This window comes from Mycobacterium sp. HUMS_12744610, assembly GCF_041206865.1.
GTDB lineage: Bacteria > Actinomycetota > Actinomycetes > Mycobacteriales > Mycobacteriaceae > Mycobacterium > Mycobacterium servetii.
On record NZ_JBGEDP010000001.1, the window covers coordinates 4,751,245 to 5,673,990 of the forward strand.

Consider the following 922,746-nt stretch of genomic DNA (forward strand, 5'->3'; position numbering starts at 1 on the left):
CTTCGGGAAAGGGGATTTCGGCGGCGCGCCGGGCAAATTGGTAACCGAGCGAGTAGCGCTGCTCACCGCGACACCGAAAGGCGATGGCGTGCAACGCCTCGGCGCGGGTCGGTCGAAACTCCCACGCCTTGAGGTAGGCATCCTGAACATCTGGCCACGGCTCACCGAGTTCGGCCATCGACTCCGCGAGCCGATACATCGCCCAGTAGGTCTCCTCGTCGCAGCCACCCATCTCGACCCGCCGCTCACACCACCGGCGCGCGTTGAGGAAATCCTCCATACGGAAGTAGGTCTCGGCCAGGAAAAAAACCGACCGCCCATCCTCAGGATCGCGTTTCACCTTACCTAGCAACCAATCGCACTCCTGCGCAGACTTATGCTTGAACAGGTTGAAGGTCAACAGTTGGCGTTCGCGGAGATTTGCACTGTGGGCTTGGTTTTCGCGGCGCACATCGAGGCACGGGCCGTCCCGCGCGGCGCTCCGGTGGGTGGCCCCCTCGCGGCCTTCCGCCAGCGCACGGTCCACGATCGCGGCCTGGTCGCGAGCCGAGAAAGCCTGGTAGCCCCGCTCCGCGAGCTCGCGTCGCGCGCGCTCGTCGCCAACAAGTTCCACACAGCGATCGACCAGTCCGTCGTAGTCCGCGAACGCGACGCCCGACTGCAGGTCGCGCTCCAATGTCGGATCAGCACCCCGCTCGGAGACCACCGCGCGCCGATTGGCCAGTAGATAGGAAACACGCGTGATTTCGAAGATCTTCGCGTCCCAGTAATGGACGTTGAGGACGATCTTCGAGCGGGCGATCCAGGCATCGCGGCGCGCGCCGTAGGCGCCCGTTAGCCATTTGACGCGAAGACCACGGTCGTGCAGATCCCGGAGAACGGCGTAGCGGCGCCCGTTGAGCGCGCCGTAGAAAAGGACGTCGATGTCCTCGGGGGCCGGGGCGATCCGGGTCAGCTCGGAGACGTATCCGATCGGCACGTAGATGGGCCGGGGCAGGCCCATAGCAGCGAGCCGCTCGATGTTGGCTTGACTGTAATCCCACGCCGGGTAGCGCCGGAAAAGGTCGACGAATTCCGGCATTGCCATCCACGGCAAGTCGTCGCCCAATTGCTCGAGGTTGTAGAAGATGGGGTTCTTGGGCAGCTCCAAGCCGTACTGGACGAGGAGATTTCCGCCCAGCACGATGGTGCGGCGATCGTCGAAGTCCAGGCGGTTGGTCAACACCGAATCATGGCCAAGCGCCACAAGAGCATGGTGCACCGCCTCGGCAACCTCGTTGAAAGCGCCGCCGCTGAGATCATGATGGGAGGGAGGTGACACAATCGCGACGGCGAAACGCATGGCTGCAAAGTACAACAACAGGATTGGGGTGAGCTGCCTTTTAGCCAGCGAAGATGGCCGCACGCACTCAGTCCGCATCATGGACCGACGACACCGCTGTTTTGAGTCTGACTGCGGCGCAGAACCGTTGCGCCCCAAATCCCCTAGGGCGTGTCTCCCAATTTTTCGACTGTTGACCAGCCAGGATTGGCTGGTGACGCGGATTGGTGTGATTTCTGACGAGTTCTGGGCGGTGGTTGAGCCGTTGATGCCTTCGCATGAGGGCAAGCGGGGCCGGAGGTTTGGTGATCACCGGTTGATTTTGGAGGGGATTGCCTGGCGGTTTCGCACGGGATGCCCGTGGCGGGACCTGCCCGCTGATTTCGGGCCATGGAAAACGGTGTGGAAGCGTCATCACCGATGGTCGCTGGATGGCACCTATGACGTGATGTTTGCTCAGGTGGCGCACGCCTTCGGGTTCGACGCCGAGATGGCCGGCGATATCGAGAAGCTGTTGTCGGTGGATTCGACGAACGTACGGGCGCATCAACATTCGGCGGGTGCCCGGTCGGACACGCTGGCAAAAGGGGGCCCTGTCGAATTACAAGAAATCCGCCGATGAACCCGACGACCATGCAATTGGGCGTTCGCGAGGCGGGCTGACCACCAAGATCCACACCCTGACCGATCAGCGCGAAGCTGTTGTCGCGGTCCGGTTGACCGCTGGCCAGGCCGGCGACAATCCGCAGTTGCTGCCTTTGCTCGACGACTACGACCACGCCTGCGCTGAGCACGGTGTGACCGGTGGCGACTTCCGATTGCTCGCCGACAAGGCGTATTCACACCCGAGCACGCGCACCGAATTACGTTCCCGAAGAATCAAGCACACGATTCCCGAACGCAAAGACCAGATCGCCCGGCGCAAGGCCAAGGGATCGGCCGGGGGTCGCCCACCGGCGTTCGACGCCGAGCTCTACGGTCTGCGCAACACCGTCGAACGAGGCTACAACCGGCTCAAGCAATGGCGCGGTATCGCGACCCGCTACGACAAATACGCCCTGACCTACCTCGGCGGTGTCCTATTGGCCTGCGCCGTAATCCATTCCCGCGTCGGAAACAACCAATTGGGAGACACGCCCTAGTCACGAACCCACTACAACGTCACAAGAGCCCCGAAGATACTGCCCGTTTCAGAATTTTGTTGGTGCTTGAACTCTCGGTTCTCTTGTTCAAGGCCTGACAAGCCGGGCATCTGTGGTCGAGACGCCGGTGGCGCACCCACGACCGTAGCGACTCGACGCCGTACGCAAGCCCACGAGTGATCCGCTAAATCGTCCCGTGCTCAGTACCGCGACTCGGCGTGCAAGGTGCGGACCATTCGGAACGCACCGATCTTCCCTTCGGGGCTATATCTGCGCGCGGCCAGGTTCTCGTACGGCCGTTCTTTCGGATGACTACATCCCTATTCAAGGCCTGAAGTCCCAACTCACCCAAGGTGATTCACGTCGCCTAGACTTCAATCCAATCGCCGTGTCTGCTTGCGGCAGAACGGGGCAGTAACCGATAATCCCCCCATGGGAATGCTGGACTTGTGATGCCCTCAGCGACAAGCGATCCGCGATCCGCGATCCCCGAGCAACATCGACCAGGAGGGTCTACCGCTGAGATGACTCAGGATCTGCGTGCAGAGCTTTTTTCCCCGCGATACGAGTCATGGAGGTATCCAGAACCGATACAGGACCTCGAAGCGTGGACCGAAGACAATTGGGAATGGTTTGACCCCCTTCACGCTCACCCGATTTTGTGGCCAGACCGCGAATACAAGGACAACCTCGACATCTTGGTCGCGGGATGCGGAGCCAACCAGGCTGCGGTTTTTGCGTTTACGAACCGCGCCGCGAAGGTAGTAGCGGTCGACACCAGTCAACCGGCACTGGACCATCAGCAATTCTTGAAAGACAAATACGGGTTGTGGAACCTGGAGTTGCACCAGCTTCGGCTCCAAGAAGTGCGGAAGCTGAGACGTGACTTCGACCTCATCGTGACGACCGGCGTTTTGCATCATCTCCCAGACGCTGCTGCAGGCATGAGAGCACTTGGCGCTTGCCTGCGGCCCGACGGTGCCCTAGGCGTTATGCTCAACGCGAAGTACGGTCGAATAGGGATCGAGATGCTTCAATTGGCCTTCAGAAACATAGGTCTAGGTCCCGACGACGAGTCGGTCCAAAAGGTCAGAGAAATCATCTCGGCGCTACCACCCGAGCACCCCGTCCACAATTACTTCAAAATGGCACCGGTTTCGGCGCAGACCGACGCCGCCTTGGCCAGCGTATTTTTGAATGGCCACGAGCGCAGTTTTACCGTCGATGAATCTCTCGATCTCGTCGACTCAGCTGGACTGGTGTTCCAGGGATGGCTCATCAATGCTCCGTACTACCCGCATGATTGGTTTAGCCCGGGGGGCTCGCTCGATCGAGCCATGAACGCATTGCCGGAGGCCAAACTGTGGTCCGTGATCGAGGAACTCCACGTCTTGAACGCATGTCATTATTTCATTGCGTGCCGGCCTGACCGACCGAAAAAGAGCTACAAGATCGATTTTTCAGCCGCTGACGCTCTTGACTACGTCCCGCGGATGCGCATGCGTTGCGGTTTGGACGGCGAAGAGATTTATCGACCGAATTGGCGTACGGCTCTCACCCCGGCCCAGTTCCAGTTCGTGCAGCAGGTGGATGGCCGTCGAACGATTCGACAGATCGCCAAGAGCTTGGCGCAGAGCAAAGGGGCGCCACGAACCAACGCAGCCGAGCTGGAGGAATTCGGTCGCAAGCTATTCGAATCGCTGTGGCGTCTAGATTTCGTCGCGATGACCCGGAATACAAAGCCGGCCAACGGTACCTCGAATTAGGACCGCCTCGAGCAGGGTTGGTTCCTCGAGTGCCGCTTTGAGCTGAGCGCGCGGTGTCGAAAACTGCTGGACCGCTGACCATCTCATCGGTTAGAACGTAGCGGCTGCGTCGGGTGCGTGGGCGCTCCTCGTGTTCGGCCGCGCAGGTTGACCGCATCGGCGAAGTTTATTCCCGGGGCTGATATTGATAGCTATCGAACACCGCCGGACTCCGATCCGGTTACTGAGGAAATGATTTCCGCCGACGTCCCGTCTTCGCCGGGGCCTTCTTCGTCGGGGCCTTCTTCGCAACCGGTGCCGGGGCGTTGGGTTGCTGCGTGGGTCGGGCAGCCGCCTTCTTCGCGGCCGGTACCGCGGCTTTGGACTCCTGAGCCGGCCGGGAAGCGGCCTTCTTCGCGGCCCGCACCGGCGCTTTGGGTTGCTGAGCCGGCCGGGCAGCGAACTTCTTCGCAACCGGTGCCGCGGCTTTGGGTCCCTGAGCACGTCGCGCAGGCGCCTTCTTCGCAACCCACGCCGCGGCTTTGGGGTGCTGCACGGGTTGGGCAGCGGCCTTTTTCGCGACCCTCGCCGCGGCTTTGGGTTGCTGCACGGGTCGGACTGTGGCGATGCAGAACACCTCGTCGAGGCTGGCGGTCTGTAGTCCGACAGCGGCCGCCCGCCAACCGAGTTCGGCAATCGGATCTGGGTCGCTGCCCCCTATGCCGCCGGCCCGATCTAGGCGTGCGGTGTCGAACATCGCCGGGCCGCTGGCAACCGCCTCGGCCAGGACGTAGCGGCCGGCGTCGGGTGAGCGGCGCACCGCCTCCTCCGCGGCGCAGGCGCCGGTCAGCTTGCCCGCATCGTCAAAGTTGATGCCCACCTGGAATACCTGCGGCTCGGATTCGAGCACCGCGATCATGCGGGTGATGAAATTCTCGGGCGCAAAGAACCGCCAGCCTTGGCCCAGGTGCAGCCAGAACCGGCCCTGGATCTGAGCGCGAAGCCGCGCGAGCTGCGTGGCCGGCCTGTCACCGGGGCTGCAATCGACAAACTCGAGGAACCCATAGCGCTCCCGCAGCAACGCGCGGTCGGGGCCTGACAGGCCGGCATCGACCACGAGGAAGCGCCCGAACCACAGTGGTAGATCGAGGCAGCAGTTCAGAAACGAGATGATGGCCTGCTCGGTGGTCTCGCGGTCCGGTCCGGCGACCAGGCTCACGACCACCTTGGCGCCCGGACCGGCGACCAGACGCTGCACCAGCGCCCCAGGATACGAGGACGCCGCCTCGAGCATGACCGGCACGCTGACGTCGCGGTTGACCGCAATCCGCTGGCGATCACCGTCGGGGATGTCGGAGAGGGCCAGCAGGCGCCGGCACAACATGAACGCCTCCACATGGTTGCCGAGCTGGGAGGCGCAGACCGCCTGCTCGTCGAGCGCGCGCCAGGCATAGACGTCCGCACGGACAAACAAGAGATCCTTTTCGGGAAAGGGGATTTGGGCGGCGCGCTGGGCAAACAAGTGACCGGGAAGGTAGCGCTGCTGTTCGCGGTACCGCCGCGCGATGGCATAGAGCGCCTCGGCGCGGGTCGGTCGAAACTCCCAAGCCTGAAGGTAGACGTCCTGGACAACCAGCCACGGCCAATCGAGTCCCGCCATCGACTCTGCGAGCCGCAGCATCGAGTAATAGACCTCCTCGTCCAAGCCCTCCATCTCGACCCGCCGCTCATACCACTTACGAGCGTTGGCGAAATCACCCAGATCGAAGTAGCTCTGGGCCAGATAGAAGACCGCCCGCGCATTTTCGGGGTTACGTTCGAGCTCGGCCAGCAACAGGTCGCGGTCACGCGCATACTTCTGCGTGTCCTGGCTGCGGGCACCGAGGCGACGAGATTCGACGTAGTAGTTGCCCTCGAGGCGCTCAGCGACGCAGTCAGACCCCCATACGGCCGTCTCGTGGACGACGCCTTCATAGCGCACGCGCACCCCGTCGCGGAACAACTGCGGGCGCCAGTAGGTGAAGGAGGCGTCTCCGAGGCGCATGCGGTAGATGTCGGCGCTCAATTGGGTGAAGTCGGGTGTGCCCACGACGATGTCGTCGGCGTCGATGACCCAGATGTAGTCGCCGTAGCCTTGGGCGAGGTCCAGTGCCTCGGTGCGGTTATGGCCGAAATCGCGCCATGGTCGTTGGTGAAGCTTGCCCGGGATGCCCAGTCGGGCCATGTGTTTGCGGATCACGTCCTGGGTCCCGTCGCTGGAACCGGTGTCGACGATCACCCACGAGCTGATGTAGGGCGCTACCGAATCAAGCGTCTCCGCGACGACGTCGGCTTCGTCTTTCACGATCATGTTCAGGCAGACCGTGGAGTGTGCGGTTACCCCTTTGGACACCGCTCAAAGTGTACAGAGCAATCGCGTGTCGCGGACCGGGTTGCGCGCAAAATAGCAGCGGCGGTACATATTAGAGCGTTGGTCGCGCCGTTCGACGTACACGGCACCGGGTCAAGGCCCGGCGATCCGCGGCGGTTCCATCGGGCGCGTCGCTGTGACGACAGCACCGCCTGCCTGCTGCGCATCGGCCTCGAGTTACCGGCGAAAGCGCCTGTCCTGCGGAGATGATGACCCTGCTCAAGGTCCGACATTCGGAGTGCGAGGGCGTTTCCCGGGTAGAAAGGAGCGCAGACGGTGCCGCGCACTCGGGCGCGGCGGCCAGGGGCTTCGTCAGCAAGTAGTACCGGCGCCGATGCACGTAGTTCGCGCATCTGGTTCAATAACTTTCACTGCAGCCGCCGCGTTGCGCACATGGACACGGCGAGGCCATTCATCCCAACCAGCGGCGACCGCTCCCGGCCTGCGCTCCTATCGCGTTCGCGATGAGCGCTTGGGCGCCGTGGCCCGCCAGGGGTCCACGACGCAGCTCCGCGATCGGATCCGCCTGCTGCGCAACGGTTTCCTGCGGCCGCACCATCCGACCCGGCTGCCGCCGCGCCAGGCCGGAAACTGCTTACGGCACAGACACGGGTCGGCGAACGCCGCGGCGACGTTCGCGAATCACGATGCAAACCAAGTCGACACGCTCAACACAATCAACGTCGGCCAGTCAAGTCAAGCCGCATTCGGCGAATAGCTACCCGGTCGCGCCGTGAGCACCCTGAGCACCCTGGGCGCCGTGAGCACCCTGGGCACCAAAGATGCCGCCGTGCCCTCCGACACCGCCCACACCGCCGTTTCCGGGGAGACCGGGGACACCGCCCGCGGCGGAGTTACCACCGGCGCCGCCCTGCCCGCCGGCACCACCGTCACCACCGGCGCCTAAGAACAACCCGCCCCGACCGCCGGCACCACCGACACCACCGGCACTGCCGGCACCGCCATCCGGATTCAGGGCGGTGCCTGTATTGCCCGCGGCACCCGCCCCACCGGCACCACCGGCACCGCCATGGCCCATGAACAACCCGCCGTGACCGCCGGCACCACCGGCACCGCCGGCCACACCAACGATATTGGATGTTCCGCCGGCACCGCCGACACCGCCGGCACCCAACAACCACGCCCTGCCGCCAGCACCACCGATACCTCCGGCCCCGCCTAGGCCGCCAGACCCGCCGCTACCGAACAACCACCCACCGGCACCGCCGGCGCCACCTGCAGCGCCGTAACCGCCTGTTCCGCCAGCCCCGCCATTACCAATCAGACCGGCCGATCCACCAGCACCGCCGGCCACGCCTGATGCCGTGCTGGTACCACCGCTACCGCCGCTGCCGTACAACCACCCGCCGGCCCCACCCTGCGTCCCCACCCCTGCGGAGTTGGTGTATCCATTGGCGCCGTTACCGATCAGTACACGCCCTGTTTCCTGCAAAAACCACGTATTGACCGGATTCAGGATCGAAGCAGCCGCGCGGGCACCCGCAGCTTGCAACATTTGCGCGGCATTGGCCGTCTCGGCGCTGACATACTGCGACAGGCCGGTCGCCAAGTTGCGCGTGAACTGGTCATGGAAGGCCGCTGCCTTCGCGACCAGCGCCTGAAACTCCTGCCCTTGCTGGCCGAACACCGATGCGATCGCCGCCGACACCTCGTCGGCCGCCATCGGCGCCACCCCGGTCGTCGGACCTACCGCCGCCGCTTGGCCGCTGACCAGGTTGGTGCTGATGTTGTCGAGATTCGCAGTCAGCCACTGGACGACTGCGGGGTCGATGTAGAAAGGAGAGCTCATGACATTCCACCTCTTGTTCATCGCCGGCCCAGCGGAAGGGCATGATCCGTCCGCAAGTGCATTGAAGCAACCAAGTCGAGACGGTACTGCAAGCACCTCGGTGATCGAAATAAGTTTGGCGACACTGGAAATGGTCGGGTTTGTAAACTGGAAACGGTCGGGTTTCCAAACTGGAGGCGGTCGGTTTTGCAAACTGGAATTAGTCGGCTTTTACGGTCCCCTAGCGGGAGTTTCCAGCCTTTGTAGCTGATCGGCATGTCTCGCGTTGTGGTGCTTGATGTTTGCCGGAAACTCCCGCTAGGCCTCGCCGGACTCGCGATGTGAGCCTGCGGCCCGCGCTTTAGCAGCCGTGGCATGCCGGGCGTGGTTGTGGGCCAGGCACCCGCTCCACGCCGCTCCCGCGGGGTGCACAATGACTCGGACGGGGTTCTTCAGTGCCGCCGCCCGTCATAATGGCTTGGGCGCACTCGTACACCGCCGATCGCCGATTGGGGTCGCCGGAGCCGCACCCGTCGAACCGGGCGAACTGTGGGTGTGGCCGGAGCTCGCAGCGCCGATGCCAATCACTTCCGGCCGCAGTTTCGGTGAGCAGTTGAATTAAATCCGACCGCGCTGGGCCGCCGATAGCCGTTGCTCGACCCAAGGCCAGTCGATTCGTTCCTGTTCGAGGCGCACTCGTGTACCCAGCCCGTCGCCAACCAGTTCCGAATAGAGGTCATACTCGTCCGGCGTCAGGCGCGTCAGGACCGACTTCGAGGGGTGGTCTTCGGTCACCCAACGATCGCGGTGGGCCACCAGCGTGTCACGGTCCATCAGTACCGAGCGCGCCCGCGGGAGCCGCGCCCGCAGGCGGTCGAGAATGGCGAAACCGTGCGTGTCGATGTCTCCCCAGTAGAGGACGTCGGCCTGCGCCAGCCAGAGCAGCCGGCCTATGCTGTCGACTTCGAAGCCCTTCCCCCAGAACACAATTCCGTCTTCGGGGACATCGACACTCAGGTAGCTGATCTCGTTCTCCACGATTACCGCAACGCGCGGTTCGACGGTGAGCTGCGCCAGCTCCTCGGGACGCGCCGCAAGCTCAGTCAGCGTCGGCCCCGGGAAACCCAGCGAGGGCGAGGGCCGGAGCCGCACCAATCCGGGCTTGCACCGCAGACCCAGATCGGCCAGGAACCCATTGGCCGTCGCCGACACGCTAAGCATCGCGGCCAGGACCGGTCGATGCCTCTCGGCAAACTTGGTGTCAACGCCGGGCGCGCTGATCTCGCGGAGGTATCGCTGCGACTGACGATGACTCTCGAGCCAAACGTAGGCAGCGATCAACTGCGGCATCTCGGACGCCAACTCGAGCGCGCGATGCGGATGGCCGACGATCCACTCGCGGACCGCCGGATGCGGGTCCGCCAGGGCCAGGAGTTCGTCGAAGCGACGGACCATCGTCGTCACGCCCAAGAGCGCGCACGCCTGCTCCATCGAGGACACCACCGCGCGGATGGGCAGGCGGTTACGGCCGATCTGTCGGCCACCGATCGACTGCCACTGCAAGGCATATCGGGTGTCGTCACGACGGCCGGCGTCGAGGGCGGCCACCCAGTCGCGGGCCGCAGCAATATCGTCACCTACCTGCGACGGTTTGGGGCCACGCAGCGGCACTTCGATCGGCTGAAAGGAATCGCCATTGGCGTAGGCCCGCAGCAGCGATCCGTCGTCCCACCGCCGTCTCACCCTGGCGACAATGTCGTCCGGTGTGGTCCACCCCGTGCTGATAGCGCCACTCCTCCTCATCGCTTCGTCCCCCGCAAGCGGGAGGTGCCCCCCACTGCATGTCGTCGGCGCGGCAATCACGACTGCCGTGCGTCTCGGCGTGTCCGGTATTCCTCGATGGTCATCGTCTGGAGCCGCGAGAACGTTCCGGTGGGATTGTCCACGAACCCGATCGCCTTGACGTAGGGCTCGATGACGTGAACCTTCTGCAAAGGCGTGACGATGAGAAGTTGCAGCCCGAGTGTCGCGAAGAGTTGCAACGCGTAGCGCGTGGAGACATCCGAGCCGCGCCCGAAGGCCTCGTCGATGACGGCGAACCGGAAGTCGCGTGACTGCTCGGCACCCCACTCGAGCCCGAACTGGTATGCGAGTGACGCCGCGAGGATCGTGTAGGCGAGCTTCTCTTTCTGGCCGCCGGACTTACCGTCGGAATCGCTGTAATGCTCCCATTCATCACCGGTCTCGGCGTCACACTCGGACGCGGAGAAGACGAACCAGTTACGCACGTCGGTGACGCGGCGGGTCCACGTCCTGTCGGATTCGGCGTAGCCGTCGCGCCCACGGAAGCGCTCGATGATCCGCTTGACGTCGAGGAATCGCTGCTCCGAGTATTGGTCGCCGTCGAGCGCAAGGCTGTCGTTGGTCAGGTTGCGCAGATCCGAACGGAATTGTGCGACATCCTGATTCGTCGCAGGCTCCTTCCCCAGCCGGATGTAGCGGCCCGGGTTGTAGGGCACCGCGCCGAGCGCCTCGTTGATCCGATCCACCCGCTCGTCGATTGCCGAAGCCTGCCGATTGAGCCAGTTGTTGAAGCCCGCCAGCTCCTGGATGGCGTTCTTGTTGAGCTGCTCCTTGAACTCGGCTTCGAAACGCGGGAGGTCGTCGGTCGCGACGCGATCACGGAACATCAAAAAGTCTTGTCGGGACTCGACATTGGCGTCCATGTCCGCGCGAAGCTCGGGCCACCGACGCAACACCTCGCTCATGTACTGGCCGAGGTTCAACGCATGGCCGTTGAGTTGGCCGGTGAGGCGCTCGATGCGCCGATGGAGATCCGCCGACAGCGCCACCTCCGCCTCGGCGCAATCCGCCGCCCGCACCGGGCGGTTCTCCCCCAGGCGTTCGTCGAGGGCGGCGTATGACGCGCGAGCAACCACCAGCTCGTGCTCTGGCCGCGCCGCGACAAACTCGTCGTCGCGCTTCTTTGCCTGCTCTGCTTGCCTTTTCGCCACCGCCGTGGTGGCAAGCCTGCCGGTGAGATGGTCGATCGACTCTCCCACGGCTTTGGCCTGCTCGTCGTTGTCGGCGAGCGCCCGCGCGATCTCCTCCAGTCGCGAAGAGCCGGCGAGCAGCCGGACGCGTTCGGCATCGTGGTCGTTTGCGCGCGCCTGGGCCTCGTCGACATCGAGGTCGTTCCAGGAGTGGTAGCCCTCGAGACGGGCGAGGGCTTGCAGTTTTGCCTGCACCGCATCCCGCCGGGCATCGAGCCTCGCCAAGTCGGTAGCGGCCGTCGCGAGCTTTTCCTCCAGCTCGGCGAGCTCGTCGCGAAGCGCGGCGATCTTTCGCTCGTTGGCCCAGCCGAGGACCCAGCGACGGGGGTCATCGACGCGGTGCCGGTCGTCCTTCTCGTGGCGCTCACCCGAACGCACCTGACCCTCGCGAGTCACCGCGCGCCGCTGGCCGCGGAACTCCTCGAGGCTCAGCGCGCACCAGTAGTCGGCCCGCTTCGTGAGCTCGTCGGTGAGGTACTGATGGAACGGCCCGTCCTTGACCTCGATGCAGTCGGCGAGCCAGAGCCGCTCGTGCCCGGGTTGTTGGAGCGGAACCCGTTGTCTGGCAACCCTTTCGTACACAAGCTTGGCGCCGACCGGCTTACCGCCGCGCCCATGGAACGTGAGCCTTCGCCCGTTCACCCATCCGGCGACGGCGTCGTAGTGCTGCTGCTGCACCAGCAGCGACAGGGCGAACCCCCGCAGCACCCGCTCCGCGGCGCCCCGCCACTCAGCGTGCTCCTCGGTCACGTCGAGCAGTTCCCCCGCATACGGAAGGTCATCCGGCGTCAGCCCCAGAGCCGCACACAGCTCCGCGCGCACCTCGACCTGCTCGACGGGCAGGTTGCTGGTGCGTTGCTCCAGGCTCGCGAGTTCCTCGGAGACGAGGCCGCGCTGCCGTTGGAGATCCCTCTCGCGCCCGATCGCGTCGGCAATGGCCGCATCGAGCGCTCCCTTCTCCGTGGTAAGCCGCGACCGCTCGGTAGAGGCCAGGGCGGACAATTCCGCGAAGTCCTCGCTCCCGGCGACCGGTTCCAGCCCGGCTTCGGCGACGGCGACATCGAACCGCGTCCGGGCCTGAAGACGGCTCTGGGCCTGGGCACGCGCCTCTTGGGTGAGTCGCTCCAACTCGCCTATGCGGTCCCCGCCGGCCCTGGCGCGCTCCTCGATAAGAGCGTCGTGTTCGTGTTTGAGCTTCTGCTCCTTGGCTTTAGCGGCGTCCTGCTCCTTCAGCAGGCCCAAACCCTCGGCCTCCAGCTGCGCAATCTCGTCGCCGAGCAGACCGGAACGAAGCTCGGCGACGAACAGCCGGACCGCGGATCGCTCGCGCTCCAACGACTCACGCTCCGCGAGCGCGGCGTCGTACTTTGCCGCGGTCTGCGCGACGGGCTCGAGCGCCTCGAGCTGCTCTCGCGCTCTCTTGACGGCATCGTGCGCCTTGGTCAGGTCATCGAAATGGGCAATGATGTCTCGAACCCGCTCGGTCGAGTCGCTCGGTTCGAGCATGTGGTCGCGCACGAAGTCGTTGAGGTTGCCGACCGACTTCATCGAAACGGTCTGGTGAAACAGCTCGAGCGCCTGCTCCGATCGGATTCCGAGCAGGCGGCGCAACGAGGTCCCGTACTTGGGGAATTCGTCGAAGATCTCCGCCCCGGTAGCGCGCAGCCGCTTGCGAGATCGCGCAGGTCAGTGCCGAAGTCGGCGAAATCGGTTGCGATCGAGAGCGCTTTGGTTGCGGTGACGAAGAAGCGGTAGGGCTGGCCGGTGCTTTCGCGCTGCTGGAAGACCTGCGCCAGGGTGACCGTCTCGTCGTAGCCGTGGTTGGTGAACACCCCGAGGACCACGGAGTAGGTCCGCTTGTTCTCGCGCAGGCCCTTACCCCGTGACCGTCCGGTGGCCTCGTTTCGCTCGGACTTGTAGTGGCCTTCGACGTAGGACCGCAAGGTGCGTTCCTTGGCCTCGGCGCCCGCGGCCTTGTTGTAGGCGGCCTTGTGCGACGGCATCAGCAATGTTGTGAGCGCGTCGACGAACGTCGACTTGCCGGAGCCGATATCCCCGGTGAGTAGGGACGTCTCGGTGCCGGGAGTGAACCGCCAGATCTGGGAGTCGAACGTGCCCCAGTTCAAAACTTCCGCAAACTGGAGCCGGTAGCCGGCCCTTCGGGTATCCCCGAGTCCGACCATCGAGAAGAGTCCGTCACTCATCGCCGGCCGCCGCTCCGGCATACTCCCGCAGCTTCGCCGCGAAGTCGGACAAGGTCTGGGCGTCGACGTAGGCCTTGAGAATGCGCCGCACCTCCCAATGGTCGCTTTGGCCACGCAGCTGCCGCAGGAACCCGAGTTCGCGCGCCTTGTTGATCGTCGTTTCGGCCTGGTCGACGACGCGCGCATCGTTGGTGGACTCGGCCTGAAAGAGCCTCAGCATCTCCACGATCTGATCGGTGGACAGGACCAGCCTGCCATCGCCGCCGCCCGTCTCGAACTCGACGAGCCGCTTGCGCAGCAACACCAGCAGCAGGCTGACGTTGTAGGTCAGGGCGCGCCGTCGCACCAGGCGCGGCAGCGCCTCCCGTGCATCCTGGCCGTCTTCCTCGGGCCGGGATCGAAGGTAGGCGTAGCCCTCGGCGTCATCGACGACCACGTCGACCCCGATGGTGGCGAAATGGTCTCGGACACCGGCGCCCAGGCGTTCCAGCGTCAGCCAGGTGTCCTCGTCCGATTCTCGGTAGACGACACCCTGCATCAGGCGGATGATCGCGCTGGCAACCGCGTGTTCGTTGCTCATCTGCGCCGCTCCTCCTCGTCGCTACGCTCCGCATCGTCGCCATCGCGGCTCATCTGCGCCGCTCCTCCTCGTCGCTACGCTCCGCATCGTCGCCATCGCGGCTCATCTGCGCCGCTCCTGCTCGTCGCTACGCTCCGCATCGTCGCCATCGCGGCTCATCTGCGCCTCACCGTCACCTTCGGCAGCCTCGCTCGCTTGGTGACCCCCCGGTCGGCGGGGTCGGTGTATTCCAGCAATGTCTCGTCCGTGTCGTCCATATCGACCGTCACGTCTTCGTCATCGAGGGCGAGGTAGCCGACGATCTCCGCCGCGCCCTGCTCGATGGGGTGCATCGCGATGACGTCGGTCAACAGAGCCGTGGAGCTCTGGGGCAGAACGCTTCGCACGATCTCGACCAAGCGCGCCGGGTCGACGAACCTCTGGCTGAAAAGGAGCTCGGCGTCCACCTCCTCGGTGGCCTGCGCGATTTGGCTCTCAACCGCCACCGCCGGAGGCGATTGGTAGAGCGGGCGCTCGAACGGAAGCGCTATTTCGATGCCTGGCAGATCGACGTCGAGCCCGAAGGTGGGGGGATTGTCGCGCAGCTCGAGGGCAACGCCTTCCACCGAGCGAACCAGGTCGAGAACGCGCCGGTTCTCCATCCAGACCTGGTCGTCGAGGAAACGGCGCAGCTGCTCGGAAATCTGACGGACCGTGCGCTGCGTCCGATCGGCGGCCTCGGACCAGTCGTGGTGGATGCCGCGAATGCGGTGATCGACTTCAATCACCTCAAGGGCTGACACCTTGGCGAGCAACTCCGCCAGTTCGGTTTGACGCGATTCCGAGAGAAGGAAATCGTAGAACGACTGGAAGCTGCGCCCCTGGTCCGAGCCGGCGATCTGGGAGCGGCTTCCGACCAAGTTGGCCAGCAGTTCGCCCTTGGAGCCATCCCATACCGCAATCTTTTCTCGCGCGGCACGGTCGAGAAGTCGGAAGTTCTCCTCAACCTCGCGGAAGTCGGCGAGCAGTTCCCGCGCCGTCGCCGACAGCTGCTGGTAGCGGTCGCGGACCCCGGTCGCGTCCAGCACGGTGATGAAGCCGGCTTCGACCGCCGCGATCTCGGCGTCGAGTTCGTCGCGGCGGCGGCGCAGTTCGGCCAACCGGACCTCGGGTTCGACTTCGGTTCCGTGCACGATCTGTCGTAGTAGCTCGACCACGGTGTGCAGCCTGGACTCGGTCCCCACGAAAGACCTGCCCCGCAGGCTCGTCACCCACGCATAGGCCTTCTCGAACGCCGGGGTGACCTCGTAGTGCACTTCGTCGTCGCCGGGCGGATAAAAACGCCGCAGATACGCGGTGTCGGTGGCCGCCCAGTCCTCCAAATAAGACCGCGCGTCCTTAGGAAACCGCTCGGAGCCGTCCTCGGTGGAGATCTCGGCATTCAGCGCATGGAGGTGGTCGTCCAGCTGCGCCGCGACCTCACTTGCCGGGCGGGCGCCGCGGTTGCCCTCGACGAAAAACTCTCCGAGGAAGGCCAGGATCAGGGCGGAGTTGCCGGCGCGCAGCAGTCGCCAAGCGGGGTGTCGTTCCCGCAGCGCGTCGATCGCCGCATAGTCCATCACCGAAAGGGTAGAGAATCCCACCGACAGATTCCGGCACGCTCGCCGGGAAAGACGGCCTCGTCCGGATCTGCCGACGAAGGTGCAATTGCCTGGGTCCTCTACTCGCGCCGGACCGGCGCTCGCCGTCGCGGGGCCGGTTGCAGCGGCGCTGCACCACGACGCAGTGGTTGAGTTGGCGCCGCTTTACGATTCACTGTCCACGCTGCAATACCCCGAACTGTCCGCGACCGCGGGCAGCAAAATCAGTGCGCAGCATTCGCTTGCCAAGGTGGATCGGCAGGCGCTTTTCGACGAGGCGAGGGCCATGGGCCTCCCCGCTCGCGCAGTCGGGCAGGCGCTCGACGAACTCTCTACGCACGTCCACTCAGGCATAGAGAACCTGCCCGCCGAGATCACCGAAGGCTGGCCGTCGCGACACGTGATTGAGGCGGGGCTGGAGCGATTGCATCGACCTGAGACCGGACGGCCACTCGGCGGCGTCAAACGATCATCGCGGCGGGGCCGAACGCCGGACACGATCACCGCGGATAAACGCGGGGCCGCCCCACGGATGAGAGGCTGAGCGGATGGGTGGATCGAGTTACGCGACGTTGGATGCCTTGATCGCGCAGGCGACAGTCGACTGCTACAACGACAGCGAGTGCGTGACCGGCCTATACACCACGCTCGACCAGCATCTCGCCACGCCGTTTCAGACTGTGGTCCTCGGCGTGGACGTCACCGTGGCGGGAGTCGACCTAACCGACGACGAGCAGATCGTGGCCGTGTGCACCCGCGGCCGGTCGACACAGCGCATCCCGATCCTGAACCTTCCCCTGCCGACACCGCACCCTGACGGCGCGCAATGGATTGAGGCGTATCGCCGCTGGGTGAAAAGAGCGTGAACACCGTCGACCACCTGCGCGATGTCGACGGCGAGCACCGGGTGCGGCTGACGCAGGCCGAAGCCCTCACCAACCTGCGCACCGTGCTCGAGCTGTGCGCGGCCGGCGAGGTGAAGTGCAGCGCCAAGACGGGTCGGCCCTCGGCAGCGACCATCCGTGCCGTCGATACGCACCTTGCGGACGGCGACTTCTACGCCGGCGAAGCCATCGCCAGCTTCGCCTGGCCGCTGCTCATCCAGGCCGGCGGACTGGCCAAGCTCGAAGAAACCCGGCTCCAACCAACCACGAGGGGCCTTGCGGCGCCGGGTAAACCACCGGTGGAAGTGGTTCGCCACCTATGGCAACGATGGCTCACCCACGCGCCGATCGACGAATTCAGCCGGATCGAGAACATCAAGGGCCAGCTGCCGCAACGTGCTCACCGCGGCCAAGACCCGCCGCCAGCTGGTCGGCCGGGCGCTGACCAGCTGCCCGCCAGGCGAATGGATCGACGTCGACCACCTGTTCAGCAGGATGCGCCGCGGCAACATGAGCCCTACCATCGCCCGCAACGAGATGGCGCTGTGGAAGCTCTATCTGGTCGATCCGCAGTACGGCAGCCTCGGTTATGCCGGGCACCACAACTGGGAGATCCTGGAAGGCCGCTACACCCTGGCCGTTCTGTTCGAGTACGCCGGCACCCTGGGCCTGGTCGACCTCGACTACATCCATGCGGCCGGCGCCCGCGAGGACTTCCGGGACAACTGGGGCAGCGACGAGCTGGATGCCCTCAGTCGCTATGACGGCCTGCGGTCGATCCGGCTCAATGAGCTCGGCGCTTACGTGTTCGGCTTGACCGACACTTACCGGCCGGTCGACTCCGACGCTGCCGACGGTGCGCCGCTGAAGGTACTGCCCAACCTCGACATTGTCGCCACCGGGGACGTCACCGCCGCGGACCGGCTCTTGCTCACCGCTTACGCGAAACAGACCGCCGACCGCGTCTGGACGGTCTCGACCGCCAGCCTGCTCTCGGCGATCGATTCCGGGCGCCGACTTTCCGAATTCACCACGTTCCTGACCGCTCGCACCGCGCACGAAGTCAGCGCGCTGGACACGCTGGTGGCCGACGTCCACCGCCGAGCCGGGCAGCTCGCCGACCTGGGCCATGCCCGCTTGATCGAATGCGCCGACCCCGCCACCGCCGCTCTCATCTCGCGCGACCGTAGGCTGCGCCCGCTGTGCCGCCCGATCGGCGACAGACATCTCGCCGTCCCGGTGGATCAAGAGCTGAAGTTCCGCACCACTCTGCTCCAACTCGGCTACGTCCTGCCGGGACAAGCGATGACGTGAGACATCGCCCTGACGGCCGACTCGCCGGTGCCGCAACGGGCATGAAAATGGCTCCCGGAGGAGTCTCCGGGAGCCATTTCCGCTGGTAGCGGGGACAGGATTCGAACCTGCGACCTCTGGGTTATGAGCTACGGGCCAGGGGTTTCGGGTGTTCGTGTGGTCTCATTTGCGCAGGTCAGCTGCGGTGAGGTGTCCGACTGGTTGCACCTGGTCGCACCGATTTGGGGCGGTTTCGCGGAGTTTTGTTCCCAAATTTGTTCCCAACCTTGCGGTCACCGACGCGCAGAAGCCGGTCGGCTCACGCGACGGATTTACAGTCCGCGGGACGCCCTGCGAATAACGACGAATCCCCCGGTGCATGCCCCGGGGGATCGCGGTCACCATTCTTTGCGCAAGCACCCCACGAATCCTTCCGGCTCCTAAAGAGGGACGCTCGGGAGGGGCGGGATGGAGCGTGAGGTCCCGCATAGGAAGCCAGTTCGCAGCAAACCCGCCGAACCTCGGTAACATCTAGGATGCTACCCCTAGATCAGCCCGGCGGTCGAGCGTCTCAGAGAAGCGATGTCGTTTGCAGCCGGTTGGTTGGTCGTTAGCGCCTGGTATTATGTAATGTCTACATCAGTTTGCCACCATCGGCACACAAAAACGGGCGGTGCACAAAGCCATGACTCTCCAGTCCTCAGCAAAACGAAACTACGCTGCGCAGCAGTTCGCCGCCACACTAGGCGGGCACGCTGGCGTACCGATACGACACTCGTTCGTCCGCCGCATCGATGACCATCTCTCTCCACTGGAACTGTTGATGAACTCCGCCAAGGGGGGTGCGGGCGGCGGGCGGGGCGGCCGGACACGGTTAGCGTTGCTACTGACCCTCTGGTGGGTCATAGCAGCCCCGCCCTACACTGGCAGTCGGCCCGCGGCAGTGTGGTCCGACTTAATGGGTATGGGTGACAATGCACGCGGAGCTCGAACCGTCACCGCCAACCTTCACGAACTAGCCCGCCGCCGCATCATCACGTTGACCGCCGGGGGTGCCGGCATGCCCAACACGATCACCCTGCTCGACGAACAAGGCAACGAACAGCCATACCGCCGCCCCGCTGGGCCGGCAGACGGCGGGTCCTACTTCCGGGTCCCCGAGGCCTTCTGGACAACTGGCCTGATCGGGGAGGTTAGCGGTCCAGGCTTGGCTATGTACTTGATCCTGCTGTACTACCACCGCCGCAGCGCCGCCTCGACGGGCGCGCGCGATTTTGCGGAGCCGACACCAACATGGTTTTCGGAAAACAGCTTTCGACAACGGCACGGACTTTCCGAAGACACCCGACTTGCTGGGATTCAGAACCTTCGCGATCTCGGGGCTATCCAGGTCAATACCGTGTCGATCGACTCATCGGGCGGCAACAGCCAGCGTCGGTACCAGCGCCGGCACGTGACCCTCAACCCCCGCTATGAGCCCCCGCCGCGGGGCGAGAAACCGGACACCGGAGCGCGTAAATCTTTGGTTGAACTTCCCTCGTCCGAGACCGCCTTTTCGACGCTCCGGGATCGGCTAAAATAGCTGACCGCAAGTTCATTTCGAGTGAACTGGACAAGCGGCGCGATCGCTGCTGGGGGCCGGCAAAGAACTATCGCGACGCTTGCACCGCGTCTTGGTTCTGGCTTGACCGACGGTCTCATGCACGGTTGACCTAAGCGCCACGCCGAGTGTAGCGGCGGCCTGAATCAACTGCATCACTGAGTATCGTCCTATGTGATGTACGTGAGCGCCCTTCGAGCCACTGGCTACCGCAATCTAGAGGGCACCGTCGAGCTTTGCAGCCCGCTCGCGGTGCTGGTCGGCGAAAACAATGCCGGCAAGAGCAACGTTATCGACGCGCTGCGAACCGTCTTGGAGCCAGAGGCCGGTCCGCGCTCTCGGCGCTGGTTGCGCGCGGAAGATTTCACCCACGACGGACACGGAAATCTGACCGCTGACGAGCTCGAGCTCGAGGTTCGGCTCGACGGTCTAGGCGCCGGGGAGCAGGCACGGATGGTGACGTGCCTCGCCCCCAGGATGGGGCCGGGTGTCGCGAAGATCCGGCTTAAGGCGACGTTGGGGCCGACTGGTCGTGTCCGAACCGAGTGGTTCGGCGGTGACTCCCAGCAGCCGGACATTGAGCACCACGCCCGAGACGCGGTCAGATTCGTGTATCTACATCCGCTGCGCGACGCTGCCGCCGACCTGAGGCCGGGGCGCGATAACAAGCTGATTCCACTAATCGGTTCGCTTGCCCCGCCAGACCATCCCGATCACCAGGCGATCATCGATGCAGCCAGCCTTGCTAACAGTGCGCTCGATGGAATCCAGACGATTATCGACGCCCGCCACCACGTCGCCAGCCGCTTGAACGCGATGACGGGACCGGGCCGCTTCGCACAGCAGAGCGGACTCGCGTTTGAGGACCCGAAGTTTGAGCGGGTCGTAGGCGCGCTGCGCGCTAAAATCGGCCACCTTGCGGCCCTCGAGATGGACGAGAATGGCTTGGGCTACAACAACTTGTTGTATATGGCGGTCTTGCTCGCGGCGATCGCCGACGCACCGGTGGCAGCTGAGGAACCGACACTGCGCGTGTTATTAGTCGAAGAGCCCGAGGCGCACCTACACCCGCAACTGCAGGACCTGCTCATGCGCTTCCTAGAGAGCGAGGCGGTCGGCCCGACCCAAGTCATCGCGACGACGCACTCGCCAACCTTTGCATCATCGGCGCGGGTGGAGCGGCTTACCGTACTTGCGCGAGGCGACGTACGCGCGAAGCCCGTCGCCCGCCTACCAAGAGATTTCGGCCTGGACGACAAACAGCTTGCCTATCTGCGCCGCTTCCTGGACGTAACGAAGGCGTCGCTGTTCTTCGCGCGCGCAGTGATTCTCGTGGAGGGCGTTGCCGAGCAGCTGCTGGTGCCGGTCATCGCCGAACGAATCGGACGGCCGCTGGCATCGAACGGCGTAGCCATCATCAATATCGGCGGCGTCGCCTTTCCTCCATTCACAGACCTCTTCGGCAATGACAAGTTGCCATACCGACTCGCGGTTATTTCCGACAGTGATGGTCAGCCCTCGGCCGACGAGCTGGCAGGAGAGGATGAAGCACTATCCCCACGCGCAGCCGCGCTGGCGAACCGTGCGGGCGATAATGTGATCGTCCGGCTCGCCGAGAAGACGCTGGAGTGGGACTTGGCGATGGTCGGCAATAGTGCAGTGATGTTCGACGCGCTGGCACAGGTCAAGCCGATCGCCGGGCCACGGCTGAGAGCCGAGGTTGACGATGCGAACGAGGTCGAGCGGGCCAACGGAATCCTCGACAAGGTCAAAAACGTGAAGGGCCGTTTCGCACAGGAACTCGCTGAGCTGCTAGCAGACGAGGATCAGCCGCTCCAGGTTCCCACATACCTGCGTGAGGCAATCGAGTGGGTGACAGAGCCGGAAGCCGCCAGGCAGGACGAGCGTGAGGCCGAGATCAGCGTGAGTGGCGCGGCCGTCGGTGAGAGCGATGAATGATTCTTACTAGCCAGCAGCAGCTGGTGGTCGACGCGGATGGCAACTTCCTCCTACTGGCATGTCCCGGTTCGGGCAAAACGCGTTCCGCTGCCGAAAGGACTGCCCGGCTAGTGCGCATGCCCGGTGTGAAGGTCGCGGCGTGTTCCTACACTAATGTGGGCGCTGAGCGGCTGGGGGCGGTGCTCGCGAATGACCTTGGAATTGTGCTGTCACACAATAATTTTCTTGGCACTATCCACAAGTTCCTACTTCGGCACGTTGTCCATCCATTCGCCCACCTGCTCGGAGCAGAGCGGGGACCGTTCATTCACGAGGGTGACAGCTGGCCACAAGTCCGCGTTTACAACGACAACGTGCAGCGCATCGGCATCCACTGCTTCCGTCGCACACCTGATGGTGGACTCGTTGTGACAGATAAACCACGCACCGTAAGAGGAGCTTCGGACGAGATCGTGGCATCGGTGCGCCAAGAGGTGTTGCGGCGCAAGGGTGACATCTTCCGGCGGGCCGGCCTGCTCACCGCTGATGATGCGATGTGAGCCTGTCACGATTTCTGTGTAAGTCAGAGGTGATTTGACTACGAGTTGTATTCTAGCACAATGGGATTCGCCCAGGGAATAGTCTGGCGAGTGTGTTGAGCGCCACAGTCCAGTTGTGCGTTCCAGTACCCGAATAGCCTCCTCTCTCGCTGGAGATGTTGCGCAGCCCGAGGTACAGCAACTTCATCGCGGCGTCCTTGTCCGTGAAATGACCACGGTTCTTGGTGATCTTGCGCAACTGGAAGTTGATCGACTCGATCGCATTGGTGGTGTAGACGATCTTGCGCAACTCCACCGGATAGTCCAGGAACGGAACGAATTCCCCCCAGGCGTTGTGCCACACGTCAATTGCACCCGGATATTGGGCGCCGAATTGCTGGTCGAACTCCTTGAGTGCGAGTTCGGCTCCATCGACGGTCGGCGCACTGTAGATCGCCCGCATCGCGGTGGCGACCTTCTTGCGGTCCTTATAAGACACGAAGCGCATCGCATTCCTAATGACGTGCACGACGCAGGTCTGCACCACGGTATCGGGATAGATCGAGCGGATCGCATCAGGCAGACCGGTCAGCCCGTCGCAGCAGGCGATGAGGATGTCGCGCACCCCGCGGTTGCGCAGGTCGATGACGACCTTCTGCCAGAACTTCGCCCCCTCGGAGTCCTGGATCCAGCAGCCCAAGGCGTGTTTGCGGCCCTCCAGATCCACGCCAATGGCCAAATAGGCGACCTTGGTGGTGATGACCCCGTTGTCGCCGATCCGCAGCCGCAGCCCATCGATGTAGAGGATCGGGTAGACCTCATCGAGCGGGCGGGCCTGCCAGGCCTTGATCTCATCGACCACCACCTCGGTGATATTGGAGATCAACTCCCGCGACACCGACGCCCCATAGACCTCCTGCAGGTGGGCTTCGATATCGCGGGTGGTCATTCCCCGTGAATACAGCGACAACACCACCGAATTGATGTTGTTGAGCCGGCGGGTCTTCTTCGGCACAATCGCCGGCTCAAACGAGCCGTTGCGATCACGCGGCGCATCGATCTGCACCGGGCCGTTGACGGTGGTCACCGTTTTCGGCGTGGTGCCGTTGCGCGAATTTCCCGATCCGCGTCCGGCCGGATCGCCGGCCTCATAGCCCAGATGGTGGGTTAGCTCCGCATTCAGCGCCCGCTCCAGCACGGCCTTAGTCAGCTGGTTCAGCAAACCGTCCGCGCCGTCGATCGGGGTCCCGGTCTTCACCGCATCCTTAATCAACGAGTCCAGCGTCTCTTCGGTGAACATCTCGGCCAGCCGCCGCGCCGCGGTCGTCTCCTCAGCCGGCATCTGCATGGTCTTGGTCACAAAACACTCCTTCTGTCCGCCCAACGGCGGTCCGATGATGGACCACCCCGGACTTACACAGATGGAATGACACGCCCTGCGATGTGGGTCGCACTGCGCCTACTACGAGAGCACCCACAAGTGTCGGCGGCAGTCGCCGCCCGCTTCACCGAGATACTCCTCGACGAGGCGCAAGATACTTCCGAGCTACAACTGGCCTGCCTTGAGGTGCTCCATACAACAGGCAAGCTAGGGTCGTTAGTCCTGGTTGGCGACCTCGAGCAATCTATCTACTCCTTCCAAGGCGCGAGCGCCGCACGCTGCCAGAAGCTTGCCGATGACCGCGGCCTACAGGTGTTGACGCTTACCCAGAATCACCGTTCCTCGCAACGAATTTGCGATGTAGCGGTCAACTTCTGCAGTCGTACGCGACCGGATACGGCAGTCGGACCCCATGCCAACTGTGAGATCACGCCTGAAGTGGCGCTCTACCCGCCCAACGACCCCGCCGCGTCAATGGAAATCTACCGCGGGCGGCTTGCTAAGCATGGCCTCGCGGTCGAGGACGCTACGGTCCTTGGCCGGAACTGGAAGGTCGTCGATGTGCTAAACGGCCAGACGTCACTATTTAAGTCAAGCGATCGCCAGTACGTCATCGGACAACTCGCCGCGCGAATTGCTGCCGGGACGCTGACTGCTAGCCACGTCCGTAAAGCGGAGCGGCTCTTGGCCTATTGCGCGTGGGATACTACTGCGATCGCAGGCATAGCCGACAATGAGCGATCTGCGTTGAGGCGAGCCGCGTCTGACCTGCTCAATCGGCTGCCGGCCTTGGAGGGCGATCTGCGTTCTTGGTTGATCGCGGCACGTACCGTCCTGCACGAAGTCGCGACGACGCTCACCGCTGAGCTCAAGCACACCGGAGGACGCGCAATCACAGTCAATGCCGGATTGGCGGATTACCAAGCCGCCGAGGTGTTCACGCCGGCACCCGGCGATCTCCGAGCGCGGACGGTGCATTCATTCAAGGGCGAGGATAGCGATGCGGTCATGGTCGTGGTCCGCCGTCCACATGCAAGTGACCCGACTTCCCAGATGGAACTTTGGGAGGCTGCCGTTGCTGGGAGCGAAGTCGATCCCGAGAAGGAGGAGGAGCGCCGAGTACTTTTTGTCGCCCTCACGCGAGCGCGACGTTACTGCCTGGTGGCCCTTCCGGACGATGCGCGTGGACGGGCAGTAGCAGCCTCATGCGATGGTCTCGGATTTCAATCGGTGCGTGGCTGACCTCCCGACCACTGGTCATGTCGGGGCAGCATCTCCGTTCGCGGTGGCTTCTAGCGGGAGTTTCCAGCCTTTGTAGCTGATCGGCGTGTCTTGCGTTGTGGTGCTTGATGTTTGTGGGGCTGGAGTGTATTACCCATATATGGCGTCGATCGTGGGTAAGCGGCGCGGCAAGCAGACCTATTACTACCTGGTGGAATCGGCCCGCGTGCAAGGTAAGCCGCGCATCGTTTCGCAGCAGTATTTGGGCAGCGCGGAGGAGGTGATGGCGAAGCTGTCGGCGACGCCGGCCGGGCAGCCGATCCGTAGCCAGCACAAGCAGTTCGGGGATCTGGCTGCGGTGTGGTCGATGCTGGCCCGGCTGGATGTGGCCGGCATCGTCAACGACGTGGCGCCCCGGTACGCGAACGCGGCCGCACCGGTGGGCACCTATGTGGCCCTGGCGTGCGCGAACCGGATTGTCGACCCATGTTCCAAGCGTGGCTTCGCCGACTGGTGGGCCACCACGGCCGGGTCACGGTGGGTGAAGCTGGACCGGGCCGCGCTGGATCATCGCCGGTTCTGGGACGCGATGGACCGCCTCGGCCAGACCGAACTGCGTGAGATCGAGACCCGGCTGGGACGGCGGATGGTGACCGAGTTCGGGCTGGATTTGACCGGGCTGGCGTTGGACATGACCAACTTCGCCACCTTCATCGACACCGGCAACGACCGCGCGCCGATCGCGCAGCGGGGCAAGGCCAAGCAGAAACGCACCGATCTGCGGTTGGTCGGGCTGGCCCTGGTCGTCACCCGCGACGGCGGGGTGCCCGTGATCAGCCACCCCTATCCCGGGGACCGGCCCGATGTCACCCAGTTCAGCACCGTCGTCGACGAACTGCTCACCCGCTACCGGGACCTGGTCGAGCACGTGGAGTCGCTGACCGTGGTCTATGACGCCGGGCAAAACAGCAGCGACAACCATGCGGTAGTGGAGGCGCACCGGATCGGGTTCGTCGGTTCGCTGCCGCCCAGCGATCACCCCGAACTGCTGCAGATCCCGACCCGGGACTACCGGCCCGTGGACGACGACCGCTACCCCGAGCTGAGCTATGTCGACACCACCGTCACCGCGCTCGGCGTCACCCGCCGAGCGGTACTCACCCACTCGGCGAACCTGGCGGCCAAACAATCCCGCGGCCTGGACCAGACCCTGGCCAAGGCCCGGCGCCGCCTGGCCGAGCTGGCCGCCCGCCTCGCGCGCGGCCGCACCCGCCGCGACCGCGACCAGGTCCAGGCCGAGATCACCGCGATCCTCAAACCCCGCTGGGTCGCCGACATCATCACCACCACCCTCACCGGCGACACGCCCGCCCAATTGAGGCTGTCCTGGCGCACCGACACCAAGGCCCGAAAGCGCCTGCAAGAACGGCTGTTCGGCAAGCGCATCCTATTCACCAACCGCGACTGGCCGGTACCCGACGTGGTGGCCGCCTACCGATCGCAATCCGACGCCGAATTCGGGTTCCGCCAACTCAAAGACCCCCACGTAGTCTCGTTCAGCCCGATGCACCACTGGACCGACTCCAAGATCCGGGTGCACGTGTTCTACTGCGTGCTCGCCCTGGCCGTCGCCCACCTGATGCGCCGCCAGACCGAGCACGCCGGGCTGCACCTGTCGGTACGCGAACTACTCGACGAACTCTCCGGCATCCAAGAGACCGTGTTGATTTACCACGACGGCAGCAAGGGACGGCCCCGCGTGCAGCGCATGCTCACCGACACCAGCCCCACCCAACAGCGACTCGCCGACCTGTTCGCAATCCACCAATACGCACCCACCCGCTGACCAACAACGCCCAACACAACGACTTGGGTAATACACCAACCCTGCCCAAAAACCCAACCCCACCAGGGCAAATCAGGCCGTCGATCAACGAAGGCCGGAAACTCCCGCTAGGGCTGCCGCGACCGCCTCGAACTCCGCGAGTGCGGCGGTGAGGTCTTCGACGATCTCTCTGGCGATGATCTCGGGCGCTGGGAGGTGATCGGCGTCGTCGAGCGACTCATCACGCAGCCAGGTGATGTCGAGGTTGACCTTGTCGCGCGCAACGAGTTCGGAGTAGGTGAACGATTTCCATCTTTCCGACTCGACACGTTCGTCACGAGGCTTTCCGCTCAGATAGCAATCGACGAACTCGTCGAGATGATGGCGGCGCAAAGGGTTCTGCTTGAGAGTGAAGTGCCGGTTGGTACGCAGGTCGTAGACCCAGAGCTTGGTGCTCCATGGCTGCTCGGAGGCCGGCTTCTTGTCGAAGAAGAGCACGTTGGCCTTTACACCTTGAGCGTAGAAAATGCCGGTGGGCAAGCGAAGTATCGTATGTAGGTCGAAGTCGTTCAACAGCTTTCGTCGCAACGTTTCGCCGGCGCCGCCCTCGAAGAGGACGTTGTCTGGAAGGACGACGGCGGCGCGGCCGTTGATGTCGAGAATGGTCATGATGTGCTGCAGGAAATTGAGCTGCTTGTTACTGGTCGTCACGACGAAGTCCTGCCGTTCGATCTCGACGTCCTCGCGCACCTCCCGACCATCGGCACCGACCATCGTCAACGACGACTTGCGGCCGAACGGCGGGTTGGTCAGCACCACCGACCACCGCCGGCCAGGGTCAGAGATGAGCACGTCACGAACCTCGATCAGTGAATCGCCGTCGGCGGTTCCGATGCCGTGCAGCAGCAGGTTCATCGCAGCCAGGCGCGCCGTTCCGTCGACGAGTTCGTATCCGGTGACGAAATCGTCACGCAAGTGCTTGCGCTTTGTCGGGGTAAGGTTCTCGGCCCCTTGCACGGCGTGTTCATGAGCGACGAGGAGGAACCCACCCGTGCCACAGGCCGTTATGTGCTCTCTCTGGGCGTGTCTCACGGACCAAGTAGCCCCCGGCGAATACGGTGGGGCGGATTGATCAGCGGGAGGTGACACGTTGCAGCTGTACTTCGCGGATTGGGCAGCGGTCGAGCAAAGCGAGTATCAGATCGATGTTGGCCCGGCCGACCGTCGGCTGGCCTGCGGCACTCCCATACTCGTCGATGACGCGATGCGGCCAATGGAGCCGTGGTGCACCTTCTTGCGGCTGTACTGCCAGAACCTGCGGACGAACTCGATTTACGCGTACGCCCGTGATGCGTTGGAGTTCGGACGGTTCTTGGACACGAGAGGCATCGGGGTGCTTGATGTCTCAGAGCCCGATCTCGTTGCATTCCGCAAGCACCGACTCGCCAACGGCGTGTCACCCAGTTCTTGGTCTCGACATCTTGTCGTCATTCGGGCGCTATTCACCTACCTGTACGAGACTGGCCAACGCGACAGCCTGCCCTGGATCCAGGTCGGGAGCAGGTCAGTCGTGACGCCCAGGACGCCACGCACGGAGATGGACGTCAGAGCGCTGTCACATTCGCAATGGCTGGCCCTGCGCAATATCGGATTTGGTGGAGAGCTGCCCTCAGGAGAGGTCGACCGCTCCTATCGTGGTCAATCGACCGTCCGCAACGTGTGCGCGGTCGACCTGGCCCTGACCACCGGCATGCGCCTCACCGAGTGGTCCACGCTGCTGGATGCCGAGATCCCGTCTTCCGACGGCGGCGCTTCGCTGGTGCTGGAAGCGTGTGCGAAGAATGCGCGCCGCCGGCGGGTCTATATCCCAGCCTCGACCGTCAAGGCAGTCGAACTCTACCGCGCCACAGAACGTAAATCCCTTGTCCGCAAAGCTCAGACCGCTCTGCGGCGCAGGCTGCCGACGCTGGCAGTCGCCACCCACATCGACCCGACCGCGGGCAAGCTCACATACCGTCAAAAAGGGATCGACACGCGGGAGGACTTCGCTGCGATCCCTCCCGAAGTGCGACGGCTCCTGGTCAGAGTCGACGCGGCTGGGTATATCGAGCCGTTGTCGCTATTTGTGGGTAAGGGCGGGCGCCCGCCGTCGCAGCGGCGCTGGCATCAATACTTTGAGGACGCCAACGACCGCCTTGCCGCGTTCGGGAGTTCCCCACCCACCATGCCTCCCGCGGTCACACCGCATGACCTGAGACATACATTCGCTGTGGTCATGCTGCGCAGCCTGCAGCGACGCGCGATGCTACTCGAACAGTCCAGGACGAGAACAGGATTCGGTACGATCAGCGAACACATCGTCCACAACCCGCTCTTAACTCTACAGCGTCTACTCGGCCACGCGAGCCCGTCTACGACTATGGTCTACCTCCGGTTTGTCGATGAGTCAGATGAGCTGATCCAGCGGGCGTTTGAATCCTGGAGCGACGATACCCGCGACTACGCCACCTACGTTCTGGACGAGCTGGAGCTGGAGGCGCAGTCGTCGTGACGCCCGCTGACCGTGAACCGCGCATGGTGCTCTTCCCGCCCGGCGGACCGATGAAGTCGGCGCGCATCGACCCAAGTAAGTATGTCGCCACACGGCTGGTCGCCGAGCTGGCCGACGCCTGGAAAGAGGCCGCCGAACATCTCGACCTGACCCCCGGAACAATCACTCGTCAAGGCGGGGTCATCAGACGAGTTGGCGAATTCTTGACCGACCGCGCCGACCGATTTCTCACCTTGTCTGGCGACGGCGGGGAGGTTGCGCGACGACTGCACGACTGGGAATCGGCAATGGTCCTGCGTTTCCCGCCTCCCAGCGTGCACGCGAAAGACCTCGGCATGGAGTTGCGCAATCACGTCGCCCGATATCTCCAATCACACGGGGTGCACGACGGTGTGCTCGCGGACTGGACCAGCGGATGGGTCTTGGACGGCAGCGCATGGGAGGGCTTACCGCTCGACGAATTCAGCAACGACGAACGACTCCACCTTGAGCAGACATGCCGAACGATCGTGCGCGACACCGAAACACGCCTCGCCCGCGGCAACACCTTGCTGAACGCCGGAAGGGATCCCCGCAGCCACGGCTGGAACCAAGTGGAGAACGTCCTGTGGGCCCTGCGGAACCTGCCCTACGACGAATCGTTCCACGTTCATCTGGCCGGGCCGCGTCGAGCACTGAACGGATGCGACGTCGACCAAGAGTCCGGAGTCAACCGCGATGCCCGATTGAAGGCACGCCCGCTGGTGACGGCCATAGGCGCATACCTCACCCCAGAGGACGAGTACCTTCTCGCCATCAGAGTGCTGCTCCACCTACAAACGGGGTGGGCACCTGAGGAGAGCCGCCGACTTCTGCGCAGTGACATCGAGATCGGCGACTCCTCCGTCCGTGTCCGAGCGACCAAGCTACGGGCCCAACGAATCCGCTGGCACACCCTGTCCTCAACGCCACAGCCATCCTGGGGATGGAAGGCCGGCGACCTGCTTCGACGCGCCGCACACGCGATGCAGCACGCGCACGCGCTCACTCCCGACGAGCCACTCTTCTGGGTGACAGGGGTCCGCTCTGCACGGGACCGGCGCGACGACGAGTATCCCCAATATGTGATCCGTGCAAGACATTTCGGATGCCCCAACTCGCTCAACAAGCTCATCGAGCGCCACGGACTGACGATCAGCGAACCGCACGATATGCGTAGGATCCGCAAGACGGTGAAAAGCGCGCGGGCCGCATTGCTCGGCACCCTCAACGGCGCCGCCGGTGACGACCACTCCGTCGAAGTCTTCCGGGGCCACTACGCCCAAACCACCACGGTTCACACCATCGCGGCACAGACAGTCCTGCGCGCCCAGCGCAAAGTCCTCGAACGCGCATCAAACGGACCGATGTTTATCGACGCGACGGCCGCCGACGTCGCCGCTGGCCCAAATGACTCCGATGTGGCCGCCCTCGCCATGTCGGTGGCCGAAGAATCACCCACAGAGCAGCAGCTGACACTTGCAGCATGCCGAGACCCCTACGATCCGCCGGTCGGGCAGACAGGATCGTTGTGCCACGCCTCGCCGTCGCTGTGCTTGCAGTGCCGAAACGCGGTCGTCTTCCGCGACCACCTGCCACGCCTCCTCATATACCGCAACGTGCTGGACGGCATCGAAAAGACCATGCCCCCAATCCAGTTCAGCGAAGTCTACGGCCAGCAACGCATCAACGTCGACGCCATCCTCACCGAATTCACCAGTGACCACATCGAAGCAGCGCGCCAACAAACCGCTCACCTTCATCGACCGTTCGGACAAAGGGCTGAACAGTGACCCGCCAACTCACATCACCGATAGCGGCGGCGTGGGATCCGCCCTTCGCTCCCGACGAACCCGTGCTACCGGCGGCTCGCCGGATCGCACCCGGTCCCGAGCTGCGATTCGACGATATGCCCCGCTGGGATCTGACCGCCGGCGGAATCGCCCCTAACCTGAGCGCGTCTCGTGCGCATCTGCGTTTCGATGACCTCCCCGAGGCCTGGGTGTCCATCGCCAAGACGTTGGCAATGGCGATGCTGCAACCAACCCATACCGTCCTTCGTGAAGCGCACGTCTACCGGTCCAACCGGCCCTACAAGATCAAGTCGATCCAGCACGCCCTCGCCGAGCTGCGGTATCTCGCGAAATGGGCTGAGGACCGTGGTTACACGGCCGACCTGTCGCTATGGACCGATGACGACAGCGAGGCGTATCTCGCATCGGTTCGCGCCACCCGCGCAGCCACCGCCGAGAAGTCAGCGAACGATCTCCTGCGCCACCTGGTGGCGTTCGGGCCGCTGATGCACAACGGCGGCCTGCGGGTACCGGTGGGGCGTTCCAAAACTGGCAGCTCGGGCGAGATCAAGACACCGGTCATCCCTCCAGACACATTCTGGCCACTGATTCGCGCCTGCTGGACCTATATCGACGTATTCGCCCCTGACGTTCTTGCCGCCCGCGACGAGATCGACACACTGGATGCCAGCCCACCTCCCGCAAAATGGCCGGCGGCACAAACCATCGACCGCGCAATCGACTCCTGGCTCACATCACCCGACGGTTTCATTCCGCTGCACATCTACACGCTTGGACGCGGAAAAGCCGGCGAGATCAACTGGGACGGCCTGGCGCTATGCACCACGCCGCGGATCCGGGCAGTCAACTTCTACAACGGCAGCGGAGCAGCCCGACGGCAACGAGTCCGCGACGCGATCGCCGCCGGCTTGCCCACCAAGTTCGGCTACTCCGCCGTTCCACCCACGGTCGTCGACCGACCCGACGGGACACGCGGACCATGGATCAGCGGATTCGACCGCGTCATCGTAAGCAAAGAACTCACCCAAATGCGCAACGCTGCTTATATTTTCGTCGCAATCATGACGATGATGCGGGACAGCGAAGTCCAAGGACTCGCCGCCGGAGCGATCGGCACGCACTATGGCGCCCCCGCGATCACCAGCAACCTCCATAAAGGCCAGACGGGTGCGGGTACACCACAGCGCTGGTGGGTAAGCCCGCCGGTCGTTCGCGCCCTCGAAGTCGCAGAACGCATTACCCGTGACCCAGGCAGGCTGTTCGGCAGTGTCCGCACCGGCGTCAACCGTGACCTCGCCGGGTTCGACCAGCACGAACAGATTCGGTCGTTCATCAACTGGGTCAATGACCACTCACCCCGTAACGGGCTGGAGCCGATCCTCGCAACAGCGTTGGCGCCGCATATGTTTCGCCGAACCATGGCCGTCCTCACCGCCAACGAACCCGACGGAGAGATCGCCCTCGGAATCACCCTCAAGCACAACGCCACGCGGGCACTGGCCAACGCGACCACCAGCGGTTATGGGGCACCGACACCAGAGTGGGCCAAAGAGTTCGAACACCACGCCAAGGAGGCCGCTGCCGGAGAGCTCGTCGCCGACTGGGCACGGCACGCCAACGGTGACCGAGAAGTGCGCGGCCCTGGCGCCGCCACATTCGTCAACAGCCTCGACAGCGTCACCGACCGTGCGAGCAGCACCGCCGCGGTAGGCGACGAACGCATGCTCCGAAACCTGCTGCGCGACGAGTTTGCCACGATCCGCCTGGGCACCCTCAACCACTGCCTCGGCGACCCGAACAAGGCACTCTGCCTGGAAGGCGCGTCCGCCGCAGTTAAAGCTGGCGGACCCATCCCGAGCATGTGCCAACCCGCCACCTGCCGAAACTCAGTGATCACCGACAAACACTTCCCGGTCTGGCGCCACGAGGAGGCCGACCTCGTCGAGAAACTCAAGGACAAGAAGATGGCCACCGTCCACCGCCAGCGCCTCGAAGCCCAACTCGCCGATGTCCGACGAATCACCCAGCAGGACCCCAAGTGACCGCCGTCAGCCCTGCGTCCGAGAAGAAGCTGCGCGACGCCATGCAGCGACTCCTCACAGGCCAATCCAGACGGACCGACGGGCGGCTCACCAAAGCCAACCTGCACGTCGAAGCCGGTGTCAGCCGCGCCACCATGAACCGGGCCGACGCCGTCCTCGCCGACTGGAATACCGCTGTCGGCGCCCGGGTCGCACCGCGCGACTCCCAGATCATCGAGTTGCAGGGAATAGTCACCAAGCTCAAGCAGACCATCGCGACGTTGCGGCAAAGCAACACCGACCTCGAACGAAAGAACCAAGCCGCGGTAACCGTGATCGCCGAGCTCCACTCACAGCTACAAGCGAGTCGCGGTGCCGTGCCGCGCGGAACCGTCACTCCGCTGCAGGGCCGTCATGCGCGACGGCGGTGGTGATCACAGGCTGACTTTCCGACCTCGACAGAGTCGGTTGAACCCGCAAATACACGGTCTAAATCGGTTCATCCCGCTAAGATCGACCAGTCGGCACGCAGGGGGTCGATAGTCAGGAGGTTGCCTGTGGCTGAGCCGTGGCTGTCAGCCGACGACATCGCCACCCACCTCGGCGTCACCAAGGACACGATCTACAGCTGGATCGCCGAGAAGGCCATGCCCGCTCACAAGGTGGGGCGCCTGTGGAAGTTCCAGGCGGCTGAGGTCGACGATTGGGTTCGTCGTAACGGGGCGACGGCCGCGGAGGACTGAACATGCACATCATCGACAACGTCAACGACCTCCTCGGCGATGATCTCAAGGCTGAGGTGCAGGCTGGGTCGAAGCTGCGTATCGCTGCATCGACGTTTTCCATCTTCGCGTTTGAGGCGCTGCGCAAGGAGTTGGAGCGCGTCGAAGAGCTCGAGTTCGTCTTCACCTCGCCGTCGTTTGTCGCCGCGGCGGCTACTGATCAGCTGCCCAAGGAACGCCGACAGTTTTTCATTCCGCCGGGGTCCAACGGGGAGTCGTCGCTTTACGGTTCGCAGTTCGAGATCCGTCTGCGCAACAAGCTGACGCAGCGGGCCATCGCGCGTGAATGCGCGGAATGGGTGCGCCGAAAGGTTCGCTTCCGGTCGAACCGGACCGGTGCCCCGATGCAGCAGTTCGTCGTTGTGGATGACAAGGTCGCCTACCAGCCGATCCAAGGCTTCACCTCCGCCGACCTTGGCTATGAGCGTGGGAACGCCGTGTCGAACGTCGTGACCAAGCTCGACGATGCTCCCATGGCACGGCAGTACGCCGCCCTGTTCGATCAGATCTGGAACAACCCCACGCAGCTCGAAGATGTTACCCAAGCGGTGTACGACCACATCGCGAGCGTGTACGCCGAAAACTCACCGGCGCGAATCTACTTCCTGATCCTGTACAACCTGTTCTCGGAGTTCCTCGACGACATCAGCGAGGACGTCCTGCCGAATGATCGCACCGGCTACCAGGAAACGCAGGTCTGGCAGAGCCTGTACAACTTCCAGCGGGACGCGGCGACGGGAATCATCAATAAGCTGGAGACCTACAACGGCTGCATCCTCGCTGACAGCGTGGGGCTCGGGAAGACCTTCACCGCGTTGGCAGTGATCAAGTACTACGAGCTGCGCAACAAGTCCGTCCTGGTGCTTGCACCGAAGAAGCTTGCGGAGAACTGGACCAACTACAACGCCAACCTGACGACGAACATCTTCGCTCAAGACCGGTTCAACTACGACGTCCTCGCCCACACCGATCTTTCCCGCACCAAGGGTGAATCGTTGGGGCTGCGGCTCGACCGAATCAATTGGGGCAACTACGACCTCGTCGTTATCGACGAGTCCCACAACTTCCGGAACGCGGACTACGCAGAAGAGAAAGAGTCGCGCTACCAACGGCTGATGCGTCAAGTCATCCGCGAGGGTGTGAAGACCAAGGTGCTCATGCTGTCGGCCACACCGGTCAACAACCGCTTCAACGACCTGAAGAACCAACTCCAACTTGCCTACGAAGGAGAGTCGGAGAACCTCAGCCAACACTTGAACATCTCGACCACGGTCGAGAAAGTGTTCAGCGACGCGCAGCGCGTCTTCAACGAGTGGTCCAAGCTCGACCCCGAGGCGCGCACCACCGACCGTATCCTGCAGATGCTCGACTTCGACTTCTTCGAACTGCTCGACTCGGTCACCATCGCACGGTCCCGCAAACACATTCAGGCGTTCTACGACACCACCGAAATCGGTACCTTCCCACAACGGCTCCCGCCGCGGTCCATTCGTGAGCCGCTCTCCGACCTCCCCGATGTGCCCGCATTCAACGAAATCTTCGGACAACTTCAAGCGCTCACCCTGGCCGTCTACACGCCGCTGTCCTACGTATTCCCAAGCCGAATCGGCAAGTACGAAGACCTCTACAACGTCAAGGGCGGCACGGCGCGCTCCAACATCGGGCAACTCGGCCGTGAGCAGGGCTTGAAAAAGCTCATGACGGTCAACCTGCTCAAACGTTTGGAGAGTTCGGTCGAGGCGTTCCGGCTCACCCTCGCCAAAATTGAAGGCGCGGTCGACAACACTCTTATCCGAATCAAGTCACGAACAGGATCCTTGAACGATCTGAGCGTCGATTTCTCCGGCCTGGACCTCGATGTCGACGACGAGGATGACGCCAACGTCGAAGCGCTCTCGTTTGGCGAGAAGATCAAGATCGACCTCGATGACATCGACGTAGAATCCTGGCAGCGTGATCTGTGGAACGACCGTGAGACCCTCCGCGAGCTACTCGACGAGATGCGCAGGGTCACACCAGATCACGACCTCAAGCTGCAGGCGCTCAAACGACTCATCGAGGACAAGGCCGCCAACCCCCTCAACCCGCTAAATCGCAAGGCACTGATCTTCTCGGCGTTCGCCGACACTGCCGAGTACCTCTACAAACAGCTCGCGCCCACATTGAGCAACTCCGGGCTACACACCGCCCTCGTCACCGGCGGTGCCCACGCCGCGAAAACAACGCTGGGGACCGGCTACGACTTCCAGCAGGTCCTGACGCTGTTCTCGCCAAGGTCCAAGCAACGCCACCTCACCATGCCCAAAGACACCGGCGAACTCGATGTGCTGATCGGCACCGATGTCATCAGTGAAGGCCAAAACCTCCAGGACTGTGACTATCTCGTCAACTACGACATTCACTGGAACCCAGTACGGATCATCCAACGATTCGGCCGCATCGACCGCATCGGCTCGACCAACGCCCAGATCCAGCTCGTGAACTTCTGGCCCGACATCTCCCTCGACGAATACATCAACCTCAAGGAACGCGTCGAGAACCGCATGGTCATCGCCGACCTCGCCGGCACCGCCGACGACAACGTCCTCACCCTCGAAGGCAGCGACGCCGCGTTCCGCAAGGAGCAGCTCCGCAAGCTCCAAGACGAAGTCATCGAACTCGAAGACGTCCGCACCGGTGTATCCATCACCGATCTCGGCCTCAACGACTTCCGAATGGACCTGCTGGGATACCTCAAGAAGGCCGGCGACCTGGCCACCGCGCCGAAGGGACTTCACGCAGTAATCCCCGCAGACCCCTCCAGAGGCCTCCACCCCGGTGTGCTGTTCGCGCTGCGCAACGTCGACGCCAACGAGAACATCAATCGGGGCAACCGGCTGCACCCGCACTACCTGGTCTACCTCGACGACAACGGCAACGTCATCGCCGACCACACAGAGGTCAAACACCTTCTCGACCTGATTCGCGCAGGATGCCGGCCCCACGAGGAACCCGTCACCGAGGTCACCCGCGTCTTCAACGCTGCCACCCGCGAAGGCGCAGAGATGGGCAAGTACTCCGAATTGCTCACCGCAGCAATCCGATCCATGATCGACGTCACCGAAGAACGCGACATCGACAGCCTCTTCAGCGATGGACACACGACCGCCCTCACCCAGGCAATCGCCGGCCTCGACGACTTCGAACTCACCGCATTCATCGCGATCGTCGACGCCTCCGAAGGAACCACATGACGGCCCTGCTCTACCGCTGGCCCGCCGCCGCCAAATTCGGTCGTACCGTCCCGAAAACCAAGTTCTACGAACACGGCACTGTCTCCGGTGCAGTACGTGACAAATTCGTTTCCGAAGTCCAGCGCATCACCTGGGCCTACAAACTCGCCCAAGCCACCATCAACCTGCCCGGCAACACAGACGTCCCCGAGATCCAAGTTTTCCAGATCGACACAAAGGGCGACGATGTCAGCGAGTCCGTGCTCGCCGCCATCGACAAAGCGGTGAAGACCCCCATCATCTTCGAGATAGTCACCGGCGAAGGAGACGAGCAGCGAGTCCGGATGGCTGCATCGCACAAGCAGGTCGGCCCCGCTACGCCCAAGCTCAGCGCCTACTACACGACCGACTGGCAAACCCCGGATGCCGAGCGGCAGCCACTACCAACAGCGATCAGCCTGCCATCCCTGTACACCGCACTCCTCGCGCCGCTGACCCCGGTATCAGCACGGCCAGGAGAGGAATTGTCAGACGTCGCTGCCAGACTCCAGGCCGTGCGCAAGCTCGAACGCGAGGTCGCCTCCCTGGAGCGCAAACTCCGCGCCGAGCCGCAACTCAACCGCAAGGTAGAGCTTCGGCGCGCCCTGAAAACGAAGCAAGCAGAACTGGAACAGCAGAGGTAGCAGGTGGAGAAACTTCGCATGACATCGCCCGACTTGACCGAGGCCAATATCGAGAAGCTCGCCGAGCTGTTCCCCAACGTCATCACCGAGACGCTCGACGCCGACGGCAATCCCAAGAAGGCCATCGACTTCGACCTGCTGCGCCAGGAACTGTCGGATCATGTTGTCGAAGGCCCGCAGGAGCGCTACCGGCTCGACTGGCCCGGTAAGCGCGAAGCGGCATTCGCCGCCAACGCGCCGATTGCAAAGACTCTCAGGCCGGTTCGCGAAGAGTCGGTTGACTTCGACACTACCAAGAACCTGTTCATCGAGGGCGATAACCTCGACGCATTGAAGCTTCTTCAAGAGTCGTACCTGGGCAAAGTAAAGGTGCTGTTTGCAGACCCTCCATACAACACGGGTACCGACCTCGTTTACCACGATTCGTTCGCGGTCTCGCCGCCCACCTACCTAGCTCAATCAGGATTCGTTGACACCTCCGGCGCCAGGTTGGTCGCGAATCTGTCGACTAATGGGCGCTTCCATTCTGACTGGTTATCGATGATTTACCCGAGGATTCGATTGGCACGAAACCTGCTGACCGATGACGGCGTGATGTTCTTGACGATCGGAGATCAGGAGGGCGCCAACCTTAGAATCGTCATGGATGAAGTATTCGGCGCGAAAAATTTTGTTGCGACAATCATCTGGCAGTCCCGCACTTCAATATCTGACGACCAGGAAATCTCCGCGAACCACAATTACATTCTCGTGTATGCGCGAAACCGCGAACTCTTAACTTTCTGGGGTGAGCCCCTGCGGGCAGACGAGTATTCGAACACAGACTCCGATCCGCGAGGTCCGTGGAAGCTGGTCCCACTTGATGCCAATAAGCCAGGCGGTGATACACATTACGAAGTAGTTAATCCGGCCACCGGACAGGGTTTTTGGCCACCGGCTGGCCGATCCTGGGCTATCAACCGTGTATCTATGCAGCAGCTCATGGAGGACGGCCGAGTCAAGTTCGGGTTGAGGGGCGACTCAGCGCCAAAACGGAAGCTGTTTCTAAACGAGCGGGTCGAGCGCGGCGACACGCGGACACCCAGCTCGATTCTCCTCGACGCTGGGACCACGAAAGATGGTAGCGAGGAAGTCGCAAAGATGCTGGGATCGAAGAGGATATTCGACTATCCAAAGCCCGTCGCGTTGCTGAAACGCCTTATCCGGTACGGATCGACCGGAGCGCGTGATTGCCTAGTACTTGATTTCTTTGCCGGCAGCGGTACGACGGCCGAAGCTGTCATGCGGCTCAACGCTGACGATGGTGGTTCTAGGCGATTCGCAGTCGTTCAGTTCCCCGAGAAGGTTGCGCCGGAGTCGGCTGCAGGCAAGGCGGGTTTTGGTTCTATTAGCGAGATCGCTCGCCAGCGGATTCGGAAAGCTGGCACCGAAGTAAAAGACCGTGCAGGCTTAACCGCACCTGACATCGACTGTGGATTCCGAACATTCAAGGTCGATACAACAAGTATGGCTGACGTGTTGCGGGCCCCAGACGAGACTGGCCAGCAAGCACTCACTGAACTTGAGAGCAGCGTGAAGCCAGGTCGATCCGCGGAGGATCTGCTTTTCCAGGTGCTGCTGGACTGGGGTCTCGAACTGACCATGCCGATCGTGGTCGAGAAGCACGAATGCTACGACGTCTTTGTTGTTGAAGACGGCGCACTTATCGCCTGTTTCGATTCAGCAGTGAGCCCGGAGTTGGTGCGAACCATCGCCAAGCGCGAGCCACTGCGGGCGGTGTTCCGCGATGCCGGCTTTGCATCCGACGACGCTCGGATCAATGCGGAGCAGATCTTCCGTGAGATCTCGCCGGCGACGGATGTGAAGGCCATCTGACACTGATGAAGCTTCAGTTCAAGATTCAGCAGTATCAGACCGATGCCGTGGACGCGGTTGTCGACGCCTTCGCCGGACAGCCGAAATATGATGGCGTCTCTTATCGGATCGACCCGGGCAGGGCGAAGCCGGCTACGGCACCGACGCTGTTTGACGCGAGCTCGACCTCCGACTCGGGTCTACGAAATGCCGAGATCGCGTTGACACCAGAGCAGTTGCTAGAGAACGTTCAGCGCGTTCAACGGCTGCGAAACCTGCCGCTGTCGGACAAGCTGGTGGACAGCAAAGCCGCTCCGGGTGCTCCCAATCTCGACGTCGAGATGGAAACCGGTACCGGAAAGACCTACGTCTACATCAAGACGATCATGGAACTGCACAAGCGGTACGGCTGGTCAAAATTCATCATCGTAGTCCCGTCGGTCGCGATTCGCGAGGGCGTGAAGAAGTCAATTGATTTGACGGCCGAGCACTTCCAGCAGACGTACGGCAGCAAGCCTCGGTCCTTCATCTACAACTCATCTCAGCTGCATGAGTTGGAGCGATTCAGCTCGGACGCCGGGGTGCAGGTGATGATCATCAACATTCAGGCGTTCAATTCGACGAGCAAGGATAATCGCCGCATCTACGACGAACTCGACGACTTCCAGTCGCGACGTCCCATCGATGTCATCAGCGCAAACCGTCCCATCGTGATCATCGACGAACCGCAAAAGATCAGTGCACCAAAGTCATTAGAAGCGCTGTCGCGGTTCAATGCACTCATGGTGCTGCGCTACTCGGCAACTCACAAGGTCGAGCACACCAAAGTTCACCGCCTCGACGCCCTCGATGCGTACAACCAGAAGTTGGTCAAGAAGATCGCGGTGCGAGGCATCACCGTGAAGGGGCTGGCCGGCACGACGGCCTACCTGTATCTCGATGCCATCGAGATCGCCAAGGGCGCAAAACCGCGGGCCCGCGTGGAGATCGAGGTACAGACCAAAGGTGGGTCGATCGCGCGACAGGTCAAGCGCCTCGACGTGGGCGCCAACCTCCATGACATCTCCAATGGCATCGAGGCGTACAAGGGTCTCTTCATCACCGACATCGACGCCAACCGCGACATCATCGAACTCAGCAACGGTGATGTCGTCATCGCTGGACAGCTCTCCGACCGTGACGTCACTGAGGAAGCCAAGCGCCGCATTCAGATCCGGGAGGTGATTCGGGCGCACCTTGACAAGGAACGCGAACTGTTCACCCGAGGCATTAAGGTTCTATCGCTGTTCTTCATTGATGAGGTGGCGAAGTACCGCGATTACGACCGCGAGGACACGCTCGGTGACTATGCCCGGGTCTTCGAGGATGAGTACACCGCGATCGTCGATGAGGTTCTTGGGGAGCTGGAACTGGATCCCGCAACAGTGGCTTACCAGGCTTACTTGCGACGCGATGCCGTCCGAGCAGTGCACGAGGGCTACTTCTCGATCGACAAGAAGACCAGGCATGCGGTTGACGGGCCGGTGCACGCGACAGGTGACGAGAAGGGTCAATCCAAGGACGTCGACGCCTACGATCTGATCCTCAAGGACAAGGAGCGGCTGCTATCGCTGGCCGAGCCTGTTCGCTTCATCTTTTCCCACTCCGCCCTTCGGGAAGGCTGGGACAACCCCAACGTCTTCGTGATGGGCATGCTCAAGAAAAGCGATAACACCGTATCTCGGCGGCAAGAGATCGGCCGCGGCCTGCGCTTGGCCGTCGACCAACACGGCGAACGTATGGACAACCCCGTCACGGTGCACGACATCAACGAGCTGACGGTCGTTACCGATGAGTCCTACACCGACTTCGTCGCCGGGTTGCAAAAGGAAATCTCCGACTCGCTGGCCGCGCGGCCGCGCAAGGCAAGCGTGAAGTTCTTTGCCGGCAAGACAATTCAGACCGAAGACGGTGAGTCGGTGGTCGAGGAAGCCCTTGCGCAGGCCCTCTATAGGTACCTGATCAAGAACGACTACCTGAACGACGATGACACCCTTTCTGACGAGTACAAGGCAGCGAGAGAGGCTGGCACCCTGGCAGAGCCGACATCAGAGGCCCTGAAACCGGTGCTCAAGTTCCTCTTGCCCTTGGTCGACTCGCTGAACATCGACGTGCCGATCCCGACCGACGACCGCAAGCCGAAGAAGATCCCGCTCAACGAGGCCAACTTCGCCAAGAAGGAGTTCCAGGCCCTGTGGCGCCGGATCAACCACAAGGCTGTCTATCAGGTCGAGTTCGACTCATCCGAGCTCATCGCCAAATGCATTCACGCACTCGACAAGCATCTCAAGGTCGCCGCGATGCAGTACGTCGTCCAGGCGGGCACGCAACGCGACTCGCTCGAAGCTGACGACCTCACCAGCGGTGCCGGATTCGACGTATCCAGCACCGCCACCCACACAGCGACAGTGTCGGCCGCATCCCAGGTCAAATACGACCTACTCGGTGAAATCACCGAGAAAACGCAGCTGACCCGTCGTAGCGCGGCAGCTATCCTCAGTGGAGTCACACCGGAGACGTTCGCCAAGTTCCGGCTCAATCCGGAGCAGTTCATCACCGAAGCTGCCCGACTCATCAACGAGCAGAAAGCAACCGCGATCATCGAGCACCTGACCTACGATGCGCTCGATGACCGTTTTGACACAGCGATTTTCACCGAGAACCAGACCAAGCAGGACCTCACGCACGCCGGCAACAAGCTGACGAAGCACATCTACGACTACGTCGTAACCGATTCCAAAGTGGAACGGAAATTCGTCACCGAACTCGATACCAGTCAGGAGGTTGCCGTCTACGCGAAGCTGCCACGCGGATTCTTCATCCCGACCCCCGTCGGTGACTACAACCCAGACTGGGCCATCGCGTTCACCGAGGGAACCGTCAAACACATCTACTTCGTCGCCGAAACCAAAGGCTCACTCTCGTCGCTTCAGCTCAAAGGAGTCGAGGACGCGAAAATCGAATGCGCCCGGAAGTTCTTCGCGTCGCTGAACGAGAAGAATGGCGAGAACGTCAAGTACGAGGTTGTCACCGACTACACCGAGCTGATGCAGCTCGTAACGGTGTGAGCCGGGGGGAGTCACGTGAAGGACGAGGGGCTGGAATCACAGGCTGTCGACGTCGAGGGGCCGCGCCCTCCCGACCCGCGTGAGACTCTCGCGACGTGGGCGAATGAGCAGGATGAATGGGTCCGCTCAATCGTCCGACGTGTACTGGGCACTGGTCGAGCCCTGTCAAGCGACGACATCGACGATGTGTACTCGCTCTTTCGACAAGAGAAAGGACTTGATGAACGAACCCTTCCAACGGAGCCTGGCCTTACAGCGGAGGTGTCGGAAGAGGACGCTGAACTCCCGCTTGCCATCACCAGACTTTCTGAGGTAACCGGCGTCAACGCGATCGTGACGGGTTCTGTGATCGAGCCGCATGCCGGAATGACCATCTTGTTTGGCGAGAACGGCACTGGGAAGACTGGTTACGCACGAATCTTCAAGGCGCTCGCAGGAAGTCGCACTGCGGATGCAATCCTCAGCGATATCACCGTGACCGAAGTTGCACCGACTTCGGCGAAAGTTGAGTACACGGTCGGACCTGAAGTCAAGGAGTTTGCGTGGACTGGTGAGCACGGACAAGCGCCCTTCACACGGATGTCGATCTTCGACAGTCCCGCGGTGCACTTCCACGTGGACGACGATCTGGAATACGTGTATGTCCCGACTGTCCTTGCCCTGTTCAATCATGTGAACACAGCCATCAAAGGCGTGCAGGAGCGCATAAACCAGGCCGTCGTGAACCTGTCGTCTGGCTCAACCACACTGCTGAATCGTTTTCCGCGAGATTCGGCAATCTATCCGCTCGTGGAAACACTCGGCGCGTCTACGGACCTCGCCGAACTCAACGCGCTGGCCGACAGAGGCGCTGACGTGGACCAGCGGATCGATGTCCTGCGCCGAGCAGTCGCCGCGCTTGAAGCCGACACCATCACCGCTCAGATCACAGAGCGACAGAGAGACGAGCGAGTGTTGCGGCAAGCAGTGCTTGCTATCACCACGCTCGGCTCACTAAACGTTGAAGAGCTCAATGCGCAGATCCAGCAACTCGGCGAGCTCCGAGCCGATTATCGCAGCTTCCGCACCGACCTCTTCGCAGCTGCCGATCTCCCGGCAGCCCCCGAAGACACCTGGGATGCGTTCGTTTCAAGCGGCGAACGGTACAGGATGCACCTGGAATCGCTTGGCGTGCACGATGCGGAGCGCTGCCTCTACTGCCGCCAGCCGTTGGCGGATCCAGCCAAGGCCCTTGTCTCAAAGTACGGTGAGTACCTCACCGACAAGATCAGCTCCGACATCGCCTCTGTGGAACAGAGCATCAAAAGTGCGACGGCACCGATCCTGGCGATCCAACTCAACGAGATCAACGCGTTCATAGATGATCACGGGACTGGAGCCGGCCAGCCGTCATACGACACGGCACTATCCGGCATCAGAGACGCCGCTATTGCTGCGGCGGAAGCGATTCGAGCGTTAGGCCCCATAGACACCTCCAGCATGGAGGGTCTGTCGGCCCTCAGCTCTGACGTGTCGGCGGCACACGCATCCGTTGAGGCAGAGATCGCGGATCTGAAGACACAGGCGGAGAACCGCGCCGATGCTCTTCGCGAGAAGACACTTGAGTTAGCGGAGCTGACGGCGGCCGCGGAGCTGACGAAGTCCTGGACAACGATTCAGGCCCAGGTAGAACGGGCAAAGGAGTCGGACAAACTGCGTGTCTTGGCCGGCAAGTTCTCCTCTTTGGGTCGGTCGGTGACGGAGCTCGCAAAGGCTGCGAGCGACCAGCTCATCAACCAGAGCTTCGACAAGCTCTTCGCTGAGGAATGCGACGCACTGCGGGCACCTGGGCTCCAGGTTGAGTTCGTCGGCCGGCAAGGGCGAGCGCAACGTCGCAAGACCCTGGCGGGTCAGCACAAGCCTTCCAAGGTTCTGTCTGAGGGAGAACAAAAGGTACTGGCGCTTGCCGATTTCCTTGCTGAGGCTCGCCTGGCGGGGATCACAGCACCGGTCATCTTCGATGATCCTGTCTCCAGCCTGGACCATAGGCGCATTAACGAGGTTGCCCGCCGGATGGCGAGCCTTGCCGAACACAATCAGGTGATCGTCTTTACGCACGATGTCTTCTTTGCGGCCACGTTGTTGTCTCTCTTCGAAACGTCGAAGCGATGTGCCTACTTTCACGTGACTGATGAGGACGGGAAGGGCAAGGTCACGAGAGCGTCTGGCCCGCGCTGGGATTCACTCGGAAACCTTAGATCTCACATCAACAAAACGATCGAGGCCGCCCGCGCTGTGGATGGCGAAGCACGCGCAGCGTTGGTCCGCGAGGGTTATAGCTGGATCAGGTCGTGGTGTGAAGTGTTCACGGAAACGGAGCTGCTGAAGGGCGTATCGCAGCGGCTACAGCCCAACATCCGAATGACGACGCTCCGCGAGATCAAGGTAGGCGCACTGCCGGCCGCCTCCGAGGTTGTGACCCGCATATTCGAGGACGCCTGCCGATACACCGAGGCGCATTCCCAACCACTACCGACCCTTGGAGTCGGTCCGAGCCTGTCCAGTCTTGAAACTCATTGGAAGGAACTGCAGGATGCGCGCAAGCAGTACCTAGAGGCGACCGAGTAACACTGTGGTTACCGTGAAACGCTGCGTGCGTCAAGCGAACGTAGATGCAGCTTGCCGGGAGCTCAACCGTTCACGGTGCACAGTGTCTCGTGAGACATAGAAATTTCGCATAACGGCTGGGTCGACGACCATGTCAGCGGGCGTGGGATCGATGACGTCGACGATCGCCCGGATGAGGTCACGTGGGGTGAAGTACTGGCCTGCACCCGACCCCTTGTCGGAGGCGCCTTTGGAAAGCAGCGCCTCGTAAGCGTCGCCCTTGAGATCTGTGCCCGAAGCCGACCAGTTCTCTTTGTCGATCAGATCCACGATGAGGCGTTTGAGCTTCGCGGGGTCCTGAATTCTGTTCTGCGCCTTACGGAAAATCGTGCCAAGCGTGCCCGGTTGCTGCGCCAGCCCGACAAGGATCTTCGTGTATTCGACCTCAAGGTCCGTTCCCTCGGCGTCCAGGAGCTTCTGCCAGGAGTATTCGTTGGGAACGATCTGCTGCGGGTTGAGCTTTCTAGTCGCCCGCTCGTGTGCCATCTTCAGGAACAGCAAGTACGTGAGTTGCTCGGTGTACTCGATGACGCCAACGCCGTCGTCGCGCAGCACATTGCAGTACGCCCAGAGTTTGTCGACGAGGCGCCGGGACTCAGACACGGTGGTTTGCCCTTCTGGTCAGCTATGCACGACGAGGCTTGGCGCGCCCTGATAAATCGCGTCTCCGGCCAACAGATCAAGCCCCTTGGCGATGGCGCAGGCAGCTACCCATCGATCACCGGTGTGCTCCCTGGCCTGTAAGCCGTGGCCGAGCCTGCGGCACTCGGCAGCTAGCTCTGCATACGCGTCCACCACTTCGTTATCAGGACGGATCGTGGGCGTACGGTCAAGAATCTCGATCGCTTCGGCCATCCGCCGACCACCCCACTGGGCGCTTCGCGCGCCCGCAAGCACCTCAGCCCGGGTCTGAAAGGAAATGAGCACACGCCGACCGGTCAGGTATTCGCGCCAACCAGCGACCCGCGAATCACTGTTAGCGCGGCGTAGATACATCAGGCTGAAGACGTCGGTATCGACCACCGTCGCCGCTACCTGATTCACGAACGCGCCGCCTCAAGAAACGCCTGGAATTCGTCGTCAGTAAGGTCGAGTCCGCCGTCGACGTCTGGTCCGGGGGCGCCGGCCAGGATCTCGTCGAGGGCCGTGACGCTGCGGTCCATGTGCTCGGCTGCCGGATCGTCGACACGCGAGATGCTGGCATTGTCCAGCACGACAAGCCGACCCGATTCATGCAACACCGCATCGCCCCGAGCAACCACCCACTGACCCACCAGTTGCGCTGCGGTGGTATCGCTTTGGACATGCTTGAGGTCCACCGTTTGATCGACGTCATCGCGGACACGAAACTCGTGTGACCGTAGATCAACTTTCTCCAGTCGCCCGGTGGCAGTCATGATGCCTCCCGGCTGAACGCGTATGGGCGTCCACGTTTCGACGTGCACCGCCGACGAGACAATCCGCACGTCAGGCCGCGAAGGCGAACACAGGACTACGGTGGGCGCTGCGGTTTGAATGGCGTTGACCAACTTGCCGGCACTCTCCGCGATCAGGTCGGTTGCCCACTCCGGGCGACGGTCCTCGCCCATAGCCTGCACAATCTCCCAAAAGCGGTCATCCGCCGTGGCTTGTTCGGGCAAGTCGACGTCGAGTTTGTCGGTCGGCCCCTTGCTGAATCGGAGGAGAGTGCTTCCAGGTCCGACCGCATGAAGCCGCAGTTGCGAGAGTTCCTCCATGAACTGCCGCGTACGGCCAGGCCCGGGCGTATTGATCACGTCGCGGCTGATTCGAGTCGTCAATTCCTGCAGAGCAAGCGCGAGGGCGGCTAGGTCCTTGACCGCAATCTCGCCGCTGGGGGCGGGAGCGTCAACGAGACGAAGCTCGATCTCCTTGATCATCGCAGCTACCTCCTTAGTCCATGCTCCAGCGAGTCGTCACCACGGTATAGCGCGCGACGTCCAAAACAATTCTGCCCTCACCAGCGAGGACGCTCTCACCGATGATCGCAGTGGTCCCCGACACGTCTCGTCCTGCTTGACCAGCGCGGCCACGTCCGAGCGGCTGCCGACAGAAGATAACAGTCCAGTTGGTGATCTCCGCCGTCGTCAACCCGCCGAGCGTGCCACCGATGAGAAACAGCTTTATCTGCTTGCAGCTCATGCGCCGATCAGCTCTTCGTTGAGCGACAAGTGGGATTTCGGCGCAGTCAAACGTCCGGAAAAAGCAGCGGTGAGGATCGACGATCGAAGCCTTGCGGCACGCGAGCGGGTAGCAGCGATCGACGCCGCTAAACGAGATGCATCGAGCTCGATCCCGACAACACGTTGAATGCCAGCGTCTTGAGCCGTGGTGGATGGCACGGGCAATTCCAACCGGTCGAGCTTACTGAGACTTAGGTTGTGTTGGCCTGCACTTGACGCCGCCAATGATTCGATCCGGGCGCGAACTTGTGGAGTGCTGAGCATAATTTGAACCCAGCGCGGCCGGACCACCTCATCCCGCACGCGGTATCGAATCAGATACGAAGCGAAAGCGGCGTCGATCCCCGGCTGGACGACGGCGGAGCGCCCGATCAGATCAACAGATCCATTGGTACGTACGATGAGCACATCGCCTGGAGCAAGCATGTACGCCGAGATGTCCGCTTCCGCGTTAAGCATGCGCTTCTCATCCGACAGATCAATCTGCCCATCGACAAGATTTGGAATACGAACCACTGCAGCACCCAGGCCATTTGGAACGCATTTTTCCGACGTTCCGTAGCCGGAGTCGACCGCCAAAGCCCCTAACGGGAGCGGTTCACCCGCGTGAAGTGAAGCAAGAGCGCTGGCTTTCAAAGCTTTCAACTTCTTCAACGCATTACGCAGGTAGGACTCCGCTGCATCGAGACGAGAGAGGTGATCTTCGAGAATGTCGACGATGCGGCCCTCACTTTCGGCCCCGAACCGCGGCACGCGGAACGCTTTAATGCTCGTCAAGGTCACGTGCGGAAGTTGTGTGCCCGTTGCTGAGCCTTGCAGGTGCCGCATGAATTCCTGGGACGTCAGCCAGTAGTAGAGGTATCGATCGTCGATGTTTTTCGGCCGGATACGTGCGACCCGCTGGACCAGCAAGGCAGGCAGATCAGCTTTCGTTACTCGTGCAAGTTTGAGTCCAGTCGAAATGACAGGGCGGTCCATGCCTAGGATCAGGTCGCCTTCGTGAACAGCCAGATGCTCATAGCCTTCGAGTAGGTCGAGAGGCCAGGTCTTGGTTCGCGTCCAACGGAGTGATCCGGGTTCGATGTTGTCGCCACGCAAGAGCCGGATGCCAGCGCCCTGTTCACCAAAGTGTGCACTCTTGAATGCTGGCCCCGAATCGACTGTTGCTACGTCCTCTACGGTCACAAATTCGGGGACGCTCACGGCGGTCAGCTCCGCGTTGAGCTGCTCGACGAGATCGCCGGCCCTATCCCCCAAATCCCGCAGCGCCCCATCGGTTCCCCCCCGTTCAATGAAGGGCGCGTCGTCAAGGTCTTCCACGCGGATACCGGCGGAGTTGGCGATCACCGACACCATGCGGTCCAGCCACCAGCGCTCGGTGTCGTTGAACACCACACCAGCCTGTTCCTGTTGCGCCAACCACGCCGCGTATTTCTCATGCACCCGCTCACCGTAGGGAACGAGTTCGTCGTCGACGCCGGTGGCGTACCGGATCAGCGAGACCAGATCGGTGAGGGTGTGCGTGGCACAATTTCGCACCTTGGGCGCGTCGATCGCGGCGTAGGCGTTCCAGATGATGTCGGGCGTCCAGTTGTGCGGTGGCCGAGCGATGCGGGCAGCAAGTCCCTGGATGTAGGCGAAGTCGATTCGATGCTCACCCGCCTCATACGCAACCTGAATCGCAGTGATTTCGTCGCGATGCTCATCAAGGTAGGCCCGCCACGACTCCACGATCGACCGGGCGCGATCCGTGTTGACCACTCCCCCGGCTTCGACGAGTTCGTCGCTGCTGACCTCGTCGATGACCCGATCGTGGGCGGCGCGGAGTTCGAGTATGCGGTTGCGCAGCTCAGGGTTGGCCGCGATCGGCTCGATGGCCCGCTCGATCGCGTCGGCCGATCCAGTAGACGGATCAACAGCGTCCACGAGCGCCCTGACGACGTCGCGGACAGGTTGGCCGGCGACCTCGTCGAGTTCCTGCCGTTCCTCATCGGTAAGCGCAAGTTCGAGTTTCGCCAGCCGTGACGCCAGAGTTGCCGCTTCGTCCTCGGTAAGCGTGAGGGCGGCAGCCTTGTCCAGGAGCTTCTTGAGGCTGACCGACTTCTGCCGATTCAGCGGTGGCTCTACGAAGGGGTGCTCGGTCACGCCGATCGCATCGACAATGACGAACCGAGTCTTGTTTTCCGCGTCGGGCGTCACCGCCTGGAAGTCGGCCGAAGTGATCGTGCGCGCGCCACGGCCCTTCATCTGCTCGAAGTACTGGGCGGAGCGGAACGTGTCAAGGTCGGTGAGACAGTTTCTTACGCGGATTTGATGAGTGCTTCCGGGGTTGGTTGGTTGATCCAGGCGACGGTGGGCAGCTTCGGTGGAGCGGGCCGTCGGTGCCGGAATCTAGCGGGGTTAGCGGCGTAGGCCGCATCCAGCGTGGCGGCACGTTGGGCCTGGATCTCGTTTGCGGTGCCGTAGTGCACCGATGCAACGGTGTGTAGGCCCACGCCGCTGTGGCGATGCTCATGGTTGTAGTAATCGAAGAATGTCGTGCAGAAGGCGCGGGCATCTTCGATCGAGCCGAACCGGCCCGGGAACGCCGGGCAGTACTTGAGGGTCTTGAAATTAGCCTCCGAGTAGGGATTGTCGTTGGACACGTGCGGGCGGCTGTGGCTGCGGTCCACCCCCAGGTCGATCAGCAACTGGGCGACCGGCTTGGAGGTCATCGAGGTGCCGCGATCAGCGTGCAAGGCCAACTGGCCGCGGGCGATGCCGTGACGGGCCATGGTGTCGGCGATAAATGCTTTGGCCAACTCACCGTCCTCAACTTCTGCGATGATCCAGCCGACGACGTAGCGCGAGAAGATGTCGATAATCACATAGAGTTGATAGAAGATACCCCGTTGTGGCCCTTGCAATTTCGTTATATCCCAGGACCAGACCCGGTTTGGTGCGTTAGCGATCAGCTCGGGTTTCTTGCGCGCCGGATGGGTGCGCTGGCGACGCCGCTCGCGGTTCTCCCCGGCAATGGCCAGTAGCCGGTACATGGTGCGAATCGAGCACAGGTAGACACCATCATCAAGCAGTCGCGCCCACACCTGCGCCGGCGCCAGATCGCAGTACTGCTCTGAGCGCAGCACCGTCAGAATCTGCTGGCGTTCGGCCTCGGTGAGCTTGTTCAGTGGCTCGGGCCGCACCCGCCGTGCCGGCCGTGGTGGTGGGTTGCGGTGGCGGTGGAGCGTGGCCCGCGATGCACCCAGCAATTCGCACGCCCGTTTGGTGCTGGTTGCGGCCTCCAGGTCGGGCAGGTGCTCGCCGATCACGGCTTGGACTTCGGCTCGAAATCCGCGCTCTCGGAGAGCATCTCCAAGAGCGCGTGTGCTTTTCCCGTGATCTCCAGCGCTAGCTTGGTCCGATCCAGCTCAGCCTGCAGTTGCGTGGTGCGCCGCCGCAGCTTGTCCAACTCGACCTGCTCAGCGCTGCGCTTCGGCTTGCCCTTCGCCGACAAACCCTCCCGAGCGCCGGCATCACGGGCCTTTCGCCATTCGGCGATATGCGAGCTGTACAGGCCTTCACGGCGCAGCAACGCACCACGCTCCGACGAGCCCACCGACAGCGCGTCGTACTCGTCGAGGATGCGGGCCTTGTACTCGGCGGTGAACGTGCGCCGCCGCGCCCGAGCACCTGGATCGGGCACGTTGTCCACTTGGTCATTATCACTGCACCCGTCCAGGGATGCGATCGTCATAGTCACGGAAAATGGTGATCCTGTCTCGCCCTGTAGCGATGATTGGCTACTGCTGCTGTCTCACTTAACCCTGTCACACAGGGGAGCGCACATCACGCATAAAGAACACGCACTCCAGCGGTTTGACGTCGGTTCCGGTGGCGATCATGTCGACGGTCACCGCGATACGCAGCGACGGGCTCGTCCGCAAAGCCTGGAGCTGTTCTTTGGCGTTGCGGACGTTGTACGTGATCTTTGCCGCGAAATCGTTGCCCTTGCCGAACACCTTGCGGACCTGGGTGACGATCTCCTCCGCGTGGTTGTCGTCCTTGGCGAAGATTAAAGTCTTTGGCACGGTGGAGCGTCCCGGGAAGATCTCGGTGAAGAGCCGATCGCGGAAAGTCTCTAGAACAGTGCGGATCTGGTCGGTGGCGGTCACCGCGCGGTCAAGGAGCGCAGCACCATAATCCAAATCCTCGTCGAGGATTTCGAGTCTCTGTTCCCGGGTGCGGCGATCGACTTTCGGCACGATCGTCCCGGCTTCGATCCGAGAACCCTCTTCGCTGATCTGGGTGCGGATGCGGTAGATGTCGAAGTCCACGTTCACGCCGTCCGCGACTGACTCAGGATAGGTGTATTCGGAGACGAGATTCTGACGGAAGAACCCGAAGGTCTGCTTACCCGGTGTAGCAGTCAATCCGATGACGTGAGCGTCGAAATACTCAAGGACGCCGCGCCAGACCCCGTAGATACTTCGGTGGGCCTCGTCGACGATGACCAGATCAAACGTTTCCGGCGGAAATGCCTCGCTGTACGACACGGTGACCGGGACATCCGGGGTGAAGTCATCGAGGTTGGGGTCGTCGGCGTCGCTGACTTCACCGTCATTGAGGAACTTGTAGACCCTCTGGATCGTCGAGATCACGATCTTGCTCGACCCGAGTAGCCCAGCGCTGGACAGCTTGGTCACGTTGTACAGCTCGGTGAAGCGACGACCGTCGTCTGGTGTGCGGTAATTCTGGAACTCCGCCAGCGTCTGATCGGCCAGGTTGTTGCGGTCGACCAGGAAAAGAATCCTGTTGAAGCCACCGTATTTCAGCAGCCGGTACGACTCGGTGACCGCGGTGTACGTCTTGCCGGCCCCAGTCGCCATCTGCACCAATGATCGGTCGAAGTGCTGATCGGCAAGGCTCTTCTCGACTCCATTGATAGCTTCGACCTGCGCTGGGCGCAGCGGGTCGGCATCCAGGGGCGGGAGATTTCGGACCTTGGCGCGCCACGTCGGGCGCTCCGGCGCGGCATCGGCATCACGCAGAATGCGAGCCAACGTTGCCGGCTTGGGAAAGTTGAAGATGAGACGCGCCCGCGGCTCGGGATCGAACCCGTTGGTGAAGTGCGTCTCCACCCCCGATGCCTCGAACACGAACGGCAGCCGGCCGTCCCGGGCCTTGGCGGCGAGACGCACATCGGCCGGAAGCCCGTCGGCGTACATGGCCGACTGCCACTCAACGCCTGACAGGGGCGTACCCACTGGTTTGGCCTCGATGACGCCGACCACGGCCTTCTCCACGTACAGCAGGTAGTCGACCCGGCCGTGCCCAGGCTTCATCACGACCTCCCGCACAGCGATGCCCTGTCCCGCGAACAGATTGAGATCCTTTTTGTCCTGGACCTTCCAGCCCGCTTGGGTCAGTTGCTGGTCGATACGCGCGCGGGCACGCGTCTCCGCGGGGAGAACGCTGGCACCGTCCTCATTACTCATGGCGTGACAAACGTTACCGACACCGCCCCAATCTTTGCCGATCATTCATCGGCTGTATGTTCTCCCTCGATCACGGCAACCTGCCAGCGGCAAGCACAGTCGCCCGTCGACACTTAGGTCACCCTAACTCCATCACTTCCCCGGACATCACACCTCTTGCACTCAGGTCACGAAACGATAACGTAATTTCGTCCGTATCTAACTAGTAAGGCATCCCTTACCATCAATTCATGCCGACGAAACGATGCCCGAGATGTAGCGCGGAGATGCCCGGTAGCGCCTGGCCGCCCAAGCCCGGACGTCCCTCGATCTGGTGCTCCCAACAATGCCGGCGAGCGGCCTACGAGGAGCGCCGCGCGGCCAAGAACGGCGCGGTTTCGGTGCGGGTCGAGGTGGTCGAGAAACCCATCGAGCGGATCGTGGAACGCATCCGCATCGAGGAAAGGGCGGTCCATTCCAGTCCAGCCGAGGCCGCTCAGATCGTGCTGAAGTCACCTCGCGCGTGCCGCACTGTTTTGGAGTCGTTGGCCGCTGAAGCGGACTCAGGACGGTTAAATGCCGCCACGTTTGCCCCGACGCTGCGCGCCGCTCAGCGCTTGCTCGATTCGCTCAGGCGGGCACGACTCATCAATGGCTAACGCGGAGCCATCCAACCATTCCGAGCCTTTGCGGCCGATGCCAAATTAGCAGGGCCAAGCGGAGCAAGGGGGCCGTCGATGATGGCGCTCTGCTCAGCCACAGCCCGGTACGAGTGATGCCGTTGTGAAGCAGCGGGTTTCACGTTGTTTCATTGAGTTTCGTACGTAGCGGTAATCGTGTGTGTCGCAGCGGAATTCGACGAATCTATTTCATACGACCGTCGCATAGCGCGATTAGGTGGCTTACCGTTCTAGACATGAAACGACGCGAGACGGATCGCCGGGAGGCGCAGCCCGCCGAGACGGCTGTCGGTGAGCAGTCCGTGATCAGCGCTTCAACATGAGTTGGGAAGCCCTTGCCTGGGCGAAAGACTCGGACATCGCACATCCGGTCGCGAAGTTCATTCTCGTCCTGTTGGCAAACAAGGCGGACGAAAACTTCTCGTGCTACCCGTCAATTCGCACACTCATGGCCGAATCCGGTGCCGGCAGAAGCACGATCTTGCGTGCGCTGAGCTATCTGGAGACGCGCGGGTTGATGAGCCGGCGTCCGCAATTCCATGACTCCGGGGCCCGGCGTTCAACCCCCTGTGTGACAGGGTTAAGTGAGACAGCAGCAGTAGCCAATCATCGCTACAGGGCGAGACAGGATCACCATTTTCCGTGACTATGACGATCGCATCCCTGGAGGGGTGCAGTGATAATGACCAAGTGGACAACGTGCCCGATCCAGGTGCTCGGGCGCGGCGGCGCACGTTCACCGCCGAGTACAAGGCCCGCATCCTCGACGAGTACGACGCGCTGTCGGTGGGCTCGTCGGAGCGTGGTGCGTTGCTGCGCCGTGAAGGCCTGTACAGCTCGCATATCGCCGAATGGCGAAAGGCCCGTGATGCCGGTGCTCGGGAGGGTTTGTCGGCGAAGGGCAAGCCGAAGCGCAGCGCTGAGCAGGTCGAGTTGGACAAGCTGCGGCGGCGCACCACGCAACTGCAGGCTGAGCTGGATCGGACCAAGCTAGCGCTGGAGATCACGGGAAAAGCACACGCGCTCTTGGAGATGCTCTCCGAGAGCGCGGATTTCGAGCCGAAGTCCAAGCCGTGATCGGCGAGCACCTGCCCGACCTGGAGGCCGCAACCAGCACCAAACGGGCGTGCGAATTGCTGGGTGCATCGCGGGCCACGCTCCACCGCCACCGCAACCCACCACCACGGCCGGCACGGCGGGTGCGGCCCGAGCCACTGAATAAGCTCACCGAGGCCGAACGCCAGCAGATTCTGACGGTGCTGCGCTCAGAGCAGTACTGCGATCTGGCGCCGGCGCAGGTGTGGGCGCGACTGCTTGATGATGGTGTCTACCTGTGCTCGATTCGCACCATGTACCGGCTACTGGCCATTGCCGGGGAGAACCGCGAGCGGCGTCGCCAGCGCACCCATCCGGCGCGCAAGAAACCCGAGCTGATCGCTAACGCACCAAACCGGGTCTGGTCCTGGGATATAACGAAATTGCAAGGGCCACAACGGGGTATCTTCTATCAACTCTATGTGATTATCGACATCTTCTCGCGCTACGTCGTCGGCTGGATCATCGCAGAAGTTGAGGACGGTGAGTTGGCCAAAGCATTTATCGCCGACACCATGGCCCGTCACGGCATCGCCCGCGGCCAGTTGGCCTTGCACGCTGATCGCGGCACCTCGATGACCTCCAAGCCGGTCGCCCAGTTGCTGATCGACCTGGGGGTGGACCGCAGCCACAGCCGCCCGCACGTGTCCAACGACAATCCCTACTCGGAGGCTAATTTCAAGACCCTCAAGTACTGCCCGGCGTTCCCGGGCCGGTTCGGCTCGATCGAAGATGCCCGCGCCTTCTGCACGACATTCTTCGATTACTACAACCATGAGCATCGCCACAGCGGCGTGGGCCTACACACCGTTGCATCGGTGCACTACGGCACCGCAAACGAGATCCAGGCCCAACGTGCCGCCACGCTGGATGCGGCCTACGCCGCTAACCCCGCTAGATTCCGGCACCGGCGGCCCGCTCCACCGAAGCTGCCCACCGTCGCCTGGATCAACCAACCAACCCCGGAAGCACTCATCAAATCCGCGTAAGAAACTGTCTCACCGACCTTGACACGTTCCGACCCGCTACTACCTGAATCATCCTCGGGCGCCGCATGTTCTACCCGGTCCCGATCCGGGACCTCCCCGTCCCGCAGCGGGACGGGGGCCGTCTCGCAGTGAGACGGAGACGGCGTCAAAGCGGCACCCCCCGAGGGTCCCGCAGCGGGACCCCTTGAACCCATCAACCGAATCCTTATCCGAACCGGGCGACGCCGCGATACTGGCACTGGAGTCTGTGGCCAGGGCGTGGAAGCTCGGGACCCACGACGCGCGCAGTCTTCGACCGGCCATCGAGTCTGCCCTGGCGCGCGGCTGGCCGCCCTCAGATCTGACCGACCTTCTGATCCGGAACCCGAATGGGGCGCGTGATCCGGTTCGGGTGCTGGCCCGGCGCCTTGATCTCGGACAGCCACCTCAACCGCCCGTAACCAACGTGCCGTGGTGTGGCGAATGCGAGGACGCGCATTCTCGCACCATCACGGTCACCGAGCCCGACGGAACAGAAGCAGCACGGTTTTGTCCACAGTGCAGCCCGCAAGTCCACAGGACCCGATCATCCGAATAACAATCCGTCCAAAATTGTGGAAAGGTGGTGAATTATCTTGGAGAACAACGTGTTCAGTGACCTTCCCCTGCTGCTCGCCGTGCCCCGCGCCGCTCAGCTGCTCGGCATCAGCCGGGCCGCAGCCTATCGGTTGGTGGCCTCCGGCGAGCTGCCGGTTCGTCGGCTCGGCGGCCGCATCTACGTTGTGACCGACGGCCTGCGCGAACTGGTCGCATCGTGAAAGGCACGGTGCTTCAGCGCGGTTCGGTGTGGTATTACAAGTTTCGCCTCCCCGAGCGTGACCCGTCGACCGGGCGGTATCCCTGGATCACCAAAGGAGGGTTCGACACCGAGCGCGAGGCCTGGAAAGCCTGCCGAGACGCCATGCGCGACGCCGACCGCGGCCGAGTCGTCAAGCCGTCGACCCGCACGGTTGCGCAATTCCTCACCGAATGGCTCGCCGCGGTCGAACCTGCACTCGACGCCACGACATGGCGCAGCTGGAGCGACTACGCGCGCACTTACGTCATCCCCCACATCGGCGCCGAGCGTCTGCAACGACTCGACGAACCCCAGCTACTCAGGCTCTACGCCAAGCTGCTCACAGAGGGCCGCGTTAAGCGCGACAACGACTCCGTGATGTACGCGTACTGGTCAGAACGCAACGCCGCTGGCAACCCGCCCACACCGCGGCAGCTGTCAGAAGCGTGCAATACAACGATCCACGCGGCCCGCACCGCCGTGCGGCGCTACCGGGCGGGCATTGTGCCCAGACCGGTTCCGCCGGGTCTGGCGCCGAAGACCGTCCGCAACGTCCATGCCTTCTTACACCGAGCACTCGTCGACGCCGTGGCGTGGAAATACATCACCGACAACCCGGCCAGCAACGTCAAGCCACCGCGCCGGCCGCGAACCCGCCGCACGGTGTGGAAGCCCGAGGAGATCCGGACCTTCCTCGCCTCAATCCGCGACGACCGCTTCGCGGCGCTGTTCTTGCTGGAACTGACCACCGGTATTCGACGCGGCCAGGTGTGCGGCCTGAAATGGTCCGACGTCGACCTGGACGCAGGCCAGATCACCGTGCACGACAATCGCGTGGTGGTTGGCGGGCGGGCGCTCGACAAAGCCGGTGGCAAGACCCGCAATGCGGACCAGACAATTTCCATCGACCGCGCCACCGTGGCGGCGCTACGCCGTTGGCGCCAGCTCCAAGACAGCGAACGCGAATTCTTCGGCGACGCCTACCATCCCGGCGACTACCTGTTCACCTACCAGGACGGCCGGCCGCCACATCCCGACACGATCCGCCAGCGCTTCGACAGACTGGCGGCCGCGGCGGGCCTATCGCGCATCACCTTCCACGACCTGCGCCACTCCTACGCCACCGGCGCGCTGCGGGCTGGCATCAGCCCGAAAGTGATCAGTGAGCGCATCGGCCACGCCAATGTCGGGTTCTTCCTGGAGACCTACGCCCATGTCCTGGGAAACGACGACCGCGAGGCAGCGGAGCAGGCGGCCGAATTCCTGCTCGGCGACGCGTGGCAGAACGGCGAAGGCTCGGGATGACTCCCCATCGCTGTGGACAGTTGCATATAACTCTGGTGTTATATTAACGATGTCCTGGGTTGTGATCCTGCTCGAGGAGGTCGAAGCCTGGTACTTCTCGCTCGACGACGACGCGATGGCAGCGGTCACCGGAGCCGTCGACCTGCTAGAGCTGGAGGGACCAACCCTTGGCCGGCCGACGGTGGACAAGGTCAAGGGATCGAAGTTTCACAGCATGAAAGAGCTACGGCCAGCCGGCACCAGCATCCGGATTCTGTTCATCTTCGATCCGCGGCGTCAGGCGATCCTATTGCTCGGCGGCGACAAAGCGGGCAACTGGACAAGCTGGTACGACAAGAACATTCCGATAGCTGAGCGACGCTACGAGGACTGGCTCGCGACTGAGGGAGGTGAATGAGCATGGCACGCAACTGGCGTGATATCCGTGCCGACGCCATCGCGCAGGGGCGCCTGGACCCCGCCCGCGCCGATGCCGCGCGCAACGAGATGCACGACGCCGTCCAGGCACAGCGCCTTGCCGACATACGCAAGGCGCATGGACATGCCCGCCAGGCCGACGTCGCCGCTTTGATGGGGGTGTCACAGGCACGCGTGTCGAAGCTCGAAAGCGGCGACCTGTCGCACACCGAGCTAGGAACGCTGCAGTCGTATGTGGCCGCGCTGGGCGGAAGCCTGCGAGTTGTTGCGGAATTTGGCGAGAGCACGGTTGAGCTCACCGGGTAATCCCGCGCAGATTCAACATGGTGAAAACCAGTACCGCATTGTCGGTTCAAGCCGTTACCGTTTTCTCATAACCTTCGGCATGCCTTGGCCATGTACTGAACACACCCTCGACCGCCGTAATGGTGACTGGCGGCCTGCTGCATACTTCGACGCGGGCTGGGACTTAAACCCGATATTTGCCAACGCCCGTCGCGATTGGCTGTAAACTGAAATCATCATGGAACCTGGTCCGCCATTAACCGGCGCTGAACGAAGATGCGAGAGATGCAGCAAAACGCCCGAGCGGCCCCGCGCATATTGGCCAGAGGTCGCGGGTGGTGATCTTTATATAGGTGAAATCACTCAAGCCAGAATAAATGCGCAACAGGTGCATTTACTGTGCAACCCTTGCTGGGCACGTATGTTGCAATGGAATGCGCAGCTGGGTTTCGATATTCATACTCACGCGTTTGCCGAGACCTGCACGCCGAGGTGCCTGACGAAAAAGAACGGAAGGCTGACACAATTTGCCAGCCTGAGTGTAATAGACAGGCGGAGAGGTTTCGAACTCATAAAGGCAATCGATGGACAGCCGCGAGTCAACGGTACTCAAGCATTATTCGCATCCAGACTGACCTACTTCCGTGGAGGTGCGTACGCGAGACAGATGTACTACGAGTCTATCGCTGACCCCTCGGACGTAGCTCTGCAGTTAACACTTAAACAAAATCTTGGGCGCCTCGGAGTGCCATATCATATGCGCGACTCCCACCTTATGGTCGTCGAGTGGTTTGAGGCGTCATATGAAGCGCCGGGCGGAATCATCCGATTGCCGGCCCAGGGCGAAAGTTCAATCGGACTTCACGCAATCCCGGTCTACGGCTACAACCCAGAAACTGAAACTTTTAGCTTCTGGAACTCGTGGGGATCGGGCTGGGGTGATCGTGGCTACGGGACAATGCCGCTGGATTATGTGCGGCGCTATCATCATGAAACATTTGTTACACGCCATGCCCGGTGGGGACCATCGCCAGCCAAGTTGGACCGCATGAATAATGCTGTCGACAACGAGAAGGAAATTCGGAGACTGTGGATTATTGAGAATCCGCGTTTTGGGGAAATCATTCGAGGTAAGGCTCGCAAGGTGGTGATCATTTATTACTACACAATGTCGCCCATGTCGGCTTTTCCTGTGTCGTGCATCGAATTAAAGAATGGGTTCGGGCTACGCATAGGATGGCTATTTTTACGGCATTGTTCAGGCGCAACAAACTACAGTGAGATAACGGAACTATATGTGTGGCCCATCTACCGGCGGATGCACTTGGGCACTTCGCTGGAGGGCCTAGCGGTCGAAGAAGCGCGAAGCCACGGTAGCTCCGAGATCCGGCTGCTAATGAATGAAGCTGATTGCATCATTGGACCTCCCCGAGCTGCGGGACGAGAGTTTGCGCAGACATGTGGCTATGACTTGCGGTGGAGGACCACCCAAGCGCCAAGAGCCCGCATGACCGGCGTCAAGTCAGTCTGATGGCAGAAGCTCCGTCGACAAGCGCCCGCGGTCCGGCCAATTGGCGCCACCGGGCCCGCCGTACATCGGCGCCGGTCCAGCGGGAACGCATCCACGTAAACACTCGGCGACCAGCACGGCGCGCGCCGCGTACCGATGTCCTCGACATCGTTCCCAACGGAATCGCGCAGTCGTTAGCTTTGCGAATGTTCCCAAAAGTGTTCCCATCGGGCATGAAAATGGCCCCCGGAGAAGTCTCCGGGAGCCATTTCACCTGGTAGCGGGGACAGGATTCGAACCTGCGACCTCTGGGTTATGAGCCCAGCGAGCTACCGAGCTGCTCCACCCCGCGTTGGTGAATGCAAGGTTACCGAACGCGTGTCACTGCCGCCAAATCGCCAGGCGCGAACGCCGGGGCGGCGGGCACCCGGGTCGCGTGGCCTGGCGTCGCGGCTCGCTCGGCGGCGCGTCACAGGCGGCACCTCGGCGGCGCGCTCACCGATCACGAGAGCCGGCGACACCGGGCTGCTGCAACGCGAGCCGCTACTCCGGCCAGGAGTTGCGCAGGATGGTCTCGACGAAGTCCTCGCGCACGAACGCGGGATCGAAGTGCGCCAGGACGTCGGCGTTGACGGTGCCGAAGGTGCTGTGCGGGCGATGCTTCATGCCGTCGTTGAAGGCACCGACGATGCGCCGCTTGAAGTTCGGGCGTGGATGTGCGGCGGTGACCGCGTCGAGAGCGTCCGGGGACAGGTCGTCGCGGCCGATGCCCAGCACGTCGGTTTCGACCCCGGCTGTCACCAAGGCGATCTCGGGCCCCATGAACTCCGGGATGCCGGGACTCGGGTGTAAGGCGATGCTCAGCCAGACCTTGTCGGCGTCGGCCTTGTCGATGCCGCGCTCCAGCAGAAAGTCCCGGGCCGCGTTGGCGCCGTCCACCTCGAACCGCAACGTGGATCCGCGGTACCCCGCGGTCAGGCCCAGGTCGTGAAACATCGCCCCCACGTAGAGCAACTCCAGGTCCGGGTGCAGCCCGCGGCGAAGCCCCTGCAGCGCCCCGAACAGGAACACCCGCCGGGAATGGTCGAACAGCAGGTCGTCCTCGGCGGCGCGGACGAAGTCGGTGACGTCACGGGGTGTCGGGCACGGCGACGCCGGCAATGGTTTCGGCCGCCCGGATGGCCATGATCGGATCTCCTTCGGTTCGCGTGCGATCAGTGTGCCGCGCACCGCGCCGATCCGGCCCCGGCCATTGAGCCGTCCACCCCACAGATTGCGACACGACCGTCTTGTGCCGGCTTGGCCGAGGCGACACGATGAGCGGGTGGCGGATGCCGACACGATCCCCCGGGTGGTGGTGGTCGTCGTCGTCGACGGCGTCAAGCTGCTCGACGCGGTGGGCCCGGCCGAGGTGTTCGCCGAGGCCAACCGGTTCGGGCGCGGTACTCGCTGCAGATCGTCTCCGTCGACGGCCGCGACGTGCGAACCTCGATCGGCACGAAACTCTATGTCACCGGCGATGTTTCGTCGATCGAGGCGGCCGACGCCGTCGTCGTGGCGGGCAGCGACGAACTGATCTCCCATCCGATCGACCCCGCGCTGGTGCAGGCGCTGCGCGAGCGGACGCGGCGGCTCGCGTCGGTGTGCACGGGCTCGTTCGTCCTGGCGCAGGCGGGGCTGCTGGACGGCAAGCGCGCCACCACGCACTGGCGCCACACCGCACGCATGGCGCGCGCGTTCCCCGAGGTGGGGGTGGAACCCGACGCGATCTTCGTCCGCGACGGCGACGTCTTCACCTCGGCGGGCGTGTCGTCGGGCATCGACGCCTGGCCCTGGCGCTGGTCGAGATGGACCACGGCACCGAGCTGGTCCGCTCGGTGGCGCGGTCGCTGGTGGTGTACCTCAAACGCACCGGCGGGCAATCACAATTCTCCGTCCTGGTCGAGGCGGACCCGCCGCCGGGGTCCGCGCTGCGGGCGGTGACCGATGCGATCACCGCCGACCCCGGCGCCGACCACAGTGTGGGCAAGCTCGCATCCCGGGCCAACCTGAGCACCCGGCAGTTCCAGTCCGAGCTCGGCATGACCCCGGCCCGCTACGTCGAATGGGTGCGCATCGACATCGCCTGCGCGGCAATGGAATCCGGCCGCAGCGTCACCGAGACCGCCCGCATGGGCGGCTTCGGCAGCACCGAAACCTTGCGGCGCGTTTTCCTCAGCCACCTGGGCATCAGCCCGAAGGCCTACCGCGACGGGTTCCGCACCGCGGCGCGCAGCTGACGACGGCGTGGTCCGCGGCTACCGGCTGCCGGAGGACATGCAGCTCAACGGGCGTTCCCGCAACTGCCTGCCCTGGGACCTATTTGGCGTTGTTGTACTTGGTGATCGCGTCGTCGAGGCGCTGCAGCGCCGCGCCATAGGCGGCGAAGTCACCCTTCTTCTGGGCGTCCTTGACCGCGCTGAGCGCCGTCTGGATGTCCTGCAGGGCGGCAGCCTTCGCCGGGGACAGGGCCACCGACCCGTCCGGGGCCGGCGGCACCGCCTGCGGCGGCGAGGGGGCCGAACCCGGCGACCCGGGCGTCCCCGCCGGGGCCGGCTGACTTGCGGGAGGGCTTGCGGCGCCGCCGTTTTCGGTGGGCTGTATCCCAGTCGCGGCCGCGGCCGCACCGGGTCCGAACAATCCGGTCAGCGCATCGCCGACCGTGGGGCCGTAGCCGATCTTGTCGTTGTACATCATCGCCACCCGGATGAGTCGCGGGTACGACGAGGCGGCGTCGCTGGCGCCCGGCGATGCGTAGACCGGTTCGACGTACATCAGCCCGCCCTGGCCGATCGGCAGCGTCAACAGGTTGCCCCAGCGGATCCGGTTCTGGTTGTCGCGCCCGATCACGCCGAGGTCCTGGGACACCACCGGGTCGGTAGTGATCGCGTTGTTGGCCAGCTTGGGTCCGTTGACCTGCCCGGGGATGGTCAGCACCGTGATCTTGCCGTAGGTGGCGGGGTCGGAGCTGGCGCTGATGTAGGCCGCCAGATAATCGCGCTTGAACCGGTTCATCGCGCTCGTCAACTGGTATGACGCCGAATTATCGTTCTTGGCAATATTTTTCGCAACGATGTAGAACGGCGGCTGGTAGCTGCTGGCGGTGGGGTTCGGATCCAGCGGCACATCCCAGAAATCCGAGGTGGAGAAGAACGTCACGGGGTCGTTGACGTGGTACTTGGCCAGCAGCATGCGCTGCACCTTGAAGAGGTCCTCGGGGTAGCGCAGGTGGTCGGCGAGCTCGGGGGTGATCTCGCTCTTGGGCTTGACGGTGCCGGGAAACACCCGCATCCAGGCCTTGAGCACCGGGTCGTTCTCGTCGTGCTGGTACAGCGTGACGGTGCCGTCGTAGGCATCGACGGTGGCCTTCACCGAGTTCCGGATGTAGGAGACCTGCTTGTCGGGTCCGAGTCGGTTGAACGCCACCTCGTTGGAGTCGGCGGTGGCCGACTCCAACGAGGTGAGCTGAGAGTACGGGTAGTTGTCCAGCGTGGTGTAGCCGTCGATGATCCACACCAGCCGCTTGTTGACCACCGCCGGGTACACCGCGCTGTCGGTGGTCAGCCACGGCGCCACCGCCTCGACGCGTGCCGCCGGGTCGCGGTTGAACAGGATTTTGCTGTTGGAGCCGATCACATTGGAGAACAAGAAGTTCCGCTCGGCGAACTTGGCGGCGAACACGCTGCGGGAAAGCCAGCTGCCGATCGGCACTCCGCCGAGGCCGGTGTAGGTGTAGTTCTTGGTCTCGTTACTGGTCTCGTAGTCGTATTCGCGGTCCGCCCCGTTGCGACCGACGATCGCGTAGTCGGCGGACGTGTTGGCGATCACCGGTCCGAAGTAGATGCGCGGCTGGTCCAGCGGGGCGGGCCCGTCGGATATCACGGCGCCGTTGGCGCCGACGACGTTGACCAGGAACTCCGGGTAGCCACCGTTCTGGTTGGGGTCGTTGGCGATGCCGCGCACCGTGTTGGCCGGCGAGGCGATGAACCCGTTGCCGTGGGTGTAGACGGTGTGCCGGTTGATCCAGTCCCGCTGGTTGTCGATCAGCCGGTCCGGGTTGAGCTCCCGGGCCGCGACCACATAGTCGCGCAGCGCGCCGGTGTGGTCGATGTAGCGGTCGACGGACAGCTGGTCGGGAAAGTAGTAGAAGTTCTTGCCCTGCTCGAACTGGGTGAACGCGGGGCTGACGATCGTGGGATCCAGAAGCCGGATGTTCGACGTGGTCGCGCGGTCGGAGGCGACCTGCTGGGCGGTGGCCCTGGCGTCGCCGGAGTAGTTGCGGTACGTCACGACATCGGAGGTCAGGCCGTACGCCTGGCGCGTCGCGGTGATGCTGCGGCTGATGTACTCGCTTTCCTTCTGCGCCGCATTGGGTCGGACGCTGATCTGCTCGACGATCAACGGCCAACCGGCACCCACGATCAACGACGACAGCAGCAACAACACCAGGCCGATGGCCGGAATGCGCAAGTCCCGGAACGTGATCGCGGAGAACACCGCGGCGGCGCAGATCAGCGCGATCGCCATCAGGATCAGCTTCGCCGGCAGCACGGCGTTGATGTCGGTGTAGCCGGCACCGGTGAACGGCTTACCGCCGCGGGTGTGCGACAGCAACTCGTAGCGATCCAGCCAGTACGCGACGGCCTTGAGCAACACCAGCGTCCCGACCAGGCTGACCAACTGGATGCGCGCCGAGCGGCTCAGCGCGCCGCTGCGGCCCGACAGCCGGATCCCGCCGAACAGGTAATGCACCAGCACGTTCGCCACGAACGCCAGGAACACCGCGACGAACAGGTAGCTGAGCACCAGCCGGTAGAACGGCAGTTCGAACGCGTAGAAGCCGAGGTCCTTGCCGAACTGCGGGTCCCTGATGCCGAAGTCGCCGCCGTGCAGGAACAGCTGGATGCGCACCCAGTAGCTCTGCGCGACGATGCCGGCCAGCAGCCCGATCGCGACGGGCACCCCGATGCCGACCAGGCGCAGCCGGGACACCACCACGGTGCGGTAGCGCGCCACCGGGTCGCCCTCGTTGCTCGGGACGAACACCGGGCGGGTCCGGTAGGCCAGCGCCAGCCCGCCGAACACGATGCCACCAACGAGCAGACTGGCGACGAGGAACACCACCAGGCGGGTGACCAGCACGGTGGAAAACACCGAACGGTAGCCCAGCTCGCCGAACCACAGCCAGTCGACGTACGCGTCGATCAGTCGCGGGCCCGCGAGCAGCAGGGCGATCACGCCCAGAGCGATCATGATCAGAATCCGGCTGCGCCGGGTCAGCTTCGGCATTCTTGCGGTGGGCCGCATCCCCACTGGCTACGCTCCTGATCGACTCGGCCGGCGGGTGGCCGACCCCATCCCGCTTGGACAGTTCCTGGCAGTTAGCTGTGTTTCCACGGATTTGTCTAGACGGTCACAACTGTACGCACCTGCACTTCCGCGCGGCCCGCGTCGTCGGGGGCTGCCCGCTAGCACGCCGGCGGCTGTCCCCCCGCGGTGATCGTGTGCAGGGCGTCGACCGCCTCGCTGAGCGTGTCGACCTTGACCAGGCGCATGCCGGTCGCGTTGTCCGAACTCGCCTCGTAGCAGTTTTTCGCGGGCACCAAAAAGACCGTGGCACCGGCCTCATGCGCGGCGACCATCTTGTGCGTGATGCCGCCGATCTGCCCCACCTTGCCGTCGACGGAGATGGTGCCCGTCCCGGCGATGAACTTCGAGCCGGCCAACTCCCCGGTGGTGAGCTTGTCGACCACCGCCAGGCTGAACATCAGCCCCGCGGACGGCCCCCCGATGTTGGCCAGGTTGAAGGTCACCTTGAACGGCGCCCACGGCGCATCGAGCACGGCAACACCCATGAAGCCGTAGTCGCGATCCTTGTTGGCGCCGAGGGTGATCTGGGCCACGCCGGCCGGCTCGTTCTTGCGGCGGAAGTCGATCGTCACGACCTGGCCGGGTTTGGTGCGCTTCAAGAATCCGGTGAACGCCTCGACGTCGGCCACCGGGACGCCGTCGACGGCGTCGACCGCGTCGCCGGGCTTCAGCTTGCCCGCCGAGGGGCCGGGATCGCTGACCTTCGCGACGGTGACCGCGGACGGGTACTTCAGATACCCCAGCGCGGCGTACTCGGCGCTCTGCTCGGACTGCTTGAAATCGGCGTCGTTGTCCTTGTCCACCTCTTCGCGCGACTTGCCCGGCGGGTAGACGACGTCGCGCGGCACCAACTGTTCCTGCCCCGAAAGCCACAGCGTCAGAGCCTCTCCCAACGACAGATCGTCGCGCTGCGACACTGTCGTCATGTTGAGGTGCCCAGTCGTGGGGTGGGTGAGGGCGCCCTGAATCTGCACCACCTGCTTGCCGTCCACCTCGCCGAGCGTGTCGAAAGTGGGCCCGGGCCCCAGCGCCACGAACGGGACCGTCACCACCGCCAGCAGCAACCCGAACACCACGACCGGCGCCAGCGCGACCGTCAAGGTCAGAATCCGCCTATTCACGCCGATCACACTAGACGGGCCCGCGTGGGTCTCTTTCAGCTACGAGCGTGACCCGGGATCCCACGTTGCGAGCCGGTGATGAGTACCGTTGGGGTCATGGCTGACCTGCCTTTCGGCTTCTCGTCGGGAGACGATCCCGACCGCGACAGGAAGAAGGACCCCGATTCCGGGTCGGGCGCCTCCGACCCGTTCGGCGCGTTCGGCTTCGGCGGCGATTTCGGCATGGGCGACCTGGGCCAGCTCTTCACCCAACTAGGTCAGATGTTCAACAGCGCGGGCACCGTCATGGCCGGGGGCAAAACCTCGGGCCCGGTCAACTACGAACTGGCGCGCCGGGTCGCCGCCAGCTCGATCGGGTTCGCCGCCCCGGTCCCCGCCACGACGAACGCGGCAATCGCGGACGCGGTCCACCTGGCCGAGACCTGGCTGGACGGGGCCACGGCGCTGCCCGCCGGCACCGGCAAGGCGGTGGGTTGGTCGCCGAGCGACTGGGTGGACAACACCCTGGAAACCTGGAAGCGGCTGTGCGATCCGATGGCCGAGCAGATCTCGTCGGTGTGGGCGTCCTCGCTGCCCGAGGAAGCCAAGAGCATGGCGGGACCGCTGCTGGCGATGATGTCCCAGATGGGCGGCATGGCGTTCGGTTCGCAGCTGGGCCAGGCGCTGGGCCGGCTGTCCCGCGAGGTGCTGACCTCCACCGACATCGGTCTGCCGCTGGGACCCAAAGGCGTGGCCGCGATCATGCCGGAGGCCGTCGAAGAGTTCACCAAGGGGCTCGAGCAGCCGCGCAGCGAGATCCTGACGTTCCTGGCGGCCCGCGAGGCCGCGCACCATCGGCTGTTCAGCCACGTGCCGTGGCTGGCCAGCCAGTTGCTGGGCGCGGTCGAGGCCTACGCGCGCGGCATGCAGATCGACATGAGCGGAATCGAGGACCTGGCGCGCAACTTCGACCCGGCGTCGCTGGCGGATCCCGCGGCTATCGAGAATCTGCTCGGCCAGGGTGTCTTCGAGCCCAAGGCGACACCGGCCCAGAAGCAGGCGCTGGAACGCCTCGAGACGCTGCTGGCGCTGATCGAGGGGTGGGTGCAGGTGGTGGTGACCGCGGCGCTGGGCGACCGGATCCCGGGCACGGCCGCGCTCTCGGAGACGCTGCGCCGCCGCCGGGCCAGCGGCGGCCCGGCCGAGCAGACGTTCGCGACGCTGGTCGGCCTGGAACTGCGGCCCCGCAAGCTGCGGGAGGCCGCCGCGTTGTGGGAGCGCCTGACGCAGGCAGTGGGCGCCGACGCCCGCGACGCCATCTGGCAGCACCCGGACCTGTTGCCCTCCGCCGAGGACCTCGACGAGCCGGCCGGGTTCATCGACCGGATCATCGGCGGGGACACCAGCGGCATCGACGAGGCGCTCGCCCAGTTCGAGAAGGACAGCGACGCCGACGGCGGTCCTGTGGACAACTGAGTGGGGCCGCCGCGCCCGGCGTGGCACAGTCTCGACTCATGTCCCCGGTGCTGGCTTCCGCCCGTTACGCGCTGGACCCGGCGATGCCGGTGTTACTGCGGCCCGATGGTGCGGTCCAGGTGGGCTGGGACCCCCGCCGCGCCGTCCTGATCCAGCCGCCGGCCGGGCTGGCCGCCACGGACCTCGCCGAGCTGCTGCTGTCCATGCGATCACCGACGCCGCTGCCCGAGCTGCAGCGCCAGGCCCTCGAGCGCGGGCTGGACGATCCCGACGGGCTGACCGGCCTGGTGGCGCAACTCGTGGGCGCCGGCGTCGCCACCGAATGCCGGCGGCCCGACGGCCGGACGGCGACGATCCGAGTGCACGGCCGGGGGCCCCTGTCGGACCTGCTGGTGGAGTCGCTGCGCTGTTCCGGAGCCCGGATCGCGCACAGCAGCCAGCCGCACGCGGCGATGTCGGGCGCCGCCGTGGATCTGGTCGTGCTGGCGGACTACCTGGTCGCCGACCCGCGCATGCTGCGCGAGCTGCACAAGCGGAAAGTGCCGCACCTGCCGGTGCGCGTGCGCGACGGCATCGGGCTGGTCGGGCCGCTGGTCATCCCCGGGGTGACCAGCTGCCTGGGCTGCGCGGACCTGCACCGCCGCGACCGAGACGCGGCGTGGCCGGCGATCGCCGCGCAGTTGCGCGACGCCGTCGGGGTCGCCGACCGCCCGACCCTGCTGGCCACGGCGGCGCTGGCGCTCAGCCAGGTCAACCGCGTGATCGCCGCGGTCCGCGGCCTGCAGGCGGCACCCGACCCCGGCCCGCCGCAGGCGCTGAACGCCACGCTGGAATTCGACCTCGCCGCCGGCGCCCTGGTGGCGCGCCAGTGGAGCAGGCATCCGCTGTGCTCCTGCTGACGCGGCGGCGGGCCGGGACGGCTACCCCAGTCGTCCCTGCTCCGGCACGTTCGTCGCCACCGAGGCGTACGCCCTGGCGAGCTCGTCCAGCGCCGCCGAGGTCAACGTCCCTTCTTTGCGGTTCTTGTCCAGCGCCTCGATGATCGCCCTGAACAGGGCCTCGGCGGCGTCGTGCTGCGCCTGCTTTGCTGCCATGACTTTCCCGGTCCACCCTTCGGATGCGAGTGCCGCCCAGTCGCGGGACTGCGGCCTGCACAGCACAACCTACGGCCCGGCGCCGGCGGCCGGGCGCCGGGTTGTTGCGAGATCAACACCCCCGCGGGACCGACCGTCGTGGATGATAGGTGTGTGGCAGACATCAAACGCGGCCGTGCTGCGCGCAACGCGAAGCTGGCCAGCATCCCGGTCGGCTTCGCCGGCCGGGCAGCCCTCGGCTTCGGCAAGCGGCTGACCGGCAAGTCCAAGGACGAGGTCCAGGCCGAGCTGATGGAGAAGGCCGCCAACCAGCTGTTCACCGTTCTCGGTGAACTCAAGGGCGGCGCGATGAAAGTGGGCCAGGCCCTCTCGGTGATGGAAGCCGCGATCCCCGAGGAGTACGGCGAGCCCTACCGCGAGGCCCTGACCAAACTGCAGAAGGACGCCCCGCCGCTGCCCGCCCACAAGGTTCACCGGGTGCTCGACGCCCAGCTGGGCACCAAGTGGCGGGACCGGTTCAGTTCGTTCAACGACACGCCGGTGGCCTCGGCCAGCATCGGCCAGGTGCACAAGGCGGTGTGGTCGGACGGCCGCGAGGTGGCCGTCAAGATCCAGTACCCCGGCGCCGACGAGGCGCTGCGCGCCGACCTCAAGACCATGCAGCGCATGGTCGGCGTCGTCAAACAGCTCGCCCCCGGCGCCGACGTCCAGGGTGTCGTCGACGAACTGATCGAGCGCACCGAGATGGAACTCGACTACCGGCTGGAGGCCGACAACCAGCGCGCCTTCGCCAAGGCCTACCAGGGGCACTCGCGGTTCGCGATACCGCACGTGGTGGCCAGCGCCCCCAAGGTGGTGGTCCAGGAGTGGATCGAGGGCCTGCCGATGGCGGAGATCATCCGCCACGGCACCCCTGAGCAGCGCGACCTGATCGGCACCCGGCTACTCGAACTCACCTTCGACGCGCCGCGCCGGCTGGGCATGCTGCACGGCGACGCCCATCCGGGCAACTTCATGTTGTTGCCCGACAACCGGATGGGCGTCATCGACTTCGGGGCCGTCGCCCCGCTGCCCGGCGGCTATCCCATCGAACTCGGGATGACGATCCGGCTGGCGCGCGACAAGAACTACGACCTGCTGCTGCCCACGATGGAAAAGGTCGGCTTCATCCAGAAGGGCCAGCAGGTTTCGGTGCGCGACATCGACGAGATGCTGCGCCAGTACGTCGAGCCCGTGCAGGTCGACGTCTTCCACTACACCCGCAAGTGGCTGCAGAAGATGACCTACAGTCAGATCGACCGGTCGGTGTCGCAGATCAAGACGGCTCGGCAGATGGACCTGCCGCCCAAGCTCGCGATCCCGATGCGCGTGATCGCGTCGGTGTCGGCGATCCTGTGCCAGTTGGACGCCCATGTGCCGATCAAGGCGCTGTCGGAGGAACTGATCCCCGGCTTCGCCGAGCCCGACACCGCCGTCGTCTAGGCGGCGGCCTCATCCTTGCGGGGACGCCCGCGCGGACGTTTGCAGCTCACAACCGCGCCGCGGTGCAGGATCTCGCCGCCCCACACACCCCACGGTTCGGCCCGCTCCAGGGCCGCGGCCAGGCACTCGCGGCGCAGCGGGCAACTGCCGCACAGGGTCTTGGCGCGCTCGAGGTCGGCGGCGGTCTCGGCGAACCAGAGGTCGGGATCGCCGGCGTGACACGGCAGGGATTGTCTGCGGGGCCGTCTGGGGACCGTCGCTGCCGACATGTCCGTTCACCTGCTTTCTGGTCGGGGTGCTGGTGATCCGGGCCAGAGTGCGGACAGTCGAGAAAACTGTGGCCACGGATCCTGGTGACTGCGGGTCCGTGGCCTCGAGGGGATGGGGTCTGGTTAGGGAGAACCCCGGTGCACGGACGGGCGAGTCGCGGCGGCGGCGCGGTGCTTGGCTTGCTTGCCCCGGGCCGCCGGCGCGGCGGCGTGGGCGGCATGCAGGGTACGCATGGTCAGCATCGCGGCCGCCCTCCTCTCGTCGTGCCTGACTGAGGGTAAACGGCCGCCGGCACCGACCGCAATCGATTTTCTAGCTGCGGGTTCGGCCGTCAGCCGCCGCGCACCATGGCCAGCACGTCGGGTCCGTACTGTTCGAGCTTGCGCGCGCCGATGCCGGGGATCGCGATCAGGGCCGCCTCGTCCGCCGGCCGCAGTTCGGCGATCGCGATCAGCGTGTTGTCGGTGAAGACGACGTAGGCGGGCACGTTCTGTTCCTTGGCGGTGTCCAGCCGCCAGGCCTTGAGCCGCAGCAACAGGTCCTCGTCGACGTCGGCGGCACAGGTCTCGCAGCGCGAGAGCATGACGGCCGCCGGGGTGGTCAGGTTGTTGTTGCAGATCCGGCAGCGGGTCGGCGTCGCCTTGGCGCGCCGCGACTTGGCCGGCGCAGCGGCGTCGGCGCGGGCCTGCGGCGCGATGCCGTTAAGGAACCGCGACGGCTTGCGGCCCTGACGCCCGCCCGGGCTGCGCGCCAGCGCCCAGCTGAGCGCCAGATGCACCCGCGCCCTGGTGATGCCGACGTACAGGAGCCGGCGCTCCTCCTCGACGGCCTCGCTGTCGGGCCCGCGCGCCAACGCGTGCGAGATCGGCAGCGTGCCGTCGGCCAGGCCGACCAGGAACACCGCGTCCCACTCGAGACCCTTGGCTGCGTGCAGCGAGGCCAGCGTGACCCCCTGGACCGGCGGCGGGTGCCGCGCGTCGGCGCGGGTCCGGAGCTCGGCGAGCAGGGCCGGAAGCGTCAGCTCCGGGCGCTGCGCCACTTCGTCGTCGACCAGCGCGGCCAGCGCGTTCAGCGCGTCCCACCGGTCCCGCGCCTTGCTGCCGGCCGGCGGTTCGGCGCTCAGGCCCAGCGGATCCAGGACGGCGCGCACCACCTCGGGCAGGGGGCCCTCGGAGCCGCGTTCGGCCGCGCGCTGCAACGCCAGCAGCGACTGCTTGACCTCCTGGCGGTTGAAGAACCCCTCGCCGCCGCGGACCTGGTAGGCGATGCCCGCCTCGGTCAGCGCCTCCTCGTAGACCTCGGACTGCGCGTTGACCCGGTACAGCACGGCGATCTCGCCGGGGGCGGTGCCGGCCTCGATCAGCCGCGAGATGGACGCCGCGACCGCGGCGGCCTCGGCGGGCTCGTCGGGATGCTCGCGGAACGACGGGGCCGGGCCGGGTGCGCGCTGACCGGTCAGCTGCAGCTTGCTGCCGGCGACCCGGCCGCGGGCCGCGGCGATCACTTGGTTGGCCAGCGACACCACCTGCGGGGTCGAGCGGTAGTCACGCTCCAGGCGCACCACCGTGGCGTCGGGAAAGCGCCGCGAGAAGTCGAGGAGGAAGCGGGGCGAGGCCCCGGTGAACGAGTAGATGGTCTGGTTGGCGTCGCCGACGACGGTCAGGTCGTCCCGCTCGCCCAGCCAGGCCGACAGCACCCGCTGCTGCAGCGGGGTGACGTCCTGGTACTCATCGACGACGAAGCAGCGGTAGCGGTCGCGGAACTCCTCGGCCACGGCCGCGTCGTTCTCGATCGCCGCCGCGGTGTGCAGCAGCAGGTCGTCGAAATCGAGCAGCGTGACCGTCTCGTCGCGGACCTTGAGCGCCTCGTAGGCGGCGTACACGGCCGCCACCTGCGCGGCGTCCAGCGGGGTGTCTCGGCCCGCGGCGGCCACCGCGCCCGGGTACTCCTCGGGGCCGATCAGCGAGGCCTTGGCCCACTCGATCTCGCCGGCCAGGTCGCGCACGTCGTCGGTGCCGACGTTGAGCCGGGCACGCCCGGCCGCCCGCGCCACCACGGCGTACTTGCTGTCCAGCAGCTGCCAGCCGGTGTCGCCGACCACCCGGGGCCAGAAGTACCGCAGCTGGCGGTGCGCGGCGGCGTGAAAGGTCAGCGCCTGCACCGCGCCGACGCCCGCGCCGGTGCGCGCGGCGGCGTCCAGCGCCCGCAGCCGGGACCGCATCTCCCCCGCCGCCCGCTGGGTGAACGTCACCGCGAGCACCTGGCCGGCGGCGACGTGGCCGCCGGCGACGAGTTGGGCGATCCGGTGCGTGATGGTGCGCGTCTTGCCCGTCCCGGCGCCGGCGAGCACGCAGACCGGTCCCCGCGGGGCCAGCACCGCGTCGCGCTGCTCGTCGTCCAGCCCGGCGGTCAGGGAATCGGCGACCGTCGGCATGGCGTCCATCTTGGCAGCGGCCGCCGACAAACGCGGCCTTCGGCGTGTCGCGCCGCGGCCGGGACCGCCGGGCTGCACCGGACCGCACCGCGCTACCTTGGCTGTCATGACGAATGCTGCCGTCACCGTTTACACGACGTCCTGGTGTGGCTACTGCCACCGGCTCATGACGGTGCTCAAGTCCAACGGGATCGCCTACGAGGCCGTCGACATCGAGGCGGACCCGATGGCCGCGGAGTTCGTCAGCTCGGTCAACGGCGGCAACCGGACGGTCCCGACGGTGAAGTTCGCCGACGGCTCGACGCTGACCAACCCGAGCGCCGCCGAGGTGAAGGCGAAGCTGGCCGAAGTCGCCGGCTGAGCGCACCCGGACGCCGCCCCCTGGCAAATTTCGGTGCCCGGTACGGCGCCCGAGCGGCGGTGTCGTTGCCGACGTGCTCGAACGGGCGAACCGACACCGGCTCGCTGCCCGCAGAACACGCCTATGCCGAGTCGTTGATCCCGAGCGTCGAAGGCGTGCGCCACATCGCCAATTTCGAAGGCCTGCAACCTTATTCGCACGCGGACCGGCACGACCCGTTCGAGGGGAGCATCAACGCACCGGGCGCGTGCCGGTCCGGTAGGAAGCGGCGACCTCACCTTCACCGAAGGCTGGAAGGAATACCCCGCGATGGCCTACAGCGGCACGACCGCCGACCTGAGGCCGGGCGGCATCGCCCCCATCAACACCGTCAGCCAGGCCGTCTCCGTGTACCGCGACGCGCGCGCGGCCCTGACCAAGCTGGTATCCAGGCTGCACGAGCGTGCCGCATTACCCGATCCCGCCTACGACGTCGCCCTGGCACGGCCGGACTCCTCGACCGTGGAACTCACCTCCGCGGCCTGGAGCCACCTGTACTGCACGAAGGCCTCGGTGTTGGTATCCGACGGCGTGCTGGGCATCGAACCGACCGAGCACATCGCCGACACCGTGCTGCACGCCATCACCGAGCGCATCCACTGCCTCGCGCGTCAGTCGAGCGCGGCCCACGATTCGATGATCACCCGCGCGATCGAGATCGAACCGGGCAGCAGCAGCTTCGACCCCGACGAGCTGCTCCAGTCGCCCGCCTCCAACGCGGCGCGCACCTCGTCGCGGGTGAACCACGCCGCCTCGACGATCTCGCCGTCGTTGAAAGAGAACTCCTCGGACGGGTCCCCCACGGCATGGAAGCCGACCATCAGCGAACGCGGGAACGGCCAGGGCTGGCTGCCGAGGTAGCGCACGTCGCGGACGGTCAGGCCGATCTCCTCGCGAATCTCCCGGGCGACGCACACCTCGAACGATTCGCCGGCTTCCACAAACCCGGCCAGCAGCGAAAACATCCCCTCCGGCCACGCGCCCTGCCGCGCCAGCACCGCGCGGTCCCCGCCGTCGTGCACCAGACAGATCACGGCCGGGTCGATACGCGGGAACTCCTCGTGACCGGTGACGGGGTCGATGCGCGACCAGCCCGCCCGCGCCGGTTTCATCGGGGAACCGTCCACCGAGCTGAACCGCGCCCGGTCGTGCCAATTCAGCAGCGCGATGGCCGACGACACCAGTTGGCTGCTGGTGTCGTCGAAGATCGGGCCGAGGCTGCGCAGGTTGAGCACCTCGACGTCCACGCCGGGGTCCTCCGGCGCCTGCAGCGCGCCCCGGATCGCCCAGACGTGGCGGCCGCCGTCGATGCGGCCCAAAAACACCGCGTCCGGCGGTGGCTCGTCGGCGAGAGCCGCCGCGGCGCCGAGCACCACCCGGCCGTCGGCGACCAGCACCTGGTTGCGCGAGTCCACCCGCAACAACGCCGCGTCGGCCCATCCGGCGGTGGCCGCCTCGATGTCGGTGCGCAGCTGGTCGGCGCGGTCGGCACCGACGCGCGAGAGCAGGGGAATCTCCCGCAGCTGAAAGTCGGCCGCCACTACTGCCCCGCGCTGCGGACGTAGAGCAGCCTGTCATTCGCCTCGATGGCGTCCGATTCCGGCGCGCCGATGCGCAGCAGCTGGCCGTCGCGCACCACGCCGAGCACGATGTCGCGCAGATGGCGCGGCGAACCGCCGATCTCGTTCTGCTCCACCTCGCGCTCGGCGATCGCCAACCCGACGTCCGGGGTCAGCAGGTCCTCGATCATGTGGACCACGCTGGGCGTGGTGGTGGCGAGGCCGAGCAGGCGACCGGCCGTCTCCGACGAGACCACCACCGAGTCCGCTCCCGATTGCTGCAACAGGTGTTGGTTCTCGGCCTCCCGGATGGCGGCGACGATCTTGGCCTTGGGGGCGAGTTCGCGTGCCGTCAACGTCGCCAGGACGGCGGTGTCATCGCGGCCCGTCGCGACGATGATCGACGACGCGTGCTGCACGCCGGCCAACCGCAACACGTCGGACTTGGTGCCGTCGCCGTGCACGGTGACCAGGTCGGCGGCCGCGGCGTGCTCGAGCGCGCTGCGATCGGTGTCGACGACGACGATGTCGCCCCGGGCGGCCTCGTCGCTGACCTTGGCGGCGACCGCCGCCTTGCCCTTGGTGCCGTAGCCGATCACGACGGTGTGGTTGCGCACTTTGTTCCTCCAACGCTGAATCTTCCACGCCTGCCGGGACCGCTCGGAGAGGACCTCCAGCGTCGTGCCGACCAGCACGGCCAGGAACGCGATCCGCAGCGGCGTGAAGACCACGGTGTGCATCAGCCGCGCGGACTCGGTCACCGGGGTGATGTCGCCGTAGCCGGTCGTCGACAGCGACACCGCCGCGAAGTACAGGCAGTCGACGAACGTCAGTTCCCGGTCCCGCACGTCGCGGTAGCCGCCGCGTTCGACATAGACGATGGCGGCGGCGGCGAACAACACCACCAGGGCGATGGCCACCCGGCGCGTGATGACGCGCGCGGGGCTGGCGGGGTCTTCGGGGATGCGCACCACGCCGACCAGTTGGTGACCGGGCTGGGAGGTCAGCCGTTGCCTGAGACCGCTCAGTTGCCGCGACTTACCGCTGCCCACGGCGGTCCATCATCGGCTCAGGCCCGGCCCACGAGACACGCACGCGATCAAATGTAGCCACCGCCGCCCGCCGCCGGGGACTTGGCATCACCCGGCGGCGCGGCCGCCCTCCGCGGAGTCGGCCAGCAACGCGGCCAGCTGGTCCGGCTCGAGCAGCTTCTCGGGAGCGACGGTGACGCCGGTGCGCACGTAATAGAAGGCGGCGCGCACCGAGGACTCCGGGATCCCGGTCAGCGCGGCCCACGCCAGGCGGTACACCGCCAGCTGGACGGCGGCCTGGCGCATCGCCTCCTGCCCCCGCGGGGGCTCACCGGTCTTCCAGTCCACGACGGTGGCCCCGCCGTCGGGGTCGGCGAAGACCGCGTCGATGCGGCCGCGCACCACGGTGTCGGCGATCGGCATCTCGAAGGGCACCTCCACGGCCACCGGTGTGCGGCTCGCCCACCGTGAACCGGCGAACGCCTCCTGCAAGGCGGCCAACTCCTGGCTGTGGCCGACGCCGGAGTCGGCCGCGCCCGGCAGGTCACCCAGGTCGAACAGCCACTCGGCGCCGTAGTACTGCTGCACCCACGCGTGGAAGGCGTTGCCCAGCAGGGCATGCGGGTCCGGGCGGGTCGGCAGCCGATGCGCCAGGCGTTGCGCGGCGCCCTCGGGGTCGCGGGCCAGGTCCACCAATCCGCTGACCGACAACTGGCTGGGCAGCGCGGGGACCGTTCGCCGCACCGACCGCGCCCGCTCGGCCAGCAGCGCATCGACGTCGGCGGCCCAGCCTTCGGGGTCGATGCCGTCCCGGGGCTCGTCGCCCGACATGGCGCGCATCACCAGCGACGCGCCGCGCTCGACATCCCCGCGGCGCCCGGCCAACGGATCGGTCGGCCACACCGCCTCCACGACGTTGTCGCGCAAGGGGTTCCGCTCACCATCGGCCGGAGCGGGCGCCCAGTGCTCCACCACTCCGCAGGGTTCGCCGGCGGCGGCGCAACGGTCGACGACGTCCTTGAGCTCGCACAGGAACTCCGAGGGCCCGCGCGGTTTGACCCCGGTGGCCGCCCAGTGGTGACCGGACACCAGCAGGGTGTCCTCGGTGCGGGTGATCGCCACGTACAGCAGGCGCCGTTCCTCGTCGATGCGCCGCTGTTCGAGCTGGCGGCGGTGATCGGAGATCGTGTCGGACAGTTGTTTTCGGTTGGTGACGGCCGAGGTGTCCAGCACCGGGATGCCCAGCGCGCCGGCCGCGGCGCGGTCGCCGCGCAACAACGGCGGCAGCTCGGCGGCGTCGGTGAGCCAGGTGCTCCGCGACGCGGTCGATGGGAACGTTCCGCCGGACAGGTGCGCCACCGCCACCACCTGCCACTCCAGGCCCTTGGCGGCGTGCACCGTGAGCACCTGAACGCGGTCGCGCGCCACCGTCGGCGGCGCGGGCGCCAGGCCGTTCTCGACCGCCTCGGCCACGTCCAGGTAGGCCAGCAGGCCCGCCGGGGACGCCGCCGCCGGAGCCGCCGCCGCGTCCGCCACGCTCGCGCGTTCGGCGTACCCGGCCACCACGTCGGCGAACGCGTCGAGGTGTTCGGCCCCGGTCCAGCCCGCCGACACCTTGGCCCGGACCTCGCAGTCGACCCCCAACACGCGGCGCACCTCGGCCACCAGCTCGGGCAGCGGATGGCCCAGGCGGGCGCGCAGCGCGCCGAGCTCGGCGGCCAGCGCGGTGATGCGCTCATATCCCGCAACGGAATACGAGCCGGCCGGGCCGGGGTCGCTGATGGCGTCGGCCAGGCAGGCGGTGTCGGCGTCGGGACCGGCCGCCATCGCGATCGCCGCGGGCGACGGCGCGTCGCCCGGGCGCATCCCGCCCCCGCCGAGGGCCAGCGCGCGCTGCCACAGCGCCGCGATGTCGCGGCCGCCGAGGCGCCACCGCGGACCGGTCAGCACCCGCATCGCCGCCGGGCCCGCCGTCGGGTCGGCGACCAGCCGCAGCATGGCCACCACGTCGGCGACCTCGGGCACCGACAACAGCCCGGCCAGCCCCACCACCTCGACGGGGACCCCGCGCGCCCGCAGCGCCTCGGCGATCGGGGCGGCATCGGCGTTGCGGCGCACCAGGACCGCGGCGGTCGGCGGATTGACGCCCTCGGCGCGGGCCCGCCGGTAGTGCGCGGAGAGGTGATCGGCGATCCACTCGCGTTCGGCGCGCACGTCGGGAAGCAACGCGCAGCGCACGGTGCCGGGTGGGGCGTCCGGACGCGGGCGCAGCGCGTGCACGGCGACCGAACGCCGCCGCGCCTCCGCCGATATCGCGTTGGCCACCTGCAGCGCCCGCGGCGGGTTGCGCCAACTGGTCCGCAACTCCAGCACGGGCGCCGGGCTGCCGTCGGACCGGGGGAAGTCGGTGGTGAACCGCGGCAGGTTGGTCGCCGAAGCGCCGCGCCAGCCGTAGATCGACTGGATCGGGTCGCCGACCGCCGTGAGCGCCAGACCGTCGTCGACCCCGCCGCCGAACAGGGCCGACAGGGCGATGCGCTGCGCGTGACCGGTGTCCTGGTACTCGTCGAGCAGCACCACCCGGTAGCGGCTCCGCAATTCCTGCCCGACTTGCGGGCACGTCGCCGCCAGCCGCGCCGCGGCGGCCATCTGACCGCCGAAGTCCAGCACCTTCGCCGCGCGCATCCGCTCGCCCAGGGCGTCCAGCAGCGGCACCAGCTCGGCCCGCTGGGTCTGGGTCGCCAGCAGCCGCAGCAGCCACTGGCTGGGGCCGCGCTCGCGCTGGTAGGGGCCCGCCGGCAGCGTGTGCACCAGCCGTTCGAGCTCCACGTGGGTGTCGCGCAGCTGGCCGGTGTCCACCAGGTGCTCGGCGAGCTGACCCCACAGCCGCAGCACCATCGAGGTGACCGCGGCCGGGGTCTTGTCGGTGTGCAACTCCCCGCGGTATTCGGTGACCACGTCGAAAGCCAGCTGCCACAACTCGGTCTCGCCGAGCAGGCGGGTGTCGGGCTCGACGGGCAACAACAACCCGTAGTCGCGCAGCAGCGAACCGGCGAACGCGTGGTAGGTGCTCACCACCGGCGTGCCGGCCGGGTCGGCGGCCGCGGCGCCGGCGGGGCCGGTCAGACCCGGACCGGCACCGGCCAGCCGGGCCAGCCGGGTCCGGACCCGGCGCAGCAACTGACCGGCGGCCTTGCGGGTGAACGTCAGGCCCAGCACCTGCCCGGGGTCGGCGTACCCGTTGGCGACGAGCCACACCACCCGCGCGGCCATCGTCTCGGTCTTGCCCGCGCCGGCCCCGGCGATGACCACCAGCGGGCCCGGCGGGGCGGCGATGACCGCGGCCTGCTCGTCGGTGGGCGGGAAAAGACCCAGCGCACTGGACAATTCGGTGGGGCTGTAGCGGGGGTTCACGCTGGGGGGTCCTCACGGTGGGCCGGGCAGCAGGGCCGGATCGGGCAGTGGGCGCAGCCGTCGTTGCGGCGGGCGGTGAACTGCGGTCCGGCCGTCGCCGCGGCCGCCCGCCGCAGCACGACGCGCCATTCCTCGCGGGCGGCCGGTGTCAACGGGTCCTGCTCGCGTTCGGTGGCACCCGCGGTCCCGGCCTTGCCGAGGTAGACGAGCCGCGCGCCGCCCGGCTCGTCGCCCGCGGCGATCAGGCCCTCGGCCACCGCGAGCTGATACATCGCCAGCTGGGCGTGTTGTTGGGCGTCGTCCTTGCTGACCGGTGTCTTGCCGGTCTTGACATCGACGACCACCAGCCGCCCGGCCGCGTCGCGCTCCAGCCGGTCGACGCGACCGCGCAGCCGGACCGTTGCACCGCCGTCGCCGTCGAGCGCCCCGTGGACCTCGACCTCGACACCGACCTCGGTCAGCTCCGCGCGGGTGCGCGCCCGCCACTCGACGAAGGCCTCGATCATGGCGCGGTGGCGGGCCAGCTCGTTGGCCGAATGCCACGGGGCCTCGAAGGGCAGCTGCTGCCAGGCCCGTTCCAGCTCGGCGAGCAGATGCGATCCGGTGCCGCCCGGTTCGGCGACGAGCGCGTGCAGCACCGAGCCGATGGTGGACCGCAGCTCGCGCGGGTTGGTTCCGCCGTGGCGTTCGGCCAGCCAACGCAGCGGGCAGTCGGTGAGCGTCTGCAACGTCGACGGCGTCAGCGTGACGACCTCGTCGCCGCCCCGCAGCGGCTCGCTGGTGCTGACCGGGTTCAGCCCGTGCCAGGTGGCCGGGTCCGCGCCGGGCACGCCGGCTTCGGCCAGCCTGGCCAGCTGCGAGGCCGCACACCGGCGCGCGCCGTCGTCCACGGCGCCGTCGGGCGCGCACACGACCCCGCGCAGCCGGCCGACCAGCGCCGCCGCGGAGAGCACCCGGGGCGCCGCCACCGGCTGCGCCGCCCCGGTTGCGGGGGCGTCATCGGCCCACTGCGCGATCTCGGAGAAGAACGCCGAGGGCAGCGCTGCCGCACCGGCCGGCCCGCCCGTGTCGCTGTCGACGGCCGTCACCAGCAGGCGGCGCCGCGCCCGGCCCATCGCGGCGACCAGCAGGCGCCGTTCCTCGGCGAGCAACGGCGCCCGCACCGACGCGTCGGCGCCCACGTCGTCGAGCACGTCGAGCAGCCGCTGGGTGCCCAGCACCCCGCCGCGGGGAACCGTGTTGGGCCACAACCCCTCCTGCAGACCGGCGATGACGACCAGATCCCACTCGTGTCCCAGCGCGGCGTGTGCGCTGAGCACCCGGACCTGTTGTGCGCCCGCCGCCGGCTCGGGGCTGACGCCCGGCAGTTGCAGCGCCGCGACGTGCTCGACGAGTCCGCGCAGCGACGCACCCGAGGTGCGGGCCACGTAGTCGTCCGTGATGTCGAACAGGGCGGTCACCGACTCGAGGTCCCTGGCCGCCTGGGCGCCGGCGGGCCCGCCCCGCTCGGCGGCCGCCAACCAGCGCCGTTGCAGACCCGACCGGTGCCAGGCGGCCCAGAGGGTGTAGCGCGGATCCTGTCCGTCCCGGTGGCAGCGTGCGGCCGCGTCTAGCACCGCACGCACGCGGCGCAGCGCGCGGGACTGCCCGCCCGGCACCGGCCCGTCGCCCGAGAGCACCTGCACCAGCAGGTCGCCGAAGCCCACGGGTGCACGGCCGGGACCGTCGCAGCGGGCGCGGTGCAGCGTGCGGCGCAGCTGCCGCAGCGAGACCGGGTCGAGGCTGCCGATGGGCCCGGTCAGCAGGTCGAGCGCCCGCTCCCCGTCGAGACCCTCGGCGGTGGCCTGCAGCACCGTGAGCAGCGCCCGCGCCGCGGGCTCGGCAAAGAGCGGCCCGCCCGCGGCGGGCCGCGCGACCGGCACCCCGGCCGCGGCCAGCGCCTGCTGCAGCCGCGGGCCGATCCGCGGCACCGACCGGACGATGACCGCCATCTGCGACCACGGGACCCCGTCCAGGAGGTGCGCACGCCGCAGCGCGTCGGCGATCATGGCCGCCTCCGCGTGCGCCGAGGCGGCCAGGCGCGTCACGACCGACCCCGCGTCCGGCCCGTCACCGGTGCCCTCGATCCGCCGGCCGCCGCTGCCACCCGGCAAGCGGCTCGCGACGCCGCTGACCGCGCGCGCCACCGCCGGAGCACACCGATGCGAGACCGCCAACGCCACCATCGGCGAATCGTCGGCGAGCAACCCGGCGGGTTCGCCACCCCGGAAGCCGAACACCGCCTGGTTGGGGTCACCGGCGACCAGCGCCAGCTCGCTGCCCGCCGCCAGCGCCCGCACCAACCGGACCGCCTGCCGGTCGAGTTGCTGAGCGTCGTCGACCAATAGGACACGGATCCGGGCACGTTCGGCCGCCAGCAACTCGGGGTCGACGGCGAAGGCCTCCAGGGCGGCGCCGACGAGTTCGGCCGCACCCAGCGCCGGCGCCGTCGCCTCCGGCGCCGACGTCCCGACCGCCGCGCGCAGCAGCATCACCTGCTCGTACTGGCGCGCGAACCGCCCCGCGGCGCTCCACTCCGGGCGCCGGCACCGCCGGCCCAGCCGTTCCAGCTGTTGGGGGTCCACGCCGCGTTCGGCGCAGCGCGCCAGCAGGTTGCGCAGTTCGGTGGCGAAGCCGACGGTGCTCAGGGCGGGCCGCAGATGGTCCGGCCACGCGGAGGCGCTGCCCGGCCCGTCCACCAGGTCCCCGGCCAGCAGTTCGCGGATGATGGCGTCCTGTTCGGCGCTGGTGACCAGCCGCGGCGGCGCGTCACCGGCGCGCTCGGCGGCGCGGCGCAGCACCGCGTAGGCGTAGCTGTGCACCGTGCGCACCAGCGGCTCGCGAACCGCGGCCCGGCACGCACCGGCGCTGCCCGACCGCAGCAGCGCCGTCGTCAGCGCGCTGCGCGCACCCGTCGGGATCCGGCCCGAACCGGTAAGCAGCAGAACCGATTCCGGCTCGGCACCGGCGCCGATGCGGGCGATCGCCGCCTCGGCCAGCAGGCTGCTCTTGCCGGTGCCGGGACCGCCGACGATCCGGACCAGCCCGCGCGCCCCCGGCGCGAGGACCGCACGCGCCTCGGCATCCCAGGTGTACGACATGGCTGCATGCAACCACGAGGGTCCGACAAGCTTTCGCAGCGCAGATTTCGCCGGCCCCGGCCGACCAATAAACTCGACCGAGGCAGTCCGACGCGAGGTGAGGAGGTATCCGATGGTGGACGACGTCGAGGGCCTCGTTCCCGACGACGAGGTTCCCGAAGCAGACGCACAGGAGCAGCGCCAGCTGGTCGACGCCGACGACGAGGCGGGCCTGGACACCGCGTATCTGAGCGCCGACGCCACGGACCGCGACGCCAACGACGCCGACGTGCTCGACCAGGCCTTCATCGTCCCCGCCGACGACGACTGGGACGACATCGGGTAAGCCGCACCTGGCACGATCGACGGGTGAGCGCAGACCTTCACGTGCACCGCTACGGTCCGTCGGGCCCGGTGCGGATGCTGGCGATCCACGGGCTGACCGGCCACGGGCAGCGCTGGCAGCATCTGGCCGGTTACCTGCCCGAGGTCGCCGTCGCCGCACCCGATGTGATCGGACACGGCAGGTCGTCGTGGGCGGCGCCGTGGAGCATCGACGCCAACGTCGCCGCGTTAGGGGCGCTGCTCGACGATCAGGCCGACGCGCCGGTGCTGGTTGTCGGCCACTCGTTCGGCGGCGCCCTGGCGATGCACCTGGCCGCGGCCCGGCCGGACCGGGTGGCCGCGCTGCTGCTGCTCGATCCGGCGGTCGGGCTGGACGGCGGCTGGATGGCCGAGATCGCCGACGCGATGCTGGCCTCCCCCGACTACGCCGACCCCGCGGAGGCTCGCGGGGAGAAGGCGACGGGCGTGTGGGTAGACGTGGACCCCGCGCTGCTCGACGCCGAGATCGACGAGCACCTGATCGAGCTGCCGAACGGCCGATACGGCTGGCGGATCAGCCTGCCGGCGATGATGTCGTACTGGAGCGAACTCGCACGCGAGGCCGTGCTACCGCCGCCGGGAACGGCGACGACGGTGGTGCGGGCCGAGCAGACCGCGCCGCCCTACGTCGGCGAGCGGCTCGTCGCGGGGCTGCGCAACCGGCTCGGACCCGACTTCCGGCTGCTGGACTTCGACTGCAACCACATGGTGCCCTACGCCAGGCCCGCCGAGGTCGCGGCGCTGGCCCGCGCGCTGCTGAGCGGTCGCTGACCGTGGCACCGGTCACCGACGGGCAGGTCGAACGGGTGCGGTCCCTGGTCGCGGCCATCCCCCGCGGCCGGGTCGTCACCTATGGCGACATCGCCGCCGTGGCCGGGCTGTCCAGCCCGCGCATCGTCGGCTGGATCATGCGGACCGACTCCTCCGACCTGCCCTGGCACCGGGTGATCACCGCCTCCGGGCGCCCGGCGCGGCACCTGAGCATCCGCCAGCTGGAACTGTTGCGCGCCGAAGGGGTGCTCGCGGTCGACGGCAGGGTCGCGCTGCGCGGGGTGCGTCACGGGTTCCCGCCCGGGGTTTAGCTAGAGCACCAGCCGGACCAGCGCCGCGGTGCGGGCCAGACCCGGAAAGGCATCGGCGGTCGAGCGCGGGTGCAGCGCATGGACCGCGAGCCGGAACATCAACGCGCGCAACAACATCTGCGGCCACTCCGGCAGCGCGTTCCAGCGTTCGATGAGCCCGTCGTCCGCGTCTCCCCAGGACAGGGCGTCGACGACGACCACGCCCGCGGCCCACGACGCGGGCCGCCAGTAGGGCGTGATGTCGGTGATCCCCGGCGCCGCCGTGCCCACGAAGAGCACCGTCCCGTAGAGATCCCCGTGCACCAGCTGGTTGGGGCTTCGGGTCGGCCGGCGCAGGGTGGCGAGCTGGTTGATCAGCTCGATCGAGCGCTGGCCGTCCGCCGTCGTCGGCGAGGTCCGCGCGCCCGGCGGGACCGAGGCCAGCGGCCGCTCCTCCCACGCCGCGCGGTCGGCGGCGATGAAGACGTCGACCTCGGCAAAGGGAGTCGTGGGGCCCTGCGTCAGGAAACGGGGCCGTTCCAGTTTGCTGGTGGCCTCGTGCAGGCGCACCGCCGTCGACACCACCTCGTCGTGCCGGGGCTCGGGTGTGCCGGCGACGAACGTGTCCGCCCGCCAGCCCGAGACCACGTACCGTCCGTCGGTCGAACGCACCGGCCGGGCCAGCCGCACGCCGTCGACGAACAGCGTCTCGCGCACCCGCGCCGACCATGCGGCGCGGGCATGGTCGACAACGATCGACAACACGACCTCGCCGCACCGCCAGCCGCCTTCCCAGCCGGCCCCCAGGGCCGCGGGCTTCACACCGGTCAAACCGAAAGCCGACAGCACATGGTCGGGCGGTGGTTCGACGCTCACACCGGTCAGCCTAATGGAGCAGTTTGCGGCTACCGGGTCAGTACAACACCATGTCGGGCTGCATCTGCTGCGCCCACGCCACGATCCCACCCTGCAGGTGCACCGCATCGGCGAATCCCGCCCGCTTCAGCGCGGCCAGCGCCTGCGCCGAGCGCACCCCCGTCTTGCAGTACAGCACCGGCCTGCGGTCCGGGGGCAGCATCGCCAGGCCCGCACCGGAGTCGATCGCGGACTGCGGGATCAGCCGGGCCCCGTCGATGTGCACGATCTCCCACTCCGCGGGCTCGCGCACGTCGATAAGGGCGAGGGCGGCGCCCGAGTCCAGCAGCTCGCGCAGTTCCCGGGGGGTGATCGAGGAACCGGCGGCCTCCTCGGGTTCCACCCCGCAGAACTGCCCGTAGTCGACCAGTTCGGTGATCTTGGGAACCGACGGGTCCTTGCGGACCGCGATCGTGCGGTAGGTCATCTCCAGCGCGTCGTAGATCATCAGCCGGCCGAGCAGCGGTTCGCCGATCCCGGTGATCAGCTTGATCGCCTCGGTCCCCATCACCGAGGCGACGGAGGAGCACAGGATGCCCAGCACGCCGCCCTCGGCGCACGACGGCGCCAGCCCGGGTGGCGGCGGCTCGGGGTACAGGTCGCGATAGTTCAGGCCGCGCCCGCCCGGGGCGTCGTCCCAGAACACCGAGACCTGGCCCTGGAACCGGTAGATCGATCCCCACACGTAAGGCTTGCCGGCCAGCACCGCCGCGTCGTTGACCAGGTAGCGGGTGGCGAAGTTGTCGGTGCCGTCGACGATCAGGTCGTACTGCGCGAACAGTTCGACGGCGTTGTCGGCCTCGAGCCGGAACTCGTGCAGCCGAACCTGCACCAGGGGGTTGATCGCGGCGATGGAGTCGCGCGCCGAGCGCGCCTTGGGCCGTCCGACGTCGGCGACCCCGTGGATGATCTGACGCTGCAGGTTGGACTCGTCGACGACGTCGAAGTCGACGATGCCGATCGTGCCGACACCCGCCGCGGCCAGGTACAGCAACGTCGGCGACCCGAGGCCGCCGGCGCCGACCACCAGGACGCGCGCGTTCTTGAGCCGTTTCTGGCCGTCCACGCCGAAGTCGGGAATGACCAGGTGGCGGCTGTAGCGGGCCACCTCCTCGCGGCTCAGCTCAGCCGCCGGCTCCACGAGCGGCGGCAACGACGTCGACATCGGTCATCTCCTCCGACGGGGTCCCCCCGGACGGGTCCCGATGACCCGAGGCTACTCAGCGGGTCGGCGAGGACCTAAGCGATGGGGAACGGCCAGGGGTTGAACTTGCAGGTCTTGCCGTCCGCCTTGACGAAATCGGGGTCGAACTGGGCGGCGTCGTCGTCCGAGGTGGAAAACGTCTGCTGCATCATGACCGGAGCCAGACCTCCCTGCTGGTCGCACGCCTGGTGACGCTCGTAGCCGATGGCGTGGCCGACCTCGTGGTTGATCACGTACTGGCGATACGAACCGATGTCCCCCTCGAACGGAACGGCTCCGCGCACCCAGCGCGCCTCGTTGATGAACACCCTCGACTGCCGGTCCGGCCCGAACGCCGGGTTGTAGCACGACGTCTCCAGCGGGAACTCGTAACCACATCCCTCGCGCACCGTCACCGGCGACACCAGCGAGATCCGGAAGTCGGGGTTGGCCCCGCTGGTTGCGTCCACCCGGATGAACGCGAACTTGGGATCGTGCGTCCAGCCCTTGGGGTTGGCCAGCGTCTGGTCGACCATCTGCGCGAACGCGTCGTCGCCACCGAACATCGTGGGGTCCAGGCCGTTTTCCACCTCGACGGTGTACCGGAACACCTTGGCGGTGCCGCGGCCGATCTGCGGCGTGGTGCCCGGCACGATGCGGTAGGTCTTGTCACCCGCCTGGGTGAACGGGCCGCCGGCCGGCAGCGTGCCGGCCGGCAGGTTGGCATCGAACGCGGCCAGCCCGCGCGGCGGTGCGTCCAGGATGACGGTGCCCACCGAGCCGATGGCCGGCGATTCCTGGACCGACTGGCTGGCCGCCGGCCTCGGCGCGGCCGTGCCGGTCACCGTCTGGTAGATCACCACCGCGGTCAGCACCACCAGCACCGGCAGCGCGTAGGCGCGCCAGCCGTATGTGGACACGAACTTTCCCAGCCAGGTTTGCTTGCGCCAGCGGCGCGAGCGGTCGCGGTCGGTCCGGGGCCGCCCGGCGCCCCGGTCGATCGGGTCGCGCAGGGCCCGTAGCGGCTCACGCCAATCGTCGCGCAGCACCGGTATCCGGTCGGTGCTGCGTACGGGCCGATCGGACGTCATTTTCCCAGGATGGCACAGGTGGCACCGGTGGTGCTCCCGGCGCGCCCGAACGCCCGGCGCGACACCCCTGCTGCCAGCACCTACGACGACGACGGTCCCGGGCACCCCGCAGGTAGTAATGTCTGTTGCCACGGGCCGGGCGCGGCCGGGCCGGCGCTGCCACGCCGGCTACAAACCAATCAGATGGGCACTCGATGAGCGATCTCACCAGGGCGGCGCGACGCGCCGTCAAGACGGGTGACCGCGCTCGGCCGGGGGACGGCGCGGCGCCCGCGAACCGCCGTGGCAACCGGTTGCCACGTGACGAGCGGCGGGGCCAGCTGCTGATCGTCGCCAGCGACGTCTTCGTCGACCGCGGCTTCCACGCGGCCGGCATGGACGAGATCGCGGAGCGGGCCGGGGTGAGCAAACCGGTTCTCTACCAACACTTCTCGAGCAAGCTCGAGCTGTATCTGGCGGTGCTGAACCGGCACGTCGACAAGCTCGTCTCCGGCGTGCAGCAGGCGCTGCGGACCACCACCGACAACCGCGAGCGGCTGCACGCGGCGGTGCAGGCGTTCTTCGACTTCATCGAGCACGACAGCCAGGGCTACCGGCTGATCTTCGAGAACGACTACGTGACCGAACCCGAGGTCGCCGCGCAGGTGCGCGTCGCCACCGAATCCTGCACCGATGCGGTGTTCGCGCTGATCAGCGCCGACTCCGGGCTCGACCCCCACCGCGCCCGGATGATCGCGGTGGGACTCGTGGGCATCAGCGTGGACTGCGCCCGGTACTGGCTGGACTCCGACCGCCCCATCTCCAAGGCCGACGCCGTCGACGGCACCGTGCAGTTCGCCTGGGGCGGGCTGTCCCACGTGCCGCTCACCCGCTCTTAGCGGCCTTCCCGGCGGCCCGCGCGGCCGCGGCCTCGGCCCCGATCCCGAAGCCGACGCGCCGGGTGTCGGCGGCGCCGATCTCGACGTAGGCGATCTTGGCGGTGTGAATCAGGAAACGGCGGCCCTTCTCGTCGCTCAGGGCGAGCAGGCCGGTGCCTTCGCGCAGCGCGGCGGCGACCAGTTCTTCCACCTCTTCGGGGGTCTGCCCACTGGAGAAGACCAGCTCGCGCGGACTTTCCGTGATACCGATCTTGACCTCCACCGTGGCCCCTTCCTCAGGTCGTGCCGTCAGGTCGTGCTGTCGCTGACGTGTCAGCCTGCAGGCTAGTGGACACCCCGGATGAGCACCGCACGCCGGGTGGATAACCAGGGTGGACAACGCCGAATAACGATTGGCTTGCAACTGGTCATCCGGCAGCGCGCGCCCCCGGACCACTGCCTTCACATCTATAGCATCGGCAACATGGGTAACACTCTGCACGACCTTCATGATCTTGACGAAGACGAGGTCCAGGATTACCCCGACGACGAGAGCCACGAGACCCTCGCGGAGAACTACGGCCAGCTGGTCTGGCCCGGCGACAGCCGCTGGCGTCCGCTCACCGCGGTCCTCGGCGCCGTGGTGGCCCTCGGCGCCATCGCGACCGCGGTGATCATCAACAGCGGCGACAGCGCGTCGACCAAGGCGACCGTGGGGGCGCCCGCACCCCGGCCGATGACCTCCCTGCCCGCCCCGCCGCGGGCCAACATGCCGCCGAGCCAGTCGACGCAGCCCCGGCTGCCGCCGGAGACGTTCACCACCGTGCCGCCCGCCGCCAAACCCCCGTCGGCGGCGCCGGCCCCCACGCCGACGGCGACACCCACCGCGGCACCGCCCCCGCTGGCGCCCCTCCCGCCGGCCCCGCCGTCCGCCGCGCTGAACCCCCGCACCGTCGTCTACAGCGTGACCGGCACCAAGGGGCTGCTGGACCTGGTCAACATCATCTACACCGACGCCCGCGGCTTCCCGCAGACCGAGTTCAACGTGGCCCTGCCGTGGTCGAAGATGATCGTGCTCAATCCGGGAGTGCAGACGGAGTCGGTGATCGCGACCAGCCTCTCCGGTCGGCTCAACTGCTCGATCGTCAACGCCGAGGGCCAACCGGTGGTGACGTCGACCACCACCTCGATCATGGCGACGTGCACCCGCTGAGCGGGACGCTCAGCCCAGCCCGAGCTCGTGCATGCGCCGGTCGTGGGTCTGCTGCAGGCGATCGAAGAACGCGTTGAGCTGACCCAGCCCGCCGGCCCCTGACAACACCAGGTCGACCAGCTCGTCGTGGTCGGCCAGCACGTACTGCGTCTGGGTGATCGCCTCGCCGAACAGCCGGCGCGCCCACAGCGCCAACCGGCTGCGCTGCTTGCTGCTCGCGGTCACCGCGGTGCGCACCTCGGCCACGACGAACTGCGAGTGCCCGGTCTCCGCCAGGGCCGCCCGCACGACGTCGGCCACCTCGTCGGGCAGTCCGTCGGCGATCTCGAGGTACAGGTCGGCGGCCAGCGCGTCGCCGATATAGGTCTTGACCAACGCCTCCAGCCAGGTGCTGGGCATGGTGAGCCGGTGGTAGTTCTCCAGCACGGAGACGTACTTGGCCATCGCCGCCACGACGTCGACACCCCGGCGTTCCAGGGCGTCGCGCAGCAGTTCGTAGTGGCCCATCTCGGCGGCGGCCATGCTGGCCATCGAGATGCGTCCCCGCAGGTCGGGAGCCATCCGCGCCTCATCGGTCAGCCGGTAGAACGCGGCGACCTCACCGTAGGCGAGCACTGCGAACAGTTCGTCGACGCCGGGGTGATCCGCCGGAACCCGCGGCGTCGGCGAATCGTCCACCTGGTCGGCCGACGAGGCTGGGGAGGCCGAAGTCATGGCAACACTGTAGTCGGCGGGCTCGGGCGAAAACGGACGCCGGCTGTCGAGCGGCTACCATGGACCTCGATAGCGGCCGTCTTCGTCCGTTACGCAGAACGCCGCTATCGGCGAAATGTGCGCGCACAGCTGGCCCGCCCGGCGCAACCGGGTGAGGCCCGGCGCCTCGGCGACGTATTCGGAGTCGGAACTCGTGCGTGCGTGACCGCGACAGAGAAACACCGACACAACACCGAACAACGTCACCGAAAGGCCCGACCTCCGCGTATGACCGCACCGACAACCACAACCGAACTGCCCCCGAAAACAACATTCGCCGAACTCGGCGTCCGCGACGAGATCGTCCGCGCGCTGGCCGAGGAAGGCATCGAACATCCCTTCGCCATCCAGGAGCTGACCCTGCCGCTGGCGATGGCCGGTGACGACGTGATCGGCCAGGCCCGCACCGGCATGGGCAAGACCTTCGGCTTCGGCGTGCCGCTGCTGCACCGCATCACGACCCGCGCCGCCGAGGCCCCGCTCACCGGGGTGCCGCGCGCCCTGATCGTGGTGCCCACCCGGGAGCTGTGCATGCAGGTCACCGAGGACCTGGCCACGGCCGCCAAGTACCTGAGCGCCGACGACGGGCGCCGCCTGTCGGTGGTGTCCATCTACGGCGGGCGGCCCTACGAGCCGCAGATCGAGGCGCTGCGGGCCGGCGCCGACGTCGTGGTGGGAACCCCGGGCCGGCTGCTCGACCTGGCCCAGCAGGGCCACCTGCAGCTCGGCGGGCTGTCCAGTCTGGTGCTCGACGAGGCCGACGAGATGCTGGACCTGGGCTTCCTGCCCGACATCGAGCGCATCCTGCGGCAGATCCCCGCGAACCGGCAGTCGATGCTGTTCTCGGCGACCATGCCGGGCCCGATCATCACGCTGGCCCGCACCTTCATGAACCAGCCCACCCACATCCGCGCGGAAGCGCCGCATTCGGCCGCCACGCACGACACCACCGAACAGTTCGTCTACCGGGCCCACGCCCTGGACAAGGTGGAACTGGTCAGCCGGGTGCTGCAGGCCGAGGGCCGCGGCGCGACGATGATCTTCACCCGCACCAAGCGCACCGCGCAGAAGGTCGCCGACGAGCTGGCCGAGCGGGGCTTCAAGGTCGGCGCCGTGCACGGTGACCTGGGCCAGATCGCCCGGGAGAAGGCGCTCAAGGCGTTCCGCACCGGCGACATCGACGTGCTCGTCGCGACCGACGTGGCCGCCCGCGGCATCGACATCGACGACGTCACCCACGTCATCAACTACCAGATCCCCGAGGACGAGCAGGCCTACGTGCACCGGATCGGCCGCACCGGCCGCGCCGGCAAGACCGGCGTCGCGGTCACCCTGGTGGACTGGGACGAGCTGCCCCGCTGGACGATGATCGACAAGGCGCTGGGCCTGGACTCCCCCGACCCGGCCGAGACCTACTCCAACTCGCCGCACCTCTACGAAGAGCTGGGCATTCCCACCGAGGCGCGCGGCAAGGTCGGGACGCCGCGCAAATCGCCGGTCAAGCGCCGCGAGGCCGCCACCGATTCGGAATCCGCGGAACGCAAGCCCGCGCGCACCCGCTCCGGCGCACGTCGGCGGCGCACCCGCGGCGGCCAGCCCGCCACCGGGCACCCCGCGGGCAAGTCGGCTCCGGCCCCCGACAGCGACGGCGGCACCGACGGACCGTCCGGGTCGCCCGAGGCCAACGGCGCGCCGAAGCGGCGCCGCCGCCGGCGCCGCAAGCTCGCCGACGGCAACGCCGTTTCCGCCACCACCTCGGACTAGAGGCCCGCGCCGCGGCATGGTCAGACCGGAGCGCCGTACCAGGGGCGACATGCTGGCCGCCGCGGCGATCGCGGTCGTCGTCGCCGTCGCCGCGTCCCTGATCTGGTGGACCAGCGACGCCCGCGCCACCATCAGCAGGCCCGCCGCCGGCCCGGCCCCCAACCCGAAGCCGGCCCGCGACGTCCCGGCCGCGCTGAACCAGCTCTGGACGGCCGCCAGCCCCCAAACCGTGACGCCGGTGGTGGTCGGCGGCACGGTCGTCACCGGCGCCGGGCGCCGTGTCGAGGGGCGCGACCCCGGCACCGGTCAGACACGCTGGAGCTATTCCCGCGACGTCGACCTGTGCGGGGTGTCCTGGATCTACCGCTACGCCGTCGCGGTGTACCGGGACGACCGCGGCTGCGGGCAGGTCAGCACCGTGGACGGGTCGACCGGTCGGCGCGGACCCGCCCGCAGCGGTTACGCCGACCCGCACGTGCGGTTGTCCTCCGACGGCACGACCATGTTGTCGGCCGGCGACACCCATCTCGAGCTCTGGCGCTCGGACATGGTCCGGGTGCTGGCCTACGGCGAGACGGACGCCCGGGTGAAGCCGTCGGCACGCGGACTGCACTCCGGGTGCCGGCTGATCTCGGCGGCGGCCAGCTCGGCCGCGGTGTCGGTGCTCGAGAGCTGCACGGACCGGCCCGACCTGCGGCTCGTCCTGCTGCGGCCGGGCAAGGACGACGACGAGCCCCGCCAGCAGGTCGTGTCCGAACCGGGCATCCGCCCCGATTCGGGGGCGCGCGTGGTGGCCGTGTGGGAGAACAACACCGCGGTGTACCTGCCGTCACCGCAGCCCAGGCTGGACGTCGTCGACGAGACGGGCGCCACGGTGTCGAGCACCCTGCTGCCCAAGCCGCCGTCGCGTTCGGCGGTCGCAGCCCAGGCCGGCAACCTGGTGACCTGGTGGACCGGCGACGCCCTGATGGTGTTCGAGGCCAGCACCCTGACGCTGCGCTACACGATTGCCGCGGGCGAGACGACCGCGCCGCTGGGGCCCGCGGCGATGATGGCGGGCAAGCTGCTGGTGCCGGTCAGCAACGCGATCGGGGTCTACGACCCGGTCAGCGGCGCCAACGAGCGTTACATCCCGGTGCAGCGGTCGCCGGGCAGCGGCGCGGTGGTGCCGGCGGTGTCGGGATCGCGGGTGTTCGAGCAGCGCGGCGACACCGTGGTGGCCCTGGGCTGACCGTCCGCCGGGGCTAGACCTCGACCGTGAACGTCGGCAGCGCCTTGCCGCTCTTCCAGTGCGTGAGCAGCGACTTCGCCAACTCGGCGTAGGCCGCGGCACCCTTGTTCCGGCGCCCGGCCATCACCGACGAACCCGAGGCGCTGGCCTCGGCGAAACGCACCGTGCGCGGGATCGGCGGGGCCAGCACCGGCAGGTCGTAGCGGTCGGCGACGTCGAGCAGCACGTCACGGGTGTGGGTGGTGCGGGCGTCGTACAGGGTCGGCAACGCGCCCAGCAGGCGCAGGTCCGGGTTGGTGATCTGCTGGACGTCGGCCACAGTGCGCAAGAACTGCCCGACGCCGCGGTGCGCGAGCGTCTCGCACTGCAGCGGCACGATGACCTCGTCGGCCGCCGTGAGCCCGTTGAGCGTCAACACGCCCAGCGACGGCGGGCAGTCCAGGATGACTACGTCGAACTCGTCGGAGAGCTTCGCCAGGGCCCGTTTGAGGGCGTATTCGCGTCCGGCGCGCATCAGCAGCATCGCCTCGGCGCCCGCCAGGTCGATGTTTGCCGGCAGCAGCGTCATCCCCTCGATCGTGGCCACCAGCGCGGCGCCCGGCTCGACCTCGCCGAGCAGCACCTCGTGCACCGACACCGGCAGCTTGTCGGGATCCTGGCCCAGCGAGAAGGTCAGACAGCCCTGCGGATCCAGGTCCACCAGCAGGACCCGCTGCCCCGCATCCGCCATCGCCGCGCCCAGCGAGGCGACCGTAGTCGTCTTGGCGACACCGCCCTTCTGGTTGGCCACCGCCAATACCCGGGTCTTAGCCACAGGCACCGCCCCTCCTCATGGACTTCGCGCTGCATCGTCCCCGCGCAGTCACAGTGCCATCCTGGCACGTCCGCCGGCCCTGCGCTGCGGCCGACGGGCCCCGGTCCGCGTCGGGCAGAATCGGTCGCATGGGCTTGCACAACCACCGACTGGTCCTTTTGCGCCACGGGGAAACCGCGTGGTCCAAGTCCGGCCAGCACACGGGCCGGACCGATCTCGAACTCACCGAGAATGGCCGGGAGCAGGCCGAGCTCGCCGGGCGGGTGGTGGCCCAACTCAAGCTGACCGACCCGGTCGTGCTCAGCAGCCCACGGCAACGCGCCGTCACCACGGCCAAGTTGGCCGGGCTGTCGATCGACGAGGTGACCCCGCTGCTCGCCGAATGGGACTACGGGGCCTACGAGGGACTGACGACCCCGCAGATCCACGAATCGGTACCCGATTGGCTGGTCTGGACGCACGGATGCCCCGACGGGGAGAGCGTGGCGCAGGTCAGCGAACGCGCCGATCGGGCCATCGCGTTGGCGTTGGGGCACATGACCTCGCGCGACGTGGTGTTCGTGGGCCACAGCCACTTTTCGCGTTCGGTGATCACCCGCTGGCTCGAACTGCCGCTCGTCGAGGGCAGCCGCTTCTGGATGGTCGCCGGTTCGATCGCCGTGTGCGGGTTCGAGCATGGCGTGCGGCAGCTCGCCGCGCTCGGGCTGACCGGTCGCGCGCAGGCGCTCGCACACGGGTGAGCGCCACCGAGCCGCCGTTCGCGCTGTGCGGGCCGCGGGGGGCGCTGGTCGCCGACGGGGTGCGCGACCGATTCTGCGACGTGCGCGCGGCTCGAGCGGCGCTGCGCTCCGGGTCGGTGCCGATAGTGTTGGGCGCGTTGCCTTTCGACACGGATAAGCCCGCCGCGTTGCTGGCGCCGGGCAGCGTCGCGCGCACCGAGGGTCGCCCCGACTGGCCGACGGGCCCGCTGCCGGCGGTGCACGTCGCCGCCGCCGTCCCGCCGCCCGCCGACTACCGCGACCGGGTCAGCCGCGCACGCGAGCGGCTCCGCGCACCGGGCGGCTCACTACGCAAGGTGGTGCTGGCCCGCGCGTTGCGGCTGGCCGCGGACGCTCCCCTGGATGCGCGGGTCGTGCTGAGCCGACTGCTCGCCGCGGACCCGGCCGCCTACGGCTATCTCGTCGACCTGAGCGCCGCCGGTGGCGACTACCGCGGCGTCGTCCTGGTGGGCGCCACCCCCGAACTCCTGGTCGCCCGGTCCGGGGACCGCGTCGTGTGCCAGCCGTTCGCCGGTTCGGCCCCCCGCGACGCCGACCCCGAACGCGACGCCGCCAACGGCGCCACCCTGGCCGGCTCGGCCAAGAACCGCCACGAGCACCAGCTGGTGATCGACGCCATCCGGGCGGTTTTGGAGCCACTGTGCGATGACCTGACGATCGCGCCCGAACCCCACCTGAGCCGCACCGCGGCGGTGTGGCACCTGTGCACGCCGATCAGCGGCCGGCTTCGCGACAAGTCCACGACCGCAATCGATCTGGCATTGGCGCTGCATCCCACCCCGGCGGTCGGCGGCGTCCCGACCAAGGCCGCGACCGAGCTCATCGCGGAGCTGGAAGGGGACCGCGGGTTCTATGCCGGGGCGGTCGGGTGGTGCGACGCGCGCGGCGACGGCACCTGGGTGGTGTCCATCCGCTGTGCGCAGCTCTCGGCCGACCGGCGTACCGCGCTGGCGCGGGCCGGCGGCGGCATCGTCGCCGAGTCCGATCCCGACGACGAACTCGACGAGACCACAACGAAATTCGCGACGATACTCACGGCTCTGGGAGTGCGCACGTGACCACGGCGGTGTCGCGCGGCTGCACCTGTCGGCGCTGGCGCGCGAATGCCTCGACAACGGCTACTCGCGGCTCGCGTGGGCGGCGCTCACCGGAAACTCCGGCGCCATCGCCCTGTACGACTGGGTCGGCGGGCAGGGCAAGCCGCGACGCGACCCGACCGCCTACCTGTTGTCCGGCTCCCGATTGGCCGAACTGGCCGGCCCGCGCTGATCGCCCCCGGCGGCCCAGCGCACGCCGGCGGGGCTGAACAGCAGCGCCAGCACGCCCAGCGTCACCACCCCCGCCGGGATCCCGAAGGCCGGCCGATGCGAACCAACCGCGAGGTACCACGACACGGGGAGCAGCAGCAGCTGCGTGACCACCGCGAGCCCGCGGGCCCAGCGTCTGCCGAGGGTCAGCGCACGCCCGCCGGCCAGCACCACGCCGCCGACCAGGACGAACCACACTGCGGTCCCGAGCCCGTTGACCAGGCGCTGGTCGGCGCCCGCGATTCCCCGGACCACCAGCACCGCGGCCACCACCAGCCCGACCGCGCCCTGGGCGGCGACGACCATGCCCGCCGCCCGCACCACGGCCGGCGTCACCTGCCTGCTGGGGAGTGCCACGGCGCCAGCGTAGTCACCGGCCACCGCACTCGCCCGCGCCGCTCCGCGGCCGGGAGGCTCCTCCCCCTCCTCCTCGGGCCGTATCACGGCCCGCATCGTCGCCGCGCCCGGCCACATCGCCCGCCTCCTCCTCGGGCCGTATCACGGCCCGCATCGTCGCCGGGCCCGGTCACATCGCCCGCCTCCTCCTCGGGCCGTATCACGGCCCGCATCGTCGCCGGAACTAAGCTCAGTCGTCATGCGCGCCGTGCTGATCGTCAACCCCACAGCAACGTCCACCACACCCGCCGGCCGCGACCTGCTGACGCACGCACTCAAGAGCCGCCTGCAGCTCACCGTCGAGCACACCAACCACCGCGGCCACGGCACCGAGCTCGCGCAGGCGGCCGCGAAAGACGGCGTCGACCTGGTCGTGGTGCACGGCGGCGACGGCACGGTCAGCGGCGTCGTCAACGGCCTGCTCGGAAGCCCCGGGGCGACACCACCGTGGCACGTGCCCGCGGTCGCGGTGGTCCCCGGCGGCTCGGCCAACGTGCTGGCCCGGTCGCTGGGCATTTCCCGCGACCCGGTCGCGGCCACCAACCAGCTCATCCAGCTGCTCGACGACTACCGCCTTCACCAGAGGTGGCGCCGCATCGGGCTGATCGACTGCGGCGAGCGCTGGGCCGTGTTAAACACCGGCATGGGCGTCGACGCGGAGGTGGTCGCGGCGGTGGAGGCCGAACGCAACAAGGGCGGCGCGGTGACGCCGTGGCGCTACGTTCGCGCCGCGGTCCCGGCCGTGTGGGGCTACACGCGCCGCGAACCGATGCTGACACTGGAATTGCCCGCCCGCGCCCCGCTCACCGGGGTGAGCTTCGTCTTCGTGTCGAATTCGAGCCCGTGGACCTTCGCCAACGAGCGGCCGGTGTGGACCAATCCGGGATGCAGCTTCGAGTCGGGACTCGGGGTGTTCGCCCCCACCAGCCTGAAGCTGATCCCCACCCTGCGCATCGTCCGGCAAATGCTCGCCAAGCGGCCCAAGTTCGAGTTGAAGAACCTCATCACCGAGGACGACGTCGCCTCCCTGCGGGTCACCTCGACGGGGGGCCCGGTTGCCTGCCAGTTCGACGGGGACTACCTCGGCACCCGCGAAACCATGACTTTCCGGGCGGTTCCCGACGCACTGTCGGTCGTGGCACCTCCGACCAAGAACCAGCCTGAACTGCGGTAACAGGGCACCAGGGAAGTACGGGAAAAAATTCTCGGGAGCGTAGCGGCTCAGTGTAGTACAACGGAGTAAGGGCTTGACTAAGAGTTCGCCAAAGTGAGATAGCCCACGAGCGAACGCACGCTATTGACTTCTGTTGAGCCTGTGAAACGATCAAAAGGTTGCATGCAGAAATTTACGTAGGGGTACGGAGCCGTTTTCTTCTGCACGCTTAACAGCCGGAGAAAATACCGTGCGTCTTGCTGCGCACTCAGTGAGGAGTTACAACGAATGGATTGGCGCCACAAGGCGGTCTGTCGTGACGAGGACCCGGAGCTGTTCTTCCCGGTAGGGAACAGTGGCCCGGCGCTCGCGCAGATCGCTGACGCGAAACTGATCTGCAACCGGTGCCCGGTGACGACCGAGTGCCTCGCCTGGGCCCTGAACACCGGTCAGGACTCGGCGTATGGGGTGGGATGAGCGAAGACGAACGACGCGCCCTGAAGCGTCGCAGCGCTCGGACGAAGGCCCGTAGCGGAGTTTGACACAGTTTCATACAACAGTGCGGCCCCCACGATTGTCGGGGCCGCACTGTTGTATGCGGCTACAGCAGCAGCCGGGCCCGACGACCGATCGGCACCCGTAGCACCACATCGGTGCCATGCCCGGCCGCGTCCCGCATGCCGAGCGTGCCGTCCAGTTCCGCCGATACCAGCGTCCGCACGATCTGCAGGCCAAGACTGTCGGACTTCTCCAGGCTGAACCCTTCGGGAAGTCCGCGCCCGTCGTCGTGCACCACCACGTCCAGCCAGCGCGCGGAGCGTTCGGCCCGGATCGTCACCGAACCCTCCTGGGCCGCGGGATCGAACGCGTGCTCGATCGCGTTCTGCACGAGTTCGGTGATCACCATGATCAGTGCCGTGGCGCGGTCGGAGTCGAGCACCCCGAGGTCACCGACTCGGTTGATCCGGATCGGCCGGTCCACCGACGCCACGTCGTTCATGATCGGCAGGATCCTGTCGATGACCTCGTCGAGGTTGACCTGCTCGTCCACCGACATCGACAACGCGTCGTGGACCAGCGCGATCGAGGAGACGCGCCGCACCGACTCCATCAGCGCCTCCCGCCCCTCGGCGTTGACCGTCCGGCGGGCCTGCAGCCGCAGCAGCGCCGCCACGGTCTGCAAGTTGTTCTTGACCCGGTGGTGGATCTCGCGGATCGTGGCGTCCTTGGATATCAGGGCGCGGTCGCGGCGCTTCACCTCGGTGACGTCGCGGATCAGCACCGCGGCCCCCTTGCTGGCGCCGTCGACGACGAGCGGCAGCGTCCGCAACAGCACCGTGGCGCCGCCGGCGTCGACCTCCATCCGCATGCTCAGCCCGCCGGCCACCAGGTCGTGAATGTGCTCGGCCACCTCCTGGGCCTCGAAAGGGTCCGAGATCAGCGGCCGTGTCACCTCGATCAGGTTGCAGCCCTCCAGCTTGGTCGTCAGCCCCATCCGGTGATAGGCCGACAGGGCGTTGGGGCTGGCGTAGACGACGAGACCGTCGACGTCGAGTCGGATGAAGCCGTCGCCCGCCCGCGGCGTCGAGCGGGACATGGCCACGTCGCCGACGTCGGGAAAGGTGCCCTCGGCCAGCATCTGCACCAGGCTCGTCGCGCATTCCCGGTAGGCGGTCTCGAGACGGCCGGATTTGCGGCGGGTGGCCAACGCGTTCTGGTGCTGCGTGAGCACCGCCACCACCTGGCCGCCATACCGCACCGGGGACGCCTCGACGTGGGGTCCCAGCAGCTGCCAGGACGTCTTCGGATCCCCGTCGTGGTTCCGGACGGTCGCGCCGGAGGCGAAGCTCTCGGCCACCAACGGCAGCTGCCCGGCGTCGACGACGCTCGCCACCTCGTCGGCGTGCATGACCGTGGGCGCGGTGTTCGGCCGGCATTGCGCGACGCACACCAGCATCCCGTCGTCGCGGCGGACCCACATCAGGTAGTCGGCGAACGACAGGTCGGCGAGCAGCTGCCACTCCCCCACGACCGCGTGCAGGTGGTCCACCGCGTTGCCGGGCAGCATCGTGTGCTCGGCGAGCAGGTCACCGAGGGTCGACATTGACAACTCCCGAGCCGTCCCGGCGGTTGATGCGCGGACCCAACGGCTAGCTGATGACGGCGATGAGGTCACCGGCCTGGATGACGTCGCCCACCGAGACACTCACCTTGCTGACCGTGCCGTCGACCTCGGCCAGGACGGGAATCTCCATCTTCATCGACTCCAGCAGCACGACGATGTCGCCCTTGCCGATCTGGTCACCCTCGTTGACGACGACTTCAAGCACGCTGGCCACGATTTCGGCGCGAACATCCTCCGCCATCTCCACCTCATTCGTTCCGGCCGTCGGCGCACGCTGGCTGCCGACCCAGCAAGCTTCTGTCGCAAGCTCATGTATATCGAACCACAACGCCGCCGGGGACCTCGGCGCGCGGGCTGTTGGTCACGCATCCACGCGGCGTGAGAGACTGTGGGGCGACACGACGGGCGCCGGACGCCCGGTTTTCGACCAAATTCGGAGGTTACGACGATGGCCAAGCGTGGCCGCAAGAAGCGCGACCGCAAGTACAGCAAGGCCAATCACGGCAAGCGGCCCAACACCTGAGCGTCCCGCGCGCCGGTAGCGCTACTGCATGTCCCGGATGATGGTGGTGCGGCGGATCTCCAGCCGAAGCCGCTCCCGCAGGGTGTCCGGGGCCTTCTCGCCTTGACATTTGGAGGCGATCAGCGCCTTGATCCGCTCCTCGAGCCCGTAGTGCTGGAAGCATCCGGGGCACGCCTCCAGATGCTGGCGCAGCCTCGCGCGGGACTCCGGTGTGCACTCGCCGTCGAGCAGGGTCCACACCTCGGCGATCACCTCGGCGCAGCCGAGACCGCCGTGGGCATGGTCGTTGGGGCACGAGCCGTCCTGGCCCGACAACTCGCTCGACGAGCGCCGCTCGTCCTCATCGCTTCGCTCTGCATCGTCGCCGGCGCGCCTCATGACGACACCTCCTCGTGCGCCTGGTGACCTCGATTGAAGCCCCGCTCTTTGGCCACGTCGGCCAGCAGACCGCGCAGCTGACGTCTACCACGGTGCAGCCGTGACATGACGGTGCCGATCGGCGTGTCCATGATCTCGGCGATCTCTTTATAAGGGAAACCCTCGACGTCGGCGTAGTAGACCGCCATCCGGAATTCCTCCGGCAATGCCTGCAAGGCTTCCTTGATCTCGGTGTCGGGCAGCGATTCGAGGGCTTCGACCTCGGCCGAACGCAGCCCGGTGGAGGAATGCTCGGCGTTGGCCGCCAGCTGCCAGTCGGTGATCTCCTCGGTCGGGTACTCGGTCGGCTGTCGCTGCCTCTTGCGGTAGCTGTTGATGTAGGTGTTGGTCAGGATGCGATAGAGCCACGCCTTGAGGTTGGTTCCGGCCCGGAAGGAACGAAAGCCCGCATAGGCCTTCACCATCGTCTCCTGCAGGAGGTCTTCGGCGTCGGCCGGGTTGCGCGTCATGCGCAGCGCACCGCCGTAGAGCTGGTCCAGCAGGGGAATCGCATCGCGCTCGAACCGCGCGGTCAGTTCCTCGTCGGTCTCCGGTTCGGGCTCGGGAAGCTCCGAAGGCATCGCGCCGTCCCGGCCATCTTCGAAGTCGGCCATGTCGATTACCCCGGTCCCTTCTGCTGCGGTGTCGCCGGACGAGACCGGAAACGCGCCCGGACCCGCAAGAATGCGAGCCAACTGCCCGGCGCCCGGCGGGCTGCCCAACAGGCTCGTCGCCGTCGACACCAGACTGCTCCTCCCAATCTAAAGGCTGCCCCCGACAGTGTCTGCGGGTGCTCGCGCGCATCGGAAACCGGGTGGTGCAACAGCGCTGGCCGGAGCCGTATTCCGAGGCTCCATCGGCGCCGTCGCAGCCGGAGGTTAGTGTGACGCCATGTCTCTGAACGGCAAGACCATGTTCATCTCCGGCGCCAGTCGCGGTATCGGCCTCGCGATCGCCAAACGCGCCGCACAGGACGGCGCCAACATCGCCCTGGTGGCCAAGACCGCCGAACCGCACCCCAAGCTGCCGGGCACGGTCTACACCGCGGCCAAGGAACTCGAGGAGGCCGGCGGACAGGCGCTGCCGATCGTAGGGGACGTCCGGGACCCGGAATCCGTCGAATCCGCGGTGGCCAAGGCCGTCGAGCAGTTCGGCGGTATCGACATCTGCGTCAACAACGCGTCGGCGATCAACCTGGGGTCGGTCCTCGAGGTGCCCATGAAGCGGTTCGACCTGATGAACGGGATCCAGGTGCGCGGCACCTATGCGGTGTCACAGGCCTGCATCCCGCACATGAAGGGCCGCGAGAACCCCCACATCCTGACCCTGTCGCCGCCGGTGCTGCTGGAAAGCAAGTGGCTGAAACCCACCGCGTACATGATGGCCAAGTTCGGCATGACGCTGTGCGCACTCGGCATCGCCGAGGAGATGCGCGCCGACGGCATCGCGTCGAACACGTTGTGGCCGCGCACCCTGGTCGCCACCGCCGCGGTGCAGAACCTGCTCGGCGGCGACGAGGCGATGGGCCGTGCCCGCAAGCCCGAGGTGTACTCCGACGCGGCCTACGTCATCCTCAACAAGCCCGCCCGCGAGTACACCGGCAAGTCGCTGCTGTGCGAGGACGTGCTGGTCGAGTCCGGTGTCACGGACCTGTCGGTGTACGACTGCGTGCCGGGGTCGGAACTCGGCCTGGACTTCTGGGTCGACGGCGTCAACCCGCCGGGATACTCGGGTCCCTAGAGGGGTTTTTGGCGTGGCCCGCGCCGCCACTCCAGGCATCGCCGCGCTGGTCGCGGCGGGGGTGCCGCACGAGATCGTCCACTTCGAGGCCGTCGGCGACCTGTCGGAGTCGAGCGACGTCGCCGCCGAACAGGTCTTCAAGACGTTGATCATCGCGCTGCCCGGCGGATTGGCCGTCGCGGTGCTGCCGGTGCCGCGGCAGCTGTCGCTCAAGGCCGCGGCGGGCGCGCTGGGCGCGCCCAAGGCCGCCATGGCCGAACCCGTTGTCGCACAACGGGTCACCGGTTACAAGGTCGGCGGTATCTCACCGTTCGGGCAGCGCCGGCGGCTGCGCGCCGTCGTCGACACCTCGGCGCTGCGCTGGGACCGGGTGCTGTGCAGTGCGGGCAGGCGCCATTGGGACGTCGCGGTGGCCCCCGCGGACCTGATCCGGCTGACGGGGGCGGTCACCGCCGACATCGCGGTTCAGTAGGTATAGAAGCCCTCCCCGGTCTTGACGCCGAGTTTTCCCGCGTCGACGTAGGCCCGCAACAGGTCTCGCGCGCGGGTGGCTAGGTACGGGAACTCCGCGGTGTAGTGGTTTTCGATGTCGAGGACGACGTCCAGGCCGACCTGGTCCATCATCTGGAAGGGCCCGACGGGCACGCGCCAGTTCTCCTTGAACATGCCGTCGACGTCCTCGGGCCGGGCCACGCCTTCGGCGACGACGGCCAGCGATTCGCGCTTGATGGCCGCCCAGATGCGATTGAAGATGAACCCGGTGGACTCCCGGCGCACCTCGAAGGGCCGAAACCCGTACTCGGGCAGCACCGTCAGCAGCGTGTCCAGCACACCGCGAGCGGTGTTGCCGTCGGACATCAACTCCACCGCGTTGATCCCGGGCGGCATGTAGAAGTGGGTGTTGCACAACCGCGTCTTGTCCCGCACCCCTTCGGCCATCAGGCGCGAGGGCAGCGACGACGAGTTGGTCCCGAAGATGGTGTCCGCCGGCGCGGCCCGGTCGATCTGGCCCCAGACGGCGATCTTGGTTTCGAGTTTCTCGGGGACGGATTCGACGGCGAGCCAGGGCGTGTCATTCCATCTGTGTAAGTCCGGGGTGGTCCATCATCGGACCGCCGTTGGGCGGACAGAAGGAGTGTTTTGTGACCAAGACCATGCAGATGCCGGCTGAGGAGACGACCGCGGCGCGGCGGCTGGCCGAGATGTTCACCGAAGAGACGCTGGACTCGTTGATTAAGGATGCGGTGAAGACCGGGACCCCGATCGACGGCGCGGACGGTTTGCTGAACCAGCTGACTAAGGCCGTGCTGGAGCGGGCGCTGAATGCGGAGCTAACCCACCATCTGGGCTATGAGGCCGGCGATCCGGCCGGACGCGGATCGGGAAATTCGCGCAACGGCACCACGCCGAAAACGGTGACCACCGTCAACGGCCCGGTGCAGATCGATGCGCCGCGTGATCGCAACGGCTCGTTTGAGCCGGCGATTGTGCCGAAGAAGACCCGCCGGCTCAACAACATCAATTCGGTGGTGTTGTCGCTGTATTCACGGGGAATGACCACCCGCGATATCGAAGCCCACCTGCAGGAGGTCTATGGGGCGTCGGTGTCGCGGGAGTTGATCTCCAATATCACCGAGGTGGTGGTCGATGAGATCAAGGCCTGGCAGGCCCGCCCGCTCGATGAGGTCTACCCGATCCTCTACATCGATGGGCTGCGGCTGCGGATCGGCGACAACGGGGTCATCACCACCAAGGTCGCCTATTTGGCCATTGGCGTGGATCTGGAGGGCCGCAAACACGCCTTGGGCTGCTGGATCCAGGACTCCGAGGGGGCGAAGTTCTGGCAGAAGGTCGTCATCGACCTGCGCAACCGCGGGGTGCGCGACATCCTCATCGCCTGCTGCGACGGGCTGACCGGTCTGCCTGATGCGATCCGCTCGATCTATCCCGATACCGTGGTGCAGACCTGCGTCGTGCACGTCATTAGGAATGCGATGCGCTTCGTGTCTTATAAGGACCGCAAGAAGGTCGCCACCGCGATGCGGGCGATCTACAGTGCGCCGACCGTCGATGGAGCCGAACTCGCACTCAAGGAGTTCGACCAGCAATTCGGCGCCCAATATCCGGGTGCAATTGACGTGTGGCACAACGCCTGGGGGGAATTCGTTCCGTTCCTGGACTATCCGGTGGAGTTGCGCAAGATCGTCTACACCACCAATGCGATCGAGTCGATCAACTTCCAGTTGCGCAAGATCACCAAGAACCGTGGTCATTTCACGGACAAGGACGCCGCGATGAAGTTGCTGTACCTCGGGCTGCGCAACATCTCCAGCGAGAGAGGAGGCTATTCGGGTACTGGAACGCACAACTGGACTGTGGCGCTCAACACACTCGCCAGACTATTCCCTGGGCGAATCCCATTGTGCTAGAATACAACTCGTAGTCAAATCACCTCTGACTTACACAGAAATCGTGACAGGCTCGCGAGCCAGGCGTCGTCCAATGCCGCCTCCAGCGAGTCCGCGGCCGTCGCGGTACCTGGTTCGCCGAAGCCTCTGTCCACCAACAACTTCGGGAGATTTTCCGCCACGTATTGCGTCGCGGAGGCGAGCTGCTCGGCGCGGCGGGCGTGTATCCGCACGGTTCCCCCGCGGCCGGCGAACATCAGCGCGATGCGACGACCGAGGGTCCCCGCGCCGATCACCGCGACCGGGCGGTTTTTGACGTCGTCGAATGCGTAGGGATAGGAGCCAGTCACCCACGCATGCTATTGCCAGCGCCCGCTGCACCGTTGCCGGACTTCAAATAACTTGTGTCACTGTGGTTTCTGTGGTCACATTCCGGGGTTTGTTGTCGGTGGGTGCGCATAGTTTGACGGTGTGAGTGTTGACCGGGAGGAGCTCAGGGCGGCGTTCGACGCCCTGGATGCCAGTGTGGACACGCTGCTGGGGTTCGACTGCGAGGCGTTGAGCACCCCGGAGTTGCTGGCCTGGCTGGGGCGGGTGGAAACGGTGCGCCGGCGCCTGCCCGCCCTCGAGCATGCGGTGATCAACACCCTGGCCCATCAGGCCAGCGCGGAGGAGTTGGGCGGCAAGCTCTCCCACGCGATCGCCGAGGCCACCTCGATCTCGCGCCCCCAGGCCGCCCGCCGGGTCCGCGAGGCCGCCGACCTAGGCGAGCGACACGGGCTGACCGGCCAACCCCTGCCCCCGGTGTTGGCCGAGACCGCGTTGCGTCAGCGCCAGGGCACGCTCGGACCCGAGCACGTCGCGGTGATCCGCCGCTTCTGCCGCCAGCTGCCCGGCTGGGTCGACCAACCCACCCGCGAACGCGCCGAAGCCGACCTGGCCCGCCACGGCACCCGAATCCGCCCCGAACAACTCAGCGGGCTCGCCGAGCAACTCGACAACGCCCTCAACCCCGACGGCAACTACACCGACGAGGACCGGGCCCGGCGGCGCGGGCTGATCCTGGGCGCCCAGGGCCCCGACAAAATGTCACACCTGAGCGGCTGGATCACCCCCGAACTGCGCGCCACGATCGAAGCCCTGTGGGCCAAACTCGCCGCCCCGGGCATGTGCAACCCCCTCGACGAGCACCCCTGCATCGACGGCACCCCCACCCAGGACGCCATCGACAAAGATGCCCGCGGGCCCGCCCAACGCCAGCACGACGGCCTGCTCGCCGCACTCCGCGCGATCCTGGCCTCCGGGAAGCTGGGCCAACACAACGGGCTTCCGGCCGCCATCATCGCCACCACCACCCTGGCCGAACTCGAAGCCGCCGCCGGATGCGCCCTGACCGGCGGGGGCACCATCTTGCCCATGAGCGATGTCATCCGCCTGGCCCGCCACGCCCATCACTACCTGGTGATCTTCGACAAAGGCAAAACCCTGGCCCTCTACCACACCAAACGCCTGGCCTCCCCCGCGCAAAGAATCGTGCTCTACGCCAAAGACCGCGGCTGCTCAGCCCCCGGCTGCACCGTGGGCGGCTACTACAGCGAAGTCCACCACGTCACCGACTGGGCCACCTGTCGATGCACCGACATCGACGACCTCACCTTCGCCTGCGGCCCCCACCACCGCCTCCTACAACCCCGCGGCTGGACCACCCGCAAAAACACCAACGGCGACACCGAATGGATCCCACCCCCACACCTCGACCGCGGCCAACCCCGAAAAAACACCTACTGGCACCCCGAAAAACTGCTACGCGCAGACGAAGACGATGACGCGGCATAGCGGCAGCGTTGCGTGCCTACAGCAGTTTCATCTGCTCGGGCTGCGACTCGACCGGGTCGAGCAGTTGCGGTCCGTTGTTGCGGACGTTGTTGACCAGCATCGACACCTCGCGCATGCAAATGCCGTGGACGTCGGGCGTCCGTGCGAGCAGGTCTTCGTCGGCCGGGGCGTCCGGGTCCAGCCAGCGGTCCCAATCGCGTTCGGGCACCACCAGCGGCATCCGGTCGTGAATCTCGCCGAGTTCTTCGGGCGCGTCGGTGGTGATGATCGTGCAGCTCAGCAACGGCGGCGCGTCGTCGGCCGACTTCCAGACCGACCACAGCCCCGCCATGAACAGTGGCTCCCCGTCGGAGCGGTACATGTAGAAGGGCGTCTTGCGCGACTTCTGGCCCGCCTTCGGGTCGTTGACCCGCCACTCGTAGTAGCCGTCCATCGGGATGAGGCAGCGCTTGCTCTTGGCGCTCGACCGAAACGCCGGCGAGGTGGTGATCTTGTCGGCGCGGGCGTTGATCAGCATCGGACCCTTGGCCTGCGGCGCCCCGTCGGGACCGGGTTTGACCCACGGCGGCACCAAACCCCAGCGCATCGATCGCACGCGGCGGGTCGGCTCGTCGTCGGGTTCGCTGTGCCGTGTGACGACGGTGGCGATGCTGGTCGTGGGCGCCACGTTGTAGTTGGGCGCCGCAGCCCCCGCCGTCGTCGTGACCTCATCGATCGCCTTGATCTTCTGGGCCAGCAGTGCCGGATCCGTCGTGACCGCAAACCGTCCGCACATGACTCCCATGGTGGCAGAACCGACGACAGGCGATGATGGACCGGTGAGCACCCAGCCGTGGCCCGCCCCCCACGCGACCGCACCCGTGCATGCGACCGTGACCGTCCCGGGATCGAAGTCGCAGACCAACAGGGCGCTGGTGCTGGCAGCGCTGGCGGCCGCGCAGCATCAGGGCTCCTCGACGATCAGCGGGGCGCTGCGCAGCCGCGACACCGACCTGATGATCGGGGCCCTGCGCACCCTCGGCCTGCGCGTCGACGGGACCGGGTCCGAACTGACGGTGAGCGGCAAGGTCGCCCCGGGGCCCGGCGCGCGGGTCGACTGCGGCCTGGCGGGCACGGTGTTGCGTTTCGTCCCGCCGCTGGCCGCGCTGGCCGATGAGGTGGTCGAGTTCGACGGCGACGAGCAGGCCCGCACCCGGCCCATCGCACCGCTGCTCGACGCGCTGCGCGGGCTGGGCGTCCGGATCGAAGGCAGCGGGCTTCCGTTCCGGGTCCACGGCGGCGGAGGCGTCGCCGGGGGCACCGTGGCCATCGACGCGTCGGCGTCGTCGCAGTTCGTGTCCGGCCTGCTGTTGTGCGCGGCATCCTTCCGCGAGGGCCTGACCGTGCAACACACGGGTTCGACGCTGCCGTCGGCCCCCCACATCGCGATGACCGTGGAGATGCTGCGGCAGACCGGGGTGGACGTCGACGACTCCATTCCCGATCGCTGGCGGGTGCGGCCCGGCGCGGTGACGGCCCGGCGCTGGGAGGTCGAGCCGGACCTGACCAACGCGGTCGCGTTCCTGGCGGCGGCGGTGGTCACCGCCGGAACGGTGCGCATCACCGGCTGGCCCGCGGCCAGCGTGCAACCGGCCGACCACCTCCTGAAAGTGTTGGGTGCACTCGATACCGTTGTCACCCAATCGGATTCAGTGCTGGAGGTGCGTGGTTCGGCGGACTATCCCGGTTTTGACGTCGACCTGCGCGCCGTCGGCGAGCTGACGCCGACGGTGGCGGCACTCGCGGCGCTGGCCGCGCCGGGATCGGTGTCGCGCCTCTCCGGCATCGCGCATCTGCGGGGCCACGAGACCGATCGGCTCGCCGCGCTGCGCACCGAGATCAACCGCCTGGGCGGCGATTGCGCCGAGAGACCCGACGGGCTGGTGATCACCGCGACGCCGCTGCACGCCGGTACCTGGCGCGCGTATGCCGACCACCGGATGGCGATGGCCGGTGCGATCGTCGGGTTGCGGGTGCCCGGGGTCGAGGTGGACGACATCGGCGCCACCACCAAGACGCTGCCGGAGTTTCCGCAGCTGTGGGCGCGCATGCTGGAGCCCGGCGACGATGCGGGCCGCGGTGGCGGCCCGAGGAGGAGTCGGGCAATCGGGGAAGAGCCCGGCGTTTGAGGCGCGGCGATCTCGACGAGTCCGACGTCAAGGTCCGCTCCGGAAGGGGATCGCGACCGCGAACCAAGACCCGTCCGGAGCACGCCGACGCCGAATCCGCCATGGTGGTCAGCGTCGACCGCGGCCGCTGGGGGTGCGTGTTGGGCGGCGACCCCGCTCGCCGGGTCACCGCGATGCGGGCCCGCGAGCTGGGCCGCACTCCGATCGTCGTCGGCGACGACGTCGACCTGGTCGGCGACCTGTCGGGGCGGCCGGACACCCTGGCCCGCATCGTGCGCCGCGGGGAACGCCGAACGGTGTTGCGGCGCACCGCCGATGACACCGACCCCAGCGAGCGGGTGGTGGTCGCCAACGCCGACCAGCTGCTGATCGTCGTGGCGATGGCCGACCCGCCGCCGCGCACCGGCCTGGTCGACCGCACGCTGATCGCCGCCTACGCCGGCGGGCTGAAGCCGATCCTGTGCCTGACCAAGACCGACCTCGCCCCGCCGGAGCCGTTCGCCGACCAGTTCGTCGACCTCGAGCTGACGGTGGTCGTCGCGGGCCGCGACGACCCGCTGCTCGCGGTGGCGGACCTGCTCGCCGGCAAGATCACCGTGCTCCTGGGGCATTCCGGGGTCGGCAAGTCCACGCTGGTGAACCGCCTGGTGCCCGAAGCGGCGCGGGCCGTCGGTGAGGTGACCGAGATCGGCAGGGGCAGGCACACTTCCACCCAATCACTGGCGCTGCCCCTGCAGGGTTCCGGCTGGGTGATCGACACCCCGGGCATCCGCTCGTTCGGGCTGGCCCACATCGAGCCCGACGACGTGCTGATGGCCTTCGCGGACCTCGCCGACGCGATCGGCGACTGCCCGCGCGGCTGCGGGCACATGGGGCCGCCCGCCGACCCCGAATGCGCGCTCGACGCGCTGACCGGGCCGGCCGTACGCCGCGTGGCCGCGGCGCGCCGGCTGCTGGCGGCGCTCCATCAGGCCTGACGGCCCGCCGAGGGTGCGTGTCTGCACGGCGACAGGCCGGACGGGCCGTACATGTGCGCACCCTCGCGGTCACTCGGACCGGGCCGGCCGCAACGCGCCCGGCGCGCCGTCGGGGACCGCGGGGTTGACCGGTGCGACGGGCGCGACGCGCACGTAGGGCGAACCCAACGGCGGCCGCGGATCGGGCTCGCCCTTGTTCGGCCACAGTGCGGCGGCGCGCTCGGCCAGTGCGGTGATCGTGAGCGACGGGTTGACGCCCAGGTTCGCGGTGATCGTGGACCCGTCGATCACGTGCAGCCCGGGGTGCCCGTGCATGCGGTGGTAGGGGTCCACGACGCCGTCGGCCGCGGTCTCGCCGATCACGCAACCGCCGATGAAGTGACCTGTCATCGGGATGTCCGCCAGGTCGGCCCAGGCGCCGCCGGGGATGCCGTCCATGTACTCGGCCGCACGCCGGGCCACCTCGTGGCCCAACGGAATCCACGTCGGGTTCGGCTCGCCCACGCCCTGCCGCGTCACCACGCGCCGCCCGAACGGCCCGCGCCGCGTATAGGTGGTCAGGGAGTTGTCGTGGGTCTGCATCACCAGCAGCGGGATGGTCTGTTCCGACCAGTTCCTCGGGTTGAGCAGGCGGGTCAGGTCACGGCGTTGGCGCACAAGCTCTTTCATCCCACTTCGCCAACGCCTGCCGCCATCCAGCCCGTCGACCAGGACGGTGCCGAGCAACCCCATCAGATTGGAGTCGTGGCCGTAGCGGCACGGCTCCACATGGGTGTGGCCGTCCGGGTGGATCGACGACGTGATCGCCACGCCCTCGGAGTAGTCGACGTCGTCGCCGCGCGCCCGCACCGCGAGGATCGCCTCGGAGTTGGTGCGCGAGAGCTCCCCGAGCCGGGGCGAGACGTGCGGCAGGCTGCCGCGGTCGCGCAGCCGGTGCAGCAGCCGCTGGGTGCCCAGGGCGGCGGCCGAGAACACCACCTGCTGCGCGGTGAACGTGACGCGTCGCCGGCGCAGCTTGGCGTCGGTGCGGCGGGCGAGGACGTCGTACCCGCCGTCGTGACGCGGCCGCACGTCGACGACTGTGGTCAGCGGATGCACTGTCGCACCGATCTTTTCGGCCAGATAGAGGTAATTCTTGACCAGCGTGTTCTTGGCGTTGTGCCGGCACCCCGTCATGCATTCGCCGCAGTGCAGGCACGCCTTGCGGTCCGGGCCGGCCCCGCCGAAGTACGGGTCACCGACCGCGGCGCCCGGCGCGGCCTGGTCGCCGTCCGTGCCGCCGAAACACACGCCAACCGGGGTGGCGTGAAACGAGTCGGCGATGCCGAGGTCGGTGGCGACCTGCAGCATCACCTTGTCCGAGGGCGTCATCCGCGGATAGGTCGCGACGCCGAGCATCCGCTTGGCCTGGTCGTAGGCGGGCGCGAGTTCGGCGCGCCAGTCGGTGATGCCGCTCCAGCGGGGGTCGGCGTAGAAGGGGTCGCGGGGCTCGTACAACGTGTTCGCGTACACCAGTGAGCCGCCGCCCACCCCGGCGCCGCTGAGCACCACGGCGTCGGAGAGCAGGTCGATCCGCTGGATTCCGTAGCAGCCGACGGAGGGCTTGAACAGGTAATCGCGCACATGCCAGCTGTTCTTGGCGAAGTCTTCGTCGCGGAAACGCCGGCCCGCCTCCAATACGCCGACCCGGTAACCCTTTTCGCTCAGCCGCAGCGCCGTGACGCTGCCGCCGAATCCCGAGCCGATCACGAGGACGTCGTAGTCGAACGACGCCCGGGTCACGCACCGACCTCCTGGGTGGCGGAGGCGGGGAGGACTTCGTCGAAGTCCGCGAAGCTCACGGTCTGGGTGCGGCGCTGGTACTCCCGGACCAGGCCCGGCCAGTTGGTGGTGACGCGTCCGGAGGCGGCGCGGTACCAGGACTCGCACGCGGTCCACACGCCGGCATCCAGGCGGGACTGCACCTCGGCGTCGTAGGCCTGCTCCACGGCGGGCCGCACCTCGAACGCGCCGGCCATGCCGCTGTGGGCCAGCCTCTCGACGATCTGGCGGATGTAGCGGGCCTGGTGCTCCATCATGAGGATGATGGAGCTGCTGCCGAGGTTGGTGTTCGGGCCGTAGATCAAGAACATGTTCGGGAAGCCCGGCACCGCCATCCCCAGGTGGGCGCGCGCCCCCTCGGCCCACTGCGAGTGCAGGTCGCGCCCGTGGCGACCGGTGATCGTCATCGGGGCGAGGAATTCGGTGGCCTTGAACCCGGTGCCGTAGACGATGACGTCCACCTCGTGCAACCGGCCGTCGGCGGTGCGCACGCCGGTGGCCGTCACCTCGGTGATCGCGGCGGTCTCGACGTCGACGTTGTCGCACGCCAGCGCCGGATACCAGTCGCTGCTGAACAGCACGCGCTTGCAGCCGATCGGGTAGTCGGGGGTGAGCTTGGCCCGCAGCACCGGATCCTTGATGTGGCGTTGCAGGTTCGCCGCCGCGACGATGCCGATCAACCGGGCGAGCGGGGCGACCCGGGTCAGCGCGAGCCCGAAGAACTCCGAGATCTCCCAGATCAGCTGCCGCATCGCGGCGGCGAAACCGGGCACATTGCGGAACGCGGCGCGGTGCACGCCGGTGTAGGCGCGGTCCGGCTTCGGCACGACGTAGGGCGCGGAGCGCTGAAACACCGTGACGTACGCGGCGACCCGGCGAATGCGCGGCACGAACTGGATCGCCGACGCGCCGGTGCCCAGCACCGCGACGCGCTTGCCGGTCAGGTCGACGTCGTGGCGCCACTCGGCCGAATGGAAGGACGGCCCCGCGAAGGCGTCGAGACCGGGGATCTGCGGCAGGGCCGGCCGCGACAGCTGGCCCACCGCGGGCACGAGCACCTCGGCCTCGAGCACCTCCCCGGACGAGGTCGTCACCCGCCACGTGGCGGTGCCGTCGTCGTAGCTGGCCGCGGTGACCTCGACCCCCGTGCGCACCAGGTCACGCAGACCGAACCGGTCGGCGGTGTCACGGATGTAGCCGAGGATGTCGGGCTGCTCGGCGTAGCGGCGACCCCAGTCCGTCTTGCGGGAGAACGAGTAGGAGTACAGGTTCGACGGCACGTCGCAGGCGGCGCCGGGATAGGTGTTCGCCCGCCAGACGCCGCCGATGTCCCCGGCTTTCTCCAGCACCGTCACGTCGGCGAGCCCGTCCTTGGACAACTCGTAGGCCGCGGCGAGGCCACCGAAGCCGGCGCCGATCACCAGGGCGCGGGGACGACGAAGAGGCATACCTCACAAAATAGGAGCACGCGGGGCCGATCGCCCAGGCGATTGCGGCCGCAAATCGATGATTCCGGCCACGGGGGCCGGGTTCGATGCGCGCCCCGGTTCAGACGGCCAGCGAGCGCGCGCGGGGCGCCACTTTCCGCTGATAGCGCGCGGGTGTTGTGCCCGTCCACCGCTTGAACGCGGCGATGAAGCTGGTCGCCTCGGCGTAGCCCAGCCGCAACGCGACGTCGTCCACCGAGAGTGCACCCGTGGCCAACAGCTCCTCCGCGAGCACCCGGTGGACCTCCTCGGCCAGGTCCCTGAAAGTCGTGTTCTCCTCGGCGAGACGCCGCCGCAGCGTGCGCTCACTCATCGCCAGCTGCCGGGCGACGCCGGAGATCGTGTGCGGTTTGCCGTCGATCGACGCCAGCCGTTCGCGTACCCGGCGGGCCACCCCGGTCCGCGTTCGACGGCGTTCCAGCAGCGCGTCGCACTGCTGTTCACACATTGCCACGCTGATCTCACTGGCCTGGGGTAGCCGGTCGTCGAGCAGCGCGGCCGGCCAGGAGGCCACCGTGACCGGCGAGTGGTATCGCGGCGTCACGCCGAACACCTGGCGGGCCGCCGCATCGCCCGACGCCGGCGCCGGACCCGCGAACTCGACCGACGCGAACGGGACGGTCCTACCCAGCGCTTCGGCCATCACGCGGGCGATCGCCGCCAGGTCACGCCGGGTGAGGAACTCCGCGACCGGGCCGGTCAGGTCGGGCAGGTCGAGCCGCAACGCCGCCAGCGGGCCGTCCACCGTGACGCTGGGCAGGCAGAATCCGTAACTGAGCTCGTAGAACCGGGCCGCGAACCGGACGGCGTCGCCCAGCGTCGAGCTGGTCAGGCAGGCGAAGCCGAAGATGCCCAACGATCCCACGTGATAGCCACTGCCCACGCGCACTCCCAGGTTCGCCGGGTCCCCCAGCCGGTCCACCAGGTTCGTCGCGACCGCCAACTCCTGGCGTCCGGTGATCATCCGCTGGTGGTCGCGCAGGTCCGCTTCGCACAGGCCTGACCCGTCGAGCACCTCCGCGGCCGCCAGCCCGTTCTCGCGACCGAACTCGGTCATCAACGCGGCGCTGGCCGTGTTCCGCGGGAAGTCCCAGTGCGAGACCTGTTGTCCGGCGAAGACCTTCACGAATCCCAGTATGGCCGGACGTTTCCCGCGGCCAGGTCAGGCGGCGGACGCGTCGTCGACGCGGCTGGCCGCCTCCGCGGCGGTGCGCTTACCGCGCCGCCATCCCCGCACGGTGGCGATGGCGGTCTTGAGCCCGCGTCGGCGCCCGGTAGCCGGATCGGTGCCGGCGAAGCCGGGCTCCAGTTCGGCGAACATCCGCTCGCTGCGGGTCTCCGGCGCGTCGTCGGCGCTGTCGCGCAGGTACTTGTCGGGCAGCGACAGCTTGGCCAGCGTGCGCCACGTCTTGGCGTACTGCACCAGGAACGGTCCCGTGGTGTAGGGCAGGTCGTACTTGTCGCACAGCTCGCGCACCCGCACGCCGATCTCCGCGTACCGGTTGCTAGGCAGGTCGGGGAAGAGATGGTGCTCGATCTGGTGGCACAAATTGCCGCTCATGAACCGCAGCGCAGGCCCGGCGTCGAAGTTGGCGCTGCCCAGCATCTGGCGCAGGTACCACTGGCCCTGGGTTTCGCCGATCATGTCGGTGGTGGTGAACTTCTCGGCGCCGTCGGGGAAATGGCCGCAGAAGATGACCGCGTTGGCCCACACGTTGCGGATCACGTTGGCCAGCGCGTTGGCCTTCAGCGTCGACCGGTAGGTTGCCCCGGGCGACAGCGCGGTCAGCGCCGGGAAGGCGACATAGTCCTTGAGCACCTGACGGCCGGCCTTGGCCAGGAACTCGTCGACCCGCTCCCGGGCCTCTTTGTGGTCCATCCGGCGCTTGGCGATCTTGCCGAGCTCCACGTGCTGTAGGCCGACGCCCCACTCGAACAGCAGGGCCAGCATCGTGTTGTAGACCAGGTTGAAGACGTTGAAACGCTTCCAGCGCTGGTCGCGGGTGACGCGCAGCAACCCGTAGCCGACGTCGTCGTCCATCCCGAGGATGTTGGTGAACTTGTGGTGCACGAAGTTGTGGGTGTAGCGCCAGTGCTTGGAGGACCCGCTCATGTCCCACTCCCACGTCGAGGAGTGGATCTCCGGGTCGTTCATCCAGTCCCACTGGCCATGCATGACGTTGTGGCCGATCTCCATGTTCTCGACGATCTTGGCCACGCCCAGCGTCACGGTGCCCGCCCACCAGGCCGAACGGCGCGAACTGGCCGCCAGCAGCAGCCGCCCGGCCACCTCGAGGGCGCGCTGAGCGGCGATCGTGCGGTGGATGTAGCGTGCGTCGCGCTCGCCGCGTGAGTCTTCGATGTCCCGGCGGATGGAGTCGAGCTCGACCGCCAGGCTTTCGACGTCGGCATCGGTCAGATGCGCGAATACGTCGACGTCGGTAATCGCCATCGTCAGCTCCTGTGGTTGATCGGGTGGTTGGCCGCAGTGGCCCTTCACCTACGTTATCGTAACCTACGAAGCCGTAGGTTACCTGTGAGTAGCTCTCAGATGTCGACCACACAATCGCCGGAGGCCGCCGACACGCAGGTCTGGATGCGGCTGCCGGGATCGTGCTCGCGGCCGGTTCGCAGGTCGCGCACGTGGCCGTCCACCAAGCTCACCACACACGACTGGCAGATGCCCATCCGGCAGCCGTAGGGCATCTGCACGCCGGCGCCCTCCCCCGCCTCCATCACCGACGTCGCGGCATCCGCGGCGACGGCGCGCCCGCTGCGCGCGAACGTGACCGTTCCCCCCGCCCCGGCCGGCGCCGCCTTGGCCACCGCGAACCGCTCCAGATGCAACCGGTCGCCGATGCCGGCCGCCGACCACACCTTCTCGGCCTGGGTGAGCATCCCCTCGGGGCCGCAGGCCCACGTCTGGCGTTCGCGCCAGTCCGGCACCTCCTGGTCGAGCCCGGCCAGGTCCAGCCGCCCCTGGAAGCGGGTCTCGCGCACCCGCAACCGGTAGCCCGCCCGGCCGGCGGCCAGCGCAGCCAACTCGGCACCGAACATCACCTCGGCTTCGGTGGGGGCCGAATGCAGATGTACGACATCCCCGATCTGGTTGCGGCGCACCAGCGTTCGCAACATAGACATCACCGGCGTGATCCCGGACCCGGCGGTGAGGAACAGGATCGAGCGCGGCGCCGGATCGGGCAGGACGAAGTTGCCCTGCGGGGCGGCCAGTCGCACGATGGTGCCCGGCGCGACACCGGCGACCAGATGGGTGGACAGGAATCCCTCGGGCATCGCCTTCACGGTGATCGTGACCGTGCGCGACGAGGAATGCCCGGCCGGGCTCGACGTCAGCGAATACGACCGCCAACGCCAGCGCCCGTCGACCCGCACGCCGATCCCGATGTACTGGCCCGGCTGGTAGTCGAAGCTGAAGCCCCAGCCCGGTTTGATCACCAGCGTCGCGGAATCCTCCGTTTCGCGGCGCACCTCGAGGATGCGGCCCCGCAGTTCGCGCGCGGACCACAGCGGGTTGGCCAGGCGCAGGTAGTCGTCGGGCAGCAGCGGCGTCGTGATGCGGGCCGCCATCGTCCGCAGCGCGTGCCAGGCGGGGTGCCGGTCGGCGCCCGCGACGGTCGGTCGCGTGGTCTCGACGACGTTTGCGGTGACCGGGGGGAAGTACTTCTTGCTCATCGCAGGCTCCTGTCCACGGGTCGCTCCACCAACCTACGGTACCGTAACTTACGGTCTCGTATACAGGGTGTGACGCGACCGGTCACAGCAGCTCGAGCAGGAACGGCAGCTCCTGGACGGCGTACCAGGCCAAGTCGTGGTCCTGCGCGTCCCCGACGGCCAGTTCGGCATCCTCGTCGCCGAGGTCCGCGGCGTCGATCGCCTCGATCGCCGTGACGACGTCCGGCTCGGCCTCGACGGTGTCGACGTAGGCGGCGATCACCCGGCCCATCGCGATCGGCGTACTGAGTTTGACGACGGCGTCGTCGAGATCGGGGCGGTATTCGGCCCCGGATTCGCCCACGTCGGCCTCGGCGGCCAGCACAGCGCGCCGCGGCGGCAGGTCCCCGGTCCCGGCGTCGCGCTCCGCCGCCAGCAGGCGCAGCGACGCCAGCGCCGCCTCGCGCAGCGCCACCTCGGCCAGTTCGTCGTCGTCGCCCTCGGCGTAGGCCTCGCGCAACGCCGGTGTCACCGCGAACGCGATGCCGCTGACCGGCGTCAGCTCCCCGTGCGCGACCAACTGCTGCAGCATCGCCAGCGTGGCCGGAATGTAGACGTGGGTCATCCGCCGGGCCGGTCCCCGATCAACGTTGCCGCGTAGTCCGCGACATATTTCGACAACTCGCGCGGCGGCCGCTGGTAGTTCTTGGGTTCCAGCGGGAGTTTCGGCAGCTTGATCTTGGGCCTTTCGGTGTCGTGGTATTCGATGGTGGACAGCAGATGGGCCATCATGTTGATCCGGGCGTGCTTCTTGATATCCGATTCCACGACGTACCACGGGCTGACCGGGGTGTCGGTGTGCACCATCATCTCGTCCTTGGCGCGCGAATAGTCCTCCCACCGATAGACCGACTCCAGGTCCATGGTGCTGAGTTTCCATTGCCGCACAGGGTCGTTCACGCGCGCCTTGAACCGGCGCAGCTGCTCGGCCTCGGACACCGAGAACCAGTACTTGCGCAGCAGGATCCCGTCTTCGACCAACATCTGCTCGAAGATCGGCGTCTGGCGTAGGAACAGCACATACTCCTGCGGCGTGCAGAATCCCATGACCTTCTCGATGCCGGCGCGGTTGTACCACGACCGGTCGAAGAGCACGATCTCCCCGTGGGCGGGCAGATGGGCGATGTAGCGCTGGTAGTACCACTGCCCGCGTTCCCGATCGGTCGGCACGGGCAGTGCGGCGATGCGCACCATCCGCGGGTTGAGATATTCGGTGATCCGTTTGATGGCACCGCCTTTGCCCGCCCCGTCGCGGCCCTCGAAGACGATGACCAGACGCGCCCCGGAATGGCGCACCCATTCCTGCATCTTCACGAGTTCGGTTTGCAGCCGGAATAATTCGGCCTCGTAGACGCCGTTGGAAATCTTGGGCTCGGCCGGCGCCGACTTCTTCTTCTTCGCCTTCGCATGGGTGCCGTCGCCGGTCGCGGTGCTCACAGCAACGAATGCTATCTCTCCACGATTCGGCGGCACCATCTTTCGCGCCACGCGCTAACGGGAGGCGTCCAGGAGTTCCTCGAGCGACTGGTTCAACAGGTCGGGCAGCAGGTCGACGTCGCTCATCGCGTCGCGGTCGGCGTTGATCCCGAAATACAGCATGCCGTTGTACGACGTCACGCTGATCGCGAGCGCCTGGTCGTTGAGCAACGGCGGCACCGCGTAGGCCTCCAGCAGCTTGGTGCCGGCGATGTACATCTGTGACTGCGCCCCAGGGGCGTTGGTGATCAACAGGTTGAACGTCCGCTTGGAGAAACTGGGGAAGCTGGTGGCGACGCGGACGCCCATGGCGTGCAGGGTGGGCGGCGCGAAACCCGACAGGGTGATGATGGTCCTGGCGTCGACCGCGCTGGCGGCGGTCGGGTTGGACTCGGTGGCGTGGGCGATCTGCGACAGCCGCACCACGGCGTTGGGCTCACCCACCGGGAGGTCGACCAGAAACGGCGTGACCTGGCTGATCATCTGCCCCGGTCCGGTGGCGTCGAACTGATCCTCGGCGTAGACGGACAGCGGCGCCATCGCCCGCACGGTCGCGGTCGGCGACACCGGTTCCCCGCGCGACAGCAGCCAGTTGGCCAGCGCGCCGGCCACCACGGCCAGCACCACATCGTTGATGTCGCAGTCGTAGCGCGCCCGCACGGTCCGGTAATCCTCGAGGCTGGCCCGCGCGACCGTGAACCGGCGGTTGCGGGAAACGGTCGCGTTGAGCGGGCTGCTGGGCGCCGTCCCGCGCGCCACCGCCCGCGCGAGGTGCACGACGCGGCGGCCCACGTTGCGCAGCTCGCCGTGGTTGGTCACCGCCCCGGCCACAACCGACCCGACGGCCTGCAGCTGCGTGCCCGGGCCCCCCACCCACTCGCCCAGCGCGCCCAGCAGCAGCCTGGTGTTGCCGGGGTCGCGTTCCGGAACCCAGATGTCCTCGGGGAACGGCGGCGGGCGCCGCGTCCGGTCGGCGATGACGTGGCCGAGCGACAGCGCCGTCACGCCGTTGACGAGAGCCTGATGGGACTTGGTGTAAAGGGCGAGGCGGTTGCCGGCCAGGCCCTCGACGAGGTAGGCCTCCCACAACGGCCGCGACTTGTCCAACGGCCGCGCGGCGAGCCGCCCGATCAGCTCGTGCAGTTGCTCGTCGCTGCCGGGCGAGGGCAGCGCCGAGCGGCGCACGTGGTAGGTGATGTCGAAGTCGCTGTCGTCGATCCACACGGGCCTGGCCATGCCGATGACCTGGCGGACCTTCTGGCGGTAGCGCGGCACCTGCGGCAGGCGCTGCTCGATGGTTGCCAGCAGCGACTCGTAGCTCAGCCCGGCGCGCGGCCGGCGCAGGATGTACAGCGATCCGACGTACATCGGGGTGGAGGTGTTTTCCAGCCGGAAGAACGACGCGTCCGAGGGGGACAAGCGGGTCACCATTGCCGCCCCGTCCTCCTGTCATCCGTTGCCACACCGCTGTTCCCGCCCACGGTAACCGCACAACCGGCGCACAGCACGGCGCGGGTACGCGTGAGGTCGAGTTGTGCCATGATGACCGGTGTCTGCCCCTCTCCAGCAGGCTTGCCCGCCACCATTCGGTTGACTGGAGAGTGCGCATTGTCCGTTCACCCCGTCGTGCGGCCGTCCGGCCCGGACGCGTTCGCCGTGACGCCCGTCGTCGACTACGAGCCCCCGACGCGCGACGTGCCCGGGTGCCGGCGCCCGTCGGCGGTCTCGCCGCGACGGCGCGGCACCCGCGCACCGCTGCGCCGGAACGACGGGCCACCCGGTGGCCCGCCGTCCGGCGATACGAACCTCTCACCGCGGATGCGGCAGGCGGCGGTCTTCGCCGACGCGGCGCTGCGCCAGGTCCTCGAGGTCATCGACCGCCGCCGTCCCGCCGCGCAGCTGCAGCCCGTGCTCGCGCCCGGCCTGGTCGACTCGGTGCTCGCGGTGGGCCGGGCCGGCGCCGGACGTGGCGGCGCCGCCGTGCTGCGCCGGATGCGGCTACAGCCGGCGGGGCACCGCGACCCGGAGGCGGCCGCCGAGGTCTTCGGCTCCTACAGCCGCGGCAACAGGGTCCACGCGATCGCCTGCCGCGTGGAGGCGCTGCACACCGGTGGCCGGGCCCGATGGCTGGTGGTGGCGCTGCACATCGGGTGACGGCTCACGGGTTGACTCAATGCGGTGAGGCGGGCCCCTCCGGCAGCGGGCCGCCGGTGAACCGCGCCAGCACCGGGCCCGCGATCGCCATCACGAAGACGTACGACGTCGCCAGCGCGGCCACGCCGGGGATGGTCGCGCCGATCAACCCGATGATGACCAGTGAGAACTCGCCGCGGGCGATCAGCGCGGTGCCCGCACGCAGCTGGCCGCGCCGCGCCACCCCGTCGCGGTGGGCCGCGATCATCCCGGTGAGCACCTTCGTCGCCGCGGTCACGACGGCCAGCGCCAGGGCGGCCGGGAGCATCGGCAGCAGATGCTGCGGGTCGACCGACAGGCCGATCGACAGGAAGAACGTCGCGGCGAACAGGTCGCGCAACGGTCCCAGCACCTTGCGGGCCCGGTCCGCGGTATCCCCGGTCAGCGTCAACCCCACCAGGAAGGCGCCGACGGCGGCCGATGCGTGCACCGACTCGGCGAGCGCAGCCACCATCAGGGTCACCCCCAGCACCCGCAGCAGCAGTTGCTCGGAGTCGGGGTGCGTCACCAGCCGGCCGAAGTGGTGGCCCCAGCGGTAGGACGCGGTGAACGCCGCGACCAGGGCGAGGATCGCGGCGACCATGCTCGCGATCGCCACCGGCCAGGTGCCGCCGGAGGCCAGCACCGAGAACAGCGGAAGGTAGGCCGCCATCGCGAAGTCCTCGAGCACGAGCACCGACAGCACCGCCGGCGTCTCCCGGTTACCGAGCCGGCGCAGGTCTTCCAGCAGCCGCGCGATCACCCCCGACGAGGAGATGTAGGTGACCCCGGCCAGCGACAGGATGGCCACGCCGTCCAGCCCCAGCAGCCAGCCCGCCACCGCGCCCGGTGTGGCGTTGAGGACCACGTCGGCGCCGGCCGACGGCAGGTGGTGCCGCAGGCTGCTGGCGAACTCGGTCGCGGAGAACTCCAGCCCCAGGGTCAGCAGCAGCAGGACGATGCCCAGCGAGGCGGCCGTGGTGATGAACCCGCCCGCGGCGGCCACCGGCCAGATGCCGCCGTTGCCCAGCGACAGGCCGGCCACCAGGTACAGCGGTATCGGCGACAACGCGAAACGGCGCGCCAGGGCCCCCAGCACGGACAGCACTGCCAGGAGAGCGCCGAGCTGGAACAGCAGCGCCTCCGAAACCTGCACGGCTCAGCCCTTGTCGACGATTTGCTCGACCCCGGCGATGCCTTCTGCGGTGCCGATGACGATCAGGACGTCGTGGGCGCGCAGCATCTCGGCAGGACCCGGCGAGGCGAGCACCTCCTCGTTGCGCACGATCGCGACGATCGAGGCCCCGGTGCGGGTGCGTGCGTGGGTGTCGCCCAGCGGGTGGCCGGCGAACGGGCTGCCCGCCAGGATGTGGACCTGCCCCGTCTCGAGCCCGGGTATCTCGCGGGCCAGTTCGGTGAACCGCTCGGCGATCCGCGGCGCGCCGAGGATCTGGGCCATGGCCTCGGCCTCCTCGTCGGTGAGGCAGAGCAGCGGTCGCGCCTGGTCCGGGTCCTCCCGGGCGTAGACGACGACGTCGAAATCGCCGCTGCGCCGGGCGATGATGCCGATCCTGTCACCCTTGTGGTCGGTGAACTCGTACCGCAGGCCGACGCCCGGGAGCAACACCTCGTTGACATCCATACCATCGATCGTTCCAGGTCCGACCGGCGCTGCGGTAGTCCGACCGTCCGGCCCGCTATTCGGCCGTCCGCCGGGGCGGGCGCGGTTCCAGCATCGACACGCTCCTGCGGTATTCGTGGTACTGCCGCCCCAGGGCGGCGACGAGGTCGCGCTCTTCCAACCGCACCGCGGTCAGGAGGCAACCTGTGGTGGCCCCGCCAACAGCAGGCGCCCCGCCGTCATCGTGGGCGTCAGCCAGAAAGCGATGACGAAGCCCAGCATGATCGGGTGGCGCACCAGCCGGTACAGCGAACGGGCCTGAAACCCCAGTTCGGTGTGGGGCTCTGCGCGCCAGGCCAGATACACCTGCCGAAGCCCGAACAGGGCCCACAAAACCAGCCGGCCCGCCTGCGGCCGCACGTCCCAGACCACGGCCGGCATCGTGCGCCACCGCCAGTAGAGCAGCGCCAGCAGCAACGTGTCGACCAGCAACGCCCGCCCGACGGGCGCGGTGAGCCCGTGATCGACGCTGCGCGGCACGACGATGTCGCCCATGAACCCGATCGCATACTGGAAGGCCACGAGGAACATCTCGTACGCCGCGGCGCCGTAACCCAGGACCAGGTAGCGCTTCATGGACTCAGCGTCCACCGCGGCGGCGCCCCGGCAAACAGCCGGACTACCGCTTTTTCACCGATTTCGGCGGCTTGGCGCCGCGGCCCTGCTGTCGGGCGGCCGCGCGCCGCTCGCGGCGGCTGGCGCCCGCGGGCACCCCGGCGGGCGCCTTGTCCGCACCGCCGCCGCTGCGCTGCAGCTGCGCCGAACCGTCCTCCGAGGGGCCGGAATAAGTCAGCGCCGGCTGCTGCTCGTCATCGATGCCCTTGGCGTGCACCACACTTCGCGCCTCCTCGCGGGCACCGCCGGAGTCGGCCCGCTGGTCGCGCTGCTCGTCGCCGCCGCCCGAGCCCGCGCCCAGCTCGGCGAGCCCTTTCGGCGCTTCCACCGGGGCTACCTGCGGGGACGGCGCGGGCACCGCTTCCACGGCGACGTTGAACAGGAAGCCGACCGACTCCTCCTTCATGCCGTCGAGCATGGCCATGAACATGTCGTAGCCCTCGCGCTGGTACTCGACCAGCGGGTCGCGCTGCGCCATCGCCCGCAGCCCGATGCCCTCCTTGAGGTAGTCCATCTCGTAGAGGTGCTCGCGCCACTTGCGGTCGATGACGTTGAGCAGCACGTTGCGCTCCAGCTGGCGCATCGCGCCCTCGCCCGCGAGTTCCTCGAGTTCGGCTTCCCTTGCGGCGTAAGCGCGTTCGGCGTCGGCGAGCAGCTCGTCGAGCAGTTCCTCGCGGGTCAGGTCGTCACGCTCGGAGTCGGCGTCCAGGCGCATCAGCGTCGCATGGTCGATCCCGACCGGGTACAGCGTCTTCAGCGCCGTCCACAACGCCTCCAGGTCCCAGTCCTCGGCGTAACCCTCGCCCGTCGCGCCGTTGACGTAAGCGGTGACGACGTCGCGGACCATGTCGAGGGCCTGCTCCCTGAGGTTTTCGCCCTCGAGGATGCGGCGGCGCTCGGCGTAGATCACCTTGCGCTGCTGGTTCATCACTTCGTCGTACTTGAGGACGTTCTTTCTGACCTCGAAGTTCTGCTGCTCGACCTGGGTCTGCGCGCTCTTGATCGCCCGGGTGACCATCTTGGCCTCGATCGGCACGTCGTCGGGCAGGTTGAGCCGGTTGAGCATCGACTCCAGCGCCGCGCCGTTGAACCGCCGCATCAGCTCGTCACCCAGCGACAGGTAGAACCGGGACTCGCCGGGGTCGCCCTGGCGGCCGGAGCGGCCGCGCAGCTGGTTGTCGATGCGCCGGGACTCGTGCCGTTCGGTGCCCAGCACATACAGGCCGCCGGCCTCGATCACCTCGGCGGCCTCCTTTCCGGCCTCCTCCTTGACCTTGGGCAGCTCCTCGTGCCAGGCCGCCTCATACTCGTCGGGCGTCTCCACCGGGTCCAGGCCGCGCTCCCGCAGCCGCTGGTCGGTCAGGAAGTCGACGTTGCCGCCCAGCACGATGTCGGTGCCGCGACCGGCCATGTTGGTGGCGACGGTGACGCCGCCGCGGCGCCCCGCCACGGCGACGATCTGCGCCTCCTGCTCGTGGTACTTCGCGTTGAGCACGTTGTGCGGGATGCGGCGCTTGGCGAACTGGCGCGCCAGGTACTCCGAGCGCTCCACGCTGGTCGTGCCGATCAGCACCGGCTGGCCCTTCTCGTAGCGCTCGGCGACGTCGTCGACCACCGCGATGTACTTGGCTTCCTCGGTCTTGTAGATCAGGTCGGACTGGTCCGTGCGGATCATCGGCTTGTTGGTCGGGATGGGCACCACCCCGAGCTTGTAAATCTCGTGCAGCTCGGCCGCCTCGGTCTGGGCCGTGCCGGTCATGCCCGCCAGCTTGTCGTAGAGCCGGAAGTAGTTCTGCAGCGTGATGGTGGCCAGCGTCTGGTTCTCGGCCTTGATCTCGACGTGCTCCTTGGCCTCGATCGCCTGGTGCATGCCCTCGTTGTAGCGGCGGCCGTACAGCACGCGGCCGGTGAACTCGTCGACGATGAGCACCTCGCCGTCGCGGACGATGTAGTCCTTGTCGCGGTTGAACAGCTCCTTGGCCTTCAGCGCGTTGTTGAGGTAGCTGACCAGCGGCGAGTTGGCGGCCTCGTAGAGGTTGTCGATGCCCAGCTGGTCCTCGACGAACTCCACCCCCTTCTCGTGCACACCGACGGTGCGTTTGCGCAGGTCGACCTCGTAGTGCAGGTCTTTTTCCATCAGCGGCGCCAGGCGGGCGAACTCGAGGTACCAGTTGGAGGCGCCGTCGGCCGGCCCGGAGATGATCAGCGGGGTGCGGGCCTCGTCGATCAGGATGGAGTCGACCTCGTCGACGATGGCGAAGTTGTGGCCGCGCTGGACGCAGTCGTCCAGCGAATGGGCCATGTTGTCGCGCAGGTAGTCGAAGCCGAACTCGTTGTTGGTGCCGTAGGTGATGTCGGCGTGGTAGGCGACCCGGCGCTCGTCGGGGGTCATCTGGGCCAGGATCACCCCGACGTCCAGGCCCAGGAAACGGTGCACGCGGCCCATCCACTCGCTGTCGCGTTTGGCCAGGTAGTCGTTGACCGTGACGATGTGCACGCCCTTGCCGCCGATGCCGTTGAGGTAGGCCGGCAGCACCGAGGTCAGGGTCTTGCCCTCACCTGTCTTCATCTCGGCGACGTTGCCGAAGTGCAGCGCCGCCGCCCCCATCAACTGCACCTCGAAGGGGCGCTGGTCGAGCACGCGCCACGCGGCCTCGCGCGCCACCGCGAAGGCCTCGGGCAGCAGGTCGTCGAGGCTCTCCCCGTCGGCGTGCCGCTTCTTGAACTCCTCGGTCTTGGCCCTCAGCTCGGCGTCGGTGAGCTTCTCGATGTCCTCGGACAGGGTGTCGACATAGTCGGCGATCCTTTTGAGGCGCTTGACCATGCGACCTTCACCAAGGCGCAGCAACTTCGACAGCACAGCTATGTCCCCTGTGGGTTGGAGTCTTCCTGGTCTCTAAGACGCATGTCTATGAGACGCCGTCCATCCTAGGTGACACGCGGCGGCGGCCGCCCGAGCCGGATCGGGCGAGCCCGATCGGCCCGATCCGGCTCGCCTGATCCGGTCAGCTCAGTCTGATGAGGCCGTAGTCGTAGGCGTGCCGGCGGTAGACGACGCACGGCCGTTCGCTCTGCTTGTCGTGGAACAGGAAGAAGTCGTGCCCGACCAGCTCCATCTCGTACAGCGCGTCGTCGACCGTCATCGGCGTGGCCGGGTGCTCCTTGGTCCGCACGATCCGGCCCGGCTCGTGGTCGCCGGGCTGGTCGGGGGCGGCGCCGTTGCGCCCGAACGGCGGCTCCTGAGGCGCGCCGTTCAGCCGCTCGGGCGCGACCGCGGTGGCCGCGGCCAGCGAAACGGGGGTCTTGTCGCCGTAGTGGACCTTGCGCCGGTCCTTGGCGCGCCGCAAGCGGTTCTCCAGCTTGGCGACCGCGGACTCGAACGCGGAGTAGAAGCTGTCGGCGCAGGCCTCGGCCCGGCTGACCGGTCCGCGGCCCCGGGCGGTGATCTCCACGCGTTGACAGGACTTGCGCTGACGGCGGTTGGGCTCGTGTTTGAGTTCGACGTCGAAGAGGTAGATGGAGCGGTCGAACCGCTCGAGGCGGGCGAGTTTCTGGGAGACGTATACGCGGTAGTGGTCGGGAATTTCGACGTTGCGGCCCTTGAACACGACTTCGGCGCTGGCGGCCGGTTCGGCCTGGCCGTCGGTCTCCGCCGGCGGCTCGGCGAGCATCTGACTGGAATCCATGGAGAGCCTTGACATGCGTGACAATTCGTTCCCTTTCCACGTCGCACGCGCGCTGCGTGCCCTGCTTACTTAGAGGCGCGCCGACGGGGTGAGAGCGGTTCCGAATGGTTCACGCGCAGGCTGCCCGCCGGTGCAAGGTGCCGAATACTCACCCCCTTCGCCAGTGGGGTCGCAACCTGGGACGTACGACCAGTGCGGCATGACCGTTAGGTCATTGCATGTTGTCCTCGACGTTAGCTCGTGTTCGCCTTGGGACGCCACTGATTTCGCCGACCCGTTGCGGGTTCTTCACAACCTCTTGGCACGCGCACGGTCTGACTCCGGTTTCACGCCGCCGCGATCGCGAGGACCGCGGTGACCCGCACCCCCGCGGCGTGCAGGGTCCGCACCGACTCGCGGGCCGTCGCGCCGGTGGTGACGACGTCGTCGACCACCATCACCTCGGTTCCCGGTCGCCCGGCGAGCGCGCCGCCGCGCAGCAGCACCCGCCCGGCGATGTTGCGCTCGCGGGCCGCGGTGCCCAGGCCCGCCGAGTCGCGGGCCAGCGCCCTGATCCGCAGGGCCTGCGCGACCGTGACGTCGGGGTGCCCCGCCACGGCGGCCCTGGCCAGGCGGGTGACCGGATCGCCGCCGCGGCGGCGGGCCGCCGAGCGCCGCGTGGGCGCGGGCACGATCGTCAGCGGGGTCTCGACGATCCCCCAGGCCAGCAGCCGGTGCACGCCGAGCGCCAGGGCGCGCGCCAGCGGCGCGACGAGGTCGCCGCGGCCGCGCTCCTTGACCGCGAGGATCGCCTGACGGCGGGCACCGGCGTAGCGGCCCAGCGCGAACACCGGCACCTGGGGGTCGACGCGCGGGGTGACGACGTGGGGCTGGTCGGCGGCCACCGACAGCTCGCGGCCGCAGGCGTCACACCAGCGGGTCGCCGGCGCCCCGCAACCGCCGCACTCCAGCGGCAGGATGAGGTCGAGCACACGCGCAGTGTCGCGCACGGGACCGACAAGCCCCCCGCTTCGCGCCGAGATCGACGTCTTGCAGGCGATCACTCGCACTTTCGCGGGCAAACGTCGACTTCGGTGGCTCGCCTGGCTCATGTACGGTCGCGGACGTGTCGCTCGCTGAGGTCCGCTCCCAGATCGATCAGATCGACGAGCACATCGTCAGGCTCTTGGCCACGCGCCAAAAGCTGGTCAAAGAGGCCGCGCTTTACAAAACCGGATATCGTTGGCGATCTTGTGGATCTCGTCTTCGTCTTCGTCGGTGAGAATTTCCCAGACTTCTTTGATACCCGTCATGGGGTCACAGATGCGGGACAACAGATCGAGGATCGCCGCATGAACCCGGTCGATCTTGTCGGCGTAATCATTCAGCTGAGCCGCGATCGAACTGTTGCAAAACACTGGCGGCGCTGCGGTGAGCGTCCGTGAACGCCGCTGCAATCGCCGGTCCTTCCGGCATCTGCTGGGCTTCAACGATGCCCATGGGCCCTGCCGCGCCTATTATCTCGCTGACCTCGAAATTCGTTCCGGCGCTGATCCAGGCCGCCGCTGCGGTAGTTTCGCTGAATCACCGCTCGGCCAGATCATCCCGATATACGGAGCCACCCAGCCCCACCCCGCCGGGGCGCCGGTGCCGGTTCCGGCCGCCGACGGCGTTGAACCCCTCGCCACGGACCCGGTAGGCCTGGGTACCCGCAGCGGCTCCCCGCGCCCGGATACGTCTGGCATCGCCTCGGCCATCGAGTAGTTGTGCGCGGACATCCGCACACCGTCGCCGATGCTGCATAACCCGTTCCGGGTTACGGCCATCGCCGCCAACACCTTCGCCGCCGAATTGTCGTAGCCGCGCCCGAATGCGGTGGCAGCCGGATCGCTGCGCGCCGTTCCCTCGCATCCGGAAAGCACCCCGGCAAGACCGGATGTCACCGACCACAAACCCTCACCCACCGAGATCACCGCAGAACCGGCACCATCCAGCGCGGCGGGATCAACTCCCAGCGGTGCCATCAGGGCACCGCGCCCAACTTGTTCCGCAATGCCTCACCACCCTCGCCAGCGCTCGCGCGAGACGGCTGCCGCCATCGGCTCAACGCGGAGAACGTAGCCGCCAGCAGCCACCACGACAACTCAGCCCGGCAACACCGGGGCCGCCCCGACGGTCGTCAACCCGGGAACCTCCGACCAGCGTGGTTGGCCTTCGCCGGCCGACGCCGAGTACTGCAGCACCCCCTGGGGACCGGCGACGTACACCGTCGACGGGTTGGCCGCGACCGTCGTCACCGGAAGCGCCAAGCCGCGCGCGGGCGCGTCGGAGTTCACCCCGTCGAGGTTCACGTAGGAGACCGGGTGCGTGGCGTCGGTGCGGGTGACCACGATGTCGTCGCCGGTCCGCCAGGACAGCGAGACCACCGAGTTGCCCAGCCCGAAGCCGAGCCGCCGCGGGTAGGTGAGGGCGTACTGGCCTGCCTGCGTCTGCTCGACGCCGGCCAGGATCACCTGCCCGCCGATCACCATCGCGGCGCGGGTGCTGTCCCGAGACAGCTGCAGGTCGGTGATCGGTCCCGGGAAATGGCTGGCGACGGCCGCGGAATCGACCGGGATGCGCGCGGGCTGTCCGGAGGCGGGCTCCTGGATGGCCCGCAGCACGTTGTTGCCGTCCACGACCACCCAGACCGCGTCGTCCAGCGACCAGCTGGGCCGCGACAGGGTGTGCCCGTCGGCGGATTGGACCGCCTCGGCGCCGAGGTCCCCGATCCACAGCGACGCCTCCTGGTCCGGGGCGCCGCGGCGCAGCGTCACCACGGAGGCAACCTGGCGGCCGTTGCGGGACAGCGCGGCCCCGGTCTGGTCCGGCATCCGCCCGAAGGCCCCGGGCACCGTCGTCGTGTGCTGGCCGTCCAGGCCCACCAGCGCGCCGTTGACCAGCGCGTGTAACCCGGCCCCGGCGCCGTCGGCCACGCCCGGGTCGGTGGCGGCGACGTCGGAGGTGGTCCACCCCTCGGCGAACCTGTCGTCCAGCGGTGCGCCGTCGGCATTGATCACGTACGGCCCGCGGATGTCGGCGCGGGCCAGCGTCCAGATGATCTGGGCGGCCAGCAGTTGCCTGCTGTGCGGATCGGTGGTGGACAGCTTCTCCAGGTCGATGCGTGCACCGCCGTAACCGCGGCCGATCCCGTTCTTGCCGCCGTCGGCGCGGGTGACCGGCCCGCGCAGCCGCAGCGGCGGGGCGAGCAGGTTGCGGACGGTGTGGGCCATCTCGGGGCGCGGCCCGGCGATCAGCTTGGAGATCAGCTCGGTGGCCAGCTGGTCGTGGTCGGGCACCGCGACGTAGCGCGGGTCGGGCACCACCGTCTTGCCGGTCGGATCGGCGAAGTAGAGCGTGTTGCGCTTGTAGGTCGCCTGGAACTGCTGCCAGTCCAGGAACACGCCGTTGGGCAGCCGGTCGATACGCCAGCCGCCCGACGTCTTGACCAGCTCGATCGGCCCCGGGTCGGGCAGCACGCCCTCGGCGGTCTCGAACACCCCCATGTCGGACAACGAACCCAGGATGTCGGCCCGCATCGTCGCCGAGACACGGTCGGCTGCACGCGTTTCCACGAAAACGACATGGTCGATCAGCAACGCGCTGCCGGCGTCGTCCCACGCGTTGGACGCGGACTGGGTGAGGAACTGGCGGGCGGCCAGGTGCCGGTTCGCCGGGTCCGCCGTGGCCTTGAGGAACTCCCGCAGCAGCACGTCGGGGTCCATGCCCGGCGTCGGCTTGGGCAGGTTGGACGGCGCGGGCCGCTCGACGGTGCCGATGGCCTGCGGCGCCGACGTGTTGGGCACCCCCGCGCAGCCGCCGAGCAGGACCGCCGCGAACAGCAGGGAGAGCAGGCGCCGCATCTACCCGCTCCTCTCGGCGGGCTCGCGCTGGCGCTGGCGGTCCTTGCGGTGTTGCGGGCCGGTGTCGGCGGCCTGCGGAATCGGCTGCGAATTCGCTTGCGGGACAGGCTTCATGGGCAGTGGGCTGGTGGTCACCTTGTGGCCGCGCACCAGCGGCAGCGTCAGCCGGAAGCAGGAGCCCTCGCCGGGCTCGCCCCAGGCCTCCAGCCGGCCCTGGTGCAGGCGCGCGTCCTCGATGCTGATCGCCAGGCCCAGCCCGGTGCCTCCGGAGCGCCGCACCCGCGACGGGTCGGCGCGCCAGAACCGGCTGAACACCAGCTTCTCCTCGCCGGGGCGCAGCCCGACCCCGTGGTCGCGCACGGTGACGGCGACGGTGTCCTCGTCGGCGCCCATCCGGATCTCCACCGGCTTGTGCTCGGCGTGGTCGATGGCGTTGGCGATCAGGTTGCGCAGGATGCGCTCCACCCGGCGGGTGTCCACCTCGGCGATCACCTCGTGGGCGGGCAGGTCCACCTGCAGCTCGATGCCGGCGTCCTCGGCCAGGTGACCCACGTTGCTCAGCGCGCTGCGCACGGTGGCGCGCAGATCCACCGCCTCCACGGACAGCTCGGCTACACCGGCGTCGTGCCGGGAGATCTCCAGCAGGTCGTTGAGCAGCGTCTCGAACCGGTCCAGCTCGCTGACCATCAGCTCGGTGGAACGCGCCAGCGTGGGGTCGAGATCGGCGCTGTGGTCGTAGATCAGGTCGGCGGCCATGCGCACCGTGGTCAGCGGGGTGCGCAGTTCGTGGCTGACGTCGGAGGTGAACCGGCGCTGCAGGTTGCCGAACTCCTCGAGCTGGGTGATCTGCCGCGACAAGCTCTCGGCCATGTCGTTGAACGACATCGCCAGCCGCGCCATGTCGTCCTCGCCGCGCACCGGCATCCGCTCGGACAGGTGACCCTCGGCGAACCGCTCGGCGATCCGCGACGCCGACCGCACCGGCACCACCACCTGGCGGGACACCAGCAGGGCGATCCCGGCGAGCAGCACCAGCAGCACCGCACCCCCGGTGATCATCGTGCCGCGCACCAGCGTGATCGTGGCCTGCTCGTTCTTCAGCGGGAAGATCAGGTAGAGCTCCAGGTTGGCCACCTGCGATGACGCCGGCGAGCCGATGACCAGCGCGGGCCCCGAGAAGCCGTCGGTGTGCACGGTGGCGTACTGATAGGCCGCCTGCCCCGCCTTGACGAAACCCCGCAGCGCGTTGGGCACCTGGTCGACGGGTCCGGCCGTGGTGGCGGCGCGGGGGCCGTCGCCCGGCACCATGAGCACCGCGTCGAACGCGCCGGCCAGCCCTGCGCCCGAGGCCGGGTCGGTCTTGGAGGTCAGCGTGTTGCGGGCCAGCTGCAGGCTGCTGTCCAGCGAGCGCGTCTCCTCGCCGCTGACGATGCCGCCGACCGTCGTACGCGCCCGCTCGATCTGCTCGATGCCGGCTCGGACCTTAACGTCGAGCACGCGATTGGTGAGCTGGCTGGTCAGCACGAAGCCGAGCGCCAGGATCACTCCGAGCGACAGCCCTAGAGTCAACGCCACCACGCGCAGCTGCAGCGATCGGCGCCAGGCGACGGCCACGGCGCGACTGACCGCGCCCATGCCGCGAGGCAGGGGACCCGAGCGGCCCCAGCGACTACGAGTGCGTCGGCGTGAGCCGAAGATCACCGGCGCCGCTCCTCAGCATCGCTTCGCTCTGCATCGTCACCGACGCGGATCACCGGCGCCGCTCCTCAGCATCGCGGATCACGGGGGTCCGGCCTTGTACCCCACTCCTCGAACGGTCAACACCACGGTCGGGTTCTCAGGGTCCTTCTCGACCTTGGCCCGCAGGCGCTGGACGTGCACGTTAACCAGGCGGGTGTCCGCCGGGTGCCGGTATCCCCACACCTGTTCGAGCAGCACATCACGAGTAAACACCTGACGCGGTTTACGTGCCAGCGCGACCAGCAGGTCGAACTCCAGCGGGGTCAGGGAGATCTGCTCGCCGTTGCGGGTGACCTTGTGCGCCGGCACGTCGATCTCGACGTCGGCGATAGACAGCATCTCGGCCGGCTCGTCGTCGTTGCGGCGCAACCGGGCGCGCACCCGCGCGACCAGCTCCTTGGGCTTGAAGGGCTTCATGATGTAGTCGTCGGCGCCGGACTCCAGGCCCAGCACCACGTCCACGGTGTCGGTCTTGGCGGTCAGCATCACGATGGGGATGCCGGAGTCGGCGCGCAGCACCCGGCACACGTCGATGCCGTTCATGCCGGGCAGCATCAGGTCCAGCAGCACCAGGTCGGGCCGCAGCTCGCGCACCGCGGTCAGGGCCTGGGTACCGTCGCCGATGACCGCGGTGTCGAAGCCCTCCCCGCGCAGCACGATGGTGAGCATCTCGGCCAGCGAAGCGTCGTCATCGACGACGAGAATCCTTTGCCTCATGGTCTCCATGGTGTCACCAGATCGGGACAAATTACGGGCGCCACACCAGCGTTTCTTGCGCTAGGCGGCCAAAACCGTCAATTTCCGGCCTGCGGAGCCCTCAGCGTCGCCGCCAGACGGGCCGGATCGACGTCCGCCTCGACCACCTGCCAGCACCCACCCCAGCCCGCGGCGGCCAGCCCGGCATACACCGCGCCGGTGCGCTGCTGCAGCCCGTCGTCGCGCTCGTAGGCATCGCGCTGCCGGCCCGGCTCGACGGCGGCCCGGTGGCGCGCCCGCCGCCCGGCGAGTTCGGCGGACACCGCGAGCAGCACCTGCCAGTCCGGCGCGGGCAACCCCAGCCGGCCATATTCGAGCCGGTGCACCCACGCGACCGCCTCCCCCGCGGCGTCCTGGTGCAGCCGCGCGGCGCTGTAGGCCGCGTTGGAGGCGACGTAGCGATCCAGGATCACCACGTCGTGATCGCGGCCCAGGTGCTCGATCTCGCCGACGGCCCCCGCGCGGTCGAGCGCGAACAGCGTCGCCATCGCGTAGACCGACGACGCGAGGTCGCCGTGCTCGCCGTGCAACGCCTCCGCGGCGAGGTCCGCGGTCACCGATCGCCCGTAGCGCGGGAAGTCCAGCGTGGCCACCGACCAGCCGGCGGCCTCGAACGCCTTGCGCAGCCCGTCGGTCAGCGTCCGCTTGCCGGCGCCGTCGACCCCTTCGATCGCGATCAGCACGCCGCGAGCCCAGCTACGCCATCGCGCGAGCGTGCGCAGTTGTACGTGCGTTACGGCGTGCCGCCGTACAAACACGCACGCTCGCGGTCATATCGGGGCTCAGTACCGGTAGTGGTCCGGCTTGTAGGGGCCCTCGACGTCGATGCCGAGGTACTCGGCCTGCTCCTTGGTCAGCTTGGTCAGCTGGCCGCCGAGCGCCTCGACGTGGATGCGGGCCACCTTCTCGTCGAGGTGCTTGGGCAGCCGGTACACCTCGTTGTCGTACTCGTCGTTCTTCGTCCACAGCTCGATCTGGGCGATCACCTGGTTGGAAAAGCTGTTGCTCATCACGAACGACGGGTGGCCGGTGGCGTTGCCCAGGTTCAGCAGCCGGCCCTCGGACAGCAGGATGATCGACTTGCCGCTGTCGGGGAACGTCCACAGGTCGACCTGCGGGCGGATGTTGGTCCTGGTCGCGCCCGACTTCTCGAGCTGGGCGACCTGGATCTCGTTGTCGAAGTGCCCGATGTTGCCCAGGACCGCATGGTCCTTCATCGCCTTCATGTGCGCCAGCGTGATGATGTCCTTGTTGCCGGTGGCGGTGATGACGATGTCCGCCTCGGCGATGGCGTCCTCGACCGTCTTGACGTCGTAGCCCTCCATCAGCGCCTGCAGCGCGTTGATCGGGTCGATCTCGGTGACGACGACCCGCGCCCCCTGACCCTTGACCGATTCGGCGCAGCCCTTGCCCACGTCGCCGTAGCCGCAGATCAGCACCTTCTTGCCGCCGATCAGCACGTCGGTGCCGCGGTTGATCCCGTCGATCAGGGAGTGCCGGCAGCCGTACTTGTTGTCGAACTTGGACTTGGTCACAGAGTCGTTGACGTTGATCGCCGGGAACGCCAGATCACCGGCCGCGGCGAACTGGTAGAGCCGCAGCACGCCGGTGGTGGTCTCCTCGGTGACGCCCTTGACCGACTCGGCGATCTTGGTCCACTTGCCCTTGTCGGTCTCGAAACGGCGGCGCAGCAGCTCCAGGAAGATCTTCCACTCGGTGGGGTCGTCGTCCTCGGCGGGCGGCACCACGCCGGCCTTCTCGTACTGGGCGCCGCGCAGCACCAACATGGTGGCGTCGCCGCCGTCGTCGAGGATCATGTTGGCCGGCTGGTCGGGCCACGTCAGCATCTGCTCGGCGGCCCACCAGTACTCCTCCAGCGTCTCGCCCTTCCAGGCGAACACCGGAACTCCCTTGGGCTCCTCGGGGGTGCCGTAGGGGCCGACGACGACGGCCGCCGCCGCGTGGTCCTGGGTGGAGAAGATGTTGCACGACGCCCAGCGCACCTCGGCGCCCAGCGAGACCAGGGTCTCGATGAGCACCGCGGTCTGGACCGTCATGTGCAGCGAGCCCGAGATCCGCGCGCCCTTGAGGGGCTGCACGTCGGCGTACTCCCGGCGCAGCGACATCAGACCCGGCATCTCCTGCTCGGAGAGCTCGATGTCGCGCCGCCCGTAATCCGCCAGCGACAGATCGGCAACCTTGAAGTCGATGCCGTTCCGGACGTCGGCACTCAGCGATTTTTCGGTCGTCGTCATAGCGTCTCTCATCCTTACTCGAGGCTCACCGTCACTAGCGGTACTTAGCTTTAGTATGTTCTTCCGCCACTGTAGTAGGCGGCGTCGCGGGCCCTCAATCAGGGAGAGTCGGGGCAGGCCGTCAGGGCAGATTGACCACGCCGTGGCGCTCCGCGAACGGCGTCATCAACCGGGCCAGGTCGGCCGCGACGTCGTGGTCGGCCTCGGGTGGCATGGACACGTAGCTCAGCGCCAGCCGCACGATAGCGCGGCCCAGCACGCCGGCGTCCTCGTCGCTGGCGGCCACCCAGCTCTGGGTGAGCGCCGTCGTCAGCCGGCTCGACGCGCGGGCGATGATGGGCGCGCTGTCGGTGGTGATGATCTGCAGCAGATCGGGCTTGGCCACCCCCGTCAGCAACGAGATCACCAGCGGGTCGGCCGCCGACTCGGCGAAGAAGTCGCGAAAGCCGTGCAGGAACGCCTCGTAGATGTCGCCGACATGGGCGTTCAGGGCGGCGTGCACGGTATCGACCAGCCGGTCGGCCAGGCGCAGGGCGTACCCCTGCGCCAGGCCCTGCCGCGAGCCGAACTCGTTGTAGATGGTCTGCCGGCTGACGCCGGCGGCGCGGGCCACGTCGGACAGCGTGACGGCGGACCAGTCGCGGGCCAGCAGCAGTTCCCGCATCGCGTCGAGCACCGAGTCGCGCAGCAGCAGCCGCGAGGCCTCGGCGTACGGCATCCGCTTCACAGGCGCGACGATATCTGTTTTCGCGGCCGCATTCGCGGGGATGGCGGTGGCCGATCACGGGCGCGCTATCTCCACCATCTCGAAGTCCGACTTCGCCGCGCCGCAGTCCGGGCAGCTCCAGTCCTCGGGGATGTCGTCCCAGCGGGTGCCGGGCTCGATGCCATCCTCCGGCCAGCCCTTGGCCTCGTCGTACTCGAAGCCACACTGCACGCAGACGAAGAGCCTGTAGTCGTTCATCGGTTCACTCCTCAGGGTTTCGAAGTCACGGTCTCGAAGTCACGATTTCGAAGTCGACCTTCTCGCGCACCGCGCAGTCCGGGCAGCACCAGTCGTCGGGGATCCGATCCCAGGCCGTGCCGGCCGGGAAGCCCTCGCGCGCATTGCCCTCGGCCTCGTCGTAGACGTAGCCGCAGCCCGGGCAGCGGTAGGCGGTCATGCCGCCTCCGCCTGTTCGGGCGCCCCGTACCTGGCCAGCATCTTGGCCCGCAGGCGCGGCTGCACGTTGACCCTGGTGATGTCACCGTCGTAGTGCGCGAGCACCCGGTGGTCCATCACCTTGCGCCACAGCGGCGGGAAGTAGGTCAGCGAGATCATCGACGCGTACCCGCTGGGCAGGTTGGGGGCGCCTTGCATGCTGCGCAGCGTCTGGTAGCGGCGGGTCGGGTTGGCGTGGTGGTCGCTGTGCCGCTGCAGGTGGTACAGGAACAGGTTGGTGACGATGTGGTCGGAGTTCCAGCTGTGCACCGGCGCGCAGCGCTCGTAGCGCCCGCCGGCGGTCTGCTGCCGCAGCAGCCCATAGTGCTCGAGGTAGTTGACCGCCTCGAGCAGGCTGAACCCGAAGACGGCCTGGATCAGCACGAACGGAATCAGCGAAGGGCCGAACACCGCGATCAGCACGCCCCACAGCAGCACCGACATTCCCCAGGCGTTGAGCACGTCGTTGGACAGGTAGGTCCGCGGGTCCCACGGGCTGCGGCCGAGCCGCCGAAGCCGCTGGGCCTCCAGCCGCAGCGACGAGCGCAGGCTGCCGAACACGCTGCGCGGCAAGAACTCCCAGAACGTCTCCCCGAAGCGGGCCGAGGCCGGGTCCTCCGGGGTGGCGACCCGCACGTGGTGGCCGCGGTTGTGCTCGATATAGAAGTGCCCGTAGCAGGTCTGCGCCAGGGTGATCTTCGACAGCCAGCGCTCCAGCGAGTCCTTCTTGTGGCCCATCTCGTGCGCGGTGTTGATGCCGACACCGCCGAGCACGCCGACCGACAGCGCCACGCCGAGCTTGCCCGCCCAGCCGAGCGCGCCGTCATAGCCCAGCCAACTCAGGTCGGAAGCGGTGAACAGATAGGCGCCCATCACCACGCTCAAGTACTGGAACGGGACGTAGACGTAGGTGCAGTAGCGGTAGTACCTGTCGTTCTCCAGCCGTTCCATCACCTCGTCGGGCGGGTTCTGCCCGTCCGGCCCGAAGCGCAGGTCCAGGATCGGCAGCACGACGTAGACCAGCAGCGGGCCGATCCACAGCAACGCCTGCGAGCCGGTCTGCCACCCGAGCCGGTTGAGCGCCCAGATCAACGGCAGCATCACGAACAACGCCGTCGGGGCGACGAGCCCGAGCAGCCACAGCCGGCGCTTCTTGTCCCGCCAGACCGGCGCCTCGGCTCGTTCGACGTCCCGGCCCGCCCGGGAGTTGAGCGTGGTCATATGCCAAACCTCCTCATGAGTCACACCACTACTTGAGGTTGACAATAAGACCTGATACGTCTCATGTCTAGACATAAGATGCTATTTTGTAAAGCGATTACGCGGCGTCCACCCGGTCCGCCTCCCGGAGCCCCTGCGCCGAGTGCCGGTACCCGTACCCGAGGTAGATGCCGATCCCCACGAGCAGCCAAACCCCGAAACGGATCCAGGTCAGCGCGGTGAGGTTGAGCATCAGCCACACGCAGGCGCAGATCGAGGCGATCGGCAGCAGCGGCACCCACGGCGCCCGGAAGCCGCGCTCGAGATCGGGACGCGTGCGGCGCAGCACCATGACACCGGCGGAGACCAGGACGAACGCGAACAGCGTTCCGACGTTGACCATCTCCTCGAGCTTGTCGATCGGGAACACCGAGGCCGTCAGCGCCACCACCACCGCGACCAGAACGGTGATCCGCACGGGGGTCCCCCGCGCACCGGTCTTGGCCAGCGAGCGCGGCAACAGCCCGTCGCGCGCCATCGCGAACAGGATCCGGCACTGCCCGAGGATCAGCACCATCACCACGGTGGTCAGCCCGGCCAGCGCCCCGACCGCGATGACCTTGCTGGCCCAGTGCACACCGTTCGCGGTGAACGCCGTGGCGAGGTTGGCCTGCCCCAGGCCCGGGACGGTCTTGAGTTTCCAGTAAGGCACCATGCCCGACAGCACGACCGACACCGCGACGTAGAGGACCGTGACGATCGCCAGCGACACCAGGATGCCCTTGGGGACGTCCCGCTGGGGCCGCTTGGTCTCCTCGGCCATGGTGGCCACGATGTCGAAGCCGATGAACGCGAAGAACACGATCGACGCCCCCGCCAGCACGCCGTACCAGCCGTAATGGCTGCTGTGCGCCCCGGTCAGCAGCGACAGCACCGACTGGTTGACGCCCGAGGCCTCGTGGCCCGCTTCGGGCGGCGGGATGAACGGCGAGTAGTTCGAGCCCTTGACGTAGAAGGCGCCGACCACCACGACCAGCACCACCACCGCCACCTTGACGCCGGTGACCACCGCCGAGAACCGCGACGACAACTTGGTGCCCAGCGCGACCAGGGTCGCCACCACCGCGACGATCAGCAGCGCCCCCCAGTCGAGCCGGACCGATCCCAGTGCCAGGCGGCTACCGGCGAATCCGGTCACCGTCGCCAGGTAGGTCGACCAGCCCTTGGACACCACGGCCGCGCCGATCGCCAGTTCCAGCAACAGGTTCCAGCCGATGATCCAGGCCAGGAACTCGCCGAAGGTGGCGTAGGAGAAGGTGTAGGCGCTGCCGGCCACCGGCAGCGTGGAGGCGAACTCGGCGTAGCACAGCGCCGCCAGCGCGCAGGTGACCGCCGCGATCACGAACGAGACCCAGATCGCCGGGCCGGTGATGTCGCCGGCGGTCGAGGCGGTCACCGTGAAGATGCCGGCGCCAATCACCACCGCGACGCCGAACACCACCAGGTCCCACCAGTTGAGGTCCTTGCGCAGCCGGGTGTCCGGCTCGTCGGTGTCGGACGGCCTGTTCCCCGGGCTGCTGCAGGACATGGTCGCCGCGGGCGTGCCGATGCTCGAGAACCGGCCCGACTGCATCCACCTCGGCGCCGCGATCGATTGCTCGACGGACTGCGACATGGTCGCCGCGGGCGTGCCGATGCTCGAGAACCGGCCCGACTGCATCCACCTGCGCCACCGAATTCACCGCCTACGTGGCACATTTGGAATGGCAGCTGCGCCGGCGCGTCCGCGACATCGCCAACGTCGAGATCGTGCGGCACTTTGTCGCCGAGCCACCGGGCCCGGCAGCGGGTCACCGGGGTGCTGCTGGACCCCGGCGGCACCGAGTTCGTGCCGGCCGGCCTGGTCGTCGACGCGGCCGGCCGCGGCACCCGGCTACCGGTGTGGCTCGAGCAGTGATCGACCCTGGACATCGGCATCAACTACGCCACCCGGGTACGGTCCCCGACGGCCTGATCGCCGAGAAGGTCGTCGTCGGGCCTCCCACGACCAGTCGCTGGGGCTGGGCATGCTGTGCTACGAGGACGGCACCTGGGTGCTCACCACCTTCGGGGTGGCCGACGCCAAACCGCCGCAGACGTTCCCGGACATGCTGGCGCTGGCCGGCGAGCTGCTGCCGGCGCATTTCACCGCCGCGCTGGCGCAGGCGGAGCCCCTCGACGAGCCGGCGTTCCACGCGTTCCCGACCAGCCGGTGGCGGCGCTACGACAAACTGGACCGCTTCCCGGGCGGTATCGTGCCGTTCGGCGACGCGGTCGCCAGCTTCAACCCCACCTTCGGGCAGGGTATGACGATGGCGTCGCTGCAGGCCGGGCACCTGCGGCGGGCGCTGCAGCAGCCGGAGCACCGGGTGGCGGCGACGCTGAACCGGGCCACCGCCAGGACCACCTACCCGGTGTGGCTGATGAACGCCATCGGCGACGTCAGCTTCCACCACGCCGAGACCGACCCCATCCCCCGCTGGTGGCGGCCGGTCGGTGCGCTGTTCGACCAGTTCCTCGGCGCGGCCGAGACCGAACCCGCGCTGGCCGAATGGTTTCTGCGCCGGTTCTCGCTGCTCGACAGCCTCTACATGGTGCCGCCGCCGCGGCTCGTCGGCCGGGCGATCGCGCACAACTTCAAGCTGTGGCTGGGCGAGCGCCGGCAGGCCTCCCCGCAGCGGCGGGCCGTCACAGCCCCACGGTCGCCCTGAACAGCTTGGTCGGCTCGCGCGCGACGAGCCGGATCGGACCGTCGTCGGCGGCCACCCAGGCGGCCATCCCGCGCCGCAGCGTCAGCGAGCCGGACTTGGCGTGCACCGTCGTGGCGCCCTCGGTGCACAGCAGGACCTGCGGCCCCTCGTGGCTGCACGCCGCGTCGACCTCGTGCCCGAGGTACTCGCCCTCCAGGGCCAGCAGCGCCACCGCGAACTCCTCGGCCGGGGTCTCGTACACCATCCCGAAACCCTCGCGGCGGACGTGCGGGCGCAGCCGCGCCTCGGCGGTGGGCTCGAAGTCGAGGACCCGCAGCAGCTCGGGGACGTCGACGTGCTTGGGGGTCAGCCCGCCGCGGAGCACGTTGTCGGAGTTGGCCATCACCTCGACGGCGAAACCCCGCAGGTAGGTGTGCAGGTTTCCGGCCGGAACGAAGATCGCCTCATTCGGGGCCAGGCTGATGCGGTTGAGCAACAGCGCCGCCAGCACCCCGGCGTCGCCGGGGTAGCGTTCCCCGAGCTCGAGCACCGTCTTGACCTCGTCGGCGAACTCGGTCGCGCCGGAGCTGACGTAGGCGATCGCGCCGTCCAGCACGGCCGCGACCAGCGCGTCGAGGTCGGGCTGGGGCGCGGTGATCCAGGTCGTGAACAGCGCCCGCAGGCCGTCGGCGTCGGACTGGTCGTTGAGCAGCTCGATATAGGGGTCCAGCTCGGCGATCGCCAGCGCCCGCAGCAGCTCCGCGGTGCGCGAGGCCCGACGGAACCCGGCCAGCGCCTCGAAAGGCTGCAGCGCGACCAGCAACTCCGGCTTGTGGGAGGTGTCGCGGTAGTTGCGGACCGGCGAGTTCACCGGGATGCCGAGGCGCTCCTCGCGCAGGTAGCCCTCGACGGCCTGCGCGGCGCTGGGATGTGCCTGCAGCGACAGCGGCTCGTCGGCCGCCAGCACCTTCACCAGGAACGGCAGCACGTCGCCGAACCGGGCACGCGAGCCGGGTCCGAGCTGCCCCTCCGGATCGGCGACCAGCGCGTCCAGCAACGACACCTCGCCGTGCTCGGTTTCCAGCCAGGCCGGATCGCCCGGGTGTGCGCCGAACCAGAGCTCGGCCTCCGGATGGGCCGCCGGCACCGTCCGGCCGGTGAACTCGGCGATGGCCGTACGCGACCCCCATGCGTACGTCCTCAAGGCCCCGCGTAGCAGTTCCACGTGTCTATCTATCCCCGCACCAGTTGCATGTAAACCGCGGCCATCTCCAGCCGGAGGGCCAATACTGCCAGTTGCGCCCAGGCGCTGCCCGCACCGGTCGGCGTGCGCTCGGCACCGGCCGCACCACCGGCCTCGGCCGGTCCGCCGGGCGCCTCCGGCAAATCCGGCACGTCCTCGGCGCAGACCAGGTGGACGTCGTCGAGGCCGGCCACGCGCGCCGCCACCACCGTGCGTTCGGCGGCCAGCGTGAGCGCCAGCACCCGCAGCCGTTCGGGCAGCGGCCCGTCGATCTGCTCGTCGTGGAAGAGCGCGTCCACCGACGACGCGGCACCGCCGAAGCCGTCGCTCGCGCGCAGCGCCACCACCGCGTCGGCGAGCCCGGCGGCGCCGACCACCTCGTGCGCGATCCGCAACAGGATCGAACTACCGTGCCGCGCCACGGCCAGCGTGGCGGCGCAGTCGCCGGCCAGCGCGACCCGGCGGCCGGACATGCGCGCGGCGATCGTCTTGGCCGGGTTGGTGAACGGGTCGCGGCCCGCGCTGTTGCGCAGGGCCTCGGCGTCCAGCTCGTCGGCGAGCCGCTCCAGATCGATGCCCGTTCTGGCGTCCACGGTGCGCAGGGCGGCCAGGCCGGCGGCCAGGTAGCGGCACAACCCGAACTCGTCGGGCACCCACAGCCGCGGGCCGAGCACGGCGACCCGGCCGGCGGTGGAATCCCGCAGCGGGCCCTCATACGGTGCCGCCACCACGACCCGCGCGCCGCGGCGCACCCCGGTCGCGGCGGCCGTGACCAGCGCCGGATCGCCGGGGTCGTCGCCGGCGACGATCAGCACGTCGAGCGGGCCGACCCACGGCGGCGCCTCGCCGAGCACCGCGATGGGCGCGGAGACCTCGCCGCCGAGCGTCGCGGCCAGGATGGCGCCGGCGGTCTCGGCGGTTCCGCGGCCGGCCACCCAGATCACGCTGCGCGGCGGGTGGTCGACGCGCAGCGTGTCCAGCGTCCCCTCCTCGGCGGCGGCGGCGACGGCACGCACTTGGGCGCCGGCCGACGACGCCGCCCGCAGCAGGCCGTCCCGGTCGGCGGCCAGCAGGCCCTCGGCGTCCTCGAGATCGATCGCCCGGGTCGCGTTCACGGGACGGCGTCCCCCGGCACCGCCGCGGTCGCCGCGCCGATCTCCACCCGGACCCGATCGACGACGGCGGCGACGTCCTCGGCGCTGCGGGCCTCGACGTTGAGCCGCAGCAGCGGCTCGGTGTTGGAGCTGCGCAGGTTGAACCAGCTGCCGTCGCCGAGGTCGACGGTCACCCCGTCGAGGTGGTCGATGGAGTGGATGCGGGCGCCGAACGACCTCAGCACGGCCTCCACGCACCGCGGCGCGTCGGCCACCGTGAAGTTGATCTCGCCGGAGGATTCGTAGCGCTGGTAGTCGGCGGTCAGCTCCGACAGCGGCCGGTCCTGCTCGCCGAGGGCGGCCAGCACGTACAAAGCTGCCAGCATCCCGGAGTCGGCGCCCCAGAAGTCGCGGAAGTAGTAGTGGGCCGAGTGCTCGCCGCCGAAGATCGCGCCGGTGTCGGCCATCAGCGCCTTGATGTAGGAGTGGCCGACCCGCGAGCGCAGCGGCGTGCCGCCCCGTTCGGTGATCAGTTCGGGCACCGCCCGGGAGGTGATGACGTTGTGGATGACGGTCGCGCCGATCTCGCGCTTGAGCTCGCGGGCGGCGACCAGGCCGGTCACCGTCGAGGGCGCCACCGGTTTGCCGCGCTCGTCGACCACGAAGCAGCGGTCGGCGTCGCCGTCGAAGGCCAGCCCGATGTCGGCCCCGGTCTCGCGCACGTAGGCCTGCAGATCCACCAGGTTGGCCGGGTCGAGCGGGTTGGCCTCGTGATTGGGGAACGAGCCGTCGAGCTCGAAGAACAAGGGCAGCAACATGATCGACTCGATAGCGCCGAGCACGGCAGGCGTGGTGCCCGGCCATCCCGTTGCCGGCGTCCACCGCCACCCGCAGCGGGCGCAGCCCGGAGGTGTCCACGAGCGAACGCAGGTAGGCGCCGTAGTCGGCGAGCACGTCGCGATCGGCGACGGCGCCGGGTTGCCCGTCGTAGGCCGCGACCCCGGCGATCACGTCGTCGCCGATCACGTTCAGCCCGGTGTCGGCCCCGACGGGTTTGGCCCCGGCGCGGCACAGCTTGATCCCGTTGTAGGCCGCCGGGTTGTGGCTGGCAGTGAACATCGCACCGGGGCAGTCCAACAGCCCCGAGGCGAAGTAGAGCTGATCGGTGGACGCCAGGCCGATGCGCACCACGTTCAGGCCCTGCCCGGTGACGCCGGCGGCGAACGCCGCCGCCAGCGTCGGTGAGCTCTCCCGCATGTCGTGGCCGATCACGACCTGGCGCGCACCCTCGGCGCGCATCAGGTGCGCGAACGCCGCCCCCAGATCGGTGACCAGCGGCTCGTCGAGTTCCTCACCGACCAGCCCACGCACGTCGTAGGCCTTGACGACACGGTGGACAGTCGCGGCGGGCCGAGACATGCGGGGCCTCCTGACGCCATGGATTGCTTCGCCTCTTGGCCGTCAGCCTATAACCCCGCGGGAACCCGGGCAGCCACGGTGCGCGGGCCCCGATGCCACGCCGGCCGCGGGCGGGGCCCTAATCGGTGGGATCGGGCAGCACGCGCAGGTGCCCGCGGCGACGTCCGGACCGGTGCTCGGGAGGCGCCAGCACGCCGCCGCTCGGCGCGGTGGCATGCGCGCCGGCGCGGTGCACCTGGGGCTCGGAGAAGCCGCTCGGCGCGAAGCCGGGCAGGCAAGCCTGGCCGGGCCCGCCCTCGCGCACCGCGTCGGCCAGGGCCACCAGGTCGTCGTCTTCGGGATGCGTGGGATGGGTGGGCAGCGGCCCGGCGTGGCGCACGAGATCCCACCCGCGGGGCGCCGTGATCCGGCCGGCGTGGCCGACGCACAGGTCCCACGAATGCGGCTCCCGCGCGGTAGCGAGTGGCCCCACCACGGCTGTCGAATCCGAGTAGACGAACGTCAGAGTCGCCACGGCGTAGTGCGGACACCCGGGCCGGCAACAGCGACGGGGAACGTTCACGCCGAAAGGTTATCGTGGACAAACGCCGCCGAAGCGCCGGACACGCGCAATCGCCCGGCGTCCGATGTTCAACCGTTACCATCGTGCGCGATGAGTGATTCCCGCGGCGGCTGGCGCGGCTTCGGCCGCAGCGATCGGCTGGGGGGCCGGCCCGGCTCGCCCCGGGCATCCCGGCGGGGCCGGGACATGCGCGGTCCGCTGCTGCCACCGACGGTGCCGGGGTGGCGCAGCCGGGCCGAGCGGTTCGACATGGCGGTCCTGGAGGCCTACGAGCCCATCGAGCGGCGCTGGCAGGACCGGCTGGGCGACCTCGACGTCGCAGTCGACGAGATCCCCCGCATCGCGGCCAAGGACCCCGACAGCGTGCAGTGGCCGCCCGAGGTCGTCGCCGACGGGCCGATCGCGCTGGCCCGCCTGATCCCGGCGGGCGTCGACGTCCGCGGCAACGCCACGCGGGCACGAATTGTGTTGTTCCGCAAGCCAATCGAGCGACGGGCGAAGGACACCGTCGAACTCGCCGAGCTACTGCACGAAATCCTGGTGGCGCAGGTGGCGATCTACCTCGACGTCGAACCCTCGGTCATCGACCCGACGATCGATGACGAATAAGGAGCCAATTGCGGTGTCGCGCCCGAGGTGTCGCGTCAGATGATGCCGCGCTTGAGGCGGCGCCGCTCCCGCTCGGAGAGCCCGCCCCAGATGCCGAAGCGCTCGTCGTGCGCCAGGGCGTAGTCGAGGCACTCGCTGCGCACCTCGCAGCCCAGGCAGATCTTCTTGGCCTCGCGGGTGGAGCCGCCCTTCTCGGGGAAGAACGCCTCGGGATCGGTCTGCGCGCACAGGGCCCGGTCCTGCCACTGGTCCGGCGTCGGCATGGGCTCGGGCTCGGGTTCGGGTTCGAACGCGACCGGCGCATCGGGAACCACGGTCAGGTGCGGCCGGGCGAGCACCACCGGGACTGAGCCGAACGTGGTGTGCGGTGTGCCTGCCATGACGCCCCGAAGGTGTTCGTAGGACATGCGTTTCCGCCTCCTCAGGCTGATTGAAAGAGTAAGGGTTCCCACTGTTCTGATGTACAGACAATTCGAACATTCGAACAAGTGATCGAATCTCGGTCTGCGACACCGGAAACGGCCGGCCAACCGGGAAATGACACTGTTGTGATTAGACACGGGTTGATGTGCCCGGTCAAGCGTTAGACGGCGTTTCCATACCATCTCGTGACGAAATTTCGGCGTTTCTGTTGTTTTGGCCCCCCGGCGTGTCGATCACAACTGTCACAACCGTTTCCGGCCCCGCGTCCCGGCCCGCCACCGGACCGTGACCGGCCGGTACTGTCGTGCCCTGTGAAGGTCACCGTTCTGGTCGGCGGGGTCGGCGGCGCCCGCTTCCTGCTGGGAGTCCAGCAGTTGCTCGGGCTGGGCCAATTCCGGGCGCCGGGGCAATCGCCCGACGACCACGAACTGACCGCCGTCGTCAACATCGGCGACGACGCCTGGATCCACGGGGTGCGCGTGTGCCCGGATCTGGACACCTGCATGTACACCTTAGGCGGTGGGGTGGACCCGGAGCGCGGGTGGGGGCACCGCGACGAAACCTGGCACGCCAAAGACGAATTGGCGCGCTATGGCGTGCAGCCGGACTGGTTCATGCTGGGCGACCGCGACCTGGGCACCCATCTGGTGCGCACCCAGATGCTGGGCGCCGGCTACCCGCTGACGCAGATCACCGCGGCGCTGTGCGACCGCTGGCAACCGGGCGCCCGGCTGCTGCCGGTCAGCGACGATCGGTGCGAGACCCACGTGGTGATCACCGACCCGGCCGACGACAGCCGGCGCGCGATCCATTTCCAGGAGTGGTGGGTGCGCTACCGCGCCCAGGTGCCGACCCACAGCTTCGCGTTCGTCGGCGCCGAAAAGGCAAGCGCCACAACCGAAGCCGTAGCAGCCATCGCGGAGGCGGACGTCATCCTGCTGGCACCGTCCAACCCGGTGGTCAGCATCGGCGCCATCCTGGCGGTCCCCGGCATCCGGGGTGCGCTGCGGGCCGCCACCGCCCCGGTCGTCGGCTACTCACCGATCATCGGCGGAAAGCCGTTGCGCGGCATGGCCGATGCCTGCCTGTCCGTGATCGGGGTCGAGTCCACCGCCGAGGCGGTGGGCCGCCACTACGGGGCGCGCGCCGGCACCGGGATCCTGGACTGCTGGCTGGTGCACGACGGCGACGAGGCGCTCGTCGAGGGGGTCGCGGTGCGTCCCGTGCCGCTGGTGATGACCGACCCGCGGGCCACGGCCGCCATGGTCGCCGCCGGGCTGGACCTCGCGGGCGTGCGCGCGTGAGCGGGCCGGGCGTCGGCGAGCACGGCACCGCGGCCGCGGTCGAGATCCTGCCAGTGCCCGGGCTCCCCGAGTTCCGCCCGGGTGACGACCTGGCCGCGGCCCTCGCCGCGGCCGCGCCCTGGCTGCGCGATGGCGACGTGGTGGTGGTGACCAGCAAGGCGGTGTCCAAGTGCGAGGGCCGCCTGGTGCCGGCGCCGCGGGACGCCGAGGAACGGGACCGGCTGCGGCGCCGGCTCGTCGACGACGAGGCGGTGCGCGTGCTGGCACGCAAGGGTCGCACCCTGATCACCGAGAGCCGGCTGGGCCTGGTCCAGGCCGCCGCCGGCGTGGACGGGTCCAACGTCGGCCGCGACGAACTCGCGCTGCTGCCCGTCGACCCCGACGCCAGCGCCGCGGCCCTGCGCGCGGGCCTGCGGGGACACCTCGGCGTGCAGGTCGCGGTGGTCGTCACCGACACGATGGGCCGGGCCTGGCGCAACGGCCAGACCGACGCGGCGATCGGCGCGGCCGGTCTGGCCGTGCTGCACAACTATTCGGGCGCCGTCGACGGCCACGGCAACGAGCTGCTGGTCACCGAGGTCGCGGTCGCCGACGAGGTCGCGGCCGCCGCCGACCTGGTCAAGGGCAAACTGACCGCGATGCCGGTGGCCGTGGTGCGCGGCCTGCACGTGACCGACGACGGCTCGACGGCCCGGGACCTGGTGCGGCCGGGCACCGAAGACCTGTTCTGGCTGGGCACCGCCGAGGCGCTCGAGCTGGGTCGCCGGCAGGCCCAGCTGCTGCGCAGGTCGGTGCGCTCCTTCGCCGACCGGCCGGTGCCGCCCGAGCTCGTCGAGTCCGCCGTCGCCGAGGCGCTGACCGCACCTGCCCCCCACCACACCCGGCCGGTGCGGTTCGCGTGGTTGCGCACCCCGGCCACGCGGCTGCGGCTGCTGGACCGGATGAAGGACCGGTGGCGCGCCGACCTGGCCGCCGACGGCAGGCCCCCAGAGGCGATCGAGCGCCGGGTGGCCCGCGGCCGGATCCTCTACGACGCACCCGAGGTCGTCATCCCGTTCCTGGTTCCCGACGGCGCGCACACCTATTCCGACGCCGCCCGCACCGGCGCCGAGCACACTATGTTCACGGTCGCGGTCGGGGCCGCCGTGCAGGCCCTGCTGGTGGCGCTGGCCGTGCGGGGGCTGGGCAGTTGCTGGATCGGCTCGACGATCTTCGCTGCCGACCTGGTGCGCGCCGAGCTCGGCCTGCCCGCCGACTGGGAACCGCTGGGCGCCATCGCGATCGGCTACGCGCAGGAGCCGACGGGGCCGCGCGACCCGGTTCCCGTCGCGGACCTGCTGATCGAGATATGACCCCCGTGACGGCGTTCGCGGACAAGCCGGTGGCCTCGGCGGACAAGGTTCGCGGCGGCTACGACACCCCCGAACCGATGGCGCGGTTCCTGGCCCGCTTGGTCCGGGAGGCCGGGCCGCGCATCGTCGAACCGGCACCCGTCGACACCGAGAACCTGTTCACCTGGCTGGACGCCGCCGCGCCCGGCGGCTGGGACGGCGTCGCGGGCAACCCGCCCTACATCCGGTTGGGAACTGGGCATCCGGCGAGCGCGAACCGGCGCTGGAGCTGGTGCGACGCGAGGGCCTGCGCCCGACCCGGCTGACGAAAGCGTGGGTCCCGTTCGTCGTCGCGAGCACGGCGGAACGTGTCAAGGTCGGTGAGACAGTTTCTTACGCGGATTTGATGAGTGCTTCCGGGGTTGGTTGGTTGATCCAGGCGACGGTGGGCAGCTTCGGTGGAGCGGGCCGCCGGTGCCGGAATCTAGCGGGGTTAGCGGCGTAGGCCGCATCCAGCGTGGCGGCACGTTGGGCCTGGATCTCGTTTGCGGTGCCGTAGTGCACCGATGCAACGGTGTGTAGGCCCACGCCGCTGTGGCGATGCTCATGGTTGTAGTAATCGAAGAATGTCGTGCAGAAGGCGCGGGCATCTTCGATCGAGCCGAACCGGCCCGGGAACGCCGGGCAGTACTTGAGGGTCTTGAAATTAGCCTCCGAGTAGGGATTGTCGTTGGACACGTGCGGGCGGCTGTGGCTGCGGTCCACCCCCAGGTCGATCAGCAACTGGGCGACCGGCTTGGAGGTCATCGAGGTGCCGCGATCAGCGTGCAAGGCCAACTGGCCGCGGGCGATGCCGTGACGGGCCATGGTGTCGGCGATAAATGCTTTGGCCAACTCACCGTCCTCAACTTCTGCGATGATCCAGCCGACGACGTAGCGCGAGAAGATGTCGATAATCACATAGAGTTGATAGAAGATACCCCGTTGTGGCCCTTGCAATTTCGTTATATCCCAGGACCAGACCCGGTTTGGTGCGTTAGCGATCAGCTCGGGTTTCTTGCGCGCCGGATGGGTGAGCCTGTCACGATTTCTGTGTAAGTCAGAGGTGATTTGACTACGAGTTGTATTCTAGCACAATGGGATTCGCCCAGGGAATAGTCTGGCGAGTGTGTTGAGCGCCACAGTCCAGTTGTGCGTTCCAGTACCCGAATAGCCTCCTCTCTCGCTGGAGATGTTGCGCAGCCCGAGGTACAGCAACTTCATCGCGGCGTCCTTGTCCGTGAAATGACCACGGTTCTTGGTGATCTTGCGCAACTGGAAGTTGATCGACTCGATCGCATTGGTGGTGTAGACGATCTTGCGCAACTCCACCGGATAGTCCAGGAACGGAACGAATTCCCCCCAGGCGTTGTGCCACACGTCAATTGCACCCGGATATTGGGCGCCGAATTGCTGGTCGAACTCCTTGAGTGCGAGTTCGGCTCCATCGACGGTCGGCGCACTGTAGATCGCCCGCATCGCGGTGGCGACCTTCTTGCGGTCCTTATAAGACACGAAGCGCATCGCATTCCTAATGACGTGCACGACGCAGGTCTGCACCACGGTATCGGGATAGATCGAGCGGATCGCATCAGGCAGACCGGTCAGCCCGTCGCAGCAGGCGATGAGGATGTCGCGCACCCCGCGGTTGCGCAGGTCGATGACGACCTTCTGCCAGAACTTCGCCCCCTCGGAGTCCTGGATCCAGCAGCCCAAGGCGTGTTTGCGGCCCTCCAGATCCACGCCAATGGCCAAATAGGCGACCTTGGTGGTGATGACCCCGTTGTCGCCGATCCGCAGCCGCAGCCCATCGATGTAGAGGATCGGGTAGACCTCATCGAGCGGGCGGGCCTGCCAGGCCTTGATCTCATCGACCACCACCTCGGTGATATTGGAGATCAACTCCCGCGACACCGACGCCCCATAGACCTCCTGCAGGTGGGCTTCGATATCGCGGGTGGTCATTCCCCGTGAATACAGCGACAACACCACCGAATTGATGTTGTTGAGCCGGCGGGTCTTCTTCGGCACAATCGCCGGCTCAAACGAGCCGTTGCGATCACGCGGCGCATCGATCTGCACCGGGCCGTTGACGGTGGTCACCGTTTTCGGCGTGGTGCCGTTGCGCGAATTTCCCGATCCGCGTCCGGCCGGATCGCCGGCCTCATAACCCAGATGGTGGGTTAGCTCCGCATTCAGCGCCCGCTCCAGCACGGCCTTAGTCAGCTGGTTCAGCAAACCGTCCGCGCCGTCGATCGGGGTCCCGGTCTTCACCGCATCCTTAATCAACGAGTCCAGCGTCTCTTCGGTGAACATCTCGGCCAGCCGCCGCGCCGCGGTCGTCTCCTCAGCCGGCATCTGCATGGTCTTGGTCACAAAACACTCCTTCTGTCCGCCCAACGGCGGTCCGATGATGGACCACCCCGGACTTACACAGATGGAATGACACGCCCGGATGGGTGCGCTGGCGACGCCGCTCGCGGTTCTCCCCGGCAATGGCCAGTAGCCGGTACATGGTGCGAATCGAGCACAGGTAGACACCATCATCAAGCAGTCGCGCCCACACCTGCGCCGGCGCCAGATCGCAGTACTGCTCTGAGCGCAGCACCGTCAGAATCTGCTGGCGTTCGGCCTCGGTGAGCTTATTCAGTGGCTCGGGCCGCACCCGCCGTGCCGGCCGTGGTGGTGGGTTGCGGTGGCGGTGGAGCGTGGCCCGCGATGCACCCAGCAATTCGCACGCCCGTTTGGTGCTGGTTGCGGCCTCCAGGTCGGGCAGGTGCTCGCCGATCACGGCTTGGACTTCGGCTCGAAATCCGCGCTCTCGGAGAGCATCTCCAAGAGCGCGTGTGCTTTTCCCGTGATCTCCAGCGCTAGCTTGGTCCGATCCAGCTCAGCCTGCAGTTGCGTGGTGCGCCGCCGCAGCTTGTCCAACTCGACCTGCTCAGCGCTGCGCTTCGGCTTGCCCTTCGCCGACAAACCCTCCCGAGCACCGGCATCACGGGCCTTTCGCCATTCGGCGATATGCGAGCTGTACAGGCCTTCACGGCGCAGCAACGCACCACGCTCCGACGAGCCCACCGACAGCGCGTCGTACTCGTCGAGGATGCGGGCCTTGTACTCGGCGGTGAACGTGCGCCGCCGCGCCCGAGCACCTGGATCGGGCACGTTGTCCACTTGGTCATTATCACTGCACCCCTCCAGGGATGCGATCGTCATAGTCACGGAAAATGGTGATCCTGTCTCGCCCTGTAGCGATGATTGGCTACTGCTGCTGTCTCACTTAACCCTGTCACACAGGGCGGTGCTGGTCCGCGAGGGCGGACGCGTGGGCCTGGTGCTGCCGGCCGAACTGCTACAGGTCGGCTACGCCGCGCAGCTGCGCGACTTCCTGCTGCGCCGGTTCCGCGACATCACCCTGCTGACGTTGCTTGCAAGTCGGCAATCTACCCCCTTGGTTGCCGCACCCACCGCCAGGCGGCCCCTATCTCTAGTCGACGATTCCTGATGGTGCCACCCATTCCGTGGGCTGGCCGGTGATCGTCGCTATCCGATGAAGTCAACGGTCGTAGTGCAGCACCACGAGCCGGGCACGTTCGGCAGCGGCGGCGACGAGCAGATCACCAGGCTTCACCGTGCGGTGTAGATCTTCCACGGCCAGCGCCCCTTACACCTCGAACGCACGATCCATCACGTCCTGATCAATCGCCGCCTGTGGCATCTTCGGCTCGCGGCCGGCCGGGCTTACGTGTCCACTCCTGGCCGAACTTCCGCACCGCGGCCGCGTCCCACACCGCGCCACCGCGCAGCTCCGCCAACGGCTCCGGGAACGCCCGGATGGCTCGCAGCTGGTGAACGCGCTGCCGCGAAAGACCCAACGTCTCAGCGATCTCGGCGGCTGACATCAGCTCGGGCATCGTCGGTGCCTCCGCGCGCCGGTGCCACTCGGATTCCCGAACAGCCTCCATGCCGACTGGCTCAGCCTGTACCACGTGCGCGATTTCGGCCGACATCTTCCCGACAGCCTCGAACATGTTGAAATCGCCGGGCGCATATACGGTCACGTCCACTCCGCGCTCCGGGATACGCGCCACCGAGCCGTCCATGCACCCGAGCTCGGCCTCCCACGCATCAATGCGCTCCATCGACGGATCAACGTCGAACGTCAACGTGACCACCCAGTCTTCACTCACTAGGACCCTCCTTCCGTCGCTGTGACCGTTGTTCCTTCTTGCTCGGCGCGGGCCAAGGCAATCCGGCCTTCTTGACTGCCACCAGGACATCTGTCCGTCGACGTCGCGGGTTGCTCGGTGTCGCCGGGTAGCTGACGACGAAGTTTCCCTGCGGGTCGATGAAGCGTCGGTAACCTTTGCTGTCGATCTCGACGGTCCACTTTTGCGATTCGGCCCACTTGATGATGTCGCTGATGTCGTTGTCGCCGCCCATGATCCTCTTATCCATTGCGATGTGTCAATAGTATTGACTAACGCGCGACAAGGTAAAGGGTTTTAGAGAAGATGTGTCTGCGCCGCAGCTGCCGCATGCGCTGGCGATCGAGCCGCCCCGAGGAGAGCTAGGCGGAACACGGATCGACGTGGCCGCAGGTCCGTCCTAGGTTTATTTGTGCGTGTGATCACCTGAGTTGGCCCCAGTAGAGCCGTTTTTCTTCATGAATTTTGGCTCCACCTGGGCGGTGATCCGCTGCGCGGTGGGGTCAGCGTGTCGTCGCGAATATTGGCCCCACCCGGGATGCGATTTCCACGTCAATCGTCATCGACGTGGAGGTTGGGAATGGCACGGTCGAGGGTGGAGCTGTTCGAACAGATCAGGCGTGACAACCGGGTTGAGGAGTTGTCGATTCGGGAGTTGGCCCAGCGGCATCGGGTGCACCGGCGCACGGTGCGCCAGGCGTTGGCCTCGGCGATCCCGCCGCCGCGCAAGGCCTACGCGAGCCGGCCACGGCCGGCGATAGATCCGTATGTCGAGGTGATCGACTCCTGGCTGCTGGGCGACCGCGAGGTGCCGCCCAAGCAGCGACATACCGCACGTCGGATCTGGCAACGGCTGGTCGCCGAGCACGGCGCGCAGATGGCCGAGGTGACCGTGTCGCGCTACGTCACCCACCGCAAAAGCGAGCTGGGTCTGGACAAGGTCGAGGTGATGGTGCCCCAGACCCACGCCCCGGGGGCCGAAGCCGAGGTCGACTTCGGCGAGTTCTACGCCACCATCGCCGGGTTGTTGACCAAGGTGTGGATGTTCGTGATGCGCCTGTCGCACTCGGGCAAGGCATTCCACGTTGCTTTCGTCACCCAGGCTCAGGAGGCGTTCCTGGAAGGACACGTGCTGGCCTTCGAGCATTTCGGTGCGCTGCCCGCCAGGATCCGCTACGACAACCTCAAGCCCGCGGTGGTGCGTGTGCTGCGTGGCCGCGACCGGGCCGAGTCCGAACGGTTCATTGCCCTGCGCAGCCACTACGGTTTCGACGGGTTCTTTTGCACCCCGGGCAAGGACGGTGCCCACGAGAAGGGCGGCGTGGAAGGCGAGATCGGCAGGTTCCGCCGTCGGCATCTGGTGCCGGTGCCCAAGGTCGCGTCGTTGGCTGAGCTCAACGACTTGATCGCCGTTGCCGATTGGGCTGATGACGCCCGGGTGATCACCGGCCGCCCGGTCACCATCGGCGCGGCGTTCGCCGCTGAATGCCCGCACCTGGCATCCCTGCCCGATGAGCGGTTCGACACCGCCCGGCTGCTGGCAGCCCGGGTGGACACCCGGGCGCGGGTCTGTGTGCGGCAGTGCTACTACTCGGTGCCGGTGCGCTATGCCGGGCGGCGGCTACCGGTGCGACTGTCGGCGAGCCGGGTCGAGGTTCTCGACGGCGCCCAAGGGGCGTGTCATTCCATCTGTGTAAGTCCGGGGTGGTCCATCATCGGACCGCCGTTGGGCGGACAGAAGGAGTGTTTTGTGACCAAGACCATGCAGATGCCGGCTGAGGAGACGACCGCGGCGCGGCGGCTGGCCGAGATGTTCACCGAAGAGACGCTGGACTCGTTGATTAAGGATGCGGTGAAGACCGGGACCCCGATCGACGGCGCGGACGGTTTGCTGAACCAGCTGACTAAGGCCGTGCTGGAGCGGGCGCTGAATGCGGAGCTAACCCACCATCTGGGCTATGAGGCCGGCGATCCGGCCGGACGCGGATCGGGAAATTCGCGCAACGGCACCACGCCGAAAACGGTGACCACCGTCAACGGCCCGGTGCAGATCGATGCGCCGCGTGATCGCAACGGCTCGTTTGAGCCGGCGATTGTGCCGAAGAAGACCCGCCGGCTCAACAACATCAATTCGGTGGTGTTGTCGCTGTATTCACGGGGAATGACCACCCGCGATATCGAAGCCCACCTGCAGGAGGTCTACCTCAGAATTTCACGGTGGCCCGGGTTCTGCTGTGGCGGTCTGCGGGGCGGCAGCTTTGTCGAGGTTTTGAGGCTGGGGGTAGGCGGCGGCGCCGCGTGTCGTGCGGTGACGCCGGGTCCTTTATCCCGGGGGTGGTTACTCCTTTCTTGGGGTCGAGAGGGCATAGGGGCCTGTGGGTCAGGGTATGGCGCGGACCCTGTTGAGGGCGTCGGCGAATTCTTGTGCCCAGGGCCAGGTTTGGGGGATCCGCAGGATCAGGTAGCGGGATCGTTTGATCAGCCGGGCCGCGGCGTGCAGCAGCCGGTAGCGCAGGGTGGCGGGTTCGGCTTTGGCCAGTGGGCCGTCCAGGAGTAGCAGTCGCATCCAGCACAGCAGGTCGATGGCGATCGCGACGGCGGTGACCCAAGCGGTGTTGATGGCGAACGAGTGTGAGGGCCAGCGGGCCAGGCCGGTGTCTTTGCCGGTGCGGATGAAGCCCTCCACCCGGGCGTGGACGCGGTGGCGGGCTTCCAGTCGCTGGGGTTGTCCACCGGCAGTCGAGGTGGCGAGGACCTGGTAGCGGTAGCCGGCCAGCTGCTCGAACAATGACAACTGGGTGCCGTGTTCGATTTCTTCGCGCCGCACCAGGATGCGCATGCCGGCCGGCCAGCCGACCAGCCGATCCCCTCCGGTGCTGTGGCGCAGCAGCCCGGTCAACTCGGCGACCTGGGCGTCGTCACGGGCCGCTCCGGTGGCATCCAGTGCGGCTTGCCATCCCGCATCGGGCATCTGGCCGATCGCGACCCGGACCCGCTCATCGAGGTCGAATCCGACCGAGTAGCCCACTGACATCCCCGGCCGGGCATTGAGTTTCTCCAGGTGTTCGACGACGGCGTGGCTTGAACCCGCGCCGTCGATGGTGACCAGCAACTTGCGGCGCCACTTGGCCGGGATCGCCGCGATCGCGGCGTCGATGATCGCGATATGATCGGCCGCGGTGTTCGAGCCGGCGTTGCCTGCACGGGCGATCACCGCCAGCAGTTCGCCGGTGTTGTCACACCACGCCAACAGCGGGTGGAAGCCAAACCCGCCTTTGAAATTGCCTGCGGCGTGCTGCTTATCGCTGTGCGACTGAATCAGCGACGCGTCGATGCGGATCACGATCGTGTCCCCGAGGTCCCCATAGCAGGTCTGCGAAGCCGGGATCGCACCGTGGCGGGCCTCGATCGCCTCCCACACCCGAGAGCGGACCTTGTTGCGCACGGCCGTGACCTCGGTGATGCTCTGCTCGTCGATCTCGCCCAGGGACCGCCACATCGTCGGAACCGACGCCACCGCCTGAAACAACCGGTGCTGATCGCGCAGCACCGCGGTGCCGGCCAGGTTCTGCGCGCCGCCGGCGATCGATACCGCCACATCGCGCAACACCGCGCCTCGGTCGTGGGTGACTTCTGGGCGCGACAGCACCGACGACAAACCGCTGGTCAAACCCAGATTGTCGGCCAGCAACCGGGGTATCACGTTACCGGCGTGCCCGACCACGTCGTCGCCACGGACCTCAACTCGGACATTCTTCGACCAATCCGTAGTAGCCTGCATCTGACAGGTGCACTCCCATCCTGGATAACCGAGCCTCGAATACTCCGATTATCCTTGCGGCAGTGCACCTTTCACGTTAACGACACCCCTGAGCTCCACATTCGATGAAAAATCCAGGTCTATGGGGCGTCGGTGTCGCGGGAGTTGATCTCCAATATCACCGAGGTGGTGGTCGATGAGATCAAGGCCTGGCAGGCCCGCCCGCTCGATGAGGTCTACCCGATCCTCTACATCGATGGGCTGCGGCTGCGGATCGGCGACAACGGGGTCATCACCACCAAGGTCGCCTATTTGGCCATTGGCGTGGATCTGGAGGGCCGCAAACACGCCTTGGGCTGCTGGATCCAGGACTCCGAGGGGGCGAAGTTCTGGCAGAAGGTCGTCATCGACCTGCGCAACCGCGGGGTGCGCGACATCCTCATCGCCTGCTGCGACGGGCTGACCGGTCTGCCTGATGCGATCCGCTCGATCTATCCCGATACCGTGGTGCAGACCTGCGTCGTGCACGTCATTAGGAATGCGATGCGCTTCGTGTCTTATAAGGACCGCAAGAAGGTCGCCACCGCGATGCGGGCGATCTACAGTGCGCCGACCGTCGATGGAGCCGAACTCGCACTCAAGGAGTTCGACCAGCAATTCGGCGCCCAATATCCGGGTGCAATTGACGTGTGGCACAACGCCTGGGGGGAATTCGTTCCGTTCCTGGACTATCCGGTGGAGTTGCGCAAGATCGTCTACACCACCAATGCGATCGAGTCGATCAACTTCCAGTTGCGCAAGATCACCAAGAACCGTGGTCATTTCACGGACAAGGACGCCGCGATGAAGTTGCTGTACCTCGGGCTGCGCAACATCTCCAGCGAGAGAGGAGGCTATTCGGGTACTGGAACGCACAACTGGACTGTGGCGCTCAACACACTCGCCAGACTATTCCCTGGGCGAATCCCATTGTGCTAGAATACAACTCGTAGTCAAATCACCTCTGACTTACACAGAAATCGTGACAGGCTCCGCCCAAGTGGTGGCCGCCCACGAGCGAGTGGTCGGCAAATACGCCCAGGTCCTCGTCTTGGATCACTACCTGGAAGTGCTCAAGATCAAACCGGGTGCACTGCCGGGGGCCACAGCGCTGGCTCAAGCCAAGGCCTGCGGGGTGTTTACCGTTACCCACCAACGGTATTGGGACGCCGCCCGCCGCGAACGCGGCGACCAGGCGGGCACCCGGGCGTTGATCGAAGTCCTGCTCGCCCATCGCAGCCTGCCCGCCACAGCGGTGATCGCCGCGATGGATAAAGCGATCAACGCCGCCACGCTGGACCCGCAGGCCGTGCTGATCGATGCCCGCCGCCACGCCGGCGGTGCGCTCGCGCCGGTCATCCCAATCGGTGCACTGGCCCGCTACGACCGGCCCGCCCCGACACTGACCGGCTACGACGACCTTCTGGCCACCAGCGCAACGACCCAAAGCGCACCATGAGCACCCGGACCCAGGACGCCGCCCAAGCCGCTATCGGTGCCGCGGCCCGTGAATTGCACCTACCCACCGTCCGTGACGAAGCCGCCCGACTCGCCGAGATCGCCGTGCGGGAACGCCAAACCCACCTCGGGTTTTTGGCTGAAGTCCTGTCCGCCGAAGTCGACGACCGCAACGATCGGCGCCGCGCCCGACGCATCAGTGAAGCGAAGTTCCCCCGCCTCAAACGGCTCGCCGATTTCAACACCGAGGCAGTGCCATCGGTGACCGCCGCGCAGCTGGCCACTTTGGCCAGTGGCGCCTGGATCGACGCCGGGCAACCCCTAGTGCTGCTCGGCGACTCCGGCACCGGCAAAACACATCTGCTCATCGGACTGGGCCTGGCCGCCTGTGAACAAGGCCGCCGGGTTCGCTACGTGAGCACCGCAGCGCTGGTCAACGAGCTCGTCGAGGCCGCCGACGCCCGGCAACTCTCCCGCGTCGTCGGTCGTTACGCCCGCCTGGATCTGCTGCTGCTCGACGAACTCGGCTACGTCCAGATCGACACCCGCGGAGCCGAACTGCTCTTCCAGATCATCACCGAACGAGACGAACACGCCAGCATCGGCATCGGCACCAACCTCCCGTTCAGCGAGTGGGGAACCGTCGTGGCCGACCCTCGCCTGGTCGCCGCGATCGTGGACCGAATCACCTTCAACGCCCACATCCTCGAAACCGGCACCCAGTCCTACCGGCTACGCACCAGCACGACCCGGCCAACCAAGAAAACCACCTGAGCGGCGAAAGGAAAACGACCATGCCAACCATCACCCTCAACAGCGCCGACGCCTCCGAACTCGCCGATCTGCTGGACTGTCTACGCGACTGGATCGACCTTGAACAAGACCAACTCGACTCGCTGCTGGCCAAGCACGGCTACGACCTCACCGGCCTGCGCGTCACCCTCGACCGGCTGATCTCGCCGGAACGTGTCAACGACGAACCGGCGTACTGATGCCAGACACAATCACCGACCATCTCAGCGCCGGTCAACTGGCCGACCGGGCCGCGAACGCGATCCACGAGCTCAACCGCCGCACCCACCCGACCAGCAAGGACCTCGTCTATCCCGCCGATGCCGCCGAAATCATCGCCACCCTGGCAGCCATGACCGGCATGCTCGGCCAGCTGCTCACCCAGCTCACCCGCTGGCTTGCACACCAGCACCGAGACGGCCGGCTGACCCTGGACTCACTTTCACCGCAGCCCGACCTCGCCTCGGCGATGCGGGCACTGACCAGCAGCCTTCAACACGCCATCGAGCAAGCCCAGCACACCGCCACCGAACTCGACACCGCCCACCAACACGCAGCACACCTCGCTGCCGCTCAACCAGCTACCAAACGATCAAAGCCCCAACACCAAGGCCCGGGGCCAAAATTCATGCAGATTGGTGGGGCCAAAACGCTTGACGAAACTCATATTTGCGTGAATGACAGCCCGACCCTGATCCGGATGGAGGATTTGAGCCGGCAAGAACGCGCGGCTTGCATGGTCGCCGTGCGAACCCTCGACGTTGCGGTCGCTGAGGCGTGGGATGTCGACGGGCGCCAGGGTGTCGTCGATGTCCTGCTGACTCTGACAGACGGTCGCAGGGCCGCGTTTGAGGTGACGAACCTCGGCGACCCGGATGCGCTCAAAACGGCGAGTCTGCTTGCGCGCCAAAACCACAAGTGGCCACTGCCAGGCCAGTGGATGTGGCGTATCGAGGTGGGCTCATTCGCCGCGATGCAGCGGCTCAGGAACTGCTATCAAAACATCATCCAGATCTGTGAGGCCGCGAAGGTCGAGTATCCCGAGACCAGCCAGCTCGGTTGGGGACCATCGGCAGACCCCGATCTTCGGTGGCTTGTCGAGGCGTCAGGCTGCAGCATGATCGGCCTTTCGGACCTTTCTTCGCAGGGCCGCGATGCCAGGGTGGTGCCGGCGTCTCCCGGGGGCTGGGTTGACGAATCTCTGACCGGGTTCGCCGACGAACTCCGCGCGGCGTTCCAGGCCGCACACATCACGGAACACTTCGAGAAGCTGCGCGACGAACCCAACGTCGATGAACGCCACCTGTTCATCCCGCTGCACGACTCCGCGCTGCCGGCCGCCCTTGGTGCGGGATTGACGTTCGGAAAGGCGCTGCCATCCGCGCGGCCGCCCGTTCCGGACTACCTCGATTATCTCTGGCTGGCGCCCGCGTACTCGCCGCGCGTCCTTCTCTGGAGCAGCGCCGAGGGCTGGCGAAACGTCCCCAACAGGTAATCCGCGCGCGCCTGAGGAGAGACGGGGCGCCCCATCATGATTCGAAGTGACCCCCCGGGAAAGCGGTTCCCCGCCTCAGTGCCGGCTTGTCGGCAGGCGAACCTGCCCTGGTCGGTGATGGTCTCGACCAACGCCTCTTGCTTGGAGAGTTCGGCGATTCGCGACCCGAGTCCGCCATACCCCCAGGGTCCCGGAAAAGTCACGTCTCATGAGGTCAGGATCAATTTGAGGGCGTGATCTGGGTGTCTGGCGTGGTGGCGGAGGCCGGCGGCGATGTTGTCCCATCCGGTGATGCGGAGTATTCCGATGGCGAGGTTGCGGCAGGTGGCCATCACGCGTGGCGCTTGACCGGTACGTACCTGTGATCCGTCCTCGGCGAAAGTGACGTCTCGGACCCAGTGAAGGCGATTTTCTATGCTCCAGTGGCCCTGTACCCAGGCGGCGAGTCGCTGCGGCGGCGCCGCCGTGTGGTTTGCTGAGGTGATCAGGTAGACGACCTCGACGGTTTTGGTTGCTTTGTCGGTGACGGTGCGGCGCAGTTGGGCGACTTGGGCTGCGTCGGGAAAGTCGATCCAGTCGGGAGCGTCGGCGACCTTGATCGTTCGGGTGACCCGCCGGCCACGCTCAACAGTCGTGGCGGTGTGCGCGGGCATGTCCTTCCACGGCAGCTTCTTGAGCGTCTGGTGCAGGGTGGGCATGTTCGCCTTGACCGTGAACACGTAGTCCCCACCCGCCCCGGTGATCGCGGTGGCAGTGTCGGTCTGGGTGTGCATCGCATCAAGGGTCACCACCGCCCCTTCCAGATCGAACTGTCCCAACAGTGTTCGCACAGCAGGTATTTCGTTGCTCTTTGCGTCGATGGCCACCTGCCCGAGCACCGCACCGGCACCATGGTCGAACGCGGCGACCAGCTGCGGCGCCTTACCGTCGGGGCGGGTGCGCGCACCTCGCAGGGTCTTGCCGTCCAACGCGATCACCCGGCGTTGCTCGACGGTGAAGGTTCGCGTCCACATCCATGTGCCCAACGCCCGGTCGAGGGCGTCGGCATCGATGCGGGCGAACAACTTTCTCAACGTCGATTCGTCCGGAACGCTACCGCTGGTGAGTCCGAACGAGGCCAGATTGTCAATTGCGGTCTCTGCGGCCCACTGACCGATCGCCGCGAACGAGCGGCACCCGGCCAAGGTAGCTGTGACCGCCAGTGCGAGCACCCCGACCAACGAGTAACGCACCCCGCGTCGGTCACGTGGGTCGGGCACCGTGTTGAGGACACTCAGCAGTCGTTCGTGGCGCGTCGGATTCGCATCGGCAGGCGGCGTAGGAGAAGATGGCACGCGGGTGTGACCTCGGGTTCGGATGGATGGATTCGCAACCTGCATCCAAACCCGTTAGTCACACCCGCCACATACGCCACGCCGGTCACGCGGCGATAACAGCCAAGGTCACAGCACTACGCATCAACTTTTCCGGCACCCTGGCCATACCCCAGTGGGCGCATATCTGGCACGAGGCCCGCTCAGCTCAGATGCAGAAACAGAGTGCGGCACGACGAGATGGCAATGTGCGGTATTCGGGCGCCCGAAATGACCGCGTTCATCATTCCGCCAACAGGTCCGCAGGCGAGCGTTTGATTAGCGGGTAGATTGGCGACGCGCCGGCACCTCAGACTTCTCTGCCGTAGTTGCCCATCTTGACCAGCGAATTCCCTAGGGCGGCACACCGCTCCGAGGTTAGTGGCAAGCCGGTAATCTACCCTCTTGCATTCTCGGAGCTTGGCGACGTCAGTTGATGCGGAGCGGGTGAGTTTCAGCGTGCTGCGGTGATGGGCCGCGGACTGCTACAGGCGTGGGACCGGCGCCGCGGTTAGGACTTGTCACCTTGTGTGCGGCGGTAGATATCTGACCGGTGATCGACGTCGAGAACGTGGACTATGCGGCTGTTGTCGTCGATCTGGTAAACGATCCGATAGGTGCCACGGCGGGCGCCGTGACACCCGGCGAGCGGGCCAAACAACGGTTTTCCGACACGTTGAGGGTTGGCCGCCAGCGCGGAATCGCAAAACTCGAGCACGGCGGCGGAGACAGCTTCCGGAAGCCGATTGGCAATCGCCCTCCGTGCGGCAGGCTGGAAACGGATCTCGTACCGCTGCGCAGGTTCGGTCACGCCCCTGTGACGCGGCGACGTGCCAAATCCTGGCGAACTGTGGCCAGGTCAGCGCCACGTTCGCCACGCCGCAGAGCTGCTAGGCTCTCGGTAATTCGCGCAACGGTGTCCGCGTCACCGAGGATTTCCAACGTCATTTCCATGCCCTCAAGGTCATCCACCGACAACAAGACAGCCTCTGCTTCTCCGTTGCGGGTCAGGGTGATGCGCTCGTGTTGCTGGCGTACTCGCCTGGCTAGCTCAGAGAGGCGAGCCTTAGCTTCAGACAACGGCACGGGTGTCGCGGCAATCGTCATAGCTCGGATTATAGCCACTACTAGTCTATGTTCAGACCAATCCTGACCAAATCGTCAGCGTTGCCACACCCGTCTCACCTTTCAGCGGTTGCTGTTCGGCGGTGTGCTGCAGTAGGTCGTGTTGTTCTGCGGGATCGCGGGTGCGAGCCCGGCCCGGGTGCACACCGTCCACCTCGGCGACGCCGACGCCCTCACCGGCGCGGACCTCGACGTCGCCTCCGCTCCCGCGCTGCTGCACGAGCGGGAGAGGTGGACCGCCTACTTCCTCGAGCCCGACGCGATCCGCCTGCTGCGACGGCTCAGGGAATCCGGCACCATGACCCGGCTCGGCGAGGTGGCCGAGGTGTGGACATGGGCATCGTGACCGGCCACACCGTGCACCGGGTCCGGCGGCCGGGGGCCGACCCGGCGGCGCTGGCCGCGGCGTTCCACAACAGCGCGACGTTCGCCTTCGCCGAGATCATGGGCCGCAGCTACGGTGGGGGAATCCTGGAACTCGAACCCGCCGAAGCCGAGCAGCTGCCCATCCCGCCGCCGTCCCGCGCCGACGGCGAACTCGCCGTCGACGTCGACCTGCTGCTCAACGCCGGCGAGTTCGGCAAGGCCCTCGACATCGTCGATCGCCGCGTGCTGATCGACCGGCTCGGCTGGCCCGCCGACGACGTGGCCGGCTGCCGCGCGGCGTGGTCGGCGCTGCGCGACCGCCGGACCGGGCGGGTGGCGCGGTGAGCGTTCGCGACTCGGCGATCTCGATCCTCACCGACTGGCGGGCGCCCGACGAATGCCAGGATGCGGTGCGCCACGCCGTCCTGGCCTTCCTGCACGCCCGCCCCGACGCCTGCCGCCGCGACTGCGTACCCGGCCACGTCACCGCGTCGGCGCTGGTGCTCGACGACACCGGCGGCAAGGTGCTGCTGACCCTGCACCACCGGCTGCGCCGCTGGGTGCAGATGGGCGGGCACTGCAACGACGGGGACGCGGGCGGCCAGGACGACGCGGACATCGCCGCCGCCGCGCTGCGCGAGGCCACCGAGGAGTCCGGCATCGCCGGTCTGCGCCTCGAGCCCGAACTGGCGGCCGTGCACGTCCACCCCGTCGTGTGCTCGCTGGGCGTGCCGACCCGGCACCTGGACCTGCAGTTCGTGGCGCGCGCGCCGGCCGGCGCGCGGGTCGCGATCAGCGACGAGTCGCTGGACCTGCGGTGGTTCCCGGCCGACGGGCTGCCCGAGGGCGCCGACCACGCGCTGGCCTACCTGGTCGCCCGCGCCGTGGGCCGCCGATGCGGGGCTCAGACGTCCGAGGAGTAGCGGATCCCGCCGTCGGGAATGGTCACGCCGGGCCAGACGCGGGCGCCGCGCAGCAGCTCGCAGCGCGCGCCGATGTCGGCGCCGTCGCCGATCACCCCGTCGCGGATCAGGGCCCGCGGACCGACGCGCGCCCCGAAGCCGATGATCGAGCGTTCGATGACGCTGCCGGCCTCGACCTTGACGCCGTCGAAGATCACCGCGCCGTCCAGTCGCGCCCCGGGACCGATCTCTGCACCCCGCCCGACGACCGTGCCGCCGATGAGCACCGCCCCGGGCGACACCGCAGCGCCGTCGTGGACCAACTGCTCGCCGCGGTGGCCGTGCAGCGCCGGGGACGGGGCGATGCCGCGGACCAGGTCCGCCGACCCGCGCACGAAGTCCTCCGGAGTGCCCATGTCGCGCCAGTAGGTGGCGTCGACGTAGCCGCACACCTCGAGGTCGTCGGCCAGCAGGGCCGGGAAGACCTCGCGTTCGACGGAGACCTCGCGGCCCCGGGGAATCCGGTCGATCACCTCGCGCTGGAAGACGTAGCAGCCGGCGTTGATCTGGTCGGTCGGCGGGTCCTCGGTCTTCTCCAGGAACGCGACGACGCGGTTGTCCTCGTCGGTGGGCACACAGCCGAACGCCCGCGGGTCGCCGACCCGCACCAGGTGCAGCGTGACGTCGGCCTGCTTGGCGTGGTGGAACGCGAGCAGCTCGCCCAGGTCGGCGCCGGACAACACGTCGCCGTTGAACACCATCGCGGTCTCGTGACGCAGCTTCGGCGCGACGTTGGCGATGCCGCCGCCGGTCCCCAGCGGGTTCGGCTCGGTCACGTACTCGATCTGCAGGCCCAGCTTGGACCCGTCGCCGAACTCGGCCTCGAACACCTCGGCCCGGTACGACGTGCCGAGGACCACGTGCTCGATGCCGGCCGCGGCGACCCGCGACAGCAGATGGGTCAGGAAGGGCAGCCCCGCGGTCGGCAGCATCGGCTTGGGCGCCGACAGCGTCAGCGGCCGCAGCCGCGTGCCCTTGCCGCCAACCAGGATCACCGCGTCGACCGGGGTTTTTGCCACCTCTAGCGCCCTTCCACGTTGCGTCGTCTGCTGCGCAGCGAATTGCGCACCATCAGGCGGGAACGCACCTGAAGCGACCCGCGCAGCGTCCAGCGCAGGGGTGCCCGCCACCATCCGGAATGCCGGTCCGCCAGGAAGATGTAGGTGCTCTTGTGATGCGCCGTCAGATGATTCGCCGGGTCGTGCCCGGTGGAGTGGCCGCGGTGGTGCAGCACTTCGGCCGAGGGCACGTAGACGCTGCACCAGCCGGCCCTGCCCAGCCGGTCGCCGAGGTCGACGTCCTCCATGTACATGAAGTAGCGCTCGTCGAACCCGCCGACCTGGCGGAAGGCCGACCGGCGCAGCAGCAGGCACGACCCGGACAGCCAGCCGACCGGCCGCTCGCTGGGCTCCAGCCGCTCCTGGCGGTAGGCCGCCGTCCAGGGATTGCGCTTCCAGAACGGCCCGACCACGGCGTGCATGCCGCCGCGGACCAGGCTGGGCAGGTGGCGCGCCGAGGGGTACACCGACCCGTCGGGGTCCCGGATCAGCGGGCCGAGCGCGCCCGCCCGCGGCCACCGGTTGGCGGCGTCCAGCAGCGCGTCGATGCTGCCCGGACCCCACTGCACGTCCGGGTTGGCCACGATCACCCAGTCGTTGTCGTCGCCCAGCCGGTCGACGGCGCGGTTCACCGCGGTGCCGTATCCGAGGTTGGCCCCGGTCTCGAACAGGCGCACGTTCGGGTAGCGCTCCACCGCCTCCTGCGGGGTCCCGTCGGTGGAGCCGTTGTCGGCCAGCAGCACCTCGACCGGACGATCCGTGGCCAGCGACAACGAGGCCAGGAAACGCTCCAGGTGCGGGCCCGGCGAGTAGGTCACCGTGACCACCGGTACGACGTCAGTCACGCGTCGAGGGTAACGGTCGGTCGCCCGCGGCGACGCCGCCAGCCGCCGCCAGCGCCGCGACCAGCGCCTCGCGCCAGGGCCGCAGCGGGCGCAGGCCCGCCGCCCGGGATTGTTCGCCGCCCAGCGCGGAGTAGACCGGCCGCGGGGCCGGCCGGGGAAACTGCGCGGTGCTGACCGGCCGCACCCGCGACGGGTCGGCGCCGCACTCCTCGAAGACCGCCCGGGCCTGCTCGAACCGGGACACCGCACCCTCGTTGGCGGCGTGCAGGACCGGGCCGGGCACGCCGTCGTCGGCCACCTGCAGCAGCGCGGCGGCCAGGTCGCCCACGTAGGTCGGCGAGCCGGTCTGATCGTCGACGACGTTCACCGGACCGTCGCCGGCGGCCAGCCGGCGCATGATTGCGACGAAGTCCTTGCCGGTGCCGCCGGTGTAGACCCAGGCGGTGCGCACGACCACGCCCTGCCGGGCGTCCGGCAGCGCCGCCAGCACGGCCCGCTCGCCGGCGAGCTTGGTGTGGCCGTACACGCCCGCCGGCGCGGTGGGGTCGCTCGGCTCGTAGGGGCGCGACGCGACGTGCGCGGGGTCACCGCCGGAGACCTCGCCGCCGAACACGTAGTCGGTGGAGACGTGGATCAGCCGGGCACCCGCCCGTGCGCACGCCTGCGCCAGGTATCCGGGCCCGGCGGCGTTGACGGCGTGGGCGCGGTCCTGGTCGCTCTCGGCGCCGTCGACGTCGGTGTATGCCGCGCAGTTGATCACGACGTCGCCGCGCTCGATCCGTTCGGCCGCCGCCGGGTCGGTGATGTCCCACCGCGACGACGTGTAGGCCCGCACGTCGCGGCCCTCATCGGCCGCGAGCACCGCCAAGGTGCTCCCCAATTGGCCCCCGGCCCCGATGATCACGATCCTGCCCGACATGGCATGAGTCTGGCACGCCCGGGGCACGCGGGCGGCCGCTACCCACGAAGCAGCTGTGCCGCAAGTAACCTAGTGGGATGGGAGTGCAACGTGTGGTTCGTGTGGCTGCCACCGCGCTGACGGTGCTGGTCGTGCTCGGCACCGGGATCGCCTGGACCAATGTGCGGTCCTTCGAGGACGGCATCTTCCACATGTCGGCGGCCTCGCTGGGCAAGGGCGGCGACGACGGCGCGATCGACATCCTGCTGGTCGGCCTGGACAGCCGCACCGACGCGCACGGCAACCCGCTGTCGGCCGAGGAGCTCGAGACGCTGCGCGCCGGCGACGAGGAGGCGACCAACACCGACACCATCATCCTGATCCGGATCCCCAACAACGGGAAGTCGGCGACCGCCATCTCGATCCCGCGCGATTCCTACGTGTCGGCCCCGGGCCTGGGCAAGACGAAGATCAACGGCGTCTACGGCCAGACCCGGGAGACCAGGCGCGCCAACCTGGTCAAGGCCGGCGACTCGGCCGAGCACGCCGCGGCCCAGGGCACCGAGGCCGGCCGGGAGGCGCTGATCAAGACCGTCGCCGACCTCACCGGGGTCACCGTCGACCACTACGCCGAGATCGGGCTGCTCGGTTTCGCGCTGATCACCGACGCCCTCGGCGGCGTCGACGTCTGCCTCAAGGACCCGGTGTTCGAGCCGCTCTCGGGTGCGGACTTCCCCGCCGGACAGCAGCGCCTGTCCGGCCCGGAGGCGCTCAGCTTCGTCCGCCAGCGCCACGAGCTGCCCCGCGGCGACCTGGACCGCGTCGTGCGCCAGCAGGCGGTGATGGCCTCGCTGGCCCACCGGGTCATCTCCGGCAAGACGCTGTCGAGCCCCACCACGCTGCAGCGCCTGGAGGCCGCCGTGCAGCGTTCGGTGGTGCTGTCCTCGGGCTGGGACGTCATGGACTTCGTGCAGCAGATGCAGAAGCTGGCCGGCGGCAACATCGCGTTCGCCACCATCCCGGTGCTCGACGGCGCCGGCTGGAGCGACGACGGCATGCAGAGCGTGGTGCGGGTGGACCCGCACCAGGTGCAGGACTGGGTCAGCGGCCTGCTGCACAACCAGGACGAGGGCAAGACCGAGGAACTGGCCTTCACCCCCGCCAAGACCACCGCCAGCGTGGTCAACGACACCGACATCAACGGACTGGCCGCGGCGGTGTCGGACGTGTTGAGCGCAAAAGGATTCACGCCCGGACCCGTCGGCAACAACGTGGGCGGGCACGTCAAGGCCAGCCAGGTGCGGGCGGCCAAGAGCGACGACGTCGGCGCCCAGGAGGTGGCCCAGCAACTGGGCGGCCTGCCGGTGGTCGCCGACACCTCGATAGCCCCGGGAACCGTGCGCGTGGTGCTGGCCAACGACTACAGCGGCCCGGGCTCGGGCCTGGGCGGCGGCAAGAACAGCCAGCCGGCGGCCGCGCACGTGTCCAGCGCGGGCGGGGCGGCCGACGCCGACGCCCCGGCGCCCTCGCCCATCCTGACCGCCGGCTCCGACAAGCCGGAGTGCATCAACTGAGCACGCTCGCCGGCGCGATCCTGGAACCGATGCTGCGGACCGACCCCGTCGGCCCGCGCATCACCTACTACGACGACGCGACCGGCGAGCGCATCGAGTTGTCCGCGGCGACGCTGGCCAACTGGGCCGCCAAGACCGGCAACCTGTTGCGCGACGAGCTGGGCGCCGGGCCGAGCAGCCGGGTCGCGATCCTGCTGCCGGCGCACTGGCAGACCGCCGCGGTGCTGTTGGGCGTCTGGTGGATCGGCGCGCAGGTCGTGCTCGACGGCGGCGCGGACCTGGCGTTGTGCACCGCCGAACGCCTGGACGAGGCCGACGCGTTGGTCGACGGCGGCGAGGTGGCGGTGCTGTCGCTGGACCCGTTCGGCCGCCCCGCGCCGGACCTGCCGTTCGGCGTCACCGACTACGCCACCGCGGTGCGCGTGCACGGCGACCAGATCGTCGCCGAACCCCACCCGGGTCCCGCACTCGCCGGCCGGTCGGTCGGCGAAGTCCTGGCGGACTGCGAAAGATCGGCGGCGGCAAGGGGTTTGACGTCGGCGGATCGGGTGCTGTCCAGCGCGTCGTGGACCGGGCCAAACGAACTGGTCGACGGGCTGCTGGCGATCCTGGCGGTCGGCGCGTCGCTGGTGCAGGTGGCGCAGCCGGATACCGGGGCCGACCCCGCGGCGCGGCAGCGCCGGATCGAGGCCGAGAAGGTCACCCGGGTGCTGTGAGCCGGGCCCCCGCCCGCGCTCCGGCCGGTCGGAACCCATGTTGATATTGCGATATCGCGATGTTAACGTCGCTACCACGGTATCGGCCCACGGAACGAGGAAGGTTGACGCGATGGCGGTGCAGGGATTCTTGGCGAAGGGAGCCATATTTCTGGCCCACGGGGTCATCGGGGCGGCCGCCTACGACCTGGTGGTCCGGGCCGCGAAGAAGGCCCCGCTGCACCGGGCCGCGGTCTCGGCGGCCGAGCTGAGCCTGCGCGGTACCCGCAAGGCAGAGGAGGCCGCGGAATCGGCCCGGCTCAAGATGTCCGACGTGATGGCCGAGGCCCGCGAGCGCATCGGCGAGGAGGCGCCCACCCCGGCGGTCACCGACCTCCACGACCACGACCACTGATCCCGACGGAATGACCACCGCCCCCGCATCACCCGCTCCCCCGCAGGACACCGCGCCGGCAGTGATCTCGGATGCGGCCGGCCGCATGCGGGTCAAGGTCGGCTGGGTTCGCGGCGACTCCCGGCGCGCGGTCGCGGTCGAGGAGGCCGTCGCCAAGTGCGCCGGCGTGCGCGTCGTGCACGCCTATCCGCGCACCGGCTCCGTCGTCGTCTGGTACTCGCCGCGGCGCGCGGAGCGCCCCGCGCTGCTGGCCGCGATCGCCGAGGCCGCGCACGTGGCCGCCGACCTGATCCCGGTGCGCGCGCCGCATTCGGCGGAGATCCGCAACGCCGACGTGCTGCGGATGGTCATCGGCGGCGCGGCGCTGGCCCTGCTCGGGGTGCGCCGCTACGTGTTCGCCCGGCCGCCGCTGCTGGGCCCGAGGGGCCAGCTGGTGGCCGGCGGGGTGGCGATCTTCACCGGCTACCCGTTCCTGCGCGGCGCGCTGCGCTCGCTGCGGTCCGGGAAGGCGGGCACCGACACGCTGGTCTCGGCGGCGACGGTGGCCAGCCTGCTGCTCGGTGAGAACGTCGTCGCGCTCACCGTGCTGTGGCTGCTCAACATCGGCGAATACCTGCAGGATCTGACCCTGCGCCGAACCCGGCGCGCCATCTCCGAGTTGCTGCGCGGCACCCAGGACACCGCCTGGATCCGGCTGACCGACGGCCCCGACACCGGCACCGAGGTGCAGGTGGCGATCGACACCGTGCAGGTGGGCGACGAGGTGGTGGTCCACGACCACGTGGCGATCCCCGTCGACGGCGAGGTGGTCGACGGCGAGGCGATCGTCGACCAGTCGGCGATCACCGGGGAGAACCTGCCGGTGAGCATCACGGCCGGCGCGCACGTGCACGCGGGATCGGTCGTGGTGCGCGGGCGCCTGGTGGTGCGCGCGAAGGCCGTCGGCAACGAGACCGCGATCGGCCGCATCATCGGCCGCGTCGAGGAGGCGCAGCACGACCGGGCGCCGATCCAGACCGTCGGGGAGAACTTCTCCCGCCGCTTCGTTCCCGCCTCGTTCATCGTCTCCGGCCTGACCCTGCTGGTCACCGGCGACGTCCGGCGCGCGATGACCATGCTGCTGATCGCCTGCCCCTGCGCGGTGGGCCTGTCCACCCCGACCGCGATCAGCGCGGCGATCGGCAACGGCGCGCGCCGCGGCATCCTGATCAAGGGCGGTTCCCACCTCGAGCGGGCCGGCCGCGTCGACGCGGTGGTGTTCGACAAGACCGGGACGCTGACCGTCGGGCGCCCGGTGGTCACCAATATCGTTGCGATGCACTCCGATTGGGAGCCCGAACAGGTGCTGGCGTATGCGGCCAGCTCGGAGATCCACTCCCGGCACCCGCTGGCCGAGGCGGTGATCCGCTCGACCGAGGAGCGCCGCATCAGCATCCCGCCGCACGAGGAGTGCGAGGTGCTGGTGGGGCTGGGCATGCGGACCCGCGCCGACGGCCGCACCCTGCTGCTGGGCAGCCCGTCGCTGCTGCGCGCCGAGAAGGTGCGGGTGTCGAAGAAGGCGACGGAGTGGGTGAACCGGCTGCGCCGCCAGGCCGAGACACCGCTGCTGCTGGCCGTGGACGGCACGCTGGTGGGGCTGGTCAGCCTGCGCGACGAGGTGCGTCCCGAGGCCGCCGAGGTGCTGACGAAGCTGCGGGCCGGCGGTGTGCGCCGCATCGTCATGCTCACCGGCGACCACCCGGACATCGCCGAGGTCGTCGCCGGCGAGCTGGGGATCGACGAATGGCGCGCCGAGGTGATGCCGGAGGACAAGCTCGAGACGGTGCGCGCGCTGCAGGCCGAGGGCTTCGTCGTCGGCATGGTCGGCGACGGCGTCAACGACGCCCCCGCGCTGGCGGCCGCCGACATCGGCATCGCCATGGGCTTGGCCGGCACCGACGTCGCCGTCGAGACCGCCGACGTGGCCCTGGCCAACGACGACCTGCACCGCCTGCTCGACGTGCGGGACCTGGGTGCGCGGGCGGTCGACGTGATCCGCCAGAACTACGGCATGTCCATCGCGGTCAACGCCGCCGGGCTGGCCATCGGCGCGGGCGGCGCGCTGTCGCCGGTGCTGGCCGCGATCCTGCACAACGCGTCGTCGGTGGCGGTGGTGGCCAACAGCTCGCGGCTGATCCGCTACCGGCTGGACTGACGGCGGCGCTCAGCAGCAGTCGTGGCCGCGCCAGGCGCGCACGCCCTGCCACACCGCGATGCCGGCGACCACCAGCCCGACCGCGGGGTCGATCCACCAGCCGCCGCTCGGCCAGGCCGCGGTGACGGCCAGGCCGACCAGCACGCCGGCGGCCTGCACGGCGCACAGGTAGTTCTGGATGCCTTCGCCCTCGGTGGCCTCCGAGTCCAGCCGGACGCCCAGCCGGTGGTTGGCCCAGCCCAGGGCCGGCATCAACACCAGCGCGATCACCGTCAGCACGATGCCGATCACCGAGGTCTCGGCGTGGTGCCCGTCGATGAGGTCGCGCACGGATTCGGCGGCGATGTAGGGGGCGGTCAGCCAGAACGACACCGCCACGCCGCGCTGGGCGCGCGACTCGGCGGTCTCGGACAGGGTGCGGGATCCGCTGAAGCGCCACACCACCGTCGCGCTGGCCAGCGCCTCGCCGCCGCCGCCCAGCGCCCACCCGGTCAACGCGATGGACCCGACCGCCAGGCCCTGCCACAGTCCGATGGCGCCCTCGACGAGCAGCACGGTGAGGCTGACCCAGGCCAGCCGCCGCGCCCATCGGGCACCGGCCTGCCAGGCGGCGTCGCGCTCCGTTGCGCGCGGGCAGGTGCGGGAGACCGAAGCCGACGAGGTCATTGCACCCGATGGTAGAGGCAGCGCACCGGGCCCGGACACCGCGACACCGCGGGGTGAGCGCACTTACGCCGAATTGTTCAGCTCCCGTTTGAGCACCTTGCCGGCCGCGTTGCGCGGCAGCGCGTCGACGAACACCACGTCGCGGGGAACCTTGAAGCGGGCCAACCGGTCACGCACGTAGTCCCGGACGTCGCGCTCGCTCAGCGACACGCCCGGCCGCGCGACCAGGTAGGCGCGCAGCCGCTGCCCGAACTCCTCGTCGGCGACGCCGACGACCGCGGCGTCGAGCACGTCGGGATGGCGGGCGAGCGCCTCCTCGACCTCGCCCGGGTACACGTTCTCGCCGCCGGAGACGATCATCTCGTCCTCGCGCCCGTCGATGAACAGCCGCCCGGCCCGGTCGAAGTGGCCGACGTCGCCGGTGGACAGCAGGCCCCCGATGGTCTCCTTGGTGCCGCCGCCGGTGTACCCCTCGAACGCCAGCACGTTGCCGACGAAGATGCGCCCCGGAGTCCCGGGGGCGACCTCGCGCCCGTCGCCGTCGAAGATCTTGACGACCGACCCGGGCACCACGCCGCCGACGCAGGCGGGCTCGGCGGCCAGGTCGGCGGGCGTGGCGATGGTGGCGTAGGCGACCTCGGTGGAGCCGTACATGTTGTAGACGACGGGGCCCAGCGCGGCGAGCGCGCGGGTGGCCAGCTCGGGCCCGAGCTGCGATCCGCCGACGAACACGATGCGCAGGGCCGTCAGGTCGCGGCCGGCGAGCGCCTCGGGGCCCAGGTCGAGGATGCGCCGCAACATGATCGGCACGACGATCATGGCGCTGGCCCGATGCGCGGCCGCGTCCGCCAGGGCCTCGAGCGGCTCGAACTGGCGGCGCAACACCAGCGTCGAGCCCAGCACCATCGCATACATCGCGTGACTGAAGCCCAGCGAATGGCACAGCGGCGCGCAGCATTCGGTGACCTCGCGGCCCCGAAACGGGACCTTGCCCAGCAGGCCGCCGACCGGGATGAGCGAGTAGGGCTCCGAACGGACCGCACCCTTGGGCGTCCCGCTCGTGCCGCTGGTGGAGATGACGATCCTGGGCCGGCCGCGGGAGGCCGGCGGTGGGCGGGTGTCACCGTGCTCGATCAGCGCGTCGAGGGTGTCGGGGCCGGGCGTTTGCGCCCAGGCCCGCAAACGTCCCAGCCGGGGATATACCTCGGCGACCGCGCCGCCGTACTCGTCGTCGTGGACGAGCAGGTCGACCCCCTCGCGGGCCACCATGCCGGCGAGCTGCTCGCCGCCGAAGCCGGTGTTGAGCAGCACCACGCCCGCGCCGCACTTACCGGCCGCGAACACCGCCTCCAGAAGCCCCCGGTGGTTGCCGGCCATGACGGCCACGGTGGTGCCCGGGCCGACACCGCGCCCGCGCCACGCGTTGGCCAGCGCGTTGGTCCGGCGGTCCAGGTCGCGAAAGCTCAGCGCGCCACGCTCGTCGATCAGCGCGACACCGTCGGGATCCCGGGCGGCGGTGATCGCCGTCGCCGCCCCGAGCAGGCCGTAGCGGCCGAACGCGCGCAGCACCGGCACGATGCGCCAGGGCGGCACCGCCCGCAGTCCCCCGGCCCGCGCGTACAGCAGCAGCGAGCGGACTTCCAGATCGACACGTTTGATCACGTCTGCACTGTGCCCGGCGCCGCCACCGGGCGATAGGGGCGTATCGCCACCACCGGCGGGGTCTTTGGTCACCCACGCGCGCGAAACCGAGCCGCGGACAGCGCCATAGCGTTCCTCGTTACGCTGTCCAACCAGTGGGTCCCGGTACATCGACGAAGGGTTTTGACGAATGGCGCGCACCGAGAACGACACGTGGGACCTGGCGACCAGCGTGGGGGCCACCGCCACCATGGTGGCGGCCGGCCGGGCCCGGGCGACCCGCGACAAGCTGATCGACGACCCGTTCGCCGAGCCGCTGGTGCGCGCGGTCGGCGTGGACTTCTTCACCCGGTGGTCCGCGGGCGAACTCGACTCAGCCGACGTCGACATCCCCGGCGCGGCGTGGGGCATGCAGCGCATGACCGACATGCTGGCGGCGCGCACCCGCTACATCGACAAATTCTTCGCCGACGCGGCGGCCGCAGGCGTGCGCCAGGTGGTCCTGCTGGCGTCGGGCCTGGACGCGCGCGCCTACCGGCTGCCGTGGCCGGCGGGCACCACGGTGTTCGAGATCGACCAGCCCCAGGTGCTCGACTTCAAGAGCGTCACCATCGCGCAGCTGGGCGCCAACCCGACCGCGCAGGTGCGGCCCGTGCCGATCGACCTGCGCCACGACTGGCCCTCGGCGCTGCGGCAGGCCGGCTTCGACACCGCCGCGCCCGCGGCCTGGGCCGCCGAGGGCCTGCTCGGGTTCCTGCCGCCCGACGCGCAGGATCGGTTGCTGGACAACATCACCGAACTCAGCGCCGACGGCAGCCGGCTGGTCGCCGAGGTGTTCTTGAACTCAGGCGTCAACGCGCAGGCGCTGAACGCCGCCGCCGCCCGGTGGCAGGAGAACGGCCTGGACGTCGCGCTCGACGACCTGGGCTTCCCCGGCGAGCGCAACGACGCCGCGAGCTACCTCCAGGACCGCGGCTGGGTGACGGTGCGCACGCCGCTGAACCAGCTGCTGGCCGAGCACGGGCTGCCGCTGCAGCCCACCGACGGCCCCGACGACAGCGAGCAGGCGCCGTTCGCCCGCAACTACTACTGCACCGCGGTGCTGCGCAAGGCCGACTGAAGAAGGCACCCCATGCCGGACAGCAACGCCCCCAAGCCACTCGACGGCTACCGCGTGCTCGATTTCACCCAGAACATCGCCGGCCCGCTGGCCGGGCAGGTGCTGGCGGACCTGGGCGCCGAGGTCGTCAAGATCGAGGCACCCGCCGGTGAGGCGGCCCGCCACATCACCGCGGTCCTGCCCGGGCGGCCGCCGCTGGCCACGCTGTTCCTGCCGCACAACCGCGGCAAGAAGTCGGTGGCGGTGGACCTGACCACCGAGGAGGGCCGCCAGCAGATCCTGCGGCTGGCCGAGACCGCCGACGTCGTGCTGGAGGGGTTCCGCCCGGGCGTGATGGAGCGCATGGGGCTGGGCCCCGACGAGCTGCGCTCCCGCAACCCCCGGCTGGTCTACGCCCGGCTGTCGGCCTACGGCGGCAACGGCCCGCACGGCAGCAGGCCGGGGGTGGACCTGATGGTCGCCGCCGAGTCGGGCATGACCACCGGGATGCCCACGCCCAGCGGCAAACCACAGATCATCCCGTTCCAGCTCGTGGACGCCGCCAGCGGGCACGTCCTGGCCCAGGCGGTGCTGGCCGCCCTGCTGCACCGTGAACGGCACGGGGTGGCCGACGTGGTGCGGGTCGCAATGTACGACGTCGCGGTCGGCCTGCAGGCCGCCCAGCTCACGATCCACCTGAACAAGCCGACCGAGACGCCCACCGATGCGGCGCCGAAGCCCAAGCGGCGCAAGGGGGTCGGCTTCGCCACCCAGCCCTCGGACGCGTTCCGGGCCGCCGACGGCTACCTGGTGATCAGCGCGTACGTGCCCAAGCACTGGGCCAAGCTGTGCGAGCTCATCGGCCGGCCCGACCTGCTCGAGGACGAACGGTTCGTCGACCAGCGGGCGCGCGCGCTGCACTACCCGGAGCTGACCGAAGAACTCGAGGCGGCGCTGGCCGGCAAGACCGCGGCCGAATGGGTGGAGCTGTTGCAGGAGGGCGGCCTGATGGCCTGCCACGCCCACACCTGGAAAGAGGTGGTGGGCACCCCGCTGTTCGCGGAGAACGAGCTCGCCCTGCGGGTCGGCGGCAGCCCGGACAACGGCGAGGGCGCCGTCACCGTCGTGCGCACCCCGGCCCGCTACTCCAGTTTCGACGCCGCGGCCCCCGAGCCCCCGCCGGCGATCGGCGCGCACAACGAAGAGTTCCTCTCCGCACCCTAGGCCTAGGGATCGGTCAACGCCGCGCCCAGCGTCTCGGGCAGCGCCAGGGTGCAGCCGAGGCTGGTGAGCACCAGGACGGCCATCATCGGCCCGATGGCCCACGGCCCCGCGGTCTCGGCGAGCGCGCCGGCGAGCATCGGCGGCACCGCGCCGCCGACGAGCCCGCCGGCGTTGAACGCCAGCCCGGCTCCGGTGTAGCGGTAGCGGGTGGCGAACGTCTCGGGGATGAACGCGCTGAGCGGGCCGATCAGCACACCCATGATCGCGAAGGTGACGACTATGGCGACACCGAACAGGGCCGCGATCCCGGTGTTCATCAACGGCATCACCGCGAACGACCACGGCACGGCCGCGGCGAAACCCCACAGCAGGACCCGCCGCCGGCCGACGCGGTCGCACAGGACCGCCGCCGGTGCGGTCAGCGCGATCGACGACAGCCCGCCGAGCACACCGACGAACAGGATCACGTTGCGGGACTGCCCGAGCTCGCCGCGGGCGTAGTTCAGCAGATAGGTCGCCGCCATGAAGCTCAGCGTGAAAGGCCCCACGGCACAGCCGGCGGCGAGCACGACCCGCCGGGTCTGATCGCGCAGCAGCGCGGCGATCGGCGCGGTGCGCGGGGCATCATGGGCGCGCCGCAACTCCGCGGCGAAAACCGGTGTCTCGCCGATGTTCAGGCGCACGTAGAGCGCCACCACGACCAGCACGGCGCTGAACAGGAACGGCACCCGCCACCCCCAGGCCAGGAAGGCGGGGCTGGTCTCCCCGACGGTGGCGTTGACCACCAGCATGGCGAGGTTGGCCAGCACCAGTCCCACGCCGGCCCCCAGCGGGGTGAACATCGCGTACCGCCCGCGCCGACCGGCCGGTGCGTGCTCGGCGAGCAGCAGGGCCGAGCCGGCCCACTCGCCGCCGAGCGCCAGCCCCTGCAGCAGCCGCAGGGCAAGCAGGGCCAGCGGGCCGGCCACACCGACGGTCGCCACGCCGGGCAGCAGGCCCACCGCCACGGTGGACAGGCCCATGATCAGCAACGTCGCGACCAGCGTCGCCTTCCTGCCGCGCCGGTCGCCGAAGTGCCCGAAAACGGCGGCGCCCAACGGCCGGGACACGAACGCCGCGGCGAACGTCGCCATCGACGCGATCGTCGCCATCGTCGCGCCCAGGTCGGGAAAGAACACGCTGGGGAACACCAGGGCCGCCGCGGTGCCGTAGAGGAAGAAGTCGTAGAACTCGATGGCCGAGCCGGCCAGGCTCGCCAGCGCCACGCGCGTCATCCGGGACCGCCCGCCGGACCGCGGGCGCAGCGAACCCGGCGGCGCCTGCTGGATGTTCACGCCGGACATGTTCGCACGCCGGCCGGCACCCGGAGTCGTGAGTGCAGGCGCCGCTCACAGACCCGGCAACCGCACCACCTGGATGAAGAACTCGTCGATCTGGCGGACCGCGTTGATGAACTGGTCGAGGTCGACCGGCTTGGTGACGTAGGCGTTGGCGTGCAACTGGTAGCTGCGCAGGATGTCCTCCTCCGCCGAGGACGTCGTGAGCACGACCACCGGGATGCGCGCCAGGTCGGGATCGGACTTGACCTGCTCGAGCAGTTGGCGGCCGTCGTACTTGGGCAGGTTCAGGTCGAGCAGGATCAGGTCGGGCCGCACCGCGTCCGCGAACTTGCCGCGCCTGTAGAGGTAGTCCAGGCCTTCCTCGCCGTCGTGCGCGACGTTGAGGTTGTTCTTGAGCTTGTTGTGCTCGAACGCCTCCCGGGTGATCAGCTCGTCGCCCGGGTCGTCTTCGACGAGCAGGATTTCGATCGCTCTCCCGGCCGAGGTCATTGCTGTGCTCCTTCTGGCTGTGCTTGTTCTGCTTGGTCTTGGGGGGCCTGGTCTTCGGGGGCCGGGTCTTCGGGAGCCGGGGCCATGGGCAGGGTGAACTCGAACCGGGTGCCGTCGACGTAGGACGTGTCGATGTGGATGCTGCCGCCGTGGTGCTCGACGATCTTCTTGCACAGCGCCAACCCGACCCCGGTCCCGTGGTACGCGTCGCGGCCGTGCAGGCGCTGGAAGATGACGAACACCTTCTCGGCGAACTCCTCGGGTATCCCGATGCCGTTGTCGGAAACCCGGAACACCCACTGGTCCTCGCGGTCACCGGTGCCCGGTTCGCATTCGATGACGACGTGGGGCGAGGTGTCCTCGCGCCGGAACTTCACCGCGTTGCCGATCAGGTTCTGCCACAGCATCGTCAGCAGGGTGGGGTCGCCGACGATCCGCGGGAGCGGCTCGGGCGGTCGCACGATCTGCGCGCCGGACTCCTCGATCGCGGCGGAGACGTTGCTCATGGCCGCGTCCAGCGGCACGTCGAGGTCCACCTCGGCCTGGAAGGTGCCCAGCCGGCCGACGCGGGAGAAGGTGAGCAGGTCGTTGATCAGCACCTGCATGCGTTTGGCCCCGTCGACCGCGAACCCGATGTACTCGGCGCCGCGCTCGTCGAGCTTGTCGCCGTAGCGCTTCTCGAGCAGCTGGCAGAACGAGGCGACCTTGCGCAGCGGCTCCTGCAGGTCGTGCGAGGCGACGTAGGCGAACTGCTCGAGTTCGGCGTTGGAACGGCGCAGCTCCTCGGCCTGCTCGTCCAACTGCGCCCGGGCGGTGCGGGACGCCTCGAGCTCTTCGACCATCCGCCGGCGCATGTTCTCCACGTCGATCGCCATGCCGCGGATGTCCCTGGGCCGCCTGGGCGGTGAGATGGTCTCGGCGAAGCTGCCCTCGGTGATCCGCCGGCACGCCAAGGCCAGGTCCGCCAGCGGGCGGCTGACCGTGTCGCGCACCAGCAGCCCCAGCACCACCGCGGAGGCGAAGAACACCACCACCAGCGAAATCAGCACGCGGTCGCGCCAGGCGTCGGTGTGCCGGAGTTGCCCGGCGGCGTGCACCCACGCCGCGGACAGGCTCGCGTTCTGGGCGTCGAAGAGGGCACGTAGCTGGTCGAACTGGGCCTTGCCGCGCTCGGCCACCCCGCCGTCCACGACGTTCGGGGAGTGGGGGGTCACGCGGGCGATCAGCGGCTCGGCATAGCTGGACCGCCACCGCGCGGCGGACTGCTCGATCTCGTCGAGGTTGGCGATGAGGTTCGCGCGCCCGCCGAGGCGGCGGCGGATCTCCTCGGCCGCGGCCCGCTCCGCGCGTTGTCCGTCGTAGTAGGGCGCCAGGAACTGGCGATCGGCGGTGATCAGGTAGCCGCGAACGCCGGTCTCCTGGTCGCGCAGCGCGGCCTGCAGCTGGCACGCCGCCACCCGCGCCGGCTGGATGTCGTCGATGAGCTCCCGCGACATCTTGTCGGTGCGGTCCAGCAGCACGGTGCCGACCGCGGCGCCGGTCAGCACCAGCATGCCCATGACGAACAGGACCACCGCCTGCCATCCCCGCGTGGTGAGCCGCGACGGGCGCAGCGAGCGCAACGTCGGCGTCACGCCGTGGTCCGCTCGACGCGCAGCACCGCGATGTCGTCGGTGAGCCCGCCCTGCGGCCGGGCGAGCTTTTCGGCCTCGTCGATGAGCGCGTCCACGAATGCCGGCCCGGGCCGGTTGGCGTGCCGGCGCGCCAGGGCGAGCAGACCGTCCTCGCCGAGGCGCCGGGCGCCCCGCCCCGAGTACCCCTCGAACAGACCGTCGGTCAGCAGCAGCAGCCCGTGCCCCACGGGCAGGTCCAGGTCGTGGCGCGGCCAGTCGTCGGCCCGCAGCCCCAGCGCCGGCCCCGCCGGCGGCTCGATCCAGTCCACGCAGCCGCCGCCCTGCAGCAGCATCCCGGGATGGCCGGCGCGGACCGTGGTGACCCGCGGGCTGTCCGGCGAGATCTCCAGGGTGAGCACCGTCGCGAAGATACCGGTGGCGGTCCGTTCGGAGTGCAGCACCCGCTCCAGCTGCCGCATCAGCTCGACCCCGTGCAACCCGGCGAACGTCAGAGCGCGGAACGCGATCCGCAGGGCCGCGCCCAGGGCCGCCTCGTGCGGGCCGTGCCCGGCGACGTCGCCGATCAGCACGTGCACGGTGCGGTCGGGGGTCTGGACGACGTCGTAGAAGTCCCCGCACAGCAGCGCGTCCTCGCGGCTGGGCCGGTACCGCGCGACGATCTCGACTCCCGAGTTGTCGTGCAGCAGCGGGGAGGGCAGCAGGCCGCGTTCCAGCAGCGCGTTCTCGCGGGCACGGAGCCGGGTGGCGTGCAGGTCGGCGGCGATGAGCTCGGCCCGTTTGCGCTCGATCGCGTACAGCAGCGCCCGCCGCAACATCTCCGGTTCGACCCGCCCCTTGACCAGGTAGTCCTGGGCGCCGGCCGCGACGGCCGAGGCCCCGAAGTACTCGTCGTTCAGCCCGGTCAACACCACGATCGGGACCGTGGCGTCGCGTTTGGCGATGCGGTCCAGGGCGTCGATCCCGCTGGCGTCGGGCAGGTGCAGGTCCAGCAGCACGCAGTCGGGCCGGGCGGCCGCGAGCTCACGCTCGGCGTGCGCCATGGACTGCGCCCACACCACCCGGATGTCGGCGACGGCGTCCGCGATGAGGTCCTCGACGAGCACCGCGTCGGCCCGGTCGTCCTCGACCAGCAACAGCGACAACGACTGCCAATGGGCCGCCGGGGTAACTGGAGCACGCACAGGCATCACTTCCGGTCATCCGCGGGCGCCGGGAGGTGAGCAACTTTTTAACTCGACCCCCCGCGGGCCGCGGCAGCCATTAGCTGTGTGGCGACGCTCCGACCGCAGAGCCGGCGCGCCGAAAGAGGCTTGCGTACCGGCTTACCACCCCGAACGGTTGCCGTGAGTGATCTTATGCGGTGCGCCTGCGCTTTCCCAACACAGGCTGAACCAGGGGTGGCGTCAGCGCAACAACGCCCGCGACATCACGACGCGCTGGATCTGGTTGGTGCCCTCGTAGATCTGGGTGATCTTGGCGTCGCGCATCATCCGCTCGACGGGGAAGTCGGCGGTGTAGCCGTATCCGCCGAACAGCTGCACCGCGTCGGTGGTCACCTCCATCGCGACGTCGGAGGCGAAGCACTTCGAGGCCGCGGAGATGAAGCCCAGATTGGCTTCACCGCGCTCGGCGCGCGCGGCCGCCTGATACACCATCAGCCGGGCGGCCTCGACCTTCATCGCCATGTCGGCGAGCATGAACTGCACACCCTGGTTGTCGGCGACCGGGCGGCCGAACTGCTTGCGCTCCTTGGTGTAGGCGATCGCCGCGTCCACCGCGCCCTGGGCGATGCCCACGGCCTGCGCGCCGATGGTGGGCCGGGTGTGATCCAGGGTGGCCAGCGCGGTCTTGAAACCGGTGCCGGGCTCGCCGATGATCCGGTCACCGGGGATGCGGCAGTTCTCGAAGTACAACTCCGTGGTCGGCGAGCCCTTGATCCCGAGCTTGCGCTCCTTGGGGCCGACGGTGAAGCCCTCGTCGTCTTTGTGCACCATGAACGAAGAGATCCCGTTGGCGCCCTTGTCCGGGTCGGTCACCGCCATCACCGTGTACCAGCTCGACACCCCGCCGTTGGTGATCCAGCACTTGGCGCCGTTGAGGATCCAGTCGTCCCCGTCGGCCTTGGCCCGGGTCCGCATCGCCGCCGCGTCACTGCCGGCCTCGCGCTCGGAAAGCGCGTACGACGCCATCGCGGTGCCGTCGGCGATCTGCGGCAGCACCTGCTTCTTGAGCTCCTCGGAGCCGCGCAGGATCAGGCCCATCGTGCCCAGCTTGTTCACCGCGGGGATCAGCGACGCCGACGCGTCGACCCGGGCGACCTCCTCGATCACGATGCACGCCGCCACCGAATCGGCGCCCTGACCGCCGTACTCCTCGGGCACGTGCACCGCGTTGAAACCCGAGGCGTTCAACGCATCCAGGGCCTCGGACGGAAACCGCGACTTCTCGTCCACCTCGGCGGCGTGCGGAGCGATCTCCTTCTCCGCCAACGCCCGGATCGCCGCCCGCAACTCCTGATGCTCCTCGGGCAACCGAAACAAATCGAACGACGAATTTCCGGCCCATCCAGCCATCTCAAGCCTCCCTGCGCTACTCACCGGTAACTTTACCGTGCAGCCGCCGCACCGCCGCATCCTTGGTCCGCACACTCTCGGCCAGCTCGTTTTGGAACTCGACGACCCGGGCCCGCAGCGCCGCGTCCGACGAGGCGAGGATGCGCACGGCCAGCAGGCCCGCGTTGCGGCCGCCGCCGATGGAGACCGTGGCCACCGGAACGCCCGCGGGCATCTGCACGATCGACAGCAGCGAGTCCAGGCCGTCCAGGCGCGCCAGCGGCACCGGCACCCCGATCACCGGCAGCGGCGTCGCCGCGGCGACCATCCCGGGCAGGTGGGCGGCGCCGCCCGCGCCGGCGATGATCACCTCGATGCCGCGGTCGGCGGCGCCGCGGGCGTAGTCGAACATCACCTGCGGCGTGCGGTGCGCCGACACCACGCGGACCTCGGCTCCGATGCCGAACTCGGCGAGCGCGGCGGCGGCGTCGGCCATCACCGACCAGTCGCTGTCGCTGCCCATGATGACCCCCACACGGGGGCTGCGGGGGCTAGTGGTGCTCATGTGGGTCCCATCCGTCCGCCCATCGGCCGTGTGACAGCCAGTGCGCCGCCAGTTCGGCGCGTTCCCTCAGGTTTTCCAGCTCCGCTGAGTCGCTGCCCAGGAAGTTGATGTGCCCGATCTTGCGGCCGGGCCGTTCGGCCTTGCCGTACAGGTGCACCCGGGCGTCCGGCATCCGCGCGAACAGGTGGTGCAGCCGCTCGTCCATCGACATCGCCGGCAGTTGCGGCGCACCCAGCACGTTGGCCATCACGGTCACCGGGGCGATCGCGTCGGTGTCGCCGAGCGGATAGTCCAGCACCGCGCGCAGGTGCTGCTCGAACTGGCTGGTGCGCGACCCGTCCATGGTCCAGTGCCCGGAGTTGTGCGGCCGCATCGCGAGTTCGTTGACCAGCAGGGTCCCGTCGGTGGTCTCGAACAGCTCGACAGCGAGCACCCCGACCACCCCCAGCTCGGCGGCCAGCCGCAACGCCAGCCGCTGCGCGGCGGCCGCCGACTCCCCGGACAGCTCCGGTGCGGGCGCGATCACCTGCACGCAGATCCCGTCGCGCTGCACGGTCTGGACCACCGGCCACGCCGCGCCCTGGCCGAACGGCGAGCGCGCCACCAGCGCCGACAACTCCCGACGCAGCTCCACCCGCTCCTCGACCAGCACCGGCAGCCCGTCGTCCAGGCATTTGCCGGCGATCTCGCGGGCGCCGGCGAGGTCGCGGGCCATCCAGACCCCCCGGCCGTCGTAGCCGCCCCGCACCGCCTTGACCACCACCGGGGCGTCGTCGGCGGCGCCCAGGGTGCGCGCGAACGCGTCCAGGTCGTCGATGCTGTCCACCGGCGCGTAGCGGGGCACCGGGGCGCCCAGGGCCTCCAGCCGGCGCCGCATCACGAACTTGTCCTGGGCGTGCACCAGGGCGCTGGGCGGCGGGGCGACGTTGACGCCCTCGGCGACGAGCTTGTCCAGCAGGTCGGTGGGGACGTGCTCGTGGTCGAACGTCAGCACGTGGGCCCCGGCCGCGACCCGGCGCAGGTCCTCCAGATCGAGGTGCGAGCCGATCACCACGTCGGGAGTGACCTGCGCGGCCGACTCGTCGGCGGAGGTCGCCAGCACCCGCAACGTCTGCCCCAGCGCGATCGCGGCCTGGTGGGTCATCCGGGCGAGCTGGCCGCCGCCGACCATGGCCACACGCGGGGCGAGGACGGGCGTGGGGGTACTCGGCACGGCCATCATGGTGTCATGGGGGCGGCCCGGCCGGTGACCGGCGGTGAGACCGGATCGTTATGAACCATTTTGCGTCGTTTTTGTGTCCGTCCGTACACTCACGTGTTGTGCCCTTCGCCGATGCAACGATTGCGCGTTTGCCCGCGGCTTTTCAGCCCTGTGTGCAGCGCCACCACGAACTGATCAAGTTCGCGATCGTCGGCGGCACCACCTTCATCATCGACTCGGCAATCTTCTACACCCTCAAGCTCACGATCCTGGAGACCAAGCCGGTCACCGCCAAGGTGATCGCCGGCATCGTCGCGGTCATCGCCTCCTACGTGCTGAACCGGGAGTGGAGCTTCCGCGACCGCGGCGGTCGCGAACGCCACCACGAGGCGCTGCTGTTCTTCGCCTTCAGCGGTGTCGGGGTGCTGCTGAGCATGGCGCCGCTGTGGTTCTCCAGCTACGTCCTGCAGTTGCGGGAGCCGATGGTTTCGCTGACGGTGGAGAACATCGCCGACTTCGTCTCGGCCTACATCATCGGGAATTTGCTGCAGATGGCTTTCCGATTCTGGGCGTTCCGGCGCTGGGTGTTCCCCGACGCGTTCGCGCGCATTCCCGACATGGCCCTGGAGGAGAAGGCCCTCGAGTCCGCCCTCACCGCCGGCGGGATCGCCGAGGTCTTCGAGGACACCATCGAGGGCGGCAACATGGGCCCCCACATGGGCAACGTCACCCTGCTGCGCGCCTGGCGCAGCCGCAAGGCGGGCCGATCGGGTCAGCCCGGCGCCTCCGTAGAACCCGGGGCGCCCAGGGTGTCGAAGACTTCGTGATACAGCAGCGCGTGCACCTCGCGCAGTCGCGGAATGTCGTGGAACTCCAACGGGTCTTGTGGCGCCGACTCGATGACCAACGTCCCGCACCGGAAGATCCGCTCGAAGATCCGGTCGCGGAATTCGACGCTGTTGATCCGCGCCAGCGGGATGTCGAGCCCGGCCCGGGTGAGCACCCCGTGCCGGTACATCACCCGCCGGCTGGTGACGACGAAATGGGTGGTCAGCCAGGTCAGGAACGGCCACCACGCCAGCCAGCCGACGACCACTAGCCAGATCCCCCAGATGACGCCGTGGATGACGTTCTTGGCGGTCTGCTCCCACTGCGTCGAGTTGAGGTAGCCCGAGCCGAAGGCCGCCAGCCCGGTCGCGGCCACGAACACCACGGCGGGCCAGAACAGCCGCTTCCAGTGCGGGTGATGGTGCAGCACCACCTGCTCGCCGGCGGCCAGGGCGTTGTCCGGATAACGCATGGTCGCGACATTAGCTGCGCCCGCTACCGCAGATGCACCACGTCACCGGCCGAGATCACGGCGGTTTCGCCTTCGGTCTGCAAGCACAGCCTGCCCTGGTCGTCGACGCCGGTGGCCGTGCCGACGACCTCCCGGCCGCCGGGCAGGTGCGCACGCACCCGGGTGCCGATCGTCAGGCTGTGCGCCCGGTAGTCGGCGGCCAACGCTCGGTCGGCGCCGCGCGCGGCCCGCCATGCCGCGATCCGTCCGCCGAGTTCGGTCAGCAGCGCGCGCACCAGCTCGCCGCGGTCGGGTGCGGCGACCCCGAGGTCGCGCAGCGAGGTGGCGCCGGCGACGTCGCCGGGGGCGCGGGTGACGTTGAGCCCCACGCCGATCACCACCGACGGCCGCGCCACCTCGGCGAGGATGCCCGCCAGCTTGCCGCGCGACTCCGGAGGGCCCGCCAGCACGTCGTTGGGCCACTTCAGGCCGGCCCGGCATCCGGTCCCCTCCAGCAGCGGGGCCACCGCCTCGACGACGGCCACCCCGGTGGCCAACGACAGCCAGCCCCACGCGGCGACCGGCACGTCGACGACGCTGACCCCGACCGACATCGTGATCTGGGCACGCGGGCCGGCCGACCAGCCGCGGCCGTGCCGCCCGCGGCCGGCGGTCTGGTGCTCGGCGATCAGCACCGCACCGGCAACGTCGGCCGCCCCGTCGGTCCCGGACGCCGCGCGCGCCAGCAGGTCGGCGTTGGTGGAGCCGGTCCGCTCGACGACGTCCAGGCGTCGCCAGCCCAGCCCGGCGCCGATCAGCTCCGCCCGCAGCGCGGCCTCGTTCAGAGGCGGGTCCCGGTCGCTCACCCGGCCCAGCCTAAGCAGTGCCGGACGGCCAGCCGATAACATCGACTGCCATGACAAGCGTTACCGACCGCTCGGCTCATTCCGCTGAGCCTGCGAGCGAACACATCGTCGACATCCACACCACCGCGGGCAAGCTGGCCGAGCTGCACAAGCGCCGGGAAGAGTCGCTGCACCCCGTCGGCGAGGAGGCCGTCGAGAAGGTCCACGCCAAGGGCAAGCTGACCGCCCGCGAGCGCGTCCTCGCGCTGCTCGACGAGGACTCCTTCGTCGAGCTCGACGCGCTGGCCCGGCACCGCAGCACGAACTTCGGCCTGGAGAACAACCGCCCCCTGGGCGACGGCGTTATCACCGGCTACGGCACCATCGACGGCCGCGACGTGTGCATCTTCAGCCAGGACGCCACCGTGTTCGGCGGCAGCCTGGGCGAGGTGTACGGCGAGAAGATCGTCAAGGTGCAGGAGCTGGCGATCAAGACCGGCCGGCCGCTGATCGGCATCAACGACGGCGCGGGCGCCCGCATCCAGGAGGGCGTCGTCTCGCTGGGCCTCTACAGCCGCATCTTCCGCAACAACATCGTCGCCTCCGGGGTCATCCCGCAGATCTCGCTGATCATGGGCGCCGCCGCCGGCGGGCACGTCTACTCCCCCGCCCTGACCGACTTCGTGGTGATGGTCGACCAGACCAGCCAGATGTTCATCACCGGCCCCGACGTCATCAAGACCGTCACCGGCGAGGACGTCACGATGGAGGAGCTCGGCGGCGCCCACACCCACATGGCCAAGTCCGGCACCGCGCACTACGTCGCCTCCGGTGAGCAGGACGCCTTCGACTGGGTGCGCGAGCTGCTGGGCTACCTGCCGCCCAACAACGCCACCGACCCGCCGCGCTACGCCGAGCCGATCCCCCAGGGCCCCATCGAGGACAACCTCACCGCCGAGGACATCGAGCTGGACACGCTGATCCCGGACTCCCCCAACCAGCCTTACGACATGCACGAGGTGATCACCCGCATCCTCGACGAGGACGAGTTCCTCGAGGTCCAGAACGGCTACGCGCAGAACATCGTCGTCGGGTTCGGCCGCATCGACGGCCGCCCGGTCGGCATCGTGGCCAACCAGCCGACCCACTTCGCCGGCTGCCTGGACATCAACGCCTCGGAGAAGGCGGCCCGGTTCGTGCGCACCTGCGACTGCTTCGGCATCCCGATCGTCATGCTCGTCGACGTCCCCGGGTTCCTGCCGGGCACCGGCCAGGAATACAACGGCATCATCCGCCGCGGCGCCAAGCTGCTCTACGCCTACGGCGAGGCGACCGTCCCCAAGATCACCGTCATCACCCGCAAGGCCTACGGCGGCGCCTACTGCGTCATGGGCTCCAAGGACATGGGCTGCGACGTCAACATCGCCTGGCCGACCGCCCAGATCGCCGTGATGGGCGCCTCCGGGGCCGTCGGGTTCGTCTACCGCCAGCAGCTCAAGGAGGCCGCCCGCGACGGCGCCGATGTCGACGAGCTGCGGTTGCGGCTGCAGCAGGAGTACGAGGACACGCTGGTGAACCCGTACGTGGCGGCCGAGCGGGGCTACGTCGACGCGGTGATCCCGCCGTCGCACACCCGCGGCTACATCGGCACGGCGCTGCGGCTGCTGGAACGCAAGATCTCCCACCTGCCGCCCAAGAAGCACGGGAACATCCCCCTGTGAGCGCCGACGAGGGCCACCAGCTGCACGAGCCGCACATCCAGATCCTGCGCGGCAAGCCCACCGCCGCGGAGTTGGCCGCGCTGATCGCCGTGCTCGGCAGCGCCGGCGCCGCGCCCCAACCGCCGCCGCCCGAGCGCACCCGCTGGGGCCTGCCGACCGACCAACTGCGCTATGCGATGACGAACTTTCAGCGACTCACCATGCAGCAGAAGATCCACATGCAGCGTATGCAGCAGTGACCCGGCTGGTGCTCGGCTCGGCGTCGGCGGGCCGGCTCAAAGTGCTGCGCCAAGCCGGCGTCGATCCGCTCGTCAGGGTCTCGGGGATCGACGAGGACGCCGTCATCGCCGGCCTGGGCGCCGACGCGCCGCCCGGGGACGTGGTGTGTGCGCTGGCCCGGGCCAAGGCCGAACGGGTGGCCGGTGAGCTCGAGCCCGCCGTCGCCGCCGACTGCGTCGTGATCGGCTGCGATTCGATGCTCCACCTGGACGGCCGGCTCTGCGGCAAGCCGGGTTCGACGTCCGCGGCACGCGACCTGTGGCAGGCCATGGCGGGGCGCGCCGGCCAGCTCCATACCGGCCACGCGCTGATTCGGTTGCTGGACAACGAGATTACTTACACCACTGCCGAAAACGCTGTCACCACAGTGCATTTCGGAACTCCGTCCCCCGAGGACCTCGATGCGTACCTGTCCTCGGGTGAATCCTTGCGCGTGGCAGGGGGATTCACCCTCGACGGCCTGGGCGGCTGGTTCATCGACGGCGTCGACGGCGACCCCTCGGCCGTGGTGGGGATCGGGCTGCCGCTGACCCGGTCGCTGCTGGTCCGCGCGGGAGTGTCGGTCGCCGCGGTGTGGGCGGCCAATCCGCCCGCCTCAAGCGCGCGCCCGCGCCCGCGAAACGCCGCGGGTGGGTAGGCTTTCGGTGTGCCCCTACCGCCCGATCCCAGCCCCACGCTCGCGGCCTACGCCCACCCCGAACGCCTGGTCACCACCGACTGGCTGTCGGCCCACCTGGGCGCGCCCGGCCTGGCGATCGTCGAATCCGACGAGGACGTCCTGCTCTACGACGTCGGCCACATCCCCGGCGCGGTCAAGATCGACTGGCACACCGACCTCAACGACGCGCCCGTGCGCGACTACATCACCGGCCGGCAGTTCGCCGAGCTGATGGACCGCAAGGGCATCGCCCGCGACGACACCGTGGTGATCTACGGCGACAAGAGCAACTGGTGGGCGGCGTATGCGCTGTGGGTCTTCACGCTGTTCGGCCACCCCGACGTGCGGCTGCTCAACGGCGGCCGCAACCTGTGGCTCTCCGAAGGGCGCGAGACCAGCCTCGAGGTCCCGACCAGAACCTCCACCGGATATCCCGTCGTGGCGCGCAACGACGAACCCATCCGCGCCTACAAGGACGACGTGCTGGCGGCGCTGGGCGCCGAGCCGCTGATCGACGTGCGCTCCCCGGAGGAGTACACCGGCGAGCGCACCCACATGCCCGACTACCCCGAGGAGGGGGTGCTGCGGGCCGGCCATATCCCCACCGCCCGGTCGATCCCGTGGAGCAGGGCCGTCGACGACAGCGGGCGCTTCCGCAGCCGCGAGGAGCTCGAGGAGCTCTACGGATTCCTCGGCCCCGACGACAAGGCCATCGTCTACTGCCGCATCGGGGAGCGGTCCAGCCACACCTGGTTCGTGCTCACGCACCTACTGGGCAAGCCCGGGGTGCGCAATTACGACGGGTCGTGGACCGAGTGGGGCAACACCGTGCGCGTCCCCATCGTGGCGGGCGCAGAACCGGGACAGGCGCCGGGAGCCGTACCGGCCCGATGAGCCTGCCCGCGCCGCTTGCCGAGGTGGTATCCGACTTCGCCGCAGTCCAGGGCCAGGACAAGCTCAAGCTCCTGCTCGAATTCGCCGACGACCTGCCCGGGCTGCCCGCCGAGCTGGAAGAGGCGGCGATGGAGCCGGTCCCCGAATGCCAGACCCCGCTGTTCCTGCACGTCGACGCCGGCGACCCGGACCGGGTGCGGCTGTACTTCAGCGCGCCCGTCGAGGCACCGACCACGCGCGGGTTCGCCTCGATCCTGGCCGCCGGCCTCGACGGGCAGCCCGCCGCCGACATCCTGGCGGTGCCCGAGGACTTCTACACCGAGCTGGGCCTGGCGGCTCTGATCAGCCCGCTGCGGCTGCGCGGCATGTCGGCGATGCTGGCCCGGATCAAGCGGCGGCTGCGCGAAACCTCCCGATAAGGCGCGAATTCCGGCACCGGCTGATCGCGCCGACGGCGCGCCGCTTAGACTTCCCAGGCAGAGTAAGAAACTCTCTTAAAGACGTCGCAGCACAAGTCTGCAGATATGCCAAACAGGAGGCGCAGTGGCTAGTCACGCCGGCTCGAGGATCTCCAAGGTGCTCGTCGCCAACCGCGGCGAGATCGCTGTCCGGGTGATCCGGGCGGCCCGCGACGCGGGGCTGCTCAGCGTGGCGGTGTACGCCGAGCCCGACGCGGACGCACCGCACGTGCGGCTGGCCGACGAGGCGTTCGCGCTGGGCGGCCAGACGTCGGCGGAGTCCTACCTGGACTTCGGCAAGATCCTCGACGCGGCGGCCAAGTCCGGGGCCAACGCCATCCACCCCGGCTACGGCTTCCTGTCGGAGAACGCCGACTTCGCCCAGGCGGTGATCGATGCGAACCTGATCTGGATCGGGCCCAGCCCGCAGTCGATCCGCGACCTCGGCGACAAGGTCACCGCCCGCCACATCGCCGCGCGCGCCCAGGCGCCGCTGGTGCCCGGCACTCCCGACCCGGTCAAGGACGCCGATGAGGTGGTGGCCTTCGCCCGGGAGTACGGCGTGCCGATCGCGATCAAGGCCGCCTTCGGCGGCGGCGGCAAGGGCATGAAGGTCGCCCGCACCCTCGAGGAGATCCCCGAGCTCTACGAGTCGGCGGTGCGCGAGGCCACGGCCGCGTTCGGCCGCGGCGAGTGCTTCGTCGAGCGCTACTTGGACAAGCCCCGCCACGTCGAGGCCCAGGTGATCGCCGACCAGCACGGCAACGTCGTCGTCGCGGGCACCCGCGACTGCTCGCTGCAGCGCCGCTTCCAGAAGCTGGTCGAGGAGGCCCCGGCGCCGTTTCTGACCGACGCGCAGCGCAAGGAGATCCACGAGTCGGCCAAGCGGATCTGCAAAGAGGCCCACTACTACGGCGCCGGCACCGTCGAGTACCTGGTCGGCCAGGACGGGCTGATCTCGTTCCTGGAGGTCAACACCCGGTTGCAGGTCGAGCACCCGGTCACCGAGGAGACCGCGGGCATCGACCTGGTGCGCGAGCAGTTCCGCATCGCCAACGGCGAGAAGCTGGACCTGACCGAGGACCCGACGCCGCGCGGCCACGCCTTCGAGTTCCGGATCAACGGCGAGGACGCCGGTCGCGGCTTTCTGCCCGCGCCGGGCCCGGTCACCCGGTTCGACCCCCCCGCGGGCGCCGGGGTGCGGCTGGACTCCGGCGTGGAGACCGGCTCGGTGATCGGCGGGCAGTTCGACTCGATGCTGGCCAAGCTGATCGTGTACGGCGCCAGCCGTACCGAGGCCCTCGAGCGGGCCCGGCGCGCGTTGGACGAGTTCCACGTCGAGGGCCTGGCCACCGTGATCCCGTTCCACCGCGCCGTCGTGTCCGACCCGGCGTTCATCGGTGACGACGAGGGCTTCTCCGTGCACACCCGCTGGATCGAGACCGAGTGGAACAACACCGTCGAACCCTTCACCGGCGGCGAGCCCCTCGATGACGAGGACACCCGGCCGCGGCAGAAGGTGGTCGTCGAGGTCGACGGCCGCCGCCTGGAGGTGTCGCTGCCCGGCGACCTGGCCTTGTCCGGCGGTGCCGCCGACCCGGCCGGCGTCGTCCGCAAGAAGCCCAAGCCGCGCAAGCGCGGGGCGCACGCGGGCGCGACGGCCTCCGGTGACGCGGTGACCGCTCCGATGCAGGGCACCGTGGTCAAGGTCGCGGTCGAGGAGGGACAGGAGGTCGCCACCGGCGACCTGGTGGTCGTCCTCGAGGCGATGAAGATGGAGAACCCGGTCACCGCGCACAAGGACGGCGTCATCACCGGGCTCGCCGTCGAGGCCGGTGCGGCCATCACCCAGGGCACGGTGCTCGCCGAGATCAAGTGATCCGCCGGCTCCCCGCAACCGTTGTCGGCCCACCCCGGCACGGGTAGGGTGCAATCAGGTTGAGTTCACAGCCGCCGGATCACGTCGGGAACGTGGGGGCGCATGAACTTCCCGGCTTCGCCTGACGTCATCCACAGCACACCCTCCTCTAGTGATGGAGTCCGGCTATGTCTGTGGCCCAATCTTGGCAACAAAGTCGTACCGCGCAGTTCGGCGCGTGCCGCCTACCCGGCGGCACCGTGATCACGGTGGACGGTGAACTCGACGCGGCCAACGCCGACGAGCTCGCCGCCTACGTCCAACGCAGCGCTCGTCGCTGCAAGCGCGTGACCCTGGACCTGCGCGGCCTGAAATTCATTGGTACGGCTGGCTTCTCGGCGCTGCACCGGATCAACGTGATGTGCTCGGGCGCCCGCACGAACTGGGCCATGGTGCCCAGCCCCGCGGTGGCCCTGCTGCTGCGCGTCTGCGACCCCGACGGCACCCTGCCGGTGACGACGCCGCAGGAGGAACCGCTGCTGCGGCCCGGCGGCCAGCCGGGAGCCGGGGAGCCGCGCCCGCTACTCCAGCTGGTCCCGCAGCCGCGCTAGCGACTTGGCCAGCAGCCGGGACACGTGCATCTGCGAGATCCCGACCCGCTCGGCGATCTGCGTCTGCGTCATCGATTCGAAGAACCTGAGCACCAACACCATTCGCTCACGCTCGGGCAGCGCCTCGAGCAGCGGGCGCAGCGCCTCGCGGTCCTCGATGCGGTCCAGGCCGGAGTCCACGTCGCCCAGGGTGTCGGCGATGGCACGGGCCTCGTCGTCCTCGCTGCCGCCACCGCTGTCTATGGACAAGGTGTTGTAGGAGCTGCCCGCCACCAGGCCCTCGACGACCTCCTCGCGCTCCATGCCGAGTTCTTCGGCGAGCTCGGTGGCGGTGGGTGCCCGGCCGAGCCGCTGGGAGAGCTCCGCGGTGGCGCTGCCGAGCCGCAGGTGCAGTTCCTTGAGCCGCCGCGGGACCTTCACCGACCAGCTGTTGTCGCGGAAGTGGCGCCGCACCTCCCCCATGATCGTGGGGACGGCGAACGAGACGAAATCCGAACCGGTGTCGACGTCGAACCGGACCACCGCGTTGACCAGACCCACCCGCGCCACCTGGACCAGGTCGTCGCGCGGCTCGCCCCGGCCCTCGAACCGCCGGGCGATGTGGTCGGCCAGCGGCAGGCAGCGCTCCACGATCTTGTCCCGGTGGCGCTGGAAATCCGCCGAGTCGGCGGCGAAGGTCGCCAACTCGCGGAACATGTCCGGCACATCGGCGTATTCGTTGGGGCGCGAAGCCGAACCGCCGGCATTTCGCGCCGTCACCTGCTGGAGGCCGCCCGCCGGGCCGTCAGTGTGATTCCGAAGACACTGCCGGATTCATCGGGTGCGCGGCCGTCGTGGAAGGTCTTGACGTCGTCGGCCAACGACGTCAGCACGTGCCAGCTGAAGCTGCCGGGCGCCACCACGTCGTGAGTGTCGCACGCGGTCGAGGCCTCCACGACCAGAACGTCGTCTTGCGGGTCCACGACGACCACCAGCGTCGCATCCGGCGTGGCCGAACGGATCAGCCGCGTGCACACCTCGTCGACCGCGAGCCGCAGGTCCGCCACGGCGTCGAAGTCCAGGTCCTCGTAGGTGCCGATCGCGGCGACCAGCGTGCGCAGCATCGCCAGGTTCTCCAGGCGTGCGGCGACGTGCACTTCGACGGCTCGGTGGCCGCGGTTGCGCTTGTGGACGCGCAATCCCGCGTCGTTCATATGCCTGGATTTTTCATCGAATGTGGAGCTCAGGGGTGTCGTTAACGTGAAAGGTGCACTGCCGCAAGGATAATCGGAGTATTCGAGGCTCGGTTATCCAGGATGGGAGTGCACCTGTCAGATGCAGGCTACTACGGATTGGTCGAAGAATGTCCGAGTTGAGGTCCGTGGCGACGACGTGGTCGGGCACGCCGGTAACGTGATACCCCGGTTGCTGGCCGACAATCTGGGTTTGACCAGCGGTTTGTCGTCGGTGCTGTCGCGCCCAGAAGTCACCCACGACCGAGGCGCGGTGTTGCGCGATGTGGCGGTATCGATCGCCGGCGGCGCGCAGAACCTGGCCGGCACCGCGGTGCTGCGCGATCAGCACCGGTTGTTTCAGGCGGTGGCGTCGGTTCCGACGATGTGGCGGTCCCTGGGCGAGATCGACGAGCAGAGCATCACCGAGGTCACGGCCGTGCGCAACAAGGTCCGCTCTCGGGTGTGGGAGGCGATCGAGGCCCGCCACGGTGCGATCCCGGCTTCGCAGACCTGCTATGGGGACCTCGGGGACACGATCGTGATCCGCATCGACGCGTCGCTGATTCAGTCGCACAGCGATAAGCAGCACGCCGCAGGCAATTTCAAAGGCGGGTTTGGCTTCCACCCGCTGTTGGCGTGGTGTGACAACACCGGCGAACTGCTGGCGGTGATCGCCCGTGCAGGCAACGCCGGCTCGAACACCGCGGCCGATCATATCGCGATCATCGACGCCGCGATCGCGGCGATCCCGGCCAAGTGGCGCCGCAAGTTGCTGGTCACCATCGACGGCGCGGGTTCAAGCCACGCCGTCGTCGAACACCTGGAGAAACTCAATGCCCGGCCGGGGATGTCAGTGGGCTACTCGGTCGGATTCGACCTCGATGAGCGGGTCCGGGTCGCGATCGGCCAGATGCCCGATGCGGGATGGCAAGCCGCACTGGATGCCACCGGAGCGGCCCGTGACGACGCCCAGGTCGCCGAGTTGACCGGGCTGCTGCGCCACAGCACCGGAGGGGATCGGCTGGTCGGCTGGCCGGCCGGCATGCGCATCCTGGTGCGGCGCGAAGAAATCGAACACGGCACCCAGTTGTCATTGTTCGAGCAGCTGGCCGGCTACCGCTACCAGGTCCTCGCCACCTCGACTGCCGGTGGACAACCCCAGCGACTGGAAGCCCGCCACCGCGTCCACGCCCGGGTGGAGGGCTTCATCCGCACCGGCAAAGACACCGGCCTGGCCCGCTGGCCCTCACACTCGTTCGCCATCAACACCGCTTGGGTCACCGCCGTCGCGATCGCCATCGACCTGCTGTGCTGGATGCGACTGCTACTCCTGGACGGCCCACTGGCCAAAGCCGAACCCGCCACCCTGCGCTACCGGCTGCTGCACGCCGCGGCCCGGCTGATCAAACGATCCCGCTACCTGATCCTGCGGATCCCCCAAACCTGGCCCTGGGCACAAGAATTCGCCGACGCCCTCAACAGGGTCCGCGCCATACCCTGACCCACAGGCCCCTATGCCCTCTCGACCCCAAGAAAGGAGTAACCACCCCCGGGATAAAGGACCCGGCGTCACCGCACGACACGCGGCGCCGCCGCCTACCCCCAGCCTCAAAACCTCGACAAAGCTGCCGCCCCGCAGACCGCCACAGCAGAACCCGGGCCACCGTGAAATTCTGAGGTATGGTCTCCCGGCATTGTTCGACTGACGTTACTACCGCTCTGCAGCCCCCCTGGGACCATACGTTCCAGCGGGTTAGCCATTGTCGCCGCCGGGTACCCCACTCGAATTCGCCGGAATGGAGTTGACCGCGACGCGCCGGTCCCGGCGCGTCGCGGTGCAGGGGTGGGGGCAATGGTCGCGGGAATTAGTCATGGTCGAACTATTGATACCCGCCCGGCAGCATGCGAAAACCCGGGAGCCGGGTTTTCGCGCGTGATCTCAGCGAAATGCCTCAGAGTCCCAGCGCCGGGCCGGCGATCGGCGACACCCCCAATGAGACTGTCACCGCCACCAGCGTCAGCAGGAACCAGCCCGCACCGTGCCATGCCCACCACGTCCCCTCGCGACGCCACACGCGGTAGGTGCGCAGAAACGCCCACAGCCCGGCCGTCAGCAGGATCAGCGGGCCCCCGAAAGCCAGCATCGTGCGCTGCGGCGCGCCGCACGCGACCGTGTCGACGCTCACGCCCGGGCAGGTACTGACCCACAGCGCCGCCATGACCAGGAAGCCGACCCCGGCAGCCGTAGCCAGGGCTGCGAAGCGGACGGCGGCGTGGACCTCGCCGTCCTCCTGCCCCAGGCGGTCGCCCGTGGACCACTCGTCTGCCTTCTGCATCCTTCATCCTCATGTGTTGCCGCCCCCGAAGGATCCCACCCCCCGAAACGATCGCACCAAAACCCATACCCGGTGGTAAACCACGGTAAACCGCCGTTCTCGGCCGTCGGGGAGGCCGGGGAGGGAGGGCCGTGGGCAACGCTGGGGACCATGCCGCAAGATTGAGCGCGGGGATTCGACGGGAAGGATGGGATGCATGGACCTCTCGGTGCGCAGCATGACGCCGGAAGTCCTCGATGACGAGAACGTCGCCCTCGCCGACTACCAGCGCTGTCTGGCCGACCTCGCCGTCGTCAACCGTATGACGCTCACCCACCTCCCGGCGCTGCGCTGGCTGGCGCGGGCGACGAAGACGCTGCCCGCCGGCGCGGAATTCTCGATCCTGGACGTGGGCTACGGCGACGGCGATCTGTTGCGCGCCATCGCGCGCTGGGCGGATCGCCGCGGGCTCAAGGCGCGCTTGTCGGGCATCGACCTGAACCCGCGCAGCATCGCCGCCGCGCAGGCGGCCACCCCGCCGGAGATGGGCATCGAGTACCGGACGGGCGACGTGTTCGCCTACACCCCGGACAAGCGGCCGGACTTCATCGTCAGCTCGCAGTTCACCCACCACCTCGGCGACGAGGAGGTCGTCGAGTTCCTGATGTGGCTGCAGGCGAATTCCGCACGCGGCTGGCATATCGCGGATCTGCACCGCAATTCGCTGAACTATTACTTGTTTCCGCTGTTGGCCGACCTGATGCGCTGGCACCCGATCGTGCGCTCCGACGGCATCGTTTCCATCACCCGCAGCTTCCGCCGGGCCGAATGGCAGCGCTATCTGGACAAGGCGGGCGTGCGGGCCGAGATCTCCTGGTGCCTGTTCCGGTTGTGCGTGCGCACGCTGAAATGACGCCGCCCGAGGCGGTCCCAGTCCGGCGGGCTTGGATCCCATAAACGCAAGTCCGGACGTCGCCGCCGGCCGCGTGGGTACTATCTGACCCATGCCGAGAGCTAGAAGGCGGTTGTCCCCCGAGGACCGCCGAGCAGAGCTGCTTGCTCTGGGGGCGGAGGTTTTCGGTCAGCGGCCGTACGACGAGGTCCGCATCGACGAGATCGCCGAGCGGGCCGGGGTCTCCCGCGCCTTGATGTACCACTACTTTCCGGACAAACGGGCTTTCTTCGCCGCGGTCGTGCAGGATGAGGCCGACCGGCTCTACGAGGCCACCGACGCGTTGCGGCCCGCCGGCCTGACGCTGTTCGAGGAGATCCGGACCGGTGTGCTGGCCTACATGGCCTACCAACAACACCATCCGCAGTCGGCGTGGGCGGCGTACGTCGGCCTGGGCCGCTCGGACCCGGTGCTGCTCGGCGTCAGCGACGAGGCCAAGAACCGCCAGCTGGAACACATCATGAGCCGGGTCGCCGAACTGGTGAGCACGATCCCGGCCGACAAGCTGGAACCCGAGACCGAGAAGCACCTGGAGGTGATCCTGCACGGCTGGCTGGCGCTCACCTTCGAGATCTGCCGTCGGCGGATCATCGACCCGTCCACCGATGCCGAGCGGCTCGCCGACGCCTGCGCGCACTCGCTGCTGGACGCCATCGCCCGGGTGCCGGGCATTCCGGACGAACTCGCCCACCTGATGGCCACCTCCAGGCTGTGAGCGCCTGTCGGTCCCCGTTGGCACCATGGTCAGGTGAGCACTCGCGCCGGTCCGCAGCGGCCTGACCGTCCCCCCGACCCGCTGGGCCGGTTCGGCGCGGTCACCCGCGAGTGGTTCGCCGGCACGTTCGCCGCGCCCACCAGCGCGCAGGCCGACGCCTGGGACGCCATCGCCGACGGCGACAACACCCTGGTGATCGCGCCGACCGGGTCCGGCAAGACGCTGGCGGCGTTCCTGTGGGCGATCGACCGGCTGGCCGCCCATCCCGAGCGGCGGGCCAGGACCCGTGTGCTTTACGTCTCCCCGCTCAAGGCCCTGGCGGTCGACGTCGAGCGCAACCTGCGCGCCCCGCTGGCGGGGCTGGCGCGGATCGCCGAGCGCCGCGGGGTGCCGGTTCCCGACATCAGCGTGGGGGTGCGGTCCGGCGACACCCCGCCCGCGCAGCGCCGGCAGCTGCTCAACCATCCGCCCGACGTGCTGATCATCACGCCGGAGTCGCTGTTCTTGATGCTCACCTCGGCCGCGCGGGAGACCCTGGCCGGCGTGCAGACCGTGATCGTCGACGAGATCCACGCCATCGCCGCCGGCAAGCGCGGCGCGCACCTGGCCCTGTCGCTGGAGCGGCTGGACGCGCTGCGCGAGGGGCGGCCCGCCCAGCGCATCGGGTTGTCGGCGACCGTGCGCCCGCCCGAGGAGCTGGCCCGGTTCCTGTCGGGACAGTCCCCGACCAGGATCGTGGCCCCGCCGTCGGGCAAGACCGTCGAGCTCACCGTGCAGGTGCCGGTGCCCGACATGGCGAACCTGGCGCACACTCCCCCGCAAGCGGGTGGCACCCCCAGCATCTGGCCCGACGTCGAGGCGCGCCTGGTCGACCTGATCGAGGCGCACGGCTCGACCATCGTGTTCGCCAACTCGCGGCGGCTGGCCGAACGGCTGACCGCGCGGCTCAACGAGATTCACGCCGAGCGCCGCGGCGTCGAGCTGCCCGCCGAGTCGTCCGGGCCCAATCGCGGGGTGCCCGGCGGGGCGCCGGCGCACATCATGGGAAGCGGGCAGACCTACGGCGCCGACCCGTTGCTGGCCCGCGCCCACCACGGCTCGGTCAGCAAGGAGCAGCGCGCGCTGGTGGAAGAGGACCTCAAACGCGGGCTGCTCAAGGCGGTGGTGGCCACCTCCAGCCTCGAGCTGGGCATCGACATGGGCGCGGTCGACCTGGTGATCCAGGTGGAGGCGCCACCGTCGGTGGCCAGCGGCCTGCAACGCATCGGCCGGGCCGGGCACCAGGTCGGCGAGGTCTCCCGCGGCGTGCTGCTCCCCAAGCACCGCACCGACCTGATCGGCTGTGCGGTCAGCGTGCAGCGCATGCTTACCGGCGAGATCGAGACGATGCGGGTGCCGGCCAACCCCCTCGACGTCCTGGCCCAGCACACCGTGGCGGCGGCCGCCCTCGAGCCGCTGGACGCCGACCGGTGGTTCGACACGGTGCGGCGGGCCGCCCCGTTCGCGACGCTGCCGCGCCGCCTGTACGAGGCCACCCTGGACCTGTTGAGCGGCAAGTATCCGTCGACGGAGTTCGCCGAGTTGCGGCCGCGGCTGGTCTATGACCGCGACACCGGGACGCTGACCGCCCGCCCCGGCGCCCAGCGGCTGGCCGTCACCTCCGGGGGCACCATCCCCGACCGCGGCCTGTTCGCGGTCTATCTCGCTTCCGAGGCCGAGAAGCCTTCGCGGGTGGGCGAACTCGAAGAGGAGATGGTCTACGAATCGCGGCCCGGCGACGTGATCTCGCTCGGGGCCACCAGCTGGCGCATCGTGGAGATCACCCACGACCGGGTGCTGGTGGTCCCCGCTCCCGGTCAGCCGGCCCGGCTGCCGTTCTGGCGCGGCGACGGCGTGGGCCGCCCGGCCGAGCTGGGCGCCGCGCTGGGCGCGTTGACCGGCGAGCTGGCCGGCCTGCGCCGCGACGCCTTCGACGCGCGCTGCGCCGCACTGGGTTTCGACGCCTACGCGAGAGACAACCTGTGGGGGCTGCTCGACGAGCAGCGGACCGCGGCCGGGGTGGTGCCCACCGACACCACCCTGCTGGTCGAGCGCTTCCGCGACGAGCTCGGCGACTGGCGGGTGATCCTGCACTCCCCGTACGGGCTGCGGGTGCATGGCCCGCTGGCGCTGGCGGTGGGCCGGCGGCTGCGAGAACGCTACGGCATCGACGAGAAACCCACCGCCTCCGACGACGGCATCGTGGTGCGGCTGCCCGACACCCTCTCCGAAACCGGGGACACCCCGCCCGGCGCCGACCTCTTCGTCTTCGACGCCGACGAGATCGACCCGATCGTCACCGCCGAGGTGGGCGGGTCGGCGCTGTTCGCGTCGCGGTTCCGCGAATGCGCGGCCCGGGCCCTGCTGCTGCCCCGCCGCCACCCGGGCCGCCGCTCGCCGCTGTGGCAGCAGCGCCAGCGCGCGGCCCAGCTGCTGCAGGTCGCCCGCAAGTACCCCGACTTCCCCGTGGTGCTCGAGACCGTCCGCGAATGCCTGCAGGACGTCTACGACGTCCCGGCGCTGGCCGAGCTGATGGACGGCATCGCCGCGCGCCGGGTGCGGGTGCTCGAGACCGAGACCGCAAAACCGTCGCCGTTCGCGGCGTCGCTGCTGTTCGGTTACGTCGGGGCGTTCATGTACGAGGGGGACACCCCGCTGGCCGAACGCCGGGCCGCGGCGCTGTCGCTGGACGCGACGCTGCTCGCCGAGCTGCTGGGCCGGGTGGAGCTGCGCGAGCTGCTCGACCCCGACGTCATCGCCGCGACCGGCCGCCAGCTGCAGCACCTCTCGCCGGAGCGGGCCGCCCGCGACGCCGAGGGGGTCGCGGACCTGTTGCGGCTGCTGGGCCCGCTGACCGAGGAGGAGATCGGTGCCCGCGCCGGCGGCGCCGAGGTGGCCGGTTGGCTGGAAGGCCTGCGGGCCGCCCGCCGCGCGCTGACGGTGTCGTTCGCCGGGCGCGGCTGGTGGGTGGCCATCGAGGACATCGGCCGGTTGCGCGACGGAGTGGGGGTGGCGGTCCCGCCGGGGGTGCCTTCCGGCTTCACCGAGGCGGTGAGCGACCCGCTGGGCGAGCTGCTGGGCCGCTACGCGCGCACCCACACCCCGTTCACCACCGCCGAGGCGGCCGCCCGGTTCGGCCTGGGGCTGCGGGTGACGGCCGACGTGCTGAGCCGGCTGGCCGCCTCGGGGGCGTCTGGAGGGCGCCTGGTGCGCGGCGAGTTCGTCGCCGCCGCGGAGCCCGCCCGAACGCCGGGCGGCGGCGAGCAGTGGTGCGACGCCGAGGTGTTGCGCATCCTGCGGCGCCGCTCGCTGGCCGCGCTGCGCGCCCAGATCGAGCCGGTGAGCACCGCCGCGTACGGGCGGTTCCTGCCGGCCTGGCACCGTGTCTCATCGAACCTGTCCGGCCCCGACGGCCTGCTGACCGTGATCGACCAGCTGGCCGGCGTGCGGCTGCCGGCCTCGGCGATCGAACCGCTGGTGCTGGCCCCGCGGGTGGCCGACTACACCCCGGCGCTGCTCGACGAGCTGCTGGCGACCGGGGAGGTCACCTGGTCGGGCGCCGGGTCCATCTCGGGCAGCGACGGCTGGATCGCGCTGCATCACAGCGACTCCGCGCCCCTGACCCTGGCGCCGCCCGCCCAGGCCGACCTCACCGACGTCCACCGCGCGATCCTGGACACGCTGTCCGGGGGCGGCGCGTACTTCTTTCGCCAGCTCGCGGCGGACGGGGGAACGGGCGACATCGACCCGGCCCGGCTCAAAGCCGCGCTGTGGGAACTGATCTGGGCCGGCTGGGTCACCGGTGACACCTTCGCCCCGGTGCGCGCCCTGCTGAGCGGAACGGGCGGCCGCAGGCGTTCGGCGCCGGCGCACCGGACGCATCGGCCGCCGCGGCTGAGCCGCTACAGCGTCGCGCACGCCCAGCACCACCGGGCCGCCGACCCGACCGTGGCGGGACGGTGGTCGGCCCTGCCGCCCCCCGAGCCGGATTCCACGGTGCGCGCGCATTACCAGGCCGAGCTGCTGCTGGGCCGGCACGGCGTCCTGACCAGGGGCGCGGTGGCGGCGGAGGGGATGCCGGGCGGGTTCGCCACCCTGTACAAGGTGTTGAGCTCCTTCGAGGACGCCGGGCGTTGCCAACGCGGCTATTTCGTGGAGTCGCTGGGCGGCGCGCAGTTCGCCGTCGCGTCCACCGTGGACCGGCTGCGCGGCTACACCGACGGCGTCGACGCGCAGCGGCCCGACTACCGGGCGCTCGTGCTGGCCGCAGCCGACCCGGCCAACCCCTACGGCGCCGCGCTGCCCTGGCCTGCCTCGACCGCGCAGGGCCAGGGGGCGCGGCCCGGCCGCAAGGCCGGGGCGCTCGTGGTGCTGGTGGACGGCGAGTGCGCCTGGTTCCTCGAACGCGGCGGACGCTCGTTGCTGACCTTCACCGACGACCCCGCCGCCCACCACGCGGCCGCCGCGGCGCTGGCCGGCCTGGTGTCCGGGCGGCGGGTCGCGGGGATCCTGGTGGAACGCATCGACGGGGTGCCCGCGCTGCAGCCGCTGCCCGGCGCGGGAGCGGCGGACGCGCTGGCGGGGCTGCTGGACGCCGGATTCGTGCGCACCCCGCGCGGGCTGCGGCTGCGGTGAACATGCCGGACAACCATGCCCGAGGGTGACACCGTCTGGCACACCGCGATCCTGCGGGAGCACCTGGCCGGGCGCACGCTGACGCGCTGCGACGTCCGGGTGCCGCGGTTCGCGACCGTCGACCTGACCGGGCACGCGGTGGACGAGGTGCTCAGCCGCGGCAAGCACCTGTTCATCCGGGTGGGGCCGGCCAGCATTCACTCGCACCTGAAGATGGACGGCAGCTGGCGGGTCGGTGACCGTCCGGTGCGGGTGGACCATCGCGCGCGGATCGTTTTGGAAGCCGGCCCCGTGCGGGCCGTGGGCGTCGACCTCGGGGTGCTCGAGATCGGCGACCGCGACCGCGACGCCACCGCGGTCGCCCACCTGGGCCCGGACCTGCTGGGCCCGGACTGGGACGCCGCGCGGGCCGCGGCTAACCTCACCGCGCGGCCGGGCCGGCCGCTCGCCGAGGCGCTACTGGACCAGCGGGTGCTGGCGGGGGTCGGGAACGTGTACTGCAACGAATTGTGCTTCGTCACCGGCCATTTGCCCACCGCGCCGGTGAGCGCGGTCGCCGACCCGCACCGGCTGGTGGCGCGGGCCCGGGACATGCTGTGGATCAACCGCTTCCGCTGGAACCGCTGCACCACCGGCGACACCCGGGCGGGCCGGCAGCTGTGGGTGTACGGGCGGGCGGGACAGCCCTGCCGCCGCTGCGGCGCACCCATCCGCTACGGCGAATCCGGCGCCGCCGGGGAGCGGGTGACCTACTGGTGTCCGGTCTGCCAGCGCTGAACAGGGGACTTCGATCAAGTGCGCCGGGAACTTTCGCGGTCGCGGTCGCGGCATGCAATGATCGCAGTGCCAAAGGCTTTGGCTTGCCTTCTTGCACCGCCGACCCGAAGGACCCCCCGATGACGAACAGCCGGACGCGCACGCCGCAGCGCGTGCGTCCACTGTCTGTCGACCTTGCCCTGACGGTCGCGCTGCTGGGCCTGGCCGGGGTCGCGGCCCCGGCCGCGCATGCCGACGCGATCGACAACGCCTTCCTGTCCGCGGTGAAGGCCAAGGGGATCAACTTCCCGTCGCCGCAGGCCGCGATCATCGCCGGGCACGAGGTCTGCGACGAACTCGACCACGGCAGGCAGAAGTCCGACGTAGCCTCGGAAGTGATGAACAACAGCCAACTGGACGGTTACCACGCGGGCTTCTTCGTCGGCGCGAGCATCGCCGCGTTCTGCCCGAGGAATCACTCGGCGCCGTGACGCGCGGCCGGGTCAGGAGATGGCGTTGACCGCGCTCGACAACCGCGACATGAACGCCTGCGGAACCGGAATGTAGCCGTGGTCGGCCAGGCCGTCCTGGCCGGCGCCGATCGCGCTCTGCAGGAAGGCCTTGACGGCCGCGCCGACCTGCCCGTCCGGGTACTTCGAGCACACGATCTCATAGGTCGCCAGCACGATCGGGTACGAGCCGGGCTGGTTGGGCCGGTAGAACGAGATCGTGTCCAGGGCAAGGTCGTTGCCGCCCTTGATGAACCAGGCCGAGGCGATGGTCTTGCCCACCGTCTCGGCACTGATCCCCACCGGGTCCGGGCCGGCCGAGGTGACGATCTTGGCCATCTCCAGCCGCTGAGCCTGGACGTAGGACCATTCGACGTAGCTGATCGACCCCTCGGTCCTCTGGACGGCCGAGGCGGCGCCGTCGTTGCCCTTGGCGCCCTCGCCGACGCCCCCGTTGAACGTCTTGCCGGCGCCCTTGTCCCACGCGCCGCCGGAGGCGGTGTCGAGATACTTCTGGAAGTTGTCCGTGGTTCCGGACTGGTCGCTGCGGAACACGACGCTGATCGGCTCGGCGGGCATGGTGGTGCCCGGGTTCAGCGCCTGTATCGCGCCGTCGTCCCATGCCTTGATGTCGCCGTTGAAGATCCGCGCGGCGATCGGGCCATCGAGGTTCAGCGACGTCACACCGTCGATGTGGAAGACGATGGCGATGGGTCCGAACACCACCGGCAGGTTCCACGCCGGCGAACCGCACCGCCGCTGCGCCCCGGCGTACTCGTCCTTGCTCAACGCCGAGTCGGACCCGGCGAAATCGGATTGGCTGCCTACGAATTCGCTGATCCCGGCGCCGGACCCGTCGGGCGTGTAGTTCAGCGACCGCCCCGGGCAGGCCTGTTCGAAGGCCTTGATGAAACGGGTCATCGCGTTGGCCTGCGCCGTGGAACCGCTGGCCCGCAACGTCGGCTTGCCGCCGCAGGTGACCCGCACCGGCGACGTGCCCGTCGCCGCATGCTGCCCGTTGTCGTCGGCGCCGCACCCCGACAGCATCGCCCCGAGGGCCAGGATACTCAGCGCGGCACCAAACCGATTGAGTGGCAACCCGATTCCTTTGGACGGTGGCGAACCAGCAGCGCTGCGGCTCCCGCAGGTATGAGGCATAGTAACAAGATCGCACCCACGAGGCTCGGCGTACGGCCGCGGGCAGCGCGGCGGGCTAATCGCGGGCATGCGCGAGGAAGAACCGGGCGATGGCCTCCGAGCCGTCGAGGGCGCGGGTGGTGCGGCCGATGACGGCCCTGGGCAGGTACTGTCTGCCGCCCGGCCAGGTGTGGCCGCCGTTGTCGATCCGGTAGAACACCACCTCGGTGGCCGCCGCGCACACCGTGTAGGCGAAGCGGTGCACGGCGGTGCCGTCCCCGACACCGGGCGACGCCTCCGCCGACGGTTCGCCGTGGCAGTCGTCGACCGAGCGCCACTTGTCCACCATGCTCGCGACGGAGACGGCGTGGCTGATCCCGCCGCGACCGCGCACGTTGCCCCCGCTGAACGGCACCAGCGGGTCGGCGGTTCCGTGGGCTTCCCACACCGAGACCGCCCGTGACGGGTGGCACGGCACGCCCACGCCCAGGGTCCCCGCTACCGGCGCGATCGCGGCGAAGACGTCGGCGCGGTCACAGGCCAGCCTGTTGGACATGAAGCCCCCGTTGGACATACCGGTGGCGAAGACGTGTCCCGGGTCGATGTTGTAGTCGTCCTGCAGCTTGCCCACCAGGGCGACGAGGAACCCCACGTCGTCCACGTGGTGGCGGTCCGCCGGCGAGGCCCCGCGACCATCGGCCCAGCTCTTGTCGTACCCGTCGGGGTAGACCACCAGCAAATGGTGCGCGTCGGCGACTCCGTCGAAGTCGGTGAGCCCCCGCTGCCCAGTTCCGTTGCCGCCGCCGCCGTGCAGGCTGAGCACCAGGCCGACCGGGTCGCCGGGCGGTACGTGCAGTGTGTAGGTCCTCTCGAGGCCCCCGGACCACAGCGTGCCGGACACGTCGCGGGCGCCGGCCGCCGCGAGATGCCGCGCGCCGCAGCCGGCCAGGACCGCCACCGCCAGAGCCACCACACCGGCCAACGACAACCATCGCGCGAACGGCATGCCGACAAGGTACCGACTCGGGTCGGTGCGTGTGCCGGATTGCGCGGCGCGCGGCGCGAACCGCTGCGCCGCAGAGTCGCTTTGGCTAACCTATTCGAGCTCGCTGTCGACCGAGAGTCCCTGGAGTCATCACGCCCATCCGGAGACTGGCCACCCCGACCGCGCGCGCCGACGCCAACGACGACGCGTTCCTGGACGCGCTGCAGGCCAAGAACATTCACTACCCGAGTCCCGAGGCCGCGATCGGCGGCGCGAACGAGGTGTGCAACGAACTGCAACGCGGCGAGTCGCCGAGCCAGGTCGCGTCCGCAGTGATGGACAACAGCCCGCTCGACGGCTACCACGCGGGATACTTCGTCGGCGCCAGCATGCGGGCCTACTGCCCGCAGTACATCTCGTAGTTACCACTGTTATGCAGTGTTGACGTGCACCCGCCATCGCCGGCACCTAAGATTCATACAGCGTCGGTTTTGGGGAGTTGTGGATGGTTACGAAACTAGTGATGTGTCTCGCCCTCGCAGCGGCGGCCGCGGCGGGTCTGGCGGCACCGGTCGGCGCCGACCCCAGTTCGTTCAACGTCCTCAGCTGCAGTTGCCCGCAGCCGGCCCCGCGGGGCGGCCCCGTGGTGACGGATCAGATCAACCGGGGAATCGAGACCGCGCTGACCGACCTCGAGGGGATCTCCGTCCCGCAGTGACTCCGCCGACATCGCCGCGGGTGATCGCCAAACTGCCCATCGGTGCCGGCGTCGTCGTGCCCGCGCCCACGGGCGCCGATCCGTGCCCAACCCGTTCACCGTCCTCAGCTGCCCCGACTGCCCGCAGACCGGCGGAAAAACGGGCTCCTACGTGCGGGACCAGATGAAACAGAGCCTTCGGGCCGCCCTGGCGGATTCCCCGGACGACGGCGAAAACGCCCGATAGTCAGCCCGCGGCGCCACACCCGACGGCCTGGGCCGGCGCGTGCTCGTGCAGCGCCCGCTCGGCCTCCGGCGGCACGGTCTGCAGGTCGAAGGTCACCTCGTGCAACGTCCCGGTGAACGCGTAGGGGGCGCAACTCTCCGGCCGGACCGTCGAACGGCCGGGGAATTCGCAGACCGAACCGAAGCCGACGCGGTGGTGGTTGCGCTCGGTCAGCAGCGGGCGTGGGTCGGCGAACACACCGCGGTAACACGGAAGCTGTTGTAGCACAGCATTTTTCGCGCGAGCAGGCTCATCTTCGCTCATGGCATGCGACCGTAGCGCTACCTACCGGGCGCCGAGTTGCACGGCTTTGATGATGAGCAGCACGGCGCCGACCACCAGGTAACCACGCAGCGCGATCATGCCCAGGCGGGTCCCGGGTGACCAGGTGACCGGCTCCAGCAGGGTCAGCGGCGGCATGCGCCAGGCGTTGCGGTCGACGCCGCGGGCGGGCAGTTGCGCGGCCGGGCGCGCAGGCTGGCGGCGGGCCATCCAGCGCAGCACCGGGACCGCGGCGGCCGCGAGCGCCACCAGGGCCAGCAAGAGGTAGCCGGCGACGGCGACGACGTCGATGTCGGGGAACAGCGTGGTGGCCATCAGGATCCCCGACAGCAGCAGCAGGATGCCGACGATCAGCCCGGCGACCCAGTTCAGCCAGGGCCGGTTCACCCAAGGCCCCAGCACCTCCCGGTCGTTGCACAGCAGCAGCAGGAACACGCTGGCGCTCGGCAGCAGCAGGCCGGCGAGCGCCTGCACGGCGGTGGTGATCAGCCCGAGCGGGGCGCCGGGGATCAGCACGATCGCGGCGGCCAGCGCCACCATCGCCGTGTAGGACAGGTAGAACTGTTTGGCGTCGGAGAACCCGCGGTGCAGCGAGTGCTTGAGGCCGAACACGTCGCCGAAGGCGTAGCTGGTGGATAGGGTGACCGCGGCCGCGCCCAGGATCGAGGCGTCGATCAGCACGATCGCGAAGATCGAGCCGAGCACCTCGCTGTGCCGGCCGAGCAGGTGCGCGACGGCGCCGGCGTCGGAGAAGTCGCCCACGGTGCCGGTGGAGCGCGCCGCCCAGTCGCCGGTCATCAGCAGCGCCGCGGCGCCGACCACCACGACGAAGGCCCCCAGCACGGTATCGGCGCGTTCGTAGCCGATGAACCGGGGGGTGATGCGCTTGTCGACGACGTTGGACTGCTGGAAGAACAGCTGCCACGGCGCCACGGTGGTACCGACGATGGCGATGATCAGCAGCACCGCATCCGAGCTCACCCCACCCGAGATGCTGGGCGTCACAAACGACTTCGCCGCGTGCGTCCACTGGGGATGCGACATCAGCAGCATCGGGATCTGCGCCAGGCTCACCGCGATGAACACGAACATGGCCCGCTCCCAGCGGCGGAAGCTGCCGCTGGCCATGATCGCGACCAGCGCCACCGCCGAGACCGGCACCACGATGTACTTCGAGACGCCGATGAACTCGGCGGCCAGCGTGATGCCGATGAACTCGGTGACGATCGTCAGGAAGTTCAGCAGGAACAGGTCGCCGACGGAGAACCAGCCCCAGCCGCGGCCGAAGCGTTCGTTGATCAGCCGCGCGTGCCCCACGCCGGTGACCGCGCCGAGCCGGACCACCATCTCCTGGTTGACGATCAACACCGGGATCAGCAGGAGCAGCACCCACAGCAGCGAGTAGCCGTAGTTCTGCCCGGCCTGGGCGTAGGTGGCCACCCCGCCGGCATCGTTGTCGCCGACCATCACGATGATCCCGGGCCCGACGATGGCCAGCAGGGTCAGCAGCCGCGTCTTGAACGTGCGGGCATGCTCGGTCTCGCCGACGGCGATGCGACCGAACGCGCCCTCGATGTCGCCCAGGTGTGCGCTGTCGAGCACGGCGCTATGGCGGACGTTCTGGGCGGCGGTGTGGGTGGTGCCCTCGTCGCCTGCGCTCACGCCCCTCCCCCTCCCGGCACGGCCGAGTCGCGTTCGTCGCCGGGTTGGGCGCCGGGTTGGGCGATGTCGCGGACCGGGCGGGGCGCGGGTTCGCGGCGGCGCCAGTCCTCGGGGATGGTGGCCTCCAGCACGTCGTCGACGGTGACCACCCCGAGCACGTGGTCCTGCTCGTCGACGACGGGGATGGAGTAGAGGTTGAAGTCGGCCATCAGCAGCGCGATGTCGGTCAGGTCGGCGGCGGAGCCGACCCGCACCGGGTCGGAGTCCATCAGGGCTCCGACGCTCTCCCCCGGCGCGGCCTGCAGCAGCGCGATCACCGACACCACACCCGAGAGGCGCCTGTCCTCGTCGACGACGTGGATCTTGACCAGCGCCTCCGGCTGCAGGGTGCGGGCGTCGGCGATCAGCGCGAGCGCCGTTCCCGCGGTCGCGGAGGCGGCACACGACACGAAGTCGACGTTCATCAGCCCGCCGGCGCTCTGCGGGTTGAACCCCATCAGGGTGATCACCTTGGTGCGCTGCGGGGCGGGCATCAGGTCGAGCACCCGCCGGCGCCGCGCCTGGCGCAGGTCGGCGATCGCGTCGGCGGCGTCGTCGGCGCGCATCCGGCCCAGCAACGCGGCGACCTCGTGGTCGGGCATGTCGTCGAGCAGGCGGCTGGCCTTGTCGGGGTCGAGTTCCTCGAACACGTCGGCTTCCAGTTCCGGGTCGCTGCGGACCCGGTCCAGGATCTCGCCGCCCTCGGCCTTGTCCGCCTCCTCGAGGAGGTCGGCGATCTCGGCCGGTTTGAAGCCACCGACCCTGCCCCAGTGGCGGCGCACCGCGTTGGAGCGGACGTGGCCGATCAGCGGTTCGAACGCCTTCCAGTCGCGGGCCGCGTGCCCGCCCGAGCTCTTGATGAGCCCGAAGAACTTCGCCGGGCGCCGGGTGTCCAGCCGCGCGAGCACCCACCCGGCGCCGGTGTCCTCGAGTTCGACGTCGTAGGCGTGCACCAGCTCGACGGCGGCCACATCGATGAGCCGGTGCCCGAGCACGTCCGTGCGCAGCAAAACCTCACCGTCACGGCGCTCGAAGCCGCGCAGGTCGATTTTGTTCTTGGCCAACACAACCCGGTCGGATTTGTACTCGCTGATCACTCGGCTCCCGATGAACACCCGCCGCCCGCCGACCCCGGCGACGATGCCGGTCAGCAGCGGGTACTCGTCGGCCCCGCGCAACCGCACGATCACGTCCTCGACCCGGCCCACCGTCTCGCCCGCGCGGGCCAGCACCGGCGAACGCAGCAGCTCCGACAGGTGGATCACCGGCCGGTCCCCGCCCTGCTCGGCCACCGCATGTGATGAACCCACTGGCCCTCCTCCGTGCTGCTTCCGTGGCCCTATCGGCTCGGCCGCCAGATCGTACGCCGCGACCGCCGCCGGTGACCACAACCGCCAGGTGAACATGCGGCGCGGGTCAGCGGATCCCGACACCGGGCGCGTCGCCGTCGACATAGTGGAAGCGCGCGGCGCGCCGGCGGATGTGGTGGGCGCGCCCGCGGGTGCGTCGCGGCGGCCCGGCCGGCGCCAGCGGCTCGGCGTAGAACATCTTCTTGGCCAGTTCCACCAGCACCAGGTAGGTGACGACGAAACCGCCCAACACGGCGAAGAACGCCCACGGCAGCGGCGTGAAGCCCAGGGTGTGCGCCAGCGGCGAGATCGTGAGCACGGCACCGATCGCCACGACCGACAGGCTGGTGACCGCCAGCGGCGCGCTCGGCCGGCTGCGCACGAAGGGCACCTTGCGCGTACGGATGGCGAAGATGATCAACGTCTGGGTGGCAAGGGATTCCACGAACCAGCCGGTGCGGAACTCGACGGCACCGGCGTGCAACACGCCGAGCATCAGGCCGAAGGTCAGGAAGTCGAACAGCGAGCTGATCGGGCCGAAGATCAGCATGAACCGCCGGATGAAGGCGAGGTTCCAGTGCGCCGGCGCCTGGAGCTGCTCGTCGTCAACCCGGTCGGTGGGGATGGCCAGCTGGGAGCTGTCGTAGAGCAGGTTGTTCAGCAGGATCTGGCTGGGCAGCATCGGCAGGAACGGCAGCAGCGCCGAGGCGGCCGCGGCGCTGAACATGTTGCCGAAATTGCTCGACGTGCCCATCAGCACGTACTTGATGGTGTTGGCGAAGATCCGCCGGCCCCAGGCCACCCCGGTGGCCAGCACGCCCAGGTCCTTCTCCAGCAGCACCACGTCGGCGGCGTCCTTGGCGACGTCGGTGGCGCTGTCCACCGAGATGCCCACGTCGGCGGCGTGCAGCGCCAGCGCGTCGTTGACCCCGTCGCCCAGGAAACCGACCGAGCGCCCGGTGCGGCGCAGGGAGGTGATCAGCCGCTCCTTCTGCTCCGGGGAGATGCGGGCGAAGATGGTGTGGTGCCGGGCAGCGTCGGCGAAGTCGTCGTCGCCCAGCGGGTCGAGCTGGGCCCCGGTGACGGTGCCCTTGGACGCCAAACCCAAATCGGCGCAGACCTTTTCGGCGACGCGCGGGTTGTCACCGGTGGCGATCTTCAGCTCGATGCCCAGGGCGGCCAGCTCGGCCAGGGACTGGCGGGCGGCGGGTTTGGGTTCGTCGGCGAACACCAGGAAGCCGGCCAGCGTCAGGTCGCGTTCGTCGGCGGGGGTGATCGCGGTCAGCCCGGCCGCGGGCCGCGAGGCCACCGCCACCACCCGGCGCCCGGCGGCGAACAGGGCCGCGAGGATCTGGCGGGCGGCCGGCGTCACCGCCGGGCATTGGGCCAGCACCTGTTCGGGCGCGCCTTTGACCACCAGGACGCGCTGCCCGTCGTCGTCGGCCAGCACCGACGTCGCGCGGCGCTCGTGGTCGAACGGCAGCGTCGCGACCCGGCGCGCGACGCAGCCCAGCAGCTGCTGCGGGGACTTCCCCTGCGTAGCCTCCCAGAGCGCGGCGTCGAGCGCATTGCCGCTGACCCCACCGGATTCCGGGTCCACGTCGGTGGCCAGCAGCCCGAGCCGCCGCACCGCCTCGCTGTGCGCGCCCGCGGCGTCGACCGTGTCGACCAGGGTGATCCGGCCCTCGGTCAGGGTGCCGGTCTTGTCGGTGATCAGAATGTCGATGTCGCCGAGGTCCTCGATGCACACCAGGCGCTTGACGAGCACCTTGGCCCGGGCCAGCTGCCGCGAGCCGGTGGCCAGACTCGTGCTGACCACCGCGGGCAGCAGCTGCGGCGTGATGCCCACGGCGATCGCCAGCGAGAACAGCACGGAGTTGATGACCTGCTTGTGCAGGAGCAGGTTGCTGGCCAGGATGACCACCATCAGCGCGACCGCGACATGCAGCAGTAGATAGGAGAACCGGCGCAGCCCCACCTGGAAGCCGGTCTCGGGGGGGCGGTCGTCCAAACCCGCTGCGATGCGCCCGAACTCGGCGTTGTGTCCGGTTGCGTACACCACCCCGGTGCCCTCGCCGGCGCTGACGATGGTGCCCATGAAGGCCAGGTCGGACGACTCGGCGAGTTCGGTCCCCGCCGGCACCGGCTGCGGCGACTTCTCCGACCCGGTCGATTCCCCGGTCAGGATGCTCTCGTTGCATTCCAGGCCGTTGACGTCGATGAGGCGGACGTCGGCGGGCACCGCCTCCCCCAGCGACAGCCGGACCACGTCGCCGGGGACGAGCGCGGTGACGTCCACCGTGACGAAGCGCCCGTCGCGGCGCACCACCGCGTTGTGGTGCACCCCGGCGTGCAGCGCCGCGGCGGCCCGCTCGGCGCGGTACTCGTTGAGGAAGCCGAGGCCGATGCTGGCCGCCAGGATGATCCCGATGATGACCGCCTGCATGCTGTCGCCCAGGAAGTAGGAGACGACCGCGGTGCCGCCCAGCAGGATGAGCACTGCGTTGCGCAGTTGCCGGCCCAGCACCGCCAGCGCGTTGACATGGTGGGTGCGCACCGCGTTGGGGCCGTAGCGCTCCATCCGCGCGGCCGCCTGCGCGCCGGACAGCCCGGCGGCCGAGGTGTCCAGGCGGCGCAGCACGTCGGCGACCGGGGCCGCGGCGACTGCGCCGGTGCTCAGCTCAGAGCCAGTCACGGCGCTGGAACGGCACGTAGAGAGCGACCATCAGGACCGCCATCACGCCGCTGCTGGCCGAAAATCCCGCGGGCGTCCCGAACCCCGGGTAGGGCACGTTCTGGCCGTAGAAGCCGGCGATCGCGGTCGGCACGGCGACGATCGCCGCCCACCCCGTCAGCTTCTTCTTAACGACGTTCAGCGGAGCGTCCTGCAGGGACAGGTTCGTCTCGAAGATGGTGATGATCATGTCGCGCAGGGACTCCATCCATTCCGACACGCGCAGCACGTGGTCGTAGAGGTCGGCGTACAGCGGGTCCAGCTCGCGGCCGTTCCGGTCGCCAACGCGTTGATGCGCAATGGAATTGATGACCTCCCGCATCGGCAGCGCAACCCGGCGCAGGTTCACCAGGTCCCTGCGCATCTGGAATGTTCGGCGCTGAAAGCTACCGGCAGGTGACGTGCCGTCGAACAGATCGTCCTCGATTGCCTCCACGCAGTCGTCCAGCGCCTCGGCGGCCGCGACCGCATCCTCGACGGCCCAGGATTTCAGGCCCAGTTCGGCGGCCAGTTCAGCCAACGTGCCGCGGTCGGGCTCGCCGAGGTAGTCAGCGATCCTGGCGACCTCGAAGTCGTCCTGCGGCTCGCCGGAACGCCACAGGCGGCCCTGGATGTTCGGAGCTACCTGCACGGACCCCATCTTGTCAGTAGGTGGAGATCTCATCCTCGGCCGGCAGGGCGCCGGTGCCCGCGAAGACGACGCGGCGGCCGATCTCCACGGCGTGGTCGGCGACGCGCTCGTAGATACGGCCGAGCAGCGCCGATTCCACACCGACGGAGACGCTTTCCTTCCACTCCCGGTCCATCAGCACACTTGGCAGCTCCCGGTAGAGCGCGTCCATCGCGTCGTCGTGTTCGTGCAGCTTCGCGGCCTGCTGCGGGTCGCGGGTGACCTGCCGCTGTTCAACACGGCCTTCACCACCACTCCGCTGTCGCCGGGCCGGTGGCTGGTGTGCCTGGCGGTGTCCAGCAGCGTGCTGTGGGTGAGCGAGGCGCGCAAGTTCGTGCTGCGCCGGCTGGACCGCCGGAGGGCTACCCGGTCGGGGCCATCAGCCGGGTAATCGCGTCGACGTCGGCCGGGCCGGGCAGCCCCCAGCCGGGCCGGTACCCCAGCAGCTCGTCGACCGGCACGGTCTTGAGGTCGACGTCGAGCAGTTCGATGGCGTCCGGCGGCACCAGCGCCGGGTGCACGACGCCGCAGGCGCGGGCCAGGCACAGCAGCTCAAAGCGCAGGGTAGCCAGGTAGTTGGCGCAGCGCGCCGACTTCAGCTCCGGGTCCAGGCCGTGCTGCAGCCACGCCGACTGGGTGGCGACACCGGAGGGACAGCGGCCGGTGTGGCAGCGCTGCGCCTGGATGCAGCCGAGGGCGAACATGGCGGTGCGGCCGACGTTGATCATGTCGCAGCCCGCGGCCAGGGCCAGCAGCGCGTTCTCCGGGATGCCCAGCTTGCCGGAGCCGACGAACACCACGTCGTGGTGCAGCCCCTCCTCGGCGAAGGCCCGGTAGACCCGCGGCAGGGCCCACTTGAAGGGCAGGGCGACGTGGTCGCTGAAGACCAGCGGGGCCGCCCCGGTGCCGCCCTCGCCGCCGTCGACGGTGACGAAGTCGACGCCGGTGCCGGTGCCGGCCATGCGCGCGGCCAGGTCGCGCCAGAACCGCTCCTGTCCGACCGCCGACTTGACGCCGACGGGCAGGCCGGTTGCGGCGGCGATGGTCTCCACGAGCTCGAGCAGCCCGTCGACGTCGCGGAACGCCGAGTGGCCGGCGGGGCTCTTGCAGTCGACCCCGACCGGGACGCCGCGGATCGCGGCGATCTCGGGGGTGACCTTGGCGCCGGGCAGCATGCCGCCCAGGCCCGGTTTGGCGCCCTGGCTGAGCTTGATCTCGATGGCCCGGATCTGCGGGGTGGCCGCGACCCGGTCGACCAGGCGCGGCAGGCTGAAGCGGCCGTCGCCGTCGCGGCAGCCGAAGTAGCCGGTGCCGATCTGCCAGACGAGCTCGCCGCCGCCCAGGTGGTACGGCGACACCCCGCCCTCCCCAGTGTTGTGTAAGGCCCCGGCCATGGCCGCGCCCTTGTTCAGCGCGGTGACGGCGGCGGCGGACAGCGCCCCGAAGCTCATGCCGGAGATGTTGACCACCGATGACGGCCGGAACGCCTTGGCGCGGCGCCGCGCGCCGCCGAGCACCTTGGCCGCGGGCAAAGGCACCTCCGGGTCGGGGTGGTGCGGCTCGCCGTCGGGGGCGGGCACGGGGAACGCCGCGTGCTTGATGATCGGGTAGTTGTGGACCCGTTCCAGGTCGTTGTCGGTGCCGAACCCGAAGTAGCGGTTGGCCGCCTTCGACGAGGTGTAGACCCAGCGGCGCTGGTCGCGGCTGAAGGGCCGCTCGGCGTCGTTGTCGGTGACGATGTACTGGCGCAGCTCGGGACCCACCGCCTCCAGCAGGTACCGCAGGTGGCCGACGATCGGGTAGTTGCGCAGGATGGCGTGGCGGCGCTGCGCGAGGTCCCAGCCCGTCACCCCCGCCAGGGTCCCGCCCACCAGGGCGGCCACGGATCGCCGATTCATGCCGATCATGCTCGCCAACGCCGGTGCGCGTCTGCTAGTGACCTCGGTCCTCAATCACGAGTCCTTGGTCGCCGGGCGTCATCCCGCCGACGGCGGTCGCTGCATGACCGTGCCCAGCAGCTCCTTGCCGAGCTCGATGTCGTCGTAGTCGCGGCCGGTGCGGCGGCGATCGCCCGACGAGGCCGCCGGCGACGCGCCCAGCGGGGGCATCGCGAGGGGTGTGACCGGCGGCTTCGGGGCGAGCGCGGACGCCGCGGAGGCGAGCTGCACCGGCGAATCCGAAGCCGGCAGCAACCCCACCACCGAGGGCGGCGCCGTCAGCGTGCCCACCAGGATCCCGGTGCCCACCGAGCCCGTCGGCGCCCACGAGGGCCCGGCGGCGCCGAGCGCGCCGGCCAACCGGGTCTTTATCCCCGCGAAATCCGCCGCACTCTGCGACAGGCCGGCCCCGATGTCGCCGCCCAGCGACTGGAACCCGTGGGCAGTCGACAATTGCGCGAGCACGGCGAGCATGTTGACCGGGAACCCGCCCGCGGCGATGCCCTGGTTTGCCCAGGTGCTGAAGTATCCGAACCAGCCCTTGCTGGGGTCGAAGGCGGTGAGCGATTGGGCTGCTAGAGGAACAGCAGCCGCGGTGCGCGCGGCAGAACCGGCAGTGGCAGTCCCAGGCACCACCTCGGCTTGGGCGAGCAGCCCCGCCGGGTTGGCGATCGGCGGCGGCGGCGAGAACTGTGACGGCACGACGGCGCTGGCCGAGGTTGCCGCATAGCGGTACATCGCCGCCGAGTTGTTCACCCACATGGCGTGGTACTCGGCTTCGGTCTCGGCGATCGCGGGCAGGTTGATGCCGAAGAAGTTCGTGGCCAGCAAGAGCGCCAGCCGCGCCCGGTTCGCGGCGACCAGTGCGGGATGCACGACCGTGAAGTGCGTCAGCTCGAACGCCGCTATCACCGTTTGCATCGAGGAGCCGATCAGCTGGCACTGCTGCGCGGCAAGGCCCAACCAGGCGACGAATGGCTCGGCAGCGGTGACCATCGCCGCCGAGGACAGACCGTGCCAGGCGTCGGTCACCGACGTCAACACCGAGGCATAGCCGCGAGCAGAATCCTCCAACTCGGCACCCAGTTGGTGCCACACGGTGGACGCCGCGATCATCGATCCCGCACCGGGGCCGGAGTGAGTCAGCGCCGAGGTGATCTCCGGCGGCAACATCGAGAATTCCATGGCGCTTCAGCCGGGGAAAGAGCCCCGGCGGGCTGAACACGACGAGTGGAGCCCAACGGCGATTTTGGAATGCTCTACCTGCCAGGACATTTCCGTATCCTGCTGCTTGTCGCCCTCGACCTGTCCGGCGGCGGAAATCCGATGTCCGCGGCGGCGGGAAGCACCATCGTCGGCTCTCAGCCCCCGCTTGGCGGTCGATGAATCACCTTTTTCGGGACTTCCGCCCCGCAGTCAAGGTCCTCGAATTTTTGCTGCTTCCTCTTGCGCCAACCACTGCCCGCCGAGCTCGACGGCGGCACCATCATCGGCATCATCGGCAACGCGGACAACCCGGCGTTCTCGGCCGAAAGCGGTGACACCGCGGACGCGAGTTGCACCGGCGATTGCGATGCGGGTAACAGCCCCACCACCGCGGGCGGCGCGGTCAGCTTGCCCACCGTGACCCCCACACCCATCGCAGCGGTAGGCGCCGATCCGAGGGCCTTGCTCGAGTTGGCCAATCCGAGTTCCGACGCTCCCAGCGCCGCTTCCCCCTCGGCCAGGCCCTGGCCGACTTCGCCGCCCACAGACTCCACCCCCTGAGCAGTCGCGAATTGCGCCCACACGCCGAGGAGGTTGAGCGGGAATCCGGACGAAATGAACTGGTTCCCCCAGGTGCTCGCATACCCGGACCAGCCGGTGTTGGGGTCGAAGGCGGTGCCGGCCGCAGGCGCCAATGCCGCGGCGGTCGGCGAGGCAGCGGTGGTCGCGGGCACCGCGCCGGCCTGGGCAGCCGTTGCCGTCGGATTGGAAATCGCAAGCGGCGACAAGAATTGGGAGAGCTGGGTGCTTTGCGCCGAAGCGGCCTGATAACTGCTCATCGCCGCCGAGTTGTTCGCCCACATCTCCTGGTACTGAACTTCGGTTTGGGCGATCGCCGCCGTGTTGGTCCCGAACCTGTTGGTGGCCAACAACTCCGCCAGCCGCATCCTGTTAGCGGTGACCTGCGCGGGCGGAACCACCGCCGAATGAACGGCGGTGAATGCAGCCGCGGCGGCCTCCGCCGAGGTTGCCATCTGCTGGACCTGCTGAGCGGTGCCACGCAACCAGATGAGATAGGGCTGGACGGCCCGGAGCATCTCCACCGAGGACGGACCATCCCAGGTTTCGATCAGAGACGACAACGCCGAGGCGTAAACAACAGCGGAGTTCTCCAACTCGACGGCCAGCCGCTGCCACGCGGCGGCGGCCTCTGTCAGCGAAGCCGCCCCGGGCCCAGAGTAGATGAGCGCGGAGGTGACCCCTGGGGGCGCTAAGACATCCATGGCATCTCTCGTCGACTGTGCTGGGAACGATTCTGCAACACCATGCTGAATTGCTGGGCAAACCGGTGGAACGAGGGCGCGAACGTCCGGTGTCGGGCCCGAATTACGGTAGCGCGCACCCGACCGCAGCGGCCGGCGGCGGCCAGGATTTCCGCTGGCGGTAGGGAACTCGACATATTGGCGTCCTTCCCCGTTAAGACGCGATGAGCGCTATGCCGATCACGCTCAGCGGCCGGAATCCGCGGGCCGAGGGACATAGGTCCCGGACCGCAGCGGCCGTTGGCCCCCTTTGCCGGCGGGTGACCGACGCAGGTCAGCCAAGTCAAACGGTCACCGGGGCGCCGCGGTTCAACTGGCGAATTCGATCGGCGATACCGCGGCGCGCCATCTCGCGGGTGAAGTCGGCCAGCGGCGACGCGAAGACGCCGTAGTCGTCGAGGTGGACGGGGATCATCTTGGACAGGTTCAGCCTGGACACCAGTTGCGCGCCCTGGCGACCGTCCATGGCGACGGTCAGGCCGAAGGGCAGCCGCCGCCCGGCCGGCAACCAGGTGCCGCCCAGGTGCAGCACGCCCACGTCGATCGGGTCGAACCGCGCCGGACCAGGGCGGGCTCGAACCCCGGGATTGCCACCAACGGCCAGATGCTTGCGGACCGTCTTGCGGTCGAACCCGGTGTTTCGGGCGATCGCTGAGATCGTCCAACCACGCTGGCGCAGGGCATGCACTTCCACATCGTCCTCCCAAGTGAGCATGAGAAGGCGGGGCCTCCTCGGCGGAGCCACACGGGTGGGGAATTTCGATGAGCGTCAGTGGGGAATTTCAGTGAGCGCGGTCGCATCGGGGGGTGGTGACCACCGGGAGTTCGTGGCCGAGCCCGTTCTGTGCGACGCGGTCCCAGCGGTCGCCGTGCAGGTACGACAGCACGACGGCGTCGACGGGCGGGAGTTCGTCGATGCTCAGCGCCGCTTCTTTCAGCCGCTTCGACACAGCCCGTAGCCCAGGTAGGCGTGCCAGCCGCGGTGCAGGAAGTTCCGGTCGGTCAGCAACGTCACGCCGCCGGCCGAGATAAGCGTGGTGGCGTTGCCCGCGAAGGTGACTGTGATGGCCATGGCATCCATGGGCCGGGGGCTACCCGGTCGCGTGCCAGTCACGCGGCCCCCACAGCTAAAACGGCGGGGGTTCGTCGTCGTCGGTGGGTTCGTGGCTGAAGTAGCGCTGTTGCCAGGTCGTGCGCCCGGCGTGTGCGGCGGTGCGGGCTTGGTGGTTGTTGCGGCGTTCGGCGGCTACCAGCTGGGCGCGGGTGCGTCGACGTTTGGGCATCATCGCGGTGCGCGCGCCGTAGTAGTCCTGGGAGTCGGGGTCGATTTCGGGGGGGCAGCCGCCGACGGCGGGGGCCAGGCTGGGGAACAGCAGCGCGCTGCCCGGGGTGGTGAAATCGGTGTGTCCGGACGGGGCGGTCAGGATCAAGGTGCCTTCGGGCAGCTGCTTTTCGGCCCACCCCAGGAAGGTCCTGATCAAATGATGGGTCATTAATCCATCCTCACCGAGGAACTCGACCGCGGAGATGGCTCGCTGATGCGGCCTGTGGGCTTGTCGGCGAGGGTGACGCCGATGGGACCGTACCCCTGATGTGCGCGTGAGGGGAGCTCGCTGCGTTGATGGTGGATTCACTTGATCGCCAGTGCCGAGACCGGGCTGCCGGAGGCGCCGGTGATCGGCAGGGGCGACGCGCAGAACATGAATTCGTAGATTCCGTCTGCTTTGCTGTCGGCCGAGAGCGCGTCGAGGTCGAACATCTCGCCGAAGGCCAAGCCGGTATGGGCCAGACTGACCACGTGCAAGGGCTGCCAGCAATCAATTTCGTTGGGCAACACCTCAATTCCCCAGGTATCGGCGGCGATGGCGGCGATGTCGTTGTCGCGGATCCACGGGGCGGTGTGCAGCGACAGCCCCGGTGACGGCCCGCCGGCGTAATCTCCCCAGTGGTCGCGTCGTGCGGCCATGAACCCGGTGCGGATGATCAGCGCATCGCCTGGCCGGATTTCCAGGTTCTTAGCGGCGAGGTACTCGTCGAGTTCGTCGGTGGTGATGGCGTATCCGGGTTCGAGGGTGTCCACGCCACGGTGTTCGGCGAGGTCGACGAACACGCCGCGGGTGACGATCTTGCCGGTGTAGTTGTGCACCCCGTTGGTGCGGCTGCCACCCGTTCCGGCGTCGCCCGCCGGATGCCCGTTGTACATCCGGCCGCGCCAAAAGAAGTGGCATAAAGCGTCCCACTGAGTGCCGGACTGGGTCGGCATGACCAGGATGTCGTCGTAGTAGCCGGCGGTGGGTTGCCCGGTGATCGCTCGCCACTCGGCCAGGGTTTGTGTTTCCATGGGCTGTTGCTCACCGATGAGGTATCCCGGTCCCGTGGCGAGTTGGTACAGGTGGGGGTTGCCTCGGCCGAGGTAGCCGGTCTGCGGACCGTGGTCGTCGTAGGGCATGGTCAGCGAGATGGTCTTGCCGGTTTTCACCAGGGCTGCGGCTTCGCGGACTTTGTCCGGGGTGATGAGGTTGACCGTGCCCAGCTGGTCATCGGGACCCCACCGGCCCCAGTTGGAGCAGCGTTGGATATAGCTCTCCAGAATGGCGAGGTCACCGGTCATCTACAGACCCTCTTTCTTCATGTAGGCGTCCGCCGCGGCCCAGTCGACGGGGCCCTCATCCGGTGGCACCTGTAGTGAGTTGACGAATACGGCGCATAGGACATACGTGCCGGCCAGCAAAGTAATTTCGGCGACTTCGTTGTCGTGGAAGTGCTTTCGCAGCGCTTCGAGAGTGTCGGGTTCGGCTCCTGTGTGGGTCACCAGCGAGTCGACATAGCCGACCAGCGCGGTGACGGCCGGATCGTCGAACTGGCGATGCCGGCGATCGATCAGGTCTGCCAGCAGCTCAGGGCTCGTCCCGGTACGCAGAGCTTCCGACTTGTGCTGGACCAGTTGGTAGTCGCACTGGGCGAGTGCGGCGACCCGCACGATCACCTGCTCGCGGACCTGCGCCGAGATCGTGGCGTGGCGAAAACTCAGCGCGTATTTCCAGTACGGCAGGGTCAGGCCGTCGGTGTGCAGCATCATCCGGGTCAGGTTGATCGGGAAAAGCTCGTACACGGCCTGTTTCTCGACGTCGAGCTCTGGGAACGGGAAGCGCGCCATGGCAGAGAGTCTTTCGCTGCTCACGACACGAGGGTTTCGTCGAGCCAATCGAACATCCGCTGATGAAACAGCGTCAGCGCGCCTTCGTGGCAGTGCTCTTCAGCACCTTCGGCGGCGGTGAACTTCAGCAGCGTTTTCTTGCAGCGCAGCGCGTCGTAAAGCATTTGGGGCTGCCCGGAGAAAAACTGGTCGTTTTCGGCCTCGCAGACCAGCGTCGGACAGGCGATTTTGTCGGCCACGTCGGTCAGGTCGTACTTGCTGAACTCATCGATCAACTCTTGGGCGGTGGAAACTCCCAACGTCCACAGGCCATTGGACAGCATCCACCGCAGCGAGCTCGGCGCCGCACCAAGATGGGTCATCAAACTCTGCAGTGCGGCGACCCGCTGTTCCGGCTGTTGGTGCGGTTCGGGCAGAGCCGCCGCCATGGTGAGCACTCCGTCGTAGGCGATGCATGCCGAGATCCGCTGCTCGAATGCCGCGGCGCGGGGCGCGAGGTAGCCGCCCATGCTCATGCCGAGCAATGCGATGCGCTCCGGATCGACCCCGCGCAGGGTGACGGCGACGTCGACGACAGGGGTGACCACGGCCTCCCAGTCGTACCGAAACGGCAGTTTGTCGATCCGCAGCGCCGACCCCTGCCCGGGGCCCTCGAAGATCAGGCAGTTCCACCCGTGTCGGTGCGCGGCCGCCCCAACGGCAAAAAACATCTCTTCGACCGTCGAGTCATAACCCCCGTGCGCGAGCAACGTCGGCCCGGCCTCGTCGCCGCTGACGTTGAGGTAATAGCCGTGCAGCTCGACTCCCCCGTAGGGAATGCAAACACGCCTCCAGTGCGCCTGGATCTCCGGAGCGGCCCGGAACGCCTCGATCGCGCGAGCGGAGGTGTCAGCCACCCGCGGGTCGTTGGCTGGGTCGTCGCGAAGAAAGAACTCGGCAGTGCGGTAGTAGTTGGAGGCACGCAGGTAGGCGCTGCTGGCACTGACGGCGTGTCCCTTGGCCGCGCAGTCGTCGGCGATCGCGGCGATGCGGTCGGCAAGCGCCCGCCACTCGGAGTACCACGACTCGGGGTCGCCGGGGGTGATCCGCGCAGCTGTGGCCATCACCTCGCCGATATCGGCCCCGCCGTAGGCGGTGTACCCGACCGCGCGCAGCGTTTCGAACGAGAACGACTCGTCGGTGTCGAACATGAATCGCATGGCCACTCCTCACCGGCTAACGCAACTTGCTGTTGCTATAATCAAACGTGGCATACCAGCGCACTTAACGCAACAGTTTGGGGCTATTAGTGGGGAATCGGCAGGTTGTCCAGGGTATTCGGACCGGCGGTCGCAGCGCGCGGGTTCGTGACGCGGTGCTGGCTGCCGTTCTGGACGAGCTGAACGCCACCGGGTACGCAGCGCTGAGCGTGGAGGCGTTGGCCTCTCGCGCGGGCGTCAACAAGACCACCATCTATCGACGGTGGCCCACACTCGATGACCTGTTGGTCGATGCGCTCATAACGTGGTCGCACGACGCCATCCCGGCCCCGGACACCGGCAGGATCGAAACCGACCTGCTCGCGCTCGGCAGAATATTGGCCGAGCAACTCAATGGCGGCATCGGGCAACAGATCGTTGCAGTCGTTTTGACCGCCGGCCTGCGATCGGCCGCGCTTCGCGAAGCAACCCGACGCTACTTCGACCATCAGGCCGAGCGTGCGACCGCCGTGGTCACCAGAGCGATCGATCGAGGTGAGCTACCGGACAACACTGATACCTTCGCCTTCCTCACCACGTTTCGAGCACCGCTGTTCTACCGCATGGTCACCACAGGCGACCCGATCGATGACGATCTCATCGCCCTGACCACACGCGTCACCCTCACAGCAGCGCGCGCCGGATTACTGTCGGCGTGATCTAGAACCGCACGTCGACGTCGACCGCGGTGGACGGGTCCACCCCGAAGCGGCGAACGGAGTCGTGCCTTTACACTGCCACTCGGACGCGGCGGTAACCTACGGCGGCGCGGGGTGGTAGCACCCCGTCAGGGCTTCTGGCGCAGCAGTGCGTTTCGTCCATCTCCGCCGAGCAGCTGTGTTAGCCGGATTGACCGCGGCCGCTTGCACACGAACCCGAACCTGCCCAGGCCCGGCACAGGGCTCGGCCGTCTTTAGGACCCGCAGCAGGTCGGGACCGCCGAGTGTGGTCTAGCCGATTGGTTTGATACCCGCCTCAACCGGTGGGGTGCCGACGCTGTCGGTGGTTCTCGAACCCTCAGGCAACGTCGAAACAGAATGTCGCACAGCCGGTTACGCTCAGGTGAGCGATCGCGCCGAGTCGGTCAAGACCTTGTCGATAGCGCCGGGGATGTTCTTGACGGCTTCAGAACCGCCCAGGGCCAAGCGCATGAGGTAGCCGGGCAGCAAGCACAACAACAGGTCGGCCAGGGCGGCCGGGTCGAGCTGCGCGTCGTCGCGCGGGTGCGTGCCGGCGCTCAACGTGGCGAAGGCGGTGGCGGTGGCGTCGCGTAGGTGCGCGGCCAGCGTCGGGTTGCGCAGAGCTTCTGACCACACCAGCAGGGCGATGGCGGCGAAGCCGTCCTCGCCATGGCGGTGGGTGACGAAATCGAGGACGGTCGCTATGGCCCTCTGCGGGCTTGCGCCATCGTCGATGGACTGCACAATGAGGGCGACAACCTGCTGGAGGTTGTCGGCGGCGATCGCCTCGATGACCGCGTCCTTGCTGGGGAAGTATCGGTAGACCGCGCCGGAGGACATTCCGGCCTCCTCGACCAGGTCGTGCATCGACGCGGCGTGGAATCCGTCGCGGATGAAGCAGCGTCGCGCGGCTGCCAGGATGTGCGCGCGCCGCTCCGCGCGGTATTGCGGCGAAACTTTCGGCATGATCTCAACCTACCATAAAAAGCACGAACGTTCGCGTTTGACAAAGGCTTACCGCCGGCGCACTATAAAACGCGAATGATCGTTCGCGGATGCACTTCGACCAATCGGCGGAGGAGATGACAGCAGATGAGTGACACAACCGACTTCGGCACGTTCGGCCGGTTTGTGGAGACACCGGTCGACCAGATGGAGCCTGCGATGAAACAGGCATATGAGTTCACCCGCGGGCTCCGCGGGCTGGTGCCCGGCCCGCACAAGATCTGGCTGGCCAACCCGACCCTGTCGACGACCATCGTGCCGACCGGCGCCTATTTCCAGCAACACTCGACGCTGAGCAAGGCCGAGATCGAAATCGCCACCGTTCTGGTCACCGCGCAATGGCGCAGCGCCTATGCCACCTACGAGCACGAAATCATCGCCGAGCGCGACGGCCACCTCGACCCGCGGCGGGTCGAAGCGCTCATCGCGGGCCTGCCGGTGTCGTTCGACGACCCTCGCGAGCAGGTGGTCTACGAGTTGGCGTCGGCGCTGCTCGCAGCGCGGGTGGTGCCCACGGGTCTCTACCGGCGCGCCAGCGACCTCCTGGGCGATGCGGGCATCGTCGACGTCGCGGTGCTGCTGGGCTGGTTCACGATGGTGTGCATGACGCTGGGCGCCTTCGACGTGCCCGCCAATGCCGTGGGGCTGGACCAGTGAGGGGGGCCGCGGACGGCCTGGGCGGCCGCCTGGACTTGGCCGACCGGGTGACTCTCGACGACGCCTCGCGCGAGTTGTTCGACCACATCACGAGCACCGCGGTGGCGTGGGGGCAGGACTGCGGATTCGCAGCGGCGACCGCCGAGGGGCGCCTGATCGGGCCGTTCAATCCGAGCCTGCTCAACCCGGGGCTGTCGGCCGCTTTTTTGAAACTGCAGGCCGCCGAAGAGCAATACACCTCGCTGGACGAGCGCACCCGACAGGTGGTGATCCTCACCGTCGGTTCGGTGTGGCGGGCCCCCTATGAGCTCTACGCCCACTCCGCCGTCGCCAGGCACGCGGGACTGCCGGAGCCGGTGATCGCCGAGCTGGCTGCCGGTGGGGAACCCGAGGCTCTCACCGACGGCCAACGGACCGCCCACCGCCTGGCCCGCGCGCTCTCCACCGACCATCACGTCGACGACGCGCTCTACGACGAAGCAACGCAACGGTTCGGCGCCGCTGGAGTTTTGGACATCACGGTACTGACCGGCATCTATCACACCGTCTGCGGGATTCTCAACGCCTTCGCGATCCCCGCGCCCAACCATCACTGACCATCGAGGACCATCATGTCTCTTCCGCCTTTGCCCACCCTGACGCTCACCCCCGTGGCCTACTTTCCGCAGAAGTACTTCCTGGAGAACCTCGCCGTGCGCGCCGACGGCTCGCTGTTGATCACCGCGGTCTTGCAGCGCGAACTGTGGTGGGTGCCAGCGCCCCGGCCGGGCGAGCTCGTCGACCCGGTCCTGCTGCACACCTTCGATCACCCGATCACCGGGATCGTCGAGGTCGCCCCCGACGTCTTCGTCGCCAACCTCACCGAGGGCTACACCACCGGCGAATCACATTTGGCCAGAATCGATCTCACCGACTGGGCGCCCGGACGGCCGGTGACACCCGAGATCTTCTACACCTTCGACGAGCGGGCCCGCGGACTCAACGGCAGCTGCCTGCTCGCGCCGGGGGTGCTAGCGGTGGCCGACTGCTTCGCGGGCCTGATCTGGCGCGTCGACCTCGACCAGGACGCGCGGCACGCCTGTGCGCGGGTCTGGCTGGTCCACGACACGATGGCCTTCGACCCCGACAGCGGGGTGCCCCCGCCCCCGCAGCCCGGGGTCAACGGCGTGCGTTACGGCCCGCACACCGGCTACCTGTACTACACCTCGACCGCGCAGCAGGTGTTCATGCGCGTCCCCGTCGACCCTTCGACGCTAAACCCCTCTGGCTCAGCGGAATTCGTCGCTGCGATCGACAACGCTGACGACTTCTGCCTCGACGAACACGCCGGATTCGGCTACGTCACCAGGCACCGCGCCAACACGATCGACCGGGTGCCGTTGCAGCCGCGGCACGGCAGCGAGGTCCGCCACCTCGCCGGTGACCCGTTCGACGAGACCCTGGTCGGGCCGTCCAGTGTCGCCTGGGGAAGGGCGGACGGCGAGTACGGCAGGATCGCGTACGTCACCACTGATGGCGGCACCACCGCCCCTCCCGACGGGGTCGTTCGACGCGCCGCCGTGCTGCGCGTCGAACTGGACGTCGAACCGGACTCGGCCACAACGGCGCCGACGGGCGGGCTGAACCCATGACCCGGTGCGTGGTCACGACCGGGCAGGCGTCGATCGACACCCGCGTCGACGGGGACGGACCCGCCGTGGTGGTCATCCCGTCCTACGGGCGCGACGCCGGCAGCGACTTCGACGCGTTGACCACGACGCTCGTCGCCGGAGGTTACCGGGTGCTACGCCCACAGCCGCGCGGTGTCGCCGGTTCTTCCGGACCGATGAGCGGTGTCACCTTCGCCGACATGGCCGGCGATATCGCACGGGTGGTCGACGACCTGGCCGACGGGCCGGCGGTCATCCTCGGGCACGCCTTCGGCAACTTCGTCGCCCGCGCTACCGCGGTGCACCACCCGGGCCGCGTGGCGGCCGTCATCCTGGCCGCCGCGTCCGGCAGAACCGTTGACCCACAGATCAATTCAGCACCTATGCGCGCCGGCGACCTCACGCTGCCCGACGCGACCCGATTAGCCGTGCTGCAGCAGGCATTCTTCGCCCCCGGCCACGACGCCTCAGTCTGGCTCGGCGGTTGGTACCCCGCAACCCTGGCGATGCAAGTGGACTGCGTGCAACGCACTGACGCCGCCCGGTACTGCGGCGCCGGGGACGCGCCGGTGTTCGAGATCATTGCCGCCCTCGACCCGTTTCACCGGCGCGACGAATGGGGAGATATGCGCGGCCGCTACGGCGACCGGGTCACCACCACCGTTATCGACGACGCCAGCCACGCCCTGTTCCCCGAACAGCCTGATGCCGTTGCCGACGCCGTCGTCGACTACCTGCGCACCCTCAACCACGGCGTCGGTCGATGAACGCACCGACCAGGCCTGCTGCGCCGGGGGCTGCAGCGCAGTGGCCGGGGTCGGGACTGGCCGGCCCGGCGACCTGATGCGGTGATCGATATCGATCGGGAGATAGTCGGGGAGTAGCTGCTGCTATCGGGTCGGGTCATCGGCAACATCGATGTGGCCGGCCGCGGCCGCCGCGCGCGGTTGGTGCAACTCGTCGAGCGACTTGTCGGGGTAAGCATTGGCGCTTTGCGAGTTCGCGCGCGAGCAGCCTCGCACAGGCGATGACGTCGTCGCCGAACAGAGTGGGTCAGCTCGGCTCACCCGGACATCGCTTCCCGCCACCGCACACCCACATGGTCGGCACCGCGTGGTTTGCCGGCGATGCCGCACCCGCCTCCGAGCGGCAAGTCATCGTTCGTAGGTTCCGGTCAGCGGGCCGCGGCCCAGTACGTGGCCGGACATCGTCGCCAGTAGCGCCCTGGGTGTCGTGACCTCCCGCGGGATGGCTTTGTCGATCGCGAACACATGTAAGCGGTAGTGGTGCGGCCCGTGACCGGGGATCGGCCGCGGTCCGCCATAGCCGTGACGGCCGAATGCGGCCGGAATGAAACGTATGCCCGCGGTACCGGGCTCCAGGGCACCGGCGGTGACGCCGTCGACGGTCAGGTCGATTACCGCGACGGTGTGCAGCAACGGACGGGGCAGCGGGACGTCGATGTCGTCCTCGTCCTCGTCCTCGCCACAGCGCGAGAGGCGATAGGCGATAGGCGATAGGCGAACAATTCCCCGACCGCCACCAACTGCGCAGCCGCCGCCGGGTTCTCAAACCGCGCCGCCGCACCGATGCGCTCGATCAACCCCGCCGACTCCGACATCGTGGAGGGATGACGCCGCTCGAAGAACTCCTCGAGCGCCGTGATCGACTCCGGCGGCGGCCGCGCCCGCGAAACCTCATCGAACATACATTCGATTATAGTGAGACCCACCGACATCCGCGATCAACCCGGCGGCAACTCCCGGCCGCTGACGAACTCACGGCGCACGCCCGTCAGCGGGTCGTCGAACTCGAGGCGCTGCGCAAGCAATGCCAGCGGCGCGCCGAAGTCGTCGGGGGCCACGTCGACAACGTCCGGATACAGCGGATCCCCCAGGATCGGAATCCCCAGCGACGCCATGTGCACCCGCAGCTGGTGGGTGCGCCCGGTGCGCGGCGTCAGCCGGTAGAGGCCGTCGGACACCAGCTCCACCCGTGTCTCGGCGTTGGGGACGCCGGGCTCGCAGAACGCCTGCAGCCGCCCCCGCCGCTTGACGATCCGGTTGCGAACCAAGCGCGGCAGCTCCAGCGCCGGATCGACGGCCGCGCGCGCCAGGTAGGTCTTGCGCACCAGGCCGCGGGCGAACAGCGACTGGTAGGCGCCACGCAGCTCGCGCCGCGCGGTGAACAGCAGAACCCCGGCGGTCAACCGGTCCAGGCGATGGGCGGGGCTGAGCTCGGGCAGGCCCAGCTCCCGACGCAACCGCACCAGCGCGGTCTGCGCGACGTGCCGACCCCGCGGCATCGTCGCCAGGAAATGCGGCTTGTCGACGACGACCAGGCCGGCGTCGCGGTACAGCACCGGGATGTCGAAGGGCACCGCAACCTCGTCGGGCAGCTCGCGGTAGAGGTAGACGCTGGCCCCGCACGGCAGCACGGTGGCCGCGTCGACCGCCACGCCGTCGGCGTCGACGACCTCGCCGGACAGCACCTTCGCGCGCGCCGCCGCGCCGAACCGCTCGGCCAGCTCGGCCAGCACCGGGCCGCCGCGCAGCCGCACCCGGGCCGGGCCCAGCCCGTCGCGCACCGGCAGCGGCGCGGGCCTCACGTGAGCGGGACCGGCTCGAGGAGCTCGGCGCGGGCCTCCGGGGCGCTGGCCCGCAACTCGTCGGCGGAGACGTCGTCGGGCTGGGCCTGCGACAGGACCTCGGCCTCCACCCGCGCCGCGTAGTTGGCGACCTCACGCTCGACGTCCTCGGCGCTCCACCCCAGCACCGGCGCCACCACCTCGGCCACCTCGCGGGCGCAGTCGACGCCCCGGTGCGCGTATTCGATGGAGATCCGCATCCGGCGCGTCAGGATGTCCTCCAGGTGCAGCGCCCCCTCGGCGGTGACGGCGTAGCGGGCCTCGACCTTCAGGTAGCCCGCCGCCTCCTTGATCGGATCCAGCAGGCCGGGATCGTCGGCGGCCAGGTCCAGCACGTCACCGATCAGCGACCCGTAGCGGTCCAGCAGGTGGCGCACCCGGTAGGGGTGCAGGCCGCGCAGGGCGCCGACGTGCTCGGCCTGGTTGACCAGCGCGAAGTAGCCGTCGGCGCCGAGCAGGCTGACCTTCTCGGTGATCGACGGCGCCACCCGGGCCGGCACGAACTGCACCGCGGCGTCGACGGCGTCGGCGGCCATCACCCGGTAGGTGGTGTACTTGCCGCCGGCGATGGCCACCAGCCCGGGCGCGGGCACGGCCACGGCGTGCTCGCGGGACAGCTTGGAGGTCTCCTCGCTCTCGCCGGCCAGCAGCGGCCGCAGCCCGGCGTAGACGCCGTCGATGTCGGCGTGCGTGAGCGGGGTGGCCAGCACCGTGTTGACGGTGCCGAGGATGTAGTCGATGTCGGCCTTGGTGGCAGCCGGGTGCGCGAGGTCGAGGGCCCAGTCGGTGTCGGTGGTGCCGATGATCCAGTGGTTGCCCCACGGGATGACGAACATCACCGACTTCTCGGTGCGCAGGATGATCGCGACGTCGCTGACGATCCGGTCGCGCGGCACCACGATGTGCACCCCCTTGGACGCGCGCACCTGGAACCGCCCGCGCTGCTTGGACAGCCCCTGGATCTCGTCGGTCCACACCCCGGTGGCGTTGATGACGACGTGACCGCGAACCTCGGTGGTGCTGCCGTCCTCGGTGTCGCGGACCCGCACGCCGGTCACCCGGTCGCCCTCCCGCAGCAGCGCCACCACCTGGGTGGAGCAGCGCACCACCGCCCCGTAGTGCGCGGCGGTGCGGGCCACGGTCATGGTGTGCCGGGCGTCGTCGACGACGGTGTCGTAGTAGCGGATCCCCCCGATCAGCGAGCTGCGCTTCAGGCCGGGGCTCAGCCGCAGCGCCCCGGCGCGGGTCAGATGCTTTTGCGCCGGAACCGATTTCGCGCCGCCGAGCCGGTCGTAGAGGAAGATGCCCGCGGCGATGTAGGGCCGCTCCCACCAGCGGCTGGTCAGCGGGAACAGGAACGGCAGCGGCTTGACCAGGTGGGGCGCCAGCGTGGTCAGCGAGAGCTCCCGCTCGTAGAGCGCCTCGCGCACCAGCCCGAACTCCAGCTGTTCGAGGTAGCGCAGCCCGCCGTGGAACATCTTCGACGAGCGGCTCGACGTGCCGGACGCGAAGTCGCGCGCCTCCACCTGCGCCACCTTGAGCCCGCGCGTTGCGGCGTCCAGCGCGCACCCGGAGCCCACCACGCCGCCGCCGATGACCACGACGTCGAACTGCTCGGCGGCCAGCCGCTTCCAGGCGATCTCGCGCTGCCGCGGTCCCAGCCCGGACGCCGGCGAGCCGCGCTCGCCGGGCGGGCGCAACGGATCACTCACGGCTGGGCTCCTGTCGGTTACTCGTCGGTAGGTGTCCTCGATAAAGGCTAGATGGTCGGGCCCGGCCGAGCCGGCCTTCTAGTCCAGATCGTCGTGGGCCATCAGCCGGCGGGCGGCCTCGGTGATCGAGCCGGACAACGACGGGTAGACGGCGAGCGTCTGCGCCAGCTCGTTGACCGTGATGCGGTTGGTCACCGCCACGGCGATCGGCAGGATCAGCTCGGAGGCGATCGGCGCGACCACGACCCCGCCGATCACCACACCGGTGGAACGCCGGCAGAAGATCTTGACGAAGCCTTTCTGTAGCCCCGACATCTTCGCCCGAGCGTTGGTGTGCAGCGGCAGCATGATGGCGCGGGCGGTCACCGAGCCGTCGTCGATCATCCGCTGCGGCACCCCAACGGCGGCGATCTCGGGCCGGGTGAAGATCGTCGCCGCGACCGTGCGCAACCGGATCGGGGTGACGCCCTCGCCGAGCGCGTGATACATCGCGATCCGGCCCTGCATGGCCGCGACCGAGGCCAGCGGCAGCAGGCCGGTGCAGTCGCCGGCGGCGTAGATGCCCGGCACCGACGTCCGCGACACCCGGTCGACGGTGAGGTAGCCGCCGCGGCCCAGCTCGATGCCGACCCGTTCCAGGCCGAGGCCGCCGGTGTTGGGGACCGACCCGATAGTCATCAGCGCGTGGCTGCCCTCGACGGTGCGGCCGTCCTTGAGGGTGACCAGCACCCCGGCCCCGGTGCGGGTGACCGACTCGGCCCGGGCGTTCTTGATCAGTTGCACGCCCCGTTCGGCGAACACGTCCTCGAGGACCAGCGCGGCGTCGGCGTCCTCGTAGGGCAGCACGCGGTCCTGGCTGGCCACCACCGTCACCGGCACGCCCAGCTCGGTGTAGGCGTTGGCGAACTCCGCGCCGGTGACGCCCGAACCCACCACGATGAGGTGCTCGGGCAGCGCGTCGAGGTCGTAGAGCTGGCGCCAGGTCAGGATGCGCTCGCCGTCCGGCTGGGCCGACGGCAAGATCCGCGGGCTGGCGCCGGTCGCGATGAGCACGACGTCGGCTTCGTGCTCGCTGGTGGTGCCGTCGGGGGCGGTCGCCCTGACGCGGTGGTGGGCCAGCCCGGGGGTGGGGTCGATCAGCTCGCCGTGACCGGTGACGATGCGGACGCCCGTGCCAAGCAGCTGGGTGGCTATGTCGGCCGACTGCGCTGCGGCCAGGTCCTTCACCCGGGCGTGGATCTGCGGCAGCGAGATCTTGGCGTCGTCGATGTCGATGTCGAAGCCCAGATGCGGGGCCTGGCGCAACTCGGTGCGCAGCCCGGTGGAGGCGATGAACGTCTTGGACGGCACGCAGTCGTCCAGCACGGCCGCGCCGCCGACCCCGTCGGCGTCGATCACGGTGACTTCGGCGGTCTCGGGGTGGTCTGAACCTAGGGTGGCGGCGACGAGGGCGGCTTCGTAACCGGCCGGGCCTCCGCCGAGGATCACGATGCGGGTCACCACAGCCCTAACCTAGCCGGGATTCCGGGGCACTGCGCAGCGCGGCTAAACCACGCGGGTGAACGGCGCGCGAACCCCAGGCGTTTAAGCTTTCCCCGTGCCGCTCTACGCCGCTTACGGATCGAACATGGATCCCGAACAGATGCTGGAGCGCGCGCCGCATTCGCCGATGGCCGGGACGGGGTGGCTGCACGGGTGGCGGTTGACCTTCGGCGGCGAGGACATCGGCTGGGAGGGTGCGCTGGCCACCGTCGTCGAGGATCCGGGATCCCGCGTGTTCGTCGTCCTCTACGACATGACACCGGCCGACGAGCAAAACCTCGACCGGTGGGAGGGCTCCGAGTTCGGCGTCCACAAGAAGATCCGGTGCCGGGTGGAGCGCATCTCGTCGGACACCGACACCGCTCCCGTGCTGGCGTGGCTGTACGTCCTGGACGCCTGGGAGGGCGGCCTGCCGTCGGCGCGCTATCTGGGCGTGATGGCCGACGCCGCCGAGATCGCCGGCGCCCCGGCGGATTACGTGCACGCCCTGCGCACCCGCCCGGCCCGCAACATCGGCCCCGGGACCAGCTCTTAGCCCTCCTCGGCGAGCTGGGGGCACCTCCCGCTCGGCGAGCGTGCGTGTCTGTACGGCGACACGCCGTCGCGGCCGGCATTCTGCGCACGCTCACGCGGCCCGGCGTAGCTGCGCGTCGAGCCGGCGGACCAGGTCGTCGGGCCGCTGCCGGACATCGGTAGCGATGACGGGGACGATCGACCACCCCAGCTCCTGGAGTGCGGCCGAGCGCTCACGGTCCCGGCGAAAAGCCTCCGGCCCGCTGTGCCAGTCGACGCCGTCGTACTCCGCGCCGACGCGCCGCTGCGGCCAGGCGAAGTCGAGCCGCCAGGTGCGGCCCCGCCGGTCGGTGACTTCGTACTGCAGCACCGGCGGCGGCAGCCCGCCGTCGAGCATGACCAGCCGCGCCTCGCTCTCCATCGGAGACTCCGCGAGCGGCGAGGCCAGGCTCAGCAGCTCGCGTGTGGTCACGATGCCCCGCCGGCCGGCCTGCCGCGCGGCCGCCGCCGCCAGCTCCTCGCGAGCGCACGTGCGGCTGCGCAGCGCGGCGTCCAACGTCGCGAGCGCACGCGGCCGGCGTAGAGCCCGGGCCACCTCGATCGCCGTCCACGCGGGTGAGGTCACCGGGCGCCCGGCGACGGCCACGAGCGGCGCCCCCTCACGACGGTGCACGAAAAGGCCGCGGGTGGGGCGCAACTGTTGCCCGAGCGGGTTGAGTACATGCAGGTGCGTGTCCAATTCGGTGTCGAAGCCGTGCATCGACGCTGCGGTGCTCAGGCATACCGCGACCTTCGAGCCGGTGACCAGATCCAGCGCCCTCAGTCGCAGCGCGTCGGTTATCTCACCCCGGCCGTAGACGCCGTACCAAATCTTCTGCAGAACACCGCATTTCAGGTCCGCTTCCAGGCCTCGGCGGCTGAGGTGGGTCAGCGCCTGGGCGGATGTCACCACCCCGCCTTGCGCATCGAGCAGCCACTCGAGCTCTGCATGCATGCGCGCTATCGTGTGGGCGCCGCGGACAGCCCACAATTCACCTGCGCGAGCGTGCGCAGAATGCCGGCCGCAGCGGCGTGTCCCCGTACAAACACGCACGCTCGCGATCAAAAAAGGGCGGCCTGCTCGATGATGTGGACCATCAGGCGCACCCCGATCGCCAGGGCCCGCTCGTCGAGGTCGAACGTCGGCTGATGCAGGTCGAGCTGCGCGCCCTCGCCCGACCACACGCCCAGTCGCGCCATCGCGCCGGAGATCTCCTCGAGGTACCAGGAGAAATCCTCACCCCCGCCGGACTGCCGGGTGTCGGCCAGCACGTCGGGGCCGATGGCCTCGATCGCATGGGTGAGGATGTGCGTGGCGACCTCCTCGTTGACCACCGGCGGCACGCCGCGGTGGTAGCGCATGGTGTGCTCGACCCCCAGCGGCGACAGCATGGCGGTGACGGCCTCGCGGATGATCCCCTCGAGCGACACCCACGTCTGCCGGCTGGCCGTGCGGACGGTGCCCGCCAGCACCCCCGACTGCGGGATGGCGTTGGCGGCCACACCCGCGTTGACCGCCCCCCACACCAGCACCGTGCCGTTGCGCGGGTCGATGCGGCGCGACAGCACCCCGGGCAGGCCGGTGATCAGGGTGCCCAGCCCGTAGACCAGGTCGGCGGTCAGGTGTGGACGCGAGGTGTGCCCACCCGGGGAATGCAGCGTGATCTCGATCGAGTCGGCCGCCGACGTGATGGGGCCCGGCCGCACGGCCACCTTGCCGACCGCCAGGTGGGGATCGCAGTGCAGCGCGAAAATCCGCGCCACGCCGGCCAGCGCCCCGGCCGCGATCGCGTCGATGGCGCCGCCGGGCATCAGCTCCTCGGCGGCCTGGAAGATGAACCGCACGCCGACCGGCAGCTCGGGCGCCGACGCCAACGCCTGCGCGGCGCCCAGCAGGATCGCGGTGTGCGCGTCGTGGCCGCAGGCGTGCGCGACGTTGGGCATGCGCGAGGCGTACGGCGCCCCGGTCCGCTCGGCCATGGGCAGCGCGTCCATGTCGGCCCGCAACGCGATCCGCGGCTCGCGCTGGGGACCGACGTCGCACGTCAGCCCGGTGCCGCCCGGCAGCACCTTCGGGTTCAGCCCCGCCTCGGCCAGCCGTTCGGCGACGAACTGCGTGGTGGCGTACTCCTGACGGCCCAGCTCCGGGTGGCGGTGGATGTGCCGGCGCCAGCCGACCAGGTCGTCGGCGTGCCCGGCCAGCCACGCATCGGCGGCCTCACCCAGGCTCATGAGTCGGCCCGGCGTTCTCGGGCCGCCAGCACCCGGTCGCGTTCGGCGGGGCTCTCGGCCAGGCGGACCACGGTGCGCGCCAGCATGATCGCGGCCTCGACGACGGCGCGGTCGCCGCTGGGCGCGGCGGCGACCGCGGCGAAGGCGCGCTGGTGCACGGTGGCGCCGCCGGCGTCGACGCCGATCACCGGATGGATCCCCGGCAGCACGTGCGTCACGTTGCCCATGTCGGTGCTGCCCATCGGCAGCGCCGCCTCCACCTCGGGGGCCAGCGGCTCGCGCCCGAGCCTGCGCATCTCCTCCCGGAACACCTCGGCCAGCCAGTGGTCGGGTTTGAGTTCGGCGTACGGCGGTGCGGGCTGGTCGATCTCGTGTTCGCAGCCGGTGGCCAGCGCCCCGGCCGCGAAGCACGCGAACATCCTGCCCTCCAGCTCCCGCAGCGATTCCGACTCGGCCGCCCGCATCGCGTACTGCATCGCCGCGCGGCCCGGGATGACGTTGACGGCCTGGCCGCCGTCGGTGACGATGCCGTGCACCAGCTGGCCCGGGGCGAGCTGCTGGCGCAGCACCCCGATGGCCACCTGCGCGACGGTCACCGCGTCGGCGGCGTTGACCCCCAGGTAGGGCGCGACGGCGGCGTGCGACTCCTTGCCCCGGTAGCGCACGATCGCCTCGGACAGCGCCAGCGAGCGCGCCGCGGCGATGTCGGACGGACCGGGGTGGGCCATCACCGCCACCGCGACGTCGTCGAAGACCCCCGCCTTCAGCAGCAGCGCCTTGCCGCCGCCGGCCTCCTCGGCGGGTGTTCCCAGCAGCGCCACCGTCAAACCGAGCTCGTCGGCCACCTCGGCCAGCGCCAAGGCGGTGCCCACCGCGGACGCCGCGATGATGTTGTGGCCGCAGGCGTGCCCGATCTCGGGCAGCGCGTCGTATTCCGCGCAGACGCCGACCACCAGCGGGCCGCTGCCGAAGTCGGCGCGAAACGCGGTGTCCAAACCACCGGCGGGCGCGGTGATCTCGAAACCGCGCTCGGCGACCAGCGCCTGCGCCTTGGCGCAGCTGCGATGCTCGGCGAACGCCAGCTCGGGCTCGGCGTGGATGGAGTGCGACAGCTCGACGAGGTCGGCGCCCCGGCGCCGCACGACGTCTTCGACGCTGTCCAAAGTGGCGGTGGGCATTCTCGCAGTATCTCACCGCCGCGTTGCCGCGGCCGCTACACCAGTCCGGCGATGAACGCCGCCGCCTCACCGGGGTAGGGCGGCACCGAGTAGTCGTGGTGCGCATCCCGGTCGCGGCCTCCGACGACGCAGACGGGATCGCCGGGGCTGCACAGGTCGATGGCGCGGCCGGCGAACTCGCCCGTGGTCGACAGGGGTGTGTCGAAGCGGTTGCCGGGGTTGCCGAACACCGCGACCGCCCGCACCTTGCTCGCCAGGTCGGGATCCAGCGCGGGGGCCGACCCCAGGTTGCCGATGCGCTGGCCCAAGGGTGGCACCCCCGCCAGCATCGAGACCGCGGAGGCGCCCTGCGAGAAGCCGCCGAGCACCAGCTTCGTCGACGGGCACTGGCCGGTCATCTCGGCGATGTGGTCGCGTGCGTCGTTGGCGCCGTCGGCGGTGGTCAGGAAGTTGTAGCTGGCCGGGTAGTTCACCGCGTAGCTGTCGACGCTGCGCGAGCCGAGCGCTGGGCGCAGGGCGGCCAGCAGCGCATCGCCTACGGCGCCCAGGCCGGGCGGTTCGGCCGTGCCGCGGGCGAAGATCAGCTGGACGTCGGCGCACTCGTCGGCTCGCGCGGACGGCGCCCCACCCGCGAACGTCACGGCCGCTGCCACGACGGCGACGGCCGGGCCGACGATGGGACCGACGATGCGCCGGCAACGAAAACCCATGCGGCAAATCTTGACATATGGCGGGGTGAACACAAGAAAACCGGTGATAGTTCATAAAACTAAGGACGGAGCGCGTGCTCGAACGTTAAAGTCGTGGGGGCGTTTTGTCGGCAGTCACGTTGGCGCGGGGGCGGTGGCGGCGGCCGGCCACCACTGTGGGCCCGCCGAGATGGGACGGTGAGCGATGAGTTTCTTGGTGTGGCCCCCGGAAATCAATTCGGCGCTGCTCTACTCCGGCGCGGGGTCCGGCCCGATGCTGGCGGCCGCGGCGGCGTGGAATGGGCTGGCCGAAGAATTGCAGGCCGCGGCCTCCTCCTTTTCGGCGGTGACGTCCGGGCTCACGGGTCAGGCCTGGCAGGGGCCCGCCGCCACCGCGATGGCGGCCGCGGCCACACCGTATGCGGGCTGGCTGAGCGCCGCCGGCGCCCACGCACAGTCGGCGGCCGCCCAGGCTCAGGCCGCGGCGTCGGCGTTCGAGGCGGCGTTCGCCGCGACCGTGCACCCGGGCGTGATCGGCCAACCGCGGCCAGCTGATCTCGCTGGTGACCTCGAACCTGTTCGGCCAGAACGCCCCGGCGATCGCCGCCGTGGAGGCCCACTACGAGCAGCTCTGGGCCCAGGACGTGGCCGCCATGACGGGCTATCACGCCGGCGCCTCGGCCGCGGCCACGCAGCTGTTCTCGGTGCAGACCGCACTGCACACCACGACGGCCCAGCTGAGCCTGCCCAACGTCAACCTGGGCGTCGGCAACCTGGGCGGGCTGAACCTGGGCAGCGGCAACACCGGCAACCTGAACCTGGGCAACGCCAACATCGGCACCCAGAACCTCGGCAACGGCAACATCGGTATCCACAACTTCGGCGCCGGGAACTTCGGCAGCACCAACCTGGGCTTCGGCAACGGCGACTCCTTACAAGGGGTCGCGTCCAACTTCAACATCGGCGGGGGAAACCTCGGCAACTACAACATCGGCTTCGGCAACGCCGGCCTCTATTTCACCGCGGGGATCGGCAACATCGGTCTGGGCAACCTGGGCGTCAACAACTTCGGCATCGGCAACGTCGGCGGCGGCAACATCGGCGCCGGCAACTCCGGAATCGGGAGCACCGCCGGCTTCGGCAACATCGGCTTCGGCAACAGCGGCAACAACAACTGGGGTTTCGGCAACACCGGCTTCGGCAACATCGGCTTCGGCAACAGCGGCACCGGCGACATCGGTTTCGGGCTCACCGGTAACAACCAGATAGGTTTCGGCGGTTTGAACTCCGGCAGCGGCGACATCGGCTTCGGCAACTCCGGCAACAACGACATCGGGTTCTTCAACTCCGGCAACAACAGCTTCGGCATCGGCAACTCCGGACTCACCGCCACCGGTCTGTTCAACTCCGGCCAGATCGCCACCGGCATCGGCAACTCCGGCGGCGGCGACACCGGCATCGGCAACGCGGGCTACAGCGCATTACCTGCCAGTGGCGAGAACACGGGTTTCGGCAACGGGGGTGTCAACAACGTCGGATTCGACAATGGGGGCAGTTTCAACGCGGGCAATTTCAACGCGGGTTCTTATAACGCGGGCAGCTTCGACTCGGGCAGCTACAACACCGGCCTGTTCAACGCGGGCAACACCAATACCGGCTTCGAGAACTCGGGCAACACCAACACGGGACTGTTCAACGCGGGCAGCCTGAACACCGGCCTGGGCAGTTCGGCCACCCAATCGGTGGCCAGCTCGGGCTTCGGCAACACCGGCACCGGAACCTCGGGCTTCTTCAACACCGGGGGCAACGACAACTCCGGCTTTTACAACTCGAGCGCCGGCGGCTCCAACTCGGGGATCGGCAACTCGAGCGTCCACGGAGCCAATGTGGGCTATTTCAACTACGGCAACGGTTCCGGAGATGTCGGCTTCTTCAACAGCGGGGTGCTCGGCTCCAACGCCGGATTCTTCAACTCCGACACCGGCGAAGGCGAGAACTCCGGCTTCTTCAACACCGGCGCCGGTGACAGTTCGGGCTTCGCGAACCTGGGCGCCTCGAGCTCGGGCTGGTTCAACCCCGGGGACGGGCAGTCGGGCCTCTTCGGGCTGTGACGCCCGGCCCTGCAGACTCCGTGGTCCGCCGCTGCCGATCGAAGACTACATTCGGTATCTTTTCCCCATATTTTTTTAAGCAAAAGGTATGCCAATTCATTGCGCGCATGCGACCATGTTGCCGGGTGGGCGATGCCGACCCGGCGCAACGCGAGTTCGCCGGAGGAGGGCACTGGGAGAACACCGGAGAAGACCGTCGCAGGAAACGGGGTCGGGGCGGAGCGCTCGACAGGGCACCGCGTCGCGATGATCGAGCGGCACACCGCCGGCCTGGCGCCGGGCTGGTACGTGCGCGACGGCCTCTTCTGGGACGACGTGTGTTCGGTGCTGGCGGCGCCGTTCACCACGCAGGGTAACGCGCTGGCGTGCCGCTCGGCGCTGGAACGCGGCGACACGCCCCGCCACTACTACATCGACGAGGTCGCGGCGCGATTGCCGGGCGAGGCGCCCCCGCCAGGCTAGGCTCGCGCAGTGTGAGCGACGCCGCGACCGACGCCGACGAACTCGCCCGGCGGGCGGGGCATTTCATCGCCGAGCGCACCGGAGCCGCCGAGCACGACGTCGCCGTCGTCCTCGGGTCGGGATGGTCCTCGGCGGTCGCCGCGCTGGGTGCCGCCACCGCCACGCTCCCCCAGGCCGAGGTGCCCGGGTTCCGCCCGCCGAGCGCCGCCGGGCACAGCGGTCAGCTGCTGTCGGTGCCGATCGGCGCGCACCGGGTGCTGGTGCTGGTCGGGCGCGTGCACGCCTACGAGGGCCACGACCTGCGCCACGTCGTGCACCCGGTCCGGGCGGCCTGCGCGGCCGGGGCGCGCGTCGTGGTGCTCACCAACGCGGCCGGCGGGCTGCGCCCTGGCATGACGGTCGGCCGGCCGGTGCTGATCAGCGACCACCTCAACCTGACCGCGCGCTCCCCGTTGACCGGCCCGCAGTTCGTGGACCTGACCGACGCCTACGCGCCGCGACTGCGCCGGCTCGCCCTGCAGGCCGACCCGGAGCTGACCGAGGGCGTGTACGCCTGCATGCCCGGCCCCCACTACGAGACACCGGCCGAGATCCGGATGCTGCGGACCCTGGGCGCCGACCTGGTGGGCATGTCGACGGTGCACGAGACCATCGCCGCCCGCGCGGCCGGCGCCGAGGTGCTGGGGGTGTCGCTGGTGACCAACCTGGCCGCCGGGATCGGCGGCGCGCCGCTCAGCCACGCCGAGGTGCTCGCCGCCGGGGCCGCCTCGGCGCACCGGATGGGCGCGCTGCTGGCCGACCTGATAGCCCGGGTATGACGCCCGAGGAGTGGATCGCCCACGATCCCGACCCGGCCACGGCCGCCGAGCTCGCCGCCTGCGGCCCCGGCGAACTCGCCGCCCGGTTCGCCCGCCCACTGGTGTTCGGCACCGCGGGACTGCGCGGCCCGGTGCGCGGCGGACCCGACGCCATGAACGTCGCCGTGGTCTCGCACGCCAGCTGGGCGGTGGCGCAGGTGCTCGGGAGCCACGGCCGGGCCGGTTCGGCGGTCGTCGTCGGGCGCGACGCCCGGCACGGCTCGGCCGTGTTCGCCACCGTCACGGCCGAAGTGCTTGCCGCCCAAGGCTTTCGGGTGCTGCTGCTGCCCGGGCCGACGCCCACGCCGGTGGTCGCTTTCGCGGTGCGGCGCACCGGGGCCGCCGCCGGGATACAGATCACGGCCTCCCACAACCCGGCGACCGACAACGGTTACAAGGTGTACTTCGACGGTGGCATCCAGATCGTCTCCCCCACCGACCGCGAGATCGAGTCCGCGATGGCCGGCTCCCCGCCGGCCGACGAGATCGCCCGCGCCCCGGTGCAACCCGCGCACACCGACCTGGTCGAGCGCTACATCGAGCGGGCCGCCGGGGTGCGGCGCGCCACCGGTTCGGTGCGGGTGGCGCTGACCGCGCTGCACGGTGGGCGGCGCGGTGGCCGTCGAGACGCTGCGCCGCGCCGGTTTCGGCCGGGTGCACACCGTCGGCGCCCAGTTCGCGCCGGACCCCGACTTCCCCACCGTCGCGTTCCCGAACCCCGAGGAGCCCGGGGCCACCGACGCCCTGCTGGCCCTGGCCGCCGACGTCGGCGCCGACGTCGCGATCGCGCTGGACCCCGACGCCGACCGGTGCGCCGTCGGCATCCCGACCGCATCGGGGTGGCGGATGCTCTCCGGCGACGAAACCGGTTGGCTGCTCGGCGATTACATTCTCTCCCAGCCGCGAACCGGGATCCCGGTCGTCGCCAGCTCGCTGGTGTCCTCGCGCATGCTGGCGGCCATCGCCGCGCATCACGGCGCGGTGCACGTCGAGACCCGCACCGGCTTCAAGTGGCTGGCCCGCGCCGACTCGCAGGTGCCCGGCGGCACCCTGGTGTACGCCTACGAGGAGGCGATCGGCCACTGCGTCGACCCGGACGCCGTGCGCGACAAGGACGGCATCAGCGCCGCCGTCCTGGTGTGCGACCTGGTGGCCGCGCTGGCATCCCGGGGCGAAACCGTGTCGGGCGCGCTCGACGAGCTGGCCCGCCGGCACGGCGTGCATGACGTCGCCGCGGTGTCGCGCCGCGTCGCCGGCGCCGGCGAGGCCGCCGCACTCATGGACCGGTTGCGGGCGGACCCACCGGCCACACTGGCCGGGTTCACCGCGACCCTCACCGACGTCACCGACGCGCTGATCTTCACCGGCGGCGACGACGCGGCGTCGGTGCGCGTGGTGGTGCGGCCCTCGGGCACCGAGCCGAAGGTGAAGTGCTACATCGAGGTTCGCTGCGCGGCGGGTGCCGAGTTGGCCGCGGCCCGGACGCGGGCGCGCGCGCTGCGCGACGAACTGGCCGGCCAGGTCGGCGGCTGGGGCTAGCGGGGCCCGTACTGGCGGTCTCCCGCGTCGCCGAGCCCGGGAACGATGAAGGCGTGCTCGTTGAGGCCGTCGTCGACGGCCACGGTGAACAGCCGCGCATCCGGCGCCGCCTTCTCAAGGGCCGCAATGCCTTCCGGCGCGGCCACCGCGCACAGCACGGTGATCCTGGCGGCGCCGCGGCGGTGCAGCAGACCGATCGTGTGCCGCACCGACCCGCCCGTCGCCAGCATCGGTTCCAGCACCAGCACCGCCCGGCCAGTCAGGTCGTCGGGCAGCGACTCCAGATACCCGGCCGCGCGGTGGGTTTCCTCGTCGCGGGCCACGCCGACGAACCCGACCTGGGCCTGCGGCAGCAGCGCCAGCGCCCGGTCGAGCATGCCCAGCCCGGCGCGCAGCACGGGCACCAGCAGCGGCTTTCCGGCCAGTCGCATCCCGAGGGTCTCGGCCAGCGGGGTGTGGACCGGAAAGCTCTCGAGGGGCGCGTCGCGGGTGGCCTCGTAGACCAGCATCACCGTCAGGTCGCCCAGCGCGGCCCGGAACTCGGCGTTGGGAGTGTGCTTGTCGCGCAACGCGGTCAGCCGGGCCAGGGCCAGCGGGTGATCGATGATGCGTACGTCCACGGCACCTGACCCTATATAACGATCGCGGCCAACCCGGTTGACACGCTCGTGCGGGTGCCGCAGGGGCCAAGCACCCGCCCATATACTCCCGGCGTGCAGGTTCGCAGCGGGCTGACGGGCAAGGCACATCGGGCCCTGCGGGCCATCTGGCCGGCCGTCGCGGTGGCGCTGGCGGGCATCGCGGCCACCCCGCTGTCCCCGCTGGTGAGCCTGGCGGCGGCCGCGGTCCCGCAACCGGCGCACGTGGTGATCGTGATCGAGGAGAACCGCGCGGCGGCCAACATCATCGGCAACAGGTCGGCGCCGTTCATCAACGCCCTGGCCGCGGCCGGCGCGAACATGGCCGCGTCGTTCGCCGAGACCCATCCCAGCGAGCCGAACTACCTGGCGCTGTTCGCCGGCAGCACGTTCGGCGTGACCACCGACGCGTGCCCGGTCAACGCCGGCGCTGCCCCCAACCTGGCGTCCGAGCTGCTGGCCGCCGGTTACACGTTCGCCGGGTTCTCCGAGGGGCTGCCCGCAGTCGGCTCACCGGTGTGCAGCGCGGGCAAGTACGCGCGCAAGCACGTGCCCTGGGCCGACTTCACCAACGTGCCGCCCAGCACGTCGCTGCCGTTCTCGGCGTTCCCGATGGGCAACTACGCCGCCCTGCCGACGGTGTCGTTCGTCATCCCCGACAACGGCAACAACATGCACGACGGCTCCATCCCGCAGGCCGACGCCTGGCTCAACCGCAACCTGTCCGGGTACGCCAACTGGGCGGCGGCCAACAACAGCCTGCTGATCGTGACCTGGGACGAGGACGACAACTCCAGCCGCAACCGGATCCCGACGGTGTTCTACGGCGCGCACGTGCGGCCCGGCACCTACGGCGAGCAGATCAGCCACTACAACGTGCTTTCCACGCTGGAGCAGATGTACGGACTGCCCAAGACCGGCTACGCCGCCAACGCCCCGGCGATCACCGACATCTGGGCGGGCTGAACCCGAACGCTGCGGCGCCGTCGCTATTGTGTGCCGCATGGCTGCTGACCTCGTGCCGATCCGCCTGAGCCTGCCCATCGGTGACCGCTACACCGTGTGGGCGCCCCGCTGGCGCGACGCCGGCGACGAATGGGAGGCGTTCCTGGGCAAGGACGAGGACCTGTTCGCGTTCGAGTCCGTGGCCGACCTGGTCGCGTTCGTGCGCTCCGACACCGACAACGACCTGGTCGACCACCCGGCGTGGAAGGACCTGACCGCGGCGCACGCGCACAAGTTCGATCCCGCCGAGGACGCGCGGTTCGACCTGGTCGCCGTGGAGGAACTGGTGGCCGAGAAGCCGACCTCGGAGTCGGTGGCCGCGGTGGCCAGCGCGCTGGCGATCGTGTCGTCGCTCGGGTCGGTGTGTGAGCTGCCGGCGGTGTCGAAGTTCTTCAACGGCAACCCGAGCCTGGGCACGGTCACCGGCGGGATCGAGAACTTCGCCGGCCGGGCCGGGCAGAAGCGCTGGAACCTCATCGCCGAGATCATCGGGCGGGGCTGGGACGACGTGCTCGCCGCGGTCGAGGGGATCATCACCACCCCCGAGGTCGCCGCCGCGGCGTCGGCCGAGGCCCAAGAGGAACTGGCCGAGGAGCCCGACGAAGAGCCGGAGACCCCCACGGCCGACGAGACCGACGCGGAGGCGGAAACCGAGACCGAGACCGAGACCGCCAAGGAGTCCGGGCAGGAACCGGCGGCCCAGGAGGAGGCCCGCGCGCCCGGCGACACCGTCGTGCTGGGCGGGGACAAGGACTTCTGGCTTCGGGTCGGCATCGACCCGATCAGGATCATGATGAGCTCCGGCACGTTCTACACCCTGCGCTGCTACCTGGACGACGCACCGGTGTTCCTCGGGCGCAACGGGCGGATCAGCGTGTTCACCTCCGAGCGCGCCCTGGCCCGCTACCTGGCCGACGAGCACGACCACGACCTGTCGGACCTGAGCACCTATGACGACATCCGCACCGCGGCCACCGACGGCTCGCTGGCCGTCGAGGTCACCGACGACAACGTCTACGTGCTCAGCGGCCTGGCCGACGACCTGGCCGACGGGCCGGACGCCGTGGACCGCGACCAGCTCGACCTGGCCGTCGAGTTGCTCCGCGACGTCGGTGACTACTCCGAGGACCCGACGGTGGACACGGCGCTGGAGCCGGGCCGGCCGCTGGGCAAGCTGGTGGCCGCCGTGCTGGAGCCCGGCTCGGTGACCAAGCCGACGCCCCCCTATGCGGCGGCGGTGCGGGAATGGGAGAGACTGGAACAATTCGTCGATGGGCGGCTCAGGCGCGAATAGCCTGAACGGCCGGCCCGAACGGGAGGTGAGTCGGGGTGTCGCTTCCCGGGGTCGGCCCGTTGCCCCTGTACGGATTCCAGCGCCCGGCCCTGTTGCTGTTCGGCCTGGTCCCGCTGGCCCTGCTGGTCGTGTACGTCCTCGTCCAGTCCCGCCGCGGGCGCCGGCTGCGCCGGTTCACCGAGGCGGAAGTGCCGCAGTCGATGTGGCGACACCTGCCGATCGCCGTGGCGCTGCTCAGCCTGGCCCTGCTGACCGTCGCGCTGGCCACCCCCACCCATGACATGCGCATACCGCGCAACCGCGCGGTGATCATGCTCGTGATCGACATGTCGCAGTCGATGAAGGCCACCGACGTCGACCCGAACCGGCTCAAGGCCGCCGAGCAGGCGGCCGGCCAGTTCGCCGCCCAGCTGACCCCGGGCGTCAACCTGGGGCTGGTCGGCTTCGCCGGGACCCCCTACCTGCTGGTGCCACCCACCCCGCAGCACCAGGCGACGGTCGACGCCCTCAAGAAGCTGGAGTTCGGCGACGGCACCGCCACCGGCGAGGCCATCTTCACCGCCCTGCACGCAATCGGGGCCACCGACGTCACCGGCGGCGACTCCCCGCCACCGGCCCGGATCGTCCTGCTGTCCGACGGCGCGGAGAACAAGCCGGCCGACCCCCAGGACCCGCACGACGGCGCCTACACGGCGGCGCGCCTGGCCAAGGACCAGGGGGTGCCGGTCTCCACGATCGCGTTCGGGACGCCGACCGGCGAGATCGACCTGGACGGGGTGCGGGTCGCGGTCCCGGTCAAGCCGGACCAGATGAAGACGATCGCCCGGCTCTCCGGCGGCCAGTACTACACCGCCACCAACCTCGGCGAGCTCGAGAAGAGCTACGACAACATCGAGAACGAGATCGGGTACCGCACCGTGGCCGGGCCCGGCAGCGCCGGGTGGCTGCGCCTGGGCGTCCTGACCGCCGTGCTCGCCGCGGCGCTGGGGCTGCTGATCAACCGGCGCCTGCCCGCCTGACGCTCAGGACGGCAGCCTGCGGTTGAGCAGCAACCCGGCCAGCACCGCGCCGGCCAGGACGAGAGCCCCCAGCAGCATCCAGGGCAGGCTCGCGTCGCCCTTGACGGTCTGGTAGCCGATCTGGCGCTGCAGCGTCTGATAGACCCGCTTGAGCGATTCCAGGCTGTCGGCGTGGAACGCCTGCCCGCCGGTGATCTCGCAGATCTGCTGCAGGGTCTGGTCGTCGACCGGGACGGGGATGGTGGCGCCCTGGTAGTCGACGGTGCCGTCGGGCGTGCCGAAGGAGATCGTCGAGATCTCGATGCCCTGGGATTTCGCGGCGCGCGCCGCGGTGAAGGCCCCCTGCGGAGCGTTGGGATCCAGCGGCACGTTCTCGGCGCCGTCGGATTCCAGCACGATCCGCGCCGGCGGGGGGCCCTCGCCGCCGCCCAGCACGGCCCCGACCGTGGCGATCGCCTGCATCGCGGTGAAGATGCCCTCCCCCGTCGCCGTCTTCGGGGCGGGCGCCAGGCGCTCGATCGCCGACTTCACGGCGGCCCGGTTGGTGGTCGGGGCGACCAGCAGCGTGGCGTTGGCCGCGAACTCGACAAGCCCGAGGTTGATCGCCGGCGTCAGCTCGTCGGCGAACTGCTCGCCCGCCACCTTGGCCGCCGCCAGCCGGCTCGGTGGGACGTCGGTGGCCGCCATGGACTCCGAGACGTCGATGACCAGCATCACCACCGCGCGGTTGAGGGGGATCCGCACATCCGAGGTCGGGCCGGCCATGGCGGTGGTCAGCAGCACCAGCGACGTGGCCAACAGGATCGTCGGCAGGTGCCGCCACCGGCTGGGACGCGGCGGGGCGACCCGTTCGAGCACCTCCATGTTGGCGAAACGCAGCACCCGCCGGCGGCGGGTGAACTGCTGGGCGATGTAGCCGCCCAGCACCAGCAAAACGATCAGCAGGAACAGGAAGAACCACGCGTTCTGGAAGCCGGTGAGCGACACGGGGCCCAGCAGGGGCAGCTTCATATCCAGTCACACTATTCGTCCCGGCCGAGCGCCGCACAGCCGTTCCGTCGCGAGCGGCCGGCCCCGCCCCACGGCGGTTGGCGCGCGATCCATACCCCCGGGGGTACTGTGGTACAGGTAGTTCACCGCGGACTTGGTCGGGGGAAGAGTTGGAACTTTTCGGTCCGTCGGGGCTGCTGGTCGCGAAGCTCGCCGCACCGGCGTTTGTGGTGGCGCTCTCGCCGGTGCCCGTCGTGCTGGCGTTGGTGCTGCTCGTCCACAACGACCGGCCACGCTCGTCCAGCATCGCCTACCTGCTGGGCAGATTGCTCTCGCTGACCGGGCTGACCGTGGCCTCGATGCGCATCCCGCGGACCTTCGACGGCCTACGCGGGCCCGCGCCGCCGTGGACCGACTGGCTGGTCGTGGCCGCCGGTGCGGCACTAGTCGCATTCGGCGCGTGGGTGTGGCGGCGGCGCACCGCAGCCGCGGACGAGGCGGGCTGGGACAGCCGCGCAGGCAGGATCACCCCACCGGTTGCGGCCGCGCTGGGATTCTTCCCCATGCTGGCCAACCCGAAGGTGCTTGCGGCCAGCGCGGCCGCGGGAACCCAGGTCGCCGCCGGCCGGCTGCCGGTCCTCGGCGCGGCGGCGGCCGTCGCCTTCTACGCCGCGCTGGCGAGTTCGACCGTGGCCGCCCCAGTGCTGGCCTATGTCGTCGCCGGACCGAGCATCGATCGCCGGCTGGAGCAAATCAGGCGCTGGATCCAGCGGCACCGCCACGCGATGACGGCGACGACACTGGTTGCTGGGGGCTGCGCGTTGGTGTTGTATGGGTTCGCCTGAGGGCGCCGCCCCGGTTTCCGGCCGAATCCGGGCCGAGCACGGTCCGTCGATTTCGGCAACGGCGGCGCGCATGCCCTCGTAGTATCCCCACTCGTGAATCGCGAGTGGCTGTTGCTGGAGGTGGTCGGCGACGGGCCCGTCGTCGTCGCGCAGGGCCATGCGCTGCGAAAATTCGTGCCGCTCAGCGTCTTCTTGCGCAGAAACCCGCACCTCAAGGCGATCACGGCGGCCGTCGACGAGACCGTCAGCAAACGCCGGGGGGTCAGCCGCGACATGGTCGACGGCAGGACCGTCGTACAGACCGAGGCCGTGGTGATGAACGACGGTCACGTACACGGCGTACAGCTGTGGGCCGGACCCCGGGCCGTCCCCCCGGCGGAACGGCCGAAACCCGGGGCGGTGGCATGGAACATCACCACGGGGACCGCCAGCGACACACCCCAGGCGCTGGCCAACTCCGGCCTAGATCTGGCCGTCGAGCAAACCGACGGCCGCCCGTTCGCCGCGGACCTGCCGATCGGCCACATCAACCGGGACGAGACGCAGGTGCTCGCGCTGACCATGAGCTGCAAGCCCGGGGACACTTACTGCAGCACGTGGGATACGACCAGCCATGACGGCGAACGGATCCGGGTGAGCTTCGTCGCCCGCGCCCGCGTCGAGCCTCAGGCGGACGGCACCGACCACCTGGTCTGCCGCGCCATGAACTGGCGCCTACCCGACCGGGAGGAGCCGGTGCCCGACAGCGACCTCGCCCGCCACATCCTGCGCGACATGGCGCAGGAGGGCATCCACCGGGCCCTCGTCGACCTGCGGTCGTGGCACCTGCTCAAGTGGCTCGACCCGCCGTTTCCCCACTTCGACTGGCGCGGCGAGACGGAGGGCCAGCCGCTGGTGCATCCCGACGACCACTCCGTGCTGCGCACGATGAAGCAGCAGTTCGCCGAGGGGCCGGCCGAGGGGTTGCTGCGGCTGCGCGCGAAGGGCGGCGGGTGGACCGTGGTGCACAGCACCATCTACCGGGTGCATCTGCTCGACGACAACTACGCCGGGCTCATCTGCCTGCGCCTGCCCACCCCGGCCGAGCTGCTGCGCAAGACGCAGGCCGTCTGAGCCGCCTACCCGATCAGCACCGCATACCGGGGCTTGATCACCTCGTCGATGATCGCCAGCCGCTGGTCGAACGGGATGAACGCCGACTTCATCGCGTTGATGGTGAACCGCTCGAGGTCGCTCCACCCGTAGCCGAACGCCTGCACCAACCGGTGCATCTCCAGGCTCATCGAGGTGTCGCTCATCAACCGGTTGTCGGTGTTGACAGTCACCCGGAAGCGGGTCCGGGCCAGCAGGTCGAACGGGTGCTCGGCGATGCTCTCGACCGCGCCGGTCTGCACGTTGGAGCTGGGGCACAGCTCCAGCGGGACGCGCTTGTCGCGCAGGATCGACGCGAGCCGGCCCAGCCGCACCTGTCCGTCGCCGGACACGTCGATGTCGTCGACGATGCGCACGCCGTGGCCCAGCCGGTCGGCGCCGCAGAACGCGATCGCCTCGTGGATGGACGGCAGCCCGAACGCCTCGCCGGCATGAATGGTGAAGCGCGCGTTGTTGTCCCGCATGTATTCGAACGCGTCCAGGTGCCGCGTCGGCGGGTTGCCGGCCTCGGCCCCGGCGATGTCGAACCCGACGACCCCCCGGTCCCGCCAGCGGATCGCCAGCTCGGCGATCTCGCGGGACACCGCGGCATGCCGCATGGCGGTGACCAGCAGCCGCACCACGATCGGGCGGCCCGCCTCAGCGCAGGCCTTCTCCCCGTCGGCGAAGCCGGCCAGCACGGCGTCGACGATCTCGTCGAAGGAGAGCCCCCGGTCGATGTGCAGTTCGGGGGCGAACCGGATCTCGGCGTAGACCACCGCATCGGCGGCCAGGTCCTCCACGCACTCGCGGGCCACGCGGTGCAGCGCGTCGGGGGTCTGCATCACCGCCACGGTGTGCGAGAACGGCTCGAGGTAGCGCTCCAGCGAGCCGCTGTGCGAGCGGGTGCGAAACCACGTCGCCAGCTCGTCGACGTCGGTGGCGGGCAGCCCGTCGTAGCCGGTCGCAGCCGCGATGTCGATGACGGTCGCCGGGCGCAGCCCGCCGTCGAGGTGGTCGTGCAGCAGGGCCTTGGGCGCCTTGGTGATCTGTTCGAGGTCCAGTTCGCTCACGTGACGATCCGATCGATAATCAGCGGTCGGGGCTGCGGGGCGGTGGGGCCGACGCGGTAGCCGCCGTCCAGCTCGGCCATCGCGGCGCCGAACCGTTCGGGGGTGTCGGTGTAGAGGGTGAACAACGGCTCCCCCGCCGCCACCGGCTCCCCCGGGCGGCGGTGGATCCGGACACCCGCGCCCGGCTGCACCGTCCCGCCCGGGCTGGATCGCCCCGCACCGAGCCGCCAAGCCGCCATTCCCACCGCCATCGCGTCGATATCGCCCATTGTGCCGCCCCGGGCGGCGGTGACGGTCTCGGTATGCGCACCGATGGGCAACGGAACCGACAAGTCCCCGCCCTGGGCGGCGACCAGCCGCCGGAACCGGTCCATCGCGGTCCCGTCGCGCAGCGTCTGGGCGGGGTCGCGGTCGTCGATCCCGGCCAGCGCCAGCATCTCGCCGGCCAGTGTCAGCGTCAGCTCCACCACGTCGGGCGGGCCGCCGCCGGCCAGCACCTCCAGCGATTCGGCGACCTCCAGCGCATTGCCGACGGTCGCGCCCAGCGGGCTGTTCATGTCCGTCAACAGCGCGCGGGTGGGTACCCCGTGGGCCGCGCCCAGCCCGACCATGATGTGCGCCAGCTCCCGGGCCTGCGCCGGCGAGGACGTCAGCGCCCCGGAGCCGACCTTCACGTCGAGCACCAGCGCGCCGGCCCCCTCGGCCAGCTTCTTGCTCATCACCGAACTGGCGATCAGCGGCGGCGACTCGACGGTGCCGGTGATGTCGCGCAGCGCGTAGAGCTTGGCGTCGGCGGGGGCCAGCTCGCCGGCGGCGAAGATCGCCGCGCCGACCTGCCGAAGTTGTTCGCGCACACGCCGATTGGACAGTTCGCCGGTGAACCCGGCGATCGACTCCAGCTTGTCCAGGGTGCCGCCGGTGTGCCCGAGCCCGCGGCCCGACGCCTGGGGCACCGCCGCGCCGCAGGCGGCGACGACCGGCACGAGCGGCAGGGTGATCTTGTCGCCGACCCCGCCGGTGGAATGCTTGTCGACGGTCGGCACGGGCAGGTCGGTGAAGTCGAGCCGCGGTCCCGAGGCCAGCATCGCCGCGGTCCACCGGGCGATCTCGCCGCGGTCCATCCCGCGCCACACGATCGCCATCAACAGCGCCGACATCTGTTCGTCGGCGACCCGGCCGTGGGTGTAGGCGTCGACGACCCAGTCGATGGCGGCGTCGGAGAGCCGGCCGCCGTCGCGCTTGGTCCGGATCACCGTCGGGGCGTCGAACGTCATCGCCGCGCCAGGTCGTCGGGGCCGAAGGCGTCGGGCAGCAGGTCGCCGATCCGGCGCGGCCCGGCCGGATGGTCGATCAGCAACCCGGGGCCGCCGTGTTCGAGCAGCACCTGCCGGCACCGCCCGCACGGCATCAGCGGCGCGCCCGCCGCGTCGACGCAGGACAGGGCGACCAGGCGCCCGCCGCCGGTCGCGTACAGCGCGGACACCACCGAGCACTCGGCGCAGAGACCGAGGCCATATGAGACATTCTCCACATTGCAGCCGGTAACCACCCGGTCGTCGTCGACCAGCGCGGCCGCACCCACCGCGAACCGCGAATACGGCGCGTAGGCGTTGGCCGCAACCTCAACGGCCTTGCTGCGCAATGCTTTCCAGTCGACTTCAGGCATACCGCACCCCGTTCACCGATGCTCGACGCGAGTACGCCACCCTAACCTGGGCCGCAACCCGGCCGGGTTAGGCTGGAACGTCCGGGGAAGGCGGTGAACACGGTGGCGAGCACACAGGCGACGACCGCGGGCCCAGCTAAGGCGGCACGCGGGCGACGGCCGCCGCGCACCCTGTACCGGGGCGATCCGGGCATGTGGGCGTGGGTGCTGCACCGCATCAGCGGCGCGACGATCTTCTTCTTCCTGTTCGTCCACGTCCTGGACACCGCCCTGGTCCGGGTGGGGCCGCAGGCCTACGACGAGGTGCTCGCGACCTACAAGACGCCGATCGTCGGCGTGATGGAGTTCGGCCTGGTCGCCGCCGTGCTGTTTCACGCGCTCAACGGGATCCGCGTCATCCTGATCGACTTCTGGTCCGAGGGCACCCGCCACCAGCGGCTGATGCTGTGGATCGTGGGCGTGCTGTTCCTGTTGCTCATCGTCCCGGCCGGGGTGGTGCTGGGCATTCACCTGATGGCGCACCTACGATGAGCCGCCCCGCGGGCCTGGACCGACCCCGCGCGCCGCGGCGGCGCGCCGGCGTCCCCAACTTCGAGAAATACGCGTGGCTGTTCATGCGGTTCTCCGGGGTCGTGCTGGTGTTCCTGGCGCTCGGGCACCTGTTCATCATGCTGATGGTCGACGACGGCGTGTACCGCATCGACTTCAACTACGTGGCGCAGCGCTGGGCGTCGCCGTTCTGGCAGATCTGGGATCTGCTGCTGCTGTGGCTGGCACAGCTGCACGGGGGCAACGGTCTGCGCATCATCATCGACGACTACAGCCGCAAGGACAGCACCCGCTTCTGGCTGAACAGCCTGCTGGCGCTGTCGATGGGTTTCACGTTGGTGCTGGGGACCTACGTGCTGCTGACGTTCGACCCGAACATCTCGTGATCCAGGGGGGTTGACGCGGTTGATTCAGCAACACCGATACGACGTGGTGATCGTCGGCGCCGGCGGCGCGGGGATGCGGGCGGCCGTGGAGGCGGGCCCGCGGGTGCGCACCGCGGTGCTGACCAAGCTGTACCCGACCCGCAGCCACACCGGCGCCGCCCAGGGCGGCATGTGCGCCGCGCTGGCCAACGTCGAGGACGACAACTGGGAGTGGCACGCCTTCGACACCGTCAAGGGCGGCGACTACCTGGCCGACCAGGACGCCGTGGAGATCATGTGCCGGGAGGCGATCGACGCGGTGCTCGACCTGGAGAAGATGGGGATGCCGTTCAACCGCACCCCCGAGGGCCGCATCGACCAGCGCCGCTTCGGCGGGCACACCCGCGAGCACGGCAAGGCCCCGGTGCGCCGCGCCTGCTACGCCGCCGACCGCACCGGGCACATGATCCTGCAGACGCTGTACCAGAACTGTCCGCCACGACGTGCAGTTCTTCAACGAGTTCTACGCCCTGGACCTGGTTTTGACGCAGACCCCGGGCGGCCCGGTGGCCACCGGGGTGGTCGCCTACGAGCTGGCCACCGGTGAGATCCACGTCTTCGGTGCCAAGGCCGTCGTAATCGCCACCGGCGGGTCGGGGCGGATGTACAAGACGACCTCCAACGCGCACACGCTGACCGGCGACGGTATGGGGATCGTGTTCCGTAAGGGACTTCCATTGGAGGACATGGAGTTTCATCAATTCCATCCGACCGGGCTGGCGGGCCTGGGCATCCTGATCTCCGAGGCGGTGCGCGGCGAGGGCGGCCGGCTGCTCAACGGCGAGGGCGAGCGGTTCATGGAGCGCTACGCGCCGACGATCGTCGACCTGGCCCCGCGCGACATCGTCGCGCGCTCGATGGTGCTCGAGGTCCGGGAGGGCCGCGGCGCCGGCCCGGACAAGGACTACGTCTACATCGACGTGCGTCATCGGCGAGGACGTGCTGGAGGCCAAGCTGCCCGACGTCACCGAGTTCGCCCGCACCTACCTGGGCGTGGACCCGGTGCACGAGCTGGTGCCGGTGTACCCGACGTGTCACTACGTCATGGGCGGCATCCCGACCACGGTGACCGGACAGGTGTTGGCCGACAACACGTCGGTCGTCCCGGGCCTGTACGCGGCCGGTGAGTGCGCGTGCGTGTCGGTGCACGGCGCCAACCGGCTGGGCACCAACTCGCTGCTGGACATCAATGTGTTCGGCCGCCGCGCCGGTATCGCCGCGGCCGGATACGCCCGCGGGCACGACTTCGTCGACATGCCGGCCAACCCGGAGGCGATGGTCGTCGCCTGGGTCCGCGACATCCTCTCCGAGCACGGCAACGAGCGCGTCGCCGACATCCGCGGCGCCCTGCAGCAGACGATGGACAACAACGCCGCGGTGTTCCGCACCGAGGAGACGCTCAAGCAGGCCCTGACCGACATCCACGCGTGCAAGGAAAGGTATACGCGAATTTCGTTGCACGACAAGGGGAAACGTTTCAACAGCGACCTGCTGGAGGCCATCGAGCTGGGCTTTCTGCTGGAGCTGGCCGAGGTGACGGTGGTGGGCGCGCTGAACCGCAAGGAGTCGCGCGGCGGGCACGCCCGCGAGGACTACCCCGAGCGCGACGACGTCAACTACATGCGCCACACGATGGCCTACAAGCAGGGCACCGAACCGCTTTCCGACATCGCGCTGGACTTCAAGCCGGTCGTGCAGACCCGCTACGAACCCAAGGAACGGAAGTACTGATGGCCGAGGACGATCCCGGAGCCGCGCTGGAGCCGCCCCTGCCGCCGGTACCCGAGGGCGCGGTGCTGGTGACGGTCAAGATCGCCCGGTTCAATCCCGACCAGCCCGACGCGTTCACCGAAACCGGTGGCTGGCAGAGCTTCCGGGTTCCCTGCCTGCCCACCGACCGGCTGTTGAACCTGCTGATCTACATCAAGAGCTACCTGGACGGGACGCTGACCTTCCGGCGCTCCTGCGCCCACGGGGTGTGCGGCTCGGACGCGATGCGCATCAACGGCGTCAACCGGTTGGCCTGCAAGGTGCTGATGCGCGACCTGCTGCCCGAGAAGGCCGGTAAGAAGCTGACCGTCACGGTCGAGCCGATCCGCGGCCTGCCCGTGGAGAAGGACCTGGTGGTGAACATGGAGCCCTTCTTCGACGCGTACCGGGCGGTCAAGCCCTACCTGGTCACCACCGGCAATCCGCCCACGCGCGAACGCATTCAGAGCCCGGCCGACCGCGCCCGCTACGACGACACCACCAAGTGCATCCTGTGCGCGGCCTGCACCACCAGCTGCCCGGTGTTCTGGCACGAGGGCAGTTACTACGGCCCGGCGGCGATCGTCAACGCCCACCGCTTCATCTTCGACAGCCGCGACGAGGCCACCGCCGAGCGCCTCGACATCCTCAACGAGGTCGACGGCGTGTGGCGCTGCCGCACCACGTTCAACTGCACCGAGGCCTGCCCGCGGGGCATCGAGGTCACCAAGGCGATTCAGGAAGTCAAGCGCGCGTTGATGTTCTCGCGCTGAGCGGCTAATCCTGACCGGGCGGGAGCGCCAGCACCCGGTTGTTGCCCGTGTCGACGACGTAGATGTTCCCGGCGGTGTCGAGGGCGATGCCCTGGGGATGGTTGAGTCCGTTGAACGGCAACGTCGTTGACGTGTGGGTGGCCTTGACGAACTTCGTGACGTGATTGTCGTGGCTGTCGGTCACGTACACGTTTCCGCCGGAGTCGACGGCCAGATTATCCGGATGTCCGACCACAAACGGCAGCACGGTCGGAACCGTCGCCGTCCGCGGCAGTTTCAGCACCCGCTCGTTGTCCCGGTCGATGACGAACAGGGCGCCGCCGCGACCCACCGTCACGGCCGAGGGACACGCCAAGCCACTGAGCGGCAGCTCCGTCTGCTCGCTCGACTGCGCGAGCAGCTCCACCACCCGGTTGTGCGCGCAGTCGCTGACAACGACGGCGCGATCGTTGCCGCGATCGCGCGAAGCGACCGCCACACCCGTGGGATCCCTGAGATCGGCGAACGGCAGCACGGTCGGGTTGGCCGACCCGGCTGTCAGCTCCAGCACCCGGTGCTGCGCGGGCTCGGTGACCTCCAAGTCACCCGCGTCGTCGACCGCGATATCGTCGGGACGCTCGAGACCGGCCAACGGCACCACCGTCTGGCCGGTCGAACCCGCGGCCAGTTCCAGCACCCGGTTGTTGCCACTGTCGGTGACGTAGACGTCGCCCTTGGCGTCGACCGCGACCTCCTCGGGATTGTCGAGGCCGGTGAACGGCAGCACCACCTGACCCCGTGGTTTCGCCGAATGGAACGGGAATTGGTCGGTGGCTCGCAAGAGTACGGCGCCCCCGACCACCGCGATCACCACCACCGCCGCGAGGGCCAGAACTTTGCCGCGGCCGGATCTTTTCCGCGGGACGCGTGCCGTGGGCGCGGTGTCCTGCTCCGAGAGTGCGGGGTCGGTGGCGGAGGCTGGCGGCGCGGCGTGGGTGGAGAAGTCGGTGAGGGCCGCGCGGGCGGCCACGGCCAGCTCGGGTGCCGACTGGTAGCGGTCGCCCGGGTCCTTCGCCATGCCCCGCGCGACCACGCGGTCGAACCCGGCGGGTATCGCCGGGTCGATGCTGCTGGGTTTGGGCGGTGCGTCCGTGCGATGGGCGGCGGCCAGGCCCTCCACCCCGCCACCGCTGAACGGCAACCGCCCGGTGAGGCACTCGTAGAGAACGCAGGCGAGCGAGTACACGTCGGCGCGAGCGTCGACGACCTTTCCGTCCTTGCCGGCGGCGAAGCGCTCCGGGGCCATGTACGCCGGGCTTCCCGGGGCGACGTTGGTGAGCGTCAAACGACCGGCGTCGGCCTCGTGGACGAGCCCGAAATCGATCAGGTACACGAAGTCCTCGCCGACCATCAGCAGGTTCGACGGCTTCACGTCGCGATGCACCAGCCCGGACTTGTGCGCCGCATCCAGCGCCGCCGCAACCTGTTCGACCACGCGCACGGCCTTCTGCGGACTCAACGCTCCCTCGCGTTTGAGCACCTTGTTCAGGTCGACGCCGTCGACGATCGGCATCACCATGTACACGCGCCCGTCGATCTCGCCGGTCTCGTAGATCGGGATGATGTTCGGGCTGGCCAGCCGGCCCGCCGCATACGCCTCGCGGCGGAACCGCTCCCGAAATCCCGCCTCGGCGGCCAGTTCCGGCTGCAGCAACTTGACGGCCACATCCCGGCCCAGCGCTGTGTCGTGGGCCCGGTACACCGCGCCCATGCTGCCCTGGCCGAGCTTGTCGAAGAGCCGGTAGCGGCCGAACTCGATTTCATTGATGGGGGCCGGTTCCGAGGTGTCGGCAGCGGGCGGGGCAGTCAGCGCGTTGTGCGCGGCGGCGGACAACTCGCGGGCCGTTTGGTAGCGGTCATCGGGGTCGTCGGCCATGCCGCGGGCGATCACCTCGTCGAACGCCGCCGGAATCGCCGGGTCGGCATCGGTGGGTTTGGGGGTGGGTTTTGGCGCAACACCTCCCGCAACGGCGGGCCGACCGGTCAGGCACTCGTAGAGGACGCAGGTCAAAGCGTAGAGGTCGGTGCGGGCGTCGACGGTCGCGCCGTCGGTCGGGGCGGCGCCGAAATCGGTCAGGTACACGAACGCGCCGCCCACCAACAGGTTCGCGGCCGTCACGTCGCCGTGGACCACCCCGGCCACGTGGGCCGCCTCCAGCGCGGACGCGACCTGCACGATCACCCGCGCCGCCACCATCGGGTGCAGTGGCCCGTCGCGGTTCAGCAGATCCTGCACGGTGATGCCGTCGGCGACGGCGGGCCGCACCAGATAGGGTCGCCCGTCGATCTCGCCGGCCTCATAGACCGGGAGGATGTTCGGGTCGCTGAGCCGGGCCGCGATGGCGACCTCGCGCTGGAACCTCTCCCGATGGCCGGCATCGGCGGCCGACTCCGGCGAGAGCACCTTGACGGCCACTTCGCGGCTCATCTTCGTGTCGTGGGCCCGGTACACCGTGCCGGTGGCGCCGGACCGCAGCACCGTCAGCAGCCGATAACGCCCGAAGACTTCGCCTTCCACCTCGTCCACCGCAAACCTCCTCTGTGCGCAACGAAGTGGTGCCTGGATGCTACATCGCCGCGCCCGCCCTCGCGGCGAGGCGGGGAGTCACACCTTCGCGGCCCGTCTCGTCTGAGGGGTATGACCGAGAAAACCCGCATCGAGCCCCTGCCCCCCGAGCGCGCCGGACTGCTGACCCGCGCCATGTACCGCTACGCCAAACGGCGATTCGGCCAGGTTCCCGAACCCTTCGCCGTCGCCGCGCACCACCGCGGTCTGCTGGTCGCAGGGGCGGTGCACGAGATGCTGGTGCAGCGGGCGTCGCAGGCGCTGCCCGCCGGCGCGCGCGAGCTGGCGGTGTTCTGGACGGCGCGCGCGATCGGCTGCTCCTGGTGCGTGGACTTCGGGTCCATGCTGCAGCGCCTGGACGGGCTGGACATCACCCGGCTCTCCGAGATCGACTCGTATGCAACGTCTTGCGCGTTCACCGACGATGAGCGCGCCGCCATCGCCTACGCCGACGCGATCACCACCGACCCGCACACCGTCACCGACGAGCAGTTCACCGACCTGCGGGCCCGGTTCGGCGACGCCGGCGTGATCGAGCTGACCTATCAGATCGGGCTGGAGAACATGCGGGCTCGGATGAACACCGCGTTGGGCATCACCGAGCAGGGCTTCAACTCCGGTGACGCCTGCCGGGTTCCGTGGGCCGGGCAGCACGGCGGGCCTGCAGCGGGGAGCCGGTGAACTTCTCGGGGTTGGCGACATCCCACAGGGCGCAGACCTTTCCGTCGCGCACCGTGACCGCCAGGATGCGCGGCGACAGCTCCCGGTGGCCGTCTCCGCCGGGGCTGCCGGCCGTGTAGACGCCCAGTTCGCCGTTGACCAGGGCCAGTTGGCTGGACGAGAAGAACGCCGGGCCGTAGCGGTGGGCCAGGCCGAAGACGAAGCGGGACACCTTGTCCGCGCCGATGATGACCTGAACCGCCGTGGGCGCCTTGCCATCCGAGTCGCCGGTGAAGGTGACGCCGGGGTGCAGCAGCGCCACCACCGCGTCCAGGTCGCCGGCGGCCATGGCGGCCATCAGCCGCCCGACCACGTCGTCGTGCGAGGGGTCGGGGTGCCCTGATATTGCGGCCGGCGCCGCGCTGACGGCCTTGCGGGCCCGCGACGCCAGCTGCCGGGCCACCGCTCGGTGGTCCCCAGCACCCCGGCCACCTCGGCGAAGGGCACCGCGAACCCGTCGTGCAAGACGAACGCGACCCGCTGGTCGGGGGACAGCCGCTCCAGCACGACCATCGCGGCGAACCGGGCGTCCTCGCCGGCCACCACCGCCGACAGCGGATCGGCCGCCTCGAGGCCGGTGACCACCGGTTCGGGCAGCCAGTTTCCGGTGTAGCTCTCGCGGCGGTGCGCGGCCGAGCGCAGCCGGTCCAGCCCGAGCCTGCTGACCACCGTCGTCAGCCAGGCCCGCAGGTCGGCGATCTGCCCGGCGTGCCCGTCCCAGCGCAGCCAGGCCTCCTGGACGATGTCCTCGGCGTCGGCGACGGTCCCAGTGAGCCGGTAGGCGACGGCCATGAGATGGGGCCGCAACGCCTCGAATTCCGCGACCCCCTGCACCGAGGTCATGGCCCGAGCCTAGCGTTAGGCTTGCATCCACGATGACTTCCAATCTCTGGCTGCATTTCGCCCGGCACGGCGCGGACATCGCGCATCCGGTCATCACCCGCGGCGAGGGCGTCACCATCTTCGACGACCGCGGCAAGAGCTACCTGGACGCGTTGTCCGGGCTGTTCGTCGTCCAGGTCGGCCACGGGCGCGCCGAACTCGCCGAGACCGCCGCCCGCCAGGCGCAGACGCTGGCGTTCTTCCCGCTCTGGGGATACGCGCACCCGGCCGCGATCGAGCTCGCCGAGCGCCTGGCGCACCACGCGCCCGGCGACCTGAACCGCGTGTTCTTCACCACCGGCGGCAGCGAGGCCGTCGAAACCGCGTGGAAACTGGCCAAGCAGTACTTCAAGCTCACCGGCAAACCCGGCAAGCACAAGGTCATTTCGCGCTCGATCGCCTACCACGGCACCACGCAGGGCGCGCTGGCGATCACCGGGCTGCCCTCCTACAAGGCGCCGTTCGAGCCGGTGACGCCGGGTGGGTTCCGCGTGCCCAACACGAACTTCTACCGCGCACCCGAACCGTTTGCCAACGATCCCAAAACCTTCGGGCGGTGGGCCGCCGACCGGATCGCCGAGGCGATCGAGTTCGAGGGCCCCGACACCGTCGCCGCGGTGTTCTTGGAACCGGTGCAGAACGCGGGCGGCGCGATCCCGGCTCCCCCGGGTTATTTCGAACGGGTGCGCGAGATCTGCGACGAATACGACGTGCTGCTGGTCTCCGACGAGGTGATCTGCGCGTTCGGCCGGATCGGGTCGATGTTCGCCTGTGACGACTTCGGCTACGTGCCCGACATGATCACCTGCGCCAAGGGCATGGCGTCGGGCTACTCCCCGATCGGCGCGATGATCGCCGGCGACCGCCTCTTCGAGCCGTTCGACGACGGCGCCACGATCTTCCCGCACGGCTACACCTTCGGCGGCCACCCGGTGTCGGCCGCCGTGGGGCTGGCCAACCTGGACATCTTCGAGCGCGAGGGTCTCAACGACCGGGTCCGGCATCACGCGCCGGTCTTCCGCGCGACGCTGGAGAAGCTGTACGACCTGCCCATCGTCGGCGACGTGCGCGGCGAGGGCTACTTCTACGGCATCGAGTTGGTCAAGGACAAGGCGACGAAGGAGACCTTCGGCGACGCCGACTGCGAACGCGTGCTGCACGGCTACCTGTCGCCGGCGCTGTTCGAGGCGGGCCTGTACTGCCGCGCCGACGACCGCGGCGACCCCGTCATCCAGCTGGCGCCGCCGCTGATCAGCGGTCAGGCCGAGTTCGACACCATCGAGTCGATCCTGCGCGACGTGCTGAGCGAGGCCTGGAAGCGGCTGTAGGCGCGCCGGCGGCGAGTAACTTCCGCCCCATCAGTCACAGCGCGGCTCCCCGGGATCGGCCGCCCGATCGCCTAGTCTGCACACCGATGACCTTCTTACGTTCCGCGTCGTGCCTGGTGGCGGCGGTCTTCATGACGGCCGCCCCGGCCGCGTTGGGGGCGCCCGCGGCGAGCGCCGAGCCGGTGCCCAACGCCGGGCCCGCGGACTGCCCCTACAAGGTGTCGACGCCGCCCGCGGTGGACTCGTCGGAGGTCCCCGAGGCGGGCGACCCGCCGATGCCGCTGGCGGTGCCCCCCAAGCCGGTCGGCGGCGAGGCCCTCGGCAGCTGCGGCGTCGTCGTCGCGCCCGACACGCCGCTGCTGCCCACCGACGTCTCCGCCGACGCCTGGCTGGTGGCCGACCTCGACAGCGGCGCGGTCATCGCCGCCAAGGACCCGCACGCCCGGCACCGCCCGGCCAGCGTCATCAAGGTGCTGGTCGCGATGGCGTCGATCAACGCGCTCAACGAGAACAAGGTGGTCCCCGGCACCGCCGAGGACGCGGCCGTCGAGGGCACCAAGGTCGGCGTCGCCGAGGGCGGGATGTACACCGTCAACCAGCTGCTGCACGGGCTGCTGATGCACTCCGGCAACGACGCCGCGCACGCGCTGGCCATGCAGCTCGGCGGGATGCAGCAGGCGCTGGAGAAGATCAACGTGCTGGCCGCCAAGCTCGGCGGCCGCGACACCCGGGTGGCGACGCCGTCCGGGCTGGACGGCCCGGGGATGAGCACCTCGGCCTACGACATCGGCCTGTTCTACCGCTACGCCTGGCAGAACCCGATCTTCGCCGACATCGTCGCGACCCGGACCTTCGACTTCCCCGGCCACGGCGACCACCCCGGCTACGAGCTGGAGAACGACAACAAGCTGCTCTACAACTATCCCGGCGCGCTGGGCGGCAAGACCGGTTACACCGACGACGCCGGCCAGACCTTCGTCGGTGCGGCCAACCGCGACGGACGACGGCTGGTGGCGGTGCTGCTACACGGGACCCGGCAGCCGATCGCGCCGTGGGAGCAGGCCGCGCATCTGCTCGACTACGGGTTCGCCACCCCGCCGGGAACCCAGGTGGGGTCGCTGGTCGCGCCCGACCCCTCGCTGGCGCCCGCCAAGCCGGAGGGTGCCGCCGGGCGCGCCGGCGCAGCGCAGGCCGCCGGGCTCCTTCCCGCGAGCGACGAGGTGCCGGTGCGGGTGGGCGTCGGCGTCATCGGGGCGATCGTCGTTTTCGGGCTGATCATGGCGGCACGGTCGATGAACCGCCGGCCGCAGCATCGTTGAGCACCCGGCCCGGGGGCCTGCTGGTCGGGTTGACCGCCGCCAGCGTCGGCGTCGTCTACGGCTACGACCTGTCCATCATCGCCGGGGTGCAGCTGTTCGTCACCGGCGACTTCGGCCTCACGACGCGGCAGCAGGAGCTGTTGACGACGATGGCGGTGCTCGGCCAGATCGCCGGGGCACTGGGCGCCGGCGTGCTGGCCAACGTGTTCGGGCGCAAGCGTTCGGTGGTGTCGCTGCTGGTGGCCTACGCGGCGTTCGCGGTGCTGGGTGCGCTGGCGGTGTCGTTGCCGATGCTGTTGACGGCCCGGTTCCTGCTGGGGCTGGCCGTCGGCGTCTCGATCGTGGTGGTGCCGGTCTACGTCGCGGAGTCGGCTCCGGCGGCGGTGCGCGGGTCGCTGCTGACCGTCTACCAGCTGGCCACAGTCAGCGGGCTCATCGTCGGCTACGTCACCGCCTACCTGCTGGCCGGGGCCCACGCCTGGCGCTGGATGCTGGGCCTGGCCGCCGTGCCCGCAACGCTGTTGCTGCCGTTGCTGATCCGCATGCCCGACACCGCCCGGTGGTACATGATGAAGGGCCGCACCGCCGACGCGCGCGCGGCGCTGCTGCGGGTGGAGCCCACCGCGGACGTCGAGGGCGAACTCGCCGAGATCGCCCGCGCGGTCGGCGAAGGCTCGGCGGGCCCCGGGGGCATGTCCGAGATGCTGCGCCCGCCGTACCTGCGGGCCACCCTGTTCGTCGTCGCGCTCGGCTTCCTGATCCAGATCACCGGCATCAACGCGATCGTCTACTACAGCCCGCGCATATTCGAGGCGATCGGGTTCACCGGGGACTTCGCGCTGCTGGGGTTGCCGGCCCTGGTACAGGTCGCCGGACTGGCGGCCGTGCTCACCGCGATGCTGCTCGTCGACCGGCTGGGGCGGCGCCCGATCCTGTTGTGCGGCATCGCGATGATGATCGCCGCCGACCTCGTCCTGACGGCCGTGTTCGGCCGCGGTCTCGGCGGCGCTGTCCTCGGGTTCGCCGGCGTGCTGCTGTTCATCGTGGGGTTCACGCTGGGTTTCGGCTCGCTGGGCTGGGTGTATGCCAGCGAGAGCTTCCCGACCCGGCTGCGGTCCATCGGGTCGAGCACGATGCTGACCTCGAACCTGGTGGCCAACGCGATCGTCGCCGCGGTCTTCCTGACCATGCTGCACACCCTGGGCGGCGCGGGGACTTTCGCGGTGTTCGCGGCTCTCGCGGTGGTGGCGTTCGGCGTCGTCTACCGCTACGCGCCGGAGACCAGGGGCCGCGAACTCGAGGACATCCGGCATTTCTGGGAGAACGGCGGACGCTGGGACAAACCATGCCCCTGATCCGCGCCGGCACCCTGGTGCTCGACGGGCAGGTCCGCCGGCCCGGCTGGCTGGAAACCGCCGGCGGCCGGATTCTGGGCTGCGGCGCCGGCGCGCCGCCCCGTCCGCCCGACACCGATCTGCCCGATTCGGTTGTGGTGCCCGGGTTTGTCGACATGCACGTGCACGGCGGGGGCGGGGCCTCCTACCCCGAGGCCGTCGCCGACGCCGCGGCCTTCCACCTGCGGCACGGCACCACCACGACGATGGCCAGCCTGGTCACCGCCGCTCCGGCGGAGCTGATCGCCGGGGTCCGCGCGCTGGCCGCAGCGGCCCGGCGCGGCACCGTCGCGGGCATCCACCTCGAGGGGCCGTGGCTGAGCGCGGCGCGCTGCGGCGCGCACGACCGCACCCTGATGCGCGACCCGGGGCCCGCCGAGATCGACGCCGTGCTCGACGCCGGCGGCGGCGCGATCAAGATGGTGACGCTGGCGCCCGAACGGCCCGGCTGCGACCAGGCGATCCGGCGCTTGCGCGACGCGGGAGTCGTTGTGGCGGTCGGTCATTCGGATGCCACCTACGAGCAGACCCGACGCGCCATCGGCCTGGGCGCCACCGTCGGCACGCACCTGTTCAACGCGATGCCGCCGCTGCATCACCGCGAGCCCGGGCCAGCGCTGGCCCTGCTGGCGGACCCGGGTGTGACCGTCGAGCTCATCGCCGACGGCGTGCACCTGCATCCGGCCGTCGTGGACGCGGTGATCCGCGCCGCGGGACCCGAGCGGGTCGCCGTCGTGACCGACGCCGTCGCCGCGGCCGGCTGCGACGACGGCACGTTCCGGCTCGGCGCGATGCCGGTCGAGGTCGTCGCCGGCGTTGCGCGGGTCCGCGGGACGGACACGATCGCCGGCAGCACCGCGACGATGGACCGGCTCTTCCGCGCGGTGGCGGAGCGCTGCGGGCTGGCCGAGGCGGTGCAGGTGACCGCGGCGACACCGGCGCGGGCCCTGGGCCTGCGGGGTGTCGGCAGCCTGCGGCCGGGGCATGATGCCGATCTCGTGGTGCTCGACCGGGATCTGCGCGTCACCGCGGTGATGCGGCGGGGGGAGTGGACCGCCGCCTAGCGCGGCCGGCGGGTCAACCGCGAAAAGGTCAGCGCACCAACGGCACCCATCGCCATCGCGGTCACCGCCTGCCGGGCGCTGAGGCCCTCGTCCCGCTGGACCCGCGGGGCGATGATCGCGGGCGGGGGCGGCTCCACGGGCCGGGCGCGCGGATCCGTCGACGCGGTGGCCGCCCACGCGGTGCAGAACAAGACGAGATAGGCCGTGATATAGGCGAACACCATGAGGCCCAGCACCGGGCCGAAGGTGGCCCCGGCCGGGCTGCGCAGGACCACCTTCAGGTAGACCGAACCGACCTGCTTGAACAGTTCGAAGCCGATCGCGGCCACCAGCCCCGCCCGGGCCGAGTCGACGAAGCTCACCTTCCCGCGTGGCAGTCGCGCGATCATCCAGGTGAACAACAACCACGACACCACCGTGGAGATCACGATCGAGATCAGCCAGAACAACCAGTCGAACACCGAAAGTTTTGGCATTCCGAGCCATTTCAAAACGGCGGCCAGCGGCGCCGCGTGGCCGAGGGTGGTGAGGCCGATGGTGGCCATCGTCACCGCGAACGTGCCCAGCAGGGCAAGCAGGTCGGACAGCTTGTTGTGCACGAAGCCCGGCGACTCGAGGCGCTGCTCCCACCACATCTCGGTCAGCGCCTGACGCAGGTGCGATATCCAACCCAGGCCACCCCAGGTCGCGGCGGCCAGGCCGATGATGCCGACCGAGGTCCGCGCGTCGATCGCCGAGTTCATCAGGTCGAGCAGCTGGTCGCCCAGCGGCCCGGTCACCTGGGACCGGATGTGGTCGTCGATGGTGCCCAGCAGCTGGGGCCGCTCGGCCAGCACGAAGCCGAACACCGCGAAACCGACCATCAGCAAAGGGAATAGCGCGAAAATCGTGTAGTACGTCAGGCCTGCCGCGAAGAACCCGCCGTTGCGGTCGCCGAAGCGCCCATGGGCGCGCATCAGGTGGTCGAACCATTGGTACCGGGTCCGCAGCCGGTCGAGGAGCCCTGGTTTGCCCGGTTCGCCCATAGGAAACGCGCTACCTCCGCTGCGGAAAAAATCCCAGCCGATCGTAGACCCGCTGGACCGTTTTGCCCGCCACGTCCTCGGCGCGCTGCGCCCCGGCCGCCAGCACGGCCTCCAGTTCGCTGCGATCGGCCAGCAATTCGTCGACGCGGGCCTTGATCGGGCTGGCGAACTCGACGACCGCCTCGGCGGTGTCCTTCTTCAAGTCGCCGTAGCCGCGCCCCACATAGCCCTCGACCAGTTTGTCGACGCCGACCCCGGTGACCGCCGACTGGATGGTCAGCAGGTTGGACACGCCGGCCTTGGCCTCGGGGTCGAACCGGATCTCGCGTTCGCTGTCGGTCACCGCGGAGCGGATCTTCTTGGCGGACTTGGCCGGATCGTCGAGCAGGTTGATCAGCCCGGCGTCGGTGGCCGCGGACTTGCTCATCTTCGACGTGGGATCCTGGAGATCGTAGATCTTGGCGGTGGCCTTGGGGATGAGCACGTCGGGAACCACGAAGGTGTCGGGGAAGCGGGCGTTGAACCGCTGCGCGACGTCGCGCGCCAGCTCGAGGTGCTGCCGCTGGTCCTCCCCCACCGGGACGAGATCGCTGTCGTAGGCGAGCACGTCGGCGGCCTGCAACACCGGGTAGGTGAACAGGCCCACGGTGGTCGAGTCGCTGCCCTGGCGCGCCGACTTGTCCTTGAACTGCGTCATGCGCGACGCCTGCCCGAATCCGGTGAAACAGCCCAGCACCCATGCCAACTGGGTGTGGGCGGGCACGTGGCTTTGCACGAACACGGTGCTGCGGCCGGGGTCGATGCCCAGCGCGAGGTACTGGGCGGCAGTGACCAGGGTCCGGCGGCGCAGCGCCTCGGGGTCCTGCGGGACGGTGATGGCGTGCAGGTCCACCACGCAGAAGAACGCGTCGTGGTCGGCCTGCAGCGCGACCCACTGCGCGACGGCGCCCAGCGCGTTGCCGAGGTGAAGCGAGTCGGACGTGGGCTGCACGCCGGAGAAAATCCGTCTGGATCCGGTAGCTGTGGTCATGATGTCTGCGATCTTTTCATGCGCCGCCGCCGCCCCCTCAGCCACCGGCGGCGCCCCGTGGACGCTCGCTTGCGGTACCGGCGGTACCGGCTTTATGGTTCGGGCTATGGGGAGTCGTCAACCGATCCATCTGGGTTCCGGGGAGCCGGTCGTGCTGTTGCACCCGTTCCTGTTGTCGCAGGCGGTCTGGGAGGACGTTGCCCGGCGGTTGGCCGACACCGGCCGCTACGAGGTGTTCGCGCCGACGATGGCCGGCCACAACGGCGGCCCGGCGGCGGGCACCTGGTTGCTGTCCTCGGCGGTGCTGGCCGATCACGTCGAGCGACAGATGGACGAGCTGGGCTGGCAGGACGCCCACATCGTCGGCAACTCGCTGGGCGGCTGGGTCGCCTTCGAGCTGGAGCGGCGCGGGCGGGCACGCTCCGTCACCGGCATCGCGCCGGCCGGCGGCTGGACACGCTGGAGCCCCCACAAGTTCGAGGTGATCGCCAAGTTCGTCCTGGGCATCCCGCTGCTGGTGCTGGCCTGGCTGTTCGGGCCCCGCGTGATGCGCCTGCCGTTCAGCCGGCGACTGGCCACCTACGCGATCAGCGCATCGCCCGACGGGGTCAGCCACGAACAACTGCTCGGCTGCATCGACGACGTCGCCCACTGCCCGGCCTACTTCCAGCTGCTCGTCAAGTCCGTGCTGCTGCACGGGCTGCGCGAGCTCGCGGAGAACGCCGTGCCGGCGCACCTGGTGATCTGCGAGAAGGACAGGGTCGTGCCCGCGCCCAGGTTCAGCCGGCATTTCACCACCCACCTGCCCGACGACCACAAGGTCACCAAGCTCGACGGCGTCGGACACATCCCCATGTTCGAAGCGCCCGACCGCGTCGCCGGGGTGATCACCGGCTTCCTCGACTCGTGCGGCGCGGCGGCGCGCGGCGCCGCGAAGCCGCCGGCCGGTTAGCTGGAGCCGGCCGCCAGTTCCTTTTCCAGGTTCTCGGCGATCGAGTTGAGGAACTCCTCGCTCTGCTGCCACTCCTGGTCTGGACCGATGAGGATGGCCAGGTCCTTGGTCATCTTGCCGCTCTCGACCGTGGCGATGACGACGTCCTCGAGCGTCTGCGCGAACTCGCACACCTCCGGTGTGTTGTCGAGCTTGCCGCGGTGCTGCAGCCCGCGCGTCCAGGCGAAGATCGACGCGATCGGGTTCGTGGAGGTCGGCTTTCCGGCCTGGTACTGGCGGAAGTGCCGGGTCACGGTGCCGTGGGCCGCTTCGGCCTCGACCGTCTTGCCGTCGGCGGTCATCAGCACCGAGGTCATCAGCCCCAGCGACCCGTAGCCCTGCGCGACGGTGTCGGACTGCACGTCGCCGTCGTAGTTCTTACACGCCCAGACGTAGCCGCCCTCCCACTTGAGGCACGCCGCGACCATGTCATCGATGAGCCGATGCTCGTAGGTGAGCCCCTCGGCCTCGAACTTGTCCTTGAACTCGGTTTCGTAGATGTGCTGGAACTCGTCTTTGAACATGCCGTCGTAGGCCTTGAGGATGGTGTTCTTGGTGGACAGATACACCGGCCACTTGGCGTTCAGGCCGTAGGCGAACGAGGCGCGGGCGAAATCGCGGATCGAGTCCTTGAAGTTGTACATGCCCATCACGACCCCGCCGTCCTCGGGGATGGTCACCACCTCGTGCACCATCGGCTCGCTGCCGTCGGACGGGGTGAACGTCAGCGTGACGGTGCCGGGCCGGTCGACCTTGAAGTTCGTCGCCCGGTACTGGTCCCCGAATGCGTGACGGCCGATCACGATCGGCTTGGTCCAGCCCGGAACCAGCCGGGGCACATTCGAGATCACGATCGGCTCGCGGAAGATGGTGCCGCCCAAGATGTTCCGGATCGTCCCGTTCGGGGAGAGCCACATCTTCTTCAGGTTGAATTCCTGGACGCGGGCCTCGTCGGGGGTGATGGTCGCGCACTTGACGCCCACCCCGTGCTTCTTGATCGCGTAGGCAGCGTCGATCGTGACCTGGTCGTCGGTGCGGTCCCGGTGCTCGATGCCCAGGTCGTAGTACTCCAGGTTGATGTCGAGATGCGGCAGGATCAGCATGTCCTTGATGAGCTTCCAGATGACGCGGGTCATCTCGTCACCGTCGAGCTCTACTACCGGGCCTTTGACCTTGATCTTGGCGTCCTTGGACATCTGTGTCCACATCCTCCAGCAACTGGGAAGCTTGGGCGAGCGGTCGCTCGTCAGGCCAGACTACTAAAGGTCGTCGATGACCCCCCAGGGCCGGTGAACGGCCGCGGCCCCGCAAGAGTTGGCCGAGAGTTGGCACGGACTCGGTGTTATGCGATAAGCTTCATCTCGGTCATGAGCGCCAGCGCTAAGCCCCGGCTTGCTGGCCGGCAACCCTCCAACCGCGGTGGGGTGCCCCGGGTGAAAGACCAGGTCTAGTAGCCACAGGCTGCGCGGCAAGCGCGGGTCCGCCATAACGGACCCCTGACTGGAGGGGAAACGTGATGTGCATCATCTATCCGGCTCTCTCGGATCGGCTTATGTGTCGACTCGTGTGTCGTTGTTAACCGGCCGCCGCGCCGGTTGACGTCACCGGTGGTGACGGTCCGCTCGGCTGCCCCCGATACCCGAATCGTCCACGTCCAGCAGAAAGCAACCCATCCGTGAGCACCGAAAACCGCACGTCCGGTACCGACGCCAACGACGAAGCCGATCCGACCGCGCAGTGGTCCTTCGACACCAAGCAGATCCACGCCGGTCAGCACCCGGACCCGACCACCCACGCCCGCGCGCTGCCGATCTACCAGACCACGTCCTACACCTTCGACGACACCGCGCATGCCGCCGCGCTGTTCGGCCTCGAGGTGCCGGGCAACATCTACACCCGGCTGGGCAACCCGACCACCGACGTCGTCGAGCAGCGCATCGCCGCGCTGGAAGGCGGGGTGGCGGCGCTGTTCCTGAGTTCGGGACAGGCCGCTGAGACATTCGCCATATTGAACGTCGCATGTGCCGGAGATCACATCGTCGCCAGTCCGCGGCTCTACGGCGGCACGTACAACCTGCTGCACTACTCGCTGGCCAAGCTCGGCATCGAGGTCACCTTCGTCGCGGACCCCGACGACCTGGACTCCTGGCAGGCCGCGGCCAAGCCGAACACGAAGGCGTTCTTCGGCGAGACCATCTCCAACCCCAAGATCGACGTGCTGGACATCCCCGGCGTCGCCGGGGTCGCCCACGCCAACGGGGTGCCGCTGATCGTCGACAACACCGTCGCCACGCCCTACCTGATCCAGCCGTTCGCGCACGGCGCCGACATCGTGGTGCACTCGGCCACCAAGTACCTGGGCGGGCACGGAGCCGCGATCGCCGGCGCCATCGTCGACGGCGGCACGTTCGACTGGACGCAGGGCCGCTTCCCCGGATTCACCACGCCCGACCCGAGCTACCACGGCGTGGTGTACGCCGAGCTGGGCCCGCCGGCGTTCGCGCTCAAGGCGCGCGTGCAGCTGCTGCGCGATCTCGGGTCGGCCGCCCGCCGTTCAACGCGTTCCTGGTCGCCCAGGGCATCGAGACGCTGAGCCTGCGCATGGAGCGCCACGTCGCCAACGCGCAGCGTGTCGCCGAGTTCCTGGCCGGCCATGACGGTGTGCTGTCGGTCAACTACGCGGGCCTGCCCGACTCGCCGTGGCACGAGCGCGCAAAGAGGCTGGCACCCAAGGGGACCGGGGCCGTCCTCTCGTTCGAGTTGGCCGGCGGGATCGAGGCCGGCAAGGCGTTCGTCAACGCGCTCAAGCTGCACAGCCACGTCGCCAACATCGGCGACGTGCGCTCGCTGGTGATCCACCCGGCGTCGACCACCCACGCCCAGCTGAGCCCGGCGGAGCAGCTTTCCACCGGCGTCAGCCCGGGGCTGGTGCGGCTGGCCGTCGGCATCGAGGGCATCGACGACATCCTGGCCGACCTCGAGTTGGGTTTCGCCGCGGCCCGCAATATCGGTGGGCCGGGGCGATCAGCCGAGTCCAGCGGCGACCCGCACGCGGTGGCGGCCTTCTGAGGCGGGTCTGACATGACGATCTCGGAGTTCTCCACCCAGACGCTGCCCACCGAGGGCGAGATCGGCTTCGTCCACATCGGCGCGCTGACCACCGAGGGCGGTGCGGTGATCGACGACGTCTGCATCGCCGTCCAGCGCTGGGGCGAGCTCTCCCCGACGCGCGACAACGTGGTGGTGGTGCTGCACGCGCTCACCGGCGACTCCCACGTCAGCGGGCCGGCGGGACCCGGGCATCCCACGCCCGGCTGGTGGGACGGAGTGATCGGGCCGGGGGCACCGATCGATACCAACCGCTGGTGCGCGGTGGCCACCAACGTGCTGGGCGGTTGCCGCGGCTCCACCGGGCCCAGCTCGCGGGCCCGGGACGGCAAGCCCTGGGGCTCGCGCTTTCCGCTGATCACCGTGCGCGACCAGGTGGAGGCCGACATCTGTGCGCTGGCCGCGCTGGGCATCAACGAGGTCGCCGCCGTCGTCGGTGGATCCATGGGCGGCGCAAGGGCTTTGGAGTGGATGGTCGGTCACCCCGACCGGGTCCGGGCGGGGCTGCTGCTGGCGGTCGGCGCGCGCGCCACCGCCGACCAGATCGGCACCCAGACCACTCAGATCGCGGCCATCAAGGCCGACCCCAACTGGCAGGGCGGCGACTACCACGACAGCGGACGCAAGCCGGAGGACGGGCTCACGATCGCCCGCCGCTTCGCGCACCTGACCTACCGCGGCGAGTTGGAACTCGACACCCGTTTCGCCAACGACGGTCAGGGTGACGAGGACCCGGCGAACGGTGGCAGCTACGCGGTGCAGAGTTACCTCGAGCATCAGGGCAACAAGCTGTTGTCCCGCTTCGACGCCGGCAGCTACGTGATCCTGACCGAGGCGCTGAACAGCCACGACGTCGGCCGCGGTCGCGGCGGGGTCCGTCAGGCCCTGCGCAGCTGCCCGGTGCCGGCCGTGGTCGGCGGCATCACCTCCGACCGGCTCTACCCGCTGCGCCTGCAGGAGGAGCTGGCCGACCTGCTGCCGGGCTGCTCCGGCCTGCGCGTGGTCGACTCCAGATGCGGGCACGACGGCTTCCTGGTGGAGTCCGAGGCGGTCGGCGAGCTGATCCGCGAGACCCTCGCCCTGGCCGAGAATGAAGGCGCGTGTCGGCGGTGACCCGCTCGAGACAGGAACGCTCCCTGTCGTTCGGCTCGGCCGCCGCCGCCTACGAGCGTGGGCGCCCGTCCTACCCGCCGGAGGCCATCGACTGGCTGTTGCCGGCCGGTGCGCACCAGGTGCTCGATCTGGGCGCGGGCACGGGCAAGCTGACCACCAGGCTGGTCGAGCGCGGCCTGGACGTGGTGGCCGTCGATCCGATCCCCGACATGCTCGAAGTGCTGCGGGACGCGCTGCCGGAGACCCGGGCCCTGCTGGGCACCGCGGAAGAGATTCCGTTGCCAAACAACAGTGTTGACGCCGTGCTGGTCGCCCAGGCCTGGCATTGGGTGGATCCGGCGCGAGCGATTCCGGAGGTGGCCCGCGTGCTGCGCCCCGGCGGGCGGCTGGGCCTGGTGTGGAACACCCGCGACGAACGGCTCGGCTGGGTGCGCGAGCTCGGCGAGATCATCGGCAGCGACGACGACGGCGGCCGGCTCGACGTGACGCTGCCCGCACCATTCACCGACCTGGAGCGCCACCGCGTGGAGTGGACGAATTACCTTACGCCGCAAGCGTTGATCGATCTGGTGGCGTCGCGCAGCTACTGCATCACCTCGCCGGCCGAGGTCCGCACCAAGACACTCGAGGCGGTCCGCGAGCTGCTGGCCACCCATCCGGCCCTGGCGAATTCGACGGGACTTGCGCTGCCCTACGTCACCGTGTGCATCCGGGCGACGCTGGCGGGCTGACGGGCGCGATCAGCTTTCGTCCTCCGCATCCTCGTCGTCTTCGTCTTCCTTTCTGCGCAAAAGTTTTTCGGGGTGCCAGTAGGTGTTTTTTCGGGGTTGGCCGCGGTCGAGGTGTGGGGGTGGGATCCATTCGGTGTCGCCGTTGGTGTTTTTGCGGGTGGTCCAGCCGCGGGGTTGTAGGAGGCGGTGGTGGGGGCCGCAGGCGAAGGTGAGGTCGTCGATGTCGGTGCATCGACAGGTGGCCCAGTCGGTGACGTGGTGGACTTCGCTGTAGTAGCCGCCCACGGTGCAGCCGGGGGCTGAGCAGCCGCGGTCTTTGGCGTAGAGCACGATTCTTTGCGCGGGGGAGGCCAGGCGTTTGGTGTGGTAGAGGGCCAGGGTTTTGCCTTTGTCGAAGATCACCAGGTAGTGATGGGCGTGGCGGGCCAGGCGGATGACATCGCTCATGGGCAAGATGGTGCCCCCGCCGGTCAGGGCGCATCCGGCGGCGGCTTCCAGTTCGGCCAGGGTGGTGGTGGCGATGATGGCGGCCGGAAGCCCGTTGTGTTGGCCCAGCTTCCCGGAGGCCAGGATCGCGCGGAGTGCGGCGAGCAGGCCGTCGTGCTGGCGTTGGGCGGGCCCGCGGGCATCTTTGTCGATGGCGTCCTGGGTGGGGGTGCCGTCGATGCAGGGGTGCTCGTCGAGGGGGTTGCACATGCCCGGGGCGGCGAGTTTGGCCCACAGGGCTTCGATCGTGGCGCGCAGTTCGGGGGTGATCCAGCCGCTCAGGTGTGACATTTTGTCGGGGCCCTGGGCGCCCAGGATCAGCCCGCGCCGCCGGGCCCGGTCCTCGTCGGTGTAGTTGCCGTCGGGGTTGAGGGCGTTGTCGAGTTGCTCGGCGAGCCCGCTGAGTTGTTCGGGGCGGATTCGGGTGCCGTGGCGGGCCAGGTCGGCTTCGGCGCGTTCGCGGGTGGGCTGGTCGACCCAGCCGGGCAGCTGGCGGCAGAAGCGGCGGATCACCGCGACGTGCTCGGGTCCGAGCGTGCCCTGGCGCTGACGCAAAGCGGTCTCGGCCAACATCGGGGGCAGGGGTTGGCCGGTCAGCCCGTGGCGGGGGCCCAGGTCGGCGGCCTCACGGACCCGGCGGGCGGCCTGGGGGCGCGAGATCGAGGTGGCCTCGGCGATCGCGTGGGAGAGCTTGCCGCCCAACTCTTCCGCGCTGGCCTGATGGGCCAGGGTGTTGATCACCGCATGCTCGAGGGCGGGCAGGCGCCGGCGCACCGTTTCCACCCGCCCCGAGCCTGTCACGATTTCTGTGTAAGTCAGAGGTGATTTGACTACGAGTTGTATTCTAGCACAATGGGATTCGCCCAGGGAATAGTCTGGCGAGTGTGTTGAGCGCCACAGTCCAGTTGTGCGTTCCAGTACCCGAATAGCCTCCTCTCTCGCTGGAGATGTTGCGCAGCCCGAGGTACAGCAACTTCATCGCGGCGTCCTTGTCCGTGAAATGACCACGGTTCTTGGTGATCTTGCGCAACTGGAAGTTGATCGACTCGATCGCATTGGTGGTGTAGACGATCTTGCGCAACTCCACCGGATAGTCCAGGAACGGAACGAATTCCCCCCAGGCGTTGTGCCACACGTCAATTGCACCCGGATATTGGGCGCCGAATTGCTGGTCGAACTCCTTGAGTGCGAGTTCGGCTCCATCGACGGTCGGCGCACTGTAGATCGCCCGCATCGCGGTGGCGACCTTCTTGCGGTCCTTATAAGACACGAAGCGCATCGCATTCCTAATGACGTGCACGACGCAGGTCTGCACCACGGTATCGGGATAGATCGAGCGGATCGCATCAGGCAGACCGGTCAGCCCGTCGCAGCAGGCGATGAGGATGTCGCGCACCCCGCGGTTGCGCAGGTCGATGACGACCTTCTGCCAGAACTTCGCCCCCTCGGAGTCCTGGATCCAGCAGCCCAAGGCGTGTTTGCGGCCCTCCAGATCCACGCCAATGGCCAAATAGGCGACCTTGGTGGTGATGACCCCGTTGTCGCCGATCCGCAGCCGCAGCCCATCGATGTAGAGGATCGGGTAGACCTCATCGAGCGGGCGGGCCTGCCAGGCCTTGATCTCATCGACCACCACCTCGGTGATATTGGAGATCAACTCCCGCGACACCGACGCCCCATAGACCTCCTGCAGGTGGGCTTCGATATCGCGGGTGGTCATTCCCCGTGAATACAGCGACAACACCACCGAATTGATGTTGTTGAGCCGGCGGGTCTTCTTCGGCACAATCGCCGGCTCAAACGAGCCGTTGCGATCACGCGGCGCATCGATCTGCACCGGGCCGTTGACGGTGGTCACCGTTTTCGGCGTGGTGCCGTTGCGCGAATTTCCCGATCCGCGTCCGGCCGGATCGCCGGCCTCATAGCCCAGATGGTGGGTTAGCTCCGCATTCAGCGCCCGCTCCAGCACGGCCTTAGTCAGCTGGTTCAGCAAACCGTCCGCGCCGTCGATCGGGGTCCCGGTCTTCACCGCATCCTTAATCAACGAGTCCAGCGTCTCTTCGGTGAACATCTCGGCCAGCCGCCGCGCCGCGGTCGTCTCCTCAGCCGGCATCTGCATGGTCTTGGTCACAAAACACTCCTTCTGTCCGCCCAACGGCGGTCCGATGATGGACCACCCCGGACTTACACAGATGGAATGACACGCCCCCCGCCCCAGCCAGGCCAGCAACTCCGGGGTGGTCAACGCCTCGCAGTCGAACCCCAGCAGCGTGTCCAGGTCGGCATCCAGCGCGTCGAACGCCGCACCCAGCTCCTCCCGGTCAACACTCACACCGTCAAACTATGCGCACCCACCGACAACAAACCCCGGAATGTGACCACAGAAACCACAGTGACACAAGTTTTTTGGCTAGAAGGTCAACCCTGACAACATGACCCGACTCGGGTCGTACTTCTGCCGCACGGTGGACAGCTGCGAGAGATTGGAACCGAAGTAGCGCGACGCCGGGGTGTTGGCCTCCAGGTAGTTGACGTACCCGCCGACCGAATACGGTTGCACCGCTTGGTGTGCGGCGGCCAGCCATTTCGTCGCCGCCGGCACCTGGTTGGCGGCGGGTTCGGCGTACCACTGCAGCACCGCGGACTGCTTGCGCCACGGGAAGGCCGTATCGCCCGGCGCCAGGTCGCCGGCCGCTCCCCCCAGGGGGTCGACGAGCACGGAGGCCTTCCCGGCCGCCGCGGGCCACTGCCCGATGGCGGTGGCAATCGCATGTGCCGCAGCGGCGTTCACCGTCGAGATCACGTCCGATCCCGCGACGAACCCGCGGGGAGACGACGCCGAGCTGCCGCCGGCAAGATACGTCGCCAGGCCCAGGTGTGTCATCGTCGTGTTCTGCACGCCACTGGGTTGCACACCGACCGCGGACTTGATCGCGTTCGCCGCCGAGGCCCCGGTGCCCGCGGGGCAGGTGGCCAGGATCTGGCAGTTCGTCTGCGACGACCCGATGGCGAGATCGACGCGGCCCCAGGTGTTCCGGTCGGCGGCGGCGAGCCAGGACTGCCAGCCGGACAGCACCTGCACCGCGGACGACGACGGAAAGTCGAGTCGCACTACGTCGGTGGAGTCGGCGGCGAACGTCGCGAACGTCATCGCCGTCGTCACGCCGAAGTTGCCGCCGCCGCCCCCGCGCAGCGCCCAAAACAGATCGGGATGGTCGTTGGCGGAGGCGGTGACCACGTCGCCGCTCGGCAGCACGACCGTGGCCGACTGCAGCGTGTCGCACGTGAGGCCCGCGCGCCGCGTATCCGCGCCGATGCCGCCGCCGAGCGCGGACCCCCCGATGCCGACCGTCGGGCAGGTGCCGACTGGGACCGCCCGGCCGGCGCCGGCGCAAGCCTGTTGCAAGGCGGCCAGATTGGTCGCCGGGGTCACCGTCACGTTGCCGCCGTCCAGCTGCGCCCCGCCGGGGAGGCCCCGCAGGTCGAGCACCATCGCATTGGCGGCGGTCGAGGCGCCGATATACGAATGCCCGCCGGCCCGCGGGGCGACCTGGAGCCTGTTGGCCGTCGCGAAGGCGACCGCCCGCTGCACGTCCGCCTGCGACGACACGCGCAACCACCGCGGCCGGATTCGAATTGCTGTAGAACGAGTTGAAAACCTGCTTGCCTTTAACGAATTGAGCGCCGCTGGCCGGCAGCAGCACCCTGCCTCCGATGGAGGACGCCAGACCGCCCCACCCGCCGGCCGGGTCCGCCGCCGCCCGCGCGGTGCCGAACACCGCCCCCGTCGCCAACATCCCGACGGCACCGCGAAGGAACGTCTGGCGCGAGATCGCATGGTCCAACGGACGGCTTCGATTCGTCGTCATGGGCCGGATTCTGGAACATTTGGGGCCGGGAAACTTCCCGCCGCGGCGCGTGTCGGATCACGGTGTGGCGTCGATGTGTCCCGCCGCCCGCGGGCCGACGAGGACCCGGTAACCGATGCCGCGGGTGGGAGGCGCGCACGAAACGGCATAGTGTGCGAAGCTTTATCCCACCGTATCCTCGATGTGACCGGGATAGGCCAATGTTTTCGGGGTGATCCGAGTGCCGGAGGAGCACTCACGACAGACGGGGAAGCTGTCTTGAAACCAACGGCACGCACTCACGATTGGATCTGGATGTTCCGTCATCAGCCCCTGAGCATTCGGCTGCTGGCCGGCGCGGCCGCCGTCGTCACCGCGGCGGCGGCCCTCGCGGCACCCGCCGAGGCTGACTGGACGACCGACGACGGCTTCATCGACGCGCTGAACCACGCCGGGATCAACTTCGGTGAGCCCGGAAACGCGATCGGCGTGGGCCAGTCCATCTGCCCGATGCTCGCGGAGCCGGGCGGGAACTTCGCCGCGGCGGCGGCCCGGGTCAGGGGCGGGGGCATGTCCCCGCAGATGGCGCAGCTGTTCACCACCATCGCGATCCAGACGTACTGCCCCGAGGAGATCGCATCGATCGCCAACGGCAACCTGACCGGCGGCTTGCCGCAGGTCCCGGGCATGCCGGGCCTGCCCGCGCTGCCGGGAGCCTAACCGGTACCCAGCGGGTCGATGGTCCAGGCGATGTAGACCATCGCAGCCCCGATCGTCGCGGTGGTCACGAAGTCGACGCCCTTGCTGCGCACCACCAAGAGGCCGGCCCGGTCGTCGGGCAGCGCCAAGCGCAGCATCGCGGCCACGCCGACGCCGATGCCGATCAGCAACGAACCGCGCCGCCAGAAGTTGGCCCCCGCCAACGCGAAAGCCGTGGCGAAGATCACCCCCACCAGCAGTATCGGCCACTGGGCCCGCAGCACAGCCCGGCCGTTCATTGCCGCTCGGCCAGCTCGACGACGTTGGTCAGCAGAAACGCGCGCGTCAGGGGGCCGACTCCGCCCGGGTTGGGCGACACGTGGCCGGCCACCTCCCAGACATCCGGATGCACGTCGCCCACCAGGCCGTCCTCCGTGCGGCTGACCCCCACGTCGACCACCGCGGCGCCGGGGCGCACCATGTCGGCGGTCAGCATGTGCGGGACACCGGCTGCGGCCACGATGATTTCGGCCTGCTTGGTGAACGCGGACAGGTCGCGAGTTCCGGTGTGGCACAACGTCACAGTGGCGTTCTCAAAACGGCGCGTCAGCAGCAGCCCCAGTGGCCGGCCGACCGTCACGCCGCGGCCGATGACGACGACGTGCGCCCCGGCGATCTCGATCCCGTAGCGCCGCAGCAGGTGCACGACGCCCCGCGCGGTGCACGGCAGCGGCGCCGGGATGCTGAGCACCAGGCGGCCCAGGTTGGTGGGATGCAGCCCGTCGGCGTCCTTGGCCGGGTCGATGCGCTCCAGCGCCGCGTTCTCGTCCAGATGCCTGGGCAGCGGCAACTGCACGATGTAGCCGGTGCATTCGGGGTTGGCGTTGAGCTCGTCGATGGTCTCGTGCAGCGTGGCGGTGCTGGTGTCGGCGGGCAGATCGCGGCGGATCGAGGTGATGCCGACCTTGGCGCAGTCGGAGTGCTTACCGCGCACGTAGGCCTGCGACCCGGGATCGTCACCGACCAGGATGGTGCCCAGCCCCGGGGTGCGACCCGCCGCGGTCAACGCGGCCACCCGCTGCTTCAGATCGACGAAGATCTCGTCGCGGGTGACCTTGCCGTCCAGTGTGATTGCGCCCACGCCTCACAGTCTGGCACGCGGCGGGTTTAGGCTCCTCGCATGTCTACCCCACCTGACGTGTTCGCCCCGGCCAAGCTGGGTCCGGTGACGCTGCGCAACCGCACCATCAAGTCCGCCACATTCGAAGCGCGCACGCCCAACGGGTTGGTTTCCGACGACCTCATCGAATACCACCGCCTGCCCGCCGCGGGCGGGGTCGGCATGACGACCGTCGCCTACTGCGCGGTCTCCCCCGGCGGCCGCACCGAGGGCAACGGACTCTGGATGCGTCCGGAGGCGGTGCCCGGGCTGCGCCGGCTCACCGACGCGGTGCACGCCGAGGGGGCGGCGGTGAGCGCGCAGATCGGCCACGCCGGCCCCGTCGCCAACGCCAAGTCCAACAGGGCGACCGCGCTGGCGCCGGTGCGGTTCTTCAATCCCATCGGGATGCGGTTCGCCAGGAAGGCGACCCGCGACGACATCGACGACGTGACCGCCGCGCACGCCAACGCCGCGATGCTGGCCATCGACGCCGGCTTCGACGCGGTCGAGATCCACCTGGGCCACAACTATTTGGCGAGCGCGTTCCTGTCTCCGCTGATCAACCGCCGCAACGACGAGTTCGGCGGATCGCTGGAGAACCGGGCCAAGGTGGCCCGCGGGCTGGTGATGGCCGTGCGCCGCGCGGTCGACATGCGCGGGGCGGGCCGGATCGCGGTCACCGCCAAGCTCAACATGACCGACGGCGTCCGCGGCGGCATCAGCACCGAGGAGGCGCTGACCACCGCCAAATGGCTGCAGGACGACGGCGGGCTGGACGCGATCGAGCTGACCGCGGGCAGCTCGCTGGTCAACCCCATGTACCTATTCCACGGCGACGCACCGCTCAAGCAGTTCGCCGCCGCCTTCAAGCCGCCACTGAGCTGGGGCATGCGCATGACGGGCAAGAAATTCCTGCGCGAGTACCCCTACCGCGAGGCCTACCTGTTGCGCCACGCCAAGCTGTTCCGGGCCGAGCTGAAGATGCCGCTGATCCTGCTCGGCGGCATCACCAACCGGGAGACGATGGATCTGGCGATGGCCGAGGGATTCCAGTTCGTCGCGATGGGCCGGGCCCTGCTCGCCGAGCCCGATTTGATCAACCGGATCGCCGCCGACGGTGACCGGCACAGCGTGCATTCGGCCTGCACGCACTGCAACCAGTGCATGGCCACCATCTACAGCCGGACGTACTGCGTGGTCACCGGCGCGCCCGATTCGGCCCGCTGACGATGCACGCCGCCTAAGGCGGCGTGAGGAGGAGGCGGGCAATCCAGCCCGGCCCGCTGACGATGCACGCCGCCTAAGGCGGCGTGAGGAGGAGGCTGGCACTCGGCCTCGACCGCGAACTTATCTGCACCAGATAATGTTGTTTCGATGAGTGCACCAGCCCCGCCAGTCCTGACCGTCCGCTATGACGGTGGTGAACGCACCTTCGCGGCGGGTCATGACGTGGTCGTCGGACGCGACCTGCGGGCTGACATGCGGGTCACTCATCCGCTCATCTCGCGGGCCCACCTGCTGCTTCGCTACGACCAGGGCCGCTGGCTGGCGATCGACAACGGCTCGCTCAACGGCACGTTCGTCAACGGCCGGCGCGTTCCCGTCGTCGACATCCACGACGGCCAGTGCCTCAACATCGGAAACCCCGACGGGCCGCAGCTGCGGTTCGAGGTCGGCCGCCACCAAGGCATGGCCGGGCGCCCTCCCGAAACCGAGTCGATGCGTCTCCCGGCCAACGCGACCCAGTCCTTGAGCAGCGCCTGGTCCGGGCACCCCGCCGCTCCTCCCGCTCCCCCAGGCCCGCCCGGGCCGCCACCCGCCCGGCCGTCGGGCGCGCCGCCGCGACCGCATCCGGGCCCGCCGCCACCGCACGGGCAGCCCATGCGCCCGCCGGCCGGCGGCGGACTGCGGCCGCACCCGCATCCGGCGAGCCCGCCGCCGCCCGGCAACTTCCAGCCGCGCCCGCAGGTGCCGGCCGCCGGACCCTGGGCGTCGTCGCAGTCCTCACCGCCGACCCAGATGTCGGCGCCCAGGGCCGCCAAAGAGCCCGAGGTGGCGAACCTGGCGACGAAGATGATGCAGGCGTTGATGCCGTCCCGGTCCGGGTCGCTGGAGAAGCCGGCCGGCGCGATCACGATCGGCCGCGCCACCGACAACGAGATCGTCATCCAAGACGTCCTGGCCTCCCGCCACCACGCCTTCATGATCCATACCCCGCTGGGCACCGAGATCCGCGACGCGCACAGCGTCAACGGGACGTTCGTCAACGGCGTCCGCGTCGGGTCGGCGGTGCTGACCGAGGGCGACGTGGTCACCATCGGCAACGTCGACCTGGTGTTCACCCGCGACACGCTGGTCCGGCGCACGGAGGCCGCGACGCGCACCGGCGGCCTGGAGGTGAACTCGGTCTGCTTCAGCGTCGAGCACGGCAAACAACTGATCGACCACATCTCGCTGACGGCCCGTCCCGGGACGCTGACGGCCATCATCGGTGGTTCCGGCGCGGGCAAGACCACGCTGTCGCGGCTGATCGTCGGGTACACCAGCCCCAGCTCAGGCACGGTTTGCTTCGAGGGACACGACATCCACAAGGAATACGCGAACATGCGTAGCCGGATCGGGATGGTCCCGCAGGACGACGTCGTGCACCGCCAACTGACCGTCAACCAGGCCCTCAACTACGCCGCCGAGCTGCGCCTCCCGCCGGACACCAGCAAAGAGGAGCGGGCGCAGATCGTCGCCCAGGTGCTCGAAGAGCTCGACATGACCAAGCACGCCGACACCCGGGTAGACAAGCTGTCGGGCGGCCAGCGCAAACGCGCCTCGGTGGCGCTCGAACTGCTCACCCAGCCGTCGCTGTTGCTGCTGGACGAGCCCACCTCGGGCCTGGACCCGGCGCTGGACCGCCAGGTCATGCTGATGCTGCGCCAGCTGGCCGACGCGGGGCGCGTGGTGCTGGTGGTCACCCACTCGGTGTCCTACCTGGACGTCTGCGACCAGATCCTGCTGGTCGCACCCGGCGGCAAGACCGCGTTCTGCGGCCCGCCCGACCAGGTCGAGGCCGCGATGGGCACCCGCAACTGGGCGGACATCTTCGCCAACGTGGGCGCCGACCCGGACGAGGCCAACCGCCGCTTCAAGGAGCGCGGCGACCATGCGCAGCGGCCACCGTCGCCGCAGAGCCCGGCGGACCTGGGCGAGCCGCCCAAGACGGATCTATGGCGGCAACTGTCCACGATCGCCCGTCGGCAGGTCCGGCTGGTTATATCCGACCGGGGATACACGATCTTCCTGGCGGTGCTGCCGTTCCTCATCGGCGGCTTGTCGCTGACGGTGAAGGGGTCCAACCCGGGCCTCGGGCCCGCCAATCCGCTCGGTGCCGCGCCCACGCAGCCGCAATACATCATGGTGCTGCTCAACATCGGCGCCGTCTTCATGGGCACGGCGCTGACCATCCGCGACCTGATCGGCGAGCGCCCGATCTTCAAGCGGGAACAGGCGGTGGGCCTGTCCACCAACGCCTACCTGCTCGCCAAGATCGCGGTCTTCTCCGTGTTCGCGACCGGCCAGGCAGCGGTGGCGACATTGATCGTGCGGATCGGCAAGGGCGCCCCAACCGCACCGGCCCTGTTCCTGGGCAACTCCACCTTCTCGCTGTTCGTCACCGTCGCCGGCACCTGTGTGGCGTCGGCGATGCTCGGGCTGCTGTTGTCGGCGCTGGCGCAGTCCAACGAACAGATCATGCCGATGCTGGTGGTGTCGATCATGTCCCAACTGGTACTTTCCGGCGGCATGATCCCGGTCTACGGCCGTTTCGGGCTCGAGCAGCTCGCCTGGGTGACCCCGGCACGCTGGGGTTACGCTGCGGGCGCGGCCTCGATCGACTTCCCGGCGCTGGTCAAGGTCAAGCAGATCCCGACCAACGACCCGATCTGGCAGCACTCCAAGCACATTCTGGTGTTCGACATGTTCATGCTGGCGGCGTTGTCGGTGGCCTACGCCGGCTTCATCCGGTGGCACATCCGCCTGAAGCGCTGAAACCCGGCTCGGGCGCGACAGCCGTCGCCGTCATTAATCTGGTCTGGTGACTCGTCCCGCGCAGCCCGTGCTCACGGTTCGGATCGACAAAACCCAGAGCAGCTTCGCCCCCGGCCGCGACGTCGTCGTCGGCAACGACGTGCGCGCCGACCTGCGCGTGGCGCACCCGTTGATCGCGCGCGCACACCTGTTGCTGCGGTTCGGCGAGGGCAGGTGGACGGCCGTCGACAACAACTCGTTGAACGGGATGTTCGTCAACGGCCAGCGGGTGCCGACCGCCTACATTCACGACGGCCAGAGCATCAACATCGGCAAGCCCGACGGGCCACGGCTCACGTTCGAGGTCGGACGCCACGACGGGGCCGTGGGCCTGGCGCCGCCGGCGGCGCCGGTCGCGCCGCCCGACGGGCCCGACCCGCCCACCCGCAGCTGGCGCCGGCGCCCGCCCGACGACGCGCAGCGCACCACCGCCATCCACGTGCCCCTGCCGGCCGCGCCCGACCCGGACCCGCCGACCCAGATCGGCGTCACCGGCGAGATCGCCGAGTTCCCGACCACCCGGGTCCGGACAATCGGGCCCGACGCCGGTGGTGAGCCGCCGCCACCGGGCGGCCCCGCCTGGATCGGGCGGTCGCTCGACAACGACATCGTCATCCACGACGTGCTGGCCTCACGCCATCACGCATTCCTGGCGCCAACGCCGCTCGGCACCGAGATCCGCGATGCGAACAGCATCAACGGCACCTTCGTCAACGGGATCAGGGTCGGGTCCGCCGTGCTCGCCGAGGGCGACGTGGTCACGATCGGCAACGTCGACCTGGTGTTCGGCGACGGGGTCCTCGTGCGCCGCCAGGAGCCGGCCACCCGCACCGGCGGGCTGGAGGTGCACGAGGTCGGCTTCAGCGTCGACGGCAAGAGCCTGCTCGAGCGGATCTCGATGACCGCCCGGCCCGGCACACTGACCGCCATCATCGGCGGGTCCGGCGCCGGGAAGACCACCCTGTCGCGGCTGATCGCCGGCTACGCGACCCCGAGCGCGGGTTCGGTCACCTTCGAGGGCCACGACATCCACACCGAGTACGCGTCGCTGCGCACCAGGATCGGGATGGTCCCCCAGGACGACGTCGTGCACCGCCAGCTGACGGTCAACCAGGCCCTGGGCTACGCGGCCGAGCTGCGGCTGCCGCCCGACACCAGCAAGGCCGACCGGGAGCAGGTGGTCGCGCAGGTGCTCGACGAGCTCGGGATGACCCAGCACGCCGACACCCGCGTCGACAAGCTGTCAGGCGGGCAGCGCAAACGCGCCTCGGTGGCGCTCGAACTGCTCACCGGGCCGTCGCTGCTGATCCTCGACGAGCCGACCTCGGGGCTGGACCCGGCGCTGGACCTGCAGGTGATGACGATGCTGCGCCAGCTGGCCGACGCCGGCCGGGTGGTGCTGGTGGTCACCCACTCGCTGACCTACCTCGACGTCTGCGACCAGGTGCTGCTGCTGGCCCCCGGCGGCAGGACCGCCTTCCTGGGCCCGCCCGGCGGGATCGGCGAGGTCATGGGCACCACCAACTGGGCCCACATCTTCGCCAAGGTGGGCGCCGACCCCGAGGAGGCCAACCGGCGCTTCCTGGCCCAGAAGGACGCGCAGAAGCAGCCCCCGCCGACCCCGGCGGCGCCGGCCGACCTGGGCGCCCCCGCGCACACCAGCGTGCGCCGTCAGCTCTCCACGGTCACCCGCCGCCAGGTCCGGCTGGTGGTCGCCGACCGCGCCTACTTCCTGTTCCTGGCGCTGCTGCCGTTCGTCATGGGCGGGCTGTCGCTGACGGTGCCGGGCGACACCGGGTTCGGCGTGGCCCCGCCGACCAGCGACACCCCTGACGAGTCGGCGCAGATCCTCACGCTGCTGTCGATCGCGGCCGTCTTCATGGGCACCGCGCTGACCATCCGCGACCTGATCGGCGAGCGCCCCATCTTCCGGCGGGAACAGGCGGTCGGCCTGTCGACGGGGGCCTACCTGGGCGCCAAGATGGTCGTGTTCTGCGTCTTCGCGGTCGTGCAGGCGGCGATCGCGACGGGCATCGTCATCGCCGGCAAGGGGGCGCCTACCCAGGGGGCGGTGTTGCTCGGGGATCCGAGCCTCGAGCTGTTCGTGACCGTCGCCGCGACGTGCGTGGCCTCGGCGATCCTCGGGCTGGTGCTGTCGTCGCTGGTGCGCTCCAACGAGCAGATCATGCCGCTGCTGGTGGTCTCGCTGATGCTGCAGCTCGTGCTGGCCGGTGGCCTGATCCCGGTCACCGGCCGGATCGTGCTGGACCAGGTGTCGTGGGCGGTGCCCGCACGGTGGGGCTACGCGGCCTCGGCGTCGACGGTGAACGTGGACGCGCTGGTGCCCGGGACGCTGGTGCCCCACGACAGCCACTGGCGCCACACCCCGGGCGCCTGGCTGTTCGACATGGCGATGCTGGGCGCGCTGACGGTGGCCTACGCGGCGATCGTGCGGTGGCGCATCCGGCTCAGGCACTAGGTCGACGCGGCGTCCAGCCGCAGCCCGTGCGCCAGCGCGAAGGCCAGGGCCTGGTCGACGTCGACGCGGGCGCCCGCCAGGGCGGCGGTCCGCCACAGCGCGGGCTCCACCACGGCGCCGCGCAGGTCGGCGTCGTCGAACCTGGCGCCGGTGGTCCGCGCGCCGGTGAGGTCGGCGCCGCGCAGCACCGCCTTGCGCAGGTCGGTTTCGACCAGGCTGGTCTCGCGCAGCCGGCAGCCGCTCAGGTCGAGGCCGCGCAAGTCGTTACCGCCGAGCACCGCGAGGGTGAAGTCCACCTCGTCGAACGTGACCGGGCGCAGCCGGCACTGCTCGAAGACCGAGCCCAGCATGCTGCACTGCGCGAACGTCGCGCGCCACAGCACGGTCCGCCGAAAGGTGCAGTTGCGGAACGCCGACCCGCGGTGCTCCGACTCGCCCAGGTTGGCGCCGCTGAAGTCGCAGTCGGTGAACACGACCCGTTCGGTGCGCAGCCGGCCGAGGTCCTCGTCGCGGAAGTCCCGGCCCTCGAAGTGGCGGTCGGCGCAGGGCTGCGGGGCGCTCAGCTCGCGGCCAGGCTTTCCAGCGCGTACTCGCTGACGGCGATCAGCGCGTCGGTGGCCGAGCGGCGGTCGCGGGCGTCGACGGTGATCACCGGGATGTGTGGGGGCAGGGCCAGCGCCTCGCGCACCTCGCCGGCGGGGTAGCGGGGTGCGCCCTCGAACTCGTTGACCGCGACCAAAAACGGCAGCTTGCGGTGCTCGAAGAAGTCGACTGCGGCGAAGCTGTCCTGCAGGCGCCGCACGTCGACGAGCACGATCGCCCCGATCGCGCCGCGCACCAGGTCGTCCCACATGAACCAGAACCGCCGCTGCCCCGGGGTGCCGAACAGGTAGAGCACCAGGTCCTCATCGAGGGTGATGCGGCCGAAGTCCATCGCGACGGTGGTGGTCCGCTTGTCCGGGGTGGCCTCGAGCGCGTCCACGCCGGCCGAGGCGTCGGTGAGCATCGCCTCGGTGCGCAGCGGCATGATCTCGGACACCGCGCCGACGAACGTCGTCTTCCCGGCGCCGAACCCGCCCGCGACGACGATCTTCGTCGAGGCGTGCGCTCCCCCGTCCGGCCGGGCATCAGAGTGCTCGTAAGCCACGCAGAGTCCTTCCTATGAGCTCGTGGCGCTCATCGCGGGTCGAAAGTGCTGTCAACGTCCTGTGCACCTGAAGGTAGCCGGACAGAACCAGATCGCCGACCAGGACGCGCGCGACGCCGACCGGCAGATCGAGCCGGGCCGCGATTTCGGCGACCGACGGGCTGCTGACACACAACTGGATGATCGTGCCTTTCGGATCCTTGGGTGGCCACTGGTGGGCAAGGCCGGCCTGCAGCGTCTGGATCGGCGCTTCCAGGGGGAGGTCGACGTCGGTGTCGGTGCGCCCGGCCGTCAACGTGTACGGCCGGACCAGGCTCGCCTTACGCGGGGACGGCCAGGGCTCGGGTTCCATCGCGGATCACGACACGCCGGACCGGCGGGTGGACTGCACGACGCTGCCGACGCGCTCGACCAGGATGGCCATCTCGTAGCCGATCTGGCCGATGTCGCAGGACGTCGCGGCCAGCGTGGCCAGATGCGAGCCGTCGCCGACCCGCATCAGCAGCAGATAGCCGTTCTGCATCTCGACCACCGACTGCAGCACCTGCCCACCCTCGAACAGCTGCGCGGCCCCGGTCGCGAGGCTGGCCAGCCCCGAGGCCACCGCCGCTAACTGGTCGGCGCGCTCCCGCGGCAGGTGTTCGCTGGCGGCGATGGGCAGCCCGTCGACGGACACCAGCAGCGCATGCGCCACCCCGGGGACCTCGCGGGCGAACTTCGTCACCAGCCAGTCCAGCGAACTACCCCCCGAGGTCATGGTTGATCCGTTCCGTTGCTCGTCTCACGGGCGTGCGTCCGCCCGGTGCGCACCCCGCCGAAATGGCTGCTGAACGACGCGCGAACCGCCTCGGGGTCACGCGCCGGGTGCGCGATGCCGTTGCCGGGCCGCTCGTCGCCGCTCGGCTCGTCATCGTCAGCTGCGCCGGGCACCAGCCGGGCCCCGGGCGTGCGGACCGGCAAACCGTGCTCGGCGGTGCGCGCCTCGACGGGCTTGTCCTCGGCCTCGGCGGCCAGCGACCAGCCGCGGTCCCATACGGACTGCCAGTCCAGGTCGGGGCTGTTGACCAGGTCGTGCGGGTCGCCCAGCATCTCCGAGAGCATCCGCCGGTAGATCACGTCGTCGGCCGGGCCGGCCTGGGACGCGGGACTGTCGACCGCTGGTGTGGTGCGCTCACGCAGCTCCCTGGAGCGGGCCGCGAAGAACGCCGAGGTGTCCGACACGCCCGGGGCCTCCGGGGGTTTCGGGGTTTCGGGGGTTTTCGGGGTTTCGGGGGCTTTCGGGGTTTCGGGGGCTTTCGGGGTTTCGGGGGCTTTCGGGGTTTCCGGCTGGGCCCGCGCGCCGCCCTCCCACCACGGGTTGGCCAGCTCGCGGCGGCCGCGCCTGGGCTGTTCCGGCGCCGGCGGGGCGGGGACGTCGGTGATGCCGCTCGAGCCCGGGTTGCGACGCGGCAACAACGTCACCGGGGGCCCGGACCCGTTGCGGGGCGCCGGCTCGGGCTCGGGCTCGGGCTCCGCCTGCGGGCCGGTCGGTTCGGCGCCCGTCGCGGACACCGGCGGCGCCCACGACCCGGCCGTCTCCACGGGGGCCGGCGCCGCACCGTCGAGCACGGTCGGCGGCAGGTAGATCTCGGCCGTCGTGCCGGATCCGGCTTCCTGGCCCGCCGGGCCCCGCAGCCCGACCCGGATGCCGTGCCGGGCGGCGATCCGGCCCACCACGAACAGCCCCATGTGCCGGGCATTGTCGGGAGTGGGGTCGGGGGTGACGTCGCCGCCCTCTTGCAGCCTGGTGTTGGCGATGCGCCGGTCGGCGTCGCTCATGCCCAGGCCCGCGTCGGCGATCCGCAGCAGCACGCCGCCGTCGCCGCCGGGCGTGCCGGAGACCCGGACCGGCGTCGTCGGCGGGGAGTAGCTCAGCGCGTTGTCGATCAGCTCGGCGAACAGGTGGATGACCCCGCCGGCCACCGCACCGACCAGCGCGCAGTCGGGCAGCCCGAGGATCTCGACCCGGCGGTAGTCCTCCACTTCGGACACCGCGGCGTTGACCACCGTCGACAGCGGCACCGGTTCGCGCTGGTCGCGGGCGAGCTGCGCACCGGCAAGCACCAGCAGGTTGGCGCTGTTGCGGCGTAGCCGGGCCGCCAGGTGATCCAGCCGGAACAGGCTGTCCAGGCGTTCGGGATCCCGCTCGTCGCGCTCCAGCCGGTCGATCAGCGACAGCTGCTGGTCGACCAGGGAACGGCTGCGCCGCGACATGGTCTCGAACATGTCGTTGACCAGCAACCGCAGCCGCGCCTCGTCGCCGGCGAGCAGCAGCGCCCGGGTGTGCAGCTCGTCGACCGCGTGGGCGACCTGGCCGATCTCCTCGGTGGTGTACACCGGCAGCGGCTGCGGGACCGGTTCGGCGCCGCCCGCCTTGACCCGGGCCACCTCCTCCTCGAGGTCGGTGTGGGCGACTTTGAGCGCGCCGTCGCGCAGCACTCGCAGCGGCACGACGAGCGCGCGCGCCACCAGCAGGACGACGATCAGCGCGATCACGATCGCGGCGGCCACCAGGACGGCGTCCAGGACCGCGGCGTCGTGCCGCTCGGCGGCCTGGGCGCGCACCGACTTGGTGATCGCGGCCGTCGTGCCGTCGATGATCTGGCCGGCGAGGTCGTCGGTGGTCTGGATCGAGCGCAGCAGGTCCGGGTTGTCGACGAGCACGCTGGCCGGATCCGACATGATCGCCATCCGGGTCACCATCTGCTGCTGCAGCGCCTTGGCGTCCGGCGAGCCGACGCCGAGCACCTGGCTCATCCCGAACAGCGTCGACGGTTCGGTGCCGGCCAGGGTGATCATCGACGTCCGCAGCGCGGGCTCGGGCAGGTCCGCTCCCCGGGTGACCAGGATCTTCTGCATGGTCATCTGCCCGCGGGCCCCGACCGCCCGGCTCAGGCCCTGGGTCTCGGTCCGGATCCGCTGGTCGTCGACGCGCACCGAGGCGTTGATGACGTCCTCGGCCGTCAACAGTATCGGGGCATAGGTCGTGATCCGCTCGCGCAAACCGATGCTGTTGTCAGCCACCTTGTCCAGCAGCGCCTGACCGGCGTTGAGCAGCGTGTCGACCCCCGACCGGACGTCGGGGGTGACGTCGGTGTCGGCCAGTCGCTGCTGCAGTTCGTACTTGCGGGCTTCGTAGTTCTTCTTGGCTCCTTCGACGTCGCGCTCGGTGGAACCGGCCAGCAACGCGACGTCCATGGCGGACATGTATTTGGCGACCGCAGGCAGCACGTCGGCGCGGGCGGCGGCCAGCTTGAGCTCACCGGAGTTGGCCATCTCGCCGTGGACGCGCAGCGCGCCGAAGACCGTCGCCAACATCAGCGGCACCAGCACGATCGCCAGGACCTTCGCGCGGACCGGCCAGTTGCCCGGCGACCAGGCCGGTGGGCGTTTCGCGCGATGCCCGCCGGGGGCGGGGGTCGGGGCCGGCCCGGACGGCGCCGCCGCGGCCAGGTGGGCCGGGCGGGTGAACATGGTCACGCGGGTGCGGCCGCGTGACCGGCCGCTGCGCTCGCGTTCGGCGCCAATACAAACCAGAGGCTCATGAAACTTCCTGCTTTATTCCACCCGCCGCGCGCAGAGGGCGCGAGCGGTATACACGTGGCAATCCGACGAGTATGACAGCCCGCGGCCCAGGTCACCAGAATCGTTACTGAGCAGACACAGCCCCCGGGAGCCGGCCCCGCACTCCGGCGGGCAGCACCGGCAAACCCGCGGCGCGGGTGCGGGCACGCGGCTTTGTCATGATCACCCCATGTTCCGCTTGCTGTTCGTCTGCCCGCGCATCCCGCCGAACACGGGCAACGCCATCCGGACGGCGGCCGCCACCGGCTGCGAGCTGCATCTGGTCGAGCCGCTGGGCTTCGACCTGTCCGAACCGCAGCTGCGGCGCGCCGGGCTGGACTATCACGACCTGGCGTCGGTCACCGTGCACGCATCGCTGCCGGCCGCGTGGGACGCGCTGATGCCGGCGCGGGTGTTCGCGTTCACCGCGCAGGCGCCCACCTCGTTCGCCGACGTCGGATACCTGGCCGGGGACGTCCTGATGTTCGGCCCCGAACCCACCGGGCTGGACGCGGAGACCCTGGCCGACGCGCACGTCACCGCGCAGGTGCGGATTCCGATGCTGGCGGGCCGGCGCTCGCTGAACCTGTCGAACGCCGCGGCCGTCGCCGCGTACGAGGCGTGGCGCCAGCACGGCTACCTCGGGGGCGTATAGCCCGGCGACGATACGGCCCGTGCGCGGGCCGGGCAATCACACCCTGAGTTACCACGTGTCCCAGTGGGTGACCTGGTCGGCGGGCAGCCGCTTGGCCGGGCGGAAGTCGGTGCCTTTGGTGTAGGCGATCGGGAACAGCCCGCCCTGGCTGTATTTGTCGTGCGGGATGCCCAGCACCTCGGCGGCCCGCTGGTCACCGTCGTTGATCAGGTGCAGCGTCGTCCAGCAGGTGCCCAGGCCGCGTGAGCGCAGCGCCAGGCAGAAGCTCCACGCGGCGGGGAACAGCGACGCCCAGAACGAGGCGCTCAGGCCCAGCGGCGCCTTGTCCACCTTGCCCTCCAAGCAGGGGATCAGCAGCACCGGCGCCTCGTGCATGTGCTCGGCGAGGTAGAGCGCCGAATCCTTGACCTTGTCCATCCGCTCGCCGCGGGTGTCGCCCTCGGGGTACTGCGCCGCGGGCAGGCTGAGGTAGTCGCGGGCGTTGGCGAGGTAGATGTCGGCGATCGCCTTCTTCTTGTCGGCGTCCTCGACGAACACCCACTGCCAGCCCTGCGCGTTGGACCCGGTGGGCGCCTGCAGCGCCAGTTCGAGGCACTCCATCAGCACCTCGTGGGACACCGGCTTGTCGAAGTCGAGGCGTTTGCGGACCGAGCGGGTGGTGGTGAGGAGTTCGTCGACGGACAGGTTCAGGGTCATGATCCGGACACTACCGTCGGGACCTCCTCCCCTCGCGAGGGTGCGTGTCTGCACGCGACACGCCGGGGTTGGGTGGCATTCTGCGCACCCTCGCGGAGGTGAGGCCGGCGGGCCTCACCGGAAGTCGCGGGAGCGCGATCCGACGGCCAGGCTGATGCGGCCCAGCCGTTCGGCGACGACGGTGACGGCGCCGCTGGCGTTCTGCACCTGACCGCGCACCAGCAGCGCCGGCGCCGTGTTCGCCAGCTTGCGGTGCCGCGCCCACACCCCCGGCGTGCACAGCACGTTGACCATCCCGGTCTCGTCCTCGAGGTTGACAAACGTCACGCCCTGAGCGGTGCCGGGGCGCTGCCGGTGGGTCACCGCGCCGGCGATCAGCACCCGGTCGCCGTCGGGCACGCTCAGCAGCTTCCCGGCGGGCACCACCCCCAGCGCGTCGAGGTCTTCGCGCAGGAACTGCGTCGGGTAGCTGTCCGGGGAGACGCCGGTGGCCCACACGTCGGCGGCGGCCAGCTCCAGCTCGCTCATCCCCGGCAGCGCCGGGACGTGCGAGCTCGCCCCCACCCCGGGCAGCCGGTCCGGCCGCTGGGTGGCCGCGGCCCCGGCCGCCCACAGGCCCTCGCGCCGCGACATGCCGAAGCACCCCAGCGCCCCGGCCGTCGCCAGCGCCTCGGTCTGCGGCACGCTCAGTTGCAACCGGGCCGTCAGGTCCAGCAGGGAAGCGAACGGGCCGTTGGCCTTTCGCTCTTCTACCAGCCGCTCGGCGAAATCCTCGCCGATATGGCGGACCGCGCCCAGCCCCAGGCGCACCTCGGTGCCGGCGTTCTCGAGCGTGGCGTGCGCCAGGCTGGCGTTGACGCACGGGCCGTGCACCGTCACGCCGTGGCGGCGCGCGTCGGCCACCAGCGACTGCGGCGAGTAGAAACCCATCGGCTGGGCACGCAGCAGCGCCGCGCAGAACGCCGCCGGGTGGTGCAGCTTGAACCACGACGAGTAGAACACCAGCGACGCGAAGCTCAGCGCGTGACTTTCCGGGAAGCCGAAATTGGCGAAGGCCTCCAGCTTTTCGTAGATCCGGTCGATCACCTCCTCGGAGGCGCCGTGCAGCGCGCGCATCCCGTCGTAGAAGCGGTCGCGCAGCCGCCGCATGCGCTCGGTCGAGCGCTTGGAGCCCATGGCGCGGCGCAACTGGTCGGCCTCGGCGGCGGAGAAGCCGGCGCAGTCGACCGCGAGTTGCATCAGCTGCTCCTGAAAAAGGGGCACCCCCAGCGTCTTTCGCAGCGCCGATTCCATCGACGGGTGGTCGTAGGTGACCGGGTCCAGGCCGTTGCGCCGCCGGATGTAGGGGTGCACCGACCCGCCCTGGATGGGGCCGGGACGGATCAGCGCGACCTCGACCACCAGGTCGTAGAAGATCCGCGGCTTAAGGCGCGGCAGCGTGGCCATCTGCGCGCGCGACTCCACCTGGAACACGCCGACCGAATCGGCGCGCGCGAGCATCTCGTACACCGCCGGCTCGGACAGGTCCAGCCGGGCCAGGTCCACCTCGATGCCCTTGTGCTCGGCCACCAGGTCGATGGCGTAGTGCAGTGCCGAGAGCATGCCCAGCCCGAGCAGGTCGAACTTCACCAAACCGATTGCCGCGCAGTCGTCTTTGTCCCACTGCAGGACGCTGCGCCCCGCCATGCGCGCCCACTCCACCGGGCACACGTCGGCGATCGGGCGGTCGCAGATCACCATGCCCCCGGAGTGGATGCCCATGTGGCGTGGCAGGTTGCGGATCTGTTGCGCCAGGTCGATCACCTGCGCCGGGATGCCTGCGACGTCGGGTGAGTCCGCGAGCCCGTTCCAGTGGCCGATCTGCTTGCTCCACGCGTCCTGCTGGCCTTGGGAGAAGCCCAGCGCGCGGGCCATGTCGCGCACCGCGATCCGCCCCCGGTAGGTGATCACGTTGGCGACCTGGGCGGCGTAGTCGCGGCCGTATTTGTCGTACACGTACTGGATGACCTTTTCGCGTTGGTCGGACTCGATGTCCATGTCGATATCGGGCGGCCCGTCGCGGGCCGGCGACAGGAAGCGCTCGAACAACAGCTCGTTGGCCACCGGGTCCACCGCGGTCACACCCAGGGCATAGCAGACCGCGGAATTGGCGGCCGACCCCCGGCCCTGGCAGAGGATGTCGTTGTCCCGGCAGAACCGGGCGATGTCGTGCACCACCAGGAAGTAACCCGGAAACGTCAGCTGGGCAATGACTTTCAGCTCGTGCTCGATCTGGGCGTACGCGCGGGGGGCGGCCTCGGGGAGCCCGTAGCGGTCACGCGCACCCGTCATAGTCAGGTGCCGCAGCCAGCTGTCCTCGGTGTGCCCGTCGGGAACCTCGAACGGCGGCAGCTGCGGGGCGATCAGCGCCAGCCCGAATGCGCACCGCTCGCCGAGCTCGGCGGCGGCGGTCACCGCGCCGGGATGCCATGCGAACAGCCGGGCCATCTCCTCGCCGGAACGCAGGTGCGCACCGCCCAGCGGGGCCAGCCGGCCCGCGGCCGAGTCCAGGGACTGGCGGGCTCGGATCGCCCCCATCGCCATGGCCAGCCGGCCGCGCGACGGCTGGGCGAAATGCGCCCCGGTGGTGGCGACGACGCCGACACCGAAGCGCGGCGCCAGGCCAGCCAGCGCGGCGTTGCGTTCGTCGTCGAGCGGGTGGCCGTGATGGGTCAGCTCGATGCTCACCCGCTCCGCCCCGAACCGGTCCACCAGGTCGGCCAGCGCCCGCTCGGCGGCAGCCGGGCCACCCGCGGAAAGGGCTTGGCGCACATGCCCTTTGCGGCACCCGGTCAGGATGTGCCAGTGCCCGCCGGCAGCCCGCGTCAGCGCGTCGTAGTCGTAGCGGGGCTTGCCCTTCTCCCCGCCGGCCAGGTGCGCGGCCGCCAGCTGCCGTGACAGCCGCCGGTAGCCTTCCGGGCCGCAGGCCAGTACCAGCAGGTGCGGGCCGGGCGGGTCCGGCGCCTCGGTGCGAGCCCCCGGCCCCAAAGACAGCTCGGCCCCGAACACGGTGCGCATGTCGAGTTCGGCGGCGGCTTCGGCGAACCGCACCGCCCCGTAGAAACCGTCGTGGTCGGTGAGCGCCAACGCGCGCAGGCCCAGCCGGGCCGCCTCCTCGACCAGTTCCTCGGGCGTGCCGGCGCCGTCGAGAAAACTGAACGCCGAATGCGCGTGCAGCTCGGCGTACGGGACCGGCGAGCGGGCCCGCCGGCCGCCATCGGGCGGGCGGTACGCCGCGCGCCTGCCCGACAGGGGGCCCTCCTGCTCGGGCTGCGACAGCGCACCGCCGTGGCGCGGTTTGCCGTCGAGCACCCGCTCCATCTCCGCCCAGCTCGGCGGCCCGTTGAACCAGCCCACGTGCCCCAATCTATCGAATGTTTGTTCGATACGGGCGGGTGCGGTTGTTAATCACCTCTTCAACTGCACAACACGTTCTTAACGCCACGGGCCTACCGCGCCGGGACGCCGGACCCGATACTGGTACGGGGCGAGGAAAAATCGACGGCGGGAACCGAGCATGGCGCAGCTGAAGGCACTGGACACGTCCTACCTCACCACCTCCGCGGACCGGCATGCCGGCCTGGCCGTCGGCGCGGTCGCCGTCGTCGACGGAGTTCCCAACCATGCGCTGTTGAAAAGCCTTCTGGCCGAACGTTTTCAATCGCTGCCACGTTGCTCCCAGGCGCTGCGGCCCCCACCTCACGGCCCCGGGTGGGTCGACCCTCCGCGGCTCGAGCTCGCCCACCACGTGCGCCGCGTGGCGATCTGCCGCCCGGGCGGCGACGCCGAGCTGTCGGCCGCCATCGCCTTCGCCCTCGAACGCCCCCTCGACCCGGACCGGCCACCCTGGGAGTGCTGGGTCATCGAGGGCCTGCAGGGCGGGAAGTGGGCGATCCTGATGAAGGTGCACCACCGCCTGACCGGGGACAACTCCCCCGCCCGCCTGCTCACCCGGTTGTGCGACGAGAACGACCCGGCGGAGTTCGCCAACCACGTTGTAGCCGAACAGCTTTCGCCGTCGCAACCCGCCGGGCACGGGTGGCCGCACGCGCTGTGGCGGGCGTCGTCCGCCGCGGGTACCGTCGCCAACGCACTGGTGGGCGCGGTCTGCCCCGCGCTGCGGACGCCGCCCGGCGCGGCCACCATGCGCCGGTACCGCACGGTGCGGGTGCCGATCGCCGACGTCGACCGCGTCTGCCGCAAGTTCGGCGTGACCGCCGACGACGTCGCGCTCGCGGCGATCACCGAGGGATTCCGCACGGTGCTGCTGCAGCGCGGCGAGCAGCCGCGGGCCGATTCGCTGCCCACCGTGGTGCCGACGCCGAGCCGCGCGGCCATGCCGGTCTACCTGCCGGTCGAACACGACGACCCGGTGCGCCGACTCCGCACCGTGGCGACCCGGCGGAAGGCCGGGCAGCCCGGCGCCGGCATCGTCGAGTCGGCGCTGAAACACCTGCCAACGATCTTGCGGGGCAATCTCTTACAGCTCATGGACCGGCTCCCGCAGGGCGACCTGGTGACGCTGGCGACCAGCCTCCCGGGCCCACGGCGCCAGCTGCGGCTGATGGGCCAGACCATGGAGCGCCTGCTGCCGATCCCCCCGACGGCCGCGCGGCTGAGCACCGGTGTCGCGGTGCTCGGCTACGGCGACGAGCTCGTCTTCGGCATCACCGCCGACTACCACGCCGCCTGCGACGTCAGGCGGCTGGCCGCCGCCATCGAGGTCGGCATGGCCCGGCTGGTGGCGCTCAGCGAGGACTCGGTGGTGCTGTTCGCCAGGGACCGCCGGCGCACGCGCGGCACCGGCCCGGCCCCGGCCGCACCGGCCACCATGAGAAGGTTGGGTGGTGCGCACGCCGGAGCCGGTCGTCATCGACCCCCGCCGCCATGACGCCGCGGTCTTCGCCCTCGACGCGGTGACCGATGCCGGGGGCGAAGCGCTGGAATCGGCGGTGACGATGGTGCACCGGTTGGCCGACGTGGGGCTCGGCACCGCCGTCTTCGCGCCCGGCCACCGCCGCGACGTACCGGCGGATCTGTTCGCCGCGCGCGCCGACGACCCGGCCGCGGCGGCCGAGCGCCTGCGGGTGCGGCCGGGCCGCTGCGTCGTCGTGGCGAGCGACGTCGCCGGGGTCACGGCCGCGCGCGAGGGCGGTTTCGCGTTGGTGGTCGGCGTGGCCGCGGGAGAAGACCGGGCGGGGCGCCGCGACGCGCTGGACGAGGCCGGCGCCGACGCGGTGGTGGCCGACGTGGACGAGCTCATGGTGCGGACCGGGGACCACCGGATGTCGCAGCTTCCCGACGCGGCGCAGGCCCTGGACCCGCCGTCGAACCCGGCGGTGTTCTACGACTTCGACGGCACACTGTCGGACATCGTCGACGACCCGGACGCGGCCCGGCCCATCGCGGGCGCGACAACGGCGCTGCAGAAGCTGGCGGCGCGGTGCCCGGTCGCCGTGCTGTCCGGCCGCGACCTGGCCGACGTGACCCGCCGTGTCGGCGTACCCGGAATCTGGTACGCCGGCAGCCACGGGTTCGAGCTGACCGCGCCCGACGGGACACACCACCAGAACGACGACGCGGCCGCGGCCATCCCCGTGCTGGAGCGTGCGGCCGCCCAGCTGCGCGAGCGGCTCGGGCCGATTCCCGGCGTCATGGTGGAGCACAAGCGATTCGGGGTGGCCGTGCACTACCGCAACGCCCCGCGGGACCGGGTCGGCGAGGTGGCCGCGGCGGTGCGCGCGGCCGGCCGGCACAGCGCGCTGCGGGTGACCACGGGCCGCGAGGTCATCGAGCTGCGCCCGGACCTCGACTGGGACAAGGGCAAGACGCTGCGCTGGGTGCTCGAGCACCTGCACCTCGCGGGCTCGGGCGCGCTGACGCCGATCTACCTGGGCGACGACATCACCGACGAGGACGCGTTCGACGCGGTGCGCGACGGCGGCGTGCCCATCCTCGTGCGCCACGACGAGGACGGCGACCGCGCCACCGCCGCGCTGTTCGGGCTGGACAGCCCCGCGGCGGTGAGCGAGTTCACCAACCGGCTGGCGCGACGGTTGACCGACGATCGCGGGAACTGACCCGCGGAGGTTCCCGCGCACAGCGACCCGTTCCGTCGGCCGACACTCGGCCCACGCAGCGCCGGCGCCGCCGGGACGGCGCCCTAAGCCACGTACTCCACCGCGCCGTCGTCCAGCGCGACCCGGACGTCCGAACCGTCCGGCGCCGACACCTCGGTGCGGAAGACCGCCTTGCCCGGTTCGGTGCGCCAGATCAGCGTGGTCAGCGTCTCGCCGGGGAACACCGGCGAAGTGAACCGCGCGTCGATCGCGGTGATGTTGGCGGCCACGCCGCCACCGAGCTCGGCGACCAGCGCGCGGCCGGCCACCCCGTAGCTGCACAGGCCGTGCAGGATCGGCTTGGGAAACCCGGCCAACTCCTTGGCGAACCACGGGTCGCTGTGCAGCGGGTTGCGGTCCCCGGAGAGCCGGTAGATCAGCGCCTGGTCCTCGCGGGTGGGCAGCGCGATGCGCGCGTCGGGCTCGCGGTCGGGGATCTCCGGGGCGACCGGCCGCTGACCGGGCTGTCCGCCGAACCCGCCCGACTGGCGGATGACCAGCGTGGTCAGCGTCTCGGCGATCAGCTCGCCCGACGCGGGGTCGGTGCCGCGGCCGCGGAGCACGATGATGGCGTTCTTGCCCTCGCCCTTGTCCTGGATGTCGGCGACCTCGGAGACCACCGACAGCTTGCCAGCGGGCGGCAGGGGCGCGTGCAGCCGGATGCCCTGCGACCCGTGCAGCAGCAGGGCGTGGTTGAAGGTCCCGATCTTGCCCGCCGCCGCGAAGGCCGGTGAGCAGATGACCGCGTAGGTGGGCAGCACCTGCTGGGTGATGTCGTGGCTGTTCTCGGTGGTGAACGACAGGTCGTCGAGACCGGCGCCGACGCCGAGCGCGTACAGCATCGTGTCCCGGTCGGTCCATGCGAACTCCATCGGTTCGGTCACCGCGCCGACGGCACTGGGGTCAATCGCCATGAGGGAGTCTCCTTCTCGCCGGAATCGAAGCTTTTGCCCCTATTTCGTACCAACCATCGCAAACCCTTCCCACCGGGGCCGTCGGCAGGGCAGGCTATCGCCATGTCCACGCGCATGGGGAACGCACTCAAGGCAGTGGCGGTGCTGGCCGCGGCGGTCGTCGTCGGCGCCTGCGGCGGTGGGTCACCGCAGGCCCGCAGCATCACCCTGACCTTCATCCGCAACGCCCAGTCCCAGGCCGAGTCCGACGGGCTGATCGACACCTCGATTCCGGGCCCCGGCCTGAGCGCCGACGGCAAGGGCCAGGCCCAGCAGGTGGCGCACGCGCATCACGACTTCGACGCCGTCTACGCCTCCGACATGGCCGACGCCCAGCAGACGGCCGGGCCGCTGGCCGGTGAGATGGGCAAGCAGGTCGAGGTGCTCGACGGGCTGCGGCCGATCAACGCCGGCTGGTACAACGGCAAACCCGAGACGATGGCCGCCTCGACGTACCTGCTGGCCCCGGCGGACTGGCTCAACGGCGACCGGCAGGACAGCGTCCCCGGGTCGACCAGCGGCACCGATTTCAACTCCCGGTTCACCGCCGCGGTCCGCAAGATCTACGACGACGGCCACGCCAAGCCCGTCGTCTTCAGCCAGGGGACGGCGATCATGGTGTGGACGCTGATGAACGCCCAGAACGGCAAGGACAGCCTGCTGACCAACCATCCCCTGCCCAACACCGGCCGCGTGGTGCTCACCGGCAACCCGATCACGGGCTGGACGCTGGTCGACTGGGACGGCATCCGCAGCTTCGCCAACTGATTTCACGCCCGCACCGGTTGACGTGTGCGGCGCCGACCCGCACGATGGCTGCATGCGGTATGTCGTTACCGGCGGTACCGGGTTCATCGGTCGCCGCGTCGTGGATCGTCTCCTCGACACCCGGCCCGACGCCCAGGTCTGGGTGCTGGTCCGTCGCGGGTCGCTCGGCCGCTTCGAACGCCTGGCCGCCGAGTGGGGTGAGCGGGCCAGGCCGCTGGTCGGCGAGCTGCCCGACCTGGCGCTGACCGAGCAGACCCTCGACGACCTCGGCGAGATCGACCACGTCGTGCACTGCGCGGCCGTCTACGACATCACCGCCGACGACGCCGCGCAACGCGCCACCAACGTCGAGGGCACCCGCGCGGTGATCGAGCTGGCCGAGCGGCTCGGCGCCACCTTGCACCACGTGTCGTCGATCGCCGTGGCGGGCGACTTCCGTGGCGAGTACACCGAGGACGACTTCGACGTAGGCCAGCGGCTGCCGACCCCCTACCACCAGACCAAGTTCGAGGCCGAATCGCTGGTGCGCTCGGCGCCCGGGCTGCGCCACCGCATCTACCGCCCGGCGGTGGTGGTGGGCGACTCGCGCACCGGCGAGATGGACAAAATCGACGGGCCCTACTACTTCTTCGGCGTGCTGGCCAAGCTCGCGGTGCTGCCTTCGTTGACCCCGATGCTGCTCCCCGACACCGGGCGCACCAACGTCGTCCCGGTCGACTACGTCGCCGACGCGCTGGTCGCGCTCCTGCACGCCGAAGGTCGCGATGGTCAGACGTTCCATTTGACGGCTCCGGAAACCATTGGCCTGCAAGGCATCTACCGTGGCGTCGCCAAAGCGGCGGGGCTGCCGCCGGCGCGCGGGTCGCTGCCCGGCTCGGTGGCCGCGCCGCTGCTGAGAGTGCGCGGACGCGCCCGGGTGTTGCGCGACATGGCGGCCACCCAGCTCGGGATTCCGGCCGGGATCTTCGACTTGGTCGACCTCAAGCCCACCTTCGTCAGCGAGCAGACCCGGGAAGCCCTGCGGGGCAGCGGGATCGAAGTGCCCGGGTTCGCCTCCTACGCGCCGAAGCTGTGGCGGTACTGGGCCGAACACCTCGATCCCGACCGCGCCCGCCGCGATGACCCCAGAGGACCGCTGCACGGCCGCCACGTCATCATCACCGGGGCATCCAGCGGCATCGGGCGGGCGTCGGCCGTCGCCGTCGCGCGGCGCGGTGCAAAGGTGTTCGCGCTGGCGCGCAACGGCGACGCGCTCGACGAGCTGGTAGCCCAGATCCGCGCCGAGGGTGGCGACGCGCACGCCTTCCCCTGCGACGTCACCGATTCCGCGTCGGTGCAGCACACCGTCAAAGACATCCTGGGCCGCTTCGACCACGTCGACTACCTGGTGAACAACGCCGGCCGCTCGATCCGCCGCTCTGTGGTCAACTCGACCGACCGGCTGCACGACTACGAGCGGGTGATGGCGGTCAACTACTTCGGCGCGGTACGCATGGTGCTGGCCTTGCTGCCGCACTGGCGCGAACGCCGGTTCGGCCACGTCGTCAACGTCTCCAGCGCCGGTGTGCAGGCCCGCAACCCCAAGTACAGCTCGTATCTGCCGACGAAGGCGGCGCTGGACGCGTTCGCCGACGTCGTCGCCTCCGAGACGCTGTCGGACCACGTCACGTTCACCAACATCCACATGCCGCTGGTCGCCACGCCCATGATCGCGCCGTCGCACCGGCTCAACCCGGTGCCGCCGATCAGCCCCGAGCGCGCGGCCGCGATGGTGGTGCGCGGTCTCGTCGACAAGCCGGCGCGCATCGACCCCCCGCTGGGCACGCTCGCCGAGGCCGGCCACTACTTCGCGCCGCGGCTCTCGCGGCGCATCCTGCACCAGCTGTACCTGGGCTACCCCGATTCGGCGGCGGCGCGCGGGCTGCCCACCGCCCCGGCCCCGACCCGGCCGCCCGAACGCCGGCCCCGGCGCCCCGCTCGCGCCGGCACCCGCGGCCTGCGCACCCCCCGGCCCGTCAAGCGTCTGATGCGTTTGGTGCCCGGGGTGCACTGGTAGGCCGGTTTCCGTTTAGCCGCAGGCGATTGCGGTATTCCGGCCCCATGGCTGGGATTGTTTGCGACGAGCGGGCCGACGCCGACCCGGTGACCGCCGCCGTGCGGTCGCTCACCCCGGCGCGTTCGTGATGCCCTGCGGCAATGTGACACGCAACCTGCGGGCGGGCCCCCAGGTGTGGGCGAGGTTCGGCCGGCACTGGGAATATCTGGCGCCGGACGCCTACGCCGAGGCCGTAGGCGTGCGGCGGCTACGCCGCTACGGCCAGTTCCTGCTGCACGACGGGTCTGTGCACCGGATGCCGGACCGCACGTTCACCCAGCCCGACGACTCGAATCCGCTCTACGTCGGCCAGGGCCGGGACTTCGCGCCGCTGACCGACGCGTTCGCCCGGGATCCGCTGCTGCACCGACCGATCAAGCTGCTGGGCCGGGTCGCGGACGTGTTGGACGGCGTGGCCGAATGGAACGTCAAGGTGCACCCCTCCCGGGTCCGCTCCGCGACGACGGGGTGATTCTGGTCAGCGCGCTTGTGGTCGGGCGGCGCAACGCCGTCGGCGAGGAGAGCACCTGTGCGACGACGCCGGCCGCCCCCCTGCTGAAGGCGACGCTGACCGAGCCCGGTGAGTTACCGCTCGGCGACGACCGGCGGACCCTGCCCGGCGTGTCACCGATTTGGCCGCTGGACCCGCGCGCGCCGGCGCAGCGCGACGTCCTGGTGGTCACCTTGGCCTCCCGGTGGCCGTGAGCGTCCCGGTAGTCTTGCGACGGTGACCCCGGTATTCGTCGACGTCGACACCGGTGTCGACGACGCGCTGGCGTTGCTGTACCTGCTGGGCAGCCCCGGTGCCAACCTGGTTGGCATCGCCTCGACCGGTGGAAACGTTGGAGTGGAACAGGTTTGCGAGAACAACCTGGGCCTGCTCGAGCTGTGCCGGATCAGCGGGGTGCCGGTTTCCAAGGGACCCGGCGACACCCTGACCGGACCGCTGCGTCCGCCCTCGAAGGTGCACGGCCCCCGCGGGCTGGGGTACGCCGACCTGCCGCCGAGCAGCCTCGAGCTCACCGGCCACGACTCCGCGACGGCCTGGGTGCGAGCGGCCCGCGCCTTCCCCGGTGAGCTGATCGGCGTGGCGACCGGCCCGTTGACGAACCTGGCGCTGGCGCTGCGCGCCGAGCCCGCGCTGCCGACGCTGCTGCGCCGGCTGGTGATCATGGGCGGCTCCTACGACCACCGCGGCAACGTCACGCCGGTGGCGGAATGGAACATGAGCGTGGACCCCGAGGCCGCCGCCGAGGTGCTCGCGGCGTTCAGCGCCGGGCGGGCGCAGCTGCCGGTCCTGTGCGGGCTGGACCTGACCCGCACCGTCGCGATGACGCCCGAGCACCTCGCCAGGCTGGCGGCCGCCGCGGGGTCGACGACCGCGCCGATGAGCGTGAGCGACGAACGCGGTACCCGCTCGACGGCGTCCAACCCGTTGATCCGGGTGATCGAGGACGCGATGCGGTTCTACCTGGAGGCCTACCACGACAACGGGCACGGATTCGAGGCCCATCTGCACGACCCGCTGGCCGCCGCGGCGGCGCTGGAACCCGGGCTCGTCACCGTGCGCCCGGCGACGGTGGACGTCGAGCTCACGGGCGCCCACACCCGCGGCATGACGGTGACCGACTGGTCGGGGCGACGAGAACCCAATGCGCTCATCGGGGTTGAGGTCGACCCGGCGGCGTTCTTCGACCGGTTCATCGACCGGGTGGGGACGTTCGCACGTCGGCTGGCCTGAGTAGCCATGAAGGTTCGCCGCATCGAGATCGTTCGCGCGGGGTGGGGCGTCGCGCTGCTGGCGGCTCCCGGTGTCGTACTGACCCGGGTGCACGGCGTGCACGTCGACCGCCCTCGCTCGTCGTCGCCCGCATCCTGGGGGCGCGTCATCTCACCCAGGCGCTGTTGTCGGGCATCAACCCCACCCCCGAGGTGCTGGCAGCCGGCGTCTGGGTCGACACCGTGCACTCGATGACGGCGTTCGGCCTGGCCGGCGTCGACCGGCGGCGGGCCCGGGCGGGCGTGACCGACCTCAGAATTTCACGGTGGCCCGGGTTCTGCTGTGGCGGTCTGCGGGGCGGCAGCTTTGTCGAGGTTTTGAGGCTGGGGGTAGGCGGCGGCGCCGCGTGTCGTGCGGTGACGCCGGGTCCTTTATCCCGGGGGTGGTTACTCCTTTCTTGGGGTCGAGAGGGCATAGGGGCCTGTGGGTCAGGGTATGGCGCGGACCCTGTTGAGGGCGTCGGCGAATTCTTGTGCCCAGGGCCAGGTTTGGGGGATCCGCAGGATCAGGTAGCGGGATCGTTTGATCAGCCGGGCCGCGGCGTGCAGCAGCCGGTAGCGCAGGGTGGCGGGTTCGGCTTTGGCCAGTGGGCCGTCCAGGAGTAGCAGTCGCATCCAGCACAGCAGGTCGATGGCGATCGCGACGGCGGTGACCCAAGCGGTGTTGATGGCGAACGAGTGTGAGGGCCAGCGGGCCAGGCCGGTGTCTTTGCCGGTGCGGATGAAGCCCTCCACCCGGGCGTGGACGCGGTGGCGGGCTTCCAGTCGCTGGGGTTGTCCACCGGCAGTCGAGGTGGCGAGGACCTGGTAGCGGTAGCCGGCCAGCTGCTCGAACAATGACAACTGGGTGCCGTGTTCGATTTCTTCGCGCCGCACCAGGATGCGCATGCCGGCCGGCCAGCCGACCAGCCGATCCCCTCCGGTGCTGTGGCGCAGCAGCCCGGTCAACTCGGCGACCTGGGCGTCGTCACGGGCCGCTCCGGTGGCATCCAGTGCGGCTTGCCATCCCGCATCGGGCATCTGGCCGATCGCGACCCGGACCCGCTCATCGAGGTCGAATCCGACCGAGTAGCCCACTGACATCCCCGGCCGGGCATTGAGTTTCTCCAGGTGTTCGACGACGGCGTGGCTTGAACCCGCGCCGTCGATGGTGACCAGCAACTTGCGGCGCCACTTGGCCGGGATCGCCGCGATCGCGGCGTCGATGATCGCGATATGATCGGCCGCGGTGTTCGAGCCGGCGTTGCCTGCACGGGCGATCACCGCCAGCAGTTCGCCGGTGTTGTCACACCACGCCAACAGCGGGTGGAAGCCAAACCCGCCTTTGAAATTGCCTGCGGCGTGCTGCTTATCGCTGTGCGACTGAATCAGCGACGCGTCGATGCGGATCACGATCGTGTCCCCGAGGTCCCCATAGCAGGTCTGCGAAGCCGGGATCGCACCGTGGCGGGCCTCGATCGCCTCCCACACCCGAGAGCGGACCTTGTTGCGCACGGCCGTGACCTCGGTGATGCTCTGCTCGTCGATCTCGCCCAGGGACCGCCACATCGTCGGAACCGACGCCACCGCCTGAAACAACCGGTGCTGATCGCGCAGCACCGCGGTGCCGGCCAGGTTCTGCGCGCCGCCGGCGATCGATACCGCCACATCGCGCAACACCGCGCCTCGGTCGTGGGTGACTTCTGGGCGCGACAGCACCGACGACAAACCGCTGGTCAAACCCAGATTGTCGGCCAGCAACCGGGGTATCACGTTACCGGCGTGCCCGACCACGTCGTCGCCACGGACCTCAACTCGGACATTCTTCGACCAATCCGTAGTAGCCTGCATCTGACAGGTGCACTCCCATCCTGGATAACCGAGCCTCGAATACTCCGATTATCCTTGCGGCAGTGCACCTTTCACGTTAACGACACCCCTGAGCTCCACATTCGATGAAAAATCCAGGCCGACGGCGTCGTCGCCGCCGCGTGGGCCGGGCTGGGTCTACGGCACCTGCACACCGGCGAGGCCAAAACCTCGACCGGCGGCCTCCGGGACCGGTTGGCCCGCAACGTCATCGGGGCTCTGCCGGGCGGCCGGGGGCTGATGGCGCAGGCGCGGAGGGTCCGCGCCGAACAGGGGTAGCGCCGGCGTCGGGTCATCGCGATCCGCGTCCCCATCGCCGGGGAGCGACGCCGGGCGACGCCGCAAGTCATGCGGCTCGCGGCGTGGCGGCAAACCCGGTTTGGTGACCCGGCCGTCGGGTATTGCACCCGATATGGCCTTTGCCGATTACCAGACCGAGTTGTACAACCAGTCGCTGCACGGTCATCAGCCGCAGTACCCGATCGGGTTCGACGAGCTGGAGGCGCAAGCGAAAGTCGCGATGACGCCGAAGGTGCGGAGCTATGTGGCCGGAGGCGCCGGTGACGAGCACACCCAGCGCATCAACTGCGAGGCGTTCAAGCGCTGGGGCCTGTATCCGCGCATGGGCATCGCCCCCGCCGAGCGCGACCTGTCGGTCGAGTTGTTCGGGGTGAGGTTCCCCGCCCCGGTGTTCATGGCGCCGATCGGGGTGATCGGGGTGTGCGCCCAGGACGGCCACGGCGATTTGGCGTGTGCGCGGGCCTCCGTCCGCACCGGCATCCCGTTCTTCGTGGGGACGCTCACGGCGGACCCGATGGAGGACGTGGCCGCCGCGCTCGGTGACACGCCGGCGTTCTTCCAGCTGTACACCCCGCCGGACCGGGAGATGGCGGCCAGCCTGGTGCACCGCGCCGAGGCGTGCGGCTTCAAGGGCATCGCCGTCACCCTGGACACCTGGGTCACCGGGTGGCGCCCGCGCGACCTGGCCGGCGGGAACTACCCGCAGGTGCCCAGTGGGTGTCTGGCCAACTACACCAGCGACCCGGTGTTCCGCGCCGGCCTGAAACCTGGCGAGGACGCCAACGAGGCGGCGGTGCGCAAGTTGCCGATCTTCGGTGGCCCGTTCCGGTGGGACGACCTGGAGTGGCTGCGCTCGGAGACCACGCTGCCGCTGATGGTCAAGGGCATCTGCCACCCCGACGACGCGCGCCGCGCCAAAGACATCGGCGTCGACGGCATCTACTGCTCCAATCATGGTGGCCGCCAGGCCAACGGTGGGCTGCCCACGCTGGACGTCCTGCCGGAGGTGGTGGAGGCCGCCGACGGGCTGCCGGTGCTGTTCGACTCGGGGGTCCGCGGCGGCGACGACATCATCAAGGCCGTCGCGATGGGGGCGACCGCGGTGGGGATCGGCCGCCCGTACGCCTACGCCCTGGCGCTCGGCGGTGTCGACGGGGTGGTGCACGTGCTGCGCTCCCTGGTGGCCGAGGCGGATCTGATCATGGCCGTCGACGGCTATCCCTCGCTGAAGGACCTGACCCCCGAGGCGTTGCGCCGCATCGACTACGTTGACGCACAAAGTCATTCGTAGCTGTCATTCGTAGCCCCCCTCGAGGTACCAGCGCCGGCGGCGATAGCACAGCAGCAGCGCCCGCTCGCCTTCCAGCAACACCTGCGCGCGGGCGGTGCGGTTCCCCGCCCCGGCCGAACCCCGGTCGGGGTCCCACCACCGTTCGTCGACCGGCCACGGGCCGGCCCACCAGCGCAGCGGCTCGTCGGCGCCGTGCGCGATCATTCGCGCGGGGTCGGCGGAGAACAACCCCCGGCCGGTCACCCGCACCGGATTTCCTTGGCCGTCAAGCAGTTCCACCGGCTCGTCGAGCAACACCGACGGCGACGGCTCGGGCAGCCGGCCGGGCCACGGCAGGGCGGGGTCGGCCCGCGGTGCCGGCTCGTCGCCCAGCGGGATCAACGTGATGCGTTCGGCCGGCCCGCGCCCGCCCGACAGCACCGGCACCCGCACCGCCTCCGGACCGAGCAGGCCCTGCACCCGCACCAGTGCCCGGCGGGCCCGCAGCCGGTCCTCCTCGCCCAGGCCACCCCATAACGGCAATTGCAGCGCCTCGGCGGACACCACCTCCACGGCGCGCAGCCGCAGCAGCGTCACCGGTGCCGTCGGGCGGGCCCGGGCATTCCGGGAGCTCAGCCACCCGTCCAGCTGCCAGCGCACCCGGTCGGCGGTGGCGTCCTCGGTCAACGGCTCGGCGCACCGCCAGACCCGGCTGCGCTCCTCGCCGCCCTCGGTGACGGCGTGGATGGCCAGCCGGGTGCACCCCACCCCGGCGGCCATCAGCGCCCGGTGCAAGGTGCCGGCCAGCAAACGCCCGGCGAACGCCGCGGCATCGACCCGGTCGATCGGCGGATCGCAGTCCAGCACGGCCTCGAGCTCCGGCGGCGGTTCCCGCCCGGACGGCCCCCGCTCGGGCTCGCCGCGGGCGAACTTGTGCGCGGTGACGCCGTCGGCGCCGAACCGGGAGGCCACGTCGGGGCGGGGCAGCGCGGCGAACTGTCCGATGGTGCGAATCCCCATCCGCCACAACAGGTCCGCCAACTCCTTCCGGCCCGGCCCGGCCAGGCTCGGCTCGGTGGCCAGCTGACGGATCGACAGCGCCGACAGGAATTTCGCGTCGCCGCCGGGTTGGACGATCCGGCCCGCACGCGCGGCGAAGACCGCGGTGGACAGCTGGTCGGCGACCCCGACCTGACACTCGGCGCCGGACATGGCCACCGCGTCGATCAGCTGCTCGGCGGCCCGTTGCTCGGACCCGAAATAGCGAGCGGTCCTGCGCACCGGCAGCACCAGGAGCCCGGGGCGCAACACCTCGGCGCGGGGCACCAGATCGTCGACCGCCGCGATCACCGCCTCGAAGAGGCGGGCGTCGCGGTCGGCGTCGGCGGTCGCCACGTGTAGTTGCGGGCAGCGGGCCGCCGCCTCCCGGCGGCGCAGCCCCCTGCGCACCCCCGCCACGCGAGCGGCCGCCGAGCAGGCGATCACCCGGTTGGCCAGGGTGACCGCGACCGGGGCCGTCGCGGACAGGTCCGCCGCCACCGCCGCCGCGACCGCGGGCCAGTCCATGCACCAGATCGCCAGCACCCGGGAAGAAGCCACCGGAATCACCCCGTCCGCGCCCGGCCGACCGTCCGGCCCGCGCACACCCCGCCGACCTGCAGCCGCACCCTGCCGATGCGCCCGAAGCCCGGCCGCCCCCCGGCCGTCAGCTCGTAACCGCAGACCCGGGCCGCGAGCCGGGTCGGGGCCCCCTGCCACTCACCGTCGGTGACCAGCAGGGTGCAGCCCCTGTTGCGGGCGCGCGCCACCACCGCCCGCGCCCGCGTCTGCGGCACCCGCCGCCCGCCCAGGCCGAGCACCACCAGGTCCATGCCGTCGACGAGCACCGCGGCCACCTCCACCGGATCCGTTCCGGCATCGGGTATCACCGCGATCCGGCTCAGGTCCGCGCCCATCTCCACGGCGGCCAGCAACCCGATGTCGGGCTGGCCGACGATGGCCGCGTTGCCCCCGGCCGCCGTGACCGCGGCCACCACGCCCAGCAGCAGCGACCGCGCCCCCGACAGCACCGCCACCGTCCCCCGCGGCAACGCCACCGGCAGCGCATCCGCCAGCCACTGCGGGAGCGCCAACCGGGCTTCCGATTCCGGCAGCGGGTCGTCGACGCCGATTCCCCCGGACGCCTTCCCGGACAACACGGCCATCCGCCGGCGAAGCGATTCCAGCTGCTCGGCGCGGTTTTCCCGGCGCCGATCGGAGGCGATAGCCGATGTCATACCCGTTCCCTATATTCGAAAGTATGTTCGATATCGCGAGTAAACACCCGCCCTTGAACGCCGTCAAGCCAACCGTCAAGCAACGCGAGGGGCGGCTTTATGCGCTCGGTGCCGGTGTGGCTGATGGTGCTTTTGAGCAGCGTTTTGACGGCGTCCCGGTGGCCGACCCGCTCAGAGTGCGCCGAGCACCCGCGACGCCAGCAGTTCCAGCGTCGGGTCGCTGCCGCGATCGTGGGTGAACAGCACGATCTGCCTGAAACCCAGCCCCTCCAGCTCTTTGATCCGGTCCACGATCTGCGGCGCGGTTCCGACCAGGCCGCCCTCGTGCAGTCCGAAAGCCGGTGCGCCAAAACGCTTTTCGGCCATCGCGCGGACCTCGGGCAGCGCCGCGTCGTCGGGCGCGAGCGCCATGACGGCCTCGACCGACAACACGATGTCGTCCGGGTCGCGTCCGATGTCGGCGCAGCAGGCGCGCAGCACGTCACGTTTGCGCTCCAGCTCGGCCAGCGCATAGGTGGGCACGTTCCACACGTCGGCGTACCGGGCGACCAGCGGCAGCGTGAACCTCTCCCCCACGCCGCCGACGACGATCGGTGGACGCGGCCTCTGCACCGGCCCGGGGACGATCGGCATGTCCTCGACCGTGTAGTGCCTGCCCGTGAAGTCGACCCGCTCTTCGGCGAACGCCTGCGTGAGGATCTCGAGCGCCTCGCCGAGGCGCTCGGAACGATCGCGGAAAGTGCCCCACGGCAGGCCCATTCGGTGATGCTCGTCGGGGATGGAACCGCTGCCCAGGCCGAGCTCGATCCGGCCGCCCGAGATCTGGTCGAGCGTGGTCACCATCTTGGCCAGCACCGCGGGGTGGCGGAACTGGTTACACAGCACCATGTGTCCGACGCGGAGCCGTTCGGTACGGGCCAGCAGCGCGGTCGCCAGCGTCCAGGCTTCCAGCGACGGAACCGTCGGGGCGCCGGGCCCGTACATGTGGTCGTAGAGCCACACCGAGCCGATGCCGAGTTCCTCGCAGCGCAGCGCGCGATGCAACACGTCGGAATACGTGAACCCCATCTGCGGCACGTAGACACCGATGTCGAGTGTGGTCATGGCTTCACCTTTCCGTGCCCGGCCACGTCACGTCTACCACGGGTGGCCCCGTGGGAAGACAACAGGCTTACCACGGCCGGCGCGATTGTCGCGCGAAGGCGGGCAATCCGCGCACCGCCCGGGACGCGGCCCGGTCTCGACGGCGGCCGTGCGCGGCCGGGGGCCGGATGCCGGCCCCGGCGTCCCGGCTATTCCCACTCGATCGTGCCGGGCGGTTTGCTGGTGATGTCGAGCACCACGCGGTTGACCTCGGCCACCTCGTTGGTGATGCGGGTCGAGATGCGCTCCAACACCTCGTAGGGCACCCGCGTCCAGTCGGCGGTCATCGCGTCCTCGCTGGACACCGGCCGCAACACGATCGGGTGCCCGTAGGTGCGGTTGTCGCCCTGCACCCCGACCGAGCGGACGTCGCCCAACAGCACCACCGGGCACTGCCAGATCTGGTTGTCCAGGCCCGCCGCGGTCAGCTCCTCGCGCGCGATCGAGTCGGCGCGCCGCAGCGTGTCCAGCCGCTGCGCGGTGACCTCGCCGACGATCCGGATGCCCAGCCCGGGTCCCGGAAATGGTTGGCGCGCAACGATTTCCTCCGGCAGGCCGAGTTCCCGCCCGACCGCACGCACCTCGTCTTTGAACAGCAGCCGCAGCGGCTCGACGAGCGTGAACTTCAGGTCGTCGGGCAGGCCGCCGACGTTGTGGTGGCTCTTGATGTTCGCGGTGCCGCTGCCCCCGCCGGATTCCACCACGTCCGGATACAGCGTGCCCTGCACCAGGAACTCGACGTCAGAACCGCTGTCGCCCACGATGTCACGCACCGCGCCCTCGAACGCCCGGATGAACTGCCGGCCGATGATCTTGCGTTTGCCCTCGGGATTGTGCACACCGGCCAGCGCGTTCAGGAACGTGTCCGCCGCGTCGACGGTGACCAGATTGGCACCGGTGGCGGCCACGAAATCGCGCTGCACCTGGGCGCGCTCGCCGGCGCGCAGCAGCCCGTGGTCGACGAACACACAGGTCAACCGGTCACCGATGGCGCGCTGTACGAGCGCGGCGGCCACCGCGGAATCGACGCCGCCCGACAGCCCGCAGATCGCCCGGCCCTCACCGATCTGCGCGCGCACCTGCTCGACCAGCGCACTGGCGATGTTGGCGGGCGTCCAGTCCGCGCCCACCCCGGCGAAGTCGTGCAAAAACCGGCTGAGCACCCGCTGCCCGTGCGGGCTGTGCATCACCTCCGGGTGGTACTGCACGCCGGCCAGGCGCCGCTCGACGTTCTCGAAGGCGGCCACCGGGGCGCCTGGGCTGCTGGCCACCACCTCGAACCCGTGCGGCGCGGCCGTGACCGCGTCGCCGTGGCTCATCCACACCGGCTGGGTCGCGGGCAGGCCCGAATGCAGTTCCCCGCCGGTCACTTCCAGTTCGGTGCGGCCGTACTCACTGGTGCCGGTGTGGGCGACGGTCCCCCCGAGGGCCTGCGCCATCGCTTGGAACCCATAGCAGATGCCGAACACCGGGATCCCCAGGTCGAACAGCGCAGGGTCGATCTGCGGCGCGCCTTCGCTGTAGACACTGGCCGGTCCGCCGGACAGCACGAGCGCCAGCGGGCGACGGGCCTTGATCTCCTCGATCGCGGCGGTGTGCGGGACGACCTCGGAGAACACCCGCGCCTCGCGGACCCGCCGGGCGATCAGCTGCGCGTACTGCGCACCGAAGTCGACCACCAGCACCGGCCGCGGCGCCGCCGCTTCGAGATCACCAGCTTTCGTCACGCCGCAAAGTTTAGAGGGCGCCCGTCCCGCGACCGGTCCGCCACCGTGCCGGGCCCGGGTCGGACGACTCGGTGGCGGCGCGCAGCGCGACATGGTGGAGTGGGTATGGCCTATCTAGTCACCGGTCCCCGACACCAGGAGAGAGAGGTCCACCGTGAGCCCAGGGCTCGGCCTGCCAGAGAAGGTACATGCCTGCCTGTTCGACCTGGACGGTGTGCTCACCGACACCGCCAGCGTCCACACCAAGGCCTGGAAGACCATGTTCGACGCCTTCCTGTCGCAACGGGCCGAGCGCACGGGCGAGAAGTTCGTCCCCTTCGACCCGGACGCCGACTACCGGCGCTACGTGGACGGCAAGAAGCGCGAGGACGGGATCCGCTCGTTCCTCGACAGCCGCGAGATCGAACTGCCCGACGGCAGTCCCGACGATCCCGACGACGCCGACACGGTGTACGGCCTGGGCAACCGCAAGAACGCGATGTTCCAGAAGGTCCTGCACGAGGACGGCGTCGCGGTGTTCGAGGGGTCGCGGCGCTACCTGGAGGCGGTCTCAGCCGCGGGGTTGGGCATCGCCGTGGTGTCCGCCAGCGCCAACGCCGACGACGTTCTGCAGATCGGCGGCCTGGATCGGTTCGTGCAGAAGCGGGTCGACGGTGTCACGCTGCGCGAGGAGCACCTCGCCGGCAAGCCGGCCCCGGCCTCGTTCCTGCGCGCGGCCCAGCTGCTCGGTGTGGAGCCCCAGGCGGCAGCGGTGTTCGAGGACGCGCTGTCGGGCGTGGCGGCCGGCCGGGCCGGTGATTTCGGCTACGTGGTGGGTGTCGATCGGGTGGGCCAGGCCGACGACCTGCGCAGCAACGGCGCCGACGTCGTGGTCACCGATCTCGGCGATCTGCTGCGATCATGATCACCGACGAATCGTTCCCGGTCGAACCGTGGCAGGTCCGCGAGACCCGGCTCGACCTGGACCTGCTGGCCCAGTCCGAGTCGTTGTTCACCCTGTCCAACGGGCACGTGGGGTTGCGCGGCAACCTCGACGAGGGCGAGCCGTACGGCCTGCCGGGCACCTACCTGAACTCGTTCTACGAAGTGCGGCCGCTGCCCTATGCCGAGGCCGGGTACGGGTATCCGGAGGCCGGCCAGACGCTCGTCGACGTCACCAACGGCAAGATCTTCCGGCTCCTTGTCGAGGACGAGCCGTTCGACGTCCGCTACGGCGCCCTGCTCTCCCACGAGCGGACCCTCGACCTGCGCGCCGGGACGCTGTGCCGGACAGCGCACTGGCGCTCCCCCGCAGGCAAGCAGATCAAGCTGGTGTCCACCCGGCTGGTGTCGCTGACACAGCGTGGCGTGGCGGCCGTCGAGTACACCATCGAGGCCGTCGAGGAGTTCGTGCGGGTGACGGTCCAATCGGAGCTGGTGACCAACGAGGACCTACCGGAGACCTCGGGTGACCCGCGGGTGTCGGCGATCCTGGACCAGCCGCTGGAGGCCGTCGAACACGAGAACACCGAGTGCGGAGCGCTGCTCATGCACCGGACCCGCTCGAGCGCCCTGATGATGGCCGCCGCGATGGATCACGAGGTCGAGGTTCCCGGGCGGGTCGAGATCAGCACCGACGCGCGTCCCGACCTGGCCCGGACCACCATCATCTGCGGGCTGCGCCCCGGGCAGAAGCTGCGGATCGTCAAATACCTGGCGTACGGCTGGTCGAGATTGCGTTCCCGCCCGGCTCTGCGCGACCAGGTGGCCGCCGCGCTGCACAGCGCCCGCTACAGCGGGTGGCAGGGGCTGCTGGATTCGCAGCGGTCCTACCTCGACGGGTTCTGGGACAACTCCGACGTCGAGGTCGAGGGCGACCCCGAGTCCCAGCAGGCGGTCCGGTTCGGGCTCTTCCACCTGCTGCAGGCCAGCGCTCGCGCCGAACGGCGGGCGATCCCGGCCAAGGGGCTCACCGGGACGGGTTATGACGGCCACGCCTTCTGGGACACCGAGAGCTACGTGCTGCCGGTGCTCACCTACACGGCCCCCCACGCGGTCGCCGACGCGCTGCGCTGGCGGGCGTCGACGCTGAGGTACGCCAAGGAGCGGGCCACCGAGCTGGGCCTGCGCGGGGCGAGCTTCCCGTGGCGGACCATCCGCGGGCAGGAATGCTCGGGGTACTGGCCCGCCGGCACGGCGGCCTTCCACATCAACGCCGACATCGCCATGGCCTTCGAGCGCTACCGCATCGTCACCGGGGACGAGTCGCTGGAAAAGGAGTGCGGCCTGACGGTGCTCGTCGAGACCGCGCGGCTGTGGCTCTCCCTCGGCCATCACGACCGGCACGGCGTCTGGCATCTCGACGGGGTGACCGGTCCCGACGAGTACACGGCGATCGTCCGCGACAACGTGTTCACGAACCTGATGGCGGCGCACAACCTGGTCACCGCCGCCGAGGCCTGCAACCGCCATCCCGAGGAGGCCGACGCGCTGGGGGTGACCACCGAAGAGACGGCCGCCTGGCGCGACGCCGCCGACGCGATCAACATCCCCTACGACGACGAACTGGGCGTGCACCAGCAGTGCGAGGGCTTCACCACCTTCGCCGAGTGGGACTTCGAGGCCAATACGACCTACCCGCTCCTGCTGCACTACCCCTACGTGCGGCTCTACCCCGCCCAGGTGATCAAGCAGGCCGACCTGGTGCTGGCCATGCAGTTGCGCAGCCACGCGTTCACCCCCGAGCAGAAGGCCCGCAACGTCGACTACTACGAGCGGCGCACGGTGCGCGACTCGTCGCTGTCGGCGTGCACCCAGGCGGTGCTGTGCGCCGAGGTCGGGCACCTGGACCTGGCCCACGACTACGCCTACGAGGCCGCGCTGATCGACCTGCGCGACCTGCACCACAACACCCGCGACGGGCTGCACATGGCCTCGCTGGCCGGCGCCTGGACGGCGCTGGTCGTGGGGTTCGGCGGCCTGCGCGACGACGAGGGCGTCGTGTCGCTGGATCCGCAGCTGCCCGACGGCATCACCCGGCTGCGGTTCCGGCTGCGCTGGCGGGATTTCCGGCTGACCGTCGACGTCAACCACACCCACGTCACGTACACGGTGCACGACGGACCCGGCAGCGAGCTCACCATCCGGCACGCCGGCGAGGAGGTCACCCTGAGCACCGACGCGCCCAAGACGATCGCGGTGCGGACCCGTAAACCCCTGCTGCCGCGGCCGCCGCAACCGCCGGGCCGCGAACCCATGCACCGCCGCGCGATGTCGCGGGCGAAGTAGCGAGCAGGAAGCGCCCTCCAGCCGACTATTGCCCGGCCGACGTTCGGTAGCTAGACTAAACTTCATGGTTGTAGTCAGCTGACTACAGCTGGACTTCGGCCAAGGACGACAGCAATGACAGACCAGGTAACCGTCACGAAACTGGGCAGCCGCATCGGTGCGCGGGTCGACGGGGTCCGCCTCGGCGGCGACCTCACCCCCGGCACGGTCGATGAGATTCACCGCGCCCTGCTGGACCACAAGGTGATCTTCTTCCGCGGCCAGCACCACCTCGATGACGCGGCGCAGCTCGCGTTCGCGGGCCTGCTGGGCACGCCGATCGGCCACCCCGCCGCGTCGGTGCTGGCCGCCGCGGACGCGCCGGTCATCACCCCGATCAACTCCGAGTACGGCAAGGCCAACCGCTGGCACACCGACGTCACCTTCGCCGCCAACTACCCCGCGGCCTCGATCCTGCGGGCAGTCACCCTGCCCACCTACGGCGGCTCGACGCTGTGGGCCTCCACCGCAGCCGCCTACGAGCAGCTGCCCGAGCCGCTCAAGTGCCTCGTGGAGAACCTGTGGGCGCTGCACACCAACCGCTACGACTACATCACCGCCGAGGCCCAGGCGGCCCAGAAGGCGATGACCGACGCGCAGCGGGCGTTCCGGCAGGCGTTCGAGAAGCGGGAGTTCCAGACAGAGCACCCCGTGGTGCGCGTGCACCCGGAAACCGGTGAGCGCACGCTGCTGGCCGGAGACTTCGTACGCGGCTTCGTGGGGCTGGACAGCCACGAGTCCGCCGCCCTGTTGGACCTGATCCAACGGCGAATCACCCTGCCCGAGAACACGATTCGCTGGAACTGGGAGGCAGGCGACGTCGCGATCTGGGACAACCGGGCCACCCAGCACCGGGCAATCGACGACTACGACAACCAGCCCCGGCTGATGCACCGGGTCACCCTGATGGGCGACGTCCCCGTCAACGTGCACGGGGAACGCAGCCGGGTCCTCAGCGGCGCGCCGCTCGAGGCGATCGCAAGCTAGGGGGCGATTCCGGGCTGACCGGCCTCAGCCGGCGCTGACCGATCCGGGTTCCACATGGCCGGGGCGGTCCCAGCGCAGCGCGCCGGGCGCCTCGGCCGGCACCACCGGGTGCTGGGGCGGGATCGGGGCCAGTCGGCGGTAGGTATCGCCCTGCAGCGGGCGCTGGTCGCTCTCCCCCTTGTTCGGCCACAGCGAGGCGGCCCGCTCGGCTTGTGCGGTGATGGACAGCGACGGGTTGACGCCCAGGTTCGCCGAGATCGCCGCGCCGTCGACCACATACAGCGTCGGGTAGCCGTACACCCGGTGGTAGGGGTCGATGACACCCCGTGCGGGACTGTCGCTGATCGCGGCACCGCCGAGGAAGTGCGCGGTCAGCGGGATGTTGAACAGCTCGCCCCAGGTGCCGCCGGCCACGCCGTCGACCTTGGCGGCGATGCGGCGCGTCACCTCGTTGCCGACCGGGTTCCAGGAGGGGTTGGGCTCGCCGTGGCCCTGCTTGCTGGTGTACCAGCGGATGCCCAGCTTGCCGCGCTTGGTGTAGGTGGTGATCGAGTTGTCCAGGTGCTGCATCACCAGGGCGATCAGCGTACGCTCGCTCCACTGGTGGACGTTGAGCATGCGCAGCATGCGGCGCGGGTCCTCGGCGGCCTGGTCCAGCAACTGCCGCCAGCGCGGCACGTCGGTGCCGCCGGGTCCGGCGCCGTCGGTCATCAGGGTCTGCAGCAAGCCCATGGCGTTGGAGCCCTTGCCGTAGCGGCAGGGCTCGACGTGGGTGTCCGGCGTCGGGTGGATCGACGACGTGATCGCCACCCCGTGGGTCAGGTCGAGGGCGGGGTCGACCTCGAGCTTGCCGGCGCCGACGATCGACTCGGAGTTGGTCCGGGTGAGCACGCCGAGCCGCTCGGACAGGCGGGGCAGCCTGCCCTTGTCCCGCATCTTGAACAGCAGATGCTGGGTGCCCCACGTCCCGGCGGCCAGGATCAGGTACGAGGCGGTGAAGGTGCTCCTGTCCCGGCGCAGCCAGCTGCCGGTGCGCACGGTGCGGACCTCCCACAGGCCGTCGGGACGCTGCTCGAAGCCCTTGACCGTCGTCATCGGATGCACCCGCGCGCCAGCCGATTCCGCGAGGCCGAGGTAGTTCTTCACCAGCGTGTTCTTGGCGCCGAACCGGCAACCGGTCATGCACGAGCCGCACTCCAGGCAGCCGGTCCGCTCCGGGCCGGCACCGCCGAAATACGGGTCCGGGAAGGTTTTTCCGGGCGCCTTGGTGCCGTCGGGACCGAAGAACACCCCGACCGGGGTGGACACGAACGTGTCGCCGCAGCCCATGTCGTCGGCCACCTCTTTGAGCACCCGGTCGGCGTCGGTGAAGGTGGGGTTCTGCACCACGCCCAGCATCCGCTGCGCCTGGTCGTAGTGCGGCATCAGCTCGTCGCGCCAGTCGGTGATGTGCGACCACTGCCGGTCGGCGAAGAACGGCTCGGGCGGCACGTAGAGGGTGTTGGCGTAGTTCAGCGAGCCGCCACCCACGCCGGCGCCGGCCAGGATCAGCACGTTGCGCAGCGGATGGATGCGCTGAATGCCGTAGCAGCCCAGCCTCGGCGCCCACAGGAATTTACGCAGGTTCCAGGACGTCTCAGCGAACTCCTCGTCGGAGAAGCGGCGCCCGGCCTCCAACACCCCCACCCGGTAGCCCTTTTCGGTCAGCCGCAGCGCGCTGACGCTGCCGCCGAAACCCGAGCCGATGATCAGGACGTCGTAATCCGGCTTCATCGCACCAGTATCGCCTAACCCGCCGGTCTACAAATAACTCGTCCCGGCGCGACCACCGGCGCAACACCGGCCGGATCTGGTGCCATGTCCCTCAACCGTGTGCTGTCGGTCGGCGTTGAGCGACATACCCGACCCCGCACCTCAGGAGCCGGCCAAACCGGACGTGCCCGAAACCGCGGTGAACAAGCCCGGACTCTGGTCCCCCGAGTTGGCCAGCCCCGAGCTGTATCCGGCCGAGTTGAAGAAGCCCGAACTCTGACCGGTGAGCCCCGAGTTCCCGGCGCCGACGTTGTCCGGGCCCGCGTTGCCGAAGCCGACGTTGTCGTTGCCGCTGTTGCCCGAGCCCAGGTTCAGGTTGCCGGAGTTGCCGCTGCCGAAGCTGCCGCTGCCCAGGTTCCAGGTGCCGAGGTTGCCGACATCCAGGTTGAACGACACCAGCTGGACAGATTCTGCAGAGCGCTCTCCCAGGACGCCAGCTGCGCGGCGGCCGCCGACGCACCGGCGTGCTAGCCCGCCATCGCGGCCACGTCCTGCGCCCACATCTGCTCGTACTCGGCCTCGGCGGCGGCTATCGCGGGAGCGTTCTGCCCGAACAGGTTTGACAGCACCAACGTCACCAGCCGCGACCTGGTCGCCGCCACCAAGCCCGGATACACCGTGGCCGCCCGCGCGGTTTCGAAGAGCGCTGCCACCGACTTGGCCTGGGCGCCAACCCCTTCCGCGCGGACCGCCGCGGCGCTCAGCCACGCGGTATACGGCGCGGCCGCGGCCGCCATCGCCGCCGAGGACAATTCATCGGCCAGGCCGTTTCAGCCCAATCCCGCAGCGAGCATCGGCCCCGATCCCCCCGCGAATATCAGCCCGAAATTGGGCTCTCCTGACGTTCATGTGGATCAGGGAGCGTGTGGTATGGCGGCGGGGATGGTGAGCGGGGCGCACGGACGGTGATCTAGGTTCGATGGCCTTAACCCCGATCGATCCTGGAGCCGTCCGTGCGCGCATCAACCCTACTCAATTCCCTGCTCGATCTGCCTGGCGTGCGCGTCGGCGCGGCCGCTGTGCACGGTGGTGAGCTGCGCGTCACGGTTAGCTTGCGCCGGCGCCGGCTTGGCTGCCCGCACTGCTCGTTTACGACCCGGCATCGCTATGACACCCGGGAGGTGGACTCGTCGTGGCGGCATCTGGACACCGCCGGGAGGATATGCCGGATCCTGTTGCGGCGCAGGCGGCTGCGCTGCCCGACACATGGTGTGCTGGCCGAAGCGGTGCCGTTCGCCCGCCCCGGCTCCCGCCACACCCGCGACTTCGAGGACCTGGTGGCCTGGCTGGTCACCAAGACCGACAAAACCACCGTCAGCACCTTCGCCAGGGTGGCCTGGCGCACCGTAGGCGCAATCTGCGAACGCCTCGCCCCCGACGTGCTCGACCCCAACCGGCTGTGCGGGCTGGTCGACATCGGCGTTGACGAGATCTCCTGGTGCAAACACCACCGGTATTTGACGCTGGTCTCCGACCACGACAGCGGCACCATCGTGTGGGGCAAACCCGGCAAGGACAGCGACACCTTGGACGCCTTCTTCGATGAACTGCCCGACGAAGGTGCGTCCATCGAAGCGGTGTCGATGGACATGGGACCCGCCTACGCCAAAGCGGTGCGCCAGCGGGTGCCGGCGGCGGTGATCTGCGTCGACCCGTTCCACGTTGTCAAGCTCGTCACCGACGCGCTCGATGCGGTGCGCCGCCAGGTGTGGCAGGCCGCCCGCACGCTGCCCGATCAGCGCATCGCTCGCACGTTCAAGGGTGCGCGCTGGGCGCTGCTGAAGAACCCCGCCGACCTCACCGACACCCAAGCCGAAACCCTGCGGGAAATGAAACGCAGCGGCGGGATCCTTTGGCGCGCCTATCAACTCAAAGAAGCGTTGCGCGAGGTCTTCGCCGGCGACCTCGACGCCGCCACCGTCGCCGAACTGCTGGATCGTTGGTGCTCGCGAGCCCAACGCAGCCGCATCCCGGAGTTCGTCAAGGCCGGGCGCACCATCCGCAAACACCGCGCCGGCATCAACGCCGCCATCGAGAGGAACCTGTCGAACGGACGCCACGAAGGGCTCAACACCAAGGTGCGTCTCCTCGTGCGCCGTGCCTACGGCTTCCACAGCGCTCAAGCTGCCCTCGCTCTCATCCTCCTGGCTTGCGGACCGGTCACCCTCGAACTCCCATACCACACCAGGGGCCACCCACATTCATGTCAATAGAGCCCGAAATTGACCTCGGGCGCAAATACCAGATAACTCATCCAACCTCCGACGCAGTCGAATACGCGATCAGTATTCCGCCCGTTATCGGCTGCGGCAGCGCAAGTTTCGACCCTCTCAGAGCCTTAACATGCCGGGTTCATCCGCTGTTCACGCGGCGTGCCGTCAAGAGCCGACGGTCAGACCGACCTTCTGGAATTCCTTGAGGTCGCAGTATCCGGCCTTGGCCATCGACCGGCGCAGGCCACCGACCAGGTTGAGGCTGCCGAACGGATCGTCGGACGGCCCGCCCAGAACGCGTTCCATCGGCGGGCGCTCGCCGGCGGCGATCTGCAGCAGCGCCCCGCGCGGCAGCGACGGGTGCGCGGCCGCCGCCGGCCAGAACCACCCATCGCCGAGCGCCTCGGCGCACTCGGCGAGCGGGGTGCCCAACACCGCCGCGTCGGCGCCGCAGGCGATCGCCTTGGCCAGCTCACCGGAGGTGTGGATGTCGCCGTCGGCCAGCACGTGCACGTACCGACCGCCGGTCTCGTCGAGGTATTCGCGGCGTGCGGCGGCGGCGTCGGCGATCGCGGTGGCCATCGGCACGCTGATCCCCAGCACCTCGTCGGTGGTCACGCCCCGGGTGGAGCCGTAGCCGACGATGACGCCGGCCGCGCCGGTGCGCATCAGGTGCAACGCGGTGCGGTGGTCCTGCACGCCGCCGGCGACCACGGGCACGTCGAGCTCGGAGATGAAGGTCTTCAGGTTCAGCGGCTCGCCGTCGCTGGCCACCCGCTCGGCCGAGACGATAGTGCCCTGGATGACCAGCAGGTCGATGCCGGCCGCGACCAGCACCGGCGTCAGCCACTGCGCGTTCTGCGGGCTGACCCGCACCGCGGTGGTGACGCCCGCCTCCCGGATGCGCGCCACCGCCGAAGCCAGCAACTCCGGGTCCAGCGGTGCCGCGTGCAGTTCCTGTAGCAGACGCACCGCCGCCGAGGGTTCGGGCTCCTTCTCGGCGGCCTCGACGAGCTGGGCGATCTTGGCCTGCACGTCGGCGTGCCGCCCGATCAGGCCTTCGCCGTTGAGGATGGCCAGCCCGCCGAGCCGGCCGAGTTCGATGGCGAACTCCGGCGACACCAGGGCATCGGTCGGGTGGGCCAGCACCGGGATCTCGAACCGGTAGGCGTCGAGCTGCCAGGCCGTCGACACGTCCTTCGACGAACGGGTGCGTCGCGACGGCACGATGCTGACTTCGCTGAGCTCATAGGTGCGGCGGGCGATGCGGCCCATCCCGATCTCGACCATGCCGGGCTCAGCGGGCATAGTAGTTCGGCGCTTCGACGGTCATCGCGACGTCGTGCGGGTGGCTTTCGCGGAGGCCGGCGGCGGTGATCCGGACGAACTGCGCCTGCTGCAGCGCCTCGATGGTGGGCGATCCGGTGTAGCCCATGGCGGCGCGCAGCCCGCCGGTCAGCTGGTGGATCACCGACGACAACGGACCGCGGAACGGCACCCGGCCCTCGATCCCCTCGGGTACCAACTTGTCCTCCGAGAGCGCGTCGTCGGCGAAGTAGCGGTCCTTGGAATAGGACCGACCCCCACCGCCGGTCCCGCCCCTGCCCTGCATGGCGCCCAGCGATCCCATGCCGCGGTAGCTCTTGAACTGCTTGCCGTTGACGAAGATCAGCTCACCGGGCGCCTCGGCGGTGCCGGCCAGCAGCGATCCCAGCATGGCCGTCGACGCGCCGGCGGCCAGGGCCTTGGCGATATCACCGGAGTACTGCAGGCCCCCGTCGGCGATCACCGGCACGCCCGAAGGACGACAGGCCGCCACAGCTTCCAAGATCGCCGTGATCTGCGGCGCGCCGACACCGGCCACCACCCGCGTCGTGCAGATCGATCCCGGACCCACCCCGACCTTCACCGCGTCGGCGCCGGCCTCGACCAGCGCGGCAGCCGCCGCGCGGGTGGCCACGTTGCCGCCGATCACCTCGACCCGATCGCCGACCTCGGCCTTGAGCTTGCCGACCATGTCGAGCACCAGCCTGTTGTGGGCGTGCGCGGTGTCGACGATCAGCACGTCGACCCCGGCGTCGACCAGCATCATCGCGCGCACCCAGGCATCGCCGCCGACTCCGACCGCGGCGCCCACCAGCAGCCGGCCGTCCCGATCCTTGGTGGCCAGCGGGTGTTGTTCGGTCTTGACGAAGTCCTTGACGGTGATCAGCCCGGTCAGCCGGCCGTGCCCGTCGACGACGGGCAGCTTCTCGATCTTGTTGCGGCGCAACAGGCCCAGTGCGGCATCGGCGCTGACGCCCTCCTGCGCCGTGATCAGCGGGGCCTTGGTCATCACCTCGGCGACCTGCTTGCTCTGGTCGACCTCGAACCGCATGTCGCGGTTGGTGATGATGCCGACCAGCGCGCCGGCGTCGTCGACCACCGGCAGGCCGGAGATCCGGAAACGAGCGCACATCGCGTCGACCTGGGCCAGCGTGTTGTCCGGGCGGCAGGTGACCGGGTCGGTGACCATGCCCGCCTCGGACCGCTTCACCGTCTCCACCTGGCCCGCCTGTTCGGCGACGGGCAGGTTGCGGTGCAGCACACCCATCCCTCCGGCGCGCGCCATCGCGATGGCCATCCGCGACTCCGTCACGGTGTCCATCGCCGAGCTGACCAGCGGCACCTTGAGCCTGATCTTCTTGGTGAGCTGGCTGGCGGTGTCCGCGGTGGCGGGCACCACGTCGGACGCCGCCGGCAGCAACAGGACGTCATCGAACGTCAGACCCAACATGGCTACCTTGTTGGGATTGTCGCCCCCGGTCGGCACCGAGTCCTCCGTCAGGCCGCCGCGCAGGTAAGGGCTCGCAACCAGGTCGGAACTGTCTTCCAGGTGGGACATGCCACGGGACATCGGTGAGGCCTCCATACGCATGCGAAGTGAGACACCCATCCTATCGGCTCGCCCCCCGCCGGTGACGATGCGCGCCGCGGACGGACCGCCGAATCGCCGCGGAGACGGCGCGCGTTTACCTGCTGGCGTTCCCGTCGGGGGCGTGCGTACCCTAGAGGGGTGCGCAACCACCTCCCCCCGGGTTTGCCGCCCGACCCGTTCGCCGACGACCCCTGTGATCCGTCGGCGGCTCTCGATGCCGTAGAGCCGGGTCAGCCGCTCGACCAGCAGGAGCGCATTGCGGTCGAGGCCGACCTGGCGGACCTGGCGGTCTACGAGGCGCTGTTGGCCCACAAGGGGATTCGCGGGCTCGTGGTGTGCTGCGACGAGTGCCAGCAAGACCATTACCACGACTGGGACATGTTGCGGGCCAACCTGCTGCAACTGCTGATCGACGGCACCGTCCGCCCGCACGAGCCGGCCTACGACCCCGAGCCGGACTCCTACGTGACTTGGGATTACTGCCGTGGGTACGCCGACGCTTCGCTCAACGAGGCGACCTCGGACGCCGACGGATACCCCCGGCTGCACTGAGTCGGCCGCACCGAGTCGCGCCCCGGCTAGGGGGCGCCGTCCGGCGCCTCCGGTGCGGGCACGGCGGTCTGGCCATGGCGGCGATGACCCCCGGGGAACGGCGTGGGCGCGGGACTCGATCCCTGTTCCGGCGGCGGAGGCATCGAGACGTCCGGCGGCTGGGACACCGGCGCCGTAACCCCGGGCCCTCCGGACGCGGGAGGCAGCGTCGCGTTCGGGTCGCGCGAGCGGACCTTCGTGTCGAGCAGGTTGACCTGGTCCATCAGGTCGTGCCGGCTGGCGTTGTCGTTCATCGACTGCACCGCGGTGCTGACCTCGGCCAGCTGCGTGTGCGCCTGGTCCCACTGGCCCTGGTTGATCATTTCCTGGACCTTGGCCAGCTCCGCCTTGGCGGACAACGTGATCTGGTCGTCGTTGACCCGGGGCTCGTCGAAGACCATCGCATGCAGGCCGTAGAGGGCGTCCCCGGGGCGCGCCTCGGCCACCAGGGCCCCGAACCCGCTGAGCGCCAGCAGCGTCGCGGCGACCGACCCGATCGCGGCCAGGCCCCGCCGGCTGCGCCGGCGTTCCGCGATCCCGGCGCGCAGCGCCTCGACGGCCTCCTCCGGCGACACCAGCGCGCTGGCCGGCGGCCACCGCAAGTTGTCGCGCCAGTCCTCCAGCAGTTGGGCCAGCGCCGCGTCGTCGGGGTCGTCGCGATCCTGCAGATCGACCGGGAGGCGTTCGGCGAGCGCGTCGAGCAGCACATCGGTACGGGCGAACTCGTCCATTCCCGGCTGGTCGCCGAGGGCACGTCCAAACTCACGCATAGTCACCTGCCGCAACGATTTCGGATTTGAGGCGCATCAGAGCACGGTGCTGGGCCACCCGCACCGCGCCCGTGGTGCTGCCGACGGCCGCGGCGGTCTCCTCCGCGGACAGGCCGACGACGACGCGGAGGATCAGGATCTCGCGCTGTTTGGCGGGCAGGATCTCCAGCAACTCGCTCATCCGGCTCACCGAGTCGGCCTCGATGGCCCGCTGCTCCGGACCCGCCTCGGCCGACCAGCGTTCGGGAACCGTTTCGGCCGGGTAGGTGAGATCGCGGCCCGCCGCGCGATGGGCGTCGGCGACCTTGTGGGCGGCGATCCCGTAGAGGAAGGCCAGAAAGGGCCGGCCCCGTTCGCGGTAGCGGGGCAGCGCCGTAATGGTGGCCAAGCACACCTCCTGAGCCACGTCATCGGCTGACAGACCACCTCGCTCGACCGTGCCGACTCGCGCCCGGCAATATCGCACCACTATCGGACGGATGGTCTCCAGCACCTCCCGTAGAGCCTTCCGGTCCCCCGCTGCGGCCTCGGCCACCGCGGCGTCGAGACGTTCCCCTTGAATTGTCATCGACGGCGGTATCTCCAACGTTACGGACCGGACACATCCCGGGGCTTACCTACGCAATGACAATAACGGGCGGAGGGCCGTTCAATCGGTATGCCAGGTTCCACCGGCGCGTCGCACCTGACCTGCGCAGATACCGCGAATTTCGGCCAAATTCCGTGCCGCAAACGTGACGCTCCCGATATCGATCAGCAAGCATGCCAGGGCCCATCGCAGTGGCGTCAGCCCCAGCCGGGCGGTCTCGTCCAGCGCGGTGTCGGCCACGGCGCGGGCCTTGTCGGTGGCACCGGCGCTGCACAGGGCGGCCGCCAGGACGACGTCGCTCTTGACCCGGTGCCGCGCCGAGGCGACCGCCATCGCCCGGGACAGTTCGACGGCCTCGCCGGCGTGGCGGACGGCGATGTCGCCGTGACCGCCGGCCATCGCCAGCTCGGCGGCCACCCACCGTCGGCGCACGGCAAGCCGGTCGGGCATCACCGGCCCCGGTTCCAGCACCTCGTCCACGCGGGCCAGCAACGCCGCCGCGGCGGCCAGGCGCCCGACGCCCAGCGCGTCGGCAGCGAGCCCGGTCAGCGCGTCGGCGCGCGCCTCGGGGTCCGCGCCCGCCAGGGCCAGGGCCCGACCGTCCCAGCCCCGCGCCACGGTGTGCCATCCCAGCTGGCGCAGGAACGATCCCTGCGTGCTGTGGGCCAGCGAGAGCAGGCGCCCCGGCGCACGGCCGCGCCGCAACTGGGCCAGATCGCGACAGGCGCTGCCGTATCGGCCCTGCCCACCGGCCGCCACCGCCCGCAGCCACAACTGCTGCGCGGTGCTCGCCGTCGGCAACGGCCAGCGGCCCGGCTCGCCGCCGAACGCGGCGGCGGCCAACTCCTCGTCGACCCCGGAAGTGTGATAAGTCTCAATCACCGGCATAGTAGTAAACAGTTCGTGCGGGTTGTGTTACCGAAATGTTAATCGCAAACGCGCCATGGCTAATTGCCCGGCGCCGCCCTCCCGGCACTGAGCTGGGACGATCTCGATTCGGCCAATTGCCTGGTAGCACCCCTTCCCGTCGGGGAATGCGGCATAGATGAACGCAGAGTAAAATCTGCTCCAACGCTTACATATTTTGCCGTCCTAAGTGGCTATTGACGGAAATTCGCGGTCCCCCCTAACGTCTACCGGTGACGGGTTGTCATCGGTGACGCCGCTTCATTTCAGTTGCACCACAGCTTTTCGGACACTTCTCGGACGCTTCTGGAACTCGACCTCAACTGGCGTGCCGTGCAGAGAGGGAACAAGCCAATGCCACAGCCTGATCAGCTACCCGGGCCCAACGCCGACATCTGGAACTGGCAACTCCAGGGCCTGTGCCGCGGCGTTGACTCGTCGATGTTCTTTCACCCCGACGGTGAGCGCGGACGCGCACGCACGCAGCGCGAGCAGCGCGCCAAGGAAATGTGCCGGCAGTGCCCGGTGATCCAGCAGTGCCGTTCCCACGCCCTCGACGTCGCTGAGCCCTATGGCGTCTGGGGTGGCCTGTCGGAGTCCGAGCGCGACCTGCTGCTCAAGGGGGACATCGGCCGCGGGCGGGGCATTCGCCGATCGGCCTGAGTTGTCCTGAGCCCGGCGGCCGCGGACTGCGGCGCGGCCCTCACCCGTTCCAGCGGGGCGGGCGCTTCTCGATGAAGGCCTGGACGCCCTCGAGCGCGCAGGGATCCATCATGTTGGCGGCCATCGTCGCGCCCGCGTCCTCGTAGGCGGACTCGATTCCGGCTTCGATCTGGCGGTAGAAGAGGGCCTTGCCCATGGCGACGGCGACGCGCGGCTTGGCGACCACCCGCGCCACCAGCGCCTCGACCACGTCGTCCAGCGCCTCGGGGGCCGCCACCTTGTTGACCAGCCCCAGCACCCGCGCCTCCTCGGCCGACACGAACTCGCCGGTGACCAGCATCTCGAAGGCGGCTTTGCGGGACAGGTTGCGCGACAGCGCCACCCCCGGTGTCGCGCAGAAGAGCCCGACGTTGATGCCGCCGACCGCGAAGCGCGCGTCGCGGCCGGCCACCGCGAGGTCGCACATCGCGACGAGCTGGCAGCCCGCGGCGGTCGCCAGACCGTGGACACGCGCGATCACCGGCACGGGCAGGCGCTGGAAGGCCAGCATCACCGCCGTGCACTGCGCGAACAGCCGCTGGTAGTACTCGAGCGACGGCTCGGAGCGCATCTCCTTCAGGTCGTGGCCGGCGCAGAAGGCCGTGCCGGAAGCCGCGAGGACGACGGCACGCACCGCTTCGTCTTCGCCGAGCGCGCCGACGGCCTCACCGAGCGCCGCGAGCATCGCCTCCGACAGCGCGTTGAACGCGTGCGGGCGGTTCAGCGTCAGCGTGACGACGCCGCGCTCGTCGCGGTGTTGCAGCAGCAGCGGTTCTTCCATCGCTTGACCTCACTCGTCGCCCCGGCGCTGCTCGGACGCTAGCACCGGTCGCCCGAGCTGACGCCAAAGTCTCACCGATAAGCGTCCCTGCGCTTGGCCATGTTGAACACCGTCACTTCGCCGACGGCATCGTCGGTGGAGTACACCACCCGGTATTGTCCGAAGCGCTCACGCCAATCACGCTGACTCCAACCAGTTTCTTCACGTTTACGGGTCGCGGATCAGGGGACAAACCCACGACGACCTGCAGCGCGGCTTCCGACTCGGCACGTGGGAGCCGCTGTGACTGTCTGAGTACGTCCGGGTGAAACGAGATCTTCATCGGGCCGCGAACGCGTCGGCGTCGACACCGAGCTCATCGAGCATCTCCGCCAGAGGCAGCGCCCGAAACGAGTGTGCCCACAGCTCGCGCATCCGAAGCGCGTCGACGACATCGGCGTGCTCGTGCAACCGCTCGTAGTCGGCCAGGCTGATGATCACCGCGACTTCGGTGCCACTGTCGGTGATGATGGCTTCTTCGCCGGTCGCGGCCACCGCCCGCACCACAGCTCCCAGGCTGCCCCGCAGGTCGCGCAGACTATGCGCACTCATGTGTACACCGAGCGGGACAGTCGCAGCGCCGAAAAGGAACACCCCCGGCCGCTCGGATCGGAGCCGACTCCGTGGGACGCAACTCAGCGGTGATGACGCCCGCCGAACTGAATACGAAAGCGCCCCCGACATCAGCCGGGGGCGCATCCGCATTGCTCGCTTTAGTGGTGGTGGTGATGCCCGTGGCCGTGGCCATGTCCGTGACCGTGGCCGTCGCCCTCCTCCTCGGCGGGCTTGTCGACAACCGCGGTCTCGGTGGTGAGCACCATCCGGGCCACCGACGCGGCGTTGAGCACCGCCGACCGGGTGACCTTGACCGGGTCGATGACGCCGTCGGCGATCAGGTCGCCGTAGCGCAGCGTGGCGGCGTTCAGGCCGTGCCCCGCGGGCAGCTCGCTGACCTTGTTGACCACGACCGCGCCGTCGAGCCCGGCGTTGTCGGCGATCCAGTACAGCGGTGCGGCCAGGGCGTCGGAGAAGACATCGACCCCCGTCGCCTGGTCGCCGGTCAGCGACGCCCGCAGGTCGTCGAGCGCCTTGCGGGCCCCGATGAGCGCCGTGCCACCGCCGGCCACGATGCCCTCCTCGACGGCCGCCTTGGCCGCCGCGACGGCGTCCTCGACGCTTTCCTTGCGCTCTTTGAGCGCCGTCTCGGTGGCGGCCCCGACCTTGAGCACGGCGACCCCGCCGGCCAGCTTGGCCAGCCGCTCCTGCAGCTTCTCGCGATCCCAGTCGGAGTCACTCGCCTCGGCCTCGGCGCGCAGCTGCTTGATGCGGGCGGCCACCGCCTCAGCGGACCCGCCGCCGTCGACGATGATGGTGTCGTCCTTGCCGACCACGACCCGGCGGGCCGAGCCCAGGACCTCGACCCCGACCTCGCGCAGCAGCAGGCCGGCGTCGGGGTTGACCACCTGGCCGCCCGTGACGATCGCCAGGTCCTCCATGAACGCCTTGCGCCGGTCGCCGAAGAACGGCGACTTGACCGCGACGGCCTTCAGCGTCTTGCGGATCGAGTTGACCACCAGCGTCGCCAGTGCCTCGCCCTCGATGTCCTCGGCGATGATGACCAACGGCTTGCCCGCTTCGGCGACCTTCTCCAGCATGGGCAGCAGGTCGGGCAGCGAGCTGATCTTCTCCTGGTGCAACAGGATCAGCGGGTCCTCGAGCACGGCCTGCTGGGCGTCGAAGTCGGTCACGAAGTACGCCGACAGGTAGCCCTTGTCGAAGCCGACACCCTCGGTGAACTCCAGCTCGGTGTTCATCGTCGAGGACTCCTCGACGCTGACGACGCCGTCGGTGCCGACCTTGTGCATCGCCTCGCCGACCAGCTCGCCGATCTGCGCGTCGCGCGAGGAAACCGTCGCCACCTGAGCGATCGCCTCCTTGCCGGACACCGGAGTCGCCGAGGCCACCAGGGCCTCGGACACCGCGTCGGCGGCCTTGCCGATGCCCGCGCCGAGCTCCATCGCGTTGACCCCGGCGGCGACCAGGCGCAGACCGCCCTTGACCAGCGCCTGGGCCAGCACCGTTGCGGTGGTCGTGCCATCACCGGCGACGTCGTTGGTCTTGGTGGCCACCGACTTCACCAGTTGGGCGCCGAGGTTTTCGAACGGGTCCTCCAGGTCGATCTCGCGCGCGACGGTGACGCCGTCGTTGGTGACCGTGGGACCGCCCCAGGACTTGGCCAGCACCACGTGCCGGCCGCGCGGCCCCAGGGTGACCCGGACCGCGTCGGCGAGCGCGTTCACGCCCGCCTCGATGGCACGACGCGCGTCCTCGTCGTACTCAATGAGCTTGCTCATCAGGCTCCTTCTCGGCTACTGACGCATGCCGCCCCGGAAATCACCCGTGCTTCACACGGGGATCGCCGGGGCGGAACGCGGGTTACTTGGATACGACAGCCAGCACGTCGCGCGCCGACAGGATCAGGTACTCCTCGCCGTTGTACTTGATCTCGGTGCCGCCGTACTTGCTGTAGATGACGGTGTCACCCTCGGACACGTCCAGCGGGATGCGCTTTTCGCCGTCTTCGTCCCAGCGGCCCGGGCCGACGGCGACGACGGTGCCTTCCTGCGGCTTCTCCTTGGCGGTATCAGGAATGACCAGACCGGACGCGGTCGTGGTCTCGGCCTCGTTGGCCTGCACGAGAATCTTGTCCTCGAGTGGCTTGATGTTCACCTTCGCCACGATGGGAGCCCTCCAGTTAGTTGGTAGCAGGCCCGGGACAATCGCCCGGACCGGGGTTGGTTGGCGGTCGGACCGCGGCGTGCCGCGAACCGACCGACTGTCAGGTGGTCTGGCATTCGGCCGTACCCTCGAACCGTCGTCGCGGGTGCCGGCGCAGGGGGACGTCCGATTGCCACCTAGCACTCTATACATGAGAGTGCTAGCACTCAAGGGCGGGCCGCTGCTTCCCCTGTCAGCGGACAAGCCGGGTTTCGCGGCCCTCCCGGTGCCGGGCGAGAACACCGCTCGGGCGGGCATCCGCGCCGCCCGCACCCGGACCCAAAACCCGAAGACGGACACCGTGAGGCGCCGCTTCGCGTGGTTCCCAGCGCTGTTACCGGGTGCTAATAGTGGAAGCATGCTCAACCGCACCGCCAACGCGAGCCGCACCGCGGGCATGGTCGCACTGATCGTCGCGGCCCTGGTCGGGTGGGCCGGACCGGCCCACGCCCAGCCGGGGGGCCGGATGTACGGGGACCCGGAGGCCGCCGCACCCTACTGGCGCTACCAGCATCAGGAAGACTGCGGCCTGATGGCCGTCGCCGACGTGGTCGGCCAGCTGACCGGCCACGAACCCAGCCAGCTCGGCATCGAGCTGCGCGGCATCTTCACCCCCAGCGAATCCCACGGCGGCGACGTCTATTTCTTCGACGGCACCTCGCCGCAGGACATGGTCATGCTGCTGGCGCACTACGGCGTCCAGTCCGAGATCACGACCGGAAACACCCTGCAGGGCCTCGAGGACTACCTCGGCAGCGGGCACAAGGTCATCGCGGCGCTCAACGCGGAAACGATCTGGAACTACCCCGCCGGTCAGGGACAGCGCACGAAACCCGACCACGCCGTCGTGGTCACCGGGGTCGACACCGCCGACGACGTCGTGCACCTCAACGACAGCGGCACCCCCGACGGCCGCGACGAGCGAATCCCGCTGGACACCTTCACGCGGGCCTGGTCGACCAGCGACGACCTCCTCATCGTCACCCAGGCGACGGGCTACGGCACCGTGCCGTGGGCGCCCCGGATCTAAGGCAACCGGCCCCGCATCACCGGAAGGCCCGGATCGCTGGCCACATCCAGCGGGGACGGCGGCGCTCCGGCGGCCACCAGGTGCGCGGCGAAGGCAGCGATCATCGCCCCGTTGTCGGTGCACAACCGGCGGCTGGGGACCCGCAGGGCCAGGCCGGCCGCCGTGCAACGCTGCGCCACCAGCTCGCGCAGCCGCGAATTCGCGGCCACTCCCCCGGCGACCAGCAGCGTCGACACGCCGGCCCGGGTCGCCGCCCGCACCGCCTTGAGCGTCAGCACGTCGGCGACGGCTTCCTGGAATCCGGCCGCGACGTCTTGGAGCGCCGCGTCCGGGGCGCTCTCCAGGTAGCGCGCCACCGCGGTCTTGAGCCCGGAGAAGCTGAACGCGTGCGGGTCGTCGCCGGGCCCGGTCATGCCGCGGGGGAAGACGACGGCTTGGGGATTCCCGGTGCGGGCCAGCTCGTCGAGCACCTTGCCGCCCGGATAGCCCAGGCCCAGCAGCCGGGCCACCTTGTCGTAGGCCTCGCCGGCGGCATCGTCGACGGTGCTGCCGAGCTCGACGATCTCGCCGAGCGAACGCACGTGCAACAGGTGCGTGTGTCCGCCCGACACCAGCAGCGCCACGCACTCGGGCAGCGGTCCGTGCTCGTAGACGTCGGCGGCCAGGTGCCCCCCGAGGTGGTTGACGGCGTAGAACGGCACGTCCCAGGCGGCCGCGTAGGCCTTGGCCGCCGACACTCCCACCATCAGGGCGCCGGCCAGGCCGGGCCCGATGGTGGTGGCCACCGCATCGGGTCTGTCCAGCCCGGCGGTCGCCAGGGCGCGGCGCATACAGGGGCCCAGCGCCTCCAGGTGGGCGCGGGAGGCGATCTCGGGCACCACGCCGCCGAAGCGCACGTGCTCGTCGACGCTGGACGCCACCTCGTCGGCCAGCAGGGTGACGGCGCCGTCGGGGTCAAGGCGTGCGATGCCGACTCCGGTTTCGTCGCACGACGTTTCGATGGCCAGGACGACGGTCATGGAACCTGCCGAGCCTCTCTGCGCATGGTGTAGGCGTCGGCGCCACTGACGCGGTAGTAGCGCCGGCGCAGGCCGACCCGCTCGAACCCCACGCTGCGGTACAGCGCGATGGCGGGCTCGTTGTCGGTGCGGACCTCGAGGTACACCACGCCGCCGGCGGCGAAGCTCAGCAGCTGGTCGAGCAGCCGCCGGCCGATGCCGCGGCCCTGGCAGGCGGGGTCCACGCCGATGGTGTGCACCTCGTACTCGAACGGCGGTGTGCGGCCCAGCCGGGAGATACCGGCGTAGCCGACCAGCGTTCCGGCGCTGCGCGCACCCACGTAGCGGTTGTGCGGGCTGGCCAGTTCGCGGTTGAACGCCGCCGCCGGCCACGGGTCGTCGCCGTCGAACAGCTGCAGTTCGAGCTCGGCGCACCGCTGCGCGTCGGCCGGGGTCAACCCGCCGATCCTCACGGGCTCGCCGCAGGCGGTCATCGGCGCTCCGCGAGTGGCTTGGCGTCGGGACGGCGCAGGTACAGCGCCACCAGGGGCGCCGGCGGCGCCGACCAGTCCCCGACGGCGGCCGCCAGGCCGGCCGGTGTCGGATGGACGGGCCCGCACCGCGGCAGGCCGAACATTCCCGCGTGCTCGGGTGAGCCGGCCACCGCGCGGGCCGCGCCGGGGTCGACGTCGACCGGGGCGTTGACGGCCGGGCCCTCGGTGCGGACCCCGTCTCGGTAACGGGCCCAATAGATTTCGCGTCGCCGGGCGTCGGTGACGACCAGGACCTCGCCGCTGGTGCGCACTCCGATGGCGTCCAGGCTGCACACGCCGTGGACCGGGATGCCCAGCGCGTGCCCGTAGGCGGCGGCGCTGGCCATGCCCACCCGCAGGCCGGTGAACGGGCCCGGACCGCAGCCCACCACGACGGCGCCGAGGTCGGCCATGCCCAGCGCGGCGTCGGCGAGCGCGGCGAGCACGTTGGGGGTGAGCCGTTCGGCGTGGGCGCGGGCGTCGACGGTCACCCGTTCGGCCAGCACGGACAGATCGTCGCGCCGCACCAGGCCCGCCGTGACCGCCGGGGTGGCCGTGTCGATGGCCAGGATGACGCTCATGAGGCCCACCGCCAGGTCGCGAGCCGCACGTCGGAGTGGCTGACCCGCTCCAGGCGGACGTCGAGGTGGCGCTCGGCGAGGCGTTCGGCGATTCCCTGGCCCCACTCCACCACGACGACCGCGTCGTCGAGGTCGGTGTCGAGATCCAGGGAGTCGAGTTCGCCCAGCAGGTCGGTGCCGGGCCGGTCCAGGAGCCGGTACATGTCGACGTGGATCATTGCCGGCGCGCCGGGCCGATGCGGGCGATGCACCCGCGCGAGCACGTACGACGGCGACGTGATCGGGCCCTCGACGTCCATGGCGGCCGCGATCCCCTTGGCCAGCACCGTTTTCCCCGCACCGAGCGGACCCGAGAGCACCACCACGTCGCCCGCGCGCAGCTGCCCGCCCAAGCGGGAGCCGAGCGCGACGGTGTCCTCGACGCGCTCGCAGGTGGCCGTGCCGCCCTCCGGCGTGTGCTCAGCCACGGCGCCCGAACCTCTCCCGGATCCGGCGGTACCGCCGGGTCATCGCGCCGGGCAGGGCCCGGTCGACCAGCCGGATCAGCCCTTCGTTGATGGCCTCCGGCTTGTCCAGCAGCGCCAGGTGACTGGCGCCGGAGACGACGACCAGCTCCGAGCGCGGCATACACGCCGCCATCTTGCGCGAGTACTCGTCCGGCGTGAGCAGGTCGTGGTCGCCGCAGGCGACCAGGGTCGGCACCCGCAGCAGCGTCCACAGCCCGGCGGTTTCGTCGTGCTGCTCCAGCGCGTCCAGGAAACCGACCAGGGTGGTGATGGGGGTGTCGTTCATCATGCGTTGCGAGAACGCGTCCAGGCTCCGGCTGACCTGCAGGTCGCTGAACGACGCGGCCCGCAGCACCGGAGCGATCAGGGACCGGGACACGTTGCGGCCGCGGTTCATCAGCTTGGGGGCGGACCTGGCGGTGAACCGGATGGCTTCCAGCGCAGGGTTTTTCAGCAGCTCACCCAACGGCGAGCGCGACAACCCTTCGGCCGCAGAGGAAATCAGCGCGGCGCCGACGATCCGGTTCCCGTATCCCTGGGGATACTGGCGGGCGTGCGACAAGACCGTCATGCCGCCCATCGAATGACCCACCAGCACGACCATCCCACGCGGTGCGGCCACCGTCAGCACGCTTTCCAGGTCCTTGCCGAGCTGGGTCAGCGTGTAGGTCTCGGGTGCGCCGTCGCCGGACCGGCCGTGGCCGCGCTGGTCGTAGAACACCATTCGCACCCGCGGCCCCAGCCGCGCGGGGAGCCGGGTGCGCTGAAAGTGGAAGGCGCCCATGCGCAGACAGAACCCGTGCACGAACACCATCGTCAGCGGGGCATCCACCGGTCCGGCCTCGCGGACGGCCAGCGGCACCCCGTCCGGGGTGGTCACCACGTAGCCGCGGTCGTCATCGATCCTGTCGAAATCCTCACCGGCGTAAGGATCTTCGGAAGCGGTGGCGCGCTGGGTGACGGAGCGGCGCGCCGAGGCGCCCACGATGGCGGCGATCGCGGTCAGACCGGCACCTCCCGCAAACCAGGCCCTCCCCCAGTGGCGCCGACGGATTCGGTCATCGCTCAACGGTTTCGGCCTCGCGGTATGTCCTGGTGATGCGTCCCCGGGGGCTGGTCACCACCTCGTAGTGGATGGTGCCGAGCAAATCGGCCCAGTCCTGTGCGGTCGGCTCGCCGCCGCCGCCCGGCCCGAACAGGATCGCCTCGTCTCCCTCGGCCACGTCGGGCCGCCCGGGGCCCAGGTCGACGACGAACTGGTCCATGCAGATCCGCCCGACGCCGGGCCGCCGCCTGCCGTTGATCAGGACCTCCAGGCGTCCGCCCAGCGTCCGGAACACCCCGTCGGCGTAGCCGATCGGCAGCAGCGCCAGGTTGGTGTCCCGGTCGGCGACCCACGTGTGGCCGTACGACACGCCCTCCCCGGCGCGGATCGACTTCACCAGGGCGACAGCGCATTTCACCGTCATCGCCGGCACCAGGCCCAGGTCGCCGAGCGCGGGGACGGGGCTGAGGCCGTACACGGCGATGCCGGGCCGGACGAGGTCGAAGGCCAGGTCGGGCCGCGACATCGTCGCCGACGAGTTCGACAGGTGGGCGACCTCGAAGCGCACCCCCTGATCGCGCGCCGCCGCGAGCAGCTCGCAGAACCGCCGGGCCTGGGCGTCGTTGACGGCACTGTCGGGCTGGTCGGCGTGCACCATGTGCGACATCAGGCCACGCACCCGCACGGCGTCCTCGGCGCCGGCGCGGCGCAGCGCGGTCAGCAGCGATGGGAATTGCGCGGGGGGTACCCCGTTGCGGTTCAGCCCGGTGTCGACCTTGACGGTCACCGTGGCCGTGCGGCCGGTGCGGTGTGCCGCGTCCAGCAACTCGTCGAGCTGGCGCAGCGAGGACACCGCGATCTGCACGTCGGCCAGCAGGGCGGGCCCGAAGTCGATGCCGGGCGGGTGCAGCCACGCCAGGATCGGGGCGGTGATCCCGTCCGCGCGCAGTTGCAGCGCCTCGTCGACGGTGGCCACGCCCAGCTCGGCGGCCCCCGCGGCCAACGCCGTGCGCGCGACCCGGGTGGCCCCGTGGCCGTAGCCGTCGGCCTTGACGACGGCCATCACCTGCCCGTGACCGGCGTGCTCGCGCAGCACCCGCACGTTGTGTGCGATGGCGCCCAGGTCCACCACGGCCTCGGCCAGGACGCCGGGCGTCAGGGATATCGGCGTAATGGACACGGTGGATATTGTCCCAGAACCGGCACAATGCCGCGAAAGTGCGGCGTGTGCCGCCACCCGGGAAATGCGTCGGCGGTCACACTTTCGGGGCGCGCAGACTAGTGCGCGAAGTGCTGATCGTCGTAGTGTCCGCCGGGCTTGATCGTGTCCAGCGACGTCAGCGCGGAGACGGCGTCGTCGTGCAGCGCCCGGGCGAGGTCGGCCGAGAGGCCCTCGCGCACCACGATGCGCAGCACCGCCACGTCGGTGGCGTTGTCGGGCATGGTGTACGCCGGCACCTGCCAGCCGTAGGTGCGCAGCTCGTGGGAGACGTCGAACTCGGTGTAGCCGCGCTCGCCGGCGAGCTTGAAGGTGACCACCGGGATCGCCGAGCCGTCCGAGATCACCTCGAAACGCTCACTGCTGCGCAGCTGCTCGGCCAGCCACCGCGCCGTGCCCGACAGCGCCTGCATCACCTTGCCGTAGCCGTCGCGGCCCAGCCGCAGGAAGTTGTAGTACTGGCCGACCACCTGGTTGCCGGGACGGGAGAAGTTCAGCGTGAACGTCGGCATGTCCCCGCCCAGGTAGTTGACCCGGAAGACGAGTTCGTCGGGCAGGTACTCCTTGCTGCGCCACACCACGAAGCCGACGCCGGGATAGGTCAGGCCGTACTTGTGGCCGCTGACGTTGATCGACGCCACGCGGGGCAGCCGGAAGTCCCATTTGAGCTCCGGATGCAGGAACGGCACCACGAATCCCCCGCTGGCGGCGTCGACGTGCACCGGGACGTCCACGCCCCCGCCGGCGGCGAGCTTGTCCAGTGCGCCGCAGATGTCGGCGACGGGCTCGAGCTCCCCGGTGTAGGTGGTGCCCAGGATCGCCACCACGCCGATGGTGTTCTCGTCGACGGCGTCGACGACCTGCTCGGGGGTGATCACGTAGCGCCCCTTCTCCATCGGCAGATAGCGGGGCTCGACGTCGAAGTAGCGGCAGAACTTCTCCCACACCACCTGGACGTTGGAACCCATCACCAGATTCGGGGTGCGCTTCTCCCAGCCCTTACCGACCTTCGCCCGCCAGCGCCACTTCATGGCCAGCCCGCCCAGCATGACCGCCTCGCTGGAGCCGACCGTGGACACCCCGCAGGCGCTGTAGGGGTCGGCGTCGTTGAGGCAGTCGGCGTGGAACAGGTCGGCCACCATGGACACGCAGCGCTGCTCGATGGCCGCGGTCGCCGGGTACTCGTCCTTGTCGATCATGTTCTTGTCGAACGTCTCGGCCATCAGCTTGTCGGCCTCGGGGTCCATCCAGGTGGTCACGAAGGTGGCCAGGTTCAGCCGCGAACTCCCGTCGAGCATCAGCTCGTCGTGGATGAAGCGGTAGGCGGCCTGCGGGTCCATCGACTCGTCGGGCAGGCGCAGCGCCGGGACCGGCGCGGTGAACAGGCGGTTGGTGTAGGCGGGGGCGATCGCGTGCGCGGGCATGGACGGGTGGTGGGGCACGGGGTTCCTTTCTATAGGGCGGCCAGGGCGGCCCGGATGTGGCCGAGGATGCGCGACGCCGACGTCGGCGCGTCTCCGGGCCCGGGATCGGCGGCCGAGGACGCCGCCGCGCGGGCGTGGACGAAGGCGGCCGCCGCGGCCGCCTCGGCCGCCGGCAGGCCCGCCGCCAGCAGCGCGCCGATCATCCCGGACAGCACGTCGCCCGAGCCCGCGGTAGCGGCCCAGGACTGCCCGGCCGGGTTGAGGTAGACGGGGCCGCCGGGGTCGGCGATGACGGTGACGTTGCCCTTGAGCAGCACCGTGGCGCCGAGCTCGTCGGCCAGCTTGCGGCAGGCGCCGACCCGGTCGTCGCCGGGCGGGCCGCCGGCCAGCCGCGCGAATTCCCCGGCGTGCGGGGTCAGCACGGTCGGCGCGTCTCGGTTGGCCACCAGCTCGGGCCGCTCCGCCAGGATGGTCAGCGCGTCGGCGTCGACGATCACGGGCAGGTCGGTCTCCAGCGCGAACATCAAGGCGCCGGCGCCGGTCGCGTCGGTGCCCAACCCGGGCCCGACGACCCAGGCCTGCACCCGCCCGGCCTCGGCCGGGGTGGGCGAGGCGATCACCTCGGGCCAGCGCGCGAGCACCTCGGCGTGCGCGCTGCCCGCGTAGCGGACCATGCCGGAGTGGGTCGCGACAGCGGCGCCGGTGCACAGCACGGCGGCGCCCGGGTAGGTCGACGAGCCGGCCATCACGCCGGTCACGCCCTGGGTGTACTTGTCGTCGTCGGGCCCGGGCACCGGCCAGCGGGCCAGCACGTCGGCGGCCTCGAATCCCAGCGCCTCGACGGCCGGGGGGCCCGGCAGGTCCAGGCCGATGTCGACGAGTTCGACGCGGCCGCAGTCGGCCAGCGCGTGCACCGGCTTGAGCCCGCCGAAGGTGACGGTCAGCGCGGCGCACACGGCGGGACCGGTGATCGCCCCGGTCATCACGTCGATCCCGCTGGGAATGTCGACGGCGACCACCGGGATGGCCTCGGCGCCCGGCCTGGCCAGGCCGGCGAACACCTCGTCCGCCGCTGGGCGCAACGGTCCGGACCCGGAGATGCCCACCACCCCGTCGATGACGAGATCGGTTGTCGGCGAAACTTTTCCGACGACACGACCGCCGGATTTCCGGAATGCCGCCAGGGCCTTGGGGTGGGCGCGGTCGGGGTTGAGCAGCACCGCGTCGGCGGCCGCGCCACGGCGGCGCACGAACGTCGCCGCCCACAGGGCGTCGCCGCCGTTGTCCCCGGAGCCGACGACCGCGCACACGCGGCGGCCGGCGACCCCACCCGTGCGGGTGACGAGTTCGCCGATGATCGCGGTGGCCAGCCCGAAGGCCGCGCGTCTCATCAGGACGCCGTCGGGCAGGCCGGCCAGCAGGGGCGCTTCGGCGTCGCGGATCGCGTCCACGGAGTAGTAATGCCGCATCGAAGCCAACATTACGTGCCGGCGCCGGCGGGGCGTGGTCAGGACTTCGTCAGGCAGTCAGGCAGTCAGGCAGTCAGGCAGAAGCCTCGCCGGAGCGGAATCGCCGCAGCGCGTCCCTGAGCTTGGCCGGGCCCAGTTGCATGCCGCCCTTGGTGCGCGTCAGCGGGTAGAAGCAGAGCCCGATGAGGATCGACGCGAAGTGCCCGATCGCGGTGAAGTTGAGTTCGACGCGGTTCATCGTGAGCAGCGGGAAACCGAAGATGACGAACAGGACCCCGAGGTAGCCCCAGCGCCACGGTCGCGCGATGTGATACGTCAGCACGGCCATCACGCCGGCGAGGAAATAACTGACCCCGATGTCGCGCGCCAGCACCAGCCGTTCCGACGCGCTGTGCTCCTCGATCGCGAAGTAGAGCATGCCCTCGCCGATGTAGGTGGCAAGGATGTGGGAGGTCAGCCCCACGGTGAGCCACCGCAGCTGGCGCAGCCAGTGTTCCGCCGGCGCCAGGAACAGGGTGAACAGCAACAGGTACGGTTCCAGGTTCTTGCCGTCGATCCACAGCAGGCTGGCGAACAGCGCGTCGAGCGGATCGGAGCCCAGGCCATGGATGTTGATGGAGCGGTGCAGCAACACCGCGTGCAACTGCTGGCCGGTGAGGTGGTTCTGGATGAGCGTGGTGATCGTCAGCACGAGCAGCCAGCCGTAGGTCAGCGGCGCCTCGCTGACCCAATGCCACACCGCGAGCGCCATGTTCCGCGCCCGCGCCGATGTATCCGCCACGACGTCAACCTTCGCATGCCCGGCGCCGCGCCGCGAAACCACGGCAAACGGGCCGGCAGCCCTAGGGGTTGTCCGGCCGCAGGTGCCGCCACCAGCAGTTGATGTAGAGGGACATCGAGACCGCCAGCGCCACGAGCACCCACAGGACGATCGTGATGTCGATCCAGCTACCGAACGGCGGCGAGCCGGGAAGCGCGTTGCGCAGCGGCACGACCGCGAAGAGCATCGCCGCGTACCAGGTCGTCATCGGCGGCTGGAACTTCCGCCGGTCGCGGGCCGTCTGGATCGCCACGACCAGGGCCAGGACGGCGATCGTGATCAGGACACCGAGGATGACGATGGCGAACGCCGCCGTGCTGAGCGACCGCTGCAGACTCACCCGGTAGGGACCCTGCCCACCGTGGCTGCCGGCGGCGACCTCCCACCCGGAGAGGTGGTTGACGAACTTCACGGGCACGCGGATGGGCTCGGCATGGTCGCCGCGGAACAGTTCGACCTCGACGGGCCCCGAGCGGTAGTGGTCGAAGGGCCACCGTTCGATCTCGCCGGCGATGGTCAGCGGCACGGGGAACGTGCCGGGCAGCATGCCCCTGGTCCAGGTGCGGCGCGTGGGCGAGGCCACCGACCTGACCCGCAGGCTGAGGTCCTCGTTGAGGTGGTGGGTTTGCGGGTCCAGGAACGCCGAGCCGGGAACCACGGTCAGGTTGGCGACGAGCACGCTGTAATTCGACTGGATGTCTTCGACGTTCATCGTCGCCGTCGTCGCCTCGCCGCCGGGCGGGGTGACCATCCGCTGGCGGCCCTCGCCGCCGGCGGCGTACAGCGCGACCGCCGCCACGTATGCCACCACGATGCCCACGACCAGACCAATGACGCCGAACCTGCCGACCGCCGACCGCATGCTGCTCCCCTTTTTTGCGTCCCTGGCGAACTGTCCCCGAGGAATGTAGTTCACGGATCGAGTGCGCTGCGGCCGTACGGCCAAAGCGAGGCGACGCGCCGGTTGTCTACTCCACCGTGACGGACTTGGCCAGGTTGCGCGGTTTGTCGACGTCGTAGCCGCGGGCCTGCGCCACCGACGCCGCGAACACCTGTAGCGGGACGGTCGACAGGAGGGGCTGCAGAAGTGTTGACACCGACGGAATTTCGATCAAGTGGTCGGCATACGGGCGGACGGTGTCGTCGCCCTCCTCGGCGATGACGATGGTGACCGCGCCGCGCGTCTGGATCTCGCGGATGTTGGACAGCAGCTTGGCGTGCAGCGTGGCCTGCCCCTTGGGCGAAGGCATGATGACGATGACCGGCAGGTCGTCCTCGATCAGTGCGATCGGGCCGTGCTTGAGCTCGCCGGCCGCGAACCCCTCGGCGTGCATGTAGGCCAGTTCCTTGAGCTTGAGCGCGCCTTCCAGCGCCACGGGATAACCGACGTGGCGGCCCAGGAACAGCACCGTCGAGGACTGAGCGAACCGGTAGGCCAGGTCGGCCACCGGCCGGATCGTCGCAAGCACGCGGGCCACCAGGTCGGGCATCGCCTCCAGCTCACGGTATTCGCGCTCGACCTCGTCGGGGTACTTGGTGCCGCGGGCCTGCGCCAGCGCCAGGCCGACCAGGTAGTTCGCGGTGACCTGGGCCAAAAAGGTCTTGGTGGAGGCCACCCCGATCTCCGGCCCGGCACGGGTGTAGAGCACCGCGTCGCACTCGCGCGGGATCTGTGAGCCGTTGGTATTGCAGATCGCCAGCACCTTGGCCTTCTGTTCCTTGGCGTGGCGCACCGCTTCCAGGGTGTCGGCGGTCTCCCCGGACTGCGAGATGGCGACCACCAGCGTGCTGCGGTCCAGCACCGGGTCGCGGTAGCGGAACTCGCTGGCCAGCTCCACCTCCACCGGCAACCGGGTCCAGTGCTCGATCGCGTACTTGGCGAGCAGCCCGGAGTGGTAGGCGGTGCCGCAGGCGACCACGAACACCTTGTCGACATCGCGGAGTTCCTGGTCGGACAGCCGTTGTTCGTCCAGCACGATGCGGCCGTCGACGAAATGCCCGAGCAGGGTGTCGGCCACCGCGGTGGGCTGCTCGGCGATCTCCTTGAGCATGAAGTACTCGTAGCCGCCCTTTTCGGCGGCGGCCAGGTCCCAGTCGATGTGGAACTCGCGGGCGTGGGCGGCGTCGTCGTTGCCGTCGAAGTCGGTGATCTGGTAGCTGTCGGCGGTCAGCACCACGGCCTGGTCCTGGCCCAGTTCGACGGCCTGGCGGGTGTGCGGGATGAACGCCGCCACGTCGGAGCCGACGAACATCTCGCCGTCGCCGATGCCGAGCACCAGCGGGGTGGACCGCCGGGCGGCGACGATCGTGCCGGGCGCGTCGGCGCTGGCGAACACCAGCGTGAAGTGGCCCTCCAGCCGGCGCAGCACGGACAGCACCGACGCGACGAAGTCACCGGCCGTGTCGCCGTGGCGGTAGGCCTGCGCCACCAGGTGCACCGTGACCTCGGTGTCGGTGTCGCTGGAGAACTCCACCCCGGCCGCCTCCAGCTCCTGGCGCAGGGCCGCGAAGTTCTCGATGATGCCGTTGTGAACGACGGCGATCCTGCCGGCGGCGTCGCGGTGCGGGTGGGCGTTGCGATCGGTGGGGCGGCCGTGGGTGGCCCAGCGGGTGTGGCCGAGGCCGGTGGTGCCGGCCAGCGACGCCTCCGAAGACGCAGCCATGTCGGCCACCGCCTGCTCCAGGTTGGCCAGCCGGCCGGCGCGGCGGCGCACGGTGAGCCGGCCGTCCGCGTCGACCAGGGCGATGCCCGACGAGTCGTAGCCGCGGTACTCCATCCGGCGTAGCGCGTCTATGACGACCTCGTGGGCGGGACGCTGCCCGACGTAGCCGACGATTCCGCACATCCGTACCAGGGTAGTGCAGCGCCCCTGTCGGGGTAGTGACGCGCGCGGGGGGCGCAGCGTACCGATGCCCCGTATAGCGCGGTCGGCGCCGCGCCGTAGCCGGTGCGGCTGGGTTCATATCGACCCCATGAAAAGCGTGCGTTCGTCACCTGATGTATTTCCGACGTTTTCGGCGGCGTCATCGAACGCGTGCCGCTCGGCCCTTACCGTGCGAAATATCAGCGAATGCCGGCAACTAACGACACCGTCGAATGAGCGGCACTATGCAGGTGACGCTCCGCGGCTGGGCGCCAGCGCTGCGGACATGCCGGAAACAGCGGAAAGGACGACGGAGTTGACGCCCACCTGACCACGAACGCGCGGGTTTTATGCGATCCGGAAGTCTAATCACACAGCGTTTCAACGCCTATCGAGTAGGTCATCGTACATCACCCGGTAACCGAGTTTTTACCGTGAGTTTCGCCGGCCGACATCGGCGCCGGCGACCCGGCGGCGCAGATGCCACACCGGGCGCCATTTCCGACGATTTGTGTTCAGCAAATGTTTTGCGACACGCAAACTCCTGATGGGTCATCGCAATCAAATGCAAATGGAGAATTTCGCAGCGGATCGCGTCGAAACGGCCACCGGTCCGCGCTTCGAGGAGAGAACCATGACTGCTGCGCTCTACGACGAAGTCCCGTGCACCGAAAAGGCCCCGGCGTTTCCGCGGGCGCACCGGCGATCGCCGATCGTCGGCGGCGGTGACCCGCTGGTGGACGCCACCGCGCGCGTGTTGAGCATTCCGCTGCGCCAGCTCTACGCCGCGCTGTGGCGGGTGGGGGTCATCGAGGTGCTGGCGTAACGACCGCCGAGGCGCCCGGGGCAGCGCCGCGGTGCGCTAACGTCGACGGGTGGCCCGCATCCGCAAGCTCGTCGCGACCCTCAGCCGCCGTGGCCCGCATCGGGTTTTGCGCGGTGACCTGGCCTTTGCGGGCCTGCCGGGTGTGGTGTACACCCCCGAGGCGGGGCTGAACCTGCCCGGCGTGGCGTTCGGTCACGACTGGCTCACCGGCGCGGCCCGCTACCACGGACTGCTGGAGCATCTGGCGTCGTGGGGCATCGTGGCCGGCGCCCCGGACACCGAGCGTGGCGTGGCGCCGTCGGTGCTCAACCTGGCGTTCGATCTCGGTACCGCGCTCGACATCATGGCGGGGGTCCGCCTGGGGCCGGGCAAAATCAGCGTCCACCCCGCCAAGCTCGGCCTGGCGGGCCACGGGTTCGGCGGGTCGGCCGCCGTGTTCGCCGCCGCCGGCATGGCCGGTATGCCGGGCGAGCCGGCCGGTGCGGTGGCGGCGATCTTCCCGACGGTGACCAGTCCCCCGGCCGAGGAGCCGGCCGCGACGCTGAAGGTCCCCGGCCTGATTCTGACCGCGCCCGGAGAACCCACGTCGCTGAACTCCAACGCGCTGGCACTGTCGCAGGCATGGAAGGCGGCCACGCTGCGCATCGTCCGCAAGGCCGAACCCAGAGGGCTGGCCGAGGGCAGGCGACTGCCCAAGGCCTTCGGGCTGGGGGGCTCGCACCGGCGCACGCAGCGCTCGGTACGGGCGCTGCTGACCGGATACCTGCTCAGCACGCTTGGCGGTGACAAGGCCTATCGCGCGTTCGCCGACCCGGACGTGCACCTACCCAAGACGGACCAGGTGGACCCCGAGGCCCCGCCGGTTTCGCTGGAAGAAAAGATTGTCGCGCTGCTGAAATAGCGCGGGCCGCCGCAGCGGGCCGCGGCGCTCGTGGTATCTGTCGTGGGTGCGCATCGGGATCGCTCTGGACTATTCGGGCGGCTTTCACCAGGCCGTCGACCGCATCGTCGAACTGGAGAAGTCCGGCCTCGACATCGCGGTGGTGGCCGAGGCATATTCCTTTGACGCCGTCAGCCAGCTCGGGTACCTGGCCGCCAAGACGGAAAGCATCGAGTTGGCCTCGGGTGTGGTTCCGCTCTACATCCGGACACCCTCGCTGCTGGCGATGACCGCCGCGGGGCTGGATTTCGTGTCCGACGGCCGGTTCCGCCTGGGCATCGGCACCTCCGGTCCCCAGGTGATCGAGGGGTTTCACGGTGTGGAGTTCGACGCCCCGTTGGGCCGCACCCGGGAGGTTGTGGAGATCTGCCGGAAGGTGTGGCGTCGCGAACGGCTGCAATACGCCGGCAAGCACTACCAGATCCCCGTCCCGCCGGATCGGGGCACGGGACTGGGCAAACCTCTTCAGCTGATCAATCACCCAGTGCGCGAAAGCATCCCGATCACGATCGCCGCGCTGGGACCTAAGAACGTGGAGCTGACCGCCGAGATCGCCGAGGGCTGGCAGCCGGTCTTTTACCTTCCGGAGAAGGCCGCGTCCGTGTGGGGCGAGGCGTTGGCCGCCGGTGCCGCCAAACGCGATCCCGCTTTGGGGCCGCTGGACGTCATGGTCCACACGTCGCTGGCCATCGGTGACAACGTCGAAGAGCGGCTGGACTGGGTGAAGCCGCAGCTGGCCCTCTACCTCGGCGGGATGGGCGCCCGGGGCCGCAACTTCTACCACAACCTCGCCACCCGCTACGGGTTCGGCGAGGTCGCCGACCGGATTCAAGAGCTGTATTTGTCCGGTCGCAAGCGCGAGGCCACCGACGCCGTGCCCGACGAGTTGGTGCGCGGGATCTCGCTCGTCGGCCCCCGCGGTTTCGTCGCCGAACGCCTGGCCGCCTTCGCCGAGGCCGGCGTGACGACGTTGCTGGTCAGCCCCGTGAGCGCCGATCCGGTGGAATCGGTGCGTCATGTCGAGGAGCTGCTCGAGCTGCGACCCTCCTGAACTCCTCACCGGCCCGCCTGCGGCAGCTGGTCGGCAGCGATCTCACACGGCGTTGACGCCTCGTCCACCGCGGGCGCCGGTACATCGAGGGGCTGCGCCACCGGCGCGGCGGGCGGCGACCCGGCGGCCGGCGCCGGTGCATCGGCCGGTGGGACCTGGTCGACAGGTGGAGCCTGCTCACCGGGTTGGGCCTGGTCACCGGCTCGAGTCAGATCGCCGGACTGGTCGTCGTCGTCCTCGCGCGTCTGGTCGACGTCTTCGATCTCGTCGCCGTGGGTGTGCTCGTCGGCGCCATCACCCCCGTGGTCGGGGTGGAAGGGATCGCCGATGCCGGAGGGGTCCGCGGTGCCCAGTGCGTCGTCGAGCGCCGACGGGTCGGCGAGCTGACCGGCCGGACCCAGCAACCCGCTCATCGCCTCCACGATCCGGCCCGCGAGCCCGCTCAAACCGCCCAGATCGCCGCCCAGACCGCCGGCGGGCGCACCCGCAGCGTCACCGAGCGCGGCTCCCCAGTCCGGGACCGGCGCCACGGGCGCCGCGGCAGCGCCCTGCGGCGGGTCGGCCGGCGCCATGGGCGCCGCGGCAGCGCCCTGCGGCGGCTCGGCGGGCGCCATGGGCGCCGCGGCAGCGCCCTGCGGCGGCTCGGCGGGCAGGGAGGGCGCAGCGGCGGCGGGCACCGCGGCGGCGGGCGCGACCGCGGCGGCGGGCGCGACCGCGGCCGCCGCCGGCGGGGCCGGTTGGTAGGTCGGCCCGAAATCGCCCGGAACCTCGAAGTAGACCGCCGCCGCGGCGGCCATCTTGTCGATGACCATGTCGTAGGACGCCGCGATACCTGCCCCGGTCGAACGCATCGCCGTCAACCAGTCGTTGCGAATGTCGTTGTCGACATAGGGGTTTATCTGTTGGCGAACGATCTGCTCGGCTGCCCGATCGCCGGTCCCGGTGGCGACCGCGGCCGCGGCGGCCAACCACGCCGCTTGCTGCGCGTGCGTACGGTCATCGAGGGCGATGGCCGTGGCGACCTTCGAGTCGAGCAGATACCACAGGTTGTCGCGCAGCGACTCGCACCGCTGCGCCGCGGCGCGGATCTCGGCGGCCACGGCGCCGGAGGCATCGCAATGACGCTGCAGGAAGGCGACCGCGGCCGCGCCGCCCGCGCCCGTCCACGCCGCGGCCAGCTCGTCCACCTGCGCCCGCTGTATGCGCAGGCCTTCTGCGACCGCGGCGCCCGCCGCCCGCAGTTCAGCGCAGTCGCGGTCCAGCGCGTGCAGGTCCAGGCCCTGTTCGCTGTCGTACCAGTCACGGATCTGGGACGGTCGCGTAGTCAGGTCGGGCTCCTGGTAGCCGAGCGCGCGACAGGCCCGCACGTAGGTCTGGGTGTGCTCGACGGCGAACCGGCCGTCGGCGAGGCGTTCGGTGACGTCCAACCGGCCGGTCATGGTCAGGCGATCCGCCTGGCGGCATAGAGCTCGGCATCGGCGTAGCGCTCGGCGCTGGCCCGCAGCGCCACGGCCACGGCCGCAGAGGCCCGCGACCACTGCGACAGCTCGGTCGCGAGGCGCTGAAGGCCGGCCCGGAGGGCATCGCCGCGCGTGGTGTAGGCGCGTCCGGCAGCGGCACCACCGAAAGCCAGCCTGGCCAGGTGCTCGCCCACGGCGTTGTCGATGAGTTCGGCGGCCGCCTCCAACCGGTCGGCCACCCGGTGCACCGCCGCCACGTCGACCTCGGCAGAACTACGTTGTCTCATGCCTATTCCGACGACGGGGACGGCGCCGGGGTTCCGGCGAGAATCAGCTCGCGGCGCCGACCACCTCCGCGACCCGGGCGGCGATCCGCTCGGCGACCTCCTTGGCCGGCGCTTCGACCATGACGCGGATCACCGGCTCGGTTCCGGAGGGCCGCAACAGTATTCGGCCGGTTTCGCCCAGCTCGGCCGTGGCCGCCGCGACCGCGGCCTGCACCGACGGTGCCGCGGAGGCGGTGGCCCTGTCGGCCACCTCGACGTTGATCAGCACCTGGGGCAGCGTCCGCATCGCCGCGGCGAGGTCGGCCAGCGGGGCGCCGGTCTGCACCATGCGGGTCATCAGTCGCAGACCGGTGACGATGCCGTCTCCGGTGGAGCCCAGCGCGGGCATCACGATGTGGCCGGACTGCTCCCCGCCGAGGCTGTAGTCGCCGGCGCGCAACTCCTCCAGCACGTAGCGGTCGCCGACGCCGGTCGTGCGCACGGTGATGCCGGCCGCACGCATGGCCAGGTGCAGCCCGAGGTTGCTCATCACGGTTGTGACCAGCGTGTCGGACACCAGCTCCCGGGCCTCCTGCATCGCCAGCGCAAGCACGACCATGATCGCGTCGCCGTCGACGACGTGTCCGCCCGCGTCGACGGCGAGGCACCGATCGGCGTCCCCGTCGTGCGCCAGGCCGAGGTCGGCACCGTGCGCGACGACCGCCGCGCGCAGCGCGTCCAGGTGCGTGGACCCACAACCGTCGTTGATGTTGAGCCCGTTGGGCTCGGCATTGATCGCGATGACCCGCGCACCGGCCGCGCGGTACGCGGTCGGTGCGGTCGCCGACGCAGCCCCGTGGGCGCAGTCGACGACCACGGTCAGCCCGTCGAGCCGCAGCGTGCTGGCCTTGCCGACGTGGCGCAGGTAGCGGTCCGCGGCGTCTTCGGCGTCGAGCACCCGGCCGATCCCCGCACCGACCGGCCGCACCCCCGGCCCGGCGGCGAGGAGTTCCTCGATCCGGTTCTCGCTGTCGTCGTCGAGTTTGCGGCCGCCGGGACCGAACACCTTGATGCCGTTGTCGGGCATCGGGTTGTGCGACGCCGAGATCATGACGCCGAAGTCGGCGTCATAGGCACCGGTCAGGTACGCCACGGCCGGGGTGGGCAGCACCCCGACCCGCAGCGCGTCGACACCCTGACTGGTCAGCCCGGCGATCACCGCGGCCTCCAGCATCTCCCCGCTGGCGCGGGGGTCCCGGCCCACCACGGCCACCCGCCGGCCGGGTCCGCCCGGCCGCGCGAGGTGCCCGGCTGCGGCCATGCCCAGCGCCAGCGCCAGCTCGGCCGTCAATTCGCGATTGGCGACCCCACGAACACCGTCGGTGCCGAATAGTCGACCCATGCGGACAAACCTCTCACAGTTTGGACGGTCCAGCACCTAACGTGCCCGTTCCTTTCTGACCGAAATCGCGTAGGACAGCGCGCAGACACGCCGAAGGACGCGCACAACGTCTCGTGCGAGATGCCGCGTGGCGGCCAGAAAGTGACCGCCGAATCAGCGCTTGCTGTACTGAGGCGCCTTACGCGCCTTCTTCAGGCCGTACTTCTTGCGCTCGGTGGCACGCGGATCACGGGTGAGGAAGCCCGCCTTCTTCAGCGCGGGGCGGTCCTCCGGCGACGCCAGGATCAGCGCCCGGGCGATGCCAAGACGCAGCGCACCGGCCTGGCCCGAGGGCCCGCCGCCGGTCAGGTGGGCGAAGATGTCGAAGTTCTCCGCCCGGTCCACGGTGACCAGCGGGGCCTTGATCAGCTGTTGGTGCACCTTGTTGGGGAAGTAGGCCTCCAGGCTGCGCCCGTTGAGGTCGAATTTGCCGGTACCGGGCACCAGTCGCACCCGCACCACCGCCTCCTTGCGGCGGCCGACGGTCTGGATGGGCCGCTCGAACACGTAGGAGTCGCCGGCGGGCACCCCGGCGGCCCCGACGGCCTCGGGGGTCTCCGGGACCTCCGCCGAGGCTTCCGGCGCCGCCGCGGCTTCCGTGGCTTCTTCCACGGCTTCGGTCGTCTCGGTCACTGGGCCACCTGCTTGATCTCGAACGGAACCGGCTGCTGCGCGGCATGGGGATGCTCCGGGCCGGCGTAGACGTGCAGCTTGCGCTGGATTTGCCGGCTGAGCTTGTTCTTGGGCAGCATGCCCACGATCGCCTTCTCGACCACGCGGTCGGGGTGCTTCTGCATCAGCTCGCCGATGGTGCGTTTGCGCAGGCCGCCGGGATATCCCGAGTGGCGGTAAGCCAGCTTGTCGCGCAGCTTCTCGGGGCCGATGCCGACCTTGTCCGCATTGATGATGATGACGAAATCTCCGCCATCGACGTTGGGGGCGAACGTCGGCTTGTGCTTGCCGCGCAGCAGGGTGGCTGCCGCGACGGCAAGACGGCCAAGCACCACGTCCGTGGCGTCGATGACATACCACGACCGCGTGGTGTCACCCGCCTTCGGCGCATAAGTGGGCACAGCGCTTACCTAATCTCTTCTCGGGGTGGATCCCGGTGCGACCCGGGTGCCGGTCAGGCGTCACACGGTGGGGCTGGTCTCGGCGACCGACATTGACCCGAGGCCCCGGCGTTACCGGACGCCAACGGAGCAGCTTACCGACGGACGTACCCGCAGGTCAAAATTGCTGTGTGGTCCCGGCGGCTCTCCTCCGCCGGGACCACACAGCAGCCTGCGGGGGCGCGACGGCTAGCGCCCCCAGATGCCGGCGGCCCGGCGGTCGGCGTCGGCCACCTCCTCGGCGCCGTCGCGGACCGCGTTGCCGAGGTCGACGAGGATCTCGTTGAGCGCGGTCGCCGCCTGATGCCACCTCAGCTGCTCCACCTGATAGGCGGCCGCCGCTTCGCGGGTCCACAGTTGCTGCAGCGGGGCGATCTGCGACCTCAATTCCTCCAGCGCGGCATTGAACCTTGTCGACGTGGCGTGGATCTCCTGCCGCACGGCGTATTCGATTTCGCCGAAGTCGTAGGACAGCACCGGATCCACGGCTACTCCTCTCCGGTCACAGGTGTCCACCGGAGGCGGCGACGCGGTGGGCGTGGTGTTCGGCAGCCTCCTGCAGGGTGGTCGCGTTGTATCGGATGGTCTCGGCGATGGCGTGCAGGACGTGGTGCAGCCGTACCGACTCGGCGTTCCAGCGATCCACCACCTCCTTGAACCGCGCCGCCGCGGGCCCACCCCACACCGACGGCGGGACACCGCCCATGCGGCCGATGAATGCCTGCAGCATCGCGCGCAGTTCTTCGTTGCGGGCGTCCGCCGTGGCCGCGACCGAGCGCATCAGGTCGAAGTCGGCGCTTAGTGTGTTGGAGGTCGTCATATCAGGTTCGACGGCGGCGGCCCGCTTCCGGTTCCACCGGGTTCGACAATCATCCGATCGCATGCGCGGAGCGGACCGCCCGCTCGCACACGTCGCGCACGGCTTCATAGCCACCGGGCCGGCTTTGGCACCCGACGCTGATCCGGACCTCGCCGTCCGCCAGCACGGTCCACCGCACGTGATGGTTGGCGCGCACCTCGCGGTAGGTGACCGCGGGGCGGCCCGCGCTGGTGCCCGACGGATCGAAGTCGACGAACACCGCGGCCGGCTCGGCGTCGATGGCCCGCTTCAGCCGCTCGGCGGCGCCGCTGAGCGCCTCACCGGGCACGGAGGACTGGGTGATGTGCAGCGCGACCTCGGGATCGGACGGCGAGGTGACCTGCACCCGCGCCGAACCCGGACCGGCGACCACGCGCCGGGCCGGCCAGCCCGCCGGAACCGACAGCGCCACCCTGCCCTCCACCAGCAGCGTCGGGGCCGCGGCGGGGGCGGGTGTTGCGGCGTGACGTCCGCCCGGGGCCACGGCCAGGGCTGCCGCGGCCAGCGCGACGACGGCGGCGGTGAACCCGGCGCGCAACCGCGCACGCGGACGAGAGCCCCCGCCAGAGCGCGCAACCCGGTGCCGGGGGGCGCGGGCCGGGGCCGGTTCAATCGACCGGGCGAGCCGGGCCAGGCTGGCTTCGTCGACGGTGACGACCGCGCGCCCGCCACTGCGCGCCGCCGCGGCGAGCGATCTCGCCAGCGCCGCCGCCCCCGTGACGGCGCCCGGCGCGTCGAGGACCACGGTGCCCGTCGTCCCGGCGACCACCGCCGCGACCTCCTCGGCCAGGCGGTGCCGCCGCGTCGCGCGGGGTATCGCCACCACCTCGGCCCCGGTGATCACCACCAACCGCTCGGTGATCTCCACCACCACCGCCGCCGCGCCCGTGGCCGCTCTGGCCAACAGCCACGACCGCGGGCGTGCCCGCACGTCGGCGGCGAGCCTCCCCGCGGCCGCGCTGACCAGGCCGACGCGCGCCAGCGACCACCACGACGGGTGCACGAGCACCAGCGCTTCCCGGGCCTCCGGACAAAGCGCCGACCGCAGCGCGGCGCGCCACAGCGCGTCGACGCCCACCGGCCGCTCCCCGACCAGCGCCACCGGGTCGTCGATCGCCCCCAGGGCCGCCGCCGTGACCCTTGACGCGGCGGAAGCGTCTGCCGCACAACATAACCGGCGCACGGTGCCGGGCCCTGCCTCGATGACCGCGCGGTGCGCACTCACGGCGGGCTCCAGGCCACCTGGATCAGCTGTTCGTCACCGGGCCGGGTGACCAGCACCCCACGCCCCGGCGGGAGCCGGATCGGTCGGCCGGAACCGAACGGCGCGCCGCCGCCGGGGCATCCGCTCATCCTCAGTTCTGCGCAACCCAGATCGCGCAGGCCCGCCAGCAGCGGCTCGAACAGCGCGCGCTCGGCGCCCCCGCCGCGCCGCGCGAGCACCAGATGCAGGCCCAAATCCCTTGCATGGGGCAGGTATTCGACGAGCACAGCCAGCGGGTTGCCCGACGGCGCGGCGACCAGTTCATAGTCGTCGACCAGCACGTAGATGTCCGGCCCGGACCATCGGGACCCGGTCCGCAGCTGTTCCTGGGTCGCATCCGCGGGGGGCATCCGCCGCCGCAGCCGGTCCAGCAGCCCGGGGAGCAGCGCTGCCAGCGCCGCCGGCGAGGCGGCGTAGCCGCCGACGTGCCCGGTCTCGACCGCGCCCAGCAGCGCGCGACGGAAGTCGACGATCAGCAGGTGCGCCTCGGCCACGCTCGCGCTCCGCGCGAGCTCCCGGCACAGCACGCGCAGGGCGGCGGTCTTTCCGCACTCGCTGTCCCCGAGGACCAGCAGGTGCGAATGGCGTTCGAAATCGAACACCACCGGTTGCAATCGGCGCTCCTCGATGCCGAGCAGGACCCCCGCCCGGGGCACGGCACCCGCACCGCTCACGACGGCGCGATGGTCCACCTGCGAAGGCAACATCGCTATCGGGGGCGCCGACGAGTCGCCGTGCGGGATCTCGTCCTCGGGCACGGCGATGACCATGTGCATGCCGTCGGGCGAGAGGCCGCGGCCCGGCCTGTCGCGGGGCACGTGCTGGGCGGCCTTGCGGTCGAGTTCGGAGTCGGCGGGATCGCCGAGCCGCAACTCGACGCGGGTGCCGATCTGGTCCCGCAGCGACGGCCTGACGTCGGCCCACCGTGCCGCCGACAGCACCACGTGCACACCGAACGAAAGCCCGTCGACGGCGAGGGCGGTGATCGGCGCTTCCAGCTCCTCGAGCTCGTGCCGGAGGGCCCCCCAGCCGTCGATCACCAGGAACACGTCGCCGAACGGATCGGCCCGCGGTGCCGCGCGCTGCGCGCGCAGCCGGCGATACCGGGCGATCGAGTCGATGCGGTGCTCGCCGAAGACGGCCTCCCGCGACCGCACCACCGACTCGCACTCGGCGACCACGCGGGCCGCGAGTCGCCGTTCGGCCCTGCCCGCGACGGCGCCCACGTGCGGCCAGTCGCGCAGCGCCGCCAGCGCCCCGCCGCCGAAATCCAGGCAGTAGAACTGGACCTCGCCCGGATCGTGGGTGGCGGCTAACGCGGTGATCAGTGTGCGCAACGCCGTCGACTTGCCGGATTGGGGTGCCCCGACGACCGCCACATTGCCTGCGGCCCCGGACAAGTCGGCCAGCAGCGGCGTCCGGCGCTGCTGCAGCGGCCGGTCGACCAGGCCGAGGGGAACCGCCAGGGCATGCGGTGGGGCCGCGCGCAACAGGGTGGCCAGCGCCGGCGACGAGCCCAACGGAGGCAACCACACCCGGTGCGCGGGCGGCCCGTGCCCCGACAACCGGTCCACGAGCGCGTGCAACACCGTCGGCGCCGGCGCGCCGCCGGACGCCGCGACACGCGCCACCGGTCCGGCCGCCCGCGTGCCGAACGGGCGCACCGTGGCCGCCGCCGCGGCCGGCACGTCGGGCGACGGCTCCGTCCGCACCGGCCCCGACACGAAGGCGGCCTGGAAACGGACCGGCTCGCCGCTGCCCGCGCGCAGGTAGCCCGCGCCGGGCGTGTTCGGCAATTCGAACGCGGCGGACGTGCCCAACACCAGGCGGGACTCCCCGGGGGACAGCGTCTTCAGGCACAGCCGGTAGGACAGGTGGGCCTCCAGGCCCCTCAGCCTGCCCTCCTCGAGGCGCTGACTGGCCAGCAGCAGATGCATGCCCAGCGAGCGCCCCACCCGGCCGATCGCGACGAAGGTTTCTGCGAAGTCGGGATGGCGGCCGAGCAGTTCGGAGAATTCGTCGACGATGACGAACAACGACGGCAGCGCGCTGAGCGCGGCACCGTCGGTCCGGGCCCGTTCGTAGGCCGCGGCGCTGCCACACCCCGCCGACCGCAACAGCTCCTGGCGGCGGTTCATCTCGCCGGCCAATGCGTCGCGCATCCGCGCCACCAGCGGCGCGTCGTCGGCCAGGTTGGTGATGACCGCGGCCACGTGCGGGGCGCGCACCATATCGAGAAACGTTGCACCACCTTTGAAGTCGATGAGGAGCAGGTTGAGCGAAGCCGGTGAGTTGAGCGCCATCATGCCCAGCGCGACGGTGCGCAGCAGCTCGGACTTGCCCGATCCGGTGGCCCCCACGCACAGCCCGTGCGGGCCGGCGCCGCCGTCGGCGGGCTCCTTGATGTCGAGCCGCAGCGGCGTGCCGTCGGCCGCGCAGCCCAGGGGAACGCACAGCCGTTCACGACCACTTGCGCCGCACCACAACGGCATCGGGTCGAATCCCCCGATGTCGCCGATCCCGGCCAGCGCCGCCCATCCGGACCCCACGGCCCGGCCGTCGGCCCCGACCCGGTAGGCCGCCAGCCGGCGCGCGCATGTCATCGCCTCCACCGGGTCGAGCCGATCGGGACGCGTCACGGTATCCGTCTCGCCGGCCTGAACTATCGACACGGGTGCGCCGTCGCGGCCGCCGGCGACCGCGATGACGACGACGCCCGGTGTCGCGTCGGCGTGCTCGTCGAGGTCGGCGATCAACACCGCTCGCACCGCGTCCCGCAGGCCCCCCAGTGCCGCCAGCGCCCCGGCAACGCTCGGGTACACCATGCGGGCGGGTCCAGCGCATCGGTTTCGGCGGGATGGGCGTTGTGGGGCAACCACTTCAGCCACTCCCAGTGCGCGCGGCAGCGGTCGCCTACCGCAGCCGCGATCAGCAGTCGATCCGGGGGATGCAGCACCGCCAGCTGGCAGATCATGGCCCGCAGCAGTCCCCGCACCGCCGCCGGATCACCCCCGAGGGTGACGGTCGCACCGGCTCGCAACCCGATCGCGATCGGCACGTCGGCGACCATCGCATGGGTCTCGACGAACCGCCGCATGGCCATGGTGGTCACCGGGTCTGCGGCTCCGCGTGGCGGTAGCTGCGGGACCACAAGGCGGGCGGCGAGCGGCCGGGCACCGACGCCGACCCGGACCAGGCAGAAGTCGGCGTCGGCCGGGCGCCGCTCCCACATCCGCGGGCCGCCGGTCATCGTCCACAACGTGTCCGGGTCGGGATGACGCCAGCGCTCGGAAACGCGTTGCGCCGCTCCGACTTCGGCCACCGACTGGCGCAGGCTGCTCAGATGTTGGAGGTAGGCGGCGCGGGCCGCGTCGATATCGCCGCTGCGCCCCCGCCCGGCGGTCACCGTTGCCACGGTCGAGAGCAGCATCATCGCGGGCAACGCCAGAAACACCGGGGCGCGGCCCCCGCCCCACCCCGACAGCGACGACGCCGCCATGGCTCCCGCCGCCGCGAGCGAGGCCACGAGCGGGAGCAGGCGCAGCAGCGGACCCTGCGACGCGGGGGCCGGCAGGTCGGGCGGGGCCTCGACCACGATGTCCGCCGCCGCGACCGCTGGCGGCTGACTCCGCGGCGGGGGCACAAAATCACGCGTCATCGCGGCCCACGCCCGGGGACGGTAGGCAGCCGCGCTTCCGGCGGCAAGTCAGCTGTGGACAGCCGGACACCGGCCCGACCGGAAACCGGTTAACGTGACGGTGATTCGAGCGAAGGGGACGCACATTGCCTGCATCCGACGAGCTGTGCCGGGTGTGTGTGCACGCCGGTGCCGCCGCGGCGGACCTGGCGTTGCCCGCCCACGTGCCCGTGGCCGCCCTCATCCCGTCGATCCTCGACATCATGCACGGTCCCGCCGGTGCCGCCGAGGCGACCCGCTACCGGTTGTCCCCACCGGGGCTGCCCGCGCTGGCCGGGTCAACGACGCTGGCGCACAACGGCATCCACGACGGTGCCGTTCTGGTACTCAGCCAGTGCGCCCCGCCGCCGCCCGCGCCGCGCCACGACGACCTCGCCGAGGCGGTCTCGGTCGCGCTCGGCGCGGCAGGCCCGCCCGACGGCCGCCACGCGGCCCGCACCGCGGCTGCCGTCGCGGCGGTCGGCCTGGCCGGCGTCGGGGGCCTCGCGCTCATCGAGAACGCTTTCTGCGGCAACGTACCCGCCGGAACGGCCGCCGTGGCCGGCACGGTCGCCGCGATGTCCGCAGTGCTTGCCCGCGGGGCGGACCGGGACCCCACGGCCGGGCTCGCGCTGGGCGTGATCGCCACCCTGCTCGCCGCGGTCGCCGGATTCCTGGCCGTTCCCGGCCCCCCGGGCGCGCCGGGCGTGTTGCTGGCCGCGACGACGGCCGCGGTCGCATCGGTGCTGTCGATGCGCGTATCTACCAGCGGCACACCCGGATTGACCGCGCTGGCTGGCGTGGCGCTCGTCGTCGCCGCCGCCGCGTGCGCGGGTGTGCTGACCGGGGCCCCGCCATCGGCGATCGGTGCGGCGTCCGCGCTGACATCCCTCGGCCTGCTGGAAGCCTCGGGGCGTATGTCCATCGTGGCGGCAGGCCTGTCGCCGCGCCTCGATGCCGTCGCACCCGACGGGGACCGGGTGGCCGCCAGGGCGGTCCGCGCCGACCGCTGGGCGACCAGCCTGGCCGGCGCATTCTCCGCCTCGGCCGCCCTCGGTGCCCTGGTCACCGCGCTGGCCGGCGGACCACGCCTGGCCCGCCTCGTCTTTGCCGCCGTCACCGGGGCGCTGCTGCTGTCGAGGGCCCGCGAGGTCGACGCCAGGCGGGCGTTGCCGCCGGCCGTCGCCGGGTTCGTCGTCCTCGCAGCGGTATTCGCCGCGACGGCGCTCGGCGCGCCCGATCGGGGCCCGGTCATCGCCGCGGCCACGGCGCTGCTGGCCGCCGCGGCGCTGTGCCTGGGCTTCGCCGTCCCCGACCTGTCGCTGCCACCCCCGCTGCGCCGCGGCCTCGGGCTGCTGGAATGGCTTGCGCTGCTCTCCATGGCGCCGCTCGCGTGCTGGATCTGCGGCGTCTACGGCGCCGTCCGCGGAATCCACCTCCGGTGACGCCGTCTCGTGCCGGGCGCCTGCTGGCGGTCACGGCGCTGGTGGGGCTGTGCCAGCTTGGAACGCCCGCCGTCCATGCGGTTTCGCCGCCGCAGGTCGACGACCGGTGGCTGCCGCCGCCGACGCCGCCGGCACCGCCGGCGCCGACCGCGCAGCGCGACGTGTGCGCGCCGCTCACCAGCGGTCCCGCCCCGGCCGCCGACCCGCTCGCCGACCTCGACCTGCCGCGGGTCTGGCGGCTCACGCGTGGGGCGGGTCAACGCGTCGCGGTGATCGACACCGGCGTCTCCCCGCACCCCCGGCTACCCGCCGTGGTGCCCGGAGGCGACTACGTGTCCACCGGCGACGGTACCCGCGACTGCGACGCCCACGGCACGCTGGTGGCCGCGATGATCGCCGCCGCAACGGATTCCGCGGGACGGGGCGGGGTCGCACCCGATGCCACCGTGATCGGCATCCGTCAGTCCAGCGCGAAGTTCGCCCCTACCGCGGACCGGTCCCGCACCGGCGTCGGGGACGTCGACACGCTGGCCAGAGCCGTCCGCACGGCCGCCGATCTCGGCGCCTCGGTGATCAACATCTCCGCGGTCGCCTGCGTTCCGGCCTCCTCCGTGCTCGATGACCGGGCGCTGGGCGCCGCGCTGAGCTACGCCGTCGACGTCAAGAACGCCGTCGTCGTCGCCGCGGCGGGCAACACCGGCGGCCCGGGTCAGTGTCCCACCCAGAAGCAGGACGTCACCTGGGACACCGCCACGGTCGCGGTCAGTCCGGCCTGGTACGACGACTACGTGCTGACGGTCGGTTCGGTGAACGCCGCAGGAGCGCCGTCGCCGTTCACGCTGGCCGGCCCCTGGGTGGACGTCGCCGCGACCGGCGAGCAGGTGAGCCCGCTCGGGTGCACGGTATCGGGCACCAGCTTCGCTGCGCCCGTCGTCAGCGGGGTGGCGGCGTTGATCCGGGCCCGCTTCCCGGCGCTGACCGCGCGGCAGGTGATGCGGCGCATCGAGTCGACCGCGCACCACCCGCCCGCCGGGCGCGATCCACTCGTCGGTCACGGGACGGTCGATGCCCTGGCCGCAGTCAGCACCGACTCCGGCCCGCCCGGCGCCCCTGCCGCCGCGGCACCGTCGGCGACGCCGACCCCCGCGGCACCGTCGACGTCCCCGAATCGGGACGCGCGCAACACCGCGCTGGGCGGTGCGGCGATCTGCCTCATCGCGCTGGCCGCCCGGGCCGCTCGGAGCCGGCGACGACATCCCGGGCCACCGACGCGGCGGGCCGGCTGAGTTCCGGTCCCGACGGCAGCGCCGCCACCATCGGCCACGGCGCCGGAACCGCCTCCGCGAGGCCGAGGTCGTGCGCCGCGTCGTCGTCGGGGACGGCGAAGCGCACCCCGGTATCGGTGACGAGGTATCGTTCGGCGTCCCGGCCGGCCCGCACGTAGGCGCTGCGACCCGGCGGCAGATACACCGCGTCCAGCGCGGGACCGCCCCCGTCGGCCTGGGCCAACGTCACCGGCGCCTGCCCGAACGGCAGGGGGAGACGGTCCCCCGTCAGGAACCCGACGCTGCCCGCGGGCGCGGCCGGGTCCTGCGCGACGCACACCGTGCCGGCGGCGGTGGCCAGGTCCGGTGCCCGGTCGGGGAAGCCGCCCACCGGCAGCGTCGTCACTATCGGAGCGGCGCGGATCGCGTCGGGTGGCACCGTGCGGACCTCGGCCATCCCGTGCGAGTCGCCGAGACGCAGCAGATCCGCGGCCACCCGGCCGATCCGCTGAGCCCCGGCGGGCAGGACCGCGTAATATTCGTCACCGTCCCCGCGTGTGATGCGCAGCACACCACCGACCGCAAAGCCCGGCAACCCCGCAGAGGGACGGCCCGCTCCGGCGATCCGCGGTGCCGTGATCGGCGGCGCCTCCGGGACGGCGTCCAGCAACCACCGGGAGACGGCCCGCGGCGCTCGGCCCTCCAGCCTGAGCGCGCGCACCACGGCGGCGTCGGTCAGGTCGACAACGGCCCGGCGACCCGCGTAGAGCAGGTAGGCGGGTGGGCCCGGTCCGGGCGCGACCAGGAGTGCCTGCCCGTCGGCCAGGCGACGGGCAGCCGAGGCGTCGGTGCGTCCGACGACGACCGTCGTGGCCTCGCCGCCGGGCCCCCCGCCGTCGCAGACCGCCCACACCGACTCCGCCGCGGGCAGCACCACTCCGATGAGCGCCGGGGCGCCCGGAATACCAAGCAGCGGGCCGCGTCTGGTGCGACGCAGGTCCGCCTCGGACACCAGCCTCAGGCTGGTGTCGGCGCCGGCGATCAGCCGCGCTGACACCGCGTTGAGCACCGGATGCCAGGTGTCGCCCACGCGGACGTACAGCGCCCCGGACTCCCGGGCCACCACGATCCGCTCCCGGTCGAGCCCCACCTGCGGCCGCAGCAGGGCCAACACGGCGCAGCCGGCCACGGCGACCGCCACCAGAACCCAGCCGAGGGTCAGCGGCGCCGGCTGCGCCGACAACGACCGGCCCCCCACCAGGGCGCGCTCGACGCGGCGCAGCAAAAACCGGTAACCGCTGACCTGCAGCGCCGTCGTCGACCGGCCCGGCACCCCGCCGCCCTCCCCCCGTCCGCGTCTCCCCACGATCCGTCCCGAATCCGTGGGGCCTCACGGTAGCCCGCGTGCGGGTGCCCGCGCACAGTTCATCCACAGCCGCCGGGGTGTCGTCCGGCCTGGTTACGGCTAACATTGGCGCATGTTTTCGCACCGCACACGTGGCCGTCGGGCGGCCGGCGCGCGGTCGGGGGGTCGCTGGGTGGGCCTGGGGGCCGCCGTTCTGACCGGCGCCGCGGGGCTGCTGAGCACGTCCGGCGCCGTCCCCGTCGCCTCAGCCGACAGCTGCCCGGACGCGCAGGTCATCTTCGCCCGCGGAACCAACGAGCCCGCCGGCATCGGGCGGGTCGGCGAAGCGTTCGTCGACTCCCTGCGCCAGCAGGCCGGCGGCCTGGACATCGGGACGTACGCGGTCAACTACAACGCCAGCAAGCTGCAGATCCACACCGGGGACGGGGCCAACGACGTCATCTCGCACATCAAGTCCTTCACGTCGTCGTGCCCCACCACCAAGCTGGTGCTGGGCGGCTACTCGCAGGGCGCCGACGTCATCGACATCGTGAGCGGGGTCCCCATCGGCGGCATCAACTGGGGCAGTTCGCTACCGCCCCAGTACGCCGCCGACGTCGCGGCGGTCGCCGTGTTCGGCGACGTGGCCGACCGGTCCGGCCGCTCGCTGGCGGCCCAGAGTTCGCTGTTCGGTTCCAAGGTGATCGACCTGTGCAACCCCACCGACCCGATCTGCCACGCGGGCCCCGGCAACGAATGGACCGGACACACCGAGGGTTATGTCCCGGTCTACACCACCCAGGCGGCGGCTTTCGTGGCGTCCAAGCTGCTGGCCGGGACGGGCCGGCAGGTGCCCGGGTTCGGCCCGCAGGTGCCGGTGTTCGGCCCGCAGGCACCCGGCGGCTCCCCGCAGGCGCCCGGGCCGCAGACACCGGCCGGCCCGTTGCCGCCGGGGTCGGGCCCGTCCATCCACGACAATGTGCCGCCGCCGTCCCAGTCGTCCCCGCCGCCACGCGCGCCCGACCTGGTGTCCGTCGTCTACTGACGCTGCGTCGATAACGATTATGGAGCCCTCGGCGGTGATCGGCTGACCGGGCCGGTCGCGTCGTTACCATCGGCCCATGCGGCTTCGCGTGGGCGCCCCTCTGCTCCAAGGCAGTTCGAGCGGCAGGCCGAATGCGGCTGGCCGGCTGGCGAGTCATTTGGGCGCCGCTTTGCTCGGCCCGGCCTGCCTGATCGCGGCTGCGGTGGCGCCCGGGCCGGCGGCGGCGTCGCCCTGCCCGGCCGCCGAGGTGGTCTTCGCGCGGGGCCGAGAGGAGCCACCCGGCCCCGGCTACGTCGGCAACGCGTTCGTCAACGCGCTGCGCCCCAAGGTGCCGAAGATGCCGATCGCGTCGTATGGGGTGAACTATCCCGCCGACATCAGCCCCGCCAAGGGCGCCGACGACATGAGCGCGCACGTCCAGTCCATGGCGAGGAGTTGCCCGAAGACCCGCATGGTCCTCGGCGGCTACTCGCTGGGCGCCGCTGCCACTGACCTCGTGGTCGCGGTGACCCAACCGTCCTTCGGGTTCACCAATCCCCTCCCACCGGCGATGGCCGACCACATCGCGGCCGTCGCGTTGTTCGGCAACGGCACGCGCCGAATCCTCGGGCCGCTGCGCAATTTCAGTCCCGCGTTCGCCGGCAAGACGATCGATCAGTGCGCACCCGGAGACCCGATCTGTTCGAACGGCACCAATTGGCCGTCGCATTTCCAGCCCTCGTACATCGATTCCGGCCTGGTGGATCAGGCTGCCAGCTTCGTCGCCGCCAAGCTCTAGTCGCGGGTACGAATGCCCCGCGTGACCGAATTCCGTTCGGCCAGTTGGTCGTCTGGCGGGTAGTCGACGCCGATGAGCGTCAGCCCGTGCGCCGGCGCGGCCGCGAATTCGCTGGACCGCGCCGTGGCGGTGAGCAGGTCGCGGCACCAGGAGGCCGGGCGGCGATGTTCGCCGACGGCCAGCAGCGCCCCGATCAGCGACCGCACCATCGACCAGCAGAACGCGTCCGCGGCGACGTGCGCGGTGACCAGGTGGCCCTCACGCGACCACTCGAGGCGCTGCAGGTCGCGGATGGTGGTGGCGTTGTCGCGGTGACGGCAGAACGCCGCGAAGTCGTGCAGTCCCAGCAGGTCTCGTGACGCGGTGGTCATCGCCTCCAGGTCCAGGAAACGCGGCCACGCGGTGACGTAGCGGGCCTGCTGCGGCTCCACACCGTAGGGCGCCGTCGACAACCGGTACCGGTAGTGCCGGCGCAGGGCCGAGAACCTGGCATCGAAACCTGCAGGTGCACGGCCGATTTCGAGCACCCGGACGTCGCTGGGCAAAAACCGGCCGAGCCGCCGCAGCAACGGCAGGAACTCCGGCTCGCCGTCCCGCCGGGAGCGCGACTCGGCGTTCGCGAGAGCGACCAAGGGCACATCGGCGTGCGCCACCTGCCCGCTTGCGTGGACCCCGGCATCGGTGCGCCCGGCGGCGCGCAGCCGCACCGGTGTGCGGAAGACGGTCGTCAGCGCCTCGTCGAGAATCCCTGCGACGGTGCGCTGGCCGACCTGCGCCGCCCAGCCCGCGAATTCGGTTCCGTCGTAGGCGATGTCGAGCCGCAGACGGACCTCGTCGCTAACTGTCGGCGGCCTCATCGGACTCGTCGGCGGGGACCTCCCCGACCGCGGGCGCCTCGGCCTGGTCGGCCGCGGTCTCGTCGGCCTCGGCCACCTCGGGCACCGAGACTTCCTCGGCAGTCGGTCCGACCGCTTCCTGCGGCTCGACCGCCGCCTGCGGCGCCGCGTCGGCCGCCACCGGCGCCTCCTGGCCCTTGGAGGCCTTGACCCGACGTGCCCGATCGGCTTCGGAGGTCACGGTCTTCTCCCGCACGAGTTCGATGACGGCCATCGGCGCGTTGTCACCCTTGCGCGCCTCGACCTTGATAATGCGGGTGTAGCCGCCGTTGCGGTCGGCGAAGAAGGGTCCGATCTCCTCGAACAGGGCGTGCACCACGTCCTTGTCGCGGATCTTCTTCAGGACCTCTCGGCGGTTGTGCAGCGTGCCCTTTTTGGCGTGGGTGATCAGCTTCTCCGCGTAGGGCCGCAGCGCGCGCGCCTTCGGCTCCGTCGTCTTGATCCGGCCGTGCTCGAACAGCGATGTGGCCAGGTTGGCCAGGAGGGCCTTCTGGTGCGACGACGACCCGCCGAGGCGCGGACCCTTGGTGGGCTTGGGCATTGCTGACGCTCCTGTCTAGATAAAAATCTCACTGCAGCCATTTCGTCCGGCTCCTCGGCGGCCGATGACCGGCCGCATCGTCACCGGACGGCTGCTAGAGCTGTTCGGTTTCGGCGTAGTCCTGGTCGTCGTAGGCGCCCTCGGAAGACCAGGTGCCGGTGGCGACGTCGTAACCCGCGACCTCCGACGGGTCGAAGCTCGCCGGGCTGTCCTTGAGCGACAGACCCAGCTGGTGCAGCTTGACCTTGACCTCGTCGATGGACTTCTGGCCGAAGTTGCGGATGTCCAGCAGGTCCGACTCGGTGCGGCTCACCAGCTCGCCGACCGTGTGCACACCCTCGCGCTTGAGACAGTTATAGGACCGCACGGTCAGGTCCAGGTCGTCGATCGGCAGCGCGAACGAGGCGATGTGGTCGGCCTCGGCGGGCGACGGCCCGATCTCGATGCCCTCGGCCTCGACGTTGAGTTCGCGTGCCAGGCCGAACAATTCGACCAGCGTCTTACCCGCCGACGCGAGCGCATCGCGGGGGCTGATCGAGCTCTTGGTCTCGACGTCCAGGATCAGCTTGTCGAAGTCGGTGCGCTGCTCGACACGGGTGGCGTCCACCTTGTAGGTCACCTTGAGCACCGGCGAGTAGATCGAATCGACCGGGATCCGGCCGATCTCGGCACCGGAGGCTCGGTTCTGCACCGCCGGGACGTAGCCGCGGCCACGCTCGACGACCAGCTCCACCTCGAGCTTGCCCTTGTCGTTCAGCGTCGCAATGTGCATCTCCGGGTTGTGCACGGTGACGCCGGCCGGCGGCACGATGTCACCCGCGGTGACCTCGCCCGGGCCCTGCTTGCGCAGGTACATCGTGACCGGCTCGTCCTCCTCCGACGACACGACCAGGCTCTTGAGGTTCAGGATGATCTCGGTGACGTCTTCCTTGACGCCGGGCACGGTGGTGAACTCGTGCAGCACACCGTCGATGCGAATGCTGGTGACGGCCGCGCCGGGGATCGACGACAGCAGCGTGCGGCGCAGCGAATTGCCCAGGGTGTAACCGAATCCGGGCTCCAGCGGTTCAATGACGAACTGGGACCGGTTGTCGGCGACGACTTCCTCGGACAGGGTGGGTCGCTGTGAGATCAGCATGGTGTTCTTCTCCTTCTCGGCACCCGCTATTTGATGCCGCTCAGGTGGTCCGTCGCCGCGGCCGCGGCTCCGGGGGCTCTTACTTGGAGTAGTACTCGACGATCAACTGCTCGGTCAGCGGCACCTCGATCTGCGCCCGCTCCGGCAGTTGGTGGACCAGGATGCGCTGGCGCTCCCCCACGACCTGTAGCCAGCTCGGGATAGGACGGTCACCCGCGGTCTCCCGCGCGATCTGGAACGGCACCGTGTTCAGCGAAGACTCCCGCACGTCGATGATGTCGTACTGGGAGACCCGGTAGCTGGGCACGTCGACGTGCACGCCGTTGACGCTGAAATGCCCGTGCGTGACCAGTTGTCGGGCCATCCGGCGGGTGCGGGCCAGGCCGGCGCGGTACACGACGTTGTCCAGCCGGCTCTCCAGGATGCGCAGGAGCTCCTCGCCGGTCTTGCCGGGCTGGCGTACAGCCTCTTCGTAGTAGCGGCGGAACTGCTTTTCCATCACGCCGTAGGTGAAGCGGGCCTTCTGCTTCTCCTGCAGCTGCAGCAGGTATTCGCTCTCCTTGATCCGCGCGCGGCCGTGCTGGCCGGGCGGGTAGGGACGCTTCTCGAACGCCTGGTCGCCGCCGACGAGGTCGGTGCGCAGCCGGCGCGACTTGCGGGTGATGGGTCCGGTGTAACGAGCCATGTCTTTCCTACCTAGACCCTTCTGCGCTTGGGCGGACGGCAGCCGTTGTGCGGCTGCGGGGTGACGTCGGAGATCGCGCCGACCTCCAGGCCCGCGGCCTGCAGCGAGCGGATCGCCGTCTCCCGGCCCGAGCCCGGTCCCTTGACGAACACGTCGACCTTGCGCACGCCGTGCTCCTGCGCCTTGCGGGCGGCGTTCTCCGCGGCCAGCTGCGCGGCGAACGGGGTCGACTTCCGCGAGCCCTTGAAGCCGACGTGGCCCGAGGACGCCCAGGCGATGACGTTGCCCTGGGGGTCGGTGATGCTCACGATCGTGTTGTTGAACGTGCTCTTGATGTGCGCGGCGCCGTGCGGGATGTTCTTCTTTTCCCGCTTGCGGGTCTTCTGCCCCTTCTTGGGGGCAGAGGCTGCCTTCTTTGCTGGTGGCATCCGGTTCTACCTGGCCTTCTTCTTGCCTGCGATGGTGCGCTTGGGGCCCTTGCGGGTCCGCGCGTTGGTCTTGGTCCGCTGGCCGCGCACGGGCAGCCCGCGGCGGTGCCGCAGGCCCTGGTAGCAGCCGATCTCGATCTTGCGGCGGATGTCGGCCTGCACCTCGCGGCGCAGGTCGCCCTCCACCTTGAGGTTGGCTTCGATGTAGTCACGCAGATGGGTGAGCTGGTCGTCGGTCAGGTCCCGCGTGCGCAGGTCCTTGTCGATGCCGGTGGCCGCCAGAATCTCGTTCGAGCGGGTCCGGCCGACGCCGTAGATGTAGGTCAGGGCGATCTCCATGCGTTTGTCGCGTGGCAGATCGACGCCGACTAGTCGAGCCATGGGTGGCGTTTCCTCTTTTTCTCGGCGGAGGTCTGGTCCCAGCCCGCTCCCGTCCCCGATGTCTCGGGGTGGGGCCCGGCCTCCGTCCGGGCGTGGATGAGCCGACCATCTCTGAAGATGCCAGCGGCTCACTGGTGCTGGGAGGTCTGCATTCAGTTGTGATCGCGGGTAGCCGCGTACAGGGTGGCGACCCGCTCGGCCCGGCTACGCCGCGCCGGCGATCGCCACTAGCCCTGCCGCTGCTTGTGGCGAGGATCGGAGCAGATCACCATGACCCGCCCATGCCGGCGGATCACCCTGCACTTGTCACAGATGGGCTTCACGCTCGGGTTCACCTTCACGGCTGGTCGATCCTGTTCTGTCTTCGTTGGTGTTGGTTCGGGCTTGTAGTCACTTGTACCGGTACACGATGCGGCCCCGGGACAGGTCGTAGGGAGACAACTCCACCACCACCCGGTCCTCGGGCAGGATGCGGATGTAGTGCTGCCGCATCTTGCCGCTGATGTGGGCGAGCACCTTGTGGCCGTTCTCCAGCTCAATGCGGAACATCGCATTGGGTAGGGGCTCGACCACGCGGCCCTCGACCTCTATGGCGCCGTCCTTCTTGGCCATAACTTCTCAGAAATCCTCGTCGTTAATCGTCTTCAGGTGGCTTCTCGGTCCGCCCGCGTCGGCGCAGCGTCACCCGGTCTTCAAACGTGAGCCGGTGACAGGAAATTCCTAGGACAGGGCACGCAGAAAGCCGGCACGAAAGTCGCACCGTTGGTCCACAATACCCGTAAACCGAGCGTGAGCCAAAATCCCGACGGGGGCATACTAGCGGGATCACCGACCCGTCGCTCCCGCCGCGCCGGAATAGCGGCACCGCACCCCCGGTTCCACACACCATGACCGATCCAGCGAGCAAGCCCGAGTTAGGCCGGTTCGGATCGTTCGGACGCGGCGTCACGCCACAGCAGGCCAAGGACATCGAGGCCCTGGGCTACGGCGCGGTCTGGGTCGGCGGTTCCCCACCCGCCGAGCTGGCCTGGGTGGAGCCGATCCTGGCCGCCACCACCACGCTGCAGGTGGCCACCGGCATCGTCAACATCTGGACGGCGGCCGCCGGACCGGTGGCCGAATCGTTCCACCGCATCGAGGCCGCCTACCCCGGGCGCTTCCTGTTGGGGATCGGGGTCGGCCATCCCGAGGCGCACACCGAATACCGCAAGCCCTACAACGCGCTGGTGGAGTACCTGGACTCACTCGACGCGCACGGCGTGCCCCCCGACCGCCGGGTGGTGGCGGCCCTGGGCCCGCGCGTGCTCAAGCTTTCCGCGCAACGCAGCGCCGGGGCGCATCCCTACCTCACCACCCCCGAGCACACCGCGCAGGCCCGGGAACTGATCGGCGCCTCGGGCTTTCCGGAGGCGTTCCTGGCGCCCGAACACAAGGTGGTGCTGACCACCGACACCGAGAAAGCCCGCGCGGTGGGGCGCAGGGCACTCGACATCTACTTCGATCTCGCCAACTACCGCAACAGCTGGAGGCGGCTGGGCTTCTCCGCGGAAGAGGTCACCCGCCCGGGCAGCGACCGGCTGGTCGACGCCCTGGTGGCCTACGGCACGCCGGAACAGATCGCGGCGCGGCTGCGCAAGCACCTCGACGCGGGGGCCGACCACGTTCCCGTGCAGATCCTGACCGAAGATGAAAACCTGGTGTCGGCTCTCGCCGAGTTGGCGGGGCCGCTCGGGCTGACCGTAGCGTGAGAAGAGGGGGATCTAGATGACCGAGGCGGTTTCACTCAAGCCCGAGCTGGGCCGGTTCGGCGTGTGGCTTCCCACCCGGTCGATCACGCCCGAGCTGGCCGGGGCGATCGAATCGCTCGGCTACGGCGCGGCGTGGATCGGCGGGTCACCGGACGCGGAACTCGCCTGGGTCGACCCGGCGCTGGCGCAGACCGCCTCGCTGCAACTGGCCACCGGGATCGTCAACATCTGGTCGGCGCCGGCACGCGAGGTCGCCGAGTCCTTCCAGCGCATCGAGAGCGCGCATCCGGGGCGATTCCTGCTGGGCATCGGGGTGGGTCATCGCGAACACACGCAGGAGTACGTGAAGCCCTACGACGCGCTGGCCGGTTACCTCGACAAACTCGACGCGGCGCCGGTCCCGACCAGCCGCCGGGTGCTGGCGGCGCTCGGACCGCGGGTGCTGCGGCTGGCGGCCGAGCGCAGTGCCGGCGCCCATCCGTACCTGACCACGCCCGAGCACACGGCCAAGGCGCGCGAGCTGCTCGGCAATTCGGTGTTCCTGGCCCCCGAGCACAAGGTGGTGCTCAGCACCGACGCCGAGGAAGCCCGCGCCGTCGGCCGCCGCTTCCTCGAGCACTACCTGGGCCTGAGCAACTACGTCAACAACTGGCTGCGGATGGGCTTCACCGAGGCCGACGTCCGCAAGCCCGGCAGCGACAGGCTCATCGACGCGGTGGTGGCCCACGGCAGCCCCGAGGCCGTCGTGCACCGCCTGGTCGAACACCTGGAGGCCGGCGCCGATCACGTGGCGATCCAGGTGCTGGGTGGCTGGAACGAAGAAACCCTGATACCTGCGCTGACCGAATTGGCCGGACCACTGGGGCTGACTCCCCCCAACTGAGCCGCCCCCTGGGCTAGGGTCTTAGGCCATGCGGCTACTGGTCACCGGCGGCGCCGGCTTCATCGGCGCCAATTTCGTGCACGCCACCGTGCGCGAACACCCCGAGGATTCCGTGACGGTGCTCGACGCCCTGACCTACGCCGGCCGGCGTGAGTCGCTGGCCGGCGTCGAGGACTCGATCCGGTTCGTCGAGGGCGACGTCAGCGATGCCGAGCTGGTCAGCCGGCTGGTCGCCGAGTCCGACGCCGTGGTGCACTTCGCCGCCGAGACCCACGTCGACAACTCGCTGGAAGACCCGGGCACGTCGCTGCAGAGCAACGTGGTGGGTACCTACGTCATCCTCGAGGCGGTGCGACGGCACGGAGTGCGCCTGCACCACATCTCCACCGACGAGGTCTACGGCGACCTGGAGCTCGGCGAGCCGCAGCGGTTCACCGACTCCACGCCGTACAACCCCTCGAGCCCCTACTCCGCGACCAAGGCCGCCAGCGACCTGCTGGTCCGGGCCTGGGTGCGGTCCTACGGAGTGCGCGCGACGATCTCCAACTGCTCCAACAACTACGGGCCGTATCAGCACGTGGAGAAGTTCATCCCGCGCCAGATCACCAACGTGCTGACCGGGCGCCGCCCGAAGCTGTACGGAGCGGGCACCAACGTCCGGGACTGGATCCACGTCGAGGACCACAACAGCGCGGTGCGGCGGATCCTGGACAAGGGCGAGAACGGCCGCACCTACCTGATCGCCGCCGAGGGCGAGCGCGACAACCTAACGGTGATGCGCACGATCCTGCAGATGATGGGACACGACCCCGACGACTTCGACCACGTCCCCGACCGCGCAGGCCACGACGTGCGGTACGCCATCGACCCGACGTCGTTGCACAACGAATTGGGTTGGGCGCCCAAGCATGCCAACTTCGAGGCGGGCCTGCGGGCCACCATCGACTGGTACCGCGAGAACGAATCGTGGTGGCGGCCGCTCAAGGACGGTGCCGAAGCCCGCTACGAGGAGCGTGGTCAGTGAAGGTTCGCGAACTCGACATCCCCGGCGCGTGGGAGATCACCCCGACCATTCACGGCGACTCTCGCGGGTTGTTCTTCGAATGGCTCAAGGACCGCGACTTCACCGGCTTCGCCGGTCACCGCCTGGACGTCCGGCAGGCCAACTGCTCGGTCTCCTCGGCCGGTGTGCTGCGCGGCCTGCACTTCGCCCAGGTGCCCCCGAGCCAGGCCAAGTACGTGACGTGCGTGCGGGGCTCGGTGTTCGACGTCGTCGTCGACGTCCGGCTGGGCTCACCGACGTTCGGGAAATGGGACTCGGTCCTGCTCGACGACTCCGAACGCCGCACCATCTACATCTCCGAAGGACTGGCGCACGGTTTTCTTGCCCTGCAAGCCAATTCGACGATCATGTACCTGTGCTCCTCCGAGTACAACCCGGAGCGCGAGCACACCATCAGCGCGACCGATCCGGCGCTGGGGATCGACTGGCCGTTGGTCGACGGGGCGGCTCCCAGCCTGTCGGACCGGGACGCCGCGGCCCCCAGCTTCGACGAGGTGCGCGCGTCCGGGGTGCTGCCCACCTGGGAGGAGAGCCGGGCCTTCATCGACGGCCTGCGAAACGGATAACCGCGCCCGACGCCGACCGGGCACGCCGGTGAAAACCGGCTATTTCCGTTAAATTCGCCGACGGCAAGATCTACCATTCGTTCATCGCCGGGTCGGGGGGCGACAGCTCGATGGCAATGGCGCTGGAGGGGTCAGATGTCGTTGGTGATGGCGGTGCCGGAATTCCTGGCCGACGCGGCAGACGATCTGGCGACGCTGAGCTCCGCGCTCGATGCGGCCCACGCGGCGGCCGCCGGCCCCACGACGCGAATACTGTCGGCCGCCGCCGATGAGGTGTCCACGATGGCTGCGCAGGTGTTTTCCCTGCATGCGGCGCGGTTCCAGGCGTTGGGCGCCCGCGCCGCGGCTTTCCTCGACCAGCACGTGCAGGCGCTGCAGGCGGCCGCGGACGGCTATGCCAACACCGAGGCGGCCAGCGTCCCGCAACTGCTGCTGGAGCTGGTCAACGCGCCCACCAACACGTTGCTCGGGCGTCCGCTGATCGGCAACGGCGCCAACGGATACACCACCAACCAGGGCGTGGGAACGCCGGGCCAAGCAGGCGGAATCCTCTACGGCAACGGCGGCAACGGCGGGAACAGCACCGGGCTCGGGGCGACCGGCGGTGCCGGCGGGTCCGCCGGGCTGTGGGGCAACGGCGGAAACGGCGGGACCGGCGGGCCCAACGCCGCCGGCGGTGCCGCCGGCCGGGGCGGATTGCTTTTCGGCGCAAGCGGTCTCGCCGGTGCGGCCGGCCCGACCGTTCCGGTGACCTCCGTGCCGCTGTCGTATCAGGGCGGGCGCCTGATCGCGGACGTCTCCATCGCCGGCGGCCCCAGCGTGCCGGTGATCGTCGACACCGGCTCGATGGGTCTCATCGTGCCGCCCCAGGATGTCAACGCCCAGAACCTGGGCGCGATCACCGGGTTCAGCAGCGTCACCTACGGGGAGCCCGGAAACTACCTGACCGAGTATTACGACACCTACAGCGCGCCAATCAATTTCGGTAACGGATACGTCACGGCGCCGACCACCGTTGCCGTTGTCACCTCGGTGGTCTCCAACGGCTACACCTATTCGGCGTCGCAGGCGCCCGCCATCCTGGGCGTCGGGGTGAACGCCGGAGGCCCGCTGGGCACGAGTCCGGTGACGGCGCTGCCCGGCAGCCTCGGCCGGGGCGTGCTGCTCGACGAACCCAGTGGAGTGATGGAGTTCGGGGCAAACCCGCTGCCGTCCTACGGCTCCGTGACCGGAGCGCCGGTGACCACCCTGGACGTGAAGATCAACGGCGGAACCATGCAGTCGACCGGTGACGCGTTCATCGATTCCGGCGGCCTGTACGGGGCCGTCCCGACAGCGCTCAACCCGCCCACCGACGCCTACGGGTACGTGCAGCCCGGAACCCAGATCTCGGTCTACAACACCGGTGGGACGCTGCTGTACAGCACGACGACCGCCTCCCAACAGATGTCCGTGGTGTCGAGCGCGGCCGGCGGCGACTTCAACACCGGCGTCACCCCCTTCCTCGAGGACCCGATCTACCTCTCCTACACCACCCCCGGCGGGTCGATATCCTTCGACACCTGACCCACCGGCCTCGCCGGCTCCACCCCCGGCCGGGAACGGATGAGAAGCTGTCGTGGTGGACCAGACCCCGGTGTTCGAATTCGTCGACGTCGTCGTGGAGCGCGACGGGGTGCGGGCGCTGGACGGGTTCACCGCCGCGGTTCCCGGCCGGGGCGTGACGGCGATATTCGGCCCGTCCGGTGCGGGCAAGTCGACCATGCTGCGCCTGTGCAACCGGCTGGAGCTGCCGACCGGTGGACGAGTGTTGTTTTGCGGCAACGACATTGCCGAGCTCGACCCGTTGGCGTTGCGGCGCCGGGTGGGCATGTGCTTCCAACGTCCGACGCCGTTTCCCGGCGCCGTGGCCGACAACCTGCGGGTCGCCGACCCGGGCGCCTCCGACGCGCGGATATGCGAGACGCTGGAGCGCGTGGCGCTGACCGGCCCGGGGACCGGGTCGTGGCTGGACCGGGACGCCGGCGCGCTGTCGGGCGGGGAGGCGCAGCGCATGTGCCTGGCCCGCACCCTGATGGCGCGACCGCAGGTGCTGCTGCTCGACGAACCGACCTCCGCGGTGGACGCCGAGGCGGCGCGCGTGATCGAGCGCGCGGTGCGCGATCTGGCCGACCGCGACGGCATCCCGGCCATCTGGGTGACCCACGACGCCGCGCAGGCCGCGCGGGCCGCTGATCGGGTGCTGCGCATCGAGGCGGGCCGTTGCCTTGGCCTGGGACCGGCGAAGCGGTGAACGGGCAGGTCGGCTGGGTCGGGCTGGCGACGTCGCTGTCGCTGGTCGCCGTGGCGGCGGCGGTGTCGCTGTGTCAGCGACTCGGCCTGGAGCGGCAGGTGCTGTGGGCGGCGGCGCGCGCCCTGGTCCAGCTGCTGCTCGTGGGCGGCGCGCTGACGTTGCTGTTCGAGCCGGGCCGTTCGCTGTGGTGGTCGTGGGCGTGGATCGCGGGCATGGTCGCCTACGCCGGGGACGTCGCCCGCCGCCGCGCCCCGGAGGTACCTCGGTTGGCGCCACTGGCGATCGTCGCGTTCACCGCGGCCGCCGCGATCACGCTGGGGGTCATCTTCGGGCTACGGGTGTTCCCCCTGCAGGCGCGGACCGTGGTCCCGATCGCCGGGATGATGATCGGCAACTCGATGACGGCCATGGTGCTGGTCGCCCGGCGCCTGGTCGACGAGCTGCGCGACAAACGCGACGAGGTCGACGCCCGGCTCGCCCTCGGGCAACCGTCCCGGCAGGCCGCCGCACCGTACCTGCGCATCGCGTTGCGCTCGGCGATCAGCCCGCAGATCGAAACCACGAAAGCCACCGGGCTGGTTTTCCTGCCGGGCGCTATGACCGGGCTCATCCTGGCCGGGGTCCCGCCCGTGCAGGCCGTGCTCGTGCAGGCGGTGGTGATGTTCCTCATCTTGGGGTCGGTCGCGGCCACCACCGTCGTGGTCGCCCTCGGCCTGGTGCGCCTGGTGTTCACCCGCGACCACCGCCTGCTGCCGCTGGGTCGCCGCCCCTAACCGAGTTGACAAGTACGTTAATTGCCAGCGAAGACGATGACTTTTCAGGTCAGCGCGGGACAGGCGGGGCCGGCGGCACCGGTGGGTTGCTGTGGGGCAACGGCGGCACCGGCGGTTTCGGCGGGACGGGCGGGGCCGGCGGCGCCGGTGGCAACGCGCTGCTCTTCGGCAACGGCGGTACCGGCGGCCAGGGCGGGACCTTCACGGTGAGCCCGGATACCGCTGGCGGCAGAGGCGGTGTCGGGGGCACCGGGGGCTTGCTGTGGGGTAACGGCGGCGACGGCGGTATCGGCGGACCCTACGCATCCGGCGGCGCCGGCGGCAACGCGCAATGGTTCGGTGACGGCGGCACGGGCGGAATGGGTGGGGCACTCGGGAATGGCGGGGTCGGCGGCAACGGCGGGCTCCTAATAGGCGACGGTGGCGGCGGCGGGACCGGCGGCGTCGTGTCCGGTATCGGCGGCAGCGGCGGCCCCGGCAGCGGCCAATTGTGGGGCCACTCGGGGGCGACCGGCGCCGATGGAGGCCCAGCAACCGTGACCCTGACGATGCACGGCACCCGCCCCACTTTGCAGGTGTCGGTGAACGGCGGACCGACGGTGCAAGCAACCGTCGATACCGGATCCGACGCGCTCTTGTTCGCACCCCAGGCCGTCAACCTGAATTCCCTCGGCACGCCGCTCGCGGAGGGTCTGACCTACAACTTCGGCGTGCCGGGTGACCAGACGGTCGTTACTTACAACCTGTATGGAGCCTCACTGAATTTCGGGCATGGGATGCTCACCCAGACAATGGCTGTTGGCGTCATCAGTTCCGAGGTGCACAACGGACGACCCGTCGCCCCCGAGACGCTGATCGGTGTTGGCGCCAACGCGCGCAGCGGCGTCCCATTTGCCACCACCGCCGTACAGGATCTGCCGACCCAGCTCAATCAGGGCCTGCTCATCAACGAGCCCCGCGGCTACTTCCAGTTCGCCAGCACCAACCCGCTGCCAAGCTTTGCCAATGTTCCAGGATCACCCATCACCAGTAACTTGCAGGTGCAGGTAAACAACAGCGATCTGCAAAGTGCCCCCGGCGCATTTATCGACACCGGCGGAGTTGCGGGGAGAGTCCCGAGCAACCTGCTCCCCGACCCGCTCAATCAGCTTGCGCCCGGCACCCCGCTGCCGGCGGGGACGAAAATCATCGTGGAGGCCGTCAACGGCGGTCAAGCGACCGTGCTCTACGAGCAGGTCACCGGCACCGGTTCAGCTGCACCGATTGTCACGTCGGCCAACGCAGGCTTCAACACGGGCAACTACATCTTCGAGCAGATGCCGATCTACCTCTCCTACAACCCCACCGGGACCGGGACAACCTACTTCGACAGCCTCTCCTGATACCTGAGGACGGGCCTGCAGCGCCGCGGGGAACCCCGCTGGCGGTGACCGGGCGCCAAGGCGGCTTGCTGGCACCATAAACATTTACTAGGATTTCCTAGTATCAACCGTCGCCCTCTCGCGTACCCGAGGACACCCATGACCACAACCATCCCCCACTTCATCGACGGGAAGCGCACCACCGGGCAGTCCACCCGCACCGCCGACGTCTTCAACCCCAGCACCGGACAGGTGCAGGCCCGGGTCGCGATGGCCGGCAAGGCCGACGTCGACGCCGCCGTGGCCTCGGCGGTCGAAGCCCAAAAGGGTTGGGCGGCATGGAATCCGCAGCGTCGCGCCCGCGTGATGATGAAGTTCATCGAGCTGGTCAACGACCACATGGACGAGCTCGCCGAGCTGCTGTCGCTCGAGCACGGCAAGACCGTGCCCGACGCGCGCGGTGACATCCAGCGCGGCATCGAGGTGATCGAGTTCGCGATCGGGATACCCCATCTGCTCAAGGGCGAGTACAGCGAGGGCGCCGGCCCGGGCATCGACGTCTACTCGCTGCGCCAGCCCCTGGGCGTGGTCGCGGGCATCACCCCGTTCAACTTCCCGGCGATGATCCCGCTGTGGAAGGCCGGCCCGGCGCTGGCCTGCGGAAATGCGTTCGTCCTCAAGCCCAGCGAGCGCGACCCGTCGGTTCCCGTGCGGTTGGCCGAGCTTTTTCTCGACGCCGGCCTGCCGCCCGGCGTGTTCCAGGTCGCCCACGGCGACAAGGAGGCCGTCGACGCGATCCTGGAACACCCCGACATCAAGGCGGTGGGCTTCGTCGGCAGCTCCGACATCGCCCAGTACATCTACGCCGGGGCGGCGGCCCACGGCAAGCGGTCGCAATGCTTCGGCGGCGCCAAAAACCACATGATCGTGATGCCCGACGCGGACCTCGACCAGGCCGTCGACGCGCTGATCGGCGCCGGCTACGGCAGTGCCGGCGAACGATGCATGGCCATCAGCGTCGCGGTGCCCGTCGGCGAACAGACCGCGGAACGGCTGCGCGCCAGGCTCGTCGAGCGGATCAACAACCTGCGCGTGGGACACAGCCTGGACCCCAAGGCCGACTACGGCCCACTTGTCACCGAGGCCGCGCTGGCGCGGGTGCGCGACTACATCGACCAGGGCGTGACCGCCGGCGCGGAGATCGTGGTCGACGGCCGCGACCGTCGCAGCGACGACCTGACGTTCGGTGACGCCAACCTCGAGGGCGGGTTCTTCATCGGGCCGACGCTGTTCGACCACGTCACCCCGGACATGTCGATCTATACCGACGAGATCTTCGGTCCGGTGCTGTGCATGGTGCGCGCGCACGACTACGAAGAAGCATTGCGGCTGCCTTCCGAGCACGAGTACGGCAACGGCGTGGCGATCTTCACCCGCGACGGCGACACCGCCCGCGACTTCGTCTCCCGCGTGCAAGTGGGCATGGTGGGGGTCAACGTGCCGATCCCGGTGCCGGTGGCCTACCACACCTTCGGCGGCTGGAAGCGCTCCGGCTTCGGCGACCTCAACCAGCACGGCCCGGCGTCGATCCAGTTCTACACCAAGGTCAAGACCGTCACGTCGCGATGGCCGTCAGGCATCAAAGACGGTGCCGAATTCGTCATCCCGACAATGGATTAGGGCGCTCGAGTTCATGGAACTTTTCGCGCTCGACGACGACGAACGGGTGATCACCGAGACGGCCGCCGCGTTCGCCGCCAAACGCCTCGCCCCGCACGCCCTGGAATGGGATGCCGCCCAGCACTTTCCGACCGATGTGCTCCGCGAGGCCGCCGAACTCGGCATGGCGGCCATCTACTGCCGCGACGACGTGGGCGGCAGCGGGCTGCGCCGCCTCGACGGGGTTCGCATCTTCGAGCAGCTTGCCGCCGCCGACCCGGCGACCGCCGCGTTCCTGTCCATCCACAACATGTGCGCGTGGATGATCGACTGCTATGGCACCGAAGAACAACGCAAGATCTGGGTTCCGCGGCTGGCCTCGATGGACGTCATCGCCAGCTACTGCCTGACCGAGCCGGGTGTCGGCTCCGACGCGAGCGCGTTGACCACCCGCGCCGTCCGGCAGGGTGGCGATTACGTGCTCGACGGCGTCAAGCAGTTCATCTCGGGCGCGGGCGCCTCCGACGTCTATGTGGTGATGGCCCGCACGGGCGGCCCAGAAAATCCGGGCCCCCGCGGCATCTCCACCTTCATCGTCGAAAAGGGCGCTGCGGGGCTGAGTTTCGGCGCGCCAGAGGAGAAGATGGGCTGGCATGCCCAACCCACCGCGCAGGTGATCCTGGACGGGGTGCGGGTGCCGGCCGACGCGATGCTCGGCGGCGCCGACGGCGAGGGAACCGGCTTCGGCATCGCGATGAACGGCCTCAACGGCGGCCGCCTCAACATCGCGGCCTGCTCGCTCGGCGGCGCCCAGGCCGCCTTCGACAAGGCGGGCGCTTACGTTCGCGAACGACAGGCGTTCGGCTCCGCCCTGATCGACGAGCCGACCATCCGCTTCACCCTGGCTGACATGGCCACCGCGTTGCAGACGTCGCGACTGCTGTTGTGGCGCGCGGCGAGTGCGCTGGACGGCGACGACGCCGACAAGGTGGAGCTGTGCGCGATGGCCAAGCGCTACGTCACCGACGCGTGCTTCGAGGTCGCCGACAAGGCCCTGCAGTTGCACGGCGGCTACGGCTACCTGCGTGAGTACGGGCTGGAGAAGATCGTGCGTGACCTGCGGGTGCACCGGATCCTCGAGGGGACCAACGAGATCATGCGGGTGGTCGTCGGGCGAGCCGAGGCCGCACGGTTCCGGGCCAGCGCGTAGAAAGGCGCCATGACCAACGTTTCCACCGTCGCGTTTTTGGGACTGGGCCACATGGGCGGACCCATGTCGGCGAATCTCGTTGCCGCCGGCCACACGGTGCGCGGGTTCGATCCGGTGCCCGCATCGGCGACGGCGGCGGCCTCGAACGGTGTGGCGGTGTTCGACAGCGCCGCCGAGGCGGTCGCCGGGGCCGACGTCGTCATCACCATGCTGCCCAACGGGGAGGTGGTCAAACGCTGCTACGCCGAGGTGCTGCCGGCCGCTCGGGCCGGTGCTCTGTTCATCGACAGCTCCACGATCTCGGTCAGCGACGCGCGGGAGGTCCACGCACTCGCGCAATCACACGGCGTCGCACAACTGGACGCCCCCGTTTCGGGTGGGGTGAAGGGCGCCGCGGCGGGAACCCTGGCGTTCATGGTGGGCGGTGAGGAGTCCGCGTTGCAGCGGGCGCGTCCGGTGCTGGAACCCATGGCGGGCAAGGTCATTCATTGCGGCGCCGCGGGCGCGGGGCAGGCCGCCAAGGTCTGCAACAACATGGTGCTGGCGGTGCAGCAGATCGCGATCGGCGAGGCCTTCGTGCTGGCCGAGAAGCTCGGCCTGTCGGCGCAGTCGCTGTTCGACGTCATCACCGGGGCAACCGGCAACTGCTGGGCGGTGCAGACCAACTGCCCGGTGCCGGGCCCGGTCCCGACCTCGCCGGCCAACAACGACTTCCGACCCGGATTCGCGACGGCGCTGATGAACAAGGACCTGGGCCTGGCGATGGACGCAGTCACCTCCACCGGTGCGGCGGCCCCGCTGGGCAGTCACGCCGCGCAGATTTACGCCGAGTTCATCGCGTCCGACGCCTCCCGCGCCGACCAGGACTTCAGCGCCGTCATCGAGATGCTGCGCTCGAGCTGACCCAGGTTGCGCGCAACGTCGGAGAGAATTCACTCCGGCGGCCTATGCCCATCAAGGAGTCCCCGATGATCGAATTGCTGCCGGACATGCCGGAGGGAGTGACCGGCATCCGGGTGTCCGGCCGGTTGCGCGGCGACGAACTGCGCGAGATCAAGCCCGCCATGGAGGAGCTGTTCAAAACCGGTGGAATAAGGATCGTGGAAGTCATCGCATCCGATTACGAGGGTTTCGGCCCCGGCGGGTTGGTCGAGGATCTCAAGATGGGATTCGGCGCCGTCCTGCCGCATCATTCGGCCTTCAAGCGAATCGCCGTCGTGTCGGACAAGGAATGGGTCGCCCACATCCTGCATGCGCTGGCGTGGATGGTGCCCGGCGAGCTGGCCGTGTTCGGGCTCGACGACCTCGAGCGCGCCAAGGCATGGGCCGCCGGCTAGCTCGAGCAGCCGACCTGACGGTGGCGATCCACCGCGCTCAAAAGTCGCCGGCGTTGCGCCGCAACGTGTCCACCGCCGACACCAAGGCCAGCGATTCGGTGTCGGACATTCCGATGTCGGCGAACACCTGCTCGTTGAGGGTGACCGTGGCGTCCTCCACCGTCGAGCGACCCAGCTCGGTGATCTGCACCAGCGTCGTGCGCCCGTCGGTGGGGTGCGGCACCCGCCGCACCAACCCGTCGGATTCCAGCCGGCGGATCGCGTGGGTCACGCTGGTGACGTGCACCTGCAGGCGGTCGGACGCCTTGGTGATCGGCAGCGCCCCGGCGCGGCTGAACGCCAGCAGCCGGAGCAACTCATACCGCGAGAAGCTCAGGTCGTAGGGACGCAACGCGTTCTCGACCCGGGCCAGCAAAATCTGGTGCGCGCGCATCACCGAGGTCACCGCGACCATGCCCGGCGCCACATCGCCCCAGCCGGCACGCTCCCAGTTGGCCCGCGCCGCGGCGATCGGATCCCGTTTGGGCGATCTCGAGGCGGTCACACCCTCTTTCTTACCGCGTCTACAACGAACGCTGCAGCAGAACCTGCCCGTTGTCGGCGGAAACCACCTGCACGGCGGCGATCTGGTCGACCGGAGTCGAGATGCTGCCGGCCGGCGTCGCGGTCTGCCCGGGGACGGCCACCCAGGTCGCCAGCCGGGTCTGGCGGCCGTCGCGGCCCACCACCACCATCGCCAGCGTGTCGTGGTGCGCGGTCAGCGGGGCCAGGCACACGCAGTCAAGGTTGATCGACGTCCCCCAGTGCCGGCCGCTGACCCGCACCGTCGAGGTGAGCAGGGTGGTGCCGACCTGCGCCATCGGCTGCGACGACGCACTCACCTGCTGCGGGGGCGCCGCCGAATGACCGTGCACGCCGACGAGCACGCCGACCCCCAGCACCACGGCCGCGGCCGAGGCGGCCGCCCAAGTGGCCACGCGCGCGCGGCGGCGCCGAAAGCGCACCGCCGCCAGCAGCGAGGGCAGCAGCGCCGGGGACACCCCCGGGGTCGCCATCGGACCCGACTCGCCGAGCGTGGCCACCTCCTCGCGATCCAGCCGGGAAAGCAGGGCCGGCACGCCGCTCAGGTCGGCGACGGCGTCCCGGCACGACCGGCAGCCGGCCATGTGCGCCTCGAATTCGCGGCGTTCGGTGGCGCACAGCGATCCCAGCACGTAGGCGGCATCCCACATCGCGTAGCGGTCACCGGGCGGGCCGATGCCCTCTGGCCGAGCGTTCATCTCATCACTCTCCTTGCTCGTCATGCCTTAGGTTCGTCATGCCTTAGCGGGTGACCCCGAGCTCCTGCAGCGTCAGCCGCAGCGTCCGCACCGCGTAGTGCAGGCGCGACTTCACTGTTCCCTCGGCGATCTGCAGGTCCGCGGCGATCTGCGCCGTCGTCCAGCCGCGGTAGTACGACCTTTCGATCACGGCCCGATGCTCGACCGAAAGCTGGGCCACCGCGTCGGCGATCAACAACCGGTCCAGCGCCGCGTTCACCTCGTCGGGCGTCGACTGCTCGGGCGCTCCGACCTCGTCGGTCGAGGCGACCACGTGGCGGAACCGGGCGCTGCGCCGGTCGTCGATGATCATGTTGCGGGCGACGGTGAACATCCAGGCCCGCGCCGAGCGGTCGGCATCCCCGATGATCTCCGGATGCTGCCACGCCCGCAACAGGGTTTCCTGCACGACGTCCTCGGCGTGGCTCGCGTCCCCGGTCAGCCGCAGCGCGTAGCGCCACAGCACCGCGGCGTGCTCGTCGTAGATCGCCCTCATCAGCGCGGCCTCGGCCGCCGCCGCCCCGGTGCCAGCAACCCGAGCCACTCGATCACCTCCGCTCGGTGAAACGAGCCGACGGAGCGGTTAGTTCACGCGGATCTCACCCAGGCAACGTCAGGATGCGTGGCCCGTCGTCCGTGACGGCGACCGTGTGCTCCCAGTGCGCCGCGCGGGAGCCGTCGGAGGTGGTCACCGTCCACTCGTCGTCGAGCACCACCGTCTTGCCCGTGCCGAGCGTGAGCATCGGTTCGATGGCCAGGACCGAACCGGCCGCCAGCAACGGACCCCGGCCGGGGGCGCCCTCGTTGGGCAGGAACGGGTCCATGTGCATCTGCCGGCCGATGCCGTGGCCCCCGTAGCCCTCCACGATGCCGAACCGGCGCCCGTAGCGACGCTCGGCCGCGCGGGTGCCCGTCTCGATCGCGTGGGCGACGTCGGTGAGCCGGTTGCCGACGACCATCGCCGCGATCCCGGCCTCCAGCGATTCCCGGGTCGCCGCCGAGAGTGCCTCGTCGGCGGGCCGCAGCGGGCCCACCCCGAAGGTGATCGCGGCGTCCCCGTGCCAGCCGGCCAGCACCGCCCCGCAGTCGATGGACACCAGGTCCCCGGGGGCCAGGACTTCGGCGGCCGACGGGATGCCGTGAACGACCCGGTCGTTGACCGACGCGCAGATCGACGCCGGATAGCCGTGGTAGCCCAGGAACGACGGCGTCGCCCCGGCGTCGCGGATCACCGAGTCGGCGATCTCGTCGAGGCTCAGCGTCGACGCCCCGGGCACCGCCGCCGCACGGACGGCGTTCAGGGCGGCGGCGACGACGGCGCCGGCCGCGGCCATCGCGTCCAGCTCGGCGGCGCTGCGCTGCGGCACCACCCGGCGACTGCGCAGTCGTGCCAGCGGTGTCATGGTTCCTCGCCCGGGGTCGCTATTTGCCGAGGGCTTGCAGCGCGCGGGCGAACACCTCGTCCATCGAGCCGACGGCGTCGACGGTCTTGAGTTGGTCGCGGTAGTACTCCAGCAGCGGCGCGGTTTCCTCGCGGTACACCTTCATCCGGTTGAGGATGACGTCGTCGGTGTCGTCGGCGCGGCCGCGCGCCTTGAGCCGCTGCAGCAACTCGTCCTGCGACACCCGGAACTCGAGCACCGCGTCGATGTCGGTGGCGCGCCGTTCGAGCATCTCGTGCAGCGCCTTGGCCTGCTCGAGCGAGCGCGGATACCCGTCCAGGATGAACCCGTCGGCGGCGTCCGGGTCGTCGAGCCGGTTGTCGACGAGCTGGTTGGTCAGCTCGGCGGGCACCAGGTCGCCGGCGTCCAGGTAGCGCTTGGCCTCCAGCCCGAGTTCGGTGCCCTCGCCGATGTTGCGCCGGAACAGGTCGCCGGTCGAGATCTGCGGGATACCCAGCTTCTGAGCGAGCTTCTCGGCCTGCGTGCCCTTGCCCGCCCCCGGCGGCCCCAGCAAAACGAGTCTCACTTGAGGAACCCTTCGTAGTTGCGCTGCATGAGCTGACTCTCGATTTGTTTGACCGTATCCAATCCGACGCCGATCATGATCAGAACGGCCGTACCGCCGAACGGCAGGTTCTGTACCGCCCCGCCGTTGCCGATCTGCAGGAACAGGTTGGGCAGCACCGCGATGGCGCCCAGGTAGATCGAGCCCGGCAGCGTGATCCTGCTCAGGACGTAGCGCAGGTAGTCGGCGGTGGGCTTGCCCGGACGGATGCCGGGGATGAAGCCGCCGAACTTCTTCATCTCGTCGGCGCGCTCATCGGGGTTGAAGGTGATCGACACGTAGAAGTACGTGAAGAAGATGATCAGCCCGAAGTAGATGGAGATGTAGACGGGGTCGCTCGGGTCGGACAGGTAGGTGCTGACGAACTTGTCCCACCAGCTGTTGCCCATGCCGCCGCTGCCGCTGCGGATCAGCTGGGTGACCAGGTGCGGGATGTAGATCAGCGACGACGCGAAGATGACCGGGATCACGCCGGCCTGGTTGACCTTGAGCGGCAGGTAGGTGGAGGTGCCGCCGTACATGCGCCGGCCCACCATGCGTTTGGCGTACTGCACCGGGATCCGGCGCTGGCCCTGCTCGACGAACACCACGCCCACGATGATGGCCAGCGCGGCGACCAGGACGGCGGTGAAGATGACGCCGCCGCGGCTGTCCAGGATGGTCTTGCCCTCGGACGGGATGCGCGCGGCGATGCCGACAAAGATCAGCAGCGACATGCCGTTGCCGATCCCGCGTTCGGTGATCAGCTCGCCCATCCACATCACCAGCGCCGCCCCGCCCGTCATCACCAGCACGATGACGACCAGGGTGAAGATGCTCTGGTCGGCGATGATGTCCAGCGAGCAGCCCTGCAGCAGCCCGCCGTTGGCCGCCAGCGCCACGATGCTGGTGGCCTGCAGGACGGCCAGCGCGATCGCCAGGTAGCGGGTGTACTGGGTCATCTTGGCCTGGCCGGACTGGCCTTCCTTGCGCAACTCCTCAAAGCGCGGGATCACCACCGTGAGCAACTGCACGATGATGCTGGCCGTGATGTAGGGCATCACACCCACCGCGAACACGGTGAGCTTGAGCAACGCCCCGCCGGAGAACAGGTTGATCAGCGAGTAGATCTGCCCGGCCTCGCCGCCGGTGGCCTCTTTGATGCACTGCTGCACGTTGGGGTAGTTGACCCCGGGAGACGGCAGCGCGGCACCGAGCCGGTAGAGCAGAAGGATGCTGAGGGTGAAGAGGATCTTCCGTCTCAGGTCGACTGTCCTCAGCGACGAGATGAAAGCCGAAAGCACTCTATCCTCCTGCGCAGCCGAGGGTCATCCTGGTCACGCGCCCAGCACCCGCAGGCCAGGACGTACGGCCGACCTTATCTACAGCGCGTCGAATCGTGTACGAGACTAACAGCTGATCTGCGCAGTTTCGTTGGCGGGCCGTCGTGCCTGCGGTGCAGCGCAACGTCCGGACAATTCTTATACTTGCTAAGTATCGGCAGCCGGCGTTCCGGGGCGCGACCACCGGAAAGAATGGAGCAGCATGACGCGCAGTGATCAAGACAGCTGGGACCTGGCCTCGAGCGTCGGCGCCACGGCCACGATGGTCGCGGCGGCCCGCGCCCTGGCCAGCGAAGCGACCAACCCGATCATCGACGACCCGTTCGCGGCGCCTCTGGTCCGGGCGGTCGGGCTCGACTTCTTCCGCCGCCTGGTCGACGGCGAGGTGGTCCCCGATGCGCACGAGGACGGCGAGCGGGACCTGCAGCTGGAAACCGATTCGATCGCGGTGCGCACCCGCTTCTTCGACGACTTCTTCCTCAATGCGGCGCGCGACGGCATCCGTCAATCAGTGATCCTGGCCGCCGGTCTCGACGCGCGCGCCTACCGGCTCAGTTGGCCGCCCGGCAGCGTGGTCTACGAGGTCGATCAGCCCAAGGTCGTCGACTTCAAGAGCACCGCGATGTCGGACTTGGGCGCCGCCCCGACCGCGGACCGCCGAACCGTCAGCGTCGACCTGCGGGAAGACTGGCCGACCGCGCTGCGCGACGCCGGCTTCGACACGACCCAGCCGACGTCCTGGAGCGCCGAGGGCCTGCTGATGTACCTTCCGCCCGAAGCCCAGGACCGCCTGTTCGACAACATCACCGGGCTCAGCGCCCCCGGAAGCAGGCTGGCCACCGAATTCCACGGGGATGCGGGCCGGACCATGAGCGAACGCGCAAAGCAGTTCAACGAGCGATGGGCCAAAGTCGGCTGCGACATCGACTTGTCGGGACTGTTCTTCGACGGCGAGCGCAGCGACGTCGTCGACTACCTGACCGGTGCGGGCTGGCAGGTCAGCACCCGGCCCCGGCGTGAGCTCTTCGCCGACTACGGCCTCGTCTACCCCGACGACGAGGAATCCCAGCTCCGCAACATCGTCGCCGTCACCGCGACGCTACGTTGAACCCCTCGGGGCATCGGATCACGTTGGTGGGCGGGCCTGTGGATAACTGAGTTGTGCCGCTTGCTTTGTGGCCGTTAACTTGGCGGCGCGGCCCTTGGGTGATTAGCGCCGGCGGGTGGGCTGGGCGAGAATTCCGCGGGTGACTCCGTTGGTGGTGGATCCTGCGGTGTTGTCTGCTGCGGGCGCCGCGGTGGTGGGCGCCGGCGAGGGTCTGGCTGCGAATCTCACGGTGCTCACGGGTGGGTTTGCGGCCAACATCTTGCCGCCGTCACGAGCGAGATGGCCTGCTCATACAGAAGCCGGGAAGCATTCGCGGGACTCCCATCTAAACGGGCAGCACGGGCCTTGCGGTTTTCGAGACAGGGGCCGGACCTGCGGACTATGCGCCGCCACCTGGGATAACGCGCGAGCGATCTTTTTAGGAATGCCTGCCTCGATTGAGGATATCGCGCATCAGCGCACAATCCGGACGGAAGGCCGCTCCGGCCTGCCGACGGAATTCCACGATTTGGAGGCAACGGGTCGAACCGATCCGGCCTACAAGGATTGGTGGCACAACCCGATCATCGCTGCGGCGTGGTGGACAATCACGACAACGACACGACCGGAATCAACGCCGACGCCCTATGCGTTCTCGGCGGGCTTGGCGGCCGGCGCGCGGACGATCATCGGCACGGCGGGGAAGCACCACGCCATCTCCGAACGCGACTTGCGCAGCGCCGCCGTGCCGTAGCCCTTCTTGCGGTGATCGGGGTGGATCCAGATCCGTACGTCGACCTCGCCGCGCACCAGCTCGCCGAACACCATGCCGACCTTCTCGCCCGCCTCCTCGGCCACGAACCAGGCAGCTTCCTCGTCGTCGACGCGCCGCAGCGCCGCGTTGATCTCGTCGTCGAGGCTGCCGGCCGGCCCGCCGGAGCCGTCCCCGGCGCCCATCTCCGCGGTCCGCAGGGCGAAGAGGTCCCGGTCCGATTGCGCCGAGAACGGCCGCAGCTCGAGGTTCTCCCCCGAACTGGCCGGCCGTTCCTTGACGGTGAAGCTCAGCTGCTTGTTGAGGTCTTCGAGTTCGGCGAGGATCTTGCGGCGCGAATCTTTGGTCAGTTGGTCGAACGACATGCCCATCACGGCCTCGGCGGCCGCGTGCGACGTGTCCAGCAACGCGGCGACCGCCCCGACGGCGGCCGCCTTGTCCTCAGACTCGACAACGACGTCGGCTATCTCGTGGCGGCGTTCGAGGGCGTTCAACAGGGCATCTGCGATCTCTCGCCGGGCGGCTTTACGGTCCTGGTCGGTCATTGCACCAGATTAGATCGCCGTCGGAGGTAGCGCCTCGGGGCGTCGGCTTCCCAGCTCGAGGAACCGGTGGTAGCGATCCTCGACCGCCGCCGCCCACGCGGGCCGGGGCTCGACGACGCGCGCGGTGCGCGCCCAGCGGGCGGCATCGGCGATCGACGTCTCCAGGCCGGCCGCCATGCGGGCCAGGAACGCCGCCCCCAGCGCCGCGCCCTCGGCGACCTCGGAGACCTGCACGTCAAGGCCGGTGGCGTCGGCGACGGCCTGCATCCACGGCCCGACCCGGCTGCCGCCACCCGCGGCGACGAGGCGCGCCACCGGCGCCCCGCTCAGCTCGATGAGCTGACGCACCACGAAGCCCGACGCCTCGTAGGCGGCCCTGCGCAGCGCGGCGGCGTCGTGGGTCAGGTCGAGATCATCGAGCACGGCCCGGCGGTCCGGATCGTGGAACGGCGTGCGCTCCCCCCGGATGTAGGGCGACCACACCGGCACCCGCCGCGGGTCGGTCGCGGCCGCGTCGCCCGGCCCCAGGACGCGATCCACCCACCCCAGGAACAGGCCGCCGGCGTTGCTGGCCCCGCCGATCTGGCTCTTGCCCGCGGCCGTGTGCGGGATCGTCCACAGGCCGGGAACCTGCCGTGCCTCCGCCACTGTCACCCACACGATCAGCGTGGTGCCGAACAGCACCAGCACGTCGCCGTCGCGGTCGGCGCCGGCCACGATCTGTTCGCACAGTGCGTCGACGGCGCCGGTCGCCAGCACCGCGCCGGTCTGGCGCAGCCGGCCGACCGCGACCCCGATCGTTTCCACCCGCGGCATCTGCTCGACGGTCGCGCCGCGTTCGGCGCAGGCCGCCGCGTTCCAGCCGGTCCCGTTGAAAAGGGGGAATGTCGTTGCGGCGGTGGCAAAGTCGATCACGGCCTCGCCGGCCAACGCGTGATTGGCCACCGCCGGCGCCGGCCAGTACCCGGTCGCCCAGGGCGCCTCGGCCGCGGTCCAGCGCAGAAACTCCGCCGCCTCACCCACCGCGGGCAGCGGTTGGTCGGCCGTCCCCGGCCCCCGGCCCCGGGCGTCCCCATACAGCAGCCCCGGCGTGACGGGGACGCCGGCGGCGTCGACGGCGGTCAGCGACGGCACCATCGCCGCAACGGCGACCGCCTTCGCGTCGCGGCGGCCCAGTTGGTCCAGCGCCGCCACCGGGCCCCGCCGCCACGCCTCGTCGGCGTCGTGCTCGAGCCGGTCGGGGGCGGGCACCCGCAACCGGTGACCGATGCGCCCGTGCCGTCACGCGGCCGTCGGCGTCGGCGGCGACCGCTTTGACCGACGTGCTGCCGATGTCGATGCCGATTGTGACGGCTTCGCGTGACACGGGCGTCACCGTACGCCAGCATTGGCTCTCGTGACGTCCAAACCACGCGCCCTGGTGACGGCCCCGATGCGGGGGCCGGGGTTCGCCAAGCTCCGGGAGCTGGCCGAGGTGGTCTACGACCCGTGGATAGAGCAGCGGCCCCTGCGTATCTACAGCCCGGAGCAGCTGGCCGAGCGGATCGCCGCCGAAGACGCCGATGTGGTTGTGGTGGAAAGCGACTCGGTACGTGGGCCGGTGTTCGACCTCGGATTGCGTGCGATCGCGTCCACCCGGGGTGACCCCAACAACGTCGACATCCCCGGGGCCACCGCGGCCGGCGTCCCGGTGCTGAACACCCCGGGGCGCAACGCCGACGCGGTCGCCGAGATGACCGTGGCCCTGCTGCTGGCCGCGACCCGCCGGCTGCTGCCCGCGGACGCGGACGTGCGCGGCGGCAACATCTTTCGCGACGGGAGCATCCCGTATCAGCGCTTCCGGTCCTGGGAGATCGCGGGGCGCACCGCCGGACTGGTGGGCCTGGGCGCGGTCGGCCGCGCGGTGCGCTGGCGGCTGTCCGGGCTGGGCCTGCGGGTCATCGCCCACGACCCGTACAGCGACGAGGCCGAACACGGGCTCGACGAGCTGCTGGCCGAGGCCGACGTGGTGTCCCTGCACGCGCCAGTCAGCGACGAGACCGCCGGAATGATCGGCGCGGCGCAGTTCGCGGCCATGCGCGACGGCGTGGTGTTCCTCAACACCGCCCGGGCCCAGCTGCACGACACCGACGCGCTGGTGCAGGCGCTGCGCACCGGCAAGGTGGCCGCCGCGGGGCTGGACCACTTCGCCGGCGAATGGCTGCCGACGGACCACCCGCTGGCGGCCCTGCCCAACGTCGTCCTGACCCCGCACATCGGGGGCGCCACCTGGGACACCGAGGCGCGGCAGGCGCAGATGGTGGCCGACGACCTGGAAGCGCTGTTGGCGGGGAACGCCCCCGCCCATGTCGTCAACCCGGAGGTGCTGGGCTCGTGAGGTATGTCGACAACCCCGAAACCGCGGTCCTGGACGCGGCCAAGGACATGCTGCGCCGCGGCCTGGTCGAGGGCACCGCCGGCAACATCTCCGCCCGGCGCGCCGACGGCAACATCGTCATCACGCCGTCGTCGGTGGACTATCGCGACATGCGGCTCGACGACGTGGTGCTCGTCGACCCCGACGGCGCCGTGCTGCAGGCCGCGGAAGGCCGGTTCCCGTCGTCGGAGATGCAACTGCACCTGGCCTGCTACCGGGCGTTCGACGACGTCGGCAGCGTCATCCACAGCCACCCTGTCTGGGCGACGATGTTTGCCGTTGCGCGCCAGTCTATTCCGGCCTGCATCGACGAGTTCGCCGTGTACTGCGGCGGCGACGTCCGGTGCGCGGAGTACGCCGCCTCCGGCACGCCCGACGTCGGGCTCAACGCCGTGCGCGCTCTCGACGGGCGCGCGGCCGCGCTGATCGCCAACCACGGCCTGGTGGCCGTCGGCCCGCGACCCGACAAGGCGCTGCACGTCACAGCCCTAGTGGAACGCACTGCCCAGATCGTCTGGGGTGCAAGGGCCCTGGGCGGCGCGGTGCCCATTCCCGACGACGTCAACGGCAACTTCGCCGCCGTCTACGGCTATCTGCGTGCCAACGCGTGACGCACCGCTTCCGGCTCGGTCGCGCGGATATCGCGCGGGTGGTCGAGCTCCGATTCTCGTTGGGCGCCGACTCTTTCCCCGTGACGCCGCCGTCGGGGTGGCGCGACAACGCCGACCTGCTCGTGCCGGACTTCTTCGACCCCGAGACCGATCGGTGGCGTATCGTCGTCCAGAGCTGGGTCATCGAGGTCGACGGCCTGACGGTCGTCGTGGACACCGGCGTCGGCAATGATCGCCCGCGCCCGCACATGCCGCCCCTGGATCACCTCAACACGGGGTTCCTGTCGTCGTTGCGGGCGGCGGGGATCGACCGCGACGCCGTGGACGTGGTGGTCAACACCCACATCCACTCCGACCATGTCGGGTGGAACACGATGCTCGAGAACGGCGCCTGGGTGCCCACGTTCCCCAACGCCCGGTACGTGGTGGCGGCCGCGGACTACCACCACTTCCATCCCGAGGGGGCCGCGGCCCGGCGGCTACCGCGCAGCGAGCAAGAACAGACGCAGCAGCGCGGCAACGATCTGGTGTTCGCGGACAGCGTTTTGCCCGTGGAAGCACAGCTCGTCCGATGGTCCGACGATTACCGGATCAGCCCATCGCTGCTGCTGCGCCCGGCCCCCGGACACACGCCGGGTTCCTCGGTGCTCTGGCTCGACGCGGGCCGGCCCGCGGTTTTCGTGGGCGACCTCACCCACAGCCCGCTGCAGCTGCGCCGGCCCGCCGACGCGTGCGCCTTCGACGTGGACGCCCCGGCCGCCGCGGCCACCCGCCACCGCATATTCACCGAGGCCGCGGCGGCCAAGGCCGCCGTGATACCCGCGCACTATCCCGGCCGTGGCGGCGCCATGATCCGCTCGGTGGCCGACGGCTTCGACGTCGACCGCTGGCTGGACATCGAATCTCTCTGATCTGCTAGGGGATGCGTCGGACACGCCAGGCGCGGGGCGGCGTGCCGTGCATCCGTTTGAACGTCCTGCTGAAGTAACCCGGATCGGCCATTCCGACCCGCCTGGCCACCTCCGAGACCGGGAGGTCCGTCTCGGCCAAGAGCCCTCGGGCCACGGCCATGCGGCGTTCCACGATCCACTCGCCGACGGTACGACCGGTGCGGCGGCGCACGACCGTGGTCAGGTGGCCCGGCGTGATACCGAGTTCGCGCGCCACATCGCGCAACGACACCGGCTCGGCGTGACGGCGGTCGATCACCGCGAACACCTCGGCCAGCAGCGGCTCGCCGCTGCGCCGCAGATCGGCCACCACGTCGCGGGCCAGGCGCGCCAGATCGATCAGCAGCAGCGTCAAGTGCGCCAGCGCCGCCTGCCGATAGCCCTCCTGCCGGGCCGTGAGCTCGGCCTCGAGCGCCCGGATCGCGTCGTCCCACCTCGGCCGCCCGGCCACGGGCACCTCCAGCCGCAGCATCCCGCCCGACTGCCCGTGCAGAAACGGGAAGAGCAGCGGATGCGCGCGCCAGGTGGGCCACGGCGAACGCCCGTCCTCCCCGAGCGCCGCGGGGTCGAAAGACACCGCCACGCCCCCGTCGAGCGGGAGCAGCAGCCCGGGATCGAGCACCTCGCCCGCGGCGGCCACGTGAACCAGCCCGGCCGCGGGGACGTACCACAGCACCGGGAAGTCGTGGATGTGGCGGCGGGGTTCGAGTATCTCGTCGGGCCCGGGGCGCAGCACCGACACCGGAGGCGTGTCCGGGTCGGTCCGATATCGGTAGACCGGCACCCCCGCGCGGTGGCGGACCATCCGGGCCGGCTGCATCATGGTGTCCAAAAATAGTCCTGTTTTTCCCGATTATCTGCCAATTGTCCTTCCACCGCGTGGTTCAGCATGTATTCGTGACCAAACATCATCCTCATGACTACATGCCCGGCGCCGGCCACGACGCGTTGCTCCCCGCCTACGACCTGTTCGCCCGCCTGTTGGGCATGAAACGGGTGTACCGGACCCTGCTCGCGCAAGCCGAGCTCGACGACTGCCGCCGGATCCTCGAAATCGGATGCGGCACCGGGAATCTGAGCGTCATGGCCAAACGCGCCCAGCCGCTCGCGGAGGTGATCGGATGCGACCCGGATCCGCTGGCGCTGGCGCGGGCGCGGCGAAAGACGCACGAAATGAGCGGGATACGCTTCGACCGCGGCTATGCCCAGCGGCTGCCCTACGCCGACGGAGAGTTCGACCGGGTGCTGTCGTCGATGATGCTGCATCACCTGGAGGATGACGCGAAAACCCGCGGCGTCCGAGGTTTTCCGTGTCCTGCGCCCGGGCGGCAGGCTGCACCTGGTCGACATCGGCGGCGACATGACCGTCCGCGACGGCCTGGCCGCGTATCTGATGAGGCACAACCGTCATGCGGCCGGCAACCTCGGCGACGCGGTGCCCCGGCTGCTGCGTGCGGCGGGGTTCGCCTGCACGCTGATCGCCACGCATCGGCAGCGCGTGGTGGGGCGGCTCAACTACTACCGCGCGACGCGACCGGCCTGAGACCGGCACCGAGCCAGGTTGCCGCGATCGGACGAAGGCGTACAGTGGAGGAAGCTGTTAAATGGGCTAATTATTAGCAGAGTTGGACTAACTACTTAGGGGTACGACTATGACTTCCACCGGCTCCCGGTACGAGGGGGACACCTGGGACCTGGCATCCAGCGTCGGAGCGACCGCGACCATGGTCGCAGCGGCCCGCGCGATGGCCACCCGCGCCGACAACCCGCTGATCGACGACCCGTTCGCCGAGCCACTCGTGCGGGCGGTGGGCGTGGACCTGCTCGCCCGCCTGGCGAGCGGCGAACTGGACCCCGGCGAGCTCAACGACGTGCATGACGGCGCCACCGGCTCCGTCGGGGCCATGTCACGCATGGCCGACAACATGGCCGTGCGCACCAAGTTCTTCGACGAGTTCTTCCTGACGGCGACCGGGGCGGGCATCAGGCAGGTCGTGATCCTGGCCTCCGGGCTCGACGCCCGGGCCTACCGGCTGGCGTGGCCGGCCGGAACGGTCGTCTACGAGGTCGACCAGCCGCAGGTGATCGAGTTCAAGTCCCGCACACTGGCCGATTTGGGCGCCGCGCCCACGGCCGACCGGCGCGTGGTGGCCGTGGACCTTCGCGACGACTGGCCCACAGCCCTGCGCACCGCCGGGTTCGACCCCGCGCAGCCGACCGCTTGGAGCGCCGAGGGCCTGCTGGGCTATCTGCCGCCGGACGCGCAGGACCGGCTGCTGGACACCATCACCGAGCTCAGCGCGCCGGGCAGCCGGCTGGCCACCGAAAGCGCGCCCAATCCCGAGCCCGGTGACGAGGACAAGATGAAGGAGCGCATGCAGGCGATCTCCGAGCGCTGGCGCGCGCACGGCTTCGACCTCGACATGGCGGGGCTGGTCTACTTCGGCGACCGCAACGAGGCAGCCCCCTACCTCGCCGACCGCGGGTGGCGGTTGGACAGCGTCAGCATCCGCGAGCTGTTCGTGGCCAACGGGCTCCCGCCCCTGCAGGACGACGACATGCGCATGGGCGAGATGCTCTACACCAGCGGCACCCTCGAGAAATAGGAGCGCAAGCCGATGACCACGAATCCCGGACGTACCGAGGGCGACAGCTGGGATCTCGCGAGCAGCGTCGGTGCGACCGCCACCATGGTCGCGGCCTCCCGCGCGCTGGCCTCCCAGGGGCCCGACGCGCTGCTCGACGATCCGCTGGCCGACCCCCTGGTGCGCGCCGTCGGGTTGGACCCGTTCATCCGCATCATCGACGGAGAACTCGACTTCGACGACGACCCGCTACTCAACCGCAGAGCGCGGGTCGAGCAGATGACGGTCCGGACAAGGTTTTTCGACGACTTCTTCACCGGCGCCGCCGCAGACGGCGTCCGGCAGGCGGTCATCCTGGCCTCCGGCCTCGACACCCGCGCCTACCGGCTGCGATGGCCCGCGGGCACGGTGGTCTACGAGGTGGACCAGCCGCAGGTCATCGCGTTCAAGACCGAGACCCTGGCCGGCCTGGGCGCCGCCCCGACCGCCGAGCGCCGCGCCATCGGCATCGACCTGCGCGACGACTGGCCGGAGGCGTTGCGGCGCGGCGGTTTCGACGTCGGCCAACCGACCGCGTGGAGCGCCGAGGGGCTGCTGCCCTACCTGCCGCCGCAAGCCCAGGACCGGTTGTTCGACCACATCACCGCCCTCAGCGCGCCGGGCAGCCGGCTGGCCACCGAGCACGTGCCGGACCCCAACGCCTTCACCGACGAGCGGTTGCAGCGCATCACGGAGCGGTGGCAGCGCGCCGGTTTCGACCTCGACGCGGCCGACCTGTTCTATCAGGGTGAGCGCAGCGTCGTGGTCGACTACCTGAGCGGCCACGGCTGGCAGGTGGCGGCCCATGCGGTCAGGGACCTGTATGCGCAGAACGGTTTCGAGTTCCCCGAGGAGCTGACGGCCGCCTTCGGCGACCTGAACTACGTCGCCGCGACGTTGAAGTAGGGTCGTCCCATGGCGCGCGCTCACGACGACAGCTGGGACCTGGCCACTAGTGTGGGCGTGACCGCGACGATGGTCGCGGCCGGGCGCGCCATGGCGACCCGGGACCCGCGGCGCCTCATCGACGACCCGTTCGCCGAGCCGCTGGTGCGCGCCGTCGGGGTGGACTTCTTCACCAAGCTGTTGGACGGTGAGCTCGACCCGGCGGCGTTCGAGAATGCCTCACCGGTGCGCATGCAGGCGATGGTCGACGGAATGGCGGTGCGCACCCGGTATTTCGACGACTACTTCGCCGCGGCCACCGGGTCGGGGGTCCGTCAGGCGGTCATTCTCGCGTCCGGGCTGGACGCACGCGCCTATCGGTTGCCGTGGCCGTCCGGCACGGTGGTCTACGAGATCGACCAGCCCGAGGTGATCGACTTCAAGTCGAACGCCCTGTCCGGCATCGGCGCCGAGCCCACCGCGGTTCGGCGCACCATCCCCATCGATCTGCGCGCCGCCTGGCCCACCGCGCTCACCGCGGTGGGACTGGACACGGCGGCGCCGACGGCGTGGCTGGCCGAGGGGCTGTTGATCTACCTGCCACCGGATGCCCAGGACCGGTTGTTCGACGACATCACCGCGCTCAGCGCGCCGGGCAGCACGATTGCCACCGAATTCGTGCCCGGCATCGTGGATTTCGACGCCGAGCGGGTGCGGGAGATGTCCACTCCGTTCCGGGAGCACGGCGTCGACATCGACATGGCGTCGCTGGTCTACGCCGGCGAACGCAACCACGTCGTGGACTATTTGCGGTCGAAGGGCTGGAACGTCGAGGGGGTGACCCGCACGGAACTCTTCCAACGCCACGGCATGGACGTGCCCGCGGCGGAGAACGACGACCCGCTCGGCGAGATCATCTTCATCAGCGGCACTTTCGCCGGCTAGAGGCGCGACTCCCCCAGCCACAGCGCGCTCGCGCCGTTCAGCGTCTGCTCGAGGTTGTCCAGCACCCCGGCGACCGCGCGGCTCAACAGCGCCGCCGGCAGCGACGAGGTCCGCGGCCGCACCAGGTCCAGCAGCGAATGGCCCGGATAGCCGACCAGGCGCACGTCGGTGCCCTCGTCGAGCCCGGCCAGCACCTTGGCCCGGCGCACCGCGGCCCGCAGCCCGCCGAGTTCGTCGACCAGGCCGCGCTCGAGGGCGTCGGCGCCGGTCCAGATCCTGCCCCGGGCAACGGCGTCCACCGCCTCGGTGCTCAAGTTGCGTCCCGCGGCGGCGCGCTCGACGAAGTCGGAGTAGAACAAGTCCACCTCCGCCTCGCGATGCGCCTGCTGCTCCGGGGTGAAGGGCGCGTCGGCCGACCAGGCGTCGGCATTGGCGTTGGTGCGCACGGTGTCCGACCCGATACCCAGCCGCTGCTTGAGGTCACGGATCACGAGCTTTCCGCTGAGCACTCCGATCGAGCCGGTGATCGTGCCCGGATTGGCCACGATCGCGTCGGCCCCCATCGCCGCGTAGTAGCCGCCGGAGGCGGCGACCGCGCCCATCGACGCCACCACCGGCTTGCCGCGCTCGCGCGCCCTTTTCACCTCTCGCCAAATGGTTTCCGATGCGCTGACAGACCCTCCGGGGCTGTCGATCCGCACCACGATCGCGGCCACCGCGTCGTCGGCGGCGGCCGCGCGCAGCGCCGCGGCGATGGTGTCGCCGCCCACCGAGGAGTTGCCGAACGGCAGAAACTGCGGTCCCCCGCGCCCGTTGACGATCGGGCCGTCGAGGGTGACCACGGCCACCGTCGGCTTGGGCTTACGGCCCGGGACCGACGGCACGGGCGGGGCCAGCCGCGCCCGTGCCGCGCCCGCGTAGCGCGTCAGGTACAGCCGGGGCGGTTCATTGTCGTCCGAAACATCCTCGACGCCAACCATTTCCGCCATCCGCGCGTAGGCTTCGTCGCGGAACCCGATCCGGTCGACCAGACCGGAGGACACGGCGTCGTCACGCAGCAGCGGGGCCCGGTCGGCCACCGCGTCGAGCGTGTCAGGGTCGATCTTGCGCGACCGGGCGACCGCCTGCCACACCTGCTGCTGCAGGCTTTCCAGCATCCGGGTGACGGCCTCGCGGTGGGCGGCGGTGAAGCCGTTCTCGGTGAACAGGTTCGGCGCCGACTTGTATTCGCCACGGGTGACGAACTGCGCCTCGACACCGGCCTTGTGCAGCGCGTCGCGCAGGAACAGCGCGTTGGTCGCGAAGCCGATCAGCCCGACCGTTCCCGACGGTTGCATCCAGACCTCACGGAACGCCGAGGCCAGGTAGTACGACAGCGTGCCGGGATAGGTCTCGGCCCAGGCCAGCGACGGCTTGGCCGCGCTGAAGGCCGCGATCGCCTCGCGCAGCTCCTGGACCGCCGCCGCCGGGGACGCCGCGAGCTGCACGCGGGCGATCATCCCCGCGACCCGCGGATCCTCGGCGGCGCGGTGGATCGCGGCCACCGTGTCGCGCAGCGCCATCGGCCGGCCGCCGCCGCTGATGATCGCCAGCGGGTCGAAGCCCGTCGTCTCCGGCGGCACCGCGCGCAGGTCCAGCTCGAGCACGCAACCGTTGGGCACGCCGTGGTGGCGGGCGGTGTCGAGCCGGGCGGCCAGGGCACGGACGTCTTTCCCGAGATCGGGAACACCGGGAATCGAGGGCAGGAAGGCAAACATATCCGTCCAGCGTACCGAGCGCGCCCCGTACGGTGAGGGGGTGAGGTTCTCCATCGCCATCCCCCAGTTCGACTACGACGGCTTCGACGCCGCAGGGCTGCGCTCCTACCTCGCGCGCGCCGAGGAACTCGGGTTCGAGGCGGGCTGGGTTCTCGAGCAGATCATCGGGGCGGCGCCGCTGCTGGCGCCCCTGGAACTGCTGGCGTGGTGTGCGGCGAACACCGAACGGCTGCGGCTGGGTGTCGCCGTGCTGGTGACGTCCCTGCACGACCCGCTCCAGCTGGCCTCGGCCGCGACCGCCGTGGACCGGCTCAGCCACGGGCGGCTGGACATCGGCGTGGGCACCGGCGGCGGCTCGCGCCGGTTCGCCGCGTTCGGCGTGGACAAGTCGACCTACATCTCCTACTTCACCGAGGGGCTGGAGCTGATGAAGGCGGCCTGGTCCGACGAACCGCGGGTGACGTTCCACGGCCGGTTCCGCGACGTCGACGACCTGCCCGTCGCGCCCAAGCCGGTGCAGCGGCCGCACCCGCCGATCTGGTTCGGCGGGCTCGCGCCCAAGGCCCTGGCCAGGGCGGTGCGCCACGGTGACGCGTTCCTGGGCGCCGGGTCGTCGACCACCGAGGCGTTCGCCGGAGCCGTCGAAGTGGTGCGCCGCGAGCTCGACGAGCAGCGCAAGGATCCGGCGCGCTTCACGATCGGCAAGCGGGTCTACCTGATGGTCGACGACGACGCGGCGCGGGCCCGCGAGCGGGTGCTCGCCGGGCTGCGGCGGATTTACGGCAAGATGCCCGGCATCGATGCGGTGCCGGTGTCGGGAACGCCCGGCGACGTCGCCCGCGGGCTACGCGAGGTGATCGACGCCGGAGCCCAGACGCTGCTGCTCAACCCCGTCGGCACCGATGTCCCGGAGAACCGCGAGCAGATGGAACGCCTTGCCGCGGAGGTGATCCCGCAGCTCACCTAGTGGCGCGGGCTACAGCTCGGTCGCCGAACCGCCCGCGGCGCTGATCTTCTCGCGCGCGCTGCCGCTGAACTTGTGCGCGGACACCTCGACCTTGACGGTCAGCTCGCCGTCGCCGAGCACCTTGACCAACGAGTTCTTGCGGACCGCGCCCTTGGCCACCAGCTCGTCCACGCCGATGGATCCACCCTGCGGGAACAGCCGGTTGATGTCGCCGACGTTGACGATCTCGTACTCGGTGCGGAACCGGTTCTTGAACCCCTTGAGCTTGGGCAGCCGCATGTGGATCGGCATCTGCCCGCCCTCGAACGTCGCCGGGACGTTCTTGCGGGCCTTGGTGCCCTTGGTGCCACGGCCCGCCGACTTGCCCTTGGAGCCCTCACCGCGACCCACGCGGGTCCGGGCGGTCTTCGACCCGGGCGCCGGGCGCAGGTCATGCAGTTTGATCGTCATTTGGCCTCCTCCACCTCGACGAGATGGTTCACCACCGCGATCAGCCCGCGGGTCTGAGCGTTGTCTTCACGGATCACCGAGTGGCGGATCCGCCGCAGGCCCAGCGTGCGCAGGCTCTCGCGCTGCTTCCAGCGCGCACCGATCGTGCTGCGTACCTGGGTGATCTTGAGAGCTGCCATGGTTATGCCGTTCCTTCACGTGCGGCCGCCGCGGCCAGCGCGTCGCTCTCCCGGCGCGCCCGCAGCATGCCGGCCGGGGCGACGTCCTCGATCGGCAACCCGCGCCGGGCCGCCACCTCCTCGGGACGCTGCAGCAGCTTGAGGGCGGCGACGGTGGCGTGCACCACGTTGATCGCGTTGTCGCTGCCCAACGACTTGGCCAGGATGTCGTGCACCCCGGCGCATTCCAGCACCGCGCGCGCCGCACCGCCGGCGATCACACCGGTACCGGGGCTGGCGGGGCGCAGCAGCACCACGCCGGCGGCGGCCTCGCCCTGCACGGGGTGGGTGATGGTGCCGCCGATCAGCGGCACCCGGAAGAAGCCCTTGCGGGCTTCCTCGACACCCTTGGCGATCGCGGCGGGGACCTCTTTGGCCTTGCCATATCCGACGCCGACCATGCCGTTGCCGTCGCCCACGATGACCAGGGCGGTGAAGCTGAAGCGCCGCCCACCCTTGACCACCTTGGAGACGCGGTTGATGGCGACGACGCGCTCCAGGTAGTTGCTCTTGTCGCCGTCGCGGTCCCGGTCACGACCGCCGCGCCCACCTCCGTCGCGGCGACCCCGGCTGTCGCGGTCACCACGCGAGTCGCGGCTGTCGCGGCTGTCCTGCCCGCCTGCCGACTGCTCCGCCATTATGCGGTCCTTCCAGTTGTCATCAGGCTGATGTCGTTCATCAGAATCGCAATCCGTTCTCGCGCGCGGCATCGGCCAGCGCCGCGATCCGTCCGCCGTAGGAGTAGCCGCCGCGGTCGAACACCACGCTGTCGATGCCGGCGGCCTTGGCACGCTCCGCGATCAGCTGACCGACCCGCACGCTACGGGCTTTCTTGTCTCCCTGCAGGCCGCGCACGTCGGCCTCGATCGACGATGCGGCCGCCACCGTGGTGCCGTTTTCGTCGTTGACCAGTTGCACATGGATGTGCCGCGCGGACCTGTTCACCACCAGCCGCGGACGCTGCGGGGTACCCGAGACCTTCTTGCGCAGCCGGGCGTGCCTGCGCAGACGGGAGACCCGCCTGGTCGCGGAGATGTTCTGCCCCACCGGCTTTCGCGCGGCGGCGTCAGTCTGTGATTGCGCCATGACTACTTACCTGTCTTTCCGACCTTACGGCGGATCTGCTCGCCCTCGTAGCGCACGCCCTTGCCCTTGTAGGGGTCCGGGCGGCGCAGGCGGCGGATGTTCGCCGAGATCTGGCCGACTTTCTGCTTGTCGATCCCCGAGACCGAGAACTTCGTCGGCGACTCGACCGCGAACGTGATGCCCTCGGGGGCCTCGATCACGACCGGATGGCTGTATCCGAGCGCGAACTCCAGGTTGGAACCCTTGAGTTGCACCCGGTAGCCGACCCCGAAGATCTCCATCTTGGTGGTGTAACCCTGGGTGACGCCGGTGACCAGGTTGGACACCAGCGTGCGGGAGAGCCCGTGCAGCGAGCGTGCGCCGCTCGTCGTCGGGGCGGTTGACCACGATCGCGCCGTCCTCGCTGCGCTCCACGGTGATCGGCTCGGCGACCGTCAGGTCCAGGGCGCCCTTGGGGCCCTTCACCAGAACTCTCTGTCCATCGATCGTTACGTCGACCCCGGCGGGAACCGGAATCGGCCGTTTACCAATACGCGACATCTGTGTTTACGCTGCCTCTCCCATTACCACACGTACGCGAGGACTTCGCCGCCCACGCCCTGTCTGGCCGCCTGACGGTCGGTGAGCAGACCCGAGGAGGTCGAGATGATCGCCACGCCCAGGCCGCCGAGAACCCGCGGCAGGTTGGTGGACTTCGCATACACCCGTAGTCCCGGCTTGGAAACCCGTCGCAGCCCCGCGATGCTGCGCTCCCGGCTGGGCCCGTACTTCAGCTGGACCACCAGGGACTTGCCCACCCGGGCGTCCTCGGTGCGGTAGTCGCTGATGTAGCCCTCACGCTTGAGGATCTCGGCGATGTTGGCCTTGATCTTCGAGTGCGGCAGGCTCACCTCGTCGTGGTACGCCGAGTTGGCGTTGCGCAGACGCGTCAAAAAGTCTGCGATCGGGTCCGTCATCGTCATTTGCGCCCGCTCCTGTTCATCGCGGAGCTTCGCATCGTCGTCATCGCGGTCATGACAGCGTCTGTCACCTTCCTCGCGGTGGTTCCCGGCCTAAGATTTCGCATGGGGCCTGCCGCGCAACCTGTTCTGGGGTCGTCAAATCCTGGGTGGGCTCGTTACCAACTGCTCTTCTGCACGCCGGGCAATTCGCCGGCGTGCGCCATCTCGCGCAGGCAGATCCTGCACAGCCCGAACTTGCGATAGACCGCACGCGGGCGCCCGCACCTGTTGCAGCGGGTGTAGGCGCGCACCGCGAACCGTGGCTTGCGCGCCGCCTTGTTAACCAGTGCCTTCTTAGCCATAGTCAGTTCTCCTTGAACGGAAAGCCAAGGGCCCGCAGCAGCGCTCGCCCCTCGTCGTCGGTCGTCGCCGTGGTCACGACGTTGATGTCCATACCCCGGACGCGGTCGATCTTGTCCACGTCGATCTCGTGGAACACCGACTGCTCGGCCAGCCCGAAGGTGTAGTTGCCGACACCGTCGAACTGCTTGGGCGAAAGTCCGCGGAAGTCGCGGATGCGCGGCAACGCGATCGACGTGAGCCGGTCGAGGAACTCCCACATCCGGTCCCCGCGCAGGGTGACCCGGACGCCGATCGGCATCCCCTCGCGCAATTTGAACTGCGCGATGGACTTGCGGGCCTTGCGAACCTCGGGCTTCTGCCCGGTGATCAACGCCAGGTCGTTGACGGCGCCGTTGATCAGCTTGGCATCCCGGGCCGCCTCGCCGACGCCCATGTTGACGACGACCTTGGTGACGGTGGGGATCTGCATGACGTTCCCGTAGCCGAACTGCTTGTGCAGCGCATCCCGAATTTCGTTGCGGTAGCGCTCTTTCAGCCGCGGCATGACTCGTTCCGCAGTTGTCATCAAATGTCCTTGCCGTTGCGCTTGGAGATACGGACCCGCTTGCCTGTCTCCTCGTCCGTCCGGTAGCCGACCCGCGTGGGCTTGCCGTCGGAGTCGACCACCATCACGTTGGAGACGTGGATCGCGGCTTCCTGGGTGACGATCCCGCCCGAGCGCGCCCCCCGCTGGTTGGTCGAGACCGCGGTGTGCTTCTTGATCCGGTTCACGCCCTCGACCAGCACCCGGTTGCGCTCGGGGTAGGCCTGCAGGACCTTGCCCTTGGCCCCCTTGTCCTTGCCCGCGATCACCAGCACGGTGTCGCCCTTGCGGACCTTCATCTACAACACCTCCGGAGCCAGCGAGATGATCTTCATGAAGCGCTTCTCGCGCAGTTCGCGCCCGACCGGGCCGAAGATGCGCGTGCCGCGCGGGTCGTTGTCCGGCTTGATGATGACGGCCGCGTTCTCGTCGAACTTGATGTAGCTGCCGTCGGGGCGCCTGCGCTCCTTGACGGTGCGCACCACGACGGCCTTGACCACGTCGCCACGCTTGACGTTGCCACCGGGGATGGCGTCCTTGACGGTGGCAACGATGACATCCCCGATGCCGGCGTAGCGTCGCGACGAACCACCGAGCACCCGGATGCACAAGATCTCCTTGGCGCCGGTGTTGTCGGCGACCTTCAGCCGCGATTCCTGCTGAATCACTCGATCTCCTGACCTGGTTTACGTGTGCACGACAGGAGAAACCCGGGAGCCTGACGTGCGCGGTCTTCGTCACCGAAGGGCACGCGGGGCCGGCTGAAAAGCTGGTTGCTTGTCAAGCACCGGCCGAGGTCTGCCCACGGCAACCCCTAGAGTCTAGGCGACGGGCAGCTCAGAGCCAAATTCCTCGTACCACCGGCAGCGGCCTTCACCTCGACCACCCGAATCGGGTCGAACGCCGCGGCATCGCCGTGTCTACACGTCGAGGAACTCACGGACGCCGCCGCCCACCAACGCACATCAGGTCTTGTCGACAATCCCATAAGCATCGACCCCGCCAATGCGCTCCGGGCCATGGTCAGATTCTGCTTGCGATCGGCGACGACGGCCGCATGGCCACCACGTCAGTCGCCACACCAATCACATCCAACTCATCCGTCACGAATTCCGTTGTCGTGCGGTGTGCTTGGGCTTCGATGTCGGAGTCAGCCGTTACGGTCTGCTCATGCCTGAGCTGTGGTTCCCCTCCGTCGATCTTTCCAGCGCCCTGGAACTGGTCGGCGGGGACACGTATCGCCGTGGCTTCGCTTACGCGCGCGAGGGCCGGGTGTTGGGCTGTACGTGGGACGCGCATACGCACAACCTCGTCGGCAGCGTGCGCGGAAGCCAGGGCCGCACGTACACCGCGACGGTACAGCTGTGGCCGGCCGGCTCCGACACCTGGGGCGTCGAGAGCGGGCTGTGTAGCTGTCCGGTGGCGGCGGACTGCAAGCATGTCGCGGCGTTGGTGATCGCCGGCGCCGCGGGCACAAAGACGCCGACCGCGCACACCCCGCCCGCGCCGGCCCTGCCCGCATGGCGGCGTTCGCTGGACGCGCTGGTTCCCGCGGTTGCGGCGCACGGTCACGCGGGGACACCGATGGCGATCGAGCTGAACCTGTCGACGGGCGAGCCGGTACCGGGCCTCGACGCGCGGTTGGTGCGGCCCGGGAAGCGGGGCGGCTGGGTGGCCGGCGATCTGAGCTGGGGCAAGCTCGCCATGCTGCGCCACTGCGGGTACCCGGACGAACAACTTCGGGTGCTGCAGGAACTCTATGCGACCTTCAAAGCTTCGAGTTCGAATTCGACTGGCTACTACCGGTATTCGCACGGAAACTACGGCGACGTGAAGACGATACCGCTGCTGCGGTTCGAGTCCCCGCAATTGTGGCCGCTGCTCGACGAGGCCCGCCGGGTCGGGGTGCGGCTGGTGACGACCCGCCCGCAGCAGGAGGTCCCGGCCCACGGTGCGGGGCAGCTATGCCTGGACGTCACGTCCGACGCGTCGGGTCAGATCACCGTGCGGCCCATGCTGCGGGTCGGCGGCGCCGCGACACCGCCGATGGCCTTCATCGGGGCTTCCGGGCACGGCGTGGTGTACGACGACGGCGGGTTGCGGCTGGCCCGGCTGGACAGGCCGGTTCCTACCGCGCTGCAACATATGGCGCTGGGCGGCGCGCCGCTGGTCGTGCCAGCCGGCGAGGCGGCCAGCTTCACCGCCGACTACTACCCGCGGCTGCGTCACATCGCGGCCGTTATGTCGTCGGACGAGTCGTTCACGCCACCAGAGATCGTCGGTCCGAGTCTGGTCCTGCGGGCCGACTACCGCGGCGGACACGAGCTCGAACTGACCTGGCAGTGGGCCTACCGGATCGGCGACAGCGACATTCGCGCCGGGTGCGACAGCTCGGACTATGCCACGTGCCGCGACCTGGACGCCGAGCGTGCACTCGCCGCGAGCATCGAGATGCCGTTGGAGCGCTGGGGGCTCCGCGGCGCCGACGGCAGCCTCATCGCACGGACCACGTTGTCCGGGCTGGAAACCATGCGTTTCGCGACGGAGGTACAGCCGCGGCTGGCCGAGCTTACCGACGTCGCCGTCGAGGTGACCGGCGACCCGGCCGACTACCGCGAAGCGGGCGGCTCCCTGGTCATCGCGGTCCGCACCGACGCGGTGCCCGGTGAAACGGACTGGTTCGACCTGGGCGTCACCATCAGCATCGAAGGTAAACGGGTTCCGTTCGTCAACGTGTTCACCGCGCTCGCATCCGGGCAGTCACACCTGTTGCTGACCGACGGCGCCTACTTCGCCCTGGACAAGCCGGAGCTGATCAAGCTGCGCCAGCTCATCGAGGAGGCTCGCGGACTCACCGACGGTGACGGGGGACTGACCCGGATCAGCCGCTACCAGGTCGGGCTGTTCGACGAGCTGGCCGAGCTGGGCGTGGTGACGCGGCAGGCCCGCGAGTGGCGCCGCCAGGTGCGTGCGCTGCGCGCGCTACTCGGCGTGGAACCGGCCGAGACGCCTGCCGACCTGCGCGCCGAGCTGCGGCCCTATCAGGCCGACGGGTTCTCGTGGCTGGCAACCCTGCACGACCACGGGCTCGGCGGGATCCTGGCCGACGACATGGGCCTGGGCAAGACCCTGCAGTCGCTTTCGCTGATCTGCCATGTCCGCCAACAGAATCCGGGCATGGCTCCCTTCCTGGTGGTCGCACCCGCCAGCGTGGTCGCGAACTGGGCCTCCGAAGCAAAGCGCTTCGCCCCCGAATTGAACGTAGTGGCCCTCTACGACACGCTCCGCCGCTCCGGCGCCGACCTCGGCGAGCTGGCAGCCGGCGCCCATATCGTGGTCACCTCCTACACGCTGTTCCGGCTCGATTTCGACGCCCACGCCGCGCGGACGTGGTCGGGGCTGATCCTCGACGAGGCTCAGTACGTCAAGAACCACCACGCCAAGACCTACCAGTGCGCCCGCAAGCTGGCCGCGCCATTCAAGCTGGCCATCACCGGCACACCGATGGAAAACAACCTCATGGAGCTGTGGTCGCTGCTGTCGATCACCGCGCCCGGGCTGTTCCCCAGCCCGACCAAGTTCGCCGACTTCTACGCCAAACCCATCGAGAAAACCGGTGACCCCGAGCTGTTGGCACTGTTCCGTCGCCGGATCAAGCCGCTGGTCAAGCGCCGCACCAAGGAACTCGTAGCCGCCGAGTTGCCCGCCAAACAGGAGCAGGTCCTCGACATCGACTTGGCACCGCGGCACCGCGCCCTCTACGACAAGCGGCTGGCGCGCGAGCGGCAGAAGGTGCTCGGGCTGCTCGATGACATGCAGCGCAACCGATTCACGATCCTGAAGTCGTTGACAGTACTACGCCAGTTGGCGCTGCATCCCGGTCTCGTCGACCCCGCCCACGACACGCTGGCCAGCGCCAAGATCGACGCGCTCGCCGAGCAGCTGCGCGACGTCGCCGAGAGCGGCCCCGCGCTCTGGTATTCAGCCAGTTCACCCGTTTCCTGGGCCGGGTCCGTCATCGACTGGACACCGAGGGCATCGACTACTGCTACCTCGACGGACGCACCCGCAACCGGGCTGCGGCGGTGGCGCGTTTCAAGGACGGCGACATGCCGGTCTTTTTGATCAGCCTGAAGGCTGGCGGATCCGGGCTCAACCTCACCGAGGCCGACTACTGCTTCCTGCTCGACCCCTGGTGGAACCCGGCCACCGAGGCCCAGGCCATCGACCGCACCCACCGCATCGGCCAGACGCGAAACGTGATGGTCTACCGGCTCATTGCGCATGACACCATCGAGGACAAGGTGATGGCGCTGAACGCCCGCAAGGCCAAACTGTTCGCCAGCGTCATCGACGACGGCAACGCGTTCGGCGCGGCACTCACCGCCGACGACATCCGCGGGCTGCTGGCCTGACCGGGACCGGCGTTCTGCGAAGGAGACGATCCGACAAAGGCGAGGACATGGCCGCGCCCTCGATACCGCGCGGGCGCGGCGGCCCGAAGACGAACGCCGGCGCGGCAACCCAGACTTTTCGGTCTGGCTGATCGCCGAACTCGACCGCGAGGCAACCCGGCGAGGAGTCCCGGCCAATCGCTCATCGAAGTCTGGATCGCCGAGAAACCTGACCAGGGAGGTCACGCCGCAGCCTGATCGTTGCTCGACATCAGGGCTCGACAAACACGCGCACTGGCGCGGTCACGTCCGGTGGTTGGCATCGCGCCAGGCCTGCCAGATCTCGGGGCGCAGGCGGCCGCGGTCGGGCACCGGCAGCCCGGCGGCGCGGGCCCAGGCGCGGACCTCGGCGGTGCTCGGCTCCGGCGCCGCGGATGCCTCATCGAGGTGGCTGATGTCGGTTATATGCGGTGAAATGCGTCGCAGTGCTGGGGTTTCGGTGGTCGACCAGTGGTGTGCGGCGGCCAGGAACCGGTACGTCCATTCCTCGGCGAGCTGGCGGGTCTCACAGAACACCACCGGGACGTTCGGCCAGCGGACCTGCAGTTCGGCCAGCCCGTCGGCGACCGCGGCGGGGCGGACCCGGTCGAGTTTGAACAACTGGGAATAGCGCTCCTCGATCACGAGTGCTGCGCGCGGCAGCACGGCCAAATCGGCAACCTGGTAGCGCAGCTTGCCGCCGGTGAGGCTGGTGACCAGGTCGGCCAGCGATTTGCGTTCCACACTGGCGACCAGCAGGCCGTCGAGGACCAGCCCGTAGTCGCCGCACGGCAGCGCCCGACGAACGGTCCGCACCTGCTGGGTGGCGAACCGGTAGGGGTACTGCTCATGGGTGTCGACGAGGATTTGCAGGTCGTCGATGCCGTGGGCGCGCGCAGTCGGGGTGCGCACGTTGGGGCGGGCCTGCTTGCGGGTGCGCGGCGACTGCCAGAACACCGCGTCGCGGCCGCGTGCGGTGGTGAACACCAACTGCGAGCGGTTCTCCCGGGACCGCGTCGCGATCACGTCGATGGCCGCGCCGCGGCGCTGGCACGAGCGCAGCGCGAGGCGTTCGACAATTACCGCGTCGGCGGGCCACTCCGCCAAGTCGACCGGGTAGCAGTACAACGCCTTGACCCGAGGCCAGGTCCCCGAGGTGCGAAACACCAGGTCGCCGCCCGGTTGGGGAATACGCAGCAGGTAGGGCAGCCGGGAATCCTCATCCGGGTTGACCGCGATCAACAACTCCGCCATAAATCCTTATTCTGCCGATGCACGCATGGGCTTGACACCGTTCGGTGGACACAGGGTCAGGCGGCTTGTGCCGTCTGATCGAGTCGGACGTCGAACTCGACCGGCCTCACCATAGTGACGGCCGAATGACGGGCGGATTCAACCGGTCGTCGCAACACCTTCCATCCAGGAGGTGCGGTGGCGAGACAGAAAGACCCGATGCCGAGCGGCGTGAGGCGGCAGTGGGCGGCTGATCGTGCGTTGCGGCCGTCGATGCGATCACCGGGTCGGCCGGAGCCGTCGCGTTCGGTGCGGCGGCAGTTCTGGCGGCTCATCGCGCAGGGTGTCTCGACCGAAGATGCTGCCGCGGGAGTGGGTGTGTCGACACCGGTGGCGACCAGGTGGTTCCGTCACGCTGGCGGCATGTCACCGATCAATCTGGATGAGCCCACGGGACGGTACCTGTCGTTCGATGAGAGAGAGGAGATCGCGCTGCTACGCGCCCAGGATGTCGGGGTGCGCGAGATCGCCCGCCAGATCGGGCGTGATCCGGCAACTATCTCTCGTGAGCTGCGGCGAAACGCGGCCACCAGAGGCGGCAAGCCGGTCTATCGCGCGGGTGTGGCGCAGTGGAAGGCCCAGCAAGCGGCAAAGCGCCCGAAAGCCGCGAAGCTGGTGGCCCACGATCAGCTCCGTGCCTATGTGCAGGATCGGCTCAACGGCAGCGTCCGCCGACCCGATGGCACTGCCGTCGAGGGCCCGCAGACCGGTGCGTGGAAGGGGCGGAACAAGCCGCATCGGCAGGACAGACGCTGGTCGACGGCGTGGAGCCCAGAACAGATCTCCCACCGCTTGCCCATTGACTTCCCCGATGATGAGTCCATGCGCATCAGCCATGAGGCGATCTACCAGTCGTTGTTCATCGAGGGGCGTGGCGCGCTCAAACGAGAGTTGGTTGCGTGCTTGCGAACTGGGCGTGCGCTGCGAGTCCCAAGGGGTCGGACACAGAACAAGCCGCAGGGACACGTCAGCGCCGATGTCGTTATCAGCGAGCGCCCCGCTGAGGCCGCGGATCGGGCTGTCCCCGGGCACTGGCCTGGATTTTTCATCGAATGTGGAGCTCAGGGGTGTCGTTAACGTGAAAGGTGCACTGCCGCAAGGATAATCGGAGTATTCGAGGCTCGGTTATCCAGGATGGGAGTGCACCTGTCAGATGCAGGCTACTACGGATTGGTCGAAGAATGTCCGAGTTGAGGTCCGTGGCGACGACGTGGTCGGGCACGCCGGTAACGTGATACCCCGGTTGCTGGCCGACAATCTGGGTTTGACCAGCGGTTTGTCGTCGGTGCTGTCGCGCCCAGAAGTCACCCACGACCGAGGCGCGGTGTTGCGCGATGTGGCGGTATCGATCGCCGGCGGCGCGCAGAACCTGGCCGGCACCGCGGTGCTGCGCGATCAGCACCGGTTGTTTCAGGCGGTGGCGTCGGTTCCGACGATGTGGCGGTCCCTGGGCGAGATCGACGAGCAGAGCATCACCGAGGTCACGGCCGTGCGCAACAAGGTCCGCTCTCGGGTGTGGGAGGCGATCGAGGCCCGCCACGGTGCGATCCCGGCTTCGCAGACCTGCTATGGGGACCTCGGGGACACGATCGTGATCCGCATCGACGCGTCGCTGATTCAGTCGCACAGCGATAAGCAGCACGCCGCAGGCAATTTCAAAGGCGGGTTTGGCTTCCACCCGCTGTTGGCGTGGTGTGACAACACCGGCGAACTGCTGGCGGTGATCGCCCGTGCAGGCAACGCCGGCTCGAACACCGCGGCCGATCATATCGCGATCATCGACGCCGCGATCGCGGCGATCCCGGCCAAGTGGCGCCGCAAGTTGCTGGTCACCATCGACGGCGCGGGTTCAAGCCACGCCGTCGTCGAACACCTGGAGAAACTCAATGCCCGGCCGGGGATGTCAGTGGGCTACTCGGTCGGATTCGACCTCGATGAGCGGGTCCGGGTCGCGATCGGCCAGATGCCCGATGCGGGATGGCAAGCCGCACTGGATGCCACCGGAGCGGCCCGTGACGACGCCCAGGTCGCCGAGTTGACCGGGCTGCTGCGCCACAGCACCGGAGGGGATCGGCTGGTCGGCTGGCCGGCCGGCATGCGCATCCTGGTGCGGCGCGAAGAAATCGAACACGGCACCGGGCGTGTCATTCCATCTGTGTAAGTCCGGGGTGGTCCATCATCGGACCGCCGTTGGGCGGACAGAAGGAGTGTTTTGTGACCAAGACCATGCAGATGCCGGCTGAGGAGACGACCGCGGCGCGGCGGCTGGCCGAGATGTTCACCGAAGAGACGCTGGACTCGTTGATTAAGGATGCGGTGAAGACCGGGACCCCGATCGACGGCGCGGACGGTTTGCTGAACCAGCTGACTAAGGCCGTGCTGGAGCGGGCGCTGAATGCGGAGCTAACCCACCATCTGGGTTATGAGGCCGGCGATCCGGCCGGACGCGGATCGGGAAATTCGCGCAACGGCACCACGCCGAAAACGGTGACCACCGTCAACGGCCCGGTGCAGATCGATGCGCCGCGTGATCGCAACGGCTCGTTTGAGCCGGCGATTGTGCCGAAGAAGACCCGCCGGCTCAACAACATCAATTCGGTGGTGTTGTCGCTGTATTCACGGGGAATGACCACCCGCGATATCGAAGCCCACCTGCAGGAGGTCTATGGGGCGTCGGTGTCGCGGGAGTTGATCTCCAATATCACCGAGGTGGTGGTCGATGAGATCAAGGCCTGGCAGGCCCGCCCGCTCGATGAGGTCTACCCGATCCTCTACATCGATGGGCTGCGGCTGCGGATCGGCGACAACGGGGTCATCACCACCAAGGTCGCCTATTTGGCCATTGGCGTGGATCTGGAGGGCCGCAAACACGCCTTGGGCTGCTGGATCCAGGACTCCGAGGGGGCGAAGTTCTGGCAGAAGGTCGTCATCGACCTGCGCAACCGCGGGGTGCGCGACATCCTCATCGCCTGCTGCGACGGGCTGACCGGTCTGCCTGATGCGATCCGCTCGATCTATCCCGATACCGTGGTGCAGACCTGCGTCGTGCACGTCATTAGGAATGCGATGCGCTTCGTGTCTTATAAGGACCGCAAGAAGGTCGCCACCGCGATGCGGGCGATCTACAGTGCGCCGACCGTCGATGGAGCCGAACTCGCACTCAAGGAGTTCGACCAGCAATTCGGCGCCCAATATCCGGGTGCAATTGACGTGTGGCACAACGCCTGGGGGGAATTCGTTCCGTTCCTGGACTATCCGGTGGAGTTGCGCAAGATCGTCTACACCACCAATGCGATCGAGTCGATCAACTTCCAGTTGCGCAAGATCACCAAGAACCGTGGTCATTTCACGGACAAGGACGCCGCGATGAAGTTGCTGTACCTCGGGCTGCGCAACATCTCCAGCGAGAGAGGAGGCTATTCGGGTACTGGAACGCACAACTGGACTGTGGCGCTCAACACACTCGCCAGACTATTCCCTGGGCGAATCCCATTGTGCTAGAATACAACTCGTAGTCAAATCACCTCTGACTTACACAGAAATCGTGACAGGCTCCACGGCACCCAGTTGTCATTGTTCGAGCAGCTGGCCGGCTACCGCTACCAGGTCCTCGCCACCTCGACTGCCGGTGGACAACCCCAGCGACTGGAAGCCCGCCACCGCGTCCACGCCCGGGTGGAGGGCTTCATCCGCACCGGCAAAGACACCGGCCTGGCCCGCTGGCCCTCACACTCGTTCGCCATCAACACCGCTTGGGTCACCGCCGTCGCGATCGCCATCGACCTGCTGTGCTGGATGCGACTGCTACTCCTGGACGGCCCACTGGCCAAAGCCGAACCCGCCACCCTGCGCTACCGGCTGCTGCACGCCGCGGCCCGGCTGATCAAACGATCCCGCTACCTGATCCTGCGGATCCCCCAAACCTGGCCCTGGGCACAAGAATTCGCCGACGCCCTCAACAGGGTCCGCGCCATACCCTGACCCACAGGCCCCTATGCCCTCTCGACCCCAAGAAAGGAGTAACCACCCCCGGGATAAAGGACCCGGCGTCACCGCACGACACGCGGCGCCGCCGCCTACCCCCAGCCTCAAAACCTCGACAAAGCTGCCGCCCCGCAGACCGCCACAGCAGAACCCGGGCCACCGTGAAATTCTGAGGCTGGGAGGGCGACCTGATCATCGGGACCGGCCGGTCGGCGATCGGCACGCTGGTGGAACGCTGGTGGAACGCAAAAGCCGCTACGTTGCTTGTACACCTTCCCCGGCTCGACGGGTGGGGGCAGGCGCCACCAGTGAAGAACGGGCCGGCGCTGAGCGGATACGGTGCCGTGGCGATGAACGCCGCGTTGGCCGCATCACTGGCAGAACTGCCCGAGCAGCTGCGGCAGACCCTCACCTGGGACCGCGGCAAAGAGCTATCCGGGCATGCCCAGTTCGCGTTGGACACCGGAACAAAGGTGTTCTTCGCCGACCCGCATTCACCCTGGCAGCGACCCACGAACGAGAACACGAACGGTCTGCTTCGTCAATATTTTCCGAAAGGAACCGACCTATCCCGATGGTCGGCCGAAGAACTCGCAGCGGTCGCTGTCGACCGCCCTTGCGCTCAACAACAGGCCCCGCAAGGTCCTCGGCTGGAAGACACCGGCCGAAGTTTTTGAGGAACAACTACACTCGCTTCAACAACCCGGTGTTGCATCGACCGATTGAACTCGCCACGTCTGCGTCGGTTATGGACCCGGTCGATCCAGTCGCCGATGTCGAGCTTGACGGCCGTCTTGGTCGGCGACAGGTATCGGTCGTAGAACTCGGCTTTCAATGTCGCCCAGAATGATTCCTGCTGAGCGTTGTCCCAACACACCGTGGTGCGGCCAACTGAACCGGGCCAGGTTGTGCTCATGGGCGAACAGTGCGAGCTGTGCCGAGGTGTACTGACGGCCGTGATCGGCGTGCAACAGGACCTGCTCGGCGAGCGACCTGCGCGGACAATCCGTTCAGATCGGCCAGCTCACGCAACAGCCCCATGCCGGCGTGCGACACCACCCCACGACCATGCGCAGATACTTTCACAGGCCGCGCCGCCCGCGATACTGTTCACTTGCGAGGTGCCTATCCCTTGTGCGGAACGAAACCTCAGATAAATCGATTTTGCACTGCAAGACAGGCACTTTCGCGTATCAAAACCCGGGTACGTCGGCATTCGGCGGAAGATCCGGGCCGGTGCGCAGACCCTGCTGACTGGTTGACCGCCCAGCCCGCAAGAGCACGGCGCTGATCGACTACGGGGCGCCGGCATCCCGCTTCAAAGCGCACCCGCCGTGGGCGTGCGCCCCCGCCCCGGCGCACCGGCATCAATCCGGCCCGCTACACCACGCAGCGAAACCCGATGTGGGTGGTCGCGGTGTCCTGCGACTGGGGTGAGCGCGCCGCGGGACGGTACCGGTGGCAGTACTCCGGCGCGCACAGGTGCGAACCGCCCTTCAGCGCCTGGCTGACGCCGGGATTCGCGGGCCCTGGCGGTGTGCAGCAACTTTTCGGCGGCTGGTCGAGCCGGTGGTGCGCCGAGAACTCGGTGGCCGTCCACTCCCAGACGTTGCCGATCATGTCGAACAGGCCGAACGCGTTGGGCGGGAACGTCCCCACCGGCGAGGTGCCCACCCAGCCGAGGGCGCCCTCGTTGCGGTACGGAAAGCTGCCCTGCCAGGTGTTGGCCATCAGTCGGCCGTCGGGGACGGCCTCCTCCCCCCACGCGTAGGTGGCCGTGCTCCCGGCGCGCGCCGCGTACTCCCATTCCGCCTCGGTCGGCAGCCGGCGCCCGGCCCACCGCGCGTAGGCCGCGGTGTCGGGATAGGCCACCTGCACGACGGGATGGTCGGCCCTGTCGGCGATGTCGCTGTCCGGCCCGAACGGGTGCCGCCAGTCCGCTCCGGGCACCCAGTCCCACCATTGCCGCCAGTCGCGCAGGTCGACCGGGCCCGGCGTCGGCGCGAACACCATCGCCCCGGCCCGCACGTCCTGCAGCCCCGGGTAGAGCGCCGGGTCGATCGGCTGCTCGGCGACGGTCACATAGTCCGTGGCGGCGACGAATTCGCCGAACTGCGCGTTCGTCACCGGGTGCAGTTCCACCGCGAAGGGCGCCACGGCCACGGTGTGGATCGGCGCCTCTTCGGGGTAGAAGCTCGTCGATCCCATACGGAACGAACCGCCTGGCAGGTCGACCAGCTCGGTGAGCATCACATCAGGGTAGGACAACCCCGGCGCGGGGGCCTCACGCCTTCTTCGGCGCCTTGCGATCGCGCTGCCGCCACCAGGCGAACACGAAGAGGGACATCGCGACGACCAGCGCTATCAGCACCCACAGCACGACGGCCTGGTCGACCCAGGAACCGTAGGGCGGGCTGCCGGGCAGAATGTTGCGCAGCGGGACGATGGCGAAAAGCATTGCCCCGTACCACGTGATGAACGGCGGCACGAACGACGTCCGGCCCAGCGCCATCGGGATGGCCACCCACAGCGCCAGCGCGGGCAGGGTGAGCAGGACCAGGCAAACCCCGACGTCGAAGATCAGCGGGCCCTTGGATCGGCGCAGGGTGATGATCACGTCGTCCTGTACACCGGCCTCGGGCTCGTCGGCGTCGTGCACGCGGGTGACGGTCGCATCCCAGCCGTCCAGCTGCCCGGTCACTTCCACGTGGGCGGGTGTCTTCTCGCGGTTCTGACCGGAACCGGTGAACACGTCGGCGGCGATTGTCTCGGTCCGGTAGGAGTCGAAGGGCCAGTTGTTGGGGTCGCCGTGCGCGGCGATGGTGGTGGTGACCTGCGCCGGCGCCTTACCGACCGGGTAATGCAGGTCGCCGAGGTCGTTGTCCGGATACAGGCGGACGGCCGCGTCGGTGGTCAGCACACCCAGGTTCTTGTCGTACAGCGAATCCTTGGGGTAGACGAGAACATTCACCGTCAGGTGGTTGGCGACCGTTTCCAGCTTCTCGATGCGCACTTGGACGACGCTGTCCTCGGACTCGACCTTGCTCAGATCCACCGCGGGCAGCGGGGGCGCCGACCTGGCCAGCAGGTGCACGGCGACCAGGGACACGATGTAGATGACGATCACGCCGGCGACGACACCCAGGGCGATCGCCGTCTGCCGTCGCCGTGACTCCGGGGGCGGGGAGGGCTCGGCAGTCATGGGCACCATCACCTTTGGTCGAGGCCGGCACGGAATCGGGGCCTAGGCGGCCGCCCCGGGATCAGTCGCGCGCAAACGCCAGCGCGAGTTCGCGTTCCAGGTCTTCGTAGGGCCTGCCCGAGATGTCCACCGTGACCTGGGCGATGGTGCCCCCGGTGAACGGGAACGGCGCCTTGTAGCGGTTGGACACGCGGGATCCGCCGTTGTGTCCGACCGTGATCCCGGCGCCGGCCAGCCCGAATGTGCCCGGATGGCTTGCCACGTCGGCGAGCGAGCCCACGACGGTGTCGTCGATGAACAGCGTGGCGTCGCCGAGCGGGGTGTGGCTGTTCTTCACGGTCCCCGTGCGCGCGTAGCGCACGCCGAACACGTGCCTGCCCAGCGGGACGGGGCCCGACGACGAAACCTCTTGCTGGCGCTCACCGAGGAAGTTGTAGACGTAGTGCAGCCGTCCGTCCTGGATGAACAGCACATGCCCGCCGTGGGCGCCGCCCTGCTTGAACAGGACGCCCTCGGCGCCGGTGCTGTCGACCGTCACGTCGGCCAGCACGGCGAAGGAGCGGCCGCGAAGCTCGGCGGCGGCGCCGATGCCGACGTCCGCGCAGCCGGGATAGTAGACGTAGGTCTCCCGTTCGCCGGTCAGGTAGGGCCGTGTGCGCATCATCGTCTCCATGATGTTCAGGTCGGCCAGCGGCAGTCCGTTGTACTTCGCGGCCTCAGCGAACCACAGCGCCTTGAGCTCTTCGAGCTTGTCCGGGTGTTCGGCGGCCAGGTCGTGGCACTGGCTGCGGTCGGCCTCGATGTGGAAGAGCTCCCAGCGATCGTCGGCGAAATGCGACCAGCCCGCCGGCGTCGCGGCGTGCACGGTGTTGGCGAACCAGCCGTCGTGCCAGATCCCGCGGGTGCCCAGCATGGTGTAGAACTGCGTGTGCTTTCCCGTGTCCGCGCCCGGGTCGTCAAGCGCGGCTTTGAAACTCACGCCGTCCAGCGGCTTCTGTGCGATGCCCTTGACGGTTTCGGGTGGCGTCATGCCCAGCAGGTCGTAGACCGTCGTGACGTCGCAGACGTTGACGTAGTTGTCGCGGATCTCCCCGCGGGCCGCAATCCCCTCGGGCCACGAGATGATCGCCGTGTCGGCGATGCCGCCCTCGTGGGAGGCGTAACGCTTGTACAGCTTGTAGGGCGTGTTGAAGGCCATCGCCCAGCCGATCGGATAGTGGTTGTAGGTCTCGGGCCCGCCGAGGTGATCGAAGAGCTTCATGCTCTCTTCGACGGTGTCGATGTAGCCGTTGAAGAACTTGCCCTCGTTCACCGATCCGTTGGGTCCGCCCTCGCCGCTGGCCCCGTTGTCGGAGATCACCACGATGATGGTGTTGTCCAACTGGCCGGATTCCTCGAGGTAGTCCAGGATCCTGCCGATCTGGTCGTCGGTGTAACTGAGGAATCCGGCGAACACCTCGGCCATCCGGGCGAACAGTTTCTTCTCTTCGTCGTTCAGCGAATCCCAGGGCCGGACCGTGTCCTGCAGCGGCCACGGCTCGCCGGACGGACCCGTCACGTCCGCGTACGGGTTGACCGGCGACAGTTCGGTGTCGGGCGGCACGATCCCGAGCGACTTCTGGTTCTCCAGGACGATCTCGCGGTAGCGCTCGTAGCCCATGTCGAACTTGCCGGCGTAGCGGTCGGCCCACTCGGCGAAGACATGGTGCGGCGCGTGCCCGGCGCCCGGGCACACGTAGCTGAACCACGGCTTGTCCGGGGCGATCACCTTGGCGTCGCGAATGAATTCGATTGTCCGCTCGGCCAGATCCTTCGACAGGTGATAGCCGTCTTCCGGTCTGCCCGGGGGGCTGACGGGGTGGTTGTCGTAGACCAGGTCCGGGTACCACTGGTCGGTCTCGCCGCCGAGGAAGCCGTAGAACCGTTCGAAACCGCGCGAGGTGGGCCAGTGCCGCTTGGTCGACGCCAGGTTGGTCTCTTCCAGCGGCGTCAGGTGCCACTTGCCGATGCAGTACGTGTTGTAGCCCCGCTCGGCGAGCACCTCCGAGATCAGGGCGGTGTCCGCCGGGATGCGCCCGTTGGCGTTGGGGAACCCCTCGGTGAACTCCTCGATGGTGGCCATGCCCACGGTGGTGGCGTTGCGGCCGGTCAACAGCGAGGCACGCGTCGGCGAGCACAGAGCGGTGGTGTGGAACTGCGACAGCCGGATCCCGCGGTCGGCGATCCGCGTCATCGCCGGCATCTCGACCAGGCCGCCGAAGCAATCCCACGTCGCGATGCCGGTGTCATCCCAGACCAGATAGAGCACGTTCGGCGAGTTCTCCGGCGCCACCGGCGCGGCGAAAGGACCCCAATCCGGTTCGGAGTCACGGATGTCCAGCTCGATCTTGCCGCTGAATCCTCCCGAGCGGCCAGACTCTCCAGACTCATTCGCCATCGCTCACACTCCGCTCTCGGTATCCCCCGGCGTCGGGTCGGAGATTACACGGCCGCGACCGGCCCCCGCGCTCGAAGACGCGAAAGCCCCCGATACGCCGGGGCGTCGGGGGCTTTCGCTGGGGGTACCGCCCGCTTGCGGGGGACTGCTCGCGCGAATGCGGGCGTGCGGTTCGGCTACTTGGCCTTCTCCAGGACTTCGACCAGCCGCCACCTCTTGGTCGCCGACAACGGGCGCGTCTCCATCAGCGCGACCCGGTCGCCGATGCCGGCGGTGCTGTTCTCGTCGTGCGCCTTGACCTTCGTGGTGGTACGGATGATCTTGCCGTACAACGGGTGACGCACCCGGTCTTCGAGCTCGACCACGATGGTCTTCTGCATCTTGTCGCTCACCACGTAGCCGATGCGCGTCTTGCGCCGGCCACGGGTCTTGGGGTTACGCGGAGTGTGCTTGTCACCCTTTTCGGTCTTGGCTTCAGCCATCACGATTCCTTACCGTCGGTACCGTCCGGCCCGGAGGCCAGACCCAGTTCTCGTTCCCGCAGCACGGTGTAGACGCGCGCGATTTCCTGCCGCACCGTGCGGAGCCGGCGGTTGTTGGACAGCTGCCCGGTCGCCATCTGGAACCGCAGGTTGAACAGCTCCTCCTTGGATTCGCGCAGGCGCTCGGCGAGCTCGTCGTCGGTGAGCTCACGCAGTTCGCCCGGCGAGATTCCCACTGCCATCAGAACTGATCCTCTCGGGTCACGATGCGGGCCTTGATCGGCAACTTGTGGATCGCTCGGGTCAGGGCCGCCCGGGCGATCGCCTCGTTGGGGTAGCTCAGCTCGAACAGCACCCGGCCCGGCTTGACGTTGACCACCCACCACTCCGGGGAGCCCTTACCCGAACCCATGCGGGTTTCCGCGGGCTTCTTGGTCAGCGGACGGTCGGGGAAGACGTTGATCCACACCTTCCCGCCACGCTTGATGTGCCGGTTGATGGCGATACGAGCGGACTCGATCTGCCGGTTGGTCACATAGGCGTGCTCGAGCGCCTGGATACCGTAGTCGCCGAAACTCACCTCCGTGCCACCGCTGGCGATCCCACGCTGGCGGGGATGGTGCTGCTTGCGATGCTTGACTTTGCGGGGAATCAGCATGGTTCAGCCCTCCGTGCTCTGCGTTTCGAGGGCCGGCGCGGCTTCGCTGGAAGCGGGCGCGGCGCCTTCGTCGGCGCCCGCGGCCCGGCCGGCCTCGGTGCTGGTGGCCGTGGTACCCGACGCGCCACTGCGCCGGGGACGGGTGCCCGAAGGCCGCTCCCGGCGCGGGCGATCGGCGCCCGCCGGGGCGGCGGTGGCCAATTCGCGCTTGCCGCCGACGATGTCACCCTTGTAGATCCACACCTTCACACCGATGCGGCCGAAGGTGGTCCTGGCCTCGTAGAGGCCGTAGTCGATGTCGGCGCGCAGCGTGTGCAGCGGCACGCGGCCCTCGCGGTAGAACTCCGAGCGGCTCATCTCGGCGCCGCCGAGGCGCCCGGAGCACTGCACCCGGATGCCCTTGACGTTGGGCTGACGCATCGCCGACTGGATCGCCTTGCGCATCGCGCGACGGAACGCCACGCGGTTGCTCAGCTGCTCGGCGACGCCCTGGGCCACCAATTGCGCCTGCGCCTCCGGGTTTTTCACCTCGAGGATGTTGAGCTGCACCTGCTTTTTGGTCAGCTTCTCCAGGTCGGCGCGGATCCGGTCGGCCTCGGTGCCGCGCCGGCCGATGACGATGCCGGGACGGGCGGTGTGGATGTCCACGCGGACCCGGTCACGGGTCCGCTCGATCTCCACGTCGGCGATCCCGGCGCGCTCCAGTCCGGTGGACAGCAGCCGGCGGATCGCGACGTCTTCCTTGACGTAGTCGGCGTACTGCTTGTCGGCGTACCACCGCGACTTCCAGTCGGTGGTGATGCCCAGGCGGAAGCCGTGCGGATTGATCTTCTGGCCCACTAGTCTGAGCCTCCCTTCGCTTCAGAAGTCTCAGACGTCTGCTCGGCAGGCTCCGTCTTGGCCGGCGCCGCCTTGGCGGGCGCCTTCCTGGCCGGCGCCGCCTTGGCGGCGGCCTTGCTGGCCTCGGCGCGGCGGGCGCGCGTCGACTTCGCCGACCGCTCATCGCGCACCGGGCGGCTCTCCACCACGACCGTGATGTGGCTGGTGCGCTTGCGGATCCGGAAGGCGCGGCCCTGGGCGCGCGGCCGGATACGCTTGGCGGTCGGGCCCTCGTCGGCGTACACCGTCGCGACCACCAGGGTCGAGGGGTCCAGGCCGCCGTTGTTCTGCGCGTTCGCCGCTGCGCTCGCGATCACCTTGGCGACCGGCTCGCTGGCGGCCTGCGGCGCCCAGCGCAGGATGTCGAGCGCGTCGGCCACCGACCTGCCACGCACCAGGTCGATCACCCGGCGCGCCTTTGTCGGCGACACCCGCACGAACCGTGCTTTGGCTGTTGCCGTCGGGAAAGCCGACGGGAACTCAGTACTTGTCATCGTCTCTTCGACTTCCGGTCGTCCTTGATGTGTCCCTTGAAGGTGCGCGTCGGCGCGAACTCGCCGAGCTTGTGACCCACCATCGCCTCGGTGACGAACACCGGGACGTGCTTGCGTCCGTCGTGCACCGCGAAGGTGTGACCGATGAAGTCCGGAATGATCGTCGAACGCCGCGACCAGGTCTTGATGACCTGCTTGGTGTTCTTCTCGTTCTGCACGTCCACCTTCTTGAGCAGGTGGTCGTCGACGAACGGGCCCTTCTTCAGGCTGCGTGGCATGAGCTACTCCTGAGCTTTTTAGCGACCGTGCTTCTTGCCGGTGCGACGGCGCCGGACGATGAGTTTGTTGCTGGCTTTGTTGGGATGCCGGGTCCGCCCCTCGGGCTTACCCCACGGGCTGACGGGGTGGCGGCCACCGGAGGTCTTACCCTCACCACCACCGTGCGGGTGGTCCACCGGGTTCATGACCACACCGCGGACCGATGGGCGCTTGCCCTTCCACCGCATGCGACCGGCCTTGCCCCAGTTGATGTTCGCCTGCTCGGCGTTGCCCACCTCGCCGACGGTGGCGCGGCAGCGCACGTCGACCCGGCGGATCTCACCGCTGGGCATGCGCAGCGAGGCGTAGCTGCCCTCCTTGCCGAGCAGCTGGATGCTGGAGCCGGCCGACCGTGCGAGCTTGGCGCCGCCACCGGGCCGCAGCTCCACGGCGTGGATGACCGTACCGGCCGGGATGTTGCGCAGCGGCAGGTTGTTGCCCGGCTTGATGTCGGCATTGGCGCCCGACTCCACCACGTCACCCTGCGAGAGCCCCTGCGGGGCAACGATGTAGCGCTTCTCGCCGTCGAGGTAGTGCAGCAGAGCGATGTTGGCGGTGCGGTTCGGGTCGTACTCGATGTGTGCGACCTTGGCGTTGACGCCGTCCTTGTCGTTGCGCCGGAAGTCGATCACCCGGTAGGCGCGCTTGTGGCCACCGCCCTTGTGGCGGGTGGTGATCCGGCCGTGGGCGTTGCGACCGCCGTGACCGTGCAGCGGGCGCACCAACGACTTCTCGGGGGTCGAGCGCGTGATCTCGGCGAAGTCGGACACGCTGGCGCCGCGGCGACCGGGGGTCGTCGGCTTGTACTTGCGAATTGCCATGTCTGATCTGGTCTCCCTCTCACGCGCGGCTAGGCCGGCGCTCCGAACAGGTCGATCGGCTTGCTCCCCGGCGCCAGGGTCACGATGGCCCGCTTGGTGCTCTTGCGCTTGCCGTAGCCGGTGCGGGTCCGCTTGCGCTTGCCCTGCCGGTTGGCGGTGTTCACCGACGCGACCTTCACGGAGAAGATCTTCTCGACGGCGATCTTGATCTGTGTCTTGTTCGAGTCGGGGTGCACGACGAACGTGTACACGTTGTCGTCGAGCAGCCCGTAGGACTTCTCGGAGATGACCGGCGCCAGAATGACGTCGCGGGGGTCGGCGAGGGTCGCCATCAGGCCGAAACCTCCTCGGAGCTGGTCGTGTTGGCGGCGATGTAGGTGTTGAGCGCCTCGACGCTGAACACCACGTCGTCGGAGTGCAGCACGTCGTAGGTGTTGAGCTGATCGGGCGCCAGGATGTGCACACCGGGCAGGTTGCGCACGCTTTTCATGCCGGTCTCGTCGCTGCGGCCGATGACCACCAGCACCTGCTTGCGGTCGGTCAGGCTGTGCAGGAACGCCTTGGCGTTCTTTGTGGACGGGGTTTGGCCGGACACCAGTTCGGTGACCGCATGGATGCGCCCGTTGCGGGCCCGGTCGGACAGCGCCCCGCGCAGCGCCGCGGCGATCATCTTCTTGGGCGTGCGCTGGCTGTAGTCGCGCGGCTTGGGGCCGTGCACGGTGCCACCGCCGGTGAACTGCGGTGCCCGCGTCGAACCCTGCCGGGCGCGACCGGTGCCCTTCTGCCGGTACGGCTTGCGCCCACCGCCGCTGACGTCACCGCGCGTCTTGGTCGAGTGCGTGCCCTGCCGGGCCGCCGCCCGCTGCGCGGTGACCACCTGATGCATCAGCGCGATGTTCGCGGGCGCGTCGAACAACTCGGCGGGCAGCTCGACCGAGCCGTCCACCTTGCCGTCCGGCGTCTTGACGTCGATTTTGAGTGCCATCACTTCTCACCTCGTTTGACCGCGCTGCGGACCATCACGAGCCCACCGGTGCGCCCGGGGATCGCACCCTTGATCAGCAGCACGCCGTTCTCGGTATCAACCTTGTGCACCACCAGGTTCTGGACCGTCACCCGGTCGTTGCCCATCCGGCCGGCCATGCGCGTGCCCTTGAAGACCCGCGCGGGGGTGGCGCAGCCGCCGATGGACCCGGGGCGGCGGTGCACCGCCTGGGCGCCGTGACTGGCGCCCTGCCCGCGGAAGCCGTGCCGCTTCATCGTGCCGGCGAACCCTTTACCCTTCGAGGTCCCCGTCACGTCGACGAAGGCGCCGTCGGCGAAGATCTCGGCCGTCAGCTCCTGGCCGACCTCGTAGTCGGCGGTCGCCTCGGCGTCATCGAGCCGCAACTCGGCCAGATACCGGCGCGGGTTGACGCCCGCGGCCGCGTACTGGCCGGTCACCGGCTTGTTGATCTTGCGGGGGCTGATCTCGCCATAGGCCAACTGCACGGCGCTGTAGCCGTCGCGCTCCGGGGTGCGGATGCGCGTCACCACGTTCGGGCCCGCCTTGACCACGGTCACCGGCACGACCCTGTTGTTCTCGTCGAACACCTGCGTCATCCCGAGCTTGGTACCCAGAATGCCTTTTCTTGCCATGAGCTCTGGATCTCCTACTGGATGTTGACGTCGACACTGGCCGGAAGGTCGATGCGCATCAGGGCGTCAACGGTCTTCGGCGTCGGATCGAGGATGTCGATCAACCGCTTGTGCGTACGCATCTCGAAGTGCTCCCGCGAGTCCTTGTACTTGTGCGGAGAGCGGATGACGCAATACACGTTCTTCTCGGTCGGCAGCGGCACCGGCCCTACGACGCTGGCACCCGTGCGGACGACGGTTTCGACGATCTTGCGCGCCGACGCGTCGATGGCCTCGTGGTCGTAGGCCTTAAGCCTGATGCGGATCTTCTGTCCCGCCACGCCTCTCCCTACCTGATTCCCTCGTGAAGCCCGTGTCCGGGCCTCGTTCGCTTTGAGGTCCGATGTCCGGACCTGGTGCCCTCCGGCGCGCAGCTCGGCCGCCCGATCTCCGGGCCGGCCTAGCGTCGCGCCGGATGCTGCGCCGCTGTTTACCTGTCGTGGTCCACCGACCCCCGCGGTCGGGTGTGTCACCCGCACGCAGCCTCGTGCACGGCCGATTTAGTCGCACTCAAGGATGGGACCGGACGCGCCCGTTCGGGCGCTGGTCGTATGCCCGGCCAGGCGAAAACCTGGCGCAAGGCAACCCGAACAGTATGCCTCAGATCAGGCCCGGGGCAAAATCCCCGGCCCAATCCCGGGCACGCCTCGCGGGAACGCTACCAGCGGCCCGCCCGCGCGCCGGTCAGCGGCGTGTTCGCGGGCCGGGAGGCCGCCTCCGGGCGGGGCCGACCGGAGGCGGCTCAGTCACCCGCCGGTTCCGCGCTCGCCACGCCGGCGCGGCTGTGCGCGCGCTGCACGTGCAGGAACCCGTCGACGGCCGCGCGGGCGCGGTCGCTGTGTCGAAATCGGGCAATGTGCTCAGCCGGCCCAGCACCAGCGCCGGTCAGCAGGGCGATGGCGCGGGACCGGTCCACCTCCCCCAGCTCGGCGGCCTCCGGGCTGTCGAAGACCGCGTCGAACGGTGTCGCGCCCGACCGGCGCCCGCGCCGCCGTGCGGCCTCTTGCACGGATCTCACTTTTCTGGTAACACAAATCTATATCGACAACTGCAGATCATCTCGGCGATTTGGGGTGAATGTGATGTTGATTGACGGCGGACCGTTCCGGGATTCGCTTGTCCCGGTATCGGACTCACCCATCGACCTGCCCGGCGGCCGCCGGGTCGGGCCGGGCCCTTGCCACCGCGCATGGTCGCTCGGCGTAGTCGCATCAGCGAGCGAAGGGAGGTGACCGGCGAAGGCTGATTCATGACAACCAGGTCCATGACACGGCGTCGTGCCGTCCACGCTTTTTGCGACGCATTGTTCGCGCCTGACGCATTCCAGCGCGCGCATCGCCACTCGTCGTGGCCATCTACGTGGAAAGCATGAACGTCGTCACCCTCACCGGCGGGTCGCGCCCGCCCCGGCAACGGTTTGCAGGCGCGGCCCGCCCTTTCCTGGGCGCGGCCGGGTACCCCGGGATTGCCTGCGAATAGGTCGACAGTGTGGGCACCGGCCGGTATGGTCGGCCCAAAAGCCCCCGCGGAACCCGGGTTGCGGGATACCATCCGTTAGGACGCGATTCGACACACGGGGGAAGTGACATGTCATACGTAATCGCGGCACCGGAGCAGGTGACGGCGGCGGCCGCCGACTTGGGCCATCTCGGTTCGACCATCGGCTCGGCGAACGCGGCGGCGATGGGCCCGGCGTCGAGCGTGACCCCGCCCGGTGCCGACGAAGTCTCGGCGAGCATCGCCGCGCTGTTCGACGCGCACGCACAGGCCTACCAGCTACTCAGCGCCCAGGCCGCGGCGTTTCACGACCAGTTCGTGCAGTTGATGAACAGCGGCGCCGCGCAATATGCCATCACCGAGGCGGCCAACGCCTCGCCTCTGCAAACGGCTCACCAGGGCATGCTGAGCACCGCCGTCAACCAGTCCGGTCAGGCCCTGTCGCACGCCCAGCCGGTGATGAGCACGGCCGCGCCGGCGGCTTCGGCGGCCGCTGCGGTGCCGTCGGCGACGGCGAGCCTGGCCGGCGGGACCGCGCCGGCCGCCCCGGTGGCGCCCCTGGCGACCGCGGTTGCGCCGCCTTCCGCGGCGGCGGTGGCGCCCGGCGCGGCGATCTCGGCCGTTCCGGCGGCCTCGGCGGTGTCGGCAAGCGCGCCCGCCCCGCCGATGCAGACCCCGACGCCCGCGTACGCTGCGGCGCCGACGGCCGCGGAGCCGGCGGACGTGCCGTTGGCCGTCAGCGCGCCGGCTGCGGCGCAGGCGGAAGCGTCTGCCGTCGCCCCGGCGACGATGCCGCCGATGCCGGTCGGCACGGGCACGCCGGTAGCCGCGGCCGCCTCGGCGGCCTACTCCCCGGCGACGCCGCCGTATTCCCCGGCGGCGGCCCCCGCTGCTGCCGCGCGCGAGGAGACGGCGGTGGCGGCGGCGCCCGCGGCGCACTGGAACACCGTCGCGGAGTAGTCGGCGCGCCTCACGCGGCGCGCCCGCGGTGGCTCAACCGACGAATTCGGCCGCGCGGTGGCCCAGCATCACGATGGTGGCGTGCGGGCCACGACCCGTGATCGTCGGCAGCACGGAACCGTCGATCACCCACAGATTGCCCACCCCGCGCACCCGGCACCGGGGATCGACGACGGCGTGTGGGTCGTCGTCGGTGCCCATGGGGGCGCTGCCGCACAGATGCTGCGACGTCGACCAAAGGGGCTCCCCGACAGAGGTTGCCGCACTGGCCAATTCGCGGGCCAGTTCGCTGCCCCGGCGCAGCGCCGCGACGTCGTCGGGCTCACTGTCGTAGTGGTGCTCGATGCGAGGGGGTACGCCGGGATCCGGTGAGACCAGGGTTAGGGTCCCGCGGGCCCGCGGCCGCATCAGCGCCACCCCGATGTGTGGCCAGTCGGGATGGCCGGCGCTGCCGTCACCGGTCATGGCAACGAATCCGCCCGTGTAGGGCCGGATCTCGATATCGTCGTCGGTGCTCAGCACCGCCTCGAGCACGGGCCGACCCGGCACGACAGGCCAATCGGTCGGGAGCACCCATTCCGGGTGATCGCTGCAGGACCGCCCCACCGGCAGCGCCGCCACCAACGGCACTCCGGCGGCCCGCAACGACGCCTCGTCTCCGATACCCGAGAGCATCAGCAAGTGTGCCGACTGAATGGCGCCGGCGCACAACACGATTCGCCTCGCCGGCAGCGTCAGCGGGCCCTGCGGGCCGATTGCGTCGACACCGACCGCACTGGTGCCGGCGAATCGCAGTCGCACCGCGCGCGTCCGGTCCAGCAGCGTGAGATTCGGCCGGCCCAGTGCCGGGACCAGGAACCCCGCGCCGGACCCCTTGCGCACGCCGTCGACGATGTTGAGCGGGACGGCACCTACTCCCGAAACTTGACCTGGCCCAACGTCATTGAGGTCTGGAATCCACGCAAACCCGGCGCGCTGCGCGGCGGCGATGAACAGTTCCGTGGCGCCCGCCATCTCCCGGGTGCGCCGAACGGAAATGGGCCCGCTGTCCCCGTGGGCGGGACCGTCGAAATCCAGGTCCGTCTCGATGGCGCGAAAATGACCGAGGACGTCCGACCATGTCCAGCCGGGTATTGCCGCCCGGTCGAAGTCGCGCGGCAACCCGCGGCAGAAGTAACCCCCGTTGACCGCACCCGAACCGCCGACCGTGGCGCCGCGCACGATCGGCATCCGGCGCACGGGCCGATCGGTCAGGCGGGTCTGGTAGCGCTGCACCAGCGGGCTGCCCGCGCCGATCGGCAGCTGCATCCCGTTGGTGGTCAGCGCCAGCGCCGGGTCGGCGAGCGCCGGCCCCGCCTCGAGGACGGTGACGGTGCAGCCCGAGTCGGCGGACAGGCGCTCGGCGACCACCGAACCGGCGCTGCCCGCACCGACGATCAGCACGTCGCTGTGCGGGGCCGTTGCGGTCACGACGGCGGGTAACCGGGACCAGCCGCGACCGGCATCGGGTGACACGCACCGGAGCAGCTGGAAATCCCGTCGTAACCAACACATCCGGCGAGCGAGAGGGGCCGGGGCCGGCCGTCCCGCACGCCGGCCAACCGAGCGCGCGGCACTAGCTGCGGATCTGCGGCTTGAGCGCGCGCAGGTTGCGTTCCCGGAACACGCCCCACCACAGGCCCAGACCGTAGGCCAGGTCGTCCACGCGCTTGAGCAGCAGGTAGGTCAGCAGACCGATCGGTTCGGCATCCTCGTCGGTGGCGTCTCGGCGGCGCAGCCAGTCCACCACGCCGTCCATGACCGCCGCGACCACCACGACGCGTCTGCAGTGGCGCGATGTCAGCGCCGCGAACAACGCCAGGGGCCAATAGTGCCGGCACACCGCCGAGGCCAACTGCAGCGCCGCCGACCACAGGCCGCGGGCCGCGATCACCAGCACATCACCCGCCGACGTCTCGACGCTGCGCATGGCCATCGCGATCCGCCGGCCGGTCAGCAGGGCGATCGCGACCGAGGCCAGCCGGCCGGCGCTGGTCCCGAGCGCCATCGCGATCCAGGCGGTCAGCGCCCAGCCCGAAATGACCACCGGTGCCGTCTTGTCCGGGTGGCGCACCGACAGCGGTGCGGCCGACCCGCCGTAGAACGCCTTGCGCGCCAGCCAATCCCGAAGTTGGGTGCGGTGGTCGTGGGCGACCAGCGCGATCGGCTCGTAGCGCAGCCGGGCACCCGCCTCGATGAGGCGCCAGCACAGGTCGACGTCCTCACCGGACTGCATCGTCTCGTCGAACCCGCCGACCTCGCGGATGGCCGAACAGCGGCAGATGATCGCGGCGCTGGGGACATAGGACACCGTGCTGTGGGGCAGCACCGGCGCCTCCCGCTCGCCGAGGTCGAGCGAGGAGTGCACCGCCTCGTAGCGCGCCACGACGTTCTCGCTGTGCGCCAGGCCGACGATGCGCGGCGCAACGAGGGCGACGGTGGGATCGCAGAAGTGACCGAGCAGCGCCTCCAGCCAGCCGCGGCGCGGCGCGACGTCGGAGTCCAGGAACGCAACGAACTCGGTCTCGCAGGCCGCCAGCCCCGTGTTGCGTGCCGCCGCCGGCCCCTTGGCGCGCGGGTGGCGCAGCACCTCGACGTCGCAGTCGGCACCGGCGAAGTCGTCGGGCCCAAGGGGCTGGAACGAACCGTCGTCGACGACGATGACGCGCATCCCGCGGAGCGAACTGACCAGACGCCGTACTCCAACGACATTGTCGCGCACCGGAATAACCACGGTGACGTCGCGGTGCGACGGGCCGCCGGCGGGCCGGGGATGGGCCACCGTGGCGTCCAGCAGGGTGCGGGCCAACTGGGCGCTGACGTCGTCGCGTACCTTCAGCCGGCCATCGGAGAGCATGTGCTGGGCGGCGGGGGCCAGCTTGAGCAGCCGGGTCGGCGAACCACCGAGCAGCGCCGAACCGTCGCCGAGCACCCGCACGCGGCGATCGACCTGAACGGCGAACCCGTCCGGCAGCCGGGGCTGGCTCATGTCAGCATCCCGTCGGCGCCCGGCCGCCACCGGGCAACGCGGCGCACGCACCCGTCGACCATCTCCGCGAGAAGGCGCTTCCCCTCGCTCTCGGTCGCTGTCGTCGGATCGCCCAGGACGCCCACCGGGCTGACGGCCGCCACTCCACCCCGGCGCATCGAGGGCAGCAACTCGGCCAGCGGTGCGTCGTTGCCCGGCAGCCACCGGTCGGTCCGCACCTCGGCGGGGCAGATGTGCAGCAACACCGATGTCTCGGTGTGGCCGGCGTGGGGGTCGGCGCCCGCGGCGGCGCACGGAACCCACCCGGCGTCGCGACCCTCGGCGCGCAGCCGGCCCAGCGCGGCATCCAGGGCGGCGACGTTGCCGCCGTGGCCGTTGACGAAGACCAGGCGCCGGGCCCAGCAGGTGGCCGACCTGCCGTACTCGAGAAGCAGCAGCGTGAGTGCCTCGGTGCCGATGGAGACCGTCCCCGCGAAGCTCTGGTGCTCGCCGCTGGCGCCGTAGGCGATGGCCGGTGCGACCAGCCATTCCCGGCCGAGAAGCGCCCGGGCCTTCGCCGCAACCGCGGCCGCGATGCGGGTGTCGGTGTCCAGGGGCAGGTGCGGGCCGTGCTGTTCGGTGGACCCCACCGGGATCAGCAGCGACGGGGTGAACAGCTGGCTCGACGTCGCACTTCCCAGTTCGCCGAGTACGGGCACTCGCCGATGGTAAGGCCAATTCACCTGGTGTGCACCAATTGTTGTCCCCTGAAAACAATTTTTTCCTGGGGCGTTCATCGAACGCCCCGATTTTCAGGACTCGTGCGTCACGGTTGCCTCGCAGGTACCAGGAACCTCACCCCGCCGGAGGCTGGTCGGGGGCGGCGGGCGGCACCCCCAGCGCCCGGCCGAACCCGGCCGGGACCAGGACGTCGTCGGCGCTCAGGTCGTGCACCGAGGCGTGCCCCAGCCCCATCAGCGCCGAGTCGATCCCCCCGCGCAGGATGTCAAGGACGTTCTCGACGCCGGGCTCACCGGCCGCGGCCAGACCCCACAGGTAGGCCCGCCCGATCATCACCGCCCGTGCCCCCAGCGCCACCGCCTTGACGACGTCGCTCCCGCGCCGGATGCCACCGTCGAGAAGCACCTCGACCTGATCGCCGACCGCCGCCGCCACCGCGGGTAGGGCGCGAATCGACGCCGGCGTGCCGTCCAGGTTGTTGCCGCCGTGGTTGGACACAGAGATCGCCGAGACGCCCGCGTCGACAGCCCTTTTGGCATCGTCGACGCGCATGACGCCCTTGAGCATGAACGGTCCGTCCCACAGTTCGCGCAGCCACACGATGTCGTCCCAGGTCGGCGGTGGAGTGCCCATCCATTCCCCGTAGGCGTTGAAGAACAAGGGGCCGGGCTCGCCGCGGCGACCCTGGTTGGGCACCCGCAAATCCGGCGGCCGCAGTGTCTTGCCGAACATGTACAGCCACCGCGGCCGCACGATCGCCTCCGGGGACAACCGCAGGGTGGTCAACAGATTCATGTTCTCGGGAATCGAGGGGCTCCCCCAGTCGCGCCCGTGTGAGAACGTCCAGTCGGTGGTGACGATCAGGCCGACCGCCCCGGCCGCACGCGCCCGTTCCACCCGCTCGGCGATGGCGTCGCGCCCGCCCAGCCAGTAGACCTGGAAGAACAGCTTGGGGTTGACGGCGATGACGTCCTCGATCGGCTTACTGGCGAACGAGGAGAGCCCCATCGCGGTGCCCCGGGCCGCCGCGGCCCGCGCCACCGCGACTTCACCGTCGGGGTGGACCGCTTGCACACCGGTCGGCGAAATAATGACGGGCAGCGAAATCTCCTGCCCCATAACGGTGGTCGACAAGTCGCGTTTTGCTTGCGCACCGACGACGTGCGGCGCGAAGCCGAGTTCACTGAAAGCCGCGACGTTGTCGGAGACCGTGATTCCCTTTTCGCTGGCCGAGATCAGCGACGAATAGACGGATTTCGGGAGCCGGCGCTTGGCGCGTTCCTGGGCGATGGCGACCGTTTCGAACCACTTGGCCATCACTACACCGGGCTTTCTTCGCACAGGCGCGCCGGCGGCCGCGCGCTCAGCGTGAGCGGGACCGGCCCGCTCCGGGAATGGTCGGCCCGCGGGCGCGGCGTCTCACGGACGCCGGCCAGCGCCGGCTCGCCGTGACCCTGGACGCATTCGGGGTCCGGGCCGTCCATCGGCAGGCCGGTGAAGAACTTGGCCGCCATGCAGCCGCCCCGGCAGCTGTCGTAGTGCCCACAGCTGCCACAGGCGCCCGCGGACTGCGGTTCGCGCAGCTCACGAAACAGGGCGGCGTTCTTCCAGACGTTGTCGAATCCCCCGTCGGACAGCACGTTCCCGGCCAGGAAGCGGTCATGGATGGCGAACGGGCAGGCGTACACGTCGCCCACCGGGTCGATCAGGCACACCACCCGGCCGGCCCCACACATGTTCAGCCCGGCCAGGGCGCCGGAGGCGCCCAGCGGCGACAGGTGGAAGAAGGAGTCACCCGTGAGCACCCGCTCGCCCTTGGCGACCAGCCAGTCGTAGAGCGCGACCTGCTGGGCGGCGGTGGGGTGCAGTTCGTCCCAGACGTCGGCGCCGCGCCCCGACGGCCGCAGCCGGGTGATCCGCAGCGTGGCGCCGTAGCGGCCGGCCAGCGCGGCGAACTCGTCGAGCTGGCCGACGTTGTGGCGGGTGACGACGACCGAGATCTTCGCGCCCCCGTTCTGGGAGAACCCGGCATCGGCCAGGTTCTCCAGCGCCCGCACCGCCATCGCGAACGACCCGGGACCGCGGACGGCGTCGTTGACCTCGGCGGTGGCGCCGTCCAGCGAGATCTGGACGTCGACGTAGTCACTGGCCGCCAATCGGGTGGCGACCTCCGGGGTGATCCGGACCCCGTTGGTGGAGAACTTCACCCCGACGTGATGCGCGGTGGCGTAGTCGACCAGCTCCCAGAAGTCCGGGCGCACCGTGGGTTCCCCGCCGCCGATGTTGACGTAGAACACCTGCATGCGTTCCAGCTCGTCGATGATGTCCATGCACTGGCGCGTGGACAGCTCGCGCGGGTCGCGCTTGCCCGACGACGAAAGGCAGTGCACGCAGGCGAGATTGCACGCGTACGTCAGTTCCCAGGTCAGGCAGATGGGCGCGTCCAGGCCGCTTTCGAACTGCTCGATGAGCCGGGGCACGGTGGCGGTCACGGAACCTCCTGGGGTATCAACATCTTCGAATCGGCCAGCACGCCCAGCGCTTGCAGATACGGCGCCTCCCCGGCGACGTCCACGCCCGCCGCGCGGCAGGCGGAGTGAACGTCGGGGTGTTCGGCCAGCGACCGCACCACCGTGAGGATGGTGCGGTTCTTCAGAAAGGACAGCTTGCGGGTGCCGAAGTGGTAGAGCAGCGCGCCGAACGACTCCGGGCGGACCGCCACCTGCGGGTGCAGCCGCCAGCCGAGGTCTGGGTCGAACACGGGGTCAGTAGACCCCGCACATCCCGTCGATGGACACCTCTTCGACCAGGGTCTCGGTGACGAGTTCGGTGTCGGTGTGGGTCTCGTGGTCCACGGGGCTTGCCTTTCGCCGGTTCTTGACAACGATGAGTTGAGTCACAATCGTCGCCAGAATATGGCATCGAGTGCCGAAATGGAAGGGCGGGTCCGACGATGCCGCAGTCCCGGGTCGGCCGGCGCCGCTCGACGACCCCGCACCACATCACCGACGTCGCCATCGAACTGTTCACCGCGCGCGGCTTCGCCGAGGTCAGCGTCGACGACGTCGCCCAGGCCGCCGGCATCGCGCGCCGCACGGTGTTTCGCTACTACGCCTCCAAGAACGCGATCCCCTGGGGCGATTTCGACACCCACCTTGCGCACCTGCGCGACCTGCTCGACGGCGCCGACCGGTCGGCGCCGCTGGGCGAGACGCTGCGGGCGGCGCTGCTGGCGTTCAACACCTTCGACGCCTCGGAGACCGCACGGCACCGCCAGCGGATGCGGGTCATCCTGGAAACTGCGGAGCTGCAAGCGTATTCGATGACGATGTACGCCGGCTGGCGGGAGGTGATCGCCGGGTTCGTGGCCCGCCGGCTGGGCGCCAAGGTGACTGACCTGCTGCCCCAGACCGTCGCCTGGACGATGCTCGGGGTGGCGCTGGCCGCCTACGAGCACTGGCTGGCCGACGAGTCGGTGCCGCTGCCCGTGGCGCTGGGCAACGCCTTCGACGCGGTCGGCGCCGGGCTGGCAAGGCTGGGCACGTGACCCCCGGGCGCCTGCCGCACACGTTGCGGGCCCAGGGTCGCTTCTGCACCGAGCTGGGCTCCCCGATGTACGGCGAGCTGCTGGAACTGGTGGCCCGCGACGTCGAATCCGGCGGCGTGTTCGCGACCGTGCTGGCCGGACACGAAAGCGACCCGTCGCGCGACGCGCTGCCGCTACGGCTGCTCGGCGCGCTGCACCGGCTGGTTCTCGACGGCCGCGCGCCCGCGTTGCGCCGCTGGTACCCCAGCACCGGCGGCGCGTGGGCAGCCGATGCCGCCTGGCCCGATATCGCGCTCGCCGCGGCCGGCCACGTCGACGCGCTGCGGGCCGGCCTGCAGCGACCGCCCCAGACCAACGAGGTCGGCCGGTCCGCCGCGCTGCTCGGCGCGCTGTTGTGCATCGGCCACGAATCGGGCATGCCGATAAGGCTTTTCGAGATCGGCACGAGCGCGGGCCTGAACCTGCGCGCTGACCGCTACCGCTACCGCTTCGCGGGCAGGCAGTGGGGACCGGCGGACTCGCCGGTGACGATCGACGACGCCTGGCGCGGCCGGCCGCCGCCCCTGCGCGCGATCGACATCGTCGAACGCCACGGATACGACATCGCCCCCGTCGACGTCGGCGCAGCCGACGGGGAAACGACCCTGTTGAGCTACGTCTGGCCCGACCAAGGCGCCCGGCTGGACCGGCTGCGCGCCGCCATCGCGGTCGCCCGCGCCGTTCCGGCGCGCCTGGAGCGCCGCACCGCGGCCGACGCCGTCGCGGGCCTGACGCCGGCCGACGGCGCGCTGACGGTGCTGTGGCATTCGATCGTCTGGCAGTACCTGAGCGCCGACGAGCGCCGGGCGGTACGCGAGGGGGTCAGCGCGCTGGCCGATCGTGCCGACGAGCGTGCGCCGTTCGCCCACCTCACCATGGAACCCGCGCGCGACTGGTCCGGCTCCGGGTTCCGGTTCCTGGTGCGGGGGCGCCGCTGGCCCGGTGGCCGGCTCGCGGTCCTGGGGCAGTGCCATCCGCACGGCGCACCCGTGACCTGGCACTAGGACCACCAGCGAGCGCGAAAGCCGCGCGCTAGCCGAGCATTTCGGAGATGGCCGCACCGGCGGCGATCTTGGCGCGAACCTTCATCACCTTGCCGGGCATGCCGCCGCCGACCACCCCGACCAGCACCCCGTCGCGTTCGTAGTAGGCGAGGAACTTGCGGCCGTCGTCCTCGACGAGGTGGACGGTGTCGGTGGCCTGCGGCTCCCCCAGGCATTGGATCTTGACGTCGTACTGGTCGCTCCAGAAGTACGGGACGACGACCGTCGCGGGCGCCTCCCGGCCCAGCATCGCCGGCACCACGACCCGGGTCTGGTCGGCCACGTTGCTCCAATGCTCAACGCGCGCTTGTTGTCCCGTCGCATCGCGCCACGAGGCAACGTCGCCGAGCGCCCACACGTTCGGCGCGGTCGTGCGACCGGTCGCGTCGCAGATCACGCCGTTGTCCACCTCGACGCCGCTGCCGGCCAGCCAGTCCGTGGCCGGACGCGATCCGATGCCGACGACCACCAGGTCGGCGGGCAGTTCGGTGCCGTCGGTCAGTACCACGGCCTCGACGTGGCCCTGCCCGCGCACCTCGGCCACGGTCACCCCGAGGCGCACGTCGACCCCCTCGTCCCGGTGCAGCCGGGCCACCAGTTCGCCGATCCGCTCGCCGAGCACCGACGCCAGCGGCGTCGGCTGCGGCTCGACCAGCACCACGTCGACCCCGAGGCTACGCAGGCTGGCCGCGACCTCGCAGCCGATGAAGCCGGCGCCGACGATCACTGCGTGCCGGGCCTGCGAGGCGTGCTCGCGCAGCGCCATGCTCTCGTCGAACGAACGCAGCACGCGAATGCCCTCGAGGTCTCCGAACGCCGGGATGCGCCGCGGCACCAGGCCGGTCGCGATCACGAGCTCGTCGTAGCCGACGACCGTCCCGTCGGCCAGCGTCACCGTCTGCGCCGCGGTGTCGAGGGCGGTGGCGGCCGAGCCGAGCCGCAGCGTGATCTCGTTCTCGTCGTACCACTCGCGCGGCTTGAGCGCGACGTCGTCGGCCTCCTTGCGCAGCACCTCTTTGGACAACGGCGGGCGGTCGTAGGGCACGTGCACCTCGTCGCTGACGATCGTGATGCGCCCGGCGTATTCCGACCGGCGCAGTTGCTCGGCCGTCCGGGCGGCGGCCAGCCCGCCCCCGACGATCACGATGCCCTGTTCAGTCACGTGGTGTTCTTACCACGTTCGCCGATCAGTACTTCAAGGCGCCCTTGTCGACGTTGATCTGCGTGCCCGACAGGGTGCCGGCGCCGTCGCCGGCGAGCCAGACCACCACATCGGACACCTCGTCGGCCGTCATGAAGCCCTTGGGCTGCAACGGCATTGGCGGGTAGCTCGGCAGGAAGCCGGGATGCTTGGCGAAGAGCTGCATCATCGCTTCCGGCTCGATCATCGGGGTGTCGACCGAATACGGGTGGATGGAGTTGACGCGGATGCCGTACTCCCCCACCTCGATCGCCAGCGTGTTGGTCAGCGCGGTCAGGCCGAACTTGCTCGCCGAGTAGTGCCCGTTGCCGGGCGTGGCCTTGACCCCCGCCGCCGAGCTGACGACGACGATCGAGCCACCGTTGCCGGCCTCGATCATCGCGGGGATCGTGGCGCGCAGGGTGCGCCACGTGCCGGTCAGGTTGACCCCGATGACGGTGTCCCACTCCTCGTCGGTGAGCTCCCAGACCCGGCCCCAGCCCAGCACCCCGGCGTTGGCCACCAGCACGTCGAGCCGGCCGAACTGCTCGACACCGTCTGCCACCAGCTGCCGCAGCGCGGCGTCGTCGCGGATGTCGGCCTCGCGGGCGAGTACCTTGCGGCCCTCGGCCTGCACCAGGCGGACCGTTTCGGCGAGGTCCTCCGGCGTGGCCGCCGGGTAAGTCAGTCCGGGCGAGGCCGGCGCGCAGATGTCGAGCGCGATGATGTCCGCACCCTCGGCGGCCAGGCGCACCGCGTGCGACCGGCCCTGGCCGCGCGCCGCTCCGGTAACGAACGCCACCCGGCCCTGCAGTGATCCCGCCACGTCTGTCCCTTTCGCCGCCCTGTCGCAGCAGCCAGGCTAGCAGCGAAACTGGAGCCCAGCCCGAGGGCGACGTAGACGACCAGAAAGATCGGCCCCACCAGGCCGCCGCACAGCAGGACCACCAACTGTGCCTTCAGGTAGCGCGCCGGCATCACCGCCTCCCCACAACGCGCGTATCGATCGTGTGGGGTTAGCGCGCGACGCGAAACGGCGCCCACCCTTTCGGATGGGCGCCGCTGCGCTACTGGACTACTTGTTGATCTTGACGACCCGGCCAGCGCCGACGGTGCGGCCACCCTCACGGATCGCGAACCGCAGCCCCTCGTCCATGGCGACGGGCTGGATCAGCTTCACCGAGATGTTGGTGTTGTCACCGGGCATCACCATCTCGGTGCCCTCCGGCAGCGTCACCACACCGGTCACGTCGGTGGTGCGGAAGTAGAACTGCGGGCGGTAGTTGTTGAAGAACGGCGTGTGCCGGCCGCCCTCGTCCTTGGACAGGATGTAGACCTGGCCCTCGAACTCGGTGTGCGGCGTGGTGGTGCCGGGCTTGGTCACGACCTGGCCGCGCTCGACGTCCTCGCGCTTGATACCACGCAGCAGCAGACCGACGTTGTCACCGGCCTGGCCCTGGTCGAGCAGCTTGCGGAACATCTCCACACCGGTGACGGTGGTCTTGGTGGTCGACGGCCGGATGCCGACGATCTCGACTTCCTCGTTGACGTTGATCACGCCGCGCTCCACACGACCGGTGACCACGGTCCCGCGGCCGGTGATGGTGAAGACGTCCTCGACGGGCATCAGGAACGGCTTGTCGGTCTCGCGGACCGGGTCCGGGATGGACTCGTCGACGGCGTCCATCAGCTGCTCGACGGACTCGACCCACTTGGCGTCGCCCTCGAGCGCCTTGAGCGCCGAGACCCGCACGACCGGGGCCTCCTCGTCGAACTCCTGGGCGGCCAGCAGCTCGCGGACCTCCATCTCGACGAGCTCGAGCAGCTCCTCGTCGTCCACGGCGTCGGCCTTGTTCAGCGCGACCAGGATGTAGGGCACACCGACCTGGCGGGCCAGCAGCACGTGCTCGCGGGTCTGCGGCATCGGGCCGTCGGTCGCAGCGACCACCAGGATCGCGCCGTCCATCTGCGCCGCGCCGGTGATCATGTTCTTGATGTAGTCGGCGTGGCCGGGGGCGTCGACGTGCGCGTAGTGGCGCTTCTCGGTCTGGTACTCCACGTGGGAGATGTTGATCGTGATGCCGCGCTGACGCTCCTCGGGCGCGTTGTCGATCTGGTCGAATGCACGCGACTCGTTCAGATCGGGGTACTTGTCGTGCAACACCTTGGTGATCGCCGCGGTCAGCGTGGTCTTGCCGTGGTCAACGTGACCAATGGTCCCGATGTTGACGTGCGGCTTCGTCCGCTCGAACTTCGCCTTCGCCACTTCTGTGTCCTCCTGGACTTGTTGGTGCTCGTTAAAGCAATGTTGATGTTTTCAGTTGTGCCGCGCCCAAGGCATTGCAGTGACCCGGCAAGGTTACTCCCCGTGAGGGTTTACTGACCCGTCGCCTTCGCGATGATCTCCTTCGACACGTTCGCCGGCACTTCAGCGTACGAGTCGAAAACCATGGAGTAGTTCGCCCGGCCTTGGGTCTTTGACCGCAGGTCGCCGACGTAGCCGAACATCTCCGACAGCGGCACGTGCGCCTTGACGACGCGCGAACCGCCCCGCTCCTCCATGGCCTGGATCTGGCCACGGCGGGAGTTCAGGTCGCCGATCACGTCGCCCATGTAGTCCTCGGGCGTGGTGACCTCGACGGCCATGATCGGTTCCAGGATGACCGGCTGCGCTTGTGCGGCAGCCTTTTTCAGCACCTGCGAACCGGCGATCTTGAACGCCATCTCGGACGAGTCGACCTCGTGGAAGGCGCCATCGAGCAGGGTGACCTTCAAGTTGACCAGCGGGTAGCCGGCCAGCACGCCGTACTGCATGGCGTCCTGGGCGCCGGCGTCGACCGACGGGATGTACTCGCGCGGGATGCGCCCCCCGGTGACCTTGTTCTCGAACTCGTAGGTCGCACCGTCCTCGCCGGTGAACGGCTCGAGGTTGATGATCACCTTGGCGAACTGACCCGAGCCACCCGTCTGCTTCTTGTGGGTGAACTCGACGTTCTGCGCGGCCCGCTTGATGGTCTCCTTGTAGGCCACCTGCGGCTTGCCGACGTTGGCCTCGACCTTGAACTCGCGCTTCATCCGGTCCACCAGGATGTCCAGGTGCAGCTCGCCCATGCCGCCGATGACGGTCTGGCCGGTCTCCTGGTCCAGGTGCACCTTGAAGGTGGGGTCCTCTTCGGCGAGCTTCTGGATCGACAGGGAGAGCTTCTCCTGGTCGCTCTTGGTCTTCGGCTCGATGGCCACCTCGATGACCGGGTCGGGGAAGCTCATCGACTCGAGCACGATCTGGTCGTTCGGGTCGCTCAGCGTGTCACCGGTGGTGGTGTCCTTGAGCCCGATCACGGCATAGATGTGACCCGCGCTGGCGCGCTCGACCGGATTCTCCTTGTTGGAGTGCATCTGGAACAGCTTGCCCAGCCGCTCCTTCTTGCCCTTGGTCGCGTTGATGACCTGGCTGCCCGACTCCACCGTGCCCGAGTAGACGCGGACGTAGGTCAGCTTGCCGAAGAACGGGTGGGTGGCGACCTTGAACGCGAGCGCCGAGAACGGCTCGTCGGTCGACGGCCGACGGGTGATCTCCTCGTCCTCCTTGCCCGGCACGTGGCCGACGGCCGGCGGCACGTCCAGCGGCGAGGGCAGGTAGTCGATGACCGCGTCCAGCATCGGCTGCACACCCTTGTTCTTGAAGGCGCTGCCGCACAGCACCGGGTATGCCTCCGAGTTGATGGTCAGCTTGCGCAGGGCGGCCTTGATCTCGGCGACGGTCAGCTCCTCGCCGCCGAGGTACTTCTCCAGCAACGCCTCGTCGGTCTCGGCGACGGCCTCGATCAGCTTGGTGCGGTACTCCTCGGCCTTTTCCTGCATGTCCGCGGGAATGTCGACGACGTCGTACTTCTCACCGAGCTTGGCCTCGGCGCTCCACACCTTGGCCTTCATCTCGACCAGGTCGACGACACCGGAGAAGTCGCCCTCCGAGCCGATCGGCAGCTGGATCGGGATGGCGTTGGCGCCCAGGCGCTCCTCCATGGTGCGCACCGAGAAGTAGAAGTCCGCGCCGATCTTGTCCATCTTGTTGACGAAGCAGATCCGCGGCACGTCGTATTTGTCGGCCTGCCGCCAGACCTGCTCGGACTGCGGCTCGACACCCTCCTTGCCGTCGAAGACGGCGACGGCGCCGTCGAGCACGCGCAGGCTGCGCTCCACCTCTACGGTGAAGTCGACGTGCCCGGGCGTGTCGATGATGTTGATCTGGTTGTCGTTCCAGAAGCAGGTGGTGGCGGCGGAGGTGATGGTGATCCCCCGCTCCTGCTCCTGCTCCATCCAGTCCATCGTGGCCGCGCCGTCGTGGACCTCACCGATCTTGTAGCTGATGCCGGTGTAGTAGAGGATGCGCTCGGTCGTCGTCGTCTTGCCGGCGTCGATGTGCGCCATGATCCCGATGTTGCGGACCTTGGTCAGATCGGTCAGCACGTCCTTCTGTGCCACAGAGGTCTTCCCACTTTCGCTTGCTTAGTTCGCTGTCTTGGTTGCGCCCGGCCACTGTCGCCAGTCGGCGCCGGTTCCGGCTCCTACCAGCGGTAATGCGCGAAGGCGCGGTTGGCCTCGGCCATCTTGTGGGTGTCCTCGCGCCGTTTGACGGAGGCCCCGAGGCCGTTGCTGGCATCGAGAATCTCATTGGCCAGCCGCTCGATCATGGTCTTCTCACGCCGTTGCCGCGAGAAGCTGACAAGCCAGCGCAGTGCCAGTGTGGTGGACCGGTCCGGACGCACCTCCACGGGCACCTGGTAGGTCGCACCACCGACGCGGCGGCTGCGGACCTCCAGGGCGGGCTTGACGTTGTCGAGCGCTCGCTTGAGCGTGATGACGGGGTCGGTACCCGTCTTGTCACGGGCTTGCTCGAGCGCACCATAGACAATGCGCTCGGCCAGGGATTTCTTCCCCTGAAGCAGAACCTTATTCACCAGCTGGGTGACCAGCTGTGACCCGTAGACGGGGTCGTTGACCAACGGACGCTTGGGCGCGGGTCCCTTGCGCGGCATCAGTTCTTCTCCTTCTTGGCGCCGTAGCGGCTGCGAGCCTGCTTGCGGTTCTTGACGCCCTGGGTGTCCAGCGAACCGCGGATGATCTTGTAGCGCACACCCGGCAGGTCCTTCACCCGGCCACCACGCACCAGCACCATCGAGTGCTCCTGCAGGTTGTGGCCCTCACCGGGGATGTAAGCCGTCACCTCGACCTGGCTCGTCAGCTTCACGCGCGCGACCTTCCGAAGCGCCGAGTTCGGCTTCTTCGGGGTGGTGGTGTACACGCGGGTGCACACGCCACGACGCTGCGGGCTGCCCTTGAGGGCCGCGGTCTTGACCTTAGCGATCTTGTCCCGGCGGCCCTTGCGGACCAGCTGCTGAATGGTTGGCATCTAGGAGGCTTTCTGTGTTGAGCGTTCGAGGCGTTTCGGTCTCGCGGGCGTTCTTCAAGTCGTCGTACTGCAGTTATGTCCGGCCGCGTTACCCCGCGTCCGGGTGTGTCGCACGCCTGCGGCAGCGGATTTCTCCGGATGCGCCGTGGACATGCGAATTTGCCCGGCATCCGTTTACTTACGTCAGGCGCCGTAAGCCGCCAGGCACGAGCTTCCACGATACCCGCCGCCGGTCTGGCAGGTCAAAGCGGCGCCCGTCACCCCGGGGCACCTCCCGGTGCGGCGTGCTCCGCGGTGCGCCTTTCCAGGCCCGCCGCCAGGCGCAGCACCATGTCGGAGAACAGCGCGTCGGTGTCGATCTCGTCCATGACACCGGTCATTTCCAGCAGCACGAACCCGTGCAAGGCGGACCAGAACTCCAGCGCCGCGTAGAACGCCTCCTCGCCGTCGAGGCCGTAGGAGGTCAGCACGGCGATCACCGGTGCGGCCGCGCTCCTGGTCGCGGAGGTGTACTCGGGGTCGTCACCACCCAGCGGCATCCGGGTGAACGCCGAGTACCGTCCGGGGTGGTGATGCGCATAGCTGCGGTAGGCGCCGGCCATGACCAGCACCGCGTCGTCGCGGGCCCGCCCCTCACCGACGCGGTTCAGCATCATGATGATGTCGTCGATGACCCGGATCCGCACCGCGCGGCGCAAATCCTCGAGGCTGTCCACGTGGTTGTAGAGCGAGGGGCCTTTGGTGCCCAGCTGTGTAGCCAGCGCGTTGATGGTCAGCGAATCCCAGCCCTCCCGGTCCAGGAACGCCAGCGCGCCGTCGACGATGCCCTCCCGGCTCAGCTTCGCCGGACGGGAGGCGGACTTGCCGGCCCGCTGGCGCCCGGCCGCCGACGGCGGTTCCGGCCGAGCTGCCATGCGGATGCCCTTCGATTGCGCAGACGGGGGTCAACTAATGACTCTAGTGGGGCGCGGTAAATGCAAATAACCCTGCCACGGCAGCGCCGACTGCACGTAGTCTCAGTCGTGCAGATTCACCCGTCGCAAAGGGGGCCCGCAGTGAAGTGGACAACCGTCGCCGGATCGCTGGCAACCTGCGTCGTCACCCTCGCCGCGGTCCCCGCCGCGCCGGCCCCGGCCGCGCACGCCAAGAACGGCGACACCCATATCGTCGGGGAGGGCGCCGAACAGACGGTGGACTGCAACGATGCAACGCTGCTGGTCAACGGCACCCGCAACGTCATCACCGCGTTGGGGACCTGCTATGCGGTGACCGTCATGGGCTCGGGCAACACCGTCGTCGCGGACACGGTCACCCATGACATCACCGTCTACGGGTCCGACGAGACGGTGTTCTATCACAACGGCACGCCGTTCCTGTGGGACCGCGGCCGTGAACTGGGCATGGTAAACCGTCTCCAGCAGGTGCCCGCATGACAAGCCAGCGACCGTCAGTGAGATTGCCGTCAACGAGCGAGGAGAACCCGGAAGCGATGCGCGCCAACTTCACCGACCACCCCCTTCGCCTGGGCGCGCTCGCCCTCGCCCCGGCCGTCGCCGCCGTCGTCCTGGCGGGCTGCAGTTCCACGGCCAACCCGCCCGGCACCCCGACGACGACGTCGAGCAGCCCGGCCTCGACGACGAGCGGTGGGGCCGCGCCGACGAGCACGAGCGGCGCAAGCACCACCGCATCGGTCCAGATCGGGAACACGCTGAACTACGGATCGATGAACACCACGGCCACCCTGAACTGCGCCGACGGGAAATCGCTGAACGTCGGCGGCAACGGCAACACGCTGACCATCACCGGTACCTGCGAAACGGTGTCCGTCGGCGGCGCGAACAACACGATCACCATCGACAAGGTCAACACCCGCATCACCGTGCTCGGGCTCAACAACACCATCACCTACAAGGGCGGCAGCCCCAAGGTGGACGACATCGGCTCGGGCAACACCATCAACAAGGGCAGCTGACCGCTCAGCTCGCGGGGGCGCCGTGCCGTCCGGCGCCCGCGGCGAACCGCCGGGCCCCTTGCATCGCCGCGGCGGAAACCCGGTGCATGCTGGCGAATTCGAAGTCGAGCGCCTCGGGCTCCGGCATGCCCCACTGGTGCAGCGCCGAGAGGCGGTCGGCGCGCATGCACTCCTGCGGCAGCGCGGCCAATTCGGCGGCCAGCTCCTCGGCCACCTGCCGGGACTGCCCCTTGGGCACCACGCGGTTGGCCAGTCCCATGGCCAGCGCCTCGTCGGCTTTGACACCGCGGCCCGTGAGGATCAGATCCATCGCCCGGCTGTGGCCGATCAGCCGCGGCAGCCGCACCGTGCCCCCGTCGATCAGCGGGACGCCCCAGCGCCGGCAGAACACCCCGAACACCGCGTCCTCCTCGGCCACCCGCATGTCGCACCAGATGGCCAGCTCCAGACCCCCGGCCACGGCGTAGCCGCTGACCGCCGCGATCACCGGTTTGGACAGCACCATGCGCGACGGGCCCATCGGGCCGGGGCCGGTGCGGTGCACGGCGTTGGCGTCGGGGGTGTCGAACGCCTTCAAATCCGCTCCGGCGCAGAAGGTTCCGCCCTCGCCCCACAGCACGGCCACCGACGCGGTGTCGTCGCGGTCGAATTCGTCGAACGCCGCGTGCAGCGCGGCGGCGGTCGGGCCGTTGACGGCGTTGCGCGCCTCCGGCCGGTTGAGGATCACCGTGGTCACCGCGCCGTTGCGCTCCACCCGCACCGGATCGCTCATGTCACCTCCACTAGTTGGGTCCCGCCTTTTTGTTCCGCCCAGTCGCGTCGCCGCGACAGTTCGGTGGCGAAGTCGTGGTAGGCCGCGCGCAGCGCGGCGCCCGGCCAGTCGGGCGGCAGCAGCTCGTCGGGCAGCACGGGGTCGGTGAGCAGGTGGCGCACCATCGCCGCGGCCACCAGGAAACGCCCGGGAATGCCGGGGGCGGCGGTCATCTCACCGAGCAGCCGGTGACCGGTCTGCGCCCAGGCGGGCAGGTCCCAGAGCTGGGCGGCCAGCTGCGCGGGCGCGTCGTCGCGGGCAGTCAGGATCCGCACCCGGTCGGCGACCTCCGGATCCAGATCCAGGTCGACGTTGTCGGGCCGCATCCACACCCCTTCGCGCAGCTCCCCGAAGCGCTTGTGGTGCATGGTCGTTCGCAGCGCGGCCCGCGTGCGCGCATCGGTGCCCACGCTGGTGACGATCAGCGTCAGCCAGTCGCCACGCCACGCCCGGGTTCGCGGGCGCATGGCGTCGTCCTGCCGGCGCTGGCGGGCCAGCAGTCGCTCGGAGAGCCGATAGCCCTCGGCGGAGCGGATCAGGTCCCCGGCGCCGACCATGCGGGTCAGCGCCACCCGCAGCGTCGTTTCCTTGATGCCGAAATCGGCGGTCAGCCTGACCAATTCGCCGGCGGTAGCGCAGGCGGGATGGGCGCCGAGCAGCACGGACAGCACCACCGAGCGGGCCGTCATGGTCGGCATCGGCTACACCCCGGAGGCTTTGCGGCCGTGGTCGCCGAAGGGTTCGTCGCGATGGCGCACCGCGTCGCGGAAGCCGTGCTCGACCGCGTCGGCGACGAACGCGTGCCCCTCCGGGGTGTGCCGGGCCACTCCGTCGAACACGGTGCTGACCATCCTGCTGGTGGCCACACCCTGTTGCAGCAGTGCGGAATTCAGGGCCAGCTTGGCCATGATGAGCTGGTTGACCGGGACCGCGGCGATCCGCTGTACGAGTCGTTCGGTGCGCTCGTCGAGGTCCTCGGGCTCCGGCGCCTCGACCGCCAGCCCCCACTCGGCGGCCTGGGCGCCGGTGATGCAATCGCCGGTGAACAACAGCCGCTTGGCGCGCTGGTCACCGAGCCGGTAAGCCCACAGGCCGGCCGCCGGGATGCCCCACACCCGCGTCGGCGGGTAGCCGATCTTGGCGTCGGCGGCCGCGATCACCTGGTCGGCGTGCAGCGCGATGTCGGTGCCGCCCGCCACGCAGTAGCCGTGGATCTTGACCACCGTCGGCTTGTCGGCGTGCATGAGCGACGAGAAGCCGCGCACGAAGCGGCTCATCATCTGGTAGTCGATCATCGGGTCCCATGGTTGGTTGGGCAGGCTGTTGACCCCCTGGATCTTGCCGTCCAGGACGGTGCCCGCATATGCGCCGGTCCCGCCGGCCGAGCCGGTGCGGTCGGCGTAGGCGGACAGGTCGAAGCCCGCGCAGAAGCCCTCCCCGCGACCGGAGACGAGGATGACGTGGACCTGCGGGTCGAGGTCGGCGCGCTCCACCAGCGCGGAGAGCTCCAGCGGGGTGTCGGCGACGATCGCGTTGCCCTTCTCCGGCCGGTTGAAGGTGATCCGCGCAACCCGGTCGGTGACCTCGTAGGTCATCGTCCTCAGGTTGTCGAAGTCGACCGGCCTGATCGCGTGGGTCATCGGCGCCGCTCCTCCTCATCGCTACGCTCTGCATCGTCGCCGGCGCAAGTCATCGCGCGGCTCAGCCCTTGACCAGGGCGCGCTCCAGGATCGGCGCCAGGTCCAGCCCTGCGGGCATGGTGCCGAACGCCCCACCCCACCGGCCGTCGAGCCGTGTGGTCAGGAAGGCTTCGGCGACCGCGGGGTGCCCGTGGCGCACCAGCAGCGAACCCTGGAGCGCCAGGCAGATGTCCTCGGCGACCTTGCGGGCGCGGTACTGGATGGTGTCGACGTCGGCCAGGTCGTCGCGCAGCCGCTCGACGTGGGCGCCCAGCCGCGGGTCCTGGCCGGCGCTCTCGTCGAGCTCACCGAAGAGCACCTCGACGCACTCCGGGCGAGTCGCCATGGCGCGCAACGTATCCAGCGCGCTGACGTTGCCCGAGCCCTCCCAGATGCCCATCAGCGGCGCCTCGCGATAGAGCCGCGGCATCCCGGAGTCCTCGACATAACCGTTGCCACCCAGGCATTCCAGTGCCTCGGCGGCGTGCGGAGTGGAGCGCTTGCACACCCAGTACTTGCTGGCGGCCAGGCCGATGCGGCGGAAGAGCGCCTCGGTCGCATCGCCGCGCACCGCCTTGTCGGTGGCGCCGGCCATCCGCATCGCGACCATCGTGGCGGCCTCGGCCTCCACGGCGAGGTCGGCCAGCACGTTGCGCATCAGCGGCTGGTCGATCAGGTAGGCGCCGAAGGCCTTTCGGTGCTGGGCGTGGTGGACGGCCTGGGTCAGGCCGCTGCGCATGCTGGTGGCACTGCCGAGCGTGCAGTCCAGGCGGGTGAGGTTGACCATCTCGATGATGGTGGGTACGCCGCGGCCCTCCTCGCCCACCAGCCAGGCGACGGCGCCGTCGTACTCCACCTCGCTGGAGGCGTTGGCGTGGTTGCCCAGCTTGTCCTTGAGCCGCTGCAGCAGCATGCGGTTACGCGTGCCGTCGGGAAGGATACGCGGCAGCAGGAAGCACGACAGACCGCCCGGCGCCTGCGCCAGCACCAGGAAGATGTCGCACATCGGCGCCGAGGTGAACCACTTGTGCCCGGTCAGGCTGTAGGTACCGTCGGCGTTGGGCGTCGCCTGGGTGGTTCCGGCGCGCACGTCGGAGCCGCCCTGTTTCTCGGTCATCGACATGCCCGCGGTGATGCCCGGTTTGGTGGTGGCCAGTTTCAGTTCCGGGTCGTATTCGCGGCTGGTGAGCAGCGGCTCGTAAACCGCTGCCAGCTCGGGGTTGTGGCGCAACGCCGGGACGACGGCGTAGGTCATCGAGATCGGGCAGACGTGGCCCGCCTCCACGGTCCACGCCGAGGTCTTGGCAGCCCGCACGACGTGCGCGCCCGGGCGGTCGTCGGCCCAGGGCGCGGCGTGCATGCCGTGGGCGATGGCCGCGCGCATCAGCTCGTGGTAGGCGGGGTCGAACTCCACCTCGTCGACGCGGTGCCCGAAGCGGTCGTGGGTGTGCAGGATCGGCCGGTTGCGGTCGGCGAGTTCGCCCCAGCGCTGGGCCTCGCGGGTCGCCGAGAGCGCCCCCACCCGGTTGACCTCGTCCAGACCCCACTCGCCGCCCTCGCGGATCAGTGCCTCGACGAGCACCGCGGACGTCGCGGGGTTGTAGTTCTCCAGGGGCGGAACCTGGTTGGTGACGGCGTGGGTGTCTGACATGCCCCCATGTTACATTTTCTCGACAACCGCACAAGAGGTGTAACGGGCGGTTCAGTCAGCGGTCCGCTCCCGCAGGAACGCGATGTCGTCCTTGCGGCCCTCCTCGGCGGTTTCGCAGATGACCGGCGCGTCGGCGGCCTTGACCGCCGCGACCAGCAGTTCGGTGTCGATCTGTCCGCTGCCCAGGTTGGCATGGCGGTCCCGGCCCGAGCCCGCTTTGTCCTTGGAGTCGTTGCAGTGCACCAGGTCGATGCGACCGGTGATGGCCTTGATGCGGTCCACGGCATCCACCAGCGCCTCGCCGGCCGCCCACGCGTGGCAGGTGTCCAGGCAGAAGCCGATCCCCTTGTCGCCGATGACATCCCAGAGCCGGGCGATCGTGTCGAAGCAACGGGCCATCGCATGGTCGCCGCCGGCGGTGTTCTCCAGGTACACCGGCACGGTGGTCTGCAACTGATCCAGGGCCTTACCCCAGCGCTGAAAGCCCTCGTCGAGGTCGCCATCGTCGGCCACGTGGCCGCCGTGCACGATCACCGCGGCGGCGCCGATGTCGGCGGCCGCGTCGCAGGTGTCCTGCAACATCTTGCGCGACGGGATGCGCACCCGGTTGTTGGCCGAGGCGACATTGATCAGATACGGCGCATGGACGTAGATGGGCAGCTTGGCGACCTTGAGCGTCGCGGCGTCCTCGCGCGGCTTGGGTGCCTTCCAGCTCTGCGGGTTGCCGAGGAAGATCTGGACGACGTCGGCGCCCTCGGCCCGCGCGGCGGCCAGCGGGTCCCGGGGGCTGACGTGCGAACCGATGAGCATGGCGGCCAGTGTAGTGACGGGTTTCGGCACCGGCGACGGCACGCTCGGGACCATGCGGCGACTTTCGAAACCGATATCACCGGTGCTATCGGTTTCGCGGATCAAGAGGCGGCTTCCCGCGCGGTACGCCTGTGGCGGATGTGACTGACTTTCGCCATGCACGAAAATGCCCCGGGCGTGCCCGGGGCATTTTCGCGGAAACTACCGGTAGTCGCTGTAGCCGTAGTCGTCCAGCGGAACCGCGGCACCGGTGGCCTGGCCGAAGTCCGGGCTGTAGTACTGATCCTCGTAGGACGGGATCGTGTACGCCGCGGCCCGGGCCTCCTCGGTGGGCTGCACCGCGATGTTGCGGTAGCGGTTGATGCCGGTACCGGCCGGGATCAGCTTTCCGATGATCACGTTCTCCTTCAGACCCTGCAGCTTGTCGCTGCGGCAGTTGATCGCCGCATCGGTCAGCACGCGCGTGGTCTCCTGGAACGACGCCGCCGAGAGCCACGAGTCGGTGGCGAGGCTCGCCTTCGTGATACCCATCAGCACCGGACGGCCGGCGGCGGGCTCGCCGCCCTCGGCCACCACCCGGCGGTTCTCCGCCTCGAACTCCGCGCGGTCGATCAGCGAGCCGGGCAGGAACTCCGTCGCACCCGAGTCGATGATGGTGACCCGGCGCAGCATCTGGCGGACGATCACCTCGATGTGCTTGTCGTGGATCGACACACCCTGGGCGCGGTAGACCTCCTGGACCTCGCGGACCAGGTGGATCTGCACCTCGCGGGGGCCCTGCACACGCAGCACCTCGTGCGGGTCGGCCGAGCCCTCCATCAGCTGCTGGCCCACCTCGACGTGGTCGCCATCGGAGAGCACCCGCTCGGAACCGTCTTCGTGCTTGAACACACGCAGCCGCTGGCGCTTGGAGAGCTTGTCGTACACGACCTCCTCGCCCCCGTCGTCGGGAACGATGGTGATCTTGTAGAAGCGCTCGCCGTCCTCGAGCTGGACCCGCCCGGTGACGTCGGCGATCGGGGCCTTGCCGCGCGGGACGCGGGCCTCGAACAGCTCCTGCACGCGGGGCAGACCGCCGGTGATGTCCTCACCCACACCACCCTGGTGGAAGGTGCGCATGGTCAGCTGCGTGCCCGGCTCACCGATGGACTGCGCCGCCACGATGCCGACGGCCTCGCCGATGTCGACCAGCTTGCCGGTGGCCATCGAACGGCCGTAGCACGTCGCGCACACCCCCGTGCCGGTGGTGCACGTCAGCACCGAGCGCACCTTGACCGAGGTGATGCCAGCCGCAAGCAGGGCGTCGATCTCCGGGTCACCGAGGTCCTCGCCGCGGGCGACGACGACGTTGCCCGCCTCGTCGACCGCGTCGATACCCAGTGTCCGCGCATACGCCGACGTCTCGATGTACGGGTCGCGGATCAGCGTGCCGTCGGGCTGGCGTTCGGCCAGCTCGACGACGATTCCGCGCTCGGTCTGGCAGTCGTGCTCGCGGACGATGACGTCCTGGCTCACGTCCACCAGACGACGGGTCAGGTAACCGGAGTCGGCGGTACGCAACGCGGTGTCCGCCAAGCCCTTCCGGGCGCCGTGGGTGTTGATGAAGTACTCCAGCACGGTCAGGCCCTCGCGGAACGAGGACTTGACCGGACGCGGGATGAATTCACCCTTGGGGTTGGTCACCAGGCCCTTCATGCCGGCCAGCGTGCGGGTCTGGGTGAAGTTACCCGTAGCGCCCGAGTCAACGATCGTGATGATCGGGTTGTCGGCAGGGTAGTGCTCGCGCAGCGCCTGACCGACCTCGTCGGTGGCTTCCTTCCAGATCTCCACCAGCGCCTCGTTGCGCTCGTCATGGTTCAACGCGCCACGCTGGAACTGCTTTTCGACCTTGTCGGCGCGCTCCTCGTAGTGGTCGAGGATCTCCTTCTTGCGCGGCGGCACCAGCACGTCGGCCATCGACACGGTCACGCCGCTGCGGGTCGCCCAGTAGAAGCCGGCGTCCTTGAGCTTGTCGACGGTCTGCGCGACCACGATCATCGGGTAGCGCTCGGCCAGGTCGTTGATGATGGCGGCCTGCACCTTCTTGTGCATCTGCTTGTTCACGAACGGGTAGCCGTGCGGCAGCAACTCGTTGAACAGCACCCGGCCCAGCGTGGTCTCCGCCGTCCAGGCATCGCCCGGCCGCCAGCCGTTGACCCCGAAAAGCTCGGCCTCGACCTCGGCCGGCGGGCGCAGCTGCGTCAGCCGCACCTTGATCTTGGCCCGCACCGACAGCACGCCGCGGTCGAACGCCATGATCGCCTCGGCCGGCGAGGAGTACACGCCCGACTCCGCGCTGTCCTTGGCGGCCGCGACGAATTCGCCCTTGTCGCCGGGGATCTCGGTGGTCAGGTAGTACAACCCGGTCACCATGTCCAGCCGCGGCATGGCCAGCGGGCGGCCGGATGCGGGCGACAGGATGTTGTTGCTCGACAGCATCAGGATGCGGGCCTCGGCCTGCGCCTCCGCGGACAGCGGCAGGTGCACGGCCATCTGGTCGCCGTCGAAGTCGGCGTTGAACGCCTCACACACCAGCGGGTGGAGCTGAATCGCCTTGCCCTCCACCAGCATCGGCTCGAAGGCCTGAATGCCCAGGCGGTGCAGGGTGGGCGCGCGGTTCAGCAACACCGGGTGCTCGGCGATGACCTCTTCGAGCACGTCCCACACCTGCGGGCGCTGACGCTCGACCATGCGCTTGGCGCTCTTGATGTTCTGCGCGTGGTTGAGGTCGACGAGACGCTTCATCACGAACGGCTTGAACAGCTCGAGGGCCATCAGCTTGGGCAGGCCGCACTGGTGCAGCTTGAGCTGCGGGCCGACCACGATGACCGAACGGCCCGAGTAGTCCACGCGCTTACCGAGCAGGTTTTGCCGGAACCGGCCCTGCTTGCCCTTGAGCAGATCGGAGAGCGACTTCAGCGGACGGTTGCCCGGCCCGGTGACCGGCCGGCCGCGGCGGCCGTTGTCGAACAGCGCGTCGACGGACTCCTGCAGCATCCGCTTCTCGTTGTTGACGATGATCTCGGGGGCACCGAGGTCGATCAGCCTCTTGAGCCGGTTGTTGCGGTTGATCACCCGGCGGTACAGGTCGTTCAGGTCCGAAGTGGCGAACCGCCCACCGTCGAGCTGCACCATGGGGCGCAGCTCCGGCGGGATCACCGGGACCGCGTCGAGCACCATGCCCATCGGCGAGTTGCCCGACTGCTGGAACGCCGCGACCACCTTGAGCCGCTTGAGCGCGCGAAGCTTCTTCTGCCCCTTGCCGTTCTTGATGACGTCACGCAGGATCTCGGCCTCGGCGTCGATGTCGAAGTTCTCGATGAGCTTCTGGATCGACTCCGCGCCCATGGCGCCGGTGAAGTACTCGCCGTAGCGGTCGACGAGCTCGCGGTAGAGGTTCTCGTCGACGATGAGCTGCTTGGGGGCCAGCTTGGTGAAGGTGTTCCAGATGTCCTCCAGCCGGTCCAGCTCGCGCTGGGCACGGTCACGCAGCTGGCGCATCTCGCGCTCGCCGCCGTCGCGCACCTTGCGCCGCGCGTCGGCCTTGGCGCCTTCGGCCTCCAGCTCGGCCAAATCGGCCTCGAGCTTCTGCGCCCGCGCCTCCAGGTCGGCGTCGCGCTGGTCCTCGACGGCCTTGCGCTCCACCATCATCTCGGCCTCGAGCGTCGACAGCTCGTTGTGCCGCATCTCGCCGTCGACCGAGGTGATCACGTAGGCCGCGAAGTAGATGATCTTCTCGAGGTCCTTCGGCGCCAGGTCGAGCAGATACCCCAGCCGCGACGGCACGCCCTTGAAGTACCAGATGTGCGTGACGGGCGCGGCCAGCTCGATGTGGCCCATCCGCTCCCGGCGCACCTTGGCCCGGGTCACCTCGACGCCGCAGCGCTCGCAGATGATGCCCTTGAAGCGGACGCGCTTGTACTTGCCGCAGTAGCACTCCCAGTCGCGGGTCGGTCCGAAGATCTTCTCGCAGAACAGGCCGTCCTTCTCGGGCTTGAGCGTGCGGTAGTTGATCGTCTCGGGCTTCTTGACCTCGCCGTAAGACCATTGCCTGATGTCCTCCGCGGTGGCCAGGCCGATACGGAGTTCATCGAAGAAGTTGACGTCTAGCACGTAACTCCCTTTCCCCTTTCGGGTTTGGTAACTATTAAGCCAAGTCCTCGACGGACGCGGATTCGTTGCGCGACAAGTTGATGCCCAGGTTGGCCGCGGCGCGCTCGAGGTCTTCGTCCTCGCCCTCGCGCAACTCGATCGCCGCGCCGTCGGACGACAGCACTTCGACGTTGAGGCACAGCGACTGCAGCTCCTTGAGCAGCACCTTGAACGACTCGGGGATGCCGGGCTCGGGAATGTTCTCGCCCTTGACGATCGCCTCGTAGACCTTGACCCGGCCGACGGTGTCGTCGGACTTGATGGTCAACAGCTCCTGCAACGTGTACGCCGCGCCGTAGGCCTGCATCGCCCAGCACTCCATCTCGCCGAAGCGCTGGCCACCGAACTGGGCCTTACCGCCCAGCGGCTGCTGGGTGATCATCGAGTACGGCCCGGTGGAGCGGGCGTGGATCTTGTCATCCACCAGGTGGTGCAGCTTCATGATGTACATGTAGCCCACCGTCACCGGGTACGGGAACGGCTCGCCGCTGCGCCCGTCGAACAGCCTCGCCTTGCCGTCGCCGTTGACCAGCACCTCCCCGTCGCGGTTGGGCAGCGTGGAGGAGAGCAGACCCTGCAGCTCCTCCTCCTTGGCGCCGTCGAACACCGGAGTCGCGACGATCTGGTCGGGCTCGGCGTGCAGCAGCTCCTCGGGCAGGTTGGCCGCCCACTCCGGTGAACCCTCGATATTCCAGCCGGACTTGGCCACCCACCCGAGATGGGTCTCCAGGATCTGGCCGATGTTCATCCGTCGCGGCACCCCGTGGGTGTTCAGGATGATGTCCACCGGGGTCCCGTCGGGCAGGAACGGCATGTCCTCGGCCGGCAGGATCTTGCCGATGACGCCCTTGTTGCCGTGCCGTCCGGCCAGCTTGTCGCCGTCGGAGATCTTGCGCTTCTGCGCCACGTAGACGCGCACCAGCTCGTTGACACCCGCGGCCAGCTCGTCGTCGTCCTCCCGGGAGAACACCCGGATGCCGATCACCTTGCCGGACTCGCCGTGCGGCACCTTCAGCGAGGTGTCGCGGACCTCCCGGGCCTTCTCGCCGAAGATCGCCCGCAGCAGGCGCTCCTCGGGAGTCAGCTCGGTCTCCCCCTTCGGGGTGACCTTGCCGACCAGGATGTCGCCGTCGCGGACCTCCGCGCCGATGCGCACGATGCCGCGCTCGTCCAGGTCGGCGAGCACCTCGTCGGAGACGTTCGGGATGTCCCGGGTGATCTCCTCGGCGCCCAGCTTGGTGTCGCGGGCGTCGATCTCGTGCTCCTCGATGTGAATCGAGGTCAGCACGTCCTCCTCGACGAGGCGGTTGGACAGGATGATCGCGTCCTCGTAGTTGTGGCCCTCCCACGGCATGACGGCCACCAGCAGGTTCTTGCCGAGCGCCATCTCGCCGTTCTGGGTGCACGGGCCGTCGGCGATGACCTGGCCGGCCTCGACCCGGTCGCCGGCGTCCACGATCGGCGACTGGTTGGCGCACGTGCCGTGGTTGGAGCGCGCGAACTTGCGCATCCGGTAGGTGTGCCGGGTGCCGTCGTCGGCCATCACGGTGACGTAGTCGGCGGACACCTCCTCGATCACCCCGGCCTTGTCGGCGACGACGACATCACCGGCGTCGATCGCGGCGCGCAACTCCATCCCGGTGCCCACCAGCGGCGCCTCGCTGCGCACCAGCGGAACCGCCTGGCGCTGCATGTTGGCGCCCATCAGGGCACGGTTGGCGTCGTCGTGCTCGAGGAACGGGATCATCGCGGTGGCCACCGACACCATCTGGCGCGGCGAGACGTCCATGTAGTCCACCTCGGACGAGGCCACGTACTCCACCTCGCCGGCCTTGCGGCGCACCAGCACGCGCGACTCGACGAAGCGCCCGTCGTCGGCGATCGGCGAGTTGGCCTGGGCGACGACGTGGCGGTCCTCCTCGTCGGCGGTCAGGTAGTGGATCTCGTCGGTGACGACCCCGTCCACGACCTTGCGGTAGGGCGTCTCGATGAACCCGAACGGGTTGACCCGGGCGTAGACCGACAGCGAGCCGATCAGGCCGATGTTCGGCCCCTCCGGGGTCTCGATCGGGCACATGCGGCCGTAGTGCGACGGGTGCACGTCACGGACTTCCAGCCCGGCGCGCTCACGCGACAGACCGCCGGGACCCAGCGCCGAGAGCCGGCGCTTGTGGGTCAGACCCGACAGCGGGTTGTTCTGGTCCATGAACTGCGACAGCTGGCTGGTGCCGAAGAACTCCTTGATCGCGGCCACCACCGGCCGGATGTTGATCAGGGTCTGCGGCGTGATCGCCTCGACGTCCTGGGTGGTCATCCGCTCGCGGACCACCCGCTCCATCCGCGACATGCCGACCCGGATCTGGTTCTGGATCAGCTCACCCACCGTGCGCAGCCGGCGGTTACCGAAGTGGTCGATGTCGTCGGTCTCCACCGGCACCTCGACCCCGCCCGGCACCGTCATCGTGGGCTGGCCCTCGTGCAGGCGGACCAGGTACTCGATGGTGGCGACGACGTCCTCTTGGGTCAGCGTGGTCGACGACGTCTGGGCCGGCTCGGCGCTCAGGCCCAGCTTCTTGTTGACCTTGTAGCGGCCCACGCGGGCCAGGTCGTAGCGCTTCTCCTTGAAGAACAGGTTCTCCAGCAGCGTCTGCGCCGACTCCTTGGTCGGGGGTTCGCCCGGGCGCAGCTTGCGGTAGATGTCCAGCAGCGCCTCGTCGGTGCCGGCGGTGCTGTCCTTCTCCAGCGTCGACATCATGATCTCGGAGAAGCCGAACCGCTCGGTGATCTGCTCGTTGGTCCAGCCCAGCGCCTTGAGCAGCACGGTGACCGGCTGCCGTCGCTTGCGGTCGATGCGCACCCCGACGGTATCGCGCTTGTCGACGTCGAACTCCAGCCACGCACCCCGGCTCGGGATCACCTTGACGCTGTGCAGCAGCTTCTCGGTGGACTTGTCGATGCTCTCGTCGAAGTAGACGCCGGGTGAGCGCACCAGCTGGCTGACGACCACACGCTCGGTCCCGTTGATGATGAAGGTGCCCTTCTCGGTCATCATCGGGAAGTCGCCCATGAACACCGTCTGGCTCTTGATCTCGCCGGTGTTGTTGTTGATGAACTCGGCCGTGACGAACAGCGGGGCCGCGTACGTCATGTCCTTGTCTTTGCACTCGTCGACCGGCGCCTTGACCTCGTCGAAGCGCGGGTCGGAGAACGACAGCGACATCGAGCCGGAAAAGTCCTCGATCGGCGACAGCTCGTAGAGCACCTCTTCGAGGCCGCCCACCGGCTTGGCCTCGCCCCTGGCGAGCGCCGACTCCCGCCAGCGCGGCGATCCGATCAGCCACTCGAACGAGTCGGTCTGAACGTCGAGAAGCCCCGGAACCTCGAGGGGTTCGCGCAGCTTGGCGAAGGAGATTCGGTCTGGGGCCCCGGGCACGGAGCCGTTCGAAGAACTTCCATGAGAGGGACTTTGTGGGCGATCCGTCTTGCTCTGGCGGAAATCTGCCAAGATGCATCCTTCCAGCACCTCGTGCGACTCACTGATGGAACCGGCGGCCACCGGGCCCGTTCGCCGCAAACTGTTTCGTTAGAGCTGGCGAACGATCTGTCCGGATCTCACGCACGCAACTAGACAGCTGAGCCGCAAAGGGCGACTCAACCTAGGACCACAATGTCAGTGGCGGGTGAGGTGGGCAGGAGGTAGCCAGCGCAACGTCCAACAATAGCTCAGGACGGCGCATTCCTCAACTACCCATCACTACCAGCCCTTGGGGGCATCGGCGCTGGCTGGCATCTCGACTTTCCCGTGGACACATGCTGACCAACAGATTGACCCGTTTGGGCCGCGCCGTCAAGGGGGCGGGGCGGCAAGTTGCGGCGAAATATCGCCGCAACCCGGCCGTGCCCAGCCCTCAGTCGCCGAACTCGTGGGATTGGTACTTGTGGGTGCCCTCGAGGTCGTCGAGGATCGCGGCCTGCGCCTTCTGGGGCAGCGTGTGCAGCATGTCGCGCACCCGCGCCTGGCGACGGGCCACCGCCTTGCGCTCGGGCATGCCCGGGGACGCCACGATCTGGGGCGGCACGCCCTCGATCTCCTCGACACCGCCGGCGTGCTGGCCGGCCTCGAGCGCGGCCTGCTCCTCGGCCATGGTGGCCTCGTCCTTCTCCTCGGACATGCCGATCGGCCCGATGCGACGGCCGTTGAGGAACTGCCGCACGACCGGCTCGTCGCTGGTCAGCAGGACTTCCCTGGGCCCGAACATGACCAGCTTGCGGCGGAACAGCATGCCCATGTTGTCCGGGACGGTGCGCGCGATGTTGATGTTGTGCGTCACGATCAGCACGGTGGCGTCGATCTGGGCGTTGATGTCCAGGATCAGCTGGCTCAGGTACGCGGTGCGGACCGGGTCCAGACCCGAGTCCGGCTCGTCGCACAGGATGATCTGCGGGTCCAGCACCAGCGCCCGGGCCAGGCTGGCGCGCTTGCGCATACCACCGGAGATCTCGCCGGGGAACTTCTTCTCGTCGCCGCCCAGGCCCACCAGCGAAAGCTTCTCCATGACGATGTCACGGATCTCGCCTTCCTTTTTCTTGGTGTGCTCACGCAGCGGGAAGGCCGCATTGTCGAACAGGTTCATCGACCCGAACAGCGCGCCGTCCTGGAACATCACGCCGAACAGCGTGCGGATCTCGTACAGCTCGCGCGCCGAGCACTGCATGATGTCGGTGCCGTCGATGGTGATCGAGCCGCGCTCCGGGCGCAGCAGCCCGATGAGGGACTTCAGGAATACCGACTTGCCGGTACCCGACGGCCCGAGCAGGACGCTGACCTCCCCGGCCGGGATATCCAGCGTCACGTCTTCCCAGATCCTCGAGGAACCGAAGGACTTCGTCAGTCCGTTGACCTCGATAGCGACGCCCATGGGAGATCCTTCCGTCCTCGCGTATGCCCACCACCTGCCCGTTTGTGTGGCTTGAGTCACTGTAGCGCACGCCTGAGGCGCGCCATCACGGTTGCGCGGCCCCGCAGAACAAAAGTGGCCGACCCGAGACCGCCCCGCGGTCCCTCGGCCCCGGGGTCAGTGGGCCGGCGACCAGTTGCCGTGGAACCCCATCGGTACGCGCTGCGGCAGGTGCACGGTCGCCACCGGCTCGGTGGTCTGGGCGTCGAGCAACAGCAGTTGCCCCTCGTCCCGGCCGCGGTGGTAATCGTAGCCCATCAGGATGCCGTCGTCCTCGGCGTCCGCCGCGGGGTCGGGCACGAAACACACCTCACCGATCAGCAGGTCGGGGTCGAGCGCGGCCGTCGTCGTGGAGCCCGTCGCGTAGTCGTGCTTGTACAGCGCCGACGAGCGGTCCGCGAAGTACGCGCCGATGGTGTAGCCGAACCGGTGCCGCACCCCGAGCCGGGTCTCGTTGATGCGGGGAAACTCCTGGGGCCGGTCGTCTCGGCATTCGGTGCCGACCGCGCCGGACGCCAGGTTGACGGTCCACCGCTCGAGCGTGGGCGCCGTCTCCCCCGGGCCGTGCCGGTCGCGGTCGAACATCCGCGCGTAGCGCACCACGTCGAGCACCAGCACCTCGGCGCCGTCGCGCATCTCGGAGTAGGCGTTGAGCGGGTGGTAGACGTAGCAGGGTTCGACGTCGAACCAGCGCACGTCGCGGTTGCCCCCCTCGCGGGGCATGACGCCGATGCGTGCGGGATAGCGGGGGTTCCAGGCGTAGGGCATCCGGTCGGAGTGCCGCGGGCTGCGATTCATCACCGCGTTGACCGGGCTCGGCACCCGGACGCGCCCGATCAGCGACTGCATCACCAGCCGGGCGGGCAGCGACAGCCAGCGCGGCACGGAGACGGGCAGCACCTGCGCCGGGTCGAAGGTCACCGGCAGGTCGTAGATCACCACGTACTTGTCGGTCAACGAGAAGTCGTGCATCATCGGCGACCCGGACACCTCGATGCCCACGGTCCGGCGGGCGCGGCCGGCCGTGTCGATCACCGAGTACTGCATGGTGCGTCCGCGGCCGAACGAATAGGACACCGCGTGCAGCTCGCCGGTCGCGGGGTCGCGGTGCGGATGCGCGGTGTAGCCGCCGGCCAGCGTGCCGTCGAAGTCGCACGTGCCCACCGTGTCGAGGTCGTCGGTGAGTTCGTAGTTGGCGATCCCGCCCTCCACCAGCCCCGACGCGCTGCAGACCCGCAAGGTCGCCGGCGCCGCGGGCACCTCGACGATGGCGGTGTACACCCACTTCGGCGGGATGCGCGGGCTCATCGCCGCGGTCGCCGAGGAGGGGCTGCGCCAGTTCGACGCGGCGCTGGCGGCGCCGCAGACCGACGACCCGGTGGCCGACCTGCTGACCACCGGCCTGGCCTACCGGCGCTATGCGATCGAGCGGCCCCACATGTACCGGCTGATGTTCGGCAGCACCAGCGCACACGGCATCAACGCCCCGGCACGCAACGTCCTGAACCTGACCGTCGCCGAGATCGAACAGCACCACCCCAGCTTCGCGCACGTCGTCCGGGGGGTGCACCGGTGCATGGCGGCCGGGCGGATCGCGGCGGGGCCGGCCCACGCCGGCGACGCCGGCGTGGTGGCGACGGCGGCGCAGTTCTGGACGTTGATGCACGGGTTCGTGATGCTCGAACTGGCCGGCTACTTCGGCGGCGACGGCGCGGTCGTCGGGCCGGTGCTCGGCACGATGACGACGAACCTGCTCGTCTCGCTGGGAGATTCGCCCGAACGGGTACGACAGTCGCAGCGGGCGGCGAGCGGCGCGCCCTGAGCACGCGAAACCCCCGGCACCGCAAGGCGGCGCCGGGGGGTTTCGCGGTGACGAACTACTTGACGGTGACGGTGGCGCCGGCGGCCTCGAGCTTGGCCTTGGCCTCCTCGGCGGCCTCCTTGGCGACCTTCTCCAGCAGCGGCTTGGGGGCGCCGTCGACCAGGTCCTTGGCCTCCTTGAGGCCCAGGCCCGAGACGATCTCGCGGACGACCTTGATCACGCCGATCTTCTTGTCGCCGGCACCCTCGAGGATGACGTCGAACTCGGACTGCTCCTCGGCGGCCTCGGCGGGGGCGCCACCACCGGCCGGGCCGGCCGCGGCGACGGCGACCGGGGCGGCCGCGGTGACCTCGAAGGTCTCCTCGAACTTCTTGACGAAGTCCGACAGCTCCAACAGGGTCATTTCCTTGAACGCGTCGAGCAGTTCGTCGCTGGACATCTTTGCCATGGTGTGGGTCCTTCCTGATTTCGGTTTGGGGTTTATTCGGCGTCGGCCGGGGTCTCAGAAGATTCCGTGGGGGCTTCCGAAGCGGGTGGTGGGGAAGCCGGCTCGGCAGCCGGCGCCGAGGCCGGCTCGGCGGCCTTCTTCTCCTGCAGCGCGGCCGCGAGCCGGGCGATCTGCGAGGCCGGGGCGTTGAACAGTCCGGCCGCCTTGGCGAGGTTGCCCTTCATGGCGCCGGCCAGCTTGGCCAGCAACACCTCGCGGGACTCGAGGTCGGCGATGCGCTCGACTTCGGCGACCGTCAGGGCGCGGCCGTCCATGTAGCCGCCCTTGATGACCAGCGCCTTGTGCTCCTTGGCGAAGGTCTTCAGCGCCTTGGCGGCGTCGACGGCTTCGCCGGTGACGAACGCGATGGCCGTGGGGCCCACGAACAGCTCGTCGAGACCCTCGATCCCGGCCTCCGACGCAGCCCGCTTGATCAGCGTGTTCTTGGCGACCGAGTAGGTGGTCGAGGCCCCCAGCGACCGGCGCAGCTCGGCCAGGTTACTCACCGTCAAGCCGCGATATTCGGTGATCAGGGTGGCGGTCGAGCCCTTGAACTGCTCGGTGATGTCTGCAACGGCGGTGGCCTTGTCAGCCCTGGCCATGCATACCTCCTGGTGTGGTCGTGTCCATGTGACCCACCGGAAGAACGACGAACGCCCCGGCGCAGCAGCGGCCGGGGCGTCAACGGTGCGCCGGCGCGCGCCGGCGATGATGCCTCGTCCTCCTGCGCGGGCCGCCGGGATGCTCCCGGACCTTCAACCGATTGCTCGGTGACCGACGGTCTTCGGTGGATCGGCCATCAGGATAGCCCGGCCACCCGCGGTCGGCCAAAACGGCGCGATACGCCGGGGACCGCCGCCCAGGGGCTCACCGCGGAACTCACGCCGCGGCGGGGGGCCGGTCCAGCGTGGCGAGCCGGGCCGCGCCGACCAGACCCGCCTCCCCACCGAGCTCCGCGGGCACCAACCGCAAGCCGGCCAGGAAGTCCAGGCCGGCGTAGCCGGCCAGCGCCGCCCGCAGCGGCTCGAAGAGCAGGGGACCCGATTTCGCGACCCCTCCCCCGACGACGACCAGGTCCAGGTCGCACACCGCGGCCACCGAGGCGATCATCGCCGCCAGCGCGGTGGTGCCCCTGCGAAAGGCTTGCTGCGCCAACGGATCCCCGGCCGCCGCCGCGGCGGCCAGACCCCTGGCGCCGGTGCCGGGCGGCGCGGACCAGCCGTGTGCCCGCGCCCAGCGCACCATCGAGGGTCCCGACGCCACGGTCTCGACGCAGCCGTGGCCGCCGCACGTGCAGGGCCGCCCGTCCTGTTCGACCACCACATGACCGACGTGCCCGGCGTTACCGGTGCGCCCGGCATACGGCACGCCGTCGAGCACCAGCCCGCCGCCCACGCCGGTGGAGACCACCATGCCCAGCATGAAGCGCGCCCCGCGCCCCGCGCCGCGCCAGTGCTCGCCCAGCGCCATGCAGATGCCGTCGCCACCCAACCGCACCGGCACGCCGGGCGCCCCGGGAATCAGGGCCGCGACCCGGTCGCGCAGCGGGAAGCGCTGCCAGCAGCTGATGTTGATGGGGCTGACGGTGCCGCGGTGAACGTCGACGGGGCCGGCCGACGCGATGCCGACGGCGCCGACGGGAGCGTCGGCCACGCGCTGCACGTCGGCGATTGCCGCGGCGACGGCGTCCCACACCGATTCGGCGACCCCGTCGGTGGGGGTGGGCCGCACCGCGGTGTGCACCAGCGCGCCGGCGGCGTCGGCCAGCCCGGCGGCGATCTTGGTGCCCCCGATGTCCAGGCAGAGGGTGTACATCGCGCTCAGTGCCGGTGGGTGTTGTCGGGTTGGCGCGGGTCCCCGGGATGCTCGTAGCCGGGCGCCAGCCGGACCAGCGCCGCCCGGCGCTCGTCCAGCCAGATCCGGAAGGCGCGGCGGCGCGCGGCGCCCCGCAGATGCTCGGCGATCGCGCACCGCACCTCCGCCAGCGGCGGGCCGACCACTGCGGGGGCCCGCCAGCCGTGCCGGGCGGGGGCCGGCGCGGCGAACCGCAGCGGGTTGCGGGCGTGGTAGGCGGCGACGTCGTCGTCGGTCACCGCGACCCCGGCGGTGACGTCGGCGAACAGCGCGCGGGCGCGCGGATCGGCCAGCGCGGCGGCGGCGACGCTGCCGATCTCCAGCCGGGCCGCGGCGTCGGGCAGCAGCTCCCCCTCGGTCGGGGCGCCACCCGCGGTGAGCCCGCGCGCGGCGGCCTCGGCGGCGACCACCCGCTCGGTGACGATCAGCTGGGTCAGCCAGCGCCGCAGTTGGCGGCCCTCGCTGCTACCGGCGGCGGGCAGCGCCGCCGCACCCGGACCGGCGCGCAACCGCGCCTCCCGCAAGTCGACCTCGGCGAGCGCGACGGGTGCGCCGCCGACGGTGGCGACCGGATGGCCGCTCATGTCACGGTCACCCGCACCGCCGGTGAGTAGACGAGCCGCCCGGCACAGCCCAGCCGGACCAGGGCCCACCACCGGCCCGGCTCCAGCCAGGCGGGCGGGGTCACGTCGAAGCCCAGTTCGATCGTGCCGCCGGCGGGCAGCACGGCGCCGCGCGCGGCCGGGCCCAGCCACTCCCAGGTGCCCCACGGGCTGATCAGATGCGCCTCGAGCGCCACGTCGGCCCGCGCGCGGGTGCCGACCGTGACCGCCAGCCGGGCCGTGTCGCCGGCGCGCAGCGTGACATCGGCGGGCCCGTCCAGCAGGTAGGCCAGTCCGCCGGGATCGGCGTCGCCGCCCACCGCCACCACGCATACATCCTCGACCACCTGGCGCCACGCGGCGGGGATTTCGCCGCCGGCCAGGCGCAGCTGCGCGCGGACGGGATAGAGCCCGGGCCGTGCGCGAGCCGGGATCGCCACCGTCACGTCGGCTTCCCGGTGCCCGCCGGGCTCCAGCGCCAAGGGCAGCTCACCCGGCGTGGCCGACCAACCGTCCGGGCACACCAGCGTCACCGCGCCGTCCAGTGCGGCATCGCTGCAGTCGCCGGCCGCGGTCAGCCGCAGCACCACCTCCGCGCCGGGGTCGGCGGTCACCCGGGTGGGGTGCAGGTGGGCGACCGCGGGCAACCCGCCGAGGGGCGCGGGCCCCCGGTTGTGCAGCCAGTAGCGCGCGTAGAGGGGTTGAGCGGCCTCGGCGTGCGGGGCCAGCGCGGCGGAAGACGCGGAAGACGTTGACAGCCGGGGCGTTTCGAGCCTCGCCAGCACGGTGGCCACCTGATAGCCGTGCAGGTGCACGGAGTCGACGGGTTCGCCCGCCTCTTCCAGCAGGTCGGCGGCGCGCAGGCCGGTGATCGCGGCGATCGAGGAGCCCAGCGCCACGCGGGTGGGCGTCCCCGTCGCCTGCACCAACCGCAGCGCCACCGCGCCGGGGTCGACCGGCCGGGCGCTGCCCCCCGCCAGCGGGTTGCCCGCCGCCTTGAGGGCGGCGAGCTGCACCGCGTCGGCGGGGTCGGCGCGCAGCAGCGATCCCGCCGGCGGCAGCACGGCGTCCCGCTCGCCGGCGACGACGGCAAGCAGCGGGTGGGAGAACTCCGCGCTGCGCGCCGGAATCCCGGCGCGCCGCCAGTCGCCGTCGCCGCAGGCCAGCGCGTAGTCGAAGGCGTGCGTCCAGTGCTGGAGCTGGAAGTTCGAGCCGTCGGGCGCGGTGCGGCGCGGCTCGTCGATCCAGACGCCCGACGGCCAGCCGGTGCAGGACCGCATCAGCGCGGTGTGCAGCGTGCCCTCGGTGTCGACGGCGAAGCTGGGCACCCCGCGGTTGAGCAGCGCGACCGTCCGGTCTTCGCAGGGGCCCATTCCCGACGGCGCCCGCTGCGTGACGGCGATCTCGGCGTCGGCGAGGTCGTCGGCCACCGCCGCGATCTCGGCGCGCAGGCTTTCCTCGTCGCGGCCGTCGATCACCAGCACGGGCAGCGCCCGCGGCGGGCGCAGGTCGGCGCCGGGCACCCAGACCGCCGCCAGCGGAGCCGCGGCCGGCACCCACACCCTGGCCCGGCCGGTCGCGGCCAGTTGCCGCTCGAGTTCGGCGGAGTATGCCGGGCCGGCCTGCGCGAGAACGGCTCCGGTGAAGACGTTGCGGGCCGGCCCGCCGAGTGCGATCCGCACGTCGGGCAGGTTGGAGTCGACGTCGAGGTGGCCGTAGCGCGGCTTGCCGGCGCCGCTGCAGGTGGCCGTGACACCGGCGCGGACCAGCGCCACCATCAGCTCGCGGGCCAGCGGCGCGGAGGTCGTCTCGTCCGGCGACACCACCTCGGCCACCGACACCGCCCGCGCGTCGGCGCCGACGCGCACCCGGGCCGCCACGGACAGCCCGAACCAGCCGTAGGCCGGGTTGTCCAGGGTCCACAGGTGCTGCGCGGTGTCCACCGAGCGTTCCCGGTCGCCGAGCAGGGCGAAACCGCGCCCGATGACGGCGTCGCCCACCTCGCTGACCGGCATGGCGCCGGGCACCGGGCACGGCCAGCGCAGGCGCACCAAGCGGTCGGCACCGGTGAACTCGTCGACGGTGGTGCGGCAGTCCACCCGCGCCACCCCGCGCCACAGCGTCAGGGTCTGGGTGTAACGCAGCAGCGCGCCGACGCGGCCGTGGACCACCAGCCGCTGGCCGAGCGGGCCGCGGTAGGCCTGCACCCGCGCGGGGAAATCGGCCGAGCACACCACCGGCCCCTTGGGCAGCAGGTGCCACGGGCCCTCGCCCTGCGTCGGGTGCGCCGGGTATTCCTCGTAGACGGTCAGCTCGTTGCCGACCCGGCCGTCGGCGATCAGCTGCCGGGCACCGTGCCGCAGCGCCGCCACGCCCCCGCCCCGCGCCGGGTCGACCGCCAGCCGGTAGTGCTCGTTGGCGATCTCGGATCCGGGCACCGGCTCCCAGCCGGTGGGCTCCCCGCCGGGGACCAGACGGTAGGCGCGCCAGCCCAGCGACGGCACGTCGGCCGCCAGCCAGGTGACCGACCGGCCGTCGTGCCCGACGTGGGCGGGCACCTCGGCGCCGTCGGCGTCGACCACCCGCACCCCCGGTGCGGCGGCGCGGTCGAGCCGCGCGGTCACGATGTCGGTGCGTTGCCGGGCCAGCGGATTCCACACGGTCACGTCCCCGCTCACCGCCTCCGAGAGCAGCGCCAGCGAGTTGTCGCGGGTCGCGCGGCCCAGCTCCCACGCGTCGCGCCAGCCGGTCAGCAGGTCCAGGTAGACCTGGTCGGACTGCGATCCGGTGATCGCGTCGTGGTGCGCCCCGTAGGCCAGCTGCACCCACGCCTTGGACAGCGCGGCCTGCGGATACTCGGCGCCGGTCGTCAGCGCGGCGAACACGGCGAAGCGCTCGGCGGCCAGCACGGCGTTCTCGGCGGCCCGGTTGGCCTGTTTGGTGTCGATGTAGGACACGTCCTTGCCGGTGTAGATCGGGTTCATGTCGCGGGTCTGCGGCGACGGCGCACACCCGCGCCCGGCCAGTTCGGCGCGCACCGCGGCGAAGAACTCCCGCGGCAACGCGCACACGAAACGCGGCCAGGTGTAGCGGGCGGCCCAGTCGCGGTGGATCGAGGTGACCCACTTGTTCGGCGGCGTGTAATCGGTGCCGACGGGTAGCAGCACGTTGCGCGTCAGCGCGACCCGCTTGAGTTGTCCGAACAGCGCGTAGGTGGCGTCCTCGGCCTCGGCGAGCGTGCTCGCGGAGTCCATCCACCAGCCCGCCGAATAATGCGCGGGCATGTAGTGGGTGAGCAGGCCGCGGCCGGACGGCGAGATCCACTCGAACTCGCTGCTGAACTGCATGCGATCGAGGCCACCGGTCTCGGGACCGCCCTGGGCCGGGCCCCACTGGTGGTGCGGGCCGCGCGCCCACGAACTCGACGTCAGGCCGGCGTCGGCCGCCAGCCCGGGGAACTGCGGGTCGTGGCCGAACACGTCGAGCTGCCACGCGGTGGCCGGGTCGGCGCCCAGCACGTGACGTTGAAAACCGATGCCGTGGACCAGATTCCGGATGGTCGTCTCCGGGCTGGTGAGGTTGGTGTTGGGTTCGTTGTAGGTGCCGCCCATCACCTCGACGCGGCCCTCGGCCAGGAACCGGCGCAGGTCGGCCCGGCCCTCGGGGCGCGTGTCCCAGTACGGCTTGAGGTAATCCACCTCGGCCAGCACGAATTTGTAGTCGGGATCGCGGCGGGCCGTTTCCAGGTGGGCGCGCACCAGGTCGAAGCCGTTGCGCTGGCGCGCCCGCCCGGGCGGGTCCTCGGTCCACTCGCTGGTGTAGGCGCCCTGGGTGTTCCACCAGACCGGGTCGTAGTGGAAGTGGCTGACCATGAACATCGTCCAGCCGGGCTCGGCTGTCACGAACTCGAAGGTGAATTCGAACGACCTGCCCGACGGCTGGACGCGGGCGGCGCGCCGCTCACCGACCACCGGCCGCTCCACCACCACCGCAACCTCGACCACCTCCTGCCCGGCGGCCGCGACGGCTTCCCCACGCAGGCCGTCGCCGTCGATGCGGACCGGCGTCGGGCGCGTGCACCCGGAAACGGTGACCCGCACCAGTTGCAGCGGCGCATCCGGCGGCCCGACGAACAGATCGGTCGCATCGGCCGAAACCACCTGCATGCCCGCACCTTACGGGGAAGGATCGTCCCATGCCCGCACTCGCACCGCCCGTGAGCGACGAACGAAGCGCCCTGCGCGAGTTCCTGGCTTTCCACCAGAGCGCCTACTTCGCCGTGTCCCACGGCCTGCGCGACGAGCAGGCCCGGTCCGCACCGTCGGCCAGCGCCCTGTCGATCGGCGGGCTGGTCAAGCACGCCACCGGGATGCAGCGCAGCTGGATGGCCCGCGTCGCCGCCGCGCCGGGCGCGCCGCCGAAGGACACCCGGCCGTTCGAGGAGATCGCGGCGGAGTTCGCCGACCAGCACGTGATGCGGCCCGACGAGACGCTGGCCGGGCTGCTGGCGGCATTGGAAATACAGAACGCGGCGTCGCTGCGGCTGGTGGAGACCGCCGACCTCGACGCCGCCGTGCCCGTCCCGCAGGACATCCCGTGGTTCCCGAAGAACCAGCGGGCCTGGTCGGTGCGCTGGGTGATCCTGCACGTGATCAACGAGCTGGCCCGGCACGCCGGGCACGCCGACATCGTGCGCGAAACCATCGACGGCGCCACCATGTACGAGTTGGTCGCCGCGCGTGAGGGCTGGGAAATCCAGGGCTGGCTCAAGCCCTGGAGCCGGTGAGCGGCCCCGCAGAGATTGGGAGTTGACACCGCCGGTTTGGCAGACTGCTGGAATGAGCTCTACCAAACACCGAGAGGTGGCCAGGCTGGACCGGGTGCCCCTGCCGGCCGAGGCGGCCCGGGTGGCCGTCACCGGCTGGCAGGTCACCCGCGCCGCCGCCCGCTTCCTCACCACGCTGCCGGGACGGGGGCCGTGGCAGCAGAAGGTGATCAGGCAGCTCCCGCAGACCTTCGCCGACCTCGGCCCCACATACGTCAAGTTCGGACAGATCATCGCGTCCAGCCCCGGCGCGTTCGGCGAATCGCTGTCCCGCGAGTTCCGCGGCCTGCTGGACCGCGTGCCCCCCGCCGACAGCGCACAGGTGCACAAGCTGTTCGTCGAGGAGCTCGGCCGCGAACCCGCCGAACTGTTCGCCACCTTCGAGGAGGAGCCGTTCGCGTCGGCGTCCATCGCCCAGGTGCACTACGCGACCCTGCACACCGGCGAGGACGTCGTCGTCAAGATCCAGCGGCCGGGCATCCGCCGCCGGGTGGCCGCCGACCTGCAGATCCTCAAGCGCTTCGCCCAGGCCGTCGAACTGGCCAAGCTGGGCCGCCGGCTCTCGGCGCAGGACGTGGTCGCCGACTTCTCCGACAACCTGGCCGAGGAGCTGAACTTCCGCCTCGAGGCGCAGTCGATGGAGGCCTGGGTCTCCCACCTGCACGCCTCCCCGCTGGGCCAGGGCATCCGGGTGCCGGAGGTGCACTGGGACTTCACCACCGACCGGGTGCTGACGATGGAGCGGGTGCACGGCATCCGCATCGACGACGCCGCCGCCATCCGCAAGGCCGGCTTCGACGGAACCGAGCTGGTCAAGGCGCTGCTGTTCAGCCTGTTCGAGGGCGGCTTGCGGCACGGGCTGTTCCACGGCGACCTGCACGCGGGCAACCTCTACGTCGACGAGGCGGGCCGCATCGTGTTCTTCGACTTCGGGATCATGGGCCGCATCGACCCGCGGACCCGCTGGCTGCTGCGCGAACTCGTGTACGCGCTGCTGGTCAAGAAGGACCACGCCGCGGCCGGCAAGATCGTCGTGCTGATGGGCGCGGTCGGCACGATGAGGCCCGAGGCCGAGGCCGCCAAGGACCTGGAGCGCTTCGCCACCCCGCTGACGCTGCAGACCCTGGGCGACCTGTCGTACGCCGACATCGGCCGGCAGCTCTCGGCGCTGGCCGACGCCTACGACGTCAAGCTGCCGCGCGAGCTCGTGCTGATCGGCAAGCAGTTCCTCTACGTCGAGCGGTACATGAAGTTGCTGGCGCCGAAGTGGCAGATGATGTCCGACCCGCAGCTGACGGGGTACTTCGCCAACTTCATGGTCGAGGTCAGCCGCGAGCACTCCTCCGACCTCGAGGCCTGACCGAGATCGATGCAAAGTCCGAGACCGATGGAAATACGCAGCGGGCACGCCGTCTCGTCCTCTCCCGCCGGTGACCTGAAGCTCTACTACGAGGACATGGGCGACATCGACCATCCGCCCGTGCTGCTGATCATGGGGTTGGGCGCCCAGCTGCTGCTGTGGCGGACCGCCTTCTGCGAGAAGCTCGTCCGCCACGGGCTGCGGGTCATCCGCTACGACAACCGCGACGTCGGCCTGTCCAGCAAGACCGAGCATCGCGGCGCCGGGCAGCCATTACCGATCCGGTTGGCCCGCTTCTGGGTAGGTCTGCGCTGCAACGCCGACTACACCCTCGACGAAATGGCCGGCGACGCCGCCGCGGTGCTCGATCACCTGGGCATCGAGCACGCCCACGTCGTGGGGGCGTCGATGGGCGGCATGATCGCCCAGGTCTTCGCGGCGCGGTTCCCCGAACGGACCAGGACGCTGGGAATCCTGTTCTCCAGCAACAACCGCCCGTTCCTGCCGCCGCCGGCCCCGCGCGCGTTGCTGGCGCTCCTCAAGGGCCCACCGCCGGGCTCACCGCGCGAGGTGATCATCGACAACGCCGTGCGCGTCACCAACATCATCGGCAGCCCGCGCTTCCGCGCCACCGAGGAACAGGTCCGCGCGGAAGCCGCCGAGGGCTACGACCGCAGCTACTACCCGCAAGGCGTCGCCCGGCACTTCGGCGCGATCCTGGGCACCGGCAGCCTGACGCGGTACAACCGGCGCATCGGCGCGCCGACCGTCGTGATCCACGGCCGCGCCGACAAGCTGATGCGCCCCTCCGGGGGCCGGGCCGTTGCGCGCGCCGTCACCGGGGCTCGACTATTCTTGTTTGACGGCATGGGCCACGACCTACCTCAACAACTGTGGGATCGGCTGATCGGCGTGCTGACGAGCAATTTCGCCGAGGCCAGCTGAGGTCGGTCGGCCGGGATTTTCACGGGGTTGGGAGCGAATTCCGTGGGAACTCTGTCAGGGCCAAAATCGTGGCGTTGGAAGGATGGTTGACGATGAGCGACCTGAAACCCTATTACGAAGAGTCGCAGGCGACGTACGACCTCTCGGACGACTTCTTCGCGTTGTTCCTCGACCCCAACATGGTCTACACCTGCGCCTACTTCGAGCGCGACGACATGACGCTGGAAGAGGCGCAGCTCGCGAAGCTGGACCTGGGGCTGGACAAGCTGCACCTCGAGCCCGGAATGACGCTGCTCGACGTCGGATGCGGCTGGGGCGGGGCCGTGGTCCGAGCCCTCGAGAAATACGACGTCAACGTCATCGGGATCACGCTGAGCCGAAATCACTACGCGCGCACCAGAGATCGGCTGGCCGAGATTCCGACGACCCGGCGGGCCGAGGCCCGGCTGCAGGGTTGGGAGGAGTTCGACGAACCCGTCGACCGGATCATCAGTTTCGAGGCGTTCGACGCGTTCAAGAAGGAGCGGTGGCCCGTTTTCTGGGACTGGGCCTACAAGACGCTCCCCGACAACAGCCGGATGATGATGCACAGCATCTTCACGCGGCCGCAGTCATACTGGCACGAGCACGGCATCCCGATCACGATGACGGACCTGCGTTTCCTGCGCTTCCTCGGCAAGGAGATCTTCCCCGGCGGGCAGATGTGCGGCGAACCCGACATCGTCGACAACGCACGCCACAGCGGGTTCTCCATCGAGCAGGTCCAATACCTGCAGCCCCATTACGCCCGGACCCTCGACATGTGGGCGGCCAACCTGGAGGCCAACCGCGAACGCGCTATCGCCGTCCAATCCGAAGAGGTCTACGACCGCTTCATGCGCTATCTCACCGGCTGCGCGGGCCTGTTCCGTAAGGGCATCTCCAGCGTCGCCCAGTACACGCTCACGAAGTGAGGGCGGCCGCCCACGGCGCGCCGCCGGATCCCGCTGCGCCACTTCGGGTTCGGCCGACGGTTCACACGGAGCGCAGCTCGTCCGGCGCGCATGCGCCGACGGTCCCCACCTCGTACGTCTTCGACGCTGTGGCGCTTTCGCGGCCGGGATCGCTTTCCGTTCGGCGCCCGCCGCGGCCGCCGTCGTGGCGCGTTGGCAAACAAGCGACCGCTGGGTAGCATCGCTGCGAACGTAAACCAGGAGAGCATTTCCAGCATGTCCGAGCAACCGACGAGTCCGGGGACGACGCGGACGCCGTTCGATGACGTCCGGCCCGGCTACGACGTGGTCATCGTCGGTGCCGGTTTCGGCGGCATCGGCGCGGCGATACAGCTCAAACGGCTCGGATACGACAACATCGCGATCCTGGAACGCGAGCCCGGCCTTGGGGGCACCTGGTACCTCAACCGGTATCCGGGCCTGGCCGTTGACGTTCCGGGCACCACCTACTCGTACTGGTTCGAGCCCAACCCGCACTGGTCACGGCTGTTTCCGCCCGGTGCCGAGCTGCGGCAGTACGCCGAAGACGTCGCCGACAAGTACGACGTGCGCCGCCACATCCGGTTCGACACGACCGTCGAGAGCGCGCGCTGGGACGAGGACGCTCACGTGTGGCGGGTGGCACTGGCCGGCGGCGACGGCCTGACGACGCGCTTTCTGATCACCGCCACCGGATTCCTGTCACAGCCGCACACACCGCAGATTCCCGGCATCGAGGGTTTCGGCGGCAAGATCGTCCACACCACGGCGTGGGATCACGACTACGAGTTCGAGGGGCGGCGCGTCGCGCTCATCGGAACCGGGGCGACCGCGGTGCAGTTGATTCCCCAACTGGCCGCCAAAGCCTCCGACCTCACGGTGTACCAGCGCACCGCGATCCATGTGGTGCCCAAGATCGACTTCGCCATCCCGGCCTGGCTGCGTTGGGTGTTCGCCCAGATCCCGCTTGTGCAGCGCGCCCTCAGGCAGGTGACCGACACCGTTTTCGACGTGATCCTGGACGGTGCGCTGCACTACCGCGGTTTGCGGCGGCTGAACATCGCCGCGTCGGATCTCTCGAAGATCAACCGCTTCATCGCGATCCGCGACAAGGAATTGCGCCGCAAGCTGACGCCCGACTACGACTTCGGCTGCAAACGCCCGACCTGGTCGAACAGCTACTATCGCACCTTCGCCAAGCCCCACGTACATCTGGAGACCAACCGCATCGAGCGGATCGAGCCCGACGGCATCGTCACCGTCGACGGACACAAGACCGTCATCGACACGTTGGTGCTGGCCACCGGTTTCGACCTCTGGGACGCCAACTTCCCCGCCTTCGAGGTGGTCGGCCGAAAGGAGCGGAACCTCGGGAAATGGTGGCGCGATGCCGGGTTCCAGTCCTACCAGGGAGTGTCCATACCGTATTTCCCCAACCTGTTGAGCCTGGCCAGCCCGTTCGCGTTTTCCAGCTTGTCGTTCTTCAACACCGTCGAATATCAAATGCGGCACATGGACCGGCTTTTCGGTGAGCTCCAGCGCCGGGGAGCCACCGAGTTCGAGGTGACCGAGGGGGCGATGGCGCGGTTCATGGATCGGATGACCGCACGCCTCGACAAGACCGTCTTCCACGCGGGCGACTGCACCACCTCGCGGTCCTATTACTTCGACCCCACCGGCAGGGCGTCATTGCTGCGGCCCACGTCGGTGCTCAACGCGGTGCGGGAGGCGTCGCGCTTCCCGCTGACCGATTACACGATCAGCTGACCCGAATCGAGAAATCCCCCGCAAGCGTGTTTTGAATCCATCGCTCGTGCCCGACCGCGAGTAGGGTGCCCGCAACGGCATCGAGCAAAGGTGCCGGTCCGGTCGGGAGGCCACGATGTTCGAGCACCGGGTGGGGACCACGCTCAAGCGGTCGGATCATGACTCCAATCTCGAGAACGTGCAGGCACACTACGACCTGTCGAACGAGTTCTTCGCGCTGTTCGTGGATCCGACACGCACCTACAGCTGCGCCTACTTCCCGCACCAGGGCATGTCCCTGCACGAGGCTCAGCTCGCCAAAGTCGACCTGACGCTCGACAAGCTGGGGTTGCGGCCGGGGATGACGCTGCTCGACATCGGCTGCGGCTGGGGTTCGGTGCTGAAGCGCGCCGTCGAGCGCTACGACGTCAACGTCGTCGGCCTGACGCTGTCGAAGAACCAGCACTCCTACTGCCGGCAGGTTCTCGAGGGCATCGACACCGACCGGTCGCGACGGGTGCTGCTGCGCGACTGGGCGGAGTTCGACGAACCGGTGGACCGCATCGTCGTCATCGAGGCGCTGGAGCACTTCGGGTTCGACCGGTACGACGACTTCTTCAAGTTCGTCTACAACGCCCTGCCCGCCGACGGCGTCATGCTGCTGCACTCGATCACCGGGCTGCACGTCAGGCAGGTCATCGAGCGCGGCATCCCGCTGACGATGGAGATGGCGAAGTTCATCCGGTTCATCGTGACCGAAATCTTCCCGGGTGGCCGGCTGCCGACGATCGAGACGGTCGAAGAGCACGCGGCGAACGCAGGTTTCACGGTGCCCCGCGTCCAGTCGTTGCAGCCGGACTTCGCCAGGACCCTCGACCTCTGGACCGGTGCACTGGAGGCACGACACGACGAGGCGGTCGCCATCCAGTCCGAGGAGGTCTACCAGCGCTACCTGAAGTACCTGACCGGATGCGCCAACGCGTTCCGGATGGGCTACATCGACTGCAACCAGTTCACCCTGGCAAAGTGAGGCTCTCGTGCCGACCAGCGTATTTCGGGAGCGCACGGCGCAGTGGGTATGGTTGCAACGAACATCACCCAGGAGAACAACACAGCATGGTTGAGCAACCGAAGAGCCCCACCAAGACGCGGACACGCTTCGAGGACATCCAGGCCCACTACGACGTCTCCGACGACTTCTTCGCGCTGTTCCAGGATCCGAGCCGGACGTACAGCTGCGCGTATTTCGAGCGCGACGACATGACCCTCGAAGAGGCCCAGTACGCCAAGATCGACCTGAACCTGGACAAGCTGGACCTCAAGCCGGGCATGACGCTGCTCGACATCGGTTGCGGGTGGGGCACCACGATGAAGCGGGCCGTCGAGCGCTTCGACGTCAACGTGATCGGCCTGACGCTGTCGAAGAACCAGCACGCCCGCTGCGAGCAGGTGCTCGGCGCGCTCGACACCACCCGCTCGCGTCAGGTGCGGCTGCACGGCTGGGAGGACTTCAACGAACCGGTCGACCGGATCGTGTCGATCGAGGCCTTCGAGCATTTCGGGCACGAGAACTACGCCGACTTCTTCAAGCGGTGCTTCGACATCATGCCCGACGACGGCCGGATGACCGTGCAGAGCAGCGTCAGCTACCACCCCTACGAGATGGCGGCCCGCGGCAAGAGAATCACCTGGGAGACGGCGCGCTTCATCAAGTTCATCGTCACCGAGATCTTCCCCGGTGGCCGGCTGCCCTCCACCGAGATGATGGTCGAGCGCGGCGAGAAGGCGGGTTTCGTTGTGCCCGAACCGCTTTCGCTGCGTCCCCACTATATCAAGACGCTGCACATCTGGGGTGACACGCTGGAGTCAAACCGGGAGAAGGCCATCGAGGTCACCTCCGAAGAGGTCTACGACCGCTACATGAAGTACCTGCGGGGCTGCGAGCACTATTTCTCCGACGAGATGCTGGACTGCAGCCTGGTGACCTACCTCAAGCCGGGGGCGGCCGCCTAGCTGGTCGCAACGGTGCCGCGCCGTTCGTGGGACAGGTAGAGAGTGAAAGCACACGGCTTCGCTCCAGCGAAGCCGGGGCGCTGGTGCCGCTCGAGGAGCAGGACCGGGGCCGAGGGGGCTGCGGGCCCGTACCTGCCGCAGGCGGTGATCGCGGCGTTGCACGCGACGGCGCCGTCCCGGGAGCAGACGGATTGGCCGGCGATCTGTGTGGCCTACCGGTTGGCGTGGCTGACCGGCTCGCCGGTGGTGCGTGCCAACCGCGCGCTGGCCGTCGTGTTCCGCGACGGCTCGCTGGCCGGCCTGGACGAGGTCGCCGACGATGCCCGGCTGGCCCGCTCGAACCTCGTCGCGACGGTGCGCGCCGATTTGCTGCGGCGCGCCGGGCGACCGGCCGAGGCCGTCGCCTGGTACCGGGCCGCCTTGGAAGCCAACGGATCCGAGCCGGGTCGGGCGTTTCCGCGACGCCGCATCGCCGAATGCGGCAGCTAAGCGTTTTCGCCACACCAGTCACACCGGTAGCGCCCGGGAAGCCGCCATTCCGATTGCAGACCCGATATCGCGGGCGATATCGCGTTTGAAACTTGTCTAATGGTTCAGGCGCGGTTGGCGGCGCCACAGGCGCGGGCACGCTTCATTCGTCGGCACCCTGGGGGCGCCGACTCACTACGCCTCGGCGAAGTTGCGGGTGATCGACGGGTCGACGGGAATGCCCGGGCCGGTCGTCGTCGAGACGGTGATCTTCTTCAGGTACCGGCCCTTTGACGCGGACGGCTTGAGCCGCAGCACCTCGTCGAGCGCGGCGCCGTAGTTCTCGGCGAGGCTCTTCTCGTCGAAGGACGCCTTGCCGATGACGAAGTGCAGGTTGGCCTGCTTGTCCACCCGGAAGTTGATCTTGCCGCCCTTGATGTCGGCGACGGCCTTGGCGACGTCGGGGGTGACGGTGCCCGTCTTGGGGTTGGGCATCAGGCCGCGCGGACCCAGCACCCGGGCGATGCGGCCGACCTTGGCCATCTGGTCGGGCGTCGCGATGGCGGCGTCGAAGTCGAGGAACCCGCCCTGGATCTTCTCGATCAGGTCGTCGCTGCCGACGATGTCGGCCCCGGCGGCCTGCGCCTGTTCGGCCTTCTCCCCGACCGCGAACACCGCGACCCGGGCCGTCTTGCCGGTGCCGTGCGGCAGGTTGACGGTGCCGCGGACCATCTGGTCGGCCTTGCGCGGGTCGACGCCGAGGCGGATCGCGACCTCGACGGTCGCGTCCTGCTTGGCCGACGACGTCTCCTTGGCCAGCTTGGCCGCCTCCAGCGGGCTGTACAGTTTGTCGCGGTCCACCTTCTCCGCGGCGGCGCGGTAGGCCTTGCTGTTCTTGCTCATCAGGTATCCAATCTCGTGGTTGGTTGTGGTTGTCAAGCGGGCCGAAGCTGGCCCTCCCACCCGTCGGTGACGGTTATTCGACGGTGATGCCCATCGACCGGGCCGTCCCGGCGATGATCTTGGCGGCGGCGTCGATGTCGTTGGCGTTCAGGTCGGACTTCTTGGTCTCGGCGATCTCGCGGACCTGGTCCCAACTGACCTTGGCGACCTTGGTCTTGTGCGGCTCCGCCGAGCCCTTGCCCACACCGGCCGCCTTGAGCAGCAGCTTGGCGGCGGGCGGCGTCTTGAGCGCGAAGGTGAAGCTGCGGTCCTCGTAGACGGTGATCTCCACCGGGATGACCTGGCCGCGCTGGTTCTCCGTGGCCGCGTTGTAGGCCTTGCAGAACTCCATGATGTTGACGCCGTGCTGGCCGAGCGCCGGCCCGACCGGCGGGGCCGGGTTGGCCTGCCCGGCCTGGATCTGCAGCTTGATCAGCCCGGCGACTTTCTTCTTCGGGGCCATGAGATTGGGTGTTCCTTCCTGGGTTGTGCAGCCGGTCCGCCGGCTAGATCTTCGAGACTTGGCCGAACGTCAACTCCACCGGCGTTTCCCGGCCGAAGATCGACACCAGCACCTTGAGCTTCTGCTGTTCGGCGTTGACCTCGTTGATCGTGGCCGGCAACGTGGCGAACGGCCCGTCCATGACCGTCACCGATTCGCCGACCTCGTAGTCGACCTCGACGGCCGGACGTTCCAGACCACCCGTCTCGGCGGCGACCGCGGTGCCGGCCGCACCCTTGGCGGGCTTCTTCGCCGCGCCGCGCGGGAGCAGGAACTTCACCACGTCGTCGAGGGTCAGCGCCGACGGGCGCGACGTCGCGCCGACGAACCCGGTCACCCCGGGGGTATTGCGCACCGCGGCCCACGAGTCGTCGGTCAGGTCCATGCGCACCAGGATGTAGCCGGGCAGCACCTTGCGGTTGACCTGCTTGCGCTGGCCGTTCTTGATCTCGGTGACCTCTTCGGTGGGAACCTCCACCTGGAATATGTAGTCGCCGACGTCGAGATTCTGCACCCGGGTTTCCAGGTTGGCTTTGACCTTGTTCTCGTAGCCGGCATAGGAGTGGATGACATACCAGTCGCCGGGCTTGCTGCGCAGCTCCGCCTTGAGCGCGGTGGCCGGGTCGACGTCTTCGGCCGACTCCGCCGGAGCCTCGGGCACGGCGGCGTCGGAGGCCTCAGCGGCCTCCAGCGCCTGGTGGGGCTCGGCGGCCTCCAGCGCCGGGGGCGCCTCTTCGCGCTCCTCCACGTCGACCGCTTCGCCCGCGGACGTGTCACCGTCGAAGGTACTCACGGTTTTCAGTCCTTCCTGTCAGTCTCGAAAGCTCAGCCGAACACCAGCAGCACGAGCTTGGTCAGGCCGAAGTCCGCGAGCCCGACCAGCGCCACCATGAAGGCGAGGAACACCAGCACCACCGAGGTGTAGGTGAGCATCTGCTTGCGGTTCGGCCAGATCACCTTCCGCATCTCCGCAACGACCTGCTTGAGGTAGTTGTAGACGAAGACGAACGGGTTGGCGGAACTGCCGGCTTTCGTGGCCTTCGGCGCCTTCGCCGCCTTGCTCTTGAGGCCCTTCTTGGCCCTGCCCTTGCCCGTCCCGGCCTCGGCCGACGATTCGTCTCCGCCGGCGCCGCCCGCGTCGTCCGCCCGCTGCCGGGACCGCTTACCCGTGGGCCGTTGCGGGCGCGCCGCGGTCTGGGTCGCCACCGCCGAGCGGCCGCCGCTCCCGCGGCTCTGCTCGGTGTCGCCGCCGTCGCGTGCGGCGTCGTCGGCAACGTCCTTCTCGTCGCTCACCGCATGCTCCTTCGTCCGATAACTATTTCGTGAGCCGTCCCGTTGTGATGAGGCACACTTCCAGTGTCCACCATGGCACGATACCCAGTGTCCGACTCCTCCTCAGGCCGTCCCGGCCTGCATCGTCGTCGGACGTACGCCGTCAGCAGGGGCGACAGGACTTGAACCTGCAACCTGCGGTTTTGGAGACCGCTGCTCTGCCAGTTGAGCTACGCCCCTTCGCGGTTGGCAGGACAGATCCACCTCCGACCCGGTCCAACCCTGTCCTCGGGGCTTGCACGGCGCGCGCTTCCGCTCGTGCAATTCGTGGGAAGCGCGTTAATGCTGGGAAAACCCCGAGGTCCGAGTGTACATCGACGCGCGAGTCAGTTACTAATCACGCAGTTCTGACGACCTGTCCCGATTCCGCGTCCCATTTCAGCTGGATCGAGTTGTCACCCTCGTGCCCCATCAGGGTCGTGTACGCCTCCAGGATCACCTCACCGTCCTCGTTGGTGCAGGTGTTCTTCGTGACGACGATGTCGGCGCCGAAACGCTCGTCCACCGAATAGATCTCCATCCTGGCGAACAGCTTGTCGCCGACGCGCACCGGCCTGAGGTAGACGAACTTCTGGTCGACCTGGACGATCTGCATCGTCTCCATGCCCACATCGACGTTCCGGAAGAAATCGTCCTGCACGAGTTTCGCGAAGATCGATACGAACGTCAGCGGCGCGATGATGTTGTCATGGCCCAGCTCGGCCGCCTTCTCCTCGTAAAAGGCCGCGGGATCGGTGCACTTGACCGCGCGCGCGAAGCTGCGGACCTGCTCGCGGCCCACGACGAAGTGGTCCGGGTACCGCCAGACCATGCCGCGGATGTCGACCTTGAGCGCCATCGGCTACGCCAGTGTGGCCGACGCGATGGCCCGGCCGAAGATCTTCTTACCCCCGGTGGTGGCCGTGAGGGCGATGGTCACCGACTTGGTCTCGGGATCGACCGACTTGACCTTCCCGCTGAACACGAGCTCGGCGCCCTTGCCGTCGTTGGGCACCGGCACCACGGCGGTGAACCGCACGTTGTACTCGGTGACCGCCCCGGGGTCGCCGACCCAGGACGTCACGTAGCCCCCGCCGATGCCCATGGTCAGCATCCCGTGCGCGATGGCGGTGTCCAGCCCGACGACCTTGGCGATCTCGTCGTCCCAGTGGATCGGGTTCAGATCGCCGGAGACCCCCGCGTAGTTCACCAGGTCCTGGCGCGTCAGCGGGTAGGTCTTCTCCGGCAGCTGGTCGCCCACCTTCACCGAACTGAACTCACGTAGTGGCATGTGCAAATCCCTCTTCTCCGTTGTCCCCGGCACGGCCGGCCAAGGTCGTATAGGTCTCCTGAACGACCTCGCCGGCCTCGTTGGTGACGATGTTCCTCGTCACGATGATCTGGGTGCCGTGCGCCTCACGCACCGAGTCCACGTAGACGTCGCAGTAGAGTTTGTCGCCCACCACGATCGGCCGCTTGAACTTCAGAACCTGGTCGACCTGGACGATCTGCTGGTCTGTGACCGCGACGTTGGCATGCTCGAAGAACGCCGACTGCGCCCGATAGCCGAACACGCTGATGAACGTCAGCGGCGCCGTCAGGCCGTCATACCCGAGCTCGGCAGCCGCCTTTTCCTCGAAAAACGCCTCGTCATCGTTGTGCACGGCGACGGCGTATTCGCGGATCTTTTCGCGTTCCACCTCGTAATGGTCGGGATAGCGGTAGTGCATCCCGACGATCCTCGTCAACGACACGGCGTTCGAACCTACCTAGTCGATCCGGATAACCAGCTTGCGTGTCGGCGCTAACGCGTCTCGCGATGCGCCTGATGCTTGCCGCAGTTCGGGCAGAACTTCTTCAACTCCAGGCGGTCGGGGTCGTTACGGCGGTTCTTCTTGGTGATGTAGTTGCGGTGCTTGCACACCTCACACGCCAAGGTGATCTTGGGCCGTACATCGGTGCTGGAAGCCATGTCCCGTTCTCTCTCGAAGATTGTTGTGTTGTAGCGATGGCCGGACTCGAACCGGCGACCTAACGATTATGAGTCGTTCGCTCTAACCGACTGAGCTACATCGCCTCTGTACGCCGCCAGCCTGCCCGGCGTCCGCCGAGCCCCCTAACGGAATCGAACCGTTGACCTTTTCCTTACCATGGAAACGCTCTGCCGACTGAGCTAAGGGGGCCGTTCACCCGAATCGACCGGTGATGCCGCGGGCCTAGAAGAGGGTACAACCCGGCTCGCGACCTCACCAAACCACGTGCGGATTGCGCAGCCGGGCGACGAGAACCGCCCGACGGCGGAACAACGGGCTGACGACGAGGATCACCCCCGATTCTCGCTGCGGCGGGGTTCCCACGCGCGGAGGTCGCTGAACTCGTCGTACTCCTCGTCGGGTGGTTCGCCCTCCCCGGCACCACCCTCGTTGAGCAGGGTCCGCAGCGCGAGGTGGACGGCTTCGCGCGTGTCTGCCAGGCCGTATCGACGAATAGCCTCATCGACCAGGTCGGTGTCGATCACGATCTCGACCTTCTTCTTCATGCGCCAACAATACCCAGTGCATACAAGCGCAATCGAGACTCACGGGGCGTCGGCCGAGCACGTCGCCGGCGCTGCCGCACGGCTGCGGTCGGCGCATCCCGGGCGAGCCCTAGTCTGATGGGGTGTCAGAGGACCGTCTCTACTTCCGTCAACTGCTCTCCGGTCGCGACTTCGCCGCCGGCGATGTGGTCGCGACGCAGATGCGCAATTTCGCCTACCTGATCGGCGATCGACAGACCGGTGACTGCGTCGTCGTCGACCCGGCCTACGCCGCCGGCGACCTTGCCGACACGCTGGAGGCCGACGGCATGCACCTGTCCGGGGTCCTGGTCACCCACCATCATCCCGACCACGTGGGCGGTTCGATGATGGGCTTCGAGTTGAAGGGCCTGGCCGAGCTACTGGATCGCAAGGCCGTGCCCGTGCACGTGAACACCCATGAGGCACAGTGGGTCTCGCGCGTGACCGGGATCGGGATGGGCGACCTGACCACCCATGAGGACCACGACAAGGTCACCGTCGGCGACATCGCGATCGAGCTGCTGCACACCCCGGGACACACGCCGGGCAGCCAGTGCTTCCTGCTCGACGGCCGACTGGTCGCCGGCGACACGTTGTTCCTGGACGGCTGCGGGCGCACGGACTTCCCCGGTGGAAACTCCGACGAGATGTACCGCAGCCTGCAGCGGCTCGCCACGCTGCCCGGCGATCCGACGGTGTTTCCGGGGCACTGGTACTCGGCCGACCCGAGCGCATCGTTGTCGGAGGTCAAGCGTTCCAATTACGTGTACCGCGCCGCCGATCTCGAGCAGTGGCGAATGCTGATGGGCGGCTGAGCGACACCGCGGCGCGCGATCCCGTCGAAGAGTTCCCCGGTCGGCGGTGTCCGGAAGCATTTACGATCGACCCGGCGAACGACGGTTCTCCTTCCCCAAACCGCCGACTGTGGCCGAATACGAGAATGCCGCCGACGGCCATGCCAACGTCGTGGAATTGCAACTGCCGCGGGAGTTGCCCGTACTCGCCCCGGGCCAGGAGTGGCGGATGGTGTGGGATTCGGCGCTCGACCTTGCCGAGATCGGGCACGGCATCGAGTCGCGCGGCACCGGCACCGTGACCTACAACGACCGTCCCGAACGGCCGGCCGCGCGGCTGGCGGCTGCGGCAGCCCCATCGGGTGCCGCTGGAAACGAGGGTGGAGCTGGACTGGGACGCCCTGCCCCCCGTTCAGCGGATCGAACTGCTGACGACGCACGACCCGGCGAAGCGGGAGAAGCAGAAGCTGGAGTTGCTGCGCGGTCTCTTGACCTAACTCCCACTATGCGAGCAAGAAGACGCGGCCCGAGGTGTTCCGCGACGGGATCGAACGGATCAACGGCGCCGTGTGCGAGACCCAGGACAGGTGGCGTCCCCGACAGCTCGACCAGCCCCCCGACGTCAGCCTGCGCTGGGGCGACGCCGGGACGAACTGGGCAGGCACCGCGGTCAGCACGTGTGACACCCGGTCCGACGGGGCGCTCGACGGTCGATCTGATTCAATCGACTCCGCTGTCCGTATCGAAGGAGCACCCAGTGAGCGGCCCGGTCGTCTACAGCCTCGAGGATTCCGTCGCCGTCATCCGGATGGATGACGGCAAGGTCAACGCGCTGGGCCCGGCGATGCAGCAGGCGATCGGCGAGGCGATCGACCGGGCCGACCGGGAGAACGCCGGGGCGGTGGTGATCGCCGGCAACGACCGGGTCTTCAGTGGCGGCTTCGATTTGAAGATCCTCACTTCCGGCGAGGTGCAACCGGCGATCGACATGCTGCGGGGCGGCTTCGAACTGGCGCATCGGCTGCTGTCCTACCCGAAGCCGGTGGTGATGGCCTGCACCGGCCACGCCATCGCGATGGGGGCCTTCCTGCTGTCCTCCGGCGACCACCGCGTGGCCGCCCACGCCTACAACATCCAGGCCAACGAGGTCGCAATCGGCATGACCATCCCGTATGCGGCCCTCGAGATCATGAAGCTGCGGCTGACGCGTTCGGCGTACCAGCAGGCCACCGTCCTGGCCAAGACGTTCTTCGGAGAGACCGCGCTGGCAGCCGGCTTCGTCGACGAGATCGTGCTGCCCGAGATGGTGCTCAGCCGCGCCCGGGAAGCCGCGCGCGAATTCGCCGGCCTGCACCAGCGGGCCCACGCCGCGACCAAGTTGCGCGCCCGCGCCGATGCGCTACAGGCCATTCGCGCCGGGATCGACGGGATCGAAGCCGAGTTCGGGCTGTAGGACTGCGGCTTGTGAGGAAAGGGGCGGCTGCGGGGCAGCCGCCCCCAACCACCTCCTCCGTCAAGAAGTCTGGCACGTCGGCGCGATCTCGTCACGCCACCCGGCGTATCCCTCGACGGGCGGCGAACACGTCAGGGGAGGCGGAAATGAGGAGGGGGACGGATGTGGCCTGCCCGGCACTCAGTCCTCCGCTGAAACCCATTGGTATGGGAGGAATTTGCCGTCGAACGTCACGACGACGCGGTCCCCGGACGGGTGCGGTTTCTTGTGCAGGTCGACGCTGAAGTTGATCGCGCTCATGATCCCGTCGCCGAACTGCTCGTGGATCAGCTCCTTGAGGGCGCCGCCGTACACCTGCAGCGCCTCGTAGAAGCGGTAGATCGTCGGGTCGGTCGGCACCGCGGTCGGGAGCCCGCCGCGCATCGGCGGAGCGGCCAGCACCGGCACCGCCGATGCGTCCAGGCCGAGCATCTCCACCAGGATTTCGCCGAACTCGGCGGGCACCGGCTGCTGGCCGAGCAGGGCGGACGTGGTCCACACGACCGGTCTGCCGATGGCGTCGGCCAACTGCTGCCAGCTCAGGCCCCGCGCCAGGCGGGCCAGGACGATCTGTTCGGTGAGTTCGTGTCGGTTCATGGCCCCAGCATGCACTCCCGCGACCGGCGCGCGGGCGGCGAAGCGGGCGTACGCTGCCCCCCGTCGGAGCATGGCCAATCCCTGCCCGCGGGCGAGGAACAGCGCCGTCTCCTGCCCGCCCACGGCGGCCACCGGCACGATCGGCACGCCGGTCGCGCGCGCCAGCCGCACGAAGCCCATCCGGCCGCCCAAGTCGACGACGCGCTGTTGCCACCACGGGCGGTACACCTCGTAGTCCCCCCGGCGCCGTCGATCCCCGTGGGGCAGAACCTCCCCGCCGTGTCGGCGCCGGCAGCTAATGTGCAGCCGATGGCGCTTCATCTGCACCGTGCCGGGCGCACCGACCTGCTGGCCGACGGGCTCGCGGCCCTGCTGGCCGACCCGTTGCCGGACCCGTTCGCCGAGGAGCTGGTGCTGGTGCCGGCCCGGGGCGTGGAACGCTGGCTGAGCCAGCGGCTCTCGCGCGTGCTGGGCCGCAGGCCGGGTCGCGGCGACGGGGTGTGCGCCGCGGTCGCGTTCCGCAGCCCCGGCGCGCTGGTCGCCGAGCTCTGCGGAGTCCCCGGCCGCGCCGACGACGATCCGTGGTCGCCGGAGGCGATGACCTGGCCGCTGCTGCAGGTGATCGACTGCTCGCTGGACGAGCCGTGGTGCCGGACCCTGGCAACGCATCTGGGCCACTTCGACACCGACGAGATGGAGGCCGAACTGCGCCGGGCCCGCCGCTACGCGGTGGCGCGCCGGCTGGCCGGCCTGTTCGCCTCCTACGCCCGGCAACGTCCACGGCTGCTGGCCGGGTGGCTGCACGGCGGCGCCGGCGACGTGGAGGCCGACCTGGCCTGGCAGCCGCAGCTGTGGCGGGCACTGGTGGCCGTCGCGCCGGCCGATCCCCCGCACGTCCGGCACGAGAAGACGGTGGCCCGGCTGCGCGCGGGCCCGGCCGACCTGCCGGCCCGGTTGTCGCTGTTCGGGCACACCCGGCTGGCGCGCACCGACATCGAACTGCTCGGGGCGCTGTCCGCCCACCACGACCTGCACCTGTGGCTGCCGCACCCCAGCGACCCGCTGTGGCGGGCACTCGACGGGCTGCACGGCGTGGTGCCCCGCCGCGAGGACGGCAGCCGCGGCGCGGCGCACCACCCGCTGCTCGAGACGCTGGGGCGCGACCTGCGCGAGCTTCAGCGCTCGCTGCCCGCCGACCCGGCCACCGACGAATTCCTGGGCACCGCAACCAGATCCGACACCCTGCTGGGCTGGCTGCAATCCGACATCGAGGCCAACGCGCTCCGGCCCGGGGGACGCGCGCTGCGCCCCGGCGATCGCTCGGTGCAGGTGCACGCCTGTCACGGCCCGGCCCGTCAGATCGACGTGCTGCGCGAGGTGCTGCTGGGCCTGCTCGACGACGACCCGACCCTGCAGCCCCGCGACATCGTGGTGATGTGCCCGGACATCGAGAGCTACGCGCCGTTGTTCGTCGCCGGCTTCGGGCTCGGCGAAGCGGCGGGCCAGGGCCACCCGTCGCACCAGCTACGGGTCAGGCTGGCCGACCGTGCGCTGACCCAGACCAACCCGCTGCTCGGCGTCGCCGCCGAACTGCTCGCCCTCGCCGGCACCCGGGCCACCGCCGGCCAGGTGCTCAACCTCGCGCAGGCCGCCCCGGTGCGCGCGCGGTTCGGGCTCACCGACGAGGACCTCGACGCGATCACCGACTGGGTGCGCGAATCCAACATCCGATGGGGTTTCGACCAGCAGCACCGCCGGCCGTACGGGCTCGGCCACGTCGTGCACAACACCTGGCGTTTCGGCCTGGACCGCGTCCTGACCGGTGTGGCCATGTCCGACGACTCGCGGGCGTGGCTGGACACCGCGCTGCCGCTCGACGACGTCGGCAGCAACGAGGTGGAATTGGCCGGGCGGCTGGCCGAATTCGTCGGGCGGCTGCACCACGTCACCGAAAACCTCAGTGGCACCAAGCCGTTGACCGGCTGGCTGGACGCGCTGACCGAGGGAGTCGGCATGCTGACCCGCCCCGCGGAGACCTGGCAGGAACCCCAGCTGCAGCGGGAGTTCTCGGAGGTGTTGCGGCAGGCAGGTTCTCGTGGTTCGACGCCGCTGCTGCTGGCCGACGCCCGCGCCCTGCTCGATCAGCACCTGGCCGGGCGGCCCACCCGGGCCAACTTCCGCACCGGCACGCTGACCGTGTGCACCATGGTGCCGATGCGCTCGGTGCCGCACCGGGTGGTATGCCTGGTCGGGCTCGACGACAAGGTGTTCCCCCGCCATCACGTCCCCGACGGCGACGACGCGCTGGACCGTGACCCGCGGACCGGCGAGCGCGATATCCGTTCGGAGGACCGGCAGTTGCTGCTCGACGCCATCGGCGCGGCCACCGAAACCCTGGTGATCACCTACACCGGCGCCGACGAGCACACCGGCCACCCGTGCCCGCCGGCGGTGCCGCTGGCCGAGGTGCTCGACGCGCTGGACCGGACGACGCAGGCGCCGGTGCGCGAGCAGGTCGTGACCCGTCATCCGCTGCAGCCCTTCGACGTCCGGAACGTCAGGCCGGGCGACCTGGTTCCCGGCCGGCCGTTCACGTTCGACCCCGCCGCACTGGCAGCGGCCGAAGCCGCGGCCGGGAAGCGCTGTGCGCCAACTGGTTTCATCAGCGGTCCGCTGCCGGCGGTGTCTCCCACCGACGTCTCGCTGGCCGACCTGCTGGATTTCTTCAAAGACCCGGTCAAGGGGTTCTTCCGCGCGCTGGACTGCACGCTGCCGTGGGACGTCGACACCGTCGAGGACGCGATGCCGGTGGAGATCGACGCGCTCGAGGAGTGGACGGTCGGCGAGCGGATGCTGCGCGACATGCTGCACGGCATGCATCCGGACGCCGCGGCCAATGCCGAGTGGCGTCGCGGGACGCTGCCACCGGGCCGGCTCGGCATGCGCAAGGCGACGGAGATCCGCGACCGCGCGCACGACCTGGCGGTGGAGGCACTGCGGTATCGCGACGGCGACGACGACGCGCACGACGTCGACGTCGCCCTGGGCGGCGGCCGCCGGCTCACCGGCACGCTCACACCGGTTTTCGGCCCGCGCTCGGTGGCGGTGAGCTACTCGAAGCTGGCGCCCAAGCACGTGCTGGTGTCGTGGATCGGATTGGTCGCGCTGGCGGCGCAGCGGCCGGGGGGCCGCTGGACGGCGCTGTGCATCGGCCGCGGTAAGAGCAAGAACCGGATCGCGCAACGGCTTTTCGTGCCACCGCCGGACCCGGTGGGGGTGCTGCGCGACCTGGTGGCGCTCTACGACACGGGTCGGCGGGAGCCGCTGCCGCTGCCGTTGAAGACGTCCTGCGCGTGGGCCGAGGCCCGCCGCGACGGCGAGGATCCCCGCGCGGCCGCCCAGGACAAGTGGCGCAGCACGGGCTTTCACCCCGGCGACGACGCCGAGCGGGCACACGTGCGGGTGTGGGGCAAGGGCGCGCCGCTCTCGGTGCTGCTGGGCGCGCCCCGCCCGGGCGAGGAGGCACCCGGCGAGGACACCCGGCTGGGCGCGCTGGCGGCGCGGGTGTGGCTGCCCCTGCTGGCCGGCGAGAGGAACCCGTGATGGACCGCTTCGACCTGATGGGTGCGCTGCCGCCCGAGGCCTCCACCACCGTGCTGGAGGCCAGCGCCGGCACCGGAAAGACGTTCGCGCTGGCGGGGCTGGTGACCCGCTATCTCGCCGAGACCGGCGCGACACTCGACGAGATGCTGCTGATCACCTTCAACCGCAACGCCAGCCGGGAACTGCGCGACCGGGTGCGCGACCAGATCGTGAAGGCGATCGCCGCGCTGGCGGGCCGGGTGCCGCCCGGCAGCGATCTGGTCGCCCACCTGGTGGGCGTCGATGCCGGCGAGCGCGCCCTGCGGCGGGCGCGGCTGCGCGACGCGCTGGCGAACTTCGACGCGGCCACCATCGCCACGACGCACGAGTTCTGCGGCGCGGTGCTGAAATCCCTCGGCGTCGCCGGCGACACCGCCATCGGCGTCCGGTTGCAGGAGAACCTCGACGACCTGATCCGTGAGATCGTCGACGATCTCTACCTCGCGGAGTTCGGCCGTCAAGAGGGCGACCCGCTGCTGAAATACCAGGAGGCGCTGGGCCTGGCCCGCACCGTGGTGGGCGACCCGTGCGCGCAGCTGCGCCCGCTCGATCCCGAGCCGGGCGGGGCGGCCGAGGTACGGCTGCGCTTCGCCGCCGCCGTCGGGGTCGAGCTCGAACACCGCAAGCGCCGGTTGCGCATCCTCAGCTACGACGACCTGCTCACCCGGCTCGCGAAGGCGCTCGACGCACCGGACTCCCCGGCTCGCGACCGGATGCGGCGACGCTGGCGGATCGTGCTGGTCGACGAGTTCCAGGACACCGACCCCGTCCAGTGGCGGGTGCTCGAGTGCGCGTTCGCCGGGCGCGCCACGCTGATCCTGATCGGCGACCCGAAACAGGCCATCTACGGCTTCCGCGGCGGCGACATCTACACCTACCTCAGGGCGGCCCGCAGCGCCGGGGCGCGCTACACGCTGGACGTCAACTGGCGCAGCGACAAGGTCCTCGTCGACAGCCTGCAGACCGTGCTGCGCGGCGCGACGCTGGGCCACCCGGACATCGTCGTGCGCGACATCCGCGCCCACCACGACGGGCACCGGCTGGCCGGCGCACCGCACAACGCGCCGTTTCGGCTGCGCGTCGTCACCCGCCCCGCCCTGGGCTACACCGGCACCGACACCATCCCGATCGACGCGCTGCGCGGCCACATCCCGAAAGACCTGGCCGCCGACATCGCGGCCCTGCTGGCCGGGGAGGCGACCTATGACGGGAGGCCCGTCGGGGCGGGTGACATCGCGGTGATCGTCGAGCGGCACGAGGACGCGCGCGCGTGCCGTGACGCGCTGGCCGGCGCGGGCGTGCCGGCCGTCTACACCGGCGACACCGATGTCTTCAAGTCCCGGGCCGCCGAAGACTGGCTGTGCCTGCTGGAGGCCTTCGACGCGCCGCAGCGCAGCGGACTGGTCCGCGCCGCGGCCTGCACGATGTTCTTCGGTGCGACCGCCGAAAACCTTGCCGCCGAGGGTGATGCGTTGACCGACCGGGTGGCCGGCACGTTGCGCGAATGGGCCGACCACGCCCGCCGACGCGGGGTGGCGGCGGTGTTCGAGGCCGCGCAACTGGCCGGCCTGGGCCGTCGCGTGCTGGGCGAGCGCGGCGGTGAACGCCACATGACCGATCTGGCCCACATCGCGCAGTTGCTGCACGAGACGGCGCACCGCGAGCACCTGGGCCTGCCCGCGCTGCGGGACTGGCTGCGGCGTCACTGCGACGCCCGCAGGGGCGTCGCCGAACGCGACCGCCGCCTCGACAGCGACGCCGCGGCCGTGCAGATCATGACGGTGTTCGTGGCCAAGGGTCTGCAGTTTCCGATCGTGTACCTGCCGTTCACGTTCAACCGCTACGTCGGCACCGGCGACATCCTGCTCTATCACGACCACGACGACGCCCGCTGCCTGTACGTCGGCGGCAAGAGCCGCGGCCCGCAACGCCAGGCGGTCGAGGAGTTGCACCGCACCGAGGAAGCGCGCGCCAACATCCGGCTCACCTACGTCGCGCTCACCCGGGCATGCTCCCAGGTGGTGGCATGGTGGGCGCCGACCCGCGACGAGGTCAACGGCGGCCTCTCGCGGCTGTTGCGGGGTCGCGCCCCGAACGATGCGGAGGTGCCGGACCAGTGCGCACCGCGGATCAGCGACGCGGACGCCTGGGCGGTGTTCAGGCGCTGGGAGGCCGCGGGCGGCCCGTCGGTGGAGGAGTCCGAGATCGTCACGGCCGCCGCGGCCCGAAGTCCGGTCCGCGCAGGGGACTTGGCGGTGCGTCACTTTCACCGGACGATCGACACCGCGTGGCGGCGCACGTCGTATTCGGCGCTGGTGCGCGGGGCCGAGGTGCTCGGCGTGGCGAGCGAGCCCGAGACCGGCGCGCGACGACGAGGTGGACGCGGTCGTCGTCACGGTGCCCGGCGCCGGCGGCGCCGGGGATCCGGCCTCCCCGCTGGCCGCGATGCCGGCCGGGGCGGCGTTCGGCTCGCTGGTGCACGCGGTGCTCGAGACGGCCGACCCGTCGGCGCCCGACCTGGCCGCCGAGCTGACGGAGCAGGTGCGGCGGCAGTCGGCGTGGTGGCCGGTCGACGCCGACGCCGACGCACTGGGCGCCGCGCTGGTGCCGATGCACGACACGCCGTTGGGACCGCTGGCCCCCGGCGCGACGTTGCGGCGGATCGGGGTGCGGGACCGCCTGCGGGAGATGGACTTCGAGATCCCGCTGGCCGGGGGCGACCTGCGCGGCGGTGCCCCCGATGTCCACCTGCGCGACGTGGGTGAGCTGCTGGGCGAGCACCTGGACGCCGCCGACCCGTTGGCGGCCTACGCCGACCGCCTGATGTCGGCGGGGTGGGGGGCGCAGCCGCTGCGCGGGTACCTGGCGGGCTCGATCGACGCGGTGCTGCGGCTGCCCGGGCAGCGGTACCTGGTCGTCGACTACAAGACCAACCAGCTGGGCGACAGCGCCTCCGACTACGGGTTCGCGCGGCTGGCCGAGGCGATGCTGCATTCGGACTACCCACTGCAGGCGCTGCTGTATGTCGTTGTTGCGCACCGTTTTCTGCGGTGGCGCCTGCCCGGCTACGACCCCCGGACGCACCTGGGCGGGGTGCTGTACCTCTACGTGCGGGGCATGTGCGGAGTGGACACCCCGGTGGTCGACGGGCACCCGTGCGGCGTCTTCAGCTGGCGGCCACCGGCCGGGCTGGTGACCGCGCTGTCGGATCTGCTCGACGAGGGGAGGCGGGCCGCGTGACGACCACCGAAACGGAGGTCGCCATCGGCGCCACCGGCGCGCTGCGGGCCTTCAACGAGGCCGGCGTTCTGGATGTCTCCGACATCCATGTGGCACAGCGGCTCTGCGCCCTGGGCAAGGAGCCCGACGAGCGGGTGGCGCTCGCGGTGGCCCTGGTCGTGCGCGCGCTGCGGGGCGGGTCGGTGTGCCTGGATCTGCCGACGGCCGCCGAGACCGTGGGCTCTGCCGGGTTGCCGTGGCCCGACGCCCCGGCGTGGCTGTCGGCGGTGCGGGCCAGCCCGTTGCTCGGTGAGCCGCCGGTCCTGCGCCTGGACGCGGACCGGCTGCTCTACCTCGACCGGTACTGGCGCGAGGAGACGCAGGTGCGCGACGACCTGCTCGCGCTGCTGGCCCGGGGGCCGGCGCCCGCTGCGCCCGCCCCCGAGCGACTCTTCCCCGCCGCGTACCCCGAACAGCGCCGGGCCGCCGAAATCGCGCTGTGTCAACCGGTCACGGTGCTCACGGGCGGCCCCGGCACCGGCAAGACGACGACGATCGCGCGGCTGCTGGCGCTGGCCGCCGAACGGGCCGAGCTCGCCGGGGAGCCGCGGCCCCGCATCGCGCTGGCCGCGCCGACCGGCAAGGCCGCCGCCCGGCTGCAGGAGGCGGTGGCCGATCAGTTGGCCGGGCTTGCCGCGGTCGATCGCGCTCGGCTGGCCGAACTGAACGCGGTCACGCTGCACCGCCTGCTCGGTTCCAGGCCCGACAGCTCGACCCGGTTTCGCCACGACCGCTCCAACCGGCTGCCGCACGACCTGATCGTCGTCGACGAGATGTCGATGGTCTCCCTGACGCTGATGGCGCGACTGTTGGAGGCCGTGCGCCCCGACGCGCGGCTGGTACTCGTCGGTGACGCCGACCAGCTGGCGTCGGTGGAGGCCGGGGCGGTGCTGGCCGACCTGGTGGACGGCCTGTCCGCGCGCGACGACGTGCGCGTCGCGGCGCTGCGCACGTCGCACCGCTTCGGGGGATCGATCGGCGCACTGGCCGACGCGGTCCGCGTCGGGGACGCCGACCGGGCGCTGTCGGTGCTGCGCTCGGGTGCCGCGGACGTCGAGTTCCTCGAGTGCGCCGAAGGCGAGGACCCGTCGCAGCGCCTGCGTGCGGTGCTGGTCCCGCACGCGCTGCGGCTGCGGGAAGCCGCCCTGCTCGGCGCCGCCGACGTCGCGCTGGCACGGCTGGACGAGCACCGGTTGCTGTGTGCGCACCGGCGGGGGCCCTTCGGGGTGGCCCACTGGAACGCCACGGTGCAGAGCTGGATCTGCGAGGAGACGGGCCAGCCGCCGTGGTCGGACTGGTATGCGGGACGCCCGCTGCTGGTGACGGCGAACGACTACGGCCTGCGCGTCTACAACGGCGACACCGGTGTCGCCGTGGCCGGACCGGACGGTCTGCGAGCCGTCATCGCCGGCGCGGCCGGCGCGGCGAGCTTCGCGACCAGCCGCCTCGGTGACGTCGAGACCATGCACGCCATGACCGTTCACAAGAGCCAGGGCAGCCAGGCCGAGGAGGTGACGGTGCTGCTGCCGCCGCAGGATTCGCGGCTGCTGACGCGGGAGTTGTTCTACACGGCCGTGACACGCGCCAAGACCAGGGTCCGGGTGGTGGGGTCACCGGATGCGGTGCGTGCCGCGATCGGGCGCCGCGCCGTGCGGGCGACGGGACTGCGGCAACGACTGCGGGGCTGAGGCCGCGGAACGCTCAGACGGCCGGCTCGTCGGAAATGACGCCCACCTGTTCGAGGTAGGAAACCACTTCCTCGGCCAGCAGGTCCGGGTCCTTCTGCGCGTCGAGCCTGATCTCGGGGTTCAGCGGGGCCTCGTAGGGGTCGTCGATTCCGGTGAATCCCTTGAGCTCCCCGGCCCGGGCCTTCTTGTAGAGGCCTTTGGGGTCGCGTTCCTCGCACACCTCGAGGGGGCAGTCGACGAAGATCTCGATGAAGTCGCCCGCGCCCAGTGAGGCGCGGACCCGGTCGCGGTCGCGGCGATAGGGGCTGATGAAGCCGGTCAGCGCCACGATGCCGTCGTCGCAGAACAACTGCGCCACCGCACCGATTCGCCTGATGTTCTCTTCGCGCGCCTGCGCGGAGAAGTCCAGCCCGAAGCGACCGGCGAATTCCTCGCCGTGCGTCGCGGTCAGGGTGTGCGGGTCGGCGTTGAGACCGTGGCGGACGTTGTCCCCGTCCAGGACATAGCTGCGGACGCCCCGCTCGTAGAGTTTGCGATCCACCAGGTTGGCCAGCGTGCTCTTGCCGGCGCCGCTCAGCCCGGTGAACCAGATCACGCACCCTTTGTGGCCGTTGAGGCGTTCGCGGTCGGCGCGGGTGACACTGTGTTGGTGCCACGTGATGTTCGAACCCACGTCCACGAGCCCCTTCCGGCTTTTGCATTCCCCGAATCGACCCCGTCGGACACTAACATGCCGCCGGGATCGCTCACGCGGCCCGGCTCGCAGGTGTGAGAATTCCGGTCAGCATGGTCGACATGGTTGGTGAAGACGAATCCGCGCCGGCGCCGCGGCGGCGCCACGTCGTGCGGCTCGCCGCGTTCGCGGTCTTTCTGCTCGTGCTGTTCTATCTGGTGGCCGTGGCGCATGTCGTCGACGTGGGGCGGGTGCGCGGCGCGGTCGCCGCGACGGGTCCGGCGGCGCCGCTGGCCTATGCCGTGGCCGCGGCCCTGCTCGGCGCGGTGTTCGTGCCGGGCCCGATGCTCGCCGCGGGCAGCGGGCTGGTGTTCGGGCCTTTTGTGGGGATCGGCGTGACGCTGGGCGCCACGGCGGGCACCGCGGTCGTCGCCGCCTTCGTCGGCCGCCGCGCCGGCCGCACCAGTGCGCGGGCGCTGCTGGGGCCGGCGCGCGCCGATCGGCTCGACGCGCTGATCGAACGCCGCGGGCTGTGGGCGGTGGTCGGTCAGCGGTTCGTCCCCGGCCTCTCCGACGCGCTGGCCTCCTATGCGTTCGGCGCGTTCGGAGTTCCGTTGTGGCAGATGGGCGTCGGCGCGCTCATCGGTTCGCTGCCCCGGGCTTTCGTCTACACCGTGCTGGGCGCGTCGATCGGGAACCTGTCGTCGCCGTTGGCGTACTCGGCGATAGCGGTGTGGTGTGTCACCGCCATCGTCGGCGCGTTCGCGGCGCGGCGCGGATACCGGAAGTGGCGCGGGCATGCGGGCCACGCCGAGGAGGGCGCCGCCCCCGATCCGGAAGCCGGGGCTTGACGTCGGCGCCCGCGGCTTCGGTCACCCGGGGCCGAATCAGCCCGTCCGCCCGAGCATTTCCTTCCACCCGTCGTCGCCGAGATGACCCGAGTTCTCCACGGAATACACCACACCGTCGGGCCCGACGACCTTGCCGCTACGCACGTCGTACAGCGCGGTCGGCACGGCGTTCGGAGTGTAGACGCACGGGTTGGGCTGTTGGCCGTTGCACTCGACGGTCCCCGAACCCGGCCGCTGCAGCGGATCGCTGAGCGGCGGCGGCGTGCCCGGCACCCGGTCCGAGGGCAGCGGGTTGAGGCCGTTATCGACCGACGGCGCCGGAATCACGTTGCCCGGCTTGACCGGCTGGTCACAACGCGCGCCCGGCGCGGGGCAGGTGAGGATCTGATCGGGGTCCCCGTACCACGGATTGGTACCCATCGGCACATAGGGTTTGGGGCTTCGGCACTCGCGCGGGGTCGCGGCGCGCTTGCCGGGCACGTCCACGCACGGGTAATTGCGTGCTCCGCGAACCACATTCGCCGCGTCCATGGGGATCTTGCAGTAGGTGCCGGCCGGCAGCGGCGCGATGGTGGTGTCAGCCGGTGCCCGCCACTGGGAGGCCGGCAGGAATCCGGTCAGGCACGGCGGCGGCTGGTTCAGCGCGATCGCGCCGACGCCCAGGTTGGCCTGGCCGGGAGATTGCGCCGTCACCGACTGGGCGATGGACGCCGACTGCGGCAAGAACACCAACGCCTGCTCGACGCCGTGGTGATAGCGCTTAAGCATGTCGAGCACGACCTCCAGGTTGGCCAGCGTCTGCGGCAGCGACTCCCGCACGTCACCGAACGCGGCGTCGACCTGCTCGGCGGTCGGCGCCGCGTTGGCCAGGATGTCGCGTATCGCGTGATCCTGCCGTGCGGTCTGCGCGGCCAGCGTGTTCAGATTGGCGGCCCACCGCCCGATGTTGTCGCCGGAATCGGCCTGACTGTCGATGATCGGCGCCGAGCGCGCGATGACGTCGTCGATGTCGTCGAGGCTGCCCCGGAAGTCGTGCGCGATGCCCTGGGCGGAGTCGACCAGCCGCCGCAGCGCCGGCCCGAGCCCACCGACGGCCTGGGCCGTCTCGTGGAGCAGTGCGGCGACCTTGTCCTTGGGCAGCACCGCCAGGCCCTCGTTGGCGGCATCGAGCGCCGGGCCGATCTGGCTGGGCACGGTGGTCTTGGTGATCGTCTGCCCGTCGCGCAGGAACGGCCCGCGGTTGCGGCTCGACACCAGGTCGATGAACTGCTCGCCGACCGCCGAGACCGAGTGGACGTTGGCCGACGCGTCGGCGGGGACCTGGTAGCGGTCGTCGATGCTCATCGCCGCCCGCGCGCCGCGCCGGGTCGGTTCGACGCCGGTCACCTTGCCGACGGTGATGCCCCGGTAGGTGACGTTGGCCGTGCGATACAGGCCGCCCGACTGCGGCAATTCGGCATACACCGTGTAGCGCCCGACGCCGGCCAGGCTCGGTATCTGCAGGTAGTACCAGACCAGCACGACCACCGCGGCCACGGCGACCCCCGCCAGCACCACCAGCTGGGTTTTGATCATGCGGGTCAACATCTTTCATCGACCCCTTTCCACCAGCGGCCCACCCGGGGCGTCGTTCGGGTTGGGCGTGTAGCGGACGTCGGGGATCATGGTTTCCGGATCCCGTCCCCACGACTGCTCGAGGGCCCGCAAGGCCCCGGAGAAACCCGTTCCGCTGAGCGTGGTGTTGTCGATGGTGGACAGGGTCAGGTCGAGCGTGGCGGACACGTTGACGTAGTCGCCGCGGATCACCTGCGTCACGTCGTCGATGTTGAACGGTGCTGTGAGGCCCAGCTTCAGCGCGCCCACCACGTACGGCGAGGCCCGGCCGAGCTGCTTGAGCGGCCGCTGCAGCGCCGCCAGACTCTGGTGCAGGTTGGGCCGGGTGGCGACCAACGCCCGGTTGGCGGCGTCGCTGAACCGCCCCAGAGACTCGGTGGCGTCGGCGAACAAGGCGCGGGTATCGGCGAAATGCTTTATCAGCGGTGGTATCTCGGTGAGCACCCGCTCCAGCGTGTCCTTACGGTCGGCGACGATGGCCAGCAGTTGGTTGGTCGAATCGATGGCCCGGGTCAGGTCGCCGCGCTGCCGGTTCAGTTCGGCGGTGAACGTGTCCAGGCGCCCGAGGAATTCGCGAACCTGGTCGACGTGGCCGTCGAGGATGTCGATGACCTCGGATTGGATCGCGTCGAGGTTCGGAATCCCGCCGCCGTTGAGGATCACCGCGATGCTGGCCAACGTCCGCTCGACGGTGGGGTAGGCCGAGGCGTTCTTCAACGGGATGGTGTCGCCGCTCCGCAACCGTTGCGGGGAAGGGTTCTTCGGCGCGGCCAACTCGACGTGCTGGGTGCCCAGCAGGCTGGTCTGACCGATTTTCGCCGTCGCGTTGGCCGGCAGCCGCACGCCGGGGTCCACGTCCAACGTCAGGGTCGCGATCCAGTTCTTCAGCCTGATCGCACGCACCGTGCCGACCCACACGTCGGCGACCCGTACCCGGCTGTTGGTGTTCAGCGCCAGCGTGTCCGGCATCTGCACATAGATCGTCAGGTGGTCGGCGCCCGTGCCCTGGCCGATGGGCAGCGGCACGTTGGCGATGCCCCGCCAGGTGCACGACGTCAACAGCACCGGCACCAGCAGGACGGCCAGCACCCACGCCGGTCGCCGACGGGCCGCGCGTACCGCGCTCACTGGCCCGGCCCCGGGTGGGCGGGCTGCGGGTACCAGGGCGGCGGAAGCGGATTGGATTCGTCATAGGCGTTCGGCGGACCGGGCATGGTCACACCCGGCGGCGGGGGCGGCGCGTCCGGGCCGCCCATGAGCTCGGCCAGCGATTCCGGGGTCAGCATGTTCGCCGTGGGCGGTTGCACCGGCGTGCCCTGCATGCCCGGCGCCACGACCCAGCCGGGCTCGTGGTTGCCGTGCGCAAACGGTGTGTCGCGCGCGAAGATCCCCGGGACGGTGGTGTCCTTGTACCCCGGCGGGGGGTGCAGCCGCTGTTCGGAGTAGGCCACCTCCTTGGGCAGGGTGGCCGGCGAGTTGAAGAAGTTCGCGCCGGCGGGCAGGTAGTTGAACTTGATGGCGTCCAGCACCGGCGCCAGATACTGCGCGCACAGCTCGGCCGAGTCCTGGTAGCCCAGTCGGCTGCCGGCCTGGATGGCACTGCAGACGAACTGAAGCGGGTTGGCGAAGTTCGGGAACGCGAACAGGCCCACCAGCGAGCTGTTCAACGGGTGGTAGAGGTTGTTGAAGTTGCCCGCGAAGGTGGGCAGCACGTGCAGCGCGGTTTCCAGGCCGTCGCGCGGCCCGGGTTGCAGGATCGTGGTGGTCACGTCGGCGAGGTTGCCGACGTCGTGCGTCAGCGCGGACCGGTTGTCGCTGACGAACTTCCGGGCGGTTGCCAGAACGTCGTCGATCCGGCCCACCGTGTCCGCCACGTCATGGTCGGATTTGGTGAACCAGCCGGTGAACTCGGCGAGGTCGGCGTTGAGTGCGACGAACTGCCGGTCGTTCTGGTACAGCGCGCCGACGAACTGCGCGAGGCTTCGGGTGATCGCGACGAAGTCGCCCCGGCCCTCGTTCAGCGCGGTCAGCGCCTGCGACAGGTTGTTCAGGGTGTCGTTGACCTGCTTGCCTTTTCCGGCCAGGTTGTCGGCCGCCTTTTCGATGACCTCACCGAATGGCCCTTTCGGCTGCCGGGCCGTCGGGCCGAGTTGGCGCAGGATCCCGTTGATGGAATCGCGCAGCTGATCCCACTCGACGGGCACCTGGGTGCGCTCGATCGGGATCACCGCGCCGTCCTCGAGCACCGGCCCGCCGGTGTAGGGCGGTGAGAGCTGGATGGTGCGCGATGCCACCAGGCTGGGATTCAGGATCGATGCCGTGGCCCGGGCGGGCACCTTGTACTTGTTGCTGTAGTGCAGCGTGACTCGCATCTTGTCGCCGAGTGGCTCGATCGCATCGATCGAACCGACCCGCACCCCCATGATCTGGACCTTGTCGCCGGGGTACAGGGCGAGGGTCTCGGAAAAATATGCGACGACCGTGGTGTTGGTCAGTTTCCGGTAGAGCTGCACCCCCGCGACCGCCGCGATGCAGACGAACACCACCGCGAGCACTCCGACGACCATTGCCCTGCCCGACACTTTCGGCAACCGCACGTTGCGAATGTCGAAGATGGTGCTCATGGCTGCTCACCACCCGTCAGTGGTTGGGTGCGCGCCCCCGGTGGCGCGTGCGTCGGAAGGGGAACGGGGGTGCCCGGGACGTCCGGCGGCGTCTCGCCGGGCCGCGCCGCACTCGGTACCCCCGGTGTGGGCGACGCCCCGTCGGGATTGGGCGGCGACACCTGGAGGTCCGGCGGCGCGGGGAAGCCGCCCGCGACGGTACCGAAGGGGCCTTGATCGGACACCTTGCAGGGCAGCGGGTTTGCGGGCCGCGGCGACGCGCCGGCCGGCGGCGTGTACGAACACGGCGATCCCGGCGGGACGGCGGGTCCCGGATGATCCGGGGTGCCCTCGAGCACCGGCGGCGCCGGCGGCGGCGCGCCGTTGGGGAACCGGGTCCCGTTGGGGTCGGGCCAGCGGAACGCCGGCAACCCGGCGCTGCGCCAGAAGTTCTCCGGGTCGATGCCCCGCTTCTTGAACGCCGCGTCGACCCACGGCTGCAGGACTTGGTAGGGCAGCAGATTCGCCACGATCGCCTTGAAGAACGGCCCGGAGGCGACGGCCTCCGTCAGGGATGCGGCGTACCTGCTGAGCAGCACCAGCACGTCGGCCAGTTCGTTCTTGCGTTTGACCAGCTCGTCGCTGACCGTGCCCAACTGCTGCAGCACGTGGTGCGCGTGGGGATTGTCGTTGATCAGACCGGACACCTGGGCCGACACCGCCGACACGTTGCTGAGCAGAATCCTCAGCGCCTGGCTGCGCTCCCGGAAGGCGGCCAGCAGCGTCTTGGCGTTGACCAGCAGGCCGTTGACCTGTTCGCTGCGGTCGCCGAGGACGCCGGCGACCTTGTTGGCGTTCGCCAACAGCTGCTTGATCTGCTCGTCGCGCCCGCCGATGGTCTCGGAGAATTTGGCCACCCCGTCGAGGGCCGCACTCAGGTGCGGAGCGGTCTGGTCGAAGGTCTCCGACAGGACGTTCAGCGACCGCTTGACGACGTCGATGTTCCAGTCCGTCGCCGCCTTCGTGACGTCGACGAACGCGTCGTAGATCTGGTAGGGCGTAGTGGTCTGTCCCGATGGGAGGATGCCGTTCGGCCGCAACGGTTCCGAGCCGCGGGGTTGGATCTGCATGTCCTTGCGGCCGAGAAAGGTGTCGGTGCGGATCGCCACGCGGCTTTGGGTCCCGATCCGTTTGCCGGGCAACGAGAATCCGATCAGGACGCTGTTTCCGCGGATCACCAGCGAGCGCACCAGGCCGACGTTCACCCCGGCGATCTCCACCCTGTCACCCGTGCTGATGCCGCCGGTGTCGGCGAACTGCGCGTAGTAGGTCGGTGTGGCGAACAGCATCGGCACGCTGGTGAAGCTTTGCCCGACGCCGACGGCGAGCAGCGTGATTAGGGCGCCCATCAGCCCGACGCGGCCGCGGTTGACCTCCGTGAGCGTTCTCATTGCGGCGTGCACCTCCCGGTGGGCTGCCCGAACAGCTTGACGGTGCGCACCGGGCCGCCGGGCTGTAAACCGTTGACCTTGATGGCGATGTCGCAGAGGTAGAAGTTGTAGAAGTCGCCGTAGATACCGCCGGCGCGGCCGATCACGCGGTAGGCCGAAGGCAGTTTCTCGAGCACGTCGTCGAGGGCGGGCTGGTCGTCGATGAGCGGCTGCGCGACGTCCTCGAGGTATCCCAGGGTGCCGTGCAGCGCCGGGCGGTCGTCACCCAGCAGGGCGGCCAGGGTGCCCGCGGCCTCGCTCAGGTGTGCCGCCGCCGCGGCGAGCGGATCGGCCCGGTTCTTCAGCCCGGTGATCAGCAGTTCCAAGTTCGCGACCGTCCCGTCGAGCTCCTTCTGGTGCTTGACGGTGGTGGCCAGCACGGTGTTCAGGTTGGTGACGACCTCGCCGATCGCCTTGTCCCGGTCGGCCAGCGCGGCGGTCAGCGACGCGGTCTGGTCCAGGATGTCGTTGATGGTGGCACCCTGCCCTTGGAACACGGTGATGACCGACTGGGCGATGCCGTTGACCTTTTCCGGGTCCAGCGTCTTGAACAATGGGCGGAACCCGCCGATCAGCGCGTCGAGGTCCAGCGCCGGCCGGGTGTGCTCTATCGGGATCGTCGCGCCCGGGGCCAGCCGCTCGCCGCTGTCGCCGCGGCCCAGTTCCAGGTAGCGTTCGCCGATGAGGTTGAGGTAGCGGATCGACGCCGTCGTCTCCCGGTCCAGCGGCAGCGAGCGGTCCACGGCGAAGTCCACCAGGACGCGGCTGTCCCCGGCGATCAGGGCCACTTTGGAGACCTTGCCGACCTCCACCCCCGACGCGCGGACGAACTGACCGGCGCGCAACCCGCTCGCGTCGGTGAACACCGCGGAATACCCTGTGGTGCGGTCGAACCGCAGCTGGCCGAACACCACGATGATCACCACGGTGAACACCGCCAGTACCGACCAGAGGACGCCGAGTTTGATCGCTGTGCCGGTGGTTCTCATGGGTTGATCGTGTTCTCCCCGTACTGGCGGCCCCAGACGTATTCGGTGAACATCGGCTGGCCGAGCTCCAAGTGGTTGTACGGCGCGATGCTGGCACCGGTGTCCATCACCAGATATGGCGCCGGCCACAGGTCGCGGGTGATGGTCTGCCAGCAGCCCGGCTCGCCGCCGGGCCCGCCGCGGGCGTTGACCCGCGGCAGGTTGTCGGGATAGACGTACGGGTTGGGGGCCCCGACGACGGTTCCGGCCGCCGCCAGCGAGTAGCCGTTGCCGCCGACGGCGTGGGCGACTTTGGGTGCGGCGTCGTGAAAGTTGCGGACCGTGCAGAGCAGCTCGGGGCTGTAGGTGTCGAGCAGCCGCGCGGTGGGCACCAGATCGGCGGCCCCGCGCGTCAGGTACGGCCCGCCCCGGGCGAAGATTTCTTCGCCGTTGTGCCCCAGCCCGACCGCCGCCAACAGCGCCGCGTCCAGATCGTTCTGCTGTCTGGTCAGTGTGCGCGCGGTGGTCAACGCGTTCCGCAGGAAGCCCCACAGGTCAGGTGAGGCGCCGGCGTAAACGTCGGCCAGGTCAGCCAACCGCCGCACGTCGTGCCGGAACGCGGGCATGCGCGGGTTCAGCTGCGCCAGAATCTGGTTGCCGTTGACCAGCGCCTCCCCGAACCTGTCGCCCAGCCCGTTCAGCGCCTGCGCCAGCGCGGACAGCGTCGCGTTCAGCTCGACGGGGTCGACCTTCTCCGCGAGCGAGGTGACCGATTCGAACAACGTGTTGAACTCGGTCGTCACCGACCGCACCTCGATGACATCGTGTGTCGAGATATGCTGCGGCGCAGGGTTTGTAGGTGCGCTCAATGCCACGTACTTGTTGCCGAACAGGGTGGCCGCCTCGATGTTGGCCACCACGTTGGCCGGGATCAGCTCGATGTAGCGGGGGTTTACGTTCAGCAACAGCCTGGCCCCCGGTCTGCCCTCACGTTCGATCTCCGAGATGCCGGCCACCCGGCCGATCGCCACCCCGTTGTAGGTGACCTTCGCCCCCGGTTCCATCACCAACCCCGCCCGCGAAGCCACCATCGTCAGGGTCGTCTTGGGTGTGAAGTCGCCACGAAACTGCAGGTACACCAACGCCATAACCAGCCCGCAGGCCGACAGCAGGACCACGGCCTCCACATACAGCCACACGCGTCTGTCGGTCCGCATCGCCGGCGTCGTCATGGCGTTACACCGTGAGGTTGAAGTTCGGGTCGACGCCGTAGAGCGCCAACTGGGCCAGCAGGACCACGAGCACCACCGAAACCAGGGAGAAACGCATCGAGCGGCCGACGGCCTGACCGACCCCGACCGGCCCGCCGCTGGCGGTGTAGCCGTAGTAGCAGTGGGTGATCATCACCACCACCGCCATGATGACGACCTCGAGCACCGACCAGCCCACGTCCTCGGGTCGCAGGAAGGTGCGGAAGTAGTGCTCGTAGGTGCCGTTGGACTGGCCGTAGAACACCGTCGTGACGAGTTGCCCGGAGGTGAAGGCCATGTCGAGGGCCAGCGCGTACAACGGCACGATCACCACCAGCCCGCCCAGGATCCGGGTCGAGACCAGAAACGAGATCGACTTGATGCCCATGACTTCCAGCGCGTCGATCTCCTCGCTGATCCGCATGGCACCCAACTGCGCGGTGGCGCCGGCGCCGACCGTGGCGGCCAGCGCGACGCCGGAGATGATGGGCGCGGCGACGCGCGTGTTGGCCAGTGCGGCAAAGAATCCGGTGAACGCCTCGACACCGATGTTGCCCAGCGACGCGAAGCCCTGGATGGCGATCAGCGATCCGCCGGACAGCGTCACGAACCCGATGATGGCGACCGTGCCACCCACGATCGCCATCGCACCGGTTCCCATACCGATCTCGGCGATCAGCCGCAGCGTCTCCCGGTGATAGCGGCGCAGCGCCCACCCGATCTGCCAGACGCTGATCCGGGTGAACCGCGCGAAGATCCCGATCCGCTCGAACCGGCGCGCCGTGCCGCCTCCGTAGCGCCCGATGGTGGCCGCGGTGCGCGGGAAGCGGCCCCGTGCGACGACACCGGTGGACATCTCAGCGCCCCGTTCCGAACCGGACACCGATCGTCGTCAGCACCACGTTGACCGCGAACAGCGCGATCACGCACAGCACCAGCGTCTCGTTGACGGCGATGCCGACGCCCTTGGGACCGCCCTTGGTGGTCAGGCCGCGGTAGCAGCCCACCAGCCCGGCGATCGTTCCGAACGTCGCCGACTTGACCACCGAGATGACCACCTCGGGCAGGCCGGTGACCAGGGTGAGGGTGCCGACGTAGGCGCCCGCCGAAACGTGTTGGATGTAAACGCCGAAGATGAAACCGCCGACCAGGCCGATGGTGATCACCGCACCGTTGAGCAGGGTCGCGACGATGGTCGCGGCGACGACGCGGGGCACCACCAGCCGGTGGATGGGGTCGATGCCGAGGACCTCCATCGCGTCGATCTCCTCGCGGATGGTGCGGGCGCCCAGGTCCGCGCAGATCGCCGTGGACCCGGCGCCGGCGATCACGAGCACGGTGGTCAGCGGGCCCAGTTGGGTGACCGCGCCCAGCGCCGCGCCCGCACCGGAGATGTCGGCGGCTCCGAACTCGGCCAGCAGGATGTTGAGCGTGAAGATGATGAGCACGGTCAGCGGAATCGCGACCGCGAGGGTCGGCAGCAGCGACACACTGGTGATGAACCAGCCCTGCTCGATCGTCTCGCGCCACTGAAAGGGCCTCCGGAACAGCGCTTTACCGGTCAGCACGCAGGTCCGGAAGAATCCGCCGACGGCGTCGACTCCCGGCTGGATCTGGCCGCGCAGGTAAGTGGTGATCACCGCGGGGGTGCTCACTGCCGCTTCCCCCGGCGCTCGAGTGCGTCCAGCAGGGCCGCATTCGCCAGTTCCAGCGCGTGGTGGGCGGCGTCCTTCGCGCCGGGCCCGTCGCCGGCGCAGATCGCATCGGCCAGGGCCCGGTAGATCTCCGGGCGGTTACCTTCGGCGGTCAGCCCCGGGGCCACGGCGGCGATCGCCGGCTCGTATGCGGCGCGAAACGCGTTGTACATCAACCGGAACACGATCGATCCGGCGCTGTCGACCACATGGTCCCAGAACGAGAGCGCACGGCGTTGCCACTCGAGCGGGTCCGGCTCCGACTCGAGGGCGCGCAGCGAGTTCTCGAGCAGCCCCGCCAGGTCGGGCCCGTGTCGTTCGGCCGCCAGCTCGGCGACCTTCGGACCGTTGCGCAGCCGGGCCTCGAGGATGCTGCGGAAGACCGCGCCGTCGAGCTCGTCGTTGCGAAACAGCAACCGCGGCAACAGGTCCAGGCCCGCGTGCTGCCGGAAGTCGCGCACCGTGGTGACGCCGCCCTGGCGCACGTCGACCAGCCCGGCCGCCGAGAGCCGCTTGAGCGCCTCGCGGACGGCGGGCCGCGATACGCCCAGCACCTCGGCGAGCCGGCGCTCACTGGGCAGGGCCGCACCGGGCTGCATCTCCCCGCTCAACACGTCGGCGGCGATCTGCTCGAAGACCTCTTCGGGCACCGAGCGGCGAATCACCGGTTGCAGCGCCATGCGGCAAGTCTGTGGGCCAGTTGGCCAGACGTCAAGTGGTAAGACCAGCGTGTCGCCGGACGGGCGGGCCCGAACCCGTGCGGTCGCGCGGCCGCCGAAGGCATCCTCGCCCGGCAGTCCGGTTTGCGGGGCGGGTTACCCTGACGCCGGGCTGCCGCGCGTGCGGCGCTGATCCGAAGGATCTCAAGGGACACTTGAAGCATGCGAGTTGACGGGTGCGACATCGGTGTTTCCGGCAACTTGCTGCAACCGCTGATCCGGCGGACCAACGACATCCTGCGACTGGCCCTGGCCGCGTTGTTCCTTGCCACCGTGATCACGAGTTCGCTGATCACCCGGCCCGACTGGGTCTCGCTCGAGAGGTCCGTCTCCCAGATCGTCGGGGTGTTGTCGCCCGCGCAGTCCGACGCGGTCTACCTGGTGTACGGATTCGCGATCGTGGCGCTGCCGTTCGTGATCCTGATGGGCCTGATCTTCTCCCGGCAGTGGAAGCTGTTGGGCGCCTACGCGGGGGCCGGGATAGTCTCCGTCGTCCTGCTGTCGATCAGCAGCAACCACATCGCGGCACCCCGATGGCACTTCGAGTTGTCCGACCGGCTCACCACGATGCCCGCCCAGTTCCTCGACGATCCGCGGTGGATCGCGATGCTGGCGGCGGTGCTGACGGTCTCGGGCCCCTGGCTGCCGGCGCGCTGGCGGCGCTGGTGGTGGGCGCTGCTGCTCGCCTTCGTACCGATCCACCTCGTCATCAGCGCGATAGTGCCGGCGCGTTCGCTGCTGGGGCTGGCCGTCGGGTGGCTGGTCGGGGCGCTGGTGGTGCTGGCCGTCGGCACCCCCGCCCTCGAGGTGCCGCTCGACAGCGCGGTCCGGGCGATGGCCCGGCGCGGGTTCTTCGTGTCGCAGCTGACCGTGGTCCGACCGGCCGGCGCCGGGCCGCTGGTCCTGCGCGCCGCGTCGGCCAATGCCGACTCGGCGGCCGCGGCCTCGGCGGTGATGGAGCTCTACGGGCCCCATCAGCGCAGCGGCGGCGCACTGCGCCAGATCTGGCGCAAGGTGCGGCTGCGCGACAACGAGACCGCGCCCCTGGTGGCCTCGATGCGCCGCGCCGTGGAACACCGCGCCCTGATGTCAATCGCCATCGGCGACGCGGGCGTCGCCAACACCTCGACGATCGCCGTGACGCCGCTGGCGCGCGACTGGATGCTTTACGCCCACAACCCCGTTCGCGGTAGGACGCTCGACGAGTGCGCGCCCGAGGTCCCGGTCGCGCGGGTGTGGGAGGCGCTGCGCACGCTGCACGACCATCAGATCTCCCACGGGGATCTGCGCGGCCGCGAGATCACGGTGGCCGACGGCGCGGTGCTGTTCGGCGGGTTCGGCGCCGCCGAGTACGGCGCCACCGACGCGCAGTTCCAGTCCGACCTGGCCCAACTCCTGGTCACCACGACGGCGCTGTTCGACGCGGAGTCCGCGGTCGGCGCCGCGATCGGCGTCTTCGGCGAGGACGCCATCCTGACCGCCTCGCGCAGGCTCACCAAAATCGCTGTGCCCAAACGGCTTCGGAAGTCGCTGCCGAACGCCGGCGCCACCATCTCCAGCGCACGTGCCGAGGTCAAGCGGCAAACGGGCGCCGACCAGATCAAAACCGAAACCATCACCCGGTTCACCCGCGGCCAGATCATCCAGCTGGTGCTGTTCGGGGCGCTCGTCTATGTCGCCTACCCCTTCATCAGCACCGTGCCCACGTTCTTCTCCGAGTTGAGGACCGCGAACTGGTGGTGGGCGCTGCTGGGGCTGCTGATCTCGGCGCTGACCTACGTGGGCGCGGCGGCCGCCCTGTGGGCGAGCGCCGACGAGTCGGTGAACTTCTGGAAGCTGTCGGTCGCGCAGGTGGCCAACACCTTCGCCGCCACCACCACGCCCGCCGGCGTCGGTGGACTGGCGCTCAGCACCCGTTACCTGCAAAAGGGCGGCGGGCTGTCGGCGGTGCGCGCCACCACGGCGGTGGCGCTGCAGCAATCGGTGCAGGTGATCATGCACCTGGCGTTGCTCATTCTGTTCAGCACCCTGGCCGGTGCGTCGACGGACCTTTCCCACTTCGTCCCGACCGCCACCGTCCTGTACCTGATCGCGGGCGTGGCGCTGGGCATCGCGGGCACGTTCCTGTTCGTGCCCAAGCTGCGGCGCTGGCTGGCCACGGACGTGCGCCCCAAGCTGCAGGAGTTGGGCGCCGACCTCGTCGATGTCGCCCGCGAGCCCAAACGCCTGGGGCTGATCGTGCTCGGCTGTGCCGGAACGACTCTCGGCGCCGCGTTGGCGCTGTGGGCCAGCATCGAGGCCTTCGGCGGCGGCGCGTCGTTCGTCAGCGTCACGGTGGTGACGATGGTCGGCGGGACGCTGGCCTCCGCGGCACCGACACCCGGCGGCGTCGGGGCGGTGGAGGCGGCGCTGATCGGTGGTCTGGCCGCGTTCGGCGTGCCCGCGGCCATCGGCGTGCCGTCGGTGCTGCTCTACCGGGTGCTCACCTGCTGGTTGCCGGTGTTCGTCGGCTGGCCGGTGATGCGCTGGCTGACCAGCCACGAGTTGATCTAAAGGCGCCGATGGCGCTGGGCCGCATACCTATTCGGAACCGGCGGCCACCACCAGCACCATCGAGCGCCGCACGCTTGCGCCGACCGTGGTGGTGAGAAAGACCGGGTAGTAGTCCTCGGGGACCTCCGGTGTCAGGGTGATCGCGACGCTGGCGGTGGCCGATCCGTCGGGGCCGAACTCGCCGAACGACCGTGACGGTGCGATCCCCGGCTCGGGCGAGACGCCGGTGACGGTGTAGCCGCCGGGGCCGTCGGTCATGCGCTGCAGCTCGACCTTCACCGTGCCGGTGCTTCCCGGCGCGATCGTGACCGCGGGCCGCGGGACGTTCGCGGTCACCGCCGAAGCGCCCGTGCCGAACGACGGCCCGGCGCTGGATACGCTTGTCCCCCAACGCTTGTCGGGGTAGGTGGCGAGCGAGAATGCCAGGTCGCCGCCGGTGCGGATGATCGACTCCGGAAGAAACGTGTGGTCGGTGGCCCGGCCGTCCACGCGCAGGCCGCTGATGTACTTCAGGTGGCTGGGCCCGGAGGCGCCCGGTGCGGTCATCCGGATCGACTTGCCACCCGGGAGCCCGATCACGGCCCGGTCGAACAACGGCGCGCCCACGCTGAGCACCGGCACCGCCGGGATGGCCGGATACAGCCCGAGCGCGGCCCACACGTACCAGCTGGACAGCGCGCCCAGGTCGTCGTTGCCCGGCGCGCCGTCGGGCGTCGGGCCGTAGAGCCCGCGCACCCGGTCGACCGTGAGCTGAGTCTTCCAGGGCTGCCCGACGTAGTTGTACAGCCACGGCACCCCGAAGCTTGGCTCGTTGCCGGCCCACAGGTAGGGCTCGTTGGGGCCGACGTTGAGTTTGCGGGTGAAGCGGTCGAGCCGACCGGCCACCTGGTTGCGTCCGCCGAGGGCGGTCACCAGGCCGGCGACGTTGTGCGGCACCGACCAGACGTATTGTTCGGCGTTGCCCTCGTCGTACCCGTCCTGGCCGAAGCCCTCGGAGTCGACGAATCCCGGTCCCCCGCTGAAGAACCCCATCGGGCTGCGGGGCGAGATGTAGCGGGTGCTGGGGTTGAACAGGTTCTGCCAGTACTGCGCCCGGGCCTGGAATTCGGCGGCGGTCGCGGTGTCCCCGAGCGCGTCCGCGAAGCGGGAGATGGCGAAGTCGTCGATCGACCACTCCAGCGTGATCGAGGCGTCGGCGATGCGGCCGCCGGTGCGGAATTCCAGGGTGAACGGCGCGTACCGCAGCGCCAGGTAGGTGGCGATGCCCGGCCGCTCCACGTAGCCGTTGAGGCCCACCCCGCCCTTGGTCGCCGCGTGCACCATGTACCGCAATGCCGTTGCGCGGTCGAAGTTCTCGGCGCCGTAGGCATTGAGGTTGGCGATCAGCGGCACGACGCTGTCCCCGGTCATCTCCCCGGTCGCGGAATTGGCCAGCGCCCAGCGCGGCAGCGCCCCGCTCTGCGTGGCGTCGTTGATCAGCGATTGGGCCATGTCGCTTGCCCGCTGCGGGAAGAGCAGCGCCTGCAGGGCCGCCAGACACCGGTAGGTGTCCCAGTCGGAGAAGTTCGCGTACTGGGTGTGCCCGTCGGGCACGGTGTGGATGGCGCCGTCGAAGCCGAGGTAGCGCCCGTCGGCGTCGTTGAAGGTGTTGGGGTGCAGCAGCGAGTGGTAGAGCGCGGTGTAGAAGGTCTCCAGATTGTCGGGGTTGTTGCCGGCCACGGCGATTCGGGACAGCGTGGCGTTCCACTGTGACGCGGCGGCGGCGCGGATCCCGTCGAAGCCGTCCACGTTCTCGGCTTCCAGGTTCGCCCTGGCCCCGTCGATGCTGACGTAGGAGATCGCGGTCCGCACCTCGATCTGCGAGCCGGCGGGGAACTCCACGTAACCCCCGCTGTAGGGCGACGCGGCGCCGCGGGCGCCGGCATAGATCCAGTAGCCGTCCCAGGTGCCGTAGGAAAGGAACGGTCGGTTGAACTTCATCGCGAAGTACACGGTGTAGGTGTTGTTTTTGCCGCAGAACCCGCCACTGGTCGCCCATCCGGTGATCGTGGTGTTGTCCTCGCCGATCTGGATGGCCGCGCGGGAGTTGCCGGCCAGCGACGCGCCGGAGCGCACGTGGAACAGGGCGGGCCGGCCGTTGTGCGGGTAGCTGAACCGGCCGACCCCGGTGCGGGTGGTGGCGGTCAGTTCGGCGCTCACCCCGGTGTCGGGGAACCGCACCCGGTAGTAGCCCGGCTCGCCGACCTCGGTGTCGTCGTGGGCGATCGTCTCCCAGGCGTTCCACGGCTGCGAGCCGAGCGCGGTGGTGGTCGGCAGCATCGAGATGTCGCCGAAGGCGGCGCAGCCGACCGACGCGTGGGTCATGCTGAACCCGGTGGAGCGCGGGTTGTCGTAGTTGTAGCCGGCGTAGTTGTAGACCGTGTCCGGTGAGTACTGCACCATGCCGAACGGCACCGTCGGGCCTGGGAAGTTGTTGATCTCGCCGACGGTCTCGCCCCCGGTCCCGGTGCCGATGAGGGTGTCGACGTAGTCGACGGGATTCGCGACGAGCTTGGGCTCCCCCTCGTAGGCGGTGGGCGGAGCCGCCGCGATGAACGTCAGGAACACCGCCGTCGCCACCACCAGCGCGAGCAGGGCGCTTCGTGACCGCATAGCTGTTCCTTACTGCATGGCGGCCACTTCGCGCGGCATTTCGCATGCGACGGGCGCGGGGCACCACGCAGACACCGGCGTGCTCGAGGCGAACCAGCAACATTGTGAACGCACCTGGACTAGCTCGTCTCGACGCGACTATCCCAGTTGCCGCAAGTTTTCGGGAGATCTCCGTGGCGCAACACTTCCTTGCAGCAACCATTTCCGTGGCGGCGATTCTGGCGCTGGCCGGTTGCGGCCCGCACCACCGTCCATCGGGACGATCCCGGCTCTGGGCGATCTGCTGGGCGAGGAGCCCCAGCTTCATGTTGTGCACCTGGGACAACGACGACCTCGTGCACGGCCCCGCCGGTGTCGACGATGCGGTGCCGGGTGCTGAACGCCGTCTGGCGGCCGTTGACCATGCCGTCGATGCTCGCGGCCACCCGCTCGCGATCCTCGGGATGTTTGTGCGAGAGCACCAGTTCGGTGGTCGGTGTCACGCTGCCGGGCCGGCTCGCTCACACGTCCGGCCCCGCGCCCGCGGCCGCGCGGGTGCGGATGATCACCGGCCGCGGGTGGCCCGCGGCGGTCACCGTCCGGCGCAACGTCTTGGTGACGGCGTCGGCCCGGCTGTCCGGCACCAGCGCGATCACACAGCCGCCGAACCCGCCGCCGGTCATCCGGGCACCGAGCGCACCCACGCGCACCGCGGTGTCGGCGATCAGGTCGATGTGCTCGGTGGTGATGCCGAAATCGTCGCGCATGGACACGTGCGAGGAGGTCAGGATGCGTCCGGCTTCGACGAAGTCCGACTCCCCCAGCGCCGCGACGAAATCCAGCACCCTGCCGTTCTCGGTGAGAACATGGCGTGCGCGACGGGCATCGATCGGGTCGCCGATCTCGTCCAGCGCCGCGCTGCCGCGATCCCAGATCTCGCGCAACGACGTTGCCCGCAGACGTGCGGCCGCCCGCTCACAGGATGCGCGGCGGGCCGCGTATTCGCCACCCGCGTGGGCGTGGCGGGCGCGGGAGTCGATGAGCAGCAGCGCTACACCCTCGGCGTCCGGATCGAAGGGCACCGGCGCAACGCTGAGATCGCGGAAATCGATCAGCAACGCCGTCGACGGTTCGCCGAAAAGGGCGGCCAGCTGGTCGAGCAGACCGCTGGGAACGCCGACGTACTCGTTTTCGGCGCGCTGGGCGAGCCGCGCCTGCTCCTTTTTGTCGATGCGGACGCCGGCGGCCGTCGCGAGGGCGCCCAGCGTCGCGCATTCCAGCGCCGCCGAGGACGAGAGCCCCGAGCCCATCTCCACGTCGCTGGTGATCCGCATCGCGCCGCCGGGCACCGGGTGGCCGGCCTGCCGCAGCGCCCACACGACCCCGGCCACGTAGGCGGCCCAGCCGGCCACCTGACCGGGAACGACGCCGAGGCCGAAACGCACGACGTCGGGTGCGCGGTTGCTGCTCACGGTGAGCGCATCGCCGCCGTCGGGGGCGAACGTCACCACGGTGCGTTGCGGCAGCGCGATCGGCACCGCGAAGCCCAGGTTGTAGTCGGTGTGCTCCCCGATCAGGTTGACCCGCCCGGGCGCGGCGTGGCGGACCGTCATCCGAGCCCCCGCAGCCGCCGGGCCACGTCTTCGGGCGTGACGTCGCTGATGAAGGCGTCCATCGCCGACTCGGAGGCCGCCAGGTATTTCAGCTTGTCCGCGCTGCGCCGGATCGACATCAGCTCCACGTGGAAATAGCCGTCGGCCTGCGCCTCGGTGTCGGCGTACTGGTGCAGCGCCGAGATGTAGGGCAGCGGGGCCTCGTACATGCGGTCGAACCGCTGCAGCACGTCGAGATAGATCCGGGTGAATCCGTCGAGCTCCTCCTCGCCGAGCTCGAGGAGGTTGCGGGCGAAGCGGTTCGGGTAGATGTGCACCTCCACCGGCCAGCGCGCCGCGAACGGCACGAAAGCGGTGAACAGCTCGGTGCGCGCCACGATGCGGCCGCCGTCGGCGACCTCGCGGGCCAGCAGGTCGGCGAACAGGTTTCCGCCGTGCCGCATCCGGTGTTCGCGCGCCCGCGCCAGCATGACGGCGGTGCGCGGCGTCAGGTACGGGTAGCCATAGATCTGACCATGCGGGTGGGTCAGCGTCACCCCGATCTCCTCGCCGCGGTTCTCGAAGCAGAACACCTGCTCGATGCCCGGAGCGTGGATCAGGTCGGCGGTGCGGTGCCGCCACGCCTCGACGACCAGCCGCGCGTGCGCCGGCTCGAGCCCGGCGAACGAGCCGGTGTGGGCGCTGGAGAAGCACACCACCTCGCATCGGCCATGCCCGGGAGCGGAGACGAAGCCGTCACCGGGCACCGGCGCCGCCGGGCCGTCGCCGGACAGGCTCGGGAACTGGTTCTCGAAGACGACGACGTCGTAGTCGGGGGCGGGCACCTCGCTGGTCAACCCGGTCGGGCCCGGACACAGCGGGCACTGGTCGGGGGGCGGCTTGTAGGTGCGGTCCTGGCGCCGCGCCGCGACGATCACCCACTGCCCGGTCGTCTGGTCGTAGCGCAGCCACGACTGGTCGGGATCGCGGGCGGGCAGGGGCCTGCGGTCGGTGACGGGCGCCGGGCGGTGTCCGGGCAGCGCGAAGAACAGCAGGTCACGGCCATCGGCCAGCTTCGCCCGCGTCGGCGCCATGGTCTCGAAGGGTAGCGTGATCGCCGCGGCGCGGTTCGGGGTAATCCAGGCGTGTCAGCGATACGAGAGGCGGTCGGGGAGATCACTGGTCTGTACGAACGTACCCGTGGCCGCCGACCTCGGAGCGCGCGACGACAGCTGGGTTGGCGCCCCCACTGCGGGCTGACCCCGGGCGGGCGCGCGCATCGCCCCGATTCTACGGCCGGTGTCGAGGGCCGAAGCCGGACCGCAGCACCCCGGCTTTTCCGATCACGCCCTGGGCTGCGGGCTGCCGATGTCGCGGCGGTCGCCGGATCCGACGAAGTCCTCGATCAGCTCGACCACCTCGCGTGGCGCTTCCACCTGGGCGAAGTGGCCGACGTCGGGCAGCACCTCGAGCCGGCTGTCCGTGCGCGCCTCGTGCGCGGCGTATGCGTGGTCGACGGGAATGATGCCGTCGCGCTCGCCCCAGATCGCCATGACCGGCAGCTCCTCGCGCAGCCGCAGCCGGCTGAGCGCGCTGACCGCCTGCCCGCGGTAATCGACCACGGAGCGCAACGTCCGCAGGAACGACTGGCGTGTCTCGCGGTCCGACAGGGACGAGTAGGCGCTCCACAATTCGGCGCCGCGCGGCGAATGGATGCCGGCGCCCCGCAACCACGACCTGAGCTTGTTGCCGACGGCGAGCACCGGCGCCGGCGCGATGACCGGCAGCACCAGCTCCGCCCCGGGAGCCGAGAGCAGCCGGAGCACCAGCCCCACGTCGGGACCGAGACCGCCGCTGCTGATGAGGACCAACCGCTTGGCATAGTCGGGGTGCTGGTAGACGAACTGCATGGCCACACCGCCGCCCAGCGAGTGCCCGACCAGGGTGACCTGACTCACGCCCAGCTCGTCGAGCAGGTCGCGGAGCCAGACCGCGAACGCACCCAGCGAGTAGTCACCCCGGGGTTTGGCCGACGCGCCGTGGCCCAGCAGGTCCGGTGCGATGACCCGGAATTTCCTGGACAGCTGCGGTATCACCGAACGCCAGGTCTCCGAACTCCCGGCCATACCGTGGATGAGCAGCAGGGTCTCGCCATCGCCTTCGTCGCGGTAGGCGACGCGGTCGCCGTGCAGCTCGAGGTATTTCAGCTGGTTCATATCTCCGGTGTACCCCCTGAGCCGCCGACTCGGCGATGATCTACTGCATGACCGAACCGGTTGCCGCCCGCGTGGCCGTCTACCTCGACTTCGACAACATCGTGATCTCGCGCTACGACCAGGTTCACGGGCGCAACTCGTTCCAACGGGACAAGGCCAAGGGCCTCGATCCCGAGCGGCAGGCCCGCGCCACCGTCGACGTCGCGGCGATCCTCGACTTCGCGTCGTCGTTCGGGACGCTGGTGCTGACCCGCGCCTACGCCGACTGGTCGGCCGACGTCAACGCCGGCTACCGCGGACAGCTGGTGGCCCGCGCCGTCGACCTGGTGCAACTGTTCCCCGCCGCGGCGTACGGCAAGAACGGCGCCGACATCCGGCTGGCCGTCGACGCCGTCGAGGACATGTTCCGACTGCCCGACCTGACCCACGTGGTGATCGTGGCCGGCGACTCCGACTACATCCCGCTGGCGCAGCGCTGTAAGCGACTGGGCCGGTACGTGGTGGGCATCGGGGTGGCGGGCGCGTCGAGCCGCGCGCTGGCCGCCGCCTGCGACGACTTCGTCATCTACGACGCCCTCCCGGGGGTGCCGGCCCTCGAACCGGCACCCGCGCCGGCCGGGCCGGAGGCGGAGAAGACCCCGCCGAAGCTGCGGGGCGGACGCGCCAAGGCGGCCCAGTCCGAGGAGCCGGAGCCGCCCGATCCGCAGGCCGCCGCCACGGCGCTGCTGACGCGGGCGCTGCAGATCGGGCTGGAGAAAGACGACGTCGACTGGCTGCACAACTCCGCGGTGAAGGCGCAGATGAAACGGATGGATCCCTCGTTCAGCGAAAAGTCTTTGGGATTCAAGTCTTTCAGCGACTTCCTGCGTTCGCGCTCCGACGTCGTCGAGTTGGACGAGACGTCGACCACCCGGATGGTGCGGCTGCGCGTCGACGAGTGAGCACGCCAACCGGCTCCCGCTGGCTATACATTCTCTCGTTGATGTATGGCGCCCCGGCCGGAGGACGGCCCGAACGCCGTGAGAATCCTGTTTGATCCGCGCGCTTCATTGACACCTGCCCCCGACGGCCATACATTGTGCGAAAGTCGTCCGGGCTCCGAGACCGGAGCCGCTGTGGGACAAGGTGACCAACAGTCTGCTCTGCCTGGAGGGCCAGGCCCATCATCGGCTGCGCAGCCTGGCCGCCAAGGCCTTCACCCCGCGCGCGGTGCAGCGGCTGCACGACACCATGGCCGCGGTGATGAACGAGCTGGTCGATCGGGTCGCCGACGCCGGACGCTGCGACGTGGTCACCGACATCGCCCGCCCGTACCCGGTGCCGATCATCTGCGCGCTGCTCGGCGCACCTCGCGGGGACTGGCACCGGTTCTCGCTGTGGGCCGACGACGTCTTCAAGGCCTTCAGCTTCGCCGTCGACCTCGCCGAGGTCGAGCCCGTCGTCATGCGCGCATGGGGCGAGCTCGACGGCTACGTCGACGACATGGTCGCCCGGCGGCGACACAGCCTGACCGACGACCTGCTGTCCGACCTGATCCGCGCCGAGGATGACGGCAACCCCCTCGGTGCAGCTGCTGTGCGAGCACCCCGACCAGTGGGAACTGCTGCGGCAGCGGCCCGAGCTGGCGATGCGCGCGGTCGAGGAGACGATGCGCCATTCGCCGATCGTGTGCGGAACGCTGCGCCTGGTCGCCGAGGACGCCGAACCTGGGGGCCAACCTGGCCCGCCACGAGCTCGCCGAGGCCCTGAACGTCCTCACCGCCCGGATGCGAAACCCACGCCTGGCCGGGCCTGCGCCGTGGAAGCCGATGGCCACCCTGAGCGGCCCGACGAGCCTGCCCGTCGAATTCGACGGGAACTGATTCCCCGGCACCGCGCCGGCCACGCCGCTGACGTAAGGCTCTGTGACGTAGGGCTCGTGGGAACCCGACCCGGTCGCGGGCGCACCTGACCGGCTATAGGCTCGGCGGTTACAGGATCTTACCGGGGGATTTGCCGATGAGCATGATTGACGGTCTGCGCGCGCCCATGCGCAGAATCGCCCTGTTGGGCTCGGCCGCCTGTCTCATCACGTCCTGCTCGGAAACCGTTTCCCCGCCGGCGGCCACGACGACGACCAATTCGACGTCGCCGCCCACCACACCGTCGGCGGCCGGTAACCCCGGCAGCGCCGCGCCATCGCCGGCTCCGGTGACCGGGCCGCTGGAAAAGGACTGGAAAAGCTACGGCGGCACGGCATATTTCGGGTGCCCGGAAAAGGTGTCGGGCGGGAAATCGGCCTTGGAGGACATCCGCCCGAAGATCTTCGACACCAAGACGGGGCAGTACGTGACGCCGGGCACCCCCATGGTCCCCGCGGGGGAGAAGTTGACCGGCGCCGTGTGCGCGCTGTCCGGCACGGCCGACGACATGAGGGTCGTGTACGTGCTCACCACCGCGACACCCGCGCAGGCGTCCGCGCCCGCAACCACCAGGGCGACCGCCTACGCGTTCGACCTCAAGTCGGACCGCCCGGTGGCCACGAAAGAGCTGCAACCGCCGAGTCCCGACCAGAAGTTGACCGCGGCCGACCGATGGGGGTTTGCCTCGACCGCGACGGGCGTGGCATGGACGAACGCCTTCACCGACGGGCACGCAGCCGCCGCGCCGCCACGCACGCTGGTGCTGTCCAACACCGACCTGTCGACGCTGTGGGACGATCCGGAGCAGGCCCAGGTTTGGCAGGACGTGCTGGCTTTCCACCGCAACACCGGGGGCGCCACGACGTCGGGCGCGGAGTTGCGCCGGCCGACCGGGGAACCGATCTACCAGGACAACGACGTGCGGTCGGTCGACGCGGAGTTGTCCGACGGGCCCGACAAGCTGGTGAAATTGACGCACTGGGATTCCCATCAGCCCCCGGCCGTGTCGACCGTGTTCTTCGACCTGAACGCGAAACAGATCGTCAAGATCGGCGACTCGGACACGATTTCCGGCGGCGGATTGGCCGCGACGCTGTCGGCCGGGAAATTGTTCGTCGACGGTCGCGACTCCGACGACTCGAAATTCGGCTTCGGTGTGTGGAACCTGCGCACCCGGCACTGGGATTTGCTCAAGAGCCGGGACGACGCGAAGAAGATGTCGATCACCAGGTTGGCGTTCTTCGAAGACCACCTGTACCTCACCAAGGCCGACGGCACGTTCTCCGTGCTCGCCTTGCCGGACACCGAGCCGGTCGCCTCGAACTGGTCGGTGCGGCCCTTCGGGCGGATCTCGGACTGGACGCTGGTTTGTCGCGGCGCCGCGTCGGCGAACGGTGACTGCCAGGAGATCGTGCTGGTGCAGGACCGGGACGGCCGCTATCCCGGGCCCTGGTTCTGAGTCAGAGCCAGCCGAACGCCTGGGGAACCATGTACAGCCCGAAGGCGATGACCACCAGGCACAGGCCGCGGGTGAGGTGTTTGTAGAGCCCGCGCATCCGCCACTGTTCGGGGAGGGCCCGGGCCTCCAGCGCGAGCAGCAGACCCAGCACGATGGGCAGCAGCAGGGCGTTCATCACCTCGACGTCCACGGCGAGGTTGACCAGGTCGACGCTGCTCAGCACGAGGATCGCGCCGACGATGTGGGCGAGCGCGTAGGTGATGTAGAACTTGGCGGTGGCGCGGTTGGGCCGCTCGTTGAGCGTGTGGTGCCAGCCGAACACCTCCGCGAGCCCCCACGCGCCGGCCAGCGACGCGACGATCGCGGCGACCAGCGCCGCGCCCAGCATCCCCAGCCCGAACAGCACGGTGCCGCCGACGCGCCCCAGGTAGGGGGTCAGCGCGTGCGAGATCTGGCCGACGGTCTGCAGCGTCGTCTCGCCGTTGTGCGTCCCGAGCGTCGCCGCGACGGTGACCACGACGGCGATCATGATCAGCTGGGTCAGCACCGCGCCGAAGGCGGTGTCGTAGCGGGCCTGGCGCAGCGCGGCCACCGACAGGCGCTTGTCCACCACGGCGCCCTGCTGGTAGAAGATCATCCACGGCATGATCACGGCGCCGACGTTGGCCGCGACCAGCAGCAGGTACGAGGGGTCGCCCAGCGGCATCGAGGCCAGGCCCTGCACCAGCGCGTCCGGATCGGGCCGGGACATGACCATGGCGACCAGGAACGCCAGTTCGGCCGCCCCGAAGACGATTCCGACGCGCTCGACGCGCCGGTAGCTGCCGGTGAGCGCCAGCGCCAGCAGCGCCACCGTCGCGATCGGAATGCTCACCCATTTGGAGACGCCGAACAGTTCGCCGACCCCGGCGACGCCGGCGAACTCGGTCAGCAGCGCCCCGATCGCGGAGGCGAACAGCGTGAACGCCGAGACCCACGCCCAGCCGCGGCCGAACCGTTCCCGGATGAGCGCGCCGTGCCCCCGGCGGGTGACGATGCCCAGCCGCACCGTCATCTCCTGGACGACATAGAGGATCGGCATCAAGATCAGCTGCGGCAACACCATGCGGTAGCCCCAGCGGTCGCCGGACTGCGCGGCGGTGATCAGCGAGCCGGCGTCGGTGTCGGCGAACATCACCACCAGGCCCGGGCCCCACACCGACAGCAGCGCCCACCGCAGCCACCGGAGGCGACGGCGCATCGCCGCACGCGGCCGTTCGTCGCGCTCGTCCGCCACCGGCGTGGTGGTATCGGTCAACTCTCGAGCAACCCTCTCGTTAGACAGCGGACGTGCACAGCGGCGAAAACCGGCGGCGTTCGTGCCCCCGGGTCACTGCATCGGCGCCACCGGGGCAGGCTTCCTCGACCGTACGGCATCGATTCATACCCGGGCGATGCTGTGCCGTGTGCCGCGGAAATTTCGGTTCGCCACACCGGGTCAACGGTCAGATGCGGGACACCGCGGCAAGGAACAGGACGGCCATTCCGGCGGCCATGGCGGCTTGTGCGAGGTTTCCCAAAGATTTGAGGCGGGCGGTGCCGGTGAGGTAACGCAGCGTCCAGAAAAGCGTTGCGGCCCCGAAGATCAGGGCGCCGAGCCAGTCCATGGCGGTGATCCAGGCGGCGTACGGTGGTGTGCCCGTTGCGGCCATGTCCATGCCCGGCATCGCGGCGCCGGATCGGGCAGGCGCCGGGGCGGTGGTCGGGGGGCCGTTCATGGCGGCATACATCCAAGCCGTCGCCAGCATCATCAGAACGTGGTAGCCGCTCAACCGCCGCTGGGCGGGCGTGCGGGCGGCGGCGAGGGCCATCGTCGCAAACCACGCCGCCGCCAGCAGGAACACCACCGTCAGTGCCGTGGTCGGGGCGCGCATGCTCCACGGCCAGGCCATGGCCGCCATCGCGACCGCCATCACCACGTGCAAACCGTGACTGAGGACCATCGGCCAGGGCCGGCGCCGGGTCAGGATCGGCAGGGCGCACTCGATCGCGCCCAGCGCGAACAATCCCGTGACGACCCACCTCAGCAGGACACCGTGGATCATACGGTCGCGGTCCGCTCGGGCAGGGCCTTGATCGTCGTGTCGCGGCCGAAGTGGCGCAGCCGCAGCGAGTTGGTGACCACGCTGACCGAGGACAGGCCCATCGCCGCGCCCGCCACGACGGGGTTGAGCACCCCGAATGCGGCCAGCGGGATCGCGGCGGTGTTGTAGCCGAACGCCCAACCCAGGTTCTGGTGAATCGTGCGCAGGGTTTGGCGCGAGAGCTGCAGCGAGCGCACCACACCGTCGAGTTGGCCGGACATCAAGGTGATGTCGGAGGCCTCGATGGCCACGTCGGTGCCGGTGCCGATCGCGATGCCCAGGTCGGCCTGCACCAGCGCGGGGGCGTCGTTGACGCCGTCGCCGACCATGGCGACCCGCCTGCCCTCGTCCTGGAGGCGGCGGATCTCGTCGACCTTGTCTTCGGGCAGCACCTCGGCCAGCACCCGGTCGATGCCGACCTGCTCGGCGATCGCGGCCGCCGTGCGGGCGTTGTCGCCGGTGATCATCGCGACCTGCAGCCCCATGGCGTGCAACTGGCGGACCACCGCGACGGCGTCGTCTTTGATCGTGTCGGCCACCGCCAGCACACCCACCACCCGCTCGTCGCGACCGACGAACACCGCGGTGCGGCCCTGTGCTTCGAGGTCGGCGGCCGCGCTCGCGAGCTGCTCGGGCAGGCGCAGGTCGTTTTCCTCGACCAGCTTGCGCCGCCCGACCAGCACCGCGTGGCCCTCGACCTCGGCGCGCACGCCGTGGCCGGCCAGGTTGGTGAACGCCGCGGCGGCCGGGACGGCCAGCTCGCGTTCGCGGGCGCCGGCGACGATCGCCGCGCCGATGGGGTGCTCGGAACCCGACTCGACCGCGGCGGCGATCCGCAACACCAGGTCGACGTCGCGCTTCTTGTCGGTGATGACGTCGGTGAGCCGCATCTGGCCCCGGGTGAGGGTGCCGGTCTTGTCGAACACGACGGTGTCGATCTTCTTCGACGCCTCGAGGACCTCGCCGCCCTTGACTAGGATGCCCATCTCCGCGCCGCGACCGGTGCCGGCGATGATCGCGGTCGGGGTGGCCAGGCCCAGCGCGCACGGGCAGGCGATGATCAGCACCGAGACCGCCGCGGTCATCCCCGCGATCGGGTTGCCCGCCAACAGCGCCCACCCGGCGAACGTCAGCGCGGCCACACCGAGCACCGCGGGCACGAACACCGCCGACACCCGGTCGGCCAGCCGCTGCACCGGCGCCTTGCCGCCCTGGGCCTGCTCGACTAGGCGCACGATCTGGGCCAGCGCGGTGTCGGCGCCCACCGCGGTGGCGCGCACGGTCAACAGTCCGTCGGTGTTCACGGTGGCCCCGGCGACCCGGTCGCCGACCGTCTTTTCCACCGGCATCGACTCGCCGGTCAGCATCGACTCGTCCACGGCCGCGCGCCCGTCGACGATCTCGCCGTCGACGGGGATCTTCTCCCCGGGCCGCACCAGCATCACGTCGCCGACCTGCACCCGCTCCACCGGCACCAGCACCTCTTGACCGTCGACGAGCAGGCAGGCCTCCTTGGCGCCCATCTCCAGCAGCGTGCTGATCGCCTCGCGGGTCTTGCCGGTGGCCCGGGCCTCGAAGTAGCGGCCCAGCACCACGAACGCGATGATCAACGCCGCGGTGTCGAAGAACAACGGCCCGCCCGCGAACAGCTGATAGGTCGAGTAGGCGAACGCGGTCAGCGTGCCCAGGCTGATCAGGGTGTCCATGCCCGCCGATCCCGCGCGCGCCTGCCGCACCGCCCCCACCAAAAACGGCCAGCCCGCCACGAACTGCACCGGCACCGTCGCGGCAAACGCCAACCACCCCGCCCACGCGCCGCCGAACACCATCGGCGCCGCCATCGACACCAGCCCCAACGGCGCGGCCAGCCACACCCGTCGCAACCACTTGCGTTGCTCACCCTTGGCATCGGCGGCCGGCGCCCCGTGACACGACGGCGCCGGCTGATGACAACTACCCCCACCGTCGGACTTCGGGGCGCCCGCATCCGTGGACACGCCCAGCGCACGCAAAAGTCCGGCCGCGATCCGCGCCAGTACCCCGGTTTCACCCACACTCGCCGAATACGGGGCGCGGGCGGGCAGCGATTCCGCGGGCACGTCCCGGGCCGCCTCGATCCCCGCCAACACCGCGGCGACGTCGCAGTCATCGGGCAGATACCAGATCACCACCGACCCCGTCCGGGGATAGGCCTGCACCGCCCGCACCCCGGCCACCGCCGCGACCGTCTCCTCGATCGCCACCGCCAGCGCCGAATCCATCCCAAACCCGCGGGCGCGCACCCGCATCCGCCCGCCCCCCTGGGAGACGACCTGCAACGTGGCGCCGGCCCCAGCGTCAAGCGCCGTGTCAGTGGCAGGCATCGTCACCCCCGTGGCCGGCAGCCGAAGAAGAGTCCGCCGGTGCGGGAACACGCTCCCCGACGCGCTCGGCCGCCTCGGCGAGCACATCGGCCGTCGCCAACCGCGCCCTCTCGGCGGCCTCCCTGGTCACCCGTTCGGTCGCACGCGCCCCGCGCAAACCCACGGCAGCAGCGCTCACCGTCATCCTGCGCCACGGCGCCTTCGCCAACGCCTCATACGCCGCAGCACCCACCACACCGGTCACCAGCGTGGGCACCGCCTTACCCACCAATCCCTGCCAAGCCATGCCGGTCACTTCCCTTCTGTCGACGACGATCACCGCCGGGGGCCATCCCGGAACCTCGCCCGGGACTATACCCCCCACCCCATCTGGGGTACCACGCGAATGAACATACCCCCACAGGGTATCTCCGTCAACTGCGTGCGTCCTTCCGCTCGACATCACGCCGCCGGATCTACTGACGTTGTAGTGGGTCATTTCCGTCCGGGTAGTGCTGGGCAGAGGCCGCCTCGGGTGAGCATGGCCATGGCGATGAGTGCGTCTGGGCTGTGGAATCCGTAGGCGCGTTTGGTTAATGCCCGCAGGTGGGTGTTAGTGGCTTCGGATCGGGCGTTGGACAGGCCGTGATCGAGCGTGTTCCAGATGAGGTCGCGGTAGCGGCGGATGCTGCGGGCCAGCGCGGCGAACTCGGGGATGCGTGAGTGCGACGCCCACGACAGCCAGCCGGCCAGCAGCTGCCGCCCGTGGGTGCCCTTGACCCGAAACACCTCGCGTAGTTGCTCTTTGAGCAGATACGCCCGGTAGAGGGTGCGGTTGGTGTCGGCGATCTTAGCGAGGCTGGTGCGCTGCTCGCAGGACAGGTCAGCCGGGTTCTTGCGGGTCGCCCACATGGCGTGCCGATCGGTGATCCCGGCGCGGGTCATGGTGCGTACCCGCACCTTGTCCAGTGCCTTCATGGCCCAGGCCACGACATGAAACCCATCCAGGCAAATCAGCGCCTGCGGCGCGCGGGCACGCACCAGGGCGTGGATCCATTCCGCCCCGTCGCAGCTGACGTGGGTGAGCAGCTTGGCCCGCTCGGCGCCGAGCTGATCGAAGAACCGGCCCAGCGTGTCCTGGTTGCGGCCCTCGCCGGCCCACACCAGCCGGCCTGTCGTGTGGTCAACCACGCACGTCAAGTAGCGATGTCCCTTGCGGTAGGCGATCTCGTCGATGCCGATCCGCGACAGTCCGGCGAGCAGGTCGTTGGTGTCGCGGCCATCGGCCACCACCCTGGTCACGATCGCCGCCACGGTGCGCCAGGCGATCTGCAGCAGCACCGTGAGCACACTCAATGCGGTGTGCGCGGCCAGCCACGCGCAGGTGTCCTCGAACGCCCAGGTGTGTTTGGCGCCCGGCCGCGCCCACGGCACATGCGCAACCACCACCCCATGCTCGCCGCATGCCACCCGCGGGGCCGCGGCCTGCAGATACGCCTTTGTGGTCCCCACATCCAGGGTCCGCCAGCGCCTGATCCCGTTCCCGTCCCGGCCCCCCGCGTCATAGCCCGGGCACCGCTTCCGGCACCGCGAGCACCGGCCCGCCTGCGACGCCTTGGGCCGCACCGAGAACACCAGAACTTCGGAGGTCTTCGGCTGCTTCCGACCCGTGGTCTCGGTCTCGATCGTCACGTCCTCGATCACCATGTTTTGGTCACCCAGACCGCTCGCCAATACCCTGGACATGCGCAACGCCGTAGCTCCTTCTCGCGGATTGAACCCTAGACAGTCCAAAACGTAAGCAGGACACGGCGTTGCGCCCAAATTCCCAGGTCAGCGAACCCACGACAACGTCACAAGAGCCACGCCGCCGTCCGTATTTCTGGCGAAAAGGTGGGTGGCGCACTGAACAATGGCCATCACGTCCCGTGATCGTGACAATGCGAAATCGTCGACGCAGCTTTGCCTATTAGGTCGACGGCCATCCCGCCCGACGCTTTGACCCGTTAACTTGTACGGATCGTTGCGATTGGGTATTTTGACGGACACTAGTCGGTCTTAGCGGTGCCGATTTCGCCAAAGAGTTGGGTGAATTTGTCGCGCGCGCTTCGTTGCGCCTGCCCGCGCCGGGCAGGCGTTAGCTCATGCCAGTAGGCACATACAGCGCGAAAGATCCAATGATTGAACACAGTGATGGCGGCGATGTCGAGGATTGAATCGATCACGAACACCGCCGGCCACTCCCCCGCGAACGCGCCGACGCACTGCCCCACGCGCGTGGAACCGCGGCGCGACAAGCACGTTCGGAAGCTCGCACGCCCGGTGACCAATGCTACTTTCGGATCGATGTCCCGCCGCGTGCGTGGCCAAGCCCGGCCCTGAGATGCGCCGCGTCGAGGATCGGGGGAAGAGGGGGAGCGTGCCGCGTCGGATTGCATTGCTGGCATTGGCCGCGCCGCGGCGAGTGATCGCGGTGGCACTGCTGGTCTTCCTGGGAGCCGTCGCTTTCGGGTCACCGGTCGCCAAAGATCTGTCCGCCGCAGGGTTTTATGACCCCGCGTCGGAATCCAGCAAAGGCAGTCGGCTGCTCGAGCAGAAGTTCGGGGAAAGCGAACAGCAACTTCTGATCGTGGTCACCGCTCCCGGCGGCGCACAAAGCACGCCGGCGCGCACCGTCGGGACCGACATCGTCGACCATTTGGAGCGCTCACCGTTTGTATTCAATGTCTCCTCGCCGTGGACATCGGCGGCGCAATCGGCGGGGCACCTGGTGAGCAAAGACGGCAAATCCGGCCTGATCGTCGCGAACCTCAGGGGCGGGGAGAACGACGCGCAGAAACACGCCCGAACGCTCTGCGCCGAATCGGTGCACGACCGCGACGGCGTCACCGTCCGCGCGGGCGGCTTGGCGGTGGCCTACGCACAGGTCAACGAGCAGATCGAGCACGACCTTCTGACGATGGAATCGATCGCGATCCCGCTCAGCTTCCTGGCCATGATCTGGGTGTTCGGCGGATTGCTGGCGGCCGCGTTGCCGATCGCGGTGGGCCTGACGGCGATCGTCGGTTCCATGTCGATACTGCGCCTGCTCACCTTCACCACCGAGGTGTCGGTCTATGCGCTCAACCTCACCACCGCACTGGGTTTGGCGCTGGCGATCGACTACACGCTGTTGATCGTGAGCCGCTACCGCGACGAGCTGGCCCGGGGCAGCCTTCCCGACCGGGCCCTGATCCGGACCATGCAGACAGCCGGGCGCACGGTGCTGTACTCGGCGACCACCGTCGCGTTGTCCATGGCCGTGATGGTGCTGTTCCCGATGTACTTCCTGCGGTCGTTCGCCTATGCCGGCGTCGCGACCGTCGCATTCGCCGCCGTCGCCGCGGTCGTGGTGACACCCGCGGCCATCGTGTGGCTGGGTCCGCGGTTGGACGCGATGGACATGCGCCGACTGCTCCGCGGAATGCTGCGGCGTCACGAGCACGGCCGTAAACCGGTACAGCAACTGTTCTGGTACCGATCCACCCGGTTCGTCATGCGGCACGCCGTGCCGGTCGGCCTCGCCGTCACCGCCCTGGTGGCGCTGGCCGGCGCTCCATTTTTGGGCGTGAAGTGGGGTTTTCCCGACGACCGGGTCCTGCCGCGTTCGGCCTCGGCGCACCAGGTCGGCGATCAGCTGCGCAACGACTTCGCCGACGACGTCGCCACGACGGTGCAGGTCGTCATCCCCGACGCGCGGGACCTCGACGCCGACGACCTCGACCGCTACGCCGCCGACCTGTCCCGCGTGCCCAACGTCTCCGCGGTGACCGCACCGACGGCGACGTTCGTCGCGGGAAACGCCGTCGGCCCGCCGGCCGCGCCGACCGGAATCGCCGACGGCAGCGCGTTTCTCACCGTCACCAGCACGGCAGCGCCGTACTCCCGGGCGTCCGACCTGCAACTCGACCGCCTGCACGCGGTCGACGGTCCGCGCGGGCGACCGGTTCAGCTGACGGGGCTGGGCCCCACCAACCGCGACGGTGTCGACGGGATCACCGCGCGGCTGCCGCTGGTGCTGGGCCTGATCGCCGTCATCACCGCGGTCCTGCTGTTTCTGGTGACCGGCAGCGTGGTGCTGCCGGTCAAGACGCTCGTGCTCAACGTCCTGTCGCTGTCGGCGACGTTCGGGGCGCTGGTCTGGATTTTCCAGGACGGCCACCTCGGCGGCCTGGGGATCACGCCGACGGGACGGCTCGTCGCCAACATGCCGGTCCTGCTGTTCTGCATCGCCTTCGGGCTGTCGATGGATTACGAGATCTTCCTCATCGCGCGGATTCGCGAACATTGGCTCGCATCCCGGAAAACCGACGCCGACAACGACGAAAGCATCGCGTTGGGGGTGGCCTACACCGGCCGGGTGATCACCGCCGCGGCTCTGGTGATGGCCGTGGCGTTCGCGGCGCTCAGCGCCTCGCAGGTCTCGTTCATACGCATGTTCGGAGTGGGCCTGACGCTGGCCGTGCTCGCCGATGCCACCCTGGTGCGCATGATTCTGGTTCCGGCCGTCATGCACGTGCTCGGCCGGGCCAACTGGTGGGCCCCGAAACCGTTGGCCTGGCTGCACGCCCGCATCGGCATCGAGGAGTCCGCCGGCCGGCACGAACGCCCCGCCGCGGCGCCGCGCGCGACGCTCGACGGGTGACCCCGGCGTCGCCTACTCCCCTACCGCAGGACGACGCGTCGCGACAAGCCATAAAGGTAATAAGGGCCATAAGGCACTAATTTAGCGGTTATGGCCTGTGCTTATTGCTCAACAAAGAGACGGAATTATAACGTGTTCTAGTCGTCGTGTAGAGCGGGGGCACACGGTGAAGACCGATACCACCGGAGTCGGCATCCGGGAGATCGATGTCGGCGACCCGCCGACACGGTTTGCCCGCGGCTGGCACTGCCTGGGCCCGGTCGAGGACTTCCTCGACGGCGAGCCCCACGCGATCAACGCGTTCGGCACCAAGCTGGTCGTCTTCGCCGACCCCCAAAGCGATGGCACCCCAAACGTTCTCGACGCCTACTGCCGGCACATGGGCGGAGACCTGTCGCAGGGCACGATCAAGGACGGTGCGGTCGCGTGTCCGGTCCACGACTGGCGCTGGAGCGGCGACGGGAGATGCCAACAGGTGCCGTACGCCAAGCGCACGTCACGGTTTGCCCGCACCCGTTCGTGGACCACCGACGTGCGCGGCGGATTGTTGTTCGTCTGGCACGACCCCGAGGGCAACCCGCCACCCCCGCAACTGCAGATCCCCGACATCCCCGAGGCCTACGGCGACACGTGGACCGAATGGCGCGTTCTAGTTTTGCGGCAGGGGTGGGAGGTACCGCCACTGTGCACGGACGCCGTGGACGCCACTCCGAGGCGCCGCTTTGCCGCGGCGGGCCCGCCTGCGCTTCGCCACCCCGATCGAGAAGGTGCAGATCTCCGTTATCGGGCGGAGTCGTGGCAATGCCCGGCAAGCGCCTACAACGACGCCGTCCGACGTGCTGGGCACTCGACCACTCCGACCAGGCTTGGGCGTAGTCGTCTTCGAGGGCGGGGTAGGGCAGCATCTGCACGCCCCGCTGCAGAGACGCGGACGGCGACGGCAAACCGGCTTTCTCCACGTAGGCGTCCAGCACCGCGACGTCCTCGCCGGACAGGCTGACACCGAGCTTCATACCCCGGTGTTCACGGATCGGTACGGCTACTGACCTTGGAGGCCTGCCTGGTGGTGGCAGGTACAGGATTCGAACCTGTGTAGCTTTCGCGACGGATTTACAGTCCGCTCCCATTGGCCGCTCGGGCAACCTGCCGCCAGACAGGTTACAACGAACGGGTAGACAAAGCACAAACGGGCACCACCGCAGGAAGGGACGGATCCAATGGCGGACTCATCGTTCGACATCGTCAGCAAGGTCGACCGCCAGGAGGTCGACAACGCGCTCAACCAGGCCGCCAAGGAGCTGGCCACCCGCTTCGACTTCCGCGGCACCGACACCTCGATCGCCTGGAAGGGCGACGAGGCAATCGAGCTGACGTCGTCGACCGAGGAGCGCGTCAAGGCGGCCGTCGACGTATTCAAGGAGAAACTGGTCCGCCGCGACATCTCGATGAAGGCGTTCGACGCCGGGGAACCGCAGGCATCCGGTAAGACCTTCAAGGTCAACGGCACCCTCAAGCAGGGCATCAGCAGCGAGAACGCCAAGAAGATCACCAAACTCATCCGTGACGAGGGCCCGAAGACCGTCAAGACCCAGATCCAGGGCGACGAGATTCGCGTCACCAGCAAGAAGCGCGACGACCTGCAGGCCGTCATCGCGATGCTCAAGAACGCCGACCTGGACGTCGCGCTGCAGTTCGTCAACTATCGCTGACACCGCTTTGGGCGGCCCACCGGTGGGTGCCGGCACGGCGTTGAGTGAACAGCCGATATTCGCCGGTACGGCGCGGGGTAACGGTGGCGGTGGCAATTTCGGGTTCGCGAACAGCGGGCGCTAACAGTGGTGGCTTCAACAAGGGCAACGGACAGTCGGGCTTCTTTGGCTGAACCCCGCATGCGTCTGACCGGGGCGCGCGCCGGCTCACGCCGTGGCCTGCCCGCTACTCGGTCGCCGCGGACCGTCACCGCTGATCCGCGAGCCTGGGGGCCCCTCTAGTGTGGTGGGGAACACAGCTTTTTCGAGGCCCCTAGCAAGCGAGGTTCACGATGACCGTGACTCCCCGGGAAGCCGCCGGCGGCGCGCCCAACACCAACGGCCAGGGCGACGGTTACTTCGACGTCGTGATCGTCGGCGCCGGCATCTCCGGCATCGACGCGGCCTACCGCATCACCGAGCGGAATCCGGGCACCAAGTACGCGATCCTGGAGCGGCGCGCCCAGATCGGCGGCACCTGGGACCTGTTCCGCTACCCCGGCGTACGCTCCGACAGCAGCATCTTCACGCTGTCGTTCCCCTTCGAGCCGTGGACCCGCCGGGAAGGCGTCGCAGACGGCGTGCACATCCGCGAGTACCTGACCAACACCGCGCGCAAGTACGGCATCGACCGCCACATCCGGTTCAACAGCCATGTCCGTTCGGCGAACTGGGATTCGGCCACCGACACCTGGACGATCACCGCCGAGCAGGACGGCACCCGCACGACCTACCGCGCCAGGTTCGTGTTCTTCGGCAGCGGCTACTACAACTACGACGAGGGCTACACCCCCGACTTTCCCGGTATCGACCAGTTCGCCGGGACCGTCGTGCATCCCCAGCACTGGCCGGAGAACCTCGACTACACCGGCAAGAGGATCGTGGTGATCGGCAGCGGTGCCACCGCGGTCACCCTGTTGCCGTCGCTGTCGGACCGCGCCGCGAAGGTGACCATGCTGCAACGCTCCCCCACCTATCTCGTCTCGGCCTCCCGATACGGCAAGGTGGCCGCGGTCGCCCGAAAGCTGTTGCCTAGCAAGCCCGCTCACCTGGTGATCCGCATGTACAGCGCACTGACCGAGGCGGTGTTCTTCGCCCTGTCCCGCAAGGCGCCCCGCCTCGTCCGGTGGCTGTTGCGCCGCAAGGCGATCAGCGAGCTGCCCGCCGGCTACGACGTGGACACCCACTTCAAGCCGCGCTACGACCCGTGGGACCAGCGGATGTGCCTGATCCCCGACGCCGACCTCTACAACGCGATCGGCGCCGGCCGCGCCGAGGTGGTCACCGACCACATCGACCATTTCGACGCCAGCGGCATCGCGCTCAAATCCGGCGCTCACCTCGACGCCGACATCGTCGTCACCGCCACCGGCCTGCAATTGCAGGCGCTCGGCGGGACCGCGATCAGCCTGGATGGCGTCGAGATCGATCCCCGGGACCGCTTCGTCTACAAGGCGCACATGCTCGAGGACGTGCCCAACCTGTTCTGGTGCGTGGGCTACACCAACGCCTCTTGGACGCTGCGCGCCGACATCACCGCCCGTGCGACCGCGAAGCTGCTGGCCCACATGGCCGCTCACGGATATACGCACGCCTACCCGCATCTCGGCGGCGAACCGATGACCGAGAAACCGGCCTGGGACATCAACGCCGGCTACGTGCTGCGCTCGCTGCACGCGCTGCCCAAGTCCGGCACCAGGCGGCCGTGGAACGTGCGGCAGAACTACCTCGCCGATGCCCTCGACTACCAGTTCGACCGCATCGAGGAAGCCATGGTGTTCGGACGCGTCACCGACCGGGCGGCGCTGGCGGGATAACCGTCAGCCGGTCCGGTCGGAGCCCACGGGGGAATCTCCGGGCAGGATCTCCGCGCCGCAGTTGGGGCAGAATTTCTCGGCGGGGTGGTGTTCGGCCCCGCAGCTCGCGCAGAAGTGCGGTTCCGCCGGCTTGTGCGCGGGGGCCACGCCGATGAGCCGGGCGGCGCCGGTCTTGATGCCCCTGCGGGCGCGGATTGGTTTGACCGTGTCCCCGTCCCCGGGGGAAATAAGCTGAACCCCAGGGGCTTTCGCTGGAGCGAACAGGCGCCACCGCCTCCGCACCACCAACAGGGTCAATCCCCCGCCGGCGGCGAGCACCAGCGCCACCTCACCGATGACGTACCACATCAGCGTGGTGCCACTGAGCACCGAGACGTCGCCGTAGCGCTGCCGCAGGTTCACCGCGCTCGTCTTGAGTTCCACCAGACCCGGGTAGTCGGGCGACATCGCCAGCGCCTTGTCGAAATCGTCGATGGCGCCGGTGTAGTGGCCGGAGAAGTACTCGCCGAGCCCTTTCCGGTAGAAGACGTCGGCCGGCCCCAGCGTCGCTTTGACCCCCTTGCCGGCCAGTAACGCGGTGAGGTTGCCCGCCGGCGCGACGAAGTTGAACGGCTGCGGCTCGCCGACGGGTGAGAAGCTGTTGACGCCGATCACCTTGCCGTCGAGGGCGACGGTGGGGCCGCCGCTCATCCCCTCGGTGACCGGGGCATCGATCTCGTACTGCGGAACGCTGCCCATCGACGACTTCTTGCTGACCGTGCCGCTCTTGTTCGTCGGGTCCAGCGACGGATCGGTGATCCGTTTCGTGCTCTCCGGGTAACCCACCGCGAGAATCGTTGTGCCGATGCTGACGTCGGCGTCGGCGGCCAACTCCGACGACGGCAGGTTGTGCTTCTCGACCTTGAGCAGGGCAACATCGCCCTTTACGATGGGCCGGAAGTCCACGACGTTGGCGAGCAGTTTCCCGGCGACCCGGTTCCCGCTGCCGTACACCAGGGTCAGCGCAGGCTGCGGACCCCGGTCGGGGGCAACGCCCTCCACCTTCGCGTTCTGGCGGAGCCATTGGAAGATCGCCGCCGGATTCTGCCCGACCGGCGAGTCGGGGTACTGGATGACGTACTCGTTGGCGGCCCGCTTGAGGATCAGGTCCTTGACGTTGTCCGGATCCACGCAGTGGCCCGACGTCGCCGCCCAACCGTCGGGGTTGACGATGAACGCGGTGCAGAACCAGGTCGCCGTGAAGGGGATGTTGGAGCCCTCGCCGAACTGCGACAGCAGCTGCCCATTGGGCAAGCGGACCTGGCCGTACGCCTGGCCCGACAGGTACATCACGGCCGGCCGGATGATCGCCGCCGCCCGTTCCTGCGGATTGGCCTGCGGGCGCCCACCCTCGGCAGAGGCGATGCCCGCCGGCGCCGTCATCACCGCGAGCGCGGCCGCGGACGTCACCGCGAGCGTACGGCCCCACCGAAGCATGGGCATGGTCCCTCTTTCCCTCGTTTCCGGGCCTTGTTGCAGATCTCTGACGATCCGGGAGGCCGGCCCGGCGGGGCTAGGGACCGAAGTCCCTGCCCGGGGGGTCGTTGGGTTCGAATTCGGGTGCCGCGCGGGCGGTGAACTGCTTCTAAATCTCGGGTGTCGGCAATACGCTGAACGGCATGGCAGGTGAACAACGCGAACCCAATGTCGTCGTCCTCGGCGGCGGCTCCTGGGGCACCACGGTGGCGTCGATCTGCGCGCGCCGGGGACCGACACTGCAATGGGTGCGCTCCGAGGTGACCGCCAAGGACATCAACGACAACCACCGCAACAGCCGCTACCTCGGCAACGACGTCGTGCTCAGCGACGGCCTGCGCGCCACCACCGACTTCGCCGAGGCCGCCCACTGCGCCGACGTCGTGGTCATGGGCGTGCCCTCGCACGGCTTCCGCGGCGTGCTCACCGAACTCGCCAGGGAACTGCGGCCCTGGGTCCCGGTGGTGTCGTTGGTCAAGGGGCTTGAGCAGGGCACCAACATGCGGATGTCGCAGATCATCGAGGAGTTGCTGCCCGGACATCCGGCGGGGATCCTGGCCGGCCCGAACATCGCCCGAGAGGTGGGCGAGGGCTATGCCGCCGCGGCCGTGCTGGCCATGCCCGACCAGCACCTGGCCACCCGGCTGGCGGCACTGTTCCGCACCCGGCGGTTTCGCGTGTACACCACCGACGACGTCGTCGGTGTCGAGATGGCCGGCGCGCTGAAGAACGTCTACGCCATCGCCGTCGGGATGGGCTACTCGCTGGGCATCGGCGAGAACACCCGCGCGCTGGTGATCGCGCGGGCGTTGCGCGAGATGACCAAGCTGGGCGTCGCGATGGGCGGGGACCCCGACACCTTCCCCGGGTTGGCGGGCCTGGGCGATCTGATCGTCACCTGCACCAGCCAGCGCAGCCGCAACCGCCACGTCGGCGAACAACTCGGCGCCGGCAAGCCGATCGACGAGATCATCGCCTCGATGAACCAGGTTGCCGAGGGCGTCAAAGCCGCCAGCGTGATCATTGAGTTCGCCGACGAGCACGATCTGAAGATGCCGATCGCCCGCGAGGTCGACGCGGTGATCAACCACGGCTCCACCGTCGAGCAGGCCTACCGGGGTCTCATGGTCGAGGTTCCGGGGCACGAGGTGCACGGCTCGGGGTTCTGACCGGCGCCGCCGCCGAAAATTTGCAGTCCCTTTGGGACCGGCCCGCTGGCTTGACCGGCGCCGCGAAGCCCACCTACCTTCGAGACATACCGCCGGGAGTTCCCAGCCCGCGAAATGCGGGCTGGGAACGTAATCTCCTGTGCGCCAACATGTTACGGGCTGGCGATCGGCTTGTCCCCGCTCTACCGAGGGGAAGCGAGGATGCCAAAAAGCCCGGCCTCCAACGCTTTCCCGAGCGCCCGCCCGCAACCGGCGCTCCAGCACGACGTGCCGGCCTCGCTCGTCGTCTTCCTGGTCGCGCTCCCGTTCCAGCCCGAGCAGCACCCCTTGCAGGAGATTGCGGAAGACCACACTGAAGGCGGTCACCAGATAGACCCCGAGATCGCCCTGGCGGTCGCGCTCACCGGGTGGCGGGTGATGCGCGCCCGGGTAGCGGCCGGGCCGGCCGACGACGAGTGGCATGTGGTGATCGACGGCGCGGCGTGCACGTTCCTTGCGCTCCCCCGGCCGGCGCGGGTGCTCGCTTCCACCCCCGCCGGGGCCAATGCCACGGTGGACGTTTCGGCGCACTACCTGGATCATGCTGCGCATCAGGTGATCAGCGACTGGCGGCGCCAGCACGAGGCCGACGGCGGAACGGTCCACGTCCGGGGAAGGCTCGAGACGGGCCATGCCGCCCGCAAGACCGCCGGCGAGGTCGTCGAAGCCGAAAAGGCCCGAAGCCGCATCGTGATCGGTTTGTCTAATCGAACCCGGAGAGACCGAAGGTGCTATTGGGCGCCCGGCCGCTGAGCTTCTGCACGATCCACTGATTCATCGGCACCCCCTGCTCGGTGGCCTCCAGCGCTAGGCGGGCATGCAGCTCCGGCGACGTCCTGACGAGAAATTTCCCGCTATAGCGGCGTTCGGAAAGGGGTGCGGGAACTTGTTCTCCAGTGGCGCGCAGGTCCTCGACATGGTCCTTGACGGCCTGCTCGATGGCGGCCACGGCCTGTGGCGCGGTCGGCGCCTCGCGCCTCATGTAGGGCAATTCGACACACACGCCCACGTACTCGTTGTAATCGGGCAGCCACTGAGCGCGGTAGGTATAGCGGTTCACGCGGGATTGATAGCACGGGTGCTATCAATCCCGGGAGTCACTCATCCCCAGGCTGGAAGCCAAGGAACGCAGGGGCCCACGAGGCCGCCTTCCGGGGCCCGGCTCTCCAGAGCATATGGCTCACGCCGAATTTGATAGCGCGGGTGATATCAAAAACGGCAGCCCAGTCATCCTCGCGGAGACGCGGGCCCCGGAAGCATACGGCGGCGCACGCATTCGATAGCGCGGGTGATATCAAATCGCCTACCCGCGCGCCATCGCCTCCAGCCGACGGATGCGGTCCTCGATCGGCGGATGGGTGGAGAACAGCGACCCGATCCGCTCGCCCGCGCGGAACGGGTTGGCGATCATCAGGTGGGCCTGGCTGGCCAGCTGAGGCTCCGGGGGCAGCGGCGCGGCCTGCACGCCGCCGGAGATCTTGCGCAGCGCCGACGCCAGCGCCAGCGGGTCACCGGTCAGCACGGCCCCCGACTCGTCGGCCTGGTACTCGCGCGACCGGGACACCGCCAGCTTCACCACCGTCGCCGCGACCGGCCCCAGGAACGAAACCAGCAGCAGCCCAAAGGGATTCTCGCCGTCGCGGTTGCCGCCGAACATGCCGGCGAACATGGCCATGTTGGCCAGCGCGGTGATCACCGACGCCATCGCGCCGGCAATGCAGGAGATCAGGATGTCGCGGTTGTAGACGTGGGAGAGCTCGTGTCCCAGCACCGCGCGCAGCTCACGTTCGGTGAGAATGTCCAGGATGCCGGTCGTGCAGCACACCGCGGCGTTGCGCGGATTGCGCCCGGTGGCGAACGCGTTGGGCGCGTTGGTGTCGCTGACGTACAGCCGCGGCATCGGCTGGTGCGCGGAGGTCGCGAGCTCGCGCACGATGCGGTACATCATCGGAGCCTGCAACTCCGACACCGGCTGCGCGTGCATCGCCCGCAGGGCCAGCTTGTCGCTGTTGAAGTAGACGTAGACGTTCATGCCGACGGCGAACAGCATCGCGAAGACCAGCGCCGTCCTGCCGAACAGGGCGCCGGCGAAGACGATCAGCGCGGACATGCCGACCAACAGGACGAAGGTCTTCAATCTGTTGGCATGCGGATGCCAGGTCATCGGTGTCCTCCTCAGAACACTCAAATAAAGCTCGGTCGGGACCGACCACTTCTCTTTGAACGCTCAGAATGACATTCCGAGTTCCGCAGCGCCCGGCGTTCCCGGCTAGCCGTGCCGGCTGATCGTGTAGTCGACCAACGTCCGCAGCGCGTCCCGGCCGGTGGTGTTGGGCAACTTGGACAGCTCGTCGTGCGCCTGCGCCGCATACTGCGCCAGGAACTGCTTGGCCTTGGCCATGCCCGGCGAGGCCCGCAACAACGTCAACGCCTCGGCCACCGCCTCGTCGCCCTCGACGGGCCCGGCGAGCAGGTCGCGCAGCCGCGCCGCCTCGGGCCCCGATTCACCCAACGCGTAGACCATCGGCAGGGTCTTGACACCCTCGCGCACGTCGGTGCCGGGCAGCTTGCCGGACTCGTGGGAGTCGCTGTCGATGTCGATGATGTCGTCGGAGATCTGGAAGGCGGTGCCCACGATGCCGCCCAGCCGGCTCAGCCGCTGGACCTGGTCGTCGTCGGCGCCGGAGAACATGCCGCCGAACCGGCCGGCGGCGGCGATCAGGCAGGCAGTCTTCTCGTAGACGACCCTCAGGTAGTGCTCGATCGGGTCGTCGTTGCCGGTCGCGCCGTGGGTCTCGCGCATCTGTCCCGTCACCAACTGGGCGAATGTCTCGGCGATGAGCCGCACCGCATCGGACCCCAGCTGGGACACCAGCCGCGACGCCGTGGCGAACAGGTAGTCCCCGGCCAGGATCGCGACGTTGTTGCCCCAGCGCACATTGGCGGTGGGGGTGCCGCGGCGCACCTCGGCCTCGTCCATCACGTCGTCGTGGTAGAGCGTGGCCAGGTGCACCAGCTCGATCACCGCGCCGGCGACGGTCACCTCCTCGGCGTCGGGGTTGGGCCCCAGCTGCGCCGACAGAACCGTGAACAGCGGCCGGAACCGCTTGCCACCGGCGTCGAACAGATGCGTCAGCGAGTCGGTCATCACCGCGTCGGCTCTGCGCAACTCGGTGCCGATGAGCTGCTCGATCCGCTCGACGCCGTCCCGGACGGTCGCCGCCAACGCGGCATCACCGAAGTCAACGCCCGCCACCACCGTCGCCGGAGTCCTCACCCGACCAAACATACTGGTGCGCATGGAGACGAGAGCGACCAGAGCCCCGCGGGCCCAAGTGGTGGTCGTGGGCGCCGGGCCCGCCGGCTCGGCGGCTGCCGCCTGGGCCGCCCGGGCGGGCAGGGACGTCCTCGTCGTCGACTCGGCGGACTTCCCCCGCGACAAGGCATGCGGTGACGGCTTGACCCCCCGCGCGGTCGCGGAGCTCGAACGGCTGGGACTGGGCGGCTGGCTCGACACCCGCATCCGGCACCGCGGGCTGCGGATGAGCGGGTTCGGCGGCGAGGTGCAGGTGGACTGGCCGGGCCCGTCGTTCCCTTCCACCGGCAGCGCGGTGGCCCGCATCGAGCTCGACGACCGGATCCGCCGGTGCGCCGAAGACTCCGGCGCGCGCATGCTGCTGGGCGCCAAGGTGGTCGCCGCCCATCATGACGCGTCGCGGCGGGTGGTGTCGCTGAGCCTGGCCGACGGCACGCAGGTGGGCTGCGAGCGGCTGATCGTCGCCGACGGGGCCCGGTCGTCGCTGGGCCGCACGCTGGGCCGGCGCTGGCATCAGGAGACGGTGTACGGCGTCGCCGCGCGCGGCTACCTGGCCACTTCGCGCGCCGACGACCCGTGGCTGACCTCACATCTGGAACTGCGCTCCCCCGACGGGGCGGTGTTGCCCGGTTACGGCTGGATCTTCCCGCTGGGCAACGGCGAGGTGAACATCGGCGTTGGAGCCCTGTCGACGTCCAAACGGCCCGCGGAGCTGGCGCTGCGCCCGCTGATCTCCTACTACACCGACCTGCGCCGCGAGGAGTGGGGCTTCACCGGTCCGCCCCGGGCGGTGGCGTCGGCGCTGCTGCCGATGGGCGGCGCGGTGTCCGGGGTGGCCGGACCCAACTGGATGCTGATCGGCGACGCCGCGGCCTGCGTCAACCCGCTGAACGGCGAGGGCATCGACTACGGCCTGGAAACCGGGCGGCTGGCCGCCGAGTTGCTCGACTGCGGCGACCTCTCGCAGCTCTGGCCGCGGCTGCTGCAACAGCACTACGCCCGCGGCTTCTCGGTCGCGCGTCGGCTGGGGCTGCTGCTGACCTTCCAGCGGTTCCTGCCCGCGACCGGGCCGATCGCGATGCGCTCCCCGGCACTGATGGCAATCGCGGTGCGGGTGATGGCCAACCTGGTCACCGACGAGGACGCCGACTGGGTGGCGCGGGCCTGGCGCGGCGCCGGCCGGCTGTCCCGGCTGATCGACCGGCGAACGCCGTTCACCTGACCCTGAGATCAATTCGTGATCGCGGTGTATAGTCCCGCTAATGAAGCGTACGAGGCTGGTCACGGGCGTCGCCGTGGCGGCTGCAGCAATCGCGCTGGCCGCGCCGGCGCAGGCCGACTATGACACCGAATTCAAGAACACCGTCAACGACTTCGGCGTCTATGGCCCCCAGGACCAACTCGCGTGGCTCGCCAAGATCGAGTGCGAGCGGATCGAGCGCGGCGTGGACCACGACGCCCACCAATCCGCCGTCTTCCTGCAGCGGAACCTACCGCTCGGCACCACCCAGGGCCAGGCGCTGCAGTTCCTCGGCGCGGGTATCGACCATTACTGCCCCGACCAGGTCGGCTTCATCCAGCGCGCCGGGACCTAGTTTTCCTAAGTTCCCGGCCCTCGCCTCACCGCAGCGGCTTGTACGCTGCGTGCAGTGCGACGATGCCCCCGGTCAGATTGCGCCACCGCACCCCAGACCATCCCGCCCCGCCGATCAGGTGCGCCAGCGCGGCCTGGTCCGGCCAGGCGCGGATCGACTCGGCCAGGTACACGTAGGCCTCGGGGTTGCTGGACACCGCCCGCGCGACCCGCGGCAGCGCCCGCATCAGGTACTCCTTGTAGACGGTGGCGAACACCGCGCTGGTGGGCGTGGAGAACTCGCACACCACCAGCCTCCCGCCGGGCCTGGTGACGCGGGCCATCTCGCGCAGCGCCGCCTGCAGGTCGGCGACGTTGCGCAGCCCGAAGCTGATCGTGACCGCGTCGAACACGCCGTCGGCGAACGGCAGCCGCGTCGCGTCGCCGGCGACCTTGGGCACCCTACGGGCCGCACCCGCCGCCAGCATCCCGACCGAGAAATCGGCCGCCACGCACCATGCCCCTGACTTCGCCAACTCGACCGTGGACACCGCGGTCCCCGCAGCCAGATCCAGCACCTTCTGGCCGGACCCGATCCGCAGCGCGGACCGGGTCGCGCTGCGCCAGTACCGGTCCTGGCCCAGCGACAGCACGGTGTTGGTCAGGTCGTACCGGCGAGCGACGCCGTCGAACATCGACGCGACGGCGCGGGGATCCTTGTCCAGGGCGGCGCGACTCACGCAATAGACGCTACCGGGGCGGATCGGCGCCCCCGCACGGATCTTAGGATTTCCCCCTCGGCGCGCACGGTCGTTACCTAAGCTCAACCCTGCACCCATCACACGGAGGCACGACGCCAATGGGATTCGGCCTGAGATCGCCATCGCTGCAGCGATGCCGGGTGGTTACCCGCCGCGGCCTGCTGCGCGCCGGCGTCGCGGCGGCCGCGGCCCTCACCGCGGGCGGGCTGGTTTTCGCCGCGACCGCGGAAGCCGAACCGGCCGCGGCGGCTGGGGCCGCACCGGCGGCCAGCCCGGGGCGCGCGATGGGACAGCGCCGGTCCGTCAACGCCGCCACCGAGGGCCAGTGCACGTGGGGCGCCCTGCAGAAGTGGTTCGACGCCGGCGGGTACTACCCGGCCCTCGACGGCAACGCCATGGACTGGGCGGACTCGGCGCGGGCGCACGGTTGGACGGTCGTCACCGACGCGCAGCCACGCGCGATCGTGGTGTTCCAGCCGTGGCTGCCCGGCGTAAGCCCGTACGGCCATGCCGCCTGGGTGAACTCGGTCTCCGAACGCTTCGACGGCACGTGGGTGAACATCACGGAGATGAACAACGGATCCCATGGCGGCGCCGGCCAGTGGTGGACCCGCGATGCCAGGAGCGTCCCCGGGATGTCCTACATCCTGATGCCCTGAGGCGGAAGGGCCTTAAGCGCGCCGCCTCAGGCGCGCGGACACCTGCGCCCGGGCAAACGGCGACAGCACCGCCTCGTAGTGGCCGAGCAGCTCGTCACAGATGACCGGCCAGCTCCGGTGAAGCACGCTGCGCCGGGCCGCCTGCGCGTAGCGGTGCCGTTCGGCGAGCAGATGCGCGACGGCGGCGGGCAGCCTGGCCTCGAACTCGTTGACGGGCAGGAGCAATCCGGTGCGGCACGGCGTGACGAGATCACGCGGGCCGCCGGCGTCGGGGGCGATCACCGGCAGCCCCGACGCCAGCGCTTCTTGCACGACCTGACAGAACGTCTCGTGCTCGCCGGTGTGCACGAAGACGTCCATGCTGGCATAGGCCGCGGCGAGGTCGGCGCCGTAGAGCGCGCCGGTGAACAACGCCGTCGGCATCGCCGACCGCAGTTTGGCCTGGTCGACGCCGTCGCCGACGATGACGAGCTGCACCTGGCCGCCGGCGGCCAGCGCGGCGAGGCGTTCGACGTGTTTTTCCGGCGCGAGCCGGCCCACGAACCCGACGATCGGCCTGCCCTGTGGCGACCAGCGGCGCCGCAGCGCCTCGTCACGCGCCGAGGGCGCATAACGGATGATGTCGACCCCGCGCCCCCACTGGTGCACCCGCGGGATGCGCCGGGCCACCAGCGACTCCACCGTGGCGCTGGAGGGGGCCAGGGTGCGGTCGGCCAGGCCGTGCAGGTGCCGGAACCACGCCCACGCCGCCCGGGTGGTGATGCCGATGCCGTAGCTCTTCGCGAAACCCGGGACGTCGGTCTGGTAGACCGCGACGGCCGGCACCCCGAGACGGCGCGCGGCCCGCACCCCGCCGTAGCCGAGTAGCGCCGGCGAGGCCAGATGAATGACGTCGGGGTCGAACCCGCGCAGGGTGCGCACCATGCGGGGGGTGGGCACCCCGAGCGGCAACGTGGTCACCTTCGGGAACATCCGCGACGGCACCCGATGCACCCGGATCCCGTCGTGAATGCGCTCGGCGGGAGGCTCACCCGGCGGGGTGTCGGGTGCGATGACGAGAGCCTCGTGCCCCGTCCTGCGCAGGTGCTCGAGCACCCGGATCACCGAGTTGCTGACACCGTTGACATGCGGGAGGAAGGATTCGGCGACGATCGCAACGCGCACATCACGATAATGTCAGGGCCGACTGTCGATTAGGTTGCCGACGGGCATACGTCGTTTGAAATCTGCTGCTCACGACCCTGACACGGCCGACGGCGCCCCCTCGGGGCCGGCCGCGGGCCTGGTCTCGGGGCGCCGGTCCAGCCGTTTGTCCAGCACCGCCAGACCGATCAGCAGCGCCGTCGCGACCAGCCAGCCGACCACCGCGATGGAACCCGCCGGGATGATCGCCAGCCCGGCGTTACGGTGCTGCACCCGGACCAGGTTCGGGTCGTTCTTGTTGTATTCGACGTAGATGCGCATGCCCGTCGACAACTCGGACGGGTACAGCACACCGAGCTCGGGCCGGTAGGTGACCCGCTCGGGGGTGACGAACTCGATCGTTGAGCGCCGCGGCCCGGCGCTGAGCACCTCGGCCTGCGCCACCCCCATGTTGTGCCGGATCGCCAGGTCGTCGCGCCAGGCGCCGGCCACCAACAGCACCGACTGCAGCGTGACCAGACCGGCCACGATCAGCACCGCGATCCGCGCCCACCGCAGCACGAAGCGCGTCCGGGTCTTCGGCGGTTCGTCGCTGCGGCCGTGGATCAGGATGCGCAGCACCGCCTTCACCGAGGTCAGGGTGTCCGGCATCGCACCGGGCTCACAGCGCGGCCTTGATGGCCGCGTGCAGTTGACGCAGCGAGGACCGGTCCGCCTTGACCTCGAGCACGCGCATGCCCGCCGCGGGCTCGTCGAGGGCCGCGTCGAGCTCGCCGACCTCGATCTGGCGGCTCTCGACGTGGTAAGCCCGGCACAGTGCGCCCACGTCGACGTCGTGCGGGGTGCCGAACACCCGCGACGACACGTCGGAGAACCTGGGGTCGCCCTGCTCGAGCAGCTCGAAGATGCCGCCCCCGTTGTCGTTGGACACCACGATGGTCAGGCGCTGCGGTGTCGGCTCGGTGGGCCCGATCAGCAGCCCGGAGCTGTCGTGGACGAAGGTGAGGTCGCCGATAAGGGCGATCGTGCGCCCCTCGAATGCCAAAGCTGCCCCGACCGCGGTGGAGACGGTGCCGTCGATGCCGGCGACCCCGCGGTTGGAGCGCACCCGGATGCCGCGCGGGTGCAGCCCGACGAGGGCCGCATCGCGGACCGGGTTGGAGGCGCCGAGCACCAGCTGGTCGCCCGGCCGCAGCGCGTCGGCCACCGCGGCGGCCACGTGCAGGCCGGTGGTGAGCGGGTGTATCTCGAGCTGACCGCGCACGGCCTGGTTCGCGTGCCGGTTCACCTCCGCGCAGCGCCGCAGCCACGCCGGGTGCGGCGCCCCGGTGGTGACCGCCCGGGTGCCGGTGGCCTGCGAGTTGCCGGACACGTCCGGCCAGCGCGGCCCGGTGGTCAGCGCGTACACCGGCACCTGCGGGTCGGCCAGCAGGGCCGACACCGGCCGGTGCAGGGTCGGGCGGCCGAGCATGATCACCTGCTTGGGGCGCAGCAGCGGCAGCGCCAGCGGGTGCAACGGATTGGCGGCCGGTGGGGCGGTCGGCTCGGCAACGGTCGGCAACCGGTCCAGGTTGGGATGGGCGCCCGCGCCGTGCCCGGCGATGACGACCGTGTCGGGTGACAGGTCGATGTCCAGCGGCTGGTCGAACGTCACCGGCGGCGTGTAGGTCCACGGCTTCCCGCCGGGCCGGCCCGGCGGGGTCACCGGCTGGGGTTCGGCGTCGGGCACCAGGGGCTCGCGCAGCGGGATGTCGAACTGCACGGGCCCGGCATTGGCGGTGCGTGACCCGGTGGCCGCGGCCAGCACCCGGCAGGTGGCCGAGCGCCAGGTGGCGTTGAGCGCGTCCAGCCGCTCGGGCGCGTCCTCGGCCAGGCCCAGGCTGATGGTGGCGCGCACCTGGGTGCCGAAGTAGCCCAGCTGCTCCATGGTCTGGTTGGCCCCGGTGCCCAGCAGTTCGTAGGGCCGGTTGGCCGAGAGCACGATCAGCGGCACCCGGGCGTAGTTGGCCTCGACCACCGCCGGGCCCAGGTTCGCGACGGCGGTGCCCGACGTCATGGCGACGCACACCGGCGCGCCGGCGGCGATCGCCAGGCCGATGGCCAGATAGCCGGCCGTACGTTCGTCGATGCGGACGTGCAACCGGACCCGGCCGGCCCGGTCGGCGTCCTGCAGGGCGAACGCCAGCGGGGCGTTGCGCGACCCGGGGCACAGCACGACATCGCGCACGCCGCCGCGGATCAGCTCGTCAACGACGACACGGGCCTGGGTCGTCGAGGGGTTCACTCTTACAGGGTGTCACACCGGCGCAGGCGCGCTCAGACCTTGACGCCGGCGAAGAACTGCAGCGCCGCGGAGTTGACGGCCTGCGGCCGCTCCAGGAAGCCGAGGTGGCCGGCGTCGGGGACCTGCAGGTACCGGCCGTTGGGCAGCGCGTCGGCCACCTCGCGGCCCAGATAGGGCGGGGTGACCACGTCGTCGGCGAAGCCGATGACCAGCACCGGGGCGGCGATGCTGCGGTACGCGGGCAGCCGGTTGGTCTGCGGGGAGACGTCCAGCTGGCAGCGCAGTCCCGGGGTCTGCTTGATCGGCCAGGTGGAGAACATCGCGATCCAGTCGGCCACGGCCTCGTCGTCGTTGATCGTCTTGCGGGAGAAGCTCTCCAGCAAACGTGAGCGCGCGTCGTAGGAGGGCGGCAGCTGGGCCCCCGACTCGTACAGCTCGATCTCGGCGTCGTGAAAGAACTGGCGGGCATGGTCGAGGCGGCCGCGGGTGGCCATCAGCACGGCGGAGCTGACCAGTTCGGGCCGGACCACCATCAACTCCTGGGCGATGAACGAGCCCATCGATACCCCGACGATGCGCGCAGGCGCGGCGTCCAGCGACTCGATCAGCGCGGCGGTGTCGGCGACCATGGTCTGGGTGGTGAACCCCTCGGCGTTCTCGGTGGCGCCGATCCCGCGGTTGTCGAAGGTGATGACCCGGTAGCCCGCTTCCAGAAACGCCGGCACCTGATGCGGCAGCCAGGTGCGCCCGGGGCCGCCACGGCCGGAGATGAAGACGACGGCTTCCCCGGAGCCGCGGTCGTCGTAAGCCAGGTTGATCACCCGACCGACGGTACAGGTGCCTGGGTGCGCGCCCGTCCGCTACACCGAGGGTCCGGCCACGAGATGCCACCACGGGACGCGGCGGGCTATCGGGATGTCCAGCGCCAGGCGACGGTCGAGCCCGTGCTCGAGTTTCACCAGCAGGGCCAGGAAGACGAGCACGTAGATGATCGACGTCCCGACGTCGGTCGCGCCCGCGGTGGCGGTGTACGGCCCGCCGAACCCCTCGGCCGTCGACCAGATGCTCAGGCTGTAGAGCGCGCCGCCAAGGTAGACCGCACGGCGGGCGAGCCCGGTCAGCAGCAGGACCGCGATCGTCGTCTCGGTCAGCGCGACGAGGTCGACCCACAGGCCGGGTGCGGGTCGCATCAGATGGATCCAGACGTCGAACCATGGCCTTAGCCACTGCGCCTGACCCTGCGCGGTGGCGACCATGCTCGGCAGCATGGTGGCGCGGAACCCGGGCTGCCATTTCAGCCAGGCGTCGATCGCCCAGGCCACCCCGAACGCGATGCGCAGTGCGGTGGCCCCTGTCTCGGTGCGGGTGTTCCCCGCCGCGTTTTCCACGGCCATCACGCTACCGATCCGTCGAGCAGCCGGAAACAGGCTTCGACCCGCTCGGCCCACCACCGCCGCCGCTCGCCCGGCGCGGCCAGCGCCCGCAGCCGCGCCGGGTCCGGCGCGACCGGTCCGACGGGCAGGAAGCCGTCGACGGCGGGGGCGACGTCGGCCACGTCCTCGACGAACAGCCCGCCGGTGCCCAGCCCGCAGGCGTGGCCCAGGTGCGGCAACGCCGCCGCCGCGGTCAGGCCGTGGCTGATGCCCACCGCCGAATCGAGCGCGCTGGAGACCACGACCGGGACGTCGATCTGCGCGGCGATGTCCAGCAGCGCCGAGATCCCGCCCAGCGGCGCGACTTTGAGCACGGCGATGTCGGCGGCGCCGGCGCGAACCACGGCCAGCGGGTCGTCGGCCTTGCGGATGCTCTCGTCGGCGGCGATCGGCACGCGTGGCATGTCCGGCCGGCGGCGCAGCGCCGCGAGTTCGTCGACCGTGGCGCAGGGTTGTTCGAGGTATTCCAGCGGGCCGTCGGCGCTCAGCGCGGCCGCGGCCGCGGCGGCCTGCTCGACGGTCCAGCCGCCGTTGGCGTCCACGCGCACCGTCGGCACCAGTTCGCGCACCGCGTTGACGCGGGCGACGTCGTCGGCCAGCGTCTGCCCGGGCTCGGCGACCTTCACCTTGGCCGTGCGCGCGCCGGGGAACCGGGCCAGCACGCCGGGCACCTCTTCCGGCCCGACGGCCGGCACGGTGGCGTTGATCGGCACGCGGTCGCGCCGCAGCGGCGGCGGCTCGCGGTAGGCGGCCTCGATGCCGGCAGCGAGCCAGTGCGCGGCCTCCGGCGGCTCGTATTCGGGGAACGCCCCGAACTCGCCCCACCCGGTGGGGCCCTCGATCAGCGCGACCTCGCGGGTGGTGATGCCGCGGAACCTGACCCGCATCGGCAGCGCGACGACGTGCAGCCGGTCCAGCAGGTCCGCCAGCGGTGGCCTCACCGGCCGTGCACCCGGCGGCCCGCCAGGTACGTCGCGCGCACCTCCAGGTCGGCGATCCGCTCGGGCGGCACGGTGCGGGGGTCGGCCGACAGCACCACCAGGTCCGCATACTTGCCGACCTCGAGCGAGCCGATCGCGTCGTCGGCGAACAGCTGCCAGGCGGCGTCGAGGGTCTGCGCGCGGATGGCCTGCTCGACGGTGAGGCACTCCTGCGGCCCCAGCACCCGGCCGGAGGGCGCGGTGCGGGTCACGGCCACGCTGATGTTGCGCAGCGGCTCCTCGGGGGTGACCGGCGGGTCGTTGTGCAGCGAGATGCGCATGCCGGTGGCCACCGCGGAACCCGCAGGCATCCAACGGGATCCGCGCTCCTCGCCGAACAGGCCGTCGACGATGACGTCGCCCCAGTAGTGGATCTGGTCGACGAAGATGCTGCAGGTGACCCCGAGCTCGGCTGCCTTTTGCAGCTGTTCGGGGCGGATGGCGCCGACGTGTTCCAGGCGCAGCCGGTGGTCGGAACGAGGCCAGCGCCGCAATGCTTCTTCGTAGACGTCGAGGATGGTGTCCACGCCGGCGTCGCCCTGGACATGGCAGGCCATCTGCCAGCCCAGCGGGAAGTAGGCGCCGACGATCTCGGCGAGCTGCTCGCGCGTGTAGTTGGCGTGCCCGCACGAACCGGCCGCACCGATGCTGCGGGTGGCGGCGGTGTCCAGGTAGGGGAAGCTCAGCGCGATGTTGCCGATCCACGGCGAGCCGTCCACCCAGATCTTGATGCCGACCTGGCGCACCAGGTCGTCGCCTTGGCCGGGCGTCGCCGCGGTGGACATCTGCGGGTTGGAGATCTCGTAGGTGCGCAGCCGCACCGTCAGCTCGTCGTGCAACTGGGCGAGCAGCGGCGCGAACGCGGGGTCGAACGCCATGTCCGAGCAGGTGGTCAGCCCGGCGCGGTTGAGCCGCGCGCATTCGTCGCGCAGCATCTGCGGGTAGCTCTCGGGCTCGATCGCCCCGGCCAGCAGCGGGAACACCGCGCCGATCTCCTCGGCGCTGCCGTCGAGTTCGCCGTCGGCGCCGCGGCCGTAACGGGCGCCCTTCGGGTCGGGGGTGTCGCGGGTGAGCCCGGCGTGCCTGGCCGCCGCCGAGTTGAAATAGGCCTTGTGCCCGGAGTTGTGGACGATCACCAGCGGCCCGTCGGGCGCCGTGTCGTCGAGCCAGGCCGCCGTCGGCCCGGGCAGGCCGGGCTGCAGCAGCGGATCCCAGCCGCTCAGGTAGGCGCCGGCCGCGCCCCTGGCGGCCGTCTCGCGGCGGACCGCGGCGACGACGTCGTCGGCATCGCGGACCGTCACCGGCCGGATGTCGACGATCCGGTCCGACAGGGCCAGGGCCTCCATCAGCGGATGCCCATGTGCCTCAACGAATCCCGGCATGACGCAGCCGTCACCGACATCGACGGTCTCGGTGCCGGCGCCGATGAGACCGGCCACCTCGGAGCGGGTCCCGACGGCGACGATCCGGCCGTCGGCGACGGCGAGCGCCTCGGCCGTCGGACGCTTTTCGTCGACGGTCAGTACGGTTCCGGTGAAGACCAGATCAGCGTGCGCCATGTGCAGGAATCGTAGTGCCGCGAGGGTGTGGCTGACCGGAATTGCAACACGTTCTAGTCTTGGCCCATGAGTCGCGTCGACGACGATGCAGAGCGAGCGATGAGGAGGAGCGACGCCATGAGTGACGATCTGCTACGCCATCCCATTCATTCCGGACACCTCACCGTCGGTGCGCTCAAGCGCAACAAGGACAAACCGGTGCTGCATCTCGGCGACACCACGCTGACCGGTGGACAGCTCGCCGAGCGCATCAGCCAGTACATCCAGGCGTTCGAGGCGCTCGGTGCGGGCACCGGCGCGACCGTCGGGCTGTTATCGCTGAACCGGCCCGAGGTGCTGATGATCATCGGCGCCGGCCAGACGCAGGGTTACCGGCGTGTGGCCCTGCATCCGCTGGGCTCCCTGGACGACCACGCCTACGTGCTGGGTGACGCGGGCGTGACGTCGCTGATCATCGACCCCAACCCGATGTTCGTCGAGCGGGCGCTGGGCCTGCTGGAGAAGGTTCCCGGCCTCAAGCAGATCCTGACCATCGGCCCGGTCCCCGAAGCTCTCGGCGACTCCGCAGTAGACCTGGTGGCCGAAGCCGCGAAGTATCCGCCGAAGCCGTTGGTGGCGGCCGACCTTCCGCCCGACCACATCGGCGGGATGGCCTACACCGGCGGCACCACCGGCAAGCCCAAGGGGGTGCTGGGCACCGCGCAGTCGATCACCACGATGACCACGATCCAGCTCGCCGAGTGGGAGTGGCCGGAGAACCCGCGCTTTTTGATGTGCACCCCGCTGTCGCACGCCGGGGCGGCGTTCTTCGTGCCGACGATCATCAAGGGCGGCGAGCTGGTTGTGCTGACCAAGTTCGACCCGGCCGAGGTGCTGCGGGTGATCGAGGAGCAGAAGATCACCGCGACGATGCTGGTGCCGTCGATGATCTACGCGCTGATGGACCACCCCGACTCGCACACCCGCGACCTGTCCTCGCTGGAGACGGTCTACTACGGCGCCTCGGCGATGAACCCGGTGCGGCTGGCCGAGGCCATCCGCCGCTTCGGACCGATCTTCGCCCAGTACTACGGGCAGTCCGAAGCCCCGATGGTGATCTCCTATCTGGCCAAGAAGGACCACGACGAGAAGCGGCTCACCTCCTGCGGGCGGCCCACCCTGTTCGCCCGCACGGCGCTGCTGGACGCCGACGGCAACCCGGTGCCCCAGGGCGAGGTCGGCGAGATCTGCGTGTCCGGGCCGCTGCTTTCCGGCGGGTACTGGAACCTGCCGGAGGAGACGGCCAAGACGTTCAAGGACGGCTGGCTGCACACCGGTGACATGGCCCGCGAGGACTCCGACGGCTTCTGGTTCATCGTCGACCGGGTCAAGGACATGATCGTCACCGGCGGGTTCAACGTGTTCCCGCGCGAGGTCGAGGACGTCGTCGCCGAACACCCGGCCGTTGCGCAGGTGTGCGTGATCGGCACGCCGGACGAGAAGTGGGGCGAAGCCGTCACCGCGGTGATCGTGCTGCGGCCCGACCATCCGTCCGACGAGGAGTCGGTGGCGCGGGTGACCGTCGAGATCCAGTCCGCGGTCAAGGAGCGCAAGGGCTCGGTGCAGTCGCCCAAGCAGGTGATCGTCGTCGAGTCGGTACCGGTGACCGCGCTGGGCAAGCCGGACAAGAAGGCCGTGCGGGCCCGGTTCTGGGAGGGCGCGGACCGCGCGGTCGGCTAGGAGGGCGGGGCGGCGACCCCGGCCAACGGGAGGTCCAGCATGCGGCCCGTCTGTTCGGGTGAAGCACTGGCCAAAAAGATGCCGATCAGGCTGGACATCACGTCGTCGGCGGCCACGTCGGGACGCAGGCTCCCGTCCCCGGCGCCGGGGCCATCACCCTGGGCGCGGACGCGGTGGCCCGCCTGGACGCCGTTCACCATTCCGGGGTCCGACCCGTGGGCGCACGGCGTCGAACCCTTCCTGGAGGCGCCGAACGCCTGACTACTGTGTCAGGCATGGCAGGTGCAGAAGCCCTCGAGCCGCCCCGGTGGCTCAAGCCGGCGAACAAGGTCTTCATCGCGATGTCGCGGCTCGGGCTGAGTTTCTGCGGGGAGAGCCCGGTCGTGCTGACCGTCCCGGGCCGCAAGACCGGGGCCCCGCGTTCGACGCCGGTCACCCCGATGACGCTGGACGGCAAACGCTACGTCGTCGGCGGCTTCCCCGGCGCCGACTGGGTTCGCAACGCCCGGGCCGCGCGCGAAGCCACCCTCGAGCGTGGCCGCCGCAGCGAGCGGGTCCGGATGGTCGAGCTGCCCGCCGAGGACGCCAGACCGGTGCTGCGGGCCTTCCCCACGGAGGTGCCCACCGGTGTCGGTTTCATGAAGCGCTCCGGGTTGGTCACCGACGGGCGCCCCGAGGAGTTCGAGGCGCTGGCCGGGCGCTGCGCCGTCTTCCGGCTCGATCCGCTATGACCATGAACGGCAACCCTTTTGACGCTCCGGCATGGCGCCCGATCAGCGGGTTCGGCGACCTGACCGACATCACCTATCACCGCCACACCGACGCCACCGTGCGGGTGGCGTTCAACCGGCCCGAGGTGCGCAACGCGTTCCGGCCGCACACCGTCGACGAGCTCTACCGCGCGCTCGACCACGCCCGGATGTCGCCGGACGTCGGCGTGGTGCTGCTGACGGGCAACGGCCCGTCCCCGAAGGACGGCGGCTGGGCCTTCTGCTCGGGCGGCGACCAGCGCATCCGCGGGCGATCCGGCTACCAGTACGCGAGCGGGGACACCGCTGAAACCATTGACGCGGCCCGCGCGGGCAGGTTGCACATCCTCGAGGTGCAGCGGCTGATCCGGTTCATGCCCAAGGTGGTGATCTGCCTGGTCAACGGCTGGGCGGCCGGCGGCGGGCACAGCCTGCACGTGGTCTGCGACCTCACCCTGGCCAGCCGCGAGCACGCCCGTTTCAAGCAGACCGACGCCGACGTCGGCAGTTTCGACGGCGGCTACGGCAGCGCCTACCTGGCGCGCCAGGTGGGCCAGAAGTTCGCCCGCGAGATTTTTTTCCTGGGCCGCACGTACACCGCCGAGCAGATGCACCACATGGGCGCGGTCAACGAGGTCGTCGACCATGCCGAACTCGAACGCGTGGCGGTGCAGTGGGCGGCCGAGATCAACGCGAAATCGCCGCAGGCCCAACGTATGTTGAAGTTCGCGTTCAACCTGCTCGACGACGGGCTGGTGGGCCAGCAGCTGTTCGCCGGCGAGGCCACGCGGCTGGCGTACATGACCGACGAGGCCGTCGAGGGCCGCGACGCGTTCCTGCAAAAGCGCCCCCCGGACTGGAGCCCGTTCCCGCGCTACTTCTGAGCGGGCCGGCGGGCGCCGCCTACACTCCCCACGATGAGTAAAAGCCCGCTTCGCCGCCTCACCGACCAGCTCGTGCTGGCGACCATGCGGCCGCCCGCCGCGCCGCAGGTGCTGGTCAACCGGCCCGCGATCAAGCCGATCGAGCTGGCCGGCAAGCGCATTCTGATCACCGGGGCCTCCTCGGGCATCGGGGAGGCCGCCGCCGAGCGGTTCGCCCGCCTCGGCGCCATCGTGGTGCTCGCCGCCCGCCGCCGAGAGTTGCTGGATGCGGTGGCCGAACGGATCACGACCGCGGGCGGCACCGCGCTGGCGATGCCCTGCGACGTCTCGGACATGGACGCCGTCGACGCGCTGGTCGCCGACGTCCAGCAGCGCCTCGGCGGGATCGACATCCTGGTCAACAACGCCGCCCGGTCCATCCGCCGGCCGCTGGCCGAGTCGCTGGAACGCTGGCACGACGTCGAGCGGACCATGGTGCTTAACTACTATGCGCCGCTGCGGCTGATCCGCGGTTTGGCGCCCGGGATGCTCGAGCGCGGCGACGGCCACGTCATCAACGTCTCGACGTGGGGCGTGCTGTCGGAGGCCTCGCCGCTGTTCGCGGTCTACAACGCCTCCAAGGCCGCGCTGTCGATGGTGAGCCGGGTGGTCGAGACCGAATGGGGCCACCGGGGTGTGCATTCGACGACCTTGTACTACCCGTTGGTGGCCACGCCGATGATCGCCCCGACGAAGGCCTACGAGGGGGTCCCCGCGCTGACGCCGGAGGAGGCCGCCGAGTGGATGATCACCGCGGCCCGCACCCGGCCGGTGCGGATCGCGCCCCGGATGGCGATCGCGGCCAAGGCGCTCGACACCATCGGCCCGCGCTGGGTCAACGCCCTCATGCAGCGCCAAAGCATCCAGCCCAACCGCGCGGCCGGGAACTGACCGAAGGCCATCGCCGCGGCGACACGGACGTGATAGACACAACGCCATGGAGATCCTGGCCAGCCGGATGCTGCTCCGACCGGCGGACTACGAGCGCTCGCTGAGCTTCTACCGCGACGAGATCGGCCTGGCGATCTTCCGCGACTACGGCGGCGGCACGGTGTTTTTCGCCGGGCAGTCGCTGCTGGAGCTGGCCGGGTACGGCTCCCCGGACCATTCCCGGGGACCGTTTCCGGGCGCGCTGTGGCTGCAGGTCCGCGACATCGCGGCAACCCAGGCCGAGCTGCGGGGCCGGGGGGTGCCGATTGCTCGCGAGGCGCGCCAGGAACCGTGGGGCCTGCGCGAGATGCACGTGACCGACCCGGACGGCATCACGCTGATCTTCGTCGAAATCCCGCCTGAGCATCCGCTTCGCCGCGACACCCGTGGTGAACCGGAGCCCAATTCAGGTTAACGACGAGGTAACTTATGGCGACCACTCAAGCTACACCCGCATTTGCGGTCTTCCTCCGTTCGACAATGAATCCCCCCACTACGAGAATCAGGCGCTGTGGACATCCAACTGTTCCTCTTGATCATTGTCGTAATCACGGCACTCGCTTTCGATTTCACGAACGGCTTCCACGACACCGGCAACGCCATGGCGACGTCGATCGCCAGTGGTGCCCTGGCGCCCAAGGCGGCGGTCGGGCTGTCGGCGGTGCTCAACCTGGTCGGCGCCTTCATGTCCACCGCGGTCGCCGCCACGATCGCCAAGGGGCTGATCGACGGGCACATCGTGACGCTGGAGCTGGTCTTCGCCGGCCTGGTCGGGGGCATCGTCTGGAACCTGATGACGTGGCTGCTCGGCATCCCGTCGAGTTCCTCGCACGCGCTGGTCGGCGGCATCGTCGGCGCCACGATCGCCGCCGTGGGCGGGCATGGCGTGCTCTGGAAGGGCATCGTGTCCAAGGTGCTCATCCCGGCCGTCGTCGCCGCGATCCTGGCCATCGCCGTGGGCGCGATCGCGACCTGGCTGGTGTACCGGATCACCCGCGGCGTCCGGGCCGACCGCACCGAGGCCGGGTTCCGGTACGGCCAGTGGGGTTCGGCGTCGCTGGTCTCGTTGGCGCACGGTACCAACGACGCGCAGAAGACGATGGGCATCATTTTCCTGGCTCTTATCTCCTACGGGTCGATCAGCGCGAGCGCCGCGATGCCGCCGCTGTGGGTCATCGTGTGCTGCGCCATCGCGATGGCGTCGGGCACCTACCTGGGCGGCTGGCGGATCATCCGCACGCTGGGCAAGGGGCTGGTCGAGATTCAGTCGCCGCAGGGTATGGCCGCCGAGTCGTCCTCGGCCGCGGTGATCCTGCTCTCGGCGCACTTCGGCTACGCCCTGTCGACGACGCAGGTGTGCACCGGTTCGGTGCTGGGCAGCGGGCTGGGCAAGCCCGGCGGCGAGGTGCGCTGGGGCGTGGCCGGCCGGATGGTCGTCGCGTGGCTGGTCACCCTTCCGCTGGCCGGGCTCGTCGGCGCGGTCACCTACTGGATCGTCCACCTCATCGGGGGCTACCCCGGCGCGATCATCGGCTTCGGGCTGCTCGTCGCCGTCTCGGCGGTCATCTACGTCCGGTCGCGCAAGGTCAAGGTCGACCACAAGAACGTCAACGCCGAATGGGAGGGCAGCCTGACCGCCGGCCTCGACGCCGCCGAGAAGATACCGCCGCCCACCGACGTCATACCACCGACCGGCACCGGCGTGCCGCCCCGTTCCGGTTCCGACGACCCCACGGTCGGTGCGGGGAACCTGTCATGAGCGGCTTCAGCGAGTGGTTCAACTACGAGGCCTCCCTGAAGATCCTGGTGTTCAGCATGCTGGCCGGCGCCGCGCTGCCGGGGCTGTTCGCCGTCGGACTGCGGCTGCACGCCATGGGCGCCGGGGAGGTCAGCACCAACGGCGCCGCCCCGCAGCGCAACCCGGCGCTGACCGCGCTCGCGTGGGCGATCTACGCGCTGGTGGTCGTGGTCATCCTGTTCGCCCTGGCCTACATCTCCCGCGATTTCATCGCGCACCACACCGGGTATCCGTTCCTCGGAGCAAAGACCAAGTAGCATCGGATTCGGTCTCCGCCGAAGCCGAGCCCACCGCCCGGAACAGGTTGCACAGTGAACGGATTCCTCAGCTCGATCGTGGCCTGGCTGCGCGCCGGCTACCCTGAGGGCGTCCCACCGACCGACACCTTCGCGGTGCTCGCCCTGCTCACGCGCCGGTTGAGCAACGACGAGGTCATCGCCGTGGCCAACGAACTGATCCGGCGCGACGAACTCGACGACATCGACATCGGCGTGGCGATCACCCAGATCACCGACGAGCTACCCTCGCCGCAGGACGTCGAGCGAGTGCGGGCGCGCTTGGCCGAGCAGGGCTGGCCGTTCGACGCCGAGCAGGACGCGGGAGAACGCCCATAGCAGTCCTGCGCGCACTCGGCGTCCCGGCGGGCCGCGCCGCCGGCGTGCTGCTGCCCGCCCTGGAACGGGTGCTGGCCGGGGGTGGACCTCCGCTACTCGCCGTGCCGGCCGATCCCGACCCGGCGGCGCTGCGCGCGTTGCGGGTCGACGAGGACGTCGAGGACGACGTGGCGCTCGTCGCGACCACGTCGGGCACCACCGGTGCGCCCAAGGGCGCCCTGCTGACCGCCGCCGCCCTGCGGGCCAGCGCGTCGGCCACCCATGATCGGCTCGGGGGGCCGGGCGCCTGGCTGCTGGCCCTGCCGCCGCATCACATCGCGGGGATCCAGGTGGTGGTGCGCAGCCTGCTGGCCGGCGCGGAGCCCGTCGAACTCGACGTCTCGGCCGGCTTCGAAACCGCCGAACTGCCCGGCGCGATCCGGCGGCTGGGCCCCGGCCGCCGCTACACCTCGCTGGTCGCCGCCCAGCTGGCCAAGGCGCTCGCCGACCCGGCGGCCGCGGCCGCCCTCGCCGACCTCGACGCCGTGCTGCTCGGCGGCGGGCCGGCACCGGCTCGGGTGCTGGACGCCGCGGCGGCGGCCGGCGTCACGGTGGTGCGCACCTACGGGATGAGCGAGACCGCGGGCGGCTGCGTGTACGACGGCGTGCCGCTCGACGGTGTCCGGGTGCGCGTGAGCGGCGACGGGCGCGTCGTCATCGGGGGCGCGACGCTGGCCAAGGGCTACCGCAACCCGGTCGTCGGCGACCCGTTCGCCGAGCCCGGCTGGTTTTTCACCGAGGACCTCGGCGTCCTCGACGGCGCGGGCGTGCTCAGCGTGCTGGGCCGCGCCGACGACGCGATCAGCACCGGCGGGCTGACGGTGCTGCCGCAGCCCGTCGAGGCGGCGCTGGACACCCACCCCGCCGTGCGCGAGTGCGCGGTGTTCGGCCTGCCCGACGACCGGCTGGGCCAGCGGGTGGTCGCCGCGGTGGTGCCCGCCGACGGTTGCGCTCCGCCGACGCTGGAGGCGCTGCGGGCGCACGTGGCGCGCACCCTGGACGCCACCGCGGCGCCGCGCGAACTGCACGTCGTCGACGAGCTGCCGCGCCGCGGCATCGGCAAGCTCGACCGGCGGGCGCTGGTGCGGCGGTTCTCCCCCGGTCAATAGGCTTGTCGACCGTGAAGACTGCGCTGCGGGAGTTTGCCCGGGAGGCGGTGGCGGTTGCGGCCGGGGCGACCCTGGTGGTGGCCGCGTTCGTGCTGCCGCGCCTGCATCTGGGGGTCAAACCCCTGCTGGGGGTCGGGCCGGAGCGATTCGCCACGCACGCCGGGTCGGCGCCGATCTTCGGGGCGTGGGAGATCCACGCGAGCTGGGGCACCGGACCGGCCATTGCGCTCGCCGTGGCCGCGGTGGTGTGGGGACCGACTGTGGCGCAACGGCTTTCCTGGCGGGTGCTGACGCTGGGCACCTGGGCCGCCGCGTGCGCGTGGGCGTTCGCGCTGGCGATGATCGACGGCTGGCAGCGCGGCTTCGCCGGCCGGTTGACCACCCGCGACGAGTACCTGCACGAGGTGCCGGGCATCACCGACATCCCGGCCACGCTGCACACGTTCGCCGGCCGCATCCTCGACTTCCAGCCGCACTCCTGGACGACGCACGTCTCCGGCCATCCCCCGGGTGCGCTGCTGACGTTCGTGTGGCTGGACCGGATCGGCCTGCACGGCGGCGCCTGGGCCGGCTTGCTGTGCCTGCTGGTCGGCTCGAGCGCGGCGGCCGCGATGGTCGTCGCGATCCGCGCGCTGGCCGGCGAGCCGACCGCGCGGCGGGTCGCGCCGTTCGTGGCGGTGGCCCCGACGGCGATCTGGGTGGCGGTGTCGGCCGACGGCTATTTCGCCGGCGTCGCGGCCTGGGGCATCGGGCTGCTGGCCCTGGCGGTGCACGGGACGGTCCGGTTCCCCGCGGCGGCGGCCGCCGCCGCGGGCCTGCTGCTCGGCTGGGGGGTCTTCCTCAGTTACGGCCTGATGCTGATGGGGCTGCCGGCGCTGGCGGTGCTGGCGTCGGCGGCCGGCCGGCCGGCGGCACTGCGAGCCCTGGGCGCCGCCGCGGCGGCGGCGCTGGCGGTGGCGGCGGTGTTCGCCGTCGCCGGGTTCTCCTGGTTCGAGGGCTACACCCTTGTGCAGCAACGCTATTGGCAGGGCATCGCCAAGGATCGGCCGTTCGCCTACTGGTGGTGGGCCAACCTGGCGTGCGTGGTGTGCGCGATCGGGCTGGGCAGCGTGGCCGGGCTGACCCGGGTGTTCGACGTGGCCGCGATCCGGCGCCGCTGCGGGTTGCATCTGGTGTTGCTGGGGGCGCTGGCCGCCGTCGTCGCCGCGGACGCGACCACGCTGAGCAAGGCCGAGGTGGAACGGATCTGGCTGCCGTTCACCGTCTGGCTCACCGCCGCGCCCGCGCTGCTGCCGGTGCGGTCGCATCGCGTGTGGCTGGCGGTCAACGCCGCCGGCGCGCTGCTGGTGAACACCGTGATCGTCACGAACTGGTAGGCGCCGGATCCCGTCTCAGGGTGCGAGCCTGACCCAGCCCGGCGGCATGGGCGGCGACGGGTCCGCGGGAGCGCCGCCCTGGCCGCCGCCGCGGGTGCCGCCCGGCGCTGGGACGGTCGGCGGTGGCCGCTTCGGCGGGGGCGGTACCGCGATCGGCCGGGGCGCCGGTGCCAGGGTCGGCGCGTCCGGGGGTGGCGCCGGAATCTCCGGCGGGTTCGGGGCGAGGTCCCCGACCGGAAGCACCGGGGTGAGCAGCGAGACGGGATGCACGGCCGGACCGCGCGCCCGGGCGGCATAGGCCGTGATGGAGACGATCTTGCCGTGGTCGCCGGGGCAGTAGGCCTCGACCGACGCGGTGATGAACCGGGTGATCGTGGACATGACACGGCGGTCGGGGAAGCGGTGTCCGGCCGGGCCGGTGAGCGCGTGGTCCTTCATGTCGTCGATGACGGCGTTCACCGTCACGCCGCGGTCGAGCTTGCCGCAGATCTTGTGGGCCGTGGCGATCAGGCTCGGCACGCCCTCGAGTGCGGGAATCTGTTCTTGTTCGAGGAGAGCCAGAAACTGCGCGTCCTCGTTCGGGTCGGCCACCGCCACGCCGCCGCGTAGCCACGCGCCGCCGGTGAGCACCACGACGGCGGCGGCTAGGACGCCGGCGTGGCCGATGATGCTGGGGGACATCGGGGGTTCCGTTCTGCGGTGCCATCACAATGGGCTTCCCCGGCGCCCACCGCTGGAATGCCGCTACCTCGGTTAGAGCCCGGCCGCGCGGGTAGCCCGCGCGAAACGGGTGTCGGTTGTGCACGCCGCTCGCACTGCGGCGACATCACCGACGACGTCGAAGTCGGCCAGTTGTTCTACAACTGTAACGTCGATCCCGTTGGCGTGCAAGGCCTTCAGAGTGAGCTGTCCGGTGTCGGGGTGCGACATGGGGACGGTGCGCAGGCACTCGGCCATCGCCGGCGTCGCCACCCCGAGCGCCCACCAGCCGCCGTCGTGGGCGGGGCCGAGCACGGCCGGCGCACCGAGCAGTCGGTCGGCGCAACCGGCCAGCAACGCGGCGCTCACCTGCGGGGTGTCCATCCCGATCTGCAGCACCGGATACCCCTGCGCCGAATCGGCGTGGGCGTTGGCGAGCCGGTCGCCGAAGTCCTCGCCGCGCTGCGCGATCACGGTGAACGAATCCAGCCGCCGCCGGATCTCGGCGGCCCCCGCGGCGGAGTCCAGGTCGCCGGTGAGCGCGACCACCCGCGCGGCCACCGGCGTGGCGGCCACGGCGTCCAGCGTGTCCAGCAGCGCGGCGGCAGCGATGTCGGCGGCGACCCGTTCGCCGACCGTGGCGGCCAGCCGCGTCTTGGCCAGGCCGGGCTGCGGCGCCTTGGCGACGACCAGCAACGTCACCGGGCGGATCACGAGATGACCTTCCAGAAGTCCAGGATCGCGATGAGGCTGCCCCGCAGCGAACCGCTGACCTTGGATTTGCCGCCCGTCCGCGGACCGTAGGCGACGTCCAGTTCGACCACGCGCCAGCCGGCCGCCGCGGCGCGGACCAACAGCTCGAGCGGATAACCGGACCGTCGGTCGGCGACTCCCAGGGCCAGAAGCGCATCGCGCCGAGCCACCCGCATCGGCGCGATGTCGTGGACCGGCAGGCCGTGCCGGGTGCGCAGCCGCCAGCTCATCACCACGGTGCCCAGCCGCGCGACCCACGGCCAGTGCAGCCCCGGCACGGGGCGGCGCCGGCCGATCACCAGGTCGGCGCCGTCGAGCGCGGCGACCAGCCGCGGGAGGTCGCGGGGGTCCAGCGAGCCGTCGGCGTCGATGACCGCCACGATGGGGGTCGCCGCGGCGACCACCCCCGCGTGCACCGCCGACCCGTAACCGGGCCGCGGCTCGGCGACCACCCGGGCGCCGTGGCACCGCGCGACGGCGGCGGTGTCGTCGGTGCTGTTGTTGTCCACGACCAGCGCCCGGTACCCCTCGGGGATGGCCGCCAGCACCGCCGGCAGCGACTCCTCCTCGTCGAGACACGGCAGCACCACCGTGACCGCGTCAGGCTCCGCCATGGGTGGCCGCTCAGAACCCGAACCCGTGGCGACCGCCGCCGGCGCCGCCCGACCCCTGCGGGGTCTGCGGCTTCGGCGCCACCGGCTGGGGCGCCACCGGCTGGGGCGCCTGGGTCTGGGGCGCCTGGGTCTGGGGCGCCTGGGTCTGGGGCGCCTGGGTCTGGGGCTGCGTGTACGTCGGCACCGGCGCCTGGGTCGTGGGTTGGGTGCCCGGAACCGTCGACGGCGCCTCGGTGGGGGTCACCGGCGCCATCGACGTGGTCGGCGCGCTCGACGTCGTGGGCGCGCTCGACGTCGTCGGCGGGTTCGACGTCGTCGGCGGGTTCGACGTCGTGGGCGGGTTCGACGTGGTCGGCGCGCTCGACGTGGTCGGCGCGCTCGACGTGGTCGGCGGGTTCGACGTGGTCGGCGGGTTCGACGTGGTCGGCGGGTTCGACGTGGTCGGCGGGTTCGACGTGGTCGGCGGGTTCGACGTCGTGGGCGGGGCGGGATTCGTGGTCGGCGGGTTCGGGTATGGCGGCTGCCAGCCCGGGAACGGGATGGGGATCGGGACGGGAATCGGCATATTCGGCAGGGGGTTGGGCACGAAACCCGGCCCGCTCGGCACGGCCGGCGCGTTCGGAGCGGGCCCGCCCGGCGTCCCGCCCCCGGCCGGTGGCGACACCGGCTGCGGGGCCCCGCCGCCGTTCGCCGGGGCCGAGATGGTGCCGCCCTGGAACCCGGCGTTGGGCGCCTCGGGAGGCGGCGGCGGCACCGGGGCCTGCTGCTGCGTCGGCAACAACGGCATGAACTTGCCGGGGGCGGCGTTCTGGTGTCCGACCACGGGCTCCTGGCTCGCGGTCGGCCGCACCGCGATCGCCACCGCGACGGCCAGTGACGCGAACCCGATGACAGCGAACGCGATGACGGCGTTGCCGATCAGCAGCGCGCGCCGGTTCAGGGGCGCCCGGCCCGCGGCGGCGTCGTCGTAGTCGTACTCGTCGCCGTATTCCTCGAAAGCCGGCAACAGCTCGGAGTCGCCGGCCATCGAGTAGGCCAGCTGCTGTTCCTCCGCGTCCGGCTCGGCCGCGGGCGCCAGGGCGGTCGCGTCGCCGCTGGCCATCATCGTGGTTTCGTCGCCGCCCGGCACCGGCGCGGCGCGCGTGGCGTCCGGCGCGCCGGCGGCCGGGGCCGCCGCCAGCGCCGCACCCCGGGCCAGGGCGAACGTCGGGTCTTCGGGAATCTGCACCCGGGTGGTGGCATCGCCCAACTGGCCGGCGATGCGGGTCAGGTCGGACGAAGCGCGATCGGACGCGCCGACCAGGTAGACCTCGCCGGGAGCGTCGGGGTGCTCACCGAGCCTGGCCAGCAGCGTGTCGAACGTGGCGGTGGCATCGCCGCCGGCGAGCGGCCCCGACGCCAACAGCGTCGGCGGCGCGTCGACGTCCCCGGGACCGGAGCCCACCAGCGACAGCGTCGCCGTCTCGTCGTCGACCACCAACGCGGCGCCGGGCCGCCCGGCCGCCCGCATCAGCGCCGCGACCGCCTGCGACTCCGAGAGCACCCCGACGTTGAGGACACCGGAATCTTCCAGCGCCCGCCGCAGCTGTTCCGCCTTGGGCTGGTCCGCCCAGCACAGCCGGGTGCCAACCAGGCGGTGACTCTCGTCGGCCAGGAGCCGGTTCGTGCCGACCACGGTCTCGGTCAGCTTCCCGACCGGGTTGTCCTCGAGGTCGACGACGGACTGGTCGATCACGTCATTGCCGTCCGGCCCCAGCAGGGCCAAGCGGGCAACGGGGCCTGTGACCGCGACCCCCAAAACGACGTCCATCCCGGCTCTCCTTCGGCTGGCGACCCCGCAGCCAGCAATGTCCCGGCATCACTACACTGCGATACCGTCGGCATTATCAGTTCGCCTACGAGCGCAGCGTAACCAGCGTCGGCGAACGACGGCGCGGTCGCCGCAACGACACCCGCGGAGAGCCATCGCCGCGGCGTCCGAACGGAGACTATGGTCGCAAGCGAGCAACGCAGTCGGCCCGCCGGGGTGTGCCCCGGCCGCACCACCGAACCCGCGCCGGCGGTAACCGTCCTTGAGACCCGGGGGGCCTCGTGAGCCACAGCAGCGACGACACGCCTACCGGCCCCATCGGCGGGCAGACGCAGCGCATACCCGGGGCCGCCGTGCACCGGGCCCCGGCGGCCGCCACCGCGCCGGGGCCGGCGGGCGGGTGGTCGCGGACCCGCGACCTGACGGCCGCCGGCCTGCTCGTCGTCGCGCCGCTGCTGCCGTGGAACCTCTATTTCGGGCTCGGCATCCCCGGCACCAGCGGCGCCGTGTTCGCCGTGCTGATCGCGGTAACCGTACTGTCGCTGCTGGCGCTGGGCGTGACGCGGCTGGGCCCGCTGCGGTCCCACCCCGCCGTGGCGGGCCGGTTTCGCGCGGGCGGCAACGTCCCCTATCTGCTGCTGGTGCTGGCTTTCGTCGGGTTCGACGTGTTCGAGACGGTCCGTTTCGCCGGCACCGTTCAGGTGCCGGGCGGGGTCGGGCCGGGGGCGTGGCTCGGTGTGGCCGGCGCGCTGCTGAGCACGCAACCGGTGAGCCCCGCGTCGGCGGACACCAAGTTCCCCGCCGTCCGGGTCATCGGCTACGCGTCGATGCTCGGGGCGGCGCTGAGCTTCGGCTTCAACCTGTTCTGGCGGGTGAAGTACGCGCTGGGCGGCGCCGGGTTCGGCAAACAGAACATCGCGGTCATCACGAGCGCGGTGGTCTACGGCGTGGTGGCCCTGGTCGCCGTCCTCGTCGCCTCCACGTGGCTCGTCCGCACCACCAAGGCGTCCCGGCTGGCCACCGTGGCGCTCGGGGTGTCGGCGTCGGTCGCCGGCGTCCTGGTGTGGATCCTGCCCGTCGGCCGTGACGTCGACGCATTCCACGGCATCGCGCAGAACACCTCGACGGCCGGCGTCGGGTTCGAGGGCTACCTGGCGTGGGCGGCGGCGGCGGCGGTGTTCGCGCCACGGACGTTCCTGGACCACCGGGGCGCGCGCACGACCGAGGCGAACGCCTGGCGGGCGGCGGCGCGCAACGGCCTGGCGCTGATCGCCGTCTGGTGCCTGGGGTCGATGGCCATGCGGCTCACCGACCTCGCCGTCGCGGTCAGCCTGAACTACCCGTTCTCCCGGTACGACAGCATGGTGCTGGCCGGCTTCGACCTGGTCACCGCGACCCTGGCGATCTGGCTGCGCGTCAACCTGGCCAACGACGCGGTCTCGGCGCGCCTGGTGTCGTCGCTGTGCGGGCTCGTCGCCACGCTGAGCGTCTCGCGCGTCGTGCTGGGTGTCGCGCTGGCGCCGCGGTTCCAGGAGCCGCCCAACGCGACCGCGCGGAACCCGGTGTACGGCAACGATCTCGCCCAGCAGATCACCAGCGTCTTCGACGTGACGCTGTGCGGGCTGGCCCTGTGCATCCTGGCCGCGGCGATCGTCGCCGGACGCCACCGGCGCCGGAAGCGCGCCGCCCCGGCCGGCGGCCGCCGGCCGTCGGCGGCACCGACCACCCGCGTCCGGGTGCCCCGCCCGGCCCCGCCGTCGGCGGCGGCGACGACGCGGATCCCGACCGGCGCACCCGGCGCCGGCGCGGAGCACCCCACCACCGTGATTCCGCAGGCAGGGCCCGGCCCGCGGATCTTCCGGGGCGAGGACTCGGCCACGCGGCAGATCCCCGTGCCGAAGCCCAGGATCTTCCGGGCCCCGCACGACACGAAGTAGTCGGGGGTGGACGGCGCCGTGCGCCCCGATCGGGCAGAACTGACCCGGATTCAGCCGCGCAGGGGCGCGAAAGCGAAGTCGCGCAGCCCGTTTCGCGGCTCGATGGCCGCCCGGAAGCCCAGAGCTTCGGCGGCGCGGGCCGGATCCGCGACGATGTGGCGCACATCGCCGCTGCGGTACTGGCCGGTCACCACCGGCGCCGACGCACCGTCGCGGGCGGCGCACAGCGCCGTCGCCACCTCCATGATGGAGATCGGCCGCCCCGAGCATACGTTGGCCGCGAGGAAGCCCCCGCGGTCGCTCGCCGCGGCGGCCACGTTCGCGGCCGCCACGTCGTCGACGTGGACGAAGTCACGCATCTGGCCGCCGTCCTCGAAAACCCTTGGCGGTTCTCCTTTTTCCAGCGAGGACCGGAAGATGGCCGCCACCCCCGAATAGGGGGTGTCCCGCGGCATCCCGGGGCCGTAGACGTTGTGGTAGCGCAGCGCCACCACCGACCCGCCCGTCGCCTCCGACCACGCCAGCGCGTAGTGCTCCTGCGCGGTCTTGCTGGCGGCGTACAGGCTGCGCGGCCGCAGGGCGGCGTCCTCGTCGACGAGGCGCCACCGCAACTCCTCACCGCCGACCGGACAGCGGTGCTCGAAGACTCCGGCGTCCAGGTCGGCGCGCCGCCGCGGCAGCGGGTCGACGGGCCCGTGTTCGGGGCAGTGGTAGCGCCCCTGCCCGTACACCACCATCGACGACGCGAGCACCAGGCGGCGCACGCCGGCCGCGAACATCTGCGCGAGCAGCACCGTGGTGGCCAGGTCGTTGTGTCCGCCGTAGGCGGGCGCGTCCGCGGCGTCCACGCCGGCCCCCACGATCGCGGCGTGATGGCACACGAGGTCGACGCCGGCCAGCAGCGGGGCCAGCGCGTCGGCGTCGCGGACGTCGACGCGGTGGCACCCGGGCGGCAGGACCGCGTCCAGGCCGTGCGCGGCCGGCAGCAGCACGTCGACGCCCACCACGTCGTGACCCTCGGCCCGCAGCGCCGCCTCGACCCGCGACCCGATAAAACCGGCCGCGCCGGTCAGCAGCACCCTCACGGCAGCTCGACGGGCAGCGTGACGCCGGTGTGCGGCAGGCAGTGGGTACAGTTGCGTTCGGAGGCCACCCGCGCGATCGCCTCGCGCACCAGCTTCTTGAACAGCTCGACGTTGCGCTGGAACTGCGCGAACACCTCGGCGGTCTTCACCCCCTCCCCGACCGCGACCCCGGCATCCAGGTCGGTGACCAAAGCTATCGTGGCATAACACATTTCGAGTTCACGAGCGAGCACCGACTCCGGGTAGCCGGTCATGTTGACCAGGCCGAACCCGGCCGAGGCGAACCACCGGCTCTCGGCCCGGGTCGAGAACCGCGGACCCTGGACCACCACCATGGTGCCGCCGTCGACCACGTCGGGCAGGCCGGTGACGGCGGCGCGCAAGGTCGGGCAGTACGGATCGGCGAAGTCGACGTGGATGCCGCCGGAGTCGAAGTAGGTGTCGAGGCGGCCGCTCGTGCGATCGACCAGCTGGTCGGGCACGACGACCGTGCCGGGACCGTTGGCCGGGTCGAGGCTACCGACGGCGCACGGGCCGAACACGCGGCGCACCCCGAGCTTGCGCAGCGCCCACATGTTGGCCCGGTAGGGCACGGTGTGCGCCGAAAACTCGTGAGTGGCGCCGTGGCGGGGCAGGAACGCGACCTCGTGCCCGCCGACCGTGCCGAGGGTGACCGGGGCGCTGGGCCGGCCGTAGGGGGTGTCCACGGTGACGGTGCGAACGTCGGATTCGAGAAACGTGTAGAAGCCGCTGCCGCCGATCACCCCGAGCATCCGCCCATTCTGGTGCATGGCCCTTCGGCGGGATGTTGCAGGATGTTGCAGGATATTTTCATGGCCAGTTTCGGGCAGTGGATCTCGGGTGCGCGGCCGCGGACGCTGCCCAACGCGGTGGCGCCCGTGGTCGCCGGAACCGGCGCCGCGGCGTGGCTGCACGCCGCGGTGTGGTGGAAGGCGCTGCTGGCGCTGGCCGTCGCGGTCGCGCTGACCGTCGGCGTCAACTACGCCAACGACTACTCCGACGGCGTCCGCGGCACCGACGACGACCGCGCCGGCCCGGTGCGGCTGGTCGGGGCGCGGCTGGCGGCGCCGCGCGCGGTGCTGACCGCGGCGGTGGCCAGCCTGACGGTGGCCGCCGTCGCGGGTGTGGCGCTGGCGCTGCTGTCCGCGCCGTGGCTGATCGCGGTCGGCGCCGCCTGCATCGCGGGGGCCTGGCTGTACACCGGCGGGTCGAAGCCCTACGGCTACGCCGGTTTCGGCGAGGTCGCGGTGTTCGTGTTCTTCGGCCTGGTCGCGGTGCTGGGCACCGAGTACACCCAGGCGCTGCGGGTGGACTGGGTGGGGCTGGTGCTGGCGGTGTCGACGGGGGCGCTGTCGTCCTCGGTGCTGGTGGCCAACAACCTGCGCGACATCCCCACCGACGCGCAGTCGCACAAGATCACGCTGGCGGTGCGTCTCGGCGACGCCCGCACCCGCACGCTGTACCAGGCGCTGCTGGTGACCGCCGGGGCGCTGACCCTGGTGTTGACGGCGGCCACGCCGTGGTGCGCGGCGGGCCTGGTGGCCACGCCGCTGGCGCTGCGGGCCGCGGGCCCGGTGCGATCGGGCCGCGGCGGCCCGGCGCTGATCCCGGTGCTGCGCGACACCGGCCTGGCGATGATCGTGTGGGCGGTCGCGGTGGCGCTGGCCTTGACGCTGGTGCGCTGACCGGGTGTGCGCTTCCCTAGTCCTCGTCGACGTCCTCGCCGCGCAGGCGGGCTTGCAGCTGTTCTCGTTCCCGGCGGCGGCGTTCCCCGGCCGTCGCGAGCGCGGCGGTGGCCCGCCGGCGCAGCGGGCTGAACAACCAGATGCCCAGCGGCATCGCGATGATCAACGCGAACAACGCGGCGACGATGACGGGGAACTGCGCGATCCCCAGCAGTCGGGCGATCCCGTAGATCACCCCGGTGAGCACGGCCACCAGCAGCAACCGCGCTGCCGCGTAAGGCAGGACACCGCCGATCATGCCGCCGCCCCGGTGTCCGGTGCTTTCCGTGCTTTCGGTGCCTTCTGGGCCAGGCTCTGCTGCCACGGGTCGAGCCTACGACGCGGGTATATTCGCTGCAGGAGGTGTTGAGTGCTCTACCTGCTCGTCGTGCTGATCCTGGGGACCCTGATCTACGTTGGCTGGCGCGCGGCGCGGCTGCAGAACAGCCGCCCGAAGACCCGCGTCATCGGACCCGACGACGATCCCGACTTCCTCCGGCGATTAGGCCACGGGGACAACAACCCTCGCTAGCCGCTCAGCCCAGACCCGGGTTGCGCTGGTCGCCGCCGAACCCGTCGGCAACGACGGCCGCCAGTTCGACGAGCGCCTCGCGGGTCCCCCGCCGCAACCGGTCCAGGTTGATCTCGGCGCCCTCCTCGAGATGCGGGTCGAACGGCACGATGCGCACGGCGCGGCAGCGCCGCGAGAAGTGGTCGACCACCTTGTTCATGTCGACCTTGCCGGTGCGCGGGCGCACCGCGTTGATCACGGCGATCGAATCGCGGACCAGGTCCTCGTGGCCGTGGGCGTCCAGCCAGTCCAGCGTCGCCGAGGCGCTGCGCGCGCCGTCGATCGATCCCGAGCTGACGACGACCAGCACGTCGGCCTTGTCCAGCACCGACGACATCGCCGAGTGCAGCAGCCCGGTGCCGCAGTCGGTGAGCACCAGGCCATAGAACCGTTCCAGGATCTCGAGGGTGCGGTCGTAGTCGGCGGCGCTGAACGCCTCCGACACGGACGGATCGGTCTCCGACGCCAGCACTTCCAGCCCGCTCGGCCCTTTCGAGGTGTACCGGCGAACGTCGCTGTAGCGCGCGATACTCCCGGCGTCGTGCAGCATCTCGCGCACCGTCGCCGCCGTCTCCAGCGGCACCTTCTGGCTCAGGGTGCCACGGTCCGGGTTGGCGTCGACGGCCACCACCCGGTCGCCGCGGATCTCGGCGAACGTCGCCCCCAGCGTCGCGGCGATCGTGGTCTTGCCCACCCCGCCCTTCAGCGACAGCAGCGCGATCCGGTAGCAACCCCGCAGCGGCCGGTTGACCTGGGCCACCAGGTTGTTGTAGCGGGCGGCCCGGGCACCCTCGCCCACGTTGATCAGCCCGTTGGACAGCACGTACAGCAGCCGGCGCCAACCCTCGGTGGGCGGGGGCTTCACCGGGCGCAACAGCATGCTGGTGGACAGCTCCGGGTACGGCGTGTGCGGCAGCGGCTCGGGACGGCGCAGACCCGACGGGGCCGCCGGCGCGGCGTGGACCGCGGTGGGCCCCGCATCGATCGGTCCGGTGTAGTAGGCGCCGTAGGCCGTCGGGTCGACCCGCCTCATGCCGGTCGCCGGGGTCGGTTCCCACTGCGGCATACCGCCCGAGGGGGGCGGCTCCTGCCTGCCGGAGCCCCGCCGCTCCGTGCGGAAGCCGACGAAGGCGCGAGTCGGCGCGTCGCCGCCCGGCTCGGGCGGCGACGCGGCCTGGGGTTCGACAGAGTCCTGCGGGGTAAACTGCCTGGTGGGTTGGTCGGGCGATTCCACGCCCGTCGTCGGCTCGTCGGACACGTGCACTCCCCCTCGATCGGTTATGCGGGTCGTTTTGCCCACTGTCAGACCAGCTGTCAGCCCACCCCCGCATACGAGTGCAGGCCCACGGTCACCAGATTAACGAAGAACAGGTTGAAGACCATCGCCACGAACCCCACGACGTTGATCCAGGCCGCTTTCCGGTCCCGCCACCCCGCGGTCGACCGGGCGTGCAGATAGGCCGCGTACACCACCCACGCGACGAACGACACCGTCTCCTTGGGGTCCCAGCCCCAATACCTGCCCCAGGCCTCCTCGGCCCAGATGGCGCCGAAGATCACGCCGAAGCCGAACACCGGGAACGCGAAGATCGTGGTGCGGTAGGCGATGCGGTCCAGCGTCTGGGCGTCCGGGAACCGCTGCACGAGCCGGGCCAGGGTGCCCTCGGTCTCGGGGTGCCCCAGCCGCGACGTCCGCAGCAGGAACAGGACGCTGGCGATGCCGGCGACCATGAACACCCCCGACCCGAGGCTGACCACCGACACGTGGATGGGCAGCCAGTAGGACTGCAGCGCGGGCATCACCGGGGCCGCGTTGGTGTAGAGCCAGCGGCCCGAAACCGTCAGCAGGATCAGGATCGGCACCAGCAGGAAGACCCACAGCGGGCGGTACTGCGGGCGGCGCAGCACGACGGCGCCGGCGAGCAGGCCGCACAGGCAGGTCAGGTTGATGAACTCGTACATGTTGCCCCACGGCGGGCGCAGGGTGGCCAGACCGCGCAGCACGACGCACGCCACCAGAAGCCCGATGCCGAGGTAGACCACGGCCAGCCCGGCCCGCCCGGTGCGTTCGTCGAACGGCCGCCGGGGGACGTCGTCCACGATGCCGGGAACGGCGCTGTCGACGCCGACGGCACCGGCGAGCACCCGCTCGCGGCGGTCCACGCGCCGCCCGCCCGCGTAGGCCAGCTCGACGGCGAGCAGCAGCAACGCCACCACCAGGGCCACTACGGCCGAGGTGAATGCCCAGTCCGAGTACCGTGCCAGCGTGATGTTGACGTGCAGGGTGTTCATGTGACGTCCACCTGAAGACTCCTCTTGGCGGCCTCGGGGGCCGCGTCCAGTCCGGCGAGCAACCGCTCGCTCAGCCGCTCGAACTCGTCGCCCCATCCGGAGTTGTCGGTGCGTGCCAGACCACCCAGTTCGACGTTCACCGTACCGGGGTCGGTTTCGCCGGCGGGGCTCAGACGCACCCAGACCCGGCGGCGTCGCACCAGCAACGACACGACCAGCCCCGCCATCATCGTGATGGCGAACACCAGCACCCAGGCCTGGCCGGGATCGTGGGACACCTGCAGGTTGACGAACGGCACCGCGCCGTCGAACCGCACGACGGTGCCCGCCGCCGGGCCCGCCTCGATCCGGACCTCCTGGCCGGGGCGTAGGTTGACCCGCTTCTCCCGGGTCAGCCGGTGCTGTTGCAGTAGCCGCGGGTCCAGCGTGAACAGCGACTGGGGCCGCCCGCTGTCCAGGCCGGTGTCGCCGCGGTAGACGTCGATGGCCACCGCCGGGGCGTTCAGAGCCGGGAACCGCGACGACAAAAGGGTGCCATCGAGCTGCTCGGTCGGCGCGAGCAGGCCCTGGATAGCGATCTCGTGCTGGCGGCGTTCCGTCGCGTCGGGGTAGCTGCCGGCGGGCGGGTCGATGCGCACCACGCCCGACGACAACAGGGTGCGCGGGTTGTCGGGCCGCCATTGCACGGTCGACGTGCGGGTCTGCCCGCCCGGGAATATCACGGTGAAGGTGGGCGCGTACCCGTGGCCCTGCAGGTAGACGCGGTCGCCGCCGACGCGCAGCGGATGGTTGACCTCCAGCCGGTACGGGTGCCACGCGTCGGCGCTCAGGTCTCCGCCCGCCTGGTAGTCGATGTCGGCGGCGTAGGAGGTGGCCTGCCCCGACGGCAGGTAGTGGGCCGCGAAGTCGTCCACCCGGATGCAGATGGGGTGCAGCGACGTGCCGTCGACGGTGTTGCCGGCGCGGAACGAGTCGAACGCGGCCGGGGAGGCCGAGCAGAAGCCAGGTCCGCCGTCGGCGATGACGATCACGTTGCCCTCGTAGCCGAACAGCTTGCCGACGGCCACCGCGACCAGCAGGCCCAGCAGCGAGAAGTGGAACACCAGGTTGCCGAATTCGCGCAGGTAGCCCTTCTCCGCGGAGATCTCGACGGTGCCCGGGGTGCCGCCTTCGTGCCGGATCGCCGTGCGCCAGCCCCGCAGCCGGCCCTCGATCGTGTTGGCCAGTGCGTTGAGGTCGCCGATGCCGGCCCCGACGCGGGTGACGGCGTGCTTGGGCAGCCGGGCCAGGTTGCGCGGCGCGGCCACCGGCGTGGCTCGCAGGCTGCGGGCGTGCTCGATCATCCGCGGGGTGAGACAGCCCACCAGGGAGACGAACAGCAGCACGTACACGGCGGTGAACCAGAAGCTGGAGAACACGTCGAAGGCCTGCAGCCGGTCCAGCCACGGGCCGATCACCGGGTGCGACTTGATGTAGTCGTCGACCTTGCCGGCGTTGAGGCTGCGCTGGGGCAGCAGGGCCCCGGGTATCGCGCCGAGCGCGAGCAGGAACAGCAGCACCAGCGCGGTGCCCATCGAGGTCAACGCGCGCCAGGTGTTGCGCGCCCAGGCGAGTACGGCGCTCAAATCGGCAGCCTCACGTCGGAGACGAACGCGTCGCGCAGCCACGACACGAAGTCGTTCCACGCCCCGGTGACCAGCAGCGCGCCGACCGCGATCAGCAGCGCGCCGCCGAACATCTGGATGGCCCGGGTGTGCCGCCGCAGCCAGCCCAGGCCCGCCACCGCCCCCGCCGAGCCGAACGCCAGCGCCACGAACGGGATCCCCAGCCCCAGGCAGTAGGCGATGACCAGCACGATCCCGCGGGCGACGTCGGCGCCCTGGGTGGCCGAGGCCAGCGTGATCACCCCGGTCAGCGTCGGACCCAGGCACGGCGTCCAGCCCAGCGCGAACACCGCGCCGAGCAGCGGCGCGCCGGCGACGGTGGTGAACCGCCGCGGGCTGAACCGCGCCTGGCGCTGCAGCGCCGGGATCAGGCCGACGAACACCAACCCCATCACGATGGTCAGCACGCCGCCCGCCCGCTGCAGCAGCAGCTGGTTGGTGATCAGCGTGGTCGTCATGCCGAGCACGGCGACGGTGCCCAGCACGAACACCGTCGTGAACCCGGCGACGAACAACGCCGCCGACCCCGCGACCCGCCACCGGGCGCCCGGCGGGGCCTCGGTGGCGCCCGGCGGCGGCTGCTCGTCCACCCCGACCACGGCCGCCAGATACGACAGGTAACCCGGCACCAGCGGCACCACGCACGGTGAGGCGAACGACACCAGCCCGGCGAGCAGGCACACGCCGAGGGCCACCACCAGCGGGCCGGCGGCGGCGAGGTGGGCGAAGCCGCTCATCGCGGCGCGGCCTGGCCGGCCGGGGACTCGTGGGCCACCCGCTCCACGACGGGCTGCAGGTCCTGGGCGAGCAGCTCCCGCAGGAACACCGCCGCGACGCGGTGCCGGCGGTCCAGCACCAGGGTGGACGGGATGACGGTGGTGGGGTACTTGCCGCCGAACGCGATGAGCGTGCGCATCGCCGGGTCGTAGATCGACGGGTAGGTCACGTGCCGGTCGTCGACGAAGTCCAGCGCGGCCTGGCGGCTGTTGTCGCGGACGTCGATGCCCAGGAAGGACACCCCCGCGTCGCGGGTGGCGTCGTAGACCCGCTGCAGCTGGCCGATCTCGGCCCGGCACGGACCGCACCACTGTCCCCACACGTTGACGACGACGACGCGGCCGGCGAAGTCGTTCAGCGACAGCATGCGCGCCGGGTCGGCTAGGTCCGGCCCGGACAGCGGGCCCGGGCGGCCGCGGCTGGACGGCGGGTCGTAGTAGATGTCGGTCTTGCCGCCGGGCGAGACGAACTCGAAGGTGCCGCCCTGGGCCACCGCGTCGCGACCGGTGCAGCCGGCGAGCAGGCCCGCCAGCATCATCGCGACCATCGCCAGCCCTCGCACGACCAAGGCGCCACTCCTCCTCATCGCTTTGCTCTGCATCGTCGCCGGCGCACGATCACGGCGCCGCCGGCTCGGAGTACTCGACGTCGACCAGCCGGTCGCCGTCGTAGACGAGCGTGGTGACCGAGGCGAGCCCGCATTCCCGCCGCCGCGGGTCGTGCCAGAGCCGCCTGCCGGTGACGTGCAGCCGCAGCGTCCACACCGGCAGCTGATGGCTCACGCACACCACCTCCTGGCCGGCGCCGCGGGCGCGCGCCTTGTCCACCGCGCTGCTCATCCGCGCAGCGATCTCGGCGTACGGCTCGCCCCACGACGGGGTGAACGGGTCGCGCAGCCGCCACCAGAACCGCGGGTCGCGCCAGGCGCCATCGCCCGGGCTCACGCGGCGGCCCTCGAAGAAGTTGGCCGACTCGATGAGGTCGGGATCGGTGTCCACGGGCAGGTCGTGCCTGGCGGCGATGGGGGCGGCGGTTTCCTGCGCCCGCTGCAGCGGGGAGGCGATCACCGCCGCGATGTCGCGACCGGCCAGCGCGTCGGCGACCGCGTCCGCCTGCGCCCTCCCCCGCTCCGACAGGCGGAATCCGGGCAGCCGGCCGTAGAGGATCCCGCTGGGATTGTGCACCTCGCCGTGGCGGATCACATGCACCCGGGTTTTCTCAGCCATGGGGTCCGTCCTGCGCGGCGGCCGCGCGGGCGGCACCCGGAAGCGCCGCCGCGATCCGGTCGAAGGCGCCCTCGTCCAGCGCGGCCGAGACGAACCACGCCTCGAACGCGCTGCACGGCGGGTAGACGCCCGCGTCGAGCAGGGCGTGGAAGAAGGCGGGGAAGCGCCAGGTCTCGCTGGCGCGCGCGGCGGCGAAGTCGGTCACCGGCGCGTCGGTGAAGAAGACGCTGAACATGTTGCCGGCGCGGGGAATCTGATGCGGCACACCGGCTTCAGTCAACGCCTCGGAGAGCAGCGCGGTCAGGCGGTCGGCGTTGGCGTCCAGCGCGGCGTAGACCGCGTCGTCGGCGGCCCGCAGCGTGGCCAGACCGGCGGCCATCGCGACCGGGTTCCCCGACAACGTCCCGGCCTGGTACACCGGCCCCAGCGGCGCCAGCCGTTCCATCACCTCCGCCCGGCCGCCGAACGCCGCGGCGGGCAGCCCGCCGCTCATCACCTTGCCGAACGTGAACAGGTCGGCGGCGACGGGATCGATTCCGTACCAACCACTTCGGCTGACCCGGAACCCCGTCATCACCTCGTCGGAGATCAGCAGCGCCCCGTGCTCGGCGGTGATCGCGCGCAGCGCCGCGTTGTAGCCGGGCGCCGGCGGCACGACGCCCATGTTGCCCGGGCTGGCCTCGGTGATCACCGCCGCGATCTCTTCGCCGAACCGGGCGAACGTCTGCCGGACGGCCTCGATGTCGTTGTAGGGCAACACGATAGTGTCGGCCGCGGCCGCCCCGGTGACCCCGGGCGAGGACGGCAGGCCCAGCGTCGCCACCCCGGAGCCGGCGTCGGCCAGCAACGCGTCGGCGTGGCCGTGGTAGCAGCCGGAGAATTTGACGAGCTTGGCCCGGCCGGTGAACCCGCGGGCCAGCCGCACCGCGCTCATCGTGGCCTCGGTGCCGGAGTTCACCAACCGGATCCGCTCGACGGCCGACACCCGCCCGATGATCTCGGCGGCCAGCTCGCTCTCGGCCGGCGTGGGCGCGCCGAACGACAGGCCGGAAGCGGCGGCGGTGGCGACGGCGTCGACGACCGCGGGGTGGGCGTGGCCGAGGATCATCGGCCCCCAGGAGCAGACCAGGTCGACGTAGCGGTTGCCGTCGGCGTCGGTGAGCCGGCAGCCGCTCGCCTCGGTGATGAACCGCGGGGTGCCGCCGACGGCGGCGAAGGCGCGGACCGGGGAGTTCACCCCGCCAGGGATGACGGCGCAGGCATCCGCGAACAGACGCGCGGAAACCGCGGTCGACGTCGTCGTCTGCTCCGAACTACCCATGGCCACCAGTGTCCCAGCCGTCTTGACCCGGTCCACTACAGGGTGTAGCAGACCGGCTACATCATGCCCGCCCGCACTCGCCGCTGGCGACCTGCGCAGGTCAATCGGGGTATTGGCGATCGGCCTCCTGGGCCGTCGTCAGGTCGCGGCGCGCGGCCTCGCGTTCCCCTTCGGCCGCCAGCCGGTGGGCGGCGACGTCGCCCAGGCCCTCCTCGACCGCCAGCTCGTGGGCCTCGGCGGCGCGCTCGTGGGCGTGCGCGGCGCGCTTGACGTCCTCCTCGGTGACGGGCCGGTGGGCGGCAAGGTCCCGTTCCCGGCGCGACAGTTCCGCGGCGCGCTGTGCGGCCTTGTCACCCGGCGAGTCGGCCATGCCCGCGAGCATTAGCCCCCCTTTGCCCGTGGATGCGCGCGACAGCTGTTGATGTCGGCCGCCGCCGGCGAGTTGGATGTCGGTATGCAACTTCCGCAAGGGCTCGCTCGCTTCAACCGACGTGTCACCAACCCCGTGCAGCGGATGTGGGCCGGCTGGGCTCCCACGTTCGCCATCGTCGAGCACACCGGCCGGCGCTCGGGCAAGCCGTACCGCACGCCTGTCACCGTCTTCAGCGCCGAGATCGACGGCAAGCCCGGCGTGGCCATCCTGTTGACCTACGGCCCCGACCGCGACTGGCTCAAGAACCTCACCGCCGCGGGAGGCGGGCGGATGCGCCGCTACGGTAAGGCTTTTGGTGTGATCGACCCGCGCGTGGTGCCGAAGGCCGAGGCGGCGGAGCACGTCGCTCCCCGGTGGCAGCCGATTTTCCGGAGACTGCCGTTCGAGCAGGCAGTGCTGCTGACTCGGACCCCCTGAGAACGCGCGATGCGGATCACCGCGATCCTCGAGCGCCGGGTAACGCTGCACAGCGCACCCGCCAACGCCGTCGTCGACTTCTCGCACCACGCCGTCTCGCTCGTCGCGCTGCGCAGCGACGTCGTCCGCGGCGGAAGGCCCGTGACGGGCGTGGCCTTCGACTCGATCGGCCGCTTCGCCCAGAGCGGCATCCTGCGCGACCGGATGATCCCGCGGCCCACTGCGCCTAGTTCGCACAGTCGCCCAACGGTTTCGGGCGCCGCCCGGCGGGGACGTGCGCCGGGGCGGCCGGCGCCGCGGTCTGCGGGTCGCGCCGGCCGCGCCGCCACCGGGCGAGAACGTACAGCGCGATCACGACGGCCCAGGACAGCAGGCCGAGCCAGAACTGGCTGCGCGCCGCCGGATCGAACGCCATGCGCGCCAGCACCGCGACGAGTCCGGCCACCGTCAGCAGCGACAGCACCGGGTACAACCACATCCTCACCGGCAGCCGCTCGGGCGGCGTCCGGCGGCGCAGCACGATCTGGGACACCGCGATCAGCACGTAGACGAACAGGACGATGGTGCCCGAGGAATTCACCAGGAAGATGAACACCGTGTCGGGCGCGACCCACGCCATGACGACGCAACCGAACCCCACCCCCGAGGAACCCAGGATGGCCAGCGCGGGAACCCCGCGCGCGCTGATCTTGACCAGGCGGGCCGGCGCCTCGCCGCGGGTGGCCAGGGTGAATAGCATGCGCGACGAGCTGTACAGGCCCGAGTTCAGGCACGACAGCACCGCGGTGAGCACCACCGCGTTCATGAACTGGTCGGCGCCGGGAATCCCCATGTGCCGCAACGCCGCCACATAGGGGGAACTGCCGGGCTGCACGGCGTTCCACGGCAACACCACCACGATCACGAACACCGAGCCGACGAAGAAGACCCCGATCCGCGCCAGCACGGAGTTCATCGCCCGCTGCACCGCGCGTTCGGGGTCACGACTTTCGGCCGCGGCGATGGTGACCACCTCGGTGCCGGTCATCGAGAAGACCACCACCACGATCGCGGTGAACACCGCACCCACACCCCTGGGGAAGAACCCGCCGTGGGCGGTGAGGTTGGAGAAGTCCATCGGGTGGCCGGGCACGAGCCCGAAGGCGAACGCCGCGCCGAGCAGCAGGAACGCCACGATGGTCGCCACTTTGATTCCGGCGAACCAGAATTCGAACTCGCCGAAGGACGACACCGAGAACAGGTTCGTCGCGGTCATCAACGTCATCAGGCACAGCGACGTCAGCCACAGCGGCGCGTGGAACCAGTAGTTGACGACCTTGCCGCCGGCCACCGCCTCGAACCCCACGACGATCACCCAGAAGTACCAGTACAGCCAGCCGACGGAGAACCCGGCCCAGCCGCCGAGGGCCTGCGCCGCGTAGTCGGCGAACGAACCGGTCACAGGGTTCGCGGCGGCCATCTCGCCGAGCATGCGCATCACCAGCACGATCAGCGCGCCGCAGAGCGCGTAGGTGACGAACACGGCGGGGCCGGTGGCGCGGATGGCCACGCTGGATCCCACGAACAGTCCGGCGCCGATCACACCGCCGATGGCGATCATGTTGAGCTGCCGCTGCGACAGCCCCCGGTGCAGTGCTGGCTCGGTGTCGATTACGTCACCCTTCCGCGCCCTTCCGCGCCCTTCCGCAAGCTGAGCAATTCACGATACCGGCCGGCGCGGCGGACTCAGCTGGGCTTACGGAAGTGTTGGACGCCCCAGGCCAGGTGACCGTCGTCGGCCGCGCTCACCCAGTTCTTCAACCCCACCTGCATGTTGTCGAGGTACTCCGCCGACGCCTTCTCCTCGAGTTCGCCGCGCCGGGCCTCGAGCTCCTCGAGCACGCGCTGATAGTGGGTGCGCAGGTTGCCGACCAGGTCGATCTGGTCGACCACCTCGAAGCCCACCGCGTGCGCCGCCTCGCGGTAGAAGCGCATCGATCCCAGGTCCGACAGGTTCAGCCGGTCGTAGACGGGTTGCAGCACCCCGTCGGGGACGTCGTCGGCCTGCATCGGGTCGGTGAAGATCAGCTCGCCGCCGGGCTTGAGCACCCGGAACGCCTCCTCGAGCACCTTGCGGCGGTCGGCGGCGTGCAGGATCGCGTCCTGGGACCACACGACGTCGTAGCTGCCGTCCGGTGCGGGGACGTCATCGAAGCTGCCGTGCAGCACCCGGACCTTGTCTTCCAGGCCGGCGTGACGGTTCTTGTCCCGGTTGGTCTCGTTCTGCACCTCCGAGAGGTTGAGGCAGGTGACCGAACAGCCGTGCTCCCTGGCGATGTGCCGCGCGGACCCGCCGTAGCCGGACCCCAGGTCCAGCACGCTGGTGTCGGCATCGACCTTCGACAGCCGGCCGATCATGCGGTTGGCGGTCTCGACGCCGGCCGTCCCGATGTCGCGGGTGTTCTCGTAGCAGCCGACGTGGATATCCTCGCCGCCCCAGACCATCGAGTAGAACGCGTCGGCGTCGGCGCTGTCGTAGTAGGCCTCCGGCTCGGCGTTGCTGTCGGTCAGGCCTCTTTCGCTCTCTGGTCCTTCCCCCCCGTCGCCGTGGATCGATTTCTCCGCAATGTGGACGAAGAAATCGGGCTCGGTGTCCTCGTATGTTTCCTGAAAGTCGCCGTACGTGCGCACGGTGGTGAATCCCGCTTCGAACATCAGGCGGCGAACGTAAGACTTTCGCAGCGGAAACATGTTCAATGTGTATTCGGCACCGTCCGGGAACGTGTATTTGAAACGCGCCAGACCGTCGTCGACGTACTCCGGTTCCGCGGAGACCCGATCGCCGCAATAGTAGTATTTGTGCTTCGACTTGAAACCGTGGTCCAGGATTTCGTCGTAATTGCGCTGGTCGAGGATCAGAATTCCGTCGTGGCGCAATGCGGCATAGAATTCGGCCAGCCCGGCGGCGATCGTGCTCCTCGTGCAGGTGGGTGAAAGAGTTGCCGAGGCAGATGATGGCGTCGTATTTGCCCTGGATGCCCCGGTTCAGCTCCCGCCAGTCGGCCTGGACGGTCCTGATGATCAGACCGCGCTTCCTGCCGTTCTCAAAGGCCTTGGCCAGCATCGCCGCCGAACCGTCGGCACTGGTCACGTCGAAACCCGCCTGGGTCAGGCGGACCGAGTGGAAGCCGGTGCCGGTGGCGACGTCGAGGACGTGGTGCTTGCCCCGTGCGCGCAGGACATCGACAAAAAACCGGCCCTCGGATTCGGCGCGAGCATCCCAGTCGATCAATTGATCCCATTTTTCGACGAAGCTCATCACATATTCGGCACGATATAACCCGGTCTCACGGTTGGACAACGGATCATCACCGTAAACTTGGTCGTGTAACTCGAGTTCTACGTTCTCCCGCGGGGCGGATATACTAGTCATCTAACCTTTCTTTCCAGGCTCTTGTGACGTTGTCGTGGGTTCGCTGACCTGGGAATTTGGGCGCAACGCCGTGTCCTGCTTACGTTTTGGACTGTCTAGGGTTCAATCCGCGAGAAGGAGCTACGGCGTTGCGCATGTCCAGGGTATTGGCGAGCGGTCTGGGTGACCAAAACATGGTGATCGAGGACGTGACGATCGAGACCGAGACCACGGGTCGGAAGCAGCCGAAGACCTCCGAAGTTCTGGTGTTCTCGGTGCGGCCCAAGGCGTCGCAGGCGGGCCGGTGCTCGCGGTGCCGGAAGCGGTGCCCGGGCTATGACGCGGGGGGCCGGGACGGGAACGGGATCAGGCGCTGGCGGACCCTGGATGTGGGGACCACAAAGGCGTATCTGCAGGCCGCGGCCCCGCGGGTGGCATGCGGCGAGCATGGGGTGGTGGTTGCGCATGTGCCGTGGGCGCGGCCGGGCGCCAAACACACCTGGGCGTTCGAGGACACCTGCGCGTGGCTGGCCGCGCACACCGCATTGAGTGTGCTCACGGTGCTGCTGCAGATCGCCTGGCGCACCGTGGCGGCGATCGTGACCAGGGTGGTGGCCGATGGCCGCGACACCAACGACCTGCTCGCCGGACTGTCGCGGATCGGCATCGACGAGATCGCCTACCGCAAGGGACATCGCTACTTGACGTGCGTGGTTGACCACACGACAGGCCGGCTGGTGTGGGCCGGCGAGGGCCGCAACCAGGACACGCTGGGCCGGTTCTTCGATCAGCTCGGCGCCGAGCGGGCCAAGCTGCTCACCCACGTCAGCTGCGACGGGGCGGAATGGATCCACGCCCTGGTGCGTGCCCGCGCGCCGCAGGCGCTGATTTGCCTGGATGGGTTTCATGTCGTGGCCTGGGCCATGAAGGCACTGGACAAGGTGCGGGTACGCACCATGACCCGCGCCGGGATCACCGATCGGCACGCCATGTGGGCGACCCGCAAGAACCCGGCTGACCTGTCCTGCGAGCAGCGCACCAGCCTCGCTAAGATCGCCGACACCAACCGCACCCTCTACCGGGCGTATCTGCTCAAAGAGCAACTACGCGAGGTGTTTCGGGTCAAGGGCACCCACGGGCGGCAGCTGCTGGCCGGCTGGCTGTCGTGGGCGTCGCACTCACGCATCCCCGAGTTCGCCGCGCTGGCCCGCAGCATCCGCCGCTACCGCGACCTCATCTGGAACACGCTCGATCACGGCCTGTCCAACGCCCGATCCGAAGCCACTAACACCCACCTGCGGGCATTAACCAAACGCGCCTACGGATTCCACAGCCCAGACGCACTCATCGCCATGGCCATGCTCACCCGAGGCGGCCTCTGCCCAGCACTACCCGGACGGAAATGACCCACTACAACGTCAGTAGATCCTCTTTCCAGTCGCCCGACACAATCTGCAACTCGGTGGCGCGTTCGGTGCGCCTACAGTCACGGAATGCGCCGCCGCCCGCCCCCGAGCCGTGAGCGAACTCAGTGCCGGTGCATTCCGTCGAGCGAAAACGACGTGGTCCGGGTTGAGTCCCATTCGTGCCATTTCACACGCGAAACTGTCCGCACGACCCGTCACTCTCACACCGGCCCCTGAGTGTAGCGGTAGCCGTGTGCAACTGTGAACCACGGTCACAATTACGAAACGGCGAACATTGCGGGCGGGACCGGTTGCCGGGGCCGCCCCTCGCTACCGCGGGTTGCCGGTGTGCGGGTCGAGCCGCAGCGCCGGCTGCGCCGGTCCGCTGAAGTCGAACATCGCGGCCAGCGAACCGGCGCGTTCGTCGAACGAGTGGTCGCCGACGCGGCCGGTGTCCCAGTTGTCCTCGACGAACCGCAGGATCGACGCCTGGTCGGTCCCCTGGCCGCCGCCGGCGTCACCGATGACCGTGTGCGGCGGGAACGATCGGCCGTGCGGCATGAACCTCGTTGTGACGCCGTGGGTCTGGCCCGAGATCAGGTTGAGGTGTCCGGGCGTCGAGGGTCCGAAGGTGGTGCCGTAGAAGTTGTCGCTCAACGAGTAGTGCTGGGCGTAGTTCCACAGCGCAGTCAACGTGTTGCCGTCGTAGTAGCCCATCACCAGACCGGGCGCACCGAACGCCGGCGGGGGGCACAGCCCGCTCTCGGTGTTCTCGACGAAGCGGTCCATGACACCGCCGTCAAAGGCCAGTTGTTCGGCCCGGTAGGCGTGGTCCTGGTCGCAGGTCACCTGCTGACCGGGTCCGCCCAGGCGCCTCGGCTGTGCCGCGTTGGGGTTGTGCGACAACAACTCCGGGGTGAGACCGTCGACCGCCGGGGTGCCCGCCGCGGCCGTGAAGGGCTGCCCGTCGACGTTGGCCGCGTGGGCGTAGGTCCCGAAATAGGGGGTCGAACGACACGTTCTCCTGGAACAGCATCACCAGGTGGTGGATGGGCGTGGCGGTCGCGGCGCGGGATGACGGGCGCAGGACGCGACGACGACGAGCGCGCCGCAACGCCGTACCGCCCCGCGCCAGAGTACGACCGACCCCAACCCGCGACGTCGCGAACCGCCCGCGGCACCGAATGTCACCCTTTCGTGACCGGTTCATCACGAAACCGGTCACGCGGCGTGCCCGGCGGGGTTCAGATCGGTCGGCGCGGCAGCATGACGCGCGTGGCTGACGTGAATCGCCGTGCGCTGTTGCGCATCGGCGCCGGTGCCGGCGCGGCCGCCGCCGGTGTGTGGGCGCTGAGCGCGCTGCTGGACCCGCTGGAGCCGCGGGCGGCGCCGCAGCCGCAGGCACCGGCACCGTTCGAGCCCTCGACCGCGGGAACGACCCTGCCGACCCGGCTGACCGGCTCGTTCGTCTCCGCCGCCCGCGGCGGCATCAGGACCAACTGGGTCATCGCCCTCCCGCCGGGCCAGAGCGCACCGCTGCGTCCGGTGATCGCGCTGCACGGAGTGGACGGCGACGCCAACCAGATGCTCGACGTCGGCGTCGAGAACGGGCTCGCCCAACTGGTCAGGGCGGGCCGCCCGCCGTTCGCGGTGGTGGGCGTGGACGGCGGCAACACCTACTGGCACCGGCGGGCGTCGGGCGTGGACTCCGGCGCCATGGTGCTCAACGAGCTGCTGCCCATGCTCACCTCGATGGGCATGGACACCTCCCGGGTGGCTTTCATGGGATGGTCGATGGGCGGCTACGGCGCGCTGCACCTGGGCGCCAAGCTGGGACCGGCCCGCACCGCCGGGATCTGCGCGATCAGCCCGGCGCTGTTCACCTCGTTCGCGACCAGCGATCCCGGTGCGTTCGACAGCTACGACGACTGGGTGCAGAACAGTGTGCTGGGCGTGCCGGCGCTGTCGCAGATCCCGCTGCGGGTCGACTGCGGCACCTTCGACCGCTTCGCCTTGGCCACCCGCCAGTTCGTCGGCCAGCTCACCGCCCCGCCGTCGGGCAGCTTCTCGCTGGGCGGCCACGACATGTTCTATTGGCGCGGGCAGCTGCCCGGCGAGCTGGCCTGGCTGGCGGCCTAGCCGAGACACCGCAGGAATGAACTTCAACCGACGAGTCAACGTCTCAGCAGTGAAAGGGTTTTGGAGGTTTCACGGATGACTCCGTTGCTGCTGGTATGCATCGCGGCCGCCACCCCCGTCGTGGGGGCCGGCCTGGTCCGGCTGCAGGAACGCCTCGAGCAGTGGGACTACGAACGGCACGCGGAGGACTGACCCGCCCGCTCACCGGGGCAGCTGCATGCGGATCAACGGCGCGATCTTGTCCGCCAGGTACTGGTGGCCCGCGTCGGTGGGGTGCACGCCGTCCGCGCCGATCAGGTCGGGCCGGTCGAAGAACCAGCGGTCGCCGATCGGGTCGACGAAAGCCGCCCCGGCGGCCCGGGCCTCGGCGTTGAGCACGTCGCGGATCGCCAGGATGGCCTTGGGCACGTCGGCGCTCGTCCACGGCGGCCCGATCACCAGAAGCCGCGCCGTCGGCGCCAGGTGCCGCGCCAGATCGAAGGTGTCGTGCGACTTTCCGGCCAGCATCCCCAGATCGGCACCCTGGTCGTTGCGGGAGCCGAAGAACACCACCAGCGCGTCGTCGGGCTGGACCGCGCGCGCGGTCAGATCCTCGAAGATGCTGCCGTGGTCGCCGAGCACGACGTAGCCGGCCCTGCCCTCGGCCGACACGTCGGGCGCGATGCGCACGCCCTCGCCGGCCAGCGTGCGCCACACCCGCGCGGTCCAGGAATACGGGCCCAGGCCGCCCTCGTCGGTGCCGGTGGTGTACGAGTCGCCGACGACCGCGATGCGGTAGACCCGGGTGTCCACGGTGTCGAAGGCCCGTGCCCCCGCCGGCCGCGCCAGCTGCCCAAAGACCACGAGCACACACGCGAGGCCGGCGACGATCGTGGCCCGACGACCCACTGCCACCTCCCCTGTGAACGGCGCCGCACGTGCTACCTACGGAATCGTACGAAGAAACCGGGACGGAACTCGCGGGCGACGTCCCGCGTGTCCTGCGGGCCGGTCACACCGCCCGGGCCGAAATCGCCTCCCGGGCACGATCGATCTGGTGGACTCGGGGGCTCGCCGGTTCGCCGGGACGGGTCGGCGCCTGCGCGGGCTTGCCGCCGACCATGCTGCGCATCCAGCGCCGGGCGGGTTCTTCGACGAAGTGATACATCAGGGCCGAGAAAGCCAGGGCGATCGCGAGCAGGCCGAGGACGTTCCACCTCCACGGATCGTCCTGCTCCCACGGGGTGAGGTTGAACTGGATCACGGCCCAGGTCCATGCCGTGTGCACCAGCTCGTGGACCATGTAGAGGCAGAACGAGATCTGCCCGCCGTAAACCAACACCCGGGCCGACAGCAGCCTCGGCAGGCTGCCCACGCCGATCGCCAGCGTCATCACCAGCGGGACGAACAGCACGTCGACCACCCCGCCGCTGTCGTTCTCCACGACTCCGGATATCGGGTGCGCGTGCAACCAGTAGAGGACACCCACCATGGCGGCCAGCAGTGCCAGCGAGACGTACCCCGCGTCGCGCCGGGTGCGATCGGTCAGCCGCAGCCTGCGCACGGCGGCGCAGGCCAGCGCGCCCGCGGTGAACTGCGTGACGATCCGCGGCAGCCAGCTCCACGGGGTGTAGAAGTGGCCGCTGACCAGCAGCAGCACCACCGGCGGCAGCGTCGCCGCGCAGGCCAGCACCGCCAGGCTGCGCGCCCGCGTGGCGTGCGTCATCCGGAAGACCACCAGGACGAGCGCCCCGAACAACACGTAGGCCAGCCATTCGGCGCTGATCGACCAGGCCGGCCCGTCCCAGCTCGACCCGTCGAAGAACGGCTGAAACCACAACTGCACCAGCAACACCTGCCGTATGTAGCTGATCGCGGTGAAGTCGGCGACGTCGGGTGAGGGCACCCGGCCGACGTGCAGGGTGAAGATCACCCACAGCGCGGCCAGGTGCAACGTGACCAGATACACCGGCCACACCCTGGCCAGCCGCAGCCACAAAAAGTGCGCGGTGGCGCGCGTCGACCACGTCCGCCCCATGCGGTCGAGGTAGTTCCACGCCAGGACGAACCCGCTGAGCATGAAGAACAGGTCGACGCCCTGCGCGCCGCAGTTGAGCACGGGCGCCAGCGAGTCCACGAAGTCGGGGGAGGCGTCGGCCAGCATCGGCCGGAAGTGGAACAACACCACCCACACCGCGGCGACGATGCGGAGTCCGGTGAGAGCCTTGATCTCGCCCTTGATCGCTCCGGTGCGCACGCTGCTCTTTCCGTTGGACTGTGCCGTTGCCGGCCGATTGCCCAACTCCTCCGCGCGCCGCTGCGGCGCGCGCATGCTTTCTCCAAGCCCCCTGACCCGGCAACCGACAGCCCTGGCAGCCTAACAGCGAGCACGCCGGGGCGGGGTGAGGACCGCCGGTGCGGCCCCGGTCAGCCCGGCCGGGGCGTCCCGTGGCGGTTTGCCGGCGACCGAAACGGCCCCGCACCGCCGTTTTCGGCCCTTTTCTGGGGCCCGGAATCCTCTTCTTAGTGAAGAGTTAGACGGGGTTGTCGGTCTCCTTAATTTGGGGGGTAACCGTACTACTACCAGGCTTGGTCGGCGTCGACTCGGCCTCCAGAGATTTCGTGTGGAGCACGGAGAACGAGGAGATCATGACGATCGCAGACATCAGGACTCGACAGGGGAACAGCACCTTCGTCTACGGCGGCGCGCAGCTGCGGGCCCACTGCCGTCATCTGGCGACGGTGGTCACCATCCGCGGGGAGGTCGACGCCGGCAATGCCGAGGGCATCGGCGAACACCTGCGGCGCTTCGTCCTCGGCGAGAGTCCTGTGGTGCTCGACATGAGCGAGGTGCACGCCTTTGCCGCGCCCGTGGTCTCGCTGCTCTTCACGCTCGACGAGCAGTGCCGTGCCGCCGGGCTGGAGTGGGTGCTGGTCGCCAGCACCGCGGTAACCGACGCGCTCGGAGACGACGGTTCGCGGGCGCGGTTCCCGGTCGCCGACTCGGTGCGCCAGGCGCTGCACGACCTTGCCGACGGCATCGCCAGCCGCCGTCAACTGATGCTGCCGCTGGTGCGCAAGACCGCGTAGCATTTTCGCCCGTCAGCCGTCGCGGCGCGCCCGCAGCGCCCGGGACGTCCCGGCGACCATCAGCACCCCCCCGGCTGTCGCCAAAACCAGGGTCAGCAACAGCAGCTGCGGGTTGTAAACCAGCGATGTGGTGAAGGGCTGGCCGTCCGCGATCGGGGCGACACGTTGCATATGGCTCGCGTGCGGCCAGCTCAGCCCGGCGCCCACCAGCGCCACACAGGCCAGGCCGAGCTCGATCAGGGCACGATAGGGCGCCCGGCGCCGTGCACTCACCGCTGCGCCCCGGCGCCGTCGTCGTCGCGGTCGGCGGTGGTGGCCTCGGGCGGTTGCACCCGCTCCTGGACCAGCGGCGTCAGCGCCTCCCGCAACTGCCGGTGGCGCCGCGCCCACGCCTGCGCCGTGCGGCCCCCGGTGAGCTTGAGCCCGATGCCGATCCGGCCACGCGGGACGCCGACCAGTTCGCCGAGCGCCCGCGCCGACTGCCACTTGGCCAGCTCCTTGCCCGACTTCTCGTGGTTCTCCGGCTCCGGGTACACCTTGAGGATCTCGCGCACCAGCAGGGTCTCGGTGCCCTGACGCAGCGTGTCCTCGGTGAGCTCCACCGAGACGTGGATCCGCGCCGCCTTCACCTGCAACGCCACGAACGCCGACACCATCACCAGGAAGATGACCGGGGTCAGCAGCTGCACCCCGGCCCCGCTCCACTCCTCGATCAGGATCATCGACACCGCCGCGAACGGCCCGGCCAGCACCCAGTACCACCTGGCGCCGGGCTCGTAGAACAACGGCTTCTCCCTGGTGCCCCTCGCCGATGTCTTCGATGTCACAGCACGTCCCGTCTCACGAAAGCCAGCCCGCCGCTGCGGCGGCCCAGTAGGTGAGCACGATATCGGCTCCGGCGCGCCGGATGCTGGTCAACGACTCCAGCGCCGCGGCCCGACCGTCGATCCAGTCGTTCGCCGCGGCGGCGCAGATCATCGCGTACTCCCCCGACACCTGGTAGGCGGCCACCGGCACCGGCGAGACGCCGGCCGCCGCGGCGACCACGTCCAGGTACCCCAGCGCGGGCTTGACCATCACGATGTCGGCGCCCTCGTCCAGGTCCAGTTCGATCTCGCGCAGCGCCTCCCGCGCGTTGCCCGGCTCCTGCTGGTAGGTGCGGCGGTCCCCGGACAGGCTCGAGCACACCGCTTCCCGGAACGGGCCGTAGAAGGCCGAGGCGAACTTCGCGGCATACGCCAGGATCGCCACGTCGGTGTGGCCCGCGGCGTCCAGGCCGTCGCGGATCGCCGCCACCTGGCCGTCCATCATCCCGCTCGGCGACACCACGTGCGCCCCCGACTCCGCCTGCGCCACAGCCAGTTCGACGTAGCGGGCGACGGTGGCGTCGTTGTCGACCCGGCCCCGGCCGTCGACCACGCCGCAGTGCCCGTGGTCGGTGAACTCGTCGAGGCAGGTGTCGGCCATCAACACGGTTTCGTCGCCGAGATCCTTGGCCAGATCGCCCAGGGCCACGTTGAGAACACCGTCAGGGTCGGTGCCGGCCGACCCGGCCGGGTCCTTGTCCTGTTCGCGCGGCACCCCGAACAGCATCAGCCCGCCCACCCCGGCGGCGACCGCGGCGGCGGCGGCGCTGCGCAGCGAATCCCGGGTGTGCTGCAACACGTCCGGCATCGACGGGATCGGCCGCGGTTCGTCGATCCCGTCGGCGACGAACATTGGCAACACCAGATGCCTTGGCTCCAGCGATGTTTGCGCCACCAGGCGACGCAGCGCCGGGGTGGAGCGGAGCCGGCGCGGACGCTGCCGCGGGTAGGGGCTCATGACGCGTGTCGGCCGCGAGCGTGCGCAGAATGCCGGTCCCGACGGCGTGTCGGCGCACAGACACGCACGCTCGCGACGGGGGCGCTCGCCGCCACTAACGCCTGCGGCTCTTCTTGCGCGGCGGCGGCAGCGCGCCCTCGGCGCGCAGGCGCGCGGCGTGTTCGGCCAGGGCGTCCACCAGCGGGCCCACCGCGGCGATCTCGGGCTGGACGTCGACCCGCAGACCGAACTCCGCGGCCGTCTCGGCCGTCTTGGGTCCGATGCAGGCGATGATGGTCCGCGCGTGCGGCTTGCCGGCGATGCCGACCAGGTTGCGCACCGTGGAGCTGGAGGTGAAGCACACCGCGTCGAAGCCGCCCGTCTTGATCATCTCGCGGGTGGCCGCCGGCGGCGGCGCGGCCCGCACGGTGCGGTAGGCGGTGACGTCCTCGATCTCCCAGCCGCGGTCGCGCAGCCCCTCGGCGAGCGTCTCGGTGGCGATATCGGCGCGCGGCAGCAGGACCCGGTTCACCGGGTCGAAAATGCTGTCGTAGGGCGGGAATTCGTCCAGCAGGCCGAGCGAGGACTGCTCCCCGGCCGGCACCAGCTCGGGGCTGATCCCGAACGCACGCACCCGGTCGGCCGTCGACTCGCCGACGCAGGCGATCTTCACCCCGGAGAACGCCCGGGCGTCCAGGCCGAATTCGCCGAACTTCTCCCACACCGCGCGCACCGCGTTGGTCGAGGTGAACACCACCCACTGGAAGCGGCCGTCGACCAGGCCCTTGACGGCACGCTCCATCTGCGCGGGGCTGCGCGGCGGCTCCACGGCGATGGTGGGCACCTCGATCGGCAGCGCGCCGTAGGACGTCAACCGCTCACTCATCTCGCCGGCCTGGTCCTTGGTGCGGGGCACCAGCACCGTCCAGCCATAGAGCGCGCGGCTCTCCCACCAGTTCAGCTTCGCCCGGTTGCTCACCGTCTTGCCGATGGTGACCACCAGCGGGCCGGTCTGGGGTTCCCTGCCATTCCCGCCGGGCGGGCCCGCGGCGTCGATGCCCGCCAGGACACCCGGATCGCTCAGCCCCTGCAGCGTGGTCTCCACCGAACGCTGCTGGCAGGTGGTGCCGTGTGCGGTCACCACGCACGGGGTGGTTTCGGCCAGTTCGTGCTCGATCAGCGTGCGGGCCGCCTCGGGCAGGTGCGAGGCGGTGGCCTGCAGGATCAGCGGCCCCGGGGCCGCGGCCAGCGCGTCCCAGTCGACGTGCGGGTCGCGCACGTCGGCGACGGTGTGCGCCGAACCCAGCGGAAGCCCCGCATACGTCGGGACCGCGCTGGCCGGCGACAGGCCGGGAACGATCTCGATGTGCAGGTGGGTGCGCGCGACCGCGTTCACCTCGGTGATGACCGCGTCGAGTGTCAGCGGATCACCGGCGACCAGCCGCACCACGTCGGTGCCGGAGCGGGCCTCGGCGGTCAGCGTCTTGGCGACCTCGGCCGGCTCCCCCAGGGCCGGGCGGATGTCGGGGCCGCCGGGAACCACCGCGGGCGTGGCCCGGTCGTGACCACCGTCGGCGTCCGCCGGCACCGGATCGGCCGGCGCCGGACCGGACACGGGCGGCAGGTCCCTGCCGATCAACGCCAGCACCGCATCGGGCACATCGGGATCGGTGAACACCACCGCCGCGTTGGCCAGCACCGCGGCGGCCCGCGTGGTCAGTAGCCCGGGGTCGCCCGGGCCGGAACCCACGAAAGTGATGCGGCCCGGCCTCGGCTTACGCCCTCGCGTCGTCATTGTCGCTCCCACGTCGTTCGACTCAATCTTCTTGCGCCGGATCCGGCCGCACTCCGCGCATCAGCTCCCGGGCGCCCAGTTCGAACAGCTCCCCCGCGACCGAGAGCCCCAGCTCCCGTGCCCGACCGGGTGTGCCGATGCCGGACGCACGGATCACGTCGGATCCGTCCAGCGCCGCCACGCAACCGCGCAGCGACAGCTCTTCGAAGACGCGGCCGTCCTCATCGATGGACTCGACCACCTCGGCGATCGCACCCACCGGTGCGGAGCAACCGGCCTCCAGTTCGGCCAGCAGGGCCCGCTCCGCGGTGACCGCGGCGCGGGTGTCGGCGTCGTCCAGCTCGGCCAGCACTGCCACCAACCGGCTGTCACCGGCGCGGCACTCCACGGCGAGCGCGCCCTGCGCCGGTGCGGGCAACATCTGTACCGGCTCCAACGTCTCGGTGACATCGTCGAGGCGGCCCAGCCGGGCCAGGCCGGCCCGCGCCACCACGACGGCGTCAAGATCACCACTTCTTACCCTGTTCAACCTGGTATCTAGGTTGCCTCGTAGGGGGCGAATTTCCAAACCGAGACCCAATGCTCTAAGCTGCGCGGCCCGCCGCGGCGACGACGTGCCCACCAGCGACCCCGCCGGCAACTCCCCGAGGACCAGTCCGTCACGGGCCACCACCGCGTCGCGGGGGTCGTTGCGCGGCGGGATCGCCGCGATCGTGAACCGCGGGTCGTCGGCGGTCGGCAAATCCTTGTGCGAGTGCACCGCGGCATCCACGCGGCCGTCGTCGATGGCTTCGCGCAACGCGGTGGTGAACACGCCCACCCCGAGGGTCTCGATCGGCGCCGACGAGCGGTCGCCAACCGTGCTGATGGTCACCAGTTCCGCGGGATGGCCATTGGCGATCAGCGCGTCCCTGACGGTCGCGGCCTGGGTGGTGGCCAACAGACTGCCCCGGGTGCCTATCCGGATCACGTTCGCCAATCGGCTACTCGCCGGACTGTGGCGGCATATCCGCGTCGAATCCGCTTGATATGAAAGTCAATTCACCCGCAGCAACGGCGGCCACGGAGTCCACGGCGGTCGGGTCGAGTTCGAAGAGCTCGCGCAGGGCCTCGGCGTAGCTGTCGCCGCCGGGTGCGCTGGCCAGCTGCTTGATCCGGACGGTGGGCGCGTGCAACAGCTTGTCCACCACCCGCCGCACGGTGCGCGCCACCTCCTCGCGCTGGGCGCTCTCCAGGCCGGGCAGCCGGTTGTTCAGGCGCAGCAGTTCGGCCTCCACGACATCGGCGGCCCGCTGGCGCAACGCCGTCACCGTGGGGGTGACCTCGGCCATCCGCTGCCCCGCCAGGTAGGCGGCGACCTCGGCCGCGACGATGTGGCGGGCGGCGTCGACGTCGGTGGTCGCGGCGTGGGCCGAGGGCTCGTGCTGGATGCGGGCGACGTCGACGACCCAGACTCCGGGCAGCCCGGCCACCGCGGGGTCGACGTCGCGGGGCATACCCAGGTCGCAGATCACCAGCGGCTCGGCGGCCTCGTCCCGCTGCGCCGCGGCAAGCGCGTGATGCACGTCGGCCAGCGACACGACCGGGCTGACGGCCCCCGTGCAGCTGACGACGACGTCGGCCTGCGCCAGCGCCTCGGGCAGGCGTTCCAGCGGCAGCGCGTCGGCGTGGGCGCCGGTTTCCCGGATCTTGCGGGCCAGCCGTTGCGCCCGCGACAGCGACCGGTTGAGCACGTGGACGCGGCCGATGCCGGCCCGGGTCAGATGCGCCGACGACAACGCACCCATCGCCCCGGCGCCGATCACCACGGCGGTCTTGCCGGCCAGTCCGCCCAGCCGGCGTTCGGCCAGGTCCAGGGCGACCGAGACGACCGAGGCGCCGGCGGCGTCGATGCCGGTCTCGGAGTGCACCCGCTTGCCCACCGACAACGCCCGCTGGGCCAGCTCGTGCAGGACCCGGCCCACGGTGCGGTTGGCTTCGGCGCCGGCATACGCGCGGCGCACCTGACCGAGCACCTGTTGCTCGCCGACGACCGCCGAGTCCAGCCCGCTGGTCACCGCGAAGAGGTGCTCGACGGCGGCCTCGCTGTAGCGGACGTAGGCGAACTTGGTCAGGTCGGCCATCGACATGCCGGAGTGGTCCGACAGCACCTGCCCGATGACCGCCAACCCGCCGTGGAAGGCGTCGACCACCGCGTACACCTCGACCCGGTTGCAGGTCGAGAGCACCATCGCCTCGGTCACCAGCGGGGACTGCAGCATCCGATCGACGATCTTGACCTGATCGGATTCGTCGATGCTGAGTTGTTCCAGGACGGAGACCGGCGCACTGCGGTGCGAAACCCCGAAAAGCAGGATGCTCACGGCAGCATCACCTGGCCAGCTCCCTTGCTCGGTCAGCTACTGAAGTTGACATCCACGGTAGTCGGTTCCGAGGTGGCCTACCAAATAAATGCCCGGCGACCTCCGGCTTCGGGGCGTCCTCAGCGCGCGAGATCGGCGCGCAGCCGGGGCTCGTCGATCTCCCAGTAGCTGTGCTCGCGGCCGTCGAGCAGGATCACCGGCAGCCGGTCGCCGAACTCGGCCCGCAGGGCGGGATCACCCGCCGCCGCGGCCGCGTCGACGTCGGTCGTCGCCAGGTCGAAGCCCAGCTCAGCGGCCAGTTCGGCCAGCCGCTCGCCGACGTGCACGCACATCGCGCACCCGTTGCGGGTCAACAATCGCACCTGCCGGCGGCTCGGGGACTGGGTCATGACCGCCAGTGTGTCACCGGCGGCGGGGCACCCGACGAGCCGCGTGAATTGTGGGACCGGCGGGCACTGGCTAGGTTGCCGCTATGGCCGACGACACAGTCCGCGTCGATCCGCTGGCGATGCGGGGGGCCGCCGCCTCGCTGGGCGGTACCGCCGAGCACCTTTCTGCTCAGCTGGCCGATCTCGACGACCAGGTGGGTCAGATGTTGGACGGCTGGCGCGGCGCGTCGGGCAGCGCATACGGCTCGGCGTGGGAGCTGTGGCATCGCGGGGCCGGCGAGGTGCAGGCAGGTTTGTCGATCCTGGCGTGGTTGCTCGACGAGGCGGCGTCGGGTTACCAGAGCAACGAGGCCGGGTCCGCCCAGGCGGAGCGGGCGGTGCGCGGTGGTTGAGGCGTTCGCGGTGGACCCGGCGGCGCTGGCCGAGGTCGTGCAACGGATAGCGGCATTTCAGCGCTATGCCGAGGACATGATCACTGAGCTCGATTCTCGCGTGACGCGTCTGCACGCGACTTGGTCTGGCGCCGCGGCCGCCGCCCACGCCGAGGCACACCAGCACTGGGAGCGCGGCGAGGCGATGATGCGGGAGGCGCTCGCGCAACTCGAGAAGGCGGCCACGACCGCGCACGGCAACTACACCGGGGCGATGTCGACGAATCTCGGCATGTGGTCGTGAACCGATGGCACCGCTGGCGTGTGACGCGACGGCGCTAGACCGTGCCGGCGCCACGGTGGTGGACACCGGCGTTTCGTTGGGGTCGGTGATCTCGGTTTTGACCGCGGCACTGGCCGGCGGTGCCGGCATGGCCGGTGACGATCCGGTGGGCGCGGCGTTCGGTCACAGCTACGACCAAGCCGCCGCGAAATTGATCGACGCGATGGCCGGCGCCCGCAACGGGCTGTGCAGCATCGGCGACGGCGTGCGGGTGTCGGCACACAACTACGCGCTGGCCGAGGCGATGTCGGATGTCAGCGGCCGGGCCGCGGCCCTGCCGATGCCGCAGGTGACCGGGCCGTTGATCGTGGGCTCGCCACCGCCTGCTGCGGTGGGCGCCGGGAGCGGCGCCCCCGCCGGTTGGGGCTGGGTGGCGCCGTATGTCGGAATGATCTGGCCCAGTGGCGATTCGGCGAAATTGCGGGCCGCCGCGGCGGCGTGGACCACCGCGGGCGCCAACTTCATGGCGGCCGAGACCCCGGCGGGCGGCGGCACGATGGCCGCCATCGCCGCCCAGCAGATCCCGGAGGGCGCCGCCATCGACAAGGCGTTGTCCGATGCCGCCAATGCCACCACCGACATCGCGCGGCAATGCCAAACGATCGCCGCCCAGCTCACCGGCTACGCAGCCGAGGTCGAAGCGGTGCACGCGGCGATCCTGGATCTGTTGTCGCGCATCTGTGACCCCCTGACCGGGATCAAAGAGGTCTGGGAGTTCCTCACCGACGAGGACGAGGACGAGATCAAGAGAATCGCCGAGGACATCCGCACGGTGGTCGACAACTTCGCCCGCGAGGCCCGGGCACTTGCCGGCCAGATCAACGCCACCGTCTCCGCGGCCGCCACGGCCGCAGCGGATATGGGCCGCTGGGCGGGCAAGGAGTGGGACCACTTTCTGCACGGCACCCCGGTCGGCAGGGCCGTCAATCAGGCGGGCCAGTTTTTCAAGGGCGTCGGCCAAGAGGGATATGGATTCGCCAAGGGGCTCTGGGAATTCAGCCCGAACCGGCTCCAAACCGACCCGGTGGGTTACTTCAGAGACCTGGCCGGCATGGTTTCCGGGGAAGCACCGCTGGTCGGCTTGGGCCCCGACGGCGGGCCCGGAGTAGCCGAGTCCTGGAAGGCGCTAGGCAAGGACGTCACCCACTGGGACGAGTGGAGCACAAACCCGGCCGAAGCGCTCGGGAAGACCGCCTTCGACGGGGCGACGTTGGCGGTGCCGGGCGGGCCGCTCTCGAAGCTGGGCAAGGTGGGGCGCGACGCCGCCGACGCGCTCAAGGGCTTGCGCAAGCCGCCCCTGCCGGAGGTCCCCGAGGCGCCGCCGGTCAAGGGCCCGGCAGAGCCACCGGCGACCGGCCCCAAGCCGCCGGAAGCGGGCCGGCCCGCACCCCCGGCCAAGCCGGCACCCGGGCCCGCCGACGGTCCCCTGCCTCACAGCCCGACCGAATCCAGACCGCCCGTCGCCGAGAAACCGGCCGCGGGTGAGCCGCCCAGACCGGCCACGCCGCCAGCGCCCGGGGTCAGGCCGGTGGCGCCCGAGCCGGCAGACCGGACACCTCTCCCCCACCAGCCGCCCGAGCCGGCCCCCGCGCGCCTGCCGGCTGCGCCCGTCGGCGAGTCGGGCGCCCCTCCCGGCGCAGATCTGCCATCGCCGCCGGAGCCCCACCCGCCGACGCCGCCTTCGGTGCCCATAGGCGAAGCGCCCGCCGAAGTACCTCCCGACCTGGGCGAGCTGCCCCGCGGCCAGGAACCGGGCCTTCGCCCGCCCGAGGTGCCTGGCCCCTACGACGGCCCCGTTCACCCAGTTGACGGCGAGGGGCCACCATCGGACCCGGCACCCGGGGAAGCCAACCCGACGCCGACAGACGATAGTCCGTCACCTAATCACGAGGGTGATCAATTAGCGGATTCGGCGAATCAAACGCCTGGGCACGGCGAGATGCCCGGTCGGCAGACAATTAGCGGTCATGGTAGCTACGATCCAGATAACGGTTTATTTGTTGTCCCCAAAGGATCGAGTATTACGACATTTGCAGAACACGGCTCGACGATCACTGATTCGCTTGGAAACTTGATCGAGACCGGTGGCGACACATCCGGAGTTTATTCCAAGACATTTTACGCCGGAGAATCAATACCGAACTATACTATTCATCCTCCCGACGGCTTGAACATTTTGGGTTCACCGCTGACAGTCGCGAAGTCGACATTGATCAGTGCGCTGATACACGAAGGCATGGGAGACATCGACCTTGCGGTGTGCACATACGATCCGTTCAACCCTTCCGGGAAGACTTACCATCTAACAGGCATATACGATAGACTCAATAACAAATTCACGCCTTACGAGAGGTCTCGGCCTTGACCCCACCGGATGCCTTTAGTGTGGAAGCATTGATCGATATTGCCGCCGAGCAGAAGTCGCCGGAAGCAACTCAGCAGCTTTTCTCGGCGCTTAGGGGTGTCGAACTATTTTTCCCGCGAACGACTGTTCTGCACGAAGGAAAGGAGCTCAACGCAACTCCCCTGCTCCGGCTCCCAGACGGCAAGCATGCCATGATGCTGTACACATCGAAAGATCACCCGGATTTGCCAGAAAAGTTCGCAGGTGGCGCGTTCGAAGATGCCCTTGCAGCCGCGTTGGAAATGCCAGATCTCGACTGGGTGATCTTGTCCAATCGCGCCTCAAAATGGATTGCAATGAACAAGCAACAGATCATCGAAACCCTCCGCGGCCAGCGACCAAAAATGATGACTACCAACAGCTCGACCGAGCTGTCAGGAAATACCGGAGACCCGCTCGAGGATCTCATTACCCGTGCCGTCCGCACACCGCAAGAGGATTTACTCCCGTCGATCGCGTCCAAGCTCCGACGTCGCGAGATATTTATGGAGTTAGCGAAAGCGCAGAGTGAAGACGGCCAACCAATCATGAAGACGTTCGCCATTGACCACCTGCCGAGTGTGTTACGTGGGTATACCACCCGATCGCGGCCCGCGATCAGATATGGAGGGATGCAATGGGAAGCACTCAAAGAAATGGTCAAAGCTGCCACTCAGATCAGCGGTATTCAAATCGTAAATGAAGCGGACGACTGGGTGGTGTTCGACCGGGCGGCATTGGGCCTCGGGGAGGGCGACTGACATCTGCAGGCCAATACGCGAACCGGAGAAGTACTGGTACCAGCGGCGTGCGTTTCCGGATTCGGATGCCCACCGCCATTAGCCTCGAAATTTCACGGTGATGGTGTGGTGGCCTGAGCGGGTTCGGATTGGCGTTTTTTGGCCTCGGGGCCGCAGCAGACCATGCGGCAGCCCGGGCGGTAGCTCGTGCGGTGTTGATCGCAGCCAACGCGGCATCGGCATCGGCGGCCAACGTGGCGATCAACCGCGACACGGTGGGATCGGATGCCACCAGACCGAACACCCCCGACTGCCCACGCAGCACCGCCAGATCAGCCAGGCAGTCCCCACCGATGGCCACTGCGATGGCTAGATCGGTGAGGATCTTGCCCGGATTGTGGCTGGCCAACGGTTTGCGCCACGGCCGTAACCCGGCCGAGAGCGCATCGATCAGGCCCACCTGCTGCGCGGTGCGCACCAAGGTGATCGATCCGGCCTGCGACACGATCCCGCGGCCGGCGGTGTCAACGGACAACGACGGGTACCACGACGTAGACTCACCCACCAGAAAGGTGCTTCTCGAACTTGCGATATTCGACCTCAGACAAGCCGAATTATCCCAGTTCAGAGCATCTTTCTTCATTCACGACACGCGACCGCCGCCGACCAGCGAGAAAGCCCGGGGCTAGGGCATCGCCGTCACGCTCGACGGTCCACCCCAGGCCAGGCGCGTAATCCTGCCCCGAACATCCGCCCGATAGGGTTGATACCGGCCGGCCACGGGCCACCGGGCGGCACAGCAGGTAGGAGGTTGAGCGATGGCTTCCGCTGAGTCGGGCAGCGCGGATCGCCCCGGTCCCGTTGACCTGGAAACGCTGGCGGCCGAGGCCAGCGCCGCGCGGGCGCTCGAGGGGTTGCAGGCGGCCGCCGACGCCGGCGAGGTCCCCACGCAGCCCCCGGTCGACCTGACCGCCGCCGCGTTCTTCGACGTCGACAACACGCTGGTGCAGGGATCGTCGGCGGTGCACTTCGGCCGCGGGCTGGCCGCCCGCGACTATTTCACGTATCGCGACGTCCTCGGATTCATCTACGCCCAGGCCAAGTTCCAGCTGCTGGGCAAGGAGAACAGCAACGACGTGGCAGCCGGGCGGCGCAAGGCGCTCACGTTCATCGAGGGCCGGCCCGTGCAGGAGCTCGTCGACCTCGGTGAGCAGATCTACGACGAGATCATCGCCGACAAGATCTGGGCGGGCACCCGCGAGCTCACCCAGATGCATCTGGACGCCGGCCAACAGGTGTGGCTGATCACCGCCACGCCCTACGAGCTCGCGGCGACCATCGCGCGCAGGCTCGGGCTGACGGGCGCGCTGGGCACCGTCGCCGAGTCGGTCGACGGGGTTTTCACCGGCCGACTGGTCGGCGAGATCCTGCACGGCACCGGTAAGGCGCACGCGGTGCGGTCGCTGGCGATCCGGGAGGGCCTGAACCTCAAACGCTGCACCGCCTATTCCGACAGCTACAACGACGTACCCATGCTCTCGCTGGTGGGCACCGCGGTCGCCGTCAACCCCGACGCCCGGCTGCGCAGCCTGGCCCGCGAGAAGGGGTGGGAGATACGCGACTTCCGCACCGCACGCAAGGCCGCCCGGATCGGTGTCCCGTCCGCCCTGGCGCTGGGCGCGGCCGGGGGGGCGCTGGCCGCACTGGCGTCACGACGCCAACCGCGCTGATAAGCTCCGCCGCTACGTCTTCGAGCGGAAAGCGGCACCGGCATGACAATTCCCGAAGGAACCCAAGACCTCATCGGCAGCCACTACCGGGCGCCGGATTACTTCGAGGTGGGTCGCGAGAAGATCCGGGAGTTCGCGCTCGCGATCAAAGACGAGCACCCGTCGCACTTCAACGAGGCCGACGCCGAGGCCGCCGGTTATCCGACGGTGGTGGCCCCGCTGACGTTCCTGGCGGTGGCGGGCCGGCGCGTACAGCTGGAGATCTTCACCAAGTTCAACATCCCGATCAACATCGCCCGGGTCATCCACCGAGACCAGAAGTTCAAGTTCCACCGGCCGATAGTCGCCCGCGACCGGCTGTATTTCGACACTTATCTTGACGCGGTCATCGAGTCGCACGGTACGGTGATTGCAGAGATTCGCAGCGAAGTAACGGACGCAGACGGCAACCCCGTGGTGACCAGCACGGTCACGATGTTAGGCGAAGCCGCACACCAGGAAGCCGGCGCTGAAACCGTCGCCGCAATTGCATCCATATCAGCCGGAAAGTAGGAGCGATTCAATGACTCCACAGGGGGAGACGGGCAGGACCCAGCTGAAACCGCCGGTCGCGGCGGTCCGATCGCACTACGACAAGTCGAACGAGTTCTTCAAGCTCTGGCTCGACCCGTCGATGACCTACAGCTGCGCCTACTTCGACGAGCCGTCGGAGCTGAACCTGGACAACCCGGGCAAGACGCTGGAAGAGGCCCAGTACGCCAAGCGCAAGTTGGCGCTGGACAAGCTGAACCTCGAGCCCGGAATGACCCTGCTCGACATCGGCTGCGGCTGGGGTTCGACCATGCGGCACGCCGTGCAGGAGTACGACGTCAATGTCATCGGCCTGACGTTGAGCGAGAACCAGTACGCTCACGACGTCGCGAAGTTCGAGGAGATCGACAGCCCGCGCCGCAAAGAGGTGCGCATCCAGGGCTGGGAGGAATTCGACAACGAGCCGATCGACCGCATCGTCTCGCTGGGCGCGTTCGAGCACTTCGCCGACGGCGCCGGTGACGCGGGATACGAGCGTTACGCCACGTTCTTCAAGAAGTTCTACAACCTGCTGCCCGACGACGGCCGGATGCTGCTGCACACGATCGTGGTGCCCACCACCGAGGAGGCCCAGGAACTCGGCCTGAAGACGACGATGAGCCTGCTGCGCTTCATCAGCTTCATCCTCCGGGAGATCTTTCCCGGCGGGAAGTTGCCTCAGATCGCGCAGGTCGACCGTTACGCGACGGAGGCGGGTTTCGAGATCGAGCGTCACCACATGATCGGGAAGAACTACGTTCCGACGCTGAACGCCTGGGCGGACGCGCTGGAGGCCCACAGGGACGAGGCGATCGCCCTGAAGGGTCAGGAGACCTTCGACATCTACATGCACTACCTGCGGGGATGCTCGGACCTGTTCCGCGACGGCTACACCAACGTCTGTCAGTTCACGCTCGTCAAGTAGTCCCTCGAAGCTTGCCGCCGAGCGCCCCGGTGTCGTTCAGGCACCGGGGCGCTGCGGTCGGTAGGCCAGAAAAGTACGCCAGGGAATTCAGCCGAGGAAGATGTTGCGCCGGCCGGCCAGCAGCCGGTACAGCGTCTGCTGGATCGTCTCGCGCACCTGATCGGTCAGCTCGAAGGTGACCATGGGGTCCTCGGCGTCGGAGGCGGAGTAGTCGTTGGTGTAGATCGGCTCGCCAAACGCGATGCGCCATTTCGACGGCAGCGGCACCAGACCCGCGGGACCGGCCAGCGGAAACAGCGGGGTGATCGGGAAATAGGGCAGCCCGAACAGCCGCGCCAGCAGCTTCACGTCGGCCAGCATCGGGTAGATCTCCTCCGAACCCACGATCGAGCACGGGATGATCGGCGCCTTCGTGCGCAGCGCCGCCGTCACGAAGCCGCCGCGCCCGAACCGCTGCAGCCGGTAGCGGTCCTCGAAGCGCTTGCCCAGCCCCTTGTAGCCCTCCGGGAACACCGCCGTGAGCTCGCCCGCCGCCAGCAGCCGGTGCGCGTCGGTCGTGCACGCCATGGTGTGGCCGGCCTTGCGGGCCGCTTCACCGACCACGGGCAGGTCGAACACCATGTCGGCGGCCAGCAGCCGCAGGTCCCGTTGGGCCTCATGTTCGTCGTGCACCGCCACCGAGAGCATCAGCCCGTCGAAGGGCAGCACCCCGGCGTGGTTGGCCACCAACAGCGCGGGCCCCTCGCTCGGCAGGTGCTCGATACCGCTGACCTCGACGCGGAACCACGACCGGAAGAAGAACCGCAGCAAAGGCCTGACGACCGCGTCGTTGAAGTGCGGGTCGAAGCCGAACTCGTCGACGGTGTAGTCGCCCGTCAGCCGCTGCCGAAGGAAGCCGGCCACGGCGGCCACCCGCTGGGCGAGTTCGTTCAGCGGCGCCTCGCCGGTCCCCGCGGCAGCGCCCGTGCCGCGGCGGTGCTCGTCGATTTCGCGCACGACGGCGGCGATCTGTTCGGCCGACGCGCGGCCGCGCGGATCCGAGAGCAGCGAGGGATGCTGGCGCGCGGATTCGGCCCGCTGATCGGCCCTCCGGCGCGCCGCCACCCGACCCCGATTTGTGTGCAGGGGAATCACGTTCGCTCTGGTGTCACCCGCCACGATCTCTACCTGCCCCCACCCCACGAAATTGGCTTTCGGCTTCCCCAGCGCTGCGCTAAGGCAATGGCGCGACCCTCCCAGGAGCGTACCCGATGAGGGTCGATTATGGGAGTCAGGCCGCGGCCGCGGACGTAGTCGTCGAACGCCTCGGCCGTCGTCCATTTCGGCTGGAAGCCGAGTTCGGTACGCATCCTGGTGGTGTCCATGACGCGGCCGTAACTCAGGTAGTCGAACTGGTCGCGGGAGATCTCTGTGTAGCGATTGGCCCGTCTCAGCGAATCCAGGGCCCACACGCCGAAGCCGGGCACCGGCAGCGGGATCCGCCCCGCCCGCCGGATCGCCTGGGACAGCATGATGACGTCGGCGCCGACGTTGAACGTGCCGGCCTTGCCGGCGATCGCCGCGCGCTCCAGCGCGCCCAGCGCGTCCTGCTCGTGCAACAACTGCAGGCGCGCATCGCGGCCGAACATCGTGGGCACCAACGGCCCGGCCAGGTAACGCGACAGGGTGGTGTCCATCGCGGGGCCGATCATGTTGGCCAGCCGCAGGATCGTCACCGCGATGTCGGGACGGCGCCGGCCCAGGCCGCGCGCGTAGCCCTCGATGTCGAGGCTGTCCTTGGCGAAGCCCGCGCGGAAAGGCCGGCGGCTGCTGCTGTCCTCGGTGAACATCACCGGGTCGTGCGGATCCGACCCGTACACCTCGGAGGTGGACTTCAACACCACCCGGCGCACCGAGGGCGCCTTCTGGCAGGCCGCGAACAACTGCATCGCGCCCATCACGTTGAGTTCCTTCAGCGCGGCACTGCCCCCGGACCGCGGTGCGTAGGAGGCCGCGGCGGCGTGCACCACGGTGTCGACCTCGCCGTTGCGAATCACCTTGGCGATGAAGGGATTACGGATGTCGGCGCGGACGAACTCCGCGCGCCCCATCCGGCGCAACATGTCCTTGCTGGGCGCGATCGCATCCACCGCGATGACGCTGTTGATCAGCGGGTTCTGCGCGAGCCGGGCGGTCAGGTAGCCGCCCAGGAACCGGCACGCACCGGTGACCAGCACCACCCTGGGGTAGTGCACGGTCTCCTCCCCGGCGCCGCTGGTGCCGGGACCGTCCCCGCTCGACAAATCCACCCGGATAGCCTAGCGGCGAGACGGGACGATGGCGTTACGGAGGCGTGACGGTCGGCATCAGCGCGACCTGCGCAGCGGGGGTTACTTACCGAGTTTTCTGCGCTGCACCCGGGTGCGACGCAGCAGCTTGCGGTGCTTCTTCTTCGACATGCGCTTGCGCCGCTTCTTGATTACTGAACCCATGAACTCCGCTATCTGACCCGTGACCGGTTGGTGAAGGACTTGAAAAGACCCCGCCACTTTACCCGGCCGCCCGCCGCGAACACCAAACCGGGACCTTCCGGCGGGCGCGCGACGAACCGAGCCGTGCCGCGAGGCCACGGGGATTCGGGTCAGCCGGCGTCGAAGTACGACGTCTCGAGCATGTCGTGGACGGCCTTGGCGTGCACCCGGAAGGATCGACCGACCCGCACCGCGGGCAACTCACCGTTGTGCACGAGCCGGTACACCGTCATCTTGGAGACCCGCATCAGCGCGGCCACCTCCGCGACGGTGAGAAATTGTGCCCTGGCCTGCTGGCCATCGCCGGGACTGGCGTCCCGCGCCTTGCCGGCAGAATCTCGCGCAGATGGCCCGTTCGTAGACGTCATCGCAACCCAATCGTGTCAGGCACGCGCAATGCCAGCGGCTTCCCCTCCGCTGGCACCCACACGTGCATACAAGGAGGAGAATAGCGGGACTAATGGGGTTACTGGTACTGGTGGGGGACAATCAATTCAAAAAAGCCCGAATTATTCCGATGTAATTCTCAGCTGCTCAGAGCGCGTTTTCGCGGCCTGGACGGCCGCATCGACGGCGGCCCGCAACCCGCCCCGCTCCAGTTCGCGCAGCGCAGCAGCGGTCGTCCCGCCCGGCGACGTCACCGTCGCACGCAACTGGGCCGCCGAGGCGTCCACCCGCTTGCCCAATCCCTCGCCCACACCCGGCCGCCGCTCCTGATCCAGCGCTTCGAGCAGCATGGCCGTCGACCCGGCCATCGTCTGCGCGGTCAGCTCGGTGGCCACCTCGCGCGTCAGGCCTGCCGCCACACCGGCGTCGACCAACGCCTCGACCATCAACATGAAATACGCCGGCCCCGAACCGGACAGCGCGGTCACGGCGTCCATGTGGGATTCGGCGACGGTCAGCACGGCGCCGACGGCGTCGAACAGCCCCGAGACCTCCTCGAGCTGCGCCGGGGTCACGAAGCGGCCCTTCGCCAGCGCGGTGACCCCCGCCCCCACCAACGCCGCGGCGTTCGGCATCGCCCGCACCACCGGCGTCCCGGCGGGCAGTTTGGATTCGAAGTAGGTGACGGTGATCCCCGCCGCGACCGTGACGAAGACCTGGTCGGGGGAGTCGTCCTCGGCCGCGGCGGCCACCCGGGCCAACTCCCCCATCAGCGACTCCACATCAGCGGGTTTCACCGCGACGACGACGAAGGCCGCGTGCTCGGCCGCCTCGGTCACCGACGTGACCAATACCGAGTAGGTGTCCGCGAGATACTTGGCCCGTTCGGGTATCCGCTCGGCCACCACCAGGTCTTTGACCTGCCGACCGGCGCGCAGCAACCCGGACAGCAGCGCCTCGCCGATGCTGCCGCCCCCGATGATCGCGATCCTTGCCATGCCGGACAGCATCGCAGACACCGCCCGCTAGCGCGGCGGGGGCACCAATGCCAGCTGGCGCGACTGCACCACGATCCGGCCGAGGCTGTCGACCACGATGTGGTCCTCGTCGAACCAGTCGTGGCCGATCTCCATGCACGTGCAGAGCACCCGCAGCCAGCCGTCGGCCGGCAGGGCCCGCAGGAAGGTGGTGAGCTGGATGGTGGGAGCCCAGCCGGTGCGATCCACCGCGAAGGTCACCGGCGCCGACAGATCCCCGCACATCAGCGCGAACAGCGCGTCCGGGGCCACGCCGCGGGGACGGGCCCACATCTGCAGCCTCGGCGGCCTTCCGTCGGTGCTCGGGCCCATCGTCGACAGCAGCGGCCGCACGTCGCAGCCCTCACCCAGGTGCACCAGGCCGGCCAGCGGGTGGCCGGGCCCGATCGCCTCGATGCCCTCGGGCGGCTCCGGCGCCATCAGCTCCGCAACCGGGTTCGCCGACAGCAGCGGCGCCGCATGCCCCCCGGGCGGATAGTGCTCCGGCTCGCCGAGATTGACCACGGCGTGCACGGCGGTGCGGTCGCCCTGGGTGAGCTCGACGTCGACGAGGCTGATCCGGCGCCCGCGCTTGCGGACCGACGTCACCACCCGCATCGGCCCCGGGTCGGGCGCCCACAGGAAGTTCGCCGACACGGCGACGGGTTCGAGCCCGTTCGCCGGCCCGCCGCACGCGGTGCGCGCGGCGTTGGCGCACAGCGCCAGCATGGCCCCGCCGTGCACCTTCGGACCGATCGTCCAGCGCTTGTCGAGCTCGCCTTCGAAAACGCCGGGGTCGACCTCCCGCAACGTCATCGCGGTGGTGAATAACGCGGTCATGATCTCCTGGGGGTCAGCGCAACAGGTGGGTGCGGGCGAACTGCAACGATTCGGCGAGCAGGCTCTCGCGCTCGCCGGCCGAGCGCGCCGACGACGTGGAGACCTCCAGCACCACGTGTCCGGCGAAATGGCCGGCGGCCAGCATCTGGCAGACCTCGGCGGTGGGCTGGGCTCCGCGCCCGGGAACCAGATGCTCGTCGGCGGGCAGCCCGTTGCCGTCACACAGGTGCAGGTGGACCAGCCCCGCGCCCATCCGCTCCGCCATGTCCAGCGCGTCGGTGCCCGCGGTGGCGGTGTGGGACAGGTCGAGCGTGTAGTGGGCGTGGTTGCCGTCCAGCGGGTCGTAGGAGGGTGCGAACGCCGAGATCGCGGGTCCCGGCCCGCCGCCGCGCCTGCGCATCCGCTCGAGGGACTGACCGGCCCCGAAGAAGCGGTCCGCCCGGAACGGGAACATGTTCTCGACGGCGACCAACACGTCGCTCGACGCCTCCAGCGCCGCGACCTGCTCGCTGAATCCCTCGGCGTAGCGCCGCTGCCAGCGGAACGGCGGATGCACGACGACGGTCTGGGCGCCGAGTTGCTCGGCGGCCCGCACGCTGCGCTCCAGCTTGGGGATCGGGTTGGCGCCCCACACCCGCTGAGAGATCAGCAGGCAGGGCGCGTGCACGGACAGCACCGGCACGCGGTAGCGCCGAGAGAGCTTGCCGACGGCGTCGATGTCCTGGCTGACCGACTCGCTCCACACCATCAGCTCGACCCCGTCGTAGCCGAGCCGGGCCGCGTACTCGAATGCGGCCTCGGCGCGCAAGGGGTACACCGATGCCGTCGACAGGCCGACTTTGATTGCTGGGCGCACTGTCTGTGGTTCCGACTGGGTTCCGGGTGGGTGTCTAGCCCGACTGCAACGACAGCGCCAGCGGCCCCAGCGTGATCAGCGCGCCGACCGCGACCGCGATCAGCGTGCTCGCGATGTCCTCGGTCTTGCGAACCACCCGGACCCCGACGACCAGCCCGAGGATGACCAGGACCGACAGCACCAGCGCCACGATGCTGTTCCACCGCCACAGCTGGTCGAAGGCGATGAACAGCCCGGCCCCGAAGGCGACCGCCAGGATCGACTGCACGACGACCACGCTGCCGTGCCGCAGCGCCTCGAACCTGCCCACCCCGCCGACCTTCCCGGCCTCGTCCCGGCGTGGCGCGACGGCGCGGTCGCCGACGTCGGAGTCGCGGTCTTCGCCCCTTTGCACCGCTTCGGCGCCGCCGCGCCGGCGGGCGAGCTCGTCGGCGAGCGTCTGCCCACCGAACAGGGTCGAATCGTCGAGGTAGGAACGCACATAGGCCGAGTCTTCGTCCACCAGGTCGGCATCGCGCACCTCGGAGTCCATCACGTCCACAGGCATGCCGGCGTAGTCGTCGACCGGGTCGGGACTCATCCCCTCGGCCCCGGATTGCCGCTCGGCGTCGCGCTCGTCGGCCTGGCGCACGGGCCGCGGGTAGGCGCTGCGCTCGGGCCCGGAAACGCGCGCGGGCTGCGGCGGCGACTTGGGCCAGCGTGGCTCGGGCTCCGACCAGTACGCGCTCTTCTGCCCGTCGTCGGCGGCGACGTCACGTTCGTGCTCGGGGGCTTCGGCCGTGCGGGTGCCGTTGGTCTCGCGTCCGGGGTCGTGGTCGTCCCGGATGACCGGGATGTCGCCGGTCAGCTCGGCGACCGTGACCGCGTCGCTGTCACCGCGCCGGCGGCGGCGGCGCCGGGTGACCGCGGGGGCGCCGATCGTTCCGTTTTTGGCCAGCAATTCGGCCACCGAGATGGGCCGAGTGCCGGGGCTCTCGGTGTCGGAGTGTGGTTCGGTCATGCTTTGCTGCCTCTCGATCGGTTCGCGTTCCGATCCCCTACCCGGTCTCCAGCATCGCGCACCGCGATATCGACGAGGGCCGTTCCGTCGGCTTCACTGTCGAGTTTGCGCAAGATGAGGCCCTCGCGTAAGGCCCAGGGGCAGATATCCACCGTTTCGATCGACAGCGCTCGCATGCTCGCCTCCGCCACCAGGGCACCCGCCACGATCTGCGGTGCTCGTTCGGCGCTCACCCCTTCCAACTCCGCGCGGTCAGCGGTCGTCATCCTAGAGATGAAAGATATGAGTTGTCTGAGGCCGTTTGCGGTGAGCGTCCTCTTCACCCGGGGTCCGGCCGCCGAGGGCGCCGCCCCGGTGAGCCGCGCCAGCGAGCGGAACGTCTTCGACGTGGCCACCGCCAGGTCCGGGGTGCCCGCGTCGAGCACGGCGACGCTGGCGTCGGACAGCTCGGAGTCCAGCCAGTCGCGCAGCATCGCCACCCGGCGGCGGCCAGGCGGGTCGTCGGGCAGCCACTCGCGGGTCAGCCGCCCGGCGCCCAAGGGCAGCGACAGGGCCACCTCGGGTTCCTCGTCGACGCCGCTGGACAGCTCCAGCGAACCGCCGCCGATGTCGAGGTTGATGATGCGGCCGGCGCTCCAGCCGTACCAGCGCCGCACCGCCAGGAAGGTCAGCCGCGACTCGGCGACCCCGGTCAGCACCTGCAGCTCGACCCCGGTCTCCTTGCGCACCCTGGCGAGCACGTCCTCGGAGTTCTCGGCGTCGCGAACCGCCGAGGTGGCGAAGGCCATCAGCTCGGCGCAGCCCGAGCTGTCGGCGATCTTGGCGAACTCGTCGATCGTCGAGATGAGCTTCTCCGCGCCGCGCTTGGTGATCTTGCCCGAGCTGTCGGTCGCCTCGGCGAGCCGCAGCGTGGCCTTCGTCGAACTCATCGGAGTGGGGTGTCCGCCGCGGTGGGCGTCGACCACCAACAAATGGACCGTGTTGCTACCCACGTCGAGCACGCCCAATCGCACGCAAACAACCTAGCCCGGCGACGATGCAGACCGCGTGGCGGTCTGAGCGTGGCAGCGTTGTTCGCCCCGGCCGGGGCGATTCGTGGCCGCCGGGGGCCCGGGGTGTCAGCGGGCCGCCGGGCCGGAATCGTGGTCTACCGTGGGATCCGTGCCGAATCCGGACCCCCGCCCCGGGCAAGAGGTCGATCTGGATTTCGCCCGCGAATGGGTGGAGTTCTACGACCCCGACAACCCCGAGCACCTGATCGCGGCCGATCTGACCTGGCTGCTTTCGCGCTGGACGTGCGTGTTCGGGACGCCGGCCTGCCATGGCACGGTGGCCGGTCGCCCCGACGACGGGTGCTGCTCGCACGGGGCGTTTTTGTCCGACGACGACGACCGCGCCCGGTTGGACGACGCGGTGTCCAAGCTGACCGACGACGACTGGCAGTTCCGCGACAAGGGCCTGGGCCGCAAGGGGTATTTGGAGCTCGACGAGCACGAGGGCCAACCGCAGTACCGCACCCGCAAGCACAAGGACGCGTGCATCTTCCTGAACCGCCCCGGCTTCCCCGCCGGCGCCGGGTGCGCGCTGCACAGCAAAGCCCTCAAGCTGGGTGTCGCGCCGCTGACGATGAAGCCCGACGTCTGCTGGCAGCTGCCGATCCGGCGCAGCCAGGAATGGGTGACCCGGCCCGACGGCACCGAGATCCTCAAGACCTGGGTCACCGAGTACGACCGGCGCGGCTGGGGCTCCGGCGGTGCGGACCTGCACTGGTACTGCACCGGCGACCCCGGCGCCCATGTCGGCACCACGCAGGTGTGGGAGAGCCTGGCCGACGAGCTCACCGAACTGCTGGGCGCCAAGGCCTACGCGGAACTGGCCGCGATGTGCAAGCGGCGCAGCAAGTTAGGGCTCATCGCGGTGCATCCCGCCACCCGATTCGCCGAGTAGCGCGCCGTCGGGCGCCGACTGGCTTCGGCCGTACGCCGCGACCATGCGCTGCGCGCTGGCCTGCAGGTAGTCCTCGACCGCGGCGGCGGCCGCGTCCGGGTCGCGCGCCAGCACGGCCCCGGTGATCGCCCGCAGACCGGCCACCACCGCTACGGCGTCGTCGTAGGCCGCCGTCAGCTCGTGCTCGCGGCCCCCGAAGGCTTGCTCGACCCATCGGTACAGCAAACCCAGCGCACGGTTGCGGCTGCCGTGGATGAGCGCCCGGAAGTAGGCGAGGTCGGCGGCCTGGCGTGCCACGGCGCCGTCCGCGTCCCGCACCGCCGCCAGCGCAGCCCGCAACACCTCGGCATCCTCGGGCGTGATGCGTTGGGCGGCCAGCCGGCCGATCAGCGGCCCCAGCCCCGCCCGGATCTCCAGCAGTTCGACCAGGAATTCCGGCCCCAGCCTGCGGACCAGCGCCTCGACCACCGCGGGATGGGTGAGGCCCTGCGGGTCGCGCACCACGTTGCCGCTGCCGTGCCGGGCCTCGATCAGGCCCATCTGCTGCACCCGGGCCAGCCCCTGCCGTAGCGACGTGCGGTTGACGCCGAGCTGCTCGGCCAGCTCCCGTTCCGGCGGCAGCGCCGAGCCGGGCGGGAAGGCGCCGTCGAGGATGGCGCCGGCGATCGACGCGGCGATCTGTTCGTCCACGCGGTGGCGGTCCGGCGGCCGGATCGGACTTGACTGGTTCATTGGTTCAACCAATATAGTAAACGCACCGGCGTGGGAGGTGCAGCGATGGACGACGAGATGCGTTCGGCGTCGACTCCGCGCTGGCGGGGCGAGGCCGGGCGCCTGGAGGTCTGGTACGCCACCCTGTCGGATCCGCTGACGCGCGCCGGCCTGTGGATCCACTGCGAAACGGTCGCTCCGGTGCGGGGCGGTGGTGCCTACGCGCACGGCTGGGTGAGCCGGTTCCCGCCCGACGGCCCGCCCCGCACCGAACGATTCGGTCCCGAACCCACCCGTCCCGCGACCGGCGCCACGTGGTTCGACGCCGCGGGCGTGCGGGCGGCCCCGCAGCAGCTGACCGGAAGCGCCCGGTCGCTGGCATGGGACCTGTCCTGGCAGGACAGCGGCGGGCCGCTGTGGACGTTCCCCCGCGCGGCCTGGGACCGCGAACTGCTGCCGGGCGCCCAGGTGGTGCTCGCCCCCACCGCCGAGTTCGCGGGCTCACTGACCGTCGACGGCACCGCCGCGCCCATCGAGGGGTGGCGCGGCGGTGTCGCGCACATCTACGGGCACGGTAACGCCAGGCGCTGGGGGTGGCTGCACGCCGACCTCGGCGGCGGCGACGTCCTCGAGGTGGTCACCGCCGTGTCGCACAAGCCGGGCCTGCGCAGGCTCGCCCCGATGGCGTTCGTCCGGTTCCGTGTCGATGGAAAGGATTGGCCCGCAAACCCTTTGCCGGCACTGCGGATGCGGACAACGCTCGGCGTAGCGCACTGGCAGCTGGAGGGACGCCTCGGTGGCCGCCGTGCGCTCATCCGCGTGGACCAGCCGCCGGAGCGGTGCGTCAGCCTGGCCTACACCGACCCCGACGGGGGCACCGCGGTGTGCACGAACACCGAACAGGCCGACATCCACATCGAGATCGGCGAGCGGCGCTGGTCGGTGCTGGGAAGTGGGCACGCCGAAGTCGGCCTGCGCGGTGACGAGGCGCCCGCCGTCAACGAAAGGACCCCGACGACATGAGCTTTCTGTTCGACCCACCCATGCTGTTCGCCTCCGGAGTGCTCATCGAGCGCCGCCTGCCCGCCGACCGCCGCGACATCGCCGAGGCCGCCACCCTCGGGGTCTTCTTCGGCGGGTCGTTCGGGCTCTACCAGAACGTGCCCGGCCTCGGGCTGCTCTGGCGACCCTTCCAGGCCCGCGACGGCCGCGACTTCATGTGGAACAGCGGGGTTTTCGGCGTGCAGACCGAACGTCTCGGCTGGCCCATGCACGCGGCGGCGGGCGCGATCTTCGCGACCTATCCGCTGTTCCTCAAACTGGGCCGCCGGGCCGGCCGCCTGCTGTGAGCCGGTTCGCCGACCGAGCGACCGCCTCGTTCGGCGCCGCGCTGCTGCCCGCCGAACACGGCGGCCCGACACCGGCCCAGCTCGTCGAGCGCGTGGAGCGCTACCTGCGGCAGTTGCCGCCGTCTTCGCGGCTGGCCATGCGGGCCGGGCTGGCCTCGGTGGCCGCGGCGAGCTACCTGTGCACCGGGCGGTCGCTGTCGCGGCTCGACCCGCGCCGCCGCGACGCGGTGCTGCGGCGCGTCGCCGCGCTCACCCCGGAGACGGGTGCGGCCGTCGAGGCCCTCAAGGCGATCGTGCTGCTCGCCAATGGCGCGGAAACCTTTGCACCGGAACTGCTTTCGCGCGCCCAGCAGGACGATGCGGCGCGGCCGGACGCGCCCCTGACCGTCACGCCGGCGGCCGCGAGCGGCTCCGTCGTGGCCGCGGACGCGGTGATCGTGGGCTCCGGCGCGGGCGGCGCGATGGCCGCCCGCACCCTGGCCCGGGCGGGCCTGGACACCGTCGTGCTCGAGGAGGGGCGCCGCTGGACGGTCGAGGAGTTCCGCAGCACCCACCCGATCGACCGCTACGCCGGGCTGTACCGCGGCGCGGGGGCCACGATCGCGCTGGGGCGGCCGTCGGTGGTGCTGCCGATCGGGCGTGCGGTCGGGGGCACCACCGTGGTGAACTCCGGAACCTGCTACCGGCCCCCGCCGGCGGTACAACACCGGTGGCACAACGACTTCGGCCTGCGGCCCGCCGATCCCGACCGGCTCGCCGGTCATCTCGACGATGTCGAGGCCACGCTGCGGGTCGCGCCGGTCCCGCTGGAGATGATGGGCCGCAACGGGCGCCTGCTGCTCGACGCCGCTGCGACGCTCGGCTGGCGCGCGGGGCCCATCCCGCGCAACGCCCCGGGCTGCGGCGGCTGTTGCCAGTGCGCGATCGGCTGCCCGCGCAACGCCAAGTTCGGCGTGCACCTCAACGCGCTGCCCCAGGCCTGCGCGGCCGGCGCCCGCATCATCTCCGAAGCCCGCGTCGAACGGGTGCTGCACGAGCACGGGCGGGCGATCGGCGTGCGCGCGCGCCGTCCCGACGGCACCGCGCTCGACGTCCTGGCCGACACGGTGGTCGTGGCCGCCGGCGCGACCGAGACGCCATTGCTGTTGCGCCGCAGCGGGCTTGGCGCGCACCCGCGCCTGGGCCGCAACCTGGCGCTGCATCCGGCGACGATGCTCGCCGGGCGTTTCGACGACGACGTCGTCGCCTGGCACGGGGTGCTGCAGAGCGCCGCCGTCGACGAATTGCACGAGTCGCATGGCGTGCTGATCGAGGCCACTTCGACGCCGCCGGGGATGGGGTCGATGGTCTTTCCCGGCTACGGCGCCGAGCTGCTCGGCTGGCTCGACCGGGCCCCGCGGGTCGCGACGTTCGGCGCCATGGTGGCCGACCGGGGCGTCGGCTCGGTGTCCTCGGTGCGCGGCGAGACGCTGGTGCGCTACGACATCGACCGCGCGGACGTCGCCCGGCTGCTGGCCGCGATCGAGGCCATGGGGCGGCTGTTGTTCGCCGCGGGCGCCGTGGAGGTGCTGACCGGCCTGCCGGGCGACCCGACGGTCCCCTCGTTGCCCGCGCTGCACGACGCGCTGGGCCGCAGCAACCCGAAAAGCCTGCACCTGGCTGCGTTTCACCCGACGGGGACCGCGGCTGCGGGCGCCGACGAGCAGCGCTGCCCGGTCGACGGGACGGGGCGGCTGCGCGGCGTCGACGGCGTCTGGGTGGCCGACGCGTCCATCCTGCCCAGCTGCCCGGAGGTGAACCCGCAGGTGTCGATCATGGCCGTGGCGCTGGGCGTGGCCGACGAGGTGCTCAGCGCCCGCTGAGCGAGGGTGAAACTAGCCCTCCAGCTTGTAGCCCAGCCCGCGCACCGTCACCAGGTGCACCGGGTTGGCGGGGTCGGCTTCGATCTTGGACCGCAGGCGCTTGACGTGGACGTCGAGCGTCTTGGTGTCGCCCACGTAGTCCGCGCCCCACACCCGGTCGATCAACTGGCCGCGGGTCAGCACCCGTCCGCTGTTGCGCATCAGGTACTCGAGCAGGTCGAACTCCTTGAGCGGCAACGTGATCGTGTCGCCGTTGACCGAGACGACGTGGCGTTCGACGTCCATGCGCACCGGCCCGGACTCCAGCACGCCGTCGCTGATCTCGGAGTCGTCGTCGCCGCCGCGGCGCAGCACCGCGCGAATGCGGGCGATCAACTCGCGCGCCGAATACGGCTTGGTGACGTAGTCGTCGGCCCCCAGTTCCAGCCCGACCACCTTGTCGATCTCGCTGTCGCGTGCGGTCACCATGATCACCGGCACGCTGGAACGGGCCCGCAACTGCTTGCACACGTCGGTGCCCGACATTCCCGGCAGCATCAGGTCCAGCAGCACGATGTCGGCACCGGCGCGATCGAACTCGGCCAGCGCGGCCGACCCGTCGGTGACCACCGTGGCCTCGAAGCCCTCCTTGCGCAGCAGGAAGGCCAGCGGATCGGCCAGCGACTCCTCGTCCTCCACGATCAGCACACTGGTCATGAGCGCGACTCCTTCTCGCGGGTCATCGACTTAGTTCTTCCTCTCGTTGGGGCCGCCCGGGCCGCACCTCGCGGCCCCGTGGGTGCTCGAGTTCCCCCTCGCCGTCCTGCTGGGACGCCAGGGCAGCCGGGATGGATAGCGTGAACGTCGACCCGGTGCCCGGCTTGCTCCACACGCCGATGCTGCCGTTGTGGTTGGCCGCGACGTGCTTGACGATGGCCAGGCCCAGCCCGCTGCCGCCGGTGGCCCGCGAACGCGCCTTGTCGCCGCGGAAGAACCGCTCGAAAACCCGCTCCTGGTCTTCCAGCGCGATCCCGATGCCGCGGTCGGTGACGGCGATCTCGACGTTTTCGCCGCGACGGCGGCGGCTGATCGAGACCAGCGACCCCGTCGGCGAATAGGCGATCGCGTTGGACACCAGGTTGGCCAGCGCGGTGACCAGCAGCGTCTGGTCGCCCAGCACCTGCAGGCCGCTGGGCGCATCGGTACGGACCTCGATGTCGGCGTTGTCGGCGGCCACTTTGTGGCGTGAAATCGCCTCGGAGACAACGGTGTCGACGTCGATGGGGGCCACGTTGTGCAGCCGCTCGGCGCCCTGCAACCGGGACAGTTCGATGAGCTCGGCGACCATGTCGCCGAGCCGGTTGGCCTCGATGAGCACCTTCTCGGCAAAGCGGCGGACGGTCTCGGGGTCGTCCGCCGACGCCAGCAGGGCCTCGGCGAGCAGCGCCATGGCCCCGACGGGGGTCTTGAGCTCGTGGCTGACGTTGGCGACGAAGTCGCGCCGGGTCGCCTCCATGCGGGCGTAGTCGGACTGGTCGTGGACGAACACCACCGCGAACCGGCGGTCCTCCTCGCTCAGCAACCGGGCGTGCCCGTGCACCGACAACCCCGACCGGCCCGGCGCACGTTTCGCCGGCCGCAGGTCGAACTCGACGTCGTCGCCGTCCAGCGCCTGCTGCGCGGCCTGCCAGGCCTGGTCGTCGAGCTGCCGCTCGCGCACCAGGCCCAGCTCCTTGGCCCGCTCGTTGCGGTAGACGACGTCGCGATGGCAGTCCACCACCGCCGCACCCAACGGCATCAGTCCGACGATTCGCTGCAGCATCTGGGCGACGGTGATCCCGGTCGACTCGGCGGCCGCCCGCTGCCGGCGCTGGGCCAGCCGCGACGACAGGCGAATGCCGGCCGCAACACCTACGGCCAGCGCCAGCACGGACAAGACCCCGGCCAGCAACACTGCCGAGAACACCGTCACATGGAAAATCCTACAAATCCTTCTGAATGTTGCCCTAGCGGAATGAAGCCAAAATCGGACAAGTCACACGCTACGCAACAGGTATTCGGCTGCCGTTCACGCGATGTTTGGCAAACCGGGGTTTCGGGTGCCCACCCACGCCGCCGAGCGGCTAGGCGCGACCCTGCCCGGCAACCGCCGCGGCGCCGGCGGCGGCGGCCTCCGGGTCGAGGTACGTGCCGCCAGGAACCACCGGCCGCAGCTGCGCGTCCAAGTCGTAGCGCAGCGGGATGCCGGTGGGGATGTTCAGCCCGACGATCTCCTCGTCCGACATTTGGTCGAGGTACTTGATCATGGCGCGCAGCGAGTTGCCGTGCGCGACGACCAGCACCGTCTTGCCGCTGCGCAGATCCGGGACGATGACGTCGGTGAAATACGGCAGGAAACGGACCACCACGTCGGCCAGGCACTCGGTCAGCGGGCCGCCGCCGAGATCGGCGTAACGCGGGTCGGCGTCCTGGCTGAACTCGCTGCCCTTCTCGATCGGCGGCGGCGGGGTGTCATAGCTGCGTCGCCACGCCATGAACTGCTCGTCGCCGTAGCGCTGTTTGATGTCGGCCTTGTCGAGGCCCTGCAGCGCGCCGTAGTGGCGCTCGTTGAGCCGCCAGCTGCGCCGCACCGGGATCCACAGCCGGTCGGCGGCCTCGAGCGCCATGTTCGCCGTGCTGATCGCGCGCCGCAGCAGCGAGGTGTACAGCACGTCGGGCAGCAACTCGTGTTCGGCCAGCAACTGGCCGCTGCGGACCGCTTCGGCGCGCCCCTTGTCGGTCAGCCCGACGTCGACCCAGCCGGTGAACTGATTGCTTGCGTTCCACTTGCTCTCACCATGGCGCAGCAGCACCAACGTGCCGGGGTCTCGCATTTGCATCGGCCTAGCATCTCATGGGCGCGCGCGGTCCCCGTCGCCGTCCTCACCGTCCTCGTCGATCGTTGCTCGACTCCTCCTCATCGCGCTTCGCGCTCTGCATCGTCGTCCTCGTCGATCAGGTGGGCGAACGCCTGTAGGTTCTTCAGGGACTCGCCGCGCGACACCCGCCAGTCCCATTCCTTCTGGATCGACGAGCGAAAACCCAACTCCAGCAACGTGTTGAAGTCCGAGTCGACCGCCTCGAGGACCTGACCGAGCACCCGGTCGAGCTCGTCGGCGTCGACCGAGCCCAGCGACAACCTGCCCACCAGATAGATGTCGCCGACGTTGTCCAGGGTGTAGGCAACGCCGTAGAGGCGGCGGTTGCGCTTGAGCAGGAACCGGTAGACGCCCTCGTGGTTCTCGTCGGGTTTGCGGCACACGAAGGCCTCGACGCGCACCGAGTGCTCCCCGATGCTCAGGATGGTGTTGGCCTTGAGCTTGCGCTCGCCGGGCAGCTCCACGACGAGCCCCGGGAGGCCGCCGTGGGATCCGGGGGTCTCGGAGTAGGTCAGGCCGCTGGTCTGCAGCGCGCGCTCGATCACCTGCCGCACGGACTGGCCGGATTCGGAGGACGTCATGCCCCCACCCCCCGGCGCGACACCCAGCGACGCGGACCGCGCGTCGAGGCCCGGTCCGACGACAACGCGCCGCCGCGGCGCCGGCGCCCGGCGGTGAACTCCCCGATCGCCCGCCGGTAGCTGGCCAGCAGGGCGTCCGTGGTGTTCTCCCAGGAGAACGTCGCCGCGTGTGCCGCCGCGGCCCGGCTCATCGCCCCGGCCCGCGCCCCGTCGGTGAGCCGCAGCAGATCGCCGAGGGCCGCGGCCCAGTCGTCGATGTCGTGCCCGGCCACCAGCGTGCCGGAGACCCCGTCGCGCACCGCGACCGGCAGCCCGCCGACCGCGGCGGCCACCACCGGCGTGCCGCAGGCTTGCGCCTCGATGGCGACCAGACCGAACGACTCCGAATAGCTGGGCACCGCGACCAGATCGGCCGCCTGGAACAAGGTGGCCAGGTTCGCGCGCGACTGCGGCGGCAGGAACGTCACCCGCTGCGTGATGCCGAGTTCGCCGGCGAGGGAGACCAGCCCGTCTGGGGAGGCCAGCCCGCTGCCCGACGGCCCGCCGGCCACGACGACGCGCACCCCGGGCAGCTTCGCGGCGGCCCGCAACACGATGTCGGGCGCCTTCAGCGGCTGGATCCGGCCGACGAAGGCAACCACGGGCACGTCCAGCGGCAGCCCCAGGGCGGCCCGGGCGGCGCGGCGGTCGCCGGGCCGGAAGACGTCGAGGTCCACCCCGGGGTGGACCACGTCGATGCGCGCCGGATCGGCACGATGGATCGAAACCAATTGTCCCGCTTCGTCGTCGGTGTTGACGATCAACCGGTCGGCCTCGTCGACGACCTGCTGCTCGCCGACCGTGCGCAGCGGTGGCTCGGGTGCGTCGCCGTCGGCCAGGGCCGAGTTCTTGACCGCAGCCAGGGTGTGAGCGGTGTGCACCAGCGGGACCGCCCAGCGGTCGCGGGCCAGCCAGCCGACCTGCCCGGACAGCCAGTAGTGCGAATGCACGAGGTCGTAGTAGCCGGGCTCGTGGGAGGCCTCGGCTCGCAGCACCCCGGCCGCGAAGGCGCACAGCTGGGTGGGCAGGTCGTATTTGTCGAGGCCCTCGAACGGCCCGGCGACCACGTTGCGGACCAGCACGCCCGGCGCCACCCGCACGACCGGCGGGTCGGCCGACGCGGTGGCGCGGGTGAAGATCTCCACCTCGATGCCCCTGCGCGCCAGGTGCAAGGCGCTTTGCAGGACGTAGACGTTCATGCCGCCGGCGTCGCCGGTGCCCGGCTGGGCCAGCGGCGAGGTGTGCACCGCCAGCAACGCAACCCGGCGCGGGGTCAGCGCAAAACGGCTCGCTTTGTCGCCGGATGGCCGGGAGGCGTCATCGTGCCGCACACTGTCATCTTTACAGGACGGGTCCGCAGGCGGCCCGCGCGCGCCCGCGGCACGGCCCTACCGGGTCCGGCGGATCGCGCCCACCGGGTCGGCGTACAGGCCGGCCAGCGACACCGTGCCCGCCCCGGCCTCCTGCACCCGGTCGCCGAAAGCGGTGGCGCGGATCTCGCGCTGCGGCAGCGTCGAGCGGGCGGCGAATGCCGCCTTGAGCTGCTCCATCGCCTCGGGATATTCGGTGAAGGCCTGACCACCGACCACGAGCTCATCGGGATTGAGCAGGTCGCGCAGCAACGCCACCGCCTCACCGAGCAACCGCGCCCGCTCCGCCAGCAGCTCCCGGGCCGGCCGGTTGCCGGCGCGGGCCACCCGCAGCAGGTCGGTGACGGCGCCGGTGGACCCGGTGGCCGGCCCCGCGGGGATGATCCGCAGCCGCCGCGCGGCGGCCAGCACCGCCTCGTCGCTGACGGTGGACTCCAGCCGCCCGGTGCCGCCGAGCAGTTCGGAGTGGGCAGGCAGCGGCGCGATGGTGCCGGGGCCGCTGGCCGGGGTGTGCACCCGGCCGCCGATCACCAGCGCGTAACCCACCGTCTCGCGCGCGTAGACGTACAGGCTGGTCGGCGAGCTGGGCGCGAACCGCCGCTGACCGAGTAGCAGCTCGGCGCCGGCCATGGCGTCGACGTGCGAGGCCACCGACACCGGCAGGCCCAGCGCGTCGGCCAGCACCGCGCCGACGGGGGCCTGCCGCCAGCCCAGCCGCGGATGGTCGACGCAGCCCGCCGCGCCGTCGACGGTGCCGCCGATGGCCACCCCCGCCCACAGCGGGCGGCGCCGGTGCCAGCGCCGCAGATACCGGGCGGCGCTGTCGGCCAGCGCGGCCAGCGCCGTCCCGGCCGGATGCAGCGGTGTCGGCGTCGCGACGGTGTCCAGGGTGCGGCCGCACAGGTCGGTGGCCACGATGCTGGTAGTTCGCGCACCGATGTGCATGCCCAGCGTCACGAACGGTTCGTGGTTGATCTCCACAGGCACCCGTGGGCGCCCGATGGCCCCGGCGACGACCAGGTCGGCGCGCTCCCGCAGCAGACCCGCGTCGAGCAGGGCGGTGACCTGACGGTTGACCGTCGCGACGCTCAGCGAGGTGACGCCGGCGATGAGGTCACGCGCGACGGGGCCGCGCAACCGCACGGCACGAAAGACGGACGCGGCCGCGGAGTCCGAGAGGTGCAGGGCCGGCGGAAAGATCCGGGGGTGTTGCCGGGTGTGGGCCTTTCGGCCGGCCCCGTGCCGGCCGGAGGTGAGGGTGCCGGAGGTGAGGGTGGTAGAGCGCACGAGCGTCCTTTGTCCGATTGTCGATGGCCGGTCTTTGGCCACGCCTGAAGATCAGGGGCGGCAAAGTGCGCGGCGACAACACGAGTGGCCCGCGAGACGACACGCGGTGCTCGTGCTGGACAAGGCGCTGGGGTGCACATCGGCAATTTAACACGTTCACTAGAGTGGCTCCGATGACGACAGTGGGCGGGGACCAACGGGTCGCGGTAGTCACCGGTGCCAGTTCCGGGATCGGGGCGGCGACCGCCAGAACCCTTGCCACGCAAGGGTTTCACGTCGTCGCGGTGGCCCGTCGCGCCGACCGGATCCAAGCCCTGGCCGACGAGGTCGGCGGGACAGCGATTGTGGCGGACGTCACAGACGACTCGGCGGTCGACGCGCTGGCCGATGCGCTGGATCGGGTTGACGTGCTGGTGAACAACGCCGGCGGCGCGCGGGGGCTGGAGCCGGTCGCCGACGCCCAACTCGAGCACTGGCGGTGGATGTGGGAGACCAACGTGCTGGGCACGCTGCGCGTCACCCGCGCGCTGCTGCCCAAGCTGGTCGACTCCGGTGACGGCCTCATCGTCACCGTCACCTCGGTCGCGGGATTCGAGGTCTACGACGGCGGCGCGGGTTACACCGCGGCCAAGCACGCCCAGGGCGCGCTGCACCGCACGCTGCGCGGCGAATTGCTCGGAAAACCGGTGCGGCTCACCGAGATCGCCCCGGGGGCGGTCGAGACCGAGTTCTCCCTGGTCCGCTTCGACGGCGACGAACAGCGCGCGGACGCGGTGTACACGGGCATCACGCCGCTGACGGCCGCCGACGTCGCCGAGGTGATCGGTTTCGTGGCCTCCCGGCCCGCCCACGTCGACCTGGACCTGGTCGTCATGCGGCCGCGCGACCAGGCGTCGGCCAGTCGGTTCAACCGCCGACGCCAGGCGACGTCGTAGCGGTCGTGGTGGTCGGCGTCCCGGACAGCGTGGGAGCGTCCGACGGCGTGACCGGCGCGGTGACGGGGATCTGGGAGGCCGGCGGGTGCGCGGTCGGCGGCGGCAGCGCCGACATCGCCACCCACGTGTCCCAGTCCACGGCCCAGTCCCAGATGTCGCCGTCGGCGTAGGACAGCTGGATCGGGCTGCCGGTCACCTCGACCGGGTCGCCGTAGATCGCGGTCCGGTAGTACTCCTCGGCGTCGGCGGTCGAGAGGTTGATGCAGCCGTTGGTGACGTTGCTGTTGCCCTGCGCGTCCGCGCTCGAGGGGTTGGCGTGGATGAACTCGCCGTTGTTGGAGATGCGCACCGCCCAGCGCTCGTGGGCGTTGGTGTAGCCGGCGGCCGGGTTGGACATGTAGAAGTCGGAGTACTTCTCGGTGACCACGTGGATGCCGTTGCGGGTGACGTTGCGGGCCAGGTCGCCCTCGCCGTAGCTGCAAGGGAAGTCCATGATGACGCCGTCGTCGGTGACGACCTGGATGCGGTGCGAGGTGACCTCGGCCTTGACCACCTGCCGCCGGCCGATCTGAATCTTCAGCGACATGTCCTGCGCCCCGTAGGCGCCGTCGCCGAACGGCACCCCGTAGAACTTGGCATCGACGTTGACCGAGGTGCCCGCCGGGTAGTACTCGCGGGGGCGCCAGTGCACGCGGGAGCCCTTCGCCTCGTCGGGCAGCCAGGCCCAGGAGCCCTCGACCGGTGGCTCGGTGGTGACGGTAATGGCCTTCTCGACGGCGGCCTTGTCGCTGATCGGCGAGTCGAACTGGATGATGACCGGCGCCGCGACACCGACGGTCTGGCCGTCGGCCAGCTGGAATCCCCCGTCGATCGTCTTGGTGGGGCTCACGGTGGTGAACTTGGCCGCGACGGGAACCGCCTTGCCGTCGTGGCCGACCACCGAACCGCTCCAGGTGTAGGTCGAGTCGTAGCCCAGCGGCTCGGTGACCGTGTAGGCGGTGCGGTCGGAGTTGAACACCCCGGCGGCGACCTTGCCCGCCGAGTTCGTCAGCGCCAGCTTCTGGAACCAGCCCTCGCCGACCTGGGCGCTGACCGCGGCGGTGGGGACCACGTTGGCGGCGGCGTCGGCCGGCTGGAACTTCAGCTGCGGCGCCGGCGGTTCGTTCTTTTGAACATGCCTGGTCACGGTGCCGCCGCAGGCGGCCAGGACGCCGGGGGCGAAGGCGCCGAGCCCCAGAGCAGCCAAAGCCAGGCGCCGGTTGATCGGCGGCGGGACGCTGGATCTGCTCACGCCAAACAAAGATACCGGGAGATAACGACCAGCCCCGGACGCGACGACTCGCGAACCGCCCCTGACCGCCGGAAACCTACAGCTAGAGCGCGCAGCCGAACAGCACCGGCTCCGGCGACAATGTGATGCCAAACACGTCGCGCACCCCGTCGCGTACGGTCCGGGCCAGGGCGATGACGTCCGCGGCGGTGGCGCCCCCGCGGTTGGTCAGGGCGAGCGCGTGCTTGGTGGACAGCCGGCAGCGTGCCGCCGCGTCGTCCGGGAACCCTTTCGCGAAGCCCGCCCGCTCCACCAGCCAGCCGGCGGCCAGCTTGACACCGTGCGGCGCCGGGTAGTGCGGGACCGGCCCCTCACGGGCCAGCCGCTCGTAGACGTCTCGGGCGACCACCGGGTTGGTGAAGAACGATCCCACGCTCCACGTGTCATGGTCCGCCGCGTCGAGCACCATGCCCTTGCGGGCGCGCAGGCTCAGCACCGCGTCGCGAACCGACCGCGGATCGGCACGCTCGCCGGCGGCCGAGTTCAGCGCGGCGGCCAGCTCGCCGTAGCGCAGCGGTGCGCTGCGCCCGGATGCGTCCAGCGCGAACTCCACCTCCAGCACGACGGCGGGCACCCCGCGCCCCGACCGGCCGGCCCGCTTGAAGACGCTGGTGCGATAGCCGAAGCCCAGCTCACCCGCCGGTATCCAGCACACCGCACCGCTGCTGCGGTCAAGCACCCGGACGCGGGTGATCGTGTCGGCCACTTCCGCGCCATAGGCCCCGACGTTCTGCACCGGGGTCGCCCCCGCCGAGCCCGGGATGCCGGACAGGCATTCCAGCCCACCCAGCCCGTGCTCGACGGCGGTGACGACGACGTCGTCCCACACCGCGCCGGCCTCCGCGCGGAGCCGATCGCCCTCGACGGTGATACCGGCGCCGGCCAACCGCACCGCAGTCAGGTCCGTAAGGGTGTCCTCGATCACGACGTTGGAGCCGCCGGCAAAGATCAGCAGCGGTCCGCCGCCGCGGGCCTCGGCGTCGAGTTGCCGCACGACGGCGACCACCTGCTCGGTGCTGGTACAGGTGATGAGGCGCCGCGCGACCGGCCCGACGCGCAGCGTGGTCAGCGGCGCCAGCGGCACCGCCTCGGCGACCTGCGCGCCGGCGTAGCCGGAACCGGCACCGCTGGGTGTCATGGGCCGTAACGGTAGCCTGACCAGCTATGCCGCGTTCATTCGACTTATCCGCCGACTACTCTGGCGGCGTCGAAGACATCTACCGCGCCTTCCAGGAGGAGGAGTACTGGCGGGCCCGGCTGGCCGACATTCCCGTCGACGAGGCCGAGGTCGAGTCGATCCGGGTCGGCGGCCGGTCCGGTGACGGGGCCACCATCGCGGTGGTCACCCGGCAGGTGGTGCGCAGCCACAACCTGCCCGCCATGGTCACGCAGCTACACCGCGGTGACCTGTGCATCCGGCGCGAGGAGACCTGGGGGCCGGTCACCGACGGGGCCGCGACGGCCTCCATCGCCGGGGAGATCGTGGACGCCCCGGTGAACGTGTGGGGCACCGCCGAGCTGTCGCCCGCGCCCTGCGGCGCCCGCCTGGATTTCCGCATCACCGTGCAGGTGCGGGCGCCGATCATCGGCGGCAAGGTCGAGATCATCGGCACGCGCCTGGCCGAGCTGGTGGCCGCCGAACAGCGCTTCACCAGCGAGTGGATCGCGGGCAACACGCTCTAAGCTGGCGGCCATGCGAATCGCCCTGGCGCAGATTCTCAGTGGCACCGAGCCCGCGGCGAACCTGGAGCTGGTCCGCGAGTACACCGGCCGGGCCGCCGACGCCGGCGCGCGCCTGGTGGTGTTCCCCGAGGCGACGATGTGCCGGTTCGGCGTCCCGCTGGCGCCCGTCGCCGAGCCGGTCGACGGGCCCTGGGCGGACGGCGTCCGCCGGATCGCGGCCGACTTCGATGTCACCGTGATCGCCGGGATGTTCGCCCCGGCCGGCGACGGCCGGGTGACGAACACGCTGATCGCGGCGGGACCGGGATCGTCGAAGCAGCCCTCGGACCGGCTGTGGGCCCACTACGACAAGATCCACCTCTACGACGCGTTCGGGTTCACCGAGTCGCGGACCGTCGCGCCCGGCCACGAGCCGGTGGTGATCACCGTCGACGGCGTCCGGGTGGGGTTGAGCGTGTGCTACGACATTCGGTTCCCCGAGCTCTACACCGAGCTCGCCCTGCGTGGCGCCCAGCTGATCGTCGTCTGCGCGTCCTGGGGTGCGGGCCCGGGCAAGCTCGAGCAGTGGCGGCTGCTGGTCCGTGCCCGCGCGCTGGACTCGACGAGCTACGTCGCGGCGGCCGGCCAGGCCGACCCCGGGCAGGACCTCGCGGCCTCGGGCGCGCCGACCGGGGTGGGCGGCAGCCTGGTGGCCTCGCCGCTGGGTGAGGTGATCGCGTCGGCCGGGTCGCACCCCGAACTGGTGTTCGCCGACATCGACGTCGACCGGGTGGCGCGCGCCCGGGACGCCATCGCGGTGCTGCGCAACCGCTCGGCGTTCGCTCGCGCCGATAGGGCAGAATCGGTTGAGTGACGAACCCACAAGGACCACCGAACGAGGGCCCGCCGATGTGGTCCCGTCCCGGCAACCACGGTCCCTTCGGTCAACCACCTACCGAGCGACCCACCGAGCGGATGCCCGCCGGCGATCCGTCCCAGGGACCGCCGGCTCCCGGCCCCGGCCAGCAGCCCGGCCAGACCGACCAGCTGGGGGCACCGCACGCGCCCCGGCAGCGTCCGCCCTACGCCCCGCCGCCGAGCCCGCCCACGCCGCCGACGGAGCGGATGGCGAAAGCTAACGAGGACCCGTCGGGCGGGAAGCGCAAGCGGCGCTTCCCGCGTGACCCGCTGTCCATCCTGCTGGTCTTCATCATCGTGTTCGCGCTGCTGATCGGGGGGCTGGTGGGGGCCGAGCTGTACGCCCGCCACGTGGCCGACACCAAGGTCGCCGAGGCGGTGGCCTGCGAAGTCAAGGACAAGGCCACCGCGTCGTTCGGGGTGACGCCGTTGATGCTGTGGCAGCTGGCCACCAAACACTTCACCAACATCTCGGTGTCGACGGCCGGCAACCAGATCCGCGACGCCAAGGGCATGAAGATCGCCATCGACATCCGGAACGTCCAGCTCAAGTCGACGGCCAACTCCAAGGGCACCATCGGATCGCTGGACGCCACCATCACCTGGACGGCCGAAGGCATCAAGCAGACCGTGCAGAACTCCATCCCGGTCCTGGGTCCGTTCGTCACCAACAGCGTGACCACCCACCCCAAGGACGGGACCATCGAGCTCAAGGGCATGCTCGACAACATCACCGCCAAGCCGATCGTGCAGGGCAAGGGGCTGCAGCTGCAGATCCAGACGTTCAACGCGCTGGGCTTCACGATGCCGAAGGAATCCGTGCAGTCGACGCTGGACAACTTCACCACGAAGTTGACCCAAAACTACCCTTTGGGCATCCACGCGGACAGCGTGCAGGTCACCGACACCGGGGTGGTGAGCAAGTTCTCCACCCAGAACGCGACGATCCCCACCGGCGGCGGCGGCCAGGACCCCTGCTTCGCCAACCTCTGAGGCTCGGCGGCCCGGGCGTTCAGTCCAGCCCGTCGAGCACCGCGCGGGTGCCCGACAGGCCGAGCCGGGTCGCGCCGGCATCGAGCATCGCCAGGGCGTCGGCGGCGGTGCGGATCCCGCCGCTGGCCTTGACCCCCAGCCGGCCGCCGACGGTCTGTGCCATCAGCGCGACCGCGCGCACCGACGCCCCGCCCGCGGGGTGAAACCCGGTCGAGGTCTTGACGAAGTCGGCACCGGCCGCCTCGGCGGCGCGACAGGAGTCCACCAGCGCGCGCTCACCGGCCCGGCCCAACAGCACCGCCGACTCCACGATCACCTTGAGCACCGCCCCGGGAACGGCGACCCGCACCGCCTCGATGTCGCGGCGCACCGCGTCCACGTCGCCGCTGAGCGCCGCGCCGACATCGATGACCATGTCGATCTCGGCGGCGCCGTCGGCCACGGCCCCGCCCGCTTCGAGCGCCTTGACCGCCGGCACGTGCTTGCCCGACGGGAAACCGGCCACCGCGGCGACCCGCACACCGCCCCCGGCGGCCCGCACCATCGACGGCGACACGCACACCGCGTACACCCCCAGCTCGACGGCCTCGGCGACCAGGCTCGTCACGTCGGCGTCGGTGGCCTCGGGTTTGAGCAGCGTGTGGTCCACCAGGGCGGCCAGTTGTGCTCGGGTGGGCCGGCCCGCCACTAGGACACGTCTTCCGCGCCGCCGGGATTACATCCCGAGGCCACCATCTCGTCGTAGCCGACCACGGGCCGCCACGGCTCCAGGTTCCAGCTGACCTTGCCAGGCAGCGCCCGTTCGGCGAACTGCCAGTGGCAGATGAACTGCGCGCGCATGCCGGGGGTTCCGGCGTTCGGGGCCAGCGCGAGCACCTCCGACCAGGCCTCGTCGGCCGCGGCGGCCGTCCCGGGCCGCAGGGAGGTGATCCGCGCGGCCGGTGTCGGGAAGACCCGCAGGCGCGGCATGCCGGACCACTGCGTCCACTGCGTGTGATCGACGTAGGGCGGCGACGGCACCGGGCCGCGAACGGGGTCGGCCCCGGCGGTGGGCACCGGACCCGTCAGCGCGACGAGCGCCGCGACCAGCGCGGCCGGCAGGGCCCTCATCCCGCTAACGCGACTTGCCCTGGATTTCGAGGAGCTTGGGCCGGACGTCGACCAGGTACACCCCGGCCGCGCAGGCGGCGATCGCCGTCCCCAGCACACCGAAGACGAAACTCAGGATGGAGGTCAGCGCCACGGCCAAGCCGAGGATGATCAACCACACCGGCTTGGTCAGCTTGTCGGCGGCGGTGTAGGCGTCGGGCCGCTGCAGCGCCGCATGCACAAAGGCGTACACGGCCGTCACCAGGACGGCGATCTGCAAGACCAACATGACGGTGCCCACGAGGTGTGTCACGCCTCAAGGGTATGCGGGCGCCGCCGGAAACGTCGACTCCGGTGGTCCGGGTCGCGCGACGGGCGACCCGGACCACGGCTCACTTCTGGGTGACCTTCTTGGCAGGCGCCTTCTTGGCAGGCGCTTGGCCGGCGCCTTCTTGGCGGGGGCCTTCTTGGCGACGGCCTTGGCCGGCTCGTCGGCCTTCTTGGGCAGGTCGATGCCGACCAGCTTGGCCGCCCGCTCCCCGACCGCGCGGGTCTGCGACGCCACGGTGCCGAGCGCCTCCTGGGTCAGCTCGACGGCCTGGTCCACGTAGCCCTCGGCGCGCGCCGCGGTGTCCTCGAAGGGCCGCTGGCTGCGTAGCCGCTGCAGCGCGGCCTCGCCGCGCTCGACCAGCTCGTTGTAGCGGCCGGTCGCCGCCTCCATGTAGCCCTCGGCGGCCTTGCGCAGCTCGTCGGCGGTGAACCGCTCGCGCAGCTCGGTCAGCTGCTCGGGCAGGTCCTCCTGCATCTTGGCCAGGCGGGCACGACTCTCCTCGACGCGGCCGCGGGTGTCGGTGCGCGTCTCCTCGGCGCGGTCGCGCATGTTGGCGATCAGGTCGTTGACGGTCGCCAGCGCCAGGTCGGCCGCGCCCAGCGCCGCCAGCAACGGGGCCCGTAGGTCTTCGATGTTCGAGTTTTCTGCCATGGTTGTTCCTTTCATGGTTTCTTTTCGTGGTCTGTGGTTATTCCGTGGTGCGTCGGAAACTCAGGGCCAGCGTCGGCCGCCGCCGCTGCGGTCGTCAAGAGCCGCGCTGTGTCGTGATGCGCAATTTGCCGGAAGACCTCCTGATGGTTTCTGGATAGACCGGCGGCCGATTATCTATGCGTTGCCGGCTCACCGGCGGACTCGTCGGCAACGGGGCCGGCGCCACCCTCCTCGAGGGCGGCTTCGTTCTGGTGGGCGAACGAGGCGTAGATGTCGAGCAGGATCTGCTTTTGACGCTCGGTGATCGCCGTGTCGGTGACGATGGCGTCGCGGACCTGGCTGGTCTCGCCCGGCTCGAGAATGCCCGCCCGTACGTAGAGAACCTCCGCGGAGACCCGCAGGGCCTTTGCTATCTGGTTCAGGACGTCGGCGGAGGGTTTGCGCAACCCGCGCTCGACCTGGCTCAGGTACGGATTGCTGACGCCGGACCGTTCGGCCAGCTGCCGCACCGACACCTGGGCGAGTTCGCGCTGGCTCCGGATGAAGCTGCCGATGTCGGAGGCCATGTCAGAGGCCGCCGTGGACACCTTGGCGGAGAGCTTCTCCTCCGCTGGCATTGCGCACTCCTGGGTCGTCGGGCCTATCGGACGGCACCAGCGTACGGAGCGGTGCTTGCTTTTGCAAGCACTGGTTAGCACTTCTCAGAACATTAGCTGCGCGACGGCATAGATGATGAGTCCCGCCAGCGCGCCCACCACGGTGCCGTTGATCCGGATGAATTGCAGGTCGCGCCCCACGTGCAACTCGATGCGCCGGCTGGCCTCGTCGGCGTTCCAGCGTTCGATCGTCTCGGTGATTATCGCGGTGATCTCCACCCCGTACTGGGTGACCAGGTGCTGCGCCGCCCTGACCATCCAGTCGTCCACCTTGTCGCGCAGTTCGGCGTCGTCGCGCAAGGATTCGCCGATGCGCACGACCGTGTCGGCGATGCGCGAACGCAGGGTGCTGGACGGGTCGTCGACGCCTTCGAGCACCAGCCGCTTGAGCGTCCGCCAGGCGGTCGCGGCGGCGTTGCCGATCTCCTCGCGCGCCATCAGCTGCTCCTTGACGGCGTCGGCGCGCGCGATGGTGTCCGGGTCGTGCTGCAGGTCCTCGGCGAACTCGAACAGGAATCGGGTGGCAGAGCGCCGCAATTCGTGGTCGGGGTTGCGGCGCACCTTGTCGGTGAAATCCATCAGTTCGCGGTGAATGCGGTCGCCGACGAGCTGGTCGACGAACCGCGGCGACCAGCTCGGCGAATCGCGCTCGACCACCCGCTGGATGACCTCGCCGGCGTTGAGCGACCATTGAAAGGCGCGGTCGGCCAGCAACTGGATCAGCGCCTCCTGCCGGTTCTCGGCCAGCAGCGTGCCCAGCACCCGCCCCACGGGCGGACCCCACTGCGGTTCGCCGATGCGGCGCACGATCATCCGGTCGATGACCTGCTGAACGTCGTCGTCGCGCAACAGCTCCACCAGAACCCGCAGCACCGTCGCGGTCTCACCGGCCACCCGCCCGGCGTGCGGGGCCTCCGACAGCCACTTGCCCAGCCGTCCGGGCACCTCTGCGTCGCGCAGCTTGGTCGCCACGACCGCCGGCGACAGGAAGTTCTCCCGCACGAAGGTTCCCAGGCCCTCGCCGAGCTGGTCCTTCTTGCGCTTGATGATCGCGGTGTGCGGGATGGGAATGCCCAGCGGATGCTTGAACAGCGCGGTCACTGCGAACCAGTCGGCGAGGGCACCCACCATCCCGGCCTCCGCGGCGGCGCCGACGTAGCCGACCCAGGCGGCCGCGCCGCCCTGCGCCTGCACCCACCGGCAGGCGAGAAACACACCGGTGGCACCGACCAGGAAGCCGAGCGCCACGAGCTTCATCCGGCGCAGACCGACCCGCCGCTCGACGTCGGCCTGCGGGTCCGCGCCGGCGAACGACTCCGCCAACGACGCGCGGGGCCGCGCCGGCGCCTCGACCCGAGCGGGGAGCCTATGCGCCACCGGGCCAGCATTCTCGTGCCACCACACCATCATCCATGCACCACCGGTCCGTCGTCGGCATCCGTGCGGACGGTGCGCTCCGCGGCGTCCGCCGGGCCGTAGTATCGAGGGCGTCTAGTGAATGGGAATTCGTGACAGTGGCTGAGCACCTCCCGGCCGGGACCGTGAAGACCGACGGCCGAAAACGGCGTTGGCACCAGCACAAGGTCGAGCGTCGCAACGAGTTGGTCGACGGCACGATCGACGCGATCCGCCGCCGGGGCCGGTTCGTGAGCATGGACGAGATCGCCGCCGAGGTCGGGGTGTCCAAGACCGTGCTGTACCGCTACTTCGTCGACAAGAACGACCTGACGACGGCGGTGATGATGCGCTTCGCGCAGACCACCCTGATCCCCAACATGGCGGCCGCGCTGTCTTCGAACCTCGACGGCATCGACCTGACCCGGGAGGTCATCCGGGTGTACGTCGACACGGTGGCGTCCGAACCCGAGCCGTACCGGTTCGTCATGGCAAACAGCTCGGCCAGCAAGAGCAAGGTGATCGCCGACTCCGAACGCATCATCGCGCGCATGCTCGCCGTGCTGATGCGCCGCCGCATGCACGAGGCCGGGATGGACACCGGCGGGGTGGAACCGTGGGCCTACCTGATCGTCGGCGGGGTCCAGCTGGCCACCCACTCCTGGATGTCGGACCCGCGGATGACCAGCGACGAGCTCATCGACTACCTGACCATGCTCAGCTGGAGCGCGCTGCGCGGGATCGTCGAGGTCGGCGGGTCGCTCGAGAAGTTCCGCGCGGAGCCGCACCCCTCGCCGATCGTCCCGCCGCCCGGGGAATGAGCCGTCGGGTACGCCCGAATTCCGGCAAAACATTTCCCTTTCGGGATCGCAACGGTCACGCGTGACGTACCCGGCGTAAGGGGACTTTAACCGCGAGAGCGGCTAGCATGCAGGGGATGCGTAGGGGGTAGTCGGGATGCGCCGTTGACAGCGCCCGTGCCTCACTGACACAGAAAGGCCCATCACGTGATGTCCGTGCAGCTCACGCCGCATTTCGGCAATGTGCAAGCCCATTACGACCTGTCCGACGACTTCTTTCGGCTGTTCCTGGACCCCACCCAGACCTACAGCTGCGCCTACTTCGAACGCGACGACATGACGCTGCAGGAGGCCCAGCTCGCCAAGATCGACCTGTCGCTGGGCAAACTCGCGCTCGAGCCGGGGATGACCCTGCTCGACATCGGCTGCGGCTGGGGCGCCACCATGCGGCGGGCCATCGAGAAGTACGACGTCAACGTGGTGGGGCTGACGCTCTCGGAAAACCAGGCCGAGCACGTCCAGAAGACGTTCGACCAGATGGACACCGCCCGCTCGCGTCGTGTGCTGCTCGAAGGCTGGGAGAAGTTCCACGAACCGGTCGACCGGATCGTCTCGATCGGCGCGTTCGAGCACTTCGGCCGCCAGCGCTGGGGCCACTTCTTCCACATGGCCCACCGGGTGCTGCCGGCGGACGGCCTCATGATGTTGCACACCATCACGCGCCCCACCTTCAAGGAGGCTCGGGCGAAGGGCAGGCCGCTGACCCACGAGGTCGTTCACTTCACCCAGTTCATCCTGGCCGAGATCTTCCCGGGCGGCTGGCTGCCGACCATCCCGTCGGTCGAGGAGCACGCGACCGCGGCGGGCTTCAAGGTGACCCGTATCCAGTCGCTGCAACTGCACTACGCGAGAACCCTGGACAACTGGGCCGCCGCCCTCGAGGCGAACAAGGACGAAGCCATCGCGACCCAGTCGGAGGAGGTCTACGACCGGTACATGAAATACCTCACCGGCTGCGCCAAACTGTTCCGTCAGGGATACACCGACGTCAACCAGTTCACGCTGGAAAAGTAGCGGCGCAACGCTCACTTCACCAAAGTGAATTGCCCCACATTGCTGATGCCCTTACGGAAGAAGTTCTCACACCCGGTCAGATAGTGCATGTACCGGTCGTAGACCTCTTGCGATTGGACGGCGATCGCCTTTTCTTTGTTGGCCTCCAGGTTGGCCGCCCAGATATTGAGGGTCCGCTCGTAGTGCTCGCGCAGCAATTGCACTCGCTCGACGGAAAACCCGGCGGGCTCAGCGAATTTGAAAATGTCTTCCTGCGTCGGCAACTGTCCGCCCGGGAAGATCTCGGTGCCGATGAAGCGCGCGAACCGGATATCGCTCATGGTCAGCGAGATGCCGAGCGCCGGCATCTGCTGCCACTGATAGGTCAGGATAGTGTGCAACAGCATCCGGCCGTCGTCGGGCAGAATCTCATGGGCGCGCTCGAAGAACGCCGGCCAGCGATCCGCCTTGAATGCCTCGAAGGCACCGATGCTGACGATCCGGTCGACCTTGTCCTCGAACTCTTCCCAGCCCTGCAACCGCACCTCGACGTTGCGTTCGGTGGGAATACCGGCGAGCCTCTTCTTGCTGTAAGCGAACTGGTTGCGGCTCAATGTGATTCCGATGACGTTGACGTCGAACTTCTCGACCGCGCGCTGCAGCGCGCCGCCCCAGCCGCACCCGATGTCGAGCACCGTCATGCCGGGTTCGAGGTTCAGCTTGCCCAGCGCGAGGTCGAACTTCGCGTTCTGCGCCTCCTCCAGCGTCATGTCGTCACGCTCGAAGTACGCGCAGGTGTAACCCATGGTGGGGTCTAGGAATAACGCGAAAAACTCATCGGAGACGTCGTAGATCGATTGCGACTCTTCGTAGTACGGCTTCAGCGCTGTCATGCTCTTCGTGAACCTCCCGGCTATTGAACTGCTGAATAGTAACCGATCGGCCTGAGCCTGCCATAAAGGCTCAGTAGGCGTAGAAGCCCCTGCCCGATTTCTTGCCGAGCCGACCCGCCTCCACCATGCGCAGCAACAGCGGCGGGGGGGCGTACTGCGACTCCTTGAACTCGTCGAACATCTTGTCCGCGATCAGCTTGAGTGTGTCCAGGCCGACGAGGTCGGACAGCCGCAGCGGGCCCATCGGATGCGACAGCCCGGCCACGACTGCCTTGTCGACGTCCTCCACGCCGGCAAAGCCGGCCTCCACCATCCGGATCGCCGACAGCAGGTACGGCACCAACAGCGCGTTGACGACGAAACCGGAACGGTCCGAGCACCGCACCACCTGCTTGCCCAGCACCGCGCCGGCGAACTCCTCGGTGCGGGCGGCGGCGCCTTCGTCGGTGACCAGCGTGCACACCAACTCGACCAGCGGCAGCACCGGGACGGGGTTGAAGAAATGCAGGCCCAGCACGCGCTGCGGGTTCTTGGTGGCCGCCGCGATCTTCATGATCGGAATGCTCGAGGTGTTGGACGCCAGCACCGCGTCCGGGTCGGTGACGACCCGATCCAGCTCGGCGAAGACCTCCGCCTTGACCGCCTCGTCCTCGACGATGGCCTCGATCACCAGCTGCCGGTCGGCCAGGTCCGCCAGGTCGGTGGTGAAGGTGAGCTTGCCCAGCGCGCGGTCGCGCTCCCGTTCGGTCACCTTGCCCGCGCTGACGCCGCGCTCGAGCGACTTGACGATGCGGTTGCGGCCCGCGGTGATCAAGGCCTCGGTGGTCTCGAACACCGTCACGTCGACACCGGCCCGCACGGAGACCTCGGCGATACCCGATCCCATCTGCCCCGCCCCGACAACACCGACCCGCTGGATCCCTGCGTCGCTCACAAGCTCCTCCTCAACTGCGCGAGCAGACGCAGAATCGCCTCAACTGAGGTACAAGAGTGCGATTCTGCGTCTGCTCGGCAGACTAACCTCGGCGGACTAACTCAGTGGAACTGGCCCTCTTCGGTAGAGCCCGTCAGCGCGGTCGTCGACGAGTTCGGGTCGACCGTGGTGGCGATGCGGTCGAAGTACCCGGCGCCGACCTCGCGCTGGTGCTTGGTCGCGGTGTAGCCCCGCTCCTCGGCGGCGAACTCGCGTTCCTGCAGCTCGACGTAGGCGCTCATCTGGTTGCGGGCGTAGCCGTAGGCCAGGTCGAACATGGAGTAGTTCAGCGCGTGGAAACCGGCCAGCGTGATGAACTGGAACTTGAATCCCATTGCGGCAAGCTCCTTTTGGAACTTCGCAATGGTGCTGTCGTCGAGGTGCTTGCGCCAGTTGAACGACGGCGAGCAGTTGTAGGCCAGCATCTGGTCGGGGTAGGAGGCCTTGACCGCCTCGGAGAACTTGCGCGCCAGCTCGAGGTCGGGAGTCCCGGTCTCCATCCAGATCAGGTCGGCGTACGGGGCGTAGGCCTTGGCGCGCGCGATGCAGGGCTCGATGCCGTTGCGGGTGCGGTAGAAGCCCTCCCGCGTGCGCTCACCGGTGATGAACGGCCGGTCGCGCTCGTCGACGTCCGAGGTGATCAGCGTGGCCGCCTCGGCGTCCGTGCGGGCGATCACGACGGTCGGGACGTCGCACACGTCGGCGGCCAGCCGGGCCGAGGTCAGCGTGCGGATGTGCTGCTGGGTCGGGATCAGCACCTTGCCGCCCAGGTGGCCACACTTCTTCTCCGACGCCAGCTGGTCCTCCCAGTGGGTGCCCGCGACGCCGGCGGCGATCATGGCCTTCTGCAGCTCGAAGACGTTGAGGGCGCCACCGAAGCCGGCCTCGCCGTCGGCGACGATCGGCGCCAGCCAGTTCTCCACCGAGGTGTCGCCCTCGATCTTGGCGATCTGGTCGGCGCGCTGCAGCGCGTTGTTGATCCGGCGGACCACCTGCGGCACCGAGTTGGCCGGGTACAGGCTCTGGTCGGGGTAGGTGTGGCCGGACAGGTTGGCGTCGCCGGCCACCTGCCAGCCCGACAGGTAGATCGCCTTGAGGCCGGCGCGCACCTGCTGGACGGCCATGTTGCCGGTCAGGGCACCCAGCGCGTTGACCCACTCCAGGTCGTGCAACTCGTCCCACAACACCTCGGCGCCGCGGCGCGCCAGCGTGTACTCCTCGACGACCGTGCCCTGCAGCGCGACGACGTCTTCGGCGCTGTAGGTGCGGGTCACGTCCTTCCACCGCGGGTTGGTGTCCCAGTCCTGCTGGATCTTCTCGGCGCTCTTCGGGGTGCCAACGACAGACATTGGGCTTGACTCCTTAACAAACTTTGATCGTCGCGGCCGGTGACGCCTTACGGCGTAGCTACGGGCCCGACTTCGCTGATGTGCTAACTCGACTTTGGCACAGCTTGCGGACCCGAGTCCACCCGTTTCAATTGCCAATTTAGGCAACGACTTTCGCCGAGTTTGCAAATTTTGCGAAGAAGGTCTGAAGCTTAACCGTTTCAGAAGCTACCCGCTGGTAACCGCAAAGCCGCAGGTCAACCGCGAAAATGCCGGGGTGGGCGCGCCGGGCACCCCCGAGTCAGAGCGCGAAGAGCGCGGCGACGGCTTTTGTCTCGTCGGCGACCGCATATGTGAGCGTCGTAACAGCCCGATCGGCCAGATCGGCGCCGAACCGATCGGTCGATCCCGCCGGGTGGACGTGCGAAATGATCTCGAGCTTGTCGCCCAGCGCCACCGGCGCCTCGTGTTCGATGGTCACGCGCAGCGGGCCCGCGAGCAACTCGGTGTGCGACGCGAGATAGTCCTCGATCACGCTCCAGTAGACCGAGTTGTTCATGTGGTCGAACAGGTCGATGTCGGTGACGCGCACCGGGAACTCGTGGATCTCGCGCGCGTCCTCGCGACTGCCGGGCTTCAGGTAGCCCTTCCAGCGCAGCCGGTCGACGTCGGTCGTCTTGCGCAGCCCGTCCAGGAAGTCGTCGGCGATGCGCGAGGGCATCTGGGTGTCCCGGTTGATGTTGATCCAGAACGCCTCGGACTCGATCAGCCCGCCCTTGCGGCCGTCGACCCGCACCCGCATCTCACACCACCGGTTGGAGGTACCCGAGCACCACCTGCGCAGACGCAGCATGTCCTGGAACTCGATCGGGCGGATCAGGTCCACCATGGTGCGGCGGACGATCCACAATGGATGGGTCTCCTCGAAACCCATCTCGCGCAGCTGATCCTGCCCGATGTCCTGGATGTGCCGAGCGGCGGCGTCCAGCCGCAGCCGGCCGGTGCGGTCGATGTCACCGACCCGCAGCGGCCATTCGCGATCGAACACGTCGGGGTGGCCGTCCGGGACCGGCATCATTCTCTTATCCAGGCTCACGGCGTCGCTCCCCGTACTCTTGTCGGCACCCAAGCTTGACGCCGGGCCCGATGCGAATCATGCCAATGGCGTCACCCGAATACCAATTGTGACAAAGCCATATTCGGATGCCAACTCTGCAAATCCGGTCTTCGCAGGACGGGTAGGCTCGGGGGCGTGTCGAAGACATTCGTCGGCTCTCGCGTGCGCCAGCTGCGCAACGAGCGGGGGTTCTCCCAGGCCGCGCTGGCTCAGATGCTGGAGATCTCGCCGAGCTACCTAAACCAGATCGAGCACGACGTGCGTCCGCTGACGGTCGCCGTGTTGCTGCGGATCACCGAGGTGTTCGGGGTGGACGCGACCTTCTTCGCCTCGCAGGACGACACCCGGCTGGTGGCCGAGTTGCGCGAGGTGACGATGGACCGCGACCTCGACATCGACGTCGACCCCACCGAGGTCGCCGAGATGGTCAGCGATCACCCCGCCCTGGCCCGGGCGGTGGTCAACCTGCACCGGCGCTACCGGATCACCACCGCACAACTTGCCGCCGCCACCGAGGAGCGGTTCTTCGACGGCAGCGGCACCGGGTCCATCACCATGCCCCACGAAGAGGTCCGCGACTACTTCTACCAACGCCAGAATTACCTGCACGAGCTGGACACCGCCGCCGAGGACCTCACCATCCAGATGCGGCTGCACCACGGCGATCTGGCCCGCGAGTTGAACCGCCGGCTCACCGAGGTGCACGGCGTGCACATCAACCGGCGCATCGACCTCGGCGACACCGTGCTGCACCGCTACGACCCCGCGACCAAGACGCTGGAGATCAGCACCCATCTCTCGCTGGGCCAGCAGGTGTTCAAGATGGCCGCCGAACTGGCCTACCTCGAGTTCGGCGACCTGATCGACAGCCTGGTCACCGAGGGGAAGTTCACCAGCGACGAGTCGCACACCCTGGCCCGGCTGGGGCTGGCCAACTACTTCGCCGCAGCAGCGGTACTGCCGTATCGGCAGTTCCACGACGTCGCGGAGAACTTCCGCTACGACGTCGAGCGGCTGTCGTCGTTCTACGCGGTGAGCTACGAGACCATCGCCCACCGGCTCTCGACGTTGCAGCGGCCGTCGATGCGCGGCGTCCCGTTCTCCTTCATCCGCGTGGACCGCGCCGGCAACATGTCGAAGCGCCAGTCCGCTACCGGTTTTCACTTCTCCTCCAGCGGCGGCACCTGTCCGCTGTGGAACGTCTACGAGACGTTCGCCAACCCCGGCAAGATCTCGGTGCAGGTCGCCCAGATGCCCGACGGGCGCAACTACATGTGGGTGGCCCGCACCGTGGAGCGCCGCGCCGCGCGGTATGGTCAGCCCGGTAAAACCTTCGCGATCGGGCTGGGCTGCGAACTTCGCCACGCCCACCGGCTCGTGTACTCGGAAGGACTCGACTTGTCGGGTGAGATCGCCACACCGATCGGCGCGGGTTGCCGTGTCTGCGAACGCGACAACTGCCCGCAACGGGCGTTCCCGGCGCTGGGGCGCGCGCTCGACCTCGACGAGCACCGCAGCACCGTGTCCCCTTACCTGGTGAAGCAGCCATGACCGCGCCGGCGGGGCGGGGCCGGATTCCCTCGACGACGAGGCTTCGCGACCTGGGGCTGGTCAACTGGGTGGCGGCGCGGGTGATGGCACGCACCGTGCGGGCGCCGGAAATGCATCTGTTCACCACACTGGGCCGGCACCGGCGGCTGTTGTGGTTCTGGATGCCCTATTCCGGCGCGCTGCTGCGGGGCCGGTTGCCGCGGGCTGACGCCGAGTTGGTGATCCTGCGGGTCGGACACGTGCGCGGGTGCGAGTACGAGTTACAGCACCATCGGCGGATGGGACGTCAGGCGGGACTGGACGCGGCCACCCAGGCGGCGATCTTCGCCTGGCCGCAGGCCGCCGACGGCGCCGCCACGCTGGACGCCCGCCAGGTCGCGCTGCTGCGCGCGACCGACGAGTTCCTCACCGCCCGCACGCTGACCGGTGCGACCTGGCAACAGCTGGCTTGTCACCTCGATCAGCGGCAGCTGATCGAATTCTGTTTGTTGGCAAGCCAGTACGACGGTCTGGCCGCGACGATCATCACGCTCGACATTCCGTTGGACAACCCGCGCCCAAGGTAGGCGCTACAGGTAGGTGTCGGCCAGCACGGCCACGGTCAGGGCCACGGGCAGGATCGGCAGCCCGATCGCGAAAGCCGCCCAGGCGAGCTTGCGGCGCCGCCGCAGCCACCAGCCCGACACCCCGGCGCCGGCGCCGAGCACGAGCGCGGCCAGCAACACCACCGGAACCCACCGGCTCACCGTGGTGGTGTCGTTCCCGACCGAGAAGGCGACCAGCCACAGGACGTAACCGGCGGCCAGGCCGCCGACGGCGCCGACGATGGTGTCACCGCGCATCAGCTACACCGCTGCCGTCAGAAGTTGATCATGTGGCCGGTCAGGCCGTGGAAGCACTCCTGCAGCGCCTCGGACATGGTCGGGTGGGTGTGCACGTTGCGGGCCAGCTCGTTGGCAGTCAGGTCCCACTTCTGCGCCAGGGTCAGCTCGGGCAGCAGCTCGGACACGTCATGGCCGATCAGGTGCCCGCCCAACAGCTCGCCGTGGGTGACATCGGCGACCAGCTTGACGAAGCCGCTGGGGTCGCCCAGTCCATGGGCCTTGCCGTTGGCGGTGAACGGGAACTTGGCGACCTGGACGTCGTACCCCGCGTCGCGGGCCTGCTCCTCGCTGAGCCCGAAGCTGGCCACCTGGGGCTGGCAGAACGTCGCGCGGGGCAGCATGCGGCAGTCGCCGAGCGGCAAAGTCTCTGCGCCGGCGATGGTTTCGGCCGCCACCACCCCCATGGCCTCGGCGACGTGGGCCAGCATGAGGAAGGCGGTGACGTCTCCGACGGCGTAGATGTGGGGCACGCTGGTGCGCATGTACTCGTTGATGCCGATACCCCGGTGTTCGTTGAGCGCAACGCCGAGCGTCTCCAGCCCGTAGCCCTCGACGTTGGGCGCGAAACCGATGGCCTGCAATACCTTTGCGGCCTTGAGCTGCTCCGGCTTGCCGTCCTTGCTGACCACCACGGTGACCCCGGACCCGTCGTCGGAGATGGACTCGACCTTGGTCCCGGTGAGGATCTTGACGCCCAGCTTCTTGAACTGCTTTTCGATCTCCTTGGACACCTCGGCGTCCTCGTTGGGTAGCGCGCGGGGCAGGAACTCCACGATGGTCACGTCGACGCCGTAGTTGCGCAGCACGTAGCCGAACTCCATGCCGATCGCGCCGGCGCCGGCGATGATGATCGACTCCGGCAGCTCGCGCGAGAGGATCTGTTCCTCGTAGGTGACGACGTTGGCCGAGAGCGACGTGCCCGGCACCAGCCGGGTGCTGCTGCCGGTCGCGATGATGGCATTGTCGAACGTGACGTCCTCGCTGCCGCCCTCGTTCAACTCGACCGACAGGGTGTGGTCGTCGGTGAACCTGCCGTACCCGTGGATCTCGGTGATCTTGTTCTTCTTCATCAGGAAGTGCACGCCGGCGACGCGGCCCTCGGCCACCTTGCGGCTGCGGTCGTAGGCGATCCCGTAGTCGAAGGTCGCCTCCCCGCCGATGCCGAAGGTCTTGGCCTCCTTGGTGAAGATGTGGACCAGCTCGGCGTTGCGCAGCAGCGCCTTGGACGGGATGCAGCCGACGTTGAGGCAGACCCCGCCCCAGTACTTCGGTTCGACGATGGCCGTGTTCAGGCCGAGCTGAGCGGCGCGAATGGCGGCGACATACCCGCCGGGGCCCGCTCCGAGGACGACGACGTCATAGTGAGAAGTCACGATCCCACCCTAGTGGGCGGCCGGGCCGGTCGTTAATACGGAATGATCCCGACCAGGCAGTGGCCCGTCTGCTGGCAGTAGTAGAAGCCGTACAGCGGCGCCGCGGCGGCAACCGAGGCCAGCGGCCCCGACATCACCGCCACCGACAACGCCGAGATCAACGGCCGCCCTTCGGTCATCGCCAGCATCACCCCGCCCACGGCGCAGGCAACGACGTAGACCAGGACCACGAACACCGGCAGCGACTTGTCGATCGTGTTGTACCACCAGGAGAACAGACCCAGCCCCACCGGCGCCGCCGCGCACCACACGGCCGCGATCACCAGCGCCAGCTTCCACCACTTCAGGTAGAGGTAACGACCGGGCACGGTGACCGGCGGCACCGCCGCGCCGGTCGGCTCGCGCTCCGCCGGCGCATCGGGCGGCTCGGAGGGCGGCTCGGGCGCTTCGGGTTCGGTGACCACGGGCACCGGCTGCGCGCCGGTGTCGTCGGAGAAATCGGGGACCCAGGACTGAGTGCCGGTGTGCTCGTCGTCGGAGAAATCCGGGACGAACGCCGCCGTCCCGGGGCCCGACTCGGGGTCGTGATCCTCAGCCACCGGCGACCACCCGCAGGGCGACGAGCACACCGAACCATCCGGGCCCGAGTCCCAGGACGAACGCGCCCAGCGTCGTGACCCAGCGCCGCCCGGAGAACAGGATCGTCAGCAGCCCGGTGACGGTCGGAATCCCGACGACCAGCGCGATCGCGACGTCCGAGCGGATGCCGGCGTGGGGCGCCGAGGTGAACGCGACCCCGGCCAGCAGCCCGGCCGCGCACCCGAGGAGCATGGCGCTCGCCAGCAGCCAGGGACGCGGAAGCGGGATCACGGTGACGAGATTACTGCGGTTGCCCGGTCGGGGGACGGCACGTTGCCGCCGCGGCCGCGGTGTCGCGGGCCACCACCTGACCCCGCACCGCCGGGCGCTGCCCGCGCTCGTAGGCGGCGCCGGTGACGACGGGCGCGGCGCACAGCAGGGCCTGCTCCGCGTCGGTGAAGACCCGGCCGCGGGACAGGAACCGCACCCCTTCCGGGGCCTCCAGGCTGAACCCGCCGCCGCGGCCCGGTACCACGTCGATCACCAGCTGGGTGTGCTTCCAGGTCTCGTACTGCGGACCCGAGATCCACACGGGCACCCCGTCCCCGACGTCGAGCACCCCGAGCAACACGTCGCGGTCGCCGACGAGGAACTCCCCGTGCGGGTAGCACATCGGCGACGACCCGTCGCAGCAGCCGCCGGACTGGTGGAACATCAGCGGGCCGTGGCGTTCGGCCAGCCGCGCGAGCAACTCGGCCGCGGGGGCGGTGATCACCGCCCCCGCCGGGGGACCCGGGTCCATCAGAAGAAACCGAGCGCCTTGTCGGAGTAGGACACCAACATGTTCTTGGTCTGCTGGTAGTGCTCGAGCGCCATCTTGTGGCACTCGCGCCCGAAGCCGGACTGCTTGTATCCGCCGAACGCGGCGTGCGGCGGATATACGTGGTAGCAGTTCACCCACACCCGCCCGGCCTGGATGTCGCGGCCGGCCCGGTAGGCGGTGGTGCCGTCGCGGCTCCACACGCCCGCGCCCAGACCGTAGAGGGTGTCGTTGGCGATCGCGATCGCGTCGTCGTAGTCGTCGAACGACGTCACCGTCACCACCGGGCCGAAGATCTCCTCCTGGAAGACCCGCATCGCGTTGTTGCCGGAGAAGATCGTCGGCTGCATGTAGTAGCCGCCGGACAGGTCGCCGCCGAGTTCGGCGCGCTCGCCGCCGGTGATGACTCTGGCGCCCTCGTCTTTGCCGATCTCGACGTAGGACAGGATCTTTTCCAGCTGGTCGTTGGAGGCCTGCGAACCCAGCATCGTCTCGGAGTCGAGCGGATCGCCCTGCCGCACGGCCTTGGCCCGGATGGCGGCCAGCTCGAGGAACTCGTCGTAGATGTCGGACTGGATCAGGCTGCGCGACGGGCAGGTGCACACCTCGCCCTGGTTGAGGGCGAACATGGTGAACCCTTCCAGCGCCTTGTCCTGGAAGTTGTCGCGCGCCGCCATCACGTCGGAGAAGAAGATGTTGGGGCTCTTGCCGCCGAGCTCGAGGGTGACCGGGATCAGGTTCTGGCTGGCGTACTGCATGATCAGCCGCCCGGTGGTGGTCTCGCCGGTGAACGCGATCTTGGCGATGCGGTTGCTCGACGCCAGCGGCTTGCCGGCCTCGGCGCCGAACCCGTTTACGACGTTGACCACCCCCGCGGGCAACAGGTCACCGATCAACGACATCAGGTAGAGCACCGACGCCGGCGTCTGCTCGGCGGGCTTGAGCACCACCGCGTTGCCGGCCGCCAGCGCCGGCGCCAGCTTCCAGGCGGCCATCAGGATCGGGAAGTTCCACGGGATGATCTGCCCCACCCCGAGCGGCTCGTGGAAGTGGTATGCGACGGTGTCCTCGTCGATCTGGCTCAGCGAGCCCTCCTGGGCGCGCAGCGCCGCGGCGAAGTACCGGAAATGGTCGGCCGCCAGCGGGATGTCGGCGCTCAAGGCCTCGCGGATCGGCTTGCCGTTGTCCCAGACCTCGGCGACCGCCAGCGCGAGCTTGTTCTCCTCCATCCGGTCGGCGATCTTGGTCAGGATCCCCGCCCGCGCGGCCGGCGCGGTCTTGCCCCAGGCCGGTGCCGCCGCGTGCGCGGCGTCGAGCGCCTTCTCGACGTCGGCCGCATCCGAGCGGGCCACCTCGCAGAAGGTCTGGCCAGTCACCGGCGTCGGGTTCTCGAAATACCGGCCGCCAGCCGGTGCGACCCACTGCCCCCCGATGAAGTTCTCGTACCGGGACTGATACGACATCAATGCCCCGGCCGTACCCGGACGCGCGAAAACAGTCATCTGCTCGGCTCCTCGTTCTCACCGCTGTAACACACCTCACAGTACCGCCCGGGGCCACAATGGCTGCCATGACATCTGAGGCTGCCGCCGAGGGCGCCGACCCGTATCTGTGGCTCGAGGACATCAGCGGCGACGAGGCGCTGGACTGGGTGCGTGCACGTAACGCCCCCACGCTGGCGGAATTCCGTGACGCCGGCTTCGAACGGATGCGCGCCGAGGCGCTCGAGGTGCTCGACACCGACGCCCGCATTCCCTACGTGGTGCGTCGCGGCGAGCACCTGTACAACTTCTGGCGCGACGCCGCCAACCCGCGCGGGCTGTGGCGACGCACCACCCTGGACAGCTACCGCACCGACGCCCCCGAGTGGGACGTGCTGATCGACGTCGACGAACTAGGCCGCGCCGACGGCGAGAAGTGGGTGTGGGCGGGCGCCGGCGTCATCGAGCCCGAGTACACGCGCGCGCTGGTCGGCTTGTCCCCCGGCGGCTCCGACGCGTCCATCGTCCGCGAATTCGACATGATCACAAGGCAATTCGTTGCCGAAGGATTCGAGCTGCCGGAGGCCAAGTCGCAGATCGCGTGGGAAGACCCCGACACCGTACTGGTGGGCACCGACTTCGGCGCCGGCTCGCTCACCGAGTCCGGATACCCGCGGGTGGTCAAGCGTTGGCGCCGGGGCACATCGCTGGCCGACGCGGAAACCGTCTTCGAGGGCGCGGCCACCGACGTGCGAGTCTCCGCCTCGGTGGACCGCACCCCGGGGTTCGAGCGCACCCTGCTGGGACGGGCGGTCGACTTCTGGAACGAGGAGATCTACGAACTGCGCGGACCGGAACTGATCCGCATCGACGCGCCGACCGACGCGAGCGTGTCGGTACACCGCGAGTGGCTGCTGATCGAGCTGCGAAGCGACTGGTACCACGGCACCGCGACGTACCGCGCCGGGGCACTGCTGGCGGCCGACTACGACCGATTCCTCTCGGGCACAGCCGAATTGCAGGTGGTGTTCGAGCCCGACGCGCACACCGCGCTGCATCACTACGCCTGGACCAGGGACCGCCTGCTGATCGTGACGCTGGCCGACGTGGCCAGCCGCGTCGAGATCGCCAGGCCGGGCACCTGGCGGCGCGAGCCCGTGGCGGGCATCCCGGCCGCGACCAACACGGTGATCGCCGCCGCCGACGGGAAGGGCGACGAGTTCTTCCTGGACTCCAGCGGATTCGTCTTCCCGTCCCGGCTGATGCGTGGCACCGGCGCGGGACCACTCGAGGCGATCAAGTCGGCACCGGCGTTTTTCGACGCCGAAAACTTCGACGTTGCACAGCATTTCGCCGAATCGGCTGACGGCACCGCCATCCCCTACTTCGTAGTGCGGCCCGCCGACGCGCCGGGACCTGGCCCGACGCTGCTGTACGGCTACGGCGGTTTCGAGACCGCCAACACGCCCGCCTACAACGGCGTGCTGGGCCGGTTGTGGCTGGCCCGCGGGGGCACCTACGTGCTGGCGAACATCCGCGGCGGCGGAGTACGGGCCCGGCTGGCACACCCAGGCGATCCGCGAGGGCAGGCACAAGGTGGACGAGGACTTCGCCGCGGTGGCAACCGATCTGGTGGCCCGCGGCATCACGACGGTGGAACGGCTCGGCGCGCGCGGCGGCAGCAACGGCGGGCTGCTGATGGGCATCATGCTGACCAAGTACCCGGAGAAGTTCGGCGCCCTGGTCTGCGACGTGCCACTGCTGGACATGAAGCGCTACCACCTGTTGCTGGCCGGCGCCTCATGGGTGGCCGAGTACGGCGACCCGGACAATCCCGACGACTGGAAGTTCATCTCCGAATACTCTCCGTACCAAAACATTTCGGCATCGCGGCGCTATCCCCCGGTGTTGATCACCACGTCCACGCGCGACGACCGCGTCCATCCTGGCCATGCCCGTAAGATGACGGCGGCCCTGGAGGCGGCCGGGCACAAGGTCTGGTATTACGAGAACATCGAGGGCGGACACGCCGGGGCGGCCGACAACGAGCAACTGGCGTTCAAGGCGGCGCTGAGCTATTCGTTCCTGCACCGCACGTTGCCCGGGTCCTCCGGTTAGCCACCGCGCCCGGAGGGCACCCTGCTGCCCAGTTGCCCCGTCGGGCGCCGTCGCGTGGGTGCGCCTCTGGGTGCTGGCCGGGCACCCGGCCGGCGACCACATCGGCGCGCGGTCCAGCGCTACCAGAGGTACGCGCCGGCCGCCGTGGCCGCCCGTCGCCGTCGCCCTGCTGGTCCGGTGGGCGCGCAGGCGCCGGTCCCCGAACATAGGATCATCGACGTGTCAGCGATCGAACGCATCGAACTCACGCTGCTGGTGACCGGCCTGATCGGCATCGCGGCCGGGGCAACGCAGGCACGCTTCCGCTACATCACCCACCGCCGGGCGGGCCGGCGGTACTACTGGACGACCTCGATCGTCGGCATCGTCTGCTTTGCGATCGGGGTGGGCAAGATCTGGCCGAACGGTATCCTCGCGGCGTCGGTCCGTGGCCATAGTGGTGTTCTCGGCCTACCTGAGCACGCCGTACCTCAAGATCAACGGCCGCATCTACGCGTCGACGCCGGAGAATCGACAGCCGGATCCGTAGGCTGCCGGGCTATGAAACCTGGCGAGCCGGCACCCCGCTTCGAAACCCTGCTCTACACCACGGCCGGCCCGGTGGCCACCATCACGCTGAACCGCCCCGAGCAGCTCAACACCATTGTCCCGCCGATGCCCGACGAGATCGAGGCGGCCGTGGGCCTGGCCGAACGCGACCACGGCATCAAGGTCATCGTGCTGCGCGGCGCGGGCCGGGCCTTCTCCGGCGGCTACGACTTCGGCAGGGGCTTCCGACACTGGGGCGAGGCCATGACGACCGACGGGCGGTGGGACCCCGGCAAGGACTTCGCGATGGTCACCGCGCGCGAGACCGGGCCGACGCAGAAGTTCATGGCCATCTGGCGTGCCTCCAAGCCGGTGATCGCGCAGGTGCACGGCTGGTGTGTCGGCGGGGCCAGCGACTACGCGCTGTGCGCCGACATCGTCATCGCCAGCGAGGACGCGGTGATCGGCACCCCGTATGCCCGGATGTGGGGCGCCTACCTGACCGGGATGTGGCTGTATCGCCTCAGCCTGGCCCGGGTCAAGTGGCACTCGCTGACAGGCCGCCCGCTCAGCGGCGTGCAGGCCGCCGAGGTCGAGCTGATCAACGAGGCGGTGCCCTTCGAGCGCCTCGAGGCCCGCGTCGCCGAGATCGCCGCCGAGCTGGCATGCATCCCGCTGTCGCAGTTGCGGGCGCAGAAACTGATCGTCAACCAGGCCTACGAGAACATGGGCCTGGCGTCCACCCAGATGCTGGGCGGCATCCTCGACGGGCTGATGCGCAACACCCCCGAGGCTCTCGACTTCGTCCGCACCGCCGAGACGGAGGGCGTGCGGGCCGCCGTCGAGCGCCGCGACGGCCCGTTCGGGGATTACAGCCAGGCCCCGCCGGAGCTGCGGCCCGATCCCACACACGTCATCGTCCCTGATAACGATGGATAGTGAGCTGTACTATAAAAGTCACGAATATGACCAAGGGCCCCTACGCCCGTGCCCCGGAAGTGCTACGGTAACGACTATGTCTCGGCTGAGCTCTGGCCTGCGTGCGGGCGCCGTTTTACTCGCTTTGGCCCTGGCCGCCGTGGTCTTCCCCACGACCGCCACCGCCGACTCCACGGAAGACTTCCCGATCCCCCGCCGGATGATCGCGACCACCTGCGACGCCGAGCAGTACATGGCGGCCGCCCGGGACACCAGCCCGGTGTACTACGAGCGCTACATGATCGACTACAACAACCACCAGCAGTACGCGCAGGCGACCCAGGACAAGGTGCACTGGTTCTTCGGCATGAACCCGGCCGGGCGCCGAGAGTACTCCGAGCACTTCTACGACCAGATCGACCCGCTGTGGTGGGGCTGGCGCAACCACATGAAGCTCTTCTTCAACAACAAGGGCGTCGTAGCCAAGGCGACCGACGTGTGCAACAACTACCCCCCCGGCGACATGTCGGTGTGGAACTGGGGCTGAGGGTTTCCACCGAACCCGGGTAGCGCGGCCCGCGTCGTTCGCGAGGCATTCTGTTTGACCCGCCGGGGGCGGGGGAAGGCTGATCGTCATGACGATCAATGCCGATGATGTCGATGTGAATGTTGACCTGGACGTGCGCCGCCGGGCTGGCTGGCTGCCGGAGAACCACGAGACGCTGGAGTCGTGGCTGCACGGCCACCGGAAGCGGGCCGAGCTCAAGGCCGAGCAGACCGAGTTGCACCCGGTGCTCAAGGAGTTCAGGCAACTCATCGACGACGACCCCGTCGTGAACATGTACGTCAACGAGATGATCGACCAGGTGCCGCGCACCAAGCAATACCGCAACCGCCACCTGCACGACGTGGACCAGATGCTGCGTCTCATCAACGAGGTCCTCACGATCGCCCCGGAGTTCGGCGACGAGGCGGTGATCATCCCTCTGAGCGCGGTCCTCGACTGGGCGACGACCACCCCGGCCGGTTTCGCCGCGTTCCGCGACCCCCGGATCAACGGGATGATCAAGAAGATCCTCGGCGCGTGGTGCGAGTTCCTCGACAGCCCCGACTCGCTGTACGTGCTCAACGATTCCCCGAAGGGCTGGAAATCCGAGAAGGCGCGCCACACGCTGGGCATCGAGCAGTTCGTCCACGACCCCGACGACGAGCACTGGGGCTTCAAATCCTGGAACGACTTCTTCACCCGGCGCCTCAAGGACGGCCAGCGGCCGGTCGCCTCGCCGGACGACGACAGCGTGATCGTCAGCGCCTGCGAGTCGACGCCCTACCGCATCGCCACCAACATCGCGCATCGCGACCGGTTCTGGATCAAGCACCAGCCGTACTCGCTGTGCGACATGCTGGCCAACGACGAGTCGGTGGACCAGTTCGTCGGCGGAACCGTCTACCAGGCGTACCTGTCGGCGATGAAGTATCACCACTGGCACAGCCCCGTGGCCGGGACGATCGTCCGGGCGTTCGTCCAGCCGGGCACCTACTTCTCGGAGACGGTCTCCAAGAGCTGGGACGCCCTCAAGCCGCCGGACTCCCAGTCCTACATGGCCCACGTCTCGGCGCGCGCGATCCTGCTCATCGAGGCCGACAATCCCGTCATCGGCCTGATGGCGCTGGTGGCGGTCGGCATCGGCGAGGTGTCCTCCACCCTGATCGGCCAGCACATCAAACCCGGCTACCACGTGGACAAGGGCGAGGAACTCGGCTACTTCCAGTTCGGCGGCTCGACGCACTGCCTGGTCTTCCGCCCCGGCGCGATCGCCGACTTCAACTTCTCGGCCATCCCCCAGTCCGAGTACGGGGACGCGCCGACGATCCTGGTGAACGCCAAGCTCGCCGTCGCACCCGTGCAGCCCCGGTAGCGCCGGGGCCGCACGGCCCCGAGATTGCGTCATTTGACTGATCCCGGGCCGCCCGCCACACGCGACGCTTGACCCGTCGCCGCGCGAGCCGTCGCGGCGGCGGGAGGAGGCGTCGGCGGCCGTGGCGGCGGCAACGGCTACACCAGCGCGACGACGGGGCGCACCGTCAGCGCGCACCTGTATCGGCTGTTCCCGAAGCTGGGTGTCACCCGCCGCGCCGGATCGCATGCCGCCCTCGGCGCGCGTGAAGCCGCAGAGCACAGGTGTGAGTGATTCGACTGATCCCGGCCGGCCCCCGCACGCGGCGCACGCCGTGCGACGTGTTGACCGGCTTTCGCGGCTTCGCGTTACGCACGTGATACGCCTTACACTTCAGGGGCGCGAGGGAAGAGGTCGACCGTCCGCCCCCAGGCTTACGGCACCGTGATTTACTTAGGTAAGCCTTGGTTGTGTTACGGCTGACCCACCACCGGGATCGGGGGCGGCCGGCGCGACGCGGCGATCCGCAGTGGAAGCGTGCTCGAGCGGACGGCGGACCCGGTCCGCCCGGCCGGAATGCCGACGGTGAAGGGGACTCCGATCTTCAAGTTGCTCTCGCGGACCTGGATTCCGCTGGTGGTCCTGGCGGTGGTGCTCGTCGGGGGATTCATCGTGTACCGGGTCCACGGCTACTTCGGCTCCACCAAGCGCCCGTCCTACGCCGACAGCAACCTGGAGAGCCCGAAGCCGTTCAACCCGAAACAGATCACCTACGAGGTCTTCGGCCCGCCCGGGGCCGTCGCGGACATCAGTTACTTCGACGTCAACGGCGACCCGCAACGCGTCGACGGGGCTTCGTTGCCGTGGTCCCTGCACATCAGCACCACGAAGGCCGCGGTAATGGGAAACCTTGTGGCGCAAGGTGATAGCGACACCCTCGGCTGCCGGATCACGGTGGACGGCGAGGTCAAAGCCGAGCGCGTCTCCCACGAGGTCAACGCCTACACCTTCTGCCTGGTGAAGTCCGCGTGAGCGCCCCGGTCCCCGGGCCGGCCGACGCCACCCACACCGACCGGCCCTTCCTGGCCAGGATGATCCACACCCTGGCGGTGCCGATCATCCTGTTCTGGATCGCCGTCGCCGCCCTCTTGAGCGTCGTCGTCCCGTCGCTGGAGGACGTCGGGCAGGAGCGGTCGGTGTCGCTGAGCCCGTCCGATGCGCCGTCGTTCGTGGCGCTGAAACGCATCGGCCACGTGTTCAAGGAGGGGGAGACCGACAGTTCGGCGATGATCGTGCTGGAGAGCAACCAGCCCCTCGGCGACGACGCTCACCGGTTCTACAACGAGATGATCCACAAGTTGCGGCAGGACAAGACGCACGTGCTCAGCGTCCAGGATTTCTGGGGGGATCCGCTGACGGCGGCGGGCGCGCAGAGCAACGACGGCAAGGCCGTGACCGTCCAGGTGAACCTGGCCGGCAACCAGGGCGAGCCGCTGGCCAACGAGTCCGTCGAGGCCGTCCGCAAGATCGTCAACAGCGTGCCCTCGCCGCCGGGGCTCACGGCCTACGTGACCGGCGTGTCGGCGCTGGCCGCGGACCTGCACCACAGCGGCGACAGGTCGATGGCCAAGATCACGCTGACCACGGTCGGGGTGATCCTGGTGATGCTGCTGTTCGTCTACCGTTCGCCGCTCACGGTGTTCTTGCTGCTGGTCACGGTCGGTTTCGAGCTGACCGCGGCGCGGGGTGCGGTGGCGCTGATCGGGCACACCGGGCTGATCGGGCTGTCCACCTTCGCGGTCAGCCTGCTCACCTCGCTGGCGATCGCGGCCGGCACCGACTACGGGATCTTCATCATCGGCCGCTACCAGGAGGCCCGCCAGGCCGGCGAGGACCGCGAGACGGCGTTCTACACGATGTACCGGGGGACCGCCCACGTCATCCTGGGTTCGGGCCTGACCATCGCCGGGGCCACGTTCTGCCTGAGCTTTGCGCGGATGCCGTACTTCCAGACCCTGGGCGTGCCGTGCGCGGTGGGGATGCTGGTGGCGGTGGCGGTGGCGCTCACGCTGGGGCCGGCGGTGCTGACCGTGGGCAGCCGGTTCGGGGTGTTCGACCCCAAGCGGCTGCTCAAGGTGCGGGGCTGGCGGCGGGTCGGGACCGCGGTGGTGCGCTGGCCGCTACCGATCCTGGCCGTCACGTGCGCGGTCGCCCTCGTCGGCCTGCTGACCCTGCCCGGCTACCAGGCCAACTACAACGACCGCAACTACCTGCCTACCTTCATTCCCGCCAACGCGGGCTTCATTGCCGCCGACCGCCACTTCTCGCAGGCCCGGATGAAGCCGGAGATCCTGATGATCGAGACCGACCACGACATGCGCAATCCGGCCGACTTCCTGATCCTGGACCGGCTGGCCAAGGGCATCTTCCGGGTGCCGGGAATCTCCCGGGTGCAGGCGATCACCCGCCCCGACGGGACCGCGCTGGACCACACCTCGATCCCGTTTCAGCTCAGCATGCAGAACGCCGGTCAGCTGCAGAACATGAAATACCAGCGCGACCGGATGAACGACATGCTCACCCAGGCCGACGAGATGGCCAAGACGATAGCCACCATGCGGCGGATGTACGACCTGATGACCCAACTCGTCGCCACCACCCACCGCATGGTCGGGGACACCGAACAGATGCAGCAGATCACCAATCAGCTGCGCGACGAGATCGCCGACTTCGAAGACACCTGGCGGCCGATCCGCAGCTATTTCTATTGGGAGAGGCACTGTTACGACATCCCCGTCTGCTGGTCGATCCGGTCGGTCTTCAACGCCGTCGACGGCGTGGACGAGATCACCGACCAATTGACGACTCTGGTGGGCGACATCAAGGAGCTCGACCGGCTGATGCCGCAGATGATCGCCCAGTTCCCGCCCATGATCGAGACCATGGTCAACATGCGCACCATGATGCTGACCATGCACAGCACCATGGCGGGCATCTTCGACCAGATGGACCAGATGAGCGACAACGCCACCGCGATGGGGCATGCCTTCGACGCCGCCAAGAACGACGACTCGTTCTACCTGCCGCCGGAGGTGTTCAAGAACAAGGACTTCAAGCGGGCGATGAACAATTTCCTGTCCGACGACGGGCACGCCGCGCGGTTCATCATCCTGCACCGCGGTGACCCGGCATCGGCCGAGGGGATCGCCAGCATCGACAAGATCCAGACCGCGGCCGAGGAGTCGCTGAAGGGCACCCCGCTCGAGGCCGCCAAGATCTACCTCGGCGGGACGGGGGCCGTGTTCAAGGACATCTCCGAAGGCGCCAAATGGGACCTGGTGATCGCCGGAATCTCCTCGCTGTGCCTGATTTTCATCATCATGCTGATCATCACCCGCGCGTTCGTGGCCGCCGCGGTCATCGTCGGCACCGTCGCGCTGTCGCTGGGTTCCTCTTTCGGGTTGTCGGTGCTGTTCTGGCAGCACATCCTGGGCATCCAGCTGCACTGGCTGGTGATCGCGATGTCGGTCATCGTGCTGCTGGCCGTCGGGTCGGACTACAACCTGCTGCTGGTGTCGCGGTTCAAACAGGAGATCGGCGCCGGGCTGAACACCGGCATCATCCGCTCCATGGGCGGCACCGGCAAGGTCGTCACCAACGCGGGGCTGGTGTTCGCGTTCACCATGGCGTCCATGGTCGTCAGCGACGTGCGAGTGGTCGGGCAGGTGGGCACCACCATCGGCCTGGGCCTGCTGTTCGACACGCTGATCGTGCGCGCCTTCATGACCCCGGCCATCGCCGCGCTGCTGGGACGCTGGTTCTGGTGGCCCATCCGGGTGCGGTCACGGCCGCCCCGGGTCCCGGTCCGGCCCCCCGCGCCGGACCGCTCGTACGCCTACAGCGACTAGCCCCGCGATGGACACGATCGCGCTCATCGGGTTCCTCGGCGGCCTGATCACCGGCATCTCGCCGTGCATCCTGCCGGTGCTTCCGGTGGTGTTCTTCTCCGGCGTGGACACGTCCGGCGAAAGGTCCTCCGCCCGGCCGTATCTGGTGATAGCGGGCCTGGTCTGCAGCTTCGGCGCGGTCACCCTGGCCGGTTCGGCGCTGCTGTCGGCGCTGCACCTGCCGCAGGACGCGATCCGGTGGGCCGCCCTGGTGATCCTGACCCTGATCGGCCTGGGATTGATCTTTCCGCCGCTGCAGCAGCTGATCGAACGGCCGTTCGCGCGCCTACCGCAACCCCGATTCGCCTCCCGGAGAAGCGGATTCGGGCTCGGGTTGACGCTGGGCGCGCTGTATGTGCCGTGCGCGGGCCCGGTGCTGGCCGCCATCGTGGTGGCGGGGGGCACCGCGTCGATCGGCGCGCCGGTCCTCGTCCTGACGCTGATGTTCTCCATCGGCACCGCCTTGCCGCTGCTGGTCTTCGCGCTGGCCGGCCGGCGCGTGGCCGAGCGCGTCGCCGCGTTCCGCCGCCGGCAGCGCGCGATCCGGGTCGCCGGCGGGCTCACGATGATCGTGCTGGCCGTGGCGCTGGTCTTCAACCTGCCGGCGATGCTGCAGCGCGCCATCCCCGACTACACGAGCGCCATGCAGAAGGGCCTGGGCGCCAACAACATTCGTCGAGAGCTCGACCCGGGTGGCGCAAAGGGGCGGCTGGCCGACTGCATCGAGGGCGCCGACCGGCTGCAGGAGTGCGGGCCGGCGCCGGCGCTGACCGGGATCACGGGCTGGCTGAACACCCCGGACGGCAAGCCAATCGACCTCGCCTCGCTGCGGGGCAAGGTGGTCCTGATCGACTTCTGGGCGTATTCGTGCATCAACTGCCAGCGCGCCATCCCCCACGTCGTCGGCTGGTACGACCGCTATCGCGGCGACGGCTTCGTGGTGATCGGCGTGCACACCCCCGAGTACGCCTTCGAGCGGGTACCCGCCAACGTGGCCAGCGGCGCCGACGCGCTGCACATCACCTACCCCGTCGCCCTGGACAACGACTACGCGACGTGGAACAACTACCAGAACCTGTACTGGCCGGCCGAGTACCTGATCGACGCCGACGGCAACGTGCGGCACACCAAGTTCGGCGAGGGCGACTACGACGGCACCGAGAAGCTGATCCGTCGGCTGCTGGTGGCCGCCGACCCCGGCGTCCGGCTGCCCCCGGCCTCCGGCGCGGCCGACGACACGCCGCGCACCAGGCTGACGCCCGAGACCTACCTGGGCGCGGGCAAGGCCATCTACTACGGCGGCGCCGGCCGATACGACTCCGGAACCGCCACATTCGGCTTCCCGGCAAAGTTGCCCGACGACCGCTTCGCCCTGCGGGGCCGCTGGACCATCGACGACCAGGGCGCCACCGCCGAGAGCGAGGACGCCGCCGTCCGGCTCAACTACACCGGCAAGGACGTGTACGTGGTCGTCGGCGGCACCGGCAGCATAGCCGTGACCCGCGACGGCGCGACCACCACGACGCCGATCGGCGGGCCGCCCACGCTGCACCAGATCGTGTCCGACCCGACCGCCCACCGCGACCGGTTGGACATGTCGGTCAGCCAAGGCCTGCAAGTCTTTTCGTTCACCTTCGGCTAGCCGCCCTTCCGCACGAGGCTGCCCGCCATCGCGACCAGCACGCCGAGCACCACCAGCGCGACGCCGGCGAGCAGCGTCACGTCGAGCCACAGGCGCACCCCGGCCTCGGCGTAGGCGACCATCGCCTCGGCGACCCGGCGGATGTCGCCGCCGCCGCGCCGGAGCGCGCCGTCGACGCGCCGGCCTGCGACCTCGGTGCCGGCCCAGCCGGCCGCGCCGACGAGCAGCGCGGACACGCCCAAGCTCGTCAGCGCCTTGCCGCGGCGACGCGCGGCGGCCAGCGTCAGCAGGGCGCACACCACGGCCAGCGCCGCCGCGCCGATGCTGAGCCAGGGCCCCCAGGTGGACAGCCGGCTCAGCTGGCCCTGCCGCAGCGGCGGTCCCGCCTGCGTCAGCGCCACGGTCAGGTCCGCGGGCACCGTGACGCGGTAGTCGGCCAGCAACTGCGCCAGCGCACCGTCGCGCAGCATCGGCGACACGTCGACGGCCCACGCGGTGCCGGCCCGCCCGAAGCGCGGGTCGGTGAACGCCCAGGCGTGCGCGGCCCTGTTCGCTTGGGCGAACAGCGGCGGAAAGGCCGGGCCCGCCGTGAACGCGGCGGCGGCGGCGTGCACCCGGGGACCGTCGACCCGGTAGCGCCCCCCGCCGCGGGCGGCGATCAGCGCGATCGTGCGGGTCGCGAGTTCGTCGGCCATCGCCGACTGCAGCCGCGGGTCGGCCGCGGCCTTGTGGGCCAGCGCGGCGAATCCGCGCTCGTCGACGACGTGGACCTGCGCCCATGCCGCGGGGACGGCCACGCCCAGGGCCACGGTGGTGGCCAGCCACAACAGCGCCGTCACCGCGAACCGCACGGCAACGAACCTACTGAATCCCCCGCACGTAGGCGGCCTGGCCCAGGTGCTGGGCGCAGTCGTCGAGGATGCTCACCAGCCGGGCGCCGGCCGTCACCGGCGGATCCCAGTTGGTGTCCACGACGCGGGCCAGCTCGTCGGCCGTGACGCCGGCGATGTATTCGAGGGTCAGCTTGTGCACCGCGTGGTAATACCCGGAGAGCAGGCCGGCCGGGGCGCGGACCTTGGCCACCTCGTCGGCGCCGTGGCCATAGCCGGTGTCGTCGCGCGGCAGGTCCAGGCCGAACCGGTCCACCCACCCGTCGCGGGTCCACACCTGCTCGACGCCGGCCACGTGCGCCAGCTGGATGTCCTGCACGCGCGCGCTGTGCCAGAGCAGCCAGGCGATGCTGTTGGCGCTCGGGGTGGGGCGATAGGCGGAAACCTCGTCGGTGAGGCCGCCGGTGAGGTCGTCGACGTGTTCGATCAGCCGGGTGAACGCGTCTCGGAGGAGTTCCTGAACGGCGGCGTCGGGGTCGGCCATATTGCCGACCTTACGGGAGGCCGCGGCCCTGGCATGACCCCGGCGACGGTCGTAGATTATTTAGATGACCTACGACCTCATCATCCGCAACGGCACCATCGTCGACGGGCTGGGGGGTGAGCCGTACGTCGGCGACGTGGCGGTGAAGGACGGGATCATCGCAGCGGTGGGCGCGGTCAACGGTGCCACCGGCGAGCGCGAGATCGACGCCACCGGGCTGCTGGTCACCCCGGGCTTCGTCGACCTGCACACCCACTACGACGGCCAGTCCGTCTGGTCGGAGCGGCTGACCCCGTCCTCGGCGCACGGGGTGACCACCGTGGTCATGGGCAACTGCGGGGTCGGCTTCGCGCCGTGCCGCCAGGAAGACCACGACGTGCTCGTCGACGTGATGGCCGGCGTCGAGGACATTCCCGGCGTGGTGATGACCGACGGCCTGCCGTGGACGTGGGAGACCTTCCCCGAGTATCTGGACGCCCTAGAGGCGGGACAGCGCGACATCGACGTGGCCGCCTACCTGCCGCACTCGCCGCTGCGGGTCTACGTGATGGGGCAGCGCGGCGCGGACCGCGAGCCGGCCACCGCGGAGGATCTGGCGAGGATGCGGGCGCTGGCCAAGGAGGCGATCGAGGTGGGCGCGCTGGGCTTCGCCTCGTCGCGGCTGGCCATCCACAAGACCGAGAGCGGCTCGCCGATCCCCAGCTACGACGCCGCGCGCGAGGAGATCGAGGAGATCGCCAAGGGCGTCGTCGACGGCGGCGGCGGACTGCTGCAGTTCGTTCCCGACATCCCCGCCGGCGGCTACCAGCCGGTGCTGCAGACGGTGTTCGACGTCGCCGAGGACGTCGACCTGCCGGTCACGTTCACCCTGGTGGTCGCCAATGCGGGCGACCCGACGTGGGAGGACGCCATCACGATGATCGAGAAGGCGAACAAGAATGCGGGCGAGGTCCGCTTCACCGCGCAACTGTTGCCGCGCCCGATCGGGCTGATCATCGGACTGCAGCTGACCGCCAACCCGTTCGTGCTCTACCCCAGCTACCGCGAGATCGCGCACCTGCCGCTGACCGAGCGGGTCGCCGAGATGCGCAAGCCGGAGGTCCGCGCCCGCATCCTGGCCGACAAGCCCGGCCACGGCCACCCGATCCTGTACGTGGCGCAGATGTGGGACTGGATCTACCCGCTGGGCGACACCCCCGACTACGAGCCCGACCCCGCGACGAGCATCGGCGCCCGCGCCCGCGCCCGGGGCGTGGAGCCGATGGAGGAGGCCTACGACCGGCTGCTCGACGACGACGGGCGCGCCATGCTGCTGGTGGCCACCAGCAACCTGGCAAACAATTCGTTGGACACGGTCGGCACGCTGCTGCACCGGGACGACGTGGTGCTCGGCCTCGGCGATGGCGGCGCCCACTACGGGATGATCTGCGACGCCAGCTACTCCACGTACTTCCTGACGCACTGGGCGCGCGACCGCAAGTCGGGCCGGTTCAGCGTGTCCGAGGCCGTCCGCCAACTGACCTCGGTGCCGGCCCGGGTCGCGGGCCTGGGCGACCGCGGCCGCATCGCCGTCGGCTACAAGGCCGACCTCAACGTCATCGACCACGCCGCGCTGCGGCTGCACAAGCCGGTCATCCGCCACGATCTGCCCGCCGGCGGGCGCCGCCTGGACCAGACCGCCGACGGTTATGTCGCCACGATCGTGTCCGGGGAGGTGATCGCCGCCGACGGCGTTCCCACCGACGCTCGTCCCGGCAAGTTGGTCCGGGGCCGGCGGTCATCCCCAGTGGCCGCTCGATAACGCCACGAAGGGCGGCCCGTCCCGGTTAAGTTGGGTCAGTGACGAGCCCGCATTTTGCGTGGTTGCCGCCTGAGATCAACTCGGCATTACTGTTCGCCGGTCCGGGAGCGGCGCCGCTGCTTGCTGCGGCGACCGCGTGGGAAGGGCTCGCCGAGGATCTGGCGTCGTCAGCATCGTCGTTCCTGACCGTGACGGCGGACCTGGCCAGCGCGTCATGGCAGGGCGCTTCGGCGACGGCGATGCTGTCCGTCGCCACGCAGTACTCGGGGTGGCTGAGCGCGGCGGCGGCCCAGGCCGAGGCCGCAGCAAGCCAGGCGACGGCCATCGCGGCCGCGTTCGAGGCGGCGTTGGCGGCCACGATCCAGCCGGCGGTGGTCACGGCGAACCGGATGCTGGTGCAGGCGCTGGCAAACACGAATTGGTTCGGGCTCAACGCGCCGGCGATCATGGACACCGAGGCCGCGTACGAGCAGATGTGGGCGGCCGACGTCGCTGCCATGTTCAACTACCACGCCGACGCGTCCGCGGCCGCCGGTCAACTCGCGCCCTGGCAGCAGGTCCTGCAAAAGCTCGGGTTCAAGTTCAGCAACGGCCAGCTCACCAGCATCCTGCCCGGGAGCAGCGGCCAGGGATCCAACCTCGGTTTCGGCAACAGCGGCGCCCAGAACGTCGGGGCCGGCAACTCCGGTAACAACAACCTGGGGTGGGGCAACCTCGGCAACGGCAACATCGGCTTCGGCAACAGCGGTAACAACGACTTCGGCATCGGGCTGACCGGCAACAACCAGTTCGGCTTCGGCGGCTTCAACTCGGGGACCGGGAACATCGGCCTGTTCAACTCGGGCAACAACAACATCGGTTTCTTCAACTCGGGCAACGGAAACTTCGGCATCGGGAACGCGGGTTCCTTCAACACCGGCTTCGCCAACTCCGGCAGCATGAACATGGGCTTGTTCAATAACGGCGCCGCCAACACGGGCTTCTTCCAGGACAACTCCCTGGGCGCCCAGTCGGGCGCCGGCGCCGGGATGCTCGGATCCGGCCGCTACATCACCGGCGGTCTGGGCGCGGCCAACCTGGGCTCCGGCCTGCTCAGCTCGGCCGCGGCCAACACCGGCGGGCTGAGCGCGAGCCTGGGCAACGCGGCCTTGCTCAACCCGCCCGCGGCCAACGCCGCCTTCGCCGCACCGGTGGGCCAGCCCGCCGCGATCGCGGGCGGTGTCGAATCGCTCGGCCCGAACGCCGCCGCCGTCACCGCCGCCGGCGGTCCCACGCCCACCGTGGGCGTGCGGACCGCGGCCGCCGCTCTCACGGGTGTCTTCACGCCCACCACCGGCGACTCCGGGGTGCGCAGCAACCCGCCCGTTCGCGAGCCGGGCATCCCCAACTCGGGCTTCTTCGGCAAGGCCGACCGCACCCCGACGGGTCCCAACACGGGTATCAGGGAGCTGACCCTGCTGCCGACCCCGTCCGAGTAGACGACACCATGCGGACGAAGAAGAAGGTAGACCTGCAGCGGCTCGCCGCCGCTCTCACCGACTACCCGTACGCGTATCTGATCACCGTCGACGACGGCTATCGCGTGCACACCGTGACGGTTGTGCCCACGCTGCGCGGGGGGACTCTCGACGTCGGCCCCATCGGCGGTCACACCCGCGAAAACCTCGTCCGGCGCGGCGACGTCACCCTGCTGTGGCCCCCCACCGAGCCGGGCGGCTACTCGCTCATCGTCGACGGGCACGCGCAGGCCGCGGGACCCGATTCCGCGTCCCTGGGCGTCGTGCCCGACCGCGCGCTGCTGCACCGCGACGCCGCCCCCGACTCACCCGAGGCGGCCAGGGGCTGTCTGCACGACTGCGTCGTGTTCTCGCTGCCGGCCTAGCGCGCGATCGCGGCAGCGTACGAGCATGAAGCGCACCGGGTCGCGGTCGGAGGCGAGGTGGGAAGCGCTGACCCGTCCCGGCGCAGGTCCCTTTTCAGGCCCGGGTGCTGGTTTTTCAACAGCGGCAACAGGACCCGTCGCGGCATGAACTGGAACAGGCGGGTGGACAGCTGGCTGGGCAGCCCGGCGATCACGGTGCCGCGGTCGTGTTCGAGCGCATCGACGCCGATGCGCGCCACCTCGCACGACGGCATCCACATGAACTTCGGGAACGCGTCGGCGAAGGTGCGTTCGTCCATGCCGGCGTTCTCGAGGAACTCGGTGCGCACCGGCCCCGGGCACAGCAGTGCGACGGTGACACCGGTACCCGCGAGCTCGGCGCGCACTGCTTCGGTGTAGGCCTTGACGAACGCCTTGGTGGCGGAGTAGCCGGCCTGCCCGGGAAAGGGGTGGAAACCCGCGGTGGATCCGACGTTGAGGATCGCGCCGCGTCCGCGGGGCACCATCTGCTGGACCGCGCGGGTGGTCAGGTCGATGACGGCCTCGACGTTGACCCGCACCTGCGCGATCTCGTCGGCGACGGGCGTTTTCGTCACCGCCCCGATGGTGCCGATGCCGGCGTTGTTGACCAGGATGTCGGCGGTCAGCCCGCGCCGGCCGACCTCGTCGAGGAGGTCGGCGCGGGCGGCGGGATCCGCGACGTCGCAGGCGATCACCTCGACGTGCGAGCCGCCCCTGGCCAGTTCGTCGGCCAGTTCTCGCAGCCGGTCTTCGCGGCGGGCGATGAGGGTGAGGCCGTGGCCGCGCGCGGCCAGTTCGCGGGCGATGTCGGCGCCGATGCCCGAGGACGCCCCGGTCACGACGGCGGTGCTGGTGGGTGCGGGAACAGGAAGGGCCACGCGCTCGAAGCTACCGGATCGGGGTCAGCGCGCTTCCGACCACGAGGCGAAGTCGAAAACCGATAGCGTCGGCGATATCGCTTTCGCGAACCGAGTGCCGACCTTCACACCGTGACGGCGGTGACGACACGAAAAAGCCCGGCCCCCAAAGGGACCGGGCTTTCCCGTTGGACAGACTCAGAAGTCCATGCCACCCATGCCGCCGGTCGGGTCGCCCGCCGGAGCGGCCGCCTTCTCCGGCTTGTCGGCGACGACGGCCTCGGTCGTCAGGAACAGCGCCGCGATGGACGCCGCGTTCTGCAGCGCCGAACGGGTCACCTTGACCGGGTCGGCCACGCCGGCCTTGAGCAGGTCCTCGTACTCACCGGTGGCGGCGTTGAGGCCGGTACCGGCAGGCGAGTTGCGAACCTTCTCGGCCACCACGCCGGGCTCTAGGCCGCCGTTGAAGGCGATCTGCTTCAGCGGAGCCTCGAGCGCCACCCGCACGATGTTGACGCCGGTCGCCTCGTCCCCGTCGAGCTTGAGCTCGTCCAGCGCCGGGGCCGCGTGCAGCAGGGCCACGCCACCACCGGCGACGATGCCCTCCTCGACGGCCGCCTTGGCGTTGCGGACCGCGTCCTCGATGCGGTGCTTGCGCTCCTTGAGCTCCACCTCGGTGGCGGCGCCGGCCTTGATCACCGCAACACCGCCGGCCAGCTTGGCCAGGCGCTCCTGCAGCTTCTCGCGGTCGTAGTCGGAGTCGCTGTTCTCGATCTCGCTGCGGATCTGGGCCACCCGCCCGGCGATGGCGTCGGTGTCACCGGCGCCCTCGACGATGGTGGTCTCGTCCTTGGTGACGACGACCTTGCGGGCCTTGCCGAGCAGCGCCACGTCGGCGCTCTCCAGCGACAGGCCGACCTCCTCGCTGATCACCTGACCACCGGTGAGGATCGCCATGTCCTGCAGCATCGCCTTGCGGCGGTCACCGAAGCCGGGGGCCTTGACCGCCACCGACTTGAAGGTGCCACGGATCTTGTTGACGACCAGGGTGGAAAGCGCCTCGCCCTCGACGTCCTCGGCGATGATCAGCAGCGGCTTGCCGGCCTGGATGACCTTCTCCAGCAGCGGGAGCAGGTCCTTGACCGTCGACACCTTGGAGCTGACCAGCAGGATGTAGGGGTCCTCGAGGACCGCTTCCTGGCGCTCGGCGTCGGTGACGAAGTAGCCCGAGATGTAGCCCTTGTCGAACCGCATGCCCTCGGTGAGCTCGAGCTGCAGGCCGAAGGTGTTGGACTCCTCGACGGTGATGACGCCCTCGTTGCCGACCTTGTCCATCGCCTCGGCGATCAGGTCGCCGATCGACTGGTCGCCGGCGGAGATGGCCGCGGTGGCAGCGATCTGCTCCTTGGTCTCGACTTCCTTGGCCTGCTTGAGCAGGGTCTCGGTGACCTTCTCGACGGCCTTCTCGATGCCGCGCTTGAGGCTCAGCGGGTTGGCGCCGGCCGCAACGTTGCGCAGGCCCTCCTTGACCAGCGCCTGGGCCAGCACGGTCGCCGTCGTCGTGCCGTCACCGGCGACGTCGTCGGTCTTCTTGGCGACCTCCTTGACCAGCTCGGCGCCGATCTTCTCGTACGGGTCCTCCAGCTCGATCTCCTTGGCGATGGACACACCGTCGTTGGTGATCGTGGGGGCACCCCACTTCTTCTCGAGGACGACGTTGCGGCCCTTGGGACCCAACGTCACCTTTACCGCGTCGGCGAGGGCGTTGAGCCCGCGCTCGAGGCCGCGACGGGCCTCTTCGTCGTACGCAATTGTCTTGGCCATTGCGAAGTGATTCCTCCGGGTCGGGAATGAAACTGGGGCCACCGTGGTGACGACAACCCCATTACTTACGCTGGCCGGGCGCAGTGCCCGCGACGGACGACCAGACTGGCCTCACCGTCCCGACCTAGCACTCAGCGGTCGCGAGTGCCAACGTCATTCTTAGCACTCGCCTATGCCGAGTGCAAGAATAGTTCCGCCGTTATCGCGCTGCGCGTAACCGCTCAGGGCAGGTCGAGCAGCTGCTCATGGAAACCACCGAAGCCGCGGGCGGGATCGACCAGATGGACCTCGAGAATCCAGTGACAGCGCCGACCGCGCGGGTCCGCGCGCCGCATCGGCTTGTCCGACCCGGGCATGATGTACCACTGCACGCCCGGCCCGGCGATCTTGCGGTGCGGGAACTCCCCGACCAGGTGCCCGGCGATCGAACTGCCGAACTGGAAGCCCTCGGCGTGGGTCACCCCGACGACGAAGTCGAACAGCTCGGCCCCGGTGACGTCGGGGCGGTGAGCGAAATACTCCCGGCCGGCCTCCCACACCCGGGGCAGCGCGTCGCGCAGGGCCGTCTTGTGCGGGTCGTCGCTCAGCACGAAGGTGCGGCCGAAGTCGGCCTCCCACTCCGCGAAGACCGGCCCCAGGCCCAGGAAGACGATGTCGCCGTCGGCGATCACCCGGTCCGGCGGGCGCTCCGAGAACGGCTGCAGGGTGTTCTCGCCGGCGCGCACGATCCGCCGGTGCCAGTGCTGCGTCACGCCGAGCATGTCGGCGGCCAGCTCCTGAATCTCGTCGGACAGCTCCCGCTCCCCCACGCCGGGCCGGATCATGGCGCGCCGTTCGATCTCGTCGAACAGCTGCTCCGCCCTGCCCTGGGCGTCGAGCAGCCGCCGCGCGCGGACTCGTTCGTCGGCGACGGGGTTCATCGTTCCGATGCTACGGACGCCACGGCGCGCAGGCCGTCGATGACGGCGTCGGTCGCCCGCTCGGCCAGCGTCGAGTCGTAGGCCTGCATCGCCTGGCACCCGACGAGAATCGCCTTGAGGTCGCGCATCTCGATGTCGCGCCGCGCCGTGCCCGCCTCCTGCGCGGGGCGCAGCAGGTCGCCGATCATGGCCTTGAAGGCGTCTTCGGCCTCGGGCGCGGCGCAGGCGATGGCGATAGCGGCGCGGACACCCGAAGCTGGTGCCGTCCAGCACGAAGTCCCGCAACCCCGACCGGCAGCGCCGGTTGTGGGCGCTCGGAGGAACTGACCGGCGTCGTCTATTCCTTCGACTGACCGTCGGGGCGGGGCGACACTGGAGGCATGTCCCTGGTCGTGCCGTCGTATCCGCCGCCCCGCTACACCGCCGACGAGCCGGAGGTCAGCGCCTGGCTCAAGCGGGCCGACTCGCCCCCGGACTGCGAAACCGGCGGCGTGAGATACCACTACCTGGCCGACCACCGGGCCACCGATGGCGACTACGGCCTGTACCGGGTCGACCTGCCGCCGGCCGGCGGCGGGCCTGGGCCGCATTTCCACCGGGCCATGTCCGAGGCGTTCTTCGTGCTGTCCGGAACGATGAAGCTCTACGACGGCGCCCGCTGGGCCGACGGGCAGGCGGGCGACTTCCTCTACGTCCCGCCCGGCGGCGTCCACGGCTTCCGCAACGAGGCCGACGCGCCGGCGTCGATCCTGATGCTGTTCGCCCCGGGCGCGCCGCGCGAGGCCTACTTCGAGGGATTCGGCGCGCTGGCCGACATGACCGACGACGAACGCAGGGAGTGGTTCGTCCGCCACGACAACCACTGGGTGTGAGAGCTCGGCCGCCATCGGCCGGCCCTGAAATTCAGATACTTAACTATTAACCAATTGAATCAGTTGCGGGATCACGCTAGTCTGGCCCTTGATGAAGCTTGACCAGGGGACGCACGGGTTCGCGGGGTCGGCCACGGGTGTGCGACCACCCTCGCGTACAACGCGACTCTTGCCGGGATGGGCGGTCTGATCCTTGCACCCCAACAGATTTGAAACCGTCGCACCGCAGGCCGAAGAAGAGAACTGAGAAGGAAAGCCCGTGGACGTACGAGCCCAGCTCTCGCAGCTGGATACCGCAACACGGGAGGCGCTGGCGCGCAGGATCAAGAGCCAGCGTAAAAGAGAAACCGCCGCTGACAACGACGTGGTCATTCTGGGGGGCGGCGTTGCGGCACTCACCCTGGCGCTGGAGATTCGCCGCGAGCGCCCGGCAACGCGGGTTCTGCTCATCGATCCGAGAGTCCACCCGCTGCCCGAAATCACCCACACCGTCGGGGAATCGACCGTCGAGGTCTCGGCGCACTACTTTCGCGATCGCCTCGGTCTGGGCGAGCACCTGAGCACGTCGCACATCCGCAAGATGGGTCTGAGGATGTTTTTCTCCCACGGAGCAAACACCGATATCGCCCAGAGAATGGAACTGGGAAGCTCGTCGTTCGTGCCGCAGGTGACCTACCAGGTCGATCGCGGACGCCTGGAAAACGAGCTCACCCGCCGCTGCCTGTCGGGCGGCGTGGAAATCGCTCGCGGCCGGGCGCACTCGGTGCGGTTCGGCTCGGGGACCGGTCCGCATGTGGTGTCGATCCAAAACGGTCACGCGACAACAGCCACGACCGGACGATGGCTGGTCGACGCGTCTGGCCGCAACCGGATGCTGCCCCGGCAACTCGGCCTCAGGCGGGGCAATGGCCACGCCTGCAATTCCGCGTGGTTGCGCGTGGCCGCCGAGATCGACGTCGGTCGATGGAGCGACGACCCGGCATGGCGGGGCCGCCTGGTCGAGGGCGACCGGGCGATGTCGACCAATCATCTGATGGGCGAGGGATATTGGGTGTGGCTCATCCGCCTGGCCTCGGGTGCCACGAGCGTCGGGATCGTCGCCGACCCCGCGTTTCACGCGTTCGACGATTTCAACACCCTCGCCAAGGCCAAGGCGTGGCTCGGCGAGCACGAGCCGCAGTGCGCGGCGGTCCTGGCGGCGCACGAGCACCTGATCATGGACTTCCGCGTCATGAAGAGATACAGCCATGGCGCGGCGAAGGTGTTCGACGGCTCCGAACGTTGGTGTATCACCGGCGATTCCGGGATATTTCTCGATCCGTTGTATTCGTCGGGGATGGATCTGGTCGCAATCGGCAACGGCCTGATCACCGACATGATCGTCCGGGACATGGACGGGGAGGATGTCGTCGCGCGGTCACAGATCAGCGACACCCTGTTCCGGTCCCTCACCGACATGTGGCTCGCCGTCTACCAGGATCAGTACGCATTGATGGGGAAGCCGACCGTGATGTCGGCGAAAATCATCTGGGACGTCGCGTTCTACTGGGGATTCATCGGCCTGCTCTACACGAACGGCCGGTTCGTCGGCGTCGCCGACGAACCCGACTTCGTTCCGCACCTCGACGGGCTCATCGCGCTCAGCAATCGGGTGCAGCGCTTCTTCCGGGAGTGGGCCGCAATCGAGGGCGACCTCTCGCCGGTGCCGTTCGTCGACCTGTACTCGCCACTGAACTTCATGGTCGCCCTGCACACCGCGATGATGGGACCCCGCGCGGACTTCGCCGAGCAGTTCGACGCGAACGCGCGCCTACTGCGACAACTCGCGGGCCAGCTTGTCGACACCGTGCTGGCGGACAAATCCCCGCTATTCGGCGACGACGCCGTCATGCGGCAGGTGCAATCGTGGCAAGTCGACTCGCTCCTGCGGGAACTCCGCGCGACCTATCGGCGCGAGCAGGCGACCCACCCGATCAGCGGCGGCTGGGTGGTCACCACCTCGGCCGCGCTGCAACCGAATTGACGTCGGGCATGACCGGCTCACCGTATGACCGCGGCGGCCACGAGCCGTTGGCGATCGTCGGGATCGGGTGCCGCTTCCCCGGCGGATCCGACTCGGCGGAGAGCTATTGGCGCCTGCTGTGCAGCGAAACGGACGCCACCTGCGTGGTTCCCGAGACGCGGTGGAATGCCGCGCGCTATCACGACCCGAACCCGGCAAAGGTCGGCAAGATCGTCACGTCCCGCGGCGGATTCCTGCGCCACATCGACCAATTCGATGCGCAGTTCTTCGGCATCTCGCCCCGGGAGGCGCACTCGCTCGACCCGCAACAACGTCTCCTGCTGCAGGTGACGTGGGAGGCGCTGGAAGACGCGGGCATACCCGCCGACACCCTGGCGGGCACCGATGTCGGGGTCTTCGTCGGCGGCTTCACCCTCGACTATCAGCTCCTGCAGAACCAGGGCCGCACCAGTCGCTACCGGTTCAAGCCGCACTCGGCCACCGGGATGATGATGACGATGCTGGCGAACCGGATCTCGTACGCGTTCGACCTCCGCGGACCCAGCATGACGATCGACACGGCGTGCTCGAGTTCGCTCGTCGCGGTTCACCTCGCGGCGCAAAGCATCTGGAACGGCGAATCGCAGGTCGCCCTGGCCGGCGGCGTGAACGTCATGATCGGGCCCAACACCGCCATCGCCGAATCCAAGAGCGGGTTTCTCAGCCCGGACGGGCGTTCCAAGGCCTTCGACGACTCCGCGGACGGCTACGCCCGGGGGGAGGGCGGCGCGATCGTGGTGATCAAACCGCTCGGGCAGGCGCTGCGCGACGGCGACGAGATCTACGCACAGATCCTCGGCACGGCGGTATCGCAGGACGGCCACACCGACAGCATCACCGTGCCGAGCGAAAAGGCCCAGGAGGCCGCGATCCGCAGGGCGCTGCGGCAAGCCGGTGTCCGGCCCGCACAGGTCGGTTACGTGGAGGCGCACGGCACCGGGACACCCGTCGGGGACCCCATCGAGATGCGGGCGCTGGCCGGGGCGTTGTCGGCGGACCGGCCGGCGGCCAAGCCACTTTTGATCGGATCGGTCAAGACCAACATCGGCCACCTCGAGGCCGCCGCGGGCGTCGCCGGACTGATCAAGGCGGCGCTGGTGGTCAAGCATGGCCACATCCCGGCCAACCTGCATCTGCGCACCCCGACCAGACACGTCCGCCTGGAGGACCTGAAGATCGACGTTCCCGCCGCGGGCCGGCCGTTTCCCGATTGTGGGCGACGCGTGGTGGGCGTCAACTCGTTCGGCTTCGGCGGCACCAACGCGCACGTGGTGCTCGCCGAGCCGCCCGCCCCGCCGTGCGCCCCCGAACCGGAGCAATCGCGTCCGCTGCCGCTGACGGTTCTGCCGATCTCGGCGCGCAGCGAGGAGGCGGTGGTCGCGGCGGCCGGCCGGTTGGCCGAGCACTTGGCGACCCACCCCGACGTGACCCTGGCGGACCTGGGGTACACACTCAGCCGGCGGCGCGCCCATCTGAGCCACCGCCGCGCGCTGGTCGCCGAGTCGATCGCCGAAGCGCGAGAACAACTTCGAGCCGTCGCCGACGCGGGGCAGCTCCTCACCGAGCGCGCCCTGCCGACCGCACCCAGGCTCGCGTTCGTCTGCACCGGAATGGGTCCCCAGTGGTGGAAGATGTGCCGGGGCCTGCTCGACGTCTTCCCCGCGTTCACCGACAGCATCCGGCGCACCGATCGCGAGCTGTCGCGCTACACCACCTGGTCGCTGATCGAAGAGCTGGGGCGCGACGAAGCCCGTTCTCGCATGGCGGAAACCGAGATCGCGCAACCGGCGAACTTCGCCATCCAGATCGCCCTGGCCGAGCAGCTCGCGAGTTTCGGGATCCGACCCGACGCGGTGATCGGCCACAGCGCCGGGGAGGTCGCCGCTCACCATCTGGCCGGTCTGCTCACCTTCGAGCAGGCGATCGAGGTGATCTACCACCGAAGCCGGCTCCAGCAACGCGCCAGCGGGCGGGGCGGCATGCTCGCCGTCGGCCTGGACGCCGAAACGCTCCTGCGCACCGTAACGGACACGACCCGAGCCGAGTTCGGACGGCGGGTGTCGGTGGCCGCGATCAACGGCCCGTCGACGGTGACCATCGCCGGGGACAACGACGTCCTGAACGACGTCGCCCGGCAGTTGGACGAGGCCCGGATCTTTTACCGTCACCTCTCGGTCAAGGTGCCCTACCACAGCTACCACATGGACCCGCTCAAGGAGGACCTCCACGGTGCGTTGCGGGGAATGTCGTCGAAGGCCGCCACGCTGCCCCTGTACTCGACGGTGACCGGCGAGACGTTGGACAAATACGACGCCGGCGCCGCGTACTGGTGGCAGAACACCCGCGCCACAGTCCTGTTCGAACCGGCGATCCGCCGCATGATCGAGGACGGCTACACCCATTTCGTCGAACTGGGCCCGCATCCCGTCCTGGCGGCCTCGATCCAGGAAACCGCCGGGAGCCAACGGGTCACGGTGCACGCGACCCAGCGCCGTGACCACGACGACGGCCGAACGATCATGAACTGCCTCGCCGCGCTGCACTGCCACGGCCATGAGATCGCCTGGGAGGCGCTGCAACCGCGCGCCGGCGCGCGGCTTCTGAAGCTGCCCGCCTATCCATGGCAGACGAAGCGCTTCTGGACCGAAACGCAGGAAGCGGTGGAGTCGCTGTACTACAACCCGGCCCACCCGCTGCTGGGGCAGCCGGTCGGCGCCGTCCACCCCACCTGGGAAGCCGAAATCACCGGCGTCGTCAACACTTTCCTCGCCGATCACCGCGTGCAGGGCAGCGTGGTGTTGCCCGGGTCGGTGTACGTCGAGATGGGCCTCGCGGCCGCCGAGCTCACCTACGGCTCGAAGCACAGCGTCGACAACCTCGTGTTGCACCGCGCCGTCATCCTCGACGAGACGTGCGACCCCATTCTGCGGACCACGCTCGACGAACGGGACGGCACGCTGGAGTTCACCGCGTTCAGCGCAACGGCCGACGGGGAGCTCAAGTGGGCGCTCACGGCGACCGCGGAACTCAACACCCTACCTGCTGCCCCGGCCCGCGGCGGTCCGCCCGACGACATGGGCCTCGCCGCGATCGACGGTGCGCAGTTCTATGCCCGCACCGGCGCCGTCGGATTCGACTACGGCGAGGCGTTCCGCTGCGTGCAGCGGGTGACCGCCGGAGAGGACTGGGCGGTCGCCGAGATCACCGTCCCGGCCCGGATCGCGGCCGAGCTGGCGGAGTACCGATTCCATCCGGTGCTCATCGACGGCGCCTTCCAAACGCTTTTCGGCGCACCGTTCCTCGGCAAGGAAGAAAACGAGGTGCCGTACCTGCCGACCCGGATCCGCCATTGCGCCGTCTACGGCCCGCCCGACGAGCACATGACGGTGCGCGTGCGCGTAGTGTCCGCGACCAGGGAGGCGATCGAGAGCGACATCACCGTCAGCGACCTGCGCGGGGTCCCGCTCGCCGTGTTCGACGGCTTCACGGTGCAGTCGCTGAGCGCCTCGTCCCGCGTATCGCCCGAGCACATCGACAAGGGACTCTACGAACTGCACTGGCGCCCAATGGACGACGCCGGCGACCGGTTCGCCGACCCCACCGGAGATTCGTCGTGGCTGGTCCTCGCCGACACGTCGGGCACCGGCTCGCTGCTCGCCGGTGAGCTGCGCCGCCGTGGCCACCGGGTGCACACGGTCGAGCGCGCCGAGGCCGCCGATCGACTGGACGACCTGTTCGGCGCGCACCTCGGCGGTGACACCGGCCTCGCCGGCGTCGTCGACTGTTGGCCGCTCGACGCCCGCTCTGAAACCGACACCGGGACATGGCGTCCCGTTCTGGATCTGCTGAGAACCCTCGCCACGGGCGCCGCCGGCAAGCCGCGCCTCTTCCTGGTCACGGCCAACGCGCAACCGGCACCCGGAACCCGGCTGACCGCGAGCCCGCAGGCCGCCGTCTGGGGACTCGGCCGGGTCATCGGTCACCAGGAGTTCCCCGAATTCTGGGGCGGCCTCATCGATGTCGACGAGGCAGACGATCGCGGCACCACCGCCGCGCGCATCTGTGCCCACATCCTCGGCGACTCGGCCGAGGACCAGATCGCGATCCGGGGCGGCACGACGTTCGTTCCGCGGCTGCGCCCGTGCACCGGCCTGACGAAGCCCTTCCCCACCAAGCTCGCCGCCGACGCGACGTACGTCGTCACCGGCGGGGCGGGAGCGCTGGGCCGCGTCGCCGCCACCTACCTGGCCGAGCGGGGCGCCCGCCACATCACGTTGCTCGGCCGCAGCGCAATCCCCCCGCGAAGCGACTGGGCGGCGCTGACGGACCGCGACGCCCACTTCGCGGCCGTGACCGCGATCCGGGCGATCGAGCGCCTCGGCGCCCACGTCGCGACCGCCGCCGTCGATGTCACCGACGCCGCGCAGGTGAGGGCGTGGCTGAGCGATCACATGGCCGAGGCCGGCCGGCCGGTCCGCGGCATCATCCATGCCGCGGGGCTGGTCGACGACCAACTCCTGCTCAACATGAGCGACGCGGATTTCGCCAAAGTGCTGGCGCCCAAGGTTGTCGGCGCCCGCGTGCTGCACGACGCCTTCGACGGGCACGACCTCGCGTTCTTCGTCATGTTCGGGTCCGCGGGGTCGGCCATCGCCTCGCCGGGCCAGGGCAATTACGCGGCGGCCAATGCCTATCTCGACGCGTTCGCCCACTACCGGCAGGCTCAGGGGCTGCCGGCCGTCACGATCGGGTGGGGGCCCTGGTCGGTGGGCATGGTCGAGGAGCTCGGGCTCGAGGACGTCTACACGCAGCGGGGCATCGAGCTGATCACACCCGCGATGGGTGCGCGGATCCTGGATCGGCTGATCAACCAGAGCGCGCCGAACGTCATCGCCATCGGCGCCGACTGGGGCCGGGCCCGCCGCGCCGCGTTCGGGGGGCGAGTAGTGCCGATGTTCGCCGAACTCGAGGCCACCGAAACACCCTCGCACTCAAGCGATCCGCAATCCTCGATCCTCGAGGTCCTGGCCGGTGCGGCGGCCGCCGACAGGGCGGCGCTGGTCGCGGACCACGTTCGCCGCATCGTCGCCACGGTCTTCGACTGCGCCGTCACCGACATCGAGCCCGATGCCATCCTCGATGAGATCGGGCTGGATTCCATGATGGCCATGGACTTCCGGGTGCGGATCAACACGGCGTTCTCGATCGACCTGCCGGTGCTGGAGATACTCAGCGGCGTGAGCGTGAACTCCGTGTCGGATCGGGTGCTCGCCGAACTACTCCGCATTCACGGTGACACGCCCGCGAGCTCCGCGGAACCGGTTGCCGCGCAACCGTCCGACAGCGACGTCGACCGGCTGATCGACGAGCTTTCCGACGACGAGCTCGCCGAACTGCTGGCCGAACTCGGGGCGCAGGACGCCCGGCCCGAGGCCGGAGGGGCGAACCCGTGACTGAAAAATCCGCGGTGCACGTTCGGGGGTTGTCGAAGGACTACGGGCGGGTGCGAGCGGTGCGGGATCTGGATCTCGACGTCGGCTACGGCGAGATCTTCGCGATCCTCGGCCCCAACGGGGCCGGCAAGTCGACGACCATCGAGATCCTCGAGGGCAACCGGCGGCGGGATGCCGGAGACGTGCGGGTGCTCGGCGCGGACCCGGGGATGGCGGGCAGGGACTGGCGCGCCCGGATCGGCATAGTTCTGCAAGAGGTCAGCGACGCCGGGATGCTCACGGTCGGGGAAACCGCGTCGCTGTTCGCGAGGTGCTACGGCACCGCGCGCGAGCCCGGTGAGGCGCTCGAACTGGTCGGGCTCGCTTCGGTTTCCGGTGCGCGGGTCAGGAAGCTGTCCGGGGGACAGCGCCGCCGCCTCGACGTCGCCCTCGGCATCATCGGCATGCCCGAACTGCTGTTCCTCGACGAGCCGACGACCGGGTTCGATCCCGAAGCCAGGCGGCAGTTCTGGGACTTGATCAGGCTCTTGGCGGCCGACGGCACGACCATCCTGCTGACCACGCACTACCTGGAGGAGGCCGCAGCGCTCGCCGACCGCGTCGCGGTCATCGCCGGCGGGCGGGTGGTCGCCGTGGACTCGCCGACGAAGCTGACCGCACACGTCGACTCGGCTGCGACCGTGCAATGGCTTCAGGGAGGCGAAATTCGGATGCAGAAAACGGATTTCCCGACGCAGCTGATCAGGCGGCTCAGCGAGGACGGCGCGGAGCTGGCCGAGCTGACGGTCACCCGGCCGTCGCTCGAGGACGCCTACCTGCGTCTGATCGGGGTGGCGTGAACACCATCGAGCGCGCGGCCGCGCCCGCGCGACGACGCCATCGGGCCACGCCGGCCAAGTCATCGCTTCCGTCGGTGGTGCGGATCGGATTCTCACGCGTGATCCCCGAATTGAAGATGTTCTACCGTCGGCCCGAGCAGCTGGCCCTGACGTTCTCGATGCCGGCGGTGATCTGCGTTCTGCTGGGGTCGATCTTCTCCGCGAAGCTGCCCGGCAGCGACATCAGCACCGGCGCCGTGATCGCGGCGAGCATGCTCGCCTACGGCATCCTGTCGACGTCGTTCATCAACCTCGGTATCAGCATCGCCGCCGACCGTGACACCGGGGCGTTGCGGCGGCTTCGCGGCACCCCGACGACCGCGGCGTCATACTTCGTCGGCAAGGTCTGCCTGGTCGCCATCGTCAGCCTCGCCGAGGCCGTCATCCTGCTCCTGGTCGGGGTGCTGGCCTTCGACCTGCACCTGCCGACGAGCCTTTCCGGATGGTTCACCCTGACGTGGGTCTTCCTTCTGGGTGTGATCAGCTGCTCGCTCGCGGGCATCTTCATCAGCAACGTCGCAAGCAACGCGGTGTCGGCCGCCGTCATCACCAACGGGCCCGCGGTGGGTCTGCAATTCGTCTCGGGAACCTACGTGCCGCTCATGGTCCTGCCGCAATGGATGCTGTCCATCGGGTCGCTGTTTCCCGTCAAGTGGATGGCTCAGGGATTCCGCTCGGTGCTGTTGCCAAGCCGGATGGCCACGTTCGAACCGGCCGGCAGCTGGGAGCACGGGCGAATACTGCTGGTCCTCCTCGCGTGGAGTGCCGGCGGACTGATCGCGTGCCTCAGCGTCTTCCGGTGGTCGGATCAGCGCTGAACGGCGGCGCCGGGCCCGGGTGAGTATGTTTTGGCCATGACGTCCAACAAATGGTCGGAAGCCGACGTCCCGGACCAGAGCGGCCGCGTTGCCGTCGTCACCGGCTCCAACACCGGAATCGGCTACCAGGCGGCCGTCGTGCTGGCCTACCGCGGCGCCCACGTGGTGCTGGCCGTGCGCGACCTCGCCAAGGGCAACGCCGCCCTGTCGCGCATCGTCGCCGCACATCCCGGCGCCGACGTCACCCTGCAGGCCCTGGACCTGAGCTCGCTGGACTCGGTGCGTTCCGCGGCCGACGCGCTGCGGGCGGCCTACCCGCGCATCGACCTGCTGATCAACAACGCCGGGGTGATGTGGACCCCCAAACAGCTCACCGCCGACGGCTTCGAGATGCAGTTCGGCACCAACCATCTCGGCCACTTCGCGCTGACGGGCCTGCTGCTCGACCACCTGCTGGACGTGCGCGGCTCGCGGGTGGTGACCGTCAGCAGCCTCGGCCACCGGCTGCGCGCCGCGATCCACTTCGACGACCTGCAGTGGGAGCGCAACTACGACCGGATCGCCGCCTACGGGCAGTCCAAACTGGCCAACCTGCTGTTCACCTACGAGCTGCAGCGCCGGCTGGCCGCCAACCCCGAGGCGAAGACCATCGCCGTCGCTGCGCACCCCGGCGGCTCCAACACCGAGCTGGCCCGCAACCTGCCGGCGATCTTCCAGCCGCTGAAGGCGGTGCTGGGGCCGGTGCTGTTCCAGAGCGCGGCGATGGGAGCCCTGCCCACCCTTCGTGCCGCCACCGACCCGGACGTGCAGGGCGGGCAGTACTACGGCCCCGACGGCTTCCTCGAACAGCGCGGCCACCCCAAGCTCGTGACGTCCAGCGCGCAGTCCCACGACGAGGAACTGCAGCGCCGGCTGTGGGCCGTCTCCGAGGAGCTCACCGGCGTCACGTTCGGAGTCTGAGTGCGCTCCGTCGACGAACATCAGCGGGTCGTCGCCGGCCTGATCCGGGCCCGGCCGGCGACCACGGCCACGTTGGCGGACGCCCAGGGGCTGGTCCTGGCCGACGACGTCGTCGCGGGGCTGGCGCTGCCGGTGTTCGACAACTCCGCGATGGACGGATACGCGGTGCGGGCCGAGGACATCGCCGCCGCGACACCCGGGCACCCAGTCGTGCTGCCCGTCGCCGAGGACATCCCGGCCGGACGCACCGACGAGTTGGCGCTGCTACCCGGGACGGCACACCGCATCATGACCGGTGCGCCGCTGCCGGCGGGCGCGACGGCCGTGGTGCCGGTGGAAGACACCGACGGCGGGATGGACACGGTGGCGATCCGGGCGCCCCGCGAGCCCGGCAAGCACATCCGGCGGGCGGGTGAGGACGTCGCCCCGGGCACCACCGTGCTGCGCCGCGGCCAGGTCGTGACCCCGGCGATGCTCGGCCTGGCCGCGGCGCTGGGGATGGCCGGCCTGCCGGTACTCCCGCGCCAGCGGGTGCTGGTGATCTCGACCGGGTCGGAGCTGGTGGTTCCGGGTCTCCCGCTGCGCCCCGGCCAGATCTACGAGTCCAACTCGGTCATGCTGGCCGGCGCCGTCCGCGAGGCCGGCGCGGAGGTGCTCGCCGTCGAGACCGCCGAGGACGACGTCGCGCAGTTCGCCGCGATCCTGGACCGGCACGCCGCCGCGGCCGACCTCGTGATCACCAGCGGTGGGGTCAGCGCGGGCGCCTACGAGGTGGTCAAGGACGCCTTCGGCCGGGAGGGCGACCAGGGGGTCGAGTTCGTCAAGGTGGCCATGCAGCCGGGGATGCCGCAGGGCATCGGCCGCGTCGCCGGCACCACGATCGTCACGCTGCCCGGCAACCCGGTCAGCGCGCTGGTGTCCTTCGAGGTGTTCATCCGCCCGGCGCTGCGCCGGGCCATGGGCCTGCCGGACCCGGAGCGCCCACAGCGCCCCGCGATCCTCACCGAGTCGCTGACCTCGCCGCGCGGCAAACGCCAGTTCCGGCGCGCGATCCTCGACGCCGGCGACCGCACGGTCATCAGCTACGGGCCACCGGCGTCGCACCACCTGCGGTGGCTGGCGTCGGCGAACGCGCTGCTGGACATCCCCGAGGACGTCGTCGAGGTGGCCGCCGGAACCGAGTTGCAGGTGTGGGATCTGGCGTAGGGTCCGGGTCGACTCTGCGGCGCCGGTCGCCGCGGCTCCGTAAGATGACCGCGTGGCCCGACGCCCTGGCACCAGTCCGCGACACGTGCTGGAGTTGGTGCGCTCCACCGTCCCGCCGATGCATCCAGCCGGGCGGCCGTTCGTCGCCGCCGGCCTGGGGCTCGCGCTGGCGGGACGCCGCCACCGCTGGCTGCGCCGGGCGGGCTTGCTGGCTGCGGGTGCCTGCGCGGGGTTCTTCCGGCACCCGCGCCGCGTGCCGCCCTCGCGGGCCGGCGCCGTGGTGGCGCCGGCCGACGGCGTGGTCTGCGTGATCGACGCCGCGGCCCCGCCCGCCGAACTCGGCATGGGTGAGGCGCCGCTGCCGCGGGTCAGCATCTTCCTGTCCCTGCTGGACGCCCACGTGCAGCGCGCGCCGGTGACCGGCGAGGTGATCGCGGTGGAACACCGCCCGGGCCGCTTCGGGTCGGCCGACCTGGCGTCGGCCAGCGCCGAGAACGAACGCACCAGCCTGCGGATCCGGACCGAGGGCGGCGCGGAGGTCATCGCGGTGCAGATCGCGGGGCTGCTGGCGCGCCGCATCGTCTGCGACTCGCGGGTGGGCGACAAGTTGTCCGTCGGCGACACCTACGGGCTGATCAGGTTCGGCTCCCGGTTGGACACCTACCTGCCGCCGGGCGCGGTGCCGCTCGTCGAGGTGGGCCAGCGGGCGGTCGCAGGCGAAACCGTGCTGGCCGAACTGCCATGACGATCAGGCCGCGGGCCAGGCGGGGGGTGAGCCTGCAGATTCTGCCCAGCTCGATGACCGTGCTGTCGGTCTGCGCGGGGCTGACCGCGATCAAGTTCGCCCTCGAGCACCAGCCGAAGGCGGCGATGGCGCTGATCGCCGCGGCCGCCATCCTGGACGGCCTGGACGGGCGGGTGGCGCGCATCCTGGACGCCCAGTCCCGGATGGGCGCGGAGATCGACTCGCTGGCCGACGCGGTCAACTTCGGGGTCACCCCCGCGATCGTGCTCTACGTGACGATGCTGTCGACGTCGCCGGCCGGCTGGGTGGTGGTTCTGCTGTACGCGGTGTGCGTGGTGCTGCGGCTCGCGAGGTTCAACGCGCTGCTCGACGACGGCAGCCAGCCCGCCTACGCGCGGGAGTTCTTCGTCGGGATGCCCGCGCCGGCGGGCGCGGTGTCGATCATCGGCCTCATCGGGCTCAAGCTGCAGTTCGGCGCGGGCTGGTGGACCTCGCCGGTGTTCTTGTGCGTCTGGGTGGTGGGGACCTCGATGCTGCTGGTCAGCAAGATCCCGATGAAGAAGATGCACGCCGTGTCGGTGCCGCCGAACTGGGCCGCGCCGCTGCTGGCGGTGCTGGCGATCTTCGCCGCCGCCGCGGTGCTGGCCCCCTACCTGCTGATCTGGGCGATCATCGTCGCCTACCTGGTGCACATCCCGTTCGGGGTGCGCAACCAGCGCTGGCTGGCCGCCCACCCCGAGGCGTGGGCCGACAAACCCAAACAGCGGCGGGCCGCGCGACGCGCCATCCGCCAAGCCCGGCCCAACCGCCGGTCGGTGGCGCGGCTGGGGCTACGCAAACCGGGTGGGCGTCTGACGTGACGGGCTCCGGTCGGCTCACGCTCACCGCCCGGCTGAACACCTCGGCCCTCGACTCCCGCCGGGGCGTCATCCGCCTGCACCCCAGTGCCGTCGCCGCGCTCGGGATCCGGGAGTGGGACGCGGTGTCGCTGACCGGGTCGCGGACCACGGCGGCCGTGGCGGCTCTTTCCGGGCCGGACACCGCGGTCGGCGCGGCGCTGCTCGACGACGTGACGCTGTCCAACGCCGGGCTGCGCGAGGGCACCGCGGTGCTCGTCGGTGCGGTCACCGTGTACGGCGCTCGGTCGGTGACGCTGTCGGGCTCGTCCCTGACGACCCGGTCGGTGTCGCCGGTCACCCTGCGCCAGGCCCTGCTCGGCAAGGTGCTGACCGTCGGCGATGCCGTGTCGCTGCTGCCCCGCGACCTCGGCCCCGGCACGTCCACCTCGGGGGCCACCCGCGCGCTGGCGGCCGCGGTCGGGATCAGCTGGACCTCGGAGCTGCTGACCGTCACCGGCGCCGACCCGCAGGGGCCGGTCAGCGTGCAGCCGAACACGCTGGTCACCTGGGGGGCCGGCGTCCCGGCCGGCGCCGGGCCGGTCACCCGGGAGCCGATGGCCACGGGAACCCCGGCGATCCTCATCGAGGAGCTCAAGGGCTCGCAGCCGCAGGCCGCCAAGCTCGCCGAATGGCTCAAGCTCGCGCTCGACGAACCGCACCTGCTCGAGACACTGGGCGCCGGCGCCAACCTGGGGGTGCTGGTGTCGGGCCCGGCCGGGGTGGGCAAGGTGACGCTGGTGCGCGCGGTGTGCGACGGCCGCCCGCTGGTGGAACTCAACGGCCCCGAGGTCGGCGCGCTGAGCCCCGCCGACCGGCTCGCGGCGGTGGCCGCGGCGGCGCAGCAGGTTCGCGGCGGCGGCGGTGTGCTGCTGATCGCCGACGTGGACGCCCTGCTGCCGGCCACCGCCGAGCCGGTGGCCGCCCTGATCCTCGGCGAGCTGCGCACCGCGGTGGCCACCGGGGGCGTCGCGTTGATCGCCACCACCGCGCGACCCGACCAGCTCGACGCCAGGCTGCGCGCCCCCGACCTGTGCGACCGGGAGCTGCGCCTACCGCTGCCGGACGCCGCGACGCGCAAGGCGTTGCTGGAGGCGCTGCTGAAGCCGGTGCCCACCGAGGCCCTTCGGCTCGAGGAGATCGCTTCCCGTACACCGGGTTTCGTCGTCGCTGATCTGGCCGCGCTGATGCGTGAGGCGGCGCTGCGGGCCGCGTCGCGGGCCAGCACCGACGGGCAGCCACCCCGGCTGAGCCAGGACGACCTGGCCGGCGCCCTCGGCGTCATCCGTCCGCTGTCCCGCTCGGCCGGCCAGGAACTGGCGGTCGGCAGCGTGACCCTCGACGACGTCGGCGACATGGCCGACGCCAAACAGGCGTTGACCGAGGCGGTCCTGTGGCCGCTGCAGCACCCCGACACCTTCGCGCGGCTGGGCGTCGACCCGCCCCGTGGCGTGCTGCTCTACGGCCCGCCCGGCTGCGGCAAGACCTTCGTGGTCCGCGCGCTGGCCAGCACCGGGCAGTTGAGCGTGCACGCGGTCAAGGGCTCGGAGCTGATGGACAAATGGGTGGGCAGCAGCGAGCGGGCGATCCGGGACCTGTTCCGCCGGGCCCGCGACTCCGCGCCGTCGTTGGTGTTCCTCGACGAGGTCGACGCGCTGGCACCCCGGCGCGGGCAGAGCTTCGACTCCGGCGTGAGCGACCGCGTGGTGGCCGCGCTGCTGACCGAACTCGACGGCATCGACCCGCTGCGCGACGTCGTCGTGCTCGGCGCCACCAACCGTCCCGATCTGATCGACCCCGCGTTGCTGCGGCCCGGACGGCTGGAGCGCCTGGTGTTCGTCGAACCGCCCGACGTCGCCGCCCGCGGCGAAATCTTGCGCACGGCAGGCAAATCGATACCGCTGAGCGCCGACGTGAACCTCGACGACATCGCCGCCGGGCTCGAGGGCTACAGCGCGGCCGACTGCGTGGCGCTGCTGCGGGAGGCGGCGCTGGCCGCGATGCGGCGGTCCATCGACGCCGCCGACGTGACGGCCGCCGACCTGGCGGCGGCCCGCGAAACCGTGCGCCCCTCACTGGATCCGGTGCAGGTGGATTCGCTGCGCGCGTTCGCCGCAGCCGGATAGGACCTCAGGGCTCCGAAATGGGTCGCCGCGTTCCGGGCCCCGCGTTTAACCGTGGATCGCGTTGTCCCACAACAGCTGCTTGCACAGCGCGGCCGACATCGGCGCCACGTTGGCCGCGATCTCGCGGGCGATCTCCATCGTGTGCTCGAAGACCTCGCCGGAGGGCAGCGCCCGGTTCCCGGCGACGACACGCAGGTCGGCCTGCAGCTCGATCGTCAGGCCGATGCCCACCGCGTGGCCGTTCACCGCCGCGAGAACGGGCTTGCGCAGCTCGAAGGCAGCCGGGTCGATCGGCGACGCCGAAAACGTCTCGTCTGCCGGGGAGTCGAAGGCGATGCGCCGCCGGAGAAGTCGGCGCCGGCGCAGAAGGCGCGGCCCACGCCGGTCAGCACGATCACCCGGACGTCGTCGTCGCGGTCGCATTCGGAGTACGCCGCACTGAGCAGCCGCCCCATCTCCGCGGTATAGGCGTTGAGGTGCTCGGGGCGGTTGAGGGTGAGCACGGCGACGCCCGCGGCGACCTCGACCGTCACCGCCGGGGTCATCGCGGCGCCCGGTGCAGGGCGGCGATCAGGTCGGCGACGTCCTGACCGCGCGGGGTGTAGCCCGGGAAATAACAGCACACCTCCCCGGCGTGCTCGCCGAACCGCTCTTCGATCTGCCGCGCGCACTCGTCGGGGCTTCCGGCGATCCCGATCCGGGCCACCATCGGTTCGGTGATCATCGCCCGCATCTCGGCGAAGCGGCCCTGCTTGGACAGCGCGTTGAGTTCGGGCTGGATGCCGGCCCACCCTTCGACCTCGAGCACCGGCAGGTAGGCCGGCGTCGAGCCGTAGAACCCGATCAGCGACGCCACCCCGTCGACCGCGGCCGCCAGGTCGTCCTCCTCGCGGCCCACGGCGACCATCGCCTGGGCCACGATCTGGAAGCCGCCCGGCGACCGCCCCGAACGGCGCAGCCCCTCGGCGACGGCGGGGATCGTGCGCTCGGCCAGATGGCGGGCGCTGTTGAACGGCATGACCAGCAACCCGTCGGCGAACTCGGCGGCCGTGCGGGTCATCACCGGGCCCAGCGCGCCCAGCAGCACCGGCGGCGGCCCGAACGGGTTGGGCCCGGGGTTGAAGTTGGGCGCCATGATCGTGTGCGTGAAGAACTCGCCGCGAAAATCCAGGCGGCTCTGGCCCTCCCACGCCGCGAAGATCGCCTTGATCGCCGTGACGGTTTCGGCCATGCGGGCCGCCGGCCGCTCCCACTTACTGCCGTAACGCTTTTCGATGTGGGCCTTCACCTGCGACCCCAGGCCGAGCCGGAACCGGCCGCCGCTGTACTCCTGAAGGTCGTAGGCCGCGTGCGCCAGGTGCAGCGGGCTGCGCGGCGGCGCGATCGCCACGTTGGTCATCAGGTCCAGGCGGGTCTCGCCGGCGGCGAGCAGCAGCGGGAAGAAGACGTCGTGCTGGCCCTCGAAGGTGAACAGGCCGTCTGCGCCCGCCGCGGCGATCTCGGTGGCGCTCGCCCGCGCGCCCGCCGGCGCGCCGTCGATCTGCAGATGCACCTTCATGTCAGGACAATTCGAATTCGACCACGTCGGCGAGCGCGTCGACGGCCTCGGCGAAGGCGGCCAGCCGCTCGGCGACCGACGGCGCCGCCAGCACGGCGTAGCGGTCGGCGGCCCCGATCGGGACGCGCGACGCCAGCGCGAAGAGCCGCTGCCCGGGATCCTCGCCCCCGGCCGGGCCCAACAACACCTCGCGGTCCGGCAGTTCGGCTCCGCGCGCGTCCGCGATGCGCGCGAACACGGCCATCACGCGGTCCTCGAGCTCGCGCACCTGGGCCGGGGTCACCGGGTCCCCCGGCTCGTCGGGCCAGCGCCGCACGGCGGCCCGCGGGTAGGGATCGTCGGGCAGCCACTCGCACACCCGGATCCGCTCGCCCGCCCGGCACAGCAGCGAGTAGCGGCCCGCGCCGTGGTCGACGCACTCGCCGATCGTGGCCAGGGCCCCGACGTCGCAGCGCGCATCGCCCCCGCCGACCTCGCGGCCGGCCGAGATCAGCACCACGCCGAACGGGTCGCCGCTCTCGATGCAGTGGCGCACCAGCGCGCCGTAGCGGGGCTCGAAGATCCGCAGCGGCAGGTCCTGGCCGGGCAGCAGCGCCGACTCCAGCGGAAACATCGCCAGCTCAAGGGTTTCGGCATCGGTCATGCGCGCTAGATCTCCAGCTCGGCCACCAGCGCGTCGACAACCGCGCGCAGGTCGCCCTCGTGTTCCTCGGCCACCCGACGCTGCCGCTGGTAGGACGCACCGTCCCGCCAGATATCGGCCACCGCCGCCAGCTCGTCGAGGCAGTTCAGCGATTTGGCGACGGGCTCCAGCCGGGTCAGCATGTCGGCGAGGTCGTCGGTGACCAGCCGCTCGTTGCTGTCGGCGTCCAGGATGATCACCGCGTCGAGGCCGTACCGGGCGGCCCGCCACTTGTTTTCCTGGACGTGCCAGGGCGGCATGGTCGGCAGCGTCTCGCCCGCCTCCAGCCGGCGGTCCAGGTCGACGATGAGGCAGTGCGTCAGGGCGACCAGCGCGCCCAGTTCCCGCAGGTTGGACACGCCGTCGCAGATCCGCACCTCGAGGGTGCCCAGATGCGGAGAAGGCCTGACGTCCCAACGGATCTCGTCCATGTGGTCGATGATGCCGGTCTTCTTCTGGTCGTAGACGAAGCCCTCGAACTCGGCCCAGGTCTGGAACTGGAACGGCAGCCCCGCGGTGGGCAGCTGCTGGAACATCATCGCCCGGTTGCTGGCGTAGCCGGTGTCCTCACCGGCCCACCACGGCGAGGACGCCGACAGCGCCAGCAGGTGCGGGTAATAGTTGAGCAGCGAGCTCATGATCGGCATCACCTGGTGCGCGGAGCGGATGCCCACGTGCACGTGCACCCCCCAGATCAGCATCTGGCGGCCCCACCACTGGGTGCGCTTGATCAACTCCGCGTAGCGCGGCGCGTCGGTGAGTTTCTGGGTGGACCACCGCGCAAATGGGTGGGTGCCGGAGGAGAACAACTCCATGCCGCGGTCCCGGACGATCCGCCGCGCCGGGCCCAGGGTTTGACGCAGGTCTTCGATAGCCTCCCCCGCGGTCTCGCAGACGCCGCTGACCACCTCGACGGTGTTGCGCAGCAATTCCTTGTGCACCCGCGGGTTTTCGCCGATCTCGGCGATCACCGAGGTGGCCTCGTTGCTCAGGTCGCGGGTTTCGGCGTCGACCAGCGCGAACTCCCACTCCACCCCGACCGTCGGCCGCGGCGAGCGGGCGAAGTCGATGCGGGTGTTGCCCCGGTTAGCCGGAACCGATGACACCGCACGCCACTCGCTTGCCGGCGTCACCGGTGTTCATCGTGGTCTGGTCGGCGCCCGGCGTGCCGTTGGTCTGCTGGTAGCGGTCCGGCGGGATGTTGGCGAAGTTGTCGGCACCGGCGTGGATGATGATCGCGGTCTTCTGGCCGGTCAGCAGGTCGTCCATGCCGAAGGCGTCGGTGGTGGTCTCGAGCATCCCCGTCCCGTCCTGGCGGACCTGAAGCGGCGGCAGGTAACCGCTGTCGGGCTGGGCAGAATGCCCGGGCGCCTGGAAATGCCCGCCGGCGGAGTTGAAGTCGCCGGGCGCGCCGCCACCGGGGGCGACCGAGTTGGGTTCGCACTTGCCCACCTTGTGGATGTGCACCCCGTGAAAGCCGGGCGCGAGGTGACCGGGGCCGGTCGTCGCGATCGTGACGGTGGCAAAACCGTCGGCGAAATCGAACTTGGCGGTCGCGACCTCGGCGCCGTCGGCGTTCTTGAGCACGGTGATGATGCTCTGCGCGGCCGGCGCCGCGTTCCCGGAGCCCGGGGACGCGGCGGGCGCGGGTGAGCCGGTCCAGACCGGCGGAGTGGTGCCCGGGGACGTCGCGGGGTTCTGGCCCGGCGAACAGGCACTCAGCAGGGCGGCGCAGGTGGCCAGTAAGCACGTCGACAGTGCGGACATGGTGGCGGCAGCGGCATTACGGTGACCGGCGAGCATAGGCATGACGAGAGCCTAACCCGGCGCCCCGAGACCGATCGAGCGGCCGGACGTCTCAGCCCGCCACCAGGACGATGACACCCGGCGGCTGGTCGCTGAGCGCGGGGATCCGCGTTTCCACGGGCGCGCCCAGCTTCTTGCCCACGGCGTCGGCGGTGGCATGCTCACCGTCGGCGTCGGTGAAGTACACCGTGGTGGTCGTGACGTCGGGCACCGTGAGGTTGCCGACCTCGGTGACCCGGAAGCCGGCGGAGGTCAGCTCGTCCTTGGTGCGCCCGGCGACGCCTTCCTTCGACGAGATGTTGTAGACCCGAACGTCCGCCTGGTCGGCCCGGGGCGTCGTCGTCGACGCGGCCGGGGAACTGGTGGTGCTGGTCATGCCGGAAACCGCCGACGCCGAGTCGTCGTCGGAGTTCCCCGAGCCGAGGGCCTGCCAGCCGAGCAGCAGGAAGATCACGCCGAGGAACAGCAGCACCATCACCATGGCCCGCAGCGGAAGCCCCGTGGAATCGGGGACGCGCTCTTTCATCGAGCCCACTGTAGCGAGTCAGGTCACCTCGAAGCCGAGCCGCCGCGCCGCGCGCGCCTTCTGCCGGCTCGCGCGCAGCCGCCGCAGCCGCTTCACCAGCATCGGGTCGGCGGCCAGCGCCTCGGGCCGGTCGACCAGCGCGTTGAGCACCTGGTAGTAGCGCGTCGCCGACATCGAGAAGAGCTCTTTGATGGCGTCTTCCTTCACCCCGGCGAATTTCCACCACTGGCGTTCGAACGCCAGGATGTCGTGTTCGCGTCGGGTGAGCCCATCGGCGATCTCAGCGTCGTCCCCCGACTGATTTGCCCGCGCCATGGCGCTGTCCATATTGCTTCCCCTGGACCCTTCCGGCGGATACTCGAATTGCTCTGGTGACGTAATTACGGGCATGTTTTGCGCGAACATTGAACCACGCCGCGAAGTCTGGTGCGGCGAACCCGGACCGCGAGTCGCCGTATTGCCCCGCATCTCGCCCACCCGGCCCGATCGCGCATCTCGCCCCCTCGCCGCTGCGCGGCTGGGAAGTACCCCCAACCTCGGGCCGCTTCGGCCCGCCCGCCTTCGCCGGGGGTCGACGCGCCTAAGCTAGCCGATCATGGCAGTCGTACCGATCCGCATCGTGGGGGACCCGGTGTTGCACACACCGACCGAACCCGTGCCGCTCGCCGCCGACGGCTCGCTGCCCGCCGAGGTGGCCGAGCTGATCTCCACGATGTACGACACCATGGACGCCGCGCACGGCGTCGGCCTTGCCGCCAACCAGATCGGGTACGGGTTGCGGGTTTTCGTCTACGACTGCGCCGACGACCGCGGGATGAGCGAGCGCCGCCGCGGCGTGGTCGTCAACCCGCTGCTGGAAACCTCCGAGGTGCCCGAGACGATGCCCGACCCAGAGGCCGACGACGAGGGCTGCCTGTCGGTCCCCGGCGAGTCCTTTCCCACCGGCCGGGCGAAGTGGGCGAAGGTGACCGGCCTGGACGCCGAGGGCAACCCGGTCACGCTCGAGGGCACCGGCCTGTTCGCGCGGATGCTGCAGCACGAAACCGGGCACCTCGACGGGTTCCTGTACCTGGACCGCCTCGTCGGCCGCTACGCCCGCGGCGCCAAGCGGGCCGTCAAGGCCCACGGCTGGGGTGTGCCCGGCCTGTCGTGGCTGCCGGGCGAGGGACCTGACCCGTTCGGTCACTGATGGTCGCGTGGCCAGAGCCCGGCACGCGGGTGGCGGTGCGCTACCGGCGCGCGAGCGGATCGGTCCCCCCGCTGACCGACGCGGTGGGGCACCTGCTGACGGTCGAGCCGGTGGTGCGCGTGCGGACGAAGACCGGCGCGGTCGTCGAGTTCGCCCCCGACGACGTCGTGGCGCTGCGGGTGCTGACCGACACACCGGTACGCACGTCCCAGATTCGCGCCCTTGAGCACGCGGCCGCGAGAGCCTGGCCCGGCGTCGAGCACACCTGGCTGGACGGCTGGCTGCTGCGGGCCGCGCCCGGCGCCGGCATGACGGTCAATTCGGCTTTGCCGCTTGATATTTCAGCTCACATGAGCACACTGCCCGCCATCGTCGACTGGTACCGGCGCCGCGGCCTGGCGCCGCGCCTGGCGATCCCGGACCGCTTGCTGTCGCTGCCGGCCAGGCTGACGACGGAACGCACCGAACAGGTTCTGGTGCGCGACGTCGCCGGCATGGCCACCGGCGACCCCGCCGCGGCCGTCACCCTCTCGGTCCGCCCGGACGACGGCTGGCTGCAGACGTCGCGGTCCGGGCCCGACATTCACACGCTGACCGCCGTCACTGACGGCGAGCTCAGGTTCGGCGTGCAACCGGGCGCCGCGGCCGCGCGCGCAGCGGTCACCGACGCCCCCGACGGCGCCCGCTGGGTGGGCCTGTGGGTGGCGGCCGCCGGCGACGCGGCCGCCGCTCGCCGAGTTTGCGAAACCCTGCTCGCCTGGGCCGCGGGGCGCGGCGCGACCCGCGGCTACCTGGCGGTCGGCGAGGACGCCGACCCGGCCCGGACCGCCGTCGCCGGCGCGCTGGGCTTCCGGCCGCACCACAGCCGCCGGTACTTCCCGGTCGGCGCTAGCGTCTAGTCATGCGGCTGGCCACCTGGAACGTGAACTCCATTCGCACCCGCCTCGACCGCGTCGTGGACTGGCTGGCCCGCGCCGACGTCGACGTGCTGGCCATGCAGGAGACCAAGTGCGCGGACAGCCAGTTCCCCACCCTGCCGTTCTTCGAACTCGGCTACGAGGTCGCCCACGTCGGCTTCAACCAGTGGAACGGCGTGGCGATCGCATCGCGGGTGGGCCTCGACGACGTGCAGGTCGGTTTCGACGGCCAGCCCGGCTGGAGCGCCAAACCCGGGCTGGACCCCGCCCCGGAAGCCCGCGCGCTGGGCGCCACCTGCGCCGGCGTGCGGGTGTGGAGCCTGTACGTGCCCAACGGCCGCACCCTGGCCGACCCCCACTACGGCTACAAGCTGGACTGGCTCGCCGCGCTGCGCGACGCGGCGGCCGGCTGGCTGCACGACGACCCCGCGGCGCAGATCGCCCTGGTGGGCGACTGGAATATCGCGCCCACCGACGAAGACGTCTGGAGCCCCGAATTCTTCGCCGGAGCCACCCACGTTTCCGAACCCGAGCGCCGGGCCTTCCAGGCCGTCGTCGACGCGCAATTCACCGACGTCGTGCGGCCATTCACGCCCGGCCCCGGCGTGTACACCTACTGGGATTACACCCAGCTGCGTTTTCCCAAGAGACAAGGCATGCGCATCGACTTCATCCTGGCCTCGCCGGCGTTGGCCGGCCGGGTGAGCGCCGCGCAGATCGTCCGAGAGGAACGTAAAGGAAAAGCGCCCAGCGACCACGCCCCGGTGCTGGTGGATTTGCGCGACGGCTAAACCGGATGGAGCGGTGGAAATTCGCCCGCGCCGGCTCGTTGTATTGCGACCAAGTAGCGTGGCAGGCTTTTGTTTGGAAAGATACAGGGAAAATTTCGTTGCCGCTGTTTACGTTCCGTTCAACGGGTATACAGGCGACGTCGACCGGTCGCCGCGAGGATGGCCGGAGATCAGGAGCCATCATGAGTGTCGTCGGTGGGGCAGCCCGAAGCGTGGGTAACGCCGTGAACCGCGCGGCCGACGCGGCCACCGCCGCCGCCGGCGCCGTGGGCGGCGCGGCGGTGAACGGGATCGTCGGCGGCGTCACAGGTGCCGCCGAAGGCATCAAGCGCGGCGTCAGCTCGGGCAGTCACTCCACGCCGGCGGCCGCGCTGGCCATGGGCGCGCTCGGGGTGGCCGGCCTGGTCGAGTGGCCAGTGCTGCTGGCCGTGGGCGGTGGCGCGCTGCTGCTGCACCGCATGCACCGCAGAACCGAACCGCCCCCCAAGGCCAACCTGAAGCCGGTGCCGACGGACGACGCGCCGAAGAAGGCGGTGCCCCAGAAGGCCGCCAAGCCGGCGGCCAAGAAGACGGCCGGGCGCCGGCCGGGCGCGAGCGAGTTGCGCAGCACCAACTAGTCGGGGATCCGTTGAGCAGCCCTTGAGCATTGCCGCCTCTTCCATTCGAATACCGCTGCGCGTCCTGGTCTCCGGGGTCCGGACCACCACCGCCCTGGCCGGCGCGTCCCTGAACATCGCGGCCATTCCGCTGCGCGAGGGTGCCCGGGCGATCGCGGGCGAGTTGCCCGGGCAGACCCCCGCCGAACCCGCGGCGCCTCCGGTGGAGCCGCCCGCAACGGGCGCGGTGCCGGTGATCAGGGCGGTGACCGTGGCCGCCAACGCGGCCGGGCTGGGCATCGCGCTGACCGGACGCGTCCTGCACTGGCCGCGGGCGCCGATCGGTGTGCTGGCGGGCGTCGTCGCGGTGGACTATCAGCCCTGGGCGCGGCGGCTGGTCGAGAACGCCATCGGCCGGCCCGCGACGGACACCGTGCTGGCCCTGGCCGGGGTGGCCGCCGAGACCGTCACCCAGTCCCCGGGGGCGTTGTCGGTGGGTCTGCTCATGCAGTCCCTGCGCGCCGCCGAGAGCCGCGCCGAGGCGCGGGTGTGGCGCCTGCACGAAGCGGAACTGGCGCGCCGCGCCGAGTGGGAGGCCCCGACGCCCGAGCGCCGGCCGCGGCCCGCCAGACCCCTGGACGCCGCCGGCCGCCGTTTCGCGCTGATGCAGGCCGTCAGCGCCGGCCTGATCGGTGCCACCACCCGCAGCGTGCACCTGGCCGCGACCGCGGTGCTGGTGACCGCGCCCAAGGCGAGCCGCACCACACCCGAGGCGTTCGCCGCGGCGCTCGGGCACGGATTGGCCGATCGGCACGCGGTGCTGACGCTGCGGCCCGACGCCCTGCGCCGCCTGGACCGAATCGACGCGATCGTCGTCGACCCCAGGGCGTTGTGCACCAGCGGCCTGCAGGTGGCCCGCGTGCGCGGCGCCGCCGAGGACGAGGTGCCCGCGGCGTGGAACCGCGCCCAGCTCGTCCTGGCCAGGGACGGTCTGCGGGCCGGCTGGCACCCGGTCCCCGGGATCTCGGCCGCCGAGCCGGGTTCCGCGGTCGAGGCACTGTTCCGCCCGCCCCACGATCCGCTGGCCGCGGCGGTGGTCGCCGAGGCCCACCGGTCGGGGGCCGACCTGGTGTCGGTCGACGTCGACGCGCTGGGCGAGCTGCGGCACGCGTTCGACGACCTCCGAGCGCCCGGCGGCCGACCCCTGGACGACGCGCTCGCCGCGACGGTCGCCGACCTGCAACGCGCGGGCCGCTCCGTCGCGGTGCTGTCCGCGCTGCCGGGCCGCACCCTGGCCAAGGCCGACGTGGCGCTGGGCATTCTGCCGCGCCACGACACCGATCCCCTCCCCTGGGAGGCCGACCTGCTGCTGCCCGACCTGGCCGCCGCGTGGCGGGTGCTGCGCGCCCTCCCGGCGGCCCGGGCCGCCACCCGGCGCGGCGCCGGGATAGCGGCCGGGGCGACGGCCATGGGGTCGCTGCTTATGATCCCCGGCGTGCGCGGCCTGGGGCCCGGGCCGATCAACACCGGCGCGGCGGCGGGGCTGCTGGCGGGATACCTGCTGGCCCGCGGCATCATCGGCGCCGAGGCGCCCCGGCCGGGCCCGGTGCACGACTGGCATGCGATGTCGGTCGAGCAGGTCCGCGCGGTGCTGCCCGCGCCCGAGTCGGACCCGGCCGGCGAGCCGGGCCGGCTCGCGCTGGCCGCGATCGGCGCCGCGCAGCCCGACACCCGGGCGCGTGCGTTCCTGCAGTTCCTCGAGGCGGTGCGCGCCGAGTTGACCGACCCGCTGACGCCCGTGCTGGCGCTGGGCTCGGCGGCCAGCGCGGTGCTCGGTTCGCCCGTGGACGCGGTGCTGGTCTTCTCGGTGCTGGCCGCGAACTCGATGCTGGCGGCCAGCCAGCGGCTGCGGGCCGAGAACCGACTGAATCACCTTCTGGCGCAACAGATCCCGCCCGCCCGCAAGCTGGTGATTGGGCCGGACGGGCAGCGGGTCTACGCCGACGTCATCGCCGCGCAGCTGCAGCCCGGCGACCTGATCGAGGTCCGCACGCACGAGGTGGTGCCCGCCGACGCGCGGATCGTCGAGGAAGTCGACGTCGAGGTCGACGAGTCGACGCTGACCGGGGAGTCGCTGTCGGTGGAGAAGCAGGTCGAGGCCACGCCCGGCGCCGACCTCGCCGAGCGCCGCTGCATGCTCTACGCCGGCACCACCCTGGAGGCGGGCACCGCGGTCGCCCTGGTGACCGCGGTCGGCGCCGACACCCAGGAGCGCCGCGCCGCCGAGCTGGTGTCCGCCGACCTGTCCTCCGAGGTCGGCCTGCAGCACCAGCTCAGCCAGCTCACCAACCGGGCCTTCCCCGTCAGCGTGACCGGCGGCGCCCTGGTCGGCGCGCTGGGCATGCTGCGGCGCACGGCGCTGCGCGAGGCGGTGGCCAGCGGCATCGCGATCGCCGTGGCCGCGGTGCCCGAGGGCATGCCGCTCGTGGCGACGCTCGCCCAGGCTGCGTCGGCGCGACGGCTGACCAGGTTCGGCGCGCTGGTCCGGGTGCCGCGTTCGGTGGAGGCGCTGGGCCGCATCGACGTGGTCTGTTTCGACAAGACGGGAACCCTCAGCGAGAACCGCCTGCGCGTCACGGACGTCCACCCGGCGCCGGGACACTCCCGCGAGGAGGTGCTGCGCTGCGCCGCCCACGCCGCCCCCACCTCCAACGGCGACCCGCACGTGCACGCCACCGACGCCGCCATCGTGGCGGCGGCCGCCGAGGCCCTCGGGACCCCGACGGCCGTGCCGCCACAGGACGCGCACCTCCCCTTCCGGTCCGGCAGGTCGTTCTCGGCGTCGGTCACCGATCACGAACTCACCGTCAAGGGGGCGCCCGAGGTCGTGCTGGCCGCCTGCGGCGCCCCGGGCCCCGAGCCCGCGGTCGGCGAGCTGGCCGCCCGCGGGCTGCGGGTCATCGCGGTGGCGCGGCGGCGGCTCACCCCGCAGCAGGCGCGGCGGCTCCGCGACGACCCCGACGGCATCGCCGACTACTGCTCGGACGGTCTGACGCTGGCCGGGTTCCTCGGCCTGTCCGACACCCCGCGCGCCGAAGCCGCCGGCCTGCTGGCCGAACTCCGGCGGCAGCAGGTGGGCGTCAAGCTGATCACCGGCGACCACCCGATCACCGCCACGGCCATCGCCACCGAACTGGGGCTGGCGGTCGGAGCTGACGAGGTGATCAGCGGTTGCGAGTGGGACGCGCTGTCGCGCAAGGATCAGGAACGCGTCGTGACCGAACGGGTGATCTTCGCGCGGATGACACCGGAGAACAAGGTCCAGGTCGTGCAGACGCTGGAAGCCGCCGGCGTGCTGTGCGCGATGGTCGGCGACGGCTCCAACGACGCGGCCGCGATCCGCGCCGCCTCCGTCGGCATCGGCGTCGTCGCCGGCGGCAGCGACCCGGCGCACATGGCGGCCGACGTGGTGCTGGTCGACGCCCGCATCGAGGCCCTGGTGCAGGCCATCGAAGAGGGACGCCAGCTCTGGCAGCGGGTGCAGTCGGCGGTCTCGGTGCTGCTCGGCGGCAACGCCGGGGAGGTGCTGTTCGCGATCATCGGCAGCGCGCTGACGGGTACCTCGCCGCTGAACACCCGGCAGCTGCTGCTGGTGAACATGATGACCGACGCGCTGCCGGCCGCGGCGCTCGCCGTCAGCAAGCCCAGGGGTCCCGTCAACCCGGGGCTGCGCGGCCCGGATCAGCCCGCGCTGTGGCGCGCCGTCGCCGTCCGCGGCACGACCACGGCCGCGGCGGCGACGGCGGCGTGGGCGATGGCGGGGGTCACCGGCCTGCCCCGGCGCGCCTCCACCGTCGCGCTGGTGGCCCTGGTGGGCGCGGAGCTGGGCCAGACGCTGCTGGATTCGCACGCACCGCTGGTGCTGCTCACCACGGTCGGCTCGATGGCCACGATGGCCACCCTGATCAGCATCCCGGTGGTCAGCCAGCTACTCGGCTGCACTCCGCTGGATCCGCTCGGCTGGGCGCAGGCTCTGGGAAGCGCCGCGGCCGCGACGGTCGCCCTGGCCGTGGTGAACGGTATCGCGGAGAGATGGGGCAGTCCGGACACAGATCCGCCGATTGACGGCGCGGCCGCTCGGTCGGGACAATCTCCACAATCCCCACGCGCCACAACAACGCATAGACGTGCCTCAGGGGCACGGCGAGCGCCGAAGCAACCGGCGATATCAGCGGATCCGCCAGGGTTTCGGACATTGTCATAACCCCGACCGTTGCCGGGTGACCCGGCGGGGCGGGAAACCCTTCGTTACAGAAAGGCAAATGATGGCGGAAAAGCAGGCGCGCCGGGGAACGCCGCAACACGAGGCGGTGCAGAGGATCCGCGAGGGCGAGACGTTTGCAGTGAATCTGCCGCTGGTGGGGCAGGTGGAGATTCCGCGGCCCGAGCAGCTGGCGTACTACGGCGGACTGGCCGCCCTGGCGGCCTTCGAACTCATCGACTGGCCGGTGGCCCTCGTCATCGCCGCCGGCCACATCATGGCGAACAACCACCACAACAAGTTGCTCGAGGAACTCGGCGAGGCGATGGAGGAGGTCTGACACGCCCTAGCCGGTCAGAGCGTGGTCGAACTCCAGCGTGACCCGAGTGCCGGCGGGGGTGCGCACGGTGTCGACGCGGTCGGCCAGGCCCCCCATCAGCGTGAGGCCGCGCCCGCGACGCCGGTTGCGCATGCTGGCCGACGAATCGCTGACCCACTGCCCGGTGTCGCTGACGGTGATCGCGACGGTGTCCCGGCGCAGGAACGCCTCGACGGAGACGGTCTTGTGCGGCTCGCCCCCGCTGCCGTGCTCGATCGCGTTGGTGACGGCTTCGCCCGCCGCCAGCAAGATGTCCAGCTCGCGGCGAGGGACGACGGCGATGCTGTTCAGCCAGCCCCGGAGCCGGCCGCGCGCGACGGGGATCTGCGCCGCCGCGGCGGGCACCACCGTGGCGAAGCTGAGCGCGGCCGCGTGGCTGGGACGCAGCGCCAGCAGCACGACGTCGTCGCGGAAGCCGGCTGCCGGGCTCATCCGCCGCAGCAGCTCGTTGCAGAGGGACTCGACCGGCAGGTCGGCGCAGTCCGCGGCCACGGACTTCAGGCGCGCGAACCCGTCGTCGAGCGTCTCGCCGAGCCGCTCGATGAGCCCGTCGGTGTAGAGCAGGATCAGGCTGCCCGGTTGCAGCCGCGTCGTCGCCGTGGCGGTGGGCGCGTCGTCGCGGGCGGCGCTTTCGGTGACGGCGACCGGGGGACGGCGGCCGGACTCCAAGAAGACCGGGGCCCGGTCGGCCGGGATGACCAGCGGGTAGGGGTGCCCGGCGCAGCTGTAGCTGACGGTGGCGGCCCCCGCCTCGGCCCCGGCGTCCACGAGGGCATAGGCCACGGTCGCGCAGCGGGCGCCCGTGACGCTGGCCGCGTACCGGTCCAACGCCGTCAGCACCGCGTCCGGTTCGGGGGCGGTGAGCGCCGAGGCGGCCACCACGGCGCGCAGCCTGCTCATCACGATCGCGGCGGACAGGCCGTGCCCGACGACGTCGCCGACCGATATCCCGACCCTGCCCGCCGCGGCTAGCGGGGTGACCGAATACCAGTCGCCGCCGACGCGCATCGCCTCCCCGGCCGGCTGGTACACCGCCGCGACGACCCCCGCGGTCGAGCCGCGGTTGAGGTCGAGCAGGTGTTCCTGGAAGTCGACGGCGATGCGGTGTTCGCGCGCCATCACCCGGACCCTGTCCAGGGCCGACTGGGTGAGCTCGGCCATCCGGCGGAAGGTCTCGAGTTCGGCGGCTTCGAACTGGCGCGGCGCGGGCCACAGCAACGCCAGCACGCCCGCGACCCGGCCCGCGCCGTCGCGCAGCGGGTGCGCGACACACGCGCGGACGTTGGCCGCGGTGTCCTGCACCGCGTGCTGGTAGCGCGCCGGGAGGTCGAACGTGTCGGGGATGATCATCGGCTCGCCGGTGCGCACGACGTCCGCGCCGACCAGCGGGGCGTCGATTGAGGCCACGTGGTAGCGGTCGCGTAGCTCCCTGGGGAGGTCGCCGGCGTACTCGAACCGGATGTGCCGCTCGCCGTCGACCACCCCGATCGTGACCGCCGCGGCGTCACCGGAGCCGAAGGGCGAGTTGGAGAACGCTTCGAGGATCCCCGCCACCGAGTCGGCGGACTGCAGCGCCGAGTCGAGCTGCACCAGATCGGCGGCGAGCCGCTGGTGGGCCTCGCGTTGCTGGCGGTCGCGCTCCCGGCCCACCGCGGACAGCCGGGAGGCCAGCCGGTCCACGAGTTCCTGCGAGCGGAACGGCTTGGGCAGGTAGTCGTCGGCCCCGCCGGCGAAGCCCTCGGTGATGGCCTCGGCGCCGGCCCGCGCGGACAGCATGAGGACCGGCGTGGCCGCCAACGCCGGATCCGCGCGAATGGCCGCCACCAGCCCGAACCCGTCGACACCGGGCATCATGACGTCGGTCACGATCGCGTCGGGGTGCCACCTGCGCGCGGCGGCCAGCGCCGAGCCCCCGTCGGCGACGAGGACGGTCTCGTAGTGCGCGGACAGCACCCGGTTCAGGTGGGCCCGCATGTCGGCGTTGTCGTCGGCGATGAGCACCACCGGGCGACCGGGCGCACCGGCTGCGGCCGGCTCCTCGGCGGGCCCCGACTGCACCCACTGCGTCGCCTCGGCCACGTACGGGTTGGTCGCGTCGAGCGTCTCGTCGAGCAGCTTGGCGGGCGAATGATCGACCGCGGCGCCGTCGACCGATTCCGGCAGCCGGATCGTCACCGTGGTCCCGCGATCGACCTTGCTGTCGATGTGCACGCTGCCGCGGTGCAGCTCGACCAGTCCGCGGACCAGCGACAGCCCGATTCCGGTGCCCTCCACGCTGCGGCCCCGCGCCGTGTCGGCCCGGTAGAAGCGCTCGAACAGCCGGTCCAGGTCGTCGGCGCCGATCCCGACCCCCGTGTCGCGGACCGCTACCACGCAGCACCCGGCCTCGGCGCGCACCCCGACCGAGATCGAGCCCCGCAGCGTGTATTTGACCGCGTTGGACAGCAGGTTCAACACGATCGTCTCCCACATGCCGGGGTCGACGTCGGCGGTCGCCGCGGCGCAGTCCAGCACGAGGTCGAGCCCCGCCCGGTCACACAGCTCGCTGAACGACGACGCGATGTGCTCGGTGAGCGCGCCGACGTCGGTGCACACCAGCTTCGCTTTCGCCCGGCCGGCCTCGATGCGGGAGAAGTCGAGCAACGAGTCGACCAGCCGCTGCAGGCGGCGCGCGTTGCGCCCGGCGGTGCTCAGCCGTTCGGCCAGGATGCTCCCGGGCGGCGCGTCGAACAGGGCGTCGTCGAGCGGCCCGAGCAGCAGCGCCAGGGGGGTGCGGAACTCGTGGCTGACGTTGGTCAGGAAGGCCGTCTTGGCCCGGTCCAGCTCGGCCAGCGCGTCGGCCCGCTGCCGCTGCTGCTCGAAGGAGGAAATCTGCGCGAACGTCGACGACAACTGGTCGGCCAGCAGCTGGCAGAAGCCGCGGTACAGCGTGTCCAGGCGACGTCGCGGAGCGAGCCCCGCCACCAGCGCACCGGCCGTCGATGCTTCGCCGAGGGGCAACACCAGCGCCTGCTGCGGGCAGTCGTCGCCCAGGACCTCGCCGATACCCGGGATGGCCGCAGGCACGTCGTCGACGAGCCGCAACTCGGCCCGGGAGCGCGACGCCGAATCCGGTTCGATCAGCTCCTCCAGCGTGCGGGGCAACAGCCCCGACACGGTCGGCGTCGCGCCGCACAGCGCCAGCCGGCCCGAATCCGCCTCCTGGACGTAGACGGCGACGAACGGCAGGTCGGCGGGCTGGCCCGCGCACACCGCGACGGCGGCCTCGACCGCATCGTCGAAGCTGCGCGCCTCCGTCGTCGCCGCCGCCACCGCGTTGAGCAGGTGCAGGCGGCGCTCGCCCAGCACCCGGTCGGTGGTCTCGTAGGACGGGCAGAAGATGCCGAAGGGCCGGCCCTCGGCGGAGATCAGCGGGCTGTAGGTGAACGAGAAGTAGCGTTCCTCGCGCCGGCCGGCGGTGACCATCGGCAGCATCAGGTCACGCGACCAGGTCGCCTCCCCACTGGCGACCACCCCGGCCAGCATCGAGCCGATCGAGTCCCAGATGTCCCACCACACGTCGCGCCCGGGCTGGCCGAGGGCGGCCGGGTGTTTGTCGCCGAGGATCTCGATGTAGGCCTCGTTGTACACCAGGAACAGGTCGTCGGTGCCGAGCCACAGCACGAGCGGGAACCGTGACGTCAGCGTCGTGGCCACGGCTGCGCGCATCTCGGCGGGCCACTGCTGCGGCGGGCCCAGCGGGTGGGCCGCCCAGTCGAACTCGGCGAACCGCCGGCCCATCTCCCCGCCCAGCGCGGCCGCAGCCGCGAGGTCCGCCGGTAGCCCTCCGTTCATTGCCGCCGCTCGCGCTGCAGTGCCTGCGGCAGCGTCGGGTAGATGTCGAAGACACGATCGAGCTCGGTGACCTGGATCGGCCGCAGCACGTGGTCGTTGGCGGCGACGAGGCGGACCGCCGTCCCGGCCGCCTGGCCCGCCTCGTGGCAGTCGAGCACCGCGTTCAGGGCCGCGCTGCCGAAGAAATCGACCGCTTGCAGGTCGAGGACGACCAGCCTGGCCGGGTGCGTGGCGGCCAGCTCGAGCGCCGAGGTGAGCTGAGCGGTGAGCTCGTCGACGGTACTGGAATCGACATCACCTTTGATCCGGACCACCACGGCATCCTCGTGGGCCTCGTGTTCGACCGCCAACAATTCCGCGCCTCTCGCCCGACGGACGTGTCAAATTGCCGCAGAGCCCGATGACGCGGCACGCGGATGCGTTTGTCGCGCACCGCAATGTCTGGATTCTAACCCCGCCCGACCGACCGCGTCCGCGATTGCGGTGGTCAGCCGCCCTCTTCCGGGGGAATGCGTTCGTGCACCGTCAACAGCAGGTGGTCGAACTGACTCTGCACGGCGGCCGTCGGCGCCGCCAGGGTCGAGACCTCGTCGAGCAACTGCCTGGCCAGCGAGCGCAGTTTGGTGTTGGTCTCCTGGGAGCGCCACTGCAGCACCCGGAAGGCCTGTTCTGCGCTGACCCGGTAGACGAACATCAGCACACCCTTGGCCTGCTCGATGGCCGCGCGGCTCTCGAACAGGTCGGGCAGGGCGGCGTCGAGCAACTCTTGGCGGGCCTCGTCGAAGGTGGCGGTGAGGTCGATGTAGTAACCGGCGGTGCCCACCACGACGCCCCGCTCGTCGAGCATCCGGTCGGCCGCCACGATCGCGTCGTGCACCCGGCCCGTGGTGTCGATGAAGCGGTGCCGGCTCGAGAACGGTTGCCCCGACTGCAGCGCGTAGTCGAGCAGATCCTGGACGTGCGCCCGGTCCTCGGGATGTTTGTGCGAGAGCAGCAGTTTCGTCGTCGGCGTCACGGCGCCCGGTTCGTAGCCGTGCATCCTGGCGACCTCGTCCGACCATTCCCAGCGCTGGCCCAGGAACCAGAACCGGAAGGCGCCGACGTTCAGGTAGCCCGGAGCCGTCCCGACCAGCCCGGGCGGCTGTTCGCGGGTTCCCATGGGCGTCTCGGAACCCGTGCCCGGGAGCTGGTACACCTGCATATCTTCCCACTCCGCACGAAGCCTGACCACCCGCCCGGGTGCCGGACGGGCCCGGGCGGGGGTAGCCTCGCTGAGAGGTCGATCAACAGGACACACCGCGGGAGCGCATGGCCAGTGCGCTGAGAGGACGGCTCGGGGCCGTCGACCGTACGAACCTGACCGGGTAATGCCGGCGTAGGGAGATGACAGGATGACCACAACCATCGAACCGTCCGTGACCACCGGGCCCATCGCCGGCAGCGACAAGGCCTATCTCGACGTGGCGGGCCCCGACGGCGGGGCCGCTCTGCGAGTTCCGTTCCGGCGGGTCAACCTGTCCACCGGCGACCACTTCGACCTCTACGACACCTCCGGGCCCTACACCGATCCGGAGGCGGTGATCGACCTGGCGGCCGGCCTGCCCGCGCGGCCCGGCGTGGTCCGCGACCGCGGCACCCAGCTGCAGCGGGCCCGCGCCGGTGAGATCACCGCGGAGATGGCGTTCATCGCCGCCCGCGAGGGTGTGCCCGCCGAACTGGTGCGCGACGAGGTCGCGCGCGGGCGGGCGGTGATCCCGGCCAACCACAACCATCCCGAGAGCGAGCCGATGGTCATCGGCAAGGCGTTCGCGGTGAAGGTGAACGCGAACATCGGCAACTCGGCGGTGACGAGCTCGATCGCCGAGGAGGTCGACAAGATGGTGTGGGCCACCCGCTGGGGTGCGGACACCATCATGGACCTGTCCACCGGCAAGAACATCCACGAGACCCGCGAGTGGATCATGCGCAACTCCCCGGTGCCGGTCGGCACGGTGCCGATCTACCAGGCGCTGGAGAAGGTCAACGGCGACCCCACCGAGCTGACGTGGGAGATCTACCGCGACACCGTGCTCGAGCAGTGCGAGCAGGGCGTGGACTACATGACCGTGCACGCCGGTGTGCTGCTGCGCTACGTACCGCTGACCGCGAAGCGGGTCACCGGCATCGTCTCGCGCGGCGGGTCCATCATGGCGGCCTGGTGTCTGGCCCATCACCAAGAGTCGTTCCTCTACACCAACTTCGAGGAACTCTGCGACATCTTCGCGCGCTACGACGTCACCTTCTCCCTGGGCGACGGGCTGCGGCCCGGCTCGATCGCCGACGCCAACGACGCCGCGCAGTTCGCCGAGCTGCGCACCCTGGGCGAGCTCACCAAGATCGCGAAATCCCATGGCGCGCAGGTGATGATCGAGGGCCCCGGCCACGTTCCCATGCACAAGATCGTCGAGAACGTGCGCCTGGAAGAGGAGCTGTGCGAGGAGGCCCCGTTCTACACGCTGGGCCCGCTGGCCACCGACATCGCCCCGGCCTACGACCACATCACCTCGGCGATCGGCGCGGCGATCATCGCCCAGGCCGGCACCGCGATGCTGTGCTACGTGACCCCCAAGGAGCACCTGGGCCTGCCGGACCGCAAGGACGTCAAGGACGGCGTGATCGCCTACAAGATCGCCGCGCACTCGGCCGACCTGGCCAAGGGCCATCCGCGCGCCCAGGAGCGCGACGACGCGTTGAGCAAGGCGCGCTTCGAGTTCCGCTGGAACGACCAGTTCGCGCTGTCGCTGGACCCCGACACCGCACGCGAGTACCACGACGAGACGCTGCCGGCCGAACCGGCCAAGACCGCGCACTTCTGCTCGATGTGCGGCCCGAAGTTCTGCTCGATGCGCATCACCCAGGACGTCCGGGACTTCGCCGCCGAGCACGGGCTGGAGACCGAGGAGGATATCGAGGCCATGCTGGCCAACGGCATGGCCGAGAAGTCCCGCGAGTTCGCCGAGCACGGCAAGCGGGTGTATCTGCCGATCACGCAGTGAATTACCTGCCTGTGCCGGCGCCGGGGACGACTCCGCGCCGCGTGCTGACCATCGCCGGATCGGACTCCGGGGGCGGCGCGGGGATTCAGGCCGACCTGCGCACCATCGCACTGCTCGGCGTCCACGCCTGCGTCGCGGTCACCGCAGTCACCGTGCAGAACACATTGGGGGTCAAAGGCTTTCACGCGGTTCCCGGCGACGTCGTCGCCGGCCAGATGGAGGCCGTGGTCACTGACATCGGAATCCAGGCCGCCAAGACCGGGATGCTGGCCTCGGCGGACATCGTCGGCACGGTGGCCGCCACGTGGCGTCGGCTGCAGCCGGCGGTCCCGCTCGTCGTCGACCCGGTGTGCGCCTCCATGCACGGGGACCCGCTCCTGGCGCCGTCCGCGCTGGAATGCCTTCGCGAGCAACTGTTCCCGCTCGCGGCGTTGGTGACCCCGAACCTCGACGAGGTGCGGCTGCTGGTGGGCGTGGACGTGGTGGACGAGCAGTCGCAGCGGGCGGCGGCCACGGCGCTGCATGCGCTGGGCCCGCGATGGGTGCTGGTCAAGGGCGGGCACCTGCGGTCGTCGGGCCACAGCCGCGATCTGCTCTATGACGGCGGGGAATTCCACGCGTTCGACGCCGCGCGGGTGCCCACCGGAAACGACCACGGCGGCGGCGACACGCTGGCGGCCGCGATCGCGTGCGCGCTGGCGCACGGTTTCGCCGTGCCGGAGGCGGTCGCCTTCGGCAAGCGGTGGGTCACCGAATGCCTGCGCGCCGCCTATCCGCTGGGCCGCGGACACGGCCCGGTCTCCCCCTTGTTCCGGCTGTCATGAACCTCGATCCGATCGCGGGCACAGCGCACGAACCGGCCGGGGCCGCGCGCGGCGTCGTCGTGCTCACCCACGGAGCCGGCGGGAACCGGGAATCTGTTCTGCTGCAACAGGTTTGCGACGAGTGGGCGCGGCGCGGCTGGCTGGCGGTGCGCTACGACCTGCCCTACCGCCGGCGCCGGCCCACCGGACCGCCGTCCGGTTCGGCGGCCACCGACCGCGCCGGGATCGTCGAGGCGATCGCGTTGTGCCGCGGCCTGGCCGGGGGTCCCCTGATCGCCGGCGGGCACTCCTACGGCGGCCGGCAGACGTCGATGGTGGTGGCCGCGGGCGAGGCGTCGCCCGTCGACGTCGACCTGCTGACGCTGTTCTCCTACCCGGTGCACCCGCCGGGCAAGCCCGAACGCGCCCGCACCGAACATCTGCCGCAGATCACCGCGCCCACCGTGTTCACCCACGGGGCGTCGGACCCGTTCGGCACCATCGCCGAACTGCGCGCCGCGGCGGCGCTGATCGCCGCGCCGACCGAGGTCGTCGAGATCGCCGGCGCGCGGCACGACCTGCGGTCGAAGACGCTCGACGTGCCCGCGCTCGCGGTCGACGCCGCCCTGCGGCTACTGGCCTGAGCGGCTAGCGCGCCGAACAGTCGGTGGGCAACAGCAGCAGCGCCGGCCACAGGGCCGCCGCCTCGCCGAACGCGGCGATCTGCGCGCCGGCGGGAACGGCTTTTTCCCAAGCGGTTTCGAGTTCGCGGAGGCGGTCGGGATGAACGAAGGCCCAGGCGGCCCCGGTCGCGAGGTAGGGCAGGGCGAGCCACGTGGCCAGCTCGAGCGCGGCGGCCACGCTGACCGGGCGAGCCAGCGCCCGCCGGATTCCGTGGGCGCCCGACGACCGCATGCCCGCCCCTCCTACAGCAGCGGCCGGCCGGCCCGCACCCGGCGCCGCACGTCGGCCAGTAGGACATGGCTGCCGCCCTGCCGCACGAACGGCGGCAGGAAGCGGTTCACCGACGCGACGAGCAGGAACAACCGCTCGAAGCGGCGCTGTTGCGCGTCGCTCCATGAGACGCCGAGCGCGTCGCGGAACACCGGCGCCAGGAACCCGACTGTACCGGTCGATGCTGCTGTTCTACGAGCGCGGCTTCCGCGACACCAGCATGGACGACATCGCGGCCGCGGTCGGCATGCAGCCCTCGGGGCTGTACCGCCACTTCCCCGGCAAGGCCGACATCCTGGCCGCGGCGTATCGCCGCGCGGCGGACCGGCTTTCCGGGGACGTGGTCAGGGTGCTCGGCCGCATCGCCGACCCGCGGCGGGCGCTGGCCGAGTTGATCGACTCCTACGTCACGCGATCGTTGGCGCGCCCCGAGGTCGCCTACGTCTACTACACCGAGCGCCACCACCTGCCCACCTCGGAGTTGCTGATGCTGGACACGATTCAGCAGTCCACCGTCGACGCCTGGGCGCGCCTGGCCACGGCGGTGCGCCCGGAACTGAGCGCGGGGCGGGCACGGTACGCCGTGCACGCCGCCTACGCCGTCACCGTGGACCTGGGCCGGCTGGTCAGGCGCGACAGCGTCGGCTTCGCGCGCTCGGCGGCGCGCCGCCTGACCGAGGTCATCATGCTGGGGCCGAGGAGAAAGGGTTGATCACCAGGCTGCGGCGGCTACTGGCCTACGAGATGAGCGTCGCCGAGTGGCTGGGACTGGCGGTGATCCTGGGGGCCCCGTACCTGATCGTCGGGGCGATCTGGTCGGCGACGCACACCGACCACCTGCGCGGCATGCAGGGCGCCGACCTCGTCGTGTCGTTCCTCGGCTCGATCGTGTCCTGGCCGGTGCTGCTGTTCTCCGACGTCTGCATGACGTAGCGACGCCCGCTCGCCGATTTAGTCAGTCAAGACTGGACAGTTTTGACTGACTAAATTAGCCTTGGCGGCATGGACGGTACCGGCGATTCCGCGGCGGCGGCCGCGCGCGACCTGCGCGTGGTGATCGGCCGGCTGCGGCGCAGGCTGCGCGAGGTCGCGGTCGACGGCGACCTGACGCCGTCCCAGACGGCGGTGCTCATCCGGCTCTGGAAAGAGGGCCCTTCCTCGGCCGGGGTGTTGGCCGGTGCCGAGCGGATCCGGCCCCAGTCGATGGCCGCCATCGTCGCCGCCCTCGGCCGGCGCGGGCTCATCGAGCGGTCCCCGGATCCCGAAGACGGTCGGCGCCAGGTCATCTCGCTGACCGAGGCGGGCCGTGAGCGTGCCGCCAGCGACCGCCAGGCCCGGGAGGAATGGCTGGCGCGCACCATGCAGGAGCGCTACACCGAACGCGAACGCCGCGTCATCCTCGACGCGTTGTCGCTGCTGGAGCGCTTGACCGAGTGATGAAAGGGTTTTAGCAGCAATGGAATTGGGAGTGCATTTCATCGACTTTCTCCCCGGCGACCCCGCGGCCCTGGGGCCCACGCTGGCCGACGCGGCCACGGCCGCCGAGTACGGCGGCGCGACGTTGTTCACCCTGGCCGATCATCTGTTCCAGATGGAGAACGTCGGACGCGCCGACGACCCGTTCCTGGAGGGGTACACCTCCCTGGGCTTTCTGGCCGGCCGTACCTCGACGATCGAGTTGGGGCTGCTGGTCACCGGTGTCACCTACCGCTATCCCGGCCTGCTGGCCAAGGCGGTGACCACCCTGGACGTGCTCTCCGGTGGCCGCTCGCTGCTGGGCCTGGGCGCGGCGTGGTACGACCGCGAACACATCGCCCTGGGCATCCCGTATCCGCCGCTGAGCGCGCGCTTCGAGATGCTGGAGGAGACGTTGCAGATCTGCGCCCAGATGTGGAGCGACGACAACGGGCCCTACGACGGCAAGCATTACCGGCTGGCGGAGACGATCTGTGTACCGCAACCGGTGCGGCGGCCCCCCGTGCTGATCGGCGGCGACGGCGAGCGCAAGACGCTGCGCCTGGTCGCGCAGTACGCCGACGTCTGGAACAGCACGACCAGCGATCCCGGCGAGTTGCAGCACAAGGTCGACGTCTTGCACCGGCACTGCGACGCGGTCGGCAGGGACCCCGCCGAGATCCGCAAGGCGGTCGGCGTGCCGGCCGATCCGTTCGCCGCCCCCGACGAGTACCTGCGGACGGTCGAACGCTACGCCGCGCTCGGCATCGGGATGATCAACGCGGGTCCGCTGCCCGGCAACCCGGACCCGGTCGGCTTCATCCGCCGCCTCGGGGACGAATTGATCCCCCGCCTCGGCGAAATCGGCTGAATCGCTTCGCCATCACTCATCCGGGATAACGGGAGTAACACGCGTCCATGTCGCCGACCACGCCGCCCCGGAACGCGGCGATCGGGATGAAACCCGCCGGCACGCCGGCGCCGTCGGCGTCGCTGGCGACCAGGTGGTTGGTCAGCAAGCCGGCGACCGCCTCGTCGAGATCGCCGGCGGTCAGCAGCAGTTGGTGCTGCGCGGACGGGTCGACGGGCTCGGCCATCCTGCGGTGCACCACGCCGGTCAGGCATGCCGTCCGCAGCGCCGTCCACGGGCTGTGCATCGGCAGGTCGCGTTCGCGCTGCACCGCCAGCGCGTATCGCGACATCACGATCGACAGCGCGGTGTCGTCGCCCTGCGGCAACGCGTGCTGCCGCACGCCTTCGACCTTCGCCATCGAGGCGAGCGCGGGCAGGTCCACCACGATGGTGTTGCTGGCCGGGCAGTAGGACGCCGGCGGGCTCGGCCGCGCGTCGGCGCAGCCGACTGGCCGGTAGGCGTCCGCCGCGATGCGAGTCAGAACGGCGGCGGGTCGTCGTCAGCTGCGGGCGGTGCGGGTCCGAAGTAGATGTGGCTGGCGGATTTTCGGGCCGCGCGGGCTTCGCGGTTTCTTCGGCGTTCGGCCGCCACGCGATAGGCGCGGTCCTGGGGGCGGGTGCGCCGGCGTCTGGGCATCGTCGCGCTGCGGTCGCCGCAGTAGCCCTGGGGTGGGATGTCGATTTCGGGGGCCGGGCAGCCCCCGACCGCGCGCGCCAAACTCGGGAACAGCAACGCGCTGCCCGGGGTGGTGACATAGGTGTGCCCGGACGGGGCGGTCAGGATCAGGGTGCCGTCGGGCAGCTGCTTTTCGGCCCAGCCTAGGAAAGTTTTGACCAGATGGTGAGTTTTGCAGTAACACTTGAGGTTTGCCGCGTGGGTCGGCCCACCCTGGGCATACGGGATGGTGTGGTCGAGCTCGCAGTCAAAGGACGGACGCTCGCAGCCGGGCCAGCGGCACGTCAGGTCCCGGCAGCGCACGAAATCGGCCAACGCCTTCGACGGCACATAGCCCGGCTCGGGGGCGGCGTCCCCGGGATGAACCAGCGGCACGAGTGTGGCCGTCGCCGCGAGTTCGGCCACCAGGTCCGGGCTGATCAAGCCGTCGGCGCACACCTGCGACCCCGGCGCCCCACCGCCGTGCACGGTGGATTGTTCGGCCAGCACATGGACCACCACCGGCGGCGCCCCCGCCCCGCCCCCGGCCGGGCAATCGTCGCGCCCGCAGCGACACCCCAGCCGATCCGCCCCGCCGACCAACGCCCCCAGGGCATCCGCGCGCCGCTCAACCCGCGAGCGCGGGTCCCCGGCACACACCGTGCCCGCCAGCTTGTCCAACCGTTGATCGAGCGCGCGGGCATCCGGGGTCAGCACGTAGCCGCGCAACTGTGAGAGCCCGCCCACCCCCTCGTCGAACTCCACCCGGCGCCCGGGCCGTTCCTCACGCCGACGCCGCACCGCATCGGCGTCGACCCGGGCCACGATCCTGTCGACGGCCCCGGCCACCCGGCTCCGCGTCATCGAGGGCCACCGCGCCACCGCCACCGCCAACTGCCCATCCACGGCAGCCAAAATGTCCGGATCGGTGATCAAGTCGGTGCGGTAGACGATGGTGGCGAACAACCGGAAGTCGATATCCCCGGCCGCAAAGACCGCCCCCACCTGCGGCAACCGCTCGCGCATGGCCCGCGCATAGTGCACCCGGCTGGCGGCCAACCCCTGCCCGATCCGCAACGCCGCCCCCACCTCGGCGGCCACCGCCGCCATCGTGTCGATCGCCCAGTCCTCGGCCTCCTCACCCTGGGCCAGCCGATACCCGAACAACTCCCCGATGGCCACCAAACCCGCCGCGGCCGCCCTGTTCTCCGTCCGCGCGGCAGCCGTGATCCGATCCACCAAGCCCGCCGGAGCCGCCTGCCCTTCGAACATACAAGCGAGTAAACCAGAGGGGTCTGACACGGCGATCGGACCGCTCGCCCCGATGGACTCCGCGTGGCCGCCCGGTCAGCGGCAAGACCGACCCGGATCGTGGCTCAGGGCTTGGCCAGCAGGTGCCGAGTCCGGTCCGCCATCACCGGAACGCCATTGCGGCCCTTGACATCCTGGGCGTAAAGACCGACCGCGTAGGCCACACCCCCACCGTTGATCCCCAGTGCGCTGCGGTCGATGTGGTCGAGGGTGTCGGTCTTCTCGTGATAGTTGGGGTCGAAGGGCTGGCCGGCGGTGCCGCCCCACAGCTTGGCCTGCTCCTCGGACTTCTTGCTCTCGGCCCCGGAGAACAGCCCGCCCGCGGGGATGCCGGCCAGCGTGAACCCGTCGTAGTCCGAGCGCCCGTCGAACGCGGTGTCCTGCGCGGTCTTGCCGGCGTTGTCCAGGTAGGCGGCCAGCGTGCGTTCGATACCGGCCGAGCCCTCCGGCACCACCGGCTGGCCGCGGGAATCCGCCGGCAGCGACTGGTCCCCGTCGTAGGTGAAGTAGCCGGGGTTGGGCGATGCCAGCATGTCGAAATTCAGATACAGAGCAATGGCTTTGAGTCCCTTGACGTCCAGGGACTCGACATAGTTGCGCGAGCCGATGAGCCCGAGTTCCTCGGCACCCCAGAATCCGAACCGCACCGCGTTGTGCACCTGCGGCGAATTCCCTAGCTGGACCGCGGTTTCCAGAACCGCGGCGACCCCGGATCCGTTGTCGTTGATCCCGGGCCCGGCGGCCACGCTGTCCAGATGCGCGCCCGCCATCACGACATCGGTGGGCGAGCCCGTCTTGGTCTGGGCGATCACGTTGCGGGCTTTGAAGTTCTGGCTGGAGGCAACCAGCTTGATCGTGGTCGGGCCCGGCTGGGCGCGCAGTCGCAGGCCGGTGGACTTGGTGACGCTCACCACCGGGATCTTGACGTCGGTGTTGGCCCCGAGCGTGCCACCCATCTGCTGTTCGTCGACGTTGTCAGCGACGATCATCGCCACCGCGCCGGCCTGGGCGGCTGCGTCCTCCTTCTGCGCGAAGGGGCACGTGCCGCGGTCCACCAGCACCACCGCGCCGCGCGCCGGCAACCGGTCGTAGTCAGCGGGCTTGCAGCCCGACGCATCTCCGGTGGCGGGGACGACCACCAGCGGGCCGCTCACCCCGTCCGCCGGGGTGCCCAGGCTGAACTCCAGCGCGTGCGCCTCCACGGTCGCGCCGCCGACCGTCACCATCGGCTTCTCGGCGTGGAAGACGCGCGCCGAGAACTCGGGCGTCTGGACGTCGAAACCGCTGTGGCGCAACGTCTCGACGACATAGTCGACGCTGGCCTCGTACCCGGGCGTACCGACGGCCCGGGTGCCGTTGTTGGCGTTGGCGATGTCCTGCAGTTTGGACAGGCGCGCCATCATCGCGTCGGTGGTGACCTTGCGATGCAGGGTGGTCGCGAACTTCACCGCGTCGGCGTTGCCGGTCGCCTGCTGGTATTTGGTGGAGCAGTGGGAGCAGCCGGTCGACAGCGCGGCCAGGGCGACGACTGCCAGTACCGCCGCGGGCGGCTTTGATTTGTTCAGCATCGCGCCCCAGGTTAGACCCGGATCAGGCGTGTAGTGCGTGCAACGGCGCGAACGGCATGTTGCGCACCACCAACCAGCCCCTCACCATGACCAGTGTCACCGCCGCCGACCACCCGCCACCCGACCGTAGGTCCACGCCAGGTACGCCCACGCCGACAGCACCACCGCCAGCAGGTCCAGCGCGTTGAACCGGGTGGCGCCGAGCAGATCGCCGTGCAGCAGGCAGTACAGCATGCGCAGGCTGCCGAAGCCGGGGCAGTCGATTCCCAGCAGCTCCTTGGTCGGGCAGACCGGCAGCGGGCCGTTAGGCGTCGTCGGGTCGCCCACCCAGACCGCGCCACACACCGCCGCCGCGGCCGCGGCCACCGCCAGCGACGCCCCCAGGCCCGCCGCGACCGGCCCCCGGCGGGTCACTATCAGCGCGAGCCCCGCTTCAGAACATCGCGGCAAGCATCGCCGTGCTGGTGTCGGAGGCGTTGAAGGCGCCCGCCAGAGCCGGGATCACGTTGATCGCGATGACGACCAGGCGATGATGACCGACCACATCACCCACTTCTTGGCACTGTCGGCGGAGGCCTGCGCCTCGACGTAACGCCCCTGGGCCCATAGCGCGTTGACCTGACCGGACTTGACGGTCGCCACGATCCCGAACGGAAGGCAACAGGGCCGGGGTATGGCATAGTCGGCGCATAGCCCTACTGATCCCGGTTCAGGAGTTTCGGTTTGTCCCATTCCAGCAATGCACTGCGGATCGCGGCGCTCACGGTGCTCGCGCTCGGCCTGGTCTGCACGGGCGCCGCCCCCGCCACCGCCGATCCCAACACGGGAAACCAGTCCGACATCGACACGCTGTCCAACACGCTGTCGAAGGGGTACGAACTGAAAGACTGCACCCCCCAACCCATCGCACCGGGCCAGCTGGCCTCGCTGCAGTGCGGCCAGAGCCGCGATCCCAACGGGCCCGCCGAGGCGAAGTACATCCTGTTCAGCAATGGCAACGATCTGGGCAACATGTTCAAAACCAGCATCAAAGAGGAAACCCTGGCCAACTGCGGGAACGAGAAGTCCCCGACGAAGTGGCACCAGGGCAGCTCCGCCACCAGTAACGCCGGGCAGGTGGCGTGCGGGTCCTTCCAGGACGCCGCCGAGGTCATCTGGACCGTCGACGCCAAGAACGTGTTGAGCTACATCCGGGCGTCCAACAACGACGTCCCCGCGCTCTATGAGTGGTGGCGGAACAACGGCTGACTACGCTTGGGCGACAACGAGTTCGGCGACCGCGCGCATCCCGGCGGCATTGGGGTGCAGCGGCGCCGGCCGGCCCCGTAGCGGTAGCCCGGGCCTGGTCGTCCAGGGGTCGGCCGACCACGCGTGATGCGCCCGGCTGGCCGCGGCGGCGCCGACGAGTTCGCAGCCGGTAGCCGCCGCCGCGTCGGCCGTGAGCCGTTCGAGGGCGGCGGCCACATGGCGGCCCAGGCCGGCATCCGCCGCGGTGAGCGGGGGCGCCGCGACGTCCGCGGGTGGCAGGATCGTCAAATAGTCGACGAAGCAGACCCGTGCGTACGCGGCACGCTGCCGCACGGCGGCACCGACGGCGCACAGCGCGTCGAAAACCTGCTCCAGGGCACGCTCGCGGGCGTCGCGGTCCAGCAACTCCGCGATGCGACCGCCCAGCACCGGCAGCCGCCGGACCGGGCGCGGCAGCGCGGCGGCCATGAGCAGGGGAACGTAGCCGACGTCGTTGCCGCCGACGGTGATCGTCACCAACGTTTCCGACCCGTCCAGCGCGTCGATCTGGGGTGGCCGGCCGTGCTGGCGCTCGGCGAGCACGTGCGCGGTGGTCGCGCCGGAGAACGTGACGTCGACCAGTTTCAGGTTGCAGCGTTGGGCGACCAGGTGCGGGTAGTTGCGCGCCGAGCGGCCCGACCAGCGTGGCGCGTCCGCGGCGCGGGGCCGGATACCGGGACCGGCGGCCATCGAACTGCCCAGCGCGACATAACGTTCCATCGCCACGACCGTCATCGCTCCGGCGACGACGCCTGCGCCCAGAACCGCTTGGGGATCCGACCCGCGCGCCGGGCCAGGTGGCCGGCGGTGACGGCGGCGGCCATCGCGGCGGCCATGGCCGGCGGATCGGCGGCCCGGGTCACGGCCGTGGCCAACAGCACGGCGTCGCAACCCAGTTCCATCGCCAGCGCGGCGTCGCTGGCCGTGCCGATGCCGGCGTCGAGCACCACCGGCACGCCGGCCCGGGCGACGATCATCTCGATGTTGTGCGGGTTGCCGATGCCCAGGCCCGTCCCGATCGGCGAGCCCAGGGGCATCACCGCCGCGCACCCGGTGTCCTCCAGCCGGCGCGCCAGGGCCGGGTCGTCGTTGGTGTAGGGCAGGACGACGAATCCATCGTCGACCAGTTGCTCCGCGGCCCGGACCAATTCGAGCGCGTCGGGGAGCAGGGTGCGTTCGTCGGCGATCACCTCGAGCTTGACCCAGTTGGTGTCGAGCGCCTCGCGGGCCAGCTGCGCGGTGAGCACGGCCTCGGCCGCGCTGCGGCAGCCCGCGGTGTTGGGCAGCGGCGTGATGCCGAGCCGGTTGAGCAGGTCCAGCAGTCCGGTGCGCCCCTCGGCGTCGACACGGCGGATCGCGACGGTGGTCAGCTCGGTGCCCGAGGCGACCAGCGCCTCTTCGAGCACCGCGAGGTTGGCCGCGCCGCCGGTGCCCATGATGAGCCGCGAGGCGAAGCTGCGGTCGGCGATCGTCAGTTTCGAGTCAGCCACCCTGCACCGCCGTCACGACCTCGATCCGCGCGCCGTCGAAAAGCGTTGTCGCCCAGTCCGAACGCGGCAACAACGACGAGTCCAGGGCTACCGCCACGCCGCGGTCCGGCAACCCCAGCGACTCCAGCAGCCCGGCGACCGTCGTATGCTCGCCGACCTCGACCTCTTCCTCGTTGACCACGACGATCATCGCTGCGCCCCGACCGGCTCGAGCTCGGCGAGGATGTGTTCGGCGGTCCACGGCGCCAACAGGAAGCCCGACCGCCCGTGACCGGCGGCCACCAGCGTGCGCGCGTCCAGCCGTCCCACGAGCGGCAGGTTGTCGGGCGTCATCGGGCGCAGGCCCGCGGCGCACTCGGCCAGCTCGTACTCGCCCAGCGCGGGCAGCACCGCGCACGCGTCGTCGAGCAGGTCACGCACCCCGGACACCACCGGGGCGGTGTCGTGACCGTGTTCGTACTGGGTGGCCCCGACGACCACCCCGTCGTGACGCGGCACCAGGTACACCTGCCGCCCGTGCACACGGGCCCGAATCACCCTCTGCGGCACCGGCATACACCCCTTTCTCCAGCGCAGACGCAGCACCTCGCCCTTCACCGGGCGCACCGGCAGGCCGGGCCACAGCGCGGGCGCGTCCACGCCGTTGGCGATCACCACCGCGTCGCCGCCGGCTCCGGACAATTCGCTCACCGGCGGGGCCCAGCGCACCCCGAGGCGCTCGCAGTCCGCGCCCAGCGCGTCGAGCACGCCCCGGTTGTCCACCGCCAGCTCGGTGGGCGCCCGGAATCCGTGCCGGATGCCCTGCGCCAGCAGGGGTTCGACGTCACGGGCCGCCGACTCCCAGATCACGGGATGGCCCTGCGCGGAGAGCCAGTCGGCCACGGTGCGCAGGTCCGCGACGTCGGCCCGGTCGACGGCGACCACCAGCGACTCGCGCGCGGTGACCACCTCGGGCGGCAGGCCGTCCAGGAACCCGCCCTCGCGCCACAGCCGCAGCGACTCCAGGCCCAGGTGCAGCAACCGCTCCTCGCCGGGCCAGCCCTCGCTGTGCGGGGCCAGCATCCCGCCGGCCACCCAGGAGGCGCCCCGGTCCCCGGTGCGGTGCACCCGCACCGACCAGCCGGCGCGCGCCGCCGCGCGTGCCACCGCAAGCCCGATGACGCCGCCGCCGATGACGGCCAGCGACCGCGAATCTGGCGGCATGTTCGGCCTCCCTATCGCCGGCATTACCCGGATCAGGTGTGACGGTAAGGGCAGATCCGGTCCTCCCGGCTGTGCCCACTCTCAGCCCCGCAGCTACCCGGGGCTCCCGTGTTGTGTATTTCCCGGGTTCCACGCTAGCGCGCTAGCGTCGCGGTGTGCAGACACGCGTCTCCGCTCTGGCCGCAGCGCGGCTCTACCTGTGCACCGACGCCCGCCGCGAGCGCGGCGACCTGGCCCAGTTCGCCGACGCCGCCCTGGCCGGTGGGGTCGACGTCATCCAGCTGCGCGACAAAGGATCGGCCGGGGAGCAGCGGTTCGGGCCGCTGGAGGCGCGCGACGAGCTGGCCGCCCTCGAGATCCTCGCCGACGCGGCGCTCCGACACGGCGCCCTGTTCGCGGTCAACGACCGCGCCGACATCGCCCGCGCGGCCGGCGCCGACGTGCTGCATCTGGGGCAGGGCGACCTGCCGCTGGAGGTGGCGCGCGACTTCGTCGGGCCGGACATGCTGATCGGCCTGTCCACCCACGACCCCGACCAGCTCGCCGCCGCCCACGGCGCGGCCGATTACTTCTGCGTCGGGCCCTGCTGGCCCACCCCCACCAAGCCGGGCCGCGCGGCGCCGGGCCTGCGGCTGGTAAGCGCCGCCGCCCGGCTGCGCACCGACAAGCCGTGGTTCGCGATCGGCGGCATCGACGCGCAGCGCCTGCCCGACGTGCTCGCCGCCGGCGCCCGCCGCGTCGTGGTGGTGCGCGCGATCACCGCGGCCCAGGATCCCCGGGCGGCGGCGCAACGGCTCAAGTCGGCGCTTGCAGCAGCGAGCTGATCCGGCGGCTCAGCGGCGAGGGCGCCTGGTCCTCCCGAAGCGGGGGGCCGGGCATGCACCACACGAACGCCTCGTCGTCGATCCGCAGGGTGCGCGGCAGGTGGTGCCGTCGCTCGTCGCCGGCCTCCAGCGGGACCAGCGCCGGTTCGGTGCGCAGCCGGTGCCAGCTGGCGGCGAAACCGGGGTGCAGCGGCAGTGCGGCCACTTCGTCCTCGGCGACCCAGCGCATCTCGGTGCTTTCCATGTTCGGCTCGGTGTGCAGCAACTCCCCGGCGTCGGCGACCACGGTGGTGTAGCTCCAGCGGGTGCCGGCGATCCCCGACACCTCGGCGGTGACCACCGTCGCCCGCACGACCAGCAGCTCGACGTGCAGGCCGGCTTCTTCGTGCGCCTCTCGCACGGCCGTCTGCTCCGGGCTCTCGTGGCTGTCGCGGGCGCCGCCCGGCAAGCCCCAGGTGCCACCCTGATGGCTCCACACCGCCCGGTGCTGCAGCAGCACCGCCGGGGTGCCGTCGGGCCGCGGGGCCCGCAGCAACAGACCGGCCGCGCCGTACCGGCCCCAGTAGTGAGCGCCGTTCTCGGATATCACCCACCCGTCGCCGTCGCCGTGCACGCGTTCAGAATAGGCGCGGGTCATTTGCATCGGCCTCCCACATCATCGGGAACATCCTCTTAGAATTCGCTTATAGAAGTTGGTGCCGTGAATCCCCGAGGCCGAGAGACGAGGTCTGCACACACGTGACGGTTGAGCTGGCCCACCCGACGACCGAGCCCCAGGGATCCCGGTCGCCGGTCGAACCGGCCCACCCGCGCTGGTGGTTCATCTCGACGACGCCCGGCCGCATCCTGACGCTGGGGATCGTCCTGGCGACCCTGGGCGGCCTGACGGCCTTCGCCACGTCGACGACGATCAACCACCGCCAGCAGGTGCTGACGACGGTGCTCAACCACACCGAGCCGCTGTCGTTCGCCGCCGGACGGCTCTACACCACGCTGTCGGTGGCCGACGCCGCGGCGGCCACCGCCTTCATCGCCGAAGCGGAACCACGTCCGGTCCGCGAGCGCTACGAGCAGGCCATCACCGACGCCACCGTCGCCGTGACCAGGGCGTCGAGCGGGCTGACCGACGAACCGCTGGTGCAGCTGCTGGGCCGGATCAACGCCGAGCTGGCCGTGTACACCGGGCTGATCGAGATCGCGCGCACCAACAACCGGGAGGGCAATCCGGTGGGGTCGTCCTACCTGTCCGAGGCGTCGGGGCTGATGCAGGCGACGATCCTGCCGGACGCGGCGCGGCTCTACGAGGCGACCTCGGACCGGGTGGACGCCGAAACGACCGCCTCCACCCAGATCCCGGCCCCGGTGATCCTCGTTGTCGGCACCACGGTGGCCTTCGGCGCGTTCGCCCACCGCTGGCTGGCCCGGCGCACCCGGCGCCGGATCAACCCGGGGCTGATCGTGGGTGGGCTGGCTATCCTCGTCATGGTGGTGTGGGTCGGGACGGCGTTGACCATCTCCACGACCGCCAGCCGCAGCGCCAAGGACACGGCCGCCGACTCGCTCAAGACCATGACCAAGGTCGAGATCACCGCGCAACAGGCGCGCGCCGACGAGACGCTGTCGCTGATCCGGCGCGGCGACGAGGACCTGCGCAAGCAGTCCTTCTATCACCGCATCGACGCGATGCACCGGCAGCTCGAGCAGTACATGTCCCGTAGCGACGCCGTCGACAAGCCCGACCTGCAGGGCGCCGATCAGCTGCTGGTGCGCTGGCGGCAGGCCAACGACCGGATGAACTCCTACATCTCGGTGGGCAACTACCGGGCCGCCACCCAGGTCGCGCTCGGCGGCGGGGAGAACGACGCCACTCCCGCCTTCGACCAGCTCGAGGACCAGTTGGTCAAGGCCATGGATCAGGGCCGCAGCCGCCTGCGCAACGACGTCCTCAACGCCCGCAGCGGGCTGTCGGGTGCCCAGGTCGGCGGCGTGGTGCTCAGCCTCGGGGCCGCCGTCGCGGTCGCCCTCGGCCTGTGGCCGCGGCTGAAAGAATACCGCTGATGGGCCGCCCGGGAACGGTCCGCCGGCTCCGGCGGGGGTCCGCCCTGCTCGCCGTGTTCGTGCTGGCGCTGCTGCTGGCCGCCTGCGGGCACACGGAGTCGCTGACGTCGACCTCGATGCTGACGCTGCCGCCGCCCACCCCGGTCGGCATGCGGCAGCTGCCGCCGGAGCCGCCGCTGCCCCGGGAGGACGCCACGCAGGGCTGCGACGCCACCGCCAGCCTGCGTCCGTTCCCCACCAAGGCCGAGGCCGACGCGGCGGTCAGCGACATCCGCGCCCGCGGCCGGCTGATCGTCGGGCTCGACATCGGCAGCAACCTGTTCAGCTTCCGCGACCCGATCACCGGCGAGATCACCGGATTCGACGTCGACATCGCCGGCGAGATCGCCCGGGACATCTTCGGCGCGCCCTCGCACGTGGAGTACCGGATCCTGTCGTCGGAGGAGCGCATCACCGCGCTGCAGAAATCGGAGGTCGACGTGGTCGTAAAGACGATGACCATCACCTGCGAACGACGCAAGCTGGTCAATTTCTCGACGGTCTACCTCGACGCCTACCAGCGCATCCTCGCGCCGCGGGATTCGCCGATCGTCAAGCCGCCCGATCTGTCCGGCAAGCGGGTCTGCGTGGCCCGCGGCACCACGTCGCTGCACCGCATCCGGCAGATCGTGCCGCCGCCGGTTATCGTGTCGGTGGTGAACTGGGCCGACTGCCTGGTGGCGATGCAACAGCGGCAGATCGACGCTGTCAGCACCGACGACTCGATTCTGGCCGGACTGGTCGAGGAAGACCCCTACCTGCACATCGTGGGGCCGAACATGGCCACCCAGCCCTACGGCGTCGGGATCAACCTGAACAACACTCCGCTGGTCCGGTTCGTCAACGGCACGCTGGAACGCATCCGCCGGGACGGCACGTGGAACACGTTGTACCGCAAGTGGTTGACGGTCCTCGGGCCCGCGCCCGCCCCGCCCACGCCGAGGTACGTGGACTGATGGCCGAATCGGACAAGAAGCCCGACGACTCCCCGGAGCGCGGGGACCCCGACGTCGAGGACGCCGGCCCCGGCACCCAGCGGGCCGACGTGCTCACCACCACGGGGTCGGCGCGGGTCCAGGCCACCCAGGCGCTGTTCCGCCCCGACTTCGACGATGACGACGACGACCTGCCGCACATCTCCCTCGGCAGCCTGGGCTCCGAGGCGCACGAACGGACCGCGGCCACGCGGGTCGTCCCGCCCGTCCGCCGGCTCGGCGGTGGCCTCGTCGAGATCCCCCGGGGGCGCGACATCGATCCGCTCGAAGCCCTGATGACCAATCCGGTGGTGCCGGAGTCCAAGCGCTTCTGCTGGAACTGCGGCAGGCCGGTCGGGCGCTCCACCGAGGAGGGCAAAGGGGAGTCGGAGGGCTGGTGCCCGGCCTGCGGCAGCCCGTTCTCCTTCCTGCCCCAGCTCAATCCCGGCGACATCGTGGCCGGCCAGTACGAGGTCAAGGGCTGCATCGCGCACGGCGGTCTGGGCTGGGTGTACCTGGCGTTCGACCACAACGTCAACGACCGTCCGGTGGTACTCAAAGGCCTGGTGCACTCCGGCGACGCCGAGGCGCAGGCGATCGCGATGGCCGAACGGCAGTTCCTCGCCGAGGTCGTGCACCCGCAGATCGTGCAGATCTTCAACTTCGTCGAGCACAAGGACTCCCACGGCGATCCGGTCGGCTACATCGTCATGGAGTACATCGGCGGGCAGTCCCTCAAGCAGCACCCCAGGGACGGGAAGGCCGACAAGCTGCCCGTCGCCGAGGCCATCGCCTACCTGCTGGAGATCCTGCCCGCGCTGAGCTACCTGCATTCGATCGGCCTGGTCTACAACGACCTGAAGCCCGAGAACATCATGCTCACCGAGGACCAGCTCAAGCTGATCGACCTGGGGGCGGTGTCGCGGGTCAACTCGTTCGGCTACCTCTACGGCACCCCGGGCTTCCAGGCACCGGAGATCGTGCGGACCGGCCCCACGGTGGCCACCGACATCTACACGGTCGGGCGCACGCTGGCGGCGCTCACCCTGAACCTGCGCACCCGCAACGGCCGCTACGTGGACGGGCTGCCCAACGACGACCCGGTGCTGGCCACCCACGACTCGTTCGGCCGGCTGCTGCGCCGCGCCACCGACCCCGACCCGCGGCGCCGCTTCGTCAGCGCCGAGGAGATGTCCGCGCAGCTGATGGGCGTGCTGCGGGAGGTGGTGTCCAGGGAGAGCGGGGTGCCGCGGCCCGGGCTGTCGACGATCTTCTCCCCCAACCGCTCGACGTTCGGGGTCGAGTTGCTCGTCGCCCACACCGACGTCTACCTGGACGGCCAGGTCCACTCGGAGCGGCTGACCGCCCGCGAGATCGTGACCGCGATGGCGGTGCCGCTGGTCAATCCCGCCGACGTCGCCGCCCCGGTGCTGCAGGCGACGGTGCTCTCCCAGCCGGTCCAGACGCTGGACTCGCTGCGTGCGGCCCGCCACGGGTCGCTGAGCGCCGACGACGTCGAACTGTCCGAATCGATCGAGTTGCCGCTGATGGAGGTCCGCGCGCTGCTTGACCTCGGCGACGTGGCCAAGGCCACCCGCAAGCTCGACGACCTGGCCGAACGGGTCGGCTGGCAGTGGCGGCTGGTGTGGTACCGGGCCGTGGCCGAACTGCTCACCGCCGACTACGACGCCGCCACCGAGCATTTCACCGAGGTGCTCGACACCTTTCCCGGCGAGCTGGCGCCCAAGCTGGCCCTGGCGGCGACCGCCGAACTCGCCGGCAACACCGATGAGCACAAGTTCTACGAGACGGTGTGGAAGACCAACGACGGCGTGATCTCGGCGGCGTTCGGATGGGCCCGCGCCCTGTCGGCCCAGGGCGACCGAGCGGGCGCGGTGCGCACCCTCGACGAGGTGCCCGCGACCTCGCGGCACTTCACCACCGCACGCCTGACCAGCGCGGTCACCCTGATGTCGGGCAGGTCGACGGGCGAGATCACCGAGGAGGAGATCCGCGACGCCGCCCGGCGGGTCGAGGCGCTGCCCCCCACCGAACCGCGGGTGCTGCAGATCCGCGCCCTGGTGCTCGGCGGAGCGCTGGACTGGCTGGCCGACAACGAGGCCAGCACCAACCACATCCTGGGCTACCCGTTCACCGAACACGGGCTGCGGCTGGGCGTCGAGGCCGCGCTGCGCAACCTGGCCCGCGTCGCCCCGACCCAGCGGCACCGCTACACGCTGGTCGACATGGCCAACACCGTGCGGCCAACCAGCACGTTCTAGGGGCCGGGGCCTTTCCGCCGCCTCGCGCGACTTCGCTTCTCCACAGCGAAAACATAGGTAGCCGCCGCACAGTTGAGTGATGCCGGGGCAGTCCAGCCAGTGGGTCACCACGGCCCGCGCGCTGCGCCGGGCCGGTTTCGGAGTCACCGGTCCGGAGGTCGACGCCGCGCTGAACGGCGATTGGCCGTCCTGCGTCGACGCGATGCTGGCCGGCAACCCCGACGCCGACCCGGGCGCCTTCGCCACCCCTATGCCGTCCCCGACCGCGCCGCGCCCACCGGGCAATCGGGCGACCCGGGCGGCGCACAAGCAGTACAACCGTCAGTTGTCCGAACAACAGCGCGTCCTGTCCCAGTGGTGGCTGCGCCGCATGGTCACCGTGGCACATCCCGTGCACGAGAAGTTGACCCTCTTGTGGCACAACCACTTTGCCACCTCGGCGCAGAAGGTGCGGGTCGCAGCGCTGATGGCGGCGCAGAATCAGAAGCTGCGCACCCTGTCGCTGGGCGATTTCCGCACCCTGGCCCTCACGATGCTGACCGATGCCGCGATGTTGCGCTGGCTGGACGGGCAGACCAACACCGCCCGGGCCCCCAACGAGAACCTCGCCCGCGAGTTCATGGAGCTCTTCGCCCTCGGGCACGGCAACGGCTACACCGAGGACGACGTCCGCGCCGGCGCCCGGGCGCTGACGGGCTGGGTGATCGGCCCCGGTGGCCGGGCCGCGATGCTGCCCAAACGCCATGATTCGGGCGCCAAGACGTTGTTCGGCGTCACCCGCGACTTCGACGCGGCCGGGTTCTGCGACGCCGTGCTCGCCCAGCCGAAGTCGGCCGGGTACGTGGCCGGACGGCTGTGGCGGCAGATGGCCTCCGACGACCCGCCGACGCCCCCGACGCTCGACCGGCTCCTCGCCGCCTACGGGCCGCGGCGCGATCTGCGTGCGCTGACACGGGCGATCCTCACCGACCCCGACGTGACCGGCGGCCGGGCCGTCAGGGTCAATGCCCCGGTCGAGTGGCTGGTCGGGGTGCTGCGCGCCCTGCGCGTTCCCCTCGACGAACGCGAATTGAAGACGGCCGACGCGACGCTGCGGGCCCTGGGCCAGCGGCCGTTCTACCCGCCCAGCGTCGGCGGGTGGCCCCGCGGCGAGGCGTGGCTGTCCACCGCCACCGCCTCGGCGCGGCTGCGCGCGGCCGCGCGGATGGCGCACACCGGCGACCTGTCCGGCATCGAAAGCGCGGGCCCCGGCGACCGCATCGACGCGGTCGGCTACCTGATCGGCGTCGGCACCTGGTCGGATCGCAGCGCCGGCGCCCTGCGGACACTGGCGCGAAGGCCGCCCCAGCTGGTGGCGGCCGCCGTCAACACCCCCGAGTACCTCACGTCATGAGCCGGATGAATCGCCGCAGGTTCCTGATCGCCGGCGCGGGCGCCGGGGCGGCCGGCCTGCTGTCGGGGGCGGTGGCCGTCGAGTGGCCCGACCTGATGCGCGCGGCCGTCGACCGGCCGCTGGCCGAGAACTCCGGCGTGCTGGTGATCGTCACGCTCTACGGCGGCAACGACGGCATCAACACCCTGATCCCCTACGCGGACAACGCCTATCACGATGCCCGCCCGGAACTGGCGTACGACCCCGGCGACGTCTTGCACCTCGACGGGCAACTCGGGCTCAACCCCGCTCTGCGGGGCCTGGCCGGGCTGTGGCGCCGGCGCCGCCTTGCCATCGTCCGCGGTGTGGGGTACCCGCACCCCGACCGCAGCCACTTCCGGTCCATGGACATCTGGCAGACCGCGTCCCCGGCCGAGCCCGTCGCGACCGGCTGGATCGGCCGCTGGCTCGACGCGACCGGTGACGACCCGCTGCGGGCGGTCAACATCGGCCCCGTGCTGCCGCCGCTGGCTGTCGGCGAAAAGCGCACGGCGGCTGCGCTTTCCCCCGGCCACGCCGCGGGCATGCGCGACTTCGGCCCCGTCATGGAGGCCCTGGGCGCCGACGATCCCGGTGACACCCCCGCGATGGCCGCCGTGTGCCGGGCCTATCGCGCCGCGCACACCGCCGAGAAGTCCTTCGCTTCGGTCAAACCGGCCGGGCGCGGGCATAACCCGCTCGCCGAGCAGCTGCACACGGTGGCCGGCGCCGTGCGGGCCCGCGTCCCGACGCGGGTGTACACGGTGCAGTTGGGCGGTTTCGACACCCACGCCGACGAGCGTGGCACCCAGCAGCGCCTGTTGCGGACACTCGACGAGGCGGTGACCGGCTTCCTCTCGGACATGGCCGACCGCAACGTGGTCGTGCTGGCCTACTCGGAGTTCGGCCGCCGGGTGCGCGCCAACGCCTCCCACGGCACCGACCACGGCACCGCCGGCCCCGTGTTCGTTGCCGGCGCGCAGGTCAGGGGCGGCTTTTACGGCGCGGAACCCAGCCTGACGGACCTCGACCACGGGGACCTGAAGTTCACCACCGACTTTCGCGACGTGTACTTCGAATTGCTTTCGCGCACCGTGGGAACCGACCCCACTCCCGCTGTGGGGGCCGGCCGCACCGCCCTGGGCTTCCTATAGGACGCTCAGGCAGTCGTGCGCGATGGCCAGCTCCTCGTCGGTCGGGATCACCAGCACCGCGATCGGCGAGTCGTCGGCGGAGACGAGTCGCGGGCCGTCGCTCGCGGCGGAGTTGCGCCGCTCGTCGACCACGATGCCCAGTTCCCGCATACCGGCCAGCGCGTCGCGGCGCACCGCGGCGTCGTTCTCGCCGATACCCGCGGTGAAGGTGACCACGTCGGTGTGCCCGAGCACCGCCAGGTAGGCGCCGACGTACTTGCGCAACCGATGGATGAACACATCGTAGGCCAATCGGGCTGCGCCGTCGCCGGATTCGATCATCTCCCCGATCCGGCGGAAGTCACGTTCACCGGCCAGGCCCAGCATCCCCGACCTGTGGTTGAGCATCGACTCGATCTCCTCGACGCTCAGCTGCGCGGCTCGCGCCAGGTAGCTGAAGACGCCGGGATCGATGTCGCCGCTGCGCGTGCCCATCACCAGGCCCTCCAGCGGGGTCAGGCCCATCGAGGTGTCCACGGGCCGGCCCCCCATGATCGCCGACGCCGACGCGCCGTTACCCAGATGCAGCACAATCTGATTCAGCTCCCCGACCGGCCGGCCCAGAAACTGCGCGGCACGCCCGCTGACGAAGTGGTGCGACGTGCCATGGAACCCGTAGCGGCGGATCTCCCAGGTCTGCGCCAGCTCGCGGTCGATCGCGTAGGTCGCCGCGGCCGCCGGCAGCTCGTGGAAGAACGCGGTGTCGAACACCGCGACGTGTGGGACGTCGGGCAACAGCCGGCGGGCCACCTCGATCCCCTGGATCGCGGGCGGGTTGTGCAGCGGCGCCAGCGGGGACAGCTCATCCAGTTGCGCGATCACCGCGTCGTCGAGGACCGTGGGTCGGTAGAACGTGTTGCCGCCGTGCACGACCCGGTGCCCGACGGCCGAGAGCCCGCACGCGCGCAGGTCGATGCCGTCGGAGGCCAGCGTGTCGAAAGCGCGGCGCAGGGCCGCGTCGTGGTCGGGGACCGCAGAGGAGGGCTCGCCGATCCGCTGCACATGGCCCGACGCGCGGGCCACTCCCGAGTCGGGGTCGAGCAGACGATATTTCAGCGACGAGGAGCCGGAATTGATCACCAGCACGAGGCGGTTACCGCTCATGGGCACCCTGCGCCTGGATCGCGGTGATGGCGACGGTGTTCACAATGTCCTCGATCAGCGCGCCCCGGGATAGGTCGTTGACCGGTTTGCGCAACCCCTGCAGAACGGGGCCGATCGCGATCGCCCCCGCGCTGCGCTGCACCGCCTTGTAGGTGTTGTTGCCGGTGTTGAGGTCCGGGAAGATCAGCACTGTCGCCCGGCCGGCCACCGCCGAATCGCGCAGCTTGGTCGCGGCCACCGAGGGTTCCACCGCGGCGTCGTACTGGATCGGCCCCTCGACGGGCAACTCGGGTTCCCGGGACCGCACCAACTGCGTTGCTGCCCTGACTTTTTCGACGTCCGCCCCAGCGCCCGAATCGCCGGTGGAGTACGACAGCATCGCCACCCGCGGCTCGACGCCGAAGCGCGCGGCGGTGCGCGCCGAGCTGATCGCGATGTCGGCCAGCTGTTCGGGCGTCGGGTTGGGGACGATCGCGCAGTCGCCGTAGGCCAGCACCCGGTCGGGCAGGCACATGAAGAAGACGCTGGAGACGACGGAGACGTCCGGAACGGTCTTGATCACCTCCAGCGCCGGGCGGACGGTGTGCGCCGTGGTGTGCGCAGCGCCGGAAACCATGCCATCGACCATATCGTTGTATACCATCATGGTACCGAAATACGTGGCGTCGCGCATGATCTCGCGCGCCTGCTCCACCGTGATTCCCTTGGCCTTGCGCAACTCGGCGTACTGCTCGGCGAATCGTTGACGCAGGTCGCTGGTGCGCGGATCGATGACCCGCGTCTCGTCCAGGTTCACACCCAGTTCGGCGCAGCGGTGCCGGATCTGGGCCTCGTCGCCCAGCAGGGTCAGGTCGGCGACACCGCGCTGCAGCAGCCGCCCGGCCGAGGAGAGGATGCGGTCGTCGTCGCCCTCGGGCAGCACGATGCGCTTGCGATCCGAACGCGCCTGCAGCGTCAGCCGGTGAATGAACATCTGGGGTGTGGTCACCGTGGGAATCGGAATAGCAAGCTGCGCAAGAAGATCAGGGATATCTACGTAGCGATCCATCAACTGCAGCGCGGTGTCGATCTTGCGTTGGGCGGTTGCGGTGACCCGGCCCCGGGCCGAGGCCGCCGCGCTGGCGGCGTCGTAGGTGCCCAGCGCCGTGGCGATGATCGGGAGCCGCAGCCGCAGCCCCGCGACCAGGGCCGCGATGGCGGGATGCAACGGGAATCCGCCATTGAGCACCAGGCACGACAACGACGGAAAACCTTGGGCGGCATGCGCGCTGGCGACGGCGAGCACCACGTCCGAACGGTCGCCGGGGGTGATGACCGCCATGCCGTCGCGCAGCCGTTCCAGCACGTGGTCGGCAGTCATCCCGGCGACCATCACGGCGGTGACCTCCCGCTCGCGCAGCGACTCCTCGCCGCTGACCGGGGTCCCGGCCACGGCGCGCTCGAGTTCGGCCACGGTTGGCGCCGACAGCAGGGGTTCCTCGGGCAACACGTAGCTGCGCTGGGCGAAGGCCTGCAGCGCCTCGGCCACCGCGGCGAGTTCCATCGGCTCACACCGGTTGGCCACCACTGCGGCGGCGTGGGCGCGCTGAGCGGAGAGTTCGGCCAGCGAGACCTCGACGACGCGGGCGACCTCGTCGGGGGTGCGGCCCCTGCCGCTGACGGCCAGCAGCACCGGTGCGCCGAGGTTGACCGCGATGCGGGCGTTGACCGAGAGCTCCGCGGGTCTGGTGACGTCGGTGTAGTCGCTGCCCACGATGACCACCACGTCGCAGGCCTGGGCTATCGCCTGGTAGGCGTCGACGATGTCCGCGATGGCGGCGTCGCTGTCGGCGTGCAGCCGCTGGTAGGTGACGCCGACGCACTGCTCGTAGGACAGGCCCGCGGTGGTGTGCCCCAGCAGCAGCTCCAGGATGTAGTCGCGATGTTCGTTGCGGCGCGTGATCGGCCGGAAGACGCCGACTTTGGCGACGCTCGCGGTCAAACCGTGCAGCAGCCCGAGCGCGATCGTCGACTTTCCGGTCTCCGGCTCGGGCGCGGCGATGTAGATCGCTGTCGTGGACCCGGCGGCCATCCACCCGCCTTCAGCCCAGCCGCCGCAGCCGCGGCGCGAGATCCTTCTCGAACAGCTCCAGGAAGCGGCGCTGGTCGTGGCCGGGGGCGTGGAACACCAGGTGGTTCAGGCCCCAGCCGACGTAGTCCTTGACCTTCTCGACGGCCTCGTCGGGGTCCGAGGCAACGATCCAGCGCTTGGCGACCTGCTCGATCGGCAGCGCGTCGGCGGCCTTCTCCATCTCGATCGGGTCGTCGATGCTGTGCTTCTGCTCGGCGGTCAGCGACAGCGGCGCCCAGAACCTGGTGTTCTCCAGCGCCAGCTCGGGATCGGTGTCGTAGGAGATCTTGATCTCGATCATCTTGTCGATGTCGTCGAGGTTGCGCCCGGCCGCCGCCGCGCCGTCGGCCACCGCGGGCATCAGCTTGTCCTTGTAGAGCTCCTCGCCCTTGCCGGAGGTGCAGATGAAGCCGTCGCCGGCGCGTCCGGCGTATTTGGCGACCGCCGGGCCGCCAGCGGCGACGTAGATCGGCACACCACCCTCGGGCACGTCGTAGATGGAGGCGCCCTTGAGCCGGTAGTACTCGCCGTCGAAGTCGACGCGGTCGCCACGCCACAGCTCGCGCATCAGCCGCACCGATTCGCGCAGCCGGGCGAACCGCTCCTTGAACTCCGGCCACTCGCCGGAGTACCCGGTCGCGATCTCGTTGAGCGCCTCCCCGGTGCCCACGCCGAGGAAGACGCGGCCGGGGTACAGGCACGCCATGGTGGCGAACGCCTGCGCGATGACGGCCGGATTATAGCGGAAGGTCGGGGTGAGCACCGAGGTGCCCAGCTGGATGCGCCGGGTGCGTTCGCCCACCGCGGTCATCCAGGCCAGCGAGAACGGGGCGTGCCCGCCCTCGTGCCGCCAGGGCTGGAAGTGGTCGCTGACGCTGGCGCTGTCCATGCCGTGGTCCTCGGCGGCGACGGCCAGCTCTACGAGCTCGCGCGGTGCGAATTGTTCGGCGGACGCTTTGTATCCCAGTTTCAGTTCGGCCACCAGTTCTTTCTACTCCTCCTGGCTTGGTCGCGACCCGCTGCGCCCGGCTTCGCCGCGCTTGCGATCGCTCCTGGCCTGCTGCCTACACTCGCGGCATGGGACCGGCCCCGACCCTTGTTCAGGTCACCGACACCGTTCACCTCGCCCGGGGCGAGGCCGTCAACTGGACCCTGGTCTCCGACGACACCGGGGTCATGCTGATCGACGCCGGCTACCCCGGGGATCGGCAGGACGTGCTGGCCTCGCTGCGGCAGCTTGGCTACGAGGCCGGCGACGTGCGCGCCATCCTGCTGACGCACGCGCACATCGACCACCTGGGCTCGGCGATCTGGTTCGCCAACGAGCACCGGACCCCGGTGTACTGCCATGCCGACGAGGTGGGCCACGCCAAGCGGGAGCACCTGGAGCAGGCTTCGGTTTTCGATGTCGCCCTGCGGGTTTGGCGGCCGCGGTGGGCGGTGTGGGGTCTGCACGTGGTGCGCAGCGGCGGCCTCATCCGCGACGGCATCCCGTCGGCGCGGCCACTGACCGCCGAGGCGGCCGCGGGGCTGCCCGGCCACCCGACGGCCATCCCCACCCACGGGCACACCAGCGGGCACTGTTCCTACCTTGTCGGCGGCGCCCTGGTCAGCGGCGACGCGCTGGTCACCGGCCACCCGCTGCTGCGTGACAGCGGCCCCCAGCTGCTGCCGGCGGTGTTCAGCCACAGCCAGCGGGACTGCCTGCGCAGCCTGGAGGCGTTGGCGCTGCTCGACACCGAGGTGCTGGTGCCCGGTCACGGCGACGTGTGGCGCGGCCCGATCCGGGAGGCCACCGGGCGGGCGGCCGCCCTGGCCCGCGACAGCTGACGCACCCGCGCGTCGCGCGGTGACGTAAACCGCAATGACCTTGGCCCCGAGGGGTCATGCGGCGTCGACCCTGTCCTTGGACGGAAAAAGCCAGATGGCACACGCTGTGGTAGCCGGAGCTAGCGGCCTGCTGGGCGCCAACCTCACCGCCGAACTGATCGCGCAGGGGCACACCGTCACCGCGACGCGACGCGCGAGCACCGACACCGGATCCCTCGCCGATCTCCCGGTCACCTGGGTCTGCGCCGACCTGGGTTCGGTCGCCGAGCTGAGCGATGTGTTCGCCGGGGCCGACGTCGTGTTCCACTGCGCGGCATACGTTTCGACCAGGAGCAGGGTCACGCCGGCGATCTCGGCCGTCACCGTGGGCGCCATGCGGGCCGTGGTGGAGGCCGCGATCGCCGCCGGCACGCCGCGGCTCGTCCACACCGCGACCGCGAACACCATCGGAACCCACACCCGGCGGCACGCCCGCCGACGAGCAGACCCCGTGGGAGGGGTCACCACCACGAGCATCGGAAGCAGCGGGCCGATCAGCACGGCCGGCAGACCACCCAGCATCGCGGCGGCCAACGCGACGAGCACCGCCTGCAGTACGAGCCCGGCGAGCACCGAATAAGTGCCCACGCCAAGAGCTTTGAACACCGCGAAGTCGCGGGTGCGCTCCAGCGCGGACAGATAGATCAGCGATCCGACGATCGACGTGGCCACCGCCCACAGCAGAATCGTCAGGTACCGCATCGCCAGACGGGCCACGTGCAGCGGGTCACGAACGCATTGGGCTGGCCGGCAAGCGTGGTCGACTTGTTGACCAACCCGACGACGCGCAGTAGCTGGGAGCCCATCTCGACGTTGTCGCCGACGGAGCGCCGCAGCGTCGTCGACACGGCGACCTCACCGAGGCTCACCGGTGCCCGACCCGCCGCGGTCGGCGGCATGCCCTGCTCGGGCACACCGTAGACGTTGCCGTTCTCCGGTGAGCGGGCATCCTGCAGGATGATGTTGCTGTAGATCACCGGGATCGCCGATTCGCCTCCGGAAATCTCAATGAACCGACGAACGGACCTACCGCGCCCGCCTTGATGAGGTAGGTGTCGATGCCCATCGAATCGACCTCCGAAGTACCCTCCCAGCAACAATTACCATGTCAGGGCGGGTCTCGTAGAGGCGAAAGGCCTTGATCGGCAGTGACCTACGCCCGCCTTACGTCGGGCGCCAGCATCTTCTCGAACGCGATCGGGCGGAACGGGCCCCAGGACGGGAGCGGATCGGCGGGCACCCGGGTGTAGCCGGTGGCGTCGTAGAGCGCCTCGGCCTCGGGTTGGCGATTGCCGGTGATCAGGTACAGCCGCCGGTATCCGCGCGCGGCGGTCTCGGCTTCCAGCGCCGCGAGCAGGGCCCGCGCATACCCCCGGCGCCGATGCGCGCGGTCGGTCCAGATCCGTTTGAGTTCGGCGGTGTCGGCGTCGTAGCGGCGGAAGGCGCCGCCGGTGACCGGAACACCGTCCAGCACGCCGATCAGCAGGGCTCCGTCCGGTGACACCAGTTCGCCGGGCGGGACGGGCAACCAGGCCAGGTGCGTGCTGGGCGTGCCGCCGTAGCGCTGCGCGTACTCGACGGCCAGTTCGGCCAGCAACGGCTGCGCGAGCGGGTCATCCTGGGCGACGGAGACGAACCGAAGCATCGGGTAAGCCTCTCACGCGCGGCCCTCAGCCGGTCGCGACCGGGGCGGGCGCCGACACCGCCGCTTCGCCGCCCACGAGCCGACGATGCAGCCGCGCCAGTGGCCGGGGCGCCCACCAGTTCAGGCCACCGAACACGTGCATGAAGGCCGGGACCAGCAGCATCCGCACCAACGTGGCGTCCACGACGATCGCGATCGTCAGCCCGACCCCGAACATCCGCATGAACGAGACCTCGGCCGAGAGCAGGGCGGCGAACGAAATCGACATCAACAGCGCCGCGGCGGTGATCACCCGGCCCGTGCGGGCGACGCCCAGCGCGATGCTCGTGGCGTTGTCGGCGCGGGTCCGCGGCGAGGCCATCCAGTACTCGCGGATGCGGGCGATCAGGAAAACCTCGTAGTCCATGGACAATCCGAAAGCGATGCAGAACATCAGCACCGGGATGTTGACCACCAGGGTGCCGGTCGGGGTGGTGCCCAACGCCCCCAGATGCCCGTCCTGGAAGATCCACACCAGTGCGCCGAACGCCGCCGTCAGCGACAGGATGTTGAGCAGCACCGCCTTGATCGGCAGGACTACGCTGCCGGTGAGCACGAACAGCAACGCGAGCGTGACGACCGCGATGCAACCGAACACCAACGGCACCAGCGAGACGATGGCATCCACGCTGTCGCGATTGGTCTGCGCCATCCCGGTCATCTGCACCGCCCGCCGGCCCGGCGGCGCCACCGCGTGCAGGCGGTCCAACTGTTCCTCGGATGCCGGGGAATACAAGGGGGCGGTGCCGTCGACCGTGAGGTAGGCGCTACCGTCGGCGATCACGGGCGGCGAGACCGCCGACACGTCGGGTACGCGCGAGAGCCGCGCGGCGTACGCGTCGAGATCGGGCATCGTCAAGCCGGCGATCGACGGGATCACGACCGTCACCCTGGTCTCGGAGTTCGCGGCGAATTCGCTGCGCATCTGATCGCTGACGGCCCGCGCGGTCGCCGACGCCGGCAGCACCCGGTCGTCGGGGTACCCCCATCGGACGCCGAGGAAGGGGGTGCCGAGCACGAGCAGCAGGGCGATGATGGCCAGGCCCACCGGGATCGCCCGCCGCATGGCCAGATTCGCGATCCGATACCACAAGCTCCGCTCGACGGGCCCCGGCTGCGGTTCGGGGCGCCCCAACAGCCGGCGACCCGCTCGCCAGACGTTCAGCGCGTCGATCCGGTCGCCCAGCAACACCAACACGGCCGGGGCCACGGCGACGGCCGCCAAGGCTGAAAGCGCCACCACCGCGACGCCGGCGTAGGCGAACGACTTCATGAACGGCATCGGGAACAACACCATCGCGGCCAGCGACAGGGCCACCGTCGTCGCGGAGAACAGCACCGTGCGCCCCGCGCTGGCCATGGTGTTCCGCAGGGCCCGCTCGCGCGGGGTTCCACGGTCCAGCTCCTCGCGATAGCGGCTGATGATCAGCAGCGTGTAGTCGATCGCCAACGCCAGCCCCAGCGCGGCCGCCACGTTCAGGGCGAAGACCGACACGTCGGTCACCAGCGCGAGGGCGCGCAGCGCCGCGAGCGAACCCAGGATCGCGAATCCGCTCACGGCCAGCGGCACGGCCGCGGCCAGCAGCCCGCCGAAAACCCACACCAACGCCAGGAAGCTCAGCGGAATCGCGATGACTTCCATTCGCACCAGGTCTTTTTCGGTCTGGCGGTTGACCTCCGCGTAGACGATCGCCGTGCCGCCCGCCCGCACCCGCACGCCGTCGCGCTCGCGCGTCAGGCGGTCCGCCAGCGCCTGCGCGTGCCGGGGAGCCTCCGTTTCGCCGCCTTTGAGTTCGGCGATGATCAGCGCGGACTTCCCGTCGGCGCTGATCAGGCCCGGCGCCGGCCGCGGCGAGTCCCAGGGGGAAGCCACCCGCGCCACGCACGGCGACGCCGCGAGCTGGCGGACGATGTCGATGCCGACCAGCTTGCCCGGGCCGGCCCGGACGCCGCCGTCCGCGCTGACCAGCAGCGCCATGTCCAACCCGCCCTGGCCGAACTTCTCCGCGAGCAGCGCGGTGGCACGGGCGGATTCGGATTCCGGATCCGCGAACCCGCCCGCGGACAGGCTCCGCACGGCGGGAAGACCAAAGGCTCCCGCGGCGATCATGAACAGGATCGCGAGCGCGACGACCCGTCGCGGCGCGGCGACGGCGATCCGGGTCACGTCCAGCGTTCCCGCTGGTTGAGCGCGATGTCGTCCAACGGCTCTCGCGCGCAGTCGACGCGGTCGCTGATCATGCATTCGATCTCCTCGGTCGCGCCCGTGGCGATGGTCAAAGTTCGCCAGCGCTCGAGCGCGGACAGGCGAGCCGAGCCCAGATTTTCAGATTATTAACCATTAAGTTACTGAAGTAAACCCTGGATCCGGTGGTCCGCCGTGAGCGCTAACGCCGCGTCGCGGTGACGAACCCCGGGAACAGTGCCGTATCGTCCAGCCCGCCGCGCCACAGTTCGGTCATCCCCATGTCGGCGAACAGCGCGGCGACGTCGCGTTCGACGGTGAGCCGGCCGTGCCCGGCCAACTGCTCCGGGACATATCGGCTTGGCGCAAATCCCGCGCAGCACCGCGGACTTGAAGTCGAGCACCTCGGGCCGATCGACCTCGTAAACCGTCGTCTCCCGCGGCAACCACAACCGGTAGGCCCGCGTGTCGAGCCCGCAACCCAGGATCACCACCTGGCGGATGCCGTCCCGGCCGGCGGCGGCGAGAAACTCGTCCAGGAACCGGGTCTGGGCCGCGAGCATGTCGATGAGTTCGGTCGTGATCGGGGTGTCGGCGTCGTCGTCGGCGTAGAGGTGGTCCTCGGCGCACACCGCCCGGGCGACCGCACCGAAGGTCGCCGTCACGCCCACGCCCGTGGAGGGATCCCGGCTGTCGTCGTGGGGGCGTTGGATCGGGTCAGGCGCCCGAGCGGCGCCGCCGGGCCAGCTCCATGGCAGCCCGCCAGCCGAGCAACAACACCGCGGTGACCGTGGAGGCGACCACCACGAAGCTCGCCGCCACCCCCGCCGAGGTGGCCTTGCGCAACACCATGCCGACTACCACGGTCGACAGCCACACCACCACCCCGGTGGGGACCACCGCCGTGGGCCGCCGCCAGCCGCGCGCCGCCACCCAGCCGATCAGAGTCCCGGAAAGGAACGGCCACGCCGTGGTGGCCACGCCGCTCACGGTGATGCCCTCGTCGTGGCTGCGGCGCCCGACGGCGCAGAACACCAGCACCCCGACGACGTCTACGACCAGGTACGCCAGCCGTCGCATGCGGCGAGGATACCGGGCGGCGCCGGCGCCCTTGACCCCGCGGGCACGGTGAACCTAGATTCGTCGGCAATGAACAGCCATTCACAGAGCGGGCTCGCGGTGGTGACGGGCGCCGGATCGGGCATCGGCCGGGCGATCGCGCTGGCCTTCGCCGCCCGGGGCCACCGCGTCGTCGCCGCCGACCTCGACGAGGCGGCCGCCGCGGCCACCGCCGCGCAGCAACCCGACCTGGTCACCGCACTGCCGGTCGACGTCGCCGACCCCGCGCGGGTCGACACGCTGCGCGACCGGACCCACAGCGAAGCCGGCGTGCCCAGCATCGTCGTCAACGCCGCCGGCTGGGACCGCACCGATCAATTCCTCAATGCCACACCGGAATTCGCGGCCAAGGTGGTGGCCATCAACTACCTGGGACCGGTGCACGTGTGCTCGGCGTTCCTGCCGGGCATGATCGAGGCGGGCTCGGGCGGGCGCGTCGTCAACGTGGCCAGCGACGCCGGCCGCGTCGGCAGCGCGGGCGAGTCGATCTACGCCGGCGCCAAGGGCGGGGTGATCGCGCTGACGAAGTCGCTGGCCCGCGAGATGGCCCGCCACCAGATCACGGTGAACTGCGTGTGCCCCGGCCCCACCGACACCCCGTTGTTCCACGCGCAACCCGAGAAGCTCAAAGAGGCATTGGTCAAGGCGATCCCGTTTCGCCGCCTGGCGCGGCCCGACGAGGTCGCCGCACCGGTGCTGTTCTTCGCCTCCGAGGCGGCGTCGTTCATCACCGGACAGGTGATCAGCGTGAGCGGTGGACTGACGATGGCCGGCTAGTGGCAGGCTGAGTCCCATGAGCACCCAGACCCCGCCCCCCTTCGACCGCGACGACCCGCTGTCCCTGAACGCGTCGCTGTCCAGCGATGAGATCGCCGTGCGCGACACCGTCCGCCAATTCTGCGCCGAGCACATCCTCCCCCACATCGGGGAGTGGTTCGAGATCGGCGACCTCCCGGTCCGCCAACTGGCAAAGCAGTTCGGCGAACTCGGCCTGCTGGGAATGCACCTGCACGGCTACGGGTGCGGCGGGGCCTCGGCCGTGCACTACGGCCTGGCCTGCACCGAGCTCGAAGCAGCCGACTCCGGCGTGCGGTCGATGGTGTCGGTGCAGGGTTCGCTGGCGATGTTCGCGATCTGGAAGTTCGGATCCGAGGAGCAGAAGCAGCAGTGGCTGCCCGGCATGGCCGCCGGCGAGCTGCTCGGCTGCTTCGGGCTGACCGAGCCCGACGCCGGGTCCGATCCGGCGGCGATGAAAACCCGTGCGCACCAAGACGGTTCGGATTGGGTGCTCAACGGCCGCAAGATGTGGATCACCAACGGCTCGGTGGCCGACGTCGCGGTCGTGTGGGCCGCCACCGCCGAGGGGATCCGGGGCTTCGTCGTGCCCACGGACACCCCGGGGTTCGCCGCCAACACCATCCACCACAAGCTGTCGCTGCGGGCGTCGATCACCAGCGAGCTCGTGCTCGACGACGTCCGGTTGCCCGCCGAGGCGATGCTGCCCGAGGCCAAGGGACTGCGCGGCCCACTGTCGTGCCTGTCCGAGGCGCGCTACGGCATCATCTGGGGGTCGATGGGGGCGGCACGCTCGGCGTGGCAGGCGGCCCTCGATTACGCCACGCAGCGCACCCAATTCGGCCGCCCCATCGCCGGATTCCAGCTCACCCAGGCCAAGCTCGCCGACATGGCGCTCGAGCTGCACAAGGGTCAGCTGCTCTCGCTGCACCTGGGCCGGCTGAAGGACGGTGCCGGGCTGCGCCCCGAGCAGGTCAGCTTCGGCAAGCTCAACAACACCCGCGAGGCGATCAAGATCTGCCGCACCGCCCGAACCATCTTGGGCGGCAACGGGATATCGCTGGAATACCCGGTCATCCGGCACATGGTCAACCTCGAATCGGTGCTGACCTACGAGGGCACCGCCGAGATGCACCAGCTCGTCCTGGGCCAGGCCTTCACCGGCACCGACGCCTTCCGCTGACTCCGAGGACCCGCATGGCACGCCTGGAATACACCCCCGAGCACCACCAGTTCCGCGAGCTGGTGCGCGATTTCGTGCGGCAGACTGTCGTCCCCAACCACGAGAGCTGGGAGCGCGACGGCCAATGGGACCGGTCGCTGTTCGCCGAGGCCGGAAAGCTCGGGCTGCTGGGGTTTTCGGTGCCCGAGAGGTTCGGCGGCCCGGGCGTCGACGACTTCCGCTACAACGCGATCGTCATCGACGAGTTGCAGCGGGCCGGGGCGGCCGAGTCGATCGCCGTCACGCTGCAGAACGACATCGTGCTGCCCTATCTCACCGACCTGACCACTCCCGAGCAACAGCAACGCTGGCTGCCCGGGGTGGTGACCGGGCAGACCGTGCTCGGCATCGCGATGACCGAACCCGGCGTCGGTAGCGACCTCGCCGGCATCCGGACGTCGGCGGTGCGCGACGGGGACCACTACGTGGTCAACGGCGCCAAGACGTTCATCTCCAACGGGCAGTGCGGCGACCTGTTCGTCATCGCGGTGCGCACCTCGCCGGACCGGCACAAGGGGCTGTCGCTGCTGGTGGTCGACGCGGACACCCCCGGCTTCCGCCGCGGCCGCAACCTGGAGAAGATCGGCCTGCACGCCCAGGACACCAGCGAGCTGACCTTCACCGACATGCGCGTGCCGGTGGACAATCTGCTCGAGGAGGAGGGCAGGGGCTTCTACCAGTTGGTCGGCAACCTGCCGCAGGAGCGGCTGGCGCTGGGGGTGGGCGCCGTGGCCGCCGCCGAGGCCGTCCTGGCCGAGACCCTGGACTACGTGCGCGGCCGCACGGCGTTCGGCTCACCGATCTCGAGCTTCCAGCACAGCCAGTTCGTGCTCGCCGAACTGGCTACCGAGATCGACATCGCCCGAACGTTTCTCGACGACTGCCTGGCCGAGCACCTGGAAGGCAAGCTGACCGCCACGCGGGCCGCGAAGCTGAAATGGTGGACCACCGACCTGCAGGTGCGCACTGCCGACCGCTGCCTGCAGTTGCACGGCGGATACGGCTACATGCGGGAGTACGCCGTGTCACGGGCGTTCGTCGACGCCCGCATCCAGACCATCTACGGCGGCACCAACGAGATCATGAAGACGATCATCGCCAAGGACCTGGGCATCTAGTGGCGGTCGACTACGGGGAGCTTCCCGTCGAGGAGGCGGTGCGCGCGGCGCGGGCCAGCTCCCGTCGCCGCCAGCTGCTCGACGCCGCGGTCGCGGTCATGGGCCGCACCGGTTTTCACCAGATGTCCATGCAGGATCTGGCCCGCGAGGCCCACGTCAGCGTCGGCCTGATCTACAAGTACTTCGGCGGCAAGGAAGACCTGCTGCTGGCCACCATCGTGCGGATCCTCGACGTGTTCCGCGACCAGCTGGCGCCGGTGATGGCCGCGGCCGGCGACGACGTCGTCGCCCAGTTGGCCGCGGGGATCCGCCGCTACGTCGAGATCGTCGACGAGAACCTCGACGGCGTGGTCCTGACCTACCGGGAGAGCCGCACGCTGGGGCCCGCCGGGCGCGCGCAGATCAAGGATCTCGAGATCGCCAGCGCGGCGCCGCTGCGCGCGGCCATCGAGACCGGCATCGCCGCCGGCGTGTTCCGCGACGTCGACGTCGACCTCACGGTGTTCGACATCGTGCTGATCGCCCACGGCTGGGCGCTCAAGCACTGGCACTTCGGCCCGATCTACACCGTCGACGAATACATCCGGCTGCAGACCCGGCACGTGCTCAATGCGCTGCTGAGCGATGACGGATCATAGGACCTATGAGCCTGAGGACAGTTGCACTTCTCGCCGCGTCGTTGCTGGTCGCCTTCGCCGGGCCGGCCGCCGCACACGCCGATCCCACCGCCACCCTGCCCCCGCTGACCTCCGGCGGCGCGCCGATCATCGGCGGCGGCTCCAACGCCGGAATCGCGAAGCAACTGATCGACCTGGCCAACCCGGACATCCAGCAGGGCGACGGCACGGACGCCGCCAACTTCATCAACGCCGCCGCCTCGGTCACCGACCAGCAGCTTTCGGCCCCCTTCTCGCTGCTGCGCCGGGGGCTGTCCTGCCAGAAGGACAACGCCGGGTTCGGGGCGCGCGCCTACCGGCGCGCCGACGGCAAATGGGGCGGCGCGATGCTGGTCGCCGCCAAGAGCAACGTCTCGACCGGCTCGAGCAGCGGCTCGAGCAGCTTCAACGACGCCAGCATCGCGGCGTTCAAGCAGTGCGTCATGACCAACTGGCGCCGCGCCAGCGCGGGCGGGGAACGCGCCATGTGCAACGGCAGTTGGGAGACCCCGACCAACGGCGACCTGCGCAAGGTCGAGACCTACTACATCCTGCTCGCCGGCACCTCCGCCGACTTCTGCGTCGACCTCAACGACAAGCTGAAGAACAACGCCCGCGGCTGGCCGTGACCTAGAAGGGCGGGGGTTCGTCGTCGCCGGTGGGCGCGCGCGGTTGCGGTGGCGTCCGGCGGCGATGCGCTGTGCGCTTTAGAGGGACGGCAGATCAGCGACAACCGCCGCCAAACGTGGATCGGATACTTCAATCCTTCGGAAGAAAGCCAGGAGGAACTCGCCCGGTTCTACGTCGATCGGCTCGTCACCGGCGGCCAGGGGTCCCGAGGATGCGACGAACTCGACTGTGTCGTCTTCTCCCAGACGGACCCGATATCGGGCAGAAGTCTTGCTCTCAACCAGCCGATTCATCGACTCAGCAGGGCCGCGAATCGCGATGGATGCCTCTGCGGCCGGTATCGCCCACTCATTTCCGGTCGCAGCGGCGATGTCGTAGCCGTGGACGAGCAGCTCGCACAAGATCCATCGAGCCCCACCACCGCCGGAGATCGTTGCTCCACCGTGGAAGGGATACTGACGGTCGAAGGCGACTTTGGCGTAGACGCGGTCGATCACCGTACGCAGATTTGCCTCGAGCCTGTCGGCGATTTCGTTGATATCTCGGTCGGTGTACTCGGAGAGGCAGGTCGCGTTCAGCTCGGCAACCCCTTCGCCTGTGGCGGCGCGTCGACGATCGCCGAGCAGCCTGCCGAGCACCGTTACCACGTGCGCCGCAGTCTCCACGGCCGTCCAGGTGAGCCCGGGCACCGGTCGCGCGGCGCGATCCGGATCGAGCCCCCGGACCATCGATACGAACCGCTTCCCACTGTCATCCAGCGCGGCGAGGATGTCGGCTTTGGCTGCCTCTTCCACCCGCTAAGCGTAAGGCGACCCGAGCGCGTCGGGGCATTCATCGCGGTGGACTGGGCGCAGTAGTCCTGGGGTTCGGGGGCGGGACAGCCGCCGACCGGGCGGGCTGGACCAGCGTGCCGTCGGGAAGCTGCTTTTCGGCCCAGCCGAGGAACGTCCTGATCAGACAATGCGTTGCGCAGTAGCACTTCAGGTTGGTGACAAATCCTTAATGTGCCCGCTCGGATGGTCTGCTGCACCGGTCGACCTGCCACCGCAGTCACCGATGGTCACGATCTGCGGTTGCGTTATTACAGCAGGGTGATCGTGACGGGGATACCGAGCCGATCAGTCGCATTGGCTAAGCGGCTGTCGCCGGTGATCACGGCGGCGGAGCGTTCGGCGGCGACCGCGACATACAGGCCGTCGGAGATCGAGATGTTGTGCCGCCAGGCCCAGGCGGTCCGCAGGAGCAGTGCATCGGGAAGCACGTATTCGATGGCGAGTGCCGTGGCGGTATCGGCGGCGGCCTCGGCGTCCTCAGGCTCCAATTGCTTGCGCAATACGGCCTTGTGCAGTGTGCGTAGCACCTCGCCCGGCATGTGGGCCGGCGCGAGCCAGCCATCGTCGCCGTTCAGCGCTGCGCGTGCCGCGTCGCCTTGGGGAGCGCTGCTCGTGAGCGCCAACACCAGCACGCCTGCGTCCACCACGATCATGGGAGGAAAATCACCCGTCGCGGTCGGCGCGGATGACCGCCGCCACTTCCTCGGCTGTCATGGTAAGGCTGCGATGGCCAGCCAACGCCTCCAAGAGCTGCCGGTTGCGTTGAGCCTGGTATTCCCGTTCCAACAGGGATCGCAGATACGTTTGGGTGGACTGACCGCGCGCCTCGGCGCGGGCGGCCAACGCGTCGCGAACTTCTTCGGGGACATCTTTGATCTGAATCGCAACTCCCATGACCACAAACTATCACATGCGCATGGCATGCGCATGTGATAGTTTGTCAACGCCCGCTCCGCCCCGGCGCCCAACGCATCCTCGTCCCTCGGCGCACCGCGAGAGCCGATAGGCGAACAACTCCCCGAACGCCCCCGACGCCCCGACGGCCGCAACCCCATCGAACATACGTGCGATCATGCCACCCGGGTATGACACTCGCCCCCGACACCGCCCCGGCGTCGTACGGTATTGATGCGCTGCAAACCGCCGGCACGAAAGACCAGAGGGGACGAGTATGTCGCGCCATCGCGTCGTCATCATCGGGAGCGGATTCGGCGGGTTGACGGCGGCCAAGTCGCTCAAGCGCGCCGACGTGGAGATCACCATGGTCTCCAAGACGACCACCCACCTGTTCCAGCCGCTGCTGTACCAGGTGGCGACCGGCATCCTGTCGGAGGGCGACATCGCCCCGACCACCCGCCTGGTCCTGCGCAAGCAGCAGAACGTCCGGGTGTTGTGGGGTGAGGTCAGCGCGATCGACCTCACGGCCAAGACGGTCAGGTCGCACCTGATGGGCATCGAAACTGTGACGCCCTACGACAGCCTCATCGTGGCCGCCGGTGCCCAGCAGTCCTACTTCGGCCACGACGAGTACGCCGCGTTCGCGCCCGGCATGAAAACCATCGATGACGCCCTCGAGCTCAGGGGCCGCATCCTGGGCGCGTTCGAGGCGGCCGAGGTCGCCACCGACCCCGCCGAGCGGCAGCGGCGCCTGACCTTCGTGGTGGTCGGGGCCGGACCGACCGGCGTCGAACTGGCCGGCGAGATCGTCCAGCTCGCCGAACGCACCCTGGCCGGGGCGTTTCGCACCATCAAGCCCAGCGACTGCCGGGTCATCCTGCTCGACGCCGCCCCCGCGGTGCTGCCGCCGATGGGCGAGAAGCTGGGTCTCATCGCGCAGCGCCGGCTGGAGAAGATGGACGTCGAGGTCCAGCTCAACGCGATGGTGAGCGCGGTCGACTACATGGGCATCACGATCAAGGAGAAGGACGGCCGCGAGCGGCGCATCGAATGCGCCTGCAAGGTGTGGGCGGCCGGCGTGCAGGCCAGCCCGCTGGGCAAGATGATCGCCGACCAGTCCGACGGCACCGAAACCGACCGCGCCGGAAGGGTGATCGTCGAACCCGACCTCACCGTCAAGGGCCACCCGCACGTGTTCGTCGTGGGCGACCTGATGTCGGTGCCCGGCGTTCCCGGCATGGCCCAGGCCGCGATCCAGGGCGCGCAGTACGCGGCCACACTCATCAAGCATGCGGTCAAGGGCACCGACGACCCCGCCCACCGAAAGCCGTTCGGCTACCGCGACAAGGGCAGCATGGCCCTCGTCTCGCGCTACAGCGCCGTCGCGAAAGTCGGCAAGCTGGAGTTCGGCGGCTTCATCGCCTGGCTGGCGTGGCTGCTGCTGCACCTGTATTACCTTGTGGGGTATCGCAATCGCATGGCCGCGTTGTTCGCCTGGGGCATCTCGTTCCTGGGTCGTACCCGGGGCCAGATGGCCATCACCAGCCAGATGATCTACGCGCGGCCGCTGGTGAACTGGGTGGAGCAGCAAGCCGAGACGCTGGCGGCGGCCGAAAGCGCCGACGCGGCCGAACGGCAGGCCGGCTGACGCCTCAGAAACGCTTACAGGGCAATCCCGTTGCCCGCCAGCCCGCGTCGGCGTTTCCCTCGAAGCCGTTCAGCACGTTGTAGGCCGGGGTGATGCCCGACTCGGTCGCGACGTGGGCCGCGGCGGCGGAGCGGCCGCCGGAGCGGCACAGGAACACCACGGGCCGCTCACGCCCGGCGGCCGCGATCCGGTCCCGCAGTTCGGTGACGAAGTTCTCGTTGACCCGGCCGTCGGACGTGTGCCACTCGAGGCAGATCACGTCGCGGCCCAGGCTCGACAGGTCGGGCACCCCGACGACGCGCCATTCGGCGTCGGTGCGCACGTCGACCAGCACCGCATCGGGGTTGTCGCTGAGTATCTGCCACGCCTGCTGCGGCGTGATGTCTCCGGCGTAGCTCATCGGCCCGAGTCTGGCACATGCGCCCGGGCGGCGACCTCGCGGGCGCGCTCGCGCGCGGCCGCGACGTCCGGTGCCGTGGCCAGCGCCACCCACGACCCGGCCCGCGGTCCCGGCCCGAACAGGCGTGCGTCGCTTTCGGGCACGCCGAGCGCGTGCGTCAGGGCGCCCGCACCCGGCAGCCCGGCACCGCGGCTCATCGCCCGCGCGGCGCCCGGAGACGTCATGATCGTGTCCACCGGCAGGCCCAGGATCGCGCGCGCCTGCAGCTCGAACGCCGAGAGCCGCTGGCTGCGCACGGTCACCCAGGCGCTCTCCCGGGGGCAGATGGTGACGTCGGCGAAGTACACCTCGTCGCCGTGGATCATCAGCTCGACGCCGAACACCCCGCACCCGCCCAGCGCTTTGACGATCCGCGCGGCGATCGAGCGGGCGGCGTCCAGCGCGGCCGGGGTCAGCTGCTGCGGCTGCCAGCACTCCAGCACGTCGGCCTCGGCGCGGCTGTGCCCGATCGGTGAGCAGAACTCGATCCGCTCACCGCGCGGCCCCCGGCTGCTCACCGCGAGCAGGGTGACGAAACAGTCGACGTCGACCAGCGTTTCGGCCAACACCCGGTAGTGCCCCTCCCCCGCCGGCTTGCCCACGATGCCCTGCCAGACCGTCTCGAGGTCGTGGCGCCCGGTGACGACGGACTGCCCGCGCCCGGGCGCTCCGGCCACCGGCTTGACCAGCAACGGCAACCCAGCGTGGGCGGCCACCGCCTCGAGTTCGCCGACCGATCCGACGAACCAGAACGGCGCGGTGGGCAGACCCAACTCGTCGGCGGCGAGCCGGCGCAGCCGCTCCGGGTCACCAGCGAGGCGCACGGCGCGGGCGCCCGGCACCAGCTCGGTGCCCTGCAGGGACTCGAGGGCCAGGCCGGTGACGGACCCGCTCGCGGTCGCCACGAAGTCCGGCCGCAATTGTCCGACGGCCTCCGACAGCGCGGCGGCGTCGTCCAGCGCGACGGCCAGCGACCGGTCGGCGACCGCGTGCGCGGGCCCGTCGGCGTCCGCGTCGGCGACGCTCACCTCCGCGCCGAGGCGCCGCAACGCGAGCGTCAACTCCTGGGCGAGCTCACCGGAACCCAGCAGCAGCACGTGGGGCCTGTCGGGTTCGGCGGTTCCGCGGGCGGGGGCGCCGGGATCCGTCCCGCCGACCGGGGGGGTCAGCTCGATCGCGGTGGTCCGGCCGTCCGGGTCGTCGGGTTCTTGCTGTCCTTCGTCAGTCACGCCGTCGGTCACCGCTCAAGGATAGGTGCGCGGCGGGCGGGCGCGGCGGACCCGACTCAGGGCTGGCCGGGCAGCAACCGCACCATCAGGCCGTTCGCCTCCGCCAGCACCGCGTCCTGGCCGTCGACCAGTTCCGCGGACACGAAAGCCTTGCGGCCCTCGGTGCCGGTGACGCGGCCGCGCACGGCCAGCTGGACGTCGATCGGGGTGACCTTGCGGTAGTCGACGTGCAGGAAGGCGGTGCGGCTGATCGGCCGGCCCGCGGCGTGCGAGACCATGCCGAACAGGTTGTCGAACAGCAGCGGCAGCACGCCGCCGTGCACCGCGTGGTTGCCCCCGACGTGAAACCTGCTGAAATAGCCGGTCATTTCGACGCCCTCGGGGCCGTAACGCGCCAGCGTCCACGGCGGCAGCAGCAGGCTTCCCATGCCCGGCAGGTCCGGTGTGCGCCCCGCCGGTGCCTTGCCTTCGGCGGCCTCGAACGGAGCCAGCAGCTCCACCAGCGCCGCGACGCGGCCGGCCGCCTCGTCCCAGACCTCGTCACCGGGATCCGCGGACACGGCGAGGTCCTGCAGCCGGCGCATGTCCGCCACGAAGCGGCCGAACCCGGGGCCGGGGCTGGCCGGGCCGTACTCCGGAAAGCCGCCGTGGTGCTCGTATTCGGGATCGAGGGCTTTGGGATCCGGTTCGGTGGCCGTCACGCGCGGGCCGCCAGGACGTCGCGGCGCACGATCGTCTGCTCCCGGCCCGGGCCGACACCGATGCATGAAACCTGCGCCCCGGCAAGCTCTTCCAGCCTCAAGACGTAGTCACGCGCCTTGGCGGGCAAGTCGTCGAACTCGCGCGCCCCCGAGATGTCCTCCCACCAGCCGGGCAGCTCCTCGTAGATCGGTTCGGCGCGGGCCAGATCGCGCTGCGTCATCGGCATGTCGTGGGTGCGCTTGCCGTCGAGCCGGTAGCCGACGCACACCGGCACCGTGTCCAGGCTGGACAGCACGTCGAGCTTGGTCAGGAAGTAGTCCGTGATGCCGTTGACGCGGGTGGCGTAGCGGGCGATGACGGCGTCGAACCAGCCGCAGCGGCGGCGCCGCCCCGTGGTGACCCCGAACTCGCCGCCGGTCTTGGTCAGGTATTCGCCGTTCTCGTCGAACAACTCGGTGGGGAACGGGCCCGAACCCACGCGGGTGGTGTAGGCCTTCAGGATCCCGAGCACGGTGCCGATCCGGGTCGGTCCGATGCCCGAACCGACGGCCGCGCCGCCGGCGGTCGGATTCGACGACGTCACATAGGGATAGGTGCCGTGGTCGACGTCGAGCAGGGTGCCCTGCGAGCCCTCCAGCAGCACGGTCTCCCCGGCCTCCAGCGCGTTGTTGAGCAGCAACCGGGTGTCGGCGATGCGGTGCCGGAAGCCCTCGGCCTGCTCGAGCAGGGCGTCGACCACCTGATGCGGGTCCAGCGCCTTGCGGTTGTAGATCTTGACCAGGATCTGGTTCTTGAGCTCCAGCGCGGCCTCGACCTTGTGGGTCAGCATCTCCGGGTCGAGCACGTCGGCGACCCGGATGCCCATGCGGGCGATCTTGTCCTGGTAGCACGGTCCGATGCCGCGGCCGGTGGTGCCGATCTTCTTGCTGCCCATGTAGCGCTCGGTCACCTTGTCGATGGCGACGTGGTAGGGCAACAGCAGGTGCGCGTCGGCCGAGATCAGCAGCCCGGAGGTGTCGACGCCGCGGTCCTGCAGGCCGGCCAGCTCGTCGAGCAGGACGCCGGGATCCACGACCACGCCGTTGCCGATGACGTTGGTGACGCCGGGCGTCAGCACCCCCGACGGGATCAGGTGCAGGGCGAAATTCTCCCCGCTGGGCAACACGACCGTGTGACCGGCGTTGTTGCCGCCCTGGTAGCGCACCACCCACTGCACCCGTCCACCGAGCAGGTCAGTGGCCTTACCTTTGCCCTCGTCGCCCCACTGGGCGCCGATGAGGACGATTGCCGGCATGACATGCTCCCACCTGGTCTCGCCTGCTGATTGTGGCACTGCCGGTAAAAGCAGTGCACCTACAAGCGCCGCAACGGTTTTCGTTTCGGCGCCGCTGTCCGTGCAGTTGCCGCGCCGCAGCGCCTCCGGTTTGCCGCGCGGCACCCCTTCGCGATGCTTACTGCACTCACGGTGGTGATCCTAAAGCGTCGGCGCTTTTGCGAGGGGAACCGGCTGCGGCGCGGTTACCGTCAGCCGGCCGCGCGCGAGCCGAGGTGCACCGTTGCGAACCCGGTGCTCAGCGAGATGTGGCGGGCGTCGGCGAAACCCGCGCCCCGCATCGCCTCGCGGAGTTCCTCCCGCGACATCCAGGTACGGATCGAGTCGGAGGTGTAGTGATGGGCGTCGCGATGCCAGGCGAAGGCCCAGCCCACCGCCGGCATCACGTCGAAGTAGAGCGCGTCGTGCAGGGCTTTCAGGCTCTTCGAGGTCGGCGTGCTGAAGTCGAGCACCATCAACCGGCCGCCCGGCCGCAGCACGCGCCGGAACTCGCGCAGCGCCCGGCCGCGGTCGGCGACGTTGCGCAGCCCGAACCCGATGGTGACCACGTCGAACGACGCATCCGGGAACGGCAGGTCCATGGCGTCGGCCTCCCGGAAGTCGACGGTGCCGCGCCGCCGGCCCCGAGCGACGTCGAGCATCGCCGCGCAGGAGTCGACGCCCACGACGTGGCCTTCCGGCCCCACGGCCGCCGCCTCGGCGAACGCCAGGTCACCCGTCCCGGTCGCGACGTCCAGCACGCGTTCGCCGGGCCGGACGGCGCAGAGCTTCATGGCCTGCCGCTTCCACAGTCGGTGCAGTCCGAGCGTCCACGCGTCGGTCATCACGTCGTAGCGCTTGGCCAGCGCCGAGAACAGCTCCTCGACGTAGGTGCTCTTGGCTTCGTCCGACTCGTTCCATCGCCGTACGACCATCGCGAGCCTCCGCACACCTACCAGGAACGATGCGGGAATGTATCACGCCGCCTGGTAGCTTCCGGTCGTGCGCCCGGGAAAGTCATGACGGAGCCGGTGAGCGGGAACGGCGAGACCCCCACGTCGGCGGTGCTGGTTTTCGGCGACCGCCGGGTCCCGCGCCCGCTGCGCGGCCTGGCCGCGCTCCGCCCCGCAAGCCGGGCCGACTCGAACACCCTGGACGCCGCCGTCGGGCCGCATCGCCGGCTGGTGGTACTGGGCGACGACGCCGACCTGGCCGCGGTGCTGACGCGGCTGCTGCGCGCGGAGCGGCTCGACGTCGAGGTGGCCTACGTGCCGCGCCGCCGCACCGCGGCGACCCGCGCCTACCGGCTGCCCTCCGGGCACCGGGCGGCGCGGCGCGCCCGGCGCGGAGCGGCCCACCGGGTGCCGCTGATCCGCGACGACACCGGGTGCGCGATCGCGGGCCGGGCGCGTTGGCTGCCGGCCGACGACGGGCTCCCGCTGCACGGGGAGGCGATCGTCGACGACACGACGCTGTTCGACGGCGATGTCGCCGCGGTGCGCATCGAGCCGACGCGGGCGCTGCCCGGCCTGCGCGCCCGGGTATCGGGCCGCGGGTGGGTGCCCGGCCGCGCGGCCCAGCTGGGCTGCACCGGCGTCATCGTGGTGCGCGACGGCGTCGCGGCGCCGCGCCCGGCGCGCCGGTCGACGTTGTACCGCCACGTCGAGGGCTGGCTCGCTGTCGGATAGTTTCGACCGGTGAGCTTTCCCGCGCGGCAGCACGAGTCGGTGCGCCCCAGCCCCGTCTTCCTGGCCCTGCTGGCGGCCACGGCGGCCGGCGGCGTGCTGGCCTGGCTGGCCGGGTCCAGCGTGCGGCCGCTGTCCTACGCCGGGGTGTTCGTCTTCGTCGTCGCCGGGTGGCTGGTGTCGTTGTGCCTGCATGAGTTCGGGCACGCGCTGACCGCCTGGCGCTTCGGTGACCACGACGCCGCCGTGCGCGGCTACCTGACCCTGGATCCGCGGCGCTACAGCCATCCCGCGCTCTCACTGCTCCTGCCGATGGTGTTCGTCGCGCTGGGCGGGATCGGCCTGCCCGGCGCCGCGGTATATCTGCAGACGTGGTTCATGACGCCCGCGCGGCGCACCCTGGTCAGCCTGGCGGGCCCGGCGGCCAACCTGTTGCTCGCGGTGCTGCTGTTGACCCTGACCCGGTTCTTCTTCGACCCGGCCCACGCGGTGCTGTGGGCCGGGGTGGCGTTCCTCGGGTTCCTGCAGGTCACCGGGATGGTGCTGAACCTGTTGCCGATCCCCGGCCTGGACGGCTACGACGCCCTGGAGCCGCACCTGAGCCCGGAGACGCAGCGCGCGGTGGCGCCGGCCAAGCAGTGGGGCGTCTTCGTGCTGCTGTTCCTGATCCTGGCGCCGGCACTGAACCGCTGGCTCTTCGGAATCGTGTACGTGCTGTTCGACTTTTCCGGAGTGCCGCACGTGCTGGTGGGGTGGGGCAACTCGCTGACCCGGTTCTGGAGCGCCTGGTTCTGACGCCCCGGCTAAAGCCCGAGCGCCTGGCGGGCCGCGGGATCGCAGTCGTCGAGCAGGTCCAGGCAGCGGGCGTACTCGTCGGTCTCGCCGATGGCGTCGGCGGCGCGCGCCAGCGCCGCCACGCACCGCAGGAAGCCGCGATTGGGCTCGTGGGAGTACGGCACCGGGCCGAAACCCTTCCAGCCGTTGCGGCGCAGCGCGTCGAGTCCCCGGTGGTAGCCGGTGCGGGCGTAGGCATACGCCGTGACGGCCTTGTCCTCGGCCAGCGCCTCCTCGGCAGCGCCGCCCAGGCCACCGACGCCGTCGGATGGGCGGCGGCGACGATGCTCGGGTTCTCCTTGGCGAGCAGTTCGGCTTCGGCTTCAATGTCCTCCGGCAGCAGGATCGGATCAGGCCCCAGGAGGTCACCCATCGACGTCATGGACCCCATTGTGCCGTTTCCCGTTTGCGCGTCGCGGCGCGCCTCGGCCGCGACCCCAACCGGGTGGCGGGTCGCTAAGCTCCCAACTATCCACTCGTAGGAGGACAGCAGCGCTCATGGTCAATCCGCCCGAGCCCGACCGCGAGCACCCGGTGGAACCCGGCGACGAAGCAACCGAGAGCTACCCGATGGTGCCCGACGATCCGGAGACCGAGACCGTCGTGATGAACAAGTCCGAGCGGGGCGAGGCCCCCCGGGCCGATCCCGACAACCCGCAGCGCGAACGCCGCTTCACCGCGCCCGGATTCGACGCCAAAGAGACCACCGTCATGCCCACCACCCCCGACCCCGCCACGGAGGTTTTCGCCTCGCCGCCCGGCAACCCGGCCCGGCAAACGGGGCAAGCGGGGCAGCAGCCACCGAAAGCCGCTGTGCCACAATCGATTCCACCGCGACTCGGGGCGAAGCTGCGGACGTCCCCGAACGTCAACTGGGGTTGGGTGCTGGCGCTGGTGGTGCTGGTGCTGGCCCTGGCGGCGATCGCGATCCTGGGCACCGTGCTGCTGACCCGCGGCAAACACCCCAAAGCCTCGCAGGAGGACGGGGTCCGGCACACGATCCAGACTTTCGACGCCGCGGTGCAAAGGGGGGATCTGACGACGCTGCGGACGCTCACGTGCGGGACCACGCGCGACGGCTACGTCGACTTCGACGAGCACGAGTGGGCGGAGACTTACCGCCGCGTCTCGGCCGCCCGGCAATATCCCGTCATCGCCAGCATCGACCAGGTCGTCGTCAACGGCCCGCACGCCGAGGCCAACGTCACCACCTTCATGGCCTACGACCCCCAGCTCCGCTCGACGCGCAGCCTGGACCTGCAGTACCGCGACGACCAGTGGAAGGTCTGCCAGTCCGCCGGCGGGTAGCCCGGTGACCCGGCACTTCCCCCGCTGCCCGGCCCCCGCTGGGCGGCGCCGGCTGGGCGGCGCCGGTATGTTGAGAGATCGTGAGCACAGCGGTGACGGCGGCCCTGCCCGACATCCTCGACCCGATGTATTGGCTGGGCGCCGGGGGGGTTTTCGGCTCGGCCGTGCTGCCCGGGATCCTGGTCATCGTCTTCATCGAGACCGGCCTGCTGTTCCCCCTGCTGCCCGGTGAGTCGCTGCTGTTCACCGGCGGGCTGCTGTGCGCGCACCCGCACCCGCCGACGGACGTCTGGGTGCTGGCGCCGTGCGTCGCCCTGGTCGCCGTGCTCGGCGACCAGACCGGGTACTTCATCGGGCGCCGCATCGGTCCGGCGCTGTTCAAGAAGGAAGACTCCCGGTTCTTCAAGAGGCACTACGTGACCGAGTCGCATGCCTTCTTCGAGAAGTACGGCCCCTGGGCGGTCATCCTGGCCCGGTTCGCGCCGTTCGTGCGGACGTTCGTCCCGGTGATCGCCGGGGTGTCCTACATGCGCTACCCGGTGTACCTGGCGTTCGACATCGTCGGCGGCATCGCCTGGGGCGGTGGGGTGACGCTGGCGGGCTACTTCCTGGGCAGCGTGCCGTTCGTGCACCACAACCTCGAGAAGATCATCCTGGGCATCCTGGTGGTCTCACTGCTGCCGGCGTTCATCGCCGCCTGGCGCGGCTACCGGGGACGGCAGCGCGGCGCGCGGAAGGACCGCACGCAGATCACGGTTCCCGACCGGTGACGCTGCAGGCGGCCTCCATCAGCATCCACCCCGACAGCTGCACCGACAGGTCCCGTTCGGCGACCCCCGAGCCGCTCACGGCGCCGTCGACGAACCGCGCCTGTGCCCCCGCCCCGGGCCCCGCGGTGGGGAGCTCGGCGTCGCGGTCCCACGACGGGCCGAACAGCGGCAGGCCGTCCACGCTCTGCCGGTAGTCCCACGCCGACTTCGCGCTGGCCAGCACGATGGTGCGGGCGGTGTCGCGGGCTGCGACGTCGGCGGCCTCCTCGCCCGGCAGCGCGGTGGCCACCAGCGCGAGGTAGCGGGCGGTGATGCCGGCGAACAGGCCGCCGTCCCCGCCGCCGGCGCCCCCCAGCACCCCCGACGGCGCCATCTGCTCGCCGACCGCGGCGACCAGGCGATGCACCCGCGGCGCGTGCCGGTCGTCGTGGGTGCGGGCGGCGAGCTCGGTTTCCAGCCCGAGCACCACGCCCTGGCAGTAGGTGTACTGCGCGCGGACCAGCGAGCCGGCCTTGATGCCGTCGAACACCAGGTGGGTCTCGGGGTCGATCAGGGTTTCCTCGATCCAGTCGGCCATCTGCTGGACCCGCCGCAGCCGGTCCGAGTAGCGGGCGAGGAAGATCGCGGCCGGGCCGTTGGCCGGGGCGTTGAAGAACTGGTCCTGCTTTCGCCACGGGATGCCGCCGCCGTCCTCGGGCACCCAGGCCTTGACGAACTGGTCGGCGAGCTTGGGCAGCGCGCGCCGGCGCCGCACGCCGGCGATCCGGGCGGCGCGTTCCAGCGCCAGCGCCAGCCACGCCATGTCGTCGTAGTAGCTGTTGGTCCACGAGAAGTTGTTGCGCAGCCGGTGACTTCGGACCTGCCGGTTGATCCTGGTGCGCCGGTGCGGCTGCGGGTCGCGCAGCTGCGCGTCGACGAGGCAGTCCAGCAGGTGGGCCTGCCACCAGTAGTGCCAGCTGGCGAACAGCCGGTCGCGCCGCGTCGGCGGCCACGCCACCACCCCCAGCTGGGTGCCCGGCAGCGCCCACAGCCGCTTCAGGTGTCGTTGCACCACAGCGGCTTCGGAGCTGGCCGCCCGGTTTGCCCATAGCTGATCCATAACGGTCGATCCTGCCTCATCGCCCGGGTGTGACCTACTGTGCTCCAGGTGAGCTACCGGCAAACTGTCTCGGGGACCAGCTACAGCTTCGACGGGCTCCTCGACGTGCTGGCCAAGGCGACGCCCCTGCGTTCCGGCGACCAGCTCGCCGGGTGCGCCGCCGGCTCGGACGCCGAACGCGCCGCGGCCGCGTGGGTGCTCGCCGACATCGAGCTGGCGTCGTTTTTGTCCGACGTGGTCGTGCCTTACGAGACCGACGAGGTGACCCGGCTCATCATCGACGGCCACGACCGCGAGGCCTTCGCCCCGGTCGCGCACCTGACCGTCGGCGGTTTCCGGGATTGGCTGCTGGACAACGCCTCCCGCGCCGACGCGCCGGCGCGGCTCGCGGCCCTCGCCCCCGGGCTCACCCCGGAGATGGTTGCCGCGGTGTCGAAGATCATGCGCAACCAGGACCTGATCCTGGTGGCCGCCGCGGTGACCAACACCGCGGCCTTGCGGACCACCATCGGCCTGCCGGGCCGGCTGGCCACCCGGCTGCAACCCAACCATCCCACCGACGACCCCCGCGGGATCGCCGCCGCGCTGCTCGACGGCCTGCTGCTGGGCTGCGGTGACGCGGTGATCGGCGTCAACCCCGCGACCGACTCGCCGGCCGCCGCGTCGGACCTGCTGCACCTGCTCGACGACATCCGCCGGCGGTTCGCCATTCCCATGCAGTCGTGCGTGCTGTGCCACGTGACGACCACCATGGAACTCATCGACCGCGGCGCGCCGGTCGACCTCGTATTCCAGTCGATCGCGGGCACCGAGGGCGCCAATGCGGCGTTCGGGACCTCCCTGGCGATGCTGAGGCAGGCCGACGAGGCGGCCCGCTCGCTGCACCGCGGCACGGTCGGCGGCAACGTCATGTACCTGGAGACGGGGCAGGGTTCGGCCCTGTCGGCCGGGGCCCACCTCGGCGTCGGCGGCAGGCCGGTCGACCAGCAGACGCTCGAGGCGCGGTCCTACGCGGTGGCCCGGGCGCTGCGGCCGCTGCTGGTCGACAGCGTGGTCGGGTTCATCGGGCCGGAGTACCTCTACGACGGCAAGCAGATCATCCGCGCCGGCCTCGAGGACAACTTCTGCGGGAAGTTGCTCGGCCTGCCGATGGGCGTCGACGTCTGCTACACCAACCACGCCGAGGCCGACCAGGACGACATGGACACGCTGCTGACCCTGCTGGGCGTGGCGGGCACCGCGTTCGTCATCGCCGTTCCCGGCGCCGACGACATCATGCTCGGCTACCAGAGCCTGTCGTTCCACGACGCGCTGTACGTGCGGCAGGCGCTGGGGTTGCGCCCGGCGCCCGAGTTCGAGGTCTGGCTGGCGGGCCTGGGCATGGCCGACGCGCAGGGCCGGATCCTGCCCGTCGACCTCGCGACGTCGCCGCTGCGGCAACTGGCGGCGGGCTGATGGACGCTGCCGACGTGTGGGCGCCGCTGCGGGCCACCACGCAGGCGCGCATCGGGCTCGGGCGGGCGGGCAACTCGCTGCCCACCCGGCGCGTGCTGGAGTTCCAGGCCGCGCACGCCGCGGCGCGCGACGCCGTGCACGACCCGCTCGACGTCGACGACCTCGTCGCGCGGCTCCGCGGTGTCGGCGTCGCCGAGCCGCTGCGGGTGCGCAGCAGGGCGGCCTCGCGCGGGGAGTACCTGCGCCGGCCCGACCTGGGCCGCAGCCCGTGCGACCTGTCGGGTCTGCCGGAGACTGGGGCGGACATCGGTGTCGTGCTCGCCGACGGGCTCTCGCCGCGCGCCCTGACCGACCACGCCGCGGGCACCCTCGCGGCGCTGCTGCGCGAATTCGGCGGCCGCTACCGCATCGCCCCGCCGGTCCTCGCCACCCAGGCCCGCGTGGCGCTCGGCGACCACATCGGTCAGGCGCTCGGCGTCGCAACGGTTCTCGTGCTCATCGGCGAGCGTCCGGGGCTCTCGGTCGCCGACAGCCTGGGCATCTACCTGACGCAGCACCCGGCGCCCGGGCTCACCGACGCGGACCGCAACTGCATCTCCAACATCCACCCGCCCGACGGCCTCGACTATGCGACCGCCGCGGCGATCACAGCCGCGCTGGTCGCCGGGGCCCGCGAACTCGGCCGCTCGGGTGTGGGCCTCAAAGACACAACGCGAGCAGCAACTGGCGCAGCCCGGTCAGTGAGTGCGCCGGCAGAAACAGGTCGCAGTACGGCAGCGCGGCCGCCATCGAACCGGTCACCGGCTCGAAACCCGGCTGGGCCGCACGCGGATTGAGCCAGGCCACCACGGCGGCGCGGCGACGCAGCCGGGCCATGGCGCGCGCCAGCACGTCGGGGGGATCGCCGTCCCAGCCGTCGGAGGCGACGATCACCACCGCCCCGCGCAGCGCGTTGCCGTGCGGCGGGGACAGCAGGGCGGCCAGGCTGCGGCCGACGGAGGTGCCGCCGTAGCGGTCGGTGACCGTCGCCTCGGCGCGCTGCAGGGCCACCTCGGCCGAGCGGTGCGACAGCACCGCGGTGAGCCGGGTCAGCGACGTCGAGAACGCGAACACCTCCGGGCGGATCCCGGCCCGGCGCACGCCGCGCCCCTTCGTCAGGGCCCGCATCAGGTGCAGATACATCGCCGCGTAGGGCCGCATGGAGCGGCTCACGTCGCAGACCAGGACGACCCGGCGGGGCCTGCGCCGCGGCCGGGTGCGCGCCAGGGCGATCGCCTCGAAGCCGGTCTTGCGCGAGGCGTTCATCGTGGCGCGCAAATCGATGCGCTTGCCGGCGGCGCTGGGCTCGAACCGCATGCTGCGCCGCCGCGGCCAGCGCACGACGGTCTCCTCGAGCCAGTCCCCCAGCAACCGCAGGTCGCGGGCGTCGAAGCGGTCGAACGGTTCGTCGGCGCGTGCGGCGATGCGGCTGGGCAGCACCTCGGGGACCGGGACGCGCGCGGCTCCCGGGTCGTCGTCGTCGTGCCCGGCGGCGGCCCGCGTCGCCCAGGGCAGGCCCCCGGGCAGCCCGGATTGGGCTTCGGCGCCCCGCACCGGGCCGGGGGCGCGGTTGGAGAGTTGTTGCGCCGCGACCAAACTCGTGGAACGCTCGGCTTCGCCGGCGCCGAACACCGCCGCGAACACCGCGTCGAAGGCGCCCAGGTCGTCGGCCCGGTCGACCAGCGTCAGCCGGGCCGCCCAATACAGCGCAGACCCGGTGCGGGTCCCCAGCAGCCGCAGCGCCTGCACGAAACCCGCCGGCCCGTCGGCCGACACGTGCACCCCGGCACCGCGCAGCCGCGCCACCAGGGCGGCCGCGAAGGCCGCCAGGTCGACGCCCCGCAACAGCGCCGGGCCGCTCATGGGGGACGTCAACGCCTCCGGCGCATGACCCAGATCAGCACCAGCACGGCCAACACCGCCAGGGCCAGTGCACCGTACTTCTTGAGCTGGTCGCCGCCGGCCAGCTCGAGCAGGTCGATGGGTTCGGGCTCGGGGGCGGGCCCGGCGGGGTGGTGCGCGGGCGCCGGCGCGGCCGAACCGTTGCTCGGCGGCATCGCCGGCGCGTTCTCGGCGGCCAGCTTGGCCTCCAGCGACTCCACGAACTGGCCCAGCAACTTCTCCGAGACCTGTTGCAGCATCCCACTGCCGAACTGCGCCAGCTTGCCGACGATCTTGAGGTCGGTGTCCACGGTGACGCTGGTGCGGTCGCCCTCCTCGTGCAGCTGGGCGGTGACCGTGGCGGCCGCGTTGCCGGTGCCGCGCATCTCCTTGCCCTTGGCGTCGATGACCGCGCGGTACTGGCCGCGGTCCTGCTCCACGAAGTGCACCTTGCCGCTGAATTCGCTGGTGACGGGGCCGACCTTGATCTTGACCTTGCCGGCGTAGTCCTCGCCCTCGTGGCCGGTCAGCGCGGCCCCCGGCATCAGCGGGATCACCTGCTCCAGGTCGCACAGCACGTCCCACGCCTTGTCGATGGGCGCACTGACGGTGAACTGGTTGGCGATCTTCATGCTGCGGGTCCTCTCAGGTAAGGCTGCACTCGGTGAAGGCTACGTACGCGTCGCGAATCAGCGTACGGTCGTCCGGCGTCTTGGCCAGCGCCCCCAGGGTCATCTGCGCGGCCGGGTCGACCAGCTGGGCGACTCTCAGCGAAACCAGCGCGGCCACCCAGTCGATGGTCTCGGCAACTCCGGGCGGCTTGTCCAGGTCGAGTTCGCGTGCGGCACGGACGAACTGGGCGGCACGTTCGATCAGTGCGGCGGTGGCCCCGGGCACCGTGCGCCGCACGACGGCGGCGGCACGGGCCGGCTCCGGGTAGTCGATCCAGTGGTAGAGGCAGCGGCGGCGCAGCGCGTCGTGCAGGTCGCGGCTGCGGTTGGAGGTGAGCACCGCGATCGGCGGGCGCTCGGCGACGAAGGTGCCCAGCTCGGGCACCGTCACCGCGGACTCGCCGAGGAACTCCAGCAGCAGCGCCTCGAATTCGTCGTCGGCGCGGTCGATCTCGTCGATCAGCAGCACAGGCGGGCGGGGGCCGCGGTGCCGCACGCAGCGCAGGATGGGCCGGTCCACCAGGTAGGCCTCGGTATAGAGATCCCGTTCGTCGATCCCGGTACCGCTCGCCTCGGCCAGCCGGATGGACAGCAGCTGGCGCTGGTAGTTCCAGTCGTAGAGGGCCTCGTTCGCCGTCAGGCCCTCGTAGCACTGCAGCCGGACCAGCGGGGTGTCCAGCACCGCGGCAAGGGTTTTCGCGGCGGTGGTCTTGCCGACGCCGGGCTCGCCCTCGAGCAGCAGCGGCCGGCCCAGCGTGACCGCGAGGTAGATCGCCGACGCGGTCCCGGTGTCGAGCAGGTAGTCCCGCGCGTCGAACCGGTCGATGACGTCGGCCGGGCTCTCGAAGATCGCCCTCATGCGCCGGCTCGGCCCGCGGCGAACGCCGCCCGGCATCCTGGGCCGCAGAACCAGTAGTCCACCCCGGCCACCTGCAGGTGCTCGGCGGCGGGCGCGGCCGAAACCGTCATGCCGCAGACCGGGTCGATCGCCCCGGGCGCGGTGCGCACCGCCGCGGCGGCAGGCCCGGGCCGCCGGCGCCGCGGATGGCGGCGACGAGTTCGGCCGCGATCGACACCGCGATCTCGGCGGGCGTCTTGGCGCCGATCGGCAGACCGACCGGGGTGTGCACGCGGGCCCGCTCGTCCCCGGAGAGGGAGAGCGAGTCGAGGATCGAGGCGCCGCGCACCCTGCTGGCCACCAGACCGATGTAACCGATGCCGTGATCCAGTGCGGCGCGGATGATCCCGGCCTCGGGGCCACCGTGGCTGGCGATCACGACGGCGGTCGGCAGGGCCGTGACATCGACCGGGTCGGCGTCGGCGCGCGCGTCGTACCCCAGCACCGCGCACACCCGGACCAGCGCTTCGGCGATCGGCGTGGCGCCGTGGACCCGGATCAGCGGGGGCGGCAGCTGCGGGGTCAGGAAGATTTCCAGCGATCCGCCGGACAGGCACGGGTTGACCACCACGCAGGCGCCGGGCGCCTCGGGGAAGTGCACGTCGCCGTCGGGAAGCACTCGCAGCAGCACGCTTTCGTTCGTCTGCAGCGCGCCCAGCGCCGCCTTGCGGACCGAGTTCTGCGCGCACTGGCCGCCGACGAAACCCTCGATCGTGCCGTCCGCGAGCAGGATCGCCTCGTCGCCCGGGTAGACCGAGGTGGGCGGCTGGGCCCGCACCACCGTCGCGTGCACGAACGGTGTCCGTGCCGCCAACAGCTGCTGGGCGCGCTCGCCGATGATGGACATCAGATGGGGGGCCTCGCTCTGCCCTGCATGGCCTCCCACACCCGCGACGGCGTCAGCGGCATGTCGGCGTGGCGAACGCCGAACGGCGCCAGCGCATCGACCACCGCGTTGACCACCGCGGGCGGGGAGCCGACGGTGGCCGACTCGCCGATCCCCTTGGCGCCGATCGGGTGGTGCGGCGACGGCGTCACGGTATGCCCGGTTTCGAGATGCGGCACCTCCATGGCGGTCGGGATCAGGTAGTCCATCAGCGAGCCGCCCAGGCAGTTGCCGTCGTCGTCGAAGGCGATCCACTCCATCAGCGCCATCCCGATGCCGTCGACGACGCCGCCGTGCACCTGCCCCTCGATGATCATCGGGTTGATCCGGGTCCCGCAGTCGTCGACCGCCAGGAAGCGCCGCACCTTGACCACCGCGGTGCCCGGATCGATGTCGACTACGCAGAAGTACGCGCCATAGGGGTAGGTGAGATTCGAAGGGTTGTAGCACACTTCGGCGTCCAGTCCGCCCTCGAGACCCTCGGGCAGGTCGCCGGCCCCGTGCGCGCGCATCGCGATGTCGGCGATCGTCACCGACGCCGACGGGTCGCCCTTGACTCTGAACGTGCCCTTCTCCCACTCCAGGTCGGCGACCGACACCTCGAGCATGCCCGAGGCGATGATCTTGGCCTTGTCGCGGATCTTGCGGGCCACCATCGCCGCGGCCGCACCCGAGACGGGCGTCGAGCGGCTGCCGTAGGTGCCCAGGCCGAACGGCGTCTGGTCGGTGTCGCCGTGCACGACGTCGATGTCGTCGGGCGGAATGCCCAGTTCCTCCGCGACGATCTGGGCGAACGTCGTCTCGTGGCCCTGGCCCTGGGTCTGGACCGACAGGCGCACAACGGCTTTGCCCGTCGGGTGCACCCGCAGCTCGCAGCCGTCGGCCATGCCCAGGCCCAGGATGTCCATGTCCTTGCGTGGGCCGGCCCCGACCGCCTCGGTGAAGAACGACATCCCGATGCCCATCAGCTCGCCGTTTTGCCGCCTGCGCCTCTGTTCATCGCGTAACGCCTCATATCCGACCATGTCCATGGCCTTGCGCAGGGTGGTCTCGTAGTCGCCGGAGTCGTACACCCAGCCGGTCTTGGTGGTGTAGGGAAACTGCTCGGGGCGCAACAGGTTTCGCAGCCGCAGCTCGGCGGGGTCCAGCTTGAGCTCGTAGGCCAGGCAGTCCACCAGCCGCTCCACCAGGTACACCGCCTCGGTGATCCGGAAGGAGCACGCGTAGGCCACCCCGCCGGGCGCCTTGTTGGTGTACACCCCGGTCACCCGCGAGTACGCCGCCTCCAGGTCATAGCTGCCGGTGAACACCCCGTAGAACCCGGCCGGGTACTTCGTCGGCGCGGCCTGGCCGTTGAACGCGCCGTGGTCGGCGAGCACGTTCGAGCGCACCGCGAGGATCTTGCCGTCCGCGGTGGCCGCGATCTCGCCGACCATGATGTAGTCGCGCGCGAAACTGGTCGACGTCAGGTTCTCGCTGCGGTCCTCCATCCACTTGACCGGCTTGCCCAGCACCAGCGAGGCCACGATGGCGCACACGTAGCCGGGATAGATCGGCACCTTGTTGCCGAATCCGCCGCCGACGTCGGGGGAGATCACCCGGATCTTGTGCTCGGGCAGGCCGGCGACCAGCGCGTAGAGGGTGCGGTGCGCGTGTGGGGCCTGCGAGGTGGTCCACAGCGTCAACTTGCCGCTGACCGAGTCCAGATCGGCCACCGCGCCGCAGGTTTCCATCGGGGCGGGATGCACGCGGGGATAGACCATCTCCTGGGTGACGACGACGTCGGCGCGCGCGAACACCGCCTCGGTGGCCGCGGCGTCGCCGGTCTCCCAGTCGAAGATGTGGTTGTCGTTCTTGCCCTCGAGGTCGGTGCGGATCACCGGCGCGGACTCCTCGAGCGCCTTGCGCACGTCGATGACGGGGTCCAGCGGGTCGTAGTCGACGTCGATCAGCTCCAGCGCGTCGCGGGCCGAGTACCGGTCCTCGGCGACGACGAACGCCACCTCCTGGCCCTGGAAGCGCACCTTGTCGGTGGCCAGCACGGCCTGCACGTCGCCTGCCAGCGTCGGCATCCACGCCAGGCCCTTCTCGGCCAGGTCCGCGCCGGTGACGACGGCCTTGACCTTCGGGTGGGCCAGGGCCGCGGACACGTCGATGCCGGCGATGCGGGCATGCGCGTAGGGCGAGCGCAGGATCGCCAGATGTAGCATGCCCGGCAGCGCGACGTCGTCGACGTAGGTGCCGCGGCCGCGAATGAAGCGCGGGTCCTCCTTGCGCAGCATCCGCCCGTAGCCGCACGGCTTCTGGTCGTTGTCCGCGGTGTCTTCGGGTGAGGGGGGCCGTGATTCGATCGTCGTCATGAGGTGGCCTCCACCGCGTCGGCGTGCTTGGCGGCCCACTGGATGGAGCGCACGATCGTCGTGTAGCCGGTGCACCGGCAGATCTGGCCCGAGATGGCCTCGCGGATGGTCTGCTCGTCGGGGTCGGGGTCGCGGTCCAGCAGGGCGCGAGCGGTGATCATCATCCCCGGGGTGCAGAAGCCGCACTGCAACCCGTGGCAGCGCATGAACCCCTCTTGCACCGGGTCGAGCCGGCCGTCCACGGCCAGGCCCTCCACGGTGCGCACGGCGTGCCCCGAGGCCATCACCGCCAGCATCGTGCACGACTTCACCGGCACGCCGTCGACGTCGACCACGCACGTGCCGCAGTTGCTGGTGTCGCAGCCCCAGTGGGTGCCGGTGAGCCGCAGGTGATCCCGCAGGAAGTGCACGAGCAGCGTGCGCGGTTCGACGTCGGCGGTCACCTGCTCGCCGTTGACGGTCATGTTCACCTGCATGGTCAGTCGCTCCCTTGTGCGCCGGCCCGCTGCGCCGCGAAGCGCAGCGTGCGGATGGTCAGCTCGGAGGCCAGGTGCCGCTTGTACTCGGCGGTGCCGCGGATGTCGGTCACCGGTTCGCAGGCCTGCGCGGCGCGCCGGCCCGCCTCGGCGAAGGTCTCCTCGGTGGCCGGCCGGCCGGCCAGCGAGGCCGCGAGTTCGGCCAGCGCGTCGTGGTCGGGGTTGACTGCGGTCAGGCCGACGCGGGCGGCGGCCAGTGCCGGGCCGTCCAGGGTGACGGCCGCGCCCGCCGCCGCGACGGCCCAATCCCCTACCCGCCGTTCTACTTTCGCGTATGCGCTGGCACTCCTGGGCCGCAGCGGGATTCGCACCTCGACGAGGATCTCGTTGTGGGCCAGTGTGGTCTCGTACGGGCCAGCCAGGAATTCGTCGATCGGGATCTCGCGTTCGCCCCCCGGTCCCCGGGCCAGGCACACCGCGTCGAGCACCAGGCACACCGTCGAGAGGTCCTCGGCCGGATCGGCCTGGCACAGCGAGCCGCCGAGGGTGCCGCGGTTGCGGACCACCGGGTCGGCGATCACCCGTTCGGCGTCGCGGAAGATCGGGCACTTCGCGGCCAGGGTGTCGGACTCGAGCAGCTCGCGGTGCCGGGTCATGGCGCCGATGCGGACCAGCGTCGGGTCGGTGATCACGTAGCCGAGCTCGAGGGCCAGGTCGTTGAGGTCGATCAGATATTCGGGGTTGGCGATCCGCAGCTTCATCATCGGCAGCAGGCTGTGCCCGCCGGCGATCACCCGCGCGCCCTCCCCCAACCGATCCAGCAAGCCGATGGCGTGGTCCACACTCGTCGCGCGTTCGTATTCGAAGGGGCCGGGTACTTGCATGCGCCACAGTGTCAGCCCGCCCCGTGGGGGCGTCAATAGCGAGTTAAGGAATCCCTGAACTGGCCCTCGAGCTGCGCGTCGTGGTGGATTCGCCCGGTGGTGCACCCCAGCGGCAGGCCCCCGCCGCCCCAGCGTCGGGCGATGATGTCGGCGGCGATCGAGACCGCGGTCTCCTCCGGGGTGCGCGCGCCGAGGTCCAGCCCGATGGGGCTGGCCAGCCGGCTCAGCTCGGTGTCGGTGAGCCCCACCGCCCGCAGCCGGTCCATCCGGTCGTCGTGGGTGCGGCGCGATCCCATCGCGCCGACGTAGCCGACGTCCAGGCGCAGCGCCACCTCGAGCAGCGGGACGTCGAACTTCGGGTCGTGGGTGAGCACGCAGATCACCGTGTCCCGGTCGACGGCGCCAGCCGCCGCCTGCGCGGCCAGATATCGGTGCGGCCAGTCGACGACGACCTCGTCGGCCGACGGGAAGCGCGCCCGGGTGGCGAACACAGCGCGCGCGTCGCACACCGTGACGCGGTAGCCCAGGAACGACCCCTGCCGGGCCAGGGCGGCGGCGAAGTCGATCGCCCCGAAGACCAGCATCCGGGGCGGCGGGGCGTTGCTGGAGACGAAGACCTCCATGCCGTCGCCGAGGCGCTGGCCGTCGGGCCCGTACTCGAGGACCTCGCTGCGGCCCAGCGCCAGCAGGCCGCGGGCGTCGTCGGTGACCGCGGCGTCGGCGCGCGGCGAGCCCAAAGACCCCGACAGAGCGTCGGGCCTGACGATGAGCCGGCGGCCCACCCACGCCGCGTCGGGGTGGGCGATGACGGTCGCGACCGCCACGGGACGACCCGCCGCGACGTCCTCGGCGATCGACCCAAGTTCGGGAAACGTTGCCCGCGAGACCGACTCGATGAAGACGTCGATGATGCCGCCGCAGGTCAGACCGATCTCGAACGCGTCGTCGTCGCTGACCCCGTAGCGTTCCAGTCGCGGTGTCCCGGTGTGCGCGACCTCGGTGGCCAGCTCGTAGACCGCGCCCTCCACGCAGCCGCCCGACACCGATCCGGTCGCCGAGCCGTCGGGGGCCACCAGCATCGACGCGCCCGGCTGCCGCGGCGCCGACCGCAGCGTGCGCACGACGGTGCCCAGCCCCGCGGTCGCACCGGCACGCCAGATCGGCATCAGCTGAGCAAGCACTTCCCGCACGGGTTCCAACGTAGGCTCATACCCATGACTCCGGCTCAACTTCGGGCCTATTCGGCGGTGGTTCGGCTGGGATCGGTGCGGGCCGCCGCCGCGGAGCTGGGTGTTTCCGACGCCGGGATCTCGATGCACGTGGCGGCGCTGCGCAAGGAGCTCGACGACCCGTTGTTCACCAGAACCGGTGCCGGGCTGGCGTTCACGCCCGGCGGCCTGCGGCTGGCCAGCCGCGCCGTGGAGATCCTGGGCCTGCAGCAGCAGACCGCCATCGAAGTCACCGAGGCGGCCCACGGGCGCCGCCTGCTGCGCATCGCGGCGTCGTCGGCGTTCGCCGAGCACGCCGCGCCGGGGCTGATCGAGCTGTTCTCGTCGCGCGCCGACGACCTGTCGGTGGAGTTGAGCGTGCACCCCACCAGCCGGTTCCGCGAGCTGATCTGCTCGCGCGCCGTGGACATCGCGATCGGCCCGGCCGGTTCGGTCGGTTCGGACGAGACGATCTTCGTGCGAGCCTTCCTGAAATATCAGATCATCGCCGTCGTCGGGCCGAAAAGCCCACTGGCCAAAGGTTTTCCGACTGCCGCGGCGCTTCGTGCCCAGCAGTGGATGCTGGGGCCGTCGGCGGGCGGAGTGGACGGTGAGATCGCGGTCATGTTGCGCGCCTTGGAGATTCCGGAGTCACAGCAGCGGATCTTCCAGAGCGACGCCGCCGCGCTCGAGGAGGTGCAGCGGGTCGGCGGGGTGAGCCTGGCGATCGGCTTCGCGGTGGCCAAGGACCTGGCCGCCGGGCGGCTGGTGCACGTCAATGGGCCGGGGCTGGACCGCTCGGGCGAATGGTGCGCGGCGACCCTGGCGCCGGCGGCTCGCCAGCCCGCCGTGTCGGAGCTGGTGCGCTTCATCACCACACCCCGGTGCACGCAGGCGATGATCCGCGGGTCCGGCGTCGGGGTGACGAGGTTCCGCCCCAAGGTACACGTCACGTTGTGGAGTTGAGCGTGAATCCTGGTTGCTACCACGCGCGATCGAGGTCGGCGTGCTGGCGAATCCAGGCGTGCATCGCGATCCCGGCGGCCACCCCGGCGTTGATGCTGCGCGTCGAGCCGAACTGCGCGATGGACACCGCGATCGACGCGCCGGCGCGAATGTCGTCGGTGATGCCCGGCCCCTCCTGACCGAACACCAGCAAACACTCGCGGGGCAACGCCACCTCCTCGATGCGCACGGCGCCCGGGACGTTGTCCACCGCGACGACGCTCAACCCGGCGCCCGCCGCGAACTCCAGCAGTTCGCCGGTTCGGTCGTGGTGGCACAGCCGCTGGTAGCGGTCGTTCACCATAGCGCCGCGGCGATTCCAGCGCCGCCGCCCCACGATGTGCACGGTGTGCACCGCGAAGGCGTTGGCGGTGCGCACCACCGAGCCGATGTTGGCGTCGTGGCCGAAGTTCTCGATCGCCACGTGCAACGGGTGGCGGCGGGTGTCGATGTCGGCGATGATCGCCTCCCGGGTCCAGTACCGATAGGCGTCAACGACGTTGCGGGTGTCGCCGTCGCGCAACAGGATCGGGTCGTAGCGCGGGTCGTCGGGCGGCTCGCCCGGCCAGGGCCCGACGCCGGCGGCCGGCGCCCCCCACTCGGTGGGCCCGGGCTCGTTCATCGCTGCGTCCACACGCCGGCGTGGGTGCCGTCGACCGCGACCGTCGCGTAGAGCAGCGCCTCGTTGATGTCGCCCTGGGTGCACAGCGACGCGTCGACGTGCACCGCGTCCAGCGAGGCATCGGGCAGGATCAGCACCGACGACCCGTACGCGGAGCAGGCCGGGTTCAGCCCCGGAGCGGGCAGGGTCGGCGAGGCGAGCAGCATCATCGGGCCGCCGCGCTTGGCGGAGTCGTCGCGGTAGCGGTCCGCGAGGGCGGTGGCCTCCAGCCCCAGCAGCATGTAGCCGTTGCCGGTGAACGCGGCCGGGTCACCGAGCTGCGCCCTGGTCACCGGGGTGCCGTCGGCGTGCCAGGCCGACAGGTTGACGGTCTTGACGACCAGGCCGGTGTCGTTGGCGTTGGTCGGCATCAGCCCCACGGGGAACGCCGCAGGGTAGGCCGCCGACGTCTTGGGGATGCGGTCGCGCGGCGAGTAGGCGTACACGCCGCGGACCTGGCTCCGGTCCTTCTGCGGGCCGAGGCACACGGTGCCGGTGAGCCGGTCGGGCGGCGCCGACAGCGGGGAGGGGATCTGCCGCCCGCTGCTGACCGCGCTGTCGCAGCTGCCCAGCGCGGTGGCCTCCAGCGGGTGCGCCAGCGCCCCGTAGAGCCCGAAGCGAATGTCCTCCGGTCTTGCGTGCGGGCTGTTGGGCGACGCGACGCTGGCGTCGACGTCGATCAGTACGTAGTCCTCCGACCAGCGCAGGTTCGACACCCCGATGTTCCAGCCCAGCAACGCCAGCGACTCGCCGAACCGCGCCCCTTCGGCGCCATAGGGGCGGACGGGATGGGCGGAACTCGAGCAGCCGGCCAGGCAGGCGGCGATGACGAGGAGGGCGCTCGCGGCGCGCTTCGGCGACCGGAATCTAAAGCGCATCAGTCACGTTCGCCACATGCGCCACTGGCCAGGAACGGTCGACTTTTTGCCCGCCTCACAGCGACAAATCGGAGCGGGAGGGAATTGTCGCTGCGAGGCGGGCACAACGAATGCCGCCCACGCCAGAGGCCCGTGCGGCAGGTGTGACGATTGGTGCATAGCCCCGCTCGCCGCCTAGCCCAGCCCCAGATCGGCAAGGCCCAGCACGCTGCGGTATAGCAGCCCCTCGGCGCGGATGGCCTCGGCGGCGCCGGTGGCGCGGTCCACCACGGTGGCAACACCCACCACCTCGCCGCCCGCCTCCTGGACGGCATGCACCGCCGTCAGCGCCGAGTTGCCCGTGGTGCTGGTGTCCTCCACCACCAGCGCCCGCCGCCCTGCGACCTCGGAACCCTCGATAAGTCGTTGCATACCATGGGTTTTCGCGGCCTTACGGACGACGAACGCGTCGATCGGCCGCCCGGGCGCGTGCATGACGGCCGTCGCCACCGGGTCGGCGCCCAGGGTCAGGCCGCCGACCACCGCGTAGTCCCAGTCGCTGGTCAGCTGCCGGACCAGGGTGCCGATCAACGCCGACGCCCGGTGGTGCAACGTGGCGCGGCGCAGGTCGACGTAGTAGTCGGCCTCCTTGCCCGACGACAGCGTGACCCGGCCGTGCACCACCGACAGGCGCCGCACCAGCTCGGCCAGCTCCGCGCGGTCAGCTTCGTCCACGGCCGCCCCCGACCCGACTCGCCGCCGCGCGCACCAGGTTCCGCGGGATCATCCGCCCCGCGGCCACGAGCGCCTTGTACTGCAGCCCGGGCACGCTGACCACCTTGCCGGCGGAGACGTCGGCGAGGCTCTTGTCGACCACGTCATCGACCTCGAGCCACAGGAACGACGGCAGCCGGGCCATGTCGATTCCCGCCCGCTCGTGGAACTCGGTGTGCACGAACCCCGGGCACACCGCGTGCACGCCGACGCCAGTGCCCCGCAGGCCGCCGGCCAGGCCCTCGCTGAAGGACACCACCCAGGCCTTGGACGCCGAGTAGGTCGACCCCCGCCCGGACAGCAGCCCCGCCACGCTGGCCACGTTGATTACCGTGCCCGCACCGGCGGCGAGCATGGCCGGCAGCGCGGCCCGGGTCAGCTGCATCACCGCGGTGACGTTGACGTCCAGTTGCGCCTGCAGCAGCGTGGGATCCGTCGCCCAGAACTCCCCCGACGTGCCGAATCCGGCATTGTTCACCAGCACCCGCACCCCCCCGGCGAGCCGGTCGACAACCTCATTGCGCTCGGCCGCGTCGGACAGGTCGGCGGACAGGATGTCGACACCGCCCGCCTCGGTCTTCAACTCCGCCGCGAGTGCGGCCAGCCGGTCGGCGTCGCGGGCGACCAGCACCAGGTCGTAGCCGTCGGCGGCGTAGCGGCGGGCATAACCGGCACCGATCCCGGACGTGGGCCCGGTGATCAGGGCTACGGGGCGAGACATGAGCGACCGGCGCGGTCAGCGCTGGTAGTTGGAGGCCTCGCGGCCGTTGACCGGTGGCGGCGGGCGGTGCACGCCTTCGGGCCGGCCCTCGGTGCGGGGCTGGTCGCGGCGCACGGGCTCCGGCTCGCGCCGGCCAGCCTCACCGACCAGGCCCGCCACGTCGTGCTGCGCCCGCCGCGGCGGCAGTTCCCCGCGTCCGGCCGGCATCAGCGGACGGCTCGGCGAGGCACTGCGCAGGCCCGCCGGCGCGCCCGACTCCGAGGCGGTCTCCTGCGGCAGCGGCGGCAACACCCGCAGCAGGTCGTTGAACTGCCGCACGGTGCGCAGGCCCTCGTCCCACTGGGCGCGCGTGCTGGCGATCGGCATGGCCACCAGCGTCCAGTTCTGCTCGTTCCACATGATCTCGGCGCAGTCGGGCGCAGTGTGGGCAAAGGTGACCATGCGCCGGTCGCAGGCCCGCCGGGCCGCGTCCAGGTTCGTCGAGTACACCATCCGCGGCCCGATCGCACCGAGCAGCCAGATGTCGTTCTCCCGCGGCTCTTTGAGCCCCTTGAGCCGCAGGTCCACCACCACGTTGGTGCCCACCTTGCGGTGCAGCGCGATCACCGTGGCCACCTCTTCGAGGTCGAAGATGTAGACCGCCTCGCCGCGGATCTGCCCCAGCACGACGTTGTGGGCGGCGACCTCCCCCACCGTCGACATCACCCCGCGCTTCCAGCGCTTGAGGATCTCGGTCGACTCACGCTCGTAGTCGAAGCCGTGCGACCGCGCCCACGACTTGCGGCGCCGGCTGCGGCCGCGACGCCGGTCGATGTCGACGTACAGCAGCACGCCCGCGCCGACGAAGCAAAGGGCGGACAGCGTGAACCAAAGGGGAACCATCCCAAGTAGGTTATCTGCTCTTGGGCCGGAGTGGAGAATGCCACCAGGTCACAACCGCGCATCAGGCGCGTGACGGCACGCCCGGGGGGCTGGTGAAACCGCCGACCGCGCCGGGACCAACCCGAGCGCACCGACCGCGTCGTTCTACTACAACGTGGTCGGCTTCCAGGCCATGAAGATCGCGGCCGCGCACGTGAGCATCGACCTGCCCGGTCCGCCCGGGGCTGGTGCAGTGCGCCGCCGACGAGACCGGGTCCATCCCGTGCGCGATCGCCGGTGCGGGCACCGACCACGTCACGGTCACCACCGCGGCGCTGCCACCACAGAACCCGGTCACCGTGCGGCTCGACCTGCGGGTGCCGCTTCCGCGCCGGGCCACGCTGCCGTGGACCGAGCGCTGGCGGCCCTGGCAGTGCTCGGTGTCGTCGCGTTCAACGCGCTGCGCCGCCTCGACGTCAAGGCCCAGGAGGCGCTCGGCGGGATCGCCGTGCAGCTGACCCGCCGGGCCGACCTGGTGCCCAACCTGGTCAACACCGTCAAAGGTTATGCGGCGCATGAGAAGTCGGTCTTCGAAGAGGTCACCGGAGACCAGCGTCGACGAGAAGGCGCGGGCGCAGGGGCCAACTTTCTGCAGCTGCATGAGCAGCTCGCCGACACCGAGAACCAGCCGGCGTTCGCGCGTCAGTACTACAACGACGCGGCGGCCGGCCCCAACCAGCGGGTGGTGACGATCCTCTGGATGTTCTTCACCGGTCTGGCGGGCGTACAGAAACGGCCGTTCGACCGGGCGCCGGAAGGCCAGCGGGCACCGCCGCAGGTCCAGTTCTAGTTACTCAGCCCAGGATCAGCGAGTCACCCTCGGGACTGACGTTGACCGGGACGGTGTCCCCGTCGTGCACGTCGCCGGCCAGCAACATCTTGGCCAGCTGGTCGCCGATGGCCTGCTGCACGAGCCGGCGCAACGGCCGGGCGCCGTAGACCGGGTCGAACCCGCGCTGGGCCAGCCACTTCTTGGCGGTGTCGGACACCTCGAGCTGCAACCGCCGCTGGGCCAACCGCTTCTGCAGCTGCGCCAGCTGGATGTCGACGATGGCCACCAGCTCGCCGGGCTCGAGGCCGTGAAACACGATCACGTCGTCGAGGCGGTTGATGAACTCCGGCTTGAACGCCGAGCGCACCGCGGCCATCACCTGCTCCTCGCTGCCGCCCGACCCGAGGTTGGACGTCAGGATCAGGATGGTGTTGCGGAAGTCGACCGTGCGGCCCTGGCCGTCCGTCAACCGCCCCTCGTCGAGCACCTGCAGCAGCACGTCGAACACGTCGGGGTGGGCCTTCTCGACCTCGTCGAACAGGATCACCGTGTACGGGCGTCGCCGCACCGCCTCGGTCAGCTGACCGCCCTGGTCGTAGCCGATGTAGCCCGGGGGCGCTCCGACCAGGCGGGCGACCGAGTGCTTCTCGCCGTACTCGCTCATGTCGATGCGGACCATGGCGCGTTCGTCGTCGAAGAGGAACTCCGCCAGCGCCTTGGCCAGCTCGGTCTTGCCGACACCGGTCGGGCCGAGGAACATGAACGATCCGGTCGGCCGGTTGGGGTCGGCGACACCGGCCCGCGACCGCCGCACGGCGTCGGAGACGGCCTGAACGGCCTTGCGCTGGCCGATGACGCGCTTGCCCAGCTCCTCCTCCATGCGCAGCAGCTTGGCGGTCTCGCCCTCGAGCATGCGGCCGGCGGGGATCCCGGTCCACGCCGACACCACCTCGGCGATGTCGTCGGGCCCGACCTCCTCCTTGAGCATCACGTTCTCGCGGGCCTCGGCCTGCGGCAGCGCCGCGTCGAGCTTCTTCTCGAGTTCGGGAATGCGCCCGTAGCGCAGCTCGGCGGCCTTGGCCAGGTCGCCGTCGCGCTCGGCGCGCTCGGACTCCCCGCGCAGCGCCTCCAGCTGTTCCTTGAGCTCGCGGACGACGTCGATCGCGTTCTTCTCGTTCTGCCACCGGGTGGTCAGCTCCGCGAGCTTCTCCTTCTGGTCGGCCAGCTCGGCGCGCAGCTTCTCCAGCCGCTCCTTGGACGCCTCGTCCTCCTCCTTGGCCAGCGCCATCTCCTCGATCTCGAGGCGGCGCACCAAGCGCTCGACCTCGTCGATCTCCACCGGGCGGGAGTCGATCTCCATCTTCAGGCGCGACGCGGCCTCGTCGACGAGGTCGATGGCCTTGTCCGGCAGGAACCGCGCGGTGATGTAGCGGTCGGACAGCGTCGCCGCGGCCACCAGCGCCGAGTCGGTGATGCGCACGCCGTGGTGCACCTCGTAGCGGTCCTTCAGCCCGCGCAGGATGCCGACGGTGTCCTCCACCGACGGCTCGCCGACCAGCACCTGCTGGAAGCGGCGCTCGAGCGCGGCGTCCTTCTCGATGTACTTGCGGTACTCGTCGAGGGTGGTCGCACCGACCAGGCGCAGCTCGCCGCGGGCCAGCATCGGCTTGATCATGTTGCCGGCGTCCATCGCGCCCTCGCCGGTCGCACCGGCGCCGACGATGGTGTGCAGCTCGTCGATGAAGGTGATGATCTGCCCGGCGGAGTTCTTGATGTCGTCCAGGACGGCCTTGAGGCGCTCCTCGAACTCACCGCGGTACTTGGCGCCGGCCACCATCGAGCCGAGGTCCAGGCTGATGACGGTTTTGTCGCGCAGGCTCTCGGGCACGTCACCAGCGACGATGCGCTGGGCCAGGCCCTCCACGATCGCGGTCTTGCCGACGCCCGGCTCACCGATCAGCACCGGGTTGTTCTTGGTGCGGCGGCTCAAAACCTGCACGACACGCCGGATCTCGTTGTCGCGCCCGATCACCGGGTCGAGCTTGCCCTCGCGGGCCCGGGCCGTCAGATCGGTGGAGTACTTCTCCAGCGCCTGGTAGGTGGCCTCGGGGTCGGCGCTGGTCACCCGCGCGCTGCCACGCACCTTGACGAACGCCTCGCGCAACGCCTGCGGCGAGGCGCCGTGGCCGGTCAGCAGCTTGGCCACCTCGGAGTCGCCGGTGGCCAGGCCGACCATCAGGTGCTCGGTGGAGACGTACTCGTCGTCCATCTCGGTGGCCAGGTGCTGGGCGGTGGTGATGGCCGCCAGCGATTCGCGGGACAGCTGCGGCTGGGCGCTGGCGCCGCTGGCCTGCGGCAGCCGGTCCAGCAGCCGCTGGGCCTCGGTGCGGATGGTCGCCGGCTCGACACCGACCGCCTCCAGCAGCGGCGCGGCGATCCCGTCCGCCTGCGTCAGCAGGGCCATCAGCAGGTGGGCGGGCCGGATCTCGGGGTTGCCTGCGGACGAGGCCGCCTGCAGCGCCGAGGTCAGTGCCGCCTGGGTCTTGGTGGTCGGGTTGAAAGAGTCCACGACGCCTCCGTTCGGGTCGGGTTACGGGTCAAAATGCTTGTCGCGTTATCTAACGCCGTCAAGGTTGAGTCTGTTCCGCTCAAGTCTAAATATTGTGGCACGTTTCGTCGATGGATTCGCCGCCGAACCCGAGCAGCGGCTCTCGCCCACCCTGCGGCGCATTCCCAAGGCCGGCTGGCCGGACTGCCGTCCCGGTGGTGGTTACGTGTGGACGCTGTTCGTGGTCGCGGTCGCACCGGTCGCGCTGTGGATCGAGCTGCCCGAGGCGTTCACCGTCGTGGCGGTGCTGACCCTGGCGGGGGTCTACGGCAGGCAACTGTGGGAGGCGCGGGTCCGCCTCGCTCAAGTGGGGCCGCGCGGCGACCGTCCCCCGGGCGGGCACGTTACAGCTCAGCGGCACCGGCACGCGCAAGACGATCCCCTGCAACGACGGATACCTGTCGGTGAGAGGGGTGACGAACGCGATCACGGTCACCGGCCACTGCGCAACCCCCAACGTCTCCGGAAACGAGAACCGCGTCACGGTCGACAGCGCCGACGCCGTGAGTACCCCGGGAACCGGCGACCGGGTGACCTACCACCGGGGCGCGCCCGAGGTCGTCGACGCCGGCACCGCCAACACCGTCCCGCAGGGCTGAGGCCGGCGCAGCGCGGCGCGCCTAGAATTCGGCTCCGTGAGCCTGGAGGACCCCGACGCGTTGCGGGTCCTGCGCGACGCCATCGCGCAGGACGGGCTCGTCCACCGGTTCTACACGCACTGGTTCGCCCTCGACACCTCGGTGCGCGACCTGTTCCCGGCCGAAATGGCCGGCCAGCGGGCCGCTTTCGCCCAGGCGTTGCGCTGGGTCTACGGCGAGCTGGTCGAGCGGCGCGCCGAAGAGCCGGTGGCCTTCCTCGCCCAGCTCGGTCGCGACCACCGCAAGTACGGCGTCACCGCGCCGCACTACGCGACGCTGCGCCGGGCACTGCACGACACGCTGCGCGACCACCTGGGCGAGACCTGGACCGGGCCCGTCGCGGAGGCAGCGCGTCAGTCGCTGAACCTGATCACCGGGGTGATGAGCGGTGCCGCCGACGCCGAGGAGGGGCCCGCCTGGTGGGACGGAACGGTCGTCGAGCACATCCGGGCCTCCCGCGACCTGGCGGTCGTGCGGCTGCGGCTGGACCGCCCGATGGACTACCACCCCGGCCAGTACGTCACCGCCCAGGTCCCGCAGTGCCCGCGCCGCTGGCGATACCTGAGCCCGGCCATCCCGGCCGACCCGGACGGCCTGATCGAGTTCCATGTCCGGGTAGTCCCCGGCGGCCTGGTCAGCACCGCGGTCGTCGCCGAGACCCGGCCCGGCGACCGGTGGCGGCTGTCGAGTCCGCACGGCGGGTTGCACGTCGACCGGGACGGCGGCGACGTGCTGATGGTGGCCGGCGGCACCGGCCTGGCGCCGCTGCGCGCGCTGATCCTGGACCTCGGCCGCTACGCCGACAACCCGCGGGTGCACCTGTTCTTCGGGGCCCGCTACCGCTGCGAGCTCTACGACCTGCCCACCCTGTGGCAGGTCGCCGCGCACAATCCGTGGCTGTCGGTCTCGCCGGTGTCGGAATACGGCACCGACCCGCCCTGGGCCGCCGACTATCCCGACTGCACCCCGCCCCGCGGCCTGCACGTGCATCAGACGGGCCGGCTGCCCGACGTGGTGACCAGATACGGTGGTTGGGGCGACCGGCAGATCCTGATCTGCGGGGGACCGGACATGGTGCGGGCCACTAGGGCCGCCCTGATCGCCAAAGGCGCTCCGCCGGAACGCATCCAGCACGACCCACTATCCGGGTGAGTCGAGGTCGACGGAGGTAGGGCATGCACACCGTCACACTGCGCGACCCGTCCTCGCCGCTCGCCGCCCGGTTCGTGCCGGGAGCCGGCATGCTCGGCACCTCGCTGACCGACGACGGGGTGGAGCTGCTCGGCCAGCGGCGCGGCCTGACCGCCTACGTCGAGGCCGGCAAGACGATGGGCATCCCAATCCTGTACCCGTGGGCGAACCGGTTGGGCGCCGACACCTACACCGCCGAGGGCGCGACGGTGCGGCTGACGCCGGGGGAGAACGGTGTGCGCGCCGACCCCAACGGGCTGCCCATCCACGGCACCATGGCCGCCTATCCGGGCTGGCGGGTGACGGCGGAATCGGGCGACGAGCTGACCGCCGAGGCCGACTTCGGCGCCGACCCGCGGCTGCTGGCCGGATTCCCGTATCCGCACGTGCTGACGGTGTCGGCGCGGCTGGCCGGGCGCACGCTGACGGTGACCACCACGGTCACCGCGACCGGCGACACCCCGGTCCCACTGTGTTTCGGCTTCCACCCCTACCTGCAGCTGCCCGGGGTGCCGCGCGCCGAATGGACGATCCGGACACCGCCGCTGCGGCACCTGGCCCTCGATGATCGCGGATTGCCCACCGGCTCAACGGAAACCCAGCCGGAGCAGGAAATTTTGTTGGCCGACAAGGGTTTTGACGACGCCTACGATCAGGTACCCGAGGGCGCGGTGTTCGCGGTGTCCGGCGGCGGGCGCCGCCTGGAGGTCCACTTCGAGCGTGGGTATCCGGCCACGCAAATCTTCGCCCCACCCGCCGAAGACCTGGTGTGCTTCGAGCCGATGACCGCACCGACCGACGCGCTGCGCCGCGGCGGCTACCGGTGCGCGCGACCGGGCGAGCCGGCGCAGGCCCGGTTCTCGATCCGCGCCTAACGGTTCCCGGGTTTGCGGGGCTGCCAGACCACCAGCGCGGTGCTCTTGGGCAGCACCGCGAGGTCGCGGCGCTGGCTGCCGCGCGACGCCATCAGCTCGTCGGTCAACTCCTTTACCCGCGCCTGCAGCACCTGGACCTGGTTGGTCAGCTCGATGATGCGCTTGATCCCGGCCAGGTTGACCCCCTCGTCCTGAGAAAGCCGCTGCACCTCACGCAGCAGATCCACGTCGCGCTCCGAATAACGGCGTCCCCCGCCGGGAGTGCGGCGCGGCCGGACCAGCCCCATGCGGTCGTAGGTCCGCAGGGTCTGCGCGTGCATGCCGGCCAGCTCGGCGGCCACCGAGATCAGGAACGTCCGCGACTCCCGGTCGGAGTTCCTCGAATTCGCGGCCATCAGCGGTTACCCGCCCATCCGGCCCGCGGGTTGAAGCCGCTGGCGCGCTCGGCGGCCGCGTAGGCCTCCAGCGCCGCCTGGGCGTCGCCCTCCAGGTTCGGGGGCACGGCCACCTTCACGGTGACCAGCAGGTCCCCGTTGCCGCCGCTGCGCTTTGGCACGCCCCGGCCACGCACCCGCAGGATGCGTCCGTCGGCCGTGCCCTTGGGCACCCGCACGCCGACCTTGCCGTCGAGCGTGGGCACTGAAAGCGTCGAGCCCAAGGCTAATTCGGCGAAGCTGACCGGGACGGTCACCGTCAGGTCATCGCCGTCGCGGCCGAAGACCTTGTCCGGGCGCACGTGCACGGTGACGTACAGGTCCCCCGAGGGGGCACCGCGCAGCCCGGCCTCGCCCTGCCCGGGCAGCCTGATCCGCTGGCCGTCCTCGACCCCGGGCGGGATTCGGACGTTGATCGTGCGGGTGCGGGTGGTGACCCCGGTGCCTTTGCACTCGTCGCACGGGTGCTCGATGATCGAGCCGCTGCCCCGGCAGTCGGTGCAGGGTTCGGAGAAACCGAACGCCCCCTGGTTGCGGTTGATCACGCCCGACCCATTGCAGGACGGGCATACCTTCGGGCTGGTGCCCGGCCGCGCTCCGCTGCCGTGGCAGTTGGTGCACGGCGCCGGGCTGGTCAGCCGCAGCGGCATCGCGACGCCCTTGGTGGCCTCGACGAAGTCCAGCTCCGTCTCGGTCTCCAGGTCGTTGCCGCGCCGCGGCCGGCTGGGCCGGGCCGCGGCGCCGCGACCGAACAGGCCACCGAACAGGTCGCCAATGGTGGCGCCGCCGCTACGGCCCGCGGCATCGAACAGGTCGTTCAGGTTGAACTCGACACCGTCGCCGCCCGCACCGAAGCCGCCGAAGTCGCCGGCATCGAACCTGCGCCCGCCGAACCCGCCGCCGGCGAACAGCCGCCGCGTCTCGTCGTACTCCTTGCGCTTGGCGGGGTCCGACAACACGTTGTGGGCCTCCGACACCGCCTTGAAGCGTTCACCGGCGGCGGGGTTGTCGGGATTCGCGTCCGGGTGCAGGTCGCGCGCCAGCTTGCGGTAGGCGCGCTTGATCTCTTCGGGACTGGCATCAGAGGAGACGCCAAGCTCCTTGTAGAAGTCCTTTTCGACCCACTCACGCTGGGCCATGCCGCGTCACCTCCTCTCACCGATCGTTGTGTGCTGATTGTGCGTTCTAGTCACCGGAGCCGGGGCCGTTATCGTCGGTGTCCCGCCCGGTTTCGCCGGACTCGACCGTGTCGACGACCGCGACCAGCGCGTGCCGCAGTACCTGGTCGCCGAGCCGGTAGCCCTGACGCATGACCGTGCCGATGACCGGCTTGGCGCCGTCGGCACCGTCTCCCTCGTGCTGCACGGCCTCGTGCAGCACCGGGTCGAAGTCCTCGCCCTCGGCACCGAACGCCGTCAGGCCCAGCCCGGTCAGCGCGCTCAGCAGCTTGTCGGCCACCGACTTCAACGGCCCGGAGTCCAGGTCGCCGTGCTTGCGCGCCCGATCGAGATCGTCCAGCACGCCCAGCAGTTCGTTGACGACGCCGGCCTTGGCCCGGTCCGCGGCGGCCTGCTGGTCACGCTGCGCCCGCTTGCGGTAGTTGGCGAAATCGGCCTGCACGCGCTGCAGGTCGGCGGTCAGCTCGGCTACCCTGGTCTCCGCCTCGCCGGACCCGCCCGGTGAGCCGGCAGCTGGCACCTCTCCCGGCGCTGCCGCGCCGGGAGAGGTGTGCCGGACTTCGCCGGTCTCGGGATCGATGCGGCGTTTGTCGGTGACCGTTACCTGTTCCTGGTTGCCTTCAGCTTTTTGGTTTCCGTCGCTCACTTGGACTCCCGGTCGTCGTCGACGACCTCCGCGTCCACGACGTCGTCGGTCGAACCGGACGGGCCGCCCGCCTCGGCGCCTCCCGCGGCCTGGGTGGCCTCGTAGATCGCCTGCCCTAGCGCCTGGGACTCCTGGCCCAGCTTCTCCATCGCCGACTTGATCGCGGAGATGTCGGTGCCGGCGAGCGCCGTCTTGGCGTCGGCCACGGCGGCCTCGACCTTGCTCAGCGTCTCCTCGGGAACCTTCGAGCCGGCCCCTTCGTCTCCAGAGGCCTCTTTCTGCTCGTTGACGAACTTCTCCGTCTGGTAGACCAGCGTCTCGGCCTGGTTGCGGACGTCGGCCTCCTCGCGGCGCTTGCGGTCCTCCTCGGCGTGGGCCTCGGCGTCCTTGATCATCCGGTCGATCTCCTCCTTGGACAGGCCGGAGCCCTCCTGGATCTTGATCGTGTTCTCCTTGCCGGTGCCCTTGTCCTTGGCGGTGACGTGCACGATGCCGTTGGCGTCGATGTCGAAGGTGACCTCGATCTGCGGGACCCCGCGCGGGGCCGGCGGGATGCCGGTCAGCTCGAAGGAGCCCAGCAGCTTGTTGTGCGCGGCGATCTCACGCTCGCCCTGGTACACCTGGATCTGCACCGACGGCTGGTTGTCGTCGGCAGTGGTGAACGTCTCCGACCGCTTGGTCGGGATCGTCGTGTTGCGCTCGATGAGCTTGGTCATCACGCCACCCTTGGTCTCGATGCCCAGGCTCAGCGGCGTGACGTCAAGCAGCAGAACGTCTTTGACCTCGCCCTTCAAAACTCCAGCCTGAAGAGCCGCTCCCACCGCTACAACTTCATCGGGGTTGACGCCCTTGTTGGGCTCCTTGCCGCCGGTGAGTTCCTTGACCAGGTCGGTCACCGCGGGCATGCGGGTGGAACCACCCACCAGCACCACGTGGTCGATCTCGGACACCGAGATACCGGCGTCCTTGATCACCGACTGGAACGGCTGACGGGTGCGGTCCAGCAGGTCCTGGGTGATGCGCTGGAACTCGGCGCGGGTCAGCTGCTCGTCGAGGAACAGCGGGTTCTTGTCCGCGTCGACGGTGATGTAGGGCAGGTTGATCGAGGTCGATTGACTCGAGCTGAGCTCAATTTTTGCCTTCTCGGCGGCCTCGCGCAGCCGCTGCATCGCCATCTTGTCCTTGGTCAGGTCGATGCCGCTGCTGGCCTTGAACTTCTCCACCAGCCAGTCGACGACGCGCTGGTCCCAGTCGTCGCCACCGAGGTGGTTGTCACCGCTGGTGGCGCGGACCTCGACCACGCCCTCGCCGATCTCGAGCAGCGAGACGTCGAAGGTGCCGCCGCCCAGGTCGAAGACGAGGATGGTCTGTTCCTTCTCGCCCTTGTCCAGGCCGTAGGCCAGCGCGGCCGCGGTCGGCTCGTTGACGATGCGCAGCACGTTCAGGCCGGCGATCTGGCCGGCCTCCTTGGTGGCCTGACGCTGGGCGTCGTTGAAGTAGGCGGGCACGGTGATGACCGCGTCGGTGATGTCCTCACCGAGGTAGGCCTCGGCGTCGCGCTTCAGCTTCATCAGCACGCGGGCGCTGATCTCCTGCGGGGTGTACTTCTTGTCGTCGATCTCGATGGACCAGTCGGTGCCCATGTGCCGCTTGACCGAGCGCACGGTGCGGTCGACGTTGGTCACCGCCTGGTTCTTGGCGGGCTGGCCCACCAGCACCTCGCCGTTGCGCGCGAACGCGACGATGGACGGCGTGGTCCGCGAGCCCTCGGAGTTGACGACGACGACGGGGTCGCCACCCTCGAGAACCGCGACGACGGAGTTGGTGGTCCCGAGGTCGATGCCGACCGCACGAGCCATAGTGATTCCTCCTGAGTAGTCGAGCGTCTTACTGCTGAGTGCCCCCCGCTCAAGCCTGCTCCTCGCGAAGCGGTGGTGTCAACCTAGGATTGAGTCGGATGCACTCAAGTTGTCGATCATGCTAACGGCGGGCGCGGTCGTCTTGTTCCCGGGGCCCCAGAGCAGTTCAGATGCTTTGCCTACGGTGGCGCTGCAACCGACGCACGCAGGCGGCCGGGGCCGGGCCGTCGATGGGGCGCAATGCGGCCGTCATGCCTTCGCGCACCCGGTCGACGTCAAGGCCGGTGCCGATCGCGACCAGCGCATTGGCGTGCGCGCCGGGCAATGCGGGGGCGACATGCACCGAGGTGCCCACGACGTTGACGACGTAGCGGCGCACGCGTTCCCGATAGCGAACGGCGACGGTGCCTTTCATCCGGTACACCCCGACCGGAGGGTCCTCGAGAAGATCGAAGACCGCGCCGGGATCGACGCACCCGTCGCCGGTGACCGTCACAGAAGCAACGCGGTCGTGACGGTGGTGGCCGTCGTGGTCTCCGGCGGCTTCGGTGGCTTGGCCGTCGAGAAGCAATGCGCGGAACGACAACTGGCCCGAGCCGGCCTCGTCGTCGGTCTCGGAGACGTCGAACAGCAGGGTCGGGTCGACACGCCCGCCGACCGCGCCGACGATGTGGGCATCCGGATTGCTTCCCCGGACCCGCGTCTCGATGCGCTCCAACACCTTCGCGCGGTCGTCGGGGGGGATCTGATCGAGTTTGTTGACCACCACCAGCGACGCCGCGCCGTAGCGGGCCGGTGCCGCCCCTCCGCGGTCGACGGTGTCGAAGTGGCGAGCCGCGTCGATGACGTCGACCACGCCGCCGTGACGCACTCGCTCCACACCGCTGAACCGGATCATCCGCGACACCGCGGTCGGTTCGGCCAGACCGGACGCCTCGACGATGATGACATCGAGGTTCAGGCGGGGGTCGGCGAGCTTGGCGAGAGCTTCGTCGAGACCGCCGTCGTCGGGCAGGCAACAGAGACACCCACCGGCGATCGACGCCGGCTCGTCGATCTGACCCGTTACCAGCCCGGCGTCCACATTGAGTTCTCCGAAGTCGTTGATGACGACCCCGATGCGGGCCCCGGGCGCGCGGAGCACGTGGTTGAGCAGGCTCGTCTTGCCCGCACCCAGAAAGCCGGTCAGTGCGATGACCGGTATCGCTGCCACGCTGCTCCTCTCCCGGTACGGACCGACCCAGGTAAACATATCGACGCAAATCGGAGCTCAGGCCGCGTTGCCCGGTGCCGAGGTTGCTGCTGGGTCAGCCTGAGCGTTCCCACCAGTCGCGGCGTCAGGAGCCGGATGCCATCGCCAGCTGCAGATGATCGGCCCCGGCGCGCGCTGGAGGCCGTCCCGCAGCGGACCCTGGCCCTGATCGCGCTGCTGGCGGCGGTGGCGATGAACCTGATCTCCTAACGCGGCTCGTCTTGAGGCTCGTCGACGTCCTGGCCGCCGGCGAGGTCGCCGCACTCGACGTTCGCGACGTCCGTCCGCTCGCGCAGGTACACCCCCGCGCCCTGGTCCCCGGATATCCGGGTCAGCACCTCGGGCCAGTGCCGGCGCGCGATGACGACCGGGTGCCCCGGCCGCCCGCCGAAGACGGCGCGCGCCAGCCCGCTTGCCGACGCCTCCGCGCGGCCCAGCACCCGCGCCACCACGTCGGGGCCGACGTCGGGGGTGTCCACGACGTGCAGCACCGCGTAGTCGGCGCCCAGGCGGTCGGCCTCGGCCAGGCCGGTGCACACCGACGCGCTCAGCCCCTCGCGCCAGCGCGACGCCGTGACCGCGGTGACCCCGGGCGGGGCGGGCACCTCGGCGGCGCCGAGCACCAGCACGACGCCGGCGCAGCCGCCGTCGCGCAGTGCGCCGATCGCGGTCGGCAGCCAGCCCTCGACCAGCACCTTGGGCTTGCCGTACCGCCGGCCCGCGCCGGCGGCCAGCACGATCCCCACGTGCCGCGGTGTCGACTGCGGTAACCCCACTCTCCTATGATGACATCGGACTTCTCATCGAGCGATAACCGTGCGCAAACTGCGGATGGAGCGTCATGGCCCACGACGTGCAGGCAGCCCCGACCAGCCCGGCGCCGCGCTACGCGGGCACGCGCGTGCAACGGGTGGACCTGCGGCTGCTGACCGGCCGCGGCAGCTTCGTCGACGACATTTCCCGGCCCGGCATGCTGCACGCCTGCTTCGTGCGCAGCCCGTTCGCCCGCGCGAAGATCAACGGCATCGACGCCTCGGCGGCGCTGGCGCTGCCCGGGGTGCGCGCGGTGTTCACCGCCGCCGACCTCAACCCCGACGTGCACGAGGCCTGGCACGCCGTGGCCGGCAAGGACGTGCCCGACACGCCGCGGCCGCCGCTGGCCGAGGGCGAGGCGAAGTTCGTCGGCGACCCGGTCGCGCTGATCGTCGCCGAGAACCGGTATGTCGCCGAGGACGCGCTCGAACTCGTCGACGTCGACTACGAGCCGCTGCCCGCGATCACCGACCTCACCCGGGCCCAGACCTCCGAGGTGCTGGTGCACGACGCCTACGCCGACAACGTCGCGGGCGGCCTGGGCGGGGCGCCGCCGGACGAGGAGCTGTTCGCCTCCGCGGCGTGCGTGGTGAAAGAGCATATCTACCAACAGATCTACGCGCCGGTGCCGATCGAGACCCGCGGCCTGGTCGCCGAGTGGTCGGCCGCCTCCGGGGAGCTGACGCTGTGGGCGTCCACGCAGACCCCGCACGAACTTCGCGCCTTCTGCGCGCGCCTGCTGGGCATCCCCGCCCAAGGTGTCCGGGTCATCATGCGCGACACCGGCGGCGGCTTCGGCCAGAAGGTCGTCCCGATGCGGGAGGACATGTGCATCATGCTGGCCGCGCGCAAGGTGCCCACGGCGCTGAAGTGGATCGAGGACCGGCGCGAGAACCTGATGTCGGCCGGGCAGGCCCGCCACGTCGACGGCACCGCGCGCATCGCGTTCGACTCCGACGGCACCATCACCGCGGCCGACATCGACTTCGTGCAGGACGTCGGCGCCTACCCGACGCCGTACCCGGTGCTGACCACGGCCGCCATCGGCATGTTCTTCCCGGGCCCCTACCGGGTGCCCAGGGCCAGCTTCAACTACAAGACGGTGTTCACCAACACCAGCGGGCTGGCCGCCTACCGCGGCCCGTGGCAGTACGAGTCGCTGGCCCGCGAGATCGTGCTCGACATCGCCGCCCGCAAGATGGGCCTGGACCCGGTCGAGTTACGGCGGCGCAACCTGCTGCGGCGCGACGAGATGCCCTACGTCAATCCCAACGGCATGCCGTATGACCACGTCGCCCCGATCGAGACCTTCGAGCAGGCGGTGAAAATCCTCGACCACGAAGGGTTCCGCAAGGAGCAGGCCGAAGCGCTGGCGCAGGGCCGCTACCTGGGTCTGGGTTTCTCGGCCTACATCGAGCCGACCGGCGCGGCGACCGGGCACCTGGCCACCGAGGGTTGCACCATGCGCATGGAGCCCACGGGCCGGATCAACGTCTACGTCAACGGCGGCTCCAGCGGAAACAGCCTGGAAACCACGGTGATCCAGCTGGCCGCCGACGCGCTGGGCGCCGACATCGACGACGTGGCCACCATCCAGGGCGACACGGCGATCACCCCGTATGGGGCCGGCACGCAGGGCAGCCGCAGCGGCCCGATGACCGCCGGCGCCGTCGCCCAGGCGGGGGCCGCGCTGCGCGCCAAGATCGTGGCGCTGGCCGCCAACCAGCTCAAGGTCTCCGAATCTGAGGTGGAACTGGCGCATTCGACCGCGATCGTGCGCGGCGACCCGTCGCGGAAGGTGACCTTCGGCGAGCTGGCCTACCTCGCGCACTACTCGCCTCAACAGCTGCCGCCCGGGATGTCCCCCGAACTGGAAGCCACCGCCCGCTACGTCGCCGCGGCCCCGATCCTGTGGGCCAACGCGACCCACGCCTGCACCTGCGAGGTCGACGTGGAAACGGGCAAGGTGACCCTGCTGCGCTACATCGTCAGCGAGGACGTCGGGCCCATGATCAACCCGGCGATCGTGGAGGGCCAGATCGCGGGCGGGACGGTCCAGGGCATCGGCGGCGCGTTGCTGGAGGACCTGCGCTACGACGACGACGGCAACCCGCTGGCCACCACGTTCGTCGACTATCTGCTGCCGACCACCACCGAGGTTCCGGCCATCGAGTTCGGGCACGTCGAGATACCCGGCCCCGGACCCGGCGGCTACAAGGGCGCCGGGGAGGGCGGCGCGATCGGGTCGGTGCCGGCGGTGATCAACGCGATCAACGACGCGCTCGCACCGCTGGGCGTGACGGTCACCCGGCTGCCGGCCAGCCCCGCCTCGATCGCCGCGCTGCTGGCCGGGAGGGACCGGTGAAGCCCGCGTCGTTCGCCTACCACCGTCCCGACACCACCGACGAGGCGGTCGGGCTGCTGGCCGAACTGGGCGAGGACGCCAAGCTCATCGCCGGCGGGCAGAGCCTGGTGCCGATGCTGTCGATGCGGCTGGCCTACTTCGACCACCTGATCGACATCTCCCGGCTGCGCGAACTGCAGGGCATCGAGCGGCGGGGTGACGGGGTGTGGATCGGCGCGGGCACCACCGAGGCCAGGGTGGGCGCCGATCCCATAGTGCGCCAAGGGGTTCCGCTGCTGGCCCGGGCGACACCGTTCGTCGGGCACTTCCAGATCCGCAACCGCGGCACCCTGGGCGGGTCGATCGCCCACGCCGACGCCGCCGGCGAATACCCCGCGGTGGCCCTCACCCTGGACGCGGTGCTGGAGGTGGCCTCGCCGCGCGGGCGCCGCGAGATCGCCGGCGCCGACTTCTTCGTCGGCCTGTGGGAGACGGCCATGGGCCCCGACGAGGCGCTCACCGGTGTGCGGTTCCCGTCGTGGCACGGTAGGTGCGGGTTCGCGGTGCACGAATTCGCGCGCCGGCACGGCGATTTCGCGATCGCGGGCGCGCTGGTCGCGGTCCAGCTCGACGACGGTGACCGGGTGTCCCGCGCCGCGATCGGGTTGCTGGGCCTGGGCGCCACGCCCCGGCGCGCGGCCGCGGCCGAGGCCGCGGTGCTCGGCGAGCCGGTCGGCGGGCTGGATCCCCGGGACGTCGGCCGGACCGCGATGAGCGGGCTCGACGACATCCCGACCGACCTGCAGGGGTCGGCACCGTACCGTACCCAGGTGGGAGCCGCCATGGCCGCGCGCGCCTGGACCCAGGCCGTACAGGAAGCGCAGGCCCACCATGCATGAGGAACCGATCCGGTTGTACGTCAACGGAACCCCGACCAGCGCAAGCGTCGAGGCGCGCATGACGCTGGCCGACTTCCTGCGCGAGCGGTGCGGGCTCACCGGCACCCACCTGGGTTGCGAGCACGGGGCGTGCGGCGCCTGCACGGTGCTCCTGGACGGTGCCGCGGTGCGCGCGTGCCTGATGTTCGCGGTGCAGGCGGACGGCGCGGAGGTGACGACGGTGGAGGGCATCGCCTCGCCCGACGGCGCACTGTCGCCCGTGCAGTCGGCGCTGCGGGAGTGCCACGGGCTGCAGTGCGGCTTCTGCACGCCGGGTTTCGTCATGTCGCTGACCGCGCTGCTGCGCGATAACCCCGAGCCCACCGACGCCGAGATCCGCGAGGGCCTGTCCGGGAACTTCTGCCGCTGCACCGGTTACCAGGGCATCGTCGCCGCCGCCCACCGGGCCGCCGAGGCGCTGCGCGGCGCCGATTCCCGCGCATCCACGGGCGCGTCACCGCAGTAGCCCGCGCGACTTCGGTGAATAATCTGAAGTCCGCTATTTCAGATGTTCGGGAGCAGCTCGTGCGGTTGTCACAGAAGGCGCGGTGGGGTCTGGCCGGAGGTTCGCTGCTGCTCTCGCCCGTGCTGGTCAGCGCCGTGCCGGTGTCCGGCTGCAGTTCCAGCATCGAGGGCCGGCCGGTCGCCGCGCCGGGCGCGGGGCCCGTCGAGCCCAGCATTCCCACGCCGGGTCCGGCACCGTCGTCGCCCCCGCCGGCCACCGCCCTGCCGGCCCCGACCGGACCGACCACGCCGTCGGGCGCCATCCCGCTGCCGCCCGACGACAACGGCTACGTGTTCATCGAGACCAAGTCCGGTCAGACCCGGTGCCAGATCAACAAGGACACCGTCGGCTGCGAGGCGCCGTTCACCGACTCCCCGCTCAAGGACGGCGAGCACGCCAACGGCGTCAGCATCACCGCCGGCGGGTCCGTGCAGTGGGTGCTGGGCAACCTGGGCGCCATCCCGACCGTCACGATCGACTACAAGACCTACGCGGCGCAGGGCTGGACGATCAACGCCACCCCCGAGGGCACCCGCTTCACCAACGACAAGACCGGCCACGGGATGTTCGTCAGCGTAGAGAAGGTCGACACCTTCTGAGCACCGCCGTTTCCGGGCGACGGCGACCACAACCGCCCCGGGGTCAGTAACATCGTTGCCGTGGCACGCTACGGCCCACCTGACGACTTCCACAACCAGCCGACCGAGCATGCCAATTGGGGCTTGGGCGGACACCCCCCGGAGGGGAGCGAAACCCCGCCGGAGGAGCCCGGTCAATTCGGGCAGCCGCAGGAACCCGACTCCTTCGACCAGGACGAAGAGCCCAGGCCCTGGTATCGCAGGCCCGCGATGCTGGTGGGCTGGGTCGTGCTGGTCCTGATCCTTATCGGGCTGATCGTGTTCGGCATTGTCGAGCTGATCGGCGGCAACCAGGGCGGCGGCAACGCCCCGTCGACGACCACGACCACGACCAGCACCACCTCGCCGACGAGCACCACCACGACCACCACGACGCCGACCAACACGACCACCACCACGACGCCGTCCAGCTCGGCCGCGCCGCCGCCACCCCCGGTGCAGCATCCCGCCCAGGAGCCGACGCAGCGGCCGGAGCCGCCGCACCACCACCTGCCGCATCTGCCGTCGGTGATCACCATCCCGGAGATTCCGACGGTGATCACGCTGCCGCCCGGCCTGCCCTGAGCACGCACCGCCGCGTCACCGGGGCCGCAGCGCGCCGGCGCCCTTAGACTCGCTGCAATCCGCGGCGGGGCGGCTGACAACGGACGAAGGTGTGCCAGATGAGCGAGTCGCTCGGGTTGTCGATCGGGGTGGCGAACCTGGTCGCGGCCCACCCGGGTGGCGCTTCGGTGCGCCGCAGCCCCGTGGTGACGCTCTACGAGCAGCGGGCGACCGAGGTCGGTCTGCCCGACGAGAACCCGAACCTCACCGAGCCCGGACTGGTGCTGCGGGGATTCGTCGAACGCGTCGGCGACCGGACTCCGCTGGTGGCGGCCGACGGGACGAAGTACCTCGGCGAGGTGCTCACGGTCGAGGCGATCGAGGCGATGGCCCGCACCGTGGGCTCCGGGACCCCGATCACCGTCGCGGTGCCGGCGTACTGGTCCGAGGCGCAGTCCACCGCGCTGCGCGAGGAGTTCTTCGCCCAGCCGGACCTGGCGGCCGGCGGCGTGCCGCCGATGCTGGTGTCCGACGCCACCGCGGCGCTCGCGGCGCTGCGCGCCGGGCCGGGGCTGCCGGCCGACGGGGTCGTCGTCGTCTGCGACTTCGGGGCCGGCGGCACCAGCATCACGCTCAGCGATGCGGGATCGAACTTCCGCCAGCTCGCGCCGTCGCTGCGCTACGCCGACTTCTCCGGCGACGCGATCGACCGGCTCGTCCTTCAGCACGTGCGGGGGACCGCGCCCGATCCCGACGCCACCACGCGGATGGAGTCACCGGGCCGCCTGCTCGGCCAATGCCGACGCGCCAAGGAACAACTGTCGGCGGCCACGGCGGCCATCATCCCGGGGGTTCCGGGAGCGTCCGGCGACGAGGTCCGGCTGACCCGCACCGAGTTCGACCAGCTCATCTCCGAACCGCTGGACCGCGTCCTCGACACCGTCGAAGAGGTGTTGCAACGCAACGGGGTTGCGCGGTCGCAGGTGGCCAGCGTGGCGATCGTGGGCGGCGGCGCCGCGATTCCGCTGATCACCACGAGACTGTCGGGGCGGCTGCGGTTGCCGGTCCTGGCCGCGCCGCAACCCGGCTACAGCGCCGCGATCGGCGCGGCACTGCTCGGCGAGCAGCGGGCGTCGGCGGGGCCTCCGACCGCGGCCGCGGCGGCCATCGAGAACCCCACCGAGATGGTCGGTGCCGCCCCCGACGACTTGACCCAGGCGGCCCGGACCGCCGCGGCGGACGCGGGCAACCCGGACGGCCAACCGGTGGCCTGGTCGCAAGACGCCGACGAGGAAGACTTCGTCCCCTACAGCGGTCCCGAGCACACCGGCGGCTACGGTCGCGAGCCGCGCGACGACGCCGGGCAGGACGGGCCGCTGCCGTGGTACAAACGCACGGCGCTCGTGTTGAGCCTGGTCGGAGCGGGCGCCGCCGTGCTGGTCGCGGTGCTGCTGGCGCTCACCCTGGGCCGGAGCAAACCGAGCCCGTCGGCGCCCCCGCCGACGCCGCAGACCGTGACCGTGACCGGGCCGAACAACAGCCCCACCGTGACGGTCATCCCGCCACCGCCCCCGTCTACCGAGCCGACGACCACCTCTGCCGCGCCGACCACCAGCGCGCCGCCGACGACGACGACGACCACCGCCGCCACCACCACCACCAGCGCGCCGCCGACCACCACCGCAACCACCACCCCGGCCCCGACGACCACCGCCACGACGACGACGGCGCCCAGCACGACCTCGCAGGCGACCACGACCCCGCCGCCCACGACCACCCGCGAGCTGCCGTTTCCCCGGCTCCAGCCCCCCTTCGGGGGCTGACGAGCACCGCGCTCCAGGAAACGGTGACCCTGCCGCCCGTCACGCCGACCGGCCCCACCCTGCCCGAGGTTTTTGAGGCGGCCGGGCGTCGGCGGCACCGGCCCCGGCCGGGTCTGCACCGCAGGCCAGGGGCACCGAACAACCCTAGGTTAGGGCACCCTTTCTCGCGGCGAAAGCGCCGGGGATGCAACTATGAGCAGGGCTAAGCAGGCAAATCACGCAGGCTGAACTAACGATGCATTGGGGAGATCCTCTGTGACCACACAGATGCTCATCAGATTGACCGTGGGCATGGGCATGACGCTGGTCGTGGCAGCCCTGGCCCTGCGACGGGTCTGGTGGCTGTTCAAGCTGACGACGTCCGGGCGGCCGGCCCCCGGGCACGCCGACAACCCCGGCCAGCGGGTCTGGACGGAGATCTCCGAGGTCTTCGGGCAGCGCCGCCTGCTGAAATGGTCGATTCCCGGTCTGGCGCACTTCTTCACCATGTGGGGATTCTTCATCCTGCTCACGGTCTACATCGAGGCCTACGGCTTCCTGTTCCAGGCCAACTTCCACATCCCGATCATCGGCCGCTGGGACGCCCTGGGCTTCCTGCAGGACTTCTTCGCCACCGCCGTCTTCCTCGGCATCACGACCTTCGCGATCATCCGCACCATGCGTAACCCACGCGAAATCGGGCGTAGCTCAAGGTTTTACGGCTCACACAACGGCGGCGCCTGGCTGGTCCTGTTCATGATCTTCAACGTCATCTGGACCTACGCGCTGGTCCGCGGCTCGGCGGTGAACAACGGCACCCTGCCCTACGGCAAGGGGGCGTTCCTCTCGCAGCTGTTCGGGGCGATCCTGCGGCCGCTGGGCCAGCCCGCCAACGAGATCATCGAGACGACGGCGCTGCTCGCGCACATCGCGGTCATGCTGGCGTTCCTGATCATCGTGCTGCACTCCAAGCACCTGCACATCTTCACGGCGCCGATCAACGTGATCTTCAAGCGGCTGCCGGACGCGCTGGGCCCGCTGCAGCCGGTCGAATACGACGGCAAGCCGGTCGACTTCGAAAACCCGCCCGACGACGCTCGATTCGGCCGCGGCAAGATCGAGGACTTCAGCTGGAAGGCCATGCTGGACTTCGCCACCTGCACCGAGTGCGGGCGCTGCCAGTCGCAATGCCCGGCGTGGAACACCGGCAAACCGCTCTCGCCCAAGCTCGTCATCATGGACCTGCGGGACCACTGGATGGCCAAGGCGCCCTACATCCTGGGCGAGAAGACCGCCGAGCCGCTCGAGGGCCTCGACCTCGAATCGGTCCACGAAGAAGGCCACCACGTCCCCGAGTCCGGGTTCGGCCGGGTGCCCGGCCACGGGCCCGAGCAGGCCGCGCGCCCGCTGGTCGGCACCGAGCAACAGGGCGGCGTGATCGACCCCGACGTGCTGTGGTCGTGTGTGACCTGCGGGGCCTGCGTCGAGCAGTGCCCGGTCGACATCGAGCACGTCGACCACATCGTCGACATGCGCCGCTACCAGGTGATGATGGAGTCGGAGTTCCCCTCCGAGCTGTCCGGGCTGTTCAAGAACCTCGAAACCAAGGGCAACCCGTGGGGGCAGAACGCCGCGGACCGCACCAACTGGATCGACGAGGTCGACTTCGACGTCCCCGTCTTCGGCCAGGACGTCGAGAGCTTCGACGGCTATGAGTACCTGTTCTGGGTTGGCTGCGCCGGCGCCTACGACGACAGGGCCAAGAAGACCACGAAGGCCGTGGCCGAGCTGCTCGCGGTCGCCGGGGTGAAATACCTGGTGCTGGGCGCCGGGGAGTCCTGCAACGGCGACTCGGCGCGCCGCTCGGGCAACGAGTTCCTGTTCCAGCAGCTGGCGGCCCAGGCCGTCGAAACCCTGGACGGGGTGTTCGAGGGCGTCCAGGCCGTCGACCGCAAGGTCGTCGTCACCTGCCCGCACTGCTTCAACACCCTGGGCCGCGAGTACCGCCAGCTGGGCGCCAACTACTCGGTGCTGCACCACACCCAGCTGCTCAACCGGTTGATCCGCGACAAGAAGCTGGTCCCGGTCAGCCCCGTGTCCCAGGACATCACCTACCACGACCCCTGCTACCTGGGCCGGCACAACAAGGTCTACGAGGCGCCGCGCGAGCTCATCGGGGCCGCCGGGGCCACCCTCACCGAGATGCCGCGGCACGCCGAGCGCAGCTTCTGCTGCGGCGCGGGTGGCGCGCGGATGTGGATGGAAGAGCACATCGGCAAGCGGATCAACCACGAGCGCGTCGACGAGGCCCTGGCCACCGGGGCCGCGACCGTCGCCACCGCCTGCCCGTTCTGCCGGGTGATGGTCACCGACGGCGTCAACGACCGCCAGGAGGAGGCCGGCCGCGAGGGCGTCGAGGTGCTGGACGTCGCGCAGATCGTGCTCGGGTCCCTCGAGTACGACAAGGCCACACTGCCGGCCAAGGGTGCGGCCGCCGAAGCCGCGGCGAAGGCCAGGCCCAAGCCCCAGGCCGAGAAGGCCGAGGCCGCGCCCGCGGAGGCGCCGGCCACAGCCGAGAAGGCCGCCGCCGCGCCGGCGAAGGCCGCGCCCGCACCTGCCAAGGGGCTGGGCATCGCGGGCGGCGCCAAGCGACCCGGCGCCAAGAAGGCCGCGCCCGCGGCAAAGGCACCGGAAAAGGCCCCCGAACAGGCGCAATCGCAGGCCGCGCCCGCACCCGTCAAGGGGCTGGGCATCGCGGGCGGCGCCAAGCGACCCGGCGCCAAGAAGGCCCCGGCCCAGGCGGCGCCCGAGAAGGCGCCCGAGACCGCGGAAGCCGAGCCGGAGGCCGCACCGAAAACCGAGCCGGCAAAACAGACCGGCGACGGCGAGGCGCCTCCCGCAGCGCCCGTCAAGGGCTTGGGCATCGCCCGCGGCGCCCGTCCGCCCGGGAAGCGCTGACCACCCGTTTGACGCAGGTCAGCAAAATATCGGTGGACAGTGATGGCACCATGGTGAAGTGACAACTCACCAGCTGCCCGTGCACACCACCGGTCATCACCGGCAACGGGTGTTCGCGCAGTCGTCGAAGCTCCAGGACGTCCTGTACGAGATCCGCGGCCCGGTACACCAGCACGCCGCGCGGCTGGAGGCCGAGGGACACCGCATCCTCAAGCTCAACATCGGCAACCCGGCACCGTTCGGCTTCGAGGCACCCGACGTGATCATGCGCGACATGATTCAGGCGCTGCCGTACGCCCAGGGCTACTCCGACTCGCAGGGCATCCTGCCGGCCCGGCGCGCGGTGGTCACCCGCTACGAGCTGGTCGAGGGGTTCCCCCGGTTCGACGTCGACGACGTCTACCTGGGCAACGGGTGCTCCGAGCTGATCACGATGACGCTGCAGGCCCTGCTCGACAACGGCGACCAGGTGTTGATCCCGTCGCCGGACTACCCGCTGTGGACGGCGTCGACATCACTGGCCGGTGGCACGCCCGTGCACTACCTGTGCGACGAGACACAGGGCTGGCAGCCCGACCTCGCCGATCTGGAATCCAAGATCACCGAGCGAACCAAGGCGTTGGTCGTGATCAACCCGAACAATCCGACGGGCGCGGTGTACAGCCGCGCGGTGCTCACCCAGATGGTCGAGCTGGCGCGCAAGCACCAACTGCTGCTGCTGGCCGACGAGATCTACGACAAGATCCTCTATGACGACGCCCAGCACATCAGCGTGGCCACTCTCGCGCCCGACATGCTGTGCCTGACCTTCAACGGCCTGTCCAAGGCCTACCGGGTCGCCGGCTACCGGGCCGGTTGGCTGGCGATCACCGGGCCCAAGGACCACGCCGGCAGCTTCATCGAGGGCATCAGCCTGCTGGCCAACATGCGGCTGTGCCCCAACGTGCCCGCCCAGCACGGGATCCAGGTCGCCCTCGGCGGGCACCAGAGCATCGAGGACCTGGTGCTGCCGGGCGGCCGGCTGCTCGAGCAGCGCGACGTCGCCTGGGAGAAGCTCAACCAGATCCCCGGGGTGTCCTGCGTGAAGCCCGAGGGCGCGCTGTACGCGTTCCCGCGGCTGGACCCCGAGGTCTATGACATCGCCGACGACGAGCAGCTGGTCCTCGACCTGCTGCTGCAGGAGAAGATCCTGGTCACCCAGGGCACCGGGTTCAACTGGCCCGCACCGGATCACCTGCGGATCGTGACCCTGCCGTGGGCCCGCGACCTGGCGGCCGCGATCGAACGGCTCGGCAACTTCCTGGCCGGCTACCGGCAGTAACTTCGCGGGAGGCGCCGCAAACTACCCACGAGCCACCGGGGCTGTTTGAGCCAGCAAACGAACAAGGTTTGCGGGAAAACCCACTCCGGCGGTCCCGGTATGGCTACGGTAGATTCCGTCCCCACAGTCGCCCACCCTGTGCGTTTGAGGGGCCGCGTCGGCTCCGCGCAGCCCACGCCCCCGGACAGCGAGGGCGGCGCCGGCGGATCTCCCGGACCGAACGGCGGTTTCGCCGGCGGCAATGGCGGCAACGGCGGCAACGCAGTGCTGATCGGCGATGGCGGCAACGGTGGCAACGTCGGGAAAGCCGGCGCCGGTACCCCCGGCAACCCTGGCGCCGCCGGATTGTTGCTCGGCCAGCTCGGCCAGTTCGGGCAGTCGGGGTTGTATTGGTTAGCGCCGCTCCAACAGCCCCAACAGGTAGTCGCCGTACCCGGACTTGACCAGCGTGCGTGCGCGCTCCTCCAGCTCCGTATCGCTGATCCAGCCCTGCGCCCAAGCGATTTCCTCGGGCACGCTGACCTTGAGGCCCTGCCGCCGTTCCAGCGTGCGAACGTAGTCGCTGGCGTCCAGCAACGAGTCGAAGGTGCCGGTGTCCAGCCACGCCGTCCCGCGGGCGAGCACCTCGACCGTAAGCCGGCCCCGGTTCAGGTAGATCTGGTTGACGCCGGTGATCTCGTACTCGCCGCGGTCGGATTTCTTCAGCCCCTTGGCGATCTCGATCACGTCGTTGTCGTAGAAGTACAGACCGGGGACCGCGTATTGCGACTTCGGCGTGGCGGGCTTCTCCTCCAGCGACAGCGCCGTGCCGTCGGCGCTGAACTCCACGACACCGTAGGCCGACGGGTTGGCCACCCAGTAGGCGAAAATCGCTCCGCCGTCCAGGGATTGGAATCGGCTCAGGCTGGTGCCCAGCCCCGGGCCGTAAAAGATGTTGTCTCCCAGCACCAGAGCCACCGAATCGTTGCCGATGTGGTTCTCGCCGAGGACGAAAGCCTGCGCCAGCCCGTCGGGGCTCTGCTGGGTCACATAGCTGAGGTTGACGCCGAACTGCGCGCCGCCGCCCAGGAGGCGCTGGAAGCCCGCCGCGTCGTGCGGGGTGGTGATCACCAGGATGTCGCGGATCCCGGCCATCATCAGCGTCGACAGCGGGTAGTAGATCATCGGCTTGTCGTAGACGGGCAGCAACTGCTTGCTGATGCCCTGGGTGATCGGGTGCAGGCGCGTGCCGGATCCGCCGGCCAGAATGATTCCCCGCATGCGCGTCTCCTACTGAACGAGGTCGGACTCGGTGAGCTCGGTGGCCGCCAGCGCCGCCGCGAGACTCTCGTGGCGGAACACCGCGGTGACGTGGTCGTGGACCACCCGAAACGCCGACGCCGCGGCGGGCTCGTCGGGGTCGGGGAACTTCTGCTCGACGACCACGACGCCGTCGTGCACGTACATCCGGCCGATCTCGGCCGCCGGGCGCCGCGACGCGACCCAGTGGCGCAGCGCGTCGTGGCCCTGCGCGGCCCCGTGCGCGTCGGCGATGTCGATGTCGTCGCTGGACAGCGCCACCAGGGTGTCGACGTCGGAGGCGTTGAGGGCGTCATGCCACGCCAGAACGGTGGCGATCTCCGATGTGGTCATGGGTGCAAAGTACCGTGCCCGGCGCGCGCCGTTGCCCGAAACCCTGCGTTGCTAGAGCGGGGTTCGGTCCAGCCAGTTCCGCCACACGGCTTCGTCGCCGAAAAGCTCGATACCGGTGTCGGCGAGCGGTACCCGGCGCACCATCACCAGCAGCAGCTCGGTGGCGCCGCCCCGCAACGCCACGGTGCCCGTGCCGTGCTGGTGCGACCAGCCGATCCGGCCGTCCTCGACGGCGACGGTCCACTCGCCGGCCTCGCCCAGGCCGGCATCGGTGGCGTGCAGGTGCAGCGTCCGGCCATCGTCGAGCGGGAGCTCCGCGTCGTCCGCGCCGGCTCTGACCGCGATGCGCTCCAGGAATTCGGTGATGCCGTCGGCCGCGATCTCGGGGGGCAGCCTGAACTCGGCGCCGACGGCGATGGCCGCGTCGGCCCGGTGCACGGCGATCTCGTGCAACCAGCGCCGGACCCACCAGTTCGCCGGGCGCGGCCCGAGGAAGGTCCACACCGGCGTCTGGGCACCGGTCAGCTCCACCGCGTCGACCAGGCACCGGGCCCCGCCCTGCAGCCAGGAGATCGCCTCGGCGGAATCCGGTGGCGGCTTGCCGTCCTCGACGGCGCGGAAGTCCAGCGGATGGTCGAGCTTGTCCCTGACGATCTGGGCCGCCCAGCGCTGGCCCCGCCCGACGTGGCGGAACAGCTGCTTGAGCGTCCACCCCGGGCAGGTCGGCACCGGGGTGACATCGTCGGCGTCCCGGCCGTCGCGGAACAGCTCGGCGAAGGCGCGGTTCTCGTCGAGGAAGGCAGCGGCATAGTCCACGCCGGCCAGGCTACCGCGGCACGGTTGCGACGAATGGCCCGTCCCCGAGGGAAATCCGCCTCTACCAGGGCTGGCCGTGGTGTGCTGCGATGGAACCATGAGAACGCCGGGCGCACCCAGCGCCCAGGAACGGGAACAGGTCCTGGTCGAGCGGGAGCGGATCGCCGAGGAACGCGAGGGCATCGTCGCCGAGCGTGAACACGTCGCCGCCGACCGCGAGCAGGTCGCGAACCGGCGCGAGGCGTTGACCGAAGGGGTGGAGCAGTGGGTGCGCTACCTCGAGGCGCGCACCATCCTGGCCGATCGCCGCGAGGCGCTGGCCGACGAGCGGGAGCGGCTCGCCGACGAGCGGGAGCGGCTCGCCGACGAGCGGGAGCGGCTCGCCGACGAGCGGGAGCGGACCGCCAACCGGCGCGAGGTCGACACCGGACCCAGCGCCCAGCGGACGGCCGAGCGGGGCGAACGTCAGCGCGAGGCCGTGCTGCGCGAGCAGGCCGACGTCGAACGCGAGCAGGCCGCAAGCGAACGAAGGCTCGCGCGGCAGCGAGCCGAGAACGAAGCCCGACAGCTCAGGCAGGCTCCCGGCGGGCTCGGCGGTACGGGGACGGACAGTGACGGCTGAGGACGACGACCGGCGGAGCGAGTTGGACCGCCGGGCGGCCGAACTGGACGAACGCGAGCGGGCGGCCGCGCACCGCGAGGCCGAGCTGACCAAACGCGAGCATGTCGCGAACGAGCGCGAACGCATCGCCGACGAGCGGGACCGCATCGCCAACGACCGCGAGTGCGCGGCCGACGAGCGGGAGGAAGCCGCCGACGAACGCGAGGGCACGGCCGCCGCACGCGAACGCGAACGGGTGGGGCGCGCCGAAGCCGGGGAGCGCCGCGCGCGGGCCCGCGCGCGGCGCGACCAGGCCGACATCTCGCGCGAGATGTCGGCCAGCGAACGCGACGCCGGGGAACCGTCGCCGACCGAGGGGCAGGGCGATGCCTGACGGCGACAACAACCACGTCCAGGCCGGCTCCGACCCGGGCCGGCTTGCCGAAGAGGCGTTCCGCGCCGGGCAGCGGGCGGCAGCGGCGCGGCGCGGCGCGCAGGCGGCCCAAATGTCCGCCGCCGACAGCGTGGACCACTCCGCGGACAGCCACGAGCGCACGGCGAGGGCTTACGAGGAAGCGGCCGAACAAAACGAGTCGCGCAGGGAGGAATACCTGCGGCACGCAGCTCAGCACCGCAAGTTCGCGGACGAGGACCGCCTCATGGCCCAGCAGTTGCGGAAGATGGCGGAGATCCAACCCCGCGGGCCATCACGCCGCGCTCCGGAGGCCCCGCCCGCCTAGGGGAACGCCGGAATCTACCGTTACGTAAGAGTACGTGTAGGGTGGTGCCGCCCTGTCCAAGTAACCGAGGAGTGCCGATGGTCGCCCCCGACGTGGCGTCGCCGAGCGCCCCGGAAATCGCCGGGGAGGCACTGCGCCGGCGCACGTTCGCGGTGATCAGCCACCCCGACGCCGGCAAGTCCACCCTCACCGAGGCGGTGATGCTGCACGCGCGGGTGATCGCCGAAGCCGGCGCCGTCCACGGTAAGGCGGGGCGCAAGTCGACGGTGTCGGACTGGATGGACATGGAGAAGGCGCGCGGCATCTCCATCTCGTCGACCGCGCTGCAGTTCGCCTACCACCACCGCGACGGCGCCGAATGCGTGGTGAACCTGGTCGACACCCCCGGGCACGCCGACTTCTCCGAGGACACCTACCGCGTGCTGTCGGCCGTGGACTGCGCGGTGATGCTGATCGACGCGGCCAAGGGCCTGGAACCGCAGACGCTGAAGCTGTTCCAGGTGTGCCGCCACCGGGGCATCCCGATCATCACGGTGATCAACAAGTGGGACCGCCCGGGCCGGGACGCCCTGGAGTTGCTCGACGAGATCGAGCGCCGGATCGGGCTGCGCCCGACACCGCTGACCTGGCCGGTCGGGATCGCGGGCGACTTCCACGGCGTCATCGACCGCGCCACCGGCGAATTCGTGCGCTTCACCCGCACCGCCGGCGGGGCCACACTCGCGCCGGAGGAGCGGATGCGCGCCGACCGTGCGCGCGAGCTGACCGGCGCCGACTTCGACACCGCGCAGGAGGAATGCGCGCTGCTGTCCGCCGACGGCGCCGACTTCAACCGGGAGACCTTCCTGGCGGGCCGGACCACGCCGCTGCTGTTCACCTCGGCGATCCTCAACTTCGGGGTGAGCCAGCTGCTGGACGCCCTGATCGAGCACGCACCGGCGCCGCAGGCCCCGGTCGACGTCGCCGGCCGTCCCCGCGCCATCGACGCGCCGTTCAGCGCGCTGGTCTTCAAGGTGCAGGCGGGCATGGACTCGGCCCACCGCGACCGGGTGGCCTTCGCCCGGGTGTGCTCGGGCGCCTTCCGCCGCGGTGACGTCGTCACCCACGCCGCCAGCGGGCGGCCGTTCACCACCAAGTACGCGCAGTCGGTGTTCGGGCAGCAGCGCACCAGCCTCGACACCGCCTACCCCGGCGACGTGATCGGGCTGGTCAACGCGACCTCCCTGCGACCCGGGGACACGCTCTACGTCGACGCGCCGGTGGAGTACCCGGCGATCCCGAGCTTTGCCCCCGAGCACTTCGCCGTGGCCCGGGGCTGCGACACCAGCAAGCACAAGCAGTTCCGGCGCGGTATCGCCCAGCTCGAGCAGGAGGGCGTGGTCCAGGTGCTGCGTTCGGATCTGCGCGGCGACCAGGCGCCGGTGCTGGCCGCCGTCGGCCCCATGCAGTTCGAGGTGGCCAGCCACCGCATGGGCGGCGAGCTGAGCGCGCCGATCCAGCTCGAGCACCTCAGCTACACGGTCGCGCGCCGTACCCGCCCGGAGGACGCCCCGTTCCTGCAGGCCCAGCGCGGCGTCGAGGTGCTGACCCGCACCGACGGCGCCCTGCTGGCGCTGTTCTCGGACAAGTGGTGGATGGAGACCCTCCTGCGCAACAACCCGGACCTGGTGCTGGAGCCGCTGATCGCGGCCGCGGACTGAGATGATGCGGATCGGTGAGGTGGCGCTGCGCACCGAGCTGTCGGTGCGCACCGTGCGCCACTACCACGACGTCGGGCTGGTCGTGCCGTCGGCGCGGTCGGAGGGCGGCTTCCGGCTCTACACCGAGGCCGACGTGCAGCGGCTGTCGGTGATCCGGCGAATGAAGCCGCTCGGGTTCTCCCTGGCGGAGATGAAACAGCTGCTCGACGCGCTCGACGTGCTGCGCGTCGCCCCGGACGGCACCGGGGCGACCGACGCGCGACGCGAACGCTCCCGCGCCGTGTTGACGCAGTGCTGGGCGCAGACCCGCGACAGCGCGGCGCGTCTGCGCCGTCACCTCGCCTACGCCGACGAACTCACCGACCTGCTGGCCGGCGCGGCGGCCGGCACGGGCGGCCGCTAGGCCCGCCGCGCCCCCAGCCGGAAGACCTGCCAGCCCGCCCGCTCCCAGCGGGCGACGTCCAGGCAGCTGCGGCCGTCGACGACGACCCGGGCCCGCACCCGGTCGGCCAGGTCGTCGGGGTCCAGGTCGATGAACTGCCGCCACTCGGTGAGCACAAGCACGGCGTCGGCGCGCTCGCAGGCCTCTTCGACCGAGACCGCGTAGTGCAGCGTCGGGAACAGCCGCTGCGCGTTGTCCAGCGCCTTGGGATCGAACACGTTGACCGCGGCGCCGTTGAGCTGCAGCTGGCCGGCGACATTCAGCGCGGGCGAGTCACGCACGTCGTCGGACTCGGGCTTGAACGCCGCCCCGAGGACGGCGATGTTGGCGCCCAGCAGCGAGCCGCCGCAGGCGGTGCTGGCCAGTTCCACCATCCGGGTGCGGCGGCGCATGTTGATGCTGTCCACCTCGCGCAGGAAGGTCAGCGCCTGGTCGGCGCCCAGCTCGCCGGCACGGGCCATGAACGCGCGGATGTCCTTGGGCAGGCAGCCGCCGCCGAAACCCAGGCCGGCGTTGAGGAACTGGCGCCCGATCCGCGGGTCGTAGCCCAGCGCGTCGGACAGCAGGCTGACGTCGGCGCCCGCGGCCTCGCACACCTCGGAGATGGCGTTGATGAACGAGATGGTCGCCAGGAAGGCGTTGGCCGACACCTTGACCAGCTCGGCGGTCTGCAGGTCGGTCACCAGGAACGGGATCCCGGCGGCCAGCAGCGGTGCGTACAATTCGCGCACGGCGGGCTCGGCGCGGGTCGAATCTTCCTGCACGCCGAGCACGATGCGGTCCGGTTGCAAGGTGTCGCGCACGGCGTAGCCCTCGCGCAGGAACTCCGGGTTCCACGCGATCTCCACGTCGACCCCACGGGGAGCCAGCGCCGCGGCCCGACGGCTCAGCTCGGCCGCGGTGCCCACCGGCACCGTCGATTTGCCGACGAGCACCGACGGCCGGGTCAGCCGCGGCACCAACTCGTCGATGACGGCGTGGACGTGGCACAGGTCGGCGCCGTACTCGCCCTTCTTCTGCGGCGTGCCCACGCCCAGGAAGTGCACGTCGGCGAAGTCGGCGGCCAGGTCGTAGTCGGTGGTGAACCGCAACCGCCCCGCGGCGAGGTTCTCGGTCAGCAACTTCCGCAGGCCGGGCTCGTAGAAGGGGATGTCGCCCCCGGCGAGCTTGGCGACCTTGCCCGGGTCGATGTCGACCCCCACGACGTCGTGGCCCAGTTGCGCCATCCCGACCGCATGGGTGGCGCCCAGATAGCCGGTGCCGAACACGGTGCATCGCATAACACCGGTGTAGGCGGCCGCGATGAGCTAACTGCATCGACTCGCTGAGCGGTAGTTAAACGGCAGATGACACCTGACACCGGCCGGCCAGACGCGCTACAGCCCGGGGATACCGATGCCCGGGATGCCGAACCCGCCGTGCCCGCGCCCGCGGCCGAAGCCGCCGTGCGGGACGCCCGGAAATCCGCCGCGGTCGTCGTCACCGCCGCCGCCGATGAACGGCGGTAGGCGCAGCGGGATTTGTATCGGCGGGGGCGGCGGAGGCGGCGGGGCGGCCGGAGCGGGCGCCGGCGCCGGGGCGGCCGGCACCGGAGCGGGCGCCGGCGCGGGGGCCTGAGGCGCCGGGGCCGGGGCTTGGGGGGCAGGAGCCGGGGCGGGCGCCGCCGGCTTGGGGGCGGGTGCCTTGGGGGCGGGCGCCTCGGGCGCCGCGGGCGCGGGCACCTGATGCGTGGGGGCGACGAGTTTGTGGCCCGGGTTGGGTTTGACGCCGGCGTGGGGCCGAATGGTGACCGCCAGGGCCACGACCAGCGCGGCCACACCGACGACGAAGATCCCCGCCAACGCGGTGCCCAGCAATCTGAACCTGCGGTCGCGGTAGCCGCCGTCGAGAAGGTTGGTCGCCGCGGTCTGGGCGCCCGGGTAGGCACCGGTGTAGGGGTCGTCGTCGGCGACGGCACTGTAGGCGAGGTTGTCCAGGCCGGCGTCACCGCCGGCCTCGAAGTACCCGGGAGCAATCGCCATCGGGTCGATGGCGCCGGTGCCGGGGTCCTGGGCGTAGGCCAGCGCCGCGGTCGACGACGCGAACAGCGGCGCGCTCGCCGACGCCAGCGCCGCGCCGCGCGCCAGCGCCGTGGCCGGCTCCTCGGGCGTGGTCAGCGGCAGCGCGGTCGCCTCCTCCAGCGCCGGTTTGATCATCGGGATGTCGATGCCGGCACCGACGACGAACAGCGCGTCCGGGCGCGGGGCCAGCCCCTCGGCCTTGGAGACCATCGTGACCAGTTGGGCGACCGCCGCGTCGTCGTCGTCGGGCAACGCCTCGCGGTGAACGTCGGTGATCGACCCGTCGGCACTGTCGACGACCGCCAGGGTGGCGGTGTCGGGCTCGATGTAGAGCAGCGCCGTCTGGGCGTAGTTGGTGTGGTTGCCGACCGCCTGGGCCAGCGCGGCCGCGGCCAAAAAGGCCGAGACCAGCATGACGTTCTCGATCTTGTGGGCGGCCAGCGCATCGCGCAGGGCGGCCGCCTCGGCGGGATCGGAGAAGGTGACCCCGGTTGACGCCAACCGGTAGCCGCCCTCGGCGGCGCCCTCCTTGGTGCCCAGGATCGCCGACACCACCTGGTCGGCCGCGCTGATCGTCGCCGCCTCGTCGTCGGCAGTTATCTGGAAGTTGTCCTCGTCGACGGTGGCTCCGTCACCGTCCTGTCCCTCGACCAGCACCATCTGAACTGCCGTCGGCGCCATCGACACGCCCAGTACCGTGTCCAAAGCTCCTCCATTGCCGTTTGCCAAACGGTGGCTTCGAGCCGTCGTCCTCGCACCCTCCGGCGACGCTGACGCGCCGGTCGCCCCCACCAATGTTCCCCTTGGGCCATGATTTTACGCGCGTCCCGCGGGGCGGGCGGGGCTCGTTCAGGGCCAGGGAACGGGGATGCCGTATCGATCCAGGTGGCGGCGGAGCCAGGCGCCCCCGCCGTGATCGTCACCACCGGGCCTGGCCGGGGGACCCTGTTGCGGGGGAGGCGCGGCCGGTGCGGGCGGCGGCGCGGCCGGAACGGGTGCGGGTGACGGCGCCGCGCGCGCCGGGGGCGGCGGCGCCGGCGTTGCTGACGGCGGGGGCGGGGCGGGCGCCGCGGTCTTCGGCGGCGGCGCCTGCGTCGCGGGGCCGTGGCTGCCGGTGTTGAGGACCAGCACCAGCGCGACCGCCGCCACCCCGGCGACCAAGACCGCCATCGCGGCGCCGGCCAACAGCACCGACCGGCGGCGACGCCGGCCGCGGTTCGTCTCGCCTTCGGTTTCGGCGTTCTCGACCCGGCCCCGGGCGGGGGCCGCCAGATCCTGCGCCGGCGGCATCGCCAGGGTGGGCGGTTCGCCCACCTGCGCGGTCGCCGCGGCCAGCGCGGCCCCGCGCGCCAGCGCCAGCTCGGGCTCCTCGGGAGCGGTCATCGGGAGCGGCGTCGCGGCCTCCAGCGCCGCCTTGATCGACCGGATGTCGACACCGGCGCCCACCAGGAACACCTCGCCGGGGCGGTCCTGCTGGGCTGCGACCCCCGAGACCATCGCGGCCAGCTGGGCTGTTGCCGCATCCCCCTTCGTCAGTGCCCGACGCCGAACGCCCCCGCCGGGGCCGGCAGCGGTGTCCACCACTACCAGCGTCGCGGCGGCCGGCTCGACGAAGAGCAGCGCGGTCCGGTCGCGTTTGGACGCTCTTCCGAGCGCCTGGGCCAGCGCCGCGGCCGCGGTGAACGCCGAGACCAGAGTGACGTCGTCGATGCGGCGCCGCGCGAGGGCGTCGCGCAGGGCGGCCGCTTCGGCGTCGTCGGTGCAGGTGATTCCGGTCGACCGCAGCCGGTAGCCGCCGGCCGCCGCGGCGTCCCGGGTCCGGAGGATGGCCTCGATCGCCACGTCCGCCGCGGCGGTCGGTGGTTTGCCGGCTAGGCCGAAGTCGTGCCGGTCGACGGTGACTCCGCCGGCACCTGCCCCTTCGACGAGCACCAGGCGGACCGCCGCGGGTGCCACAGACATGCCGACTACGACGTCCACCGCTCCTCCACCTCCACCTTCACCTGTCGATGTGCTGCGCTGCGGCGAGAGGGCTACCTGCGCCCGAAACCACCACCGAATCCACCGAAACCATGCCCACCGCCGAAGCCGCCGAAACCGTGGCCGCCGAAGCCGTGGCCCCCGCCGAAGCCGCCGTGACCGCCGCCGAAGAGGCCGCCCAGCGGGCCGCGGCCACCCCCGAACGGACCGCCACCGAACGGACCCCGCGGGCCCGGCCCGCCGAACGGACCACCACCGAACGGACCCCGCGGGCCCGGCACGCCGAACGGGCCCCGGCCTCCCCACCGCGGGGCGGGCGGATGAACGACCGGCGCCCGGGGCACCGGCGGACGGATGATCGGCACCCGGGGCACGGGAACGGGCACGGGCGGAGGAACCACCGGAATCGGCGCGGGCGCGGGCGGGGCCGCGGGAGCAGGAGCCACCGCGGGCGGGCGTATCGGGTGGGGTATCACCACCGGCCGGGGCGGCTTCGCCTGGACCGCCGGCGCGGGCGCGGAATGCGTTGGGACGATGATGTTTTCGTTCGGGCTGGGCCGCAAGGCCACTGTGGGACGAATGTTGATGGCCAGGGCGATCTCCAGGGCGACGACCGCCGCGATGACGATCACCGTCAACGTGCTGCCCACCAACATCAGGGATTTGCGCCGCGGTGTCTTTGTTCTCGGGCCGAAGACGACGGTCTGCGCGTCGGCGTCCTCGTCCGGCACGGCGCTGTAGGCGACGTTGTCCTCGCCTTCGCCGCCATCGCCGGCCGTGTCCGAAGCGCCCTGATAGGCGGGAAGCAGACCCGGAGACTGCCCGGCCAGAGCGAGGGGATCGATTTCGCCGGTGCCGGGGTCCAGCGCGTAGGCCAGCGCGGCGGTGGACGACGCGAACAACGGCGCGTTCGCCGACGCCAGCGCCGCACCCCGCGCCAGGGCCGTCTCCGGCTCGTCGGGGATGGCCAGGCGCAGGGACGTCGCGGCCTCCAGCGCCGGCTTGATCAGCGGGACATCGACGCCGGATCCGACGACGACCACGCCCTCGGGTCGCGCGTCGAGCGCCTCGGCGCCGGAAACCATCCCGGCGAGCTCGGCCACCGCCTCCTGGTCGTCGTCGGAAAGAACCCGGCGGTGCACATCGGAAACCGACCCGTCGGCGGTGTTGATCACGGCGAGGGTCGCGGTGTAGGGCTCGACGAACAGCAGCGCCGTGTGCGTGCAATTGGTGGCGTCGCCGACGGACTGGGCCAGCGCGGCCGCGGCCATGAACGCCGAGACCAGCATCACGTTCTCGAGTTTGTGGTCGATCAGCGCGTCGCGCAGCATCGCGGCCTCGACGTGATCGGTCCAGGTCACTCCCGTCGACAACAGCTGGTAGCCACCCTCTTCGGCGCCCTGCCGGGTGCCGAGAATCGCCGAGACCACCTGGCTCGGCGCGTCGGCGGGCGACGACTGCCCGGTGTCGAAGTCGTCCTGGTCGACGACGACCCCGTCGGCGTTCTCCCCCTCGACCAGCACCATGCGGACCCTGGTCGGCGTCATCGAAACGCCGAGCACGATGTCCACCACTTTTCCCATCCCCCTGGGTAATTCGCTGCGCGTAATTCGCTGCGCGTAATTCGCTGCGCCGTCCACGGTACGAGCCGGGATCGCCTTGGCCACCGGGCGACGGAAACCTCACGCCTCGTGGAGTTCCGGCTCACAGGTGCGACGGCACAGTTCTAGACCGACCGCAATGATCCGAGCGTACCCGCGCGGCGCGCGGACACCGGCCAATCCTCGTTCGCTGTGCTGCGGCACCGGGCCGAACGTCAGTGGTGCCCGCCGAATCCACCGAAACCACCGCCGTGGCCGCCGCCACCGAATCCGCCGAACGGCCCTCCACCGCCGAAGGGTCCGCCCCCGCCGAACGTTCCCCCGCCGTGGCCGCCGCCGAACGGTCCACCGCCACCAAACGGGCCGGGACCACCGATCGGCCCGCCACCGGGCGCCGGCACATGACCACCCAGACCACCAGGCCCACCCAGACCACCTGGAACATGAACAGGCCCACCACCCGGACCACCCAGCCCACCCGGACCCCCACCTGGCACCGGCACATGACCATCAAGCCCACCCGGGCCTGCACCCGGCTTGGGCGGCGCGCCCTGCCCGCCGGGAACGGGGTGGGGCGGCGACAGCGGACCCGTGCCACCGCCCGACGGCGGCGACTGCGGGTGCGGCGCGTGGACGGGCGGGGGAACCACCACGGGTTGCGGCGCGTGCGGCACAGGCGCAGACGGCGGGCTCAGAACGCGGTAGGGGAGGGGCACGCCGAGCATGGGCGCGGGCACGTGAATCGGCGGCGCCGGGACCGGCACCACCGGCGGGACCGCCACGGGCACCGGCACGATCGGAGCCGCCGGGACCGGAGGCGCCGCCGCCGGCACCGGGGCGGCCACCGGCGGGTTCAGGGGCTTGGGCGCTGCCACCGGTAGGGGCACGTTGAGCGCCGGCTTCGGGGCCACGGCCGGGAGCGGCGCGGGCGCCGGTGCCTGCCGGGCCGGGACGATCAGCTGTTGAGCGGGAGTGGGCTGGAGGGCGACCGTCGTGCGGATGCCGATCGCCAGCGCGATCTCGAGCGCCAGCACCGCGCTGATGCCGGCCACCGCCAGCCCGCTGCCGATCAGCAGGGCGGGCCGGCGGCGCGGTTGGCCCGCGTCGGGGGCGAAGAGCCCTTCGATGACGGCGGTCGGGGCTTCGGAGTCCGGGTCTGGCACCGCGCTGTACGCGACGTCGTTCTCGCCGGGAACCCCGGAGAGGCTGAGGTAGTCCGGCAGGCCGGATACGTCGACTACACCGGTCCCGGCGTCCTGGGCGTAGGCCAGGGCAGCGGTCGAGGAGGCGAACAACGGCGCGTTCGCCGACGCCAGCGCGGCGCCACGGGCCAGCGCCGTCTGCGGCTCCTCCGGCAGGCTGACGTCCAGCGACGTCGCCGCCTCCAGCGTCGGCCGCAGCGGGGCGACGTCGACACCGGACCCCACCACGAACAGCCCGCCCGCGGCCGGTGCCGAACCGTCGAGCCCGGCCACCATCGCCCCGAGTTGCGCGACCGCCTCGTCGTAGGTCTCGGCATCGAGGCACGTCTTGCGGACGTCGGCGATGGAGCCGTCGGACGTCTCCACCAGCGCCGTCGTCGCGATGCCGGGCTCCACGAACAGCACCGCGGTGCGTTCGTAACCCATTGCGCCGCCGACGGATTGCGCCAGCGAGATGGCGGCCAGGAACGCCGACACCAGCATGACATTGTCGATCCGGTGGGCGGCCAGCGCGTCGCGCAACGCGGCGGCCTCCTGCTGATCGGTCCAGCTCACCCCGATCGAGGACAGCTCCAGACCCGCGTCGGCCGCGCCCTGGCGGGTGCCCAGGATGGCGGCGATCACCCGATCGGGGGCGCCGGCGTCGACGTCGAACTCGTCCTCTTCGATCGTGGGGCCGTCGGCGTTCTCGCCCTCCAGCAAAACCAGCTGGATCGCTGCCGGTGCCATCGACACCCCGAGCACGGTGTCCAAAACCCATCCTCCAAAAATCCCGCAGCCTGCCGTGGTCTGGGGGAGGAAAACCACGCGGACCGCTACATCGATCTTCGGCGGTGAAGCTGTGCCGCGGGCCTGCCGAAGCTAGGGACTTCGTATGAAATTCTGGTAGGAGCGCGACGGCGTGGGTCCGCGCTGGCCCTGGTATTTCGAACCGACGGCCGAACTGCCGTAAGGGTGTTCCGCCGGGCTGGTCAGACGCAGGATGCACAGCTGGCCGATCTTCATGCCCGGCCACAGGGTGATCGGCAAGTTGGCGACGTTGGACAGCTCCAACGTGATGTGGCCGCTGAAACCGGGATCGATGAACCCGGCCGTCGAGTGCGTCAGCAGGCCCAGGCGGCCCAGCGACGATTTGCCTTCCAAACGTCCCGCGAGGTCGTCGGGCAGGGTGAACAGCTCCAGCGTCGCGCCGAGCACGAACTCGCCGGGGTGCAGCACGAACGGTTCGCCGGGGTCGGGTTCGACCAGGCTGGTCAGCTCGTCCTGCTGCTTGGCGGGGTCGATGTGGGTGTAGCGGGTGTTGTTGAACACCCGGAACAGGCGGTCGAGGCGGACGTCGATGCTGGAGGGCTGCACCAGCGTGTCGTCGAACGGGTCGACACCCAGCCGGCCGGCGGCGACTTCGGCCCTCAGGTCACGATCGGAGAGCAGCATCCGCAGAGCCTATCTGCCGCGCAGACGGCCCCGGCTCAACGCAGGTACACCTCCCGGCCGGTGGGATATCCGCCGCCGGTGGTGGTGACGTGGACGTGGTCGTAGTGGCCCAGCCTGCTCGGTTGCGCGCCGTTGGGCGTGTAGTAGACGCCGCGCCAGATGGCGTCCTGCATGCCGAATCGACGGGCGTTGCGGCGCACGAACGCGACGATCTGGTTGCCCAGCGCTATGCCATGGGCGCTGCCGGGGTCGGGGATCATCACGTCGATCGCCAGACCGTTGGGATGCCAGGGCAACGGATCCGGGCGCACCCCGCCGATCTCGTGGATCTCGGGGAACTCGGCGCTGATGGCGCGGGCCGCCAAGATGGTCCTGACCTGCAGGCCGTGCTCGGGTGCGACGCCGGCCGGCAAGAATCTGGGTTGCCGGTGGTAGCGGGAGGCGGCGGCGAACTCAGCGCCGCGGGCCGCGCCGTCACCGGCCGTCCCCGGAGCCGGCATCGCCGCCACCACCTCGAAACAACACGGTTCGACGTCGGCCACGACCGGCTCGGCGACGATCTCACGCGCGGCGCCCGGATACGCATCAGCGCTCGCCGCTAAGAAGACGACGGCGGGGGCGGCTATCGCTGCCAGGAGAGTTGCCGACTTGCGGCGCGTCCTGGGTAACTCGTGCCTGCCCACAGGAGGCACCATACGAGATCACGAATTGTCACGAAAGGGTAAACATCACGGCGTCACTGTCGGGGGCTGCTCAGCCGGTGCGACTCGAGCGGCTTACTCTGCGCCGCCGCGACGACCGCCCTACGGTCCGGCCCCGGCAACGGATGCTAGCCTTTCGAAGCGACACCGCCGATGTAGTTCAATGGCAGAACATCAGCTTCCCAAGCTGAATACGCGGGTTCGATTCCCGTCATCGGCTCCACAAAGCACCTGGCAGTGGCCGGTCGTTCACCGCTGGGCACAGAACCGGCGTCGCGCCTTCACGCCGGCGTGAATCTCGACGCTCACGCGCCTCGTCAGATCAGCGCTGCTGTACCAATCCGCCCGCCGGGTGCTCCTCGACGTTCTCAAGGATCAACTCACGCACGGCGCGGCGCGGTCCGTACGGTCGCAGCATGGTGCTGGCCGGCCGTGGACGCACGTGCTGCGGCCACCAGAACCAGCGCCCGAGCAGGGTGGCCAGCGACGGTGTCATGAACGACCGCACGATCAACGTGTCGAACAGCAACCCCAGCGCGATCGTGGTACCCACCTGGGCCATCACCAGCAGCGGGCTGAACATGAACGTGGCCATGGTCGCGGCGAACACCAGACCGGCGGAGGTCACCACCGAGCCCGAGCCGGCCACGGCGCGGATGATGCCCGTCTTGAGCCCGGCGCGGATCTCTTCTTTGAACCGCGATATCAGCAGCAGGTTGTAGTCCGAGCCGACCGCCAGCAGCAGGATGATCGCCATCGCCAGCACCATCCAGTGCAGCTTTATGCCCAGGATGTACTGCCATAGGAGCACGGAGAGTCCGAACGAGGCGCCCAGAGAGAGAAGCACCGTTCCGACGATCACAAAGGCCGCCACCAAGCTTCGGGTGATCAACAGCATGATGATGAAAATCAGTGTGGCTGCGGCAATTCCGGCGATCATCAGGTCGATGTTAGAGCCGTCGTGCATGTCCTTGTACGTCGCAGCCGTACCGCCGAGGTAGACCTTGGCGCCCTCCCAGGGCGTGCCTTTGATCGCCTCGTGCACGGCCTGCTTGATCGGTTCGATGCGGCTGATGCCTCCAGGAGTCGCCGGGTCGCCCTCGTGGGAGATGATCAACCGGACAGCGTGCCCGTTCGGGGAGATGAACTGCTTGAGACCCCGCGCGAAATCCGGGCTCCTGAACGCCTCCGGCGGCAGGTAGAAGGTGTCGTCGTTCTTGGCCGCGTCGAAGGCATCGCCTTCGGCGGTGGCGTTCTCGGACTGCGCTCTGGCCTGTTCATTGAGCCCCATCGTGGTCGCGTAGTTCGACATGATGGTGTCCAGGTTGCGCTGCTGGCTCTCGATCTGCGGCGGTATGAGCGCCACCAGCTTGGGCTGAATCCGATCCAGCTTGTCCAGATTCGCGCTGAGCGCCACGATGTTCTGCGCCACCTGGTCGATGCCGTCCAGCGCGTTGAAGATCGAACGGATCGCCCAGCACACCGGAATGTCGTAGCAGTGTCTCTCCCAGTAGAAGTAGCTGCGGATCGGCCGGAAGAAGTCGTCGAAGTTGGCGATGTCGTCGCGCAACGCCTCGGTGATATGCACGGTTTGCTTGGTCAGCTTGGCGGTTTCGTGCGTCGTGTTGCTGAGGTCCTGGGTGACCCGCATCTGCTCGTACAGGGTCGCCATCGTCTTGCGCAGTTCGTCCGCCTGCTTGAGCAAGTTCTTTGACTGCTCGTCCTGATAGTGCTGGGTCTGGATCCGCTGCGCGGCTTGTGCGCCCATCTGGAAACCGAGAGTGCTGTGGTCGAGCGGCGTGCCCAGCGGCCGGGTAATGGTCTGCACACGGCCGATGCCGGGGATGTGGAAGACCGCCTTGGCGACCTTGTCCAGGACCAGGAAGTCGGCCGGGTTACGCAGGTCGTGATCCGTCTCGATCATCAACAGCTCGGGATTGAGCCGAGCCTGGTCGAAGTGTCGGTCCGCGGCGGCATAACCGACATTGGCGGGGGTGTCCGCCGGCAGGAAGTGGCGGGTGTCGTAGTCCGTCTTGTAACCGGGCAGGGCGACCAGGCCAACCAACGCGACACCGATGGTCACCGCGAGAACCGGCGCGGGCCAGCGGACGACCGCGGTGCCGATCCGGCGCCAGCCCCGCGTCTGCAACTTTCGCTTCGGATCCATCAGCTTGAAGAAAGTGGCAACGGTGAGCACCGCCGGACCCAAAGTCAACGCAGCGAATACCGCGACCAGCATCCCGACGGCGCAGGGCACGCCCATGGTTTGGAAATACGGCAACCGGCAGAAACTCAAGCAGTACATCGCGCCGGCGATGGTCAGGCCCGAACCCAATACCACATGCGCGGTGCCGTGGAACATGGTGTAGAACGCTTCTTCGCGCGTCTGTCCCACCCCGCGTGCCTCGTGGTAGCGGCCTACGATGAAGATCGCGTAATCGGTGCTGGCAGCGATCGCCAACAACACCAGCATGTTGTTGGCGAAGGTGGACAACCCCATGATCCCATAATTTCCCAGCACCGCGACGACGCCCCGTGCCGCAGCCAACTCGATGAAGACCATGGTCAGCATGATCATGACGGTGGTTACCGACCGGTAGACGACCAGCAGCATCACGATGATCACCAGGATCGTCACCATGGTGACTATTGCGATACCTTTTTCACCCGCATGAGACTGATCGGCGATCAGCGGACCCGCTCCGGTGACGTAGGCTTTGATTCCTGGCGGCGCGGGCACCGAGTCCACTATCTTGCGAACGGCGGCGGTCGACTCGGCGGCCAGGTTGCCGCCCATGTTGCCGGCGAGATAGACCTGGACGTAGGCGGCTTTCTGGTCGTGACTCTGGGAACCCGCGGCGGTCAGCGGATCGCTCCAGAAATCCTGCACGTGCTGAACGTGCTTCTTGTCTTGCTCGAGGCGCCTGACGATCTCGTCGTAGTAGCGATGGGCTTCCGCTCCGAGCGGCTTGTCACCCTCCAGCAAGACCATCGCCGAGCTGTCGGAGTTGAACTCTTTGAACGTCGCTCCGATGTGCATCATCGACTGGAACGATGGCGAGTCCGTCGGACTCATCGACACCGCCTGGTTTTTGGCGACGACCTCGAGCTGCGGGGCCGCGGTGTTGGTGACAAAGACGATGCCCAACCACACCAGGACGATCGGCAGCGCCAGCCGATGGATCATCCGCGGTAGGAACGGCGGGATCAGCGGCTGATCGACGCGCGGCGGAGCCTCCCTCAGCTCGCTCATGCGGACTTGTCCAAGCAGTAGACGAAGGGGTTCACGGTTTCGTTGGAATCCGAGCGATTCGGGGTCTTGATGACGTCACCGCGACCGTCGTGATTGTTCACGACGAATCGGCACGCGATCCAACTGCCGTCTCCTTGCGCCATCAGGTTTGCCGGGATGCCGGGCTTCGTTGAACTCAACACTTTGCTCCAGGGCAAGGGCACATTCAGTGCCTGCTGCGGATGGCTGTTTTCGTCGAGGTAGTTGATGGTCGCCGTGCTGCCCGGCGAGCCCCAGACCTCGAGCGTGATCGTCTTGGCGTTGAACTGGTCGAGGACCTCGCCCGAGGTGCCACCACCGAACGAACCCCGGTGAACGCCGAAGATGCCGTGCAATCGGTAGACGACGAACCCCGACAGCGCAACGACGGCTGTGACCGTGAGCACCAACCAGAAGCGCCCCAAGATCCCCTGTTTCTTGGCGCGCTGCGCAGCGACCTCGTTGCCCTCGCTGGCGGCGGAGCCCTGCTTCTTCAGCGGTTCGGTCGTTGGCTCGGTCATCGTCATGGGCGCTTCATGTCCTTCACCACGGGCGCAACGTTAGTTAGCGCATGTGCAACCTCGGAGATGCCCCACAGGGTCTTGATCGGGCCGGCCACAGCGCTCCCCCTTCGTCGGCCTTCCTTCATCCGGGCGTCGTTGCGCCGGTTGGTTTCCGACGCCACGGTCGGCTCAGGCCCCGACCACTCGACGGGTTCGGGACCGTCTTCACCGGTTGCAGTTCGCCAAGCCATAGCGCTGCGGCCTCCTTCCTGAGTTCATGAGGATCCCGGGATCAGGCCGATGCAGGTGGCCGTCAGCAGGCGGGTGAGGGCGGTTGCGAAGTCCAGATTCCACTCGGGCGGAACCACTTCCGGCTCCTCGGCGTAGATGTCGGTCAGGCGCGCCGGCGGGTTCGCAACTTGCCACAGCGTCGCCGCCAGCGAGTAGGCGGCCAGCAAGATGTCCAGCGAGCCCGATCGTCCGAGTTCGGGCAGCGCGCATCGGATCGAATCGGCCAGCGAGAGTGTGGCCGCGGTTCTGATCCGCCTGACCTCGATGACCCGCTCAGCGTCCACCTCGTGTTCCAGGTGCAGGTGCAGGTTGGCAAGCAGGTCGCAGAACAATGGGTCCTCGGCCAGGGCTTGGGCGATTGTCTCGGCGATGCGCGAGGGCGACTTCGCGCCGGGCTCGGCCAACTTCTCCGAGACGGTATTGGACCATCGCACCCAGCCCTCGGCGGACAGCCGCAGCAGGACTTCCTTGTACGAGGTGAAGTAGCGGCGGACCGCCGAATAGTGAATTCCGGCGCGGTTGGCGACCGCGGTCAGGGTAACCGATGCGACGCCCGTTTCCATTGCCAGCGAGCGCGCGGCTTCCACGAGGGCCTCTGCACGTTGGCGCTTCTCTGCCTCGGTGCGAGCGCGCTGGAAGGTCAGTTGCGCCACCGGCTGAGCCTAACGCACATTGCGTGATTTGCATAACGTCCGAGGATTCTGGTCCCCTGGTCGTCCGGACCGCCCAATCATTGCGAAATCGCCGAGCAGCCTTCCGGCTTCCTATTGCGTTTTGGCGCGAAATCAACGGCTGACAGCGACCCGCTCCGCGACGTTGCCAACCGACCGGCCGATACCCCTTCAGTACCCGCCCTCCAGGCAGGCAGGGATTCCCGTCATCGGCTCCCCGGCTGAGTTGCGGCCCAACCCGGTCTACCCTCGATGACGGACGACAAGCGACCCAAGAGACCGGGAAGGTGCGCGATGCTCGCAGCGTTCGGATTCGACACTCTGGGTGTGGTCATCGGGGACATGTTCTTCGTCGACCCGTCTCCGCTGGAAGGGCAGGAAACCCCGGAACGGGGGGTCAGGCTGGAACTGCGCCTCGTCGACCGCGGCGCGCCGCAGGGCTCCATCTATGCCGGAGTCCCGATTTCCTTCGACCGGCCGGTGTGGCGGGTTGACCTGTTCGGGTCCACCGAGAGCCCGCCGGGGACGCTGGACCGGGCCCATCACCACCCCCGTTTCAACGGGTGGGAACCCGGGCGCCGCCACTTCGTCCCCGAGCTGTCCGCCGACCCGGTGTCGTGGCTGGCCGGTCAGCTGGCCGATCCGGCTGCCGTGCTGACCCGGGCGGGCGTCGACCCCGACGAGGTCAGCGAGGCCGACAAGACCGCACTCGCCGCTGCGGCCCCGCAGATCGTCGCCGCGGTGAAGCGGATGCTCGAGCAGGTGCGGGACGGGGAACTGGCCCCGGCCCCCGCCGAGCCGGTCGCCGCCGCCCGCACCGGCTGGCTGTGACGCCGGGTTCGATGAGCTAGGCGCTACAGCTGCCGGCGGGTCCGTGCAGGTCGACGGCCCCGAGCGTGAAGTGGCTCGACGCCCGTCCCCGTGCCTTTGCCCGATACATCGCCAGGTCGGCGTCGTGCAGGATCTCGGCGGCGCTGCGCCGCTCGTCGGGGCGCACCGCGACGACGCCGATGCTGGCGCTGACGCACTTGACATCCCGGAGCCCGTCACCGTCGCCCCGGACGACGATCGGTTCCCCGAGCGCAGCCTGCAGCCTGTCGGCGACGACGTCGGCCTCCTCGGGCTCGATCGGCGCGGCCAGCAGCGCGACGAACTCGTCGCCGCCGACACGTCCGACCACGTCGTCGGGGCGCAACGCCGCACTCAGGCGTTCGGCGGCGATCCTCAGCACGGCGTCGCCGGCATGATGCCCGAGTTCGTCGTTGACCCTCTTGAACTTGTCGAGGTCGATGAACAGCACCGCACCCAACCGGTGATCTCGGGCTTCCAGTGCGTCGGTGACCAGGTCGAGTATGTGGGCGCGGTTGGGCAGCCCGGTCACGTGATCGTGCGTCGCCTGATGGACGAGTCGCTGGTACTTGGTGTGCTGCGCGGTGACGTCGGCGAACGACACCAGCACCGACGAGCCATCGGGATCCTCGGGATCGAGCAGCGACCACGTCACGGAGAGCCAGACCCGTCGTCCATTGTCGAATCGGTCGACACCGTAGACCTGGCTCCCCCGGGGGCTGATTTTCAGGGATTCGAGCACCGGACGCTGATCGGCGATGAGCAACCCGCCGTCGCTGTCGTAGATCGGTATCGGTACCACTGCCGCCATCTCGACTGGCTCGGCCTCCGTCGTCGGAACACCCATTATTTGCAGGGCCGCGGGGTTCACCGATTCCACGATGCCCTCGGACGAGATGACGACGACGCCTTCCTCCAGGGACGCCACGACGGTCTGGAAATGCTGTTCGGCGCGCCGCAGCGCGGTCTGGTCGGCGCACACCACGACGTATCCGGTGTCCATGCGGGACGCCGACACCCGCACCGCCAGCGGCGAGCCGTCGGCCGCGCGGTGCGTGGCGTGCACGACGCCCCCGGCGGCGATGATCGCGGCCGGATCCAGGGCGGCGCCAACCGCCTCACCGACCGGTCGGCCGAGGGCCTGCACCGCCGAGCGGCCGTAGATGGCTTCGGCGGCGGGGTTCCAGGCGGTGACCGCGCCGGTGAGGGTGGTGGCGACGATCGCGTCGCTGACGTGGGTGACCAGCGCCGCCTGGTAGCGAAGGTTCGCCTCGGCGGTCTTGTGCTCGGTCACGTCCCAGAACGCGACCTGGTGGGCTGGTCTGCCCCGCCATTGGGCCCGCACTGCCACCGCCTCCACCGCGCGGGTCGTCCCGTCAAGCGGCAGGATCACCATCTCCATCGGCGGTGAGATGTCCCCGTCGCGGCGGCGCGCCGCGATCTGGCCGAGCACCGTGGGGACCGACTGCGGCGCCACGAAGTCCACGATCCGGTGCCCCAGCAGCCGGTCGGCGGATTCGGCCGCCATCTTCTGCACCATGGTGTCGTTGACATAGAGGAAGCGCCCGTCGGCGTGGACGCAGATCGCGACGGGGCTGTCCTCGACCATCCCCCGAAACTCCTGGTCCGCCTGGGCCCGGCCGCGAGCGGCGCCTGCAGCCACCACGGCCCGCAGCAGCTGTCCCATCTGGTCGCGGGTGTTCATCAGCTCGGCGAGTTGTCGCCGCACGCGGCCCACCGGATGTCGTCCGCCCGAACGGGCGGGTGCCGACTTCGCGGGTTCAGCGGCCACCACGGCACCTCCCCTCCCACCTCGCCCCGACTGCGGATTCGTTCACAACCTGTAGCTCCGAGTGCAACCTGTGGCGCCCATTCCCATGCTCTACCCGCGGTCCGGGTGCGTAAGCGCAGTTACAGTGTGCGGTTTGCTGTTTCATTCGGCAATGACGTATGCGAAATTGGCAGGCTGTTACGAATATCCGTAACGGAATGCGTGCCAGCGCCGGGACTTTCGGCTCTAATCCCCGACACCCACGATGCACGACCGTGAGCTTAGTCGCCAGTAGCATCGCGCACACCAGTCCGGGGGGTTATCGATGGATTCAGCCAAAGACGAAGCGGCACAAGGGGTTAACCATGCGCCCGCCCCATTCGAAGATCGCCGCCGCACCCCTCGGCCCGACACCCCCCGGGGATACCTGCAGCAGTTGCCCGCGCTCGTGCTGCTGCAGCGCCTGGCAACACCGGTGATCGCCCTCGACCAGGACGGCACTGTCGTCTACGCGAACCCGGCGTGCCTGTCCATGCTCGGCTACGGCGAGGGCGGGCTCGACGGCACGCCCCTGCACCGCCTGCTGGTCACCGAGACGCAACACCCACCCGTGAGCGCTGTGGAAGCGCTGCGCGCGGCGGTCGGCGCCACCACCGTGTGGCGGCACCGCCCCGAAGGCGTCGTCAGAGTCGCCGTCCTCGGAACGATGCTGCTCCGCGAGGACAACCCGGTCCTGCTGGTCAGCCTCGCCGACGTCACCGAGTGGGTGTGGGGACCACAACCGCGACGCGGCGCTCAACATCGAGGACGCGGGCGGTACACCGGCAGGATCCGGTATTTCGCACTGAAGGCCGCGCGGTCGTATTCGTCGCCGAGCTCGCCGTCGTGGGCGATGACCGTCGGACCGTCGAGGGCGCAGAAGGCGAACTCGGGCACCTGCAACTCGTGATAGAGCGGACTGCGCTGCAGACGGCCCAGGGCCAGCGCCGCCAGGACCCTGGTGCGGCCCCACGGGCGGCCGGCTTCGAGCATGCGCACATCGATCAGACCGTCGTCCATGCGCGGCCGCACCGAGGGCGCGAACCCGGAGGGCAGATACAGCGAATTGCCGAGGAAGAACAGCGACGTCAGCAAGGTGGTGTTGTCGTAGCGGATCCGGACCGGTTCGGAGTGGCGCAGCGTGTGCAGCATGGCGTAGAAACCGGCCAGCGGCTTGCCGATCCGCTTCTCCAACTTCTCGCGCTGCCCGACGAACGCCGGATACGCGCCGATGCTGGCGGTGTTGAGCACCATCCGGGTTTCGTTGAGGCACACCAGGTCGACTCGGGCCACGCTGCCGCGCCGGATTGCGTCGGCGGTTTTGGCCACGGTGTCGCAGCCGATGTCCCTGGCGAAGTGGTTGAACGTGCCGCCGGGGAACACCGCCAGCGGCAGCCCGGTGTCGATCGCCACCGCCGCCGCGGTCGCCACGGTGCCGTCGCCGCCGCCGACCGCGAGCACCTCGGCACGCGCGGCGGCGCGGCGCAGCGCCTGTTCCGGGTCGTCGTCGCGGCCCAGTTCGACGATCTCGGCCCGCGGCAGCTCGGCGCGCACCTCGTTGACGACGCGGGCGCCCGTGCCACCGCCCGACGCCGGATTGACCACCAGAACCACGCCGGCCCCGTCGGGGCGTTGCGGCGCGTCGACCCACAGCGGTTCGGTGTCGGGCAGGGCCGTCGCCACGATCGGTGGGACCAGCCGCCCGCCCAGGACCGCCACGCCGGCCCCGATGCCGAAGCCGGCGATGACGTCGCCGGGGTAGTGCGCGCCAGTCGCCACCCGAGACAGCCCGACCAGCGCGGCCAGCAGTCCCAGCCCGAACCCCAGCAGCGGGTTCTCCAGCCCCACCCCGACGGCGAACGCGGCGGCGCTGGCCGAATGGCCCGACGGCAGGGAGTTCGACGTCGGCCGGCGGCCGGCCCTTCGGACCACCGGCACCGCGTCGAGGCGGGGGCGGGGGCGCCGGCGGATCCGCTTGGCGAACTGGTTGGTGACCAGGCTCGTGACGCCGAGCGTGACGACACCGCGCGTCGCACCGCGCTGTGCGCTCGCATTGCCCGAGGCGAACAGAGCCGCGGCAACGGCGACCCACAGCTTGGAATGGTCGGCGGCACGGGTCAGCGGCGGCATGACGGCGTCGAGCAGCGGGGTCGGGCTGGCGGCGATGGTGTCGAACAGTTCCCGGTCCAGGGTGCCCAGCCCGCGGGTGATCTCTTTGACGCCGCGCACGCGGTGCCAGGGCCGTCCGCTCATTGGTTACACCTTAACGGGCGCGGAGCTGCTAGAAAGTTCTGCGAGGAAGGACCGATGGACGATTACGTCAGGCAATGGCTCGACAACGCCGAACGGCACGGCGTGCCCGAGGAGGCCCTCGCCGGCATCGTGCCCCACATCCCGCCCGCCGGCTTTCACCTCCTTGCGGGGATGGAGGAGATCCGCGACCGCCAGGGCAAGTCGTTCTTCCTGATCCCGCGGACCACCGGCGGCGCCGACACCCGCCGGGCGGTGCTGCTGACCTACGTCCTCAACGCCGGCACCGGCTATGGCAGGCCGGGCGGGCAGCCCACGGACTTCCCCGAGACCCCGTACGGCGCTGCCGAGGTGAGGCGAATCCTCAACCGGCAGAGCCGCAACGGCTGGAGCTACGCGCGCGACGTCGAGTTCGTGCACCGGCACGGCGGTCGCCTGGTCACCACCCCCAACGGCATGCTGATGGGCCTGGGCGGCAACTGGATTCAGCGCCAGTTCAGCCGCCGGGGCGGCACCACCTGGGGTGACATCTTCATGGTCAACGCGGGCAGGGTCGCCGACCCCGCCGAGCGGTTGCGCCGCATCGTCCGGTCGCACCGGGGCGAACCCGACCTGGATCGGGTGCTGCACCACGAGGAGATCCACAGCCGGCAATGGGCGGCAAAGGGCTATGCGGGAATGCTTTTCGGCTACGGCCGGGAACTGGTCCGCGAGTGGGCCTGCGGCGAGGCGAACCGGCTCGAAGCGGACGCCGGCCTGTCCGACGGGGGCTACAGGGCCTGAATTCCGTGATGGAGCACCATCGCACCGATCACGATCATGACCACCGCGAGCAGGGCGGCGTTGTTCTCGTCCATCCAGTCTTTGAGCCGCGCCAGCGGATCGTCGAGGCGGGGGCCGGCGGCAACGTAGGCCAGGATGGGGATCGCGACCGTCGAGGCGGCGACGATGACGAAGAACGCGGCGGCCATCCAGTCACCGGCGGCGCCCAGTCCGGCTGTCCCGATGGCCAGTCCGGCCGGCACGCAGATGAGGAACACGTCCGGTCTCAGCATCGTCAGCGCTACTCCGGTGACCCCCGACCGCACCGGGGTGATGGTGGCGAAAGACCGCATCCAGGAGGGCGACTCGGTGTGGCGACGCCGGGTCAGCCACCGGTAGATCCCGAAGACGATGAGGGCGGACCCCAGGACCACCCGCAGCCACGACGCCCAGGCCGGCGGGGTCTTGTGCAGCCCGCCCACCAGGCCGGACGCCGCCACGGAAAGCGCCGTCAGCGCGGCCAGGCCCACCAGCCAGCCGGCGAGGAACGCGAGGCTGCTCGGCCGCCGCCGCGGGGCCTGCAGAACCAGGACCGCCGGAATGACCGTGATCGGCGAGAGCGCGACGACCAGCCCCAGCGGAACGAGTGCGGTCAGCACTGCACCCCAGCTACCTGCCATGGGCAGCAATCCTCCCACAGGAGCTCAGCGCAGAGCGTGAATTCCGTTGTAGATGACCATGAAACCGATGAGCACCAGGATCACCGCCATCATCGCGGCGTGGTTCTGTTCCATCCAGTCCTTGACGCGCTCAAGCGTGTCGTCGAGCCGGTCACCGGCGCCGACGTAGGCCAGGATGGGCAGGGCGACCGTCGACGCGGAGATGACGACGAAGAACGCGGCGGCGGCGAACCCGTCCGCGACACCGAGGGTGCTGGCGCCGATGGCCAGGCCGGCCGCCGCGCACAGGATCAGGACCTCAGGCCGTATCGCCACGAGCAGGGCCCCGGTCATCGCGGCGCGCACCGGGGTCAGCTTGGAGAACGAACGCATCCAGCCCGGCATGCTGCCCTGGCGGTTCCGGGTCGCCCAGCGGTAGAGGCCGAAGACCACCAGCGCCGACCCCAGCACCACCCGCAGCCACGACGCCCACGTCGGCGGCGACTTGCGCAGGTCGCCGAGCAGGTCCGAGCTCGCGACGAACGCGCCGGTGACGACCACCAGGCCCAGCACCCACCCGCTGAGGAAGGCCAGGCCCACGGGCCGCGGCCGGGACGCGTGCAGGACAAGTACCGCCGGAATGACCGTGATGGGTGAGACCGCGATGACCAGCGCCAGCGCGACGAGCGCGGTCAACACGGAACCCGAACTTTGTGCCACGGGCAGCAATCATCGCATTGGCGCGGCGCTTCGGCATGATGAACACAGACCGGGAGATGACCGGCCCGGCTTTCTGCTCCCGGCCTTCGTGGACACCCACGTGCACTTCCTGCAGACGTTCGCCGGCGACTCCTACTTCGGCGCGCAGCCGCTAGGGACTGGCTGAGCGCGTGCGCCTACACCGCCGAGGCCCGCTTCGCCGATCCGGATTTCGCCGCGCGGGCCGCCGCCGAGTTCTGCGACCGGCGCGTCGCGTCGGGGACCACCGCGGCCATGGTCCTCGGGTCAGCGTTCCCCCGCACCCAGGACGACCCGTTCGCGGAGACGGCGCGGCGCGGACTGCGGATCGTCAGCGGTCGCGGAATCCAGACGGTGGGCTCCCGCACGGCCGCACGGTTGATCACCTCCGAAGTGAAACGCTGCGACAGGTGGCATGCGGCGGAGCCGGCGGCGACGCGGGAACCGCGCGGCTGCACGTCGCGATCGTCCCCCGGTTCTCCCTGGCCGTCACCGCACGCACGCTCAAAGGCCTTGGCAAGCTGTACTTCCACACCCAACTCAACGAGGACAACCGCTCCGGCACCGGCGACGTCTCGCGCGGATGAGCGAGGCGGGCGCGTCGATCGCGCACTGCCCGGCCTCCCAGCAGTTCCGGGGCACGGGCACCATGCCGTGGCGGCGGACGGTGGCATCCGGTGTCAAACGTCTGCGCCGGAACGGATTTCGACGCCTGCGACCAGTGGTCCATCCCCCAGGTGCTCAACGCCGCCTTCAAGGCCCACATTTCGGAGCCCGGTGCGGCCGCGGTTTCGCTGCATCCGGACACCACCGTGGCCCGGGACCAGACTCTTTCAAGTTGTTGATGGGGGCGAGGCGTCGATCGCCGCGACGTACGTCCAGGGACGCCGGTTGCAGCCCTAATCTTTGCGGCGCAGAGTCCAGGCCGGCACCCAGTGCGTCACGGTGCTCTGCTTGGCGCCGTAGGCGACCGGGTAGGTGACCAGCCCCCACCAGTCGCCCTGTTCGCAGATGCCCCAGCAGCTCAGCCGGCCCTCGACGACCCTGTGCAGTTGCAGACCGTTGGGCTGGTAACGGCCCGAGCGGTGCGGCTCGCGCGGGAACAGCGCGGTCAGGTCCACGAGCACCGGGACCGGCGGCCGCACCACGCGGAACGGGCTGCGGACCGGCTGCCCGTTGTACCCGATCGACCCGAGCTGGCCCATCGATCGATCATACGTTCGAATGCGCCGATCCGGGCCGTGCGCATGGCAACATAGCGGTGATGTCCACCCGCGCCCGGCTGTGCCCGCCGCCGGCCGCGCTGGACCCGCTGGTCGTGGGGCTGCTGGCCGCGGCGGTCAGCCTGGTCGGCGCCGGCCGCCCGTCCTTCTGGTACGACGAGGCGGCGACCATTTCGGCCTCCTACAGCCGCTCGCCGGCCCAGTTGTGGCGAATGCTGGGCAACGTCGACGCCGTGCACGGCCTGTACTACCTGCTCATGCACGGCTGGTTCGCGATCTTTCCGCCCACGGAGTTCTGGGCCCGCGCCCCAAGCGGTTTGGCCATCGGCGGCGCCGCGGCGGGGTTGGTGGTGCTGGGCAAGCAGCTCTCGTCGCGCACCGTCGCGGTGACCTCCGGCGTGTTCTGCGCGATCCTGCCGCGCTCGACCTGGGCGGGCATCGAAGCCCGGCCCTACGCCGTCTCGATGATGGCCGCGGTCTGGCTGACCGTATTGCTGCTGTACGCCGGCCGCCGCGGCGAGGCCCGCATCTGGTCGCTTTACGCCGTGGCACAAGCGGTTTCGATCGTGCTGGACGTCTACCTGGCACTGCTGGTGCTGGTGCACGCCGCCTTCGTCGTCACGTTCCGGCGCCGGCGTGCCGTCCTGGTGCGGTTTGCCGTCGCCTCGACCCTGGCGGGGTGCGCGACGGCGCCGTTCCTGGCCCTGGCCGCCGGGCAGGTGCACCAGATCAGCTGGATCGCACCGATCGGGCGCCGCACGTTCGAAGACGTGGCGGTGCAGCAGTATTTCGAGAGAAGCCCCCAGTTCGCGGTGCTGGCGGCCTTGCTGGTCGCGGCCGCGACCGTCGTGTGGCTGCGCGCGTCACAGCCGGCGGATCGGCAGTTGGTGACCCTGGCGCTCGCCTGGCTGGCGATCCCGACCGCCGCGATCGTATTCTGGTCGGCCGTGATCCACCCGGTCTACACGCCGCGCTATCTGTCGTTCACCGCACCGGCGATGGCACTGATCCTGGGTCGCAGCGCCGCGGCGGTGGCCGTCAGGCCATGGCGGGCGGCGGCGCTGGTCGGTTTGTTCGCAGTGGTCGCCACACCGAACTACGTTCTGGCGCAGCGCAACCCGTACGCCAAGTACGGCATGGACTACAGCCAGGTGGCCGACCTGATCGCCGCGCAGGCGTCGCCGGGCGATTGCCTGCTGGTGAACGACACGGTCACGTTCATGCCGGCCCCGATGCGCCCGTTGCTGGCGGCGCGCCCCGATGCGTACCGGAAGCTGGTCGACCTCACCCTGTGGCAACGGGCCACCGACCGCGACGACGTCTTCGACACCAACCTCATCCCGGAGGTCGTCGCCCAGCCGCTGGGGCGGTGCCGCGTCGTCTGGATCATCACCCAGGCCGACGAGTCGCGGCCCGCCCACGAACAGGGGCCCGCGCTGCCGCCGGGTCCACGCTACGGCGCGACCCCGGCCTTCGCGGTGCCGCGCGACCTGGGCTTCCGCCTCGTCGAGCGCTGGCAGTTCAACCTGGTTCAGGTGATCAGGGCACAGCGGTGAGGACTACCAGATACGGATGTAGTCGATGAGCATGGTGCACGGGTAGGTGCCCAGGGCGGGGTCTCCGGCACCGACCCCACCGACGGCGAGAGTGTACATGGGCGTCAGCCAGTAGCCGGGATTGTTGAACGGCCAGCGCAGGTCGCTGGGGTTGCCGTGCACCGGGATCGGCTTGTTGGGGACGGTGAAGTAGGGCTTGGCGCCGTCGACGTAGTCGCGCCAGAACTGGAATCCGTCCTCGCCCCAATGCATCCGCCACGTGTGCCACCCGCCGTCGACCAACCCGGGAATCGACCTGCCCTCCCAGGTCTTGCCGTTGGACGCCGCGTGGACCGTGGTGCCCGGCGGCCAGCTGCCGTTGCCGTACCACTCGAAGATGTCGACCTCGCCGTCGGGCAGCGGATCCTCGTTGACGGCCCAGAACGAGGGCCACAGACCGGGGAACAGACAGTCCAGCTTGATCCGCGACTCCCACGTCTGGTTGATCATGCTGCGAAAGTTGCCGCGCAGCTTGCCCGTGTAATACGTGCCGAAGTCGTTGGTGGCGCACAGGACGAGGTTGGAATTGCCGTCCAGGTAAACGTTTTGGCGATCGTCGCGGTATATCCCGTCGACCGGCGGGAACACGTCGTCCTGCCAGGTTTGCACCGTCCACTTGGCCGGGTCCGGGCCCGAACCCGCCGGGCCGTCGAACTCGTCTTGGAAGATGTAGGGCCCGCCCGTGGCCTGGGCGGGCGCCGACGGCGGCGGCACCGGCTGGGCCTCGGCCTCCGGGAGACGGATCGAGGCCGCGGCCGCGGCCGCCAGCATGCCGATCCCCGTCGTCAACATGCTGCGACGATCCATTCTTAGACACCACCCATCCGAACGCCGGAAAGCCCTACTCCGAACATTCCCCCGAAGCAACGCTGCAAACGGTGTTATGAAATCACGCGGCGGGCCCGCGCCGCATCTCGCCGCGCTAGCGCGACGTGGGTTCGCTCAGCTTGACCAGCGTCTTGCCGATGTTGACCCCGGTGAACAACCCGTTGAGGGCGTCGACGCAGGACTCGATGCCCTCGAAGATGGTTTCCCGGTGCCGGAGCAGGCCGTCGGCCTCCCACCGGCGCAGCGCGGCGAACGCCTCGTCGAAGCGCCCCCACTGGTCGAGGGCGTTGAAACCCTGCATCAGCGCCGTCTTCGACAACAGGTTGACGTAGTTCGACGGACCCGGGTGCTCACCGGTGAGGTAGCTGGAGATGACACCGCACAGGACCACGCGCGCCCGGTTGGCGAGCCGGCCCAGCACCGCGTCGAGGATGGGCCCCCCGACGTTGTCGAAGTAGACGTCGACCCGTCGCGGGCAGTGCTCCTTGAGCGCCGCGGCCAGATCGTCGTTCTTGTAGTCGATGCACGCGTCGAAGCCGAAGTCCTCGACCACCGCGTTGCACTTCTCCGGACCGCCCGCGATCCCCACCACCCGGGCTCCGGCGATCTTGGCGATCTGTCCGGCCACCGAGCCGGTGGCTCCCGCGGCCGCCGAGACCACCACCGTCTCCCCGGCCTGCGGCCGGCCGATGTCGGTCATCCCGAAATAGGCGGTGGCACCGGTCGGGCCGTACACCGACATGATCGCGAGCTGGTCGTCCTCGCCCGGGATGGGCGTGCTGAACATGTCGTCGTGGATGATCGCGTACTCGGAGAAGCCGGTCAGCGTGGTGACCACGTCGCCGACGGCGAAAGCGTCACAGCGCGACGTCACGACCTCGCCGATGCCGGCCGCCCGGATGACCTCGCCCAGCTGCACCGGCGGCAGGTAGCTGGGCTGGTCGTCCAGCCAGGTGCGGGCGGCGGCGTCGATGCCGACGTAGGTGGTGCGGATCAGCGCCTCCCCGTCGGCGGGCTCGGGCGCCGGCGTGGTGACCAGCTCGGTGTCGTCGGGCTTGACCAGCCCGGACGGGCGGCGACGCAACAGGATCTGACGGTTCGGCAAGTCGGCCACGAAGCAGAAACTACAGGCCCGGCCCGGCGGCCGGAACGGCGTTAAGCCGGTGAGTCCGAATCGTCGTCGAGAACGCTGACCGTGATGCCATACGGCAGGAAGCGGACCTTGCGCCGCGGATCGAGGTTGTCCTTGTTCGCCCGCAGCGCGTCGAGCTCGGTGGCATAGACCTGCTCGACGCGGGCGCCGCCGTCGGCGTCCACCGTGTAGACGGCCCACACGCCGTCACCGGCCTCGCCGGCGGTCTCGGGCGCGGAGCGGGTCCGCCCCGCGAGGTCCTCGAAGACCGCCGACCAGCCCGCCCGGGCCCCCGTGGCGCCGACGAACTTGCCGATGCGGTCGAACACGTCGCGCAACTCGTCGGGATCGAAGCCGAACGGACCGTACTCGCTCACTGCGACCTCCTAGGGTCCGGGCGGCGGCGGGGGGTAGATCGGAATCGGCACGGTGACGAACGGAAAGTGTAGATACACCGTCGTCAGCGGCCTGCCGGGCTCGGCCGGCGCTGCCGCGGGCGGCGGCGGAGGCACGGCGGCGGGTGGCGCCGGCGGCGGGGCGGCCGGCGGCGGCGCGGGCACGGCCCGCTGGACGGGGGTGGGCACGTACCGGGGCGCCTGCCGGTGGTACACGGGCGCCGGGGGCGGCGCCTCCACCGGGGTGTGCGGTGCCGGATGCTCGACCGGGGCCGGGGGGGGCGGCGGCGGCGCGGCGGCCGCGGGGGGCGGCGGCGCGCTCGGCGGGGACGGCTTGGCCGGTGCCTGGGGCGGCAAGTGCTTGGCCGGGGCGGCGACGCTGACGCGCGGCTTGTGCTGCACGGCCGACACCGGCCGGTCTGACGTCAGCGACAGGAGCACCACCCCGGCGGCGACGGCGGCGATGCCCGCCAGCGCGCTGCCGGTCAACATCAACGGCCGGCGGCGACGGCGCGGGGCCTCGTCGTCGTCCTCGGTGATCGCGCTGTAGGCCAGGGCCTCGTCGCCCAGGTCGGCGTTGGCGCTGATGTCCAGGTAGGTCGGGGTCAGGCCGCGGGGGTGGATCTCTCCGGTGCCCGGGTCCAGGGCGTAGGCCAGCGCGGCCGTCGACGACGCGAACAGCGGCGCATTCGCCGACGCCAGCGCCGCCCCGCGGGCCAGCGCCATCTCCGGTTCCCCGGGAGCGGTGACGTCGAGCGGCGTGACCGCCTCGAGCGCGGGCTTGATGGAGACGATCTCGGTGCCGCAGCCGACGAGGAACACGCCGTCGGCCCACGACCCCCGCGCGTCCAGGGCGGCGACCATCGTGGCCAGCTCGGCCGCCAGGGCCTCGCGGGGCGCCTCCGGATGGGCGTTCGCCAACGCCCGGCGGTGCAGGTCGACGATCGAGCCGTCGGAAACCTCGACGACGGCCAGCGTCGCGTGGTCGGGCTCGACGAACAGCATCGCGATGTGCTCGTAGCCGATCGCGTGGCCCACCGTCTGGGCCAGTGCGGCGGCGGCCAGCAACGGCGACACCAGCATCACGCCGCCCACCTCGCGGGCGGCCAGTTCCTCGCGCAGCGCGCCGACCTGGGCGGGATCGCTCCAGGTGACGCCGATCGACGCCAGCCGGTAGCCGCCCTCGATCGCGCCTTCCCGGGTGCCGTCGATGGCGGCGATCACCTGCTCGACCGCACCGGTCGACGCCGATTCGCCGACGTCGAAGGTGTCCTCTTCGATCGTGACGCCGTCGGCGTCGGCGCCCTCGATCAGCAACAACCGGACCGTCGTGGCAGCCATCGACACCCCCAGCACGATGTCCACTTGCGCCCCCAGGTCCTCCAAGCCGCGTTACGGTGCGCGCCCGACGCACACCCAAATCGTTGCTTCCACGCTACTCGCGTGTGACCGAAAGTGGCTGTGAGCTGCTTGTGAGGTGCCGCGCTGCGATCAGTAACCCGGGCTTAGGAACGGGTTCTGCCCGGTGCCCGGGTACTGGGGTGCCTGGTACTGCGGCGCCTGGTTCTGGGGAACCTGGTTCGCCGGGACCGGCACCGGGATCGGCACCGGCAGCAACGGGACGCGAATCCACTCCGTCGTCATCGGCACCGTCGTCGTGGTGGGCGTCTCCGACGTGCTCGGTGGCGGCGGTGTCGTCGTGGTGGGCGTCTCGGTCGGGCTGGGCGGCGGGGCCGTCGTCGTCGCGGCCGGCGGGTGGGTCCGGCGCGGCGGCACGGTGGTGACGACCGGGGGTGGTGGCGGCGTGGTCACCACGACCGGCGGCGCGGGCGGGGGCGGCGGCGACGGCGGGGGCGGGGGCGGGGGCGGGGGCGGCGCGGCGCTGGGCACCGGCGGCGGCGACGGCGGCGGGGGCACGGCCGTCGGCAGCACTGCGCTGGGCGGCGGCGCCGGGCGCGGCGCCACGCTGGGCGCGGGCGGGGCCTGGCGGTTCTCGATGCCCGTCAACGTGTAGGCCACCCCGCCGATCGCGGTCATGGCCACCAGGGCGCAGGTTCCGATGATCAACTGGGACAGGCGGACTCGTCGCCACGGCCGCGCTCTGGGCGCATCGTCGATCACGTTGAGGCGCATCGACCAGCCGGCGGGCCCGTCCTCGTCGTAGGCCTCGGGTGTGTACGGCACTCGCACGTCGCCGGGGTATTCGGTTTGCGACCAGGCCAATTCCCGATCGGTCATGGCCTCGTCATCGATCACCAGCACGTCGCCGCAGCCCAGGTCGACGACTTCGCAGGCGTCCGCGGCGGCCGCGAGCAGGCCGACGGAGGTGCGCGTGCGGAAGTCGAGTTCCTCGCCGCGCGACGCCAGCATCAACGCACCGCGCGCGGCCGCGAAGGCGGGCTCCGACGGGCACACGACCGGCCTGCGGCAATGCACCGAAAGGCGTTCGGTGACAAGAGGAATGCTCGAGCCGCCGCCGACGGTGACGACCGCCGAGAGGTCCGCCCAGCTCTTGTTGTTGCGCACCAGCATGTCGTCGAGCGCATAGATGAAGCCGGTCAGGCGGTCCTGTATCAGGTCGCCCAGCTCCTCGCGGGTCAGCCGCATGGTGCACCGGCGCCCGCCGAGTTCGGCGGCGATCTCGGTCACCACCTCGGTGGACAGCGTCTCCTTGGCCGTGCGGCACTGCTCGCGGAGCCGGCCCAGCTGCCCCACCGCGGCGGTGCTGCCCGGGTCCATGCCGCTGCCGTGGCCGAGTTCCTCGAAGACCCGCAGCAACAACGCCTGGTCGATCTCGTCGCCGGAGAACTCCGGGAACCGCATCGTCGGGCTCACCGGCTCGAAGTCGCCGTCGAGGTTCATCAGCGTGGCCGAGGTGCCGCTGCCGCCGAAATCGAGCAACCCGACCAGACCGGTTGCCGCGAAACACAGTTCGGCGTTCGCCGCGGTCAGCGCCGCGACCGCGTCGGACACCACGCGCGGCGCCATGCCGCTGCGCACGAAGCCCACGTGGGTCCGCAGGCCGTTGCGCAGCGCCTGCACGGTCGCCGGCTTCCAATACGCCGGAACGGCGATCGAGATCTCCGACGACGCCGCGTCCGCCCCGGCGGTGAGCACCATCGCGTCCAGCGCCTCGACCATCAGCAGGTCCGGATCGTGCGCCGAGCCGTCCCCGGACACCAGCGCCACCGAGTCGCCGACGCGCTCCACGAAGCCGCTCATCAGCACGCCGGCCTCGTCCAGAGGCGGGGCGTCAAGGGGCAAGCCGATTTTCGGCGCGCAGTGCGGATAGAGCGTCAGCACGGCACGCCGCGATACCGGCGGGCTTTCGTTGCGCGCGGCGACCAGGTTGGTGGTCCCGATCGACAACCCGAGTGGGTCGTACATAGAGCGAATACCTTCGTCTACAGGGGTCGGTGGCCAGCGTTAACCATAGCCGCAGACACGCCCAAAGCCGATGGCTTGCAACGTCATTGGTACCCCGCCGATGCGATTGTGTCACCGAAGTGGTACCGCAGACCCCTTGACAACTGCACCCGGGCGGGTGTCACACCACGGTGAGGGGCAGCGAGCGCCGCGGCTGGAACTCGAACGTCGCCCCGCCGCTGACCTTGGCCACCGCGACCTCCGGCAGCTCGTCGGCCGGCGCGTCGCCCGCCACGAACTCCGCCGTCCACTCGGCGGCCGTGCCGCCGACCTCGACCCGCAGCCGCGGGTCGACGGCGGTGGCGATCGCCTGCAGCGGCTGCACGGACTCCGGCGAGCACAACGAGATCCACGCGCCGTCGTCGTGGGCCGGCGACCGACGCACCGAAAGCCCGTTCCCCGACGTCTGCGCCACGACGTAGCCCGCGGGGTTGAGCAGCGGATGCAACTCGAGCGCCCGCATAACCCCCTCGACGCCGGCCGGCAGCCCCAGCGCGCGGTGAATCCGCTCGGCGGCCAACCCGGCTATCCCGATCAGGCCGCGGGTGCACACCTCGGTCGCCTGAGCCTCGTCGACGGCACGCTCCCGCACCGCGAGGGCGAAGGACAGGTACAGCAGGTGCATCTGCAGGCACACCTCGTCGGCGATGCGCACCAGCGCCGAGTGCGAGAAGGCGCCGAAGTCCAGGTCGGACAGCACCGGCCCCGTGTAGTCGGCCAGCCCCTCGTCGGCGGGATCGATCGCCGCCAGTTCCCAGGCGGCAGCGTTGGTTCGGCGCACCACGTCCAGGGCCGGGATGGCCTGCGCCTCGGGATGGGACTCGTCGATGACGACGGTCCACGCGCAGTGCGGGTGCCGGTCGGCGGGCTGCCGCGGCGGCCGGTGGATGGGCCGGACCTGCGCGCGCGGGTTGGTCGCCACCGCGGTGGCGTCGAAGGTCGGGTCCTCGATGGTGTGGCACATCCCGAAGACGTACTTCTCACCCATCGGCTCCACGTCGAGCAGCGCACCGCAGTGGTCGAGGTGGAACTCGCCGTGCCAGCGGTCGTGGATCGTGTAGCGGAAGTCCATGAACTGCGGCGGGGCCCCGATGTCGAGCTGCAGGCCCTTGAAGATGGTGGGCACGTCGTCGCCCTCGTACCCGAGCGCCCGCTGCATGCGCCTGGTGTAGAGGGGGCTGGCGCCCGCCCACTCCTCGATCGCGATCTGCACCATCTCGTCGCGGCCGAAGGCGTTGATGCACCAGGCCATGCCGGAGCGGTCGATCAGCTGCCCGATCAGCAGCAGTTCGGGGACCAGGACGGCCAGTTCCTGACGGGACAGCCGCGCGTAGCGCGAGTCATTCACCGCCCAAAAATAAATGGGTCTATGTTATAAAGTCAACAATGTCGATTCCCGCAGGTCGGAAGCATGGGCGCGCCGCGAGCCCCACGCGGCGCACCAGCGCGCCGCGCAAGCGCGGCGACGACACCCGGGCCAGGATCATCGAGGAGACGGTCCGCTGCATCGTCGAGGAGGGCTTCGCCGCCGCGACGGCCAAGCACGTGGCCGAACGCGCGGGCGTGACCTGGGGGGTCATCCAGTACCACTTCGGCGACCGCAACGGCCTGCTGATGGCCGTCGTCGACGACGGGGTGGCCAGGCTGCTCGACAGCCTGTCGTCGGCCGACGTCGGCGAGTTGCCGCTCGGCGAGCGCATCGAGGTCGTCGTCGACACCGCCTGGGCGTGCTACAGCAGCCCCACCTCGACGGCGGCCTTCGAGATCCTGCGGGCCACCCGCGGCGGCCCGGGTGCGGCGTCGCGGCCTCACCTGCTCGAGATGAACTCCGCGATCGCACAGCTCGGCCGGCTGATCACCGACGACCCCGCCGATGACGGTGTGGCCGACGTGATCTGGGCTGCGCTACGGGGGGTGGTGCTGGTGCAGATGATCGTCGGCGCACCGGTCGACTGGCACCGCGAGCGGCGGGCGCTGATCGACATGGTGACGCACTATCTGCAACGCCGCGCGCCGGATGTGCTGCAATGACGGGATGACCCCCCAGGAGTTCGCCGACATCGAAGCCGTCAAGCAGGTCAAATACCGCTATCTGCGCGCGCTGGACACCAAGCGCTGGGACGAGTTCGCCGACACCCTTGCCGACGACGTGGTCGGCGACTACGGATCGTCGGTCGGCGAGGAGCACCACTTCACCAACCGCGTCGATCTGGTCAATTACATGCGCAAATCCCTTGGGCCGGCGGTGATCACCGAACACCGGGTGACCCACCCGGAGATCACCGTGTCCGGCGACGATGCGTCGGCCACCTGGTACCTGCAGGACCGGGTGATCGTGTCCGAATTCAACTTCATGCTGATCGGTGCGGCCTTCTACCACGACACCTACCGGCGCACCGAGGACGGCTGGAAGATCAGCGCCACCGGCTACGAGCGCACCTACGAGGCGACGATGTCGTTGGCGGGCTTGGACTTCAAGCTCACCCCTGGCCGCGCCCTGGACTGATCACAGCGGCTGCGACGCTACTTGCCGATCGCGATCACCGCGCCCGGCCGCAGCCAGCGGATGACCTGCACCAGGGTCGCGTCGTCGATCGCCACGCACCCCTCGGTGGGGTGACCGTCGGTGGTGTGGAAGAAGAACGCCGCCCCGCCGCCGGGCGTCTTGTTCTTGTTGACGCCCATGACGACGGCGTGCTTGTACTGCGGGATGTTCAGGTTCTCGCTCTCGGCGGTGCTGAACGGGCACTGCGACTTCGGGCAGACCTGCATCGAGTTGAAGGTGGGGCTGTGGTCGTCGCCGCTCCACCAGTAATTGGGCCCGACGACCTGCGTATACGGAAGTCCCCCACCGGGATTCGGCGCGGTGCCGAAAGCGGAGTCGAGGGTGTAGACACCCATCGGGGTGGCCGGCACCCCGCTGCGGGCCTGCGGCGCCAGGCCCGCCGACCCGACGTGGGTGGGGATCCCGGTGCGCAGCGGCTGCCATCCGGCGGTGGTGCGCTGATAGATGTCCATCTGCGCCGCCGAGCCGCCGGTCCCCACCACCGAAACCACCTGGGCGGCATTGCCGACCGCGTTCGCGAACCAGGGGGCGCCGGCCGCGCCGCCGATCGGGGCGAGCCAGAGCCACCCGCACACCGTGCACGCCGCAGCGCACAGTAAAGCCAACAGGCGCATGCTTCCCATCGTCGGGCCGCCCAAACCTCAGGGTCAAGTAAAGCTTTAGCCCCGGTTGGGTCACGGCGGCGTGATCCGGGCGCCGCGAGTCGATTCCGGTCCGCACGGGTCATACTGGCGTCATGGCGGTGTTTGTCCGGAAGTTGTTCGGCATCGGCAAGCTGCCCGACGAGCTGCACGCCCGCGCCGAGGCGGAAGGCCTTGTCTACCTTGCCGACTACGTCGCGGTGACCCGGCGGTTCAGCGGCTCCATCCCCGGCGCGCGGTTGCCGCACAGCGTCGCCAGCTACTCGGGGTCGCTGGTGTTCACCGCCGAGCGGGTGCTGGCCACGGTGTCGATGCTGCCCAAGCTGGCCGGCCCGACCGTCGACGTGCGCTGGGACGCGCCGCAGGCCGGCCCCGCCCGGGCCGAGATCTCCCCGACCGGCCTGCAGGTCGACCTCGACGTCGGTGCGGTCGACGACAGGTTCAGCGGCGAGCTGTCGCTGCACTACAAGGTCGCCATCCCGGACGACGTGCTCAACCGCCTGCCGCGGCGGTCGCTGGCGTTCGACATGCCGGCCGAATACATCTACCGGGCCGTCGGCGTCACCTACAGCCCGTGAGCGATCAGGCGTTCAGCGCGGACGAGCGGCGGGCCGTGTACCGGGTGATCTCCGAGCGGCGCGACATGCGCCGCTTCACCCCGGGCGGCGTCGTGCCGGACGACGTGCTTGCCCGTTTGCTGCAGGCCGCCCACGCCGCGCCCAGCGTCGGCCTGATGCAACCCTGGCGCTTCGTCCGCATCACCGACGATTCCCTGCGGCGCCGCATCCACGCGCTCGTCGACGAGGAGCGCCCGCTGACCGCCGCGGCCCTGGGCGAGCGGGGTGAGGAGTTCCTCGCGCTGAAGGTCGAGGGCATTCTGCACTGCGCCGAGCTGTTCGTCGTGGCGCTGTGCGAGGACCGGGAACGACACGTCTTCGGGCGCCGGACCCTGCCGCAGATGGACCTCGCGTCGGTGTCCTGCGCCATCCAGAACCTGTGGCTGGCCGCCCGGTCCGAAGGCCTCGGCATGGGGTGGGTGTCCCTGTTCGATCCGCGGCGGCTGGCGGACCTGTTGGCGATGCCCGCCGGCGCCGAGCCGGTGGCCATCCTGTGCCTGGGCCCGGTGCCCGAGTTCCCGGAGCGGCCGGCGCTGGAACTGGACGGGTGGGCGTTTGCGCGGCCGCTGCCGGAGTTCGTCAGCGAGAACCGCTGGGATCGGCTCTGAGCGGGCATCTTTCGGCAGCGGGTATCGTCGCCGACGGAGGGCGACCAGGAGGGGCGGCGGACACGTGGCGGACGGGCGGCACGACAACATCCTGATCGTGCATTGCCACGACGTGGGCCGCCAGCTGGGCGCCTACGGCCACCCGGACGTGTCCAGCCCGCGACTGGACCGGCTCGCCGCCGAGGGCATCCTGTTCACCCGGGCCCATGCCACCGCGCCGCAGTGCTCGCCGTCGCGCGGGTCGTTGTTCACCGGCCGCTACCCGCAGACCAACGGGCTCGTCGGGCTGGCCCACCACGGCTGGGAGTACCGCGACGGGGTCCGCACACTGCCCCAGATACTGGGTGGATTCGGCTGGTGCTCAGCACTTTTCGGGATGCAGCACGAGACTTTGCACCCGCAGCGGCTGGGCTTCGACGAGTTCGACGTATCCGACTCGTACTGCGACCACGTGGCGGACCGGGCAGGTCGATGGCTGCGGCGTCAGTCGTCGAAAAGTGATGCGGCCCAACCCTTCCTGATCACGGCCGGCTTCTTCGAGGCGCACCGACCCTACCCGCCGGACCGCTACCGGCCGGCCGACCCCGCCGCCGTGGAGCCGCCGGCCTACCTGCCCGACACCCCGGAGGTCCGCGGCGACCTCGCCGCCTTCTACGGGGCGATCGCCGCGGCCGACGCCGCGGTCGGCCGGCTGCTGGACGCCCTGGCCGCGGCAGGCCTGGACGAGAGCACCTGGGTGGTGTTCTTCACCGATCACGGCCCGGCCCTGCCGCGCGCGAAATCGACGCTCTACGACGCCGGAACCGGCATCGCCATGATCCTGCGCCCGCCCGCCGGGCGCACCGCGGGTCCCCGTGTCTACGACGAACTGTTCAGCGGTGTTGACCTGGTGCCGACGCTGCTGGGCCTGCTGGGGCTCGAGATCCCCGGCGACGTCGACGGCCTGTCCCACGCGGCGGCCCTGCTCGCGCCCGACCCGCCCGCCACGCCGGTCCGCGACCACGTGTTCACCGGCAAGACCTATCACGACTCGTTCGACCCGATCCGTGCGATCCGCACCAAGGACCACAGCTACATCGAGAACTACGCGTCCCGGCCCCTGGTCGACCTGCCGCTCGACGTCGCGGAAAGCCCGTCGGGGGCGGCGGTTGCGCCGCTGGTCGCAGGCCCCCGCCCCGAGCGCGAACTCTACGACCTGCGCAGCGACCCCATCGAGTCCGTCAACCTGCTGGCCGGCGACCTCGGCGACACCGTCACCGACCAGATCGCGACGGAACTGGCGCTGCGCCTCAACGACTGGCGTCAGCGGATCGGGGACGTGATCCCCTCCGACTTCGCCGGGAGTCGCATCATGATGCGCAAGCTCGGGGCGTACCCGTGACGACGCCCGCATCCGCCTACCTGATCCTGGCCACCCAGCGCAGCGGCAGCACCCTGCTGATGGAGTCGCTGCGCGCGACGGGATGCGCCGGCGACCCGCACGAGTTCTTCCAGTACCTCCCGGCCACCGGGCTGGCCCCGCAGCCGCGCGAGTGGTTCGCCGGGGTCGACGACGACTCGATCCTGCGCCTGCTCGATCCGCTGATCCCCGGCGTCCCCGACGTCACGCCGCCAGTCGCCTGGCGCGAACACGTCCGCAGGTCCGGCCGCACGCCCAACGGCGTGTGGGGCGGCAAGCTGATGTGGAACCAGACCGATACGTTGCTGTCACGGGCGGCGCTGTTGCCGGACCGCTCCGGGGGCTGCCTACGCTCGGCGATCCGCGACCTGCTCGGGAGCGAGCCGGTGTACGTGCACGTGCACCGGCCCGACGTCGTGTCGCAGGCGGTGTCGTTCTGGCGCGCCGCCCAGACCCAGGTCTGGCGGGGGCACCCCGACCCGGAGCGCGATGCGCGGGCCTCCTACCACGCCGGCGCCATCGCACATGTGGTGGGAATCCTGCGCGAACAGGAAAACGGTTGGCGCACTTGGTTTTCCGAGGAAAATATCGAGCCGACGGACATCGCGTACCCGGTGCTGTGGCGCAACCTCACGTCCATCGTCGGCGACATCCTGGAGGCGCTGGGGCAGGATCGGCGGCGTGCACCCGAACCGATGACCGAACGCCAGGCCGACGAGCGATCCGACGAGTGGGTCGACCGCTACCGCGACGAGGCCCCCCGGCTCGGGCTACCGACCTGAGCGGTGCGCGCCGCCGACCTCGGCGACGATGAACACCCGGCGGAACGGGAAGATGGTGATTCCGTCGGCGCGGGCCGGATAGGCGTCGTCCAGCAGCGGTATCAGTTCCCGGCGGAAGCGCTCCCAGTCCTCGGCGCTGAGCCGGTCGCGCACCGGGACCAGCGCGGTGCCGGTGATCCATTCCAGCACCGGGTGCTCACCGGTGAGCTGGTGCAGATACGTGGTCTCCCAGACGTCGACCGTGCAGCCGGCGTCCAGCAGCAGGTTCGCGTAGTGCGTCGGCGCCTGCACCACGGCACCGACACGAAACGGTATGTCGCGCAACAGCTTTGCGTACGGCTCGCGGCGCGCCAGCGTGCGCACCACCGAATGCGAGGGCGACTCGAAGTTGCCGGGCATCTGCACGGCGATCCAGGACCCCGGCGCCAGTTCCGTGGCCCACCGGACCAACAGATCGGCGTGCTCAGGCACCCAGTGCAGGGCGGCGTTGCTGACCACCACGTCGGTGTCGGGCCGCGGCTTCCACTCGCGCACGTCGCCGACGGTGGCATCGATGCCGCGTTCACGGGCGGCCGAGACCATCTCCGCGGAGCTGTCGATCGCCTCGATCACCGCGGTTGGCCAGCGTTCGGCCAGGTAGGCGGTCAAATTCCCCGGGCCGCAACCGAGGTCGACCACACGGCGTGCGCGCTCCGGTCCGACCCGGGTGAGCAGGTCGTAGAACGGGCGACCGCGGTGGTCGGCGAAGGCCAGATAGACGTCGGGATCCCACATGTCGGTCCTCCTGATCTTCGCTCGTCGCCTTCAGGCAGACCGTATTACCGTATGCCGTTCCGGCGCGTACCCGGTAAGGCGGATACCATCGGCGTTTGTGACGTCCGACACGGATCCGGCCGATCCGCCCTTCCCCGTCCCGGACAATCCGGACGCCTTCGAGGGCGCGGACGTGCCGGCCGGCGCCGACGGGTTGCCGCCCCTTTCGGCGCTGTCGACGCGCGAGCGTCTGGTGGTCGAGGCGTCGGCCCTAGGCGATCTCGCGCTGCGCACCTGGGTGGCGTCCGTGCTGGCCACCACCGTGGCGCCGGTGGTGCTCGCCGCCGCGGCGCGCCGGGCCGAGTCCCGCGACGAGCGGGCCAACCTGCGCTTCTATGCCGACCTGGCCGCCGAACGCGACCCGTCGAAGTCGTTCCCCGCGCCCCCCGAGGTGCCCCGCGTCCGGTCGCAGCCGGCACATCCGGTCGCCGAGTGGATCGCCGGCGGCACCGTCAACGACATCGCGTTCCCCAGCAGCTTCACCGCGGTCAACCCCGCCCTGCGTGCGCAGTGGAACACGTTGACCGCCAACAACATCGTGCGCGCGCAGCATTGGCGCCATCACGACGGGCCGCGCCCCACCCTGTGCGTGATCCACGGCTTCATGGGTTCGTCGTACCTGGCCAACGGGCGCTTCTTCTCGCTGCCGTGGTACTACCGGTCCGGCTACGACGTGCTGATGTACACCCTGCCGTTCCACGGCAAACGGGCCGGGCGGTTGTCGCCGTTCAGCGGTTTCGGCTACTTCTCCAGGGGCCTCGCCGGTTTCGCCGAGGCGATGGCCCAGGCGGTGCACGACTTCCGTTCCATCCTCGACCATCTGCGCCACACCGGCGTCGACCGGATCGCGCTGACCGGCATATCGCTGGGGGGGTACACCTCCGCGCTGGTGGCCTCGGTCGACGACCGGCTCGAAGCCGTGATCCCCAACTGCCCGGTCGTCACGCCGGCGACGATGTTCGAAACCTGGTTCCCGGCAAGCAAACTCGTCGGCCTGGGGCTACGCCTGTCGGGCATCGACAGCGACGAGCTGGCCGCGGGGTTGGCCTACCACGGCCCGCTGAACTACCGGCCGCTGGTGCCCAGGGACCGGCGCATGCTCATCACCGGCCTCGGCGACCGGATGGCGCCACCGGACCAGGCCGTCATGCTGTGGGAGCACTGGGACCGCTGCGCGCTGCACTGGTTCCCGGGCAGCCACATCATGCACGTGAGCCAGCTGGACTATCTGCGCCGGATGACGCGGTTCCTGCGGCCCCTGATGTTTTAGCTGCTATCCACAGTCCCGGCTTTGTCCACAGTCTCGGCTGCGGCCGGATCACCCGTCACACCTCGCCGCTAGATTCGAACGCATGTGCGATAGTGGGGTCTTGGATGCGGCGGGGTTGCGTGACGCCGGCGACGCGGCGGTCGTGGCCGCGATCGGCGCCGCCGCGCGTGCCGAGGCGGTGGCCGCGGCGCGCCGGCTGGCCGCCGTCGCCGAGTTCGTGTCCCGCCACGCCCGGGGCGACACCTCGCGCGCCCACTGGTCGTGCGACAACTGGGACGCGATCGCCGCCGAGGTCGCCGCCGCCCAGGGCATCAGCCACGCCATGGCGTCGGGGCAGATGTATCAGGGCATGGCGCTGCGCGAGCGCCTGCCAAAGGTGGCAGCCCTGTTCGCCGACGGCGCGATCAGCGCCCGGCTGGCCTCGGCGATCGTCTGGCACACCGACCTGATCAAGGACCCCGAGATCCTGGCGTTGGTCGATGCCACCCTGGCCGCCGATGCGGCCCGGTTCGGGCCGCTGTCGGTGTCCAAGACCGCCCAGGACGGTGCTGTTTTAGTCGCTGACTTTCGGCGTGGCTGAGCGGGTTTCGCATGGATGGGCGGCGAGGATCAGATGCGTGGCTTTGGGACGGGAAAATCGGCAGGGCCGGTTCGATGACGTGATGCTGCTTGTCGGCGATCAGCTGCCGGCGGGCAGCATCTATCGGCTGCTGGCCGACCACGGCGGTGCACTGTTCGACGACGATTATTTCGCTGATGTGTTCAAGCGTTCGGCGTTGGGTCGGCCAACGGTGCCGGCGCGGGTGATGGCCGCGGTGATGCTGCTGCAGGCCTACGAGGGGCTTTCGGATCGGGAGGCCTGCGACCGGCTGGCCTTTGACCTGCGCTGGAAAGCGGCCGCCGGGTTGACCGTGGATGCGGAGGCGTTTCATCCCACGGTGCTGGTCGGGATGCGCAACCGGCTACGCGCATCGGATCGGCCACGGCGGTTGTTCGAGGACGTCAACACCACGGCGCGGGCGGCGGGGTTGTTGCGGGGACGGCGCCGGGTGCTCGATTCCACTCCGCTGTTGGATGCGGTGGCCACCCAGGACACGGTGATCCAGCTGCGGGCCGCGATCCGCAAACTACTGGCGGTGGCCGATCGGGCCGATCCGGAGGTGGCCGGTGCGGTGCGCACCGTGCTGACCCGCGACGATGACTACGCCAGCCTGGGAAAACCACCGTGTGACTGGGACGATCCCACGGCGCGTGAAGCCTTGGTCGATGCGCTGGTGCGCGACGCCAAGGCAGCACTGGAGGCCTGCGATGGCCGCCAGCTTGACGGGGCACTCGGTGAGGCGGTCGAGTTGCTGGCGCTGGTGGCCGGCCAGGACGTCGAGGCCGGCGACGACGGGGTGTTTCGCATCGCGAGGCGGGTGGCCCGGGATCGGCTGATCTCCACCGTTGATACCGAGGCCCGCCATGGGCATAAGTCGCGGGCGCGGACCTTCGATGGCTACAAGTCCCATTTGGGTATCGATCCCGATGACGAGCTGATCACCGCGGTGGCCGTCACCGCGGCCAACGCCGCCGACCGTGAGGTCATCGACGAGCTGCTGGGCAACCCGGTCACCGACACCACGAGTGCTGCACCCGATTCCGCCGCCACCGATGCCGCCACCGATGCCGATGCCGATGCCGATGCCGATGCCGATGCCGATGCCGATGAAACGATCACCGATCACGGTGAGCATGTGCGAAACGAGTCGGAGCCCAATGTCTTTGAGGTGTATGGCGATTCGGCTTACGCTGATGGGGCCACCCTCGATGAGCAGACCCAACGTGGCCATGACATGCGCGCCAAAGTGCCCCCGGTGCGCAACGCCAACGGCTATTCCAAAGACCAGTTCGGTATCGACCTGACTGCGGGCACCGTCACCTGCCCGGCCGAGCACACTGTGGCCATCAGCACCGGGCGGCGTCAGCAGGTCGCTCGCTTCGGGGCATTGTGTGGGTCGTGTCCGCTGCGGGCGCAATGCACCAAAGCCCGCCGTGGACGGGTGATCACCATCCATGCCCATGAGGCCGCCCTACAGCTGGCCAAGGCCCGCCAACGCGACCCGGCCTGGCAGACCGATTACCGAACGTATCGGCCGGTTGTGGAACGCAAGATCAGTCACTTCACCCGGCGCCCCTGGGGTGGTCGCAAGGCTCGCTGCCGCGGACAACAACGCATCCTGACCGACATCCTCGCCCGAGCCGGCGCGATCAACCTCGCCCGATTGGCCAGCCTGGGCCTGCATTCAGCGGCCGGGGGCTGGGCCATCGCCTGATCGGGACCACCAGGCCACCAGGCCACCAGGCCACCTACGATCCCATTAATATCAGCCAGCGCAAGCCCCTCCCAGCCGTCGAGACCCCGATACCGCGAAATCCCCGCCCTGCTGGAGGTCACTACATCAGCGCCGTCCCAGGCCATCGACGCCGTCGTCGACCGGCACGACCCCGCGGCGTTGCGGCGCACCCGCGCCGCCGCCCGGGGCCGCGACGTGGTCATCACCCCTCCCGATGACCAGTCGGGCATCGCGAACCTCTGGGGCGCGATGTTCGCCACCGACGCGGCCGTGCTCGAGCGGCGGCTCTCGCAGCTCGCCCACGACGTGTGCGACGACGACCCGCGCACCGTCGCCCAGCGCCGCGCCGACGCCCTGGGCGCCCTGGCCGCGGGGGCCGAACGGTTGGCGTGCAACTGCGGCAACGAGCGGTGCCCGGCCGCCGGGCCCGACGCGCGGGCCACCGCCGTGGTCGTCCACGTTTTCGCCGACGCGGCGGCGCTCGACACACCACCCGACCCGCACCTATCCGGTGAAGTGGCGGCCCCGAAGATCACCGCGCAGACCACCCTGGCCGAGGCGCTGGCGCCCGCTCCCGAACCCGACGTTCCGGCCGGCCCGAAGCCCCCCACCGCGCTGATCGCCGGCGGCGCGGTGCTGCCGTCCTCGATGCTGGCCGAGTTGGTCCGCGGCGGCGCGAAGGTGCGGCCGGTGCGCCACCCCGGCGACAGCCCCCCCGAGCCGGGCTACCGCCCGTCGGCCGCGCTGCAGCGGTTCATCCGCTGCCGCGACCTGACTTGCCGGTTCCCCGGATGCGATCGGCCCGCCGAATTCGCCGACATCGACCACACCATTCCCTACCCCCTCGGGCCGACCCACCCCTCCAACCTCAAATGTCTTTGCAGAAAACATCATTTGCTCAAAACTTTTTGGACCGGCTGGCGCGATCGGCAGCACCCCGACGGTGTCATCGTGTGGACCTCACCCTCGGGGCACGAGTACATCACCCGCCCGGGCAGCCGACTGCTGTTTCCCGCCCTGAGCCTGCCCACCGGTGAATTGCCCGCTGCCACAACCACATTACGGCCCACGGGGAACCGCGGCATCATGATGCCCACGCGCCGCCGGACCCGAAAACAGGACCGCGCCCGCCGCATCGACGCCGAGCGCAACGAACGCCCGCCGTTTTAGCGGGCTCAGTGCGCGATCGCCGCCCGGTGCGCCCCGGCCCCCGGGGTGGGCCAGTCCAGCCGTGCCAGCAGACCGGCCGGCTCCGCGGTGTGCCCGTCCAGGCGCTGGGTGGAAAGCAGATCCAGCGCCGCCAGCGCGGGCCCGTGGTTGCCGCGTTGCGGGGTCAGTCCGGCCACCGGCGCGGCGGCCTCGGGCGGCGACTCGGTGAGGAACGCGCAGGCGGCCGCGAACGTCCGCCCGGTGCGGTCACCGGCGATCTCGAGCGCCGTACACGTCTCGCGCACCGGATGTGACAGGACCGCGTCCAGGGTCTCGGGCAACGACTCGTCGACGCAGACCCGGTACACCGCAACGTAATCCGATGCGCCCCGCTGCAACCCGCGCCATGTCTCGCGAGCGTTGGCCGGCAGCAGGCGCGGGACGTCGTCGGGCCCGACCATGGTGGCGTCCCAACCGATTTCGCGCAGGCGGTCGGCCAGTCGACGCACCGCGACACCGGTGGTCTCCGACAACGGGATTTGCGCCGAGCGGGCCCGCAGCGCCGCGAGGTTGTCGGTGGCCGACACCGTGAGCCCGATCCAGGTCTCCTGCACCCGGGCCGCGCTGCTGCGGCTGGTGATCCGTATCGCGTCGGCCCGGATGCCGTAGCAGTCCAGGTGCCGGGCGATCAGCGGCAGCGGCAGCACCTGCGACTCGTCGGCCGGCGGGCCGACCCGCAGCAGCGCGGTCGCCTTGGTCGCGGGCACCGATCCCGGCACGTAGAGGTTGCGGCGGCTCATGATGGCGAGCCGGCGCCGCAGGATCGTGGTGAAGTGCAGCCCACCCCACCAGCCGAACAGCAGGATCACGGCGACGGCGGCGGCGCCGAGCAGCCAGTAGGCGCGTTCGGACCGCCACGGGTAGGCCATCGCCGCGGGCACGACGAACAGCAGCGCCAGTGTCACCCGGCCGGGACCGGGAACCGGTATCGAGCGAAGCGGGCTCACTTGGGTAACTCCTTCCGTCGGCGTGCGCCGATCGCGGTGAAAGCTGCGACGGCCGCGACCGCCACCGCCAGCGCGGCGGTACCGGCCACCGCGACGGTCCGCGGCGTGGTGTCGGCCGGCGCCGCCGCCGCCGGCACGGCCACCGGTTTCGCCGGGGCGGCCGGCGGGCCGGCGGCGGGCAGTTGCCAGGTCAGGGCCGCCGCCGGGTCGACGCTGCCGGCCCCGACGATGTCGGAGGGCGCCCGGGCGCCGTTGTGCGCGGTCGCGGTGAGGCGGTGCACCACCTCGGCGGCCGTCAGCCGGGGGTACATGCTGCGCACCAGCGCGGCGACCCCGGCCACGTAGCCGGCGGCGTAACCGGTGCCGCTGAGCGCGACCAGTTGCTGGTGGTTGCCGGGCAGCCCGTCGGCCAGGCCACCGCCGTCGGCGTTGCTCACCGACACGACGTCTTCCCCGGGCGCCGCGATGCCCACCCACGGCCCGGCCATCGTGAACTTCGACGGCCGGCTCTCGGGGGTCAGGGCAGCCACCGACAGCACGTAGGGCTGCCACCACGACGGGATGGACACCGATTTGACGCCGGCCCAGTTGCGCGGGTCGTCGGGACGGCTCAGGTCGGTCAGCGGGTTGGACTCGCAGGGCGCCCCGTCGCCCGCGGCGGCCACGATCACCGCGTCCTTGTCGACCGCCGCGTAGCGCAGCGCCGCGCCGAGGGCGGCCTGGTCGACGGGGCGGTCGGCCGGCAGGCAGGCGATCGCCGAGACGGTGATCACCCGGGCGCCGAGGTCGGCGGCGTGCACGATCGCCCGGCCCATCGCCGCGACGTCGAGGGAGGCGCGTGCCAGCAGCGGATCGCCGCCCGGGGTGCGGGGCGAGAACTTCGCCGACGTCGTCCTGATCGCCAGCACCCGCGCCGCGGGCGCGACCCCGGAGAAGCCGTCGGCACCCGACGGGCCGGGCTGGCCGGCGATGATCCCGGCGACCAGGGTGCCGTGCCCGTCGCAGTCGGTCAGGCCGTCGGTCGTCTCCACGAAGTCGCCGCCGGGGTCGACGTTGGGCAGCCGCGGACCGGGCCGCACCCCGGTGTCCAGCACCGCGACCAGCTGGCCCTCACCGCGCGAGAACTGCCACGCCGCAGGCAGGTTCAGCATCGCCTGGCTGGGCGACACCACGTCGGGATCGCTGCCGGGAATCACCCCGGAGGTGCTGCACGGCCCGCGCTGTTCCATCGGCTGCACGGGCCCCGGCGTGCCGGCGGGCGGCGGCACCCCCGGATCGAGCTGGGGCTTGCCGATCGCGAACGCCGGCGGGCATGCCCACAGCACAGCCGCGAACGCCGCTGCCAGGCAGGCCGATCCGGCCCGCATCATCGATTGAGCACCAGGGCGAACAGCCCGACCAGATACGCCATGACGGGGATGAGCGACGCGTCCAGGCCGGACGCGACGAAGCCCAGCAGCCGGCGCAGCGGCAGCGAATAGCTCTCCGGCGCGGCGATGCCCGGGTTCAGCGCCACCACCAGCCACGCCGACATCAGCGCGACGAGCACCAGCAGCGCACCCAGTGCGGCAGCCCAGCGGCCCGTCGCGGTATAGCACACCAGCAGCACGCCGGCGACCAGATAGGGCTGGGCGAGCAGCCAGGCCTTGCAGGCCGCCGAGTCCCACACCCGCGCGCGCAACACCGACGCCGCCGCGGTTGCGGCCACCACGTACCAGCCCCAGCCGCCCACGGCCTCGGGCCGCAGCGCGATCGCCACCGAGCCCAGCACGCTGAGCAGCACCGCGGCCGCGATGAACCCGCTCTGGTGGGCGTCGCCGATCCGGACCCGCCGCGGCAGGTCCTCGAGCACCCGCAGCGACGGCGCCGACGGCGTGGGGTCGCCGGGCGCCGGGATGACCGGCAACGGGAAGCGCGCCCACAGCGCCGAGAGCGGGGCCGCCTCGACGGTCACCAGCAGGGCCGCCACGATCAGGCCGCAGCCGAGGGTGAGCATCGGTAGCCGCCAGTACATCTCGATGCCCGCGGCCACCAGTACGCCGGCCCCTAGTACCGCCGTCGCGGTGAACAGGCCGACGACGCGCTCGCGCTCCCCGCCGGGCACCATCAGCGCGATCAGGGACCACGCTGTGGCCCCGGCCGCGGCCAGCACCAGGTTCGCCGGCCCGAACCGGCCGGGCACCGCCAGCGCCAGGGCGGCCGCGACGGGTACCAGGGCGGTGATCGAGAGCGCGATGCCGGTGCGGGGCGAACGCGCGGTGACCAGCAATCCGGCCACCGCGGTCAGCGCCGCGACCACGCTGACCCCGACCAGTCCGGCCAGCGCCCCGGTGGCCGCCCGGTAGCTGACCGACAACGCGGTGGCCACCAGCGCCACGACGATCGTCGCGGCCAGCGCGCCACGCTGGATGTGCGCGGCACCCCAGGGCCGCAGCCGCGAGGCCGAGAAGATCATGGCGGCGTCGGCGATGTCCTCGACGATGCCCGGCGCGGGCGGGCCGGACGGAACCGGTTGCAGCGCAAGCAGATCACCGTCGACGACACCGACGGTGTCCAGGCTGGCGTCCAGGCTGAACGGCGCCCCGCCGACGGGAGCCAGGCTCAGCTGGACGGCCGCCCCGTCGTCGCCGTGGCCGTTGGAGTTCGCCGGAACCATCAAACGCCGTACCGCGGGCAGGATTTCGCGCAGCGGCAGCTCGGCGGGCAGGGCCATCTCCGTCAGCCTGCTGTCCGCGAGGATGGCGACGCGGACGATCGGCATGACGGTGCCGGACATCATCGGGCCCGCCACGGTTGCTGGGACATCGTGCTCTCTTCTCTATCTGTGTGTCGTTGCGGAAAAGTCTCGGGCCAGCCGCTGACCGGGGAACCACGGGTCGTCCGGCAACAAGGCGGTCAGTTGCTCGACGGCGACGGCCGTCGCGAATGGGGTGCCCGGGCGAAACGTCGAGATCCACTCGCCGTCGAACGCGCGGGACGGGCTGACCAGTACGCGCCCCGCGGTGGTGTCGACCAGGCTCATGCCGACCTCGGTGGTCGCGTGCCGCCCGTCGCGGCGGCAGCCGGCGACCACCTCGACGTAGCTGCGCGGGCCGGTGAACACCGATTCGACCACCGGTCGCGCCGAATCCGGAATGCCCAGGTAGTCAAGGACTTCCGGCAGCGGCACACCGGAGCGCAACCGCTCGTCGGCCCGCGCCCCGACCCGCGCCGGCAGGCTGAACTCCTCGAATTGGGCCGGCGGCCGCTGCGCCAGCCCGGCACCGAGGACGGGAACCAGCGCCCGGGCGTCCTCGATGTCCATGGCGGTCAACGTGATCAGCTGCGCGCTGCGCAGGGCCACGACGGTCTTGCCGGTGACCCCCGGGCGCCTGGCCACCACGCCGCGCAGCAACTCGCCCGGGCCCGGGCCGACGAAGCGCAGGTCCAGCCACCGGTCCGGGAAGCACACCACCCTGATCCAGTCGGCCACCGCCGCGTTGACGACACCCTCGGCCGACACCAGGCCCATCCGGGTCAGCTCGTCGCTCCGACTCCGGCAGAACGCGTCCCGCTGCGCGGCATCGCAATAGGGCGTGGTGATCGCCAGAACCCAGGGGAAGTTGCCCGCCCCGATGGTTTCCGCGATGAACCACGCCTGGTCGACCGTCAGCTCGACGGCGTTGGGTGCTGTGTTCATCGACGTCGTGGACGCGGTGCCTAACCGCCCCACTTGGCGGCTTCGGCCGCGTCGCGGGCGTACATGGACAGGGTGTTGCCCTCGTGGGTGCTGGCCATCGCCTGGTAGGCCCGCACCATGTCCTCCATGGCCTGGTTCCACTGAGCCTGCCACACCTGATAGGTCATGCCGGTGTCGCCCTGCCAGGCGCTGGACAGCGCCGCCTGCTCGCTGGCGATGTCGGCGCCCAGCCCCTGCAGCGTTCCGGCGTAGCCGGACATGTCCGCGGCGTGCGCCAGCATCGCCGGGTAGTTGTACATGATCTGTGACATCACAAATCCTTTCGTGGGTCGGCCGGGGAGGTCAGAATCCGGCGTAGGTGGACGCGGCCGCGGAATCGGTGGCCACGTACGTGCCCGCGGCATCCCCGAGGTTGGCCTGGGCGATGTCGAGCAAGGTGTTGATCCGGGCGGCGACCTCGACGAACCGTGCGTGGGCGGCCTGGAACGCCGCCGACGCCTCGCCGACGTGGAACGCCTGCGCCGACATCGCCTCCTGCTCGGCCTGGCTGATCGTGCTGCGCATCAACGCCGCCTTGGCGCCGAACGCGGACTGCGCGGCCACCAACTGCGGAATGTGAGCATCCAAGAGGCTCATCGTGTTTCCCTTCTTCCTTGTTTTCTGGGTGTTCCTGACTCGCGGTCCGGGCCGTCGCCGGCGTGGTCCCAGGTGCCGGGCACCATCGGCATGCGCGGGCCGCCGCCGAACTCGCCGCCGGCCAGCTCGGCCAGGCCCGCCGCGCGCAGGACGTCGTCCTTGTGGGCGGTGCCGGCAAAACCCAACTCCCCCGCGCCGTTCGCGCCGGCGAGCACCCGGATGTCGTCGTAGTCGGGCGTGACCCCGAGATCGGAGTCCAGGTCCAGGAATTCGTCACCGTACTCGCGCATCGCGGCCCGCTTGCGTCGTCGCGCCCGCGACTCAGCCCGCCTCGCCACCCCAGCCGCCGCCGCGGGGACGGTCGCCGCGGGCGCCTTGGCGCCGCCGCGGCCACCCAGCGTCGGCCCGAAGCCGGGCCCGGGGTCACCGCCGAGGGCCACCGCGTAGCCGAAGCTGCCGGTCGCCGCCGCCGGAGCGGGCGCGGTGGGGGCACCGGCGCCGGTGGCCGGCGCCGTGGCCGGAGCCGCGGTGGGGGCCACGACCGTCGGGGCCATGGCCGCGACCGGCAATGCCGGCCGGCCGGCCGCCGCGAGCGCCGGCGCGCCCGCGGCCCCCGCCGCGACCGGCGCGGCGATCGGCACGATCCCGCCGGCCGGCCAGCTGATCGTGCCCAGGCTCAGGCTCACGCCCAGCGACAGCGCCATCAGCATCGGGCCGTAGGTCGCGATCGGCGAGACGACTTCGTAGGCCGCGAAGAAGAACATTGGACCGTAAGCCACCAGCGCCGCAGCGGGATTCGTGGCGAAGGCGGTGATGATCTGCTGCAGCGTCCCCACCGGGTTCTGCAGCAGCGTCTCGAATTCGCCGAACCCCTGCTGGTAGAAGTTCGCGAAGGACTGCACCAGTTGCACGAGTCCGGAAAACGGGTTGGCCTGGGCCGCGGCGTTGCCGCCGGCGGACTTCACGATCGACGGCGCGGGTGCGGTCCGCGGTGCCGACGCCAGCGCCGTGCCGGATGCCGCCTGGTAGGCGCTCATCACGGTGGCGGCCTGCACCCACATCCGCGCGTAGTCGGCCTCGTTGAGCGCGATCGGAATGGTGTTGATGCCAAAGAAGTTCGTCGCGATCAACACCCCGTGGATCACGTGGTTGGCCGCCAGCTCGGCCAGCGTGGGCATCGCAGCCAGGGCGCCGCTGTAGGCCGTCGCCGCGGCCTCGTGCTCCGCGGCGACACCGGCGCAGTCCGCGCCGGCCTGCTGCAGCCACGCCAGGTACGGCGCGTGCGCCGCGGCGTACTGCCCGGCGCTGGGCCCCTGCCAGGCCCCCGCCTGCACCGAGCCGATCAGCCCACCCAGTTCGGCTGCCGCCGAGGAGTATTCGGCGCTGAGCGCGGTCCAGGCGCCCGCGGCCGCCAACAGCGGCCCCGTCCCCGGCCCGGCGCTCAGCAACGCCGAATGCACTTCCGGCGGTGCGGCCATCCAGATGGGCGAACTCATCTCTCAGCCGCCCGTGACCCCGTACGTGGCGGCCGCGGCGGCGTCGCCCGCGAGATAGCTCGCGCCGGCATCGGCCACACCCACACCGGCGCGGCCCAGCTCCTCGACGCCCTGCGCCGCGACGGCCGCGTGTTCCTGGCCCTGGGCGCTGAAGCCGGCGGCCGTCTGCAGGGACACGGGGTCCACCGCCGGCGGCACCACCGCCGTTATCGCCGGGGCCGCCGCCGCGTGCGCGGCCGCCAGCCGCGCCGTCAGCGCCTCCACGGCCGCGCTGGTGGCGGCCAGGCCCTCGGGAACCACTCGCAACGTCATGGCTACTCCTCCTGTAGTCCTTCTGTTCCGAACTCACCGGCCATCGCCGACGCCGACGCCAGCGGGTTGACCAACTGCACGTACGTGGCAGCCTCGCTGTCCCCCAACAGGATCGCGCGCCCGGCGGGCAACCGGGCGAAGCGCTGGCCACGGATCTTGCCGCCGTCCTGCGGGTTGCCCGCGAGCATCAGCGTGGTCGCCTGCAGGTCGTTGAAGCGGCGCAGCAACGGGTTGGTCATCAGCGCGTGACCCGAGCCGCTGGCGCGGGCGGTGACGATCACCCGCAACCCCAGATCGCCGGCCTGCGCGAGCAGCCCGATCAGCGGGGTCCACGGCCGCTGCCCGACGTAGGGGCCGCTGACCGCCGGCGAGTCCGGCACCTGGTCGACGTCGTCGATGATCAGGTAGTGGGTGTGCCCCTCATAGGTCCAGCGCGACAGCTCGGCCGCCGACATGCCCGCCGGGGGTCGGCGCGATTCGATGAGGTGAGCCAGCCCGAGCATCGCCGGAATGACCCGGTCGACGTTGGCGGTGTATTCGTTGTCCTCGAACAGCGGTTCGTCGACGAGGTGCAGCCGCCGGTCCAGCACGGTGAAGGCCACCCGGTCGGCCGTGGAATGCTCGCGCACGGTGCGGATGATGTGGCGCAGCAGCGTGGTCTTGCCGGACCGGCTGTCGCCGAACACCATCAGCAGCGGGTTGGCGGCGAAGTCGAGCACCACCGGCGCCAGGTCCTCCTCGCGCTGCCCGACGACCACGCGGTCCGGGCCGCGGTAGAGCGGCCCGACCGCGGCAGGTGAAAGGTCTTTGGGCAGCAACCGGACCGGCGGCGCGGCCATGCCCGGGTAGCGGGCGTTGAGGGCGGGCACCTGGTCCAGCTCCGGGCGGGCGAACAGGAAGTGTTCGGCGGCCATGGTCAGCCCGCGGCCCGGCTGGTCGTGCGGGACGGCATCGGCCGGCCGGCGCAGCGCGCCGACCACCCGCACGTTGCTGTCCCGCGCGTCGTGCAGCCGCAGCTCGAGCCGCAGGCCCAGGCCGTCGCGCATCGCCAGCGGCACCTCCAGCCAGCTCGGTGTCGTGACGACCACGTGGATGCCGTAGGCCAGCCCCACGTTGACCAGCTCGGTCACCTTGGCCAGCAACGGGTTCCGGGTGTTGAACTGGTCGGTGTTGTCCCGGCCGAAGGCGTAGATGTTGTCGATGACCAGGAACACCTTGCCGAAGCCGTCGTCGTGCTGGCGCTGCCGGGACCGGAGCAGCTGCTCGATCTCCCCGAAGGTGCGCCGGATGCGTTCGGGCTCCAGCGGCGAGGCGACACTGCCGACGTGGGCCAGGTCTTCCAGCGCCCGCAGCTGCCCGCCGCCGTAGTCCAGGCAGTAGAACGTGACCTCGCGCGGTGAATGCAGGCTGGCCGCCGACATGATGAACGTCTGCAGCGCGGTCGACTTCCCGGACTTGGCGCCGCCGTGGATCACCATGTTGCCCGCCGAGGAGGTGGCGTCGAAAACCAATGCGTCGCGGCGCATCTCGAAGGGCTTGTCGATCTCGCCGAGCGGCCAGCGCCACTGCCGTTGCGGCAGGCCGGCCCGCGCCAGCACCGCGGTCAGTGCGATGGGCTCGTCCAGCGGCGGCAGCCACAGCTGCGGTGCCCGCGGCCCGTAGCGCGCCAGCTGCTCCCCGATGGTGGCGATCAGCTTGCGCGGCGGCCCGGCCATGTCGTCGGCGTCGCCGCCGGAGACCACCATCTCCTGATCCGGTTCCACCCTGCCGGCAGTGAACAGTTTCGGCTCCGGGGCCGCTTGCACCACATACGATTTCGGCCGCCGCGGCGGCTCGTAGATGCCGTCGACGTAGGTGCTGCGGAACTTGACCGGCGCCGCACCGGGCGCGGGCACCAGGAAACCCACGCCCTTGTGTTCCCGGCCGGATTCGATGTGGTAGGCGTCCTCCACCCCGATGATCTGGCGAGAAACGCTGGGACTGGCCACCTTCAAACCGATGCGGTAGGAGGTGTTCTTGTCGATGTCCTTGATCTTGCCGACGTCGAGCGTCTGCGAGGCGAACAGGATGTGGATGCGGAACGAGCGGCCCTTGCGCGCCACGTAGTCGAACAGCTCGGCGTATTCGGGGTGATCCGCCAGCATCAGGGTGAACTCGTCGGCGACCACGAACAGCGTCGGGATCGGCGGCAGGTCGGCGGCGCCGGCATCGCGGGCGTTCTCGTACTCGGTCACCGAGTTGAACGCGCTGCCCTGCACCCGCCGGCCGGCCTCGCGCAGCAGCGTCTCGCGCCGCGCCACCTCCCCGCGCAGCGTGTCGGCGAAGCGGTCGGCCAGCGACTTCTTCTCGGCCATGTTCGAGATCACCGCGACCACCTGCGGGAAATCGCGGAAGGCGTCGGCGCCGGCCTCACCCTTGAAGTCGGCGTAGATGACGATCAGCCGGTCGGCCGAATGGGTCGTCAACAGCGACAACAGGATCGACATCAGCATCTGCGACTTGCCCGACCCGGTCATCCCGATCATCAGGCCGTGCGGCCCCATCCCGCCCTCGGCCTCGTCCTTGAGGTCGAACATCAGCGGCTCCCCGGTCGCGGTGACCCCGATGGGCACGCGCAGCTCGTCGTCCCGCCGGCGCGGCGCCCACAGCGTGGCCACGTCCAGCTGCGAGGCGTCGCCGATGCCGAGCAGCGTGGTGAACGCCGCGCCGCGGGTGGCCGCCGAGCGCAGCCCGGTGTGGGTGGGGTTGGAGTCCCAGCGCGACAGCTGCCGGGCCAGATGGGCGGCGTCGTCGGCACCGAGTGAGTCGGCGTTGTCGATGTAGGGCTGCCAGCCGCCGGTCTGCCAGCGTTCAATCGCGCCCGCGCCGATCCGCAGGATCGGTCGTTCCGGGTCCGAGTACTGCTCGCGGTGCGGCGGCGTGGCGCTGGTGTGCACGACGGTGACCCCGGCCCGGCCCGCGGCCAACGCCGAGGCGTTCAGGTCGTAGTCGGGGTCGTCGACGACGATCAGCAGGTGCCGCAGCGCATCCGCAGGCTCCCCGGTGAACGCCGGACGGTCCAGCAGCCCGGGGCCGAGCAGCGCGACCAGCTCGTCGGGGTCGGCGGACAGGAAACGCGCCGACCCGACGCCGTCGAGCTCGCCGGGAACGTCGACGTGGGGCAACCACTTCAGCCAGGACCAGTCGCGGCCCTCCAGGTTCGGGGTGGCCAGCGCCACGCCCAGCACCGTCGGGTCGTGCCAGGTCACGGCCTGGGCGATCCAGGCGCGCAGGGCCGCCCGCACCTCCTGGGACTCGCCCACGACGGTGATCCGGGAGACCTTCGCCAGGTCGATTCCGGTCGGCACGTCGCGCACCGTGCGCTGGGTGTCGAGCAGGCTGCGCAACGCGCTGTGGCACACCGGTTCCAGGTCGATCTCGTCGGCGGTGTCCTGCACGCGCAGCGCGGTGTCCAGCGGCACCTGGTGGCGCCCGGCCCGCAGCACCAGGAAGTCGGGGTCGTGGGGGTCACGCTCCCATTGGCGCCGGGTCCCGGGCACCGCCGCCAGCGCCGCCGGGTCGGGATGCGACCACTGCGCGGCAGCGCGCTGCGCGGCGGCCTGGGTGCGGATGTTGTCCCGCACCACCGACAGGTAGCGCAGGTAGTCGGCCCGTTCGGCGTCGACCTCCTCGGTGCGCATCTTGTTGTCGTTGCCGCGATACAGCGCGGTGGCGGCCAGCAGCAGCACGAAGGGGAAGAACAGGGTCTGCGGGGAGATCACCCGCATCCCGGTCGCGACCAGCGCGACGATCATGCCGACGATCAGGATCACGATCACATAGGGCATCGCCCGCCGCAGGAACGACGGCGGGATCACGCGGGGCAACTCGGGGGGCGGTTCGATGGCGATGCTGCCCTTGCGCGAACCGGGCGGCGGCAGCCGGCGCCGGGCTTCGAAGATCAACCGGCTCATCGTGTTCCGCCTTCCGCCAGCAGGCCGTCGTGAGCCAGCAGCGCGTCGGCGCGCGATAGTGCCGGGCCGGGGGCGAACAGCGACAGCATGGACCACGGGATGGGGACCGCGGGGGGGTTCAGACCAAGGGCCGCAACGGTTTTACCTTGCCCCCCGTTCTCGGCCTCGTTGTCGATGCCGTAGCGCACGCCGGTGTCCGACACCCAGAACAGCGACCCGGCGGCCGGCGCGGCCGCGCCGTCGCCCACCGTCTGGGTGAAGTAGCCGGTGCCCGGGGCCAGGGCGACGCGGGCGGCGTTGCCCGCACCGACCAGGTCGACGGTGTGCACCCCGTCGGGCACGGGCGGCGCCGAGCCGGCGAGCAGGCTCAGCGTGCTGGTGGCCGCCCCGGCCGGTTTGCTCCAATGCGCGCACGTGACAGGGTCTTCGGCCGCGTCGACCGGGGCGACCTGCTGGTCGGGATAGCGCGCGACGTCCAGCATCCGCGACACCGGCAGCTTGGCGACCTCGTCGGCGGCCAGCCGCGGCGGCTGTTCCAGGCCATAGGAATTCGCGTTGCGCAGGATCGCCGCGAGCACCGGCGAGATCGGCTGCAACCCGTCGGGCAGCACCGCGTAGTACCGCACGGCGCCCGGCGTGCGCTGGTCGAGCGCGTAGCTGATCACCACCCCGCCGACCGGCGCCGGGACGTCGAAGCCGGCCGGGTTTCCGGCGTCGGGGATCTCCGGCGCCGTGAGGGCCGGCCCGGCGGGGATGGCGTTGAACAACCCGAGAGCGATCGGGCGCGGCGCCGGGATGTCGGTGCCCAAGCCCAGCGCGTTGGTGACGGCGTGGTCGGCCAGGTCGATCTGGCTGCGCCGGCCGTTCCACAGCAGCCAGGTCGTCGTGCCGTCACCGACCAGGACCCCCTGTCCGGCGTGCAGCGCGGCCGCGCGCGCACCCCGGCTGTCGGGCGGGCCCGCCAGCACCGTGATCCCCGTGCTGTGCGCCCCGTGGCCGGCCCGGCCGCTGACGGCGTCGCACACCGTCCAGTCGGCGTCGCGCGCGGGGTTTTGCACCATGCGCTCCGGCGCACCGGGAATGCCGATCAGGTTGCCGCGCGGAAAACGGTCCAGCTCAGAGCTTTTCACCATCGTGGGATTGACCGGCCGGCCCACGATGAGGCGCGCCGAGGTCAGGTTCAGCACCGGGTGCAGGTCGTCACCGACCCGCACGTACAGCGCTGCCGTGGCACGGTCGGCCAGGACCGCGCTGGTGCCCGCGGACCCGGCGGGCCGGATCAGCGAGAACACGAAGCAGCCCGCGAGGCCCGTGACCAGGATCAGCACGCCCATCAACACCGCGCGCGACTGGGTGCGCAGCGGGTCGACCAGCATCCGGGTGTCGTGCAGCGCGATCCCGGAGGCGATGCGGCGCATCACGAAACGCCAGCCGGTGACCTGGTGGCGGGTGACGAAGCCGCGGCGGTATTCGACCTTGTCGGGGTTGTCGTTGGCCGGGGTCCGCGAGGAGAACGAACGCCGGGGCTCGTCGGGCTCGTGCTCGCTCATGCCGGCACCGAAAGCCCGAGGCCGCGCAACAGCGGCTCCACGGACCGCTCGACATCCTGGTCGGTGATCGTCATCAGCTCCTCGTCACTGAATTCACCGGTTCCGGCGTGTTCGGAATGGTCGAGCCGGAATTCCCGCTCCTCCTCGGCGCGTTCGACGATGTTGCGCACGAACCGGCCGTTACCGGCGATGTCGAGGTTGCGCCGCGAGATGCCGTTGGAGTCGGGCGTCGTCTCCGCGGCCAGCTTGGAGAACAACGCCTCCATGTGGTCGAGGGCGGCCCGCTCGAAGACGCTGTCGCGCTGTTCGGCCATCTTGTGCGCGATCTCCACCAACTCCGACGGCGCGTAGGAAGGGAAGTCGATGTTGCGGGTGAACCGCGACCGCAGGCCCTCGTTGGTGTCGAGGAACTTGTCCAGGTCGGCCCGGTATCCGGCGATGATCACCACCAGCCGCTCGCGGTCGTTCTCCATGCGGGCCAGCAGCGTGTCGATGGCGACCAGGCCGAAGTCGTTCTTGGCTCCCGTGGACACCAGCGCGTAGGCCTCGTCGAGAAACAGCACGCCGTCCAGCGCGCTGTCGATGATCGCGTTGGTCTTGGCTTCGGTCTCACCGATGTGCTGGCCGATCAGGTCGGCGCGGTGCACCTCCCGGATGTTCTCCCGCTTCAAAAGACCGAGCCCGCAATAGATCTTGGCCACCACGCGGGCGATGGTCGTCTTACCGGTCCCGGGCGGGCCGGCGAAGACCAGGTGATGGGTGCGCTGGGCGACCTGCAGCCCGCGCTGCTTGCGCACCAGCTCCATGGCCACCGAGCTCTTCAGCCGCGACACCTGGTTCTTGACCTCGTCCAGGCCGATGAACTCGGCGAGCTGGCGCTCGGCCTCGGCCAGCAGTGTCGCCTTGCGCTCGTGGGCGGCGGGGTCGACGAAGTCCTCGACGCTGGGCTCGGTGGTCGGGTCCCACGGGTCGGTGCGGGCCTCGATCCGGGCGGCGGTGGTCGTCACGATCCCGAAACTGGTGTCGGACAAGGCCTGTTCGACCTGTGCGTTCTCCGGGTGGGCCGCGTACAGCTCCTGCAACACCTCGCCGGCCGACTCCTCGTCGACGTGCGCGCGCAGGACGAGCGCTTTGGCCAGCGCGCCGTCGACCGCCGCGACCGGGACCGGGCCGTCGGGCTCCTCGAGATAGGACAGCGCGGGGGCGAACATGCCAAGCCGGGCCAGCGCGGTGCCCAGCGCGATCCTGGCGGCGTGCGCGAAGGCCTCGTCGAGGTCGGCGTCGTTGACGACGGGGGTCAGCAATTTGACGACGTCCGACCAGCGCTCGGCCCGGTAGTTGACGACGACGGCGACCCAGCGGGCCGCGCGCCAGCCCGGCCGGCGTTCGGTGAGGCCCGCGACGATGCCGGCGGCGTCGGCGAGGCGCCCCGCCTGCGCGAGCGCGGCCGCGTACGCGAGGCCGAAATCGTCGGGCGTGCTGGCGCGGAGCGCCAGATACAGCCCGGTGTCGTAGCGGAACCCCAGCGCGCCGGGCGCCAGTTCCACCTGACGCTGCAGCACACCCGCCGTGGGCGCGGTGCGGCAAACCGCCTCGAGCACCCCCAGGGACGTGTCGCCGGCGGCGGCCAGGCCGGTCCAGGCGTCGCACTGGTCGTGGGCGATGCGGGTCAGCGCGGTGAACCCGGAGCGCGCCGCGGCGAGGTCGGCCGGGCGCTGCCGGTCGTACACCGCGAGTCCCAGTGCGCGGCAACACGTCGCGAACCGGCTGACGACCTCGCCGTCGACCCTGCCGTTCGGCTTGCCGTTGAAGGGGGAATTCGCGGGCTGCGCTGCCAGCACACCGGTGTCACCGCGATCCACGGCCGCTTCTTCTCCTGTGCACAGTGTTCCCTAACCTAACTTGCCTGAAGTTAGCATTGCATAAGCTAACTGTCCACGCGTCCAGGCCCTCGGATCGCCGGTCCCCTTCCACTCCTTACCGCAAATGAGATTTCATGGCCAGGCTTCATCCGCATTTTCGGAAAGTAGTCGAAGCGCGGCTTACTGAACATGGTTTTCATTATGCGGTATCGCCGGCCGGCCAGGTACCAGGGACCATGGGTACCGACGGCCCGCCACCTAATCGGTCACCGGCCAACGTCGCCAACCCGCCCGCTTCGACGGCGGTGTCCGAAGACGCTGCGCCGGCAAAGCCGAGGGGCCCCGCTCCCCCGCCGGACGCCAGGAACTCGTAGCGGTAGCCGCGGTCCGGGCTCGTCATCGCCGCCTGCCCGCGCCGGCGCGCCCGCTCGCGCTGCGTCGCCGCGGCCCCGGCGGCCGCGAAGGCCGCGGCGACATCGGGCTCGGGGGCCTTCCGCCGGGCGCCGGTGGCCATTCCCGTGCCGGTGCCCAGGTGCGGGCCGTCCACGAGGTAGGGAAAGCCGCCACCACCGGCGCCCGGGGGCGGCGGTGGTGGTGGCGCCGGGGCCGCGGGGGCAGAGGCGGGCGCGCCCGCCGGGGCCGAAGCCGGGGACGGCGTGGGGCCCGGCGCCGCGGCGGTGCTCACCGCCGGAGAGCTGCCGGCCACCGGTGCGCCGGACGCCTCGGGGAGCGGTGCGGCTGGCGCCGCAGAGGCCACGTCGAGCTGCGTCCCGGGCACGCCATCAAGGCCCGCCAAGCCGAACAAACCCGGGTTGACGGCCGGCAGGCCGGCCGCGAGCGCGTTGATCTCGGGGAAGAACGCCTCATAAGCCTCCGCCGCGTGACCCACCTCGTCGGCTATCAACCCGGGAATGTCGGACTGCAGCTGGGATAACGCGCCGGATGGATTTTGCGGAAACTCCAGTATGTCGCGCTGCAGGGTTTGCGTGACTTCGAGGACTCGGTTTGTCCACCAGTTCAGCTGGTACGGGTTGCCTGCATCGTTGTCGATGATGTTGCTCACGCCGCCGCCGGTGTCGCTGTTGTCGCTGCTCTGGATGGGCTTCACGATTTGCGGCGGCGCCGTGGTTCGCGGTGCCGAGGCCACCGCCGAGAAAGAGGCCGACGCGTACTGGGCCATCGCGGCTGCGGCCTGGATCCACATCGCCAGGTATTGGGCCTCGTTGACGACGATCGGGATGGTGTTGAGCCCGAAGAAGTTCGTCGCTACCAACGCCGCGTGGATCGCATGATTGGCGGCAAGCTCCACCAGGGTCGGCATCGCGGCCACCGCGGCCGCATAGGCGGCGGCGGCGTTCTCGTGCCGGGCAGCCGCGGCCGCGCTGTCGGCGCTGGCCTGCATCAGCCAGATCAGGTAGGGCAGGTGCGCGGCCACGTACTTTTCGGCGGTCGGCCCTTCCCACGCCCCGGTCTGCACCGCCGCCAAGATTGCGCGGAGTTCTTCCGCGACCGCTGTGTAAGTCTCACTCAGCGAATTCCACGACCCGGCGGCAGCCAGCAAGCTGCCCGGCCCGGGACCGGCGCTGAGCAGCGCGGAATGGACCTCCGGCGGCGAAGCCATCCAGATCGGCGCGGTCACTGAGAGCCGTCCCCGGCCGAATGCGGCGCCGCCGGAACAAACGCTCGGGCAGCAACCCGTCGCGTCATAGCACGGACTCCTTGCATGGGTTCAGTTGAGCGCCGTTGTCGTGTGCGCCCGGGGAGTGGTCGGCGACCGAAGCGAAAAAGTTCCCACACGCGGTCAACCCATCAGCGTTTCGCAGGCACACGCGGACGGGTCCACCCGCTCAGTAGCTGCCCGTCAGGGTGGCGATGGGGCCGGGTCCGAGAATGCCGGCCTGGTAGTCGCCCTGGTTGAGCGCGCCCGCATCGAAGGCGCCCGAGTCTGCGAGGCCGCTGTTGTCGCTGCCGGAGAGTCCGAAGCCGGCATTGTCCGAGCCGGTGTTCGCGAAGCCGACGTTGTCATAGTCCCGGTTGAAAAAGCCCGTGTTGGAGCCGCCGGTGTTGAAAAGGCCCGTCTGGACGTCGCCGGTGTTGAAAAGGCCGGCGCTCTGCGAGCCGTTGTTGGACAAGCCCGAGGACGAGTCACCCGAATTGAAGAACCCCGAGGACGCGGTCCCGGAGTTGCCGTAGCCCGAGCTCGCGACCACCCCGGTCAGGTCCGCCGTGCCGCCCACGCCCGTGTTCAGGGTGCCCGAGTTGAACAAGCCAGTGTTGCTGTCGCCCGAGTTGAACCAGCCCGTGTTCACGTTGCCCGAATTGAAGCTGCCCGTGTTGGTGCCGACGCCCGGCGGCACCGGCGCACCGCCCGAGTGGTTGAAGGTGCCGCCGCCGGAGTTGAAATTGCCGTCGTTGAACAGGCCGGCGTTGCCGAGGCCGAAATTGCCGCTGCCCGCGTTTGCAAAGCCCACGTTCCCCGCGCCCGCGTTCGCGAAGCCGGCGTTGAGGTCGGCCGCGTTGCCGAAGCCGAAGTTGAAGTTGCCGCCATTCCACGAGCCGGTGTTGGTGTTGCCCGCGTTCGCGAAACCGAAGTCGCCGTTGCCGGAGTTGAAGATGCCGAAGTTGCCACTGCCGGAGTTGAAGAAGCCGATGTTGTCGCTGCCCGCGTTCCCGAAGCCGATGTTGCCGGAGCCCGAGTTCAGCAGGCCGGCGAAGTTGATGCCGACTTGATTGTTGCCGGCGAGCCCGATACCGATGTCGCCACTGCCGCTGTTGCCGAAGCCGTAGTTGTTGCTGCCAAGGTTGCCGAAGCCGACGTTGGCGTTGCCGGTGTTTCCACTCCCGAAGTTGTCCGAGCCGATGTTTCCGCCGCCGACGTTGTTGTTGCCCTGGTTTCCGCTGCCCAGGTTGAGATTGCCGACGTTCCCCAGCCCCAGGTTGGTGTTACCGATGTTGCCGCTGCCCAGATTGGTGTTGCCGACGTTGCCGCTGCCCAGATTGGTGTTGCCGACGTTGCCGCTGCCCAGGTTGGTGTTACCGATGTTGCCGCTGCCCAGATTGGTGTTACCGATGTTGCCGCTACCCAGGTTCCAGCTGCCGATGTTTCCCAGGCCGGTGTTGAGGGACGGCCAGGACGACAACTGGGCGACCGCCCCCGAGGCCCCACCGTGGTAACCCACCATCGCGGCCACATCGGCAGCCCACATCTCCTCGTACTGCGACTCGGCGGCAGCAATCGCCGGCGCGTTGAGCCCCAGGAAGTTCGACTGCACCAGTTGAGCGAACGTCTTGCGGTTGGCTGCCACCGCCAATGGGTGCACAGTCGCGGCCAGGGCCGACTCAAACGCGCTGACGACGGCTTTCGCCTGGATGGCCACCCCCTGGGCTTGAGCCGCCGCGGCACTCAGCCACCCCGCGTACGGAGCCGCCGCAGCCAGCATCGCCGTCGACGCCGGACCCTGCCACGACTGACTGGCCAGCCCCGACGTCACCGACTCGAACGCCGACGCCGCCGAGCCCAATTCGCAAGCCAAACCGTCCCACGCGGCGGCAGCATGCAACATCGGAGCCGATCCCGCACCCGCGTAGATCAGCGCAGAATTTAGCTCCGGCGGCAACACCTGAAAAGTCATCGGGCCGCTCCCCCTTTCGTCGATCGCGGGAGTCCGTTCGCCGTGCCCCCTGTGTAGGTCGCGAAAAAAGGGTTCCCGGTTCCGCGACCACGCGGACCGGACCCCGCGAGGGACGCGAGGGAGACTTCGCCCATCCGCCCTTGCTAACCTCGCCACCACCGCCGCGAAGACGTCAGGGGGAGGTTGGCTATCGAACCGTCGCTCGCATGGCTGATCGCGCCACTGGAACTGGAAACCTTCCTCGAGACGATCTGGACGACGAGGCACTACCACGTCAAACGGCAAGCTGCCGGCTACTTCGACAGCTTGCTGCACGGGCCTTCGGCGCTGGAGGAACTTCTGAAGCTCTTCCGCGAAGATCCGACGGCGGTGCGCCTGATGCGGGGCAAAGACAAGAGGAGCGGGTCCGAGAGCTACCGCCTCGGCGACGGCCGGCTCGATCTCGTCGGCATCCGAAACGACTTTGCCGACGGCTTCACGGTCGTCGCCGACGGCGTCGAGCGCTACGTGCGCGCGATCGCTTCGCTCGCCCAGTCGATCGAGGCCGATCTGAACTTTCCGGTGCAGGTGAACGCCTACGCCACACCGCCCGGGTCACGCGGGCTGGTGCCGCACTACGACGACCACGACGTGCTGGTCCTGCAGGTCGGCGGTTCAAAGGTATGGCATCTGTACGACGGCATCCGCATCCCACCTCACGAGATGCAGCGGCGTGACAAGGCGGTTAGCCCCGACGGCCGTGCGTCGCCAACCGAATTGCGGCTCGAAGCCGGCGACGTGCTGTATCTGCCACGAGGTCTGGTGCACGCCGCCGATGCCGACGCCGAACCGTCCGTCCACTTGACGGTCGGAGTCCACGTCCCCACGGCGGTTGAGCTTGCCATCGGGGCCCTGCACGCGCTGAGTCTCCGCGATGATCGCCTGAACGCCCAGTTGCCGCCGCGACATCTCGACGACCAGGGGGTGCGAGCGTCGCTGGATTCCCTGCTTCGCGGCGCCGTCAGCGCTTTGGGGGACCCGGGGGCCGTCGCCGGAGGCCTCGACGTACTGGCAGACGTCCTGGTGCGCCGGGGCCGGTGTCCACCGATCGGATCGATCTCCGACGCGACGGGAGTCGATGGACAGACACTGGTCACGAAGTACCAACCGCTCTATTCGTGGGTGAAAACCGTATCCGGCGGCGTGGTGCTGCAATTCTCCAGTGTGTCGATAACGGCCGGCGCCGACCACGAGGCCGCGATGCGGTTCCTCTCGAAAAGCGTGCAGCCGTTTCGGGTCGGAGACCTGCCCGGGCTGCGCGCGGGGCAGCAGGTCGAGCTGGCCCGCTCGCTGCTGGTGAGCGGATTCTTGGTTCGGTTGCCGGATAACTGATCAGCAAAAGCCGCGCCGTGAACTCGCCCATGCAGCTCGCAGACCTGGCCCGCTGGACGCCGATCAGACTTGACTTCTCCGGGTCCGCCCCAGCGGTCTACTGGGCCGATCTGTCGACGGAGCGCTTCGCCGAACCGTTCTTCGATCAGACCGTCAACCGCTGGGCGGCCGGCCCGACCGCCCGACCGCTCGTCAAGACCGGGCTGCAGGCGATGGCCGCCCTCGACACCGAGCCGTCGCTCGAGCCGGCCGGCATGGTCTTTCATCACTCCCGGTGCGGATCCACGCTCGTGTCCCGGCTGTTGAGCACCCTTCCCGGCGTCGTCGTCGTTGCCGAGCCGGCCCCGCTCAACACGCTGCTCGGGCTCGGGCCCGCCGTGGTCGACGAGGCCACGCTGGTCCGACTCGTGCGGCTCGTGGTGCGGGCGCTCGGCCGCCGCCGGCACGGCGACGAACACCGACTGGTCCTCAAGTGCACCAGCTGGAACATCCGCCGCCGGGGTGTGCTCGCCGCCGCCTTTCCCGAAACACCATGGGTCTGGGTCCAACGCGAGCCGGCGCGCGTGCTGGCCTCGCTGCTCGCCGACCCGCCGGGCTGGCTCGGTCTCCAGGCACACCCGCAGCGTGCCGCACGGCGTTTCGGCCTCGACCCGGCCTCGGTGCCGGCCATGTCGCGAGCCGAATTCGCCGCCCGCGCGCTCGGCGCGATGCTGGAGGCGGCCGCGAGCGATCCGCACGGGCGGCTCTGCATCGACTACGCCGACCTGCCCGCCGCGGCGTGGAATCGCGTTGCCCCGCACTTCGGCCTCGAAACTGACTCGGCGGCAGTCGAACTCATGACCGAAGCGGCCCGCTTCTACTCCAAGGGGCGCCGCCTCTTTGCCGGCGACCGCCGCCGGATCACCGACGAGATGCGGACGGCCGCGCAGCGATACGCCGAACCCGGCTATCGCGCGCTCACGCCTTGACGGCGCTGACCAGCGTGTTGCGGACGAGCATCGACCCGGCGTCGGTCTCCGGCCCGGGCACCGGGCGACCGACCTGCCGGAGGTAATCGGCCAGCGAAACGCCGCTTGCTGTCCAGCCCCGGTTGCCGAACCATTCGGTGGCCGGCGCGCAGCGCTCGTTGTAGACGAGCTGGTAGAAGGGCCGCTGGTCCTCGCCGGCGGCCATCGCGGCGCGCTCCTCCTCGCGTTTGGCCTCGAATTCCCGCTGTTCCAGCGGCGCGCCGTCCTCGATGGCGGCGTGGCTGCCGGGGCCGGCCAGGCCGTCGATGCCGGTGAACAGCTGCTCCTGGGCGGCGGCCGGCAGATAGATCAGCAGGCCCTCGGCGATCCACGCCGAGGGCAGGGCCGGATCGAATCCGCCGTCCCGCAGGGCCGCCGGCCAGTCGTCGCGCAGGTCGACAGCGATCTCGCGGCGCAACGCGCGCGGCTGAGCACCCCGCTCGGTGAGCACCTCGCGCTTGAAGTCGAGGACCTGCGGGCGGTCCAGCTCGAAGATGGTCGTCGCGGCCGGCCAGTCCAGGCGGTAGGCGCGGGAATCCAGTCCCGCCGCCAGGATCACCACCTGCCGCACGCCCGCGGCGGCGGCCCGACGGAAGTACTCGTCGAAGTACCGGGTGCGGGCGCCCTGGAAGTTGACGAAAGGCTCGCCGAAGTCGGCCGTCTTGAGGTCGTGGTCGGGGGCGTTACCGTCCAGCACGTCGGCCCAGCGACCGCCGACGGCGCGGCAGAAGACCTCCGCGTAGGGGTCGACGGCCAGCGGGTCGGGCTTCTGGGCTTCCAGCGCCCGCGCGGTCGCGACGAACAACGCCGTGGAGCCGACACTTGTTGTGATGTCCCAGGTATCACCTTCGCTTCGCATTGGACCGAGAATACGCCGACGATCTGTGGCGGCCTTTCCCAGTAGAGCGTCAGCGGTTGTCTGCCCGACAGCGCGGCCCCGGGGGTGGTGCCGACTCGGCGCCCCAGGTTCCCGGCAAAAGTGGCGGGAACGGGCGGCCTCCGGACGCCTCGTCGCCCGGTGCGATCAATCCCGCCGCCCGCCCGGAACCCGCCCGGTGAGCGGTTCCGGCGATGCCCGACGTATCCGCCGCGTGCCCGGAAGCCGCCGTGGAGTCCGACAGCGAGTCCATCGAGGCATCGGGCCCTGCGTCCGGCGCAAGATCCATGTACTCGAAACCGCGGCCGAGCTGCCGGGAACCCACCCGTCGACGTCTGCGCCGGTGGGACTGTTCCGGGGCCGCCGCGACCGCCGCGGGTGTCGTGGCGATTTCCGGCTCGGCCGTTTTGCGCTTCGCACCGGCACCGGCGCCCGCCCGGTCGGGCATGCCCATGGCCCCCACCAGATAGGGAAAGGGGCCCGGGCCGGCAGTCGGCGGCGCCGGCGGTGATGGTGGGGCGTGCGGGGGTGGTGCGGGCGCCGTTGGAACCGAAGCCGGCAGCGGCGTCACGGCAGCGACGGTGGCCGGCGCGAGGGCCGGCACCGAGACCGGTGGCGGACTCAAGAGGGGGACGACCGGGGCGGGGGGCGCGACGGACACCGCAGGCGGGGGCGCGATGCCGGCGAGACCGGCCATCCCCGCAAAACCCCCGACCGCGCCGGTCGGCGCGGCCAGCAGCGGTGACGCCAGCGGCGTCAGGAGCCCATTTGCGCCCAGAAGATAAGTGACGTGGGCAATTTCCCACATGTAGTCGATGCCGATCTGCGTTCCGTAGATGAGAGAAACCCACAGCAGCATTTCGGGATTGTTGCCCGCTGCCGCTACGACCGTCGGCCAGTAAGCGGCGTAATAGCAGGGGTCCTGCACGAAAAGCTCCTGGTACGCGCCGGCCCACGTTATCGCCGGGATGTCAGTGGTGGGAAAGTTGTACTGCAGCTGGCTTGCCAGATTGGCAGGACTTTCGAGGAACCAGAACACCGCTCCGATCGATTGCCGGAGATCAGGCGGCAGGGACTGCTCGATGAGATCGTCTACGCCCGTGAAGAAATCCCATACCGATGGCAGGCGAAAATTCGCGATACGGGGGGCGGGGGTGGTCTGCGGCGTCGCCGCCGCCGCCGCGCCGGCCACACCCTGATACGTGGCCATCACGGTGGCGGCTTGAATCCACATCCGCGCGTAGTCGGCCTCGTTGAGCGCGATCGGAATCGTGTTGATACCGAAGAAATTCGTCGCCGCCAGCGCAGCGTGAGCGGCGTGATTGGAAGCCAGTTCCGCCAGCGTCGGCATGGCGGCCAGGGCAGTCGCGTAGGCGGCGGCGGCGGTTTCCAGTTCGGCGGCCCTCGCGGCGCTCTCGGCGCCGGACTGCATCAGCCATGCCAGGTACGGCTCATGTGCGGCGGCATAGGCCCCAGCCGTCGAGCCCTCCCAGTTTTCCGCCTGCACGGCGGTCAACAACGCGGCCAGCTCGTCGGCCGTCGCGGCATACGCAGCGCTCAGCGAGCGCCAGGATTCGGCGGCCGCCAACAGCGGGCCGGGCCCCGCGCCGTTGCTCAGCAGGGCCGAATGCACCTCGGGAGGCGAGGCCATCCAGATCGGGGCGGCTGGGCCGCCGGAGAGGGCGTGCAGCCTCATGACCGGTCAGCTTTCTCGGGGTGCACCGCCCCGGGCTAGCAGGACGCGATGACGCGAGTCTCCTGGCTCTCGGATCGCCGCTCGCCTCGCCTTCCAGCCTGTGGCCGTGGCTTATGAGGGTCGCTCCCCGATGACAGTGGCGGGACCGCGCCGGACTCACACCGGCTTCCTGCGTCGTCATCGCCTTACGGGAAGCAGTGTCTCATCCCGGCCCTGCGCAAGCCGCACCTGCCAGCACCTTGCAGGTGCGGCTTCGGCGGGATTAGCTTTCAGCACGCCGCTGACGCGACCGGGAAGGAGAGCGTCATGACCGACGTCGACACCGCCACCCCACCGATGATCGAGACCGAAGGTGGCGGACGGGAACAGCGCTGGTCGCTGCCGGCCGACGAACAAAGACTGCTGGATCTGATCCCCGTGTGCTTCGGCGAGTACCGGGAAGATATCTGGTTCGGCACCCTGATCGAGGGTGCGGCCTGGGAAGTGGCGGCGCCCAACGCACCCGAGCGCATCACGGTGAACGACGGGTACGTGACGGTTGACTTCGGCCGCTGGCATTTTCACCTCTGCATCGGCGAGCACCGGGCAAGCGGACCCGAGCTGGGCCGTATCCGCCGATGCGCTCGCGCCGAGCTGTATCGCCGGATCGGCGGTGACGGGTTCCCCACCTCGTGGGGCGTGCGGCTCCACAACGGCCGCGACGAACAGATAACGGCCGCGACGAACAGATGATGACGCTGCTGCTGCCGAACCCGTTCCTCACCAACGACCAGCAGCTTCGCGACGAGCCCGCGTGGGGACAGCTGGAATTGTGGGACCGGCTGCGGGCCACCTTCCCGGGGCTGAAGCCCGACCCACAGGATCGCACCGGCAAGGGCTTTCGACACGGCTGAACCGGTTCAGCTAGGCGCTCATCAGGTTTCGCGGCCGTAGCGGCGACGGAATTTCTCCACCTGCCCGGCGCTGTCGACGATCCGGCGGCTGCCCGTCCAGAACGGGTGCGAAGCCGAGGTGACCTCGACGACTACGACGGGATAGGTGCGTAGTCCGCGCGGCGTCTCCCATTCGATGGTGCGCGAACCGGTCACCGTCGATCGGGTCAGGAACATCGACCCGGTCGTGGCATCCAGAAAGACGACGGGATGGTAGTCGGGGTGAATCCCGGGCTTCATCAGCGATCCCCGTCACGGACGTGGGAGAGGTTGTCCTCGGCGGCTTCCGCCAGGTCCCCGCAGGGGTCTTCGTGCCAATCGCCGAACGGGTCGTCGTAGTGGCCCCAGTCCTGAGGAGAACAAAGCTCGTCGTCGGTGAGCAACGCGCCGTGGAGGGCATCGAGGATGTCGGTGGCGCTCGCGCCGCAGACCAGGATGGTCATCGCCGTGTGCCGGTCGCCGTAACGGTCGTCCCAGGCCAGTTCGGCGAAGGCTCGTCGCTCTGCATCGATGGCGGCCAGTTGGGGACCCGTCAGTGCGGCCAGCCACTTGCCGGCCGAACTGACACGCATTCCGCCGCCTGCGGATTCCAGCCACATCGCGTGTTCGGGCCGGTTGGCCAGCCAGACGCGCCCCCGTGTTCTGATGACGCCTTCGAGCAGCAGGTCCACGCACGCGTGCAGGCGGTGCGGATGGAAGGGGCGCCGAGCATTGAACTCGACCAGGCTGATCGGGCCACGCGAGTCCAGGGGCGGCTGTCCGGCCAGCAGTGGACCGTGCGGGTCGTCGCTTCGGCCCCGCCGCGCATCGCGGTACAAGCTGTTCAGCGCGTCCTCGATGCCGTCGGCACCCACGCGGATGCGGGCGCGCGGCGACAGACGGCGCAACACGGAGACAACGAAGGGGTTGGCCCGGTTGAGGACGGCCACGTCGGCGAATTCGCCCTGCCCGACCACCACTTGAGCCTGGGTGCGTCCGTCGCCGAGGAGGTCGTCGCCGAGCGCTTGGCTCAGCCACTCTGCCGAGTCGACACAGGTGACCACGGCTGCGATCGCCACGTCCAGGGCCGCAGGCCCGTCGATGTAGCCCGGGCCCACTCGCACCCGAACGTGGTCGATGGCCACGCAGATCGGTTCGGGTTCCAGCCAGGGCGCCAGGTGCACCACCACGCGGTCCACGTCGGCGCGGCGGTGGAGCTGGCGCAGCAACACCAGGAGGTCGTTGCGGATGGTGCACGACACGCAGCCGTGTACGAGTTCCAGCCCGCACTCGGTGCTGTTCATCGCGCCGTCCCGCAGGGTCATCAGGGTTCGCCGCACCACGTGACCGTCGAAACGATGCTCGACGACAGTGGTTCCGGGCTTACTCAGCAGCTTCCCCACAACCGGATCGGTGTGTGTCTGGCCGGCGACCAGGATGACGGGCGTCCGCATCGTCCTCCTTATTGGTAATCATTTTCATTAAGACTGCTTGTACGGTACCGTCTCCGGCGAGGCTTGTCGAAAACGATTTTCAATAAGCGGTCAAGGAGGCTGCCCGTGTCTGCTCGTTGCCAGGTGACCGGCCGGACCCCGGGTTTCGGTAACGCGGTATCGCATTCCCATCGCCGAACCCGCCGGCGCTGGTCCCCCAACGTCCAGCTCAAGACTTACTACCTGCCGTCGGAGGACCGCCGGATTCGGCTTCGGGTCAGCGCCAAGGGCATCAAGGTCATCGACCGCGACGGCATCGAGGCCGTCGTGGCGAGGCTGCGCCGGGAAGGGCAGCGAATCTGATGGCGCGCAACGAGATCCGCACGACCGTCAAGCTGCGGTCCACGGCGGGCACCGGCTACACCTACGTGACCCGCAAGAACCGGCGCAGCGACCCGGACCGGCTGGTACTGCGCAAGTACGACCCGGTGCTTCGCCGCCACGTCGAATTCCGCGAGGAGCGCTGAACATGGCGAAGAAGTCCAAGATCGTCAAGAACGATCGGCGTCGCGCGGTGGTGGCGCGTTACGCCGAGCGCCGCGCCGCGCTCAAAGAGATCATCCGCTCACCATCGAGCACCGGTGCGCAACGGGCGGCGGCACAAACAGAGCTGGCACGCCAGCCGCGCGACGCCAGCGCGGTGCGCGTGCGCAACCGCGATGCCGTCGACGGGCGTCCGCGCGGGCACCTGCGCAAATTCGGGCTCTCCCGGGTACGCGTCCGTGAACTGGCCCATGTCGGGCAGCTGCCCGGGGTGCGCAAGGCGAGCTGGTGATGGCCAAGAAAACTCAGCGCCCGCGTCGCCCCGCTCGGCCGGGCCTCAAGTCCGGCAAGAAGAACCTGCTCGCCAGCCTCGGGCTCACCGCCGTCGACTACAAGGACACCACCACGCTGCGGGTGTTCATCTCCGAACGAGGCAAGATCCGTTCCCGCCAGGTCACCGGCCTGACCGTCCAACAGCAAAGACAGGTCGCGACCGCCATCAAAAACGCCCGCGAAATGGCGCTGCTCCCGTACCCGGGACAGGGCGTCAGCCGGTGACGGCCCCGCACCGCGGCACCGACCGTCCCTTCACCGTGATCGTGTGCGCCGCCTGTGCGAGCGGCCTCGAACTCTCGGTGGTCAACGAACTACGGCCCACAATCCGGTGCTGCCCACATGCCATGCTCGTCTCCGCCGCCTGCATGCTGGGAACGCTCACCTGCGCGGCGCGACCGGCCGGATGCGGCGTCATGGCCGTGGTACAGCCCTGCACGAATGAACGGGAGGCGTGCGGCCCGCCGCACTGGATCGGCCCCATCACCGGCCACGCCCAGGCGGCCGCCCTGCGCGATTGGCTGGAGCTCGGGGAATGGGAAAGCACGCCCTTGCCGAAGCAGCTCGGCGCATTTCAGATTTGGGCGGTCAACTCGAGTCGATGCAACTGAGGTAGCCGACGAGCCGCGCTAGACATCCCGCCGTTCGCCGGCACCCCGGCGGCCGTCGGCATTCCAGGTGCCCGGCATCATCGGGGCCTTCGGGCTACCGCCGAACCCGTCGCCGGCCAGAGAGGTCAGCCCCGCGGCCGCCCCGACCGCGTCCTTGTGCGCCCTGCCGGCGAACCCGAGGCCTCCGGCACCCCGATCCGAGGCGATGGCCTCGCCGTTCGAGGTTGCTTCCCAGGCCGGTTCGACGTCGAAGTCCATGCTCAGGAACTCGTCGCCGTGGTCAGGCTGCTTCGCCCGCCTGCGCCGCCGCGCACGCGCCGCTTCCCGCGCGGACGCCGCGGCCGCGACGGCCGCGCTGTCGGGCTCCGGCGCTTTCCGTTTCGCACTCGAACTCGCCCGGGCGCTCATTCCCGAATCGAATCCGACGCCCGGGGGCACCGCGTACGGAGGGAAGAACCCCGCCGCGGACGCGGGAGCGGGCGGCGGCGCCGGCGCGGAACCCGGGGAAGCGGGCGGGCTCGACGGTGTGGGCGCCGGGCCCGCCGCCGAGGCGGGCACCGCCGGCGCCGCGATCGTCGGGGCCACGGGGGCCAGGGGCAGCATTACGGGCGGTGGCGGCGTGGGCACGACGGCCGCGACCGGGTGGACGGCGGCCAGTCCCGCCAGCCCCGCCAGGCCGCCCACAGCTCCCAGGGGAGCGAGGGCGGGGAGGGCGGCAAGGGCCAGCCCCGGATTGCTGACCGCGTAGGCCGCCACTTCCAATATGTGGGTCGGGATGTCGAAGAAAAGCCAGCTGCCGAGCCACTGAAACGCCAGCACCGGATTTTGCGTCAGGTCCACCAGGAAATTCTGGAAGTCCTCGAACAGTTCGAGGCTGCGAGCGACCCAGTACATCGCCTGACCCGGGTTCGCATAGGTGTCATAGGTGGCCCCGTTGATCGTCCCGCCGGCCGGATCCCAATTGATGCCCACGTGCTGCAGGATGTTGGCGATCACGTTGTCGAACGGGAGGTCGATCGTCGGGTCGTGCGCCACCTGGGTGTTCGAGACACCGACGGATTGCAGAATGTTCTGGAACCACTGCGGTAGCCCCAGCGGGTTGTTGCTCTGGATGTTGCTGTTCAGGATGTTGAGAATGTCCTGCTGGATATTGAGCGGATTTTGCAAGAACTGTTCGATCTGCTGCACGAATCCCTGCAGCGGATTGGACGCCGCCGAGAACTGCGCCAGGTTTGGCGTTCCGGTTTTGCGGATCGGCGGCGCCGGGCCGGTTTGCGGCGTGGATGCCAGCGCCGTACCCGAGACCGCGTGATAAGTGGCCATCGTGGTGGCGGCCTGGACCCACATCCGCGCATAGTCGGCCTCGTTGACCGCGATCGGGATGGTGTTGATCCCGAAGAAGTTGGTCGCCAACAAGATCCCGTGGATGGCGTGGTTGGTGGCCAGCTCCGCCAGGGTGGGCATTGCCGCCAGCGCGGCGGTGTAGGCGGCGGCCGAAACCTCGTGCTGGGCGGCCGTGACCGCGCTGTCGGCGCTTGCCCGCATCAGCCACGTCACATACGGCGCATTGGCGCCCACATAGGACTCGGCGCTCGACCCCTCCCACGCGCCGGCCTGCACCGTCCCCAGCAGTGCCGTGAGTTCCTCTGCGGCCGTGGCGTATTCGGCGCTCAGCGAGTTCCATGCCCCCGCGGCCGCCATCAGCGACCCCGGCCCCGGCCCACTGCTCAACAGGGCCGAGTGCACCTCCGGCGGTGCGGCCATCCAGATCGGTGCCGTCATCGTCAGTCGCCCTTCCCGGTCACTGCCGGAAAGCTTAATGACAATGGTTGTCGTTAACAACAAGACACCCCGCCCCCTCCGGTTCGGCAGCTGAAGAGCGGTGATGCCTGTGATGCGGTATTGTTGTCATCATGCGCACCACCGTGTCGATCTCCGACGAACTGCTCGCAGCGGCCAAGCGCCGGGCCCGCGAGCGTGGTCAATCGCTGGGTTCGGTGATCGAGGACGCCCTGCGCCGCGAACTCGCCGCAGTTCCGGGCGGCTCGGCCCGGCCGGCCGTGCCGGTTTTCCAGGGCGGCACCGGCGCGCGGCCGGGGATCGACCTGACCTCCAACCGCGCGCTGGCCGAGCTTCTCGACGAGGGCCGCGACCTCGACGCCCTCAAGTAGATGCTGCTGCTCGACGTCAACGTGCTGCTGGCCGCGCATCGCGGCGACCACCCGCAGCACGACGGCGTCCGCCCCTGGTTCGATCGGTTGCTCGCGGGTGACGACCAGTTCACGGTGCCGAATGTCGTGTGGGCGTCGTTTCTGCGCTTGGCGACGAACCGTCGTATCTTCGAGATCCCCACGCCGCGGGACGAGGCGTTCGCATTCATCGACGCAGTCGTCGCCCAGCCCCACCACCTGCCGACGGGCCCCGGCCCACGACACCTCGCGCTGCTGCGGCGCGCCTGCGAGGAGGCCGACGCCTCCGGAGACCTGATTCCCGACGCCGTACTCGCGGCCCTCGCCGTCGAACACCACTGCGACGTGGCGACTTTGGACCGGGACTTCGCGCGGTTTGCCTCGCTGCGGGCGGTCAGACCAGGGGCCGGCCCGTCCTGATCCGGCGGTCGACGTCCCAGAGCAGGACGTTGAACGGGAACTGTCGGACGAACCGCGGCATCAGACGATTGGCCGTGCCCAGCGCGCCCATCAGCCGGTCGAACCGGCGCTGCTTGGCGGCGTCCCACGGCAGCCGCATCTCGTCGCGGAACCGCTGCGGCAGAAAGCCGGTGGTGATCAGCAGCGCCAGGTTGTCCATCATGTGCTGTAACGGGCCCGGCAGCACGACGCCGCGCATGCGCCCGGCCGCGATGGGGAACAGGTAGCCCCGCACGGCGTCGTCGATGTGCACCTGGGCCAGCGACTCCTGCCAGTACCGGTCGAAGGCCGCACGGTCGGCCGGCCACATCTGCGGCGGCACCTGCAGCGTGGTCGCCAGCGTCATGCCCTCGCGGTAATGGCGGTCGGCGTCGCGCTCGTCGAGCTCACCGACGAAGATGCGGTGGACGTCGAGCCCGCCCTTGTACAGGCAAGCGCCCACCCACAGCTGCAGGTCCACGTCGAAGGCGTTGTAGGGCACCGGGCTTTCGGGGGTGGAGTACACCTGCGCATGCGCCCGGTTCACCGCGCGACGGAAGGCGTCCTTCTGCGCGGGGCTGCCCGCGGTGGCCACCGCGAGGTAGGTGAAGGTGGTCCGCGCCCGCTTGATCGGGTGCAGGTCCACCCGGCCGCTTTCGACGCGGCTCTCCATGACCCCGTAGCCCACCCCGGGCCGGGCCAGCTGCATGATCACGTTGGCCGGGCCGGCCAGCAGGGCCACGCCCATCAAGCCCTCGTCCATCCCCGGCCCCCGCCGCCGGGTGCGACGGGGCGGGTCGGTGACCGCGCGTTCGACGTGCGGCGTCGCTTGGCGAACCGGCTGGTGAATCGCCATGCTTGACCTCCCGGGGCGCCCGTCGCACCGAATGTGCGAACGCTTGTTTCCTGATATTGTCCGCGGTCGCGCCCGGTGTCAAGATGGTGCCCGTGGCCGGGGAGTCCGAGGCGTCGAGCGTGCGACCCTACGGCGGCGTCGACGCCGCCGCGCGGGTCGCCGCGCGGCGGTCCCGGCTCCTGGCGGCCGGCCTGGACCTGCTGGGGGCCGAGCGGCAGGACATCTCGGCGCTCACCGTGCGCGGCGTCTGCCGGCACGCCGGCCTGGCCGCCCGCTACTTCTACGAGAGCTTCGCCGACAAGGACGCGTTCGTGGGCTGCGTGTTCGACTGGGTGGTCGCCGATCTGGCCGCCACCACCCAGGCCGCGGTGGCCGCGGTACCGGCGCCACAGCAGACCCGCGCGGGGATGGCCAACATCGTGCGCACTGTCGCCGGCGACGCCCGCGTCGGGCGCCTGCTGTTCAGCACCCAGCTAGCCGATCCGGTCGTGGTGCGCAAACGCGCTGAGTCCAACGCCCTGTTCGCCATGCTCTCGGGTCAGCACGTCGGCGATGCACTGCAGGTACCGGCCAACGACCGCATCAAGGCCGCGGCGCACTTCGTGGTCGGCGGCGTCGGGCAGACCCTCAGCGCCTGGCTGGCCGGCGACGTCCGGCTCGAGCCGGACGAGCTCGTCGACCAGCTGGCCTCGCTGCTAGACGAACTCGCCGAACCAAACCTGTACCGGGTCAGGGAAAAAGAGGTCTCAGGGACGAAGGGGTAGGGCGCCACAGGCACATCCCCGGATCCAGCCGCCACAACCTCATCATCGTGAGGCATGACGCGCTGCACGCCGAAGATCGGGAACACCGCCAATGGCACCTCGATCAGCAGCACGGTGACGAGCGACAACCGGAGGTCCCTGGGCCCGGCGGTCACCAGGTCGAACCACGCGTCGCAGATCAGACACACCGGTGGTGAAGGCGGCCAGCACCAGCAGCCGGCGGCGCAGGTAGCCGAGCACCGCGGTGGCCAGCATGAACCCGACCAGCAGGATATCGAATCCGACGTAGTTCGGGGGCAGCGTCACGGACAGGTAGGCCGACCAGGGCACCAACGCGACCGAGCCGCCGATCATCAGACCCACCGGATACGCCGCACGCGGTTGAGGAAGGCGGGATCGATCACGTCGCTCAGGGGCTGCTCCTGGCGGGAGACCAGTTCCCGGCATTGCCCGTGCGTCAGCGCCGCGATCTGGGCGTCGGTCATCTCCGGTCGGCCGCGGTCTTTGGCACGGCCCGCTTGTCACTCGCCCCGAATTCCTTTATTCAGCAAGCGAATTCCAGCGTGATGCCATCGGAATCCTGGAAGTAGAACGATCGACACCTGACGCTCGCTCTTGCTCACCGCGCTGGTGATGTCCCCGATGCCCGGGATGGCCCCCGGCGACGACACCCCCGCGACCCGGTCCGGCGCGTCGGCGAACCAGAAGAACGCGACGCAGTCGCCGTTGCCGGCGTCGAAGAAGAAGTGCTGCCCCTGCCCGTCGGGCAGATCGAGGGACTTGATCAGCGGCATGCCCAGGACGTTGGTGCAGAAGTCCACGGTCGAGCTCGAATTCGCCGTTGGTGTTGTGCGGCTTGATCATCGTGCGGCTCCCCTCGGTCCCGGCGTCGGACTCGGTGGCCAAGATCAAAATCTGAATCTACATCGGATTCAGCCTTGATCCAAGGGGATCCAAGGGGAGGTGCGCCCGATGCCGATTGCGGCCGGAACCGGGCCGGGATATGACCAATCCCAATCGCTTTCTTGCACCGAGGGACGCTGAATTGAGCCGTCACACCGCCGCGGGGGTCATCCGCGAATTCGTCGGACTACCCTCACCCACCGCCCGGCGCGCCAGCGCCGGCGGCCATCCGTGTCAGGGCCCGTACCACCGCGCATCGGACGCAAGCCGAAGGTGGCCATGATCGCCACGCACTACCAGATCGACTTCTCCGAGCATTACCCGGCGGACTACCTGGCCACCCGCGGCATCGGGTTCCTGTTCTGGGACAACAGGTTTCGCGGCTTCGAGTCCAGCTTCCCGCTCGACCACGCGCCGGTCGACATCGGCGTCGGTGTGCGCTGGCTGCGCAAGACGCAAGGGGTGGATACCAGTCGCAGGCGGTCGAGCCCAATGTCACCCCGGCCGGCCGGAGGTGCTCACCGCCTGGATGGACGCCGCGGTGGCCGACGAAACGACCCGGTCGCCACCGATCCCGACCTCGACCTGTTCGACGAGCGTAACGGGCCCCCGTACTCGCCGGAGTTCGTCGCCCGCTACCGCTCGGCACAGGCCGCGCGCAACCACGCCATCACCGACTGGGCCGAGTCGGAACTCAAACGCGTTCGTGCCGCGGGGTTTTCCGACCGACCTTCGCCGTGATGCGGACCTCGGCCGATCCGCGCATGGTCGATCCCGCGATCGAGCCGAGCAAGCGGGCACCGAACTCGTGCTACGCCGGCATCCCGGCCAAGGCCAACCGCTCCGCGCAGGGCATGTGGAGTCTGCGGACCGCCCAGACCCGCGCCGAACCGCACCTGGCCCGCATCACCTGCCCGGCGCTGGTGATCAATGCCGACGCCGACACCCGCGTCTTGCCCTCCGACGCCCGGCGCATCCACGCCGCGTTGGCCGGCACCGACAAAGAGCGGGTCTCGATCGACAGCGACCACTACTTCACCACCCCGGGCGCCCGCAGCGAGCAGGCCGACATCATCGCCAGACGCTGGCGTTGAGACCGCTGACCCCGCCGCGGGACCGTTGGCTAGATTGAAGGATGCTTGGCCGTAACCCGAGAGGGAATACCTCACCACGAGATTTGAGTACAAGCCCAGCAAAGCAATGGAAGGCACGTAATGCCGATCGCGATAACTCCTGAGCACCGAGACCTGGCCGATTCGGTGCGAGCCCTGGTGGCGCGGGTGGCGCCGTCCGAGGTCCTGCACGAGGCCCTGGAGACCACACCGGACTCGCCCCTGCAAAACCCCCCGCCGTACTGGCGGGCGGCGGCCGAACAGGGGCTGCAGGGTGTCCATCTATCCGAGTCGGTCGGCGGACAGGGTTTCGGCATCCTCGAATTGGCCATCGTGCTGGCCGAGTTCGGTTATGGGGCGGTGCCCGGCCCGTTCGTGCCGTCCGCGATCGCCGGCGCACTGATCTCCGCGCACGACGCCGGGGCCAAGGTGCTATCCGAACTGGCCTCCGGCGCGGCCATCGCCGCCTACGCGCTCGATTCCGGACTGACCGCGACCCGGCACGGCCCGAACAACGATACGTTGGTGATCCGCGGCGAGGTGCGCGCCGTCCCGGCGGCTGCGCAGGCCTCCGTGCTGGTCCTGCCGGTGGCGATCGACAGCGGCGACGAGTGGGTGGTGCTGCGCGCCGAGCAGCTCGAGATCGTGCCGGTCAAGAGCATCGACCCGCTGCGCCCCGTCGCCCACGTGCGCGCCAACGCCGTCGAGGTCGGCGACGACGCCCTGTTGAGCAACCTGGGCATGGCCACCGCGCACGCGCTGATGTCGACCCTGCTGTCGGCGGAGGCCGTCGGCGTGGCGCGCTGGGCCACCGACACGGCGTCGGCCTACGCCAAGATCCGTGAGCAGTTCGGCCGGCCGATCGGCCAGTTCCAGGCCATCAAGCACAAGTGCGCGGAGATGACGGCCGACACCGAGCGGGCCACCGCCGCGGTGTGGGATGCCGCCCGCGCCCTCGACGAGGCGCGCGAAGCCGGTGAAGACGGTTGGGACATCGCGGCTTCCCACGTCGAGTTCGCGGCCGCGGTCGCGGCCACTTTGGCGCCCGCGGCCGCGCAGCGCTGCGCCCAGGACTGCATCCAGGTGCACGGCGGCATCGGTTTCACCTGGGAGCACGACACCAACGTCTACTACCGCCGGGCGCTGATGCTGGCCGCCTGCTTCGGCCGCCGGACCGAATACCCGCAGAAGGTCGTGGACACGGCGACCACCACGGGCATGCGCCCGGTGGACATCGACCTGGACCCCGATACCGAGAAGCTGCGGGCCGAGATCCGGTCCGAGGTCGCCGCGCTCAAGGAGATGGACCGCGAGTCGCGCAAGATCGCGATCGCCGAAGCGGGCTGGGTGCTGCCGTATCTGCCCAAGCCGTGGGGCCGGGCGTCGAGCCCGGTCGAGCAGGTCATCATCGCCCAGGAGTTCAGCACCGGGCGGGTCCGCCGGCCGCAGGTCGGCATCGCCGCGTGGATCATCCCCTCCATCGTCGCGTTCGGCACCGAAGAGCAGAAGCAGCGGTTCTTGCCGCCGACCTTCCGGGGCGACATGATCTGGTGTCAGCTGTTCTCCGAGCCGGGCGCCGGGTCGGACCTGGCCGGGCTGTCCACCAAGGCGACGCGCACCGACGGGGGCTGGCGCATCACCGGGCAGAAGATCTGGACCACCGCCGCGCAGCTCTCGCAGTGGGGCGCGCTGCTGGCGCGGACCGACCCGAGCGCCCCGAAACACAACGGCATCACGTACTTCCTGCTGGACATGAAGAGCGAGGGCGTCACGGTCACGCCGCTGCGCGAGCTCACCGGCAACGCGCTGTTCAACACCGTGTACATCGACGATGTGTTCGTGCCGGACGAGTGTGTGCTCGGCGAGGCCAACCGCGGCTGGGAGGTCAGCCGCAATACCTTGACCGCGGAACGGGTTTCGCTGGGCAGCAGCGACGCGAACTTCCTGGCGAGCCTGCCCGAGTTCGTCGACTTCGTCCGCGACGGCCAGTTCGACCAGGTCGGCCAGCACCGCGCCGGCCAGCTGATCGCCGAGGGGCATGCCGCCAAGGTGCTCAACCTGCGCTCCACGCTGCTGACCCTGGCCGGTGGTGACGCGATGCCCTCGGCGGCGATTTCCAAGCTGCTGTCGATGCGCACCGGCCAGGGCTATGCCGAATTCGCGGTGTCGTCCTTCGGCACCGACGCCGCGATCGGTGACACCGCCGAGCTGCCGGGCAAGTGGGGCGAGTACCTGCTGGCCAGCCGCGCCACCACCATCTACGGCGGCACCTCGGAGGTGCAGCTCAACATCATCGCCGAAAGGCTGCTGGGCCTGCCGCGGGATCCCTAGTTCGCGCCCGGAAAGGGCCATGCCGACCCGACGTCGGTCGGATCGGCATGGTTCCCCCCCAACTGGCGCCGGTCAAGCCACTTGCGGCAGGACGTGGTTTGCCGGCACCGCCGGTGGCGGTCTACTGACCACCATCGGTCCCACAGCGCCCGTGGCGCCAGAACCCGCCGCCGTGGCCGCAGCCGCGTCCACTCCGGTGAGACCCCGCCCCCCTGTGGCGGGACCGGCCGGAGGCTCGGCTGGGCCGTGCGACGCGGCGGGGGCGAAGCCCGTGCCGGGCGCCGGTGCGGGAGCGGCTTCGGCCGCGGACATGGCCGGCCGGCGCATCGTCGGTGGGAGGTTGTTCATCGGGCGGGCTCCTCCTAACGCTGTCGGCGCTATGCCGAAAACGTTACTCAAGGCAATGGCGCGCAAGCAATAGAGAAGGCGAAAAACCCGCTGTGAATTAAGTCGCAGACCATACCGAAAAGGGATGGCTTTTTACGCGAAATGGGAAGCACTGATTTCAGTGGATCATGCGACGCCACAATCGCGCCCGCCCAGACGAATAACCCAGTTAGAAGGTGGTCTACTGATCCCCCGGCACAGCCGTACGGAACTCAGTAAACCCGCGTCATCGTATTTCAAGAGACCGGCGGGAATTGGTGCGGCGAGGCAATTATCCGTCGGTCCAATAATGCGCGTTGCTGAGCGGAAGCCTTTTGCCGCGGACTATTTGACATTGCGAATTCGACGGCACCCGGCCGCCGTCTTGTCGCTGTGCGGAGGTTTGCCGGCCGAGGACGCGACTCGCGCGGTGATCGGTGAGAGAATCAGTATCGACTGACCGTAGTGCCGATTGGATTGGCCACTCATGGGAGGACGATCGCCACAGTGAACCTCAACCCAGGCCACGTCGGACCCGGTGGTGGAACCTTCCGCGCCCCGCCACCGGGCGCCGCGTCCCCCTCCGACGCCGCGCCTACCGAGCGCATCACCGGCTTCCGGCCGCAGCGTCCGCAGCGCCCGGCCAGCCCACCGGCGGCCGAGCAGCCGTCACGCGGCCGCCGGATCCGCCGCACCGTCGACCTGCCGGCGGCCACCCACCGGGCCCTCGACATCTGGCAGCGCAACGCGGCCGACCGGCTGGGCGTCGCCCGCGTCACCGGACAGGAGGTCATCTCCGCGCTGATCGACCAGCTGCTGGCCGACCCTAAGCTCACGGCCCAGATCACCCGCGCCATCCAGGAGCGGCGCTGACGCCGCGGCTACGGGAACGCCTCAGTCGACCTGCATCTCGCGCAGTTCGCGCTTGAGGATCTTGCCCGTCGGGTTGCGCGGCAGCTCCTCGAGGAAGATCACTTCGCGCGGCACCTTGTAGCGCGCCAGGTGGTCGCGCACGTATCCCTTGATGGCGTCCTCGTCGACCTGAGCGCCGTCCTTCCTGACCACGAAGGCGCGCAGCCGGTGGCCCCACTCCTTGTCGTCGACGCCGATCGCCGTCGCCTCCACCACGTCGGGGTGCCCGCTGATCAGGTCCTCGACCTCGGCGGGGAAGACGTTCTCGCCGCCGGAAACGATCATCTCGTCGTCGCGCCCGCTGACGTACAGCAGGCCGTACTCGTCGAAGTAGCCGACGTCTCCCGACGACAGCAATCCGTCGATGATCTGCTTGTTCCCGCCGCCGGTGTAGCCCGAGAACGGGAAGGTGTTGCCGACGAAGATCCTGCCGACTTCGCCCCGCGGCAGCTCCCTGCCGTTGTCGTCGAAGATCTTGACCTTCACACCCTTGACGACCGGACCGACCGTCGCCGCGTTGCGTTCCAGGTCGTGCGGGCCGGCGATCGTGGCGAACGCGATCTCGGTGGAGCCGTACATGTTGTAGACGACCGGGCCCAGGTCCTTCAGCGCCCGGGCCGCCAGCTCGGCGCCCAGTTGCGATCCGGAGACGAACACGATCCGCAGGCTGGACAGGTCGGGTTTGGTGTCCATCTTCTCGATGGTGTCCAGGATGCGCGACAGCATTACCGGGACCACCACCATGGCGGTCACCTTGTGATTCTCGATGTCCTCGAGCACCAGCGGCGGCTTGAACTTTCGCCGCAGCACCAGCGTCGACCCCAAAAACATCGCGATGGTGCCGTGCAGAAAGCCGAGCGCGTGGAACATCGGCGCGGGCAGCGATGTCACCTCGCCCGCCTTGAACGGCACGTGCGACAGGATGCCGCCGATCGGCGCCAGCGTCGGTGGAGTGCTGCGGTTGGCGCCCTTCGGCGTGCCGGTCGTCCCGCTGGTCAGGATGATGATCGACGCGTGCCTGCCCGCCTTCGGGGCGGGCGATTTGCTGCTGCGCGCGATCAGATCGGCCAGGGTTTCGTCGGTGCTGCCGGACGGCTCGTCGGCGTCCGGGTTGACGCCCAGCGCCCGTATCTTGCCCAGCGGCGGCTCGGCCTTGCTGACGGCGTTGGTGTACTCGTCGTCGTAGATGATGACCTTGGCGCCCTCGCGCTCGGACACCTCTTTGATCTGCGGCCCGGAGAACTCGCTGTTGAGCAGGATGATGCGGGCGCCCACCCGGGCGCACCCGAAGTAGGCGATCAGGAACCACCGGTGGTTGCGGGCCAGCACGGCCACACCGTCGCCGGCCTTCACGCCCTTGCCGATCAGGCCGTTGGCCACGGCGTGGGCCGCCTCGTCGAGCTCGCGGTAGGTGAACTCGCCGTCTTCGTCGATGCAGGCGGCGCGGTCGGGCGTGCGCCTGGCGTTCAGCGACGGCAGCATGCCGAACTCGCCCCACTTGTAGATGTCGGCGGCCATCGCGGCGTAGTTCTGCGGCGGTTCCAGCCGAAACACCCCCGACTCGATGATGCGGCGCAGGTAGTGCAGTTCGGCTGAGCCGCGCTCGAGGTACTGCTGGACTTTCGCCACGGTTTGCCCGGGCAGGCCGAGGAGATTAGGCATGACTTCACCATATGTGACGCCCGTCGCAATGCGACCGGAAAATCCCGCCGAATTAGCATGGACGCCATGTCCGGTCCGGTTTCGCTGGAGGTGGCCGGACGCGAGGTCGCCGTCAAATCCGGACAGGGTGATCTTTCCCGCCCACGACCGCCGGCCGCCCCACACCAAGCTCGACCTGGTCCGCTACTACCTGTCGGTGTCGGAGGGCGCGCTGCGCGGTGTGGCGGGCCGCCCGATGATCTTGAAACGCTTCGTCAAGGGCATCGCGGAGGAAGCGGTGTTCCAGAAGCGCGCCCCGAAGAACCGCCCGGACTGGGTCGACGTCGCCGAACTGCGCTACGCGCGGGGCACGTCCGCCGCCGAGGCCGTGATCCGCGACGCGGCCGGGCTGGCCTGGGTGGTCAACCTGGGGTGCATCGACCTCAACCCGCATCCGGTGCTCGCCGGCGACCTCGACCATCCCGACGAGCTGCGGGTCGACCTCGATCCGATGCCGGGGGTCGGCTGGGGCCAGATCGTCGACGTCGCCTTCGCGGCCCGCGAGGTCCTCGAGGACCACGGCCTGGTCGCGTGGCCGAAGACGTCGGGGTCGCGGGGCTTTCACATCTACGCCCGCATCGCCCCCCGTTGGGGTTTCCGGCAGGTGCGCCTGGCCGGGCAGGCCGTGGCGCGCGAGGTCGAGCGAAGGGTGCCCGACGCGGCCACCAGCCGCTGGTGGAAAGAGGAACGCCAGGGGGTGTTCGTCGATTTCAACCAGAACGCCAAGGACCGCACGGTCGCGTCGGCGTATTCGGTGCGGGCGACCCCGGACGCCCGGGTGTCGACCCCGCTGCACTGGGACGAAGTCGCCGACTGCGACCCGGGGTCCTTCACCGTCGACACCGTGCCCGGCCGGTTCGCCGGCGCGGGCGATCCCTGGGCCGGCATGGACGACGCGGCCGGCGACTTGGACCTCCTGTTGATGCTGGCCGAGGAACTGGGACCGCCCGAGCGCGCCCCGAAGGGCGCGAAGAAGACAGCCCCGCTCATCGAGATCGCTCGCACCAGAACCCGGGACGAGGCGATGGCCGCGCTGGACACCTGGCGCGAGCGGTATCCGGCCGCGGCCGGGCTGCTGGCACCGGCCGACGTCCTCATCGACGGCATGCGGGGGCCGAGCTCGATCTGGTACCGCATCCGGATCAACCTGCAGCACGTTCCCGTGGACGAGCGGCCACCGCAGGAAGAGCTGATCGCGGACTACTCCCCCTGGGACGCCCGCCGGGACCGCTAGACGCCGTGGCGCGCCATCGCGTTGCCCGTGCGCAGGTAGCGGTAACAGGTGACGGCCAGCAGGACGACGAAGAACGCCAGGTAGAACCCCAGCACGGGCTGGATGTCGCCGAACTGCGCCTTCGGCGAGGCGTAGACCAGCGGCACGACGAACCCACCGAAGGCGCCGACCGCCGAGCGGCGCATCTGCACCATCGTGTCCGGGTCGCCGCCGGCGAGCTCGCCATTGACCTTGAAGATCCGCGAGATCATCCGGTACGTCGACCCGTTGCCGATGCCGGTGGCGACGAACAGGAACATGAAGCTGGCGAAGAACGGCGGCAGATTCCTGGCGTCCACCGACCACAGCGCGGCGACCGCGCCGGCGGCGAGCATGACGAAGCTCGCGGCGGTGATGCGGGCCCCGCCGACCCGGTCGACGAGCTTGCCGCCCAGCGGACGGATGACCGAGCCGATGCCGGCACCCAGAAATGCCCAGGTCAGTGCGATGTCACCGCGGCCGAAGACGGTCTTGAGCAGCGTCGGGAAGGCCGCGGAGTAGCCGATGAAGGAGCCGAACGTGCCGATGTACAGCAGCGACAGGATCCAGGTGTCGGCGTCCCGCAACGACTGCCACACCGGCTTCACGTCGGCTCCCCCCTTTTCGGAGGCCTCGCTGAGGTTGTCCATGAAAAAGAACGCGCACACCGAGGCCGCCACGGCCAGCGGCACGTAGAACAGCCCGGCCCGCGCGAGCGCCACACCGCCGCCGGCGGCATTCAGGCCCAGCGCCCAACCCTTGTCCCGCTCCGGATAGAAGAACGAGATGTTGGCCGCGGCACGTAGCTGGCCCCGAACGGCCAGAACGGCTCGACGCTAAAGACGCGCTGTTACCGGTTTGGGCGTCCACCGTTACGGGGGGATCACATCGAGGCCCAACGGGCGGGCCGCGACGACGCGGCACCCGGGCGGGGACGCGATACTCTCACGCGGTGCGACAGGGATGGAATCGACGGCGATTCTTGCAGCTCGCAGGCGCCACCGGGGCCGCCGCCGTCACCGGCGCGTCGCCCGCGTGCTCGTCACGCAAACCGGCCGCGGGTCCCGCCGGCGGCGGGCCGGTGACGATCAAGCACCTCTTCGGCGAGACGGTCGTCAAGGAGCCGCCCAAGCGCGTGGTCAGTGCCGGCTACACCGAGCAGGACGACCTGCTCGCGGTCGGCGTGGTGCCCGTCGCCGTAACCAACTGGTTCGGCGACGAGCCGTTCGCGGTGTGGCCGTGGGCCCGGCCGAAGCTGGGCCCGGCACAACCGGTGGTGCTCAGCCTCGACAACGGCATCCAGGTCGACCGGATCGCCAAGCTCAAACCCGACCTCATCGTGGCCATCAACGCCGGAGTCGACGCGGACACCTACCAGAAGCTGACGGCGATCGCCCCCACCCTGCCGCAGGCGGGCGGAGACGCGTTCTTCGAGCCGTGGCGGGTCCAGGCCGCGGCGATCGGCCAGGCGGTGTTCCAGGCGGAGCGAATGAAGTCCCTCGTCGACAGCGTCGATGCGAAGTTCGCCGCCGTCGCCCAGCAGAACCCGCACTGGAAGGACAAGAAGGTCCTGCTGATGCACGGCAGGCTGTGGCAGGGCACCGTGGTCGCCACGACGGCGGGCTGGCGGACCGACTTCCTGACCGCCATGGGCCTGGTCGTCGCCGACAGCATCAAACCCTTCGGCAGCGGCTACCGCGCCGTCATCCCGCGCGACCACATCAAAGCGGTGCTCGATTCCGCGGACGTGGTGATCTGGACGACCGAGAACCCGGAGGACCAGCAGGCGCTGCTGGCCGACCCGGAGGTGGCCGCATCTGCGGCGACCGCGCAGCATCGCCACGTCTTCACCTCCAAGGATCAGGCCGGCGCGATCGCCTTCTCGTCGACGCTCAGCTACCCGCTGGTCGCCGAGCAACTACCCCCACAGATCGGCAGGATCCTCGGCTGAACGGCGCCCGGCGGCGCGTCGTTTGAGCGTTCGGTAAGGCACCTCTGGCAGTGTTCGAAAATCGCTCGTCCGCAGGTGGATGCGGGGTTACCGTCGAGTAATGAGCGTGACCGATCTCCCCACGGACCTGCCGACGGACCTGGTCGGCAACACCGTTCTCGACTACGGCGACCACGCGCTGATGGTGCAGTGCGGCAACACCGCCGACGTCCTGGCATGGGTCGCGGCGCTGCGGGCCGCCGCACTGCCGGGCGTGGTCGACATCGTTCCCGCGGCCCGCACGGTGCTGGTGAAACTCGACGGGCCCCGCCGCCAGGGCGTCGTGCGCCGGCGGCTGCGCACCATGCGGGTCGGCGCCGCCCCAGCCGCCCCGGCGGACCGCGGCCCCGACGCGGTGATCGGCGTGGTCTACGACGGCCCGGACCTCGACGAGGTCGCCGGCCTGACCGGACTGAGCCCCGACGCGGTTGTCCAGGCCCACACCTCGACCGTGTGGCAAGTCGGATTCAGTGGCTTCGCACCGGGTTTCGCCTACCTCGTCGGCGGTGACCCGCGGCTGCGGGTGCCCCGGCGCCCGGAGCCGCGCACCTCGGTGCCGGCCGGTGCCGTCGCCCTCGCCGGCGAGTTCAGCGCGATCTATCCCCGGCAGTCGCCGGGCGGATGGCAGATCATCGGCCACACCGACGCCCCCCTGTGGGATCTCGACCGGCCCAGCCCGGCGCTGCTGACGCAGGGCATGTGGGTCCAGTTCCGCGCCGTGCGAGGAGGAACCGAGCCGTGATCACGCTGGAAATCCTGCGCACCGGGCCGTTCGCCGTCATCCAGGACCTCGGCCGGGCCGGGCTCGCGCACCTAGGCGTCAGCGGTTCCGGGGCGGCCGACCGCCGGGCGCACAAGCTGGCCAATCGGCTGGTCGCCAACCCCGACGACCGCGCCACCGTCGAAGTGGCGTTCGGCGGCTTCTCGGCGCGCGTCCACGGCGGCGACGTCGACATCGCGGTGACGGGCGCCGACACCGACCCGACCGTCAACGGAATCAAGTTCGGCACCAACAGCATTCACCGCGTTCGCGACGGCCAGGTGATCTCTTTGGGCGTCCCGCGCGCCGGGCTGCGCAGCTACGTCGCGGTGCGGGGCGGCATCTGTGTGGAGCCGGTGCTGGGCTCCCGCAGTTACGACGTCATGTCGGCGATCGGGCCGTCCCCGCTGCGGCCCGGGGATCACCTGCCGGTCGGCGAGCACACCAACGACTATCCGGAACTCGACCAGGCCCCGGTCGCCGCGCTCACGGGCGGGGTGGTCGAGCTGTCGGTCGTGCCCGGGCCGCGCGACGACTGGTTCGTCGACCCCGACGTCCTGGTACACGGCGACTGGGTGGCCTCCGACCGCAGCGACCGGGTGGGGATGCGGCTGGTCGGGCGGCCCCTGCAACACCACTACCCGGACCGGCAGCTCCCCAGCGAGGGCGCGGGCCGCGGAGCGATTCAGGTGCCGCCCAACGGTTTACCGGTGATCCTGGGTCCCGACCATCCGGTCACCGGAGGCTACCCGGTCGTCGGGGTGGTGACCGCCGAGGACATGGACAAGGTCGCCCAGGTGCGGCCCGGCCAGCGCGTGCGGCTGCACTGGACGCGGCCCCGGGCTCCGCTGGGCGCCGGGCCGCGCGCGGGTGCTGCCCTCTTTTCGTAGACATTTCTTTCCTAGACTGTGCGGCTGTGCGAGCCCGGGTTCACACCGCCCGCCAGGCCCATACCGCCGATCTCGACAACGAGACCCGGCAGCACCTGATCTGGCATCACGGCGCGATCATCGCGCACGCCGCGGTGATCCAGCGCCGCGTGATGTACCGCGACAGCGCACTGCGCTGCGGCTACGTCGAGGGGGTGGCGGTACGGGAGGACTACCGCGGGCAGGGCCTGGTGCCTACCAGATTGCGGCGCTCAGGTCGCCGGCCCGGAGCCGCAGGCTGTTCACCGCTCGGGGCTGGCTGCCCCGGCGGGGGCCGACGTCGGTGCTGGCGCCCCTGGACCGGCGCCCACACCCGGCGCCGACGGCGCCGTCTTCGTGCTGCCGGTCGGGCTGGGGCCGGACACCTCCGAACCTCTGATATGCGATTGGCGCGACGGGGACGTCTGGTAGGTCGGCGCAGGGGATTCCGTTGTTGTGTTGCCCGCCACACGGATTCGCCGCGGGCGGCCGCGCTCCCCACACCGGTGCGCCATCGAAACCGCTTGGCGGAGACGCACATCACAGCCACAACACCCCTCAGCGATCTGCCAGATAACTGGGATACAACTGACAGGCGATATCGACCGGATCAAGTTGACGCGCTTCCGTTCTCAGTGTGAGCATCGAAAGACACGGCAGGGCATGCCTCTTGATCCGTGGCGCCCGCACGGATCCCCACGCGGGTCCACCCGCGCGGCTACGGGCTTCATCGTGCCACGGCTGCCCCAGGGGCCAACCCTGTCTACGAAAGGTACAGAGCGCATGGGCCGCAACCATCGGATCACGGACTGGGATCCGGAGGACGGCGCGGCCTGGGAGGCCGGCAACAACAAAATCGCCCGGCGCAACCTGCTCTGGATGATCGCCTGCGACCACATCGCCTTCGGGGTATGGACGCTGTGGCCGGTGATGGCGCTGTTCCTGCCCGAGGACGTGTACGGCTTCTCCCCGGCCGACAAATTCCTGCTCGGCGCCACCGCCACCCTGGTCGCCGCGTGCCTGCGCATCCCCTACTCGCTGGGCATCGCCACGTTCGGCGGCCGCAACTGGACCGTCTTCTCGATCGTGGCGCTGATCGTTCCCACCGTCGGCACGATCTGGCTGATGGCCAACCCGGGCCTGCCCTTCTGGATGTACCTGGCGTGCGCCGCGCTGACCGGGCTGGGCGGCGCCAACTACGCGGCGTCGATGACCAACACCAACTCGCTGTATCCGCACCGGCGCAAGGGCTTCGCGCTCGGGTTCAACGCCGGTGCCGGCAACCTCGGGGTGCCGATGATCCAGCTGGTGGGGATGCTGGTGCTCGCCGTCGCCGGCCGCGACCAACCGTACTGGGTGTGCGGGCTCTACCTGTTGCTGCTCACGGTCGTCGCCGTGGGTGCGGCCCGCTACATGGACAACCTCGATCACGCGACGTACGACACGAGCCATCTGCGCTCGATCCTGCGCGAGCGAGACACCTGGGTACTCGCGCTGCTCTACCTGAGCACCTTCGGCTCCTGGATCGGGTTCTCGTTCGCGTTCGGCCAGGTCCTGCAGATCAACTTCGTCGGCACCGGGCAGAGCCACGCGCAGGCCGCGCTGCACGCCGCCGAGTTCGCGTTCATCGGCCCGGCGCTGGGGTCGCTGGCCCGCATCTACGGCGGCCGGCTGGCCGATCGCGTCGGCGGCAGCCGCGTCACCCTGGCCGTCCTGGCCACGATGGGCCTCGTCACCGCGTTCCTGGTCGCCGTCAGCACGCACGAGGACCACGCCCACGGCCTGACCAGCGCGGCCACCATGGCCGGCTACGTCTGCGGGTTCATGGCCCTGTTCGTCCTGGCCGGGCTGGGCAACGGATCGGTCTACAAGATGATCCCCTCGGTCTTCGAGTCGCGCAGCCACCGGTTCGGGCTCGCCGAGGAGGACCGGCGCCGCTGGTCGCAGGCCACGTCGGGGGCGGTCATCGGGTTCGTCGCCGCGTTCGGCGCGCTCGGCGGCGTCGCGATCAACCTCGCGCTGCGCCAGTCCTACCTGAGCACCGGCACCGACACGCTGGCGTACTGGGCGTTTCTGGTGTTCTACGTGGCCGCCGCGGCGATGACCTGGACGAGGTACGTCCGCCGCCCGGCCTCGGCGCCCGCGCCCGGGGCTCAGACCCGGCCCCATCCCGAACCGGCCCGGGTGTGACCGTGCGACGGTGCCGGTGAGCGCAGACACTGCGCCACTGACCGGCTACCGGATTGCGGTGACCTCGGCCAACCGCGCCGAGGAGCTGTGCGCATTGCTGCGCCGCAACGGCGCCGAGGTCTGCAGCGCCGCGGCCATCGACATGATCGCCCTGCCCGACGACGACGAGTTGCACCGCAACACCACCGCTCTGATCGACCGTTCGCCCGATATCGTGGTGGCGCACACCGGAATCGGCTTCCGCGGCTGGATGGCCGCGGCCGACGGCTGGGGCGTGGCCAACCAGCTCGTCGCCGCGCTGTCGCAGGCACGCATCGTCGCGCGCGGACCGAAAGCGACCGGGGCGCTGCGCGCGGCCGGCCTGCCCGAGGAGTGGTCACCGAAGTCCGAGTCATCGCGCGAGGTTCTGAAATACCTGCTCGAATCCGGCGTGTCCGGCAAGCGGATCGCCGTCCAGTTGCACGGCGCGGCCCAGGGCTGGGACCCCCATCCCGGGTTCCTCGACGAGCTGCGCTTAGCGGGCGCCGAGGTGGTGCCCATCCACGTGTACCGCTGGAAGCCGACACCGGTAGGCGGCGAATTCGACCAGTTGCTCACCGCCGTCGCCAGACGCCAGTTCGACGCGGTCAGCTTCACCTCCGCACCGGCCGCGGCGGCAATGCTGGAACGCAGCCGCGAGCTCGGAATCGAGGACCGCCTGTTGGCCGCGCTGCGCACCGACGTGCACGCGATGTGCGTGGGTCCGGTGACCGCGCAGCCCCTCACCCGGGCCGGTGTCCCCACCTCCTCACCCGAGCGGATGCGGCTGGGCGCGCTCGCCCGTCACATCGCCCAGGAGCTCCCGTTGCGCCGCTCGTGCAGCATCCGGGCAGCCGGGCACCAGATCGAGATCCGCGGGACCTGCGTGGTGGTGGACGGTTCGGTCAAATCCCTGTCGGGGGCCGGTATGGCGACGCTGCGCGCGCTGGCGCAGCGTCCCGGCGACGTCGTCGCGCGCGCCGACCTGCTGCGCGTGCTGCCCGGCAACAGCAACGACCCGCACGCCGTCGACACGGCCGTGCTGCGACTGCGAACCGCTCTGGGCGACAAGAACATCGTCGCAACGGTCGTCAAGCGCGGCTACCGGCTCGCGATCGACGACCCACCGGGGTCACCGGGCTGAGCCCGGCGGCGCTTGATTCTTGCTGCGGACCGGGCGATCCTGGCAACATGCCCCGCCGCGAAGACCCGTCGCGCGGGATTCTCGATCCGGTCGCCAAGATGCTGCACCTGCCCTTCGCCACACCGGAGTTCATCGACCGCATCGTCACCGGAAGCATCCAGCAGGTGGGCCGCCGGACCCTGCGCATGCTGATCACCACTTGGGACGCCGCCGGTGGCGGCCCCTTCGCGGCCAGCGCGTTCGCGTCCACGGGGATGGCCAAGACCGCCGAGATCGTCGAGGGCATGTTCGTCGGCCCGGTGTTCGGCCCGCTGCTCAGAGCGCTGGGGGCGGACAAGGTGGCACTGCGCGCGTCGCTGTGCGCCTCCCAGCTCGTGGGCCTGGGCATCATGCGTTACGGCCTACGTTCCGAACCGCTGCATTCGATGTCGGTGGACGCCCTCGTGGACGCCATCGGCCCGACGTTGCAGCGCTACCTGGTCGGTGACATCACCCGGTGAGGCTCCGCGGTGGCGGGCCGGCCGATCTGGACGGAACCAGTGGAGGTGACACGCACCGGATAGACCGGTACCGAAACCTCCGGTTGGTCAAGGCAAGTCCCGTCGTCGAGCGCGAAAGCCTGCTTAAGCATAGGCGATTGAACAAGCGCACGGCCGTCGCGGTCGCCGACGAGCCCGCGGGAGAGCACCGCCGCACCGGAGAACGGGTCGACGTTGCCGACCGCGCGCACCGACCCATCGTCCAGCCGGAACAGCGCCGCCTGTGTGCCGTCGTCGAGCAGTACGCCGACGCCGCGGCCGGGAATGAGATGGTCGTAGGCACAGGCGGTCGTCCACACCTGAATGTCCTGAATATCGTTGACTAACGTCACGATTCCTCCTGAATCGAGTCGCGGACCCGGGGCATTCCGATGGACACGGGGATCTTGCGTCCGGAGTGCTCGGTGAACGTCACAGTCGGGTCGACGACGTCCGGGGCGTTGACGAAGGACACGAACCGCGACAGCTTGTCCGGATCCTCCAGCACGCCCTTCCATTCGCACTGGTAGTTCTGCACGTGGCGCCGCATCGCGGCCTCGAATTCCTCGGCCAGACCCAGCGAGTCCTCGCAGACGACCTCGCGCACGTGGTCCAGGCCGCCCTCGATCGAATCGACCCACGGCGCGGTGCGCTGCAGCCGGTCGGCGGTGCGGATGTAGTACATGAGGAACCGGTCGATGTAGCGGACGAGCGTCTCGGTATCGAGGTCGGCGGCCAGCAGCTGCGCGTGCTTGGGGGTCATGCCGCCGTTGCCGCCGACGTAGAGGTTCCAGCCCTTCTCGGTGGCGATGACGCCCACGTCCTTGCCGCGGGCCTCGGCGCACTCCCGCGCGCAGCCCGAGACGCCCATCTTGATCTTGTGTGGCGCCCGCAGGCCGCGGTAGCGCAGTTCCAGGTCGATGGCCAGCTGCACCGAATCCTGCTGCCCGTAGCGGCACCAGTCGGTGCCCACGCAGCTCTTGACGGTGCGCAGCGCCTTGCCGTAGGCGTGGCCGGACTCCATGCCGCCCTCGACGAGGCGGCGCCAGATCTCGGGCAGCTGTTCCACCCGTGCCCCGAACATGTCGATGCGCTGGCCGCCGGTGATCTTGGTGTAGAGGCCGAAATCCTGTGCTATCTGGCCGATCAGGATCAGGTGCTCGGGTTTGATGTCCCCGCCGGGCACCCGCGGCACCACCGAGTAGCTGCCGTTCTTCTGGATGTTGGCCAGGAAGTGGTCGTTGGAGTCCTGCAGCGCGGCCTGCTCGCCGGAGAGAATGTGCTCCGAGCCGGTGGAGGCGAGGATGGAGGCGACCACGGGTTTGCAGATGTCGCAACCCTTTCCGCGGCCGTAGCGCTCCAGCAGACCGGAGAACGTGCGAAGCTCGGTGGCCGAGATGATCTCGAAGAGCTCCGCCCGCGACTGGTCGAAGTGCTCGCACAGCGCCTTGGACTGCTCGACACCCTCGGCCTCCAGCAGCTGCTTGAGCAACGGCACGCACGAGCCGCACGAGGTGCCGGCCGCCGTGCACGACTTGAGCGCCGCGACGTCGGCGCAGCCGTCGGAAATCGCACACTTCAGGTCGCCCTTGGTGACGTTGTTGCAGGAGCAGATCTGCGCCGAGTCCGGCAGCGCCCCGACGCCCAGAGCCGAAGCGCCACCGCCGGATTGGGCGGGCGCGATCAGCGCCAGCGGGTCGCCGGGCAGCTCGCTGCCCACCATCGGACGTAGCACCCCGTAGGACGAGGCGTCGCCCACCAGCACCCCGCCGAGCAGTGTCTTGGCGTCATCGGAGAGCACCAGCTTGGCGTAGGTCCGCTTGACGGCGTCGTTGACGGCGACCTCGAGGCAGTTCTCCGCGGCGCCCATCGCGTCGCCGAAGCTGGCGACGTCGACGCCCAGCAGCTTGAGTTTGGTGGACATGTCCGCCTCGCCGAATTCCGCGGATCCGCCCAGCAGCCGGTCCGCCACCACCTCGGCGGAGGTGTAGCCGGGGCCCACCAGCCCGTAGCACCGGCCCCCGATCGCGGCGACCTCGCCCACCGCATAGATGTCGGGATCGCTTGTCTGGCAAGACAAATCGGTGAGGACGCCGCCCCGCTCGGCGAGCGTCAGACCCGCGGCCGCCGCCAGCTCGTCCCGGGGCCGGATGCCGGCCGCGAAGATCACCAGGCCCGCGTCGATGATGTCGCCGTCCGTCAGGCGCACCCGCACCGAGTTCCCCGCGGATTCGATCGACTCGGTGCCGGTGCCGACGTGCACCGAGATCCCCAGTTCGCCGACCATCCTGGCGAGCAGCGCACCCCCGGCCTCGTCGATCTGCTGGGCCATCAGACGCGGCATCATCTCGACGACGTGGGTCTCTAACCCGAACTGGCGCAGCGCATTAGCGGCCTCGAGCCCCAGCAGGCCGCCGCCTACGACCACCCCCGCGCGGGCGTGGCCCGCCTCGATCGTGCGCTGTGCGCCGGCGCGGATGGCGTCGAGGTCGTCGAGGGTGCGGTAGACGTGGCACGCGGGCAGGTCGTGGCCGGGCACGGGCGGAACGAACGCGTACGACCCGGTGGCCAGCACCAGCTTGTCGTAGGCGTGCCGTTGCCCGTCGGCGGTCACCACCGATTTGCCCGCCGGGTCGATGTCGACGACGCGGGCGTTCAGCAGCAGCCGAACCCACTGATCGCCGGCGTAGTCGTTACCTGGCAGCGCCAGCAGGTTGCGGTCCCAGCTCTCGGTGTAGGAGGTCAGCCCCACGCGGTCATAGGCCGCGTCGGACTCCTCGGCGAGCACGGTGACGCGCCACGCGCCTTCGCTGTCGCGGGCGCGGAGCGCCTCGACGAACCGATGGCCAACCATGCCATGCCCCACCACGACAATGTGACGCACCGCACAGTTCGCGCGCGAAATCCTTTCAGCGGACACGGATTTGAGCCTACCGGCGGCCGATTAAGGGCCCATCGCCCCGCATTACGCATAGATCACGGATCGCTCACACGGATACACACAGCCAGTGAGGCAGTTCGCTCACGGCGAAACCGCAGGTGGAACTTTAGCGTGGTCGACTCATGTTCATAGTGGTAGCCGGCAGCCACCGCGCCGGTCACAGCCAACTCACAAGGAAGCGTAAGGAGATGCCAATGAGCAACCTCGCATTGTGGTCGCGACCGGCGTGGGACACCGATCGGTGGTTCCGCGACTTCTTCGGGCCCGCCGCGGCAACGGACTGGTACAAGCCCGCGAAGGAGCCGACGGACGGCGGTTTCCGGCCGGCGGCCGAGATCGTCAAGGACGGCGACGACGCGGTGGTCCGCGTCGAACTGCCCGGTGTCGACGTCGAGAAGGACGTCAACGTCGAGGTCGAGCGCGGCCGCCTGGTGATCCACGGAGAACACCGCGACGAGCGCGCGGACGAGCAGGAGGGCCGCACCTTGCGTGAGATTCGTTACGGTGCGTTCCGCCGCACGTTCCAGCTGCCCGCCCACGTCACCAGCGAGGCCGTCTCGGCTTCGTACGACGCCGGCGTGCTGACGGTGCGAGTCGCCGGCGCCTACACCGGAACCCAACCGCAGCGCATCGCGATCGCCAAGTAACACCCGGACGAATCCGGCGGGGCAGGGTCGGCTCCGCCGGGTTCACCGGGCTATGGCCTCCTGGCACCCGGGGCGTAGTGTGATCCACAACACCGCCTGACCTAGGACGGTGCTGTTTTAGTCGCTGACTTTCGGCGTGGCTGAGCGGGTTTCGCATGGATGGGCGGCGAGGATCAGATGCGTGGCTTTGGGACGGGAAAATCGGCAGGGCCGGTTCGATGACGTGATGCTGCTTGTCGGCGATCAGCTGCCGGCGGGCAGCATCTATCGGCTGCTGGCCGACCACGGCGGTGCACTGTTCGACGACGATTATTTCGCTGATGTGTTCAAGCGTTCGGCGTTGGGTCGGCCAACGGTGCCGGCGCGGGTGATGGCCGCGGTGATGCTGCTGCAGGCCTACGAGGGGCTTTCGGATCGGGAGGCCTGCGACCGGCTGGCCTTTGACCTGCGCTGGAAAGCGGCCGCCGGGTTGACCGTGGATGCGGAGGCGTTTCATCCCACGGTGCTGGTCGGGATGCGCAACCGGCTACGCGCATCGGATCGGCCACGGCGGTTGTTCGAGGACGTCAACACCACGGCGCGGGCGGCGGGGTTGTTGCGGGGACGGCGCCGGGTGCTCGATTCCACTCCGCTGTTGGATGCGGTGGCCACCCAGGACACGGTGATCCAGCTGCGGGCCGCGATCCGCAAACTACTGGCGGTGGCCGATCGGGCCGATCCGGAGGTGGCCGGTGCGGTGCGCACCGTGCTGACCCGCGACGATGACTACGCCAGCCTGGGAAAACCACCGTGTGACTGGGACGATCCCACGGCGCGTGAAGCCTTGGTCGATGCGCTGGTGCGCGACGCCAAGGCAGCACTGGAGGCCTGCGATGGCCGCCAGCTTGACGGGGCACTCGGTGAGGCGGTCGAGTTGCTGGCGCTGGTGGCCGGCCAGGACGTCGAGGCCGGCGACGACGGGGTGTTTCGCATCGCGAGGCGGGTGGCCCGGGATCGGCTGATCTCCACCGTTGATACCGAGGCCCGCCATGGGCATAAGTCGCGGGCGCGGACCTTCGATGGCTACAAGTCCCATTTGGGTATCGATCCCGATGACGAGCTGATCACCGCGGTGGCCGTCACCGCGGCCAACGCCGCCGACCGTGAGGTCATCGACGAGCTGCTGGGCAACCCGGTCACCGACACCACGAGTGCTGCACCCGATTCCGCCGCCACCGATGCCGCCACCGATGCCGATGCCGATGCCGATGCCGATGCCGATGCCGATGCCGATGCCGATGAAACGATCACCGATCACGGTGAGCATGTGCGAAACGAGTCGGAGCCCAATGTCTTTGAGGTGTATGGCGATTCGGCTTACGCTGATGGGGCCACCCTCGATGAGCAGACCCAACGTGGCCATGACATGCGCGCCAAAGTGCCCCCGGTGCGCAACGCCAACGGCTATTCCAAAGACCAGTTCGGTATCGACCTGACTGCGGGCACCGTCACCTGCCCGGCCGAGCACACTGTGGCCATCAGCACCGGGCGGCGTCAGCAGGTCGCTCGCTTCGGGGCATTGTGTGGGTCGTGTCCGCTGCGGGCGCAATGCACCAAAGCCCGCCGTGGACGGGTGATCACCATCCATGCCCATGAGGCCGCCCTACAGCTGGCCAAGGCCCGCCAACGCGACCCGGCCTGGCAGACCGATTACCGAACGTATCGGCCGGTTGTGGAACGCAAGATCAGTCACTTCACCCGGCGCCCCTGGGGTGGTCGCAAGGCTCGCTGCCGCGGACAACAACGCATCCTGACCGACATCCTCGCCCGAGCCGGCGCGATCAACCTCGCCCGATTGGCCAGCCTGGGCCTGCATTCAGCGGCCGGGGGCTGGGCCATCGCCTGATCGGGACCACCAGGCCACCAGGCCACCAGGCCACCAGGCCACCTACGATCCCATTAATATCAGCCAGCGCAAGCCCCTCCCAGCCGTCGAGACCCCGATACCGCGAAATCCCCGCCCTGCTGGAGGTCACTACATCAGCGCCGTCCTAGGGAGATTCGTTGACGAGCGCGACCGGCGCCACCGAACTCGCCGAACTGCGCGACCTCATCGGCGGCCTGCGACGCTGCGTGGGCTCCCTGAAGGCGCGATACGGCGACAGCCCGGCGCTGCGCCGCATCGTCATCGACGCCGACCGGATCCTGACCGACGTCGACCTGCTCGATACCGACGTGTCGGAACTGGACCTGGCGCGCGTGACGGTGCCGCAGCCCGGCGAAAAGATCGCCATCCCCGACACCCCGTACGACAGCGAGTTCTGGCGCGACGTCGACGACGAGGGTGTCGGGGGCCACAGTAGGTACTGACAACCGAAACCCCCTGCAAACCAGGGGGTGCTCGCTGTGTACCCTTCGACCAACAGCCCGTTCGAAGAGGAACACAGATGAGCGCACCCACGGCGAACCGTCCTGCGTCAGGTGTCTTTTCACCCACGCGCGCCCGCATCCCGCAACGGACCCTACGCACCGACCGCTGGTGGATGTCGCCGTTGCGCATCGACCTGGGCTTCGCCGCCTTCGTCATCTACGCGACGGTGCGGGCGTTCCTCCAGAACAACTATTTCGTCCCGAAGTATCACTACCTGACGCCGTTCTACTCACCGTGCGTCAGCACCGGGTGCGCGAAGGAAGCCAGCGAATTCTGGCCGCAGGTCCTGCCGGACGTGTGGTGGCTGCCCTACGCGGCGCTGACACTGCCGTTCCTGCTGCTGTTCCGGCTGACCTGCTACTACTACCGCGGCGCCTACTACCGCACGGTGTGGCAGTCGCCCAGCGCCTGCGCGGTGGCCGAGCCACGCGTCCACTACACCGGCGAGACCAGGCTGCCGCTGATCATCCAGAACAGCCACCGGTACTTCTTCTACGTCGCCGCGATCATCTCGGTGATCAACAGCTACGACGCGATCGTCGCGTTCCACTCCGAGGACGGGCCAGGCGGGTTCGGATTCGGGCTGGGGAACCTGATCCTGGTCGGCAACGTGATCATGTTGTGGGTCTACACACTGTCCTGCCACTCGTGCCGGCACGTGACCGGCGGGCGGCTCAAGCACTTCTCCAAGCACCCTGTCCGGTACTGGATCTGGACCCAGGTCAGCAGGCTCAACACGCGGCACAAGCTGTACGCCTGGGTGACGCTGGGCACCCTGATGCTCACCGACTTCTACATCGCGCTGGTGGCCAGCGGCACTATCCCTGACCCGAGATTTGTTGGCTGAAAAGCCATTTCAGGAAAACCAGAAAAGGCTGAGTGAGGTTCCATGGTTGAGGTCGAACGGCACTCCTACGACGTCATCGTCATCGGTGCCGGCGGCTCCGGGTTGCGGGCGGTCATCGAAGCACGCGAGCGCGGCCTGAAGGTCGCGGTGGTGTGCAAGTCCCTGTTCGGCAAGGCCCACACGGTGATGGCCGAGGGCGGCTGCGCGGCCTCGATGGGCAACGCCAACCCGAAGGACAACTGGAAGACCCACTTCGGCGACACCATGCGCGGTGGGAAGTTCCTCAACAACTGGCGCATGGCCGAGCTGCACGCCAAGGAGGCCCCGGACCGCGTCTGGGAGCTGGAGACCTACGGCGCGCTGTTCGACCGTACCCCGGACGGCAAGATCAGCCAGCGCAACTTCGGCGGGCACACCTACCCGCGGCTGGCGCACGTCGGCGACCGCACCGGCCTGGAGCTGATCCGCACGCTGCAGCAGAAGATCGTCTCGCTGCAGCAGGAGGACTACGCCGAGCTCGGCGACTACGAGGCGAGAATCAAGGTCTTCGCCGAATGCACGATCACCGAGCTGCTCAAGGACGGCGACCGGATCGCCGGCGCGTTCGGCTACTGGCGCGAGAGCGGCCGCTTCATCGTGTTCGAGGCCCCCGCGATCGTCATGGCCACCGGCGGCATCGGCAAGTCGTTCAAGGTGACCTCCAACTCCTGGGAGTACACCGGCGACGGGCACGCCCTCGCGCTGCGCGCCGGCGCGTCGCTGATCAACATGGAGTTCGTCCAGTTCCACCCGACGGGCATGGTGTGGCCGCCGAGCGTCAAGGGGATCCTGGTCACCGAGGGCGTGCGCGGCGACGGCGGGGTGCTGAAGAACTCCGACGGCAAGCGCTTCATGTTCGACTACATCCCCCCGGTCTTCAAGGGCCAGTACGCCGAGAGCGAGCAGGAGGCGGACCAATGGCTCAAGGACAACGACTCCGCCCGTCGCACCCCCGACCTGCTGCCCCGCGACGAGGTGGCGCGCGCCATCAACTCCGAGGTCAAGGCCGGCCGCGGTAGCCCGCACGGCGGGGTCTACCTGGACATCGCGTCCCGCCTGACCCCCGAGCAGATCAAGCGGCGGCTGCCGTCGATGTATCACCAGTTCATGGAGCTGGCCGGCGTGGACATCACCAAGGAGCCGATGGAGGTCGGACCAACCTGCCACTACGTGATGGGCGGGATCGAGGTCGACGCGGACACCGGTGCGGCCACGGTCGCGGGCCTGTTCGCCGCCGGGGAGTGCTCGGGCGGCATGCACGGCTCCAACCGGCTGGGCGGCAACTCGCTGTCGGACCTGCTCGTCTTCGGCCGGCGGGCGGGCCTGGGCGCGGCCGACTACGTGCGCGCGCTGAGCAGCCGGCCGACGATCGCCCCGGAGGCGCTCGACGCGGCCGCCAAGCGGGCGGTGGCCCCGTTCGAGGGCCCCGCCGACAAGGCCGCGGCGGAGAACCCCTACACCCTGCAGCACGAGCTGCAGCAGTCGATGAACGACCTGGTCGGCATCATCCGCAACGCGGACGAGATCAGCGAGGCCCTGGACCGTCTCGACAAGCTGCGGGCCCGGTTCAAGAACATCCACGTCGAGGGTGAACGCCGGTACAACCCCGGCTGGAACCTGGCCATCGACCTGCGCAACATGCTGCTGGTCAGCGAATGCGTCGCCAAGGCCGCGCTGGAGCGCACCGAGAGCCGCGGCGGGCACACCCGCGACGACCACCCGTCGATGGACTCGTCGTGGCGCAAGGTGTTGCTGGTCTGCCGCGCGGCAACGGACGGCGACGACGTGATCCCCGGCACCACGGTCACCCGTGAGGATCAGGTGCCGATGCGTGCCGACCTGCTGGAGCTCTTCGAGCTCTCCGAGCTGGAGAAATACTTCACCGACGACGAACTGGCCGAGCATCCGGGACGGAGAGGCAAATGAGCTACGACGCGACCCTGCGGGTGTGGCGTGGGGACGAGGCCGGCGGCGCGCTGCAGGACTTCACAGTCGAGGTCAACGAGGGCGAGGTGGTGCTCGACGTCATCCACCGCCTGCAGCAGACCCAGACACCCGACCTCGCGGTGCGCTGGAACTGCAAGGCCGGCAAGTGCGGCTCCTGCTCCGCCGAGATCAACGGCAAGCCGCGGCTGATGTGCATGACCCGGATGTCCACGTTCGCCGAGGACGAGGTGGTCACCGTGACGCCGCTGCGGACCTTCCCCGTCCTGCGCGACCTGGTGACCGACGTGTCGTTCAACTACGAGAAGGCCCGCGAGATACCGTCTTTCGCGCCGCCGAAGGATCTGCGGCCCGGCGAGTACCGGATGGCCCAAGCCGACGTGGCGCGCTCCCAGGAATTCCGGAAGTGCATCGAGTGCTTCCTGTGCCAGAACGTCTGCCACGTGATCCGCGACCACGAGGAGAACAAGAAGGCGTTCGCCGGACCGCGCTTCCTGATGCGCATCGCCGAGCTCGAGATGCATCCACTGGACACCCGGGACCGGCGCAACGACGCGCAGGAAGAGCACGGCCTGGGCTACTGCAACATCACCAAGTGCTGCACCGAGGTGTGCCCGGAGAACATCAAGATCACCGACAACGCGCTGATCCCGATGAAGGAGCGCGTCGCCGACCGCAAGTACGACCCGATCGTCTGGCTGGGTAACAAGCTGTTCCGCCGCTGAGGCTTTGGCTTTAGGCGCCCAGGCGCCGGAAGCCGCTGCGGTGGAACACGATGGGCGCCACCTCGGCGTCCACGGTCACCTCGTTGACGCGCAGCACCACGATGGTGTGGTCACCGGCCGGGACCAGTTGCTCGACCGCGCTCTCCAGCCACAGGCCGGTGCCCTTGATGAACACCGCGCCGGAATCGTTGGACACCGTTTCCAGGCCGGCGAACCTGTCGCCGGTCTTGGCGGCCAGGGTGCGCGCGGCCTCGTCGTGGGCCTCGCCCAGCACGCTGATGCCCAACATCGGCACGCTCTGCAGTTTGGGCCAGGTGGTCGAGGTGTTCTGCACACAGAACGAGACCAGCGGCGGTTCCAGCGAAACCGGCACGAAGGTGCTGGCCGCCAAGCCCACCCGGGTGCCGTCGACCTGGGCGGCGATGGCGACCACTCCGCACGGGAAATGGCCGAACGCCTCGCGCAGCGAGGTGGGGGTCAGCTTGTTGTTCGAGTTCATCGGCCTTCGCTCGGGATCGACGGACGACTTCACGCCCGACCCTACTAGAGCCGCCGGCCGGCCGACGGGCGACGGGACGGGTCCCCCGACAGTCGGGAACACCGCGCAGCCCAACCGGTTGGTTGATTAGATTGTGAAATTTAGCTCACACCGACTTGCGTGGAGCTGTCCGGCGGAGATATTTTAGCTGAGTTACTGGTGGGTAACTTAGACCTAGTACCCAACCACTGTGTGGCAGTCTCAACGAGGAGGACCGTAGTGAGCCACTACAAGAGCAACGTTCGCGACCAGGTGTTCAACCTGTTCGACGTGCTGGGCGTTGACAAGGCTTTAGGGGCGGGCGAGTACGGCGACCTGGACGCCGAGACCGCCCGCGAGATGTTGACGGAGATGAGCCGGTTGGCCGAGGGGCCCGTCGCCGAGTCGTTCGCCGACGGAGACCGCAACCCGCCGGTGTTCGACCCGAAGACCCATGCCGTGTCGCTGCCGGAATCCTTCAAGCAGTCCGTCCGGGCCCTCCTGGAAGCGGGGTGGGACAAGGCCGGCATCGACGAGGCGCTGGGCGGCATGCCGATGCCCAAGGCGCTGGTGTGGGCGCTGCACGAGCACATCCTCGGCGCGAACCCGGCGGTGTGGATGTATGCCGGCGGTGCCGGATTCGCCAACATCATCTACCACCTCGGTACCGAGGAGCAGAAGAAGTGGGCGGTGCTGTGCGCGGAGCGCGGGTGGGGCGCGACCATGGTGCTCACCGAGCCGGACGCCGGTTCGGACGTGGGCGCCGGCCGCACCAAGGCCGTTCGGCAGGACGACGGGTCCTGGCACATCGAGGGCGTGAAGCGATTCATCACCTCCGCCGACTCCGACGACCTGTTCGAGAACATCGTCCACCTGGTGCTGGCCCGCCCCGAGGGCGCCGGTCCCGGCACCAAGGGACTGTCCCTGTTCATGGTGCCCAAGTTCCTGTTCGACTTCGAGACCGGCGAACCGGGTGAGCGCAACGGCGTGTTCGTGACCAACGTCGAGCACAAGATGGGCCTGAAGGTATCGGCGACCTGTGAGTTGTCGTTCGGCCAGCACGACGTGCCCGCCAAGGGCTGGCTGGTCGGCGAGGTGCACAACGGTATCGCGCAGATGTTCGAGGTCATCGAGATGGCCCGGATGATGGTCGGCACCAAGGCCATCGCGACCCTGTCGACCGGCTACCTCAACGCGCTGGAATACGCCAAGTCGCGGGTGCAGGGCGCCGACATGACCCAGATGACCGACAAGACCGCGCCGCGAGTGACCATCACGCACCACCCGGACGTGCGCCGGTCGCTGATGACCCAGAAGGCCTACGCCGAGGGGCTGCGGGCGCTGTACCTGTTCACCGCGACCTATCAGGATGCCGCGGTCGCCCGAGCGCTGCACGGGGTCGACGCCGACCTTGCCGTCAAGGTCAACGATTTGATGCTTCCGGTGGTCAAGGGCGTGGGCTCCGAGCAGGCGTACGCGAAGCTGACCGAGAGCCTGCAGACCCTGGGCGGGTCCGGCTTCCTGCAGGACTACCCGATCGAGCAGTACATCCGGGACTCCAAGATCGACTCGCTCTACGAAGGCACGACCGCCATCCAGGCGCAGGACTTCTTCTTCCGCAAGATCGTCCGCGACAAGGGCGTGGCGCTGGCCCACGTGTCGGGCCAGATCCGGGAGTTCGTGGACAGCGAGTCAGGCAACGGGCGGCTGAAGTCCGAGCGCGAGCTGTTGGCCAGGGCGCTGGCCGACGTCGAGGCGATGGCCGGCGCGCTGACCGGCTACCTGATGGCCGCCCAGGAGGACGTCACGAGCCTGTACAAGGTCGGACTGGGGTCGGTGCGCTTCCTGATGAGCGTCGGCGACCTGGTCATCGGCTGGTTGTTGCAGCGTCAGGCCGCGGTGGCCGTGGCCGCGCTCGACGCGGGCGCCACCGGCGAGGACCGCTCGTTCTACGAGGGCAAGGTCGCGGTCGCGTCCTTCTTCGCAAAGAACTTCCTGCCGATGCTGACCGCCACCCGCGAGGTGATCGAGACGCTGGACAACGACATCATGGAGCTCGACGAAGCCGCCTTCTGACGGGCACCGAGACGCGAAAAGACCGCCGCTGGATCCCCTCTTTCCAGCGGCGGTCCATTTCGCGCGCCCGTCACGCCCGACGGGCGGCAGATTAAGGGATGCCCCGTATTGCCGTCGGGGTCGGGGGGTCAGACCACAACACGGGGCTTCCGGACTTTTGGGTTACCCGGCGTCGGGGCGACTAACCGGGTGTGACCCATGTCATTTCCGTTGGGCCGGGTGCCATCAGGACTCCAGGATCGCCGCGACGCCCTGACCACCGGCGGCACAGATCGAGATCAGCGCCCGGACGGTGCCACTGCCTTTTCGCTCCGCCTTCTTCTCAGCGACCTGCTTGGCCGCCTGGGCGAGAATCCGGCCGCCGGTGGCCGCGAAGGGGTGGCCGGCGGCCAGCGACGAACCGTTGACGTTCAGCTTGGACCGGTCGATCGAACCCAGCGCGGCGTCGAGGCCCAGCCGTTCCTTGCAGTAGTCCTCGGATTCCCACGCCTGCAGGTGCGCCAGCACCACCGACGCGAATGCCTCGTGGATCTCGTAGAAATCGAAGTCCTGCAGGCTCAGACCGTTTCTCGCCAGCAGCCGCGGCACCGCGTAGGTCGGCGCCATGAGCAGGCCGTCACGTCCGTTGACGTAGTCCACCGCGGCGGTCTCCGCGTCCACCAAGTAGGCCAGCGGCGCCCGGGAATGGCTGCTCGCCCAGTCCTCGGAGGCCAGCAGGGCCACGGACGCCCCGTCGGTCAGCGGTGTCGAGTTGCCGGCCGTCATCGTCGCGTCACCGGCCTTGACCCCGAAGACCGGCTTCAGCCTGGCCAGCTTCTCCGCGCTGGAGTCCGGACGCAGGTTGTCGTCGCGGTAGAGCCCCAAAAACGGCGTGACCAGGTCGTCGAAGAAGCCCCGGTCGTAGGCGGCGGCCATGTTGCGATGACTGGCGGCGGCCAACTCGTCCTGGTCGACGCGTGTGATGCCCATCTGCTTGGCGGTGACGGCCGCGTGCTCACCCATCGACATCCCGGTGCGCGGCTCCTTGTTGGCCGGAATCTCGACGCCGAGGGTGGCTGGCAGCTTGCCGACCAGCTTGAGCCGCTCGACGTGCGACGCGGCCCGGCGCAGCCGCAGCAGGGTGCGGCGCAGGTCGTCGCCAAACCCGATCGGCGGGTCGGAGGTGGTATCCACCCCGCCGGCGGCGGCCACCTCGTAGCGGCCCGACGCGATCCCGTCGGCCGCGGCGATGGCCGCCTGCAGGCCGGTTCCGCAGGCCTGCTGGATGTCGAACGCGGGCGTGTACGACGACAGCTCGGAACCCAGCACGCTCTCCCGCGTCAGGTTGAAGTCGCGGCTGTGTTTGAGGACCGCGCCGCCGACCACCACGCCCAGCCGCTCGCCGGCCAGGCCGAACCGGTCCACCAAGCCGTCCAGGGCCGCGGTGAACATGTCCTGGTTGGACGCCTCGGCGTAGGCGCCGTCCGAGCGGGCGAAGGGGATCCGGTTGCCACCCAGCACGGCGACGCGTCGCCTGGTCTGAGCGCTCGTCCGGGCAGCCTGGTTGTTTGCCTCTGCAGGGGCCACGATCATCTCCGGTATGTCGGTGTGGGTCGTCGGGGGCCATACTACCGGCTGTTCTTACTCTGAAGTAAGTTCAGCATCGATACCGTTGGCCCTATAGGAATCGAAACTACCGACCCCCGAGGAAATGGAAGGCAGTGCAGTGGCTCCCAAGCTTTCGTCCGATCTGTTATCACAGGTGGTCAACTCCGGCCCCGGGTCGTTCCTGGCAAAACAGCTCGGGCTCCCCCAGCCCGAGACGCTGCGCCGGTACTCACCCGGCGACCCGCCCCTGGCCGGATCGCTGCTGATCGGCGGGGAAGGCCGGGTGGTCGAGCCGATGCGCGCGGCACTGGCCGAGGACTACGAGGTGGTCGGCAACAACATCGGCGGCCGCTGGGCCGACAAGTTCGGCGGCCTCGTCTTCGACGCCACCGGCATCACGGCGCCGGACGGGCTTCGCGGACTGTACGAGTTCTTCACCCCGGTGCTGCGCAACCTCGGGCACTCGTCGCGCGTCGTGGTCGTCGGCACCACGCCCAACGCGGCCGCCGGCACCGACGAACAGATCGCGCAGCGCGCCCTGGAGGGCTTCACCCGCTCGCTGGGCAAGGAGTTGCGCCACGGCGCCACCGCGGCGCTGGTGTACCTGTCGCCGCACGCCAAGCCGGCCGCGACGGGCCTGGAATCGACCCTGCGCTTCATCCTGTCGGGCAAGTCGGCGTACGTGGACGGCCAGGTGTTCTACATCGGGGAGGCCGACTCCACCGCGCCGGGCGACTGGGACCGCCCGCTGGATGGCAAGGTCGCCATCGTGACCGGCGCCGCCCGCGGCATCGGCGCGACCATCGCCGAGGTGTTCGCCCGCGACGGCGCGCGCGTCGTCGCGGTCGACGTGGAGTCGGCCGCCGAGTCTCTGGCCGAGGTCGCGAGCCGGGTGGGGGGCACCGCGCTGGCGCTCGACGTCACCGCCGAGGACGCCGTCGACAGGATCACCCAGCACCTGCGCGACCACTACGGCGGCCACGCCGACGTCCTGGTCAACAACGCCGGCATCACCCGCGACAAGCTGCTGGCCAACATGGACGACGCCCGCTGGGACGCCGTGCTGGCGGTCAACCTGCTCGCCCCGCTGCGGCTCACCGAGGGGCTGGTCGGCAACGGCAGCATTGGCGCGGGCGGCCGGGTGATCGGCCTGTCCTCGATGGCAGGCATCGCGGGCAACCGCGGGCAGACCAACTACGCCACCACCAAGGCCGGGATGATCGGCCTGACCCAGGCCCTGGCACCGGGACTCTACGAGAAGGGCATCACGATCAACGCCGTCGCACCCGGCTTCATCGAGACCAAGATGACCGAGGCCATCCCGCTGATGACCCGCGAGGTGGGCCGGCGGATGAACTCGCTGCTGCAGGGCGGCCAGCCGGTCGACGTCGCCGAGACCATCGCCTACTTCGCCAACCCGGCCTCCAACGCGGTGACCGGCAACGTCATCCGCGTCTGCGGCCAGGCCATGCTGGGCGCGTGACCACAACTCCCGGGAGAACACGATGAATCAGCCGAGCGGCATGCTGAACATGCTGCGCGCAGCGGCCGGGGCCCTCCCGCTGGTGGCCCGTTCGGACCAGCTGCCGACCCGCACGGTCACGGTCGAGGAGGTGCCCATCGACCACGCCAACGTCGCCGCCTACGCGTCGCTCACCGGCCTGCGCTACGGCAACCACGTGCCGCTGACCTACCCGTTCGCGTTGACCTTCCCCGCGGTGATGTCGCTGGTGACCGGTTTCGACTTTCCGTTCGCGGCGATGGGAGCGGTGCACACCGAGAACCACATCACCGCCTACCGGCCGATCGCGGTGACCGACACGGTCGGGGTGCGGGTGCGCGCGGAGAACCTGCGCGAACACCGCAAAGGCCTGCTGGTCGACCTGGTGACCGACGTCAGCGTCGGCAACGACGACGCGTGGCACCAGGTGACGACGTTTCTGCACCAGCAGCGCACGAGCCTGTCGGACGAACCGAAGCCGCCGCCGCAGAAGCCGCCGAAGCTGCCGCCGCCCAGCGCGCTGCTGCGGGTGACACCGGGACAGATCCGCCGCTACGCCGCCGTCGCCGGCGATCACAACCCGATCCACACCAACCCGATCGCCGCCAGGCTGTTCGGTTTCCCCACGGTCATCGCGCACGGGATGTTCAGTGCCGCGGCGGTATTGGCGAACATCGAGGCACGGCTGCCCGATGCGGTGCGGTATTCGGTGCGGTTCGGCAAGCCGCTGGTACTGCCGGCCACCGCGGGCCTTTACGTCCGGGAATGCGACACCGGCGCCGCGGGCTGGGACCTGGAGCTGCGCAACGTCGCCAAGAACTACCCGTACCTGACGGGGACCGTCCGCGCGCTGTAACTGCTTTCAGCGGGTGCGCGGGTATGGCGTCGGCGGGGGCGTATCGCGAACCGACGCGACAACTTTGAGCAGGTGCGCGCCGACCGCGGTGACCAGGAAGATCTGAAACAGCCACAGCGGGGGCTCGGCGAGTTCCCAGACGAAGACCGCAGCCCACAGCGGCGACCCCTGGGTGACGGCGAGCACCCCCGCGGCGCCGGCCAGCGAGACCGTCGGCAAATGCAGATGGGTCCCGAGTGCCCAGTCGATGACAAGCGCCATCAGCGACCCGGCCGCCGCACCGGTGGCCAGCGACGGCGTCAGCATGCCGCCGGCACCGCCGGCGCGCAGGAACAGCGCGGTCAGCAGCGGTTTGAGGACGAGGAGCAACGCGGCCCCCGACAGCGTCATACCGCTGGCCAGGCTGACGGTCAGGATGCTGCGCCCGTTGCCGGGCAGCTCGGGCCACCAGTGCGACAAGACGCCCATCACCAGCCCGGCGGCCGCGAGCGCAGGAACCAGCACCCACGTCCGCAGCTGGCGCGCCGGGCGGGCGGCCGCCATCAGCCGGTCGAACGCCAGTCCCACCGCAAGCGCCACTGGGGCCAGCAGCAGCGCATGCCCGGTCAGCACCGGTGCCAGCCCCAGGTTGGGCCAGTTCAGCACGGGGCGGTCCTTGGTGATGAGCGAACCGACCGCGACGGCGAGGCTGGAGGTGATCAAAGCCGTCCCCAGCGCCCGCAACCGCCAGGTCTTCAGGACGATGCGCACCGAGAACAGCGCGCCGGCCAGCGGAACGGCGTAGACCGCGCCGAGCCCGGCCCCGGCCGCGCACGCCAGCAGGATCTGCCGGTCGCTTGCGGGTAGCCTCCTGAGCCAACCGAGGGCCACGTCGCCGAGGGCGGCCGCGAACTGGCGCGGAGCCCCCTCCCGGCCGAGGGAGGCACCGGAACCGACCAGCACGACTTGCAGCAGGGCGTCGACGCTCCACGTCAGGCGCGGTACCCGCTCCCCGCGGGCTACGGTCTGCGCGAGCTCTGGCACCTTCGTCCTTCGCCGCAGGAGCCACCAGCCGACCGCCGCCACCACAGCGCCGATCATGGGCCCCAGCGCACGGCGCACCGGGCTGCTGCCGGTGATCCCGGCCAGCAGCGTCCCGAAGGTGTAGTGGTAGGTCAGGTGCTCGACGAAGCGCAGCACCGCCGACGTCGTCAATCCGGCGACCCCGGCCAGCAGGCCGACGGCGATCACCGCGCAGAAGAAGTCCAGGTTGCGGCGTACGAAGGTAGGGGTCACTCCGACAAGGTGCCCGGACCGCCGACGTCGTGCAGCGCCGTCGCAGGCTCGCGATCCTCCGGGGCGCCACGCAGACCGTGCCAGAACAGGTCGATCATCAGCTCGGCCGCCTCGTCGACGTCGATGTCGCCGGTGGAGAGCCGGGTGGCCATCGCCTCACCGGCGCCCACCAGCGCCACGGCCATCATCTGGTGTTCGGTCTCCGACCGCGGGGTGCGGCTGCCGGCGCGCACCAGGCCCGCCACCATCTCGATGATCTGCTCGCGCCCGTCGCGCACCATGTGGGCGAACGCCTGCGAGCTGCTGGCCTGCGTGTACATCACGATCCACGACGCCCGGTTGGTGTCGATGTAGCGCAGGAACGACCCGATGGTGTTGCGCATCAGGTCCCTGGGGCTCTGCGTGAAGTCGATGTCGGCGCGCACCGCGTCGATGAACCTGCTCAACTCGCGGTTCAGGCACGCCCCGAACAGGTCTTCCTTGGAGCCGTAGTACAGGTAGAGCATCGGCTTGGAGATCCGCGCCTCGGCCGCGATGACGTCCATCGAGGTCTCGTGGTAGCCGTTGACCGAGAACATCTGCACCGCGGCATCGAGCATCTGCTGCTCGCGCACGGCACGCGGCAGCCGCTTGGTACCACCTGCCATGCACCAAGAGTAACGACTTCGCGGAGTATCAGCGCCCGCACGCCCGGCTGCGGCCCTTCATCGCCGCCACGCGCACCACCGACTCGTTGACTGCCGGCATCGCCAGTTCGCCGGCGGCGACCGCCTTGTCGAGCCGGTCGAGCACCGCGGGAACCTCCGCCGTGGTGACCCACAGCGCGACGTCGGTGCCCGCCTGCAGGCTGCGCAGTACCGCCTCGGCGACGCCGTAGCGATCGGAGATCGCGGCCATGCTCGACAGGTCGTCGCTGAACACCGGGCCGTTGAACGCCGGGCCGCCATAGCCGGTGCCGTCGCGCAGCAACTGCACCGCAGGCCTGCTGAGGCTGGCCGGGACGCCGTCGGTCAGCCCGGGAACCTGCAGGTGTCCCATCATCACCGCGACCGGGGCCGCCTTCACCAACGTCCGGTAGGGCACCAGGTCGGCGGTTTGCAGCTCGCTCAGCGGCGGCGTCACCACCCCACCCGAATGCGAGTCGCCGGAGCCGTGCCCGTGCCCGGGGAAATGCTTGAGCACCGGCAGCAACCCGGCGTCGCGCAGGCCCTGCGCGTACGCGCCGGCGTAGTCGGTGACCGTCTTCGGGTCGCTGCCGAACGAGCGGTCGCCGATCACGGAATCGTCGGGGGCGTCGGTGACGTCGACCACCGGGGCGAAGTCGACGGTGATGCCGAGTTCGCGCATCTTCTTGCCACGCTCGGCAGCCAGGTCGTGTACCTGCGCGACGGTCTGCGTCCGGGCCAGCACCCGGGGTGAGGGGGACGACCCGATCAGCGACCTCAAGCGGGACACCCGGCCGCCCTCCTCGTCGACGCTGACCGCCAGCGGCAGCGGACCCGCGTGCGCGGCGATGTCGGCCAGGGGCCCCCGGAAGATCGACAGGTCCGTCCAGCTGCCGATGAAGATGCCGCCGACGTGGTATCCGTCGACGACTTCCCGGGCGTCGTCGGCGTTCTTCACCCCCACCATCAACAGCTGCGCCAGCTTGTCGCGGGTCGACAGCTGGGCCGTGGGGTCGCCGCAGGCCGGCGCGGGAGCGGGCTTGGCCGCCGCGCCCGAGGAGGCGGCGGGGGGCCGTGCGGCGTGCTGGCCGCAGCCCGCCACCAGCGCGCCCGCCATTACCGATGCTGCGGCCAGCGCGGCCAGGGTGCGCGGAAAAGGCATCGGCACATGGTGTCACGGCCCCGTCCGGGGCTCCGGTCTCGGGGCGCGCCGCGTGACGTTTGACGCCCGATCCCCGGGGCATTCCACGGGGGATTCACAGGGACGAAACCCAAGGAGCCACCAATGACCAGGCTGCTGCTGGCCGCCGCGGCCAGCATGGTGGCGGGTCTCTCGATCGGCGCCGTCACGACCGTCGGCGTCACGCTCGCCGTGGCGGACCACGACATGGCGCCCGCGCAGGCGCCGCCCGCCCCGGCCCGCCCCGCCGTCGTGCAGTACGGCGACCGGTGTGGTCACGGGCAGGATTGCCCGCGGCCGTGAGGCGACCCGTCTGCTAGGTTGGCGCTAGGTCTGCACGTCCCGAGGAGCCCCCGATGAACAGGATCGTCGCGCCCGCCGCCGCCAGCGTGGTGGTGGGTCTGTTGCTGGGTGCGGCAGCGACTTTCGGGGTGACGTTGATGGTGCAGCAGGACACGAAGCCGCCACTTCCCGGGGGCGATCCGCAGTCGTCAGTGCTCAACCGGGTCGAGTACGGCAACCGTAGCTGACCCGGCGCGGACGCGGGCCGGTGCGCCGGTCCCGCCCCCGCCGGCCGCCCCGCTGTCCCGGCTGTGGCTGCTCTTGGCCGCCGCATTCGCGCTGGCGTTGACGTTCGCCCAGTCCCCCGGCCGGATCTCCCCCGACACCAAACTCGACCTGACCGCCAACCCCCTGCGGTTTCTGGGCCGCGCGACCAGCCTGTGGAACAGCGACCTACCGTTCGGCCAGGCGCAGAACCAGGCCTACGGCTACCTGTTCCCGCACGGCACCTTCTTCCTGGCCGGCCACCTGCTGGGGATACCCGGCTGGGCGACTCAGCGCCTGTGGTGGGCGCTGCTGCTCGCCGCGGGTTTCTGGGGGGTTCTGCGGGTCGCCGAGGCGCTGGGCGTCGGCAGCCCGGCATCCCGGGTGATCGCCGCGGCCGCGTTCGCGCTGTCGCCGCGGGTACTGACCACGCTCGGGTCGATCTCGTCGGAAACGCTGCCGATGATGCTGGCGCCCTGGGTGCTGCTGCCGACGATCCTGGCACTGCGGGGTCGCTCCGGCAGGTCCGTGCGGGCGCTGGCCGGGCAGGCCGGGCTGGCGGTCGCGTTGATGGGTGCGGTCAACGCCATCGCGACGCTGGCCGGCTGCCTGCCCGCGGTGATCTGGTGGGCCTGCCACCGGCCGAACCGGCTGTGGTGGCGCTACACCGGGTGGTGGGCGCTCTCGGTGACGCTGGCGGTGCTGTGGTGGGTGGTGGCGCTGGCCCAGCTGCACGCCATCAGTCCCCCCTTCCTGGACTTCATCGAATCCTCGGGCGTGACCACCCAGTGGTCGTCGCTGACCGAGATCCTGCGCGGCACCGACAGCTGGACCCCGTTCGTCGCGCCGAGCGCCACCGCGGGCGCGCCGCTGGTGACCGGGTCGGCGGCCATCCTGGGCACCTGCCTGGTCGCGGCGGCCGGGCTGGCCGGGCTGGCCGGTTTCGACAACGGCGGGGGCATGCCCGCGCGGGGCCGGCTGGTGACGATGCTGCTGGTCGGTGTGCTGCTGATGGCCGCGGGCTACAGCGGGGGGCTGGGATCGCCCCTGGCGCATCAGGTGCAGGCGTTCCTGGACGCCGGCGGCGCGCCGCTGCGCAACGTGCACAAGCTGGAATCGGTCGTGCGGATCCCGGTGGCGCTGGGCATCGCCCAGTTGCTGGGCCGGGTGCCCCTTCCCGGTTTCAGCCCGGCGCGGGTGTGGCTGCGGGCGTTCGCCCACCCGGAACGCGACAGGCGGGTCGCGGTCGCGATCGTGGTGTTCACGGCGCTGCTGGTCAGCACGTCGCTGGCCTGGACCGGCCGGCTGACCCCGCCCGGCGCGTTCACCGCGATACCGCGCTACTGGCAGGACGCCGCCGCGTGGCTCGACGAGCACAACACCGGGACGCCGCGGCCCGGGCGCGTGCTCGTGGTGCCCGGGGCGCCGTTTGCCACCCAGGTGTGGGGCACCAGCCACGACGAGCCGTTGCAGGTGCTCGGCGACAGCCCGTGGGGGGTGCGCGACTCCATCCCGCTGACGCCGCCGCAAACCATCCGGGCGCTGGATTCGGTGCAACGCCTGTTCGCCGCCGGGCGTCCGTCGGCCGGACTCGCCGACACCCTTGCGCGCCAGGGCATTTCGTATCTGGTGCTGCGCAACGACCTGGATCCCGACACCTCGCGCTCGGCGCGCCCCATCCTGGTGCACCGCGCCGTCGAGGGGTCGCCGCGCCTGGCGAAGGTGGCGCAGTTCGGCGCGCCGGTGGGCCCCGGCTCCGTGGCGGGCTTCGTCGCCGACAGCGGACTGCGGCCGCGCTATCCCGCGGTCGAGATCTACCGGGTGGAGGTGGCCGGCGACCCCGGCGCGCCCTACTTCGCCGACACCGACGGGCTGGGCCGCGTCGACGGCGGGCCCGAGGTGCTGCTGCGCCTCGACGAGCGCCGGCGGCTGCGGGGACAGCCCGCACTGGGCCCGGTGCTGATGACCGCGGACGCCCGGCGCGCCGGCCTGCCGACACCGCTCGTGACCGTCACCGACACCCCGGTGGCCCGCGAAACCGACTACGGCCGGGTGGACCAGCACTCCTCGGCCGTAAGGGCGGCCGGCGACACCCGGCACACCTTCAACCGGGTGCCCGACTACCCGGCGCCCGGCGCCGAAGTGGTGTACGGCGCCTGGACCGGCGGCCGCGTCACCGTGTCCAGTTCCTCGTCGGACGCCACGGCGATGCCCGACGTCGCCCCGGCCACCTCCCCCGCCGCCGCGGTCGACGGCGACCCGGCGACCGCCTGGGTGTCCAACGGATTGCAGGCCGCCGTCGGGCAGTGGTTCCAGGTCGACTTCGACCATCCGCTGACCAACGCGGTCATCACCGTGACGCCCAGCCCGACCGCCGTCGGCGCCCAGGTGCGCCGCATCCTGGTCGAAACCGCCACCGGCAGCACCACGTTGCGATTCGACAAGGCCGGCGAGCCGCTCACCGCCGCACTGCCCTACGGCGAGACCCCGTGGGTGCGGATCACCGCGGCCGGCACCGACAACGGGTCCTCCGGCGTGCAGTTCGGCATCACCGAGCTGTCGATCACCCAGTACGACGCGTCGGGCTTCGCCCATCCCGTCGACCTGCGCCACACCGCTCTGGTTCCGGCGCCGCCGCCGGGCGCGGCCGTCGCGGGCTGGGACCTGGGCCCGGAACTGCTCGGCCGGCCGGGATGCGCCCCGGCGCCGGACAGCGTGCGCTGCGCGGCGTCGATGGCGCTGGTGGCCGAGGAGCCGGTCACCGTCAGCCGCACCCTGGCCGTGCCGAAGCCGACGTCGGTGACCCCGACGGTGTGGGTGCGGCCCCGGCAGGGACCCAAGCTGGCCGATCTGATCGCCGAGCCGAATACCACTCGGGCACAGGGCGATGCCGACACGGTGGACGTCCTGGGCTCCGCGTACGCGGCCACCGACGGCGACCCGGCCACCGCGTGGACGGCGCCGCAGCGGCTGGTGCAGCACAAAGTCCCGCCGACGCTGACCCTCACCCTGCCGCGGCCCACCGAGGTGACCGGGCTGCGCGTGGTGCCCAGCGGCGCGGCGCTACCGGCGCGCCCGACGCTGGTGGCCGTCAACCTGGGCGACGGCCCCCAGGTCCGAGAGGTGAAAGCCGACGGGGCCCAGACGGTTTCGCTGCACCCACGCGTCACCGGCACCGTCACCGTCAGCCTGCTGCACTGGCAGGACGTCATCGACCGCAACGCGCTGGGATTCGACCAGCTCAAACCCCCGGGGCTGGCCGAGATCACGGTCCTCGGCGCCGACGGCAGGCCGATCGCGCCCGCCGACGCCGCCCGCAACCGGTCGCGGGAGGTCGCCGTCGACTGCGACCACGGCCCCGTCATCGCGGTCGCCGGCCGATTCGTGCACACCTCGATCCGGACCACCGCGGGCGCACTGCTGGCCGGTGACCCCGTACCCGCGCTGCCCTGCGAACGCGACCCGATCGCGCTGCCGGCCGGCCGGCAGGAGCTGCTGATCAGCCCGGGCGCCGCGTTCGTGGTGGACGGGGCCCAGCTGGCGGCTGCCGGGACGACCGAGCTGCCCGTCGGTTCCGGCGCCGCCACGCCCGCGGCGACCGGAGCGTGGAGCTCCGATCACCGCGAGGTGCGCGCGCCGGCGTCGCCGCGGCCCCGGGTGCTGGTCGTTCCCGAGAGCGTCAACCCCGGCTGGGTGGCGCGCACCGCCGCCGGGGTCCGGCTGACGCCGGTGGCCGTCAACGGATGGCAGCAGGGCTGGGTGGTGCCCGCGGGCGATCCCGGCACCATCACGCTGACGTTCGCCTCGAACGCGCAGTATCGGGCCGGCCTCGTGCTGGGGCTGGCGCTGCTGCCGTTGCTGGCCCTGCTCGCCTGGTGGCGACGCCGTCGCTGCGACGGCGACCCGCCGCCGGCACCGTGGGCGCCCGGTGTGTGGGCGGCGGTCGCGGTGCTGGCGGCCGCCGCGGTGATAGCCGGCGCCGCGGGGGTGGTCGTGGCCGGTGCCGCGTTCGCGCTGCGGTATGCGCTGCGGCACCGCAACGCCGACGCGGTCATGGTTGCTCTGAGCGCGGGCGGGCTGATCCTGGCCGGGGCGGTGCTGTCCCGGCATCCGTGGCGGTCCGTCGACTTCTACGCCGGGCATTCGGCGACTGTGCAACTGCCGGCGCTGATCTCGCTCGCCGCGGTCGCGGCTTCCGCGGTCGTGCTGCCCGGGCGGGCGCGCCGGGCCCGCGACGAGCGCACCGAATAGCCCGGCTCGGGTCTTGGCTGCCGGTTTACCGGCTGCTTCACTGGATATGCCGGTGGGCGTGACCGCCACCGTGTGAGGAGTCATGGCCATGGGCTGGTTGTCCGCACCCGAATACTGGCTGGGCAGACTGGTGCTCGTGCGCGGCACCGCGGCCGTCTACCTGTTGGCGTTCCTGGGGGCCGCCCTGCAGTTTCGCGCCCTCATCGGGGAGCACGGAATACTGCCGGTGCCACGGTACCTGGCCAGCAGGTCGTTCTGGACCGCGCCCAGCGTCTTTCATCTGGCCTACTCCGATCGGGTGTTCGCCGGGGTCTCCTGGTTCGGTGCGGCGCTGGCGTCCGCCCTCGTCGCCGGCGCGGCCGACCTCGCGCCGCTGTGGGCCGCGATGCTGCTGTGGCTGACGCTGTGGGTCCTCTACCTGTCGATCGTCAACGTCGGGCAGGCCTGGTACTCGTTCGGCTGGGAGTCGCTGCTGCTGGAGGCCGGCTTTCTGGTGATCTTCCTCGGCAACGACCGCGTGGCCCCGCCGGTGCTGACGTTGTGGATGGCCCGCCTGCTGTTGTTCCGGGTCGAGTTCGGGGCCGGGCTGATCAAGATGCGGGGCGACGAGTGCTGGCGGGACCTGACGTGCCTGTACTACCACCACGAGACGCAGCCGATGCCCGGTCCGTTCAGCTGGTTCTTCCACCACCTGCCCAAGCCGCTGCACCGCGTCGAGGTGGCCGGCAACCACTTCGCCCAGCTCGTCGTGCCTTTCGGGTTGTTCGCACCGCAGCCGGTGGCCGGCCTCGCCGCGGCGGTCGTCGTCGTCACGCAGCTGTGGCTGGTGGCCTCGGGCAACTTCGCCTGGCTCAACTGGGTCACGATCCTGTTGGCGTGCAGCACGATCGACGACTCCTCCTGGGGCGCGCTGCTGCCCCTGCCCGGGCACCCGGTGCCGGCTTCGCCGCCGGTGTGGTTCACCGCCCTGGTGCTGGCGTTCGCCGTGGCCGTGTTGTTCCTGAGCTACTGGCCGGTGCGCAACATGCTGTCCGCGCGCCAGCGGATGAACATGTCCTTCAACCCGTTTCACCTGGTCAACACCTACGGCGCCTTCGGCAGCATCGGCCGGGTGCGGCGGGAGGTGGTGATCGAGGGGACCGCGGACGCCAAGATCACCGGCCAGACCGTCTGGCAGGAATACGAATTCAAGGGCAAACCGGGTGCGGTGGGCCGGCTGCCCCGCCAGTGGGCCCCGTATCACCTGCGGCTGGACTGGCTGATGTGGTTCGCGGCCATCTCCCCCGGCTATGCCCAGCCGTGGCTGCGGCCGCTGCTGCAGCGGCTGCTGCGCAACGACCGTCCGACACTGCGCCTGTTGCGGCACAACCCCTTTCCCGACGCCCCGCCCCGATATGTGCGCGCGCAGCTCTACGAGTACCGGTTCACCACACCGGCGGAGCTGCGGCGCGACCGGGCGTGGTGGCATCGCACCCCGGTGGGCGGGTACGTCGCGCCGATGAGGCTGCAGGAGGCGACCTCTCCGAAGCCCTGAGGGCCCCGGCTACCTCTGATAGGACAGCGCTCCCGTGCCCGCGAGCTTCCCACCCTCGACGATCAGGTACTCGGGACGGATGGGCGTCCCCGCGAAAAAGCACTCCAAGATCTCACGGGTTCCCGCGGCGTAGCGCGCCTGGGCGGACAGCGTGGTGCCCGAAACATGCGGTGTCATCGCGTTGTTCGGCATGGTGCGCCATGGGTGGTCGGCCGGCGGCGGCTGCGGGTACCACACGTCGCCGGCGTAGCCGGCGAGTTGACCGCTCGTCAGCGCGGCGGCGATGGCGTCCGGCACGGTCTCCTCGCCGCGCGCGGTGTTGACGATGTATGAGCCGCGCCGCATCGTGGCCAGCAGCCTCTCGTCGAACATCCGGCGGGTGTCCTCGTAGAGGGGCGAGTGGATGGACACGACGTCGACGGACTTCACCAGCGACGCCACGTCGGGGTGAAACGTCACGTTCAGTTCCCTCTCCACCTCCGGTGCAAGCCGGCGTGTGTCGGTGTAGTGCAGGTTGACGTCGAACGGCGCCAGTCGGCGCAGTACCGCCCGCCCGATGCGGCCGGCGGCGATCAGCCCGACGTCCATGCCCTCCAGGTCGTAGGCGCGCTCGGCACAGTCGGCGATGTTCCAGCCGCCTTCGGCGGCCCAGCGATGCGACGGGAGGAAGTTGCGCACCAGCGCCAGAATCTGCATCACCGTGTGCTCCGCGACGCTGATGCTGTTGCTGTACGTCACCTCGGCCACGGTGATCCCGCGCTCTTTGGCCGCCTTGAGGTCCACGTGGTCCGAGCCGATTCCCGCGGTCAGCGCCAGCTTGAGCCGCGGAGCCTTCGCGATGCGCTCCTCGGTGAGGTAGGCGGGCCAAAACGGTTGGGAGATAACGATATCCGCGTCGGACAGTTCACGCTCGAATTCGGAATCGGGTCCCTCCTTGTCCGACGTCACCACCAGCTGGTGGCCGCTGTCTTCAAGGAACTTCCGCAGACCCAGCGCGCCCGAGACGCAGCCGAGCAGCTCCCCGGGCGTGAAGTCGACCTTTGAGGGGGTGGGCACGGTGCTGCCGTCGGGATAGCCCGCGATCGCGGGGATGCCGTCGCGGGCGTAGCTGGGCGGGTACCCGCCGACCGGATCGGGGTAGAGCACCATCACGCACTTGGCCATTGAGAATCCTCCCTCTAGCGGGAGTTTCCGGCCTTCGTTGATCGACGGCCTGATTTGCCCTGGTGGGGTTGGGTTTTTGGGCAGGGTTGGTGTATTACCCAAGTCGTTGTGTTGGGCGTTGTTGGTCAGCGGGTGGGTGCGTATTGGTGGATTGCGAACAGGTCGGCGAGTCGCTGTTGGGTGGGGCTGGTGTCGGTGAGCATGCGCTGCACGCGGGGCCGTCCCTTGCTGCCGTCGTGGTAAATCAACACGGTCTCTTGGATGCCGGAGAGTTCGTCGAGTAGTTCGCGTACCGACAGGTGCAGCCCGGCGTGCTCGGTCTGGCGGCGCATCAGGTGGGCGACGGCCAGGGCGAGCACGCAGTAGAACACGTGCACCCGGATCTTGGAGTCGGTCCAGTGGTGCATCGGGCTGAACGAGACTACGTGGGGGTCTTTGAGTTGGCGGAACCCGAATTCGGCGTCGGATTGCGATCGGTAGGCGGCCACCACGTCGGGTACCGGCCAGTCGCGGTTGGTGAATAGGATGCGCTTGCCGAACAGCCGTTCTTGCAGGCGCTTTCGGGCCTTGGTGTCGGTGCGCCAGGACAGCCTCAATTGGGCGGGCGTGTCGCCGGTGAGGGTGGTGGTGATGATGTCGGCGACCCAGCGGGGTTTGAGGATCGCGGTGATCTCGGCCTGGACCTGGTCGCGGTCGCGGCGGGTGCGGCCGCGCGCGAGGCGGGCGGCCAGCTCGGCCAGGCGGCGCCGGGCCTTGGCCAGGGTCTGGTCCAGGCCGCGGGATTGTTTGGCCGCCAGGTTCGCCGAGTGGGTGAGTACCGCTCGGCGGGTGACGCCGAGCGCGGTGACGGTGGTGTCGACATAGCTCAGCTCGGGGTAGCGGTCGTCGTCCACGGGCCGGTAGTCCCGGGTCGGGATCTGCAGCAGTTCGGGGTGATCGCTGGGCGGCAGCGAACCGACGAACCCGATCCGGTGCGCCTCCACTACCGCATGGTTGTCGCTGCTGTTTTGCCCGGCGTCATAGACCACGGTCAGCGACTCCACGTGCTCGACCAGGTCCCGGTAGCGGGTGAGCAGTTCGTCGACGACGGTGCTGAACTGGGTGACATCGGGCCGGTCCCCGGGATAGGGGTGGCTGATCACGGGCACCCCGCCGTCGCGGGTGACGACCAGGGCCAGCCCGACCAACCGCAGATCGGTGCGTTTCTGCTTGGCCTTGCCCCGCTGCGCGATCGGCGCGCGGTCGTTGCCGGTGTCGATGAAGGTGGCGAAGTTGGTCATGTCCAACGCCAGCCCGGTCAAATCCAGCCCGAACTCGGTCACCATCCGCCGTCCCAGCCGGGTCTCGATCTCACGCAGTTCGGTCTGGCCGAGGCGGTCCATCGCGTCCCAGAACCGGCGATGATCCAGCGCGGCCCGGTCCAGCTTCACCCACCGTGACCCGGCCGTGGTGGCCCACCAGTCGGCGAAGCCACGCTTGGAACATGGGTCGACAATCCGGTTCGCGCACGCCAGGGCCACATAGGTGCCCACCGGTGCGGCCGCGTTCGCGTACCGGGGCGCCACGTCGTTGACGATGCCGGCCACATCCAGCCGGGCCAGCATCGACCACACCGCAGCCAGATCCCCGAACTGCTTGTGCTGGCTACGGATCGGCTGCCCGGCCGGCGTCGCCGACAGCTTCGCCATCACCTCCTCCGCGCTGCCCAAATACTGCTGCGAAACGATGCGCGGCTTACCTTGCACGCGGGCCGATTCCACCAGGTAGTAATAGGTCTGCTTGCCGCGCCGCTTACCCACGATCGACGCCATATATGGGTAATACACTCCAGCCCCACAAACATCAAGCACCACAACGCAAGACACGCCGATCAGCTACAAAGGCTGGAAACTCCCGCTAGGACAACCAATCCCAGTCTCGGAGGTCGACGACGCAGGTGTCCAAGACGAGTTTCCGACTGCGCGATAGGCCACGCCGATCACCGGTGATAAGGCCGCTCGCGCGCGACCTGTAGCAGCGCGCGGGTGACGGGTGATCCGGGCTCCGCCTTGGTGGTGACGAGCGCGATGAGCGCCGTGACGGGTGGCTGATCGAGCGGCAGACTGGCTACCCCGGCGGGCGGGCCGAGGGTTTCGATCCATGGCTGCGGGACGATGCTTGCCCACCGGCCCGTGCGTACGTGGGCGAGCAAAGTCGCCAGCGAGTCGGTCTCCAGCTGCGGCGTCACCTCGAGCCCCTGGCGTTGCAGCGCCTGGTCGATGAGCCGGCGCCCACGCATGCCGGGTGTCAGCAGGCACAGCGGCAATTCGACCGCCTCGGACCAGGCGATCGTGCCGGACCGGCCGGTGAGCAATTCGGTACCGGCGATGAGCACAGGCCGCTCCCGATACAGCGGGGTGACGACGAGCTCGTCGGTGTCCTGCTGGTCGGGGTAGACGATCCCGGCGTCGAGTTCGAACCGGCGAACGCGTTCGATGATCCCCGCGGAACGCAGATTCATCTCGAGCCGAACCCGGACCAGCGGATGCGCGGCGCAGAACGGATCCGTGAGCAGCGCAACGGTGGTCGAGGCCGCCGGCACCACACCCAACCGGAGCTCGCCGGTGAGACCGGTCTGCAGCGCCGCGACTTCCTGCTTGAGGGCGTCGCGGTCGGCCAGGATGCGCCGCGCCCAGTGCACCAACCGCTCGCCTTCGGGGGTGAGGCCCTCGAATTTCTGGCCACGCCGGACCAGTGGCACGTCGAGTTCCTGTTCGAGCTTGCGGATGGCTTCGGACAGCGCGGGTTGCGAGACATAGCAGGCGCCGGCCGCACGCGCGAAATGCCGCTCGTGGGCGAGAGCTACGAAGTATTCCAACTGACGGAACAGCACGGAATCATTCGATCACGCCACACGGGCAACACCGCTGCCGCTATGCCGCGTCATCGTCGTCGTCTGCGCGGAGCAGTTTCTTGGGGTGCCAGTGGGTGTTTTTGCGGGTGGTCCAGCCGTGGGGTTGTAGGAGGCGGTGGTGGGGGCCGCAGGCGAAGGTGAGGTCGTCGATGTCGGTGCATCGACAGGTGGCCCAGTCGGTGACGTGGTGGACTTCGCTGTAGTAGCCGCCCACGGTGCAGGCGGGCGCCGAGCAGCCGCGGTCTTTGGCGTAGAGCACGATTCGTTGCGCGGGGGAGGCCAGGCGTTTGGTGTGATACAGGGCCAGGGTTTTGCCTTTGTCGAAGATCACCAGGTAGTGATGGGCGTGGCGGGCCAGGCGGATGACGTCGGACATGGGCAGGATGGTGCCCCCGCCGGTGAGGGCGCATCCGGCGGCGGCTTCGAGTTCGGCCAGGGTGGTGGTGGCGATGATGGCGGCCGGAAGCCCGTTGTGTTGGCCCAGCTTCCCGGAGGCCAGGATCGCCCTGAGTGCGGCGAGCAGGCCGTCGTGCTGGCGCTGGGCGGGCCCGCGGGCATCTTTGTCGATGGCGTCCTGGGTGGGGGTGCCGTCGATGCAGGGGTGCTCGTCGAGGGGGTTGCACATGCCCGGGGCGGCGAGTTTGGCCCACAGGGCTTCGATCGTGGCGCGCAGTTCGGGGGTGATCCAGCCGCTCAGGTGTGACTCTTGTCGGGGCCCTGGGCGCCCAGGATCAGCCCGCGCCGCCGGGCCCGGTCCTCGTCGGTGTAGTTGCCGTCGGGGTTGAGGGCGTTGTCGAGTTGCTCGGCGAGCCCGCTGAGTTGTTCGGGGCGGATTCGGGTGCCGTGGCGGGCCAGGTCGGCTTCGGCGCGTTCGCGGGTGGGTTGGTCGACCCAGCCGGGCAGCTGGCGGCAGAAGCGGCGGATCACCGCGACGTGCTCGGGTCCGAGCGTGCCCTGGCGCTGACGCAACGCGGTCTCGGCCAACACCGGGGGCAGGGGTTGGCCGGTCAGCCCGTGTCGCTCGCCTAGGTCGGCGGCCTCGCGGACCCGGCGGGCGGCCTGGGGGCGCGAGATCGAGGTGGCCTCGGCGATCGCGTGGGACGAGCCTGTCACGATTTCTGTGTAAGTCAGAGGTGATTTGACTACGAGTTGTATTCTAGCACAATGGGATTCGCCCAGGGAATAGTCTGGCGAGTGTGTTGAGCGCCACAGTCCAGTTGTGCGTTCCAGTACCCGAATAGCCTCCTCTCTCGCTGGAGATGTTGCGCAGCCCGAGGTACAGCAACTTCATCGCGGCGTCCTTGTCCGTGAAATGACCACGGTTCTTGGTGATCTTGCGCAACTGGAAGTTGATCGACTCGATCGCATTGGTGGTGTAGACGATCTTGCGCAACTCCACCGGATAGTCCAGGAACGGAACGAATTCCCCCCAGGCGTTGTGCCACACGTCAATTGCACCCGGATATTGGGCGCCGAATTGCTGGTCGAACTCCTTGAGTGCGAGTTCGGCTCCATCGACGGTCGGCGCACTGTAGATCGCCCGCATCGCGGTGGCGACCTTCTTGCGGTCCTTATAAGACACGAAGCGCATCGCATTCCTAATGACGTGCACGACGCAGGTCTGCACCACGGTATCGGGATAGATCGAGCGGATCGCATCAGGCAGACCGGTCAGCCCGTCGCAGCAGGCGATGAGGATGTCGCGCACCCCGCGGTTGCGCAGGTCGATGACGACCTTCTGCCAGAACTTCGCCCCCTCGGAGTCCTGGATCCAGCAGCCCAAGGCGTGTTTGCGGCCCTCCAGATCCACGCCAATGGCCAAATAGGCGACCTTGGTGGTGATGACCCCGTTGTCGCCGATCCGCAGCCGCAGCCCATCGATGTAGAGGATCGGGTAGACCTCATCGAGCGGGCGGGCCTGCCAGGCCTTGATCTCATCGACCACCACCTCGGTGATATTGGAGATCAACTCCCGCGACACCGACGCCCCATAGACCTCCTGCAGGTGGGCTTCGATATCGCGGGTGGTCATTCCCCGTGAATACAGCGACAACACCACCGAATTGATGTTGTTGAGCCGGCGGGTCTTCTTCGGCACAATCGCCGGCTCAAACGAGCCGTTGCGATCACGCGGCGCATCGATCTGCACCGGGCCGTTGACGGTGGTCACCGTTTTCGGCGTGGTGCCGTTGCGCGAATTTCCCGATCCGCGTCCGGCCGGATCGCCGGCCTCATAGCCCAGATGGTGGGTTAGCTCCGCATTCAGCGCCCGCTCCAGCACGGCCTTAGTCAGCTGGTTCAGCAAACCGTCCGCGCCGTCGATCGGGGTCCCGGTCTTCACCGCATCCTTAATCAACGAGTCCAGCGTCTCTTCGGTGAACATCTCGGCCAGCCGCCGCGCCGCGGTCGTCTCCTCAGCCGGCATCTGCATGGTCTTGGTCACAAAACACTCCTTCTGTCCGCCCAACGGCGGTCCGATGATGGACCACCCCGGACTTACACAGATGGAATGACACGCCCCGTGGGACAGGGTGTACGCCTCGCAGTCGAACCCCAGCAGCGTCTCCAGGTCGGCATCCAGGGCGTCGAACGCCGCACCCAGCTCCTCCCGGTCAACACCCACACCGTCAAACTATGCGCACCCACCGACATTGATCGTGTTCAGCCGGTTCGGGTGAGGATGGTCTTGCTCGTTCGCCGCTGGTGATGACCCTCCCACTGACTGACGTCCTGCTGGATTGTCTTCCAGTTGATTTGTCTCACCAGCGACGTGCGAGCAAGCACCGCCGAGAGCCCGGCGGGGCGGACATGACCTGATCAGGAGCCTGGCCGTTCCTCATCAATGTCTTGTCTGCCCGCCCCACCGGGTTGTCACCTACCGCACGGTTCATTGCAACGGAGAGGACACCACCATCGTGACATCCCCACACTGCTGGGTTGTTATCGGCGCCGACACCCATCTGGACACCATTCATCTCGCCGCTATCACCGACACCGGCCAACTTCTCGGCGACGCCGAATTCCGCACCAGCCCTACCGGCTACCACGCCGCGATCACCTGGGCCCGCAGCTTTGGTGAAGTCGTAAGCGCTGGCGTCGAGGGCACCAGCAGCTACGGCGCAGGGTTCACACAAGCATTGCATGCCAACGATATTCACGTGGTCGAGGTCAACCGACCCGACCGGGCCGCTCGCCGCCGACAAGGAAAGTCCGACCCGCTGGACGCCTACAGTGCGGCCCGTGCGGTGCGGGCCGGCGACGGCCTGGCCGTACCTAAAGATCCCAACACCAATGCACTCAAAGCCCTACTGATCGCCCGCCGCGGCGCCGTGAAAGCCCGCACCGCAGCTATCCAACAGATCAAAGACCTCCTGGTCACCGCGCCCGCCGAGCTACGCGAGCGCTACCGCCGCTACACCACCACACTGACACTGGTGCGGGCCCTGGCCAGGTGCCGGCCCACCACTGGCCAAGATCCGGTCACCATCGCGGTGCTGATGTCCTGCAAAGCCCTGGCACAGCGAGTCGAGTTCCTCGAGCGCCAGAACGACGAACTGACCAACGAGCTCGACACCATGACCACCGCAATCAATCCCGCACTGCGCGCCGCCTACGGCGTCGGCCCCGACACCGCCGCCCAGCTCCTGGTGACCGCAGGCACCAACAGTCACCGACTGCGGTCGGAAGCCTCGTTCGCCAGGCTTGCCGGTGTCGCCCCCGTCCCGGCCTCCTCCGGCAAAACCACCCGACATCGACTCTCCCGCGGCGGAGATCGCGCCGCCAACAACGCCCTTTACCGCATCGCCCTGGTCCGCATGTCCCACGACTCACGGACCCGCGACTACGTCACCCGCCAGACCGCTGCTGGCCGGTCCAAAAAAGAGATCCTGCGGCTGCTCAAACGCGCAATCGCCCGTGAGATGTTCAAACACCTCACCACGCCCTGCCCGATCGACGACTACAGCGACCTACGGCCGACCCGTCCAGCTCAAAACATCACTTTGACCGCCGTCGCTGACCACTTCGGCGTCTGGCCTAACGACATCTCCCGCCTCGAACGCGGCCTCAAACGCGACGACACCCTCGCCGCCAACTACCGCCAATGGCTAAACACCCAGCTCACCCACGCCGCTTGACTTTTAACAGAAATAGGAGCATCAACAAACCCCGGAATGTGACCACAGAAACCACAGTGACACAAGTTGTTTCGACGGCACTACAGCGTCTCGTCCAGCTCTCCGAGGCGGTTGGTCAGCCGCAGATTCTCCGAGTAGTCGACCGGGCAGCAGATCAGCGAGACGCCGTCGTCGGCCAGCGCGGTCCGCAGCGTCGGCAGCAGCTCGTCGGCGCTGTCGATGTGATATCCCTTGGCGCCGAAGCTTTCCGCGTAGGTCACGATGTCCGGGTTGCCGAACTTGACGTAGCAGTGCTCGCCGAGCTCGAGGTCCATCTTCCACTCGATGAGGCCGTAGCCGCCGTCCTCCCAGATCAACACCACCAGCGGGATCCGCTCCCGCACCGCGGTCTCGATCTCCTGGGAGTTCATCAGGAACGCACCGTCGCCGGCGACGGCCAGCACCTTCGCGTCCGGCCGGGCAATCTTGACGCCGAGCGCACCGGGCAGCGCAAAGCTCATGGTGGACAGGCCGTTCGAGACCAGGCAGGTGTTGCGTTCGTAGGTCGGGTAGAGCCGGGCCATCCACATCTTGGTCGCGCCGGTGTCGACCAGGACGACGTCGTCGCGGCCCAGCGCGGCGCGGGTGTCGGCGACGATCCGCGCCGGCGCCAGCGGATACCGTGAATCCTGTTGCCCCCGAGCGAATTCCTCGGCGAGCAGGCCCGAGCCCGGCACCTCGCCGTCGCGGTGATAGCGGTGGCCGTCGAGCGCCTCGGTGAGCGCGTCCAGCGAGGCGCTGATGTCGCCGATGATCCCGACGTCGACGGGGTAGTGCGCGTCGACCTCGGCCGGGAAGTGGTGGACGTGGATGATCTTCTTGTCGGCCTGCGGGTTGATCCGCACCGGATCGAACTCCTGCAGCTCGTAGCCGACGGCGATCACCACGTCGGCGTTGTCGAAGCCGAAGTTGACGTAGTCGTGCCGCATGAACCCGATGGTCCCGATGCTGTTGGGGTGGTCGTCGGGCATGACGCCTTTGCCGTGGAAGGTGCACGCGACCTTGATGCCGAACTGCTCGGAGAAGCGCACCAGTGCCCCGGTCGCGTCGCTGCGGGCCGCGCCGTGCCCGGCCAGCAGCACCGGCCGCTGCGCCCCGCGCAGGATCGCCACCGCGCGCTCCACCTGGCCGGGCGCCGGCGCGTCGGCGTGGACGACGTCGCGGCGCAGCGGTTTCAGGTCGGGGTAGTCGGTGTCATCGGCGTCGATGTCCTCGGGCACCGAGAGATAGACCGCCGCCGGGCGCTCGGTCTCGGCGGTCTTGAACGCCTTGCGGAACATCTCCGGGATGGCGTGCACGGTGGGCACCGCGGCGGCCCAGCGGGTGATCGGGGCGAACATCGAAACGAGGTCGACGTACTGGTGCGACTCCTTGTACTCGCGGTCGTGACCGACCTGCGCGGAGATCGCGACCAGCGGCGTGCTGTTGGTGGTCGCGTCGGCGACGCCGAGCTGCATGTTGATCGCGCCGGGCCCCAGCGTGCTCGACACGACCGCGGCGCGGCCGGTGACGCGTCCGTACATCTCGGCCATGAACGACGCGGCCTGCTCGTGCCGGGTCAGCACGTAGCGGATGCCGGAGGCGGCCAGCGCCTGCACGAAGCGGATGTTCTCCTCGCCCGGCAGACCGAAGACGACGGAAACCCCCTCGTTTTCCAGGCACTTGACCATCAACTCGGCCGCTTTAGTCATCCGGCACCTCCCTCATCGCCACGATAGTGGCAGGCTGGATATCGGAACCTTTCACACCGACCGCAGAACGAAGGATGTCAGCGTGCCCATCGCCACCATCAATCCGGCCACCGGCGAGACAGTCAAAACCTTCACCCCGGCGACCGACGAGCAAGTCGACGCGGCGATCGCCCGCGCTTACGCCCGGTTCCAGGACTACCGCCATAACACCACCTTTGCCCAGCGGGCGCGGTGGGCAAACGCCACCGCCGACCTGCTCGAAGCCGAGGCCGACGACACCGCCGCGATGATGACGCTGGAGATGGGCAAGACCCTGAAGGCGGCTAAGGCAGAAGTTCTCAAGTGCGCCAAGGGTTTTCGCTACTACGCCGAGAACGCCGAGGAGCTGCTGGCCGACGAGCCGGCCGACGCGGAGAAAGTGGGGGCGTCGCGGGCATACGTCCGCTACCAGCCGCTGGGCGTGGTGCTGGCGGTGATGCCGTGGAACTTCCCGCTCTGGCAGGCCGTCCGGTTCGCCGCTCCCGCCTTGATGGCCGGCAACGTCGGCCTCCTCAAGCACGCGTCGAACGTCCCGCAGACCGCGCTGTACCTCGCCGACGTGATCGCCCGCGGCGGCTTTCCCGACGGCTGCTTCCAGACGCTGCTGGTGTCGTCGGGCGCCGTGGAGCGCATCCTGCGCGACCCCCGGGTCGCGGCGGCCACGCTGACCGGCAGCGAGCCGGCCGGCCAGTCGGTGGCCGCCATCGCCGGCGACGAGATCAAGCCGACCGTGCTCGAGCTCGGGGGCAGCGACCCGTTCATCGTGATGCCGTCGGCGGACCTCGACGAGGCCGTCAAGACCGCGGTCACCGCCCGCGTGCAGAACAACGGGCAGTCCTGCATCGCGGCCAAGCGCTTCATCGTGCACGCCGACATCTACGAGACGTTCGTCGACAAGTACGTCGAGCGCATGCAGGCCCTGAAAGTCGGCGACCCGACGGACCCGGACACCGACGTGGGCCCGCTGGCCACCGAGTCCGGCCGGGACGAGATCGCCAAGCAGGTCGACGACGCCGCCGCGGCGGGCGCCACGATCCGTTGCGGCGGCAAGCCGCTGGACCGGGCGGGGTGGTTCTACCCGCCGACGGTGGTCACCGACATCACCCGGGACATGGCGCTCTACACCGAGGAGGTCTTCGGGCCGGTCGCGTCGATGTACCGGGCCGCCGGCATGGACGAGGCCATCGAGATCGCCAACGCGACGAGCTTCGGGCTGGGCTCCAACGCCTGGACCCGCGACGAGGCCGAGCAGCGGCGCTTCATCGACGAGATCGAGGCCGGCCAGGTCTTCATCAACGGGATGACGGTGTCCTACCCCGAACTCGGCTTCGGGGGCATCAAGCGATCCGGCTACGGACGCGAGCTGGCCGGGCTGGGGATCAAGGAGTTCTGCAACGCCAAGAGCGTCTGGGTGGGTTAGCTGCTCGCCATTCGACGACGGACAGTGCCTTGTGTGCTCCCCGGCGAACCGCCGCGTCCACCGAGATGCCGAAGGTCATCTGACTTCCTCAGATCGTTGGACGGCTGGCTGGTTGGAGAAGGCTGCAACCAGCACCGCGACGAGCCTGCGCACTGCCAGCGCCGGCTGCTCCGGGCTGGGCTCGTCGAGCCCGAGGACGGGATCCAGGCCGCGCATGTAAGGGGCCAGGGCGAGGTGCGGGAAGAGCAACAGCAGCAGCGACAGCAGTGCTTCGGTGTCGGCATCGGCCCTTAGGTCGCCGCGCACCTGCGCGTCGCGGACCAGCGGACGCAACACCTCGAGGTAGTGCCGGTGGATGACGCTGCGCACGCTGATGCGGGCGTCGGTGTCGACCTCCAGCGTCGCCGCGGCGTGCAGGGCGCGCTCGTGTGGATGCTCGGCGAAATAGGCCACCCACGCATCCAGCAGGTCGGTGAGGAACACGAAGAACGGCCGGGTCGGGTCGAGGTCGCGGATGAGGTCCTCCACGTAGGCGCGAACCCGCTGGCTGCCGATGTCGGCGATGTAGGCGTACAGGTCGCGCTTGTCCGCGAAGTACTGGAACAGGCTGCCCTTGGCGACACCCGCGCGGCGCGCGATGACGTTCAGGCTCCCTCCGGAGAATCCGTGCGCCCCGAACTCGGACTCTGCGGCTTCTATCACCGCCGCGCGTCGGGCGGGGTCGACACGTGCCCACGTCACCGTCGGCATGGTGGCTCCCGTCTTTAATGAGCGTTGGTCACTCTACCGTGAGGTGCATCAGGGTCAAGGAGCGTTCCACACACTGGCTGGGTCTTTGCCGGACCGACGACGACGGCGCCGGTGCCAGTGCGCGGACTACGGTTGGTCCGAGCGGTGGGCGACCGAATCGACGGGGCGAGATCGACGAGGTGAGCTTCCAGCTCACTCCGATAGCGAAAGGTCAGCAGCAGTGACGACACGCGCACACCTCGTGGACGCCGCAGTCGACGCCGCAGCGTCTCGCCTGGTCGAGTTGTTCAAAGACCTGCACCGCCATCCCGAGCTGGGGTTCGCCGAGACCCGCACCGCAGGGATCGTCGCCCGAGAGCTGAACGGGCTGGGTTTCGCGGTGACGACCGGGATCGGCGGCACCGGCGTGGCGGCAACGCTGCACAACGGCGCCGGGCCGACCGTCATGTACCGCGCCGACATGGACGCCCTGCCCGTCGCCGAAAACACCGGCTTGGACTATGCGAGCACCGCGCAGGTTTCCGGCGAGGACGGCACCCCGTTACCGGTCGCGCACGTCTGCGGGCACGACGCCCACGTCACCTGGATGTTGGGGATGGCCAAGGTGCTCGTCGCCGCAACCGACGCATGGTCGGGTACCGCGGTGCTGGTCGGCCAGCCCGCCGAGGAACTGATCGCTGGAGCGCAGGCCATGGTCGACGACGGCCTGTACGACGTGGTGCCGAGACCGGATCACCTCATCGGTATGCACACGGCGCCCGGTCCGGTCGGCATGGTGGCCGCTGCCGGCGGCCCGACCCTGGCCGGCTCGGACCAGTTGGACATCGTGTTCCACGGCGTCGGCGGCCACGGGTCGATGCCGCAGCTGGCCAAGGACCCGGTGGTGATGGCCGCGCTGGCGGTCGTCGAATTCCAGACGATCGTCAGCCGGATGATCCCCCCGCAGGAGACCGCGGTGCTGACCGTCGGTTCGGTGCAGGCCGGCTCGGCCCACAACGTCATACCGACCCAGGCGTTGCTGAAGGTCAATCTGCGATGGTTCGACCCGCAGGTGCGCGAACGATTGATCGACGGGATCAACGCCGTCTGCGACGGCATCGCCCGCACCTACGGGATGCCCGAGGACCGGCTTCCGCAGATCACGCTTGCCGGTGGCTGCACGCCGCTGGTCAACGACGAGAACCTGTGCGCCCGGCTGGCCGCGGCGCTGGGCGAGGCGATCGGGCCGGAACACGTCTTGACGCACCTGGCGCCGGTGACGGCGTCGGAGGACTGCCAGCTGCTCAAAGGCCCGCACCAGGACCTACCCCTGGCATACCTGTTCGTCGGGGTGGCCGATCCGCAGGTGTACGCCGAAGCGCTGGCGGCCGGAAAGCTGTTCCCCTACTCTCCGCACAGCCCCGACTACCGGGTCGACCTGGCGGCGGTCCCGTTCGGGGCCAAAGTCGCCAGCCATGTGATGCTCGATCTGCTCGGTACGTGAGCAGCCGACCGCAGCACGCACGGCGGGCACGCGACGAGGCTCGCAGGGTCGTCGCAGTCGACGTCGGCGGCGCGGTGCAGGCCCTGGGGAAGGGCTACCTCGACCCGGTGTTCACCGGCTTCAACTACGACAACGTGCCGACCGTGACGATCAACGGCGCTCTGGGAGGCCTGCTGCCCACCCTGTCCATCCCCGGTGACATCGCGCAGAACATGACCAACGTCCTCAAGACCGTGACGGATACCTCAATCACCGCCGTGATATCGCTGGTCAATCCGTCGTTCACCACGGGGCTCCCACTGACGCTCGCGCTGGACGCACTCGGCGCCCCGATCGTTACCGCGCAGGCTGCGGCGCTGAGCGGCACGACGTTCGTCACCGCGGTGCAGACCGGCAACGTCGCGGGCGCGTTCGGTGCACTCGCCAATGCTCCGGCCGTCATCGCCAACGGCTTCCTCAACGGTCAGGGCACGATCACGCTGGACCTGCCGCCGTCGCTGCTGACGATCCCGGGCGCCACCACCCAGTCGTTGACCGCGTGAATCCTCACGCCGCTGCAGCCGGTGGTGGCGACCGCGGTGGCCACACCGGTGGTCGGGCCCCCGGTCACCCAAACCGTGACGCTCGGGGGCTCGCAGTTCGGCGGTCTCATTCCCGGTCTGCGGGGCGCATTGGCGGATCTCGCGACCGCGATCACGCCGCTGACGTAGCCGCACCTACCGGCGTGGAGCTCAGGGCCGCATCCGGTAGGCCCCGCCCATCGGCAGCACGTATTCCTTCCAGACCTGGTCGGAGCGTGCGGGATCGTGCGCCGGGCGGCGCAGCATCCGCATCGCGAAGCGGCCCTGCTCGTCGGTGGTCGCCTGCTTGTCGTGCAACTCGACGGCGTAGGCGTTGGAGTCGCGGACCAGCACGCCGAAGATCTCGTCGAGCAGCGCCGGATCCACTCCCGACAGCCCGGCCTCCTCGAGAATGAGCTGCGCGTAGGGCACCACGGCGAACAGCTGGCCGACGGCGAACGCGAAGTCGACGTCGCGCTGCTGCGCCGCGTCCGGGGTGGCGGCCGCCAGCATCTCGGCGAGCACGTCGATCTGCTCGCGCAGCAACGCCACATTGGGCAGGTGACCGTAGCTCTCGAACGGCGCGCGCCAATCATGGAAACGCACCTTGCCCAGGCCGCCGGTCGGGCCCTGGGCGAACAGGAAGGCGTCGTCGGCGGCCTCGTCGCGGCGGCCGATCACGGGCAGCGCGGCATCCGGAGCGAACAGGAAGTTGGGCATGAACTTGGCGAGCAACCCGACGTTGATGTGGACGGTGCCCTCAAGCCTGGGCAGCAGGCCGATCTCGCGGGTCACGGTCTCGAAGAAGGTGTCCTTTTCCACGCCCTTCGCGGCGATCACGTCCCACAGCGCGGTCATCACCCGCTCGCCCTCGCCGGTCACCTTCGCCTTGGTGAGCGGGCTGTAGAGCAGGTAGCGACGATCGGCGGCCGACGCGCTGCGCATGTAGTCGCAGGCCCGGGTGGCGACGAGACGCATGGCGACCAGGCGCAGGTAGGCGTCGGTGAGCAGGCGGCGCACGTGGCTGAAGTCGGTGACGACGGTGCCGTACAGCCGTCGGGTGGACGCGTGGGTGATCGCCTCGTACATGGCGTGGGTGCACATGCCCACGGAGCCCCAGCCCAGGTTGTACTTGCAGACGTTGACGGTGTTCAGGGCGGCGTGGAACGCCCCGGGACCGCGGTGCAAGATGTCGGCCTCGCTGACCGGATAGTCGCGCAGCGCGTAGTTGGCGACGTAGTTCTGCGAGTTCACCACGTTCTTGATGAGGTCGTAGCGCTCGTGCCGGGAGTCGGCGGCGAAGAACACGTACTCGTCGTCTTGTGCCGGGCCGCCGGCGATCTTGCCGAACGTCGACACCATCCGCGCCACGTTGGCGTTGCCGATGTAGTACTTCTCGCCATTGGCGACCCAGCCGGTCCGGCCGCCCGGGCTGGGCGTCAGGACCATGTCGGTCTGGTACACGTCGGCGCCGTGGGCCTGCTCGGACAGGCCGAAGGCGAACACCTCGCCGGCCTCGAGCTGGGCGGCCGCCTTGCGCTTGGCATCGGAGTTCTCGCTCATCCAGATCGGGCCCAGGCCCAGCGCGGTGACCTGGAACGGGTACCAGTAGCTCAGCCCGTAGAAGCCGACGATCTCGGCGAACTCGCTGATGCGGTAGGTGTCCCAGCGGCAGTCGCCGTGCCGTGAGGTGCCGTACTGCGACGGCGTCAGCAGCGAGGCGAAGATGCGCTCGCGCGCGATGAAGTCCAAGAAGTCGGAGTACCACACCCGGTCGTGGTCGTCGGCCTTCAGCCGGGCCTTCCCCCGCGACTCGAAGAACTCCACCGTCGCGGCCATGATCTCCCCCGAGCGACGGTCCGGGTATTTGCGCTGCAGGTGATTGGGGTTGAGCAACATGACGTGACCGTACTGCCAAAACGGCTTCGCCGGGACCCTGTTGGCCGAGCGCCGGCCGACCTAGCATCAGTCGCGTGTCAGAACTCAATACCGCCCGCGGGCCCATCGATACCGCCGACCTCGGCGTGACGCTGATGCACGAGCACGTGTTCATCATGACCACCGAGATCGCCGAGAACTATCCCGAAGCCTGGGGCGACGAGGAGCAGCGGGTCGCCGACGCCATCGACCGCCTCAACGAGCTGAAGTCCCGCGGGGTGGACACCATCGTCGACCTGACGGTGATCGGGCTGGGCCGCTACATCCCGCGCATCGCGCGGGTGGCCGCGGCCACCGAGCTGAACATCGTCGTCGCGACCGGGCTGTACACCTACAACGACGTGCCGTTCTATTTCCACTACCTGGGTCCCGGCGCCGAGCTGGGCGGCCCGGAGATCATGACCGACATGTTCGTCCGCGACATCGAGCAGGGCATCGCCGACACCGGGATCAAGGCCGGAATCCTCAAGTGCGCCACCGACGCTCCCGGCGTCACCCCGGGCGTCGAGCGGGTGCTGCGCGCGGTGGCCCAGGCGCACAAGCGCACCGGGGTGCCGATCTCCACCCACACCCACGCCGGGCTGCGGCGCGGGCTCGAGCAGCAGAAGATCTTCGAGGAGGAGGGCGTCGACCTGAGCCGGGTGGTCATCGGCCACTCCGGCGACAGCACCGACGTCGGCTACCTCGAGGAGCTCATCGCCGCCGGGTCCTACCTCGGGATGGACCGGTTCGGCATCGACGTGATCTCCCTGTTCGAGGACCGGGTCAACATCGTGGCGCAGATGTGCGAGCGCGGGCACGCCGACAAGATGGTGCTCTCCCACGACGCCAACTGCTACTTCGACGCGCTGCCCGAGGAGCTGGTGCCGCAGGTCATGCCGAACTGGCACTACCTGCACATCCACAACGACGTGATCCCCGCGCTCAAGCAGCGCGGCGTCACCGACGAGCAGCTGCACACGATGCTCGTCGACAACCCGCGGAAGATCTTCGAGCGACGGGGCGCCTACGAGTGACGCAGAGCGAGCCGATTCCGCCGATCGGAACCCAGATCTCGGCGCTGGCCGCGCTCGCACCCGACGAGCCCGCGGTCACCTGCGACGGGGTGACCCTCACCCGCGCCGAACTCGACCGTTCGACGAACCGGCTGGCCCGCGCCTACGCCGAGCGCGGCGTCGGCGTCGGCGTCGGCGACTACGTCACCATGGTGCTGCCCAACTCCATCGAATGGATCCAGGCCGCGGTGGCGTGCTGGAAGCTGGGCGCGGTGCCCCAGCCCCTGTCGGCGCGGCTGCCGGAGGCGGAGTTGACCGGCCTGCTCGAGCTGCGGCCACCGGCCCTGCTGGTCGGCCGCGAAAGCCCCGACATCCCCAGCGTGCCGGCCGGTTTCGCGCCCGACCCGTCGCTGTCGGACGCCGCGCTGCCCGAGGCGGTCTCGCCGGTGTGGAAGGCGATGGGCTCGGGCGGCAGCACCGGCCGACCCAAGCTCATCGAGTCCGGCGGCGACAGCCGGGTGCCGGCCGCCATCGGCTATCCCCTCGGCGCGCAGGAGGGCGACACCACGTTGATGTCGGTGCCGATGAGCCACAACACCGGCTTCACCACCGCGACGATCGCGTTGCTGATGCGCCACCACCTGGTGGTGATGCCCCGGTTCGACCCGCACGAGTTCCTCCGGCTGATCACCGAGCATCGCGTCACCTTCATGACGACGGTGCCCACGATCATGCAGCGGGTGCTGCCCGTCTACCTGGCCGCCCGCGAAGCCGACCCGGGGGCCTACGACCTGTCGTCGCTGCGGCGGTTCTGGCACCTGGGCGCGCCGTGCCCGCCGGCCGTCAAGCAGGCCTGGATCGACCTGCTGGGGCCGGAAAAGGTCTGGGAACTCTACGGCGGCACCGAATTACAGGCGTTGACCTTCATCTCCGGCGACCAGTGGCTGACCCATCGCGGCTCGGTCGGCGTGGTGGTCGCCGGGGAGATGAAGGTGCTCGACGACGACGGCAACCCCTGCCCGCCGGGCGTGGTCGGCGAGATCTACATGCGACCCGCCCCGGGCAGCGCGCCGACCTACCGCTACGTGGGCGCCACGGCCAAGAACCGCGACGGCTGGGACTCACTCGGCGACCTCGGCCACTTCGACGAGGACGGGTTCCTGTACCTGTCCGACCGCCGCGTCGACATGTTCACCGTGGGCGGGCGCAACGTGTACCCCGCCGAGATCGAGAACGCCCTGTCGGCGCATCCGGACGTGCTGTCGTGCCTGGTCGTCGGGGTTCCGCACGAGGACCTCGGCCAGGTGCCCTACGCCCTGGTGCACACCGCCGACGGCTCGGGGCTGGACGCCGAGGGCGTGAAAAACTTTCTGCGCGAACACGTTTCGTCGTACAAGGTGCCGCATCATGTAGAGTTCGTCGACACCCCGTTACGCGACGACGCCGGCAAGGCGCGGCGCTCGGCGGTGCGCGCCGAGATCATGGCGCGATCGCAAGTCCGCTGAGCGGTCAGTCGAGGACCTCGATGCGACACTGAGGCCGGTGCGCGGGCCCGTGCGCGCGGGCCAGCCGCGCATCCAGTGTCACCAGCGTCGCGTCGAAGGCCTCGGCGAGCGCGACGTAGAACGCGTCCCAGCCACGCACCGAATCGCGTAGCTGCCATGCCCGCTCCAGCAGCCAGCGATGGCCCACGCGTTCCCCGGGCCAGTCCCGCAGATCGACGGTCGCCTGCGACGCGCCTGTCGCGTCGAGCCGGCCGCGCAGGTGCTGGGCGCGGATCACACCCATCACTTCCACGTCGATGGCATGCGGCGCCGCGTGCTCGGTGTCGGCGGCGAGGTGTGTCCGCAACGACCTCGAACAGGCACGAGGCGTCAACGATCAGCGTGAGGCCACTCGCCGCGCCACTCGTCCAACCTGGCCAGCACCTCGGCGGCGGAGACGGTCGAAGGCCGACGTCCGGTTCGCGCCAACCACTGCGCGATCGACGGCCGCGACGCCAGCCGCACCGCCTCCCGGCGCAAGAGTTCGGGCACCGTGATGCCCTCCTCCGCGGCGCGGCGCAGCGCAGCAGACCGGCATAGACGTCGTCGTCGATGTCACGAATCTGTACCGTCTTAGGCATCAACGCACCGTATCGTGCAAATCTGCATCACTGCTGGTCATCGGCACCGTCACGGCGCAATGGCGTCCGCCTCCGCGTCGAAGGCCGGGACGTCCGTCGGTCGGCGCCCCTTTTCCCAGCGGCGCAACCATTCTCGGCAGGGCGACTCGACCAGGGCGTAGCTCACCGCGGCGATCGCGAAACCGAACAGCAGCGTCAGCACCAGCACCGTCGGCATCCGGCCGGTGAAGGGAAATGTCCCGATCACCGGGAACACCATGGCCAGCGCGGCCAGGTGCCACACGAACAGCCCATAGGACCAGCGCCCCAGCGTGACCATGCCGGTGCTGCCCAACAGCCGGTGCGGCGTGCCGGGCCGGTCCAGCACCAGGGGCGCCACCAGCGCGAAAGCCACCAGCGAGCCCATCGCGGTCTTCACCGCGAACTGCGCCGGGGTCCCCGGGACCAGGCCCTCAGGACCGGCCAGCGGTGACGCCGCGACCAGGTAGGCGAGCACCGCGATGACGGCCATCGGCACCCGACGGCGGGCCAGCCGGTGCGGCCACCCGACGTCGCTGTAGACCCACTCCGCCAGCAGCATCCCCGCGGCGAACCAGGAGAAGAACGCCGGCGGCCAGTTCAGGGGGTTGGCGCCGGAATCGGCGTGCCCGGCCACCAGGGGGGTCCAGCCCCACGCCCAGCTGAGGGCCGCCAGCGCCGCGATCGCGGGCACCCGGGCCCGGACCGGGATCCGCCGCGCCAGCAGCGCCAGCAGCGGCAACGCCAGGTAGAAGCCGACCTCGACGGACAGGCTCCACATCTGGGTCAGCCCGCCGGTCAGGGTGAGCGGTACGTAGATCTGGGTGAGCGTCAGATTGGCCAGCCACACCGTCGGGCTGGCGTGGTCGGCGTCGGGCAGCAGGGTCAGGATCACCACGACCGCCACCACGTAGGCCGGCATGATGCGGACGAACCGCGACCGCAGGTAGTGCCCGGTGCGGGGGCGCCTCGCGGGGTCGGTGCCGCGCGCCGCCGCGACGTGGCCGCGCCACAACAGGAATCCCGACAGCGCGAAGAAGACGGCGACGGCCAGGTCGAAGCGGCTGAACAGCCGGCCGTCGACACCGCTGGAGTGGCCCGTCTGGAAGGCGACATGGGTGACGACCACGCCGATGGCCGCGCACGCGCGCATGCCCTCCACGGCGGGCAGGAAGCTGCGGCTCCCCCCGACCAGTCGGCCGTCGGTCATCGTCCCGTCGGTCATCATCTCGTCCCGTCGGTCATCGTCACAGTGTGCCCGTGATGCCGTGCCACATTCCGGGTACACCCCACTACCTGACCGCGGCGTCTGGTTCCTCCGCCGGGGCCCGGTGATCTGCTGTTAGGGTCAAACGGGTTTGCCTGCTGTCCGGTCCGGCCGGCGGGCCCGGGGAGCAGCGAGGGGCCTCGATGGACCATGAGGAGGACACGGCAACGTGAACCGAGCAGTCATGTTGCGATTCGCCGCGTGCGGAATCATCGGACTCGGAGCCGCCCTGCTGATCGCCGCGCTGCTGCTGTCGACGTACACCAGCAGCAGGATCACCAGGGTGCCGCTCGACATCGACACCACGCTGGTCAGCGACGGCACCGGCACCGCGCTCGACCTGGGGTCCCTGTCCACCGATCACCTGGTGACCAACAAGAACGTGCCGCTGGTCTCCCAGCAGCAGATCACCGTCGAGTCGCCCGCCAACGCCGACGTGGTCACGCTGCAGGTCGGGTCGACGGTCCGGCGCACCGACAAGCAGAAGGACAGCGGGCTGCTGCTGGCGATCGTCGACACCGTCACCCTCAACCGCAAGACGGCCATGGCCGTGTCCGACGACACCCACCCCGGCGGCTCGGTCCAGAAGCCCCGCGCCTTCGGCGACGAGAACCCGCCGACCGCGATCCCGCTGCGCCACGACGGGCTGTCCTACCGCTTCCCGTTTCACACCGAGAAGAAGACGTACCCGTACTTCGATCCGATCGCGCAGAAGGCGTTCGACGTCAACTACGACAGCCAGGACGACGTCAACGGGCTGACGACCTACCGGTTCACGCAGAACATCGGCTACAACGGCGCCGGCAAGCTGGTGGCGCCCGTCGTCTACCCGTCGCTGTACGGCGGCAACGAGGACGGCAAGGTCACCGCCCCCGCGTCCATGTGGGGCGTGCCCGGCGATCCCGGCGAGCAGATCACCATGACCCGCTACTACGCCGCGCAGAAGACCTTCTGGGTGGACCCGGTGTCGGGCACCATTGTCAAGCAGGCCGTGCACGCGAACCACTACTACGCGCGTGATCCGCTGAAGCCGGAGCTGACGCTGGTCGACTACAAGGTCACCTCCAACGAGGACACCGTCGAATCGCAGGTCAACGCCGCCCGCGACGAGCGCGACCGGCTGGCCCTGTGGTCGCGGGTGCTGCCGATCACCTTCACCGCGGTCGGCCTGATCGCTGTGATCGGCGGCGCACTGCTGGCCTCGTTCAGCCTGCGCACCGAGAGCGCGCTGACCGATCCCGGCCTGGACCGCGGTGACCAGGAGTTCTTCGGCCGCGGCGGCGACGGGCCCGTGCCCGGAGCCGAAGCCGAGACCGAGAAACTGCCCACCCAGCGTCCCGATCTGAGTCGCGAGGGCGCCGACCCGGATGCGCCGACTCAGGCGTCCGACAAACCGGCCGAGCCCGAGGCGCCCGAGCCCGACACCCCCGGCGGCGCACCCGAGCGGGACTAGCCCGGCTCGGACGGGCTCACCGTGTGCTGGACCCGGCCCGGGTACGCGCTGGCCCTGGCGCTGCTGGTCACCGCACCGTTGCTGGGGCCCGGGTATCTGCTGTTGCGCGACGCGGTGTCGACGCCGCGCTCGTACCTGTCCGACGGTGCCCTGGGACTGACGTCGGCGCCGCGGGCGACGCCGCAGGATTTCGCGGTGGCGCTGGCCTCGCGGGTTCTCGACGGCGGCGTCGTGGTCAAGGTGCTGCTCGTCGCCGGGTTGTGGCTGGCGGGGTGGGGTGCGGCGCGCCTGGTCGCCACGGCGCTGCCGGCGGCCGGGGCGGCCGGCCAGTTCGTCGCGACCACACTGGCGATCTGGAACCCGTACGTGGCCGAACGGCTGCTGCAGGGACATTGGAGCCTGCTGGTCGGGTACGGCTGCCTGCCGTGGGTGGCGACGACGATGCTCGCGCTGCGGTCGTCGGGGTCGCCCGGCGGCGCGGGCGGGTTCTTCGCCCTCGCGTTCTGGATCGCGCTGGCCGGCCTGACCCCGACCGGGCTGCTGCTCGCGGCGACGGTCGCCCTGGTGTGCGTCGGGGCGCCGGGCCCGGGCCGCTCGCGCCGGCTGTGCGCCGCGGTGACGGTGGGCGCCGCGCTGGTGGCGGCGCTGCCCTGGCTGACGGCGGCGGCGCTGGGCTCCCCGCTGACCACCGCCGCGGCGCCGGGGGTGCGGGCGTTCGCGCCGCGCGCCGAGCCCGGCCTGGGCACGCTGCTCAGCCTGGCCAGCCTCGGCGGCATCTGGAACGGCCAGGCAGTACCCGCCTCGCGGGCAACGCTTTTCACGATCTGGTCGGCGGTCGCGCTGCTGGGCGTGGTGCTGGCCGGTGCGCCGGCGGTGGCCCGCCGGCGCACCGCGGCGCCGCTGCTCGTGCTGGCGGTGGTGTCGGTGCTGGTGCCGGCCGCGCTGGCGACCGGGCCCGGTCTGCACGCGCTCGGCGCCCTCGTCGAGGCCGCGCCCGGCCTCGGCGTGCTGCGCGACGGGCAGAAGTGGGTGGCCCTGGCGATGCCCGGCTACGCGCTGGCCGGCGCCGGCGCGGTGGTGACGCTGCGCCCCCGGTCGCGTCCGGCGATCACGGCGCTGGTGTGTTGTGCCGTGCTGATCGCGGCCCTGCCCGACCTGGCGTGGGGTGTGGGCGGCAGGGTCGCGCCGGTGCGCTACCCGCCGGGGTGGGCGGCCGTGGCGGCGGCGGTCAACGCCGATCCCCGCGCTGTCGCGGTGTTGCCGGCGGGCACCATGCGGCGCTTCCCCTGGTCCGGTCCGCGCCGGTGCTGGACCCGCTGCCGCGTTGGGTGCGCGCCGACGTGCTGAGCAGTGGCGACCTGGTCATCTCCGGGGTTCTCGTGCCCGGGGAGGGCGATCGCGCGCGGGCGGTCCAGGGGTTGCTGCTGGCGGGGCCCGACGCGTCGGCGGCGGCCAGCGACGGCGTGGGATGGCTGGTCGTCGAATCCGGCAGCGCCGGCGACATGGGCGTGGCGCGGCGCACCCTGGACGCCCTGACGCCGGTCTACCGCGACGATCAGATCGCGCTCTACCGGATCGGCGGCGACACCGCGCGCGTGTCCGCGGCCCGGCGCGGCGTGACCCTGGCCGCGCACCTGGCGTGGCTGGCGCTGCTGGTCGCGGGGGCCGTCGGCGCGGCGGTCAGCGCGGCTCGGCGCAGCACACCAGCCCGCTGACCAGCCGGCCGGCCTGAACCGCTTCCAGCACACCGCGCAGCGCGGTCGCGCTCTGGGCCCAGGAGAACTCGCCGGTGCGGGTCTGTGCCTTGGCGCCGAGTTGATCCCGCAGCACGGGGTCGGTCAGCAACTCCTCGAGGCGGTCGACCAGCTCGGCGCGATCGTCGACCAGGATGCCGGTGACCCCGTCGATGATCGAGTCGGACAGGCCGCCCGAGGACCGGTAGCCGATGGTGGGCACTCGGTGCTGGGCCGCCTCCACGACCGCCAGACCCCAGCCCTCCTTGCGCGAGGGCAGCACGTGGACCCACGAGCTCTGCAGGACGTGGTGTTTGGTGATGTCGTCGACGTGGCCGTGGAAGACCACCGCGTCGGCGATGCCGAGGGAGTGCACGTGCTCGACGAGCCGCCGCCGCCACCAGCCGTCGCCGATGATGTCCAGGCGCAGGCCGGGGATTCCCGGCCTGCGGCGGCGCAGCTCCGCGACCGCCTCCAGCGCGTCCTCGATCTGCTTGTGCGGCACCAGCCGCGAGAGCACCACCACCCGCGGGGTCGTCGCCTGCGAGCCGGACAACGACGGCGCCGGCGCCTCGTCGAGGCCGTTGCGCACGACCGCGATCCGCTCGTCGTCCACGCCGAGGGCGACCAGGTCGCGGGCCGAGGGCAGCGACACCGTCAGGTACTGGTTGCGCCGGTTCAGCCACGGCGACAGCTTCGACTCGACGAACCAGCCGACCCGGCCGAGCACCGGCCCGGCCACCGGCCACTGCTCGCGGTGGCAGTGGTGCACCAGCACCACCACCCGGCGCCCGTACACCAGCCTGGCCAAGAACGGCAGACCGTTCTGCGCGTCGACGACCACGTCGGGCCGCGTGCGCCGCAGCCGCGCCAGCCCCAGCCGCGCCCCGGCTTCGGACAGGGCCATCATCAGCAGCGCCCACACGTACACCGAGTAGCGGCCACCGGCGCGCACGATCCGTACGCCGTCGACGACCTCCCGGCGCGGCGCGCCCGGATACCGCGCGGTCCGCAGTGTGACGGCGACGCCCGAGTCGGCCAGGTGCGCGCCGATGCGCTGCAGGTAGGCCTCGCTGCCTCCGCCCTGGGGGTGGCCGGTGTCGCGCCAGCACAACAGCAGTACGGAGCGCAGGGAAGACATCGAGTGCAGCCTAGCCGGGGCGAGACTGCATAGGGTTGGCCGGTGGCCGTCACCGACGTCTTCGCCCGCCGGGCGACGCTGGCCCGCTCGCTGCGGCTGCTCTCGGCGTTCCGGTTCGAACGGCGCGACCCGCCACGGTTCTACGGGGCGCTGGCCGCCGACACCGCGGCGATGGTCGGCGACCTGTGGCAGGCGGCCCGCGGCGAGGCCCCGGCCGGCCGCACGCTGCTCGACGTCGGCGGCGGGCCCGGCTATTTCGCGGCGGCGTTCGACCGGGCCGGTGTCCGCTACATCGGCGTCGAGCCGGACCCGAACGAGATGCACGCGGGCGGCCCCGTGGGGCCCGGGACGGGGCCGGGCGGGGGCACGTTCGTCCGGGCGTCGGGCATGGCGTTGCCGTTCGCCGACGACTCCGTGGACATCTGCCTGTCGTCCAACGTCGCCGAGCACGTGCCGCGGCCGTGGCAGCTCGGCGGCGAGATGCTGCGGGTCACCAGGCCGGGCGGGCTGGTGGTCCTGTCCTACACCGTGTGGCTGGGCCCGTTCGGCGGCCACGAGATGGGGCTTACCCACTATCTGGGCGGCGCGCGCGCCGCCGCGCGGTACGCCCGCAAACACGGCCACCGGGCCAAGAACGACTACGGGTCGTCGTTGTTCGCGGTGTCGGCCGCCGACGGGCTCACCTGGGCCGCGAGCACGGGCGCGGCGGTCGCCGCATTTCCCCGCTACCACCCCCGATGGGCCTGGTGGCTGACGTCGGTGCCGGCGCTGCGCGAGTTCCTCGTCAGCAATCTGGTGCTGGTCCTCAAACCGCGGGAATGAAACATGTTCTCGTTTCGCGTCCCCTTGGGTAGGGTGGCGCCCATGGGCGCCGGCGACGATGCAGCGCGAAGCAATGAGGAGGAGCGGCGCAGATGCCCGACATCAAGACCGAATACGACAAGCTTTTCATTGGTGGCAAGTGGACCGAGCCGTCGAGTTCCGACGTGATCGAGGTGCACTGCCCGGCCACCGGCGAGTACGTCGGCAAGACGCCGCTGGCGGCGGCGGCCGACGTCGACGCGGCGGTCGCCGCGGCGCGCGCCGCGTTCGACAACGGCCCCTGGCCCACCACGCCGCCGAAGGAACGCGCGGCCGTCATCGCCAACGCGCTCAAGCTCATGGAGGAGCGCAAGGACAAGTTCACCGAGGTCCTCGCCGGCGAGACCGGCCAACCGCCCACCGGCATCGAGACCATGCACTGGATGAGCTCGATCGGCGCGCTGAACTACTTCGCCGGCCCCGCCGCCGACGACGTGAAATGGCGGGAGATCCGCAACGGCGGCTACGGGCAGACCATCGTCTACCGCGAACCGATCGGCGTGGTGGGCGCGATCGTAGCGTGGAACGTGCCGCTGTTCCTGGCGGTCAACAAGCTGGGCCCGGCGCTGCTGGCCGGCTGCACCGTGGTGCTCAAGCCGGCCGCCGAAACACCATTGAGCGCAAATCTTCTGGCGGAGACGCTCGCCGAGGCCGGCCTGCCCGAGGGCGTGCTGTCGGTGGTGCCCGGCGGCATCGACACCGGCCAGGCGCTGACCTCGAACCCGAACGTCGACCTCTTCTCCTTCACCGGCAGCTCGGCCGTCGGCAAGGAGATCGGCCGGCGCGCCGCGGACATGCTCAAGCCGTGCACCCTCGAGCTCGGCGGGAAGTCGGCGGCCATCGTCCTCGACGACGTCGATCTGGCCTCCGCGATCCCGATGCTGGTGTTCTCCGGGATCATGAACACCGGCCAGGCCTGCGTGGCCCAGACCCGGATCCTGGCCCCGCGCTCGCGCTACGACGAAATCGTCGAGGCGGTAAGCAGTTTCGTGCAGGCGCTGCCGGTGGGCCCGCCGTCGGACGCAGCCGCCCAGATCGGGTCGCTGATCTCGGAGAAGCAGCGCGCCCGCGTGGAGGGCTACATCGCCAAGGGCATCGAGGAGGGTGCCCGGCTGGTGTGCGGCGGGGGCCGCCCGGAGGGCCTGGACGGCGGCTTCTTCGTGCAGCCCACCGTCTTCGCCGACGTCGACAACAAGATGACGATCGCGCAGGAGGAGATCTTCGGCCCGGTGCTGAGCATAATCCCCTACGACACCGAGGAGGACGCGATCAAGATCGCCAACGACTCGGCGTACGGCCTGGCCGGCAGCGTCTGGACCACCGACATCGACAAGGGCATCAAGGTCGCCGAGAAGATCCGCACCGGGACCTACGGCATCAACTGGTACGCCTTCGACCCGTGCTGCCCGTTCGGCGGCTACAAGAACTCCGGCATCGGCCGCGAGAACGGGCCCGAGGGCGTCGAGCACTTCACCCAGCAAAAGAGCGTGCTGATGCCGATGGGCTACACCATCGAGGGCTAGCCAAAGCTGACACGCCACGCCGAGCGTGCACTCACCGCGAGATTCCGACTTCTCGCGCCGGGTGCACGCTCGGCGTCTTTTCGGCTCCCGGCGGCCGGCGGCCGGCGGCCGGCGCCCGGCGGCCGGCTAGTTATTATGCAATAAACCATAGAATCCGGGGCGCGACCTTCGCCCCCAGGGTAGGCATTGTGACACTGGTCTCACCCGTTTCGCGTGGTGTGCGGTTTAGTTAGGGAATAAAAGTTGCTGACTGGACGGATGTCTTATATGATTCTCAGCATAATC

The 922,746-nt window shown here is 69.7% G+C and carries 796 protein-coding genes, 6 tRNA genes, 85 pseudogenes and 3 riboswitches (1 of these 890 only partly in view); of the genes and pseudogenes, 381 read left to right on the forward strand and 506 right to left on the reverse strand.

Going from position 1 to position 922,746, the window contains the following annotated elements:
- Positions 1 to 1,609, reverse strand: partial view of a hypothetical protein gene (locus AB8998_RS23130; protein ID WP_369739965.1) — the 5' portion only. Its footprint begins 878 nt before the window's first position; only the first 1,609 of its 2,487 coding nucleotides appear in the window; the start codon lies at positions 1,607 to 1,609; its stop codon lies off the left edge, out of view.
- On the opposite strand from AB8998_RS23130, the pseudogene AB8998_RS23135 reads away from it, so the two are divergent.
- Positions 1,536 to 2,463: pseudogene (locus tag AB8998_RS23135) on the forward strand (IS5 family transposase). The gene AB8998_RS23130 and the pseudogene AB8998_RS23135 overlap by 74 nt on opposite strands.
- A gap of 524 nt (positions 2,464 to 2,987) precedes the next feature.
- Entirely contained in the window at positions 2,988 to 4,229 is a 1,242-nt protein-coding gene (locus AB8998_RS23140; RefSeq protein ID WP_369739967.1) for a class I SAM-dependent methyltransferase, read from the forward strand.
- A 220-nt stretch (positions 4,230 to 4,449) separates the two neighbouring features.
- Here AB8998_RS23140 and AB8998_RS23145 read toward each other — a convergent pair whose 3' ends face one another.
- The 6 genes and pseudogenes from AB8998_RS23145 to AB8998_RS23170 form a co-directional block, all read right to left on the reverse strand.
- The gene (locus AB8998_RS23145; RefSeq protein ID WP_369741723.1) at positions 4,450 to 6,558 is read right to left on the reverse strand and encodes a tetratricopeptide repeat-containing glycosyltransferase; all 2,109 of its coding nucleotides are present in this window, start codon (positions 6,556 to 6,558) and stop codon (positions 4,450 to 4,452) included.
- 778 nt (positions 6,559 to 7,336) lie between these two features.
- Positions 7,337 to 8,428 (reverse strand): PE family protein, encoded by a 1,092-nt coding sequence (locus AB8998_RS23150; protein WP_475582083.1) that lies wholly within the window; start codon positions 8,426 to 8,428, stop codon positions 7,337 to 7,339.
- Positions 8,429 to 9,025: 597 nt separating this feature from the next.
- A complete protein-coding gene (locus tag AB8998_RS23155) occupies positions 9,026 to 10,192 on the reverse strand; it encodes a DUF3322 domain-containing protein (RefSeq protein ID WP_369741724.1) in 1,167 nt (388 codons plus the stop codon).
- A 74-nt stretch (positions 10,193 to 10,266) separates the two neighbouring features.
- Positions 10,267 to 13,664, reverse strand: a pseudogene (locus AB8998_RS23160) (ATP-binding protein).
- Entirely contained in the window at positions 13,657 to 14,244 is a 588-nt protein-coding gene (locus AB8998_RS23165) for a DUF4194 domain-containing protein (protein ID WP_369739969.1), read from the reverse strand. Before AB8998_RS23165 ends, AB8998_RS23160 begins: the two are co-directional and overlap by 8 nt.
- 155 nt (positions 14,245 to 14,399) lie before the next feature.
- The gene (locus AB8998_RS23170; RefSeq protein WP_369739971.1) at positions 14,400 to 15,842 is read right to left on the reverse strand and encodes a DUF3375 domain-containing protein; all 1,443 of its coding nucleotides are present in this window, start codon (positions 15,840 to 15,842) and stop codon (positions 14,400 to 14,402) included.
- A 166-nt stretch (positions 15,843 to 16,008) separates the two neighbouring features.
- Between AB8998_RS23170 and AB8998_RS23175 the strand changes: the two genes are divergently transcribed.
- From AB8998_RS23175 to AB8998_RS23200, 6 genes are all read left to right on the forward strand, one after another.
- Positions 16,009 to 16,407 (forward strand): HipA domain-containing protein, encoded by a 399-nt coding sequence (locus AB8998_RS23175; RefSeq protein WP_369739973.1) that lies wholly within the window; start codon positions 16,009 to 16,011, stop codon positions 16,405 to 16,407.
- A 28-nt stretch (positions 16,408 to 16,435) separates the two neighbouring features.
- Entirely contained in the window at positions 16,436 to 16,729 is a 294-nt protein-coding gene (locus AB8998_RS23180; protein WP_369739975.1) for a hypothetical protein, read from the forward strand.
- Between the two features lie 414 nt (positions 16,730 to 17,143).
- Positions 17,144 to 18,061 (forward strand): hypothetical protein, encoded by a 918-nt coding sequence (locus AB8998_RS23185; RefSeq protein ID WP_369739977.1) that lies wholly within the window; start codon positions 17,144 to 17,146, stop codon positions 18,059 to 18,061.
- 943 nt (positions 18,062 to 19,004) lie between these two features.
- A complete protein-coding gene (locus AB8998_RS23190; RefSeq protein ID WP_369739978.1) occupies positions 19,005 to 19,622 on the forward strand; it encodes a hypothetical protein in 618 nt (205 codons plus the stop codon).
- A 195-nt stretch (positions 19,623 to 19,817) separates the two neighbouring features.
- Complete coding sequence (locus AB8998_RS23195) at positions 19,818 to 21,599, forward strand: ATP-dependent nuclease (RefSeq protein WP_369739980.1); 1,782 nt, start codon at positions 19,818 to 19,820, stop codon at positions 21,597 to 21,599.
- Positions 21,596 to 22,138, forward strand: coding sequence for a UvrD-helicase domain-containing protein (locus AB8998_RS23200; protein ID WP_369739982.1), 543 nt, complete (start codon positions 21,596 to 21,598; stop codon positions 22,136 to 22,138). The genes AB8998_RS23195 and AB8998_RS23200 overlap by 4 nt, the downstream gene beginning before the upstream one ends.
- A 52-nt stretch (positions 22,139 to 22,190) precedes the next feature.
- On the opposite strand, the gene AB8998_RS23205 is transcribed toward AB8998_RS23200, so the two are convergent.
- Positions 22,191 to 23,426 carry an IS256 family transposase gene (locus AB8998_RS23205; protein ID WP_369741377.1) on the reverse strand — a complete coding sequence of 412 codons (1,236 nt, stop codon included), beginning with the start codon at positions 23,424 to 23,426 and terminating at the stop codon, positions 22,191 to 22,193.
- A 117-nt stretch (positions 23,427 to 23,543) separates the two neighbouring features.
- Between AB8998_RS23205 and AB8998_RS23210 the strand changes: the two genes are divergently transcribed.
- Positions 23,544 to 24,740, forward strand: coding sequence for a UvrD-helicase domain-containing protein (locus AB8998_RS23210; RefSeq protein ID WP_369739984.1), 1,197 nt, complete (start codon positions 23,544 to 23,546; stop codon positions 24,738 to 24,740).
- A gap of 139 nt (positions 24,741 to 24,879) precedes the next feature.
- Positions 24,880 to 26,565 carry an IS1634 family transposase gene (locus tag AB8998_RS23215; protein WP_369736745.1) on the forward strand — a complete coding sequence of 562 codons (1,686 nt, stop codon included), beginning with the start codon at positions 24,880 to 24,882 and terminating at the stop codon, positions 26,563 to 26,565.
- An 84-nt stretch (positions 26,566 to 26,649) separates the two neighbouring features.
- Here the strand turns inward: AB8998_RS23215 and AB8998_RS23220 are convergent, their stop codons facing one another.
- A complete protein-coding gene (locus AB8998_RS23220; RefSeq protein ID WP_369739985.1) occupies positions 26,650 to 27,693 on the reverse strand; it encodes an HsdM family class I SAM-dependent methyltransferase in 1,044 nt (347 codons plus the stop codon).
- A 1-nt stretch (position 27,694) separates the two neighbouring features.
- Here AB8998_RS23220 and AB8998_RS23225 point away from each other — a divergent pair, with 1 nt between their 5' ends.
- From AB8998_RS23225 to AB8998_RS23270, 10 genes are all read left to right on the forward strand, one after another.
- Positions 27,695 to 29,095, forward strand: a complete 1,401-nt coding sequence (locus AB8998_RS23225) for a tyrosine-type recombinase/integrase (protein ID WP_235848076.1) — start codon at positions 27,695 to 27,697, stop codon at positions 29,093 to 29,095.
- Positions 29,096 to 29,118: 23 nt separating this feature from the next.
- Positions 29,119 to 30,906, forward strand: a complete 1,788-nt coding sequence (locus AB8998_RS23230; RefSeq protein WP_369739986.1) for a hypothetical protein — start codon at positions 29,119 to 29,121, stop codon at positions 30,904 to 30,906.
- 209 nt (positions 30,907 to 31,115) lie between these two features.
- Entirely contained in the window at positions 31,116 to 32,969 is a 1,854-nt protein-coding gene (locus AB8998_RS23235; protein WP_369739987.1) for a hypothetical protein, read from the forward strand.
- Entirely contained in the window at positions 32,966 to 33,382 is a 417-nt protein-coding gene (locus tag AB8998_RS23240) for a hypothetical protein (RefSeq protein ID WP_019345303.1), read from the forward strand. The genes AB8998_RS23235 and AB8998_RS23240 overlap by 4 nt, the downstream gene beginning before the upstream one ends.
- 123 nt (positions 33,383 to 33,505) lie before the next feature.
- Complete coding sequence (locus tag AB8998_RS23245) at positions 33,506 to 33,691, forward strand: helix-turn-helix domain-containing protein (protein ID WP_069404361.1); 186 nt, start codon at positions 33,506 to 33,508, stop codon at positions 33,689 to 33,691.
- A 2-nt stretch (positions 33,692 to 33,693) separates the two neighbouring features.
- The gene (locus tag AB8998_RS23250) at positions 33,694 to 36,963 is read left to right on the forward strand and encodes a helicase-related protein (RefSeq protein ID WP_369739989.1); all 3,270 of its coding nucleotides are present in this window, start codon (positions 33,694 to 33,696) and stop codon (positions 36,961 to 36,963) included.
- Positions 36,960 to 37,625, forward strand: a complete 666-nt coding sequence (locus AB8998_RS23255) for a DUF4391 domain-containing protein (RefSeq protein ID WP_369739990.1) — start codon at positions 36,960 to 36,962, stop codon at positions 37,623 to 37,625. The genes AB8998_RS23250 and AB8998_RS23255 overlap by 4 nt, the downstream gene beginning before the upstream one ends.
- 18 nt (positions 37,626 to 37,643) lie before the next feature.
- On the forward strand, positions 37,644 to 39,500 hold the full coding sequence (locus AB8998_RS23260; RefSeq protein WP_369739991.1) for a site-specific DNA-methyltransferase: 1,857 nt from the start codon (positions 37,644 to 37,646) through the stop codon (positions 39,498 to 39,500).
- Positions 39,501 to 39,505: 5 nt separating this feature from the next.
- Entirely contained in the window at positions 39,506 to 42,586 is a 3,081-nt protein-coding gene (locus AB8998_RS23265; RefSeq protein ID WP_369739993.1) for a type III restriction-modification system endonuclease, read from the forward strand.
- Positions 42,587 to 42,601: 15 nt separating this feature from the next.
- The gene (locus AB8998_RS23270) at positions 42,602 to 45,193 is read left to right on the forward strand and encodes an AAA family ATPase (RefSeq protein ID WP_369739994.1); all 2,592 of its coding nucleotides are present in this window, start codon (positions 42,602 to 42,604) and stop codon (positions 45,191 to 45,193) included.
- A gap of 30 nt (positions 45,194 to 45,223) precedes the next feature.
- Here AB8998_RS23270 and AB8998_RS23275 read toward each other — a convergent pair whose 3' ends face one another.
- The 8 genes and pseudogenes from AB8998_RS23275 to AB8998_RS23305 form a co-directional block, all read right to left on the reverse strand.
- Positions 45,224 to 45,835: an N-6 DNA methylase gene (locus AB8998_RS23275; protein ID WP_369739996.1), complete on the reverse strand. Its 612-nt coding sequence runs from the start codon at positions 45,833 to 45,835 to the stop codon at positions 45,224 to 45,226.
- A gap of 18 nt (positions 45,836 to 45,853) precedes the next feature.
- Positions 45,854 to 46,276, reverse strand: coding sequence for a PIN domain-containing protein (locus AB8998_RS23280; RefSeq protein ID WP_369739998.1), 423 nt, complete (start codon positions 46,274 to 46,276; stop codon positions 45,854 to 45,856).
- Positions 46,273 to 46,362, reverse strand: a pseudogene (locus AB8998_RS31645) (hypothetical protein); the annotation flags it as partial. The pseudogene AB8998_RS31645 and the gene AB8998_RS23280, both read right to left, overlap by 4 nt.
- A 564-nt stretch (positions 46,363 to 46,926) precedes the next feature.
- Positions 46,927 to 47,130 (reverse strand): annotated as a pseudogene (locus tag AB8998_RS23285) (hypothetical protein); the annotation flags it as partial.
- 13 nt (positions 47,131 to 47,143) lie between these two features.
- Positions 47,144 to 47,392, reverse strand: coding sequence for a hypothetical protein (locus AB8998_RS23290; RefSeq protein WP_369740000.1), 249 nt, complete (start codon positions 47,390 to 47,392; stop codon positions 47,144 to 47,146).
- Complete coding sequence (locus AB8998_RS23295) at positions 47,389 to 49,680, reverse strand: type I restriction-modification enzyme R subunit C-terminal domain-containing protein (protein WP_369740002.1); 2,292 nt, start codon at positions 49,678 to 49,680, stop codon at positions 47,389 to 47,391. The genes AB8998_RS23290 and AB8998_RS23295 overlap by 4 nt, the downstream gene beginning before the upstream one ends.
- A gap of 53 nt (positions 49,681 to 49,733) precedes the next feature.
- A protein-coding gene (locus tag AB8998_RS23300; RefSeq protein ID WP_369737281.1) for an IS3 family transposase occupies positions 49,734 to 51,169 on the reverse strand; the annotation gives its coding sequence in 2 pieces (ribosomal slippage) (positions 49,734 to 50,809 and positions 50,809 to 51,169; 1,437 coding nt in all).
- 73 nt (positions 51,170 to 51,242) lie between these two features.
- Positions 51,243 to 52,955, reverse strand: coding sequence for a DEAD/DEAH box helicase family protein (locus tag AB8998_RS23305; protein ID WP_369740003.1), 1,713 nt, complete (start codon positions 52,953 to 52,955; stop codon positions 51,243 to 51,245).
- Between the two features lie 185 nt (positions 52,956 to 53,140).
- Between AB8998_RS23305 and AB8998_RS23310 the strand changes: the two genes are divergently transcribed.
- From AB8998_RS23310 to AB8998_RS23345, 8 genes are all read left to right on the forward strand, one after another.
- The gene (locus tag AB8998_RS23310; RefSeq protein ID WP_369740005.1) at positions 53,141 to 53,548 is read left to right on the forward strand and encodes a hypothetical protein; all 408 of its coding nucleotides are present in this window, start codon (positions 53,141 to 53,143) and stop codon (positions 53,546 to 53,548) included.
- A 340-nt stretch (positions 53,549 to 53,888) separates the two neighbouring features.
- Positions 53,889 to 54,215: a helix-turn-helix domain-containing protein gene (locus tag AB8998_RS23315; protein ID WP_369740006.1), complete on the forward strand. Its 327-nt coding sequence runs from the start codon at positions 53,889 to 53,891 to the stop codon at positions 54,213 to 54,215.
- A gap of 2 nt (positions 54,216 to 54,217) precedes the next feature.
- A protein-coding gene (locus AB8998_RS23320) for an IS3 family transposase (protein WP_369737985.1) occupies positions 54,218 to 55,653 on the forward strand; the annotation gives its coding sequence in 2 pieces (ribosomal slippage) (positions 54,218 to 54,578 and positions 54,578 to 55,653; 1,437 coding nt in all).
- Between the two features lie 614 nt (positions 55,654 to 56,267).
- Entirely contained in the window at positions 56,268 to 56,450 is a 183-nt protein-coding gene (locus tag AB8998_RS23325; RefSeq protein ID WP_225345502.1) for a helix-turn-helix domain-containing protein, read from the forward strand.
- Positions 56,451 to 56,458: 8 nt separating this feature from the next.
- Entirely contained in the window at positions 56,459 to 57,775 is a 1,317-nt protein-coding gene (locus AB8998_RS23330) for a site-specific integrase (RefSeq protein ID WP_369740008.1), read from the forward strand.
- Between the two features lie 49 nt (positions 57,776 to 57,824).
- A complete protein-coding gene (locus AB8998_RS23335) occupies positions 57,825 to 58,172 on the forward strand; it encodes a type II toxin-antitoxin system RelE/ParE family toxin (protein ID WP_069400295.1) in 348 nt (115 codons plus the stop codon).
- Positions 58,169 to 58,498: a helix-turn-helix domain-containing protein gene (locus AB8998_RS23340; RefSeq protein ID WP_369740010.1), complete on the forward strand. Its 330-nt coding sequence runs from the start codon at positions 58,169 to 58,171 to the stop codon at positions 58,496 to 58,498. Before AB8998_RS23335 ends, AB8998_RS23340 begins: the two co-directional genes overlap by 4 nt.
- A 646-nt stretch (positions 58,499 to 59,144) precedes the next feature.
- Positions 59,145 to 60,008: a GNAT family N-acetyltransferase gene (locus AB8998_RS23345; RefSeq protein ID WP_369740012.1), complete on the forward strand. Its 864-nt coding sequence runs from the start codon at positions 59,145 to 59,147 to the stop codon at positions 60,006 to 60,008.
- A gap of 254 nt (positions 60,009 to 60,262) precedes the next feature.
- Here the strand turns inward: AB8998_RS23345 and AB8998_RS23350 are convergent.
- A tRNA-Met gene (locus AB8998_RS23350) sits at positions 60,263 to 60,339 on the reverse strand.
- A 191-nt stretch (positions 60,340 to 60,530) separates the two neighbouring features.
- A pseudogene (locus tag AB8998_RS23355) lies at positions 60,531 to 61,173 on the reverse strand (HD domain-containing protein).
- A gap of 156 nt (positions 61,174 to 61,329) precedes the next feature.
- Here AB8998_RS23355 and AB8998_RS23360 point away from each other — a divergent pair.
- Positions 61,330 to 62,266 (forward strand): annotated as a pseudogene (locus tag AB8998_RS23360) (GlxA family transcriptional regulator).
- Between the two features lie 79 nt (positions 62,267 to 62,345).
- On the opposite strand, the gene AB8998_RS23365 reads toward AB8998_RS23360, so the two are convergent.
- Together AB8998_RS23365 and AB8998_RS23370 are read right to left on the reverse strand one after the other, a co-directional pair.
- Positions 62,346 to 65,339, reverse strand: a complete 2,994-nt coding sequence (locus tag AB8998_RS23365) for a UPF0182 family protein (RefSeq protein ID WP_369740013.1) — start codon at positions 65,337 to 65,339, stop codon at positions 62,346 to 62,348.
- Positions 65,340 to 65,494: 155 nt separating this feature from the next.
- A complete protein-coding gene (locus tag AB8998_RS23370; protein WP_369740014.1) occupies positions 65,495 to 66,517 on the reverse strand; it encodes a YlbL family protein in 1,023 nt (340 codons plus the stop codon).
- A 78-nt stretch (positions 66,518 to 66,595) separates the two neighbouring features.
- Between AB8998_RS23370 and AB8998_RS23375 the strand changes: the two genes are divergently transcribed.
- Positions 66,596 to 67,972: a zinc-dependent metalloprotease gene (locus AB8998_RS23375; protein ID WP_369740016.1), complete on the forward strand. Its 1,377-nt coding sequence runs from the start codon at positions 66,596 to 66,598 to the stop codon at positions 67,970 to 67,972.
- A gap of 38 nt (positions 67,973 to 68,010) precedes the next feature.
- Positions 68,011 to 68,871: a cyclodehydratase gene (locus AB8998_RS23380; RefSeq protein ID WP_369740018.1), complete on the forward strand. Its 861-nt coding sequence runs from the start codon at positions 68,011 to 68,013 to the stop codon at positions 68,869 to 68,871.
- Between the two features lie 21 nt (positions 68,872 to 68,892).
- On the opposite strand, the gene AB8998_RS23385 is transcribed toward AB8998_RS23380, so the two are convergent.
- On the reverse strand, positions 68,893 to 69,066 hold the full coding sequence (locus AB8998_RS23385; RefSeq protein WP_369740020.1) for a hypothetical protein: 174 nt from the start codon (positions 69,064 to 69,066) through the stop codon (positions 68,893 to 68,895).
- Positions 69,067 to 69,204: 138 nt separating this feature from the next.
- Between AB8998_RS23385 and AB8998_RS23390 the strand changes: the two genes are divergently transcribed.
- Positions 69,205 to 70,548: a macrolide-binding ATPase MABP-1 gene (locus tag AB8998_RS23390; protein WP_369740021.1), complete on the forward strand. Its 1,344-nt coding sequence runs from the start codon at positions 69,205 to 69,207 to the stop codon at positions 70,546 to 70,548.
- Here AB8998_RS23390 and AB8998_RS23395 read toward each other — a convergent pair.
- Both AB8998_RS23395 and AB8998_RS23400 read right to left on the reverse strand, forming a co-directional pair.
- Entirely contained in the window at positions 70,545 to 70,817 is a 273-nt protein-coding gene (locus AB8998_RS23395) for a WhiB family transcriptional regulator (RefSeq protein ID WP_369740023.1), read from the reverse strand. The two genes, AB8998_RS23390 and AB8998_RS23395, sit on opposite strands and share 4 nt — an antisense overlap.
- A gap of 332 nt (positions 70,818 to 71,149) precedes the next feature.
- The gene (locus AB8998_RS23400; protein WP_369740025.1) at positions 71,150 to 73,252 is read right to left on the reverse strand and encodes an ATP-dependent DNA helicase UvrD2; all 2,103 of its coding nucleotides are present in this window, start codon (positions 73,250 to 73,252) and stop codon (positions 71,150 to 71,152) included.
- A gap of 106 nt (positions 73,253 to 73,358) precedes the next feature.
- On the opposite strand from AB8998_RS23400, the gene mrx1 reads away from it, so the two are divergent.
- Positions 73,359 to 73,613 (forward strand): mycoredoxin Mrx1, encoded by a 255-nt coding sequence (gene mrx1 / locus AB8998_RS23405; protein WP_369740027.1) that lies wholly within the window; start codon positions 73,359 to 73,361, stop codon positions 73,611 to 73,613.
- 464 nt (positions 73,614 to 74,077) lie between these two features.
- Here the strand turns inward: mrx1 and AB8998_RS23410 are convergent, their stop codons facing one another.
- From AB8998_RS23410 to AB8998_RS23430, 5 genes are all read right to left on the reverse strand, one after another.
- A complete protein-coding gene (locus AB8998_RS23410; protein WP_369740028.1) occupies positions 74,078 to 74,248 on the reverse strand; it encodes a hypothetical protein in 171 nt (56 codons plus the stop codon).
- 15 nt (positions 74,249 to 74,263) lie between these two features.
- Complete coding sequence (gene nudC / locus AB8998_RS23415; protein WP_369740030.1) at positions 74,264 to 75,193, reverse strand: NAD(+) diphosphatase; 930 nt, start codon at positions 75,191 to 75,193, stop codon at positions 74,264 to 74,266.
- Entirely contained in the window at positions 75,193 to 76,263 is a 1,071-nt protein-coding gene (locus AB8998_RS23420; protein WP_369740031.1) for a potassium channel family protein, read from the reverse strand. The genes nudC and AB8998_RS23420 overlap by 1 nt, the downstream gene beginning before the upstream one ends.
- Before the next feature lie 87 nt (positions 76,264 to 76,350).
- Complete coding sequence (locus tag AB8998_RS23425; protein ID WP_369740033.1) at positions 76,351 to 79,656, reverse strand: ATP-dependent helicase; 3,306 nt, start codon at positions 79,654 to 79,656, stop codon at positions 76,351 to 76,353.
- A complete protein-coding gene (locus tag AB8998_RS23430; protein ID WP_369740034.1) occupies positions 79,653 to 82,796 on the reverse strand; it encodes an ATP-dependent helicase in 3,144 nt (1,047 codons plus the stop codon). The genes AB8998_RS23425 and AB8998_RS23430 overlap by 4 nt, the downstream gene beginning before the upstream one ends.
- Positions 82,797 to 82,908: 112 nt before the next feature.
- Between AB8998_RS23430 and AB8998_RS23435 the strand changes: the two genes are divergently transcribed.
- From AB8998_RS23435 to AB8998_RS23445, 3 genes are read left to right on the forward strand one after another with little or no spacing between them, the layout of a single operon-like run.
- Complete coding sequence (locus tag AB8998_RS23435) at positions 82,909 to 83,121, forward strand: hypothetical protein (RefSeq protein WP_369740035.1); 213 nt, start codon at positions 82,909 to 82,911, stop codon at positions 83,119 to 83,121.
- A gap of 23 nt (positions 83,122 to 83,144) precedes the next feature.
- Positions 83,145 to 83,930 (forward strand): alpha/beta fold hydrolase, encoded by a 786-nt coding sequence (locus AB8998_RS23440; RefSeq protein WP_369740037.1) that lies wholly within the window; start codon positions 83,145 to 83,147, stop codon positions 83,928 to 83,930.
- A gap of 2 nt (positions 83,931 to 83,932) precedes the next feature.
- Entirely contained in the window at positions 83,933 to 84,241 is a 309-nt protein-coding gene (locus tag AB8998_RS23445; protein WP_369740039.1) for an MGMT family protein, read from the forward strand.
- Here the strand turns inward: AB8998_RS23445 and AB8998_RS23450 are convergent, their stop codons facing one another.
- From AB8998_RS23450 to AB8998_RS23460, 3 genes are all read right to left on the reverse strand, one after another.
- Positions 84,242 to 85,096, reverse strand: coding sequence for a TIGR02569 family protein (locus AB8998_RS23450; RefSeq protein ID WP_369740041.1), 855 nt, complete (start codon positions 85,094 to 85,096; stop codon positions 84,242 to 84,244). It lies immediately after the preceding gene.
- Positions 85,097 to 85,133: 37 nt separating this feature from the next.
- On the reverse strand, positions 85,134 to 86,300 hold the full coding sequence (moeZ, locus tag AB8998_RS23455; protein ID WP_369740042.1) for an adenylyltransferase/sulfurtransferase MoeZ: 1,167 nt from the start codon (positions 86,298 to 86,300) through the stop codon (positions 85,134 to 85,136).
- Positions 86,301 to 86,374: 74 nt separating this feature from the next.
- Positions 86,375 to 87,409, reverse strand: coding sequence for a DUF3152 domain-containing protein (locus tag AB8998_RS23460; protein ID WP_369740043.1), 1,035 nt, complete (start codon positions 87,407 to 87,409; stop codon positions 86,375 to 86,377).
- A gap of 194 nt (positions 87,410 to 87,603) precedes the next feature.
- Between AB8998_RS23460 and AB8998_RS23465 the strand changes: the two genes are divergently transcribed.
- Positions 87,604 to 88,287, forward strand: coding sequence for an HTH-type transcriptional activator FasR (locus AB8998_RS23465; RefSeq protein ID WP_369740044.1), 684 nt, complete (start codon positions 87,604 to 87,606; stop codon positions 88,285 to 88,287).
- Here AB8998_RS23465 and AB8998_RS23470 read toward each other — a convergent pair.
- Entirely contained in the window at positions 88,274 to 88,549 is a 276-nt protein-coding gene (locus AB8998_RS23470) for a DUF3107 domain-containing protein (protein ID WP_369740045.1), read from the reverse strand. The two genes, AB8998_RS23465 and AB8998_RS23470, sit on opposite strands and share 14 nt — an antisense overlap.
- A 201-nt stretch (positions 88,550 to 88,750) precedes the next feature.
- Between AB8998_RS23470 and AB8998_RS23475 the strand changes: the two genes are divergently transcribed.
- Positions 88,751 to 89,479 carry an MmpS family transport accessory protein gene (locus AB8998_RS23475; protein WP_369740046.1) on the forward strand — a complete coding sequence of 243 codons (729 nt, stop codon included), beginning with the start codon at positions 88,751 to 88,753 and terminating at the stop codon, positions 89,477 to 89,479.
- A gap of 9 nt (positions 89,480 to 89,488) precedes the next feature.
- Here the strand turns inward: AB8998_RS23475 and AB8998_RS23480 are convergent, their stop codons facing one another.
- Positions 89,489 to 90,193: a ferritin-like fold-containing protein gene (locus AB8998_RS23480; protein WP_369740047.1), complete on the reverse strand. Its 705-nt coding sequence runs from the start codon at positions 90,191 to 90,193 to the stop codon at positions 89,489 to 89,491.
- A 267-nt stretch (positions 90,194 to 90,460) separates the two neighbouring features.
- Between AB8998_RS23480 and AB8998_RS23485 the strand changes: the two genes are divergently transcribed.
- Both AB8998_RS23485 and AB8998_RS23490 read left to right on the forward strand, forming a co-directional pair.
- The gene (locus AB8998_RS23485; protein ID WP_369740048.1) at positions 90,461 to 91,996 is read left to right on the forward strand and encodes a DEAD/DEAH box helicase; all 1,536 of its coding nucleotides are present in this window, start codon (positions 90,461 to 90,463) and stop codon (positions 91,994 to 91,996) included.
- Between the two features lie 16 nt (positions 91,997 to 92,012).
- Complete coding sequence (locus AB8998_RS23490) at positions 92,013 to 93,227, forward strand: Rv3212 family protein (RefSeq protein WP_369740049.1); 1,215 nt, start codon at positions 92,013 to 92,015, stop codon at positions 93,225 to 93,227.
- Positions 93,228 to 93,240: 13 nt separating this feature from the next.
- On the opposite strand, the gene AB8998_RS23495 is transcribed toward AB8998_RS23490, so the two are convergent.
- Positions 93,241 to 94,041 carry a ParA family protein gene (locus AB8998_RS23495; RefSeq protein WP_369741725.1) on the reverse strand — a complete coding sequence of 267 codons (801 nt, stop codon included), beginning with the start codon at positions 94,039 to 94,041 and terminating at the stop codon, positions 93,241 to 93,243.
- A 128-nt stretch (positions 94,042 to 94,169) separates the two neighbouring features.
- On the opposite strand from AB8998_RS23495, the gene AB8998_RS23500 reads away from it, so the two are divergent.
- The 3 genes and pseudogenes from AB8998_RS23500 to AB8998_RS23510 all read left to right on the forward strand — a co-directional run.
- Positions 94,170 to 94,781 (forward strand): acid phosphatase, encoded by a 612-nt coding sequence (locus AB8998_RS23500; protein ID WP_369740051.1) that lies wholly within the window; start codon positions 94,170 to 94,172, stop codon positions 94,779 to 94,781.
- On the forward strand, positions 94,778 to 95,878 hold the full coding sequence (locus AB8998_RS23505) for an isochorismate synthase (protein ID WP_369740052.1): 1,101 nt from the start codon (positions 94,778 to 94,780) through the stop codon (positions 95,876 to 95,878). The genes AB8998_RS23500 and AB8998_RS23505 overlap by 4 nt, the downstream gene beginning before the upstream one ends.
- 7 nt (positions 95,879 to 95,885) lie before the next feature.
- A pseudogene (locus tag AB8998_RS23510) lies at positions 95,886 to 96,089 on the forward strand (GNAT family N-acetyltransferase); the annotation flags it as partial.
- Here AB8998_RS23510 and AB8998_RS23515 read toward each other — a convergent pair.
- Positions 96,041 to 96,433 carry a hypothetical protein gene (locus tag AB8998_RS23515; protein WP_369741726.1) on the reverse strand — a complete coding sequence of 131 codons (393 nt, stop codon included), beginning with the start codon at positions 96,431 to 96,433 and terminating at the stop codon, positions 96,041 to 96,043. The pseudogene AB8998_RS23510 and the gene AB8998_RS23515 sit on opposite strands and share 49 nt — an antisense overlap.
- Before the next feature lie 289 nt (positions 96,434 to 96,722).
- Here AB8998_RS23515 and AB8998_RS23520 point away from each other — a divergent pair, with 289 nt between their 5' ends.
- Positions 96,723 to 97,697, forward strand: coding sequence for a diacylglycerol/lipid kinase family protein (locus tag AB8998_RS23520; protein ID WP_369740053.1), 975 nt, complete (start codon positions 96,723 to 96,725; stop codon positions 97,695 to 97,697).
- Positions 97,698 to 97,964: 267 nt separating this feature from the next.
- A pseudogene (whiB1, locus tag AB8998_RS23525) lies at positions 97,965 to 98,218 on the forward strand (transcriptional regulator WhiB1).
- Between the two features lie 59 nt (positions 98,219 to 98,277).
- Here whiB1 and AB8998_RS23530 read toward each other — a convergent pair.
- Positions 98,278 to 99,780, reverse strand: a complete 1,503-nt coding sequence (locus AB8998_RS23530; RefSeq protein WP_369740055.1) for a sensor histidine kinase — start codon at positions 99,778 to 99,780, stop codon at positions 98,278 to 98,280.
- 46 nt (positions 99,781 to 99,826) lie between these two features.
- Positions 99,827 to 100,042 (reverse strand): biotin/lipoyl-binding carrier protein, encoded by a 216-nt coding sequence (locus AB8998_RS23535; RefSeq protein WP_040622133.1) that lies wholly within the window; start codon positions 100,040 to 100,042, stop codon positions 99,827 to 99,829.
- Between the two features lie 207 nt (positions 100,043 to 100,249).
- Here AB8998_RS23535 and AB8998_RS23540 point away from each other — a divergent pair, with 207 nt between their 5' ends.
- Complete coding sequence (locus AB8998_RS23540; protein ID WP_369741727.1) at positions 100,250 to 100,324, forward strand: 50S ribosomal protein bL37; 75 nt, start codon at positions 100,250 to 100,252, stop codon at positions 100,322 to 100,324.
- A 21-nt stretch (positions 100,325 to 100,345) separates the two neighbouring features.
- Here the strand turns inward: AB8998_RS23540 and rsrA are convergent, their stop codons facing one another.
- Together rsrA and AB8998_RS23550 are read right to left on the reverse strand one after the other, a co-directional pair.
- On the reverse strand, positions 100,346 to 100,702 hold the full coding sequence (rsrA, locus tag AB8998_RS23545) for a mycothiol system anti-sigma-R factor (protein WP_369740058.1): 357 nt from the start codon (positions 100,700 to 100,702) through the stop codon (positions 100,346 to 100,348).
- A complete protein-coding gene (locus tag AB8998_RS23550) occupies positions 100,699 to 101,355 on the reverse strand; it encodes a sigma-70 family RNA polymerase sigma factor (protein WP_369741728.1) in 657 nt (218 codons plus the stop codon). Before AB8998_RS23550 ends, rsrA begins: the two co-directional genes overlap by 4 nt.
- Before the next feature lie 277 nt (positions 101,356 to 101,632).
- On the opposite strand from AB8998_RS23550, the gene AB8998_RS23555 reads away from it, so the two are divergent.
- Complete coding sequence (locus AB8998_RS23555; RefSeq protein WP_369740060.1) at positions 101,633 to 102,481, forward strand: SDR family oxidoreductase; 849 nt, start codon at positions 101,633 to 101,635, stop codon at positions 102,479 to 102,481.
- A gap of 13 nt (positions 102,482 to 102,494) precedes the next feature.
- Positions 102,495 to 102,953, forward strand: coding sequence for a YbaK/EbsC family protein (locus AB8998_RS23560; RefSeq protein ID WP_369740062.1), 459 nt, complete (start codon positions 102,495 to 102,497; stop codon positions 102,951 to 102,953).
- Here AB8998_RS23560 and AB8998_RS23565 read toward each other — a convergent pair.
- Positions 102,947 to 103,546 (reverse strand): annotated as a pseudogene (locus tag AB8998_RS23565) (3-hydroxyacyl-CoA dehydrogenase family protein); the annotation flags it as partial. The gene AB8998_RS23560 and the pseudogene AB8998_RS23565 sit on opposite strands and share 7 nt — an antisense overlap.
- A gap of 128 nt (positions 103,547 to 103,674) precedes the next feature.
- Here AB8998_RS23565 and AB8998_RS23570 point away from each other — a divergent pair.
- Positions 103,675 to 104,910 carry an IS256 family transposase gene (locus AB8998_RS23570; protein WP_369741377.1) on the forward strand — a complete coding sequence of 412 codons (1,236 nt, stop codon included), beginning with the start codon at positions 103,675 to 103,677 and terminating at the stop codon, positions 104,908 to 104,910.
- Positions 104,911 to 104,966: 56 nt separating this feature from the next.
- Here the strand turns inward: AB8998_RS23570 and AB8998_RS23575 are convergent.
- Positions 104,967 to 105,239 (reverse strand): annotated as a pseudogene (locus AB8998_RS23575) (3-hydroxyacyl-CoA dehydrogenase NAD-binding domain-containing protein); the annotation flags it as partial.
- Positions 105,240 to 105,360: 121 nt separating this feature from the next.
- Between AB8998_RS23575 and AB8998_RS23580 the strand changes: the two are divergent.
- Positions 105,361 to 106,725 carry an HNH endonuclease signature motif containing protein gene (locus AB8998_RS23580; protein WP_369740065.1) on the forward strand — a complete coding sequence of 455 codons (1,365 nt, stop codon included), beginning with the start codon at positions 105,361 to 105,363 and terminating at the stop codon, positions 106,723 to 106,725.
- Positions 106,726 to 106,741: 16 nt separating this feature from the next.
- On the opposite strand, the gene AB8998_RS23585 is transcribed toward AB8998_RS23580, so the two are convergent.
- On the reverse strand, positions 106,742 to 107,500 hold the full coding sequence (locus tag AB8998_RS23585) for an SOS response-associated peptidase (RefSeq protein ID WP_369740067.1): 759 nt from the start codon (positions 107,498 to 107,500) through the stop codon (positions 106,742 to 106,744).
- 43 nt (positions 107,501 to 107,543) lie between these two features.
- Here AB8998_RS23585 and aroA point away from each other — a divergent pair, with 43 nt between their 5' ends.
- Entirely contained in the window at positions 107,544 to 108,893 is a 1,350-nt protein-coding gene (gene aroA / locus AB8998_RS23590) for a 3-phosphoshikimate 1-carboxyvinyltransferase (protein WP_369740069.1), read from the forward strand.
- Positions 108,890 to 109,870: a ribosome small subunit-dependent GTPase A gene (gene rsgA, locus AB8998_RS23595; protein WP_369740071.1), complete on the forward strand. Its 981-nt coding sequence runs from the start codon at positions 108,890 to 108,892 to the stop codon at positions 109,868 to 109,870. The genes aroA and rsgA overlap by 4 nt, the downstream gene beginning before the upstream one ends.
- Positions 109,871 to 109,939: 69 nt before the next feature.
- On the opposite strand, the gene AB8998_RS23600 is transcribed toward rsgA, so the two are convergent.
- The 8 genes from AB8998_RS23600 to AB8998_RS23635 form a co-directional block, all read right to left on the reverse strand.
- Positions 109,940 to 111,652, reverse strand: a complete 1,713-nt coding sequence (locus tag AB8998_RS23600) for a GMC oxidoreductase (RefSeq protein ID WP_369740073.1) — start codon at positions 111,650 to 111,652, stop codon at positions 109,940 to 109,942.
- Entirely contained in the window at positions 111,649 to 113,139 is a 1,491-nt protein-coding gene (locus AB8998_RS23605; RefSeq protein WP_369740074.1) for a flavin-containing monooxygenase, read from the reverse strand. The genes AB8998_RS23600 and AB8998_RS23605 overlap by 4 nt, the downstream gene beginning before the upstream one ends.
- A gap of 100 nt (positions 113,140 to 113,239) precedes the next feature.
- Positions 113,240 to 114,304: an AraC family transcriptional regulator gene (locus AB8998_RS23610; RefSeq protein WP_369740076.1), complete on the reverse strand. Its 1,065-nt coding sequence runs from the start codon at positions 114,302 to 114,304 to the stop codon at positions 113,240 to 113,242.
- 36 nt (positions 114,305 to 114,340) lie between these two features.
- Complete coding sequence (locus tag AB8998_RS23615) at positions 114,341 to 115,630, reverse strand: fatty acid desaturase family protein (protein ID WP_369740078.1); 1,290 nt, start codon at positions 115,628 to 115,630, stop codon at positions 114,341 to 114,343.
- 95 nt (positions 115,631 to 115,725) lie between these two features.
- Positions 115,726 to 116,871, reverse strand: coding sequence for a ferredoxin reductase (locus AB8998_RS23620; RefSeq protein ID WP_369740080.1), 1,146 nt, complete (start codon positions 116,869 to 116,871; stop codon positions 115,726 to 115,728).
- A gap of 82 nt (positions 116,872 to 116,953) precedes the next feature.
- Positions 116,954 to 117,475, reverse strand: coding sequence for a DUF6912 family protein (locus tag AB8998_RS23625; RefSeq protein WP_369740082.1), 522 nt, complete (start codon positions 117,473 to 117,475; stop codon positions 116,954 to 116,956).
- Positions 117,472 to 118,347 carry a polyphosphate kinase 2 gene (gene ppk2, locus AB8998_RS23630; RefSeq protein WP_369740084.1) on the reverse strand — a complete coding sequence of 292 codons (876 nt, stop codon included), beginning with the start codon at positions 118,345 to 118,347 and terminating at the stop codon, positions 117,472 to 117,474. Before ppk2 ends, AB8998_RS23625 begins: the two co-directional genes overlap by 4 nt.
- 54 nt (positions 118,348 to 118,401) lie before the next feature.
- Positions 118,402 to 119,817, reverse strand: coding sequence for a WS/DGAT/MGAT family O-acyltransferase (locus AB8998_RS23635; RefSeq protein WP_369740085.1), 1,416 nt, complete (start codon positions 119,815 to 119,817; stop codon positions 118,402 to 118,404).
- Between the two features lie 177 nt (positions 119,818 to 119,994).
- Between AB8998_RS23635 and AB8998_RS23640 the strand changes: the two genes are divergently transcribed.
- On the forward strand, positions 119,995 to 120,540 hold the full coding sequence (locus AB8998_RS23640) for an Rv3235 family protein (RefSeq protein WP_369740087.1): 546 nt from the start codon (positions 119,995 to 119,997) through the stop codon (positions 120,538 to 120,540).
- A 16-nt stretch (positions 120,541 to 120,556) separates the two neighbouring features.
- On the opposite strand, the gene AB8998_RS23645 is transcribed toward AB8998_RS23640, so the two are convergent.
- The 6 genes and pseudogenes from AB8998_RS23645 to AB8998_RS23670 form a co-directional block, all read right to left on the reverse strand.
- The gene (locus AB8998_RS23645; RefSeq protein ID WP_369740089.1) at positions 120,557 to 121,714 is read right to left on the reverse strand and encodes a cation:proton antiporter; all 1,158 of its coding nucleotides are present in this window, start codon (positions 121,712 to 121,714) and stop codon (positions 120,557 to 120,559) included.
- 3 nt (positions 121,715 to 121,717) lie between these two features.
- Positions 121,718 to 122,200, reverse strand: a complete 483-nt coding sequence (locus AB8998_RS23650; RefSeq protein WP_369740091.1) for a cation:proton antiporter regulatory subunit — start codon at positions 122,198 to 122,200, stop codon at positions 121,718 to 121,720.
- Between the two features lie 55 nt (positions 122,201 to 122,255).
- Positions 122,256 to 122,815: pseudogene (locus AB8998_RS23655) on the reverse strand (methyltransferase family protein).
- Positions 122,816 to 122,858: 43 nt separating this feature from the next.
- A complete protein-coding gene (secA, locus tag AB8998_RS23660) occupies positions 122,859 to 125,714 on the reverse strand; it encodes a preprotein translocase subunit SecA (protein ID WP_369740093.1) in 2,856 nt (951 codons plus the stop codon).
- 145 nt (positions 125,715 to 125,859) lie between these two features.
- The gene (hpf, locus tag AB8998_RS23665) at positions 125,860 to 126,540 is read right to left on the reverse strand and encodes a ribosome hibernation-promoting factor, HPF/YfiA family (protein ID WP_369740095.1); all 681 of its coding nucleotides are present in this window, start codon (positions 126,538 to 126,540) and stop codon (positions 125,860 to 125,862) included.
- 326 nt (positions 126,541 to 126,866) lie between these two features.
- Entirely contained in the window at positions 126,867 to 127,511 is a 645-nt protein-coding gene (locus AB8998_RS23670) for a ComF family protein (protein ID WP_369740097.1), read from the reverse strand.
- Between the two features lie 134 nt (positions 127,512 to 127,645).
- Between AB8998_RS23670 and AB8998_RS23675 the strand changes: the two genes are divergently transcribed.
- On the forward strand, positions 127,646 to 127,801 hold the full coding sequence (locus tag AB8998_RS23675) for a chorismate mutase (RefSeq protein WP_369740099.1): 156 nt from the start codon (positions 127,646 to 127,648) through the stop codon (positions 127,799 to 127,801).
- Here AB8998_RS23675 and AB8998_RS23680 read toward each other — a convergent pair.
- The 11 genes and pseudogenes from AB8998_RS23680 to AB8998_RS23730 form a co-directional block, all read right to left on the reverse strand.
- A pseudogene (locus AB8998_RS23680) lies at positions 127,752 to 128,543 on the reverse strand (hypothetical protein); the annotation flags it as partial. The gene AB8998_RS23675 and the pseudogene AB8998_RS23680 sit on opposite strands and share 50 nt — an antisense overlap.
- A 120-nt stretch (positions 128,544 to 128,663) precedes the next feature.
- Entirely contained in the window at positions 128,664 to 130,421 is a 1,758-nt protein-coding gene (gene lpqB / locus AB8998_RS23685; protein WP_369740101.1) for an MtrAB system accessory lipoprotein LpqB, read from the reverse strand.
- Positions 130,422 to 132,122, reverse strand: a complete 1,701-nt coding sequence (gene mtrB / locus AB8998_RS23690; protein WP_369740102.1) for an MtrAB system histidine kinase MtrB — start codon at positions 132,120 to 132,122, stop codon at positions 130,422 to 130,424.
- A gap of 78 nt (positions 132,123 to 132,200) precedes the next feature.
- Positions 132,201 to 132,887, reverse strand: a complete 687-nt coding sequence (gene mtrA, locus AB8998_RS23695) for a two-component system response regulator MtrA (RefSeq protein WP_369740104.1) — start codon at positions 132,885 to 132,887, stop codon at positions 132,201 to 132,203.
- A 68-nt stretch (positions 132,888 to 132,955) separates the two neighbouring features.
- Positions 132,956 to 133,600: a dTMP kinase gene (locus AB8998_RS23700; RefSeq protein WP_369740106.1), complete on the reverse strand. Its 645-nt coding sequence runs from the start codon at positions 133,598 to 133,600 to the stop codon at positions 132,956 to 132,958.
- Between the two features lie 99 nt (positions 133,601 to 133,699).
- A complete protein-coding gene (gene ahcY / locus AB8998_RS23705; RefSeq protein ID WP_369740108.1) occupies positions 133,700 to 135,172 on the reverse strand; it encodes an adenosylhomocysteinase in 1,473 nt (490 codons plus the stop codon).
- 121 nt (positions 135,173 to 135,293) lie between these two features.
- The gene (gene alkX, locus AB8998_RS23710; protein WP_369741729.1) at positions 135,294 to 135,890 is read right to left on the reverse strand and encodes a TetR family transcriptional regulator AlkX; all 597 of its coding nucleotides are present in this window, start codon (positions 135,888 to 135,890) and stop codon (positions 135,294 to 135,296) included.
- Between the two features lie 63 nt (positions 135,891 to 135,953).
- Positions 135,954 to 136,136, reverse strand: a complete 183-nt coding sequence (locus tag AB8998_RS23715; protein WP_369740109.1) for a rubredoxin — start codon at positions 136,134 to 136,136, stop codon at positions 135,954 to 135,956.
- 25 nt (positions 136,137 to 136,161) lie between these two features.
- Positions 136,162 to 136,335, reverse strand: coding sequence for a rubredoxin (locus AB8998_RS23720; protein WP_369740111.1), 174 nt, complete (start codon positions 136,333 to 136,335; stop codon positions 136,162 to 136,164).
- Positions 136,332 to 137,594, reverse strand: coding sequence for an alkane 1-monooxygenase (locus AB8998_RS23725; RefSeq protein ID WP_369740112.1), 1,263 nt, complete (start codon positions 137,592 to 137,594; stop codon positions 136,332 to 136,334). Before AB8998_RS23725 ends, AB8998_RS23720 begins: the two co-directional genes overlap by 4 nt.
- Positions 137,595 to 137,691: 97 nt before the next feature.
- The gene (locus AB8998_RS23730) at positions 137,692 to 139,161 is read right to left on the reverse strand and encodes an amino acid permease (protein ID WP_369740114.1); all 1,470 of its coding nucleotides are present in this window, start codon (positions 139,159 to 139,161) and stop codon (positions 137,692 to 137,694) included.
- Between AB8998_RS23730 and AB8998_RS23735 the strand changes: the two are divergent.
- Positions 139,133 to 140,323: pseudogene (locus AB8998_RS23735) on the forward strand (oxidoreductase); the annotation flags it as partial. The gene AB8998_RS23730 and the pseudogene AB8998_RS23735 overlap by 29 nt on opposite strands.
- On the opposite strand, the gene manA reads toward AB8998_RS23735, so the two are convergent.
- The 4 genes and pseudogenes from manA to AB8998_RS23755 all read right to left on the reverse strand — a co-directional run bounded on the left by manA (position 140,301) and on the right by AB8998_RS23755 (position 144,620).
- Positions 140,301 to 141,527 (reverse strand): mannose-6-phosphate isomerase, class I, encoded by a 1,227-nt coding sequence (gene manA, locus AB8998_RS23740; RefSeq protein ID WP_369740115.1) that lies wholly within the window; start codon positions 141,525 to 141,527, stop codon positions 140,301 to 140,303. The pseudogene AB8998_RS23735 and the gene manA sit on opposite strands and share 23 nt — an antisense overlap.
- A gap of 8 nt (positions 141,528 to 141,535) precedes the next feature.
- Positions 141,536 to 142,660 carry a TobH protein gene (locus tag AB8998_RS23745; RefSeq protein ID WP_369740116.1) on the reverse strand — a complete coding sequence of 375 codons (1,125 nt, stop codon included), beginning with the start codon at positions 142,658 to 142,660 and terminating at the stop codon, positions 141,536 to 141,538.
- Positions 142,657 to 144,058 (reverse strand): annotated as a pseudogene (locus tag AB8998_RS23750) (phosphomannomutase/phosphoglucomutase). The gene AB8998_RS23745 and the pseudogene AB8998_RS23750 overlap by 4 nt, the downstream one beginning before the upstream one ends.
- Positions 144,059 to 144,176: 118 nt before the next feature.
- Positions 144,177 to 144,620 carry a DUF3499 domain-containing protein gene (locus AB8998_RS23755; RefSeq protein WP_369740117.1) on the reverse strand — a complete coding sequence of 148 codons (444 nt, stop codon included), beginning with the start codon at positions 144,618 to 144,620 and terminating at the stop codon, positions 144,177 to 144,179.
- A gap of 186 nt (positions 144,621 to 144,806) precedes the next feature.
- On the opposite strand from AB8998_RS23755, the gene AB8998_RS23760 reads away from it, so the two are divergent.
- Entirely contained in the window at positions 144,807 to 145,229 is a 423-nt protein-coding gene (locus tag AB8998_RS23760) for a metallopeptidase family protein (RefSeq protein WP_369741730.1), read from the forward strand.
- A gap of 35 nt (positions 145,230 to 145,264) precedes the next feature.
- On the opposite strand, the gene AB8998_RS23765 is transcribed toward AB8998_RS23760, so the two are convergent.
- Positions 145,265 to 145,609 (reverse strand): WhiB family transcriptional regulator, encoded by a 345-nt coding sequence (locus AB8998_RS23765; protein ID WP_369741732.1) that lies wholly within the window; start codon positions 145,607 to 145,609, stop codon positions 145,265 to 145,267.
- Positions 145,610 to 145,963: 354 nt separating this feature from the next.
- Between AB8998_RS23765 and cofD the strand changes: the two genes are divergently transcribed.
- From cofD to AB8998_RS23780, 3 genes and pseudogenes are all read left to right on the forward strand, one after another.
- On the forward strand, positions 145,964 to 146,956 hold the full coding sequence (cofD, locus tag AB8998_RS23770) for a 2-phospho-L-lactate transferase (protein ID WP_369740119.1): 993 nt from the start codon (positions 145,964 to 145,966) through the stop codon (positions 146,954 to 146,956).
- Positions 146,953 to 148,308 (forward strand): coenzyme F420-0:L-glutamate ligase, encoded by a 1,356-nt coding sequence (locus AB8998_RS23775; protein WP_369740120.1) that lies wholly within the window; start codon positions 146,953 to 146,955, stop codon positions 148,306 to 148,308. Before cofD ends, AB8998_RS23775 begins: the two co-directional genes overlap by 4 nt.
- A gap of 5 nt (positions 148,309 to 148,313) precedes the next feature.
- A pseudogene (locus AB8998_RS23780) lies at positions 148,314 to 148,648 on the forward strand (Eco57I restriction-modification methylase domain-containing protein); the annotation flags it as partial.
- Between the two features lie 32 nt (positions 148,649 to 148,680).
- Here the strand turns inward: AB8998_RS23780 and AB8998_RS23785 are convergent.
- The 4 genes and pseudogenes from AB8998_RS23785 to AB8998_RS23800 all read right to left on the reverse strand — a co-directional run.
- Positions 148,681 to 149,373: pseudogene (locus tag AB8998_RS23785) on the reverse strand (transposase); the annotation flags it as partial.
- A gap of 42 nt (positions 149,374 to 149,415) precedes the next feature.
- Positions 149,416 to 150,651 carry an IS256 family transposase gene (locus AB8998_RS23790; RefSeq protein WP_369741377.1) on the reverse strand — a complete coding sequence of 412 codons (1,236 nt, stop codon included), beginning with the start codon at positions 150,649 to 150,651 and terminating at the stop codon, positions 149,416 to 149,418.
- A 22-nt stretch (positions 150,652 to 150,673) separates the two neighbouring features.
- Entirely contained in the window at positions 150,674 to 151,117 is a 444-nt protein-coding gene (locus AB8998_RS23795) for a hypothetical protein (RefSeq protein ID WP_369740122.1), read from the reverse strand.
- Positions 151,114 to 151,542, reverse strand: coding sequence for a transposase (locus AB8998_RS23800; protein ID WP_369740124.1), 429 nt, complete (start codon positions 151,540 to 151,542; stop codon positions 151,114 to 151,116). Before AB8998_RS23800 ends, AB8998_RS23795 begins: the two co-directional genes overlap by 4 nt.
- 88 nt (positions 151,543 to 151,630) lie before the next feature.
- Here AB8998_RS23800 and AB8998_RS23805 point away from each other — a divergent pair.
- A pseudogene (locus tag AB8998_RS23805) lies at positions 151,631 to 151,750 on the forward strand (hypothetical protein); the annotation flags it as partial.
- Positions 151,751 to 152,039: 289 nt separating this feature from the next.
- On the opposite strand, the pseudogene AB8998_RS23810 reads toward AB8998_RS23805, so the two are convergent.
- Positions 152,040 to 152,516: pseudogene (locus AB8998_RS23810) on the reverse strand (hypothetical protein); the annotation flags it as partial.
- The gene (locus AB8998_RS23815) at positions 152,509 to 152,769 is read right to left on the reverse strand and encodes a hypothetical protein (RefSeq protein ID WP_369740127.1); all 261 of its coding nucleotides are present in this window, start codon (positions 152,767 to 152,769) and stop codon (positions 152,509 to 152,511) included. The pseudogene AB8998_RS23810 and the gene AB8998_RS23815, both read right to left, overlap by 8 nt.
- 345 nt (positions 152,770 to 153,114) lie before the next feature.
- Here AB8998_RS23815 and istA point away from each other — a divergent pair.
- Positions 153,115 to 154,146, forward strand: a pseudogene (gene istA / locus AB8998_RS23820) (IS21 family transposase); the annotation flags it as partial.
- 189 nt (positions 154,147 to 154,335) lie between these two features.
- Positions 154,336 to 154,737: pseudogene (locus AB8998_RS23825) on the forward strand (transposase); the annotation flags it as partial.
- Between the two features lie 177 nt (positions 154,738 to 154,914).
- On the opposite strand, the gene AB8998_RS23830 reads toward AB8998_RS23825, so the two are convergent.
- Positions 154,915 to 156,315 (reverse strand): IS1380 family transposase, encoded by a 1,401-nt coding sequence (locus AB8998_RS23830; RefSeq protein ID WP_369736302.1) that lies wholly within the window; start codon positions 156,313 to 156,315, stop codon positions 154,915 to 154,917.
- 114 nt (positions 156,316 to 156,429) lie between these two features.
- On the opposite strand from AB8998_RS23830, the pseudogene AB8998_RS23835 reads away from it, so the two are divergent.
- The 5 genes and pseudogenes from AB8998_RS23835 to AB8998_RS23855 form a co-directional block, all read left to right on the forward strand.
- Positions 156,430 to 157,272, forward strand: a pseudogene (locus tag AB8998_RS23835) (IS256 family transposase); the annotation flags it as partial.
- A 43-nt stretch (positions 157,273 to 157,315) separates the two neighbouring features.
- Positions 157,316 to 157,792 carry a hypothetical protein gene (locus tag AB8998_RS23840; RefSeq protein ID WP_369740128.1) on the forward strand — a complete coding sequence of 159 codons (477 nt, stop codon included), beginning with the start codon at positions 157,316 to 157,318 and terminating at the stop codon, positions 157,790 to 157,792.
- A complete protein-coding gene (istB, locus tag AB8998_RS23845) occupies positions 157,789 to 158,565 on the forward strand; it encodes an IS21-like element helper ATPase IstB (RefSeq protein ID WP_369740130.1) in 777 nt (258 codons plus the stop codon). Before AB8998_RS23840 ends, istB begins: the two co-directional genes overlap by 4 nt.
- A 20-nt stretch (positions 158,566 to 158,585) precedes the next feature.
- A complete protein-coding gene (locus AB8998_RS23850; RefSeq protein WP_369740132.1) occupies positions 158,586 to 158,783 on the forward strand; it encodes a hypothetical protein in 198 nt (65 codons plus the stop codon).
- A gap of 152 nt (positions 158,784 to 158,935) precedes the next feature.
- Positions 158,936 to 160,078, forward strand: coding sequence for a hypothetical protein (locus tag AB8998_RS23855; protein WP_369740133.1), 1,143 nt, complete (start codon positions 158,936 to 158,938; stop codon positions 160,076 to 160,078).
- 206 nt (positions 160,079 to 160,284) lie between these two features.
- Here the strand turns inward: AB8998_RS23855 and AB8998_RS23860 are convergent, their stop codons facing one another.
- The 3 genes from AB8998_RS23860 to AB8998_RS23870 form a co-directional block, all read right to left on the reverse strand.
- Positions 160,285 to 161,457 carry an ISAs1 family transposase gene (locus AB8998_RS23860; protein ID WP_369739817.1) on the reverse strand — a complete coding sequence of 391 codons (1,173 nt, stop codon included), beginning with the start codon at positions 161,455 to 161,457 and terminating at the stop codon, positions 160,285 to 160,287.
- A gap of 484 nt (positions 161,458 to 161,941) precedes the next feature.
- Entirely contained in the window at positions 161,942 to 162,241 is a 300-nt protein-coding gene (locus AB8998_RS23865) for a type II toxin-antitoxin system RelE family toxin (protein WP_369740135.1), read from the reverse strand.
- Entirely contained in the window at positions 162,238 to 162,537 is a 300-nt protein-coding gene (locus tag AB8998_RS23870; protein WP_369740136.1) for a type II toxin-antitoxin system Phd/YefM family antitoxin, read from the reverse strand. Before AB8998_RS23870 ends, AB8998_RS23865 begins: the two co-directional genes overlap by 4 nt.
- A 49-nt stretch (positions 162,538 to 162,586) precedes the next feature.
- On the opposite strand from AB8998_RS23870, the pseudogene AB8998_RS23875 reads away from it, so the two are divergent.
- Positions 162,587 to 163,266 (forward strand): annotated as a pseudogene (locus tag AB8998_RS23875) (hypothetical protein); the annotation flags it as partial.
- Positions 163,263 to 163,844, forward strand: a complete 582-nt coding sequence (locus AB8998_RS23880) for an NUDIX hydrolase (RefSeq protein ID WP_369740138.1) — start codon at positions 163,263 to 163,265, stop codon at positions 163,842 to 163,844. The pseudogene AB8998_RS23875 and the gene AB8998_RS23880, both read left to right, overlap by 4 nt.
- Here AB8998_RS23880 and manB read toward each other — a convergent pair.
- Genes manB through rfbD form a run of 3 tightly spaced genes read right to left on the reverse strand, consistent with a single transcriptional unit; the run spans position 163,826 to position 166,705 of the window.
- Positions 163,826 to 164,902 (reverse strand): mannose-1-phosphate guanylyltransferase, encoded by a 1,077-nt coding sequence (manB, locus tag AB8998_RS23885; protein WP_369740140.1) that lies wholly within the window; start codon positions 164,900 to 164,902, stop codon positions 163,826 to 163,828. The genes AB8998_RS23880 and manB overlap by 19 nt on opposite strands.
- A gap of 2 nt (positions 164,903 to 164,904) precedes the next feature.
- Positions 164,905 to 165,768 carry a glycosyltransferase family 2 protein gene (locus tag AB8998_RS23890; RefSeq protein ID WP_369741733.1) on the reverse strand — a complete coding sequence of 288 codons (864 nt, stop codon included), beginning with the start codon at positions 165,766 to 165,768 and terminating at the stop codon, positions 164,905 to 164,907.
- Between the two features lie 10 nt (positions 165,769 to 165,778).
- Positions 165,779 to 166,705 carry a dTDP-4-dehydrorhamnose reductase gene (rfbD, locus tag AB8998_RS23895; RefSeq protein WP_369740142.1) on the reverse strand — a complete coding sequence of 309 codons (927 nt, stop codon included), beginning with the start codon at positions 166,703 to 166,705 and terminating at the stop codon, positions 165,779 to 165,781.
- A gap of 77 nt (positions 166,706 to 166,782) precedes the next feature.
- Here rfbD and AB8998_RS23900 point away from each other — a divergent pair, with 77 nt between their 5' ends.
- From AB8998_RS23900 to ctpC, 4 genes are all read left to right on the forward strand, one after another.
- Positions 166,783 to 168,258 (forward strand): LCP family protein, encoded by a 1,476-nt coding sequence (locus tag AB8998_RS23900; protein ID WP_369740143.1) that lies wholly within the window; start codon positions 166,783 to 166,785, stop codon positions 168,256 to 168,258.
- On the forward strand, positions 168,246 to 168,974 hold the full coding sequence (locus AB8998_RS23905; protein ID WP_369740144.1) for a TIGR03089 family protein: 729 nt from the start codon (positions 168,246 to 168,248) through the stop codon (positions 168,972 to 168,974). The genes AB8998_RS23900 and AB8998_RS23905 overlap by 13 nt, the downstream gene beginning before the upstream one ends.
- A 112-nt stretch (positions 168,975 to 169,086) precedes the next feature.
- The gene (locus AB8998_RS23910) at positions 169,087 to 169,368 is read left to right on the forward strand and encodes a DUF1490 family protein (protein WP_369740146.1); all 282 of its coding nucleotides are present in this window, start codon (positions 169,087 to 169,089) and stop codon (positions 169,366 to 169,368) included.
- Between the two features lie 10 nt (positions 169,369 to 169,378).
- Complete coding sequence (ctpC, locus tag AB8998_RS23915; RefSeq protein ID WP_369740148.1) at positions 169,379 to 171,562, forward strand: manganese-exporting P-type ATPase CtpC; 2,184 nt, start codon at positions 169,379 to 169,381, stop codon at positions 171,560 to 171,562.
- A gap of 9 nt (positions 171,563 to 171,571) precedes the next feature.
- Here the strand turns inward: ctpC and AB8998_RS23920 are convergent, their stop codons facing one another.
- Together AB8998_RS23920 and AB8998_RS23925 are read right to left on the reverse strand one after the other, a co-directional pair.
- Complete coding sequence (locus AB8998_RS23920) at positions 171,572 to 172,228, reverse strand: cation efflux transmembrane domain-containing protein (protein ID WP_369740150.1); 657 nt, start codon at positions 172,226 to 172,228, stop codon at positions 171,572 to 171,574.
- A 63-nt stretch (positions 172,229 to 172,291) separates the two neighbouring features.
- A complete protein-coding gene (locus tag AB8998_RS23925; RefSeq protein WP_369740151.1) occupies positions 172,292 to 173,890 on the reverse strand; it encodes an AMP-binding protein in 1,599 nt (532 codons plus the stop codon).
- A gap of 169 nt (positions 173,891 to 174,059) precedes the next feature.
- Here AB8998_RS23925 and AB8998_RS23930 point away from each other — a divergent pair, with 169 nt between their 5' ends.
- The gene (locus AB8998_RS23930; RefSeq protein ID WP_369740152.1) at positions 174,060 to 174,989 is read left to right on the forward strand and encodes a class I SAM-dependent methyltransferase; all 930 of its coding nucleotides are present in this window, start codon (positions 174,060 to 174,062) and stop codon (positions 174,987 to 174,989) included.
- A 12-nt stretch (positions 174,990 to 175,001) separates the two neighbouring features.
- Complete coding sequence (locus tag AB8998_RS23935) at positions 175,002 to 176,192, forward strand: CoA transferase (protein ID WP_369740154.1); 1,191 nt, start codon at positions 175,002 to 175,004, stop codon at positions 176,190 to 176,192.
- Positions 176,193 to 176,194: 2 nt separating this feature from the next.
- Here the strand turns inward: AB8998_RS23935 and AB8998_RS23940 are convergent, their stop codons facing one another.
- The 7 genes from AB8998_RS23940 to AB8998_RS23970 form a co-directional block, all read right to left on the reverse strand.
- Positions 176,195 to 177,466, reverse strand: a complete 1,272-nt coding sequence (locus AB8998_RS23940; protein ID WP_369741734.1) for an MFS transporter — start codon at positions 177,464 to 177,466, stop codon at positions 176,195 to 176,197.
- A 114-nt stretch (positions 177,467 to 177,580) separates the two neighbouring features.
- Positions 177,581 to 178,021, reverse strand: a complete 441-nt coding sequence (locus AB8998_RS23945; protein ID WP_369740156.1) for a response regulator — start codon at positions 178,019 to 178,021, stop codon at positions 177,581 to 177,583.
- The gene (locus AB8998_RS23950) at positions 178,018 to 179,580 is read right to left on the reverse strand and encodes a sensor histidine kinase (protein WP_369741735.1); all 1,563 of its coding nucleotides are present in this window, start codon (positions 179,578 to 179,580) and stop codon (positions 178,018 to 178,020) included. The genes AB8998_RS23945 and AB8998_RS23950 overlap by 4 nt, the downstream gene beginning before the upstream one ends.
- A gap of 71 nt (positions 179,581 to 179,651) precedes the next feature.
- Positions 179,652 to 180,842, reverse strand: a complete 1,191-nt coding sequence (locus tag AB8998_RS23955) for a PP2C family protein-serine/threonine phosphatase (RefSeq protein WP_369740157.1) — start codon at positions 180,840 to 180,842, stop codon at positions 179,652 to 179,654.
- Between the two features lie 216 nt (positions 180,843 to 181,058).
- Complete coding sequence (locus tag AB8998_RS23960; RefSeq protein ID WP_369740159.1) at positions 181,059 to 182,228, reverse strand: acyl-CoA dehydrogenase; 1,170 nt, start codon at positions 182,226 to 182,228, stop codon at positions 181,059 to 181,061.
- A 16-nt stretch (positions 182,229 to 182,244) separates the two neighbouring features.
- Positions 182,245 to 182,772, reverse strand: coding sequence for a 5-(carboxyamino)imidazole ribonucleotide mutase (gene purE, locus AB8998_RS23965; protein WP_369740161.1), 528 nt, complete (start codon positions 182,770 to 182,772; stop codon positions 182,245 to 182,247).
- Positions 182,759 to 183,994 carry a 5-(carboxyamino)imidazole ribonucleotide synthase gene (locus tag AB8998_RS23970; protein WP_369740163.1) on the reverse strand — a complete coding sequence of 412 codons (1,236 nt, stop codon included), beginning with the start codon at positions 183,992 to 183,994 and terminating at the stop codon, positions 182,759 to 182,761. Before AB8998_RS23970 ends, purE begins: the two co-directional genes overlap by 14 nt.
- Positions 183,995 to 184,092: 98 nt before the next feature.
- Here AB8998_RS23970 and AB8998_RS23975 point away from each other — a divergent pair, with 98 nt between their 5' ends.
- The gene (locus tag AB8998_RS23975) at positions 184,093 to 184,800 is read left to right on the forward strand and encodes a GtrA family protein (protein WP_369740165.1); all 708 of its coding nucleotides are present in this window, start codon (positions 184,093 to 184,095) and stop codon (positions 184,798 to 184,800) included.
- Here AB8998_RS23975 and AB8998_RS23980 read toward each other — a convergent pair.
- Positions 184,746 to 185,273, reverse strand: coding sequence for a PH domain-containing protein (locus AB8998_RS23980; RefSeq protein WP_369740167.1), 528 nt, complete (start codon positions 185,271 to 185,273; stop codon positions 184,746 to 184,748). The two genes, AB8998_RS23975 and AB8998_RS23980, sit on opposite strands and share 55 nt — an antisense overlap.
- Positions 185,274 to 185,296: 23 nt before the next feature.
- Positions 185,297 to 186,118, reverse strand: coding sequence for a biotin--[acetyl-CoA-carboxylase] ligase (locus AB8998_RS23985; RefSeq protein ID WP_369740168.1), 822 nt, complete (start codon positions 186,116 to 186,118; stop codon positions 185,297 to 185,299).
- Positions 186,119 to 186,168: 50 nt separating this feature from the next.
- On the opposite strand from AB8998_RS23985, the gene AB8998_RS23990 reads away from it, so the two are divergent.
- The 7 genes from AB8998_RS23990 to AB8998_RS24020 all read left to right on the forward strand — a co-directional run bounded on the left by AB8998_RS23990 (position 186,169) and on the right by AB8998_RS24020 (position 192,576).
- Positions 186,169 to 187,818, forward strand: a complete 1,650-nt coding sequence (locus AB8998_RS23990; protein WP_369740169.1) for an acyl-CoA carboxylase subunit beta — start codon at positions 186,169 to 186,171, stop codon at positions 187,816 to 187,818.
- Entirely contained in the window at positions 187,815 to 188,057 is a 243-nt protein-coding gene (locus tag AB8998_RS23995; protein ID WP_369740171.1) for an acyl-CoA carboxylase subunit epsilon, read from the forward strand. Before AB8998_RS23990 ends, AB8998_RS23995 begins: the two co-directional genes overlap by 4 nt.
- A complete protein-coding gene (locus AB8998_RS24000) occupies positions 188,054 to 188,734 on the forward strand; it encodes a Maf family protein (RefSeq protein ID WP_369740173.1) in 681 nt (226 codons plus the stop codon). Before AB8998_RS23995 ends, AB8998_RS24000 begins: the two co-directional genes overlap by 4 nt.
- 9 nt (positions 188,735 to 188,743) lie before the next feature.
- A complete protein-coding gene (locus AB8998_RS24005; protein WP_369740175.1) occupies positions 188,744 to 189,649 on the forward strand; it encodes a sulfurtransferase in 906 nt (301 codons plus the stop codon).
- Positions 189,646 to 190,068 carry a SufE family protein gene (locus AB8998_RS24010; RefSeq protein ID WP_369740176.1) on the forward strand — a complete coding sequence of 141 codons (423 nt, stop codon included), beginning with the start codon at positions 189,646 to 189,648 and terminating at the stop codon, positions 190,066 to 190,068. Before AB8998_RS24005 ends, AB8998_RS24010 begins: the two co-directional genes overlap by 4 nt.
- 124 nt (positions 190,069 to 190,192) lie before the next feature.
- Positions 190,193 to 191,986 (forward strand): acetyl/propionyl/methylcrotonyl-CoA carboxylase subunit alpha, encoded by a 1,794-nt coding sequence (locus AB8998_RS24015; RefSeq protein ID WP_369740177.1) that lies wholly within the window; start codon positions 190,193 to 190,195, stop codon positions 191,984 to 191,986.
- 167 nt (positions 191,987 to 192,153) lie between these two features.
- Complete coding sequence (locus AB8998_RS24020; RefSeq protein ID WP_369740179.1) at positions 192,154 to 192,576, forward strand: STAS domain-containing protein; 423 nt, start codon at positions 192,154 to 192,156, stop codon at positions 192,574 to 192,576.
- On the opposite strand, the gene AB8998_RS24025 is transcribed toward AB8998_RS24020, so the two are convergent.
- Together AB8998_RS24025 and AB8998_RS24030 are read right to left on the reverse strand one after the other, a co-directional pair.
- The gene (locus tag AB8998_RS24025) at positions 192,547 to 193,335 is read right to left on the reverse strand and encodes an RNA polymerase sigma factor SigF (protein WP_369740180.1); all 789 of its coding nucleotides are present in this window, start codon (positions 193,333 to 193,335) and stop codon (positions 192,547 to 192,549) included. The two genes, AB8998_RS24020 and AB8998_RS24025, sit on opposite strands and share 30 nt — an antisense overlap.
- Positions 193,332 to 193,769, reverse strand: coding sequence for an ATP-binding protein (locus AB8998_RS24030; RefSeq protein ID WP_369740181.1), 438 nt, complete (start codon positions 193,767 to 193,769; stop codon positions 193,332 to 193,334). The genes AB8998_RS24025 and AB8998_RS24030 overlap by 4 nt, the downstream gene beginning before the upstream one ends.
- A 121-nt stretch (positions 193,770 to 193,890) precedes the next feature.
- On the opposite strand from AB8998_RS24030, the gene AB8998_RS24035 reads away from it, so the two are divergent.
- Positions 193,891 to 195,291 carry an IS1380 family transposase gene (locus AB8998_RS24035; RefSeq protein WP_369736302.1) on the forward strand — a complete coding sequence of 467 codons (1,401 nt, stop codon included), beginning with the start codon at positions 193,891 to 193,893 and terminating at the stop codon, positions 195,289 to 195,291.
- Between the two features lie 451 nt (positions 195,292 to 195,742).
- Here the strand turns inward: AB8998_RS24035 and AB8998_RS24040 are convergent, their stop codons facing one another.
- The gene (locus AB8998_RS24040; RefSeq protein WP_369740183.1) at positions 195,743 to 196,126 is read right to left on the reverse strand and encodes a hypothetical protein; all 384 of its coding nucleotides are present in this window, start codon (positions 196,124 to 196,126) and stop codon (positions 195,743 to 195,745) included.
- A gap of 196 nt (positions 196,127 to 196,322) precedes the next feature.
- Here AB8998_RS24040 and AB8998_RS24045 point away from each other — a divergent pair, with 196 nt between their 5' ends.
- The 5 genes from AB8998_RS24045 (at position 196,323) to AB8998_RS24065 (ending at position 203,693) form a co-directional block, all read left to right on the forward strand.
- Positions 196,323 to 197,018 carry a methyltransferase domain-containing protein gene (locus tag AB8998_RS24045; protein ID WP_369740184.1) on the forward strand — a complete coding sequence of 232 codons (696 nt, stop codon included), beginning with the start codon at positions 196,323 to 196,325 and terminating at the stop codon, positions 197,016 to 197,018.
- Between the two features lie 91 nt (positions 197,019 to 197,109).
- Positions 197,110 to 197,772, forward strand: coding sequence for a TetR/AcrR family transcriptional regulator (locus tag AB8998_RS24050; protein ID WP_369740186.1), 663 nt, complete (start codon positions 197,110 to 197,112; stop codon positions 197,770 to 197,772).
- A gap of 33 nt (positions 197,773 to 197,805) precedes the next feature.
- Entirely contained in the window at positions 197,806 to 202,446 is a 4,641-nt protein-coding gene (locus tag AB8998_RS24055) for an ATP-dependent helicase (protein ID WP_369740187.1), read from the forward strand.
- A gap of 15 nt (positions 202,447 to 202,461) precedes the next feature.
- Positions 202,462 to 203,223, forward strand: a complete 762-nt coding sequence (gene nei2, locus AB8998_RS24060; RefSeq protein WP_369740188.1) for an endonuclease VIII Nei2 — start codon at positions 202,462 to 202,464, stop codon at positions 203,221 to 203,223.
- A gap of 119 nt (positions 203,224 to 203,342) precedes the next feature.
- Entirely contained in the window at positions 203,343 to 203,693 is a 351-nt protein-coding gene (locus AB8998_RS24065) for a DUF732 domain-containing protein (protein WP_369740189.1), read from the forward strand.
- A gap of 12 nt (positions 203,694 to 203,705) precedes the next feature.
- Here AB8998_RS24065 and pstS read toward each other — a convergent pair whose 3' ends face one another.
- Together pstS and AB8998_RS24075 are read right to left on the reverse strand one after the other, a co-directional pair.
- Positions 203,706 to 204,809: a phosphate ABC transporter substrate-binding protein PstS gene (pstS, locus tag AB8998_RS24070; RefSeq protein ID WP_369740191.1), complete on the reverse strand. Its 1,104-nt coding sequence runs from the start codon at positions 204,807 to 204,809 to the stop codon at positions 203,706 to 203,708.
- Positions 204,810 to 204,924: 115 nt separating this feature from the next.
- Positions 204,925 to 205,854, reverse strand: coding sequence for an extracellular catalytic domain type 1 short-chain-length polyhydroxyalkanoate depolymerase (locus AB8998_RS24075; RefSeq protein WP_369740193.1), 930 nt, complete (start codon positions 205,852 to 205,854; stop codon positions 204,925 to 204,927).
- A 146-nt stretch (positions 205,855 to 206,000) separates the two neighbouring features.
- On the opposite strand from AB8998_RS24075, the gene AB8998_RS24080 reads away from it, so the two are divergent.
- Together AB8998_RS24080 and AB8998_RS24085 are read left to right on the forward strand one after the other, a co-directional pair.
- Complete coding sequence (locus AB8998_RS24080; protein ID WP_369741736.1) at positions 206,001 to 206,255, forward strand: DUF732 domain-containing protein; 255 nt, start codon at positions 206,001 to 206,003, stop codon at positions 206,253 to 206,255.
- Positions 206,256 to 206,356: 101 nt separating this feature from the next.
- Positions 206,357 to 206,551 carry a hypothetical protein gene (locus tag AB8998_RS24085; RefSeq protein WP_369740194.1) on the forward strand — a complete coding sequence of 65 codons (195 nt, stop codon included), beginning with the start codon at positions 206,357 to 206,359 and terminating at the stop codon, positions 206,549 to 206,551.
- A 352-nt stretch (positions 206,552 to 206,903) separates the two neighbouring features.
- On the opposite strand, the pseudogene AB8998_RS24090 reads toward AB8998_RS24085, so the two are convergent.
- The 6 genes and pseudogenes from AB8998_RS24090 to AB8998_RS24115 form a co-directional block, all read right to left on the reverse strand.
- A pseudogene (locus AB8998_RS24090) lies at positions 206,904 to 207,070 on the reverse strand (hypothetical protein); the annotation flags it as partial.
- 31 nt (positions 207,071 to 207,101) lie between these two features.
- A complete protein-coding gene (locus AB8998_RS24095) occupies positions 207,102 to 208,760 on the reverse strand; it encodes an Nramp family divalent metal transporter (protein ID WP_369740196.1) in 1,659 nt (552 codons plus the stop codon).
- On the reverse strand, positions 208,757 to 210,091 hold the full coding sequence (locus AB8998_RS24100) for a magnesium transporter MgtE N-terminal domain-containing protein (protein WP_369741737.1): 1,335 nt from the start codon (positions 210,089 to 210,091) through the stop codon (positions 208,757 to 208,759). Before AB8998_RS24100 ends, AB8998_RS24095 begins: the two co-directional genes overlap by 4 nt.
- A 124-nt stretch (positions 210,092 to 210,215) precedes the next feature.
- On the reverse strand, positions 210,216 to 212,843 hold the full coding sequence (mgtA, locus tag AB8998_RS24105; RefSeq protein WP_369740198.1) for a magnesium-translocating P-type ATPase: 2,628 nt from the start codon (positions 212,841 to 212,843) through the stop codon (positions 210,216 to 210,218).
- Positions 212,830 to 213,522: a CorA family divalent cation transporter gene (locus AB8998_RS24110; RefSeq protein WP_369740200.1), complete on the reverse strand. Its 693-nt coding sequence runs from the start codon at positions 213,520 to 213,522 to the stop codon at positions 212,830 to 212,832. Before AB8998_RS24110 ends, mgtA begins: the two co-directional genes overlap by 14 nt.
- A 4-nt stretch (positions 213,523 to 213,526) precedes the next feature.
- Positions 213,527 to 213,775: pseudogene (locus AB8998_RS24115) on the reverse strand (PhoU domain-containing protein); the annotation flags it as partial.
- Here AB8998_RS24115 and AB8998_RS24120 point away from each other — a divergent pair.
- Entirely contained in the window at positions 213,734 to 213,943 is a 210-nt protein-coding gene (locus AB8998_RS24120) for a cation transporting ATPase C-terminal domain-containing protein (protein ID WP_369740201.1), read from the forward strand. The pseudogene AB8998_RS24115 and the gene AB8998_RS24120 overlap by 42 nt on opposite strands.
- On the opposite strand, the gene AB8998_RS24125 is transcribed toward AB8998_RS24120, so the two are convergent.
- From AB8998_RS24125 to AB8998_RS24160, 8 genes and pseudogenes are all read right to left on the reverse strand, one after another.
- A complete protein-coding gene (locus AB8998_RS24125) occupies positions 213,915 to 215,450 on the reverse strand; it encodes an FMN-binding glutamate synthase family protein (protein ID WP_369740203.1) in 1,536 nt (511 codons plus the stop codon). The genes AB8998_RS24120 and AB8998_RS24125 overlap by 29 nt on opposite strands.
- A gap of 78 nt (positions 215,451 to 215,528) precedes the next feature.
- Entirely contained in the window at positions 215,529 to 216,674 is a 1,146-nt protein-coding gene (locus tag AB8998_RS24130) for a PPE family protein (RefSeq protein ID WP_369740205.1), read from the reverse strand.
- Between the two features lie 176 nt (positions 216,675 to 216,850).
- Complete coding sequence (locus tag AB8998_RS24135) at positions 216,851 to 217,978, reverse strand: PPE family protein (RefSeq protein WP_369740207.1); 1,128 nt, start codon at positions 217,976 to 217,978, stop codon at positions 216,851 to 216,853.
- Positions 217,979 to 218,300: 322 nt separating this feature from the next.
- Positions 218,301 to 219,089, reverse strand: a pseudogene (locus AB8998_RS24140) (MBL fold metallo-hydrolase).
- A 55-nt stretch (positions 219,090 to 219,144) separates the two neighbouring features.
- Complete coding sequence (locus AB8998_RS24145; RefSeq protein WP_369740208.1) at positions 219,145 to 219,510, reverse strand: hypothetical protein; 366 nt, start codon at positions 219,508 to 219,510, stop codon at positions 219,145 to 219,147.
- 137 nt (positions 219,511 to 219,647) lie between these two features.
- Positions 219,648 to 220,628 carry a cyclase family protein gene (locus AB8998_RS24150; RefSeq protein WP_369740210.1) on the reverse strand — a complete coding sequence of 327 codons (981 nt, stop codon included), beginning with the start codon at positions 220,626 to 220,628 and terminating at the stop codon, positions 219,648 to 219,650.
- A complete protein-coding gene (locus AB8998_RS24155; RefSeq protein WP_369740211.1) occupies positions 220,629 to 221,174 on the reverse strand; it encodes a carboxymuconolactone decarboxylase family protein in 546 nt (181 codons plus the stop codon).
- Between the two features lie 20 nt (positions 221,175 to 221,194).
- Positions 221,195 to 222,373 (reverse strand): alpha/beta hydrolase family protein, encoded by a 1,179-nt coding sequence (locus AB8998_RS24160; protein WP_369740213.1) that lies wholly within the window; start codon positions 222,371 to 222,373, stop codon positions 221,195 to 221,197.
- Positions 222,374 to 222,462: 89 nt separating this feature from the next.
- Here AB8998_RS24160 and AB8998_RS24165 point away from each other — a divergent pair, with 89 nt between their 5' ends.
- Positions 222,463 to 223,071 carry a TetR/AcrR family transcriptional regulator gene (locus AB8998_RS24165; protein ID WP_369740214.1) on the forward strand — a complete coding sequence of 203 codons (609 nt, stop codon included), beginning with the start codon at positions 222,463 to 222,465 and terminating at the stop codon, positions 223,069 to 223,071.
- A 399-nt stretch (positions 223,072 to 223,470) separates the two neighbouring features.
- Here the strand turns inward: AB8998_RS24165 and AB8998_RS24170 are convergent, their stop codons facing one another.
- A complete protein-coding gene (locus AB8998_RS24170; RefSeq protein WP_369740215.1) occupies positions 223,471 to 224,058 on the reverse strand; it encodes a TetR/AcrR family transcriptional regulator in 588 nt (195 codons plus the stop codon).
- 126 nt (positions 224,059 to 224,184) lie between these two features.
- Here AB8998_RS24170 and AB8998_RS24175 point away from each other — a divergent pair, with 126 nt between their 5' ends.
- Genes AB8998_RS24175 through AB8998_RS24190 form a run of 4 tightly spaced genes read left to right on the forward strand, consistent with a single transcriptional unit; the run spans position 224,185 to position 227,170 of the window.
- The gene (locus AB8998_RS24175) at positions 224,185 to 224,754 is read left to right on the forward strand and encodes a carboxymuconolactone decarboxylase family protein (RefSeq protein WP_369740217.1); all 570 of its coding nucleotides are present in this window, start codon (positions 224,185 to 224,187) and stop codon (positions 224,752 to 224,754) included.
- Positions 224,751 to 225,350 (forward strand): carboxymuconolactone decarboxylase family protein, encoded by a 600-nt coding sequence (locus AB8998_RS24180; protein ID WP_369740218.1) that lies wholly within the window; start codon positions 224,751 to 224,753, stop codon positions 225,348 to 225,350. Before AB8998_RS24175 ends, AB8998_RS24180 begins: the two co-directional genes overlap by 4 nt.
- A 15-nt stretch (positions 225,351 to 225,365) precedes the next feature.
- Positions 225,366 to 226,385, forward strand: coding sequence for a hypothetical protein (locus AB8998_RS24185; protein ID WP_369740220.1), 1,020 nt, complete (start codon positions 225,366 to 225,368; stop codon positions 226,383 to 226,385).
- A gap of 8 nt (positions 226,386 to 226,393) precedes the next feature.
- Positions 226,394 to 227,170 (forward strand): alpha/beta fold hydrolase, encoded by a 777-nt coding sequence (locus tag AB8998_RS24190; RefSeq protein ID WP_369740221.1) that lies wholly within the window; start codon positions 226,394 to 226,396, stop codon positions 227,168 to 227,170.
- Between the two features lie 387 nt (positions 227,171 to 227,557).
- Here AB8998_RS24190 and AB8998_RS24195 read toward each other — a convergent pair whose 3' ends face one another.
- The 5 genes and pseudogenes from AB8998_RS24195 to AB8998_RS24215 form a co-directional block, all read right to left on the reverse strand.
- Positions 227,558 to 227,932 carry a YbhB/YbcL family Raf kinase inhibitor-like protein gene (locus AB8998_RS24195; protein WP_369741738.1) on the reverse strand — a complete coding sequence of 125 codons (375 nt, stop codon included), beginning with the start codon at positions 227,930 to 227,932 and terminating at the stop codon, positions 227,558 to 227,560.
- Positions 227,911 to 228,111 (reverse strand): annotated as a pseudogene (locus AB8998_RS24200) (hypothetical protein); the annotation flags it as partial. The pseudogene AB8998_RS24200 and the gene AB8998_RS24195, both read right to left, overlap by 22 nt.
- 36 nt (positions 228,112 to 228,147) lie before the next feature.
- On the reverse strand, positions 228,148 to 229,011 hold the full coding sequence (locus AB8998_RS24205) for a pseudouridine synthase (protein WP_369740222.1): 864 nt from the start codon (positions 229,009 to 229,011) through the stop codon (positions 228,148 to 228,150).
- Positions 229,008 to 230,762, reverse strand: coding sequence for a glycerol-3-phosphate dehydrogenase/oxidase (locus tag AB8998_RS24210; RefSeq protein WP_369740224.1), 1,755 nt, complete (start codon positions 230,760 to 230,762; stop codon positions 229,008 to 229,010). The genes AB8998_RS24205 and AB8998_RS24210 overlap by 4 nt, the downstream gene beginning before the upstream one ends.
- Positions 230,755 to 232,265: pseudogene (locus AB8998_RS24215) on the reverse strand (NAD(P)H-quinone dehydrogenase). The gene AB8998_RS24210 and the pseudogene AB8998_RS24215 overlap by 8 nt, the downstream one beginning before the upstream one ends.
- Before the next feature lie 94 nt (positions 232,266 to 232,359).
- Between AB8998_RS24215 and AB8998_RS24220 the strand changes: the two are divergent.
- Complete coding sequence (locus tag AB8998_RS24220; RefSeq protein WP_369740226.1) at positions 232,360 to 232,839, forward strand: gamma-glutamylcyclotransferase family protein; 480 nt, start codon at positions 232,360 to 232,362, stop codon at positions 232,837 to 232,839.
- Positions 232,840 to 232,929: 90 nt separating this feature from the next.
- On the opposite strand, the gene AB8998_RS24225 is transcribed toward AB8998_RS24220, so the two are convergent.
- The 4 genes from AB8998_RS24225 to AB8998_RS24240 all read right to left on the reverse strand — a co-directional run bounded on the left by AB8998_RS24225 (position 232,930) and on the right by AB8998_RS24240 (position 236,955).
- Positions 232,930 to 233,811 (reverse strand): endonuclease domain-containing protein, encoded by an 882-nt coding sequence (locus tag AB8998_RS24225; RefSeq protein WP_369740228.1) that lies wholly within the window; start codon positions 233,809 to 233,811, stop codon positions 232,930 to 232,932.
- Between the two features lie 107 nt (positions 233,812 to 233,918).
- Positions 233,919 to 235,088: an amidohydrolase gene (locus tag AB8998_RS24230; RefSeq protein WP_369740229.1), complete on the reverse strand. Its 1,170-nt coding sequence runs from the start codon at positions 235,086 to 235,088 to the stop codon at positions 233,919 to 233,921.
- Positions 235,085 to 236,266, reverse strand: coding sequence for a M20 family metallopeptidase (locus tag AB8998_RS24235; RefSeq protein ID WP_369740231.1), 1,182 nt, complete (start codon positions 236,264 to 236,266; stop codon positions 235,085 to 235,087). The genes AB8998_RS24230 and AB8998_RS24235 overlap by 4 nt, the downstream gene beginning before the upstream one ends.
- 35 nt (positions 236,267 to 236,301) lie before the next feature.
- Complete coding sequence (locus AB8998_RS24240) at positions 236,302 to 236,955, reverse strand: cutinase family protein (RefSeq protein WP_369741739.1); 654 nt, start codon at positions 236,953 to 236,955, stop codon at positions 236,302 to 236,304.
- Positions 236,956 to 237,160: 205 nt separating this feature from the next.
- Between AB8998_RS24240 and AB8998_RS24245 the strand changes: the two are divergent.
- The 4 genes and pseudogenes from AB8998_RS24245 (at position 237,161) to AB8998_RS24260 (ending at position 241,924) form a co-directional block, all read left to right on the forward strand.
- Positions 237,161 to 239,066, forward strand: a pseudogene (locus AB8998_RS24245) (PPE domain-containing protein).
- A gap of 246 nt (positions 239,067 to 239,312) precedes the next feature.
- Complete coding sequence (locus AB8998_RS24250; protein ID WP_369740233.1) at positions 239,313 to 239,528, forward strand: hypothetical protein; 216 nt, start codon at positions 239,313 to 239,315, stop codon at positions 239,526 to 239,528.
- Positions 239,529 to 239,539: 11 nt separating this feature from the next.
- Entirely contained in the window at positions 239,540 to 240,346 is an 807-nt protein-coding gene (locus AB8998_RS24255; protein WP_369740235.1) for a purine-nucleoside phosphorylase, read from the forward strand.
- Positions 240,343 to 241,924 (forward strand): annotated as a pseudogene (locus tag AB8998_RS24260) (phospho-sugar mutase). Before AB8998_RS24255 ends, AB8998_RS24260 begins: the two are co-directional and overlap by 4 nt.
- On the opposite strand, the gene upp reads toward AB8998_RS24260, so the two are convergent.
- Positions 241,921 to 242,544: a uracil phosphoribosyltransferase gene (gene upp, locus AB8998_RS24265; protein WP_369740237.1), complete on the reverse strand. Its 624-nt coding sequence runs from the start codon at positions 242,542 to 242,544 to the stop codon at positions 241,921 to 241,923. The pseudogene AB8998_RS24260 and the gene upp sit on opposite strands and share 4 nt — an antisense overlap.
- Before the next feature lie 144 nt (positions 242,545 to 242,688).
- On the opposite strand from upp, the gene AB8998_RS24270 reads away from it, so the two are divergent.
- From AB8998_RS24270 to AB8998_RS24280, 3 genes are read left to right on the forward strand one after another with little or no spacing between them, the layout of a single operon-like run.
- Positions 242,689 to 243,528 (forward strand): alkaline phosphatase family protein, encoded by an 840-nt coding sequence (locus AB8998_RS24270; protein ID WP_369741740.1) that lies wholly within the window; start codon positions 242,689 to 242,691, stop codon positions 243,526 to 243,528.
- Between the two features lie 37 nt (positions 243,529 to 243,565).
- Positions 243,566 to 244,861, forward strand: a complete 1,296-nt coding sequence (gene satS, locus AB8998_RS24275; protein ID WP_369740239.1) for a protein export chaperone SatS — start codon at positions 243,566 to 243,568, stop codon at positions 244,859 to 244,861.
- Between the two features lie 35 nt (positions 244,862 to 244,896).
- Positions 244,897 to 245,880, forward strand: coding sequence for a VWA domain-containing protein (locus AB8998_RS24280; RefSeq protein ID WP_369740240.1), 984 nt, complete (start codon positions 244,897 to 244,899; stop codon positions 245,878 to 245,880).
- Between the two features lie 3 nt (positions 245,881 to 245,883).
- On the opposite strand, the gene AB8998_RS24285 is transcribed toward AB8998_RS24280, so the two are convergent.
- The gene (locus tag AB8998_RS24285; protein WP_369740242.1) at positions 245,884 to 246,891 is read right to left on the reverse strand and encodes a VWA domain-containing protein; all 1,008 of its coding nucleotides are present in this window, start codon (positions 246,889 to 246,891) and stop codon (positions 245,884 to 245,886) included.
- Positions 246,892 to 247,040: 149 nt separating this feature from the next.
- Between AB8998_RS24285 and AB8998_RS24290 the strand changes: the two genes are divergently transcribed.
- Both AB8998_RS24290 and AB8998_RS24295 read left to right on the forward strand, forming a co-directional pair.
- Positions 247,041 to 247,715, forward strand: coding sequence for a GAP family protein (locus AB8998_RS24290; RefSeq protein WP_369740244.1), 675 nt, complete (start codon positions 247,041 to 247,043; stop codon positions 247,713 to 247,715).
- A gap of 93 nt (positions 247,716 to 247,808) precedes the next feature.
- Positions 247,809 to 248,828 (forward strand): PAS domain-containing protein, encoded by a 1,020-nt coding sequence (locus AB8998_RS24295; protein ID WP_369740246.1) that lies wholly within the window; start codon positions 247,809 to 247,811, stop codon positions 248,826 to 248,828.
- Positions 248,829 to 248,833: 5 nt separating this feature from the next.
- Here AB8998_RS24295 and AB8998_RS24300 read toward each other — a convergent pair whose 3' ends face one another.
- From AB8998_RS24300 to AB8998_RS24310, 3 genes are read right to left on the reverse strand one after another with little or no spacing between them, the layout of a single operon-like run.
- Complete coding sequence (locus tag AB8998_RS24300) at positions 248,834 to 249,919, reverse strand: adenosine deaminase (RefSeq protein WP_369740247.1); 1,086 nt, start codon at positions 249,917 to 249,919, stop codon at positions 248,834 to 248,836.
- Positions 249,916 to 251,193 (reverse strand): thymidine phosphorylase, encoded by a 1,278-nt coding sequence (locus tag AB8998_RS24305; RefSeq protein ID WP_369740248.1) that lies wholly within the window; start codon positions 251,191 to 251,193, stop codon positions 249,916 to 249,918. The genes AB8998_RS24300 and AB8998_RS24305 overlap by 4 nt, the downstream gene beginning before the upstream one ends.
- Positions 251,190 to 251,585, reverse strand: a complete 396-nt coding sequence (locus AB8998_RS24310) for a cytidine deaminase (RefSeq protein ID WP_369740249.1) — start codon at positions 251,583 to 251,585, stop codon at positions 251,190 to 251,192. Before AB8998_RS24310 ends, AB8998_RS24305 begins: the two co-directional genes overlap by 4 nt.
- A 192-nt stretch (positions 251,586 to 251,777) precedes the next feature.
- On the opposite strand from AB8998_RS24310, the gene sdhC reads away from it, so the two are divergent.
- The 4 genes and pseudogenes from sdhC (at position 251,778) to AB8998_RS24330 (ending at position 255,081) form a co-directional block, all read left to right on the forward strand.
- Positions 251,778 to 252,116 (forward strand): succinate dehydrogenase, cytochrome b556 subunit, encoded by a 339-nt coding sequence (sdhC, locus tag AB8998_RS24315; protein WP_369741741.1) that lies wholly within the window; start codon positions 251,778 to 251,780, stop codon positions 252,114 to 252,116.
- Positions 252,113 to 252,520, forward strand: a complete 408-nt coding sequence (locus tag AB8998_RS24320; protein WP_369740251.1) for a succinate dehydrogenase hydrophobic membrane anchor subunit — start codon at positions 252,113 to 252,115, stop codon at positions 252,518 to 252,520. The genes sdhC and AB8998_RS24320 overlap by 4 nt, the downstream gene beginning before the upstream one ends.
- Before the next feature lie 19 nt (positions 252,521 to 252,539).
- Positions 252,540 to 254,290: pseudogene (gene sdhA / locus AB8998_RS24325) on the forward strand (succinate dehydrogenase flavoprotein subunit).
- Positions 254,290 to 255,081: a succinate dehydrogenase iron-sulfur subunit gene (locus tag AB8998_RS24330; RefSeq protein WP_369740252.1), complete on the forward strand. Its 792-nt coding sequence runs from the start codon at positions 254,290 to 254,292 to the stop codon at positions 255,079 to 255,081. Before sdhA ends, AB8998_RS24330 begins: the two are co-directional and overlap by 1 nt.
- A 4-nt stretch (positions 255,082 to 255,085) precedes the next feature.
- Here the strand turns inward: AB8998_RS24330 and AB8998_RS24335 are convergent, their stop codons facing one another.
- On the reverse strand, positions 255,086 to 257,647 hold the full coding sequence (locus tag AB8998_RS24335; protein WP_369740254.1) for a serine/threonine-protein kinase PknD: 2,562 nt from the start codon (positions 257,645 to 257,647) through the stop codon (positions 255,086 to 255,088).
- A 78-nt stretch (positions 257,648 to 257,725) separates the two neighbouring features.
- Between AB8998_RS24335 and AB8998_RS24340 the strand changes: the two are divergent.
- Positions 257,726 to 258,367: pseudogene (locus AB8998_RS24340) on the forward strand (carboxymuconolactone decarboxylase family protein); the annotation flags it as partial.
- Here AB8998_RS24340 and AB8998_RS24345 read toward each other — a convergent pair.
- Positions 258,297 to 259,249 (reverse strand): annotated as a pseudogene (locus AB8998_RS24345) (sigma-70 family RNA polymerase sigma factor). The pseudogenes AB8998_RS24340 and AB8998_RS24345 overlap by 71 nt on opposite strands.
- A 32-nt stretch (positions 259,250 to 259,281) precedes the next feature.
- On the opposite strand from AB8998_RS24345, the gene AB8998_RS24350 reads away from it, so the two are divergent.
- From AB8998_RS24350 to nagA, 4 genes are all read left to right on the forward strand, one after another.
- Positions 259,282 to 260,616, forward strand: coding sequence for an aspartate aminotransferase family protein (locus AB8998_RS24350; protein ID WP_369740256.1), 1,335 nt, complete (start codon positions 259,282 to 259,284; stop codon positions 260,614 to 260,616).
- An 86-nt stretch (positions 260,617 to 260,702) separates the two neighbouring features.
- A complete protein-coding gene (gene dacB1 / locus AB8998_RS24355) occupies positions 260,703 to 261,935 on the forward strand; it encodes a D-alanyl-D-alanine carboxypeptidase DacB1 (RefSeq protein ID WP_369740257.1) in 1,233 nt (410 codons plus the stop codon).
- Entirely contained in the window at positions 261,932 to 263,290 is a 1,359-nt protein-coding gene (locus AB8998_RS24360; protein WP_369740259.1) for a sugar porter family MFS transporter, read from the forward strand. The genes dacB1 and AB8998_RS24360 overlap by 4 nt, the downstream gene beginning before the upstream one ends.
- Entirely contained in the window at positions 263,281 to 264,393 is a 1,113-nt protein-coding gene (gene nagA / locus AB8998_RS24365; protein ID WP_369740261.1) for an N-acetylglucosamine-6-phosphate deacetylase, read from the forward strand. Before AB8998_RS24360 ends, nagA begins: the two co-directional genes overlap by 10 nt.
- On the opposite strand, the gene yhjD is transcribed toward nagA, so the two are convergent.
- On the reverse strand, positions 264,390 to 265,418 hold the full coding sequence (gene yhjD, locus AB8998_RS24370) for an inner membrane protein YhjD (protein WP_369740263.1): 1,029 nt from the start codon (positions 265,416 to 265,418) through the stop codon (positions 264,390 to 264,392). The genes nagA and yhjD overlap by 4 nt on opposite strands.
- Before the next feature lie 10 nt (positions 265,419 to 265,428).
- Entirely contained in the window at positions 265,429 to 266,448 is a 1,020-nt protein-coding gene (trpS, locus tag AB8998_RS24375) for a tryptophan--tRNA ligase (protein WP_369740264.1), read from the reverse strand.
- Positions 266,449 to 266,599: 151 nt separating this feature from the next.
- On the opposite strand from trpS, the gene AB8998_RS24380 reads away from it, so the two are divergent.
- Positions 266,600 to 267,400, forward strand: coding sequence for an alpha/beta fold hydrolase (locus AB8998_RS24380; RefSeq protein WP_369741742.1), 801 nt, complete (start codon positions 266,600 to 266,602; stop codon positions 267,398 to 267,400).
- Here AB8998_RS24380 and AB8998_RS24385 read toward each other — a convergent pair.
- Positions 267,397 to 268,635, reverse strand: coding sequence for an NADP-dependent isocitrate dehydrogenase (locus tag AB8998_RS24385; RefSeq protein WP_369740265.1), 1,239 nt, complete (start codon positions 268,633 to 268,635; stop codon positions 267,397 to 267,399). The genes AB8998_RS24380 and AB8998_RS24385 overlap by 4 nt on opposite strands.
- A gap of 167 nt (positions 268,636 to 268,802) precedes the next feature.
- A riboswitch (SAM riboswitch) is annotated at positions 268,803 to 268,920 on the forward strand.
- 194 nt (positions 268,921 to 269,114) lie between these two features.
- Between AB8998_RS24385 and AB8998_RS24390 the strand changes: the two are divergent.
- The 3 genes and pseudogenes from AB8998_RS24390 to AB8998_RS24400 all read left to right on the forward strand — a co-directional run bounded on the left by AB8998_RS24390 (position 269,115) and on the right by AB8998_RS24400 (position 272,391).
- A pseudogene (locus AB8998_RS24390) lies at positions 269,115 to 270,508 on the forward strand (bifunctional o-acetylhomoserine/o-acetylserine sulfhydrylase).
- 12 nt (positions 270,509 to 270,520) lie between these two features.
- Positions 270,521 to 271,660 (forward strand): homoserine O-acetyltransferase MetX, encoded by a 1,140-nt coding sequence (gene metX, locus AB8998_RS24395; protein WP_369740267.1) that lies wholly within the window; start codon positions 270,521 to 270,523, stop codon positions 271,658 to 271,660.
- Positions 271,657 to 272,391 carry a class I SAM-dependent methyltransferase gene (locus tag AB8998_RS24400; protein ID WP_369740269.1) on the forward strand — a complete coding sequence of 245 codons (735 nt, stop codon included), beginning with the start codon at positions 271,657 to 271,659 and terminating at the stop codon, positions 272,389 to 272,391. The genes metX and AB8998_RS24400 overlap by 4 nt, the downstream gene beginning before the upstream one ends.
- 9 nt (positions 272,392 to 272,400) lie before the next feature.
- On the opposite strand, the gene AB8998_RS24405 is transcribed toward AB8998_RS24400, so the two are convergent.
- The 3 genes and pseudogenes from AB8998_RS24405 to AB8998_RS24415 form a co-directional block, all read right to left on the reverse strand.
- Entirely contained in the window at positions 272,401 to 273,720 is a 1,320-nt protein-coding gene (locus AB8998_RS24405; RefSeq protein WP_369741743.1) for an HNH endonuclease signature motif containing protein, read from the reverse strand.
- Between the two features lies 1 nt (position 273,721).
- On the reverse strand, positions 273,722 to 274,957 hold the full coding sequence (locus AB8998_RS24410) for an IS256 family transposase (RefSeq protein WP_369741377.1): 1,236 nt from the start codon (positions 274,955 to 274,957) through the stop codon (positions 273,722 to 273,724).
- Positions 274,958 to 275,287: 330 nt separating this feature from the next.
- Positions 275,288 to 276,722 (reverse strand): annotated as a pseudogene (locus AB8998_RS24415) (FAD-dependent oxidoreductase).
- A 282-nt stretch (positions 276,723 to 277,004) separates the two neighbouring features.
- Here AB8998_RS24415 and AB8998_RS24420 point away from each other — a divergent pair.
- Complete coding sequence (locus AB8998_RS24420; RefSeq protein WP_369740271.1) at positions 277,005 to 277,445, forward strand: DUF732 domain-containing protein; 441 nt, start codon at positions 277,005 to 277,007, stop codon at positions 277,443 to 277,445.
- On the opposite strand, the gene AB8998_RS24425 is transcribed toward AB8998_RS24420, so the two are convergent.
- Complete coding sequence (locus AB8998_RS24425; protein ID WP_369740273.1) at positions 277,442 to 277,723, reverse strand: DUF3017 domain-containing protein; 282 nt, start codon at positions 277,721 to 277,723, stop codon at positions 277,442 to 277,444. The genes AB8998_RS24420 and AB8998_RS24425 overlap by 4 nt on opposite strands.
- Positions 277,720 to 278,565 (reverse strand): bifunctional methylenetetrahydrofolate dehydrogenase/methenyltetrahydrofolate cyclohydrolase, encoded by an 846-nt coding sequence (locus AB8998_RS24430; protein WP_369740275.1) that lies wholly within the window; start codon positions 278,563 to 278,565, stop codon positions 277,720 to 277,722. Before AB8998_RS24430 ends, AB8998_RS24425 begins: the two co-directional genes overlap by 4 nt.
- A 39-nt stretch (positions 278,566 to 278,604) precedes the next feature.
- Here AB8998_RS24430 and AB8998_RS24435 point away from each other — a divergent pair, with 39 nt between their 5' ends.
- The 3 genes from AB8998_RS24435 to AB8998_RS24445 all read left to right on the forward strand — a co-directional run bounded on the left by AB8998_RS24435 (position 278,605) and on the right by AB8998_RS24445 (position 285,142).
- The gene (locus AB8998_RS24435; protein ID WP_369740276.1) at positions 278,605 to 279,813 is read left to right on the forward strand and encodes an NADH:flavin oxidoreductase; all 1,209 of its coding nucleotides are present in this window, start codon (positions 278,605 to 278,607) and stop codon (positions 279,811 to 279,813) included.
- 147 nt (positions 279,814 to 279,960) lie between these two features.
- Positions 279,961 to 282,624 (forward strand): ATP-binding cassette domain-containing protein, encoded by a 2,664-nt coding sequence (locus tag AB8998_RS24440; protein ID WP_369740278.1) that lies wholly within the window; start codon positions 279,961 to 279,963, stop codon positions 282,622 to 282,624.
- Between the two features lie 46 nt (positions 282,625 to 282,670).
- Complete coding sequence (locus AB8998_RS24445; protein WP_369740280.1) at positions 282,671 to 285,142, forward strand: ATP-binding cassette domain-containing protein; 2,472 nt, start codon at positions 282,671 to 282,673, stop codon at positions 285,140 to 285,142.
- On the opposite strand, the gene AB8998_RS24450 is transcribed toward AB8998_RS24445, so the two are convergent.
- From AB8998_RS24450 to AB8998_RS24470, 5 genes are read right to left on the reverse strand one after another with little or no spacing between them, the layout of a single operon-like run.
- A complete protein-coding gene (locus AB8998_RS24450; RefSeq protein WP_369741744.1) occupies positions 285,139 to 285,705 on the reverse strand; it encodes a pentapeptide repeat-containing protein in 567 nt (188 codons plus the stop codon). The two genes, AB8998_RS24445 and AB8998_RS24450, sit on opposite strands and share 4 nt — an antisense overlap.
- Positions 285,702 to 286,289 carry a GTP-binding protein gene (locus AB8998_RS24455; protein WP_369740282.1) on the reverse strand — a complete coding sequence of 196 codons (588 nt, stop codon included), beginning with the start codon at positions 286,287 to 286,289 and terminating at the stop codon, positions 285,702 to 285,704. The genes AB8998_RS24450 and AB8998_RS24455 overlap by 4 nt, the downstream gene beginning before the upstream one ends.
- Positions 286,270 to 286,641 carry a DUF742 domain-containing protein gene (locus AB8998_RS24460; RefSeq protein WP_369740284.1) on the reverse strand — a complete coding sequence of 124 codons (372 nt, stop codon included), beginning with the start codon at positions 286,639 to 286,641 and terminating at the stop codon, positions 286,270 to 286,272. The genes AB8998_RS24455 and AB8998_RS24460 overlap by 20 nt, the downstream gene beginning before the upstream one ends.
- Positions 286,642 to 286,647: 6 nt before the next feature.
- Complete coding sequence (locus AB8998_RS24465) at positions 286,648 to 287,046, reverse strand: serine protease inhibitor (protein WP_369740286.1); 399 nt, start codon at positions 287,044 to 287,046, stop codon at positions 286,648 to 286,650.
- Entirely contained in the window at positions 287,043 to 289,808 is a 2,766-nt protein-coding gene (locus AB8998_RS24470; RefSeq protein WP_369740288.1) for a sensor histidine kinase, read from the reverse strand. The genes AB8998_RS24465 and AB8998_RS24470 overlap by 4 nt, the downstream gene beginning before the upstream one ends.
- Positions 289,809 to 290,082: 274 nt before the next feature.
- On the opposite strand from AB8998_RS24470, the gene AB8998_RS24475 reads away from it, so the two are divergent.
- Positions 290,083 to 290,547 (forward strand): tRNA (cytidine(34)-2'-O)-methyltransferase, encoded by a 465-nt coding sequence (locus AB8998_RS24475; RefSeq protein ID WP_369740289.1) that lies wholly within the window; start codon positions 290,083 to 290,085, stop codon positions 290,545 to 290,547.
- A 48-nt stretch (positions 290,548 to 290,595) separates the two neighbouring features.
- On the opposite strand, the gene AB8998_RS24480 is transcribed toward AB8998_RS24475, so the two are convergent.
- Together AB8998_RS24480 and AB8998_RS24485 are read right to left on the reverse strand one after the other, a co-directional pair.
- Positions 290,596 to 291,243, reverse strand: coding sequence for a nitroreductase family protein (locus AB8998_RS24480; RefSeq protein ID WP_369740291.1), 648 nt, complete (start codon positions 291,241 to 291,243; stop codon positions 290,596 to 290,598).
- A 114-nt stretch (positions 291,244 to 291,357) separates the two neighbouring features.
- A complete protein-coding gene (locus AB8998_RS24485) occupies positions 291,358 to 294,639 on the reverse strand; it encodes an error-prone DNA polymerase (protein WP_369740292.1) in 3,282 nt (1,093 codons plus the stop codon).
- Between the two features lie 160 nt (positions 294,640 to 294,799).
- On the opposite strand from AB8998_RS24485, the gene AB8998_RS24490 reads away from it, so the two are divergent.
- The gene (locus AB8998_RS24490) at positions 294,800 to 296,173 is read left to right on the forward strand and encodes a wax ester/triacylglycerol synthase domain-containing protein (RefSeq protein ID WP_369740293.1); all 1,374 of its coding nucleotides are present in this window, start codon (positions 294,800 to 294,802) and stop codon (positions 296,171 to 296,173) included.
- Positions 296,130 to 297,362 carry a trehalose-phosphatase gene (gene otsB / locus AB8998_RS24495; protein WP_369740295.1) on the forward strand — a complete coding sequence of 411 codons (1,233 nt, stop codon included), beginning with the start codon at positions 296,130 to 296,132 and terminating at the stop codon, positions 297,360 to 297,362. Before AB8998_RS24490 ends, otsB begins: the two co-directional genes overlap by 44 nt.
- Positions 297,363 to 297,445: 83 nt before the next feature.
- On the opposite strand, the gene AB8998_RS24500 is transcribed toward otsB, so the two are convergent.
- Entirely contained in the window at positions 297,446 to 298,315 is an 870-nt protein-coding gene (locus AB8998_RS24500) for a MaoC/PaaZ C-terminal domain-containing protein (RefSeq protein WP_369740297.1), read from the reverse strand.
- Positions 298,316 to 298,417: 102 nt separating this feature from the next.
- Here AB8998_RS24500 and AB8998_RS24505 point away from each other — a divergent pair, with 102 nt between their 5' ends.
- The 4 genes and pseudogenes from AB8998_RS24505 to AB8998_RS24520 all read left to right on the forward strand — a co-directional run bounded on the left by AB8998_RS24505 (position 298,418) and on the right by AB8998_RS24520 (position 302,958).
- The gene (locus AB8998_RS24505; protein ID WP_369740299.1) at positions 298,418 to 299,122 is read left to right on the forward strand and encodes a histidine phosphatase family protein; all 705 of its coding nucleotides are present in this window, start codon (positions 298,418 to 298,420) and stop codon (positions 299,120 to 299,122) included.
- 52 nt (positions 299,123 to 299,174) lie between these two features.
- Complete coding sequence (locus AB8998_RS24510) at positions 299,175 to 301,178, forward strand: SDR family oxidoreductase (RefSeq protein ID WP_369740301.1); 2,004 nt, start codon at positions 299,175 to 299,177, stop codon at positions 301,176 to 301,178.
- A 127-nt stretch (positions 301,179 to 301,305) separates the two neighbouring features.
- Positions 301,306 to 301,922: pseudogene (locus AB8998_RS24515) on the forward strand (2OG-Fe dioxygenase family protein).
- Between the two features lie 22 nt (positions 301,923 to 301,944).
- Entirely contained in the window at positions 301,945 to 302,958 is a 1,014-nt protein-coding gene (locus tag AB8998_RS24520; RefSeq protein ID WP_369740303.1) for a nucleoside hydrolase, read from the forward strand.
- Between the two features lie 467 nt (positions 302,959 to 303,425).
- Here the strand turns inward: AB8998_RS24520 and AB8998_RS24525 are convergent, their stop codons facing one another.
- Positions 303,426 to 304,826: an IS1380 family transposase gene (locus tag AB8998_RS24525; protein WP_369736302.1), complete on the reverse strand. Its 1,401-nt coding sequence runs from the start codon at positions 304,824 to 304,826 to the stop codon at positions 303,426 to 303,428.
- 430 nt (positions 304,827 to 305,256) lie between these two features.
- Here AB8998_RS24525 and AB8998_RS24530 point away from each other — a divergent pair, with 430 nt between their 5' ends.
- Positions 305,257 to 306,435: an alpha-hydroxy-acid oxidizing protein gene (locus AB8998_RS24530; RefSeq protein WP_369740304.1), complete on the forward strand. Its 1,179-nt coding sequence runs from the start codon at positions 305,257 to 305,259 to the stop codon at positions 306,433 to 306,435.
- Positions 306,436 to 306,438: 3 nt separating this feature from the next.
- Here AB8998_RS24530 and AB8998_RS24535 read toward each other — a convergent pair whose 3' ends face one another.
- The 4 genes from AB8998_RS24535 to guaA form a co-directional block, all read right to left on the reverse strand.
- On the reverse strand, positions 306,439 to 307,980 hold the full coding sequence (locus AB8998_RS24535; protein WP_369741745.1) for a DNA polymerase Y family protein: 1,542 nt from the start codon (positions 307,978 to 307,980) through the stop codon (positions 306,439 to 306,441).
- A 38-nt stretch (positions 307,981 to 308,018) separates the two neighbouring features.
- Positions 308,019 to 308,690, reverse strand: a complete 672-nt coding sequence (locus AB8998_RS24540) for a hypothetical protein (protein WP_369740306.1) — start codon at positions 308,688 to 308,690, stop codon at positions 308,019 to 308,021.
- 171 nt (positions 308,691 to 308,861) lie between these two features.
- Positions 308,862 to 309,794: an LLM class flavin-dependent oxidoreductase gene (locus AB8998_RS24545; RefSeq protein ID WP_369740308.1), complete on the reverse strand. Its 933-nt coding sequence runs from the start codon at positions 309,792 to 309,794 to the stop codon at positions 308,862 to 308,864.
- A gap of 188 nt (positions 309,795 to 309,982) precedes the next feature.
- Entirely contained in the window at positions 309,983 to 311,560 is a 1,578-nt protein-coding gene (gene guaA, locus AB8998_RS24550; RefSeq protein ID WP_369740310.1) for a glutamine-hydrolyzing GMP synthase, read from the reverse strand.
- 154 nt (positions 311,561 to 311,714) lie between these two features.
- Here guaA and AB8998_RS24555 point away from each other — a divergent pair, with 154 nt between their 5' ends.
- The 3 genes from AB8998_RS24555 to AB8998_RS24565 all read left to right on the forward strand — a co-directional run bounded on the left by AB8998_RS24555 (position 311,715) and on the right by AB8998_RS24565 (position 315,853).
- Positions 311,715 to 312,464, forward strand: coding sequence for a beta-phosphoglucomutase family hydrolase (locus AB8998_RS24555; RefSeq protein ID WP_369740311.1), 750 nt, complete (start codon positions 311,715 to 311,717; stop codon positions 312,462 to 312,464).
- A complete protein-coding gene (locus tag AB8998_RS24560; protein WP_369740313.1) occupies positions 312,461 to 314,827 on the forward strand; it encodes a glycoside hydrolase family 65 protein in 2,367 nt (788 codons plus the stop codon). The genes AB8998_RS24555 and AB8998_RS24560 overlap by 4 nt, the downstream gene beginning before the upstream one ends.
- Positions 314,828 to 314,941: 114 nt before the next feature.
- Positions 314,942 to 315,853 carry a TauD/TfdA dioxygenase family protein gene (locus AB8998_RS24565; protein WP_369740315.1) on the forward strand — a complete coding sequence of 304 codons (912 nt, stop codon included), beginning with the start codon at positions 314,942 to 314,944 and terminating at the stop codon, positions 315,851 to 315,853.
- Between the two features lie 24 nt (positions 315,854 to 315,877).
- Here AB8998_RS24565 and AB8998_RS24570 read toward each other — a convergent pair whose 3' ends face one another.
- The gene (locus AB8998_RS24570) at positions 315,878 to 317,626 is read right to left on the reverse strand and encodes a GMC oxidoreductase (RefSeq protein ID WP_369740316.1); all 1,749 of its coding nucleotides are present in this window, start codon (positions 317,624 to 317,626) and stop codon (positions 315,878 to 315,880) included.
- Positions 317,627 to 317,845: 219 nt separating this feature from the next.
- Positions 317,846 to 318,486 (reverse strand): annotated as a pseudogene (locus AB8998_RS31710) (PPE family protein); the annotation flags it as partial.
- A gap of 132 nt (positions 318,487 to 318,618) precedes the next feature.
- Between AB8998_RS31710 and AB8998_RS24585 the strand changes: the two are divergent.
- Complete coding sequence (locus tag AB8998_RS24585; protein WP_369737678.1) at positions 318,619 to 319,878, forward strand: ISL3 family transposase; 1,260 nt, start codon at positions 318,619 to 318,621, stop codon at positions 319,876 to 319,878.
- 165 nt (positions 319,879 to 320,043) lie between these two features.
- Here AB8998_RS24585 and AB8998_RS24590 read toward each other — a convergent pair whose 3' ends face one another.
- Both AB8998_RS24590 and guaB read right to left on the reverse strand, forming a co-directional pair.
- Complete coding sequence (locus tag AB8998_RS24590; protein WP_369741746.1) at positions 320,044 to 321,168, reverse strand: GuaB3 family IMP dehydrogenase-related protein; 1,125 nt, start codon at positions 321,166 to 321,168, stop codon at positions 320,044 to 320,046.
- 7 nt (positions 321,169 to 321,175) lie between these two features.
- The gene (gene guaB, locus AB8998_RS24595; RefSeq protein WP_369740322.1) at positions 321,176 to 322,774 is read right to left on the reverse strand and encodes an IMP dehydrogenase; all 1,599 of its coding nucleotides are present in this window, start codon (positions 322,772 to 322,774) and stop codon (positions 321,176 to 321,178) included.
- A 159-nt stretch (positions 322,775 to 322,933) separates the two neighbouring features.
- Between guaB and AB8998_RS24600 the strand changes: the two genes are divergently transcribed.
- Positions 322,934 to 323,347 carry a DUF5319 domain-containing protein gene (locus tag AB8998_RS24600; RefSeq protein WP_369740324.1) on the forward strand — a complete coding sequence of 138 codons (414 nt, stop codon included), beginning with the start codon at positions 322,934 to 322,936 and terminating at the stop codon, positions 323,345 to 323,347.
- 26 nt (positions 323,348 to 323,373) lie between these two features.
- On the opposite strand, the gene AB8998_RS24605 is transcribed toward AB8998_RS24600, so the two are convergent.
- From AB8998_RS24605 to AB8998_RS24615, 3 genes are all read right to left on the reverse strand, one after another.
- A complete protein-coding gene (locus AB8998_RS24605) occupies positions 323,374 to 324,156 on the reverse strand; it encodes an anti-sigma-D factor RsdA (protein WP_369740325.1) in 783 nt (260 codons plus the stop codon).
- Positions 324,149 to 324,724, reverse strand: coding sequence for a sigma-70 family RNA polymerase sigma factor (locus tag AB8998_RS24610; protein WP_369740327.1), 576 nt, complete (start codon positions 324,722 to 324,724; stop codon positions 324,149 to 324,151). Before AB8998_RS24610 ends, AB8998_RS24605 begins: the two co-directional genes overlap by 8 nt.
- Positions 324,725 to 324,805: 81 nt before the next feature.
- Positions 324,806 to 325,627 (reverse strand): hypothetical protein, encoded by an 822-nt coding sequence (locus AB8998_RS24615; protein WP_369740329.1) that lies wholly within the window; start codon positions 325,625 to 325,627, stop codon positions 324,806 to 324,808.
- 378 nt (positions 325,628 to 326,005) lie between these two features.
- Between AB8998_RS24615 and AB8998_RS24620 the strand changes: the two genes are divergently transcribed.
- Complete coding sequence (locus AB8998_RS24620; protein WP_369740331.1) at positions 326,006 to 326,314, forward strand: WhiB family transcriptional regulator; 309 nt, start codon at positions 326,006 to 326,008, stop codon at positions 326,312 to 326,314.
- Between the two features lie 40 nt (positions 326,315 to 326,354).
- On the opposite strand, the gene AB8998_RS24625 is transcribed toward AB8998_RS24620, so the two are convergent.
- The 4 genes from AB8998_RS24625 to groES form a co-directional block, all read right to left on the reverse strand.
- Positions 326,355 to 327,134, reverse strand: a complete 780-nt coding sequence (locus AB8998_RS24625; RefSeq protein ID WP_369740333.1) for an enoyl-CoA hydratase — start codon at positions 327,132 to 327,134, stop codon at positions 326,355 to 326,357.
- Positions 327,135 to 327,452: 318 nt separating this feature from the next.
- Positions 327,453 to 327,725: a type II toxin-antitoxin system Phd/YefM family antitoxin gene (locus AB8998_RS24630; RefSeq protein ID WP_369740335.1), complete on the reverse strand. Its 273-nt coding sequence runs from the start codon at positions 327,723 to 327,725 to the stop codon at positions 327,453 to 327,455.
- A 161-nt stretch (positions 327,726 to 327,886) separates the two neighbouring features.
- Positions 327,887 to 329,527 carry a chaperonin GroEL gene (gene groL, locus AB8998_RS24635; RefSeq protein ID WP_369740337.1) on the reverse strand — a complete coding sequence of 547 codons (1,641 nt, stop codon included), beginning with the start codon at positions 329,525 to 329,527 and terminating at the stop codon, positions 327,887 to 327,889.
- 82 nt (positions 329,528 to 329,609) lie between these two features.
- Positions 329,610 to 329,912, reverse strand: a complete 303-nt coding sequence (gene groES, locus AB8998_RS24640; RefSeq protein WP_007167930.1) for a co-chaperone GroES — start codon at positions 329,910 to 329,912, stop codon at positions 329,610 to 329,612.
- Between the two features lie 397 nt (positions 329,913 to 330,309).
- Between groES and AB8998_RS24645 the strand changes: the two genes are divergently transcribed.
- Entirely contained in the window at positions 330,310 to 330,981 is a 672-nt protein-coding gene (locus AB8998_RS24645) for a C39 family peptidase (protein WP_369740339.1), read from the forward strand.
- On the opposite strand, the gene tsaD is transcribed toward AB8998_RS24645, so the two are convergent.
- From tsaD to glmS, 11 genes are all read right to left on the reverse strand, one after another.
- Positions 330,978 to 332,000: a tRNA (adenosine(37)-N6)-threonylcarbamoyltransferase complex transferase subunit TsaD gene (gene tsaD / locus AB8998_RS24650; RefSeq protein ID WP_369740340.1), complete on the reverse strand. Its 1,023-nt coding sequence runs from the start codon at positions 331,998 to 332,000 to the stop codon at positions 330,978 to 330,980. The two genes, AB8998_RS24645 and tsaD, sit on opposite strands and share 4 nt — an antisense overlap.
- The gene (rimI, locus tag AB8998_RS24655; RefSeq protein WP_369740342.1) at positions 331,997 to 332,473 is read right to left on the reverse strand and encodes a ribosomal protein S18-alanine N-acetyltransferase; all 477 of its coding nucleotides are present in this window, start codon (positions 332,471 to 332,473) and stop codon (positions 331,997 to 331,999) included. Before rimI ends, tsaD begins: the two co-directional genes overlap by 4 nt.
- Positions 332,470 to 333,093, reverse strand: coding sequence for a tRNA (adenosine(37)-N6)-threonylcarbamoyltransferase complex dimerization subunit type 1 TsaB (gene tsaB, locus AB8998_RS24660; protein ID WP_369740344.1), 624 nt, complete (start codon positions 333,091 to 333,093; stop codon positions 332,470 to 332,472). Before tsaB ends, rimI begins: the two co-directional genes overlap by 4 nt.
- On the reverse strand, positions 333,090 to 333,560 hold the full coding sequence (tsaE, locus tag AB8998_RS24665; protein WP_369740346.1) for a tRNA (adenosine(37)-N6)-threonylcarbamoyltransferase complex ATPase subunit type 1 TsaE: 471 nt from the start codon (positions 333,558 to 333,560) through the stop codon (positions 333,090 to 333,092). The genes tsaB and tsaE overlap by 4 nt, the downstream gene beginning before the upstream one ends.
- On the reverse strand, positions 333,553 to 334,605 hold the full coding sequence (locus AB8998_RS24670; RefSeq protein ID WP_369741747.1) for an alpha/beta fold hydrolase: 1,053 nt from the start codon (positions 334,603 to 334,605) through the stop codon (positions 333,553 to 333,555). The genes tsaE and AB8998_RS24670 overlap by 8 nt, the downstream gene beginning before the upstream one ends.
- Before the next feature lie 52 nt (positions 334,606 to 334,657).
- Positions 334,658 to 335,824 (reverse strand): alanine racemase, encoded by a 1,167-nt coding sequence (alr, locus tag AB8998_RS24675; RefSeq protein ID WP_369740347.1) that lies wholly within the window; start codon positions 335,822 to 335,824, stop codon positions 334,658 to 334,660.
- Positions 335,825 to 335,922: 98 nt separating this feature from the next.
- A complete protein-coding gene (gene gad / locus AB8998_RS24680) occupies positions 335,923 to 337,287 on the reverse strand; it encodes a glutamate decarboxylase (RefSeq protein ID WP_369740349.1) in 1,365 nt (454 codons plus the stop codon).
- 29 nt (positions 337,288 to 337,316) lie between these two features.
- Positions 337,317 to 338,756, reverse strand: coding sequence for an NAD(P)H-hydrate dehydratase (locus AB8998_RS24685; protein ID WP_369740351.1), 1,440 nt, complete (start codon positions 338,754 to 338,756; stop codon positions 337,317 to 337,319).
- A 73-nt stretch (positions 338,757 to 338,829) separates the two neighbouring features.
- Positions 338,830 to 339,507 carry a rhomboid-like protein gene (locus AB8998_RS24690; RefSeq protein ID WP_369741748.1) on the reverse strand — a complete coding sequence of 226 codons (678 nt, stop codon included), beginning with the start codon at positions 339,505 to 339,507 and terminating at the stop codon, positions 338,830 to 338,832.
- A 91-nt stretch (positions 339,508 to 339,598) separates the two neighbouring features.
- On the reverse strand, positions 339,599 to 340,438 hold the full coding sequence (locus AB8998_RS24695; RefSeq protein ID WP_369740353.1) for a DUF4436 domain-containing protein: 840 nt from the start codon (positions 340,436 to 340,438) through the stop codon (positions 339,599 to 339,601).
- 106 nt (positions 340,439 to 340,544) lie between these two features.
- Positions 340,545 to 342,422, reverse strand: a complete 1,878-nt coding sequence (glmS, locus tag AB8998_RS24700) for a glutamine--fructose-6-phosphate transaminase (isomerizing) (RefSeq protein WP_369740354.1) — start codon at positions 342,420 to 342,422, stop codon at positions 340,545 to 340,547.
- Positions 342,423 to 343,074: 652 nt separating this feature from the next.
- Between glmS and AB8998_RS24705 the strand changes: the two genes are divergently transcribed.
- From AB8998_RS24705 to AB8998_RS24715, 3 genes are read left to right on the forward strand one after another with little or no spacing between them, the layout of a single operon-like run.
- Complete coding sequence (locus tag AB8998_RS24705; protein ID WP_369740356.1) at positions 343,075 to 343,266, forward strand: Rv1535 family protein; 192 nt, start codon at positions 343,075 to 343,077, stop codon at positions 343,264 to 343,266.
- Positions 343,267 to 343,315: 49 nt separating this feature from the next.
- Positions 343,316 to 344,167, forward strand: coding sequence for a dienelactone hydrolase family protein (locus AB8998_RS24710; RefSeq protein WP_369740358.1), 852 nt, complete (start codon positions 343,316 to 343,318; stop codon positions 344,165 to 344,167).
- Between the two features lie 46 nt (positions 344,168 to 344,213).
- Positions 344,214 to 345,257: an LLM class F420-dependent oxidoreductase gene (locus AB8998_RS24715; RefSeq protein WP_369740360.1), complete on the forward strand. Its 1,044-nt coding sequence runs from the start codon at positions 344,214 to 344,216 to the stop codon at positions 345,255 to 345,257.
- 5 nt (positions 345,258 to 345,262) lie between these two features.
- Here AB8998_RS24715 and AB8998_RS24720 read toward each other — a convergent pair whose 3' ends face one another.
- From AB8998_RS24720 to eccCa (AB8998_RS24760), 9 genes and pseudogenes are all read right to left on the reverse strand, one after another.
- Positions 345,263 to 346,696 (reverse strand): hypothetical protein, encoded by a 1,434-nt coding sequence (locus tag AB8998_RS24720; RefSeq protein WP_369740361.1) that lies wholly within the window; start codon positions 346,694 to 346,696, stop codon positions 345,263 to 345,265.
- Positions 346,697 to 346,698: 2 nt separating this feature from the next.
- Positions 346,699 to 347,004 carry a hypothetical protein gene (locus AB8998_RS24725; protein WP_369740363.1) on the reverse strand — a complete coding sequence of 102 codons (306 nt, stop codon included), beginning with the start codon at positions 347,002 to 347,004 and terminating at the stop codon, positions 346,699 to 346,701.
- Between the two features lie 43 nt (positions 347,005 to 347,047).
- A complete protein-coding gene (glmM, locus tag AB8998_RS24730) occupies positions 347,048 to 348,385 on the reverse strand; it encodes a phosphoglucosamine mutase (RefSeq protein WP_369740365.1) in 1,338 nt (445 codons plus the stop codon).
- Between the two features lie 153 nt (positions 348,386 to 348,538).
- Positions 348,539 to 348,952, reverse strand: a complete 414-nt coding sequence (gene rpsI, locus AB8998_RS24735; protein ID WP_369741749.1) for a 30S ribosomal protein S9 — start codon at positions 348,950 to 348,952, stop codon at positions 348,539 to 348,541.
- Between the two features lie 101 nt (positions 348,953 to 349,053).
- The gene (rplM, locus tag AB8998_RS24740) at positions 349,054 to 349,497 is read right to left on the reverse strand and encodes a 50S ribosomal protein L13 (protein WP_369740367.1); all 444 of its coding nucleotides are present in this window, start codon (positions 349,495 to 349,497) and stop codon (positions 349,054 to 349,056) included.
- A gap of 228 nt (positions 349,498 to 349,725) precedes the next feature.
- Complete coding sequence (locus AB8998_RS24745) at positions 349,726 to 350,022, reverse strand: WXG100 family type VII secretion target (RefSeq protein ID WP_369740369.1); 297 nt, start codon at positions 350,020 to 350,022, stop codon at positions 349,726 to 349,728.
- Positions 350,023 to 350,038: 16 nt separating this feature from the next.
- Positions 350,039 to 350,356, reverse strand: a complete 318-nt coding sequence (locus AB8998_RS24750) for a WXG100 family type VII secretion target (RefSeq protein WP_369740371.1) — start codon at positions 350,354 to 350,356, stop codon at positions 350,039 to 350,041.
- 49 nt (positions 350,357 to 350,405) lie between these two features.
- Positions 350,406 to 351,620, reverse strand: a complete 1,215-nt coding sequence (locus AB8998_RS24755) for a type VII secretion-associated protein (protein ID WP_369740373.1) — start codon at positions 351,618 to 351,620, stop codon at positions 350,406 to 350,408.
- Positions 351,617 to 355,317: pseudogene (gene eccCa, locus AB8998_RS24760) on the reverse strand (type VII secretion protein EccCa). Before eccCa (AB8998_RS24760) ends, AB8998_RS24755 begins: the two are co-directional and overlap by 4 nt.
- Positions 355,318 to 355,442: 125 nt before the next feature.
- On the opposite strand from eccCa (AB8998_RS24760), the gene eccD (AB8998_RS24765) reads away from it, so the two are divergent.
- Positions 355,443 to 356,780, forward strand: a complete 1,338-nt coding sequence (eccD, locus tag AB8998_RS24765; protein WP_369740374.1) for a type VII secretion integral membrane protein EccD — start codon at positions 355,443 to 355,445, stop codon at positions 356,778 to 356,780.
- Positions 356,777 to 358,066: a type VII secretion-associated serine protease mycosin gene (mycP, locus tag AB8998_RS24770; protein ID WP_369740376.1), complete on the forward strand. Its 1,290-nt coding sequence runs from the start codon at positions 356,777 to 356,779 to the stop codon at positions 358,064 to 358,066. The genes eccD (AB8998_RS24765) and mycP (AB8998_RS24770) overlap by 4 nt, the downstream gene beginning before the upstream one ends.
- Here the strand turns inward: mycP (AB8998_RS24770) and eccB (AB8998_RS24775) are convergent.
- On the reverse strand, positions 357,993 to 359,378 hold the full coding sequence (gene eccB, locus AB8998_RS24775; RefSeq protein ID WP_369741750.1) for a type VII secretion protein EccB: 1,386 nt from the start codon (positions 359,376 to 359,378) through the stop codon (positions 357,993 to 357,995). The genes mycP (AB8998_RS24770) and eccB (AB8998_RS24775) overlap by 74 nt on opposite strands.
- Before the next feature lie 145 nt (positions 359,379 to 359,523).
- Here eccB (AB8998_RS24775) and AB8998_RS24780 point away from each other — a divergent pair, with 145 nt between their 5' ends.
- Both AB8998_RS24780 and AB8998_RS24785 read left to right on the forward strand, forming a co-directional pair.
- Positions 359,524 to 360,435 (forward strand): cutinase family protein, encoded by a 912-nt coding sequence (locus tag AB8998_RS24780; protein WP_369740378.1) that lies wholly within the window; start codon positions 359,524 to 359,526, stop codon positions 360,433 to 360,435.
- Between the two features lie 76 nt (positions 360,436 to 360,511).
- A complete protein-coding gene (locus AB8998_RS24785; protein WP_369740380.1) occupies positions 360,512 to 361,213 on the forward strand; it encodes a cutinase family protein in 702 nt (233 codons plus the stop codon).
- Here the strand turns inward: AB8998_RS24785 and truA are convergent.
- From truA to infA, 8 genes are all read right to left on the reverse strand, one after another.
- Positions 361,210 to 362,070 (reverse strand): tRNA pseudouridine(38-40) synthase TruA, encoded by an 861-nt coding sequence (gene truA, locus AB8998_RS24790; protein ID WP_369740382.1) that lies wholly within the window; start codon positions 362,068 to 362,070, stop codon positions 361,210 to 361,212. The genes AB8998_RS24785 and truA overlap by 4 nt on opposite strands.
- Positions 362,051 to 362,650, reverse strand: a complete 600-nt coding sequence (gene rplQ, locus AB8998_RS24795; protein ID WP_369740384.1) for a 50S ribosomal protein L17 — start codon at positions 362,648 to 362,650, stop codon at positions 362,051 to 362,053. Before rplQ ends, truA begins: the two co-directional genes overlap by 20 nt.
- A 94-nt stretch (positions 362,651 to 362,744) precedes the next feature.
- Entirely contained in the window at positions 362,745 to 363,788 is a 1,044-nt protein-coding gene (locus tag AB8998_RS24800; protein WP_369740386.1) for a DNA-directed RNA polymerase subunit alpha, read from the reverse strand.
- A 79-nt stretch (positions 363,789 to 363,867) separates the two neighbouring features.
- A complete protein-coding gene (gene rpsD / locus AB8998_RS24805) occupies positions 363,868 to 364,473 on the reverse strand; it encodes a 30S ribosomal protein S4 (RefSeq protein ID WP_369740388.1) in 606 nt (201 codons plus the stop codon).
- Positions 364,474 to 364,484: 11 nt separating this feature from the next.
- A complete protein-coding gene (gene rpsK / locus AB8998_RS24810) occupies positions 364,485 to 364,901 on the reverse strand; it encodes a 30S ribosomal protein S11 (protein ID WP_046182344.1) in 417 nt (138 codons plus the stop codon).
- 6 nt (positions 364,902 to 364,907) lie between these two features.
- Positions 364,908 to 365,282, reverse strand: coding sequence for a 30S ribosomal protein S13 (rpsM, locus tag AB8998_RS24815; RefSeq protein ID WP_369740391.1), 375 nt, complete (start codon positions 365,280 to 365,282; stop codon positions 364,908 to 364,910).
- Positions 365,283 to 365,509: 227 nt separating this feature from the next.
- On the reverse strand, positions 365,510 to 365,623 hold the full coding sequence (gene rpmJ / locus AB8998_RS24820; protein ID WP_003879483.1) for a 50S ribosomal protein L36: 114 nt from the start codon (positions 365,621 to 365,623) through the stop codon (positions 365,510 to 365,512).
- A 49-nt stretch (positions 365,624 to 365,672) separates the two neighbouring features.
- Positions 365,673 to 365,894 (reverse strand): translation initiation factor IF-1, encoded by a 222-nt coding sequence (gene infA / locus AB8998_RS24825; RefSeq protein ID WP_003418601.1) that lies wholly within the window; start codon positions 365,892 to 365,894, stop codon positions 365,673 to 365,675.
- Positions 365,895 to 366,169: 275 nt separating this feature from the next.
- On the opposite strand from infA, the gene AB8998_RS24830 reads away from it, so the two are divergent.
- From AB8998_RS24830 to AB8998_RS24885, 12 genes are all read left to right on the forward strand, one after another.
- The gene (locus tag AB8998_RS24830; protein WP_369740485.1) at positions 366,170 to 367,030 is read left to right on the forward strand and encodes an LLM class F420-dependent oxidoreductase; all 861 of its coding nucleotides are present in this window, start codon (positions 366,170 to 366,172) and stop codon (positions 367,028 to 367,030) included.
- 16 nt (positions 367,031 to 367,046) lie between these two features.
- The gene (locus AB8998_RS24835; protein WP_369740486.1) at positions 367,047 to 367,913 is read left to right on the forward strand and encodes an LLM class F420-dependent oxidoreductase; all 867 of its coding nucleotides are present in this window, start codon (positions 367,047 to 367,049) and stop codon (positions 367,911 to 367,913) included.
- 28 nt (positions 367,914 to 367,941) lie between these two features.
- The gene (rfbB, locus tag AB8998_RS24840; RefSeq protein ID WP_369740487.1) at positions 367,942 to 368,937 is read left to right on the forward strand and encodes a dTDP-glucose 4,6-dehydratase; all 996 of its coding nucleotides are present in this window, start codon (positions 367,942 to 367,944) and stop codon (positions 368,935 to 368,937) included.
- The gene (gene rfbC / locus AB8998_RS24845; protein WP_369740488.1) at positions 368,934 to 369,542 is read left to right on the forward strand and encodes a dTDP-4-dehydrorhamnose 3,5-epimerase; all 609 of its coding nucleotides are present in this window, start codon (positions 368,934 to 368,936) and stop codon (positions 369,540 to 369,542) included. Before rfbB ends, rfbC begins: the two co-directional genes overlap by 4 nt.
- Before the next feature lie 135 nt (positions 369,543 to 369,677).
- Positions 369,678 to 371,108: a PecA family PE domain-processing aspartic protease gene (locus AB8998_RS24850; RefSeq protein WP_369740489.1), complete on the forward strand. Its 1,431-nt coding sequence runs from the start codon at positions 369,678 to 369,680 to the stop codon at positions 371,106 to 371,108.
- A 52-nt stretch (positions 371,109 to 371,160) separates the two neighbouring features.
- Positions 371,161 to 371,835: an ATP-binding cassette domain-containing protein gene (locus tag AB8998_RS24855; RefSeq protein ID WP_369740491.1), complete on the forward strand. Its 675-nt coding sequence runs from the start codon at positions 371,161 to 371,163 to the stop codon at positions 371,833 to 371,835.
- Positions 371,832 to 372,608 (forward strand): ABC transporter permease, encoded by a 777-nt coding sequence (locus tag AB8998_RS24860; protein WP_369741751.1) that lies wholly within the window; start codon positions 371,832 to 371,834, stop codon positions 372,606 to 372,608. Before AB8998_RS24855 ends, AB8998_RS24860 begins: the two co-directional genes overlap by 4 nt.
- Before the next feature lie 86 nt (positions 372,609 to 372,694).
- Complete coding sequence (locus AB8998_RS24865; RefSeq protein WP_369740493.1) at positions 372,695 to 373,990, forward strand: PecA family PE domain-processing aspartic protease; 1,296 nt, start codon at positions 372,695 to 372,697, stop codon at positions 373,988 to 373,990.
- A 138-nt stretch (positions 373,991 to 374,128) separates the two neighbouring features.
- Positions 374,129 to 375,649: a CoA-acylating methylmalonate-semialdehyde dehydrogenase gene (locus tag AB8998_RS24870; RefSeq protein ID WP_369740494.1), complete on the forward strand. Its 1,521-nt coding sequence runs from the start codon at positions 374,129 to 374,131 to the stop codon at positions 375,647 to 375,649.
- A 13-nt stretch (positions 375,650 to 375,662) separates the two neighbouring features.
- A complete protein-coding gene (locus tag AB8998_RS24875; protein WP_369740495.1) occupies positions 375,663 to 376,838 on the forward strand; it encodes an acyl-CoA dehydrogenase family protein in 1,176 nt (391 codons plus the stop codon).
- A gap of 9 nt (positions 376,839 to 376,847) precedes the next feature.
- Complete coding sequence (gene mmsB, locus AB8998_RS24880) at positions 376,848 to 377,741, forward strand: 3-hydroxyisobutyrate dehydrogenase (RefSeq protein WP_369740497.1); 894 nt, start codon at positions 376,848 to 376,850, stop codon at positions 377,739 to 377,741.
- Positions 377,742 to 377,806: 65 nt separating this feature from the next.
- The gene (locus tag AB8998_RS24885) at positions 377,807 to 378,175 is read left to right on the forward strand and encodes a SpoIIAA family protein (RefSeq protein WP_369740499.1); all 369 of its coding nucleotides are present in this window, start codon (positions 377,807 to 377,809) and stop codon (positions 378,173 to 378,175) included.
- A 37-nt stretch (positions 378,176 to 378,212) separates the two neighbouring features.
- Here the strand turns inward: AB8998_RS24885 and AB8998_RS24890 are convergent, their stop codons facing one another.
- The 6 genes from AB8998_RS24890 to secY are packed head-to-tail and all read right to left on the reverse strand — an operon-like array spanning position 378,213 to position 382,784.
- Positions 378,213 to 378,719: a MarR family transcriptional regulator gene (locus AB8998_RS24890; RefSeq protein WP_369740500.1), complete on the reverse strand. Its 507-nt coding sequence runs from the start codon at positions 378,717 to 378,719 to the stop codon at positions 378,213 to 378,215.
- A gap of 19 nt (positions 378,720 to 378,738) precedes the next feature.
- Positions 378,739 to 379,455, reverse strand: coding sequence for an anti-sigma factor family protein (locus AB8998_RS24895; RefSeq protein WP_369740502.1), 717 nt, complete (start codon positions 379,453 to 379,455; stop codon positions 378,739 to 378,741).
- A gap of 43 nt (positions 379,456 to 379,498) precedes the next feature.
- Entirely contained in the window at positions 379,499 to 380,038 is a 540-nt protein-coding gene (locus AB8998_RS24900) for a sigma-70 family RNA polymerase sigma factor (RefSeq protein ID WP_369740503.1), read from the reverse strand.
- A 55-nt stretch (positions 380,039 to 380,093) separates the two neighbouring features.
- Entirely contained in the window at positions 380,094 to 380,897 is an 804-nt protein-coding gene (gene map / locus AB8998_RS24905; RefSeq protein WP_369740504.1) for a type I methionyl aminopeptidase, read from the reverse strand.
- A gap of 19 nt (positions 380,898 to 380,916) precedes the next feature.
- Positions 380,917 to 381,462, reverse strand: coding sequence for an adenylate kinase (locus AB8998_RS24910; protein WP_369740505.1), 546 nt, complete (start codon positions 381,460 to 381,462; stop codon positions 380,917 to 380,919).
- The gene (gene secY, locus AB8998_RS24915) at positions 381,459 to 382,784 is read right to left on the reverse strand and encodes a preprotein translocase subunit SecY (protein ID WP_369740506.1); all 1,326 of its coding nucleotides are present in this window, start codon (positions 382,782 to 382,784) and stop codon (positions 381,459 to 381,461) included. Before secY ends, AB8998_RS24910 begins: the two co-directional genes overlap by 4 nt.
- Before the next feature lie 241 nt (positions 382,785 to 383,025).
- On the opposite strand from secY, the gene AB8998_RS24920 reads away from it, so the two are divergent.
- Entirely contained in the window at positions 383,026 to 383,931 is a 906-nt protein-coding gene (locus tag AB8998_RS24920; protein WP_369740508.1) for a class I SAM-dependent methyltransferase, read from the forward strand.
- A gap of 624 nt (positions 383,932 to 384,555) precedes the next feature.
- On the opposite strand, the gene AB8998_RS24925 is transcribed toward AB8998_RS24920, so the two are convergent.
- Both AB8998_RS24925 and AB8998_RS24930 read right to left on the reverse strand, forming a co-directional pair.
- Positions 384,556 to 385,227, reverse strand: a complete 672-nt coding sequence (locus AB8998_RS24925; RefSeq protein ID WP_369740510.1) for a GNAT family N-acetyltransferase — start codon at positions 385,225 to 385,227, stop codon at positions 384,556 to 384,558.
- Positions 385,228 to 385,236: 9 nt separating this feature from the next.
- Positions 385,237 to 386,593: pseudogene (locus tag AB8998_RS24930) on the reverse strand (xylulokinase).
- Positions 386,594 to 386,623: 30 nt separating this feature from the next.
- Here AB8998_RS24930 and AB8998_RS24935 point away from each other — a divergent pair.
- From AB8998_RS24935 to AB8998_RS24945, 3 genes are read left to right on the forward strand one after another with little or no spacing between them, the layout of a single operon-like run.
- Positions 386,624 to 387,604 (forward strand): NAD(P)-dependent oxidoreductase, encoded by a 981-nt coding sequence (locus AB8998_RS24935; RefSeq protein WP_369740512.1) that lies wholly within the window; start codon positions 386,624 to 386,626, stop codon positions 387,602 to 387,604.
- Complete coding sequence (locus tag AB8998_RS24940; protein WP_369740513.1) at positions 387,601 to 388,254, forward strand: L-fuculose-phosphate aldolase; 654 nt, start codon at positions 387,601 to 387,603, stop codon at positions 388,252 to 388,254. The genes AB8998_RS24935 and AB8998_RS24940 overlap by 4 nt, the downstream gene beginning before the upstream one ends.
- Positions 388,251 to 389,165: an MBL fold metallo-hydrolase gene (locus AB8998_RS24945; protein WP_369740514.1), complete on the forward strand. Its 915-nt coding sequence runs from the start codon at positions 388,251 to 388,253 to the stop codon at positions 389,163 to 389,165. Before AB8998_RS24940 ends, AB8998_RS24945 begins: the two co-directional genes overlap by 4 nt.
- A gap of 4 nt (positions 389,166 to 389,169) precedes the next feature.
- On the opposite strand, the gene AB8998_RS24950 is transcribed toward AB8998_RS24945, so the two are convergent.
- Entirely contained in the window at positions 389,170 to 390,027 is an 858-nt protein-coding gene (locus AB8998_RS24950) for a helix-turn-helix transcriptional regulator (RefSeq protein ID WP_369741752.1), read from the reverse strand.
- A 74-nt stretch (positions 390,028 to 390,101) separates the two neighbouring features.
- Here AB8998_RS24950 and AB8998_RS24955 point away from each other — a divergent pair.
- The 4 genes and pseudogenes from AB8998_RS24955 to AB8998_RS24970 all read left to right on the forward strand — a co-directional run bounded on the left by AB8998_RS24955 (position 390,102) and on the right by AB8998_RS24970 (position 393,658).
- Positions 390,102 to 390,747, forward strand: a pseudogene (locus tag AB8998_RS24955) (class I SAM-dependent methyltransferase).
- A gap of 109 nt (positions 390,748 to 390,856) precedes the next feature.
- A complete protein-coding gene (locus tag AB8998_RS24960; RefSeq protein WP_369740515.1) occupies positions 390,857 to 391,810 on the forward strand; it encodes a class I SAM-dependent methyltransferase in 954 nt (317 codons plus the stop codon).
- Positions 391,811 to 391,822: 12 nt separating this feature from the next.
- Positions 391,823 to 392,734, forward strand: coding sequence for a class I SAM-dependent methyltransferase (locus AB8998_RS24965; RefSeq protein WP_369740516.1), 912 nt, complete (start codon positions 391,823 to 391,825; stop codon positions 392,732 to 392,734).
- Between the two features lie 9 nt (positions 392,735 to 392,743).
- Positions 392,744 to 393,658 carry a class I SAM-dependent methyltransferase gene (locus AB8998_RS24970; protein ID WP_369740517.1) on the forward strand — a complete coding sequence of 305 codons (915 nt, stop codon included), beginning with the start codon at positions 392,744 to 392,746 and terminating at the stop codon, positions 393,656 to 393,658.
- Here the strand turns inward: AB8998_RS24970 and sppA are convergent.
- Positions 393,655 to 395,415, reverse strand: a complete 1,761-nt coding sequence (gene sppA, locus AB8998_RS24975; protein WP_369740518.1) for a signal peptide peptidase SppA — start codon at positions 395,413 to 395,415, stop codon at positions 393,655 to 393,657. The genes AB8998_RS24970 and sppA overlap by 4 nt on opposite strands.
- 40 nt (positions 395,416 to 395,455) lie before the next feature.
- On the opposite strand from sppA, the gene AB8998_RS24980 reads away from it, so the two are divergent.
- Positions 395,456 to 396,382, forward strand: coding sequence for an LLM class flavin-dependent oxidoreductase (locus AB8998_RS24980; RefSeq protein WP_369740519.1), 927 nt, complete (start codon positions 395,456 to 395,458; stop codon positions 396,380 to 396,382).
- Positions 396,383 to 396,391: 9 nt separating this feature from the next.
- On the opposite strand, the gene rplO is transcribed toward AB8998_RS24980, so the two are convergent.
- The 10 genes and pseudogenes from rplO to rplN all read right to left on the reverse strand — a co-directional run bounded on the left by rplO (position 396,392) and on the right by rplN (position 400,691).
- Positions 396,392 to 396,832 carry a 50S ribosomal protein L15 gene (gene rplO / locus AB8998_RS24985; protein WP_369740520.1) on the reverse strand — a complete coding sequence of 147 codons (441 nt, stop codon included), beginning with the start codon at positions 396,830 to 396,832 and terminating at the stop codon, positions 396,392 to 396,394.
- Positions 396,829 to 397,011 (reverse strand): 50S ribosomal protein L30, encoded by a 183-nt coding sequence (rpmD, locus tag AB8998_RS24990; protein ID WP_369740521.1) that lies wholly within the window; start codon positions 397,009 to 397,011, stop codon positions 396,829 to 396,831. Before rpmD ends, rplO begins: the two co-directional genes overlap by 4 nt.
- Positions 397,012 to 397,013: 2 nt before the next feature.
- A complete protein-coding gene (rpsE, locus tag AB8998_RS24995) occupies positions 397,014 to 397,688 on the reverse strand; it encodes a 30S ribosomal protein S5 (RefSeq protein ID WP_369740522.1) in 675 nt (224 codons plus the stop codon).
- Between the two features lie 40 nt (positions 397,689 to 397,728).
- Positions 397,729 to 398,097, reverse strand: a complete 369-nt coding sequence (gene rplR / locus AB8998_RS25000; RefSeq protein WP_369741753.1) for a 50S ribosomal protein L18 — start codon at positions 398,095 to 398,097, stop codon at positions 397,729 to 397,731.
- 41 nt (positions 398,098 to 398,138) lie between these two features.
- Positions 398,139 to 398,676, reverse strand: a pseudogene (gene rplF / locus AB8998_RS25005) (50S ribosomal protein L6).
- A gap of 23 nt (positions 398,677 to 398,699) precedes the next feature.
- Positions 398,700 to 399,098, reverse strand: a complete 399-nt coding sequence (gene rpsH / locus AB8998_RS25010) for a 30S ribosomal protein S8 (RefSeq protein ID WP_369740523.1) — start codon at positions 399,096 to 399,098, stop codon at positions 398,700 to 398,702.
- A gap of 155 nt (positions 399,099 to 399,253) precedes the next feature.
- Complete coding sequence (locus tag AB8998_RS25015) at positions 399,254 to 399,439, reverse strand: type Z 30S ribosomal protein S14 (RefSeq protein ID WP_144949719.1); 186 nt, start codon at positions 399,437 to 399,439, stop codon at positions 399,254 to 399,256.
- A gap of 2 nt (positions 399,440 to 399,441) precedes the next feature.
- Positions 399,442 to 400,005: a 50S ribosomal protein L5 gene (gene rplE / locus AB8998_RS25020; protein WP_369740525.1), complete on the reverse strand. Its 564-nt coding sequence runs from the start codon at positions 400,003 to 400,005 to the stop codon at positions 399,442 to 399,444.
- The gene (gene rplX, locus AB8998_RS25025) at positions 400,005 to 400,322 is read right to left on the reverse strand and encodes a 50S ribosomal protein L24 (RefSeq protein WP_369740527.1); all 318 of its coding nucleotides are present in this window, start codon (positions 400,320 to 400,322) and stop codon (positions 400,005 to 400,007) included. The genes rplE and rplX overlap by 1 nt, the downstream gene beginning before the upstream one ends.
- Positions 400,323 to 400,691, reverse strand: coding sequence for a 50S ribosomal protein L14 (gene rplN / locus AB8998_RS25030; protein ID WP_003403649.1), 369 nt, complete (start codon positions 400,689 to 400,691; stop codon positions 400,323 to 400,325).
- 502 nt (positions 400,692 to 401,193) lie between these two features.
- Here rplN and AB8998_RS31715 point away from each other — a divergent pair.
- A pseudogene (locus tag AB8998_RS31715) lies at positions 401,194 to 404,438 on the forward strand (DEAD/DEAH box helicase).
- Positions 404,439 to 404,720: 282 nt separating this feature from the next.
- Here AB8998_RS31715 and AB8998_RS25045 read toward each other — a convergent pair.
- On the reverse strand, positions 404,721 to 405,710 hold the full coding sequence (locus tag AB8998_RS25045) for an ERCC4 domain-containing protein (RefSeq protein WP_369740591.1): 990 nt from the start codon (positions 405,708 to 405,710) through the stop codon (positions 404,721 to 404,723).
- Between the two features lie 198 nt (positions 405,711 to 405,908).
- Between AB8998_RS25045 and AB8998_RS25050 the strand changes: the two are divergent.
- The 5 genes and pseudogenes from AB8998_RS25050 to AB8998_RS25070 form a co-directional block, all read left to right on the forward strand.
- Positions 405,909 to 406,799 (forward strand): annotated as a pseudogene (locus AB8998_RS25050) (transposase); the annotation flags it as partial.
- Between the two features lie 103 nt (positions 406,800 to 406,902).
- Positions 406,903 to 407,910 (forward strand): transposase, encoded by a 1,008-nt coding sequence (locus AB8998_RS25055; RefSeq protein WP_369740592.1) that lies wholly within the window; start codon positions 406,903 to 406,905, stop codon positions 407,908 to 407,910.
- Positions 407,911 to 408,014: 104 nt separating this feature from the next.
- On the forward strand, positions 408,015 to 409,250 hold the full coding sequence (locus AB8998_RS25060; protein WP_369741377.1) for an IS256 family transposase: 1,236 nt from the start codon (positions 408,015 to 408,017) through the stop codon (positions 409,248 to 409,250).
- 66 nt (positions 409,251 to 409,316) lie between these two features.
- Positions 409,317 to 409,730 carry a transposase gene (locus tag AB8998_RS25065; RefSeq protein ID WP_369738780.1) on the forward strand — a complete coding sequence of 138 codons (414 nt, stop codon included), beginning with the start codon at positions 409,317 to 409,319 and terminating at the stop codon, positions 409,728 to 409,730.
- Between the two features lie 179 nt (positions 409,731 to 409,909).
- Positions 409,910 to 410,459, forward strand: a pseudogene (locus AB8998_RS25070) (IS30 family transposase); the annotation flags it as partial.
- Between the two features lie 654 nt (positions 410,460 to 411,113).
- On the opposite strand, the gene AB8998_RS25075 reads toward AB8998_RS25070, so the two are convergent.
- The 15 genes and pseudogenes from AB8998_RS25075 to AB8998_RS25145 all read right to left on the reverse strand — a co-directional run.
- The gene (locus AB8998_RS25075) at positions 411,114 to 411,983 is read right to left on the reverse strand and encodes a formylglycine-generating enzyme family protein (protein ID WP_369740594.1); all 870 of its coding nucleotides are present in this window, start codon (positions 411,981 to 411,983) and stop codon (positions 411,114 to 411,116) included.
- Positions 411,984 to 412,017: 34 nt separating this feature from the next.
- Positions 412,018 to 412,944 (reverse strand): DUF4436 domain-containing protein, encoded by a 927-nt coding sequence (locus AB8998_RS25080; RefSeq protein WP_369740595.1) that lies wholly within the window; start codon positions 412,942 to 412,944, stop codon positions 412,018 to 412,020.
- 52 nt (positions 412,945 to 412,996) lie between these two features.
- Positions 412,997 to 415,372: an arylsulfatase gene (locus AB8998_RS25085; RefSeq protein WP_369740597.1), complete on the reverse strand. Its 2,376-nt coding sequence runs from the start codon at positions 415,370 to 415,372 to the stop codon at positions 412,997 to 412,999.
- Between the two features lie 176 nt (positions 415,373 to 415,548).
- Entirely contained in the window at positions 415,549 to 415,854 is a 306-nt protein-coding gene (gene rpsQ, locus AB8998_RS25090; protein ID WP_369740598.1) for a 30S ribosomal protein S17, read from the reverse strand.
- Positions 415,854 to 416,096, reverse strand: a complete 243-nt coding sequence (gene rpmC, locus AB8998_RS25095; RefSeq protein ID WP_369740600.1) for a 50S ribosomal protein L29 — start codon at positions 416,094 to 416,096, stop codon at positions 415,854 to 415,856. The genes rpsQ and rpmC overlap by 1 nt, the downstream gene beginning before the upstream one ends.
- Complete coding sequence (gene rplP, locus AB8998_RS25100; protein ID WP_144949703.1) at positions 416,096 to 416,512, reverse strand: 50S ribosomal protein L16; 417 nt, start codon at positions 416,510 to 416,512, stop codon at positions 416,096 to 416,098. Before rplP ends, rpmC begins: the two co-directional genes overlap by 1 nt.
- Before the next feature lie 3 nt (positions 416,513 to 416,515).
- A complete protein-coding gene (rpsC, locus tag AB8998_RS25105) occupies positions 416,516 to 417,352 on the reverse strand; it encodes a 30S ribosomal protein S3 (protein ID WP_369740602.1) in 837 nt (278 codons plus the stop codon).
- Positions 417,352 to 417,885: a 50S ribosomal protein L22 gene (rplV, locus tag AB8998_RS25110; protein ID WP_369740604.1), complete on the reverse strand. Its 534-nt coding sequence runs from the start codon at positions 417,883 to 417,885 to the stop codon at positions 417,352 to 417,354. Before rplV ends, rpsC begins: the two co-directional genes overlap by 1 nt.
- Entirely contained in the window at positions 417,882 to 418,163 is a 282-nt protein-coding gene (gene rpsS, locus AB8998_RS25115) for a 30S ribosomal protein S19 (RefSeq protein ID WP_003892827.1), read from the reverse strand. Before rpsS ends, rplV begins: the two co-directional genes overlap by 4 nt.
- 18 nt (positions 418,164 to 418,181) lie before the next feature.
- A complete protein-coding gene (gene rplB, locus AB8998_RS25120) occupies positions 418,182 to 419,024 on the reverse strand; it encodes a 50S ribosomal protein L2 (protein WP_369740606.1) in 843 nt (280 codons plus the stop codon).
- Between the two features lie 29 nt (positions 419,025 to 419,053).
- Positions 419,054 to 419,356, reverse strand: coding sequence for a 50S ribosomal protein L23 (gene rplW / locus AB8998_RS25125; protein ID WP_369740607.1), 303 nt, complete (start codon positions 419,354 to 419,356; stop codon positions 419,054 to 419,056).
- On the reverse strand, positions 419,356 to 420,009 hold the full coding sequence (gene rplD / locus AB8998_RS25130; RefSeq protein ID WP_369740609.1) for a 50S ribosomal protein L4: 654 nt from the start codon (positions 420,007 to 420,009) through the stop codon (positions 419,356 to 419,358). The genes rplW and rplD overlap by 1 nt, the downstream gene beginning before the upstream one ends.
- Positions 420,009 to 420,662, reverse strand: a complete 654-nt coding sequence (gene rplC, locus AB8998_RS25135; protein WP_369740610.1) for a 50S ribosomal protein L3 — start codon at positions 420,660 to 420,662, stop codon at positions 420,009 to 420,011. Before rplC ends, rplD begins: the two co-directional genes overlap by 1 nt.
- Positions 420,663 to 420,676: 14 nt before the next feature.
- The gene (gene rpsJ, locus AB8998_RS25140) at positions 420,677 to 420,982 is read right to left on the reverse strand and encodes a 30S ribosomal protein S10 (RefSeq protein WP_003873519.1); all 306 of its coding nucleotides are present in this window, start codon (positions 420,980 to 420,982) and stop codon (positions 420,677 to 420,679) included.
- 461 nt (positions 420,983 to 421,443) lie between these two features.
- Positions 421,444 to 421,695: pseudogene (locus AB8998_RS25145) on the reverse strand (TetR/AcrR family transcriptional regulator); the annotation flags it as partial.
- A gap of 593 nt (positions 421,696 to 422,288) precedes the next feature.
- On the opposite strand from AB8998_RS25145, the gene AB8998_RS25150 reads away from it, so the two are divergent.
- Positions 422,289 to 423,158, forward strand: a complete 870-nt coding sequence (locus AB8998_RS25150) for a PE family protein (RefSeq protein WP_369740615.1) — start codon at positions 422,289 to 422,291, stop codon at positions 423,156 to 423,158.
- Between the two features lie 33 nt (positions 423,159 to 423,191).
- On the opposite strand, the gene mftG is transcribed toward AB8998_RS25150, so the two are convergent.
- The 7 genes from mftG to mftA form a co-directional block, all read right to left on the reverse strand.
- Entirely contained in the window at positions 423,192 to 424,628 is a 1,437-nt protein-coding gene (mftG, locus tag AB8998_RS25155; RefSeq protein WP_369740617.1) for a mycofactocin dehydrogenase MftG, read from the reverse strand.
- Between the two features lie 145 nt (positions 424,629 to 424,773).
- The gene (gene mftF / locus AB8998_RS25160) at positions 424,774 to 426,186 is read right to left on the reverse strand and encodes a mycofactocin biosynthesis glycosyltransferase MftF (protein ID WP_369740619.1); all 1,413 of its coding nucleotides are present in this window, start codon (positions 426,184 to 426,186) and stop codon (positions 424,774 to 424,776) included.
- Entirely contained in the window at positions 426,183 to 426,908 is a 726-nt protein-coding gene (mftE, locus tag AB8998_RS25165; RefSeq protein WP_369740620.1) for a mycofactocin biosynthesis peptidyl-dipeptidase MftE, read from the reverse strand. The genes mftF and mftE overlap by 4 nt, the downstream gene beginning before the upstream one ends.
- Before the next feature lie 112 nt (positions 426,909 to 427,020).
- Entirely contained in the window at positions 427,021 to 428,223 is a 1,203-nt protein-coding gene (mftD, locus tag AB8998_RS25170; RefSeq protein ID WP_369740621.1) for a pre-mycofactocin synthase MftD, read from the reverse strand.
- 2 nt (positions 428,224 to 428,225) lie between these two features.
- The gene (gene mftC, locus AB8998_RS25175; protein WP_369740623.1) at positions 428,226 to 429,398 is read right to left on the reverse strand and encodes a mycofactocin radical SAM maturase; all 1,173 of its coding nucleotides are present in this window, start codon (positions 429,396 to 429,398) and stop codon (positions 428,226 to 428,228) included.
- Positions 429,395 to 429,667 carry a mycofactocin biosynthesis chaperone MftB gene (mftB, locus tag AB8998_RS25180; protein WP_369740624.1) on the reverse strand — a complete coding sequence of 91 codons (273 nt, stop codon included), beginning with the start codon at positions 429,665 to 429,667 and terminating at the stop codon, positions 429,395 to 429,397. Before mftB ends, mftC begins: the two co-directional genes overlap by 4 nt.
- A gap of 4 nt (positions 429,668 to 429,671) precedes the next feature.
- Entirely contained in the window at positions 429,672 to 429,761 is a 90-nt protein-coding gene (gene mftA, locus AB8998_RS25185) for a mycofactocin precursor MftA (RefSeq protein WP_144951011.1), read from the reverse strand.
- A gap of 98 nt (positions 429,762 to 429,859) precedes the next feature.
- On the opposite strand from mftA, the gene mftR reads away from it, so the two are divergent.
- Positions 429,860 to 430,453: a mycofactocin system transcriptional regulator gene (mftR, locus tag AB8998_RS25190; protein ID WP_369740626.1), complete on the forward strand. Its 594-nt coding sequence runs from the start codon at positions 429,860 to 429,862 to the stop codon at positions 430,451 to 430,453.
- Complete coding sequence (locus tag AB8998_RS25195; RefSeq protein WP_369740627.1) at positions 430,450 to 431,496, forward strand: DUF2332 domain-containing protein; 1,047 nt, start codon at positions 430,450 to 430,452, stop codon at positions 431,494 to 431,496. The genes mftR and AB8998_RS25195 overlap by 4 nt, the downstream gene beginning before the upstream one ends.
- A gap of 28 nt (positions 431,497 to 431,524) precedes the next feature.
- On the opposite strand, the gene AB8998_RS25200 is transcribed toward AB8998_RS25195, so the two are convergent.
- From AB8998_RS25200 to AB8998_RS25235, 8 genes and pseudogenes are all read right to left on the reverse strand, one after another.
- Entirely contained in the window at positions 431,525 to 432,697 is a 1,173-nt protein-coding gene (locus AB8998_RS25200; RefSeq protein ID WP_369740629.1) for an NAD(P)/FAD-dependent oxidoreductase, read from the reverse strand.
- A 25-nt stretch (positions 432,698 to 432,722) separates the two neighbouring features.
- A complete protein-coding gene (locus AB8998_RS25205) occupies positions 432,723 to 433,541 on the reverse strand; it encodes a mycofactocin-coupled SDR family oxidoreductase (RefSeq protein ID WP_369740631.1) in 819 nt (272 codons plus the stop codon).
- A 50-nt stretch (positions 433,542 to 433,591) separates the two neighbouring features.
- Positions 433,592 to 433,693, reverse strand: a pseudogene (locus AB8998_RS25210) (SHOCT domain-containing protein); the annotation flags it as partial.
- 97 nt (positions 433,694 to 433,790) lie between these two features.
- Positions 433,791 to 434,981, reverse strand: coding sequence for an elongation factor Tu (gene tuf, locus AB8998_RS25215; RefSeq protein ID WP_369740633.1), 1,191 nt, complete (start codon positions 434,979 to 434,981; stop codon positions 433,791 to 433,793).
- Between the two features lie 110 nt (positions 434,982 to 435,091).
- The gene (gene fusA, locus AB8998_RS25220; protein ID WP_369740634.1) at positions 435,092 to 437,197 is read right to left on the reverse strand and encodes an elongation factor G; all 2,106 of its coding nucleotides are present in this window, start codon (positions 437,195 to 437,197) and stop codon (positions 435,092 to 435,094) included.
- 83 nt (positions 437,198 to 437,280) lie between these two features.
- On the reverse strand, positions 437,281 to 437,751 hold the full coding sequence (gene rpsG, locus AB8998_RS25225; protein WP_044509806.1) for a 30S ribosomal protein S7: 471 nt from the start codon (positions 437,749 to 437,751) through the stop codon (positions 437,281 to 437,283).
- Positions 437,751 to 438,125, reverse strand: coding sequence for a 30S ribosomal protein S12 (rpsL, locus tag AB8998_RS25230; RefSeq protein WP_369740636.1), 375 nt, complete (start codon positions 438,123 to 438,125; stop codon positions 437,751 to 437,753). Before rpsL ends, rpsG begins: the two co-directional genes overlap by 1 nt.
- A 257-nt stretch (positions 438,126 to 438,382) precedes the next feature.
- Positions 438,383 to 439,039 (reverse strand): TetR/AcrR family transcriptional regulator, encoded by a 657-nt coding sequence (locus tag AB8998_RS25235; protein WP_369740638.1) that lies wholly within the window; start codon positions 439,037 to 439,039, stop codon positions 438,383 to 438,385.
- Positions 439,040 to 439,180: 141 nt separating this feature from the next.
- Here AB8998_RS25235 and AB8998_RS25240 point away from each other — a divergent pair, with 141 nt between their 5' ends.
- Together AB8998_RS25240 and AB8998_RS25245 are read left to right on the forward strand one after the other, a co-directional pair.
- Positions 439,181 to 439,558: a DUF3060 domain-containing protein gene (locus tag AB8998_RS25240; RefSeq protein WP_369740640.1), complete on the forward strand. Its 378-nt coding sequence runs from the start codon at positions 439,181 to 439,183 to the stop codon at positions 439,556 to 439,558.
- A 56-nt stretch (positions 439,559 to 439,614) separates the two neighbouring features.
- Positions 439,615 to 440,097, forward strand: a complete 483-nt coding sequence (locus AB8998_RS25245; protein ID WP_369741755.1) for a DUF3060 domain-containing protein — start codon at positions 439,615 to 439,617, stop codon at positions 440,095 to 440,097.
- Positions 440,098 to 440,101: 4 nt separating this feature from the next.
- Here AB8998_RS25245 and AB8998_RS25250 read toward each other — a convergent pair whose 3' ends face one another.
- The 9 genes and pseudogenes from AB8998_RS25250 to AB8998_RS25290 form a co-directional block, all read right to left on the reverse strand.
- The gene (locus AB8998_RS25250) at positions 440,102 to 440,869 is read right to left on the reverse strand and encodes a crotonase/enoyl-CoA hydratase family protein (protein WP_369740641.1); all 768 of its coding nucleotides are present in this window, start codon (positions 440,867 to 440,869) and stop codon (positions 440,102 to 440,104) included.
- Positions 440,866 to 441,606 (reverse strand): PaaX family transcriptional regulator C-terminal domain-containing protein, encoded by a 741-nt coding sequence (locus AB8998_RS25255; RefSeq protein ID WP_369740642.1) that lies wholly within the window; start codon positions 441,604 to 441,606, stop codon positions 440,866 to 440,868. Before AB8998_RS25255 ends, AB8998_RS25250 begins: the two co-directional genes overlap by 4 nt.
- Positions 441,607 to 441,609: 3 nt before the next feature.
- Entirely contained in the window at positions 441,610 to 442,548 is a 939-nt protein-coding gene (locus AB8998_RS25260) for a crotonase/enoyl-CoA hydratase family protein (RefSeq protein WP_369740643.1), read from the reverse strand.
- A 61-nt stretch (positions 442,549 to 442,609) separates the two neighbouring features.
- Positions 442,610 to 444,238 carry an acyl-CoA dehydrogenase family protein gene (locus AB8998_RS25265; protein ID WP_369740644.1) on the reverse strand — a complete coding sequence of 543 codons (1,629 nt, stop codon included), beginning with the start codon at positions 444,236 to 444,238 and terminating at the stop codon, positions 442,610 to 442,612.
- 51 nt (positions 444,239 to 444,289) lie between these two features.
- Positions 444,290 to 445,048: a deoxyribonuclease IV gene (locus AB8998_RS25270; RefSeq protein WP_369740646.1), complete on the reverse strand. Its 759-nt coding sequence runs from the start codon at positions 445,046 to 445,048 to the stop codon at positions 444,290 to 444,292.
- A 201-nt stretch (positions 445,049 to 445,249) separates the two neighbouring features.
- A complete protein-coding gene (locus tag AB8998_RS25275) occupies positions 445,250 to 449,200 on the reverse strand; it encodes a DNA-directed RNA polymerase subunit beta' (RefSeq protein ID WP_369740648.1) in 3,951 nt (1,316 codons plus the stop codon).
- A 34-nt stretch (positions 449,201 to 449,234) separates the two neighbouring features.
- Positions 449,235 to 452,744 carry a DNA-directed RNA polymerase subunit beta gene (gene rpoB, locus AB8998_RS25280; protein WP_369740650.1) on the reverse strand — a complete coding sequence of 1,170 codons (3,510 nt, stop codon included), beginning with the start codon at positions 452,742 to 452,744 and terminating at the stop codon, positions 449,235 to 449,237.
- A 403-nt stretch (positions 452,745 to 453,147) separates the two neighbouring features.
- Positions 453,148 to 454,158: an ABC transporter ATP-binding protein gene (locus AB8998_RS25285; RefSeq protein ID WP_369740652.1), complete on the reverse strand. Its 1,011-nt coding sequence runs from the start codon at positions 454,156 to 454,158 to the stop codon at positions 453,148 to 453,150.
- 156 nt (positions 454,159 to 454,314) lie between these two features.
- Positions 454,315 to 455,415 (reverse strand): annotated as a pseudogene (locus AB8998_RS25290) (carotenoid oxygenase family protein); the annotation flags it as partial.
- Here AB8998_RS25290 and AB8998_RS25295 point away from each other — a divergent pair.
- Positions 455,390 to 456,019, forward strand: a complete 630-nt coding sequence (locus tag AB8998_RS25295; protein ID WP_369740654.1) for a TetR/AcrR family transcriptional regulator — start codon at positions 455,390 to 455,392, stop codon at positions 456,017 to 456,019. The pseudogene AB8998_RS25290 and the gene AB8998_RS25295 sit on opposite strands and share 26 nt — an antisense overlap.
- 55 nt (positions 456,020 to 456,074) lie before the next feature.
- On the opposite strand, the gene rplL is transcribed toward AB8998_RS25295, so the two are convergent.
- From rplL to AB8998_RS25320, 5 genes are all read right to left on the reverse strand, one after another.
- Positions 456,075 to 456,467: a 50S ribosomal protein L7/L12 gene (gene rplL, locus AB8998_RS25300; protein ID WP_144951047.1), complete on the reverse strand. Its 393-nt coding sequence runs from the start codon at positions 456,465 to 456,467 to the stop codon at positions 456,075 to 456,077.
- Positions 456,468 to 456,499: 32 nt separating this feature from the next.
- Positions 456,500 to 457,108 carry a 50S ribosomal protein L10 gene (gene rplJ, locus AB8998_RS25305; protein WP_369740656.1) on the reverse strand — a complete coding sequence of 203 codons (609 nt, stop codon included), beginning with the start codon at positions 457,106 to 457,108 and terminating at the stop codon, positions 456,500 to 456,502.
- 277 nt (positions 457,109 to 457,385) lie between these two features.
- Complete coding sequence (locus tag AB8998_RS25310; RefSeq protein ID WP_369740657.1) at positions 457,386 to 458,321, reverse strand: ROK family protein; 936 nt, start codon at positions 458,319 to 458,321, stop codon at positions 457,386 to 457,388.
- Positions 458,322 to 458,326: 5 nt separating this feature from the next.
- Positions 458,327 to 458,944 (reverse strand): DUF7158 domain-containing protein, encoded by a 618-nt coding sequence (locus AB8998_RS25315; protein ID WP_369740658.1) that lies wholly within the window; start codon positions 458,942 to 458,944, stop codon positions 458,327 to 458,329.
- Positions 458,941 to 463,128, reverse strand: a complete 4,188-nt coding sequence (locus AB8998_RS25320; protein ID WP_369740659.1) for a glycoside hydrolase family 38 N-terminal domain-containing protein — start codon at positions 463,126 to 463,128, stop codon at positions 458,941 to 458,943. Before AB8998_RS25320 ends, AB8998_RS25315 begins: the two co-directional genes overlap by 4 nt.
- Before the next feature lie 50 nt (positions 463,129 to 463,178).
- Here AB8998_RS25320 and AB8998_RS25325 point away from each other — a divergent pair, with 50 nt between their 5' ends.
- The 8 genes and pseudogenes from AB8998_RS25325 to AB8998_RS25360 form a co-directional block, all read left to right on the forward strand.
- Positions 463,179 to 463,748: a DinB family protein gene (locus AB8998_RS25325; RefSeq protein WP_369741756.1), complete on the forward strand. Its 570-nt coding sequence runs from the start codon at positions 463,179 to 463,181 to the stop codon at positions 463,746 to 463,748.
- 52 nt (positions 463,749 to 463,800) lie between these two features.
- A complete protein-coding gene (locus tag AB8998_RS25330; RefSeq protein WP_369740660.1) occupies positions 463,801 to 465,147 on the forward strand; it encodes an ABC1 kinase family protein in 1,347 nt (448 codons plus the stop codon).
- A 27-nt stretch (positions 465,148 to 465,174) separates the two neighbouring features.
- The gene (locus tag AB8998_RS25335) at positions 465,175 to 466,092 is read left to right on the forward strand and encodes an alpha/beta fold hydrolase (protein WP_369740661.1); all 918 of its coding nucleotides are present in this window, start codon (positions 465,175 to 465,177) and stop codon (positions 466,090 to 466,092) included.
- A gap of 92 nt (positions 466,093 to 466,184) precedes the next feature.
- Positions 466,185 to 467,045: a cyclopropane mycolic acid synthase family methyltransferase gene (locus AB8998_RS25340; protein WP_369740662.1), complete on the forward strand. Its 861-nt coding sequence runs from the start codon at positions 466,185 to 466,187 to the stop codon at positions 467,043 to 467,045.
- A 255-nt stretch (positions 467,046 to 467,300) separates the two neighbouring features.
- Positions 467,301 to 468,830: a flavin-containing monooxygenase gene (locus tag AB8998_RS25345; protein WP_369740664.1), complete on the forward strand. Its 1,530-nt coding sequence runs from the start codon at positions 467,301 to 467,303 to the stop codon at positions 468,828 to 468,830.
- 115 nt (positions 468,831 to 468,945) lie between these two features.
- Positions 468,946 to 469,839 carry a cyclopropane mycolic acid synthase family methyltransferase gene (locus AB8998_RS25350; protein ID WP_369740665.1) on the forward strand — a complete coding sequence of 298 codons (894 nt, stop codon included), beginning with the start codon at positions 468,946 to 468,948 and terminating at the stop codon, positions 469,837 to 469,839.
- A gap of 86 nt (positions 469,840 to 469,925) precedes the next feature.
- Entirely contained in the window at positions 469,926 to 470,822 is an 897-nt protein-coding gene (mmaA4, locus tag AB8998_RS25355; protein WP_369740668.1) for a hydroxymycolate synthase MmaA4, read from the forward strand.
- 39 nt (positions 470,823 to 470,861) lie between these two features.
- Positions 470,862 to 471,311, forward strand: a pseudogene (locus tag AB8998_RS25360) (RNA polymerase subunit sigma-24); the annotation flags it as partial.
- Positions 471,312 to 471,485: 174 nt separating this feature from the next.
- Here the strand turns inward: AB8998_RS25360 and rplA are convergent.
- From rplA to AB8998_RS25420, 12 genes are all read right to left on the reverse strand, one after another.
- Positions 471,486 to 472,193 carry a 50S ribosomal protein L1 gene (rplA, locus tag AB8998_RS25365; protein ID WP_369740669.1) on the reverse strand — a complete coding sequence of 236 codons (708 nt, stop codon included), beginning with the start codon at positions 472,191 to 472,193 and terminating at the stop codon, positions 471,486 to 471,488.
- Between the two features lie 73 nt (positions 472,194 to 472,266).
- Complete coding sequence (gene rplK / locus AB8998_RS25370; protein WP_369740671.1) at positions 472,267 to 472,695, reverse strand: 50S ribosomal protein L11; 429 nt, start codon at positions 472,693 to 472,695, stop codon at positions 472,267 to 472,269.
- A 43-nt stretch (positions 472,696 to 472,738) separates the two neighbouring features.
- Positions 472,739 to 473,527 (reverse strand): transcription termination/antitermination protein NusG, encoded by a 789-nt coding sequence (gene nusG / locus AB8998_RS25375; RefSeq protein WP_369740673.1) that lies wholly within the window; start codon positions 473,525 to 473,527, stop codon positions 472,739 to 472,741.
- 32 nt (positions 473,528 to 473,559) lie between these two features.
- Positions 473,560 to 474,027 carry a preprotein translocase subunit SecE gene (gene secE, locus AB8998_RS25380; RefSeq protein WP_369740674.1) on the reverse strand — a complete coding sequence of 156 codons (468 nt, stop codon included), beginning with the start codon at positions 474,025 to 474,027 and terminating at the stop codon, positions 473,560 to 473,562.
- 146 nt (positions 474,028 to 474,173) lie between these two features.
- Positions 474,174 to 474,246 (reverse strand) — tRNA-Trp (locus tag AB8998_RS25385).
- A gap of 157 nt (positions 474,247 to 474,403) precedes the next feature.
- Positions 474,404 to 474,904, reverse strand: coding sequence for a (3R)-hydroxyacyl-ACP dehydratase subunit HadC (gene hadC, locus AB8998_RS25390; protein ID WP_369740675.1), 501 nt, complete (start codon positions 474,902 to 474,904; stop codon positions 474,404 to 474,406).
- 3 nt (positions 474,905 to 474,907) lie between these two features.
- Complete coding sequence (gene hadB / locus AB8998_RS25395) at positions 474,908 to 475,336, reverse strand: (3R)-hydroxyacyl-ACP dehydratase subunit HadB (protein WP_369740677.1); 429 nt, start codon at positions 475,334 to 475,336, stop codon at positions 474,908 to 474,910.
- Positions 475,323 to 475,775, reverse strand: a complete 453-nt coding sequence (gene hadA / locus AB8998_RS25400) for a (3R)-hydroxyacyl-ACP dehydratase subunit HadA (protein ID WP_369741757.1) — start codon at positions 475,773 to 475,775, stop codon at positions 475,323 to 475,325. The genes hadB and hadA overlap by 14 nt, the downstream gene beginning before the upstream one ends.
- Positions 475,776 to 475,849: 74 nt before the next feature.
- On the reverse strand, positions 475,850 to 476,017 hold the full coding sequence (rpmG, locus tag AB8998_RS25405) for a 50S ribosomal protein L33 (RefSeq protein WP_003898538.1): 168 nt from the start codon (positions 476,015 to 476,017) through the stop codon (positions 475,850 to 475,852).
- Positions 476,018 to 476,048: 31 nt separating this feature from the next.
- Positions 476,049 to 476,122 (reverse strand) — tRNA-Met (locus tag AB8998_RS25410).
- Between the two features lie 33 nt (positions 476,123 to 476,155).
- Positions 476,156 to 476,228, reverse strand: a tRNA-Thr gene (locus AB8998_RS25415).
- A 140-nt stretch (positions 476,229 to 476,368) separates the two neighbouring features.
- Entirely contained in the window at positions 476,369 to 476,584 is a 216-nt protein-coding gene (locus AB8998_RS25420) for a type II toxin-antitoxin system VapB family antitoxin (RefSeq protein ID WP_369740705.1), read from the reverse strand.
- Between the two features lie 122 nt (positions 476,585 to 476,706).
- On the opposite strand from AB8998_RS25420, the gene AB8998_RS25425 reads away from it, so the two are divergent.
- The 3 genes and pseudogenes from AB8998_RS25425 (at position 476,707) to AB8998_RS25435 (ending at position 478,852) form a co-directional block, all read left to right on the forward strand.
- Positions 476,707 to 477,420 (forward strand): MBL fold metallo-hydrolase, encoded by a 714-nt coding sequence (locus tag AB8998_RS25425; protein ID WP_369740706.1) that lies wholly within the window; start codon positions 476,707 to 476,709, stop codon positions 477,418 to 477,420.
- Positions 477,421 to 477,502: 82 nt separating this feature from the next.
- Positions 477,503 to 478,082 (forward strand): annotated as a pseudogene (locus tag AB8998_RS25430) (hypothetical protein); the annotation flags it as partial.
- A gap of 74 nt (positions 478,083 to 478,156) precedes the next feature.
- Positions 478,157 to 478,852: a crotonase/enoyl-CoA hydratase family protein gene (locus AB8998_RS25435; protein ID WP_369740707.1), complete on the forward strand. Its 696-nt coding sequence runs from the start codon at positions 478,157 to 478,159 to the stop codon at positions 478,850 to 478,852.
- Positions 478,853 to 479,032: 180 nt separating this feature from the next.
- On the opposite strand, the gene cynS is transcribed toward AB8998_RS25435, so the two are convergent.
- Complete coding sequence (cynS, locus tag AB8998_RS25440; protein WP_369741758.1) at positions 479,033 to 479,488, reverse strand: cyanase; 456 nt, start codon at positions 479,486 to 479,488, stop codon at positions 479,033 to 479,035.
- Positions 479,489 to 479,554: 66 nt separating this feature from the next.
- A pseudogene (locus AB8998_RS31720) lies at positions 479,555 to 479,728 on the reverse strand (glycerol acyltransferase); the annotation flags it as partial.
- 69 nt (positions 479,729 to 479,797) lie between these two features.
- Here AB8998_RS31720 and recC point away from each other — a divergent pair.
- From recC to recD, 3 genes and pseudogenes are all read left to right on the forward strand, one after another.
- The gene (recC, locus tag AB8998_RS25445) at positions 479,798 to 483,091 is read left to right on the forward strand and encodes an exodeoxyribonuclease V subunit gamma (protein WP_369740709.1); all 3,294 of its coding nucleotides are present in this window, start codon (positions 479,798 to 479,800) and stop codon (positions 483,089 to 483,091) included.
- Positions 483,091 to 486,370, forward strand: a pseudogene (gene recB, locus AB8998_RS25450) (exodeoxyribonuclease V subunit beta). Before recC ends, recB begins: the two are co-directional and overlap by 1 nt.
- On the forward strand, positions 486,367 to 488,097 hold the full coding sequence (gene recD / locus AB8998_RS25455) for an exodeoxyribonuclease V subunit alpha (RefSeq protein WP_369740710.1): 1,731 nt from the start codon (positions 486,367 to 486,369) through the stop codon (positions 488,095 to 488,097). The pseudogene recB and the gene recD overlap by 4 nt, the downstream one beginning before the upstream one ends.
- A 13-nt stretch (positions 488,098 to 488,110) precedes the next feature.
- Here recD and cysC read toward each other — a convergent pair whose 3' ends face one another.
- Entirely contained in the window at positions 488,111 to 488,770 is a 660-nt protein-coding gene (gene cysC, locus AB8998_RS25460) for an adenylyl-sulfate kinase (RefSeq protein WP_369740711.1), read from the reverse strand.
- Positions 488,771 to 488,892: 122 nt separating this feature from the next.
- On the opposite strand from cysC, the gene AB8998_RS25465 reads away from it, so the two are divergent.
- Positions 488,893 to 489,621, forward strand: coding sequence for a TVP38/TMEM64 family protein (locus AB8998_RS25465; RefSeq protein WP_369740712.1), 729 nt, complete (start codon positions 488,893 to 488,895; stop codon positions 489,619 to 489,621).
- Positions 489,622 to 489,657: 36 nt separating this feature from the next.
- On the opposite strand, the gene AB8998_RS25470 is transcribed toward AB8998_RS25465, so the two are convergent.
- The 9 genes from AB8998_RS25470 to AB8998_RS25510 are packed head-to-tail and all read right to left on the reverse strand — an operon-like array spanning position 489,658 to position 499,920.
- Positions 489,658 to 491,208: an MCE family protein gene (locus tag AB8998_RS25470; protein ID WP_369740714.1), complete on the reverse strand. Its 1,551-nt coding sequence runs from the start codon at positions 491,206 to 491,208 to the stop codon at positions 489,658 to 489,660.
- A gap of 3 nt (positions 491,209 to 491,211) precedes the next feature.
- A complete protein-coding gene (locus tag AB8998_RS25475) occupies positions 491,212 to 492,324 on the reverse strand; it encodes a virulence factor Mce family protein (RefSeq protein WP_369741759.1) in 1,113 nt (370 codons plus the stop codon).
- 35 nt (positions 492,325 to 492,359) lie between these two features.
- A complete protein-coding gene (locus AB8998_RS25480; RefSeq protein WP_369740715.1) occupies positions 492,360 to 493,859 on the reverse strand; it encodes a virulence factor Mce family protein in 1,500 nt (499 codons plus the stop codon).
- A complete protein-coding gene (locus AB8998_RS25485; protein WP_369740717.1) occupies positions 493,856 to 495,289 on the reverse strand; it encodes a virulence factor Mce family protein in 1,434 nt (477 codons plus the stop codon). The genes AB8998_RS25480 and AB8998_RS25485 overlap by 4 nt, the downstream gene beginning before the upstream one ends.
- The gene (locus AB8998_RS25490) at positions 495,286 to 496,317 is read right to left on the reverse strand and encodes an MCE family protein (RefSeq protein WP_369740719.1); all 1,032 of its coding nucleotides are present in this window, start codon (positions 496,315 to 496,317) and stop codon (positions 495,286 to 495,288) included. The genes AB8998_RS25485 and AB8998_RS25490 overlap by 4 nt, the downstream gene beginning before the upstream one ends.
- The gene (locus AB8998_RS25495) at positions 496,314 to 497,528 is read right to left on the reverse strand and encodes an MCE family protein (RefSeq protein WP_369740720.1); all 1,215 of its coding nucleotides are present in this window, start codon (positions 497,526 to 497,528) and stop codon (positions 496,314 to 496,316) included. The genes AB8998_RS25490 and AB8998_RS25495 overlap by 4 nt, the downstream gene beginning before the upstream one ends.
- 4 nt (positions 497,529 to 497,532) lie before the next feature.
- On the reverse strand, positions 497,533 to 498,402 hold the full coding sequence (locus AB8998_RS25500) for an ABC transporter permease (protein WP_369740721.1): 870 nt from the start codon (positions 498,400 to 498,402) through the stop codon (positions 497,533 to 497,535).
- Between the two features lies 1 nt (position 498,403).
- Positions 498,404 to 499,201, reverse strand: coding sequence for an MlaE family ABC transporter permease (locus AB8998_RS25505; RefSeq protein ID WP_369740722.1), 798 nt, complete (start codon positions 499,199 to 499,201; stop codon positions 498,404 to 498,406).
- Complete coding sequence (locus tag AB8998_RS25510; RefSeq protein ID WP_369740724.1) at positions 499,198 to 499,920, reverse strand: FadR/GntR family transcriptional regulator; 723 nt, start codon at positions 499,918 to 499,920, stop codon at positions 499,198 to 499,200. Before AB8998_RS25510 ends, AB8998_RS25505 begins: the two co-directional genes overlap by 4 nt.
- Before the next feature lie 201 nt (positions 499,921 to 500,121).
- Between AB8998_RS25510 and AB8998_RS25515 the strand changes: the two genes are divergently transcribed.
- Positions 500,122 to 502,512: a lysylphosphatidylglycerol synthase domain-containing protein gene (locus tag AB8998_RS25515; protein ID WP_369740726.1), complete on the forward strand. Its 2,391-nt coding sequence runs from the start codon at positions 500,122 to 500,124 to the stop codon at positions 502,510 to 502,512.
- 27 nt (positions 502,513 to 502,539) lie between these two features.
- On the opposite strand, the gene AB8998_RS25520 is transcribed toward AB8998_RS25515, so the two are convergent.
- From AB8998_RS25520 to AB8998_RS25540, 5 genes and pseudogenes are all read right to left on the reverse strand, one after another.
- Entirely contained in the window at positions 502,540 to 505,164 is a 2,625-nt protein-coding gene (locus AB8998_RS25520; protein ID WP_369740728.1) for a GH92 family glycosyl hydrolase, read from the reverse strand.
- A 320-nt stretch (positions 505,165 to 505,484) separates the two neighbouring features.
- Positions 505,485 to 505,646: pseudogene (locus tag AB8998_RS25525) on the reverse strand (antitermination regulator); the annotation flags it as partial.
- 18 nt (positions 505,647 to 505,664) lie between these two features.
- The gene (locus AB8998_RS25530) at positions 505,665 to 506,756 is read right to left on the reverse strand and encodes a galactokinase (RefSeq protein WP_369740730.1); all 1,092 of its coding nucleotides are present in this window, start codon (positions 506,754 to 506,756) and stop codon (positions 505,665 to 505,667) included.
- Complete coding sequence (gene galT / locus AB8998_RS25535) at positions 506,753 to 507,829, reverse strand: galactose-1-phosphate uridylyltransferase (RefSeq protein ID WP_369740731.1); 1,077 nt, start codon at positions 507,827 to 507,829, stop codon at positions 506,753 to 506,755. Before galT ends, AB8998_RS25530 begins: the two co-directional genes overlap by 4 nt.
- A gap of 249 nt (positions 507,830 to 508,078) precedes the next feature.
- Positions 508,079 to 508,951, reverse strand: coding sequence for an alpha/beta fold hydrolase (locus tag AB8998_RS25540; RefSeq protein WP_369740732.1), 873 nt, complete (start codon positions 508,949 to 508,951; stop codon positions 508,079 to 508,081).
- A gap of 35 nt (positions 508,952 to 508,986) precedes the next feature.
- Here AB8998_RS25540 and AB8998_RS25545 point away from each other — a divergent pair, with 35 nt between their 5' ends.
- From AB8998_RS25545 to AB8998_RS25555, 3 genes and pseudogenes are all read left to right on the forward strand, one after another.
- Positions 508,987 to 509,892: an NYN domain-containing protein gene (locus AB8998_RS25545; protein ID WP_369740734.1), complete on the forward strand. Its 906-nt coding sequence runs from the start codon at positions 508,987 to 508,989 to the stop codon at positions 509,890 to 509,892.
- Positions 509,893 to 510,061: 169 nt separating this feature from the next.
- Positions 510,062 to 510,813, forward strand: a pseudogene (locus AB8998_RS25550) (cytochrome P450 family protein); the annotation flags it as partial.
- Between the two features lie 136 nt (positions 510,814 to 510,949).
- Positions 510,950 to 512,311, forward strand: a complete 1,362-nt coding sequence (locus AB8998_RS25555; RefSeq protein ID WP_369740735.1) for a hypothetical protein — start codon at positions 510,950 to 510,952, stop codon at positions 512,309 to 512,311.
- A 1-nt stretch (position 512,312) separates the two neighbouring features.
- Here the strand turns inward: AB8998_RS25555 and AB8998_RS25560 are convergent, their stop codons facing one another.
- From AB8998_RS25560 to AB8998_RS25585, 6 genes are all read right to left on the reverse strand, one after another.
- Positions 512,313 to 513,608 carry an NRAMP family divalent metal transporter gene (locus AB8998_RS25560; protein WP_369740737.1) on the reverse strand — a complete coding sequence of 432 codons (1,296 nt, stop codon included), beginning with the start codon at positions 513,606 to 513,608 and terminating at the stop codon, positions 512,313 to 512,315.
- Positions 513,609 to 513,795: 187 nt separating this feature from the next.
- Complete coding sequence (locus tag AB8998_RS25565) at positions 513,796 to 514,395, reverse strand: DUF5134 domain-containing protein (protein ID WP_369740739.1); 600 nt, start codon at positions 514,393 to 514,395, stop codon at positions 513,796 to 513,798.
- Entirely contained in the window at positions 514,392 to 516,722 is a 2,331-nt protein-coding gene (locus AB8998_RS25570) for a copper-translocating P-type ATPase (protein WP_369741760.1), read from the reverse strand. The genes AB8998_RS25565 and AB8998_RS25570 overlap by 4 nt, the downstream gene beginning before the upstream one ends.
- 61 nt (positions 516,723 to 516,783) lie before the next feature.
- Complete coding sequence (locus AB8998_RS25575) at positions 516,784 to 517,083, reverse strand: DUF1490 family protein (RefSeq protein WP_369740741.1); 300 nt, start codon at positions 517,081 to 517,083, stop codon at positions 516,784 to 516,786.
- 188 nt (positions 517,084 to 517,271) lie between these two features.
- Positions 517,272 to 518,528 carry an ISL3 family transposase gene (locus AB8998_RS25580; protein ID WP_369736942.1) on the reverse strand — a complete coding sequence of 419 codons (1,257 nt, stop codon included), beginning with the start codon at positions 518,526 to 518,528 and terminating at the stop codon, positions 517,272 to 517,274.
- Between the two features lie 296 nt (positions 518,529 to 518,824).
- Positions 518,825 to 519,007: a hypothetical protein gene (locus AB8998_RS25585; protein ID WP_369740742.1), complete on the reverse strand. Its 183-nt coding sequence runs from the start codon at positions 519,005 to 519,007 to the stop codon at positions 518,825 to 518,827.
- A gap of 188 nt (positions 519,008 to 519,195) precedes the next feature.
- Here AB8998_RS25585 and AB8998_RS25590 point away from each other — a divergent pair, with 188 nt between their 5' ends.
- Together AB8998_RS25590 and AB8998_RS25595 are read left to right on the forward strand one after the other, a co-directional pair.
- Positions 519,196 to 521,460, forward strand: a complete 2,265-nt coding sequence (locus AB8998_RS25590; RefSeq protein WP_369740744.1) for an MMPL family transporter — start codon at positions 519,196 to 519,198, stop codon at positions 521,458 to 521,460.
- 166 nt (positions 521,461 to 521,626) lie between these two features.
- Positions 521,627 to 522,106, forward strand: a pseudogene (locus tag AB8998_RS25595) (Rieske 2Fe-2S domain-containing protein); the annotation flags it as partial.
- A 418-nt stretch (positions 522,107 to 522,524) separates the two neighbouring features.
- Here AB8998_RS25595 and AB8998_RS25600 read toward each other — a convergent pair.
- A tRNA-Tyr gene (locus AB8998_RS25600) sits at positions 522,525 to 522,608 on the reverse strand.
- A 69-nt stretch (positions 522,609 to 522,677) separates the two neighbouring features.
- On the opposite strand from AB8998_RS25600, the gene AB8998_RS25605 reads away from it, so the two are divergent.
- Both AB8998_RS25605 and AB8998_RS25610 read left to right on the forward strand, forming a co-directional pair.
- Positions 522,678 to 523,169, forward strand: coding sequence for a YajQ family cyclic di-GMP-binding protein (locus AB8998_RS25605; RefSeq protein WP_369740746.1), 492 nt, complete (start codon positions 522,678 to 522,680; stop codon positions 523,167 to 523,169).
- Between the two features lie 332 nt (positions 523,170 to 523,501).
- The gene (locus tag AB8998_RS25610) at positions 523,502 to 525,025 is read left to right on the forward strand and encodes a flavin-containing monooxygenase (protein WP_369740747.1); all 1,524 of its coding nucleotides are present in this window, start codon (positions 523,502 to 523,504) and stop codon (positions 525,023 to 525,025) included.
- A 3-nt stretch (positions 525,026 to 525,028) separates the two neighbouring features.
- On the opposite strand, the gene AB8998_RS25615 is transcribed toward AB8998_RS25610, so the two are convergent.
- The gene (locus tag AB8998_RS25615; protein WP_369740749.1) at positions 525,029 to 526,507 is read right to left on the reverse strand and encodes a trypsin-like peptidase domain-containing protein; all 1,479 of its coding nucleotides are present in this window, start codon (positions 526,505 to 526,507) and stop codon (positions 525,029 to 525,031) included.
- 176 nt (positions 526,508 to 526,683) lie between these two features.
- Here AB8998_RS25615 and AB8998_RS25620 point away from each other — a divergent pair, with 176 nt between their 5' ends.
- Together AB8998_RS25620 and AB8998_RS25625 are read left to right on the forward strand one after the other, a co-directional pair.
- Positions 526,684 to 527,709 carry an NAD(P)H-dependent glycerol-3-phosphate dehydrogenase gene (locus AB8998_RS25620; RefSeq protein WP_369740751.1) on the forward strand — a complete coding sequence of 342 codons (1,026 nt, stop codon included), beginning with the start codon at positions 526,684 to 526,686 and terminating at the stop codon, positions 527,707 to 527,709.
- A 381-nt stretch (positions 527,710 to 528,090) separates the two neighbouring features.
- Positions 528,091 to 528,442 (forward strand): annotated as a pseudogene (locus tag AB8998_RS25625) (SulP family inorganic anion transporter); the annotation flags it as partial.
- Between the two features lie 9 nt (positions 528,443 to 528,451).
- Here AB8998_RS25625 and AB8998_RS25630 read toward each other — a convergent pair.
- The 3 genes from AB8998_RS25630 to grcC1 form a co-directional block, all read right to left on the reverse strand.
- Positions 528,452 to 528,808 (reverse strand): type II toxin-antitoxin system HicB family antitoxin, encoded by a 357-nt coding sequence (locus AB8998_RS25630; protein ID WP_369740753.1) that lies wholly within the window; start codon positions 528,806 to 528,808, stop codon positions 528,452 to 528,454.
- A 243-nt stretch (positions 528,809 to 529,051) separates the two neighbouring features.
- Positions 529,052 to 529,912, reverse strand: a complete 861-nt coding sequence (htpX, locus tag AB8998_RS25635) for a zinc metalloprotease HtpX (protein WP_369740755.1) — start codon at positions 529,910 to 529,912, stop codon at positions 529,052 to 529,054.
- A 105-nt stretch (positions 529,913 to 530,017) separates the two neighbouring features.
- A complete protein-coding gene (gene grcC1, locus AB8998_RS25640; RefSeq protein WP_369740757.1) occupies positions 530,018 to 531,025 on the reverse strand; it encodes a nonaprenyl/(2E,6E)-farnesyl/geranylgeranyl diphosphat synthase in 1,008 nt (335 codons plus the stop codon).
- 22 nt (positions 531,026 to 531,047) lie between these two features.
- Here grcC1 and menJ point away from each other — a divergent pair, with 22 nt between their 5' ends.
- Together menJ and AB8998_RS25650 are read left to right on the forward strand one after the other, a co-directional pair.
- On the forward strand, positions 531,048 to 532,286 hold the full coding sequence (menJ, locus tag AB8998_RS25645) for a menaquinone reductase (RefSeq protein ID WP_369740758.1): 1,239 nt from the start codon (positions 531,048 to 531,050) through the stop codon (positions 532,284 to 532,286).
- A gap of 40 nt (positions 532,287 to 532,326) precedes the next feature.
- A complete protein-coding gene (locus AB8998_RS25650) occupies positions 532,327 to 532,659 on the forward strand; it encodes a DUF732 domain-containing protein (RefSeq protein ID WP_369740760.1) in 333 nt (110 codons plus the stop codon).
- A 25-nt stretch (positions 532,660 to 532,684) separates the two neighbouring features.
- On the opposite strand, the gene AB8998_RS25655 is transcribed toward AB8998_RS25650, so the two are convergent.
- Entirely contained in the window at positions 532,685 to 533,377 is a 693-nt protein-coding gene (locus AB8998_RS25655) for a demethylmenaquinone methyltransferase (RefSeq protein ID WP_369740762.1), read from the reverse strand.
- A gap of 161 nt (positions 533,378 to 533,538) precedes the next feature.
- On the opposite strand from AB8998_RS25655, the gene AB8998_RS25660 reads away from it, so the two are divergent.
- Complete coding sequence (locus AB8998_RS25660) at positions 533,539 to 534,057, forward strand: CHAP domain-containing protein (RefSeq protein ID WP_369740764.1); 519 nt, start codon at positions 533,539 to 533,541, stop codon at positions 534,055 to 534,057.
- Between the two features lie 12 nt (positions 534,058 to 534,069).
- Here the strand turns inward: AB8998_RS25660 and AB8998_RS25665 are convergent, their stop codons facing one another.
- The 7 genes from AB8998_RS25665 to AB8998_RS25695 all read right to left on the reverse strand — a co-directional run bounded on the left by AB8998_RS25665 (position 534,070) and on the right by AB8998_RS25695 (position 541,456).
- Positions 534,070 to 535,221, reverse strand: coding sequence for a glycosyltransferase family 4 protein (locus tag AB8998_RS25665; RefSeq protein ID WP_369740765.1), 1,152 nt, complete (start codon positions 535,219 to 535,221; stop codon positions 534,070 to 534,072).
- Positions 535,222 to 535,290: 69 nt separating this feature from the next.
- Positions 535,291 to 535,851: a DUF3592 domain-containing protein gene (locus AB8998_RS25670; RefSeq protein WP_369740766.1), complete on the reverse strand. Its 561-nt coding sequence runs from the start codon at positions 535,849 to 535,851 to the stop codon at positions 535,291 to 535,293.
- A gap of 10 nt (positions 535,852 to 535,861) precedes the next feature.
- Positions 535,862 to 537,484, reverse strand: a complete 1,623-nt coding sequence (menD, locus tag AB8998_RS25675; RefSeq protein WP_369740768.1) for a 2-succinyl-5-enolpyruvyl-6-hydroxy-3-cyclohexene-1-carboxylic-acid synthase — start codon at positions 537,482 to 537,484, stop codon at positions 535,862 to 535,864.
- Positions 537,485 to 537,516: 32 nt separating this feature from the next.
- Entirely contained in the window at positions 537,517 to 538,305 is a 789-nt protein-coding gene (locus AB8998_RS25680) for an alpha/beta fold hydrolase (protein WP_369740770.1), read from the reverse strand.
- Positions 538,306 to 538,344: 39 nt separating this feature from the next.
- Complete coding sequence (locus tag AB8998_RS25685) at positions 538,345 to 538,881, reverse strand: DoxX family membrane protein (protein ID WP_369740771.1); 537 nt, start codon at positions 538,879 to 538,881, stop codon at positions 538,345 to 538,347.
- Positions 538,878 to 539,858, reverse strand: a complete 981-nt coding sequence (locus AB8998_RS25690) for an o-succinylbenzoate synthase (protein ID WP_369740773.1) — start codon at positions 539,856 to 539,858, stop codon at positions 538,878 to 538,880. Before AB8998_RS25690 ends, AB8998_RS25685 begins: the two co-directional genes overlap by 4 nt.
- On the reverse strand, positions 539,855 to 541,456 hold the full coding sequence (locus AB8998_RS25695) for an amidohydrolase (RefSeq protein ID WP_369740774.1): 1,602 nt from the start codon (positions 541,454 to 541,456) through the stop codon (positions 539,855 to 539,857). Before AB8998_RS25695 ends, AB8998_RS25690 begins: the two co-directional genes overlap by 4 nt.
- A 117-nt stretch (positions 541,457 to 541,573) precedes the next feature.
- Here AB8998_RS25695 and fadD8 point away from each other — a divergent pair, with 117 nt between their 5' ends.
- Positions 541,574 to 543,175: a fatty-acid--CoA ligase FadD8 gene (fadD8, locus tag AB8998_RS25700; RefSeq protein ID WP_369740775.1), complete on the forward strand. Its 1,602-nt coding sequence runs from the start codon at positions 541,574 to 541,576 to the stop codon at positions 543,173 to 543,175.
- Here the strand turns inward: fadD8 and AB8998_RS25705 are convergent.
- Positions 543,172 to 543,321 (reverse strand): annotated as a pseudogene (locus AB8998_RS25705) (TetR/AcrR family transcriptional regulator); the annotation flags it as partial. The gene fadD8 and the pseudogene AB8998_RS25705 sit on opposite strands and share 4 nt — an antisense overlap.
- A gap of 129 nt (positions 543,322 to 543,450) precedes the next feature.
- Between AB8998_RS25705 and AB8998_RS25710 the strand changes: the two are divergent.
- The 9 genes and pseudogenes from AB8998_RS25710 (at position 543,451) to AB8998_RS25750 (ending at position 550,713) form a co-directional block, all read left to right on the forward strand.
- On the forward strand, positions 543,451 to 543,906 hold the full coding sequence (locus tag AB8998_RS25710; protein WP_369740777.1) for a nitroreductase family deazaflavin-dependent oxidoreductase: 456 nt from the start codon (positions 543,451 to 543,453) through the stop codon (positions 543,904 to 543,906).
- 2 nt (positions 543,907 to 543,908) lie between these two features.
- Positions 543,909 to 544,808 carry a 1,4-dihydroxy-2-naphthoyl-CoA synthase gene (locus AB8998_RS25715; protein ID WP_369740778.1) on the forward strand — a complete coding sequence of 300 codons (900 nt, stop codon included), beginning with the start codon at positions 543,909 to 543,911 and terminating at the stop codon, positions 544,806 to 544,808.
- A gap of 33 nt (positions 544,809 to 544,841) precedes the next feature.
- Positions 544,842 to 545,738 carry an SDR family oxidoreductase gene (locus AB8998_RS25720; RefSeq protein WP_369740779.1) on the forward strand — a complete coding sequence of 299 codons (897 nt, stop codon included), beginning with the start codon at positions 544,842 to 544,844 and terminating at the stop codon, positions 545,736 to 545,738.
- A 46-nt stretch (positions 545,739 to 545,784) separates the two neighbouring features.
- On the forward strand, positions 545,785 to 546,192 hold the full coding sequence (locus AB8998_RS25725; protein ID WP_369740780.1) for a VOC family protein: 408 nt from the start codon (positions 545,785 to 545,787) through the stop codon (positions 546,190 to 546,192).
- A 96-nt stretch (positions 546,193 to 546,288) separates the two neighbouring features.
- Positions 546,289 to 547,522, forward strand: a pseudogene (locus AB8998_RS25730) (inorganic phosphate transporter); the annotation flags it as partial.
- Positions 547,523 to 547,532: 10 nt separating this feature from the next.
- Complete coding sequence (locus tag AB8998_RS25735) at positions 547,533 to 547,832, forward strand: hypothetical protein (protein ID WP_369741761.1); 300 nt, start codon at positions 547,533 to 547,535, stop codon at positions 547,830 to 547,832.
- 54 nt (positions 547,833 to 547,886) lie between these two features.
- On the forward strand, positions 547,887 to 548,189 hold the full coding sequence (locus tag AB8998_RS25740) for a DUF3349 domain-containing protein (RefSeq protein ID WP_369740781.1): 303 nt from the start codon (positions 547,887 to 547,889) through the stop codon (positions 548,187 to 548,189).
- A gap of 68 nt (positions 548,190 to 548,257) precedes the next feature.
- Positions 548,258 to 549,337 (forward strand): o-succinylbenzoate--CoA ligase, encoded by a 1,080-nt coding sequence (gene menE, locus AB8998_RS25745; protein ID WP_369741762.1) that lies wholly within the window; start codon positions 548,258 to 548,260, stop codon positions 549,335 to 549,337.
- 23 nt (positions 549,338 to 549,360) lie between these two features.
- A complete protein-coding gene (locus AB8998_RS25750; protein ID WP_369741763.1) occupies positions 549,361 to 550,713 on the forward strand; it encodes a hypothetical protein in 1,353 nt (450 codons plus the stop codon).
- 15 nt (positions 550,714 to 550,728) lie between these two features.
- Here AB8998_RS25750 and AB8998_RS25755 read toward each other — a convergent pair whose 3' ends face one another.
- From AB8998_RS25755 to AB8998_RS25770, 4 genes are all read right to left on the reverse strand, one after another.
- Entirely contained in the window at positions 550,729 to 551,394 is a 666-nt protein-coding gene (locus AB8998_RS25755) for a DUF732 domain-containing protein (RefSeq protein WP_369740782.1), read from the reverse strand.
- Between the two features lie 72 nt (positions 551,395 to 551,466).
- On the reverse strand, positions 551,467 to 552,123 hold the full coding sequence (locus AB8998_RS25760; RefSeq protein WP_369741764.1) for a TIGR04282 family arsenosugar biosynthesis glycosyltransferase: 657 nt from the start codon (positions 552,121 to 552,123) through the stop codon (positions 551,467 to 551,469).
- Entirely contained in the window at positions 552,123 to 552,779 is a 657-nt protein-coding gene (locus AB8998_RS25765; protein ID WP_369740784.1) for a glycosyltransferase family 2 protein, read from the reverse strand. Before AB8998_RS25765 ends, AB8998_RS25760 begins: the two co-directional genes overlap by 1 nt.
- A gap of 10 nt (positions 552,780 to 552,789) precedes the next feature.
- Positions 552,790 to 554,589: a DUF7159 family protein gene (locus AB8998_RS25770; RefSeq protein ID WP_369740785.1), complete on the reverse strand. Its 1,800-nt coding sequence runs from the start codon at positions 554,587 to 554,589 to the stop codon at positions 552,790 to 552,792.
- 353 nt (positions 554,590 to 554,942) lie between these two features.
- Here AB8998_RS25770 and AB8998_RS25775 point away from each other — a divergent pair, with 353 nt between their 5' ends.
- Positions 554,943 to 556,526: a DUF7937 domain-containing protein gene (locus tag AB8998_RS25775; protein ID WP_369741765.1), complete on the forward strand. Its 1,584-nt coding sequence runs from the start codon at positions 554,943 to 554,945 to the stop codon at positions 556,524 to 556,526.
- A 50-nt stretch (positions 556,527 to 556,576) separates the two neighbouring features.
- Here AB8998_RS25775 and AB8998_RS25780 read toward each other — a convergent pair whose 3' ends face one another.
- Positions 556,577 to 557,611 (reverse strand): NAD-dependent epimerase/dehydratase family protein, encoded by a 1,035-nt coding sequence (locus AB8998_RS25780; RefSeq protein WP_369740787.1) that lies wholly within the window; start codon positions 557,609 to 557,611, stop codon positions 556,577 to 556,579.
- Positions 557,608 to 558,384 carry an S-methyl-5'-thioadenosine phosphorylase gene (locus AB8998_RS25785; protein ID WP_369740788.1) on the reverse strand — a complete coding sequence of 259 codons (777 nt, stop codon included), beginning with the start codon at positions 558,382 to 558,384 and terminating at the stop codon, positions 557,608 to 557,610. Before AB8998_RS25785 ends, AB8998_RS25780 begins: the two co-directional genes overlap by 4 nt.
- Positions 558,385 to 558,444: 60 nt before the next feature.
- Here AB8998_RS25785 and AB8998_RS25790 point away from each other — a divergent pair, with 60 nt between their 5' ends.
- The gene (locus tag AB8998_RS25790) at positions 558,445 to 559,317 is read left to right on the forward strand and encodes a 1,4-dihydroxy-2-naphthoate polyprenyltransferase (protein WP_369740789.1); all 873 of its coding nucleotides are present in this window, start codon (positions 558,445 to 558,447) and stop codon (positions 559,315 to 559,317) included.
- A gap of 16 nt (positions 559,318 to 559,333) precedes the next feature.
- On the opposite strand, the gene AB8998_RS25795 is transcribed toward AB8998_RS25790, so the two are convergent.
- Complete coding sequence (locus AB8998_RS25795; protein WP_369741766.1) at positions 559,334 to 559,615, reverse strand: DUF4229 domain-containing protein; 282 nt, start codon at positions 559,613 to 559,615, stop codon at positions 559,334 to 559,336.
- Positions 559,616 to 559,726: 111 nt separating this feature from the next.
- Here AB8998_RS25795 and AB8998_RS25800 point away from each other — a divergent pair, with 111 nt between their 5' ends.
- Positions 559,727 to 559,888, forward strand: coding sequence for a hypothetical protein (locus AB8998_RS25800; protein ID WP_369740790.1), 162 nt, complete (start codon positions 559,727 to 559,729; stop codon positions 559,886 to 559,888).
- Between the two features lie 4 nt (positions 559,889 to 559,892).
- Here the strand turns inward: AB8998_RS25800 and AB8998_RS25805 are convergent, their stop codons facing one another.
- The 8 genes from AB8998_RS25805 to AB8998_RS25840 all read right to left on the reverse strand — a co-directional run bounded on the left by AB8998_RS25805 (position 559,893) and on the right by AB8998_RS25840 (position 567,577).
- The gene (locus tag AB8998_RS25805; protein WP_369740791.1) at positions 559,893 to 561,191 is read right to left on the reverse strand and encodes a MinD/ParA family ATP-binding protein; all 1,299 of its coding nucleotides are present in this window, start codon (positions 561,189 to 561,191) and stop codon (positions 559,893 to 559,895) included.
- A 50-nt stretch (positions 561,192 to 561,241) separates the two neighbouring features.
- Complete coding sequence (ccsB, locus tag AB8998_RS25810; protein WP_369740792.1) at positions 561,242 to 562,219, reverse strand: c-type cytochrome biogenesis protein CcsB; 978 nt, start codon at positions 562,217 to 562,219, stop codon at positions 561,242 to 561,244.
- Positions 562,216 to 563,793, reverse strand: a complete 1,578-nt coding sequence (resB, locus tag AB8998_RS25815; RefSeq protein WP_369741767.1) for a cytochrome c biogenesis protein ResB — start codon at positions 563,791 to 563,793, stop codon at positions 562,216 to 562,218. The genes ccsB and resB overlap by 4 nt, the downstream gene beginning before the upstream one ends.
- 47 nt (positions 563,794 to 563,840) lie before the next feature.
- Positions 563,841 to 564,620, reverse strand: coding sequence for a cytochrome c biogenesis CcdA family protein (locus AB8998_RS25820; RefSeq protein WP_369740793.1), 780 nt, complete (start codon positions 564,618 to 564,620; stop codon positions 563,841 to 563,843).
- Complete coding sequence (locus tag AB8998_RS25825; RefSeq protein WP_369740794.1) at positions 564,617 to 565,228, reverse strand: TlpA disulfide reductase family protein; 612 nt, start codon at positions 565,226 to 565,228, stop codon at positions 564,617 to 564,619. The genes AB8998_RS25820 and AB8998_RS25825 overlap by 4 nt, the downstream gene beginning before the upstream one ends.
- Before the next feature lie 49 nt (positions 565,229 to 565,277).
- Positions 565,278 to 565,886: a histidine phosphatase family protein gene (locus AB8998_RS25830; protein WP_369740795.1), complete on the reverse strand. Its 609-nt coding sequence runs from the start codon at positions 565,884 to 565,886 to the stop codon at positions 565,278 to 565,280.
- A complete protein-coding gene (gene hemL, locus AB8998_RS25835) occupies positions 565,879 to 567,207 on the reverse strand; it encodes a glutamate-1-semialdehyde 2,1-aminomutase (RefSeq protein ID WP_369740796.1) in 1,329 nt (442 codons plus the stop codon). The genes AB8998_RS25830 and hemL overlap by 8 nt, the downstream gene beginning before the upstream one ends.
- 100 nt (positions 567,208 to 567,307) lie before the next feature.
- Positions 567,308 to 567,577, reverse strand: coding sequence for a hypothetical protein (locus tag AB8998_RS25840; RefSeq protein WP_369740797.1), 270 nt, complete (start codon positions 567,575 to 567,577; stop codon positions 567,308 to 567,310).
- Between the two features lie 84 nt (positions 567,578 to 567,661).
- On the opposite strand from AB8998_RS25840, the gene AB8998_RS25845 reads away from it, so the two are divergent.
- Together AB8998_RS25845 and AB8998_RS25850 are read left to right on the forward strand one after the other, a co-directional pair.
- Entirely contained in the window at positions 567,662 to 568,057 is a 396-nt protein-coding gene (locus AB8998_RS25845) for a nitroreductase family deazaflavin-dependent oxidoreductase (RefSeq protein ID WP_369741768.1), read from the forward strand.
- 9 nt (positions 568,058 to 568,066) lie between these two features.
- Positions 568,067 to 568,282 (forward strand): annotated as a pseudogene (locus AB8998_RS25850) (mandelate racemase); the annotation flags it as partial.
- Between the two features lies 1 nt (position 568,283).
- On the opposite strand, the gene AB8998_RS25855 reads toward AB8998_RS25850, so the two are convergent.
- The 3 genes and pseudogenes from AB8998_RS25855 to AB8998_RS25865 all read right to left on the reverse strand — a co-directional run.
- Positions 568,284 to 569,657, reverse strand: a complete 1,374-nt coding sequence (locus AB8998_RS25855) for an amino acid permease (protein ID WP_369740798.1) — start codon at positions 569,655 to 569,657, stop codon at positions 568,284 to 568,286.
- Positions 569,658 to 569,782: 125 nt separating this feature from the next.
- Complete coding sequence (locus AB8998_RS25860; RefSeq protein WP_475582076.1) at positions 569,783 to 570,973, reverse strand: SAM-dependent methyltransferase; 1,191 nt, start codon at positions 570,971 to 570,973, stop codon at positions 569,783 to 569,785.
- 73 nt (positions 570,974 to 571,046) lie between these two features.
- Positions 571,047 to 571,469, reverse strand: a pseudogene (locus tag AB8998_RS25865) (class I SAM-dependent methyltransferase); the annotation flags it as partial.
- A gap of 128 nt (positions 571,470 to 571,597) precedes the next feature.
- On the opposite strand from AB8998_RS25865, the gene AB8998_RS25870 reads away from it, so the two are divergent.
- The gene (locus AB8998_RS25870) at positions 571,598 to 572,854 is read left to right on the forward strand and encodes an ISL3 family transposase (RefSeq protein WP_369736942.1); all 1,257 of its coding nucleotides are present in this window, start codon (positions 571,598 to 571,600) and stop codon (positions 572,852 to 572,854) included.
- 330 nt (positions 572,855 to 573,184) lie between these two features.
- Here the strand turns inward: AB8998_RS25870 and AB8998_RS25875 are convergent.
- Positions 573,185 to 573,796 (reverse strand): annotated as a pseudogene (locus tag AB8998_RS25875) (alkaline phosphatase family protein); the annotation flags it as partial.
- A gap of 324 nt (positions 573,797 to 574,120) precedes the next feature.
- Between AB8998_RS25875 and AB8998_RS25880 the strand changes: the two are divergent.
- Entirely contained in the window at positions 574,121 to 574,993 is an 873-nt protein-coding gene (locus tag AB8998_RS25880) for an alpha/beta hydrolase (protein ID WP_369740799.1), read from the forward strand.
- Between the two features lie 201 nt (positions 574,994 to 575,194).
- Here the strand turns inward: AB8998_RS25880 and AB8998_RS25885 are convergent, their stop codons facing one another.
- Complete coding sequence (locus AB8998_RS25885; RefSeq protein ID WP_369740800.1) at positions 575,195 to 575,881, reverse strand: Rv0518 family GDSL lipase; 687 nt, start codon at positions 575,879 to 575,881, stop codon at positions 575,195 to 575,197.
- A 103-nt stretch (positions 575,882 to 575,984) separates the two neighbouring features.
- Complete coding sequence (locus AB8998_RS25890) at positions 575,985 to 577,229, reverse strand: acyltransferase family protein (RefSeq protein WP_369741770.1); 1,245 nt, start codon at positions 577,227 to 577,229, stop codon at positions 575,985 to 575,987.
- 392 nt (positions 577,230 to 577,621) lie between these two features.
- Here AB8998_RS25890 and AB8998_RS25895 point away from each other — a divergent pair, with 392 nt between their 5' ends.
- On the forward strand, positions 577,622 to 578,062 hold the full coding sequence (locus AB8998_RS25895; protein WP_369740801.1) for an STAS domain-containing protein: 441 nt from the start codon (positions 577,622 to 577,624) through the stop codon (positions 578,060 to 578,062).
- A 12-nt stretch (positions 578,063 to 578,074) separates the two neighbouring features.
- Here AB8998_RS25895 and AB8998_RS25900 read toward each other — a convergent pair whose 3' ends face one another.
- The 7 genes from AB8998_RS25900 to AB8998_RS25930 form a co-directional block, all read right to left on the reverse strand.
- On the reverse strand, positions 578,075 to 578,335 hold the full coding sequence (locus AB8998_RS25900) for a hypothetical protein (protein ID WP_369740802.1): 261 nt from the start codon (positions 578,333 to 578,335) through the stop codon (positions 578,075 to 578,077).
- Entirely contained in the window at positions 578,332 to 578,847 is a 516-nt protein-coding gene (locus AB8998_RS25905) for a DUF3093 domain-containing protein (protein ID WP_369741771.1), read from the reverse strand. Before AB8998_RS25905 ends, AB8998_RS25900 begins: the two co-directional genes overlap by 4 nt.
- Before the next feature lie 55 nt (positions 578,848 to 578,902).
- Complete coding sequence (hemB, locus tag AB8998_RS25910) at positions 578,903 to 579,886, reverse strand: porphobilinogen synthase (protein ID WP_369740803.1); 984 nt, start codon at positions 579,884 to 579,886, stop codon at positions 578,903 to 578,905.
- A gap of 94 nt (positions 579,887 to 579,980) precedes the next feature.
- Positions 579,981 to 581,660, reverse strand: a complete 1,680-nt coding sequence (locus tag AB8998_RS25915) for a bifunctional uroporphyrinogen-III C-methyltransferase/uroporphyrinogen-III synthase (RefSeq protein WP_369740804.1) — start codon at positions 581,658 to 581,660, stop codon at positions 579,981 to 579,983.
- Between the two features lie 22 nt (positions 581,661 to 581,682).
- Positions 581,683 to 582,630: a hydroxymethylbilane synthase gene (hemC, locus tag AB8998_RS25920; protein ID WP_369741772.1), complete on the reverse strand. Its 948-nt coding sequence runs from the start codon at positions 582,628 to 582,630 to the stop codon at positions 581,683 to 581,685.
- Between the two features lie 13 nt (positions 582,631 to 582,643).
- Positions 582,644 to 584,023, reverse strand: coding sequence for a glutamyl-tRNA reductase (locus tag AB8998_RS25925; RefSeq protein WP_369740805.1), 1,380 nt, complete (start codon positions 584,021 to 584,023; stop codon positions 582,644 to 582,646).
- A gap of 119 nt (positions 584,024 to 584,142) precedes the next feature.
- Entirely contained in the window at positions 584,143 to 584,412 is a 270-nt protein-coding gene (locus AB8998_RS25930) for a glutaredoxin family protein (RefSeq protein WP_369740806.1), read from the reverse strand.
- Between the two features lie 83 nt (positions 584,413 to 584,495).
- On the opposite strand from AB8998_RS25930, the gene AB8998_RS25935 reads away from it, so the two are divergent.
- Genes AB8998_RS25935 through AB8998_RS25950 form a run of 4 tightly spaced genes read left to right on the forward strand, consistent with a single transcriptional unit; the run spans position 584,496 to position 588,270 of the window.
- Positions 584,496 to 584,804, forward strand: coding sequence for a WXG100 family type VII secretion target (locus tag AB8998_RS25935; protein ID WP_369740807.1), 309 nt, complete (start codon positions 584,496 to 584,498; stop codon positions 584,802 to 584,804).
- A complete protein-coding gene (locus AB8998_RS25940) occupies positions 584,797 to 585,087 on the forward strand; it encodes a WXG100 family type VII secretion target (RefSeq protein ID WP_369740808.1) in 291 nt (96 codons plus the stop codon). The genes AB8998_RS25935 and AB8998_RS25940 overlap by 8 nt, the downstream gene beginning before the upstream one ends.
- 4 nt (positions 585,088 to 585,091) lie before the next feature.
- Entirely contained in the window at positions 585,092 to 587,491 is a 2,400-nt protein-coding gene (locus AB8998_RS25945) for a putative adhesin (RefSeq protein WP_369740809.1), read from the forward strand.
- Positions 587,488 to 588,270 (forward strand): SseB family protein, encoded by a 783-nt coding sequence (locus AB8998_RS25950; RefSeq protein ID WP_369740810.1) that lies wholly within the window; start codon positions 587,488 to 587,490, stop codon positions 588,268 to 588,270. The genes AB8998_RS25945 and AB8998_RS25950 overlap by 4 nt, the downstream gene beginning before the upstream one ends.
- A 151-nt stretch (positions 588,271 to 588,421) precedes the next feature.
- Here AB8998_RS25950 and AB8998_RS25955 read toward each other — a convergent pair.
- Positions 588,422 to 588,757: pseudogene (locus AB8998_RS25955) on the reverse strand (transposase); the annotation flags it as partial.
- Between AB8998_RS25955 and AB8998_RS25960 the strand changes: the two are divergent.
- From AB8998_RS25960 to cmaA2, 4 genes are all read left to right on the forward strand, one after another.
- Entirely contained in the window at positions 588,645 to 588,938 is a 294-nt protein-coding gene (locus AB8998_RS25960) for a hypothetical protein (protein ID WP_369741839.1), read from the forward strand. The pseudogene AB8998_RS25955 and the gene AB8998_RS25960 overlap by 113 nt on opposite strands.
- A 129-nt stretch (positions 588,939 to 589,067) precedes the next feature.
- Positions 589,068 to 589,979: an HAD family hydrolase gene (locus AB8998_RS25965; RefSeq protein WP_369740811.1), complete on the forward strand. Its 912-nt coding sequence runs from the start codon at positions 589,068 to 589,070 to the stop codon at positions 589,977 to 589,979.
- A 42-nt stretch (positions 589,980 to 590,021) separates the two neighbouring features.
- Positions 590,022 to 590,531: an FAS1-like dehydratase domain-containing protein gene (locus AB8998_RS25970; protein ID WP_369740812.1), complete on the forward strand. Its 510-nt coding sequence runs from the start codon at positions 590,022 to 590,024 to the stop codon at positions 590,529 to 590,531.
- A gap of 10 nt (positions 590,532 to 590,541) precedes the next feature.
- Positions 590,542 to 591,474 carry a cyclopropane mycolic acid synthase CmaA2 gene (gene cmaA2 / locus AB8998_RS25975; RefSeq protein WP_369740813.1) on the forward strand — a complete coding sequence of 311 codons (933 nt, stop codon included), beginning with the start codon at positions 590,542 to 590,544 and terminating at the stop codon, positions 591,472 to 591,474.
- 87 nt (positions 591,475 to 591,561) lie between these two features.
- Here cmaA2 and AB8998_RS25980 read toward each other — a convergent pair whose 3' ends face one another.
- From AB8998_RS25980 to AB8998_RS26020, 9 genes are all read right to left on the reverse strand, one after another.
- Positions 591,562 to 592,632 carry a lysophospholipid acyltransferase family protein gene (locus tag AB8998_RS25980; protein ID WP_369740814.1) on the reverse strand — a complete coding sequence of 357 codons (1,071 nt, stop codon included), beginning with the start codon at positions 592,630 to 592,632 and terminating at the stop codon, positions 591,562 to 591,564.
- Positions 592,633 to 592,637: 5 nt separating this feature from the next.
- Entirely contained in the window at positions 592,638 to 593,762 is a 1,125-nt protein-coding gene (locus tag AB8998_RS25985) for an SDR family oxidoreductase (RefSeq protein WP_369740815.1), read from the reverse strand.
- 81 nt (positions 593,763 to 593,843) lie between these two features.
- Positions 593,844 to 593,945, reverse strand: coding sequence for a 30S ribosomal protein bS22 (locus tag AB8998_RS25990; protein WP_003402602.1), 102 nt, complete (start codon positions 593,943 to 593,945; stop codon positions 593,844 to 593,846).
- 149 nt (positions 593,946 to 594,094) lie between these two features.
- Positions 594,095 to 594,352, reverse strand: coding sequence for a cell division/environmental response transcriptional regulator (locus tag AB8998_RS25995; protein ID WP_369740817.1), 258 nt, complete (start codon positions 594,350 to 594,352; stop codon positions 594,095 to 594,097).
- 141 nt (positions 594,353 to 594,493) lie between these two features.
- On the reverse strand, positions 594,494 to 595,369 hold the full coding sequence (proC, locus tag AB8998_RS26000) for a pyrroline-5-carboxylate reductase (RefSeq protein WP_369740818.1): 876 nt from the start codon (positions 595,367 to 595,369) through the stop codon (positions 594,494 to 594,496).
- Positions 595,370 to 595,396: 27 nt separating this feature from the next.
- Positions 595,397 to 596,227 (reverse strand): thioesterase family protein, encoded by an 831-nt coding sequence (locus AB8998_RS26005; RefSeq protein ID WP_369740819.1) that lies wholly within the window; start codon positions 596,225 to 596,227, stop codon positions 595,397 to 595,399.
- Positions 596,228 to 596,240: 13 nt separating this feature from the next.
- A complete protein-coding gene (locus AB8998_RS26010) occupies positions 596,241 to 597,083 on the reverse strand; it encodes a sugar phosphate isomerase/epimerase family protein (RefSeq protein ID WP_369740820.1) in 843 nt (280 codons plus the stop codon).
- Positions 597,084 to 597,117: 34 nt separating this feature from the next.
- Positions 597,118 to 598,083, reverse strand: coding sequence for a hypothetical protein (locus AB8998_RS26015; protein WP_369740821.1), 966 nt, complete (start codon positions 598,081 to 598,083; stop codon positions 597,118 to 597,120).
- Positions 598,080 to 599,096 carry a Ppx/GppA family phosphatase gene (locus AB8998_RS26020; protein WP_369740822.1) on the reverse strand — a complete coding sequence of 339 codons (1,017 nt, stop codon included), beginning with the start codon at positions 599,094 to 599,096 and terminating at the stop codon, positions 598,080 to 598,082. Before AB8998_RS26020 ends, AB8998_RS26015 begins: the two co-directional genes overlap by 4 nt.
- 139 nt (positions 599,097 to 599,235) lie before the next feature.
- Here AB8998_RS26020 and AB8998_RS26025 point away from each other — a divergent pair, with 139 nt between their 5' ends.
- Positions 599,236 to 600,030: a DUF3109 family protein gene (locus tag AB8998_RS26025; RefSeq protein WP_369740823.1), complete on the forward strand. Its 795-nt coding sequence runs from the start codon at positions 599,236 to 599,238 to the stop codon at positions 600,028 to 600,030.
- On the opposite strand, the gene AB8998_RS26030 is transcribed toward AB8998_RS26025, so the two are convergent.
- The gene (locus AB8998_RS26030; RefSeq protein ID WP_369740824.1) at positions 599,986 to 600,762 is read right to left on the reverse strand and encodes a FadR/GntR family transcriptional regulator; all 777 of its coding nucleotides are present in this window, start codon (positions 600,760 to 600,762) and stop codon (positions 599,986 to 599,988) included. The genes AB8998_RS26025 and AB8998_RS26030 overlap by 45 nt on opposite strands.
- Positions 600,763 to 600,807: 45 nt before the next feature.
- Here AB8998_RS26030 and AB8998_RS26035 point away from each other — a divergent pair, with 45 nt between their 5' ends.
- From AB8998_RS26035 to AB8998_RS26045, 3 genes are read left to right on the forward strand one after another with little or no spacing between them, the layout of a single operon-like run.
- Complete coding sequence (locus AB8998_RS26035) at positions 600,808 to 601,764, forward strand: hypothetical protein (RefSeq protein ID WP_369740825.1); 957 nt, start codon at positions 600,808 to 600,810, stop codon at positions 601,762 to 601,764.
- Positions 601,761 to 602,090 carry a hypothetical protein gene (locus tag AB8998_RS26040; RefSeq protein WP_369740826.1) on the forward strand — a complete coding sequence of 110 codons (330 nt, stop codon included), beginning with the start codon at positions 601,761 to 601,763 and terminating at the stop codon, positions 602,088 to 602,090. Before AB8998_RS26035 ends, AB8998_RS26040 begins: the two co-directional genes overlap by 4 nt.
- The gene (locus AB8998_RS26045; protein ID WP_369740827.1) at positions 602,087 to 603,952 is read left to right on the forward strand and encodes a GMC family oxidoreductase N-terminal domain-containing protein; all 1,866 of its coding nucleotides are present in this window, start codon (positions 602,087 to 602,089) and stop codon (positions 603,950 to 603,952) included. Before AB8998_RS26040 ends, AB8998_RS26045 begins: the two co-directional genes overlap by 4 nt.
- A gap of 12 nt (positions 603,953 to 603,964) precedes the next feature.
- Here the strand turns inward: AB8998_RS26045 and regX are convergent, their stop codons facing one another.
- From regX to AB8998_RS26075, 6 genes and pseudogenes are all read right to left on the reverse strand, one after another.
- Positions 603,965 to 604,648: a two-component sensory transduction protein RegX gene (regX, locus tag AB8998_RS26050; RefSeq protein ID WP_003873718.1), complete on the reverse strand. Its 684-nt coding sequence runs from the start codon at positions 604,646 to 604,648 to the stop codon at positions 603,965 to 603,967.
- A 22-nt stretch (positions 604,649 to 604,670) separates the two neighbouring features.
- Positions 604,671 to 605,903, reverse strand: coding sequence for a sensor histidine kinase (locus tag AB8998_RS26055; protein ID WP_369740828.1), 1,233 nt, complete (start codon positions 605,901 to 605,903; stop codon positions 604,671 to 604,673).
- Positions 605,904 to 606,054: 151 nt separating this feature from the next.
- Positions 606,055 to 606,804, reverse strand: a complete 750-nt coding sequence (locus AB8998_RS26060) for a phosphoglyceromutase (protein WP_369741773.1) — start codon at positions 606,802 to 606,804, stop codon at positions 606,055 to 606,057.
- Between the two features lie 49 nt (positions 606,805 to 606,853).
- Positions 606,854 to 607,430 (reverse strand): annotated as a pseudogene (locus tag AB8998_RS26065) (type III secretion system chaperone family protein).
- Positions 607,427 to 608,800 carry a D-inositol-3-phosphate glycosyltransferase gene (gene mshA, locus AB8998_RS26070; protein ID WP_369740829.1) on the reverse strand — a complete coding sequence of 458 codons (1,374 nt, stop codon included), beginning with the start codon at positions 608,798 to 608,800 and terminating at the stop codon, positions 607,427 to 607,429. Before mshA ends, AB8998_RS26065 begins: the two are co-directional and overlap by 4 nt.
- A gap of 57 nt (positions 608,801 to 608,857) precedes the next feature.
- Positions 608,858 to 610,126: an ROK family transcriptional regulator gene (locus AB8998_RS26075; protein WP_369740830.1), complete on the reverse strand. Its 1,269-nt coding sequence runs from the start codon at positions 610,124 to 610,126 to the stop codon at positions 608,858 to 608,860.
- A 173-nt stretch (positions 610,127 to 610,299) separates the two neighbouring features.
- Between AB8998_RS26075 and AB8998_RS26080 the strand changes: the two genes are divergently transcribed.
- Positions 610,300 to 611,061, forward strand: coding sequence for an SDR family NAD(P)-dependent oxidoreductase (locus AB8998_RS26080; protein ID WP_369740831.1), 762 nt, complete (start codon positions 610,300 to 610,302; stop codon positions 611,059 to 611,061).
- On the opposite strand, the gene AB8998_RS26085 is transcribed toward AB8998_RS26080, so the two are convergent.
- Both AB8998_RS26085 and AB8998_RS26090 read right to left on the reverse strand, forming a co-directional pair.
- The gene (locus AB8998_RS26085; protein WP_369740832.1) at positions 611,033 to 612,361 is read right to left on the reverse strand and encodes a L,D-transpeptidase; all 1,329 of its coding nucleotides are present in this window, start codon (positions 612,359 to 612,361) and stop codon (positions 611,033 to 611,035) included. The genes AB8998_RS26080 and AB8998_RS26085 overlap by 29 nt on opposite strands.
- Before the next feature lie 73 nt (positions 612,362 to 612,434).
- The gene (locus tag AB8998_RS26090; protein ID WP_369740833.1) at positions 612,435 to 613,529 is read right to left on the reverse strand and encodes a UDP-N-acetylmuramate dehydrogenase; all 1,095 of its coding nucleotides are present in this window, start codon (positions 613,527 to 613,529) and stop codon (positions 612,435 to 612,437) included.
- A gap of 26 nt (positions 613,530 to 613,555) precedes the next feature.
- Here AB8998_RS26090 and AB8998_RS26095 point away from each other — a divergent pair, with 26 nt between their 5' ends.
- Genes AB8998_RS26095 through AB8998_RS26105 form a run of 3 tightly spaced genes read left to right on the forward strand, consistent with a single transcriptional unit; the run spans position 613,556 to position 615,964 of the window.
- Positions 613,556 to 614,074 (forward strand): DUF2505 domain-containing protein, encoded by a 519-nt coding sequence (locus AB8998_RS26095; protein ID WP_369740834.1) that lies wholly within the window; start codon positions 613,556 to 613,558, stop codon positions 614,072 to 614,074.
- A 10-nt stretch (positions 614,075 to 614,084) separates the two neighbouring features.
- On the forward strand, positions 614,085 to 614,927 hold the full coding sequence (locus AB8998_RS26100) for a carbon-nitrogen hydrolase family protein (RefSeq protein ID WP_369740835.1): 843 nt from the start codon (positions 614,085 to 614,087) through the stop codon (positions 614,925 to 614,927).
- On the forward strand, positions 614,924 to 615,964 hold the full coding sequence (locus AB8998_RS26105) for an LmeA family phospholipid-binding protein (RefSeq protein WP_369740836.1): 1,041 nt from the start codon (positions 614,924 to 614,926) through the stop codon (positions 615,962 to 615,964). The genes AB8998_RS26100 and AB8998_RS26105 overlap by 4 nt, the downstream gene beginning before the upstream one ends.
- A gap of 19 nt (positions 615,965 to 615,983) precedes the next feature.
- Here AB8998_RS26105 and deoC read toward each other — a convergent pair whose 3' ends face one another.
- From deoC to AB8998_RS26135, 6 genes and pseudogenes are all read right to left on the reverse strand, one after another.
- Complete coding sequence (gene deoC, locus AB8998_RS26110) at positions 615,984 to 616,652, reverse strand: deoxyribose-phosphate aldolase (RefSeq protein ID WP_369740837.1); 669 nt, start codon at positions 616,650 to 616,652, stop codon at positions 615,984 to 615,986.
- Positions 616,652 to 617,074, reverse strand: a complete 423-nt coding sequence (locus tag AB8998_RS26115; RefSeq protein WP_369740838.1) for a DUF2599 domain-containing protein — start codon at positions 617,072 to 617,074, stop codon at positions 616,652 to 616,654. The genes deoC and AB8998_RS26115 overlap by 1 nt, the downstream gene beginning before the upstream one ends.
- Positions 617,075 to 617,078: 4 nt before the next feature.
- On the reverse strand, positions 617,079 to 617,366 hold the full coding sequence (locus tag AB8998_RS26120) for a DUF2516 family protein (RefSeq protein ID WP_369740839.1): 288 nt from the start codon (positions 617,364 to 617,366) through the stop codon (positions 617,079 to 617,081).
- Positions 617,367 to 617,445: 79 nt separating this feature from the next.
- Positions 617,446 to 618,035 (reverse strand): annotated as a pseudogene (locus AB8998_RS26125) (heparin-binding hemagglutinin).
- Positions 618,036 to 618,205: 170 nt separating this feature from the next.
- Positions 618,206 to 618,652 carry a helix-turn-helix domain-containing protein gene (locus AB8998_RS26130; protein ID WP_369740840.1) on the reverse strand — a complete coding sequence of 149 codons (447 nt, stop codon included), beginning with the start codon at positions 618,650 to 618,652 and terminating at the stop codon, positions 618,206 to 618,208.
- A gap of 84 nt (positions 618,653 to 618,736) precedes the next feature.
- A complete protein-coding gene (locus tag AB8998_RS26135; RefSeq protein WP_369741774.1) occupies positions 618,737 to 620,098 on the reverse strand; it encodes a DUF445 domain-containing protein in 1,362 nt (453 codons plus the stop codon).
- A 107-nt stretch (positions 620,099 to 620,205) separates the two neighbouring features.
- Here AB8998_RS26135 and AB8998_RS26140 point away from each other — a divergent pair, with 107 nt between their 5' ends.
- Complete coding sequence (locus tag AB8998_RS26140; RefSeq protein ID WP_369741775.1) at positions 620,206 to 620,907, forward strand: TetR/AcrR family transcriptional regulator; 702 nt, start codon at positions 620,206 to 620,208, stop codon at positions 620,905 to 620,907.
- 189 nt (positions 620,908 to 621,096) lie between these two features.
- Positions 621,097 to 621,960: a cyclopropane mycolic acid synthase PcaA gene (gene pcaA / locus AB8998_RS26145; RefSeq protein ID WP_369740841.1), complete on the forward strand. Its 864-nt coding sequence runs from the start codon at positions 621,097 to 621,099 to the stop codon at positions 621,958 to 621,960.
- Between the two features lie 11 nt (positions 621,961 to 621,971).
- Here the strand turns inward: pcaA and AB8998_RS26150 are convergent, their stop codons facing one another.
- From AB8998_RS26150 to AB8998_RS26165, 4 genes are all read right to left on the reverse strand, one after another.
- Positions 621,972 to 622,832, reverse strand: coding sequence for a cyclopropane mycolic acid synthase family methyltransferase (locus tag AB8998_RS26150; protein WP_369740842.1), 861 nt, complete (start codon positions 622,830 to 622,832; stop codon positions 621,972 to 621,974).
- Positions 622,833 to 622,902: 70 nt separating this feature from the next.
- Entirely contained in the window at positions 622,903 to 623,766 is an 864-nt protein-coding gene (locus tag AB8998_RS26155; RefSeq protein ID WP_369740843.1) for a 3-hydroxybutyryl-CoA dehydrogenase, read from the reverse strand.
- A gap of 101 nt (positions 623,767 to 623,867) precedes the next feature.
- On the reverse strand, positions 623,868 to 625,154 hold the full coding sequence (aceA, locus tag AB8998_RS26160; protein WP_369740844.1) for an isocitrate lyase: 1,287 nt from the start codon (positions 625,152 to 625,154) through the stop codon (positions 623,868 to 623,870).
- Between the two features lie 280 nt (positions 625,155 to 625,434).
- Positions 625,435 to 626,229, reverse strand: a complete 795-nt coding sequence (locus AB8998_RS26165) for an acyl-ACP thioesterase domain-containing protein (RefSeq protein ID WP_369740845.1) — start codon at positions 626,227 to 626,229, stop codon at positions 625,435 to 625,437.
- Between the two features lie 156 nt (positions 626,230 to 626,385).
- Here AB8998_RS26165 and ramB point away from each other — a divergent pair, with 156 nt between their 5' ends.
- Entirely contained in the window at positions 626,386 to 627,801 is a 1,416-nt protein-coding gene (gene ramB, locus AB8998_RS26170) for an acetate metabolism transcriptional regulator RamB (RefSeq protein ID WP_369740846.1), read from the forward strand.
- Positions 627,798 to 628,367 (forward strand): carboxymuconolactone decarboxylase family protein, encoded by a 570-nt coding sequence (locus tag AB8998_RS26175; RefSeq protein ID WP_369740847.1) that lies wholly within the window; start codon positions 627,798 to 627,800, stop codon positions 628,365 to 628,367. Before ramB ends, AB8998_RS26175 begins: the two co-directional genes overlap by 4 nt.
- A gap of 3 nt (positions 628,368 to 628,370) precedes the next feature.
- Here the strand turns inward: AB8998_RS26175 and AB8998_RS26180 are convergent, their stop codons facing one another.
- Genes AB8998_RS26180 through exaC form a run of 6 tightly spaced genes read right to left on the reverse strand, consistent with a single transcriptional unit; the run spans position 628,371 to position 632,959 of the window.
- Positions 628,371 to 628,643, reverse strand: a complete 273-nt coding sequence (locus AB8998_RS26180; protein WP_369740848.1) for a hypothetical protein — start codon at positions 628,641 to 628,643, stop codon at positions 628,371 to 628,373.
- Positions 628,644 to 628,660: 17 nt separating this feature from the next.
- Positions 628,661 to 630,058, reverse strand: coding sequence for a dihydrolipoyl dehydrogenase (gene lpdA, locus AB8998_RS26185; protein ID WP_369740849.1), 1,398 nt, complete (start codon positions 630,056 to 630,058; stop codon positions 628,661 to 628,663).
- A gap of 32 nt (positions 630,059 to 630,090) precedes the next feature.
- Positions 630,091 to 630,657, reverse strand: coding sequence for a hypothetical protein (locus AB8998_RS26190; RefSeq protein WP_369740850.1), 567 nt, complete (start codon positions 630,655 to 630,657; stop codon positions 630,091 to 630,093).
- On the reverse strand, positions 630,650 to 630,928 hold the full coding sequence (locus AB8998_RS26195; protein WP_369740851.1) for a putative holin: 279 nt from the start codon (positions 630,926 to 630,928) through the stop codon (positions 630,650 to 630,652). The genes AB8998_RS26190 and AB8998_RS26195 overlap by 8 nt, the downstream gene beginning before the upstream one ends.
- Before the next feature lie 10 nt (positions 630,929 to 630,938).
- Positions 630,939 to 631,439 carry a DUF779 domain-containing protein gene (locus AB8998_RS26200; protein ID WP_369740852.1) on the reverse strand — a complete coding sequence of 167 codons (501 nt, stop codon included), beginning with the start codon at positions 631,437 to 631,439 and terminating at the stop codon, positions 630,939 to 630,941.
- On the reverse strand, positions 631,439 to 632,959 hold the full coding sequence (exaC, locus tag AB8998_RS26205; RefSeq protein ID WP_369740853.1) for an acetaldehyde dehydrogenase ExaC: 1,521 nt from the start codon (positions 632,957 to 632,959) through the stop codon (positions 631,439 to 631,441). The genes AB8998_RS26200 and exaC overlap by 1 nt, the downstream gene beginning before the upstream one ends.
- Positions 632,960 to 633,027: 68 nt before the next feature.
- On the opposite strand from exaC, the pseudogene AB8998_RS26210 reads away from it, so the two are divergent.
- The 8 genes and pseudogenes from AB8998_RS26210 to AB8998_RS26245 all read left to right on the forward strand — a co-directional run bounded on the left by AB8998_RS26210 (position 633,028) and on the right by AB8998_RS26245 (position 643,989).
- Positions 633,028 to 635,056 (forward strand): annotated as a pseudogene (locus AB8998_RS26210) (prolyl oligopeptidase family serine peptidase).
- 219 nt (positions 635,057 to 635,275) lie between these two features.
- A pseudogene (locus tag AB8998_RS26215) lies at positions 635,276 to 635,585 on the forward strand (hypothetical protein).
- Positions 635,586 to 635,596: 11 nt separating this feature from the next.
- Entirely contained in the window at positions 635,597 to 636,523 is a 927-nt protein-coding gene (locus AB8998_RS26220; protein WP_369740854.1) for a crotonase/enoyl-CoA hydratase family protein, read from the forward strand.
- A 76-nt stretch (positions 636,524 to 636,599) separates the two neighbouring features.
- Positions 636,600 to 637,049, forward strand: coding sequence for a DUF5078 domain-containing protein (locus AB8998_RS26225; protein WP_369740855.1), 450 nt, complete (start codon positions 636,600 to 636,602; stop codon positions 637,047 to 637,049).
- Positions 637,050 to 637,137: 88 nt separating this feature from the next.
- Positions 637,138 to 638,421 carry a phosphatidylserine decarboxylase family protein gene (locus AB8998_RS26230; protein ID WP_369740856.1) on the forward strand — a complete coding sequence of 428 codons (1,284 nt, stop codon included), beginning with the start codon at positions 637,138 to 637,140 and terminating at the stop codon, positions 638,419 to 638,421.
- Between the two features lie 588 nt (positions 638,422 to 639,009).
- Entirely contained in the window at positions 639,010 to 639,432 is a 423-nt protein-coding gene (locus AB8998_RS26235) for an MmpS family transport accessory protein (RefSeq protein ID WP_369741776.1), read from the forward strand.
- Positions 639,433 to 639,491: 59 nt separating this feature from the next.
- Entirely contained in the window at positions 639,492 to 642,308 is a 2,817-nt protein-coding gene (locus AB8998_RS26240; RefSeq protein ID WP_369741777.1) for an MMPL/RND family transporter, read from the forward strand.
- 7 nt (positions 642,309 to 642,315) lie between these two features.
- Positions 642,316 to 643,989 (forward strand): cytochrome c biogenesis protein DipZ, encoded by a 1,674-nt coding sequence (locus AB8998_RS26245; RefSeq protein ID WP_369740857.1) that lies wholly within the window; start codon positions 642,316 to 642,318, stop codon positions 643,987 to 643,989.
- Here the strand turns inward: AB8998_RS26245 and AB8998_RS26250 are convergent.
- Together AB8998_RS26250 and AB8998_RS26255 are read right to left on the reverse strand one after the other, a co-directional pair.
- Positions 643,986 to 644,840, reverse strand: coding sequence for a hypothetical protein (locus AB8998_RS26250; protein WP_369740858.1), 855 nt, complete (start codon positions 644,838 to 644,840; stop codon positions 643,986 to 643,988). The two genes, AB8998_RS26245 and AB8998_RS26250, sit on opposite strands and share 4 nt — an antisense overlap.
- Before the next feature lie 10 nt (positions 644,841 to 644,850).
- Positions 644,851 to 645,363, reverse strand: a complete 513-nt coding sequence (locus AB8998_RS26255; protein ID WP_369740859.1) for a mycothiol transferase — start codon at positions 645,361 to 645,363, stop codon at positions 644,851 to 644,853.
- Between the two features lie 64 nt (positions 645,364 to 645,427).
- On the opposite strand from AB8998_RS26255, the gene AB8998_RS26260 reads away from it, so the two are divergent.
- From AB8998_RS26260 to AB8998_RS26270, 3 genes are read left to right on the forward strand one after another with little or no spacing between them, the layout of a single operon-like run.
- Complete coding sequence (locus tag AB8998_RS26260; protein WP_369740860.1) at positions 645,428 to 647,164, forward strand: N-acyl-D-amino-acid deacylase family protein; 1,737 nt, start codon at positions 645,428 to 645,430, stop codon at positions 647,162 to 647,164.
- A gap of 38 nt (positions 647,165 to 647,202) precedes the next feature.
- A complete protein-coding gene (locus tag AB8998_RS26265) occupies positions 647,203 to 648,642 on the forward strand; it encodes a PPE family protein (protein WP_369740861.1) in 1,440 nt (479 codons plus the stop codon).
- An 8-nt stretch (positions 648,643 to 648,650) separates the two neighbouring features.
- Positions 648,651 to 649,046 (forward strand): pyridoxamine 5'-phosphate oxidase family protein, encoded by a 396-nt coding sequence (locus AB8998_RS26270; protein WP_369740862.1) that lies wholly within the window; start codon positions 648,651 to 648,653, stop codon positions 649,044 to 649,046.
- Here the strand turns inward: AB8998_RS26270 and AB8998_RS26275 are convergent.
- The 4 genes from AB8998_RS26275 to AB8998_RS26290 form a co-directional block, all read right to left on the reverse strand.
- Positions 649,043 to 649,945, reverse strand: a complete 903-nt coding sequence (locus AB8998_RS26275) for an SDR family NAD(P)-dependent oxidoreductase (protein ID WP_369740863.1) — start codon at positions 649,943 to 649,945, stop codon at positions 649,043 to 649,045. The genes AB8998_RS26270 and AB8998_RS26275 overlap by 4 nt on opposite strands.
- A 177-nt stretch (positions 649,946 to 650,122) precedes the next feature.
- Positions 650,123 to 651,748, reverse strand: coding sequence for a chaperonin GroEL (gene groL / locus AB8998_RS26280; RefSeq protein ID WP_369740864.1), 1,626 nt, complete (start codon positions 651,746 to 651,748; stop codon positions 650,123 to 650,125).
- Between the two features lie 221 nt (positions 651,749 to 651,969).
- On the reverse strand, positions 651,970 to 652,668 hold the full coding sequence (locus tag AB8998_RS26285; RefSeq protein WP_369740865.1) for a M24 family metallopeptidase: 699 nt from the start codon (positions 652,666 to 652,668) through the stop codon (positions 651,970 to 651,972).
- On the reverse strand, positions 652,665 to 653,072 hold the full coding sequence (locus tag AB8998_RS26290) for an SbtR family transcriptional regulator (protein ID WP_369741778.1): 408 nt from the start codon (positions 653,070 to 653,072) through the stop codon (positions 652,665 to 652,667). Before AB8998_RS26290 ends, AB8998_RS26285 begins: the two co-directional genes overlap by 4 nt.
- On the opposite strand from AB8998_RS26290, the gene AB8998_RS26295 reads away from it, so the two are divergent.
- From AB8998_RS26295 to AB8998_RS26340, 10 genes are all read left to right on the forward strand, one after another.
- Positions 653,049 to 653,540 (forward strand): cupin domain-containing protein, encoded by a 492-nt coding sequence (locus AB8998_RS26295; RefSeq protein WP_369740866.1) that lies wholly within the window; start codon positions 653,049 to 653,051, stop codon positions 653,538 to 653,540. The genes AB8998_RS26290 and AB8998_RS26295 overlap by 24 nt on opposite strands.
- A gap of 259 nt (positions 653,541 to 653,799) precedes the next feature.
- Positions 653,800 to 655,563: an NAD(P)/FAD-dependent oxidoreductase gene (locus AB8998_RS26300; RefSeq protein WP_369740867.1), complete on the forward strand. Its 1,764-nt coding sequence runs from the start codon at positions 653,800 to 653,802 to the stop codon at positions 655,561 to 655,563.
- An 8-nt stretch (positions 655,564 to 655,571) separates the two neighbouring features.
- Complete coding sequence (locus AB8998_RS26305; RefSeq protein ID WP_369740868.1) at positions 655,572 to 661,055, forward strand: type I polyketide synthase; 5,484 nt, start codon at positions 655,572 to 655,574, stop codon at positions 661,053 to 661,055.
- Positions 661,052 to 661,894: an ABC transporter ATP-binding protein gene (locus AB8998_RS26310; RefSeq protein WP_369740869.1), complete on the forward strand. Its 843-nt coding sequence runs from the start codon at positions 661,052 to 661,054 to the stop codon at positions 661,892 to 661,894. Before AB8998_RS26305 ends, AB8998_RS26310 begins: the two co-directional genes overlap by 4 nt.
- Positions 661,895 to 661,968: 74 nt before the next feature.
- Positions 661,969 to 662,751 carry an ABC transporter permease gene (locus tag AB8998_RS26315; protein WP_369741779.1) on the forward strand — a complete coding sequence of 261 codons (783 nt, stop codon included), beginning with the start codon at positions 661,969 to 661,971 and terminating at the stop codon, positions 662,749 to 662,751.
- Positions 662,752 to 662,787: 36 nt separating this feature from the next.
- Positions 662,788 to 663,711: an SDR family NAD(P)-dependent oxidoreductase gene (locus tag AB8998_RS26320; protein WP_369740870.1), complete on the forward strand. Its 924-nt coding sequence runs from the start codon at positions 662,788 to 662,790 to the stop codon at positions 663,709 to 663,711.
- A complete protein-coding gene (moeA, locus tag AB8998_RS26325; RefSeq protein ID WP_369740871.1) occupies positions 663,712 to 664,917 on the forward strand; it encodes a molybdopterin molybdotransferase MoeA in 1,206 nt (401 codons plus the stop codon).
- Positions 664,918 to 664,969: 52 nt separating this feature from the next.
- Positions 664,970 to 665,662: a phosphatidylserine decarboxylase gene (locus AB8998_RS26330; protein WP_369740872.1), complete on the forward strand. Its 693-nt coding sequence runs from the start codon at positions 664,970 to 664,972 to the stop codon at positions 665,660 to 665,662.
- Positions 665,659 to 666,522: a CDP-diacylglycerol--serine O-phosphatidyltransferase gene (gene pssA / locus AB8998_RS26335; RefSeq protein ID WP_369740873.1), complete on the forward strand. Its 864-nt coding sequence runs from the start codon at positions 665,659 to 665,661 to the stop codon at positions 666,520 to 666,522. The genes AB8998_RS26330 and pssA overlap by 4 nt, the downstream gene beginning before the upstream one ends.
- Positions 666,519 to 668,684, forward strand: a complete 2,166-nt coding sequence (locus tag AB8998_RS26340) for an AAA family ATPase (protein WP_369740874.1) — start codon at positions 666,519 to 666,521, stop codon at positions 668,682 to 668,684. Before pssA ends, AB8998_RS26340 begins: the two co-directional genes overlap by 4 nt.
- 51 nt (positions 668,685 to 668,735) lie before the next feature.
- Here AB8998_RS26340 and AB8998_RS26345 read toward each other — a convergent pair.
- From AB8998_RS26345 to AB8998_RS26375, 7 genes and pseudogenes are all read right to left on the reverse strand, one after another.
- Positions 668,736 to 669,229 (reverse strand): annotated as a pseudogene (locus AB8998_RS26345) (enoyl-CoA hydratase-related protein); the annotation flags it as partial.
- Complete coding sequence (locus AB8998_RS26350) at positions 669,226 to 670,242, reverse strand: TIGR03617 family F420-dependent LLM class oxidoreductase (protein ID WP_369740875.1); 1,017 nt, start codon at positions 670,240 to 670,242, stop codon at positions 669,226 to 669,228. The gene AB8998_RS26350 and the pseudogene AB8998_RS26345, both read right to left, overlap by 4 nt.
- Position 670,243: 1 nt before the next feature.
- Positions 670,244 to 670,885, reverse strand: a complete 642-nt coding sequence (locus AB8998_RS26355; protein ID WP_369740876.1) for an LON peptidase substrate-binding domain-containing protein — start codon at positions 670,883 to 670,885, stop codon at positions 670,244 to 670,246.
- Positions 670,886 to 670,890: 5 nt separating this feature from the next.
- Positions 670,891 to 672,030 (reverse strand): glutamate--cysteine ligase, encoded by a 1,140-nt coding sequence (locus tag AB8998_RS26360; protein ID WP_369741780.1) that lies wholly within the window; start codon positions 672,028 to 672,030, stop codon positions 670,891 to 670,893.
- On the reverse strand, positions 672,011 to 672,733 hold the full coding sequence (gene sodC, locus AB8998_RS26365) for a superoxide dismutase[Cu-Zn] (RefSeq protein ID WP_369740877.1): 723 nt from the start codon (positions 672,731 to 672,733) through the stop codon (positions 672,011 to 672,013). The genes AB8998_RS26360 and sodC overlap by 20 nt, the downstream gene beginning before the upstream one ends.
- A gap of 49 nt (positions 672,734 to 672,782) precedes the next feature.
- Positions 672,783 to 673,256: a LytR C-terminal domain-containing protein gene (locus AB8998_RS26370; RefSeq protein ID WP_369740878.1), complete on the reverse strand. Its 474-nt coding sequence runs from the start codon at positions 673,254 to 673,256 to the stop codon at positions 672,783 to 672,785.
- Positions 673,257 to 673,274: 18 nt separating this feature from the next.
- A complete protein-coding gene (locus AB8998_RS26375; RefSeq protein WP_369740879.1) occupies positions 673,275 to 673,583 on the reverse strand; it encodes a DUF3263 domain-containing protein in 309 nt (102 codons plus the stop codon).
- 268 nt (positions 673,584 to 673,851) lie between these two features.
- Here AB8998_RS26375 and AB8998_RS26380 point away from each other — a divergent pair, with 268 nt between their 5' ends.
- From AB8998_RS26380 to AB8998_RS26400, 5 genes and pseudogenes are all read left to right on the forward strand, one after another.
- A complete protein-coding gene (locus AB8998_RS26380) occupies positions 673,852 to 674,445 on the forward strand; it encodes a peptide deformylase (RefSeq protein WP_369740880.1) in 594 nt (197 codons plus the stop codon).
- Positions 674,445 to 675,344 (forward strand): N-acetylglutamate synthase, CG3035 family, encoded by a 900-nt coding sequence (locus tag AB8998_RS26385; protein ID WP_369740881.1) that lies wholly within the window; start codon positions 674,445 to 674,447, stop codon positions 675,342 to 675,344. The genes AB8998_RS26380 and AB8998_RS26385 overlap by 1 nt, the downstream gene beginning before the upstream one ends.
- A 2-nt stretch (positions 675,345 to 675,346) precedes the next feature.
- The gene (locus tag AB8998_RS26390; protein WP_369740882.1) at positions 675,347 to 676,153 is read left to right on the forward strand and encodes an exodeoxyribonuclease III; all 807 of its coding nucleotides are present in this window, start codon (positions 675,347 to 675,349) and stop codon (positions 676,151 to 676,153) included.
- A 182-nt stretch (positions 676,154 to 676,335) separates the two neighbouring features.
- Positions 676,336 to 676,770: a hypothetical protein gene (locus AB8998_RS26395; protein ID WP_369740883.1), complete on the forward strand. Its 435-nt coding sequence runs from the start codon at positions 676,336 to 676,338 to the stop codon at positions 676,768 to 676,770.
- Between the two features lie 1,864 nt (positions 676,771 to 678,634).
- A pseudogene (locus AB8998_RS26400) lies at positions 678,635 to 680,761 on the forward strand (cation-translocating P-type ATPase); the annotation flags it as partial.
- Here AB8998_RS26400 and AB8998_RS26405 read toward each other — a convergent pair.
- Complete coding sequence (locus AB8998_RS26405) at positions 680,730 to 681,011, reverse strand: Rv1535 domain-containing protein (protein ID WP_369741781.1); 282 nt, start codon at positions 681,009 to 681,011, stop codon at positions 680,730 to 680,732. The pseudogene AB8998_RS26400 and the gene AB8998_RS26405 sit on opposite strands and share 32 nt — an antisense overlap.
- Positions 681,012 to 681,074: 63 nt before the next feature.
- Here AB8998_RS26405 and AB8998_RS26410 point away from each other — a divergent pair, with 63 nt between their 5' ends.
- Positions 681,075 to 681,350: a hypothetical protein gene (locus AB8998_RS26410; RefSeq protein WP_369741782.1), complete on the forward strand. Its 276-nt coding sequence runs from the start codon at positions 681,075 to 681,077 to the stop codon at positions 681,348 to 681,350.
- 6 nt (positions 681,351 to 681,356) lie between these two features.
- Here AB8998_RS26410 and AB8998_RS26415 read toward each other — a convergent pair whose 3' ends face one another.
- The 3 genes from AB8998_RS26415 to AB8998_RS26425 all read right to left on the reverse strand — a co-directional run bounded on the left by AB8998_RS26415 (position 681,357) and on the right by AB8998_RS26425 (position 686,382).
- On the reverse strand, positions 681,357 to 685,223 hold the full coding sequence (locus AB8998_RS26415) for a SpoIIE family protein phosphatase (protein WP_369740884.1): 3,867 nt from the start codon (positions 685,221 to 685,223) through the stop codon (positions 681,357 to 681,359).
- Complete coding sequence (locus AB8998_RS26420) at positions 685,220 to 685,576, reverse strand: STAS domain-containing protein (protein ID WP_369740885.1); 357 nt, start codon at positions 685,574 to 685,576, stop codon at positions 685,220 to 685,222. Before AB8998_RS26420 ends, AB8998_RS26415 begins: the two co-directional genes overlap by 4 nt.
- A gap of 134 nt (positions 685,577 to 685,710) precedes the next feature.
- The gene (locus AB8998_RS26425; protein ID WP_369741783.1) at positions 685,711 to 686,382 is read right to left on the reverse strand and encodes a PAS and ANTAR domain-containing protein; all 672 of its coding nucleotides are present in this window, start codon (positions 686,380 to 686,382) and stop codon (positions 685,711 to 685,713) included.
- Between the two features lie 129 nt (positions 686,383 to 686,511).
- A riboswitch (TPP riboswitch) is annotated at positions 686,512 to 686,622 on the forward strand.
- Between AB8998_RS26425 and thiC the strand changes: the two genes are divergently transcribed.
- The 3 genes from thiC (at position 686,615) to AB8998_RS26440 (ending at position 689,705) form a co-directional block, all read left to right on the forward strand.
- A complete protein-coding gene (thiC, locus tag AB8998_RS26430; protein ID WP_369740886.1) occupies positions 686,615 to 688,258 on the forward strand; it encodes a phosphomethylpyrimidine synthase ThiC in 1,644 nt (547 codons plus the stop codon). Its footprint overlaps the riboswitch before it by 8 nt.
- Positions 688,255 to 689,082, forward strand: coding sequence for a bifunctional hydroxymethylpyrimidine kinase/phosphomethylpyrimidine kinase (thiD, locus tag AB8998_RS26435; RefSeq protein WP_369740887.1), 828 nt, complete (start codon positions 688,255 to 688,257; stop codon positions 689,080 to 689,082). Before thiC ends, thiD begins: the two co-directional genes overlap by 4 nt.
- Positions 689,079 to 689,705 (forward strand): alpha/beta hydrolase family protein, encoded by a 627-nt coding sequence (locus AB8998_RS26440; protein WP_369740888.1) that lies wholly within the window; start codon positions 689,079 to 689,081, stop codon positions 689,703 to 689,705. The genes thiD and AB8998_RS26440 overlap by 4 nt, the downstream gene beginning before the upstream one ends.
- A 4-nt stretch (positions 689,706 to 689,709) precedes the next feature.
- On the opposite strand, the gene AB8998_RS26445 is transcribed toward AB8998_RS26440, so the two are convergent.
- Together AB8998_RS26445 and AB8998_RS26450 are read right to left on the reverse strand one after the other, a co-directional pair.
- Complete coding sequence (locus AB8998_RS26445) at positions 689,710 to 689,976, reverse strand: hypothetical protein (RefSeq protein ID WP_369740889.1); 267 nt, start codon at positions 689,974 to 689,976, stop codon at positions 689,710 to 689,712.
- A gap of 11 nt (positions 689,977 to 689,987) precedes the next feature.
- Positions 689,988 to 690,188, reverse strand: a pseudogene (locus AB8998_RS26450) (oxygenase MpaB family protein); the annotation flags it as partial.
- Positions 690,189 to 690,196: 8 nt separating this feature from the next.
- Here AB8998_RS26450 and AB8998_RS26455 point away from each other — a divergent pair.
- The 4 genes from AB8998_RS26455 to AB8998_RS26470 all read left to right on the forward strand — a co-directional run bounded on the left by AB8998_RS26455 (position 690,197) and on the right by AB8998_RS26470 (position 692,341).
- Positions 690,197 to 690,727: a TetR/AcrR family transcriptional regulator gene (locus AB8998_RS26455; protein WP_369740890.1), complete on the forward strand. Its 531-nt coding sequence runs from the start codon at positions 690,197 to 690,199 to the stop codon at positions 690,725 to 690,727.
- Between the two features lie 32 nt (positions 690,728 to 690,759).
- Entirely contained in the window at positions 690,760 to 690,948 is a 189-nt protein-coding gene (locus tag AB8998_RS26460) for a hypothetical protein (RefSeq protein ID WP_369741784.1), read from the forward strand.
- A 69-nt stretch (positions 690,949 to 691,017) separates the two neighbouring features.
- Positions 691,018 to 691,452: a MarR family winged helix-turn-helix transcriptional regulator gene (locus tag AB8998_RS26465; RefSeq protein WP_369740891.1), complete on the forward strand. Its 435-nt coding sequence runs from the start codon at positions 691,018 to 691,020 to the stop codon at positions 691,450 to 691,452.
- Between the two features lie 19 nt (positions 691,453 to 691,471).
- Positions 691,472 to 692,341 carry an LLM class F420-dependent oxidoreductase gene (locus tag AB8998_RS26470; RefSeq protein ID WP_369740892.1) on the forward strand — a complete coding sequence of 290 codons (870 nt, stop codon included), beginning with the start codon at positions 691,472 to 691,474 and terminating at the stop codon, positions 692,339 to 692,341.
- A gap of 16 nt (positions 692,342 to 692,357) precedes the next feature.
- Here the strand turns inward: AB8998_RS26470 and AB8998_RS26475 are convergent.
- From AB8998_RS26475 to AB8998_RS26495, 5 genes and pseudogenes are all read right to left on the reverse strand, one after another.
- Positions 692,358 to 692,843 (reverse strand): annotated as a pseudogene (locus tag AB8998_RS26475) (peptidase); the annotation flags it as partial.
- Positions 692,844 to 692,860: 17 nt separating this feature from the next.
- Complete coding sequence (locus tag AB8998_RS26480; RefSeq protein ID WP_369740893.1) at positions 692,861 to 694,309, reverse strand: HNH endonuclease signature motif containing protein; 1,449 nt, start codon at positions 694,307 to 694,309, stop codon at positions 692,861 to 692,863.
- Between the two features lie 104 nt (positions 694,310 to 694,413).
- Positions 694,414 to 695,916, reverse strand: a complete 1,503-nt coding sequence (locus tag AB8998_RS26485; RefSeq protein ID WP_369740894.1) for a M28 family metallopeptidase — start codon at positions 695,914 to 695,916, stop codon at positions 694,414 to 694,416.
- Between the two features lie 22 nt (positions 695,917 to 695,938).
- Positions 695,939 to 696,333: pseudogene (locus AB8998_RS26490) on the reverse strand (DUF2752 domain-containing protein).
- Positions 696,334 to 696,417: 84 nt separating this feature from the next.
- Positions 696,418 to 696,648, reverse strand: a complete 231-nt coding sequence (locus AB8998_RS26495; RefSeq protein ID WP_369740895.1) for a CD225/dispanin family protein — start codon at positions 696,646 to 696,648, stop codon at positions 696,418 to 696,420.
- Between AB8998_RS26495 and AB8998_RS26500 the strand changes: the two genes are divergently transcribed.
- The gene (locus tag AB8998_RS26500) at positions 696,640 to 697,164 is read left to right on the forward strand and encodes a serine/threonine protein kinase (protein WP_369740896.1); all 525 of its coding nucleotides are present in this window, start codon (positions 696,640 to 696,642) and stop codon (positions 697,162 to 697,164) included. The two genes, AB8998_RS26495 and AB8998_RS26500, sit on opposite strands and share 9 nt — an antisense overlap.
- On the opposite strand, the gene AB8998_RS26505 is transcribed toward AB8998_RS26500, so the two are convergent.
- The 4 genes from AB8998_RS26505 to thiO are packed head-to-tail and all read right to left on the reverse strand — an operon-like array spanning position 697,165 to position 699,896.
- Complete coding sequence (locus AB8998_RS26505; RefSeq protein ID WP_369741785.1) at positions 697,165 to 697,923, reverse strand: SGNH/GDSL hydrolase family protein; 759 nt, start codon at positions 697,921 to 697,923, stop codon at positions 697,165 to 697,167. It abuts the gene before it with no gap.
- A gap of 11 nt (positions 697,924 to 697,934) precedes the next feature.
- Entirely contained in the window at positions 697,935 to 698,693 is a 759-nt protein-coding gene (gene thiG / locus AB8998_RS26510) for a thiazole synthase (protein WP_369740897.1), read from the reverse strand.
- On the reverse strand, positions 698,686 to 698,883 hold the full coding sequence (gene thiS, locus AB8998_RS26515) for a sulfur carrier protein ThiS (protein WP_369740898.1): 198 nt from the start codon (positions 698,881 to 698,883) through the stop codon (positions 698,686 to 698,688). The genes thiG and thiS overlap by 8 nt, the downstream gene beginning before the upstream one ends.
- Positions 698,880 to 699,896 carry a glycine oxidase ThiO gene (gene thiO, locus AB8998_RS26520; RefSeq protein WP_369740899.1) on the reverse strand — a complete coding sequence of 339 codons (1,017 nt, stop codon included), beginning with the start codon at positions 699,894 to 699,896 and terminating at the stop codon, positions 698,880 to 698,882. The genes thiS and thiO overlap by 4 nt, the downstream gene beginning before the upstream one ends.
- A gap of 155 nt (positions 699,897 to 700,051) precedes the next feature.
- On the opposite strand from thiO, the gene thiE reads away from it, so the two are divergent.
- Positions 700,052 to 700,720: a thiamine phosphate synthase gene (gene thiE, locus AB8998_RS26525; RefSeq protein WP_369740900.1), complete on the forward strand. Its 669-nt coding sequence runs from the start codon at positions 700,052 to 700,054 to the stop codon at positions 700,718 to 700,720.
- On the opposite strand, the gene AB8998_RS26530 is transcribed toward thiE, so the two are convergent.
- Positions 700,692 to 701,333, reverse strand: a complete 642-nt coding sequence (locus AB8998_RS26530; RefSeq protein WP_369740901.1) for an NUDIX hydrolase — start codon at positions 701,331 to 701,333, stop codon at positions 700,692 to 700,694. The genes thiE and AB8998_RS26530 overlap by 29 nt on opposite strands.
- A 125-nt stretch (positions 701,334 to 701,458) precedes the next feature.
- Between AB8998_RS26530 and glnX the strand changes: the two genes are divergently transcribed.
- The 5 genes from glnX to AB8998_RS26555 all read left to right on the forward strand — a co-directional run bounded on the left by glnX (position 701,459) and on the right by AB8998_RS26555 (position 708,638).
- The gene (glnX, locus tag AB8998_RS26535) at positions 701,459 to 702,778 is read left to right on the forward strand and encodes a protein kinase G-activating protein GlnX (RefSeq protein ID WP_369740902.1); all 1,320 of its coding nucleotides are present in this window, start codon (positions 701,459 to 701,461) and stop codon (positions 702,776 to 702,778) included.
- Positions 702,778 to 703,773 (forward strand): glutamate ABC transporter substrate-binding protein, encoded by a 996-nt coding sequence (locus AB8998_RS26540; RefSeq protein ID WP_369740903.1) that lies wholly within the window; start codon positions 702,778 to 702,780, stop codon positions 703,771 to 703,773. Before glnX ends, AB8998_RS26540 begins: the two co-directional genes overlap by 1 nt.
- Positions 703,773 to 706,073 carry a serine/threonine-protein kinase PknG gene (locus AB8998_RS26545; protein WP_369740904.1) on the forward strand — a complete coding sequence of 767 codons (2,301 nt, stop codon included), beginning with the start codon at positions 703,773 to 703,775 and terminating at the stop codon, positions 706,071 to 706,073. Before AB8998_RS26540 ends, AB8998_RS26545 begins: the two co-directional genes overlap by 1 nt.
- A 79-nt stretch (positions 706,074 to 706,152) precedes the next feature.
- Complete coding sequence (locus AB8998_RS26550) at positions 706,153 to 707,466, forward strand: DUF1800 domain-containing protein (RefSeq protein ID WP_369740905.1); 1,314 nt, start codon at positions 706,153 to 706,155, stop codon at positions 707,464 to 707,466.
- On the forward strand, positions 707,463 to 708,638 hold the full coding sequence (locus tag AB8998_RS26555) for a DUF1501 domain-containing protein (protein WP_369740906.1): 1,176 nt from the start codon (positions 707,463 to 707,465) through the stop codon (positions 708,636 to 708,638). Before AB8998_RS26550 ends, AB8998_RS26555 begins: the two co-directional genes overlap by 4 nt.
- On the opposite strand, the gene AB8998_RS26560 is transcribed toward AB8998_RS26555, so the two are convergent.
- The 3 genes from AB8998_RS26560 to fgd are packed head-to-tail and all read right to left on the reverse strand — an operon-like array spanning position 708,633 to position 712,873.
- Complete coding sequence (locus AB8998_RS26560; protein WP_369740907.1) at positions 708,633 to 709,781, reverse strand: acetate kinase; 1,149 nt, start codon at positions 709,779 to 709,781, stop codon at positions 708,633 to 708,635. The genes AB8998_RS26555 and AB8998_RS26560 overlap by 6 nt on opposite strands.
- Complete coding sequence (gene pta / locus AB8998_RS26565) at positions 709,771 to 711,852, reverse strand: phosphate acetyltransferase (protein ID WP_369740908.1); 2,082 nt, start codon at positions 711,850 to 711,852, stop codon at positions 709,771 to 709,773. The genes AB8998_RS26560 and pta overlap by 11 nt, the downstream gene beginning before the upstream one ends.
- 10 nt (positions 711,853 to 711,862) lie before the next feature.
- Positions 711,863 to 712,873 carry a glucose-6-phosphate dehydrogenase (coenzyme-F420) gene (gene fgd, locus AB8998_RS26570; RefSeq protein WP_369740909.1) on the reverse strand — a complete coding sequence of 337 codons (1,011 nt, stop codon included), beginning with the start codon at positions 712,871 to 712,873 and terminating at the stop codon, positions 711,863 to 711,865.
- A 95-nt stretch (positions 712,874 to 712,968) separates the two neighbouring features.
- On the opposite strand from fgd, the gene AB8998_RS26575 reads away from it, so the two are divergent.
- Both AB8998_RS26575 and AB8998_RS26580 read left to right on the forward strand, forming a co-directional pair.
- A complete protein-coding gene (locus AB8998_RS26575) occupies positions 712,969 to 713,721 on the forward strand; it encodes an MBL fold metallo-hydrolase (RefSeq protein WP_369740910.1) in 753 nt (250 codons plus the stop codon).
- 94 nt (positions 713,722 to 713,815) lie between these two features.
- Complete coding sequence (locus tag AB8998_RS26580) at positions 713,816 to 714,340, forward strand: NAD-dependent epimerase/dehydratase family protein (RefSeq protein WP_369741786.1); 525 nt, start codon at positions 713,816 to 713,818, stop codon at positions 714,338 to 714,340.
- On the opposite strand, the pseudogene AB8998_RS26585 reads toward AB8998_RS26580, so the two are convergent.
- From AB8998_RS26585 to AB8998_RS26610, 6 genes and pseudogenes are all read right to left on the reverse strand, one after another.
- Positions 714,301 to 714,462, reverse strand: a pseudogene (locus AB8998_RS26585) (ABC transporter permease); the annotation flags it as partial. The gene AB8998_RS26580 and the pseudogene AB8998_RS26585 sit on opposite strands and share 40 nt — an antisense overlap.
- On the reverse strand, positions 714,450 to 714,737 hold the full coding sequence (locus AB8998_RS26590; RefSeq protein WP_369740911.1) for a hypothetical protein: 288 nt from the start codon (positions 714,735 to 714,737) through the stop codon (positions 714,450 to 714,452). The gene AB8998_RS26590 and the pseudogene AB8998_RS26585, both read right to left, overlap by 13 nt.
- Positions 714,738 to 714,913: 176 nt before the next feature.
- Positions 714,914 to 715,405, reverse strand: coding sequence for a GNAT family N-acetyltransferase (locus tag AB8998_RS26595; protein ID WP_369740912.1), 492 nt, complete (start codon positions 715,403 to 715,405; stop codon positions 714,914 to 714,916).
- Positions 715,406 to 715,430: 25 nt separating this feature from the next.
- A complete protein-coding gene (locus AB8998_RS26600; RefSeq protein ID WP_369741787.1) occupies positions 715,431 to 717,554 on the reverse strand; it encodes an MMPL family transporter in 2,124 nt (707 codons plus the stop codon).
- Between the two features lie 434 nt (positions 717,555 to 717,988).
- Positions 717,989 to 718,300: pseudogene (locus AB8998_RS26605) on the reverse strand (class I SAM-dependent methyltransferase); the annotation flags it as partial.
- Between the two features lie 46 nt (positions 718,301 to 718,346).
- Positions 718,347 to 718,709 carry a DUF3054 domain-containing protein gene (locus AB8998_RS26610; RefSeq protein WP_369740913.1) on the reverse strand — a complete coding sequence of 121 codons (363 nt, stop codon included), beginning with the start codon at positions 718,707 to 718,709 and terminating at the stop codon, positions 718,347 to 718,349.
- Between the two features lie 69 nt (positions 718,710 to 718,778).
- On the opposite strand from AB8998_RS26610, the gene AB8998_RS26615 reads away from it, so the two are divergent.
- From AB8998_RS26615 to AB8998_RS26635, 5 genes are read left to right on the forward strand one after another with little or no spacing between them, the layout of a single operon-like run.
- On the forward strand, positions 718,779 to 719,525 hold the full coding sequence (locus AB8998_RS26615; protein ID WP_369740914.1) for an SDR family NAD(P)-dependent oxidoreductase: 747 nt from the start codon (positions 718,779 to 718,781) through the stop codon (positions 719,523 to 719,525).
- 16 nt (positions 719,526 to 719,541) lie between these two features.
- On the forward strand, positions 719,542 to 720,726 hold the full coding sequence (locus AB8998_RS26620) for an acyl-CoA dehydrogenase family protein (RefSeq protein WP_369740915.1): 1,185 nt from the start codon (positions 719,542 to 719,544) through the stop codon (positions 720,724 to 720,726).
- 14 nt (positions 720,727 to 720,740) lie between these two features.
- Entirely contained in the window at positions 720,741 to 721,883 is a 1,143-nt protein-coding gene (locus AB8998_RS26625) for an acyl-CoA dehydrogenase family protein (protein ID WP_369740916.1), read from the forward strand.
- Positions 721,883 to 722,521, forward strand: coding sequence for a TetR/AcrR family transcriptional regulator (locus tag AB8998_RS26630; RefSeq protein ID WP_369740917.1), 639 nt, complete (start codon positions 721,883 to 721,885; stop codon positions 722,519 to 722,521). The genes AB8998_RS26625 and AB8998_RS26630 overlap by 1 nt, the downstream gene beginning before the upstream one ends.
- Complete coding sequence (locus AB8998_RS26635; RefSeq protein WP_369741788.1) at positions 722,518 to 723,168, forward strand: hypothetical protein; 651 nt, start codon at positions 722,518 to 722,520, stop codon at positions 723,166 to 723,168. The genes AB8998_RS26630 and AB8998_RS26635 overlap by 4 nt, the downstream gene beginning before the upstream one ends.
- Before the next feature lie 78 nt (positions 723,169 to 723,246).
- Here the strand turns inward: AB8998_RS26635 and AB8998_RS26640 are convergent, their stop codons facing one another.
- The 3 genes from AB8998_RS26640 to AB8998_RS26650 all read right to left on the reverse strand — a co-directional run bounded on the left by AB8998_RS26640 (position 723,247) and on the right by AB8998_RS26650 (position 724,896).
- On the reverse strand, positions 723,247 to 723,963 hold the full coding sequence (locus AB8998_RS26640; protein WP_369740918.1) for a maleylpyruvate isomerase N-terminal domain-containing protein: 717 nt from the start codon (positions 723,961 to 723,963) through the stop codon (positions 723,247 to 723,249).
- Between the two features lie 287 nt (positions 723,964 to 724,250).
- The gene (locus AB8998_RS26645; RefSeq protein ID WP_369740919.1) at positions 724,251 to 724,655 is read right to left on the reverse strand and encodes a type II toxin-antitoxin system VapC family toxin; all 405 of its coding nucleotides are present in this window, start codon (positions 724,653 to 724,655) and stop codon (positions 724,251 to 724,253) included.
- A 10-nt stretch (positions 724,656 to 724,665) separates the two neighbouring features.
- Positions 724,666 to 724,896, reverse strand: coding sequence for a FitA-like ribbon-helix-helix domain-containing protein (locus AB8998_RS26650; RefSeq protein WP_369740920.1), 231 nt, complete (start codon positions 724,894 to 724,896; stop codon positions 724,666 to 724,668).
- Positions 724,897 to 725,173: 277 nt separating this feature from the next.
- Between AB8998_RS26650 and AB8998_RS26655 the strand changes: the two genes are divergently transcribed.
- Positions 725,174 to 726,547 (forward strand): NAD(P)/FAD-dependent oxidoreductase, encoded by a 1,374-nt coding sequence (locus AB8998_RS26655; RefSeq protein WP_369740921.1) that lies wholly within the window; start codon positions 725,174 to 725,176, stop codon positions 726,545 to 726,547.
- 4 nt (positions 726,548 to 726,551) lie between these two features.
- On the opposite strand, the gene AB8998_RS26660 is transcribed toward AB8998_RS26655, so the two are convergent.
- The 5 genes from AB8998_RS26660 to ubiE all read right to left on the reverse strand — a co-directional run bounded on the left by AB8998_RS26660 (position 726,552) and on the right by ubiE (position 731,164).
- Complete coding sequence (locus AB8998_RS26660) at positions 726,552 to 726,947, reverse strand: rhodanese-like domain-containing protein (RefSeq protein ID WP_369740922.1); 396 nt, start codon at positions 726,945 to 726,947, stop codon at positions 726,552 to 726,554.
- Positions 726,944 to 728,227, reverse strand: coding sequence for a formate-dependent phosphoribosylglycinamide formyltransferase (gene purT, locus AB8998_RS26665; RefSeq protein ID WP_369740923.1), 1,284 nt, complete (start codon positions 728,225 to 728,227; stop codon positions 726,944 to 726,946). The genes AB8998_RS26660 and purT overlap by 4 nt, the downstream gene beginning before the upstream one ends.
- A gap of 44 nt (positions 728,228 to 728,271) precedes the next feature.
- A complete protein-coding gene (locus AB8998_RS26670) occupies positions 728,272 to 728,916 on the reverse strand; it encodes a PaaI family thioesterase (RefSeq protein WP_369740924.1) in 645 nt (214 codons plus the stop codon).
- A complete protein-coding gene (locus AB8998_RS26675; RefSeq protein ID WP_369740925.1) occupies positions 728,913 to 730,211 on the reverse strand; it encodes an adenylosuccinate synthase in 1,299 nt (432 codons plus the stop codon). Before AB8998_RS26675 ends, AB8998_RS26670 begins: the two co-directional genes overlap by 4 nt.
- A gap of 230 nt (positions 730,212 to 730,441) precedes the next feature.
- Complete coding sequence (gene ubiE / locus AB8998_RS26680) at positions 730,442 to 731,164, reverse strand: bifunctional demethylmenaquinone methyltransferase/2-methoxy-6-polyprenyl-1,4-benzoquinol methylase UbiE (protein WP_369740926.1); 723 nt, start codon at positions 731,162 to 731,164, stop codon at positions 730,442 to 730,444.
- 84 nt (positions 731,165 to 731,248) lie between these two features.
- Here ubiE and AB8998_RS26685 point away from each other — a divergent pair, with 84 nt between their 5' ends.
- Together AB8998_RS26685 and AB8998_RS26690 are read left to right on the forward strand one after the other, a co-directional pair.
- A complete protein-coding gene (locus AB8998_RS26685; protein WP_369740927.1) occupies positions 731,249 to 731,917 on the forward strand; it encodes a peptidase M50 in 669 nt (222 codons plus the stop codon).
- 9 nt (positions 731,918 to 731,926) lie between these two features.
- The gene (locus AB8998_RS26690) at positions 731,927 to 732,709 is read left to right on the forward strand and encodes a site-2 protease family protein (RefSeq protein WP_369740928.1); all 783 of its coding nucleotides are present in this window, start codon (positions 731,927 to 731,929) and stop codon (positions 732,707 to 732,709) included.
- A gap of 8 nt (positions 732,710 to 732,717) precedes the next feature.
- On the opposite strand, the pseudogene AB8998_RS26695 reads toward AB8998_RS26690, so the two are convergent.
- Positions 732,718 to 733,130 (reverse strand): annotated as a pseudogene (locus tag AB8998_RS26695) (DUF3151 domain-containing protein).
- 116 nt (positions 733,131 to 733,246) lie between these two features.
- Here AB8998_RS26695 and AB8998_RS26700 point away from each other — a divergent pair.
- Complete coding sequence (locus AB8998_RS26700; RefSeq protein WP_369740929.1) at positions 733,247 to 734,056, forward strand: Rv0361 family membrane protein; 810 nt, start codon at positions 733,247 to 733,249, stop codon at positions 734,054 to 734,056.
- 80 nt (positions 734,057 to 734,136) lie between these two features.
- Positions 734,137 to 734,826, forward strand: a complete 690-nt coding sequence (locus tag AB8998_RS26705) for a DedA family protein (RefSeq protein WP_369740930.1) — start codon at positions 734,137 to 734,139, stop codon at positions 734,824 to 734,826.
- Here the strand turns inward: AB8998_RS26705 and AB8998_RS26710 are convergent.
- On the reverse strand, positions 734,807 to 735,925 hold the full coding sequence (locus tag AB8998_RS26710; protein WP_369740931.1) for a glycoside hydrolase family 76 protein: 1,119 nt from the start codon (positions 735,923 to 735,925) through the stop codon (positions 734,807 to 734,809). The genes AB8998_RS26705 and AB8998_RS26710 overlap by 20 nt on opposite strands.
- 48 nt (positions 735,926 to 735,973) lie before the next feature.
- Here AB8998_RS26710 and AB8998_RS26715 point away from each other — a divergent pair, with 48 nt between their 5' ends.
- On the forward strand, positions 735,974 to 737,380 hold the full coding sequence (locus AB8998_RS26715) for an ethanolamine ammonia-lyase subunit EutB (RefSeq protein WP_369740932.1): 1,407 nt from the start codon (positions 735,974 to 735,976) through the stop codon (positions 737,378 to 737,380).
- Positions 737,380 to 738,096 (forward strand): annotated as a pseudogene (gene eutC, locus AB8998_RS26720) (ethanolamine ammonia-lyase subunit EutC); the annotation flags it as partial. The gene AB8998_RS26715 and the pseudogene eutC, both read left to right, overlap by 1 nt.
- On the opposite strand, the gene AB8998_RS26725 reads toward eutC, so the two are convergent.
- The 8 genes from AB8998_RS26725 to AB8998_RS26760 all read right to left on the reverse strand — a co-directional run bounded on the left by AB8998_RS26725 (position 738,080) and on the right by AB8998_RS26760 (position 746,665).
- Positions 738,080 to 739,282 (reverse strand): vWA domain-containing protein, encoded by a 1,203-nt coding sequence (locus tag AB8998_RS26725; RefSeq protein WP_369740933.1) that lies wholly within the window; start codon positions 739,280 to 739,282, stop codon positions 738,080 to 738,082. The pseudogene eutC and the gene AB8998_RS26725 overlap by 17 nt on opposite strands.
- Positions 739,283 to 739,290: 8 nt before the next feature.
- Positions 739,291 to 739,932 carry an SRPBCC family protein gene (locus AB8998_RS26730; RefSeq protein ID WP_369740934.1) on the reverse strand — a complete coding sequence of 214 codons (642 nt, stop codon included), beginning with the start codon at positions 739,930 to 739,932 and terminating at the stop codon, positions 739,291 to 739,293.
- Positions 739,933 to 739,945: 13 nt separating this feature from the next.
- Positions 739,946 to 740,830 carry an AAA family ATPase gene (locus AB8998_RS26735; RefSeq protein WP_369740935.1) on the reverse strand — a complete coding sequence of 295 codons (885 nt, stop codon included), beginning with the start codon at positions 740,828 to 740,830 and terminating at the stop codon, positions 739,946 to 739,948.
- A 106-nt stretch (positions 740,831 to 740,936) separates the two neighbouring features.
- Positions 740,937 to 741,716 carry an XdhC family protein gene (locus AB8998_RS26740; protein WP_369740936.1) on the reverse strand — a complete coding sequence of 260 codons (780 nt, stop codon included), beginning with the start codon at positions 741,714 to 741,716 and terminating at the stop codon, positions 740,937 to 740,939.
- A complete protein-coding gene (locus AB8998_RS26745) occupies positions 741,716 to 744,115 on the reverse strand; it encodes an aerobic carbon-monoxide dehydrogenase large subunit (protein WP_369740937.1) in 2,400 nt (799 codons plus the stop codon). Before AB8998_RS26745 ends, AB8998_RS26740 begins: the two co-directional genes overlap by 1 nt.
- Entirely contained in the window at positions 744,112 to 744,591 is a 480-nt protein-coding gene (locus AB8998_RS26750; protein WP_369740938.1) for a (2Fe-2S)-binding protein, read from the reverse strand. The genes AB8998_RS26745 and AB8998_RS26750 overlap by 4 nt, the downstream gene beginning before the upstream one ends.
- A gap of 2 nt (positions 744,592 to 744,593) precedes the next feature.
- Entirely contained in the window at positions 744,594 to 745,475 is an 882-nt protein-coding gene (locus AB8998_RS26755) for an FAD binding domain-containing protein (protein ID WP_369740939.1), read from the reverse strand.
- A gap of 32 nt (positions 745,476 to 745,507) precedes the next feature.
- A complete protein-coding gene (locus AB8998_RS26760; RefSeq protein ID WP_369740940.1) occupies positions 745,508 to 746,665 on the reverse strand; it encodes an XdhC family protein in 1,158 nt (385 codons plus the stop codon).
- Positions 746,666 to 746,689: 24 nt separating this feature from the next.
- Here AB8998_RS26760 and AB8998_RS26765 point away from each other — a divergent pair, with 24 nt between their 5' ends.
- A complete protein-coding gene (locus AB8998_RS26765; protein ID WP_369740941.1) occupies positions 746,690 to 747,649 on the forward strand; it encodes a LysR family transcriptional regulator in 960 nt (319 codons plus the stop codon).
- Between the two features lie 16 nt (positions 747,650 to 747,665).
- On the opposite strand, the gene AB8998_RS26770 is transcribed toward AB8998_RS26765, so the two are convergent.
- The 5 genes from AB8998_RS26770 to ttfA all read right to left on the reverse strand — a co-directional run bounded on the left by AB8998_RS26770 (position 747,666) and on the right by ttfA (position 751,583).
- A complete protein-coding gene (locus tag AB8998_RS26770) occupies positions 747,666 to 748,310 on the reverse strand; it encodes a TrmH family RNA methyltransferase (RefSeq protein ID WP_369740942.1) in 645 nt (214 codons plus the stop codon).
- Entirely contained in the window at positions 748,307 to 749,227 is a 921-nt protein-coding gene (locus AB8998_RS26775) for a hypothetical protein (RefSeq protein WP_369740943.1), read from the reverse strand. Before AB8998_RS26775 ends, AB8998_RS26770 begins: the two co-directional genes overlap by 4 nt.
- Positions 749,228 to 749,401: 174 nt before the next feature.
- Positions 749,402 to 749,941, reverse strand: a complete 540-nt coding sequence (gene pyrE, locus AB8998_RS26780; protein WP_369740944.1) for an orotate phosphoribosyltransferase — start codon at positions 749,939 to 749,941, stop codon at positions 749,402 to 749,404.
- The gene (locus AB8998_RS26785; protein ID WP_369740945.1) at positions 749,928 to 750,701 is read right to left on the reverse strand and encodes an SDR family NAD(P)-dependent oxidoreductase; all 774 of its coding nucleotides are present in this window, start codon (positions 750,699 to 750,701) and stop codon (positions 749,928 to 749,930) included. The genes pyrE and AB8998_RS26785 overlap by 14 nt, the downstream gene beginning before the upstream one ends.
- A 15-nt stretch (positions 750,702 to 750,716) precedes the next feature.
- Positions 750,717 to 751,583 carry a trehalose monomycolate transport factor TtfA gene (ttfA, locus tag AB8998_RS26790; RefSeq protein ID WP_369740946.1) on the reverse strand — a complete coding sequence of 289 codons (867 nt, stop codon included), beginning with the start codon at positions 751,581 to 751,583 and terminating at the stop codon, positions 750,717 to 750,719.
- A 385-nt stretch (positions 751,584 to 751,968) separates the two neighbouring features.
- Between ttfA and AB8998_RS26795 the strand changes: the two genes are divergently transcribed.
- Positions 751,969 to 752,412 (forward strand): LemA family protein, encoded by a 444-nt coding sequence (locus AB8998_RS26795; RefSeq protein ID WP_369740947.1) that lies wholly within the window; start codon positions 751,969 to 751,971, stop codon positions 752,410 to 752,412.
- A 4-nt stretch (positions 752,413 to 752,416) separates the two neighbouring features.
- Here AB8998_RS26795 and clpB read toward each other — a convergent pair whose 3' ends face one another.
- Positions 752,417 to 754,963, reverse strand: coding sequence for an ATP-dependent chaperone ClpB (gene clpB, locus AB8998_RS26800; protein ID WP_369740948.1), 2,547 nt, complete (start codon positions 754,961 to 754,963; stop codon positions 752,417 to 752,419).
- 452 nt (positions 754,964 to 755,415) lie between these two features.
- On the opposite strand from clpB, the gene AB8998_RS26805 reads away from it, so the two are divergent.
- The 3 genes from AB8998_RS26805 to AB8998_RS26815 are packed head-to-tail and all read left to right on the forward strand — an operon-like array spanning position 755,416 to position 757,706.
- Entirely contained in the window at positions 755,416 to 755,601 is a 186-nt protein-coding gene (locus AB8998_RS26805; RefSeq protein WP_369740949.1) for a DUF3060 domain-containing protein, read from the forward strand.
- Between the two features lie 36 nt (positions 755,602 to 755,637).
- Entirely contained in the window at positions 755,638 to 756,792 is a 1,155-nt protein-coding gene (locus AB8998_RS26810) for an FAD-binding oxidoreductase (protein WP_369740950.1), read from the forward strand.
- Between the two features lie 23 nt (positions 756,793 to 756,815).
- On the forward strand, positions 756,816 to 757,706 hold the full coding sequence (locus AB8998_RS26815; RefSeq protein ID WP_369740951.1) for an aldose 1-epimerase: 891 nt from the start codon (positions 756,816 to 756,818) through the stop codon (positions 757,704 to 757,706).
- On the opposite strand, the gene AB8998_RS26820 is transcribed toward AB8998_RS26815, so the two are convergent.
- The 6 genes from AB8998_RS26820 to AB8998_RS26845 form a co-directional block, all read right to left on the reverse strand.
- Positions 757,703 to 758,101 (reverse strand): heat shock protein transcriptional repressor HspR, encoded by a 399-nt coding sequence (locus tag AB8998_RS26820; RefSeq protein ID WP_369740952.1) that lies wholly within the window; start codon positions 758,099 to 758,101, stop codon positions 757,703 to 757,705. The genes AB8998_RS26815 and AB8998_RS26820 overlap by 4 nt on opposite strands.
- Entirely contained in the window at positions 758,101 to 759,279 is a 1,179-nt protein-coding gene (gene dnaJ / locus AB8998_RS26825; protein WP_369740953.1) for a molecular chaperone DnaJ, read from the reverse strand. The genes AB8998_RS26820 and dnaJ overlap by 1 nt, the downstream gene beginning before the upstream one ends.
- 46 nt (positions 759,280 to 759,325) lie before the next feature.
- Positions 759,326 to 759,964 carry a nucleotide exchange factor GrpE gene (grpE, locus tag AB8998_RS26830; protein ID WP_369740954.1) on the reverse strand — a complete coding sequence of 213 codons (639 nt, stop codon included), beginning with the start codon at positions 759,962 to 759,964 and terminating at the stop codon, positions 759,326 to 759,328.
- Positions 759,961 to 761,823, reverse strand: a complete 1,863-nt coding sequence (gene dnaK / locus AB8998_RS26835; RefSeq protein WP_369740955.1) for a molecular chaperone DnaK — start codon at positions 761,821 to 761,823, stop codon at positions 759,961 to 759,963. Before dnaK ends, grpE begins: the two co-directional genes overlap by 4 nt.
- A 166-nt stretch (positions 761,824 to 761,989) precedes the next feature.
- Positions 761,990 to 763,036, reverse strand: coding sequence for a CobW family GTP-binding protein (locus AB8998_RS26840; protein ID WP_369740956.1), 1,047 nt, complete (start codon positions 763,034 to 763,036; stop codon positions 761,990 to 761,992).
- Positions 763,037 to 763,281: 245 nt separating this feature from the next.
- On the reverse strand, positions 763,282 to 763,851 hold the full coding sequence (locus tag AB8998_RS26845; RefSeq protein ID WP_369740957.1) for a nucleotidyltransferase family protein: 570 nt from the start codon (positions 763,849 to 763,851) through the stop codon (positions 763,282 to 763,284).
- A gap of 65 nt (positions 763,852 to 763,916) precedes the next feature.
- Here AB8998_RS26845 and AB8998_RS26850 point away from each other — a divergent pair, with 65 nt between their 5' ends.
- From AB8998_RS26850 to AB8998_RS26885, 8 genes and pseudogenes are all read left to right on the forward strand, one after another.
- A complete protein-coding gene (locus AB8998_RS26850; protein WP_369740958.1) occupies positions 763,917 to 766,253 on the forward strand; it encodes a xanthine dehydrogenase family protein molybdopterin-binding subunit in 2,337 nt (778 codons plus the stop codon).
- On the forward strand, positions 766,250 to 767,131 hold the full coding sequence (locus AB8998_RS26855; RefSeq protein ID WP_369740959.1) for an FAD binding domain-containing protein: 882 nt from the start codon (positions 766,250 to 766,252) through the stop codon (positions 767,129 to 767,131). Before AB8998_RS26850 ends, AB8998_RS26855 begins: the two co-directional genes overlap by 4 nt.
- Positions 767,124 to 767,636 carry a (2Fe-2S)-binding protein gene (locus tag AB8998_RS26860; protein ID WP_369740960.1) on the forward strand — a complete coding sequence of 171 codons (513 nt, stop codon included), beginning with the start codon at positions 767,124 to 767,126 and terminating at the stop codon, positions 767,634 to 767,636. Before AB8998_RS26855 ends, AB8998_RS26860 begins: the two co-directional genes overlap by 8 nt.
- A gap of 59 nt (positions 767,637 to 767,695) precedes the next feature.
- Positions 767,696 to 768,274 (forward strand): hypothetical protein, encoded by a 579-nt coding sequence (locus AB8998_RS26865; RefSeq protein WP_369740961.1) that lies wholly within the window; start codon positions 767,696 to 767,698, stop codon positions 768,272 to 768,274.
- 60 nt (positions 768,275 to 768,334) lie between these two features.
- Complete coding sequence (locus AB8998_RS26870; RefSeq protein ID WP_369740962.1) at positions 768,335 to 768,877, forward strand: hypothetical protein; 543 nt, start codon at positions 768,335 to 768,337, stop codon at positions 768,875 to 768,877.
- A gap of 98 nt (positions 768,878 to 768,975) precedes the next feature.
- Positions 768,976 to 770,679 (forward strand): Hsp70 family protein, encoded by a 1,704-nt coding sequence (locus AB8998_RS26875; RefSeq protein WP_369740963.1) that lies wholly within the window; start codon positions 768,976 to 768,978, stop codon positions 770,677 to 770,679.
- Positions 770,680 to 770,934: 255 nt separating this feature from the next.
- Complete coding sequence (locus AB8998_RS26880) at positions 770,935 to 773,616, forward strand: (Fe-S)-binding protein (RefSeq protein WP_369740965.1); 2,682 nt, start codon at positions 770,935 to 770,937, stop codon at positions 773,614 to 773,616.
- A gap of 32 nt (positions 773,617 to 773,648) precedes the next feature.
- Positions 773,649 to 774,937 (forward strand): annotated as a pseudogene (locus AB8998_RS26885) (pyridoxal phosphate-dependent aminotransferase).
- A gap of 393 nt (positions 774,938 to 775,330) precedes the next feature.
- Here the strand turns inward: AB8998_RS26885 and rfbA are convergent.
- Genes rfbA through AB8998_RS26900 form a run of 3 tightly spaced genes read right to left on the reverse strand, consistent with a single transcriptional unit; the run spans position 775,331 to position 777,385 of the window.
- Positions 775,331 to 776,197, reverse strand: a complete 867-nt coding sequence (gene rfbA, locus AB8998_RS26890; protein WP_369740966.1) for a glucose-1-phosphate thymidylyltransferase RfbA — start codon at positions 776,195 to 776,197, stop codon at positions 775,331 to 775,333.
- 9 nt (positions 776,198 to 776,206) lie between these two features.
- The gene (locus AB8998_RS26895) at positions 776,207 to 776,569 is read right to left on the reverse strand and encodes a nuclear transport factor 2 family protein (protein WP_369740967.1); all 363 of its coding nucleotides are present in this window, start codon (positions 776,567 to 776,569) and stop codon (positions 776,207 to 776,209) included.
- Between the two features lie 51 nt (positions 776,570 to 776,620).
- Positions 776,621 to 777,385: a maleylpyruvate isomerase family mycothiol-dependent enzyme gene (locus AB8998_RS26900; RefSeq protein ID WP_369740968.1), complete on the reverse strand. Its 765-nt coding sequence runs from the start codon at positions 777,383 to 777,385 to the stop codon at positions 776,621 to 776,623.
- 97 nt (positions 777,386 to 777,482) lie between these two features.
- On the opposite strand from AB8998_RS26900, the gene AB8998_RS26905 reads away from it, so the two are divergent.
- From AB8998_RS26905 to AB8998_RS26925, 5 genes are all read left to right on the forward strand, one after another.
- Entirely contained in the window at positions 777,483 to 778,007 is a 525-nt protein-coding gene (locus tag AB8998_RS26905) for a hypothetical protein (RefSeq protein ID WP_369740969.1), read from the forward strand.
- Entirely contained in the window at positions 777,997 to 778,380 is a 384-nt protein-coding gene (locus tag AB8998_RS26910; RefSeq protein ID WP_369740970.1) for a hypothetical protein, read from the forward strand. The genes AB8998_RS26905 and AB8998_RS26910 overlap by 11 nt, the downstream gene beginning before the upstream one ends.
- Complete coding sequence (locus AB8998_RS26915) at positions 778,373 to 778,726, forward strand: hypothetical protein (RefSeq protein ID WP_369740971.1); 354 nt, start codon at positions 778,373 to 778,375, stop codon at positions 778,724 to 778,726. The genes AB8998_RS26910 and AB8998_RS26915 overlap by 8 nt, the downstream gene beginning before the upstream one ends.
- A 77-nt stretch (positions 778,727 to 778,803) precedes the next feature.
- Entirely contained in the window at positions 778,804 to 780,426 is a 1,623-nt protein-coding gene (locus AB8998_RS26920; RefSeq protein ID WP_369740972.1) for a peptide chain release factor 3, read from the forward strand.
- Positions 780,427 to 780,430: 4 nt separating this feature from the next.
- The gene (locus AB8998_RS26925; protein WP_369741789.1) at positions 780,431 to 780,829 is read left to right on the forward strand and encodes a MerR family transcriptional regulator; all 399 of its coding nucleotides are present in this window, start codon (positions 780,431 to 780,433) and stop codon (positions 780,827 to 780,829) included.
- On the opposite strand, the gene AB8998_RS26930 is transcribed toward AB8998_RS26925, so the two are convergent.
- From AB8998_RS26930 to AB8998_RS26960, 7 genes are all read right to left on the reverse strand, one after another.
- The gene (locus tag AB8998_RS26930) at positions 780,826 to 782,148 is read right to left on the reverse strand and encodes a UDP-glucose dehydrogenase family protein (protein WP_369740973.1); all 1,323 of its coding nucleotides are present in this window, start codon (positions 782,146 to 782,148) and stop codon (positions 780,826 to 780,828) included. The two genes, AB8998_RS26925 and AB8998_RS26930, sit on opposite strands and share 4 nt — an antisense overlap.
- Positions 782,149 to 782,244: 96 nt before the next feature.
- Entirely contained in the window at positions 782,245 to 783,633 is a 1,389-nt protein-coding gene (locus tag AB8998_RS26935; protein ID WP_369740974.1) for a DUF7159 family protein, read from the reverse strand.
- A gap of 144 nt (positions 783,634 to 783,777) precedes the next feature.
- The gene (locus AB8998_RS26940; RefSeq protein ID WP_369740975.1) at positions 783,778 to 784,908 is read right to left on the reverse strand and encodes a DUF7159 family protein; all 1,131 of its coding nucleotides are present in this window, start codon (positions 784,906 to 784,908) and stop codon (positions 783,778 to 783,780) included.
- A 53-nt stretch (positions 784,909 to 784,961) separates the two neighbouring features.
- Positions 784,962 to 786,482, reverse strand: coding sequence for a DUF7159 family protein (locus tag AB8998_RS26945; RefSeq protein ID WP_369741790.1), 1,521 nt, complete (start codon positions 786,480 to 786,482; stop codon positions 784,962 to 784,964).
- A 242-nt stretch (positions 786,483 to 786,724) separates the two neighbouring features.
- A complete protein-coding gene (locus AB8998_RS26950; RefSeq protein WP_420492647.1) occupies positions 786,725 to 788,464 on the reverse strand; it encodes a DUF7159 family protein in 1,740 nt (579 codons plus the stop codon).
- Between the two features lie 108 nt (positions 788,465 to 788,572).
- Positions 788,573 to 789,145 (reverse strand): dCTP deaminase, encoded by a 573-nt coding sequence (gene dcd, locus AB8998_RS26955; protein WP_369740976.1) that lies wholly within the window; start codon positions 789,143 to 789,145, stop codon positions 788,573 to 788,575.
- Between the two features lie 35 nt (positions 789,146 to 789,180).
- Positions 789,181 to 789,828 carry a VldE C-terminal domain-containing protein gene (locus tag AB8998_RS26960; protein ID WP_369740977.1) on the reverse strand — a complete coding sequence of 216 codons (648 nt, stop codon included), beginning with the start codon at positions 789,826 to 789,828 and terminating at the stop codon, positions 789,181 to 789,183.
- 167 nt (positions 789,829 to 789,995) lie between these two features.
- Between AB8998_RS26960 and AB8998_RS26965 the strand changes: the two genes are divergently transcribed.
- Positions 789,996 to 790,069 (forward strand) — tRNA-Gly (locus AB8998_RS26965).
- 99 nt (positions 790,070 to 790,168) lie between these two features.
- On the opposite strand, the gene AB8998_RS26970 is transcribed toward AB8998_RS26965, so the two are convergent.
- The 3 genes from AB8998_RS26970 to AB8998_RS26980 form a co-directional block, all read right to left on the reverse strand.
- A complete protein-coding gene (locus AB8998_RS26970) occupies positions 790,169 to 793,099 on the reverse strand; it encodes an MMPL/RND family transporter (protein WP_369740978.1) in 2,931 nt (976 codons plus the stop codon).
- Positions 793,096 to 793,644, reverse strand: a complete 549-nt coding sequence (locus AB8998_RS26975; RefSeq protein WP_369740979.1) for an MmpS family transport accessory protein — start codon at positions 793,642 to 793,644, stop codon at positions 793,096 to 793,098. The genes AB8998_RS26970 and AB8998_RS26975 overlap by 4 nt, the downstream gene beginning before the upstream one ends.
- A 251-nt stretch (positions 793,645 to 793,895) precedes the next feature.
- Positions 793,896 to 794,564 carry a TetR/AcrR family transcriptional regulator gene (locus tag AB8998_RS26980; RefSeq protein WP_369740980.1) on the reverse strand — a complete coding sequence of 223 codons (669 nt, stop codon included), beginning with the start codon at positions 794,562 to 794,564 and terminating at the stop codon, positions 793,896 to 793,898.
- Between the two features lie 312 nt (positions 794,565 to 794,876).
- On the opposite strand from AB8998_RS26980, the gene AB8998_RS26985 reads away from it, so the two are divergent.
- Complete coding sequence (locus tag AB8998_RS26985) at positions 794,877 to 795,413, forward strand: hypothetical protein (RefSeq protein ID WP_369740981.1); 537 nt, start codon at positions 794,877 to 794,879, stop codon at positions 795,411 to 795,413.
- Between the two features lie 16 nt (positions 795,414 to 795,429).
- Here the strand turns inward: AB8998_RS26985 and AB8998_RS26990 are convergent, their stop codons facing one another.
- Positions 795,430 to 797,223, reverse strand: coding sequence for a sensor domain-containing protein (locus AB8998_RS26990; RefSeq protein WP_369740982.1), 1,794 nt, complete (start codon positions 797,221 to 797,223; stop codon positions 795,430 to 795,432).
- 304 nt (positions 797,224 to 797,527) lie between these two features.
- Between AB8998_RS26990 and AB8998_RS26995 the strand changes: the two are divergent.
- Positions 797,528 to 797,953: pseudogene (locus AB8998_RS26995) on the forward strand (PAS domain-containing protein); the annotation flags it as partial.
- 44 nt (positions 797,954 to 797,997) lie between these two features.
- Here the strand turns inward: AB8998_RS26995 and AB8998_RS27000 are convergent.
- Positions 797,998 to 799,494, reverse strand: a complete 1,497-nt coding sequence (locus AB8998_RS27000) for a bifunctional phosphatase PAP2/diacylglycerol kinase family protein (protein WP_369740983.1) — start codon at positions 799,492 to 799,494, stop codon at positions 797,998 to 798,000.
- 54 nt (positions 799,495 to 799,548) lie between these two features.
- On the opposite strand from AB8998_RS27000, the gene AB8998_RS27005 reads away from it, so the two are divergent.
- Positions 799,549 to 800,274, forward strand: coding sequence for a hypothetical protein (locus AB8998_RS27005; RefSeq protein ID WP_369740984.1), 726 nt, complete (start codon positions 799,549 to 799,551; stop codon positions 800,272 to 800,274).
- Here AB8998_RS27005 and AB8998_RS27010 read toward each other — a convergent pair.
- Both AB8998_RS27010 and AB8998_RS27015 read right to left on the reverse strand, forming a co-directional pair.
- Positions 800,262 to 800,933, reverse strand: coding sequence for a GAP family protein (locus AB8998_RS27010; RefSeq protein WP_369740985.1), 672 nt, complete (start codon positions 800,931 to 800,933; stop codon positions 800,262 to 800,264). The genes AB8998_RS27005 and AB8998_RS27010 overlap by 13 nt on opposite strands.
- Positions 800,934 to 800,957: 24 nt before the next feature.
- A complete protein-coding gene (locus AB8998_RS27015; protein ID WP_369740986.1) occupies positions 800,958 to 801,611 on the reverse strand; it encodes a GAP family protein in 654 nt (217 codons plus the stop codon).
- Positions 801,612 to 801,687: 76 nt separating this feature from the next.
- Between AB8998_RS27015 and AB8998_RS27020 the strand changes: the two are divergent.
- Positions 801,688 to 802,453: pseudogene (locus AB8998_RS27020) on the forward strand (amidohydrolase family protein); the annotation flags it as partial.
- Positions 802,454 to 802,549: 96 nt separating this feature from the next.
- Here AB8998_RS27020 and AB8998_RS27025 read toward each other — a convergent pair.
- A complete protein-coding gene (locus tag AB8998_RS27025; RefSeq protein WP_369740987.1) occupies positions 802,550 to 802,855 on the reverse strand; it encodes a hypothetical protein in 306 nt (101 codons plus the stop codon).
- Positions 802,856 to 802,914: 59 nt separating this feature from the next.
- On the opposite strand from AB8998_RS27025, the gene AB8998_RS27030 reads away from it, so the two are divergent.
- A complete protein-coding gene (locus tag AB8998_RS27030) occupies positions 802,915 to 804,429 on the forward strand; it encodes a glycosyltransferase family 39 protein (protein ID WP_369740988.1) in 1,515 nt (504 codons plus the stop codon).
- Between the two features lie 3 nt (positions 804,430 to 804,432).
- Here the strand turns inward: AB8998_RS27030 and AB8998_RS27035 are convergent, their stop codons facing one another.
- The 6 genes from AB8998_RS27035 to AB8998_RS27060 all read right to left on the reverse strand — a co-directional run bounded on the left by AB8998_RS27035 (position 804,433) and on the right by AB8998_RS27060 (position 811,597).
- Complete coding sequence (locus tag AB8998_RS27035) at positions 804,433 to 805,275, reverse strand: glycoside hydrolase family 16 protein (protein WP_369740989.1); 843 nt, start codon at positions 805,273 to 805,275, stop codon at positions 804,433 to 804,435.
- Positions 805,276 to 805,390: 115 nt separating this feature from the next.
- Positions 805,391 to 806,410, reverse strand: a complete 1,020-nt coding sequence (locus AB8998_RS27040; protein WP_369740990.1) for an NADP-dependent oxidoreductase — start codon at positions 806,408 to 806,410, stop codon at positions 805,391 to 805,393.
- A gap of 41 nt (positions 806,411 to 806,451) precedes the next feature.
- A complete protein-coding gene (locus tag AB8998_RS27045; RefSeq protein WP_369740991.1) occupies positions 806,452 to 806,805 on the reverse strand; it encodes a hypothetical protein in 354 nt (117 codons plus the stop codon).
- 9 nt (positions 806,806 to 806,814) lie between these two features.
- A complete protein-coding gene (locus AB8998_RS27050) occupies positions 806,815 to 808,188 on the reverse strand; it encodes a DUF7159 family protein (protein WP_369741792.1) in 1,374 nt (457 codons plus the stop codon).
- 126 nt (positions 808,189 to 808,314) lie between these two features.
- The gene (locus AB8998_RS27055) at positions 808,315 to 810,210 is read right to left on the reverse strand and encodes an Hsp70 family protein (RefSeq protein ID WP_369740992.1); all 1,896 of its coding nucleotides are present in this window, start codon (positions 810,208 to 810,210) and stop codon (positions 808,315 to 808,317) included.
- Between the two features lie 160 nt (positions 810,211 to 810,370).
- A complete protein-coding gene (locus AB8998_RS27060) occupies positions 810,371 to 811,597 on the reverse strand; it encodes a hypothetical protein (RefSeq protein ID WP_369740993.1) in 1,227 nt (408 codons plus the stop codon).
- A 38-nt stretch (positions 811,598 to 811,635) separates the two neighbouring features.
- Between AB8998_RS27060 and AB8998_RS27065 the strand changes: the two genes are divergently transcribed.
- Together AB8998_RS27065 and AB8998_RS27070 are read left to right on the forward strand one after the other, a co-directional pair.
- Positions 811,636 to 812,280, forward strand: a complete 645-nt coding sequence (locus AB8998_RS27065; RefSeq protein ID WP_369740994.1) for a TetR/AcrR family transcriptional regulator — start codon at positions 811,636 to 811,638, stop codon at positions 812,278 to 812,280.
- Positions 812,267 to 812,755: a nuclear transport factor 2 family protein gene (locus AB8998_RS27070; RefSeq protein WP_369740995.1), complete on the forward strand. Its 489-nt coding sequence runs from the start codon at positions 812,267 to 812,269 to the stop codon at positions 812,753 to 812,755. The genes AB8998_RS27065 and AB8998_RS27070 overlap by 14 nt, the downstream gene beginning before the upstream one ends.
- A gap of 17 nt (positions 812,756 to 812,772) precedes the next feature.
- Here the strand turns inward: AB8998_RS27070 and AB8998_RS27075 are convergent, their stop codons facing one another.
- Positions 812,773 to 813,438 (reverse strand): L,D-transpeptidase family protein, encoded by a 666-nt coding sequence (locus AB8998_RS27075; RefSeq protein WP_369740996.1) that lies wholly within the window; start codon positions 813,436 to 813,438, stop codon positions 812,773 to 812,775.
- 113 nt (positions 813,439 to 813,551) lie between these two features.
- On the opposite strand from AB8998_RS27075, the gene AB8998_RS27080 reads away from it, so the two are divergent.
- The 4 genes and pseudogenes from AB8998_RS27080 to stf0 all read left to right on the forward strand — a co-directional run bounded on the left by AB8998_RS27080 (position 813,552) and on the right by stf0 (position 816,862).
- A complete protein-coding gene (locus AB8998_RS27080; protein ID WP_369740997.1) occupies positions 813,552 to 814,034 on the forward strand; it encodes a hypothetical protein in 483 nt (160 codons plus the stop codon).
- Positions 814,031 to 814,681 (forward strand): 5,6-dimethylbenzimidazole synthase, encoded by a 651-nt coding sequence (gene bluB, locus AB8998_RS27085; protein WP_369740998.1) that lies wholly within the window; start codon positions 814,031 to 814,033, stop codon positions 814,679 to 814,681. Before AB8998_RS27080 ends, bluB begins: the two co-directional genes overlap by 4 nt.
- 64 nt (positions 814,682 to 814,745) lie before the next feature.
- Positions 814,746 to 816,056, forward strand: a pseudogene (locus tag AB8998_RS27090) (sulfatase family protein); the annotation flags it as partial.
- A gap of 2 nt (positions 816,057 to 816,058) precedes the next feature.
- The gene (gene stf0 / locus AB8998_RS27095) at positions 816,059 to 816,862 is read left to right on the forward strand and encodes a trehalose 2-sulfotransferase (RefSeq protein ID WP_369740999.1); all 804 of its coding nucleotides are present in this window, start codon (positions 816,059 to 816,061) and stop codon (positions 816,860 to 816,862) included.
- On the opposite strand, the gene AB8998_RS27100 is transcribed toward stf0, so the two are convergent.
- A complete protein-coding gene (locus AB8998_RS27100; RefSeq protein WP_369741000.1) occupies positions 816,851 to 817,636 on the reverse strand; it encodes a trans-aconitate 2-methyltransferase in 786 nt (261 codons plus the stop codon). The genes stf0 and AB8998_RS27100 overlap by 12 nt on opposite strands.
- Before the next feature lie 97 nt (positions 817,637 to 817,733).
- On the opposite strand from AB8998_RS27100, the gene AB8998_RS27105 reads away from it, so the two are divergent.
- From AB8998_RS27105 to AB8998_RS27120, 4 genes are all read left to right on the forward strand, one after another.
- Positions 817,734 to 818,945: an alpha/beta hydrolase family protein gene (locus AB8998_RS27105; protein WP_369741001.1), complete on the forward strand. Its 1,212-nt coding sequence runs from the start codon at positions 817,734 to 817,736 to the stop codon at positions 818,943 to 818,945.
- Between the two features lie 82 nt (positions 818,946 to 819,027).
- Positions 819,028 to 819,525, forward strand: coding sequence for a DUF222 domain-containing protein (locus tag AB8998_RS27110; protein ID WP_369741002.1), 498 nt, complete (start codon positions 819,028 to 819,030; stop codon positions 819,523 to 819,525).
- 37 nt (positions 819,526 to 819,562) lie between these two features.
- A complete protein-coding gene (locus AB8998_RS27115; RefSeq protein WP_369736417.1) occupies positions 819,563 to 821,260 on the forward strand; it encodes a transposase in 1,698 nt (565 codons plus the stop codon).
- A gap of 144 nt (positions 821,261 to 821,404) precedes the next feature.
- On the forward strand, positions 821,405 to 822,451 hold the full coding sequence (locus AB8998_RS27120) for an HNH endonuclease signature motif containing protein (protein WP_369741793.1): 1,047 nt from the start codon (positions 821,405 to 821,407) through the stop codon (positions 822,449 to 822,451).
- A gap of 5 nt (positions 822,452 to 822,456) precedes the next feature.
- Here the strand turns inward: AB8998_RS27120 and eccE are convergent, their stop codons facing one another.
- From eccE to AB8998_RS27185, 13 genes are all read right to left on the reverse strand, one after another.
- Positions 822,457 to 823,437 carry a type VII secretion protein EccE gene (eccE, locus tag AB8998_RS27125; RefSeq protein WP_369741003.1) on the reverse strand — a complete coding sequence of 327 codons (981 nt, stop codon included), beginning with the start codon at positions 823,435 to 823,437 and terminating at the stop codon, positions 822,457 to 822,459.
- Complete coding sequence (mycP, locus tag AB8998_RS27130; RefSeq protein WP_369741004.1) at positions 823,434 to 824,807, reverse strand: type VII secretion-associated serine protease mycosin; 1,374 nt, start codon at positions 824,805 to 824,807, stop codon at positions 823,434 to 823,436. Before mycP (AB8998_RS27130) ends, eccE begins: the two co-directional genes overlap by 4 nt.
- Entirely contained in the window at positions 824,804 to 826,213 is a 1,410-nt protein-coding gene (gene eccD, locus AB8998_RS27135) for a type VII secretion integral membrane protein EccD (RefSeq protein WP_369741005.1), read from the reverse strand. The genes mycP (AB8998_RS27130) and eccD (AB8998_RS27135) overlap by 4 nt, the downstream gene beginning before the upstream one ends.
- A gap of 42 nt (positions 826,214 to 826,255) precedes the next feature.
- Entirely contained in the window at positions 826,256 to 827,116 is an 861-nt protein-coding gene (locus AB8998_RS27140; RefSeq protein ID WP_369741006.1) for an ESX secretion-associated protein EspG, read from the reverse strand.
- Between the two features lie 20 nt (positions 827,117 to 827,136).
- On the reverse strand, positions 827,137 to 827,427 hold the full coding sequence (locus AB8998_RS27145; RefSeq protein ID WP_369741007.1) for a WXG100 family type VII secretion target: 291 nt from the start codon (positions 827,425 to 827,427) through the stop codon (positions 827,137 to 827,139).
- Positions 827,428 to 827,458: 31 nt separating this feature from the next.
- Positions 827,459 to 827,752 (reverse strand): WXG100 family type VII secretion target, encoded by a 294-nt coding sequence (locus AB8998_RS27150; protein ID WP_369741008.1) that lies wholly within the window; start codon positions 827,750 to 827,752, stop codon positions 827,459 to 827,461.
- On the reverse strand, positions 827,749 to 829,248 hold the full coding sequence (locus AB8998_RS27155) for a PPE family protein (protein WP_369741009.1): 1,500 nt from the start codon (positions 829,246 to 829,248) through the stop codon (positions 827,749 to 827,751). The genes AB8998_RS27150 and AB8998_RS27155 overlap by 4 nt, the downstream gene beginning before the upstream one ends.
- Positions 829,249 to 829,251: 3 nt before the next feature.
- Positions 829,252 to 829,560, reverse strand: coding sequence for a PE family protein (locus AB8998_RS27160; RefSeq protein ID WP_369741010.1), 309 nt, complete (start codon positions 829,558 to 829,560; stop codon positions 829,252 to 829,254).
- Between the two features lie 2 nt (positions 829,561 to 829,562).
- On the reverse strand, positions 829,563 to 833,513 hold the full coding sequence (gene eccCa / locus AB8998_RS27165) for a type VII secretion protein EccCa (protein ID WP_369741011.1): 3,951 nt from the start codon (positions 833,511 to 833,513) through the stop codon (positions 829,563 to 829,565).
- Positions 833,510 to 835,063 carry a type VII secretion protein EccB gene (eccB, locus tag AB8998_RS27170; protein ID WP_369741012.1) on the reverse strand — a complete coding sequence of 518 codons (1,554 nt, stop codon included), beginning with the start codon at positions 835,061 to 835,063 and terminating at the stop codon, positions 833,510 to 833,512. The genes eccCa (AB8998_RS27165) and eccB (AB8998_RS27170) overlap by 4 nt, the downstream gene beginning before the upstream one ends.
- Positions 835,060 to 836,925 (reverse strand): type VII secretion AAA-ATPase EccA, encoded by a 1,866-nt coding sequence (eccA, locus tag AB8998_RS27175; protein WP_369741013.1) that lies wholly within the window; start codon positions 836,923 to 836,925, stop codon positions 835,060 to 835,062. Before eccA ends, eccB (AB8998_RS27170) begins: the two co-directional genes overlap by 4 nt.
- A 199-nt stretch (positions 836,926 to 837,124) precedes the next feature.
- Positions 837,125 to 838,564 carry a PPE family protein gene (locus tag AB8998_RS27180; protein WP_369741014.1) on the reverse strand — a complete coding sequence of 480 codons (1,440 nt, stop codon included), beginning with the start codon at positions 838,562 to 838,564 and terminating at the stop codon, positions 837,125 to 837,127.
- Between the two features lie 208 nt (positions 838,565 to 838,772).
- Entirely contained in the window at positions 838,773 to 840,557 is a 1,785-nt protein-coding gene (locus AB8998_RS27185; protein WP_369741015.1) for a PPE family protein, read from the reverse strand.
- Positions 840,558 to 840,740: 183 nt separating this feature from the next.
- Here AB8998_RS27185 and AB8998_RS27190 point away from each other — a divergent pair, with 183 nt between their 5' ends.
- Positions 840,741 to 841,928: a cupin domain-containing protein gene (locus tag AB8998_RS27190; protein ID WP_369741016.1), complete on the forward strand. Its 1,188-nt coding sequence runs from the start codon at positions 840,741 to 840,743 to the stop codon at positions 841,926 to 841,928.
- A gap of 29 nt (positions 841,929 to 841,957) precedes the next feature.
- Complete coding sequence (locus AB8998_RS27195) at positions 841,958 to 842,896, forward strand: hypothetical protein (protein ID WP_369741017.1); 939 nt, start codon at positions 841,958 to 841,960, stop codon at positions 842,894 to 842,896.
- Here AB8998_RS27195 and AB8998_RS27200 read toward each other — a convergent pair.
- The gene (locus tag AB8998_RS27200) at positions 842,886 to 843,794 is read right to left on the reverse strand and encodes a class I SAM-dependent methyltransferase (protein ID WP_369741018.1); all 909 of its coding nucleotides are present in this window, start codon (positions 843,792 to 843,794) and stop codon (positions 842,886 to 842,888) included. The two genes, AB8998_RS27195 and AB8998_RS27200, sit on opposite strands and share 11 nt — an antisense overlap.
- A 49-nt stretch (positions 843,795 to 843,843) precedes the next feature.
- Positions 843,844 to 845,508 carry a PPE domain-containing protein gene (locus AB8998_RS27205; protein ID WP_369741019.1) on the reverse strand — a complete coding sequence of 555 codons (1,665 nt, stop codon included), beginning with the start codon at positions 845,506 to 845,508 and terminating at the stop codon, positions 843,844 to 843,846.
- Positions 845,509 to 845,543: 35 nt separating this feature from the next.
- Positions 845,544 to 845,723, reverse strand: a riboswitch (cobalamin riboswitch).
- A gap of 91 nt (positions 845,724 to 845,814) precedes the next feature.
- Between AB8998_RS27205 and AB8998_RS27210 the strand changes: the two genes are divergently transcribed.
- Positions 845,815 to 846,240: a DUF7676 family protein gene (locus AB8998_RS27210; protein WP_369741020.1), complete on the forward strand. Its 426-nt coding sequence runs from the start codon at positions 845,815 to 845,817 to the stop codon at positions 846,238 to 846,240.
- Positions 846,240 to 846,401 carry a DUF7676 family protein gene (locus AB8998_RS27215; RefSeq protein WP_369741021.1) on the forward strand — a complete coding sequence of 54 codons (162 nt, stop codon included), beginning with the start codon at positions 846,240 to 846,242 and terminating at the stop codon, positions 846,399 to 846,401. The genes AB8998_RS27210 and AB8998_RS27215 overlap by 1 nt, the downstream gene beginning before the upstream one ends.
- 21 nt (positions 846,402 to 846,422) lie before the next feature.
- On the opposite strand, the gene AB8998_RS27220 is transcribed toward AB8998_RS27215, so the two are convergent.
- Together AB8998_RS27220 and mrf are read right to left on the reverse strand one after the other, a co-directional pair.
- The gene (locus AB8998_RS27220) at positions 846,423 to 846,680 is read right to left on the reverse strand and encodes a type B 50S ribosomal protein L31 (RefSeq protein ID WP_369741022.1); all 258 of its coding nucleotides are present in this window, start codon (positions 846,678 to 846,680) and stop codon (positions 846,423 to 846,425) included.
- The gene (mrf, locus tag AB8998_RS27225; RefSeq protein ID WP_369741023.1) at positions 846,680 to 847,873 is read right to left on the reverse strand and encodes a ribosome hibernation factor-recruiting GTPase MRF; all 1,194 of its coding nucleotides are present in this window, start codon (positions 847,871 to 847,873) and stop codon (positions 846,680 to 846,682) included. Before mrf ends, AB8998_RS27220 begins: the two co-directional genes overlap by 1 nt.
- Before the next feature lie 105 nt (positions 847,874 to 847,978).
- On the opposite strand from mrf, the gene rpmB reads away from it, so the two are divergent.
- Genes rpmB through AB8998_RS27250 form a run of 5 tightly spaced genes read left to right on the forward strand, consistent with a single transcriptional unit; the run spans position 847,979 to position 849,339 of the window.
- On the forward strand, positions 847,979 to 848,215 hold the full coding sequence (rpmB, locus tag AB8998_RS27230) for a 50S ribosomal protein L28 (RefSeq protein ID WP_369741024.1): 237 nt from the start codon (positions 847,979 to 847,981) through the stop codon (positions 848,213 to 848,215).
- Positions 848,215 to 848,379: a 50S ribosomal protein L33 gene (gene rpmG / locus AB8998_RS27235; protein ID WP_369741025.1), complete on the forward strand. Its 165-nt coding sequence runs from the start codon at positions 848,215 to 848,217 to the stop codon at positions 848,377 to 848,379. Before rpmB ends, rpmG (AB8998_RS27235) begins: the two co-directional genes overlap by 1 nt.
- 2 nt (positions 848,380 to 848,381) lie before the next feature.
- Positions 848,382 to 848,687 carry a 30S ribosomal protein S14 gene (rpsN, locus tag AB8998_RS27240; protein ID WP_369741026.1) on the forward strand — a complete coding sequence of 102 codons (306 nt, stop codon included), beginning with the start codon at positions 848,382 to 848,384 and terminating at the stop codon, positions 848,685 to 848,687.
- Positions 848,687 to 848,953: a 30S ribosomal protein S18 gene (rpsR, locus tag AB8998_RS27245; protein ID WP_369741027.1), complete on the forward strand. Its 267-nt coding sequence runs from the start codon at positions 848,687 to 848,689 to the stop codon at positions 848,951 to 848,953. Before rpsN ends, rpsR begins: the two co-directional genes overlap by 1 nt.
- Positions 848,950 to 849,339, forward strand: coding sequence for a hypothetical protein (locus AB8998_RS27250; protein ID WP_369741028.1), 390 nt, complete (start codon positions 848,950 to 848,952; stop codon positions 849,337 to 849,339). The genes rpsR and AB8998_RS27250 overlap by 4 nt, the downstream gene beginning before the upstream one ends.
- Positions 849,340 to 849,357: 18 nt before the next feature.
- Here AB8998_RS27250 and AB8998_RS27255 read toward each other — a convergent pair whose 3' ends face one another.
- The gene (locus tag AB8998_RS27255) at positions 849,358 to 851,121 is read right to left on the reverse strand and encodes a PPE family protein (protein WP_369741029.1); all 1,764 of its coding nucleotides are present in this window, start codon (positions 851,119 to 851,121) and stop codon (positions 849,358 to 849,360) included.
- A gap of 131 nt (positions 851,122 to 851,252) precedes the next feature.
- On the opposite strand from AB8998_RS27255, the gene AB8998_RS27260 reads away from it, so the two are divergent.
- Together AB8998_RS27260 and AB8998_RS27265 are read left to right on the forward strand one after the other, a co-directional pair.
- Positions 851,253 to 851,510, forward strand: coding sequence for a ribbon-helix-helix protein, CopG family (locus AB8998_RS27260; protein ID WP_369741030.1), 258 nt, complete (start codon positions 851,253 to 851,255; stop codon positions 851,508 to 851,510).
- Positions 851,511 to 851,948, forward strand: a complete 438-nt coding sequence (locus tag AB8998_RS27265) for a type II toxin-antitoxin system VapC family toxin (RefSeq protein WP_369741031.1) — start codon at positions 851,511 to 851,513, stop codon at positions 851,946 to 851,948.
- Here the strand turns inward: AB8998_RS27265 and AB8998_RS27270 are convergent.
- Positions 851,923 to 852,822, reverse strand: coding sequence for an oxygenase MpaB family protein (locus AB8998_RS27270; protein WP_369741032.1), 900 nt, complete (start codon positions 852,820 to 852,822; stop codon positions 851,923 to 851,925). The two genes, AB8998_RS27265 and AB8998_RS27270, sit on opposite strands and share 26 nt — an antisense overlap.
- Positions 852,823 to 852,914: 92 nt before the next feature.
- On the opposite strand from AB8998_RS27270, the gene AB8998_RS27275 reads away from it, so the two are divergent.
- Positions 852,915 to 853,586 (forward strand): TetR/AcrR family transcriptional regulator, encoded by a 672-nt coding sequence (locus tag AB8998_RS27275; RefSeq protein WP_369741033.1) that lies wholly within the window; start codon positions 852,915 to 852,917, stop codon positions 853,584 to 853,586.
- Here the strand turns inward: AB8998_RS27275 and AB8998_RS27280 are convergent.
- Together AB8998_RS27280 and AB8998_RS27285 are read right to left on the reverse strand one after the other, a co-directional pair.
- Positions 853,552 to 854,071: pseudogene (locus AB8998_RS27280) on the reverse strand (hypothetical protein). The gene AB8998_RS27275 and the pseudogene AB8998_RS27280 overlap by 35 nt on opposite strands.
- Positions 854,068 to 854,450: pseudogene (locus AB8998_RS27285) on the reverse strand (VOC family protein). The pseudogenes AB8998_RS27280 and AB8998_RS27285 overlap by 4 nt, the downstream one beginning before the upstream one ends.
- Positions 854,451 to 854,589: 139 nt before the next feature.
- Here AB8998_RS27285 and AB8998_RS27290 point away from each other — a divergent pair.
- From AB8998_RS27290 to AB8998_RS27300, 3 genes and pseudogenes are all read left to right on the forward strand, one after another.
- Positions 854,590 to 855,583, forward strand: a pseudogene (locus AB8998_RS27290) (alpha/beta hydrolase).
- A gap of 120 nt (positions 855,584 to 855,703) precedes the next feature.
- Entirely contained in the window at positions 855,704 to 857,932 is a 2,229-nt protein-coding gene (locus AB8998_RS27295; RefSeq protein WP_369741034.1) for an acyl-CoA dehydrogenase family protein, read from the forward strand.
- 873 nt (positions 857,933 to 858,805) lie between these two features.
- Positions 858,806 to 859,171: an ATPase gene (locus tag AB8998_RS27300; protein ID WP_369741035.1), complete on the forward strand. Its 366-nt coding sequence runs from the start codon at positions 858,806 to 858,808 to the stop codon at positions 859,169 to 859,171.
- A gap of 21 nt (positions 859,172 to 859,192) precedes the next feature.
- Here the strand turns inward: AB8998_RS27300 and fadD2 are convergent, their stop codons facing one another.
- Entirely contained in the window at positions 859,193 to 860,872 is a 1,680-nt protein-coding gene (gene fadD2 / locus AB8998_RS27305) for a long-chain-fatty-acid--CoA ligase FadD2 (RefSeq protein WP_369741036.1), read from the reverse strand.
- A 57-nt stretch (positions 860,873 to 860,929) separates the two neighbouring features.
- Here fadD2 and AB8998_RS27310 point away from each other — a divergent pair.
- Positions 860,930 to 862,145: pseudogene (locus tag AB8998_RS27310) on the forward strand (DNA polymerase domain-containing protein).
- Here AB8998_RS27310 and AB8998_RS27315 read toward each other — a convergent pair.
- Positions 862,142 to 862,957: pseudogene (locus AB8998_RS27315) on the reverse strand (MFS transporter); the annotation flags it as partial. The pseudogenes AB8998_RS27310 and AB8998_RS27315 overlap by 4 nt on opposite strands.
- 158 nt (positions 862,958 to 863,115) lie before the next feature.
- Here AB8998_RS27315 and AB8998_RS27320 point away from each other — a divergent pair.
- The 7 genes and pseudogenes from AB8998_RS27320 (at position 863,116) to AB8998_RS27350 (ending at position 869,673) form a co-directional block, all read left to right on the forward strand.
- Positions 863,116 to 864,114 (forward strand): ABC transporter substrate-binding protein, encoded by a 999-nt coding sequence (locus AB8998_RS27320; RefSeq protein WP_369741037.1) that lies wholly within the window; start codon positions 863,116 to 863,118, stop codon positions 864,112 to 864,114.
- Positions 864,115 to 864,214: 100 nt separating this feature from the next.
- Positions 864,215 to 864,895: a 5-oxoprolinase subunit B family protein gene (locus tag AB8998_RS27325; RefSeq protein ID WP_369741038.1), complete on the forward strand. Its 681-nt coding sequence runs from the start codon at positions 864,215 to 864,217 to the stop codon at positions 864,893 to 864,895.
- Entirely contained in the window at positions 864,892 to 865,803 is a 912-nt protein-coding gene (locus tag AB8998_RS27330) for a 5-oxoprolinase/urea amidolyase family protein (RefSeq protein WP_369741039.1), read from the forward strand. The genes AB8998_RS27325 and AB8998_RS27330 overlap by 4 nt, the downstream gene beginning before the upstream one ends.
- A 26-nt stretch (positions 865,804 to 865,829) precedes the next feature.
- A pseudogene (locus AB8998_RS27335) lies at positions 865,830 to 866,253 on the forward strand (GNAT family protein).
- A 351-nt stretch (positions 866,254 to 866,604) separates the two neighbouring features.
- Positions 866,605 to 868,011: a nitrate/nitrite transporter gene (locus AB8998_RS27340; RefSeq protein ID WP_369741040.1), complete on the forward strand. Its 1,407-nt coding sequence runs from the start codon at positions 866,605 to 866,607 to the stop codon at positions 868,009 to 868,011.
- Between the two features lie 16 nt (positions 868,012 to 868,027).
- Complete coding sequence (locus tag AB8998_RS27345; RefSeq protein WP_369741041.1) at positions 868,028 to 869,173, forward strand: uroporphyrinogen-III synthase; 1,146 nt, start codon at positions 868,028 to 868,030, stop codon at positions 869,171 to 869,173.
- Between the two features lie 47 nt (positions 869,174 to 869,220).
- Positions 869,221 to 869,673, forward strand: coding sequence for a TetR/AcrR family transcriptional regulator (locus AB8998_RS27350; protein WP_369741042.1), 453 nt, complete (start codon positions 869,221 to 869,223; stop codon positions 869,671 to 869,673).
- Here AB8998_RS27350 and nirD read toward each other — a convergent pair.
- Both nirD and nirB read right to left on the reverse strand, forming a co-directional pair.
- On the reverse strand, positions 869,646 to 870,044 hold the full coding sequence (nirD, locus tag AB8998_RS27355; protein WP_369741043.1) for a nitrite reductase small subunit NirD: 399 nt from the start codon (positions 870,042 to 870,044) through the stop codon (positions 869,646 to 869,648). The genes AB8998_RS27350 and nirD overlap by 28 nt on opposite strands.
- The gene (nirB, locus tag AB8998_RS27360) at positions 870,041 to 872,545 is read right to left on the reverse strand and encodes a nitrite reductase large subunit NirB (RefSeq protein WP_369741044.1); all 2,505 of its coding nucleotides are present in this window, start codon (positions 872,543 to 872,545) and stop codon (positions 870,041 to 870,043) included. The genes nirD and nirB overlap by 4 nt, the downstream gene beginning before the upstream one ends.
- Positions 872,546 to 872,826: 281 nt before the next feature.
- Between nirB and AB8998_RS27365 the strand changes: the two genes are divergently transcribed.
- From AB8998_RS27365 to AB8998_RS27390, 6 genes are all read left to right on the forward strand, one after another.
- Positions 872,827 to 873,279, forward strand: a complete 453-nt coding sequence (locus AB8998_RS27365; RefSeq protein ID WP_369741045.1) for an Hsp20/alpha crystallin family protein — start codon at positions 872,827 to 872,829, stop codon at positions 873,277 to 873,279.
- Positions 873,280 to 873,460: 181 nt separating this feature from the next.
- Positions 873,461 to 875,164, forward strand: coding sequence for a transposase (locus tag AB8998_RS27370; protein WP_369741046.1), 1,704 nt, complete (start codon positions 873,461 to 873,463; stop codon positions 875,162 to 875,164).
- A 158-nt stretch (positions 875,165 to 875,322) separates the two neighbouring features.
- Positions 875,323 to 875,628, forward strand: a complete 306-nt coding sequence (locus AB8998_RS27375) for a hypothetical protein (RefSeq protein ID WP_369741047.1) — start codon at positions 875,323 to 875,325, stop codon at positions 875,626 to 875,628.
- Between the two features lie 77 nt (positions 875,629 to 875,705).
- Positions 875,706 to 876,536: a hypothetical protein gene (locus tag AB8998_RS27380; protein WP_369741048.1), complete on the forward strand. Its 831-nt coding sequence runs from the start codon at positions 875,706 to 875,708 to the stop codon at positions 876,534 to 876,536.
- A gap of 42 nt (positions 876,537 to 876,578) precedes the next feature.
- A complete protein-coding gene (locus AB8998_RS27385) occupies positions 876,579 to 878,501 on the forward strand; it encodes a fumarate reductase/succinate dehydrogenase flavoprotein subunit (protein ID WP_369741049.1) in 1,923 nt (640 codons plus the stop codon).
- Complete coding sequence (locus tag AB8998_RS27390; RefSeq protein ID WP_369741050.1) at positions 878,498 to 879,244, forward strand: succinate dehydrogenase/fumarate reductase iron-sulfur subunit; 747 nt, start codon at positions 878,498 to 878,500, stop codon at positions 879,242 to 879,244. The genes AB8998_RS27385 and AB8998_RS27390 overlap by 4 nt, the downstream gene beginning before the upstream one ends.
- 10 nt (positions 879,245 to 879,254) lie before the next feature.
- On the opposite strand, the gene AB8998_RS27395 is transcribed toward AB8998_RS27390, so the two are convergent.
- Positions 879,255 to 879,743 carry a flavin reductase family protein gene (locus AB8998_RS27395; protein ID WP_369741051.1) on the reverse strand — a complete coding sequence of 163 codons (489 nt, stop codon included), beginning with the start codon at positions 879,741 to 879,743 and terminating at the stop codon, positions 879,255 to 879,257.
- 258 nt (positions 879,744 to 880,001) lie between these two features.
- Here AB8998_RS27395 and AB8998_RS27400 point away from each other — a divergent pair, with 258 nt between their 5' ends.
- Positions 880,002 to 881,837, forward strand: a complete 1,836-nt coding sequence (locus AB8998_RS27400; RefSeq protein WP_369741052.1) for an acyl-CoA dehydrogenase — start codon at positions 880,002 to 880,004, stop codon at positions 881,835 to 881,837.
- A 225-nt stretch (positions 881,838 to 882,062) separates the two neighbouring features.
- Here the strand turns inward: AB8998_RS27400 and AB8998_RS27405 are convergent, their stop codons facing one another.
- Complete coding sequence (locus AB8998_RS27405; protein ID WP_369741053.1) at positions 882,063 to 883,409, reverse strand: acetyl-CoA C-acetyltransferase; 1,347 nt, start codon at positions 883,407 to 883,409, stop codon at positions 882,063 to 882,065.
- Positions 883,410 to 883,542: 133 nt separating this feature from the next.
- Between AB8998_RS27405 and AB8998_RS27410 the strand changes: the two genes are divergently transcribed.
- Positions 883,543 to 884,907, forward strand: a complete 1,365-nt coding sequence (locus tag AB8998_RS27410; RefSeq protein ID WP_369741054.1) for a 3-oxoacyl-ACP reductase — start codon at positions 883,543 to 883,545, stop codon at positions 884,905 to 884,907.
- 22 nt (positions 884,908 to 884,929) lie between these two features.
- Positions 884,930 to 885,781: a MaoC/PaaZ C-terminal domain-containing protein gene (locus AB8998_RS27415; RefSeq protein ID WP_369741055.1), complete on the forward strand. Its 852-nt coding sequence runs from the start codon at positions 884,930 to 884,932 to the stop codon at positions 885,779 to 885,781.
- A gap of 6 nt (positions 885,782 to 885,787) precedes the next feature.
- Here the strand turns inward: AB8998_RS27415 and AB8998_RS27420 are convergent, their stop codons facing one another.
- Genes AB8998_RS27420 through AB8998_RS27430 form a run of 3 tightly spaced genes read right to left on the reverse strand, consistent with a single transcriptional unit; the run spans position 885,788 to position 888,883 of the window.
- A complete protein-coding gene (locus tag AB8998_RS27420) occupies positions 885,788 to 887,056 on the reverse strand; it encodes a chloride channel protein (protein WP_369741056.1) in 1,269 nt (422 codons plus the stop codon).
- On the reverse strand, positions 887,053 to 887,703 hold the full coding sequence (locus AB8998_RS27425) for a TetR/AcrR family transcriptional regulator (protein WP_369741057.1): 651 nt from the start codon (positions 887,701 to 887,703) through the stop codon (positions 887,053 to 887,055). Before AB8998_RS27425 ends, AB8998_RS27420 begins: the two co-directional genes overlap by 4 nt.
- A 28-nt stretch (positions 887,704 to 887,731) precedes the next feature.
- Positions 887,732 to 888,883 (reverse strand): glycoside hydrolase family 3 N-terminal domain-containing protein, encoded by a 1,152-nt coding sequence (locus AB8998_RS27430; RefSeq protein WP_369741058.1) that lies wholly within the window; start codon positions 888,881 to 888,883, stop codon positions 887,732 to 887,734.
- A gap of 123 nt (positions 888,884 to 889,006) precedes the next feature.
- Between AB8998_RS27430 and AB8998_RS27435 the strand changes: the two genes are divergently transcribed.
- The 4 genes from AB8998_RS27435 (at position 889,007) to AB8998_RS27450 (ending at position 895,232) form a co-directional block, all read left to right on the forward strand.
- Positions 889,007 to 889,204 carry a DUF2613 domain-containing protein gene (locus tag AB8998_RS27435; protein WP_369741059.1) on the forward strand — a complete coding sequence of 66 codons (198 nt, stop codon included), beginning with the start codon at positions 889,007 to 889,009 and terminating at the stop codon, positions 889,202 to 889,204.
- 53 nt (positions 889,205 to 889,257) lie between these two features.
- The gene (locus tag AB8998_RS27440; protein WP_144950317.1) at positions 889,258 to 889,431 is read left to right on the forward strand and encodes a DUF2613 domain-containing protein; all 174 of its coding nucleotides are present in this window, start codon (positions 889,258 to 889,260) and stop codon (positions 889,429 to 889,431) included.
- Positions 889,432 to 889,483: 52 nt separating this feature from the next.
- Positions 889,484 to 893,698: an alpha-(1->3)-arabinofuranosyltransferase domain-containing protein gene (locus tag AB8998_RS27445; RefSeq protein WP_369741794.1), complete on the forward strand. Its 4,215-nt coding sequence runs from the start codon at positions 889,484 to 889,486 to the stop codon at positions 893,696 to 893,698.
- 88 nt (positions 893,699 to 893,786) lie between these two features.
- A complete protein-coding gene (locus AB8998_RS27450; protein WP_369741795.1) occupies positions 893,787 to 895,232 on the forward strand; it encodes a lipase maturation factor family protein in 1,446 nt (481 codons plus the stop codon).
- Positions 895,233 to 895,241: 9 nt separating this feature from the next.
- Here AB8998_RS27450 and AB8998_RS27455 read toward each other — a convergent pair whose 3' ends face one another.
- The 5 genes and pseudogenes from AB8998_RS27455 to AB8998_RS27475 all read right to left on the reverse strand — a co-directional run bounded on the left by AB8998_RS27455 (position 895,242) and on the right by AB8998_RS27475 (position 901,681).
- Positions 895,242 to 896,396 (reverse strand): NAD-dependent formate dehydrogenase, encoded by a 1,155-nt coding sequence (locus AB8998_RS27455; RefSeq protein ID WP_369741060.1) that lies wholly within the window; start codon positions 896,394 to 896,396, stop codon positions 895,242 to 895,244.
- Positions 896,397 to 896,521: 125 nt separating this feature from the next.
- Complete coding sequence (locus AB8998_RS27460) at positions 896,522 to 898,207, reverse strand: IS1634 family transposase (RefSeq protein ID WP_369736745.1); 1,686 nt, start codon at positions 898,205 to 898,207, stop codon at positions 896,522 to 896,524.
- Between the two features lie 167 nt (positions 898,208 to 898,374).
- A complete protein-coding gene (locus AB8998_RS27465; RefSeq protein ID WP_369741061.1) occupies positions 898,375 to 899,268 on the reverse strand; it encodes a LysR family transcriptional regulator in 894 nt (297 codons plus the stop codon).
- 40 nt (positions 899,269 to 899,308) lie between these two features.
- Positions 899,309 to 900,390: pseudogene (locus AB8998_RS27470) on the reverse strand (HNH endonuclease signature motif containing protein); the annotation flags it as partial.
- Between the two features lie 55 nt (positions 900,391 to 900,445).
- Positions 900,446 to 901,681, reverse strand: a complete 1,236-nt coding sequence (locus AB8998_RS27475; protein WP_369741377.1) for an IS256 family transposase — start codon at positions 901,679 to 901,681, stop codon at positions 900,446 to 900,448.
- 523 nt (positions 901,682 to 902,204) lie between these two features.
- Between AB8998_RS27475 and AB8998_RS27480 the strand changes: the two genes are divergently transcribed.
- Positions 902,205 to 903,425 carry an IS110 family RNA-guided transposase gene (locus AB8998_RS27480; protein WP_369741062.1) on the forward strand — a complete coding sequence of 407 codons (1,221 nt, stop codon included), beginning with the start codon at positions 902,205 to 902,207 and terminating at the stop codon, positions 903,423 to 903,425.
- 80 nt (positions 903,426 to 903,505) lie between these two features.
- Here the strand turns inward: AB8998_RS27480 and AB8998_RS27485 are convergent, their stop codons facing one another.
- Entirely contained in the window at positions 903,506 to 905,155 is a 1,650-nt protein-coding gene (locus tag AB8998_RS27485; protein ID WP_369741063.1) for an acetolactate synthase large subunit, read from the reverse strand.
- A gap of 82 nt (positions 905,156 to 905,237) precedes the next feature.
- Here AB8998_RS27485 and AB8998_RS27490 point away from each other — a divergent pair, with 82 nt between their 5' ends.
- Entirely contained in the window at positions 905,238 to 906,614 is a 1,377-nt protein-coding gene (locus AB8998_RS27490) for an NADP-dependent succinic semialdehyde dehydrogenase (RefSeq protein WP_369741064.1), read from the forward strand.
- A gap of 75 nt (positions 906,615 to 906,689) precedes the next feature.
- Here the strand turns inward: AB8998_RS27490 and AB8998_RS27495 are convergent, their stop codons facing one another.
- Positions 906,690 to 907,364, reverse strand: a complete 675-nt coding sequence (locus tag AB8998_RS27495) for a TetR/AcrR family transcriptional regulator (protein ID WP_369741065.1) — start codon at positions 907,362 to 907,364, stop codon at positions 906,690 to 906,692.
- 220 nt (positions 907,365 to 907,584) lie between these two features.
- On the opposite strand from AB8998_RS27495, the gene AB8998_RS27500 reads away from it, so the two are divergent.
- The 3 genes from AB8998_RS27500 to AB8998_RS27510 are packed head-to-tail and all read left to right on the forward strand — an operon-like array spanning position 907,585 to position 909,557.
- Positions 907,585 to 908,847: an amidohydrolase gene (locus AB8998_RS27500; protein ID WP_369741066.1), complete on the forward strand. Its 1,263-nt coding sequence runs from the start codon at positions 907,585 to 907,587 to the stop codon at positions 908,845 to 908,847.
- Positions 908,844 to 909,389, forward strand: a complete 546-nt coding sequence (locus AB8998_RS27505; RefSeq protein WP_369741067.1) for a hypothetical protein — start codon at positions 908,844 to 908,846, stop codon at positions 909,387 to 909,389. Before AB8998_RS27500 ends, AB8998_RS27505 begins: the two co-directional genes overlap by 4 nt.
- 21 nt (positions 909,390 to 909,410) lie before the next feature.
- Positions 909,411 to 909,557 (forward strand): hypothetical protein, encoded by a 147-nt coding sequence (locus AB8998_RS27510; RefSeq protein ID WP_369741068.1) that lies wholly within the window; start codon positions 909,411 to 909,413, stop codon positions 909,555 to 909,557.
- Positions 909,558 to 909,578: 21 nt separating this feature from the next.
- On the opposite strand, the gene AB8998_RS27515 is transcribed toward AB8998_RS27510, so the two are convergent.
- Positions 909,579 to 911,306, reverse strand: a complete 1,728-nt coding sequence (locus tag AB8998_RS27515; protein ID WP_369741069.1) for an acyl-CoA dehydrogenase family protein — start codon at positions 911,304 to 911,306, stop codon at positions 909,579 to 909,581.
- Between the two features lie 74 nt (positions 911,307 to 911,380).
- On the opposite strand from AB8998_RS27515, the gene AB8998_RS27520 reads away from it, so the two are divergent.
- Positions 911,381 to 912,361, forward strand: coding sequence for a phosphotriesterase family protein (locus tag AB8998_RS27520; protein ID WP_369741070.1), 981 nt, complete (start codon positions 911,381 to 911,383; stop codon positions 912,359 to 912,361).
- On the forward strand, positions 912,358 to 913,845 hold the full coding sequence (locus AB8998_RS27525; protein WP_369741071.1) for an AMP-binding protein: 1,488 nt from the start codon (positions 912,358 to 912,360) through the stop codon (positions 913,843 to 913,845). Before AB8998_RS27520 ends, AB8998_RS27525 begins: the two co-directional genes overlap by 4 nt.
- Positions 913,846 to 913,849: 4 nt before the next feature.
- Here the strand turns inward: AB8998_RS27525 and AB8998_RS27530 are convergent, their stop codons facing one another.
- Positions 913,850 to 914,191, reverse strand: coding sequence for a type II toxin-antitoxin system VapC family toxin (locus AB8998_RS27530; protein WP_369741072.1), 342 nt, complete (start codon positions 914,189 to 914,191; stop codon positions 913,850 to 913,852).
- Positions 914,192 to 914,514: 323 nt separating this feature from the next.
- Positions 914,515 to 915,711, reverse strand: a complete 1,197-nt coding sequence (locus AB8998_RS27535) for an acyltransferase family protein (protein WP_369741073.1) — start codon at positions 915,709 to 915,711, stop codon at positions 914,515 to 914,517.
- Between the two features lie 208 nt (positions 915,712 to 915,919).
- On the opposite strand from AB8998_RS27535, the gene pgfA reads away from it, so the two are divergent.
- Both pgfA and AB8998_RS27545 read left to right on the forward strand, forming a co-directional pair.
- Complete coding sequence (pgfA, locus tag AB8998_RS27540) at positions 915,920 to 917,203, forward strand: cell envelope lipid trafficking protein PgfA (RefSeq protein WP_369741074.1); 1,284 nt, start codon at positions 915,920 to 915,922, stop codon at positions 917,201 to 917,203.
- 21 nt (positions 917,204 to 917,224) lie between these two features.
- Positions 917,225 to 918,918 (forward strand): annotated as a pseudogene (locus AB8998_RS27545) (MmpA family trehalose lipid delivery protein).
- Here AB8998_RS27545 and AB8998_RS27550 read toward each other — a convergent pair.
- The gene (locus AB8998_RS27550) at positions 918,884 to 920,077 is read right to left on the reverse strand and encodes a glycosyltransferase family 4 protein (protein WP_369741075.1); all 1,194 of its coding nucleotides are present in this window, start codon (positions 920,075 to 920,077) and stop codon (positions 918,884 to 918,886) included. The pseudogene AB8998_RS27545 and the gene AB8998_RS27550 overlap by 35 nt on opposite strands.
- Positions 920,078 to 920,119: 42 nt before the next feature.
- Here AB8998_RS27550 and AB8998_RS27555 point away from each other — a divergent pair, with 42 nt between their 5' ends.
- The gene (locus tag AB8998_RS27555; protein ID WP_369741076.1) at positions 920,120 to 920,899 is read left to right on the forward strand and encodes a class I SAM-dependent methyltransferase; all 780 of its coding nucleotides are present in this window, start codon (positions 920,120 to 920,122) and stop codon (positions 920,897 to 920,899) included.
- Between the two features lie 92 nt (positions 920,900 to 920,991).
- Complete coding sequence (locus AB8998_RS27560) at positions 920,992 to 922,461, forward strand: aldehyde dehydrogenase (RefSeq protein ID WP_369741077.1); 1,470 nt, start codon at positions 920,992 to 920,994, stop codon at positions 922,459 to 922,461.
- Positions 922,462 to 922,746: the final 285 nt, after the last annotated feature.

Coding starts and splice junctions, on each gene's coding strand:
- AB8998_RS23140 (WP_369739967.1), top strand. CDS start 2,988: ATGACTCAGGATCTGCGTGCAGAGCTTTTTTCCCCGCGATACGAGTCA.
- AB8998_RS23145 (WP_369741723.1), bottom strand. CDS start 6,558: ATGATCGTGAAAGACGAAGCCGACGTCGTCGCGGAGACGCTTGATTCG.
- AB8998_RS23150 (WP_475582083.1), bottom strand. CDS start 8,428: ATGAGCTCTCCTTTCTACATCGACCCCGCAGTCGTCCAGTGGCTGACT.
- AB8998_RS23165 (WP_369739969.1), bottom strand. CDS start 14,244: ATGAGCAACGAACACGCGGTTGCCAGCGCGATCATCCGCCTGATGCAG.
- AB8998_RS23170 (WP_369739971.1), bottom strand. CDS start 15,842: ATGGACTATGCGGCGATCGACGCGCTGCGGGAACGACACCCCGCTTGG.
- AB8998_RS23190 (WP_369739978.1), top strand. CDS start 19,005: ATGGGTGACAATGCACGCGGAGCTCGAACCGTCACCGCCAACCTTCAC.
- AB8998_RS23195 (WP_369739980.1), top strand. CDS start 19,818: ATGTACGTGAGCGCCCTTCGAGCCACTGGCTACCGCAATCTAGAGGGC.
- AB8998_RS23200 (WP_369739982.1), top strand. CDS start 21,596: ATGATTCTTACTAGCCAGCAGCAGCTGGTGGTCGACGCGGATGGCAAC.
- AB8998_RS23210 (WP_369739984.1), top strand. CDS start 23,544: ATGACACGCCCTGCGATGTGGGTCGCACTGCGCCTACTACGAGAGCAC.
- AB8998_RS23215 (WP_369736745.1), top strand. CDS start 24,880: ATGGCGTCGATCGTGGGTAAGCGGCGCGGCAAGCAGACCTATTACTAC.
- AB8998_RS23230 (WP_369739986.1), top strand. CDS start 29,119: ATGGTGCTCTTCCCGCCCGGCGGACCGATGAAGTCGGCGCGCATCGAC.
- AB8998_RS23250 (WP_369739989.1), top strand. CDS start 33,694: ATGCACATCATCGACAACGTCAACGACCTCCTCGGCGATGATCTCAAG.
- AB8998_RS23255 (WP_369739990.1), top strand. CDS start 36,960: ATGACGGCCCTGCTCTACCGCTGGCCCGCCGCCGCCAAATTCGGTCGT.
- AB8998_RS23260 (WP_369739991.1), top strand. CDS start 37,644: ATGACATCGCCCGACTTGACCGAGGCCAATATCGAGAAGCTCGCCGAG.
- AB8998_RS23265 (WP_369739993.1), top strand. CDS start 39,506: ATGAAGCTTCAGTTCAAGATTCAGCAGTATCAGACCGATGCCGTGGAC.
- AB8998_RS23290 (WP_369740000.1), bottom strand. CDS start 47,392: ATGAGCTGCAAGCAGATAAAGCTGTTTCTCATCGGTGGCACGCTCGGC.
- AB8998_RS23295 (WP_369740002.1), bottom strand. CDS start 49,680: ATGAAGGGCCGTGGCGCGCGCACGATCACTTCGGCCGACTTCCAGGCG.
- AB8998_RS23305 (WP_369740003.1), bottom strand. CDS start 52,955: ATGATCGGCAAAGATTGGGGCGGTGTCGGTAACGTTTGTCACGCCATG.
- AB8998_RS23310 (WP_369740005.1), top strand. CDS start 53,141: ATGCCGACGAAACGATGCCCGAGATGTAGCGCGGAGATGCCCGGTAGC.
- AB8998_RS23315 (WP_369740006.1), top strand. CDS start 53,889: ATGAGTTGGGAAGCCCTTGCCTGGGCGAAAGACTCGGACATCGCACAT.
- AB8998_RS23335 (WP_069400295.1), top strand. CDS start 57,825: ATGTCCTGGGTTGTGATCCTGCTCGAGGAGGTCGAAGCCTGGTACTTC.
- AB8998_RS23340 (WP_369740010.1), top strand. CDS start 58,169: ATGAGCATGGCACGCAACTGGCGTGATATCCGTGCCGACGCCATCGCG.
- AB8998_RS23345 (WP_369740012.1), top strand. CDS start 59,145: ATGTACTACGAGTCTATCGCTGACCCCTCGGACGTAGCTCTGCAGTTA.
- AB8998_RS23375 (WP_369740016.1), top strand. CDS start 66,596: ATGAGTACCGTTGGGGTCATGGCTGACCTGCCTTTCGGCTTCTCGTCG.
- AB8998_RS23380 (WP_369740018.1), top strand. CDS start 68,011: ATGTCCCCGGTGCTGGCTTCCGCCCGTTACGCGCTGGACCCGGCGATG.
- AB8998_RS23385 (WP_369740020.1), bottom strand. CDS start 69,066: ATGGCAGCAAAGCAGGCGCAGCACGACGCCGCCGAGGCCCTGTTCAGG.
- AB8998_RS23395 (WP_369740023.1), bottom strand. CDS start 70,817: ATGTCGGCAGCGACGGTCCCCAGACGGCCCCGCAGACAATCCCTGCCG.
- AB8998_RS23400 (WP_369740025.1), bottom strand. CDS start 73,252: ATGCCGACGGTCGCCGATTCCCTGACCGCCGGGCTGGACGACGAGCAG.
- mrx1 (WP_369740027.1), top strand. CDS start 73,359: ATGACGAATGCTGCCGTCACCGTTTACACGACGTCCTGGTGTGGCTAC.
- AB8998_RS23410 (WP_369740028.1), bottom strand. CDS start 74,248: ATGCGCTCGGTGATGGCGTGCAGCACGGTGTCGGCGATGTGCTCGGTC.
- AB8998_RS23430 (WP_369740034.1), bottom strand. CDS start 82,796: ATGTCGTACACCTGGGATGCCGAGGCGCGTGCGGTCCTCGCGCCGGGG.
- AB8998_RS23435 (WP_369740035.1), top strand. CDS start 82,909: ATGGTGGACGACGTCGAGGGCCTCGTTCCCGACGACGAGGTTCCCGAA.
- moeZ (WP_369740042.1), bottom strand. CDS start 86,300: ATGTCGACGTCGTTGCCGCCGCTCGTGGAGCCGGCGGCTGAGCTGAGC.
- AB8998_RS23460 (WP_369740043.1), bottom strand. CDS start 87,409: ATGACGTCCGATCGGCCCGTACGCAGCACCGACCGGATACCGGTGCTG.
- AB8998_RS23465 (WP_369740044.1), top strand. CDS start 87,604: ATGAGCGATCTCACCAGGGCGGCGCGACGCGCCGTCAAGACGGGTGAC.
- AB8998_RS23475 (WP_369740046.1), top strand. CDS start 88,751: ATGGGTAACACTCTGCACGACCTTCATGATCTTGACGAAGACGAGGTC.
- AB8998_RS23480 (WP_369740047.1), bottom strand. CDS start 90,193: ATGACTTCGGCCTCCCCAGCCTCGTCGGCCGACCAGGTGGACGATTCG.
- AB8998_RS23485 (WP_369740048.1), top strand. CDS start 90,461: ATGACCGCACCGACAACCACAACCGAACTGCCCCCGAAAACAACATTC.
- AB8998_RS23490 (WP_369740049.1), top strand. CDS start 92,013: ATGGTCAGACCGGAGCGCCGTACCAGGGGCGACATGCTGGCCGCCGCG.
- AB8998_RS23500 (WP_369740051.1), top strand. CDS start 94,170: ATGGGCTTGCACAACCACCGACTGGTCCTTTTGCGCCACGGGGAAACC.
- AB8998_RS23515 (WP_369741726.1), bottom strand. CDS start 96,433: ATGGTCGTCGCCGCCCAGGGCGCGGTCGGGCTGGTGGTGGCCGCGGTG.
- AB8998_RS23520 (WP_369740053.1), top strand. CDS start 96,723: ATGCGCGCCGTGCTGATCGTCAACCCCACAGCAACGTCCACCACACCC.
- AB8998_RS23530 (WP_369740055.1), bottom strand. CDS start 99,780: ATGTCGACCCTCGGTGACCTGCTCGCCGAGCACACGATGCTGCCCGGC.
- AB8998_RS23535 (WP_040622133.1), bottom strand. CDS start 100,042: ATGGCGGAGGATGTTCGCGCCGAAATCGTGGCCAGCGTGCTTGAAGTC.
- rsrA (WP_369740058.1), bottom strand. CDS start 100,702: ATGAGGCGCGCCGGCGACGATGCAGAGCGAAGCGATGAGGACGAGCGG.
- AB8998_RS23550 (WP_369741728.1), bottom strand. CDS start 101,355: ATGGCCGACTTCGAAGATGGCCGGGACGGCGCGATGCCTTCGGAGCTT.
- AB8998_RS23555 (WP_369740060.1), top strand. CDS start 101,633: ATGTCTCTGAACGGCAAGACCATGTTCATCTCCGGCGCCAGTCGCGGT.
- AB8998_RS23585 (WP_369740067.1), bottom strand. CDS start 107,500: ATGTGCGGACGGTTTGCGGTCACGACGGATCCGGCACTGCTGGCCCAG.
- AB8998_RS23605 (WP_369740074.1), bottom strand. CDS start 113,139: ATGCCTCTTCGTCGTCCCCGCGCCCTGGTGATCGGCGCCGGCTTCGGT.
- AB8998_RS23615 (WP_369740078.1), bottom strand. CDS start 115,630: ATGGCGATTACCGACGTCGACGTATTCGCGCATCTGACCGATGCCGAC.
- AB8998_RS23620 (WP_369740080.1), bottom strand. CDS start 116,871: ATGAGCAAGAAGTACTTCCCCCCGGTCACCGCAAACGTCGTCGAGACC.
- AB8998_RS23625 (WP_369740082.1), bottom strand. CDS start 117,475: ATGACCCACGTCTACATTCCGGCCACGCTGGCGATGCTGCAGCAGTTG.
- AB8998_RS23635 (WP_369740085.1), bottom strand. CDS start 119,817: ATGGTGACCCGCTTGTCCCCCTCGGACGCGTCGTTCTTCCGGCTGGAA.
- AB8998_RS23650 (WP_369740091.1), bottom strand. CDS start 122,200: ATGGATGTCAACGAGGTGTTGCTCCCGGGCGTCGGCCTGCGGTACGAG.
- hpf (WP_369740095.1), bottom strand. CDS start 126,540: ATGGATTCCAGTCAGATGCTCGCCGAGCCGCCGGCGGAGACCGACGGC.
- lpqB (WP_369740101.1), bottom strand. CDS start 130,421: ATGCGGCGCCTGCTCTCCCTGCTGTTCGCGGCGGTCCTGCTCGGCGGC.
- mtrA (WP_369740104.1), bottom strand. CDS start 132,887: ATGGAGACCATGAGGCAAAGGATTCTCGTCGTCGATGACGACGCTTCG.
- ahcY (WP_369740108.1), bottom strand. CDS start 135,172: ATGACGACGACCGAAAAATCGCTGAGTGCCGACGTCCGGAACGGCATC.
- alkX (WP_369741729.1), bottom strand. CDS start 135,890: ATGCCGTACGCCGAGGCCTCGCGGCTGCTGCTGCGCGACTCGGTGCTC.
- AB8998_RS23715 (WP_369740109.1), bottom strand. CDS start 136,136: ATGAACGACTACAGGCTCTTCGTCTGCGTGCAGTGTGGCTTCGAGTAC.
- AB8998_RS23720 (WP_369740111.1), bottom strand. CDS start 136,335: ATGACCGCCTACCGCTGCCCGGGCTGCGGCTACGTCTACGACGAGGCC.
- AB8998_RS23725 (WP_369740112.1), bottom strand. CDS start 137,594: ATGACCACGCTCAACTCCCGGGCGGGCCGGGACGTCGAACGAGCCGAG.
- AB8998_RS23730 (WP_369740114.1), bottom strand. CDS start 139,161: ATGTCCTGCAGCAGCCCGGGGAACAGGCCGTCCGACACCGACGAGCCG.
- AB8998_RS23760 (WP_369741730.1), top strand. CDS start 144,807: ATGCGCGGTCCGCTGCTGCCACCGACGGTGCCGGGGTGGCGCAGCCGG.
- AB8998_RS23765 (WP_369741732.1), bottom strand. CDS start 145,609: ATGGCAGGCACACCGCACACCACGTTCGGCTCAGTCCCGGTGGTGCTC.
- AB8998_RS23800 (WP_369740124.1), bottom strand. CDS start 151,542: ATGACGATCGCATCCCTGGAGGGGTGCAGTGATAATGACCAAGTGGAC.
- AB8998_RS23815 (WP_369740127.1), bottom strand. CDS start 152,769: ATGGGCGGCGACAACGACATCAGCGACATCATCAAGTGGGCCGAATCG.
- AB8998_RS23830 (WP_369736302.1), bottom strand. CDS start 156,315: ATGCAGGCTACTACGGATTGGTCGAAGAATGTCCGAGTTGAGGTCCGT.
- istB (WP_369740130.1), top strand. CDS start 157,789: ATGAGCACCCGGACCCAGGACGCCGCCCAAGCCGCTATCGGTGCCGCG.
- AB8998_RS23850 (WP_369740132.1), top strand. CDS start 158,586: ATGCCAACCATCACCCTCAACAGCGCCGACGCCTCCGAACTCGCCGAT.
- AB8998_RS23855 (WP_369740133.1), top strand. CDS start 158,936: ATGACCGGCATGCTCGGCCAGCTGCTCACCCAGCTCACCCGCTGGCTT.
- AB8998_RS23860 (WP_369739817.1), bottom strand. CDS start 161,457: ATGCAGGTTGCGAATCCATCCATCCGAACCCGAGGTCACACCCGCGTG.
- AB8998_RS23870 (WP_369740136.1), bottom strand. CDS start 162,537: ATGACGATTGCCGCGACACCCGTGCCGTTGTCTGAAGCTAAGGCTCGC.
- rfbD (WP_369740142.1), bottom strand. CDS start 166,705: ATGTCGGGCAGGATCGTGATCATCGGGGCCGGGGGCCAATTGGGGAGC.
- AB8998_RS23900 (WP_369740143.1), top strand. CDS start 166,783: ATGGGAGTGCAACGTGTGGTTCGTGTGGCTGCCACCGCGCTGACGGTG.
- AB8998_RS23910 (WP_369740146.1), top strand. CDS start 169,087: ATGGCGGTGCAGGGATTCTTGGCGAAGGGAGCCATATTTCTGGCCCAC.
- ctpC (WP_369740148.1), top strand. CDS start 169,379: ATGACCACCGCCCCCGCATCACCCGCTCCCCCGCAGGACACCGCGCCG.
- AB8998_RS23920 (WP_369740150.1), bottom strand. CDS start 172,228: ATGACCTCGTCGGCTTCGGTCTCCCGCACCTGCCCGCGCGCAACGGAG.
- AB8998_RS23930 (WP_369740152.1), top strand. CDS start 174,060: ATGGCGCGCACCGAGAACGACACGTGGGACCTGGCGACCAGCGTGGGG.
- AB8998_RS23935 (WP_369740154.1), top strand. CDS start 175,002: ATGCCGGACAGCAACGCCCCCAAGCCACTCGACGGCTACCGCGTGCTC.
- AB8998_RS23940 (WP_369741734.1), bottom strand. CDS start 177,466: ATGACGCGCGTGGCGCTGGCGAGCCTGGCCGGCTCGGCCATCGAGTTC.
- AB8998_RS23945 (WP_369740156.1), bottom strand. CDS start 178,021: ATGACCTCGGCCGGGAGAGCGATCGAAATCCTGCTCGTCGAAGACGAC.
- AB8998_RS23950 (WP_369741735.1), bottom strand. CDS start 179,580: ATGGGCATGCTGGTGCTGACCGGCGCCGCGGTCGGCACCGTGCTGCTG.
- AB8998_RS23955 (WP_369740157.1), bottom strand. CDS start 180,842: ATGCCTGTGCGTGCTCCAGTTACCCCGGCGGCCCATTGGCAGTCGTTG.
- AB8998_RS23960 (WP_369740159.1), bottom strand. CDS start 182,228: ATGGCTGGATGGGCCGGAAATTCGTCGTTCGATTTGTTTCGGTTGCCC.
- purE (WP_369740161.1), bottom strand. CDS start 182,772: ATGAGCACCACTAGCCCCCGCAGCCCCCGTGTGGGGGTCATCATGGGC.
- AB8998_RS23970 (WP_369740163.1), bottom strand. CDS start 183,994: ATGATGGCCGTGCCGAGTACCCCCACGCCCGTCCTCGCCCCGCGTGTG.
- AB8998_RS23980 (WP_369740167.1), bottom strand. CDS start 185,273: ATGCGTTATCCGGACAACGCCCTGGCCGCCGGCGAGCAGGTGGTGCTG.
- AB8998_RS23990 (WP_369740169.1), top strand. CDS start 186,169: ATGACAAGCGTTACCGACCGCTCGGCTCATTCCGCTGAGCCTGCGAGC.
- AB8998_RS24010 (WP_369740176.1), top strand. CDS start 189,646: ATGAGCCTGCCCGCGCCGCTTGCCGAGGTGGTATCCGACTTCGCCGCA.
- AB8998_RS24020 (WP_369740179.1), top strand. CDS start 192,154: ATGTCTGTGGCCCAATCTTGGCAACAAAGTCGTACCGCGCAGTTCGGC.
- AB8998_RS24030 (WP_369740181.1), bottom strand. CDS start 193,769: ATGAACGACGCGGGATTGCGCGTCCACAAGCGCAACCGCGGCCACCGA.
- AB8998_RS24035 (WP_369736302.1), top strand. CDS start 193,891: ATGCAGGCTACTACGGATTGGTCGAAGAATGTCCGAGTTGAGGTCCGT.
- AB8998_RS24040 (WP_369740183.1), bottom strand. CDS start 196,126: ATGCAGAAGGCAGACGAGTGGTCCACGGGCGACCGCCTGGGGCAGGAG.
- AB8998_RS24045 (WP_369740184.1), top strand. CDS start 196,323: ATGGACCTCTCGGTGCGCAGCATGACGCCGGAAGTCCTCGATGACGAG.
- AB8998_RS24050 (WP_369740186.1), top strand. CDS start 197,110: ATGCCGAGAGCTAGAAGGCGGTTGTCCCCCGAGGACCGCCGAGCAGAG.
- nei2 (WP_369740188.1), top strand. CDS start 202,462: ATGCCCGAGGGTGACACCGTCTGGCACACCGCGATCCTGCGGGAGCAC.
- AB8998_RS24065 (WP_369740189.1), top strand. CDS start 203,343: ATGACGAACAGCCGGACGCGCACGCCGCAGCGCGTGCGTCCACTGTCT.
- AB8998_RS24075 (WP_369740193.1), bottom strand. CDS start 205,854: ATGCCGTTCGCGCGATGGTTGTCGTTGGCCGGTGTGGTGGCTCTGGCG.
- AB8998_RS24085 (WP_369740194.1), top strand. CDS start 206,357: ATGTGTCTCGCCCTCGCAGCGGCGGCCGCGGCGGGTCTGGCGGCACCG.
- AB8998_RS24110 (WP_369740200.1), bottom strand. CDS start 213,522: ATGGGGTCCGTGCAGGTAGCTCCGAACATCCAGGGCCGCCTGTGGCGT.
- AB8998_RS24125 (WP_369740203.1), bottom strand. CDS start 215,450: ATGAATCGGCGATCCGTGGCCGCCCTGGTGGGCGGGACCCTGGCGGGG.
- AB8998_RS24130 (WP_369740205.1), bottom strand. CDS start 216,674: ATGGAATTCTCGATGTTGCCGCCGGAGATCACCTCGGCGCTGACTCAC.
- AB8998_RS24135 (WP_369740207.1), bottom strand. CDS start 217,978: ATGGATGTCTTAGCGCCCCCAGGGGTCACCTCCGCGCTCATCTACTCT.
- AB8998_RS24145 (WP_369740208.1), bottom strand. CDS start 219,510: ATGACCCATCATTTGATCAGGACCTTCCTGGGGTGGGCCGAAAAGCAG.
- AB8998_RS24150 (WP_369740210.1), bottom strand. CDS start 220,628: ATGACCGGTGACCTCGCCATTCTGGAGAGCTATATCCAACGCTGCTCC.
- AB8998_RS24155 (WP_369740211.1), bottom strand. CDS start 221,174: ATGGCGCGCTTCCCGTTCCCAGAGCTCGACGTCGAGAAACAGGCCGTG.
- AB8998_RS24160 (WP_369740213.1), bottom strand. CDS start 222,373: ATGCGATTCATGTTCGACACCGACGAGTCGTTCTCGTTCGAAACGCTG.
- AB8998_RS24170 (WP_369740215.1), bottom strand. CDS start 224,058: ATGCCGAAAGTTTCGCCGCAATACCGCGCGGAGCGGCGCGCGCACATC.
- AB8998_RS24175 (WP_369740217.1), top strand. CDS start 224,185: ATGAGTGACACAACCGACTTCGGCACGTTCGGCCGGTTTGTGGAGACA.
- AB8998_RS24185 (WP_369740220.1), top strand. CDS start 225,366: ATGTCTCTTCCGCCTTTGCCCACCCTGACGCTCACCCCCGTGGCCTAC.
- AB8998_RS24225 (WP_369740228.1), bottom strand. CDS start 233,811: ATGCATGCAGAGCTCGAGTGGCTGCTCGATGCGCAAGGCGGGGTGGTG.
- AB8998_RS24230 (WP_369740229.1), bottom strand. CDS start 235,088: ATGAGCCTGGGTGAGGCCGCCGATGCGTGGCTGGCCGGGCACGCCGAC.
- AB8998_RS24235 (WP_369740231.1), bottom strand. CDS start 236,266: ATGCCCACCGCCACTTTGGACAGCGTCGAAGACGTCGTGCGGCGCCGG.
- AB8998_RS24250 (WP_369740233.1), top strand. CDS start 239,313: ATGATCGAGCGGCACACCGCCGGCCTGGCGCCGGGCTGGTACGTGCGC.
- satS (WP_369740239.1), top strand. CDS start 243,566: ATGGCTGCTGACCTCGTGCCGATCCGCCTGAGCCTGCCCATCGGTGAC.
- AB8998_RS24285 (WP_369740242.1), bottom strand. CDS start 246,891: ATGAAGCTGCCCCTGCTGGGCCCCGTGTCGCTCACCGGCTTCCAGAAC.
- AB8998_RS24305 (WP_369740248.1), bottom strand. CDS start 251,193: ATGACGTTCGACGCCCCGACGGTGATCCGGACCAAGCGCGACGGCGGC.
- AB8998_RS24310 (WP_369740249.1), bottom strand. CDS start 251,585: ATGCCTGAAGTCGACTGGAAAGCATTGCGCAGCAAGGCCGTTGAGGTT.
- sdhC (WP_369741741.1), top strand. CDS start 251,778: ATGTGGGCGTGGGTGCTGCACCGCATCAGCGGCGCGACGATCTTCTTC.
- AB8998_RS24320 (WP_369740251.1), top strand. CDS start 252,113: ATGAGCCGCCCCGCGGGCCTGGACCGACCCCGCGCGCCGCGGCGGCGC.
- AB8998_RS24330 (WP_369740252.1), top strand. CDS start 254,290: ATGGCCGAGGACGATCCCGGAGCCGCGCTGGAGCCGCCCCTGCCGCCG.
- AB8998_RS24350 (WP_369740256.1), top strand. CDS start 259,282: ATGACTTCCAATCTCTGGCTGCATTTCGCCCGGCACGGCGCGGACATC.
- dacB1 (WP_369740257.1), top strand. CDS start 260,703: ATGACCTTCTTACGTTCCGCGTCGTGCCTGGTGGCGGCGGTCTTCATG.
- nagA (WP_369740261.1), top strand. CDS start 263,281: ATGCCCCTGATCCGCGCCGGCACCCTGGTGCTCGACGGGCAGGTCCGC.
- yhjD (WP_369740263.1), bottom strand. CDS start 265,418: ATGGGCGAACCGGGCAAACCAGGGCTCCTCGACCGGCTGCGGACCCGG.
- trpS (WP_369740264.1), bottom strand. CDS start 266,448: ATGACCACAGCTACCGGATCCAGACGGATTTTCTCCGGCGTGCAGCCC.
- AB8998_RS24385 (WP_369740265.1), bottom strand. CDS start 268,635: ATGTCCAAGGACGCCAAGATCAAGGTCAAAGGCCCGGTAGTAGAGCTC.
- metX (WP_369740267.1), top strand. CDS start 270,521: ATGACGATCTCGGAGTTCTCCACCCAGACGCTGCCCACCGAGGGCGAG.
- AB8998_RS24425 (WP_369740273.1), bottom strand. CDS start 277,723: ATGAACGGCCGGGCTGTGCTGCGGGCCCAGTGGCCGATACTGCTGGTG.
- AB8998_RS24435 (WP_369740276.1), top strand. CDS start 278,605: ATGTCTACCCCACCTGACGTGTTCGCCCCGGCCAAGCTGGGTCCGGTG.
- AB8998_RS24440 (WP_369740278.1), top strand. CDS start 279,961: ATGAGTGCACCAGCCCCGCCAGTCCTGACCGTCCGCTATGACGGTGGT.
- AB8998_RS24460 (WP_369740284.1), bottom strand. CDS start 286,641: ATGGAACCCGAGCCCTGGCCGTCCCCGCGTAAGGCGAGCCTGGTCCGG.
- AB8998_RS24465 (WP_369740286.1), bottom strand. CDS start 287,046: ATGACCTCGGGGGGTAGTTCGCTGGACTGGCTGGTGACGAAGTTCGCC.
- AB8998_RS24475 (WP_369740289.1), top strand. CDS start 290,083: ATGTTCCGCTTGCTGTTCGTCTGCCCGCGCATCCCGCCGAACACGGGC.
- AB8998_RS24480 (WP_369740291.1), bottom strand. CDS start 291,243: ATGACCCTGAACCTGTCCGTCGACGAACTCCTCACCACCACCCGCTCG.
- AB8998_RS24490 (WP_369740293.1), top strand. CDS start 294,800: ATGGCGCAGCTGAAGGCACTGGACACGTCCTACCTCACCACCTCCGCG.
- AB8998_RS24500 (WP_369740297.1), bottom strand. CDS start 298,315: ATGGCGATTGACCCCAGTGCCGTCGGCGCGGTGACCGAACCGATGGAG.
- AB8998_RS24505 (WP_369740299.1), top strand. CDS start 298,418: ATGTCCACGCGCATGGGGAACGCACTCAAGGCAGTGGCGGTGCTGGCC.
- AB8998_RS24510 (WP_369740301.1), top strand. CDS start 299,175: ATGCGGTATGTCGTTACCGGCGGTACCGGGTTCATCGGTCGCCGCGTC.
- AB8998_RS24525 (WP_369736302.1), bottom strand. CDS start 304,826: ATGCAGGCTACTACGGATTGGTCGAAGAATGTCCGAGTTGAGGTCCGT.
- AB8998_RS24530 (WP_369740304.1), top strand. CDS start 305,257: ATGGCCTTTGCCGATTACCAGACCGAGTTGTACAACCAGTCGCTGCAC.
- AB8998_RS24535 (WP_369741745.1), bottom strand. CDS start 307,980: ATGGACTGGCCCGCGGTCGCGGCGGCGGTGGCGGCGGACCTGTCCGCG.
- AB8998_RS24540 (WP_369740306.1), bottom strand. CDS start 308,690: ATGACATCGGCTATCGCCTCCGATCGGCGCCGGGAAAACCGCGCCGAG.
- AB8998_RS24545 (WP_369740308.1), bottom strand. CDS start 309,794: ATGACCACACTCGACATCGGTGTCTACGTGCCGCAGATGGGGTTCACG.
- AB8998_RS24560 (WP_369740313.1), top strand. CDS start 312,461: ATGATCACCGACGAATCGTTCCCGGTCGAACCGTGGCAGGTCCGCGAG.
- AB8998_RS24565 (WP_369740315.1), top strand. CDS start 314,942: ATGACAGACCAGGTAACCGTCACGAAACTGGGCAGCCGCATCGGTGCG.
- AB8998_RS24570 (WP_369740316.1), bottom strand. CDS start 317,626: ATGAAGCCGGATTACGACGTCCTGATCATCGGCTCGGGTTTCGGCGGC.
- AB8998_RS24590 (WP_369741746.1), bottom strand. CDS start 321,168: ATGGTCGAGATCGGGATGGGCCGCATCGCCCGCCGCACCTATGAGCTC.
- guaB (WP_369740322.1), bottom strand. CDS start 322,774: ATGTCCCGTGGCATGTCCCACCTGGAAGACAGTTCCGACCTGGTTGCG.
- AB8998_RS24605 (WP_369740325.1), bottom strand. CDS start 324,156: ATGCGTGAGTTTGGACGTGCCCTCGGCGACCAGCCGGGAATGGACGAG.
- AB8998_RS24610 (WP_369740327.1), bottom strand. CDS start 324,724: ATGACAATTCAAGGGGAACGTCTCGACGCCGCGGTGGCCGAGGCCGCA.
- AB8998_RS24620 (WP_369740331.1), top strand. CDS start 326,006: ATGCCACAGCCTGATCAGCTACCCGGGCCCAACGCCGACATCTGGAAC.
- AB8998_RS24625 (WP_369740333.1), bottom strand. CDS start 327,134: ATGGAAGAACCGCTGCTGCTGCAACACCGCGACGAGCGCGGCGTCGTC.
- AB8998_RS24630 (WP_369740335.1), bottom strand. CDS start 327,725: ATGAGTGCGCATAGTCTGCGCGACCTGCGGGGCAGCCTGGGAGCTGTG.
- groL (WP_369740337.1), bottom strand. CDS start 329,527: ATGAGCAAGCTCATTGAGTACGACGAGGACGCGCGTCGTGCCATCGAG.
- AB8998_RS24645 (WP_369740339.1), top strand. CDS start 330,310: ATGCTCAACCGCACCGCCAACGCGAGCCGCACCGCGGGCATGGTCGCA.
- tsaD (WP_369740340.1), bottom strand. CDS start 332,000: ATGACCGTCGTCCTGGCCATCGAAACGTCGTGCGACGAAACCGGAGTC.
- rimI (WP_369740342.1), bottom strand. CDS start 332,473: ATGACCGCCTGCGGCGAGCCCGTGAGGATCGGCGGGTTGACCCCGGCC.
- tsaB (WP_369740344.1), bottom strand. CDS start 333,093: ATGAGCGTCATCCTGGCCATCGACACGGCCACCCCGGCGGTCACGGCG.
- gad (WP_369740349.1), bottom strand. CDS start 337,287: ATGCCCGCGCACGCGATCGCCCCCGCCTACACCAACCGCCTGTTCACC.
- AB8998_RS24685 (WP_369740351.1), bottom strand. CDS start 338,756: ATGCGGCATTACTACTCCGTGGACGCGATCCGCGACGCCGAAGCGCCC.
- AB8998_RS24690 (WP_369741748.1), bottom strand. CDS start 339,507: ATGGCGCTCGCGGTGTGGCATTGGGTCAGCGAGGCGCCGCTGACCTAC.
- AB8998_RS24695 (WP_369740353.1), bottom strand. CDS start 340,438: ATGCGGTCGGCGGTCGGCAGGTTCGGCGTCATTGGTCTGGTCGTGGGC.
- glmS (WP_369740354.1), bottom strand. CDS start 342,422: ATGTGCGGAATCGTCGGCTACGTCGGGCAGCGTCCCGCCCACGAGGTC.
- AB8998_RS24705 (WP_369740356.1), top strand. CDS start 343,075: ATGACTGCTGCGCTCTACGACGAAGTCCCGTGCACCGAAAAGGCCCCG.
- AB8998_RS24720 (WP_369740361.1), bottom strand. CDS start 346,696: ATGACCGGCCGGTTGGACGTCACCGAACGCCTCGCCGACGGCCGGTTC.
- AB8998_RS24725 (WP_369740363.1), bottom strand. CDS start 347,004: ATGAGACAACGTAGTTCTGCCGAGGTCGACGTGGCGGCGGTGCACCGG.
- glmM (WP_369740365.1), bottom strand. CDS start 348,385: ATGGGTCGACTATTCGGCACCGACGGTGTTCGTGGGGTCGCCAATCGC.
- AB8998_RS24750 (WP_369740371.1), bottom strand. CDS start 350,356: ATGACGACCTCCAACACACTAAGCGCCGACTTCGACCTGATGCGCTCG.
- AB8998_RS24780 (WP_369740378.1), top strand. CDS start 359,524: ATGTTTTCGCACCGCACACGTGGCCGTCGGGCGGCCGGCGCGCGGTCG.
- AB8998_RS24785 (WP_369740380.1), top strand. CDS start 360,512: ATGCGGCTTCGCGTGGGCGCCCCTCTGCTCCAAGGCAGTTCGAGCGGC.
- truA (WP_369740382.1), bottom strand. CDS start 362,070: ATGAGGCCGCCGACAGTTAGCGACGAGGTCCGTCTGCGGCTCGACATC.
- rplQ (WP_369740384.1), bottom strand. CDS start 362,650: ATGCCCAAGCCCACCAAGGGTCCGCGCCTCGGCGGGTCGTCGTCGCAC.
- AB8998_RS24800 (WP_369740386.1), bottom strand. CDS start 363,788: ATGCTGATCTCACAGCGACCCACCCTGTCCGAGGAAGTCGTCGCCGAC.
- rpsD (WP_369740388.1), bottom strand. CDS start 364,473: ATGGCTCGTTACACCGGACCCATCACCCGCAAGTCGCGCCGGCTGCGC.
- rpsK (WP_046182344.1), bottom strand. CDS start 364,901: ATGCCACCAGCAAAGAAGGCAGCCTCTGCCCCCAAGAAGGGGCAGAAG.
- rpsM (WP_369740391.1), bottom strand. CDS start 365,282: ATGGCTCGACTAGTCGGCGTCGATCTGCCACGCGACAAACGCATGGAG.
- infA (WP_003418601.1), bottom strand. CDS start 365,894: ATGGCCAAGAAGGACGGCGCCATAGAGGTCGAGGGCCGCGTGGTCGAG.
- AB8998_RS24830 (WP_369740485.1), top strand. CDS start 366,170: ATGACCGATCCAGCGAGCAAGCCCGAGTTAGGCCGGTTCGGATCGTTC.
- AB8998_RS24835 (WP_369740486.1), top strand. CDS start 367,047: ATGACCGAGGCGGTTTCACTCAAGCCCGAGCTGGGCCGGTTCGGCGTG.
- rfbB (WP_369740487.1), top strand. CDS start 367,942: ATGCGGCTACTGGTCACCGGCGGCGCCGGCTTCATCGGCGCCAATTTC.
- AB8998_RS24850 (WP_369740489.1), top strand. CDS start 369,678: ATGTCGTTGGTGATGGCGGTGCCGGAATTCCTGGCCGACGCGGCAGAC.
- AB8998_RS24870 (WP_369740494.1), top strand. CDS start 374,129: ATGACCACAACCATCCCCCACTTCATCGACGGGAAGCGCACCACCGGG.
- AB8998_RS24875 (WP_369740495.1), top strand. CDS start 375,663: ATGGAACTTTTCGCGCTCGACGACGACGAACGGGTGATCACCGAGACG.
- mmsB (WP_369740497.1), top strand. CDS start 376,848: ATGACCAACGTTTCCACCGTCGCGTTTTTGGGACTGGGCCACATGGGC.
- AB8998_RS24885 (WP_369740499.1), top strand. CDS start 377,807: ATGATCGAATTGCTGCCGGACATGCCGGAGGGAGTGACCGGCATCCGG.
- AB8998_RS24895 (WP_369740502.1), bottom strand. CDS start 379,455: ATGAACGCTCGGCCAGAGGGCATCGGCCCGCCCGGTGACCGCTACGCG.
- map (WP_369740504.1), bottom strand. CDS start 380,897: ATGACACCGCTGGCACGACTGCGCAGTCGCCGGGTGGTGCCGCAGCGC.
- AB8998_RS24920 (WP_369740508.1), top strand. CDS start 383,026: ATGACGCGCAGTGATCAAGACAGCTGGGACCTGGCCTCGAGCGTCGGC.
- AB8998_RS24925 (WP_369740510.1), bottom strand. CDS start 385,227: ATGACCGACCAGGACCGTAAAGCCGCCCGGCGAGAGATCGCAGATGCC.
- AB8998_RS24950 (WP_369741752.1), bottom strand. CDS start 390,027: ATGATGCAGCCGGCCCGGATGGTCCGCCACCGCGCGGGGGTGCCGGTC.
- AB8998_RS24960 (WP_369740515.1), top strand. CDS start 390,857: ATGACTTCCACCGGCTCCCGGTACGAGGGGGACACCTGGGACCTGGCA.
- AB8998_RS24965 (WP_369740516.1), top strand. CDS start 391,823: ATGACCACGAATCCCGGACGTACCGAGGGCGACAGCTGGGATCTCGCG.
- AB8998_RS24970 (WP_369740517.1), top strand. CDS start 392,744: ATGGCGCGCGCTCACGACGACAGCTGGGACCTGGCCACTAGTGTGGGC.
- sppA (WP_369740518.1), bottom strand. CDS start 395,415: ATGTTTGCCTTCCTGCCCTCGATTCCCGGTGTTCCCGATCTCGGGAAA.
- rplO (WP_369740520.1), bottom strand. CDS start 396,832: ATGACGATCAAACTGCATGACCTGCGCCCGGCGCCCGGGTCGAAGACC.
- rpmD (WP_369740521.1), bottom strand. CDS start 397,011: ATGGCAGCTCTCAAGATCACCCAGGTACGCAGCACGATCGGTGCGCGC.
- rpsE (WP_369740522.1), bottom strand. CDS start 397,688: ATGGCGGAGCAGTCGGCAGGCGGGCAGGACAGCCGCGACAGCCGCGAC.
- rpsH (WP_369740523.1), bottom strand. CDS start 399,098: ATGACGATGACGGACCCGATCGCAGACTTTTTGACGCGTCTGCGCAAC.
- AB8998_RS25015 (WP_144949719.1), bottom strand. CDS start 399,439: ATGGCTAAGAAGGCACTGGTTAACAAGGCGGCGCGCAAGCCACGGTTC.
- rplE (WP_369740525.1), bottom strand. CDS start 400,005: ATGACAACTGCGGAACGAGTCATGCCGCGGCTGAAAGAGCGCTACCGC.
- rplX (WP_369740527.1), bottom strand. CDS start 400,322: ATGAAGGTCCGCAAGGGCGACACCGTGCTGGTGATCGCGGGCAAGGAC.
- AB8998_RS25045 (WP_369740591.1), bottom strand. CDS start 405,710: ATGGCGGAGTTGTTGATCGCGGTCAACCCGGATGAGGATTCCCGGCTG.
- AB8998_RS25055 (WP_369740592.1), top strand. CDS start 406,903: ATGCAGGCTACTACGGATTGGTCGAAGAATGTCCGAGTTGAGGTCCGT.
- AB8998_RS25075 (WP_369740594.1), bottom strand. CDS start 411,983: ATGCTCACCGAGCTGGTCGACCTGCCAGGCGGTTCGTTCCGTATGGGA.
- AB8998_RS25080 (WP_369740595.1), bottom strand. CDS start 412,944: ATGGTGCCCATGACTGCCGAGCCCTCCCCGCCCCCGGAGTCACGGCGA.
- AB8998_RS25085 (WP_369740597.1), bottom strand. CDS start 415,372: ATGGCGAATGAGTCTGGAGAGTCTGGCCGCTCGGGAGGATTCAGCGGC.
- rpsQ (WP_369740598.1), bottom strand. CDS start 415,854: ATGGCTGAAGCCAAGACCGAAAAGGGTGACAAGCACACTCCGCGTAAC.
- rpmC (WP_369740600.1), bottom strand. CDS start 416,096: ATGGCAGTGGGAATCTCGCCGGGCGAACTGCGTGAGCTCACCGACGAC.
- rplP (WP_144949703.1), bottom strand. CDS start 416,512: ATGCTGATTCCCCGCAAAGTCAAGCATCGCAAGCAGCACCATCCCCGC.
- rplV (WP_369740604.1), bottom strand. CDS start 417,885: ATGACAAGTACTGAGTTCCCGTCGGCTTTCCCGACGGCAACAGCCAAA.
- rpsS (WP_003892827.1), bottom strand. CDS start 418,163: ATGCCACGCAGCCTGAAGAAGGGCCCGTTCGTCGACGACCACCTGCTC.
- rplB (WP_369740606.1), bottom strand. CDS start 419,024: ATGGCAATTCGCAAGTACAAGCCGACGACCCCCGGTCGCCGCGGCGCC.
- rplW (WP_369740607.1), bottom strand. CDS start 419,356: ATGGCGACCCTCGCCGACCCCCGCGACGTCATTCTGGCGCCGGTCATC.
- rplD (WP_369740609.1), bottom strand. CDS start 420,009: ATGGCACTCAAAATCGACGTCAAGACGCCGGACGGCAAGGTGGACGGC.
- rplC (WP_369740610.1), bottom strand. CDS start 420,662: ATGGCAAGAAAAGGCATTCTGGGTACCAAGCTCGGGATGACGCAGGTG.
- AB8998_RS25150 (WP_369740615.1), top strand. CDS start 422,289: ATGTCATACGTAATCGCGGCACCGGAGCAGGTGACGGCGGCGGCCGCC.
- mftF (WP_369740619.1), bottom strand. CDS start 426,186: ATGAGCCAGCCCCGGCTGCCGGACGGGTTCGCCGTTCAGGTCGATCGC.
- mftD (WP_369740621.1), bottom strand. CDS start 428,223: ATGGCCAAGTGGTTCGAAACGGTCGCCATCGCCCAGGAACGCGCCAAG.
- mftR (WP_369740626.1), top strand. CDS start 429,860: ATGCCGCAGTCCCGGGTCGGCCGGCGCCGCTCGACGACCCCGCACCAC.
- rpsG (WP_044509806.1), bottom strand. CDS start 437,751: ATGCCGCGCAAGGGACCCGCGCCCAAGCGTCCGTTGGTCAACGACCCC.
- rpsL (WP_369740636.1), bottom strand. CDS start 438,125: ATGCCAACCATTCAGCAGCTGGTCCGCAAGGGCCGCCGGGACAAGATC.
- AB8998_RS25235 (WP_369740638.1), bottom strand. CDS start 439,039: ATGGCAGCTCGGCCGGAACCGCCGTCGGCGGCCGGGCGCCAGCGGGCC.
- AB8998_RS25245 (WP_369741755.1), top strand. CDS start 439,615: ATGCGCGCCAACTTCACCGACCACCCCCTTCGCCTGGGCGCGCTCGCC.
- AB8998_RS25250 (WP_369740641.1), bottom strand. CDS start 440,869: ATGAGCGATCCGGTGCGGGTGGAGCGCAACGGCGCGGTGACCACGGTG.
- AB8998_RS25255 (WP_369740642.1), bottom strand. CDS start 441,606: ATGCCGACCATGACGGCCCGCTCGGTGGTGCTGTCCGTGCTGCTCGGC.
- AB8998_RS25260 (WP_369740643.1), bottom strand. CDS start 442,548: ATGACCCACGCGATCAGGCCGGTCGACTTCGACAACCTGAGGACGATG.
- AB8998_RS25265 (WP_369740644.1), bottom strand. CDS start 444,238: ATGTCAGACACCCACGCCGTCACCAACCAGGTTCCGCCCCTGGAGAAC.
- AB8998_RS25270 (WP_369740646.1), bottom strand. CDS start 445,048: ATGCTCATCGGTTCGCACGTCAGCCCCCGGGACCCGCTGGCCGCCGCG.
- AB8998_RS25285 (WP_369740652.1), bottom strand. CDS start 454,158: ATGGGCGTCGCTATCGAGGTCAACGGACTGACGAAGTCCTTCGGTTCC.
- rplL (WP_144951047.1), bottom strand. CDS start 456,467: ATGGCAAAGATGTCCAGCGACGAACTGCTCGACGCGTTCAAGGAAATG.
- rplJ (WP_369740656.1), bottom strand. CDS start 457,108: ATGGCCAGGGCTGACAAGGCCACCGCCGTTGCAGACATCACCGAGCAG.
- AB8998_RS25310 (WP_369740657.1), bottom strand. CDS start 458,321: ATGTACACCCTCTGCCTGGACATCGGGGGCACCAAGATCGCCGCCGGG.
- AB8998_RS25315 (WP_369740658.1), bottom strand. CDS start 458,944: ATGAGCGGCCATCCGGTCGCCACCGTCGGCGGCGCACCCGTCGCGCTC.
- AB8998_RS25320 (WP_369740659.1), bottom strand. CDS start 463,128: ATGCAGGTGGTTTCGGCCGATGCGACCGATCTGTTCGTCGGGCCGCCG.
- AB8998_RS25330 (WP_369740660.1), top strand. CDS start 463,801: ATGAGCTCTACCAAACACCGAGAGGTGGCCAGGCTGGACCGGGTGCCC.
- AB8998_RS25335 (WP_369740661.1), top strand. CDS start 465,175: ATGGAAATACGCAGCGGGCACGCCGTCTCGTCCTCTCCCGCCGGTGAC.
- AB8998_RS25340 (WP_369740662.1), top strand. CDS start 466,185: ATGAGCGACCTGAAACCCTATTACGAAGAGTCGCAGGCGACGTACGAC.
- AB8998_RS25345 (WP_369740664.1), top strand. CDS start 467,301: ATGTCCGAGCAACCGACGAGTCCGGGGACGACGCGGACGCCGTTCGAT.
- AB8998_RS25350 (WP_369740665.1), top strand. CDS start 468,946: ATGTTCGAGCACCGGGTGGGGACCACGCTCAAGCGGTCGGATCATGAC.
- mmaA4 (WP_369740668.1), top strand. CDS start 469,926: ATGGTTGAGCAACCGAAGAGCCCCACCAAGACGCGGACACGCTTCGAG.
- rplA (WP_369740669.1), bottom strand. CDS start 472,193: ATGAGCAAGAACAGCAAGGCCTACCGCGCCGCCGCGGAGAAGGTGGAC.
- rplK (WP_369740671.1), bottom strand. CDS start 472,695: ATGGCCCCGAAGAAGAAAGTCGCCGGGCTGATCAAGCTGCAGATCCAG.
- hadC (WP_369740675.1), bottom strand. CDS start 474,904: ATGGCGCTCAAGGTCGACATCCGCGGCATGGTCTGGCGGTACCCGGAC.
- hadB (WP_369740677.1), bottom strand. CDS start 475,336: ATGCCACTACGTGAGTTCAGTTCGGTGAAGGTGGGCGACCAGCTGCCG.
- hadA (WP_369741757.1), bottom strand. CDS start 475,775: ATGCACTACCGCTATCCCGACCATTACGAGGTGGAACGCGAAAAGATC.
- rpmG (WP_003898538.1), bottom strand. CDS start 476,017: ATGGCTTCCAGCACCGATGTACGGCCCAAGATCACCTTGGCGTGTGAG.
- AB8998_RS25420 (WP_369740705.1), bottom strand. CDS start 476,584: ATGAAGAAGAAGGTCGAGATCGTGATCGACACCGACCTGGTCGATGAG.
- cynS (WP_369741758.1), bottom strand. CDS start 479,488: ATGAACCGACACGAACTCACCGAACAGATCGTCCTGGCCCGCCTGGCG.
- recC (WP_369740709.1), top strand. CDS start 479,798: ATGGCGCTTCATCTGCACCGTGCCGGGCGCACCGACCTGCTGGCCGAC.
- AB8998_RS25465 (WP_369740712.1), top strand. CDS start 488,893: ATGGTTGGTGAAGACGAATCCGCGCCGGCGCCGCGGCGGCGCCACGTC.
- AB8998_RS25470 (WP_369740714.1), bottom strand. CDS start 491,208: ATGTTGACCCGCATGATCAAAACCCAGCTGGTGGTGCTGGCGGGGGTC.
- AB8998_RS25480 (WP_369740715.1), bottom strand. CDS start 493,859: ATGAGCACCATCTTCGACATTCGCAACGTGCGGTTGCCGAAAGTGTCG.
- AB8998_RS25485 (WP_369740717.1), bottom strand. CDS start 495,289: ATGAGAACGCTCACGGAGGTCAACCGCGGCCGCGTCGGGCTGATGGGC.
- AB8998_RS25490 (WP_369740719.1), bottom strand. CDS start 496,317: ATGAGAACCACCGGCACAGCGATCAAACTCGGCGTCCTCTGGTCGGTA.
- AB8998_RS25495 (WP_369740720.1), bottom strand. CDS start 497,528: ATGACGACGCCGGCGATGCGGACCGACAGACGCGTGTGGCTGTATGTG.
- AB8998_RS25500 (WP_369740721.1), bottom strand. CDS start 498,402: ATGTCCACCGGTGTCGTCGCACGGGGCCGCTTCCCGCGCACCGCGGCC.
- AB8998_RS25510 (WP_369740724.1), bottom strand. CDS start 499,920: ATGGCGCTGCAACCGGTGATTCGCCGCTCGGTGCCCGAAGAGGTCTTC.
- AB8998_RS25515 (WP_369740726.1), top strand. CDS start 500,122: ATGCGAGTTGACGGGTGCGACATCGGTGTTTCCGGCAACTTGCTGCAA.
- AB8998_RS25520 (WP_369740728.1), bottom strand. CDS start 505,164: ATGCGGTCACGAAGCGCCCTGCTCGCGCTGGTGGTGGCGACGGCGGTG.
- AB8998_RS25530 (WP_369740730.1), bottom strand. CDS start 506,756: ATGACGGTCCGCCACGCCGCGCCCGGGCGGGTCAACCTGATCGGGGAG.
- galT (WP_369740731.1), bottom strand. CDS start 507,829: ATGGCGCCGACGCGGGCGAAGCTGGCCGATGGCCGTGACCTGCTGTTC.
- AB8998_RS25540 (WP_369740732.1), bottom strand. CDS start 508,951: ATGAACCAGCTGAAATACCTCGAGCTGCACGGCGACCGCGTCGCCTAC.
- AB8998_RS25545 (WP_369740734.1), top strand. CDS start 508,987: ATGATCTACTGCATGACCGAACCGGTTGCCGCCCGCGTGGCCGTCTAC.
- AB8998_RS25555 (WP_369740735.1), top strand. CDS start 510,950: ATGAGCATGATTGACGGTCTGCGCGCGCCCATGCGCAGAATCGCCCTG.
- AB8998_RS25565 (WP_369740739.1), bottom strand. CDS start 514,395: ATGATCCACGGTGTCCTGCTGAGGTGGGTCGTCACGGGATTGTTCGCG.
- AB8998_RS25570 (WP_369741760.1), bottom strand. CDS start 516,722: ATGCGGGTGCGCGCCCGCGGGTTTGGGATGGATTCGGCGCTGGCGGTG.
- AB8998_RS25575 (WP_369740741.1), bottom strand. CDS start 517,083: ATGGCTTGGCAGGGATTGGTGGGTAAGGCGGTGCCCACGCTGGTGACC.
- AB8998_RS25605 (WP_369740746.1), top strand. CDS start 522,678: ATGGCGGACTCATCGTTCGACATCGTCAGCAAGGTCGACCGCCAGGAG.
- AB8998_RS25610 (WP_369740747.1), top strand. CDS start 523,502: ATGACCGTGACTCCCCGGGAAGCCGCCGGCGGCGCGCCCAACACCAAC.
- AB8998_RS25615 (WP_369740749.1), bottom strand. CDS start 526,507: ATGCCCATGCTTCGGTGGGGCCGTACGCTCGCGGTGACGTCCGCGGCC.
- AB8998_RS25620 (WP_369740751.1), top strand. CDS start 526,684: ATGGCAGGTGAACAACGCGAACCCAATGTCGTCGTCCTCGGCGGCGGC.
- htpX (WP_369740755.1), bottom strand. CDS start 529,912: ATGACCTGGCATCCGCATGCCAACAGATTGAAGACCTTCGTCCTGTTG.
- menJ (WP_369740758.1), top strand. CDS start 531,048: ATGGAGACGAGAGCGACCAGAGCCCCGCGGGCCCAAGTGGTGGTCGTG.
- AB8998_RS25650 (WP_369740760.1), top strand. CDS start 532,327: ATGAAGCGTACGAGGCTGGTCACGGGCGTCGCCGTGGCGGCTGCAGCA.
- AB8998_RS25670 (WP_369740766.1), bottom strand. CDS start 535,851: ATGCCGGACACCCTGACCTCGGTGAAGGCGGTGCTGCGCATCCTGATC.
- AB8998_RS25695 (WP_369740774.1), bottom strand. CDS start 541,456: ATGGCGCACGCTGATCTGGTCTTCACCGGAACCGTACTGACCGTCGAC.
- fadD8 (WP_369740775.1), top strand. CDS start 541,574: ATGAGTGACGATCTGCTACGCCATCCCATTCATTCCGGACACCTCACC.
- AB8998_RS25710 (WP_369740777.1), top strand. CDS start 543,451: ATGGCAGGTGCAGAAGCCCTCGAGCCGCCCCGGTGGCTCAAGCCGGCG.
- AB8998_RS25715 (WP_369740778.1), top strand. CDS start 543,909: ATGAACGGCAACCCTTTTGACGCTCCGGCATGGCGCCCGATCAGCGGG.
- AB8998_RS25720 (WP_369740779.1), top strand. CDS start 544,842: ATGAGTAAAAGCCCGCTTCGCCGCCTCACCGACCAGCTCGTGCTGGCG.
- AB8998_RS25725 (WP_369740780.1), top strand. CDS start 545,785: ATGGAGATCCTGGCCAGCCGGATGCTGCTCCGACCGGCGGACTACGAG.
- AB8998_RS25735 (WP_369741761.1), top strand. CDS start 547,533: ATGAGCGGCTTCAGCGAGTGGTTCAACTACGAGGCCTCCCTGAAGATC.
- AB8998_RS25755 (WP_369740782.1), bottom strand. CDS start 551,394: ATGTCCCCCAGCATCATCGGCCACGCCGGCGTCCTAGCCGCCGCCGTC.
- AB8998_RS25765 (WP_369740784.1), bottom strand. CDS start 552,779: ATGGCGGAGCCTGACGCGGTCACGGTGGTGCTGCCGTGTCTCGACGAG.
- AB8998_RS25770 (WP_369740785.1), bottom strand. CDS start 554,589: ATGGACGTCGTTTTGGGGGTCGCGGTCACAGGCCCCGTTGCCCGCTTG.
- AB8998_RS25785 (WP_369740788.1), bottom strand. CDS start 558,384: ATGCTCGGGGTGATCGGCGGCAGCGGCTTCTACACGTTTCTCGAATCC.
- AB8998_RS25790 (WP_369740789.1), top strand. CDS start 558,445: ATGGCCAGTTTCGGGCAGTGGATCTCGGGTGCGCGGCCGCGGACGCTG.
- AB8998_RS25795 (WP_369741766.1), bottom strand. CDS start 559,615: ATGATCGGCGGTGTCCTGCCTTACGCGGCAGCGCGGTTGCTGCTGGTG.
- ccsB (WP_369740792.1), bottom strand. CDS start 562,219: ATGAACACCCTGCACGTCAACATCACGCTGGCACGGTACTCGGACTGG.
- resB (WP_369741767.1), bottom strand. CDS start 563,793: ATGGGCACCGCGCTGGTGCTGCTGTTCCTGCTCGCGCTCGGCGCGATA.
- AB8998_RS25820 (WP_369740793.1), bottom strand. CDS start 564,620: ATGAGCGGCTTCGCCCACCTCGCCGCCGCCGGCCCGCTGGTGGTGGCC.
- AB8998_RS25830 (WP_369740795.1), bottom strand. CDS start 565,886: ATGGCTGAGAAAACCCGGGTGCATGTGATCCGCCACGGCGAGGTGCAC.
- hemL (WP_369740796.1), bottom strand. CDS start 567,207: ATGGGTAGTTCGGAGCAGACGACGACGTCGACCGCGGTTTCCGCGCGT.
- AB8998_RS25840 (WP_369740797.1), bottom strand. CDS start 567,577: ATGGCCGACTCGCCGGGTGACAAGGCCGCACAGCGCGCCGCGGAACTG.
- AB8998_RS25845 (WP_369741768.1), top strand. CDS start 567,662: ATGCAACTTCCGCAAGGGCTCGCTCGCTTCAACCGACGTGTCACCAAC.
- AB8998_RS25855 (WP_369740798.1), bottom strand. CDS start 569,657: ATGATCGCCATCGGCGGTGTGATCGGCGCCGGACTGTTCGTGGGATCC.
- AB8998_RS25880 (WP_369740799.1), top strand. CDS start 574,121: ATGACGCGCGTGGCTGACGTGAATCGCCGTGCGCTGTTGCGCATCGGC.
- AB8998_RS25895 (WP_369740801.1), top strand. CDS start 577,622: ATGACGATCGCAGACATCAGGACTCGACAGGGGAACAGCACCTTCGTC.
- hemB (WP_369740803.1), bottom strand. CDS start 579,886: ATGAGCCCCTACCCGCGGCAGCGTCCGCGCCGGCTCCGCTCCACCCCG.
- AB8998_RS25915 (WP_369740804.1), bottom strand. CDS start 581,660: ATGACGACGCGAGGGCGTAAGCCGAGGCCGGGCCGCATCACTTTCGTG.
- AB8998_RS25930 (WP_369740806.1), bottom strand. CDS start 584,412: ATGACCCAGTCCCCGAGCCGCCGGCAGGTGCGATTGTTGACCCGCAAC.
- AB8998_RS25935 (WP_369740807.1), top strand. CDS start 584,496: ATGGCCGACGACACAGTCCGCGTCGATCCGCTGGCGATGCGGGGGGCC.
- AB8998_RS25945 (WP_369740809.1), top strand. CDS start 585,092: ATGGCACCGCTGGCGTGTGACGCGACGGCGCTAGACCGTGCCGGCGCC.
- AB8998_RS25965 (WP_369740811.1), top strand. CDS start 589,068: ATGGCTTCCGCTGAGTCGGGCAGCGCGGATCGCCCCGGTCCCGTTGAC.
- AB8998_RS25970 (WP_369740812.1), top strand. CDS start 590,022: ATGACAATTCCCGAAGGAACCCAAGACCTCATCGGCAGCCACTACCGG.
- cmaA2 (WP_369740813.1), top strand. CDS start 590,542: ATGACTCCACAGGGGGAGACGGGCAGGACCCAGCTGAAACCGCCGGTC.
- AB8998_RS25990 (WP_003402602.1), bottom strand. CDS start 593,945: ATGGGTTCAGTAATCAAGAAGCGGCGCAAGCGCATGTCGAAGAAGAAG.
- AB8998_RS25995 (WP_369740817.1), bottom strand. CDS start 594,352: ATGACGTCTACGAACGGGCCATCTGCGCGAGATTCTGCCGGCAAGGCG.
- proC (WP_369740818.1), bottom strand. CDS start 595,369: ATGGCAAGGATCGCGATCATCGGGGGCGGCAGCATCGGCGAGGCGCTG.
- AB8998_RS26005 (WP_369740819.1), bottom strand. CDS start 596,227: ATGACCGCGTTATTCACCACCGCGATGACGTTGCGGGAGGTCGACCCC.
- AB8998_RS26015 (WP_369740821.1), bottom strand. CDS start 598,083: ATGACCGAACCACACTCCGACACCGAGAGCCCCGGCACTCGGCCCATC.
- AB8998_RS26030 (WP_369740824.1), bottom strand. CDS start 600,762: ATGAACCAGTCAAGTCCGATCCGGCCGCCGGACCGCCACCGCGTGGAC.
- AB8998_RS26035 (WP_369740825.1), top strand. CDS start 600,808: ATGGACGACGAGATGCGTTCGGCGTCGACTCCGCGCTGGCGGGGCGAG.
- AB8998_RS26040 (WP_369740826.1), top strand. CDS start 601,761: ATGAGCTTTCTGTTCGACCCACCCATGCTGTTCGCCTCCGGAGTGCTC.
- regX (WP_003873718.1), bottom strand. CDS start 604,648: ATGACCAGTGTGCTGATCGTGGAGGACGAGGAGTCGCTGGCCGATCCG.
- AB8998_RS26060 (WP_369741773.1), bottom strand. CDS start 606,804: ATGCGAGACCCCGGCACGTTGGTGCTGCTGCGCCATGGTGAGAGCAAG.
- AB8998_RS26080 (WP_369740831.1), top strand. CDS start 610,300: ATGACGACAGTGGGCGGGGACCAACGGGTCGCGGTAGTCACCGGTGCC.
- AB8998_RS26090 (WP_369740833.1), bottom strand. CDS start 613,529: ATGACACCCAGCGGTGCCGGTTCCGGCTACGCCGGCGCGCAGGTCGCC.
- AB8998_RS26095 (WP_369740834.1), top strand. CDS start 613,556: ATGCCGCGTTCATTCGACTTATCCGCCGACTACTCTGGCGGCGTCGAA.
- AB8998_RS26100 (WP_369740835.1), top strand. CDS start 614,085: ATGCGAATCGCCCTGGCGCAGATTCTCAGTGGCACCGAGCCCGCGGCG.
- AB8998_RS26115 (WP_369740838.1), bottom strand. CDS start 617,074: ATGAGGGCCCTGCCGGCCGCGCTGGTCGCGGCGCTCGTCGCGCTGACG.
- AB8998_RS26130 (WP_369740840.1), bottom strand. CDS start 618,652: ATGCCAGCGGAGGAGAAGCTCTCCGCCAAGGTGTCCACGGCGGCCTCT.
- AB8998_RS26135 (WP_369741774.1), bottom strand. CDS start 620,098: ATGGTGTGGTGGCACGAGAATGCTGGCCCGGTGGCGCATAGGCTCCCC.
- pcaA (WP_369740841.1), top strand. CDS start 621,097: ATGTCCGTGCAGCTCACGCCGCATTTCGGCAATGTGCAAGCCCATTAC.
- AB8998_RS26150 (WP_369740842.1), bottom strand. CDS start 622,832: ATGACAGCGCTGAAGCCGTACTACGAAGAGTCGCAATCGATCTACGAC.
- aceA (WP_369740844.1), bottom strand. CDS start 625,154: ATGTCTGTCGTTGGCACCCCGAAGAGCGCCGAGAAGATCCAGCAGGAC.
- AB8998_RS26175 (WP_369740847.1), top strand. CDS start 627,798: ATGACCGCGCCGGCGGGGCGGGGCCGGATTCCCTCGACGACGAGGCTT.
- AB8998_RS26180 (WP_369740848.1), bottom strand. CDS start 628,643: ATGCGCGGTGACACCATCGTCGGCGCCGTCGGCGGCCTGGCCGCCGGT.
- AB8998_RS26200 (WP_369740852.1), bottom strand. CDS start 631,439: ATGGACCCGGGTCCCCCGGCGGGGGCGGTGATCACCGCCCCCGCGGCC.
- exaC (WP_369740853.1), bottom strand. CDS start 632,959: ATGACTGTTTTCGCGCGTCCGGGTACGGCCGGGGCATTGATGTCGTAT.
- AB8998_RS26220 (WP_369740854.1), top strand. CDS start 635,597: ATGAAACCTGGCGAGCCGGCACCCCGCTTCGAAACCCTGCTCTACACC.
- AB8998_RS26225 (WP_369740855.1), top strand. CDS start 636,600: ATGTCTCGGCTGAGCTCTGGCCTGCGTGCGGGCGCCGTTTTACTCGCT.
- AB8998_RS26230 (WP_369740856.1), top strand. CDS start 637,138: ATGACGATCAATGCCGATGATGTCGATGTGAATGTTGACCTGGACGTG.
- AB8998_RS26240 (WP_369741777.1), top strand. CDS start 639,492: ATGATCCACACCCTGGCGGTGCCGATCATCCTGTTCTGGATCGCCGTC.
- AB8998_RS26245 (WP_369740857.1), top strand. CDS start 642,316: ATGGACACGATCGCGCTCATCGGGTTCCTCGGCGGCCTGATCACCGGC.
- AB8998_RS26255 (WP_369740859.1), bottom strand. CDS start 645,363: ATGGCCGACCCCGACGCCGCCGTTCAGGAACTCCTCCGAGACGCGTTC.
- AB8998_RS26260 (WP_369740860.1), top strand. CDS start 645,428: ATGACCTACGACCTCATCATCCGCAACGGCACCATCGTCGACGGGCTG.
- AB8998_RS26270 (WP_369740862.1), top strand. CDS start 648,651: ATGCGGACGAAGAAGAAGGTAGACCTGCAGCGGCTCGCCGCCGCTCTC.
- groL (WP_369740864.1), bottom strand. CDS start 651,748: ATGGCCAAGACAATTGCGTACGACGAAGAGGCCCGTCGCGGCCTCGAG.
- AB8998_RS26285 (WP_369740865.1), bottom strand. CDS start 652,668: ATGAACCCCGTCGCCGACGAACGAGTCCGCGCGCGGCGGCTGCTCGAC.
- AB8998_RS26295 (WP_369740866.1), top strand. CDS start 653,049: ATGTCCCTGGTCGTGCCGTCGTATCCGCCGCCCCGCTACACCGCCGAC.
- AB8998_RS26305 (WP_369740868.1), top strand. CDS start 655,572: ATGACCGGCTCACCGTATGACCGCGGCGGCCACGAGCCGTTGGCGATC.
- AB8998_RS26320 (WP_369740870.1), top strand. CDS start 662,788: ATGACGTCCAACAAATGGTCGGAAGCCGACGTCCCGGACCAGAGCGGC.
- pssA (WP_369740873.1), top strand. CDS start 665,659: ATGACGATCAGGCCGCGGGCCAGGCGGGGGGTGAGCCTGCAGATTCTG.
- AB8998_RS26350 (WP_369740875.1), bottom strand. CDS start 670,242: ATGAAGGTGCATCTGCAGATCGACGGCGCGCCGGCGGGCGCGCGGGCG.
- AB8998_RS26355 (WP_369740876.1), bottom strand. CDS start 670,885: ATGACCGATGCCGAAACCCTTGAGCTGGCGATGTTTCCGCTGGAGTCG.
- sodC (WP_369740877.1), bottom strand. CDS start 672,733: ATGCCTATGCTCGCCGGTCACCGTAATGCCGCTGCCGCCACCATGTCC.
- AB8998_RS26370 (WP_369740878.1), bottom strand. CDS start 673,256: ATGAAAGAGCGCGTCCCCGATTCCACGGGGCTTCCGCTGCGGGCCATG.
- AB8998_RS26375 (WP_369740879.1), bottom strand. CDS start 673,583: ATGGACAGCGCCATGGCGCGGGCAAATCAGTCGGGGGACGACGCTGAG.
- AB8998_RS26380 (WP_369740880.1), top strand. CDS start 673,852: ATGGCAGTCGTACCGATCCGCATCGTGGGGGACCCGGTGTTGCACACA.
- AB8998_RS26385 (WP_369740881.1), top strand. CDS start 674,445: ATGGTCGCGTGGCCAGAGCCCGGCACGCGGGTGGCGGTGCGCTACCGG.
- AB8998_RS26390 (WP_369740882.1), top strand. CDS start 675,347: ATGCGGCTGGCCACCTGGAACGTGAACTCCATTCGCACCCGCCTCGAC.
- AB8998_RS26395 (WP_369740883.1), top strand. CDS start 676,336: ATGAGTGTCGTCGGTGGGGCAGCCCGAAGCGTGGGTAACGCCGTGAAC.
- AB8998_RS26405 (WP_369741781.1), bottom strand. CDS start 681,011: ATGACAATGTCCGAAACCCTGGCGGATCCGCTGATATCGCCGGTTGCT.
- AB8998_RS26410 (WP_369741782.1), top strand. CDS start 681,075: ATGGCGGAAAAGCAGGCGCGCCGGGGAACGCCGCAACACGAGGCGGTG.
- AB8998_RS26415 (WP_369740884.1), bottom strand. CDS start 685,223: ATGAACGGAGGGCTACCGGCGGACCTCGCGGCTGCGGCCGCGCTGGGC.
- AB8998_RS26425 (WP_369741783.1), bottom strand. CDS start 686,382: ATGGGAACCCGCGAACAGCCGCCCGGGCTGGTCGGGACGGCTCCGGGC.
- thiC (WP_369740886.1), top strand. CDS start 686,615: ATGACCACAACCATCGAACCGTCCGTGACCACCGGGCCCATCGCCGGC.
- AB8998_RS26440 (WP_369740888.1), top strand. CDS start 689,079: ATGAACCTCGATCCGATCGCGGGCACAGCGCACGAACCGGCCGGGGCC.
- AB8998_RS26445 (WP_369740889.1), bottom strand. CDS start 689,976: ATGCGGTCGTCGGGCGCCCACGGAATCCGGCGGGCGCTGGCTCGCCCG.
- AB8998_RS26455 (WP_369740890.1), top strand. CDS start 690,197: ATGCTGCTGTTCTACGAGCGCGGCTTCCGCGACACCAGCATGGACGAC.
- AB8998_RS26460 (WP_369741784.1), top strand. CDS start 690,760: ATGAGCGTCGCCGAGTGGCTGGGACTGGCGGTGATCCTGGGGGCCCCG.
- AB8998_RS26465 (WP_369740891.1), top strand. CDS start 691,018: ATGGACGGTACCGGCGATTCCGCGGCGGCGGCCGCGCGCGACCTGCGC.
- AB8998_RS26470 (WP_369740892.1), top strand. CDS start 691,472: ATGGAATTGGGAGTGCATTTCATCGACTTTCTCCCCGGCGACCCCGCG.
- AB8998_RS26480 (WP_369740893.1), bottom strand. CDS start 694,309: ATGTTCGAAGGGCAGGCGGCTCCGGCGGGCTTGGTGGATCGGATCACG.
- AB8998_RS26485 (WP_369740894.1), bottom strand. CDS start 695,916: ATGCTGAACAAATCAAAGCCGCCCGCGGCGGTACTGGCAGTCGTCGCC.
- AB8998_RS26495 (WP_369740895.1), bottom strand. CDS start 696,648: ATGGGACAAACCGAAACTCCTGAACCGGGATCAGTAGGGCTATGCGCC.
- AB8998_RS26505 (WP_369741785.1), bottom strand. CDS start 697,923: ATGGAACGTTATGTCGCGCTGGGCAGTTCGATGGCCGCCGGTCCCGGT.
- thiS (WP_369740898.1), bottom strand. CDS start 698,883: ATGATCGTCGTGGTCAACGAGGAAGAGGTCGAGGTCGGCGAGCATACG.
- thiO (WP_369740899.1), bottom strand. CDS start 699,896: ATGCCGCCAGATTCGCGGTCGCTGGCCGTCATCGGCGGCGGCGTCATC.
- AB8998_RS26540 (WP_369740903.1), top strand. CDS start 702,778: ATGGGCCGCCCGGGAACGGTCCGCCGGCTCCGGCGGGGGTCCGCCCTG.
- AB8998_RS26545 (WP_369740904.1), top strand. CDS start 703,773: ATGGCCGAATCGGACAAGAAGCCCGACGACTCCCCGGAGCGCGGGGAC.
- AB8998_RS26550 (WP_369740905.1), top strand. CDS start 706,153: ATGCCGGGGCAGTCCAGCCAGTGGGTCACCACGGCCCGCGCGCTGCGC.
- AB8998_RS26555 (WP_369740906.1), top strand. CDS start 707,463: ATGAGCCGGATGAATCGCCGCAGGTTCCTGATCGCCGGCGCGGGCGCC.
- AB8998_RS26560 (WP_369740907.1), bottom strand. CDS start 709,781: ATGAGCGGTAACCGCCTCGTGCTGGTGATCAATTCCGGCTCCTCGTCG.
- pta (WP_369740908.1), bottom strand. CDS start 711,852: ATGGCCGCCGGGTCCACGACAGCGATCTACATCGCCGCGCCCGAGCCG.
- AB8998_RS26575 (WP_369740910.1), top strand. CDS start 712,969: ATGGGACCGGCCCCGACCCTTGTTCAGGTCACCGACACCGTTCACCTC.
- AB8998_RS26580 (WP_369741786.1), top strand. CDS start 713,816: ATGGCACACGCTGTGGTAGCCGGAGCTAGCGGCCTGCTGGGCGCCAAC.
- AB8998_RS26595 (WP_369740912.1), bottom strand. CDS start 715,405: ATGCTTCGGTTCGTCTCCGTCGCCCAGGATGACCCGCTCGCGCAGCCG.
- AB8998_RS26600 (WP_369741787.1), bottom strand. CDS start 717,554: ATGATCGCCGCGGGAGCCTTTGGTCTTCCCGCCGTGCGGAGCCTGTCC.
- AB8998_RS26610 (WP_369740913.1), bottom strand. CDS start 718,709: ATGCGACGGCTGGCGTACCTGGTCGTAGACGTCGTCGGGGTGCTGGTG.
- AB8998_RS26615 (WP_369740914.1), top strand. CDS start 718,779: ATGAACAGCCATTCACAGAGCGGGCTCGCGGTGGTGACGGGCGCCGGA.
- AB8998_RS26620 (WP_369740915.1), top strand. CDS start 719,542: ATGAGCACCCAGACCCCGCCCCCCTTCGACCGCGACGACCCGCTGTCC.
- AB8998_RS26625 (WP_369740916.1), top strand. CDS start 720,741: ATGGCACGCCTGGAATACACCCCCGAGCACCACCAGTTCCGCGAGCTG.
- AB8998_RS26645 (WP_369740919.1), bottom strand. CDS start 724,655: ATGATCGTGGTGGACGCAGGCGTGCTGGTGTTGGCGCTCACGAGCAGC.
- AB8998_RS26650 (WP_369740920.1), bottom strand. CDS start 724,896: ATGGGAGTTGCGATTCAGATCAAAGATGTCCCCGAAGAAGTTCGCGAC.
- AB8998_RS26655 (WP_369740921.1), top strand. CDS start 725,174: ATGTCGCGCCATCGCGTCGTCATCATCGGGAGCGGATTCGGCGGGTTG.
- AB8998_RS26660 (WP_369740922.1), bottom strand. CDS start 726,947: ATGAGCTACGCCGGAGACATCACGCCGCAGCAGGCGTGGCAGATACTC.
- AB8998_RS26675 (WP_369740925.1), bottom strand. CDS start 730,211: ATGCCGGCAATCGTCCTCATCGGCGCCCAGTGGGGCGACGAGGGCAAA.
- ubiE (WP_369740926.1), bottom strand. CDS start 731,164: ATGGTCGTACGGCGATGGAACGAGTCGGACGAAGCCAAGAGCACCTAC.
- AB8998_RS26685 (WP_369740927.1), top strand. CDS start 731,249: ATGACGGAGCCGGTGAGCGGGAACGGCGAGACCCCCACGTCGGCGGTG.
- AB8998_RS26700 (WP_369740929.1), top strand. CDS start 733,247: ATGGTCAATCCGCCCGAGCCCGACCGCGAGCACCCGGTGGAACCCGGC.
- AB8998_RS26710 (WP_369740931.1), bottom strand. CDS start 735,925: ATGGATCAGCTATGGGCAAACCGGGCGGCCAGCTCCGAAGCCGCTGTG.
- AB8998_RS26725 (WP_369740933.1), bottom strand. CDS start 739,282: ATGAGCGGCCCGGCGCTGTTGCGGGGCGTCGACCTGGCGGCCTTCGCG.
- AB8998_RS26730 (WP_369740934.1), bottom strand. CDS start 739,932: ATGAAGATCGCCAACCAGTTCACCGTCAGTGCGCCCATCGACAAGGCG.
- AB8998_RS26735 (WP_369740935.1), bottom strand. CDS start 740,830: ATGAGGGCGATCTTCGAGAGCCCGGCCGACGTCATCGACCGGTTCGAC.
- AB8998_RS26740 (WP_369740936.1), bottom strand. CDS start 741,716: ATGTCCATCATCGGCGAGCGCGCCCAGCAGCTGTTGGCGGCACGGACA.
- AB8998_RS26745 (WP_369740937.1), bottom strand. CDS start 744,115: ATGACGACGATCGAATCACGGCCCCCCTCACCCGAAGACACCGCGGAC.
- AB8998_RS26750 (WP_369740938.1), bottom strand. CDS start 744,591: ATGCAGGTGAACATGACCGTCAACGGCGAGCAGGTGACCGCCGACGTC.
- AB8998_RS26755 (WP_369740939.1), bottom strand. CDS start 745,475: ATGCAAGTACCCGGCCCCTTCGAATACGAACGCGCGACGAGTGTGGAC.
- AB8998_RS26765 (WP_369740941.1), top strand. CDS start 746,690: ATGACTCCGGCTCAACTTCGGGCCTATTCGGCGGTGGTTCGGCTGGGA.
- AB8998_RS26770 (WP_369740942.1), bottom strand. CDS start 748,310: ATGAACGAGCCCGGGCCCACCGAGTGGGGGGCGCCGGCCGCCGGCGTC.
- AB8998_RS26775 (WP_369740943.1), bottom strand. CDS start 749,227: ATGCGCTTTAGATTCCGGTCGCCGAAGCGCGCCGCGAGCGCCCTCCTC.
- AB8998_RS26785 (WP_369740945.1), bottom strand. CDS start 750,701: ATGTCTCGCCCCGTAGCCCTGATCACCGGGCCCACGTCCGGGATCGGT.
- ttfA (WP_369740946.1), bottom strand. CDS start 751,583: ATGGTTCCCCTTTGGTTCACGCTGTCCGCCCTTTGCTTCGTCGGCGCG.
- AB8998_RS26815 (WP_369740951.1), top strand. CDS start 756,816: ATGCACACCGTCACACTGCGCGACCCGTCCTCGCCGCTCGCCGCCCGG.
- AB8998_RS26820 (WP_369740952.1), bottom strand. CDS start 758,101: ATGGCCGCGAATTCGAGGAACTCCGACCGGGAGTCGCGGACGTTCCTG.
- dnaJ (WP_369740953.1), bottom strand. CDS start 759,279: ATGGCCCAGCGTGAGTGGGTCGAAAAGGACTTCTACAAGGAGCTTGGC.
- dnaK (WP_369740955.1), bottom strand. CDS start 761,823: ATGGCTCGTGCGGTCGGCATCGACCTCGGGACCACCAACTCCGTCGTC.
- AB8998_RS26850 (WP_369740958.1), top strand. CDS start 763,917: ATGGCCCACGACGTGCAGGCAGCCCCGACCAGCCCGGCGCCGCGCTAC.
- AB8998_RS26860 (WP_369740960.1), top strand. CDS start 767,124: ATGCATGAGGAACCGATCCGGTTGTACGTCAACGGAACCCCGACCAGC.
- AB8998_RS26875 (WP_369740963.1), top strand. CDS start 768,976: ATGAGCGAGTCGCTCGGGTTGTCGATCGGGGTGGCGAACCTGGTCGCG.
- rfbA (WP_369740966.1), bottom strand. CDS start 776,197: ATGCGGGGAATCATTCTGGCCGGCGGATCCGGCACGCGCCTGCACCCG.
- AB8998_RS26895 (WP_369740967.1), bottom strand. CDS start 776,569: ATGACCACATCGGAGATCGCCACCGTTCTGGCGTGGCATGACGCCCTC.
- AB8998_RS26905 (WP_369740969.1), top strand. CDS start 777,483: ATGAGAACGCCGGGCGCACCCAGCGCCCAGGAACGGGAACAGGTCCTG.
- AB8998_RS26915 (WP_369740971.1), top strand. CDS start 778,373: ATGCCTGACGGCGACAACAACCACGTCCAGGCCGGCTCCGACCCGGGC.
- AB8998_RS26920 (WP_369740972.1), top strand. CDS start 778,804: ATGGTCGCCCCCGACGTGGCGTCGCCGAGCGCCCCGGAAATCGCCGGG.
- AB8998_RS26925 (WP_369741789.1), top strand. CDS start 780,431: ATGCGGATCGGTGAGGTGGCGCTGCGCACCGAGCTGTCGGTGCGCACC.
- AB8998_RS26930 (WP_369740973.1), bottom strand. CDS start 782,148: ATGCGATGCACCGTGTTCGGCACCGGCTATCTGGGCGCCACCCATGCG.
- dcd (WP_369740976.1), bottom strand. CDS start 789,145: ATGCTGCTCTCCGATCGTGACCTGAGGGCCGAAGTCGCCGCCGGCCGG.
- AB8998_RS26970 (WP_369740978.1), bottom strand. CDS start 793,099: ATGAGCGAGCTGAGGGAGGCTCCGCCGCGCGTCGATCAGCCGCTGATC.
- AB8998_RS26975 (WP_369740979.1), bottom strand. CDS start 793,644: ATGACGATGACCGAGCCAACGACCGAACCGCTGAAGAAGCAGGGCTCC.
- AB8998_RS26985 (WP_369740981.1), top strand. CDS start 794,877: ATGCTCGCAGCGTTCGGATTCGACACTCTGGGTGTGGTCATCGGGGAC.
- AB8998_RS27000 (WP_369740983.1), bottom strand. CDS start 799,494: ATGAGCGGACGGCCCTGGCACCGCGTGCGCGGCGTCAAAGAGATCACC.
- AB8998_RS27005 (WP_369740984.1), top strand. CDS start 799,549: ATGGACGATTACGTCAGGCAATGGCTCGACAACGCCGAACGGCACGGC.
- AB8998_RS27010 (WP_369740985.1), bottom strand. CDS start 800,933: ATGGCAGGTAGCTGGGGTGCAGTGCTGACCGCACTCGTTCCGCTGGGG.
- AB8998_RS27025 (WP_369740987.1), bottom strand. CDS start 802,855: ATGGGCCAGCTCGGGTCGATCGGGTACAACGGGCAGCCGGTCCGCAGC.
- AB8998_RS27030 (WP_369740988.1), top strand. CDS start 802,915: ATGTCCACCCGCGCCCGGCTGTGCCCGCCGCCGGCCGCGCTGGACCCG.
- AB8998_RS27035 (WP_369740989.1), bottom strand. CDS start 805,275: ATGGATCGTCGCAGCATGTTGACGACGGGGATCGGCATGCTGGCGGCC.
- AB8998_RS27055 (WP_369740992.1), bottom strand. CDS start 810,210: ATGTACGACCCACTCGGGTTGTCGATCGGGACCACCAACCTGGTCGCC.
- AB8998_RS27065 (WP_369740994.1), top strand. CDS start 811,636: ATGTCGATTCCCGCAGGTCGGAAGCATGGGCGCGCCGCGAGCCCCACG.
- AB8998_RS27070 (WP_369740995.1), top strand. CDS start 812,267: ATGTGCTGCAATGACGGGATGACCCCCCAGGAGTTCGCCGACATCGAA.
- AB8998_RS27075 (WP_369740996.1), bottom strand. CDS start 813,438: ATGGGAAGCATGCGCCTGTTGGCTTTACTGTGCGCTGCGGCGTGCACG.
- AB8998_RS27080 (WP_369740997.1), top strand. CDS start 813,552: ATGGCGGTGTTTGTCCGGAAGTTGTTCGGCATCGGCAAGCTGCCCGAC.
- AB8998_RS27100 (WP_369741000.1), bottom strand. CDS start 817,636: ATGTGGGATCCCGACGTCTATCTGGCCTTCGCCGACCACCGCGGTCGC.
- AB8998_RS27110 (WP_369741002.1), top strand. CDS start 819,028: ATGTGCGATAGTGGGGTCTTGGATGCGGCGGGGTTGCGTGACGCCGGC.
- mycP (WP_369741004.1), bottom strand. CDS start 824,807: ATGATGCGGGCCGGATCGGCCTGCCTGGCAGCGGCGTTCGCGGCTGTG.
- eccD (WP_369741005.1), bottom strand. CDS start 826,213: ATGTCCGGCACCGTCATGCCGATCGTCCGCGTCGCCATCCTCGCGGAC.
- AB8998_RS27140 (WP_369741006.1), bottom strand. CDS start 827,116: ATGAACACAGCACCCAACGCCGTCGAGCTGACGGTCGACCAGGCGTGG.
- AB8998_RS27145 (WP_369741007.1), bottom strand. CDS start 827,427: ATGTCACAGATCATGTACAACTACCCGGCGATGCTGGCGCACGCCGCG.
- AB8998_RS27150 (WP_369741008.1), bottom strand. CDS start 827,752: ATGAGCCTCTTGGATGCTCACATTCCGCAGTTGGTGGCCGCGCAGTCC.
- AB8998_RS27155 (WP_369741009.1), bottom strand. CDS start 829,248: ATGAGTTCGCCCATCTGGATGGCCGCACCGCCGGAAGTGCATTCGGCG.
- AB8998_RS27160 (WP_369741010.1), bottom strand. CDS start 829,560: ATGACGTTGCGAGTGGTTCCCGAGGGCCTGGCCGCCACCAGCGCGGCC.
- eccCa (WP_369741011.1), bottom strand. CDS start 833,513: ATGAGCCGGTTGATCTTCGAAGCCCGGCGCCGGCTGCCGCCGCCCGGT.
- eccB (WP_369741012.1), bottom strand. CDS start 835,063: ATGAGCGAGCACGAGCCCGACGAGCCCCGGCGTTCGTTCTCCTCGCGG.
- AB8998_RS27185 (WP_369741015.1), bottom strand. CDS start 840,557: ATGACTTTTCAGGTGTTGCCGCCGGAGCTAAATTCTGCGCTGATCTAC.
- AB8998_RS27195 (WP_369741017.1), top strand. CDS start 841,958: ATGCAGCTCGCAGACCTGGCCCGCTGGACGCCGATCAGACTTGACTTC.
- AB8998_RS27200 (WP_369741018.1), bottom strand. CDS start 843,794: ATGCGAAGCGAAGGTGATACCTGGGACATCACAACAAGTGTCGGCTCC.
- AB8998_RS27205 (WP_369741019.1), bottom strand. CDS start 845,508: ATGAGGCTGCACGCCCTCTCCGGCGGCCCAGCCGCCCCGATCTGGATG.
- AB8998_RS27210 (WP_369741020.1), top strand. CDS start 845,815: ATGACCGACGTCGACACCGCCACCCCACCGATGATCGAGACCGAAGGT.
- AB8998_RS27215 (WP_369741021.1), top strand. CDS start 846,240: ATGACGCTGCTGCTGCCGAACCCGTTCCTCACCAACGACCAGCAGCTT.
- AB8998_RS27220 (WP_369741022.1), bottom strand. CDS start 846,680: ATGAAGCCCGGGATTCACCCCGACTACCATCCCGTCGTCTTTCTGGAT.
- mrf (WP_369741023.1), bottom strand. CDS start 847,873: ATGCGGACGCCCGTCATCCTGGTCGCCGGCCAGACACACACCGATCCG.
- rpmG (WP_369741025.1), top strand. CDS start 848,215: ATGGCGCGCAACGAGATCCGCACGACCGTCAAGCTGCGGTCCACGGCG.
- rpsN (WP_369741026.1), top strand. CDS start 848,382: ATGGCGAAGAAGTCCAAGATCGTCAAGAACGATCGGCGTCGCGCGGTG.
- rpsR (WP_369741027.1), top strand. CDS start 848,687: ATGGCCAAGAAAACTCAGCGCCCGCGTCGCCCCGCTCGGCCGGGCCTC.
- AB8998_RS27255 (WP_369741029.1), bottom strand. CDS start 851,121: ATGACGGCACCGATCTGGATGGCCGCACCGCCGGAGGTGCACTCGGCC.
- AB8998_RS27260 (WP_369741030.1), top strand. CDS start 851,253: ATGCGCACCACCGTGTCGATCTCCGACGAACTGCTCGCAGCGGCCAAG.
- AB8998_RS27265 (WP_369741031.1), top strand. CDS start 851,511: ATGCTGCTGCTCGACGTCAACGTGCTGCTGGCCGCGCATCGCGGCGAC.
- AB8998_RS27270 (WP_369741032.1), bottom strand. CDS start 852,822: ATGGCGATTCACCAGCCGGTTCGCCAAGCGACGCCGCACGTCGAACGC.
- AB8998_RS27295 (WP_369741034.1), top strand. CDS start 855,704: ATGCCGATCGCGATAACTCCTGAGCACCGAGACCTGGCCGATTCGGTG.
- fadD2 (WP_369741036.1), bottom strand. CDS start 860,872: ATGCCTAATCTCCTCGGCCTGCCCGGGCAAACCGTGGCGAAAGTCCAG.
- AB8998_RS27325 (WP_369741038.1), top strand. CDS start 864,215: ATGAGCGTGACCGATCTCCCCACGGACCTGCCGACGGACCTGGTCGGC.
- AB8998_RS27340 (WP_369741040.1), top strand. CDS start 866,605: ATGGGCCGCAACCATCGGATCACGGACTGGGATCCGGAGGACGGCGCG.
- AB8998_RS27350 (WP_369741042.1), top strand. CDS start 869,221: ATGCCCCGCCGCGAAGACCCGTCGCGCGGGATTCTCGATCCGGTCGCC.
- nirB (WP_369741044.1), bottom strand. CDS start 872,545: ATGGTTGGCCATCGGTTCGTCGAGGCGCTCCGCGCCCGCGACAGCGAA.
- AB8998_RS27365 (WP_369741045.1), top strand. CDS start 872,827: ATGAGCAACCTCGCATTGTGGTCGCGACCGGCGTGGGACACCGATCGG.
- AB8998_RS27380 (WP_369741048.1), top strand. CDS start 875,706: ATGAGCGCACCCACGGCGAACCGTCCTGCGTCAGGTGTCTTTTCACCC.
- AB8998_RS27385 (WP_369741049.1), top strand. CDS start 876,579: ATGGTTGAGGTCGAACGGCACTCCTACGACGTCATCGTCATCGGTGCC.
- AB8998_RS27390 (WP_369741050.1), top strand. CDS start 878,498: ATGAGCTACGACGCGACCCTGCGGGTGTGGCGTGGGGACGAGGCCGGC.
- AB8998_RS27395 (WP_369741051.1), bottom strand. CDS start 879,743: ATGAACTCGAACAACAAGCTGACCCCCACCTCGCTGCGCGAGGCGTTC.
- AB8998_RS27405 (WP_369741053.1), bottom strand. CDS start 883,409: ATGATCGTGGCCCCTGCAGAGGCAAACAACCAGGCTGCCCGGACGAGC.
- AB8998_RS27415 (WP_369741055.1), top strand. CDS start 884,930: ATGAATCAGCCGAGCGGCATGCTGAACATGCTGCGCGCAGCGGCCGGG.
- AB8998_RS27425 (WP_369741057.1), bottom strand. CDS start 887,703: ATGGCAGGTGGTACCAAGCGGCTGCCGCGTGCCGTGCGCGAGCAGCAG.
- AB8998_RS27430 (WP_369741058.1), bottom strand. CDS start 888,883: ATGCCTTTTCCGCGCACCCTGGCCGCGCTGGCCGCAGCATCGGTAATG.
- AB8998_RS27435 (WP_369741059.1), top strand. CDS start 889,007: ATGACCAGGCTGCTGCTGGCCGCCGCGGCCAGCATGGTGGCGGGTCTC.
- AB8998_RS27440 (WP_144950317.1), top strand. CDS start 889,258: ATGAACAGGATCGTCGCGCCCGCCGCCGCCAGCGTGGTGGTGGGTCTG.
- AB8998_RS27450 (WP_369741795.1), top strand. CDS start 893,787: ATGGGCTGGTTGTCCGCACCCGAATACTGGCTGGGCAGACTGGTGCTC.
- AB8998_RS27455 (WP_369741060.1), bottom strand. CDS start 896,396: ATGGCCAAGTGCGTGATGGTGCTCTACCCCGATCCGGTCGGCGGGTAC.
- AB8998_RS27460 (WP_369736745.1), bottom strand. CDS start 898,207: ATGGCGTCGATCGTGGGTAAGCGGCGCGGCAAGCAGACCTATTACTAC.
- AB8998_RS27485 (WP_369741063.1), bottom strand. CDS start 905,155: ATGACTAAAGCGGCCGAGTTGATGGTCAAGTGCCTGGAAAACGAGGGG.
- AB8998_RS27495 (WP_369741065.1), bottom strand. CDS start 907,364: ATGCCGACGGTGACGTGGGCACGTGTCGACCCCGCCCGACGCGCGGCG.
- AB8998_RS27515 (WP_369741069.1), bottom strand. CDS start 911,306: ATGTTGCTCAACCCCAATCACCTGCAGCGCAAATACCCGGACCGTCGC.
- AB8998_RS27535 (WP_369741073.1), bottom strand. CDS start 915,711: ATGATGACCGACGGGACGATGACCGACGGCCGACTGGTCGGGGGGAGC.
- AB8998_RS27550 (WP_369741075.1), bottom strand. CDS start 920,077: ATGTCTTCCCTGCGCTCCGTACTGCTGTTGTGCTGGCGCGACACCGGC.
- AB8998_RS27560 (WP_369741077.1), top strand. CDS start 920,992: ATGCCCGACATCAAGACCGAATACGACAAGCTTTTCATTGGTGGCAAG.